Raw genomic sequence first — 908,264 nt, 5'->3', positions numbered from 1 at the left:
CGGGAACAGGCTCCAGTCGGGCTCCGACTCGACGTGCGCGAGCTGGTCGAGCACGAGCGTGACGTCGTCCGCACGTCGAATCACCTCGGCGTACAGCGGCGCGGCGGCCTCTTGGTCCGCGTGGAGCGCCCGGTACGCGGCCGCGCCCGCCCAGATCTCGTCGTACTCGACGACGTCGAGAACCGCGTCTTCGACCGCGTACTCCGGGTGGTCGATCGCCCAGCCGACGTGCTGGGACTCCTCCCAGGCGGTCTCGAAGGAGTCCTCGTAGAACCGCGGGACTGAGCCAAGGTACGCGACCGCGTCGACGGGGACGGCGGCGACGCCCTCCGCGAGTCGAGTGCGGATCACACCCCGTGCGAGGAGGTTGGCGACGACACCGGTCGCGTCCGAGATGGCCCCCTCCTCGCGGTGATCGTACGCGTCCGCGACGTCGAGCAGGAACGGCCACCCCTCCGTCCGGGCGGCGGCGTCGACGGCCGCCACCGTCGGCTCGTGGTACGTCCAGAAGACGGCGCGGTACGCGTCGCCGTCGTCGTCGCGCTCCAGTGCGCCCTCGAGTTCGCGTTCGTACCGAGCCAGCGCCGTGACGGCGGCGGCCGGATCCGGGGCCCGCGCCCGATCGAGCAGCTCGTCGAACTCGTCGTCGACCGTGCGGGCGGCGAGACGCTCCCGTTCTCGACGTCGCTCTTTGCCACGACCCTCGAGCCACTCGCTGCCGGTCGATCCCTCGGCGGCGTCCCGGGTAGCGTCGTCCCGAGTAGCGTCGTCCCGGGTAGCGTCGTCCTCGTCGGAACAGTCGTGGAGCCGGAGACGGCTCAGGGTCTCGAAGCGTCTCCCGCAGTCGTCACATTCGTGAGCCATATGGTGACTGTGGTCGGCTGGCACATCAAACTGGAGGAACCGATCGAGCCGACGTAGTGCCCACGACACGCGACTCGTATCCGGTAAACCGTTTTATTCCAGTGTGAACACGTACCGATATGACGCAGGGAGATTGCCATCTCTGTGGGGAGCCGTACACAAAACGCGGGATGTCGCGTCACCTCCGGGCCTGTCTGCCCGACTCGCCGGGTGACTCGACGCTCCATCTCCGGATCGCCGGCGCGCGACGAACCGACTACTGGATCCACCTCGCGGTCGCCGCGGACACGACGCTCGCGACGCTGGACGCGTTCCTCCGCCGGCTCTGGCTCGAGTGTTGTGGCCACATGAGCGCGTTCGAGATCGGGTCGGTGTGGTACGAGAAGCCCCATTCCGACGACCAGCCCTCGGCCGGGCTGGGAACGACTCGACGCTCGATGGACGTCCCGATCGGATCGGTCGTCGAGTCGGACGACGGGGAGTTCGCCTACGAGTACGACTTCGGCACGACGACGGCACTCGAGGTCCGCGTCGTCGATGTCGGCGACTGGAACGTCGAGACGCTCGCGGACCGGAGAGCCGACGCGACCGCGACGGACGGCGAGGCGGCGATCGAAGACGACGGGATCGTGCTGCTCGCCCGCAACCACCCGCCGGAGGTCGACTGCGGGTCCTGCGGCGACCCGGCGACGACGGTCTGTACGACGTGTCTGCGGGAGCGCGGTCCCGACGCGTGGCTGTGTGAGGCGTGTGCGAGCGCCCACGAGGACGACTGCGTTCGACCGACGTACCTCCCGTACGTCAACTCGCCGCGAGCCGGCGTCTGCGGCTACACCGGGTAAACTCAGTCGTCCGCCGATGTGCCGGCGTCCGTGTCCACGTCGGAGTCGTCGAGGCCGTTCCCTTCCTCCTCGATCTCCTCCCGCAACACGTCCCGCTTCGTGAGCCCGTAGGCGTACCCGAGCCCGACCGCAGCCGTGAACGCCACGATCGCCACGATCCGCTTCAGCTCCGCGAGCGACGGCCCGAGCACCGCCCGTTTCGCTCGTCGGGGAATGTATTTAAAAGCGAGATCCATCAGAAACTCGCTCTCGTTACCCTGCGCGCCGGGATACAACAGCTCCATCACGCGCTTCGAGAACCCCTGCCAGAACGACCGAAAGAGGAGCCACCGGAACTCGCCACGGTAGTCGAACAGCGTGTGATGCACCACCGCGTCGTCGACGTACACCACGCCTTGCCCATACTCTTCGCGAATGCGGATCCCGACGGGCGCTTCGTGGGCCTGAATGTGCCGGTCGCCCTTGCGCCCGGTGTTCACGTCGTAGCCGCCGACGTCGAGGAACACGTCGCGTTTATACGAGACGTTCGAGCCGTACCCGTTGCGGATCTCCTCGCCGTCCTCGGCGAACCCGAGCTCCGTACACCCTACTAACCAGTAGAACTCCTCCGGGAAGAAATCGGGCTTCTCCGTTTGCCAGTTCGGCGCGACGTACCCCGCGACCGCGATCGCGTCTGTATCCTCGTACGTCTCGACGTGCTTTTCGATCCAGTCCGGCTCGGAAACTCCGTCGTCGTCGATGAACGCGACGATATCGCCCGAGGCCAGCTCCGCACCCTTCGTCCGGCTGAACGAGATCCCGCGGTTCTCGTCGTTGTCGTGAATCACCACGTTCTCGTGGTCACCGTACTCGTCGACGGCGCGGTCGTACACGTCGGGGTTGCCGTCGATAACGAGCACCACTTCGATCGGCTCGTAGGTCTGTGCGAGTGCGCTGTCGACGGCCTCCGTGAACACGTCGTACCGGTCCATTGTGTACGTACAGACGACGACGGAGACCTGCATGGCGACTCGTTAACCCAAACGGCGAATAAGAATTGTGTTTCAGCCTCGCCTCCACCGACCCGTCGGGGAGATAACAAGGCTTATGGACGCTTTGACACTCGCATCGTGTAATGAGCCAGCAGAGCGAATCCGACGAGGCGTCGAGCACAGAACCGCTCGACCTCCTCGAACGCTGGTACCACGTCCCGACCCTCCTCGGGATCGTGGTATTCATGCTATGGACGCGAGTCCAGTCGTACGACGACTTCATCGTCGACGGCGAGGTGTACTTCCGCGGGAACGACGCGTGGTATCACTACCGCGAGACGATGTACCTCCTCGAGAACTTCCCGAACACGATGCCGTTCGATCCCTGGACCGGGTTCCCGTTCGGCCGGCACGTCGGACAGTTCGGGACGCTGTATGACCAGCTGACAGGGCTTATCATCCTCGCAGCGACCCCAATCACGGGTGGCGGCGAGGAAGGTGCGGTGCGCGTCATGCTCGTGATGTCGGCCGTGTTCGGGACGCTCGTCGCCGTTCCGACGTATCTCATCGCGCGGCGCTTCGTCGACCGATTTGCTGCGATGATGAGCGTTGTGGTACTCGCGTTGATACCGGGGACGTTCTTCGGGTACACGCTCGTCGGCTTCTATGACCACCACGCCGGCGAGGTGTTGTTCCAGACGCTCGCGGTGCTCGGGTTCCTCGCCGCGTTCGCGGTCGCCGAGCGCGAGACGCCGGTGTGGGAGCTCGTCGTCGACCGTGACTGGACTGCGCTGAAACGTCCCGCCGCGTACGCTGCCGCTGCGGGGGTCGCACTCGGCCTTTACATGTGGACGTGGCAGCCCGGCGTGTTGATGGTCGGGTTCACCGGCATCTTCCTCGCGATCAAGCTCACGAGCGACGTGTACCACGGGACGAGCCCCGAACCGATCGCGTTCGCCGGCGCGGTGTCGATGACGGTCGCCGGCCTGATGCAGATCGTACCCCTCGATGACTACTCGTTCGGCGTCACCGACTACTCGCTCACGCAGGTCGTCCTCCCGCTCGGCGTCGCGCTTGGCTGCGTGTTCCTTGCGTGGCTCGCCAGACAGTGGGAAGCCCGAGAGATCGATGTCGGTATCTATCCGCCGGCTGTCGGCGGGTTGATCGGCGTGTCCGCGCTCGGTATCTGGGTCGCCATCCCCTCGCTGTGGTCGACACTCACGGGGAACGTGCTTGATACCGTAGGATTTAGCACGACCGCGACGGCCCAGACCATCGGTGAAGCCCAGCCGCCGCTTATGCGGTCCGGTTTCGCCGACTTCGTGCTTTCACAGTACGGTCTCGCATTCTTCCTGGCACTTCTGGCCGTACTATGGATCCTCGCCAGACCGCTGATCCGCAGTGAGGAGACGAACCACACGCTCTACGTCGCGGCCGCGTTCGCCGTGATCCTCTCCGTGTACGCGGTCCCGAACCTCTACGGGTTCCTCGGCGGTCTCGTCGGACTCGAGTGGCAGGTCGTCGGCCTCCTGCTCGCCACTGCGTTCCTCGTCGGTGCGACGTTCCTCACACAGTACGATACGGAGAAACTGTACCTGGTGGTCTGGGCGGCTTTCATCGGAAGCATGGCGTTCACTCAGACCCGGTTCAACTACTATCTCGCAGTCATCGTCGCCATCGGCGCGGCGTACTTCCTTCAGCTCGCGATCGACCGCCTCGACCTGAACCGGTCGGTCGCCGGGCTCCGCGACGTCGAGGGGTGGCAGGTGATGACGATCGGAGCCGTCTTCGTCGTACTCCTTGCGCCACTTTTGTTCATGGTCACGCCCGTCTGGGCCGCAGGTGCGGACACCGGGCCGGGAGCGGTAACCGTCTGGGACGAGAGCCTCGACTGGATGAACGAGGAGACGCCACATCCGGGTGAGCTCGAGGGACACGACAACGCGATGGAGTACTACGGGACCTACGAGCGCCCCGCGGACGGTGACTTCGACTATCCGGAGGGCGCGTATGGGGTGCAGTCGTGGTGGGACTACGGCCACTGGATAACAACGAGAGCCGAACGGATACCGAACGCGAATCCGTTCCAGCAGGGGGCGACGGAGGCTGCGAACTACCTCCTCGCGCCTGACGAGGATCAGGCGGCCGAAGTGCTCGCACGCCAGAGCGACGAGGGTGAAAACACCCGCTACGTGATGGTTGACTGGCAGATGGTGTCGCCACAGTCGAAGTTTAACGCTCCGGTGACGTGGTATGATGATGAGGATCTCGAGCCGGACGAGTTCAACTGGCTGCTGTGGCAGACGACCGAGCAGGGAGCCCAGCCGATAGCACAGATCAGCACCCAGCGATACTACGAGAGTCAGATGGTGAGACTCTACAAGCATCACGGGAGCGCGGTCGACCCCGAACCGGTCGTCGTCGACTACGACACACAGCAGTTCACCGATCCGGAGACCGGTGAACCGATGGACCTTCGAACCACCGACGGCGACGCGGTCATGACGTTCGACAGCATGGAAGAGGCCGAGGCGTACGTCGAGGAGAACCCCGACGCACAGATCGGCGGCGTCGGTGCGCTGCCGGAAGAGCGCGTCGACGCGCTAGAGCAGTACCGTCTCGTACACGCCACCGAGACGCCGTCGTTCCAGCTGGCGCAACAGACCCAACAGACGGCCGAGTTCTCCGGGATCCCTCCCGAACTGCTCCAGCGCACGTCGCCCGACTGGGTAAAGACGTTCGAGCGCGTGCCCGGAACGACCGTCCAGGGGTCCGGCGCGGAGCCGGGCGAGGAGATCGAGGCCACCGTCGAGATGGAGAAAGGCGACGGTGAGACGTTCGAGTACACGCAGTTCGCGGAGGCCGACGAGAACGGCGAGTTCGAGCTCCACCTGCCGTACTCGACGACGGGGTATGACGAGTTCGGTCCCGAAGACGGGTACACGAACCCGGACGTCCGCGCGACCGGGTCCTACGAGCTCACGACCGGGCCGACGGCCGACGAGGACGGGTTCATCACGGAGCGGTTCGGCGAGGTCGACGTCTCGGAGGCACAGGTGATCGGCGAGGACGAGACGATGCCGACCGTCGAGCTCGACGAGGAGATTCTCGATTGTCCGCCCGGCGATCCCGAGTGTCCGATCGGCGAGGGGGACGCTGACGAGCCGAACGACGACACTGCGGAGGAGACGGACGGCGACGACGAGACGGACGGGACCGACGACGACTCAGCATCGCTGACCGCGTCCGAGAGCGCGTTCGCGGAGCCGGCGGTGTAGCTCGGATGCTCGACGCCCGCACGTGGCTCGCGGTGTACCTGAAAGGGCTCGCGATGGGCACCGCGGACGCGGTGCCGGGCGTCTCCGGTGGCACGATCGCGCTCATCGTCGGGATCTACGAGCGCCTGATCGCGGCGCTCACCGCGATCGATCCCGGCCGAATTCGGCGAGTGCTTGCAGGTATCCGCCCGGCCAATCTCCCCGATGCGCGGGCGGCGTTTCTTGAGGCGGACGGGCCGTTCCTGCTCGTACTCGGAGCGGGGATCGCGACCGCGGTCGTCGCCGTGTTGAGCGCGGTCGACGTGCTTCTCTCGACGGCCCCGGTCGTGACGTTCGGCTTCTTTTTCGGGCTGATCGCGGCGTCGGCGGTCGTGTTGTACGCCTCGGTCGATCTCTCGACGCGGGGGCGGAAAGGAGCGGCAGTCGCCGGCTTTCTCGCCGCGTTTCTCACCTCTGGGTACGCCGCGACCGGACTCGGCAACGCGCTCCCGGTGGTGTTCGTCGCCGGCGCGATCGCCGTGAGCGCGATGATCCTCCCCGGGATCTCCGGTTCGCTCCTGCTCATCGTGCTGGGCCAGTACGACTACATGAGCGGGACGCTCCGCGAGTTCATCGACGGGCTCATGACCGTGGTCGCTGGCGGCGGGACTGCCGGGCTCCTCGAGGCTGGTCCGCCGGTCGTCGTCTTCATCACCGGGGCGTTCGTCGGCCTGTTCACCGTGGCACACGCGGTGCGGCGCGCTATCGCAGCGTATCGGATGGCGACGTTGGCGTTTCTTGTGAGTCTCATCGTCGGCGCGCTTCGCGCCCCTATCGTCGAGGTGTCCATACGACTCGCCGACAATGGCGAGACGTGGGGAGAGGCGCTGCCGCGGTTCGCGCTCGCGGCGCTTGTCGGCGCTGTCGCCGTGCTCGTCCTCGATCGATACGCGGGAACGATCGACTACTGAGTCCTACTCCCGTGGAACCGCGATGTTTCTCACGTCGCCCTTACAGTCCGGACACGCCGTGATCCGCTCGCTGGAGGACTGGCGGGTGCCGCACTCGAGACACTCGAAGTAGCCTCCCGACGGGCTGTACGGATCGATCGAGCTCAGATTGTGTATCACGTTCACACTGCGCATTCATTTCCTAATAAGCCGTTCCCTTAGCTACTACATGGCATACAATGACCATTATATATACATTTGATCGAATATAAGAGATTTACGGGACGTTCGTCCACCTGCTGTCGGATCATCGGCCTCACCCTTTTTGAGGATGCTCGCCCTGTACGCAGATATGAGCGTCACGATCACACCACCGAAAGAGCGGACATGCGAGCTATGCGGTCGCGGAGAGCGGTGGGACGAGGAGCGCGAGGCGTGGCAGGTCGCTGACGATCCTGGTAACGTCTACTGCATCCACGAGTGGGATGTCAACGGGTCGTTCATCCCGTTTAAAAAGGAGTGACCAGATCCGTCATTTACCCACCACCCGATGACGACCGTCTACGTCACCGCCCCGCGCGACGCGGCAGCGGAGCTCGCCGAGACGCTGGTCGAGCGACGGATCGCAGCCTGCGTCAACATGGTCGAGTGTGACTCGGTGTACCGCTGGGAGTCGGACGTTATCGCCGATTCGGAGACGATTCTTTTCGTCAAAACCACCGACGAGGTGTACGAAGACCTCGTCGCGGCCGTCACCGAACTCCATCCGTACGACGTCCCCTGTATCGAGCGATTCGACGAGACGGACGTGTTCGAACCGTTCGAGACGTGGGTCGGCGACTCCGTCACACCGGGCACGGGCGCGGACGACATCGGACGCGACGATGTCGATCCCGATGTCGGTCACGATGACCGCGAGGGGTGAACCATTGGTTGGGTAACCGATCCCCCCTACTTCGCTCAGTCTTGCGACCTCGCTCTTTGAGGGTTCCGTCAGACGCACCTCGAGGCACTCGGCCTGCTCCGCCTGTAGAACCCATAATAACAGCAGTTCTACAGTTTCTCATCTACGATCAAAGATTATATAATGATAGTGTATTTTATATATTCCGCAGTTACGAGTTATAAAAAATATATAATCTTGCTTTTCTCCAAGTAAAATTCACAAGCGTTTTATCCCCCAATGATCAAATCGGGGCGCACATGCCGAAGGAGTTGGAACGCGATCTGGGACTCGCCGCCGTCGTCGCCATCAGCATGGGAGCGATGATCGGCAGCGGGATCTTCATCCTGCCCGGGCTGGCGATGGCGGAGGCGGGCCCGTCAGTGATCCTCGCGTTCCTGATCGCGGGCGTGCTCGTGATTCCGGCGGCGCTGGCGATATCCGAACTCGGTACGGCGATGCCGGAGGCCGGCGGCGACTACGTCTTCATCGAACGTGGGATGGGGCCGGCCGTCGGGACGATAGCCGGAATCGGCACGTGGCTCACGCTGCTTTTCAAAGGCGCGCTCGCGCTCGTCGGCGGTATGTTCTATCTCGAGCTGCTGATCTGGCTGCCGAACCTCACCGCCGCCGCGTTGACGCTCGCCGCGATCCTCATCGCGGTCAATCTGGTCGGCGTCAAACAGACGGGGCGTCTCCAGTCGGCGATGGTCGCCGTGATGGTGGTCATCCTCGCGGTGTTCATCGCACTCACTATCACACGGGTCGACGGGAGCGCCTATCAGCCGTTTTTCGCCGAGGGGACCGACGGACTGGTCGGGGCGGTCGCGCTGGTGATCGTCTCGTACGCTGGCGTGACGAAAGTTGCGAGCGTCGCCGAGGAGATCAAAGATCCCGGACGGAACCTTCCGCTCGGGCTCCTGCTGTCGCTTTTCATCACCGCATTGCTGTACGTGCTCATCGTCTACGTCCTCGTCGGGATCGTGGACGCCGAGACGTTGACCGGCACGGAGATCCCGATGGCGATCGCGGTCGATCCGTTGTTCGGGTTCGTGGGGGTGGCGATCGTCTCGCTGGCGGCGATCCTCGCGTTGCTCTCGACGGCGAACGCCGGCATCCTCACCGCCTCCCGGTATCCGCTCGCAATGAGCCGCGACGAACTGCTTCCCGAGCGGTTCTCGTACGTTCACCCGCGGTTCCGAACGCCGGTTCTCGCCATCCTCGCGACCGGTGGCATCATGCTGCTTATCATCGCGACGCTACCCGTTCAGGAGATCGCCAAAATGGCGAGTGCGTTCCAGATCCTCGTGTACACGCTCGTGAACGTCGCGCTGATCGCGTTCCGCGAGCGCGACCTGGAGTGGTACGATCCCGAGTTCCGGACCCCGGGATATCCGTGGGTACCGCTGTTCGGCGTCGTGACGGGACTGTACGTCATCACACAGATGGACCCGCTGCCGCAGGCCGGCGCGATCGTCATCTTCGTCGTCGGAGCGCTCTGGTACCTGTACTACATCCGCGAGGAGGTCGAACGTGAGGGTATCGCCGTCGACGCCGTCCGCCGCGAGGCGGGTCGCCAGTACGTCAGGGAGACCGAGGACAAACTCGCTCGCGCCGACGGCAACGAGGTGCTCGTCGCCATCCGCCGGGACGTCAGTCGACTCGAAGAGAATCGACTGCTGCAGGTCGCTGCCCCGGTCGCAGACGCCCGTGGGAGCGTTTTACGCGTGATCCGTTTCGACGAGGTCCCGGACCAGTACCCGCTCGAGCAGGCGACCGAGCAGTCGCCGGCAGACGTGGAGTTCGAGGAACGTACCGACGAGCTCGCGGCGGAACTCGAAGTTACCGTCGAGGTCGGTGAGATCGTCAGCCACGATACGAAGAATGCGGTCGTCAGCTACGCCGAGCGACACGGCGTGGATCTGCTTATCACCCGTTCGGATCCGGTCAGCCGACTTCGGACGCTGTTCGGCCGGGACACCGACTGGATCATGGAACAGGCCCCCTGTGACGTGGTGTTCGTGCAGGCGGGGCGGATCAACGGCGTCGACGAGATCGCCATCGTCACCGACCGGAGTCCGTACAACGACCCGCTGAAAGTCGAGATCGCCGACGCGATCGCGTCGGCTGCGGGTGCACGCATCCACTTCGTCTTCAGCGTAAGCCTGTCCGCTCCGGAGGCGTCCGTCGAGGCGATCGAGGATTATCATGCCGAGCTTGATGATCGCTGCTCGGTGCCCGTCACGGGAACGGTCGTCCGCGGCGGCGGCATCGACGACCTCGTTGCGGAGCTGGAACCGGCCGACATCGTCACGCTCTCGACGAAAACCCATCGGCTCCTCCCCGATCTGGTGTTCAGTTCCGACTCCGACCGAGTCGCTACCCGACTCGAGGGGCTCGTCCTGCTCGCTCACTCCAAACGGTCGGCACGGACGACGTTCCTCGAACCGATCGTCGAGCGCGTCCTCTTCCGGTGATCCGGGAGGCGTTCCTCCATTCGTGACCTCGAGACTCGTCGGTCGCTGCTGCCGAGCGTCACACGTCGATATGTTCGGCGAGATGCTCGCGGATGATCGTCGAGCAGTAGCCACACCGGACGCCGTCCGCGACGACGTCGAAGCGCGTCTCGACCGGCTCCTCGTCGTTCGTAATGCAGTTTCGGCTCGGGCACGACAGCACGCCGACGACCTGATCGGGTCTCGTCACGCGGTTCTTCTCAGCGACATCGAACTCGCGGATGATGTTGATCGTCGCCTCCGGAGCGATGAGCGAGAGCACGTCGACCTCCGACTGGGAGAGTTCGCGATCCTCCACCTTGACGACGTCTTTCCGCCCGAGCCGGTCGGATGGAACGTTCATCCCGATGGAGACGCTGAGCCCCTCGGAGCCGTCGATACCGAGGATCCCCAGGACGTTCAGCGCCTGTCCCCCCTCGACGTGGTCGATCACGGTGCCGTTGCGGATCTTCGAGACGCGGAGCTCGTGGTCGCTCATCGGATATCCTCCAGTAGCGTGTCGAGAAGTGCCATCCTCACCGGAACGCCGTTGTGTGCCTGTTCGAAGTATCGCGCGTGATCGGTCTCGTCGATGTCGGCGGCGATCTCGTCGACTCGGGGTAACGGATGCATCACCGTGAGGTCGTCCGTCCCGTCACCCAGCGTGTCGGCGTCGATCCGGTACTCGCCGGCGACGCGGTGGTACTCGTCCTCGTCCGGGAACCGCTCCTTCTGAATACGCGTGACGTACAACACGTCGAGCTCGGAAAGCACGTCGTCCAGGTCGGTGTGCTCGCGGACCTGCGCGCCCGCCTCGTGGAGATCGAACCGGACGGACCGCGGAAGCCGGAGCGACTCCGGACTGATGAAATGCTGTCTGGCGTCGAAGTTCGTGAGCGCTGACGCCAGCGAGTGGACCGTTCGTCCGTACTTCAGGTCGCCCATGATCCCGACCGTGATGTCGTCGAGCCCGTGGTTTTCACGGATCGTGTACAGATCGAGCAACGTCTGTGAGGGGTGCTGGCCCGCCCCGTCACCCGCGTTGACGACCGGCACGTCGACGAACTCCGCCGCCAGCGTCGCCGCACCCTCGCTCGGATGGCGGAGCACGATGGCGTCCGCGTACCCCTCGATGACGCGGACGGTGTCCGCAAGCGATTCGCCTTTCTTAACCGAGGAGGACTCCACGCCACCCATGTCGGTGGTGTCCGCGCCGAGCCGCTTTGCCGCGGTGTCGAAGCTCATCTTCGTGCGCGTGCTCGGCTCGAAGAAACAGAGCGCGAGCACCGCCCCCGACAGTCGGTCCGCATAGGCGGCCGGGTCGGCAGCGACCTCGCGAGCCCGGTCGAGTACTGCCTCGATATCATCCCGCGAGAGCTGCGTCGCGGTGATGAGGTGGTCCTGACGCATCGTCGTCACAGGGGAGCGGCACGCTCTTGAATCCCTTGGGTCTCCGGCGACGTACCGTTGAATCCTCCGTGTCGCCCGTGACACGTCGTGCACGGACCCGTGGAACGATTACGGCCGACCGTCTCTTCGGATCGGAACCACTAGGGCCCGCGACGCCGACCGCTATCGCATGCAACTCGGCGTCATCGGACTCGGGCGGATGGGGCAGATCGTCGTAAACAGATCTCTCGAAGCGGGTCACGACGTGGTCGCGTTCGACCTGTCGGCGGAGGCGACGGCGACTGCGGCGAAACACGGTGCCGAGCCGGCCGATTCGGTTGCGGATCTCTGTGACCGGCTCGACGAGCGCGCGACTGTGGAGGGCGGCAAACGGATCTGGCTGATGGTGCCCGCCGGCGACGCGGTCGACGCCACGCTCTCGGATCTGGAGCCCTACCTCGGGGAGAGTGACGTCGTCGTCGACGGCGGCAACTCCCACTTCGAGGCGTCCGTCCGGCGTGCAGCGTCGACGGACGCAGCCTACCTCGACTGCGGCACGTCAGGTGGTCCCGCGAGCGCGGAGGAGGGATTCTCACTGATGGTCGGCGGCCCTGCGTGGGCCTACGAGGAGCTAGTGCCCGTCTTCGACGCAGTCGCGACCGGCCCGGCGGGCCACGACCGGATGGGCGCGTCGGGCGCGGGCCACTACGTGAAGATGGTTCACAACGGTGTCGAGTACGCGTTGATGCAGGCGTACGGCGAGGGGTTCGAGCTGCTTCACGACGGGAGATACGACCTCGACATGGAGACGGTCGCACGGACGTGGAACAACGGCGCGGTGATCCGGTCGTGGCTTCTGGAGCTGTGCGAGGAGTCGTTCCGTGAGGAGGGGTCCGACCTCGGCGATGTCGCCGACCACGTCGCCGGCGGATCGACCGGGACGTGGACCGTGGAGGAGGCGCTCGAACAGGAGGTGCCGGTGCCGCTCATCTACCAGGCGCTCGCCGAACGGTTCGACTCCCGGAACGACGGACGGTTCTCGCGACGGCTCGCGAACCGGCTGCGGTACGGGTTCGGCCGCCACGAGGTCGAGCGACGGTAGCTCGGACGCAGCGTGACGTACATATCACCGACGCTCACGGCCCACCCACGCCGGGTGACGCGTCAGGGCACGGTAGCCAATGAAAGCAGCCGGGGCCGTGACGCTCTCAGTGCTCGCCGCCGGTCCCCCGACGGTCCGAATCGAGGTCGATGTCGAGATCGTCGAGCACCGCCTCGGCCTCCGCACGCTGCTCCTGATGCTCCGCGAGGAACTCCCGCATGAGCTCCGCGGCCTGCTCCTTGCAGCCGCCACAGAGACGCTCACCGTTCACACACTCCGAGTACACCTCCTTGGTGAGCTCGTCATCGTCGCCCGCGAGCAGGTACGCGTACAGCTCGTAAACTGGACAGTCGTCGGCCTCGCCGCCGAGTTCTCGCTGTTTTGCCGCCGTCTCGCGGCCACCGGTCGTCGCCGCCTTCACCTTGTCGTAGCCGTCCGCGGGGTCGTCGAGCAACGAGATGTGGCTGGCGGGGATCGACGACGACATCTTTCCGCCGGTGAGCCCCGTCATGAACCGGTGGTAGATCGAGGACGGCTGGCGGAAGCCGAACCCGTCGTGGTCGATCTCCACCTCGCGAGCCAGCGCCTCCGCGGCCCCTCGGGTGAGATCGAACGCGTCGACGTGGCCCTCGAACACGCGCTTTTCGCCGTCGATCGCGTCGATCAGTGCCTCGAACGCTTCGTCGGTGGCGTTGCGGTCGAAAAACCGGACTCGGGGACGGAGTGGCTCCTTGCTGGCAGCGCGGAGCTTCTCGAGCGCGCTGGAGTTCGCGTTGGCGAGGCTACCGACCGATTCGCCGGCCTCACGATCGGGTTCGGAAGGTTCGTAGTCGGCGAGCCACTCCGCGGCGTCCTCACAGCGGACGTCCGGGGGGTCGCCCTCGTCGGTCGCGTCCGTCACGGAGCCGGCGAGCGCGTCGTACGCCGCGCGAACGAGCTGGCGCTCCGCGTCGTCGAGCTCGAAGCTCGCGAACGCCTCGGTCACCTTGAAGTAGCGGACCCGAGTCGCAAGGTCACGAGTGAGTCGGACGTGGGGGTCCTGGTCGGGGCCGACGGGAATGACGGTCGGCTTCGGCTCGTCGACGAGCTGGGGGTACAGAATGTCTGCGGTCTGGGTGACGACGCTCTGCATGTGTGAGATGTTCGTCTCGCCGTCGAAGCCGTAGATCGCCTCGAACTCCGAGAAGTTCGCCTTCGCTCCGAGCTCGAACGCGAGGTCCTGCACCGTCCGGTTGTCGGACTGCCGGTACAGCTCGCCGTCCTCCGGATCGAAGCCGAGCGCGAGAAGCGAGAGCAGGTAGTCGCGAGCGTGCTCGTCGATCTCCGCCCACGACATCCCGCGGGCGGAGTGCGCCTCGAGATCCGCGATCAGCCCGAAGGCGTCCCCGCCCATTCGCTGATGCCAGATCAGCTCGTCGAACACGAGTTTGTGGCCGATATGTGGGTCGCCGGTGGGCATGAACCCGGACAGCGCCGCGAACGGCTCGTCGTTCGCCATCGCCTCCGCGACCGCGTCGTACTCGCGATGGCCGAAGATGACGCCGCGACGCATCAGGTAATGCGGGCTCGGCACGTCGTCGGCGACGTCGTCGAACGCCTCGATGCCGAACTCCGCGAACAGGTCGGCGTAGTCGCCGACGGCTGCCGACCCCCACGGGTCGAGCGCGACGTCCTCGACCGGCTCGCCGGCTCCGTCCGCGTCGTCGGCGGCGGGCTCGGTGGTGTGCTCGCTCATACGTACCCGTCCGTCGGTCCGGGCAAAAACCGTTCGCTTGCGCTGGCCGCCGCCGATCCGCGAGCGATCCCCCGAAGCGAGCCACGGCTGGAGACATTGCGGTCGATGAACCACCGCGGTGTCGGGCCGATGAGACGAAATCGAATCCCTCTATGTTATCCGTCGCTCCGACGATGAGGTAACCAGTAAAAATTACTTTCTAAAGAATTAGGAACGGGAATTAGTTATATACCCGGTCTGAACGAACGGTTTCGTATGACCGAGACCGTCGAGTGCGCGACCCGAGGGTTAAGCCGTCGCGACGCGCTCGCCGCCGCGGGAACGCTCGTCGGGGTCGGGGTCTCCGGATGTACGACCGGCCGCGCGGGGATGGGGTCCGTCGGCGTGCTGTCGGCCGGGAGTCTCGCCGGGACGTTCGAGGAGTACGTCGGTCCGGCGTTCGAGGAGGAGACCGGAACCGCGGTCCACGGCGAGTACTACGGGACCAACGCCGTGATGCGGATGATCGAGGGACGAACAAAACATCCGGACGTGGTCGTCAGCGCCGACGCCACGCTGCTCCGTGATCGACTGTACGGCGAGTTCACCGACTGGGACGTCGAGTTCGCGACCAACACCGTTGGGATCGGGTACAACCCCGAAACGGAGATCGGTCGACGTCTGGCGGACGGTGAGCCGTGGTACGAGGTCATTCTGGACACCGACGACGGGGACGTGGCGATCGGCGATCCGAACCTTGACCCGCTCGGCTATCGTGCGGTCCAAGCGTTCGAGCTCGCGGAGCGTGAACACGAACTCGACGGGTTCAAAGCCGAGCTTCTGTCGTCCGTGTACGAGGAGCCCGAGGAGCCACAGATGATGGCGGGCGTCGAGAGCGGGTCGCGGGCGGCCGCGATCGTGTATCGCAACATGGCGATCGATCACGGTATGCCGTTCGTCGAGTTCCCCGACGCGTACAACTTCGGGAGTCTCGCGCTCGCGGACCAGTACGCGACCGTGGAGTTCACGACCGACGAGGAGGGGTACACCGCCGAGGGGCGACCGATCGTGTACAACGCTACCGTGCTCGACGACGCCGACGAGCCGGACGCGGGACGGGCGCTGGTCCGGTTTCTGGCCGACAATCCCGACCTGCTCGCCGACGCGGGGTTGACCGTAAGCGACGGGGTTCCGAACCCGAACGGTCCGGTTCCCTCGGAGGTGATCCCGTGAGCCTCTCGCGACCGACGCTCCCGGAGACGGGTCGTCAGAGGCCCGAGCTGCTCGTTCCGGTTCTGCTCGGCGGGCTGCTGCTCGTCTTCTTTGCGCTTCCGTTCGTCTCGTTTCTCGCTCGGACCGGGGTGTCGAACGTGGCGGCCGGACTGGCGACGCCGGAGGCGCGGGTAGCGATCCGGAACTCGCTTCTCACCGCACCGGTGTCGACGGCGATCGCGACGGTGTTCGGCGTTCCGCTCGCGTACGTCCTCGCGCGCACCTCCTTTCCCGGGAAGCGGGTCGTCGAGGCGCTCGTCATCCTCCCGCTGATCGTTCCCCCGGTCGTGGGTGGGGCGATGCTGCTCACCGCAGTCGGGCGGTTCACGCCGATCGGATCCGCGGCCGCCGCCCTCGGCATCCCGCTCACTGACAGCTTGGTCGGCGTGGTGCTCGCACAGACGTTCGTCGCCGCCCCGTTCGTCGTGATCACGGCCCGAGCCGGATTCGGCGCGGTCGACGAGCGGCTAGAGCAAGCCTCACGGTCGCTGGGGTACGGACCGATCGCGACGTTCCGGAACGTTTCGCTGCCGCTGGCTCGTGGGGCGATCGTCGCAGGGATCGTGTTAACGTTCGCACGGGCCATCGGCGAGTTCGGCGCAACGATGATGGTCGCGTACAACCCACGGACGATGCCGACGCGAATCTGGGTGGAGTTCATCGCTGGCGGGATCGACGCGATCGTTCCCCTCGGACTCGCTCTGCTCGGGATCACGTTGGTCGTGCTCGCGGCGGTACAGCGGTTCGGTCGAGTGCCGACGGTGGTCGAGGAATGACCGACGGTGGTCGAGGAATGACCGACGGTGGTCGGGCCACGGGCGGGAAAGCCTCCATCGTCCTCGAGCTCGCCGGTCTCACGCATCGGTATGGGTCGGAGCTGGCGGTCGATGACGTGTCGGTTTCGGTCGAAGCCGGCGAGCTCGTCGTGCTCGTCGGGCCAAGCGGCTGCGGCAAGACCACGATCGTGCAGGCGGTGGCCGGTCACGTGCGTCCCACTGCGGGCCGGATCCGGCTTCGCGGCGAGGACGTTACCGACGCGCCGCCGGAGGAGCGTGAGGTGGGGATCGTGTTCCAACAGTCGACGCTGTACCCGCATATGACCGTCGCGGAGAACGTCGCGTACGGGTTGAAGGCGCGGAACGTCCCGCCTGCTCGTCGCGCGGAGACCGTGACAGAGCATCTCGATCTGGTCGGGCTCCGCGACCGCCGGGATGCGTTGCCTGCAGAACTCAGCGGCGGGCAGAAGCGTCGCGTGGAGCTCGCTCGGGCGTTAGCTCCGCAGCCGGACGTGTTGGTGCTCGACGAGCCGCTGTCGGCGCTCGATAGGGCGCTTCGTGAGCGTCTCGGCGAGGAGATCGCACGAATCCAGCGCGAGACCGGCGTCACGACGCTCGTCGTCACCCACAATCAGGAGGCGGCGCTGGCGCTCGCGGATCGACTGCTCGTGATGAGCGACGGGCGGATCGCGGGAAGCGGGCTCCCCAGACGACTGTACGAGTCGCCGCCGAACCCGTTCGTTGGCTCGTTCCTCGGCCGGTCGAACACGTTTCCCGCGACCGTCGTCGGGACGGACGCAGACGCGGGCCACGCGACGGTTGTAGTCGGCGACCACCGACTGACGGTGAAAGCGTCCGATGGGGGGACGAAACCGGGCGCTCGGACGACTCTCGACCACACCCTGGGTGACACCGTCAGTTGCCACGTCCGGCCGAAGGATCTCTCAGTGGCGGTTCACACGGACGCCGATACCGACATCGCTGACGACAGCACCGATGGCGACACCCTCGACGACAGCACCGATGGCGACACCCTCGACGACAGCACCGATTGCGACACCCTCGACGACAGCACCGATTGCGACACCTCCGACGCCGAGTCGTCGCTTCCGGGAGAGGTGGTACGCGTCGCCGACATCGGGCGTCGCTACGACATCACCGTCCGGATCGCGGTTGAGGGTGGTCACGAGGACGTCGTCGTCGAGTGTAACGGTCCGCCGCCGAGCGTCGGTGACCCGGTGTCGGTAACGATCCCGGCAGACGGTCTAACGGTGTTCGGTCGGGACGGATGACGACGTGAACGTCGATACGCGCTCCGCGTTCGAGACGGAAGCTACGGTGCAGTCACGGCTGCAGTTCGACGCAGTCGCCGACCGCGGGCGCGCTCGCCGCAATCCCGTCCTCACGGAGCCGTTTTGCGAACCCCGCACAGTCGTCACCGTGGACGACGAGTACCTTCGCGTCCTCGTAGCTGCCCAGAAACGAGCACAGCCCGTGACGATCCGCGTGTGCGGAGAAGTCGTACGCCTCGACTTTCGCGCTCACCGTCAGCCGCCGTCCGTCGATCTCCGTGCCGCCGGTCTCAAGCAGCTCTCGACCGGGCGTTCCCCGTACCTGATATCCGGTCATCGTCACCTTGTTCGTCGGGTTGCCGGCGATCTCCGGGAGGTACGTCATCGCCGGACCGCCGGAGAGCATCCCGCTGGTCGTGACGATCGCCGCCGGCCGCTCGGCGATCCGCGTCCGCTGCCCGCCGCGGCCGGTGACGTATCTCGCGTGCGACTTCGCGCGACGGAGCGCACCCGGATCGCGGACGAACTCGGGATGAGCGAGCAGCATGTTCGTCACCGTCGTGCCCATCCCGTCCACGTAACACGGGATGTCGTGTGCCGCACAGACGAGCAGTAGCTCCTGTGTCCGTCCGATCGCGAACGCGGGGACGACGACCGTTCCGCCCTCCCACAGCGTCGTCTCGACGCTTTCGACGAACCGCCGTTCGACCGTTCCCCGGTCCTCGTGTTCGACGTCGGCGTAGGTGCTCTCACAGACCACGACGTCGGCGTCGGGGCGAGCGGTCGTTCCGGAGACGATCCGCTGGTCGTCGGTGTGGAAGTCACCGGTGTACAGCAGACGCGTATCGCCGTCGTCGACGAGCACGTGCGCGCTCCCCGGGATGTGTCCGGCGTCGTAGAGGGTCACCTCGTGACCCGCCGCCGTGAACCGCTCCCGGTAGCCGTGCGTTTCGGACACCTCCGAGACGCGTTTCAGGTCGTCGTCCGTGAACGGACAGGCGTACGTGCCGCCGTGCAGTTTGAGCGTGTCGCGGCCGAGGGTGAGCGCGAGTTCGAGCGTCGGCGGCGTCCAGTGGATCGACGGCGGGTCCCGTCCCGAAAGCAGCGCCGGAACCGTCCCCACGTGGTCGAGGTGGCCGTGAGAAACGACGACCGCCTCCGGATCCGGCGTGTCGACGGGAAACCGCGGCGGCTCGCCGGTGAGCATCCCGAAATCGAGGACCAGCGAGTCGTTCACGAGAACCGCGCTCCGCCCGATCTCGCGAGCGCCGCCGAGGAAGCGAACGTTCATTACCGATCCGAGCGCCCCGAGCCGTTTTCCTTCGTCGGTTCGTCGTCGATTGGCTGAACGGAACGGGTCGTCCGGTGCGGATGGGTCGTCCGGTGCGGACGAGGCGCCCGATCCCGACCGGTCGACGACGACACACAATCCATATGCGGCCCGGTCGCGCACGTGCGAACATGACCGTGGATCTCGACACCCCGGTGCTCGACAACCACCTCCATCTGGACCCGCGACACGGGCGAGGGATGGACGCAGTCGAGGAGTTCGCGCACCTCGGTGGCACCCACCTGCTCGTGGTCAATAAGCCCTCCTGGCTCCTCGGAGTCGAAGCCGACGAGCCGTCGGCGTTCCGGGCCGTCTTCGAGGAGACGCTCGACGTCGTTGCGGAGGCGACGGAGCTACTCCCCGGACGCGCATGGCCCGTTCTCGGCGTCCATCCCGGACTGATCAGTCGGCTCGTCGACGACCGGGGGTTCACGCCCGAGGAGGCGAGCGAACTCATGCGTGGCGGGATCGATGTCGCCGCCGAGTACGTCGCCGACGGACGAGCGCTTGCACTGAAATCCGGACGTCCACACTACGAGGTGTCCGACGCCGTGTGGGACGCCTCGAACGAGGTAATGGCGCACACGTTCGCGCTCGGAGCAAAGGTCGACTGCGCGGTCCAGCTCCACACCGAGGCGAGCGAGGATCTAACCGACATCGCCGAACTCGCCGAGACCGAAGGGCTCGACCCGGGACGAGTAGTGAAACACTACGCGGCCGGGCGACTAGCCGGGCCGATCCCCAGCGTGATGAGCGAGACGGACCGGCTGGTCCGGGCTGCGGATTCGGGCGAGCCGTTCGTAATGGAGACGGATTTCGTCGACGACCCCGACAGGCCCGGGGCGGTGCTCGGACCGAAAACGGTGCCGAGACGGGTTCGATGGCTGCTGGCCGAGGGGTACGACGCCGCGGTACGGCGCGCTCACGTCGAAACGCCCGCGGCGGTGTACGGGATCGACACCGAGGCGACGCTTTCGTGATCAGTGTCGTCGGCTCTCGTCCACGTCGGAGTGTGACCTGCTCTCTCGGGGCCATCGATAAGAAAGGCATTTGAGTGGTCCGAGAGACGTATGTTGTATGACTGACGACGAGGTCGTAGAGACGTTCTACTCCGAAGAACGCTGGCAGAACTGGCTCACCCGCGTCGAGGAGGAGGAACTGGACCCGGAAAACGAGGACTCGGCACGGCTCCTGTTGAACCTTCAGGACGACGCCGCGATAGCGATCGCAAAAGTGCTCGCCGCGTTCGAGGACGACCGAATCGACGACGATCGTGCCGTCGAGGAGATCCACACGGTGCGTGACATCGTGCTCGCCGAGGTGGCGTTCGACGACGAGGACAAGCTGATGCTCATCGACGGCGTGCAGACGTCGCTGGTCCCCGTCTTCTACGCGGCCGAGGAGTTCGTGATCGGTGGCGTCGTCGAGGGGGACGTCGAGGAGTTCGTGCGCGCAGCCGCCGACGCGGAGGCGGAAGATGACCTCGACGCCGCGCTCGGCTACGTCGTACAGGCCGGCACGCGAATCATCGACGGCGAACCGCTCGATATCGATCTCGTCGAGGAGCTGGAGTACGGGCTCGTCTCCGAGTGGGTGAACGGCCTCGACTCCCTCCAGACCGCCCTCGAGGACCCCGAAGTCGTCGAGGAGGAGTAACTGACCTCGTCGATCCCCTCACCCCGAGCAGTCTCATTCTGACGCGGCGTGGCCGTTTCGAGGCTGTGTGACGGCTTTCGATCCCGTGCGGTGGCTTTGAGTATATAGCGTATAACCGACGCCTCAGCGCCAGCACCCAGCCTCGAGGGACGCTACTCCTCGGGGATCACGTCGGCCGCACGGAGGCGGTCGAGGTCAGCGTCGCCGTAGCCGTACTCGCGGAGGACTTCTTCGGTGTGTTCGCCCAGCGTCGGCGGGTGCTGCCGGACGGTCGTCGGCGTTCGAGAGAACTTCATCGGCGACCCCGGCATCGTGACGTTTCCGGCGGTGGGATGGTCCATCTCGACGCGCATGTCGCGGGCCTCGATCTGCGGGTCCGAGAACAGTTCCTCCATGTCGCGGACGTGGCTCGCTGGCACGTCGTGCTCCTCGAGCACCCGAACCGTCTCCTCGGTTTGCCGGTCGGCGAACTCCGCGTCGAGCTCCGCGTCGAGCACGTCTCGGTTGCGTACCCGTTTTTCGTTCGTCTCGAACCGTTCGTCGGCGAGCAGGTCGGGACGGTCGAGCGCCTCGCAGAGCCGCGGCCAGAACGGGTCCGACGAGCAGGCGACGACGACGTAGCCGTCGGCGGTCTCGAACGCCTGATACGGCGCGATGTTCGGATGCTTGCTCCCCATTCGGCCGGGAGCCTCCCCGGTCGCGAAGTAGTTCGTCGCCATGTAGCTTGTCCAGGCAGCCTGTCCGTCGAGCAAGCTCACGTCGATCTTCTGCCCGGTGCCGTCGCCGAGCTCGCGGTCGAGCAGCGCGGCGAGGATCGCTTGCGTCGCGTACATCCCCGCGCCGATGTCGGCAAGCGCCACCCCGATCCGAACCGGCGGACCATCCTCGATGCCGGTGAACGACATAAATCCGCCACGCGCCTGCATCATGATGTCGTATGCGGGCTTATCGCGGTCGGGCCCCCATTCGCCGTAGCCGGAGAGCCCGCAGTAGATCAGTCCGGGATTCTCCTCCACCAGATCCGGGTAGTCGAGGTCCCACTCGGCCATCTTCCCGACACGGAAGTTCTCGACGAGCACGTCGGCCTCGCTCGCGAGATCCCTGAACACGGCGCGACCCTCCTCGCTCGCGAGGTTCAGCTCCACGGAACGTTTGTTCCGGTTGATGCTGACGTAGTAGGCGCTTTCGGCCCCGTCGCCCTCGCCGAACGACGGCGGTCGCCACGTCCGCGTCTGGTCGCCCGTCCCGGGCCGCTCGATCTTGATCACTTCGGCACCCAGGTCGCCGAGCTGCATGGTACAGAACGGCCCCACGAGCACGCGAGACGCGTCGAGCACGGTAACGCCGTCGAGCGGCCCCGTCTCGCCCGACGGGTTGCGAGCCTCACCGACCATCCGACCTCACCCCGTTACGCCGGCACCGTCGGTCGGTGTCAGCGAACGCGTCCCATCGATCCGTCTCCCCACGCCGGAGTCCATCGGCTGCAGGTCCGATGCGCATACGTGCACGATGTGACCGGTGGGGTAATGAGCGTCCCGGCTTTGGAGACCGATCCTCAGCCGGACGCTTCTTTTGAACCCGATCTTTTAAACCCGATGGCAACGGCTGTCGACGCCGGGTAGACAACGGTTAAACCGCGGCGTGTTCAGACGGCTCGTATGGACCTTGATATCGAGGGGAACGTCGCGTTGACGACCGCATCGAGCAGTGGACTCGGATTCGCCGCCGCGACCGCGCTCGTGAGGGAAGGAGTGAACGTCGTGATAAACGGTCGTGACGCCGACCGACTGTCGGAGGCGAAGACGGATCTCGACGCGGAGGCGTCCGGCGACGCCCGCGTCGTTGCCGTCCAGGGCGACCTCACCGAGGAAGAGGAGATCGACGAGCTCGTCGAGACGACGCTCGAGGAGTTCGGACGACTGGATCACCTTGTCACGTCCGCGGGCGGTCCGCCGTCCGGCGCGTTCCTCGACACCGACGACGAGGATTGGGAGCACGCCTACGAGCTGCTCGTGATGAGCGTCGTCCGACTCACCCGCAGATGCGCCGAGCCGCTGCAGGAGGGTGACGGGGGCACGATCGTCAACATCACCTCCCGGTCGGTGAAGGAAGCGATCGACGGTCTCGTGCTGTCGAACTCCGTCCGGATGAGCGTCATCGGATTGGAGAAGACGCTGTCGAGCGAGCTCGCGCCCGACGTTCGCGCGAACGCGGTGCTGCCGGGTCCTCACGAGACCAGCCGAATCACGGAGCTCGTCGAGCAGGCGATCGAGCGCGGCGAGTACGACTCTTACGAGGAGGGGATCGCGGACTGGGCACAGAACCCGCTCGGCCGCGTCGGCGACCCGATCGAGCTCGGGAACACCGTTGCGTTCCTCTCCTCGCCGAAGTCCGGCTTCATCAACGGCCAGTCGATCGTGATCGACGGCGGCGCGGGCAACGCGAACCTGTGAGCGTCGATATGGTACCGGACGAACGGCGGCTGGCGCGAACGGCCGACGGACGCGATCTCCTCGGGGACGCCGAGGGGTTCGTGCCGCTCTCGTCGGCGGGATACGAGACGACGAACGCCGCGCTCGGCGCGGAGCTTCCGGCGGTCGACGACCTGCCGGTCTCGCGGACGCCGGCCGAGGACCTTCGCTTCTCGACGCCGTACGACCCCGGAAAACAGTGGGGGATCGGTCTCAACTACGCGGACCACGCGGCGGATCTCGACGAGGTTCGCCCGGAGGAGCCGGCGAGTTTCATGAAACCAGGAACGACGCTGACGGCTCCCGGAGGTCCGATCCGGCTCCCGCCGACCGAGGAGTCGTCGCGGGTCACCGCCGAGGCCGAGCTCGGCGTCGTCATCGGTCGGACCTGCCGTGACGTCGACACCGACGCGTTCGGCGATGTCGTCGCGGGGTTCGTCCCGATAATCGATATGACCGCGGAAGACGTGCTCCAGCGGAATCCGCGGTTTCTCACCCGGGCGAAAAGCTACGACACCTTCCTCGTCGTCGGTCCGTGGCTCTCGGCCCCAGCGACCGTCGATCGGCTCGACGACGTGACGGTCCGTACCGTGATCAACGACGAGATCATCGCGGAGAAGACGCTGGATCGAATGCTGTTTTCGCCGCCGGAGCTCGTCGCGTTCCACTCGCGGGTGATGACCCTAGAGCCGGGCGACACGATCTCGACCGGGACACCCGGTGCCGGCGTGATCGAGGACGGCGACACCGTTCGCGCGGAGGTCGACGGCGTCGGCGTCCTCGAGGCGGACGTCGTCCGTCCGAGCGACGGCGGAGCGTGACCGTCAGATAACGAGCCCGACGAGTTGATACAGCGCGCCGAGGACGAACACGCCGATCAACGCGATCGTCGCTACGACGACCGCCGGCGCGAGCATCTCTTCGTCCTCGTCGAGGATCAGGTCTTCCATGTCCCGGGGAACGCCTCGGGACGTTTTGAAGGCTTCGCTCGGTCGATCCGAACCGCCCCACCCGACCTCAAAGGTAGCCGTTCGACGGTCGAGTCGAGGGAGAACGTTCATGTATCGTTCGGTGTTGTATTCGACCGAATGACCGACACGCGGCGATCAACCGGCGACTCCGGACGAGACGTGGAGTCGTCCCAGTCGTCCCGATCGGACCAGCCGTCGGACCCGGGCGATCTCGTCGTCGTTTGTGGGCTACCTGGAGCCGGGAAGACGACGGTCGCGGAGCGGATTTCTGACCGCTCCGACGCGCGGATCCTCCGAACCGACGTGATCCGGAAGGAGCTGTTCTCCGACCCCACTTACACCGAGGCCGAGACTGAGGCGGTGTACGCCGAGCTGCTGGAGCGTGCCCGGGACGCGGTGCTGGACGGTCGGAGCGTCGTCCTCGACGCCACGTTCGCGAAGCGTCAGTTTCGCGAGGATGCTCGCGAACTCGCGGAACGCGTCGCGAACCGATTCGAGCTCGTCAAGGTCGAATGCGACGAGTCGGTGGTCAGAGAACGGATCGAACGGCGTGACGGGATCAGCGACGCGGATTTCGACGTGTACCTCCATTTTACGGAGCTGTTCGACGGGATCGACTCGGAGCACCTCGTCGTCGATAACTCCGGAAGCGAGGCGACCACGTTCGCCCAGATCGACAGCGCGTTCGAGTAGCGCCGCACGGAACGAACGCCATCCGAGCCACGAATCGGGACACACAAACGTCCCGACGCCCTGAAGATCCACGGGCGTCGATAGCATGCGTCTCCCATGACTTATCAGGGTGTAGGTGGTACAGTACCCGTGAGCGAAGAATCCGGGCGACGGAACCTCCGTATGCCCTCGAGCGACGAAGTGTTCGCGGTCGTCACAGAACACCTCGGCGGCAATCACGTCCGCCTCCGGTGTGTAGATGGAGAAGAACGGCTCGGCCGGATCCCCGGTCGAATGAAGTACCGAACGTGGATCAACGAGGGTGACGTCGTCCTCGCCGAGCCGTGGTCCTGGCAGGACGAGAAAGCGAACGTCGAGTGGCGCTACAGCGACGAGGACGCGGACCAGCTCCGACGCGAAGGCCACATCGAGTGACGCCTCCGAGTGTCGACGATCGCACACCTCGATAGCGACGGCTACACACCAGAATGAGACAGCCCCGCAACAGTACCGATCGATACGTTGCGTGGACGGGTCACGCGAAAAGAAGAATCAACACGACCACGAGCAGCAGCTCCACGCCGACGATCACGACCACGAGCACCCAGTCCCGGTAGCTCCGAACCCAGTCGATCGACCCGCGCCCGACCGTCGCGAGGCGAGATACCCTCTCCGTCCCGTCATCTGAGGGCGGGAGGTACGACTCATCGATCCGCCATCCGGCGTCGGCGTCGAACGTCGCCGGTATGCGGGTCCCGACGAGGTCGTCCAGTTCGAGCGGGGAGACGCCCACGGACTGGAGGAACCGGACCAATCGCTCGCACTCGTCTAGAGACCCGTGTTCCGGACCGTCGAACCGGACGGCGTGTGTCGTCTCACCGTGTGGAGGCTGCATCTCGACGACGACCGTCGCCCCATCGTCGACCGACTTGACTGCCGTCACGACGAGGACGTCCTCCTCGTCGTTCAGATACGCCTCCTCCAGCCGGCGTTTGAGCTCCGGATCGACGGCGGTCGAGGAGCCGGTCGCGCGCCGTCTCTCGTCGAGCTGTTCCTCATCGGACCGACCGTCCATGGTAAGCAGGTAGGGGAGCCGAACTGATAAACGGTCGGCGACCAGTGCGGCCGGGATCGGCGGAACGTATCGGGGTGCAGCGATCCGACCGAGTCGTCCGTATGTCGTACCCTTATCGGGGACCGGCTCGATCCACGCGTATGGAAGACACCGACGAGCTGGTGGCAGCCGCCCGCGACGCGCTGGCGGACGCGTACGTGCCGTACTCCGAGTATCGTGTCGGAGCTGCGCTCAGAACCGCCGACGGAACCGTCTACACCGGGTGTAACATCGAGAACGCGAACTACTCGAACAGTCTCCACGCCGAGGAGGTCGCGATCGCCGAGGCGGTGAAGAACGGCCACGAGGCGTTCGACCGGATAGCCGTCACGTCGGGCGTGCGCGACGGTGTGACCCCCTGTGGGATGTGTCGGCAGACGCTCTCGGAGTTCGCCGCCGGCGACCTCGTCATCGTCTGTGACGAGGGAGACGGCGAGACGAGCGAGTACACCCTCGAGGAGCTGTTGCCGAACACCATCTCGCTCGCGACGCTCGAGGATGCGGACGACCGCGACCGCGACGCCGACGAAGCTGACGAGTGAGGCGACGGCGGCGAGTGACCACGACCGTCAACTGATAAATACGGTCGGAGTCGACCGGACACAATGACCGATTCCGACGACGCCGGTCAACGAAGCGGTACCGATCAACGAAGGGACGATGGATCTCCGATCGACGCCTACGAGGTGCTCGTGGCCGGTGGTGGGGTCGCGGGACTGACCGCGAGCGTGTACACCGCCCGGGCGAGCCTCGACACGCTCGTCGTCAACGCCGGGGAGCCGATTCTCGCGCGCAATGCACACCTGGAGAACGTCCCCGGCTTCCCGGCGGGCGTGAATCCGCGGCTGTTCCTCGATATGCTTCGATCGCAGGCGACACGAAACGGAGCCGACCTCCGCGGGGGACGGGTCATCCGCGTCGACCGCGCGGACGACGTGGCGGCCGACGCCCGGTTCCGCGTGACTGTCGACCGGGAGGCCGGTGACGGCGACGCTGAGGACTCCGCCGAACACCGCGAACGGTATCACGTCGCAGCCGAGTACGTCGTCGCCGCGTCGTGGCCGGACGCCGACTTCCTCGATCCGCTCGGCGTGGAGGTCCGGGATGCGGGCTCGAAGCGGTACGTCGACGACGACGGACTTGGACGGACGAACGTCGAGGGCGTGTATGCCGCCGGCCGGATCGCCGAGCGATACCATCAGACGGCGATCGCCGCCGGCCACGGCGCGGAGGTTGCGACGACGCTAATATACGACTCCGAAACGCCGTTTTATCACGACTGGGTCACTCCCGAGGGGTACTTCACCGACCGCGGACGCGACGTCCCGCCGGGATGTGAGGAGATATCCGAGACTGAGCGGCGAGCGCGGGAGCGAGAGTCGATGGCGGCGATGCGAGAGTACTTCGCCGAACCCCACGACGAGCGCCAGCGAACGCATCCGAGCCTCGTCGACGACGACCGTGGTCGGGTGCCGAAAAACGAGTAGCGAGACCGGATCCACGCCGTTAGCGAGACCGGCTCCACGTCGTCCGTGTGTGCTCGGACTGGCACCCGTGCGGCGAGGACGGTCGCTCCGGCCCCCTACTTTTTCGGAATGCGGGGTCTCGTTTCGGAACGGATGCAGCCGATCGTTCATCCAGTCGTCGCCTACCTGTGTTATGCCGGGTGAACGCACCCCGGGGTCAAGCCCCGGGGCAGTCGCCTTGTACCGCTTGTACACCCGCGCTCGGTACGGGTCACAGCCACGGGGAGAGCCGACTGTCGTCGCAGTGTTCGCCGCACTGCTTCCGGATCTCATCGATCAACCGCTGTGGCTCGTCGGAGTCACGCCCGTGGGTCGGACGGTCGCCCACTCGATCTTCGGGGCCGCGGTGATCGTCGGCGTCGTCGGAGCTCTCACGTGGCGACGGGGGCGCCCGGACCTCGGCGGCGCGTTCGCGATCGGATACGCGTCACACATCGCGGCGGACGTCCCCTGGCATCTCCTCACCGGAGCGTACGAGGAGCTCGGATTCCTGTTGTGGCCCATAACCGAGATGCCGCCGTACTCGGGCGTGAAGCTGCTCGGAACGGTTGGCGGGATCGAGATACCGACGCTGTGGATCGAAGGTATGCTCTTCCTCGCCGGTCTGTCGGTCTGGTGGTACGACGGTCGTCCGGGCCTCGACGTTCTCCGTTCTCGATGGTCCGAGCGGTGAGCCGCCGCTTTCGCGGATCGCGATCGGCTGTAGATCCGCTTTATGATCCCAGGTGTGGATAGCGACGTGACTCCGATCGATCCCAAACCGCCGAGATGCGTACGTACCTCACGTAGTGACATACCGGCCAAGTGACAGCGGGTCCCTACTTCAATCGCCCAGCTCGTCGCTCGATGCCTACACGCCGGTCACTCCTCGGCGTACACGATCTCCGAGATCTCGCGGCGCGGACCGTCGGCGTCGTCGTTCTCGTATTTATACAGCATGTCGTCCGACTCGTCGATGGTTGCGTTGTGCGAGCCGTCACAGAACGGTTTGTCGTCCGAGAGCCCACAGCGGCACACGTAGATCGCGCCATCGTCGCCCATGGCATCCTCGTCGAGTCGTTGCGGCCCCTTCGCCTCATGAGTCACTTCTCGTGGCATATGTAGACATGGAGCGTATCGTACGTAACTGTTGGGACGTGTCCGGATCGTCAACGAATCGTCTGTGGGGGCCGAACGTACCGGACGAGAGATGATCCGATAGCCGAGTGGGCGTCTCGGATACTGTCGGTTGTCGATCACGACCGCCCGGAATGCGTGTCGAACTCGCTCCGAACCGGTTAACTTCGCGCGGCCACCCTTCTCGGTCGTGACCACTTCCACGTTCCTCGACGTCGACGTTCGCGACGCCGATGAGGTCGCGACGCGCCGTGACGAACTGGTCGCGGCGGTTCGCGACCACGCCGGAACGATAGCGTATCAGCTCGCACGGCTACAGGGTGGCGACTACGGTCGGCTCACGCTGTCGACGCCGCACGGCGACTGGACGGTAAAACACGAGGCGGGCGAGCTGGAGTTTCTCCTGTTCTCGCCGACGAGCGGCGACGATACGTACGTCGTCTCGACCAAGCAACCGCCCGATCCAGCCGCTCTCGGAGCCGCGCTCGCGGTGTATCCGGAGTTCGTCGAGGCGTGGAACGAGCACGTCGAGTCGCTGTCGGGTGTCCTCGACGACGTGCGGGCCGAGTTTCCGGAGCCGGCGTCGACGGCTGGTGTGGTCGCGGAGCGCGACCGTGTGCTCGACGCGATACACGAGACCTGTTCCACGATCGCCGGCGAGATCTACCGATACGAGGCGGACGACTACGGCACGTTCACGACCCGAGTCGACGGGAAGCGGTGGGAGCTGAAGTGGGCCGAAGGAACCGTCTCCTACCTCCGCGTCGGCGGCTCCGGCGGGATCTATCTGATCTCACAGTACGGGTCGCCGTCGGCGGCGGACGTCCGCGAGTACGCCGACGCGTTCCGTGGGTTCGTCACGGCGTACAACGAGTTCGTCGACGGGCTCGAAAGCGATCTGGCTCGCGTCGAACTCGCGTAGATCGCGGAAAGGTGGCGGTCACTCCCGGTTCGGGTCCCGGTCGGAGTCGATGACGTCCTCGAGCGTTTCCGTCCCGACGTCGCTAGCGATCCGCACGCCGACGATCGAGACGATCAGTCCGGCGATCACCAACACCGCGAGCCGCTGGACCGGCGAGATGACGATTCCGGAGACCGAAACGGGGTCGAGCACCGCCTCCTGCTGGAGGAAGTAGCCGGCGAATCCGCGAACGACGAGCCCGACCGCGACGATGACGAACGGGAGATTGAGATACGGCGATCGGATCCCCTCGTCCCGGATCAGCTCGTCGAGCAGCCGCCCGACGGCCGCGGTAAGGCCGGCGACCGCCAGCCACGGCACCGCGGCGTACGCGAACGTCATCACCTCGACGAGCGTCGGCACGCCGGAGCCGAGGTCCGAAACCGACAAGACGCCGAAGAAGCCGCCGACGAGCGTGAGACCGCCGGCGACGACGTACGTAACCACGGACACCTGCCCGGCGTACAGCGCCTCCCGCACCCGGTCCGGAAACCCCGCGACGGTTCGGTCGATCGACAGTCCCTTGTACAGCAGTGCGGCTCCGAGGAGCCCGGCCACGCCAGCGAGCGCCGCGGGCGGGGAAAGCCAGTAGAACAGCGCGGGCAACAGCAGCAGCGCGACGCCGAACGGGACGAGCACGGTCGACCGTAGCTGCTCGTCGGCGAGGAACTGCTTGAGCAGGTAGTAGGTGGATTCGAGGTCGTGTGCCTGCCTGACGACGACGCGGTCGACGGAGTCGACGGGGACGCGCGACTCGACGATCGGAAGGACGCGCTCGTCCTCCGCCGAGTCCACGACCACGACCGCGGACGCGGGGTCGTAACGGTCGACGAGGTCGTCCAGCTGTGCCGCGATCGACCGGTCGGCACCCACGGGCGAGTCACTCGCTCCGGAGACGACGGCGACGACGGCCTCCTCGCGGTCGTCGCGCAGGTCGCGTGCGACCCGCAGCGCCTCGAGCAGACAGTTGACGCTCGCGTCCTCCGGATCGCCGAGCCCGACGTCGGTCACGAGGGATCTGACCGCCTCCCAGCCGGCGACCGGCATCGGGACGTTCGTGGTCCGTGCGACCGCACCGGACCGGTCCACGCAGATGACCAGCGTCGTCACGTGTTGGCTCACATCGTCCCCGGATAAAAACCCTCGCGGTCGCTCGGCCGACAGAGTCAACTCCCGTCGCCCTCGACGATGCCCATGATCGAGATTGACGGCGGTCAGGGCGGTGGCGGCGTTCTCCGCACCGCGCTCGGTCTGGCGCTCGCCACGAACCGGGCGGTGCGCGTGGACGACGTTCGCGGCGACCGGCCGGAGCCCGGACTGAAGCCACAACACGTCGCGTGCGTCGAGGCTGCCCGCCGCGTCTCGAACGGGTCGACATCCGGAGAGACGCTCGGCAGTGAGACGGTCGAGTTCGAGCCGGGTCCGGTCGATGGGGGGACCGTCGATGTCGACATCGGGACGGCCGGCAGCGCGACACTCGTCTGTTCGACGGTGCTTCCGGCCGCAGTGGTCGCCGAGGGGACGGTCAGGGTACGTGTCACCGGCGGGACCGACGTCGCATGGTCACCACCTGCCGACTACTTCGGCGGCGTCACGGTGGCGCTGCTTCGGGCGCATGGCCTCGCGGCTGCCCTCGACACCGTCGGGCGGGGATTTTATCCGGCGGGTGGCGGAAGGCTCGATCTCACGTTCGGCCCCTCGTCGCTTGGCCCCGTCGCGCTGGACGACGCGCCGCCGGCGAAGCGTGCGCGCGTCGCCGCCGTCGCCTCGGAGGATCTGCTCGACGCCGACGTCGCCGACCGTCTGGCTCGAGCCGCCGGCAGCGGTCTCGCGGATCACGGCTTGGAGGTTCGTTCTCGAGGGGCCGAGTACGTCGCTGCCGCGTCGACGGGCGCGGTCGTCGTGATCCGGATCGAGACGGCGAACGGACCGGATGCCGCGCATCCGGTCGCCGGGTTCTCCGCGCTCGGCGAACCGGGAGTCCCGGCCGCAGACGTCGCGAACGACGCGGTCGCCGACGCGCTGTCGTGGCACGAGGGTCCCGGCGTCGTCGACGGACATCTCGCCGACCAGCTCGTCCCGTACCTAGCAGTTCGTGGCGGCTCGGTCCGAATCCCGGCGGTTACCGACCACGTCGAACACGCCGTCAGCGTCGCACGGTCGTTCGGATTCGACGTCGCGATCGACCGGGACGAGGACCGCGACGGCGCGATGGTTCTGTGTGAGCACTGACCGTCATTCCGAGCGAGCGCTACCGCAGTTCGACGTCGATGTCACCGCCGTCACGAGTGACGACGCTAGCGACACCGCTACCGGCCGCGAACGCGACCCGCTCCGCTCCGATCCCGATCCGTTCCGCCAGCCCTCGCTCCGGCGTGAACTCCCGCAGCTCGACGTCCTCGCCGATCAGGTCCGCGAGCCGCGCCTCGACGTCCTCCTGCGTGCCGAGGTCGTCGACGAGTCCGATCGCTTCGGCGTCGGTGCCGAGATACACGCGTGCTTCCGTCTCCCGAACGTCCTCGGGATCCATCCCTCGACCCTCGCTGACCGTCTCGACGAACTGCTCGTAGTAGCCGTCGATGATCCCCTGGAGATACTCGCGTTCGTCCTCCTCGATCTCGCGGAGGGGAACGCCGGCGTCCTTGTACTCCCCGGCGGTGAACTGCTCGTAGGAGATGCCGAGCTTGTCGGCCAGTTCGGCGGCGTTCGGTCGGGAGCCGACGACGCCGATCGACCCCACGAGGCTCGCGTCGTGTGCCCACAGCTCGTCACAGCCGCTCGCGATCCAGTAGCCGCCGGAGGCGCAGACGTCGGTCGCGTACGCGACGGTCGGACCGTCGAACTCGGCGGCGGCGCGGCGGATATCATCGCTCGGCAACACTTCCCCACCGGGCGTGTTGAGTTCGACGAGGAGCGCCTCGGTCGACTCGTCCTCGTCAGCCTCCTCGATCAGGTCGACGACCTCCGAAGCGGTCGCTTTCGTCGTCCCGGAAAGCGGCGACGGGCGACCGCGCTCCCTGACGATCGGGCCCGAAACGTCGACTTTCGCGGCGTTGTACTCGTCCGTCTCGCCGATCCGTCCGCGCGTGACGCGGGCAAGGACCCGTCGGACCGCCAGGGTTGCGGTCGCCGTGAGCACGACGATCGCGACGACGACCGCGTTCCGTGTTTTACGGGGCTCGGTGTCCATACGATCGCTTGGTCGTCCGCGGAGTTAAAAAGCGGGGCAGCCGAGACGGCGGTGAGACGCCTGCAGGATCACCGTGCCACCGGCGTTGCCACTGGGCGGTTGTAGCTGTCGAGAGAAATCACAGCGCGTCGCCGGTGAGTTACAGGAGACCGGTTTTCTGGAGCTTCATCAGGTCCTCGGTGTCGAGCGTCTCGCCCTCCTTGAACTTCTGATAGATCTCTTCGGCCTCTTCTTTCTCCTCTTCGCGCTTCTCGGCGCGCTCGTCTTTCCGCTCGCGCTCCTCCTTTTTGTCGAGTTCGCGGAGGCGCTTCTGGACGCGGACGAAGTCCTCGTGGTGACGGTCGGCCGCCTCCTGTGCTTCGACGAACAGATCGTGCATCTCGTCGGCTTCGTCACGGATGTCGTCGGCCTCGCGGTAGGCCTCGATCATCATGTTGTGATGCTCCTGCGCCTTATCCGCGAGCTCCGTCACCTTCTGATGGTGTTTCGAGGCTTCCGAGCGAACCTCCTCGGCCTCCTCGACGAGCTCGTCGAGCTCGCTCGAGTCGTCGACCTTCTCCTTTTTCTCGGCGAGCTTCTCGCGTTTGTCGTCGATCTTTTCGATGAGCTCGCGCTCGTCCTCGGCGTCGAGCACCTCGGTCTGCTGGCGGAACTCCAGCTCCTCGATCTCCTCTTTGAGTTCGTCGATCGATTTCCCGGAGCCGAGCTCCATCTCCTGTTTCAGCTCTTCGACCTCGTCGAACAGCTCGTTGGCCTTCGCGTTGAGCTCGTTGCGTTTGTCCTTGTGCTCCTGAACCTGCTCGTTGAGCTCGTCGCGTTTCTCCCGGTGTTCCTGCGCCTCGTCGACCTTCTCGCGGGTTTTCGCGTTGAGGTCGTCGCGCTTCGAGGCCCGCTCCGAGGCCATCTGGTTCAGCTCGTTGCGTCGGTCTCGAAGCTGCCCGGCGCGTTTGATGAGCTGTCCTTTGGAGCCGTTCTCGAGGTCGTCCTCGGTCAGCTCCACGTTATCCGCATCCTCCATCGGTTCGATGTCGTACTGTTCGATGACTTCGTCTTTCGTTACCATTTTTCTATCTCTCCATCACCGCTCCGGACATGGCGGACGCTCGCCCACGTGCGTCGAGCCGTGCATAAGAACTCCCGTTCATTTCAGCGTGCGATCCAACCAGCGCCGGAGGCGTTCTGGTGACAGGAGATACAGTGCATAGTTATATAAATGTACCGGAGATGGTAGGATTGCGTCTCGTTACCACACATCGAGACGAACTGTAAAACCGGTCCAAAATCCGTCGTGAAGCCGCTTTGTGACCGTTTCAGGATCGGTACACGCGGCGAACGACACGCCGATTCTCGACCGTTCGTTCGTTCTTTAAATATCTTTCATGCAGCTTCATCGCTCCGGGTCACGGCGTCTCGTCGTCGTGGTCCGCGAGCACGAACTGCAGTCGTTCCTCGGTGCGTCCCTTGGTCTCCCGTCCGGTCACGACGATCGCACCGATCTCCGCCGTGGTTTCGACGTGTGTTCCCGCGCAAGCGGTCCGGTCGTACGGTGTCTCACCGTTGTGGCCGCCGATCTCGACGATCCTGAGTTCGGTGATCGAGTCGGGAAGCAGATCGATCCGCGTTCGGTCCGCGTCGAGCGTCGCTTCGGCCTCCTCCCGGTCCATGGTGTAGCTGTCGACCGGCCGACCGTCAGCGACGAGCTCGTTGAGCCGCCGCTCGATACGTTCGAGGTCGTCGTCGTCGAATCGCGCGTGTTCGGCGTCGAGATGTGCGTGGTCGGTGTACAGCTGGTTTCCGGTCGTTTTCGCGTCGAACTCACGTAAGAGAAGCGCCGACAGCAGGTGCTGAGCGGTGTGGTATCGGGCATGCGCCCGACGACGGTCCCAGTCGATCTCGCCGACGACGAGCGTCCCCGGTTCCGGCGGCTCGACCGCAGTATCGTCATCCATCGGCGCGAGGGTGTGATACACCGTGTCCGACTTCCGGACGTCGACCACCCGCCAGCGGCGAGTGGGACCCGTACCGGCTTCGGCCTCCGTGCTTGAATCGGCGTCATCTTGGTCGTCCGATCCGGTCCCCACGTCGGCGACTCGCAGCGTCCCGGTGTCGTGCGGCTGGCCGCCGCCCGTGGGATAAAACTGCGTTCTATCGAGCACGACGCGGTCGTCGAGCGACCGCTCCACGGTCGCCTCGAACGTCGCCACCGTGTCGTCGGTCAGATACAGCCGTTCCGTCATATCGTGAGAGAGCGGTCGGACTCACTTACAGGTTTGCTCGCGAGCACAGCTCCGGCGGGCCGGAGCGTGCGAGTTGTACGCGGCGACCCCCACCTCACGCGACTGTCGACCGTACCCGTCGGGGACCGTCCCTGCTATTCGATCGACGCGCGGATCTCGGTGAGGCGGTCCGCCGGGTCGATCCCCGAGCGGAGCACGACGGCGAACACGGCGTCGCCATCGGGGTCGGGAGCGTCGCCGCTGAGGATCGCGCCGGAGCCGGTCTCCTCGGCCAGCCATCGCCGGCCGTCGGCGATCGCCTCTCGGTTGAGCCACGCCGGCGGACCACCGACCACGAGCAGCGTCCGATCCGCCCGGCCGTCGGGAACCTCGACCGTCCCCTTACCGCGAGCCGCCTTCCGGATGACGGTCTCGATCGCCGAGACGGCCTCGCTCGCGTCGACTTCGGCGGGCTCCGAGGAGCCGAGCAGTCCGAGACCGAACCGGGAGCCCGTCTCGGGACGTTCGACCTGCTGGCTGGCGTAGCCGATCGCCGCGATCTCGCCGTCCGATCCGACCGCTCGGGCGACGTCGCTCGCGTCGAGCACCTGCTGGGGGGTGGAGGCGTCGTCACCGGTTTCGCCGGCACCGAACAGCGCAGCGAGCCGCTCGGCGATGGCGGCGTTCAGGCGCGGGGCGGCCTCTCCGACCGTCTCGTCGGAGCGGAGCCAGCGCTGGTTGTCGAACGCGAACACGGCGTCGAGATCGTCCGAGAGCGCGTCGAGCGTTCGTGCGGCGTTCTTCTCAGCGAGCGGTCGCCGCGGCGGCTCCTCCGCTCGGCCCCGTGCGGTCTCGGTCGTTCGGGATTCCGTCTCGTTTCGAGCGGGGAGCACGCCGAGCGCGTACGTGGGGACGTCGTACAGACGGTCGAGCTCTCCCGCGAGAGCGGGTGCGACGCCGCCGCCGGCGGCACCGCCGAGTCCGACGAGGAGCAGGAACGCCTCGGCGAGCGACGGCCGTTCGTCGTCCATCACGCGCGTGAGCTCGCTCGCGTGTGCCGACCCCAGCCGACGACCGGCGTGGAGGTCCCCGCCGAGTCCGTCACCGCCGGCCGCGTCGCCGAACCGGTAGCGGCGGTCGTCGTCGAGATGATGCAGGGCATCGAGCGCGTCGGCGTCCGTGTCGAACGCGGTGGCTCCCTGCAGGAATCGCTCGTCGCCGTGGTCCGCGACGAGTCGATCGAGGATCCGGCATCCGGCACCGCCGAGGCCGATGAACTGTAGACGCATATGAGCGTTCGGTCGATCGGTGGAGGTTTAGCTTTTCGGTCCGGGTGGCGTCTCCGCGACGCGCCGGATCGCTGCCGCGAGCACCTCGATGCCGGTCGTGATGTCATCCTCGACGACGTCGAACGTCGGCGTGTGGTGACCGCCAGGGTGATCAGTTCCGATGCCGACGTAACAGGCGAGTCCGCCGCGGTCCTGAACGGCCTGCATCAGATACGTTGCATCCTCGGAGCCACCCAGATCCGCGCTCTCGACGACGTTCGTCACGCCGTCGACGCCAGCCGACACGTCGCGGATCACGTCCGCGAGTGCGTCGTCGCTCGTCGCGCTCGGGGCCTCGCCGAGGAGGTCGACGGAGACGGTGCAGTCGTGCATCTCCGCCGCCGAGCGCAGCACTCGTCGCGCGGCGTCGTCCATGTAGGCGGCGAGCTCGTCGGTCGCTCCTCGCACCTCACCCTCGATGAACGACGCCTCGGGAACGATGTTCGTCGCCGTGCCGCCGCCGACGATGCCGGCGTTCACGCGGGTCGGGCCGTCCGCGTGTCGCGGGATCGCGTAGAGATTCTGGATCGCCGCCGCCATCGCCTGTACGGTGTTGCGTCCCTGCTCCGGTCGCGCGCCGGCGTGAGCCGACTCGCCGTCGAACTCGGCGAGGAAGTGTCTGACCGCGAGAAAACCGTCGATACCGCAGACGACCTCGCCGGACGGGTGATCGAGGCCGACGTGGACGGCGTAGAGAGCGTCGACGTCGTCGAGATGTCCCGACTCGGCCATCGGCTTGCCGCCGGACACCTGCTCCTCGCTCGGCTGGAAGAACAGCTTCAGCGTGCCCGCGAACTCGGAGTCGAGCACCGCATCGACGACGCCGACGCCGATCGTCGCGTGGGCGTCGTGGCCGCAGGCGTGCATGTACCCCTCGTGGTTCGAGCGAAACCCCTCCGCCGCCGGTCTGTGGTCGTCGTTGTCGGACTCGTGGATCGGGAGGGCATCGATGTCGACGCGGAGCCCGACGACCGGCCCGGGTCCCCGCTCGAAGACGGCCACACAGCCGGTGTACCCCCCGGCGAGCTGGTCAAGCACGTCGGAGTCGACGTCGGTTGATCGAGCCCGATCGAGCCACTCATCGAGCGTCTCGTCCTCCGGGACGTTCATGCGCTGGTCGGTCGCAAGCGCGTCGGGGCCGACGTGGATCGCGGTCGGGTCGCGCTCCCGGAGCGCCTCGACGATGCGAGCCGTGGTGTAGAACTCACACCACGCCGGCTCGGGATGGCGGTGAAGGTCGCGGCGAAACGCGCTGTACTCGTCGGCGTCGAGAACGCTCATGTGACATGGTGACCGGGGGGCGTATTAAATGGATCACGGCGATGGTGCCGATCGGTTCCCTCGCTGCCGTCTGGGACGCGGTGCGATCAGGGAGACGGTTTGGTCGGGGACGCAGTGTGCGGTCCCCGCTCGAATCGCCGGAGAACCGTTTTACAGACGGGCGCCGTCGTGGCGGTATGGAGCTCACCGCTGACGACGTTGAACGGTACGTCGAGGAGTATCGCGCGGAGGAGCCGTTGTATCCGGTCGAGCAGGAGGGGATAGAGACACTCCCCGACGCCCTCCGCGCCGGAGAGTACGGACCGCGGGACGCGGAGTGGGTCGTCAGGTGGTATTTCCGACGCTATCTCGGCGAGTATCCGCACGACGAGCGAGCCGAGATCGAAGATCAGTTCGCCGACGTCGAGATGGGTCGTGTGAAGGCGGCGATCGCCGACGCGGCCGACGCGATAGACGACGCAGTCGAGTCGGAGACGCACACGAGCGAGTCGGAGACGCACACGAGCGAGTCGGAGACGCACACGAGCGAGTCGTTATCCGGACGCACGGGCCGTTCTGATGACGGCTCCGACGCACAGCCCGCCCACGCGGCGGCGCTCGACGCACTCACCGATCTTCCGGCGGTCGATGTCCGCGTCGGATCGGCGTTTCTCACGTTTTTGCATCCTGATACGTACGTTCCGATCGGGGAGCGTGAGTGGGAGATACTGCGTGACGTGTCATCACTGGACAGGTCGTATCCGACATCTCCCTCGATCGAGGACTACGGACGCTTTCTCGAGAGTGTTCGTGAGATCGAAAATCGCCTCGAAACGGATGCGAGAACCACATATATGGTACTATGGCGACTGTCGAAGGAGGACGGCTCGACGACGTGACTGAAACCGACGCGTCGTGCCCGACGAGCGCTGGTACTGTATTATCTCCGTTAGTAAAATTTGTTAAACCCCTGTCCAGTTCTGTTAAGTGTAATTGTCATGTAAATATTTATTTATAATGTTCGTCCGTAGTGGAAGCCGCAATCATGATGGATGCAGTAGTGTACAAAGGGGAGTACGAGGTAGCCGTCGAGGAGGTAGAAGAGCCGGAGATCCAACATCCGAACGACGTGGTCGTCGACATCACGACCTCGTGTATCTGTGGATCGGATCTCCACATGTACGAGGGACGGACGGCCGCAGAGCCGGGGATCGTCTTCGGCCACGAGAACATGGGAGTCGTCTCGGAGGTCGGCGACGCGGTGTCCACGCTCGAGGAAGGCGATCGCGTCGTCATGCCGTTCAACGTCTCGTGTGGGTTCTGTCAGAACTGCGAGGAGGGGTTCACGGGGTTCTGTACCAACGTGAACCCCGGCTTCGCCGGCGGGGCGTACGGCTACGTCGCGATGGGTCCGTATCCGGGCGGACAGGCCGAGCGCCTCCGCGTCCCGTACGCGGACCACAACGCGCTCAAACTTCCGGAGGGACGTGAGCACGAGGACGCGTTCGCGCTGCTCGCCGACATCTTCCCGACGGGCTGGCACGGCACCCGACTGGCCGAGCTCAAACCCGGCGAGTCGATCGCCGTGTTCGGAGCCGGACCGGTCGGTCTGATGGCCGCGTACAGCGCCAAACTGCAGGGCGCCTCGGAGATCTACATCGTCGACCAGGTGCCGAGCCGACTCGAACTCGCGGAAGAGCACTGTGACGCCACCGCCATCGACTTCCGCGAGGGCGACCCGGTCGAGCAGATCATCGACGCGCACGGCGGCGAGGTCGACAAGGGCGTCGACGCAGTCGGATACCAGGCGACCGACCCCGACGACGTCGACTCCGACACCGAGGAGTTCGCGTACGACCCCGCCAAGGAGAACCCCGCGGTCGTGATCAACAACCTCATCCGGGTCGTCCGGCCGACCGGTCAGCTCGGTATCCCCGGACTGTACGTCCCCGAGGACCCAGGCGCGCCCGACGAGATGGCCGCGCAGGGTCGACTCGGGATCGACTTCGGCCTGCTGTTCGAGAAGGGTCAGGCGCTCGCTACCGGTCAGTGTAACGTGAAATCGTACAATCGGTACCTGCGGGACATGATCATCGAGGGCCGCGCCGACCCGAGCTGGGTCGTCTCTCACCGCGTCGACCTCGAGGACGCGCCCGAGATGTACGAGGCGTTCGACAACCGCGAGGAGGGCGTCACGAAGGTCCTCCTCGAACCCTAGACCGAACGCATCGTCGCTCGGGAACGCGCCGACTCCGAATCTCGCGTTTTTCAGCGGTGTCGTGGCTGCAGAGCGTCTGGTAAGCTAGTCACTCTGACGGACACGCGTCAAGCCCGCAGCCACGCCTTCGGATGCTCCTCGCGGAGGTGTGACTGATACCGCTCGATGAGCTTCGGATACGAGTCGGCGACCGCGTGCCACTGGCAGTGCTCACAGCTCCGTTCGACCGCCTCCTCGCTGCTCGTCACGTACCCCCCGCGTCTGTATCTCACCATGGGGTCCTCGTCGAACTCGTGGGTCTCATGGTGTGTGGTAGCTCTGTGCACACATTACGCTGTCGATGACGCGGTCGATGCGGCCCCGTCGCTGCAGTGTGGTTCCCACGGGGACGACGACCCGTATCGGATCGGCATCGCCGAAACCGGTATATCGACCGCCCGTGTTGGCACGTGTATGTGCAAGTACTGTAACTGGGCGTTCCACGACGGGTGGGGTGACCTGTTGAAGTACGACGACGTGTATCAGTCGGCGATGGGACCGGAGACGGAGTCCAATCACGGCTTCCACGATGACTGGGATGACCTGCAGGCCGAACTCGGGATCTGACCGGCACGTCCGGCTGCGTTCCTGTCTGTAGTCCGCGTGAAGCGTCCGCTGCGTTCCGGAGGTCAAGAGGTGGCGACGGGGACACGAGCGACCCGGCGGAATCATTTATCAGTCGGGGGTGCATCGATCAGCTACATGGAGCTGCGCCAACTCGTTCGTGGCCGCGTCGACTGGCCCGATCTCGAACGCGTCGCCCGCGAGTTGGCCGACCGGTACGACCGCGAGGCGCTGCGCATCCGGTTTCTCGACGCGGACAACTGGTTGTCGACGCCGATGGTCGTCGACGACGACCTGTTCGTGAAGGTGATCACGAAACAGAACACGATCGTCCACACGCTGTTCACCACCGGCCGCAACATCGGCGCGTTCACCGCCGGGACCGAGGGGTTCTTCGAGCGATACGAAACGCCCTACGAGATGGCTCGCCACGAGCTCGAAGCGACGGAGCGGATCCGCGAGATCGGCGTGAACGCGCCGGAGCCGATCGAGGCGTTCGAGGTGGATGGGCTCGGCGTCGTCGTCCTGGAGTACCTCCCCGAGTTCCGGACGCTGGACGCGATCGACCGCGAGCGCGAGGCCGAGCTCGCGCCGGACCTGTTTTCGACCCTGCGAACCGTCCACGACGCCGGGCTCGCGCACGGCGACCTCCGCGCGGAGAACGTGTTGATCCGCGACGGCGATATCTACTTTATCGACGCGACGAACGTGAGCGACGACGGCCGCGACGCCGCGCGGTCGTACGATCTCGCCAGCGCGCTGGCAGCGCTCGAGCCGCTCATCGGCGCGGATCTCGCCGTCGACGCCGCGCTCACAAGCTACACGACCGCGGAGCTACTCGCGGCGAGTCGCTTTCTGGATTTCGTCGCGATCCGCCCCGACCACGAGTTCGACGTGGCGGAGTTGAAAGGCGAACTCGAAAAGCGAGCCTCTCAGTCCGAACGATCCGCACGGTCGGATGACGCCGACCGACCGACCGACTCGTCCGACCCACCGGCCGACTCGTCCGACCCACCGTGGTTTACACGGTGAACCCGTACGCTCCCGTTCGGTGACCGCCGAAACGACCCGGACGGTCACGCGTCGTCGACCGCGGTTTCAACCACGGTGCGTACGTCGTCGACCAGCTCGTCGACGTCGTCGCTTTCCGCGTACACGCGAACGTACGCCTCGGTGCCCGACGGTCGGACGAGCGCCCACGACGCGTCCGGAAACTCCAGTCTGACGCCGTGATCGGTGTCGACGGTCGCGTCCGGGAAGGCGTCCGGTAGCGCCGTCTCCAGCCGCCGCATGGTCGGCTCCTTCGCCTCGTCCGGACAGTCGATGCTCTCCTTCCGGTACGGTCGCTCGCTCACCGGCTCGCGAAGCGCGTCGAGCCCCTCGTCGGCGACGAGACGGGCGATCACTGCCGCGGAACAGACGCCGTCGATCCAGCCGCCGAACGACGTGTGGATGTGTTTCCACGGCTCCGCGGCGAACGCGACGGACGTATCGGAGCCTGGAGTCGCAGCGGATCGAACCGACGCGATACCCTCGTGGAGCGCGCCCAGCCGCACTCGCTCGACGCGACCGCCCGCCTCGCGGACTCGCTCGTCGATCCGCCCGGAGGCGTTCGGCGTGGTGACGACGACCGGATCGACCGCGTCGCTCTCGCGGGTGTACCGCTCCGCGAGGATCGCCAACACCGTGTCCTCGTGGACGACCTCGCCGGCGGCGTCGACGACGACGATGCGGTCCGCGTCGCCGTCGTGGCCGATTCCGAACGCGAACCCGTCACCGTCGTTCGGACTCGCATCGTCCGCGCCCTCGTTGGCGTCGGCGATGAACGACCGGAGGTCACGGAGCGTTTCGGGCGTCGGCTTGCTCCCACGGCCGGGGAAATGGCCATCGACGTTCCCGTTGAGCGTGACGACCGTAGCGCCGAGCTCCCGCAGGACGGCGGGCGTCGCCGGTGCGGCCATCCCGTTACCGCAGTCGACTGCGATCCGGAGCCCGTCGAGGTCGGTACCGAAGTCGGTGGCATACGCCGTGACGGCGTCGAGATATCGGTCGAGGCTGTCGACGGTGTTCGACTCGGTCCACTGGTCCCACCGCGTTGCCGCCGCGCCGTCCGCGACGCGTGTCTCGATCGCGGCTTCGAGGTCGTCGCCGAACTCCACGCCATCGCGGAACAGCTTTATTCCGTTGTCCGACGGCGGGTTGTGGGAGGCGGTCAGCATCACGCCGTACCGTCCCCGTGAGGCGTATGCGAGCCCGGGCGTCGGGAGTCGCCCTGCACGCAACACCGCCGCGCCGCCGGACGCGAGCCCGGCTTCCATCGCGGCCGCGAGCGCGGGACCCGTCGTGCGTCCGTCGCGGGCGACGACGACCTCCGGCGGGTACGTGTCATCGTCATCGGGCGGGTCCGTGTCATCGTCATCGGGCGGGTCCGTGTCATCGTCCTCGACGGTCGCGTCTTCCTCCCGTATCTCCGCCGCCACCGCCTGACCGACCGCGAGCGCGAGTTCGGTCGTCACCCGCTCCTCGACGCTCCCGCGGATGCCGGCCGTTCCGAAGAGGCTCATGCTCCGAGGATCGGCCGCCGCTCGTTAGTAGGCGTCGGTCCGACACGACGAGGCGTTTAACTTCGACGGGGACCCAACGGCGGTCGATGGCCGACCGAATCCGTGCACACGTGTTCGTCTCCGGAACCGTCCAGGGCGTCTACTACCGTGCGACCACCCGGGACACCGCTCGCGATAGCGACGTCGACGGCTGGGTCCGGAACCTCGACGACGGCCGAGTCGAGGCGGTGTTCGAGGGGCCCGAGGCGGCGGTCCGCGACATGGTCGAGTGGTGCGAGACGGGGAGTCCCGCGGCCGACGTCGACCACGTGGACGCCGAGTTCGGCGACCCCGAGGGGCTCGACGGGTTCGAGGTTCGGTGGTGAGTTCGACCGTTCCGGGAGCAGCGTTGCTCGGTAATATATAAGCCGTCCCCGTTCCGAACGCCGACATGGACATCGGTCTCACGGTCGGGGTCGACATGGATCGCCTGGCGGGGTCGCCGACTCGATTCGATTTCGTGGAACTCGGCGTTGACGCGGGCACTCGCCCCCCGTCGGAGATCGACCCGGGGCGACTCTCTGACGGACTTGCCGGACGCGACCTCCACGTGCATCTTCCGTATAGTCAGCTGTTGACGAGCTACGCCGACGAGATCAACGACGCGATCGTCGCGTATCAGCGCCGACTGCTCCGTGCGGCCGGGGAGCTCGGTGCGGGGAAGGCGGTGTTACACGCTACCTCGGCCGACCGGGACGACGTGGCGTTTCGGGACGTCGCGGCCGAACAGCTTCGGCGCGTCGCCGACGCCGGGCGGGAAGCCGGCGTCGAGGTCGTCGTCGAGAACGTGGGCCACCAGCATCACGGGTTACAGCTCTCCGTGCTCGGCGACATTGCCCGCGAGACGGAGACGCCGATCTGCTTCGACGTCGGACACGCGTACATGGAGGGCGGCAACAAGGCGATCCGGCGGTTCCTTCGGAGCCACGGCGACCGGGTCTCGCATCTCCACTGTCACGACGTGCGTCGCCGCGGCGACACCCACATCCCCGTGGGAGCCGGCGAGGTCGACTACGACATCGTGAGCGAGGAGCTCGCCGGTTTCGACGGCACCGTCGCGCTCGAGGTGTTCACCGACGACGACGCGCTCCTTCTCGACTCGGCCGAGCGAGTTGCAGACCATCTCGATGCGACGTTCTGATCGGGGGGTCGGAGATGTCGAATCGGAAGGCTAACGTTCGCAAGTCGTGTGGAGCCAGTCAGATGGACGGTGTTCCACCGACGGCTGGAATCGCCCGACTCGACGGCTGGACTGGAGACGAACGGGAACTACCTCGATGAGCAACGCGTACGGCGTCGATCCCGACGCCGAGGCCAAACGGATCCTCGGCTACTCACGGTGGTGGCAGATCGTCGCGGCGGCGGTGATGATGGCGCTCGTGAGCCCGTACCAGTACGTCTGGTCGTCGCTGGAGGGCCCGCTCGCGGTCGAGCTCGACGCGTCGCTGTCGGCGCTCGGATTCGTGTTCACGGCGTACGTCGTGATCATGGCGCTGGTGCAGTTCCCCGCGGGATGGTGGCGGGATCGATACGGACCAAGGGCCGTGACGCTCGCCGCGGGCGTGCTCGCCGGGGGCGGATACGTCGGGCTCGCGTTCGCCACGGAGCTGTGGCACGTGTACGCCGTCTACTCGATCGGGGCGGTCGGCGTCGGGATGGTGTACACGGTGGCGGTCAACACCGCGGTGAAGTGGTTCCCCGACAAGCGCGGGCTCACGACCGGGATCGGAACGATGGCGTTTGCGGCCGGCAGCGCCGCGTTCGTCCCGTTCATCCGGTATATGATCGCCGGCGACGCGATCACGGCCGGCTTGGCGAGCATGGGTGCGCTCATCGGCGTCGGGATCCTCGTCGGAACGGTCGTCCTCACTGACCCGCCACACGGGTGGGAGCGGAACGGAGAGTCGGACGACGTCGACAGCGGGACGGGAGCTGCCGAAACCGACGATCCGGACACCGCAGTAGATGGCGGCGACGCCGAACTGGCCGACGGTCGTCGACAGTACGACTGGCGGGAGATGGTTCGGACGTGGCAGTTCTGGCTGATGTACTTCATGTTCTTCGCCGTCGCTGCCGCGGGGCTGATGATCACCGCACGGACGGTGTTGTACGCGGAGGAGTCCGGACTGACGGCTGGCACGGCCACGCTCGCGGCGACGATCCTCCCGATCGGCTCCGCGGGCGGCCGACTCATCGTCGGGGGGCTCTCGGACCGGTTCGACCGCGAGCGGATCACCGCGGCGTCGTTCCTGCTCTGTGGGATCGCGACGATCGCGATCGTCCTCGTCGCCGGACTCGAGACCGCGGCCGGATACGTCGCGTTCGTCGCCATCGCGGTGTTCTTCTGGAGTTCGCAGTTCTCGCTGTTCCCCAGTCTCGTCGCGGACTACTACGGCAGCAAGCACTCCTCGGCGAACTACTCGATCGTCTACTCCGGGAAGATGTGGGGTGGCGTGTTCGGCGGCGGCGTCGTCGGCTGGCTCATCGGCGTCATCGGATGGGACGCAACGTTTCTTCTCGGCGGCGGACTGGCCGTCGCCGCCGGCGTCGCCGGGTTCCTCCTCCGGCCTCCGCGGTAGCCACGACCGAGTCCATCGGAGTTCCGCGTGAGGGCTCAGCGATCGTCGCCGTCGGCGCTCCGGCGGGAGTCGTCTCCGTCGTCTTCCGTGTCGCTCGCGTCGTCCGTCTCGGAGCCGCGGGCGTGGTCACCCGTTTCGTCGTCCCTCGCACCGGTTCCCACAGCGGCCGAATCGGGCTCGTCGAGCTGTCGTTTGATCGACTCCAGTTCGGACTCGACGTCGACTTCGGGGGACGGATCGTCGACTCCGGACGCACGGTCCGTTTCGTCCGCAGCGTCGGCGGGCTCCGATTCGTCCGTGATGTCGTCCGGATCGCTCACGTCGATGTGCACGACGTCGCCGCCTGAGTCGCGACGATCGACTCGGCGATCACTCGTGGATCGGTCGTCGATCGACTCCTCCGCGCGACGGCGGGCCGAGTCCGCCTCGTGGCTGGACTCCTCGATCCGGGCTTCGATCTCCGCGGTGAGGTCGCGGGCATCCTGAATCAGGGACCGTGATGCCGCCTCGTTCGGGAGGTCCGCCTCGGAAAGCGCGGTCCGGAGCTCGGAAAGCGACCGGGCGAGGCCGGCGCTCGCCTCGTCACGGACCCCCGCGAGACGGTCGGCCGTCGCGCCCGCATCGGCGTCGACGTCCATCCCGCGTCCGGGGTCGGCGAGCCGAAGCGTCCCGCGGAGGAGCTCCAGCGATTTGATCGTCGTCTCGAGGACGGCGATCAGCGTCGGAATGGTGTACTGTTCGGTGAACCGGAGGAGCTCGGAGAGCCGCGGTGGACGCGGCGGTCCGGGGCGGTGGCGCTCGTCACGCTTCAGGTCGCGTCGAAGCTCCGAGAGAACGTCCTCGAGCTCGTCGAGCCGCTCCTCGAGGTCGTCGTCACGCGGACGGTCGCGGGAACTCATACCCTACCGTTGACGACCGGTACATAAAAATACCGGCCGAAGCGGCGTCGGTCGAACCGCGCACGTCTCCGTCGCTTCCCGTTACTCGAACCGTCCGCGCTCGTACTGGACGGGCCAGTCGATCGTCGCGTCGAGTTCGTGGGCGGCCTCCAGCGGCCAGTACGGCTGTCGGAGCAGCTCCCGACCGAGCGCGACGAGATCTGCGCGCCCGTTGCGCACGAGCGCGTCGGCGTGGGTGGGTTCGGAGATCCCGCCGACCGCGGCGACGGGTACGTCGGCTCCCTCCCGGATCGCCTCCGCGTACGGAACCTGGTATCCGGGGCCGCTTCCCGGGAGCGACTGGTCGGGATGAATGCCGCCGCCGGAGACGTCGATGAGGTCCGCCCCGGCATCGGCGAGGAGCGGGGCGAGCCGAACGGAGTCGTCGACGTCCCATGACTCGCGGTCCGGCAGCCAGTCGGTCGCGGAGATCCGCACGAAAACGGGCCGGTCAGCGGGCCAGACGTCGCGAACCGCCTCGACGACCTCCCGAACGAGCCGGGTCCGGTTCTCGAAGGAGCCGCCGTACGCGTCGTCGCGGTCGTTCGTCACCGGCGAGAGGAACTGGTGGAGCAGATAGCCGTGCGCGGCGTGTACCTCCGCAACCGCGAAGCCGGCTGCAAGTGCACGCTCCGCGGCCGCGCGGAACGCCGAAATCACGTCGTCGACGTCGGTCGCATCCATCCGCCGAGTGGCTGCCTGCTGCTCCTCCGGATACGGCTCCGCAGTCGGTGAGATCGTCTCCCAGCCGTCCTCGTGGTCGCGAGAGAGACCGTAACCGCCCGCCGACGGCGTTGCGTGTGAACCCTTCCGTCCGGCGTGAGCCAACTGCACTCCGGGAACGGCCCCCTGCGCGCGGACGAACTCCGTGATCGGTTCGAACGCCGCCGCATGCTCGTCGGACCAGATCCCGAGACAGGCGGGCGTGATGCGACCGCGCGGTTCGACGGCAGTCGCCTCCGTCATCACGAGTCCGGCACCGCCGACGGCACGCGATCCCAGATGTATCCGATGCCACTCGTTCACGAACCCGTCGTCGGCCGAGTACTGGCACATCGGGGACAGCATGACTCGATTCGGGATCTCCGTCTCGCGGAGCGTCAGCGACGTGAAAAGCGAGTCGGTCATCATCGGAACGAGAACCCCGGGCGGGTAAGAAACTCCGATACCCGAACCGGTTGCCAGTATCGAGGATCGAGCGCTGCCCCGTGTTGTGACGCGACCACCGGAACGACCGGGTGGTGAAGCGGACTATCCCGGCGGCACGGTTTCGTGCGAACACACACTACTCATATCAAACGACTACCGTACAACGGTTCACACACCTGGTTCGTCACTCCCGTCGATCGCTCAGTACGGACGTCGCGGCGATCGATCTCGGGCGTACGTCGCTCACGAGGGGGGATGGGTGGTTTATACGTGATTGCGTGATGGATCTGGAGGTGATTTATAAGTGAGTCGCGGGAGCGATAGCTCCGCGACGAACGATCTGAAAGCCCCAGCCGCGACGGCTCGCGCGCCTTGCTGCGCTCCTCGGTCGCTCGCGGTGCTCGCTCCCTGTGGTGCTTACAGCGGCGGGCGTCGCCCCACCGGGAGACTGCGTCTCCCGAGCCCCCGCTCGCTCCGCTCGCGGGGATCACGGCTGCCCCTTTCAACCCCACCCGACCGCACCGCAACCGCACCGCAACCGCACCTCACGCCTCCCCAGCCTCGCGGTTCGCGCTCTCCGAGCGCTCACCGCGTCCCTCGCACGCGCTCCTCGCGCTCTTTCCAGAGCGCTCGGAGGCGCGCGCCGACCGCCCGCCGTCACCTGATAACCGAACAATGCTCTGCTTGTGGTTGCGGTGGCGCGCGCCGCGAGCGGGCCTTCGGCCCGTGAGCGAGCGCGCGAGGGAGACCGGAGGGGCCGCCGAGCGTTCCGGCGGCCCCTCCGGTCGAGGCTGGGGCGGTCCGAGGCTGCGGGGCGGTCGGGTGGGACTGGAAGGGGCAGCCGCGAGGGCGACGCACGGCGACGAAAGCACTGCAGGGAGCGAAGCGACCGAAGCGCGCAGCGAGCCGCGCGAGCCGTCGCGGCTGGGGCTTCCGAGGGAGTCTCCTCTCCACCGCTCACTTATATACCGCTCTTCTCCACATCGAGTGAGCCTTTATAAGCATCTACTCGAACTCACACTGCACAATATACGCCCGGCATCGACCACGAAGCGGATCGTTCGCACGGCTGATTCGGGTATGCGATCGTGGAATAGGCCATGCAACACAGTTTTATCGCGCTCCATGCCACTAGTGAAGCGTTCCTTCTCTGACGTGTGCGTCGTGCGCGAACAGCGCATAGCCGACCTCAGCGACGGTGTGCCCGGTCTCCGCGGCGATGTCGCGGATCGGTTCGATCGTCGTTACGTAGTCGTCTGCGTCGAACGATTCCTTGCGCCCGTCGAGTCGATCTAGTCGGTCGAGCGACGCCCACACCCGGGTGTCGATGACGGCGTGTTGATCGGGATCCAGCGCGGTCAACACACAGGAGGCGGTCGGAGCTTTGAATCCTGACAACCCCGTAAGCAGGCGCATCGCCGAGAAGTCGCCGTCGACCGCGAGGACGTTCGCGGTCACCTCTCGACATCGCTCCTTCGTGTTCCGCTCCACGTAGTGAGCGCTTCGTGTCGATGACTCGTAGGCGATCTCGTACAGTTGCTCTCTCGTCAGATACCCCTGCTCGCGGTATCGGTCACCGAACGACTGCAGTCGTTCCGGCAGCACACCCTGTGTCTCCGCGTACCGATCGAGATGCCGCCGAATGAACGCCTCCGTTGCTTGCGGGCTCGACCCGTTCGTACCGTCCTCGTCGTCATCGGGGCGTCCGTCGCCAGCCGCATCGTCACTGTCCATGCGTCGCCGTTGCCGCGGATCTCCCGTGTGTCTTGCGGATGGGAGCGACCGTCGCGACGCCGACCGCGACATCTCAGCCACGTCGAACGTCGATCCCCGAGAAGCCGCAGCCGTCGCACGACAGCGTCGACCGGGCACCGAACGCGTAGGCGGAAAGCGTCGTTCCACAGCGCGGACAGGGGTCACCCGCGACGACCGCCGGCGAATAACGCACGTCCGCAACGACGACGCACACGGTGAGCTCGCCGTCGGTCGACTCGTCGACTGCACCGCCCCAGATGACGTTCGCATCCCCATCGATCCGCTCGCGAACAGCGCTGATCGCGTCGGTCGCGGCGGTGATGCTCGTGACGGGATCGACGACGACGTCGACGAGAACCGCGGTCGCGTCGTCGACGTCGACCGCGCTCGGCAGCCGGTGGAACGCGGCGTTGACCGCGCTCCCCGGCGAATCGCATCCGGAGGTCCCCGATCCGATCGCGGCGACGCCCGCCGAGAGCACGGTTCGCGCGTCAGTCAGATCCAGGTTCACGAACCCCGGGCGCTGCACCGCGGCGAGCAGTTCCCGGATCCCTCGTTCGACCGGATCAAGCGATTCGTCGACGACCGACCCGTCTCCGGAGCGTGCACCGCTAGCTCCGGAAGCGGGAGGGCGAGCGCCGGAGTCGGAGGCGCGAGCTGTAGCGTCCGAGGTGCGGGTGGACTCCGGCTCCGATGCCGGCGAATCGGCCAGCAGCAACCCATCGACGTGCTCCCGAACCTCTGCGAGCGTATCTCCCTCGACGGCGGCACACGGGATCACTGCGACGGTGAACGGGCTCGCGCTCGGGTCCGCGCCGGACCGCAATGCGAGCGCTTCGTGGAGGTCTCGGACCGCTCCAGATGCGGCCGGGTCGACGCCGATCACGACGGCCGCGGTCGAGTCGGTCACGTGATCCGACAGCGCGGAAGCCGGGCTGTATCGCGCGTGTGAGAACGCCACGTCGGCCAGCGATGCGTCGCAGCAACCGACTCCACAGACCACGACGGAGTCCGTGAGGGACTCCGCAGTCATCCGCAGCTCGTCGTTCCGGGCCATTCGACCGTGCGTTGATGCCCCGACGACAAACGGGTTTCGTCCGCGGATCCGGCCTGACGGGACCGTCGAGCCGCAACGACTTTGAGACGGCTCCGAGAAAGCCCGGGAACATGACCGGAGACAGCGAGGACCCGAACGCGGACGTGCAGTACCACCTCGAGGTCGGTCCCGACGACGTCGCCAACGCCGTGCTGCTCCCCGGGAATCCCGAGCGAGTCGACAAGGTGACCGCGCTGTGGGACGGCGCCGAGGAGGTTGCGTACCACCGCGAGTACCGCACCGCAACCGGGACGTACGGCGACGAACCGATCTCCGTAACGTCGACGGGGATCGGCTCCCCGTCGGCGACGATCGCCGTCGAGGAGCTCGCGCGGGTCGGCGTCGACACGTTCATCCGGGTCGGCTCCTGTGGCGCGATCCAGCCCGAGATGGACGTCGGTGACCTCGTGATCACGACCGGCGCAGTGAGACAGGAGGGTACGAGCGCGGAGTACGTCCGGGAGGAGTATCCCGCCAGCGCGGACGGCGAAGTCGTTTCCGCCCTCGTCGCCGCCGCCGAGCGGCTTGGGTACGAGTATCACACCGGAATCACGATGAGCGCCGACTCCTTTTACGCCGGACAGGGGCGACCCGGGTTCGAGGGGTTCGAGGCCGCCGGTTCGGACGCGCTGGTCGAGGAGCTTCGGGCGGCGAACGTGAAGAACATCGAGATGGAGGCGTCCGCGATCCTCACCGTCGCCAACGTGTACGGACTTCGTGCCGGCGCAGTGTGTTCCGTCTACGCCAACCGGGTCACCGGCGAGTTCCGCACGGAAGGCGAGTCCGAGGCCGCCGAGACTGCGAGCCTCGCGGTGAAACTGCTCGGGCGCATGGAGGAGATCAAACGCGAGGTGGGTGTGGATCGGTGGCACGCCGGGCTCTCGTTGTGAACGGAGCGCCGAGACCAGTCGATGCGAGCGCCGCCCGGCACATGAGATTTCTCAGGAGCGATCGTACGAGGTTGGAACACGGGACGGCCAACTCGGCCGACAATCGTCTCACAACTGAGATGCATCCCGTCAGTAGCGGTTAGATCGCCGCACGGACGGCGGTGGTTTCAAAGCGTCTTTATTCGCGCGTCGCTGACCCGGAGCCATGACTACGCAGGTCGTCGTCGTCGGCTCCGGATACGCCGGTGCCGGGGCGGTCCGATCGTTCGAAGACGAAGTCGGCGAGGGTGAAGCCGATCTTACGTGGGTCGCCGAGCACGACTATCATCTCGTATTACACGAGGTGCACCGGGCGATCCGCAACCCCGCCGTCGAGGAGAAGATCACGATCCCGGTCGAGGAGATCAAATCCCACGACACTGACTTCGTGCAGGGTCGCGTCGTCGACGTCGACACCGACGAGCGCATCGTCGAGACGGACGACGGTACGGAGGTGGCGTACGACTACCTCCTGCTGGCCGTCGGCTCCACGACCGCCTTCTTCGGGATCGACGGACTGGAGGAGAACGCCCACCAGCTGAAAGGGCTTGCCGACGCGAAGGGGATCCACAGCGACCTCCGAGACGCGACCGCGGAGGCGACGCATTCTGCACCCGCACGGGTGCTCGTCGGCGGTGCCGGGCTCTCCGGCATTCAGGTGGCCGGCGAGGTCGCGGAGTACCGCGACGATCATCGCGCCCCGATCGAGATCACGCTCGTGGAGGGGTTAGACGAGATCTTCCCGGGACACGATCCGCAGATCCAGAGCGCGCTTCGCAAGCGTCTGGAGGAAGTCGACGTGGAGATTCTGACCGGCGACTTCATCTCCGAGGTCGATGACGACCACGTCTATCTCGGCGGCGGTGCCGAGGACGATGCGACGCGGCTGCCGTACGACGTGTTAGTCTGGACCGGCGGGATCACCGGACAGCCGGAGGTCGCCGACATCGACGTCGAAAAAGACGAGCGCTCCAACCGCGTGTACGCCGAATCCGACTTCACGACGAGCGACGACCGCGTGTTCGCGATCGGTGACGCCTCGCTGGTCGACCAGGGCTCCGACGACGTCGCCCCGCCGACCGCACAGGCCGCCTGGCAGGCCGCGGAGGTTGCGGGTGAGAACCTCGCTCGCGCGGCCCGTGGCGCACCCCTGCAGTCGTGGCGGTTCGACGACAAGGGGACCGTGATATCCGTCGGCGAAAAGGCGGTCGCACACGACGTGAAGGGGCTGCCGATCGACACGTTCGGCGGAACGCCGGCAAAGCTACTGAAAAAGACGATCGCGTCCCGGTGGATCACCAAGGTGTCCACGCCCGGACGCGGGCTGAGCGCGTTCGGCGACATGTAGCTCCAGCGTACTGAAGCGTATCGACCGATTGCGGCTCCCCACCAGCCGATGACTGACACCCGATCGATTTCGGCGCTCGTCGACGTCGCAGCGACGGCAGTGTTACCGGCAGGCGACCTGCTCGCCGCCGAGTTTCGAACCGGACGCGTCGCCGGCGAGTACGGCGCTCACGACGTGAAAACCGAGATCGACGAGCGCGCCGAACGGCTGATCCTCGACGCCCTCGACTACCACGTCCCCGGGCACGCGACGTACGGCGAGGAGACTGGCGGGCGTGGTGACGGCCCGTACACGTGGGTGATCGATCCGCTCGACGGGACGAACAACTACGCCGCGGGATTCCCGTCGTTCGCGACCGCGACATGTTGTCTCCGTGACGACGAGCCGGTCGCAGCCGCGGTGTACGAGCCGCTTCCCGGGTCGCTGTACGTTGCCGGTCAGGGGATGGGTGCACGCGGTATCGAAGCAGCCGAGCTCGACACGCTCGTGGAGACGGGCGATCGGGAGACCGAGACGGTTGCGGTCGAACCGGATGACTCGGTCACGGGGAACCTCGATGGTCCAGTCACCGTCGACATCGACGGACCGGATCCGGCGGGTCGTACCCTCGCCGCCGACAGCGACACCGCGCTCGATCACGGGACCGTCTCCTTCATCGTCGGCCTGCCCGTGGTCCGAAACCCGGAGCGGCGGGCTCGTGCGGATCGGTTGGTGGACGCGGTCGACGCGACCTGCAAGCGCGTCCTCCAGTCGTGGTCCCCCTGCGTCGACTGGGGGCTGCTCGCGCGCGGCGGCACCGAGGCCGTGGTGAGTTTCCGCCCGGATCCGTTCGAGCAGTTCGCGGGAAGCCTTCTCGCTGCCGAATCCGGGGCCACCATCAGAGAATCGGCGGAGCTGTACGTCGCCGCCGCCGACCCCACCGTTGCGGACCAGCTGTACGCGTTGGCTACCGAGCATTCCTCCGGCGGGTAGGTGTGGACTGCGACGTCGTCGTGCTGTGCACGCACGGTCGGACGGGATTTGCGTCTCGTCCCGAACCTCGCCTGCGGTCAAGGCGTGCAGATCTCGTGCAGATCCGCCAAGCCGTCGATCTCCCACGTCGGCCAGACGTTCAGCTCCCAGTCGTCACGGTGTGGCCGGCGAATGAACGCCGAGTCGATGCCGGCGTTGTGGGCGGCTTTTACGTCAGACTCGTTGTCACCGACGAACAGGGCGTTTTCGCCACTCAGATCCGCGAGCGCCTGCTCGATGTAATGTGGGTTCGGCTTGCGGAGCTGCAGGCTGTGGATCGTCGGCTCACGGCCGTACGCCGCCCCGAACCGCTCGAATCCGTCGAAGTGTTCGACGAGGAAGTCGACCGTCTCCTGCTGGTTCGAGGAGACGATCCCCATCTCGACGTCGAGATCTCCGAGCTCGTCGAGGTCGTCGTACGGAGTTTTTCGCCCTTCGCGAGCCTCCACCTGTTGGGCCTTCGAGACGGTGCTGTCTCGCGTCCGCCAGAACCGCGTCGGATCGAGGTCGTACGTCTGGCAAACCGTGCCGACGCTGCCGGGCGTCGCACCGATGGTCATTCGCTCTACGTCGTCCGGGTCCGGATCGTCCACACCGAGGTTCTCGAACGTTTTCCGGGTCGCTTCCCGGAGGACGTCGAATCGCGTGCGGCCGACAAGGACACCGTCGTTGTCGAACACGACGGTATCGTAGGTCATACAACGCGTTCGACCCCTATATTTAAAAGTGTTTCACTGACGCCGGATCGACACAACGAACCCGAATCGAGAAACTCCCGATCGAAACCGCTCAGTCGCCCGGAAACAGTGGTTTCTGTGTCCCTGTTCTCGAACACCGTGGTACGCCACCACACAAACATTTATATACCTGAGGTTCCTAACTGTTCGTGAAGGAAACACGACTGCGACGATACCGTTTTCACCTCCTCGTCGCCGTCGCTTCAGTTCATCATGAGTTCACCACGCTTCCGTGCTCACCAGCACACCGACACGCACGAACAGCACGACGCCGCACGGGATCGGCCCGAACGCGGCGAACGAGCCGAACGCCGCGCCGACGACCCGGCGACCCGCGACGAGGAGCCGACGGACCGTCCCACGGAGACGAACGAAAGCGAGAAGACGACCGAATCGGCGCTCCTCTGTCCGGAGTGTGACGGCGATCTCCGCAGCGAGGGCGCCGAGACGGTCTGTACCGAGTGCGGTCTCGTCGTCGAGGAGGACGAGATCGACCGCGGGCCGGAGTGGCGCGCCTTCGACAGCGCCGAGCGCGACGAGAAAAGCCGCGTCGGTGCCCCGACGACGAACACGATGCACGACAAGGGGCTGTCGACGAACATCGGCTGGCAGGACAAAGACGGGTACGGCAACACGCTCTCGAACAGCCAGCGGCAGAAGATGCAGCGGCTGCGCACGTGGAACGAGCGGTTCCGCACGCGCGACTCGAAGGAGCGCAACCTCAAGCAGGCGCTCGGCGAGATCGACCGCATGGCCAGCGCTCTCGGACTGCCGAAGAACGTCCGTGAGACCGCCTCGGTGATCTACCGTCAGGCGCTCGACAACGATATGCTCCCCGGGCGGTCGATCGAGGGGATCGCCACCGCGAGCCTTCACGCCGCCGCGCGTATGGAGGGCGTGCCGCGCTCGATCGACGAGGTCGCACACGTCTCGCGGGTTGACGCCGAGGAGTTCAAGCGGGCGTACCGCTACATCAACAAGGAGCTCAAACTGGAGATCCAGCCGGCCGACCCCGAGAGCTACCTGCCACGGTTCGCCAGCGACCTTGACGTTCCGGACGAAACGGAACGGCTCGCCCGCGAGCTGCTCGCGGAGGCCAAGCGGCGGAACGTCCACAGCGGAAAATCGCCCGTCGGGCTCGCGGCCGCCGCGTTGTACGCGGCGGGACAGCTCACCAACGTCGACCTCACGCAGAGCGAGGTCAGCGAGGTGACCGACATGAGCGAAGTGACGATCCGGAACCGCTATCAGGAGCTGCTCGAGGCACAGGGATCAACGTTCCCCGGCGGCGCGAGCGAGAACGAGACCGGCGCGGCCGTCTAGGAGACGAACTTCAGCAGGTCGTCACGGTTGTGCGCGTGGAACCGCTCGCGCAAACACTGTTCTAAGGCGTCGATGTCGCCCCGTTTCGCACAGACGGGCGCGATAGTGTCCGACCACTGCTGCCACGGCGGGTACAGTCCGAGCCGGTCACACACTTCGTCGAGACGCTCGTCGAGGTCGTCGATCTTGTCAGTCTTATTTACGGCGACGATCGGCTCGATGCCCACGTCCTCGAGGAACTGAAACATCTCGACGTCGTGGGGAACGTTCCCCCGCTCGCGATGACGGTCGATGATGTCGACCGCGCTTTTCCCGTCGATAACGACGACGCCCGCGAGGATCGCGTCCGCGTTCGCCTCCACGTATCGGACGACGTTCGCTTTGATCTCCTCGCGGCGATCCGCCTCGACGCCGGACATGAACCCGAACCCCGGCAGATCCGTGAACATGAACGACTCGCTCGCCCAGTCGTAATGGTTCGGCTTCCGGGTAACGCCCGGCTTTCCACCCGTCGAGAAGTCGTGCCCCGTCAGCTCCCGCATGATCGTGGATTTCCCGACGTTCGAGCGCCCCACGAGAACGACTTCGGCGTCACGGTCCGGCCGGTCTTCGAACATGGTCGGTACTCCGAGTCTCAGACTTTTAAGTACCGCGTCACCGTCGCCGCCTCGGTGTTCGCGTCAGGCCGATCCGGCGGCGAGTTCGTCGCTCCGTGCGCCGAACGCGATCCCGAACATGCGGAACACGGCCACCTGACCGTAAAACTGCACGAACGGCACGAGCACGAGTCCGATAACCGTCACGGCGAGGATCCCGGTCGCGATCCAGAGCACGAACGCCACGACGAGCGGCATGAGCACGGCCACGAGGTAGTCGACACTCAAAAGCGTCGGCTTCAGGAGACCGATATCGAAGGCGGCAGCCGCGTCGTCGCGAACGGCGTACGCGGTGAGCGCGGCCGGAACCGCGTAGTACGCCAGAAACACCACCGGGATGAACGCAAGGGCCCCAAGCAGTCCGAGCCCACCGATGAGCGCCCCCGCGTCACCGCCTATCACTCCGCCGGTGCCGATGACGACCATGACGAACAGTGCGTAGGCGATCATCGGCAGAATGACGTACGCTAACGCGATCACCGTCGCAACGATCCCGCGAACGAGCAGATCTCCCCACTCCTCGAACTCCGGCGGGGTCTCCTCGCCCGCCACGGTCGACTCCAGCACCTCGACGAAGTATCCGAAAAGCAGGAACGCCGGAATGACGAGCCAGGAGAGGAATCCGAGCACGCCGCCGATGATCACACGTCCGATCCAGTCGCCCCGCACGGGATACGACAGTCCATCCTCGAGCATATCGCCGAATGACACACATTCGATACATAAAAGCAGCGTCACCCTTTCGGTGCGGCGGCTCGAAGCGTCGTCGAGAAACGACCGATGGAGAAAGACGAGGTTCGTGAGGCAGTGTGGGACGTACTGGAGGACAGCGGGGACGCTCGGTTTCCGTTCCCGCCACACGGTCGCATCCCAAACTTCGCCGGCGCGGAGGGTGCGTGTGACCGACTGGTCGAGACGCCGGAGTGGACGGCTGCCGAGACGCTCAAATGCAACCCGGACGCACCGCAGCTTCCCGTTCGTCGGGCTGCACTCCGGGCCGGAAAGACGGTGTTCATGGCACAGCCACGGCTTCGCGATCCACAGCCGTTCCTCCGACTCGACCCTGTCGACGTCGACGACATCGACGAGGCGACGACCGTTTCGGGCGTATCGAAACACGGCGTACCGGTCGGTCCGGATGCGGTTCCCCACGTCGACCTCGTGGTCGCCGGCTCCGTCGCCGTGACGACCGCCGGTGCGCGGATCGGAAAAGGCGAGGGGTACAGCGACCTCGAGTGGGCGGTGCTCCGCGAACTCGATGCGGTCGACGACTCGACACGTGTCGCCACGACGGTCCACGAACGACAGGTCGCCGACGAGTCGCCGTCACCGATTCCGGACCCGACTGTGCTCCCCGACCCGGACGACCACGACGTGCCTCTCGACCTCGTCGTGACGCCGGACCGCGTCGTCCGGACGGAAACCCCGTATTCGCGTCCCTCGGGCATACATTGGCACCTGCTCGACCCCGAGAGGCGATCCGAGATACCCGTGCTCGCCGAGTTCGCCCCCGACGGCGACGTCGGTGTCCACCGACAGGGGGGCGGTTGATGGGATGTCATGAGAACACACCTCGTTTCCGGTGAAACGGGAGTCGGCGTCCCGGGGAGCGAGAGGTTGGCGATATCGGCGAGATCGATGGCGAACCGGTTCCCGTCGAGAGGCGTTTCGCGTTCCATCGACACAAGACACAAGAGCTCACGGCCGTATTTCCCGGATATGCAACCCTCCAAGGAGCGGGAGGCGTCGGACGGCGACCCGCTCGACGAGCTCGATGAGCTCCTCGACGACGACATCGCGGGCGACGACACCGCCGGGACGGACGGGGACGTGTCCGCCACGTCGGACGGGGCGGCGTCCGGAGGGAATCGTGGAAACGGCGGTCGGATCGGCATGGACGGGCGGTGGTTCTCCCTGAAATCGTTCGCGGTCGTCGTGGTCGCGCTGGGGCTCGGCGTGTTCCTTGGTGGCATGCTCCCGCTCGTCGGCGGCACGATCGGCCACGCCGCCGGCGTGTTTCTCGGTGCGTTCCTCGTTGGACTCCTGTTTTCCGCCCGAAAATACGTCGAGACGGGCATTGCCGGTGCGGGCATCGGCGGCGGCAGCGCCCTGATGAACGTTCTCGGCATCGGCTTTCTGCCGATCGGTCTCCAGTACGTTCAGGAGTGGGGAGTCGCGCTGCTCGCGGTCGGCGGCGGGGTCGGACTCGTCCTCGCGATCGTCGGCCACTATCTCGGACGCGACCTCCGCTCCGGAGTCACAGCATCGGTCGAATGACATCCTCCGCGCCGTGAACGGCGCGGTTTCCCCCGTGGGAGTCTCGGCTAGGCCGATTCCCCGGCGGCAACATTCCCGTCGCTGTTGACGGTACTCCGCTCTGTGCGCTGTTGTTTGGGACTTTCCTGAGTGTGTGATGCCTCCAGCCATTCGTGGCTGTCCCACTCCAACCGCACGGGCCGTGCCATCGGCCTGACTGACTGCTCGGTCTGCCGCGCTAAGTGTAGGTTCAGATGTGTTCTGACTAGTTCCTCGGCTCAACTGGATACAGCTGCCGTAGCTTGATACGAGCGTCACCGGTGGTAAATTGCCAGTCGATAGGTCGATCAAACGCATTGTGTCGCTCTTCCCACGCAGCGACCTCCGCTCGGAGCGTCGCTGCGTCATAGATACGCCAGTCAAGACACTGCCGTTTGAGCACACCAATCTTGATTTCGGCCATGTTCAGCCAACTTCCTCGCTTCGGCGTAGTTGGATAGCAGTTCCATGTCGAGACGATTTCGTAGCAGTCTCATAGATCGTTCACTACTGCTGAATTACTGTGTCGCTGGGGAGTCGCGGATCAACGGAATCGACAGATTCCGTGATCCGCACCGACGACAGTTCGCTACTCCGCCAGCAGCTCGTAGTCAAGAAGCTTGAGAACCGGCTGCTGCGACGCCAGATTACTGCACAACAACAGAAGATCGAACAGCTTGAGGCTCGCCTCAAGCAGTACGAAAATCCAAACACACCACCCAGTAGACAGGGTGGTGCGGCTAATTCACCAGGCGATGACGACCAAACCGAGGACGAAGACCAAGAACCTGATGAAGACGACGCTGGCGGCGACTCTGACGCCGCCAGCGACTCATCGCCTGGACGCAGCGAAGGTCACGAGGGAACAACTCGAACAGCACCTGAACCAGAAGAGACGATCCTCGTTGATCAGGGATTCTGTCCAGACTGTGAGCAAATCCTCTCTAGCCCTGATAGCTACGTTTCACGGACTATTATTGACGTACCGCTTCCTGTTCCAACCACTGTTACCGAGTACAAGCTCGGCAAACACCACTGTTCTTGTGGTAACGAGGTTGTTGCTGAGCATCCTGACTGTCCCGAAAAGGGGCGGTTTGGGCCAAATATCATGGCCCAAACCGCTCTCGGTCGGTTCCATCAACGACTGCCGAACCGGAAACAGGCCGAGCTGTTTGACTGGGACTTCGACCTTCCGATCTCTCACCGGACGATCTACAACTTGACTAAGCGGGTCGCAGCCGGTCTGCGACCCGCTTACGAGGATGTCAAAGAGAAGATTCGGGAGAGTGAGGTCGTCTACTGCGATGAAACAGGCTTTCCGGTCGATGGAGAACAACACTGGGCGTGGACGTTCGTCACTGATGACGAAGTGCTGTTTTGGGTTGATGAAAGCCGAGGAAGTGGAGTCTTAGAAGACGTCCTCGGCGAGGAATTCGCCGAGGACTCGACGCTCAGTTGTGACGGCTGGTCGGCGTATTCGAGTTATCACACGAAACTGCAGCGGTGCTGGGCGCACCTGTTGCGGGAGGCTGAGTACGTCGCTGAACGGTACGAGGAAGCAGAGCGGCTGTCTGAAGAGTTGCACGCACTCCACGACGATCTAACGACGTTCGTCGAAGGAGATCCGTCCGCTTCCGCCCGCGAGCAGAAGCGGGCGGAAGCATCCTTACACCTGGAGGGCCTGGTGAGGGAAGGTTACGAGGCCCAAGAGGTTCAGCAGCTGATCAAGAAGATCAGCAATGGCTTGGGTCACTGGCTGACGTTCGTGACCGAACGGGGTGTTGATTCAACGAATAATCGCGCAGAGCGGGCTCTGCGCGAGCAAGTAGTCCTTCGGAAGATGTTTCGGACCCTGCGTTCGGCAGAAGGGGTCCAGATTCACGAGACAATAACAACGATGTTGGCGACGTGGAAACGACGAGGACTTGATCCACCTGAACAGCTCCAGTCAATTCTGGGTGGGAGAGAACTTCGGTAAGGACGAGAGGCATCACTGTGCGGTGTATCTTTGTCTTGCTATCCAACTACGCTTCGGCGTGTAGTGGAACTCGAATCGATCAAGATACGCTTTCGCTTGCTCCGGTGGGAAGAACTCGTAGAAGGCAGCCGGTTTGTGCGTATTGAGCTGATCCATCACAACCCGGATGCGATCAGCATCCGGGTAGTGAACATCTGCCAGCTCAACCATCCGGTCGATCCATTCGGTCGTTCGCCGTCGGTCTGTCACTTCGACAGCCACCCAGCCGGTCAACGGTTCAGTAGTGATGTGTAGCCGCTGTTTCCCGTTACGTTCGTAGCGATGATCGACACGAGCGACCGCTCCCGGTTCGGCCGGGAGCGGATCGCGTTCATGGCCACGAAGTGCCTTGCTTGACTCGTCAAAACAGATGACTGGACGAGTTTCGTTGTACGGTTCGTGGTAAAGAGCAAGCACGTCTTCCATGTAGTAGACGAACTCAGCGTCCAGTTCAGGCGGTATTTCCCAGTAGCTGGAGAGATGCGGTTTCAGGGCGTTTTTTTAGACGGTCTCGGACGGTTTCGTGAGAGATCGACTCGAAGTCGATCTCGTCGAGCATCACGAGTTCATCAGCGAGGAGATGGAGCGTCCAGCGGGAGTGTCCCTCTGGTGGCTCGCTGCAGGCGAGTTTGATCAGTCGCGCTTCAGCATCGCCATCGAGTTTGATTTCATACTCGCGGTCGGGCTTGCGGCGATGAATCGCCGCGAGCCCTCGCTCACAGTAGTTCTTCCGTGCCCGATATGGAGTAGCGATTGAGCAATCGAGGTGCTCACAGATCTTCGAATCTGTGAGCCCTTCGTCTGCTTTCAGGAGAATCCGTGCCCGCGTAATGTCCTCAGCTTTGTGCTCACCGGTCGAAATGAACCACTCGAGCGTCCTTCGCTCCTCATCAGAGAGATCAACAACGTGCTGTTTCCGGCTCATTCCTGTAGATACGCTCCCAGAGAGCTTAAACTAGACAGTCTAAGTCTGAAGCTACACTTACCGTGAAGCGGGAGTGTTCCGATCCTCTATCGGAACCGAACGCCGAACAGGGCGGGCGTGACTCGCGTGCGCTCCACTGAACCATCCACCGCAGCGTTGCTAGTCCTGAGTCTCCAATGATTCTAACCCTGCTTTTAGAACCGCTGTGTAGGCTTCTGAGAGGTCTAGATCGTTCGCTTCTGCATAGTCTTTGACTCGACCACCGAGCGTGTGTGATATATCGATGTTTGGTCGCATACGAAAGGACTTTAAGACTAATGGTATAATAATCTGTCGTCGTGAAGCGTACCAACACCTTCGCCGTGCGCCCGCTTACCGACGACGATGAGCAGGTGCTACGGAAGGTCTTGGACGCTTCTGCCGCGCTCTGGAACGAGATCAACTACCAGCGATTGATGCGGTACAACGACAAAGACGGCTTCGAGGGCGAAGACGTATGGGACGCCGATACCGGTCAGCTCGAAGGCCAGTACAAAGGCGTCCTCGGTGCCTCAACCGCCCAGCAAGTGATTGCGACAAACAGTGAAGCATGGCGGCCGTTCTTCCGACTCAAAGAGCAGTTCCACGATCCTGACAACCAGCAAGTCACAGAACACCCGGAACCGCCGGGGTTCCGTGGCAACGAAGACGATGGGCGTGTTCTCAAAGGTGTCATCCGAAAAGATGCTTACACCGTCGAATGGGGCGACCGATCCCGAGTTGAGTTTGTCGTTGGCGAGGAACTGCGAGACAAACACAGCAGCCCGAAAAGTCGTTTTAGACTCGAAATCGTTGGCGACCCAAACTGGCCTGAATATGACGATCAAAGCAGGTTAGAACTGTGGTACGACGAGACAGATGATGTATTCAGAGCTTCGCAGCCTGTGACTGTTTCTGAGGATGCACAGGCGTCTCAACTGGCCGAGGAATCGGCCGCTCTGGACATTGGCGCGAACAACCTCGTCGCTTGCACCACCACAACTGGTGAGCAATATCTGTACGAAGGGCGTGAGCTGTTCGACCGATTCCGTGAGACGACGCGAGAGATCGCCCGCTTACGGTCCAAAACTCAAAGCAGGCCGGTACAGCAGCCAGCGTATTCGGCAGTTGTATCGCCAGCGCACTCGCCGCCGCGATCATGCCCAAGCCGCACTGTGTCGTGACCTGATCGAACGGTTATACGACGAGGGGGTTGACACGGTGTATATCGGCGGGCTGACCGACGTACTTGACACGCGCTGGTCGGTCGAGACGAACGCGAAAACCCACAATTTCTGGGCGTTCAAGCAGTTTACCGAGCGGCTGGCGACGACCGCCGAAGAATACGGGATCTCTGTTGAAGTTCGATCAGAGGCGTGGACAACTCAAGAGTGCCCGCAGTGTGGGTCAACAGATCGAACCCACCGCCATCAGGATTTGCTGATGTGTCAGTGTGGATTTGAAGGCCACGCCGACGTTACCGCTTCAGAGACGTTCTTAGTGTAGCTTCAGACTTAGACTGTCTAGTTTAAGCTCTCTGGGAGCGTATCTACAGGAATGAGCCGGAAACAGCACGTTGTTGATCTCTCTGATGAGGAGCGAAGGACGCTCGAGTGGTTCATTTCGACCGGTGAGCACAAAGCTGAGGACATTACGCGGGCACGGATTCTCCTGAAAGCAGACGAAGGGCTCACAGATTCGAAGATCTGTGAGCACCTCGATTGCTCAATCGCTACTCCATATCGGGCACGGAAGAACTACTGTGAGCGAGGGCTCGCGGCGATTCATCGCCGCAAGCCCGACCGCGAGTATGAAATCAAACTCGATGGCGATGCTGAAGCGCGACTGATCAAACTCGCCTGCAGCGAGCCACCAGAGGGACACTCCCGCTGGACGCTCCATCTCCTCGCTGATGAACTCGTGATGCTCGACGAGATCGACTTCGAGTCGATCTCTCACGAAACCGTCCGAGACCGTCTAAAAAAACGCCCTGAAACCGCATCTCTCCAGCTACTGGGAAATACCGCCTGAACTGGACGCTGAGTTCGTCTACTACATGGAAGACGTGCTTGCTCTTTACCACGAACCGTACAACGAAACTCGTCCAGTCATCTGTTTTGACGAGTCAAGCAAGGCACTTCGTGGCCATGAACGCGATCCGCTCCCGGCCGAACCGGGAGCGGTCGCTCGTGTCGATCATCGCTACGAACGTAACGGGAAACAGCGGCTACACATCACTACTGAACCGTTGACCGGCTGGGTGGCTGTCGAAGTGACAGACCGACGGCGAACGACCGAATGGATCGACCGGATGGTTGAGCTGGCAGATGTTCACTACCCGGATGCTGATCGCATCCGGGTTGTGATGGATCAGCTCAATACGCACAAACCGGCTGCCTTCTACGAGTTCTTCCCACCGGAGCAAGCGAAAGCGTATCTTGATCGATTCGAGTTCCACTACACGCCGAAGCGAGGAAGTTGGCTGAACATGGCCGAAATCAAGATTGGTGTGCTCAAACGGCAGTGTCTTGACTGGCGTATCTATGACGCAGCGACGCTCCGAGCGGAGGTCGCTGCGTGGGAAGAGCGACACAATGCGTTTGATCGACCTATCGACTGGCAATTTACCACCGGTGACGCTCGTATCAAGCTACGGCAGCTGTATCCAGTTGAGCCGAGGAACTAGTCAGAACACATCTGAACCTACACTGAGGGCGGGACTCTCTCGCTGTATTGGGTAGCACGGACCGAGCGCGGCCACCTCGAACGGTTCGACTCGCGCGAGAGCCGAGCTGGATTCCGTGCCGAGCCGATCAGTTCTCGCGTTCTTTCGGCGCGAATTCTTCCGTTTGAGCGGTCGATTCGGAGGTTCACCGACGACCGATCGGTTCCGATAGGGGGTAGCCGCTCTATTTAAAAAACTGTACATTGAACCCCTGTCGTTACCGCGCTACAAACGTATTCTCAAATATGGGACACCGGAACCCGGACCCACCACCGAGCGGGGACTCGTCCCCGTCCGGCCCGGATCCCGAGAGCCGATACGTGCTGACGTACGAGGACGCTGTCGGAGACGAACAGCGGTTCGACAACTGGCTGATGGAGTGGATGCTCGACTGGACGGCCGAACCCGAGGTGCGCCGCATCGACGTCGACGCCGACAGCGGTGATGAACGGATCGTCATCGACATCGACTCACACGATCGCGTGACGCCGGAACGTCACTGTGGGCTCCTCCACGAGCTCGACGGCCGGGTCACGGGGCTCACGCTCCGACGAGAACCGCCGACGTCGACCGCCTGTCCGGTCGGCGTCGAGGACGACTGTACGATAGAGGTGCACGGATGACCGACCACGAGGAAACGACCACGATGGACGACGACAACCACGAGGCCGTCGATACGGACCGAGACGGTCCGTCGGACGGCGACGACGGATGGCGGATCGTCGTCGGAGTCAAGCAGGTACCCGACTCCGACGAAGTGAAGATAGACCCGGACACGGGAAGACTCGACCGCGCGAACGCCCCGGCAGTGCTCAACGCACCAGACAGGGACGCTCTGGAGGCGGCGCTGTCGATCCGCGACGAGGTCGGTGGCACCGTCATCGCGTTCACGATGGGGCCACCGACGGCGACCGACGTGCTTGAGGAGGCGGTCGCGATGGGATGTGACGACGCAGCGCTCGTCACGGATCGCGCGTTCGCCGGCAGCGACACGTGGCCGACCAGCTACACGCTGGCGAAGACGGCCGAGTATCTCGAGGCCGACGTCGTCGTCGCCGGCGAGGAGACGACGGACTCCTCGACAGGACAGGTTCCTCCGGGGATCGCCGCCCACAACGGCTGGGCACAGCTCACCTACGTCGAGGAGGTAGACCCGCTCCCCGAGCGGAACCAGCTCGCGGCCCGCCGCGACGTCGAGGGGGGCCACGAGCGCGTTGCGGCCGACCTCCCCGTCGTCGTCGCCGTCGCGTACGGCGAGTTCGAGGCCCGACCCGCGGAGCTCCACCGGAAGATCTACGCCGAGAACGATTTCGAGCCGATGGAGCTCACCGCTGACGACCTCGGGATCGACGGCGACGAGGTCGGCATGGACGCCTCGCCGACGCAGGTCGGCGGCATGGAAACGGTCGAACCCGTCGAACGCGAAAACGAGGTCGTCGACACGCCCGAGGAGCTGCTCGAGGCGATCGTCGACGCCACGGAGGTGGACGCATGAGTGACTCAAACGACACGCAAAACGAGAGCACCGAGACGGCGGCCGCCGAGGAGCTGAGCGAGGTCGATCTCGCGAGCGACGTCTGGGTGTTCATCGAGGAGCACGCGGGCGACGTGATGGCGGTCTCCTGGGAGCTGCTCACGGAGGGACGACGACTCGCCGACGATCTCGACGAGGATCTCGTCGCGCTCGTGATCGGCGAGGACGTCGATGACGTCGCCGACGAGGCGCTCGAACGCGGCGCCGACCGGGTGCTCGTCGCCGACGACCCCGTCTTCGAGCCGTATCGAGCCGACCCGTACGGCACGCAGTTCCGGGAGATGGTCGAAGATCGGATGCCGGGAATCGTCCTCATCGGCGGTACACACACCGGTCGGGACTTCGCGGGCCGCGTCGCCGTCCCGGCCCACGCCGGGCTCACTGCCGACGTGACGGAGCTGGACGTCGACGAGGACGGCCAGCTACTCGCGCGACGACCGGCGTTCGGCGGGAACGTCCTCGCGACGATCGTCTGTCCGGAACACCGTCCGCAGATGGCGACGGTCCGGGCCGGCGTGTTCGAGGCTGCCGATCCGGATCCGGACCGACTCGCCGAACTCGACGACGTCGACAACCGGATCGAGTCGGCCGAGGTGTACGTCGAGGAGGCGGACGCGATCACGGAAGTGCTCGAACGCGACGTCGGCGACCGCGCCGACATCACCGACGCGGACCGGCTCGTTGCGGTCGGCGGCGGCGTCGAAGGTACCCTCGAGCCAGCCGTCGAGCTTGCCGAGGCGCTCGACGCCGAGGTGGCCGCCAGCCGGAAGGCGGTCGACGAAGGCTGGATCGAGGGCGCACGCCAGGTGGGTCAGACTGGCAAAACCGTTCGACCCGACCTGTACGTCGCACTCGGCATCTCCGGGGCCGTGCAGCATATCGAGGGGATGAACGACGCGGAGACCGTGGTCGCCGTCAACAACGACCCGAACGCACCGATCTTCGACCACGCCGACTACGGGATCGTCGGCGACCTCTTCGAGATCGCGCCGCAGCTGGCGGAGCGGCTCGAGGGGAAAACCGATCCCGAGGAGGTGCTCCAATGAGCGACGAACCCGACGAGACGGAAGCGGAGGAAACGCCCCGCGAGCCCGTCGCCGACCCGAACTACGACGGTGCGTTCGACGCGGTGGTCGTCGGCGCGGGACTCGCCGGCAGCGCCGCAGCGGTAACGATGGCCAACGAGGGACTCGACGTCCTGATGATCGAGCGGGGGCGCTATCCCGGCGCAAAGAACGTGTTCGGCGGCGTGTTGTACACGCCCACGCTGCGCGAGCTCGTCGACGTCTCGTCCGCTCCGGTCGAGCGCTACGTGGCGGAAAAGCGATTCAGTATGCTGTCGGAGACGGACGAGACCGCCGTCTCACTGCGCCCCGGGGAGTGGCACGACCCGCCGCACAACGACTCGTACACGGTGCTCAGAGGCGAGTTCGACCGTTGGTTCGCCGAACAGGCGGTCGATGCCGGTGCCGTCCTCCTGACGGAGACGACGGTCACGGACCTGATACGCGACGAGCGAACCGACCGGATCGTCGGCGTCAAAACCGACCGACCGAACGGCGACATCACGGCCGACTACGTCGTGCTCGCCGAGGGCGGCAACTCCCTCGTGAGCGAGGGTGCGGATCTGAAAAAGCCCGAGCGTCCCGAGAACGTCGCGGTCGGCGTGAAGGAAGTGCTGGAGTTCCCACAGCGGGACGGCGTCATCGAGGACCGGTTCCGGCTCTCCGATGACGGCGGCGTCTCGTACCACTACTTCGGCGATGGGGCCGTCGGCGACGCTGTCGGCGGCGGGTTCATCTACACGAACGAGGACACGATAAGCGTCGGTCTCGCGTACTCCATCGCGGACGCGCGGGGTCGACAGCCGAAACCCGAGCAGACGCTCAACGCGTTCAAGTCGCATCCGGCGGTCGCGCCGCTGGTTCGTAACGCCCGGACCGTCGAGTACGGTGCGAAAACGATCCCGGAAGGTGGCCACGAGTCAATTCCGCAGCTCGTTCACGACGGCGCGGCGATCGTCGGGGACGCGGCGGGGCTCGTGTTGAACAACGGCGTCCACCTCGAGGGAACGAACATGGCCGTGGAGAGCGGCTATCTCGCGGGCGAGGCGATCGCGGAAGCTGCCCGGCGCGACCGGACCGACGAGAACGCGCTCCAGTCGTACCCCGACCGGCTCGAGGAGTCGTTCGTCGTGAAGAATCTGGAGCGATACGACTGGCTGATGGAGCGTGTCGAGGAGGATCGTGACCTGATCTTCGAGGAACTGCCACACGGGCTGGCTGACGCCGGCGCGGAGTACTTCCGGATGGACAGGGAGCCGAAGGAGAACCACGCCGAGGAGGCGCGCGACCGCATCCTCGAGACCGTCGGCGGCTGGCGTGGCGCTGCGAAACTGGCATACCGCTACCGCAAGGTGATTCGATGAGCACTGCACCCAACGTACCCAACGTTTCCACGGACGGACCGAGCGTCGAGAACGACACCCTTGAGGACCGGCTGTACACGGTCCGCTACGACGACCCCGGCGACTCACACCTCGACGTGAAGGTGCCCGGGATCTGTGCGGAGTCGTGTCACACGTACGACTGCGTCGAGGTGTGTCCGGCGAACGTCTGGCGCGAGGGTGAGGACGGCGTTCCCCACATCGCCTACGAGAACTGTCTGGAGTGCGGCTCTTGCCGCTGGGCGTGCCGCGAGGGTAACGTGGAGTGGACCTACCCAACGCGCGGTGCCGGCGTGTCGTACAAGAACGGGTAACGTAACTGTTGTTGAATTTGGCAGTAACTAGCAGTCTTCAGTAGCATCTCACGACCCGTCCGACAACAACCTTTAAGTTATAACAAAGTATATACAATAGGTATGGAGGATCGGTTCGAAATTCACGGCCACGAAGTCCTCGAAAACGAAGTCACAACCGTCGGCAACGGCGCACACGTCCTCGTCCCCAAAGACTGGCTCGGCTCCGAAGTCAAAGTCGTCCGCACCACTCCACCAAAACAAGACGACAAAAAGTAAGAAGAATGACCCAGCTCACTACGCAACACCGCGTCCCCGACGAGTACCACAAGGCGTGTAACAGACTCACCACCTTCGTTGAAACCCACGCCCAGCGACTCCTTCAAAAAGAATACTGGAGTGACGCGCACCTCAAAGCCATCCAACAACACACCGGTCAATCCTACACCTACATCCGCGACGACGACATCGACTGCTTCGCGGACACTGAAGAATACCTCTACTCACGGTTCAAACGCTGCGTCTTTCACCGCGTCACCCACGTCCTCGACGCCCACACAGACGAATACCAAGCGTTTCACTTCATCACTGACACCGTCGAAGAGCGCAAAATCCGCAGTATCGGTTGGCAACGCCTCCGCACACATCTCTACGACGAAGACACGCCGTACATCCCGTGGGCGGTCATCGAAGAATGCGTCGAGAAACTCAACCGCTACTACACCCGTCACGGCCACTTTCCCACGAAATACACCGAACTCATCTCAACACCAGAACCGAACGGTACCATCACCTACTCGCCAGACAAAGGCGACCACAACATCCACGACGTGTCCGTCGAAGACGAGAAAATAGTCGTCACGTTAAACGCACCTGACAACCGAGAGCCGTCCACGTACCACGACTGGACGCGCCACGAGATCCGCCTCCCCACCACGACTCGCTTCAGTACTCTTCTCGAAGCTGGGGATGGACTCGGTGCTCCAACCCTCCACCACGATGATGACCACGGTTACGTCCTCGACATCCCCATCGACGTACCCAACGCCGATGTCGGTGGTGAGGAAGACCGGGTTCTCGGCGTCGATCTCGGCGTAAAAAAGCAAGCCACCGCTGTCCCCATCCAATACGACGACGGCGAACACGAGCAGGTCGCCCCGCCATCGTTCATCAACCACCCGTCAAAAGACAAATTGTTCCGCGTCAAAGCGGATGCAGAGGGCATCAACGACCGCCTCGCGGAGCTGCGGCGGCAGGGCAAGGATCACACGAAGCGGTTCGACCACTTGCTCGCGGAGTACCGTCGAACACGGCGGCGGGAACGCCGGCTCCGCCGCCAAATCCAGCACGATGTGGCGAACGAGTTGGTGTGGATCGCCGCTCTCCACGGATGTGAAGAGGTCGTCTTCGAGTCGCTCGGACAGCTCGAAAACGACGACGTGTCGGGGAAGACGGCGTGGAGCATTTCGTCGTGGGCTCGCGGCGACCTCCTCGACCTTGTCGAATACAAGGCGGGGTTGGCCGGACTCGATGTGGAGACGGTGAATCCGTGGGGCACGAGCCGGTTCTGTCCCCGGTGCGGTGAGCGCGGCAAGACGGTGAAAGCACCCGACGATTATACCGAATGCCGGAATGGTGGCCACTTCCACTGTCCCGAGTGCGGGTACGAGTGTGATCGGGATGTTGTGGGGGCGGTGAACGTCGGGCGGAAGCACCTTGACGGATCGAAGATGGAAGGGGCGAATCCCGCTGCCTACACGGCGGAGGGAGACCACGCCAGCTTTCCATCACACCCCTCGGGGTGTGACCGTTCTGACGCCCCCGCAGAGTCACAAACTGCCGGGGTGTCTGGCGTTCAGTCCGCGGCCGACAAACAGGATACAGCGAGCGGTCGTCAGACCCCACAGTCCCGGTGTCGTTCCGTGCCGCTCACGGTGAAGCACGGTCGGGAAGCAAGGAGTGGACTGCATCAAAATCACAGTAGGAATACGGGCTTGCGGCGGCCCAGCGGCAGCATCACACGGTGGTGCCTCCTCGCCAGTACCACTACTACCGATTCAGGCCAGATGTTGCCAAATCCTGCCGAAAATTAGAACGGTAGTCGAGACGACCAGCGGAACGAGTGCCGAACTCGCTTTTCCGACCTCGAGTGATCGACGCGTCGTACCGGCCAGCACCGTCGTGACCGATCAGTATCCGAGTCCGAGTAGCCGGTTCGCGACGAGCGTCGTCAGTCCGAGCGCCATGATGGCGGCGAGCAGACCGAACGCGACTCCCCATCCGGCCACGTCGGAGAGCGCGCCGACGACGACGCTGCCGGACGCGCCGATCACCATGTACACGGTGCGGACGAGTCCGAACCCGGCGCCGCGCTCCTCGGTCGCGAGGTGGTCCATGAACCGCGACTGCACCGGCGCACCCCACGACATCGCGAGGCCAACGAACACGACCCCCGCGACGGTCGGGGCCAGTCCTGCCGTGTCCGCGACTGCGACGGCGACGAGCAACCCGTAACCGATCACGCCGGACGACATCGTCACCATTGCCGCCGTGTCGCGGTCGAGTCGGTCCGAGAGCGCCCCGGTGATCGGCTGGGTTCCGCCGTGAACGAGGAAGTACAGCGAGAACAGAAGCGCCGACAGCGCGGTCGAGAGGCCGCCCCCGATAGAGAGGAACGTCGGGAGGAAGGAGGCGGTGGCCTGCCAGGAGAACGCCCCGAGCGTCGCCAGCAGGGTCGTGTACAGGATCGACGGTCGCGAGAGCAGCTCGGCGACCGGCCCCGCAGCGAACCGCTCTCGCATCGGCTGGTCGGGTCTGACGGGCTCCGTTGGCCGGATCCGCCACGCGAACAGCGCGAAGACGGGAAGGGCGACGGCCGTTCCCAGCAGGATCCCGGCGCGCCAGCCGTACCGAGCCCCGACCAGCGCGGCGGCCGGCGGCGCGAGTAACCCTGCCAGCGGGCCACCCGCGACGTGCACGCCGATCGCGCGCCCGATGTCGTCGAACTGTTTCGTGAGAAACGTCGTCGCGACGGAGTAGTGCAGCCCCGCGCCGGCACCGAGAACGACGGTGAACAGCATGAACGTGCCGATCGACGGCGATACGGCGATGAGAAGCGAGGCCACCCCGGTCGCTCCGACCGCAGTGAGAATGACGGCTCGCTCCCCGTATCGGTCGCCGAGAACGCCGGAGGGGAACTGCGCGAGCGCGTAGGCGGCCCACATCCCAGACAGCGCGAGTCCGACGGTCGCGTTCGTCACTGCGAACGCCTCCGTGATCCTCGGGACGAGGGGACTGATCACCAGCCGCGCGACCATCGTCGCGGTGAACGCGAGCGTACAGAGGGTCAGCGCCGTGTGAGCGTACCGCCAGTTCACGGTGGCGGTTCACGCCCAGCGGGAAAGGGGGTTCCGGTCCCGGCCGCGTTGACTGGGATCCGTCGTTATCGGGCGACGAGTTCGACCGGGAACTCGGTGAGGTTCTCGTGGCCGTCCGCCGTGACGACGACGAGGTCCTCGATACGAACGCCGCCAACGGCCGGGTCGTACAGCCCCGGCTCGACGGTGACGACGTGACCGGGCTCCAGCTCGCCGCCGCCGGTCGCGAGTCGGGGGAGTTCGTGGACGTCGAGGCCGATCCCGTGGCCGGTCGAGTGAATGAACCCCAGTTCGGTTTTCGGATCCGTGCGGAACGTCGGATGGCCGGCGTCCTCGTACACCTCACAGGCCGCGGCGTGGACGTCCTCGCCGGTGTTTCCGGGTTCGACCGCGTCGAGTGCGGCGTCGAGTGCGGCCTCCGTGAGCTCGTAGCGTTCACGCAGCTCGCCGGATGGCTCGCCCACGCAGAACGTTCGCGTCATGTCCGCGTGGTACTTCGTCGCTTTCGACCGCGGGAAGATGTCGATCACGATCGGCTCGTTCGCCCGGAGCGGGCCGGAGCCCCGATCGTGTGGGTCCGCCGCCTGCGATCCGCCGGCAACGATCGTTTCGTCGAGCGCACAGCCGTGACCCAACAGCGTGAGCTCTATGACCTCCTTTACTCGCTCGCTGGTGAGGACCGCGCCGTCGTGAACGAGCAGTCCCGGCTCGACCGCTTCGACCGTGGGCTCTCCTTCCGTCGTGTCGGCGATATCGACTGCCTCCACCGGAACCGATTCGCCGGCGACGTCGGCGTGCACGAGCAGCTCCTCCGCGGCGGCCATGGCCGCCTCGTTCGCGCGCTGTGTGTCGCGGATGGCCTCGATCTCCTCGTCGGTTTTCACCGCGCGAACCGTCGTGAGGAGATCGGCATCGTCGACGATCACCTCGATCCCGCGGTCACGGAGCGCGTCGGCGGTGCCGACCGGACCGCGTGGGGGAACGAGCACCGACTCCGCGCCGCCGTCTCGGACGAACGCGGCGTACATGTCGTATCGTTCCGCCGTGTCGCCGGACGTGTACCCGTAGTCGGCGTGTCGCTCCACGACGTCGGCGTCGGACTCAGCCGTCGCTCGGCCGTACTCCAGCCCGGAGACGAGCGTGTGCACGCGACCGTCGGCGTACAGCGTCAGAAACGGATCCGGTCCGGTGAACCCCGAAAGATACAGCTGGTTCGCGTCATCCTGTGAGGCATCGATCAGATACCCGTCCGCGTCCGTGGCGGAGAGGGCGTCGTCGAGACGCGTTCGGTCCATGCGAGTTCTCTTCGCTCCACGAGTAAAGCGATTGTTGTCGCGGACATCTCCCGGGACCGCTGGGTGGCGACGTCGACTGTCGACCTCGATCGGCTCGTGGACCCTCCGGAAGTGGTGCGAAACGATTATATATGTGTACGGTCCGCCGAACGGCGGTTTTTGGCCGACCAAACTTATACCACACTCGACACGTGAAGATCGGTGATAGATTGGCATCTCGATGGGCTGAAGGCGACTTTTTCAAACTTGATAACAAACCACAGGTTTAAGTAACGAGGGCCCTTTTCAGTAGGTGAGGAACCCGAAACCGAGACCCATCTTTCGGTACCCCGTTCCCGTCCCCCCGAACCCATCACAAATGAGCGAAAACGTTCGAACGTACACGGCGGAGCACGTCGACGACGAGCGAGTGGAGTCGTCGGAGGAGGCTGAAGAGAATCTTACCTGTCCCGAGTGCAGCGGCCAGCTCGCGACGGACACCGAACACGGCGAGACCGTATGTATGGACTGTGGCCTCGTCGTCGAGGAGAACGAGATCGATCGCGGGCCGGAGTGGCGCGCTTTCGACTCGAAGGAGAAGGACCGCAAGTCCCGCGTCGGGGCCCCGACGACGAACATGATGCACGACAAGGGGCTGTCGACGAACATCGGCTGGCAGGATAAAGACGCCTACGGCAAGGCGCTGTCGAGCCGTCAGCGCGAGAAGATGCAGCGGCTGCGCACGTGGAACGAGCGGTTCCGCACGCGCGACTCGAAGGAGCGCAACCTCAAACAGGCGCTCGGCGAGATCGACCGCATGGCGAGCGCGCTCGGGCTGCCGGACAACGTCCGCGAGACGGCCTCGGTGATCTACCGGCGCGCGCTTGACGAGGACCTGCTTCCCGGCCGTTCGATCGAGGGCGTCGCCACTGCGTCGCTGTACGCCGCCGCTCGGCAGGCAGGCACGCCTCGCAGCCTCGATGAGATCGCAAACGTATCACGCGTGGAGAAAGATGAGATCGCCCGGACGTATCGGTACGTCGTTCGCGAACTCAAACTGGAGATCCAGCCGGCCGACCCCGAAAGCTACGTGCCGCGGTTCGCCAGCGACCTCGGACTCTCCGACGAGGCGGAGCGTCGCGCACGAGCGCTACTCGACACCGCGAAACGGCAGGGGATCCACTCCGGTAAGTCGCCGGTCGGCCTCGCGGCCGCCGCCGTCTACGCTGCCTCGCTGCTGACCAACGAGAAGGTGACTCAGAGCCAGGTGAGCGACGTCGCCAACATCAGCGAGGTCACCATCCGAAACCGGTACCACGAGCTGCTCGAGGCCGAGGAGAGCATTACGGTCGAGTAGTCGATCGGGACGTCTGTTATATTATTCTATGCTGCTAGTATAACAAATTATATTAACTAGTGATTCTCTTTTGTTAATAGAGGGACGATGAACGCTGCTGGTCCGGCGGGCACCGCACACTGGCGGCCGGGAGCGTCCTCGACTCCACCTCGAACCAATGTCGTCAGGACGAAACCCCCTCGGAACGGGCACCCCCCGTTTCTGTGACCACTGCGGAGAGCCGTATCGAGAGATCAAGCGCCTACCGGGAACGGTCGGCTACTGTAGCCGCTGTTTCGAGGGGATCATGACCGGGCAGATCGACGTTTCGGAAGGATCCGCTACGGAGTCGTCGCCGGCGTCACCCGAGGCTGTCGACGGGAAATCGCGCTGATAGCGCCGTGGGCGCAGGAACACGCGTCGTCGACCGTGAACGCCCCGACGACGGTCGTCGACCGTGAACGCCCCGACGACGTTGTCAGAAGGACCAAGCCGCCGCGAGGCGATCGTCTCGTATGGAGACGACCCGCCATTTTACGGCGACGACGTACATCGTGAACGACGGCGCAACCGCTCTGCACGAGCACGGGCGGCTCGGCATTCATCTGCCACCGGGCGGCCACGTCGACCGCGACGAGTTGCCCCACGAGACTGCGGTACGGGAAGTGCGCGAGGAGACCGGACTCGAAGCCGACCTCGTTGCCGACCGGGCCGACGTGGACGCCCCAAACGGGCGACCGCTTCCCGAGCCGGCCCACCTCATGTTACACGACATCAACGTGCACGCCGACGGCTCAGTCGGACATCAGCATATCGACCATCTCTACTACGCACGCGTCCCCCACCGGCGGATCGATCCCGACGGCGACGACGAGGCAGCCGCCGGGAACTGGGCGTGGTACACGCCGACCGAGCTTCGCGCGAGCGAGTTCGACCCCGATGTCGTCGAACTCGGCTGTGAGGCGATCGAGACGGTGATGGACGCTCGATGAGCTACGGATTGGAATTGGCGTCGGGATCGGTCCCGAGTCCACGCTCGTTGTTCGCGGACGAACGCATCGATCCGGAACCCGCGGCATCGCCTTTTCGCGTCATCGGCTCGGGGGTCGCTGATGCGGGCTCAGGGCCAGCGACGTCGGTCGTTACCGCCGCGATCCGGTCGATCTCGGTTGGCCACGCCGACTCCATTCGCCAGACGTCGATGTCGAACTCGCCCCCGCCGGAGCCGGCGTACAGCCCGACTTCAGTCGCGTCGTCACGGGTCGGGTAGATCCGTGTCGCGGCTGCCCGCCGAGCGTTAACGAACAGCTCGAGCACGGACTCGTCGAGGAACACTCGCAGGTCGAACGGGGTCTCCAACCCCGCGACGTCGACGCGCACGGCATCGTCGTGTGTCTCACGGTCACGGCTGCTCTCGGCCCGGTCGACGACGACCTCGTCGTCCCGGACCCGGATCGTCGTACACTCCGCTCCATCGGGGGTAGCTCGGAGGACGATCCCGGCCTCGACGGCCTCGCTCGGATCGACGACGGCGTCGATCTCGAGCGCGGTTCCCGAGACGTTCAGGCGTTCGGCGTCGTCGTCGAGCGTCACGTGGCGGTCGGCCAGCCGGCGTTCGCGGAGCTGGGTGACCTCACGCGCGGGTCGCTGTCGGAGGTCGCCGTCGACAACCTCGATTTCCCGCGGGAGACTCATCGCTCCCGACCAGCCGGCGTCCCACTGTCTTGCGATGGTTCGCTCCTCGCGCAGCCAGCCGATCATGATCTCGCGGCCGTCCGGCGTCGTCAGCGACTGTGGCGCGTAGAACGCGCCGGGGTCGAGGGTTCCACGCCCCGTGACGTGGAAGCTGATGGCGTCCGGATCGAACTCGCCGACGACGTAGCGGACGTGGCCGTAATCGGAGACGTGGAGGAGGTCTCCGCCCTCGAACCGGAGTAGCTCGGGACACTCCCAGACGACTCCGGGATCGACGTCGTCGGTGACGAGCGCCGGCCCCTCGTAGCGCCACTCCCGCAGGTCCTCGCTCGTGTACGCCACGACGACGCCGCCGAGGTCCTGAAGGCCGGCTCCGACGAGCTGGATCCACCTGTCATCCTGGTACAGCAGGCAGTGGTCGCGGAAATGCGCCGGCTCACCCGGCGTCGACAGCAGGTCGAGCGCCGCCGGCGGCTCATCAATCACGGGATTCTCGTCGACGGGCTCGAACGCGGTCAGATCCGCGTCGGTCGCGCTCGCCAGACACGGGAGCTGCCAGCCGTCCCGACCGCCCGTGTACAGCGCGTACACGGCGTCGGCAGCTGCGTCGTCGACCGGATCGGTCGCGTGGCTGCCGGCCGGGACGACGGAGCCGTCGGCGCGCTCCTCGACGGCGACTGCACAGCCGGACCAGCAGCCGTCGCGATCGGGGCCGGACGGGTCCGGCCGCATCGCGACCGGTCGGTCCTCCCAGCTGATCAGGTCGTCGCTCACGGCGTGTCCCCAGTGGACCGTGTCGTGGTGCGGTCCGGCCGGGTTGTACTGATAAAAGAGATGGTACCGACCGTCGTGGTGGATCAACCCGTTCGGGTCGTTGAGCCAGTTGGCCGGCGGCGACACGTGATACCGTGGCCGATGGGGGCCGAACCCGAGCGCGTCCCGATACCGAGCGAACTCCGCTCCGGCTTTGGGGCGGCCGGTCGCGAGCGCGGTCTCGTAGTCGGACGCGCCCGACAACCAGCGGAAGACGTTCGCCGCGAACTGCTCGCGGGTCGCTTCCGTCGTCACGTCGTCGTGCTGAGCGAACTCCATCCCGACGCCGACGCCGAACACCGTTCCCGAGCCGATCCGCCACTGCACGACCGGGATCTCCGTCGGTACCTCGTCGGCACCGCGGTACGTGCCCGCGAGGACGTCTCCGCGCTGCGGGAGCACGTTCTCGTAGCGCGCGTACGGGCCTTCGGAGCCGGCCGGGCGGATGTGGTGGCGAAGGTCGTCGAGGCCGTCGACTGCGGGGTGACCCGCGTAGACGGCCTTCCACAGCGGTCCGACCGGATCGGTGACCGCCTCCGTTCCCGTCGCGTCCGGCGGAACCGGGTCGATGCCGAGCGCGCTCACCTGCGCGAGCGCCCGGGACGAACAGAAGAGCCCGCCGCCGTCCGCGACGAACGACCGAATCCGGTCGGCGCAGTCGGCGACCGTCGCGGGGTCGCGGACCGGCTCGTGTGCGTGCCACCAGAGCGCGTCGTACTCCGCGAGCGCCGTCTCGTCTGCGGCCACCGAGGCGAGCGGAACCGTCTCGGCGTCGGCAACGATGTCGCGAGCGAACCCGAGCGCGGCCGCCTCCTCGTCGCTCGCGTCGCCGTCGAGGAGGAACCCGAGCCGGAGATCGGTCGATTGCATGCGCCAACGTTACCACCCACGTAGTAAAAGCGTCCCGACCGAAATGACGCCCGGTTTACCGAGACGGGAAGGCGAAACGGCGCCCCGAGCGACCTCGTTCGGAGCGTTCTCGCAGGAGCCCCCGTCTCGTGCGAGACGTGGCGTCGAGGCGCAACGTATATAATGATCAGGGACACAGTTTCGGCCGTGACGCCGACCGCGTCCGATCGTGGCACGCAGACGCCGCCAGCGACGCGGCTCTTCTCGAAAAAACGCGCGTGAATCGCCCACCGGCGGGAGTGGCGACCCCGTCCCGGGCGGCCCCGGACCACGCGCGAGCAGTCGTTCGACGCGGAGTATCGACGAACTGCGATTCCGAAACCCCTGACGACCCGAACCGATCAACCCAGATCCACACCGACACATGACCGACACACGAACCACGACGCCGTACACGACGGAACACGATACGACGGACGAACCGTTCGAGGGAGTGTATCCCGCGATGACCACACCGTTCACCGAGACCAACGAGGTGGACCACGAACAGCTCGCGGCGAACGCCCGCTATCTCGAGTCGGCGGGCGTCGACGGGGTCGTTCCCGTCGGCTCGACCGGCGAGTCGGCGACGATGACCCACGACGAACACGTCGAGGTGATAGAGACGGTCCGCGACGCCGTCGAGGACGTGCCGGTGATCGCCGGCACCGGATCGAACAACACCGCGGAGGCGCTGTCGCTCTCCGAGCGCGCCGCCGACGCCGGTGCGGACGGACTGCTTCTCATCTCGCCGTACTACAACAAGCCGGAGCCGGCGGGCTTTCTCGAGCATTATCGGACGGTCGCCGACGCGGTCGACCTCCCGCAGGTCGTCTACAACGTCCCCTCGCGGACCGGGCGGTCGATCCCGGCCGACGTTGCCGTCGAGCTCGCCTCTCATCCCAACATCCAGGGATACAAAGCGGCCTCCGGCGACCTGAACCTCATCAGCGAGGTCGTCGAACGCACTCGCGACGAGGAGTTCTCCGTTCTCTCCGGGGACGACGGACTCACGCTGCCGGTCCTCTCGGTGGGCGGAACGGGAACGATAAGCGTCGTCGCCAACGTCGAGCCCGAGCGCTCCTGTGCGATGGTCGGCGCGGCGCTGTCGGGTGACTACGACCGGGCACGCGAGCTCCACCACGAGCTGTCGCCGCTGGTTCGCGAGCTGTTCGTCGAGACCAACCCGATCCCGGTGAAGGAGGCGATGCACGTTCGCGGCCGCGGCGCACCGCACGTTCGGTCGCCGCTCACGCGGCTCGCCGAGGAGCATCGCGAGTCGCTTCGCGACCTACTCGCCGAGTACGAGGAGACGCCCGCGTTCGTGGAGGCGTCGGAATGAGCGACGCTCCGCTCGATGCACCGCTCCGTGTCGCCGTCACCGGTGCAAACGGCCGCATGGGCCGTGCGGTGATCGAGGCGGCGACGGATCGCGACGACGTCGCGGTCGCCGTCGCGGTCAACCGTACCGAGACTGGACCGATCGGAGGGGTCGACGTCGCGGTCGCGGAGCGGCTTCCCGAGCTGCTCGCCGACCGCCGGCCGGCCGTGCTCGTCGACTTCACCGGCCCGTCGTCGGCGCTCGACTACGCTGAAAGCTGCACGGAGGCTGACGTCCCGATGGTGACCGGCACGACCGGGTTCGAGGCCGACGGGATCGAGCGGCTTCGCGAGGCGAGCGAGACGGTCCCCTTGTTGAAAGCCTCGAACTTCGCGCGCGGCGTCGCCGCGTTGCGGCGAGCCGTCCGCGAGGCGGTCGCGGCCGTCCCCGGCTACGACGTGGAGCTCACGGAGACTCACCACAACGGGAAGCGGGACGCCCCGTCGGGCACCGCGAAGACGATCCTCGCCGATATCGAGGACGGGCGCGGAGACCGCACGGAGCGCGTCCACGGTCGGGAGGGGGAGGCTCCGAGACGGAACGAAGAGATCGGCGTGCACGCTCGGCGGGCAGGCGACATCACCGGCGAGCACGAGGTGCTACTCGCGGGGAACCGGGAGACGCTCGAGTTGACCCATCGTGCAGGCGACCGTGGCGTGTTCGCAGAAGGTGCGCTCGACGCCGCCGTCTGGCTCGCCGGACGCGACCCCGGCTGGTACGAGTTCGCGGACGTGATCGACGGGTAAATACCGCTCCTGGTTCACTACTCGCATCAATGACGCTCGAATCCGACGTATCCGACCTCTGGCATCGCTACGACGAGAACGAACTGACCGCTGCGGAGACGACCGCCGACGACGAGGCCGTCCTCGAGGCGTTCCTCGAGGCGCTCGAGGCCGGGAAGGTGCGTGCCGCAGAGAAGACCGGTGACGACGTTACCTCCTGGGAAGCCAACGAGTGGGTCAAGCGAGGCATCCTTCTCAACTTCGGCCTCCGCGAGACGGAGCCCCGTGAGTACGGCGGGGTCACCTACTACGACGTGCTCCCGCTGCGAAACACGCACGATCTCGGCGCGCGCGGCACGCGAAACACGCCGGACGGGACCGCGATCCGCCGCGGGGCGTACCTCGGCAGCGACTGTATCATGATGAGCCCGTCGTTCGTGAACATGGGCGCGTACGTCGGCGACGGGACGCTCGTCGACTCCTGTGACACGGTCGGCTCCTGTGCGCAGCTCGGCGAGAACGTGAAACTTGGCGCGAACACGCTGATCGGCGGGGTGCTCGAGCCGGTCGAGGACGCGCCGGTCGTGATCGAGGACGGCGTCTCGCTCGGCGCGGGCTGCCGGGTCACCTCGGGGTTCCGGGTCGGCGAGAACTCGATCGTCGGCGAGAACACGCTCCTCACGCCGCGGATTCCGGTGTACGACCTCGTCGAGGAGGCGGTGCTCTACGGTCACCTCCCCGCCGACCGTCGCGCGTTCACCCGGATGGTGGAGTCGTCGGTCGGCGATCACGACCTCTTCGAGGGCGGCGCGTACAAGCCCGCCGTCGTCGCGACGGACGTGGAAACCGAGACGCTCGAGGCAACGCGGCGGGAGGACGCGCTCCGGGAATGAACGACGACGGGGGCGGCGCGGCCGAGCGAGAAGCGGATGTGTCGAAAGCGACGACGGCCGATAACCCGTTGGTCAGACGGGTAACCGACTGGAACGCGGAGACTCTCCACGAACTCGCGGCCGCGTACGACACCCCGTTGTACGTCGTCGACACCGACCGTGTCCGGGAGAACTGCGATCGGCTACGGGCGGCGTTTCCGGACGCCGACGTTCGCTACGCCGTGAAAGCCCACACCGGTCGCGCCGTGTTGAACGCCGTTCGGCAGGCCGGACTCGAGGCGGAGTGCGCCTCGGCCGGAGAGGTCGACCGGGCGCTCGCGGCCGGATTCCCCGGTGATCGTCTCCATTACACCGCGGTTAATCCGCCCGACCGCGACCTCGACTACATCGTCGGCGTCGCCGAGACGGAGCCAGGAGTGACCGTGACGGCCGGCGCGGTCGACACGCTGGACCGGCTCGCCGACCGGGGGTACGACGGCCGCGTCTGCATTCGGGTGAATCCGGGCGTCGGAGCGGGTCATCACGAGAAGGTCCGGACGGGCGGCGCGCCGAAGTTCGGAGTCCCGTACGACCGGGCCGCCCAGGTCGTCCGCGAGGCGACGGATCGGTTCGACGTGGTCGGGATCCACGCACACGCCGGATCCGGGATCGACGCGGACCAGCTCGACAGTCACCGCGAGTTCGTGTCGCGGATGGGGGATCTGGCACGCGCACTCGTCGCGCCGGACGAGCATGGGCCCGCATCGGGATCGATCGACGCCGATCAGGAGGCCGATCAGGACGTCGATCAGGACGTCGACGCGGTCGATCTCGAGTACGTCGACGTCGGCGGTGGTTTCGGCGTCCCGTATCGGGAGGAGGAGCCGCCCCTGGATCTCCCCGCCGTGGCGGACGCGACCCGGGAGGCGATCGGCGAGATCCACACGTGGGCGGGAGGGACCGCGACGCTTGCGGTCGAGCCGGGTCGGTACGTCGTGGCGGACGCGGGCGTGCTGGTGACCCGGGTGAACACCGTGAAGCCGACGAGGGAAACGACGGTGGCGGGCGTCGACGCGGGGATGACTGATCTCCTACGACCGGCGATGTACGACGCGTATCATCCGATCCGGAACCTTGGAGGTGCCGAGGAGGAGCCATCCCCCGTCGACCGGGAGACCACTTCCGTCACGGTCGCAGGACCTATCTGCGAGACCGGTGATACGTTCTGTAACGGACGTCAACTCGCGCGTCCGGCTCGGGGCGATCTCCTCGCGGTCGGAATCGCGGGCGCGTACGGCTACGAGATGGCAAACCAGTACAACTCGCGGCCGCGGCCTGCGGAGGTCGCGCTCGCGAACGGCGACTCGCGGCTCGTTCGGCGACGAGAGACGCTCGCGGACCTCACGACGGTCGAACGCGAGGTGGACGAATGAGCACCCACGCGGTTCCGATAGAGAAGTATCACGGGACGGGCAACGATTTCATCGTCGTCGACGCCGCGGAGACGGTTAGCGACCGAAGCGCGTTCGCCGAGCGACACTGCGACCGCGAGGCGGGCGTCGACTGGTCGGCGTTCGAATCGGAGCCGAGCGAGGCGGGTGGCGACGGGGTGGCCGGTCGGGACGCGCCGTCGAACGGGGAACCGCTCCGCCGTCGCGGTGCCGACGGCGTCCTCTTTTTGAGCATCGAGGAGCAGTATCGACCGACGCGCGTCGTGATGACGCTCGTCCAGCCGGACGGGTCGACGGCGGCGATGTGTGGCAACGGCGCGCGCGTCGTCGCTCGCTGGGCCCACGACCGAACCGGCGAGGACGAGTTCATGATAGACACGCAGGCCGGAACGCGTCGCGCGAGCGTGAACGAGGACGCCACGGCGGCAACGATCGAGATGGGGACGCCGCGGTTCGGGCCCCGGGACGTGCCGCTCGACCGCGACACACAGCTGATCGAGGAGTCGGTCGCCGGGCTGACGGTGACCGCCGTGAACACGGGCGTTCCACACGCGGTCGCGTTCGTCGACGACGTCGACAAGGTGAACCTCGCGGCAGTCGCGCCGCCGGTTCGCCACGCGGACGTGTTCCCGGCGGGCGCGAACGTGAACCTCGCCGCGGTCGTGGACGACGGCGCGAGGGACGACCACGTGTCGGCCATCGACCAACGCACGTTCGAGCGCGGCGTCGAGGGGGAGACGCTCTCGTGTGGCACGGGCGCGGTCGCGATCGCGGCGGTCGCCCGACGGCTCGGGATCGTCGACGGCGAAACCGTGCGGACGCGACCGCCGGGCGGCGAGCTTACGATCACCGTTCCGGCCGGCGGCCCGGCGAGTCTCACCGGCCCCGTGACTCACGAGTTCAGCGGGACGCTTCCCGCGGAGCCGAGATGAGCTGGACGCTCCCCGCGGAGTCGAGATGAGTGGGACGTCAGCGACTGCCGGGGGAGCGTTCGACCCGATCGCGTTCCTCGAGGCGGCCGTCGCGACGCCTTCACACGAGGACGTCGACGAGATGCGAGCGCTACTCGTCGACACGCTCGCCCGATTCGGGGTCGACGCCGAGGTCGTTGCCGACGGCTGCGTACTCGCCGAGAAGGTGTCGTCCGCGCCCGAGGGCGGGCCGCATCTCGTGTTGAACACCCACATCGATACGGTGACGCCGCACGTGCCGTTCGAGCGTGACCGAGCGGCGGCAGATGTGACCGCTGGCGACGAGACGGGAGAGTCGGACACGAACGATCCTGTCGACGTGATACGTGGACGGGGATCGTGTGACGCGAAAGGGCCGCTTGCGGCGTTGCTGGCGGGGTTTCTCTCCACGGCTCCCGACCGTGGACGACTCACGCTCGCGGTGACGCCGGACGAGGAGACGCTGTCGCTCGGCGCAGCCACGCTGGTCGGGCTCGTGCCGGACTCCACGGACCGTCTCGATGGAGACATGTTCATCGTCGGCGAACCCACCGGGTTGGACGTGTGTACGGCAGCCAAGGGGCGGTTTCAGGGGACCGTTTCGCTGTCCGGGGTCGCCGCGCACGCGGCCGAGTTCGAGGGCGTCAACGCGGTCGCGGCTGCGGAGGGCGCGCTCCGGGCGATCCGGACGTTCGACGACGACGCGGACGCCCATCCCCAGCTCGGTCCGCCGAAGCTCACGCCCACCGTGATCGACGGAGGGTCGGCGACGAATCAGGTGCCGGCGAACTGCTCCGTCGTCGTCGATCGGCGGTCGATACCGCCGGAGACCGCCGCGGAGTTCCGGTCGTCGCTGGCGGCCGCCGTCCGCGTCGAGACTCCCGACGACGTCGATGTGGCTTTCGACCTCACGGACCGGGAGTCACCGTTTCTGGAGGCGTTCTCGACGGATCCCGACCACCGACTCGTTCGGACGTTGGCCGGGACCGTCGGCTCCGCAGCGACCGCCGAAGGAGTTCCGGCGGAGCGGGGTGGATCGGTTCGACCGTTCGGAGCGGCGACGGAGGCGTCGTACTTCGCGCCCGCACCGACGGTCGTGTTCGGCCCGGGCGATCTCGCTGACGGGGCCGGGGCGGTCGCTCACGCCGAGCGCGAGTACGTTCGCGTGCGGGAGGTCGAGGCTGCTGCCGCCGCGGTCGAGACGACGGTCCGGGAACTGCTCTGCAACAGGGATAGGTAGGCGCACGAGTCCGGCTGGATTCTCATAAGTTATGCAAATGCGTCGGGTTCGACGCGCCTGTAATATGCGTCCATCCGTGACCGTGACAGTTAATTTCATCATCGATAATTTAATTTCATAATCGCAAGACTGCGGCGGGGTGTGCTTTACCCCCGGGACAGAAAGTTTATATATGGTCTCCGGCTGGAAGCGAACGTAGACCAATGTTCGACCGCATCCGAACGGCCGCCCTCTTCGGGCTCCATCAGGCGACCGTCGCCGTCGGGATCTCGCTGTTTCCCGTGGCGATGTTCGCGCGCAAGCAGCTCGGCATCAACATCCCGGTTCATCACCTGCTGAAAGCGACCGGCGAGGCGTACGAGAACGCCGACGAGTAGACGCACACTGACACACATCCCCTTCTGACGACGACGATCTCCGTTCGCCAGCGTCGGCCGCCGTCCGATCCGTTCTGCAAGGAGTTCTCACCGTCCGAAGATGTGGCCGTCGACAGGCTGTCGACGGGTCATCGACAGGTCGTCGACAGGTCGTCGGTGTCGACACCGGCGGGGAGTACTCGAAGGGTTGCCTTTATCAGCGCGCCGGGCTTACGGAGGCGTAATGCGAACACCGACAGGCGATCTCTCGAACGGGCCGACCGGCGACCTGGGCCGCGATCAGCCGGTTTTCGGACCGGAGCTTGGCGAGTTCGAAGGCGCGGAGCAGCGGAGTACCGCCGCGGGCGACGACGACGGCGTCAAGACGGGGACGACGACGGTCGGCATCAAGACCGCCGACGGCGTCGTGCTTGCGACGGACATGCGTGCCTCCCTCGGCGGCATGGTCTCCTCGAAGGACGTCCAGAAGGTCGAGCAGGTCCACCCCACGGGCGCGCTCACCATCGCCGGCGGCGTCTCTGCCGCACAGAACCTCATCTCCACGCTCCGTGCGGAGACGAACCTCTACGAGGCGCGTCGCGGAAAGGACATGTCGATGCAGGCGCTGTCGACGCTAACCGGCAACCTCCTTCGCACCGGCGCGTTCTACATCGTCCAGCCGATCCTCGGCGGCGTCGACGAGGAGGGCCCCCACATCTACTCCATCGATCCGCTCGGCTCCGTCATCGAGGAGGAGTACACGGTGACCGGCTCCGGCTCCCAGTACGCGCTCGGTGTCTTGGAACAGGAGTACGACGATGAACTGGACGTCGACGACGCGAAAACCGTCGCCGCGAAAGCTATCAAGTCCGCGGTCGAGCGCGACCTCGCGTCCGGGAACGGGATCAACCTCGCCGTCGTCACCGAGGACGGCGTCGATATCTCCCGACACAAGTCGTTCGACGAGCTGTTGTAACTCGTTCGACGAGCTGTTGTAACTCGTTCCAGCGACCGCCGCGATCGACGAACCCTTATCAACTCGCGGGCGCTCGTGTCGGACGACCGATGGCGACGCCGATCCTCAAGTGGGCGGGCGGGAAGCGCCAGCTGCTCGACGAGCTGTACGCCCGGTTCCCGGCGGCGTACGACCCCGCCGAGCACGGCTACCACGAGCCGTTTCTCGGAAGCGGTGCGCTGTGTTTCGACCACGAGCCCCGTCACGGGACCGTGAACGACCGTAACGTCAGACTCCACAACTTCTACGTGCAGGTTCGCGACCGCCCGGACGCGCTGATCGCACGCTGCCGCGAGTTCGACGATCCGGAACGCGATCCGGACCCGAACCTGCAGTTCTCCGAGGTCGACAGAAAGGGCCGGGCCGTCGACGCCTACTACTATCAGCAGCGGGCGCTTTTTAACCGTCGTCCGAACGACGAACCGTTCGACGAACTCGCGGAGGCGGCCCGGCTGCTGTATCTGAATCGGACCGGGTTCAACGGACTGTATCGTGAGAACGCCGACGGCGAGTTCAACGTTCCGATAGGGCGCTACGCCGACCCCGACTGGGTGCGCGCCGACCAGGTACGCGAGGCGAGCCGCGTTCTTCGGCGACTTCCCGACGACGCGCTCCGACAGGGGGAGTACGACTACGTCGCCGCGGTCGCCACGCCGGGGGATCTCGTCTACTTCGACCCGCCGTACGAGCCGATGAGTCCGACCGCCGACTTCGCGGAGTACAGCGCCGGCGGGTTCGACCGCGAGGACCAGCTCGCGCTGTTGGAACTGGTCACCGATCTCGCCGACCGCGGCGTCCACGTCGTGCTCTCGAACTCCGGCGTGATGTACGATCCGTACGACGAGGCGGGGCTTTACGTCGACCACGTCGGCGCGACTCGCGCCATCAACAGCGACGCCGACGCCCGCGGCGAGGTGAACGAGGTGATCGCGACGAGCGTTCCGCCCGACGAGCGACGCGCGTCCGGACAACGGTCGCTGTCGGCGTTCGAGTAGCGGCCCGAATGACCGACGACCGGGAGTTGCTCCCGTTCAATCGGCCGGCATCCCGATCCCGTCGCCCCAGTAGAACCATGGGCCGAGAAGTAGATAGCCACAGGAGAGAAACAGCAGGGCGAACGCGAACCCCTCGCCGATCCACTCGGGCAGTCGGGGGACGAGGGCGTTCGCGACCGGAGCGAGGATCACCGCCGCCTGCACGACGCCCATCACGAGTGCGTCCTGCGCGTGCAGGTCGGGATACGCGATCGTCGTTCCCATAAGCACCGCAAAAACACCCGTGAGGGCGACGAGTATGACGGGTGCGGTGTACCCCGCGAGCACCGCGGCTGCGAGGACTGTCGCCGCGAGCGTCGTCGGTACACCGACGGTTTCGCGGCTGTCGCTGTCGTACGCCGTGTATAAGCCGAGCCTCGCGACGGCCATCGCGACGAACAGCGCGCCGGCTCCGAGGCCGACGCCGACGAAAAGCGGGTCGCTTCCGAGCGTGCGGCCGTCACGGACGGCGACGGCGACGACCATCGCGGGCGCGACCCCGAACGAGGCGACGTCGGCGAGCGAGTCGAGGTAGGGGCCTGCTGGCGTCGATCCGCGATGTCGGGCGACGACGCCGTCGAGGCCGTCGGCGATGGCCGCACACAGGATCAGCCGGGCGGCCAGTTCGATATCGACGGTCGCGGCGACGACCGCGAGAAATCCCACGGCCGCGTTCGCCACCGTCACGGCGTCGGCGAGCCCGAGCCGCGTGATTACCCGCAGATGCATACCGGATCGGTTGGCGACCCTGCTTTTAGGGTTTGTTATAGGCGCTCGTTGCGTCCACGCAACACGTACACCCGATCGCGACTCGTCGCGTCGCTGAGCGCGTTCCCAGCGAGTGAATGTGAACCGCGATATTCAAACGACAGCGTCCCCGAAGTCCGATATGCACCGGAGACGATTTCTCGGGCGGGTCGGTGTCGCGGGTGCTGCGGTCGGGGTTCCCGCTGCCCTCGCCGGCTGTCTCGACGACGATGCGTACGACGTCGCCATGACGGCCGACGGGTTCGCCCCCGACGAACTGACCGTGACGGCCGGGACGACCGTCGTCTGGGAGAACACATCAACTCGCAGACACACGGTGACGGCCTACGAGAACGCGATCCCCGAGGAAGCGGAGTATTTCGCGTCTGGCGGCTTTACGGACGAGCGGAGCGCACGCGACGCCTTCTGGTCCGACTTCGGCGGCGAGATCGACAACGGCGAGCAGTTTTCCCACACGTTCGAGGTGCCGGGTCGGTACGATTACGTGTGCATTCCGCACGAGGAGGGCGGGATGTATGCGACCGTGTTCGTCGAGGAGTGACGAAGCGACGTGCATCGAATCAACCATTTAATACCTGCCGTCACCACCCGACTGATAATGGGTAATGCAGACTTGCGAGCGCTCGCGTCGATCCGCGAGGTTGCCTTCGAGGAGATCGAGGGGAGCGTCGTCGCCGTCGACGCTCACAACTGGCTATACCGATATCTCACGACGACGGTGAAATGGACCGCGGACGAGGCGTACACGACGACCGACGGGACGGAAGTGGCGAATCTGATCGGGATCGTGCAGGGAGTTCCGAAGTTCTTCGAGCACGACCTCGTCCCCGTGATGGTGTTCGACGGGACCGTCACCGATCTGAAAGCCGACGAGGTAGCCGAACGGCGCGAGAAACGCGAGCGCGCCGAGCAGCGCAAGGAGGCTGCCGAGGAGCGCGGCGACGCCGTCGAGGCCGCCAGACTGGAGGCACGAACTCAGCGGCTCACCGACACCATCCAGGAGACGACGCGGGAGCTGCTGCAACTGCTCGACGTGCCGATCGTTGAGGCTCCAGCCGAAGGCGAAGCACAGTGTGCTCACATGGCGGCTACTGGGGTCGTCGACTACGCCGGCAGCGAGGATTACGACACGCTGCTTTTCGGTGCCCCGTACACGCTTCGGGGGCTGACCAGCAAGGGGAATCCCGAACTGATGGACCTCTCGGCGACGCTCGAGGAGCTGGATCTGGACCGGCAGGCGCTCGTCGACGTCGCGCTGCTCTGTGGGACCGACTTCAACGAGGGGATCCACGGCGTCGGCCCGAAGACCGCTCTAAAGGAGATCCGCGAGCACGGGGATCTGTGGAGCGTCCTCGAGTCGCGGAGTGCAGAGATTCCGAACGCAGAAGCGATCCGCGAGCTGTTCTTCGATCCGCCGGTCAACGACGACCCGTCGTTCGATACGGACGTCGATCCGGACGTCTCCGCCGCTCGAACCTACGTCGTTGACGAGTGGGGTGTCGACGCCGACGAGGTGGCTCGGGGGTTCGATCGGATCGAGGAGTCGTGCGTCCAGACCGGGCTCGATCGCTGGGCGTGAACGGACCGTGGATCACCGTTTCTACCGAGCCATCCGAGAACATACCTTTTATTTCCTCCTGCTTGGAAGTACATAGCAGCCGTGTCGTTGATCATCGATGATGGGGGGCTGCCGCTCGACCATGGGGTCGACTGCGCGCTGACCACCCCTCCAACCAGCTGTGGGGACGCGACACAGCCGAACGTGTAACCAATGAGCTTCGAAGTACCTGACGAGTTACGATACCTAGAATCGCACGAGTGGACCACCGTCGACGACGACACCGTCCGGATCGGCATCTCGGATTTCGCACAGGACGAGCTGGGCGATATCGTCTTCGTCGAGTTTCCAGATGTCGGCGACGAGGTCGTCGCCGGTGAGGGGTTCGGCGTCGTCGAGTCGATCAAGGCGGTGTCGGACCTGTACGCACCGGTGTCCGGCGAGGTCGTCGCGGTGAACGAGGAGCTGTTCGACCGGCCGGAGCTCGTCAACGATGACCCGTACGGCGACGGATGGATGATAGAGGTTGCCCCGTCTGACACCGGCGAGTTCGACGACGCGCTCGACGCCGACGCATACGAAGCACAGATCGCGTAACACGGCGACGATCTCCCGACCACTTACCACATGAACACGGTAGCCAGCTGTCGAGACGGATACGCAACGGGTGATAATCAGGGACCGGAGGACGGACGCGGTACTGCTGGCAACTGGCCAACGGACGAGCTGCGTAGCAGCCGGTCGACGAAGGCGACGAGTGATACGTCCTCGGCCACCGACGGAGAGGTGAGCGGATGAGCGGAACTCCGTATGCGCCCCATACGCCGGCGAAAACCGCCGAAATGCTCGACGTGCTCGGCGTCGACGACGAGGAGGAGCTGTTCGACGTTCCAGAGTCCATCGCGTTCGACGGCGAGTTCGGAATCGAGTCCCGCACGGAACGAGAGATTCGTGCCGAATGTCGGCGGATCCTCGCCGACAACGAGGATCTTACGGAGTTCCTCGGCCGGGGTCACTACGGCCACTACGTTCCGAGCGTCGTCGACCATCTCTCCGACCGCGCCGAGTTCATCACGAGCTACACGCAGTATCAGCCCGAAATAACGCAGGGGTTCCTGCAGGCGCTGTTCGAGTACCAGTCGATGCTCGTGGAGCTCACCGGGCTCCCGATCGCCAACTGCTCGATGTACGACGCGGCGACCGGGCTCGCGGAGGCCGCGACTCTAGCCGATCGCGTTCGGTCGACGACCGGTGACGTCGTTCTCGTCCCCGACCAGCTCAGATCGGGGAAGCGAGCGGTCCTCGAAAACTACTGTGCTGGTGCGGATCTACACGTGGAGTCGTATCCGATGAACGACGGAAACGCGGACGTGGATGCGCTCGCCGAACGCGCAGACGACGAGGTCGTGATGGTGTACGCGGAGAACCCCACCGTTCGGGGCTGTATCGAGGAGGAGCTCGCGACGATCGGGGAGGTCGCTCACGATGCCGACGCGCTGTTCACGCTGGGCTCCGACGTCGTCTCGCTTGCGGTGTTACAGGAGCCGGCAAGCGTCGATGCCGACATCGTCGTCGGTGAAGCCGACGCGCTCGGTCTGCCGACCGCCTACGGAATGGGGCTCGGCATCTTCGCCTGCAAGGACGACTTCCTTCGGCAGGTGCCCGGTCGCCTCGTGGGCGCGAGCGAGGACGCGGACGGGACCCGCGCGTACACGTTGACGCTCCAGACTCGCGAGCAACACATCCGGAAGGAGCGGGCGACGTCGAACATCTGTACGAACCAGGCGTGGGTGGCGCTCCGTGCGGCGATCCACGCCGCGATGCTCGGTCCCGACGGGCTCGTTGAGCTCGCGAACGACTGCGTCCGTGAGGCGGAGTCGCTCGCCGCGGAGATCGACGAGCTGTCGGGTGCGTCCGCGCCCGTACACGACCGCCACCACGTCAGGGAGTTCACCGTTCGAACCGACCAGCCGGCGGCCGCCGTCGCCGCCGACCTCGAAACGGAGGGGTTCGCGGTACACGTCGTCGACGACCACTTACTCGGCGTCTGCGTCACCGATCTGAACGCCGACGAAACCGACGCACTGGTCGACGCGTTCGCGGAGGTGCTGTGAGATGAACCACGACCAAGCCAGATACACCCGGGAGGAGAAGAACCTGCACGAACCGCTGCTTGCCGAGAAGGGGGAAGCGACCGTCGACGTCTCGGAATCCTCACCGCTCCCTTCGGATCTGACGCGTGACGAACTCACCCTGCCGGAGCTTTCCGAGCCGGAGGTGACGCGCCATTACACCCGGCTCTCACAGATGAACTGGGCTATCGACTCCGGACCGTATCCGCTCGGGAGCTGTACGATGAAGTACAACCCCAAGTTCATCGAGGACGTCGCCGCCGACCCGAACGGGGCGGTTCACCCCGATCGCTCGGCGGAGTCCGTGCAGGGGACGTTGCAGCTTCAGTACCGGTTACAGCAGTATCTCGCCGAGATCGGCGGGATGGATGCCGTGACTCTGCAGCCCCCTGCGGGTGCCGCCGGCGAGTTTACGGGCATCCTGATCGCGAAGGCGTACCACGACCACAACGACGAGGATCGCTCGGAAGTTATTATCCCCGCCTCGGCACACGGAACGAACTTCGCGACCGCGGCGCTGGCGGGGTACGATGTCGTCGAGCTGCCCGCAAACGACGAGGGTCGCGTCGACGTGGAGGCACTGCGGGCAGCCGTAAGCGACGACACCGCCGCGCTGATGCTGACGAACCCGAACACGGTCGGGCTGTTCGAGCGCGATATCACGGAGATCGCCGATATCGTCCACGATGCGGGCGGGCTTCTGTACTACGACGGCGCGAACCTCAACGCGCTGTTGGGCCGCGCCCGCCCGGGCGACATGGGGTTCGACGTGATGCATTACAACGTGCACAAGACGTTCGCGACGCCACACGGCGGGGGCGGTCCGGGTGCCGGTCCGGTCGGCGTCGTCGCGGAGCTCGAGAAGTTCCTCCCGACGCCGCGCGTCCGCGAGGTCGACGACGGTGCGGTCGGCTACGAGACGTTCGAGCCGGAACGGTCGATCGGGAAAGTCCACGGGTTCACCGGTAACTGGCTCGTGCTTTTGAAGACGTACGCGTACATAGCGCGGCTCGGTGACGAGGGGCTCGCGGACGCCTCCGCGAAGGCGGTGCTCAACGCGAACTACCTCGCCGAGCAGATCGATCTCGACGTGCCGTACGGACCGTTCCACCACGAGTTCGCCGCGACGTCCGGCGACCGCGACGCCGCGGACGTTGCCAAGCGGATGCTCGATTTCGGCGTCCACCCGCCGACGACGAAGTGGCCGGAGATGGTGCCGGAGGCGATGCTCACCGAGCCGACGGAGATCGAGAGCCGTTCCTCCCTCGATGATCTCGCCGAGGCGTTCAATCTCGCGTACGCCGACACCGAGGAGGCGCTCGAGTCCGCACCGAACCGGACGACAGCACAACGGATCGACCAGGCTACCGCGGCGCGAAATCCCCGGCTCTCTTGGCAGGCGCTCGACGACGAGTGATCGCTCCGCCACACCACCGGTAACGATAACTTGTCACGCTGTGACAGTTCTCACATGCGACTACCCGAAACGAGGGATCTGTTCGCGAAGGCGTTGGAGTTCCCGGCGTCGAGACGTTCCGTGATCGACGCCGTGGGCGATACCGAGCTCGAAGCGCCCGGTGGCGACAACGAGACGATCGCTCAAGTACTCGACCGAACTGACGCGGACGAGTTCCGTTCGGCGGACGAGCTGTACGACACACTTCTCACCTTCGTGAGCGACGCGTTCATCGGACGGAAGTACTACGACGACCGCGGCGCATCCATCCGTGAGGAGAAAGACGAGGTGAATCTCTGATGTCCGTCACTCCGATCTCCGGCGTCACCGGCGTCGGCCTGTCGAGCGTGTGCCGAGAAGCGCGGCGGCGGCTCTCCGACGAGTACACGCTGATCAACTTCGGGGACAGCATGCTCGAACAGGCGGCCACCGCAGGGATCACGACGGACAGAGACGAGCTCTCGTCGCTGTCACGCCGGGAGATACGTCGGCTCCAGCGCCGTGCTGGCGAGTACGTCGCGGACGTGGCGGAAGACGATCGAGTGCTCCTCGCGACGCATCTGACGGTCAAAACCGAGAACGGGTTCATAGACGGACTTCCGAACGACGTGTTAAACGAGATCACTCCACAGCGTTTCGTCGTGTTGGAGGCAACACCGGAGACGATACTCGACCGCCGCGAACGCAGCGATCGGTCCGTTGATCTCCCGTCGCCGCGAGCGGTCGAGTTCGAGCAACATCTCAACCGCGCTGCGGCGTTCGAGTACGCCCGAGAACTGAACGCGCCGGTGCAGTTCGTCGAAAACGAAGACGACATCGATGAGGCTGCCGAAGCGGTCGTCGGACTCCTGTCGGAAGAGTCCTGAGTGAGCGGCTTCCGAACGGAGTCGTACTCCTTCACGGCGATCGACCCGTCGGTCGGAGAGGCGTACGTTCGCGTGAGCTGTGCGGCACCGGAGTTCGAGGAGAGGTGTACGCCGAGCGTCGGCGTCTGCGAGAACGGAACCCGGTTCGTTCCGATCAAACTCGTCGACGTGGCCGGGCTCGTTCCGGGCGCACACGAGGGGCGCGGACTCGGCAACCAGTTTCTCACCGACCTGAACGAGACGGACATGCTGATCCACCTCGTCGATTTCCCGGGGAAACCCGACATCGAGTACGATCACCTTTCGTTCGTTCCCGTTGACGCGCACGCGGAGAAGAGTTAAAAGTCGAAGCCGGCGACGGCGTCGTTCGGGTGAAGTGGACTCGACGGGTACGGCGGGGAGGAGTCCGGGTCGTTGTACGCGCGAGGCGCACCGTCGTTCGGTCCGTTCGGATACCACAGCGCGGCGAGCGTCTGGATCTGCCGGCGGCCGCTCGCGAGCTCGAACTGGCCGCCGCCGTACATCTCGATCCCTTCTCGCTGGCAGTAGTCGATCGTCTCGAACAGCGACTCCAGACTACCGAACCGAGAGGGTTTGACGTTACACCACCCGGGGTCGACGGGCAGCGACCGCAAGCTCTCGACGCCGTCGACGGGGTAGTCGAACGCGAGCCGGTCCGCTTGCGGCTCCAGAAGCGGGGTCGTCGCGGGCGTGAACGCGGCGTCCTCGACGACCGCCGACGGAAACGCGGCGAGCACGTCGCGGTACAGTTCGGGGTCGGCTTCGACGTCCACGTCCGTCCCCTCGTACCAGCCTTTTACATCCAGTACCCGGACCGCGCCCGTCTCGCGAAGCTCGACGAACACCTCCTCCGGCCACTCCGGCGTCGGATCGAGTTTGAACTCGAGATCGGGATCGGTGGCGAGCAGTTCGGCTACTCGGTCCGCCGTTGGCGGGTCACCGAGCCGCGTCGAGACGACGAATCGGACCGGCTCCGGCTCGATCCCGAGGCGTTCGCCGAGCGAGACGTCCGCCTGCTGTAGCCCCAGATCGAGCGCCGCGCTCTCGATAGCCCACCGGCGGTAGTTTCTGGACGTTTCCCGTTCGGGCGGCTTTGCGGCGAAGAGGTCGAGATCGGACAGGTGTGCCGACAGCTCCGCAACCGTCCAGTCGCCCGTCAGCGCCACCGGATCGGTTCCGGCGAGCGCCTCGTGGTCGACGGTCTCGTAGGTGACGTCCTCGCCGCGGCCCGTCATCCCGTCGCCAGCGAGTCGAAACTCCGTCGTCGTCCGGTCGAACCCGCTCGTCGTGGCGGCCTCGTGTTGTCGACGTTCGACGGAGTCGATCGTCACCGTAAGCTCCGCGGTCCGCTCGTATGTATCCATAGCAACACACACTCGCTCGCGGGTCATAAGTGGTGATCCGACCGATCCATCCACAGCGATGACCCGGAGCGGATCGTCGCAGTCGCCTCCGTTCTGATCCGCGCTGTCGTCAGGACGTGTCCTCGACGCGGCATTCGAGTTTCGCGACGCGAGTTGCGAGCATCCAGACCGTTGGGATCACGGTGAGTACGACCGCCCCGGCGGCTGCCACTTGAAGCACGGTCGTCGTGAACCACGGCTCGTGGCCCGCGTACGGCAGCGGCGTGTGAGTCACGTCGCCGATCACGGGAACGAAGTAGTCCATCAACAGGTCGAGGGTGTACCACGCTACCGCGACGGCGACCGCCTGCATCGGAAAGTCGGTCATCCTGTGCAGGACGAACGCCTGCACGACCATCGCGAGGTGGCTACCCAGCAGGAACGCATACATCGGCGTGGACGATGACGCGAGGAACCCGGGTGCGAACACGACGAGTACGTACGGGGTCCACAGCCCGAGCTTGATGTTGCCGAAGAAGGCGAGCGCCGCGAGATAATCGTTCGGCTTTCCGACCGCCCACGAGGCGAGTGCGAGGGCGATAAGCAGCGTCGCAAGCGGGCTGTCGGGGACGAACAGCCACATCTCCGGAGGGACGCGAGAGAACTGGAATCGGTAGTACCAGAAGCCGAACGCCGTCCCCGCGAGATTGATCGCGACGATCACCCAGACGAACCGGAACGCGACATCCTCGAGGCGTTTCGGGAGCGGCGCAACCCACCGTGGGAGCCGTTCGCGGTCCGGTGGATCCCGCCCCAGCGCACCGATAAGGTCCATGTGCTCGGGTCGAACTCGCCGTTCAAAGCGGTGCCGGTCTCGGAGACTCCTCACCGTCTCGAGAGTTGCATACGGCCGCGAAATGATGCCTCGATCCGGAACGCCGCTACCGATCCGGGCGATACGTACCGGACCGTCGACGAACCGGGGGGTGACACACGGTCGGTGACGAAAAGGGCTATGGGTGCCCGGCCGAAAGCCATGGCCATGCGCCCGCGTACGCTGCTCGCGTTGCTGCTCGTCGTCCCCTTCGTCGACGCCCTGTTTTTGGTGTACGTCGCGACGCGACTCGGGTGGACGCTCACCGTCGCGCTCGTCGTTTTAACCGCCATCCTCGGAATGCTACTGCTCCGCGCGGAGGGGCGCGCTACTCTTGCGCGCGTACAGCGGAAGCTCGCCCGTGGCGAGCCGCCGACCAACGAGCTGCTTGACGGTGGGTTCCTGATCGCGTCCGGCGCGCTGCTTCTCACGCCGGGGCTCGTTACCGATGGAATCGGCTTTCTGTTCGCGTTCCCGCTCACCCGCGTCCCGCTCCGGGCCGTGCTCAAAAAGTACGTCGTGATTCCGTACATCGACCGCCAAACGGGCGGGTTCGCCACCGGGAACGTGTACATCGGCGGATTCCCGAGCGGCGAGGAGGGGTTCGATGTCGGCGGGGGCTTCGACCCGGGGTCCGGTTCCCCAGGACCCGATGCCGGCGGACCTGACTCCGATCCCCCCGATTCGGGCGGATCGTTCGGGTCGGCTGATGACGCCGACGACATCGTCGACGTCGACTTTACCGTCGAGGACGAGGAGACTGACCGGTCGTCGTGAGATCCGCCCTCCCACGGGACGCCGTCACAAAACCGACGGACGGCGGGGTACTGCCGAAAGGAAACTCTTAAACTGCTACCCACGCAACGACCGTATGCGCTCACCTGGGCCAATAGCTCAGTCAGGTTGAGCGCTCGGCTGATAACCGGGAGGTCCACGGTTCAAATCCGTGTTGGCCCACCTACTGTACGCACGGTCCTTGGCCGTGCGGGATTGGTGGGCTGGGACTCCCCAGCCACCCAATTTCGGTATTCTAACACTCCTGAGAAGGGGGTCCTAAATCGTAATCTCAACAGTTCCACGAGCGCGCCCCCGCGCCGTACTGCGGTGCGTGGAGTCGGAGGTGTCTCCGCTTGAACCTCAGCTACGTCGGCACGCTGGGGACCGAGAAGGACTCCGAGTTCCGCTGCGGAACGTGCAAAGCTCGGTGCACCAAGAGTCCCGTCGACGGGACCGAATACGGCCATCTCATCGGGTGTCCGAACCGTCCCGACAAGTTCACCAAGTCCGCCTCCGACGGGAAACGCTACTACCGTCCTGACGACGACGAGAACGAGGGAGGTGTCTCCGCGTGAGCTCACACACGCACCGGGGTCGGGACCGTCTCCGCACGGTGCGTGCGGTGTAAGAACGACCGGGAGAAGCGGACCTACACCGTCAACGGAGACGAGGAGTCCGGCTCGTTCAAACACGTCTGCCACAGACTCCCCTCGCGGCCGACGGGTCGGTACCGAATCGACCGGAGCGCCTTCACAATCTCTCGACCGTCAAAACTCGCATAGACCATTCAGAACTACTCCCACGGCGGCTCGCCGGCGTCCTCGACCTCGTCGGGGTCGATGCCAATCTCCTTGAGGAACGCCTCCTCGTCGTCGATCGGCTCGCCACCGCCGGCGTGGAGGGTCAGCGCGTCCGCGAGCCGGGAGAGCGCAACCGGCTTCGACTCGCCCGACGCGGCGACGCCCGACTCGACATCGAGCGCCGTCACGAGCTCGCCCTCGTAGGTGAACTTCACCCCGTCGGCGCGGTCGTTCTCCGAAGTGGTCGACATTACCTACATTGGGGTGTGGAACGGGTGAAAAGTGTTCTGGCGCGGTGTGTAAGAAGTCGGCTATCCAGTTATCCGGAGAAAAGAATATACGTTCTCTATACGTACTCTATACTATGAGCACGGACAGACATTCCGTTCCGGTATCGCTTCCGCCGGAGCTCGTCAGTGAACTCGACGAGCTCGTCGAAGCGGGTCAGTTCGGTTCGCGATCGGAGGCACTGCGATACGGTGCCCGGCTCGTGCTTCGCGAGGAGTTACAAAAGCGACTTCACGAACGGACGGCTGAAGACGCGACAGACGACATCAAGGAGCGACTCGAACGCAAACGTGTATCTTGATACCGATGTCGTTCTTGCAGTGTTAAAAGCCGACGACTGGCTCAGTTCAGCAGTCGATCTCGACGCGATCGACGATCCCGAGACATCCGTCTCGACCTGTATCGAGGTGCAGTACGCGATGGAAGACGAGTGGGACCGCGACCGACTCACGACCGTGAACGAGGCGATCGTCGACGCGGAGATCGAGCTCATTCCGCTGCGAGAGCCTCACATCGCCGCTGGCGGAACGCTACAACGGAAGTACGATCGACTCAATCTTTTTGACGCCGTCCACCTTGGAACCGCAGAGATTCTCGATGAGACACTTGTCTCGACGGACACGCTGTATCCGACTATCGACGAGATATCCACCGTCGACCCGCGAGAACTCTGATCGGCTCCGTGGGAACCATCCGGAACCGTCCGCCGTTCACGCCGCACCGGAACGCGGGGTCGCCACGCCCGGTGATCAGCGACCGCGGCGACGCCTCGGAGGACGTACTGGAGAAGCACTACGACGAGGCCGGCAGTCGACTGGAGCGTCCCGATAGGGAGCTCGTCTTCCGAGGCCATCGGTACAATCACGACGCGAGCCTCGTCAGTCTCCGGTAGCTCGTGTCGCACCTTCAGGTTGCTCGCGACACGTGCTTCGCGAGGAGAATATATGACGTCGGTTCTTGACACGTGTATGCACCAACCGCTGGTCGGGTCCGCGCCCGAATACGAGATCGACGACGACGAGGTGATCTGGGTGCTCGGCACTCAGCTCACCGAGCAGTGTGGGCCGCTCGCTCGTGCGCCTGCGGGGAGCCGCGTGCTGCTGATCGAGGCCCACGAGTTCGCCCGTCGGATGCCGTATCACCACCACAAGCTCACGCTGATCTTCGCCGGAATGCGACGGTTCGCCGACCGACTGCGATCGGCCGGCTACGACGTTCGATACGTGAAAGCCGACACGTTCGGGGAGGGTTTCGAGACGTTCTTCGCGGACGCGCCGGACGCCACGCTGGTGACGATGCGATCGCCGAGTCACGGCTCCGAGCGACGCTTTCGCGAGCGTATCGACGCCGTGGGTGGCGACGTCCGGTTCGTCGAGAACGAGCTGTTCGCGAGCACCCGTCGGGCGTTCGACGAGTGGGCGAACGACGACGGGGGATTCGTCCACGAGCGGTTCTACCGGTGGATGCGCCGCGAGTCCGGCGTGCTGATGGACGGCGACGAGCCGGTCGGCGGCGAGTGGAACTACGACGCCGACAACAGGGAGTTCCCACCGGCAGAGTGGACCGCGCCGCCCGTTCCCTCCATCGACTACGACGATCGCACCGAGGAGACGGCCGCGTGGGTCGCCGAGACGTTCGACACGTGGGGGCAGACTGACGGGTTTCGCTGGCCGGTGACCCGCGAGCAGGCCCGCGAGCACCTGGACCACTTCGTGGCCGAGCGGCTGCCGGAGTTCGGCCCCTATCAGGACGCGATGCGTGACGACGACTGGGCGATGGCGCACGCCCTCCTGAGCGCCGCGGTGAACGTCGGCCTGCTGCATCCCGTCGAGGTGATCGAGACCGTCGAGACCGCGTATCACCAGCGCGATGCGGTCGGACTCGCGTCGGCAGAAGGGTGCATCCGACAGCTGCTCGGCTGGCGAGAGTTCGTGCGCCACGTGTATCGACACACGATGCCGGAGCTTTCGACCGCGAACGCGCTGGACGCCACCCACGACCTGCCGGAGTGGTACTGGACGGGCGAGACGAGCATGGGCTGTTTGGCCAGCACCGTCGACGACGTCCACGCCCGTGGATACGCCCACCACATTCAGCGACTCATGGTGCTCGCGAACTTCGCGACGCTGTGGGGCGTCGAACCGAGCCAGCTCAACGAGTGGTTCCACGCCACCTTCGTCGACGCGTACCACTGGGTGACGACGCCGAACGTCGTCGAGATGGGGCAGTTCGCTCACGGGGCGTTCGCGACGAAACCGTACGTCTCCTCAGCGAACTACGTCGACCGGATGTCCGACTACTGCGGGCACTGCCGATACGACGAGGACGCCACGACCGGCGACGACGCTTGTCCGTTCAACGCGCTTTACTGGGCGTTTCTCGACCGCAACGAGGAGCGACTCCGCGACAACCACCGGATGGCGTTAATGTACAGTCACGTTGACAACAAGCGGGAGTCCGGTGCGATGGACGCGATCCGGACGCGAGTCGATACGCTCCGCGAGCTGGCCGAGAACGGCGCACTCTGAGCCACCGCCAGCGGTACGACACGCGCCGGTTCGCGAGCTCCCGGTGCTCAGTACCGGAGCACCGCATCGAGGATCCCGGCGCTCTGCCCGACTCCGACGAGAACGAGCGCGACCGTCTGTGCAGTCGGGGCGACCGTCACGACTCCGACCGTGTACAGCGCGACACCAACGAGACAGCCGCCGGCACCGCCGAAATACACCCATGCGCCGCGCTCGACTCGGCGACCGGTGGACACGAATCCGACGGCGGGAAGGAGCATCCACCCGCCGAGCGCGACACCGAGAAGCGCCGTGCCGGCGGCGTCGACGTGGAATCCGACGGCACCGAAAAGCGTCACGATGAGTCCGGCAGCGATGATGGACCACCAGACGTGCAGCAGGCCCTCCCGCATATCGGCTCGTCCGGTCACTGCGAATCCAGCGAGCAGCAGGGCCATCACGACGTGGGCCATGAACAGCGTGTGACGCGTCACGACGGTGCGGTGAGCAGCGATGACGAACGCCCACGCCAGCGGTACGAGAAGCGAGGGGGCGACGGCTCGAAGACGACGGAACATATCCGTGGCTCACGTTCGGAGGGGAACGACATTAGCTGTACCGTCGATTCCGTCCTCCCGGTGTCGAGAGGTGTCGTCGCGTTATCCGGTTCGGAGTTCGGCGTATCGCGCCTCGAGGTCGATCATCGGCCGGGGGTAGTCGCGACCGAGATCGACGTCGTACCGATCCTGTTCGTCGTCGGTCATCCGCCACGGGCGATGCGCGTACTCCGGCGGAAGGTCCTGTAGCTCCGGGAGCCACGTGGTGACGTAGTCGGCGTCGGCGTCGTAGCGGTCCGCCTGCGAGAGCACGTTGAAGTGGTTGTTCCGCGAGTCGTTTCCGACGCCGGCCTGATACGCCCAGTTGCCCCAGTTGGAGGCGACGTCGTAATCGACCAGTCGCTGCTCGAAGTACGCTGCCCCCCATCGCCAGTCGATGCCGAGCGCATCGGCGAGAAACGAGGCGACGTTCTGTCGGCCGCGATTGGACATGTACCCCGTTCGGTTGAGCTCGCGCATGTTCGCGTCCACGAACGGGATTCCCGTCTCGCCGCGTGCCCACCGGCGGAACGCCTCGCGATCCCGTCTCCAGTTGGGCTCGACGTCCCGAATCCCGGTCGCTCCGAAGAACGCCGCGCCGTGTTTGCGGAACTGAAACTGGAAGAAATCCCGCCACAGAAGCTCGAACACCAGCCAGTACGTATCCTCGTTCGCGACCCGAGACTCCTCGTACCGCGTGATCTCGCGGTGGATCGTCCGGGGCGAGAGACAGCCGGCGGCCAGCCACGGCGAGAGCTTCGACGAGTAGTTCGCTCCGAGCAGCCCGTTCCTGGTCCGTTTGTACGTCCGAAGATGGTCGCCATCCCATAGATACTCCTCGAGGCGGTCCCGGCCCGCCGACTCGCCGCCCTCGAACGCCAGCACTACACGATCATCGGCGGGAGTCTCCGGCGGCTCCGGGATCGCCCCCGCGGGCAGGTCGACATCGGGAGTGGTAACCGTTTCGGGAGCGGGAACGACCTCACGGACTGACGACTCGCGTTCGACCGTCTTGCGCCACGGGGTGAAGGTGTCGTTCATGCGCTCCGGCGGAGTCGGAAGATCCTTCGGGTGGTACAGCGTATGGGTCCACTGGCGCTCGAACCGCACATCTCCTGGGAGCGCGTCGTGAACGGCGCGTTCTCGTCGACGCTCCTCGGTGGCGGGTTTCGTCTGTGCGTAGACGGCGTCGGCGTCGACCTGCTCGACGATGTCGGGAAGTACGGTCTCGGCTCGTCCGCGCCTGACGTACAGATCGCCGCCGAGACGACGAAGGGAGGCACGAAGGTCGGCGAGGCTCTCGCTTCGGAATCGTGTACGGACCGTTCCACGTTTTCGCGTCCCGTAACGGGTCTCCCCCCGTCGACGCGGATCAGCAACGTACACCGGTACCACCACGTCTGCGGCGTCGACGGCAGCAGCCAGCGTCGGGTTGTCATCAACGCGAATGTCGTCCCTGAACCAGACGATTGCGGTGTTCACACACGGGTAACGGGGTGAAAGAACAAGTATTCGAGGCCGTGTACCGCAGCGTCGTAACCGCGAGTCGTGACCGCGGCGTCGTGACTGCGGCTACTGGTCTTCGTCTGCTTCCGCTTCCTCGTCGTCAGCCGCCAGGATACCCCGGTCGTCCAGCACGGACGCCAACTCCTCGTTCGACGGCTCGGTGAACGTCTCGTCCTCGACGGTGATCGTCGCGACGCCGACACCCTCCGGTCGGAGCCCGTCGTCGTTCGCTCGCGCGAGCGCGTCGAGTGCGAGTCCCATCGCCTCGTCGGTGGACAGACCGTCCTCGTACTCCGATTCGAGGTAGTCACGGAGGTCGCTACGGTCCGAGCCGATCGACAGGGCCTTCCACTCGTACGGGGTCCCCGAGGGGTCCGTCTCGAACAGACGCGGCTCGCCGTTTTCGATCCCGCCGACGATGAGCGCGACGCCGAACGGTCGCGCGCCGCCGACCTGCGTGTACTGCTGGATATGGTCCGTTATCGTCTTGGTGAGCGTCTCGATCCCCATCGCCTCGCCGTAGCGGAGGCGGTTCACCTGCGCCTGGCGACGAGCGAAGTCGATCAGCTGTCGCGCGTCGGCGACGTGACCCGCGCTGGCGACGCCGACGTGGTCGTCCGCCTTGTGGAGCTTTTCGATGCTTTCCGGCTCCATCAGCGGGGAGCGGGCGCGCTTGTCGGCCGCCAGCACGACGCCGTCCTCGGCGCGAACGCCGACGCTCGCCGTCCCCCGTTTCACTGCCTCTCGCGCGTACTCGACCTGATACAGTCGACCGTCGGGAGAGAAGATGGTGATGCCGCGGTCGTACGCCTGTTGTTGGGATTGGCCCTGCATGATATCACTCGATGTCGAACGTTGTCGCGCCGACGAACCCCGAATCCGTCCGTACGTCGCACGCGTCCTCACGCACGACGGCGGTCGAGTCGGCATCCGCAAACGCAACGTCTCGCTGTTGAAGATTTCCGCCCGCGCGACCCATATATCTTTCCTCACAGGCACGCACCGTTCCCGAGACGCCACGGACCCGGACCCCGACCGGGTCGCCGTCGACCTCGCTCACGCAGGCGATCGCTGCCCGCGCGTCGTCGACGTGTCCGCGCCGGGTCCGAACGATGGCCTCTCCGTCGCCATCGGCGAATCGAAAGCCGAGAAGCTTCAGCCCCACGTTCGCGCTTCCTGCGTCCCCGAGGAAGTTGCCCGCTGCGTACCACAGCGCCCGCTGGAACCGCCGCCTATCGATCGTCGCGTCCGGCCACGCCTCGAGTCCGACCGCGAGGTATCGCCACCGCGGCTGAAGATGTTTCGGGAGGTGTTTCATGGTAGTTCTTCGTCACCCTCGCGGCTACTCCGCACCCGGCACCTCGTCGCCGGAGCCGATGTGCTCGGCGACGATCACCGCGACCTGGTCGTGTACGCGAGTCACGTCAACGACCGCGAAGCCGACATCCGTGAACGCCTCCACGAGCGTACCGACGGTTGCCGGGTCGTCCACCTCCGGACTGTAGAACGGCTCCGACGGGTTCGGCTCCTCGAAAAACGCCACGTCGCCGAGCACGATCCGGCGGGCTCCCGTGTCGGCCATCACGCGAATCGCCGCACGCTTCTCGTCGTCAGCGAGGTGGTGTAACGCGAAGTTCGAGGTGACGATGTCGACCTCGGTCCCGGGATCGACGTTCGGGTCGCGAAACTCGCCGTACGCGAACTCGACGTTCTCGACGCCGGCGTCCGCGGCCTTTCGTCGTCCCTCTTCCATCATCCCCTCGCTGATGTCGCGTCCGATCACGCGGGCCGCCGCGGGAGCGAGCGCGAGAGCGATCGCACCCGTGCCGGTTCCCAGATCGAGGACGACGTCGTCCGAGTCCGGGTCGGCGTGCTCGATCACGAGTTCGGCACACGCGCGATACTCGTCACTTTTCGACTCGTCGTACTCGGCCGCCTTCGCGGAGAATCGCTCGGCGTGCTCCTCAACGCTCCGTTTCATACCGTCCACGTCGGACCCCCGGCTGTATGAAGCTCTCGGAGCGTCGCTCCCGGTTTCGCTCGGCGATCTCGCTCCACGCCCTGATCCCTTCGCGGATCCACTCCGGATCGAACCCCGCGGTCTCGGCCACGGCGACGAGCTCCCTCGGTGCTCGAAGCTCGAGATGTGAGGCTGCGTTCGCGCTGACGACGTGGGGCGCGTCGTAGTAGGTGACGATCTCGCGGAGCTTTCGGAGCTCCGCGAGCGCCTGCACTCGCTGGCCGCCGGTCGCTCGGAGCACGGGACCGAGATCGAACTCGACGTGGACGTCGTTGTCGCGGGCGGCCTTCGCGAGCACGTGATTGAAGTCGCCGTTCCCCTCGACGGGGCGGACGAGCACGTCGACGCGGGGCTCCTCGACCGCGTACCGGTTCAGGCGGTCGTCGCCACCGACGACACAGACGATCGTGTGATCGGATCGGTGGGCCCCGACTGCCCCGCCCGCCGCGCCCGGATCGGCGGCGTCGATCTCGACCGCGTCGACGATATCGATGCCGTACTCCGCGCAGAGCGCGTCGATTAGGTCGTCGTGGTCGCCGTCGTCTCCTCGGAGGTCGGCCAGCGCCTCCGGTGTCCGGACGACGATGCCGTCGTAGCCATAGCGCGCTGCGGTGCTGGCAAACCGGGCGACGGTCGTCTCGCCGTCGGGATACGCGTGGACGGCTTCGTACATGGTCGTCGTTGAGTCCGAGGGGGTTTCCTCGTTGCGCTTTCTTGCGCGACGACGAGAACTGGTGTCCTTTTGAACGCGGGGGGCTTGCATCAACGTATGACCGAGACGCTCACGCTGGCGACTCGCGGGTCGGATCTGGCACTCCGACAGGCCGAATCCGTCCGCGACGCGCTGTCGACTCGCCGTCGCGACGTCGACGTGCGCCGGGTCCAGACCCGTGGCGACCGGATCTCCGACGAGTTGATCCACAGGCTCGGGCGAACCGGTGCGTTCGTTCGCGCGCTCGACGAGGAGGTGCTCTCCGGCGATGCCGACCTCGCGGTCCACTCGCTGAAAGATGTCCCAACCGAGGACGCGGGCGATCTCGTGATCTCCGGGGTTCCGGAGCGCGCGCCCGCCGGCGACGTGGTCGTGCATCCGGAGGGACTCGGGATCGAGGAGCTCCCCTCAGGAGCGGTCGTCGGAACCGGATCGCTTCGACGAACCGCACAGATCAAAGCGGAGCGACCGGATCTCGAAGTTGCGCCGCTCCGCGGCAACGTCGACACCCGGATCGAGAAGCTGCTCGCGCCCGGATTGCAGATGGAGCACGAACGCCGGCTGATCGCGGCGGGAGAGCTCCAGGCGGAGGATTCGCCGGAAGATGGTGATCCCGCTGCGGGAGACGAAGCCGACGAGTCGTTCGACCGGACGGTCGAGGAGTGGTTCGACGATCTTTCGGATATCCAGCGGTCGGCGATGGAGCGCCGCGTCGAGACGGAGTACGACGCGATCGTGCTCGCGGAGGCGGGGCTCCGTCGCTCCGAGCTGTTCTACGAGGTTCCGACGACGCGGTTACAGCGCGAGGAGTTCGTTCCCGCCGCCGGGCAGGGGGCGATCGCGGTGATGGCGACCGATCCGGACGTGGTCGAGACGGTTCGGTCCGCGGTCGACCACCCGCGAACCCGGATCGCGACGACGGTCGAACGAACCGTCCTCGAGACGCTCAACGGTGGCTGTATCGCACCGATCGGCGTCTCCGCGCTCGTACAGGGAGAGTACGTCCACACCCGCGTCCGCGTGCTGTCGACGGACGGAACCGAGGAGGTCGCCGACGTGCGTGACCTTCCGATCGAGTCGCACGCGCAGGCCGCCGAAGCGTTCGCCGACGAACTCGCCGACCGCGGCGCAGCGGAACTGATCGACCGCGCCCGCGAGGAGGCGGATACGGAGCCGAGTGTATCGACTGGCGGAGCGGAGTCGGTGATGCGCGGCTCCGAGGAGGGGGACGACGCATGAGCGACGACGCGACCGGCGACGCCACGACGCCGCCGACGCGGACCCGTGAGGACGACGTCGGAACGGTGTATCTCGTCGGCTCCGGGCCGGGCGATCCGGACCTGTTGACGGTGAAGGCGGCGCGCCTGCTCGAAACCGCCGACGTCGTCCTCCACGACAAGCTCCCAGGGCCGAAGATCCTCGACGAGATCCCGGCCGCGAAACGCGAGGACGTCGGCAAGCGTGCCGGCGGGGAGTGGACGCCACAGGAGTACACGAATCGGCGGCTGGTCGAGCTCGCGAGCGACGGGAAGACGGTCGTTCGGCTGAAAGGTGGCGATCCGTTCGTCTTCGGTCGCGGCGGCGAGGAGGCCGAACACCTTGCAGACGCGGGGATCCCGTTCGAGGTCGTTCCGGGCGTCACTTCCGCGATCGCCGGTCCGGCGGTCGCCGGCATCCCCGTGACGCATCGCGACCATGCGTCCTCCGTCTCGTTCGTCACCGGTCACGAGGACCCGACGAAGCCGGAGTCGGCGGTCGAGTGGGGCGCGCTCGCGGCGACGGGCGGGACGATAGTCGTGCTGATGGGTGTCGGGAAACTGCCGAAGTATACGGCCGAGCTCCGGGATGCGGGACTGGATCCGGAGACGCCGGTCGCGCTGATCGAGCGCGCGACGTGGCCGGACGGTCGGGTCGCGACGGGGACGCTGGAGACGATCGTCGACGTCCGCGACGCGGAGGAGATCGAACCGCCCGCGGTCACCGTCATCGGCGAGGTGGCCGCAACTCGCGAGCGCGTCGTCACGTTTCTCGAAAACGCCGGGTCCGCACCCGTCTCGCCGGGATCGACACCGACAGGCGACGCGGGCAGTGCCGATGATCCGGACGGTGAGACCGAATGACTGACCGCCCGCGTGTGGCGGTGTTCCGCCCCGACGACGAGCGGATCGACGACGCAGTCGACCTGCTTTCGAAGCTCGGCGCGGAGCCCGTGCCCGACCCGATGCTCGCAGTCGATCCCACGGGTGCAACCCCCGATGATGCACAGTACGTCGTTCTCACCAGCAAGACGGGCGTGGAACTCGCCGCGGAGGCCGGCTGGGAGCCGGACGGAGCGACGCTCGTCGCGATCGGTCCCGCGACCGCGGCGGCCGCCCGCGACGCCGGCTGGACCGTCGACATCGTGCCAGCGGAGTACACCTCGAGCGGACTCGTCGAGCGTCTTCGCGGGGACGTCGACGGCGCCCGTATCGAGGTCGCGCGGTCGGACCACGGGAGCGACGTGCTCCTCGACGGACTCCATGATGCCGGTGCGGTCGTCACCGAGACCGTTCTCTATCGTCTGACTCGCCCCGACGGGGCCGGCGAATCCGCCCAAATGGCAGCGGACGGAGCGCTAGACGCCGCCGCGTTCACCTCGTCGCTGACCGTCACACACTTCGTCGAAGCGGCTGCGGAACGTGGTGTTCGCGACGCGGCGGTCGCGGGGTTACACGAGGCGGTCGTCGGTGCGATCGGTCCGCCGACGGCGGAGACGGCCGCGGAACACGGTATCGACGTCGACGTCATCCCGGACGACGCGGAGTTCGAGGCGCTCGCGGGAGCTGTCGTCGAGACGCTCGACTCGCCGTAGCCGGCGAACGAAGCCATCGTCGTTCCACTGACGGCGACTCGCTCGGCGGCTCCGATCCACACCCGTCCGACTGCCTTCAGGGTCCCGCCGTCGAAACGATGCGGATCACGTCGCCCTCGGTCAGCTCGTGGCTCTCACCGATGCGACGGTTCGATCGCGCGTCGACCGCGTGGACGTACCCCTCACCGATGTCGGTGTGGACCGCGTACGCTAGGTCCGGGGGCGTCGACCCGGATGGGAGGAGGAACGCGTCCGGAAGCATCGTCCCGGTCCCGTCGGTCCACTTCGAGGCGTCTTGTACTGGGTAGACGGTCACGCGATCGAGGAGGTCGTAGACGGCGTGATTCAACGCCGCCTGCACGCCGGTTCCGCCGAACCGCTCCATCACGGAGGCGATCGATGCGAGTCCCTCCTGCTGGCTCTCGGAGAGGTCGCCGGTCACCGCGAACGACTCGTCGCCCGGGGCGTACTCGATCACGCCCGCTTCAGCGGCCCGTCGGAGGGCGAGTTCACCGTCAGCCGTCGCCGGAATAACCGGTTTCTCCGTCCCGTCTCGTAGCCGATCTATCGCCTCCTCGGGCGCGATGTCTGCCTTGTTCGCGACGACGACGATGGGCTTGGTGCGCCGACGGACTGCGCGCGCAAGCGTCTCGCGGTGGTCGTCGGTCCACTGTTTCGGATCCGACGGGTACGCCAGATCCCGGAGAACGGCGGCGACGTCGGCTTCGGACGCGCCGAACCCGGTCAACAGCTCGGCGAGTGACTCCTCGATGTCGAAATCGGGTGAGCGGGATTTCCGCTCCACGCTCTCCCAGTTGTCGGCGACGATGCCGGCGAGCCACAGATCCATCTCCTCCTCGATGAAGTCGACGTCGTCGAGGGGGTCGTGGCTGCCCGGTTCGACCGGCTCGCCCTCCGCGTTCGTCCCGCCGGAGGCGTCGACGACGTTCAACACCACGTCGGCGTTCGTCAACTCGTCGAGGAACTGATTGCCGAGCCCCTTCCCCTCGTGGGCGCCCGGGACGAGTCCGGCGACGTCCAGCAGCTCGACCGGGACGTACCGCGTGCCGTTCCGGCAGTTCTCCTGTCCGCACCGCTCGTCGCGGTCCAGACACGGACAGTCGGTCCGGACGTGGGTGACGCCGCGGTTGGCGTCGATCGTCGTGAACGGGTAGTTCGCGACGTCGACGTCGGCCATCGTCGCCGCGGTATAAAAGGTGGACTTGCCGGCGTTCGGCTTGCCCGCCAGCGCGACCGTGATCATATCGGTACCTCACGGTGCCGGAAAAAGCGCCTTTCGGTCACGCCGCACGCTCGGATTCCACGGACCGGCATCCGCTCCCAGGCCCCGTGAGCACTGGTACGGTCGCGACACGGGTCGCGGCCGCTCACTCCGGAACCAGCCTGACGACCGGCGCGTCCGCGTCGTCGACGGCGACGTAGAGGTGACCCGAATCCGGCCCGACGACCACGTCCCGTATCCGCCACCCTCGTCCGTCGAGGAGTGGGTCGACCGCCGCCACGTCCCGTCCGTCGACCCGGAATCGCCCCAGATACTGACCGGCCAGATTACCGACGAACAGGTCGCCGTTCCACGCCGGAAACGCCTCGCCGTCGTAAAAGGTGATTCCCGCGGGCGGGAACCCGCCGCTGCCACACTCCCAGTAGTACACCGGATCGACGGTGTCGTCGCGCTCGTGCGGCTGCTCGCCGACCGGGTCGTCGGTGCCGTACTCACAGCCGTAATGCACGACCGGCCAGCCGTGGTTGCCGCCGCGCTCGACGACGTTGATCTCGTCGCCGTCGCGCTCGCCGTGTTCCGACTGCCAGATCTCGCCCGTCTCCGGATGTGTCGTCATCCCCTGGACGTTGCGGTGGCCGTAGCTGTAGATCGCGTCGGCGACGTCCGGGTCGTCGACGAACGGGTTGTCCTCGGGGATCGATCCGTCCCGGTTCAGTCGGAGCGTCGTCCCGAGCTCGTTCGACGCGTCCTGTGAGACGTGGTCCGGCCCGAACTCCTTGTACTGTCGGTCACCGACGGTGACGTACATCGCACCGTCCTCGTCGAACGTGATCCGGGAGCCGTAGTGTCCGCGGTCCGGGTGGGCGAACGGCTCGGCGACGTGAAGCTCCTCGAACGCCTCCAGCTCCGGCGTCTCGGGGTCGAGTCGTCCCCGACCGACGTGGGTCGCCGACTCGCCGGCGTCGTTCGTCGCCGCGTACGTGAGGTACACCCAGGGGTCGTCCGGAAACGCGGGATCGACCGCGACGTCGAGCATGCCCCCCTGTCCAACTGCGTGGACGTCCGGCGTTCCCGGTACCGATACGGCGGGGGTATCGATCGCGTTCTCCCCGTCGTCCGCGGTCTCCCCGTCGGTCGCGCGGTCGACCAACAGCAGGTCCCCGTCGCGCTCCGTAACCAGCAGGCGCCCGTCCTCGGGAAGGACGGCGAGTCCCCAGGGGTGGCTCACCCCGTCGACGACCGTCTCGACCGAGAACTCGTGCGTCTCGGGGTCGGTTACCGGTTCGTCGTCGGTGTCGGGAGCGTCGTTGCCGTTCGGCTCCGCCGGTTCCGGATCGTCGTCGAGACAACCGGTGACCGTGAGGCCAGTCGTCGCTGCGATCCCGATCAGTGTTCGTCGGCGAAGCGTCGTCCGCCCTGCATCGGAGGGGCTCATGGTCTCTCGTCGTGGTCGTTCGAGCGGGTCGCTTTTCAGCGTTGTGCGGATGTCGGCGCTTTGGATGGTTCGGACGCTTTTTTGCGTCAGCAGCGTTCCCGCAGTTCCTGCGTCAGCAGCGCTCCCGATTCACCCGCTAGCGTCGCGAGAACTCCGGTACCACAGCAGGAGCGAACAGCAGAACGCGACGCCGAGAGCGGCGGCGACGATGCCGAACGCGATCCGGTAGCCGAGTTCGGTGTACGCGACGGTCCCGCCGACGCGCTCGCCGGTTCGATAGGCGTCGAGCGCGGTGCCCATCGCCCACGGCAGGATCGACGCGCCGACGAACCCCGCCGCGTTGACCGTCGACGTCGCAACGCCGCTCGCACCGGCGGGGTACCGCTCTTTCACGATCGTGAGCGTGATCAGCCCGGAGCCGATGAGGAATCCGGACACGCCGTACACGACGGCGACGACCGGGAGCGGCGGTCGACCGACGACGGCGAGCGTGCCGAGCGCGAGCGCGAACAGCCCGACGCCGGCCGACAGCGGGAGGTATCGCGTCTCGAACCGGTCGGAGAGCCAGCCGATCGTCGGGCCGCCGAACAGGATACCGACCGCGCCGACGAGCGTGTACGTCGAGGCGGTCGCCACGCTCAGGTCGTACACGACCACGAGATACGGGACGCCCCACAGTCCGATCAGGGTGAGCAGCGTTCCGTTCGTCGCGAAGAAAACCACGGAGAGCAGCCACTGGTCGAGGTCCCGAGCGAGCGAGCGAAGGTGCTCCCCCGTCTCCTGGAGCGACACGGACGGCCGCTCGGGAACGCCCTCGATGGGTTCGAGGCCGGCCTCCGAGGGCGACTCGCGAACGAGCGCGAACGCGAGCCCGGCCGCGAGAAAGCCGACCCCGGCCATCGCGGTCACCGTCGTTCGCCAGCCGACCGCGTCGACGGCGAGCGCGAGCGGCGTCGTGGCGAGGATCGCGCCCAGTCCGGCGACAGCGCCGGTGACGCCGGTCATCGTCGCGAACTCGTCCGTCCGATACCAGTTCGCACAGAACCGGAGGATCGAGACGAAGATCACGCCGCCGCCGAGACCGATGACGCCCCGCGAGACGACGGCGGCGTGGTATCCGTCGCTGAGCACGAACCCGATCGCGCCGGCGCTGAGCACCACCGCGCCGCCGGTGCCGACGTATCGGGAGCCGAAGCGATCGACGAGAACGCCCGTGGGGATCTGAATGATGGCGTACACGATGAAGAAGGCGGCGTGGACCGTCCCGAGCTCCGCCGCCGACAGCGTGAACGCTGCGGTGAGCTCCTCCGAGAGCACTCCCGTCGAGAGCCGGTGGAGGTTGACAAGCAGGAACACCACGGCCAGCGCGCCCCACGCGACCCATCGGCGCTTCCGCGGATCCTGTAACACGTCCGCCGAGGAAGAGCCGTTCACGACCGTATCGGCGTTTCGCGATCCTCGTAATGGTTCGGATACCTGCAGCCTCCGTGGGGGAGTCGACCGGGAAGCTTCAAGCGGTCGGGGGTCGTACGCCGGGGCATGATCCGAAGAGGCGGAATCGAGGTGGACGGCACCCATCCCTGAAGTGGTCGGCGTCGACATCAGCGGTCGTCACGAGGAGGCGGAGGGGTACCTGATGGTCGCTGCGGCGGTCCACGCACGGATCGACTCCTCGCGGATCCGGTCGATAGAAGGGGTCGGGCTCGCTGCGGCCCGAGAGGGTCCGACCCTCGAGGCGACACTGGAGGTGACGGCCGAGGCGATCGGAAATCTCCCGGAGCCGCCGACCTGTCCGATCGTCGCCGAGGGCGGGGAGTTCTACGAGGAGCCCGCGGACCGCGTCGAGCTGAGTTTCCAGCCCGAGTTTAAATACGTCGAGAGCATAGCTGAACGCGAAACAGTGCAGGCAGCACACCACGCCGCGTACGCCGCACGGAGCCTTCTCCTATGACCGGCGGGACGTTCGAGGCCGGCGGCAGTGAGACGGGAACGCCGAGCGGAGCCGCGGCGCGCGACCACGACGAGAAGACGGAGGGACGGCGCGCTGTCGTCGCCAAACGCGTCGACTCCGGCGAGGCGGACCTCTCGGAGATCACCAAGCTCGCCGCCGCCGCCGGCTACGACGTCGTCGGCGAGGTCACCCAGACCCGTACGGAGGACGCGGCGTTCATGTTCGGCGAGGGGAAGGTCGCCCGGATCGCGGAACTCGTCGTCGCCGTGGACGCCGACTGCGTGATCATCGACAACGATGTCGGCCCGTACCAGACGTTCAACATCGGCGGCGAACTCCCCGAGGGGGTGGAAGTGATCGACAGGTTCACGCTGATCCTGGAGATCTTCGGTCAGCGTGCGAACACCCGGAAAGCACAGCTGCAGGTCGAACTCGCGGAGCTCCGGTACGAGCTGCCGCGCGCGGAAGCAAAGGCGAGTCTCGCGAAACGCGACGAGCGACCCGGGTTCATGGGACTCGGTGAGTACGACGAGAGCGTCGAACGCGACATCAAACGACAGATCTCGGAGATCCGGGACGAACTCGAGTCGATCGCGGAGAAAGAGGAGACACGACGGGAACGACGCCGGGAGTCCGGCTTCGATCTCGTCGCGCTTGCGGGGTATACGAACGCGGGTAAATCGACGCTAATGCGGCAGCTCGCCGCCGAACTCGACGTCGACGAGAACGTCGACCGACATCCGGATCTGGAGAGGACCGCCGAGTCGCAAGATATGTTGTTCACGACGCTGGGTACGACGACCCGTCGTGCGGAAATGGAGAAGCGCGACGTGCTGCTTACCGACACCGTCGGGTTCATCTCGGATCTTCCCCACTGGCTCGTGGAGTCGTTTCAGTCGACGCTCGAATCCGTGTATCGAGCGGATCTCGTCCTGCTCGTCGTCGACGCGAGCGAGTCGGTCGAGGAGATGCGCGAGAAGCTCGTCACCAGCCACGACACGCTGTACGAGCGCAACGAGGCACCGATCGTTACGGTGTTTAACAAGATCGACAAGCTTGAGCCGGGCGAGCTGGCCGACAGACGAGCCGCGCTGTCGGGCGTCGCTCCCGACCCGGTCGCGGTGTCCGCCCGGACCGGGGCCGGGATCGCCGAGCTTCGCGACCGCGTCGAGGAGGAGCTTCCCGACTGGGAGCGCGAGCGACTCGTGCTTCCGCTGTCAGACGAGGCGATGAGCGTCGTCTCGTGGATCCACGACCACGGCGCGGTCGACGAGGAGACGTACGCGGACGATCACGTCACCGTCTCCTTCGAGGCCGATCCGACCGTCGTCGCACGAGCCCGATCGAAGGCGGCCGAGCTGACGCCGGCGGGGTCGACAAACTGACGGCAGCCGGTCTCATCGGGTGCTCGTCGCCTGCGACGCCGACTCCGGGCGTCCCCATCTCCGATCACTTAAGAATCACCACGGACGACTGGTGATATGACCGGGCGGCCGGACGGCGACGAGTCATCCGACGTGGGCGACACCGATGGTGGCGACGTCTCCGGCGGTTCTCACGGTCGATCGGGAGTGAACGAGCGGAGTCGGTTCCGGCGTGCGTCGGGAGTGAACGTTCTCGGCAACGCGGCGAAGATTCTCGTCGAGGGGGCGGCCGGGCTCGCGTTCGGCAGCGTCGCACTCCTCGCCGACGCCGCTCACTCCGTCGCCGACCTCGTTGCCAGCGTCGTCGTCCTCGTCTGGGGGACCTCCAGATACGACGATCCTGACACCGAACACCCGCACGGTCACCAGCGGATCGAGCCGCTGACGGCGCTTTTCGTCGGCGCGATCATCTTTCTGCTCGGTGTGCTCCTGCTTCGCGAGTCCGTCGAGGGGCTTGTGGGCGTCCCGGAGGTCGCCGCGAGCCCGGTGTTGGTCGGAGCGCTGCTGTTCGCGATGGCCGACATGTACGTCCTGTACTGGTACACGACCCGGGTCAACGAGTCGCTGGGGTCGACCGCGCTCGCGGCGCTCGCGACCGACTGTCTCAACGATATCTACACCTCACTGGCCGCGCTCGTCGGCGTCGTCGGGGCGCTGTTGAACGTTCCCGTGCTCGATCCGGTCGCCGGTGCGGTCGTCAGCCTTCTCGTCGCGTATCAGGGCGTCGAGGTCGCCCGCGAGAACGTGACGTATCTCGTCGGCGCGGCGCCGCCGGAAGGCGACAGAGACCGGATCGTCGAAACTCTCCGCACCCATCCGGACGTGCAGGGAGTCCACGACCTCACCGTCTTCTACGACGGCACGGACATCGAGGTGGAAGTCCACGTCGAGGTCGACGGATCGATGACGCTTCGGGAGGCACACGACATCGAGACGGAGCTCGTCACGCGACTCCGGTCGCTCGCGGACGTGGGAGACGTCCACGTCCATCTCGACCCGTCCGGGCTCGGCGAGTGGAAGGACGCGACCGAGTGAGTCACCGACCGAGTGAGTCACTGACCGAGAGTCACTGACCGAGAGTCACCGACCGGACCGCGCCGGCGCGACCGCATCGAACGGGTACCGCACGTCCGTTAGCTCCTTGCTCACCGTCCAGAGACGCTCGGCGGTAGCCTCGTCGGAGGCTGCGTCGCTCGGCTCCTGTCGCTCCGGAGCGCCCCGCATGTTCATCAGTCCGCCGGGGCCGTAGTACGCGCCACCTTCCACGTCCGGAGCAGTCGCGGCGTATAAAAGGGGGAGCACGCCGCGTTCGGGTGGCTGACCGAGGACCGCGTTCGCGACCCACATCATCGCGTATCGGACGCGCGATCCCGACTCGCGCGGGCCCCGATACTGGAGGTCGGTGTCCGCGTACCCCGGATGGCAGGCGACGCTTTTCGTCCCCGCGATCCCCGCCGTCTCGAGCCGTCGCTGGAGCTCGTACGCGAAAAGCAGGTTCGCGAGTTTGCTCTGCCCGTACGCCGCCCACTTCCCGTACGACTCCTTGCCGTGGAGGTCATCGAAGTCGATCTCGCCCATCGTATGCGCCTCGCTCGAGTGGGTGACGATACGGCTCTCTCCGTCGGCAGCGACGAGGGCGGGGAGCAGTCGCCCCGTCAGCGCGAAATGGCCGAGATGATTCACGCCGAACTGGGTCTCGAAGCCATCCGCCGTCTCGCTGCGAGGGATCGCCATCACGCCGGCGTTGTTACAGAGGACGTCGATCGCGTCGTAGTCGTCACGGACCCCCGTCGCGAACGACGCGATCGAGTCCAGCGACGCCAGATCACACTCCCGCACGTCGAGCGTCGCGCCGGGCGACCGAGTTCCCGTACCGCTCTCCGCCGCCGAACCACCTGACGCGGTCGCGTTGCCGATGGCGTCCCTGATCGCGTGTGCAGCCTCGCGGCCACGGTCGAGGCTCCGGCACGCCATCACGACCGTTGCGCCCTTTCGGGCGAACGCCAGCGTCGCCTCGAAGCCGAGTCCGCCGTTCGCGCCCGTCACCACGACGGTTCGATTCGAGCAGTCCGGCATCCTATCTGCCGTCCACGAGTCGGTCATCACCAGTCGTACGGCCTCGACGCGTACAAACCCCCTGCCGCCAGCCGGTGTCAGTCGCTGGCGATCGGTTCGATGAGTTCGGGCCCGTCGTTCGCGGGGGCGTTGACTCGCGTCGACACCGGAACGGCCGTCAACTCGTCGGCGGGATACGGCTCCAGGAGCGCGGCCGCCTCGTCGGGGTCCCCGTGGAGCCACGTCGACTCGGCGCCCGGCTCCAACATCACCGCCATCCGATGGTGGAGGTCGGCGACGAGATCGTTGGGCTCTGTCGTGACCACGGTGAACGTCTCGACGACGTTGCCATCGCCGTCGGGGAGTGACGCCGATTCATCGGTCGAACCAGCTCCGCTCCCGCCGCCGAAGGCGTCGAGCCCGGTCTGTGTCGTTGCCGGGGTCGGCGGCTCCCACCGCTCGTAGAGCCCTGCCATCGCGAACGGCCGGTCGTCCTCGAAGGCGACGCGGTAGGGCCGTTTCCCACCGCCGGACGCATCTCGATCGACCCACTCGTAAAAGCCGTCGGCGGGGACGAGACAGCGACGGCGCTCGAACGCCTCGGCGAAGCTCCGCTTCTCCCGGATCGTCTCGCCGCGGGCGTTGATGAGTCCGAACGGTTCCTCGGCCCACCCCGGTGTGAGTCCCCACTTCATCCGCGTGACCTCGTGTGGTCGTTCGTCCGTGATCACCGGCAGTCGCTGCCCGGGTGCGCAGTTGTAGCTCGGCTCGACGTCCGAGAACGACGCGTCGAACCGGTCGGCCAGCCTCGCGGGAGCGGCAAACAGCGTGTATCGACCACACATGGATACGTGTCGTTCGTTCGGAGACGCCAAAAAAAACCATATTCGTGTTCGCGGCGAACTCAACGGGCATACACAGCATGAACCGACGAGCCCTCCTCGGCGGCCTCGCGCTCGCTGGTAGCGGAGCGGTCGCCGGCTGCGCTCGCGACGACGCGGGAACGGACGCGGCGCGTGACGGCGACTCCCGCACCGCGACGGACTGGTTGCCCACGGTCGACGCGCCGGACGAGGCGCTCCTCATGGAGCAGTTCGACGTCCAACACGTGTTGAACCACGAGTCCGCGATCCGCGAACTCGGCGTCGCACTCGACACGCTCGAACGGATCGACGACGACCCGCACGCGCTCGAGGCGGACGCGTTCGCCGCGGCGGAGCTCACGACCGTCGTCGACGTCGCGACGGAGCGCCCCGAGGGGCGACGGCTACGGGCGACGATGGTCGACGGCGCGTTCGACGTGGACGACGCCGTCTCGACCATCGAATCGGACCTCGACGGCGAACCCGTGGAACGAGACGCACCAGGCGACCGGCTCGTCGAGTCGGACGGGGGTGCCGTCGGGGTACGAGACGACGCCGTCGCGTACGGTCGCGACGGGGAGGTCGTCAGATCGATGCTCGAGGCGTCCGATCCCGACGGCAGTGGCCAGCACCGTTTCACTGCGTCGACCCCGGCCGAACTCACCGACGGGCTCGCTCGGTTCGCGGGGGTCCACGTGTTCGGAACGGAATCGCGGGAGCGGCTCCGGGTTCGAGGGTACGACGTCGTCGACGACGGGCGGGTCGCGACGACAACGCGGTACTGGGTCGCCGACTCGGAGGCGTTCGAGACGCTGGCGGCCGACCGAGCCGCGGACGCCGAACGCGCCGAGGAACTGGTCGACGTCGACACCGAGCGGTTCGAGGCCGCACAGGTGCTGGTCGTCGACGGGACGCTCGTCCTCGACGCGTCGTGAGGAGCGCGGGCCGACGGCCGGCGACGCCCCCGCGTAGCCACCCGGACGAGTCCCGTCGGCTTTTTGCCCGCGGGTCGCCCCGTACTCGGTATGCGAATCGAGAACAGCTTCATCCCGGTCGAGGGAGTCGGGGAGTCGACCGAGCGCCGCCTGTGGGAGCAGGGGGTGACGACCTGGGATGAGTTCGGTCCCGGCGTCAACGTCCGGGGGGTCGGGTCGACGACCACGAACCGGATCGAGTCGTTCATCGCGGAAGCGCGGGCGCATCTCGACGACGACGACGCGACGTACTTCGACCGGACGTTCCCGAGCCGCGAGCGATGGCGGCTCTACGAGAACTTCCGTGAGGAGACGTGCTTCTTCGACATCGAGACCACGGGACTCGACGAGCGTCGCGACCGCGTGACGACGGTGAGCTTCCACCGGGGCGGCGAGACGACGACGCTCGTCGCCGGTCGCGATCTCACCGTCGACCGGCTCCGCGAGGAGTTCGCGGACGCGAGCCTGCTGGCGACGTTCAACGGCGCGCGGTTCGACGTTCCGTTCCTCGAAACGTCGTTCGGGATCGACGTCGACACGCCACACCTCGATCTGCTGTACCCCTGTCAACGGCTCGGCCTCTCCGGGGGGCTGAAACCGATCGAAACGCGGCTCGGGATCGACCGCGACCGGCCGGACCTGTCGGGTCGCGACGCGGTTAGACTCTGGCACGAGTACGAGCGCGGCGACGACTCGGCGCTCGACACCCTGGTGTCGTACAACCGCGAGGACACGGAGAACCTGCGGACGCTTGCCGACGTCGTCTGCCAGTCGCTACATGAAGACGTCTTTCCGCCGGCGATCACCGGCGAGCAATGAACTCCGGTGGGACCGTCGAGGCGACATCGGCGGCGAGTCGGTGACGGTGGACGCTCGTATCAGTTCGCGGTCTCGACGGTCTCGTCGGTCTCGTCGGTCTCGTCGGTCTCGTCGGTCTCGACGGTCTCGTCGGTCTCGTCGGTCTCGACGGTCTCGTCGGTCTCGTCGGTCTCGTCGATCTCAGCTTCGTCGCCGGCGTCGTCGGCCGCGGATTCGTTCGGCTGGACGAGTTGCATCTCCCCGCGAGCCCGCAGCGTCCCGTCGATCTCCGCGCCCTCGTAAACGACCAGATCACCGGCCGAGACGTCGCCGCGAACGTGCGCGCCGGCCTCGATCCTGACGGTTCCACCACGGCTCGTAACGTCACCGTGGATCGTCGTGTCGGAGCCAACCGTGATCTCACCGCGGGCGCGCAACGAGCCGAACACCTCGTTCCGCCGCCCGACGACAACCGATTCCGCGCGGACGTTCCCGTGAAGCCGGCAGTCGTCGCCGATCGTCGCGGGCGTCGACACTCGCCATGCGTCGTCCGACACCTCCGCACTCCGTGGGATCAAGAGCGGATCTCTGACGTCGTCGCCGTCGGCGAGCGCCTCCGCCAACTCGTCGGCGGCCTCGGTCTCGCCCGCGCGGAGCAGCTGTGAGAGCACGATGAAGTAGAAAACGAGGGTTGGAACCGGGTTCCGGATGACGATCCAGCCGTTGGCCTCGAACCCCTCCTCGATGGTGACGTCGTCGCCGATATCCAGATCGCCGGAGACCATCAGATGACCGTCGACGGTGACGCGTTCACCGAGATACGCGTCCTCGCCGACCAACACGTTCCCGTCGACGGAGCACCACGTGTCGAGCCGGCAGTCGCCGTCCGCCTCGATGTCGTTCCCGATGTCGACGCGCTCGCCGAGCGCGACGTTGCGTCCGCGCAACCCGAACTCGACGGACGACTGCCCGCCGACGAGCACGTCGCCGTCGGTCACCAGATCGTGTTCCTCCACGGTGGTTTCGGAGGGAACGGAGAGCTCGTCGACCGGACCAGTACCCCTGAATGACACACCGGTGAAACTACCTCCGAAGATATAAACGGTACGGGCCGTCGGACGCGCGTCTGACGGGATGGCCGGGGGGCGTGGATCCGACGGAGGTGGCATGTCATGGATGCACGAACGGCCGATCGGTCACCGGCCTTTTGAGTGAACGAACGGTATCGGGCGCATGGGATTCGGCTCGTATGACGAGAGCGAACAGCAGGATCAGGACGTCGACACCGACGACCTCGTCGGCCGACTCCACGAAATGAAAGAAACCCGAGAAGACGAGTGATCGACGCGACGTGCTCGTTCCGAGATCTCGCCTGCCGCGAAGCACGCCAATCGGGGTTAGACGCCCGAGATCGCGGCGGATACGCTCGATAGAGTTGTGTATGCTTATATACGGGTAGAGGGACGCGGTTACGCCCGGTTCCGACTCACCGACACACTCATACTTCGTGACGCACAGATCCTGCTATATGTCCGCACACGACGGAGTGAATCGCTATGTCCAGTGAAGGGGAGGAACCGACGAAGACGATCTGTCCGTACTGTGGCGTCGGCTGTGGGATACAGGTCCGTCAGGGGGAGGACCCGAGCGACGTGAACTTCATGCCGTGGGGTGATGCCCCGGTAAACGAGGGACGCGTCTGTATCAAAGGCGGCGCAGCGACGCAGGTCGTCGACCACGAAGACCGACTCACCGAGCCGCTTATCAAGGAGGACGGGGAGTTCCGCGAGGCGACGTGGGAGGAAGCGTACGGTCTGATCGTCGACGAGATGGAGCGCATCCGCGAGGAGCACGGGCCCGACGGAATGGGCTTTTTCGGCTCCTCGAAGACGATGAACGAGGAGAACTACCTCCTCCAGAAGCTCGCGCGCCGATACGGGACGAACCAGGTGGACAACTGCACGCGCATGTGTCACGCCTCCACCGTCTGGGCGCTCCGGACCAGTCTGGGTCAGGGTGCGATGACGAACAGCATGGCGGACTTAGAGGAGTCCGCCGACGTGTTGTGGATTCAAGGCGCGAACCCGGGCGAGCAGCATCCGATCGCCAACAGCCAGTACTTCCGTCAGGCGGTGCTGGAGGGGGCGACCGTCATCCAGGTCGACCCACACGCCAACAAGACGACCCGATCGTTCGACATCGAGGAGACGGAGCGGCACATGCATCTCCAGCACAACCCGGGAACGGACATCCCGCTTTTGAACATCGTCCTCAAGACGATCCTCGAACGCCACGAGGCGGAGCCGGACGCCGGCTGGATCGACGAGGAGTTCGTGGAGGAGCGAACGGAGGGGTTCGAGCATCTCACGGAGACGCTCGAGGACTTCGACAAGGAAGCCGCCGCCGAGGAGTGTGGCGTGCCGCTCGAAGATATCGAACTCGCAGCCGAGAAGTACGCGATGGCGAACAACGCCGCCATCTTCACCGGGATGGGGATGAGCCAGCACACCTGCGGCGTCGACAACGTGCAAAACGAGATCAATCTCGCGCTCATCACCGGCAACCTCGGGAAGCCCGGCACGGGCGTGAACCCGCTGCGCGGACAGAACAACGTACAGGGGACGTGTGACGTGGGCGCCATGCCGAACGTCCTCCCCGGCTACCAGCTCGTCGACGACGACGAGGCGCGGAAGTCGGTGGAAGAGGAGTGGGGCTTCGAGATCCCGGACGAGCCGGGACTGACGAACGTCGAGATCTCACACTCGATCGGCGACACGGTCCACGGGCTGTACGTGATGGGCGAAAACCCCATCATGAGCGAACCGGACGGCAACGCCGCGGAGCGACGGTTCAAGGAGGATCTCGAGTTCCTCTGTGTACAGGACATCTTCATGACCGAAACGGCGAAGCTCGCCGACGTCGTCCTGCCGGCGACCACGTGGGCTGAGCGCGGCGGCACCGTCACGAACACCGACCGCCGAGTCCAGCGGATGCGCGGCGTCGGCAAGATCCACGAGAACACGAAACACGACCTCGACATCCTGATGGAAGTCGGGAGCCGCCTGTTCGGCGCGGAGGAGTTCCGGTTCGAAGACGTCGAGGCCGTGTTCGAGGAGCTCCGACGTGTCTGCCCGAGCTACTACGGGATGACCTACGACGCGCTCGGCGAGGAGGGGATCCAGTGGCCCTGTTACGAGCCCGGTGACGAGGGTGATCAGTACCTCTACGAGGACACTTTCGACACCGAGAACGGTCTCGGGCAGATCGAGGGTGTCCGCCACCAGCCGCCCGCCGAAGTGCCCGACGAGGAGTACCCACTGATACTCACGACGGCCCGGCTGGAAGAACACTATAACACGGGGACGATGAGTCGGCGTTCCCCGACCCTCTCCAGACAACACCCGGAGAACTTCGTCGACATCCACCCCAACGACGCCGAGAGATACGGCATCGAGGAGGGTGACACCGTGACGCTCGAGTCCCGGCGCGGCGAGATCGACGTGAAAGCGCAGGTGACCGAGGATATCAAGGAGGGCGTCGTCTGGACGACGCCGCATTTCGCGGCCGCGTCCGCCAACCGACTCACGAACGACGTGCTCGACGAGCGCGCGAAGATCCCCGAGTACAAAGCCGCCGCGGCCGACATCGCCGTGACGGTTGACTCCGGAGCCGAGCCGGCCGACGACTGAGCGGGGCTTCGGTCGCCGCTGACGTGTTTTCCGCGTCTCGCTATCAGCTACTCGAACCGCGCCTCGCCGTCCTCGAAGTCGAGTCGTTCGGTCCCGTGGACGAGCACTGAGTCGTCGTCCTCGAGCTCCGCGGCGACCGCGGGCGACACTCGCAGCACCTCGAGCTCCGCGGTGTTTTCGATCCACGCGATCCGGACCGCGTCCGGATCGTACGCGCCGAGCGCGCCCGCCGCAGTCTGCAGCGCCGTCTCGTCGTCGGGTGCGACGACGGGTAGCATCGCCTTCGCGAGCGAGCCGCTCGTGATCGCGTTCGCGTAGACGGTGTGCAGGTCGAGCTCCTCGACGGCCGCCGCCCGTGTGAGATCCGCGAGTCCGATACCGTTCCCGTTCCCCTTCGTCGCTTTCGTGAGTCCGCGCACGTAAATCAGATCGATGTCCGGGCGCTCCGGATCCGACGCGTTGAGAACGCGGTACCGGCCGATGACGTTCGTGTCCATTCCGGCACCGGAGATCTCTTTGCCGATCTCGTCGACGACGAGGAGGTCGAGATCGTCGACCGGGAGGGTGGCCATCTCCTCGGTGGCCCGTTCGAGCAGCCCCGGCTCACGCTCGAACAGCTCGCTCGCTCGAACGGACTCCAGCATCGCCACCTCCTCGTGGGTGTTCTCGACGATCGCGATCCCGCCGAGAAGCGGCGTCGACTCCCGGATCGCTTCCACGAACGCCTCGATCGTCTCGACGTACCCACGGTCGATCGCGGTCGAGTGGAACGCGTTCGCGCCCGGCTGTTTGCCGAGCCCGACAGCGAGCATCTTACAGAGACCGCTCTCGATCCGTCCGGTGAAGTTCGTGTGGGGTTTGACGCGATTAACCACCAGCAGTCCGTCCGCCTCCAGCGCCGCCCGTGCGACGTGCACCGGGGTTTCGACGCCCTCCACGTCGACGGTCGCGATCCGTTCGACGTCCATTCGGGCATCGATCGGCGCGCCGGTTCGTGCCTCGGTGATGCCGAGCGCCTCGAGCACCGACCGTTGTCCCTCCGCCGTCGCGCCGCCGTGGCTCCCCATCGCCGGAACGAGGACGGGGTCGAAGCCACGACTCGCGAGTTCGTCGACGACGGCGGCGACGATCGCGTCGATCGACGCGATGCCGCGGCTGCCGACGCCGACGGCGACCGTCGCGCCGTCGTCGAGTCGGTCGAGGGGAAGCCGGCCGGTCTCGCGCCGGGCGACCGCGGCCGGATCCTCGAGCGTCTCGACGTCCGGGTCCCTCTCGATCCGGTGAAACGTCGGGAGCGGCTGCGGATCGACGAGGTCCTCGACGAACGACCGGTCGGGAAACTCCATGTGAGCCGCTATGGATCCGCACGTCTTGTAGGCATCGAAAGCCGGACTCCGTCACGTCGACGCGACGACGGTCGAATCCCACGACGGTCGTATGCTACGACGGTCGAATGCCACGACAGTCGGATGTCACGACGACGTATCGCCACCGCCCTGCGCCGACCTTGGAGAAAGCTTTGCCAGCGGGCGAGCATATATCACCGGGCTCCGAGAGACGGGAGGTACACGTGAGAGACTACTCCAACCATGCGTCCAACCGAGCTGACGACCGGGACGTCGCGATAACCGACATCCGGACCTGCGTCGTCGAGGGAAACTTCGAGTGGAACCTGATCGAGATCGAGACGGACGTCGGCGTCACCGGGATCGGGGAGGCGTATCGTGGCGGCGGAGTCCCGGAGATCGTCGAGTACACGAAGCGGTTCCTCATCGGCGAGAATCCGCTCGACGTCGAGCGGCTGTTTCGACGGATCGTTCAGGAGATGTCGGGTCACGGCGGGACGACCGGAAAGGTCGTCACGGCCGCGTCGGGCATCGAGATCGCGCTGTGGGACGCCGCGGGGAAGATCCTCGATCTGCCGGTGTATCAGCTGCTCGGCGGGAAGTTCCGCGACGAGGTCCGTATCTACTGTGACTGTCACGCGGGGGAGGCGTACGCGGTCGACGACGGGTTCACCGAGTACGCCGACGCGGAGGCGTACTCGCCGGAGGCGTACGCCCGCGAGGCACGACGGGTCGCCGACATGGGGTTCACCGCACTCAAGTTCGACCTTGATATGGAGATGGACAACGACCCCGACCCGTACAACGGGCGGCTCACGAACGACGCGATCGAGCACAAACGCGAGGTGGTCGCGGCCGTACGCGAGGAGCTCGGCTCCGGGACGGACCTCGCGTTCGACTGCCATTGGGATTACACCGTCGAGAGCGCGAAACGGCTCGCGAACGAGCTGGAGGCGTACGATCTGATGTGGCTCGAGGACCTCGTGCCGCCGGAGAACATTGAGGCACAAAAGGAGGTCACGCGGGCGACGCGTACGCCGGTCGCGACCGGCGAGAATCGCTTCCGGGTTCACGAGCTTTCCGGACTCCTCTACGACCACGGCGTCGACGTGATCACCCCCGACCCGACGACGGTCGGGGGGCTCGCCGAGACGATGCGGATCGCGGACCGCGCGGAGGAGAACTACATCCCGCTGTCGCCGCACAACGTCTGTAGTCCCGTCGGGACGATGGCCTGTGTGCATCTGGGCGCCGCGATCCCGAACTTCGACGTGCTCGAGTATCACGCGCTGGAGGTCGACTGGTGGGACGACTTGGTCCAACGGACCGAGCCGCTGATTCAGGACGGCTACATCGAGGTTCCGGAATCGCCGGGGATCGGGATCGAGCTCGACCGCGACGTCGTCGCCGAGCACACGCTCGGTGACGGCTCCGGGTTCGAATAAGCGCCGATGTGACCGCCGCTTGTTCACGCTCCCCCTCCGGTGTCCTCGTCGACGAACGATCGTGTATATTTATTACGGGGCGATGACCAAGTTCGTCGCATGGAGGACCGCACGATATCCGACCGACTGATCGGGATGTTGACGCAGGCCGAGGAGACGTACGAGCGTACCGTGGAGTGGCTGCGTCAGTACACGCCGTACGCGGTACGGACGATCGAAGTCGTTCTTGCGGTCGCACTGCTAGCACTGTTAACCCACTGGGTGTACTGGTTTTATACGGCTGCGTAGAGGTTTGTGTAATAATATTGCAAATTCCTGTCAGGAATAGCTCCGATTATTAATATTATTGGATGCTTATCGAACATACAACAACGAAGATTATATATAACCAAAGTCCATTATTGCGTTTGTAACACATGGCTACTAACAGTTCGAACCGACGGCGATTCCTGCAGGCGGCGGGTGGAGTAGGTGTACTCGGCCTCGCCGGGTGTCTCGACGACGACGTGGATCCGGACGAGGATCCGCTGGACGATGACGACGGGATGGACACCGGGGACGACGACACCGGCGACGACGACGATGACGCCGAATACGACATCAGCATCGGGACGTCCACGGGCGGAACGATGGACGTCGGCCTCGCGTTCGAGGCGGCGGTCTCACAGGAGAGCGATCTCGTCAACTACGCGACCGTCGAGAGTCCGGGGTACGTCGGGACGGTGTATCGGATGCAGGCCGACGCGTTCGACGGGGGAATCTCCGACACGAACACGATGAACAAGGCCCAGAACAACCTCGACATGTTCGAGGAGGATCCCGTCGAGCAGCTCCCGTGGCAGGGGTTCCTCGCGTTCCCGTACAGCATCTACGTCATGGCCCGCGAGGACACGGACATCCACACGTTCGACGACCTCGCCGGCGCGAGCGTGTATCCGGCGGAGCCGGGGTTCTCGACACGCGCCACGACGCTCGAGGTGTGGGAAGAGGGTCCGACTGCCGACGTGTACGAGGAGATGGACATCGTCGACATGGACGTCTCGGACGCGCCCGGCGCCATGGAGGAGGGGCGGATCGATGCCGCGATCGCGTACGGGACGCCCGGCGTCGGCAACACCGGCTGGGTCGTCGAGTACGACTCCCGGGTCGACGTCCGATACGTCGAGCACACGGACGACCTCGTTGATTCGATTCAGGGCTTCGACGGGGCGGGCTTCACCGAGTACGACAACCCCGAAGAGGACTTCAACTGGGGGCAGGACATCGGCGCGGACGAGATCGTCACGTGGGACCTCAACGTCGTGTTCACGTTCCACCCGGAGACGCCGAACGAGCCGGTCCGCGAACTCACGCGGATCGCCGCCGAGCACGGTGACACGGTCCGCGACTCCGAACAGCGGTTCACGCCGGCCAGCGCCGAGGACTGCGTCGCGCCCGCGCTCGACGACTACCCGTTCCACCCAGGCGCCGCCGAGTACTACCAGGAGGCGGGCGTCTGGGACGACGACTGGGTCGTCGGCGACCGCGACCAGATCGGCGAGTACATCAACTGACAGCGGACCCTCGAGGGCGACCCTCGAGTAGGGGTATTATTTATGAGTAGCAGAAAACAAGACGATCAATGAGCACAGAAACTGTATCCCCGTTCAGACGGACGAGCACCGCCGTTCTCGACCGCAGCGTAACGATCGGAGCGCTCGTGTTATGGGCGCTCGTGTTGTGGTGGTCGTGGACACAGGAGATCAGCCGGTCGCAGTACGCGGTGTTGTTTCTCGGGGGCGTCCTCGTGTTGTACGTGCTTAGCGAGGCGAAGGAGTCGGTGGAGGACGGCGACTACGCCGACCTCCTGATACTGTTCGCCTCGGCGGCCGTGATGATAGCCGCAAGCATCTACATCTACACCGACTACCAAGGGTTCTACATCAACCGCCAGGGATGGGCGTACGATTACGAGTACCGTCTCGGCTGGCTCGTCGTCTCCGTCATTCTGTACCTGACGTGGCGGTCGTACGGGAACATCTTCCTCCTGTTGGTCGGGGGCACGATGCTGTACGCGGTGTACGGTAACTACGTTCCCGGCCTGTTCGGCCACGGGGGGATCGACACCGACTTCATGATGCAGATGCTGTTCACCGACCTCGCCGGATTCTACGGGTCGCTCACGCAGCTCACGGCGGCGTGGATCGCGCCGTTCCTGTTGTACGCCGGCTTACTGTTCGCGTTCGGCGCGTTCGATCTCATCTTACGGATCGCCATCGTCAGCGCGAAGTACGTCGAGTCCGGCGTGGCACAGACGGCCGTCATCGCCAGCGCGATCATCGGCTCGATCAACGGCAGCTACGCCGCCAACGCCGGGATGACAGGCTCGTTCACCATTCCGACGATGATGGACGCGGGACTCTCCGGACGCACCGCAGCCGGGATCGAGGGGACCGCCTCGACGTCCGGACAGGTGCTCCCGCCGGTGATGGGAGCCTCGGCGTTCGTCATGGCGTCCGTGCTGGGAATCCCGTACATCGACGTCGTGATCGCGGGGCTCATCCCCGCCGCGATCCTCGTCGGATCGGTCCTGGTCGCGGTCCACTACACGTCGGTCAACGAGATCGGCGAGCAGAGCATGGACTTCGAGGAGTACTTCGACGACCGGATGACTCGTGTCGACAAGGTCGTGCAGGGCACACGGTTCGGGGTTCCGTTCGCCGTGCTCCTGATCACGCTCGGCTACTTCCAGTGGACGGTGATGACCTCGGCGCTGTACACCATCGTTGCGATGGTGATCCTCGGGATCACGACGCCGGTGGCGCAGTCGATATATAGCGTCACCGCAAGCGGAAAATCCGCGCGGGTCGAACTCGACGACAGCTGGTCGACCGGGCGCGTCCGCCCGCAGCTTGCCGGCGTGCGGAGCCATCGCGTCGTCGACTCGTTCATCACCGAAGTCGCCAACACGGTCGGTGGATTCCGGCGCGGCGCGACGATTCTCGCACCGATCGCGATCATTCTCGCGGCGGTGAACGGCGTCGTCGACCTGCTGATGACGACCGGCGTCCCCTCCCGGATCGCGATCATGCTGATGGAGCTGTCCGGCGGAATCCTGCTCATCGCAGTGCTGTTCGGCATGGGCGTCTGTATCGTCATGGGCGTCGGGATGCCGACCGTCGCGGCGTACGTCATCGTCTCGACGCTCGTCGCGCCGACGTTCATCAACGTGTTCGCGGTGCCGGAGCTCGCCGCACACTTCATGGTGTTTTACGCGGCGGTGATGGCGGGCGTCACGCCGCCGGTCGCCATCGCAGTCGTCGTCGCCTCCGGGATCGCCGGAGCCAACTTCTGGCGCGCCTGTGGCGTCGCGATGACGATCGCCACGCCGCTTTTCATCCTGCCGATCTCCTTCATCTACCACCCGGAGCTCGTGTCGACGGTGATCGACACCAACACGCTGATCACTGCGACGCTCGTGATGCTCGGCTCGATCACGGTTATCTACGCGCTCAACTATCCGTTCCGACTCAAGCGTCGGTTCGCGTACCCGCTCCGGTTCGGTCTGTTCTTCCTCGGAGCGTTCGTGATGATCTACCCGGATCGTATGCTGCAGATGGCCGGTGCAGCCGCGTTCGTGCTGATCTTCGTCGGCTGGCGCACGATGATGGCCGACCGGAAGGTCGCCTCACAGAGCACGGTCGGCGACTGACTGCGACCACGCCGCCGACGCTTTTAAAACAAGACCCGTATCCGTTAGTCCCGACTGACGACGGTGACCGGCAGCTCCGTATCGAGGATCACCGACTGGGTGACGCTGCCGAACAGCGCCTTTCCAGTCGGCGAGCGATTCTGACTCCCCAACACGATACCGTCCGCCTCGATCTCCTCGGCGACGTCGAGGATGGTTGCCGCCGTATCGCCGTGTTCGCGGCGCTTCGTGACCGCGAGGCCGGCCTCCTCGAGGATCTCCGTCGCGACGTCGATGCTCGGCGGGAACGCCGATTCGTCGTATATATCCTCGGAGGTGACGCGCTTGCCCTCGTCCACCGTCTCGAACTCCTGTTGCACGTTTAGTAGAACCACTTCCTTTTCGTCCGCGTCGCCCGGAAGATTAGCCACCGCTTCGGCCGCGAACTGTGCGGGCTCGCGCTCGCCATCGACGGCCATCAGTATCGTGTACATACGATCGGACATTTCGACAGTTGTGTCATAAATCTTCCTGACGTATCCCGCTCGGTCAGACGGTTCCGACTGCCGAATTTCCAATCAGTATACGTATAATACGAACAGGGTGAACGCGATCCCGAACGCGACGCTGCCGACGACGGCGAACGCGAGTCCGAGAGACGTGTCGAACTGCAACAGCCAGAGCAGCGCCACGGTGAACATCGCCCACGCAACCGCGACGCCGGCTCCGAGACGAAACCATTTGCGGTTCTCCGGCGGTATCGAGAGTCCATCGCGTGACGACGCCATACGGTATTGACCCGCTCCAGTCACCTATACGCTCCGACCGACCCTGTCGGTGGCGACCCTCCGATCAGACGTCGACGGCTCGCTTGGTCTTTTCAACGACTTCGACGTCGCTGATTCGAGTGTCCGGATACTCTCCCTCGGCGTTCTTTTCGGCGGCTTTCACCATATCCCACACCACGTTGAGTCCGGTGGTCACGCCTTCGAGCGCCTCCATCTCACATCCGGTTTTGCCGGTCGTTTCGACTCCGACCGTCAGTTCCACGCGGTCCTCGTGGAGCGTAAACTCGGTGTCGACGTTCGTCACTGGTATCGCGTGACACATCGGGATCGTCTCCCAGGTGTGTTTGACCGCCTGAATAGCGCCGATTCGAGCGGTCGCCAGCACGTCACCCTTTGTCACCTCGTCGTCGCGAATCGCGTCGATGGTCGACCGCGTGAGGTGGATCGTTCCTCGGGCGACTGCTCGTCGTCTGGTGTCGGGTTTCGACCCGATGTCGACCATACGAACGTTCCCCTCGTCGTCGGTGTGGGTCAGCTCCGTTTCGTCGTCACTCATCCGTATCCATCGCGTGCGGGAGCCGGTCGATTAAGTCCGTCGCAACGAGTCCGAACCCGTGATTCTCGACTGCCAGGTCGCCCGCACGGCCGTTCAGAAACGCACCGACCGCAGCGGCCTGAAACGACGGATTCGTCGCCGCCAGCGCGCCGACCGTCCCGGCGAGAACGTCACCCGTCCCGCCGACGGTCATTCCCGGGTTCCCGGTCCGGTTGAGTCGTACCCGTTCGCCGTCAGTTACGACGTCGTTGGCTCCCTTAACGAGAAGCGTCGCCTCGAGTTCGGCCGCGAACGACCGGACGAGCTCCGCGCGTTCGTCGGGGTCGTCCGCCGTCTCTCCACCCATCCGTCGAAGTTCCCCCTGATGTGGGGTACAGATCAACTCGGCGCTCGTCTCCGTTTCCGGAACGACCTGCAGCGCGTCCGCGTCGACGACTGCCAGTCCGTCGAACGCCTCCAGAAACCGCCGAACGAACGTCAGGGCAGCATGGGAATCCCCGAGCCCCGGACCGAGGATCGTGACATCGTGGTCGGCGGCGAGTTCCAGCGTTCGGTCGAGATGTGCCGTCGCGAGCGTCTCTCCCGGAATCCCGTGAACGATGAGGTTCTCGGAGAACCCCTGCACGGTGGCGGCGATCGCAGCCGGACAGGCCACGCGGACCAGATCCGCGCCGGTTCGCAGCGCCGCGCGTGCCGACAGCGTCGGTGCTCCGCTGTATGGACCACCGCCGATCACGAGCACCTCCCCGTTTTCACCTTTGTGTGAGTCCGGATCGCGGTCGAGACCGAGCAGGTCACCCGGTCCCGTGAACCGTTCGGCGGCGGCCGGGATCCCGATGTCCGCAACCGTCACCGCTGCCTCGAGGGAGTCGAGCCCCGGCTTCGCGTCGTGGAAGGTGACGATCCGGTCGGCCATCACGGCGGTCGCGTCCTCGCCGCCCGTGGGATCGCCCGTATCGGCGTCGATGCCCGACGGAACGTCGACTGCGATGGTCTCCGTTCCCGCCTCCCGCGCCTCGTTGATCCGTTCGGCCGCGGTTCGTGCGGGCTCCCGAAGCGCCCCGCGGACGCCGGTGCCCAGCATCGCGTCGACGACGACGTCGGCATCGGCGAACCCGTCTATCGACTGTGAGTCAGTGATCGTTCGTGTCGGGAGTTCGGCTCGCTCCAGCGCCTCCCAGTTTTCCCTCGCGATCTCGGTCGCGATCGATGCGGGACGTCCGAGCAGGTGTATCCGAAGGTCGTACTCGGACAGATAGCGTGCCGCGACGAACGCGTCGCCACCGTTGTTGCCGCGTCCACAGACGAGCTCGACGCGTGCGCCGTCGGCGGCGTGTTCGCGGACTGTGCGGGCGACCGCGTTACCTGACGACTCCATCAGCTGTTTTCGCGGGACGCCGAGCGCCGCGGCGTTCGCGTCGACCGCGGCCATTCTCTCGGTCGTGATCATACGCGGCGGTTGACCGCGCGGCGGATTAAGCGTACGGGCGGCGGCGTCGACACTAGGCCGAATCCTCCGAATCGGCCACGCGCGCGGCGAGTTCTGGAAGGAGTTCGGTCACGTCCGCCCGGAACACGTACTCCGCGTTGTCGGCGTATCGCGTGGGTTCAAAATTGACGACGGCGAGCGTCCCTCCCTGTCGGTACGTGGGAAGAGATGCCGCGGGGTCGACGGTCAACGACGAGCCGGCAGCGAGAACCACGTCGCTCGCGGCGGCAAGCTCTTTTGATCGCCGAAGCGACTCCTGCGGGAGCAGTTCGCCGAAAAGCACCACGTCCGGCTTGTACGGGCCGCCGCAGCCACACGTCGGCGGTAGCTCACCGTCCCGTGCACGATCACGAACCGGCTGTGCGTCGACCCTCGTCCCGCATCGATCACACACGACGCGGGCGTTCGTGCCGTGAAGTTCGATCACCTCGTCGGTGCCCGCGGCGTGGTGAAGCCCGTCCGTGTTCTGTGTGATCACCGCATCGAAGACGCCGGCGTGTGTCAGCTCGGCGAGCGCGCGGTGGGCAGCGTTCGGCTCTGCACCGCCGTCCGGCTCCATACGGTCGTACAGGTCCAGTCTATCGTCCCAGAATCCGGCAGGATCGCGGCGGAATCGCGAGACGTGAAACGCCGACTCGTCGAACAGGTCACCCCAGATCCCATCGTCGCCGCGAAACGTCGGGATCCCCGACGCCGCGGAGAGTCCGGCTCCGGTGAGCGCGATGGCTCGATCGGCGGTCCGAAGGTCGTTCGCGAGCCGGTCGATCTCGGCGTCGTCGCACATGTTCTGTTGTAGCCGATAGTCGTTTATATGAGTCCCTCTCTCCTTCGCGCGGCGAACGACACGCGTCCCCCGGCGAGATCGGTTCGGTGTGCCATTCTGAACGGGAAGCCACGGTCTGGCTCCCCGGTCCGACGTTCGGATCCTCTCCGGAACGATTAGGAACCACGCCGACTCACGGTGAGACATGACGCACTCCGACTGGGGTGACTGGCTGCCGCGAGCCGTCGCGGACGCCGACCCCGACACCGTCACGCTGTGGTATCTCGGCTGTAACGGGTTCGCAATAAAAGGTAGCGAGGGAACGGTTCTTTGGGTCGACCCGTACGTCGGGACGGGCGATCCGCCGCGAACGATCCGGATGATCCCCGTTCCGTTCGATCCCGCCGACGTCGACGTCGCGGACGCGGTGCTCGCGACCCACGAGCATACGGATCACGTCCACGGACCCTCGCAAGCGCCGATCCTCGCGACCACGGACGCAGAGTTCGTCGCCCCTGACGACTCGCTCGCGGTCGCACGCGAGGAGGAAACGTGGACCGAGCAGTGGGACGTTGACGACGAACAGTTCCTCGAGGTACGGGAGGGAGACGAAGTTCGGATCGGCGAGTTCACGGTGCACGTCGTCGAGGTGTCGGATCCGGATGCGACACATCCGGTCGGATACGTCATCGAACACGACGCCGGAGCCGTGTTCCACGCGGGTGACAGTAAACCGTCCGAGACGTTCTCGGCGCTCGCAGACCGTTTCGACATCGACGTCGGGATACTCGCGTTCGGCTCGGTCGGGAACGTTCCCGACAAGGAGACTCGCGAGCCCGTTCGCACCAGGTGGTACAGCGACGAAAACGAGATACTGGAAGCCGCCAGCGCGCTCGAACTCGACCGACTGGTTCCGACACACTGGGATATGTGGAAGGGGCTCACGGCGGATCCGACCGCACTCCACGAACACGCGCGGAGCTTCGAGCACCCGAACCGGCTGGAGATCGTCGAGATCGGCGACCGGATCGAGCTTTGATCTCCTCCCGCGCGCCGGGCGGAGAGTCGAGAACGTATTATCAGGATCGAAACGTAGCCCGGGGAATTTAAGCCCTTGCTTGCGAAGCGTTCGTGCATGAGCGAACGGACGGCAGGATCGGCGACGGAAGTCGATGAGGACGGAGTGAGCGTGGCGAAGTCCTTCACCGACGATGAGTTCCCCGTACCCGCGATCACGTACGACCTCTCCTCGAACCGAGAGGAGCCCGCCCGCGTACGCATCGTCGACACCATCCCCGAGTCGTTCCCGATGGACCGTGTGGGGTTCCATCCGGAGTACGAAAGCGACAACTGGACCGCGTACAAGGACCACCGCGTCGAGTTCGAACGCGTTCTCGAACCCGGCGAATCCATCACTACCGTATTCGGAATTCGGGCGGACGACCCCGATATCGACGGCTTCCTCGGCGCTCCGATGATCGAGCACGTTCCCGTTGGAGAGGAGATCGAAGACGTGCTCGGAACCGGCGACACGGACGCGGTCCGCGAAGTGCTCTCGGGCGACCGTACGACGCTTCCCGGCATGGACGAAGCGGAGCGCCCGGCCGAAGACCAGCCTGCAGATGATGCGCTTGACGAGGACCCAGCCGCTGCGGATCCGCTTGCTGACGAGCCTCCCGACGACACCGCTGCTGACGACACGCCCGCTGACGACGAGCCTGACGAAGAACCGATGGCCACCACCGATGAGCCGGCTTCCGTGGCCGACGACCCGGGTGGCGATTCAGACGGTTTGGAAGCCGACGCCGAGGAGCCGTCTGCTGATGACGTCGACACCGAACCGACGGCAACGGAATCCTCCGCCAGTCCATCCGACATGGAGTCCGTGGACGCGGACGCCACGCAGGACGAACCAGGCACGGCTTCGGAGCACGACGATCCGGACCCAGAGGCCGTCGCGCCCGCGCCATCGACGACGGATACCGACGAGTTCGGCGTTGCTGCGGCGCTTGCTGACGAGATCAGAGCGGGCGATGTCGCGGACGACGACCTCGAACTGCTCCGCTCGGAACTCGACATCGGGGTGCCACGTAGCGTCGACGTCCGGATCAGTCGACTTCAGTCGAGCGTCGCCGACATCGAGGCGTACGCCGACGCGCTCGCCGAATTCATTGACGAGGAGGGGACCGCCCGTGAACTGCTCGACGATCTTTCATCACGTCTCGACGAGGTCGAGTCGGACGTGACGCGAATCGACGACCAGCTCGATGCGGCCACTGCCGAACGCTCGGACCTCGCGAGCCAGATCGAGGACGCGGAAGGGTCGATCATCGATGTCGAGGAGACGACCGCCAGACTCGAGCACTCGGTCTCCGAGATCGAAGCGGACGTCTCCGACGTCGAAACCGACATCACCGAGGTCGAGTCCGAGGTCTCCGGTGTCAAGGCTGATGTCGTCGAGGTCACGGACGATCTCACGAGCGTCGACGAGGCGGTAGACGACCTCGGCGACGACGTCGAGACGTTGTACGAGGAGATCGATTCGACGGCAGCGGCGCTGTCCGATACGGACACACGAGTCGACGACGTGGAATCGCGACTCGGTCGCTTCGACGAGGAGTTCGACGACATCTGGGAGGATCTCGCGGAGGTCGACTCCAGGCTTGCTGCGACCGAGGACGCGCTCGGTGATGACGTCGAGGACATCGAATCGGAGCTCGAGGCGATCCACGACCACCTCGAGGAGCTCGAAGCGTTCCGTAACCGGCTGAACGAAGCGTTCGGTCCCTGAGCCGCGCGGCCGAAAGCGCAACCCGTTTTAGCGGTGACCTCCGAAGGCGACCAATGAGCGAACCGGTCCCGGTCGCCGTCCCACGGAAAGGACGCCCGCTTGAAGCAGTTCTCGAGCGCGTCGCCGACGTGGGGCCGAGCGACCGGCTCGATCACCTTGCGGATCGAGTGAGCAACATCCTCCGCTACGAGAAAGCGGTCACCAAGGGCTCCGTGGAGGCGGATCACGGACCGTATCAACGACTTGCGGACTACTCCGACCCCGGGGAACCGAAGGAGCCGGAGTTCACGCTCCTGCGAGACGACCGCGACGGGAAGCCCCGGCGGATCGTGTTCGATTCTGCAACCGTAGATCTCGGCACCGTCGAGTTGAAGCTGATCGGGCGAGAGGAGCCGTTCCGGGCGCTTCGGACCCACGAGTTCGCGCTCGGCTTCGACTCCGCTGACCTCGTGTTGGAGGAGGTCGTCGGGATCCGACCCACTGGACTGGAGGAACTGGCGGACGTCAACGAGCGGATCGACCCGCGTGATACCGACGTCAGAGTCGTTAACGGTCTCGGTGACACCGTGTATCACACGTTGATGGCGCGTCCCGACGTGGTTCCGGCTGGGAATACGCTCGACCGAGAGTTCGTCACGAACCATGCTGGCGACCTCTGTATCTCCCCACGGTACGAGCGCCTCGTCACGGCCGTCCTCGGAACTGACGCGCTTGCTGGCGTCGAGTTCGTGTATCCGGATCCGGGTCGACCGGAGGAGGAAGCGTCGATCGCGGACGTCGGAGTTGGGGTGTATCTCACCGTCTCCGGATCGACGGCGAGAGACCACGGTCTCGTGCTCGGCGAACACCTGTTCCCAAGCGAAACCGTCCTTATGCGGAACGTCGCCGAACGGACGCCGGCAGCCGAGCGCGCCCAGACGCGTCTCGTTGCCGCGGACGCCGACTCCGAGATAACCGTCTAGAAACGGAACTGACGCTACGCGCTCGCATCGGCGACGATCCGTTTGAAGTTCTCGAAGACGGGTCCTGCAGTGACATCGTCAAACGAGAACTCTCCGGAGTCCCATTCGAAATCGTCAACCAGTCGATCGCGGAGATCGGCAGTCACTTCGGGGTGGAACTGGACGGTCCACAGCGGTGCGGTCGCGTGTCGCGTCCCGAACACCCGAGCGTGGTCCGTCGTGGCGATACGTTCTAGCCCACGTCCCATGTCGGTGACAGCGTCACCGTGTAAAGAGACGACCACGGAGTTTACACCCTCGAACAGGGGATCGTCGGCAAGTGACGCCTCCACGAGCGTCGCGGTCGTCCCGACCCGTTCGACGGTGCCGCCGAGTGCTGCATTCACGACCTGGTGGCCGAAACAGACGCCGAGCGTTGGTATCGTCTCCTCGACGAGCTCGCGAACGAGCGTCTTCTGGTCGGCTATCCACGGATGCGTTTCGGACTCGTACACGCCAGCGGTGCTACCGGTTAGAACGACCCCGTCCGCGTCTGCGAGCGGAACGCGCTCTCCCGCCGGGAAATCGATGACTTCCCCGTCGGGGAAACACGCCTCTAACGCGTCACAGTGATACTCGTGATCCGGATCGACCTCGTTCCGAACGACGAAAATGGTCGGCGGTTCCGCGTCGGTCATCGGGCGAACCCACGGTGGCTACTCGCTTAATGATGTGTGGTGGAACGGGTGTGCCGTCCTTGTCCGAATCCACAAGTTCGGAGGGTGAAGTACCACGGGCGCGGTGGCCCGTGGCTTCCGTGTTTAGGGCCGCACTGCACCGGCAACGGAATGTAATCCCCCTCGCACTCCCACACTTCGTGTGTGTGGTCGTGCCCGGGACGGGTAAACACCCGAACACGTAACGTGTCCGTGAGGGTCTGGGCCTCCACCAGCCCACGACAACTCCCGTCTCACCGCCGTAGCGGGTTTTGAGAGGAGTCGCATTTTCATCCCTGCCGAACGACCAGCGAAGGAATTGAGGTCTTCAACTCCATACTTTGAGGGGTCGTTTTCTGGTCGTTATTAGTGTGCTATCCCCCAAGCACTTGAATTTGTGTGATATTGGGACGCGCTTCACCCACGGGCACGGTGGCCCGTGGTACTCGCGCTATCTCTTTTTATAGAGTATCCCTTCAGTGGTCGGCATCGGCATCTACTCGCGAATACCATGGCGCCTATTGACGCAGGAATTTTTCGCGCTTCCACCGTGAAACCTGATCGGTAGTTGGATAGCAAGACAAAGATACACCGCACAGTGATGCCTCTCGTCCTTACCGAAGTTCTCTCCCACCCAGAATTGACTGGAGCTGTTCAGGTGGATCAAGTCCTCGTCGTTTCCACGTCGCCAACATCGTTGTTATTGTCTCGTGAATCTGGACCCCTTCTGCCGAACGCAGGGTCCGAAACATCTTCCGAAGGACTACTTGCTCGCGCAGAGCCCGCTCTGCGCGATTATTCGTTGAATCAACACCCCGTTCGGTCACGAACGTCAGCCAGTGACCCAAGCCATTGCTGATCTTCTTGATCAGCTGCTGAACCTCTTGGGCCTCGTAACCTTCCCTCACCAGGCCCTCCAAGTGTAAGGATGCTTCCGCCCGCTTCTGCTCGCGGGCGGAAGCGGACGGATCTCCTTCGACGAACGTCGTTAGATCGTCGTGGAGTGCGTGCAACTCTTCAGACAGCCGCTCTGCTTCCTCGTACCGTTCAGCGACGTACTCAGCCTCCCGCAACAGGTGCGCCCAGCACCGCTGCAGTTTCGTGTGATAACTCGAATACGCCGACCAGCCGTCACAACTGAGCGTCGAGTCCTCGGCGAATTCCTCGCCGAGGACGTCTTCTAAGACTCCACTTCCTCGGCTTTCATCAACCCAAAACAGCACTTCGTCATCAGTGACGAACGTCCACGCCCAGTGTTGTTCTCCATCGACCGGAAAGCCTGTTTCATCGCAGTAGACGACCTCACTCTCCCGAATCTTCTCTTTGACATCCTCGTAAGCGGGTCGCAGACCGGCTGCGACCCGCTTAGTCAAGTTGTAGATCGTCCGGTGAGAGATCGGAAGGTCGAAGTCCCAGTCAAACAGCTCGGCCTGTTTCCGGTTCGGCAGTCGTTGATGGAACCGACCGAGAGCGGTTTGGGCCATGATATTTGGCCCAAACCGCCCCTTTTCGGGACAGTCAGGATGCTCAGCAACAACCTCGTTACCACAAGAACAGTGGTGTTTACCGAGCTTGTACTCGGTAACAGTGGTTGGAACAGGAAGCGGTACGTCAATAATAGTCCGTGAAACGTAGCTATCAGGGCTAGAGAGGATTTGCTCACAGTCTGGACAGAATCCCTGATCAACGAGGATCGTCTCTTCTGGTTCAGGTGCTGTTCGAGTTGTTCCCTCGTGACCTTCGCTGCGTCCAGGCGATGAGTCGCTGGCGGCGTCAGAGTCGCCGCCAGCGTCGTCTTCATCAGGTTCTTGGTCTTCGTCCTCGGTTTGGTCGTCATCGCCTGATGAATTAGCCGCACCACCCTGTCTACTGGGTGGTGTGTTTGGATTTTCGTACTGCTTGAGGCGAGCCTCAAGCTGTTCGATCTTCTGTTGTTGTGCAGTAATCTGGCGTCGCAGCAGCTGGTTCTCAAGCTTCTTGACTACGAGCTGCTGGCGGAGTAGCGAACTGTCGTCGGTGCGGATCACGGAATCTGTCGATTCCGTTGATCCGCGACTCCCCAGCGACACAGTAATTCAGCAGTAGTGAACGATCTATGAGACTGCTACGAAATCGTCTCGACATGGAACTGCTATCCAACTACCCTGATCGTATGCCATCGCGGCGACACCCTCAAATCGATCCAAAGCAGTAATTTGTATATCAAGATGAGTCCGGAACCCACCTCGCCTGACCGCGACGCTGATACGTTCCTTGCGCGGTTGGCTATCGAGGCGCCATCACCGATCCTCGTCGCAGAGGCCGACACGGGGACCGTCGTCGCAGTCAACGAGGCTGCGACCGATCTGTTCGGCCGCGGCCGGTCGTCGCTTATCGGGATGCATCAGACGGAACTGCACCCTCCGGAGACCGAACCCCGTCATCACGAAGGATTCGAGGCGGTTCAGAAAGGCCAGCAAGAACACGTAACTGCAGAAGCCGACGAACCAGTAACGATCCTTCGTGCCGATGGAACGACCGTCCCCGTTGACGCAACATCGACGACGATCACACACGGTGGCACCGAGTACGTACTCGGCGTCTTCCAGGACGCAAGCGAGCGCATGGCGTATCTCGACCGGCTCGAACGCCAGGCGACCGCGATGGATCTAACGACGTCCGGTATCGCGCTCCTGAACGATGACGGTGAATACACGTATCTCAACGACGCGCACGTCACGTTGTTCGGGTACGAGGACCCCGAGGAGCTACTCGGCGACACGTGGCGGCAAATATACACGGACGACGTCATCGAACGGATCGAAACGGAAATACTCCCGACCGTTGAGAAGACGGGGTCGTGGGACGGTGAGCTGGTCGGCGTCACACGCGACGGGAGTTCTCTCATGCACCACGTGTCGCTTGCACGGCTTCCCGACGACGGAATCGCCTGTGTGAACATCGATCTCACCGAGCGGGAACGCCGGCTTCGTCGACTCGAGGAGACGCGTTCGCTCGCTGAAGAGATGATGATGGCGAACGAGTACGAAGCGGTGATCGAGACCGCGATCGAAGGGGTGACGAAGATCGTCGACCGACCGTTCTCCGGCTATTGGACGCAGAAACCCGTTGAGACGGAGACGACCGCTGCCAACACCTCCGAGCAGACGGTGACCGACGCGCTCGTTCCAGTGGCTGTCTCCAACGCGGGGCAGTCGATCGTCGATGAGGTGCCGGAATTCCGGGCAGGCGAGTCGCTTGCGTGGAACGCGTTTGATTCAGGCACGCCCGCATACTATCCGGATGTGACCGGGGAGGTTCACGCCTATAACCGTGAGACGCCAATCGGCAGCGAATTTATCGTTCCTGTCGGTGATGACGGCGTGTTTATTATAGGAGCGCCGGACACAGCCAGTTTCGACGAGAGCGAGCGCGAACTCGTCTTGATCATTACCCAATATCTCAGTACAGCGATACAGCTCGCCGCGCAGCGGCGGGAACTACGCGAGGCGCGTGACCGAATCGAGGCCGAACGCGATCAGCTCGAGCGAATCATCAACGCGGTCCCGCAGCTCATCTTTGCGAAGAACACCGACGGAGAGTTTCTGCTTGCGAACGAGGCGGTCGCGGAAGCGTACGGCACTACGGTGACGGATTTGATCGGGTCGACCGACGCCGACTTCACGGCCGACCCGGACGAGGTGGACGCGTTCACTGAAGACGATCAACGGGTGATCGAGACCGGCGAGCCGTTGTATCGTGCCGAAGAGACACTGACCGACGCGACGGGTACGGAACGCGTATTGGAAACCTGGAAGATACCGTTTACCCCGCTCGATAGCGATGAGGACGCTGTTCTTGGTGTCGCCAACGACATCACCGATCTCACCGACGCGCGCGACGAACTCGACCGACAGCGCCGGTTGACGAACCTGTACGCCGTGAGCAATCGCGTGTTCCAAGTAACGGATCCAGCGGACGCGTTCGATGCATGTGTCGAGGCTGTTGCTGACGTCGTGACAGCCGACGAGATCAGCATATACAACCGGAACACGCCGGACGGTGCGCTCGTGCGGGTCGCAACGGCAAATACCGAGTCAGACATAGCGAGTCGACAGCAGATTCAGCCGGGTAAGACGGACATGTGGCAAGCGTTCAACGAACCAGGTACGTACTGGCTGCCAGCCGGTGACATTCTTGACTCGGACGTGGCGGGGGAAAAGCACGCGCTCGTCACGCAGCTCGATGACACAACCCTTCTGAGCGTGGTCCTCGAGGAGCCCGACGAGACGTTGGAGTCGTTCATACAGGCGGTGAGCCAACAGGTTTCGGCAGCACTCACACGGATGCACCAGCAGACATCGATAGAAGAGCTCTCAGGTGACGTTGCGCGTACGGAACAGCAGGCAGATCGGTATCGAAACCTGTGGGAGGCGGTAATCGAGGCGGTCGAAACCCTCGTGGCGGCCGACACAGCGGCGGCGGTGCGCGATGCAGTCATCGACTTCGGCGAACGGGTAGCGGAGTACGCGTTTGTCGGTACGTACGATCCCCTGACCGAGCGGGTCGATCCGCTTGCAGTGTCCGAGCCGGGCGGGCCGGCAAAGCTGTACGAAACGAGCGAGGAGCCGTTTCCCGCAGCCGACGCCGCCTCACAAAACGAGCAGCAGCGTGTCGTGGATATGCGGGCGCCCCCGAACGGCCACGGCGAGTATGTCAGCCGGTTGCTCCAGTTCGGGTACCGAGAATCGCTTGCAGCACCGCTAAGCTATCACGGGACCGTCCACGCTGTCGCCGAGTTCACCAGTACGGACGTCGGTCGGTTCAACGAGCCGGAGCGCCGGGCGATCGAGGCCGTGACCGACGCCGCCGGAGTGCGTTTGTCGTCGCTCGACTCGACAAACGGGTCGAACGCACCGCTCGTCTTCGATATCGAGTGTCAAAACCCGTCACCGCTGTTTCCTGACCTCCCAGCGAACGGCACGGTCGTCGTCGAACACGTCGCGTTGACCGATAGAGAGCAGTTTCACATGACCGGCCGAGTCGAGGGGTACACCGACACGGCGTTTCGCGACTACGTCGCAGTGACACCCGGTCTCGAACTCGAGGCGATCGATCCGACCGAGGATGGCGCACACGAGGTCGCGGTGCGGATGACGGATACGCCGGGTCGGTCGCTTGCTCCGCTTCGCGACGTGCTTATCGAGACGGACACGCAGCTGCGTGGGGTTCGGTCCCGCCCAAACGCCGACGTCTTGGAGTTCCAGACGACGGATCTGACGGTGGTCAGTCGCGTACGTGAGGAGCTGGCCGCCGTTTCCGAGTCGCGTCGGCTCGTCTCCAAGCGGCATGTCGCCCAGTCGACGGGAGTCGGCAACGGATCGAGTGGGCACCCGGAGTTGACGCACCGACAGCGGGAGATCGCCGAAACGGCGCTTCAGGAGGGGTACTACGATGACCCCCGTGGCATCAGCGGTGCCGACCTCGCCGATCGGTTCGACGTGTCCTCGTCGACGCTCCACCAGCACCTACGGGCCGCGGAGTCGAAGATCATGCGCGGATTCTTCGAGTGACGAGCTGCCACTGACTGTTGCGAAGTTAAACACGGACATATCAGGCATGTTCTCCGTCTGGCATACATATCCGGGCGCACATTTAGTATCGGTCACGGATCATCTGTCAGTGTGAAACCTCCTCGCGATCGTGCGGCGCGAAATTCGACACCCCGCCGTTACCGCCTCCCCCCAACACGAGGAGGAGATTCCGCGTGAGTACCCGCTCGTTCGACCGGGCCACGATAGTGTACGAGTACCTGAACGCGTCAGATGATCTCATCGTGAGCGCGGCGAGCGATGAACGCTCGTCGTGGGTCGATCCATCCGTCTATGCCGACGACTACGCGGACAGTCTAATCACGCGGCTTCTCGAGGCCGAGGGCCATCCCGGTGAAGCGTTCGAGGCCGTCTTACAGCCGTCTCCGGAGGCGATCGCTCCGGCGTTCATCGCTGACACCGGCGTCCAGCCCGACGATGTCGTTGGCTTTGCCGCGCCGAGCTCTCAGCTGTACGATGACTTGTTTTATGCCGTATACACGGCGATGACCGAGACTGGTGCCGTACTGACGACGAAGTACCCGCACCACGAGGTACGCTCGCAACTCTCGACGGTGGATCCGACCGTCATCGACGCGACGCCGGGCGCGGAGACGGACGGCGGCGTTGACGTCGCGACGCCGGACTCTCAACCGGTTCGGTGTGGCGACCTCACCTCGCTCGGTGTCGCCGCCGAACGGGCGACGACACGACTCGCGACGGATGACCGAACGGGGACGTTCGCGATCGCAACGATGACGCAGTTGCTCGTGCATCACGACACGTCCACGCTCGACAGGTTCCTCCACGAACTGGTCGGCCAGTGGCGGAATCAGGGTATTGGCGGGATCGTTCATATACCGCCGGACGGTGCCGTCGACGACGCCGACTGGTTCGGATCGGCACACCTCGATTACGTTATCGAAGTACGAACCAGTGACGTCCAGTTAGAGGCGCGAGTGTGCGGAAAGCGAGACGTCGCTCCAACGTGGCAGGTTCTCGGGTCGACAGTCAATTCGGGCGGTGAGGAGTCCCCGCGAGTGTCGAGTCAGCCGCGTTCCGACGTGACTGAGATCGATCGTGAGGAATCAAAGGATACGTAGCCGATGACACCGCCCGATGAGTCCGGACCGCAGGCCGGGTTCGTGTTAGTCAGCTACGCGTTGCTGATGCTTGCCATTGGACTGCTGTTTTATTTGTGACACAATAGCACACGTCTCGAGATGTCCACGATACTCCCGATGTGGCCGTCTCGTGATGACGAGACACACTTCGGGTCTCGAACCACTTGACCTCAAGACGGATCACACGGATCAACATACGACGGAGCTTTCAGAGTATCTGTTCGGATGGTATTCGCTCCGTGCCGTGGGGCCCCGCTGCCGTCGGAACCTGCAGGGTGACTTCGGTACCGAGATCAGTCACGTCGACGGCGACCTCGCCGCCGAGAACTGAAGTCACCATACGGGTCAACCAGATCCCGACCCCCGAACCGTGCTGTAACGCCGTCTCCTCACCGGTAACCAGCGCCCCGCGTTCGATCTCTGGCATCCCCGGCCCGTCGTCGGCGACGACGATCTGCAACCAACCGTCCTTCTCACGCCGTACTGAGACATCGACGTGTGGGTCCCCTCGGTCCCCCGCGGCCACCGCGTTCTTCATCACCTCGGTAAGCGGGTGTACAACCCAACGTGAGACGGTCACGTCTGGAGCGTCAATGGAGACCGCGATCGTTGCGTCCGGATGTTCATCCTGTGCCGTCGCGATCGCCGTTTCAGTGACAGCTCCGATGTCGGCAGCCGACTCGTCGCACGGGATCTCACGTAGCGCCCGGTCGATCACCTGCATTTTATCGGTGATCCGTTCCCAGCCGTCGAGTATCCGCGTGAGTCGGTTGAGATGCTCTTGGCGACGATCAGGGTCCGGTTCCTCGGCGAGTATCGTCGTCCATCCGACGAGCTTATTCAAATCGTTGCGGATGTTGTGCCGGACGACCCGCTGGAGCACCTGTAAGTGCTGGCGCTGTCGCGTCTTCACAGTGATGTCGTTCCCCTCGACCGCGATCAACGTGATATCGCCGGCAGCGTTACGGATCGGCTTGAACGATACGTCGAGACGAACGAGACCATCTCTGCCCTGTAGCTCCGCTTCGCTCCGCACGAACGTGCCGTCCGCTGCGCGGGTAACCGCCTCGCTAACGGTGAGTTCGGTGTCCCCATCGAGGCGTAGCCATCGAAACTGTTCAAACGGCTCACCGACCATGGCCGACCGATCGACACCGCTGCGTGCGACCAGGGAATCGTTCACGTCGGTTACAGTCCCGCTGGGACGGAGCAACGCGGTTACCTGATAGGAGCTGTTGAACACCGCCTCCAGTCGCCGAACGTACTTCTTGCGTTCAGAGATATCGATGAACACCACGTCAGTACCGACGACGGTGTCGTCAACGGTGCGCGGGATCGCCCGTAACAGACACGGGATCGTGTCGCCGTCCGCCGTCACGAGCGTCCGTTTCGTGACCGTCAGGTCGCCGCTGAGCGCGCGGTCGTACCCGTCCGACTGAAGCGAGTCGGCCGAGGGAGCATCATAAAACTCACTGAGCGGCTGACCGATTACCGTCTCGACCTCGTATCCTAGCGCCTCACAAAACGACCGGTCACAGGTTTCGACGATCGCTTCGCCGTCGACGGCGCGCGTTTGAACGAACTGCAACGGACCCTGATCGAACAGGGTTGACGCCCACTGCACTCGCTCGGAGCGTACCGTCACGTCACGGACCGTACAGACCATACGAGACGGACCGACCATCGTGAGAGACAACTCTGCCGGGAACGTCGTTCCGTCAGGTCGACTTCCAGTCACTTGTCCCTGCCAGTGACCGTCGCGGTCAAGCACGTCGAACGCTTCCGCTTCGATCCGCGCCACTTCGTCCGCAGCGTACAGCGCGCGCCAGCTCTGACCGAGTAGCTGCTGTTTGCTGTCAAACCCGTACATATCGACGTGAGTCTGATCGACATAGACGTACGTCTCGTCGTCGAGAACGGCGACTCCGTCGGCAGCGTCCTCGATAGCTTGCCGAAGTTCGCCGAGTCGGATCTCCGAAGCGGTATTGCTCGGCAGGTCACGCCTCCGCTGAGCGGAGATCCGGTCGAGTGCCGCAGCAAGTGCGACTCCCGCTCGGTCGAGCACGTCGCAAACAGTCGCCTCGTCCAACGCGGCCACCTCTTCGTGATCCCACCCCGCGGACAGCACGCGATCGGAACCGATCGAGACGAACAGCTCTGTGCGTGGCAGCCAGTGGGTGTCGTCTGACGGTCTCGGTCCTGCCATCCCGTCGGTTCGAATCGGGGCCTCGGCCGTGATACATCGCTCGACAAGTGGTGCGTCTGGTGGAGGAGTTCGAGCCGGCCGACCCATCTGTCGTTCGCAAATGAGTGACGGCGCTGAGGCCGAGCGGTCCGTCGACGGTCCGTTGTTTGAACCATTCTTGCGCCGGTCTTGGCGGCGCCACAGGGTAACTGCGGTGTCTTCTAATACGCCACGAATCGCAGCTACCGTCCGATCAATCGCTTCTCTTTCCGTCGATTCGCCGTTGAGATCGACTGCCAGCTCGAACAGTGTAGCCTCGATTGGGTCGGTATCACTGATCATCAGTCCCTGTCGTCAGCGACTCAGTCGAAGACGGCTGAGAGGTCACGTTGCTGACCTGTGTCTGAACACTCCAGAGCTGCTCCACCATCGCCCAAAGCGGATCGACGAGTTCATGATCGGATGTGTTGCTAGCGGCCGTCCACACGTGCTCTTCAGCTTCGGCAAGCGCCGCCTCCGCAACCTCTAGAGCTGCTTCGGTCGATTGCTGTGCACGTGCATCCGCTGAGAGCCCGTACGGCGCAGGCCGCGTGCGGTACGCGTCCGCATCGACGATCTCGATCCATCCGTCATGTGTTATCGTCACAAAAATGTCGTCGTATCGAAACGAGAGCGTTCCCTCTTGGATACGCGTTGTGGAGCTATTCGGACCACCAAACAGGTCGTTGATCGCGTCAGCGTTGACGTACCTATCGAGGCGGCGAAGTTCTTCATGCTCTGTGTTTCTAAACGCAATGATTGCGTCGTATACGGCGTCCAGTGCCGACATCGAATCTGTAGGATCGAATCGAGTTACAGAAGGGCCCGAGTTCATAACAAAAGCAATGACTGAATCGATATGTGCTGTTCCGCGGACTACTCAGGCTCTCACGATTCGTACCTGATATGTACGTGTCGGTTATCTGCAGCAGTGAATACTTCTTTGTGAGCGGAGTTCGCCACTGGTCTCAAGATGGTCAGCAGAGAAAGCGTCAACGAGATCTTTCTGCTTGACAAGGACGGATGGCAGAGGACAAGACAGTAGAGACAACTCGGGGACCTGACCGAACATACAAGCCGGTTTCGGACTTCGTCGATGAAGTCCAAGACGCTGTTAACGACGAACTACAGCCGCCAATATCTATATAGCGAGATATGATTTACATGTCGCTGGTCGTACGCAGATCCGTGCAGATATTCACTCACAAATAGCCGACATTGGTATTAGCTTACTCGACCGTTTCGGTCACTGTACGACTGGGAATGAGATGGAGACGTTCCGTGTGTGCATGACAGAATGCGACTGACTCACGGACGCACGGATCGAACTGCCGTTTTGTGGAGCGAGATAGGGACGCCACGACGGGCGATTGATGCGAGATTCGCCGCAGGGTGGCTGGTATGTCGCTTCGTAAGATAAGTAACCACCTCGATACGTGTGGTACCGTTCGGAGTGATCCACGCTTTACGTGACAGTGTTGTAAATGCCTGCCACGAGCTGCGAGTGAACAGAAGACGGGTGCTGTATCCCCTCCCTCCGCACTCGCTTCGCTCGCTCCGTGGGGACAAGTGCTATCGATTTCGAGTCATCCAACGTCGAACTCGCCATACACCGAGAGTGTCATTTGTAAAATAATACGTAGAACCTTACTGCTTGACAATAGTATCAAACACGGTGTGGTGAGGAGGACACGAAACAAACTCGAACCCGTCTCAGTTCGCGATCCGTGCACAGGACTATCGGGACACTCCGTGTTCGTAGATCGGAACTACTGGAAAGAACCTACCGAGCGTGATCCGTTGGGGTGGATATGGCAGTTTCCCGGGTTGGGCAGGTAACTTCTGTCTCCCCCAGCGAAACACTCGTGGACCAGCGAGCTACCGGCCTCCTCGAGCAAAATATGATCCCCATACGTAGACCCAAAATCACTATTACAATATCTGCTTTTATGGGACTATTTATCTAGTTATCTTATTTTGTAGGATTGTATATGACGAGATGATGGCTATATGAGTTAGGATAAGGGACTTTATCCGGAATAGTGGGATAGATTGAAGTCGGACGGGTGCGATCGTTCGATATCGATGAGCGATGACCGACGAACCGTCAAGACGTACGTTCCGGCCCACCAGAAGTCGGAATGGCAACGGCACGCTGACGAGCTCGGGATGTCTCAAAGCGAGTTCGTGAGGACCATGGTCCAGGCCGGCCGTCAAGGATTCTCCGTCAAATCGATGGGGACGGTTGAGGAACACCGTTCTGACGGCGACGACCCAGGGGGTCACGGTCTCGAAACACGGATCGAAGACGTTCTCTCGGAGGGGCCACTCTCCTGGGACGAGCTTCTGGAGGCGATCGCCGGTGACCTTGAGGATCAACTGGAGGAGGCGCTCGGAGCACTCCAAGACCGCAATCGCGTACGATACAACGGACGACAGGGAGGGTATGCGCTGACCGATGAGTAGCCGTCGTAGCCACACGAAGCCAGACGACCCGATCGAGTACTTCATCGAGGACCTCACGTATCACGGAAAAAGCACACGGACACGAGAGTCGTACGAACGAGTTCTTCGGCAGTTTGCGGCGTCGCTTGACGACGACACGTTACCCTCAACGGCGACACACAGGGACTGTATGGCGTTCGTCCATTCGCTTCGTGGAGACGTGGGCGAGAGCACGGTGGCGACGTATGCGGCGTACGTCCACCGGTTTTATGCGTATATGACGCAGGTTGGCATCTTCGACAGCAACCCGATGACGCTCGTCATGGAAGAGATGGACGAGTCCGTGGACAAAGACCCCACTCGACGGGACGTCTCGCTCGAGCGAATGCGCTCGTTCGTGACGTCGATCCACCATCCGCTTCACCGCGCCATCGTCGTCACGCTGTTAAAAACCGGGATCCGCGTCGGAGAGCTTTGTAACCTCGATCTTCGGGATCTGTCGTTGAATGACGACGAACTGAACGCAGCGTACACGCTCGGTACGCGGCCTGCCCTTGCAGAACGGCCCGACTCGATTTACGTGACTCCGGAGGCGACGGTCGGGGAACCGCTGAACGGTGAAGTACGGTCGGCATCGAACAAGCGCAAGCGTGAGACCGTTATTCCAGTAGATTCGGAGCTATCGCGAGCACTCAAAGCGTGGATGGCGATCCGCCCGGACTGTCCGTCACCGGCGGAGCCGTTGTTCGTCGGTACTGCTGACGGTTGGGGTGAGCGGCTGGAGCCGCAAAACGTTCGGCATATCGTCGAGCGATACGCCAGAGCGGAGGGGTGGTATCGAACCGGCGGTGGTGCAAGCGAGAACGTCACACCTCACTACTTCCGTCACTTTTTCACGACACATCTCCGTGATCGAACCGGCGATCGAGGCATCGTCAAGTACATTCGCGGTGACGTCGCCGACGACGTGATCGATACGTACACGCACAACTGGGGTGACCAAGTCCGCAAAACGTACGAGGAAAACGTGTATCGGCTGTTTTAGCTGAATGCAGGCGGTAAGCCCCCTTCCTCAAGGGGCAACGCAGGCCGAAAGCCGAGTAGCGCAGTAGGGAGGGGATACACCGCCGTCATCGTTTTTCATACACCTGAGTGTTGCGGGCCGACAGGCCCACGTAATCCAAGCATATATTAAGCATCAAACGTATAGTATGCATACGGTGAGACGGAAGACAATCACCATCCGAGAAGACCAAGAAGAATGGATTCAGGAGAACCACCTGAATCTCTCCTCGTTCGTCCAAGAACAACTGGATGAACTAATCGAAGAACGCGAATCGTAACACATGAACTACAACTACAGGTATCGCCTCAAGCCCACAGAGAGCCAGCGTGAGACGCTGGACTACCACCGTGATACCTGTAGACAACTCTACAACCACGCCCTGTACCGCTTCAACCAGATTCCCGAGGACGAGGGCACCGTCAAACAGCGTGTCCGCAACATTCGTGACGAACTCCCCGACCTCAAAGACTGGTGGGACGCACTCACCGACATCTACTCGAAAGTGCTTCAGCCCACCGTCATGCGGATTGCGAAAAATATCAAAGCACTCGGGAAGCTCAAAGAGCAGGGCTACAAAGTTGGTGAACTTCGGTGGAAGTCACCTCGGGAGTTCCGCAGTTTCACGTACAATCAGTCTGGCTTCGAACTCGACAAGAAGGGTGGCCAGACTGTATTGTCGTTGTCGAAACTCGCGGACGTTCCCATCGAACTCCACCGACCACTGCCCGACAACGCCACGGTCAAAGAAGTCACGCTCAAAAAGGAGAAAACAAGTGAGTGGTTCGCCATCTTCGGCATCGAGATGGACGCAGAACCACCAAACAAGCCACCGCTAGAGGATATTGACACTGACAAGATGGTCGGGGTTGACGTGGGGATCCTGAAGTATGCCCACGATACTGACGGCACAGCAGTTGGTTCACTCGACCTCGAGGAAGAACGCGACAGACTCGAACGGGAGCAACGGAAGCTCTCGCGCAAAGAGTACGAGTCGAACAACTGGGAGAAACAACGTCAGCGTGTCGCTGAGTGCCACCTCGACATCAAGCGGAAGCGACGAGATTTCCTGCATAAACTCTCGGCATACTACGCTCGGGAGTACGAACTGGTGGCCGTCGAAGACCTCAACGTGAAAGGGATGCTCGAATCCCCGCGCAACAGCCACAACACAGCGTCGGCAGCATGGAACACCTTCACTGATATGCTCGAAACGAAGTGTGAGCGGGAAGGCACGCACTTCGTGGAAGTTGAACCCGAAGGCACCACCAAAGAGTGCGCTCAGTGTGGAGTGGAAACCGAGAAACCACTCTGGGTGCGTGAACATTCCTGTCCTGCCTGTGGCTTCGAGGCAGACAGAGACGCAAACGCAGCGTGGAACATTCTTTCTCGCGGACTCGCCAAACTAGGAGTGGGTCACTCCGAAGGAACGCCTGTGGAGACTGCGCTCGCTGTGGAGACTGCGGTTGTGTCTGCAAAGCGCGTCGTTGAAACAGGAAGCCCCTGCCTCAAGGAACGAACCGTGAGAGCGGTGAGTGAGTAGGCAGGGGTAGTTCACCAGGTTGGTACTGGATCGGTGACGGCCCGATCCGCGCTGGCACTTCGTCTATCACCACCTACGTTCGTGAACGATCACGAAAGCTTCCGACCGACGTACGACGTTTATACTGTATGTCGCTATATAGAAACCGCCGGCAGCGATCGTCGGCCGTCGCTGGCGACCGAGATCGGTATTACACCAATAACGGTGTAACGTTCTCGGATCGGTCCGATAGAAAATTCCACGTAGATCGCCAAGGAGCGGTCGTGAAGCGTAACAGTAGCCCTGGACGCAGTCTCGTGACAGAACCTGTTGGAAAACACATTCTTTATTACGTGATGGCGAGACGCTATGCGTATGTCGACTGACCAGGTAGCCGATCGAACCGTGCAGGTTCGAGCCCGAAACATCGGCGGGATCGAGGAGACGGAGGTCACGCTCCCACCGGGCGTGTCAGTGCTGACTGGACGAAACGCGACGAATCGAACGTCATTCCTTCAGGCAGTTATGGCCGGCCTCGGGAGCAACCGAGCGTCACTGAAAGGTGACGCCGAGGAGGGGGCAGTGGAACTCGAACTGGACGGCGAGACGTACACCCGGACTCTCAATCGGGCCGGGGGAAGGGTGTCGTACGGCGGTGATCCGTATCTCGACGATCCGGAGCTTGCCGATCTGTTCGCGTTCCTGCTCGAGAATAACGAGGCTCGCAGGGCAGTGGCGTTGGGAGAGGATCTCCGTGAGAGCATCATGAAACCGATCGACACCGATCGGATCGACGCCGAGATCGAGGAGTGTAAACGCCGGCGAGAGGAGCTCGAATCAGAGATACAGCGGCTCGACGAGCTCGAACGAGATCTCCCGGATCTGGAGGCCGACCGGGCGGAGACCGAAGCCGAACTCGCCGAAGCGCGGGCGAAACTCGAGGAGCTTGAAGCGGAACTGGAGAAGCTGGACGTCGGAGTCGAGGAGAGTCGCAGTCGGAAAGCGGATCTCGAAGACGCCTTCGATCGTGTGCGCGAGGCGCGTTCGGAGCTCGAGGATCTCGAATTCGATCTCGAGACCGAACGGACGACGTTGGCGGAGCTGCAGGCGGAGCGAGACGAACTCGAAGCAACGCTTGCGGAGACGGACGATCCGGAGCAGGATCCGGACTGGCTCGCGGGACGGATCGAGGAGCTTCGAGGGCGAAAACGATCCTTGGACGAGCGGTCCAACGAGCTTGGCAGCGTGATCGGATTCAACGAAGAAATGCTAGAAGGCGAAGGGATCGATCTTGGTACTGAGCGCGCCAGCGACCCGACGAGCGAACTCACCGCGAGCAGCGAGACGGTGTGTTGGACCTGCGGTTCGGAGGTCGATGAGTCGGAGATCGCGACGACGCTCGACACGCTCCGTGAGCTACGATCCGACATTCTGGACGAGCGAAAGGAGGTCCGGTCGACGATCGACGAGCTGACCACCAAGCGGACCGAACTGCAACGAACGCAGAACGAACGGGATCGTGCCGAACGGCGGCTGAACGAGGTCGAAGCCGAGATCGAGACGACCGAACAGCGGATCGCGACGCTGGAAGCGGAGGTAGACGCCAAAAAAGACAGAGTCAGACAGCTGGAGGCAGAAACCGAGGAAGTCGAGATAGAAGGGCACGACGAGGTGTTGGACCTCCACCGTCAGATCAACGGCAAGGAGCTTCGGATCGAGCAGCTGGAGGATGAGCTCGAACGGATCGAATCCGAGATCGACGAGAGGGAAGCTGCAGTCGCGGAACGAGAGGAGCTCGAGGCAGAGCGAGAGGAGTTGGGCGAACGACTAACGGAGCTCCGGACACGTGTCGATCGAATCGAGGCGGACGCGGTAGAGGCGTTCAACGAGCATATGGAGACGGTGCTCGACATTCTCGAGTACGACAATCTCGATAGAATATGGATCGAACGACGGGAGACGGAGGTTCGCGAGGGTCGTCGAAAGGTGAACCGAACGCGGTTCGATCTCCACATCGTTCGGTCAAGCGCCGACGGAACCGCATACGAGGACACGATCGACCACCTCTCGGAGAGCGAACGGGAGGTGACCGGACTCGTCTTCGCTCTCGCGGGATACCTCGTCCACGACGTTCACGAAGTGGTCCCGTTCGTGCTCCTCGATTCCCTCGAAGCGATAGACTCCGACCGGATCGCCCGGGTCGTCGACTACTTCCGTGACCACGTCGACTTTCTCGTTGCCGCGCTACTCCCGGAGGACGCCGCAGCGCTCTCGGAGGAGTACACCTACATCGAGGATCTCGGATAGCACCGCGTTTCGAAGGACCGATCGTCGACCGATTCTCGAACGAGCTGGCGAGCTATCTCGTCTGGAGTATAATACCAATCTAATATACATAACCTTTTTATTATATTACAACCATATTTGGTTACAGAGCGTTATCAAGGCTCAGATCAGTGGACATCTCAGTTTAATAATTTCGAAATTATCCGAAATAGTGCTCGTGTATTCGTATAAGCGAAGAAAAAAGCAGCAAAGCAACTTATGGATTTTATTGGTGTTCGTATTTTTCTACTGATATTATCGATATACTATTGGATGATACTAGAAGATCTCGCGAGCGCACCCGCGAGGACTTCGGTTGCCGTCGCACAGTCCTCCCAATCCGTCCATTCGAGCGGGTTATGCGAGATTCCATCGCGTGACGGTGCGAAAAGCAATGCAGCATCAGTTTCTCTAGCGACTCGCATCGCATCGTGAGCAGCGCCTGAGTGGATGTCGATCACCGTACGTCCCGCGTCGGCGGCGGCCGCGTGAGCGGCCTCGCGGAGTCGATCGGCCATCGGAGTCGGAGCGACGTCCAGCGACCGTTCGAGTTCCGTATCAACCCCTCGTTCGCGCTCCAATCGGTCGAGGCAGTCGCGCACGGTCCGGAGGATCGTCTCGATAGACTCGCCGTCGACGTCCCGGACATCGATCCCTGCATCGACGCGGCCCGGAACGACGTTCGTCGCGTTCGGAGTCACCGAAACGGATCCGACCGTCCCGACGGCCGTCGAGCTTGCCGACTCGACGATCTCGGTCGCGGCACGCTCGACGGCGAGAACGAGTTCGCTTGCAGCCGCGAGCGCGTCGGTTCGATCCGCCATCGAGGTGGCCCCAGCATGATTCGCTTCGCCGAGGATCGTCGCTTCACAGTGGGTGATGCCCGTGATCGTCGTGACGACGCCGACGTCGGCGTCTCGCGATTCGAGCGCCGTGTCCTGTTCGACGTGGAGTTCGTAGAACGCGTCCCACCCGGCAGGATCGATACGTGCCTCGCCACGATAGCCGATCCGTGATAGCGCCTCACCGAGCGTCTCTCCCTCGTCATCCGACAACGCGAGGGTCTCCTCGACCGATCGTTCGCCGACTGCGGCTGTCGAGCCGACGAGCCCGTCACCGTACGTCGACCCTTCCTCCTCGGTGAAACAGACAACCGTTATCGGTCGTCGGGGCTCGACGTCCGCGTCACGTATCGCGCGAACGGATTCGAGCGCGGCGTACACGCCAAGCGGACCGTCGAAGATCCCGCCTTCGGGGACGCTGTCGAGATGGCTCCCGCTCGCGACGGGTGCAGCGTTTGGGTCGGCAGCGTCGGCGACCCACGTCCCGGTAACGTTTCCGACCGCGTCGACGGTGACGTCAAGTCCGGCCGCCTCCATTCGGTCGACGAGTCGATCACGGGCCTTGCGGTTCGCGTCGCTCCCCGTTCGGTTCGTACGCCCGTGCTTCTCGGGATCGTCGTATGTGATCGCGCCGAACTCGGCGTTCGCCTCGATATCCGCACGGAGTCGATCCTCGTCGACTGGGAGTCGCATACACGACCGTGTTATCGCTCGTAGGTTAAGGGATCGGTCCGGAAGCCGGGTCGACCGGGCATCCGACCCATCAGGAGCGAGGAACTGTCGCGGTGGGATGTCGCACCTCGATCTCCGAATCCGCCGCGGGCGAGCGAACGGTGCGCTCGCGGCCGTCCGGCCATCGAACCGTCACCTTCGTCGGTACGGCTCCTCCGAGGCCGAAATGCGCTACCGGCTCGTTTTGAGAGAGGTATCCGGAGCCGGAGTCGATCACCCGACGGCCCGTCCCGTCTGTCGTCTCCAGTCGGACCGTCGCCCCTCGTGCGGGTGCTCCGTACACCGTGGTCGGTCGAACGCGGAGCCATCCGTTGTCCGGTGCGTCCGGGACTTCGTACACAGTGATCGGCTGGGCGGCGACTTCGCCATGCACGACGAGCAGTTCGAGCGCACCGTCGTCGTCCAGGTCGGCGACCACAGCACCCGTTCCGAACTTGTCGGGCTCGGCCGCATCCCCAAGCTCGACCGCTCGCCAGGAGGTGGCGTCTCCGCCTGCTCCCGTGTCGTCATCGTCGTCCACCCGTTTCAGAAGGTGGTTCGGCTCGCCGAACTGGTTACAGAACAGCTCCTCGCGTCCGTCGTTGTCGAAATCGGCCGCGACGACGGACCGGACGCTTCCGGCGTTCGAGAGAGCTTTCGGGGCGACATCGACGAACGAGCCGTCCGGCGACCGGCGACACAGGCGGCTCTCTCCTTCCCAGTTCCCCAACACGACCCCGAACGAGTCGCCGTCGTCGATGAGCGCAACGGCTCGGGTGTCGCCGTTCGGATCCCGAATCGGGCGTTCAACCTCGACCGGCGTGTAGTGGCCGTCTCGGTTTTGAAACACTCTATTTGCTCCCTCCTCGATGCCGACAAACAGGTCGGTTCCGTCAGAAACGATCGGGCCCGGAAGGAGCGACCGACAGCCGCCGACGACGTCGAGTCCAACGGCCGGCGCGATGTCGGAAGCCTCTCCGTCCTCGCCAAGTTCGTAGAAGGCGATCGGTGCGCCGTAGCTGGCGATGGCGACACCGTAGCGGCCGGTTCCCCGGCGGTCGAGCGCCGCGACGGACCGCCCGGCGCGGAAGTTGAGTCGGTCCGCGTTCACGTCGAGCGCGAACGTATCGGTCCAGCGGTAGCGGTTGGCTTCCAACCGGTTTAACAGGAGGTCCGCGTCGACCGTGTGGCCGGCGTAACTGGCGCAGTTGTGAACGTACACTTCCTCACAGCCGTCTGCGTCGACGTCGGCCGCACACACGCCCATTGCATGACGGTCGCCGTCGGCGACGATTCCGCAAGCGGTGTCGACGAGACGGTCACCGTCCAGGGCGTACAGTCGGTTCGACTCGCCGTATCCGGCGACGAACACGAGCGGTCCCTCCCGACCCGGCGTAACGGCGACGCCGTAACCCCTGATCGGGTCCGAACCGGCGAGGAGCTCCGACCGATCCCGGAACATGTCTCTTCCTCACCGCTCGGAGAGTAAGAACACACGGGTTGTCGTTGACCGTGTGATAGCTACACACGGGGTAGCACGGCGGCGGGGCGGTCAACGAGCCGGTGTCCGTGCGGTCTACGGGGCTTCGGCCTTGCTCGGTGCGTGAGCTCCACTGATGGAGCCGTTTCCCATTGGGCTACGAACGGTCGTTGACACCGCCACCGTCAGACGTCGAGTGCGTCGGCGAGGAGTTCGAGGGGGTGTCGGATCTCGTAGCCGGTTCCGTGCTCCATCTGCATCGCGCAGGTCGGACACTCCGTCATTCCCACCTCACCCTCGGCGGCTTCCATGTGGTCGAACATCTCCTCGCCGATCTGCATCGATTTCTCGTACTTTTCCGACTTCCAGCCGTACGTCCCGGAGATGCCCGAACAGGAGTCACCGACATCCTCCATATTAATCCCGTCGACCTCGCGGAACGTCTCGACGGCCTGCCGTTCGAGCCCCTGATTACGGGCGTGACACGGCGCGTGATACGCGTACGCCCGATCGTCGTCGAGTCCGCCCGCGTCGGCCAGCGCCCCGTCGAGATCCTCGTGGATCCGGAGATACTCCATTCCCTCGTAGGTGTGCTCGGAGACGTCCTCGATCCCGTGGATGTCGAACAGCTCCGGGTACTCCTGTCGCAGGGCCAGTGAACAGGAGGTACAGGAGGCGACCACGTCGGCACCGTCGGCGATCGCCTCGACGAGCCCCTCGACGTTCGTCTCCGCGTGTCGGCGCGCATCACTCAACATGCCGTTCGCGAACATCGGCGTCCCCGAACACTTCTGTGGCGGAACAATGATCTCGTAGCCGAACTGTTCGTACACGCGGACCAGTGCCTTCCCGACTTCCGGGGTGTTGTAGTTCGAGTAGCAGCCGTGGAAGTACGCCACGCGCTTATCCGGGTTCTCCACCTGCGCACCGCCGCGGTCGCGCCACCACTCGCGGAACGTCGTGGTCGCGAACTCCGGGAAATCCCGCTGTTTCGGGATGCCGAGCGTCTTCTCCATCACCCAGCGAACCGGCCCGAAGTTCATCGTAAACGTGGATATTCGTGGGACGATGCTGGCGAGGCGAGCCGACGTGCGGTAGTTCGCGAGGATCCGGTTGCGGATATACTCCCGCGAAAGCTTGTCCATCTGGTTGTCGACGTACTGTCCGCGCGCCTCGTTGTGCATCTGCGAGAGCGGGACCGAGGACGGACAGGCATCGTCACACCGCATGCAGTTCGAACAGGAGGTGATCGACTCGTCGATGTCGGCGTCGTCCTTTCGCTTGAGCCGCCACTGTTCCGGCCCCTGGAACTTCGGCCCGGGGAACTCGTCGTCGACCTCCGCGACCGGACAGGACGTGTCACAGCTTGTGCATTTATAACAGGAGTCCGCACCCTCACGGAGGTCGAGCTCGCCGCCGGGGAACACGTCGACGGGATCGTACGTTCCGGGGTCTAGCTCCGCCGACGCCGACCCGCCGGTCGCGCTCTCGGTGCCACCGTCGGTCGCCGCCGTCGGATCCGACCCGCTCGATCCGTCTCGTCCGTTCCTCTCGTGTCCGCTGTCTCGTATCATTGTCGAACCTCCGTCGCTGCCTCCCTGCCGGCCACGAGGCCGGTCGCGAGCGAAACGCCGCTCGCGGATTTCTCTCGGGCCACGTCCGCACCACCGACCACGGAGCCGGCGGCGAACACGTTCCCGTACTGCACCTCCTCGTTCGCATCGAGCGGTTGGACCCGTTCGTTCGGCCGGACGCCGAACCTGGCGTACGGCTGGTCGCCGAACGCGTCGTCGACGAACCACTCGTATCGATCCGACGGCTGTGGGACGTAGAGTCCGAACGCGGGTTCGGTGACGCCGTCACGGTCCGAGTCGAGTCCCTTTCCGACCAGTCCGCCCGTCGCGATCACGAACGCGTCCGCGCCGTACGGCGTCTCACGTCCCTTCCGATCGACGAGCACCTGATCGACGTGCCCGTTGCCGTTCGTTTCGACGTCGACCACCGGGTTTCCGGTCTCGAATCGGACCCCCTCGGCATCGAGCACGTCGTACAGACGGTCCTCCAACCGCAGCCCCGGGAGGCTCGGCGGCCCCATCGGAATCTCGAACACCTCCGCGCCCAGTCGATCGGAGAGCTCCTCGCGCACCTCGGCGGCGTGCTCGTCGCCGAGGAAGGCGGGGAATCCGACGCGGTCGACGCGGTCGACGCCTTCATCGGCGTCGACGACATCGTGGAGGTGTGGCGAGACGGCCTTCGCGAGCGCCTCGCGAGCCGGCGTCCCGTCTATCGGTTCGTCCCTGTCGAGCGCCTTCGCGGTCCGCGTGATCTTCGAGTCCGTGCGGAACGCTTCCGCGAACTCGACTTCCGCGCCGGCGACGTCGAACGGAACGCCGGCCGCAGCGAGTCGGTCGGCGAAGACGGTCGCATCGTACTCCGTGAGCGACCGAAATCCGACGACCAGCATGGATCCACCGTCGCTCGCGACTCCGGCGGCGGCCGACCGCGGGTAGCGAGCCGTCGGCTTCACGCTTCCGCCGAACGTCGGCACGAGCGCGTTGTCGTCGGTGTGTGAGCCGAGGTACGCGTCGCCGACGAGCTCGTCGAACAGTTCGAGTCCCTCTCGAAGCGCGTCCGCACCGATGATCCGGTAGGGGTGGGTCTCGGGGAGCCGGTCGACCGACGCGAACGGGTCGACGAGCGGTCCCTCAGGATCCGGCCACTGGTCGTGGTCGATGCCGCGGCCGGCGGTCGGCGGACCGTCTCGGAGGGGTTTCGCCGGCTCCGTCGGCGGGAGGTATCCGAGCGCGTCGACCAGTCCAGACGCCTGTCGAAGCGTGCTCGCTTTGTGGGAGACGAGGCGGACGTCGGCACCCTCGCGAGCCGCCGATATCGCCGCCGTGATCCCGGCGAGACCGCCGCCCACGACGAGGACGTCGCTATCGATCGCCATCGACGCCTCCGTCGGTCGCGGCCGGCGAGGCAGCTCCATCGGTGTCGCTCGGAGCAGTTTCCTCCGGTCCCGCGTCGAACGCGGCGAAGTCGGTTTCCGTCTCGAGTCCCGCGGGGTCGCCATCGCGGTTCATCGTCGTCGCGTGCAGCAGGTGGTTCAACATCGCCTGCGAGAGCTGTCGTCCCCACAGCGCGTGCCGCTGTCCCTTCCAGCGCTCCTGATACAGCTCGTCCTCGGCGTCGCGGACGACGGACTCCGGATACTCCTGACCCAGCTCGGCGGCAATGCGATGGGAACAGAACCCACCCTGACAGTTCCCCATCGATGCACGCGTGCGAAGTCGGACGGCGTTGAGATCGGAGCCCGCATCGTCGATTGCGTGCTGGACCTCCGCGCGGGTGACGCCCTCGCACTCGCAGACGACCGGGTTCGGGTCGGCGCTTTTGAGCACGTCGTCGGCCTTGGAGCCGAGGCGCTGGACCGAGCGACGACCGACCGGCGAGCGGAGACCGAACTCGTCCATGTACTCGCGGAGCACGGAGAAATCCTCCGAGCCCGGAAGCGGGACTTCGGCGGTGTCGCAGTCGGCCTCGTGGCCGAGCTTCGCACAGACGTGGTCGCTTATCGACTCGGCCATCATGCGGTACGTGGTCAGTTTCCCCCCGACGATGGTGGTCATCCCGGGGAGGCTATCGCGGTCGGCGTGATCCAGCAGGAAGTAGTCGCGCGTGATGTCGGTTGGGTCCTCGGTGCCGGTTCCCGGCGGCTCGTACAGCGGTCGAACCCCCCAGAACGACCGAAGCGTCCGGGCGTCCTTGAGCGCGGGGATGAGCTCCGACAGCGTCTCGATCATCAGATCGACCTCCCACTCCTCTTCGGGGTAGTCCTCGGGATCCTCGACCTCCTCGTCGGTGGTTCCGAGAATGCAGGCGGTCTCGTGTGGCACGACGATGTCGGCGTCGCCTTTCGGTCGACAGCGGTTGACGACGGTGTCGACCTGGCGAACGTTCATCACGGTCATCACGCCCTTCGAGGGGCGAACCTCGACGTCGACGCCGGCCATCTCGCCGATCTGCCCTGCCCACGCGCCCGACGCGTTCACCACGTGACGGGCACGGATCTGCTCGGTCGTTCCGGGCTCGCGGTGGACCCGTTTGCCGGGTCCAGAGTCGTGTTCGACTTCGACGCCGACGATCTCGCCGTCCTCGACGAGCACGTCGGTCACTTCCGCGTGGGTCTCGATCCGCGCGCCGTGTTCCTCCGCGTCCGCGGCGTTTGCGACGCAGAGTCGGAAGGGGTCGATCGCGTGGTCGGGTACGGCGATCGCCTTCTCGACGTCCCGCGCGAGATACGGCTCCCGTCGGCGGGCTTCCTCGCCATCGATCACTTCGGCGGGGATATCACACGCCCGGCACCCCTCGAGCTTCTCCTGGAAGTACTCCTCGTCGTCCTCCGGGCGTTTGACGAACAGCCCGCCGGTCTCCTCGACGCAGTGGCTCGCGATCTCACGGAGTACCCGATTCTCCTCGATACACTCACGGGCGCTCTTCTGGTCCGAAACGGCGTAGCGTCCGCCGCTGTGAAGGAGCCCGTGCATTCGTCCCGTCGTCCCGTGCGTGAGGTTCCCCTTCTCGACGAGCAGTACGTCGAGCCCCCGACGCGCGAGATCTCTGACGACGCCGCAGCCGGTCGATCCCCCGCCGACCACGATGACGTCCGCCTGTTCGCTCATGACGTTCGTGGTTTGGGGTCCGGACACTTTACTTTACCTCTTAGCATGGACCGGGCGTAACTATCAGTATTTTTCGGACGCCCACCCGTCAGTATACCGGCCCCGAAACCCGAAATAGGTAGAAATCACCGGATATTCTGTGGACCAAACGGTAAGTTTATTATGCTCTTCCATTATGTTCACGAACGACACGGCAGCAACCGTAAAGATATGCCGTGGCGTCGATGCCCATGCGAGTTGACTCGGAGGCGAGGAGCGAGGTCGGTCGACGATATCGGGCTTAGACGCACCGAAGCGGCCGGTACACCGCCGCAAGAGGGATCCAAACATGACACAGTACGTCGGTGCGATAGACCAGGGGACGACAGGGACTCGATTCATGGTGTTCGACCACGGCGGTCAGGTGGTTGCGAACGCCTACCAGAAACACGAACAGATCTACCCGGAGCCCGGCTGGGTCGAGCACGACCCGATAGAGATCTGGGAGAACACGAAGGAGGTCGTGCTCGACGGTCTCGTGGACGCGGGACTCGAGGCCGACCAGCTCGACGCGATCGGAATCACCAACCAGCGCGAAACGACGATCGTCTGGGACCGCGAAACCGGACGGCCGGTACATAACGCGCTCGTCTGGCAGGACCGCCGGACAACGGACCGGGTCGAAGAGATACAGGAAGCAGGAAAGGTCGAGGAGATCCGCGAGAAGACGGGTCTCGAGTGTGACGCGTACTTCTCCGCGACGAAGACGGAGTGGATCCTCGACAACGCGGAGCCGCTGAAGATGCAGAGCTCCCGCGGACGCGACCTTCGAGAGCGGGCGCGAGACGGAGAGCTTCTGATGGGGACGATCGACTCGTGGCTCATCTACAATCTCACGGGTAACCACATCACGGACGTCTCGAACGCCTCCCGGACGATGCTGTACAACATCCGGGATCTCGAGTGGGACGACGAACTGCTCGAGGAGTTCGGCGTGCCGGAAGAGATGGTGCCCGAGGTTCGCCCATCCTCCGACGAGGACTACTACGGCCACACGGACCCCGACGGGTTCCTCGACGCCGAAGTGCCCGTCGCGGGTGCGCTGGGGGACCAGCAGGCGGCGCTGTTCGGACAGACGTGTTTCGACGCGGGTGACGCGAAGAACACGTACGGCACCGGCTCGTTCTACCTGATGAACACCGGGGAGGAGGCCGTCGAGTCCGACCACGGGCTGCTGACGACGATCGGCTTCCAGATGTCCGGCGAACCCGTCCAGTACGCGCTCGAAGGGTCGATCTTCATCACGGGCGCGGCGATCGAATGGCTCGAGGACGTCGACCTCATCAACAACGCCGCCCAGACGGCGGAGCTGGCCCGCTCCGTCGACTCCTCCGACGGCGTGTACATGGTGCCGGCGTTCACCGGGCTCGGAGCCCCCCACTGGGACGGTCGAGCGCGCGGGACCATCGTCGGGATGACTCGCGGCACGGAGAAAGAACACATCGTTCGTGCGACGCTCGAGAGCATCGCCTACCAGACCCGCGACGTCGCGGAGGCGATGGAGGCTGACTCCGGCGTCGAGCTGACGAGTCTCCGCGTGGACGGCGGAGCCGTCAAGAACAACTTCCTCTGTCAGCTCCAGTCGGACATCATCCAGACGGAGATCGCCCGCCCGGAAGTCGACGAGACGACTGCGCTCGGCTCCGCGTACGCCGCGGGCCTCGCGGTCGGCTACTGGGAGTCGATCGACGAGCTCCGCGACAACTGGCAGGTCGACCGCGAGTTCTCACCCGAGAAGGGTCAGGCTGAGGTCGATAAGCTGTACAGCCGCTGGGACGACGCGGTCGAGCGGTCCAAGAACTGGGCGCAGGACGAGGGGGACGAATAGATGTCGCTCCCGACCATCGAAGCGGCTCTCGCAGGCGTTCTTCTGCAGGGCTGGGACGCCGGATCGGTCGATGCCGTGCTCGAGGTGCTCCTCGATCCGGCCATCTGGCTCGGCGCGGCGGCCGGCGGCGCGTTCGGCGCGGCGCTCGGTGCACTACCGGCGTTCGTCTTCACCGGCTTCCTCGTGATCGCAGGCGTCTGGGGCGGTGACGCCGCCCAGGGTGTCGGTGTCGACGTCGGGTTCGGTCCCGTCTTCGGTCCGCACATCTCCTTCGCGGGTGGTGCAGCAGCCGCTGCGTATGCGGCCAAACAGGGGTATATGAAGTCCGGCTTCGACTACCACAACGGGAAGGATATCACGGTTGCGCTGGGCAGTAAACCGGATATCCTTGCAGTCGGTGCCCTCTTCGGCGTGTTCGGCATCGCGCTCGAACAGAGTTTGCGGCACCTCGCGATCCCGACGGATCCGATCGCGTTCACCGTCGTTGCCAGCGCGCTCGTCCATCGGGCCGTTTTCGGCTACTCGATCATCGGAAACCTCAGCAGCAAGGCGAACGGCTACATGGACATGGGGCCGTTCGAGCGCGAGGAGATGCGCGAGCCCGGCGAAGTGCCGGGCGACGGTGAAAAGGACAGCGAGGACCGCCTCGCCGTCGAGCCCTGGCTGCCGAACATGTACAAATGGTCGCACGTCGCAGCCATCGGTCTCTTTACCGGGCTTGCTGGCGGGTACGCGGCGCTACAGACGGGGAGCCCGTTCCTCGGGTTCGGTATCAGCGCGGCAACGCTGCTGTTTTTGAACCTCGGCGTCGGGAAGATTCCGGTCACCCACCACATGACGCTCCCGGCTTCGACCGCATATCTTGCCGGAATAGCGACGGGGCTCAGTCCGGGCCTTGCGATGCTGTTTGCAGGGTTCTTCGGATTCCTCGGAGCGATGATCGGCGAAGGGTTCCAGCGCATCTTCTACGCGCACGGTGACACCCACGTCGACCCGCCGGCGGCGTCCATCTTCATCACCCACAGTATCCTCGCAGTTCTCGCGATGGTTGGGATCTTGAGCACTGCAGTGTGGGTGCCGGGCGCGGCGTTCTAACCGACGACTAGCGGCGACGGCCTTTTTTATACGGTCGAAGCCAGCGGCGGTATCGCCCGATCCGACCCACCGAGAGCATCAGTCGGTCAGAATCCACCACGAGAACACGAAATACAACACGACTCCGAATATGACCCCGACGCCAATCGCGGTGAGAAAACCGTGAACGAGCAGGAATACGCCGAGCGCGACGAACGACGCGACGACCAGCGACAGGCCTGCAGCACCGTGGTGGTAGCTCCCGGTGACGGGGTGTTCATGCAGTGGGATCCGGTCCGGCTCCGGGACGCGGACGCTGGCGTGGTACGGCACGTAAAACCGCGTTCCGATGCCCACCGCCGCGGCGATGATCGACGAAAACTGGACGTCGGCGGTCAGCCGGTTGGCGAGGAGAAACACCGCGATCGCGACGACGAGCGCGATCGGTTTGCTCCATTTATCGGCTTTGACCACCGACTCGTGGAACCCTTGTTCGGCCATATGCGCCGGAAAGCGGTCCCGTGGGATAAGTGTGTGGACAGCGGTCGCGTCGCCGAGATGGATTTAACTCCCTCGGCGGCGACCAGCGGGTATGGCGACAGTCGGCGGCCTCGAACGGCGGGACGGACGCAACCTCATCGTGATGGCGGCTATCGTGTTCGTCATCATGGCTCTCTTCGCGGACGGGTCACTCGGCGTCCGGCTGCTGTCCGGCGCCATCGGCAGCGTGATCGCGTCGGTGGTGTTCGTCATCTCGACGATCCTTATCAACCGGTACAAGCCGGACCACTGGTAAGGCGAGCACGCTCCGTATCGCTCACCGGTCGATCGGTGGCGACGTCACGTCTCGTTTCGAGCCAGTTTTCCCCCACCATCTCGGAGGCAGGATCGTGAACATCGACGACCGCATCGAGCGACGGCTCGGATACGACGCCAGCAGCGGCGTCGTCACCGACCTCGACTCGATATCTCCGGTCGCACACTCGGAGTCGCCGACTGGACGCGGCCCCGACCTCGAACGTCTCCTCGACGTGCTCGACCCCGCGTTCGCCGGATCGCTTCCACCGAGCGTGTACGTTCACGGGCCGAAGGGAAGCGGAAAGTCCGCGGTCGTCTCCGTGCTGTTCGACCGGCTGGCCGAGCAGGGCGGTCGTCGGCAGGCGATACAGACGTCGACGCGTGCAGTCGATCCGACGCTTCCGAACTTCGTCTACGTCGACGTGCGCCGGGCAGCGACACGGTTCCGTCTGTATCACGACACGCTCGCGGCCATAAGCGACGAGCCGGTTCCCGACCACGGGGTCGGCACCTCGGATCTCGCCGCATCACTCGAGGCGGCGGTTCGCTCCGGGACCGACCTCGTCGTCGCGCTCGATCACGTGAACGAACCCGACACGCCGTCGGCGATGACGCTCGTCGGGTGGCTCTCCGCGGTCGACGATCGGATCGTTCCAGTGTGTCTCGGTCGTGACCCGCCACGCTCGCTCGACTGGACGCCGGAAACGTCGATCGAGTTCGATCGGTATCGACATCACGTCCTCGTCGAGCTGGTGACGAGTCGGACGTCCTCCGGACTCGGTCGCGACGCGATCACCCACGACCAGATCCGCGAGGTCGCGGAATGGGCCGACGGGGACGCACACGACGCGTTATCGGCGATCATGAGCGCGACGTGGCACGCGGAACGGACCGGTGCGAAGACGATCCGCCCGAGCGACCTCGACGACGGAATCGCCGCGGTTCCGAAACCCTGCGTCGCACTGGGGCGCGTCCTCGTCCTGTCCGAGAACCGTCAGCGACTCCTCTACGAGCTAATAACCCTCTCCGAAGAGAATCGCGGGTCGGTCAACGCCGCGACCGAAGCGATCGCGGCGGCGGACGGCGTTTCCCTTTCGGCGTCCACGATCCGGCGCGTTCTCTACGAGCTCGCCGACGGTGGACTCCTCGACCGGGTCACCGTGCAACGTTCCGACGGGAAGGGTCGTCCGCCGAGCCGGCTCGTTCCACGATTCCCGACGCTCGTGTTTCGGAAGCTGTTCGAGCGCAGTGGCCAAGCCTGAGCGACTCGGCCGACGGCGCACGGCTCGATCGAACGCAGTTCGGCTCGTGGCCTTCGTCGCCGATAGCCACGGTCGCCCCCACCCATATTCGCCGATCGGTCTCGTCTCCTGAAGGCCAGCCCGGAGCGGAAGACAGTTGTCCCGCGGCCGAGTTAGTAGACCCGATGGTTCCGCCCCTCGTGCTCGACATCGACGGAACGCTGACGACGCCCGACCATCGGATCGATCCCCGCGTGTTCGAGCTGCTGCCGGGGTGGGAGGCACCCGTCGTGTTCGCGACCGGCAAGGCGTTTCCGTATCCGGTGGCGTTGGCGCATTTTCTCGGCCTCCCGCAGCTCGTCGTCGCGGAGAACGGCGGCATCGCGTACGATGGCGAGTCGACGACGATCACCGGCGATCCGGCGGCGTGCGAGGCGGTCGTCGAGCGGTTCCGTGAGCTCGGTGGGGAGATCGGCTGGGGTGCGGGCGAGACGGTCAATCGGTGGCGAGAAACCGAGATCGCCGTCTCGATGGACGCCGACGAGCGGCTTCTTCGAGAGGCGGCCGCGGAGGCGGACGGCGACGTCGAGATCGTCGACACCGGGTACGCGTACCACGTCAAGTCGACCGGCGTGAACAAGGGGAACGGGCTGACCGTGATCGCCGATTCGCTCGGGGTGCAGCCGCGGTCGTTCGTCGCCGTCGGCGACAGCGAAAACGACGTCTCCACGTTCGAGCAGGCGGGCGAGGCGTACGCGGTCGCCAACGCGGACGACGCCGCGAAAGCCGCCGCCGACCACGTTCTTGAGGAGGGGTTCATGAACGGGACGGCGAAGCTGCTCGCTTCGCTCCGGGACGATCGGTCGCCCTCCGCGTCGTCGACGGCGTGACGAGGAGACCGGTCCGGCCCGGTCACACCACGGTGAATCGGACCTGTTCGACGCCGTCGATCCCGTTTATCCCCTCCAGCAGGGCGCGAATCTCGGCGGTCGGGCCGTTGACGACGAGCGTCTCCAGACAGAGATCCGGATCGAAGTGGACGTGTTGGGTCGCGACGACGACATCCTCGTGGGCGTGTTGGACGTCGAGCAGGTCATCGGTCAACCCTCGGACGTGGTGGTCGTACACGATGGTGATCGAGCCGCGTTGTCGGCGGTCATCCGAGTCCTCCCAGTGACGCTCCGCGAGGAAACCGCGAAGCGCCTCGCGCGCGGCGCTCGACCGGCTCGAGTACCCCCACTCGTCGACGATGTCGTCGAGTTCCTCGACCAGCTCGCTCGGGAGCGTCAAACTCACACGGTCCGTTGCCATACGTCTTCGTCGACCGCGTCTCGAATACGCGTTGTGGTCTCGGCGACGAACTGCCGACGCTTGTGTATGATTATTGTTTCAGATCGTATTACGAAATTTATTTCCGGAGTCCGCCACAAGCGGGCGTTGTGCAGAGTAACCGAGGCGAAGACCTCGTCTCCCGGCGACGAGTGCTCTCGGCAGCCTCCGGTGTCGGGGTCGTCGGAGTCGCCGGCTGCCTCGACGGCCGATCGGAGGCAGACGCTGCTGGCCGTTCCGCGTTCGCCTCGTTTTTCACCCTCGCGGAGTTCGCTCGAGCCGTGCGAGGTGAGGAGCTTTCGGTCGAGAATCCGGTTGATCCGGGGAGCCACGGTCACGAGTGGGAGCCGTCAGCCGACCTCCTCCCGACCGTCGTCGACGCCGACGCGTTCGTCCACCTCGACGTATCGGGGTTTCAACCGTGGGCGGAGCACGTCGCCACCCGTCTCGACGACGACCACGAGCAGGTGAAGCTCATCGACGCGCTCGACGGGATCGATCTCATTCCGTACGACGGCCACGACCACGGCCACGACGACGGCCACGACCACGACCACGGCCACGACCACGGCCACGACCACGCACACGACGACGGCTCGTACGGCCATTCTCATGGGGAGTACGACGCGAAGTTCTTCACGGATCCGGTGCTTGCCCAGCGAGGCGTCAGGAACGTACGCGACGGGGTCATCGCTCGAACGGATCTGTCTTCCCGCGTTCGAGCGCGCGCTCGGAGCCACGGACGAGGAATGAGCGACGGTGACCGCCGACGGACCGCTACCGGCAGCCGGCGTACAGCCGAGGGGCAGCCATCGCTGCCCGATCGCTGGACACGCCTCGAGCAGGTCGGTCTCGCCGCCGGGATCGGCGAGACGGTGGCTCATGCAGCGTTCGCGCTCGTCGCAGCGGTCGCCGGAGCCGTCGGCGTACAGCAGCTCACGGCACACACCGACGACCACGGCGACGTTCCGATCGCTATCGTGTTGGCGGGGAGCTTCGCCGTCGGCGTGCTGGTGTTGGATCTGGGCGGCGGGTTCGCGACCGTCGAGATCGGTAGCTACCTGTTCGGCGGCATCTCGGTCACCGACGACCGAAGCGTGACCGTGATGGCCGCGCTCACGCTCGCGGTTCTGGGCGTGCTCGCCGTCACGTACAAACAGCTGCTTTTCATCACGTTCGACGAGCAGGCGGCCCGCGTCGCCGCCGCGGCGCAGGTCGCGCGGAGCTTCCGACGAGCCCTGTACGGCTCGATATTCGTCGGCGAGGTGTCGGTGCTGTCCGGACTCGTGCTGGCCTGGACGTACGGACTCCGACCGGGAGCCGCGATCGTCGTCGTCGTCGCGGTCGGGATCTATCTGATCGCCGTGGTCGTGAAAAACGCGCGCGGTGGCCAAGCCGGAGGGTTCGGTCGGAGCGGGAGTGACCGTTCCCCGTGAACTACCGGTTTATAAAACGTCCCCGATACGGACCGGCTCCCCGTCGAACTCCGGCTCCTCGGCGACGATCCGGAGCACCTCGTGGTCGGTGACGTCCAGGTACGGCTTTCCCGTCGCCTCCTCTATCAGATCCTTCCCCAGCTCGAACTCGGTGCCCTCATATACGACGTCGACGCCGTCCTCTCGGAACGACAGCTGCGTGCTCATGTGCGGAAGTAACCGGCTGGCGAATAAAAGGGACCCGGGTACGCGATCAGTACCGGCCACGACATGCTGACCACGGCGTTTTTGTGAGCGGGAGCGGGAGTGTGCTCCATGCGCACCCTCGAGGCTGCCGCGTTCCGCGGACGACTCCTCGCGACGCTGCGACTGCAGTATCCCGACGCGCTCGCCGACGCCGGATTCCGACTGCTCCACCCGGAGACTGGCGACCGCTACACCGACAAGGAACGCCACCTGGTCGCGACGTGCCGCTCGATCGCCAACTTCGCAGCCGGCGTCGTCGTCGACGGCCCGCCCTGGTGCCGCGACGCGGCGGCGCACGGGCTCGCGTTCCTCGAGGACGCCCACCGCGCCGACGACGGCGAGGGGTACCACGTCGTCGTCGACGCCGAGGGAACCCCGATCGACCGCACCCGCACGGCGTACGGGCACGCCTTCGTGCTTCTCGCGTACGCCCGAGCGACCGATGCCGGGATCGACGGGGCCGCGGCCGGACTCGAGGCGACCGCCGACCTGCTGGAGCGCCGGTTCCACGACGGGACGGGCTGTCTGCGAAGCGACTGCGATCCCGACTGGAACGAGCTGGAGGCGTATCGGGGGCAGAACGCGAACATGCACGCGTGTGAGGCGTACATCGCGGCGTACGAGGCGACCGACGATCAGACGTATCTCGATCGCGCACGCGATATCGCCGGACGGATCACCGTCGACCTCGCGGCCGAGACGGACGGGCTGTTGTGGGAGCACTACGGCGCCGACTGGGACCACGAGTTCGGGTACAACGCCGACGAGCCCCGCCACCAGTTCCGACCGCCGGGGTATCAGCCGGGCCACCACGTCGAGTGGGCGAAGTTCCTCGCGCTGCTCGACCGGTACGACGACGCTGCGGACCCGGACAAGTCGACCGCGGCAGTCGAGTCGACGGCGACAGTCGAGACGACGACAGTCGAGACGGCGACAGTCGAGACGGCGACGACTCCCGAAGACGGCTGGTACGCGCGGGCGGTCGATCTGTTCGACGCGGCGGTCGAGCTCGGCTGGACGGAGAACGGCTTCGTGTACACCCACGAGGCGGACGGGACGCCGATCGTCAGCGACCAGTACGGCTGGGCGCTCGCGGAGGCGATCGGTGCGTCCGCGGCGCTGGCCGAGCGCGCGGTCGCGAACGGTGACGATGACGCCGCCGAACGGTTCACCCAACTGAACCGCCGTTTCACGGTGTGTACGGACCTCTATCGTGGACCTGCGGGGGTCTGGTACGAGAAGCGTCTTCCTCCGAACGAGGGCGGCGATCTCGTCGCGCCCGAACCGCCGGGCGTCGAGCCCGACTACCACCCCGCGAGCGCGTACTTCGAGAGCTGGCGTTCCGCTAACTGCTAACTGTACTTTATTTATAAATGAGATCCAATCAGCGGTATCGCCCACCTCACGCGACAATGCACGTATTCGACCGTTTTGACCCGTGAGCTGTCGATTTCGAAACGTCGATACGGGTGGCGTCACACGGTCGAGTCGAACATGGACCCGACAGTCATGCTACCGCCCCGCCCGGACCGTCGCTGGACGATCGCGAAACAGCTCGGGCTGGACACGGCGGTCGTCCGCTTCTGGGGGGTCGACGACTGGTGGGAATACGACACGCTCCAGCGCACCACGACCCGGTTCGCGGACCACGGCTTCTCGCTGGACGTGGTCGAGGACCGCCCGCCGATGGAGAACGTCGTGCTCGGCAGAGAGGGGCGTGACGAGGAGATCGAGACGGTGAAAACGCTCCTCGAGAACATGGGCCGGCTCGGTATCGACACGTACTGCTGGGTGTGGACCGAGAACCCCCTCGGCGTGATCCGTACGTCGGACTCGCTTCCGGGGCGCGGCGACTCCCAGCGTATCGGGTACGACCACGAGTGGATGGAGCGCGCCCCGGACCACGAGGCCGCAGGCATCACCGAGGACGAACTGTGGACGAACCTCGAGTACTTCCTCGACGAGGTAGTCCCCGTCGCCGAGGAGTACGGCGTGAACCTCGCGTTACACCCCGACGATCCGCCGACATCGCCCGTACGCGGCGTTCCACGGATCGTCCAGTCGGTCGACGACTATCGCCGGATACTCGAGCTCCACGACAGCGAGCGCCATGGCGTCACGTTCTGTCAGGGGAACTTCGCGGCGATGGCCGGCGACACGATAGAGGCGATCCGCGAGTTCGGCGACCGGATCCACTTCGTTCATTTCCGGGACGTCGAAGGAGACGAGCGAAACTTCGTCGAAACGTGGCACGACGAAGGGCCGACCGACATGAAAGCCGCCATCGAGGCGTACGCGGACGTCGGCTTCGACGGGCCGATCCGTCCGGACCACGTCCCGCGGATGGTCGGCGAACAGGACCGCGAGGACGCGATGGCGGGGTACACTGATATGGGTCGGCTGTTCGCGATCGGCTACATCAAGGGCCTCCTCGAGTAGCACGGCCGTTCCGGAGGCCGACTGAGCGCACTCGACACGAACCACCGATGACACTCGACACGAACCACCGATGACACTCGACACGATCGCGGTGACTGGCGGCAACGGCAAGATCGGCGAAGCGATACTCGAACACCTCTCCGACCACGGCTACGAAACCGTGAACGTCGCACGGGGAAAGCGGCGCGAGGAAGCCTCCGACAGATACGTCACGACGGACCTGCTCGACGCCGGCGAGACGTACGGCGCGCTCGCGAAGTACGACGCGGACGCGATCATCCACATGGGGACGATCCCGAACCCCTACCGCAACGCCGACCACCGCGTGTACGAGAGCAACGTGCTGTCCGCGATCCACGTGCTGGAGGCCGCGGACGGGCTCGGGCTCGAGTCGGTGGTGCTCCCCTCGAGCATCAACGCGATCGGGAGCGAACACCAGGAGCGCCCCGCGGCGGTCGAGTACCTCCCCGTCGACGAGGCACACCCGCGAACCCCCGACGACTCGTACGGGATCGCCAAGCACGCGATGGAGGTGACCGCGGACGGGTACGGACGCCGTCCGTCGACGGACCTGACGATCGCGTCGCTGCGGTACCCGTGGGTGACGACCGACGACGAGATGCGCGAGTACTTCCGCGAGGCGGACCGGTCGCTCGACGCCCTCGACGACGTCCATCCGGCGACCGGCCGCGAGGTGCTGTTCTCGTATCTCGCCGTCCCGGACGCGACGACGATCGCCCGCAAGGCGGTCGAGGCGGAGTTCGATGGTCACGAGGCGTTCTGGGCGGTCGCCAGCGACACCACCGCCGACGCGCCCACCGCCGACGTGGTCGAGGCGTTCTACCCGAACGCCGAGGTCCGGACGACGTTCGACGGAACGGAGGGGATCGTCGACCTCTCGAAAGCCGAGCAGCTGCTCGGCTGGACCCCCGAACACAGCTGGCGGGACCTGTAGCCCGACCGATCCGAGTCTCACTGTGGGGCCCCGCAGCCGAGGAGGACTCCGGTCGAGGGGTGCCGATCACGGGGTGGGCGTGCGTCGGCGGACGGCGACTACTCTTCGGACGGTCCGTCGCCGACGGAGAGGGTGGTCGAGACGCGGGCGTCCCGCACGGACCGGCCGACGTGCACGGGGTACTCGCCCGGCGTGACGCGCCACCCGTCGTCGTAGTACGCCAGCCCCTCGCGGTCGAACGGGATCCGGGCGGTCGTCGTTTCGCCCGGGCCCATCGAGACTCGAGCGAACCCGACGAGTTCGCGGTCCGGCGTCGGAACCGGTGCGGCCGACCTGTCGGCGTACGCCTGTACGACCTCGGTTCCGGCGCGGTCGCCCGCGTTCGTGAGATCGACCGCGAGCTCGAACCCCGACGACGCCTCCGAGACCGTAACCGCCTCGTACGTCCAGTCCGCGTACGACGTCCCGTGTCCGAACGGGAACGCCGGCTCGCGGTCCTCGGCATCGAAGTGGCGGTAGCCGACGAACACCCCCTCGGAGTACGAGGCGACGTCGTCGACGCCCGGAAACCGCTCCGCCGAGGCGGTCGGATAGTCGTCGGCCGACCGTCCGAACGTCACCGGGAGCCGACCGCCCGGGTCGGCGTCGCCGAACAGCACGTCGGCGAGCGCCTCGCCGTCGGCCTGTCCCGGATACCACGTCACGAGGGCGGCGTCGACCGCGTCGATCCACGGCGTTTCGACGGGACCGCTGGCCCGGAGCACGACGACGGTCCGGTCGGCGGCGTCTGCGACTGCCGAGACGAGTTCGTCCTGTCGACCGGGAAGCGCGAGGTCCGGTCGGTCCCTGAACTCCGTCGCGTCGTCCTGGACGACGACGACCGCGCAGTCGACGTCGGCGGCGGTCGCCACGGCGTCGCCGACGGTCGGATCGGACCCCGTATCCGGCTCGGCCTCCACTCCGTCGTCGAAGAACGACGACTCCGCGATCCGTGGTATGCCGCGCTCGAACGGAACCTCGAAGGCCGCCGCGTCTCGGAGCCCGTCGAGGGGACTGGTCTCGACGAACGGCGTCACCTCCGAGGAGCCCCCACCGCCGAGTTTCGCGGCGTCGGCGTTCGGACCGATCACGGCGACGGAATCGTCCGAGTCCAGCGGGAGCGCGCCGTCGTTCGTGAGCATGACCGTGCCGGCGACGGCGACCTCCCGGGCGAGCGCCCGGTGTCGCGCGGAGTCGAGTTCGCCCTGCCGGGCGTCCGAACGCGAACCGCCCTCGTGCGGCGGTCCTCCGTGGTCGAACGACCCGATCGCGTCCATGACGCCGAGAAGGCGCTCGAGTTTCCGGTCGATCACCGCCTCGTCGACGTCGCCGGCTTCGACCGCGTCGCGAAGCGGCTCGCCGAAGTAGGCCGGCCCGTCCGGCTGTGGCGGAAGCGCGGGGTCCTCGGAATCGTCCGTGGCGACATCGGACCCATCCGCCTCTCCGCCCGACCCATCCGCCTCTCCGCCGGGCCCATCCGCGTCGTCCGGCAGGAACTCCGCGAGCGTGACCCCCGGCATCTCGAGATCGAGTCCGGCGACCGCGGCGTCGACCGTGCTCCGCGTTCCCCACCAGTCGGAGACGACGATTCCCTCGAACCCCCACTCGTCTCGCAACACGTCGGTGAGGAGCCGTTCGTGGTCGCTCATGTGGACCCCGTTGACCCGGTTGTACGCGGACATCACCGCGTGGACGTCCGCCTCCTCGACCGCCGCGCAGAACGCGGGGAGGTAGATCTCGCGGAGCGTCCGTTCGTCGACGTCAGCGCTCACCTCGTAGCGGTTCGTCTCCTGGTTGTTAGCGACGTAGTGTTTCACCGTCGCTGCGACGTCCGCGGACTGGATCCCTTCGATCGTTCCCACGGCGAGTCGACTCGCGAGATGTGGGTCCTCGCCGTAGTACTCGAAGTTCCGCCCACCCTCCGGGACACGAGCGATATTGACACCCGGTCCGAGAAGAACGTCCTGCCCGAACGCCGACGCTTCGCGACCGAGCGCGCTCCCGAACCGGCGCGCCAGCTCGGGGTTCCACGACGCGGCGAGCGCGATCGACGCGGGGAACGCGGTCGCTCGGTGGCCCAGCGCGCGTACGCCGAGCGGCCCGTCGACGAGCCGCAGCGGCGGGATCCCGACGCGGTCGTTGCCGGGGACGTACCCCGTCGCCGTCCCGTCAGGATCGACCGCGCCGTGGATTAGTTCGATCTTCTCCGCGAGCGTGAGCCGTTCGACCAGCGTCTGCGGATCAGGCATCGTATCGGACCTCCGAATGGCACATATGTTCGGCTACGTCGAGCCCGGTGATAAGGGTATGACGGATCACCACTGCTTGAGGACGGGTATCTCGGCCGGCGGTGTCGTCCGCAACCACCCGTTTTCAGTGCTGGCGCTCGAAGGAGAGCGGGTCCGTCCCGGTGTAGTACGGTCCGCCGAGCCGCCCGACCGTCCCCAGCAGCCGCGAGTCGACCTTCCCGTCGGCGGTGACCGACTCGTCGACGTGGAACCGTACCACCTCGCCGAACACGGAGATCCGGTCGTGGATCTCCAGGGAGTCGTACAGCGTGCACTCCATCGTGATCGGAGCGTCGGCGACACGGGGCGCGTCGATCCGGTCGCAGTCTGCCGTGGCGACGTCAGCGGCCTCGAACTCGCTTTCCCCGGTCGGGAGCGGCTCCGACGTCGCGTCCATCCGGTCGATCAGCGGTTCGGTGACGACGTTGACCGCGAACTCCCCGGTCTCGAGCGCGTTGCGCGCGCTGTCTTTCAAACCGCCGTGGTCCGCGTTCGGCGAGCTGAACAGCACGACCGGGTTCGCGGAGCTGACGTAGTTGTACGAGCTGTACGGTGCGAGGTTCTCGCTGCCGTCCTCACCCCGCGTGCTGACCCACGCGATCGGACGCGGGCTGACGGCAGACTTGACGATCCGTGCGCGCTCCCGTTCGGAAAGCGTGTCGACGTTGTAGGCAGGCATACGCCACCCGACGCGGAGCAGGGATAAACCGTCGTGGGATCCGGTCACGTCCAGCACCCACCGACAGTACTACGGCGGATCGGGAGGATCGGACGGTATGTCTCGCGAGCTGTCGACGTCGCCGTTCGACCACGAACACCGCGGCTGTGACGTGCTGTACGGTCGCGGACGGATCGCCGACCTCGGCGATCACCTGGGCGACGTGGGCGTCGACCGCGCGCTCGTCGTCTGCGGTTCGAACGTCGGCGCGAACGACGACCTGATGGGTCCGATCCGCGATGGCCTCGGCGACCGGTTCGCCGGCGTCTTCGACGGCACGACGCCTCAAAAGCGCGTCGACGAGGCGTACGACGTGATCGAACGAATGGAGGAGACGGATGCCGACGCGGTCGTCGGCGTCGGCGGGGGGAGCAGCCTCGACGTCGCGCGACAGGCGAGCGTGCTCGCGGCGGACGGACGGGATCTCGCGGCGCTTCGGGACGCCGCGGCGGCCGACGGTCGCGTCGAACGACCGACAGGCGTCGAGCCGGCGTTCCCGGTCGTGGTCGTTCCGACGACGTTCGCGGGCGCGGATCTGTCGACGGGTGGAACGCTCGTCGTGTCGTCGGCCGAGGAGTCGCCGACGAGCCAGCCGGTGTTGATAAGCGGGGACGCGACCCCGACCGCCGACGTCGTCGACCCGGCGCTGTTCGAGACGACGCCGCGCGGCGCGCTCGCCGGGTCGGCGATGAACGGGTTTAACAAGGGGATCGAGACGCCGTACGCCAGCGACGCCGCGGCGGTGAGCGACGCGACCGCGATACACGGGCTGCGATACTTGACCGACTCGTTGCCGCAGGTCGCCGGTGACGGTTCGCGCGAGGACGACAGAGCCGGCGGTGAGCCGGACCCGGCCGCGATGGACCGCGCCGCACTCGGTGCCCTGCTCGTGCAGTTCGACCGGAAGGTCTCGGTGATCCACGCGTTCGGCCACGGGTTCTCCCGACGGTACGACGTCCAGCAGGGCGACGTCCACGCGGTGCTCGCACCCGCAGTGCTCCGGTACGTGCTCGATTCCGTCGACGCGAACAGGGACGCCCACGCGGCGGGACTCGGCGTCGACACCGACGGGAAAGACGACGGGGCGGTCGCCGACGCGGTCGTCGAGACGGTCACCGCGGTTCGCGACTCGCTCGGCCGGCCGACGCGAGCGCGAGACCTTCCCGAAACCCGCGAGAGCGACATCCCGGATATCGCCGAATTCGTTCTCGAGGACCCGATGATGGAGCGTGCGCCCGACGGTCTGGACCCGACGGTGGAAGCGATCGAGGACGTCCTGCGCGAGGCGTGGTGAACTGAGATCGACGATTCGCTACGGAGAGTTCGACACCCCCACGACATCGCGTTGAGGTCTCGACGACATCGCTTTGAGGTCCCGACGCGTTGGTCGCGTATGAGCCGCGACGTGGACCGACTCACGAGCGTCGGGATCGACGTCGGCACGACGACGACGCAGGTGGTCGTGAGCCGCCTCCACGTCTCAAAGCCGACCCACGACGGCGCGGCGGCTCCGGAGATCCGCGAGCGCGAGATCGTCCATCGCGGGACCGTCCACGAGACGCCGCTCGTCGACGCGGAGACGATCGACGTCGACGGCGTCGCCGCGCTCGTGCGGGAGGCGTTCGACGCGGCGGGGATCGACCCGGACGACGTGGACACCGGGGCGGTGATCGTTACTGGCGAGACGGCAAAGCGCGCGAATGCGGAGTCGCTAGTCCATCGGATCGCCGCCGACGCCGGCGACTTCGTCGCGGCCGCGGCCGGCGCAGAGCTGGAGGCCGTCCTCGCCGGACGCGGCTCCGGTGCGGCGGCACACGCCCGGACGACCGGCCGCGTCGTCGCCAACGTCGACGTCGGCGGCGGAACGACGAACGTCGCCGTGTTCGGCCCGGACGGCGTCGTCGACACCCGGTGTCTCGACGTCGGCGCGCGCATGGTCCGGACGAACGGACACACGATGACGCACCTCTCGGCAGCGGCTCGGCGGCTCCGGGACGCACACGGACTCGCGGTCGACGTCGGCGACGACGCGACCATCGAGGCGCTTCGACCGCTGGCGGACGCGGCGGCCGAGTCGATCGCGGACCTCCTCGTGGGACCGCCGTTCGCCGACCTCGTCGCGTCGGGGGCGCTCGGGGAGCTTTCCGTCGAACCGGTCGCCATCGACGACGTCGTCGTCACCGGCGGTGTCGGGCACCTGCTGAACGCGCCGAAGGCGGAACCGGATCCCTCCCCGTCCGGTGAGGTGGATAACCCGTTCCGGTACGGCGACCTCGGGCCGTTGCTCGCGGCGACGCTCGGCGAGACGCTCCGCGCTCGTGCGGAGCTGCCGGCTCGACCGATCGTCTTGGAGGAGGATCTGCGTGCGACCGTCGTCGGTGTCGGCACCGAGTCGACGACGTTCAGCGGGCGCACCGTCTGGCTCCCGGCGGATCGGCTACCCCTCCGTGACGTCCCGGTGGTGGTTGTCGACCCCGATCCGGTCGAGGGCGCCGAGTCCGAATCCACCGACGTCGACCGGTTCGCGCGTGCGCTCCGGACCGCGCGCGACCTGTACGACCTCGACGACGTCGAAGGGATCGCCCTGTACGTCGAACGGCTCCCGTCGCTGGGATATGACGACCTCTCGTCGACCGCCGACCGGCTCGCCGCGGCGCTCCGGTCGGAAGGATTCAGCGGCGACGCTGACGCCGACCGGGCTGCTTACGGAGCCGACGTTCCGATCGTCGTCGTCACCGGGCAGAACTGCGCGAAGGTGCTCGGTCAGCTCCTCGCGAGTCGGCTCGAGGGGCCGATCACGGTGCTCGACGAGCTGGCGCTCCGTGAGGGAGTTCGTCTCGACGTCGGCGAGCCGCTTCAGGGGCGCGACGCGGTCCCCGTCGTCGTGAAAACGCTGGCGTTCGGCGGCGACTGAGTCTCCCGTGTCGAGTTCTCGTCGCTACTTCTGGAAGTCGCGGTCGTCCTCGCGGAGGTCGAGCCCGCTCGCCTCCTTCTCGCACATCTCCGCGAGCAGGTCCGCGACCGCGGCACCGGCTTCGGCGGGAGGGAGTCCGCCGTCGTGGATGTTCGAGATCACCGACTTGCGGGCGGTCGGCGTGCCGCGTTCCGGATCGTAGACGGCGTACGCGCTCAAGCTCTCTGCGGTACGAAGTCCGGGGCGCTCGCCGATGAGTATCACGCACGCGTCGGCGTCGATCTCCTCGCCGATGGCGTCCATCACGTCGACCCGGCCGTACTCGACGAACACGGGCGTGCCGACGTCGAGACCGCGGGCGGCCAGCCCGTCCAAAAGCGCCGGGAGGAGATCCGGGAGGTTTGCCTCGATCGCCGTCGAGCTGAGCCCGTCGCTGCAGATCACCTGCACGTCGGGCCCGGTTTGGCAGTGCTCACGGAGGTGGTCGGCGGTCTCCTCCGCGATGTCGCGGCCGAGGTCCGGTCGGGCGAGGTACTGCTCGTGGTCCTCGACGAGCGTGCGAACGCGGAGAAGACCGAGCTCCTCGATCAGCGCGTCGTCGACCCGACTGGTAACTGCGTCGCGAGCGAGCCCATGGTCCTCGCGGAATCGGAGCAGCGTCTCCGTGGTCGGTCGCGGTCCCGCTCGACCGACGCCGAGACGCGAGGGGCTCCGAGAGACGATCCGGTCGAGTGCCTCGGGGTCCGCGGGGTCGTCGAGGAGGGTGTCGTCGACGGAGGCGTCGTCGTCAGCTCGGTCGTCCGTGGGAGCGTCGTCGGCCCCGTCGTCGGTGGGAGCGTCGTCGGTCGACATGGTCACGTGAACACCGTGGGGTCGCCGGCGCGGGCGGTGAGACTCCCGTTCTCCCAGATCCCGGTCTCCACGAGCCACTCGCGGAACTCCGGCGCGGGGCCGAGATCGAAGATCTCCCACAGCGCGGCGGCGTCGTGGTAGCTGTTCGACTGGTAGTTGAGCATGACGTCGTCACCCATCGGCACGGTGATAAAGAAGTTCGCGCCCGCGGCAGCGAGCAACACCGCGAGGTTCTCGATGTCGTTCTGGTCGGCCTGGATATGGTTCGTGTAACAGGCGTCGATCCCCATCGGGATCCCGTGGAGCTGGCCCATGAACACGTCCTCCAGTCCGGCGCGGATCACCTGTCGGCCGTCGTACAGGTACTCCGGGCCGATGAAGCCGACGACCGTGTTCACCAAAAAGGGGTCGTATCGCTTTGCGAGCCCGTAACACCGGGCTTCGAGCGTGAGCTGGTCGACGCCCTCGTGGGCGTCACCCGACAGCTCCGACCCCTGACCGGTCTCGAAGTACGTCACGTTGGGGCCCGACGCGGTCGAGCGGCGGCGCGCGAGAGCGTGTGCTTCGTCCAGCAGCTCGACGTCGACGCCGAACTCGTCGTTGCCGGCCTCCGTTCCGGCGAGGCTCTGGAAGAGGAGGTCAGCCGGCGCACCCTCTCGGATCGCGTCCATCTGAGTCGTTACGTGAGCGAGACAGCAGTTCTGTGTGGGTATCGACCACTCCTCGATGAGCCCGTGGGTGGCCTCGAGAATCTCCGTCACCGTCCCGACGCCATCCTCCACCGGGTTGATCCCGATCACTGCGTCGCCGACGCCGTAGGCGAGCCCCTCCCTAGCCGAATCCAGGATTCGCTCGATATCGTCGGACGGGTCGTTCGGCTGAAGCCGGAACGAGAGCGCGCCGTCGGTGCCGATCGTGTTGTTACACCGGGCCGTCACCGTCATTTTCGAGGTGGCCAACACGAGGTCCATGTTCGTCATCAGCTTCGTGACGGCCGCGATCATCTCGCTGGTGAGTCCCCGGCGGATCGCCTTTATATCGCGGTCCGTCGTCGACTCGTCCACGAGGAACTCACGGAGCTCGGCGACGGTCCAGTCGCGGATGCGCTCGTACACCGGCTCGCGGACCGCGTCCTGGATCACCCGAGTGACCTCGTCGTCGTCGTACGGAACGACCGGGTTCTCGCGGAGCGTCTCGAGCGTCGTCTTCGCCAGTGCTCGTTTCGCGGCGACTCGCTCGGCCTCGGTGTCGGCTGCGACTCCGGCGAGCTGGTCTCCAGTTTTCTCCTCGTTCGCCTTCGCTAACACCTCTCGAACCGAGTCGAACGACGGTGCCGCGCCGGCATCCAACGCATGTTGTGACATGAATGGTCTACTACCACGACTGGACGGGAGACGTGTTGAATCTTTGTGGATAGTTACCAAGCCTCAATTGCTGTGCTGAAAGGAGAGTTGGACAACGACGGAGTGTCCGGTGAACGATGTCGCCCCTGAGGTGTCGATTGGTCGACGGCAAGCGGTGTGTTGACACGGAGAGCGACGAACTGCTACGGAAACGGACGAAAACGAGAAACACGACGACCGACGAGCGCGCGTGTACATCTCACCGCCGGGGCGAAATCGTCACTCGTGGCCGCTGATCCGGACCGGCTCGTACGGCTCCTCGAGCCATTCGATATCGGAGTCCGACAGTTCGATGTCGAGGGCCTCGACGGCATCCTCAAGATGTTCGACGCTCGAAGTGCCGACGATCGGCGCGGTGACGACATCCGTATGAAGCACCCACGAAAGCGCGATCTGTGCCATCTTCACGTCCTTCTCGGCGGCGAGCTCCTCGACACGACGGTTGATCTCCTCGCCGCCGCCCTCGCGGTACGGTCGATCGAGGGCGGTCTCGTGTTCGCCACGGACCGTCGCGTCGTCCCGCTCGTACGGCCGAGTTAAATACCCCGCCCCGAGCGGGCTCCACGGGAGCATCCCGACGTTCTCGCGTTCACAGAGCGGCACCATCTCCCGCTCCTCTTCGCGGTATGCGAGGTTGTAGAGGTTCTGCATCGTGGCGAATCGCTCGTATCCTTCCCGGTCGCTGACGTGGAGCGCCTCGGCGAACTGATGGGCCCACATCGAGGAGGCTCCGACGTACCGGACCTGCCCGCGACGGACCGCGTCGTCGAGCGCCGCCAACGTCTCCTCGATCGGCGTGTCGTGATCCCACCGGTGGATCTGATACAGGTCGACCGTGTCCATCCCGAGGCGGTCGAGACTGTGTTGCAGTTCCTGTTCGATCGTCTTCCGCGAGAGGCCGTCGGCGTTCGGATGCGGGTCCTCCATCGCGGGGAACCTGACCTTGGTGGCGACGACCTGCTCGTCGCGGTCGTACTCCGCGAGCGCGTCGCCGAGGATCCGCTCGCTCTCGCCGTTCGAGTAGACGTTCGCCGTGTCGAAGAAGTTGATCCCGAGGTCGATCGCGCGCTCGACCAGCTCGCGCCCCTCCGCCTCGTCGAGCATCCAGTCGTGGCCGCTACCGAAGCTCATACAGCCGAGACAGAGCCGGCTCACCGTCGTTCCCGTCCCGCCGAGCGTCGTGTACTCCATCCCGTTTCCGCTCGGTCGGACGCCGTATGTACCTTGTGGCCGGGAGATCGCCGCCTCGTCCAGAGCCGCGACCGCGATGGCGACGGATCCGAGCCGACACATCCAAGTTTAGACGGCATCTAATCCCGGCCATGAGGCTGAGCGACTCGATGGAGGACTACCTCAAGGCGATTTATCACCTCCAGTACGGCTCCGACGAACGGGTTCGAACCGCCGACATCGCCGAGGAGCTCGGCGTGACGTCGCCGACGGTGACGAGCATGCTCGACAAGCTGGCCGAACGCGGTCTCATCGACCGGAAGAAGTACCACGGCGTTCGACTCACGGAGAAGGGAGAGACCGTCGCGCTCGAGGTCGTGCGGCACCACCGACTCCTCGAGACGTTTCTCACCGAACAGCTCGATTACAGCTGGTCGGAGGTACACGAAGAGGCCGACCGGCTCGAACACCACATCAGCGAGGAGTTCGTCGAGCGGATCGCGACCGTGCTCAATCATCCTGAGATCGATCCGCACGGGGATCCGATCCCGAACGTCGATCTGGAGGCTCCCGTCGAGCGCGACGCCGACGCCATCTCCGAACGTGAGGAGGGCGACGTCGTCGTCGTCGAACGGGTGAGCGACCGCGACCCCGAGGTGCTGGAGTATCTCTCCGATCGTGGACTCGAGCCCGGATCGAAGCTCACGATACTCGAGGTCGCTCCGTTCGGCATGATCACTGCTCGTGCCCACGACGGCGAGGAGTCGGTGTCGCTTCCGGAACGGATCGCCAGAGAAGTCCACGTCGCTGACTGTGTCGAATAGGCTGCAGGGACGCCTCACGATCGGCGCTCCCGCGACCGGATTTGATTAGACTGGATCTAAAACGCTGAACAGAAAATTATTAGTTTAGGCGTATCTAATTCTCTTTCAATGCGTTCAAACGATTCGCGACAGATCTCCCGGCGCGGGCTGCTCGTCACCGGGGGTACGGCCGCGACGCTCGGAGCTGCAGGCTGTCTCGGCGGCGACGCGACGACGAGCGACGACGATGAGGATCTGTCCGCAGTGAACGGCTCGTTCTTTATGCTCTACGACCTAGCGCGGAACGTCGCCGGCGACACTCTCCGCGTGGAGGATCTCGTCCCCGCTGGCGCACACGGAGACGACTGGGAGCCGAGTCCGGGGATCATCGAGGACGTCGCCGAGGCGGACGTGTTCGTGTACATCGATGGATTCCGGGGATGGTCGGATCGCGTCGCGGAGTCGCTTCCCGACGATTACCCGGACGTCGTCGTGATCGACGCAGCCGAAGGTATCGATTACATTGAAGGCGAGACGGGCCGGGCGGTCGATCCGCACTTCTGGCTCGATCCGGTGCTCACCAAAGAGGCGGTCGAGAACATCCGCGACGGCTTCGTCAAGGCCGACCCGGACAACGAGAGCGTGTACCAGGAGAACGCCGACGCGTTCCTCGAGCGGCTCGACGACGTTCATGCGCGGTACGAGGAGGCGATGGCTCACCGGAACAGAGACGTTATCGTCGTCGGTAGCCACGACTCCTACCAGTACTGGCGACCGCGGTACGACATCGAGATCCACTCGCCGGTCGGCATCTCGCCGGACGGCGAGCCGACGCCGCGCGAGATGGAGGAGGTCTCGGACAGTATCGAACGAAACGATCTCAGCTACGTGTTGTACGACATGTACGAGCCGGCGGACTACGCCGAGAGTCTCGCGGCGGAAACGGGAACCGAGATCCTTCCGCTCTCCCCGATCGAGGCCACCACCGAGGAGCAGCTCGAGCAGGGGATGGGGTACGTCGAACACATGCTCGAGATCAACCTCGCCACGCTCGAGCGGGCGCTCGAAGTCGAGTACGACGCGTGATCCGCGACAGACTGACGGGGCTACGAACGAGATGACGACTCCGCACGAAGCCGCCGTTGTCGACGTCCGAAACGTCTCGTTCGCGTACGACGAGCAGCCGGTGCTAGAGGACGTGACCCTCTCCGTCGAGCGGGGGGAGTTTTTCGGGTTGATCGGACCGAACGGGAGCGGGAAGACGACGCTGTTGAAGCTGATGCTCGGACTTCAGCAGCCGGACGTCGGCACGGTCCGGCTGTTCGGCGAGCCCGCACACAGGTTTAGCGACGGGGAGCGGCTCGGCTACGTCTCCCAGCAGTCCTCGGAGGCCGACAGCTCGATGCCCGTCACCGTCCGCGAGGTCGTTCGCATGGGTCGCTATCCGCACGTCGGGCTGAACGAACTGACCGCGCGCGACGAGCGTCTCGTCGATGACGCGCTCGAGACGGTGGGAATCGTGGGGTTGTCCGACCGCCGAATCGGTCGCCTGTCCGGTGGACAGAAGCAGCGCGCGTACATCGCTCGCGCGCTCGCCGCCGAGGCGGACCTGCTTGCACTCGACGAGCCTACCGTCGGCGTCGACGCCGACTCCAGAGAGCGATTTTACGCCCTGCTCGACGAGCTCAAAAGCGAGGGGATCACCGTCATCCTCATCGAACACGATCTCGGCGTCGTGACGGAGCGCGTCGACCGCATCGCGCTGATCAACCGTTCGATCCGCCACGTCGGCGACCCGGACTCGCTGCTCGAAAGCGACGCGCTCGTGGACGCGTTCGGTCGGACCGCGACGACGCTCGCGGCGGTGAATCGATGAACCCACTCCGCCGTCTCGATTTAAATCGTCGCGACGTCCAGGCGGGACTCGTCCTGGGCGGCATGGTCGCGCTGTACGCGTTCATCGACCTGCTTTTCCCGATCGTCTTCGACGCGTTCTGGCCCGGAGCGTGCACGGTGGGGGAAGCGCTCGGAACCCGGATGCTGTGTAATCCCTTCCTCCAGCGAGGGCTCACGACCGGTCTGTTCATCGGTCTCGCGGGTCCGCTCATCGGCGCGTATCTCGTGAATCGCCAGATGGCGCTGATCGGCGAAGCGCTGGCGCACACAGCCTTCACCGGCGTCGCGATCGGGCTCGTGCTCGGAAACACCGTCGAGTGGGCGAACTTCCCGCTGGTCACCGCCGTGGTCGTCGCGGCGATCGCCGCGCTCGGACTGCAGTACCTCGCCAGCCATACGGACGCGTACGGCGACGTCCCGATCGCGATCCTGTTGGTCGGGAGCTTCGCGCTCGGGATCGCGATCATCTCGCGAGGATACGGCTTCGGGGCGACGATAAACAGCTACCTGTTCGGCAACGTGCTCACCGTTCAGTTCCACAACGTCCAGCTGATGGCCGCGCTGTCGCTCGTTGTCGTGGGCGTCGTCGCACTCACGCACAAACAGCTGCTGTACATCACGTTCGATCGGGAGGCCGCGCGGCTCGCCCGGGTGAACGTCGATGTGTATGACACGCTGTTGATCGTGTTGACCGCGCTGGTCGTGGTCGCGTCGATACAGGTGCTCGGTGCGATCCTCGTCGCCGCCATGCTCGTCGTTCCCGTGGCCGCTGCGATGCAGCTCACCGACTCGTTCGGGCGGATGATGTGGCTGTCCGTTCTCATCGGCGAGGTGGCCGTCCTCGGCGGCGTCGTCGTCTCCTACCAGTGGGACATCGCGACCGGCGCGATGATCGTGCTCGTCGCTATCGCCATCTACCTCCTCTCGTTACTCGACTGAGATCCGGAATCGGTTTGTCGCCATGAGCACACGTCGGAGGTATGGACACACGGCGTGCGCTCCTCGACGCGCTGACCGACGGTCCGGTCTCGGGACCGGAGCTCGCAGCGGAGCTTGGCGTCTCGCGAGCCGCGGTGTGGAAGGCGGTGGAAACGCTCCGGGACGAGGGGTTCGCGGTCAAGTCGACCGGAGACGGATACGCCCCTCCTACGGAGCCTCCGTACGGAGCCGCCGGGATCGAGTTCGGACTCAATGTGCCGTACACGGTCGAGTATCACGACGCGCTGGGATCGACGAACGACCGCGCTCGCGAACTGGCCGCGAGCGGCGAATCGTCGGTTGCGGTCGTCGCCGACGAGCAGACCGGCGGTCGCGGGCGGCTCGAACGGGAGTGGACGGCGCCGAGCGGCGGCGTGTGGGTGTCCGTGCTCACGAGCCCGGCGATACCCACGTCCCATGCGCCGGTCTGTACGCTCGCCGCCGCGGTTGCGACGACCGACGCCTGCCGAGAGGCCGGGGTCGACGCAGGCATCAAGTGGCCGAACGACGTTCTCGTCGGGAGGGAAGCGAGAGATGCAGGCCGCGGCGACGGGGAACCAAGGACGAACGAGCGCGGCGACCAGAAGCTCGCCGGGATCCTCACGGAGATGGAAGGGGAAGCCGATCGGGTCTCGTGGCTCGTCGTCGGAGTCGGGATCAACGCGAACGTCGATGTCGGTGTGCTTCCGGACGGAGCGACGTCGCTGAGTGCGGTCCGGGGAGAGCCGGTGGACAGACGCCGGCTCCTCCAGCGGCTGCTCGAGCGCTATCAGGAGCTGACGACAATGCCGGACCGGATCCTTCCCGCGTGGCGCGAGCGGGCCGAGACGCTCGGTGCGTCCGTCCGGGTCGACACGCCCGACGGCGAGGTGTGTGGCACCGCCGTCGACATCGAGTTCCCCGGTCAGCTCGTCGTCGATACGGGAGACGAATGCGTCCGCGTGCACGCGGGCGATTGCGAGCATCTCCGTCCGGCAACCGAGTAGCGCCCCGAACGGAGAATACGACGAACCGGACGAGTCAGGAATCGTGGTCGGTGGACTCCGCCGACGACGTGTACGCGTCGTCCGCGGCCGTCCCGGTCGCGTGGTCCGCGGTCGTCCCGGTCGCGTGGTCCGCGGTCGTCCCGGTCGCGTCGTCATCGGCAACTCTTTCGAGACCGTCCTCGCCAAGACGAACCGTCAGGACCGGCACGGTCGAGCCACGAACGACTTTCTCGGCCACGCTGCCGAGCAGCAGCCGGTCGATCCCCCCGCGCCCATGGGTCCCCATCACGATCAGGTCACAGCGTTCGGACTCGGCGTACCTGATTATCTCCCGGCTCGGCGACCCCTCCACGACCGCCGTCGTCACGTCGACGTCGTAGCCGTCCGCCAGCTTTTCGACCTCGTTGACCGCGGCATCCGCGTCGGCACGGAGCAGGTCGTCGATCCCTTCCCACGACGTCTCCATCGGCATGCCCGCGTAGCTCGCGGTGTTGATGACGTACAGCGTATGTACGCTTGCCTGGTGAACCACGGCCAGATCGAGCGCATGAGTGACCGCTTGCGTCCCTTCTTCGGAACCGTCCGTGGGCACTAGGATCCGGTCGTAGAGCGTCATCGGTGCGTACGTGTCCGTCCAGCGCAGCGTGCATAGTTCTTTGCACGTTTTGCCGGTTTTTGTCGCGCCGATTGATCGAGGGTGGGTCAACTGCCCAGTGCACGGTGGCGCGGGGCTGTCGTTGAAGACGTTGCGATCACACCGGCTCGCCGAACGCGTAGACGGTGTTGTGTCCGGTTATCTCGACGTCGAGGAACTCGCCAACCGCGATCCCTCGGTCCGAGGCCCCCTGGACGATCACCTGTCTGTACGCCGGGTCACGACATTTCACGGAGTCGCCGGTCCCCTGCTCGACGACGAGCACCTCGAACGTCTCACCGATCATCGACTCGTACGCCTCGGCGACGACGCTCATCTTCAGTTCGGACATCGACTTCGAGCGCTCCTTTTTGATGGTTCCGCCAAGTCCCTTCATCTCGGCGGCGTCGGTGCCGGGTCGCTTCGAGAATCGTGTGACGTTGATCTTCTCCGGGCGGACCTCTCGAAGGAGCGCCATCGAGCGCTCGTGGTCGGCTTCCGTCTCCGTCGGAAACCCGACGATGAAATCCGTCGAGAGCGTCCAGTGGTCGAGCCGGTCGTCGAACGCCGCGACGATCTCTCGGAACTTCTCGACGCGGTGTTGTCGCCGCATCGTTTCCAGCACCTCGTCGCTGCCGGACTGGACGGGCGCGTGGATGAAGTCGTACAGCTTCTCGTTTCGGGCGAACACGTCCGCAAGCTCCTCGTGAATGCCGTGGATCCCGCCGGGGTTCGCCATCCCAAGTCGGACGCGGAACTCGCCGTCGATGCCACAGATTCGATCCAGCAGCTCCGGGAGCGTTCGATCGCCCGTATCCCAGCCGTAGACGCCGGTGTCCTGTCCGGTGACGCGTATCTCTTTCGCGCCCGCGTGGACCAGCGCTCGCGCCTTCTCGACGTTCTCCTCGACCGGCGGGGAGTCGACCCGGCCGGTCGCGAACTTCGTGATACAGTACGAGCAGTTGCTCATGCAGCCGCGGGCGATCGGCAGGATTCCGATCACGCCGTCGAGCACCGGCTCCGTATCCGGCGTGACCGTCGGGCACTCGCCGTTGAGGACGTGGCTCGGGACGTCGTCCCAGTGGAGCACGTCGGCGTCGATACCGGCTTCGCGGAACTCCTCGCCCTGCGCGAGCGCCATACAGCCGGTGACGACCAGATCGGCCGTTTCATCCGCCAGCTCCTCGGCTCGTCGGAGCATGTTCCGCTCCGTCTTCTCGACGACCGTGCAGGTGTTGAGGATGGCGACGTCGGCGTCCGCCGGGCTCTCGGCCGGGTAGTGGCCCCCGTCGCGCAGCGCTCGCTCTATCTCCCGGCTCTCACCCCGGTTGGAGGTACAGCCGTACGTCTCGATATGGTACGTCGCCATCGGGTATCCGTCTTACCCGGTGCGCGGAGAAAAGGGCGACGGATCCGGTACGGACCCGGCTCAGTTCGTTGAGCGCTGCCGATCGAGGCGCAATGGCCACGAGCCCGGTGGCTGCGGGTTCCGTCGACGATCCCCGTCGTCCGGGCTCTCGATAGGCCGACTGCACATCCCATAGCTTCAACACCGAACTGCTCGTACTCGTCGGTATGACGTACGTTGTTCCGTTCGACGGCTCGCGTCTCGCCGAAGAGGCTCTCGCGCGGGCGGTCGAACTCGGTTCCGAGCTCGATTCGGAGGTCGTCGTCATCAGCGTGATCCCCGAGCGGAAGCGCTATGCGCGTAAAAAAGGCTGGATCGGCGACGAGGACCCGCTCGACGTCGACGTGGTCGTTGACGACCTTCGCGAGCGGGTCGAACGTGTCGCGCCGGATGCCGAGTTCCGGTACGAACGGATCAGAGAGTACCCATCGGGCGACGAGATCGCCGAGGAGATCGCGCGGCTGCTCGACGAACACGACCCGTCGATCGTGTTTCTGGGGAGCGAGAACGTCGGCCGCGTGGTGACACCGCTGACGAGCGTCGGCGTCGGAGTCGCCGCTGCGGAGTCGTACGACGTGTACGTCGTGCGTCAGTCGACGTAGTCGCACCACCGGAACGGGTCGAGACAACACGTCGGCGCGACGGTCCGCGGTCGAGCGTCTCCGGTCGTGGGCGATCTCAGTCGTGTCGGAACGTCCGCGAGCCGGTGAACGCCATCGCCATGTCGTGTTCGTCGGCGGCGGCGATCACGTCCTCGTCGTTGACGGAGCCGCCGGGCTGTACGACCGCCTCGACCCCCGCCGAAGCGGCCTCCTCGATCCCGTCGGGGAACGGGAAGAACGCGTCCGAGGCCATCACGGCCCCCTCGGCTGATTTTCCTTCCGCGTCCTTTTCGGCTTTCATGGCAGCGAGCGTCACGGCGTCGACCCGGGACACCTGTCCCATGCCGATCCCGACCGTTTCGGTTCCCGTAGCGAACACGATCCCGTTCGACTTGACGTGTTTGAGCGTCTTCCACGCGAACACCATGGTTTCGAGCTCTGCGTCGGACGGCTCTCGAGCGGTGACGACTTCGAGGTCGCCGACGCTCGGCGACTGTCGGTCGCGTTCCTGGACGAGTCGACCGCCGACGATCGGCTTTTCGGTGAGCGGATCAGCGAACCGGTCGCCGTCCTCCCCAAGCGGTCCGACGTCGAGCAGCCGCATGTCCTCGCGCTCGCGGAGAACGTCGAGCGCGCTGTCGGTGAACCCCGGTGCGACGACGACCTCCTTGAACGAGGCCGTGATCGCGTCGGCGGTGTCGGCGTCACACGGTCGATTCAGCGCGACGATACCGCCGAACGCCGACTTCGCGTCCGTCCGTAGCGCGCGGTCGTATGCGTCCGCCAGAGTGTTGGCGGTCGCACAGCCTGCGGGGTTCGCATGCTTGATCACTGCGGCGGCCGGCTCGTCGAACTCCTTTATGAGGTTTACCGCCGCGTCTGCGTCGTTGTAGTTGTTGTACCCCATCTCCTTCGCACCCGGATTTCGCTGCTCGGCGGCCACGACGTTCGCCTCCTCACTGGCGTCGTCGGCGTACAGTGCCGCGTCCTGATGTGGGTTCTCGCCGTACCTGAGCTCCACGGCTCGGTCCTCCGAGACGAGCCGTCGTTGTGGGAACGAGCCGCCGGTGTCACCCTCGACGGCGACGGTTCCGGCCTCGTGGTCGATATCGACACGATCGTTCGCAAACCAGCGGATCGCTCGCGGATACGCGGTGAACTCCGCCTCGTGGAGCACACGCGCCTTCAGCGAGTCCGCGTCGTCGTCCTCGTACACCGGTACCGGCTCCTGGGTCACGATTGGCCCTGCGTCGACCGCCTCCGTAACGACGTGGACTGTACAGCCAGTCGTCCGAACACCCGCTTCCAGCACTTGGTCGTGGGCGTCCGCTCCCGGAAACGAGGGGAGCAGCGAGGGGTGGACGTTCAGCGTCGTCGGCGCTGGATCGAGAAACGTCGTCGTCAACACGCGCATGTACCCGTCCAAGCAGACGATATCGAAGTCGTAATCAGCGAGTCGGTCGAGGATGCGACGCTCGTGTGTCTCGCGGGACTCGCCTTCCTCGCGAACGACCACCTCGGTCGGGATCCGGCGCTCAGTGGCCGATTCGACGACCGGTGCCCCCTCACGGTTCGTCACGACGACCGACAGCTCCGCGCCCGCCGGCGCGACGTCATCGATGTGTAACAGGTTCCGCCCCCGGTTACTGGCTAGACCGGCGATCTTCATACGCGAACTCTCCGAGCGGTTGCGTAAATCGGTTGCGGTCCCCTCCGGTAGTGTATCCATATCCGTGAACAGGATCACCGATACGGACGCCGAGAAACCCGTGTAGTATGCATTACCGTGTGTCCCCGCATCGACACGCTTTTGCGGACGCCGGGGGCACTCGCGGGTATGACGGACGACTCGTTCTCCGACCTCTCGCGGTCGGACCCACTTGCGGCGGTCTCGCCGCTGGACGGACGATACGCCGGCCGTACCGCCCCACTCGCGCCGTACGCGAGTGAAGCCGGACTCATGCGCGCCCGCACCCGCGTCGAAGTCGAGTATCTGATCGCGCTGGCCGACCTCGACGCCACGCCGATATCGCTCGGCGACGAGACGGTCGCGAGCCTCCGCGAGATATACGAGGGGTTCGCTGCCGAGGACGCCCGTCTCGTCAAGGCGCTTGAGACGGATGGTGCTGCAGGGTACGCCGCGACGAACCACGACGTGAAGGCGGTCGAGTACTTTCTCAGGCTCCGTCTCGCCGACCTCGAGGAGTCCGGCGTCGTTGCGGACGCCGAGGCGCTGTACCCGTGGATCCACTTCGGGCTCACCAGTGAGGACGTGAACAATCTCGCACACCGGCTGCTGGTGAAGCCGGCCGTCTCCGAGGTGCTCGTCCCCGCGATCCGTGACGTGCGTGACGCGCTCGTGGAGCTTGCGCGCGACCACCGCACAACTCCGATGCTCGCCCGGACGCACGGGCAGCCCGCGACGCCGACGACGTTCGGCAAGGAGATGGCGGTGTACGCCGCTCGACTCGGCCGCGCGCTGGGACGCGTCGACGCCGCGGTCGATGGTCTCGCCGGAAAGATCGCCGGGGCGTCCGGCAGCTACGCGGCCCACGTGGCGGCGTATCCGGACGTGGACTGGCGGGCGTTCTCAGCGCGGTTCGTCGATACGCTCGGGCTGGAACACGCTCCGCTGACGACGCAGGTGAACCCGTGTGACGACCTCGCAACGCTTTTCGACGCCGTTCGTGGCGTCAACAACGTACTGCTCGACCTGGATCTGGACGCGTGGCTGTACGTCTCCGACCGGTATCTCGGGCAACGAGCGGTCGAGGGCGAGACCGGGTCGTCGACGATGCCGCATAAGGTGAATCCGATCGACTTCGAGAACAGCGAGGGAAACCTCTCGAAGGCGAACGCCGATCTCACGTTTCTTGCAGACTACGTCACCAGCTCCCGACTCCAGCGGGATCTATCGGACTCGACCGTGAAGCGCAACGTTGGCGCGGCGTTCGCACACTGCCTGATAGGCTACTCGAAAGCCGAGGACGGCCTCTCGAAAGTCGTCCCGAACGAGGTCGTGATGCGCGAGGATCTGGAGGAGACGCCCGAAGTGATCGGCGAGGCGGTTCAGACGATCCTTCGTCGCGAAGGTGATACGGAGGCCTACGAGCGCGTCAAGGAGCTGAGTCGGGGAAAGCGGGTGAGCATCGACGCGTTCCGTGAGCTGTTCGACGACCTCGACGTCGACGAGGCGGTACGCACTGAGCTGAAGGCGTTAACACCCGAGACGTACACCGGCGTTGCCGCCGAACTCGTGGATGAAATAGACGACTAGCTACAGTTTCCGGGCGGCGTGTGGACCCGTCCGGCATGGAACGCGACCGATTCTCGGTCGGCGTGGATTCTGCGAGCGTGGTCCGTTTCCGCTCGACCTGGATGACGACACGGATTTACGCGCGCAGCGACTTCTGTGGACAATGAGCGAGCCGAGTCCCGACGCGTACGAGCAGGGACGCGGGATGGACGCCCACAACGCGGTCATGCGTGAGATCCGCGCGGAGCGGACGGAGACGTACGACCCGACGCAGCCCACCCGTGTCTGGATCGACGAAGACAACACGCCAGACGGCGTCGTGAACTCCCTCACCATCATCTTAAACACCGGCGGCTGTCGCTGGGCCCGCGCGGGTGGGTGTACGATGTGTGGCTACGTGGCGGAGTCAGTCGAAGGCGGCAGCGTGAGCCACGAGGCCCTTATGAACCAGATCGAGGTGTGTCTCGATCACGAACGGGAGAACACCGAGGAGCCGGCCCAGCTGATAAAGATCTACACCTCCGGATCGTTTCTCGACGAGCGCGAGGTGCCCGCAACGACGCGTCGCGCCATCGCCGAGACGTTTGCGGACCGCGACCGCATCGTCGTCGAGTCGCTGCCGGACTTCGTCGATCGAAATAAGATCGGCGACTTCGCAGAACACGGCATCGCCACGGATGTCGCCGTCGGGCTCGAGACGGCGACCGACCGCGTCCGTCACGACTGTGTGAACAAGTACTTCGATTTCACCGACTTCGAGGCCGCCTGCGCCGAGGCCGCCGCCGCGGACGACGAGTGCGACGCCGACATCGGAGTGAAGGCGTATCTGCTGATGAAGCCGCCGTTCCTCGCCGAACCGGAGGCGGTCGCGGATATGGTCGACTCGATCCGCCGGTGTGCCGCCGTCGATGGCTGTCACACCGTGTCGATGAACCCGACGAACGTCCAGCGGTACACGATGGTCGACGAGCTGTTCTTCGCCGGCGGCTATCGGCCGCCGTGGCTCTGGTCGGTCGCACACGTCCTCGCGGAGACCGCGGATGTCGACGCCATCGTCGTCTCCGACCCGGTCGGCCACGGCTCCGATCGCGGCGCACACAACTGCGGCGAGTGTGACGACCGTGTCCAGACCGCGATCAAGGATTTCGACCGCCGACAGGACCCGAACGTGTTCGATCAGGTGTCCTGTCACTGCGAGCGAACGTGGGAGCTCGTGATGGATGAAGAGACGAGCTACAACATGCCGCTGGCGCGGTAGGCGTGCGCTTGAATCGCGGGATGCTGAACGCGAACGGAGGATATGACCCTTCTGCCGGGGAGTCCGGCCAGAGCGGGAGTCCACGCGAAAGCCGCAGTGCAGGCGCAAGCCTGCACGTCGTCAGACCTCGTCTGACGGAACCCTCAACGAAGCGACCGGCGAAGCCGTGAGCGAGTAGGGTGGGGTAGTTTACTCAAGCGACGCCGCCATCATCACCTCGTCGACGTACTCGCCGTCGATCCGGTAGTGGTCCTCTCGGGTCGCCTCGCGTTCCCAGCCATGCGATTCGAGGAAGGCGATCGCGTCAGGATTCGTCGCCGGGATGCTGTTGTACAGCTTCTCGAACCCGTGTTCGCGAGCCCACGAGGCTCCCTTCTCCAGAAGCGTCTCGCCGATCCCCTGCTCGCGGTACTCGCCCAACACGCCGACGGTGAGCTTCGCAGTGTGTTGTAATTTCTCCGCCTCGGGCAGTTCGAGGTGGACCCAGCCGACGACCTGCTCCTCGACCGTCGCGACGAAGAACATCCGCGACTCGACCTCGTTGTTCCGGAGGATCACCTCCTCGTAGTCGATCAGGTCGGCGACGGTTTCCGCCTCGATGTACGATCCGTCGTCGGCCACCTGGCGGATAACGCCGACGAGCCCGCCGAGGTCCGCCTGTCGAGCTGGCCGGATAGTAAAGCGCGTCTCGGCGTCTCCCTCGTGGACCGTTCCGGACTCGGTGTCGAAGGTTATCTCGACTTCGTCGCCGACTTTCCGAATGTATCCATCGCGTCGGAGCACCGCGAGGTGGTGACCGAACGCGTTCGGATCGAATCCCAACTCCTGCCGGACCTCGTCGACGTGGACCGACCCACGACGCTCGACGTACTCGTAGATATCCTTCCGGTCCCTGTTCTCTATCGAGACGCGCTGAGCGAGCTCCATGTCCGTTGGTACCACACACCGATACATAAGAATTCCCACGATCAAATATGAGGTTCATCATACTCCCGATAAAAGCGTATATCGATAGCCAGTTGCTCTCGAAGGAATCGATCCGGCCTCGATGGGCTGCTGTGGGGAGGGCTCCCCGTCAACAGCAGGTATGCAGAGTCACTGGCGATGGAGGCCGGTCAACAATGCGGCGACGTCGGTGATGTCGTGGGTGTCGATCAGCGCTTCCGCGGCCTCTCGAACCGTCACGTCCGGATCGAGAGTGACGCCGTGACACCGGGCGTACACTGCGAGCCAGTCGCTCGTGGCCTGATGAAGCCGTTGCATCTCCGTCTCGGAGAAGCGTACCCAGTCGTCGCCGGTTCGTGCTTCCACGTACAGCGCTACGACCGGCCCGAGACCGTCGCGGGCGGCGACCAGAGCCGCCTCTTCAGCGTCGGCGACTTCCGTTCCGGCGATGCGAACTGACCCGTCACCCTCGAACGCGTCAGTGTCGACGACGCCGTCGGCAGTCGCATCGCTCGTCCCCGAATCGTTCGTTGCCGCCTCCTTCGTTGCCGCCGACGCGACGAGACGCGTACGCGCGTCGCTCGCGGCGCTGGCGAGCGTCGCGATCCGGTCGGCGTCGTCGTCGGGTGCGCGCATCTACCCCTGCTCGTACTCGACGCCCTTGCCGCCACTCGGATGAGTCCACTCGGTGTCGGCAACGACCGCACACGTCCCACATTCGACACAGGGCTGAGTGTCGAGGCTGACGACCCGTTTCTCTCCACCGTTCACCGAGACGGTCTCCTCACGGTAGCAGCCTCCGCCGAACTCCTTCGCGCTGACCGGGCAGGCGGTTACCGCCGTGCCGCTGGCCTCGAAGCTGTTGTCGACCAGCTCGATATGTGGATCGCCGACGTTGTAGGTCAGGTCGCCGATCCGGTCGTCGAGCTCCGGGGGCTCCACGTCGTTGGTCGCATCGACCGGATCCCCCAGCACCTCCGCGATCCGGATCGGGACGTCGACGTAACTGGTCCGAGTGTCCGGAATCATTCCGAGCAGCGTCGGCGAGTTGAACGCTCGCTCGGCGAGCCCGCCGAACGCCTTCACCCCGAGTGATCCGACCGGCGAGTCGAGCACGGCCGTGCCGATCTTGTTCAGCGTGTCGTTCTCCGAAACCGCGCGTGTCATCCGGTAGCGTCGCGGTCGGAGCTTGTCCATCACACCCTCCTCGTTGAGCTTGGACTCGTAGATCTCGCCGGCCGCGGTCGGTTCTCCCCGTGTTTTCGCGTCCGCGTACGCCTCGGCTGCGAGTCCGCCGGCGCTGACGGCATGATTCATCCCTTTGATGATCGGCCCCTGCGCCTGCATCTGGCCGGCAGCGTCGCCGACGAGCAGAAGTCGCCCCCGATGCGGCGACGGATGAGCGACCTTCTTCGAGTCGGGAACCAGCTTGGCCGAGTACTCGCGCTCCTCGTACTCTCCGTGGAGCCACTGGTCCAGAAGCGGATGCGTAAGCAGCCCGTCGAGCAGTTCGTGTGGCTCCGCTCTCGACTCGGCGAGCGAGTCGAGGTGGAACACGGTGCCGATCGACAGCGACGCCTCGTTCGTGTACAGGAATCCGCCACCCCGAACACCATCGAACAGATCGCCGGAGAACAGGTGCGCGGCCCCTTCGTCGTCGTCGATGTCGAACCGCTCGTTTATCACCTCCGGCTCCATCTCGACGACCGCCTTCACGCCCTGGAACCAGTGTTCCGGCTCGTCCCAGGTCATCAGCCCTGCGTCGCGGGCCAGCTCGGAGTTGACGCCGTCCGCCGCCACGATCACGTCGGCGGTTATCGGGTCGAGCTCGTCGCAGGTGACGCCGACGATCTCGCCGTCCTCTCGGAGCAGCCCGTTGACGCGGACCTCGGTGAGCAGACCACCGCCGGTGTCGCGGGTCAGTTCGTGGACGCGCTCGGCGAGCCAGGAGTCCATCCGCCGCCGAAGCACCGAGTCACACCAGTCGGTGTCGTGGTGATGTACTCGGCTCAGATCGAACGTTTTCACGTCGTTGCCGGCGACGTTGTGGATGTACGAGTCGCCGACCGGTCGCTCCGAGGCCGCCTCGCGGAACGACGGAAACAGCGAATCGATCGTGTACGGCGCGGACTCTTCGGCGTAGATCAGTCCGCCGGAGACGTTCTTCGAGCCGGCGTCGACGCCTCGTTCGAGCACGAGCGTCTCGACGCCCTGCCGTGCCAGTGCTGCTGCGGCCGCCGCACCGCCGGGACCGGCCCCGACGACGATCGCCTCGTAGTGTTCGTACTCGTCAGTCATCGCTCGCCTCCGTCCGTCACCGCAGCCATTTCACCGCGCTCGACCGTCTCGATCAATCGCGGGACCACCTCGAACAGGTCGCCTTCGATGAAGTAATCGGAGAAGTCCCGGATGTCCGCATCCGGATCCTCGTTGATCGCGATGATCGTGTCGGACTCGTCCATCCCGACCTTGTGCTGAACCGCGCCGGAGATGCCGGCCGCGATGTATAATTCGGGTTCGACGACCTGCCCCGACTCGCCGATCTGTCGTTCCTCGGCGACGTAGTCGTCGACGTGGCCCGCAAACTCGTACGATGCCGTGATCACGCCCCGGGAGAGTCCGAGCGCCGCGTCGTCGAACGCGTCGACGAGCTCGACGCCGAGCTCGATCCCCCGCGTCGGGTCGTCGCCGATCCCGCGTCCGAGCGCCACGACCACGTCGTGGCCGGTCAGGTCGACGCCTTCGTCCAGTCGGTCGTGTTCGACCACGTCGACGTGGAACCAGTCGTCCGGGAGCTCGAGATCGTGTTCGACGACGTCTCCCTCGCGGTCGTACGCCGGATCGGGGAGATCGAAGGCACCCGGAATGACGCTCGCACCCTGCGGGTGGAAATCGCGGTGCGGTTTGTCGATACAGAGGATCGTGGAGTACTCGAAGCCGGAGAAGTCGGGCCGTGGCATGTGGAAAACGCGTTCGAACTCCACGCTGTCTCCGGGCTTTCCGGTTTTCGCGGGGTTCGAGATCATCGCCTCCTCGATGTACAGGTCCGAACAGTCGGAGGCGAGCCCGGAGTCGAGATCCCCTTGTACGAGCGCTGAGAGGTCGCGACCGTTGTGGGTCGCCGGGAACACGGTGTATCGCGGCTCGTGATAGTCGCGCCAGTCGACATCCCAGTCGCGGCACATGTGTGCGAAGATCTCCGTGTACGGCTTGTGGCGGAACCGTTCGAGACGCTCGTCCTCGTGGTAGACGACGCGATCGGCTCCGTACGCGACCGCCTCCTCCGCGAGGTCGGCAACGTCGTCGCCGATGATCACGGCGACGACCGACTCGGGATTCCCGTCTTCGTCGCCGCCGTACCCGTCCTCGGAGTTGTACTCGTCCATCAGCTCGCGAGCCTTCCCGAGCATCTCCTTCGTGACGTCGAGCAGCTCCCCATGCTGGGTCTCACAGTACACCCACATATCGCGGTACCGCTCGCCAGCGACGCCCTCGACGTACTGTTTATCCGCGGTCGGATGGTCGAGGTCGGGATGCTTCTCCTCTGGCGGAACGTACTCGACTGCACCGTCTTCGCCGTCCTCCTCCTCGGTGCCCTCGACCGCCTCGATGCGGTTTTCTATCTGGGTGATCGCGCCGGAGCGGTGTTCTCCGTCCTGCTCGCGTTCTAGAATCGACTCGAGGACGTCGATGGCGTCGACGTCCCGGACCATGTTGGCGACGTCGGCGACGGACAGCTCGGAGAGATCGACCGATTCGGGATCGATCTCGTCGTCGTCGGCCTCGGCTTCCAACGTCTCGATCCGGCTCTCGATGAGGGTTTTCACCGGCGCTCGGTCCTCGCCGTCACCCTCGAGCTCGAGCATCGCTTCCAGCTCCGAGACGTCGTCGATATCGTTCACCTTCGGGCCGAGCTCAGCGATCTCGTGGTCGGTGGGATCGATCTCCGGCATCGTCACTCACCCCCCGAGAACGGCGTCAGCTCCTCGGCGACCGACTCCATTCCCTCCGGGTCGTCCGGCGAGACGAGCGTCGCATCGCGCTCGGCGGGTCCTTTCGGAATGGGGTCGACGCCGGCAACGATCGTCGGCGATCCGTCGAGCCCGATGAAGTCCGGATCGAGATTGAGATCCTCGTGATCCCAGACGGTGAGCACCGCATCCGGATTCTCGGCTCGCTGTTTGGTCTCCTCGCGCAGGTCCTTGTATCGAAGCCGGTGTTCCGCCTTTCGGTAGCTCGGCTCGAACTCCGGGTCGGTGACGATGAACGCCGGTAGATCCGTCTCCACCGTCTCGATCTCGGAGACGTCGCCCTCGACGAGCCGCTTCGCTCGGAGCGTCCCCTCGTCGGGGTCGACGTCGAGCGCGATCACGTGCGTGACGAGCGGTCGGTCCGTCAGGTCGTCGTTCATGTGGTGACACCAGTTCGTCTGCGGTCCGGTGTGGCCGGTCTCCCCGTCAGCGGTTTTAAACCCTGCAATCACCAGCTCCGGCTCCTCCTCGAACTGTTCGATCCCCGTCGTCACGGTCATTGCGGTCGCCCACGTGTCAGCGGCCGCCATTTCGCGGTCCGAGAGCAGATAGAGCTCGTCGGCGTACACCTCTTCCATCCCCTGTTTCAGTACGTCCTTGTACCCCGGCGGCCCCATGCTCATCAGCGAGACGGTGCCGCCGTGTCTCACCTTCTGTTGGAGGGCTGCCTTCAGGGCGAGTTCGTCGTTCGGGTTCATCACCGTCGGCGTCTTTCCTCGCTCGAGATGGCCGTCCTCGTCGAACGACACCTTCCCCTCGCGGAAGTCGGGAACGCCTTTCGTCAGTACGACTGTGTGCATTGATATCTCCCCACTACCCTTCAGGAGCCATCGGTTCATAATACTTATTCGTTGAGGATGCTCGGAGAGCGGTCCCGAAACTCGTCGATCGACCGTTCATTGCGCCGCCGAGAGGTGGCTTTTTGCCGCCCCCGTTCGACCCTTCAGCTATGCCGGAGATATCTCTCGGCGTCCCGAAAGGGGTCGTCGAGTCGCTACCCGAGGAGGACGGCACCGCCGAACGCGATATGCAACGTGCGATCGTCGGGATCCAGTCGCGGCTGAACGAGGAGATCGAGGGTGACGACCCCGCCGAGGCCGCCGCCGTCGTCGCCGACGCCGTCGAGCGGATGGAAGAGCAAGCCAGCACCTACCACGAGTTCGTACCCGAGCTTCGCGCGTGGGGACAGTCGCCGATCTACGCGATCGCGTGGCGGAACCTCTACATCGAGCTGATCGGCCAGCTGTACGAACACGAGTGGCTCGCCGACGAGCTCGACCGCGAACGCAACTTCCGGATCGTCGAGGACGGCATTCGACTGTCCGATATCTGACGTTCCGTCGTCACGCTCGCCGTGTCCACCCGCTGTATCACGGTTCTCCGGAGAGCTAGTGAGTTCGCTGTTACTCGATCAGCGCGTCGAGCGCGTCCCGGAGCGCCAGAGCCTCCGACTCGGACAGCGTTACGTCCGCGTGTCCCGTCCCGTGCTCGCCGGCGGTCACGTCCTCACAATCGGCCGTTCTCGGCGGCGTCGACGAGCGTCGAGTCGGCCGCTCGCCAGTCGGCCTCCGCGTCAGCGAAGATTCGCTCCGCGCGGTCGACCGCCTCGTCGATGATCTCGTCGACGTCGAGCCCGACTATCCCACCGGCGGAGACGAGCTGTACGCCGTCCACGAACACGTCGCGTACCTCGTCGCCGGCGGTGCCGTACACGAGGTTCGGGATCGCGGTGTGGAACGGTTGCGAAACGGCAGGAGCGACCCCGGGACGCTCCAGATCGCAGACGATGACGTCGGCCCGCTTTCCGACCGACAACGACCCCACGCGGTCGTCGATACCGAGCGCACGCGCGCCGCCGATCGTCGCCAGCTCCAGCGCCCCCGACGCGTCGATCGCCGTCGGGTCGCCAGCGGCGGTCTTCGCGAGCATCGCGGCCGTCCGAACCTCGCGAAGCGCGTTGTGTCCGCCGGGGCCGGGGGCCTGGTCCGTCCCGAGTCCCACGCACCCACCGTGATCGAGATACTCGACGATCGGTGGGACGACGCCGTCTATCGCGGCGATAGAGGAGGGACAGCCGACCATCCGGACGCCGGCGTCGGCGAGTCGGGCACGCTCTTCGCGGGTCGCTCCGTGGAGGTGTGTGGCGAGCAGATGGTCACCGAGGAGTCCCTCGTTTTCGAGCAGCCCGACGGTCGTCGCGTCGCTTCCAAACCGCTCCTCGATCGCGCGTTGCTCGCGGTCACCCTGTGCGACGTGCATGTGAACGGTTCGGTCGTGAGTTCGAGCGCGGTCGACGATCTCCGCGAGGAGGTCGATCGACACCATATCGAGTGCCTGCGGGCCGTACGCGGGCTCGACGAGCGAGTCTGTGGCGTATCTGGCGAACAGATCCTCCGCCCGGCCGAGCGCTGCCTCGCCAGTGCCGAAATCGAGTGTCGGTGCATCGTCGGCACTCCGATCGGGAATCTCCGTGATCGTCTCAGTAGCAACGACGCGAAGGCCAAGCGGCCGATACACTCGGTCGACGAGTTCCGCCACGTCGCTCGCGTACTCGCCGATCGTCGTCGTGCCGGACGCTAGCGCCTCCAGAGCCGTGAGCTTCGCGCCGACGACACCGTCCTCCGCGGTGACGTGGGCCGTGATCGGACCGAGCGCTCGGTGCATCCACTCGGCTTCGGGAACGTCCTGTGCAGCGCCACGAACGATCGAGTGGCGGCCGTGGACGTGCACGTTCACGAGCCCCGGGAGCGTCAGACAACCGCTTCCGTCGACGGTGCGTGCCGCGTCCGCCATATCGACCTTCGTCGCGGGCCCGACGAAGGTGATCTCACCGTCCTCCCAGCCGACCGCCCCCCGTTCGACGATCCCGAGATCGCCGGTCGCGCCCGGCGCGTCACGGTCCATCGTGACCAGCAGCGTATCCGTGACGAGCGTGTCCATGGAAGGCGACTCGCGCCGACGCATCAAGGACCTATCGGTGCTTGGAACCGCCGGACAGAACTACAGGGGACGCCAAACGCGACGACGCGCTCCCGACACCCGAGTGACCGGACGGAGTTCCGGGCTCGTTCGGGGTGCAGTCACGGCGATCGTCGGCACGCGCCGCCGCCGTAACAAGAACTAACCCGCGGCGGTCCCCTCGATACTGCATGTCGAAGTTCTCCGACAGAGTCGAACGGATCCGGATCAGTGGGATCCGCGAGGTGTTCGAGGCCGCGGGCGACGACGCGATCAATCTCGGACTGGGGCAGCCGGACTTCCCGACGCCGGAGCACGCGCGGGAGGCGGCGATCGACGCCATCCGGAGCGGGAAGGCGGACGCGTACACCTCGAACAAAGGCATCGAACCCCTTCGTGAGGCGATCGCTGAAAAACACCGGACGGACCAAGGCGTCGATGTCGACCCCGCGAACGTCGTGGCCACGGCTGGCGGTAGCGAAGCGCTCCACATCGCGATGGAGGCGCACGTGAGCGCCGGCGACGAGGTGATCATCCCCGACCCCGGGTTCGTCTCCTACGACGCGCTCACCAAACTCGCCGGCGGGACGCCGGTTCCGGTGCCGCTTCGGGAGGATCTTACGATCGACCCCGCAGCGATCGAAGCAGCGATCACGGACGACACCGCTGCGTTCGTCGTTAACTCGCCGGGGAATCCGACGGGTGCGGTCTCATCCGAGGCCGGCGTTCGGGAGTTTGCTCGCATCGCGGACGAACACGACGTGCTGTGCCTCTCCGACGAGGTGTACGAGTACACCGTGTTCGATCGCGATCACCATTCGCCGATGGAGTTCGCAGAGACGGACAACGTGGTCGTCGTAAACTCCGCCTCGAAGCTGTTCTCGATGACGGGATGGCGACTCGGCTGGGCGTACGGCGCAGCGGACCGGATCGACCGTATGGTCCGTGTACATCAGTACGCGCAGGCGTGTGCCTCGGCACCCGCGCAGTACGCCGCCGAAGCGGCGCTCCGCGGGAGTCGGGACGTCGTCGAGGAGATGACGGCGTCGTTCGAGCGTCGTCGGGACCTGCTGCTCGATGGGCTCTCGGACGCAGGCATCGACTGTCCGACACCCCGTGGGGCGTTCTACGCGATGCCGAAGGTTCCCGACGGGTTCGTCGACGAGTGTCTGGACCGTGGCGTTGTCGTCGTTCCCGGCGGTGCGTTCGGCGAGCACGGAAACGGATACGCACGGATCTCGTACGCGACCGGTGAGGACGAACTACGCGAGGCGATAAACGTGATGGCAGCCGCTCACGACGCGGTCCGGTAGCGCTCGGAATCGTCGGGTCGCGTGCTCCGTGATTCGGAGTAGTCGAGTCAGCGGGGGTCCTCCTTCGGCAGCGCGAGAACGTTCTCGCGGCCCAGCCTGAATCCTTCGAGATCCCCCTCCTCCCGAAGCCGTTTCGTTACCTGACTCGTCTTCGCGGCGGTCCAGTCGAGCTTCTCCGCGACTCGTTTCTGTTTCATCCGACCGCCGTTCGCCTCGATGAGGCGTAACACTTTCTCCTCGTTGCTCAGGAGTTCGGGGTCCACTCCGGTGGCAAACGGCCCGGCGTCGCTCTCTCCTGAGTCGGCATCGTCGCCGGAGTCGGCATCGTCGCCGGAGTCGGCATCGTCGCCGGAGTCGGCATCGGTGCCGGAGTCGGCATCGTCGCCGGAGTCGGCATCGTTGCCGGAGTCGGCATCGTCTCCCGGAACGTCGTCGGATCCCCCGGTTTCGTCGGTCGGACTGGCATCAGTCTCGTCCGGCGTACTTTCGGAGTCTTCGGCCGTCGCGTCCGGACCGATCGTCGCGGCCTCCTCCGAACTGTCCGCGCCCGAGAACCTGCGGCGGGCACCGAACACGATCAGTACCGAGACGAGAAGCGCGCCAGCGAACACGAGCGTGGAAACGTCTCCGTCGGTTCCGATGCGGTCGGTGTCGCCGGTATCCGATACGCCGTCATCGGACACGCCTTCATCCGGGACCTCATCGTCGGTGCCGGAGTCGATCGGGTCGAGGTACACCCGGGGTTCCCCGCCGGCGAAACTCGTCGGTCCCTGCCAGACGACCGCCTCGTCCCGCGTCTCTGCCGGGGCCGGCGTGGCGTCCGCGAGCGTCCACTCGCCGGTCCATCCGATCCGGAGTGCGGAGGCGTCATCAAGGAACAGTCCGTCGATCGCGTCACCGACGGCCAGTCGTCCGTCCTCGTCGACCGTGGCGAAGTTCGACCAGCGGAACGTGTACGTGACAACGCCGTACTCCTGCGGGAGCTCGGTTCGCTCTGCGGCTATCGTCATCTCGGTGATCGCCATCTCACGACCGGTTGCCGCCGTGGCGTCATCCGCCGTTGCGTTCATTCGATCGTGAAACGTCGCCGTGAACGCGTCGGGATCCGCCTCGATGTCGGTTTGTAGATCCTCGAAGGCATCGCGCTCGTCGTCAGTCTCGAGCCGCGTCCGGTACTCGATCGTCCAGACCGCGTCCTCGCCGTCGATGTCTATCGCCAGCAGCACGTCGTCCGGGTCGATCTCACCCTCCAGAGCTTCGATGCCGATCCCGGCACTCGCATGGTCGCTGTCGCCAGCCACCACCGACCCCCCGGTTGCGACTACGCCGACACCGACGAGGATGGCGAGGGCAACGATCGTGAACGACCGAGGGTTACTCACGTTCGGATAAAACGATGGGACGGATTAAAACGCTTCTCAAGCGCCCGCATGGCTCGATACCGAAAGACGTTGCAGTCAGTACGCGCGAACTCACGCGTTCTGTCCGCCACCGCGATCCGGTCCGCCGCCTCCGCCGCGGTCAGAACTACTTTCATCGGATTCCGAGTCATCGGATCCCGCGCCGTCTGAACCGTGCTCGTCATCGCCGCTCTCGGACTCTGAACCGGCAGCGTCATCCGGCGGGCCGCTCTCGGATCCGGACTCGTTTTCACCGGTAGCGTCGGATCCCGGGTTGCTGCTACTGGCGTTCGCCTGCGAGTCGCTGGGGATATCGTCGACATCAGGCGGGGTACCTCGGGTCTCGTTTGACTCTGTCGGGCCAGTGACGGTCCCGTTTGGAAGCTGCGTCTCGTTCGCACCCGGTTGACCTTCTGGGGTTGTGTTTGCGTCCGGAGGGCCGGCGTGGTCCGGCCGCTCGCCCGATGCAACCGGATCACCGACGTTCGGACCGGCGATTCCACGAGCGATCTCGGCAACTTCGGAACCGGAGAGCTCGTTTGCTCGCTCGCTGAGCGTTCGAATCCGGTCATCATCGATACCGCGATCCTCGCGCACCTCCTTCGGAAGGTCGGTAGCTATGGCCGCACTCCGGTTCATCGTTCGCTCGATCGATGCGGTCTCCGCCGCGAGGCGAGCGGTTCGTGCCCGGTACTCCCCGTGCGTTATCTCGCCGTCGTCGCGCTGCTCGCGGAGTGCCGCCTGTCGGGTCTCGATCTCCGTGAGCCGCGTCTCTGCACGCTCCACTCGATCCGCGACCGCTGCACCCCGGTCGTCGTCACTCCGGTTCGGGTCGACCTGTCGCTCGAACGCTCGCGAGTCGACCTCTCCGTCGATCTCGGCCGCTTGGACCCCGATCACGCCGCCGAGTCGTTCTCCCGGTCGCGTCTCGTTCTCCTCGCCGTCGGCGTCGGAGTTCGGTTCGTCGACATCGGCTACCTCGCCGACGTCGGCGATCCCGCCGACGGCTCCAGCTACCGGACCGGCAGCCAGGAGGCCGACGATCGCCGCCCCGACCAGAAGCACCGCGATACCCGGTTTCATTCTACACGACCGTTGGTTCCGCTATCGTATATAAATCCACGACCGTTTGAGCGAATAACACCGGATTGTCGTCGGTTTTGTTCTCGAACGACCCCCCGACCGGTTCCGATCGATTCCGCTACCAGCTCGGGGCGTACCGTCGTGGGTACGTCGAGCGAGAACCTATCCCGTTTCGTCGGATCCATCGGCCATCTCATCAACTTTCTCGATCACCTCGCCGACTTCGTCGCTTACCGTCTCTTCGACCGTCTTCTCGACTTCTTCAGGGATCGTTTCGCTCACTGTCTTCTCGACCTCTTTGCTGACCGTATCGCCAACCGTCTTCTCGACCTCTTTGCTGACCGTATCGCCAACCGTCTTCTCGACCTCTTTGCTGACCGTATCGCCAACCGTCTTCTCGACCTCTTTGCTGACCGTATCGCCAACCGTCTTCTCGACTTCCTCTCCGACGGCATCACCAACGGTCGCTTCGACTTGCTTGACGGTGTCGTCGACGGTTCGTTCGACTTCCTCGGTCACCGTCTCCTCAACCTGCTTGACGACTTCGGTCGTCATCCAGTCCGGATCGAACCGGGCCATCTTCCATCCAACGTGGATCGCGTAGGAGGCTAACACCCCAAGACCGAATGCGACTCCGACACCGGTGCCCACGACGGCAATGAGAACGACCGAAACGAAGATCATGAACCCATACAGCAGGTCGACGATGAAATCGACGCGGCTGGGATTCACGTTCCACCCCACGCGGGCCGACAGCTACCCGTTTTGATGACGGTCATACTCGGATCTGTACGCTCCATCCACGTATAGTCGTTCATGTGGAAACTGCCCCACCCTACTTCGCTCACCACATACGTGGTTCGTTCGTTGAGGGTGGGGCTTTGACGTGGACTCCCGTTCCGGCCACCGCAGGGTGGCACGGAGAGGCCCGTCTCCCCGTTCAAGGGGCTTCGGTGCTCTGTGGGCGTTGGCCCGCATCGCTAGCGAGGCCGTCGGTCTCGCCCAGCTTATACGTTCACGGTCATCGTCCCGCCATTCAATGCGACGTTTACGGGTGCGCCTCCGCTGCCCCCGGTCTGATGTCCGTCGCCAGCGCCCCACGAATCGCCACGGAGTCGAGGCTGTCGACTAGTCAGCGCCGAGTCATGCACTCGGAAGTTTGATCTCCTTGTCGTCCGCGTACACGGTCGGTTCGCGGAGGATTCCGTCGAGATGAACGGGTGCGTCCGTCTCGCCGCCGATGCTCGCGTTGTCCCCGATCGCGATGTGGACGGTTCCCGCGGCTTTCTCGTCGAGGAGAACGGAGCCGACCAACTCCTCAACGCCGACGTTGGTTCCGATACCGAGCTCCGCGAGGTTGTACGCGGCGTCACCAACGGACTCCGCTGCCGTCTCGAGATCCGCACGGATCGCGTCGTCGGACACGGACGTGACGAATCCGTCCTCCACCTCGAACGTGAGAGGTTGGTCGGGCTTGAGCAACCCGTGTGGTCGCATCGTTCCGTCGACGACGTACGTTCCGGTCGCGCTCTCCGGCGCAATGAACACCTCGCCGGCGGGGAGGTTCGAGAACTCGCCCGGCTCGTGGACCATGCCGGTGTCCGAGAGCCACTCACGCTCGCCGACCTCGAAGGTGATGTCGGTCCCCTGCGGCGACGTCACGCGGATCTCGTCCGCATCGGCGACCGCCTCGAGAGTGTCGGCGCTGTGTGCCGCGATCGCCTCGTAATCGGCGTCAAGCCCGGCCACGAACACGTCCTCCGTGATCCCCGGCAGCGTCGCGCCGCGAGCTCCCGCGTCACACGCCGACCCGCGAGCGCGAGTGTGGCTAAGGCTCTTCGTCGTCGGTGCAAGAAACACGTCGACGACCGACATCGCAGCCGCAACGGCGTCCGGCGGCTCCGTACCGTGCTGTTCGCCCGGCGGATACCGGACGATGGATCCATCCTCGGTCGCGTCGAGTGCCGCCTCGTACAGCGCCTCGCCGATCGACGCTCGGTCGTCATCGGTGACGACCAACACCGACTCGTCGGTCCCGACGTGCAGACACTGGTCGATGGCGGTCCGTGCCGCTTCCGCGATCTCGTCGGCCATACGCCCCATCGGCCGCCCGTGGCGTTAGTCCTTATCATCCCACCACCGGGAGAACCTCATTTTTAATCATGTTTCGTAACGGTGTTACACCACGCCTCCTGTCGAATTAACCCACCGCTTACTCACGCCGTAGTTAATTTCTCATTTCTTTACTCGTAACAATTATACGGGTCGGCGGGGGAGAGATGACCATATGATACGCGTGGGTGTGAACGGGTACGGAACGATCGGGAAGCGGGTAGCGGACGCGGTCGCAGCCCAGCCCGATATGGAGCTCGTTGGCGTCGCAAAAACCCGACCGAACTTCGAGGCGGACGCCGCGCTCCGCCGCGGCTACGCACTGTACGCCGCAGTTCCCGACCGTATCGACGACTTCTCGAACGCCGGAATCGACGTTGCCGGGACGCTCCCGGAGCTGCTCGAGGCCATCGATATCGTCGTCGACTGCTGTCCGTCAGGAGTTGGCGCTGACAACCGGTCACTGTATGCCGACCACGACGTTGCGGCGGTGTTTCAGGGCGGCGAAGCCGCCGGCGTCGCGGACGCGTCGTTCAACGCCCGCGCCAACTTCGAGGACGCGCGCGGCGCGGAGTTCGTCCGCGTCGTCTCCTGTAACACCACCGGGCTTTCGCGGGTGATCGCGCCGCTTAGGGAGCGGTACGGCATCGAAAAAGTCCGCGCCACGCTCGTGCGTCGCGGCGGCGATCCCGGACAGTCGGATCGGGGTCCGATAAACGACGTGCTTCCGGACCCGGTGACGGTCCCGTCCCACCACGGACCGGACGTGAACACGGTGATCCCGGACGTAACGGTCGACACCCTCGGCCTCACGGTTCCGGCCACACAGATGCACACCCACAGTCTGAACGTTACACTCGATTCGGCGGCCGACGCCGAGGCCGTGAAAGAACTTCTCGCATCGGAGGGCCGCACGTTCCTGATCCCCGAGGACGCCGCAATCGACGGCGCCGGAAAGCTGAAAGAGTTCGCGCGAGACGTGGGACGCCCACGTGGCGACCTCTGGGAGAACTGCATCTGGGAACGCTCGATCAACGTCGTCGGCCGTGACCTGTACCTGTTCCAGAACGTTCACCAGGAGGCCGATGTCGTCCCCGAGAACATCGACGCGATTCGTGCGATATGTACGGACGTGCCGGCTGCGGAGTCGACCGCACGAACGAATCAGGCCCTCGGCGTCGGTCTCGAGAGTCGATTCGGCTCCGAAGCACCCGACCGAGAGACGTTGATCGCGGACGACTGAAACGGGTGAGTACAGCGGGATGACGAGAACGCGCGTTTCTCAGCGACCGGTACCGGCGATACGCCGCGCGAGTCTATCACGATCCGCTCGAATCCGGTCGGCTAGTCCAGCGATCTCCGCCAACACGGGGTGGGTCACGCTCTCGAGCGGGGCGTAGAGATACTCGTAGAACCCCGGTGATCCGTCGTCACCACCGATATTAACTGACATCGGGGGGTCTTGCACCCGTTGCTGTCGGTCCGCCGCGACTTCTTCGCACGCCGATTCGAGCTCGCCCAATCGCTCCCAGACGTCGATCCGTGCGCCCGTGGCTTTCTCATCCGAGATTCCGTCGAGATGCTCGTCGAGACGGCGACGACGTTGGTCGATCTCGGTCAGCCGTGTCTCGGCGGTTTCGATGGCGTCGAGCTCCTCGTCTATGGCGTCGACCAGCGACGAACGTGAGGTCGACGCCTGTCGACTTCGGGCTGCTATCGTCGACTGGAGCTCGGGCGAGAGCGTCCCGCCCGAGAGCACGGTCGCCGTGGTGTCGGGGCCGAGCTCGGCTGCGAGACTCTCCGCAACCGTTTCGTCGTACTCCTGTGTGTAATGTGGTAACGAGATCACGGTCTCGGTGTACGCGTCGACGACCCGTCGTAAGCGCACATCGCCGGGAGTGACGAACCCGCCGCCTCGCTGGACGCCGACCACTGGTCCGTCGAGAGCGGCCGTGGTTTCGTCCATCGGGGTGGGATCGAACCCCTCGACTCGGTCGGCGAACTCCTCGAACGCATCGCGCTCGTCGACGACGCGCCGCCGCTCCTCGCGACAACACTCCCTCGCATCACGAATGTACGCGAACGCGACGAACGCGACGAGACCGAGGAGGGCGACCGCGCCGATGACAGCCGGCTCCGTCGCCGCCGCGGAGAGCTCACACGTCACGCTCGTGCAGTCCGCGCCGACCGGATCTTCTCGTGGGATACGGAATCTCGCATCCCCGCCCGACTGAATGCTCATAGATAGGGTAACACGATACACACTCAAAGCTATTGTGGCCGAGTTCTCAGCGTCGAAACCGGGCGTGTTGACGTTGCCGTGAGTTCGTGGTGGATCGATGTCGAGGCGGAAGAATGGATCGACACCCAAACGAGTCCAAAACGTATCGACTGCGTCCGGGGGTGTCGCCTGCACGGCGATCTCACCGCAACGGTTTTGACCGACGGGGGACACCTCGGCCCGTAGTGACGGTACTCGACGAGCTCTCCGGGTTCGAGTTCGAGGAGGTGATGGTGGACGTGTTCCGTCATCAGGGGTACGACGACGTCCGGCAGGCGGTTCGCACCGCCGACGAGGGAAGGGACATCACGATGGTGGACCGTTCCGGAGCTGGCGAGCCCGTCGGCGTCGTCGTCGAGTGCAAACACACGAATACGGTGGGCCGACCCGTCGTTCAGAAGCTCCACTCAGCGGTGAAGACGCACGACTACGACGGGCCGCGACGCGGGATGGTCGCGACCACCGGCCGGTTCACCGGTCCCGCAGCGGAGTACGCCGAGCGCGTCACCGCGAATCCCGACGACATCGATATCGAACTGCTCGACGGTCGTCGGTTGCGAGAGATCGGCGAAGCGATCGGAATGGATCTGTACAGCGGCCGGATCGAGGTGCTGTGTGAGGAGACGCTCCCGCCCCCGACGGATGTCGCCGACGTAACGTCCGCGCGCGACGCCGCGGCCGGGTCGGTCGAGAACCTCGATCGGTCGACGCTCCCCGACCCGGAAGCGAGACTCGCCTTTCTCCCGACGCTCGTAGTCGATACCGAAATCGATGCGACGTTCGAGACGTCCGTCGGCGTGATCCACTCGGTCCACGAGCGCGAGCGGGTCGCTCTCGCCGCGGGGCGTGACGGGCCGTCGCTGCTCCGCGGGGATGTCGCACGGCTCGTTTCCGAGGGTCTCGATGACACGGAACCGGTTCCTAACATCGAGGACGATTTCGATGCGGCGTTCGCCGATGTCGACGTGCGGCGGTTCGGTCGCACGGAGTCGGAGTGAACGCACCCCGAGGTCAAGCCCCGGGGCTTCCTGCTTCAACGACGCGCTTTGCATTCACAACCTCTCGCTGAGGTGTGAACGTAGGGAGCGCAGTCTGCACAGGCGTTGATTCGGACAGTCCCTGCCCTAACTGCTTCAGCCCTCGATTCCGTATGTTCTTCGCCGCATTCAAATCGCGATCATCCGTATGCCCGCACGCCGGACACGAATGCTCACGTACCCAAATCGGCTTGGCTGTCTCGACGCCGCATACAGCACACTCTTTCGTCGTCCCTTTCGGCTCTACTGGCTCAACGTGCGTTCCGTGCAGGTCACCTTTGTACTCCAACAACTCGATGAACCGTGACCACGCCACATCCTGCTTGTTCTTCGCACTCTGACTGCCTTCCAACATCGGCTTCACGTCCAAGTCTTCGACAGCCACCACGTCGTATTCCTCCACCAACCATGTCGTCAGCTTGTGCTGGTAGTCCAGCACTTTCCGCTTAATCCGACGTTTCGCCGTGGCAACCTTCTGGCGCTGTTTCTCCCAGTTGGCAGAGCCATGTTCTTTCCGATCGAGTTTTCGCTGCTCGCGTGCGTAGCGGTCGTACTCATCGGACAAGTCAAGCCGTTCCACCGAGAGATTCTCTGACGTGTGGATGTAGCTGGTGATCCCGAGATCCACGCCAACGCAGTCTTCAGGCTCAATATCACTCAGTGACGGTTTGTCAGGCGTATCTGTCACCGTGGTCACGAGTGAGACGAACCACTTACCCGTCTTCTCTTTTTTCAGGATCACCCCGTCAATCTCATCTACTGATGGCACGTCCCGGTTTGCTCTGACTTTGAACCAGCCAATCTTTTCGAGTCGGAGTCGTACGAACCGGTCGTCGCCCGTGTTGTGATCCACGTTGAAGCGACTGGACTGGTTGTACGATATCGACCGAAATTCGCCCGCCCCTTGCCAGTTCAGATCACCGATCTTGTATCCTTCCTTCCGACGTTCTTCGAGGTTCTCAAGGTCCGAGTGAATCTGGCTGATAGCCTGCTGAGCGGCATGTTGTGAGGGTTTTGAGAACGTCGGCCACTGGTTTGTCCAGCCCGTGAGCTTGTTGTGCTGGTCGTATTCGGATGGCCGATCGTTGTAGTTACTGTTATAGTAGTCTCGGACAGCATGGTTACGGATCTGTCGGAGAATGTCGATGTGTTCCCACGCTTCGCTGGCGACGTCCTCGGAAAGGTATGCACGGAAGCGAAGCGTGTGTTTCATCGCTGTTAGTCGGACTCCTCTTTTTCCCGCTGTTCTTGGATTGCTTTTTGTAGCAGTCCACTCGGTGACAGGTGGGGCTGCTCATCAAGCCACTCCCCATCTTCGTCTGGGACTGTCACTGTATATCGTCTTGACACACGTATCTGTACGTACTGAAGCATTAAAAGTGTTCTAGGGTGGTCTAGGAATTACTGGTGTTGGCTTCAACCCCGGGGTCAAGCCCCGGGGCAGTCGCCTTGACCGCCTGTACAGAAAGCCGCTGGAGAACCCTAGGCTCGTCGCTGCGGTCGCGGTGGCCCTCTTGTTACTCGTCGTTCTCCTGCTCGCGGCGATCTGATGGGGACAACGTATCGACCGCGCTGATGAAGCGGACGATTCTGAACACACGAATGGTCGCACGACGGTTTCTGCACGTATTCCGGGGATCACTCTACGTCGCCGCCACCGACACGTCGGCACACGCCAGCTTATATACGGTACCGCACCAACCGTCTGACGATGACTCGATCGTACCGTTCACGTGGCGCTAGCTCCGACCGTGGACAGTCGGAGCTAGTCGGAACGGTGTTGATCCTTGGACTGTCGCTGTTGGTCGTGACCACGACGGTCATGGTCGGAGCGGCCGTGTTGAGTGACCGACAGGCCGAAGCGGACCTTCGGAGCGCCGAGGCGTCGATGACGAACTTCGCCTCAAAGGCCGTCCTCGTGAGCTCCGGGAACACCGAGTCGCGAACGGCGATCCTGCCCGGAAACGACCGCGGCTCAACGACGGTCAACCCGGACCAAGGTCGGTTGCTTATCGAGCTTCGCGAGGAGGCCGGCGGGCCCGTTCAGGAGACGCTCGTGAACCGCTCGCTCGGCGGCGTTACCTACCATCGCGGGGACTCTAGGGTCGCGTACGAGGGTGGCGGGGTCTGGCGAATCGATGGCGACAGCGTTCGCATGGTGTCGCCGCCGCCGGTCCACTACCGCGGTACGACGTTCACGATGCCAGTTCCCCTCGTGGAGGCGGGGTCAGCGAGCGGAGGTGAGGCCGTCGTCACGCGCGGCGGAGCGGTCGAACGAGTGTATCCCGACCCGACCGATCCGGACCGAGAAAACCCGCTCGGGGCGGCGACGGTCCACGTCACGGTCGAGAGCGACTACTACGAGGCATGGGGGAGGTTCTTCGAGAGTCGCACCGGTGGGACGGTGGACTACGACCACGACGCCGACCGAGTCACGCTTCAACTTGCAACCGAAGATCCGGACCGTCGGCTCCGTGACGCGACCGTCGGCACTGCGACCGGCCGGTTCGAGATTTCGGGTGCCGGCGGATCCGCGTTCACGGATAGCTACAACTCTTCGGTTGGTCCGTACGATCCCGAGGAAGCCGGTGACCACGGTAACGTGGTGACTGCCGGCGACCTCCGACTGCGCGGTGGGGCGGAGATCCACGGCGACGTGGAAGCGGGCGGAGCGATCGATATCTCCGGCTCGACTATCCACGGGAACGCCGCCTACAGCGACTCGCTCGACGTTGGCGGCAACGCCGAGATCGGCGGCTGGAGCGCGAGGAACGCAAGCGTTCCCATTGCAACTCCGATCGACGGCCTCGTGTACGACGAACTGTCGGAGCTCGCCACGGACAACGATAACGCCGACGTCGACGCCATCGAAGGGACGCAGTTCGCGAGCACGGCCGAACATTCTGACGATATCACGCTCACGGCGGGCGCGTACTACCTCGACAGCAGCGACCTCGACGGGCGCACCCTACAGCTCGACGTCTCCGAAGGTGACATCCGCCTCGGGGTGGATGGGTCGCTCGATCTCTCCGGCGAGGACGTCGAAGTCGTCGGCGAGGGCGGACGCGTCCGGGCGTACGTCACGGATGAGCTCACGGTCGCGGACGGCGACGTCCACGTCGAGGGCGACGTCGCCTCTCGGCTATGGGTGTACGGCACCCGCGACGCCGATGTCGAGGTGAGCAGCGGCGGACGGTTCGTCGGAGTGATCTATGCTCCGTCCGGCACGACCGGCTCCGGAACCGTGGACGTGCGTTCCGACGGTGCGGTATACGGCGCGGTCGTCGGCGGCGAGACGACGCTGCAGTCCGGCGGCACCGTCCACTTCGACGCCGCCTTACAGGGAATGGATCCCGTCTTTAGCGAGGAGGTCCCCCGGGTGACGTACCTCCACGTCAGCGGCACCCCGATAGTCGTCGACCACCGATGATCTCGGAAGTTCGGCGGCGCGGGACGGGCGGTATCGACGGAGAGGGCCACGGCTCGAATGAAAACTCAGAGTCGGCGATCAAAATCGGTAGTCGCGAACCGACTCGGCACCACACGAACGGCACTGTCGGCGATACACCACGGTCCTCCCCGAGGTTCCCGCACTCCACGTACCGTCGTCGTCGACGTATCCGCAGGCGTCACAGACGAACTGCGTGTCGTTGAGGCGAGCCCGGTACCGCTCGAACGCAGTCGTACCCCCGTGTCGTGATGACATACCTCGTGTGTACACGGATCGCGGATAAATAACTATCGATCATAAAGAATACTGCTGACCGGAGACGGATTACAGCGTCTATAAAAGAGACAGCGCGAGTACCACGGGCCACCGTGCGCGGGGTACTTCACCACGACTCGACGTGTGGCTCCGGGAGCAGCCGTTCGAGCGGTTGGTCGTCGAGCCACTGGAGTAGTTCGACGAGCTGGTCGACCGCAGCCTCGAACAGTCGTTCGCCCTTTTCCGAGGTGACGTCGGTCGGATCGCCGAACGCCCCGTTCCCGGAGTTATCGATCGCGTCGTAGTACGTTCGGGCACCGTTGACGACGGCGTCGGAGTCGTCAAGATGGACGAGCCCACCGTCGCGGGCGCTGTCGAACTGCTCCTCCCGAACGAGCTCCGGCGCGATATGCGTGATCATGGCCGTTTCTTTCGGGCCGGCGTGCGGACCGTTGTGCTCGAACAGCTCGTCGACGAGGTCGGGAATCGACTCGTCCCACATCCACTCGATGTATAGACTTAACTCTATACAGCGTCTACACACACTCATAATCGTGTCACAAATCAACATCAGAGTTGAAGATGAGACTAAGTGTAGGTTCAGATGTGTTCTGACTAGTTCCTCGGCTCAACTGGATACAGCTGCCGTAGCTTGATACGAGCGTCACCGGTGGTAAATTGCCAGTCGATAGGTCGATCAAACGCATTGTGTCGCTCTTCCCACGCAGCGACCTCCGCTCGGAGCGTCGCTGCGTCATAGATACGCCGGTCAAGACACTGCCGTTTGAGCACACCAATCTTGATTTCGGCCATGTTCAGCCAACTTCCTCGCTTCGGCGTGTAGTGGAACTCGAATCGATCAAGATACGCTTTCGCTTGCTCCGGTGGGAAGAACTCGTAGAAGGCAGCCGGTTTGTGCGTATTGAGCTGATCCATCACAACCCGGATGCGATCAGCATCCGGGTAGTGAACATCTGCCAGCTCAACCATCCGGTCGATCCATTCGGTCGTTCGCCGTCGGTCTGTCACTTCGACAGCCACCCAGCCGGTCAACGGTTCAGTAGTGATGTGTAGCCGCTGTTTCCCGTTACGTTCGTAGCGATGATCGACACGAGCGACCGCTCCCGGTTCGGCCGGGAGCGGATCGCGTTCATGGCCACGAAGTGCCTTGCTTGACTCGTCAAAACAGATGACTGGACGAGTTTCGTTGTACGGTTCGTGGTAAAGAGCAAGCACGTCTTCCATGTAGTAGACGAACTCAGCGTCCAGTTCAGGCGGTATTTCCCAGTAGCTGGAGAGATGCGGTTTCAGGGCGTTTTTTTAGACGGTCTCGGACGGTTTCGTGAGAGATCGACTCGAAGTCGATCTCGTCGAGCATCACGAGTTCATCAGCGAGGAGATGGAGCGTCCAGCGGGAGTGTCCCTCTGGTGGCTCGCTGCAGGCGAGTTTGATCAGTCGCGCTTCAGCATCGCCATCGAGTTTGATTTCATACTCGCGGTCGGGCTTGCGGCGATGAATCGCCGCGAGCCCTCGCTCACAGTAGTTCTTCCGTGCCCGATATGGAGTAGCGATTGAGCAATCGAGGTGCTCACAGATCTTCGAATCTGTGAGCCCTTCGTCTGCTTTCAGGAGAATCCGTGCCCGCGTAATGTCCTCAGCTTTGTGCTCACCGGTCGAAATGAACCACTCGAGCGTCCTTCGCTCCTCATCAGAGAGATCAACAACGTGCTGTTTCCGGCTCATTCCTGTAGATACGCTCCCAGAGAGCTTAAACTAGACAGTCTAAGTCTGAAGCTACACTAAGGATAAATGGCAGGACTATGTGGATTCAACAGACAAATTTCAGAACTTAACTCAACTAATAAAATATTCAATACACGAAGAGATGCGAGATGAAGAGGGTATAGATACAGATGTTTTAGATTCACATACGCAACAAATCCGAGGTGAAATCGAAGAGTTAGACCGTTCCGTGCGGGCTTTGGACTCATCAGTAATGACCACAGAAGAGTTTGAGGAGTTCGCAGATGGGTTGCGAGAGTACATCGAGAGTGAAATAGAGTACATGGAAAAACAGGCTCTCGTGGGAATGACCCGAGACCGACCTGACCCAGTAGAATAAAATGAAAGCAGTATACACACCCGACACAGATATTGAAACCGCTATAGAGTCCTATATTGAAGATGCGGACTCTCACGCATCCGAGCGAGAGCGTAAACGCATACTCCCACAGTTTGTTGAAATACTGAACTCTGAAGGAATAGAGTTAGAAACAGTTGAAGACATTCACCCCGACCACATCAGCATTTACTCCACCAATCGCAAAAACTCAGGAGTTAGAGAAGCAACCATCAGCAACGAAATAAACCCTATACAGGGTTTAACCCGCAAATACAACCACTTTGATTTTCTAAACCTATTCAATAAATCAGACCTCAAACTCAACACTAACACGGTTATACAGGACTCTGATAAAGTACCTCACATAAAAACAGATGAGTACATTAAAATGCTCCAATCTACGGATTCACTACGCAACGAATGTATTCTCCGAATTTTATGGGAAACAGGAGTTAGAAGGTCGGAATGTTCAAAAATAGATATTGAAGATATAGATTTCAACGAAAATAAAATCACAATTGATTCAGCAAAATCTAACGACACCCGTTCTGTATGGTTTGATTTCAGTACAGAGCAAAAACTCAGAACATACATCAATAGACACCGAGACACAATATACCCAAATCCAGAAACAGATGCCCTCTTTATCAACTGGCAGGGAACACGGCTAACACCTCATGCGATTAATTCTAATGTCGTTAAAATCGCAGAAAGAAGTGGCGTTCAGGATTCACTCGGAGAAAACGCAAAAGGTGACTCTCTCAACAGAGTAACAGCCCATTCATTCAGACACAGTTTTGCGGTACAGAGACTTCAGAATGGATGCTCGATAAAGTACATCGCAGATATGCTCGGAAACACCGTTAAAACGACAGCAAACACCTATTTACAAACAGACGACGAAGACATTAAAGAGCAAAATGAGAGATACAGACCGAAGGTCTATTCCACATCTCAGATAGAGTCGGAGTAGATAACAGAGATTTTTACTATGTTGTATGTTAACATAGTATAGTTATATTATGGCTTCTAGAAGAGTTAATGTATTACATCATACCCTGTATGTAATTGTAACACCTATATGTTCGTTATATTTCTAAAACCGCAGTAAGGAAGGCTGTTCCCTGTTATCTACTATGGAGTTGCTCGGTGTGTTATCCTTTGACAGTATTACAATTACATTAGGGGTAACACATCATACATTGGGGTAAAGGTTGTCTGATTCAACAGAAAACTACTGTATGATTGAAATATATGTATGATGATTACACTATGGGTATTACATCATACATTGGGGTAAAGACCCTGTTAAAAAGTTAGTTGCCCTGCTGTTCCTGTACCCACTCTCTGACTTTATCAATTTCTTCTGTTGGGTCTTCGATTGCGTTTGGAACGACTTTATCGCCTGTGTCGTGTAGGAGTTCAGTTTCTTCAACAATGTAATTGTAGAGGTCTTTTGGTTCTCCCACGAGTGCTTTATTCTTAAACATCTGAACCCATCGGTTAGGGTTAGTGTCGTTCTGATAGAGGCGTTCTACCATCATAATGACCTCTTCTTCTCTCTCTTTCTGTGCTTCGTTGAGGTTTTCGAGTCTGTTCTCAATTTTTTGTTTTTCTTCCTGCTTCTCTTCGAGTGTCTGCTTCTGTTCTGCGAGGTCTTCCTGAATTTCGTTCAGTTGCTCCTGAAGTTGTTCTTCCGCTGACATTTCCATCGCTTTTCGCTCTTCTCTCAGGAGTCTGTTAACCAACCCGCTGAAGTTGTCTACTGCGTTTTCTACCCATTCTTCGTTATCCTGATGAATTAGAATTGTCTTTCGTTTGCTCATTGCGTTAGTTATGTTAGGGGGTAGGTATTAAAAGTGTTACTTTTGTCATAATGTAATACCTCTTTATACGGTGATTGCAAAGTTTTATACGGACGGGTATTTAAATATTAGATTTATGACACAAACAGAAAGCGTGTCTGAAAGTGGTACAGAGTTTAAAACAGGTTTGGAAGCGTGGGACGAACAAATTAAGAACACTCTCTCGTATGTTGTTCTCGATGAGTGCGAGGGGCAGGCTGGAAATTATACGATGTGGGATGCGTGGCAGGATTCCATGCGGCGGGCTAAGACGGTTTCACATAGTAGAGAGTGGGAGAATAAGGCGATTGAGATTTCGAGTTTGTAACGATTGACGACCTTCTGACTGAACTTTTTTATTTTGACTTCAACCTGACAGCGGCTGTCATGTCATTTATCGCTCCGACACCGCCCCGCAAATTTGGAACCTACGGTTCCAATTTGCTATACCGATAGGGTGAGATAGCGACAATAGTGCCAGTCTGGTCTGGGTTACTATACTGGGAGTGCGGGCTGAGTAGCATAGCCCGATATACACACTCTCAAAATCAGGGTCAAGGGTGGAAGATAGAAGGCTGGATAGTCATCAGCGGATAATACAACCCATCTTCTCGCTTCTTCACAAATCCATCCTGCTGAAGGTCTCTAACACACCTTCTCACCGTCCGTTCAGAAACTCCGTATGTATGTTCTGCGAGTTCTGAAACTGTGAACCCACGCCGCTGTTCTTCCGTCCACACTGCTATGCTCGTGAGAACTGTGAGAAAGTTCTGCCTTGTGTCAGACATAGAATAGTATCTCGAATACAACCCCATATAATTTCTTCAGATAACAACAGACCAAAACCAAAACATTTATATAAAAATATCTTTATTAAGAATGGTGCTATGTATGACAAAATAGACATAGAAAATTTTGTTGAAAAGATTGCTAAAGTAGAGCCAGTAGCGGTTACAGTGTCTAAAAGCGGTGTTCGGGGAGGTATAATAATTCTTACAATACATGGTGTAGATGGAGAAGAGGTACCCGACGAGATATCCCAAGCCTCCGAGGTCTCCGTGCGTGGAGTCTCTGCTCAACTGATGATGGAGTACACCCACGATGGTCTCAACACGATGGATGGTATATTGCTACATGGGTCCGAGGATATTGTACCTGATTGCTGTGAAATGGATGTGGGTTTCAGTACCCTATACAACGAGTTTGAGGACTACGCTGGAGAGCAAGCGGCAACAGAACTCAACGAGATTCTTCAGGATTACTGTGAGGGTGTGGACACCCGTCTCTTGAGAGAGATTGCGGCTCACACTGAGCCAGCCGTATCCTTCTTCTCACCGTCTGGTGACTCTCTGATTGAAGCATACCAGATAGATGGGCACACATATTACCTCTATACCGATGGTGGCGTGTATGAGGCGTACAGAGGCTCTGTATTATCTCCTACAACAACCGAGATGTTTCAGGACTCTAAGTACTGGCAGTCAACTGATGCCGCTATCGCAGTAGTGTAATTCAACATCAACTCACAAACTATGTCAGACCAACTAATAACAGAAAACGAAGTACAGCAGATAGAACAAGATGCCGATATCGGCTTAGATTATCACAATCACGGGAAATTGGTTGAAATCCAGGGATGGTCTGAGGTACCCCTCAATATCCATCCCAAATCAGGGGCAACTGATGGACAAGCAGAAGCGTATGTGACATACCAAGAAGATTCAAATACAGATGAAAACGGCGGTGTCGTTGAGTTAAGATGGTATCATCGGACGGATGATGGCTACTTGGACTCGGATAACTTTGATGTCCTCTCTGAGAGCAAAATTGCGGATATTCGGTCAGTCGAGACCGCAATCGAGCAGTTACTTGACGAAGTGGACTCTTCCTAATTGAAGACCCCGCTATCGTCTCGTAATCCAACCGCCTTCCCGAACCCTCTACGACATAACAACTTTACCAACAGCATGAAATGCTGTAAGTATGGAATTCATCGACCATCGTGAAGGGGGTGCCCTCGATGGCTGAAGGGACTCTTTCGGACTACATTACACCAAGTGAGGAGATTCAGTCATCAGATGGCTCAATCGACCCTGCTGGGCTTCTGGACGAAGTGAGCCTCTACAACCTTTACGACGATAGAGACTCACCTGAGAAGGACGCAGACCGTATTCTCGAAATTACATACCCGACTAACACGCTTACGACTATTGTTGAGAATACGGCGGCAGCGTTGGACGAGGGTTCTGGGTTCTCTGAAGGTGGACAAATCGTCGGTGGAGGGTACGGGAGTGGTAAAAGCCACATAGAACTCGTCGTGTATCACCTGTTCAATTCACCCACTCTCGGACAGAAGTGGCTCGACCAACAGGGGATTTCAGTCGAACTTCCGACCAACACTCGGACAGCAGCACTCCAGATGTTCAATCTGGATAGTGATTATAACCGACTTTCTGAAGCAGTCGGGGACTATCTCGGTATTGACCAGTGGGCAGATGGGACGAGCCTACCGACAGTTCACGAAATTCGGGATACACTCGAAGGGAGACCGACGCTCGTCCTTATCGACGAGTTCGAGCGGTGGTTCGGGATGGCAGACCGTTCCGACTACCAAGATGACAACCTTGCGTTCCTCCAGAACCTTCTCGAAGCCGCTGGTCGGGATGACACGCAACTGAGTGTCTTTGTCTCCCTCCTGTACGAAAACGACGATGTACAGGCGATTACGCAACGGACGAACCCGTTTACTCACGACCTTTCCTCCCGTCGAGACGAGAAAATCGACTTCATTCTTCACCGGCTCGTGGGCGATGTGATTGACCCAGAGGGGGTCTCCTCTCTCGCCAAGGAATACACGGATGTGTATCGACAAAATGACCAGATACAGTTAGAAGACTACCAAGATATGGAAGACCGCATCGAACGGTACTATCCCTTCCATCCGCTACTCCTTGACCTTCTAATGGAGAAGTATTCTGAACAGCGGATTAGTTCGGACGCACGAGGTCTCCTTCGCTTCCTCACCGAAATTCTTCGAGACAACTTCAACCAAACAGACCTCATTCTAACGGGAAATGTGGATGTCTTCGGCTATACCGACCGATTCCAGTATATCGACAACGAACTCGTTGGGAAGTACATCAACGACTACCACCGCCTCCAGAAGGCAGATGGGGAGTTCGACGACCTAATCGAGGAACTCGTCAACATCGTCCTGCTCCACAGTCTCGGTCGGGGCGGAGAAGAAGGAGCAAACAAACGGGAGATGCTGATGGGAATCATCCGAAAGGGGATTAATGCCCATCGTATCATCCAGACATTCACCGAAGATGTGTACGGACATGCGTGGCACATTCACCGGATAAACGGTGAGTACGCTTTCGACACCGAAGAGAACCCTGCTGCTCGCATTGAAAAGAAAGCCGAAGACATCCACAAGCACGACGCTATCCACCGTGTCGAATCGCTCATTCGAGGAGACCTCTTCGGCGGGGAAAACAATGTGTTCATCCTTGACCCGGTGAACACTGACCAGAACATTCCCGATAACAAGGCACTCAAAATAGTCGTTTCTCTGGGTGCCAAGCGGAGTTACGACGAGGATTTCGAGGCACTCACGACTGGACAGGAACGAGAGTTCAACAACACACTGGTACTCGTAACGCCTGCGAAGCGGTCGAGCGTTGACACGAACACGGGAATCATCGAACTCGGTCGCAAAGTCGTCGCCGGAGAACAACTCAAGCGAGAAGAGGGAGTTCTCCCCGAAGGATTCGATGAGATTCACGACCAGAACTACCAGAACCTTCGAGACCGAGTTCGGGACAAGTATGGCACCGTCCATACCTCGACCGACCGAGGATTATTCCCCCAAGACCTCCCAACTGGTGGGAACACCGACTTCTACACGGCAACGCTGTCAGTCGTCGAGCCGGACACCAGCCAACTTCGGTCCGAAGTGAAAAACGCCGTCAAAGACGCTGGAGCCAGCGGTATCCAATATCAACACCTGCGAAACGACTTCTACCGCAATCCTGCCTATACGACGCTTACCACCGAAGACGAACTCGAAGAAGCAATTAATTCGCTCTGTCGGGATGCGGTGATTCAGGTTGGAACCTACTTCGAACAGCGAGTCGGGAGTCTCGGGAGCGATACCAACCTCGTCCACGAGCAATACATCGTCGAAGAAGACGACGAGGAGGACGAAGAAACGACGATTACCATCGATACCACCGAGACATCCTCGACAACTCAAACGGCGTCAGAGACGGGTGATAGCGACTCGACAGAAGGAGAATCGGCAGGCACTTCGGCAAGTGCGTCGGCGTTTGCCTGTCCACAGTGTGGTGAAGAGTTACGGGGAACATCCTGTGAGTGCGGCTTCGAGTTCGATGCGAGCGATGTTCGGGAAGGAAAAGTGTCGGTTGAAGGAGCGACGACCGACGAATTGCTCGATAACTTTGGAATAGACGAACCGGCACGCCCATCCGTGCGACCACATCCCGTGATGGGTACCATCGATGCCGACAATAAGCCAGACCTCATCGACCGGCTCGAACGGGACATCGGTATCGAGTGGGAGATTCACGAAGCGAAAATAACGGTTAACGGGACGCTGACAACCGACGACCTCCAAGAATACGGTATTAGTGCCGATGCTCTTGATGAACGAGTAACGCTCGATGAAACCTTCGAGTTCGCCCCTGATGAACCGCTTTCCCGGCAGGCGTTTCTGAGTCTGGTGTGGGATTTGAGTGTCCCCGAGAAGGCTACGCTGTCCGTCAGTTTACAGGTGGACAAAAATGAGTAATGAACTATACGGAAGCGAAGAGTTCACTTCGCTTCTAAATGAGGAGAACATCCTTGATGGGGTGTTCGAGTGTTTGCGACGAATTTGGGGTAATGAAGACGCTCTCGGGAACCGCCAACTCGCCAAGTCGGAGTACCAAACTCGACTCCTCGAACGAGAGTTAGCAAGCCTGTATTCGCCCCTATATGACGAACTAATCGAACAGATGGGCGAACACCCGCTTCCTGACATAGAATCCGGTTGTGGGGTGATTATGGACGCTCTCAGCCTCCGTGAGGGTTTCCGACTGGAGGATGACCTCAAGGAGGAACACGGCTGGGAGGTCTCTCTTTCCTGGGCACCAATTGAGCGGCTCCCGAGTGAGACGCAATTCATCTGCCGGGAATGGTTCGACGCTCAGAGTCCCTCTGTTGTGTCTCGGGAGGATTACAGATTCATCGGGGATATGACTGTCCCACAACTTCCCAGTACGAACCCCGAATTCGTTTGGACACGACACCCGGACAGACGGCTCGAAACAGCCTTGAAAGGGAACTACTCAACCGAAGAAATAGAGGAGATATACGACGACACAAAGCAGTTGCTCGAAGACATCATCCACGAAAGTACCCACGACGAATTCCTCGTAACGAGCGACCACGGGTATGTGAACCATCTTGGGAATTCCCCGTACTCAACGACGGACGAGCAGGAGGAAGCCCTCGCCAGCAAGTTCAGTGGTCGGTTTTGCGAAGTTGGAAACGGACAGTCGTACCGAATTCTCGAACGGGCGAACATTATTAAACGGGTACGGCAGCATTATGTCGTACAAGGGCACCACAACTGGACTAAGCGAGGAGCGACGAAGAAGGTCTCACACGGCGGATTAAGCCTCCCCGAGTGTATGACTCCAGTACTGCGGATTCAGACAAATTAACGACTCGGTGACACAATACATGGAAACTTGGGATAAACTACCCCTGAACCTGATGGATGAACTGGCTGAGAAAGAAACCTACCGACGAGATGTCTATCGCCCCATCTATTCTCTACACAAATGGTGGGCACGGCGAGCAGGCTCGACCTTTCGCTGTCTCGGTCTCGCTGCGATGACTGACGAGACCGTAACGAAGGACGATATCCTCACGGAACGAAATAGCGGCACACACGACGGGCTGTACATCAATCCAGACGATGACCGAATTGATAGAGATGTAACTGTCCTCGACCCCTTCGCAGGCGGTGGAACAACACTTGTGGAGATGAACCGTCTTGGAGCGGATGTCATCGGCTACGAACTGAACCCCGTTGCGTGGTGGACTGAGAAGAAGTCGATGGACGATGTGAATCTCGATGTCCTTAAGCGGGAATTCAATCGGATTCTCGAAGAAACTCGGGAAGAATTAGGAGAGTACTACACGACAATAGACCCAGAGACTGGACAAGAGTGTGAAGTCCTGTATTACTTCCAATCACAGCAAATCCCGTGTCTCACCTGTGATGAAGAGGTTCAACTCTTCCCTCGCTACCAACTGGCAAAAACAAAAAAGACCCGCCCCGGTGTGCTGTACTGTCCGAACCAAGACTGTGATGACCGAATTATCGAGTTAGAATCAAGAGATAAAGGTTTAAAACAGGGGACTGAAGTGAGTATATCTGGCGCTGGTGTTGAAATCGTAAGTGAAGATGGTAAAGAGATATGTCCCAACTGCGGATACGAATTTGACCCAAATGATGGTACTTACGGATATGGTAAATACACCTGTTCAAACGGACACAAACATGATGTGAAAGAGACACTCCAGCGGGGAGACAAAAAGCCATCATTTGACAGATTTGCTCTTCAGTATGTTGACCCACGGGGTAACAAGCGAATTAAAGAATTTGGTCAGCATGATGCTCAGCAGTTACAGAAAGCACAAGAACATTTTGAGGAAGTTTCGGATGAACTTCCAATACCATCTCAGCGAATACCGAATGGAGACAAAACACAAGCGCTTCTAAATTACAACTATAATGAATTTAATGAATTATTTACTAACAGACACCTCTTGACATACGGAATATTATTCCAGAAGGCTTGGAATGCCCGAAATGAGACTTTCCCTGAAGCCGATAGTCAGAATATCGCTGAATTTATAATAACGGCATTGTCCAGCAGTTTGGAGTATAACGGGAAATTAGTTCACTGGCAAAACAACCTATCAATCCCGGGTCCTGTATTCAAACGACACGCATACATCCCACGAGTCCAGCCGGTGGAGAGTAACCCACTGATTTCACTTAATAGTTCTTCGTCATTACAAAATTTCTTCTCTAAAGTCTCGGAGGCGAAAGAATACTGTGTTCGACCTTTTGAGAAAATCAAAAATAACCAATCAGGGGAAGTTGAGCAGTTCTTTATTGAGAATGAATCCATCGCAGATTCAAGAGTTAAAAGCCTGAATTGTAAAACATCTGAGCGACTTGACCAAAATGATGGTTCGGTTGATTATGTGATTACAGACCCACCGTACTACGATAATGTTCAATATTCGGAACTTTCTGATTACTTTTATGTATGGCTTAGAGAATGCCTCAAAGACGAATACGATGAATTCAAACCAGAACTCGTGCCCAAAGCCAGAGAGATAGTTGCCAACAAGAGTGCCAACAAGGACGAAGAGTTCTTCGTCGAATCACTCTCGAATGTGTTCTCTGAAGCCAATCGGGTGCTGAAGCCGGATGGTGAGATGATTTTCACCTACCATCACAACGAGAACGAAGCGTGGTCGGTGATTCTACAAGCCCTAATTAAGAGTGGGTTCACCATCGCAGGTGCGTATCCGGTTCAGTCAGAGATGCCGAACAATCCACACATCTCCGACCTTGATAACGCCGAATACGACATCCTCATCTTCGCCAACAAGGAGCGAACAGACGAAGAAATCACGCTTACAGAACTGCGTCAAAACCTATTCTTCGAACTTCAGGACATCATCGCAGAGGAACGAGACCGCCACGAAGACCTCGGACAAGCCGACCTCGGCGTCATCCTCCGTGGCAAATGTATGTACTACTACTCCAGACACTATCCGAATGTGTTCTCCGATGGCGAAGAGGTGGATATCGACACCGCTCTCGATACGGTCGATTCTGTCATCGAGCAAATTCTGGAGGGGTCGGTGAATCTTCCACAAGCCATCGACCCACTCACGCAGTCGTATGCGGCACTCTACCAGCGAGGTGCCGAAGACTACGACGAACTCAACAAGCACCTACTGGCGAAGAATCTGAATGTAAGCGACCTCGAAGACGAGAAGTTGGTCAAAGGTTCCCGAGACAAGAAGGTGCCTGTAACCGCCGACGAGCGTATCAACTACATTGAGAGCAAACTCAACAAGAACGGAATGGGGTCTGACAGCCTGCTCGACATTGACAAGGTTCACTACCTCTACCACCTCTACAAGTCCGACCAGAATACGGTCGAGTATCTAAAGGAGTGGAAGACGGACGACCTCGAAGCCCTTGCGGACTTCATGGCGGATGTTACCGATGATGAACGATATGAGAGCGTTATGGAGATGGGTCTCCAACAGTTCTAACTATGACACTCCACCAAGGATTCAACATCGTAACCGAGCCGGTTGCCGACACGGAGACCGAGATGTCTTCGTTGGAGTTCTTCCGGCGGCTCGCTGCTGACGAGGAGGTCTCGACGCCCGTTACAGTAACTGGTCTTGAGGACTTGCTGTACAACGCTGATGAAACCGACCGCAGTAGTGTTCTTGGTGAACTTCGGCAAACGCTCCGAAACACACAGTCTCTGGGGTCAATGGAAGCGGTTCAGTTCATCATCGATGGTCAGATAGTCGATGATGTCGAGTTTCGTGTTCGGATGGAAACGAGCGACGGCGGCGTCTATCTGGACATCGGACAGTTGTTCGTCGAGGAGCCGAAACCGTTGACTGCGACTCACGCCGTGGCAAGAAAGTAGGCACCTAATCAGCAATCGGGTTGCTTCAGAAGATTATCTTGTGATGTGTCGTTCGCCTCTGTTCTAACATATTTTGTCCCCTGCCGTTCGACTGCCTCCAAGTATGTTCTTGAACCACTATGTTCGACAAAGAACTGGTCTCCCTCATCCTCGATTCGGTCGTGAATCCTCTCTGGCGCATATGTGTTCACACCGCCCCCTTTGCTCGGGATTCCAATCGTCGTGATACAACGACAGTCATCGTAACTGGAGGTGTCGTCTGTTGAGACGCATTCTACGGAGTATGCCATGTTAACGCACAAATCATTAATCCTACAAAACTGTTAGGGTCAGAAGACAGAATAATCGAATCTATGAGCGACATGGATGATGTGAATCGACTAATAATGGACACCAACTATTGGATTTCCCTAAAGACGAATCCAGAACAGTTCAAGGAATTCTACGATACTGTATCCTCTGATGATGTGAAGGTCATCCTCAGTTACGGGAATTTTATTGACTTAGTGAAGGCAGAAGAGCAAGACACTCTGTCGAAAATCATCGCTGGGACAGCGGACTATTGTCTTCCACCAATACCCTCCAGTGGAAATGAATACATTGTTTCAGGTAGTCCGTTATCTCTCATTCCGGATGACGAATTCCGGAGTTTTGCGGCTACACAGACAGAAGGTCTTGGTATGGTTGAGACGCTCCAGTATATTTTTCGTTCGTCAAATTGGGAACCAGTTGACGAATTTTACGAGGGAATAGGAGAATACCGAGACCTCATACAGGAGTATGGATATGAGAATCTCAAAGGGCTGGCTTTTGAAGACTATTTAGAAAAGCGGGAAGATGGAGAGAAACTGGTTCTTCACCAACATAAATTGGATGTCGTGGAATATGTGAAGGGAGAAATCTACCTCCAACGGCTCGAAGTAATGGATTCTAATGAGAATCCGGATGCGAATGACATTGCGGATTTGGAGATATGTACGCAGGCAATCCTCTCTGATTGTAATATGCTTTTACTGGAGTCCAAGTGGGTCAATTTAGACCTAATTGATAGAGTAGTCGAAAACCTCGAAGAAGGTATTAAACCGGAAGTGTACGACGACTTCGATATCGTTATGTCTCAATTAAGAACAAATCACTAAACTGAATGTTTCAATTCTGTCTGGCTCGTCAGCGACTCAAGCAACACACAGTCATACAATCCTCTGAAGTCCATCAACGATAGCGTCAACACCGACGATTCCAAGGAATACTGCCCCTCCGAGAATACCAACAATAAACACGATGAATACAGCCTCAAACACCCAACTCAGAGCGTTCTTTCTCCAAATCTGTGTAATTGCTTTTTCCAAATTTGATTCGAGGTCGGAAGTGTCTGTGGAGACGATTTTATAAAATCCCGGTCCAGTCAGTGACCCGTATTTTTTGATAAGGTGGTCAATTTGGACACAGGTGTTCTCTGCTCTATTGTGTAGGTATTCTATTTGGTACTCTCCAGAATTGATTGTTTGGAGGTCGTCACCTCGCTCCAGAGCGTTTAGATTTTCCTTACATTGATACCGAATCCGATTCCGTTCTTTGCGTGCCGTTCCGAAGTCTGGAAATAGCCTCTGTAACGGCTTGAGAATAGCATCCATATAATGACACGAGTGTTCCGCTTATCTACTCCTCACAATCCCAAGGTTTCGTTTTGTACTAACAATCACGCTGAACTGGTTCTCATTCTCCGGGTTCAAAAACGCATCCTCCACCCATCGATGTTGCTTAACCTCATCCACCGAAAGTCCAGAACTCGGGATGGTAATCTGTTTGGTTCTATCACCGTTCTCTTTCGGCTCAAATTGGGTATCATCGAGGGCTGCTTTTATTCGTGCTTCGACAGACATAGGCAATAATTCATATTACCATTAAATAACATTTTGCCTACTTTGGCTCTCTATCTTGTTTATTAGCCGCTTGAACTCCTCTCGTTCGGGGTAACTCTCTGAGTATAATCAGAAGTTATCTATTTATTCCGTAGAACAGGGTCTGTACGGTTCAATTCAATGGTTCGAGAGCCTCTTGAACTCGACTATCATCCGCAGTTCCATCCAAGTACCACGAAAGCCGCTCCGTATCTTGATGAATATTAGAGAGTGCTTGCCGAGAGATTGGTAATGACTTAGCAACCGAATTGTAGGAATCCCCAGAGTCGATACGCTCTAATGCGTCCTGAATTTCAAAGAAGGAGACCTCGCCGTCGTCTGGGTCAACAATCGGTCGAAGATAGCCCTCATCGTTTCGTTTGAATCCCGCTGGAGGAGTCCCGAGCCATTTTCCTTCATCTCGTGCCCGTTTGACTCCCGCTTTTGTACGGCGAACGAGCGTTCGGTGTTCCTGCTGGTACACCATCCCGATGATGTCTGCGACAAAACGATTCTGACCGTCTGGAGTAATTCGTTCAACGGCTCCGTCTGTAATCACGATGGTTGTGTCAGTCTCCTCGCAGAGATTAAAGAATCGCTGAAGTGTTTCACCAGACCGACTGATTCGAGATATCTCCCAGCAAATGACTGTCTCGTATTCACCAGCCTCGATGTCATCCATCAACGATTGGAACTGTTCTCGGGCGTCAGAGACTCCGCTTCCGATGTCCACATACATTTCTGTATCAGCCAATTCTAAGCCTTCAGAAGACAGCCACCGCTTGATGCTTTCTCGCTGATGGTCATCTGCTTGTTTGTCTGTACTTGCTCGGATATAAACCGCATAATCTGTTGACATTTCTATGGGCTGCTGCTTACAGATGGTACACTATATAAATATCGGCGGTTGGTTACAGGGTGTAACTCATCGGTCGATTAATTACAGTTCCACGAGCCACGGATGGACATTACCCGCTCAGGAATATGCTCATTTGCCTTCAACAAAATGGTATGTTGCCGCAGTCTGGTTACTAGAGTATGCGGCAATAGAGGCCGTGGATGGGTCAATAGATATATGGTCGGCACTTCGCTCGTCAGTCTCTGTGAACTCTGGACGCCTCCAGTTACTATCTCGTCCAACTCCGCTTTCTACCCGCTCTCCGATGTGGCTGGTTTCAGGGTCTAAATCAATCCCAACGCCACCAGACAGGTGATGGTATGCCGTTGGTGGAGCATCACTCATTCGAAAGAGGAAGAGGCTTGTGTCGTATCCAAGATGATGAAGGATACCATTTGCAGCGAACCCCTGCGCCTTACAATCTCCTTCTCCGTCTCTGAAGAATAATTCAGGGTATGGGACTCGAACCGATTCCGAAACCGTATCCCACGGCTGGGCATAACTTGTTGTGCTGTTGATTAGATTATATGCCGTCCGAACAATAATGTCATCATCGTCGGTTAGGTTATTCCGTTCAAATACTCCTTGAATCGCATCAGCAATATCAGCGAAGATAGGGCGCTCTAAGTATCTGACTCCACTTAATGACCCCTCGCTTCTCGTGTCAAGATAGTCCTGCCACGCTATCGGGTCATCTTCATAAATCGCCTCTAAGGAATCCATATCCTCGATACTAATGGAATGCTTCACCACGAAAGGAATTCTGGGTAATTCTTCATAACGATTTGAAGTAGTAGAGATATGAGAAATAAAAACAAAGTGTTGTTCACCATCTTCCACCCATGTATGATTATTACCCATTGAGTCAATATTCTGGGATTCTTCTCCGTTCTCTCGGTGCGTATAAGCGATTAATGGGCGTTCAACAACATCTTTGATAGTAACTCCTTGGCGACTTTCTAATTCTAACCCGAGTCGCACTCGAAACGCCTGTTCGTTCACTCTTGGGATATCATCCCAATAATCCATTAGTTCGATTTGTACATCGTCAGGACGACCACCTCCATCCACGATTTGAATTTTATCAAGTGTTCTAACATCATCTGGTTCTTCAGACTCAAATTCAGGAGATGTATATTTTTGCGGGAGGGCTTGAATAACCAATTCAACAGACTCTTCGAGTTCCCCCCTTACATCAAACTCTACCTCGACAACAGACCATGCGTTTTTTTCGGAACCGATGTCCGTAGCGCTGCCTCGAACATCAGTAATTTCACCCGCTCGTTCATCATCCCCTGATTCGGGTTCATGGCTGTCATCAAGGCGAGAGTCATCATTTCCATCACCGATACAGCCAGCAATTCCCGCAATCCCTCCGAGAGCAATCGAAGAGACGAAATGACGACGGTTTGGCTGATTCATATCATATACCCGTCTGAGTTTCTCTTATTCTTTTCCACCGCTTCGACACAGAGCGAACGCCGAGTAACTTGGCGTCGAGCCTTTTGGAATACATCTTTCAGGACGAATGAGTGAGTTGAGCGATGATTTGGATGGCTTCTCGTGGAGAATCAACTCGGGTTCGCAAAAGGAACTCATCCAGTTCCCCGACCTCGTGGATAGTGTATATCGAGAGTACACGGGCGTCTGTGTAGTCTCGGTACTCATAGCAGGTTTTCCCCTCTCGAAGCCAGTAGTGTGTCCCGTAGTCCAACTCTTTCCGTTCCCAGTCGTCAAAATAGTTGTTTGAATCCGCTGAGATAACACCAAACCCTACACCCAACGCTGATGTCAACAGTTCTCTACGGTTCATTCAATCACCTCCACCATCTCCCCAGATATCTCTCTGTACACTTGCCGAATCGACCACAGTTCGGGAACCTTCCACTCAACCAATCTTGAAGCGACATCCAACGGATGGACATCGAAAGAATCCTTGTCGTACTCTCTCTTCGTACTCGGTGTTGTGTATGTCACATGGTGGTACTGATAGACCACATCCCAGCCGCCCCCTGAATATACAAGGTCTCCATCTTGGTTTTGATATTCGACAGCATCCACATACGAGTCCAGAAGTCGAGATGCCTGCCCCCACGATAGCACACTAAACCGAAGGGAATCAGCAATCACCGAGAGATACCGCTGGTCATCCTCGTTCAGAACCTTCAGCACACCTCCGTTCTCCCCTCGATACACAACTCGGTCTGAATCTACTCTCAGTCGGTCATACAGACCGATTTTTTGGGGGAATAACCGCTCTAATTCGTCTTCTTGTGAGTTGTTCGTATCAATCATCGTCTCTCGCCCAAACGGCGGTGTAACGACTAATCCTGCTCCGATACTTCCTGTCCATTCGAGAAGCGTGCGTCGGTTCATGCCAAGTCTACCTCGTGTGTCTCAAGAACCTCTCCCTCCGATGCCCAGAGGACGAGTGTAACCGTGTCCTCATCAGGTGGATACCCAATCGACTGTCTGGGTAAGCGGGCATCCATCTGGTTCAATTCATACGGCTCGCTTTGTCCATCGATGTAGATTCCATACGCATCGACCTCCGCACGAGTTTCAGAATCCGAGACGAAGCGAAGATGGAGTACTTGATTGACTTCGCCTTGCGAAATTGATTCTACATACTCCGAGTCTGGAACAGTGTATAGGTCTATCACAAAGTACCCGAATCCCAGTACCAGAGAGACGACCAGCAGGATTTGGAACACTCGTAGAATCACCTAACCGAACACCCCCGCCGACCAGATAGGGAGTGTCATTAGCCCGAGAAAGACTCCAATCGCTACCGTGGACGCACCCGTTAACATCAGATAAAGCACGCACACGGCGAGGATGAAATACAGAGCCGACCAAACGAACCCGAGCATCGAGTAGAAAAAATAGAACACGGCTAACCAGATAGCGACAAACGGGTACACGAGCAGGTCATAGCCGAGCATTTTCTCACCTATTACCCCCGAAAATCTCTGCGAACAGGTCTCGTTCCTCGATTTTGACCATATCACCAACCATGTGATACTCCATTATCTCCTCCATCTCTGGGGCACATTCCGACATCATCTCGTCCACATCCATCTCGTGTGATTCTGCCTCAATTTCGAGGTCACATGCTTTGATTCTGAGGCGGTTTGGTCTCTGCCTCTTAATCGTCGTACCAGATGGCTTCTTACTGGAATCGCTATCGCTGTCGCTCTTGGAGTTCGGGGTCTCATCAGTCATATACGCAGTTGAATATTAGTTCCCAGTTGTTATGAAAGTGTAGCTAAGATGCCAGGAATATTCAACTCGCAGCGAAGTTCGTATAGACGCAGTAAAGATTACGACGCACACATCCACTCGATCGCGTACATCGTCCCCTCCTCGTGAAGTCGACGCCCCACCTCGCGAAGATGCGAAACGTTGCCGCCGTGGGCGTTCACGTACACGACGCGGTCGATCCCGTGGTACGCGAGATTCCGGGTGAGGCTCTCGACGTACGCACGAAACGCGGGCGGGTCGACCCACAGGGTTCCGTGAAACTGCCGGTGATGCGGACTGACTCCGACGTCGATCGTCGGCGTTCGGAGGTAGCCGGTGCGGTCAGCGGCGGCAGTCGAGAGCGCCTCAGCGATCAGGTGGTCGGTCGCCAGCGGGAGATGCGGCCCGTGCTGTTCGGTGGATCCGACCGGTACGATCGCCACCGACTCCGATCCGAAATACTCGCCGAGCTCAGGCCACGTGTGGGCTGTGATGTCCATACGTACTCGTCGGCACCGGGATCCATCAATCCCGGAGATACGGCGGTCTCGTCCGGATGCGCGATCTTCACGCTGGACGCGGCGAGGCTTCGCTCTTGACGCGGCGAGGCTTCGCCACCCTTTTTGTATCGTGCAGCCGAACGTACGTCCATGTTTGGAGGCGGCGGGATGAACCCGCGGAAGATGAAACAGATGATGAAGCAGATGGGGATCGACGTCGACGAGCTCGACGCCGAGCGGGTCGTCATCGAGACGGGCGACGGGGACCTCGTGTTCGAGACACCGCAGGTGACCCGGATGGACGCACAGGGTCAACAGACGTACCAGATCGTCGGCGAAGCCGAGGAGGTCGAAAACGCCGGGATCGAACGTGGTGGATCGGACGACGGCGGGAGTACGGACGCTGGCGGGACTGCCGCAGGTGCGATCCCCGAGGAGGACGTTTCCATCGTCGCCGAGCGTGCGGGCGTCCCCGAGGCGAAGGCCCGCGAGGCGCTGGAAGCGACCGACGGCGACCTCGCGGCCGCGATCGCGAACCTCGAGTGACTGACGCGGCGTATCTCCTGGTCCACGGCGACCGGGAGTACCTGCTGGAGCCGGGCGAGGAGTTCGGCACGGATCTCGGCGTCATCGAACTCCCCGAAGACATCGACCACGGTGACACCGTCGAGACGCACCTCGGTACCGTCTTCGAGGTCCGCGAACTCCGGGGTCCGGACCTGTTCGACCACCTCGAACGTACCGGCGCGCCGATGATGCCCCGGGATATCGGCCTCGTGATCGGACACACCGGCGTCGCCGCCGGCGACCGCGTGCTCGATGCTGGAACCGGAACCGGGATCCTCTCGGCGTATCTCGGGCGGACGGGTGCGTCGGTGACGACCTACGAGATCGACCCGGCGTTCGCCGATGTCGCTCGCGAGAACATGGCGACTGCAGGGGTTACCGACCAGGTTGACGTCCGGACCGGCGATCTCACGGAGCAACTCGACGAACTGGTCGACGGCGACGGATTCGATCTCATCACGCTGGATACGGGCGACGCGGCTGCTGTCGTTGAGCGCGCACCGGAACTGCTCGTTCCCGGCGGCTTCCTCGCCGTCTACTCCCCGTTCGTCGAGGGGACTCGGGAGGTCGTTCTCGCCGCTCGTGACGCCGAATTAGACGGTGTCGAGGCGCTGGAGACGATATCTCGAGAGATGGATTTCTCCGACCGTGGCTCGCGCCCCTCGACCGCTGGCGTCGGCCACACCGGCTACCTCGTGTTCGCTCGGGCCCCATCCACCGTTACTCGCTGATTGTGACCGCTTCCGGTCCCGTCACGTCGACCGCCAGAACGAGCGGAACGCTCTTTGTCCGTCCCCGGATCGGTCCCGTGTATGGCCGTCGTCGACGACCTCGAGCGTGCACTCGTCGGCCGACGGGTCGTCATCGGTATCGGCGTCACCGATCGGCTGCTACCGGGAGTAGACGCGGCACGGAACCGAACCGACGGCGGAACGTGGCGGATCCGCTGTCCACCGGGCGTCGTCGACCAACTCAGTCGTGCGTTCGTGCTCGGTACGGCCGTCGCCGAAGCCGTCGACGACGAATCGATCGAACTCCGCACTGCGCCGGCGACAGCTACGGCGAACCCCCCCACCACGGTGTTTGTGACCGGCGAAGCCGTTCACGCAGTTGTCGGCCCGTCGAACGACCGGACGGTCGTGACGGAACCTGATGCGACCGTCGTTGAGGATGTCAGGATGATGGCTACCGGACGGTTCGACTCCGGCAAGCCGGCGTCAATATCGATGCCGGGGCGATCGCGGTTGATCGACACAGCGCGTTCGTACGTGGGCGAACGGTTCGCCGAGGATATCGAAAGCGTGCTGTCCGCGGCGGAGTTCGGTGCGTTCATGCGCTCGACTCCCGTCTCGGATCGCGTCCTCCTCCTCGCGCTGGGCGCGCGCCACGATCACCTATTTGCCACGGTGCGAGCATGGGCGGACGACACCGGGATCGCTGCCAGCCAGACGTTCACCGAACCGCGGCGCGTACTTGAACGGGCGGCGCTGATCGAGAGCGTCAAAGTTCCGATGGGCGTCGGTCACCCAAACTATCGCCTCCGTGCCCTCGATCCGACGCTGGTCCACGGCTCCGTCGAGGAGGTCGTCGAACGTCTCTGTGACGGACTATCAGAGCATCGACGGACCGATCAGGAGCCGCGATCCGGGAGGGCATCCGGACCGACCGGCCGCCACGCAGCTGACGCGCCGGTGTGGGACCGAGAAGAGTGAACGACGACGTCTGACCACTTCCACGCAGAAGATCGGATCTACGACGTCAACGCCTGTAAAACGGAAGAACCGTCATGTGATGATCGCCTCGTGTTCCGACGCAGAGTGGACGGCGGATCCCAGCGATCCGTCTCAGTTTCGCGGTTCGTCGGCGTCCGCCTCGGACTCGGCCACTTCGACATCGGTGTCGATGGTCGATTCGATGTCGTCCTCGAGCTCCGCTTCGAGATCCGTCTCGTCGAGCTCCGCCTCCAGGTCGTCGATTTCGGCGTCGATTTCGGCGTCGTCGCTCGCAGACGTATCGCCATTCGCCGGGGGGTTGTCGCTTTTCCCGAGCTCGCCTTTCAGCGTCTCGAGCTCGGCGTCGACCTCGCTGTTGGTCGAGAGACTCTCGAGCTCGCGGTCGATGTCGTCTTTATCCGAGAGCGCGTCCTCGAACGCGCCGTCGTCCTGCAGTTCGTCCATCGCTTCCGCTCGTGCCTCCATCTCCTCGGTCCGTTCCTCGGCCCGCTCGATGGAACGAGAGACGTCCTCCATCTCGTCGCCGACGCCGGTCATCGCTTCGCTCACACGCGAGGAGGCCTCGGCAGCCTCGTAGCGTGCCTTCATCGTCTCCTTTTTCGTACGGAACTCCTCGATCCGGTTTTGCAGATCGTTTTTCTTCTCGACGAGCTGCTCCTGTGTGTTCTCGAGTTCCGCGATCTGTCCCTCGAGCTCCTCTATCTGGCTCATCTTCGACTTCTTTTTCTCGAGAGCCTTGCGTGCGAGGTCGTCGCGGTCCTGCTGGACCGCTTCGCGTGCCTGTCGGTTGTGGTTGTCGACGTTCTCCTCCAGTTTCCGTTTCTGGATCTCCAGCCGCTTCTTTTGGGTCGTGAGATCGGCGATCCCCTGTTTTACGTCCTGGAGCTCGTCGCGCATCTGTTCGTACGAGTAATCGAGCGTCTCCGTCGGGTCCTCCGCCCGGTTGAGGATGGCGTTCACCTTCGAGCGGATGACGTAGGAGGCACGCGAGAGGATTCCCATATCCGTCATACACGTTCCACCCGTTAAAACCTCATGTGGTTCGAGCCGCCCGCATCGGCCTCAGACGAGCCCTCACTGCGATCGAACCGTTCGTGACGCTCGTGTCCACGTCTGCTTCGCGAACGCGGAGCCAGCATCGCGAGATCAAGCCAGTACGACGAACCGCAACAGCCACAGCGTTCCCATCCCAACGGCGATCGTCGCGAACACGTTCTCCGTTCGCCACGCGACGGCGGCGGCAACGGCCCCCGCGATCAGCCGGTCGTCGACGAGCGTCGCCGAGAGCGTCGGACGGATCGTTACCAAGTCGGGGACGACGAGCGCCGCGAGAACGGCGGGAGGGACGAACCGAAGGAGACGGCTCACACGGGACGGTACGTCGTCGATTCGGCCGAACAGATGGATGAACGAGAGTCGGAATCCGTACGTCGCAAGCCCGATGGCGAGGATCGCGAGCCAGATCCGCGGCGTGCTCATCCGAGCGGTGGCAGCCAAGGGTGAGGTCACGCCGACACCTCCTCGATAATCAGTCCGGCGGCGATGCCGACGACGGTACCCACGGGCAACGCGAGGTTAAAGGGGAGCCCGGCGACGGCGACGGTCGCCGTCCCGGCGACGGCTGCGGCGACCGTCGTCGGACGATCACGCATCGTCGGCACCAACAGCGCGAGAAAGACGAGCGGAATCGCGAACGTGAGTCCGAGCTCGTCGGGGACGCCAGCACCGAGCACGACGCCGACGATGGTGCCGACCACCCAGACCGCCCAGATCGCGCCGCCGGCCCCGAGGTAGTACCGCCACCGTCCGCGGTCGTCGTTCTCGGCAAACTCCGCGACCGATAACGCGTATGCCTGATCGGTGAGCAGATACGCCAGTCCAGCACGCATCCGTTGGGTGTACGTCGCGAAATGCGGCGCGATCGACGCCGAGTACATGATGAGCCGGAGGTTGATCACGATTGCCGTCCCGATCACGACCGCGAGTGGCGCGTTCTGGCCGATGAGCTCCAGAGCGGCGAGCTGCGATGCGCCGGCAAACACGACCACCGACATGCCAACGGCCTGCGGGAACGTGAGCCCCGCTTCGACCGCGGCGACCCCGGCGACGAGCGCGAACGGAGCGATCCCCAAAAGCAGTGGGGCCGCAGCGCGCGCGCCGGCACGGAGATCATCGTGCATACAAGCGATGACGTACCTCCGGGGAAATCGCTGTCGGATCGCGGGGCGACTTCGGAGAGGCCGCCGGCCGAGCGGGAGGCATCCGGGGAGCTGGGGTGACCACCGTCTCACTCCCGTGGGTAGGGATACTCGTCGTATTTCGCTGCCAGATGGTCGGCGTGGTCGAGCTTCGCGGTCGCCTTCCGGAACGTTCCCAAAAGCGAGTGGATCTCCCGTTCCGTCGGATGTGCTCGACCGAGCAGTCGACGCATCAGCAGCTCGTTTTTCTCCCGTCGGTGCGGCTTCTGTCCGGTCGCTTCGAGGAACTCACCGAAGTACTCGTGGAACCGTTCGATGTCCGGCTCCGGCGCTCGCGTGACTTCCACGTCCGGCAGCTGCGTCTCCTCGACGGTCAGCTCGCGGAGTTCGTACAAAAGAACGGTAGCCGCCTGTCCGAGATTCAACACGGGGTAGGATGCGGCGGCCGGGATCGAACACACCTCGTCGATCCGGCCGAGCTCCTCGTTGTTCAGTCCGCGCCCCTCGCGACCGAACACGATGGCTGTCTGCGCGTCGACGGATTTCAGTGACTCCCGAAGCTCGGCCGGGGTTTTAAACGGATATCGCTCGTGGCGCCGGTCGTCCTCGCCGGTGATCGCCGTCGTGCCGACGGTGTAGTAGTTCTCGACGACCTCGTCGAACGTGATCTCGTCGGCGTTCGGTAACACGTCCTCCCGGGCGTGGCCGGCGAAGCCGTACGCCTCGCCATCCACCTCCAGCTCCGGCGGATCCACCAGTTTGAGATCCGACAGCCCGAAGTTCTTCATCGCTCGGGCGATCGTGCCGACGTTTCCCGGCGTCTCGGGCTCAACCACGACGACGACGGGTTTCGACCGCGCCGAACGCTCCGACGTGCGGTCGATCGACCCCGCAGATGCATCCGCCGCAGTCGATTCCGTCGGCCAATTCGCCCAGTCCGTTCGGTCTTCGGTCATCGGTTCGACGGGTACTCCGTCGAGAGGTCCACGTCGGCGTCCGCGAGATCCTCCTCGCTCAGTCGCTCGTCCGCGTCGGGCCCGTCGACGCCGGCGAGTTCGCGAATGTCGATACGCTCGCCGTCGAATCCGCGCTCGAGTCGCTCCTGTAGTTCTCGTTGGTCCGGCGGATCCGGTAGCGCGTCGGGAGCCTCGTCGACGTGCTCGACCGACCCGTACCCTTCGGGAGCGCTGTTCCCGGCGGCGATCCACTCGTGGAATCGATCGCCGAACCGCTGGGTTCCGGCGTGCTCGCTGCCACCGGCCTCCCGGAACCAGTAGAGAAACTCCGGCTCGTGGCTCGAACACAGAAGCACCTCCCCGCGTGGCTCGCCGTACACGATCTCCGCTTGGTTACAGCGATGGATCTCCGCTTCACCGTGGTCGAGATAGCAGACGTCACACGGCTCCTCGATCAGCTTGACGAGCCTAACGAGCCGTTCACGCGGATCCTCCGGTATTTCGTCGAGCGGCTTCAACTCGCCGTCCGCCGTAAATATCTCGTCCTCGTCGAACCGCCAGCCGCGGAGTCCGACGCTCACTTTCGCCATACGCACGCTTCGTTCGGGACCGATAAAAGCGCGTCCGTACGGAAGCGTCGTGACAGCGAGATTCCGAACTGTGTTCGGCTGACGATCAAGTCCACTAACAATTTAATAACTCATGAACCGTACGATCGGACCGTGTCACTCTCCGCGGATCCCGAGGCCCGCGACGGTGAGCTGACCCTCGTGTTCACCTTGAGTGCAGCGCGGGCGCTATCGGAGCCCGCCGCAGCGTTCGCGGACGCGCGTCGCTGGAGTCGGTACGTCGGGATCGTCGCCAACGATCCGTCGGCCGTCGCCGCCTTCGAGCGGACGCACGGCGTCGAAAACGACTACTCGCTGCGCAGCTGGGACAAGTGGGGAACTATCAAGAGCCTACACGAGATGACCGACACACCCCGCCACGTGTTGGTCGGTACGAGAAAGCAGGACCGACGGATCGCGACGGCAAGCGGGTGGGAGTTTCGCTCCATCGAGGAGGCTGCCGATCGGGCGGACTGGACGCTTCGTGACCCGAAAAGCGCCGGGCGTCAGCAGGACACCGGTCGTACAGGGACGGAAGGACCGGTGACCCGCCTCAGGCGACTGCTCGACGATCTGCTGCCTTGAGCCATCATCGAGGGGTGAGACGGAACGGTCACCGCGAGTCGGATGTATTCGGAACCGTCGTTCGACGACGGTCATCGGGCCGCTCACGGGACGTCGACGGCGCATCGCGAACGTCATCCGCGGCCACCAACCGTTCCAACCGTCTTTCGAACTCGTCGTCCTCGAGTTCGCCGTCGACGTACCGCTGCTTGAGTCGTTCGATCGGGGGCTCCCCGACTGGGGCGACATCGGCATCCGTCGTCTCGGCGAACTCGTCGGCGAGGTACCCCCCGAGCGCGCCGCTCCCGATGACGTAGATCGCGCCGACGAGCGTCGCTCCGAACACTCCGACCGTCGCGAGCGGTGACACGGCTGCGGCGGCGGCCAGCGCAAGAAACGTCACCGGCAGCGACAGCAACACGACAATCGCACCCGCGATGGCACCGACTCGCGATCCGTCGCCTGCCGTCTGCTCGCCGACGCGGCTGGCGACGCCACCGCCGATCGCCGGCGCGAGCAGCCCCACGAACGGCACGAGGCTCACGAGCACCGTGACTCCGGCGCCGACACCGGCACGTCCGAGGAGATTCGGAACCCACCGCGCCGCGAGTCCGTCCCGGGATGATTCACTACCAGTCATGTACCCAGGTAGCCGTACCGGTCGTAGTTCGCGTGGACTGCGTCGGCGTATTGCAGCCCTCGAACGGTTCTTGCCGTCGATGTGGACGGCCTTCCAACATCACAGAGCAGATAGGGGCTAGGCTCGTATATACTCCATGCCCGCACCGATCGTCACGGTATCTTGTTCGGGCTGTCGCTCGGAGCGGAATCTGGCTCCGGTCGGCTGGACGGGTGAACGTTCGACCGCTCGCGTCGCTTTCGAATCAGGACGTCGAAAACGGAGTGCTCGGTCAGGGATTTGAACCCTGGTCGTCGGCTGTCTTCCAAACCGGCAGTGTATCGAGCCGAGCTTGTCGAAAGGCCAACATGATTGGCCGGACTACACCAACCGAGCGCATTCAGTCGTTACGCTGCATCGGATTTAACTCTTCTCAACTCGGCTCGCCGTGAGCCGTCGTCGCATGCGTGCGTCGGAGCACCGTCGGGCGATCGAACTGGACGCCGGGGTCTCGTCCTGCCGTCACACCAAGGTTGATGTCCGGCGGTGTTACACCTCAGAGCATGAGTACAGAACGGATCGTCGACCATTGTCTGTCGATACACGGAGAGCGCCCCGACCTCCCAAAACATCTCCTCGATTGGCTCGCCGTCGCGATCGGCGGGGCAGTACACGCGGATTCGACCCCCGCGATACTCGACGGAGTCCGACGGATCGCGGGTCGTCCGTCGGACGGCTCGCATCAACCGGGCGAAACGGGTTCGTCCGTCGCCTCCGACGCGCCGGTCGCTGACGGAGCGGCGTCGGCGACGATCCTCGCGACCGGTGAGCGAGTCTCACCTGCCGCCGCCGCGCTCGCGAACGGCGCGCTCGCTCACAGTCTCGACTTCGACGACACCCATCTCCCCTCCTCGCTGCATCCGGGAGCACCGACGATAGCCGCCGCGCTCGCCGCCGCCGAGGCTGCGGACGCATCGATGGAGCGGTTCCGCACAGGAGTTGCGGCCGGCTACGACGTCGCCTGCACGGTCGGCGAGGCGGTCGGCCCCGACGCGCATTACGACCGCGGGTTTCACGTAACCGCCACCTGCGGGACGTTCGGTGCGACCGCCGCTGCCGGGGTCGTTCGCGACCTCGACGGGCCGGCACTCCGGAACGCGCTCGGGCTCGCCGGGAGTCAGGCGGCGGGCTCGCTGCAGTTCCTTTCGAACGGCGCGTGGAACAAGCGTCTTCACCCGGGCCTCGCGGCGCGGCGCGCGATCGAGGCGACCGACCTCGCTACCGCTGGCGTTCTCGGTGCAGCCGACCCGATCGAGGGCGAACACGGGTTCCTCGCGGGGTACACTGACGACCCCAACCCGGGAGCGTTCGACCGGCTGGAGAGACGGGATGCGATCGCCGAAACGGGACTGAAACCGTACCCCTGCTGTCGGTACCTCCACGCGGCGATCGACGCGCTCCGCGATATCGCCCCGGACGTGGATCCGACCGCCGTGACGGGCGTTCGTATTGCGATCCCCGCCGCAGGCGTTCGGTTGACCGGTGAGCCGATCGACGCGAAACGACGGCCGGACGGGTTCGTTGACTGCCAGTTCTCCGCCCCGTTCGTAGCCGCGCTGGTTCTCGCCGAGGGAGACGCAGGAGCCGGGCCGTTTCTTCGCGCAGTCGGCCGCCTGGACGCCGAACCGGCGTGGGACGACCCGACGTACCGGCGGATCATGGATGCGACGACGGTGTCGACCGATGACGCGATCGAACGCCGATTCCCCGACGAGTGGGGTGCCCGCGTCTCCGTGACGGTCGACGGCACGACCCATGAGCGGTCCGTTACCGACCCGTTCGGGGAGCCCGATCGACCGATGTCGATCGTGGATGTCCGCGAGAAAACCGGCGAACTGCTCGCCGACGGGCCAGTGGATTCGGCGGAGGTGGTGCGAGTCGTCGATGCGCTCGATGACCATTCCGTGGACGACATCGTCGATGCTGCAACTCAGTAACGGGTCAGGAGTCGGAACCCAAACGCAGTCCGATCAGTTCTCCGAGGGTTTACCGACGAACACCGGACGGTTTGCGTTGAGGATGATCGTCTGGCTGACGCTGCCGAAGATCGCCTTTCCGACCGGCGACCGTTTGCGCATCCCGAGCACGATCGCGTCGACGTCGCGGTCAGTTGCGACGGAGAGGATCGCGTCCGACGGGTCGCCAACTTGTTCGACCCGGTCGTGTTCGATCCCGAGCTCGTCCAGACGTGCCTCGACTGCGGTGACGGAGGTCGGACGACCCTGCAGCTCCACCACCGACTCGTTTACCTCCTCGATGAACGCGGAGCCCGCCTCGTCGGCCGGCGCGTCCACTTCCTCGTACACGTGTAACACGGTCGCTGTGATCTCGTCCGCCTCGACCGGAAGCGACTCGAGGAGATCGACCTGTGAACGCGCACGGTCCGCAGCGACATCGACCGGCAACAGCACGTGATACATGTATCAGGATTTATCGGGTGATCTCTTAAATACGGCGACGTGCGAGGCGAGGCTCCAACTCGGTGGCGGAGACCGTTCGCCGAGCCTGCGAGCGGTCGTCAGTCCCGTCGGGTCCCGAGCCGCACGATGGCGACCGCGGCTGCCACGCCGACTGCCGCGATCCCGGCCAGCACGAAAAACAGCTCTCGCGAGCCCGCGACGGTGAGGATCGTACCGGCGAGCCCGGCACCCAACGCTCCGACGCCGAAGATGGCGAGATACGTGTAGCCGAACGAGAGACCACGTGCCTCCGGCGCGGAGTATGCGGCGACGGTCGCCTGTGAGAGCGGCTGGATCGTAAACAGCGCAACCCCGAGCAGCAGCGAGACGACGAGGAACGTCGCGGTCGTCGCCCCGGCCGGAACGAACAGCACGGCGAGTATCGCGAGCGTGGACATCACGTAGATCAACCCTCGCTCGGCCGGAATGCGGTCGGCGATCCGACCGCCGAGGAACTGCCCGAAGACGCCGACCATCAGGACCGCAACGTACAGATATCGGGCAGGGTCGAACTCGTCGGCGTACGGGCTGTCGGGATCGACGAGTTGCAGATCGACGAGTCCGGCGAGCGACTCCGAGAGGAGATCCGGGAGGAACGTCAGGAACGTCCGGTAGAAGAGTCCGCTAAACGTGACGAACACGAGCACGAACGCGAACCCGACGGTCATCAGCGTCCGCGTGTCGCCGACGACGTTCGCCAGCGAGATCTCGCCTTTCGTGCCGCCGGCATCCGGTTCGTCGCTGGCATTCGGTTCGTCGCCGGCATCGCCGTCCTCGTCAGCGTCTGTGTCGGCAGCCTCGTTGCCGCCATCCGGGACCTCGTTGCCGCCATCCGGAATGGACTCACGTGCACGCGCGTTCGCGAGCGCCGTCTCGACGTCGACCGTGATCCCATACAGCGCGACGACGATCGCGGGTACGGTGAGGATCGCGGCGACGACGCGCCAGTCAAACGGAATGAGGAGAAGTACGGTCGCGAGCGGCCCGAGCGCGATCCCGAGGTTTCCGCCGATCCCGTGGTAGCCGAGGGCCGTTCCTCGTCGCTCGATCGCCTTCGAGAGTAACGCGAGCCCCGCCGGGTGGTAGACGCTGGCCGTTATCCCCCACACGGCGATCGCGATCCCGAGCGTCAGCAGGTTCGGCGCGAGACTCGCAAGCAGGAACGAGCCCGCCATTCCGAGCAGACACGCGATGATAACGGGTTTGGAGCCGAAGCGGTCGACGAGGATCCCGCCGGGAAGCGCACCCGCGCCGAACAGTCCGTAGCCGACGGTGACGAGGAGGCCGAGCGTCGCCGCCGTGGTGGAAAACTCCGCGATCCACACGGTCAGGAGGATCGGAATCGAGAGCTCGTAGGTGTGAACCAGTCCGTGAGAGGTCGCGGTAAACGACACGATCCGTCGCTCGTCGGCGTCCATTCGAGTTCGCGTTTACCCTCCGGCGGCATAACCTCCGGGGAAGATGCCGTGGTTGCCGGGAGGTGGCGACCGCAGTTGCCGGGAAGTTGTTGTGTTCGATGAGCAAATACGTGATCGAATCCTCATCCCGTTGCCCGTAGCCACGGTTGACGGGTCGCCACAATACCTATCACGAGTCCGGGTGAGCAGTGTATATGGACGTCATTCACACGGCCTTGTGGGTTTCCGACATCGATCGAACGCGGGCGTTTTACGTCGACGCGCTCGGTCTTGCGGAAAACTGGTCGTTCACTGCGGACGACGGTGTTCAGAACGTGTACATAGGCGGCGAGAACGCGGAGCTGCAGTTCAAGCACGACCCCTCGGGCGGCCCGGAGATCGATTCCGGAACGGTCGACCACGTCGCCGTCGGCGTCGACGACGTCGACACGGTCTTCGAACGGCTCGTCGAGCGCGTGGCGTAGTCGAGTCCGTCGTTCACTCGCCCATCGCGGTCTCACCGACCGGCGGATCGGACCGGATGACCGCCGCCACCAGCCCGGCGGCGGCTAGACAGACGCCCGCGAGGAGCCACCAGCTCGCCCGGTAGCTCATCGTGTCCGCGAGATAGCCGAACGCCGGCGGTGCAAGGAGCGCGCCGGAGGTGAGCGTGAGCTGGCAGCCGGCGGTGGCGCTACCCATCTCGTCGGCGGGGACGAGCGTCGCCATACAGGAGTAGTACACCCCCGTGAATCCCAACACAAAGAAGCCGAGCGCCGAGAACGCGACCCCGGCACCCAGCGGCGTCGACGTCGTGGTCACCACGACGAACATCGCCGCACTGGCGAGCGTCTGCACGAGAAGGATCCCGCCGATCCGCGTCTGTGGATCGCCCGGCAGCCGGTCCGCGAGCCATCCGCCGACCAGCCGTCCACCGCTGCCGAACAGCTGGACGAGCGCCAGCACGACACCACCGAACGCGACCGACGACCCGATCGACTCCTCGACGTACAGGACGGTGTACCCCGTCGTGGTAAAAAGCGCCGCACCGGAGAACAGGCCGGACGTCGCGAGCAACACGTACGGCCGGTTGTCCGCCAGCCCACGAAGGTCGGGATAGCTCGTCGTTCCGCCGCCGCTCCCCTCGTACAACAGAAAGAAACCGATTGCGACGACGACCGCCACGCCGGTCGCGATGAGAAACCCCGCCTGCCAGAAGAACACGCCGGCGAGTCCGGTGACGAGCAGCGCGCTGATCCCGCTGCCGCCGGTGACGCCGACCTGTTTTATCCCCATCGCCATGTTCTGTCGCCCCGGCGCGATGCTGTCGTACACGGCCTTGTTCGTTCCCGGCATCGCGGTGCTGTACACCGAGCCGAGCAGGAAGACGGCCGCGAGTAGCAGCGCATACGTCGGTGCCCCGGCGACGAGCAGCGTCCCCGCCGCGAGACCGATCAGCCCCAACGAGAGCGTGCGACGTTCGCCGAACCGATCCGTGATCGCACCGAGCGGAAGTAGAAACACCGCGTACCCGAGCGTCAGCGTCGTGACGACGAGTCCGACTTCAAACCCCGACAGTCCGAACTCGTCCCTGAAAAACGGCGTCGCGGCGAACACCGTGTAGTAACAGATGCTCGCCGAGATCTGCCACAGCGTCACCAACGACACCGTCCGCCAGTACGACGTGTCCATCCACCGAACCGGTTCCCCGCACGGCGCTTAAGGGGACCGCTCTCGGCAAGCGACGTTCCGATGAAGCTCGGCTCGAACCAGCAGCGTTGCCGATAGCCGTGGCCGATCATCGCCGTCGACTGCCGGCGCACGAACGCTTATGAAACGAGCGGTTGGACGACTGAGTATGCCCCACGACTGGCGCGATTCGGTCGCGTTGACGGACCAGCAGTCGCTCGTTCGTCGCAGCATCCGCGAGCTCTGCGCGGAGTTCGACGACGAGTACTGGCGCGCGCGAGACCGCGAGGAGACGTATCCACAGGAGTTCGTCGACACACTCGCCCGCGACGGCTGGCTCGGCATGCTGATCCCGGAGGAGTACGGCGGGGTCGGAATGTCGACGAGCGAGGCCGTGGTGATGATGGAGGAGATCGCCGGTAGCGGCGGCGGGTTCGCCGCCGCACAGTCGATCCACGGCGGGATCTACAACTCCGTCCCGATCGTGAACTACGCCGACGAGGAGCTGAAACGGGAGATCCTCCCGGACGTCGCGGCCGGGGAGACGTCGATCCAGGCGTTCGGACTCACCGAGCCGAACGCCGGGTCGGATTCGACGGCGATGACGACGAGCGCTCGACGCGAGGGCGACGAGTACGTGATCAACGGCGAAAAGGTGTGGATCTCCCGCGTCGAGGCGAGCGATTACCTCGTGCTCATGGCGCGGACGACGCCGCGCTCGGAGGTGGAAAAGCGAACGAAAGGGATCTCGATGTTCCTCGTCGACCTCGAGGACGCCTACGACGATGGCCTCGAGATCGAACGGATCCCGAAAACCGCCGCGCCCGCGGTCCACTCCTACGAGCTCTTTTTCGACGACGTCCGCGTGCCCGCCGACCATCTGATCGGCGAGGAGGGGGAGGGGTTTTATCAGGTACTCGACGGCCTCAACGAGGAGCGACTGGTGATCGCCGCGGAGTGTCTCGGGCTCGGCGAAGTCGCGCTGGAACGCGGGATCGAGTACGCCTCCGAGCGCGAGGTGTTCGGCGGTCCGATCGGCGCGAACCAGGCGATCCAGCATCCGCTTGCGGAGGCGTACGCCGACCTTCTCGCCGCGAAGAAAGTGATCTACGACGCGGCAGACCGGCTCGAGGAGCTCGACCGAACCAGCGCCGGAGCGGAGGCGAACGTGGCGAAGTATCTCGCGGCGGAGGCAGCGTTTGACGCCGCCGACGCGGCGGTACAGACCCACGGCGGGTTCGGCGTCGCCCGCGAGTACGACGTCGAACGCTACCAGCGTGAGGCCCGCCTGACGCGGCTGGTTCCGATCACCCAACAGCTTGCGCTGAACTTCCTCGGCGAGCGTGTGCTGGACCTTCCGCGGTCGTACTGAGCCCCGCCGGTCGCTCGGCCACCTCGCGTCACCCCATATACGGATCTGGTTCTCGACGTGGAACGGAGTTGCGAACGGAAGCCGCTCGACGTCTTAAAAACTGCGTCGCGTTCCTATGGGCGCTTTCGTCCGGTGAGGGTCCCGAACGCGCCGCGGAGCGCGCCGACCGGTTCGGGGCGGCCGACGGAGATCTGGAGCACGTACATCGCGAACACCGCGAGCAGCGCGCCGATCTGTACCAGCTGGTCCGGATGGACCATCGCAACCACGCCGGCAACGAAGAACGCCACTCGCAAGCCGTACGTGCCGGCACGCCCGAAGATGAATCGGTAGTTGATCCCGTGGATGATGGCGATCGCGCCGAACAGCGCGATCACACCTGCAGATAAGGAGGCGTAAGTGAACTCACCCGAGACGAGTTCCGGGTGGTAGACGAACGCGAACGGGAGGACGAAAAGCGGCGCGGAGATCCGCAGCGCCTCCTTACAGCTCGACCAGAACTCACCGCCGGAGATCCCGCAGGTGACGGCGACACAGGTCGCGATCGGCGGCGTCAGCCCGGCGAGGATCGCCGCGTAGAACACGAAGAAGTGCGACGCGAGTTCGGGAATGAAAAACTGATTGATGAGCGTCGGTGCCACCAGCAGCGCCACGACGGTGTACGCCGCGGTCGTGGGCATCCCCAGCCCGAGCAGGATACAGATGATCATCGCGAGTATCACGGCGATTATCATCACGCCGCCGGAGAGATCCATCAGAGTGAGCGAGATCGCCGTCGGCACACCCGTCGCCATCAGAATGTCGACGACACCGTTGATCGCCGCGAGGATGATCGTCACCGGCGCGACGACGAGCGTTCCCTGACGGAACCCGTCGACGGTTTGTTTGAACGTCTCCATCAGGGCATCACCACGGCTCTCACCGTCGAGGTGGGCCTGGAGGATCGGGATCGTGATACCGAAAAACAGCATCGAGACGGCAGTATATAGCGCCGCGGTCATCACCGTCCACTGGAGTACGCCCAGAACGTAGATCAGGATGACAAGCGGCACCCCGTACTTCACCGACTCTAGGATGATCGCGCGATCGCTCATCGGCTCACCGATGACGCCGGACATCTCCGGGTCGTCGATCTGAGGCGCTGCCACGTAGTGGACCGCGATCACGATCGACGCGACGAGGATCACCGCCGGGATCAGCCCGGCGATGATGACGTCGACGTACGTAATTCCGGTGATCAGCGACGCCATGATGAACGCTCCGGCACCCATCACGGGCGGAAGCACTTGACCGGCGGTCGAGGCAACGGCCTCGATCCCGCCTGCAGTCTCCGGTTTGACGCCGTTTTCTTTCATCAGCGGGATGGTGAACGAGCCGGTCATGCCCGCGTTGGCCGTCTGACTACCGTTCACCGAGCCGATTACGGCGCTCGCGATCACCGCGGTCTGGGCGATCCCGGAGTCGACGTACTTCGCCGACCGGACGGCAAGCCTGAGGATCAGATCGAACGCACCGTACGCCTTCAACAACCCCGCGTACAGCAGGAACAACGCGATCCACGCCGCCACGAGTCTGGTGAGGAATCCGTAGAACCCGTCGACGCTCACGACGAGGATCCGGAGGATTCGCGTCCCGGAGAGACCGCCGTGACTGAGTGCTCCGGGCATCCACGGCCCGGCGAGCCCGTAGCCGATGCCGGCGAGCACGACGATGAGGAACGTCATACCGAACGAGCGCCACGTCAGGTAGATCATCGTGAGCGTGAAAAAGAACGCCATGACTATCTCCGGCTGTGTCGCCCGTCCGACCGTGTCGATCGCGACGCGCTGGTAGTTCAAGAAGAGGTAGCCGCTCGTCCCGCCGGCTATCAGGGCCGAGCCTACGAGCAGCGCCGTCTCGAGCCAGTTGCCGGAGACGATCGGCTCCTCCAACTCCATGAACACGTACAACACAAGGATGCCGCCGAGGAACGCAACCGCGTACTGTCCCCGCGGCATCAGCTGTGTGTACGAGTACCACATCACGATCATCCAGTACGGGATCGAAAACGAGATCAGTGCCATCCGGAGCCGCTCCGCGACACCGACTCCGAGGCGAAGGATCGCTGCGCTGACGCCGACGACGCCGATTGCCCCAACGACCCCGACGATGGTGGTCGCGTACTCGTCGACCGTGTTTGCGAGCTCGGCGGGATTCTCGAACAGGAGCTGCGGGAGCAGGTCGCCGTACGCTCCGGCGAGGAAGTTCGGGATGAAAAGCGTCGGCACGAAGATGACGACGAGCCAGAACGGGAGCGATGCGAGATACAGTTGGAGTTGTTTCCGGCCTCGCTCGCCGTCCGCGAGGTCCAACTGCGCTTCGTCGTCGAGAAGGCTTCCCTCCTCTTCGTCGGGGGGTGGCGTGGTCTCCGTAGTCGCATCCTCCGGCGGTGTGCCGCCGTCGCTCGCCATCGGCGGCGACTGGTCTATCGGGTCAGTCTGATCGGTCGGATCGTCGGGGTTGTTGGCCATCCGTCGTGAAAGATAAGCGGTTTTCGGGCGATTACGCGACTGTTACTACGCGTCGCCGCGGATCCAGTCGTCGTCCCAGACGCCTTCGTCGTCGAAGAAGTCCGCGACGCCGCCGTGCACTTCGAGCTCGGGAATGACCGTTGAGGTCATCACCTCGGGCGAGTACTCGAGCGTCGTCGGATCGGCCTCACGGAGCGTATCCTCGTGCTCCATGGCGAGACGACAGACCTCCCGCGTCGCATGCGCCGGAATATCCGGACTGAACGCCCACTGTCCGGCGAGCGACCAACACACCTTCTCGTCGGTAAACGCGTCAACCTCCTGCTCGTACCCGTACGGTTCGAGCTCCTCGTAGATCGCGCCGGGATGGTCTTGGATCGTCTGGCGGAAGTCGTCGTCGACCTCCAGCAGGTTGAGACGACCACCGCTGCGAACATCCACTTCCTGACACCAGCCGGCGAGGTCGACGCCGTTGGAGCCGTACAGACACAACGCGTCGACGCGGTCCTCCTCGACGGCACCGGGAATGTCGCCGGTGTCGACGTTCAGGATGTCGTTCTGGTCCCACATATCCGCTTCCTGGATGATCTCCTCAGTGAGCAGCCGCGTCCCGAACCCGGGCTGGATCGGGTAGATGGTGTACCCACCCTCCCGGAGGTCCTCCGTGGACTCCAGACCGCTGCCCTCCAAGCCGACCCAGTGGATCTGCAGCGAGGTAAAGAGGAACCCCTGGTGCGGAAGGATGTCGACGGGGTCGTCCGCGAACGGCCCTTCCTGATCAAGCGCCTTCGCGAGCGAGTTGTTGTCGACGCCCATCGCCGGAATCTGGCCGTCATCGTACTCGTAGAGGTTCGCCGTCCAGCCGTCGGTCTCCTGCACCGAGATAGTAACGGTGTCGCTGTGCTGCTGTGCCGCACGCGCGAGCGCCTGGCCGGCCTGCTGCGTCGAACTACCGGTTGAGGTCCCGCCGATCGTAATGGTCACTTCCTCGTCGCCGTCATCAGCATCGTCGGCGTCCGTGTCGTCGGCAGGCTCGTCGTCGTCCGCACAGCCTGCCAGGCCGACGACGCCGAGCGTCGCCGCCCCTTTCGCTACATCGCGTCGGGTCAGTCGATCATCATCGAACATGCATCCGTGTCAAACACGCGGGATTGTAAAAAGATATCGTACGTCACGAGAGCACGGACCGATCGACGGCTGATGGCTGCGATCTTGCACTCCCTTTCGGGTTAATATTTCTTGAATATAACGTGGACCGGTGCCGACACGCCGAAGGTCACACGGTCTCAGGCGATCACGTCCACGAGAATGCGGTGTCGAGATCGTGGGGCGTGTTACCGTTCTCGCCCGCACGTTCGCGATACGCGTCGAGATCGTCCCGGAAGGACGGGTCCGCGACGTCGACGAGCGCTGCCGCCCGCTCCCGCGGCGACAGTCCGCGGAGGTCCGCGACGCCGTGTTCGGTGATCACGACGCTCGCGTCGTGTTCGGTGTGGTCGACGTGTGGCGACATGGGGACGATCCGCGAGACGTCCCCGCCGACCGCGGTCGACGGGAGCGCGATCGCACCGAGCCGGCAGTTCCGGGCGAAATCACCGCCGCCGCCTATTCCGTTAACGACGCGGCTGCCACCGATATGCGTCGCGTTGACGTTGCCGTACAGGTCGACCTCGACGGCGCTGTTGATTCCAACGACGCCGAACCGGTCGATCAGTTCGGGTGCGTTCGAGACGTCGGCCGGTCGCAACACCACGTCCTCCGCGTAGCGTTCGACGTCGGCGAACAGCCGTTCCTGTCCCTCCGCGGAGAGCGCCAACGACGTCGCGCTCGCTCCACGGAGGTCGCCAGCGTCGAGCATGTCGAGCAGGCCATCCTGCACCACCTCGCCGACGTACGCGATCTCCCGGTCGCCGAACTCCACGTCGGTGAGCGCGCCCATCAACGCGTTGCCGAGGCTCCCAACGCCGAACTGGAGGTTCACGGTGTCGCTCATGAGCGGGTTCCGGTCGAGTTCCGCCTCCAGAAACCCGGCGAGGTTGTCGGCGATCACCTCGTCGGTCGCGGACGGTTCGCGGAACTCGTACGGGTCGTCCACGCGGTCCGTTTCGACGACAGCGGCGAGCGTGTCGGGGGCGAACGGTACCGCAGGGCCGTCAGTATCGCCGAGCGGATCCGCAAGCGGTATCGGGTCCCTGTTCGGCGGCGGATCACGGACGTGCACGTCGTGGACTCGCGCGAGGTCGACGGGCTGTGCGCGGTTCACCTCGACGATGACTCGGTCGGCAGCCTGCACGTACGCGGGCGTGTGTCCGATCGATGTCGAAGGGACCAGCCAGTCCGGGCCGACCGCGACCGCCTCGACCACGGCGATCGTCTCGCCGCACATTCCGGCCCGGATCCCACCGAACCGCACCTCGTCGGCGAGTCGCGAGATGTGTCGGTCGTGAAACGCCACGCGACCGTCGTTAACCGCCTCGCGAGCGGTCTCGTTCGGGATGAACGGGTACCGACGACTCATGTCGCCGGATTCGACCAGAGCCCGGTCGATCTCGTCGCCGACGCCGCCGCCGGAGACGACCGTGAGATCGCGCGAGTCGCCCGCGGCGATCGCCTCCGGCACCAGCTTCGGATACCCCACGCCGCCGAAGCCGCTGACCAGAAGCGTCGCGGTGTCGGGGACGAGCGCCGCCGCGTCCGCCGGCGTCGCGATCGGAAGGTCGCCGGCGATCCGCGCGTCCGGGACCGGGTCCTCGGTCGTCGGCGCGGATCCGTCGAACGGCGACCCCGTCACTCGACGTCCTCCGGCTGGGTACCGATCCCCTCGGGCCATCCGGTTGGCTGGGCGGCGCTGGGCTGTGCGTGTTCGCGTTTCAACACCATCGGCGTGCGCTCGAGCGACAGCACGAGCTCGTCGTTCTGATTGTACGTTCGGAGCTCGGTGGTGACGATGCCGACGTGCTCCCGCGAGGATGACTCGCGCTTCTCGAGCACCTCCGACTCTGCGAACAGCGTATCGCCGTGGAACACCGGCGCGTGGTGACGAATGTCGTCGTACCCGAGGTTCGCAGTGGCGTTCGCGGAGACGTCGATGACGCTCATCCCGACCGCGAGCGCGATCACGAACGTCCCGTCGACGAGCCGCTCGCCGAACTCCGTCTCGGCGGCGTACGCCTCGTTGAAATGCATCGGGTTGAGGTTCATCGAGAGGTTCGTGAACCAGACGTTGTCCGTCTCGGTCACCGTCCGGCCGTACGGGTGTTTGTACACGTCGCCGACCTCGAAATCCTCGTAGTAGCGACCCTGCCACCCGGAAACGAGCCGTCGTCCGTCCGCGCCCTCGGAGCTATCGTTGCTCATCGATCGGTACGTTACGGGATCGAATCCTAAAGCTTTCCAACGGCGTCGGTCTCGCCGGTTCCGCAGGTTCCGCCGGTTCCGCAGTTTCCGCAGGTTCCGCAGGTTCCGCCGGCTCCACCCGGTCGGCTACCCAGCCACGGCGTCGCGTTGGGTGTCTCCGTACCTAGGCGCTGAAGAGTTGACGAGACGAACCAGAGCTGACAACCGAAAAACACGTGTGCGGGCCGAATACGGATCGCACACGACCGTTCCGGAAGCCGTACAGCAAAGGTCCTTCGCGTTCAAGCCCGGGCGTGTACCGACGTGACCTCCGCGATACGACCGTTGACGGGCTGTTGGCCGATCTCGCAACGGTCGACGGCGTGATCGCGGTCGAACCGGGGCCGGACGGACGAATCGCGTACGTGAAATCACGCGAGGATCGAACTGATCTCTGGCTGCTCGATGATCGCGCGGGCGGAGACCTCCCAGACGATGGTCGTCTGACGAGCGACGGTGCGCTCGCGATGCGGTACGACCGAACGGAGGCCAAGTGGCTCGACTGGAGCCCGGACGGCGAGCGGATCGCGTTCGTCACCGCCAACGGCGACCTCGCAACGGTCGATCCGGACGACGGGGCCGTCGAGACCCTCACCGATTGGGACGCCGGGATCGGCGGTCTCGCGTGGGGGGAGGAGGGGATCGCCGTCGTGACCGACCAGTTCTCACGGGCGAGTCTCGCGGTCGTCGAATCCGACGGGTCGGGCGTCAGCGTGCGAGCGGACGACGAGTTCCTCTACGCGGATCCCCGGTGGGACGGCGAAGCGGTCGTCGCCGTGCGCTCAACGCACCGCGATCGCTTCGATTACGCGGCGAGCATCGTGAGGGTCGCCAACGACGGAGATGCTGAAACGCTGTTCTCGGAGGCGGCCGTGCGAGCCGCGTGCCCGCGGCCGCGACCGGGTAGTGACGAGATCGCGTTCGTCCACGACGACACCGGGTTCGACGCGGTGTACGCGCTCGACGGCGACGATCCGAACGGGGAGCCGGTGCAGCTTCACGCAGTCTCGGAGTCCGAGGTAGCGGATCCGGCGTGGGACGCCACCGGTGACCGCCTCGCGGTCACCGTGACGCGAACCGGGCGGGCTCGTGTCGACGAGGTCGTCGTGGAAGGGAGCGCGCTCGACGGCGACGGTACCGCGCGAATCGTCGCCGACGGCGACGCCGTCCACAGCACCCCTCGCTGGGAGCGCGACGGTGACCGACTCCTCGCGATCCGTGACACGCCCGTGGAGCCGCCCGCGGTCGTCGACGCCGCGTCCGGCGATCGCCTCACGCCCTCGACGACGATTGGACTCGCGGAACGAGCGCCCGAGCCTGAGGCGTTCACGTACGACTCCGGTGGCCGGGAGATCCACGCGATGATCCACCCGCCCGCGCCGGACGCGGAGTCGGACTCCGTTCCCCTCGTCGTCAAGCCACACGGCGGTCCGACGGCGTACGACGGGTTCGAGTTCGACCACCGGGCGGCGTACGTGGCAGCGCTCGGCTACGCGGTCGTCCGCCCCAACTATCGCGGCTCGGATGGGTTCGGTCGCGAGTTCCGGATGGCGAACGACGGTGACTGGGGCGAGGGCGATCTCGACGACGTGATCGGCGTCGTCGACGCGGCAGCGACACGCTACGAGGCGGTCGACGGCGACCGCGTCGGTCTGTTCGGTGGGTCGGGCGGCGGACTGATGACCGTGAACGCGCTCGGGAACAGCGACCGGTTCCGCTGCGGGGCCGCCTTTTACGGCGTGTACGACTACGAAACGTTCGTCGACGACACTGACGACGTCGGCTGGCAGCTGATGAAACGGGAGCTCGGTGATCTCGCGAGCGACCTCGAGAACTACCGCGAGGCGAGTCCCGTCCGGTCGGTGCCGGACATCGACGATCCGCTGCTCGTACTACACGGTGACGCGGACGCGCGCGTCCCGATCAGTCAGTCGGAACGGCTCGTCGAGGAGCTCGAGGCAAACGGGGTCAGACACGAGTTCCGCCGCTACGAGGACGAGCCACACGGTTTCCAGCGGCGCGACTCCGTCGTCGACGCGTACACCCGGGTCGCGGACCTGTTCGCGAAGTACCTGCGGCGATATCCGGACGACGGGAGCAGCGTTCCGTACGAGCCGCCGTCGTAGGTCGCGGGTTAATAAGTTATCGGCCCGTGTCGTACTTGTACGTCGCCGTCTCTGGGTCGATACCGAAATCCTCGGGGGATTCGGTCCCATCGTCTTCGTCAGTGTCGTCGACCGCCTCCGAGACCCGTTTGAACGCCTCACGGAACCGGTCGGCCATCTCGAACGCCTCGACATCGATCCGGAGCCCGACCACGTCCTCGGCGACCGTCTCGCGTTTCGTCTCCAGTCGTTCCTGTAACGGCGCAGGGAGCTCGGTCTCCTCGATCGGCTCGAAGCCGAACTGCGTCAGGTAGTCGGCCTCGTCAGTGAGGACGTACACCGTCTCGAACCCGTCGGCTGCGGCGGTGTCGACGAGCCGCTCGACGACGTGCGCGCCGATGCCGTGGCCGCGCCACGACGGCAACACGCCGATGCCGGTGAGCTCGATCACCTCGTCGCCGTCCTCGGTTTTGTGGATCCGAAGCCGACCGAACCCCGTCCGCTCGTGTGACTCCTCGTCGACCGCGATCACGTAGTCCCGCGAGCGAAAGGCGGCGTCGTCGAGCCCCATACGCTCGATCTCATCAAGCAGCCACGCTTCGTCCCGGTTTTTTGCATCGCGGACGTACATACGTGGGTGTACGACTCCCATCCGGAAAACGATTCCCCGGAGGATTCCCATCCGGAAAACGATTCCCCGGAGGATTCCCATCCGGAAAACGATTCCCCGGAGGATTCCCATCCGGAAAACGATCCCCGGCGAGTCACGGGCGGGACGGAATCCGAGAGTCGACCTGCGCAGGCCCGATCACTGGTTCGCGGACCGCTCGTCGAGTGCAACTGCTATCGACCGGGCGGCGACGTCCGCAGCGAACGCCTCCCCGTCCGCTTCGAGAGTGTCGAACGTGTCGTAATGAATGGGGATGACCAGCTCCGGGGCCATCCGCTCCGTCAGGTCGGCGGCCGCATGGCGGTCCGAGACGATCCCGCCGCCGCCGATGTTCGCGAGAAACACGTCGACGTCCAGCTCGGCGAACCCGTCGAGCGCGTCCGAATCACCCGGCCAGAACACCGTCCGGTCCCCGAGCGATAGCAGAAAGCCGCAGCCGAATCCGGGCGGGTGTGTGACGCTCCCGTCGGGGGTCGCGTTCGGCCCCTCGGGGTCGTTGTACGCCGCGACGGACCAGATCGTTGCATCGGGAGTCCCCCCGATGTCGACTCGGGCCTCGTCGTCGACCCGGATCACCTCGTACTCGCTCGCGAGCGACTCGACCGGGTCGACGTCGCGGTCGATTCCGGCGACGTCGACGGCATCGTACACGACGACGGTCGCATCGTCGTCGGCGACGGAACGGATCCCATCGGGATCGTAGTGGTGGTCGTGGGTGACGACGACGAGGTCGCCGTCGCGTGCCCAGTAGTCGTCCAGCACGCCGTAGCGTCCCGGGTCCGTGTACGCGACGAACCCGTCGACAGTCTCGATGCGCGCGGTGGCGTAGCCGAGCCACTCGATCGTGAGGCCGTCGTAGCGAACGGTCATACGCGAAGGGTCGGAGACGACACCCTTGAGCGTGGTCATCGTGTCCGGGTCGTGAGGAGGCCATCTGCAAGGATCAGCGACTGCCGCACGCGGGTCGCATCAGTCGGTTCGCTCGGCTAGCAGCAGTTCACCGTGCTCTCCTTCGACGAACAGCCGGAGGACGTCGCCATCGTCCGACTCGTTTTTGCTCGGCTCGGTCCGCAGGGTGAACTCGCCGACGGTCGTCGACTCCTCGGGGGACGGAACCGCCGCCGTCGCGACCGGCTCTCCACGCCGGTCGAGTTCCACCGCGAATCCGTCAGCGGTCGGGGCGACGGCGAACGCGTACCCATCGAGTTCACCGGCAGCGGTGACGGGATCGCCGACGTACGAGCGTACCGTCCGGTCGTCGTGGTCGAGATCAACCGCATACGCCTCGCCGCCCCCGGCAACGTCCCATGCGACACGATCGACCTCAACCGTCTCCCGCCAGCCGATTCCGCCGACGACGACGGCTCCGTCGCCCTCGTATGCGAGGCGCTCCGGCCGCTCCGCGACGGTCCAAATCTCTCGTACGTCGCTGGCTACTACGACTCCGTCGGTCCGTGCGGTGGTGGGATCGCCGCCCAGGTCCACCATCGATGCTCTCGGGCTCGGTTCCTCGGCGACGTACGCCACGGTGTAATCTCGAACCTCGACCGCGTCCGATCCCTCGATCGTCGGATCGTCGACGACGAGCAGACCGAACGCGACCATCGGAACCGAGATCAGGAGCGTCGCACCGACGAGAAGCAGCGTCGCTCCGCCACGATACGAGAGCGGCCCGTCGTGTACCCGCGCCGGCAGCAGGGGTGGTAGCGCGGGAACGGACAGCAGGAGCGCCAGTACTGCGGCACCACCAACGGCGATGAAGGGGGGCTCGCCGACCGCGACGACGGCCACGGCCGCGATCGACGTGCCGGCCACGACGACGAGCAGCCACGCGGCAGCGACCCGCCGGCCGGACGGCAGCCGCCCGGCGAGCAGCTCCCGCAGTCCGTTCGGGACGAGCCGCGTGTGTCGCAGCGGATCCCCGCGTCCAGCAGCGGCCACGGTGACGACGATCACGAGCCCGATCAGCAGCGTCACCCCCGCGCCGCGGTACTGGACGAACTCCTCGCTCCCGCCGCCGGCCACCAGCCACAGCGATTGGACCAGTCCGACGATGAGCGCTGCTGGCAACAGGTGAGCAGCGGGAGGTCGCTCGTCCCGTGTGGCACACAGTCCGACCGCCAGCAGCACGCCGAGCAGGAACCCGAACAGGTGCGCTTGAAACCCCACGCCGGCCCAAGCTGGCGGAGCCGGCGGGCCGGTCGCGATGGTCTCCCGAACGACGGGTTGGGTGAACGCCGAAAACAGCGTCCCGAGCGCGGAGGTGGCGACGACGCCGCCGACGGTGGCGAGCGGTCGAGCCACGAGCGCGAATCCCAGAACGCCAAACACCGCCCCGGAGAACCCGAGTCCGGGCCCGAGCGAGAACGCAGCGGTCACGAACGCGACCGCGAACGCGACGGTCGGGAAGACGACGACCGCACGGACCCACGGACGAGAGAGGACTCCACGGGAGCCAGCGGAGCCGCCAGCTTCGACGCGTCCACCATCAGTGACGACACGACGCGGGAAGTCGCCAGTCGGACCGAATCCCCTTCCGTTGCGCCCGGCATGCGGGTAGTGGCTCCAGACGTACTCGGCGATCGGAGCCAACACCAGCGTGGCACCCACGTTCGAAGCGATATGGTCGAGACTACCGTGGGCGATCCCGGCGGTCAGGATGCCTGTCGGATAGCTGTACGACCAGGAGACGAAGGGGTACACGACGGGATCCCGAGGGTGTGAGAGCCCGCTCTGTGCGAACAGATAGAACCCGACGAGAACCGTGACGATCACGGCCGTTCCCCACGGGAAGCCGCCGATGAGCCGGCGAGAGAGTCGGTCGTGGATCGCACGGAAGTCGGCGACGCGTACCCCGAACACGATCACGGCGAGGAGCGCGACCACGAGCGCAGCCCGAGTCGGTGAGAGGGGCATCACCCACCGTTAGAACTGCGACCGCTTACGTCCTCGGACGATACACGGCAAGCGCTGTGGGTCCGCTTTGGAGTGCGGAATCGACACGGGTAGCAGCTCCGAATCGGCGGGCGAATCGGACGATGGGTGGATTCGGAGCGAACGGTGGGTGGATTCGGAGCGAACGGTGGGTGGATTCGGATATCGGCCGACGATGGGACGGTTCATCCACCGCGAACGACGTGGTCGGAATCTGTCCTCAAACGATCGCTCCCGCGGCGAGAAACAGCGTGCTGGCGACGATCACGTACGTCGTCGCCATGATCGACCAGTCGGTCCGGATCCGGGACAGCCGCTGCCGCCTTAGCCCTCTGGCCCTCGGGAGCGGAACGATCGCGAAGAACCCGATCATCAGGACGAGCATGACGCTCCCGGCGAGACCCACGGTGACCGCAGTTGCGACGGCACCCTCGCCGAGCGCACCGGTTACGCTGTCGAACGCGGCGAGCAGCCACAGAAGGAGCAGCCCGGATCCCGCCCCCGCAACGTAATGGACCACGGTTGCGAGACGCTCCGGGGCGCTTGCAACTGGCGTGTCGGTGAGCACGCCGGCCGCCACGCGCGGTGGGGTCTCCCCCTCCGGCAGTTGCGTCATCACGACGTCCATTGCGAGCGTTGCAGCGAAGCCGACGGCCGGACCCAGAAGGAGTCCGGCGACCAGCGAGAACTCGAACATCAGTCATCGATCCGTACGGAGGCGACCCGCTTCACACTGCCGGCCGATGGCAGACCGGACACCTCGCGTCGTATCGCTCCTGCGAACGCGACGCCGGATCCGTCTACCGAAGCAGTCGGCGACCCGCGCCTCGAAGCGACCGAACACCGTCGGCAAGTGCGGACACGGCACCGAGAGGACGAAGTTCGACATCACAACCCGCGACTCGTCGCGAGACGAAGCCGGGTGTCGCGCGAGTGCCAAGCACCGCCACGGTCCGGTGCCGAACGCGAACCTCGACGCTGAGGCCGGTCGCGTACAGCAGCTCCCGGAGTGCCTGCTCGTTCGGACCTCCGCCGAGTGATCGCGCGGCTCGGAGGGCGTCCCGAACCGTGTGTAGCTCGAACAGGAGCGTGTCGCCGGTTGACCGTACGTCCGCCACAACGCCGTCCACCGCCACCGTCAGGTCCTCGGTCGTGACCGAGAGGGTGGTTCCTACCCGGTCGATGCCGGCTACCGTCACTCCTGTTCGCGGGTTGTGACGCGAACCGTACCGTCGACTCGCCAGTGGGCGTGTTCCGCGTCATCACCCGTCCCGCTTGGGACGTCGACTTCCAGATCCTCGAACTCGTAGCTGATCTCGGCGTTCCGCCCGGTAAGCCGGTCGTACAGCCCGATGGCCAGTTCTGGCCACGTGGTCGTTTCGTCGATCCGTTCTTCGGGGTCGTCGGATTCGGACATACGAACAACCACGTGATGTGTGAACAAACCAGTACAGCCTGACTGTGTCAGCTTGATGCTCGATCCGTGACGGTCACCGCCTCGGTCAATGGTCGCGGCTCTCCCGTCTGCATCGGAAAGTGGTTGGCTACCGGCGCATGTGCCAGTGGTAGTTTCGGACCTACCTGTCCTCGGTCGGCGTCGGCGGGAGCGATCGCTTGTGTCGGGTTCGGTCGTGCCGGGCGAGCAGCCGTTGCACGAGTGACTCGTCGACGCCGAGCCGGTCGGCAACGACCGGAGTCTCGATCCCTCCATCGATCGCGAGACGCAACACGGGGTCGACGACGTCGTACGGTGCGCCCAGGTCGTCACGGTCGTACTGACCGGGAAGAAACCCTGCCGTCGGCGGTTTCTCGATGACGAACTCCGGGACCTCGAGCGCTCGGGCGAGCTCGCGTACCTGCGTCTTGTACAGATGTCCGATCGGGAGGACATCGGCCGCGCCATCCCCGTGTTTCGTCACGTATCCGAGCAGCCGCTCGCTCCGGTTCGTCGTTCCCAACACGATCCCGCCGGTGACGTTAGCTGCGAGGTACGCGGTTGCCATGCGGAGCCGAGCGACGAGATTCCCCGTCGACACCGGGTCGTCGTGGAGATCGAACCGGTCCGGCATACAGCCCGAAAATCCGGACAGCGCCGGCTGTAGATGGATCGTCTCGTGTTCGATCCCGAGCGCCTCGGCCAACCCCTCGGCGTCCCGCGCGTGGACGGCTCCCGTCTTGTTGGAGGGAAGCGTCAGCCCGTACACCCGGTCCGGCCCGAGCGCCTCCGCCGCGAGGGCGGCAACCACCGTGGAGTCGAGACCGCCGCTCATGTTCACCACGACCCCGTCGGCGTCCGCGCGCGCCATCGACGACCGAACGAACGCCGATATCCGCTCGACGGACTGCTCCGGATCGTCGAGTCCGACGTCCGCCGGCACCGCGTCGCCGCGACTACCAGCGATGCGAGACCACCGCCGTTACGTCGACGCCGCGAGTCGTCCACGCTGAGTTTCTTCGAGTGTTCATTTACACAGTGTTCCAGCTACTTCTCACACTAATGTCTTCTTATAAATCGGATTGGTCTATGGGAGATCCATATAAGGTCTTAACACCAAACGTACATGAAAAACGATCCGACACGTCAGATGCGTCTACGCTCGCGAGAGCTCACGGCACGCGTGCTGCGGCTCGTAAGAGCTATTTTCGTCCAGCCGAACCCGTACGAGTGAGCTACGATCGGCGGCGGATCCTGCTTTCGGGAGTCGCGTTCGCGAGCGCCGGTATCGCTGGCTGTGCCGATCACGGAGGCGATGACGGGGACGAGACGGCGGCAAACGAGGACGACGGTCCGGCTCTGGGGAAGCTGCTCGCAGTCGAAGAGGAGTTCTCCGTCACCGGCTCGATCACCGTCGATCCCGACGAGGAGGGAACGTCGATCGAGGAGGTGTCCGTCCGGGTCGTCGGCGACACGCTCCGGCTCGAGTACGAGCGTGATGAGACTCGGATCGTGCGGTATCATCGCAAGGACCGTGGTCGGCTGGTCGTCGGAGACCGGTGCCGGACCGACCCGATCGAGGCGTTCGACCCGGATCCGCGCACACTCGACCACGGGCTGTCCGCCGTCCCAGCTGTCACGGTCGACGCGGTCGACCGCGCGCCGGTGGTGCCGGGCGCGTTTCGGAAACGATTACAGGGCGATCCCGACCTGCAGCCCGTCGATCGCGAGCGGGTTGACGGAACCGATCGATTCGTGTACGAACTGCCACACGGCGGCAGGCTGCAGGATCGAGTGACCGTCGTCGTCGACGCGGATGGGCGCCCGATCCGTATCGAGTCGAGACGCGTCGGCGAGTGGGTGATGCGGACGTGGGAACGGCGCGTCCGGCGTGTCGTGACCGTCGACTGGCGGTTCGATGACTGGGGCGAGACGGTCGGGAGGATACTGCCCGACGATCCAGCGTGTCCAGAGTGAATCCGTATCGACTCGAAAACCAGTCCGCCCTCCCCGAATTGAAACGCGCGAGACGATCGCCTCGCTTCGCTCGGCGCTGCGACTCGCTGTTCCCCGCTCGCTCCGCTCGCGGGGACGGGGGACAAGCCGATCCGCGGTCGACTGCGAATCGGCCCGAAAACCAGTCCGCCCTCCCCGAATTGAAACGCGCGAGACGATCGCCTCGCTTCGCTCGGCGCTGCGACTCGCTGTTCCCCGCTCGCTCCGCTCGCGGGGACGGGGGACAAGCCGATCCGCGGTCGACTGCGAATCGGCCCGAAAACCAGTCCGCCCTCCCCGAATTGAACGGGGGACAAGCCGATCTACAGTCGGCTGCTCTACCAGGCTGAGCTAAGGGCGGTCGAGTAATCGTAGTCGCCGGATCGGACTTAAGAGTTCTCTTTCGATCCCGGCTCGAGCCGTTTCCCGCGCCCGAAACCGGCCGACGAGAGCCGATCGTACGCATCGTTTTTAAGTTCGTCCCGGCGCGAGCGGGAATATGACCGACGGGAACGAGAGACAGACGACCTTCGGCGCGGACGGGAGCCTCGAGACCGAGACGACGCCGGACGCGACCGGCGAGAACGATTTCGGCGAGTCGAAGGAGCCGAACGAGACCGACGGCGGCTACAGCCGCTACGACGTCTCGAGCCTGCTCCAGAAGGCCGTCCGACGCTCCGATGAGCAGATCGCCGCGTGGGCCGCGTGGGAGCTCGCCCGATCCGGCTACGCCTGGAACCTCTGGGAGCGACTCAATCTCTACGTCGTCGAGGATCTCCGTGCGGGTGATGAGGTTGCGTTGACGATCCAGCGCTACGAGGAGCTGGCTACGGAGCGCTGGGAGCCCGAGGAGTGGCGCGGTCGCCTCTGTGCGATCCACGCCGCGCTCGCCGCGGCGAGAGCCACGTCCACCCGCGAAGCGTCGAACGCCGACGAGTACTTTCATACGATCGCGAAGCGTCGCGCCGACGCTGCTGAGCGGGACGAAGAACCCGCTCACGACTTCCCAGTGGGCGACCTGGAGCCCGGCGGTGAGTTCGACGCCATTTTCGACGGACACACGGCTGCAGGCTCCCGGCTCGGACGCAGCACCCGGTTCTTCAAAACGCACGGCGCACGGGTCGGTCCCGAAGGCGAGTCCGATCTCAGCGCCCGCTGGCAGCGCCTCGCGATGCTGTTCGACGACGAGATCGACTACTCCGAGGCGGAGATCTCCCACGCGGTCGAACCCGTCGATCCCGAGGCACCGTGGACTGAGCCGAGGTTCGACGAGAACTCGTCCGCTGACGACGACCCGGACGCGGACCACGCAGACCACGGATCGCTCGCCGACTTCTCAGAGTGAACCACTCGCGTCACGGCCGGCCGTCAGCAACACCTGCGGACTGTTATCCCGGAGCAGCGGCTCGGCCGGGAGTGAACGCTCGGCCGCCTAGGACTCACCGGCACCGACGACGTCGGCGTCGGTGGGATTCGATCCACCGTATCGCTCCACGAACGCGTCGAGCTGCTCCGGATCGTCGGCACCGGGTAGCGGTTCGGTCGTCGTCCTGCAAGGTGCCTCGACACCGAGTCGGTTACAGACGTGGTCGCTCGTCACCTCGGCCATCTCGCGGTACGTCGTGAGCTTGCCGCCGACCACGCTACAGAGGTTCGGGACGTCCTCGTCCGCGTGGTCGATCACGGTGAATCCGCGGGAGATACCGCGTCGGGTCGAGCCAGCCTCGTCCGGCGCGTACAGCGGCCGAACACCCCACCAGGTCCGGATCGTCGTGGCGTCTGCCACCGCCGGAAGCATCGCCGCACACTCCTCGATCGAGCGCTCGATCTCCCACTCCGCGGTCTCGTACGCGTCCGGATCACTCACCGGGACGCTCGTCGTTCCAAGCACGACTTCACCGTTATGAGGCACGACGATGTCGCCGTCGTCCGGATCCCGGCAGCGGTTCAACACGGGCCCGAGTCCGTCGTACTCGACGGAGACCATCACCCCCCGACTCGGTGCCATGCCGACCTCCACGTCGGCGAGCTCGGCGATCCGGTCGGCCCAGGCACCGGTGGCGTTGACGACGTACTCCGGCTCGACGGTTTCGTCGAGCTCACCGCCGACACGGACCGACGTGACGCCCGTCTCCCCGGGTGTCACGTCGATGTCCTCGACCGGCGCGTGTGGGTGGACGCGTGCTCCGTGTCGCTCCGCATCGGCGGCGTTCGCCGCCACGAGTCGTGACGGATAGATCACGCCGTCCGGGACTCGAAACGCCTCGGCGACGTCGTCGGAAAGGTCCGGAACCAGCTCCCGAACGTCGGCAGCGTCGAGACGCTCGGTGTCGATACCGATCTCCGCACACGCGTCGAGTTTCTTCTCGAAGTACGCGGGGTCGTCCGCCTCGAGCCGAACGAACAGACCGCCGGTGTCGCGAACGCAGGCTCCCGCGATCTCCCGGAGCGTACGGCTTTCGGAGAGGCATTCCGCCGCCCCTCGCTCGTCGGCCTCGGCGTACCGCGCCCCACTGTGGAGGAGGCCGTGCGAGCGTCCCGAGGTCCCGCCTGCCAGTCCGCCGCGCTCAACGAGCGTCACGTCGACGTCACGCAACGCGAGATCGCGCGCGACGCCGGCTCCGGTCGCTCCACCACCGATCACGAGGACGGTCGGATCGGCAGTCACGCGATCTCACCCCCACTCTCCGCGTGAAAGCTGTGGCCATCGGGCGGGGTAAGTCGGTTTTCACGAACGGTAACAGTCCGACTGCTTCGGGGTCGATACTCCATGTACAGGCGTAGGGATGAGCGGCATTGAGGCTGGCGGCGGGGACGGCTGGCAGCGGAGGTGGTTGGCATCTCGGCGGTCGACAGCAAGGCAGATCGGCTGTCGGTTTCGACGGTGTTCGGTCGGAGCGGAATCGGGTTCTCGCGGAGTCAACGACTTCGGGAAGCCAGTTCAGTCGCTCCGACGGACTCCCGTTTCGGAGTCGCAGGTCGATCGCGCAGCGACGAGGAGAGCCACTGCGGCCACGAGAGCGGTTATCACCCCGAACCCGGACGCGTCATCCGTAGTCGCGGGGTCGACCGCGTCCGGAGTCGGAGTTGGTGCAGGCGACGGCGTCGGTGTCGGCGACGGCGGAGTCGCCTCGACTGCAGCCTCCACCGCCGCCTCCGCATCCACGACCCCGTGCCCGTGGCGGTCGTCAGGCTCGGTCGCTCCGTCGGGATGAACGGCAGTGTCGACGACCGCCGACTGAAGATCGTCGCCGCCGATCCGTCCGTCCGTCGCGGCGACCGCCAGCGCGGCGATGCCGCCCACGTGGGGTGCCGCCATGCTCGTCCCCTGCAGCTCGACGTAGCCGTCAGTCGTCCCCGCCTCGGCGCTTCGAACCCCGACGCCGGGGGCAGTCACGTCAGGGACGACGTAGTAGTCGGGCCATCCGGCCGGCGTACCTCCGAACGCGGCGGTCGTGTTGATCGCCGCGCCGCTGGAAAAGGTCGCGACCCCTCGGTCGTCGCGAACCGCGCCGACCGCCAGCGCATCGTACGTGTTCGCCGGCGACGCCGACGTTCCGTGGCCCGCGTTGCCGGACGCGGCGACGACGATCTTGTCGGCCGCCCGTGCGTTCCGAACTGGTCGAACGAACCCACCGAACGTTCCGTTCGTCCCGAGGCTCATCTGCAACACGTCGACCGCCTCGTTCGCAGTCGCATGCTCCATGCTTGCGAGCACGCTGGCGAACGTCGCGGAGCCGTCCTCGCCGAACGTGTTGATACCGTACAGTCCCGCATCCGGTGCAACGCCGATCTGTGTGCCTGACGCGTCGCCGCCGGCCACCGTCCCCGCGACGTGTGTGCCATGTCCGATCGGATCGCGTGCATCCGCGACCTCGTCGGCCACGAGCGTGCCGTTCTCGTCGAACTCGGCCCACCCGTCGAGGTCGATATCCCGATGTGTCGGATCGACGCCGGTGTCGATGACGGCCACAGTCGCCCCAGCTCCGCGCGTCTCGAACCGCTCCCACGCGGCAGGCGTGCCGATGAGTTCGAGCCCGGGGGTGTAATTCCCCTGTGTGTGAACTTGTGTCGCGTGAGTCTCCGGCATATAAACCGCTCCGTCCGGAGCGGAACTACCGTCGTCGATGTCGAGCGTCTCTATCTCGACGTTCTCGTGGACGTGCGTCACGTTCGACACGGCGAGGAGGTCGGCCGCGTCGACGGCGTCGGGATCCACTGTGACCACCATGGCGTTGGCGAGCCAGAACTCCGATTCGACGGTGATGGCATCGTGGTCGCCGGCAAACGCCGCGAACGCCGATTGTTCGGCCGCAGCGTGGGTTTCGAGCTCGTCAACCACCGCCCCCGGATCGTGTCGTTCGACCTCGTCGACCGGGGTGAATCGAACGACGACCTCGGTCGGTCCCGACTCGTTCGCGAGCGGCTCCGTCCCGAGCGGACCGTCGACGTTCGTGGAGTCGACGCCGGACGTGGCACCAGCCGCAACGCCGCTTAAAAGTACCGTCGCGGTCGCGACGAGGAGGAACACGAGAAGTACGCGACGCCACTGTCGGCCGGTATCCATGGTTGGCAGTCGATCGGAGCGGAAAAATAGGTTCGGTTGGCCCGAGTGACCGATCACTTATACGCTCTCCGTCGAAGGTGACGACGTGGACGAGCTCGTCGTCAGCACCGAGGTGTACGCCGCTCCCGAGACGGTGTATGAGTTCCTGCTGGACTTCCCGCGGTACGGTCGCTACTCGGAGTATCTCCGGGAGGTACACACGCTCGCGGGTGACGGCGGTCCTGGAACACGATACGCGCTCACGTTTGCGTGGTGGAAACTCACCTACACCGCTCGGTCGGAGGTAACCGACGTGACGCCTCCTTCGCGGATCGACTGGACGATAACGAAGGATATCGACGCCGGGGGGTGCTGGCGGATCACCCCCCTAGAACCCGACGCGGATGCGGGATCCGATACGGGGAACGAACCCGCCTGTGAGGTCGCCTTCGAGGTGCAGTTCGATCCGGGGTCGGCCAGCTCCGACGCGTTGGATCTTCCGCGTCTCGTCTCGTTCGACTGGGTGCTCGAAAAGACGATTCCGCTCATCAAATCCGAGGCCGAACGGGTCGTCGAACGCGCAGTCGCCGACCTGGAGGGCAGCAAGCGACCGGTCGACCTCGACGTGTACGTCGACTCCGACCGGATCTGAACGCCGCGCAGAAACGAGAGTGAGGTGTCGAATCGTGGCACGGAGGACCCCAGAAACGTCGAGTCGAAGCCCTTAAGAGTTACACGGCGAAAGCCAGTAGTGCGCACGAGGGCTCGTAGATCAGTGGTAGATCACTCCCTTGGCATGGGAGAGGCCCCGGGTTCAAATCCCGGCGAGTCCATCCCGATTCCTTCCCCATGCATGGGGAAATAGAACAGTACAGAGAAGCGTTAGCTGCACCGATAACAGGACGACATCTTCAACAGGGGTGTGCGCCTCTCCGACGGCGACACCGGGAGAGCGATACGGCGCGTCGCGATCGCCACCGCTTGTGGGTGATTCCTCGGTCGGCGGTGAATGACGTCGGGAATGCAGCCCGTTCCAGTTATATACTGCTCCCGACCGGGAAGATGTAAAGCGGTCGGTGTTCCTCATCGACTGCAAGAAGGGACCGCAACTCCGCGTCCGCGAACGCGCCGACGGCCACCGTCGATAGGTCGAGTGTCTCGGCCTGGAGGTAGATGTTCTGGCCCGCATGTCCCGCCTCCATCGGCACGTACCGGCGCTCCCCGCGCTCGCCGTACCGATCCATGGTCCGCTCGTCCACTCCCGTGATCACGACCGAGAGCGGGGCCTCCGCCACGAACTCTTGGTCGACAGCGATCTCGCGAAGCTGCGGGCCAAAGGACCCATCGCGTACCCGCTCGAGTTCGTGGTCGGCAGGGTCGTAGTGGAAGACGCCCGAAGCCACGTCTTGGATTCCGGGATCGGTGCAGACGACGAACAGCTCGAGCGGATACTGAGCACCCGCGCTCGGTGCCGCCCGGAGACCGACAGCTCCCGCCCGCCGCTGTGTGATACCTTGGGCGGCCCAGCAGAGCTGTCCGATCTCGGCCGGCGTGAGCGCTCTCTCGCCGAAGGCACGCCGCGATCGGCGGTCGGCGATGGCCGTTTCAACCCGCTGGTCACCCCGTATCGTCTGCGGGCTGGGTAGCTGCACCACCGCTTGGGAGGGCGGAGGATCGTCGTTCGCGGCGGGCGGGTCCGGTTGCTCCCAGAACCGAAGCCGGAACGTGTCGCTCAAAAAGCCGATCAGGACCGCGCTGACCGCCGCCGCGACACCGATCAGCTTCGCCACGGTTCGACGCGAGAGTGACCGTTCGCGAGTGGCGGAGTCGCGCTGCGGGTCGGGTGCCATATCGAGCACTACTGGTGCCAGTCGCTTAGTGATTGGCCGGATGCGCTCACTCCCGAACGAAGGAGGCGAACCGTCGGATCGCCGTCGCGTTCGACGGCGACGATCATCGCGCCCGTTCGGTCCCTGACATCGGCCTCGGCGATCGTGCGTCCCGCCAGCCCTGCCGCGGTGAACACGGGAGAGCGAGCGGGACACGACTGTCGGCCACGCGTATTTCTTATATTCGGTCGAGCACTACGGGAAATAGTTCTCGTTCGGTAGCGGAATACAGCGAACGGACGACGCGAGACTGCTCGCGCGAGGAGGGGTCTCAGCGCTCGTCCGGAACGTCGGGATACGACTGCGCGCCGCCACTCGAGTTCCGGGCAACTACCGTTGCCACGGCCGCGGTACCGTCGTTGACCTCGCGACGTCGTTCCTCGTAGGTGAGGATCGTCAGATCCAGGCATGCTCGGAGCAAGTCGTTCGACCGGTAGCGGTGGCGGTCCCTCGAGGGACCGATCTCGACGCGTTCGCTCGAACGGAGATGGTGTTCGTACACCAACACGCCACCGGGCGCGAGCGCATCCTTGAGCTCCGGCACGAGTTCGAGCGCGGCAAAGAAGCTCACGGTGATCAGGTCGTACGCGTTCGCCTCGATGTCGTACTCGGAGTCGGTGAGATCGGTCCGGATCCATTCGACGTCGACGCCCGCCTCGGCGGCGCGGCGTCGGCCCCGTTCGAGGGCTTCGTCGGAGACGTCGACGGCCTCGACGTCGTAGCCGCGCCCGGCGAGATACACCGCGTTGCGTCCGGTCCCGGTCGCGACGTCAAGCGCACGGCCCTCGGGGAGCGTGTCGATCCGTCGCTCGAGCTCGGGGATCGGGTGCTCTGGGAGCTCGAACTCGTCGTCGCTGCTGTACTTCTCATTCCAGCGTTCTCGGTCATCGGTCACGGCCGAACGCTCGTAGGGAGCCGTGTTGAAACTAGCCGTAGGCGAATCGTGTTGAAGCTAGCCGTAGGAGACGCCGCGGGAGGAAATCGTGTGGTGTGATGACCGGCCCGCCCTCGATCAGCCGAGGAGCCGAGCGATCGTCGGATCGAGGGCGGTCTCGAACCACGCAGACACGAGTCCCAGTCCGATCCCGAAAAGCGCCGCGAGGAACACGACGGCGATCATCGCGCGCGTCACGCCCGGTTGTGTGTCGTGACGGTCGGTCGGTTCGTGGAAGTACAGGCGGTTGATGAACGGGACCACGTACATTACGGTCAACAGCGTGCTGACTGCCACGACGAACGCGACCATCCACATACCCTCCCTGAGAGCCCCGAGCGCGATGTACCACTTGCCGACGAACCCGACGGTCGGGGGAAGCCCGATCATCGCCAGTGCGAGCAACACGAACGAGAGCCCCATCACTGGCGATCGCTTGGCGAGCCCGGCGTACGCTTCGAGCGTCCGAGCGTCGAACCGGATCGCGAACATCCCCGCGAGGACGAACAGGCCGCCTTTGATGATACCGTGGCCGAACACCTGTAGCACGGCCCCGAAGACGGCCGTCTCGTTCGCGACGGCGATGCCGGTTACCACCAGCCCGAACTGCGAGACCGTCGAATACGCGAGCATGAGTTTCACGTCCCGCTGAAGCACCGCGAAGACGTTTCCTACCAGCATGCTCAACACGGCCACGGCGACGAACCCCTCCCACAGCCACGGGTTCGCGTACAGGAACTCCAATGAGAAAACCGTAAACACGACTCGGGAGAGGGCATACACCGCGACTGCGGGCACCAGCCCGGACAGCATCGCGCTGATGGCGGTCGGGGCGGAGGCGTGAGCGTCCGCGAGCCACGTGTGTACCGGAAACAGAGCGATCTTGATCACGAGGCCGGTCGTCAGAAAGACGAACGCCGCGGTCACGAGCGGGTCACCGTAGCCAACTTCGGCGATCCGGACCGACGCCGAGGCCATGTTGAGCGTCCCGGTTGCCGCAAACACGAGCGTCACGCCCAACAGGTACAGCGTCGCACCCACGGTGCCGATCAGGAGGTACTTCATTGCGGCGTACGTCGACCACCGGGAGTTCGCCGCCGCGACGAGGGCGTAGGAAGCGATCGCCATGATCTCGAGAAACACGTACAGGTTGAACAGATCACCCGCCATCGCGATGCCGATGATACCGCCGGTCAAAAGGAGATAACAGCTGTAAAACGCGTTCGATCCCGGTCCGGCGGAGCGCGTGTACGCGAGCACGCCGAGCGCGAGGAGCGAATCGAGCGCCACGATCGTCACTGAAAAGGCGTCGGCGTGTAGCTCGATCCCGTACGGGACCGGGATCCCCCCGATCTCGTATCGAACGAGACCGTCAACGAACACGACCACGGCGAGCGCAGCGGCGACGACGAGGGTGACCGAAAGCACCGCGACGGCGACTCGCCAACCTATCCGCCCGTACCGCATGCCCGCGACGATGGGGACGACCGACGCGAAAAGCGGCAGCAACACGACGAGACCGGCGAACCACTCCGGGATCGCTACCGCGAGCGGATCGATCGCATCCCCGATCATAGATACGCCACCCCCAGCGCGATCGCTAGCAACAGCAGCACCACGTAGATGCTCGCGTCCACGGTCGCTTTCAGGCCGGTTGCGCCGGGAACGCGTCGTCGTCGTGCGTCGTAGGCGTTGGCGTAGCCTTCCGGAAGGAGCGACCAGAGCACCGACTGTGGCACCCGGACGGCACGGACCGAGAACACGGCGAGCGCGACGAGTCGAGCGTCGACCGTCCGGAAGACGGCGGAGACCACCCTTGCCAGTCCGCCCCCGCCGTAGAAGATCAGCGGATCGTGTACCCGGTGGACGTCGATCCCGCCGTGAAGCCGATCGAACAGCGGTTTCCCGACGAGAAACGCGACGACGCCCGCCGCCGCGAGGCCGAACGCCTCGGTGAGATGACTGACGGAATAGGGGTCGGTCGCCCACGCTGCCGGGTCGGGAAGCAGCGCGAACAGAACATCGTAGTAGACGCCGAGCACGATACACGTCGCGGCGATGAAGCCCATCACGACCGCATGACCGAAGCCCGCGCGGGCGGTCCTGACGCGTTCCGCGCCGTCAGCTTCATCCGACGTCTCGGCGGCTTCAGCCGGATCACCGTAGCGGAACGCGTAGTAGCCGAACTTGATGAACGACGCGAAGGTCCCGACCGCACCGGCGAGAAGCAGAAGACGGAGCGGTCCGAGTCCGGCGTCTGCGGCCGCATCCAGCACCATCCCTTTGCTCACGAACCCGTTGAACCCCGGGACGGCGGTGATCGACAGGGCAGCGACGAGGAACGTCCCGAGAACTATCGGCATCGTCGATCCGAGCGCGCCGAACCGGTCGAGGCGGTTCTCGCCGGTCCGTAGAACGATTACGCCGGCGACCATGAACAACAGTCCTTTATAAAGTACGTTGTTGAACAGGTGTGCGAATCCGCCGGCGACGCCGAGCGCCGAGCCGATGCCGATCCCCGCGAGCATGTAGCCGACCTGCGCCTGAATGTGGTACGCCAGCAGTCGCCGCATATCCTTCTGAGCCAGCGCGTACACGGCGCCGTAAACGGCCATTACCCCCCCGACGTAGGCGAGGACGAGATTCCCGTCCGGGAAGGTGCGGTACACCGCGTACACCGCTGCCTTCGTGGTGTACGCACAGAGGAACACTGACGTGGCAACGTGAGGACGGTGATAGGTGTCCGGCAGCCACCCGTGGAGGCCGATCACCGCGGCGTTCAGTCCGACGCCGAGTCCGACCGCAAGCGTCGCGAACCCCGGTGCGACGCCGGTGCCGTCGAACTGGAGGGCGTCCGGGGAGAGACCGACCGCGATCAGGTGGGCAGCCACGCCAACGAGCAGCAGACCGCCGCCGATCGCGTGAGCGATCGCGTACCGGTAGCCAGCCCGAACCGCCGCTCCGCCGTGGAGCCAGACGAGAAGCGTCGAAGCGACCGCCATGATCTCCCAGCCGATGACGAGCGACAGCCAGTCGCCGACGGTTACCGTCCATATCGCGGCCGCGACGTACGCGAGCGCCACCGCGAGGTGTCGGCGGTCGAATCCCGCGAAGAAGGCGTACACGACGGCTGCAGCACCGAATCCACCGAAGATCAACACGAGGAGGCGAGTAGGCGTGTCGACGGCAACCACGAGCAGTTCGAAGCCGAGAAAGCTCCCCGTGGCTCCGACGCCGTCGGGGACGAGAACCGCCCACACGAACACCCCCGAGAGCGCGACCGCTCCAGCGGCATGGCCGATGCGCCGAGGGAGAAAGGCGGCAAGGACGGCCGCGATGGCGACGAGAATCGCTGGCGGAATCGTGAGCGGGTCGACGAGGGCCGTCCGGCCAGCCGTCGCGAGTCCGACACCCATCACGGCACCCTCACTCCCGTTGCGGCGTCGACAATGGCTCTCGTGGCGTCCGCGAAGAACAGCCAATCGACCGCGACTCCGAACGCCACGACCACTAGCGCGGTCGCCAGAATCGGGCCGACGAGGAGCCAGCTGGTCTCCCCACCCCACCAGTCAGCGCGCTCCCACTGGTCGCCGGGCGATCCAGTGGCGTGATCGCCTCGCGTCACCTGTGTGTCGTCGATCCCGCCGTCGGGCCGTGGGGCGGTCGTCGTCGCACCGCCGATCGGTCCGTCGACTATCGGTTTCGGGTCGGCATGCTCGGCCGATTCGAAGAACGCCGTGTACACGATCGGCCAGAAGTACGCCACGTTTACCACGCCCGAGGCGACGAGCAGGAACGGGACGAACGCCCACCCCGCCTCGATCCCCCCGACCAGCAGATACCACTTGCTCACGAACCCCGCGAACAGCGGGATCCCCGCCATACTGAACGCAGCGGTCGCGAAGGCGGTCATCGTCAACGGCATCCGACGACCGACGCCCGCCAGTTCGGAGACCTTCTTCAGCCGTAACTCGACGTAGAGCGCCCCCGCACAGAAAAACAGCGTCAGCTTCGCGAACGCGTGCGCCGGTAGATGCAGCAGGCCGCCGGCGATCGAGGCCGGTGAAAGCAGCGCGATCCCCAACACGATGTAGGAGAGTTGTGCGATCGTCGAGTACGCGAGCAGACGTTTGAGATCGTCTTGCCGCAGCGCCAGGAGGCTCCCGAGCAGCATGGTTGTCGCGGCGGCGATGGCGAGCGGCGCTCCCATTCCGATCGCTGCGACCGTCTCGGGACCGAACACCTCGAGGACGGTTCTGGCGATTCCGAAGACGCCGGACTTGACGACGGCGACCGCGTGGAGCAGTCCCGAAACGGGCGTGGGTGCGACCATCGCGCTGGGCAGCCACGGGTGCAGCGGCATGATCGCCGCTTTGACGCCGAAACCGACGATCAGGACGCCGAAGACGGTGCGGGCGAACCGCGGATCCGTGTTCGCGACCGCAGCCAGCTCCTCGATCCCGCCCGTGTCGAACGTCACCGTGCCGGCGAGCCAGAACGTGAGAACGGTGCCGAAGACGACGAGGACGCCTCCCGAGAGAGCGTAAGCGAGATACTTGTAACCCGCTCGGCGGGCCTCGTGGGTCTCGTCGTGCGCGACCAGCGGATACGTCGCGACCGTGAGCAGCTCGTAAAACAGGAACAGCACCAGCAGGTTCGTCGCAAAGGCGACGCCCATCGTGGCACTGAGACTACCGGCTAGCGCCGCGAAAAAGCGGGTGCGTTCGTGGTCGTCCAGTCCGCGAAGGTAGCCGATGCTGTACACCGCCGTGAGGACGTACAGCCCGCTGGCGACAACGCCGAAGAGGAGACCGAGCGGATCGGCCCGGAACGCGAACTCGACACCCGGGACGAGGGTGCCGAAATGGGCGAGGTGTTCCCGCCCCGCGAGTGCGTCGGGGACCATGCTGAGCACCAGCCCGAACTTCACGACCGCCGCGAGGATCGTCCACCCCTCCCGGGGCGTCGGCCGTCGCGCCGACAACACGATCAGGATCGCTGCGACTCCCGACGCCGCGACCGCGGCGAACGGTCGATACGACTCGACGACGACCGGATCAGTCATCGTCCGGATCCGTGTGCGCTCCCCCGGACGATCGGTTCCCGATGCTCCCGTCGTGTTGCCCCTCGCCGATCGATCGTTGTCTGCGTTCCTCGACCGCAATGGTTCGTTCGATCTCTCGGATATCAGTCGTGTCGAACTCCGAATGGAGACGCACGACGATCGCCAGCGCCAGCGCGGTCAGCGAGACGCCGACGACGATCGCCGTCAACACGAGCGCGTGCGGTAATGGATTCGCGTGTGGTCCAGCCTGGGCCACGAGCGGGGGGCCGGCGCCGTCGACGTAGCCGACGCTCACGAGCAGCAGGAAGACTGAGATCTGCAGCAGGTTGAGACCGATCAGTTTCCGGACGAGCTTCCGGCTGTCGATCAGCACGTAGAAGCCGAGGAGAAACACGACGAGAAAGGCGAACTGATACGGGTGGACGAGCGCGTCGATCACGGCGGCTCACCCCCGTCATCGACCGCGCCGGCTCCGATCCAGACCACGAGGCCGGCGACGACCGCGGCCACGAGAATGCCGATAGCGAACTCGACGATCTCGACCGTGTACACGACCGCGATCGGGACGGCAAACACCTCGAGTAACGCGCCACCGAAACCGACCGCAGCGAACGCTACCAGCCCGAACAGGGCGAATCCCAGGACGAACGCGCCAGCGAGAATCCGCTCGTCGATCCAGCGTCGGGTCGGTTCGACGCCGAACGCAAGCACGATCAGAACGACCGTCGCACCCATTACGATCCCGCCCTGGAAACCGCCGCCGGGGAGGCCGGTCCCGTGGAGCGTGATGAAGAGGCCGTAAACGAACACGAACGGCACAACGGTTCGCGCGGCCGTCAGGATCACCGGACTCCGGAGGTAGGCCGTCTCCGTCCCCTCGATGTCATCCGATTTCGGCGTTGTCGCGTCCCCCGAGTCGGTCACCGCAGCTCACCTCCCCGGAGCACGAGCAGGACGCCGGCGACCGCGGCGAACGCGACGATCAGCTCCCCGAGCGTGTCGAGGGTTCGGTAGACGACGAGCACCGCTGCGACCGCGTTCGAGAAGCCGGTTTCCGCAAGCGTGTGCTCGACGTAGTAGCCGTACGGCGTGAGCGTGCCGTCGGCGAACGTGAACCGGACTGCCGGAGCCGCCGGCGCCCCGACGTCCGGGAGTTCGCGAACGACGAGAAACAGCGGGACGGCGAGAAACAGGATCGCTCCGAGCAACGGCAGGTTCGTGGATCGAAGATGCTTCGCCGGTTCGTCCCCACCATCGTCCTCGGCCGTCCCGGTGATCGCTTCGGGCGGACCCGTGGTGGTTCGTGCGACGGTGATAACGAGGAGGACCGACAGCACGCCGGCACCGACTGCGGCTTCCGCCAGTGCCACGTCGGGGGCCGCGAGCAGGATCCAGATCAGTGCCAACCCCAGACTGAACGCTCCGAAGGCGACGATCGCGCCGACCAGGTCCCGCAACGTCGCGGCGAGCAGTGCCGTCCCGATCACGAACGCGACGAGGCCGAGCTCGAGCGGCGTCACGCCGACTCACCCCCGGTTTCGGAACCGTCTGGAGGCTCACTCGACGACGTGCCGGTATCGATCGGGCCGTCCTTGTCGAGCGGCTCGGACCGCGTCCACACCGATACCTCCCGACTGTAGGCGGCGCGCGCGATGGCGTGTGCCGCCGTCGGATTCGTCACGTAAATAAACCCCAGCAGGATCGCCGTTTTCACGGCCTCGATCCCCGGTCCGAAGTACGCCGTCACCGCAACGAGAGCGAACCCCGCCCCGAGAGTGTCGGCCTTCGTGGCCGCGTGCGCCCGGCAGTACACGTCGGGAAGGCGAAAGAGGCCGACAGCACCGATGAGCGTAAAGAACACGCAGCCCGCGGCGGCGACCACGACGACCGCGGTCGCGACCGGACCGGTCATCGTACCTCACCTCCGTGGAACGTGAACCGCGAGATCGCGAGACTTAACACGAAGTTCAGAAGCGAGTAGATCAGCGCGATGTCGAGGAACTCGGGTCGGTCGAGTCCGGCAGCCACGAGTGCGATGACGATCACGGCGCTCGTCCCGATGACGTTCACCGCCAGCAGACGGTCCTGGGTCGTCGGCCCCACCGCGACCCGGTACAGCAGGAGAACCGCGAGTGCGACGACCGCCGCGGCCGCACTGAGGAGTGCGGCACTCGCGACGTCGGTCACTGGCGACCCTCCGTCTCCGGACCGTCGTCCCCGTCTCGACCCGTATCGGTTCGCTCTCCGCCCGATCGGTCGTCGTCCCCCGGACCGACGCCGTGTCCCGGTCCCGCAAGACGAGTCGCGTCGCCCCGGTCGAGCGGACCCGATATCTCGAGAGCTGCACGACCCCGAAAGACGAAGCCGATCGCTCGCTCTCGCGCGCCGGAGAGGAACTCCTCGCGGGTCGGTCCATCCAGGGAGTGGACGAGCAGCTCGCTACCGTCGGCCTCGACGGTGAGCGTGCCCGGCGTGAGCGTGAGACTGTTGGCGAGCCCGGTAACCGAGATACCGTCGTCGACCGCCGCGTCGACACGATCCAGCCACGGGTCGATCGGCAGCGACGGATGTAACACGACGTAGGCGAACTGGACGTTCGCTTTGGCTATCTCCCAGAGGAGATACGGCACGAAGCAGACCCCGCGAAGGATGACGAGTGGCGCTCGTACGGGGTTCGGCGTCGTCTCGAACGTGACGTTGCGGAACAGCCCAGCCGCCAGTACTCCAGCCGCCGCGCCAGTCAGTAGGTCGAACGCCGACCCGGGATCGCCAAGCGCCAGATAGAAGCCGAACGTCAGCACGAACACCGCACCGGCTCGGATCAGCATCGGCCTCGAGAGTCGCCGAGGACCCTCGTCCGCCGGTGCCCGGTCGAACGTGAGGCCGCTTGCCGACAGTGCCGATTCGACTGGTTGGAGCGTCGGCGCGGTCGCGTCGACCGAGTAGCTCGGATCGACGACCACGCGATCGATCCCTTCGGCGGCGGCGTACGACTCGAGCACCGCCACGTGATCCGTCGGGTCGGCGAGATAGCGGTCGAGCCCGAGCAGCGCGGTGTGGACCGGCGTGCCTTCGGGTGCGACCTCCCTGGCGACGGCTTCGGCCCGCTCGATCCCCCGTCGCTGGGCCCGGGATGGTGACGGGCGACGGCGTGGTACCGTCTGTACGAGATGTAGATCGAGGTCGCCGTCGAGCGACGACGCGCTATCGAGCGCGAACTCGATCGTCCGCGACGGCGTTACTCCCGACCCAACGAGTACGAGGAGTCCGGATGATCCCGCCCCCATGCGCCGATGTTCTCACATCAGGGGTAAATAGCTTCGTAGCACGATAGCTTCCTGACACGTCAACCGTGGCGTGACTACTCGCGTGCCGTTCGCTCGAGAGCGGCGCGGTAGTGATACGCGTCGCCCGCATCGCCGCGGACCACCTCGGCGACTTTCCATCCCGTTCCCACGGCTGCTTCCCGCAGACGATCCGGGCTGAAAAGTCGAATCTGGAGGATCGGAGTCGACGCTCCGTCGTACTGGAAGAACATCACGCGATGTGCGAGCCCAGGGGTCGGATCGTGGCGATAGCCGATCAGTTCCGCGGTGGCGGGATGTGTCGGGTCGTAGCTGTCGAGCACGGCGGTCGCATCTGGCGTCGTCACGTAGGCGAGGTCGCCGAGAAACTCCGAGAGCCCCCGCATCGATCCGGCGAGTCCGAGCTGCGTCCCGTTCGAGAGCGCGGATCGGAACCGGTCTCGCTCGAACTGCGAACGAAGGTCGAACATATCTCCCGTCCGAGCGTCCTCGACGCCGCGGTCGCGCATCGTCTCGACCAGCGCCGGACTCGGTTCGATCGCGACGGTTTCGAACTGCTGTTGAAAGTACAGCGCATGCCGGCCCGTTCCGGCACCCAGATCGACGAGCGGCCCCTGTACCCACGACGCCAGCCACCCGTCATCGGCGTCGGGGTCGAACTCGGTGAAGTAGTACGAGTCGATCGGATGCTCGGTCGTTTCGCTGCCGTCACGATGGAGGAGAGGTTCGGTTCGCTCTCCGCGGTGATGGTCACGGATCGCGCGGCCGAACGCGTCGGTCATGTGGGATGCCGACGCGTTCCGGGTTGAAAAAGTCGCGTGAGAGTCGGTACCGTGTTGCCGAGCGACTCTTTCTCGGTGGTTTGCCGAGCGACTCTTTCTCGGTGGTTTGCCGAGCGACTATCCTTCGAAGTCCTGTTCGGCCAGCGCTTCCTCGAGCACCGCGAGCAGGAACTCCACGTTGTTCGGTCGGGCGGAGTAGCCCATACAGCCGATCCGCCAGATGTCGCCGGCCAGATCACCGAGCCCGGACGCGATCTCGAGGTCGTACTCCGCGAGCAGGTAGTCGATAACCGCGGCGTCGTCGACGCCGTCGGGCACGCGGACGGCGTTCAGACTCGGCAGCCAGTACTCATCCGGCGCGTTCATCTCGAGACCGAGCTCCTGCAGCCCCGATTTCAACCCGCCGGCGACGGTGCGATGGCGTTCCCATCGGTTCTCGATCCCTTCCTCGGCGACGAGCCGAAGCGCCTCGCGGATCGCGTACACGTTCGTGATCGGCGCGGTGTGATGGTACGCACGCTCGTCGCCCCAGTACCCCTCGAGCAGCGAGAGGTCGAGATACCACGACCGTGGCTCCTCCTCGCGGTCGAGCACCTTGTCCATCGCACGATCGTTGAGCGTGAGCGGGCTCGCGCCCGGCGGACAGGAGAGACACTTCTGGGGACCGGAGTACGCCACGTCGATACCCCACTCGTCGACTCGTAGCTCGACGCCGCCGAGCGACGTAACGCTGTCCGCGATCACGTACGCGTCGTGGTCGTGAGCGATCGACGTGAGCGCCGGGACGTCCGGCTGGAGCACCCCTGTCGACGTCTCAGCGTGAACGAACCCGAACACGTCCGGCTGATGTTCGTCGAAGGCCGCCTCGACGTCCGCGGGATCGAGCGGCTCGCCCCACGGCGCATCCACTTCGACGACGTCGCCGCCTGCCCGGCGTGCCATCGACGCCATCCGCCCGCCGAAGTACCCGTTCGTCGGGACGAGCATCGTGTCGCCGGGCTCGACGAGATTGCCGATTGCCGCTTCCATCGACGCTGATCCGGTGCCTGAAACCGGAATCGTCCACTGGTTGTCCGTGCGGAACGTGTACCGCATCAGCTCCTGCACCTCGTTCATGATCTCGACGAACGAGGGGTCCAGATGGCCGACGAGCGGCGTACTCATCGCCTTCAACACGCGTGGATGAACGTCGCTCGGTCCGGGACCCATGAGCGTTCGGTCCGGTGGTGTCAGCTCACCGACATCAGGTGCTTCCTCGGCGGGTGTCGACAGCTCTGCTGTGTCACTCATACGTTCTCCTACCGAATCGATCATGAAAAACACGGCGGAAGCCGAACCGACGGGTTATTTTTTCCTGGCGATTCGTCGTCACTCGGCGATTCGTCGTCACTCGGCAATTCGTGGAACGGGCCGGGAGGGAGTTGAACCCCCGACCGACGGATTAAGAGTCCGTCGCTCTCCCTAACTGAGCTACCGGCCCCCACGAAATCCTACCGTGGTCATCCTAAAAGGCCTTTTCATTCGACGGATCCATTTTCGTGTCTTTCATCTGACATATAACCAGAATCGGAGCGGATCAGGGACATGAAAAATGGACGCTGTACTCGTCTTATGTGATCGTGTTACAAACTACCAGTGTCTTTCCGTATCATACATCCATGAAAGTGTTTCTTTCAACCGTGGTTGTCCGTGCATATGAGAAACCGTTATACCTATTCGACACCAATTTATGTTGTATGCAAGACAACCCAATTGACGGACGCATCGACCGACGAAAGCTCCTGAAAGGGACGGCTGCGCTCGGCCTCGTCGGGATCGCCGGCTGTGCCGACGATGAGCCGGACGACACCGGCGATGATGACGCCGGAGACGACGCCGGAGACGACGCCGGAGACGAGGACGCCGGTGACGAGGGGACGGTCATTCGCTGGCACGCCGGCGGCACCGGCGGAACGTACTTCCCGCTGTCCGGCGAACTCGAGGGGATCCTCGAGGACGTTACGCCACACGCCGTCGAGGTATCCTCGACGGGCGCGTCCGTCGAGAACGTCGGGAGTCTCGGCAACGGTGACGCCGACTTCGCGTTGATACAGAACGACATCGCGTACTTCGCACGCAACGGAACCGGTCTCGAGGCGTTCGAAGGCGCGCCGATCGAGAATCTCCGTGGCGTCGCGACGCTGTACCCCGAGACGATCCACATCATCACCGACCCCGACTCCGAGATCGAGTCGCTCGCCGACCTCGAGGGTGCCGCCGTTAACACCGGCGACCTCGGCTCCGGTACGCAGGTGAACGCGCTGCAGATCCTCGAGTCCGTCGCGGGGCTGACCCCCGACGACTTCGACGAGCAGAACACCGACTTCACGCAGGCGGCCGACCAGATCCGTGACGGCGACGTCGACGCCGCGTTCGTCGTCGGCGGCTGGCCAGTCGGTGCCGTCGAAGAGCTCGCGACCACGGCAGACATCGAGATCCTGAGTCTCTCCGAGGAAGAGCGCGAGGCCGCTCGGGCCGACGCCTCCTGGTTCGCCGACGATACCATCCCGGCCGGAACGTACGAGGGCGTCGACGAGGACGTCGACACCGTCTCCGTGCAGGCGATGATCGCCACGCGGGAGGAGTACGACGCCGACATCGTCGAGGAGGTCAGCGAGGCTATCTTCGAGAACGTCGACCGGCTGTCGATCAAAACGGAGTTCATCAGCTTCGAGTCGGCACAGGACGGAATGTCGATCGAACTCCACGAAGGCGCGGCCCGCTACTTCGAGTAGCGTGGCTCCCCGGTCGCGAGCATCGACTGAGATCGCCCCGGTCGTCGTCGTCGGTGGACTGCTCGTGACCGCGATGATCGCCGTTTGTATGCTGGGCGTTCCGAACCCGCTAGCGACCGATCCGATGTCGGAGACCGAGACGGCTCTCGTCGTGACGGACGAAACCGGCGAAGAGATCGTCGTTACGCCCGTTGGGCCGGACACCGAGATCGTCATCGAGTACACGCACAGCGTCGAGCGAACGCTCGTTCGTGACGTGTACGTAGCCGAAAACGGGACGCTCGTGATGATACGGATGGAGTTCAGCTCGTTCGGCGCGGGACTCCCCTCGGAGGCGGATGTCGTGGTGGACGAAGGACGATACGTATATCACCCGCCCCGAACTGAGTATGAGACACTGCGTGTCATGACCGGCCCGATCGCTGACCACGACCTAGTCGTCGGCGACGACCGGTACGACCTCGCGGGGATCACGGACGGCGGTCCCGTCGAACTGACGGTCGCCGAGCGGGCGAGGTCGACGACTGTCGACTGAACGAGGATCTATCGTGACAACACCGAGCCCACAGAGCGCGTCGGCACCGGACCCGGAAGCCGAAGCCGCAGCCGAGGACGTCTTCGAAGAGATCGACAAGCGACGCGACCTCCGCGGTGCCGCCGTGGTCGCCGTTGCAACCGTGGGAATCCTCTTTTCGGCGTTCCAGCTGTGGATCGCCGCTCGTGGTTTCGTCTTCGAATTCACGATACCAGGGTTCGAGACGATGCGTCTCGGGGCGCTCGCACAGCTCCAGATCCGCGCTATCCACGTCAACTTCGCGCTCGTGCTCGCGTTTCTGCTGTTTCCGGGATCGACCGGAAACGGCGCGATAACCGGCCGGCTCGCGGCCGTACCGCCGCTCGTTCACGATCGCGTCGGTGGGACGGTGGCGAACGTAGTTACACGTGCACACGATTGGATCCGGTGGCTGTTCGTCGACGAGTCATCGGACCGCGTGACACCGTCCGACCTCGTACTAATCTGGCTATCGACGCTTCCCACGCTCTACTACGTCACTCGATACGAAGAAGTGACGAACGTGGTGCGAATCCGTGGTCTCCGCGGAGCGGGCACGGTGGGCGAGGTGTACCCGTGGCTCGCGCCGATCGAGTTCGGTCCCCTGGTGGAGTATCCGGTCGCCTATCTGATGGGCGTGCTCGCGATTTTGCTCGTGCTGGAGGCGACGCGGCGAGCGCTTGGACTGCTGCTCACGCTTTTGGTCACCGTCTTCCTGTTGTACGCGAAGTATGGCTACCTGATCCCGCGTGACGTCACTGGACTTGGAACGTTCGCGACCTCCGAACTTCGCTGGGACCAGATCGTACAGAACCTCTGGTACACCGTCGAAGGGATCCTCGGCGTTCCGGTCGGCGTCTCGGTACGGTTCATCTACATCTTCATTCTCTTCGGCGCGTTTCTCGAGATGTCCGGTGCGGGCAAGTGGTTCATCGATCTGGCATACTCCGTCACCGGCACGCGGAAAGGTGGCCCGGCGAAGGCGAGCGTCGTCTCCTCCGGATTCATGGGGATGCTCTCGGGCTCGTCGGTCGCCAACACCGTGACGACCGGCGCGCTCACGATTCCCCTTATGAAACGCTCCGGCTACTCGCCGGAGTTCTCCGGGGCCGTCGAGTCGTCGGTCTCCTCGGGCGGACAGATACTCCCGCCGGTGATGGGGGCGGCCGCGTTCCTCATCGTGGAGTACACGGCAACCCCGTTCGCCGAGGTCGTCATCGCGGCGACGCTTCCCGCGATCGCGTTCTTCTTCGGGATGTGGGTGATGGTCCACTTCGAGGCCGCAAAGGAGGGGATCGGCGGGCTCAACCGAACTGAACTGCTCGACATCGGCCCGCATATGCGCCGCGGATGGTTCTACCTCGTGCCGCTCGGCCTGCTGTTGTACTACCTCGTTATCGCTCGACTGTCGGTCGGCCGTGCCGGCTGGCTCACGATCGCGGCGACGATCGCGCTCATCGCGATGGTCGCGGCGTACAACGAGCGCACCGGACCGTATCTCGTCGGCGGGATCGCAGCCGGCTTCGTCGCGTACGCAGTGTCGCTGTTTTATACGGGAGCGACGCCGGTCGGCCTGCTGTACGGAGAGGGGACCGCGGGGCTCGCCGCTTCCGAGGCGCTCCGCGAAGCGATAGCCTCCCTCCCGTCGGTCGTAACCGCGGTCAGCGTGTTGTTCTTGATCGCTGATCCCCGGGGCGACGCGCCGCTTCTGGAGTTGGACGACAGCGTCGAGACCGCCGCCGAGGCGGTCGACGAACGTCTCGGACGCAGCGTTGCCGACTCCCGAACCGGCCGGTTCGCATCGTTCGTGCTGAAGGCGATGGACAACGGCGCTCGCACCGCGACGATCGTCGTCATCGCGGTCGCCGCCGCCGGGATCATTCCGGGCGTCATTGGGATCACCGGGCTCGGCGGAAGCCTTCGCGCGCTCATTCTCGACGTGAGCGGCGGCTCCCTGGTGTTGCTCCTGATCCTCGCGGGGATCGCCTCCGTCGTCGTGGGGATGGGAATGCCGACCACCGTGATGTACATCATCATCGTCGTGCTGCTTGGTCCCGTGCTGCCGGAGTTCGGAATCGCGATCCTCGCGGTCCACCTGTTCGTCCTGTATCTCGGCTTGATGGCCGACGTGACGCCGCCGGTGATGGTCGCGGCGTACGCCGCGGCCGGAGTCGCAAAGTCGGATCCGTTCGAAACCGGAAAGAAGGCGTTCCTACTGTCGCTCAACAAGATTCTCGTTCCGTTCGCGTTCGTGTTCGCTCCGGGGATCCTTCTCCTCCGCCCCGGCGATGACGGTGCCGCGATCCTGACGGCGGCCGACATCGCGGATCTCGGGTTTTTCCTTCCGGAAGTGGTCGCACCCGTCGTCGCGACGTTCGCCGGCGTGTACGCGCTCGGCGTCGCGATCATCGGCTATTACCACACCCACGTCAGACGAGGGTCACGTGCGTCGCTGATCGCGGCCGCGGTCTTCCTTTCCGTCCCGGGAATGGTGCTTTTACCCGCCGGAACGGCACTCGGACTCCTCGGGCTCGACCTCACGCTTCACACGCTGACGAACGATCTGCTTTTGCGTGCCGTCGGCGCGATCATGCTCGTCGTGGCGCTCGTCAGAAACCGCCGTCGGACCGCCGTCCCCCCGGACGAGTCGAACGAAGGAGAGCGCGGCGAAACCGCGGAACGGTCGGTGAACACCGTCGGGGAGTAGTTCGGCGAACTCACCTCGAGTACCGCTCAGGGTAGTTCGAGAAACCCGTCGCGAAGACCGTCGCGTAGCCGTCGACGGTCTCGGAGACGGCACGTCCGCGCCGCTCGTAGAGAACACACCCGTTAAGTAGCGTCCGCCGGAGATCACTACCAATGAGCGGGGTACGCGGTTCGGCACGAACGCGATACGCGATACTCGGCTGTGGAAGCGTCGGCCACGCCGTCGCCGAGGAGCTGACCGACCGGGGCAAGGACGTGCTCATTCTCGACCAGGACGAAAGTCGCGTCGAAGCGCTTCGCGACCAGGATCTCAACGCGCAGGTACAGGATATCGCGGATCCGGCAGTCGTCGATGCGCTCGGCGACCGGGATATCATCCTCGTGTTGGCTTCGGACGTTGAAGCCAACAAGGCCGCGGTTTCGGCCGTCCGAGACACCGGTGGCGACCACTATATCGTCGTCAGAGCGTCGGACCCAGTGAGCGAGGACGAACTACGCGACCGCGGCGCGGACGTCGTGATCAACCCGTCGACGGTGATCGCTGATAGCGCGCTGCAGTCGTTAGAAACCGGCGAACTGGAGTATATGGCGCGACAGCTCGCCGAGATCATCGAGGGGACGCAGGGGCGCATGGCGATCCTGACACACGACAATCCGGAGCCGGACTCCATCGCGTCCGCGACTGCGCTTCAGGCGATCGCCGAAGCGTTCGACGTCGACGCCGACATCCTCTATGCGGGCGACGTGGGACACCAGGAGAACCGTGCGTTCGTCAATCTTCTCGGGATCGATCTCCTCGGTCGGGGGGAGGCTCCGGAGCTCTCGGAGTACGAGACGATCGCCGCCGTCGACATCGCGAAATCCGGCGACGAGGAGTCGAGCATCGACGCCGATATCGACGTGTACGTCGACCATCTCGAGGCCGACTCGGAGATCGATGCTCGATTCGTTGACGTCCGAACGAACGTCTCGTCGACCTCCACGATCCTCACGAAGTACCTCCAGGAGTTCGACCTGTCCCCGTCCGAGGCGGTGGCGACCGCGTTGTTGTACGGGATCCGTGCCGAGACGCTCGATTTTAAACGCGACACGACTCCTGCCGATCTCACGGCGGCCGCGTATCTCCACCCGTTCGCGAATCATGACACGTTAGAGCAGGTGGAGTCGCCGTCGATGTCGCCGGAGACGCTCGACGTGCTCGCCGAGGCGATCCAGAACCGGCAGGTGCAAGGGAGTCACCTCTTTTCGACCGCCGGATTCATTCGCGACCGCGAAGCGCTCGCGCAAGCGGCACAACACCTGCTCAATCTGGAGGGGATCACGACGACCGCCGTGTTGGGGATCGCCGACGATCGGATCTTCCTCGCGGCGCGCTCGAAGGATATCCGGCTCAACATCGGAAACGTGTTACAGGAGGCGTTCGCCGAGATGGGCGATGCGGCCGGCCATTCGACGCAAGGCTCCGTCGAGATTCCACTGGGTATCTTCACCGGGATCGAAACCAGCGACGAGAACCGCGACACCCTGCTCCAACTCACCGAGGAGGCCGTCCGCCGGAAACTGTTCGCCGCGATGGGCGTCGAAGGCGGCAACGAGGGGACGAACGGGTCGTGATCCCGTCGGCACGTGACCCGCCGAGTTGACCGGACGTTGTCGGCTATCAGCCGCCATCGGAGTCGTCGTGCTCGGAACCGTTCTCGTCTCGGCTCGCCAGCCCGACGAGGTGACCGATCGTCGGGAGGATCATTTCCTCGACGCCGAGACGAACGGCACTCGTCGAGCCGGGGAGACAGAACACGGGCGTCCCTTCGACGATGCCGGCGGTCGCTCGGGACCCGATCGCGCGGGTGCCGATCTCCTCGTGTGAGCGTCGGCGGAACAGCTCGCCGAACCCGGGGAGCTCCTTGGCAAACAGTCCGGCCGTCGCCTCCGGCGTCACATCGTCGGGCGTAACGCCCGTGCCGCCGGTCGTCACGACGACGTCGGTGTCCCGTCTGCGGGCGAGCCGGTCGACGGTACCCTGAACGCTGTCGAACTCGTCGGGGATCAGCTCACGAACGACGACCTCGTGACCCGCCGTCTCGAACAGTTCGACGATCCGATCGCCGGAAGGATCCTCGTCCGTGCTCCGGGATGAGGTCACCGTGACGACGGCCACCGCAACCGTGTCGACATCGTGGTGATGGTGTCCGTGGTCGTGGTCAGTTCCGTGGTCGTGGTCAGTTCCGTGGTCGTGGTCCCCACCAGCATCGGGAGTGTGCGGATCGCTCATACCACTCGGTTCGTGTGCGCTCGAAAAAAACCCCGCAGTCGCTCTCGGGAGGGGCGCCCACGCAGTTCCGTCAAGCGCGTCGGTCCGAGCCGGCTACGGCCAGTCGTCTCGCGACGACTCCGCGACCTGCTCGTCGTCTTCGTCGTCCGACAGCTCCCAGCCGGCGGCTTCAGCCGCGTCCTCGACGTGGAGGAACTCCCAGTCGGTCTCCTCGGCGAGTGCTTTGTCGCCGTCGTCAGTGCCGACGAGCACGTGGCGATCGGTGTCGAACTGTCCCTTGATGTTCTCGAGACTCTCTTTTACGCCCCGAGGACCGGAAAAGAAGTCCTGCCTGACTCGGTGTTTACGCGTGAAGTTAGTGACGACGTACGTTGGCTTCTCGCTGACGACGCCGACGTACTCCGTCCACTGTCTGGCACCGTTGAACACCGCGTTCGGGTCGGCGAGCGACTGGAGCGCCTCCAACTCGAACGCGAGCGTCATGTCCGTAGATCCGCCACTGTCCATACCGATGGGTTCAGCGTCCCGCGCGAAAACAACTTCGTTTCGGCTCTCTCGAGTGGTGGCGTGCTCCACACCAGTGGCGGCGCGTCTCGTGTCGGGACTTCTGCGCGTACGTCAGTACCCCTGCGCGTGCGTCAGTACCCTTGCGCGTTTCCGTCCTTCCGCGGCTCCGTCGCCGCCGAGAGCACGCCGTTCTCGTTGCGGACGATCTGTGCGCCGCCGAACATCCCGGGCGAGAGCGTCCGGACGTCGTGGTCCTTTCGGACGAGCTTGGCGGCGATGTCGTCGTTGAAGTGAGGCTCCAGCGCGAGCGTACCGTCCTCGCGATAGCGCCAGCGCGGCTCGTCGAGCGCCCGCTGTAACGGCATCCCGTAGTCGACGACGTTGGAGATCGTCTGCAGGTGCCCCTGTGGCTGCATATACCCGCCCATCACGCCGAAGGCGGCCCAGTCGTCCTCCGCGAGCTCGACGAGCCCGGGTATCAGCGTGTGGAACGGCCGTTTTCCCGGCTCGATCCGGTTCGGATGCTCCGGATCCAGTGAGAACGAGGCACCCCGGTTCTGTAGGGCGATCCCCGTGTCGCCGGCGACGACGCCGGAGCCGAAGCCGGCGAACCGCGAGTTGATGTACGAGACGACGTTCCCCTCGTCGTCAGCCACCGTCAACAGCACGGTGTCCGCGTCCTCCGCGTTGGCGTTCGGAACGCCGAAACTCACGTCATGGTTCGCCGCCGGCCCGACCGCCGACGCGCGCGTTTTCGCCCACTCCGTCGATGAAAGCGGGGGATGGTCCTCGTACTCCGGATCCGTGATGTACCGGTGACCGTCATGAAACGCCAGCTTCATCGCCTCAGCGAGGTAGTGGACCCGTTCTGCGGAGTCGTGAGCGTAGTCGCCGACGCCGAGCTCGGACGCGATGTTAAGCGCCTCAAGCGCGATCAATCCCTGATTGTTCGGGGGAAGCTCGTACACCTCCGCGCCGTTGTACGTCGTCGAAACGGGGTCGGGCCACTCGACCTCGAAGTCGGCGAGGTCGTCGACCGTCATCAAGCCGCCCGACGACTGAACCGCCGAGGCTATCGCTTCCGCAATCTCGCCTTCGTAGACGATATCCGCACCGTGTTCGGCGATCAGCTCCATAGACCGACCGAGCTTCGGAAGCGTCACGTGCTGGCCGACGCTCGGGGACTCGCCGTCGAACAGAAACGCCTCGCGGGCGTGGTCGCTCTCGAACAGCTCCTCACCGTGTTCCCACTGGGCGGCGACGACTTCGCTCACCGGATACCCCTCAGTCGCGTACCGGATCGCTGGACCGAGCAGTCGGTCGAGACCGAACTCACCGAATCGGTCCGCGGTGGCTTCCCAGCCACGAGCCGTCCCCGGGACGGTGACCGCGTGCGCACCCGTCCACGGCATCTCCACCTCTTCAGGGTCGTCGACGTCGGTGTTCTCGTCGTCGGCCACCGCGTTCCGGACGGTCTCGATCGTCGCGTCCGCCGGCGCGCCGCCGCAGGCTCGCATCGCACCGACATCGCCGTCGGCCGTTTTATACAGTGCGAACACGTCGCCGCCGAGTCCCGTCGACGTCGGCTCGACGACGTTGAGCGCGGCAGCAGTCGCGACCGCGGCATCGAACGCGTTCCCGCCGTCTCGGAGCACTTCGATGCCTGCCTCCCCAGCGAGCGGCTGGCTCGTCGCAACGACGCCCCGCTGTCCGTACACCGTCGCCCGACGAGAGGTAAATCGATCCAGATCCGGATGCATACCCTGCGTTGATTCCCGCCCCTGATAAACGGCGACCCAAACGTATCCGGCGGTCGCTTCGCATGGCCGGCACCGTTTTGCGGGCCGCAGATGAATCGTCGGATATGTACGACCGGATCCTCTTACCCGTCGCACCCGGCGGGCGAACGAGCGGTGCGATCCCCCACGTCCGGAGTCTCGCCGACCGATACGACGCGACGGTTCACGTCGTCGCCGCAGTCGACATCGTCGAACACACTCTCAGCGGCCCACGACTGGGAGCGCTCGCGGGACGCGTCGAGTCAGGTGCTCGCGAACGCGTGGAGGAAGTGACTGCGGAGTTGGAAGCGGCGAGGATCGACGTCGTCGCGGACGTGATCCACGGTGAACCGCTACGAGTCATCGACAACGCCATTTCGGACGACGACATCGACATCGTCGTGATGCCGACGCACTCCCGAAGCGGGCTCCAGCGCGTGCTGCTTGGCAGCGTGACTGAAAAAACCGTCCGAACCGCACCCGTTCCCGTTCTCACAGTCCCGATCCAAGACGGCGACGAAGACGAGCAGTGATGCGAGCGTTTCGCGTGGCGTACGACGGTCGGGAGTTCGCCGGCTTCCAGCGCCAGCCCCGAGCGTCCACCGTCGAGGGGACCCTGCTCGAAGCGCTTGCGGAGCACGGGCACCTCCAGCGAGGTGATGGACCGACCCACGCGACGCCGTCACGCTACGCGGCCGCCGGCCGCACCGACGCGGGCGTCTCCGCCGTCGCACAGACCGTCTCCTTCGAGGCCCCGGAGTGGTTGACCCCCCGTGCGTTCAACGGGCAGCTTCCGGGATCGATCCGCGTCTGGGCAGCAGCGGACGTCCCCGAGCGGTTTCATGCGACACACGACGCGATCCGGCGGACGTACCGCTACTTCCTGTACGCACCTCGGGATCGAACCCCGTCCAGTTCCACGGAGCGCGGCCACGACCGCGAGCGAACCGGCCTGACCGTCGATGACGACCGAGTGTACGACGCGCTGGCCCGTCTCTCGGGCACCCACGACGTGCGGAACCTCACGAGCGATGACGAGGGCACCGAACGGAGGATACGCGCGACTGCGACTCGGAAGGGTGCGTTTCTCGTGATCGAGGTGTCGGCCGGAGGATTCCCGCGGGCGTTCGTCAGGCGACTGGTGCGGCTGGTCCGGATGGTCGGAACGGGAACCGCGGAGCCATCCTTCGTCGATCGAGTGCTCGATCCGGAGCCGCTTCCGGGAGACCAAGGCGTCGGTCCCGCCCCCCCGGAGCCGCTCGTGTTGTGGGACGTCAAGTACGAGGACGTGTCCTTCGCAGTCGACGACGAGGCGGCCACAAGCGCACTCGACGCGTTCGGGGAGCGGTATCGTACCGCCAGACGCTCGGCTGCCGTGACCGATGCGATCCTCGGTCGGATCGAAGACCGCGTGTGCGAGTGATCTGCGGTCAGTCGGCAGCCGCAGTCGTCCCGGAGCCGTTTACCTCGGGCGTCGACATATCCCGGATCGCAACGACGATGGTGTTCTCCACGACGTTCACGGCGTCAACGACGCCCTCGACGCGGAGTCCGGCGTTCGGCGTCGGACCGACCTCTATCTCGTCGCCCGCGTCGAACTCGCGGACCGACCCTTGCATCACGATCTCCGCGCGGCAGCGATCCGGATCGAGCACGGTCGTGAGGTCGATCTCCTCGACGTTGACGCCCGTGACTGACTCACCGTCCTGCTCGACGGGGACACGTGCTGGGTCCTCCATCCGCTCGATGTCGAGCGTCTCGTACGCCTCGACCGTCGGTTTGTACCCGCCTTTCGGCCCGGGGACGCCCTCGACGAGCTGGAGCGCCCGGAGCGTCTGCATCTGGTTCCGTATCGTCCCCGGGTTGCGGTCGATCTCGGCCGCGATCTCTTTGCTTTGCACCACCGGTTCCCCCTGTTCCGCGAGGTTTACCAGTGACGAGAGAATTCGTTTTTGACTCGGGCTCAGCTGAAGCGACGACATGCGTACTGATTACTTCCTGATCGATTTGTATAAACGTTTTCTCTAAAGACCTTATACAGTCTTATTAAATAGTTTTTTACCTTTGAGCTGCAAGTTTGTATACATATTATCGCTATAACTAAAAATTCGTTTAGTCAGAGTGGCCTCAGAGACCCTCGCATCGAGCAACTGATCGACTCATCAAACCGATACGGTTTCGACCGGTCTCACGGCTGGGAAGAACGGTCGAGTGACGATGAGAAGTCGTGCCGTGAGAGATCACAACGTGTTCGGACCGGCGTCGACGGGCGTGGTTTAGTTAAAAGGGCAACCGGGATCGAACCGCGACGCTACTGCCAGTCGGGCGGCCACAGGTCGGCCGCCCGCATTCCGGTCTCGAACTCGGCGTCGCGGAACGCGTCCGCGAGCTCCGCCGTATCGAGACGCGGAAGCTCGCGGGCGTCGTCGGCAAGTTCGGCGACGAGCAGCGCGGTTATCATCGCGTGTTCGCGGACGTTACGGTCGTCGACCTTATCGCGAGTGTCGGCGTGCGTGTGTCCCCACCCCCGACCCCGCTCGCCGGAATCGCTGTGAAGCTGAAGCGTCGGCACGCCCCGACGGACGAACGGCCACTGGTCGGAGAACGGATGCGGCTCCGGCTCAACGTCGATCGGCTGGCGCGTGGCCGAGGCGACCTCGTCGGCGACGGTCGCGGTCGCCTCGGACGCGTGTGCCAATGCGACCAACTCGCGAAACCGCCCCGCGCCGTCGACGTTGACGACGCTGCGCACGCGTTCAAGATCGGTCGTCTCCGCGAGTCGTTCGGCTCCGAGTAGCCCGATCTCCTCGCAGCCGACCGCGACGACGTCGACGCCGAAATCGAGGTCGGCTTCCGTCAGGATCCCCGCCGCAGCGACCACCGTCGCGATCCCGCAGCCGTTGTCGAGCGCGCCCTCGGCGATATCGTGGCCGTCGTAGTGGGCAACGAGCAGCACGCGGTCGTCGGTGTCGGGGCCGAGGCGGCCGATGACGTTCCGGCTCTCACCGGACTGGGTCGTCGCGTCGACATCGAGCGCCATTCGGCCGACGTGTCCGGTCGTGTTGGTCGCGTACTCGCGGAGCCACGCACCCGTCTCCTTCGAGACGCCGACCGCGACGGCGTCGGCCTCACCGCCGAACGTCAGCGATCCGGTCGGCGGAAGCTGTCCGTCGATGTGGTTGACGAACACGAAGCCGGCTGCACCCTGCTCGACCGCGTAGCCGAACTTCTCCATCCGATGGATGAACCGGGAGCCCGAGGGAGTCGTGGTTGATGCAACGGCGATCCGTCCGTCGACTTCCTCCCCGTCGATCTCATCGGGGGTGCCGTAGCCGACGTCGACGAACTCTCGCTCGACGGTTCCCGCGGGCGAGTACGGGAGCGCCAGCGCCTCGAACTGGCGGGTCGTCGTCGAGCCGTCGCGAGCGGGCGTTTCGACGCGGAGCGCCGTCTCGCCACGCTCCCATGCCGGCACCTCGAACGGGTCCGTATGGACCGCCGCCAGCCCCGCACGCTCGAAGGCGTCGCGGACCAGGTCGGCAGCCCGGCGCTCACCCTCGCTGCCGCCCATCCGACTGCCGAGCGCGGTGAGCTCCGTCAGAAACTGCCACGGCTCATCGTCGATCCAGGTACGTCCGAGCGCAGGTGCGAGACGATCAAGCCGCCGGTGAAGTCGACGCGATCGGTCGTCTCTCGCCGCGTGTTTTGCCATATCCGTCGGTTCGGTGGCGTCGGCTTAAGAGTGTGGAAGCCGGTGACACGCACGGGAACAAGCGCTACGTTCAAGTGCGGTCGTCGGATACGTTGAGACGCGAGCGCCGTTGGTCCAGTGGTAGGACAGTGGCTTCCCAAGCCACTAGCCCGGGTTCAATTCCCGGACGGCGCATTTTCTGAACGGACGTGAGGGTGCTCACAGAGGAGTCCCGTCGTCTCACCTCCAAATTTTATAATTCAGGACGCAGATAAGCCGCTATGGATCAGGTCCTCGCTTCCTCCCTCAGCGGCTACAGCGTCATGACTACGACCGGATCGGAGCTGGGCGTGCTGGAGAACATCTCCGTCGATCTGGACACCGGGGAGCTCCAGCATCTCCGTGTCGATCCAAACGGGCAAGACACCGGCGGATACCAGCTGAATGAGGACGGACAGCTGCTCGTCCCTGCCGAAGCGGTCTCCGCGAAAAACGACTATCTCCTCGTCGAACCTGCGGCTCCTAACGGCTCGTCGGTGTGAACTCGAAGCCGCACGCCGGACATACGTGGGACCCTTCGCTCGTCGACGGCACGACGCTGAGCTCGCAGTTTACACACCAGCGGCGTCGCTCGTCCGATTCACCTGGCGTATCGTGAGTCATGACAACCGTTCATCCCAGCCCGACGGCTTTGCTCTTATGCCGCCCAGAAGGAATTTCTGTACGGTACTTATCTCGATATTGGTTGATATAAATTGATCGTGGGCCTCAGCTTAAAATATCTCCAAAAATCATGTTAAAATTGTCGTATAAATCCAGTCCTGCGCTCGCTGTCGGACAACACCTTTTGAATTCGACGCCGTACTGCCGATATGGATACGCACCGCGCGGAGTGGCGTTCCGGTCTCGACGAGGTCGACGCGGCCCTGCTCGACGAGCACCAAGGCGGGTTTCCGGTCCGTGAAGCGCCGTTCGACGTTTTAGCCGAGGAGCTGGGAACCGATCCGGGTGACGTGCTCGATCGGCTCCGAACGCACGCCGACGCCGGTATCGTCCGACGAGTCGGCCCGGTACTCGATCCGTCCGTGATCGGATCCTCCGTGTTAGCGGGACTGTCCGTTCCGGAAGAACAGTTCTACGAGGTTGCAAAGATCGTAAACGAGTATCCGCAGGTCAGTCACAACTATCGTCGAGACCATGAGTGGAACATGTGGTTCGTTCTCGCGGCACAGTCCCGCGAAAGGCGGGACGAACTCCTCGAGGAGATAGCGGACCGATCCGATCTGGAACCGCTGGTGCTTCCGAAGCGACGGGAGTACTGTCTCGACCTGCAGTTTCCGATCGTATCGGACTCCCGTTCCCGGAAACCCGCCGCAGTCTCCGACAGCTCGGGGCCGACCAGTGACGCGGAGGAACGAATCGACACGAACCCCGATCGGCGACGATCCGAACCGGAAACCAGCCGGGAGCTCTCGATGCTCGATCGGACGGTGTTGGAAGCGATCCAGGAGGGGTTCCCGCTTACGGAGACGCCGTACAGAGATCTCGCGGACGACCTCGAGGTCGACGTGGCATCCCTGCTGTCGAGCATCGAGGGGTTGCTGGCGGACGGGTACATCAAGCGACTCGGAGTCATCGTCAGCCACCGAAGCGCGGGATTCCGGAGCAACTGCATGGTCGTCTGGAACGTCCCCGACGAGGAACTCGACCGGATCGGCGAATACGCCGGCTCCCGGCCGTACGTAACGAAATGCTACTACAGGCCACGGCGGCCGGAGCGTGGCTGGGAGTACAACCTGTTTACGATGATTCACGGACGCGACCCGGATCGCGTGGACGAATGGATCGAGGAGCTTGCGGAATCAATCGACGCCCCATACCAACGGCTCGACACGACGGAGAAGCTAAAACAGACGGGAACCCGGTACGGAGCTTTGCTCGCCGACCGACCCGAAGCGGATCGGGCTGATGAAAGCTGACCCCCGTTATGGCAGCGAGGCGTTCGGGAGCGAAGTCCGGACACGAAGCGTTGGCGACACCGAACCGATCAGTCCCACTCTTGGACCGTCGCGTTCGCCGGGGGATCAAACACGAAGCGATCATCCTCGATGGCCGTATTGAACGTCACCGTCTCGAACCGCTCGGTCATCTCGTACCTGTCGCCGGTCGGATCTTCGACCACGAGACGTTCCTGTAGCGGGTACCGATACTCGGCGTCGATCCAGACCGTCTGCTCGACGACGGTCAGCTCCTCCGCAGGGTCGACCGTCTCGACGGCGTAGAGGATGAGTTCGCTGTCCCCGATGAACAGAGAGATGCCAGTCTCCGCGGTCTCGGGTTTCGCCTCGATGTCGAGCACGTGCGCCTCCCGGTCGGCGATCGTCCGGGTTCCGCGGTAGGTGAGGTCGTAGTACTCGAGCTGTCGTTCCGCCTGTTGTGCCCGGGCCTCACGGACGGCATCGTTCTCGTACGGCGCGTCCGCTTCGTAGGCGGTCACCACGTCGGCGCTCGGATCATACGACCACGAACCCGTCGCGTTCGAGACGTACTGGGTGCCCTCTCTTTGGGGCACATCCGAATCGAGCACCTCGCTGCGGTACGTAACGTACGGGCGCTCGGTTACCTCGATGCGTTCGGTACGCGTGTCGTTTCCACCGGAGACCGCGGTCGTCCGCTCGCCGTGGACGACCTCGAGGTCGTCATCGTGAACGAACGCCGCCTCGAAAAGCTCCTCAGGGTCGGGATCGTCACACACGCCAATCCCGATGGCAGTACAGCCGGCGGGTACAGCGACGACTGCAAGGAGACCGACCACGACCGCGAGGAGACGGGGGTACACCACACCAATCGTTTGCGTCGGCTCGAATAAATCTTACTGGGAGTTCGCACTTTTTTTAATCGTCCGCTTGGGTGCCGTTGTCCCCATCGAGACCGGCGGCGACGGTGTCGATTCGATCTTCGGGAATCGTGCCGTCCTCTCGGAGACCCCGGGCGTCGTAGTACTCGCGGATCGCCGCCTCGAGGTCGGGTATCTCGTAAGGAAGCCGGTCGTCGGTGGCGTCCTTGCCGCGTCGGTTGTTGAAGTGGCGCTCGCGTTCGATCGTCTCCGCACCGATCGCGAGCAGATCCTCGTACGGGCGGTCGAGAAGAGTCGCGAGGCGGTCGTCCGTGACGTAGTCGCCGGCGAACGCACAGACGATCGCGGAGTCGCGGATCGCGTTTCGGTTCTCCAGATCGACGAGCAGGTCGGCCTTCCCGAGCGTTCCCTGCGGGTCGATCTCACCGTTGTACTCCGGACTGAGCATCCCCGCATACATGTGGTCGCCGCCGCGGTTCGCCACCGCGTACGACAGCCCCTGTCCGTGGAGCACGCGACCGTCGTGTGCCGCGAACTCCATGCCCTTCACGGTGTAGTCGTCGACACCGAGCGTCTCGTGGGCTCGATGCACCCCCTCGGCGAGAAGGTCGGCAAGAGTGTCTCCATCCTCCCGGTAGGCGATCCGATCAGTGACCTCGCGCGCGAGCTCCGCGTTACCGAACTCGTCCTCGCTTTTTAAGTACGCCGCGACGGTGACGCCAGCCGAGATCGTGTCCATGCCGAGCGTGTCACACAGCTCGTTCGCCTTCATCACGTCGACGATGTCGCCGACACCTTGGCTTGAGCCAAACGCGTACACGGTCTCGAACTCAGGCCCTTCCGTCTCTACACCCTCAGTTTCGTCCCTCGTCGGGAGCTTACAGGCGTACGCACACTGCGAGCACGTCTCTTTTTTATACTTCTTCGCTTCGACCGCGTTGCCGCCGATGTCGGCCGCGTGTTCGAACTCGTACTCCTCGAAGTAGCGAGTGGGTAACGAGAAGTTCGCGTTGATCGACTCGGTGTTGTTCGTCGTGCCCTGTCGCTTCATGAGGTCGTCCGACGTCGCTGCCTCGCGATGGATCTCCGTCGCCGGCGGGTCGGGGATCTCGAACTCGGCCGGCCCGTCCTCGTCGGTCGCGGGATGAGTGTCGCCCTCGAACGTGATCGCTTTGAGGTTCTTCGACCCCAGCACCGCGCCGAGACCACCCCGACCGAACGCCCGGGAGTCGAACGTCATCACGGAAGCGAATCTGACAAGATTCTCACCCGCCGGACCGATCGCGACGCAGTTTTCGGGACCGAGCCCGCGGGTGTCGGCGACATGGTCGGACACCTCCGGCACGGTCGACTCGGCGAGTTCGGGAACGGCCTCGAACTCGACGCCGTCGTCGGTGATGTGTGCGATGAGCAGCTCGTCACTGTCGCCGACGACCTCCAGCGTCGAGATCCCCGTCTTGGCGAACTCACGGGAGAGATAGCCGCCGGCGTTGGTGGAGACGAGACCGTCGGTGAGCGGTGAAAGCCCGGTCATCGACATGCGACCGGTAAACGAGGTCGTCGAGAGCTGGAGCGGTCCGGTCGCGAGATACACGCGGTTCGTCGGCCCGAACGGATCGGCGTCGAACGGAATGCGGTCGTGAGCGAGCGCCGTCGCGACGCCCCGACCGCCGATGTATCGTTCGAGCACGTCGTCGATATCGGTTCGAGTCGCCGTGTGCTCGGAAACGTCGATCGTGAGCAGCGGTCCCTCGGCGTGGAGCATGGCGGAGGTTGCGAGCGGAGCGGTTTAGCTCTGGTCCCGACCGGCGAGCCGATATGGGGCCCGCTCGACTACCGGCCGGTCGCGTACTCCCGTGCCGCCTCGACCAATCGGTCGAACGCCCCGCTTGCCGCGTGGCGATGGGCGTACGTCCCGACGGTTCGATGCACGCGAAGCCCGTCGTGGCTACCGTCAATGCCGTCCCCACGGTCGACCTCGAACGCGAATCGAGCGTCCGTCTCGGTGTCAACGGTACCGTCCATCGACGATCCCACGTCGGCGGACGATCCTACATCGGTCGACGACCCGACGGTGTGGCTTGAATAGTGGAACTCGTGTCCGCGATGTCGCTCGCCGGCGCTCGCGGTGACGCCGTCGTCGACCGCACGGAGCTCGACGTGGTCGAGCGCCTGATACCGGTCGTGCATCTCGACGTGGCCCGGCAACACGCCAGCCATGGCGTAGGCGTCGCCGTCCACCGTCGTGAGTGATTCCGAGAGCGCCATCAACCCGCCACACTCCCCGAGAATCGGTAGCCCGTCGGCCGCGCGCGTCGCGAGCCCAGAGAGCGCCGACGAGTCCGAGATCCGTTCGGGATGATTTTCCGGATACCCCCCGGGGAGGTACGCCGCGTCACAGTCGGGGAGTTCGTCGCCGGCCATCGGTGAGAACGTGACGACGGTCGCGAGTTCGCGAAGTCGCTCTCGCGTCGCAGGGTAGATGAACCGAAACGCGTCATCGAGCGCGACCGCGACGGTGGGTGTGGCGGCCGTAGACTCCGTGACAGTGCCGGAAGCCGTCGACCCCGTGACGGTGCCGGAAGCCGTTGACTCCGACCCGGGGCGAGCGACCGACCGAGCAAGCCGACCGATCGCGTCGCCGTCGACGGACGCTGCGGCCTCGGCGACTGCCGCGTCCGGAACGGGACTCTCCTCGCCCATGTGGAGGCCGAGGTGACGGTCGGGGATCTCGAGGTCGTCGATCGGCGGAACTCGTCCGAGCCACTCGATCTCCTCTGGAAGCGACTTGCGGATACCTTCTGCGTGGCGACCCCCGTGTGCACGAGAGGCCACGACGCCGACAACGTCAATGGCCGGATCGTCGAGGTCGCCTGCGACGGACTCCGGAAGCGCCGCCTGGGATGCGTATTCGCGGAACCCCAGCGCGGTCGCACCGACGCTTTCCATGCCGGCACGAGCGTCGACGACCAGTACCACCGGCACGTCCAGTGCGGCGGCGGTGGCGGCCGTCGAGGTTGCCGTTCCGTCGTACAGTCCCATCATCCCCTCCACGACCGCGAGACACTCACTGCGATCAGTCCCTGCGTCGTCAGCGGCGCGGTAGAGAGTCCGTCGAACGCCGTCGACCCCCTGCATCCACGTGTCGAGCGTTCGAGACGGCCTATCGAGGACGACGGCGTGGTGGCTCGGATCGATGTAGTCCGGACCGGCCTTCGCGGGGACTGGTTCGTATCCGGCTTCCTTGACCGCAAACGAGACTGCGAGCGTGGCGATCGTTTTTCCGGTCCCGGACGCCGTTCCGCCGATGACGATACCCTTCATATCTCCTGATGCGGGCGAAGTGGGATAAGTGATGCCCGTCCTCGGAGATGGTAATCGGTGGCCATCGCCACAGGGGCACACCCCGTGCCTTCGGGAACCACGGCGTCGTTCGCTGGAAACCAAATATATTTGTCTTCAACACCAATGGGATTGATATGAGCCGCGACGAGGCGACCGCACCACGGTTGTTGGATAACAAGCGAGATGCGACTCGGTATCGCGTGCTCGTGGAGATCGCCGACCGACAGCCGGCCGTGAGCCAAGCCGAGATCGCGGACGCCCTCGGTGTCACCTCACAGGCCGTAAGCGACTACGTTCGGAGTCTCGTCGAGGACGGCTATGCGGAGAAACTCGCACGAGGACGATACCAAGTGACCAAGGAGGGAGTCGACTGGCTGATCACGCGCACGGACGGGCTATCCGAGTATCTGTCCCGTGTCACGGACGGCGTGCTCGGAAGCGTCGACGTCGACGCCGCGATCGCGACCGCTCCCGTCAGTGGAGGGGACGAAGTTGGATTAACGATGCGGAACGGCGTCCTCCATGCGGTTCCGAAAGCCGAGCTGGATGACGTTGCTGCGAGCGCCGTCGCCGTAACGGAGGGGACTGCCCACGAGGCGATCGGCGTCACCGAGTTTGAGGGCGTCGTCGACTACGATCCCGGGGTAGTGACTGTTCTGTCCGTGCCCGCCGTGACCGACGACGTGCCACCGGATCCGGTGACGGTCGGCTCGTTCGTCTCCGAGAGTGATATCCTCGCCGTCGCCGGAACCGAAGCGTATGCGGCGGCGTTGAATGCGGATATGAAGCCGGATATCCGGTTCGGGACCGTCGACGCCGTCTCCGAGGCAGCACTCCGCGGACTTGATGTCGTGCTGATCGCCTCCACGGATGAGCTGTCCCGACATACGACGCGTCTACGAGAGGACGGCGTACGGTACGAAGTGAGAGAACCGCGAGATGAAGACGCCAAGTGAGACCTCACACGCAGGCGCATGAATAGCTGGTAGCAGGCGCATGGATACCTCGCGAGCAGACGAGCGGCTTGCTATAGGGGATATCCACACTCGGATGGGGAGATTTTCCGACTGCCGGAGTGGACGAGTTTTTACCACGCAAGAGTCTTTGAGAAGACGTGTTGGAAGTACTGTCTACCCCGATCGGCGCGGCCTATACTGCGGTGTTTTTCGCAAGTGGGCTCGCTTGTCTGCTTCTTATCCCGCGGGCGAGGACGTTCGACGATCCGGAGATACGGGCAGGGCTGGTCTGGCTGTTAGCGACCACCGGAGCGTGGGGCGTTTTAAAAACGGCGTTTCTACTTCTTCCGACTCCGTTGCGCGGACCGAGCTATATCCTCGGACTCGTCGCGGGGTTCGCCACGGTGTGGGCGTGGCTATACTTTTGTTCCGCGTACACCGGCAGAAGCTTCCACCGTGATCGGACGCTCCGCCAAGTTGGGGCCGCAACGTTACTCGCAGTCGTAACCGCCAAGCTCACCAACCCATTACACGGGTTATACTTCACCAGCAGCGAAGCGACATCACCGTTCCCACATCTATCCATCGACCACGGGCTTCTCCACTGGAGCGCGACCGGCCTCTCCTACGTGCTTGCTGCGGTCGGACTGTACATGGTCTTCGAGCTGTATTTCCGCTCGGAGTACGACACACGGCCGCTCGGCGGGCTAGCGGTGTTACTCGGCCTCCCCATTATATTCGACATCATTGCCGTTTCAACACCGAGGCTTATCAACTTCATCTACGCCCCGATCGGCGTCGCCATCTTCGCGACCGGCGTACTCTTCATCTTCCGGGAGCGACTCTTGGCGGTTAGAACTGCATTACCGGGCGGTTCTGCGTCGATCTACCTCGACGACGACCAACGAATCAGGGATACATCGACTGCAGCAACGGAGCTCTTTCCGGTGCTTGAACGCGCGACCGGTGAACCTCTCGCCGAGGTGCTCCCCGAACTCGCAGCGTTTCTGGACAGCGACGAATCGGTCCTCGAACTGCAGGACAACGACAGCTCACGCCCCGAACGGGAGGGCACCGACGACTCACGTTACTATTTCGTCGAGAGCAATCCAGTCGGACTGACGGATGCCGCGACACGAGTAGTTACGTTCACGGACGTGACCAGGCTGGAACGGAAACGACGACAGTTGCGACGGCGGGAGCGCGAACTTGACGAGCAGAACGAGCTGTATCGAGCGGTTCTAGCCGCAAGTTTTGATTTCGTCTTCCGAACGGACCCTGATGGGTATCTGACGTTCGTCTCCCCGTCGGTCGAGGACGTACTGGGATACGCCGCGGAGGAGCTCGTCGACGAGCCAGTCGACACGCTGGCTCCGACCGACGAGATCGGTGAACAGATTCGTAAGTACTCCAACGATGTGTTACAGGGCGAGTCGTTGCAGATCCGTGAACTCCAGCTGGAACACCGCGATGGGAAGGACGTGTACGCGGACGTCCGAGTCGTCCCCATCTATGACCCGAGTGTGCCGGAGGCAGAACGGACGACCGAAGACATCGTCGGTGCACAGGGGATGATTCACGAGACGACGGATAGACACCGGCGTGAAGGGCTCATCAGCGTCATCAATCGCGTGTTACGACACAACGTCCGAAATAAACTCACGGTTATCAACGGGTATGCCGAGATGCTGTCGACTGATCTTGAGGGACAGGCAGCGGCGAACGCCGATCGGATCGTCGAAACGGCCGATCGACTGCTCGACCTGACTGAGTCGGCACGGAAGATCGAACAGGCACGCGACCAGTCGCCGGAGTTGGAGTCTCACGACATCATCCCAATACTCGAGGAGACGGTCACGCGAATCGAAGAGCAGTATCCAACCGTGTCGATTGCGACCGACACGCCGGAGTCGGCAGTGGTGCTGACACTCCCACGGGTGGAAACCGCCTTCTTCGAACTCCTCGATAATGCTGCAAAACACGGCGGTGACGCACCGTCGATCACGGTGGATGTACGTGTAGGTGCTGAACTGGTCGCAGTCACAGTACGGGACGATGGACCTGGACTCCCAGAGAATGAACGAGAGGTGCTCGAAGCTGGAGTGGAGGATCCACTCGCCCATGGAAGCGGACTTGGCCTATGGCTAGCCTACTGGATCGTCACGACGATGGACGGCGATGTCACGGTCGTGGACACGGACGGTGGTACGGCAGTCGAACTCACTCTCCCGAAAGCGGGCACCCAACGCGAGGACGGATAGACGAGCGATCTCTCCAGACCCCGACCGGAGAAGCGGCGATGGTGCTGGTGACAACTGACCGGAAGTCGTGACAAAAAGCTATATCAGCGGTATTCATAATGAAAGAACATGGCAGTTGATGAGCCTCCAGAGGGCGACGTTTCCGTAAAAGCGCTCGGCCACGAGCGGCCGGACGTCCCGGAACACCGGCAACTGGCCGCTGATCTGCGGAGCCACGTCGACGGTGATGTCGATTTCGACGAGTACGCGCAGGTGTTGTACGCCACTGACGGAAGCATCTACGGCGCTCGCCCAGCTGGCGTCGTCATCCCGGAATCCGTCGAAGACGTTCGGGCAGTGGTCGAGATCGCAGCCGAACACGACGTGCCGGTTCTTCCGCGCGGTGCCGGGTCTTCGCTGGCGGGACAGACAGTCGGCCCGGGCTGTGTCGTGCTCGATTTTACCGTTCACATGGACGAGATCGTCGACGTCGACCCCGAGGCTCGGACTGCAACCGTGCAACCCGGCGTGGTCCAGGATCGGCTCGACGAACGGCTCTCGGAGCACGGACTCAAATTCGCCCCGGATCCGGCATCCGCCGGGCGAGCGACGATCGGTGGCGGTATCGGAAACAACTCGACGGGTGCACACTCAGTGCGCTACGGGATCACGGACGCATACACCGATAAGCTCCGGGTGGTGCTCGCCGACGGATCCCTGATCCACACGCGAGAGATCGTTCTCGACTCGTCCGAGTACGAGCGGATCGTCGCGAAGGATGACCGAGAGGCCGAACTGTATCGGACGGTTCGTGAGTTGGTGGAGCAGCACCGCGCGGAGATCCGGAGCCGATATCCCGAACTGAAGCGGTGTGTGTCGGGATACAACCTTCATAAGGTGATCTACGAGAACGACGACGGGGAGCGGGTGATCAACCTCTCGAAACTGTTCGTCGGGGCCGAGGGAACGCTGGGCGTGATCGTGGAGGCGGACGTGTCGCTGGTGACGAACCCCGAGTCGACCGCGCTCGCGGTGTACTGTTTCGACGATCTGGTCGATGCGATGCGTGCGGTTCCCGATGCGCTCGAGTTTCCGGTGTCGGCGGTTGAACTCATGGACGAAGAGGTGTTCTCGCTTGCGGCCGGCTCCGAGGAGTTTGCGGAGTACGCGGAGCCGATCCCGGACGGAACGGCCGCCGCGTTGATGTTGGAGTGGGACTCCGAACTCGTCGATGACTTTGCGGCCGCCATTGCGGACGCGAATGAATGGTTCGTTGAGGGGAAACGGGAATCAGCCATTCGAAGTGATCGAATTCAAGAGAGCGACCGGAGCCAAGAAGCCGATCAAGACGACTGGAGCCAAGAAGCCGATCAAGACGACTGGAGCGGCGGAGGGTTCGCGTTCGACGTTCTAGAGGCGTACTCAGAGGGATCGCAGGCCGACCTCTGGAAGCTTCGCAAAGCGGCGATTCCGCTTTTGATGTCGATGGAGGGTGACGCCAAACCGTATCCGTTCATCGAAGATGCATCCGTTCCACCGTCGGAGCTCGCGGAGTACGTCAGCGAGTTCCAGAACGTGTTAGCAAACCACGGGACGTCGGCAGCGTACTTCGCACACGCTGGCTCCGGGACACTGCACATCAGACCGATTCTTTCGCTCAAAGAGGCGGACGGTATCGAAACGATGCACTCGATCGCCGACGACGTGACGGATCTCGTCGTCGAACACCACGGCGCGTTCTCGGGCGAACACGGCGACGGGCTCGCACGAACGGAGTTCAATCCCAAGATGTACGGCGATCGGTTGTGGGGCGCGTTCCAGGAACTCAAGTCCACGTTCGACCCAGGCTGGCGGATGAACCCCGGAAAAGTCGTCTACGTCAACGAGGAAACCGCGACGGAACGAGGATATCCCGACATCGCCGCCGATACGGAGATGCGTGAGAACCTTCGATACGGACCGTCATACCAGTCGATCGAGCCCATGACGGCGCTCGACTTCTCCGAGGAAGGCGGATTCTCCCATCTGGTCGAACTGTGTAACGGCTGTGGCACCTGCCGGCAGACCGGTTCGGGAACGATGTGTCCGACCTACCGCGCATCGAAGGAGGAGATCCAGACGACGCGTGGGCGAGCGAACATGCTTCGGGCGGCGATAAGCGGCGACCTCGACGAGGAAGAGATCCACTCCGACAGATTCCAAGAGGAAGTGCTCGACTTTTGTGTGGGCTGTAAGGGTTGTCAAAGCGACTGTCCGACCGGCGTCGACCTCGCAAAGCTGAAAGCTGAAGTGAAACACGAACACCACGAACTGACCGGCTCGTCGGTCCGCGAGAGACTATTCAGGGATATCAACCGATACGCCGATATCGGGAGCACGCTCGCTCCGGTCTCGAATCTCGTCGGGACCGTACCGGGTGCGCGGACGCTCATGGAGAAGCTCGTCGGTATCGCCCGGGAGCGGCCGCTTCCGACGTTCAGTCGCGAGACGCTGACCGACTGGTATGAACAACGGGGCGGTGCGGCGGTTCCACGAGCGGATGCCGAGGCGTCGGTCGTGCTGTTCCCGGATACGTATACGAATTACATGTATCCCGAATCGGGAACCGCAGCCGTCCGCGTTCTCGAAGCTGCCGACGTTCACGTCGACGTCCCGTCGTCTCTCGCACCGTCCGGGCGTGCGGCGTTTTCGTCCGGATTTCTCGACATCGCACGGGACCGTGCGGCACGAAACGTGGAGTGGCTCGTGGATCGTGTCGACGACGGCTGGTCGATTCTGTTCGTCGAACCGTCCGATGCGGTGATGTTCCAGGACGAGTACCGTGATTTACTGGACGGTGATGCGGTGGAACGCGTCGCGAGTGCGTCGTATGGCATTTTCGAATACGTTGACGCGACGAGGATGGATGAGTCGCTCGTGACGGAGACTCAGGATGAGACGCTCGCGTATCACGGGCACTGCAACCAGAAAGCGCGTGGAACTGATCATCACGCAGTTGGCGTGCTTCGACGGGCAGGATACGATGTCGATCCGGTCGACTCATCCTGTTGTGGCATGGCAGGGTCATTCGGATACGAGTCCGAGCATTACGATCTCTCGATGGCGATCGGTCGAATACTGTTCGAGAAAATAGATGCAAGTGATGGCAGTTCCGTGGCAGCTCCGGGCGCATCCTGTCGCTCCCAGTTGGCCGACCGAGATGGGCAGGGACAGCCGCCACATCCGATCGAGAAGCTCGCAGAAGCGGTCGAAACGTAACCGAACGTCGTATTGGCGAAGTATGCAAACTCGTGGCTGGATAAGTTGTAGCCGTGTTTGACCTCCTCTCCGCGCTAACGGGCGAAGATTCCTCCGTGGGTAATCCCTGTTGGATTCCCCCGGCTGTGAACGTGCGGGTTCGCTGACGCACCCTCGGCCCTCGTGTTGAAGGAGTCATATGTCAGGTCGTCGTATCCGATCAGTGTTGCCCTCATCGTAGTTGAGTGAGTGGCACTCACGGGCGTCCAGCACCGTGAGCAGCGGGCCGGGCCATCGGCCTGACTCTCCGTTGTAGCCATCGTGAGAGAGTCGGTTGATGACATGCCAACCGCTGCTGGTTGGGCTGTGAAGGTGTGTGAGTGTGAGTGGTGAGACGCACTCGTGGCCATCTTGAGCGTGAGCACGTTCCCCGCAGCAGCATGTCGCATCTCTGCCATTTCATGGTATCTCGCATAAAATAACCGTTGGTATTACAGACTGTCTGTGTCGCGTGGTTTGTAGCATATCATGTCGGCTTCATCCCCGCGCTGAACACGAGGCTTTCGCATTGAAATTCAGTAACACAGGATGTGATGTATCGGACCATGACGGATGAGTCGAGAAATAGCGACGGATGGAGCGTGAGATGTCGTTGAGACACACACCGGGTTTCCGGTGAAATTGGTCTCTTGTGGTGTGGTGGGTTACGATGGACTGGAGGGGAGGATCTCCCGTCTCAGTTCGGCAACGATCCCCGATCCCTTCTAGCCATGCCCAGCAGTGTCGCTTCACAGGTCGGGAACGCGGATGCTCCGACCCTTGAGGTCGGGGAGGAAGCCGACAGCAAATGACACAAACCACGCCACGATGATAAGCCGACTCCCAACTCTATAACTCAGCTTTGCACGTTGAAGTAGGAGCATGACGTAGGCGGTGGCAAGGACGGATGATGCCGATTACGGAGTTGTTGTCGTGTACGCGTGTGTTCGACGAGTTCGAGTCGCTGTCTCCAGCCCAGAGCCATCACGCCAAAACCTACGCCACAGGTCTTGTTGCGGGCTTCGAGCGAACCCCGAACACTCCCTGAAGGAAGCCGTCTCCAACCTTTTCTCGTGGGTTCGAGACAATGATGATCGCGGTGTCGGTGACTTGATGACCGAGATCGACCACCTCTTCGTTCACTCAACCGCTGACGCTAACGTGCAAAGCTGAGATCTTGATAGACGATCTTATACGTGTCGTTCTGGGGTAATCAGCAGATGAATTCTCGCTGAACACACTCCGTGTACAATTAGAAACTAATAAATAGTTCATTTGAGTACCGGTCACTAAACCAGCTGCAGCCTGCAGAGCAAGCTCCGCCACTCGAGTTTGTTTCACCGGAAACGTGGTTTGCGAAATCGGACTCCTCCGAGTGATGAGACAACCGTTCAAACTTTTGTCACTGGTCCAGTTCACACGGGAACGCTGACGGCTCTACACAGCAATATCGGACGGATCTCGGCGTTGCGGTTCGAGATCACATGACTCGTGATTTCCGCACGACACCCCACCACACCTGATTTCCGCACGACACCCCACCACACCTGATTTCCGCACGACACCCCACCACACCTGATTTCCGCACGACACCCCACCACACCTGATTTCCGCACGACACCCCACCACACCTGATTTCCGCACGACACCCCACCACACCTGATTTCCGCACGACACCTCACCCACCGATCCCCCATTTCACCGGAAACCCGGTGTGTGTCTCACTGCAAACGAAACGGAACGCATTTCACCGGAAACCCGGTGTCCCCCGTATGGACGCAGCGGACGACCTCTTCACGCGAGAGGATCCCATCTTCGCAAACAAGGAGCTTCTCGAGATCAGTCATCTCCCTGGTGAAGGTCGTATCGTCGGGCGAGACGACGAGATATCCGATCTCGCCACGGCGGTGAACCCGGCGATCTTCGGACAAAGTCCGAGCAACGTGCTCATCTACGGAAAAACGGGAACCGGCAAGTCGCTGTGTGCCAAGTACGTCTCGCAGCGACTCGTCAACACTGCTGGCGAGGAGGGTGTCAACGCCACGTTTGCATACGTCGACTGCGCACAGGACACGACGGAGACGCAGGCCGTCCAGACGATCGCCGAGGGGGTCAACGACCCGGACGCGACCGGTATCAACGTGCCGGACAAAGGCCTCTCGACATCGACGTACTACAAGCGCCTCTGGCGCATCCTCGATCAGCGATACGACGTCGTGCTGATCATCCTCGACGAGATCGACAAACTCGACGACGACGCGATCCTCATGCAGCTGTCACGGGCGGGGGAGGCCGGAAAGATAACCGACTGTAAGCTCGGCGTCGTCGGGATCAGCAACAAGATCCAGTACAAAGACCGCATGGACGAACGCGTCAAGTCCAGTCTTTGTGAGCGGGAGTTCGTCTTTCCGCCGTACGATGCAAACCAGCTCAGAGCGATCATGCAGGCCCGCTCCGACGCGTTCCACGAGGACGTGCTCGAAGCGTCAACGATTCCACGTGCGGCCGCTCTCGCGGCACGCGAGCATGGCGACGCGCGCAAAGCGATCGACATCCTACGATACGCCGGGGAGATAGCCCAGTCGAACGGCGAGCCCACCGTTCGGGAGGAGTTCGTCACGCAGGCCCGTGAGCGCGCGGAAACGGATCGATTCCGCGAACTCATCCGCGGTTCGACTCCCCACTCACGATACGTGCTCCAAGCGCTTGCGCTGCTCTCGCTGTCGAACGGGAGACAAGACGGGTTCCGAACCAGCCGCGTATACGAGATTTACGAGAACATCTGCCGACAGGAGGGATCCGACAGTCTGTCGCTCCGTCGCGTCCGCGACCTTCTCAAAGAGCACGCGTTCCTCGATATCATCGAACAGTCGAAACACAGCGGCGGCAGCGCCGAGGGAAGCTACACGAAACACCAGTTGCTCGAGGACCCCGAAGTCGTCAAGGACGTTCTCACCGAGAACGGTGACCCGTAGGCGACTCGGTCAGTACGGGATCTGGAAAACCGATGTGATGCGGGGACGGAAAGAAGCGATGTGATGCGGGGACGGAAAGAAGCGATGTGATGCGGGGACGGAAAGAAGCGATGTGATGCGGGACCGTAGATGAAACACACTCTCGAAACACGAGAGCCCCGAAACGATGTCCGAGCGGTTCAGCCGAGGAGCCCGAGACCCTCGATCCGTTCGACGATCTCTTCAACTGCTTCTTCGGCGTCGTCCGTTCGCTTACCGCCAGTGATGACGATCTTTCCGCTGCCGAACAGAAGGATGACGACCTCCGGTGCATCCATCCGGTAGACGAGACCCGGGAACTGCTCCGGCTCGTACTCCACGTCCTCCAATCCGAGCCCGATCGCGAGCGCGTTCAGGTTGAGGTTGTGGCCGAGATCAGCGCTGGAGACGATGTTCTGGACCGTGATCTCCGGATCATCTTCGACCGGAATGCTGAGTCCCCGGAGCTTCTCGAAGATGATGCCGAGCGCTTCATGGACATCATCGATACTTTTTGCGCCCGTACAGACGATCTTCCCGGAACGGAAGATGAGCGCGGCTGCCTTCGGCTCCTGGGTACGATACACGAGACCGGGGAAGTTGTCCGGGTTGAAATCAGCGCCCGGAAGGTCTTCAGCCAACGCCTCCAAGTCCAGCTCCTGACCGATTCCCGTCGATGCAACGACGTTCTGTATCTCGATCGAATCTGCAGGGTTCGTCATCGTTCGCTTTTATATGTGTCCCCCTCCCTTATAAACGCCCGTGGTATAAACGATCATCTCCTGTTTTCAACAGGTTAGTTGTAGTTGGATAGCAAGACAAAGATACACCGCACAGTGATGCCTCTCGTCCTTACCGAAGTTCTCTCCCACCCAGAATTGACTGGAGCTGTTCAGGTGGATCAAGTCCTCGTCGTTTCCACGTCGCCAACATCGTTGTTATTGTCTCGTGAATCTGGACCCCTTCTGCCGAACGCAGGGTCCGAAACATCTTCCGAAGGACTACTTGCTCGCGCAGAGCCCGCTCTGCGCGATTATTCGTTGAATCAACACCCCGTTCGGTCACGAACGTCAGCCAGTGACCCAAGCCATTGCTGATCTTCTTGATCAGCTGCTGAACCTCTTGGGCCTCGTAACCTTCCCTCACCAGGCCCTCCAGGTGTAAGGATGCTTCCGCCCGCTTCTGCTCGCGGGCGGAAGCGGACGGATCTCCTTCGACGAACGTCGTTAGATCGTCGTGGAGTGCGTGCAACTCTTCAGACAGCCGCTCTGCTTCCTCGTACCGTTCAGCGACGTACTCAGCCTCCCGCAACAGGTGCGCCCAGCACCGCTGCAGTTTCGTGTGATAACTCGAATACGCCGACCAGCCGTCACAACTGAGCGTCGAGTCCTCGGCGAATTCCTCGCCGAGGACGTCTTCTAAGACTCCACTTCCTCGGCTTTCATCAACCGTACGTGTTTACCCCCAGAACGATTTCGCCACTCTCTCGTAAGTTGCCCCTGACCTCGTAGTAGAGCAATGCAGACGACAGGGTATTCCCCGAGGGACGGTCTCCGGCAGGGAGACCGTCCCGTGTCTTCTGCACTAGCCGAGGGGGGTTCTGATGGTTACTGATGAGGTACGTGTTTACCCCCAGAACGATTTCGCCACTCTCTCGTAAGTTGCCCCTGACCTCGTAGTAGAGCAATGCAGACGACAGGGTATTCCCCGAGGGACGGTCTCCGGCAGGGAGACCGTCCCGTGTCTTCTGCACTAGCCGAGGGGGGTTCTGATGGTTACTGATGAGAAAGTGAAGCAACTGCTTGAGCGGATCACTGCCCTCGAAAACCGCGTTGATGAACTTGAGCAGGAGAACGAAGAACTGAGGCAAGAAAATCAGCAACTCCGTAAAGAGAACAAGCGCCTCAGAGCCAAGATCCGATGGTACGAAGGACCACATACACCGCCGAGCAAGGACCAGTCGGAGCAAGAGGAGTCGTCCTCGTCCGACGGGGACGAGGACGACGAACAGCGTACTGACGGTGGCACGCCCGGCCGAAAGTCCGGACATGACCCGGAATGGCGCGACGCTCCCGATCCAGATCAAGAAATCGAGGTCACCTGTGACTGCTGTCCAGACTGTGGTGAGGCGTTCGACGAGTCGGCGGGCGTCAGCCCCCGACTCGTCGAGGAACTCCCTGACCCACAGCCACCGGAAGTCACTCAGTACAACCGGCACCACTACGAGTGTCACTCCTGTGGAGCTGAAACCGTCGCCTCACACCCCGACTGCCCCGATGAGGGGCAGTTCGGGGTGAACGTCATCGCACAGGCAGCGCTCTCTCGGTACGACCACCGTCTTCCATACCGGAAGATCGGCGACCGCTTCGAACAGCTCCACGGACTGGAGTTGTCTGGCGCGTCTGCATGGCACGCGACCGAGCGCGCTGCGCGCGCCGGTCGCTGTGAGTACGAGCAGATCCGCCACCAGATCCAGCAAGCCGACGTTGTCCACGTTGACGAGACTGGAATCAAACGTGACGGCGAACAGGCGTGGATCTGGACGTTCACTACCGAGGAACATACGCTGTACGCGGTCAGGGAGAGTCGAGGAAGCGATGTTCCCGCAGAAGTCCTCGGCGAGGACTTCGCGGGAACGGTCGTCTGTGATGGCTGGACGGCGTATCCGGCCTTCAGCAGCAACCTCCAGCGGTGCTGGGCGCATATTCTACGGGAGGCTGAAGACGCCGCTGAGAAGCAACCGGAAGGCGAACCGATCCACCGTGCTCTCAAACAGCTGTACGTCGCTCTCCAGATTCGACTGGAGAGCGACTTGACAGTTCGTGAGCGAGCAGAACTCCAGCACGTGGCCCGGAGAGAGCTTGAGTCGCTGATAGAGCGGTCAGTGCCCGACGGACCAGTGGCAACACTACTCGGGAAGATCGAAGGAGGCCTCGACCACTGGCTCACCTTCATCGGTGAGCCAGCGGTCTCTCCGACGAACAACGCGGCTGAAAACGCGCTTCGTGAGCCGGTGGTTCTCCGGAAGATCATTGGAACGCTCCGGAACGACCGCGGTATGTTCGTGCATGAGACGCTGCTGTCCCTGCTGGCGACCTGCCGCCAGCAGGGACGTAATCCCTACGAAGAATTCAAGCGAATCGCTCGAAACAATGAGATGATTTCACGAACTCAGGCAGTGCCCGCTGTTGCGTCCTCGGGGTAAATACATACCATCAACCCAAAACAGCACTTCGTCATCAGTGACGAACGTCCACGCCCAGTGTTGTTCTCCATCGACCGGAAAGCCTGTTTCATCGCAGTAGACGACCTCACTCTCCCGAATCTTCTCTTTGACATCCTCGTAAGCGGGTCGCAGACCGGCTGCGACCCGCTTAGTCAAGTTGTAGATCGTCCGGTGAGAGATCGGAAGGTCGAAGTCCCAGTCAAACAGCTCGGCCTGTTTCCGGTTCGGCAGTCGTTGATGGAACCGACCGAGAGCGGTTTGGGCCATGATATTTGGCCCAAACCGCCCCTTTTCGGGACAGTCAGGATGCTCAGCAACAACCTCGTTACCACAAGAACAGTGGTGTTTGCCGAGCTTGTACTCGGTAACAGTGGTTGGAACAGGAAGCGGTACGTCAATAATAGTCCGTGAAACGTAGCTATCAGGGCTAGAGAGGATTTGCTCACAGTCTGGACAGAATCCCTGATCAACGAGGATCGTCTCTTCTGGTTCAGGTGCTGTTCGAGTTGTTCCCTCGTGACCTTCGCTGCGTCCAGGCGATGAGTCGCTGGCGGCGTCAGAGTCGCCGCCAGCGTCGTCTTCATCAGGTTCTTGGTCTTCGTCCTCGGTTTGGTCGTCATCGCCTGGTGAATTAGCCGCACCACCCTGTCTACTGGGTGGTGTGTTTGGATTTTCGTACTGCTTGAGGCGAGCCTCAAGCTGTTCGATCTTCTGTTGTTGTGCAGTAATCTGGCGTCGCAGCAGCCGGTTCTCAAGCTTCTTGACTACGAGCTGCTGGCGGAGTAGCGAACTGTCGTCGGTGCGGATCACGGAATCTGTCGATTCCGTTGATCCGCGACTCCCCAGCGACACAGTAATTCAGCAGTAGTGAACGATCTATGAGACTGCTACGAAATCGTCTCGACATGGAACTGCTATCCAACTACGGTTAGTTTACTGCTGGCGCAGTCTTGGACGAAATATATGAGTATAGGAAAGATAACTGCCCATATCAAAACGATTGGCCGAATATAATCTCATTAACTGATCTCCACTAGCCGAAGTGTCCGTTGTTCCGCGTATATAACCAATCACCCCTCGGTGGTAACGAGGTCCGATACAGACGGAAAACAAGGTCCGATACAGACGGAAAACGCTCGGAGACGAAGCTGACACGTTCGTGTTTTGGTGACTGCAATCGGTAAGCCATCTTCCTCACGAACTGCTGAAGGCGGCGAGCACGCGGATGTCGTTCACCACGGGCACGCTTGGGAACCGAGCGACGATCGGGCCGTGGCGATTCCGCGAAACCACACAGCCTCCGACTCCTAACCGAAATAACGCTTCCATGTGATCATGTTCGCATGAAATCGGGTGACGTGGCGGGTTTGCTTCGACGGGGTTAAGTACAACCCGGGCATTCGGATGAATGCGAAGGACGCCCCGGCGACGGGGTGTCACAATCGGCCGACTGCGGCCGGTCGTCGCGTTCCGACGCCCTTATCAATCCGAGGGCGCTCGTCTCGAACGCGACGCAGAACGCATCGCGAACCCCGACCGGTCACCCCGGGACGGTTTCGCCACCGGACCGACGCACTCCGATGGGCTTATACCCCATCGGACACAACGTTCAGGTCCGCAAAGGATGAGGATCACGCCCCCTGCGCTCCGGCGTAAGCGGTGATCTGATGTGAGCCATGGTAGTTCGGTGCCATCCGGGTCGCTGGATGCACTGGACACCATATTGGACCATGCAATGGTGTTTTGATCTCACACATCGTGTGAGTCAAAACCCGCCAACCCCCTCGAGCTGGGAATCAAGCTCGAGGAACTCATTCCGGTTGATCCTGCCGGAGGCCATTGCTATTGGGATCCGATTTAGCCATGCTAGTTGTACGAGTTCAGACTCGTAGCGAATAGCTCAGTAACACGTGGCCAAACTACCCTTCGGAGCGCGATAACCTCGGGAAACTGAGGCTAATAGCGCATCCCACACTCGGCCTGGAATGGCGAGTGTGGCAAACGCTCCGGCGCCGAAGGATGTGGCTGCGGCCGATTAGGTAGACGGTGGGGTAACGGCCCACCGTGCCGATAATCGGTACGGGTCATGAGAGTGAGAACCCGGAGACGGAATCTGAGACAAGATTCCGGGCCCTACGGGGCGCAGCAGGCGCGAAACCTTTACACTGCACGCCAGTGCGATAAGGGGATCCCAAGTGCACAGGCATAGAGCCTGTGCTTTTGTCCACCGTAGGGAGGTGGACGAATAAGGGCTGGGCAAGACCGGTGCCAGCCGCCGCGGTAATACCGGCAGCCCGAGTGATGGCCGATCTTATTGGGCCTAAAGCGTCCGTAGCTGGCCGCGCAAGTCCATCGGGAAATCTCCCCGCTCAACGGGGAGCCGCCCGGTGGAAACTGCGTGGCTTGGGACCGGAAGGCGCGACGGGTACGTCCGGGGTAGGAGTGAAATCCCGTAATCCTGGACGGACCGCCGATGGCGAAAGCACGTCGCGAGAACGGATCCGACAGTGAGGGACGAAAGCCAGGGTCTCGAACCGGATTAGATACCCGGGTAGTCCTGGCCGTAAACGATGCCTGTTAGGTGTGGCTCCCACTACGAGTGGGTGCTGTGCCGTAGGGAAGCCGCTAAACAGGCCGCCTGGGAAGTACGTCCGCAAGGATGAAACTTAAAGGAATTGGCGGGGGAGCACTACAACCGGAGGAGCCTGCGGTTTAATTGGACTCAACGCCGGACATCTCACCAGCATCGACTGTGGTAATGACGGTCAGGTTGATGACCTCGCCACGAGCCACAGAGAGGAGGTGCATGGCCGCCGTCAGCTCGTACCGTGAGGCGTCCTGTTAAGTCAGGCAACGAGCGAGACCCGCATCCTTACTTGCCAGCAACACTGCAAAGTGGTTGGGGACAGTAGGGAGACCGCCGTGGCCAACACGGAGGAAGGAACGGGCAACGGTAGGTCAGTATGCCCCGAATGTGCTGGGCAACACGCGGGCTACAATGGTCGAGACAGAGGGTTCCTACTCCGAAAGGAGACGGTAATCTCAGAAACTCGATCGTAGTTCGGATTGTGGGCTGCAACTCGCCCACATGAAGCTGGATTCGGTAGTAATCGCGTGTCACAAGCGCGCGGTGAATACGTCCCTGCTCCTTGCACACACCGCCCGTCAAAGCACCCGAGTGAGGTCCGGATGAGGCTCGTTTCACGAGTCGAATCTGGGCTTCGCAAGGGGGCTTAAGTCGTAACAAGGTAGCCGTAGGGGAATCTGCGGCTGGATCACCTCCTACTGACCCGAGACTCGCCTTTCAGGCGAGCTCACCTTTCCACGCGCCGTCTTTCAGACGGCACGTGACTACTCATTCGCACGGTCCACACGTCCACGCACCCACCGCCCCGGACACTTACGAACTACCACGGCTCACACCACACGCGACACACACCCTCGCTTCGTCCGAAGCGAGGTGGGCTCATAGCTCAGCGGTAGAGTGCCTCCCTTGCAAGGAGGATGCCCTGGGTTCGAATCCCAGTGAGTCCATGTCCACCCAGCGTGAATCCGTCCCCTTAAGTGGGAGACGCGGCTCCGTTGGAACAGACGACCGATGCACCACCCCGGGAAACCGCGGATGGGAAGGGTTCGACGAACACGCCGTCCACACCCGGCGTGATTCGATGACGACCGTGTATACGTGCGATCCAGACGTCCACTGAACTCATCCGAGTTCGTGGAACGTCAGTGAACCATATACAGTCGGGTGACTTTCATAGTCACTTGACACACTACTGGCTACTGTGCCAGCTGGTGAATGGCTCGGCTCAAGAGCCGATGACGGACGTGCCAAGCTGCGACAAGCCCATGGGACCCGCATGGAGGGAAAGAACATGGGATTTCCGAATCGGAATCCGCTTTGCAATTGCTTTGCGCAATAGGGAACCCCCCGAATTGAAACATCTCAGTAGGGGGAGGAAAAGAACGCAACCGCGATGTCGTTAGTAACCGCGAGTGAACGCGACACAGCCCAAACCGAAGGTCTTCGGACCAATGTGGTGTTCGGGTTGACAACCAAGTTCCGAACCGGTATCTGAAGTCTCCTGGAACGGAGCGTGAGACAGGGTGACAACCCCGTAAGATATCCAAGTACGAACGGCGTCAATTCCAGAGTAGCAGGGGTCGGATATCCTCTGTGAACACCCCAGGCATCCCCTGGGAAGGCTAAACACTCCTTGAGACCGATAGCGAACAAGTAGCGTGAGCGAACGCTGAAAAGCACCCCGAGAAGGGCGGTGCAATAGGGCCTGAAATCAGTTGGCGATCGAGCGACAGGGCGTAGAAGGCGATTCTCAAAACGACCGAGGAGCGATCCTCCAGTAGGAAGAGAATCGAGCCGGCGTCGTGTCGTGCGTTTTGAAAAACGACCCAGGGAGTGTACCTACATGGCGAGTCTAACTCGAGTATCGAGGAAGGCGCAGGGAAACCGATACGGCCGCAGCATTGCGAGGGCCACCGTGTTCAAGCGCGGGGAGCCACGTGGGTACGACCCGAAACCAGGCGATCTATTCGCGAGCAAGGTGAAGCGTGGCGAAAGCCACGTGGAGGCCTGTTAGAGTTGGTGTCCTACAATACCCTCTCGTGACTCGTGAATAGGGGTGAAAGGCCCATCGAGCCTGGCAACAGCTGGTTCCGACCGAAACATGTCGAAGCATGACCTCTTCCGAGATAGCCCGCAGGGTAGAGCTACCGATTGGATGACCCGCCTCCGAGAGGAGTCGGCCATCCTGTCAAACTCCAAACCTGCAGGCGTCGTAGACGAAGGGAGTCCGGTGCGCGGGGTAAGCCTGTGTACCGTGAGGGGAACAACCCAGAGCCGGGTTAAGGTCCCAAAGTGTAGATTAAGTGCGATTCGAAGGTGGTCTCAAGCCCTAAACAGCCGGGAGGTGAGCTTAGAAGCAGCTACCCTCTAAGAAAAGCGTAACAGCTTACCGGCCGAGGTTTGAGGCGCCCAAAATGATCGGGGCTCAAATCTACCACCGAGACCTGGCCGCATCCGTGAAAGGATGACCGCGTAGGTCGGCGTACTGTCCGGATGGAAGCTCGGGCGAGAGCTCGCGTGGACCGTTCAGTAACGACAATCCTGGTCACAGTAGCAGCGATAGTCGGGTGAGAACCTCGACGGCCTGATGTGCAAGGGTTCCTCGGCACTGCCACTCAGCCGAGGGTCAGCCGGTCCTAAGTCTCGCCACAACCTGACCGAGACAACGGGAAACTGGTTAATATTCCAGTGCCATCATGCAGTAAAAGTCGACGCCGTGTGGACCGCTGAGCCGGGCACTCGCCCGGTCGAATCAGGGAACATCGTGGAAGCCGTCATGGCAGGAAGCGATCGAAGCCTGAGATAGCGCAAGTCAGCCGTACATAGGGCCCGTGAAAAGACGAGCATGATGTCCGTACCGAGATCCGACACAGGTGCACTGCCAGCGCAAGGCACGGCCTGTCGGGAGAACCGACGTTAGGGAATTCGGCAAGTTAGTCCCGTACCTTCGGAAGAAGGGATGCCTGCTCTCGACGGAGCAGGTCGCAGTGACTCGGGCGCTCCGACTGTCTAATAACAACACAGGTGACCGCAAATCCGCAAGGACTCGTACGGTCACTGAATCCTGCCCAGTGCGGGTATCTGAACACCTCGTACAAGAGGACGAAGGACCCGTCAACGGCGGGGGTAACTATGACCCTCTTAAGGTAGCGTAGTACCTTGCCGCTTCAGTAGCGGCTTGCATGAATGGATAAACGAGAGCGCCACTGTCCCAACGTTGGACCCGGTGAACTGTACGTTCCAGTGCGGAGTCTGGAGACCCCCAAGGGGAAGCGAAGACCCTATAGAGCTTTACTGCAGGCTGTCGCTGAGACGTGGTCGCCGATGTGCAGCATAGGTAGGAGCCGTGACACAGGTACCCGCGCCAGCGGGCCACCGAGGCATCATTGAAATACTACCCGTCGGTGACTGCGACTCTCACTCCGGGAGGAGAACACCGGTAGCCGGGCAGTTTGACTGGGGCGGTACGCGCTCGAAAAGATATCGAGCGCGCCCGAAGATCATCTCAGCCGGGTCGGGAATCCGGCGAAGAGCGCAAGAGCACAAGATGGTCTGACAGTGTCATTCCCAACGAGTGACGCTGACGCGAAAGCGTGGTCTAGCGAACCTACGAGGTTCCGGAATGGGACCCGTAGATGACAGAAAAGCTACCTTAGGGATAACAGAGTCGTCACCCGCAAGAGCACATATCGACCGGGTGGCTTGCTACCTCGATGTCGGTTCCCTCCATCCTGCCCGTGCAGAAGCGGGCAAGGGTGAGGTTGTTCGCCTATTAAAGGAGGTCGTGAGCTGGGTTTAGACCGTCGTGAGACAGGTCGGCTGCTATCTATTGGGGGTGTGAAGGTACCTGACGTGAACGCTCGTATAGTACGAGAGGAACTACGAGTGGTCGCCACTGGTGTATCGGTTGTCCGAAAGGGCAGATGCCGAGTAGCCACGCGACACGGGGTAAGAGCTGAACGCATCTAAGCTCGAAACCCACATGAAAAAGAGGTACCGTAGAGGTCACTCGTAGAAGACGAGTTCGATAGACTCGGGATGTACGCATCGAGGCAACGAGATGTTGAGTCCACGAGCACTAACAGACCGAGCCACAGTCATACCATGGGGCACTGACAGCCCACACCTCGCATGAGTTCAGGCGGTATCTGGATCGCACGTACACACGGTAGTTACCGACCGACAGTGGAGGTATCTCGGTTCGACTCCGAGAGTCGGCGTTAAGGCGGCCACAGCGGTGAGGCAACACCCGTACCCATTCCGAACACGGAAGTTAAGCTCACCAGCGTTTCAGGCAGTACTGGAGTGGGAGACCCTCTGGGAGCCGTGATTCGCCGCCTGCTATTCATAGACGGGCCCACGGACATCGCGTCCGTGGGCCACTTTCATTTCGAAATCTGCGTTGAGTGGCATCGCTCTTCGCAGACACGCGGATCGATCCTCCATAACGTTCCAGACGAACTCTCACGAGTGATACTCTCACCGGTACGTTTATTTCGTTTTCTACACGATTTAGATGTAATAATGGGTGGTTCGGGGTGACCGACGGGGAAGTCACGTTTCGACTCGCCAAGGAGGGCCAACCCGAGATCCGCCGTGGCCCCGTTCCGAGTCACACCGTCTCAGTCGTGTTCGACGCCGATCTCAACGAGTGGCGGCGAGGCTGGGGAGCGGCAAAGCCGACGCGCGAGGCGGTAATCTCGGTGGGGGATCCGATACGCAGCAGATCGGCGGCCGGCTCGACGCAGCTGTTCCCCGCGCACGATCTGGCGTACACGGTACTCGGGGAACCGGACACCATCGATCCGGTTATCGAGGCGGTCGAGCAGTATCTCTCCCGTGAAGACGAGACGCGGCCGACGGTGTTCGTCGACGACGTCTTCCATATCCTCGGCTCGTTCGGGTCGGGTGCGCTTCGTACCTTCCTTGAGGAGCTGGCACGTGGTGTCGAGGCAGCCGGGGATGAGCTCGTAGTTGGCTGTTCGCCCACGGCGGAGCTGGTCCACGCGATCGATTCGTTGACGCCCGTCATCGACGAGGTCACCGGAATCGATCGGGAAGTAACTGAGGCGGTCGAACGGCTTCGGCGCGAGGATCCGACGACGTTCGGATACACGCGGCGGCACTGGTCGGAGGCTGGGCGGGGGATCGACGCCTGTACGCGAAACTACCCGCAGGCGAAACAGATCCATGCAGCACTCGAAACGCCCGAGACGACGCCGCGAACGCTTGGCGCGACGCTAACCGGTCTCGTCGAGCTCGGTGTGCTCGGCACGTGGGGAGAGACGGTCGGACCGACGCGGTACGATCTCACTGCGTACGACCCGATCGAGGCAGCTCGTGTCGGGTTCGTGCTGGCGAGCTGCTCGGAGGCGGAGGCTCCGCGTCTCGTTCACGACGACTGATCGCCGTCGCCATCCCGGTCATCGGCGGTATCACCACCTTCCGCGTTCAGTGTCGTGTCGAGGAACTCCTCGCGCAAGGACGTGGTGACGACGGTGCCGTCCGGCTCGAGCGTCACCGTGCCGATCGAGACGGTGTCCCCGGTGTCATGCGCGGTGGCGATCGATTCGAGGACGGGTCGCTTGTCGAGCCGGCTCCAAACGACCTCGGCAACGAGCGTCTGGAACTCGCTTGGATCCGCCCAGCCGGAGTCGATATCGGATGGAACGCGCACGACGAACTGGAGCTCGTCGTCCGTGAGATGAATCCCGATACCGAAAGTGTCCGCGCCCATGAACGGAAGTTCGGGCCGCCATCACAAATTCTCATCGGGTCGGCTAGCGAAAACGGTAAGCCACTCCTCCGGGGAGACTGAAGGGTGGCGTCGACAGCTCCGCAGTCGGAATCTCCGCGCGTCTCACCCGCGTTCGGGCTTGCGACCGCCGTCCTCGCGGTGAGCACGGGTGCGATCCTCGTCAGATGGAGCCACGCGCCGAGCTCTGTCGCCGCGTTCTATCGCGTGTTGTTCACGACGCTTCCGCTACTTCCGATTGCGGCGGTGCGGTACGCGGACCACTTTCGACGAATCACGAGACGCGACGGCGCGTTCGCCGTTCTCTCGGGGGTCGCACTGGCGTTCCACTTCGCGGCGTGGTTCGAGAGTCTGGCATGGACGAGCGTCGCAGCGAGCGTCACGCTCGTCCAGGCGCAGCCGGTGTTCGTCGCGGCGGGTGCGTGGCTTCTGCTCCGCGAGCGCGTGACGCGTCGAACCGTCGTCGGTATCGTGGTCGCGGTGCTCGGGATGGCGACGATGTCTTTAGGAGATCTCCTCGGCGGCGTTCTCGTCGGGCCGCGACCGCTGTACGGAAACGGACTCGCGCTGTTCGGGGCAGTGATGGCGGCGGGATACGTGCTCGCCGGGCGGTCGCTCCGTCAGCGCGTCGCACTGGTTCCGTACGTTGTCGTCGTGTACGGCGTCTGTACCGTCACGCTCCTCGGAATCGTCGTTCTCGGCGGGCATCCTCTCGGTGGCTATCCGCCTCGCGAGTGGGCGTTGTTCGCCGGGCTGGCGGTCGGACCGGGGTTGTTCGGACACACGGTGATCAACTGGGCGCTGGCACACCTGCGGTCCAGCGTCGTTTCCGTCTCGCTGCTTGGTGAACCGATCGGTGCGACGATCCTCGCACTGGTTCTTCTCGCGGAGCTGCCGACGACGTACACGATCCTTGGAGGCGTCGTCGTGCTGGCGGGGATCTACGTGACTGCCTCCGCATCCACGAAACCATCGTGATCGGAGCCACAGGGTCGACGCGGTCGGGCCCTCAATGGATCTTGAGTTCGACCCGTCGACCGTCCGGATCCCGAACGTACGCCGCCCAGTCGCGACCGTACGCTCCGTACCGTTTCTTCGGCTCGTCCGGCTCAACCGTGTATCCCGCCTCCTCGACTGCCGTCAGCAACGACTCGAGGTGGGCTTTGGAGTCGATGTCGTCCGACCGAACGAGCAGACAGAGGTGGTCGCCGTGGAACGGAGCCTCGTCCGGAGTCCCGTCGGGTTGACCGTCAGACGATCGGGCGGTTGCAGCGGGGCGAGATCCGTCCGCCGAGTTCGACGGTGACTCGTCAACCGGGACCAGATGAATGTGTCGCCCGCCGGCGACGACTGCGACGTAGGGGACCTCACCCTCGTTGTACCGCCGCCGGTCGCGGATCTCCATTCCGAGGAGGTCGTGGTAGAACGTGAGCGCCTCATCGAGGTCGGTCACGTGGATCGCGGCGTGGTCCATGTCGACGATATCGACGTCCATATCGCATCGTACGGCCGAAGCAACTTAAACGGAGTCGGCGAAGCGGGAGATGGTCCGGCGGTGACGGTTCCGAAACATGCCCTCGAATCCGACTTTCGCGAACGGACCGACCGCGTCGCCAAGCGGACCGAGCGGAAGCCGATAGTCGACGGTGTCGACGAGCAACGTCTCCTCGCCGTCGGCGTAAAACGAATGGGTGTGTCGCCAGCGACGGAACGGGCCGTGAAGCATGTCGTCGACGAAGTACGCGCTTCCCTCGACGACCGCGTCCCCTTCCGGATCGCGCTCGACGATCCGGGACACCCACCGTTGTCGTGGTCCGACGCCGAACGGCTGCATCGACATGCGGATCCGCGAGCCGCGAACGAGCAGTTCCGGGTCGGCCTCACCCGATGGCCCCTCGACGGATTCGATCCGGAGATGCATCCAGTCCGGCGTGAGCGCACGAAGGCCGTCGATGGTCGAGTGGAACTCCCAGACGTCGGATATCGGTGCCGGAATCCGTGTCTCCCGGCGATAGGTAGGCATACGTGGTGTAGGAACGCCGAACGCAAAAACCCGTCCCGGTTTTACCTGCCCATTGTTCGCCAGCCCGTCAACTTCGCTAGTCCGGAACATCCGTACCGGCCCGATCCAGTCTCCACGTTCGGTCCGCATCCACCAACGCGTTGCTCCCGCTCACCCGGCCCGCACTCGCCGGCTGCGTAGCTCTCATCGAAACCTGAATACGGCCGTGGCCCGACCTATTCCACGATGGAACGAGGCGTGATCGACATCGCGGAGATCGCTGGGGCTTTCGATCTGCAGGCAACCGTCGAGAGCGGGCAGAGCTACCTGTGGACCCGGGCGGACGGAAAGACGTACCAGGAGTCGTACGCCCACGGAGGTGACTGCTGGTACGAGACCGTCGTTCCGCCGGTCGCCGACAGCACGAATGAGCCGACCGTGGTACGTGTACGACAGACCGGCGGCGTACACGACGGCACGCTGGAGTGGGAAGCGTCGACCGATGCCGTCCCGCTTATAACGCAGTTGTTGCGGCTCGACGACGATCTCGATGCCATGCTCGAAGCGACGCCCGACCTGCCGCTTTTGAAACGGGCGTACGACGCGTACGAAGGACTCCGACTCGTTCGAGACCCGCCGTTTCCCTGTCTCATCTCGTTCATCTGTTCCGCCCAGATGCGCGTTTCTCGGATTCACGGCATGCAGCGTCGACTCCGCGAGACGTACGGCGATCTCGTCGAGTGTGACGGCGCGACGTACCACGCGTTCCCGACGCCAGCACAGCTGGCCGAGCGAAGCGAAGAGGAGCTTCGCGGCCTTTCGCTGGGATACCGCGCGCCGTACGTCCAACGAACCGCCGAGATGGTTGCGACCGGTGAGGCGGATCCCCGCGAGGCGGTCGACCTCCCCTACGAGGACGCTCGTGAGTCGCTCACGCGGTTCGTCGGTGTCGGCCATAAGGTCGCCGACTGTGTGTTGCTGTTTTCGCTGGGGTATCTTGAGGCAGTTCCGTTGGATACGTGGATCCGAACGACGATCGAGGAGTATTATCCCGACTGCGAACGAGGGAGCTACGCGGAGACGTCCCGGGCGATCCGCGAGCGGTTCGGCGACGAGTATGCGGGATACGCGCAGACGTACGTGTTCCATTACCTCCGTAATGGCGGCGACTAGTCGTCCGGAAGCGACGCCGGCCGAAGTTTCATACCCACCCGTGCGGTAGGGGATCCCACAATGGACTGCCGAGTCGTCGTTGAGGCCGCGGTCCCGGTGTACGACGTGGAGACCGCCGACGAAGCCGTGCGGATCGCCATCTCGAAAACCGGCGAGATGCTGAATCCGGACCTCAACTACGTCGAGATCGAGATGGGAAGCCGACAGTCCCCGGGCGGTGAGGAGCTTCCACCGGCGTTCATCGCCGCCGACGAGGGGCTCGTGGCGCTCGAACTCCAGATGGACGTGTTCAACGTCGACCGTGAGGAACACGCCAGCCGGATCGCGCGCAAGGAGATCGGTCAGCGGCTTCGGAACATTCCGCTGAAAGTGCTACGCGTCACGACGATCGAGGACGACGACACGGAGGCAAAATCGGCTGACAACGACGGGACGACGGACTTGGACTGAGTCGGGATCACCGTAGACAGACGGGATCGAACAGAGTTGTAACTCGGAGAGTAGCGGGCGGTGATGGCGCTGATAAACCCTTAGTCGGCCGTGGGAGCCAGCGGTTCGGAGTCCGCTTCCTCCATCGGCGCGGTGATTCCTTCAGTCAGCTTAAAAACGGCTGCTTTGTGGTCTGTCTTCGATTTATGAATCGATGTCGGCTTCACGCCCAGTTCCTCATACGCCTCGAGGTCGAGATCGTCGTCCCAGAACTCGCACTGTTTTCGTACTTCAGCGAGGAGGCCGTGAAGGTGGATGAGTTCCTGCTTCTTCATGAGCAACCGTCTTTTGCTACCGGAGACTTATATTATTATCTTGAGTCCCGTTAACACACTCCTCGGATATTCGGCCTCCTACGGCTCGAAAACGGCTATTCTGCGCTAACGATCAGTATCGATTGACGTGTGACGACTCCCGTGTGCGGCGATCGACGCTACTGGAACTGTTTGACCGCCTCGAGATCGCGTTCCGTTCGCATGAACTCGGTAAGTCGACGCGTCGCGTGGCAGTCCGGACAGCTGAAGTTGGCCCTGAGGTCTTGGAGGTCAGCGGGGTTGTCCTGCCACTCCTTCCCGCATTCGGGACAGATCAGTCTGACAAATGCGTCGACCATGATGGTGGGTACGCGCTTGGATCCTAAAAGAGTATGTGGGTTTTTGCGGTACGGGTGGTGGAGAATCGCCCCGGTCAAACGTGCTCGTCCCCTCCCGGTCAGACGTGTCCATCCCACCGAGCAGTGCCGTGTCCGATCCAGTACAGCGGAGATGACTGCCTATCCGCGCTTTGGCGGGTCTTCGAGTTCCGTGATGAGCGTCGGACTCCATCCGACGAACCTGCAGGCTAACAGGCTTGCGAGCGGCTGCCGGAACACTAACCGAATTTCGAGCCACGCGTCCCAAAGTTGGCTCATGGCACGCAGTTCCTGACGACTGTCGGTACCGACTTCGACCAAAATTCGCTTCGGTGGTCGTTCCTAGGCTGGCACGAAACCCTTGTCTTCGTGTGTATTCCACGATCGCATACTCGGATCAGCCGTGCGACGCTGCGTGCTTCGCGGGCTATCTCGGGCGTACGTCTCTTATTAGGGTGGATCGGGAGTTTATAAGGAATCGTGTAAGGGGATCGGATTTGGTTTATAAGTGAGTCGCGGGAGCGATAGCTCCGCGACGAACGATCTGAAAGCCCCAGCCGCGACGGCTCGCGCGCCTTGCTGCGCTCCTCGGTCGCTCACTGCGTTCACTCCCTGCGGTGCTTACTGCGGCGGGCGTCGCCCCACCGGGAGACTGCGTCTCCCGAGCCCCCGCTCGCTCCGCTCGCGGGGATCACGGCTGCCCCTTTCAACCCCACCCGACCGCACCGCAACCGCACCTCACGCCTCCCCAGCCTCGTCGGCGGCTCGCGCGTTCCGCGCTCGCCGCCGCCTCCCTCGCACGCGCTCCTCGCGCCCTAGAAAGGGCGCTCGGAGGCGCGCGCCGACCGCCCGCAGTCGCCTGATAAACCAACAATGTTTTGCTTGTGGTTGCGGTGGCGCGCGCCGCGAGCGGGCCCGAGGCCCGTGAGCGAGCGCGCGAGGGAGACCGGAGGGGGCCGCCGAGCGGTGCCGGCGGCCCCCTCCGGTCGAGGCTGGGGCGGTCCGAGGCTGCGGGGCGGTCGGGTGGGACTGGAAGGGGCAGCCGCGAGGGCGACGCACGGCGACGAAAGCACTGCAGGGAGCGAAGCGACCGAAGCGCGCAGCGAGCCGCGCGAGCCGTCGCAGCTGGGGCTTCCGAGGGAGTCTCCTCTCCACCGCTCACTTATATACCGCTCTTCTCCACATCGAGTGAGCCTTTATAAGCATCTACTCGAACTCACACTGCGCAATATACGCCCGAGATCGATCACGAAGCAGGCTCGTTCTGACGGTTGGTGCGCCGGGGACTGTATGGAGTGACTTCCTCCACGGCCTTGGCCGTGGCATCCGGCCACCGGATGACTGCCTTGGCGAACCAAGACATTCCGATTCCAACCCGCATTCAGAGGGAACCGGCAGCATACCGGGGAAATCTCGTTTTCTCCCTCGCTGTAGGGCTGTAGCCCGGTCACGCAGGCCCCATCGGAATCGATGTCATCGCCGTGTGACGAACGGATCGCGTTCGTCACCGCCCCTTGTCTGTTGGAGGCCGGCATCTCACCGATTCCGTAGCACTCTTTTGTAACTCGGGGCACAGCAAAAGCGTTCGGTCGGTGATCCAAGCCGGCCACAGTGCGGGCGGTTTCTCGACAGGCGTGTCCGCTTGACCCCACCTGTTCGCTCCTCGGTTCCGACAACAGTGTCGGAACACTCGTTCCTCACATGATGGGCGGGATTCTCTCGCTGTTCAAAGATAGTTCTGTGACGTCCCCGACTTGCAGGTATCGACCATCGGTTGCGAGCCACCACCGAGGATCCGAGTAGAGAGTCCGAGTCGAGAGCGGGCGAATGGAACGGGACGATCTGCTCCCGCAACCTCTTTGCGGCCCGTGCTCGAACCGAAGGGTATGAGCTACGGATCCCTCGACGACGACGCGGTCGAGAGCTACCGCGAGGCCGGCACGGTGCTGGTGGAGGCGATGAACGAGGCTCGCGAGATGGTCGAGCCGGGCCGGACCCATCTGGCGGTCGCGGAGTGGACCGAGGACTTCATTCGAGAGTCGGGTGCGGGGATCGCGTTCCCGGTCAACATCAGCGTGGATGCGGAGGCGTCGCACGCGACGCCCGGCCGCGACGACGACACGGAGTTTGGCGAGGAGATGGTGTGTCTCGACATCGGCGTTCACGTCGACGGCTACATCGCCGACGCCGCAGTGACCGTCGACTACACGGGGAACGCGGAGCTGGTCGAGGCCGCAGAGATGGCGCTCGAGGCCGCGGTCGACGAGGCTGGTCCGGGCGTCGAGGTCGGCATCGTCGGCCGGGCGATCGAGGACGTGATCCGCGGCTACGGCTACACGCCCGTGCTCAACCTCTCCGGTCACGGCGTCGAGCGCTACGACGCACACACCGGACCGAACGTCCCGAACCGGGGCGTCGACCGCTCCGTGGAGCTGGAGCCCGGACAGGCGGTCGCGATCGAGCCGTTCGCCACCGACGGCCGCGGTAAGGTCGGCGAGGGGACCAGCGAGGAGATCTTCGAGCTCCAGCGCGCGAAAAGCGTGCGGGACCGGCGAGCACGGCAGGCGCTCGAGGAGATCGAGGCGTTCGACGACCTTCCCTTCGCCGCGCGATGGCTGGACGGTGACCGCGTCGGCATGGCGCTCCGGCGGCTCAAACAGTCGAACGTGATCAAAGGCTACCCCGTATTAAAAGAGGACGACGACGCGCTCGTGAGCCAGGCGGAGCACACGCTGCTTGTCACGGACGATGGCGTCGAGGTGACGACCGCGGGCATTCACGCGTTCGACTGATGGAGCGGATCTACGCGCCATGGCGGATCGAGTGGGTCGAACGCGACTCGGACCCGATCGACGGCTGTCCGTTCTGCGTCCTCCCGGACTGGGAGGACGCGACCGAGGCCCGGATCGTCGCGCGAAGCGACCATAACTACGTGCTCCTCAACAACGCTCCGTACAACCCGGGACACGCGATGGTGATCCCGTACGACCACCACGAGGACTGGACCGACCTCGACGACGAGACGATGCTCGACCATGGTCGGCTGAAGGCGGCGACGCTCCGCGCCACGCGCCGCGACCTGAACCCGGACGGGATCAACACCGGCACCAACCTCGGCGGCGAGGCCGCCGGCGGATCGGTCGACCATCTCCACACCCACGTCGTCCCGCGCTGGACCGGCGACACGAACTTCATGCCGGTGGTCGGTGAGACGAAAGTCATCGTGGAGGGGCTCGAGCGAACGTACGAACACCTCCACGCCGCGTTCGCCGCCGGCGACGGGGTCGTCGACGAGGGCGACGTCGAGAACGGCGACGCAGTTCGACTCTCCTTCCGGCGCGGCTGATCGCTTGGACGCCCGGTCAGCTATTCGCTTCCGCGAGGAAGTTCCGGATCACCTCGTGGCCGACGGCCGTCAGGACGCTCTCGGGATGGAACTGCACCGCCTCGATCGGGTGTTCGCGGTGGCGGATCCCCATCACGATCGGCTCCCCGTCGTGGTCGGTCGTCGCCGACACCTCGAAGACGTCCGGTACCTCGACCGCGGCGAGCGAGTGGTAGCGCCCCGCCCGGAACCCCTGGTCGAGTCCTCGGAACACGCCCTCTCCGTCGTGGTCGACGGGGTACGCCTTGCCGTGGATCGGCTCCGGCGCGTGACCGACCGTCCCGCCGTACTCGTGGACGGCGGCCTCGAGCCCGAGACAGACGCCCAGCGTCGGCACCTCCGGCGAGAGATCGCGCAAGACGTCCGCGGTGACGCCGACGTCACGTTCGTTTTTCGGGTGGCCGGGACCCGGGCTAATGAGGATCGCGTCCGGACTGATACCGGCGACATCGTCGATCGACGCCGTGTTTTTCACCACGTCGATCTCGACGTCGTCGTCGAACCCCGGTCCCGCGTCGACGCCGATCTCCGACACGTACTCGACGAGGTTGTACGTGAACGAGTCGAAGTTATCGACGATGAGGACCTTCATCGGTCGACCTCCATCCCGGCGGACTTCGCTTGCGCATTCGTGGACTCGTCAGATTCGCCGTCACTCTCACGGATCCGGTCGATCGCGGCCAACACCCCGTCCATCTTGCGTTCGGTCTCCTCGTACTCCGAGGCGGGGTCCGAATCGGCGACGAGCCCGGCACCCGCGCGGACGGTGACAACGTCAGCGTGCTCGTCGAGGTCGTCCGCGTCGGCCGTCCGGATCGTCGCCGTCCGGATCACGATCGCGAAGTCGGCGTCCCCGGTCCACGAGTAGTAGCCGACGCCGCCGCCGTACGCCTCCCGGGGCGTGCGTTCGAGTTCACTGATGATCTCCATCGCGCGCACTTTCGGCGCGCCCGTGAGCGTGCCGGCCGGAAACGTCGCGCGCGTCGCGTCGAACGCGTCGGCGTCGGCCGCCAGCGTTCCGGTGACCGTCGACTCGATGTGCTGGACGTGGCTGTACTTCAGGACGTTCATGAACTCCTCGACGCGGACCGACCCCGGCTCGGACACCCGGCGGACGTCGTTGCGCGCGAGGTCGACGAGCATCGTGTGCTCGGCGCGCTCCTTGGCGTCGGCGAGCATCTCGCCCGCCAGCCGCCGGTCCTCGACCGGACTCTCGCCGCGCGGACAGGTGCCGGCGATCGGGTTCGAGACGACCCGGTTACCCTGCACTGAGACCAGCGTCTCCGGACTCGCGCCGACGATCGTCCGGTCGTCGTGGCGGAGCACGTACATGTACGGCGAGGGGTTCACGTCCCGCAACGCGGCGTACAGCCCCAGCGAATCGATCTCGCCACGGAGCTCACGCGTTCGTGAAATCACACCCTGATAGATGTCGCCGTCGAGGACGTGACGCTTCGCCGCCCGGACCGCCTCCTCGTACTCCGCTCGCGGACCTGCGGTCTCATCGTACTGGCGGAATCCACCCGTTTCGGGCATCTCTCCCCCGCTGTCGGAGAGCGCGTCCGCGACCCGCGCCGCCTCCGTGGCGATCTCGTCGTACACCTCGCCAGCGTCGTCGTCGACGTCGACGACCGGCGTGAACACGAGCTCCACGGTCCCCTCCAACTCGTCGAACACGACCGTCCGTGTCGTCAGCGCGAACTCAGCGTCGGGGAACTCGGTCTCCGGGCGGCCGACGCCGACCTCTTCCAACCAGAGGTCGTACACCGCCTCGTACGCGAGGAAGCCGACGAACCCGCCCGAGAGGGTCTGACGCTCAGTTTCAGGGAATCCGCGGAGGGTCACGTCTGGGAACGCGTCTCGAATGCGGTCGATCACGTCGACCGCGTCCGGTGCAGAGCCGTCGCTCGGGTCGTCGTTGCGTTCCGGCGTGGACTCGTCGCTCGGGTTACCGATCAGCTCCGCCGCCGGACCGAGCCGCTGGATCTCGGTGCGGTCAGGGTGTAACGAGACGATCGCCTCCGGGTCGTAGCCGACGAAGGAGTACCGTGCGTGTTTGTCGGGCTTACCGCCGGCAGTGAACGCCCCGTCCGGATCGCTGGACGCGACCTTCTCGCCGGATTCGAGGAGGAACCCGTACGGGTCGTCGCCCACCAACGTCGCGTACGCCGCAAGCGGTGTCACGTCCGCGTCTATCGACGCCGCCGCGCGAACGACGACCGGTTTCTCCGCGCCAGCCGCGAGGTCGACGAACTCCGAGCGGGAGCGATCGAGACGCGTTTCGGCTTCGTCAGTCGTGGCCGTCTCGGTCGTATCGTCGATTCCGGTCATACGACCTCCATCTCGCGGCCCGCGTTCGCGACGAAGCGGGCGACCGCGTTGTGGTCTTTCCGTCCGCCGGTCAGCTCGACGCCGGAGGCGACGTCGACCGCGAACGGGTCCGCGATCCGCACCGCCTCGGCGACGTTCTCCGCAGTCAACCCCCCAGCGAGTACCACCGGAGACGTGAGCCGGTCCGACAAGGCTCCGGTGGCGGCCCAGTCGTGGGTCTCGCCGGTACCCCCTGCGCCGGACTCCCGCGTCGAATCGACGACCAGCGCGTCGACGACCGTGTCGAGCGCCTCGGCTCGCCCGTGGTCGTCGGCGTCGACCGTACACAACACCTTCACACCCGTCTCCGCGCGCACGTAGCCGATCTCGTCGGCGGTCCACTCGCCGTGGAGCTGGATCGCGTCGGGTTCGGTCGTTCGCACGAGCTCGACCGCCTCTTCCGGGGTGTCGGGCATCGTCACGAGCGTCGACGTGACGAACGGGGGGACGTCGGCGAGCAGCTCGGCGGCCGCCGCACGGTCGACCTCTCGTGGCGTGTCGACCGGCACCTCGGTGATTACGCCGACCGCGTCCGCACCCGCGTCGATCGCCGCACGGAGGTCCGCACCACGGGTCAACCCGCAGATCTTCACCCGCGCCATCAGTCGTCGCCTCCTGCGATCTGCTCGTCGACGTCCGCAGCGTCGGTCTGCGGGCCACACAGTGCGGCGAACTTCTCCGCGGCCGCGCCGGAGTCGATCGCGTTGGCAGCCGTCTCGACGCCTTCGGCCAGGCTCTCGGCTCTCCCGGCGACGTACACCGCCGCGCCGGCGTTCGCGAGGATCAGGTCCCGTTTCGCGCCGACGACGTCTCCCGCGACGATCCCGCGCAGGTCGGCGGCGTTCTCCTCGGGCGTCCCCCCGGCGACGTCGTCGATCGGAGCCCGCTCCAGTCCGAGCTCCTCGGGCGTGATCGTGTACTCGGTCACCGACTCCCCGTCGACCTCCGCGACGACCGTCTCGTCGTGTACGGTGATCTCGTCCATCCCCGACCCGTGGACGACGAGCGCACGCTCGACCGGCATGTGCGCGAGCGACCGAGCGATCTGGCCGACGAGCTCCGGGTCGTACACGCCGAGCACCTGCGCGTTCGCGCCGGCGGGATTGGTGAGCGGACCGAGCACGTTGAACACCGTCCGCATCTCCAGCTCCCGGCGCGGCCCGATGACGGCCTTCATCGCCGGGTGAAACACGGGTGCGAGCATGAACCCGATCCCGTCGGACTCGATCGCGGCCTCGACCCGTTCGGGCTCCGCCTCGATGTCCGCGCCGGCGACCTCCAGCACGTCGGCGCTTCCCGAGGAGGAGGACACCGAGTAGTTGCCGTGTTTCGCGACCGGAACGCCCGCGCCCGCGGCGACGATCGCCGCGGTCGTCGAGACGTTGATCGTGTCGTAGTCGTCGCCGCCGGTGCCGCAGGTGTCGACGAGCAGATCGCGGTCGGGGTCGATGGTCCGTGCCGCGTCACGCATCCCCTGTGCGAACCCCGCGATCTCGGCTTCGGTCTCGCCTTTCGCCCGCAGCGCAGCCAGCAGCGCGCCGATCTGTGCCTCGGTCGCGTCCTCGAACACCAGCCGCGCCGTCTCGCGCGCCTCCTCGACCGTGAGATCCTCCCCATCCGTCACCCGCCGGATCGTTTCTGTGAGACTCATTGTGGACACCAATGTATATCTTCGTCTTGTAATGTACAAGTATGTACACGAATTTAACGCTGTCGCCGCTCCGCTCCGTTCGGACTCGCCTCGGCGTCCCGACGGCGACACGATGATCACCTCGGTCCAGTTGGTCAACGGCGAGATGGGCGTGGCTTCGTGCCCGGCCGGTGGCGCGGTGATCGCACCCTTTTACTCGGTCGGCGAAAACCTGACGCGCATGGAGGTCGGGATCGTGGCGCGCAAGGGGAACCCTCGTGCGGCGTCACTCGCTGCCGACGTACGGGATGCCGTTCGGGAGCGCGGCGTCTCGGTGTGGCTCGATGAGGTGACTGCCGAGTACCTCGACGCGGAGCCGGGCCGGTCGGTGGAGGAACTCGCCGGCTGTGACCTCGTCGTGGCGGTGGGTGGTGACGGAACGTTCCTGTTCGCAGCACGAAACGCCGACGGGACTCCGGTGCTCGGCGTGAACCTCGGCGAGGTCGGCTTTCTGAACGCCGTGCCGCCGGACGACGCGGAGTCGGCCGTGCTTGCGGAGGTCGAACGGTTCCAGGACGGGGGAATGACCGTCCGTGAGGCTCCGCGATTGACTGCGTATGTCGACGGATGGAGCTCCCTGCCGGCCGCAAACGAAATCGTCGTGGGCGGCGAGCGACGCGGCCATGGCGGCGGGATCGACTACGAGCTTCGCGTGAACGACTCGCTGTACTCCGGCGGCCACGCCGACGGCGTCCTGGTGGCGACGCCGACGGGTTCGACGGCGTACAATCTCTCCGAGCGCGGGCCGCTGGTGCATCCGGGAGTGTCGACGCTTATCATCAACGAGATGTGCGCCGAAGGCGGGATGCCTCCCATCGCGGTCGATCCGGACTCGACCGTCACCGTCTCCGTCACGAGCTCCGGCCCGACCGTGGTCGTGAGCGACGGTCGGAACCCTCGCGAGCTGACGGGGGCGGTCGAGATCGATATCCGACGGGCGGAGACGCCGATGCGGATCGCCGGCCCGGAAGCGGACTTCTTCGAGGCGCTCGGTAAACTCTCCTAGTGGGATCGACGCGTCCCGGCCGTGCTCCGGATCGCGTCATCCGCTCTGAACCACGATGACGCCGCCGAGAACGAGCGCCCCGCCCGCCAGGGTGAACCCGGTCACCGGCTCGGCGAACAGGAGCGCGCCGAGAAACACGGTGACCGGCGGCTCAACCGTACTCAAAATCCCCGCTCGACTCGCACCGATCCGCTCGAGCCCGGTAAAGAAGGCGTACACGGGAAGTGCGGTCGCGACGACGGCGATCCCAGCGAGGATCGCCCACGCTGACGGACCGGCAGGAACGACCAGATCGCCGGTAACGGTCGCGATGGCGGCGAACGCGAGACCGGAGGCCGGAAGCACGTGCGCAGCCAGCGTGAGCGGATCGACGCTGTCGAGGACTGCCCGGGAGACGACGATGTACGTCGCGTATGCCAGTGCGGCACCGAGAAGGATGACGACGCCGACCACGGATGCGCCGGCGGGATCCGCACCGACGACGAGGACGATCCCACCGAGCGTGAGCGCGAGCGCGAGCACCGTCCGTCCGCCGATCGACTCGCCGATCCCCACCGCGGCGAGCACGACGACGAAGGCCGGATACGTGTACAACACGATCGCCACCATTCCGGCCGTCATAAACTCCAGACCGAGAAAGTACAGCCCGCTCATCGTCGCGTACCCGAACGTGCCGAGCCCGATGGCGACGAGCAGCGTCCGACCGCGTAACAGGTGGAGCTCCCCTCGCCACGCGAGCACGCCCCACAACAGGAGTGCGGCCGCGAGAAACCGATACATGAGAAGCGTCGGGATCGCGATCCCCGCCTCCTGGGCGTACAGTCCGAAAATGCCGAGCGTCCCGAACCCGACCGCCGACACGAGAACGAGTGCGGCACCGGCCCGGTCGGCCGACCAGCCGATGTCGACCGTCTTCATCCGTCGGGACGGACCGTCTCCTCCGCCCGTCGCAACACCTCCCGAACCGGAAGCCCCGTCGACGAGGCGACTGCGGCTGCATCGTCGTACTCGGCGCTGATGTCGTACACGTCACCCTCCGTCGTCGAGGCGATCTTGACCGCGACTTCGTACGCGTCGCCGTCGACGTCGAGTGTCGCGGTCTCGAAGGTTCGGTCGGCGATCCAGCGGTGGGTGGCCCCGACCTGTCGAACGCCGAGCGTGCCGGTCTCACGCGCGAGACGTTCCGCGACCGTCTCGGCATCGCCCGGCTTGCAGATCACTTTCACGAGATGACCCGGCCGGGATTTCTTCATCGTCATCGGAAGTATCGCGACGTCACGTGCGCCGGCCCGTTTGAGCATCTCCTGGAGACCGCCGAGCTCCTCCGGCGTCGCGTCGTCGAGGTTGGTTTCGAGCACCGCGATATCGTCGTAAGCGAGCTCGCCTCGGTCGCCGTCCGTGCCGGCTCTATGCGGTTCCGCCGGACCCTCGTGTGCGCCGCCGCCGTCGCCGACGACTGCGCGGAGCACGTTCGGATGGCGCTCGAGCGTCGCGTCGCCCGCCCCGTATCCGGTGGCGGTCGGCTGCAACCGGGGTGCGGCGTCGACGCTCTCCGCGACCGTGCCGAGGATCGCCGCGCCGGTCGGGGTCAGGAGCTCCCGCTCGACCGGTCCTCCCACGGTTACGAGCCCGGAGCGCGTCGCGATCTCGGCGACGGCCGGCGTCGGCACGGGATACACGCCGTGGATCATCTCGACGTCGCCGCCGCCGACGGCGACCGGGGTCGTCACGACATGCTCCACGTCGAGCTCGGCGAGAAGCAGGGCCGCGCCGACGACGTCCGCCACCGCGTCGTCGGCCCCGACTTCATGAAACTGCGTGTCGGCAAGCGACGTGCCGTGTACCGAGGCTTCCGCACGGCCGAGCAGCTCGAAGGCGTCGAGCGCGACTGACTCAACCGGCTCCGGCAGGCTCATCGATTCGACCAGCGAGACGACTTCCGTATACGTCCGGTGCGCGCCGACACCCTCCGCATCGTGAGCGTCGTGTGGGTGACTGTGATCGCGGTGGTGATGCGTGCTATCGCGGTGGTGATGCGTGCTATCGCGGTGGTGATGCGTGCTATCGCGGTGGTGATGTGGATCATCGGAACGGTCGTGTCCGTCATCGCCGTCCTCATGTCCGTCATCGCCGTCCTCGTGCGTGTCGTCGCTGTCGCTGTCGATAGTCGATCTCTCCTCGCCGTGTTCCGTCAGGGTCACGTCGACTGTCGTCGCTCGGACGCCGTTCTTTCTCGTCTCTCCGATCTCGTAGCGGACCGGAAGACGGTCCTCGACCGGACCGAGCACGTCCGGATCGGCTCCGGCCGCGATCAGCGCGCCGCAGATCATATCACCGGCCGCACCGGTTCGGCCGTCGAAGACGAGCGTTCGCATGTCGGTAAGCGACGAGCCGAGAGAATAAAGTCCCCGCTACACGCTCCACCTCGGCGGCGGCGAAACGTCGCGCGGACGACGGGGTTTTAAACGCGGCTTTCGTAGCATGGCACATGATGACACACAGCGTCACGATCGGGTTTTCCGCCTCCCGATGCGACGTGGACACCCATCGGAGCAACAGGCTTATCTCCAAACCGGATACAGATACGGCTACCCCCCGCGAGGAAACATGAACGAAGTCCAACTCGAAGTGGCGAAGGCGTACCCGAACGACTCGGGCCGCGGCATCGCCAGACTCGACCCCGACACGCTGTTGCATCTCAAGCTCTCTCCGGGCGACATCATCGAGATCGAGGGCACGGAGACGACCGCCGCCAAGGTGTGGCGGGCGGACCGACAGGACTGGAACACGGATACGGTCCGGATAGACGGATTCACCCGTCAGAACGCCGATGTCGGTATCGGCGAGCGCGTCACGATCCGAAAGGCGGAGGCGGAGACGGCGGACAAGCTCGTGCTGGCTCCGCCCGAGGAAGCCTCGGTGCAGTTCGGCTCCGACGCCGCCGGTATGGTGAAACGACAGATCCTCAAACGACCGGTCGTCGAGCGGGACATCGTTCCGGTGATGTCGTCGACGAACCACCCGTTCATGCGCTCGCCAGGACAGGCGATCCCGCTTATCGCCGTCGAGACCGAGCCGGACGGAGTGTGCCTCGTCACGGAGGACACGGAGGTCGAGCTTCGCGAGGAGCCGATCTCCGGGTTCGAGAAAACCGGCGGTGGCATCACCTACGAGGATATCGGCGGTCTCCAAAACGAGATCCAGCGGGTGCGGGAGATGGTCGAACTCCCGATGAAACATCCGCAGATCTTCTCGAAGCTCGGCATCGAGCCCCCCCAGGGCGTCCTGCTACACGGGCCGCCGGGCACCGGGAAGACGCTGCTCGCGAAGGCGGTCGCCAACGAGACGTCGGCGTCGTTCTTCTCGATCGCGGGCCCGGAGATCATCTCGAAGTACTACGGCGAGTCCGAACAGCAGCTCAGAGAGATCTTCGAGGACGCAAAAGAGGAGTCGCCGTCGATCATCTTCATCGACGAGCTCGACTCGATCGCACCAAAACGCGAGGACGTCACCGGGGAGGTCGAGCGTCGGGTCGTCGCCCAACTGCTGACGATGATGGACGGACTCGAAACCCGCGGACAGGTGATCGTCATCGCCGCGACGAACCGCGTCGACAGCGTCGATCCCGCGCTCCGTCGACCCGGTCGCTTCGACCGCGAGATCGAGATCGCCGTCCCCGACGAGGTCGGACGAAAGGAGATCCTCCAGATCCACACCCGGGGAATGCCGCTGTCCGACGACGTCTCGCTGGACCGTCTCGCAGACGAGACACACGGCTTCGTCGGCGCCGACATCGAGAGCCTCACGAAGGAGGCTGCGATGAAGGCGCTTCGCCGATATCTCCCGGAGATCGACCTCGACGAGGAGGATATCCCACCAAGCCTGATCGACCGGATGATCGTCAAACGCGACGACTTCCGCGGGGCGTTGAGCGAGGTCGAGCCGTCCGCGATGCGGGAAGTGCTCGTCGAACTCCCGAAGATCACGTGGAACGATGTCGGAGGGCTCGAAAGCGCAAAACAGCAGGTTCAAGAGTCCGTGGAGTGGCCGTTAACCTCCCCGGAGAAGTTCGACCGCATGGGCGTTAACGCGCCGAAAGGCGTCCTGTTGTACGGGCCGCCGGGCACCGGCAAGACGTTGATGGCGAAAGCGGTCGCCAACGAGACGAACGCCAACTTCATCTCCGTTCGGGGGCCACAGCTACTCTCGAAGTGGGTCGGCGAGTCCGAGAAGGCGATCCGGCAAACGTTCCGCAAGGCGAGACAGGTGAGCCCGACGATCATCTTCTTCGACGAGCTGGACAGCCTCGCTCCCTCGCGCGGTCAGGATATGGGGAACAACGTCTCCGAGCGCGTCGTCAATCAGCTGCTCACCGAACTCGACGGGCTCGAGGAGATGGGTGACGTGATGGTGATCGGGGCGACGAACCGGCCGGATATGATCGATCCCGCGCTGCTGCGGTCGGGCCGATTCGACCGGCTCGTGATGATCGGACAGCCCGACCAGGAGGGTCGCGAGCAGATCCTCGAGATCCACACCGGCGACACGCCGCTCGCGCCGGACGTGAGTCTCCGTGAAGTCGCCGAAATAACCGACGGTTACGTCGGCTCGGATCTGGAAGGGATCGCACGTGAGGCCGCCATCGAGGCGCTTCGAGACGACGACGATGCCACGGAAGTAGAGATGAAACACTTCCGCCGGGCGATGGAGTCGGTTCGACCGACGATCACCGAGGATATCATGTCCTACTACGAGGATATCGAACGGGAGTTCAAGGGCGGTGCACGCGACGCGCTACGCGACACCGGATCCGGCCGTATCGGCTTCCAGTAGTTGCGGCCGGAGCTGCACGTTCTGACTCCCGGTCGGTTGAACACCCCCTTCCGCACGTTTTAACCACCGGAATCGCCAACGAGGCGTATGGCCCAGCCACGCGTCCCCGGTGGCGACGAGAACGTGCTCGACTTGCCGTGTGGCGAGACGGTCGGTCTCGGGGAGCTTGACCTCGGGATGCGGGAGTACCACTGCGACTGTGGGAGTACACACGCGGTCGTCATGGATGTCCATCCCCCGGACCGATTCCTTCCGGAGTTCCTCGTCGACGTGCTTCGAGAGGCGATAGAGACGACCAGCGAGGAGATGCCGGAGTTCGACACGCCACACCTGCTCGGGATCGCGTTAGAGGAGTATCCGGAAGCCGTCGTAGCACGCGACGCGAGCGATCACGCCGACGTCGGCTACGCGATGGTGTGGGTGACGGAGTTCGACTCGCGTCGGCTTCACGAACTGCTGGTCGAACTCGTCATCGAGCTGATGGAGCATGCCGTGAGCCACGCGGACGACGACGACGCGCTCGCCCGGTTCGAGGATGACATGCTCGCGTTCGACGTGACGGAGTTCGTCGAGGAGTACCGAGCGAACCGTGACCTGGAGATGGACGATCCGTACGGGTGAACGTCACAAACGAGTTTGTCAACGGCGCTGTCGGACGAACGTCTGACTCGTGTCTCACTGAACTCTATATATCCTCGTACCGTGTGTAAGACGTATGCACACCCATGAGTACGAGCGGATCCGCGGTGTGCTCGCCGAGGCCGATGAGCCGTTGACGGCGCGGGAGATTCTCGCCCTGTTGGAAAGCGAGGAGATAGATAGCCCGCACCGTGTTGCAACCGTGTTGGGACGGTGGGCAGATCGTGGCGACGTGGAAGTCATCGCCGATCGTCCGTACCGGTATCGGCTCAACACGTGACCCCCCTACCGTGGGTGTCGGACACGACCGTTGGGTGACGCGTCGACGGACGGAACGAGTGACTTCCACGTCCACGTGCGGGCGGAGAACGGATCGAATTCGCGGTACGTGTCGACATACCTTGCGAAAATCGCAAATCTCCTGCGAGATTCGTACTCTATCGCCGAGTTTATTACGATGAACGTATTCCGTCGGAGTAATGAGCGAGGACCGGACCATTCTGCTCATCGGCAGCGGGCCGATCCAGATCGGGCAAGCGGCTGAGTTCGACTACTCCGGGGCGCAGGCGTGTCGCGCCCTCCAGGAAGAAGGTGCACGGGTCGTCCTGGTGAACTCGAACCCGGCGACGATCATGACCGATCCGGACACCGCCGACCGAGTGTACATCGAACCGATCACCCCCGAAGCGATCGCCGAGGTTATTCGACTTGAGAACCCTGACGGCGTCATCGCCGGACTGGGCGGTCAGACCGGTCTCAACGTCACCGCGGAGCTCGCGGAACAGGGGATTCTCGAGGGGCACGACGTCGACGTGATGGGCACTCCGCTCGACACGATCTACGCGACCGAGGACCGTGATCTCTTTCGCCAGCGCATGGAGAGCATCGGCCAGCCGGTGCCGAAGTCGACAACCATCTCTCTCGACGAGGACGAATCGGTCACTGACTTCGACGAGGAAGCGTTCCGCGACCGTGTTCGCGCCGCGGTCGACAAGGTCGGCGGGCTCCCCGTAATCGCGCGGACGACGTACACGCTCGGTGGCTCCGGCTCCGGCGTCGTCGACGAGTTCGAGGAGCTCGTCGAGCGCGTACGGAAAGGACTCCGCCTCTCGCGGAACAGCGAGGTGCTCGTCACGGAGTCAATCGCCGGATGGGTCGAGCTGGAGTACGAAGTGATGCGAGATGCGGATGACTCCTGTATCATCATCTGCAATATGGAGAACATCGATCCGATGGGGATCCACACCGGCGAGTCGACGGTCGTCACGCCGTCACAGGTGATCCCTGATGACGGGCATCAGGAGATGCGCGACGCCGCACTCGGCGTGATCCGCGAACTCGGGATTCAGGGCGGCTGTAACATCCAGTTTGCGTGGCACGACGACGGAACGCCGGGCGGAGAGTACCGTGTCGTCGAAGTGAACCCCCGAGTGTCTCGGTCCTCGGCACTGGCATCGAAGGCAACCGGGTATCCGATCGCCCGCGTCACCGCGAAAGTCGCGCTCGGAAAGCGACTACACGAGATAGAAAACGAGATCACGGGCGAGACGACCGCCGCATTCGAGCCGGCGATCGACTACGTGGTGACCAAGGTGCCGCGCTGGCCGATCGACAAGTTCGAGGACGTCGACTTCGAGCTCGGGACGGCGATGAAGTCGACCGGCGAAGCGATGTCCATCGGTCGAACGTTCGAGGAGAGCCTGACGAAGGCGCTCCGCTCCTCGGAGTACGACCCGGCTGTGGAGTTCACCGAGGTGTCCGACGAGACACTCGAGACTGAGTACCTCGAACGTCCGAGCCCGGACCGTCCGTACGCGATGTTCGAGGCGTTCGACCGTGGTTACACGGTCGACGACGTCGTCGAGCTCACCGACATCCACCGGTGGTACGTCGAACGGTTCGAGAACGTCGCGGACGCGAGCGCGAAGGCGGCGGCTGGCGAGTTCACGCCCGCTGCGTCTGCGGGTCGAACGAACGCCGAAATCGCCGCGGCCGCGTCAGCGGGCGGGGTCGATGCCGACGTAAGCGACGTGGAAGCCGCCGTCCCGGACCGTACGTTCAAACAGGTCGATACGTGTGCCGGCGAGTTCAAGGCGTCAACGCCGTACTACTACTCGGCGCGACTCCCGGAGTACCTGCAGGGAGCCGACACGGCTGCCGCGGCGAACGAAGTCCGCGTCGACACTGATGTCGAAAGCGTCGTCGTCGTCGGCGGCGGCCCAATCCGTATCGGACAGGGTGTGGAGTTCGACTACTGTGCGGTCCACGCGGTCCGCGCACTTCGTGATATGGGTATCGATGCCCACGTCGTCAACAACAACCCGGAAACGGTTTCGACCGACTACGACACCTCGGACGGTCTGTTCTTCGAACCGATCACTGCCGAGGAGATCGCGGACGTGATCGAGACGACGGGTGCGGACGGCGTGATGGTGCAGTTCGGCGGGCAGACGTCCGTGAACGTCGGCGAGCCGCTAGCCAAGGAGATCGAGCGTCGTGGACTCGACTGTGAGATCATGGGAACGAGCGTCTCGGCGATGGATTTGGCCGAGGACCGCGACCGGTTCAACGTTCTGATGGACGAGATCGGCGTCGCCCAGCCGGAAGGGGGGACGGCGACCAGTCGCGACGAAGCGCTGGATCTGGCCCACCGGATCGGCTATCCCGTGCTCGTCCGCCCCTCCTACGTGCTCGGCGGGCGCGCGATGCGGGTCGTTGAGGACGACGAGGAGCTCGAGCGGTACATCGAGGAGGCGGTTCGCGTCGCACCGGACAAGCCGATCCTCATCGATCAGTTCCTCGCGGACGCGATCGAGCTGGATGTCGACGCGGTCGCCGACGGCGACGATGTCCTCATCGGCGGCGTGATGGAACACGTCGAAAGCGCCGGGGTCCACTCCGGTGACTCCGCGTGTATGATCCCGCCACGGTCGCTCGATGACGACACGCTCGCCCGGGTTCGCGAGGTTACGGAGAACATCGCTCGCGCGCTCGATACCGTCGGTCTGCTGAACGTCCAGCTCGCAGTGACCGGCGTGCACGATCCCGACGAGGATCCCGAGGTGTACGTGTTGGAGGCGAACCCACGCTCCTCGCGAACCGTGCCGTTCGTCTCGAAGGCGACTGGCGTCCCGATCGCGAAGCTGGCGGCGAAGGTGATGACCGACCAGTCGCTCGCGGAGTTGGACGTCGCCGAGCGGATACCAGAACACATTAGCGTCAAGGAGGTCGTGCTCCCGTTCGACCGACTTCCGGGATCCGACCCCCGGCTCGGTCCGGAGATGAAATCGACCGGCGAAGTGATGGGGACGGCCCGCTCGTTCGGCAAGGCGTACGACAAGTCGCAGGACTCGACCGGGAAACCGATCCCGACCTCCGGGACTGCAGTCGTCGACCTCTCGGCGGAGGAGTTCCCCGAACCCGGTACGGAGGCTGGCGAGGCGCTCGTCGACGGATTCTCGGAGCATTTCGCGCTGTCGACGGCAACTGACTTGGTGGAGGCGACCCGGCGCGGCGAGATTGACCTCATCGTCTCCCGGCAGCGCGAGCTGCTCGATGTCGCCGTCGAGGAGGAGATCACCTACTTCTCGACACACGCCAGCGCGAAGGCGGCACTGGAGGCGATCGAGCACGCGGACGACGACCTCGACGTGATGGCCGTCTCCGACCGCCCGCAGCGGGTCGAGAACTGGGGCGAGTAGCGTCGCGCTGACCGGGCGAGTGGGTCTCGTCGATCACGGGTGGCGAACAGGCGGCGCTCGGCGTCCCCACGACGGCTCGCCGCACACCCGCCTCGACCGACGTGGGGTGGGGTTCAGCTCACGGGAGGAGGTGGTGCGGTATCGGGTATAAGCTGCGGCGTCGCGCGAGGGGCGTCGGTTTCGGCCCCACCGAGAGAACGCAACGTTTAGCGCGCCGGACGCCACACGGAGACGTATGACCTTCTTCGAGACGTTGGCGGACCGGATCGCCGAGACGAACAGCGTCGTCTCCGTCGGGCTCGACCCGGATCCGTCCCGATTGCCGGATTTCGCATCCGACTCCGATCTGCCGCGCTGGGCGTTCAACCGTCGTATCATCGACGTGACCCACGAGCACGCGGCCTGTTATAAGCCGAACGCGGCGTTCTACGAGGACGCGGACGGCTGGCGAGCGCTGAGAGAGACCGTCGCGTACGCGGAGGGGAAAGGGGTTCCCGTCCTCCTCGATGCCAAACGCGCAGATATCGGGAACACGACGCGACGATACGCGGAGGCGCTTGGGTGGGCGGACGCGATCACGGTGAACCCGTACATGGGCCGCGACTCGCTCCAGCCGTTCCTCGACCGCGAGGAGAAGGGCGTGTTCGTGCTCTGTCGGACGTCGAATCCGGGCGGCGAGGACCTGCAAGGGCTCGAACTGGCGTCGGGGGAGCCGTTGTATGAGCGCGTGGCGGCACTGGCGGACGTGTGGAACGCACACGGAAACGTCGGGCTCGTGGTTGGCGCGACCGCGCCGACGGAACTGGCCGAGCTACGCGAGATCGTCCCGGAGATCCCGTTTTTGGTCCCGGGTGTCGGCGCGCAGGGAGGAGACGCGAAGGCGGCGGTCGACCACGGTCTCGCAGATCATCCGGATGTGAACATCAACGTCGGGCTCGTCAACTCCTCGCGAGGGATCATCTTCGCGGGCGAAGCGTCGTCGGCCCCTGACGACGAGGCGACGTACTTCGGAGCTGCGGGCGACGCTGCAAAGCGACTCAAAAAGCGGCTGAACCGCCATCGGTAGGGGTCGGACGGCTTTTATTCTGCCGGGCCGACGCCCGAGGTATGCGCCAGTTCGTCGTCGTCGGTCACGACGTCCCGACGACCGCCGCGTCGATCTCGCTGGATGATCTCCCCGGAGCCGGGCGGTTGGACCTCCTCTGTCGCTGTGTCGCGACGGGGGTGTTCCTCTCGCACGGGATCCGCGACCGGGTGCGAATACATCTCGTCTGCGCCGACGAACTCACGGTGAGCTTCGACAGCGACGAGCTCCGTCATCTCCACCCCGACGAGCGCAACGTCGCGGCGCGGATCCGGGACGCGCTCGACGCGAAGGCCGACGCGATCGGTCACATGCCGGCCGACGTCTCCCCCGGCGTCGAGCTCCGTCGGATGGGGTTCGAGGCAACGATCGACCGGCTGGAGCGTGAGGGGCCGATCGTGACGCTTCACGAGGGGGGTGACCCGCTCGTCGACGCAGAGCCGCCAGCGGATCCGGTGTTCGTGCTCTCGGATCACCACGACTTCGCCGACGAGGAACGCGACCTGCTCGCCGACCGCGCCGATAGTCGGGTGCGGGTCGGCCCGAAACGGCTCCACGCCGACCACACGGTCGCGGTGGCGCACAACTGGCTCGACACCGATGGCTTCACGGCGTACTGACGGGCGGCGGCGGCGGAACACCGGTCGGAGCGCGGGACGTCGAGATCGGACGACACGAGCGGGAGATCGATGACGGACGACCGCTTCCCAGTGCCGGTTCGCGGCGTCGACGTCGACGACGAGACGCGGTGTGACCATTACGACGATCCGGTTGACGTGGTCGCGCTCAGATTCGGCTGCTGTGAGACGTACTACCCGTGTTACGCCTGCCACGAGGCCGTCGCCGATCACCCTGCCGAGCCGTGGCCGAACGCTCGGTTCGACGAGTCCGCGGTGCTGTGCGGCGGTTGTTTGGCGACGCTGACCGCACGCGAGTATTTCGACGCGACCGCGGCGGACGGGTCACGCGACGCGTGTCCCCGGTGTGGCGTCGGGTTCAATCCGGGATGTCGACAGCATCGGGATCGGTATTTCGAGCGGTGAGACGGGTGTCGCCGTCCGACCGTCGTCGACATCGTTCGTGCTTTCGGAAGCGTTAAAAGACACAGCGCCCTTGCTTCGAGTGCGGGCCGGTGGGGTAGCTTGGTATCCTTCGGCCTTCGGGTGGCCGTAACCGCAGTTCGAATCTGCGCCGGCCCACTTCTCCCGCACACGCTCAGGATTCACAACACCGCAGTACGCCATTTATAAACCCTGTCGTGTTTCCGACTGTTGATTTTCAACTGCATCGCATACGCACCCCGACGCCGTTACCCAGCTTTGGGGAGATGATTTTGGAGTAACGGGTTCGACAGAGCTGAGTCCGGTACTGTCGAGTCGCGTCGCCGCGAGCATTTATGAGGGATCGGCCGACCAGTACGGTCATGCACGAGCGAGCAGCGGAGTTCGCGGACCGGGCGGCGACTCGATACGACGTCGAGGTAGACGTCGTGGAGTTCGAGGCGGGAACGAAGACGGCGGCCGCGGCGGCCGACGCCGTCGGCTGTGAGACGGCAGCGATCGCGTCCACTATCGTGGTTTCAGTGTCCGGTGGTGCGCGTGACGGCGACCTCGTGGCGGCGATCACGAGCGGCGCGAACCGGCTCGACTTGGAGGCGGTCGCCGACCACTTCGGCGCGGAAGCGGCGTCGATGGCCGACCCGGAGCGGATCCGGGAGGTCGTCGGCTGGAGCATCGGCGGCGTGCCGCCGATCTGTCACGAGACGGCGCTTCCGACGGTGTTCGACCCGACGCTTCTGGAGTACGACCTCGTGTACGGAGCCGCGGGGACGCCGAGCGCGCTCTTCACGATCGATCCCGAACGCCTCGTCGAGTTGGCGGACGCGACCGCCATCGATCTCACCGAGTGACGCGCTGGAACGCATCCGTTAATAACACCCCCGGGAGTAGCACCCTAGAGTTATTAATTTAGAGTTATTAGATAACAACTCTTTTGTATTAATACCCGCTACGACCGTGTATGAGCCAATCACGCCGAGCGCTACTGAAGCAGGGTGCTGGTCTCCTCAGTGTCGGAGCCGCGGCCGCTGTCGCCGGCTGTTCCGATGCCGTCGATCAGGCAACCGGTGAGTTCGACTCCGGGTACGCCGCGTTCTTCGCGCTGAAGGACTGGACGAACCACGTTGCCGGCGACAACGCGGAGTTCGAGAGTCCGATGGACGTCGGCCAGATGGGCCACGGGTGGGAACCGACCGGCGATCTGACCGCGGAGGTCGCGTCGACGGACGCGTTCGTGTATCTCGACACGCCGGAGTTCTCCTGGGCACAGGACCTCGCGCACGGACTGGAGACTGACTACGACGACGTCGCGGTTATCGACGGACTGGTCGGACTGGAGGACCAGTTCCTCGACTGGGACCACGATCACGACCACGACGACGATCACGACCACGACGACGATCACGACCACGACGACGATCACGACCACGACCTTCACATCGACTCCTTCGAGGTGGTCGATCGAGACCACGACGAGGTCATCGCAGACATCCACGGTGACCACTGGCACGGGGATCTCCCTGTGGTCGAGGCGGGCGAATACGTCTCGCTCGGTGCGAACGCCGAAGACGACCACGGAGACCACATCCACTTCGATGACGAGTACCGGCTGGGTGCTCACGTCGTTGCCGGCGATGCGGATTCAGTGTCGATCGAGTCTCACGGCGATCACCTTCACGTGACCGGTGTGGAATACGGCCACGTCGACCTCGCGTTCTTGATCACCCATGACGGTCATACGGAATGGGAATCCCCGCCGATCGAGCTGGACGTGGGTAGCGATCACGACGATGATGACGAACACGACGACGGGCACGAACAAGATGACGACCATGACGACGGGCACCACGACGTCCACGTTGCCGAGTTGGAGATCATCGACCGCGAACACGACGAGGTGATCGCGGACATCCATGGCGACCACTGGCACGGCGGGCTGCCGGACGTAGCGGAGGGCGAGCATCTCCCGCTCGGTGCGGAGTTCACGGACGACCACGGCGACCACATCCATCTGGGCGAGGACGAGGCGTATCAGCTGCACGCCCGCGTCGCCGACGGTGCCGACGAGATCGTCACGGTGGAAAGCCACGGCGACCACGTCCAGGTGACCGGCGAGGAACACGGACGCACCGAGCTGGTGTTCCAACTGTATCACGACGACCACGCGGACTGGGAATCCCCGCCGCTGGCGCTGTCCGTCGTTCACGAGGATGAGACGGACGAGCACGACCACGGGTTCTACGACCCGCACGTCTGGGTCGACCCGGTGGTAGCGCAGGACATAGTCGACAACATCGCGGACGGACTGGCACGTGCGGATCCGGACAACGCCGAGGAGTACTTCGAGAACGCCGACGCGTACAACGCCGAGCTTGACGCCGTCGATGAGGCGTTCGAGGCGACGATGGCGGACGCGGAACGCACCGTCGCCGTGCTGGCAGGACACGACTCGTTCCAGTATCTCGAGGTCCGGTACGGGTTCGAGCTCTACTCTCCTGTCGGCGTCTCGCCCGACGAAGAGCCGAGCCAGAACGACATCGCCGACACGATCGAGTTCGTCAACGACAACGACATCGACGTGATCCTGTACGACCGCTTCGAGTCGCCCGTTCTCGCGGAGACCATCGTCGAGAACAGCGACGCGACCGAAACGATGGCCGTCTCTCCGGCCGAAGGGACGACCGAGGAGTGGAACGAGCAGGGGTACGGCTACGTCGACCAGATGCTCGAAGTCAACGTCCCGGCGTTCCGGCGTGCACTCGGTGCCGACTGAGCGTAAGCGCTCGCGAACTGTAAGAGATAAACCGACGGGCGATGAAAGACTTCCAACGACAGTGACTCCGGTAGTCGAGATGAACGACGTCACGTTCGCGTACGGCGACACGGTCGCCGTGAGAGACGTCTCACTGACGGTCGACACCGGAGACTTCCTCGGACTCGTCGGTCCGAACGGCTCCGGAAAGACGACGCTGCTACATCTCATGCTCGGGCTCTACACCCCCGACGAGGGCTCGATCGAACTGTTCGGTGAGCCCGTCTCGTCGTTCGACGACGGCGGCCGGATCGGCTACGTTTCCCAGCAGGCGACGAACAGGGGCGGCACGATGCCGGTCACCGTCCGGGAGTGTGTAACGATGGGGCGGTTCGCACACGCGGGGATCGGTCGGCTTACGCGGTCGGATAGGCGCATCGTCGCCGACGCGATCGAAACCGTCGGCATCGAGGATCTCGCCGACCGGCTCGTCAACGAGCTCTCGGGCGGTCAGAAACAGCGCGCGTACATCGCCCGTGCACTCGCCAGTGAGGCGGACCTGCTCGCGCTGGACGAACCGACCGTCGGCGTCGATGCCGAGTCGCGGGACGCGTTCTACAGCCTCCTCGACGAACTGAACGGCGACGGGATAACGATCATCCTCATCGAACACGACATCGGCGTCGTCACCGACAGGGCGGATCGTGTCGCGTGTATCAACACCGAACTGTTCCATCACGGAGACACCGAGTCGTTCGTCGAAAGCGACGCGCTCTCCGAGGCGTACGGTGCGACCGGACAGGTCGTCCACCACCACCACTGATGAGCGAAGATCCGGACTCTCGAAACGAGGCAACTACTCCCGAACGGACGGGATCTGACGGCGAGGCCAGCGTCGACGGCGGGACCCTCTCGGATGCGGCCACGACCGGCGGAACGCTCACACGGTCCGACGGGGTCTCCGACGCCGATTCGGCTACTCCGACGAATGCGGCGAGGGCGAACCCGCAGTCAAGCGGTCGCGATCTCCGCCGACTGGTCGAGCTCGGAGGGGTCGGCGTCATCGCGATACTCGCGTTGTGTATGCTCGGGTTCATCGTGCTCTACTGGGCACGAGATCTGCCCGTTGCAGCGGAGCTGTACGGGGGGTTCCGTACGTTCGGAGTCGTGCTGGACTTCTATCTCGGCACCAACGTGTTCCAGCACCCGTTCATGTGGCAGTCGATGGCGACCGGCGTTCTGATCGGTGTCGTTGCGCCACTCGTCGGGAGCTTTCTCGTCCACCGCGAAATGGCGCTGATCGGAGAGACGCTGGCACACACCGCGTTCGCGGGCATCGCGATCGGACTGCTGGTGAGCGCAACGACCGGCTGGAGTGGGTCGCTGCTTTTGGTCGCACTCGTCGTCGGAGTGCTGGGTGCACTCGGCGTGCAGTGGCTCACTGAGCGAACGAACACGTACGGCGACGTTCCGATCGCGATCATGCTGAGCGGGAGCTTCGCGGTCGGGACGCTCATCATCAGCTACGGGCGTGGACTAACCGCGATCAACATCGAGGGGTACCTGTTCGGGAGCCTGTCGGTCGTCAGCGTCGAGGGCGCGCGAATGATGGGGGCGCTCTCCCTACTCGTCGTCGCCGCGATAGCACTGACGTACAAGCAGCTCCTCTTTATTACCTTCGACGAGCAGGCTGCGAGGGTCGCACAGCTGAACGTCACCGGATACAACACCCTGCTCGTCGTGCTGACGGCAGTCGTGGTCGTTGGCGCGATGCAGGTACTGGGGGTGATTCTCGTCGCGGCGATGCTCGTCATCCCGGTTGCCGCCGCCTCACAGATCGCCCGGAGCTTCCGAGAAACGATGTATCTCTCCGTCATCTTCGGTCAGCTATCTGTGATCGGAGGGTTCGCGTTCGCGATCAGTCAAGGACTACCCTCCGGCGGATCGATCGTCGTTACAGCCATCGTGCTTTATCTCGGCTCCATCGCCGCCTCCGGTTTCTCCGTGAAGGCGATCTCCGCACACGGGTGAGCCGGTCCGGCGAAGACGGACTCCCCCGTCACCGGGAGCTTCTGCGGATCGCGCGACCCGTTTCCATAGACCCTTAAGTACGGGCCTCCCAGTGATGTTCATGGCCGAAACCGAGACGTACACCGTAACCGGACCCGACGGCGACGAGGAGTCGTTCGAGCTGCCCGCCGGACTCGTCGATCTCATGAGCGAACAGGGCGAGACCCAAACCGCGGTCGTCACCGACGTGGTCGTCCAGGCGATGGCCCAGCAGGCACACGCGATCGTCCACCACAGTCAGGGGGAGGTTCCGGAGGATATCGAGCGGATGAACGAGACCGCCGAGGAGCTGTTCGAAGAGCGGTTCGGACAGTCGCTGCAGGACGCGCTTGGTCACTCCCACTGAGCGACGAGCCGCTGTCGGTTCTCCCTCGTATCTCATCTCCCTCGCTTCTCGGGGCTGTCGCGAGCGACCGCTTAAGAGGCAGCGGCCGCTACGGATCGTATGAGCGAGGACGTGGGAGCGCCGGTTCTGATATTCGACGGTGACTGCCCGTACTGTTCGATCGCCGCGGTGGCACTGAAACGACTCGAGCGCGTCGTCGCCGTGCCGTGGGAAGCCGATCCCGTCGGGCCATTTCTCGACGCGCAGTTCGGTGCGCGCCCGTTCGCGATGGTGCTCGTCGACCCACAGGAGCGTCGGGTGTACGCGGGGCGCTCCGCGGCCGAGGAGCTGGCAAGCAGAGCCGGTACGCCAGGGATCATCGGCGGGCTCGTCAGGGATAACTACGACCGCATCGCCGACACCGTCGGCAAGCTCTCCGGACGCGGCCGGGACCCGGCCGACTACCACGACGAGTACGAGCTCACCGACGAGGCGAGTGAACTCGTCGACGATCTCAGGCCCGCAGCGAGCGAGCCGCCGGAGGCGACCTCGTGAGCAGTGACCCCGCCACCGGACGCGGAATCGAACGGAGCAACGCCAGCGATGACGGTGTGGTCGGCGGAACGTACTCGCTGATCGTCGACCTCCCCACGGAGACACCCATCGCCGTTGGCGCGCTCGGTGAACGGAGCTTCCCGGCGGGTGGATACGTTTACACCGGGAGCGCGCTCGGCACGGGCGGATTCTCGAGAGTGGATCGACACCGTCGGATCGCCCGCGGTGAACACGACGTCCGACACTGGCACGTGGACTATCTGCTCGGTGTCCCCGACACGCGGATCGTCGGGGTTGTTCGGAGCGAGGGTGTTGACATCGAGTGTGGCGTTGCGGAGCGACTGCCGGACGGGCCCGTCGAGGGGTTCGGTGCCTCCGACTGCGATTGCCGCACCCATCTCGCTCGTGCAGACGAGGTCGCGTCGCTCTCGGGACGGGTTGAAGCCGTTCACGACGCCGTCGTCGCGGACGCCGAGTTTCGATAGCAAACCCAGGGAGTTCGACCGTCGCGACCGGTCCGGTCGTCTGGCTTAACGTTCGTATCGATCGATAACGTTCCGCAACTGCTCGCGACGGCCCTCGAGGGCGGTTTCACGAAGTTCCGTTTCACGCTCGGTGGGACAGACGAGATCCGGCACGTCGGTCGGTCGTCCGTCGTCATCGAGCGCGACGAACGTGAAATATGACGTCGTCGTTCGGCGCTCCTCGCCGGTTTTCGGATTCTCGGCTCGCACGTCGACGTTGACGTCGAGACTCGTTCGTCCCGTGTTGAACACGTATCCCTCGACCACGACGACCTCTCCCATCTCGATCGGGGAGATGAAATCGACGTGGTCCATCGACGCGGTGACGACCTGTCGGCTCGAGAAGCGCATCCCCGCGATCGCGCCGCAGATGTCCATCCAGTGTAACACCGCACCCCCGAGGGCACGACCGAGATTGTTCGTGTCGTTCGGGAGCAGGATCTCGGTCATCTCGGTGTACGACTCCGTGAGGGAAACTGTATCGCTCATGCGTCGACTCGTACCCGGGCTCCCTTGAAGCTACAGATGGGCGCCGACTCGCCGTCGGATATCAGTCACGTGTTCCCCTCGCCGCCCTCCCCGAACTGGATGGAGTCCGGCGGTCGGCCCGCCTCGTCGATTACCTCGTCGGTAACGACGATCGGGCATTCAGTTCGGACGGCCAACGCAAGCGCGTCGGACGGGCGAGCGTCGAACACGAACCGCTCGGGCTCCCCGTCCTCGTATCGCTCCGCGTCGATCTTGGCGTAGAACGTTCCGTCTGTGAGGTCGTCGATCCGGACGCGGTCGATCGCGCCACCGAACTCGGTGAGGATCTCGACGAGGAGATCGTGTGTGAGCGGCCGCTCGAACGGTTTCCCCTCCAACACCATCCCGATAGAGCGGGCTTGGTCGCCGCTGACGAAGATGGGAACGTACTCGTCACGCACTGAGAGGACGACCGCCGGGACGTCGCCGCCGGGCGCGGAGCCGGCACCGACTCCGACGACCTCGGCTTCGTGTTCCATATCGGATCATCGGTGTGCCGGCATGAATAGCTGTCCCCGCCGCGATCCGAATCTAGGTCGGTGCGCGTCGACCGCTACCGGATCGCGTGCACCCAGCCTCGATGCCAGTAGAGCCATGCGGCGGTGAACACGAGCGCCGCACCGAGGAAGAACACCACGCCGGGCTCGAGCACGGAGAGCGCGTACTCGGCGGCGAGGTCGACCCGGTCGACCGCGTCGTCGGTGTCCGTGACCGGCTCCTCGGCCACCTCGTCGTCGGTCACGGCTGGCGCGACGGCGTCATCGGGGGACGGAGACACTGAGAGAAGCCGCTGGACGACCAGAGCCGACAGACCAAGGATGCCGTATCCGCCGAGGAGTCGCTTGAGCGCCGCCTTGAGCCCGCCGGAGTCGGCCGGGGCTCCGGCGAACAGAACGACCGGCTCGTCGGCGGGTGCGTACACGTTCATCTCCCGACCCTTCTCCGAATACGCCGTACCGACGACATCGACGAGATCCGCCTCCGAAAGGCGACCGAGATGATACTGTGCATTCTGCAGCGACGTGTCGAGTTCGTCCGCGACCTCCGAGGTCGTGGCCGGCTCCTCATACAACGTCGATAGGATCTCCCGTGCGGTCTCCGAGCCAAGTACGGAGAGAACCTCGCCGGCCTCCTCGTCGTTGACGCCGACGACGCGCGGATCGCGGTCGTCGGGCGTCGGATCCGGCAGGGAGGGAAGCAGCCGGGACATATCCGGCAGTCGAACAGCCACGGATACAAACTTGTTGGGTCAGTGCTCCTCCAAAACGTGCCACCACCCGAGCTGCGGACGGCTGTCTCGCCCATTCGTGAGCCACCCGGGCGACCCACTCACGCGACGATGTACCGGTCCGACGGTAAACTCACAAACCCTAAACGCGACCAGGGAGTACGGATCGTCAATGAGTGAAACGCCCGGTGGCCCCGGCGACGTGCCGCCATCGGTCTCCGCGAACGATCCTCCCGACGAGCCACCGCGCCGAGAGCCCGGGACGGTAACGGTCGTCGGGACCGCTCACATCTCGGAACGCTCCGTCGAGGAAGTCGAAGAGACGATCGACCGAGAGCGTCCGGACGTCGTCGCCGTCGAACTCGACGAGGGGCGATATCGGCAGATGCAGGGAGAGACTCCGGAGGAGCTCGACGCGGGTGATCTGCTGAAGGGAAACACCGTGTTCCAGTTTCTGGCATACTGGATGCTCTCGTACGTCCAGACACAGCTCGGCGAGCGGTTCGACATCGAGCCGGGTGCGGATATGCAGGCCGCCATCGATGTCGCCGACGAGCTCGGGATCGATGTTGCCCTCGTCGATCGGGACATCCAGACGACGATCCAGCGGTTCTGGGCGCGGATGACCGTCCTTGAGAAGCTCCGCATGGTCGGCGGGCTCGCGTTCGGCGTGACGGACTCCCGCGTCGCCGGGGTCATGGCCGGGCTGATCGTCGGCATCGTCGCCGGACCCGTGATCGGGCTGTTCGGCGACAGCCTCGGAGTGACCGATACAGTGTTGACGAGCGTTACCGCCGGTGTGCTGGCGGCGCTCCTCGTCGCCCTCGTGGTCGATCAGGTCGGAAAAGCCGGATTATCACCGGATTTGCGGCTGTACGCCGCCGCCGGACTCGGACTCGGTGCGGGCGCGATCGTCGGCGCGTTCGGCGTTGGGACCGATCTCGTGACGACGTATCTCGGTGGGTTCACCGTCCGGGCGATCGGAAGTCTCGGGATCGGGATCGGATTCGGGCTACTCATCGGGGTCGTTGCGGCCGGGCTGATCGGCGCGCTCGGCGGTCGCACCGAGCCGGAGTACGGCGGGATCGAGGAGCTCGACATGGAGGACCTCACTGATACTGACGTCGTGACGATGATGATGGAGGAGTTCCGACAGTTCTCACCCGGCGGTGCCGAGGCACTCATCGACGAACGCGACGCGTTCATCGCGCATCGACTCGTTGCGTTGCGAAACGCGGGACACGATGTCGTCGCCGTCGTCGGGGCAGGCCATCGTGCGGGGATCGAACGATACCTCGCGAACCCCGAAACGCTACCACCCGTCAAGAGTCTGACCGGGCAGGAGAGCGGTCGCCGACTCCCGTGGGGGAAAGCGATCGGCTACCTCGTCGCCGTCGCGTTCGTGACGTTTTTCGTCTTGTTGGCGCTTGGCGGCGTCGAGGACGGATTCCTGCTTCGACTGTTCGGCGCGTGGTTCCTCATCAACGCCGTGTTCGCGTTCTCGTTCGCGAAGCTCGCCGGAGCGCGCTGGGCCTCGGCCGGCGTCGGCGGCGCGGTGGCGTGGATGACGTCGATCAACCCGATGCTCGCGCCCGGCTGGTTCGCCGGATACGTCGAACTCCGGAATCTCACGGTGAACGTCGCCGACATCGGAACGCTCAACGAGCTGCTCTCCGACGAGACGCGGCCGCCCTCGGAGCTCGTGCGCGCGATGCTCGACGTCCCACTGTTCAAGCTTATCATGGTCGTGGCGATGACGAACGTGGGAAGCATCATTGCCAGTTTCCTCTTTGCGGTGTACGTCCTCCCGGCGATGTTTGGCGCTGAAGTCGGCAGCGTCGATGAGGTTGGCCGGCTCATGGTCGACGGCGCACGAACCGGCGCGGAGCTGATCTACGGCTTTCTGATGGTTACGATCCCATGAGTGTGAACGTGCGCGGTCGCCGGATCGGCGGTCTCTATTTCAGCGGTACCGAACTCCGGGACTTGCTCGTCGCATGGCTCGCGCTCGGAGTTGCGTTCATGCTGTTTTTCGTCGGCGGGACCGCCGGATTCGATCGGTTGCTCGCGGCCGGGGTCGTACTGCCGCTCCTCGTCAGCCTGCTTACGGCCGGGATCGCGTTTCTACTGCATGAGGTTGCACATAAGGTCGTCGCGGTCCGCTACGAACAGGTCGCCGAGTTCCGCGCCGACAACGGTATGTTGTTTCTCGCGGTGATGAGCGCCCTCCTCGGGTTCATCTTTGCCGCTCCCGGAGCGGTCCATCACCGCGGTCGACTCTCCGAACGCGAACACGGGCACATCGCGCTCGCCGGTCCCGTCGTGAACCTGCTTTTGATGGTCGCGTTCGTCCCGGTGCTCGTCGTCGGCGTCGCGCTCGGGAGCGAGCTGCTCGCGTTAGTCGGCGAGCGGGGGATAGCGATCAACGTCTTCCTTGCTGCGTTCAATCTTATCCCCTACGGTCCACTCGACGGCAAGACCGTGATCGGATGGAGCAAATCCGTGTGGACGCTGACGTTCATCCCGTCAGTGTTGCTCGCGTTCGTGCTCGTGTTCATGTTCGGCCTCGGGTTCGGCGGACCGTTCTGATCCGGAGCGGGACGCATCCGAATCCACTCGTCGGGACAACGGTGTGTTTTTGCTCCGTGAGACACCCCGCTACAGTATGAGCGACGAGGACGGAAGCGACGGCGAGGAACTCACGTACGCCGACGCCGGCGTCGATATCGACGCGAGCGAGGCGGCGACCGCCGCGTTGATCGGAGCGGTCGGAGACAGCGAGGGTGACTACGCCGGGTTGTTGGATATCGGCGACCGATATCTCGCGCTGGCGACCGATGGGGTCGGCACGAAGCTACTGGTGGCCGAGGCGCTCGGCGACTACTCGACCGTGGGGATCGACTGCATCGCGATGAACGTAAACGACCTCGTCGCTGCCGGGGTGCGTCCGGTCGCATTTGTCGACTACCTCGCTGTTGACGAACCGGACGAGCGGTTCGCCGAACAGGTCGGCGAGGGGCTCGCGCGTGGGGCTGAGCTCGCGAACATGGAACTCGTCGGCGGGGAGACCGCCGTGATGCCGGAGGTCGTGAAGGGACTCGATCTGGCCGGAACCTGCGCGGGACTGGCCGCGAAGGACGCGGTGTTTGACGGGCGAGCGCGGCCCGGAGACGCGCTCGTCGGGTGGCGATCGTCGGGGATCCACTCGAACGGTCTGACGCTCGCTCGCGAGGCAACGACCCGGAACCACGCGTACACGGATGCGTGTCCGTTCAAGGGATACGAAACGATCGGCGAGGCGTTGTTGGAACCGACCCGGATCTACGCCGATCTGTTGGACCCTATGCGGGACCACGGCGTTCGCGGTGCAGCCCACATCACGGGCGGTGGCTGGACGAACCTCGAGCGACTCGGTGACCATCGGTACGTCGTCGAGGAGCCGTTCGACGTACACCCGACGTTCGAGTTCGTCCAATCGGAGGGGAACGTCTCCGACGAGGAGATGCACCGGACGTTCAACATGGGGACCGGATTCGTCGCGGCCATCGATCCGGCCGGAGCCGAGGCGTTGGCGGAGGCGACCGACGGACGAGTGATCGGCCGTGTCGAGGCGGGGAGCAGCGTCGCTATCCGCGGGTTGGAGCTGTAAGTCCGGGGTCTGGGGTATCACCGACACTGGCAGTGTTGCCGGACCAGACGTGCCGGGTTGCGTGGCGAACAGGCGGCGTCACTCGACTCCGCGACGGCGCGCCGCACACCCGCCTCGACCGTCGCGGTCGACTCTCAGACCACAAGTCGTCTGGGTCGGTATCGTATATAAGCCGTGGCAAGGTAGACGGTTCTTGACGAGGGAGCCACCGGAGCCGACGCCGTGGGTTCGGCCCGAAAACGTCCTACGAGAGGTACGCTGCGATGTCGGCCTCCGTGATGATACCGACGGTTTCGCCGTCGTCGGTCACCATCACGGCTTTGTAGTGGTCGAGCAGGTTACGGATCTCGTCGACGGTCGCGTCCGGCGCGACCGTGGGGAACGACTCACTCATCACCTCCGTCACGGGAAGCTCGCCGACGTTCTCGCCGGCGTGAATAACGTCACCTTGACTTATCGACCCGACCGGCACGCCGTTCTGGAGCACCGGAAGCTGCGAGTACGCCTCCTCCTCCATCAGGTCGACGGCGGCGGCGACTGCGTCGTCCGGCGCGACGCTGATCACGGTCTCATGCATCAGATCACGGGCCCGAACGACTTCGCCTTCAGCCTCGTCCAAGGCGTTGACGATCCGTCGGAGAGTCGAGAGCCGCGGGTCGACGTCACCACCCTCGATCCGGGCGATAAGCGGCTGTGAAACGCCGGCGGCGTCCGCGAGGGCGCTCTGTGTCAGATCGAGGCTTGTCCGTCGCTCGCGTAGGTCCTGTGGCGTCGGGAGCTCCATACGCCTAATAACTATAGGTAATTAGAAAAGCTTTCGGCGGCGGCCGGTTTCGCCCGGGAGCCGGCTGACCGGACGGCGCCGTGCTCGCGACGACCTACTCGGCTTCGTCGCCGTTCTCGTCCGCGTCCGTTTCGACGATCTCGATCACTTCGAGCGGCACGTCACGGAGCGCGCCGCCGACCTCGCTTTTCGCGATCCGTTCGGCGTGTTCCTCGCTGTCGGCGTTGAAGATCTCGATCTCCAGGAGGAGTCCGACGAGCGCCGTGTTCGCGGCGAGAAACGCGGCGTCGAACGGCTCGCCGCAGGCAGGACAGCCGGTGACGCCGGGTTCGACCTCGACGTACTGCTTATCCGTCTCGTTGAGTCGCTTTCCGGCTTCGCTGACCGCGACGCCGATGGCGTCGTCGGTCTCCTCGACGTCACGAACCAACCAGGCGGCTTCCATCGCGACCAAGTAGTTGCTCATACCCCGAGGGACGGACCGCAGGGTTTCGTGTCTTGTGGTTCGACGCGGTGCGGAGGCCTTGGCGGTGGCTCGACCTACAGCCGGTCGATGACCGCGTCGGTTACCTCCCCGGTCGTCGCGGACCCGCCGAGGTCACCCGTGCGCGGACCATCGCGCAGGACGTTCTCGACGGCGTCCCGGATCCGCTGACCGTCGTCGACGTACCCGAGGTACTCGACGAGCATCGCCGCAGAGAGGATCGCCGCCGTGGGGTTTGCAACGCCCTCGCCGGCGATATCCGGTGCGGTTCCGTGAACCGGCTCGAACAGCGCGTTGTCGTGACCGACGTTCGCGGACGGCAGGAGCCCGAGCCCGCCAACCAGTCCGGCCGCGAGGTCCGAGAGCACGTCACCAGCGAGGTTCCCGCAGACGACGACGTCGTACTGCGTCGGGTTCAGCGGGAGCTTCGTCGCGAACGCGTCCATCAGCTCCTCGTCGGCGTCGACGCCGCGTTCCTCCGCGACCGCGAGCACGTCCTCGCGGAATCGGCCGTCCGTCTCGCGCATCACGTTCGCCTTATGTGCGACGGTGAATCCGTCGGTTCCCTCCGGACCTCGTCCGTCCTCGACGAACTCACAGGCGAACTCCGCGAGTTCACGGGACGCCGACGACGTGACGACGCGCGTCAACGTCGAGAGGTCCTCGGAGAGTCGGCTCTCGTGGCCCGAGTAGACGCCCTCGGTGTTCTCCCGGAGAAACACGACGTCCGTCTCCGGGCGGACTGCGTCGACGCCGGGATACGCCCGCGCCGGACGGATGTTGACGAACGAGCCGACCGCGTCCCGCAGTGGCAGAATTACGTCCGCGGCCGTCTCGCCCGCCGCACCGAACAGCGTCGCATCGGTGCTGGCGGCGAGTTCGTACGTCTCGGCCGGTAGCGCCTCGCCCGTCGCCTCCTCGACCGCGTCGCCCGCGTCGGCCTCGACGAACTCGAACCCCAGATCCAGTGCCTCGAGCACCTCGACGGCGGCCGGGACGACCTCCGCACCGATCCCGTCGCCTTCGATAACGGTGATATGCTCACTCATGAAACGAAGTGCGCGAGTCAACGAAAAGAGGGTGTCGATGTCGGCGATGACACGTCGATGGCTGAGGGAACGCGCGTCGGATCAGTCGTCGCTTTCGGCGTACGGAAGCTCCGCGACGGTCGCTTCGACCTTGCTCATGTTCGAGTACATCAGCGCGGTCGTATCCCATATCCCGTCAACGAGCGCCTCCTGCATCGCGTCGTCGATGTCGACATCGATCGTCGTTCCATCGTACGTGACGGTTTCGTTCTCGACGTCGATATCGATCTCCGCGTCGGGGTTCGCCTCGATCCACTCCTGCAGTTCGACCACGGTCTCGTGGTCAGTCGTCACCGCCGGGATGCCGAGCGACTTGCAGTTGTCGCGGAAGATTTCGGCGTACGACTCGCCGACGACGCCGTCGATCCCCCAGCGCATCATCGCCTGCGGCGCGTGCTCACGCGAGGAGCCACAGCCGAAGTTGGAGTTGACGACGGCGATCGACGCACCCTCGAACCGGTTGAGCGGATGGTCGTTGAACTCGCCGTCGTCGTCCCGCCGGGCGTCGTAAAACAGGTAGTCGGCCATGTTGTCGAACGTGACCTCCTTCATGAACTTCGCCGGCAGGATCTGGTCGGTGTCGATGTCGTCGCCCGGGATCGGTACGCCGGTACCGGACACCTCGGTGATGTGTTGGTCGTCGCTCATCAGTCCGCCACCTCCTCGACTCCGCCCGCAGTCTCCGATGGATCCGAGTCCAGATACTCGCGAGCGTCAGCGACCTGCCCTTCCACAGCCGCCGCGGCCACCATCGCGGGGTTCATAAGCACCGTTCGGCCAGCCTTCGACCCCTGCCGTCCGATGAAGTTTCGGTTCGAGGAGGACGCACACACCTCGTCACCCTCCAGCGCGTCGTCGTTCATCGCGAGACACATCGAACAGCCGGCTCGCCGCCACTGGAATCCGGCGTCGATGAACGTCTTGTCGATGCCGAGCTCCTCACACTCCTGGCGAACCGTCTCGGAACCGGGAACCGCCAGCGCACGGACGCCATCGTCGACGGTGTTGCCCTCGAGCACCGCCGCCGCCTCCGCGAAGTCGGAGACGCGACCGTTGGTGCAGGTACCGAGGAACGCCACATCGACGTCGTATCCGAGCATCGACTGACCCGATTCGAGATCCATATGATCCAGCGCTTGTTCGGCTGCCTCTCGATCCGTCCGTGCCTCGAACTCGTCCGGCGCCGGAACGGTCTCGGAGATCTCGATCACCTGTCCGGGGTTGATCCCCCACGTAACGAGCGGGTCGATCCCGTCGGCGTCGATCGTGACGATATCGTCGTACTCCGCGTCCGCGTCGGAGGCGACCGATTCCCAGTACTGCTTCAGCTCCTCGAACGCCTCGCCGTCAGGAACGTACTCGCGTCCGTCAAGGTACTCGTAAGTGGTCTCGTCCGGGTTGATGTATCCGGCACGCGCGCCACCCTCGATCGACATGTTGCACACCGCGAGCCGTCCCTCCATATCGAGCGACTCGATCGCGGGCCCGCCGTACTCGTACACGTGCCCGACGCCGCCGTCGACGCCGAGCTCTTGGATTATCTTCATGATAACGTCTTTCGCGTAGACGCCCTCGCCGAGCTCGCCCTCGACGTTGATTCGGCGGACGCTCTGTTTGTCGGCCGCGATACAGCCCGTCGCCAGCACGTCACGGATCTGGCTCGTTCCGATCCCGATACCGATGGAGCCGAACGCACCGTGGGTCGCCGTGTGGCTGTCACCGCAGGCGACGGTCATGCCGGGCTGGGAGAGTCCGAGCTCGGGGCCAACCACGTGCGTGATCCCCTGTTTCCCGGAGTCGAAGCCGAAGAAGGTGACCCCGCTCTCGCTCGTGTTCCGTTCCAGCGCCGAGAGCATCTCCTCCGCTTGGTCGTCCGCCAAGGGACGCTCTCGCTTTTCGGCCTCCGTCGGAGCGATGTGGTCGGTCGTCGCGAACGTCCGATCGGGGTACGCGACGTCGAGGTCGCGCTCTTCGAGCATTCCAAACGCCTGCGGACTCGTCACCTCGTGAACGAGATGGAGTCCGATGAACAGCTGGTCCTGCCCGTTCGGAAGCTCGGTGACCTTGTGGCGTTCCCACACCTTATCGTACAGCGTCCCTTCGCTCATCGTCGGTCACCGCCTACGTCGCATCCACTGATCGAGCCGCGAGCGACTCCACGGGTCCACACGTCGTTGACGCCGGACGCGCGGGACGTGTGGTCGACGTCCGCCATCGTCGTGCGATCGCTGCCAGCCGCGTCGTCGTCACTCCCATCGGTTTCGTCAGTCACCGCGCCGCCGTCGGCGACGGCCGGACCGCGGCGGAACACGCCGCCGAGCGTCGTGCCCGTGTACGGATTCGCGTGGGAGATATCGGCCATCGATGGTCGATCAGCTTCTTCCGCCCGCATCTCGGTCGCCTCCTCTGAACCGGCCATCAGGCCTGCACCTCCGCCGTCTCCTCCTCGTCTTCCTCGCTCTCCTGCCACGAGAACAGCCCGCGAAGCTCCTCGCCGACGGCCTCGATCTCGTGGTTCTTCTCCGCGTGACGCAGCTGGGTGTAGGAGGGACGCCCGGCCTGGTTCTCCGCGATCCACTCTCGAGCGAACTGTCCGTTCTGGACCTTCTCGAGGACTTCCTCCATGTTCTCGCGAGCGTGCTCGTCGACGACGACGTCACCCTGCGTGAGCCCGCCGTACTCGGCGGTGTCGGAGACGGAGTCCCACATGCCGCCAAGCCCGTCCTCGTACATCAGATCGACGATGAGTTTCAGCTCGTTGAGACACTCGAAGTACGCCATCTCCGGCGAGTACCCGGCGTCGACGAGCGTCTCGTACCCCTGTTTCACCAGCGCTGTGACCCCGCCACAGAGCACGGCCTGCTCGCCGAACAGGTCGGTTTCAGTTTCCTCGCGGAACGTCGTCTCGACGACGCCGGCGCGTGTACAGCCGATCGCAGCCGCGTACGCAAGCCCCTCGTCGTGGGCGTCGCCGGTCGCGTCCTGATACACCGCGAGCAGTCCCGGCGTCCCCTCGTCGTTCTCGTAGTTCCGTCGAACGAGATGGCCCGGGGATTTTGGGGCGACCATCGTCACGTCGACGTCCTCGGGGGGCTGGATCTGGTTGTAGTGGATGTTGAACCCGTGTGCGAACTGGAGCGTGTCGCCGGGGTCGAGGTTCGGCTCGATCGCCGACTCGTACACGTCCGGCTGGACCGTGTCGGGGACGAGCACGCTCACGATGTCGGCCTGTGCGGCCGCCTCGTCCGGCGTCGCCACCCGGAGCCCGTCGCTTTCGGCCGCATCCCACGAAGAGCTGCTTTCACGCAGCCCGACGACGACGTCGACACCGCTGTCCGAGAGGTTCTGTGCGTGTGCGTGCCCCTGCGAGCCGTACCCGAGTACGGCCACGGTTTTCCGGGCGATCGCCTCGCTTTCCGCGTCGTCGTCGTAGTATACCGTCGAATCGAACGTCCGTGTGTCGTCTTCAGTCATTGTTGTCGTTAGTGTCCGTTAGGTGTCGTCGGTTCGCCGGCCGTTCCGGGTTTCTCTCCTGGTGCAGTAGGCGTGTTTCCGCGTGCGAGCGCGGTCGGACCCGTTCGCGCTATCTCGATGATGCCGAACTGCTCGAACGCGCCGATCGCGTTGTCGATCCGTTGTTTGTCGCCGGTGAGTTCGACGGTCACCGTGTCGGGCCCCGCGTCGACCGTCCGACCGTCGTACATCTCGGTGAGCGCCTGCACTTCGGCCGGCTCGTCGCCGCGAACCTTCAGCAGCACGAGCTCCGAAGTCACCGCATCACCGGAGACTTCGCCGACGGAGATGACCGGCTTCAGCTTCGCCATCTGTTTTTCGATCTGGTCGATACCCGGATCCGTCTCCTCGACGACCATCGTGATCCGCGAGTGTCCCTCGACGGTCGTCGGACCGACGGTCAGGCTCTCGATGTTGAACTGTCGTCGGGAGACGAGCCCGGAGACGCGGGCGAGCACGCCGGGTTCGTCCTCGACGAGCGCGGAGATAACCGCCCGTCGAGAGTCGTGTTCCGCCTCGACTACCGGATCGATACGGATCCCCTCCGTGTTCCGTCGACCCTCCGGATGCGGTCGTTCCTCCGGAGCCGGCGGGGTCGGGTCGGCGTCGCTGCTCATAGCTGGTCCTCCGTCATCGCGAACAGTCCGTTTGCACCGCCACTGGGCACCATCGGAAGCACGTTCTCCTCCGGATCGACGTGGAAGTCGATGACGGTCGGACCGTCGTACGCAAGCGCCTCCTCGATCGCGGGCGCGACGTCGTCGTAATCGTCGACGCGGATGCCAAGCGCACCGAACGCCTCGGCGAGCTTGTCGAACTCGGGCATCCACGCGTAGTCGGACGCCATATGACGCCCCTCGTAGAACGCGTCCTGCCACTGACGAACCATGCCGATGTACTCGTTGTTGAGCACGGCGAACGTGATGTTCATCTCTTCACGCACCGCAACCGACAGCTCCTGCATCGTCATCAGGAAGGAGCCGTCGCCGTCGAAGCAGATCACGTCGCGGTCGTGCTCGCCCATCGAGTCCGCGGCGACGCGCGCGCCGATGGCGGCTGGAACGCCGTATCCCATCGTGCCGAGTCCGTGCGAGGAAACCCACGTCCGCGGCTCGGTGTACGTCCAGTACTGCGAGGCCCACATCTGGTGTTGCCCGACGCCGGTCGTCACGATCGTGTCGTCGTTGGTCGCCTCGTCGAACGCCTCAACGACGAACTGCGGCTTCAGCGGCTCGTCGTCCGGCGTCGCGTACTGCATGGGGTACGTCTCCTTCCACTCCTTGCACTGCTCGCGCCACTCGTCGGCGTCGGGTGCCTCCCTGACCGCCGCGGTCAGCTGGTCAAGCACGCGTTTCGCGTCGCCGATCAGCGGATAGTCCGCGTACACGTTCTTCGATATCTCCGCCGGGTCGATGTCGACGTGCACCACCTCCGCCTCCGGTGCGAACGTGTCGATCCCACCGGTGAGACGGTCGTCGAACCGCGTCCCGACGGCGATCAGACAATCGGTGTGTGTGATCGCCATGTTCGCGTAGCCGGTGCCGTGCATCCCCGCCCACGAGAGGCTCAACTCATCGTCCTCGGGGAACGACCCGATCCCGGGCATCGTCGTCGTTACCGGAATCTCGAACGTGCGGGCGAACGTCCGGGCCGCCTTGCTCGCCTCGGCTTTGATCACGCCGCCGCCGAAGAGACAGAGCGGACGCTCCGCGTTCTCGATCGCGCGTGCGGCCTCCGCCACGTCGTCGGCGTCGGCGCTCGGATCCGGATCGGTTCCGGGCGGCGGCGAGGCGGGGCCGGGTGCGTTGTCGGTCTCGGTCTGGGTGACGTCCTTCGGAAGGTCGACGAGGGTCGGTCCCGGGCGACCGGCACGCGACAGCTCGAACGCCTCGCCGACGACGTCACCGACGGTGTCGGCGTCGCTTGCGAAGTAGTTGTGCTTGGTTATCGGGCGGGTAACGCCGATCGTATCCGTCTCCTGAAACGCGTCGTTGCCGACGAACTCCGTCGGCACCTGTCCGGTCAACGCGAGCATCGAGTCCGAGTCCATGTCCGCGTCCGCGATCCCGGTGACGAGGTTCGTCGCTCCGGGTCCCGACGTCGCCAAACAGAGGCCGGGTTCGCCGGAGACGATGCCGTACGCGTCCGCAGCGTGGGCGGCACCCTGCTCGTGAGCCATGGTGATGTGGCGGACCGACGAGTCGTACAGCGCGTCGTACACGGGCATGATCGCGCCGCCCTGAACGCCGAAGGCGTTCTCCGCGCCCGCGGCCTCGAGCGCCGTCACGACCGATTCCGCTCCGGTCGACGTCGTCTCTTCGGCCGACTCGTCGGCAGCCGTCTCGGCTCCCGTGGTCGGTTCGACGCCGGATGTCGATTCGGTACCGCCGTGCTCCTCGGTTCCCTCGGGGTCGTCCTCTCGGTTCCGTGCTGCTGTGTCGCTCATTGTCGTGGTGGCGTGTGTGGTGTGGTTGCGTGCATCGTTTCTGCACGTGAGTAGTTCGGTCCGAACGCCGGCGCCACGAACGGTGCGTCGCTCGACCACCGTCGGTGCGTCCGTCTCGCGTTCGCGGCCCGACGCGTCAGTCCACGGATCACACCGTGGTACATCAGTCCACGGGTCACGCCGTGGTACGGTCGTCCGGGAGTCATCGCGTGGCGAACCGTTCGCTGGCGTTCGTCGATACGTCGTGTCGGTGAGGAAGGGGTAGTGTAGGGGATTATACCCCTACAATGATCGCGGCGGCTACGGGGTCGCTGCCGGTCGTCTCGATCGTGAGTCGCCGTCGCATCTCGTTCGGTGGAACGAGTGCCACCTATAAATTCCTGTCGGGAAACGCACCGATGCCGACGTATCGTCGATCCGATCCCGCTGATCGTCGACGATCCGTCAGCCAGGGCCCGGATCGAGTCCGAATGCAGTCGCTGATCGTCGGTGGCGTTTCCCGAGGGGGACATCAGATCCTGACCTCCTCCTCGCGGTCGACGCCCGCTTCCCGGGCGAACCGCTCCACGTCGCCCGCCGTCACCTGCCGTTTGCCAGCGCCGTACTCCTTGACGCGCTTCGTGATCTCGCGAACCTGGCTTTCGGTCGGGTCGAATCCGGCCTCCACGAGGTGTTTCCGTACGCTGTGGGTTCCGGTGTGTTTACCCAACACGAACTCGCGTTCCGCGCCGACCATCTCCGGGGTCATCACGCCGGGCTCGAACGTATCCGCGTTCTCGATCACGCCCGCCGCATGGATCCCCGACTCGTGGGCAAACGCGTTCCGTCCCGTGACGGGTTTGTTCGCCGGCACCGGGATGTCCGAGGCGTCCTCGACGATGCGGGCCAGCTCCGTGATCTGAGTCGTGTCGATTCCGGTGTCCACGCCGTACACCGATTCGACCGCCATCACTACCTCCTCGTAGGCGGCGTTACCGGCGCGCTCGCCGATCCCGTTGACCGACACCTGCGCCTGCTCCGCGCCGTTCTCGAAGCCGACGACCGCGTTCGCCGCAGCCATGCCGAAGTCGTCGTGCGTGTGCACGTCGACGCGCGCGTCCGTCGCCTCCACGACCGCCTTCACCGTTTTTCCGAAGCTGGTCGGCATCCCGACGCCGCAGGTGTCCGGGATGTTGATCCAGTCGGTGCCGGCCTCCGTGACCGCCTCGACGATGTCGATCAGGTAATCGGGATCGGTGCGGGTCGCGTCCATCGGCGAGAACATGCACTCGACGCCGGCGTCTTTTACCTGCTCGACGGCGTCGACTGCGCGCTGTTTCGCCTCCTCGCGCGTGGCGTGCATGGAGTCCTCGAGTTGGACGTCGCTCGTGGAGACGAACACGTGGACCAGCTCCACGCCCGAGTCGAGCGCCGCGTCGATGTCGCCTTCGACTACCCGGGCGAGTCCGCAGACGGTCGTGTTCGTCGCTGCAGCGATGTCGCTCACGGCCTCGAACTCCGCCTCGGAGTTCACGGGGAATCCCGCCTCGATGACGTGGGTTCCCATGTCGTCCAGCGTCGCCGCTATGCGGCGTTTCTCGTCATAACTGAACGACGTCCGTGGAGACTGTTCCCCGTCCCGTAGGGTCGTATCGAAGATCCGTACGGGACCAATGTCGATGTTAGAAGCTATCGTGCCCTGGAAGAACTCGATCCGCCGGGGTGTCCGACGAAGCCTCCGTGATGTCTGTCATCGACTGGCATCAGTGCGCTTGGATACTTAAACGTTGCGTAGCCAGTCGATCGAACCCGCCCGAGATAGCGCCAACACCGGAACCGATCGAACGGCGATCGCATGACAGCGCCGGGTCGACGCGCCCTTATACAATGCAAACACACATGTATCAGTCCCGAGGATCACGGTTCAAAAGTTCGTTCATATGCGGAATGGACGTTCGTTTTCGTCCGCGACGGTCTCGCGCGCGGTTTTCACCGATCGTCAATGAACGTCACGGGATCGTGTTCCGATCAGTCTGCACGAGCCGGTAGCGGTCCGTCGTACTCCTCCGGAACGTACGGACACAGCGGATCGCTCCCGGTCGGGTCGCCGGTTTCGGCGAACGCCCGAGACCGACTCCCGCCACAGACGTGTCGGTACTCGCAGGCCCCACATTTTCCGGCGAAGGCGTCCGGATCCCGGAGCGACTGGAACAGCTCGGAGTTCCGGTACACGTCGACGACGGAGCGGTCCCGGACGTTTCCCGCGGACTGCGGCAGGAAGCCGGACGGGTACACCTCGCCGACGTGACTCACGAACGCGAACCCGCAGCCGGCGGTGACTCCCGCTCGTCGCCGGGAGCCGTCCTGGGCGCCGTCGTCTCGCTGGAGACCGACCCGCCGGTAGAACGGCGCTTCCGTCGTCTTCACGCCGAACCGCTCCTCGGCGTCGACGTCGTGGAGCCACTCCATCACCGACTCCGCCCGCTCCGGGGAGACGGGGTCGAGGATCCCGCCCCGACCGACCCGCACGAGGAAGAACACGCTCCAGAGCACGGCACCGAGGTCCCGCACGCGCTCGCGGATCGCGGGAAGCTCCTCGACGGTGTCCGCACAGACCGTCGTATTGATCTGGATCGGGACGCCGGCGTCGCGGGCGGCCGCCGCGGCGGCGACCGTATCGTCGAAGCTCTCCTCACCGCGGAAGGCGTCGTGTGACTCCTTCGTCGCGCCGTCGAGACTCACCGCCATCCGCGCGATTCCAGCATCGGCCAGATCCCGGACCCGTTCCGGCGTCAACGAGGCGGTGCCGCTCGGGGTGATCGTCATCCGGAGTCCGTTGTCGTCGCCGTAAGCAACTAACTCGATCAGATCCTCACGGGCCAGCGGATCCCCGCCGGAGAGCACGACGAGTTGACCGTCGCCGAACTCCGTCGCCTCGTCGAGCAGCGCCTTCCCCTCGGCGGTGGACAGCTCGTCCGGGTGTCGGGTCGGGTTCGCGTTCGCACGACAGTGACGACAGGCGAGGCCACACGCCTGCGTGACCTCCCAGATCAACACGAGGGGACGCTCGGTCACGTCGAGATCGGCAAACATGGACGGGTGTACGATCCACGTCTCCTTTAACCGTCTCCCGAACATCTTCCCCACCCCTCTCGGCGGTCGGGAACGGACGAAACGGGATTGGACGGACGACACGAATCCGGCGTATGGTCGAGAAGACGGAGCGGACGGGCGGAGAGACCGGACCGCGATCGGCAGACGGACGACGATTCGAGGTGTTCGTTCGCGATGAGGAGTCCGATCCGGTTCGCCACGTCGGCACGGTCGCCGCCCCGACGCCCGACATCGCACACGAGGAGGCGAGCAAACTGTTCGCGTGGTACGCTCGCGACGTGTGGGTCTGTCCATCGGCGGAGATGCACCGATACTCGGCGGAGTCGCTCGCTGAGACCGATTCCGACGGGTCGGTCGGCCTCAACGGAGATGGCGGATCGACCGTCGTCGACGAGCCGCGCGTGTACGAGGAGACCGAAGGGACTCCGACGGTCGCGTGTGGCAGCGCACCGATCGATGGGGAGACGGATCGGAGTGACGCGCCGGAAGACGATGTGAGCGACGCGCCGGAAGACGATGTGAGCGACATCGGTGGGGGAAGCCGATGATCTCCGTCAGCAAACTCCTGTGTGGTCTGGATGCCGAGAGCGACGGGCTCAGATACGACGCCGCGGACGACTCGTCGAAATCACAGATCACCGAGCGGCGCCAACGGAAGCCGGTCGTCGTCTGGAACACGACGAAGCGCTGTAATCTCCGTTGTGAACACTGCTATGCCGCCGCGGACACCGAAGGCGCACCGGGTGAGCTCTCCACCGCCGAGGGGAAAGCGCTCATCGACGACCTCGCGGAGTACGGGATCCCCGTTCTCCTCTTTTCAGGTGGCGAACCACTGGTCCGCGAGGATCTCGCCGAACTCGTCTCGTACGCGGACGACAGCGGGCTTCGACCGGTGCTGTCGACGAACGGAACGCTTCTCACCCGCGAGCGGGCTCGGAGGCTACAGGACGCCGGGCTCAAATACGCCGGCATCTCCGTCGACGGACTCCGCGAGCGAAACGACCGGATCCGCGGCGAGGAGGGTGCGTTCGACGCCGCAGTCCGCGGGATCGAGGCCTGTCTCGACGTCGGGCTCAAGACGGGGCTGCGATACACGATCACGGAACACAACGTCGTCGATCTGGAGGGGGTGGTGGACCTGCTCGTGGACGTCGGCCTCGACAGATTCTGCTTTTATCACCTCGATTACGGCGGCCGTGGAGCCGACATCTCCGACGTCGACCTGACGCCAGAGGCCACTCGCGAGGCGGTCACGCGGCTCTGTGACCTCACCCGAGAGTACCACGCGGCCGGAGAGGAGATCGAGACGCTGCTGGTCGGGAACTACGCCGACGCCGGCTACCTCGTGGAGTATGCGGGACGCGAGTTCGGTGACGACCGCGCCGAGCTGATCCGCGAGTACCTGCTCCGGAACGGCGGCGACCCCGCGGGCGAGCGCATAGCGGACGTCGACCCGGTCGGGAACGTTCACCTCACCCAGTTCTGGCAGGGGTACGCGCTCGGCAACGTCCGCGACCGCTCGTTCGGTGCCATCTGGTCCGACGAGTCGAATCCGCTCCTCGCGGCGCTGCGAAACCGCGAACAACATCTGAAAGGGAAGTGTCGAGACTGCGGGTATCAGGACATCTGTCGCGGGGGCTCCCGACTCAGAGCGCTCGCCGCTCACGACGACCCGTTCGCACCCGATCCCAAGTGTTATCTCACCGACACCGAGCGTAGCCGGGACTGGGACGCGGACCGCGAGTGGAGCTGGGAGGTCGACGAGACGCCGGACCGCAAGGAGGAAAAGGCGTCGGGATGACACACGCTCGACTCGTCGTCGAACTCCCGGAGGGGTCGTGGATCGGGAACGTCTCGCGGAGCCACGCTGACGCTTCGTTCAGGGTATCGGCGGCGTTACCCGGCGACGGCCCCGGATACGCGCTCGTACACGTTACTGCTCCCGACGTCGGCGACGTGCTCGACGCGATGGCCGACCATCCGGCGATGACCGAACTTGCAGTGTTAGCGCGCACGGACCGCGAGGCGACGGTTCAGTTCGAGACGAGCGCGCCGATGCTCGTTCGCGCCGCGAAACGAGCCGGCGTCCCGATCCGTATGCCGGTCGAGATCGACGACGGCGAGGCGACCGTCGCGATCGTGGGGTCACCCGATCGACTCCCTAAGCTCGACAGGCAGTTGGAGGGGCTCGGTCTCACGTATCGAGTCGAGCGGGTAGGCGAGACGAACCCGCGTCGGGAGTCGCTCACGGACCGACAACGGGAGACGGTGCTCGCGGCGATCGAACGTGGCTACTACGATACGCCGCGGCGCTGTTCGCTCACCGAGCTGGCCGCGGAGCTCGGAGTCGCGAAGTCGACGGTGAGCGAGACGCTCCACCGTGCAGAGGAGACGGTCGTGAAATCGTTTTTCCCGGACTCGACGCTGGCGACGGTCGGCTAGCGTACCCGTATCGAAGCTAGCCGTCGGTGGCCGTCGACTCCGGCTCTCCCCCCTCGCTCACGGTTCCGTACTTACGAGAGAACTGCTCGTCGGAAAGTTCGCCGCGAGCGACGCCGATCGCGTCGCGAACGAGTTCGACGGTCGTCTCGTCGCTCACCGGCTCCGGTACCGGAGGCGTTCGGTCGAACTCGTCGGGTAGCGCCGATTCCCGCCCGTCGTCGGTGGGGTCGCCGTCGATGGGTCCACCATCGGTGCGCCCGGCGTCACTGCGCCCGGCGTCACTGCGCCCGGCGTCACTGCGCCCGGCGTCACTGCGCCCGGCGTCGCTGCGCTCGCCAGTCGCGATCCCGTCATCCGTCCTCCCGTCGCCAGGGGTGTCGTCGGAGCCGTCGTCGTGGGGAGTCGCCTTGCTCATACTAGTGGTAACGATACCCACCCCCATCCGGCTATGCCTTTATAAGTTTACTACTTTATATATCTGCAGAAAATCGGGCCGAGGCCGCTCACGTCTCGGACTCCTCGAACACGTCCTTGACGAGCTTCGCCTGTGCGGTTCTGAGTCGCTGCGAGAGCGCGGACTTGCTGATATCGAGTTCGTCGGCGAGCTGACCGAGGTCGACCTCTCGCTCGTCGTCGAAGTAGCCGCGAACCACGGCGAGTTCGAGTCCCTGCCGCTGTTTCGTCGTGAGCGAGGAGAGATCGAACGTGACCTGTTCGGTCGCGTCTGGTCCTTCCACGACCGCGAGTCGTACGAGCCGCACGTGCCCGAGGATCTCCTGGAGATCCTCGATGAGCTGCCGGATGATCGCCCTGTCGTCGACGTACGTCGTGACGAGCATCGTTCGGTCCTCGACGCGCCGGATGTGTGGGACGCAGCCGTACTGCTGGAACGCGTAACAGAGACAGTCGTCGCCCACCTCGCCCGTAGCCCGGATCAGCCCGTCGTCGTCCGCCGACTGTAAGTCCACGTTACACTCCGTCCCGACCGCGTTGACGTTGACATCGGTGACGCTTTCCGATTCGTCCACGATCGGACAGTCCCACTCCTGTCCCGGTTCGATGTCGAGGTCCACACGAAGCCGGCGATTGGTTGGACCGTCCGCGGCGTCAGACATACCTGGCCCTACTAGGGTGAACCCTATATGAGTTCCCCTCTCGACGGCACGTTTATATTCTAGAGGACGAACTTCTTCTGCAGTTTATACCGTCGGCGCCGTCCCCGCCTCGTGTCTCCGACGGTGGTGAACTACTCCTCGTCGGCGTCGCCGGCTCCGGATCCGCCGTCGTCGGCGTCTCCCTCCTCGGAGCGGGCGGCGACCAGCGCGCCGCTGGCGACGCTGTACATCGGCTCGTCGGAGGAGCTGACGCCGCTGATCGAGAACGGGATCTCCGCGTCCTCGAGATGGTCGGCGAACAGGTCCTCGAAGCCGCGCGGACTGGACGTGCCCCCGGTGACGACGACGGGTACGTCGAGCCCCTCCTCGACGTCCTCCTCGTCGACTTCGCGAGCGATGTTCTCGATGACGTAATCGAGGAGGTTCTCGTAGTAGATGGCGAGTGCGCCTTCCACGCCCCCGACGTCCGTGCGGAAGTCGAGTTTGAAATCGTCCTCCTTGATGCTCGTCACCTTGTCGACGGCAGTCCCGGTCGCCTGTGCGGTCTGCTCGTCGATCCAGTCGCCGCCGCGCGCGATGGAGAACTTCATCACGGGAACCGCGTAGTACGCCAGACAGACGTTCGTCATCCCCGCACCGAAGCTGATCCCGAGCCCGGTGAAGTTGTTGTCGGCGAGCTCCGAGTAGATGACCGCCATCCCCTCGTTGATCGGCTCGGGGTCGTACCCCATATCACCGAGCATCGACTCCAGCGTCTTCTCGTGATACAACGTGGTTAGATCCGAGTCGATCGGGTCGGCCGGGCTGGAGTAAAAGAGGCGCTCGTTCGGTCGCTCCGGCTCGCCGACGACCTGTTCGGTGATGAGCTTGATCATCGGAATCGCCGACGCCTCCTCGCTGGAGAGGATCCCGTGTTGCATCGGGCGGCGCGTCTCCTTGTTGAAGATGTTGGCAAAGTTCAGCGCGTCGTCGCCGACGACGTACACCTTGTCATCCTTCCGGATATGGAGGACCTCGCTGCGGGCAAGCATCTGCTCGGCCATATCGCTGTACTCGATCTCGACGAACGAGTTTCGCTGCTGTACGAACACCGTCTCCGAACCTTCTTGTCGTCCAGAGAGGATGTTCATCGTGCCGACGTCAAGGCCTTTGGCCATAGTCGAGGTTTTTCCTTCGCGTGGCATAAGTTTTCGTGCGTCGCCGGCGGTGTGCACGGGACGCTTCGTTCCTGTGTGGCCGGGATCGATACGCGCCACGCGTGGTTGCCCGGATCCGCCACGGAAGACCACATGGTTTAATCCTGGAGGGGTTCGACCCCGAGACGATGAACCGATCCGCCGCTGACGACGCCGGGATCGCGGCACGGGTTGCAGGATCTCTCGCCGACGCCTCACTCCTCCCGACGTCGATTCGTGCCGTGCTCGACTACTACGCGACGACGGGGGATCTCCCGCTCGATGCCGTCCGGCTGCAGCGGCGTGTCGACGCGTTCGTGGAGTCGGTTATCGCGGACGCCTTCGACGACGTGGAGCGGGCAATAGCCGAGACAACCGGGGGGGACTCCGACGCCGTCTCGTTCAGCTACGACACGAAGCTCACGATGCCGGCCGAGCTGACGCTCGGCCACGTGTACCAACGAGCACGGTCTGACGGGTCGACGCCGGTAGAGCGTGCGGAGGCCGTAACGGAGCTGGTCGTGGTCGCGCTTCTGGACGGCGACATGCGGGATGCGATCAACGATGCGGAGTTCGAGGACTTCCTGATCGAGGGGGTCGCGGTGGAGCGTGAACACGCCGCCGAGATCGCCCAGAAAGCGCTCCGGTCGCACGTCGAGGAGCTGTTCGATCAGTTCCCCGAGGCCGTTCGAGACGCCTATCGGGAGGCGGTCGACCGGTCGGAGGCACATCAGGATCGGGACCCGTACTTTCGGGAGCTGATGGCCGACGCCCGAGACGGCGACGACGACGCGCTCGATGCGATCCGCGAGGAGTACAAACACGGCGCGTTCGCCGATCCGAACGGCGACGGAGCGTCGGATGGACCGGGCGACGCCGAGTCGGTCATCCGCCCCGCCGATCTGTTCGTCGACGAGGAGCGCTCCTTCCCGTATCTGAAAACCCAGTACGGGCGCGTCGGCGTGATCTACGACGGGATGATCGAGATGTATCGCGCCGCCGGTGTCGACGTGGAGGACACGTTCAAACGCTCGATCGTGTTCACGATCATCGGCGCACAGATCTGGCTCGACGACATCGACGACTACGCGGACGATCTCGCCGACGTCCAGCTGACACCAGTCACCGCCGAGTATCTCCTCGCCGATGCCGACTACGAGGCGTACCGAAACGTCGTCGAGGCGACGAACGAGTATCTCGGGGCAGCGGAGCGATACGCGGCCGAGACGGACTCCCCGCTTGCCGGTATCGGCGCGAACTACGTGTTCTACAGCGGCGACCCGAGCGTGCTTCCGGGCCACGATCGCAAATAGGTCCCGCCGATATGTGCCACGCTGACGCTCCCCCTATTCGTGGGCTCGCTGACGCTTCGCCCCCACTCCTGGCCGCGCTGACGCGCCGCTACGATCGGTCTGCAGGATCGATGAACTTCCACGACGGGAGCGTCGTCTCCCGGTCGGCGACGACGGCTGCGACGAGCCACGTCGCGAGCGATGTCGGGTCGTCGACGTCGGCACAGACCGCGCGCTCGACGGCATCGACCGTGTCGGATCCGACTCGGAGCTTGCCCTCCTGCGCCGACCCTCGGGACTCGCTGGCGATCGCTCGGTGTGCGCGTAGTCCCGCGGCGAGACACCGATGCGCCTCCTCGACCGGGTCCGTCACGGATGGAATCGTCGAGAGATAGCCAGCGGCTGCCGTCTCGGAGACGTCATGAGCGTTCGAGAGCCACTCCGTCGCACCGACTCGTCCACCGTCTGCTCGATCGATGTCGTCGAGGTACGCCGCAGCCAGCTCCGCTTCCTCCGTCGCGATCCGGTGGAACGCGTCGCCGACGACGACGGCGTCGGCACCCGCGTCAAGCATCGCAGTCGCCTTCTTCCGGGAGTCGATGCCGCCGCCGTACCAGACTCGCGTCCAGTCGACGCCGTCGTCGATCGCCTCCAGCGCGGCGATCCCCTCCGTTCCGCCGTACGTCCCGGAGTACTCGACGTACAGCACCTCGGCACCGAGAACGTACTCGGCAGCCATCGCTCGGCGTTTCGCCGCCGCCGCATCGAGGACATCAGCCTCCGTGACGCCGCTTTCCCGGGCTGCGGCACTGTCCGGATTCTGCACGATGTACGCCTCGACGACGGCGTTCGAGATCAGCAGGTCCGTCAGCGTCGTCACCAACCGGTCCCCGACGCCCGGGATCCACGAGAGCCGACCGATCTGCGTCGGGGCCATCTCCTCGCGGACGTACTCGACGCCCGCCCCGAACGTGCCGACGAACGCCTCATCGTCGCCGTTGAGCACCTGCGGGACCGCCAGGAACGTCGCCGACGACAGCGTTTCCCGCGTGACGTGGCTCGCGCCGCTCGGCTCGTGAAACGCGGGCGTGGACAGCGGACCAAGCAGCGCGAACGTCCGTTCCGTGTTCTCGTCGGTGACGTCCGCGGAGCCGCCGACCGAAACGGCGTCGGTGTGGCGTAGGTACCGCGGAAACGCGACCGGGATCTTCTTGCGTTCCTCGGGATCGACTTTCGTCACGTGCGACCAGGACTCCGGGACCGGGTTCGTGTCGAGTCGCAGCCCGTGTCGGACGACCGCCCGTCCCGCGTCGAGAAGACGGCCGATCCCGCCCGCAAGCGAGTCGAGTGCACTCATGAACGGAAACGATTCTGAACGCGTTGGCTCGCGGATTAAGCCTTCCCATCCGGACTCAGCGAACGTCACCGACGAGCGGAATCGTACGTTTCGGAGCGATCACCTCCTCGATCTGCGTGACGACGATCACCACCCCGACACCGGCGAGCGCGGCCGCGAACGCGAACGGGACCGCGAACCCCCACGCGACGAGGAACCCGGAGAGCAGCGGTCCGACGGCGACGCCGAACCCGAACGCCATCGTGAGTACGGACAGCGTCGAGCCCGACTCACCTTCTGGCGCAATATCCCCCGCGAGTGCGAGCGCCGGAGCGAACACCATCGCGCCGGCGACCCCCTGCAGGAACCGAGCCAGAAACATCAGCCAGGAGTCGGAGACGAATCCCCACAGCGTCACGCCCGGAATGAACCCTTGTGCGAGCGTCGTCGGAACCAGCAGCGCCGTACCGACCAGAATGAACGCCTTACGTCCGTAGAAGTCGGTTGCGCGCCCGATCGGTGCCTGAAGCAGGATCTGCGCGAGCACGAACGCCGCGAACTGGAGGCCGAACATCTCTGGCCCCTGGTCCAGTCGCGTGTTCACGATGTCGCCGAGCGTCGCGAACACCGCGATGCCGACGGCCATGAAAAACGACACGACGCCGAGCGCGAACACGGGATCTAACAGGTTCTCGCCGCGTCGATCGCGGATCGCGAACCCATCGAGCGCCGACTCGTCCGACGTCGACGGCTCGATGTCGGGATCGCGAATGAGAAAGACAACGAGGAGAAACGCCAGCGTGGCGGTCGAGGCGGCGAAGTAGAACGCGGCGTCGAACCCCGTGATGGTCGCGTCGCGAAGCGGGATCGAGTACGGGCCGGCGGCGACGACTCCGCCGGCCGCGATCGGACCGACGCCGAACCCGACGAGCCGGAACGTGTTGTACGTCCCCATGTTCCCGCCGCGGTTCTCCTCGGTGGCGAGGTCGTTGACGAGCGCGACCGTCGTGGGAATGATGAACGCGCCGGCGACCCCCTGCAGCACACGGAGTCCGACCAGATGCCAGTAGCTGCTCGCCAGCGAGTACGCGAAGCTCGCAGCGGCGATCAGCACGAGCCCGAACAGCACGAACACCTTCCGCCTGCCGGTTCTATCCGAGAGCCTGCCGGTAAACGGCTGGAGCGGGCTGTTGACGAAGCCGAATATCGAGAGGATCAGTCCGGTAATAAACACCTCCGTCAGTCCGAACGTTGCGCCCGTGATGAAGTCAGTCGCGATGAAAAGCGGGAGGACGACGATGAGAAAGGAGTTCCCGACCGATTCGGACATCCGCGCCAGTGCCAGCGCTAGGACCTGAGGGTTGACCCCGAACAGCCGCCTCATCGCTGCCCGAGCCGTGTTCGTCGGTCGTTCATCGCTCTCCTCGCCTCCCGGTTCGTCTCATCGTGTGAGCACACGAGACGAACGACCAATACCGTTGTGCAAGCGGTCCGTTGTACCTCGAAGCGCACGGAGCAAGCAGGATGTTATCGTCCGTCGAACAGCGCGTGGACGTACTGATGAGCAAAAAGTGGGTAGTACACTGCCGAAAGAGTCGCGTCGACGAGCAGTCGAACGGGACTCGACGTGGCGATCCCGATCGAGCGTACGGGAACCGTGGTGTCGTACACCGTCACGGAGAGGACGACCGGTCGCGTAGTGGTGCCGATCCGAGCGTCGAGCAGCGTACCGAGGACGAAAAGCGCGAGGAGGCCGGCGGTCAGCGCGATCGCCTTTCGCCGATGGACCGCGGTGAGCGACCACGTCACCCGGAGCGCCGAAACGGGGCCGTATCCGCCGACGAAACACGCCTCGGGGAGGAAACACAGCTTGACGAGCACGACGACCACTGCGACCGTCACGCCGACGAGCAGGACCGCGTCGACGGTCGTGACGAGGTCGGCGAACCCGACCGCCGGAAGCAGCGCGTTGAGCGCTGGCGACACGACCGCAGTCGCGGCCACGATGAGCCCGAAAAGCCCAGCGATCGCGAGCACTGCGGCGGCCAGAAACGACGGAAACCGACGAACGGCGACCCTCGCTCGTGCCCCGACGGTGGCGGTTCGCGATCGGTCGCTTCCGCGCAGGTCGTCCGCCGTGACGAGCCCAGCGTAGCCGCGACCGAGGAAGACGCCGAGAAACCCGACGACTGCTGCGAGAGGGAGTGTGGCGTCCGCGAGCGGACCGGTGACGCCCCCGCGTTCGAGGACGGACTGGACGCCACCGAGCAACAGAAACACGAGCAGGACGGACGGGTGACGTCGGAGGACGCCGAGACACCACGCCGCTGCGCCGGCGATGGAACGCCGGACGACGTCGAAGTGGACGGACTGACACCGTACGCAGCCACATCCCGCAACGTCGTCTCGGCGTCTGATCGTCGGCGGCGAGTGGTCGCTGGCGCTCGTTGACGAGTCGGAGGCGGCGTCGTTTTCCACGAGTGTCAACCCTGTCGTGGTCGAAGAGACTTCGGCTTTTCGACACGTTATTCGCCGACGCGCACGGTCGAGAAGATCGTATCCGATCCACGAAAGCGGATCAGCAGCCGGGGTCGTTGGCAACTCTTATACAGCAACGTAAGGTACATCGGGGTATGCCGATCACGTTGCCCGGACCGACCCTCGGCGTCGTCGGGGGCGGACAGCTGGGACGGATGCTTGCGGAGGCGGCCGCGCCGCTCGGCGTCGAGGTCATCGTCATGGATCCGACGCCGGACTGTCCGGCCGCACCGGTCGCACGCGACCAGATCGTCGCCGACTTCGACGACCCGGACGGGCTCGACGAGCTCTCCGCGCGGGTCGACGCGCTCACCTTCGAGATCGAGCTCGCGGACCCCGACCGTCTCGCCGCGGCGGGCGCGGACCACGACGTGCCGGTTCACCCGGACCCGGGGACGTTGGAGACGATCCAGGATAAACTGGTTCAAAAGGAGGCGCTCGCGGACGCCGGGATTCCCGTACCGGAGTTCGTCGCGATCGCGACCGCCGACGGGCTCGAGCGCGTCGTCGAGGAGTTCGGCGGCGTCATGCTGAAAGCGCGGGAGGGCGGCTACGACGGTCGCGGTAACGTTCCGGTCACGGAGCCGGCGGAGGCCGCGTCAGCGCTCTCGGCGATCGGCGGCCACGCGATGGCCGAGGAACTGGTTCCCTTCGAGCGCGAACTCGCGATCATGGGCGTGAAAGGAGCCGACGGCGAGACGCGGACGTATCCGGTCACGGAGACGCTCCATCGCGAGGAGATCCTTCGCGAGAGCGTCACACCTGCCCGGACCGACGGCGACGTGGTCGGTCGTGCAGAAGCGGTCGCCGAGGACGTGCTCGACTGGCTCGACGGACGCGGCGTCTACGGGATCGAGACGTTCGAGACGCCCGACGGCGAGGTGCTCGTCAACGAGATCGCGCCGCGTCCGCACAACTCCGGTCACTGGACGATCGAGGGGGCACGCGCTTCGCAGTTCGAGAACCACGTTCGTGCCGTGCTCGGCTGGCCCCTGGGGTCGACCGATCTCGTCTCCCCCACGGTTACGGCGAACGTTCTCGGCGACGTCGACGAGAGCCGTCCGGCAACGCTTCGGCACGTCGAGTCCGTGTTGGCCACACCGGATGCAAACGTCCACTGGTACGGGAAGGCGGAGGCACGACCCCTTCGAAAGATGGGGCATCTGACGCTGACTCATATGGACGCCGACTCGTCGGGTCGTGAATCGTTGCTCTCGCGGGCACGAGAGCTTCGGGATGGACTCACGTTTCGTGACGAGTGAGTCGTCCGTATCGTGCGCCGGTCCGTCCCGGGACCGCAAGGCAGTTGTAGTCCCTCTCGAATAACCGGAGCATGCGCGACTGGCTCTCCCACCGGGTGGTGTCGTCACCGGACGACGCTGCGCTCATCCGGGCGGAGGATGGGGAGAAGTGGACGTACGCCGAACTCGACCGCCTCGTTTCGGAGACGGCGGGACGGCTCGCGGCGCACGGGATCGGTCCCGGCGACCATCTCGGCGTGCTCATGCCGGCGTACGTCGGGGCGGTCGGGCTGGCCCACGCCGCGATGCGCCTCGGCGCGACGTACGTTCCGCTCGGTGAGCGACTCACCCCGCGGGAGCTGTCCGACCGGATCGACCGGGCGGACCTGACGGTGCTCGTCTGTGGGGAGTCGACCGAGTCCGACGCCGTCGCCGCGACCGACGACGTCCCCGTTCTCTCCGTCGACGAGCCGACCACGGGCTCGGTCAGGGGAGTCCACGACGCCGACCCCATCCCGATCGATCCGCCGGAGTGGACGTTCGAGGACCGACTCTGCCTACTGTTCACCTCCGGGTCGACGGGCGGACCGAAGCCGGTCGAGCTGACGGCCGGAAACGTGTACGCCTCCGCGGTCGCGTCCGCGTTCCGCCTCGGCGTCGATCCCGACGACCGGTGGCTCGTATCGATCTCGTTGCACCACATGGGCGGACTCGCGCCGATCTATCGGTCGACGCTGTACGGGACGACCGTCGTGTTGCGCGAGGAGTTCGATCCGGGCAGAACGGCCGACGACATCGATGCCTATGACGTCACCGGCGTCTCGCTCGTTCCGACGATGCTCAAGCGAACGCTCGACCGGCGCGGAACGCTCGCGGACTCGCTGCGAGTCGTGCTGCTCGGCGGCGCGTCCGCTCCGAACTCGTTGATCGAGCGATGCCGAAACTACTCGATCCCGGTGTACCCGACGTACGGGATGACGGAGGCGGCTTCACAGATCGCGACCGCGACACCGACGCAGACGTTCGATCGACCTGGAACGGTGGGCCGTCCACTGTTCGGAACCGACCTGACGATCGTAAGCGAGTCGGGCGAGCCGGTCGATCCCGGCGACGCCGGCGAGATCGTCGTCGACGGACCAACGATCACACCCGGCTACTACGGCATGCCCGAAACCACCGACGCGGCGTTCGGCGAGTACGGGCTTCACACTGGCGACATCGGACGCATCGACGACGAGGGGAACCTGTACGTCCTCAACCGGCTCGACGATCAGATCGTCTCCGGCGGTGAGAACGTCGATCCGGGCGAGGTGTTCGAGGCGCTCAGTGACCACCCCGCTATCGCCGACGCGGCGGTCGTGGGTCTCGAGGACGACGTCTGGGGAGAACGCGTTGCCGCCCTCCTCGTCGCCGATGCCGACGCCATCTCCGCGGACTCCTCGTCGACCGCCGAGTTCGTCGACGGGCCCGACGTCGGAGCGGACGCCAACGTCGCCTCCGAGCCCATCGACGGGAGCGAAAGTGACTCCGACCCCGACATCTCCGGTGACGACGACCAGAGCGACACTGGTGATGGCTCCGACACGGACGGCTCCGAGACGAGTGGGACCGACGCGGAGACGGAGCACGCCGACTCCGAGCGACTCCCGGAGCCGGCGGTCGACGAGGCGGAGCTGTTTTCGTTCCTCCGCGAGCAGCTCGCCGGGTTCAAGCTCCCACGAACGATCGCGTTCACGGACGACCTCCCGCGGACGGTGTCCGGGACGATCGACCGGAGCGCGGTTCGGAGTACGCTCCGAGAACGCGGGTATGAACCGAAACCCGTCGACCGAGGATTCTCCAGTGCTGGCTTCGAGCCAGCGGATCCAGAGCCAGTCACGGGACGGGACGCTGATGCGGACGATCCGGTCGAAGAGGAGAGATCGGACTCCGGCGATGAGGAGACCGAACCCCCCGTCAGTGACGATGCGAGTGACTCCTCCGTCAGTGACGATGCGAGTGACTCCTCCGTCAGTGACGATGCGAGTGACTCCTCCGTCAGTGACGATGCGAGTGACTCCTCCGTCAGTGACGATGCGAGTGACTCCCCGGCTGGCGACCCCGAGACCGGTCGCCACGATCGGTAGGCGTTTATCTCGCGGGCCGCGTGTCGAAGGCATGGTCGATCCCGACGCACCCCTGACGCCGGATGTGCTCATTCTCGGGACCGGCGATCTCACGACGCCGATCCTGAACGCGCTCGACGGCGACCACGACGTCGTCATCGTCACGACCGATGCCGGCGACTGGACCCTCGACCGCGACGAAGTCACGGTTCTCACCGGGGATCCCGGCGACGACCGAATGCTTTCTGCGGCCGGCGTCGAGAGCTGCAAGGTGGTGATCGTGGCGACGGAAACGGACCGATTCGACGCGCTCGCCATTCTTTCGGCCCGTGACCTCGCGCCGGATACCCGGGTCGTCGCCGCGGCGACGAACGACGAGAACGTAGCGAAGCTCGAACGAGCCGGGGCCGACGCCGTGATCAGCCCGGCGTCGATCGGCACCCGGATCCTCGTCGACTCCGCGCTGAAGAAACGGTCGGAGGCGTCCGCACCGGAGCGTTCGGAGTGATTGGTCGCGTCGATCGGCTGGCGATCGACGCGGATTTCGCACCCCTGCGTTCGGCACATCGGTAATAAAGAGTTTTGCCATCGCGGTGATGACCCACTGAGCATGACCATTGACGAGTACGATGTCGTCGTGGCGGGCGCCGGGACCGCCGGCTGTTACGCCGCCGCGACGATGGCGAACGAAGGCCTCGATGTCGTCGTCATAGAGCGAAAGGACGCCGAGGAGGCCGGCCATATCGCCTGCGGTGACGCGTTGAAGGGGGCGGACGCGTTTCCGGAGGCGATCCCGAAATCACAGTTGGAGTCGGCGTTCACCAACACCGGCGTCGACCACGGACGGTTCGAGATCCCACAGGAGGAGACGGTCCTCGAGATCCCGGTTCCGGGCGAGCTGGCGGTTATCGACCGCTGGGAGTACGGACGCCGGCTTATCGCCGGCGCCGAGAACGCCGGTGCGGAGTTCCACTACGAAACGGTGATAAACGACGTCGTACAGGACGCCGACGGACGCGTTACCGGGCTGAAGGCGTCCCGACGCGGCGACGTCCACGAGTACGAGTCCGACGTCGTTATCGATGGTGCGGGAGCACTGTCGCTGCTGCAGGATAAAGCCGACTTCGAGGGGACCACCTTCGATACGAACGTACGGTACTCGCAGTTCTGCTCCGCGTACCGGGAGATCGTCGAGGTACCCGAACCCGTCGAGTGGGACGACGCGCTCGTGTTCAAGCCGACCGAGCGCGCGGCGGGATATCTCTGGTACTTCCCGCGAACGAGCACGGAGATCAACGCCGGACTCGGCTTCCAGATGAACGAGGAGCCGATGCAGCTCGTCGAGGCGCTTCGGCGCGATCTGCGGGACCGTCCCGAGTTCGCGGGCGCGGAGGTGCGCGATAAGCTCGGTGCGGCGCTGCCGACCCGCCGCCCGTACGACTCAGCGGTCGCACCCGGCTATATGGCGGTTGGCGACGCCGCCGGCCACGTAAATCCGACGACGGGCGGCGGGATCGCCGGTGCGGCGTACGCCGGGAAGTACGCGGGGGAGCAGGCGGTGAAGGCGGTGAGCGACGGCGACGTGAGCGAGGAGAATCTCTGGGGATACAACGAGCGCGTGATGGATCACTTCGGCGGTCGGTACGCCGGACTCGACGTGTACAACGTGTTGTCGACCGCGGTCGACGTCGACGATCTGATGGGCCTGCTCGCCGCGCTGCCCGGCGAGAAGCTCGCGGAAGCGTTGTACGAGGGTTCGACCTCGATGTCGTTCGGCCTCAAACTGAAATGCGCGGTGAAAAGCTTCGGCTACTGGAGCACGATCATGGATTTCTACCGCACGAAGTCGCTGGCCGACGAGCTGCTCGCCCATTATGAGTCGTATCCGACGAGCCCCGCCGCGATGGCCAACTGGACCCGCGAGCGCGACGATCTGATGGGGAAAGTATACGAGACGACCGGCGCGGCGTCGAAGTACTGAGCGGTCGACTTCGACGCTCCGATCGACTCGATCCGAAACCGCGCAGTGTACGCCCGTCATCGATCACGAAACGTGCTCGTTCTGGCAGTTGATTCGTTGGTAAGTGTCGGCATGCCGTCGGGAGCACGCCGGCACGGGCCGCCATCGTACGCCTACCGCATCGTGCCATCGATCGGACGAGAGCGCGGATCGTTGCACCATCGATCGGACGAGAGGAAGAATGATATGTTCGTCCTCGAACGATCATGTATGACCCAGACGGTCACCGCGACGTTCAAGCAGCGACTCACCGCACTCGACGTACCAGTGCGGAGTGGCGGAGCCACGGAGTGTGCGGAGCTCGTGGACGCGGCCGCGGGCGAGCCCGCAGTCGGCATCTCACCCGAGGATCCGGCGCTTGAGCTGCCGGACCGGATACACACCGACCCGACTGCCGCCGACCTCCGTGCCGCCCACACCGGCGTTACCGCGGCGTCGCTCGGGGTCGCCGACTACGGGAGCGTGGCGATCGAGTCCGATTCGGCCGGAACGGAGCCGGTGAGCCTGTTCGTCGACCGTCACGTCGTTCTCATCCGGGAGTCCGACATCGTCCCCGGGATGGCCGACGCCTTCGAGTGGCTCGGCCCCCGAACGCGCGAGACCGACGTCGACGTCGTGTTCGCGACCGGGCCGAGCGCGACCGCCGACATGGGCGGGCTGGTAAAAGGGGCCCACGGGCCGAAGGAGGTAGTGGTCGTGTTGATAACTGATGCCGGGAGAGCGGACGTTGACGCTGGGATCGAGGAGGAAGACGGATGAGCAGTGAGTCCGACTCGACGCCGGAACGGGCGAACAAGGCCGCTCGAATCCGCGAGCTCATGGAGACGGAGGGGGACGCGGTCGCGGCGAACACTCGTGGATTCAACGCCGGGCGATACGAGTCGACTGAACGGCTCGACGACTACGAGAAGCTGAAAGCCGAGGCACGGGATATCAAAGCAGCGTCGATCGAACGGCTCCCGGAGCTGATCGACGAGGTGACCGAGCGCGTCGAGGCGAACGGCGGAACGGTGTACGTCGCGGACGACGCCGCGGACGCGAACCGCTACGTTCGCGAGGTCGTCGACGAGCGCGACGGCGACCGCCTCGTGAAGTCCAAATCGATGACCAGCGAGGAGATAGAGGTGAACGAAGCGCTCGAGTCGGATGGCGTCGACGTGGTCGAGACGGATCTCGGTGAATGGGTCCTGCAAGTTGCCGACGAGGAGCCGTCACACATCGTCGCTCCGGCGATCCACAAGTCCCGCGAGGGGATCGCAGAGCTGCTCAACGAGCGATTCGATCCGGACGAGCCGCTGGAGACCGCCGAGGAGCTCACCATGTTCGCCCGCGAGCAACTCGGAGAGCTGATCGAGGACGCGGACGTCGGGATGACCGGGGCGAACTTCATCGCCGCGGACTCCGGCACCATGCTGCTCGTTACCAGCGAGGGTAACGCCCGGAAGACGGTAGCCGCGACTGACACCCACGTCGCGGTCGCGGGCGTCGAGAAGCTCGTCCCCTCAGTGGAGGAGTTCGCGCCGTTCGTGGAGCTCATCGGTCGCTCGGGCACTGGTCAGGACGTCACCTCCTACATCTCGACGCTGACGCCGCCGGTGAACGCGCCGGTTCCGAACTTCGAGGATGACGCGGAGCGCGTCGCGGCCGAGTCCGGCGCGGAGATCGACCGCGAGTTCCACCTCGTGTTGATCGACAACGGCCGGTTGGCGATGCGCGATGACGACCAGCTCCGCGAGACGCTGTACTGTATCCGCTGTTCGGCCTGCTCGAACGCTTGCGGGAACTTCCAGAGCGTCGGCGGACACGCGTTCGGCGGCGAGACGTACTCCGGCGGGATCGCCACCGGCTGGGAGACCGGGATCGAGGGACTCGACGTCGCTGCCGAGTTCAACGACCTCTGTACGGGCTGTTCGCGCTGCGTCCCGGCCTGTCCAGTTGGCATCGACATTCCATGGATCAACACCGTCGTTCGCGACCGGATCAACCGCGGCGAGGCGACCGAACGGCAGGTCGACTGGATGTTCGAGGAGCTTTCGCCCGACGAGGAGCCCGCGGGGCTCGACCTCGGCTCGCGGATCGTCGGGAACTACGAGACGCTCGCGAAGCTGGGGAGTCTTACCGCGCCGGTCGCCAACCGGACCGCGAACGCGGCCCCCGTCCGGGCGCTGCTCGAACGCGTCGCGGGCATCGACCGTCGACGCGATCTACCTGCGTTCTCCCGCGAGACCCTCGTCGACTGGTTCGAGTCTCGCGGCGGCCCGGCGGTTCCCGCGGCGGAGGCGACCCGCGAGGCCGTCGTCTATCCGGACACCGCGACGAACTACGCCGACGTGGCCCGCGGAAAAGCGACCGTGCGGGCGCTGGAGGCACTCGACGTCCACGTGCGTGTTCCCGACCTCCCGGGCAGCGGTCGACCGCCGCTCTCGCAGGGGATGGTCGAGACGGCGGAGACGGCGGCTCACGACGTGTACGCCGGACTCGCCGAACACGTCGACGCCGGGCGGGACGTCGTCGTGATCGAGCCGAGCGACCTCGCGCTGTTCCGGCGGGAGTACGAGAAGTTTCTACCCGCCGTCTCCCACGAGAGACTCGAGGACGCCAGCTACGACGTCATGGAGTACGTGTTCGGGCTGATCGAGAACGGCGCGGACGCCGACGCGCTCGCCGGGCCGTCGGGGATCGAGGCGAACCACGGCGTCGCGTACCACCCGCACTGTCAGGGACGGACGGTCGGCGTCGGCGAGTACTCGACCGCGGTGCTGGAGGCGCTCGGCTACGACGTTCGCGTCTCGGACACCGAGTGCTGCGGGATGGCCGGCTCGTTCGGCTACAAGCGGGACTACTACGAGTTAAGCATGGACGTGGGCGATCCGCTCGTCGAGCAGTTCGGCGAGACTGATCGGACGGTCGTCGCCGCCGGGACCTCCTGTGGAGAACAGCTCGACGCGCTGCTGGGCTCGCCCGTGCGGCACCCCGTGGAGTTGATCGCGCCGCCGCGATGAGCCGATGGCGTTGGTCGCGCCGCCGCGATGAAGCGGTGAGACGACGCAGGACGACGACTATTCGTTCTCCGGGCTGCTCGGGTGGTACTCGGTGTCGTACTGACCGGGATTGCCGTCGACGCGATCGGGGTTGATCCGCCCGGCGAGCAGCATGAAATCGAGGACGGTCAGATACAGCATCGCCTCGACCACGGGTACCGCACGCGGCGGGAGCACCGGGTCGTGTCGACCGACGACCTGGATCTCCTTCTCCTCGCCGGTCTCCCAGTCGGCCGAGCGCTGCCGTTTCGGGATCGAGGTCGGCGCGTGCCACGTCGCCTCGCCGTAGATCGGCTCGCCGGTCGTGATCCCGCCCTGAAGGCCGCCGTGGTCGTTGCCGACGGGAACCGGGTCGCCTTCCTCGCTGACGACGTGACCGAACGACTCGCCGTCGTCGAACGTCCAGTCCTCGTTTCGCTCCTTTCCGGCCACGTCGCTTGCCTCACGGCCGAGTCCGAACTCGACGGCGGTGGTCGCAGGGATGGAGAACATCGCCTGACCGAGCCGCGACGGAAAGCCGTCAAACCGGGGTGCGCCGAGCCCTCGCGGAACGCCGCGACACTCGAAGTAGATGGAGCCGCCGATGGAGTCGCCCGCCTCCTGATACCGCTCGATCAGCTCCTGCATCTCGGCGGCCGCCTCCGGGTCGGCACACCGGACGTCGTTCTCCTCGGAGCGGTCGAGGATCTGTTCGAAGCTCACCTCGTCCGCTTCGACATCGCCGATGCGGTTGACGTGGGCTTTGATCTCGACGTCGTATTCGGAGGCGTCGAGCACCTGCTCGGCGACCGCGCCTGCGGCGACCCAGTTCACCGTCTCCCGCGCCGAGGACCGGCCGCCGCCCCCCCAGTTCCGCGTGCCGAACTTCGCGGAGTAGGTGTAATCGCCGTGGGAGGGTCGCGGCGCGGTGACGTACGGCTCGTACTTCCCCGAGCGCGCGTCCTTGTTCTGGATCACCATGCCGATCGGCGTCCCCGTCGTGTACCCGTCCTGCAGGCCGGAGTTGATCGTTACCTCGTCGGGCTCGCCGCGTGAGGTCGTGATCATCGACTGCCCGGGCTTGCGGCGGTCGAGCTGTGCCTGGATCGCTTCCTCATCGAGCTCGACGCCGGCCGGCACGCCGGAGACGGTGACGCCCATCGCCTCGCCGTGGCTCTCGCCGTAGGTGGTCACCTGAAAGAGGCGACCGAATCGGTTCCCGTTCATACCCCTACCTGTGGTCGGGGGCATTTAGGGGTTACAGTCCGTGCGGAGGGAACTCGACGAGCCACGATCGTCGGTCGACGAATCATCACGGTCGTTCGTACAGTTTATGGTCGCGGCTCGCGTCCGTGGCGTATGGACTTCGATCTGCCCGCGGAACACCGCATGATCCGCGACACGGTGCGGGAGTTCTGCGAGGCCGAGATCCGGCCCATCGCACAGGAGATCGAGGACGAGCACCGCTTCCCGGCGGCGGTGTTCGCGGAGCTCGCCGACCTCGACGTGATGGGCGTACCGATCGCCGAGGAGTACGGGGGGCTCGGCGGCGACCAGCTCATGTACGCGCTCGTCACCGAGGAGCTCGGGCGCGTCTCCGGTGGGATCGGCCTCTCGTACGCCGCACACACCTCGCTCGGCGCGAAGCCTATCGAGCTGTTCGGCACCGACGAGCAGAAACAGCGGTGGCTCCGGCCGCTCGCGGAAGGCGGCGAGATCGGTGCGTGGGCGCTCACCGAACCGGACAGCGGGTCGGACGCCTCGAACATGGACACGACCGCGGAGTACGACGCTGACACGGGCGAGTACGTGCTCAACGGGACGAAGCAGTTCATTACGAACGCGAACGTCGCGAACAGCGTCCTCGTGAAGGCAGTCACCGATCCGGACGCCGGCTACGACGGGATATCGACGTTCATCGTCGACCCCGAACACGACGACGGCTTCGAGGTGACGACGGTGTGGGAGAAAATGGGGCTCAACTGCTCGCCGACCTGTGAGATCAGCTTGAACGACGTTCGGCTTCCCGAAGAGCGTCTCCTCGGTGCGGAAGGGGACGGCTGGACCCAGACGATGAAGACGCTCGACGGCGGCCGGATATCGATCGCTGCGCTGTCGGTCGGGCTCGCGCAGGGTGCCTACGAGGCCGCCAAGGAGTACGCCGGCGAGCGTGAGCAGTTCGGCAAGCCGATCGCGACGTTCGACGCGATCCGGGACAAGATAGTCCACATGCACCGGCAGACGGAGCGCGCTCGGCTGCTCACTCATAAGGCAGCCACCACGTACGACGCGGGCGAGGAGGTCACCCGACAGTCCGCGCTCGCGAAACTCGACGCCAGCGAGGCGGCCCGCGAGGTCGCCGAGGAGGCGGTCCAGACGCTTGGCGGCTACGGCTACACGACGGAGTTCGCGCCCCAGCGCTTCTACCGAGATGCGAAGCTGATGGAGATCGGCGAAGGGACGAGCGAGATCCAGCACGTCGTGATCGGTCGCGAGCTCGATATGTGAGCTATAAGCCGCGCCGGGCCGCCCCGATCGGTTTCCGATTCGACAGTCCGCAGGCGATGTCCAGCGGCTCCAGGCCGTGCTCCAGCGGTTCTCCGTCGACTGCCGGCGGTTCCCGGCGTCGATCACCGATCGAGGAGCTCGTCGTCGACGCGTCGCAGGCTCTCGGCGAGTCGCGACTCGTCGGGTATCGCACCCACACATTCGGCGGAGCCGAACCGGACGTCCCCGTTGATCGAGACGAATCCGAGTTCTGCGGGGTCGCCGTCGAGACCGATCAGAAATGCGACCGTCCGAACGGCCGGCACGTCACCGACGTGCGTGTCGACGTCGACCGATTCGTACAGCGATCGGTGGGTCGCAACGTGGTGGACACAGGTCGGTGTCGGCGCAAACAGCAACAGGAAGTGGACGCCCGGCTCGCTCCGGGAGAGCTTCGGGCGGATTGCGTGTCGCTCGTCAGCGTAGAAGTAGCGTTCCATTCGTCGGTACTGCCGGAGCAGTTCGTTCGCGCCGGTGGCGTGCCGAACCGCGGCGTCGCTTTTTAACTCGAATACGCGGTCAACCCGCTCGGGCACCCGAGTTCGGACGTACACGTCGACGAGCCCACGCCGACCGTCGGCGTCGTACGGCTCCTCCAGCCGGATCTCCGGATCGTCGTTGACGGCGTGATAGTGATCGACGATCCGCGTCGCGAGGTCGTCTTCCCGCATCCGTTCGGACAAGGGAGACGTGATCGCTTAAAAACGGTGGCTGGGAAGTTCTGCGACCGAGATGGGTGACTGCAACGTCGTCCCAGCATCACGGCTCCACGGATGGGTCCCGCGCTCACAGCCCGATCATCGACTTCGCAACCTGCGCGTACAGCCCCGGCGCCTTCCGTCGTGAGTCGTCGAGCGCCCGTTCGACGGCCGTGGCCGCGTCGTCGAGGACGCCGACGCCGTGGCCGACGAGCACGCGTTCGGGATCAAGCCCCGAAAGCGGCTCGCGAGGCGGTGTGAATCGAAGCATCGGGTGGACGCCGAGACGCTCCCGGTCGCCGCGGAAGTAGGAGGCCGTCCCGAGCGACTCGGGAACGACGAGCGTCTCGCCGTCGAACAGTCCGACCTCCTGCCACGGCGGCACCGATGAGTTCCGGATCCGGATCGCCTCGAACCCGGTGTCCGCCACCCTGCGGCCGAATCGTTCGACCGGCGCGTCGAGATCGGCGGCGACGCCCGTCATCCACTCGGGAACGTGCACGGCGACGTCGTGGCGAGTGGCGACCGCGGCGGCGTCGCGTTTGTGTCGGTCGAGCGCGCAGACGACACCGGCGACCTCGCCGAACTCGGCGAACAGGTCGTCGACGCCCGGCGCGTCGACCGGATCTATCACCCACACGTCGTCGGCGTCGGTCTCCTCGTTCGGGACCGCGAGCGCGTGGCTCGCACGTTCCATCGTCTCCTCCGGATAGGCGATCCAGCCGACTCCGCCGTCGAAGCGGTCGATCTCGTGGAGCTCCGCGTCACCGGTGCCTTTCATACCCATACCGCGTGTTGGACCGGCAGCCATTTGAACCCGTCAGTCGTCACGGCGGTGTCACGTTTCCGCGTCGAAACGTCGAGCTACCGCGGACCCACTGTCGAGCTACCGCGGACCCACTGTCGAGCTACCGCGGACCCACTGTCGAGCTACCGCGGACCCAGCGTTGAGCTACCGGTCGAGTCGGTCGGTGTCGATCTCCGTTCCCGGGGGCGTGATAATGAGGAAGCCACGAAAATGCATCAGTTCGCCGTCCATATCCTTTATTTCGCGAGCGAACCCGGCAGCGAGTTCGTTGAGATCGCCCTCGATCGACAGCACGAGCGTGTTGCCGTAGTCGACGGACCGTATCCACTCGTCGGGCTCCGTGGTGCCGTCGAGAACGCCGAGGACGACGTCGCCGCCTGCGGAGAACGCCTCGTCCATCTGCTCTTCGGCGTCACGGAGGTCGAGATCCCAATCACTCATACCGTGTGCGTCACCCCACGCCGGCAAAAGCGTTCGGTCGCGCGGAACGGAGCCGAAGCGATCGAACTCGACGACAACGAGCGGTCTCGACCGCGACCGTTTGCGGCGTCGACCCTCGACGTTCGGCGGCCGGAAACACTATTTTTCGCGCAGACATACGTGGGGTTGAAATGCCGGAATGTAGGAACTGCAGTTCGTTCGTTACGGAGCGGTACGTCAGAGTGTTCGCCCCTCCGGAGTACGAGACCGTTCGCGTCTGTCCGAACTGTGAGGATATGGTTCGTGACGGTGCCGGCGTTCGAAAAGCACGCTCGAAACGCGTCTGACGGCGGTTTCCACTTCACAATGCTTTCGCGTTCTCGGTGTCGTTAAGTGTGTCCTCGCCCAGTCACGAGCATGAAGCGAACGCGACGAGCCGTGCTTGCCGGCGCGACCGCCGTCGGCGTCGTCGGTGCGGCCGGTTGTCTCGACGACGACGCTCCGGACACCGGGGAGTACGACTGCGATACCGAGCCAGCGTCCCCCGATCTCGAGTACAGACCGGTGCTCGGCGATCCCGACTCCGACATCGTCGTGCAGGTGTTCGAGGATTTCACCTGCGGCGCCTGTGCCAACTTCAAACTCGATGAGTATCCGGCGATTCGCGACGCACACATCGACACCGAGCAGATCCGGTACGAGCACTGGGACTTCCCGATACCCGTCAACGAGGAGTGGGCAGTCCCGGTCGCCAGCGCCGCCCGCGGCGTCGGCGCTCGCGAGGGCGACGAGGCCTTCTCGGCTTTCGCGTCGGAGGTGTACAGACACCACGGAAGCTACAGCCTCGACGCGATCGGCACCGCTGCCGAGGCCGCAGGGGCCGATCCGTGTGCGGCGATCGCCGACGCCGAGGCACGGTCGTACGAGGAGGCACTGATGAGCGACCGAGAGGACGGCGTCTCGATCGGCATACAAGGGACCCCAACGGTGCTCGTCAACGGAGAGGTCGTGGACTCGAGCGCGGATGCGGTTGCGGATGCGGTCGACGCCGCGCAGCCGTAGCCCGACCGTCGCGTTTCCTATCGACCACGTCGGAACGCCGCGCTTTTCATCGACCGCCCCCGACATCGCCCGATGACACGGGCGACTCGTCGGGACCGTCGGGAGCGACGACGACTCGGACTCGTCGTTCTCGCAGTGTTGGTCTCGCAGGTGCTCCTGTATCCCGGCGTTCCGAATCTCGTCGTCGCGTTGGGTGCCCCGGCCGGGATCGACGCCGGCATGTGGTTTCTCGTCGCCGAGTTCGCGGCGTTTGTCGCCTTTGCCGTCGTGTGGGGGGTCCTGAGCGACGCGCTCGGCCGACGTGTCCCCCTCGTCGTTATCGGTGCGATCGGTGGGGGCGTTTCGTATCTTGCGCTCACCGCGGTGCCGGCACTGGGTGGCGGATTCGAGGCCGCGCTTCTCGTTCGGGTCGTCGGCGGAGCGTTCACTATCGGGGCGTTCTCGCTGGGGATCACGCTGCTGATGGATCTCGGCGGGGGACACGGTCGAAACATGGGTGCTGCCGGCGTCGCGATCGGTCTCGGTGCCGCAGCCGGCTCGGTGGTCGGCGGAGCGCTTGCCGATATCGACCCGTTTTATCCGGTCTACGCTGGCGCGGCCGTGTTGGGAACGGCCGCTTTGCTTGCGGCGACGGTCGACGATCGGATCGGCGGAGCCAGCGACGGTACCGATTCCGAGTCCGTCGGGTTTCGGGAGGTACTCGCTCGGATCCGCGATGCTCCGGCGCTTCTCGTTCCGTTCGCGTTCGGATTCGTCGACCGGCTGACGGCCGGGTTCTTCTCGCTCGTCGGCGTCTACTACTTTCAGGATCCTACCACGTTCGGACTCTCCGCGGCTGGCGCCGGTGCCACGCTGGCGCTGTTTTTCGTACCGTTCGCGGTGCTGCAGGCTCCCTTCGGAGCGCTTTCCGACCGCATCGGCCGGTTCTATCCGGTAGTCGGCGGCTCGCTGGCGTACGGGCTCGTCATCGTCGGCGTCGGATTCGCACCGGTGTACCCGGTCGCCGCTGCGCTGATGGTGCTGGTCGGAGTGTGCGGTGCGCTGGTCGCGCCGGCGACGATGGCGCTCGTCACCGACCTCGTTGACCCGGAGAGCCGAGGGGCGGCGATGGGTCTGTTCAACGTGTTCGGCTCGCTCGGCTTTCTCGCCGGCTTCCTCGTCGGTGGGGGCACGACCGAGGCGTTCGGCTACCGGCCGGCGTTTCTCGCAGTTGGCGGGATGGAGCTGCTGATCGCCGTAGCACTTTTACCCATCGTCTATCGGATCGCCCCGACGATCGATTCGATGAAGCAGTTCTCGACGGAGGAGACATAGGACGCAACGCTTGAGTCGGTGGGCCACGCAGCGCCACGCATGCGATTCAACCGTTCCGACGGCGTGTTCTGTCACGTCACCTCGCTGCCGGGCCCGCACGGGGTCGGCGATCTCGGCGACGGGGCGCGGGAGTTCCTCGCGTTTCTCGGCGATGCCGGCGTCGATCACTGGCAGGTTTGTCCGCTCGGACCGACGATCGGCGCGGTCGGCGACTCTCCGTATCAGTCGCCGTCGGCGTTCGCGGGGAATCCGCTCCTCATCAGCCTCGACCGACTCGTCGAAGACGGGCTCTTGCGCGATGCCGATCTCGCTCCGACGCCCGAGTTCTCCGACCACCGTGTCGACTACGACGCGGTCAAAACGTACAAGCGTCCGCTGCTCCGGACCGCATTCGAGCGGTTCGAGGAGGGTGCGGGTGAGCCGCGCCGGCCCGATTTCGAGGCGTTCAGAGACCGGGAGCCGTGGCTCGCCGACTACGCGCTGTTTCGAGCGCTCTCGGAGACCCGTCCGGAGGACGTCTGGACCGAGTGGCCGAAGCCGCTCCGTACGCGAGACCCCGACGCGCTTTCGGAGGCGCGAGAGGATCACGTTGCCGACGTCCGATATCACGAGTTCCTCCAGTGGACGTTCGACCGGCAGTGGAGCGAGCTGCGATCGGTCGCCGCCGACCACGGCGTGTCGATCGTCGGTGATATCCCCATCTACGTCGCGCTCGACTCGGCGGACGTCTGGGCGAACCCGGAGACGTTCCAGCTCGATGAGGAGAACCGTCCGACTGCGGTCGCCGGCGTTCCCCCGAACCCGGGGGACGAGGGGCAGCGGTGGGGGAACCCCGTGTACGACTGGGAGAGTCTCGCCGAGCGCGGGTACGACTGGTGGGTTTCGCGGCTTCGCCGACTCCTTGATCTCGCCGATGTGGCTCGTCTCGACCATTTCCTCGGATTCGTCCGTTACTGGGCGATTCCGGCGGACGCGGACCATCCCGGAGCCGGCGAGTGGCGAGACGGTCCCGGCCGGGAGCTGTTCGAGATAGTCGAACGCGAACTCGGCAAAGCTCCGTTCATCGCCGAGGATCTCGGGTTCGAGGACCGCCGGATGGACGAGATCCTCCGCGAGTTCGGCTTTCCCGGAATGCGCGTCCCGCAGTACGCCGACTGGTGTGAGAAGGGGAACCCGTATCAGCCGATGCATTACCCGGAATCGATCGTCGGATACACCTCGACGCACGACACGGACACGTGGATGGGATACTACGAGGACCTTCCGGAGCGCCAGCGGGACTGCCTCCACTACAACATCGGCGTTGACGACCCCGCCGACGTGGAGTGGGAGATCATCGACGCAGTGTGGGGATCCGAGGCCGTGATCGCGATGACGACGGTACAGGATCTTCTTGGGCTTGGTAGCGACGCCCGCTTCAACGAACCCGGCACGCTCGCCGGGAACTGGGACTGGCGCGTCACGAGCACCCAGCTCGATCCGGCGATCGCCGAGCGGCTCAACGAGATCGGCGAGTTCCACGTTCGGTGACCTGCCGCGGCCAGAACTGCCGCCCTTCGCGGATTGAAGTATCCGGGACGTGGATGCCCGGTATGGTAGATCCGACCTCCGATCTCGGAGAGGACGTTGACGAGCAGTCCGCGCCGCGCTGTGCAGCGTGTGGGGAGCCGGTGCTTGGACACGAGCGACGGACGGTGACGTGGGTGGACGGCGACCACGTCGAACACCGCCATTTCTGTGACGACGAGTGTCGCAACGAGTGGGACGACGAACGACCCACAGCAGCGTAGGTGAATCGATTGCGCACGCGATGCACGTCACTGCCGCGTCTCGGGAGGCTTTTTGACCCCAGAGGTGGTAGCGACACCCATGATATCACTCGACGAGGCCGTGACGGCCCGACTGGAGTCCCACGGTGAACGGTTCGAGGCCCTGATCGACCCGGATGCGGCGCTCGCGATGAAGCGTGGCGAGTTCGAGGGTAACCTCGAGGAGGTCATCGCGGCCGAGGACGTGTTCGAGAACGCCTCGCGCGGTGATCGTCCCGCCGAGGAGGATCTGGAGGCCGTGTTCGACACCACCGACCCGATGGAGATCATTCCACAAGTCGTCACGGGCGGCGAGATCCAGATCACGGCCGAGCAGCGCGAGGAGATGCAAGAGCGGAAGCATAACAAGCTCGTCAACACGATTACACGAAACGCAGTCAACCCACAGATGGACGATTCGCCGCACCCGCCCGAACGGATCGAGCGGGCGCTGGAGGAGGCCGGCTTCCAGGTCGACCCGATGGAACCCGTCGAGAATCAGGTCGACGAGGCGCTCGACGCGCTTCGTCCGGTGATTCCGATCCGGTTCGAGGAGGTAACGATGGCCGTCCAACTGCCGGCCGACTACGCCGGTCCCGGTCAGGCAAAGGTTCGCGAGTTCGGCGACCTCGAGCGCGAGGAGTGGCAAAACGACGGGTCGTGGGTCGGGGTGCTCACGTTCCCGGCCGGGTTGCAAAACGATCTGTACGACCTCGTCAACGAAGTCACGTCGGGTGAGGGGAACGTCCGCGTGATCAAGGACAAAGACGAGCTGAGTACGCGGTAGCCGGGAACGGGAGTCGCTTCAGCTACGCTTCGTCGAACAGCGTCTCGCCGTCGACCATCTGCTTCTCGACGGTATCCAGATCCAAGGTGACCCCGAGACCGGGTTTCTCCGGGATCTCGATGTAGCCGTCCTCGATGACGTCTTCCTCGACGAGTTCTTCCCACCAGTCGAGCTCGTAGGAGTGGTATTCGACGGCCAGTGAGTTCGGAATCGCCGCCCCGACGTGTGCGGCCGCCATCGTCGCAACGGGCGAGGAGACGTTGTGCATCGCGACCGGCGTGTAGTACTGGTTGGCGACGTCCGCGATTTTCCGCGTCTCGCGCATCCCGCCGACCTTCGGCAGATCGGGAGCGATGATGTCGACCGCCTGATTCTCGATGAGCCGGCGCTCCTCGGTGACACGATAGCGGTTCTCCCCGACAGCGATCGGCGTGACGGTGGATTTCGTCACCTCCTCCTGTACCTCGAGATTCTCCGGCGGAACGGGGTCCTCGAGCCACCAGACGTCGTACTCCTCGATCGCGTTCGCGAGGCGCTTTGCCGAGCCGCCCGAGAACGTCCAGTGACAGTCGAACGCGACGTCGGCGTCGTCCTTCACGCGCTCGGTCACCTGCTCGACGATCTCCGCCTTGTGGCGTATCTCACCGGGTCGGAGATGTCGGTTCGCGCGATCCTTCTCCAGTCCGCTCGGGACATCCAGATCGAACTTCAACGCATCGTACCCGAGCTCGTCGACGACGCGCTCGGCTTCGTCCGCACAGGCTTCGGGGTCCGCCTCCGCCTCGGTGTGACAGTCACAGTACACCCGCATCTCGTCGCGGTACTTCCCGCCGAGAAGCTGATAGGCGGGAACGTCGAGGATCTTCCCTACGAGATCGTGGAGCGCGACCTCGATGCCGGAGATAGCGGTGACCGTCACGCCCTCGACGGAGCCCTCGCCGGACATCTTCTGGATCAGGTGCTCGTACAGGCGGTCGATGTCGAGCGGGTTCTCGCCGACGACGAACGGTTTCATTCGCTCTATCAGCTCCGGGACGCCTGCGCCCCAGTACGCCTCGCCGGTACCGACGACGCCCGCATCGGTGTACACGCGCACGAGCGTCCACGGGAAGTTCCCATCGACCATCGTCGTCTGAACGTCCGTGATCTCGACGTTGCGTGTCCCGCCGCGCTCGTTGCGCACTCCCATCGTCTCGCTCGACAACTCGCGCATCGTATACTCCGCGTTCGGGTCGTGTAGCGACTCGTAGTTCCGGCTCATGGATTCATAATTAATTCGGACTACAGTAAACTTTTATATTCTTTGCGGATCCACCTTGGATCCGATCGAGAAACCGGAATCAAAACAGTCGAATCCACTGGCGACAGGGTTTTGCGAAATCGGCGTCGGCCAATCCGTAGCAACGAAATTGGTTCGTCCGCAGCTATCGACCCGGCTCGCGGTCGCTGTCACGTGAAAACAGTCGGCGCAGATGCGCCCGCGAAAAGAACGAGGATGGTCGGTCCATATGCACGCCGATCTCGCCGGACAGCGCCGAAAGACCGACCCGCTGTACCGACTCCGGAAGCGAATAGCAGCGACGGATCCACGCGCCGAGACGGATCTCCGTCGCGAGCCGGTCTCGCCAGCCATCCTCGTAGTCGGCGAGAGTCGATGGGCGACGCGGATCTATCGTTTCGGCGGCGACGTCCGCAGCCGTCATTCCGTAGAGGATCCCGCCGCCGGTAAACGGCTTCGTCTGTGCGGCGGCGTCGCCGATCAGAAAAACCCGGTCCGTCGTCACCGAGTCCGGTGGTCCGATCGGGATCGCTCCCGAACAGAATCGATTCGTTTGCACGTCGTACGCGTTCGTGAGCCGATCGAACAGGTCGGTCACGTCGTCGCTCGGGGGAGCCGCGAGCCCGTACTCCACGCCGGCTTCCGCGCGTGGGATCCGCCACGCGAAGAACGTTGGCGCAGTGAGATGGACATCGACGAAATCACCGCCGTCAACCGTCTCGTCGAACGCCAACACGCCGTGAAGCGTCTCCGCGGGCTCATCGAGGTCGACGGCTCGGCGAACACGTGACGTGGGGCCGTCGCATCCGGCGACCATGTGGGCGTCTATCGTCTCAGTCTCCCCATCGGCGACACTCACCTCCACGACGACCCGGTCCGATCGCTCGTCGATCCCGATGACCGTGTGTTGCTCTCGGACGTCGGCACCAGCGTCACGAGCGGCGTCCGCGAGCGTCCGGTCAAGCGCGACACGGTCGATCACGTTCGACACCGCCTCGGATTTATAAAACGGGTACGAGTGCGACTCCGGTCCGTCGATATGGAACCGAGCACCGAACACTCGATTCTGAAGCAGTCGCTCGCGAGCGCTCTCGGGGACATACTCCCAGACGTCAGTCGAGACGTGCCCCGAACAGGCCAGCGGCTCACCGACCGTTCCCTTCTCGAGGACGACGACGTCGTGACCGGCGGCCGCGGCCAGGCGGGCGAATCGCGATCCGGACGGACCGGCACCGACGACGACGAAGTCGTGCATACGCGTCACCAACGCGTCGGCGTATATAAACGTCTCACTCGACGTATCGGTCTCCTACCGGTCAACAAGCCAGTCGATCGCGTCGTCGATCTCCGTTTTCGGTGGCGAACAGACGGAGCCCTCACAGGCGTACACCGTCGGAGCGCCGTCATTCGCGCCTCGATCGGTCCAGATCGGGGGTGCCTCCGCGAGGTCAAGTCGGTTCAACCACTCTTCGAGTCCTTCGGAAGTCGGCGGACGAGGGGCGACGACTGCGCCCGGCAGGTACGTTTCGGCGAGCGTCTCAGTCCAGTCATTCGGAATCTCGTCGGCAGCGATCGTCAGCTCGATTCCGCCGGATTCGACACGCTCCGCGGCACGAACGAGCGACACGTGCTCCAACGGACTCGCACGAATACGGTTCGAGTGTGTCGCCAACACTGCCTGTGCGACCTCTCGGAATCGCCGGTCCGTTCGGAAGCCGTCGAGGACCGTCAGCGTCTCCACCGCGACGCCGAGACTCGACGGTGTCGATCGGTCGGTGAACTCCTGTGGACGTGCGAACAGGAACGCGTCGCCGGCTCCCGACCGTGCTTCCGGCGACCCCGAATCGAGGTCGCGCGTGAAGTATATCGTGCCGTCCTCGGCGTCGTAAAACGCCTCCAGCAGCTGTTCGGCCAGTTCGAGCGCGAACCCGAGCGGCTCCGGGTCGCCGGAGACGGTGTACACGTCGAACGCGACACAGACCGAGGAATCCGGAATGGTTCCCGCGCGACTCCGGCGGAAAGTACGTGCCGACGTAGAACGGCTTCCCATCCGGAGTACACCACGCGGAGAGCGGCCAGCCGCCCCCGCCAGTGACGAGCTGACAGACAGTCATGAACGTGCTGTCGACGTCCGGGCGCTCCTCCCGGTCCACCTTCACTGGCACGAACGACTCGTTGAGAACGGTCCCCACCGACTCGTCCGCGAAGCTCTCCTCCTCCATGACGTGACACCAGTGACAGGATGAGTAGCCGATCGAGACAAACACCGGGACATCGTGCTCGCGGGCGCGCTCGAACGCCTCGTCGTCCCACGGCTGCCAATGTAACACTGGATGCACGAACGTGTCCATTAATATCTCATCGGAAGGGAAGGTTTACACTAGCGTGCGTGTATCCGTCGACCGTATGACCGAGACCGTGCTTCTGGTCGGCGGCGGCGGACGCGAACACGCGATCGCCCGCGCGCTCGCCGACGACTGTACGCTGTACGCCTGTGCGAGCAACCGGAACCCGGGGATCCGCTCGCTCGTCGAGGAGTTCGTAGTCGTGGAGGAGACCGATGCGGACGGAATCGTCGCGGTCGCAGCGGAAGTCGACGCGGACCTAGCGGTGATCGGGCCGGAGTCGGCGCTTGCGGCAGGCGTCGCTGACGCGCTCGACGACGCGGGCGTGTACACGTTCGGACCGCAGGCTGCGGAGGCGCGGCTAGAGACGGACAAGGCGTACCAGCGACGATTCATGCACGAGGAGGGGATCCCCGGCTGTCCCGACTTTGAGACGTTCGACGACGCCGAGGCAGCCTGCGCATACATCGACGAGTACGACGGTGATCTCGCGGTGAAGCCCGCTGGACTCACGGGCGGAAAGGGCGTGAAGGTGATCGGCGACCAGGTGACTGCCGAGGAGGCGAAAACGTATCTGCGCGAGTCGGCGTACGATCGCATCGTCCTCGAGGAGCGGCTCGTCGGCGAGGAGTTCACGATCCAAGGGTTCGTCGCGGACGGCGATGTTCGGACGACGCCGGCAGTTCAGGACCACAAGCGCGCATACGAGGGAGACGAAGGGCCCAACACCGGCGGAATGGGGTCGTACTCCGACACCGGCCGCTCGCTGCCGTTCATGGCCGAGGGTGACTACGAGGCCGCGGTCGACGTTCTCGAAGCGGTCGTCGAGGCGCTTCCCGACTACAAGGGAATTCTCTACGGACAGTTCATGCTAACGGCCGACGGTCCGAAGGTCGTCGAGTTCAACGCGCGGTTCGGCGACCCGGAGGCGATGAACACGCTACCCGTGTTAGAGACGCCGCTCGTCGACGTGCTGACCGCTGCACGAGACGGCGATCGATTACCGGAGCTCGAGTTCTCCGGCGAAGCGACCGTCTGCAAGTACGCGGTGCCGGACGGCTATCCGACGGACCCGGACTCGGGGGCGCGGATCGCGGTCGACGAGTCGAGCGTGGGTGACGCGCTCCTGTTTTATGCAAGCGTGGACGAACGCGACGACGGACTGTACACCACGACATCACGGGCGTTCGCCGTCGTCGGACGCGGGGAGTCGATCGCGGCTGCCGAAACGCAGGCGGAGTCAGCACTGTCCGCGGCCGGCGACCGGGTACGGATACGTCACGATATCGGAACGGCCGAGCTCGTCGAGCGACGGATCGAGCACATGGCGGCGCTGCGCGAGTAAGACGAACACCGGACACCAGTCCCGGAGCAATGGCGAACAGGCGGTCTACGTCGGTCTCGCGGCGGGCGACCACACGCCGGCCTCGGCCGGCCGCGAGCGATTCGTCACGTCATGGCGGTGGTGGCCGCGGTACTGGATATAAACGTTCGTGGTGCGTTTATACCGAGCCGGCACGAAACCGTCCGTGTGACTGACGAACGCGACGCCGCCGAGAACTCCCGTCGTGATCGACTCGACCGGTATCCGACGCCGGGACCGCGGAACTCCCTCTGGTCGTGGCCCGACGCCAAATCGCCGCTCGTCGTGGCGGTGAACTACGTCGCCGTCGTGCTCGCGCGGATCTCGCCGAGCCTTCGGGTGAAAAACTGGCTGCTCAGACGGATCGGGGTGACGGTCGGAACGGGCGTTTCGTGGGGGTTGGAGTCGACACCCGACGTGTTCTGGCCCGAGCGGATCACCGTCGGAGACGACGCGATTATCGGTTACGACGCAACCCTGCTCTGTCACGAGTTCCTTCACGAGGAGTATCGGCTCGGAGACGTCGTCGTCGACGACCGTGCAATGATCGGTGCCGGCGCGATCGTGCTTCCAGGAGTGACGGTCGGCGCGGGAGCACGGGTCGCGGCCAACTCGCTCGTCGTCGAGGACGTACCGCCGAACACGACAGTCGCCGGCGTTCCGGCCGAGATCGTCAGCGAGCGTGCTGGTGCTGAAGAGGACGCATGACGGCGAGTGGGGAAACGGGCGAGATGAGCGGAGGAATGAAACCGATCGCGACGGCGACGACGAAGGGGCCGTACACGTGTGACGACGACTTCGATCCACAGCCGCAGGCGGGCCGGGAGGCGGCTATCAAACAACACTTATGCCGCTTGTCCGGCTTTCCGAGAGTATGAGCGAGACGGACGCGCAGGCCGACGTGACGGTCGTCCTCCCGGACGGTTCAGAGCTCTCCGTACCGGAGGGATCGACCGTCGAGGACGTCGCCTACGAGATCGGGCCGGGACTCGGCCGCGACACGGTCGCGGGGAAGATCGACGGCGAACTGGTCGAAAAGAAGGCGACGGTTTCCGACGGTGCGCGCGTGGAGATCGTCACCGACCAATCCGACGAGTATCTGCAGGTGCTCCGCCACTCGGCGGCGCACGTGTTCGCACAGGCGCTACAGCGGCGGCACCCGAACGCGACGCTCACCATCGGCCCGTACACCGACGATGGGTTCTACTACGACATCACCGACGTCGACCTCGACGAGGACGACCTCGAGGCGATCGAGGCCGAGATGGAGTCGATCATCGAAGCCGACTACGAGATCGAACGGGTCGTCCGGTCCCGCGAGGAGGCGCTGGATATATACGAGGACAACCGGTTCAAGCGGGAGATCCTCGACGAGGAGGCGTCCGGTCAGGAGGTCACCTTCTACCAACAGGACGACTGGCAAGACCTCTGTCAAGGTCCGCACGTCGAGTCGACCGGCGAGATCGGCGCGGCGACGCTGCTGGATATCTCGGCTGCCTACTGGCGCGGTGACGAGGACAACGAGACGCTCACACGCGTCTACGGGACGGCGTTCGACTCCGAGTCGGATCTCGAGGAGTATCTCGATCTGCGCGAGCAGGCCAAGCAGCGGGATCACCGGAAGATCGGACAGGAGATGAACCTCTTTTCGATCCCCACGGTGACGGGACCTGGACTTCCACTCTATCATCCGCCGGGGAAGACCGTCCTCCGAGAGCTGTCCGAGTTCGCGAACCGGCTCAATCGTGAGCACGGCTACGAAGAGGTCGAGACGCCGCACGTGTTCCGGACGGAGCTGTGGCGGAAATCCGGCCACTACGAAAACTACAAGGACGACATGTTCCTCCTCGAGGTCAACGACGAGGAGTACGGCCTCAAACCGATGAACTGTCCGGGTCACGCGACGATATTCGACCAACAGTCGTGGTCATATCGAGACCTTCCGAAGCGGTACTTCGAGAACGGGAAGGTGTATCGAAAAGAACAGCGCGGCGAACTGTCCGGACTCTCGCGGGTCTGGTCGTTCACCATCGACGACGGGCATCTGTTCGTCCGCCCCGACCAGATTCGCCAGGAGATCGAATCGGTCATCGAGATGATCTTCGAGGTCGTCGAGACGCTGGACCTCGAGGTCGATGTCGCGCTCGCGACTCGACCCGAGAAATCAGTCGGCGGAGACGAAATCTGGGAGTCGGCCGAGGCCCAGCTCCGCGAAGTGCTCGAATCCGGCGGCTACGACTACGACATCGAACCCGGGGATGGTGCGTTCTACGGCCCGAAGATCGACTTCGGATTCGAGGACGCGCTCGGTCGGGTGTGGGACGGACCGACCGTCCAGCTGGATTTCAACATGCCCGATCGATTCGACCTGACGTACACCGGCGAGGACAACGAGGAGCACCAGCCGGTGATGATCCATCGGGCGCTGTACGGAAGCTACGAGCGCTTCTTCATGGTGTTGATCGAGCATTTCGACGGCAACTTCCCGCTGTGGCTCGCGCCCGAACAGGTCCGGATCCTCCCGGTGTCTGACGAGACGCTCGGCTACGCCCACCGGGTGAAGAACGCGCTCGCCGACGAGGGGTTCCGCGTGGAGGTGGAGGACCGGGACTGGACCGTCGGTCGCAAGATCCGCCAAGGCCACGACGATCGACTCCCGTACATGGTGATCGTCGGTGACGAGGAGGAGGCGGCCGGCACCGTGTCCGTCCGTGACCGCTTCGAGAACCAGCAGGGCGATGTCGACCTCGACGCGTTCGTCGAGCATCTCGTGGACGAGCGTGATACGAAGCGCACGGAACCCGACTTTATCGACGAGTAGCTCGCGAGAGGTGTCGTACCGTCGGTACTACGCGCAAGATCGCAGGCCGTCCACGTTGGGTCGCCGAACCCGTTCGCGCAACCGTCGATAGCGACACGGCACGATGTCCGCAGTGCCGGCGCTCACCACCCGGAGAACCCACCCTCCACGAGGGTTTCTGCTTGGTGACCGATGTACTCGCGTTGCATACCGTGGACGGCCTCCTCGAACGATTCGCCACCCGCAACCCGCGAGCGAACTCGGCCGCGCTTCCAGCTGGCGGGCGTCGTTCGCGTCTCCACGCGCCAGCGGAGCGGGGCGAGCCACGACTCCGCCTCCGATTCGGAGCAGCCGGCCGTCCGGAGCCCCGCGGCGGCGTGATCGAGGAGGTCGTCGTAGATGGCGGCCGTCGCGTGCGTTCGCTCCCCATCGTGGCCGATCCATTCGAGGTCGGCGTCGATCCCGTCCGCGACCGCTCGATAGAAGTTGTCGCGGGCGACCGCCCAGTCGAGCCCGATGACTGGATGTTCTCGTCTCGGAAGCTCCTCCATCAGTCCCGCGAACGCGGCCTGAAACGCGATCGAGTCGCGCACCGTCGGCTGGGCCGCGATCGGGCGGAACTCGATCCGGGCGTTCGCGCTCGACCGGCTTGCCCCCTCGAACACCGGCCTGACCCATCGCCAGTACGTCCCATGTTTCGTTCGGAACGTGGCGAACGCGTCGTCGAACCGGTCGCTTCCCCCCACGTCGGGCATCGGAATGATCGTCGCGTCACCCGCGATCCGGTCGATCGCCGTCGACACGTCGTGGACGTCTCGCGGGAAGCGGACCTTGTCGTCATCGGTCCGAGCGTTCAACACCGATTCGAACACGTGAATCCGGTTTTCGCGTGCACCTTCGGCGAGGACGCGTTCGGCGTCCCACTCGTCGTCGTACAACTCGGGCGGAAAGAACGGCGAGTTGACGCCGAGCGCTAGCAGGGGGCCGGCGATCCGGAGCGCGTAACGGAAGTACTGTGGGAGCATCTCCGCTTGCGCAACCTGGTAGTGCGGCTGGACCGAGGTGATGAGGCTCTCGGGCATCACCGTGTCCGCCGACAGCGACACGCCCGGAGCCGTCAACTCGACCTCGCCTGATCCCTCCGTTTGCGTGTTCGTCATCGCGTGATACCGGACGGCCCGGCTCATGTTGACGGCGACCGTGATGCCGTTCATCTCGACGCTTTCGGTGAGGTAGCCGTGAGCGGTCTCGCCTGCGGGCGGGATCGTCCAGAGCCCGTCCGAAACCAGTCGCATTCCCTCGACGGCCGCGGTGTTCTCGGCAGCCTCCAGCCGTGCACGGACCTCCGCGAGCTGTGCACGCAGCCCGTGGTCCGACAGTGGTTGTGGACTCGTCGACATCTCGGCGTTGTGTAAACCGAGCTCCTTCTCGAACCCCATTAGCTCCAGCAGTCGACGCGGAACGCGCATCAGCGCGTACTCGCCCGCCCTGGACTCCTCGCTCCACCGACCGTCGGCGACCGCGTAGAACTCGTACTCGAAGCCGACGATCGACTGGTGGTTGTCGAACGCACCGTCGCGAACGTGCTGTTTGACGAGCTCCGCCTCCTCCTGTGCGCGCGCAGCGAACGCGTCCGGGTCGACGTCGAGTGCCTCTCGAACGCCGGCCGCGAGGTCCGGATCCGTGCTCATTGGCGGTTCGACGGCACCGCGTGTTAAAAAGGGCGGCGACCGAACACCCGAATTGCGGGGCCAACGAGGTAGCTCGGCCACACTCACTTCGACGCTGTCGGGTCCGGCTCGCGCGTCGGCTACTCGCTCTCGGTGACGCGCTCCCGGTGTGACAGCTGTTCACGATGGAGCGTGAGAATCATATCCGCGAGGAATCCGAAGATCAGCAGCTGGATCCCGAGGATCGTCGCGCCGACGGCACCGACGGCGATGATCTCGTGGCCGACCTCGTAAACGACCCAGCGGTAAACCACGAACGCCGCCATCGCGAGACCGGTACCCGTCGAGAGCGCGCCGATGGAGCCGAAGTAGAACAACGGATTGTTCGTTTTCGCCTTTCGGTACAGCTCCAGAAAGATGACGCCGCCATCCCGAACCGGATGGAGATTCGTCGCCGAGCCGTCCGGACGCGGCCGATAGGTGATCGGGACGACTCGAACGGTCACCCGGTTTTTCACGCACTCGACCGCGAGCTCAGTTTCTATCCCGAAGCCATCGGCAGTGAGGTTCAGGCGTAGGAACGACTCCCGAGTGAACGCGCGATACCCCGAGAGAATGTCGCGGTATTGCTCGCCGTGAATCGTGCGGAACGTGAGATTGATGAGGCGATTACCGATCCTGTTCAATCGTGTCATGGCGCCCGGTCGCATGTCCGCAAACCGGTTTCCGATGACGTGTTCCGCGTCGCCGTCGAGAAGCGGATCGAGCATCGCGTCCGCGTCCGACGCGTCGTACGTGGCGTCGGCGTCCGCCATCAACACGTACGGCTCGTCGATATGGTCGCGAACCGCCTCCCGGACTGCTTGCCCTTTCCCTCGTCCCGACTGTCGAACGACCCGAGCCCCGGCCTCCCGCGCGATCTCACGAGTTCCGTCGCCGGACCCGCCGTCGACGACGAGGACGTTCGAGAAGCCGGCTTCACGGAACTCGCTGACGACATCACCCACCGTCGTCGCCTCGTCCATCGTCGGGAGGAGAACGCAGACGTCGTCGTACTCGCTCATTAGCGGGTCGTGTCCGCGCGGTCGCTAAACTCTATCCCTCCACGGCGTCGATCCCACTATATCTTGACCGGACTCCGTCACCGACGCCGGTACTCTCATGTGGGACACCGATGAACGTGTTACCATGCCACAGCTCACCGAGACCGAGCAGGAGGAACTGCTCAGCGCCACGCGGACGGCAGTCGGCGACGAGCTCCGAAGTCTCACCTACTTCACGGAATCGGACGTCGAACAGCTCTATCTTCGTAGCGACCTGGATCGAACCGCGGACCTCGTTGGCTTCGCGGAAAGCGAGCGCCACGGATTCCACGCGCAGGCGCTGTACGCGGACACACAGCTCGGCGACTACCAGTTCACGGTCCGCGTGTTCGAGAACGGCTACCTCACGCGCGTTATCGCGAACGGTCACGGGGTCTGGGTAACCACCGACTCGATGGAGGTGGACCGGTTCGAGGAGCTTGCGAGCGCGCTCGCGTCACTGCTGCGGTCGTTCGATCCGGACTGACGGACCGTTCGATCCGGACTGCTGGACGCGGGATGCCGTGGCCCGTCCCCTCAGTCGTCGGCAGCGGTCGATCCGTCGACATCCGTTGGGTGGTCCGTTCCGCCGTCAGTCGTCGCTTTGGCGTCCTCGATGCTCGGCGGGTACACGCCGCGTTCGAGCCGTAGATCCGACTGTGGTCGTGCCATGCAGGTCAGCGCATACGATTCCGACTCCTCGTCCGTGAGGCCGCGGGCAGCCGGCTGCGTCACGTCGCCGTCGACGATCTCGGCGGAACAGGCGAGACACATCCCGACACGGCAGGAGTACTCCTGGGCGATTCCCTCGTCGATACACGCCGAGAGGATCGTCTCCGTGTCCGACACCTCGATCCTGTCGCCGCTGCCGACGAACTCGACGGTGTACTCTGTCATGGAGCGGAGTTCCGCTCGGCTACTCAAAAGCGTTCCCCTCGGCGACGCACAAACTCGTTCTCACGGCTGTTCGAGGACGGCTGGTTGGCAACGTCGACGCCCATCGGAACGACTAATCCCTCGCCGACCGCTGTCGGAAACAATGTCTGTAAAAGCAACCGCGCGAGCCCACCCGATCCAGGGGCTCGTGAAGTATCACGGGATGCGAGACGAGGAGCTTCGACTCCCGTATCACGACAGCATCAGCCTCTGTACGGCACCGACCGCGACGACGACGACCGTCGAGTGGGAGCCCGACGCGACCGAGAACACGTACGTCATCGGCGGCGAGACTGTCGACGGTCGCGCGGCCGAACGGATCGACGCCGTCGTCGACCACGTCCGAGAGCTGGCTGGGTTCGACCACGCGGTGCGGCTCGAGAGCGAGAACTCCTTCCCGTCGAACATCGGCTTCGGCTCCTCGTCGTCCGGGTTCGCAGCCGCGGCGCTCGCGCTGACGGAGGCGGCCGGCCTCGATCGCTCCCTTCCGGAGGTCTCGACGATCGCTCGACGCGGCTCCTCGTCGGCCGCCCGTGCGGTCACCGGCGCGTACTCGGTGCTCGAAACCGGACTCAACGACGCTGACTGTCGGTCGTATCGACTTGACGTCGGCGAGGGTGATGACGGGTTCGACCCGGAAGAAGACCTCCGGATCGTCGCCGCACACGTACCGGCGTACAAAGAGACCGAGGAGGCGCATCGCGAGGCCGCAGCGAGCCACATGATGCAGGCGCGGACGGCACACGTCCAAGACCAGCTCGTCGAGATGCGGGACGCGCTTCGTGCGGGTTCATTCGGCCGGATCTTCGAGCTCGCGGAGCACGACTCGTTATCGCTGACGGCGACGACGATGACCGGACCGGCAGGTTGGGTGTACTGGCAGCCGGAGACGATCGCCGTGTTCAACGCCGTTCGGGAGCTTCGCGAGGATGGGGTCCCGGTGTACTTCTCGACCGACACCGGCGCGTCAGTGTACGTTAACACCCGCGTCGACTACGTCGACACCGTCGAATCGCGGATCGCCGAGATCGGGATCGACACCGACGTCTGGCGCGTCGGTGGTCCCGCACGCGTCCTCGACGACTCCGACGCGCTCTTTTAAACTCTCCAGCGAGGGGAGACGAAAATCGACCGCCGACGCGCTCCCTACAGAAGCTTTTCGACGTGGTCGGCGACCTCTTCGGGCGTGTTGCCCACGGGAACGCCGGCGTCGTTCAGCGCGTCGATCTTCGACTGTGCGGTTCCGGTTCCCGACCCGGAGACGATGGCCCCCGCGTGTCCCATCCGCTTGCCCGGTGGGGCCGTCCGGCCCGCGATGAATCCGGCGACGGGAGTGTCCATGTGTTCGCCGATGTACGCCGCGGCCTGTTCTTCGTCCTCGCCGCCGATCTCGCCGCACATCACGACGGCCTCGGTCTCCTCGTCGGCCTCGAACGCCTCCAGCGCGTCGATGAACGAGGTGCCGATGATCGGGTCGCCCCCGATACCGATCGCGGTCGTCTGGCCGATGCCGCGCTCTGTGAGGTTGTCGACGACCTGGTAGGTGAGCGTCCCCGAGCGGGAGACGAGCCCGACGTTCCCGTCGGCGAAGATGTCGCCGGGCAGAATACCGAGTTTCGCCTCGCCGGGCGTGATGATGCCGGGACAGTTCGGACCGATGAGGCGGGTGTCGACCTCGGAGAGTCGCTTGTTCACCTTCGCCATATCCTGCGTCGGGATCCCCTCGGTGATCGCGACCGCGAGGTCGACGTCCGTATCGAGCGCCTCGAAGATCGCGTCGCCCGCGAACGCCGGCGGCACGAAGATGACGGAGGCGTTCGCCTCCTCCGCCTCGACGGCCTCGTCGACCGTGTCGTACACGGGGACGCCAGCGGCCTCCTGACCGCCCTTGCCGGGCACCGCGCCGGCGACGACGTTCGTACCGTACTCGATCATCTGTTCGGCGTGGAACTTCCCTTCCCCGCCGGTGATCCCCTGGACCACCACTCGGGTGTCGTCGTCGACGAATACGCTCATTGTGTCACCTCCTCGGCGTCAGCCACCGCACGCTGGACGGCCGCCTCCAGCGTCTTCTCGACCGCCAGCAGGTCCGTGTTCAGTATCTCCATACCCTCCTCGGCGTTCGTGCCCGCGAGGCGCACGACGACCGGTTTGGGGAGCTCCTCGAAGTCGGCGAGCGCCTCGTTTATTCCCTTCGCGACCTCGTCCCCGCGGGTGATCCCGCCGAAGATGTTGAACACGACGCTGTCGACGTTCGGGTCCGAGAACACCATATCGAGCGCGTTCGTGACGCGCTCGGCTTTTGCGCCGCCGCCGATGTCCAGGAAGTTTGCGGGTGCGCCGCCGTAGTGGTCGACGAGATCGAGCGTCGTCATCACGAGGCCCGCGCCGTTGCCGATGATGCCGACGTTCCCCGAGAGTCGGACGTAATCGAACCCGTACTCCCCGGCCTTGCGTTCGAGGTCGTCCTCGAACGTGGACTCCTCGAGTTCGGCGAGATCGGGCTGGCGGAACAGCGCGTCCTCGTCGATGTTCATCACGGCGTCCGCGGCGACCACGTCGCGCTCGTTCGTGACCATCACGGGGTTCACCTCGATCTCCGAGGCGTCGTTCGATTCGTACAGCTCGTACAGCGTGGAGACGATCGACGCGACGTCGCCCGCAACGTCGGCGTCGACGCCCGCGTCGTACACGACTTTCCGGGCCTGATACGGGTGAAGCCCGAACGCGGGATCGACGTGTTCACGCGCGATCGCGTCCGGCGTCTCGGCTGCGACCTCCTCGATGTCGACGCCACCTTCCGTCGACACCATCAGGACGGGTCGTCCCTCGCCGCGGTCCATCGTGACACCGACGTACAGCTCGTCGACGAAGTCGACGCCGGCCTCGACGAGCACCGTGTCGACGGTGTACCCCTTGAGATCCATGCCGATGATCTCCTCGGCGTACCGTGCGGCCTCGTCGCGGTCGGTCGCGATCTTGATCCCGCCGGCCTTCCCGCGTCCGCCGACGTGCACCTGTGCTTTGATCGCCGCCGGGTAGCCGATCTCCTCGACCGCGTCGAGCACCTCGTCGACGCTCGTCGCGAGTCGGGAGTCGGGTACCGGGATCCCCGCATCGGCGAAGATGCCTTTCGCCTGATGTTCGTGAAGTTTCATCCACGTGCAACGCCGTCCGTGGATGGCTTAAATCCTGAACATTCGTCCCGGAGACGTGTTCACACGCCAACACACGGCACACAAGGGCATACGATGGTCCACACCAGCCATATATAAGGGATGTTCACTCCTCGGGTGACCACTCCCCGCCGACGCGGTCGACTCCCATCATGTTCGTTCCCTCGTGTTCCGTGAACACGACCTTCAGGTTCGCTTCGGGGACGTCGTACGTTTCGGCGACGTGCTCCATGACGCCGAGCGCGAACGCCCGTTTGCGATCGAGCGAGCGTCCCTGGCGGATCTCCGCGTCCAGAAACAGCAACGGCCCGTCGACCATCCGACCGATATGTAAGCTCCCGGTGCCGTGATCGCGGATCGTGACGGCGACGTGGCCGGCCGTCGTGGCCATCTCCTCGGTGTACAGGTCCGTGACGTGCTCCGCGAGCGCCGTCTTCTCGCTTGCCGACAAAGACAGCGTCGTGTCGAACTGTAACAGTGGCACGACCGAACACTCACGCGCCGCTGTGTTAGCATCTGTGGTGCAGGGGCCTAGCTCCTTTTCCTCACTTTTCTAGTAGGGTTCGAACGTGGTCCGTGTGCTTCTCGTCGACGAGCTCCCGAATCGCGTCGACGTCGCGCTCGCCGTTCACGTTCACGAGGTACGTTGCTCCGTCCCGGTCGCCGTAGGAGCCGTGGAAGTCGTAGACGAAGCCGTACACGTCGGCATCGGCCGCCTCCGCGGTGTTGCCGGCGAACGCCACCTGCTCGTGGACGTTGTGCTCCACGAGCGGGTCGTGAATCTCGCCGGCCGGCGCATCGGCATCGATCGAGGGATGTTCGAGCCCGGACTCGACGATCGGCACGAGCTCCTCGACGTCGGCGCGGACGCCGGGCTCGGCGGGATACGTTCCCGTTCTCGCAGCCTGGATCGCCGCGCCGACCGCCCCACAGCCGGTGTGTCCGACGACGGCGAGGACGTCGGTGTCGGCGTGGCCGAGCGGGTAGGCGACGCTTCCGTCGAGCACGGGAGTACCGTCGACGATGTCTCGGACCCGGTTCCCGATGTTGCCCGCGGTGAACAGGAATCCGGGACGGTCGGCGGCCCACATTCCTTCCTGTGAGACTCGTGAATCCGAACAGCAGACGGAGACGACGGGAGGACGCTGACCATCTCGGCAGTCGCCGAACGCGTCCGCGGGAAGTGACGCGACGTGCTCATCGTTGCGCACGAGCAGTTCCTCGAGCAGTCGAGTGACCATACCGACGCTCCTCGCGAAGGATATTAAAGGGGATCAAAATGCGACGGGGCAACGGCCGTACGTCGAACTGAAGCGGTTCGGCGGCCTCCTCGTGTGACCTTTGACGACATCGACGGAGCACTTATCCTCGTCCGAGAGCAGCGATCGATATGGCACCGACGCTCGTGAACGCCGCGTTCGGGGCGTTGCTGGCGGCCGCACTGCTGGGTGCCGCCTTCGACCGGCGATCGACAGCGATCGTCGTTCTCGCCGCGGTCGTCCCGGATCTCGACGCGATCGCGAGTCTCGCTGTTGACGGTGCGACGAACGCGTTGTTTCACAACGTGTGGATTCCGATCATCGTCGGCTCCGTCCTCTACTGGGATACGATCGTGCGTGGACGTGACGGGAGGTCGTGGCTCCGTGAGCGATACGGCTGGTACGGCGTGCGCGTCGCGTGGGTCGCGCTGGCCGCCTTTCTGGTCGGCGGCGTCGCACCCGAACTGTTCGGGTTCGCGGGGGTCAACCTCTTATACCCCGTTCACGACGCCTACTACCTCGTTCGCGGACGGCTCCTGTTTTCTACACAGGACGGGATAGTGCAGACGTTCGTCGCGTTCGGAGCGGACGGGCCGGGAGTTCTTCCGCTACAGAGTCCCGGAACGACGGAGACGTACGTCGTTCCGACGTGGGTCAACCCCGACGGACGCCCGGGGCTCGCGCTCGGCGTGGAGCGTGAGATCCATTTCGTCCGAAGCGGCTGGCAGGCCGTCGTGGTCGCGTCCGCCGTCGTCCTGCTCACCGCCCGGCTCGTCGAGGATCACGTGCGTGGGAAGGAGACAGCAGCCGACTTCGGGGGTGAATCGTAATGCCATCGACGGTCGTCCACGCGGGGTTCGCGTTGCTTCTCGCGGCGGGACTGTTGAAGGATGCGTACGACCGCAAGGCGCTTGCCGTCGTCCTCCTGATCGTCGTGCTGCCCGAGATCGACACGCTCCTCGGACCGGTTATGCCCGGTGCACATCGGACTGTCGGGCATAATTTCGTGGTACCCGCCGCGGCGGCCGTCTTCTTGTACTACGACACCCGAATTCGGGAAACGTCGCTGCTCCGAGAGAGGGTCGCCGATCGCGGCGTCAAGATTGCGTGGGTTGCGCTGTTCGTTCATTTCTTCGCGCACGTGTTCCTCGACTGGGCGCATCTGGAGGGCGTCAACGCGCTCTGGCCGCTTCACGACCGCTTCTTTCGGCTCGAGGGTGAACTGCTGTGGTCGAGTTCCGAGGGGTTCGTCCAGACGTTCGTCGACATCGACCTCGACCCGGAGACGGGTGAGCGGGCCGTCGATCCGGGAGCCGGCGGCACGACCGGGACCGTCCACGTGAACAACCCGGTCGAGCCGGGAACCTCCGCCGAACTCGCCGACGAGGAGGTCATCGACCGACGGTTCCCGATCGCAAACCGTGGCTGGCGGCTGTACCTCGTTCTCGTCGGCGTGTTCACAGTCGTCGCGCGGCGGTTTCAGCGTGACCCGCCGGAGACGGAGTGACGGCCCGACATCGACGCTTGTTCCCGATCCGGACCGTCCGGTCGTCACGCCCTGTCGTCGTTCTGCTCAGTCGTCGCCGTCGACCGTGGTCGTGAGGTCGTCGGAGACGCGCGTTACCTCGCTGTCGACGCTGACGCCCTCCCAATCGTGGTCCGCGTGGAACCCTTCTCGCTCTTTGGCGCTCGGAGCCACGCGGATGAACTCCGCCTGCTCGCGTGCCTCGGGAATCGTGTGGCCTCCACAGTAGGAGAGTCCCGACCGGATCCCGGCACAGAACTCCTCGACGACGTCGGCGACGGGTCCCTTATACGGTGTCAGTGCTTCCACTCCCTCGTCGGCGGTCACGTCGTTCGTCTTGTCGTCGCGTTCGTCCGCGGCCGCCGTCGTCGCCATCCCGCGCGAGCGCTTATATCTGGTTCCGTCTACCTCGACGACTCGGCCGGGAGACTCTCGCGTGCCGGCGAACAGTCGCCCGAGCATCACCGTGTCGGCTCCGGCCATCAGCGCCTTCACCGCGTCGCCGGAGGTCCGAAGGCCGCCGTCGGCACAGACAGTGACATCGAGCTCCGCGGCCGCTCTCGCACAGTCGCTGACGGCCGTGAGCTGTGGGACCCCCGCCCCGGCAACCTTCCGGGTCGTGCAGTGTGACCCGGGGCCGATTCCGACTTTCACGCAGTCCGCGCCGGCCGCCGCAAGATCCTCGACGCCCGCTGGCGTCGCGACGTTTCCGGCGACGAGGCCAACGTCGGGAAACTCCGCGGCGATCGTCTCGACGGCCGTTAGCGTCCGCTCGAGGTGGCCGTGCGCGACGTCGACGACGAGCGCGTCGACGCCGGCCGCGACGACGGCCTCGCTCCGCTCGACGTAGTCCTCGTCGATGCCGATAGCCGCCCCGACCTGTTCGTTCGCCGCCTTCACGCGGGACACGTGTTCGGCCTGCTCGTCCGGTGTGAGGAACCGGTGGATGACCCCGAGCCCGCCGACACGTCCGAGCTCGATCGCCAGTTCGGCCTCGGTGACGGTGTCCATCGCCGCCGACAGGAGCGGCGTCTCCAACTCGACGGCAGGCGTGAGCATCGTCGCAAGATCGACGTCGTCGCGGCTGTCGACCTGCGAGCGTTTCGGGACCAACAGCACGTCTCCGTAGCTTAAGCCGGTCCGCAGCTCTCTCGTGTCCGCGTGGAGATCGTTCATACCCTCAGTCACGAAACGGGTCCAGCGAAATAAACCCCTCGACACCACGCGGGAAGCACGCGAGCCTCCGAGGCAGCGTGCACGGATACTCGGGGGCACGAATCCACTTCACGCCGCCCAAGTTAGTCCCGGAGCGCCTCGACCGGCCGCTCGTTTGCGGCCTTCCACGCGGGGTACGCCCCGCTTACGACGCCGACGCCGACGCCGAACACGAGCGCCAGGAGGAGGTAGTAGCCGTTCGTCGGGTCGAGCACGACGGCGGTCTCGGCGGGCGTGGCCAACAGAAACGCGGCGACGACGAGCGTCGTCAGGAGGGTCCCGATCACCGCCCCGGCCGCGCCGATCAGTCCGGCCTCAGCGAGAAGGACACGGAGCACGTCGCGCCGACGGACGCCGACCGCGCGCATCACGCCGATCTCCTGCCGGCGTTCGACCGTGCTCATCAGCATCACGTTGAGGATCGAGACGCCAGCAACGACCAGCGAGATGGCTCCGAGGCCCAGGAGGAACGTGCCGAGGAGGTCAAAGAACTCGTCGATCTCGTCGACGACCGCGGCCAGCTCGAAGACGTCGACGCGGTCCTCGCGGGCGTTGACCGACTCCCGAACCGCCGCGGCGGCCGCACGTGCTTCGCCACCCGAGTCGGCGACCACGAGCACCTGATCGTACCCGTCGGCAGCGAAGGCGGACTCCGGCAGGAACACTGCGTCGTCCGGCGCAACTGGACTGAACGTTTCCGTTTCCGCCAACACGGCGACGATACGGATCTGCATGCCCTCGATCTCGACGGTGTCGCCGGCGTCGAGGTCGAGTTCGTCGGCCACCCCTGCACCGACGATCGCCCCCTGTCGATGTCGATCCGGAAGCCGTCCCTCGGCGGCCTCGAAAGCCAGCGCGGGCTCCTCGACCCCGTACACCGTTGCGAACGTCTGCTGCGTAACGCCGTCGACGACCGCTCCATCGGCGTACAGCGGAACGACGGCCGGTTCGCCGACGGCACGCCGTATCGCGGCAACGTCGGCGTCCGAGAGCGACTCCACGCCCGCGTCGGCGTTCGGTGAAAGAACGACCTGCGTGCCGATGTCACCGATGGCGTCATCGGCACCGAGCGCCAGCACGTTTCCGAAGATCCCGAGCGTTGCTACCGCGAGCACGCCGATACACACTCCGAGGATCGCGAGCACCGTCCGAACGCGGTTCCGTCGCAGGTTTCGCGACGCCATCGCGACTGCGGGTCGCCACGACCGTGCTGGTCGCCAGGAGATTCCAGCGTCTGCCGGATCCGTGTCCACCGGATCCGTGTCCGACGATCGGCGAGTCATCCGTTCTCACCGTCATTCACGACGTGTGCCGTCTCTCCATCGTCCGATCGTCCGTCCGCGGTCGTCGCTTCGTCGTCCGATGGTTCTCCTGCAGTCGTCTCCGTGTCACCTGCGGATCCGCTCGAGCCCCCGACGGAGCTCACGCCGCCGACGAGGATTCCGTCGGTCAGCTCTACCACCCGATCGGCGTACTCCTCGACGAGCGGATCGTGGGTGACCGCGACCACGGCAACGCCGTCCGCGCGAATTCGCTCGAACTCCTCGAGGATCGCCTCGCCGGTCTCGGTGTCGAGGTTTCCGGTCGGTTCGTCGGCGAGCAGTACGTCCGGCCGGTTGATCAGCGACCGGGCGATGGCGACGCGTTGCTTCTGACCGCCGGAGAGTTCTGCGGGATCGTGGTCGAGCCGGTCGCCGAGACCGAACCTGCCGAGCAGCGCGGCCGCTCGATCAGTTGCGTCGCCGGGATCGAACGCCGTCGGCAGGGCAACGTTCTCGACGGCAGTGAGGGTCGGTATGAGGTGAAAGTCCTGAAAAACGAATCCGATCGACTCCTTGCGTGCCGCCGTCCGCTCCCGCTCGCTGAGGCTCGTGACGTCGGTTCCGTCGAGCAGCCGTCGTCCCTCCGTCGGATCGTCGAGCAGGCCACAGACGTTCAACAGCGTCGACTTGCCGGAGCCGCTCGGTCCGACGACGGCGACGAACTCCCCCGGTGTGACCCCGAAGTCGACGTCGTCGAGCGCCACCACGGGTTTGGCACCGCTTCGATAACGTTTGACGACGCCCCGCAGCTCAAGACTAAACATTCCGGCGACGAAGGACCGCTCCGGTGACCGTCGCTCCGAGCACCCCGAGGATGACGATCGCGACGCTACCGGCCGAACCAGTCGCGAGCGATCCGGTGCCCGCCGTCGATCCGAGCGTGCCGATGGTGCCGCCACCCTCGCCGGTAGTCTCACCCATCCCCTCGAGTTCCATCGGGATCGTCTCGACGTACCGCACACCGCGGTCGGTGTACTCGACGTTGACCGGAACGGTATCCGCCGTGGTGACGTTTGCGCGAGTCTCAAGCTCGAACGGGACGAACTCGCCGCCGCCGACGGTTCCGACGAAGTACTCGCCGCCCGCCGGGGTTGGAGCGACTCCGAGCTCGTCGCCGCCGATACGCACGACGACGCCCTCGATCGGACGCTCGCCGACGTTTCCGACGTTGGCGTCGACCGCGAGCACGGCGTCATCCTCGTCTCCCCCGCCGATCCGCGTCACCGTCGCGTCAGTCACGACGGGGTCGCCGTCTCGGGGGGGATACCGGATTTCCGTCTCGACGGTGTGCTCCGCAACGCGGGGTGCAACCCGCTCGCTACCGTCGCCACCCCCGTCTTCCGCAGTGGACCCGTCGTCGGCCTCGGCTGAGGCGACGTACGTCGCCGTCAGCGTCACGTTCATGCTCCGATCCACGCGGCCGAGGTCCACGACGACACGGCGCTCCTCACCGGGAGCGACATCCTCCACGACGAACGGTGCCGTCTCCATCGTGGAGACGGCGTCTTCACCTGGCTCGCTTGCATGCGCGTCGCCAACGACTGGATCGCCCGTGGCGGACACGTACACCCGTTCGGCGGGGACCGTCCCGACGTTGACGACGGTGACGGCCACCGGCGAGTCCATCGGCTCCGTCGGGTCGTCACCGTCGGTGTCGAGTTCGCTCCCCCCGCCGATGATACCGTCTATGCCGCCGACGTCGAGGCCGTCGTCCTCGTCGTCGGTTCGAAGCTCGTCGTCCGCGAGCGCCCGGGCTCGGAGATCGACGGCGACCGACGCCGGCTGCACGTCTACGACGATATCGCGCTCGACCCGCACGGTCTCACGATCACCGTCGTCGTCAGCCGGTTCGTCGGCGAGGACTTCGACCGTCAGTCGCCGCTCGCCCGGCTCCTCGAAGCGCGTCCGGAGCGCCACGTCGAGGTCGTCACCCGGCGAGAGCGCACCGGGGGCGACGGCCGCGTCACGGACCTCGTCCTCGTCGAGCAGTCGCACCGCAGTCACGTTCGCGGCGTCGGGACTCCCGGCGGAGTTGGCGACGGTGACGTTGACGCTCGTCCGTTCGCCGACGACTGGCTCGCTCGGCGTCGCGTCGAGTTCGTCAACCGTAATGCGGGCGTCGGGGACGCCAACGACGCTGCCGGCGCCAACGGCCACGACGAGACAGACGATCAGTAGCACCGTTCGGACGGAAGATTCCATCATCAACACCAGGGCTCCGTGGCACATATATCCGTCGCGGGGACGGGCAGAGCTCTCCTCGATCGGCGTCGTGGGGAGGCTGTCGTCGGCGGTCAGAAGGGAAGGGCGTCCCGGAGCCCCTGTAAGAACCCGCCGGTCCCCTGTCGAGCCTCATCGAACACCGGATAGAGCGCGTCGAGCAGCTCCGTCTCGTTCTCGAACCGCGACTGTGGGACGCGGTCGAGCGCCTCCGCGAGCGCCATGCTCCGACCCTTCGCGTCGTACGGTACCTCGGGATCTCCGAGCGCCCGCAGGATCTCCTCGTCCGTCGCGGGAAACGACACGTTCGCTTCCTCCAGCCGTGCGTCGAGCGCGGCGATGCCGAACTCGATCGCCTCGGGCTCCGAGGTGTCGCCGCCACCGGGTGGACGTGCAGCCATCGTCGACCGATACAGGCTCGTGTGCCTTTAACCTCCTGTTCGCCTCGGACGCTCGTTTCGTCCGGCTCGGTAGACCGGACGTTGGGGAGCCATCACTCCGGCACCGACTCCTCGGGTGGCTCGGCGTCGATGATCGCGAGTTCGATCGGGTCGCCTGCTCTGTCGAACGCGGCCACGTGCTCGTCGTCGTACGGTGGCACGGCGACGAGGACGACCGCTGCGAGGTCGTCGGTTTTCGACAGCTCGAGTTGCCCCTGCGGGTGCGAGACGAATCTCGCACGCCCGCGACCGGCGGGGGTCCCGAGGTCGACGCCGAACACCGCGTTCACGGAGCCGCCGACGTCTCCCAGCGTGAAATGCGTGAGGATCGGCGTCTTCGGGTCGACGCCGAGATCCGTCTCGAACTCCGCTGCCGACGTCGTCGACAGCTGGAGGTTCGCGGCCATCGGGTCGCGCTCGTCGGCGTGATCGAGAAGCACGGTCAACAGATCGCGAGTGACGTGGATCACGTCCGCCCGTACGGGCTCAGTAGATGATAACTCCCGGGTCGTCACGGTGCCAATCCCCTCGTTCGTCACAGGAACGGCCATCTGACGTCGACGATCCGGTCGTGAGTTCCGCTGATCGTCGGACGGGAAAGGTGGTCGTTGGCGTCCACGCCGCAGTCGGCGAGACGGCGGAGCGCCTCCTCCAACGACCGGTCGGTGCGTTCGACGGACGAGTCCCTCACGTACGGTGCGTCCCGGGGGTCGGACGGCGAGTTGGCCACGTCGATCCGGTCGGTGAGGTCACTGCCTATGGCGCGCGGCGGCTGGTGGAATCGCCAGCCGTTCACGGTGAGGTGAAGCCACGCATCCCCGTTGATCGCGTGGTACTCACCGGAGACCGTCGACGGGTCGTACGCGACGATGCGGCTCAGCACGGTCGTCTTCGTTCGGTACAGGGCGTTCTTCCGCGCCGAACAGACGTTGCTTCGCGTCGCGTCCCCGCGCTCGTAGGCGGCGGTCGCGTCGTCCGCGAGCTGTTTGGCGACTTTGTTGACGACGTACAGCGATTCGAGCAGATCGTCGGATGGTTCAAGCGGCTCCACGGTGTCGTCCTCGAAGCGTGTAGCTACAGCCGTGTTCGGCCGTGGGCAGCAATAGGGGTTTCGTCGTCGGATGCATGGGTTCAACTCCGTGGATTCGGAGCGGTCCCCTCAGACGGCGTTTTCGCACTCGGCGAGCCACTCTTGAGCCCAAGCGTCGATCTCCTCGAACACCGGGGCAAGCGACTCGCCCTTCGGCGTGAGACTGTAGTACGTCGCCACGGGAGCGTCCTCCTCCATTCGTCGGTCGACGAAACCGGTCTCCTGGAGATCGTCGAGCACGCGCGAGAGGGTCCGGGCGTTGGCGTCGGTCTCGCGTTTGAGCTCGTTGAAACGCCGCTCACCGTTCAACAGCTCGTGGAGCACGACGAGCCGCCACTGGGAGCCGATCTGTTCGATCGAGTCGATGATCGGGCACGGCGTCTCGACTCCCGAATCGGCTGTGTCGTTCATCTCCTCCGTCTCGGAGCCATCGTGTGACGGCGAGCCCGAATTCGTCTCAGTGAGATCCTGCGATGACATCGGTGTTACCTACGACCGTTTTGTTCGGCAATCGATATATAGGTTGCGTTCGTACAGTGGGTAACATAGTGATATCTTACCGCCTACATTCAGCGAAAACACGACGATACCCGAACGATCGGAGACGGTCGCTGGGGCGCGCGTGAGCCGGCGCAACCTATTCGGGAACTCATTCCGAACGTCCGACTGATGAAAGTGGGGCTCATCTCCGACGTTCACGCGAACCTTCCGGCACTGGAGGCGGTGATCGACGACATGCCGCCGGTGGACGAGGTCGTCTGCGCCGGCGACGTCGTCGGATACAACCCGTGGCCCGCTGCTTGCCTCGACCGCGTGCGCGAACTCGCAACGGTAACCGTCCGCGGCAATCACGACGCCACGGTCGAAACGCCGGAGCGATATCGGGCGAACCGGATGGCCGAAGCCGGCCTCGAGCATGCCTACGCCGAACTCTCCGAGTCGCAACTCGCGTGGCTTCGGTCTCTTCCTCGGAGTGCGACGTTCGGGAACGACAGGTTCCTCCTGACCCATTCACACCCGAGTCCTGACAGACAGGGTGCGTACGTGTATCCCGAATCGTTCTCCACGCTCGATAGATATCTCGAGGGGGTCGATGGAGCCGTTCTCGGACACACACACGTGCAGGCCGCCGAAGACACCCCAGAGGGACGACTCGTCGTCAATCCGGGAAGCGTCGGGCAGCCTCGCGACGGCGACCCGGACGCGGCGTACGCCGTCCTCGACACCGACGACACCACGGTTGACCTGCGACGCGTCGAATACGACCGTGACCGGGTTCGAAGCGCGGTCGAAGCGGCGGGACTGCCAGACCGAACCGCCAATCGGCTGTACTCGGGAACGTAGCTTCGTCCGATGCGGCGTCGAGAAAGCGCTACGGCCAGAGACCGAGCACGAGGAGCACGTTTCGGAGCGCGGCGACCGCCGAAAGCACCCCGACACCGCCGAGCATCATAGCCGCGACCAGCCGTCGAGTTCCGCCTGCCAGCGCGATCGGCACGCCGATGATCGCCATCCCGATGGCTTTCGTGAGCACCATTCCGGAGAGAAGTCCGTGCCGAGCGATCAGGTAGCGTCCCACCGGCGATCCCTCGACGAATCGCCCCGACGACACCGCGACGTACGTCGAGACCACGTCCGCGGAGACGCCCACGAGGAAGACGGCGGCCGCAAGGAGGAGACGAGCGGTCACTGTCGAAGTGGGTTCGTTCCGGTCGCATAAAAGGCCGAGGTCGTTCGGAGCGGAGGTGCGAAGCCGAACAGGTCGAGGTCATCGAAGCTCGCGCGACTATACAAAAATGTTGATGGGACCGCTGAGAGTCGAACTCAGGTCCTACGGACCCCATCCGCAGAGGATACCACTACCCCACGGTCCCGTGCTGCATTCGAGAAAACGAGAGTCCCGTAATTAAGGACTTCGCTTCGATGCTGACGCGGTCGGTGGTCTCCTGTACGGCGTCTCATATCCGGACATCGCACGGTCGACACCTCGGTGAACTCGGATCATACCAACACGCGTTCGAGCGAAACGACCTCGCCGCGAACGGCGTCCGGATCATCGACGAGCCGGCCGAGACAGACGGCGGAGCCGCTCGGCGTGTAGCAGGCCACGAGCGGATATTCCGCGGTTTCGCCGACCGACTCGTCGGTTCCGTCGTGCACCGCGACATCATCGGGATCGGGTCCGTCGATCACACCGGGTGCGTAGACGGGAGCGCCGGTCGCGACGTTGCGGGCGGCGGAGGGTGCGATGGTGAGTGCGGGGAGGTGGACGAGCGCTTCCTCCGCGGGCCGAACGACCTCGCGAAGCAGTCGCTCATCACCCTCAGTGGCCCATTCGAGCGCGTCCGTGAGATCCTGTAACGTGTGTAGGTTCGTGTCGTCGAACGGGTCCGTCGCCGTCCGCCGGAGGTGTCCCATATGCGCGCCGACGCCCGCCGCGAGGCCGATATCGTGACAGAGCTTGCGGACGTACGTGCCCGACTCACAGCCGATCCGGAGCAGCGCCTGCCGGTCCTCGATCTCGAGAACGTCGATATCGTGGATCGTGCGCGTCCGCAGGCGACGGCTCACTGCGCTTTTTCGTGGCGGCTTCTGGTAGATCTCGTCTTCGAACTCGTCGACGACCTGCCGGAGATCCGCCGGCGGATCCCCGTGGAGTTCGAGGACGGCGACGTACTCTTTTTCGCCTTCCAAAAACACCTGCGCGGCTCGGGTCGCGGTGCCGGTGAGCGTCGGCAGGCAGCCCGTAACCTTCGGGTCGAGCGTCCCGGCGTGAGCGACGCCACCGATCCGCGTGCCGTCAGGGTCGACCGTCGTGAGCGCGTCGTTGACCGCGTCGCGAAGCCATGCGGAGAGCTGATGTGAGGAGGGTCCCGCGGGCTTGTCGACGTTGACGACGCCGAACCGAAGTAGCTCCGGGATCGATCGCTCGTCGGGCGGCGATCGGAGCGGAACGTCCGCGTCGTCGGCGTCAGTCATTCGGATGTCGAAAGCGACGTGTTCGGTAGTTAAAAGTCGTGGGTGATGCCGTCGATCGGTACTTTTCCCTCGTCGGCTGCGGGCTCGTACGCCTCGACGGTCGCGATGAGCGCGTCGAGGAATCGGTCTGGCCCCCAGCGAGCCGTGTTGTATGCGGCGTCGTAGATCGAGAGGTCGTCGATGTCGATCGCGTAGTACTCCATGTATCGCTTCTTCTCAGACGCCTCACGTCGCTGGGTCTCCTCCAGTGCGCGCTCGACCGGTTTCCCCTCACGGTCGGCGATCCGCTCCGATCGGATGTCGACCGGGGCGTCGAACCAGAAACGGAGGTCGGCGTGGTCGCCTGCGAGCCAGCCGGCGAGCCGGGACTCCAGGACGAGGCCGTCCCGGGTCGACGCGATCTCGTACAGTCGTCGGTCGAGGTCGCGGTCGATCGAGTCGTCCTGCTCGGCGTGTTCGTTGAACTCGACGGGCGTCATATCGTGTTCGGCGGCCATCTCGCGGAAGATGTCGCCGCCGGAGACGTGCTCGAGATCCAGCGCCTCGGCGAGGCCCGCCGCGTTCGTGCTCTTCCCGCTTCCGGGCGGGCCTGAGACCGTGATCAACATATCCGAAGTGGGTGGCAACCCTTCAAAACGGTTATCGTTCGCCTTCGTGGGTGTGATCCGTTCGCGGGGGTGTGGATGTCTCCTCGTTCGGATCCCGCCTACACTCTCCTCGTTCGGATCCCGCCTACACTCTCCTCGTTCGGATCCCGCTCGGACGTCGCTTCACTCGGGTCCCGCCGCGCTCAATGACCACACTGCGAGCACGCCGAGCAGCACGGCGGGAATCAACGGTAACAGGAGATACGTCCCGAAGAACGTGAGACCGAACGAGCCCGCGGCGTACGGATACGCGTAGATGATACCGGGGATCACAAGCATCGAGAGAACCAGCGCGGCCACGAGGATCCACCCCTTTCGACCGAACCCGTCGGGCTCGACAGTCGTCGGATCGGAGCCGGGAGCGGAAGCGTTTCCACCGGGGTCATCGCCGCTCGGCGTGTGGACGTACCCCTCGTCCGCATCGGTATCAGAGCTCACTATCGGGGATTACCACTACCTTGCCAAAGCCCTCACGGTTCTCTATCAGCTCGTGGGCGCGCGCCGCTTCGCTCATGGGGAGCGTCTCGCGGATCCGCGGTTCGAAGGTACCGTCCCAGACGAGCTCGAGGACGTCGTCGACCTCTCCCGGAGTCGCCATCGTCGAGCCCAGCACGGACAGCTGGTTCCAGAAGATACGGTTGAGCCCGGCGTCCGGGTTCGGTCCGGTGGTCGCGCCGCAGGTGACGAGTCGTCCACCTTTCGCGAGCGACGCGAGCGAGTCGGGGTACGTCGCCGCTCCCACGTGGTCGACGACGACATCGACGCCGCGTTTATCGGTCAACGCGTCGATCTCCTCGGCGAACTCGTTCGACTCGTAGTCGATGACGTGGTCGGCACCACACGACTCCGCGTGACGGAGCTTCTCCTCCGTGGAGGCGGTCGCAAACACCTCACAGCCGGCGTGGTTGGCGATCTGAACGGCGGCGTGGCCGACGCCCCCGGACGCGCCGAGTACCAACACGCGCTCGCCGGCCGTCACGCTCGCGCGTGTGTGAAGCATGCGCCATGCCGTTTGAAAAACCAGCGAGGCGGAGCCGGCGACGGTCCAGTCGACGCCCGCGGGAACGGGTACGAGGTTCGCCTCGGGAACCGCCGCCATCTCGGCGTGGACGCCCGGGAGATGCTCACCGATGATCCGGTAGGAGACGCAAAGCGACGCCTCCCCGTCTCGGCAGAACTCGCAGTCGCCACAGGAGACGCCCGCACTGACGGCGACCCGGTCGCCCGGGTCGAACCGCGTCACGTCATCGCCGATGGCGTCGACGACGCCCGCCGCGTCGCTTCCGGGGACGTGTGGCATCTCGAGGTCGATCCCCGGAAGTCCGCGGCGCGTCCAGACGTCGAGGTGGTTCAACGCGCCCGCTTTCACGTCGACGAGCACCTCGTTCTCGGCGAGCTCCGGATCCGGATGTTCGCCGTACTCGATCACGTCGCGGTCGCCGTGGGAGGCGAACTGAACGGCGTACATACGTGATCTCACCGCCCCGTCGGTAAAACGATACGCCATGCGGTCGCTTCGGCCGTCAACTCACAGACGAACGCGGAACGCTCACATACGAGCGGTGACCGTCTCTCGTGTGACCGTCGAACGCGTTTTGCTGGATTCTCACCGTGTGACACCGAAACAGCCGGCCGCGGCTTTCGTGATGTTTAAGTAGCGAAGCGCGGTTGATCCGAATGCACGAACTGCAGGGGTGTCGGGCCCCGAGTCCGCAAGGGCGACGATACAACGCGGGTTGCGGTAGCCAAGTCTGGCCCAAGGCGCAGGGTTGCTAACTCTGTGGCGTCACTGCCTCCGGGGTTCGAATCCCCGCCGCAACGCTCGAACGGATCGAGTACCGCCGGATTCGCGCCGGTAGGGCTCACACTAACCAACACATGAGCACGGAAGAATCACAGGACGGCTCGCCGGAGGAGGAGAACCTCCAGTACTTCGTTCGGATCGGGGGGACGGACCTCGACGGGACGAAGACGGTCGAGCGAAGCCTGTCTGAACTCAACGGCATCGGCACGCGCACGGCGCGGCTGGTCGCCGAGGAAGCCGACGTGGACCGCACGGCCACGTTCGGACTGCTCGACGAGGACGACATCGACAGCGTCGTCGAGATCGTCGAGAACCTCGAGGACCACGTCCCGTCGTGGATGACGAACCGACAGAGCGACTTCTTCACCGGGGAGACGACCCATCTCGTGGGCACGGACGTCAACGAGAAGCGTCGTCACGACATCAACCGGATGAAGCAGATCGAGTCGTACAAGGGCGTCCGTCACAAGCGCGGACAGAAGGTCCGCGGTCAGCGCACGAAGTCCACCGGACGTACCGAGGGAACGATCGGCGTCAACGTCGAGGAGATCCGCGAGGAGATGGCGGACGAAGAGGGTGACGACGAATGAGCACCGGTAAAAACACCAAGGGCTACGAGACGCCGAACCACCCGTACCAGGGCGAGCGGATCGCCGAGGAGTCCGACCTCCTCTCGCGGTACGGCCTGAAAAACAAAGAGGAGTTCTGGCGCGCACAGTCCGAGCTCCGCAGCATGCGCCGCGAGGCGCGAAGCCTCCTCGGCGAGGCACAGGGTGACGTCGACGTCGCCGGCGAGAACGGCGCGGAGTTCGTCGCACGGCTCCGCCGGATCGGGATTCTCGGCGACAACGACGACATCTCGGCCGTGCTGTCGCTCGAGGTCACCGACCTGCTCGAGCGCCGTCTCCAGACGGTCGTCTACCGGCAGGGGTTCGCCTCCTCGACCCAGCAGGCGCGTCAGTTCATCGTTCACGGCCACATCACGGTCGACGGTGCCCGCGTCACACGCCCGTCGGTGAAAGTGGACGTGGACGACGAGGGCTCGATCGCCTTCGACGAGACGAGTCCGCTCGCGGACGATCTCCACCCCGAGCGCGCGGAGTCACAGGAGTAACTACCCATGAGTGAATCAGCAGACGGAAAGTGGGGAATCGCCCACGTGTACGCATCGTTCAACAACACGCTCATCACGGTCACCGACGAGACGGGAGCCGAGACGATCGCGAAGTCGTCCGGCGGCACCGTGGTGAAACAGAACCGCGACGAGGCGTCGCCGTACGCGGCCATGCAGATGGCCGAGGTCGTCGCGGAGCGAGTGAAGGAAGCCGGTCTGGAGGGCGTGCACGTTCGCGTGCGCGGTCCCGGCGGCAACCTCAACAAGTCCACCGGCCCGGGCGCGCAGGCGACGATCCGCGCGCTCTCGCGTGCCGGCCTCGAGATCGGCCGCATCGAGGACGTCACGCCGATCCCGCACGACGGAACGAAGGCCCCGAAGAACAAGCGAGTCTAACATGAGTGACGCCGATTTCGACGTGGAGTACGTCGAACGAGACGACCGGAGCGCACGGGTGTTGATCCGTGGACTAACGCCCGCGTTCGCCAACGGCATTCGCCGTGCGATGATCGCGGACGTCCCAACGTTCTCGATCGACACCGTCCGGTTCGTCGAGAACTCGTCGGTGATGTTCGACGAGATGATCGGCCTTCGGCTCGGTCTGATTCCGTTGACGACCCCGGCCGGCGAGTTCGAGATCGGTGACGAGGTCACCCTCGCGCTCGACGTCGAGGGGCCGGCGACGGCGTACTCGGGCGACATCGAGAGCGCCGAGCCGCTCGTCGAGCCGGCGGACCGTAACGTCCCGATCATCGAACTGAAGGAGGGACAGCGTCTGGAGTTCGAGGCCGACGCGGTGTTAGACACCGGAAAAACGCACGCCAAACATCAGGGCGGCGTCTCGGTCGGTTATCGGCACCTTCAGCGGGTCACCGTCGAGGGCGACCTCGGCGAGTTCGACGACGACGAGCCGCGGATCCTCCGCGGCGTCGTCGAGACGCCCGACGGTGAGATCGTCGTCACCGACGAGTTCGACAACGACCTCTCGAAGAAGTTCCCCGGAAAGGAGGTGCGCGTCGAGGACGTTCCCGGCGCGTTCGTCTTCCACATCGAGACCGACGGCTCGCTTTCGGTCGAGGACCTGCTACTCGGCGCGATCGACTCCATCGAGGAGCGCGCCGACGAACTACGAACGAAAGTCGCGGTATAGCGTAATGTCCACCCTTCGAACCACTATCCCGGCGCTCGCGGCGGCCAATAGTCGGGACGCCGGCGTGGCCACAGCGCCCCCCGTCGTACTCGATGGCACGAGCGACGTGTCCGACGGGACCGAAAGTGGTTTGAAGGGAGCCGGATTACGAAGGAGTGCACGCAGGGATAGCCAAGTCAGGCCAACGGCGCAGCGTTCAGGGCGCTGTCCTGTAGAGGTCCGCAGGTTCAAATCCTGCTCCCTGCACTCCGTTTTTCACGAACTCTCCACACAGGAGGGACAGCTATGAGCAGCAAAACGAATCCGAAACTACAGAACCTCATCGCCGAGCTGAAGTCGGCCTCGCGCGACTCCGGTGCCAACGTTTGGCAGGATGTCGCGGACCGACTCGAAAAGCCACGGCGCACGCACGCTGAGGTCAACCTGGGCCGCATCGAGCGGTACGCCCAGGAAGACGAGACGGTCGTCGTCCCCGGCAAGGTGCTGGGCAGCGGTGTGCTCGAAAAGAACGTCACGGTCGCCGCCGTCGACTTCTCGGGAACCGCCCGCACGAAGATCGACCAGGCCGGCGAGGCAGTGACGCTCGAACAGTTCGTTGAACGAAACCCCGAGGGAAGCAACGTACGGGTGATCCGATGAGCATCGCGAAGATCGACGCGGACGTCGTCGTCGACGCCCGTGACTGCATTCTCGGTCGCGTCGCCTCGGAGGTCGCCCAGAAGGTGCTCGCCGGCGAGACGGTCGCCGTCGTCAACGCCGAGCGCGCGGTCATCACTGGCAACGAGGAGACCACGATGGAGACGTACCACACCCGCGCGAACCTCGGCTCCGACAGCGGGCCGTACTACCCGAAGCGTCCGGACCGCATCTTCAAGCGGTCGATCCGCGGCATGCTACCGTACAAGACGGAGGAGGGACAGGAGGCACTCTCGAACGTCCGCGTCTACGTGGGCAATCCGTACGAGCGCGACGAGGACATCGAGTCCGTCGTTCTCGACGGCACCTCGCTGGATCGCCTCTCGAACATCAAGTTCACGACGCTCGGAAAGATCTCCGAGTCACTGGGAGCTAACGTCACATGGTAACTAACACCTCAGGCAAAAAGAAGACGGCCGTCGCCCGCGCAACCGTGCGTGACGGCGAGGGTCGCGTTCGTATCAACTCCCAGCCAGTCGAGCTGGTCGAACCGGAACAGGCACGTCTCAAGATGCTGGAGCCGTTCCGCATCGCGGGCGACGATCTCCGCGACGGCGTCGACATCGACGTCAACGTGGAGGGTGGCGGGTTCAGCGGGCAGGCTGATGCAGCCCGAACCGCGATCGCTCGTGGGCTCGTCCAGCATCTCGGTGACGCCGAGCTGCGTGACGCGTACATGAGCTTCGACCGCACCCTGCTGGTCAACGACGTGCGCCAGTCCGAACCCAAGAAGTGGGGCGGACCGGGTGCGCGTGCTCGCTACCAGAAATCGTACCGCTGAGGTGGTCACGATATGATGATTCCCGTCCGGTGTTTCACGTGCGGCAACGTCGTGGGTGAACACTGGGAGGAGTTCAAGGCCCGGGCGAAGGAGGGCGACGAGGACCCCGGCGAGGTTCTCGACGATCTCGGCGTCGACCGCCACTGCTGCCGGCGGATGATGGTGTCGCACCGCGATCTCGTCGACGTCGTCTCCCCGTACCAGTGACCATGTCAGGCCAACGCTACAATCGATACGAGAAGGCTCGCATCCTCGGCGCACGCGCGTTGCAGGTGTCCTACGGGGCACCCGTGCTGATCGAGACGAACCAGACGGAGCCGATCCTCGTCGCCGCGGAGGAGTACGACGCGGGGGCGCTTCCGTTTACGGTCCGGAGGGAAACCAACTAATGACTCGAATCACATCCGTTTCGCTCCGTCGCGTGCTCGACTCCCGCGGAAACCCCACCGTTGAGGCCGATGTCCTCACGGAGTCCGGGGGGTTCGGGCGCGCGGCGGCACCGAGTGGCGCATCGACCGGGGAGTTCGAGGCTATCGAACTCCAGCCGAGCGAGGCGATCGCCTCGGCCAGAGAACACGCCGTCCCTCGCCTCGAGGGGCTCTTCGCCGGCGATCAGCGAGCGATCGACGCAGCGCTCCGCGGCGCGGACGGCACCGACGACTTCTCGAAGATCGGTGCGAACAGCGCAGTCGCCATCTCGATGGCGGCCGCGAAGGCGGCCGCAGACGTGCTCGGCGCACCGCTGTATCAACACCTCGGTGGCGCGTTCCGCGGGGAAAACTTCCCCGTACCGCTCGGTAACGTCGTCGGCGGCGGCGAGCACGCGAAGGAGGCGACCCACATTCAGGAGTTCCTCGCCGCGCCGGTCGGCGCGCCGAGCGTCTCGGAGGCCGTCTTCGCGAACGCCGCCGTCCACGCGGCGGTCGCGGACGTGCTCGACGAGCGCGGCGTCCCCGCTGCCAAGGGCGACGAGGGCGCGTGGGCACCGCCCATCTCGGACGCGGAGGCGTTCGAGGTCGTCGAGGAGGCAGTCGAACTCGTCGAGTCCGAAGTTGGCTTCGAGATCCGTTTCGGACTCGACGTCGCGGCCGCGGAGCTGTACGACGAGCAGGAAGACGCGTACGTGTACGGCGACGAGACGAAGTCGACTGACGAGCAGGTCGAGTACGTCGCCGGTCTCGTCGAGGAGTACGACCTCGCGTACGTCGAGGACCCGCTCGACGAGAACGACTACGAGGCGTTCGCGGAGCTGACCGACAGGGTTGGCGACCGGACGCTGATCTGTGGCGACGATCTGTTCGTCACGAACGTCGAGCGACTCCGGGAGGGGATCGACGTCGGCGCGGCCAACAGCATCCTGATCAAGCCGAACCAGATCGGGACGCTGTCGGACGCGTTCGACGCGGTCGAGCTGGCACACCGGAACGACATGGAGTGTGCGATCTCCCACCGCTCCGGCGAAACCGAGGACACGACGATCGCACACCTCGCCGTGGCGACCGACGCCGCGTACATCAAAACCGGCACGGTCGGCGGCGAGCGAACGGCAAAGCTGAACGAACTGGTCCGCATCGCGGACGATGCGGTATGACGGACCGACACCACGCATGACGGAAGACAACGACGCGGTCGAACTCGATGCGGACGCCGAGACCGAGACGGTTGAAGCGGACGCCGAGGACGCGGCCGACACGACTGAGGAATCGCCCGCCGAGGCGGCTGCCGACGAGGCGTCCGCCGAGGCCGATACGGACGGCGTCTCGGAGGAGCCCGACGACGCAGCGGAGGCGGCGGACGCCGAAGAAGCGGACGCGTCGCCGTTCGACGACGACGTGATGCCCGACGAGGACGTCGACCTGCTGATCCCCGTCGAGGACTACCTTTCGGCCGGGGTCCACATCGGGACCCAGCAGAAGACGAAGGATATGGAGCGGTTCATCCACCGCGTCCGCGACGACGGGCTGTACGTGCTCGACGTGAGCACGACCGACAGCCGGATCCGGACGGCTGCGGACTTCCTCGCGAACTACGACCCCGAGCAGATCCTCGTCACCTCCTCGCGGCAGTACGGCCGGTTCCCGGCCGAGAAGTTCGCGGACGCCATCGGGGCCCGCGCTCGAACCGGGCGGTTCATCCCCGGCACCCTGACGAACCCCGACTACGCCGGCTACATCGAGCCGGACGTCGTCGTCGTGACGGACCCGATCGGTGACGCGCAGGCGGTGAAGGAGGCGATCACGGTCGGAATCCCGGTCATCGCGATGTGCGACTCGAACAACCAGCTGTCGAACGTCGATCTGGTCATCCCGACGAACAACAAGGGTCGCCGCGCGCTCTCCGTCGTCTACTGGCTGCTCGCCAACGAGACGCTGGATCGCCGCGGTGCCGACACCGTCTTCGCCCTCGAGGACTTCGAGGACGAGCTGTAGTCGAGCGTCTTTCGAGTTCTCCGAGTTCGACTTTCGCCGATCACCGACCCGTGAGCGGTCGCGCTGGCCGACGGGTACGCCGGGAGTGGCGATTCGACCGTCGGGGAGGAGCCGAGCGGCGACCACGTTGGAGCCGAAGCGCTGAGCGGCGACCACGCCGGGGCCGGACGGAAGGCCGAGTACGAACCTGAGTCACACGATGTCGATCGTGATCGGATAGCTCCACGCCTCGCCGTCGGCGGCTTTCACCGTCGCGATGACGATGAACACCAGATCGAGGAGTCCGATGACGATCAGCGCGAGGAACCCGACGACGAGCAGGACTAACACCAACGAGATCAGCGTGTAGATCGTCAGCGATATCTGCCAGTTGAGTGCGTTTCGCGCGTTCTCCTTGACGAACGCGTCGTCCGTGACGAGATAGACGACGAGCGGGCCGACGACCCACGTGAACAGCGCGAGCACGTGCGTGAGCGCGGCCATCGTCGTGTTCTTCGGGGCGCTGCTCGCCACGTCGACGGAGGGCGACTGTGACATACCGGCACGGTCCGTCGACTAGTATATAATCATTTCGTCGACGGTGCGGTCGCTACGGAGGTGGGTCGGTGTGACGGGTGTTCACGAAACGATCCGGAGGGTTCCCCGACCCATCCGGCGACGGTGCCGTGGAGGACACGCGTCCATTCCCCAGTTCCCCAGGGTGATGTCCGCCGGTACTCCGGCAGACCATCACTGTATCCCACACGGACCGCGTCGAATATAAACCCCTCGACAGCGATCGACGCGGTGGATGATACCATGGCTCGTGTCGAGAGCCGCAAGCGCAACGCCTGTATGGGACCGCACGGAGAGTACGAGTATGACCGTCTGTAGCGCGCCGGGGAAAGTGTATCTCTTCGGCGAACACGCCGTCGTCTACGGTGAGCCCGCGGTGCCCGCCGCGATCGAGCGTCGCGCCACAGTGACCGCCGAGCCGCGCGACGACGACCACGTCCGCGTCACGGCCGAGGATCTCTCGCTCGACGGATTCACCGTCGAATACACCGGCGGCACGGGGGATCGTCCCGACGTAGACGTCCAACCTGCGCTCGTCGAGGCCGCAATGGGGTACGTCGACGCCGCCGTTAGGCAGGCACGGGCCGCGGCGGAAGCCCCGGACGCCGGGTTCGACATCACCGTCGAGAGCGACATTCCGCTCGGTGCGGGGCTCGGATCGTCGGCCGCGGTCGTCGTCGCCGGGATCGACGCCGCGACGCGGGCGCTCGACGAGCCGATCGACCGGCGGGAGCTGGCCGACCGGGCGTATCGCGCGGAGTTCGAGGTACAGGACGGACAGGCGTCGCGCGCGGACACGTTCTGCTCGACGATGGGTGGCGCGGTGCGCGTCGAGGGTGACGACTGCGAGCCGATCGACGCCCCGAACCTCCCGTTCGTCGTCGGATTCGACGGCGGCGCGGGTGATACGGGGTCGCTCGTCGCGGGCGTCCGGGAGCTGAAAGAGGAGTACCGGTTCGCGGCCGACACGGTCCGGTCGATCGGCGACGTCGTCCGCGCGGGTGAGCGGCTTCTTGACGACGCCGTCCCCGGCGCTGACCCGACCCGCGAGCAACTCGCGGAGCTCGGCGAGCTGATGGATTTCAACCACGGACTGCTCTCCGCGCTCGGGGTCTCCGCGCGCTCACTTGACGCGATGGTGTGGGCGGCCCGCGACGCCGGCGCGCACGGTGCGAAGCTCACCGGTGCCGGCGGCGGCGGCTGCATCGTGGCACTCGATCCGACCGACGAGACCGAGACTGCACTGTCGTTCACGCAGGGGTGTGCGGACGCGTTTCGCGCGGAGCTCGCGACGGAGGGCGTCCGGGTGGAGGAATCGTAATGTCCGGCCCTGACGCCGACGGGCGTGGCGAGACCGTGGTGCTCAAGCTCGGCGGAAGCGTGATCACTGAAAAGGACCGCCCGGAGACGTTGGACGGAGCGTCGCTGGCCACGGCCGCCGACGCGATCGCGGACGTGCGGGGTTCCGGTGCCGCCGACCGGCTGGTCGTCGTGCACGGTGGCGGCAGCTTCGGTCACCATCACGCGAGCGAGCACGGCGTGTCGACGACCGACGGAACCCGCGACGCCGTCGCGGTGATGGCGGTCCACGGTGCGATGACGACGCTCAATCGGTTCGTCCTCTCGCGGCTTCACGAGCGTGACGTTCCCGCAGTGCCGGTCCATCCGTTGTCGCTGTCGGCGCGTCCGGACGGAGCGGATGGCCGCCTCGACGTCCCGATCGGGTCGACGACGACGCTGCTTGCGGAGGGGTTCGTACCGGTGTTACACGGCGATGGGGTCGCGACGGACGGTGAGGGCGTGACCGTCGTCTCCGGCGACGAGCTCGTTGCGTCGCTCGCGGCCGAACTCGACGCCGACCGCGTCGGCGTGTGTTCGAGCGTTCCCGGCGTCCTCGACGGCGACGGGGAGGTTATCTCCCGGATCCGGACGTTCGAGGATGTGGCCGACGTGCTCGGCGCGAGCGATGCGACGGACGTCTCGGGGGGGATGGCAGGCAAGGTCGCGGCGCTGCTCGAACTCGACGTGCCGGCACACGTGTTCGGCATCGACGGTCTGAACCGTTTTCTCAGCGGAGAGAATCCTGGAACCCGGATCGGCTGACGGGAGATCCGGATCCGATTCGGCTGCGGTCGGTACAGAACCCTTATTCGGGCCACACGCCTCGATTGACGCATGGACGCTGAAAAGGTACGGGAGCTTCTTCGGGACGTACAGGATCCGGATCTCGGCGATGACATCGTGTCGCTCGGGTTGATAAACGACATCGAGGTCGACGGCGACACCGCACACGTGTCGCTGGCGCTCGGCGCACCGTTCTCCCCGAACGAGACGGCCATCGCGGACGACGTGAGGGCAGTCCTCGGCGACGCCGGATTGGATGCGGAGCTGGCCGCGGGGATGCCGAACGAGATCGACCCCTCAGAAGACGTGTTGCCGGGCGTGGAAAACGTCATCGCGGTCGCGTCCGGAAAAGGTGGCGTCGGCAAGTCGACGATGTCGGTCAACATCGCCGCCGGGCTCGCCGACCGCGGCGCCCGCGTCGGGCTGTTCGACGCCGACGTGTACGGGCCGAACGTTCCCCGAATGGTCGCCGCGGAGGACCGTCCACGAACGGACGGGGAAAGCATCACGCCGCCCGAGCGCTACGGGATGAAGCTGATGAGCATGGACTTCATCACCGGCGAGGACGACCCGGTGATCTGGCGTGGTCCGATGGTCCACAAGATCCTCACGCAGCTCGTCGAGGATGTCGAATGGGGGGATCTCGACTATCTCGTGATGGATCTACCGCCGGGGACGGGCGACACACAGCTAACGATCCTCCAGACGCTGCCGCTTACCGGCGCGGTGATCGTCACGACGCCCCAGCAGGTTGCGCTCGACGACGCCGTGAAGGGCCTCCGGATGTTCGGCAAACACGACACGAACGTGCTGGGCATCGCCGAGAACATGGCCGGGTTTATCTGTCCCGACTGCGGCGGATCCCACGAGATCTTCGGCTCCGGCGGCGGCGAGGCGCTCGCCGAGGAACAGGATCTGCCGTACCTCGGCGGCGTCCCGCTCGACCCGGACGTCAGGACCGGCGGTGACGAGGGACAACCGATCGTGTTGGACGAGGGTGACACCGCTGACGCGTTCAAACGGATCGTCGAGAACGTGGCGAACAACGCCGGTGTCGTCCGCCGTCGCGACGTGAGCGCGATGCGGTGATCGTCGATGACGGGGGACGACTCCGGTACCGGAGAGAACACTGAGTACGCTACGGAAAGCGACGGTGACATCCACGCCGACGCCGAGACTCGCGAGTGCCTTCGAACGGTTGCTGCCGACATCCGAGGCGATAGCTCGGAGAGCAAGCAGCTATCGGCGATACTGTACCGCGTCTCCGATCTGTACGACCCCGAGGAGGACACCTCGCCGGAAGAGATCTATCTCAACGTCCGGCACATCATGCAGATCAAAGCGCAGGGCGGGATACAGCGGTGACCGTGGCGGACGGGATGGGCGTCCTCGTCCCCGACCCCCAGATCACGGATCGCGTCCACCAGTGCTGTGTCGCGAATCCCGTAACGACTATGCCGGGGCCGGGCGAAGCGGGTCGTATGGACTGGCCACACGACCCTGACGGCGAACAGGGGAGCGAGGGAATGCGTCAGTACGGGCACGCGGTCCTCGCAAAGAAGGTCGACGAGGAGGAGGATTTCCCGCTCGCGGCGGCCGAATACGTCGAGGAGTACGGTGACCATCCGATCCGGATCGATTTCGAGACGGTCGTCTCCGTCGAGGAGATCTTCGAGTACGTCGAGACGGAGGAGTTCGAGGATTTCGTCGAGTTCCATCAAGAGCTCGGTCGTGCGATGCGTGAGGGCGGCTACTGGTTCTACGAAGGACCCGAGCAGTTCGTCGACGGTTCGGCGTAGGTTTCGGTGTCGACGAAGCGACTGACCGCTCGAACCGGCAGGCCGAGCCGACCCCGTCTGGTTTAAGTCGGGCGAGGATGACCGTCGAGCATGGACCACGAGCGGATCGTCATTCTGGCACACGAGAAGTTCCCCGAGCGTGCGAAAACGGCACTCGGCGTCATGCGCTACGGCGACCAGTCGGTCGAGGCAGTGCTCGACCGAGACGGCGTCGGTGACCGCGTGACCGACCACGTTCCCGACGTTCCGGACGCCCCGATCGTCGGCTCGTTCGCGGACGCCGCCGACGCAGCAGACGGGGACGTCGACGCCTTATATATCGGTATCGCGCCGATCGGCGGCGGGTTCGACGAGTCGTGGCGGGCCGACGTCCGTGCGGCGATCGAGGCCGGCTGCGACGTCGTGAGCGGACTCCATTACTTTCTTAGCGAGGACGAGGAGCTCTCTCGACTCGCCGAAGAGCACGGCGTCGAACTCGTCGACGTCCGCGAGCCACACGACGACCTCACCGTCGCCTCCGGTTCATCCGCCGACGTCGACGCGGACGTGGTGCTCACCGTCGGTACCGACTGCTCGGTCGGGAAGATGACGGCCTCGCTGGAGATCGTCCAAGCGGCTCGCGAGCGCGGGATCGACGCCGCGTTCGTCCCGACTGGACAGACCGGGATCATGATCGCCGGCTGGGGGAACCCGATCGACCGCGTGATCTCCGATTTCACCGCGGGAGCAGTCGAGGAGATGATCCTCGAGCTCGGCGACGACCACGACCTTCTCGTCGTCGAAGGACAGGGGAGCATCGTCCATCCCGCATACTCCGCAGTCACCTGCGGCATTCTCCACGGATCGATGGCCGACGGGCTCGTCCTCTGTCACGTCGCGGGTCGGGAGGTCGTTCACGGCTACGAGTCGTTCGATCTGCCACCCGTTCCGGAGTACGTCGAACTGTACGAGCAGCTGGCTGCACCGGTCCGTGACGCCGAGATCGTTGCCGGCGCGTTGAACACCAAAGATATCGACGGCGACTCGGAGGCTGCGGCGGCGGTCGAGGCGTATGCGGATGCGGCTGGCGTGCCGGCAGCGGACCCGGTTCGCGACGGTGCCGACCGGATCATCGACGGAATCGTCGACGAGGTGCTCGGCGAATGACGCTCTCGGCGACGTTCGAGCGCGTCAGCGTCGAACTCGACCAGCCGTTCACGATCGCTCGCGGAACCCAGACGCACGCCGAGAACGTGATCGTCCGGGTCACGGACGAAGGTGGTATGACCGGCGTCGGCGGCGCGGCACCCGCCGCGCACTACGGGGAGACTCCCGACACCGTCGAAGCCGTGTTGCCGGATCTGCTGTCGGTCGTCGAGGACATCGGCGACGCACATGCGCTCGCCGAGATCGAGACCCGAATGCGCGAGACGGTGCGTGACAACCCGGCCGCGCGAACCGCGGTGTCGATCGCGGTCCACGACCTCGCAGCGAAGCGACTCGGCGTTCCCCTGTACCGGATGTGGGGACTCGATCCGGATACGACGCCGGAGACGTCGTACACGATCGGACTCGACGCCACCGAACGAGTTCGAGAGAAGACGGCGGCCGCCGTCGACGCCGGGTACTCGGTGTTGAAGATCAAGCTCGGCACCGACCGCGATCGGGAGCTGATCGAGGCGGTCCGGGAGGAAGCGCCGGACGCAACGATACGGATCGACGCCAACGAGGCGTGGACGCCGAAGGAGACGGTCGCGAACAGCCGGTGGCTCGCCGACTACGACGTGGAGTTCATCGAACAGCCGGTTCCGGCCGAGGACCCGGAAGGGCTTCGGTTCGCCTACGAACGGTCCGCGCTGCCGATCGCCGCCGACGAGTCGTGTATCACGCTGTCGGACGTACCGACGATCGCCGGCCGGTGTGATATCGCGAATCTGAAGCTGATGAAAACTGGCGGGCTTCTGGAAGCGAGGCGGATGATCGCGACGGCTCGGGCACACGGACTCGAAGTGATGCTCGGATGTATGATCGAGACGAACGCCTCGATCGCCGCGGGAGCACAGCTCGCCCCACTTCTCGATTACGCAGACCTCGACGGGTCGCTCCTGCTGGCGGGCGACCCGTACGACGGGCCGGATCTCTCCGGCGGTCCGATCCGTCTTGCCGAACAGGATCGCGCTGGCACCGGCGCAGTTATGCAGTAACGAAGCGATGCCAGCGCAGTCACGGAGTACCGAAGCGGGCGTCGCGAACTACTCGGGAACGCATCATTCCTGCTTCGCAAGATCACCATCGCGACCGTCCGGACGCGGACCGGTTCTCACGACGTGGCAGTCGCGACAGCGGGCCTCGTAGGATTCGTCGGCTCCAACGAGGATCGTCGGGTCGTCGACGTGGGCGGGCTCACCCTCGATCAGTCGCTGATTTCTCGTCGCGGGTTCGCCACACTGCGTGCAGATCGCCTGAAGCTTGTCGACGTACTCCGCGACCGCGATCAGTTGCGGGACGGGGGCGAACGGCTCGCCACGATACGTCTGGTCCAGACCGGAGACGATGACGCGGGTGCCGCGGTTCGCGAGCGTGTTACACACCTCGACGAGCGCGTCGGAGAAGAAGTTCGCCTCGTCGATTGCGACGACCTCGGCCGGGGGCTCGTCATCGAGGATCTCGAGGGGTCCGTCGCCCTCGTTGTCGACGACCGTCGCCTCCCACTGGCGTCCGGTGTGTGTCCCGATCGTCGTCTCGCCGTATCGGTCGTCGATGGCCGGTTTGTACACTGCGACCGACTGCCCGGCGATCTCGGACCGCCGAAGTCGCCGGAGGAGCTCTTCGGTTTTTCCGGAGAACATCGACCCGGAGATGACCTCGATCCAACCCGAGCGGGTGATCGCGTGCATGGTCGATCCGGCTGCTGCCAGCGACAAAACGATTCCCTTCCCGTTGGCGGCGGCCACCGAGGAAGGATGGGCAAGGTTTTCCGGTGGGACACCGTGGATCGGTGCATGGGACGAGACGTTGCAAACCCCGATAACCCGCAGGTGACGCTTCACACGAATCACGGCGACATCACGCTCGAACTGTTCGCCGACCGCGCCCCACGAACCGCCGGGAACTTCCTCGGACTCGCTCGTCACGACCCTGCCGCGGACGCCGAACCGGCCCCGGAGACGAACACCTGGGAGGACCCGGAAACCGGTGCGGTCCGCGGCGACTCGCTGTACGAGGGTATCGTCTTCCACCGCGTCATCGACGACTTCATGATTCAGGGCGGCGACCCCATGGAGTCCGGTCGCGGCGGGCCTGGGTACCAGTTCGACGACGAGTTTCACGACGACCTGACCCACGACGGTCCCGGAATCCTTTCGATGGCGAACTCCGGGCCGAACACGAACGGCTCGCAGTTTTTCATCACGCTGGATGCGACCCCACACCTCGACGGAAAACACGCCGTCTTCGGGCAGGTTATCGACGGTCTGGATGTCGTCGAGGAGATCGGCTCCGTTCCCACCGACCGCCAAGACGAGCCCCGTGATTCGGTCGAGATCGAACGAGTCACCGTCGACGAGTAATCGACGAGTAGTCGACATGTACACAGTCGTCGGCGGCGGGATCGCCGGGCTCGCCGCGGCCCATCGCCTGCAGTCGCTCGGCCACGAGGTACGCGTGTTCGAGGCGTCCGACTCGGTCGGCGGACTCGCGGCGCTGTACGACACGGCCGGTGATCCTATCGAGCGCTTTTATCACCACCTCTCGAAGTCGGAAACGGAGATCGTCGAGCTCGCAGCGGAGCTGGGCGTCGACGACCGGGTCGAGTGGCGGATCGGCGAGAACGCCTACTATCTCGACGGCGTCGTCCATCCGCTGGACACCCCGTGGCAGATCCTCGCGTATCCCGGACTGGGGCTGTACGACACGTTCCGACTGGCGTGTCTCACGCAGGGGATCGATGTTCGCGGCGGTCGACCGCGGTTCGACACGTACGACGACCTGACCGCGTTCGAGGACGTTCCTGTCGAGGAGTTCATCGTCGAACACACGACTCGCGGCGTGTACGACGGCTTCTTCGAGCCGCTGTTGCGCGCGAAGTTCGGCGACCGCGTCGAGGACGTCTCCGCGGCGTGGCTGCTCGGACGCATCAAGTTCCGCGGTGAACGCGACCTTCTCAGAGGCGAGGTGCTCGGCTACCTCGACGGCTCGTTCGGCGTCCTGCTTGACGCCCTGGTCGACGCGATCGGCGAGGACGCGATCACGACGAACGCCCGCGTCGTCGACATCGGATTCGGATCGGACGACGACTCCGTCGCGGACGCTTTCGACCGATCGCGTGGCTCGGCGTCGACGGTGACCGTCGAGACGGCGTCGGGCGTCGAGACCGTCGACACCGACGGCGTGATCGTTGCGGCGATGCCGAACGTTCTGGAGTCGCTGACGGGGTACACCTGCGACATCGACTTCCAGGGCGCGGTGTGTGCCGTCGTCACTCTGTCGGAACCGCTGACGGACACGTACTGGCTCAACGTCGCGGACGACGCACCGTTCGGTGCGCTCATCGAGCACACGAACTTCGTTCCGCCGGAGCGGTACGGCGGCGACCACCTGCTGTACGTCGCGAGCTACGTCCAGTCACCCGAGGAGTCGAACTGGCAGGCGGACGACGAGACGCTTCGCGACCAGTGGCTCTCCGGGATCGAGGAGCTGTTCCCCGAGTTCGACCGGGAGTCGGTGCGGCAGTTCCGCGTCTCACGAAATCCGAGAGCCGCCCCCGTCTACGAGCGCGGGTATCTCGACCGCGTGATCCCGTACGACCTCGCCGGGGCGGGTCATCCCGGCGTGTACTACGCCGGCATGGCGAGTCGTGCGCAGTATCCGGAGCGGTCGTTGAACGGTGGGATCGTCGCCGGCTTCGAGGCCGCTGTGGCCGCCGACGAGGGCTGAGACGACCACGCGCCGTCGTGATACCTGTCGGGTGGACGCAGCGTGCCGCGGTGATCCAGTCGCTTCCTCCACTCACCCGGTTTATAAGGCACCCGTCCCAGATCCGCGTATGGTCTCGGAGATCTTCGACCCCGACGCCTGGGAGCCGGTCACCGACGAGTTCGACGACGTCACGTATCACCGCGCCGTCGACGTGCCGGTCGTTCGGATCGCGTTCGACCGTCCCGAGCTCCGGAACGCCTTCCGACCAGGAACGGTCGACGAGCTGTACGCCGCCCTCGACCACGCCCGCAAGCAGGCGGATATCGGCTGCGTCCTTCTCACTGGGAACGGACCGTCACCGAAGGACGGCGGCTGGGCGTTCTGTTCCGGGGGCGACCAGTCCGTTCGCGGAGGCTCCGGCTACGAGTATCGCGACGACGACGAGGCGAGCGAGGAGGAGGACGATCTCGTCCGCGAGGCGCAGGCTGGACGGCTCCACATCCTCGAGGTCCAGCGGCTGATCCGGTTCATGCCGAAGCCGGTCGTCGCGGTCGTGCCGGGGTGGGCCGTCGGCGGCGGCCACTCGCTACACGTCGTCTGTGATCTCACGCTCGCGAGCGCAGAACACGGAAAGTTTCTCCAGACCGACCCCGACGTCGCCTCCTTCGATGGCGGGTTCGGCTCCGCGTACCTCGCGAAACAGATCGGCCAGAAGAACGCTCGGGAGGTGTTTTTCCGGGGAAAGACGTACTCGGCCGAAGAGGCCGAGGAGATGGGGATGGTCAACGAGAGCGTCGCTCACGAGGAGTTGGAGGACGTTGCGCTCGAGTGGGCCGACGAAATGACACGGAAGTCACCGACCGCCATGCGAATGCTGAAGTACGCGTTCAACCTGACCGACGACGGCATGGTCGGCCAGCAGGTGTTCGCCGGCGAGGCAACCCGACTCGCGTACATGACCCCGGAGGCACAGGAGGGGCGCGACGCCTTCCTCGAGAATCGCGAGCCCGAGTTCCGAGAGTACCCGTGGCATTACTGAACCACGTCCGGTGGCGATGCTTCCGCGACCCATTATCATAAACGTCCCCGCCTCCAAGCGTCGACGAATGATGGCCGGCCGAACCCACGTCCTCAGGGCCGACCTCTCGGCGGGAACCGTGGAACGAGAGCGCGTTCCCGAACGCTGGCGCCAGCGATTCGTCGGTGGCAAGGGGATCGGTGCGCGATATCTCTACGAGGAGCTCGAGGCAGGAGCCGATCCGCTCGGTCCGGCGAACCTCCTTGCGTTCTGTGTCGGGCCGCTCTCGGGGTCGCTGCCGGGCGAGCCCCGTTATGCGGCCGTAACGAAATCCCCGCTGACGGGACTGTTTCTCGACTCGTACGCCGGGGGATCGTTTGCGAGCCGGCTTGCCGGAAGCCTCGACGACTGCCTCGCGCTGCTGGTCACGGGTACGAGCGACGAGCCCGTCCGGATCGAGATCGAGGACGGCTCCGGGACGATCCTCCCCGCCGAGACGTGGGGCGAAGACACGGTCACGACCGCCGAGGCGTATCCGGACGCAGCCGTCGCCTGTCCCGGCCCCGCGGGCGAGAACGGCGTCCGATACGCGACGATCGCCAGCGACGGCGGCGACCACCATGCCGGCCGTGGCGGGGCAGGGGCGGTGATGGGCGCGAAACGTCTGAAAGCCGTCGTAGCACGTGGACCCGAGGCAGAGCCACCGAACGAAACGCTCGCTACGCTCCGTGAGGTGTACGCGGAGCGCTACGCGGACGACGACACCGGGCGCTGGCAGGCGTCGGGTGAGACGCTCGAAACCGTCGACTTCGTCAACGAGGTGGGCGCGCTCGCGACCGAGGGGTGGCAGTCGGGTCAGTTTTCGGGGGCGGACGACGTCGGGATCGATGCCGCGAAATCGGCGGCGGTCGGTCGGGAGCGCCCGGAGGATCCCGTCCCCGGCGGGTTCAAAATCGAGACGGAGGAGGGCGAAACCGTCCCGCGAGGAGCCGCGCCGATGACGCTCGGCGCTGGCCTCGGCGTCGACGACTTCGATGCGGTCGCGGCGCTCGGCGAGCTGTGTGACCGGCTCGGGATCGACGTCATCAGCGCCGGCAGTGCGGTCGCGTGGCTCGTCCACGCGAGCGACGCCGGCGTCATCGACGTCGACGTACGCTTCGGTGACCCCGATACAGCACGTGGACTCATCGAGGCGATCGCGACGGGGTCTCCCGACACCGATAATGACGGCCCGGACACCGATAATGACGGCCCGGACACCGATGATGACGGCCCGGACACCGATGATGACGGCCCGGACACCGGGATCGAGCCAGCCATTCTCGACGCGCTTCGGGAGGGCGTCGACGTCGCGAGCGAGCGGTTCGACACCGACGCGATTCCGACGGTCAAATCGATGGAGCTGCCGTCCTACGACCCACGCGCGGCAGACGGAATGGCGCTCGCGTACGCGACCAGCGATCGTGGCGGCTGTCACCGTCGAGCGCGGCCGATCGAGGAGGAGATCTTCGAGGCGTGGGACAGAGACGACCGGGTGAGCGCGGTGATCACTGCACAGGAGATCCGTTCGATCCTCTGGAGTCTCGTTGCGGACGACTTCGCGGGCGAGACGATGTGGCGGGATTGTGGCGCGGCGTTCACTGCGGCGGCGGCCGAGACGACTGACGTTTCGCTCCCGAGGAAGGCGGAGGAACTCCGGCGCTGCGGGGAGCGGATCTGGACGCTCATCCGGCTGTTCAACGTTCGCGAGGGAGTCGACCGGGACGACGACGTCCTGCCGGAGGCGCTCTCGGAGCCAATCGAGGACGGCCCCGCGGCGGGCAGCCGGGTCGACCCGGCGGAGCTCGACAGACTGCTCGACGCCTACTACGAGGCCCGCGGGTGGACCGACGAGGGGATCCCAACGACGGCAACGCTCGACCGACTGGATCTCGGCAACGTTGCCGACGACGGTACGGAGACGCCTGCTGGGGCCGAAAGCAACCCGTTAAGTGGCCGCCGCCCCTAACGAGTTACATGCCAGAGGCCACCGATCTGGAGGAGCTGAAACGAGGGACTGAGCTGGTCAAGCGCGGCTTCGCTCGGATGCAGAAGGGCGGTGTTATCATGGACGTCGTCACCCGCGAGCAGGCCCGGGTCGCGGAGGACGCGGGCGCGGTCGCAGTGATGGCGCTGGAGGCGGTCCCGGCGGACATTCGGAAGCGTGGCGGCGTCGCCCGGATGCCAGACCCCACGAACGTCACCGAGATCATCGACGAGGTGTCGATCCCGGTGATGGGGAAATCCCGGATCGGCCACCGGAAAGAAGCGGAGATCCTCGAGTCGCTCGGCGTCGACATGATCGACGAGTCCGAGGTGCTCACTCCAGCCGACGACGACTTCCACATCGATAAGCGAGGGTTCACGTCGCCGTTCGTCTGCGGTGCACGCAACCTCCCGGAGGCGCTTCGCCGGATCAACGAGGGCGCGGCGATGATCCGCACGAAGGGCGAGGCGGGTACCGGCGACGTGAATCAGGCGGTTCAACATCAGCGGACGATGAAACGCCAGATCCGCGAGCTGACCGGCCTCAATCACGAGGAGCGTGAGCAGTGGGCACGCGAACACGGCGCGCCCCGTGACCTCGTACACGAAACCGCAGAGGCCGGTCGACTCCCCGTCGTTAACTTCGCTGCGGGCGGGATCGCGACGCCGGCGGACGCGGCGCTCATGATGTACCACGGCTGTGACGGCATCTTCGTGGGGTCGGGGATCTTCGGCGCGGAGGACCCCGTCGAAATGGGCGAGGCGATCGTCGAGGCCGTCAACAACTGGGACGACCCCGACGAGCTGGCAGACATCGCGTCCGGAATCGGCAAAGGGATGAAAGGGCAGTCCAACGACTCGATCCCTGACGAAGAGCGGCTACAGGGTCGCGGCGTCTAGCGCTCCGAACGTCGAGTGCTCCGTGTCTTGTCGACGGTGATCCGGTTTCCGACGTGATGGGTTCCTGACTGAAACCGTAGAGAACGACGCTTTCTGACTCGGCCGCGGTCAATCCAGACCCCGTAGCGATCGATCTCGGGCGTACGTCGCTCACGAGGGTGGATGAGGGGTTTATAAGCGATACCGTGGAGGGGTTGGTGTTCATTTATAAGTGAGTCGCGAGAGCGATAGCTCCGCGACGAACGATCCGAAAGCCCCAGCCGGGAGGCGGGCGCACGCTTGCTGCGCGCTTCGGTCGCTTCGCTCCCTGCAGTGCTTACGTCGCCTGCGCCCGCCTCCCGACTGCCCCTTTCAACCCCACCCGACCGCACCGCAACCGCACCTCGCGCCTCCCCAGCCTCGTCGTCGCCTTCGGCGACGACTCCCTCGCACGCGCTCCTCGCGCCCTCAACGGGCGCTCGGAGGCGCGCGCCGACCGCCCGCCGTCAGCTTATAAACGAATCATGCTCTGCGGTGTGGTTGCGGTGGCGCGCGCCGCGAGCGGGCCAGCGGCCCGCGAGTCGCGAGGGCGACCGGAGGGAGCCCTCGGATGCGAACGGCGAAGCCGTGAGCGAGCGCGCGAGGGAGACCGGAGGGGCCGCCGAGGTTCCGGCGGCCCCTCCGGTCGAGGCTGGGGCGGTCCGAGGCTGCGGGACGGTCGGGTGGGACTGGAAGGGGCAGCCGCGAGGGCGACGCACGGCGACGCAAGCACTGCAGGGAGCAAAGCGACTGAAGCGCGCAGCGAGCCGCGCGAGCCGTCGCGGCTGGGGCTTCCGAGGGAGTCTCCTCTCCATCGATCACTTATATACCACTCCTCCCCGCACCGAGTACACCTTTATAAACTGCGCATCGATTCTCGTATGCGCAATATACGCCCGATATCGGGCACTGGATCGGGATCCGTGTCGGTCGTCCAGCGGGTTCGGTGGGTCGGTCAGCGGGGATTCGTTCGATTCACCGGACTCGTGCAGCGTTCATCCGAGCAGGTAGCGCAGCCACGGGTTCGACTCCACGATCGCCGTCTCCTCCAACACGCGGTCGACGCCGAGGATCCGGCCGGCGCCCCACGCACCGAGCCCGAACAGCAGGAGCATGTACACGAACGAGCTGTCGATGAAGTAGCCGTTCTCGACGGGGAACCCCTCCATCAGACCGCCCTCCCACGCCGCAGTCCAGAACATCGACATCTGGATCGCGCCCATCAGCGCGGCAAAGCGGAAGAGCGCGCCGAAAAGCAGCGCGAGCCCGATCAGGATCTGTCCGAAGATCACGAGCGGGTCGATGACCGCGGCGTAGTTCCCGAACCAGAGGAACAGCCCCTGCAGCGGGTTCGCGTCGGCCACCGCGTTCTGTAAGAACCCGGCCGACGACCACGCGAGCGGGTCACCGATCCCGCCTTCGAGCAGTTTCGACAGCCCGGCCTGGAGGAACACCCACGCGATCACGAGACTTGACATCCTCCCCGCGCTGAAGCGCGAGGATTCCAACGTGGGACAGCAGGCCGGTCCTACGTCCCCGCTGGCAACTTCTCGCCTGCCGAACGGGATCCGGCGAGGCGATACCGGGTTCGTGCGCGATACGTCGGCCCCGCGAGGGGTGTGGCGTATTCGGCGTCCATTCGGACGCGGTATCCGCTTGCACCGTGCATCCCGTTCGTCTCGGAGAGACGGCGGGGATGCCCCCAGTCGCAAGTTTCCCTGCGTCCGGGCACGGGCCGTGCCATCGGCCTGCCTGCCCTTCGTGCCACGGTGGACAGGCACAAGCGGGCGAGGGTCGCTTTTTGCCTGCCGTGTTGCCACGGCCTCGGAGACGCCCTCTCGGGAACGGTGTGGTGGCCTTCGTCACCCGGGCGGACCCCAATCCAACCACCAGTTTTTGCCCGTTGTGCTTACCCACCAAGACGCTGTCGAGAGGCTTAATTCCGGCGGTTGTGGCCGTGTTGTCGGATTCATCCCCGCCGTGAACGGCGAGGCTTTCTCCTTGACTTTCCGTAACCCGAGCATCGAGTACGCGAGCCACGTCTCCGAGTAGTTGAATCGTACGTCACGCCCGAATAGCTCCGACTGCAGCGTTCGTTCCGCGGGTTGCTTACTCATCTGCGATCGAGTTGATAAACACCTTCATTATTGATATAATTGTGGGTGAATGAAGGAGTATAACACGGACCGAGCCGATCGGTCCCACTGCTCACGACGGGTCACAGCTCACACCGGTCGCGGCCCGTCCGTTCCCGCACGATGACGCCGACGAGAACGACAGCCGTCACCGCGAACGCGACCGTTGAGACGGCGTAGGAGAGCCCGCCGGCGAGAAGCGGCACGCTCCCGGCGGACGCCACCGCGGCGACGACCGGCAGCACGCAGCCGGCACAGGTGAACAGCCCGACCACGCCGGCGAGAAGCGACCCGGCCGTCGCGGCCAGTGCCCGCACGAGCAGCGCGCCGAGCACCACGTAGCCGGTCGTCTGGAACGGGACGACGATCGCGCTGGCGACGAGGAGGTCCGCGACGACGACCGGCCCCCACCCCGGAAGGCCGCCGGAGACGGAGAGCCCGGTTCCCACGACGCCGATCGAGAGCCCGCCGCTCACGCCCGCCAACAGAAGCACGTAGCCGACGCCGACGGCGACGGGCCAGCGAGCGCTCCGCGTCGCGCCCTCACCCGTCGTCGCGTCCGGCGCTCCGAAGGCGGCCCCGAGCGCCGCCGCCGACAGCGAGAACCACACGGCGGGATACATCGCCCGACTCGGGTCGATCACCTCGGTCCCGGTCGTCGCCAGATAGCCGACGAGCACGACGAGGTACGCGAGCATCGCGAGCGACCCGGCGAGCCCGCCGAGATATGCCGCACCCCTGGCTCCGCGGAGGCGTGTGGGAACGCGGTCGGTCGCGTCGGTCGCCGTCGCCATCCGGATCAGGCCGCCTCGTCCGCCTCCGGCTCCGTCCGCCAGCCGCCCTTGAGCGCGACGAGCCACACGACGATCCCGGCGAGCACGAACACGGCCGCCATGTACGGGATCAGCGGCAGGCTCAACCCGAGCATGTCGGCGACCGTCCGGAGCTCGTAGGCGATCACGCCGAACACCGCGAGCGCGACGAACATCCCGCCACGCGAGATGTCGACGCTCATCCGATCACCCCCGCGAGCCACGCGACGCGTTCGTCGATCCACGCGCTCCCGACATCAGCCCACCCGCTCGCGACGTCGATCCACACCGGGAACGCGCTGCCGCCGGGGCCGAACAGCCCGCCGCGTGAGACGATTCCCACGATCGGCAGCGCGTACGCGAGAACGACGAGGACGACCGCGACGCCGACCCAGAGCCGGAGGTTATCGAGCACTTTCGGCGCGTCTGCCGGTCCCGACAGCGCCGGCGGGAGCGGCTCCGCGAGCCCGGACACCTTGGGGTTCCCCATCGTGAGGACGACGTTGCCCAAGAAAAGCACCGTCGAGATGAAAAGCAGCGCTCCGCCGATGGCGATCTGGATATTCAGCTCCTCGAACCCGCCGAACGCGAGCGGGTAGTCGAAGCCGGTGTACTCCGGCTCCGCCGTTCGGCGAGGCACGCCGAGCAGCCCCTGTGCGTGCATCGCGTTCGACATCAGCGCCATGCCGATGAACCACAACACGACCTGGAACAGAGCGATCGGTTTGCTGTACAGCGGCTTGTTCGACAGCTGCGGCCAGAGCCAGTACGTCGCCGCCATGAACGTCAACGCGACCGCGGTGCCGACGGTGAGGTGGAAGTGGCCGGGGACCCACAGCGTGTTGTGGACCATGTAGTTGATGTTCAGGCCGGCGTTGACCATGCCGGAGAAGCCGCCCGCGGCGAACATCAGGCCGGCGAGCATCATCCCGGTGAACGCCGGGTTCCGCCACGGTAGCGAGGTGAGCCAGCCGAAGATCCCGGTGCCGCCGCGTTTTCGCGCGCCGTACTCGACGCTGGCGACGACGGTGAACGCCGTCAGCAGACTCGGGAGCAGCAGGAACATCGTGTTCGTCATCGAGATGAACTTGAACCCTTCCGCGATGCCGGGATCGAGGTACTGGTGGTGGATCCCGACCGGGGTCGAAAGCAGCAGGAAGAGGATGAAGACGACGCGAGCCAGCGGATCGCTGAACAGTCGCCCGCCGGCGATCTTCGGCAGGACGGTGTACCAGAGGAGGTACGCCGGCATGAGCCAGAAGTACACGACCGGGTGGCCGAAGAACCAGAACAGGGTCCGGGTCAGCGTCGGATTCACCTGCTCGATCAAACCGAGCGACCACGGCAGCAGGAAGACGAGCACGGCGACGGCGATCGCGGAGGTGGCGATGTACCACATGATCATCGTCGTCAACACCATGAACGTCTGCAGCGGGATCCGCTCGTTCGGGTTCTCATCGCGCCACGCGAGCCACGCCCGGAACCAGTCCGCGCCGGCGATCCACGTCCCGACGATGAACACGGCGAGCCCCGCATAAAACAGCGGATGCGCCTGTAGTGGCGCGTAGAAGGTGAACAGCACGTCTGCGCTCATATCGATCGCTCCCGTGAACCCGGCGAGGATGGCGACGCCGGTCATCGTCATCCCGACCGACATCAGCCCGTACCACGTCCACGTGATCTTGATGTTGACGAGCGACCGGTCGAGACTGCGCACGACCGCCCACGTGAACAGTCCGACGAGGAAGAAGATCGTAAAGGAGATGACGAGGAACACGCCGTGGGCCGTGAGGAACGTGTAGTAGTCGACGGAGCTGAACGGTCGGGCGATCCCCGTCCGGTGAAGCGTCTGGATGATCCCGAAGACTGCCCCCAACGCGAGCGCGAGGAACGACCCCAGGAACGCGGCGCGGACTAGCCGTGCCTCCTCGGGGAACTTATCGACGAACGTTGGCTCCGCCTCGATCGCCGAACTCATGCGTCACCCCCGTCGTCGCTCTCGTCGTTCATGCTCGCTTCGTCGCTCATGCTCGCTTCGTCGCTCATGCTCGCTTCGTCGCTCATGCTCGCTTCGTCGTTCTCCTCGGTCATCCGATCGTACTCCGCTTGGGGAACGACTTCGAGCTTCCCTTCCATCGCGTGATGTGCCGCCCCGCAGTACTCGTTACAGACGATACCGTACTCGCGGGGTTCGTTGGCTTCGACGGTTATCTCCGCGACCTCACCGGGGATCACCATCGTGTTCGCGTTCGTGCCAACGACTTCGAACCCGTGGATGACGTCCGGCGAGGTGACGTAGAACGTCACTCGACTGTTCTCGGGCACGACGATCGGATCCGGATCGAAGTCGAACTGATAGGCGACGACGTACGCCGCGTACTCGTTTTCACCGACCTGTTCGACCCGCGGCTCGGCGAAGCGGTCGTCCTCGTCGAGCGCCTCCGGATCGAGGGTGTCCTGCTGGTCGGACACCATCGCGACGCCCGGGCCGACGGCCCCATACGTGACGCTCCCGATGAGCAGGAGGATCAGGATAACCGCCAGCGCGAGCCAGATCTTCTCGTATGCGTGGACATGCATCTATGGATCACCCAACGATGACGAGATCTCGACTAAGAAACTCGATGAAGTAGACGTACACCCAGGCGACCGTGAGGATGGCGAAGTACACGAGGATCAACGCGAGGGTTCCGACCGGATCGAACTCTTCTGTGCCGTCGGCAACGTCGTCGACATCGTCGACGTCGCCGAGATCGTTGACGGAGGCCTGCACGTTCTCGTTGCGACTCATGCGTGTCTTTCTACGGCTCCAAATATATAATACACAGGCGTTCCCGAACGCTGAAAAACCACCCGAACATACATGAGTGTATGACCCGTGGAGCCTTCATGGATCCGTCTCTTCAGCGGGTGGTGTTGCTTCCGCTGGCCGCGCTCGTACCCATCGTCGCGTACGCGAGCGCACGTGCCGACGTGCTCATCGCGGTCGCGGCGGTCAACGTTCTGCTCATCTACCTCAGCCTCCGGATCGCGACCGGCGGCGGTCTCGGACTGGACGACGACGGTACGAGCGGGGACGGCGCGAGCGAGGACGCTCCGAACGCGTAGCGGTACGTCCGAATCGCCCGCACCCGCTCAATGTCGAACTGCACCCTCTGTGACCTTCCGACCGATCCGGACCCGCACACGGCCCCCGACGTCGACGGCGAGTTCTGCTGTCGCGGCTGTCTCGCAGTCGCTCGCTCGCTCGACGACGTCGACGACATCGAGGCGGTCGACGACCGAACGCCGGAGTCGACTCCGCCCGACGCGTTCGACGGGGAGACGACGTTCCTCCACGTCGACGGGATGCATTGTGCGACCTGTGAGTCGTTTCTCGAGCTGACGGCCGGCAAACAGGACGGCGTCGCGGCCGCAGAGGCGAGCTACGCTACCGACACGATTCGAGTCGACTACGACCCCGACCGCGTGACCGCCGAGGAGCTGCCCGAACGACTCTCCGTCGCCGGCTACACCGCGAGCGACAGGGCGAACCCCGAGCCGGAGGGTGACGACGTCGAGGTGGTCAGATTCCTCATCGGCGGCGGATTCTTCGGGATGATGGCGATGCTGTGGTACGTGGTGTTCCTGTATCCCACGTACTTCGGCTACGACCCCCTCATCGACCTCGGCGGCTTCGACGGACTGTACCTGTTCGCACACATCTGGGTGTTCTCCTCGATCGTGTTGTTCTACACCGGATTCCCGATCCTCCGCGGCGCGTACGTGAGCCTCCGCGCCCGCCAGCCGAACATGGATCTGCTCGTGTCGCTGGCGGCGGTGAGTTCGTACGCGTACAGCACGCTCGCCATGCTCATCGGCCGAACCGACCTGTACTTCGACGTCACGATCGCCGTCATCCTCGTCGTCGTCGCGGGTAACCACTACGAGGCGCTGATCAAACGGCGTGCGACGGGGGCGCTGTCGGAGCTCACGACCGCGACCGAGCGAACGGTCCGACGCGCCTCCGGTGTAGAGGCCCCGGCCGACGACGTCGAGCCGCACGACCACCTCCTCGTTCGGCCGGGCGAGCGCGTACCGTTCGACGGCACCGTGATCGAGGGGACCGCCGCCGTGGACGAGGCGCTCGTCACGGGGGAGTCGCTCCCGACGACGAAACGCGTCGGCGACGCGGTTCGCGGCGGCACCGTCGTTGCGGACGCACCGATCGTCGTCGAGGTCGGCGAGGAGGCGTCGAGCACACTCGACACGCTGGTCCGGCTGCTGTGGGATATCCAAAGCTCACGGTCCGGCGTGCAGCGGCTCGTCGACAAACTGGCGACCGTGTTCGTCCCGCTCGTGATCGCGGTCGCGGCCGTCGTGGGCGGGGTGTTGCTCGCGACGGGGGCGTCGCCGACGACCGCGGCACTCGTGAGTCTCACCGTGCTCATCGTCTCGTGTCCGTGTGCGCTTGGACTCGCGACGCCGCTCGCGGTCGCCGCCGGCATCCGCGACGCGGCCCGCCGCGGGATCGTGATCGTCTCGGACGCGGTGTTCGAGGAAGCCGACGACGTCGAGACGGTCGTGTTCGACAAGACGGGAACGCTCACCGACGGAGAGATGCACGTGCTGGACGTGATCGTCGGCGAGGATCCGCCTCGCGCGTCGGGAGACGGGTGCTCGCGCCGTGACGTTCTCGAACGCGCTGCCGTCGTCGAGCGGGCGTCGGTTCACCCGGTCGCGGAGGCGATCGTCTCGGCGGCTGATGCGGCCGGCGCGGTGGCCGGAAGTGGAGCCGACGCCATCGGTCTCGACCGAGACGATACGGTCGCTGCCGGCCGGGACGACCCGGCAACCGACGGGGGCACCGACGTGCGGACGGAGCCGAACGCCAGCGCGACGAACGCCGAGGTGCTCGATAAGGGCGTGCGGGGTCGCGTGGACGGCCACGAGACGCTCGTGGGGCACCGATCGCTTTTCGACGGGGCGGAGTGGACGGTCTCGGAACGCGTCCGTGAGGCGGCTGAGCGAGCAGAGCGGAACGGTCGCGTTCCGGTGTTTACCGGCTGGGACGGCGTCGTTGCCGGCGTCGTCGTCGTCGGCGACGAGCTTCGGGCGGACTGGGACGCGGTCGTCTCGGAGCTCGCAGACGGGGGGAAACGCGTCGTGGTGCTGACGGGAGATTCGACGGCCGCCGCCCGCCGATTCGAGGAGCACGCGGCGGTCGACGAGGTGTTCGCGGAGGTGCCGCCTGAGGGAAAAGTCGAGACGGTTCGACGGCTCGGCGCTCGGGAGCGAGTTGCCATGGTCGGCGACGGCAGCAACGACGCGCCAGCGCTCGCGGCGGCCGACCTCGGGATCTCGGTCGCGAGCGGGACGGACCTCGCTGCGGACGCGGCGGACGCGATCCTCCTCGAGGACCGCCTCGGTGCGGTCCCCGAGCTGTTCGACGTCACCCGCGGAACCGGTCGCCGGATCCGACAGAATCTCGGGTGGGCGTTCGTGTACAATGCGATCGCGATCCCGCTCGCTATCTCCGGGCTATTGAACCCTCTCCTGGCCGCGCTCGCGATGGCGACGAGCAGCGTGCTCGTCGTGACGAACTCCGCACGACCGGTGTATCGAGACGCGTGAGGCTCCCGGGCGGTCGGCTAGATCACGCCCACCGTCGACAGGAGGAACCAGACGGCGACGATAACGATCACGACGGAGACGAGCCGCCACGCCAGCGAGAGCACGAACTTGCCGACGATGATGACGAGCGCGATCACGACGAGCGCGATCAGCAGCTGGCCGACGGGATCGGCGGCGACGCCGGGCTGTAACGGGACGGCTCCGAACGCGGCGGTCGGCGAGTCGGTCATGGACACCAAAATGCCTACCGGGGGCATAAGCTTGTGGGCCGGCGAAACGCCCGACTCGAGCGTGTATAATATTTCTTATATATTCGCGTCTGGGCCGTGAACCTCTCTCGTTGCCGATTCCGGAGAGTGCGGTCGGATATGCTCGACCGGGATCGGTAGCGACCGTCCTAAACCCCCCATCTGTTCTACTGCGACAACGTCTACGTCCCACGATACTGATCTCTCTACACCACTTTCACTCCGGTCTAGCTACGCTTATGTTCGCGTATCCCCTGACGATCCAACGGAACCGATTCTGTGCCGTGACGCGAGCGAATGAACAGATAACGAATCGGACAGATTCACGCCCACTGGACCGGGAACGGAACCCTAAAGAGGTCCACTTCGCCAGTATACCATCAGGATACATGAGCCGAACCACACGCCAACACAGCGGGGTCGACGTCGAATGAGCAACGACGGCGTCACCGCAAACGAGCTCGAACGACCGATCAAACGAACAACCGGCGACACCCTCGAGGAGCGTCTCACGGGGAACGCGTACCACAACATCCTCCCCGCGCGCTACCTCCGGAAGAACGCGGACGGCGAGCCCGTCGAAGACCCCGAGGAGCTGTTCGTCCGCGTCGCGCGTAACGTCGCGCTCGCCGAGGCCGTCTTCGAGGCCGAAAAGCGCGACGTCGAGATCACCGTCACGCCGGACCAGCTGAAGCCGGATCATCCCCGTCGCGACGAGCTCGCCGAGGAGGTGTTCGGCGCGGGCACGACCGCCGAGGACGACGCGGAGACGACGCTTTCCGTCTACAACGTCAACAAGTTCGCCTACGAGACGGTCGTCCCCGAGCTGCCTGCGGAGGTCCGCGCGCACGTCGAGGAGACCGCGGAGCGGTTCCGCGAGGGGATGGAGTCGCTTTCCTTTATGCCGAACTCGCCGACCCTGATGAACGCGGGCGACGAGCTTCAGCAGCTCTCCGCGTGTTTCGTCGACTCGCCGGCGGACGACATCACCGACATCCACCAGACCGCAAAGGAGGCCGCGGAGGTGTTCCAGTGTCTGACCGCGGACGCGACCGTCCACGTCGACGGAAAGGGGACGGTCTCGATCGCCGACGTCGAACCCGGAGACGAGATCGTTCAGCGCGACGGTGCTGGGTACCGGTTCCGACCGGTCGAGGAGATCCACGCGTACGACGACGCGCCGACGCGTCGACTCGAAACCGAAAGCGGCATTCGGCTCTCCGGCACTCCGAACCACCGCCTGCTCGTTGACGGCGAGTGGACCGAACTCGCCGACGTCGAACCGGGAGACACGGTCGCCGTTCGTCTCGGCTGGCTCCCGGAGTCGACCGCTCCGGTCGAGCTCGAGTCGGTCCGGAGCGGTGCCGGCTGGGCCGATGCACGAACCGTCTCCAACGAGGCTATCGCGTCGCTCCACGCGGACGGCCACTCCGATTACGAGATCGCCGAGCGGCTCGACTGTTCCTCCTCGACGGTACAGCGCCGTCGGGCCGACGAGCTCGGCCTCCCCGCGAACGGGGACGGCGGTCGGCCGGCCGGCCGGAGCTTCGACGAGGACGCGTTCGCGAGCCTGCACGAGGCGGGTCGGACGGACGGGGAGATCGCCGCCGAACTCGATGTCACCGCCGCAACGATCGGGGGTCTCCGACGCGCTCGTGAGCTCGAACCCAACGGTGAACCCGTAAAGACGGTCAGCCAACCGGAGGAGCTGACCGCCGACCTGGCCGAACTCGTCGGGCTCTGGATCGGCGACGGCTCGGTCCACCGGGACGGGATCCGATTCCACGTCTCCCGTGACGAGGTCCTCGACCGCGTCGACACGCTGACGCGTGACCTGTTCGACACCGGGGCGGACTGGACGTGGAGCGAGGGCTGTTACGAGGTCGTGATCCACAGCCACGAGATCAAACGCTGGTGGCTCGCAAACTTCGGAGATGCGAAGCCCTCCTCGGCCGAAGCGACCGTGCCGGAGGCGATACACGCCGCCGACCGCGGCGTCGCGGCCGCGTTCCTCCGGGGTCTGTTCACCGCCGACGGCACCCTCTCGAAGGAGAAGTATCCGCGGCTCTACAGCGCGTCGGAGGCGTTGATCGACGAGGTCGCACAGCTCCTGCTCGGAGTCGGCGTTCCAGCGAACAAATGGGACTGGAGCGACAACGACGACCGCGAGTACTTCACCGTCGCGCCGGTCGGTCGCGAGGGGCTTCGCCCGTTCGCCGACGAGATCGGGTTCGTCGACGAGCGCACCGAGACGCTTGCGGCCGCGCTCGAGGACACCGAGACTCGGCCGACAGACGTCGGTCGCGTGACGGGATCGACCTGGGAGCAGTCGGTCGTCTCGGTGACGGAAGCCGGTACGGACACCGTGTACGACGTTACCGTCGCCGACGATCACGAGTACGTCGCAAACTCGGTCGTCTCGCACAACAGCGGCGGCGGTATGGGGTATGCGTTCTGGAAGCTCCGCCCGTACGGGGATTCCGTCGGCTCGACGGGGGGCATCGCCTCCGGACCGATCACCTTCATGCGCACGTTCGACCAGATGTGCGAAACGATCGCACAGGGCGGCGCGCGCCGCGGCGCGCAGATGGGCGTCATGCGCGTCTCCCATCCGGACGTCATCCAGTTCATCCACGCGAAGAACAAGGACGTATCTCTGGCTCACTCGCTGCGGCTGAACGACCCCGACGACTTCACGCACAACTCGTTTAAGGACGCGTTGGCGGAGGCTCGCGAGCTGATCGACGACGAGGGCCGGGTTCCCGAGCATCTCCGAAACGCGGTCGAGGGGCACCTCTCGAACTTCAACATCAGCGTCGGCGTCACCGACGAGTTCATGGAGGCGCTGTACAACGACGAGGAGTTCGTCTTCACCAACCCCCGCACGGAGGAGCCGCACGTCGCCACCCCGGAGACGAAAGAGCTGTACGAGATGTTCGATCTGGGTCACCACGTCGAGGTCGGCGAGGTCCTCTCCGTGCCCGCCGCCGAGCTGTGGGAGCATATCATCGATGGTGCCCACGAGAACGGCGAGCCCGGGGTCATCTATCTCGAACGGGTAAACAAGAAGCATTCGTTCGATGTGGAGGAGCACCCGGACCACCGGATCCTCGCGACGAATCCGTGTGTCACCGGTGACACGCTGATCAGTACTGAAAACGGTCTCGTCGAGGCCGAAGAACTGTACGAGCAGGGCGTTGCTCGCGACGTCGTCGTCGACGGTCGTCTCAGTGAGGAGACGCTCAAGGAAGCGAGCAGCGTCTACAAAACCGGCGAGAAGGACGTTTATAAACTCACGACGGAGGAGGGGTACGAACTCCGTCTCACGGCCGATCATCGCGTCATGACCGACGATGGCTGGGTCGAAGCGGGTGATCTCGACGCCGGCGACACGGTCCACGTTCAGAACCGGAAAGGCTCGTTCGGTCAGCACGGAACGGCCGCGGAAGGTCGTGTGCTCGGCTGGATGGTCGGTGACGGTCACCTCAAGCACGGCGAGGAGCGTGCCGTCCTCAACTTCTACGACGAGGACGTCGAGATCGCGGACGAATTCGCGGATGACGTCAACGCGGTCGTCCGAGACCCGGTCGGCAACGCCGATTACGGGATCAGTGCGAACGAGGTATCCAGAGGCAATGACTACAGAGGAGCGCAGGCGGTCGAACAGCGAATCCGATCCACCCGACTGTATGAGATCGCGGAGGAGTTCGGGCTCGTGGAGGAGAAACTCCAACTCCCGAACGCCGTGATGCGTGGTAGCGAAGAGATGGCCCGCGGCTTCTTGCGTGCGCTGTTTTCAGCGGACGGTAGTGTTCAAGGCGGGAAAGAGAACGGCCGGACGGTTCGCCTCGCAAACACCAGCCTCGATCTGTTGAAAAGGGTTCAGAAGCTCCTGTTGAACTTCGGTATTGCGAGCAACATTTACGAGGAGCGGAAGTCCGCCGGAACGACCGAGCTTCCGGACGGAAACGGTGGAACGAAACAATACGAAACTAAGGGGTTCCACGATCTCGTCATCTCGAAAGACAACCTTGTGAGGTTCCGTGACGAGATCGGGTTCCTGCTCGAGAACAAGACACAACAACTCGAGAATCATATTAATTCGTATGTTCGAGGGCCGCGGTCTGAATCGTTCACCGCAACCGTCGAATCTGTGGAATACGACGGCTATGAAGCGGTATTCGATCTAACCGAGCCGGAGACTCATTCGTTCGTATCTGACGGAATAGTGACACATAACTGTGGTGAGCAACCGTTGGAGGAGTACGAGGCCTGTAACCTCGGTCACATCAACCTCTCGACGCTCGCGGATCTGGACGCGCCGGACTGGCGCGTCTGGTCGGCCGAGCACGCCGACGAGTACGACTCCCACGAGGCGGCCGTCGAGGCGTTCCTCGAGGAGGCGATCGACTTCGAGGCGTTCGACGAGCGGATCGATTACGGCACGCGCTTCCTCGAGAACGTCGTCACGATGTCGGACTTCCCGGTCGAGGAGATTGAGGAGACGGTCCGAGACATGCGGAAGATCGGGCTCGGCATCATGGGGCTCGCCCAGCTGTACATCCAGCTCGGTATCCGGTACGGCTCCGAGGAGGGCAACGAGGTCGCCCGCCAGCTGATGGCCCACATCAACCACGAGTCGAAGCTGACATCCCACGAGCTCGCCGAGGACCGCGGCGTGTTCAACGACTGGGAGGAGTCGAAGTACGCCGATCCGACCGAGTATCGCGACTGGTTCGAGCACCACACGGGCCTCGACGCCGACGAGTGGGAAGACGGGTTCCCGGTCCGCAACCACAACACGACGACGATCGCGCCCACTGGCTGTGTCGACGAGGATTCGCTGATCTCGACCGACGAGGGGCTTCGGCCGATCAAGGATCTCGACGAGACGACTGCCGAGTTCGAGCAGTGGGACGAGATCGAGGTCGGCGTCTCGACCGACGGCGGGACGAAAACCGCAACGGCGGTGTACGACAACGGTTTCGCCGACGTCCGCCGGATCGAAACCGAAGGCGGATTCAGCGTCGCGGCGACGCCGAACCACCGGTTCCGAACGCTTGGACCCAACGGCGAGTACGCGTGGAAGGAAGCCGGCGAGTTCGAGCCGGGAGACAGGATCCTCCTGCAGCGCAACACGTTCGACGGCGGATCACGGCTCGCACTCGACACGAGCGAGGCCGACAACTATTATCACAACACGGATGAGAGTCTCCGGCTTCCCGAGCGGATGTCCCCGGAGCTGGCCGAGTTCCTCGGCTACTTCATGGGTGACGGGTACGTCCACGAGGGTGTCGGCGTGAAGCTCGTCGTGGAGTCCACGGCCGAGGGTCTCGACGAGCATCTCCGTTCACTCGGCACGTCGCTTTTCGGCGTCGAGCCGACCATCGAGGACCGAGACACTCGACACATTCTCACCTTTGGCGGACGGCATCTGCCTCGTTACTTCGAGGACAACGGCTGGACGAAAGACGACGGCAACGAAGGAGAGGGTGCGGCAAGCGCTTTCGTTCCCGAAGCAGTTCTTCGAGGTGACGAAGCAGTCGCGACGGCATTCCTCCGCGGGCTGTTCGAGGCCGACGGGACCGCATCCCGGAAGGTCGAACTCTCTACCGTCTCGGAGACGCTGGCGGACCAGGTCCAGACGTTGTTGTTGTCGCTGGGATGTGTGTTCGTAACGGACGTTCTCGAGACCGAATCGATGGACGACCACTACGGGGATCGGCCGAGATACAGCGTTCGTGGCGCAAACAGACGGGAGGATAAACGCTTCGTCGACGAGATCGGGTTCATTACGAAGTCGACCGAACTCGATCTCACTGCCCAGTCGTACAAGAACGATACGTACCCGCCGGAGATAGTCGAGAAACTGCGGAGTCTGGACGGGTACGAGTCGGTACGTGATCCGGTGAAAAACCGGGTGAATCAGTCGCCGATCAACGGATCCGTGTCCCGAAAACTCGTCCGGGACGTCGAATCGGAGACCGAACGTACGGTCCGGATCGACGGCCGTCGGCTGACCGCGTTCTACGCCGCGACCGTCGAGTCGATCACTGAGGAACGGGCGTACACGAAGGACATCAGCGTCCCGTCGAACAACACCTACGTGGCGAACGGGTTCGTGACACACAACACCACGTCGATGATCGGCAACACGACGGGCGGCTGTGAGCCGATCTACAACGTCGCGTTCTACAAGAACGTCTCCGACGACGTCCAGGGCGACGAGATGCTCGTCGAGTTCGACGACTACTTCCTCCGGACGCTGGAGGCGAACGACGTCGACGTCGAAGCCGTCAAAGCGGAGGCGCAGGCCCAGATGGCCGAAAACGAGTTCGACGGCGTCGAGGGGCTCGACACCGTTCCGGACGCCATCGGCGAGCTGTTCGTCGTCACCGGCGATCTGTCCGGCAAACAGCACGCGGCGGTACAGTGTGCGTGTCAGGAGGGAGTCGACTCGGCGATCTCGAAGACGTGTAACTTCCCGAACGACGCCACCATCGAGGATATGGACGAGGTGTACCGGTACATCTACGACCACGGCGGGAAGGGTGTCACCGTCTATCGTGACGGGACGCGCTCGAAGCAGGTGCTCACGACCCGCGCGAAGAACACGGAGTTCGCCGACGAGACGGAGGCTGCGGAGACGATCGTCGAGCAGATCAACGAGGTGTTCGGCGGCGTGGAGTCGTTCCTCGACAACGAGGACGTGCGGGCTGCGGTCGATGCGGAGATCGCCGACCTGCTCGAGGCGACCGACGACCCGAGCTTCGAGTACACGGAAACGCGACCGCGTCCCGACTCGCTGTCCGGCGTCACCCAGCGGGTCGAGACGGGGTACGGCAAGCTGTACGTCACGGTCAACGAGGACGAGAACGGCCGACCGTTCGAGCTGTTCGCGAACATCGGCCACTCCGGCGGATACACCAACTCCTTCACGGAGGCGCTCGCGAAGGTCATCTCGACGGCGCTTCGATCCGGAGTCGACCCCGAGGAGATCGTCGACGAGTTGCAGGGGACCCGGAGCCCGAAGGTCGCCTGGGATAAAGGCGAACAGATCCAGTCGATCCCGGACGCGATCGGGACGGCGCTCCGCCGATATCTCGACGACGAGATCGACAAAGGGATCCCCCAACAGCAGAGTCTCTCGGACGTCGAAAGCGGCGCTGACGTGGGAGTGACGGAGCCCGAGCCGCCGGGAGAGACCGACGGCGGCGCGACCGCCGTCGACCCGTCGGTCGACGCGCACGACGCGGCCGAAAGCGACGACGCCACGCAGGACCTGATCGCGGCCGGCGAATCGCCCGAATGTCCCGAGTGTGGCAGCATGAACCTCTACTACTCCGAGGGCTGCAAGACGTGTGAGTCCTGCGGCTGGTCGGAGTGTTGAGGTCGTCGTAGCGACGGTTCGGTAGCGAGCCAGTAGGTCTTTGGCCTCCGACCCCGACGCCACGAGCATGAACCGCGAGGAGTTCGCTGCCCGCATCGATCACACCGTTCTCGGTCCGGAGACGACGTGGAGCGACGTCGAAGCCGTCCTTAACGAGGCGGCCGACCACGGGATGAACGCCTGTATCCCGCCGTGTTATCTCGAGGAAGCGGTCGCCTACGAGAACGCTCCGGAGACGATCGCGACCGTCGTGGGGTTCCCGCACGGACAGGCGTCGATGGCGTCGAAACACGACGAGGCCGTGAACGCGTGGAACGACGGGGCCGACGAGCTGGATCTGGTGATCAACGTCGGGCGGCTGAAGGCGGGCGAGGACGACGCCGTCGCCGCAGACATCGCCGAGGTCGTCGCCGCCGTCCCGATCCCGGTGAAGGTGATCATCGAAACGGCGCTGCTGTCCGACGCCGAGAAGCGCAGTGCCTGCGAGGCGGCGGTGGAAGCCGACGCCGACATGGTGAAGACGTCGACCGGCTTTGCCGACGGCGGCGCGACCGTTCCCGATGTCGAACTGATGAGCGAGTACCTGCCCGTGAAAGCGTCCGGCGGCGTCGGCTCCTACGAGGAGGCGATGGCGATGTTCGAGGCTGGGGCCGTGCGGATCGGAGCGTCCGCCGGCGTTGCGATCGTCGACGGTCACCCGGTGTAGTTGAGCCGTCGTTCGCTCCCGTCAGCCCGCTCACGCCGGATCATCATCCACATACTGCCGGGAGCTACGAAATTCCGGGTAAATTCGGCTTAACGGTCCGCCGTCATCGACGTGCTCGCTCGCTCGACGCGAGTTCCAGCGTCTCGCCGGCCCGGTCGCCGGCGATCGCCCGCGACGCCCCGAGCGGCGAGACGCTGACCTCTCCTTCGATCGCGGCGAGCCGGTCGGAGCCGGCGTCGTCGGCCACGTCGCCACGGAGGAACTCCCGCCAGAACCGGTCGCGAAGCTCCATCCCCATCTCCCCCCTGGAGTCGTCGAATCCGGCTTCGCTCGGTGCGTCGTCGCCGGGATGGAACTCGATCACGTCGAACCCGCGGGCCGGCTCCGTCAAGCGGTACGTCGGGTCGGCGGCCGCCTCGTCGTCCGCAGCGGGCACGTTCACGTTCACGACGTCCGCGCCGAGCGGGAGTCCGCTCCGCTCGAACGCGGCGACGAGCTCCGAGACGACGTCGCCGGCGAGCGCGAAGTCGCCGTGGGCCACCGTCGGCGCGATCGGGAGGTTTCCGCGGTCGTACATCGAGACGGCGATCCCGGGCGTACCGAGGAACGCCGCCTCCAGCGCGGCGCCGACGGTTCCCGACTGGCCGAGGATATGCGCGCCGATGTTCGGGCCGTGGTTACAGCCGGAGACGACCAGATCCGGGTCGAGATCGAGCGCGACGTCCGCGACGGCGACGCAGTCGGCCGGCGTACCATTGACGGCGTAGCCGAGCCCCGCCTCCGAGTAGTCGACGGTCGTCTCCCACCACGAGCGCGTCCCGCCGACGCCCGACTGGTTCGTCGCCGGCGCGACGACGGTCACGTCGTGGTCGGCTACGAGCGCGTCGTAAATTGCCCGCAGACCGACGGCGTCGATACCGTCGTCGTTCGTCAGGAGGATCTCACTGGTCACGTTTGCCACTGCGTGCCGATGGGTAAAAACGCCGCCGACTGCGCCGACACGCGGAGGTGGCGGTTGTGGTCAGCTCTGCAGTCAAAGATCGAACGGAGTCACCGGAAGGCTGGTACACCAGCCGTGGTGCGGTGCCGGACGTGGACCGGAGCCCCCGGCACCCGGTCGTGTGAGGACCCGGTCAGTCGGCGACGACCGGCTGCGTGTCGTCCGCGAGCGCGAGCACGTCGTCGAAGAAGTCGAGCGAGTCGTGCGGTCCGGGGTTCGCTTCGGGATGATACTGGCGAGTGATCACGTCGAGTTCCTCGCTGTCGAGCCCCTCGACGGTGTCGTCATTGACGTTCACCTGCGTCACCTCCAGTGGACCCGTGTCGTCGACCGTGTAGCCGTGATTCTGCGTCGTCATCACGACCCGGTCGGTCCGGAGATCCTTCACGGGCTGGTTGACGCCGCGATGGCCGAACGCCATCTTCTTCGTCGACCCGCCGAGCGCACTCGCGACGACTTGCTGGCCCAGACAGATGCCGGCGATAGGCAGTTCGCCCGCGAACTCGTCGACGATCTCCTGTGCGGCGACGAAGTTCTCCGGGTCACCGGGACCGTTCGAGATGAACAGCACGTCGGGGTCGACGGCGGCGACGTCTTCGGGGGTCGCGTCGTACGGGAGCACGTGGACGTCCGCCCCGCGCTCGGTGAGCGAGCTGATGATGGACCCCTTCGCGCCGCAGTCGATGAGCGCGATGTCCGCTGTGCCACCCCCCTCGTGGACCGTCGGTTCGGTCACCGAGACCTGCGCGCCGATCTCCGTGTGGTCGCTCATCGGCTTGCACGCCTCCATCTCGGCGACGGCATCTTCCGGTGTGGCATCCGCTCCGGCGGCGATACCGCAGGCCATCGCGCCGTGCTCCCGGATCGTCGTGACGATCTCGCGGGTGTCGACGTGGTCGACGGCGGGAACGTCTTCCGAGGCCAGCCAGTCGGCGACGTCGCTCGTCATCTCGCGGGCGATCGCCGCGCGAGGCTGCACGGAGTCGGACTCGAATCGTTCGGATCGGACGCCGTAGTTTCCGATCAGCGGATACGAGAACGTGAGGATCTGTTCTGCGTACGATGGGTCGGTGAGCGACTCCTCGTATCCCGTGTACGCGGTCGTGAACACCAGTTCACCACGTGTCCGCCCTGGTGCGCGGGCGCGAGCCTCGAGCACGCGTCCGTCGGCCAGCGCGATATAGGCGTCCGACATTACGAGAAACGTACGCATCTACACTAATAAGTGCGTCGTTCGTAGATTCATTACGATATTCGTAACGAGTAAGTCGGCGGAGGGCGACGGTGGAGTATGGACGAGCTCGACCGTCGCATCCTCTCGATCCTTCGACGGGACGCGAGGACGCCGTACACCGAAATCGCCAACCGAGTCGGTACCTCGGAGGGAACCGTCCGAAATCGGGTCGACCGGATGACCGAGGAAGGGATCATCGAGCGGTTCACCGTCACGACGCGGACGGGTAACGTGAAGGCGATGATCGAGATCTCCGTGGAGATGAACGTCGACACGGCCGCGGTCAGCGAACGGATGGTCGAGTGGGAGGAGGTCGATTTCGTCTGGCAGGTGTCCGGCGAGGAGGACGTCGTCCTGATCGTCGACGCCGTCGACACCGGCGCAGTCAACGACCTGATCTCTCAGGCTCGGGAGCTGGACGAGGTCAAATCGACGAAAACGCGGCTCATTCTGGACGAGCGGCTCGGATGAGCGAACCGGTCGGGCACCCCCCGTTTCCGTCGGGTCTGTGCACGCTGGCCGCCTCGGCGGGTTCACAAGCAGTTTGTTTTGCGGATATCGGCCCGGAACGGGGCTCGGACCATCGAGTCGAACGTCCACGAACCCGCCGGAACGAGAACTCAGATGTCCCGTCGGAACCGACGCCTCCCGGATCGCCCCCGTCCCCAACTGCTTTCAGCTGCACCGCCGTACTGCGTTCGATGAGCAGTAGCCGACACCGGTTCGGAGGTGGACCGACGTGAGCCCGAGAGGTGGACCGACGTGAGTTCCGAGTCCGCTCCTCGCGCGGTCGCGGTCAACGTAGCCGCGAACACGAACGAGCCCGGATTCAGGGGACCAGTGTACCCGGACGGCTCGTTCACGTACGTTCCGATACCGGAATCCGCGACGACCCTACCGCGGGATCGGTTCCCTGTCGACGAGCCGATTCCGACGTACGCCGATCTCGACCTCCCCTTTTTAGTGCCGGAGGATCTCCGGCGGACGTCAGTCCACATGGACCCCGAGTTCCCCGGCGTTCACGGACGCAATCACGCAACGTACGGCGACCCGTTCGCGGTCAAGGCGGGGCCGATCGGCGAGCTGGAACCCGGGGACTGGCTGCTGTTTTACGCCACGCTAACGCTTCGTCCTTCGGACTGGCGCGGCCCCGGTGGCGGGCGTATCGATGACGGTGAGGACGCAGATGCTGCCGAGGCTACGGACGCCGTGGAGGCTGCGAACGCGACGGATCACCGTGACGGTGAGTGGCTCCAGTCGCACGCCAGCGTCGACATCGCCGACGACCTCGCACCCGACTGGGGCGCCTACCTGTTCGCGGGGATCCGCGTGTCGACCGTCGTCTCGGAGCCGGACCGCGAGGTCGCAACCGACCTCGCTCCAACGAACGCCCACTGCAAACGCGACCCGTTCGACGCACGGGTCGTCGTGGTCGGTGACCCGGCGGCGTCGGGACCGTTCGAGCGGGTCGTACCGTTAAGCACGCCCGAGTCAGGGTCGGAGGCGAACCGCCTCGTCACCGAGCACTCCTCCGACTCCGGAAACGGACCGTGGTGGCGTCGACCGTTGCGGTTCGACCCGGCGTCGACCGCCGAACTGCTCGACCGCGTCCGGTGGGCGAGAGACGACTGACGGGTCGACGTCGACGCACCGACAAAACGATCATTGTTACCGAACACCATGAAACGGTATGGCCGGGATCACCGCGGTCGAGTTGGCGTTCCGGCTGTTCGTCGCCAGTATCGTCATCGTCGGACCGACGGTGCTTTTCATCGCGCTCTGGCGGTTCCTGCTGTGGCTGCGCGACGACGCCCTGATCGATACGCTCGTGACTCGCGAAGTGCTCGACGAGGAGCCGTCACCCTCGGCGGCTGACGTGCTCGCCGCGGCAAGCGCTCCACATCCCGGGTCGCGCCGCTGTCCGTCCTGCGACACTCGACTCCTCCCCGGAGCGCGGCGGTGCCGGGAGTGTGGCGACCGTCTGTGAGTCGCGGGAGCCACCACTTACCGACGGACGGTCACTCGTAGTCGTCGTACGTCGGGCGTCCCGACTCCGGCGGAAACTCGTCGACCGACACGGTGGTCTCGTCGCCGGACGCCATATCCTTGATCGTGTACTCGCCGTTCTCGAGGTCGCGCTCACCGACGACGACCACGGTTTCGGCGTTGATCGAGTCGGCGTAACCGAGCTGTGCGCCGAACGACCGGTCGGAGACATCGGTTTCCACGACGTGGCCCAGATCGCGGAGGTCGCGTGCGACGCTCGCGGCGGTCGTTCGCGTGTCGCCGACCGAGAGCACGTAGTAATCGGTCGACAGCGCCTCCTCCGGCCAGACTCCCGCGCGCTGACACAGCAGTTTCAGCGTCGAGTGGCCCGGCGCGACGCCGACAGCAGGGGTGGGCTGACCGCCGAAGCTCTCGATCAGGTCGTCGTAGCGTCCGCCGCCGAAGACGGAGCGGGACACCTCGCCGGTGGAGTCGAAACACTCGAAGACGACGCCGGTGTAGTAGTCGAGCCCGCGCGCGGTGGTGAGCGATATCTCGCAGAACTCACCCGCCCCGAACGCGTCGGCCGCGGTGAGCACGTCGGTGAGGTTCGCAATGGCCGCCTCGACGTCCTCGCCGCCGGCCGCGGCGACCGTCTCGAGGTCGCCGACATCGTCGACGTCCGTGATCAGGTCGTCGAACTCTCGAGCGGTCGCGCGGTCCAGCCCGGCGTCGGAGAGCAGCCCGACGTACTCCCCGTCGTCGACCTTTTCACGTTTGTCGACCGCGCGGATCGCGGCTGCCGTATCGACCGCTTCGGGATCGTCTGCAAGCGCTCGCACGAGTCCGCCGAGCACGTCGCGGTGGGAGACCCGAAACTCGAAGTCGTCGCCGGTGAGCCCCAGCGACGTGAGCGCGTCCGCGGCGACCGCAAGCACCTCCGCGTCGGCCTCGGGAGCCGACGATCCGAAGATGTCGATGTTCGTCTGGTAGAACTCGCGGAATCGACCCTGCTGGACCTGTTCGTAGCGCCAGAACGGGCGGGTGGACATCCACTTGATCGGCTTCGACAGCTCCTGACCCTTGGCGACGACCATGCGCGCGACAGTCGGCGTGAGCTCCGGGGTCATCGCGACCTCCCGACCGCCTTTATCCTCGAACGCGTACAGCTCGTCAACGATCTCCTCGCCCGACTTATCAACGTACATCTGCGTGCGTTCGAGTGCCGGCGTCGCCACCTCGCGGAACCCGTAGCTTGCGGCGGCATCCTCGAGCGCGTCCGTCACCTCGCGTCGCGCCGACTGCTCCTCGGGGTAGATATCACGAAACCCCTTGAGTCCGTCGTACATGTACGCCGGTTTGACGAGCGCCCGCTTGAAACCACTCCTTTGGACCTACCGGTTCCGACGTGTTCCCCGGCCGACAGCCACCGTTCTCAGTCGCCAAGCACTCCCCCTATCGCACCCGCGAGCGCCGAATCGACCACGAAGAGGAACGTGGTGAACAGGCCGACGACGCGAACGCCCGCACTGCCGACCAGACGGGCGAACGCGGCGCGAGACCTCAAAAGCGAAGAAGGGGGAGGCCGTAGGGGAACGTATGAGGACGGGAGCCATCGTCGCGGGAGGGCGTTCGACGCGGTTCGGAGACAGGGACAAATCAGTCGCGAAGCTCAACGGGGTTCCGATGATCCGCCGGGTTGCGAACCGGCTCGCAGGTGTCGACGATCCGATTCCGCCGGGTGCCGAGCGTGCGGCGAGCGGCGACCCCGTCGTCGGCGAACTCGTCGTCAACTGCCGGCCGGATCAGCGGGACGCGATCGCCGACGCGATCGAGGGGCTCCCGGTCTCGGTCGCGTGGGCGCTCGACGACGAGCCGGACCAAGGACCGATCGCCGGGATCCGCAACGCCTGCCGAGCAGCCAGCGGTGAATACACGTTCGTCGTCGCCTGTGACATGCCGTTCGTCGATCCCGCGTTCGCGGCGTCACTGTTCGCGGACGCAACGGAAGGCGACGCCGCAGTCCCACAGCTCGACGACCAGTGGTACCAGACGACACAAGCCGTGTACAACACCGAAGCGATGGCCGACGCCTGCGACCGAGCGCTCGCACGCGGCGACCGCAAGATCCTCGATCCGCTTTCCGAGCTCGAGTACGTGGTCGTCGGCGACGATGCGATCCACGCGCGGACGACCGACCGAACCTTCGAGAACGTCAACACCCGCGAGGAGCTGGAAGCTGCCGAGTCGTTCGTCGAGAGCGCGCTCGCGTGAGGCGTTGACCCTTTCATAATCCCTGTGCTGCACCGGCGTCGGTCACACGCCCGACGAACAACACGGCGTCGGTCGGGCGGTCACGAATATAAAACAGGAACGGACGGTCGATCGTCAGATCGAACGACTCCGGCGGCGCGCTCTCGACCATCGTGACCGCGGTTGCCGCCGCGGCCTCCGTCCCCTCCTCGTCGACGCTGACGAACGCCTCGTGGAACACCTCGTCGACGCCGGGACCGTTCCCCCCCGTGACCATATGTGAAAAGTCCGCATCGGGACCGAACGCCGCACCCATCCGAAGCTCGCGAAGTGTCTCCGAGAGCGCGGCGTCGAACTCGTACTCGAAGCTTGGCATCCGGAGGTCGCCGCTGGCGTCGCCGAGCGCCTCGAACACGCCGAACAGCGTCTCCCCCGACAGTTCGGTCTCGATCTCCGCAAACCGTCCCTCGTCGGGAACGACGAGCACCATCGACACGTCGCCGCCGACGTACGGGAGTTCGATCACCTGCGCACCAGGGAGTTCGGCGTAGTTCGTCCGGAGATCCTGCACCATCATGGGAACTGTCGACTCGGTGCCATCAAGCGCCGTGAACGTCCCGTCGACCGTCTCCTCCGGGTCGAACTCCTGCTCCCAGCTCGCCATGAAGTAGATGGCGTTCGTAAGCACGAGCACGGTCTGCGGAGTGATCGACCCCTCGGGAAGCAGGTCCTCGATCCGCTCATCGGTGGCCTCTTCGACCCAGTCGTTGATGCGCTCGCGCTCGCCGTCCGGGTCGCCCGCGAAGTCGGCCTCGTTGAACCCGCCGCCGTAGTGTTCGTCGACGGTGTCGAGGTACTCGTCCGCGAAGGGGAACTCCGCCTCGCCCCACAACGCGTTTGCGACCGATAGCTGGAACGCGTCGACCGCGTCGTCATCCTCCTCGTCGCCCGTGTCGCCGTTGCCGCCGTCTCCACCACCCGGGCCGCCAGCAGTCGTCTCTCGCTCGTCGAGTTCGTCCTGCAGGGCCGCGAACGCCGGGTGCGTCTCCTCGCCGAGCGAGAACCGAAGCGCCTCGCGCATGGCCGCCTCCGCCTCGCCCGCCGCCCCGGCGTACGTCATCGCGAGCGCCATCGAGACGCTGTACGGCGAGAAGAAGACGTTATCGGCGTCGTCGGCCTCGACGAGCCGGTCGTGGAGCGACGTCGCGAAGTCGGCGTTGCCGGCGACGAGATCACGTAGTCGAGCGGTCGGCGCGGACGGCTCGCCCTCCGGAAGCGACTCGGCCGGCGGCTCCGGCGGCGTTTCGACGTTTTCGTCGGGAGGGTGATCGGTCGCCTCCGTTGGCGTTGTCTCCGGCGGATCGTCGTCCGCACACCCGGCGAGCGCTGCTGCCGCTGCCAGTCCGGTCGCTGCGAGAAGGGCTCGTCGCGTCATTGAGGACCGGTCGGTCCGCGAGGCACGTCGTACTCCGTCCATACCGTACGGTCGCTCGGGCCGTATAAGTGTCTTGTAGAGACACAAACAGCTCTTTGTGGTACCCGTCGGGCTGGCATGGTCGGGCGGCTGCCTGAAAGGACAAGAGTCAGGCAGCCGGGGCGACGACACCTTGGCATGAGCGACCAGCGATCCGACACCGTCTCCGACGGCGACGACGTCGGGGGAGCGGACGCCTCGACGACGAACCGGTTCGAAACCCGAGCCATCCACGCGGGCCAAGAGCCCGATCCGGAGACGGGCGCGCTGATGACGCCGATCCACGCCAACTCCACGTACGAACAGGACGCGCCGGGGGAGCACCGCGGCTACGAGTACTCGCGGACGGGGAACCCCACCCGAAGCGACCTCGAGGCGAACCTCGCGTCGCTCGAGTCCGGCAGTCACGCGCGGTGTTTCTCGTCGGGGATGGGCGCGATCAACACCGTCCTCAACCTCCTCGAGGCCGGCGACCACGTCGTTGCGGGCGACGACGTGTACGGCGGTACTCACCGTATCCTCACGCAGGTGTACGAGCAGTACGATCTCGACACGACGTTCGTCGACACCACCGACCACGACGCGGTCCGCGACGCCGTCCGTGAGGACACCGAACTGCTGTGGGTCGAGACGCCGACGAACCCCCTGATGAACGTCAACGACATCGAGGCGCTCGCGGCGATCGCCCACGAACACCACGCGCTGTGTGCGGTCGACAACACGTTCGCGACGCCGTACCTCCAGCGACCGCTCGAACACGGTGCGGATATCGTCGCCCAGTCGCTGACGAAGTACCTCGGCGGCCACTCCGACACGATCGGCGGCGCGTTGATCGTCGACGACGCCGACCTCGACGAGCGACTCGGGTTCTACCAGAACGCGGTCGGCGCGACGCCGGGGCCGTTTGACGCGTTCCTCGTCTTGCGGGGAACGAAGACGCTGTCCGTCCGGATGGACCGTCACTGCGAGAACGCCGCAACGTTGGCAGCGTGGCTCGACGACCACGAGGACGTGGACCGTGTGTACTATCCCGGACTCGAGTCGCATCCGCAACACGAGCTCGCCGCCGAGCAGATGGACGGCTTCGGCGGGATGCTCTCGTTCGAGTTCGATGGAACGCTGGAGCAGGCGTCGACGGTCGTCTCGGAGACCGAGGTGTTCACCCTCGCCGAATCGCTCGGCGGCGTCGAGAGCCTCATCGAGCAGCCGGCCGCGATGACTCACGCCGCGATCCCGCGCGAGGAACGTCTCGCAGCCGGACTCTCGGATGGATTGATCCGCGTCTCCGTGGGGATCGAGCACGTCGACGACCTGAAAGCCGATCTCCAGACGGCGTTCGACGCGGCACGGGACGCTGAACATGAGTGAAAACCGTTCCAGCGAGGGCAGTAACGGGACAACCATCCCGGAGCTCGGGGCACGGTTGCGGTCGACCGTTGCGACGGGGATGGACGAGGACATCGTGTGGGACGTGGTCGAGCGTGGTGACGGAGTCCGGCTCCGGCTCCCGGACCGCGAGATACACGTGGAGCCGCGTCAGGGTCCGGGTGCGGAGACGCGCTGGACGACCGCGCTGTCGGCCGACGGCGCGACGGTGACGAAGGATGGCCCGTTCGACTCCGTCGAAGCTGCGCTCGAACGGGTACGGAGACTGCTCGCGACCGAGGTTCGGTACACCGTCTGCTGTGACGGCGAGCCCGACCGAAGCAATCGTTAACTCCCGTCGGGTGGACGACGGCGCATGGTCGAGGAACGCTGCTCCGATCGTGATGGTAACGCCGACCGCGAGGGTCACACCGACCAGAGCCCCAGTGATCGTCACATCGAGCGGACGTTCGAGCTCGCCCGCGAGGCGGTCGCCGACGGCAACACGCCGTTCGGCTCGCTGCTCGTCGTCGACGGGGAGGTGGTCAGGGAGTCGCGCAACACGACACGGAGCGACGACGACGTCACCGCGCATCCGGAGCTGAAGCTGGCGCGGTGGGCTGCCCGAGAACTGAACGACGAGGAGCTGGACCGATGCACGATGTACACGAGCACCGAGCCGTGCCCTATGTGTGCAAGCGCCATCGTCTATGCGGGTCTCGATCGGGTGGTGTTCGCCGTCCGCGGACGGACGCTCGCGAATCTGTCGGACGGCGTCATCGACATCCCCTGCGAGGCGGTCGTGCGACGGTCGGGTGGGGACACCGCGGTCGAGGGTCCGGTGAACGAGGCCGCCGGGATGCGGGTTCACGAGACGTTTTTTGGCTGAGCACGAGCGGCGAACCGCGATCCGGTACAGCGTGAGAATTGGGGACGTATTACGACGGCGTCGGCGGGAACCGCGGGTAGGTCCCGGAGCCCTCCGTGTGCCAGCCGCGGAGCTCGACCCACTCACCCTCCGGGTCGGTTCCGGCGACGTCGCCCGCGACGGACGTCTCGTAGGTGTTCCAGCTCCACCCGAACGTCCACCACTCGTTCGTTCCCTCGTAGCGCACGGTGACGCCGAAGCTGACGTCGTCGTCGCCGCCGTGCTCGACGTACACCGGGCTCGTGGCGTCGAACGTCCGGCGGTCCGACCACCGGTCCGCGGCCCAGTCGTCGTGGTCGTCCGCCCCACGTTCGGGCTCGCTGAGTTCGACCGGAGAGAGAACGGGCTCCGTTCCGCGCGGCGTCCGCGTGTCGATCGTTCGGTCGGACACGATCCGCGAGTCGAACCAGAGCGTGTCGCGACCCTCGCGGACCTCGTCGATCTCGATCCGGAGCATCGGGCCGTGGTCGGTCGCCACGACCTCGTGTGAGACGCCGACGAACCGGTCGCTGTCGGCGACGTACAGCTCGTCGACGACCGCCTCGCCGTCGTGAACGCCGATCGGGAGGAGGACGACCACGTCCTCGGTCGCGCCGTCGACTTCCACGCTCGCCTCGTACTGATACGACGACTCGTAGGAGTCGTAAAACAGCGCGGTTCCGAGCCCGACGAACCCCGCGATCACGACGAGAAAGACGACGAGCAGCGCCGCCGTCACGATCGCGATCTTCGCCGCCGTCGATCGGTTCCAGAGGCTGCTGAGACGTCCCGTACGAGCCATAATGGGAGATGACATCACGATCGCTTATAGCTAGTCGCCCGTTTTCCCGTTCGCGCGGTGCCGATTTGGTGTCGACACGTTCGTCGTGTTCGTCCGCCGTCGCGAGCGCGTTATTTATGCGTCGAGTGCGAACGAGACGTATGACGGAGATCCCTGTCGAGGCCACGCCGGACGTGGCGATCCCGGACGACGAGATCCCCGAGGGGGTGCCGGGCGAGTCGCGAGTCATCGAGACGAACGGGGTGCGGCTCCACGTCGTCGAGGCCGGACCGGAGGACGGACGGCTGCTCGTTTTGTTGCACGGGTTTCCGGAGTTCTGGTACGGCTGGCACGAGACGATCGCGCCGCTCGCGAACGCCGGCTACCGCGTCGTCGTTCCGGACCAGCGCGGCTACAACCTCTCGGAGAAGCCGCCGCGGGTGCGCGACTATCGGATCGACGAGCTCGCGAGCGACGTGGTCGGGCTGATCGACGCGTACGACCGGGAGACCGCGGCGGTCGCGGGCCACGACTGGGGGGCGGCGGTCGGCTGGTGGCTCGCGATCCACCGTCCCGACCGACTCTCGTCGCTCGTCGCCGTCAACGTCCCGCATCCGACCGTGTTCGAGCGCACGCTCCGGTCCTCGTGGGACCAGCGACTGAAAAGCTGGTACGTGCTCGCGTTCCAGCTGCCGAAGCTTCCCGAGGCGGTCGCCCGGGCGGAGAACTGGCGGCTCGCGACCAAGGGACTCAAGGACACGAGTCGCCCGGGCACGTTCGACGCCGAGGATCTCCGACGGTATCGTCGCGCGTGGAACCGCGACGGAGCGTTCGAGGCGATGGTGAACTGGTATCGCGCGATCGTTCGGGATCGACCGACGCCAGACACGCCGCGCGTCGAGGTGCCGACGCTCGTCATCTGGGGGGCGAGAGACCGGTTTCTTCGCAAGTCGATGGCGGCCGATAGCGTCGCTCACTGTGCCGACGGCCGACTCCACACGGTCGAGGACGCGACCCACTGGGTGATACACGAGGAGCCACATCGCGTGGCTGACGCGATCGCGGAGCACGCGGATCCGCTTCCGCCCGGCACGCGGGCGTGATCACGACTCCCCGAACCGATCAGTGAACCCTCCCCGAACCGATCAGTGAACCCTCCCCGAACCGATCAGTAAAATCCCTTGTCGACGTCGTCGGTCTCGATCAGGTCGTCCAGCTCCTTCGAGAGCAGCTCCTCGGCCTCGTCGAACGTATCCGAGAGGTCGTCTAACTCGTCCGGTCGACCGTCGAACTCGTAGGACATGGGACCGAACGCCGGGGAGTCGAGCGCGTCCATCACGTCCTCGAAGAGGTGGTCCGGCTCCGTCGGCGCTTCGGCGTGAACTCTGAGCGTCTCCTCCAGGCGAGTCGCCATCTGCTCGGCCTCGCTCTCGTCTTCCGGGGCGGTCCGTACTGCGAACCGACCCGGCGACTCGTCGTCCGGAAGCAGCGGGTCGATCTCGTCGTCGACTTTCCGCGCGACCCGCGTCCCGACTCCTCGGAGGTCCCGTGGGTTCTTCGCGTACGTTTTCAGATGGTAGACGCCGACGTTCGGGTGGCCGAAGTAGAGATCCTCTCCGAGCCCCTTGCGCCGGGTTCCGGCAACGGCCCGCCAGCCATCGGGGTCGGTCGAGTCGCTGGCCACGTCCGTCAGGATCTCCTGCCAGTCTCGAACGCGCATGACGAGTGGAGTTATAAGCGCAAGCGAAATGAGCGTGTCGATGACGGGGTCGCGTCGGGCGTCACGTATCGGACGAGATGGCGGACCGCTCCTCCTCAATGAACAGCCAGAGCGCGATGGCGCCGAGCGAGAGACTGAGCACCCCGTTGACGAGACCGATCGCGAGAAACTGCAGTCCGGAGAGCACCCAGATGACGCCGAGCACGGTGACGTGGAGCACGCCGACGAGATACAACACGGGTCGCCAGAGGCGCGTGAAAAAGAGCACCACGCCGACGAGAAAGCTGACTCCGACGGCGAGTATCGGCGGTTCGGATGCGGTGTACCCCACGTAGAGGTTCACCGCCGCGATCCCGATCGACAGGAGCACCCCGATCCAGTAGCGCCATCCCCACGTCGAGGTCTCGTCGATCCGGAACACCGTACGCGCCGAGCCCATACGCTAGGGACTCACCCCGGTCTCATAGCTGTTTGGTCGGCTATGGCCGTAGCCGGTCGAGCGGGACGGTCGGTCAGCGGTTGCGCGACTGGCTCGCCGGGCGTGCGTCACCGCTCGTACACTGGCTTCCGCTGTCGGTCCGCATATGTGTACATGGCCCGCGCGAGCAGCAGCGAGCCGCCGATAATGAGCAGAAACGTGAACGCCGAGTCCGATCCGCCGAGATAGTCGACGGTTCCCCATAAAACGAGACCGACGTACAACATGACCCGAAACCGAAACGTGTCGAACCCCTCGCGGAAGAACCCCCAAAGCACGAGTCCGGCGATGTAGAGACTGACCAGCACGTCAGCGATCGCGTCCGTTCCACCCTCCGCGATCCGGTAGTATCCCGAAACGACGGACAGGATCGCCAATCCGAGGATGAGCCCCCCGATCACGCCGCGGCCGTACCGGTCGTACAGCGAATCGCTCATATCCATCACTGGGGGCTTCGTATACAAGGAGACACCGCTTTGAGCCGATTCCGGGACGAACGACGGGGACGACTAGCGGACAACCAGCGGAAACGACCGCCAGGGATGACCGACGGAGTTCACCGTGCCCGTCGCCGAAACCTCATCGGTCGCCGTCGCGGTCGTCGGTCGTCTCGTCGCGGTCGTCGGTCGTCTCGTCGCGGTCGTCGGTCGTCTCGTCGTTCCGGTGAGCGACGTCCGCGTCCGACGGATATCGGTCGACAGCATACTCCCCGGTATCGATCGGGTCGGCCGGCTCCGAGTAGTCGCGCTCGGTCCGGGTAAACTCCGGTCGAACGACGCCGCCGCGGTCGGAGTCGTCATCGGGCTCCCGTGCCGAGTCGGACGTGCTCGGCCCGTCGGTCGAGCTAGCGGCCTCAGTGTCGGCAGCGGAATCAGCCGCAGTGACGAACTCACTCCCCATGCCGTCAACGTCGCCAGCGTCGTCACCGTCGACACCCTCACCGTCGACATCGTCGCCGTCGAACCACTCGAACGCGGTGCGGCGCGCGCGACGATCCCGGAGCGCCTCTTGGAGTCGTTCCTGTAGCGTCTCGCGAAGCCGTTCGGCCTCCTCTATGTCGAAGTCGACGGCCGCAGCGTCGTGACCGACGATCGAGTTCGTGCCCGCGGTGTCGGCGACGACGGTCGCAACGTGCCAGCGGCGCTGAAACACCGTTCGCGTGTCGATGACGTTCTGAATCCGGTAGTAGGGGACGATCCGGACCTCTCGACTCCAGAACCCGTTTCGCGTGAGCAGATGGTTCTCGCCAAGCCAGTAGCCGCGGTGCTTCCACTTCAGATGTGCGGCGGGCGGAACCGCAACGAGCAGTCCGGCGAGCAGATACCACGGGATCTCCCCGGCGATCCACCAGTCGACCGCGAAGGCGATGCCGGTCAGAGCCGCGAGCACCAATGTGTATCGAAACACGTATCGCCAGCGTATCCGCTTCGGCGGGCGCGAGAACTCGGGTTCGCCGAACGTCTCGACCTCGCGTGCGAGATCGTACACGCGCTCTGTTCTGGCGATGGGAACGGCAGCCTGACTCCCGTACTCGCCGCCTTGTCCGGGCGCGTAGCCGGCGGTCTCGATCGAGAGGGTTGCGTAGCCGAGTGCGCGCTTCGCCGGGTTGTCCGACACCATCAGCGTCTGCACCTTCTCCAGCGGGATCGACCCGCTGTACCGACGGAACAGTCCGCGCTCGTACCGGAGCTCGTCGCCGGCACGCGCGAGACGGAATCCGTAGTAGTTCGAGAAGGCGATCCCGGCTCCGAGAATCCACGAGACGAGAAACAGCGCCCCCACCGCGACGATGGCGAACGCCGTCAGAATCGCCGCCGACGCGTCCGGTAGGAAGCCGGAGAGGACGGGGAAGGAGCCGGAGCCGAGGAACGCGAGGAGACCGATGAGTCGGCCGTCGAACGAGAGCGCACCAACCAACGCGAGCTCGCCGGGCGTGATCGCGAACAGGTCCGTTTCGACCGGGCCGGTGGGGTCGCCGTCCGCGTCGACGCCGGTTGACGCGTCGGATTTCCGTCGCTGTATCTCCCGTCGGAGTCGCGTCGCCTCCGCGGGGACGACGTAGCGGATCGCTCCCTCCGTACTGGAGCCGCCGGCGGTCTCGAGATCGACCGCGGCGATCCCGAGCGCGCGCTGAATGACGTTCCGGCTCACGTCCACGTTCTGGATCCGCCGATACGGGATCTCCCGCTCACGACGCGAGATCACGCCGGAGGAGATGTCGAGGGTGTCCTCGGTGAGCTCGTACTCGAACCGTCGGTAGTACGCCAGTTCGTACGCGCCCGCGACGAGCAACACGGCGAGTGAGCCCCCCACGGCGATCGCGAGTCCCCACTCGTTGGCGGTCGCGAGGAAGAACAGCAGCACGACGACTCCCGACACCTTCTGGAGCGCGCGATACGGGATCGACTGCTTGGCGAGTTTCACACCGCGTCCTCCCCGTCGGCACGGATCGCGAGTCGTTTCAACTCCTCGCGGAGGTCGTCCGCTCGTTCGGGCGTCAGTCCGGGAATCCGAACGTCGGCACCGCGAGAGCCGGCCGTGTACACGACACACGACGCGAGTCCGACGCTCCGCTCGATAGGACCGCGTCGCGAGTCGACGTGTTGAATGCGGACGAGCGGGACCGCGGTCCGGACCTGCGTAACGACGCCGCGGTCGAGGTACAGCGCGTCCTCGCGGATCTCGTAGCTCCACCGCCGGTAGCGAAGCAGGGCGTGTGTGGCCCCGAGCACGAGAAGCGTCGCGCCCGCCGCAATGGGTGCCCACTCGGGCAGAAATCCGAGATAGAACGCGCCCGCGAACGGGGTCGTCAGGAACAGCGCGAGGACCGCTGCGCGCACGACCCAGACGATCCGGACGCGCGGGTTGAGCCGCTGTGTCGTCATCGACGTCCCTCCGTCGCGTCTCCGAGAGTCATACGTCGCCGTTATCGCGGGGCACGTAAAAACTCCCGCGACCCGGACGGGGGCCGACCGCGCGATCGTTGCACGGTAGAGATCCTCTCTCAGTGGAGAGTGTTGCCGAAACCGCTATCACTCGTGGCTGAGACTCGCCGCCCATGGCCGACGACCCGTTCGAGAACATGCTGGCGCAGATGGATCGAGCCGAGGAGTACGCCGATGTCGACCACGGGGTGTTCGAGCGGCTCAAACATCCGGAGCGCACGCTGAAGGTGACGCTCCCCGTCGAACTCGATTCGGGCGAGGTCGAGGTGTTCGAGGGGTACCGATGCCAGTTCGACAGCGCACGCGGCCCGTTTAAAGGCGGGATCCGATATCACCCCACCGTCACCCAGCGGGAGGTGGAGGCACTCGCGGGTTGGATGTCCTGGAAAACGGCGCTCGTGGACCTCCCGTACGGCGGCGCAAAGGGTGGCGTGATCTGCGAACCGAAGGATCTGACCGAAAACGATCTCGAGAAGCTCACCCGTCGGTACACGGAGGGGATCCGGCGAATGATCGGACCCGAGACGGACGTTCCCGCACCGGATATGAACACGAACTCGCAGACGATGGCGTGGCTCATGGACACGTACTCGATGTACGAGGGGTACACGGTGCCGAAAGTCGTCACCGGCAAGCCGCTGGAGCTCGGCGGGACGCCGGGTCGGACGGCGGCGACCGGTCGGGGCGTGTCGATCGTTACGGAGCGACTGTTCGAGTACCTCGAACGTGACCTCTCGGAGGCGACGGTGGCGATTCAGGGGTTCGGCAACGTCGGCTCGCACGCCGCGAAACTGCTTGACGAGTCCGGCGCACGGGTTGTCGCGACCTCGGACGTCACCGGAGCCGCATACGACCCCGAAGGGCTGGACGTGCCGACGCTCGCCGCACACGTGGAGGCCGGCGGGCTCATCGAGGAGTACACCGATGGGACGCTTCGCGGTGCCAGCCGGGACCGAACCCGGTGGGACGAGCCGGACCGGATCGCAAACGAGGAGCTGTTGACACTCGACGTCGACGTGCTCATTCCCGCCGCCGTCGAGGGGGTGATCACCGCCGAGAACGTCGACGAACTCCGCGCGTCGGCGGTCGTTGAGGCCGCGAACGGGCCGACGACGGTCGCGGCCGACGAGGTGCTCACGGACCGCGACATCCAGGTCGTTCCCGACATCCTCGCGAACGCGGGCGGCGTCATCGTCTCGTATCTGGAGTGGGTCCAGAACTCTCAGGAGTTTTCGTGGCCGTTGGAGACCGTGAACGCGGAGCTGGAGCGACGGATCGGCTCCGCGTTCGACGAGACGATCGCCCGGTACGACGAGGGCGACATCCCGGACCTGCGGACTGCCGCGTACACGATCGCACTCGAACGGACCGCGAGCGCCCACGAGTACCGCGGGCTGTTCCCCTAACTCGCATACCGCGACCTCACTCACACACGACGGATTCGGTCGGCGGTCACGTCGATCGGATCGGCGTAGTGGACGATCGGCTCCCCGTCGGGACGATCGAACGCGTTCGCCGCGAACAGCGTGTTTCGCCGGACCGTCACCGTCGCGTCCCGCAGCCGCCACGGCTCGTGGTCGATCGCGCCGCAGTACAGTCGCCTTCCCTCCGCGTAGAAGCGGTAGTTCTCGAGGAGAAACGCGGCTCGCGAACCCGGGTCGGGGACGAACGCCTCGCCGTCCGGTTCGTAGGTCGCGTCGAACGATGCCGGCGCTGCGCCGGCGTGGGTGCGTCGACTCCGGAAGTGGACGCGACTCCCCTCGCGCCGGACGGTCGCGTCGGCCCGGTAGTACGGTAACGCGAACAGCCGTCTGGCGACGGTGACGCCGAGCGGATCCGAGGCGTCGAGGCTGTAGAAGTACACGCCGGGACCGTTCGGTCCGTCGACGTAGGTCCGGAGGTTGAGCTCCGGAAACGAGAGACCCACGGGGACGCCGCGGGGTCGAACGTCCGACATCACGAACGGGACGACCCCGAGGTATGCGTCGCCGTCGTGGGTGACGACCGACAGCCGGTCAGGGAGCGTCTCGGCGACGACGTCGGGATCGACGGGCCAGTGGAGAAACAGTCCGTCGCGCCATCGCATCTCCAGCCAGCGGCGTCCGAGCATATCGATCCTTGGAGCGGGACGGTGAAAACCCGCACGGCACGACCGGGTCGGCCTCGGAGAAGACACAAACGGACGTTTGTGCTTCGGATCCGTTTATGCCCGCACCGCGTCTCAACCCGGGCATGAACGCGAGACGACTGCTGCTCGTCGCCGCGGTCGCGTCGATGCTCGTGCTCGCCGGCTGCGTCGGCGGCGACGATGCCGGTGACGCTACGGACGACGTCGCCGTCGAGGAGGATCTGTCTCCCGACGACGCGGCCGAGGATGCCGCCTCGTTCACGGACGCCGAGGACGTCGAGGCGACGGCCGCGGACGGTGCCGTGGATCCGGCCGCGCTGGCCGCCGAACGACAGCTGATACGAACTGGGCAGCTCCGGCTCACCGTCGACGAGTTCGATGCGGCCGAGCGAGAGGTGCAAGACGTGACGGACGGGTACGGCGGCTTCGTGAGCGAATCCAGCCGCGAAACGGCCGAGCGACACGGCGAACCGTACACGGTCGGCGAGTTCGTCGTTCGAGTGCCGAGCGACGAGTTCGACGCAGCAATGGCGGAGTTCGAGACCGTCGGCGAGGTCGAAAGCCGGCAGACCGACACCGAAGACGTCTCCGACCAGCTGACGGATCTCGAGGCGCGCCTCGACAACCTCCGTGCGGAGCGTGACCGGCTCCGCGAGCTGTACGACGAGGCGAACGAGACCCAGGACGTTCTCGCCGTGCAGTCGGAGCTGTCGAGCACGCAGTCGGAGATCGAGCGGCTCGAGGCGCGACAGGCGGACCTCAATGAAAAGGTGGCGCTGTCGACGATCCGGATCGAGCTCGCCGAGGAGCCGCCCGAACGCGAGCCGGTCGAACCCGAGGCGTGGTACGACACCGGCGTCACGGCGGCGTTTCTCGAATCGGTGAGCGGCGTCGGAACCGTCCTCCGAGCAACGGTCGTCGGGACAGCGTACGCCGCACCGTACCTCATCGCCTTCGGCGTTCCGCTCGTCGCCATCGGGATGTTCGCCCGACGGCTGCGCGGACCCGATCCGGTCGGCGACCGAAACGAAGCCGACGACGGGACCGAGTCGGACGAGAGCGAGACGTCGTAGTTCCGACTGTGGCGTGGTGAGTCCGAGACGGCCACAGGCAACCCGAGACGATCAAACCGCGATCATCGTCACGCCGATCACTGCCAGCACGGCCGCGAGGATCCGGATCCGGAAGTGGCGCTCGCCGAGCAGGAGCCCGCCGAGCACGACCGCCACGATCGCCTGCGTGTTGATTATCGGCGAGGCGATGCTGGCGGGAAGGATCGCAAACGACAGCGTCGTCACGTGTTCGCCGAGGGCGACGACAGCGCCGGCCAGCGCGAACTTCGGCAGGTCACGCCGGACGTTCGTCGGGCGATTGCGGATGGCGCTGGGCAGCAACACGGTGGCGACGCCAGCAAGGAGGAGCGGCACCCACAGCGTCTCGGGGATCGCAAGCTCCTGGAGGGCGACGCGCTTTCCCACGTCGCTAACGGCGTAACAGACGGCGCTCAACAACGCGAGCTGGGCGGGTCTGGAGTTCGCGGCCTTCGCGAACGGCTCGAGGAACCCGCCCGGGTCGTAGTTCGCAACGTACACCGCGAGCGTCGCGACGACGACGCCGGCGACTTCCAGCGGAGTCAACACCTGCCCGAGAAGCAGGATCTCCATCGGCAGCACGAACATCGGGACGATCTTGTTTATCGGCGTGACGTAGGAGACGTCGCCGTCCGCGATCGCGACGAGAAACAGCACGAATGCGGCGGCGGTCGCGACGACCGTAACCGCGACGACCCCGAGCTCCGCGACCCCGAACCTCCCGAGCGCTGCCGCCGTCACGCTGCCGTCGGCGACGACGACGGGAACGTACCACGCGATCGCGAAAGCGTTGATCAGCACGGTGAGCGCGGCTGGCGGATATCCCTCGAAGAGCCGCTTCAGCAGGTAGATGTACACGCCCCAGACGATGGCCGCGGTGAGCGCAAGGCCGATTCCCGGATCCGCAACGGACCCGAGCTGCAGCGTCGACGTCGCCGCGACTCCGATACCCATCGATCGACCCGACGCGAGTGCGACTCAAGAGGAGTTCGATCGGCTTCCACTGACGGGACGAGGCTCGGATCATGGACGAGGCTCGGATTATGGACGAGGCGATGGCGGACGGAGGCAGGGAGAAGAAACGAGGTGAGGTCCGTTACGGCGCGACGAGATCCACGACCGTTTCGCCGTCGACGACGACGTTGTACGCGCCCTCGTCGTCGTTCCAGAGAACGAGTCCGTTCTCGACGAACACGACCGCCCCGTACTCCGCCTCACGAAGATGACGGTTGAGCTCCGTCTCGCGCGTGCAGACGGCGTAGTGTTCGACCAACTGTGATCCGTCACCGATCTTGTACACGGCGTTGTCCCCCTCGCTGAGGTCGTGGCTGAGCTTTACCGCGAGGAGGTTCACACGGTCCGTGACGTGCTCCTCGGAGTCGGCAAGCCGCGCGCAGCGGTCCTCGCTTGCGCGGACATCAACCCGACGTTGCCCGTCCGTCCGAAGGATCGAGTACGCGAACTGGACGTCGACGTTGATGAACTCGCCCGGCTCGTCCTCGGGTCCTCGATCCGCGGTTTCGTCAAGTCGGCGCTGGAACGCGGGGATCGCGAGCTCGTCGGCGACGTCGAACGACCAGCCGGCGTCCTCCGGGGCGGCCCCCGGCCAGAGGCGTAGCGTCGGCGAGTACACCTCCACGTCACCGTCCGGGGTCGCGACCGCGCGCTCGACCTCGCGGAGCCCGGTCGCGGTGTTGAGGTCGGCTGGCGCGAGCGCGACGACGCTCCCGTCGGTCGCGAGCACGTCGAGCGCCGCCTCGACGACCGCCACCGGATCGTCCAGCTCGGAGAGAACGTTACCAAAGAGTACGATATCGAACGGTTTTGGCCGGCCATCGTCGCCGACGGCGACCGCGTCGATCCCGTCCGATCGCGGCGCGCCGACCCCAAGCATGGACTCCGCGGTCTCGCGATGGATCGCCGTCCGGAAGTTCCGTCCGGTCTCCGCGAGCAGCCGGCCGAGCACGTCGGCCGCCGGGCTGGGCTCAACCCCGTGGTACTCCACGATGGCGTCCTCGGGAAGGTAGTCGTGGAGCCCGAGCGCCGGCCCTCCGGTACCCGCGCCGACGTCGAGCACGCGGAGCGTGCGATCGAGCAGCCGGTTCTCGACGAGGTCGTCGAGCACGTAGCCGATCGTGGCGTAGTAGTCCGGGAGATGGTAGATCGCGTAGCCGAGCGCGGCGATGCGGTCGTATGCGACGTCGTTTTCGAAGAAGTAGTCGGTTTTCAGCCGTCGGATCGCCTCGCGAAGGCGGTCCCCTGAGTCACCCCGATGCCAGTTCGCGCCGAACTCCTCGACGAGGAGATCCTCGAGAGCGAACGCGTACGCTTCCGGGAACGTGGTCGGAGCCCAGCCCGGCGGCTCGACGGGAGCGTCGTCGACGGGGACGAACCGCCCGTCGTCGCGCTCGCGGAGCCGCAGGTCGAACGCCTCCTCTCGGAGCGCCTCGCGGACGACTCCTGGATGCGGTCGCCCCTCGATGTACTCCGCTATCTCCTCGGGGTCGATCGGTCTGACGTTACGGAGGTAGTTTGCGTTGTTTCGTACGGCCTGTCTGTCGATCATCGTCGAGTGGCGGTGTGGTGTATCATTCGGTCTCACGTCGTCGGTTGCACGGATCCGCGGATCCGATCCGTCGTGTCGTTCGCCGACGCGCTACGACTACTCATGGCGTTCGCCGACGCGCTACGACTACTCATGGCGTTCGACGACCCGCGACTACTCGTGTCGGCTTCGCGTCTCGCGGTCCCCGCGTGCGCGCTTGTAGAGGTCGGCGAACCGTTCCGGGTCGGCGTCGGCTATCTCGGCGGCCGCCTCCGCGACATCGGCCGCGCCGTCGAACGCACGCTGGATCTCGGCATACACGGCCGGCGAACCTTCCGTGATCGTATCGGCGACGTCGTCGAGCGCTTCCGAGACGGGCGTATGGAACTCCTCGCGGACGTCGTCGCCGGCGAGTCGCCACGCGAGCACCGCGGCGTGGGCACCCGCCTGCACGGTCTCCATCGCTCCGTCGTGTTCAGCTGCGGTCGTCTCGAACACGTCATTGCCGCCGGCCTCGATCGCACCGGTGATCGCCGAGACGTGCGGTCCGGGCTCGTCGACGACGACCGCAACGTTGCCGGGGACGCGCGGCGGCGCGAACAGCGGATGGTAGCTTGCACGCTCGATCTCCGGTGCGTGCTCACGCATCGCCGCGACCGCATCCGTCATCTCGCCGGAGACGTCCACGATCGCATGAGTCGCCCGCGACGCGTACGCCTCGACCGCTTCGGGCACCGCCGACATCGGAACCGCGAGACAGACGACGTCGAACGTCGACGTTCCATCGGCAGCAACGACGTCGGCGTCCCGCGTTCTGGCAGCGGACTCGGCGATCGCCCTCTCACGGTCGGCGAACGCCACGGTGGCCTCGACGGACGAGTCGTCGGAGCGGACGGTGTCGGCGACCCAACGACCCATCTCCCCTGCCCCCACGACGAGTAGCTCCATCGGTCACTCAAAGCAACGTCGTGTGGCCCTTAAAGCCGTTCGATGCGCGTTTCCGGTGGACGTCCGTGGTTTTGTACCATCAGGGCTGATAGCCAGCCGTCGATCGAATCTGTCGATGGTGATCGAGCGTCCCGAAAGCGATGGAGTCGTTCGACTACGAACCGTAGCCCCCCACGTGAACACGCCCCAGAGTAGTTTCTCCGATCGTTTTCCATGAATACAACCGACGAATAACTCTCCAAAGTTGTGCGGACACATCTCACACAATATTTAACCCAAATGAAAGCGTATCTACACCCATGGACTCCGACAGTCCCGCTACCGCGTGCATTGCCGGTCAGCCGACGCGCAAACTCGGCACCTTCTTTACACCCGGCAATACGCGCAAACGCTTTACGTGGACTGGTCGGACCCCGAACGGATCCGACTCCGCACGCCGCGTCTGCGGCCATCGTGGGTCGCCCGCTTCCCGCCGTTCACCCCCCGGTCAGGGTTATCGCCCCTGAATGAGCGTCTCCCAGCATCCGATCGCGTTACGGCTGGAGCGACAGGTCGGCGGCGCGACGAAGCTGTTAGCGACCGTCATGGCGCTCCCGCTCATCGACGGGATCTTCCCGGCGCTCGTCGTCGCTGGCGTGTTGGCCTCGCCAGCCGGTGTCGTTGAGACCGGTATCCTCATCTTCGGCGGCTCAGCGACCGTCGCGGTGATCCTCGCGGAGATGGACGGTAGCCGCAGGGAGATGGCCACCTCAGTGCTGCTTATCGGCGCGGTGATCATCCCTGTCGCCGCGGTCGAGGCAGCGCTCGCACCGACGCTCGCGGGGTTCCTGAACCTCGCCGTGTTCGAGCGGTTCGCCGGGCTCGTGATCCTCGCGATCGCGGCCAAAACCGCGAGTTCGGAGATCGGAAAGTATCTGCCGAGCCCCGCCGTCATCGTCGGTCTCGGGCTCGTCGCCAGCTTCGAGCCGTCCGGGTTCGCCGTCGAGACGTCGATGGAGTACGTCGCACCCGGGACGGCCGCCGCGGCGATCGGTGTCGGCTTCGCGCTGGCGGTCGCGCTACTGTCGCCACAGCTGAAAGAACGCGTCGACATCGACCGATTCAGGTTCGGGTCGGCGGTCGCACTCGGCGTCCTCGCGCTCCCGATCCTGCTCGGCCCGTTCGGTATCATGCAGACCGAGGCACCGATCGCGTTGGCCGTGCTCGCAGTGACCGCGCTGTTCGCGTACAACCCGAACCCCGACCACGTCGCATCGCCGGCAGCGAGTGATTCAGACGACGACGCTGACGGTGGTGTTAGCGTTGATCCCGGAGCTATCGACTCCGAGAAACTCGCTGATAACGTCCGAAACCGGGACGCACCGAGCGGCGACATCGACGATCCGCACGGGTCGGACTCGCATAGTAGCGCCGGACCGTCGGTGCCTACCATGGGCGAGGACGTGACCGTGATGGCGAACGGCGGCGATGCGACTGACGAGGAAGCGTCGACGAACCCCTTCGAGGACGACGACTCCCGCGCGCCGTGGCTGTGACCGATATCGCCAACGTCACGGGGTGAGCCCCGCCCGACTCCAGGATATCGTCGTCGTTAACCACGATCGGTTATATGCCCCGCCGCGATCCGCGGCCCTTTAGGTGTCGTCGTCGCCAACAAGCCCCATGTCCAATCGCGTCGTGCAGGGTCGAATGGTGACGCCGGGAAAACTCGCGGAGCTGGTCGAAGGGGAGTCGGTGTTGGAGACCGAGGAGATCGAGGACGCCGACCGTGACTGTCCCGACTGCGGTGGCGATGTCATCTCCGTCGGGTACATGCCGACGGTAACCGAGTTCGTTACCGGATACAAATGCCAGGACTGTGAGTGGAGCGACGACGACCGGTAGGTTCGGTCGCTTCGGGCCCCCTGACGCGTGTTTCGGAACGACTCGGTGTTCGTCTCAGTGTTGAATACGTGGCCCTCGCGTCCACGGATCGCTCAGGATCGAAACCCCTTTAGTCGTCTTTGTGTAACCGGTGAGTGCAGGATCACGCGGGGCTGTGGCCAAGCCAGGCATGGCGACTGACTCCAGAGGCTACGCCCGGGACGACACTCCAGACTGATATACCGAGCGGACGACTGATCATCGTTCGTGTTGACGACCCTCTGGAGTTCCGAGGCGCACCGGAGATATCAGTCGATCGGGGGTTCAAATCCCTCCGGCCCCATTTCACTCACTTCGTTCGTGAAACAGCACATACAGAGCTTCTACTGTACGTTTAGGGCAACCACTCAGAACCCCATTCTGAGGATTTCATTTGATTTGAACCCCTGAACGATGACAGGGTGCCACCGTTATGCGATACTAAGGATTTCACAAGCCACCGCTCCCGTACCGCATTTTCAATAAACGGGGAGACAGTCGTCATTCCGGTCACCGATCGGAACCCCCCTGACTCAAAGGTCGAACAAGTGGTGTGTGACGCCTGACCCACTGACCCACTAGGGGGTCACCACACGCACCGACCTCATTTAATACGGGGATCAGGTTCCCGTCGTCCGGCGGCTTGGGCATATCCCACTCAACGGTTTGCTACCAATATCTAGATACACGTTCTCACGTGGATCGTTCAGTATCAGGGTCGGTCTTTTCGTGAACTCTTTTCGTATCATTGCCCCTCGTTTCGTGTTCAGGTGGGTTCAAGCGATCCAAAGTATCATTCGGGGCGGGCGTGTCGGGTGTGGGTATGGTTGTGGTTCGCGGTGAGCGGTTAGATCAGTTCTTGCTGCGACAGTGGGAGAGCGGGGTGCCGCATGGGCTTGGGGAGCGGTCGGGGCGGTTGTGTGTGACGGCCGGGTCGATCGCGGAGCGGAATCTGAAGCGGTCGCTCGTGTCAGAGGGAGTGCCGGCGTCGCAGGCGGCGTCGTACTCGTCTATCGAGGATATTGCGCGGGCGGTCCTCTCCGCTCACCACGGGTCACGGGCGGCAGTGCTGGATCCGTCGTTGCGACGGCGAGCTATCGTTGAGATCATATCCGAGGCTGCGTGTGAGAAGCCGGAAACGCCGCTTGAGCGGTTCGTCGATCGGGTCGAATGGGATGAGGACGCGTATGCGCGCTTGTCATCGGAGCTTGAAGCGTATTTCCGGGCGTCGAACGTCGGAGCGCCATCTGAAGCGCATCGGAATCACGAGTCGTTGAAGGCGGTCGCTGTGAGGCTGTCGGACCCGTTTGCGGCGTGGAAATCGTCACAGGGGTTGGCGGCGTTTGCAGAGATTCACGCAGCGTTGCGTGCGCGGATGGGGGAGGTGCCTGCGCACGTGTATTTGTCGCGGAGTCATTTGGTTGCGGCTGCGAGCGAGCAGCTTGCTGGTGAATGGGAGGCGGTATTTCCGACGGTTGAGTGGGTCGGTGTGGCGACGGTGAACGTGTTTGATAATCCGACGACGCGGTTGCTTGCGGCGCTAGACGATCTTTCGGGTGGGCCGACGGTGAACGTGTTTGGTCGGTCGGGAACGCGAACGGATCTGGTATCGCGGCTACGGGCCGTCGGGGTGGACGTCACTGAGGGTACGGCGGGACGGTCGGCGGTGAGCGAGGTCGTTGACGACGTGTTGGCGGTGGCGCAAAATGAGTTTGAGGGGGAGGAGCCGGCGGGTGGCGTGGAGTTGGTTGAGGCCCCGGATCATCGGCGTGAGGTGGAGGCGGTGGCGGCGCGGTTACGGGAGTTGTTCGCGGACGGCGTGGTACCGGAGGATGTGGTCGTGGTGGCGCGTGATGCCGGTGCGTATCGGTCGGTGGTCGAGGACGTGTTCACGACGAATGAGTTCCCGTATCACGTCGAGACGCGGGTGCCGATGGGGAACGTGCCGGCGTACCGGTTCGTGAAGGCGACGATCGATCTGATCGCGTCGGTGTCGGAAAGGCCGGACGCGTCAGTCGGATATGAGGCGGTGATCGATCCGTTACGACTCGGGTTGTGTGTTCCAGGCACGGACGTGGGGTCGTGGCCGGTGCCGCAGGCGGAGTTTCTGCGGCTTGAAGAGGAGTTCGCGGCGGCCGAAGAGGCGTCTGGGCCGCGAGGTGTGCCGGAGTGGGCGGAGTTCGTGGGTGACCGGTCGGGGCGTGAGTGGGAGTTCGCGTCGGTGTACCTAGCGTGGATTCAGGAGGAAGCTGACCGGTCGGTATCTGACGGAGCGTGGCTGAGTGAGTGGATTCAGCGACTGTTAGGGCGGCACATAGAGCAGACGGTGGGGGCCGACGTGCAGAGCCCGGTTGGTCCGATGGTGGATCCGAGCCGCTCGGATCTGTCGGCGAAACACGAGAGTCATTACGCGGAACGCGTGCAGGATCAGGCTGGACGAGTCAGGGCGTACGTGAACCGAGCTGAGCAGTTGACCCCGGACGCTGATGCTGGGTGCGACTGGGAGCTTGCTGCGCGGGCGGTCGGTGACGTGATGGGCAGTGAGTCGATCGGGACGCGGAACGCGGACGCGAGTGCGGTACGAGTGGTGGACGCCGGTAACACGTACTTCCTCGATGCAGCACACGTGTTCGTGCTCGGGTTGTCCGCGGAGACGTTCCCGCAATCGTTCACACCACCGACGTTCCTGCATGAAGACTTGTTCGACGCGGTGTACGACGAGGCACACGGAGGTGACGACGAAACGACGGAAGACGTGGATCCGTACGTATTTTATGAGAGTCGGCAGAGCCAGTACGGTCAGGACCTCGATCTGTACGAGGCAGCGGCGGGTGTGAGTGCTGAGTCGGTGACGTTGCTGCACAATTATCTCGATTCGGCGTCGGACCCAGTTGCGTGGTCGTCGTTCGTCGATTACCTCGATCCGGAGGCAACGGAGGACGCGTACGTGTCCCGGATCGCCGTTGATGACTGGTTACCGACGGCGCGTGGAGCTGCCGGTGCCACGGCAGGGACGGCCACCCCGGATGATTCGGTAGCGAAGCACGGTGCGGTGTCGGCGTGGAGTGAGTTGGCCGGGCGGGATCGGCTGCGAGCGTACGCGTTTCATGTAGCGGACGCAGGTCACGTGTCCGGCCCGTCTATCTCGCCGATCGCGTTTACGCGGCTGGCGTTGTGGACGGACGGCGAGGCGTTCCACGGGACGATCCGCCCGCGGGTTGACCGGTTGACGACCCCGACGTTCCGCGTTGGCGTTGACGAAGCGGACGCCGCGTTCTCGCCGGACATCGACCGAGAAGCAGTGACGGGTGACCCGACACGGTCGTTTGAAGCCGATCTGTACGCACAGTGTGAGCTGAAATACTACTTCTACCAGTACCTGTTTAACCGGGACGGTGACGAGATCGACCGCGATCGGATTCCGGACGGGCGGCAGTCGAATCCGACGAGTCGCTTCGGGCGCGTGCCGCGCGTTCTTCGTGAACAGCACGTGACAGACCGGTATCGAGACGCGATCCGCGTGCTGATCGAAGAGCTCGCCCCGGACCGGCAGGCTGATTTGAACGCGTTCGACGATCCTGGCGCGGTCGTCGCGTGGTGGCGTGAGAACGCGCCGTCGAACGCACCGTCGTCGATCGCGCAGTCGCTCATTCGGGAGTACGAGCGCGTTCAGTCCGAGTTGGCGGCCGGGGTAACCCGTAACTGGGACTGGGTCGGTGGGCGAACGATTGATGCGGGCGACGGATCGCTCGCGCTCGGCCCCCACCGGGTCGATACCGTGACGTTCCCACCAGCAGATGAGCCGGACGCCGACGGTCGTGACACGGGACCGTATCACCTCCCGGTGTTCTACGTTGCTGAACGTGGCGCAGCAACGCACGCACCGAAGTTGTGCTGGGAGCCGCCGCGTGACGGGGCGTTGCGGCCACAGGAGTGTCACGACGTGTGCCGGCAGTGTGATGACGCTGCGTGGTGTCGGATCGGGTCGAAATTCGATCTCGATCACCGGTTACACGGGGCCGCGGTCGAGTATGCTGACCCGGTCGGCGTGGTGTTCGTTGAACAAGGCGTGAGCGGACCGAGCGGCCGGAACGGGTACCTTGTCACGCAACCAGGGACGGAAGACTGTCTTGATGTGGTCGAACAGACGGAACGACGCGTGACACCGGCAACATGGCAGCGCTTGGCAGAATCGTGGCGGGCGGATCTCACGGAGCACCTCGAAGCGATGCAGCATGACATCGGTGAGACGGCCGTGTACAACGTGGACGAAGCGTTCGTGGCTGAAGGGACGGATCGGTACGGGAACAACACGGGAAGCGGTGACAACGGTTGTGCGACATGTGTGTATCGTGACCTGTGTCAGCTACCCCAGAAGGTGAACGAGCGATGACGGGGCGTACCTCCGCGACACCGCCGTTGGAGACGCGAGGTAGCGTCTCGTTGAAGGGTCCACAGCAAACCGTGTTCGACAGGTTCCATGACCCGCAGTACGGTCGCGTGTGTGTGAACGCCGGCGCGGGGACCGGGAAGACGATGACGATGATCCGAACGGTCGCACAAGCCGTCGTCGCGGAGGATGACGCCGGGCGTGACCCGTTCGATCAGATCCTGTTGACGACGTTCTCGAACGACGCGGCACACGAGCTCAAGACGCGGCTGAAAACGCAGCTCCGTGAACACGACGCCGCCGCGACCGACCCCTTGAGTGATGCAGTGTGGCGGAACATCGAAACGAACGCCGACATCGGCACGATCGACGGGTTCCTCCAAGGGTTACTCGAAGAGATCGCCGTCGATATCGGGGTTCCGGCATCGTTCGAGATCCGCGATTCGGTTACCGAATCCGATCTCATCGGTGGCGTGTTCGATGCCGTGCGGAGTGACTGTTCGTCGGAACTCAGGCAACTCCGCGACGCGTTCCCGCCAACGGACGATCAGCCGGCCGGGTACCGTGATCTGGTCATGCAGATCCAACAGAAGTGCCGGGAGTACTGCTGGACGCCGGCGAAAGCCACACGACACCTTCGAAAGAGCCTCACGGAAATGCACGCCGGGCACGATCGGCCAGCAACCATCGATGACGTACAGGAAATCCTGGAGTCACTGGTACCGAATCCGTCGATGCTGTCCGATACCGACGACGCCCTCGCGCAACTACTCGTACACGTCCAGGAGACGTACGAGAACACGGCAGCGGTGATCGACGCGTTCGGCGTGGTGCTCGAATCGTTCGAACGACACTACGACCGGTTGACGCTCGAAACCGGCGCGTTGTCACACACCGACGTGACGTTCCTCCTCGTCAGGGAACTCGCCGGCGACGCACACGGCTTGGAGGGACGGCTCCCGTCGGCTGTCGCCGATCGGTGGCGAGACAGTCTTGCCTCACGGTACCAGTACGTGTTCGTCGATGAGGTGCAGGACACGAGTTACGCGCAGTGTCAAGTGCTGTCTCACGTGATCCGTAACGACGCACACCAGACGCAAGTGCTGTTGATCGGCGACGTGAAACAGTCGATTTACGAGTGGCGGTCGGCAGAACCGGAGATATTCGGCGACGTGATCGATGCCGGACAACGCGCAGACAACCTCCGTGACCGAGACGTCGAGCCGAGCGTCGTCGATGATCACTTCGGGATCCGCGGATTGACGCACGTCCCGTTGACGCTGAACTTCCGTAGTCACCCGGACATCATCGCGGCGGCCAACCGACTGTTCTCGCACGTGTTCTCACACCCGAGCCTCGGCGGTATGGGTGACATCGACATCGCGTACGAACCGTTGGACGCCTTCCGTGACGACGGCGACGCGAATCAGGCGCGTGTTCACGCGATGGATTTCTCCGGGAACACGACACGTGACGACTGGGTTCGCGTCGAAACAGAACGTATCGCCTCGACGATTGCGACGATCGTGGACCCCGACGACGACCCGCCGGTGCGGGTCGATCCGTACACGAAATCCGAAGCGAGTACGCCCGTGCCACCGGACCCAGGAGACATTACGCTGCTGTTCCGATCCCGGTCTCGCATGGAGGAGTACGCCACCGCGCTTCGAGAACGCGGCCTCCGCGCCGCAGTCGATGCGAGCGATGACCTGTTCGAAACAACCGAGATCAAACTCATCATCGACGTTCTCGAATGGTTCGCAAATCCACACTCCCGCCCGTCGTTACTACGTATCCTCAGGTCCCCGTTGGTCGCGGTTTCCGATGAGACGCTTCGGACCGTCCCGCGGTTCAACGGCAGCGTCCAAGCGTTGCTCGACGACTGGCCCGAACGCCTCCCATCCGACGACCGTGACCGGATCGCTGGGCTCGTCGCGCTCCGAGATGACTTACGGTGGAGTCGTGAAGAGGCGAAATCCGATCTCGTGCACAAGATCCTCCGACATTCAGGGTTCGAGACCGTCCTGCTCACAAACCCGGAAGCGATCCGTGAGTACGGGAACTTGTGGACGCTCACTGAACTCATTGACCAATGGGAAGAAGACGAGCTCCTCGCCTACCGGGAACTCGTCGATCGACTCACAACGCTACGGGATTTGACTCCGCAGAACCAGCCGGACTTCACCGTCGCACCGATCGCCAGCGAGGAGAACGATGACGCCGTCATATTAACCACGGTACACGCGTCGAAAGGCCGCGAGTTCCCCGTCGTGTTCCTCGTCGATCTGTTGAACCGCCTCAACTTCCCGCGCACACAACTCAGCCGGCTCGTCTGCAGTCGCCGCGACGGGCTCGCCATCCGCCCGCAACCGGGCGAGACACCGTTCCCTGACGGAGTCGATATCGACAGTCCGGACGATGACGGCGTCTGGCTCGGCACCGATCGGTCCAACGGCCCGATCGCAACGGCAACCGGCCCGATCTGGCTCTCTGACGAGCGAACCGACGACGGGCAGTTCCAGTACGGGAACCCGTTGAACCGGCACCTCGAACGTGAGGTCGCCGAATCATGGCGGAACCTCTACGTCGCGTTCACCCGCGCTGCCGACCACGTCTTCTTCGGCCTCTGTACCGACCAGATCTACCACGGCGAGCATACCACGTGGATGGCACCAATGCGAGACGTGTTCTTCCCAGACACCGACGCACCAACCGGGACCGTCGAACTCACGCCAACCGACGACCGACTCGATGATCGTGCCGGACACACCACTGCCAGCACCGGTAGTCACGATCCGTTCACACTCGGAATCGATGACGTGCCGCTCAACGCTACACCGCGCGTCTCACAGGATCGTGAATCGTTACCCGCTGTTGACGAGTTCCTCGCCGGAACACCGGAGACAGATACGATTGACGCGCTCCCGTTACGACCACAATCACTGACGGCGACGGCCGTCCACGACTTGCTGTCCTGCCCACGTCGATATCAGTACGAACACGTCCAAGACGTCACACCGATGTCACCGCCCCGCGAACAGGACATCTCACCGCCTGCCGGGCTCGCCCCAACCGAGTGGGGGACCGTCGTCCACGACGTGCTTGAAGCACACGTCGTCGCCGGCCGTGACCTTGACACAGAGCTCGCTGCTGTCCGCACACGACACGGAGAAGAAGTGGTTGATGAGCTCACCGACACCGTGATCCCGAACTTCGACGCCACTGACACCGGTACACGCCTCCAGACGAGCGTTGCTGACGGAGACATTCTTGCCGAAGAAACGTTTGATGTCACGCACGACCTCGGCGAGACCACGACCCTGATCCGCGGTGACATCGATCTGCTGTACAAAGACGACGACGGGTGGCACATCGTCGATTACAAAACCGGTGGTGTTCGGTCCGACGCCGAGTACGCAACCGCTCGATACAAAACCCAACTGCAAGCGTACGCCTGGTTACTCACGGAACTCTACGATATCGATGTCACCGGCGCTCACCTCATGTACGTCCACGACGGCGGAACAACCCACGATGTCGCCGTTGATCACGCGACGTTCGACGACGCGCTGAACCGTGTCACTACGCAATTGTCGCTCACACGCAACGAAAACGGTCGAATCATGTTGGCAACCACCCCCTCGCCCGACCCTGACGATCACCCCGACCGTGCTGCGCTTGACGAAACGACTCGTTGCGGCTCCTGCCCGTACGGGCAGAGCAAAGGCGGGCCATGCCGATTCGGCTGATCTCGTCAGCAACGTCGTACTGAGGAGAGAATCTATTGGCCGCCCCATCGTGTCCGCGTACTAGCGAACGGATCCTCAGAAACCCCTTTTCGCCGCTGATGGGTGATGTTGACCGCTTTGTATCCACGGTCTGTTTCCAGAATGTCGTATTGAATGAGATCATCTTCAGTCGGTGCTTGACCACGTACGTCGCTGACATTGAAGAACACGTCGTCAGAAACCTCGCTCGTTTCGATGAATCCGTACCTTTCTTCCGAGTTGTAATGTGCGACAGTCCCGATCTCTTCCCGGACAACGTACTCCTCGCTTCCTTTTTCCGGATAGTTAGCGGACGGTGAACCGTCGTTACCAGTGCTGATGTGCGATTGCTCAGTGTGGTCTGTTTTGTGCTTGAGCAAACTCATTGCTGATTCGAATTCAACGCCACTGTCAGAACACCGATGGATAGTCTCCTGGCTCGTTTCGCTCCCATGCTTACGTTCAACGTGCCGATCTAAACGAAAAGCAGCGCGAGTTCCCCGCCCCACCGTGGGCGGGGGTGAAGCGCGTCCGCTCGGCTACGTCCCTGTTTTAAGTATCGGGACGCCCTACTACAGTATGGAACCCACGTTATCGGCCTCGCAAAACCCGCGCACCCACTTCGGGGTAAGACGCGGTGCGCCGGGCCTGTGTCGCGCCCTCGTGAAGGGGCGGACGCCCACGGACACACCCGCCACGGCTGCAACAGACGACCTCTGTTGCGGTGGCACTCCCGGTGTGTTCGGGTGTTACCGGTTCCACGCGAGTCCCCCACAGGGACGAGCGCGGGCGGAATTAAATTCGCCACCGGTCGTTTCGCTGGCTCCACGCCAGAGACCACGGCGAAGCCACGGGCCACCGCGCCCGTGGTACTTCACTGCGAACTGTGAGTGGTATGTTTTATTACACTGGTCGCAAGCAAACCGGACGCCGTCCGGTCTCTCCCCGCACGTGATGAGGTGCGACATCAACTCTTGCTTCTCGTTATGATAATGAGTTCTTCACTAAGGAGTAACTCTCCGAGTGACTTCATTTCGAAATGTTGTTCCTTGAGACCGCAGATCACTACGGCTGCAAAGTGAACGTCTATTATGACCAGAAGGTTAATTTCTGTTCATGTCAACCGTTTATCTATGACTGGCGACAGGAAGGATACAAAACCGCTCGACGAAGAGGAGGAGAAAGAAGGGAAGTATGACAAATATATTGATAGGATATTGGATGCTTTCAGTATATTTTAACTGGGCCTGCTGCTGAGTTCTTCATCTGTACTGAACGGTAACTGCGTGTGCGTATTGAACGACCACACTACTATCTAGCCAGTGAGACGAATCGAGATACATGGCCAGTCAGCGACGATATTCTTTCACCCATGCTCTTGTTCTTGGTTTTGTGGCTGGAGTTGCAGGTTACTCGCTGTTACTGCTCGGAGTGCGTTTTGCAGCACACGTTTCGTATGTGGCCCCATCGCCCGACCTTTCACTCCAATACGTGTTCTTTCTCCTGACGTTCCCGATCGGAACCATTCTTTCTATCGGAGTTCCCGTGACAGTGTTTCTTTACCGACAATGGATTGGCCCATTAATTGGTCTGGGTCTTCTCGTGTTATTTTGGTTAATAATAGCAATGTACAGCGGAGATGCGACCCCCTTCGGTATCGCCCCTATGTTCTGGATTCTGTATCTCTCACTATATGCAGGATTAGCGTTCGTTATCGACGTACTCATCAGACAACCACATAAACAGAACTGCACAATTGGACAATAGATGGTATGTCTATGACCTGTACTGATCAGATTGACAGTATAAGCCAGATTATTTCGGTGGAAGGGCGTCATCATATTCGCCGTCAAGGATTTCAGAACAATTAACGGGAATACTGCTCCACGCGTTCTTCACAACCTCGTACCCAGTCCACCCTTCCGTTTGAATCATCCTCACGGTTGCCTCGCAGAATTCAGGCTTTTCCATGAGGTCGTTGTCAAGCAGGATGTAGAGGAGATACGGTGGTCCCACAACGTCAATGTCGTACCCGTTGTCATCGATGAGACGCCGAATTGACCGTCTCGCAGCTGAGTCAAGAATCGATACGATCTGATACGACGAACCGTGTTCAGAAAGTTCCTGCTTGAGCGATTGCTCGCCTGCATCTGGTCCATGCGGGCGGGGAACGACAGTGACGCACGACCACGGCGACGAATCCTCGTCTAGATGTTCAAGAACACGGTGGCCCCCTTGTTTCAAGTAGTACTCACGGCTGCCCTCAGGCGGGTATTTGTTCGAGTTGACGTGGTTTTGAAGTTCGTGCTTGCAGACGTTTGTCGTTGTAAGGTGGATCGCGTCTTTCAGCCGTTCCCACTGAGTGGTGTTCGCAACCGCGATCAAGGAACTCGTATCAGCCAGTATCGGATAGCGAGCCTCACTCGCCATCGCTGTCCGTCAGGAATTCAGACGTGTCTCGTTCCATAGCCGCCTCGAACGACGCTTTCTCCTCTTCCATCCTATCGAGTTTCTCACCGAGAAGGACACGGGCCACGTCCTCACCAATCTCACCACGACTGTATCGTTCGTACACCGCAATCTTGTCTTGTTCATCTAATGACTGTCGGAGCATTTCGACCAGGCCGACGCGGGCGAGTTCGCTCACGTTGACGCCACCGATATGAATCTCATCAAGCAGCTCCGCAGCCTCTTTTTCCGCCCCCGCACGAAACTGAATCGTCTTGTCGTAGCTTGATCCGCTCATACATTGACGTTCGACGGGGAGGGACATATATGTTATGACGTGTACCTACTTGTCAATACGTGACGTCAGGGATGTAGTACTACCATTCAGGCCTCTCTCGCAAGGGGTGCGATATGAGTTAGGAACCGTGCAGAACCATTATAATCTAATGAAATGAACGAAAGCTAGTGAACTCGTCGCCCTTCTTGAACCTATCGCTAATTTGATATTATCCGGGACGACTTAAGAAGGGCTGGAAATTAGCCACTGTCCCCTTCATTCGCAAGCTCCTCCCCGAAGTGGTTGTACGGGTTTGTTTGTTCCTGTTTCATCATCTCCATCCGCTCAATATCGGCTCCGAGTGAGTCCAGAGTTTCAAGGGTTTCCTCAATGTCCTCCGACGTGCGGCCCACTACTTCCAGTGACAGGTTCTCGCTGTTTGTTAATAGCTCACGGATGCTTACGATACCGGAAACCTCCATCAAGTCATCCACCATCTTCTCTCGGTCTTGGAGAGGGACTGTTGCAGTGACGAGGAGGTGATGACCTAACCCCGTTTCACTGTACTTGATGATTGGGTGATAATCGATAATGACGCCACGCTCCTCAAGACTGTTGATTCGATTAGCGACCGTACTGGACGAAACACCGACTTTCTCAGCCATGTCCTCGGTCGTGACGTCGGGCGTCCTTCTGGAGTAGATACAGTATCCCTTTATCCACTTTGTCGAGTTCCTTGGAAACCATCAGTAGACTGTAGGGGTCGAAACGGGAAGTGGCTTTCCGGGGCAAACAACGCACGCCGACCGCGCCGGTTGTTGCCGTGTGAGTCTGATCAGGATTGAATATGATGTCTATAGCGAACCAACCGACTCAAACGGTCTGAATCCGAAGGAGATGCTGTGCGAGATACGCGCGCTGTATTCAGCACTCGCGATCCTAACGAGCCCCAGATAAGTTGGATTCCGGATAGAGAGCGTAGGTTGTGTTATCGCGGCGGTCAGCTCCGGATCTGGTCGGTAAAGAACGCGGTCGTGTAGGTAATCTGGAGAGCCTGTCCGACGGCGACACTGCCGAGTAGGACGGTGAGGATGGCGAGGACACCGACGATGTCCACCGCCTCAACGAGGAAGCCGGGGTCGGCGGCACCCCCAAGTACGTCGGTGATAACGGGTCCGAGAACACCCACTCCGGCTATCACAGCGAGTCCGACCACGATGAGCCCGTACTCCAGCGCGACTCGGATCACGGTGAACCCGGCAACGGACGCCGGTGCGTCCCGAACGACACGGATGGCACCCTTCACAGCGTCAACCGCGGGGTCCCCCTTGACGGCGACAGCGGGAAACAGGAACTGCGCGACCATCGCACAGCAGAAGTACACGCCACCGAACACGACCAAAAGAAGGCCGACTGCGGCGGTAGTGGCGATCTCGGGCAGAGCAATAGCGCTCGCCACGAGCGTTCCCGCGATGACGAGCACGAGCATGAGTGCGAACAGCACGAAGAACGCGGCGAGCCACAGGAGGATGAGCAGCGCGTACGCGCCGAGCAGCGAGAGCCAGCGCTCTCGGACGAGGTCGACGCCGACTCCCGTCGACAGCGACCCGGTGGACAGGCCGTGGTCGGTGACCGCGTACGCGGCTCCGAGACCGAAGGCTAACACGGGGATCCCCAGTAGCCAACCGAGAATGGGAACCACGCTGATGACGACTGACGCGACGAGTGCGACCATCCCGAGAACTCCAACCACCGTGAGCGTGGCAGGCGTTCGATCTGCGAGTCGACGGATTCCGTGGAGGGAGTCGAGTGCGGGTCCCATACGTCGTCGTTCGTAACCGACGCCGTAGAAGTTCGGATTACAGTCGGAGGCTGCCCCGAGCAACCGTCGTCGTTGTGGTGGTCGGTGCGGTACGCTTCTCGTGGTCGAACGAGTCTGGCGGACACTTCCACCAACGCCAGTACATGCGGCTCGGATCGTGAGCAAAAAGCAGGTACTGACCGATTACTCCCTTGTGCGCCGATTTTCAGTCCGCAAGATTTGCGCTGTGTATGCAGCAGTTCCCGAATGAACTACGCTTCCCCTGTCAGATGCGGCGTACGGTATACAGCTAGCTGTCCGGACATCGCTGCTAGGTTAGCCCACTCAGGGTGACTCACAGCCAGCGTGGATGGGCAGGCTTGTCACACTCGATTGGAATAGTCACAAGCAGCCACGGGGGAGTGACCACGAGAAAGAGAAGCCAAACCCCTATAAAAATAATACTTCTGACACAGAAACATTCACCGTTGAATCCATGATGAAATCCAGCTATGGAACCAGATGCAGATTGCAGATTATAGTTAGTTATTTGATACTCACTTTTATATAATCCTCCGATTTAGTTAACCTGACTCCAAGAAGGAGGCGACCCCCGGTCACACTCCGTATGGGTTAGCAACTCTGGGGAGTGCGAAAATCGGGGGTGAAAATGACGATTCCCACGACACGAAGCCTGAGAGTGGAGAAAAACGGACTCTTAGAGTCCGTACGTACTCCGTATGGGTTGGGGCGGATTTGAACCGCCGGCCTCCTCCATGTCAAGGAGGTGTCATAACCGGACTAGACTACCAACCCGACGGGGCTTTCTGGCGCGTTTCGTCGTTCCCCGGGGATACAATTGAACCTTTCGGATCGGGGTCCGGCACCGCAGTTCCGTCACCGATTTATAGGTCCGACGGCGGTGACGGTTCCGGTGGTTCGTCGGTTTCGACCGCTTTTATTGGGTCGGACAAGCAGGTTCTGACATGGTCGATCTTTCCGCCCGCGCCGACCGGTTGGACGAGTATCTCGATGCCCGCGGTCTCGAGGCGGTGTGGTTCGCCCGTCCGAACGGGTTTGCGTGGCTTCTCGGCGGCGACAACGTCGTTGACGCGGACGCGGACGTCGGCGTCGCAGCCGCCGGCTACGACGGGTCATTTCGCGTGGTGACCGACAACGTCGAAGCCGACCGACTCGCCAGCGAGGAACTGCCCGACGACGTGCCCGTCGAGTCGTTCCCGTGGTACGCCGACTCGCTTTCCGCCGCCGTCGCCGAGCGCTCGCCGACGCCCGCCGCGGCCGACTTCGACGTGGCCGGCTTCGACGCCGTCGACGCGACCCGCCTGCGACAGCCGCTCATCGAGACCGACGTGGAGCGCTATCGCGAGCTGGGTCGGGAGGCCGCCGCCGCGGTCGAGACGGTGTGTCGGAACCTCGAACCCGACGACCCGGAGTACGAGGTCGCGGCCGGCGTCGAGATCTCGCTTGCCTCCCGTGACGTGAACACGCCCGTCGTGCTCGTCGGAGGCTCGGAGCGAGCGCAGTCGTTTCGTCACTACACCCCGAGCGACGCGGAACTCGGGGCGTACGCGCTCGTGTCCATCACGGCCGAGCAAGGTGGTCTGTACGCTTCTCTCACCCGCACGGTCGCGTTCGACCCGCCGGAGTGGCTGGAACGACGCCATCGGGCCGCCGAGAAGGTCGAGGCGACGGCGCTCGCGGCCACTCGCGCGGCCGCGACCGGCACGCTCGGCGACGGCACGGCCGGCGACGTGTTCGAGGCGGTTCAGGCCGCCTACGACGCGGTCGGCTTCGACGGCGAGTGGCGGAGCCATCATCAGGGCGGTGCAGCGGGGTACGCCGGCCGCGAGTGGATCGCCACGCCCGGGGCGACGGAGCCGGTTCGCGAGCCGATGGGGTACGCCTGGAACCCGACCGTGCAGGGCGCGAAAAGTGAGGACACCCATCTCGTCGCGACCGACCGAACTGAGATGTTGACGAAAACCGGGCGGTGGCCCACACACGAGGTCGCCCCCGTCGCAGTCGACGGCCTCGACGATCCGGAGCCGTTCGAGCTGCACGCGCCCGTCACGCGGTGATCTCGAGGAGTATCCCTGAACGCCGACCGAACTCACGGCGGGAATCGAAAGCGATCAATCGACGATGTGATGCGGCCCGAGCGGTCCGTGGTTCGGACAGACGCCAGCGATCGGTGTGGCGTTGAGACAGCAGGCGCGCTGCCGGGACCCGATCGCTCCACGCCGAACCGGCTCGCCGCAGCGCCGACATCGTGGCTCGCGATCCTGGGATACCGGCACATCACCATCGGCGGAACCTGGCGTGTCGGTCATCTTCGATGGTGTTGTGTCGCCGTCATCGGCGGATCAGTACACGTACTCGTTCTCGTCGATCCCGACGTAGTTCCGTTTCGTTTTCCGTTTGTTCCATTTGTACCCGAGCACGAGCTTCAGCGATTCTAATCCGGATCGATACGGCTGTGAGAGCAGAGCATCGCCCGTTTCGGCCGCGAGGAGGTCGTCCGCGGCACCGATGACGCGGTTCCAGTCGTCCGGGTCGTAGTCGGCGACCATATCCGCCATCGTCACGTTCCGAACGATCTCGTCACCTATCTCCTCCTTCCACCGTCGATTGTACGCAGCCAGATCCCCTTTCGCGGCGAGCTCTCCGGCGATGGACCCGGTACGGATAGCAACGTGGTCGCCCCCCTCGTGGAAGGCGGAGGTCGTTCCCATCGCGCCACCGACGACCGCGATCCCCGCGTCCGTCGGCGAGTCGATCGGGCGCGTCGAGGAGATCGGATACGTCTCCGTCCCGTTCCGCTTCCCGGCTTCATCGACGATCGGAAACGCCTCCTCGATGTCGTACTCGTCGCCGAACTGCCACTCAAGGAGCCGTCGGATGTACTCCGAACCGTTCGGGATCGACTCGTCGTCCGGCTCGAGAAGCTCGTACTCGTCAGCGTCGAACGTCTCGATGTCGAGCCCGATCGGCATCGTGAGTCCGATCCGACAGGCGCGGCCTTCGTTCGGGAATATCCACGGATACGCCGTTTCGCCCGGCATAACACCCCACCAAAAGATGATCGCGTCGTTCAGCTCCTCGTACACCGCCTCCGGGACCCGGCGGTGCTCCTGATAGGCAATGTGGTTGGCGTTCGGCGGCGAGAGCCGGTCCGACGCGCCGGAGCCCTCGGGAAGAAACCGGTCGAGCACGCGGTTGGTAACCGTTCGCTGCGGACCGTCCGCGAGCACGACGAAGTCTGCCCAGAGCTCCTCGCCGGACGCGAGCTGGACGACGTGGCGAGGATCGTCGCCGCCTCCCCTACCGACGCCGTCGGCAACGTCGACCGTCAGGTCCGTCTCGACGTCGCGAACGGTGACGCCGGTTCGGTACTCCGCGCCGGCGTCTTCGGCCCGCTCGCGCATCCAGTCGTCGAAACGTGCCCGGTGAAACGTGTAGCCGAACTCGTCGTATGAGGAGTCGATCCCGGTCGAGTACAGCGTCGCCGCCTCGTCGGGACCGCGGAACTCCGCTCGGGTCAGCTCACACTGGAGGACGCCGTCGTCAAACTCGTCGGGATGGATCCCCATGATATCGACCCAGTAGTCGAGAATACCGGCAGCGTCGGTCGAATCGGGACCCAGTCCGTCCCTGTCGGCACGCGGGACCCCTTTCTCTAGAACGATGGCGTCAGCACCGGCGTTCGCGGCCGTATACGCCGCTGCGGAGCCGCCGGGACCACCACCCACGATCGCGACGTTGACGCGTTCCATACTCCGAGAGGTTCCCGTTCGGGTATTAAATTCACGGTCCCGTGACCGAGACGGTGCCCCGGACGACGGTGAAGCTACGCCGAGTGTCCAACTAATTACGTTTGTCGAATACGTTTGTTTAAAACGATCGATCATGCGATTATCTGGAACTTCTCCGTCGATGAAAGGACATGCTTTTAAAAGTGAGACGACACCCATCTCACGATCATGGTACGCGAAACGTGGGCGACACGGGTCGGATTCATCCTCGCCGCGGTCGGTAGCGCAGTGGGGCTTGGTAACATCTGGCGATTTCCGTTCATCACCGGACAGGAAGGTGGATCGGCGTTTCTGCTCGTGTACCTGCTGTTCATCGCACTGATCGGGTTCCCGGCACTGCTCGTCGAGTTCGTCATCGGCCGCCGGACGGAGCTAAACCCGGTCGGAGCGATACGCGAGCTCGGCAGCGGTCTGTGGAAACACATCGGCTGGCTGTTCGTCATCACCGGGTTCATTATCCTCGCGTACTACAGCGTCGTAGCCGGCTGGTTCCTCCGGTACATGCTCATCGGCATTACGGACGGATACGCACTCGCGGGTCCCGAGGAGGCAGGTACGCTGTTCGGTGCGGTCTCTACCGGGCTCGACTCGCTTGTTTTCCACGCAGTGTTCATGGCGATGGTGATCGCCATCATCGCGGCGGGCGTCAGGAGCGGCATCGAGATCGCGGTGAAGGTGATGGTGCCGTTGATCATCGCCCTGCTCGTCGGGCTCGCCGCGTACGGGTTCACGCTCGACGCCTCGACGCAAGCGTACGCGTACTACCTCTCGCCGGAGTTCGGCGTCATCGCCGAGAACTGGACGAGTATACTCCCCGCGGCCGCCGGACAGGCCTTCTTCACGCTCTCGCTCGGAATGGGTGTCATGATAACGTACGCCTCCTATCTGGGCGAGGACCGTAATCTCGCCGAGGACGCGGGTGTTATCGTCGGACTCGACACCCTCATTGCCGTGATCGTCGGCTTCGTCGTGTTCCCGTTCCTGTTCGCCGCCGGTCTCGAACCCGGGTCGGGCGGTGCGGGCGAGATCTTCGTGAGCCTCACCTCGGCGTTCTCGGAGATTCCCGCCGGTCGCGTCATCGGAATCGTCTTCTTCGGCATGGTCGGTATCGCCGCGCTGTCGTCCGCGATCAGCATTCTCGAGGTCGTCGTCTCCTACCTGATCGACGAGCTCGACGTCAAGCGGATGCCAGCGTCGATCGCCGTCGGCGTCGCGATGTTCCTGCTTGGGATCCCGGTGACGATCGATCTGGTGTTCCTCGACCTGCTCGACGGGCTCGCCGACGGCGTGCTCCTCGTCTTCGGCGCGCTGTTGCTCGCAATATTCGTCGGCTGGGTGATCCCCGACATCGCCCGCGAGGAACTCGAACAGGGTGTCGGCGCCATCGGCGGACTCGGAACCGTATGGATCTGGCTCGTTCGGATTCCGATCATCGTCGTCGTCGCCGTCTCGCTGTACCTCGGGGTCGTCGGATACGTCGAGTTCCTCACCGAGGAGTTCGCCGGCTGGCTCGCCGCACGGTAGCATCCGATCGCTCGACCGGACAGTCGGGGGCTGTCCGTCCACACGTCAATCGCCCGACCTCGCCGTTTCCGTCCGATCCCACGTCTTATATACGAAACCGCCCGAAGCCACGACAGTGAGTGATCCGATCCCGACCGGCTGTGAGCCGATCGACGACCTGCTCGGCGGGGGGTTCGAGCGCGGCGTCGTCACGCAGGTGTACGGACCGCCGGCGGCGGGGAAAACGAACGTCGCGCTCGCGGCAGCGGTCGAGACAGCGGTCGACGGCGACCGGTCCCTGTACATCGACACCGAAGGGCTCTCGATCGACCGGTTCCGACAGATCGCCGACGCCCGCGCGGCGGCGGTCGGAACGGACGACTCCGTCGAGAAACTCGCGGGACGACTGATCATCACGGAGGCGTACGACTTCGACGACCAGCGCGAGGCGGTGCGCGATGCCGAGGAGTTCGCCGAGGAAGTGGAGCTCATGGTGCTCGACTCTGCGACCGGGTTCTACCGGATCGAGCGAGCCGACGACGTCGAGGGGGGCGATTCGTTACGGAAGGTCGCAAAACAGGTGACGCATCTGCTCTCGCTGGCCCGAAAACACGATATCGCGGTCGTCATCACGAATCAGGTGTTTACCGATCCCGACAGCGACCGCACGCGAGCGCTCGGCGGCAACACGCTCGACCACTGGACCGGCGCGATCCTGCGAGTCGATCGCTTCCGTGGCGGCAACCGACGAGCGACCCTGGAGAAACACCGGTCGAAGGCCGCCGGCGACACGGTCACGTTCCGGATCGTCGACGACGGACTCGCTGAAGGCACAGATGTCTGAAACGACGATGACGACGGAGCCGGCAGGGCGGATCAGCACTGCGCCGTTCGAGGCGGTCCGATTCTCTAGCGTGATAGTGGGGAACGAAGAAATGACTGAATCCACTCGTTTGTACGCGTATGCGCCGTGAGCGAACGAACCGACTCGCTCGAGCGGCAGCGACGCTCGTCGTAGTGGGACTGATCGCGGCAGCGATGGTCACCACTGGTGCCGTGGGTGCGTTCGATTCCGCAGTCGCGTCCGGAGACGGGGGGCCGGCCCCGGAGGCGGCCGGCTGGCCATCGACGGAGGACATCGGCGAAAACGCGCCCGCGGACGCTCAAACGGACTCGATTTTGATGTCCGCCGACGCCGGGAGTAGCGAGAGCAGTACTGACGACGGGGGCGATGCGGATGGAAACGCATCGACCGACGCTAGCGACGGAACGGACACGCTCGTCGTCCGGTTCGAGCCGCACGATGTCGGAATCGCAACGGCGGATGCGGCAGGCGAGGCAGGCGAGAGTCCGTCGGCCGAGGAGCTCAAGGACCACGCGAACGCGACGAAAGGGCCGTTCCGCGACCGCTTCGGCGCCGACGAGGTCGGGATACAGTCGGCGGAGGCGGATGCAGTCAGCGTTCGTCGGGAGTTCTGGCTCGCGAACGCGGCGCTCGTCGAGGTGGACACGGATCGGGTGTCACGAGACGACCTGCTCGACACGCCCGGCGTCGAGCGCGTCCACGAGAACTTCGAAGTGTCGGTAAAGACGGCTGCGGTCTCGTCCTCGCCGGAGGGTGGAACGTCCCGCGCCGCGGTCGACACCGGAGCTGGACTCGCATCGGTTGGGTCGACGGAAACGGGCGTCACCTACGGGCTCGAAACCAGCAACGTGCCGGACGCCTGGGACCGATTCGAGGAGACGGAGCCGGGTGCGGGCGCGACCGTCGCCGTGCTCGACACCGGTGTCGACGACGACCACGCCGATCTGACGGTCGACGGGTGGGCCGAGTTCGATCGGTTCGGAAACGAGATTCCGAACTCCGACCCGAACGATGGGGAGACCGGCCACGGAACGCACGTGGCCGGCACCGTTGCCGGGTCGAGCGAGCCAGCCGGCGGCGGCGACGCGTACGGCGTCGCCCCCGGTGCGTCGCTGTACGGTGTGAAGGTGCTCGACGACGACGGATCCGGGACGTTCGCGCAGGTCGCTGCCGGAATGGAGTGGGCTACTGAGGAAGAAGACGTGGACGTGCTCCAGTTGAGCCTCGGCGCGTCGGGAACGTTCGACGAGTTCATCGAGCCGGTCCGGAACGCCAACGCGGAGGGCAAGGTCGTCGTCGCGTCGGTCGGCAACGCGGGCGAGGAGAGATCCAGCTCGCCCGGTAACGTCTTCGATGCCATCTCCGTCGGTGCGGTAGACGACCAGGAAGCGGTCGCGACTTTCTCGGGTAGCCAGACGCTCACAAGTGGCGACTGGGAGGACCCGCCCGCAGAGTGGCCGGACACGTACGACGTGCCCGTCGTCGTCGCTGCGGGGGTTGCCGTCGAGAGCGCGGCTGCACGCACCGACGATGAGACGGAGACCCGACAGGGAACCAGCATGGCCGCCCCGCACGTCGCAGGCGTCGCCGCGCTCGTCGTTTCCGACACCGACGGCGATGCCGACCAGGAGACGATCCGGGACGCGATCACGGAAAGCGCACGCGAACCGACCGGCGGCGACCCGGAGTCGCGCTACGGGCACGGCGTCGTCGACGCCGACGCCGCGATCGAGGTGGCGCGCGACGCGCTGGGAGACCCCACGGTGAGCGGAACGGTGACGGACGACGGCTCCGGAGACCCGATCGTGGGAGCGACCGTCGGATCCGATGCCGGGCCGTCGACCGAAACGGATGTGCACGGCGAGTACGAGTTGACGGTGCCACCGGAAGAGCAGGAGCTTACGACCGAAGCGTTCGGGTTCGAGGCCGAAAGTACGCAGATCGACCCCTCCGAAGGTGAGAACGTCACGTCGGATTTCACGCTCGACCCGAGGCTCGACGCGCGTATCTCGATGGACGCGCCGAGCCGGTTCGAGACTGACGGCGAGGACGAGGAGACGGACGGGTACACGATCGAGTTCGACAGCGCACACGCCGAGGAGTACACCGTCTCGTTCGGGGAGAGCACGGAGATGTTCGACGGAGCTGACGTGTCGGCGGATGACATCACCATCAGGCTAGCCGAGGACGGCGGAGCGTTCACAGATGTCCGCTTCGGAAACGGAGACGACGACCCGGAAGCAACTACGGAGCTGACCGAAGGAACCGACACGATCGAGGTGCGGGTCGTTCCCGATGCGGACCTGACGCTGAGCAAGCTCGTCTTCGACCACGAGTTCGGCGAGGAGAAGTCCGAGAGCGTCGAACTCACGACACGAGGGACGACGATCCAACCCGAGACCGTCAGCGCCACCGACGCGCTCGAAGGAACGGAGAAGAACCTCCGTGAACTCGTCCGGTTCGTTGACGGGGGAACGACGGTGACCGTCGACGGAGACGCGACGGTCGCTGTCGACGACAGCGAACCGATCGGCATCGACCTCGACCGGTCGATGACGGTGCGCGGGTCCGATAAGACGATCACCGTCGAGAAGAGCGACGGCGACGACGCCACCGCTCCCGTCGGAATCGCCATCACCGCTGAGGGAGTGAACGTCGACGGGCCGGCGGTCGAGGGTGAAGATACCGGCGTCGATCTCGATGCCGGCGTCGAGATCCGCGATGTCGGCCTCGGCGCAACCGGTATCGAAGCAGCCGAGAACAGAACGATATCCCTCACCGATCTCACGGCCGATGGAGACACGGGAGTTCGGATCGAGAACACGGTCGGCGTCGGAGGATCCGGGGTCACCGTGACCGCCAGCGACGTCGGGTTGTCGATCACCGACTCGCGAAACGTCGACTTCTCGGCGGTGACGGTCGAAGAGGCGACCACCGGCGTGCACCTCGACGGGGTGGAGAACGCCGACATCGACGTCGCGATCGCGGAGAGTGCGGAACTCGATACGGGAGTCGAGTTCGGCGACGTGGAGGACGTGGGCACGAACGAGATCTCGGTGATCTTCAAGGCCACGGAGCGCGAGAAGGCGGTGGTGGTCGACGGGCGGCACGCGACCGTAGCCGAGGGGACGGAGCCGACGAACGGCAACGACAACGACGATCCGATCCGGCCACGAAACGAGGAGGATGAGTTGACGCCGCTGGGGGTGTTTCTCGAAATCGAAGCGTCGGGCGGGGACGACGACCAAGTGATCGACCTTACCGTCCCGTACACCGAAGCGGAAGCGAAGCAGTTCGACGAGGAGACGCTGGCTCTGTACCGGTTTGACGATGAAGATGATGATGCTGATGATAATTGGAGCCGGGACGATCTCGATACGACGGGAGACGAGGACGCCCGGGAGCTCTCCGTCACCGTGGATTCGTTCAGCACTTTCGGGATCTACGGTGAGGAAGCGGCGTTCTACGAGGTGTCGGCGTTCGAGATCGACGGGCCCGAAAGCGCGGCGAACGACGAGGAGATCCACCGGGAGGGAGACGCCCTCGAGGCGAGCGCCGACGTGGAGAACGTCGGCGGCGACGATGCCGACGAAAAGCGGACCGTCGAGCTTCGGATCGGAACTGATGTGGACGGAACGGAGGGCGACGACTACGAGCTGGTCGATAATACGACGATCGAATCGATGCGTACGACGGAGGATTCGATATCGGTCGTCTTGAGCGGTGTGGTTCCGGAGCCACTCGATCTCGGTGCCGACCGCGAGGTCGCCATCGTCGCAGTGGGTCCCGACAACGACGACGAAGGAAGCGACGGCGGGACCGTCGACGTCGTCGACCGAACGATACGCGGAACGGTGCTCGCTGAAAACACGATGGATCCGGTCTCGGATGCGACGGTGACGATCGAGGCCGTCGACGACGAGTTCGGCGAGAGCGTCTCGACGGACGTCGATGGAGAGTACCGGGTCGAAGGGATCGAGGACGGAAGCTACGATGTGACCGCGACCGCGGATGGATTCGGCTCGGCGACCACCTCGGTGAGCGCCGACCGGTTCGAAGAGACGACATCGACCCTCGAACTTCCGCCCGTCTTCGTTATCACTGACGTGAATGCGCCGGACGATGTCAAGCAAGGGGAGTCGCTCTCAGTCGACGCAACGATCGAAAACGACGGTGCGGCGTTCGGCGTCGATGCCGTGACGCTCTCGGCTCCTGGCGTGTTCGATGACACGCCGACGAAATCAGTCGATCTAGATCCGGGTGAACAAACGGAGATCGCTCTCTCCGGCGACGTTCCTGACGACGCCGAGACGGGAGAGTACGATGCGACCGTGACGACACGGGCGGACGGTCGAACCGTTACCGTCGACGTACTCGAAACCCAGAACGACGGAAACGGCGAAACGAATGACGGTGGCAGCGGTGGGGGTGGTGGAGGCGGCGGAGGCGGCGGAGGCGGCGGCGCGGCACCGCCACAGTCTACACCGACTCCGACGCCCACGGAAACGCCCACGCCGACACCCGCCGAAACGCCCACGCCGACACCCGCCGAAACGCCCACGCCGACACCCACCGAAACCCCCACGCCGACGCCAAGCGAGCCAGCCGACGATCCCACCTCCGACGACGCGGAGCAGGACGGCGAACCATCGATCGATCGAACGCCGGCTACGACTCCGGCTGACGAGCGGGTCGATGACGATGCTCCCGGCTTCGGAACGATACTCACACTCGTCGCATTGATCGCGGCCGCGCTGCTGGCCGTGCGGTCGCGTGGATAGGGAGCTTCGTTCGGGATGAAAGGAACGAAAACGTCGACCAAGCCGTGCCGGAACCGGTCCGAGCGGACCGGAAACGCGGAGGTAGAGATGTATAGCCGATTTACAGCTCTCCAAGCTTCCGGAGCAGCTGGCCGCGGTACTCCTCGTCGGCGTTGATTCCTTTGATCTCCAAGACGTTCCGCTCCAGCTTGTCGAGTGCGACGTGGAACGCGTGCTCCGCGCCGTACCCCTCGCCGGAGCCGGCGACCTGCCCCTCGTTGGTTCGGAGCCGGATCTGACACTGCAACAGCGGAGTGCCACGAAGCTTCTCTTTGTGCTGGTGGAAGCGGACGTGCGCATGCATCACCTGCATCGCGGCGTACTTGTCCGCCACTTGCTCTATCGATTCGACGATATGCTCGCGCGAGGTCGTTCCAAGCAGGTCGACGTTGGTAATCTGGACGTCCATCGACTCCTGCTCGGTGAACGTGAGCGCGCGAAGCACGTCCGTCTTCGTCACCATCCCGGCGACGACGCCGTCGTCCTCGGCGGGCGTGACGACGAGCCCGGAGAGGTCGTTGTCGAACATCCGCGAGACGACAGTTTTCGCGGTCTCATCGGACGTCGCGGTGACGACGGGGCTCGACATGATGTCGTAGACGGGAAGATCGAGCATTCGGTCGATGTCGCCCGCGCGGTCGCCGCTTCCCTGTCGCTCGTGATCGCGAACGACGAACTCGACGATGTCGTTGGTCGTGACGACCCCGGAGAGCCGGCCGTTGTCGTTGAGCACGGGCAGTCGAGAGATCCCGTTCTCGCGGAGTCGGTTGATCGCCTGTCCGACTCGATCCTTCTCGTTGATCCCTATCACATCCTCCGTCGCCACCTGGTCGACGGTGATGGCGTCGAGGCTATCGATCACGGCCTCAAGGATCCCGTCGACGGTGAGGATTCCGTAGAGCTTCTCGCCCTCGTAGACGGGCGCGATCTGTACGTCGCCCTCGACGAGGAGGCGAGACGCCTCGCGGACGTCCTCGTGACGGTCGAGCTCCGGCGCGGGTTTCATGACGACCGACACCTTGGTGTCGTCCTCCATACGAGAGCGAAGTAGCTGCTTTTCCCCAACTACGCCCGCGTACTCGCCATCCTCCGTCACGACGATCCCCTTCGGGTTCTCCCGCTCGAAGATGGATCGGACCTTGGCGAGCCGCTCGTCGGCGTCGACCTCGACGTACTCCGGCACTGCGATATCAGCGATGTCCATAGTCCGTTCTGCGAGTAAGATCGGACGGGTATTGAAAGTGAGGGAGTCGAGACGGCCGTGTGAGATACTTCCTGTACCACCCACGGTAAGGACGGAAAGCCATTGAAAGCTTTTTGCTGCTCGATCGCGGAGTGGGCGTGTGTACGACGCCGTCGTCTTCGATAACGACGGGGTGTTGATCGGTCGCACTCCGTTCGACACCCTCCGTGAGGCCGCGTGGGACGCCTTCGAGAGCGTCGGCGTCAGCGACCCGGCGCTGTCACACGTCGATGAGGTCGCGGTAGGTGTCTCTCCGGCGACACTGGCGGAGATCTGTGACACGTACGGTATCGAACCGACCGAGTTCTGGCGTGTTCGTGACCGGCGTGCGACCGACGCACAGATCGACGCCACCCGCCGGGGACGGAAGACGCCGTACGACGACGTCGATGTGCTCCGCCATCTCGACGCCTCGCTCGGCGTCGTCTCGTCGAACCAGCAGGCGACCGTCGACTTCCTGCTCGATCATTTCGGGCTCGCGGGGCGGTTCGAGACCGCGTACGGGCGCGAGCCGTCGATAGCGAGCCTCTCGCGCAAGAAGCCGTCTCCGTACTACATTCAGCGCGCGTTAGAGGATATCGACGCGGGGACGGCGCTGTTCGTCGGCGACAACGAATCGGACATCCGTGCGGCGGACAACGCCGGCATCGACTCCGCGTTTATCCGACGGCCACACCGCCGGTCGTTCGACCTCTCGAGGCAGCCTACCTACGAGATCGACGACCTCCACGACCTGGTGAGTATCTGTGGACGGCGACCGGTCGATGCGCCGTGAGCCTCGGACGACCGGGAGGTCGAGCCGTTCCCGGAGGGAACTTCGGGGTCGATCCGAACCACGCTTAAGTTCCGACACGGCGTGGGTGCAGGTATGACGTACGAGGCGGTGTGTCTGGATCTGGACGACACTCTCTATCCGTATCCGCCGTGCAACGAGGCCGGCAAGCGGGCGGCGCTGGAGACGTTTCGGGAGCTCGGTTACGATCTCGATCGCGAGACGTTCGACGAACTGTATCGCTTCGCGCGCCGCGAGACGAAACGCGAGCTCGGGGGCACCGCGGCCTCCCACGAGCGGTTCATTTACTTCAAGCGAGCGCTACGCGAGCACGCCGACGTCCACGACGCGGCGGCAGCGTACGAGCTCGGGCGCGCCTACTGGGATGGGTTCATGGAGGCGATGGAGCCGTTCGACGACGTCACCCCGACGCTCCGGACGCTCCGTGAGGCGGGGCTGTCCGTCGCGATCGTCACCAACCTGACGACCCACATCCAGCTGGAGAAGCTGACGCGGCTCGGCGTCGACGAACACGTCGACCGGCTCGTCACCTCCGAGGAGGTCGGTCGGGAGAAGCCGTCCGCGCTGCCGTTTACGACCGCGCTCGCCGAACTCGACCTGCGTCCGAGCGACGCCGTGATGGTCGGCGACAACGTCGAAACGGACGTGGAGGGAGCCAATGTGGTGGGGATGGAGACGGTGCTTTTCAACGCCGACCCCGGTCCGGACGCGGAGCTGTCGTCGATCCGACGACCCGACCGCCGGATCGACGCGTTCGGGGAGCTGACGGGGGTGTTCGGATGAGCGGCGACGAGCCGGCGGCGGACCGCGGCGGAGCGGGACCGGAGCCGAACCCCGACCACCTCGCCAGCGAACGGGAGGCGATCGTCGAGTACGCGCCGACGCTCGCCGACCTCACCCCCGGTCGAACGGGAAACCTGAGCGTCCGCCGTGGCGACTCCTTCGCAGTCACCCCGACCGGCGTGCCGTACGACGCCTTCGAGCCCGCCGACGTGCCCGTCGTCGGCCTCGATGGGGCCCAGGAGGCCGGCCGGATGGCTCCCTCCAGCGAGGTGCCGATGCACACGGGGATCTATCGACACGACGCGCCGGGCGCGATCGTCCACACCCACTCGCCGTGGGCGACGACGATGGCGACGCTCCGCCGTCCGCTCCCCCCGATCCACTACATGATCGTCGCCGTGGGACGGGAGGTTCCGGTGGCGGAGTACGCGCCGTACGGTACCGAGGAGCTGGCCGCGAACGTCGTCGCCGCGATGGCGGCAGCGGAGTCGGACGCCGCGATCCTCGCGAACCACGGGCTCGTCGTCACCGGCCCTGACCTCGAAACCGCCGTGGAGAACACCCGACACGTGGAGGACCTGTGCCGACTGTACCTCCGCTCGTCGGCGATCGGCGAGCCGCACGTCCTCTCCGACGAGGAGCTTACGGCCGTGGAAGCCCGGTTCGAGAGCTACGGACAGCAGCCTACCGAGGAGTGATACCGTGGAATCACCTGCCGAGTAGGTTCCGCCGCGATCGGGTCGCACGTCTTGAACGCCACACCCCGACTGCGGCTACGCTGCAGTTCGTGAACTGGGCAGGTGCTGTGGGTCGAGCAGACCTGTCGTCGGAGTCGCATCGGCGGTCCTCGCCCTGCTTTATAAATACCGAGCGGAACAGGGGATCGGTATGTACGACGACCAGCTGGCACCCGCCGTCGAGGAGACGGCGGCGGCGATCGCGAGCATGGAGATCCGCGGGGCGGCGACGATCGCCGCCGGGGCCGCGGAGGCGCTGGCGACGCAGGCGCGCGAGACGGAGACGGACGATCCGGCGGCGTTTCGATCGTCGATCCGCGCAGCCGCACGGGCGCTTCGTGAAACCCGTCCCACGGCCGTCTCGCTGCCGAACGCCCTCCGGTACGTTCTGCAGCGGATGGAGGGACGCGACGTCGAACGGCTTCGTCGGACCGTCGTGGACGCCAGCGAGGAGTTCGTCCGCCAGCTCGACCGCGCACAGGAGGATCTCGGACAGGTCGGCGCGAATCGCCTCGCCGACGGCGACGTGGTGATGACACACTGTCACTCCACCGACGCGCTCGCCTGCATCGAAGCCGCAGTCGAGGATGGAAAGGAGATCGAGGCGATCGTCAAGGAGACGCGGCCACGAAACCAGGGGCACATCACCGCGGAGCAGCTCCGCGAGGCGGGGGTTCCGGTGACGCTCATCGTCGACTCCGCGGCGCGGCGGTATCTCGACGCGGTCGATCACGTCGTCGTCGGGGCCGACTCGATCGCCGCCGACGGCGGGGTGATCAACAAGATCGGCACGTCGGGGCTCGCCGTTAACGCTCGCGAGCGCGGCGTCCCGATCATGACCGCCGCTCAGACGATCAAGCTCCATCCGGAGACGCTCACCGGCCACACCGTCGAGATAGAGATGCGTGACGAGACGGAGGTGATCGACGCGGAACCCCGCGAGTCGATCGGTGAGATCGCCGTCGAGAACCCCGCGTTCGACGTGACACCACCCCGGTATATGGACGCGATCGTCACCGAACACGGACAGTTCCCGCCGGAGAGCATCGTCACCCTGATGCGAGAGCTGTTCGGAGAGGTCGCCGAGGAGCCGTGGGCGGAACCATGAGCGAGAAGCCGACGAACGACGACGCGGAGATCGAAACGGACGGACCGGAGAGCATACTCGATGATCCCGAAACCAGCCCCGACGAGACGGATCTCGACCCGGACCCGTCAGGTGCGCCGCCGAAGGTGGTTTCCGCGGGGCATATCAACTGGGACGTGACGATGCACGTCGAGGGGCTTCCGGCTGCGGACGGCGAGACCCGGATCGAGCGGCTCGAACAGTCCGGCGGCGGCAGCGCGGCCAACGTCGCCGTGGGTCTCGTCGATATGGGCGGTCAGGCGGTCGTGTACGGAAGCGTCGGCGGCGACGAGTCCGGCGCACTCGCGCTCAGGGGACTCGCGAACGAGGGTGTCGACCCCGGACAGGTGCTGATCGACGCCGACGCACCGACGTCGGTGAAGTACGTGATCGTTGACGAGACGGGTGAGCTGATGATGCTCGCCAACGACGGGGCGAACGAGGCGTTCACGGCGGCAGAGCTCGACCGAAACACGCTCGACGCGGCCGATCACCTTCACCTGACCAGCCAGCGACCCGAGGCTGCGGCGGCGCTCGCGACCGCGGCGGGCGAGGCCGGTGCGACGCGCAGTTTCGACCCAGGGCGTCGCGTCGGTGACCGCGAGTACGACGCCGCGGTCCACGCGGCAGACGTCCTGTTCGTGAACGAACGAGAGGCTGCAGCCCTCGCGGACGCGACGGAGATCGACCCGTGGGAACCCGACGACCGCATCGTCGTCATCAAGCTCGGGTCGGACGGCGCGACCGTACGGACTCCCCATGGCGACGTCTCCCATCCGGGGTTCGAGATCGACCCGGTCGACACGACCGGCGCGGGCGACGCGTTCGCTGCCGGATTTCTCTCCGCCGCGCTCCGCGAACCGGAGATCACGGGCGACGGGTTCGCCGAGGACCCGCGGGCGTATCAGACCCCCCTGCTCGTCGGCAACGCCTGTGGGGCACTCGCCGCACAGGCGGTGACCGCACGCGTCGACCTCTCGTGGGATCGGGTTCGCGAGATGATGGGTGCGTCTCCCGAGACCGACCTGCTGATCGAGATTCGTGTGTGATCTGGTGAGTTTTTACCTTGGGAGATGGGACCATCCGATATGCACGTGGAGGGAACGATTCTCGCCGGGGACGATTTCGAGCCGGTCGAGGGGCGGGTCGTCGTCGCGGGCGGCGAGATCGTCGCGGTCGAGGAGTGTGCAACGGAGTCGACCGATATCGTGCTCCCGGCGTTCGTCAACGCGCACACGCACATCGGCGACTCGATCGCGAAGGAGGCCGGCGAGGGGCTCTCGCTGGACGAGCTCGTCGCGCCGCCGGACGGGCTCAAACATCGACTGCTTCGCGCGGCGAGTCACGAGGAGAAGGTCGCTGCGATGGCACGTACCCTCCGGTACATGGAGTCGTCCGGCACGGGCACGTTCATCGAGTTCCGCGAGGGCGGCATCGACGGTATCGCCGCGCTCAGCGACGCGCTATCCGGGTCGGGCGTCGAGTTCGGCGAGCGAGACATCGACGCCGTGGTGCTCGGACGCGACGATCCCGACGTTCTCTCCGTCGCCGACGGGTACGGTGCATCCGGCGCGCGCGACGCCGACTTCGACGCGGTGCGACGGGAGACCCGGGCGGCCGACAAGCTGTTCGGGATCCACGCCGGTGAGCGCGACGCCGACGACATCAACCCGGCGATGGATCTGGACCCCGACTTCCTCGTCCACATGGTCCACGCGGAGCCGATCCATCTCGACCGGCTCGCCGACCGCAACACGTCAGTCGTCGTCTGCCCCAGATCGAATCTCGTGACGAAGGTCGGGGTGCCGCCGATCCGCGAGCTTGTCGAGCGGACGACGGTCGCGCTGGGAACGGACAACGTGATGCTCGACTCCCCGTCGATGTTCCGGGAGATGGAGTTCGCCGCGAAGCTCGCGGACGTTCCCGCGCGGGAGATCCTCCGGATGGCGACCGTCAACGGCGCGGAAATCGCCGGACTGAACCGCGGCGTTATCGAGGAGGGGGCGGACGCACGCCTGCTCGTGCTCGACGGCGACTCCGACAATCTCGGCGGCGCGCGTGACCTCGTTCGGGCGATCGTCCGTCGTGCCGAACACGCCGACGTGAACCGCGTCGTGCTGTAGAAGGTGTCCGGCGCGCGTTCTTTTGATACCTGAACGGCGGATATCCGGTTTGGAGTTAGCAGTTCGGACCCCGTCCGACCGCTATCTCCACAGCTCGTCGAGTCGCTCCACACGACGATCGCCGAGCACGCACCGACCGCGGTCGTCGTGACCGACGCGTTCGACGTGAAACGCATCCAGTCCGGCGTTCCACGCCGCGCTCACGTCGCTTTCACCGTCGCCCACGTAGTAGCCACGCGCGTCGCCGGAGTCGATCCCCAGGTTGCGCATCGCCAGCTCGAGCGGGTCCGGATCGGGCTTCCAGCCCGTCTCGTCGGTACAACAGACCACGGTGTCGAACCGTCCGGCGAGGTCGAGTCCGTCGAGTACCGGCTCCGCGAGAAACGACTGACAATGCGTGACGAGCCCCGTCGGGACCTCCAGCGCGTCGATCCGGTCCAGCGTCCGTGCGGCATCGTCGTGGAGGTACGTCGCCTCCGCCCGAGCTATCGGGTCCTCCTCGGCGTGAAACGCCGGCCAGAACCGGTCGGGATCGACGCCGATCTCCCGGAGAGTAGTCGCCCGCGCGCCGCCCAGTCCGTGCCAGAGGACGTACGCCTCCCGGTCGGTGAACTCCCGTCCGAGGCGCTCGCCGACGCGATCGAACACGCCGCGGGTGTACGACCACTCCGCGTCGACGAGCGTGCCGTCGAGGTCGAACAGGTGAACGTCGTACTCGGCGAGGACCATCGGAGACGGCGATAGGCGGCCCACTGACAAATGGGTTGTGACGACGGTTCGACTCGACCGTCGACGATCGCAAGTCGGGGCGAACCGCGAGACCACGGTCGGACTGTCGCGAGACCACGGTCGGACTGTCGCGTTACCAACCGAGTGAGAGCGCGTAGTTGACGCCGAGCGCGAGCGCGACGACGACGAGGAGCCCGGCGACGGTGCCGAACGCGACGACCCAGCTGGCGACGTCGGCGAGAAACCCCACGGCGACGCTGCCGGACGCGGCGATCATCATATACACGGTGCGGACGAGCCCGAAACCGGCTCCCTGCTCGGCGTCCGAGAGAGTATCGAGAAACCGCGGAAGCAGCGCCGCACCGAAGCTCATGCCGATCCCGATCAACCCCGTCGCCGCCGCGACGGCGAGCACGTTCGGTGTCGCGAGTACGAGCGCGATCCCTGCGGCACCGAACAGGACGCAGGCCGCGGTGACGCTATCGCGGCCGAACCGGTCCGACGCCGCACCGACGACAACCTGCGCGATCCCCTGTGCGACGAAGTAGCCGCCGAAGGCGACGCCGGCAGCGGTCGCGGAGTAGCCGTGGTGCTGGATGAGCAGCGTCGGCAGGAAGGAGGCGACGCCCTGCCACGCGAACTCGCCGAGCGCGGCCAGCACGACAGTGAAAGCGATCGCCGGCCGCGAGAGCAGTTCGACGAGCGGCTCCAGCCGAAACCGCTCGCGGAGCGGCTGGTCCGGCCGCTGGGGCTCGGTTCGGCGCACGCCAGCGGCAAACAGCGCGACGCCGAGGAGCCCGACGACCGCGCCCAGTGCGACCGCGGGCCGCCAGCCGTACCGAACGGCGACCCACGCGACGACGACTGGGGTGATCAGCCCGGCTGCGGTGCCGCCAGTGTGGTGGATACCCATGGCGGTGCCGACGTCGTCGTAGATCCGCGCGAGGAACGTGGTACCGACGCTGTAGTGGAGTCCGGCGAGCGCGCCGAGAACCACTGTCGCAAGAACGAACGCGGGATAGATCGGCGACACCGCGACAGCGAGCGCCGCGATTCCGGTGCCGCCGACGGAAACGATGATCACGCGACGCTCGCCGTATCGGTCCGCGAGGACGCCGGAGGGGAACTGCGCGAGCGCGTACGCGAGCCACATCCCCGACAGCGCGAGCCCGACCGCCGCGTTCGAGACGGCGAACGTGTCGGTGATCCGCGGGACGACCGGGCTGATAGCCAGCCGGCCGAACATCGAGACGAAGAACGCGAACGTGACCAGTGCCAACACCCGATCCCGGTAGCGGAACGCGGGCAGTCGCTCGACGACGGAGACCACTACTCGATGGCAGACGGGATCGGTGGGTAAGCCTGACGGTCGCGGCGGAGGCGGCCGGATCGGTGGGTGATCGGGAGCGCGCTTCCGCCGATCAGGTCGTGAACAGCTCGGTGTCCTCCGGCACCGCGAACAGTCCCAGTCGGACGCCGGCGTCGAGCCAGCCGTAGCCGTACGAGTATGATGCGAGCGCATTGACCGGGTCGTCGTTCGCCCGGAAATGTCGCCCGTCCTCGAGATACGACTCGGCCATCTCCGTTACGTCGGCCGCGGCCTCGCCCAGCGGCGTATCCGCTGGCGGTCGTGGCTCCGCCTCGTCGAGCGCGTCCGCGAGCATGCGCTCGTATCTGTCTGTTTTCTCCGTGAGGTTAGTGCTCATGTCGAGTCGTTTCCGGTGCCGGCGCAAAAAGTCGTCGTGGAGCGAGGCAAGCGCCGCCGTCGTGGAGCGAGGCAAGCGCTGCCGGACCGAAGGTGTGTTGTTGCTGGGCCACCAATGTTCGGTAATGGGTGTTCAAGAACAGTATCCGTTCGACGTCGAGGCTATCCGGGACGATTTCCCGATCCTCGACCGGCTCGTCGGCGGCGATCCGGAGACCGTCGGCCAGGGAGAGGGGGACGACACGCCGCTCGTCTACCTCGACAACGCGGCGACGACGCACACGCCGGACCAGGTGGTCGACACCATCGCGAACTACTACCGCGGCTACAACGCCAACGTTCACCGCGGGATTCACCAGCTGAGCCAGGAGGCGTCGGTCGCTTACGAGGAGGCTCACGACACCGTCGCCGAGTTCGTTGGCGCGGCCGGCCGCAAGGAGATCATCTTCACCAAGAACACGACGGAGGCGATGAACCTCGTCGCGTACGCGTGGGGGCTCGAGGAGCTGGGTCCCGGAGACAACGTGGTGCTTACCGAGATGGAGCACCACGCCTCGCTGGTGACCTGGCAGCAGATCGGCAAGCGCACCGGTGCCGACGTTCGGTTCATCGAGGTCACGGAGAGCGGGACGCTCGATATGGACGACGCCGCGGCGAAGATCGACGACGACACCGAGATGCTGTCGGTCGTCCACGTTTCGAACACGCTCGGAACGGTGAACCCGATCCGCGAGCTGGCATCGCTGGCACACGACCACGATGCGCTGATCTTCGCGGACGCTGCCCAGTCGGTCCCGACGCGCCCGGTCGACGTTGGCGACCTCGACGTCGACTTCATGGCGTTCTCGGGGCACAAGATGTGTGGTCCGACCGGAATCGGCGCACTGTACGGCCGGGAGGCGATCCTCGACCGAATGAGCCCGTATCTCTACGGCGGCGATATGATCCGTCGCGTCACCTTCGAGGACTCCACGTGGGAGGATCTCCCGTGGAAGTTCGAGGCCGGGACGCCGTCGATCGCACAGGGGATCGCGTTCGCGGCTGCCGTCGAGTACATGGAGGAAGTCGGGATGGAGAACGTACAGGCACACGAGGAGCTGCTCGCCGAGTACGCCTACGAGGAGCTCGACGCGCTCGGTGACGTAGAGATCTACGGGCCGCCGGGTGACGAGCGCGGCGGTCTCGTCGCGTTCAACGTCGACGGTGTCCACGCCCACGATCTGTCGAGCATCGTCAACGACCACGGGGTCGCGATCCGAGCCGGCGACCACTGCACGCAGCCGCTTCACGAAACGATGGGCGTCGCCGCGTCCGCCCGCGCCTCGTTTTACGTGTACAACACGACCGAGGAGATCGACGCACTCGTCGACGCGGTGCGCGAGGCGCGCGAGTTGTTCGCGTGAACCGGCCTTCGCGTTCTGCCCGTCGCGTTCGACCCGTCGCGTAAGTCGTTGTATGCGTCGTTCCGCCGTTTTCTCCCGCGGCCGAAACCGACGATAGTTACCTCTCGGGCGGACCGACGGAACCCTTTTGACCGCGACACCAGTAGATCCGCCAAGCATGGGACTGGGCTCGGATATGTACCGACAGCAGATCCTCGACCATTACAAGAACCCGCGCAACTACGGAGAACTCGAGGATCCGGATTTCACACACGTCGGCGAAAACCCCTCCTGCGGCGACACGATCCGCCTCGACGTCGCACTCGACGACGACGGCGAAACGATCGAGGCGGTCAGGTTCACCGGCGACGGCTGTGCGATCTCGATGGCGTCGGCCAGCATGCTCTCGGAGCGCCTCCGGGGAATGACGGTCGATGAGCTCGACGAACTCGACACCGACGACATCACGGAGATGCTGGGCGTCGACATCTCGCCGATGCGAATAAAATGCGCAGTGCTCGGGCGGCAGGTCGCACAGGACGGCGCAAAGATCCATCGTGGCGAGCTCGATGTCGACCGGACCCGCACCGAGGAGTAGCGCGAGGCCGAGCCCACGGGACTTTTCCTCACGAACCACGTTCACCCGCGTATGAGCGACGAGTTCGACAAGGAGGCCGAACGAGAGAAGCTCCGCGAGAAGTTCGCGAGAGACGAACAAAAACGCGAACACACACAGCGGATGTCGGAGCTCCTGTTGAAGGGAGCGACGATGACGAACAAACACTGCGAGCAGTGTAGCGATCCGATCTTCCGACACGACGGACGCGAGTTCTGCCCGACCTGCAACCGTCCCGCGAACGGGGACGACGCCTCCGGAAACGCTCCCAACGCGGCCGATGACGGTGTCGACACACAACGTCGTGACGCGGGCACCGGGTCGGGGACGGACGCACCGGCGGACGTGGAGACGACCACCGTGGATGCGACGAGCGCCGCGGCAAGAGCTCCGGGGACGGCTCGCGGTACACGACGACGGAGTCGATCGGCCGATGACGGCGGCCCGGTCGACGGCCCGGTCGACGAAACGATCGACGATCGGTCGGGCTCCAGTCAGGTCGACGACCGGATGGCCACCGGTCAGGTCGACGACGAAGCGAACGCTCGTGCGTCGCTGTCGCGAACGCTCGCGCGGTTCGCCCGTGCCGCCGAGGAGACCGACGATCCACGGCGCGCGAGAGAACATCTAAAAGCGGCTCGGGAGGCAGCGGAGACGCTCGCGGCGCTCGATCGGTAGGACGTCGGGACGGTCCACATCCGTGCACTCGTCGAGATATCCAGCATCCGTCAACAACCCCTGCCTACTTCGCTCGGGCAGCTGAACTGCCACTCGCTCGTGGAGGCTGGGGCTTGTCGGTGGACACCTACTCATGCTCGGCAAAACTGCCGGTTGGTGAGAGTGTCCCCGACATCAATGCCGGTTCATCCCCGCGCTGAAGCGCGACGCTTTCTCCTCGATTCTCCATAAGCCCCACGCATATTCGACACGGTCGTAGCCGAAGAGTGTAGTGAGGGCGATAAGATACAGTAAACACCCGGATCGTTGTTCATCGAGGCATTCTAGGGCAATTACACCGTACCCCTTATTTCGGATTTGTTTAACTCAGCTGGCTTATTTTCATATGATAGAGTATTCATCAAACCGTTCGGCCGAGTATATTTATAAACAATTCCAGAACCCGCCTATCCGGTATAATTTCTATTTTAGCTGAATTGAGGCGCTAAGCCCCCTTCCTCAACGAGCAGCGCAGTCCGCGTAGCGGACAAGCAGCGCAGTAGGGAGGGGATACAGCGCCGTCACAGAGTTGCTTGCACTCTGTTCCATGAATTTATAACGGTGCCAGCCGAAGGCTGGAACCGTGATGGCAACTACTCATCGTCTCGGCTTAGAGTCCGACAAGAAGGACGGTCGAGACAGATTCCGCCGTCACCACCGAGTAGGAGTGGGACGCTCCAAATCTACGCCTGCGGAGACTGCGCTCCCTGCGCGGACTGTCGGCGCAAGCCGACCGTCCGTGAAAAAGCGCGTCGCGGAACCAGGAAGCCCCACCCTCAACGAGCGCGTCAGCGCGAGCAGGGTGGGGTAGTTCACTACGTTTCTACTTCGACATCAAGACGTTCGAAGTCGTCGACGTTTCGCGTGAGAACCGGCTCGTCGACGATTTCGGCTGTCGCGCCAATAATGACATCACCGTCACTGACCATGGTTCCGTCGTTCACCAGGTTGCCGGAGAGCCGACCAGCTTTTCGCATGACGGCGGAATCTGCAGGGTGGACTGGTTTCGAGGCGAGAACGTTCTCAACCTTCTCGCGTTCCTCATCCGACTGTCCCGAACGGGCGATACCGTAGTACAGTTCGAACAGCGTCATCGCTGATAACCGCTGCTGAACGAGTTCAGTCTCCAACTCTCTCGCCTTCTCCACGGCGTCATCGTCCCCGTTCATCAAGTCGATAAGAAACGACGTGTCGAGCAGCACGCTACACGTCCTCCATCTCCACTGCGATCTCTTCTAATTCGTCTCTCCGTCGCTCACGTCGCTCAGCGACAGCCTCGCGGACTGCCTCAGCTTCTGCATCGCTGAGGACGCCAGCGAGTTCAAGCAGCGAGCGCTCCCCAGCGAGTCGCAAAACAACGTCTGAGAACGTTTCACCGTCCCGCTTGTGAGCCTTAAGCCGCTCGTAGGCGTCTTCAGAGAGACGAATGCTTTTCGACATATGCATACAGTTGTATGCAGGCTCGCAAAGGCCTTTTCCCCGATACGATACGCTCAAACCGACGCTCCATCTCAACGATCCATATCGCGTCGGCGAACAGGTGCTATCTAACTGAACATCAGGCGCTACTGCCTCACCCTCAAGAGCGAACTACGTGAACAGTGAGCGAGTAGGGTTGGAGCAAGTCACAAATCGTCGGGGCCTTCAACGTCAATCTCAATAATATCACCGTCTCCAACATCTAGTTCGTGACGGAGCGCTTCCAAATGCTCGTCCGCCTCCTCCCGGAGTTCACGGGCCTGCTCCAGTTCGACAGATCCCTCCTCGAGTATTTCTGTTATTTCTTCGAACGGCCGCCACGCGGTCGAACGAGAGACGTCTCCGCGTGCGGACTGGATCGGGACACGTCCGCGAAGCGTCGCCGGGATGGAAGAGACGTTTATTGCGATCCGGTCCCAGGACGGATCGTGGACACACCCGATGCACCAACCCGCGACGACGTCCCAGTGCGCCGGTTCGACGGGCCGTGGCTTCGCTTTCTGGTCGCCGGACTCGTCGGCTGGACGCTCCTGTACGGACTCGATCGGTTCCTGTTCGAGGCCGGAACGCCCGTGGGTGCCGTGGTCGGCTTCGGGCACGCGTATCTCCTCGCGCCGCTCGTTACCGCTGCGGTCCTCCTCGACGCGCTCTCGCTGGCCGAACGCGGCATCGCCGACATCGGCTTCTTCAAATGGATCTACGCTCTCGTCGCGCTCGTCGCCCCGCCGGTCGCGATCGTCTACTACACACACCGAGAATGGCTGACGCCGGATCGCCCCGACCTCCTCGAGGAGCCGTGACCGACCGAGACGACACGTCGGGCGTCGTCGAATCGCTGGTCACGGCGCCGTCCGCGGGCGCGGATCCCACGCTCCGCGACGCCGTCGAGATCGTCTCCGGCGGCGTCGCCGGCGACCGGTACTGCACGGGCGACCAGGGGACGGAGTCCGGCGGCCACTTCTCGCTCGACGCCTGTGCGGTAACGCTCGTCGCCGCCGAGGCGCTGGACGCCGTGCGGGAGGTGACTGGGGTCGACGTCTCCGACGGTCGGCATCGGCGAAACGTCGTCGTGCGGGGATTCGGCGAGACCATGGACGCACTCCTCGGCGTGACGCTGACGATCGGTGACGCACGCCTTCGGCCAACCCGGCGGCGACCACCGTGTGCCCACGTCGAGAAGCTGGCCGACGAGGAGGGGCTCGCGTCCGCACTGTCCGGTCGGGGAGGACTCTGCTGTACGGTGCTCGAACCCGGTACGGTGGCCGTCGGAGATGTCGCCCGGATCGTCGAGCCGGACCCCCGGTCTGCAGGTAACGCGATCGCTGACCGGCTCCGAAGCGATTCGGGTGCGGCTGACGACGGAGCCGACGGGGACGCCACCTGACCGACTCCACGATACGTCTAGGGTGTCATAGAACTTTTGCCATGGTGTTCGTTCCATGAATTCATACTCGAATCAGCCATGAGACGCTGCTTGCTTCTTGATGAATACAGGCTTCGTACGACCACGACACCGTTGCAGTACGGGCGGGTACACGTCGCAGGACCGCGTGGAACAACGGATGCTCCGGCGGGGATTTGAACCCCGGTCATTGCCTCGAGAGGGCAATATGATTGGCCGGACTACACTACCAGAGCGTGTGTCCGCGTTCGTTCGAACGCATCCAAGCGTATGGAAGACCGAAGTAAAACAGTTCCGTTTTCACGCCGCCGTGGGGCGCTTTATCAGGCCGCGAGTGGGACCACTCGTTGGCCTCGGCAGGGGGTCCCCGGCCGGGAGAACGGTCCGTTCGGACCGGAGCGGACACGTCGGTTCGTCGGTGCGTGCGTCCGTCGCGAGGCGGACGGGTGATCGTCCCACCGAGCCGGAAAATCGACAGCCCTTTTAGTTACCCTCGGGTATGACCGAGTGCGGAACACGAACCAGAACCACGCGAGCGTGGGTAGCCAAGCCAGGCCAACGGCGCAGCGTTGAGGGCGCTGTCCTGTAGAGGTCCGCCGGTTCAAATCCGGTCCCACGCATCGCACCGGGGCACACCCCCGACCGATGCACGGTGTTGTATCTACAGGCGGAGCAGGCCGAGTGCCTCGGGGCTTGACCCCGAGGGTGAAGGCCGTACGCTCCGCTAAACGTGTTCCGTGCGCTCGATATACTGCTCAATCGTGTCGGTTGAAACATCGCCTGCCGTCCCCACGTAGTACGATTCCTCCCAAAACCCACCACCCCACAGGTACTCCTCCAAGAACGGTTTGTGTTGTTCCCACATTTCCCGTGCCGTGATGCTCTTGGCCGTCCTCACGATCTCGCTCGGCGCGTGCTTCGGGTGGGCGGAAACGAACAGGTGTACGTGGTCGGGCGAGATGTGGAGAGACAGTATCTCGTACCCGTACTCGTCGCACCCGTCGTGGAAACTCGCTTCCAACGACTCCTCAATTGGTTCGAGTATCGCGTGGCGGTACTTCGGGCACCACACGAAGTGGTAGTTGACGTTGTACACCGTATGGTTCGACCGCTTCTCACTCATATCGAACACACACACCACCGACACAGTTAAGTATATATAATGGATATACACAAGTATGGTGAATCGCTTTGAAATTGACGGCGAAGAAGTTCTCGATGGTGAGGTCAAGCCGTTCGGGAACAGCGCCCACGTCACCGTCCCCAAACGCTGGCGTGGGGCCGACGTGAAGGTCGTCCGCACTTCAGAACCCAGCGACCAAGACGCAGAATGACGGACGAACAGCCCCTCACTAAGACGCTGGATTTCCAACTCGACATCCAGAGTGACAACGAGGGGATGCTGTACGACGCCACGTTCGAAGCCCGCCGGGTGTACAACGAAACCATTCAACTCGCCAAAAACGGCGTGGACTGGGATACGATCCCCGACCGCGTGGCCGACGATGCTGACCTCGTGAAGAACACGACTCAGCGCGTCGTCGCTAAAGCACTTGGCGCGATGGAGAACTACTACGAGTACGACGACTTCAACCAGCCGAGTCACACCAAGGGTGTCGCGTACCCGCTCCGAGCTAACTACGAGGAGGGGTACAACCTGTCGCTCACCGACGACGGAGATGTGGCGTTCCGCATCAGCGCGAAGCCGTACAAGCACGTCAAAGGTGTCCTCGAAGGCGACGACGCCCACCTCGACATTCTCAAGACCGCACTCGAAAGCCCCGAGTGGAAGATTGGGACGGCAGAAGCCCTATTCCACAACGATAACCCCGAGTTACACGTCAACGTCACCAACACCGAACAGACCGTCCGGGACAAGCAGGACTCCCGGACTGTCATCGGTGTAGACGTGAACGAGGACAACGTGGCTCTCACCGCCCTCTCCGAGGATGGCGTCGAGGACACGTTGGTCATCGACTTCCCCGAAATCAACTTCGAGCGTCACCGCTATTTCACGATGCGCAAGCGCGTCCAGAACGCGGGGAAGGACAGCATCCACAACACGCTCGCAGGGCGCGAAGAACGGTTCGTCCGTGACCGACTCCACAAGGTGTCTCGGCACATCGTGGAGTGGAGCCAGCAGTTCGAGAGGCCGTGCATCGTCTTTGAAGACCTCAAAGAGATGCGCGACAGTATCGACTACGGTACGCGGATGAACCGACGCTTGCACCACCTCCCCTTCCGTGCCCTCCAGTTCTATACGTCGTACAAGGCTGCGTTCAGGGGTATCCCGACCGGGTGGATTAATCCCGAGTACACGAGTCAGCGGTGTCCACTATGTGGGCACACAGAGCGTGCGAATCGGCACAAGAAGCGGTTCAAGTGCAAGGACTGTTCCCATCAAGACCATAGCGATCGAGGTGCAAGCGTCAATATCGCCGTCAAAGGCATCGAGAAGCATCAGGATTGGAATGTGCCTGCTCTCAACAGCCTTCCCGTTGTTCGGAAGGTGCGACGGCAGGCATCGGGGGCCGTGGACGCCCCGACCGTGACCCACTCGACCGCCCGAGGCTATCAGGCCGATGGTCGCGTGGGAGTGTCCGACTAACCCACGGGAAGCCTCGGGGCTTGACCCCGAGGCGGTTCACGACAGCACCCACGCACAACTTTCCGACCGCTACGCGACGAGCGACCGCTCTCCCGTGATCCCGTCCTGAACGCGCGTCCGTCGCTCATCGACGAGCGCCGTCGACCAGTGGTCGACTCCGAAGCCACAGCCGCCAGTACGAACTGCCACCCTTTTAGTCACGCGCGGCCGGAGTGAGGCGTAATGAGCACGGACGCGACCCCCGAGTACGACTACGAGGAGCTGGGGCTCGTCGCCGGTCTGGAGATCCACCAGCAGCTCGACACCGACACGAAGCTGTTCTGCGACTCCCCGACGACGGAGCGCGACCCCGCCGACGCCCAACGGGAGCTCACGCGACATCTCCATCCGACGAAAAGCGAACTTGGCGAGCTCGACGACGCCGCCGTTGAAGAGAGCCGCGTCGATCGCGAGTTCACGTACCTGGCGTACGACTCCACCTGTCTCGTCGAGGAGGACGACGAGCCGCCGCGCCGCATCGACGAGGAGGCGCTCGAGGTGGCCTTACAGATCGCCGACCTGCTCGACGTCTCCGTCGTCGATCAGGCACACGTGATGCGGAAGCTCGTCATCGACGGCTCGAACACCTCGGGGTTCCAGCGGTCGATCCTCCTCGGACAAAACGGGGAGATCCGTACGGCCGACGGAGCGGTCTCAATCGAAGACCTCATGCTCGAGGAGGAGTCGGCAAAGCGCGTCGAGGAGACGGACGACGGCGTCGTCTACTCGCTGGACCGGCTTGGCGTGCCCCTCGTCGAGATCGGAACCGGTCCGGATATCCGGAGCCCGGAGCAGGCGAAAGAGGCCGCGGAACGGATCGGGATGCTCCTGCGTTCGACCGGGAAGGTGAAACGCGGGCTCGGGACGATCCGACAGGACGTGAACGTCTCGATCGCTGACGGTGCTCGTGTCGAGGTGAAAGGCGTGCAGGATCTCCAGGGAATCGCGGAGATCGTCCGCGGCGAAGTGGGTCGGCAGGCCGAACTCCTCGCGATCCGCGACGAGCTCGACGCACGCGACGCACGCGTGGGTGACGTGCACGACGTGACGGACGTGTTCGCCGACACCGACTCCGGCGTGATCCGCGGAGCGCTCGACTCCGGCGGCAAGGTAACTGCGGTGTCGCTGTACGGCTTCGACGGACTCGTCGGCCGTGAGATCCAGCCGGATCGGCGGCTCGGGACCGAGCTGTCCGACCACGCGAAACGTCACGGTGCGGGAGGTATCTTCCACACCGACGAACTGCCCGCGTACGGAGTCACCGACGCCGAGGTCGACGAGCTTCGCGAGGCGGTCGGTGCGGGCGAGAGGGACGCGGTTGCGATCGTCGCCGCCGACCCGGAAACCGCCGACCTCGCGATCGAGGCCGCCGCGGAGCGTGCCGCCGCCGCCATCGAAGGCGTGCCGGAGGAGACCCGTGGCGCCAACGAGGACGGAACGACTCGGTATCTCCGACCGCTACCCGGTGCGGCACGAATGTATCCCGAGACGGACGTCCCGCCGGTCGAGCCGGACCCGTCCGACGTCGAGCAGCCGGAACTACTTGACGAGAAAACGACTCGGTACGTCGAGGAGTTCGACCTCGACGAGGGGCTTGCGGAACAGGTCGCGTACGGTCAGCGGTTCCCGCTGTTCGAGCGGGCCGTCGATCGCGGCGTCGACCCGACGTTCGCCGCCAGCACCATCGAGTCGACGACGACGGAGGTCCGGCGAGAGGGTGCGGCCATCGAGAACGTCACCGACGACCAGTTCCTCGCGTTGTTCGATCTCGTCGAAAGCGGCGATCTCGCGAAGGAGGGGGTGCCGGAGGTGTTGACGACGCTCGCCGATAACCCGGGTCTCACGGCATCCGCGGCCGTCGAGGAGGCGGGGTTGTCGGGCGTGAGCGAGGCGGAAGTCCGGGATGCGGTCGTCGAGGTGGTCGAGCGCAACGCCGACCAGGTCGCCGAGGAGGGTATGGCCGCCTTCTCCGGGTTGATGGGCGAGGCGATGGGTGCGCTTCGCGGGAAAGCCGACGGCGAGGTGGTCTCGGACGTGCTGCGTGAGGAGATCGGGAAACGGTCGTAGGCGCCGGCGCGCTCTGTTCCCGCTCGTCAGCGGCTTACTCCGTCAGTTCCTCGACCAGCGTCTCCAGATCGTACGTCGAGGGCGCGCGAGGCTCGTCTCTGAGCGTCGCGACGGTGAACGTCGAGTTGGTTCGCTCCACTTGGGGGATCCGCTCGAAGTCGCTGATGAGCCGCTCTACCGTATCCGACGAGGAGAGCCGTGCGATGACGACGAAGTCGGTCTCCCCCATCGTGAAGAACGCCTGTGTGACACCTTCGACCGTGAGCAGTTGCTCGGCGAACTCCTCGTACGGACCGTCGTAGTCCGCGAGCACCTCGACGATCACCGTCACTCCGAGTCCGAGCTCCTCGTGATCGAAATCGTACAGATCGTTTTCGATCACGCCCGCATCCCGGAGATTGTTGAGCCGGTAGTGGATCGTCGACACGGGGATGTCGGTCTCCTCGTGAAGCTGCTCCGGACTACCCGTCCCCAGATCCGCGATCGCCTTCAACAGACGCACGTCGCGCTCGTCCATATCCCGGCTTCACGTGATGAACGGGTATATATTACGACCGACAAACTTGAAGTTATATCTAATATATCCTGCTACGATCGAAGGGAAGTTGATCTCAGTCCATATGTCCGTTTTTACATTCAATATTGTGAGATACTTCGTAGTAGAGTTTAAATACACGCGTCGATTCCGAACGAATAACCAATGTACTCGAGGAATTTCCTCTCATCTCCCACTCTCGTTGCTGGGGCGTTTCTGCTTCTGGCGACGCTGTGGGGAACGTCGTTCGTTGCGATCGAAGCGGGGTTAGCGTACTTTCCGCCGCTGTTGTTCGCAGGAGTCAGGTACGCGATCGCCGGGGCCATCGTGTTGGCGTACGCCACGCTCGTCTCCGACCGATGGCTCCCCAGCGGTCGCCACGAGTGGTTGGGTGTCGGCATCGCGGGCGCGTTCGTGATCGCCGCGTATCACGGGTTCCTGTACGTCGGCGAGTTGTACGTCTCCGGCGCGGTCGCGGCCGTCGTCGTGAGCCTCGCTCCAGTGTTGACCGCGGCGTTCGCCGCGGTGTTGCTCCCGAACGAGCGGCTCGGCCCGTTCGAGATCGCCGGGTTCGCGCTCGGACTCCTCGGCGTGATCGTGATCGCCGACCCGACGGGCGTCGGACTCACCGATGGGGTGAGTGGCGGCGTGCTCACCCCGGAGCTGATCGGCGTGGGATTAACGTTCCTCGCTGCGGTCGCCTTCTCCATCGGGGCGGTGCTGCTCCGCCCGCTTCGGACGGATCTACCGATCGCCGCGCTGCAGGGATGGGCAATGTTGCTCGGAGCCGGAGTTCTGTTCGCCGGCGCGGGCGTTCTCGGCGAGTCGCCCGGCGCGATCGTCTGGAACGCGACGTCGATCGTTTCGCTGACGTACCTCACGCTGCTGTCGGGCGTCGTCGCGTTCCTGATCTACTTCGCGCTGCTCGACGCGGTCGGCCCGACCCAGCTCCACCTCGTCGGCTACGTCGAGCCGATGATCGCTGCCGTCGGAAGCTGGGTACTTCTCGGTCACCTGATCGAGGGCGAGGCGGTCGTCGGCTTCGCCGCGATCCTCGCGGGGTTCGTAGCGCTCGAACGGCGAGAGATCGCCGCGTACGTCACGACGCGGTACGGGTTCGGCGGATAGCGTCCGGTGGGTAGCGCCCGGCGGATAGCGTCCAGCGGGCAGCGTCCGGCGTGAAGGGGTCCAGCGGGCAGCGTCCGGCGTGAAGGGGTCCGACGGAAGGAGATCGGCTTTTGGACGCGCGGAGCGTTCATATTGACGCGATCGCCGTGAGTAGCCAGCCTATCGCAACGAACACCGTGGCAGCGGTTGTGGATGGAGTCGGCTCGGCCGGCGGGTTCCTGAAAAGCATTTCATACAGGATCACCGTCGCTACCAGACATCCACCGGCGAGTCCCTGCTGAATCCCGATGAACGAATACATGCTCGCTACGACGCCGGCGATCATCGCCGCCGGAATCGCTACCAGCATCCCGTCGTAGTAGCCGACCATCTCCATCCGGGTGTTTGATAAGCAGTAACAAATTGTCCATGACCATTCCCGATCAGTGAAAACCGCCGTACTCGCGTCGCTGGAGACGGACTCCCGTCGCGTTCGCATGCGGACCTCGGAACGCCTTTGTCGGCGGGAGCCACACGGGTGGACGTGACAGTGCTCGATTCGCTTCGGCGGCCCGCCTACACGGGGGAGAACCGCTGTTGGCCGTGCACCGCGATCAACCTCGTCGTCGTCCTCGCAGTCGCGGTGATTGCCGGGTTCGTGGTCGCGCCGCTCGGTCCTCTCGTGCTGCTCGTCGGGGGCACGCTCGTGTATCTCCGCGGCTACGTGGTGCCCGGCACGCCGCGATTCGCACCGCGGCTCACGGAGCGGCTACCGTTCGATATCGGCCCCGACAAGCACGTCGAGAGCGACTCCATCGCGGAAGACATCGATCCCGAAGCGCTGGTCGCGACGCTCGTCGAGACCGGCGTCGTGGTCGAGAACGGCGAGGAGCTCCGGCTCACGGAGGCGTACCGGGAGGCGTTCGAGTCGCGGATGACGGAGCTGCGAGCGCTATCCGACCAAGAGCTCGCCGAGCGGGCGGCCGCAGTCGCACCGGGCGAGCCGGACGCCGAGGTGCACGGCGAGCGGATCCTGCTCGCCGGGGGACGGGACGTGTGGCTCTCGCCGGCGGTCGCGATCGCCGAGACCGCCGCGGCGGAGACGCTCGCCGACTTCGACGTCGCGCCGGAGCTGCGAGCGCCGGCGGCCGAGCCGCTCCGTACGTTCGTCCGGACGTGTCCCGTCTGCGCCGGCGACGTCGTCGAGACGACGATCCGGAACTGCTGTGGCGGTCCCGGCACGGCGTACAGAAACCCTCACCGGCCGGTGCTTGCCTGTACGAGCTGCTCGACGGTCGTGTACGAGTTCCCGTCGGATGGGTGAGCCGCTTTCGCCAGCGATTGCGACCCCGAGCCGCTCCCGCCGTCATTTATATATGCTTCCTTCGAAGGGATCGAGCGTACACCAATGCAGATCGGCATCGTCTCCGACACCCACGACGATCTCGACGCGATCGCCGCCGCCGTTGACGTATTTACACGAGAGGGGGTCGACGCCGTCGTCCACTGCGGCGACTTCGTCGCGCCCTTTTCAGTGACGCCGTTCGACGACGCGTTCGAGTTTTACGCCGTCCGTGGCAACAACGACGGAGAGTGGAACGTCCAGTCGACCGTCGAGTCGTTCGGCGAGTATCTCGGCGAGACGGGCGTACTGCGCTTTTCGACAACCGATACGGACGACTCCGGCGACCGTGATGCGATCGACGTCGCGGTCACCCACGGGACGAGCGACGTCGTCGTCGACGCCCTGGTCGACTGCGGCGACTACGACTACGTGTTCCACGGCCACACCCACGCTCACGGTGTCGAACGACGAGGCGGGACGGTCCGGATCAACCCCGGTGGCCGCCCGATTCCGGTCGACGGCGCTGACGACGCGTTCCGGGTCGCGACGCTGGACGTGAGCCGAGCGGTCGACGATCCGGTCGGCGCTGTCGACCACCACAAGCTACCGCCATCCGGTTGACCGTTTCAGCTGGCCGGACGAAGGAGACGTCGCCGTCAGCGTCGATACGAGCCGGATCGAGCCGCTCTGCGGGGGTAGCCCCCACGGTCGACGGGTGAGAGTGATTCACTCGGGAGCGGCACCGCCCCGTGAGTCAGAGTGCCGAGGATCGCGGTGCGGTCGCCCTCGATGTCGATCCGAAGCGTTGGCGCGAGCGTGCCGCCGAACCGCCGGAACTGCTCCGACTCGGGCAGGTCCGCGATCCCGTCGAGATCCGCACCGACGTAGTCGTAGTAGTTGAAAAACCCGATGACGAGCAGCTCGTCGCCGTGGTCGTACGCAGTCCACGAGTACGCCTGAAACGGCGCGTTCGCGGGGTTCGTCGCTACCATCCCGTCCCCGTTGAGCGGACGATACTCACCGCGGAGGTTGGCGGCGACGAAGCCGTACAACGCGTCGTATCCCTCGATACCCGGGGCGAACGTGTGCTGATGGCTGGAGACGAACAGGTAGTACGTCCCGTCGCGAACCACGAGATGAGGCCGTTCGAGCTCTTGGTTCACACAGACTGCGTCCAGCAGCGGCGGCTCCAGCTCCCACGCCATCGGGTCGCCGGTCGGTGAGCGAGCGATTCCGACGCTGCCGTTGAACGCCGCCGCCTCCGGATCGCCGTCACACGGATCCGTACCCGCTGGAATCGGCGTGTTCGCCTCGAACAGCAGATACGTCTCCCCGCTCGCGGGATCCTCGAAGAACCATGGGTCCCGAAACGTGTACGTCATCCCTCGGGACTGTGTCTCGCGCTCGTACAGCTCCCCGTCAGGCTCCAGTAGCACCCGGTGGTTCCAGTCGCCGTCGATCGAGAGCCCGTCGCCGTCTGCGGTGACGGTCCCGCCGGTCGCACCGGCGATCCGCTGGGTGTACGTCAGCTCGTCCTCGTCGCGACGTCCGGACGCGGTGTAGAAGGCGTACACGTCGCCGTCGTCGTACATCGCCGACCCGGCCCACTGCCGGGAGCCGAGTGCGTCGCCGTCGAAAAGCGGTCCGCCGTGACGCCACGACTCGCCATCCGCCGAGTAGAAGTAGTGGATCGCCGCGACGTCGTGACGCTTGCCGGGTAGGAGCTCGTCCGTCGTCGTGAGCGAGCAGAGCACCCGGTACCCGTCGACCTCCGCGATCGTCCCGTCACGTGCCCGAAGCGGCCACGTGTCCCAGACGTGGACGCCGTCGAACTCGTCGTCGTCCGGCGGGTAGATGATCGGAGCGACTCGCTCCGGGGTCCGTTCGAGTCCGGCGGCGGATCCCCGCGTCCAGACGGAGCGCGCGCCGCGTTCGCTGGTCATACCGGCCGTTCGGAACCCCGCATGAAAACAGTTACTACACCAGTTAAAACCATCACCGACCGACGACCGCACGGTCGCGAGACGACGGATCCGCAAACCCCTAACGCCTGCCGCGTGACCGGCAGATATGACCGAGACCCATCCGGACCAGCGCGTCGCCGTGCTGGTTGACTCGCAGAACCTGTACCATTCCTCACAGAGCGCCTACTCGCGGAACATCGACTACTCGGCGCTGTTGGAGGAGGCTGTTCGCGACAGGGCGCTCGTCCGTGCGATCGCGTACGTCATCCGTGCGGACTCGCCCGAGGAGGAGACGTTCTTCGAGGCGCTCAACGAGATCGGCTTCGAGACGAAGATCAAAGCGATCAAGACGTTCGCCGACGGGACGAAGAAGGCCGACTGGGATGTCGGCATGAGTCTCGACGCCGTCTCGCTCGCGAGCCACGCCGACACCGTCGTGTTGTGCACCGGCGACGGCGACTTCGCGCGGCTCTGTACGTACCTCCGTCACGAGGGCGTGCGCGTGGAGACGATGGGGTTCGGCCAGTCCACCGCCGACGAGCTCGTCGAGGCAGCCGACGAGTTCGTCGACCTCTCTGAGCGCGAGGATCGATTTCTCCTGTAGGAGCTCGGACGGTTCCCGTCGTCGATTGCCGGTGTCCGTCGGCCCTTTCAGTGCGTACCCCGTCGATATCAGTCATGCACGACGACGTTCTGGACGGACTCGGATCGCCGCTCGTCCGTGTCGAGTCCCCGGATGAAACGACGGTGGCCGCGAAAGTCGAGTCACGGAACCCCGCCGGGTCGGCGAAGGACCGCCCGGCGCTGTACATGGTCGAAGCCGCGGAGGCTGGTGGCGATCTGGACCCCGGTGACCGGATCGTCGAGCCGACCTCCGGCAACACGGGGATCGGGCTGGCGATGGTCGGTGCGGTGAAGGGGTACGACGTGACGCTCGTGATGCCGAGCTCGAAGTCGCCCGAACGGCGGCGGATCATGCGCGCATACGGCGCCGAGATCGAGCTGGTTGACGGCGACATCTCCGACGCGAAAGCGCGCGCGGACGAGATCGAACGCGAGGCGGGTGCGGTACAGCTCCGGCAGTTCGAGAACCCCGCGAACCCCCGATCACATTACGAGACGACCGGGCCGGAGGTTCTCGAACAGGTCGGTGACCGGACGGTCGACGCGCTCGTCGCCGGCGTCGGCACCGGCGGCACGCTCACGGGTATCGGGCGCAGCCTCCGCGAGACGTTCCCCGACCTCCGGATCGACGCGGTCGAGCCAGCCGACAGCCCGGTCCTGTCGGGAGAGGAACCCACCGGCGACAGCTTCCAGGGGATGGGTGCCGGGTTCATCCCGACGAACCTCGACGTCGATCTCATCGACGAGGTGCAGACGGTCGACCTCGAGGCGGCCGAGGCCGAGTGTCGGCGACTCGCGAGCGAGGAGGGGCTGCTCGTCGGGCAGTCGTCTGCCGCCTCGAACCTCGCGGCGAAGGACGTCGCAGCGGAACTCCGAGAGTCGGGTGCGTACGGCGGCGCGGAGCCGCTCGTGATCACGGTGTTCTGGGACAGCGGCGAGCGCTACCTGTCGACGGGCGCGTTCGACCGCTGAACCGAACGTGCTTATAAACCCAGTCCGGCAGCCGCGGTCGACATCTCGACGTCGAGTGCGACGACGTACGTGTGGACCGCCCAGAACGCGGCGATCTCGACACCGGTGATCACGACGGTGACGAGGTCGGCGTACTTGCTGCTGGTCGTGACGCCGAACGGCAGCGAGTACTCCTGCTCGGACAGCGGGTGAAACAGCGCGATCCCGCGCCGACTACCCACCAGATCGAGAACGTAGTGGGTCAACACGCCGATCCAGACGAAATGGAGGTTGTCGAAGGCGATCGGGTACGCGAGAAACACCGCGAGCACGGGAAGACTGTGCAGCGTCTTCCGGTGTTTGCCGAACGCGGTGTCGACGTCGGGAAACAGCGCACCCAACACGATCGGCACGGATATCTGTGCGATCTTCGTCGCGGTCGCCGTATCGACGCCGGGCTCGAGGACGAACCCGAGCCCGATCGCGAGCAGGAGTCCGTTGAGCACGTGACCTCGCTTGTTCATGCTCGGGGGTCGGGCTCGGGGGTACAAAAGGTGTGGATCCGCCGACCGACATCGGGTCGCGATACTGAATCGAACACACCACGGTTTTGCACTCAAAGCTGCCGGCAACGCGCCGGTGTCGAAAGAGCCACGGGGGTCGACGCCGACGCGACCCCATGGAGTACGAGGAGCCGAAGTTCTTCCACGTGATGCAGTACGCCGCGGCCGCGGACGGCGACGTCATCGACATGGTGAGCGGCAACCCCGACTGGGAGCCGCCAACGGCGCTCCGAGACGCGCTCGGGGAGTACGCCGAGCTACCGTCCGACGCCTTCCAGTATCCGCCGAGCGAGGGGCTTCGGGAGCTCCGCGAGTCGATCGCGGCGCGCCGCGACGTCGACGTCGACAGGGTTGTGGTCACGAACGGGACGGGGGAAGCGAACTACCTCGCGATGGCGCGCGCGTTCGAGCGGGACGCCGGCTCGGAGGCGCTACTGATGGATCCAGTCTATCCGTACTACCCCGGTAAGACCGAGCTGCTCGGCGGAACGCCGACGCTCGTCCCGACCAACCGCGATGGGAGCCTCGACGTCGACGCGATCCGCGACGCCGCCAGCGAGGACACCGCGCTGATCGTGGTGAACACGCCGAACAATCCGACTGGCGCGGTGTACGACCTCGACGCGATCCGCGAGGTCGTCGCGGTCGCGGAGGCGGTCGACGCGCTCGTCGTCGTCGACGAGGTGTACGACGCGTTCGACCTCTCGGGATCGTTCGAGTCGGCGCTCGCGATCGACTCCGAGAACCGGATCGTGACGAGCGGCTTCTCGAAGTCGATGGCGATCACGGGGTTGCGAGTCGGCTACGCGATCCTCCCCGAGCCACACGTCGGATCGGCGAAGACCCGACACATGCTCGTCAACGTCGCGGGGTCGCGGCCCGCACAGTATGCGGTCACGCACGCGCTCGCCGAGACGGACCCGAGCTACTACGCCGCCAACCGCGAACTGCTCCGCGACCGGATCGACGCGTTCACCGACTCGCTGGACGCGGCGGGCGCGGAGTACACCCGTCCCGACGGAGCGTTTTACGTGCTCGCGCGGTTCGACGGGTACCCGGGAACGATGGCGAACGTCAAGCGCCTGATCGACGAGGTCGGCGTCGCGGGGATGCCGGGCGAGACGTTCGGCACCGCCCGGGACGACTGGATCCGGTTCGCGCTCGTGACGCCGCGGGCCGTCGAGGCTGCCGAACGACTCGCCGCGTTCTTCGGGGACCGATGACGGACGACGACCCGATCCTGGCGTACTTCAATCGGAGTCCGTACCGCGACCTGCTCGACATCGAGGTGACGGTGGCGAGCGAGGGGCACGCCGAGGGCCGACTCGCGTTCGGCGAGAAACACTCCTCGAACCGGACGCGGGCGGTCGCTCAGGGGGGCGTCACGTTCTCGCTCGCCGACAGCGTCGGCGGCGCGGCGGCCACCTCGCTCGTGAGGTTCCCGACGCCGACGATCGACTTCCGGATCGACTACCTCGCGCCCGCGACCGGCGACCTGTTCGCGACCGCCGACGTCGTCCGCGAGGGCGGCGAGACCGCCGTCGTCGACGTGACCGTCGTGGATGCGGACGAGGCACACGGCTCGGAGATAGCCGTCGGGCGAGGCGTTTATAAAACGGGCGACCTCCCGGACGACGCTCCGTGGGACATCGACCAGCGAGCCTGACTCCGGCCGGCGCTACCCGAAGTTCTCGACGCTCGCCGCGTCGGCGTCGCCCGCCGCCGCTTCGATGGCGGCCTCCGCGTCGGCGACGAAGTCGGCGAAGCCGTACACGAACACGCCCTCGCCGTCCGCTCCGGTCAGGACGTCCATGACGGGCGCGGTGAGGTCGGTGTCTCCGTCGAGTACGTACACGGTCGCCCCTCGCTCGCGCAGCGCGCCCAACCGAGCGCCGTGAGCCGGCTCGTCGTCGCGGTAGACGATCGCGGCCTCGCCGCCCTCGTCGACCGCGCGCTCGGCGATAGCGACCGCGGGACCGACGCCGGGGCCTCCCGCAAGCACCACGACCCGTCCCTCGCCGTCGTAGTGGCTGTCGCCGAAGGGGCCGGAAAGATCCATCTCGACGCCGGGCTCGATCGCCGCGAGAAACGTCGAGAACGGACCGCTCTCCGCCGGGTCGATCCCGACCGTCACCTCGAAGGTGTCGGTTACCGTCGGCGAGGAGAGCGTGTAGAACCGGGAGACCGATTCGCCGTCGATCTCCGTTCCGAGCTTCACGAACTGTCCCGGCTCCGCGGAAAACCCCTCCGGCGTCTCGAACCGGATCGCGTACGTGTTCGGGCCGACTTCGTCGACGGCCGTGACGGTGACTGTCGCGTCCATACCGCTCATCGGGGAGTCACACACAAACGTGTTCCCGTCCCGGCGCGACTCGCCAACCGCGCTCACACCGCCGTGACACGACACGCAAACCGTCCCCCGGCCTCGCGACCGGAGAGAATCGACAACCGTCGAAAGGTCGGGAGGACAACTGACTATCGGAACCGAGTTAAGGGTGTACGTTCGAGCGTCGAATCAGCAAACAACAAATATTTGAGCGCTAGATGGTGCAATATTCGCCTAAGAGTGGACGTTCGATCGAAAAGTCCGGGACGACTCCATCCAGAAGTCTTTTGCTTGGGCCGGTGGAACCTCCGGCTATAGCATGGCTGGGGACTTCAACTGGGCCGTCGGCGGAGAGGCCGGCGACGGCATCGACTCGACGGGGAAGATCTTTGCCCAAGCGCTCTCCCGCTCGGGTCGACACGTGTTCACGTCGAAGGACTTCGCATCGCGGATCCGCGGCGGCTACACCGCATACAAGATCCGAACGTCCGTCGACAAGGTACAGAGCGTCGTTGACCGGCTCGACGTGCTCATCGCGTTAACGCCCCGGACGATCGAGGAGAACCTCGACGAGCTCCACGACGACTCCGTGATCATCTACGACGGGAACCGGACGACGATGCAGAACGTCGACATCCCCGGTGAGATGGTCGGTCTCGACGTGCCCTTAAAACGGCTCGCCGAGGAAGCCGGCGGCGCGATCATGCGCAACGTCGTCGCGCTCGGCGCCGCCTGCGAGGTCGCCGACTTCCCGATCGAGAACCTCGACTCCGCGTTAACAAAGCGGTTCTCCGATAAGGGTCAGAAGCTCGTCGACAACAACAAGCAAGCGGCCCGTGCGGGCAAGGAGTACGTCGCCGACAACTACGGCGACCAGGAGTTCGACTACGATCTGGAGACGACAGACAACGACTACGTCCTGCTCAACGGCGACGAGGCGATCGGGATGGGCGCGATCGCCGCCGGCTGTCGGTTCTACGCCGGCTACCCGATCACGCCGGCGACGGACGTGATGACGTACCTCACTGGCCGCATCGAGCAGTACGGCGGGCACGTCGTACAGGCGGAAGACGAGTTATCCGCCATAAACATGGCGCTCGGAGCCGCTCGCGGCGGCGCACGCGCGATGACGGCGACGTCCGGGCCGGGGATCGACCTGATGGCGGAGACGTTCGGGCTCGTCGCCACCTCCGAGACGCCGCTCGTCATCTGTAACGTGATGCGCTCTGGTCCCTCGACCGGGATGCCGACCAAACAGGAGCAGGGTGACCTGAACGCGATGCTGTACGGCGGCCACGGCGAGGTGCCGCGGTTCGTCGTCGCGCCGACGACGGTCGCCGAGTGCTTCTGGAAAACCGTCGAGGCGTTCAACCTCGCCGAGAAGTACCAGGTCCCCGTCTACCTCACCTCGGACCTCGCGATGGCAGTCACGGAGGAGACGTTCTCACCGGAGACGTTCGACATGGACGAAGTGGAGGTCGACCGTGGCTTCGTCGTCGACGAGTCGACGATCGAGAGACACCAGACGGAGACGGGCGGGTTCAAACCGCACGAGATCACCGACGACGGCATCTCTCCGCGCGCGTTCCCCGGCACGGCCGGCGGCGCGCACATGTCCACCGGCCTCGAGCACGACGAACAGGGCCGTCGGACGGAGGACACGGAGATGCGCGTCGAGCAGGTCGACAAGCGCAACCGGAAGGTCGAGACGGCGGTCGAACGGGAGGACTGGAGCCCGCGGGAGTTCGGCGACCCGGACGCGGACACGCTCGTGATCACGTGGGGGTCCAACGAGGGTGCGCTCGCGGAGGCGGTCGAGTTCCTCGCTGACGACGGGATCGACGTGCGCGTGCTCTCGGTGCCGTACGTCTTCCCGCGACCGGACCTCACCGACGACGTCGACGCCGCGGAGACGACGATCGTCGTCGAGTGTAACGAGAAAGGACAGTTCGCGGATCTCGTCGAACACGACGTGTTACAGCGAGTCGACCGCATCAACAAGTACACCGGCGTGCGGTTCAAGGCCGACGAACTCGCACGGGAGATCGAAGACACCCTCGACGCGACCATGGAGGCACACCAATGAGCTCAGACGTTCGATTCACCGACTTCAAATCCGACAAGCAGCCGACGTGGTGTCCGGGCTGTGGCGACTTCGGCACCATGAACGGCATGATGAAGGCGCTCGCCGAGACGGGCAACGACCCGGACAACACGTTCGTCGTCGCCGGCATCGGCTGTTCCGGCAAGATCGGGACGTACATGCACAGCTACGCGCTTCACGGCGTCCACGGGCGGGCGCTCCCCGTCGGCACCGGCGTGAAGCTCGCGCGACCCGACATCGAGGTGATGGTCGCCGGCGGCGACGGCGACGGCTACTCGATCGGCGCGGGCCACTTCGTCCACGCGGTCCGGCGCAACGTCGACATGACGTACGTCGTGATGGACAACCGGATCTACGGGCTGACGAAAGGACAGGCCTCCCCGACCTCCCGTGAGGACTTCGAGACAGCGACGACGCCGGACGGCTCGAAACAGCCGCCCGTCAACCCCCACGCGCTGGCGCTGGCGTCCGGCGCGACGTTCATCGCGCAGTCGTTCTCCTCGGACGCGCTTCGTCACCAGGAGATCGTCCGGGAGGCGATCGAACACGACGGGTTCGGCTTCGTCAACGTGTACTCACCGTGCGTGACGTTCAACGACGTCGACACGTACGACTACTTCCGCGACTCGCTCGTCGACCTAGCGGAGACCGACCACGACCGTACCGACTACGACGCCGCCAAGGAGGTCATCCTCGACTCGGATAAGGAGTATCAGGGCGTCATCTACCAGGACGAGAACTCGGTTCCGTACGGCGAGCGACACGGCGTCGACAAGAATATGTCGGCGATCCCGGACGGCGCGCCCGACGGCGCGACCGACCTAGTCCGCGAGTTCTACTGACTCGGTCGAGTCGGCCGAATCCCACAGCGATTCACTCCTCGAGTCGCCAGCGTTATCTGTCACGCATACGTCGGCGGTCAGCTTCGAGTTCACCGATCCGCGTCGGTGGCGACGGGAACCCGACCTCCGTGTGAAGTCAAATTACTCGACTGCGGCGCCACACGACCGGTTTCAGCAGACCTAATTACCCGGGTCCGTATACAGAAGTATGGTCGACCGCTACGACGTCGCGATCGCGGGTGCCGGTCCGGCGGGGGCGCAGTGTGCCCGCGATCTGGCGGCGCGAGGCTACGACGTCGTCGTCCTCGAAACCGAGTCCGCAGACGAGTTCCCCCGACAGAGCAACAAGTCGACGGCCGGGACGTTCCCGTCGATGATGGCCTCCTTCGGCATCCCCGACGACGTGGTGATGCAGTTCACGGACGACGTCGTGTTGGAGTCGCCGAACGACTACTACGAGACGTACCAGCCCGGCGCAGTACTTGAGTTCGCCGAGTTCAAACGCTTCCTCGTCGCCGACGGTCGTGAGGCGGGAGCGGAGTACCGATTCGACGCTCGGGTCTCCCGTCCGATCCTCGACGACGATGGGGTGATCGAGGGAGTCGTGTACAACGGCGACGCGGAGCTGTACGCCGACATCGTCGTCGACGCGACCGGTCCCGCCGCACCGATAGCGAGCGCGCTCGACGTCGTCGATCTGGAGCGGGAGAATCAGGCGATCGGCATCGAGTACGAGCTCGAGGATGTCGAGATGAACCATCCCGACTACGCGGATTTACGGCGCGCGATGATGCTCAGACTCGACCACGACATCGCCCCTGGCGGCTACTCGTGGATCTTCTCGACCGGCGAGTCGAGCGCGAAGGTTGGCCTCTGTTACATCCAAAACGATAGCCATCGCCGCTACGCCGACGAGGGACTAACCGTCGACGGCTACCTCGAGCGCTGGCTCGACGAGGATCCTCGGTTCGCGAACGCGGAACGGATCGACGGGAAGGTCCACCGAGGATCGGCGCACATCCAAATGCCCGAACGGATGCACACGGATTCGTTTATCGCGATCGGTGACACCGTCCCCACGATCGACCCGCTGTGGGGCGAAGGGATCCACAAAGGGATGAAGTCAGCACGCGCCGCGGCGGTGACGATCGACCAGTGTCTCACCGACTCCGAACAGCCGACGGATGCCGAGAGCCTCGCAGTGTACGAGCAACGGTGGCACGAGCAGGTCGCTCCGCGGATGAAAAAGCGGCTCGTGCTCACCAACCTGCTGTATCTCGCACCGAACGAGCGCTACGACCGGTTCATGCACGACCTCCGGACGACCGACAATAAGACGCTTGCACGGGCGAATCGTGGCGACAAGCGCGCGATGGCGAAGCTGCTCCACGTCAACGACCTCCCCCTGCTCGCCCAGTACGCTCGGGAGCATCTGTTGTGAGGCACGTCGATATCTGACTGGGGGCACAGCGGGACACGTCGGACGAAGCGACGGGTGTGGTACGCTCTCCCGCGATGTCGACCCGAACGATCCGGCTACGAGTTTATAACCGAGCTGGCGTCGCGTGCCGTTTAGCGGACGCGCTACTCGTCGAGAAGCGACCGCGAGGAGTTCGTCACGACGAGCAGGCTCGACAGCCCCATCGCGAGCGCAGCAAAAAGCGGGTTCAACAGCCCGGTCACCGCGAGCGGAATCGCGATCCCGTTGTAACAGAACGCCCACCCGATGTTCCCTTTGACCCGGCGACCGGCCGCCCGCGAGAGATCGAACACGGTCTCGATCGAGGCGAGGTCGTCGTCCACGACCGCGATGTCCGCGGCGTCCGCGGCCATCGCCGTCCCGCCGCCGAGCGCGATGCCCAGATCCGCCGCCGCAAGCGCCGGGGCGTCGTTGGTGCCGTCGCCGACCATCACGGTTCGGCCTCGTCGCTTCAGCCGCTCGACCGCCTCGGCTTTCCCCGCCGGCGGAACGCCAGCGAACACGGAGGAAACGGCCTCATGGTCACGGAACACGGTCGCCGCCCGTGCGTCGTCGCCCGTGAGCACGACGACCTCGACGCCCGACTCGTCGAGCGCTGTCAGCGTCTCCGCCCACCCCTCGCGTAGCTCGTCCCCGACGACGACGACGCCGGAGGCGGCGCCGTCCCGACCCACCGCAACCGGAACCCGCCCGACGTCGCGTGCGTCGTCGACTGTCTCGCGGATCCGGTCCGGTACGGTCCAGCCGCGCTCGTCGAACAGGTCCGGGTGGCCGACGACGACCTCGGTGTCGTCGACGACGCCCGAAACGCCCTGCCGGTGGGTCTCGAAGGACTCGATCGACCGAGACGGACGGTCTGCGGCCGGCGTGTCGACACCCTCCGACACCGCGGTGCCGCCGTCCGACGCGGGCGTCTCGCCGCCGTCCGCGAGGGCCCGTGTTCCGGACCCATCGTTCGCTCTGGCCGCCGCGATCGCTCGTCCGACGGGATGAGACGAGCGTTCCTCGAGCGCAGCGGCGAGGCCGAGCAGGTTCTCGTCCACGTCGATGTCGACGACACGCATCTCGCCGGTGGTCAGCGTCCCGGTCTTATCGAAGACGACGGTGTCCGCTCCGCGGATCCGCTCGAACACCGTGTCGTCGAACACGACGATCGAGCGTCGGAGGGCGTCCCGGATCCCGGCGGCGACGGCGAGCGGCGTCGCGAGCCCCAGCGCGCACGGACAGGAGACGATGAGCACGGTGAGCGCGACCAGCATCGCGGTCGCGACCCCGTTCCCGAGCCCGAGGTTAACGGCGGCGACCACGACCGCCAGAGCCAGCACCGCGGGTACGAAGACGGTCGCAAGCTTGTCGGCGAGCTTCTGGACGCCGTGATTGCCGCTCTGGAGGTCCCAGACGAGCTCAGCGACCCGGTCGAGACTCGACGCCGCGTCCGGGCCGACCGCAACCGTGACCGCGCCGTCCGTCACCACCGACCCCCCGACGACCGTGTCTCCGGTCGCCTTGCGGACCGGGAGCGACTCCCCGGTGACGACGGACTCGTCGAGAGCGGCTTCGCCGTCGACGACCTCGCCGTCGACCGGTACGCGCTCCCCGTCGCGGACGAGCAAGTGGTCGTCGGGCTCGAGATCGTCGATGGACACCGTCTCCGTCTCGCTGCTTTCAGCCGAACGGACACGCCGCGCGGTGTCGACCTGGACGGCCGTGAGATCCGAGAGCAGCTCCGTCGCGCGTCGTTTGATCGACGACTCGTAGTTGTTGCCGACGGTGACGATCACGATGATCGCGACGGTGACGTCGTAGTAAATCGAGGGGTTCTCCAGTAAGATCACCGCGAGCGTGCTGTACAGGTACGCGCTCACTGCGGCAATGGCGACGAGAAGGTCCATGTTCGGCGATCGCGTGCGCGCGCTGACGTACGCGCCTCGCAGTATCGGCTTTCCGGTAAACAGGAGAACGATGGTTGTGAGCACGGCGATAACGATGAAAAAGTACATGCCCGAGGGCGACGCCAATGCCTGGTTCAGAAACTCCAGCGTGCGCTCGTCGTAAAACGGGAACGCGAAGTACGTCGGGTAGATGATGACGATGTACTGGAGCATCACCGCCATCCCGACGAGCACGCCGGCGGCAAGCCGCGCGGTCGCCATGTGATCCGCCTGTCGCCGCGAGAAGGCGTCGTCGCGGGCGTACGCAGTGTATCCGAGCCCGCTAACCGCCTCGGCAACGTCGTCAGAGGAGACCGCGTCCGGGTCGTGGTCGATCCGAACCGTGTCGGTGACGTAGCTCGCGCTCGCCGCGCTCACCCCGTCGGTTCGGGTCGCCACCGTCTCGATGAACGCCTCGCAGGTGGCACAGTACATCCCGTCCACCTCGAGAAACGTCGCCTCATGGTCGGGCGGAACGGCGGCCGCGTCGTCCGCGGCACCGTCGCCGGGTACACCCGCGGAACCCCGATCGTCCTCGACCTTCGAGCGTCTGGCGTCGCGGACGGTCGCGGGGTCGACGTCGACGTCGCCGAGCGCGTCGTACACGTCCCGACAGCCCACACAGCAGAACCGGTTTCCGGCCGCGTCGGCCACGTCGACCCCCTCTGTCGGGAGGTCACAGAGCGTGCAGCCATCCGCGGATCGCGTCTCGGTCATGAGGTGTGTTAAGGGAGTCGCGACCGGCGGCCGCGACTCGGTGTCGATTACTGTCGGTTGGAGTCGAACGGGGTAATGAGTTTCGTCGGAGTCGCGGAACCGCCCCAAAAGATTCATCGTACGTGTTTACCCCCAGAACGATTTCGCCACTCTCTCGTAAGTTGCCCCTGACCTCGTAGTAGAGCAATGCAGACGACAGGGTATTCCCCGAGGGACGGTCTCCGGCAGGGAGACCGTCCCGTGTCTTCTGCACTAGCCGAGGGGGGTTCTGATGGTTACTGATGAGAAAGTGAAGCAACTGCTTGAGCGGATCACTGCCCTCGAAAACCGCGTTGATGAACTTGAGCAGGAGAACGAAGAACTGAGGCAAGAAAATCAGCAACTCCGTAAAGAGAACAAGCGCCTCAGAGCCAAGATCCGATGGTACGAAGGACCACATACACCGCCGAGCAAGGACCAGTCGGAGCAAGAGGAGTCGTCCTCGTCCGACGGGGACGAGGACGACGAACAGCGTACTGACGGTGGCACGCCCGGCCGAAAGTCCGGACATGACCCGGAATGGCGCGACGCTCCCGATCCAGATCAAGAAATCGAGGTCACCTGTGACTGCTGTCCAGACTGTGGTGAGGCGTTCGACGAGTCGGCGGGCGTCAGCCCCCGACTCGTCGAGGAACTCCCTGACCCACAGCCACCGGAAGTCACTCAGTACAACCGGCACCACTACGAGTGTCACTCCTGTGGAGCTGAAACCGTCGCCTCACACCCCGACTGCCCCGATGAGGGGCAGTTCGGGGTGAACGTCATCGCACAGGCAGCGCTCTCTCGGTACGACCACCGTCTTCCATACCGGAAGATCGGCGACCGCTTCGAACAGCTCCACGGACTGGAGTTGTCTGGCGCGTCTGCATGGCACGCGACCGAGCGCGCTGCGCGCGCCGGTCGCTGTGAGTACGAGCAGATCCGCCACCAGATCCAGCAAGCCGACGTTGTCCACGTTGACGAGACTGGAATCAAACGTGACGGCGAACAGGCGTGGATCTGGACGTTCACTACCGAGGAACATACGCTGTACGCGGTCAGGGAGAGTCGAGGAAGCGATGTTCCCGCAGAAGTCCTCGGCGAGGACTTCGCGGGAACGGTCGTCTGTGATGGCTGGACGGCGTATCCGGCCTTCAGCAGCAACCTCCAGCGGTGCTGGGCGCATATTCTACGGGAGGCTGAAGACGCCGCTGAGAAGCAACCGGAAGGCGAACCGATCCACCGTGCTCTCAAACAGCTGTACGTCGCTCTCCAGATTCGACTGGAGAGCGACTTGACAGTTCGTGAGCGAGCAGAACTCCAGCACGTGGCCCGGAGAGAGCTTGAGTCGCTGATAGAGCGGTCAGTGCCCGACGGACCAGTGGCAACACTACTCGGGAAGATCGAAGGAGGCCTCGACCACTGGCTCACCTTCATCGGTGAGCCAGCGGTCTCTCCGACGAACAACGCGGCTGAAAACGCGCTTCGTGAGCCGGTGGTTCTCCGGAAGATCATTGGAACGCTCCGGAACGACCGCGGTATGTTCGTGCATGAGACGCTGCTGTCCCTGCTGGCGACCTGCCGCCAGCAGGGACGTAATCCCTACGAAGAATTCAAGCGAATCGCTCGAAACAATGAGATGATTTCACGAACTCAGGCAGTGCCCGCTGTTGCGTCCTCGGGGTAAATACATACGATTCATCGAACAGGCTCGAGGAGGCCGGAGAACGCTCCCAAGGAGCCGGAGAACACCTGATCGGCGACGAGATCGTTAGAGGGAGTCATAGAACGGTTCACACATCGACACACGAATCGCTCAGTGCAGCCATCGCGGCGATCGATACCGGGCGTATATTGCGTATACGAGAATCGGTGCGTTGTTTATAAAGGCGTACTCAGCGCGGCGAGGAGTGGTATATAAGTGAGCGGTGGAGCAGAGACCGACTTGGAAGCCCCAGCCGCGACGGCTCGCGCGGCTCGCTGCGCGCTTCAGTCGCTCACTTCGCTCGCTCCTTGCAGTGCTTGCTTCGCCGGGCTTCGCCCTCGCGACTGCCCCTTCCAGTCCCGCCCCGCACCGCAGCCTCGGACCGCCCCAGCCTCGACCGGAGGGGCCGCCGGAACGCTCGGCGGCCCCTCCGGTCTCCCTCGCGCGCTCGCTCACGGGCCGAAGGCCCGCTCGCGGCGCGCGCCACCGCAACCACAAGCAGAGCATTGTTCGGTTATCAGGTGACGGCGGGCGGTCGGCGCGCGCCTCCGAGCGCTCTGGAAAGAGCGCGAGGAGCGCGTGCGAGGGACGCGGTGAGCGCTCGGAGAGCGCGAACCGCGAGGCTGGGGAGGCGTGAGGTGCGGTCGGGTGGGGTTGAAAGGGGCAGCCGTGATCCCCGCGAGCGGAGCGAGCGGGGGCTCGGGAGACGCAGTCTCCCGGTGGGGCGACGCCCGCCGCAGTAAGCACCACAGGGAGCGAGCACCGCGAGCGACCGAGGAGCGCAGCAAGGCGCGCGAGCCGTCGCGGCTGGGGCTTTCGGATCGTTCGTCGCGGAGCTATCGCTCTCGCGACTCACTTATAAACGAACACCAACCCCTCCACGGTATCGCTTATAAACCACCCATCCACCCTCGTGAGCGACGTACGCCCGCAATCGATCGTCGCGATGTCCGTACTGAGCGATTCTTGTGTAGGATCGTGAACGCACCCCAGGGTCAAGCCCCGGGGCAGTCGCCTTGTACCGCTTGTACAGAACGAGCAGCACTCCCCGGTTATGGTCGGAACTACGTGCTGGCACCCCGACGGAATTCGGGACTCGATCGGAAGGCTCGGTCAGGCGTTCGGGACCGTGACGACGGGCACGGACGCGTTCCGCACGACGTACTCGGCCGTGCTCCCGAGTAGGTCGTTCGCGACGTCCTCGGAGCCGCGTTTGCCCACGACGACCACGTCGGCGTCGACCTCGTCGGCGTACGAGACGATCGCGTGTCGCGGGACTCCCTCTTCGATGGCCGGAGCGTAGTCGACGCCGGCCGACTCGACGACGTCCTCCACCTCGCTGACGGCCGACTCGGCCTGTGCTCGCGTCTCTTCGTCGTCCTCGAACTTCTCCGCCCGTCCGGAGCGTTTGTGCATCGGTAGCTGTTCGACGACGGAGAGCACGTGGAGCGTTCCGTCGTCGTCGACGAACTCGACAGCCTCACGGGCTGCCGTCAGCGATTCCTCACTGCCGTCAACCGATACGAGTGCTGTCTCGTACATCGGTTTCATCTGCGTCGCGAAGCGTAATAAAAGAACAGGCAAAGTGCCGACACACGGCAGAGGAGGTTCCGAACGAAGACGGGACGCGCGTGACGCCGGACGGAGACGGGACGCGTTGTGGTCTCTGATAGCCCGCGTGATTCGTGGCGGTCGATAAAGAGTCATTAGCGCCCGCGGTGATCGACGACCATGCGCTGTCCCGCGTGTGGAGCCGCGATCGACGACGAGAACCGCTGTGTCGACTGCGGTCGCGTCCGCTCCGCTCCGCTGAGCGCCGACGGTGGACGATCGGAACCCACGGAGTCAGCCGAACGCCGGACCTCCCGGCGGACGACGATCGGCCTCGATCAGAACGTCACTGCGGCGCTAACCTATTCGTTGACGTTCGTCACGGGCCTCGCGTTCTACCTGCTCGAGGAGAACGAGTTCGTTCGGTTTCACGCCGCCCAAAGCACCGCCGTGTTCGGCGTCCTGTTCGGTCTCAGCTTCCTGTTGTCGATCCTCGAGACCGTGCTCATCATCGCGTCCGTGAGGGGTGTGTCGGTCGCTCTGGAGTTCGTGTGGCTCCTCCTCGCGGTCACGACCGTCGGGCTCTGGCTCGGGCTGATGGTGCAAGCGGCCCGCGGAAAGCGGACCGCGGTGCCGGGAGTCGAGCGGCTGGTCGACGGATGAGCGCCGCCGTCGTCTCGTACCCGTTCACCGCGCCGCTACTGCCTGTGCAACCCGGGGAAACAGGAGAATCGCGAGCGCTGCGCTGCCGATGGCCCACCCCACGCCGACTACCGGCCACACCACGTCGACCACCGGCCACACCGCGTTGCCGAGCGTGAGGCCGCCGAACGCGGCGGTTGCCATGGTGACGTTGAAGTAGCCGAGTCGGAGTAAGAGCAGCACTGGGGACAGCGACACCCAGCCGGGCGTCGCCGAGAGAAGCGGCGTGATCCACCCGCCGCGGATCAGCGTGCCGACGAGCGTCATCGTCAGCCACGCGAGGAGCCCGGTCGCCTCCGCGTCGAGCGGTCCCGCGGGAGGAACGGTCATAATGTACACGAGCGTCGGCAGCGAGAACACCGACACTTCGGCGAAGATGCGCGTGGTGTCGTGGAGGAACACGCCGAATCCGCTCTTTTCGCTCCGGGCGAGCGATCCGTATCCGTACCACGTCCGTCGCGTTCGCGAGGTCGCGGCTGCGGTTTCACGGCCCGGCGGTCCCTTCCGTCGACTCATGCAGGTAGTTCGATCCCGGCTCGAAATAAGCGTTGGTCCAAATCCGAGAACGGTCGCCGCTCAGATCGTCGCGGCCGGATTCATCGTCGGATCGCCGTGAACGACGCGGTACACCGCGGGGAACGCCGCCATTCCGAGCGCGATGACGACGCCCCCGCCGAGCGTGTACCAGTAGGAGCCGATCGCCATGGCGGCGGTACCGACTCCCCACGAGGCGAGAAAGAAGACGGTGCTGAAGTAGACGACTCTAAGCGGGGCGCTTCGCAGCTCGCCGCGGCGGGGCCACTTCCCGACGTCTATCGTGCGATGGCGGAACACGGCGATGGACGCACAGCCGACGGCAAGCGCCATCAGACCGGCCATCGGTATCGCGTCCGGATGTCGATACTGGAGGAGAAACACGGCAAGGTAACCCGGCGTCGCCAGCACCGACAGCTCGACGCCGGCGAAGAAGATACGCTCGAGCCAGTCGAGAAGCGATCGTACCGTCCCACTCGTCCCCTGGTCATCTGCGTCCGTCACGGTCGGATCGGCGTTTCAGCCCCACAGGTATAACTGTTTCAGCATCCACGAGACGGAACGGTGTCCGTTTTTCAGTTACTTTCAGAAGGATAGATATGATATTTTCCGGCACGTATAAATTACAGAAGATTATTAACTACAGGTGTAATGGTTGAGCATGACATTAATGCGGACGATCGAGTGAGCGGAGTGTCTCGCCGACGATTCATCCAGGCAACCGGTGCCGCGGGTGCCACCATGGGCATCGCCGGCTGTGCCGACGACGACGACGGAGACGGCGGACCGATCGAGATCTCCGCGGACCAGAACTTCGCAGAGATCGAGGACGAACTGCAGCAGGCGCTGTGGGACGCCGGTCTCGACGAGGATGTCGAGATCGAGATCCTCCCGGGCGACTTCGAGACGGACTCCCGTCGTGCGGACTACACGAGCGCGCTCGACGCGGGTCGCGGAAATCCCGACATCTTCATGATCAGTCGATCACATCGGATTTGAGTGAAAGTGTCTGCGTAGTTGGATAGCAAGACAAAGATACACCGCACAGTGATGCCTCTCGTCCTTACCGAAGTTCTCTCCCACCCAGAATTGACTGGAGCTGTTCAGGTGGATCAAGTCCTCGTCGTTTCCACGTCGCCAACATCGTTGTTATTGTCTCGTGAATCTGGACCCCTTCTGCCGAACGCAGGGTCCGAAACATCTTCCGAAGGACTACTTGCTCGCGCAGAGCCCGCTCTGCGCGATTATTCGTTGAATCAACACCCCGTTCGGTCACGAACGTCAGCCAGTGACCCAAGCCATTGCTGATCTTCTTGATCAGCTGCTGAACCTCTTGGGCCTCGTAACCTTCCCTCACCAGGCCCTCCAGGTGTAAGGATGCTTCCGCCCGCTTCTGCTCGCGGGCGGAAGCGGACGGATCTCCTTCGACGAACGTCGTTAGATCGTCGTGGAGTGCGTGCAACTCTTCAGACAGCCGCTCTGCTTCCTCGTACCGTTCAGCGACGTACTCAGCCTCCCGCAACAGGTGCGCCCAGCACCGCTGCAGTTTCGTGTGATAACTCGAATACGCCGACCAGCCGTCACAACTGAGCGTCGAGTCCTCGGCGAATTCCTCGCCGAGGACGTCTTCTAAGACTCCACTTCCTCGGCTTTCATCAACCCAAAACAGCACTTCGTCATCAGTGACGAACGTCCACGCCCAGTGTTGTTCTCCATCGACCGGAAAGCCTGTTTCATCGCAGTAGACGACCTCACTCTCCCGAATCTTTTCTTTGACATCCTCGTAAGCGGGTCGCAGACCGGCTGCGACCCGCTTAGTCAAGTTGTAGATCGTCCGGTGAGAGATCGGAAGGTCGAAGTCCCAGTCAAACAGCTCGGCCTGTTTCCGGTTCGGCAGTCGTTGATGGAACCGACCGAGAGCGGTTTGGGCCATGATATTTGGCCCAAACCGCCCCTTTTCGGGACAGTCAGGATGCTCAGCAACAACCTCGTTACCACAAGAACAGTGGTGTTTGCCGAGCTTGTACTCGGTAACAGTGGTTGGAACAGGAAGCGGTACGTCAATAATAGTCCGTGAAACGTAGCTATCAGGGCTAGAGAGGATTTGCTCACAGTCTGGACAGAATCCCTGATCAACGAGGATCGTCTCTTCTGGTTCAGGTGCTGTTCGAGTTGTTCCCTCGTGACCTTCGCTGCGTCCAGGCGATGAGTCGCTGGCGGCGTCAGAGTCGCCGCCAGCGTCGTCTTCATCAGGTTCTTGGTCTTCGTCCTCGGTTTGGTCGTCATCGCCTGGTGAATTAGCCGCACCACCCTGTCTACTGGGTGGTGTGTTTGGATTTTCGTACTGCTTGAGGCGAGCCTCAAGCTGTTCGATCTTCTGTTGTTGTGCAGTAATCTGGCGTCGCAGCAGCCGGTTCTCAAGCTTCTTGACTACGAGCTGCTGGCGGAGTAGCGAACTGTCGTCGGTGCGGATCACGGAATCTGTCGATTCCGTTGATCCGCGACTCCCCAGCGACACAGTAATTCAGCAGTAGTGAACGATCTATGAGACTGCTACGAAATCGTCTCGACATGGAACTGCTATCCAACTACGTGTCTGCTTGGCAAAAGTGTGAAACCTACCGAAGCAGACAGCGAGATAGAGGAAGAGCACCTGCTTAATTTTGTCGTCAACAGCCTTGACGAAGAGCTTGCGATAGATCTCGGTGAGGACATCGAGGTCACGACAGAGACGTTGTACGAGGTCCTCGCCGGCGCCAGCGCCGGCGGGACCTCAATCAACCACGTCTGCGAAACGACCGACGACTCGCCACACGCCAACACCGTCCGGGGACATCTCACTGAGCAGTTTGAGCTTGACTCGGTTGAGGCGGTTGGAGACACGCTCCTACAACGAGATGCCCTCGAGACACTCCCGGATCGACCGGTGGAGGTCTGCGCAGACCTCCACCTCGATCCCTACTACGGTGACGAGGACGAGACGGAGGCGCTGTACTTCTCGCAAGCGAAACGAGGAACAACTGCGTTTCACGCGTACGCGACGCTGTACGCGCGGGTACGTAACAAGCGATACACGCTGGCGGTTCGCCAGCTGGTCGCTGGCGATACCACTAGCGATGTCCTCGCTGAGTTTCTCGAACTGCTCGACGGCCTTGACCTCGGTGTCAAGGCCGTCTACCTTGATCGCGGCTTCTACAACAGCACCTGTCTCGGGCTGCTGTACGCGCACAACTACGCCTACGTTATGCCGATCGTCAAGTGGGGCGAGACGATTCAAGACGAACTCAGCAGAGGTTGGAGCCGCGAGATCGAACACGATCTCGCCGGCAAGGTAACGTTTCCCGTATTCATCGATTGTGTGTACCAGCAGGGGCGGTACGATGAACACGGAGTGGCGCGTCACGGCTACGCCGCTGACGCGCCGTTCATCGACACGCCACGCGATGCCCGAGAACACTACAGCAAGCGTTTCGGCATCGAATCGAGCTATCGGTTAGCCAAACAGAGCCTCGCGTTCACCAGTTCTCAAGACGCTGGCCTGCGGCTGGTGATGTTTGTGGTGAGCCTGCTGTTCCAGAACAGTTGGCGGTATCTCCACTGGAAGTACGTGGCGTCGCCCCGCCGAGGGGGGCGACGCCTCTGGGACTGGTCGTTCACGGAGTTCTGTGAAATGGTACTGCGGGCCGCTTGGACAGCTCTAGGTGTCCGCAGGGCTGTCCCAGCGAATCAACCACTCGACGACCGGTTCTTCCGGTAGCTGTCCACCAATCCGGACAGCGGTCGTGAGTGGCGACGCTGTCGCGTCGGCGGCGATCTGCCGCCGACAGCGACTGACTAACGCCTCGACAGCCGAGCAACGCCAGAATTCAGCCGCTCCATCCTTCCGAAGACTATCGAGGGGCCGAGGACAACGATTTAGCGGCTACTGGACGGAGTCGTGGGCCTTCTGATGTGATCGACTGATGATGGACTCGGGCTGGACGATGCCGTTCATCCTTCGGGAACAGGTTCTCAACCTCGAGGAGGAGCTGTCTGACGAGACGCTGGAGTACGTGAAAAACGACTACCTGCAGGCGTCGGTCGACACCGCTACCCATCCGGAGACGGGGGATCTGCACGGGCTCCCGTACTTCCCCGACTACCCGATGATGAACTATCGGAAGGATCTCGTCGAGGAGGCGGGTTACGATCCGGAGGCTGAAAACTGGTCGACCGAACCGATGAGCTGGCAGGAGTTCGCCGAGATCGTCGAGGACGTCTGGGAGTACCACGGCGGCCCGGACGGGGAGTACGACTACGGGTTCACCACACAGGCGCAGGCGTACGAGGGACTTTCGTGTTGTACGTTCAACGAGACGATGACGTCGTGGGGCGGCGCGTACTTCGGCGATCACGACAACCTGTTCGGCCCGGTCGGCGACCGTCCGGTCACCGTCAACGAGGAGCCGCTTCACGACACGATCCGTATGATGCGGTCGTTCATGTACGGCCCCGACGAGGAGGACACCCTCGACGGCTATCCGCAGATCGCCAACAGCGACCTCGTCGAGTTCGGCGAGGAGGAGGCTCGTGCGCCGTTCACGGGCGGCAACGCCATTTTCATGCGCAACTGGCCGTACGTCATCCCGATCCACGCCGACGAGGGCGAGGGCGAAGTCGGGACGATGCCGCTCCCGTACGGCGTCGAGGAGGGTGAAGCCGCGTACGACGGTGCGGGGGGCAGCTCTCACGCGCTCGGCGGCTGGCACTACACGATCAACCCGAACTCCGACCGCGTGGACGAGGCGGTGCAGGTGCTCGAGGCGTTCGCCAACGAGAGCGTGATGCTCACCGTGTTCGAGCTCGAGGGGACGATCCCACCGGATCCGGAGGTTCTCGCGAACGCGGACCCGGACGCCGTCGGTCCGATCGGCGACCATCTCGACACACTGTCGTTCATCGCCGAAAACACCGTGCCCCGGCCAGTGACCGACATCTGGCCCGAGCAGTCCGCGCTCATCTATCAGGAGGTCCACGACGCCTACACGGGTGACAAGACGCCCGAGGAGGCGATGGCGGATCTTGAAGAGCAGCTGGAAGGCTCCGAGGCGTAACCGACGATCCTCTGCCGGTCGGTGCTCAGCGGCTGCGTCGGGTGATCCACCGGCAGATTGAATATCGATACGAAAACTCGTTATCACGCATCGCCAATGATAACACATGACACACTCACACTGGCTGCCGGTGTATAACTGAACGATGGCTACCGACCAACCAACCGATGAAAACACGCGGCTCCTGATGCGGCCGCTCAACTGGCTGGAGACGCGCAGCGAGGCGGTGTACGCCTACATCCTCCTCGCACCGGCGTTCGCGCTGTTGGCGTTCGTGGCGTTTTATCCGCTGATCCAGACGTTTCGGTTCTCGCTGCTCGAAGACGAGACGGCGGCGGCGGAGCCGTTCGGCGCGTTCGTCGGCCTGGATAACTACATCGACGTGCTGACTGGGAACGCGCGGGTTCCTCGGCAGTTCCTCGACGTCTCGACCACGGGCGCGTTCCCGTATCTCGAGATGGGGACGCCGTTCCTCAGACAGGCACTTTTCGTCACGCTCGCGTTCGTGATCGTCAGCGTTCTGTTCGAGACGCTAATCGGGTTCGGGCAGGCGCTCGTCCTCGACCAGGAGTTCCGCGGCCGTCGCTGGGTACGGGTCGCGATCATCATCCCGTGGGCGATCCCGATCGTCATTCAAGGGATGATCTTCTTCCTCATCTTCAACCCGAACGTCGGATTCCTCACCGAACCGATGCAGGCGATCGGCCTCTTCGGAGCGAATCCGCTGGCGAGTACCCGCGACGCGTTCATCATCGTCACGGTCGCCGACATCTGGAAGACGGCGGCGTTCATGGCACTGCTGATCCTCGCCGGGCTCCAGAGCATCGACCGGTCGCTGTACGACGTCGCCAAGGTGTCCGGTGCGACGCCGTGGCAGCGATTCAAATACATCACGCTCCCGCTAGTCGCACCCGCGCTCATCGTCGCGATGCTGTTCCGCACGATGGACGCGATGCGAATCTACGGACTCATCGACGCCAGCGTCGGCTGTTCGACCGTGCCGTCGATGACGTGTCTCGTGATCATCTCGCTGGACCAGACCAGACGGTGGGCGACCGCCTCCACGGTGGCGTTTTTAACCGCGTTGGTCATCTCAGGGTTCGTCCTCGTCTATCTGGTGTTCCTGCGAGACGCCGGAGGTGATCTGCAATGAGTTCCGACACCAACGACCATCCGGATCTGGCCGCACAGCAAGCCGCGAACGACGAGCCCGAGATCGACCGCGGGATCATAGAAGGGTGGGCGGCGAAGATGATCAGCAACCCCGACCGCGCGTATAAGACGGTTTTTTACACCGCCACGGTCGTCTTCCTCGTCACCACGCTGTTCCCGTTCTACTGGCTTCTCATGCTGGCGTTGACCCCGTCAGGACAGTTCGGACGAGATAGCATCATCCTCACGCCCGGCGGATTCGACCCGACGCTGCTCGCCGAGGGCGACGTTACGATGGGGACGAATCCGGCAGCGTTCATCGAGGTGTTCACGACCGTTCCGTTCCACCGGTTCGTGTTCAACAGCTTCCTCATAGCCACCATCTCGACGGTGCTCGTCCTGTTCGTCGCGTCGCTTGCGGGGTACGTGTTCGGACGGCTCCGCTTCCGCGGGAAAACCCCGCTTTTGCTGCTCGTGCTCATCGTCTCGTTTTTCCCACCCGCGGCGTTTTTCGTTCCGCTGAACCGGCTGTTCAACCGAAACTTCGAGGTGCTCCGACCTATCATGGCGGATGGCTCCCTGTACAACCATCCCTCGGCGATGATCATCCCGATTTCGGCGCTGTATCTCCCGCTCGCCATCTTCATTCTGATGACGTTCTACGCACAGATCCCTGACGGCCTCGAGGACGCTGCGCGTGTCGAGGGGACGACACGTCTGGGTGCGCTGTTCCGCGTGATCGTCCCGCTTTCGGCCCCCGGCGTCGCGACGGCGGGCGTGCTCTCGTTCATCACGGTGTACAACGAGTACTTCTTCTCCTCGTTGATGACGTCGGGTCGTCCGGAGGACTGGGCACCCATGCTCGAGGGGATCCTCAGCTTCCAGGGACAGTACGAGACTCTGTTCAATCTGATGGCTGCATCGAGCATCGTCGCAGTGTTACCGGTGGCCATACTGGTGATCGTCGCGCAGGAAAAGATAGTCAGTGGATTGACACAAGGTGCGGTCAAGGAGTAACCATGGCAGAAGTCAAACTCGATAACGTCACGAAGCAGTACGAGGACGTAACGGCTGTCGACCAGATGAATCTGGAGGTCGAACACGGCGAGTTCCTCACGCTCGTCGGTCCCTCGGGATGCGGGAAGTCGACGACGATGGAGACGATCGCGGGACTAACGCTCCCCACGAGCGGAAACGTCCACATCGGCGGTCGGGAAGTCACGAACCTCCCGCCGAAGGACCGGGGGATATCGATGGTGTTCCAGAACATCGCGCTGTTCCCCCACATGGACGTGTACGACAACATCTCCTTCGGGCTCCGGCTCCGTAAGTACGACCAGGAGGAGGTCGATAAACGGGTCGAGGAAGCGGCCGATATCGTCCAACTCGAGGGGATGATGGACCGGATGCCCTCGGAGATGTCCGGGGGACAGCGACAGCGCGTCGCGATCGCGCGGGCGATCGTCCGAGACCCGGACGTGTTCCTGATGGACGAGCCGCTGGCGAACCTCGACGCCGAACTCAGGGTCCATATGCGGACGCAGCTCCAGCGGCTCCACCGACAGCTGGACACGACGATCATCTACGTCACTCACGACCAGGCGCAGGCGATGACGATGTCCGACCGGATCGCCGTCATCAACGCCGGCGTGCTCCAGCAGGTCGCTCCACCCCTCGAGTGTTACAACGAACCGGCGAACCTCTTTGTCGCCGGATTCATCGGGTCGCCGGCGATGAACTTCATCGAGGGAACGATCACGACCGACGGGTTCGAGGGAGAGTACACGGACGTCTCGTTCGATCCCGAGACGCAGGACGTCTCCGTCGGTCAGGACGTCACGCTCGGCGTTCGCCCCGAAAACGTCCATCTCGCGCACGAAAGCGAAAAAGCGGACGAGCCGACGCATACGCTCGACGCCGTCGTGGACGTCATCGAACCGATGGGGGATAAGGTGTTCGCCTATCTCCTCTCCGACCGCGAGGTCGAAGCGAGCGCGGAGGGTCGCGGAAAGGGACAGCTGCTGATCAACCTGCCCCCGGACGCCTCGATCGAGGAGGGCGAAAGCGTCGAGATCGTCTTTGACCGGAAGCACATTCACCTGTTCGACACCGAAAGCGGCGACGCGATCAGACACGAACTGGCCTAACACCGCCGGTTCGGACATCGCGTCTCCCTGTGCCGTGCCGAGTACGGTCCATCGTAGCGACGTGTTTTTGTGGATACGGCGTGCGTTACGAGCGAAGAGCATGCCACGCGAACAGTACCAGGCGAAACTGGAGAACTTGCGCGACGACGTCCTCTACATGAGCGAACTCGTCGCCGAGCGACTGCGGATGGGCCTTGACGCGCTGGAGCGACGCGACGAGGAGCTCGGGCAGGAGGTGATAACCGGCGACGCGGAGATCAACGAGCTGTATCTCGAGCTCGAACGGGAGTGTACCGACCTCATCGCGCTTCAGCAGCCGGTCGCGGGTGATCTGCGGTTCATCGCGGCATCGTTCAAGATCATTACCGACCTCGAACGGATCGCGGATCTCGCGACGAACCTCGGCGAGTACGCGGGCCAGGCCGAACGAGAGGTGTTCCCTGACGTCGACGTCCAGCGGATCGGCGACGAGACGCTGCGGATGCTCGACGCCGCGATGATGGCGTACGAACAGTCGGACCCGGATCGGTGTTACGAAGTGGCAGAGATGGACGACGACGTCGATGCGCTGTGTGAGCAGGCTAGCGACCTCGTCGTCCGGGATCTGATCAAACGCGAACAGCTCGATGATACCGAGATCGAGTCGACGATGCGGAACGTTTCGCGTCTTCTGTTGACGATCCGCGATCTCGAACGGGTCGGTGACCATACGGTTAACATCGCGGCGCGCGCGCTGTACATGATCGAGAACAACGACGAGCTGCTGTACTGACTACTGCTAGACGGACTGTCCTACCGTGTTCACGCTCGGCGCTCACCGGTCCGACTGACGCGTCGGGGTCGCGATGAGAAACGTCCGACCGCCGCGTCGCTCGAGGTGTACCTCGCTGCCGGTGACGCGGTTCGCCCGAACGCGGTCGGGAACGTCGTCGGCGGGGCAGCCGGTGACGTCCACACGGGTCGGTGCGGCGTAGCGCGGAGCGTTCGTGTTCCGAGTGCTCATATCCGGGTGATCGACTGCGAACGCCGTATATCCGAGCCATGCGCGGAGTGAAACTGAAAGTGAAGCGTCCGGACGGGAGCCCGTGCCGACGTTCCGGACACCGGCCGTCGTTCAGCGCCGGAGTCCGGCCTCCTCGTCGTTCGCCGTGAACCGGATCGTAAAGTAGTCGTAGCCGCCGTAGGCGGCCTCAAGCGCTCCCATCCACCAGTTCCACCGATCGGCGACGGAGCTTCCGTCCGGAGCGTCCGAGAGGTTCCGAACCACGTCGTCGACGGTCAGCGCGTGTCCGCGATCGCTGGCGGGCTTTTCCGCGTCCACCAGATCGCGTGCTGCCCGCACGACGGCTCGGCGTTCGGCCTCGGTACCGCCGAACGCCTCTGCCAGCGCGGTATCGAGTCGGTCGGGGTCCATGCGTGAACGTACGTACGGACACTATTTGAGATCCTCGCCGACCCGGCGGCCTACACCGAGAGAACCGGTTGGCTCGCGTACAACAGAACGTACTCGGCGGCTTTCTCCAGTACCTCTCCAGGATCGCCGGTCACAGGCTCGCGCGGAACGACGATGAAGTCCGCTTCGAGCTCCTCTGCGGTGTCGAGGACGACCGAGCCGGGGTGGACTGTTTTCACTTGCGTCGAGAATCCGGACGCTATCGAGTTGCTGTGTGGCACACCGGCGGCCTCAGCTCGCCGGATGACCGACTCGGTGAACGACTCCGTGTCGTCGGCCACGTCGGTCTGGTCGATCGCGTCCGTCTCGATCGCCCGCACCACCTCCTCGCCGAGCACGTACAGCGCGTGGACGCTCGCATCGTACTCGCTTGCGACGGCGATCGCGTAGTCGACGGCCTCGTGGGACTCCTCGCTGCCGTCGACCGGTACGAGAACGAGGTCGATCTCGAGTTGGGTCATATGCCTCCGGTCGACCGGGAAGGTCAAAAACCCCGCTGTATGCGCGACGATCGTGTACGATCTCGTCGATATCATGAACTTACCTGTCGGTGAGACGATGCGTATCAATCACGAACTGCACATTTGCTCGCAGATACGTAGGTTTACCCGGCGCTCGTGCTGTTTCCGCTTCTCGCGGGAGTCGCCAGCGCGGCGTTTTTTCTCCTGTTTTTCCTGCCGCTTCTGGTTGCGAACCTGATCGAGAGCGGGCTGGAGTATCTCGTTCTGTTCGTGTTGTACTTTCTCACGACGTTTCTCAGCACGTTCTCCCGCAGCGGCACCACGTTCCGTGAGACGTGGGGGGAGTCGATCGGAGCCGGGTTCGGGATCACGCTGATCGTCGCCGTCGTCGGCGTCGTGTTGGCGCTTGCCGCCCTCGCGGTCTCGGTTCCCGTCGCTGCGGTGTTTCCCGGACGCGGTGGCTCTCACGGTGTCGCCCGCTGATGAAGAGATGGCTCGTCTCGTCCGTCAGTCGTCGCCTTGGGCGTCGACGATGTGGACTTCGCCGTCCTCGACAGTGACGTTGATCAGGGTTTTCACGTCGTAGTCGGTGTCGTCGAGCTCGTTCTCACCGGCCTTCTTGATCACGGCGATGACGTCGACGACGTCCGCGCCCACCTCGTTCGTGAGCGCGTCGAGGATCGCCTTCATCGTACCGCCGGTCGAGAGTACGTCGTCGAGCACGAGCACTCGGTCGCCCGCCTCGACGTCGTTGATGTACATCTCCGACTCGGCGTACCCGGTCTCCTGAAACAGCGGCACCTCGCCATCGAGGCCGTACTGCCGTTTTCGAATGACGACGAGCGGGATATCCGTCATCAACGAGAGCGCGGTGGAGATGTGGATCCCCATCGCCGCGGGCGTGACGATCTTGTCGACGTTCTCGAGCTCGGCTTTCCGAATGATCCGGATGACGATCTCGCGGAGTAGTTCGGGTTCCAGCATCGGAACCCCGTCGCTTATCGGGTGGACGAAGTACTGATACTCGCCTTTCTCGATGATCGGCGCGTCAAGGAGCGACTGCCGCAACTGGTCCATGTCGCCGGTACTCGGGCGGATTAATAAAACGTGGCGGTTGCGGGATCGTCGTGTCCGACGGTGCCAAGCGACCGACCGAGTCCACCGGTCGCTAGCTGCATCGTCCCCGCCCATCTTTCGTTCGCATTTCGGTAACGCTGGCCGCCGATCGGTCGGTTCCCGGCCGAGCGTGACCGGAGCGGTCCACGCCGTCGCGTGGCTCGCCCGTCGTTTTTACCGCATGGCGACGAAGGGGGCGGTATGATCACGGTCAAAGACACCGTTCACGACCACATCGAGATCGACGGTGTTGCCGCCGATCTCCTCGACACGCCGGCGGTCCAGCGGCTTCGACACGTCAAACAGCTCGGCACCGTCCAGCTGGTGTACCCCTCGGCGAACCACACCCGATTCGAACACAGCCTCGGCGTCTACCATCTCGCCCGAAAGGCGCTCGAACATCTCGACATCGCGGGGAAGCACGCGGAACGGATCGAGGCGGCAGCGCTGCTACACGACGTCGGACACGGTCCGTTCAGCCACAACATCGAGGCGCTCACACACCGGCACACCGGAAAGTATCACGACGATGTCGCCGAGCTGTTACACCGGGGGCAGGTCGGAGAGGTGCTTCGTGACCACGACCTCGATCCGGACCGGATCGCGATGCTCGTCGCCGGCGAGGGGAAGTACGGTGCGCTCGTCTCCGGCGAGCTCGACGTCGACCGGATGGATTACCTCGTGCGCGACGCCTATCACACGGGCGTCCCGTACGGAACGATCGACACCGGGCGGTTCGTCCGGGAGCTGACGTTCACCGATTTCGATGGAGACGCACCAGCAGTTGCCGGGTCGGGAGCCACGAGCGGTGAGCGAACGGGGCCCCAGCTCGTCCTCGACGAGGGAAACGTCCAGACCGCCGAGAGCCTCCTTCTCGCACGGGCGTTGATGAACCCCGTCGTGTACACCCACCACGTCGCGCGCATCTCGAAGGCATTGCTGCGACGAGCGGCCGCCAAACTGCTCGAATCGACCGCGACGACCGCGTCCGATCTTCGGCGAATGGACGACCACGACTTCCTCGTCGCGCTGCGCGACTGTGACGCCACCGCCGAACTCTGTCGACGCTACGACGAACGCGACCTGTACAAACTCGCGGTGTGGGCGGAGTACGACGATGTCCCGGACCGCATTCACGAGGCGGATCACGAGACCGAGCGTTCGCTCGAACGCGAGATCGCCGAGGAGGCGGGCGTCGATCTCGACCGCGTCATTCTCGACGTGCCTCCGGAGCCGTCGATGCGGGAGTCGACGGCTCGCGTGACCGTCAACGGGGAGGTCCGGCGACTCGAACGACAGTCGCCGCTCGTCTCCGCCCTCCGCACCGCACAGCGGAACCAGTGGCGACTCGGCGTGTACGCGCCACGCCCGGAAACTGACCGCGTCGGTCGCGCGGCCGCCGCGGTGCTGGAGCTCGACCCAGAGGGGCTGGTGAGCGAAGTTCGACGGGCGATGCCAACGACGCTCGATGAATTTTAATCATATGAACATATTATCTGTTTCCTTTATGTTAATCAAATAATATTTTGTCTTGTTCACTTATCAGATGATTAGTTTTAGTTCTACAGCAAACGGCTATAGATTATTTATATTGTAGATATTTCCGAAAAATAAGTAAATAAATGATTTTCTGATTTGTATAGGCTCACAAAAGTCATCTGGGGTTAATATATTTTTGTAGAAATAATGATATTATTCCAAGACTCGTCGAACCGGGTTATCGGAACTACTACCCCGCCGCTCAAGCTTTACGAATATATTACTGTAATTTGGCCGGCTGGAGGTAGCCATTGTTTACTAAATGCGAACGTCCGGACTTTCGGAACAACTCCACGGTCGATCGCTCGTCGCTCATTTCAGCGACTCGCTAGCCTGTGACATGTTCAGGCGAGCTTCAACGACGTTCGCACTCTCTTTGAGCAGTCCCGGGAACTCCTCGTGACACGTTTCGTCGGTCAGTCGTCCGGTCGGACCGGACACGCTCATCCCACCTAACACCGCCCCAGTCTCGTCGCGGATCGGGACGCCAACCGCACGTATCCCGACGATCTCCTCCTCGTCGTTGACGGCGTATCCACGTTCCCGTATCGTGGCGAGTTCGTCCTTGAGCCGTTCGCGGTCGGTGATCGTGTTCGATGTCTTGTGCACGAGTCCGTGCGCATCCACTATTCGTTCGAGGCGTTCCTCGGGGAGATACGCCAACACGGCCTTGCCGCTCGCGGTGAAATGCAAGTAGTCGGCTTTCCGTTCTTTCGTCGTGTGGTACTCGCTACCGACGGCGTTCTCGCCGGCCACCTTGTAGATGTTGCGCTCTAACCCGTGTTGTTCACACATCAGATGTGCGTACTCCTTGCTCCGCTCGGCAAGGGATTCGACGACCGATTTTGCGTGTGGAAACAGGACGTGCCGATGCCGGACGCCGTTTCCGAGATACAGGAACTCGAGACTCAACTGATACGTGGTGCCCTCCTTTACCACCAGCTGACGCTCGCGAAGCGTGTTCAGGTATGCGTGTGCTGAACTCTTCGAGATGCCGACGTGATCGGCGACTACAGTCACACCGGCACCCCCGAGTTCGTCAAGCGCCTCGACGATGGCACACGCACGTGCTACCGTTTCGAGACGACGCGATGAGTTCTCCGTGGCCATTACCATCGGAGTCGACCGCAACGCTCATAACTCGTTCGCATGTGGGAAACGGTGTTTCACCGCCGTGAACGACGAGATACGAACATTTAAGAGATAATCACTCCCACCCGGAAGGTGATGATCGCGGTTTCCGAGACACGGCTCCGTGCCGACATCGAGGCCAACGCACAGTTCGGGTCGATAGCCGTTGATGAGGGACGCGGACGGACGGTGCTTACGGGAACCGACGCGAACCGAGACGCGCGAGACCACCTCGTGACACGGTTGAAGGACGCCGGATTAGCCGTCAGCGTCGACCGCGTCGGCAACATCGTCGGTCGGTGGGTGCCCGACACGGCGGACCCGAACGCCGCACCGATAGCCTCAGGAAGCCATCTCGACTCGGTTCCACGCGGTGGCATCTTCGACGGACCGCTTGGCGTGTACGCGGCGCTAGAATCGGTCCGGGCGTTACAGGCGTCGGCGGTCACGCCGTCCCGGCCGATCCACGTCGTCTGTTTCACGGAAGAGGAGGGGCAGCGATTCGGAAACGGGCTCCTCGGCTCCTCGGTCGCGACCGGACGCAGGGACTCCGAGGAGGCCCTGACGCTCACCGACGAGGCGGGAACGACGGTCGTGGAGTCGCTCGAGCGGATCGGCTATCACGGCGCCGGGCAGGTCGACGCGAGCAAATGGGATGCGTGGGTCGAACTCCATATCGAGCAGGGAACGCGTCTCGAGGACGCCGGATCACAGGCCGGCATCGTCACCGATATCGCAGGTATCACGCACTGTTACGTCGACATCTCCGGCCACGCCGACCATGCCGGGTCGACTCCGATGGGACGCCGGACCGACGCGATCGCGGCGGCAAGCGAGCTGGTTCTCGAGCTGGAGACCGAGGCGAATCGGGTCGTTTCCGAGACGTCGTCGACCGCGGTCGGAACCGTCGGAAAGCTTGACGCGTCGCCGAACGCCACGAACGTCATCGCCGGTGACGCTACCCTCGGAGTCGACATTCGGGATGTCAGCCACGAGTCGATCGAATCGCTCGTCGAGACGGTCGAGGCGAGCGCTCGCCGGCTGGAAGACGATCGTCACGTCGACGTCGACATCCGCCGACCGTACATGGTCCCTCCGGAGCCGATGGCCGAGCGGTGCCGGTCGGCGTTTCGCACTGCAGCGAAGCGCGCAAACGTCTCCACTCTGTCGTTGCATTCTGGGGCGGCTCACGATACGATGAACGTCGCCCGCGTGACCGACGCGGGACTACTGTTTGCCGTTTCGAGGGACGGCGTCTCACACAATCCGCTCGAATGGACGAGCTGGGCGGACTGTACTGCGGCGACCGCCGTGCTCGCCGGCGCGATCGCGGATCTCGCGACATGAGTGTCGGGTTCATGCATCTCGCGAGATAGGTGGCGAGCCAGTAACGCTGGTGGTCCATTGATGACGAAGATGGCGATGTCGTGCAGTAGTCGGTGGCTTTGCGGCGAGGAGCTTGACGGATTCGGGCCCTCCGGGCGGATGATCTGCATTGGGTCCGTCTACCATGGGTATGCCATTATATAGTTACGAGCGTCGTGGATGTCGCAACCCATATGTTTATATACTCTAACTCGCAACGCAGGGGTAGCGAATGAGAGCCACTAACAGTAGTCATTCCGCTTCGGAGACGTCAGAGGGGCCGAGCCGCCGATTGTTTATAAAAGCCGCCACCGCAGGTGTGCCGATCGCGTTCGCTGGCTGTCTCGGCGACGACGACGAAAACGGCGACGCCGGCAGCGGTGACGCGGAGACGGACGTCGAAACGCCGACCAGCGGCGGCGTGTCGGGAGAGAACGAACTGATCTGGGGCGGGAGCGTGCCGGTTCAGAGCCTCGACCCCCACTTCGAGAGCGCGGCGGCCACCGCTCGGGTTCTCGAAAACATCACGCAGGGTCTTCTCCGAGTCAACTGGGAGTACGAGCTAGAGCCGCTCCTCGCAGAGGACTGGGAGACGTCCGAGGACAACCTCGAGATAACGTTCTCGCTCCGCGAGGGCGTCGTGTTCCACGACGGCACCGCGTTCACCTCCGAGGACGTCATCGAGTCGTTCCGGCGGATCCGCGACGGCGGCGCGATCGCCGGCGAGTACATGGAGCGCGTCGACGAGATGGAGACGCCGGACGACCACACGTTCGTCATGCGGCTCGAGGAGCCGTTCGCACCGATGCTGTTCCGCATGGCGACATCGGACATGCATATCCTCACCGCCGAGCAGGCGGGACAGGACTCGATCAGCGAGCCGATCGGCACCGGTCCCTTCGAGTTCGACAGCATGGAGATCGACAACGAGTTCGTCATGACCAACTTCGACGAGTACTGGGACGACGAGCTCCCGTATCTCGATAAAGTGACCAAACTCGAGATCTCCGACGACGACAACCGACTGAACACGTTCTCCGCCGGCGAGCTCGACTTCATCAACGACGTGCCCCCGAGACACGCCGAGTCGCTCGAGGAGGATCCGGACGCCGATTTCATCAACCGGTTCCCCAAGTCGCTCGTCTACCTCGGCGTTAACTGCAACGAGCCGCCGTTCGACTCCCGGGACGCTCGACTCGCGCTGGAGTACGCCATCGACAAAGAGGAGGTCATGGAGGCGGCGCTGTACGGGCAGGGACAGGTCGCAACCAGTCCCGCCTCGCCGGGCAGCGAGTGGGAGCACCCCTCGCTCGAGCCGCGCGAACAGGACTTCGAGAAGGCACAGGAGCATCTGGAGGCCGCCGGCTACCCCGATGGTTTCGAAGCGACGTTCCAGATCCCGGAACAGTACAACGACCAGGTGACTGCCGCGCAGGTCATCGAGGCGTCGGCCGCGCAGGTCGGGATCGACCTCGACATCCAGCTCATCACGTGGAGCAACTGGCTCAGCGACGTGTACACTGACCGGGACTTCCAAGCGACGACGAGCTCGTACTTGGCGTTGTGGTTCCCCGACGCCGGCTTCCACCGGCCGCTCCACAGCGATGGCGCGTTCTTCTTCACCGGATGGGAGGACCAGGAGTACAACGACCTCATCGACGAGGCGCGGACGGTGTACGACATGTCCGAGCGGGCGCCGATCTATCACGAGGCTGCCGAACTGCTCAAGGAGCGCCGGTCCGGTCACATCCTGCTGTACTGGACCCCGACGCTCATGGCCCGCCACAACAACTACACCGGCGAAGTCATGTCTCCCGACGGGTCGACGTTCCGGTTCGAGGACACACAGCTGGAGTGACTCGCCGCGGATGCGAGTGACCCACCGACGCTCGATCGGTCGCCGACGGAGCGTATCCGCAACGGGATGCGTGTACCGTCCCGCCACCAGGCAGTCCGTACGCTGTTCTGGCATCGCGCGGACCCCACGCTGCTCGGTTACCGCGTGGGCCGGACGCCGCTCCGCTACCTGGCGGGTTGTACGGCGGATTCCGACTCCGGAATCACCGGAAGGTCGGGCCAACGGGTCGACTCGCAGTACTCCGACACACGACTTATAAATGGCATTCGTCAACTATCTCTTCAAACGGCTCGGGTTCATGGGGGTGACGCTGTTTCTCGTCACCCTCATCACGTTCGGACTCACGAACGTCCTTCCGGGAAACGTCGCACTTCTCATCCTCGGTCCGAACGCGACGGAGGCATCGATCGCTCAGCTGGAAGCTCGGCTCGGGTTGAACCAGCCGCTGTACGTCCAGTACATCGACTGGATCGTCGGGTTGCTGCAGGGGGATATGGGAACCTCACTGCGGTACAACACGCCGGTCGTCGACCAGATCGCGGTCCGCCTGCCGCGGTCGCTGCTGCTGGCCGTCTCCGCAACGGTGATCTCGGTGACGCTTTCGATCCCGCTTGGCGTGCTCGCCGCGGTAAAAAAGAACACGCCGACGGATCTCACCGCGTCGATGCTGGCGTTCGTCGGCCTCTCGCTGCCGATCTTTCTGTGGGGGCTCGTGTTCATCTACGTGTTCGCGCTGTCGCTCGGCGGCTTTCCGACCCGGGGATACGTCTCGCCGTGGGAGGATCCGGTTGCGGCGGTCCACCACCTGATCCTGCCGGCCAGTGCCATGGGCGTGGCGTTGACGGCGTACATCATGCGGATGACCCGGTCGAGCATGATCGACGAGCTGAGCGAGGACTACGTGGAGTTCGCTCGATCGAAGGGGCTCACCGAGCGCACCGTCGTCGTGCGACACGCGCTCAAAAACGCCGCGATCCCCGTGATCACCGTCATCGCGTTCCAGTTCAGCTACGCGTTCGGCGGCGTCGTCGTGTTAGAGGAGGTGTTCTCCTGGCCCGGGATCGGTCGGCTCACGTTGACGGCGATCGAGAACCGTGACATCCCGCTGTTGCAGGGCTGTATCATCGTGATCGCACTGATATACATGATATCGAACTTCCTCGCGGACGCGTTCTACGCGTACGTGGATCCGCGGATCAGATACGGAGGGTCCGAGTAATGGGACTCGACGAGTTCAGACTCACGGAGGAGCGCAAGGAACACTACGCGCGGTTCGCCAGACAGTTCCGACGCAACCAGAAGGCGATGATCGGGGTGGCCATCGTCGTCGGGCTGTTCCTCATCGCGATCGTCACGTACCTGATCCCGGAGATCGTTCCGTACGACCCCGGCGCGACGAACGTCCCGAACCGGGAGGCCGCTCCGTCGTTGGAGCACCCGATGGGCACCGACGACCTCGGACGAGACGTGTTCAGCCGCGTCGTGCTCGGCACGCAGATCTCGCTGTACGTCGGGTTCACCTCGATCAGCGCGGCGATGGTGATGGGCACCTCGATCGGGATCGTCGCGGGATACTACCAGGGACTCGTCGACGAGGGGCTGATGCGGGCGATGGACGCAATGATGTCGTTCCCGCCGATCCTGCTCGCGTTGACGATCGTCGCCGTCATGGAGCCGAGCCTGAACAACGTCATCATCGCGCTGGCGTTCGTGTACACGCCGTTCATCGCACGCGTGGCGCGGAGCGCGGCGCTGTCGGTTCGCAACGAGTCGTACATCGAGGCCGCGAAGGCGCGGGGAGAAAGCGACCCGTACATCATCTTCCGGGAGGTGCTGCCGAACTGCGTCGGTCCGCTGCTCGTCCAGGGGTCGATAAACATCGCGTTCACGATGCTTCTGGAGGCGAGCCTCTCGTTCCTCGGACTCGGCGTGCAGCCGCCGGAGCCGTCCTGGGGACTGATGATAAACTCCGGATGGGCGTACATGGGTGACGCGCCGTGGATGGTGTTTTTCCCGGCGCTGGCGATCGCGATCGCCGTGATCGGCTTCAACCTGCTCGGCGACGGACTGCGCGACGTGCTGGACCCGAAGGGGGAGATCATCGAATGACGAGACACGATACGAACTCACCGCGAACGACGGGCGAGACGGGCGATCGAGACGACACCGGCGGACGAGGTGACCGAGCCACCGACGGCGGCGAGCAGCCGCTCCTGTCGGTCGACTCGTTGCGAACGCAGTTCCGCACGGAGGACGGCACGGTCACCGCCGTCGACGACGTCTCGTTCTCGCTCGAACGCGGAGAGGTGATGGGGATCGTCGGCGAGTCCGGCGCCGGAAAGAGCGTCACCGCGCGGTCGATCATGCGGCTGATACGGTACCCCGGAGAGATCGTCTCCGGGTCCGTCACCTTCGACGATCAGGACCTCCTGGCGCTGTCGGACGCGGAGATGCGAAGCGTCCGCGGGAACGAGATCACGCTGATCCCGCAGGACCCGATGACGTCGCTCAATCCGGTGTTGACGGTTGGTCAACAGATGATCGAGACGATCGAGCTCCATCAGGATGTCGACCGCCAGGAGGCGCGTTCGATCGCGATCGAGGCGATGCGGGAGGTGGAGATCCCCGCCGCCGAGACGCGGATCGACGAGTATCCACACGAGTTCTCCGGCGGGATGCGCCAGCGGATCCTCATCGCGATCGGGCTCGCGTGCGAGCCGGAGCTGATCATCGCCGACGAGCCGACGACGGCACTCGACGTCACGACACAGGCGAAGATCCTCGACCTGCTCAACGACCTCCGCGAGAAACACGGCGTGTCGATCCTGATGATCACCCACAATCTGGGGGTCGTCGCCCAGACCTGTGACCGCGTCGGCGTGATGTACGCCGGCAACCTCGTGGAGACCGGTGCGGTGACGGACGTGTTCGAGCGTCCCCGCCACCCGTACACCCGGACGCTGATCGACGCAATCCCCGCGGTCGACGGTGACCGCAACCGACTGTACGCCCTCCCGGGGTCGATGCCGGATCTCAAGACGCTTCCGGACGGCTGCAACTTTGCCGACCGCTGTCCGCACGTCAAGCCGGCGTGCCGAACCGGCGGAGACCCCGAACTCGAGCCCGTTTCGGACGGGACGGGGTCGGCGGCCGCATGCGTTCGCTCCGCGGAGCTGGATCTCTCCGAGCCCGCGACGACGGACGACGGGCCGCGACAGCGAAAGGAGATCGACGACGATCCACTGTTAGACGTTAGGAAGTTAAAAAAGCATTTCCCCTCCGGTGACGGGCTGTTCGGCAACCTCTCGCTGGCGCGGACGGACGGCGGCGGGCTGACGCTCGAACGCCGGTACGTCAAGGCGGTCGACGGCGTGAGCTTTACGATCAACCGCGGAGAGACGGTCGGACTCGTCGGGGAGTCCGGCTGCGGCAAGTCCACGGTCGCACGAACCGTCCTCAAGCTGCTCGAACCGACCGACGGCGAGGTGTACTTCGACGGACAGCCGCTCCACGAACTCGACAAGTCGTCGATCCGAAGCCTCCGTCGCGAGATGCAGATCGTCTTCCAGGACCCGAAGAGCTCGCTCAATCCCCGGAAGACGGTCGGACAGATCATCGGCCGCGGGATGGAGAAGCACGGCATCGCCAGCGGCGAGGAGAAGCGCGAGCGCATCGCCGACCTGCTCACCCGAGTGGGGCTCCAGGCGGACGACGCCGAGAAGTACCCGCACCAGTTCTCCGGCGGCCAACAGCAGCGTATCGCGATCGCGAACGCGCTCGCCGTCGAGCCCGACCTGATCGTCTGTGACGAGCCGGTGTCGGCGCTCGACGTCTCCGTACAGGCGCAGATACTCAACCTGCTCGACGACATCCAGTCGGAGTTCGGTCTGTCGTACTTGTTTATCTCACATAATATCAGCGTAGTCCAACATATCTGCGATCGAGTTGCGGTGATGTATCTCGGCGAGATCGCGGAGATCGGCTCCGTCGACCAGGTGTTCGACGCGCCGTACCATCCGTACACGGAGAGCCTGCTGTCGGCGGTGCCACATCCCACGCCGGAGCAACGGACCGATCGGATCCTGCTCGAGGGTGTCGTTCCGAGTCCGCTCGACCCGCCGAGCGGCTGCTCGTTCCACACTCGTTGTCCGAAGAAGATCGGCGACGTGTGCGAGACCGACGTGCCGGTCCCCGAGCCGGTCGCCGGCGAGGAGTCCCATCGGATCGCCTGTCACCTGAGCGAGGCCGAGATGGGTGAGCCGCTGTATGCGACCGACGCGGACCGGGCGGACGAGGCGGCGGACGGTCGGGACCGCACGGCGACGGACGGACACGATCCGACGGCGGCGGGAGAGTGACGTTCTCGATCTGCGCGTCGGTCGATGGCCGGCACGGCGCGGCGATAGCGACGCACGCGATCGCGGTGGGGTCGACGGCTCCGTTCGTGGGACGGCGTGGAGCCGTCTGCACGCAGGCGATGACGAACACGCCGCTCGGCGTCCGTTCGATCGACCGCATGCGCCAGGGCACGCCGATCGACGAGACCGTTTCTGCGCTGCTGAAAGCCGACGAGCATGCCCCATTGCGACAGGTTCACGGCGTCGACGCGGACGGGCACACGGTCGCACACACCGGGTCGGAGTGTGAGCCGTACGCGGGCGACACCTGCACCGACCGTGACGCGATCGGCGGGAGCGACGGTTCCGGAGGAGTGTACACGGTTGCCGGCAACATGCTCGCCGGAGGATCGGTGATAGCTGCCGTTGCGGACGCGTTCGAGGACGCTGCGGGTCTCACATTGGACCGGCGATTGCTGGTCGCGCTCCGTGCCGGCGAGGACGCGGGCGGCGACAAGCGCGGTCCCAGCGCGCAAAGCGCCGCGCTCGCGGTGTTCGACCCGGAGCAGCCGCGGATCGAACACGACCTGCGAGTCGACGAACACGCGGACGCAGTCACCGAACTCGAGCGCGTTCACGAGGCGGCCGCCACCGAGGGAGCGGAGTGGATGACGGAGTACCCCGAGCTGAACCTCCAGCGCTTCCCGACGATTGCACGTGGTGTCGATAACGACGGTGGATAGTCAACCGCCCAGGGGGCAACCCCCCGAGGTATCCGCCTCGATTCCTGACGAAGACGGCACACACGTCGGTCGCGACCGTGCCTGCCACGGCTATGCCGACGCCAATTGAATATTTATGAATCTATATCTTTTTTAGAAGCTGTTTGATATCGTACTACTCTCTCGTGAGCCGTGGGTTCGTCACCGCGCCCTCCGACGCGGAGGCGAAGTCCCGTCCGTACTTCGCGAGCACCCCACCCTCGTACGGCGGCTCGGGCGTCTCCCACCCTTCGCGCCGCTCGGCCAACTCCTCGTCGGAGAGATCCACGGAGAGGGTCCTGTCTGGAATGTCGACGGTGACGTGGTCGCCGTCCTCGATCAGGCCGATCGGGCCGCCGACGGCGGCCTCGGGCGCGACGTGACCGATCATCGGTCCGCGGGTGCCGCCGGAGAACCGGCCGTCGGTGAGCAGCGCCACGTCGTCCTCGTGGCCCGCCCCGACGACGGCGGCGGTGACGCCGAGCATCTCCCGCATGCCGGGGCCGCCCCGCGGTCCCTCGTTTCGGATGACGATGACGTCGCCGGAGTCGATCTCGCCGGACTGGACGTACGCCATCGCGTCCTCCTCGTTCTCGAAGATCCGGGCCGGCCCCTCGTGATGGAACTGGTCGTCGCCGGTCACCTTGAGCACGGAGCCGTCCGGCGCGAGGTTTCCGGAGAGGATCTTGATCGCGCCCTCCGCCTCTTTGGGCTCGTCGACGGTGTAGAGGAACTCCTCGTCGATCGCGTCGTCGTCCGGGAGGGTGCCGTCCGCCTCGAGGGCCGCCAGCTCCTCGGCGAGCGTGTTGCCGGTGACCGTCATCGCGTCGCCGTGAAGCAGGTCCGCTGCCAACAGTCTGCGGATCACGACCGGGACGCCGCCGATCTCGTGGAGGTCGTTCATCACACGGGTGCCGCCGGGCTGTAGGTCGGCGATCTTCGGGGTGCGTCGGGAGATCTCGTCGAACTCCTCGATCGAGAGGTCGACGTCGGCTTCGGCGGCGAGCGCGAGCAGGTGTAACACGCCGTTCGTCGAGCCGCCGATCGCGGTCTGGACGGCGATCGCGTTCTCGAACGATTTCTTCGAGAGAATATCGGAGGGTCGTCGGTCGTTTTCGATGCAGTCGACGACGAGCTCGCCCGCACGCTCGGCGATCTCGTAGCGCTCCTCGTCCTCGGCCGGCGCGGACGCGGAGCCGAGCGGTGCGAGTCCAAGCGCCTCGGAGATCGACGCCATCGTGTTGGCGGTGAACATCCCGCCACACGAGCCCGCCCCCGGACAGGCGTGTCGCTCGAGCTCGTCGAGCTCCTCGCCGCTCATCTCTCCCTGGGCGTACGCGCCGACGCCCTCGAACACCTGGACGATGGTGACGTCCCGTCCGTCGTGCTGGCCCGGCATGATCGAGCCGCCGTACAGGAACACCGAGGGAAGATCCGTCCGGATCGACGCCATCATCATCCCGGGGAGGTTCTTGTCACAGCCCGCCACGGTGACCAGCGCGTCCATACGCTCGCCGAAGGAGACGAGCTCGACGGAGTCGGCGATCAGCTCCCGGGAGATGAGACTCGCTTTCATCCCCTCGGTGCCCATCGAGATGGCGTCGGAGATCGTGACGGTGCCGAACTCGATCGGCATCCCGCCCGCCTCGTCGATCCCGTCGATCGCGGCCGCGGCGACGTCGTCGAGGTGGACGTTACACGGCGTGATATCGGCCGCGGGGTTCGGAACGCCGACGATCGGCGAAGAAAGATCCTCGTCGTCGAATCCCATCGCGCGGAACATCGACCGGTGGGGGGCGCGTGCCGCTCCCTCGGTGACGTCCTTGCTCGGGAGGTCGTCGTCCTTCTCGCCGGCGAACCGGTCGGCGTCGCCGCGACGGCGCCGACCGACGTCGGCCGCGTCTTCGGCGGGTGGCTCCTGTTTGCTCATACCTCACCCGTGGCTCTCGGGGGTCTTAAATCGACGCAAGAGAGCCCGTGGGGGTCGGCCGAAACGCGTCGAGGCTGACGGAAAGCGTGCGACGAGCTACGCGAACGTCTCGAGGATCCCCGCGCCGTCGGTGCTGTCGGCGACGTCCGGCAGCGTCGCGCGCTCGGGGTGGGGCATCAGCACGGCGACCGTCTCGCGCTCGCCAAGGATCCCGGCAACGTTGTCGGTCGAGCCGTTCGGGTTCGCCGCGTCGGTCACGCGACCGTCCGCATCACAGTACCGGAACAGCACGCGGTCGTCGTCGAGCAGTTCCTCGAACGCGTCGTCGCCGATCTCGAACCGCCCCTCGCCGTGTGCGATCGGGACCTCGATCACGTCGCCCTCGTCGTAGGCGGCCGTCCACGGAGTGTCCGCACGCTCGACGCGCAGGTGGACGGACTCACACTGGAACCGCGCGGAGGCGTTCGTCGTGAACGCGCCCGCGGTGAGACCGGATTCGGAGCCGATCTGTGCGCCGTTGCAGACGCCGAGCACCGGAACGCCGTCGCCGGCAGCCGCCCGGACGTCGTCCATGATCGGGGCGCGGGCGGCCATCGCGCCCGCCCGAAGGTAGTCGCCGTACGAGAAGCCGCCAGGGATGAGGATGCCGTCGGCGTCTTCGGGAACGCCGTCCTCGTGCCAGACGCGTTCGGCGTCGACTCCGAGGTGCCCGAGCGCGCGGACCGCGTCGCGGTCGCAGTTCGATCCGCCGAACTGGATCACTGCGACCGTCATCGTTCCGCGACCGCGACCTCGTAGTCGTGGATCGTCGGGTTCGCGAGGAGCCGCTCGGCCATCTCGTCGGCGCGCTCGGCCGCGGCGTCAGCGTCCGCGGCGTCAAGGTCGATCTCGAACCGGTCGGCAGAGCGAAGCGCCTCCAGATCGAACCCGAGCCGTTCGAGCGCTTGCTTCGTCGTTTCGGCCTCCGGGTCGAGGACGCCCCGCTTCAGCCGAACCGTCACGGTCGCGGTGTATGCCGTCATCGTCCGAGAGTGCGGGGTCGTGGGTAAAAGACGTTTTGGAACGGTGATGATATGCACGAGCATGGATCCTGTCTGTCGAGCCGGCGGCTGACGCCGGCCTACGTCGCGAGCCAGCGGGTATCGCGTGTCCGGCCCGTACTCTCCTCACGGGTCCGGCCCGTACTCTCCTCACGGGTCCGGCCCGTACTCTCCTCACGGGTCCGGCCCGTACTCTCCTCACGGGTCCGGCCCCTACTCTCCTCACGGGTCCGGCCCCTACTCTCTTCACGAATCGGGCTCCGACCCGACCGTCGCCTCGAGGCCGAGACCGATCCGGGAGCCGTACCGGTCCCAGACGACGACGAGCGACGGAACTAAGACGATCGAACAGAGGTACGCGTACAACACGCCGAGCCCGAGCAGCGCGCCGAAGTCCTGGATCAGGGGGATAACCGCGAGCCACAGGACGCCGAGCCCGGTGACGGTCGTGAGCATGCTCCCCGTGAGCGCGCCGCCGGTTCCACGGATCGTCACGTCGAGGGCGTCTTGCAGCTCGCGTCCGGCTTTGTACTCATCGACGAACCGGTGGACGAAGTGCACGGTGTAATCCACGCCGAGTCCGATCGACACCGAAAGTATCGGGGCGTTGATCGGCGTCAGCGAGATCCCGAGCAGTCGCATGGAGCCGACGAGCAGCCCGACCGTCGCGAGCACCGGAATGAGGTTTATCAGCCCATACACGGCTTTTCCCTCCAGATAGCGATACGAGAGCATGAGAAACACCGCCGTAAGGAGGAACGCGGCGATCAGGCTCCGGACGGCCGAATCGAGCAGAATGTCGACGACCGCCTCATCGACAACGAGCTGGCCCGTGGGCACCGTCTCAAGCGGAGTCCGATCGGACAGCTCCCGGAGGTCGGCGACCGCCTCGGAGCCGTCGACACCGGGCTTGATCGTGTAATCGATCCGCGCGCTGCCGCGGTCCGCGGCGATGTACCCTCGGGCTTCCGTCTCCGCCTCGGAAGCGAGCAGCTCGTCGTACACCGCGTCGACGTTGCGATCGGGAACGCCCGTCCCGAGGCGGTCGTTCCGATCGACGGTGCGGGCGAACGCCGGGTCCCGCGCGGCGTGGTCGTCGATGATCGTGACGATGCTCGTCGCGTCCGCTCGCCAGTTGTCGCTCGACTCGAACGAATCCGGCGGGTTCCGCGTCGTCCGGTCGATCAACTCGAGGGCGTCGTCGTCCCGTATCGACTGGTCGACGTACAGCGTCACCGACCCGACGAAGTCCTGCTCGAACTCCTCTTCGAAGAGTGTGAGCACCTGCAGGAACGTGTACTCGCTCGGCGCGAACGGCTCCGGGAGGGTAGAATACAGCTCCAGTCGGTCCTCGTCGGGGAAAAACGCCTCCTCGGAGAACTCCGTGTCGACGCCGGTCCCGTACGCGCCGCCGGCCGCGGCCGTCACGAGCACGAGGACGACGACGGCGACGGGTGCGATCCGGGAGAGATCGACGCCCACTCGGAGGAGCCGAGCGAGTCTCGACCCGCCGGAGCCGAGTGGACTGGATCCGAATTCTGGGATCGGCAGCCGACCACGCCAGCGGTCGACGAGTACCTTTGCGGCCGGGAGGTATATTCCGAACACTAAAAGCGTGAACACCATTCCGACCGCCGCGACGATCCCGAAATCGCGGTTCGGCTGGAACGGACTCACGAGGTTCGCGGCGAAGCTGAACACGGTCGTGATCGTCACGAGGAGAAAGGCGATCACGAGCTGGTCCGTCGTGAGCCGCATCGAGTCGGCGATCGCTTCGCCAGCCAGTCGCTCCTCGCGATACCGGTTGATGATATGGATCCCGAAGTCGATTCCCACGGCGAGAAGCAGCGGGAAGACGGTGATCAACGCGTCGGAGAACTGAATGCCGACGTACCCCATGAAACCGAACGTCCACAGTACCGACATCACGAGCGCGGAGAGTCCGATCGTCATGTCGACTGGGTCGCGGTAGGCGACGAGGAGGAAAAACAGGATGAAAACCAGCGCCGCGGGGAACACGAGCGTCGCGGTGTCGGTCAACAGCGCGTTGATCTCTGACTGCAGGATCCCCGAGCCGAACAGGATCGCGTTCTCACCCGCCTCGTTGCCGGGAACGGTGTCGACGATCTCGACGCTTCGCGTCTGCAGGGCCGTCACTCGGTCGGTCGTCGCGGCTCCCGGCACGTCGTAGGTTATCCCAACGATCGCCGTACCGGCCCGCTGTGCCGTCGGATTGTACTCGGCGGACACCTGTGTGCCGACCGCTCCCGTCTCGTCGGCGTCCGCGATCGCCGTCTCCAGCTCGCGTGGCGTCGCCTCCTCGACCGCGGTCCGCTGCTCACCGGGGGTTTCGGCGGTCGGATCCAGCTGCTGTCCGACCGCGTTCGCGTGGCTGGTCGACGAGGAGACCCGAAGCGTGGAGCGTGACTCCAGCCGGTGTTGGGTTTCCAGAATCCTGACCAGCCCGCTCCGCGACAGCACGTTGTCGTCGGAGACGATCAGCTGTGCCGTCGTGACGTCGGTTCCGATCGCCGTCTCGAACTCCTCGTCGATCTCGTCAAGCGCCTCCTGTGCCGGGATATCCTCGGTGAACTGGTCCGCTCCCGCCGCGGTGGTTATCGCCGTCAGGCCCCCCGCAGCAACGACGCTGACCAGGAGGAACGCGACGACCACGACTGCCGGCCGATCGGTGACTGCTGCGTTGACGCCCTCGACGAACCGGTCTGCGGCGCTCACGATCCCCTCCGACGCCGAAGCTGCCGACGATCCCGTGACCGGAGCGGACGACCACGGGGGCGAGACCGGAGCGGACGACCATACGGAGCCCACGACGCTCGCCTCGCCGAGCGTGACCCTGATGGACCGATCATGGCGCTATCGCCGCCTGTACCGGACGACTCCCGCGGCGAAAGCGAGCGCGACCAAGAACCCGATGACGATGACCGGCAGCGATATCCCGCCGTCGTCGTCGGGTGCCTCTGTCACCTCGACGGGGTACTGGATCACGTCGGAGATCCGGTCGTTCCCTCGTTCGTCGTCGTAGCGGAAATCCAGCTCGATCGGATGCGTCTCGATCGTTGCGCCGGCGGCAGCGGCCACCTCGAACCGTATCTCGGTGGTCTCTCCCGGCTTGAGTTCGGGGATGAACGCCTCGTCGTTGACGGCCGTAAGCGGACTGTCGGCGTACAGCCCGGCGTTGATCGACGACAACGTCTCCGGTCGCTGGTTGGTGATCTCAAACGTCATCCGTCGGCTTTCACCGGCGGGGACCGTGGCGTCTCTCGTCGTCACGGCGAACTCGGCCTGTCGGGGGGCAACCTCGACGCGGTCGGTCGAACTGATCGCGACCGTCTCGTCGCCGCTGGTGTACTCGACGGTGAACCGCACCTGTCGAGGACCGGGGTCGGCCTGTCCGCTCACGTCGGCGTCGAGAGTAAATTCGGTCGCCTCGCCGTCGGCAAGCTCCGGAAGAGCGTACCGGGTCTCGCCGAGCTGGATCCGCTCGCTTTGCGGCTCGACAACGAGCACCGCATCGTCGACGTCGAGCGGTCCGTCGTTGGTGAGCGTGCCGTCGATCGTTCCCGAGTAGCCGACCTCCAGTGTTCCGACCACGTCGTCGATGGGGAACTCCTGTTTCGGGATCGGCGTTACTCCCGTTCGCGAGACGGGTGACTCCGTCTCGACGCCGTCGCTGTTGCGGTACTGGACGGTCGACTGCAGCGCGTACGCGTCGCCGGCGAACTCCGGAGACACCGTCGAGTCGAATCTCACGGTACGGTTCTCGCCGGGATCCCAGTGCCCGACGAACGCGTCGCTTTGCCCGTCCCCGATGACGATCTCGCTGCCGGTCGCGCTGCCGGTGACGTACGCGTCTCTGGCCGTCTCCTCGCCGACGTTCGCCATCGTTACGGCGACGTCGCCGCTGCCGCCGACCTGTGCCGCCGTGTCGACATCGACGATCGCGAACCGGGCCCCGTCGTCGACGACGACGGTGACGTCGAAGCTGTCGGTGCTCCGCCGGTCGTTGTGGTTGTTGAACTGCGGGACGATCTGGCTGGTGTACCGGTATCTCGCGGTCACCTCGATGTCGTACTCGCCGTCAGCCACGTCGTCCGGGACGGCGATGTCGATCGGCACGGATGTGGGTGTCCCGGTCGGCACGTCGCCGACCGCGGTCTCCCCGGAGGTCACCGCGAGCGGCGTGCCGTCCGCGTCCGCCTCGACGCGAACGCTCCGGGCGGTCGTCACCCGTGGGTCGAGATCGTTTCCGGTCCGCATCTCGCCTGAGTTCAGGAGGTCGACGGTGATCGTCGTCTCCGTTCCACTCCGGACGGTCGGCTGTGAGAGGTACGCATCGAGCACTGGTGACCCCCGAACCTGTCCGGAGCGCGTCGCGTTGGTCTGAGCGACGGCGTCGTCGAGAGGCCCGCCGGTAAGTGCAGCCAACTCGGTGGACGACGTCGACGAAGTGGTGGGTGCCGGTGTCGGCGCGTCAGATACGGTCGTAGAGACGGGCGCCGTCGACGCGCTGGCCGCGCCGGCAGCGACTCCAACGGCGAGCAGGCAGATACCAGCGAGAGTGAAACACGCTTGTATCCACCCGCTCCCCGCGAGCCTCCGTGTCATTCGGTAACTCCGATCCGTGGTCGCAGTCGGGAGGAGGGAGGGCAGCGTGCCGATCGGGTCCGGATCCGTAGACTCCGGCGAACGTCCGTTCCAGTCATGCACAGTCACTCGCAGTCGGCGATAATAAGCGTGTTGAATGAACGTTCAATCAGGAGGGTTATGCCACCTGACTCGGTAGGTGGCGTATGCGTGCTACGGGAGAAGCGACTGCGGAACACCGGAACGACTTCCATGCGTCCGTGGTCGTCTCCGTGACCGACCGACGCCCGTCGGACGGGTGCGTGCGTTGCTTCCGGTCGGAGGAACGACCATGACCGACTCCGGGACGGACTCCGCAGCCGACGCCTACGCCCCGTTCACCGATCCGAGCGACACGCGCGAGGAAATTCTCGGGGCGGCGTTTCACGCCCTGTGTGCACACGGCTACGCGGATCTGACGGTCCAGCGAATCGGCGACGAGTTCGAGAAGAGCCCGTCGCTCGTATATCATCATTACGACGGGAAAGACGAGCTGTTGATCGATCTGCTCGAGTTCCTTCTCGAGGGATTCGAGACGCTGCTCTCGGAGGACACCGCCGCGTCAGCGTTCTCGGACGACCCGTCCGTGACGTCTGCACGCGATCGGCTCGACACGTTCGTTCGCGCGACGACCGACCCAGAGGCGCTTGGAGCCGCCGGTCCAGACGAGGCGTTCATGCGAGCGCTCGTCGAGCTCCGCGCACAGGCGGCTCACGACGAGGCGTATCGTGCCCACTTCGACCGGAGCGACCGCGTGTTTCGCCAGTTTCTCGAGCAAACCGTCGCCGCGGCCGCCACGGAGACCGGTCCGGAATCGGGATCGTCCTCGCGTGACGTCACCGTCGACGAGGTCGCCGTCACCGTCGACGAGGTCGCCGTCACCGTCGACGAGGTCGCCGCCACCGTGCAAACGCTCGCGACGGGCGCCACGTTTCGGCGAACGACCACGACCGACCGCGAATGGGTCGCGGAGACGAACGCGGCGGTCGATCGCTATCTCGACGCGATGCTGCCGCGGGTCGTCATCGAGGAGTGATCGACGTCTTCGATCCCGGAACGGTGTCAACCGTTCCCGCGACGGAGCTCACCGGCGTCGACGCCGGCGACCTCATCTTCGAGCCATTCGCGAAACCATTTCACTCGTTTGATCCGCTGGTGGGCGATGCTCTCGGCGGTGTCCGAGACGACGCGGTCCGTGTGATCGCGGCCACGCTGGAGCACGCGATCGACCATCTTCGCGGCGTCCATGTGGGTCCGCGACTCGTATCCCATCCGGAGCAGCATCAGCGCTGCCCCGTTGGCACCCACCTTATCGAGGAGATCCGCCTCCATCAGACACCGGCTCTCGAGTGGAACGTCCGTGAGGTCGCCGGTGTAGGAGTGGTCGACGATCGCGTCACACACTTCGTCGATGAACGATTCGGGGTAGCTTCCACGGCTCCGTAAGTACTCTCGGGCGACGCGCGCGCCGGCCTCGGCGTGAACGTCCTGATCGGCCTCCAGTTTCGCGACGTCGTGAAAGAGCGCGGCGACGCGGACGACGTCGACGTCAGCCCCCTCCGCCTCGGCGATCTCGGTCGCGAGCTCGACGACGTTGCGGATGTGGTTGAACCGATACTCCGCGGAGTGCCACGGGTACCACCGCATTCGTCCGCCGTCGTCCTCGCTTTCGACGCTCGCGGCGAGATAGTCCCGAACGAACCGTTTCATCTCGGCGAAATCGTCGTCGCTCACCTCCGTCTCCTTAATCTCGACGCCCACGGCGACCACCCCGGAGCGACAAAAACTCGTAGTTCATTATCGTGACGGAGGAGCGTTTCGTTCTTAGTCGTTACGACGGCGCGAATCGGAGCCCACCTCACCGCTCGTTCCGTCGAGAGCTACTTTACCAGCGTCGTCGGTATCTCAGTTCGTCGCACCACGCCCTCGGCGACGCTGCCGATGAGAAGCCGCGAGACGCCGTCTCGCCCGTGTGTTCCCAGCACGACCTGATCGAACTCGCCGGAGGTCGCGTACTCGACGAGCCGATCCTCCGGATCGCCGGTGAGAAACGAGACCGCGACGGTCCGACCGTCCGCGACTCGACGGATCCCGTCGAAAACGGAGCGTGCCGTCTCGTCGCCGACGTCGTCGAGCTCGTCGAGTCCAGCCTCGAACACCTCCTCGGTGTCCGACGGCAGCATGTCGTACTCAAGGAACGCGACGTGTGCGGCGACGACGGTGGCATCGGGAAACACCTCGAGCGCATACGCGAGCGCGTCACGGCCCAGCGGCGAATCGTCCACGGCCACGAGAACTCTGTCCACCATACGCCGACTACCCCGCCTCCACTGATAACGTCTGGGTCGTTGGTGACACGCGACCTGTGACGGGTCCGCGCTCGAACGCCCGGAGACGGCTCCCGTTCGAAACTGAACTGGAACAGTGAAGTGGCGAGCGTCACGAGACGTCCGTATGAATACCGACGACAGCGAGCCGGCGATCGCGGACGAGGTCGATCTCGAGCGCGTCGCCGACACCGCGGCTCACACCGGCGAGGGACCGCTGTGGCATGCCGACGAGAAGCGACTCTACTGGGTCGACATCCCCGCCGGCCGGCTGTATCGATACGATCCATCGACCGGCCGTAACGAGACGGCCTACGAGACGGATGGCACTCCGCTTGGCGGCTACACGATCGAGGCTGACGGGGCACTCCTGGTTTTCACCCACGGTGCGATAGAGCGGTTCGTCCCCGGCGCGGACACAACGGAGCGGGTTGCGACCGTGGACGCGAAGACGCGGTTCAACGACGTGATCGCCGATCCCGAGGGGCGCGTGTTCGCCGGCACGATGCCCGGCGAGACCGCGCTCGGTGACCTGTATCGGATCGACCGCGACGGGTCGGCCGAACTCGTCATGCCCAGCGTCGATATCCCGAACGGGATGGGGTTTTCCGCCGACGAATCGACGTTCTATTTCACGGAGTCGGAGGCGCGCCGCATCGACGCGTACGACTACGATCGCTCCACCGGCGCGATTTCAGATCGTCGGACGTTCGTCGGGGTACCCGCCGACGACGGCGTGCCGGACGGGTTGACCGTCGATGCCACTGGCCACGTCTGGTCGGCCCGCTGGAACGGGAACCGCGTCGTCAGATACGATCCGGCGGGGCGTCCACGCGACGCGATCGAACTGCCCGCGAGAAAGGTGTCCTCGGTTACGTTCGGCGGCTCCGCGTACGAGGACCTGTACCTCACGACTGCGTTGACGGACGGCGACCGGACGACCGAGGGGACAGGCGCGGGAGCGCTGTTCCGCGTGCCCGATGTCGGGGTCCGGGGCCGCCCGGAGTTCCGATCGCGGATCGCGACGGAGTGACCGGCGGTACGCCGCACGGCGTGTCGAACCCGTCACCGTTCATACTCGAAGCGGATAGGACGTCGTGAAGTACCCCGCGCACGGTGGCGCGGGGCGTCCGTGTTTACTCCGGCACTGCTGAAGCAACGGACTTTAATTCCTCTCGCGCTTCCATCTCTGGTTGCGCCTCCTCTGCGGAGGTAACACCCGAACACAAATCGTGTCCGTGAGAGTCGGTCGCTCCACCACGGCCCGATGCCGCCCGTCTCACCGTCCGAACTCCTGGAAGGGTTTCGAGAGACGGCACATTCCCATACTGCTCGTCTAACCAATTCTGCACCACGCATACGGCCGCTTTCCGATCTGCGTGATCTTGGAACTCACACCGTTTACATTTGAATCGCTTCTTACGACGATTCGCTCGTTCTGTGTGCTGACACTCCGTCCGTGGGCATCGCTGACTCGTGTACTCAGGGTCAGCCTCATCTGAGGGAATCCCTTCCCACGCAGCTTTGTACGACACCATCTCTTGGAGTGCAGCAAACGGCAGTGAGTGTAACCGACGGTTCATTCGCGTTCCGTAGTCGATGGACTCTCGCATGTCTTTGAGGTCTTCAAAGACGATTACCGGGCCGGTAAATTGAAATATCCAGTCGACTACTTCCCGCGATACTTTGTGCAGGCAATCGTGAACGTAGTCGCGTTCTTCAGTCTTCACGACCGTCTCGAACGCGGTCTGCTCGGCTTTCTGCATCCGCTTGCGCTTGGTGAAACACTCGTGACGCTGTTTTTTCACTGACGGATACTCAAACACCACAGAGTCTTCCACCGAACCACTCCGACTCATCGCAGCGAGGGCAATACAGTCCTCGTTCACGTCAACACCAACAATCGTGTCTGCATCGTGCTTGCTGGCGACGTGATGAGCCTCGTGTGTGATTGTGACGTGGAGTCGCCACTCGTCGTGTTTGTGTACGACTTCAGCGGTTCCAACCCGCCACTCTTTGTCGGTGAATGCGGTTTGGAGTCGGTCGAAATGAGCTGGACTGCCACGGAGTCCGCCTTTGACGTGCGTGCCTCTCGTGGCAGTGATTCGGAAGCGAACCGCCCCGTCGTCTTCGAGGAACAGGCGGTAGCCTTCGCCGTGGTTCATCACCATCGGGTACGACTCGTCGATGTACGGGTAGGGTCGTCCCCACCCATCGTCTTTGTTGTCGAGGTAGGTTTCGAGTTCACCGAGTGCCTTGTCAACGATGAGTTGCGTGGTGTTGTTGACGTGATCGGCGTTATCTACGACAGTCGATTTAATGGTGTTCCACTCCCAACCTTGGCGGTCGAGGCGGTTGGTTTCGTTGCGGATGCGGCGGGCCTCAAGACAGCCCGTTTGCAGGTCGTCGCCACTCCCCGTGTGGATGTCTAGTCCGAACGACAAAGTTTGGGTGAATTTGGACGACTGCACTGTATTCTCGTATGGTTTGATACTTGTTAAAAGTTCGTGGTGTGACGCGCTTCACCCACGGGCACGGTGGCCCGTGGTACTCGCGCTGCTATTCTTTATAGAACGTCGTCGATCGGTCGTAGGGCGTCCTCAGTAGGAGAAAACACGGTCACGAACGACGGTCAGTACGTCCGGAAACGCTCAGTTCTCGACTTCGGCCGCGTCGTCGATCCGCATCGTACCGAGCTTCTCGATCGTCTCGTCGAGCTTCTCGTCGAGTTCGTCGACGAACTCGTGGGTTCGCTCCGTCGTGATAGCTCCCTGACTCGACGGCTCGATCAGGTTCTCCTCCTCGAGCACGCGCAGCGAGTAGCGAACTTTGTGATGGGGGTAGCCAGTCTCGTTCGACATCTTCACGATACCGATCGGTTCGTTCTCTATCACCATTTTCAGCACCTGTAAGTGGCGTTCAAGCATATCCACTTCCTTCTCAAGTCGGTCTATCATGGCATATGTTAACTTGTCATGGCCCCCTTTAAAAGTTGCTGTCGGCGTCCGAGAGAGAACTGCCCAATTCGGTAGTACATCGTGAGAGTAGTTAACGGTTCGGTTCTCGACTGCGAACGGGAACGGCGGGGCCAATAACGAACGGGAACGGCGGGCCGACAGCGACCACCCACGAACATCACCATTCGTGCACCGCACGTTCCACGACGATCCATGGAGATGGGTATCCGGCCGACGCGGACCGTAATCTGTTTTATCCCCCGCTTGAAACTGGAGAGCGGAATGACTGTCACCATCGTCGGCTCCCAGCTTGGAGACGAGGGCAAGGGTGCACTCGTCGACCGGTGGGGAGGGGACGCGGACGTCGTAGTCCGTTATCAAGGCGGCGACAACGCCGGACACACGGTCGTGGAAGGCGGCGAGGAGTACAAGCTCTCGCTGGTCCCGAGCGGGGCCGTCAGAGGGAAAGTGGGTGTTCTGGGCAACGGCTGCGTCGTCAACCCGCGCACGCTGTTTTCGGAGATAGACGCGCTCCGCGACCGAGGGCTCGATCCCGACGTCCGGGTCGCCCGACGCGCACACGTGATCCTCCCGTACCATCGCGTGCTCGACGGGATCGAAGAGACGGTGAAAGCCGACGACGACGCCGGCGTCGAGGTCGGCACCACTGGACGAGGGATCGGTCCAACCTACGAGGACAAAGCCGGCCGCCGCGGGATCCGCGTCGGTGACCTCCTCGATCCGGAGGTGCTCCGCGAGCGGCTGGAGTACGTGGTGCCACAAAAACGGGCGACCGTCGAGGATATCTACGGCCTCGACATCGAGGGAACGGACCGCGAGGAGGCGTTCGACGTCGACGCGCTCCACGAGGAGTTCGCGACGATCGGCGAGCGGCTCGCCGACGAGGGCATGACCGTCAACTGCAGCGACTATCTGTACCGTCGTCACGAGGCGGGCGACCGGATCATGTTCGAGGGCGCACAGGGGACGTCGATCGACATCGATCACGGGAACTACCCGTTCGTCACCTCCTCGAACCCGACCGCCGGCGGCGCGGCAGTCGGCTCCGGCGTCGGCGTCACGACGGTCGGCGACGGCGAAGTCGTCGGGATCGTGAAGGCGTACCTCTCCCGAGTCGGCTCCGGGCCCCTCCCGACGGAACTGGACGGCGACGACCACGAGGAGGCGCTCGCCGACGAGATCCGCGAGAAGGGCGGGGAGTTCGGCACCGTCACCGGTCGCCCCCGTCGCATCGGCTGGCTCGACCTCCCGATGGTCCGCCACGCGGCGCGCGTCTCCGGATTCACCGGTCTCGCCGTCAACCACGTCGACGTGCTCGCCGATCTCGACGAGCTGAAGGTGTGTACGGGCTACGAGCTCGACGGCGAGGAGATCGACACCGTCCCGACGACGACCGAGCGGTGGGAACGCTGTGAGCCGGTGTACCGCGAGTTCGACACGTGGGACGATGTCGATTGGACGGCCGTCGCCGCCGAGGGATACGACGCTTTGCCGGCGGCGACGAGAACGTATCTGGAGTTCCTCGCTGCCGAGGTCGACGCCGAGGTGTACGCCGTGGGCGTCGGCCCGGACCGCGAGGAGACCGTCGAACTCGTCAACCCGTTCGAGACCGACGAGTAGTCGATCTGTACGAGCCGGAGAGACGTATCGAACCAGCCGTGCTTGCGCGCGTCGCCATATTCAAATCCTCCCCCCGATTCACACGACGTATGGAAGCCGAGCGCGAGGTACTCGACGTGTTGGCGCGAAACGCCCGCGAGGACGCCGACGACATCGCGGCCCAGACCGGTCTCGACGTCGACGAAGTCGAGACGGCGATCGCATCGCTCGAGGCGAACGGAGTCGTCCACGGCTATCAGGCGGTCGTCGACTGGGACGGCGTCGACGAGGGGAAGATTCGTGCGATAGTCGAGATCAACGTCGAACTCGACCGCGAGACGGGGTACGAGCAAGTCGCGGATCGGATCGCGAAGTTTCCCGCAGTCGACGCCTTACACCTCGTCTCCGGCGACTACGACTTCGCGGTCGAGGTGCTCGGCGAGACGATGCAGGACGTTTCCCGGTTCATCTCCGAGCAGGTCGCGCCGATGCCGGAGGTCACCCAGACGGTGACTCACTACATCATGGAGACGTACAAGGACGGCGGGATCCGGTTCGAGGACGGCGACGACGACGATCGGCTCTCCGTGTCACCATGAGGCTGTCGGCCCGCGCGAACGACCTTCCGGCCTCGGGGATCCGGAAGTTCTTCGAGCTGGCGGAGGCGCGCGACGACGTGATCTCGCTGGGCGTCGGCGAGCCCGACTTCTCCGCGCCCTGGGCCGCGCGCGTCGCGGCCATGGAGTCGCTGGAGCGGGGAAAAACGTCGTACACCGCAAATCGCGGCATGGCCGAACTCCGCGAGCGGATCGCCGCCCACCACGAGCGGTACGATCAGGCGTACAAACCCGACGAGGAGATCATCGTCACGACGGGCGCGAGCGAGGCGGTCGATCTGGCGTTCCGCGCGCTCGTCGACCCCGGCGATACGGTGGCGATACATGAGCCCACGTACATCTCGTACGGTCCCGGCGTCGAGCTGGCGGGCGGTGAGACCCTCCCGGTGCCGACACGCGCAGCCGACGACTTCGCGCTTACCCCCGAACGCCTGTCGGCTGCGGGCGCGGAGGAGGCCGACCTCCTCGTGCTCTGTTATCCGAACAACCCGACGGGCGCGACGATGTCCGACGAGGAGCTCGCGGCGGTCGCGACGTTCTGCCGTGACCACGACCTCCGAGTGGTCGCCGACGAAATCTACGCCGCACTCACCTACCGCGGCGACCACGCCTCGATCGCGACCCAGCCCGGAATGCGGGAGCGAACGGTGGTGATCAACGGGTTCTCGAAAGCGTACGCGATGACGGGGCTCCGACTCGGCTACGCGCTGGGGCCGGCCGACGCGATCGGCGCGATGAACCGGATCCACCAGTACACGATGCTGTCAGCACCGACGACTGCTCAACACGCCGCGATGGAAGCACTCGACAGGTGTGACGACGAGGTGACCGAGATGGTCGACGAGTACAACCGCCGTCGCCGGCTCGTCGTCTCGCGGTTCAACGAGATGGGGCTCGATACGTTCGAGCCGACCGGCGCGTTCTACGCCTTCCCCAACTGCGGCGGCGACGACGAGGCGTTCGCCGAGGAGCTGCTGGAAGCGCAGGGGGTCGCCGTCGTCCCCGGATCCGTCTTCGGCGCCGGCGGCGAGGGACATCTCCGGGTGTCGTACGCGACCTCGATGCGCGAACTGAAGGAGGCGACTTCGCGGATCGCCGAGTTCGTCGCCGACCGAGACTGACTCCGCGGCCGGGGAGGTCGTCCGAACTGACGGTCGTCAGCCGCGTTGGGCCGTGAAATCCGACGGATTCGACCTCGTCATCCTCGGGTCAACAGTAAACGCACTAAAGATTCTTTGCCGTTTGCGAACGAATATGACGGACGCGGCCACAGGGTCGGATATGGAGTTCCAGCTGTCCGACGAACAACAGCAGCTTCGCGACGAGGTTCGGCGGTTCGCCGACGAGGAGATCCGACCGGTCGCGACCGAGTACGACGTCGACGAGGCGTATCCCCACGAGGTGATGGAGAAGGCGGCCGAGATGGGGCTGTTGGCTCCACACGTCCCGGTGGAGTACGGTGGCGTCGACTACACCGCCCTCGAGAACGCCATTCTGACGGAGGAGCTGTTCGCAGCCGATCCCGGGATCGGGCTCTGTATCTCCAGTGCCGGATTCGGCGCGGAGGCGATCATGGGGTTCGGCACCGACGAGCAGAAAGAGGAGATCCTCCCGAAACTCACCGCCGGCGACGCGATCATGGGATCGGCGATAAGCGAGCCACAGGCCGGGTCGGACGTCACGTCGGTAGCGACGCGCGCCGAGAAGGACGGTGACGAGTGGGTAATAAACGGCTCGAAGATGTGGATCACCAACGGCACCGTCGCCGACTACTTCGTCGTCGTCTGTGAGACGGATCCGAACATCGATGACCGCTACACCGGCTTCTCACAGATCCTCGTCGAGGCCGACCGCGACGGGCTCACTCGCGAGAAGATCACGGGCAAGCTCGGCATCCGCGCGAGCGACACCGCCGAGCTCGTCTTCGACGACGTCCGCGTGCCCGAGGAGAACCTGATCGGCCAGCGCGGGATGGGGTTTCTCCAGCTCATGGAGTTCTTCGACGAGACCCGTACGGCGGTGGCCGCGCAGGGCGTCGGGATCGCCCGCGGCGCGGCCGAGCGTGCGCTGGAGTACGCGGAGGAGCGCGAACAGTTCGGCCGGCCGATAAGCGACTTCCAGGCGATCAAACACAAGCTCGCGGAGATGTACACCGACACGGAGGCCGCCCGGTGGCTCACCTACCGGTCGGCGTGGGCCGTTGACAACGAGTCGGAGAGTCTCACCGCGCTCGCGTCGATGGCCAAGGAGTTCGCCTCCCGCGTCGCCGTCGACGTCGCCGACGAGGCCGTCCAGGTGCACGGCGGAGCCGGATTCGTCAACGACCACGACGTCGAGCGGTTCTACCGCGACGCGAAGATCACCCAGATCTACGAAGGAACCACCGAGATCCAGAAGAACATCGTCGCCCGGGAGCTGCTCGGCGAGGGGTTCTGACCGCCGTTTCCGCAGTTTTCGATGTGACGTGGCTCGGGGATCAGGAACAGGTGAAAACGACGGTTCCGATCGACCGACCCCGCGCCTTTTAACCACGCCGGTCGCCAACGACCGACAACGAATGGGACTCACGAAGCGTATCATCCCGTGTATCGACGTCGATCTCGACGACGACGGCGACGCCGCCGTCTACACCGGCGTCAACTTCGAGAACCTCGAGTACACGGGCGATCCGGTCGAGCTGGCGAAGAAGTACAACAAGTCGGGGGCCGACGAGTTCGTCTTCCTCGACATCACCGCGAGCGCGGAGGGGCGCGAGACGATGCTAGATGTCGTCAACGCCGTGGCGGACGAGTGTTTCATCCCGCTCACCGTCGGGGGCGGGATCCGCACGAAAGCGGACATCAAGGAGACGCTGCGGGCGGGCGCGGACAAGGTGTCGATCACGACTGGCGCGCTGGAGCGTCCCGAGTTGATCGAGGAGGGCGCCGCCGCGTTCGGTAGCCAGTGTATCGTCATCTCCGTCGACGCTCGTCGGCGGTACGACGACGCCGGCGACCACTTCTTCACCGACGAGGACGGCGAGGAGGTCTGGTTCGAGTGTACGAAGAAGGGTGGTCGCGAGGGCACCGGGATCGACGCCGTCTCGTGGGCGCGCGAGGCCGAGTCGCGCGGCGCGGGCGAGCTGTTCGTCAACTCCATCGATATGGACGGGACGAAGGATGGCTACGACATCCCGCTGATGACCGCGATCTGTGACGCCGTCTCGACCCCCGTCATCGCCTCCTCGGGCTGTGGCTCCCCTGAAGACATGTACGAGGTGTTCACCGAGGCGAACGCCGACGCCGGGCTCGCCGCCTCCATCTTCCACTTCGGCGAGTACTCGATCGAGGAGACGAAGGAGTATCTCGACGAGCGCAACATACCGGTTCGCGTTTAATAGATACGACGACGGAGCGGTTCGGGCCCGATGAGGATTCATAGAACGGTCCACACACATACACAGGAACTGTGCAGTGCTCGATCTCGGGCGTATATTGCGTATACGAGAATCGGTGCGTTGTTTATAAAGGCGTACTCAGCGCGGCGAGGAGTGGTATATAAGTGAGCGGTGGAGCAGAGACCGACTTGGAAGCCCCAGCCGCGACGGCTCGCGCGGCTCGCTGCGCGCTTCAGTCGCTCACTTCGCTCGCTCCTTGCAGTGCTTGCTTCGCCGGGCTTCGCCCTCGCGACTGCCCCTTCCAGTCCCGCCCCGCACCGCAGCCTCGGACCACCCCAGCCTCGACCGGAGGGGCCGCCGGAACCGCTCGGCGGCCCCTCCGGTCTCCCTCGCGCGCTCGCTCACGGCTTCGCCGTTCGCATCCGAGGGCTCCCTCCGGTCGCCCTCGCGACTCGCGGGCCGCTGGCCCGCTCGCGGCGCGCGCCACCGCAACCACAAGCAAAACATTGTTCGTTTATCAGGCGACTGCGGGCGGTCGGCGCGCGCCTCCGAGCGCCCTTTCTAGGGCGCGAGGAGCGCGTGCGAGGGAGGCGGCGGCGAGCGCGGAACGCGCGAGCCGCCGACGAGGCTGGGGAGGCGTGAGGTGCGGTTGCGGTGCGGTCGGGTGGGGTTGAAAGGGGCAGCCGTGATCCCCGCGAGCGGAGCGAGCGGGGGCTCGGGAGACGCAGTCTCCCGGTGGGGCGACGCCCGCCGCTGTAAGCACCACAGGGAGCGAGCACCGCGAGCGACCGAGGAGCGCAGCAAGGCGCGCGAGCCGTCGCGGCTGGGGCTTTCGGATCGTTCGTCGCGGAGCTATCGCTCTCGCGACTCACTTATAAACGAACACCAACCCCTCCACGGTATCGCTTATAAACCACCCATCCCCCCTCGTGAGCGACGTACGCCCGATATCGAGCACACAATACGCAGCGTCACGCGGCTGGTTCGGGTATCCGATCATGGTAGCCACCATGCCAAGCGTTCCATGACACCCGAGTCCGATTACAATCGTCCGACAGCAATACCACTCGTGGTTCGAACCGGAAGGGAACTCACCTATCGTTCGGCTCGACGCGAACCTCAGTCATTGCCCCCTGCGATTGGCGAGTGTCATTTCTGCCCAATCGATCACAACCAACAGTTCATCTCACAGATACTAGCCTGTGTTTTTTGTTGTATCTCGACTGAAACCAACGCTTCTTATGTGATGGAGGTCCTACGTACAGCCATGGCTACGTCACCGACGCGTGCGTTCCGTGCGGAGTCGCCGGAGCTCGTCTGCCGACCGAGCGACGAGGGGTCCGACGACACCGAGGTGACGTTTTACGAACCCGACCGCGACCCCGAGGATCGGACGACGCGGTGGATCACAGCCGACGTCGACGACTGTATCCCGGAATCCGACTGGCAGTAGTCGGCGACGGTAGCTCGACGGAACCGAAATACGGATATCGCAACAGCAGCAACGATATGTACTGCTCCACGGCAGAACGAGAAGACGATTCTACAACCGTTCGCAGTCAACCGGTCGTTGTGCAGGAGGACAGCCACCAGAACGAGATTCCGGAGAACATCGACTCGGACCTGTATTCGGCGGACACTCCGCCCAACCCGTTCCACGAATTCATGATTTCGGGCGTGCGTTTCGCAGTCGACGGCTGGTAGTGGAGTTCGCAACTCGATTACGCAGCGATCGGCAACCGGTCTCTCGTCGCTTATCCGTCCAGTCGCTCGCGGAGTAGTCCGTTCACCTGCCCGGGGTCGGCGCTCCCGCCGGTGGCGGCCATCACCTGCCCGACGAGATAGTTTATCGCGCCGTCGTCGCCGTCGTGGTAGTCTGCGACCGCTTCCGGATTCTCGTCGATGGCGGTCTCGACGGCGGCCTCGACTTCACCGGAGTCGGCCTTGCCGAGCCCCTCCCGGTCGATGATCGTCTCGGGGTCGTCGCCCGCGTCGAGCATCGCGCGGAGCACGACCTCCTCGGCGTTTTTCACCGTGAGCTCCTCGGCGTCGACGAGTTCGATGAGCCGCTTAAACTCGTCGAGTCGGTCCTCGACGTCGGTTATCGCCATCTCGCGGTAGTTGAGCTCGCCGAGCAGGTTGTCCGCGACCCACGTCGCCGCGAGGTCGGGGTCGAACTCGGCGACGACGTCCTCGAAGAAGTCGGCGACCGCCTTCGTCGAGGTGAGCTTCGATGCCGACTCCCGGTCGAGCCCGTACTCCTCGCGGAAGCGCTCGCGTCGCGCGTCCGGTAGCTCGGGGATCGGGATCCGATCCTTCCAGTCGGACACCTCCAGGGCAGGCAGATCCGCCTCGCGGAAGTAGCGGTAATCCTTCTCCGCCTCCTTCGAGCGCATCGAGACGGTGACGCCGCGCCCCTCGTCCCAGTGGCGGGTCTCCTGTTCGATCTCGTGGCCCCGGCGGAGCACGTTGCGTTGGCGGGTTATCTCGTACGCCATCGCCTTCTCCGCACCCTTATGACTGGAGATGTTTTTCACCTCCGCGCGGTTCGCGTCCGCGAGGATCTCCTCGGAAACGGAGCCGTCGGGCGCCACGTCCGCCGCCGGAACCAGCGAGACGTTGGCGTCGACGCGCAGGCTCCCGTCACGCGTCGCGTCGAACACGCCGAGATACTCGAGCACCTCCGAGAGCTTCGCGAGGAACGCTCGGGTCTCCGCCGGCGATCGGAAGTCCGGCTCGGTGACGATCTCCATGAGCGGCGTTCCCGCGCGGTTGTAGTTCACGAGCGTGTGTGTCGCCGACTCGATCGAGCCGCCCGCGTGCTGGAGACTGCCGGGGTCCTCCTCCAGGTGGGCTCGCGTGATCCCGACGGTTCGCCGCTCCCCTTCGACGCTGACGTCCAGCTCGCCGCCCGCACAGATCGGCGCGTCGTACTGGGTGAGCTGGAAGTTCTTCGGCAGGTCGGGGTAGTAGTAGTTCTTCCGGTGGAACGTCGTCGTCTCGGGGATGTCGGCGTCGATCGCCTTGCCGATCTTCACGGCGGCCTCGACGGCGCCCTCGTTGAGAACGGGGAGCGCGCCCGGCAGTCCAAGACAGGTCGGACACGTCCGCGAGTTAGGCGCTTCGTCCTCGGCGGGCTCGGTCGAACAGCCGCAGAAGATCTTCGTGTCGGTTTCGAGCTGGACGTGGACCTCCAGCCCGATCACGACCGCCGTCTCCTCCGTCACGGCCTGCGTGCTCATTGACGAGTCGTTGCGCGTCAGCCCCCTAAACCGTGTCGGGACCGGACGGAGTCGTCGAACAACTAGCGTAAGCGCTCAAAACTACATAATAAATAATATTTATTACTAGTGTTGAAAAGCGAAAAGGTATTAACGTATAAGCGTCTGCTTGGGAACGTCATGCAAAGACGAAGGTTTCTCAAGACGACCGGTGCGATCAGTGCCGTCGGAACGGCAGCGCTCGCCGGCTGTGCCGACGACGACGACGGTGAGTTCCCCACTGACGACCTGACGTGGATGATCCCCTGGGGAGAGGGAGGCGGAACCGACACGTACGCCCGCCAGCTCGCGCCGCATATGGAGGACGCGCTCGATCAGTCGATACAGATAGACAACCGCCCCGGCGCGGGAAGCCTCGTCGGCTCCGAATGGCTCCACGGTCAGGACACCGATGGATACACGTTCGGAACGGTGAACCCACCGGGATGGGTGTTCACGTGGCGAGCCGAGCAGGTGGATGACTGGCACGTGGAGGACTTCGATCCGATCAGCTACGCCGGCATCTTCGGATACACGCTGATCGTCAACGACCAGCACGACATCGACACGTACGGTGAGCTTCGAGACGCTTACGCCGACGGCGAGATAAGCGGATTCGGCTTCCAGGGCGTTGGCAGCGACAGCCACCTCATAACGCTGCTGTTGCGTGATGAGTACGGACTCGATTACGACACTGCGGTCGCGTACGACGGCGGTGGACCGACATCCGAAGCCGTGATATCCAACGAGGTGGCCGCCGGATTCGCGACGAACACGTCAGCGATCGCAGCCGAGGAGTCCGGCGAGGTGAGTGCCGTGGTGAACCTGATGGACATCGATCTGTCGGATACCTTCCCCGGCATCGACCGTATCACCGAGTACGGTGATAGTCTAGCGTACATCTCCGAGTTTACGCAGACGCAAGTCGCTCCGCCCGGAACGCCGGAGGATGTCCGACAGACGATATCCGAGGCCGTCGAAGAGGCGTGTACCACCGAGGAGACGCAACAGTGGGAGGAGGACACCGGAAACATCATCGAGTACGGCGACATGGACGCAGCTGCCGATCGATATCAGGGAATCGTCGATCAGCTCGAAGCAAACGTCGACTTCGACGAGTTCCTCGAACTGGTCGAAGAGGAGTCGTAACGCCGACCACATGCGGATTTTTGCTGACCCGGTATCACAATGAACACTGACGGGGCTGGACGAGAAAACGAGGGGGTGTCGTCACGTGTCCAGAACGGTATCGAGCGGGTGCTCCGTGAGCCACCAACGATGGAACACGTCCTGCTGCTTCTGTTTCTCGGGGTCGGAACGTACATGTACCTCGGTGCGGACGAGTTTGCCGAGGCCGCGGCCGTGTTTCCTCGAGTGTTGTCGGCAGCGACCATCGTCCTGTCAGCCGCACTTCTCGTGAGAAACTACCTTCCCGGTCCGCTCCGGCGCGTCGTCGCAGAGCCGATGCAGTTGGCGGGCGAAGAGGATCTGACCGGAGATATCCCCGACGACGAGGAAGCGGCCGGGACGTACAGCTACGACATCGACGACCCACGCGGACCGGCGGTTGTCGGTGTGTTGTGCGTCGGATACATGCTGTTGACGTTCAGTATCGGTATGCTGTACTCGACACCCGTGTTCGTGGCTGCGTATGCGTTGTGGGCAGGGATGGAGCGAAAACGACTGGTCGCGTTGACGCTGCTCAGCTTCATCGTTGCCTACCTCTTTTTCGCGGTGATCTCACCGGACATCGCTGAGGGATGGCTGACGGGTTGGGAGCTGCCGGTACCCGAACTCCTCGTCGGTACGCCGATCGATGCCGTCGGAACCCTGATCGACGCCGTCGCCACGACTATCGACACTGGCGGAGAAACGATCGAACACACGGGTGAGAGCGGATGAGCGTTTCAACCCTGTTTGCAGCTCTCGGTGCGCTTCTCACGATTGATACGATGTTTTGGGTGATCGCCGGCGTCATGGTCGGTATCGTCGTCGGGGCGCTCCCCGGACTCGGTCCGCCGCTCGGTATGGCGATCATCCTTCCACTGACCATTCCGCTTACACCGGCGGACGCGATCATTCTCCTGATCGGCGTGTACAGCGGCTCGATGTACGGAGGCTCGATCGCGGCCATCCTCATCAACACGCCGGGCGTGTCGTCGTCGGCTGCGACGATGTTTGACGGTTACCCGATGTCCAAGCAAGGGAAAGCAGCAACTGCGCTGTCGATCTCCGCTACTGCGTCGGCGTTCGCCGGGCTGTTCACCATCACGACGTTGTTGCTGTTCTCACCGGTGCTGATCGAGGTCGTCCTCGCTGTTGGGACTCCCGAGCGGTTCCTTGTTGCAGTCCTCGGACTGGCGATGATAACCGTCATCACCCGCGGTTCGATCGCGAAGGGGTTGCTGGCGGGGGCGACGGGACTGTTGGTGACCGTGGTCGGCTCCGCTCCCATGACGCTCGACCGGCGATACGCCGAAACGCTGCTTTTGTACGATGGTATCGACTTCGTCGCCGTCCTGATCGGACTGTTCGCGATCGCCGAGATGATGAAACTCGCCGGACAAGAGGGCGGAATCGCCGAGGACGATGTGGTCATCGGTGGCAACATCCTCGATGGCGTCAAGACGACGCTACAACGACCATACCTCTCGATCAAGTCCGGCATGATAGGGCTGTTCGTGGGGGCGATTCCCGGTGCCGGAGCGACCGTCTCAAACTTCGTGGCCTACTCCGAGGCTGTTCGAAGCTCCGACGACCCGGACTCGTTCGGCAGCGGAAACGCCGACGGCGTGATCGCCTCCGAATCGTCGAACAACGGGACGGTTGCGGGATCGCTCGTCCCGGCGATCTCGTTCGGCATTCCCGGCTCCTCGTCGACGGCCGTGTTGATCGGTGGCCTGCTGATGCACGGCCTTCGTCCTGGTCCGAGCATGTTCCAAGTCGACGGCGAACTCCAGTTAACGTACACGATGCTTCTCGCGCTGCTGGTCGGTAACGTGATCATCCTCGCGTTCGGACTCTCGGCAGTCACCCGACTGGGATACCTCACGAAGATCGACACTGACTACATCATCCCGATGGTCGTCGTACTTTCGTTCCTGGGGACGTACGCGCTCAGAGTGAATCCGATCGACATCCTCACGATCATCGTTTTCGGAGTAATCGGCTTCTACATGGTCCGGTACAACTACTCCGTTATCGCATTCGTGTTGGGAGTCGTCCTCGGCGATATCGCCGAGGGGAACCTGTATCGTTCGTTACAGCTGTCCGACGGGTCGTGGATGATATTTATCGACCCGTTCACCTACGGTCGGTGGCTCTCACCGATCCTCGTGGTGATGATCTGTGCGATACTGTTCGGCCCGTTCATAAAAGGGTGGATCGACGAACGGCGTGGGTGACGAGGGAGCCTCCGCTCGAGGCCGGAGAGCTGTCCCGGACGGGAATCATCAAAGCCGGTTCGGGCTGGAGATGACTTTCCGCTCGGCGACGCGTTCCGCAAACCCTTATGCAACGGAACGACGATCCGCAGCTATATGAGCGAACTCCCGGACGACTTCGACTGCACCATCACCAACTGGGAGTACATTTACGGCCTCTGTCGCACCGTCTCAGACGACGTGAAGCGGGCCGATTTCGAGCCGGACGTCGTCGTGGCGCTCGCGCGTGGCGGCTGGTTCGCGGGTCGGTGTCTCTGTGACTTCCTCGGGTTGGACGACCTCACGAGCCTCAAGATGGAGCATTACGTCGGCACGGGTGTCAAAGCGGACGAACCGCAGATCCGATATCCGATGCCCGAAGGGAGCGTCGAGGGCAAAGACGTGCTCATCATCGACGACATCGCCGACACCGGCGGGTCGATCCGTCGCGCACAGGAGTACGTCGAGGAGCGCGGTGCCGCCGAGATCCGCACCGCGACGCTCCAGCTGCTACAGACCTCCGAGTTCGAGCCCGACTTCGTGGGCGAGCAGCTCGAGGAGTGGACGTGGGTCGTCTACCCGTGGAACTTCCTCGAGGACATGATCGACCTGACCTCCGGCGCGATGGAGCGGGCCGACGAGGAGACGTTCGACCGGGAGTCGATCCGGCACTACCTCGACGAGTATCACGACATCGACCGCATCGGCATGGAGATCGCCCAGCCCGGCCGCCTCGACGAGATCCTCTCGGAGATGGAGCGACGTGACGTGGTCGAGACGGTCCGTGACGACGCGTGGACGCTCGCGGAGTGATGGACGCTCGCGGAGGGATTTCCGGGAGAGGTGTGCGATGAGCGGACCCGGAGACTCCGATCGGGGAGACGATAAGAAGGCCGACGACAACGACCGCAACGCCGACACCGATGGCCACGCCGACGACATCCTAGACGCGATCGTCAACGCGTACGACCTGAAAGACGAGCGACGCACTGGCTGGCAGCTCCGCGGCGTCGACGATCCGGAGACGGTCGCCGCACACTCGTGGGGCGTCGCGTATCTCGTACTCGCGCTCGGGGATCGGTTTCGCGAGGAGTTGCCCGACGTCGACCTCGACCGGGCGCTCCGGCTCGCGGTCGTGCACGACGTCGCCGAGGCGGAAACCGGGGACGTGGCGACCCGCGCGGACGACACCGTCGACGGCGTCGATCGGGAGGCGAAGACGCGGGCCGAACGCGCCGCGATGACGGCGCTGGCGGGGCCGCTTCCGGATCGCGTCCGCGACGCCTGGGAGGCGTACGAGCGCCGTGACACACCGGAGGCCGTGCTCGTCAAGGAGTGTGACCTGCTCGACACCTGTCTACAGGCCGTACTGTACGAGCGCGACGACCGATACGATCCGATCGACGGGGATCCGGACGCCTTCCGCGAGTACGACGACCTCGACGAGTTCTTCGCGACGACCGCGACGCGGCTCCGGACTGAGACCGGACGGGCGCTGTTCGCGCGGCTCCGGGATCGGTATCGGCGCGAACGGGGTGCCGATCGATCGCGGTCGAGTCGAGAACCGGAAGGTACGTAATCGTGGAACCTGAACCGGCCGGTGAACACGGAATGGACGACCGCGAACAGGAGACGGCGCACGACGCGGAACCAGTGGGTGGAGACGACAGTGCGCGGTCCGTCGGGGACGACACTACGCGACCCGTCGGGGACGTGGTCGTCGCGTACTGGACCGGGCTCGACCGCGGATGGCAGGCGCTCTGGTTCGGACTCCTGATCGTCGTCGCACACGTGGTCGTCCAGCCGTTCTGATGGGAGTGATCGGCGCGGCTCGACCGTACCTCCCCGGTCTCGCAATACTCGGCGTCGGAGCGCTGGCCGCACATCTCATCGCGGACGTCGTCGCCGGACTCCAGCCGCTGGTCGTCGCCGTCGCGGTCGGCGTGGTCGTCGGCAACCTGCTCGGCGTCCCCGAAGCCGCGGAGTCGGGCGTCGGCGTCCACAAGCTCTTCTTGGAGACCGGCATCGTGCTGCTCGGCGCGGCGGTCGTGGTCGAGGAGTTCCTCGCTGCGGGTCCGACAGTCCTCGGGCTCGTTGTCGCTGCGGTCGCGGGAGGCGTCCTCCTCGCGGAGGGAGTCGCACGCCTCCTTTTCGGGCTCGAGGGCGAGACGCCGTCGCTGCTTGCCGCCGGGGCGAGCATCTGTGGCGTCTCCGCGGTCGTCGCCGTCGGGAGAGTGCTGGACGCGAGAGGGTCGGCGCTCACGTTCGCCGCGGCGACGATCCTGATCTTCGACGCCGTCACGCTCGTGGCGTTCCCGATCGCGGGCGAGTGGCTCGACCTTTCGGCGAGACAGTTCGGCGTCTGGGCCGGCGTGAGCATGTTCTCGACCGGACCGGTCGCGGCCGCCGGATTCGCTCACTCCGCGGAGGCGGGCCAATGGGCCACCGTGACGAAGCTCGCCCGTAACTCCCTTTTAGGCGGGGTCGCGATCGCCTACTCGATGGCGTACGCCGCACGCTCCGCGACGGAGCCGGGCGTCCGGAAGCTGTGGGCGGAGTTCCCGAAGTTCCTGCTCGGCTTCCTCCTCGTCGCCGCCGTCGCCAACGCAGGCGTGTTGTCTCCGACCGCGCTCGACTCGATCGGCGTGGCGTCCGACCTCCTGTTCACGCTCGCGTTCGTCGGACTCGGCCTCTCGATCCGGCTCCGCGAGATGCGCCGGGTCGGAGCCGCGCCGCTCGGCGCGGTGCTCGTCCACCTCCTCGTCGTGAGCGCGCTCGCGCTCGTCGCGGTCCGGCTGTTGTTATGATCTCCCCGAACACGGCTGCCACTCGCTTATAAGGCTCGCCGGGACGGAGAGTCGTCCATGCTCGACCTGTCGCTTACGGTCACCGCGGAGAACGACTCGCTCCGGTTCGCTCTGGCCGTCACGAACCCGGCGACGGAGCCGGTGACGCTCACGTTCCGGACTGGCCAGCGAGCGGAGTTCACCGTCAACGAGGCGGACGACGAAGCGAGCGGCGAGGCGGACGACGGAGTCGTGTGGCGCTACGGCGAGGGACGGCTGTTCACGCAGGCGATCGAGACGGAAACGCTCGATCCGGGTGAGACGGCGACGTACGCGGCGACGTGGACGGACCCCTCGACGGGACGGTACCGCGTCATCGGCGAGCTGCTCGCCGAGGAGGCGACGGGGACCGCGGTGACGACGGTTACGGTTTCGTAGCCGGCCGCTTTCTCACAGATACTCGGTGAAGTCGACGTCTCCTGCGCTCGGCTCGCGGTCGCCCGTGATACCGTCGCGGATCGCGTCGGCGACGGCCGCCGGGTCGGCGTCGGTCGTATCGATCTCGTACACGTTCTCCAGGCCGTGTTCGGCGACTGCCTCCGAGAGGATCACGTCGAGCGCCTCCGACTCCGCGTTCTCTCGCGCTTTCGCGTCAGGCTCGCCGCGCTCGCGAAGCCGGCGTTCGAGCGTCTCGGGGTGACACCGCAACACCACGACGCGGTCGACGTCGAAACGGTGTGCGAGGTGCGAATCGAGCACGCCGGACCAGTCGCCGAGCCGGTCGGCGACCGCGTCGAGGTCGGCGACGACGGTGTCGCGCTCGTCGTCGCGTTCGGTCCACAGCGACGCATCCCCGGTGATCAGGTCGTTGAGATGGATCACGTCGTACTCGTCTTCGAGTAGCTCCGTCGCGGTCGATTTTCCCGTTCCGGGCGTCCCGGTCACCGCGACGCGGTCAGGGATCGGTGACGCCGCGTCGGAGTCGGGGATCTCACCGCTCACGCGTGAACACCCAGCTCCAGCTCCGCAAGCGTCTCGTTGAGCCGCTCCACCGCGACCTTCGTCCCCTCCCGGGTGCCGGTCGAGATCCGGACGCAGCTCGGGAGGCCGAAGGAGCTGCAGTCGCGGACGATCACGCCGTTTCGCTGGGCGGCCTCCGCGACACGCTCGGCGTCGCCGACGTCCGCGAGCACGAAGTTGCCGGCGGAGTCGTACGTGTGTGCGTCGAGCTCGGCGGCGATGTACTCGCGGGCCCAGCGCGCGGTGTCGATGCTGTTCGAGACGTGGTCGTCGTCGTCGAGCGCGGCCAGCGCGGCCCGACACGCGATCTCGCTCGCGGCGAACGGCGTATTGACGCGGGCGTACGCGTCGCCCCACGCCGTCGGGACGACCGCGTAGCCGACCCGCAGCCCGGCGAGGCCGTACGCTTTCGAGAACGTCCGGAGGACGGCGACGTCGTCGCGGTCGTCGAGGAGGCGCACGGCGCTGTCGAGTTCCGCGAACTCCCCGTACGCCTCGTCGACGACGACGAGCGTTTCCGGAGCGGTTGCGTCCGCGAGCGTCCGGATCTCGTCGAGCCCCATCACGGAGCCCGTCGGGTTGTGCGGCGAGGTGACGTACACCATCCGCTCGCCGGCGTAGGAGTCGAGCACGCCTTCGGCGGTCTGAGCGAAGTCGTCCTCGGCGGAGACGGGGTACGTGTTCACCTCGCCGTGGTGGTAGCGTGCGGACATCCCGTAGTACGCGAACCCGGGATCGGGAACGAGGATCTCGTCGTCGGGCTCGAGCATGGCACGCGAGAGGTAGTCGATGGAGCCGTCCGCCCCGGGCGAGAGCCACACCTGTTCGTCGTCGACGTCCCACCGCTCGGCGATCCGGGCGGTGAGATCGGTGTGTGAGGCTTTCGGGTAGACGCTGATCCCGTCGGCGTGGTCGCGGATCGCGGCGACGGCGTCCGGGCTCGCGCCGTGCGGGTTCTCGTTCGACGAGAGCTTGATGAGGTCGTCGGGATCGAGTCCGAGGTCGCGAGCGACCTCCTCAACCCCCCGACCGGGCACGTACGCGGAGTGCGATGAGAGATCCCGTGGGTGCATACCCGTGCTCGGCGACCGCCGGCCTTAAGAGTGATTGAACGGCTCGACGGTCCGAGCGAGCGAACCGGACGGTCCATTGGAGCCCGATCCGTCGATCGGCATCGCCCGCTTATAAGGTTCGGCGGTCCCAGCAGCGAATATGAGCCTGATCCATTCGGTCATGTGGTCGATCCACGTCGGCTTCGCGATCCTCTGGACCGGAAGCGTGCTGTTCGTGACTGCGGCGGTGCTCCCGCCCGCGACCCGGGGCGAGATCGGGGCCGAGGCGCTCACGTACGTCGTCGGACGGCTGCGGTGGATCACCCGCATCTCCGCGGTGGCGTTCGTCGTCTCCGGCGGCCATATGGCCGGAAACGTGTACACGGTCGAGACGCTCACGGGGACCGGAAGCGGCCACCTCGTGTTGACGATGATCGCCCTCTGGCTCGTGATAACGGGGCTCGTCGAGGCGGCCGGCGGTACGGTGGTCGGCGGCCTCGACGCCGGAACGCCGGGCGAGGCAGCTCGCGAGGCGAAAACGCTATTCTACGTGGCGACCGCACTCTCGGTCGTGCTGATCGCCACCGCCGGTCTGCTGGCGAACCCGTTCGGAGTGTAGCCCACGGCGAGCATCGCGGGATCGATGCGGGTTACCGTTCTCGAAGTCCCGCCTCGCTGAGCGCGTCGTTGAGGTCCGTGCGGACGCGCTCGCCAGTCTCCCGGTCCATCGCCGTGGTGACGATCCGGTTCTCCTGAACGCTCGATCCATCACGGAGCAGCAGTCGGACGTTGCCGTTCGTCCCGGCGCGGGTCGCCTTCGCTCTGAGCCCGGTCCGGGAGCCGGTGCCGCCGGCGTCGATCGGCCCGGGAACGATCTTCTTGACGTGCGGATGTTCGGCGACCGTCCCGACCGCCTTTCGCCCCTTTCGGCCGCCGATCAGCGTCGAGTGGGACCCGCCGATCTTCTCTCTGGGCGGCGTCTCGACGACCTCCAGTGCGCGGTCGCCGCGACGGTCGAGCACCCACTCGACGGCGTCGTCGTCCGGCACGCGGTAGAACTCGTGGTGGATCTGTGCGCGCGTCTCCCGGAGCGGAGCGCGTTCGCCGGCGGCGTACACCGTCTCGGGACGTTTCCGCCGGATCTCGTCGGCGACCCGTCCGGCGAAGTTTCGCAGTTGAACCTCCGTTAACCGTTCGGCACGCTCCGGTCGCGTCGTCACCGTCGTCGTTCCGACGACCCGGTCCTCGTCGAGGATCGTGAGCTGGGCGCGGTCCGAATCGAATTCGACGACGACGGCGTCCGCGTTGGCGGTGTTGCAAGTGAGACAGTAGTCCCCGGGCTTCTCGATCGGGGTCCCACACCGCCGACAGTTCATATCGAACCACAGCAGCGTCGCGAATATAAGGGCGTTCGTTCGGAGAAGTCGATCAGGGTATTTATCACCGAAACCGGAGCAATCCGGACGTAGCGATGGATCGATCGGCCGGGTCGCCACCCTTCGGAGCGTTCGCTCGCTGCGTCGCGGTCCTGACGCTCGGGCTCGCGCTAGTGGCGATGACGGTCGGGGGGGCCGCGACCGTCGACGCGGCTGCCGCCGACGTGGTCGCTGACGGGACGACGGCTGAACCCGAGGTGAGGACGCTGCCGCTCGCCGACGCGGGACTCGACCAGACGGTGACGGAGGGAACCACCGTTCATCTCGACGGGAGCGGTTCGCGAGCGCCCGACGGCGTGATCGAGCGGTACGAGTGGGAGGTGGCGGACTCCGACGGGAAGGAGATCCACCGGTCGAGCGGCGATGCGCCGACAACGTCGTTCGACGTCTCGTCGACCGGCGGCTACGAGGCGACGCTCGTCGTGATCGACGACGCCGGGCGGTCGGACGCCGACACCCTGTTCATCGAGGTCGAGCCGGCGGACGCACGGGGCGGTGAGGATGCGATCGACCCCGACGCGGTGGACCCCGACGCGGTGGACCCCGATGCAACGATCGTGAATGCGGGATATCGCCGACTCGTTGACGTCGACGTGACACATGAGATCGTCGAGCGCCGAACCGAGTCGGTGACCGTCGGTTCCGCCACGAAACGCGATCTGGCGTTCCGTCGGGGGTACAGGATCGCCGACGTGCTGACGGAGCCGGTGTTCGCGATCGAGCGTCGAACGGACCCAGCATCCGGAGCGGACGGGTGGACGAGAATCCACGAGACGACGGAGATCCGACGGGCGATGCTCGCGAAACAGCACGCGGATCTCAGGGTCGATTACGACACCGGGACGGTCGATCGGCGGTGGCGGATGGAGCGGCGCGTCGAGATCGACCGAGGGTACGTCGACGAGCTCGAGGACTCACACGAACACGTCCGAACGGAAGTGGCGGTGACAGCAGAGATGGTTGCTGTCGTCGACGACACCGGAGAGCGCGTCGACCTCGGCGTACACGGGTTCAGCTTCGCCTTCGAGGACCACCGGTCCGAGTCGGTGCTGCGAGCAAACGCGAGAGCGGCCGTCGACCGGAGCGACTGTGAGGTGGACGACGGAGCCGCCACCTGCACGGTCGAAGCCGGGTGACCGGTACGTCGAAGCCGAGAGCCACGTCGTGACGAGCCTATTCGAGACACGCCGCGACGACGCGCAACGCCGCCTCACCGCGGACTTCATCGGCGAGCAGCGGCACGCGTTTGACCGCTCGACCGCGGAACAGCTCCGTCGCACGCTGAAGCGCCGCCTGTTGTACGTCCCAGCGCCGTGCACAGAACTCGCAGTGTTCGGGATCGGGCTCGACGATCCACTCCGGATCGACGTCGGCGACGTCGGAGACACTCTCCATCACCCGGTTGACGACGAGGGTGGAGACCGGAATGCCGAACTCGTCGAGTCGGTCGACGAGCCGCTCGGACTCGATCACGCTCATCTCCTCGGGGATCATCACGACTCGGAAGTCGGTTTTTTCAGGGTTCCGCAACACCGATCTGAGACGCTCGATACGCGCTCTGAGCTCGTCGAGGTCGGCGGAGGGGTCCGTCTCGCCGCCGCCGAACATCCCTTTTAACCCCTCCATCATCCCGGAGAACTGCTGGCGGAGCTTCAGCACGCGACCGATCATCGAGTCCATGATCTCCGGCAGTTGGAGGAGACGGAGCGTGTGGCCCGTGGGCGCGGTGTCGACGACGACGCGATCGAACCGAGGGTCGTCGAGATACTCCAACAGCTGTCGCATCGCGGCCGCCTCGTCGGCACCGGGCATCGGCCCGCCGAAAAGCGATCCGGGGGCGTCGGCCATCCCCTCGGCGGCATCTTCGGCCATGCCCCCCATGCCGCCGAGCCCGCCCATCGCGTCGCCCATCTCTCCCATCCCGCCGAGGGGGTCGCCGTCGCCGCCGAACAGTCCGTCCTCCATCGCGGCGTCCGGGTCGATCTCGACCGCAAAAAGCGGGATCTCCTCGCGGATCCGGGTCGGCTCCGCGGGCACGTCGACCTCGAACGTGTCCGACAGCGAGTGTGCGGGGTCCGTGGAGACGACGAGAGTGCGAACGCCCCCCGCGGCCGAGGAGAGCCCCGTTGCGGCCGCCATCGTCGTCTTCCCGACGCCGCCTTTCCCGCCGTACAGTACGTAATCGGGCGCGTCGACGCCCTGGGGCAGGTTCGCGTTCACCTCCGCGTCGACGCTCGCCGCGTCGTCGACGCGCTCCACCGGCTCGACGTCGATCTCGTCCATGCGTGCCAGTCGTAGCGGGCCGTTTGTGTACCCGTCGGTCTCGCGGTCCGGCGTCGTCGGCCCGGTTGCTCGACGACGACGGGGATGACTCGGCGGATCCGGCCGACGCACGAGGGTTTAAGTCGGTTCCGGCGTCCGAACCGGTATGACGGAGCTCACTTGCTACGCCTGCGACGAGTCGGTCCCCGTGCCGACGGCCCCGGACTCGCCGACGGGGCTTCCGACGCCGCGATGCGACTGTGGCGAGCCGCGGTGGTTCGACGCGGACCCGGATCGGCTCGACGCCCTGACGTGGCCGACCGACCTCGACGACCGCATGTGGGCGTTCCCGGAGCTGCTTCCCGTCGACCCACCGTCGTCGGGGATGACGACCGCGCCGGGCGGGACGCCGCTGGTCCGGACCCCGGAGCTGGACGCGTTCGCCGGCGCGCGCGTCTCGGTCAAAGACGAGGGCCGGAATCCGACCGGCTCGTTCAAGGACCGTGGAAGCGCGGTCGGCGTCGCGCTTGCTGCCGACGCGGGAGCCGACGCCGTCGGGACCGTCTCGCACGGCAACATGGCGATCTCCACGGCGGCGATGGCGGCCGCGCTCGGCCTCGACTGTGTCGTCTGTGTCCCCGCAAACATCCCGGAGGAGCGGCTCGGGAACATCGCGCGGTTCGGGCCCCGGATCGTTCGCGTCGACGGCGACTACGGCCGCCTGTATCACGAGGCGCTGTCGATCGGCGCGGAGCGGGGCGTCCCGTTCGTGAACTCCGACACGCCGGGACGCGTCGCCGGACAGAAAACGACCGTGCTGGAGGTACTCGCGGAGTATCGCGCTCGAAACGACGGAGAGCTCCCGGAGGCGGTCGTGTTGCCGGTCTCCTCCGGCGGTCACGCCTCCGGCGCGTACAAGGGGCTTTGGGAGCTCGTCGACGCCGGACTGGTCGCCGAGGCGGAGCTCCCGCGGCTGTACCTCGTGCAGGCGGCTGCCTGCTCGCCGATCGCGGACGCAGCGGAGCGGGGACTCGACCGTGTGGAGCGCGTCGAGCGGGGCGAGACGATCGCCTACTCGATCGCGAACCCCGACCCGCCGAGCGGCACCCGGGCGCTGTACGGCGCTCGCGACACCGGCGGTGGCGCACTGGCCGTCGACGACGACGCGATCCGGACGGCCCAGCGGCGTCTCGCCGACGACGTGGGGCTGGCGGTCGAGGTCTCCTCCGCGACGTCGCTGGCGGGCGTGAAACGGCTCACAGAACGAGGAGAGATAGCGCCCGACGACGACGTGGTCTGTGTCGCGACGGGCTCCGGATTCAAGGAATCACCGACCGTCGACGTCGACGCGGAGCTCGTCCCGCTTGCGGAGCTCGAGGGAGCGATATGACGAGGCGCCTCACACCCGGATCGGAGACGTGTTCGGATCGGTGAAGTATCATTTACGAAATAGCTAAATCACCGGCGGGCGTCGAACGGGTTCATGGGGAGTAACAGCGGCGCGGCCGAAGACGTGTCGGCGGCGTTCGCCTTTCTCGACAACGATGTCCGACTCGCCATCCTCGAGTCACTGTACGACCGGACCGTCGTCGCCGGGCCTATGACGGAGAGCGCGACCTACTCGGCGATCCGCGAGGACGCCGGTGTCGCCGACAGCGGTCGGTTCAGCTATCATCTCGACAAGCTCACCGATTGGTTCGTCACGAAGACGGACGACGGGTATCAGCTCCGTGAACCCGGTAGGAAGGTGGTCATGCTTCGTCGAACCGGCGTCCTCACCAACGGTCCCACGGTCGAGCCACGACCGGTCGATGCGGCGTGTTATCGCTGCGGATCGACGGTCCAGGTAGGCTACCGACACGGACACCTGATAACGGTGTGTCCGGACTGCCCCGGCCTGTTCACGCGTGAACTCCTTCCGTCCGGAACGCTTACGGCACTCACGTATCCCCCCTCTGGGATAGAGGATGCGGAGACGATCGACGTCGCGTTCGAGCGCGCACATCGTCGCGTCGGTCGGATCCTCTCGATGATGGACGACGGGTTCTGCCCGCGGTGTGGTGGCAGCGTCACGGCGACGCTCGACCCCTGTCGCGATCACGCCGTGCACGAGGACGGGCTCTGTGACGCCTGTGGACTCTGGCATCCCGCGTTCGTTCGGTTCGCGTGTGACGTCTGCGGCCAGCAGCGGATCACGCACCCGCTTCACGCCGCCGCCGATCGACCCCCGGTCGCTGACCGTCTGGACGATCTCGGAGTCGGCGACGGCTGGGACCAGTTCGCCGAGTTGATGCGGTGGCCGGTGACGGTCCGGGACGACGAGGTCGTTTTCACCCCACCGGACGGCGATCGGCTCACGGTGCGTGCACGGTCGGGGCTCGTCGTCGAGTGAGCGCACGCTCCGGGCTGACCGGGGACTGCGTTTCGGGCCGACCGGATGGGGAGCACGCTCCAGTCTCGCCGCCGACCTCCATTTTAAGCGCACGCCGGTACACCGGTCGATACATGAGCGAACTCGTCGACCTCACCGAGCGACTGGTCGCGATCCCGAGCCACGAGGACGAAACCGCAGCCGGCGACGCCATCGAGGCGTGGCTCCGGACGGAGACCGACGCCCGCGTCGAGCGCGACGACGTCGGCAACGTGCTCGCGTACAGGGGTGCGGTCGGGGATCCCGAGGCGACGTCGCTCGCGTTCGTCGGCCATCACGACGTCGTCCCGCCGGCCGAACGGCAGGTCGCGGAGCCGGGACCGGCAGCCGGTGACGACGAAGCGACGAGCGGCGACGGATCGTCCGCGGCGTACGTCGTCGAGCGGCGGGACGGACGGATCTACGGCCGCGGCACGGCGGATATGAAGGGAACGGTGGCGGCGTCGATGCTCGCGTTCCGGGACGCCGAGGTGCCGCCGGGACGGGAGCTGTCGTTCGCGTCGTTCGTCGGCGAGGAGGTCGGCGGCACCGGCGCACGTCACGCTATCGACGCAGGGTTCACTCCGGAGTACGCCGTCATCGGGGAGGGGTCGACGAACTACTCGAAACCCGGCGTCACCGACGTCGTGGTCGCGCATCGGGGCCGTCGAGCGTCGACGCTCGTCGCCGAGGGCGTCAGCGCACACGCCTCCGAACCGGCCGTCGGGGAGAACGCGGTGTACCGCGCGTGTGACGCGGTCGACGTGGTGCGGGAACTGGACGTACCGGCGGCGACCGTGCTCGGCCAGACGGTTCCCGGGTCGATCGCGGTGACGGGGATCGACGGTGGCGAGGAGTGGAACACCGTCCCCGACCGCTGTGAGGTGACGATCGACGAGCGCACGATTCCGGGCGAACGGGTCGACTTAGAGCGCACCGAGGAGATCGACGGCGTGACGTGGACCGTCGATCAGGACCTACCGCCGATGGCGTGTTCGGACGACGCGTTCGCCGACGCGGCGCTCAACGTCGCCCGCGAGGTCCACGCGGAGCTGGGACTCGACCGCCCGGAACACGAGACGAAGCCACACGCGACGGACGCCGGCTGGCTCGCCGACGCGGGAACCGCCTGCGTCGTCTGCGGAGCCTCCGAGCCCGGGCAGGCACATACGGACACCGAGAGCGCGTCGATCGACGTGTTGCGACGCTGCCGGGCGATCCACCGCGGGATCGCCGAGCGGTCGTGGTGAGAGCGACGACGGAGCGGATCCGCCGACCCGTATGGAAGGGGTTTTATGCGCCCCGCGGGAAGTGTGCGCCACTATGGGAGACAAATCGAAGGGCAAAAAGAAGCGTCTGGCCAAAAAGGAGCGCCAGAACACCCGCGTCCCGGCGTGGGTCATGATGAAAACGGATATGAACGTCACGCGAAACCCCAAGCGGCGCAACTGGCGCCGGAACGACCTCGACGAGTAGATGAGCACGAGTGATTTCGAGGAGCGCGTCGTCACCGTCCCGCTCCGCGACGCCAAGGAGAAGCCGGTCCAGCAGCGTGCCGACTACGCCGTGAAGATCGTTCGCGGCCACCTCGCGAAACACTTCTCGGTCGACGAGGAGGACGTGATCCTCGACGCCTCCGTCAACGAGGCGGTGTGGGCGAACGGCCGTCAGAACCCGCCGAGCAAACTGCGCATCCGCGCGGCCCGGTTCGTCGAGGACGGCGACCCCGTCGTCGAAGCCGAACACGCGGAGTAGCGTGTTACGGGCGACCTTCACCGGCTCCTCGTACGTGGGCGTGTTCGCCCGCGTGCTCGATGACCTCCTCCTGGTCAGGCCGGATGTCGACGAAGACCTCGCTGCCGACCTCGGCGCGGAGTTCGACGCCGAGCCGCTGGCGACGACGGTCGGGGGGTCGAACACCGTCGGGTCGCTCGCGGTCGGCAACGAGAACGGGATCCTCCTCTCCGAACGCGCCACCGAACGCGAACGCGAACGTATCGACGACGCGACGGACCGACCGGTCCGAGAGCTCCCGGGCCGGATCAACGCCGCCGGAAACGTCGTCCTCGCGAACGACTACGGCGCGTACGTCCATCCCGACCTCCCGCGTGAATCGATCCGGAGTATAAAGGAGACGCTGGACGTGCCGGTCGAGCGCGGCGCGCTCGGCGGCGTCAGAACCGTCGGCGCCGCGGCGGTCGCGAACGACACGGGTGTGCTGTGTCACCCGAAAGCAAGCGAGTCCGAGCTGCAGGCCGTCGAGGACGCCCTCGACGTGTACGCCGACCTCGGAACGATCAACTACGGCGGCCCGCTCGTCGGCTCCGGGCTCGTCGCCAACGACCACGGGTACGTCGTCGGCGAGGACACCACCGGTCCGGAGCTCGGTCGCATCGAAGAGACGCTCGGCTTCATCGACTGAGCAACCGGTCGGTCCCGATCGCTTCTCCTCGTGAGCGACTCCGCGTTGCGCTCTTCGCCCGTACGATGACGGGCGTCCGTCTCGTGTGCCGACCGAGCCACAGCGACGGATGAGGCGTCACCAGTTTATATACTCTCTCCGAACGCGTTCGGGGTTCGGCCGTACTCATGACAAAAATTGCTGGTACGTGTGACGAACGCCGGGCGTAGAAACGCCGACATTACGGAAAAGAGCCTCGAGAGACGCTGTGAGGGCAGCATATCTCGATCGGCTCGTGGCGTGATCCTCGGAGAGGACGCAAGTGTTGCGCGAGCACGGATGCACCGCCCATGCTTGTCGGTTCGCGAAGGGCTACTATAACGTAATACCAACACGCATTCGATGTCAGATCTAAATGTCTCGCACGAATACTTCACGTGGAAGCTCGTGCAGGACGTGGCGGAGGAGAACGGCTACTTCGAGGCGGAAGGCGTCGATCCCGACCTCTCGTACTTCGCGCCGGGGACCCAGGAGTTCGACGGCGAGAACGCTTACGACGCCGACTGGTGGGACGACATGGACGAGGACGGCGGCACCCACGGCGTCTGCGAGTGGAACGCGGTTCAGGAGGCCTCGGAGACCGACCGCGACATCATCGGCTCCTACAGCGAGTGGGACCGGGTGGTGTTCGTCGACGCCGACGACGACGCCGAGACGATAGACGACCTGCGCGGGCGTTCCGTCGGGATCAACAAGTACGCCACCTCGTTTTACTCCATGCGCGAGATGCTCGAAAACGAGGGATTCGAAAGCGACGAGATCGTCTTGGAACACGTCGGCTCCGCCGAGGACCGGTTCGAGGCGGTAAAGGCGGGTGAGGTCGACTCGATCGCCGTGTTAGAGCCGTTCGTCACGCTCGGTCGCTACGACGAGGAGCTGAAGGAAGTGTTCGACGGTCCGTGCCGCGCCGCCATCACGACTCGCGAACAGCCGGAGCCGGAACAAGTGGAGGGGTTCCTCGGCGCGCTGAACCGCGCGGTCGCCGACATCAACGACGACCTCGACGGATTCACCGACCGCTACGTCGACCTCCTCGAGTCCGAGGCGGCGGACGACGAGGCGTTCGGGGACGTGAACTTCGACCGCCTCCGCGAGGAGTTCGAGCTCCGCGAGTTCCTTCCCGTTCGCGCGCCGGACGAGGATCGGATCGGTGCGACGACGGAGTGGATGCGCGAGAAAGGGTTCGTCCACGACGACGCCGACATCGGCACCGTCGAGGCGGTCGACGGCGACGACGTCCTGCCCGAGGACGAGGCCGGGGGCGACGAGGAGGAGCTCGACGCGGAGGCCACGGCGGACTGATCCGATGGGAACCGACGCCCGTCCCGCCGCAACCGACGCGGACGCGTCAGCAGTCGACCGATCGACGTCCGACGAGGAGCTGCGTGGTCTCGAGGCGTCCGTCGAGGACGTCGACGCCGACTCTCGCGTCTCCGCTGACGGAACCGTTCACGTCGACGAGGCCGACGCCGTCGCCGTCGAGGCTCGCGACCTCACCAAGCGATACGACGAGACGCTCGTCTTCGAGGAGCTCGACCTCCGGGTCTCTCCCGGAGAGGTGTGCTGCCTGCTCGGCCCGTCCGGCTGCGGAAAGACGACCCTGCTCCACCTGCTTGCGGGTCTCGAGCAGCCGACAGACGGCCGCGTCGAGATAGGCGGCGACCCCGTCACCGGCCCCGACTACCGGTGGGGTGTCGTGTTCCAGGATCCTCTCTTATACCCCTGGCTCACGGTCCGTGAGAACGTCGCGATCGGCCCGAAGCTCCGCGGCGAGAAGCCCGACGAGGCGCATATCGACGAACTGATCGAACTGGTTGGCCTCGACGGCTTCGCTGACGCGGACCCCGCGAGCCTCTCCGGGGGGATGGCCCAGCGCGCGTCGCTCGCCCGAACGCTCGCGAACGACCCGGACGTCCTCCTGCTCGACGAGCCGTTCTCGGCGCTCGACCAGCTGACGAAGATGCAGCTACAGGACGAGCTGCTCCGGATCGTCGAGGAGATCGGCGTCACCGCCGTCTTCGTCACTCACGACATCGACGAGGCGGTGTACCTGGGCGACCGCGTGGCGGTGATGGGGACGATACCCGAGGGGATCCGCCACACCGAGCCGATAGCGAGCGAGACACGTGCCCGCGACGACGAGGCGTTCATCGCCGAGCGACGCAGGCTGTTCGAGCAGCTGGAGGAGGTGGGGATCTGATGGGTCGCGATCACCACCGCCACCACCACGCTCACGAGAACGCGTCGGATCCCGTGGCGGGCAGCCACGACGACGTCGATCCCGCGGTCGTGGAGACTGCACGCGAACTGATCGGCGGCGCCGGCTGGCGAAACCCCTCCGAGAAGGCCCGCACGCGTGGACTCTCCAGACGGGAGTTCATGGCGGAGTCGGGGCTCGCGTCGCTCGCGGCCGCGGGGATCGGATCGACCGCGGGCTGTCTCGGCGACGACGACGGACCGCCCACCGCGGAGATCGGCTACCTCCCGATCACGGACGCCGCCCCGTTGCTCGCGGGGTACGCCAACGACCATTTCGCCGACCACGGCGTGACGGCGGCCGAGCCGACGCTGTTCCGCGGCTGGGCCGACCTCGCGGAGGCGTTTCTCTCGGGTGACGTCAACGTGGCACATTTCCTGATGCCGATGACGGTGTGGATGCGGTACGGCGACGAGCTGAGCGCGGACGCGAAGGTCGTCGCGTGGGACCACGTCGACGGCTCCGCGATGACCGTGCAGCCGGATATCGACGCGTGGACCGACCTCGGTGGCGGCACGGTCGCCGTCCCGTTCTGGTACTCGATCCACAACGTCATCCTGCAGATGGCGCTGCGGGAGCACGGGCTCACGCCGCGAACCGACGCCTCGGCGGACACGGTTGCGGACGACGAGGTGAACCTCGTCGTCACCCCCCCGCCGGACATGCCCGCGGCGCTCGACAACGGCTCCATCGAGGGGTACATCGTCGCGGACCCGTTCAACGCCATCGGCGAGCTGGAGGCCGGCGGGAAGATCCTGCGGTTCACCGGCGACGTCTGGCGCGAGCACGCCTGTTGCGTGGTTGTGATGCACGAGGAGCTGATCGAGACGGAGACGGAGTGGACGACTGACGTGCTCCGTGGACTCGTCGACGCCCAGCAGTATCTCCGGGAGAACCGCGCCGATGCGGCCGAACTGCTCTCGGCTGCCGACACCGGACTGCTGCCGCAGGAACCCGAACCGATCCGCCGCTCGTTCAGCCACTACGCCGACCACGACGAGTACGTCGAAACGGGCGCGATCCGGAACGCCGACTGGGAGACCGAGCGGATCGGCTTCTATCCGTACCCGTACCCGTCGTACACCGAGGAGCTGGTCCGACGCATGCGTGAGACGCGTGTGGAAGGCGAGGACGCGTTCCTCGACGACGTATCGCCCGCGACGGTGGCCGAGGACCTCGTCGCGTACGACCCGATCCGCACGGCGCTCGAGGACGCCGGCGGACCGCCCGCGTTCGACGTTCCGGAGGACGATGGCTACGAAAGAACCGAAACGATACGGCTCTGAGCTGGTCGGGGACGCCGGACGGCTGCTGCCGGCGGTCGGACTGCTCGGAGGGTTGGCGGTGTGGTGGGCGGTGACGACGCTCGGCAGCGGCGTCATAACCAGCTTCGCTCCGGCGGCGACGTTCGCGACCCTCGCGGAGCTGGTCGTCTCGCCAGGCTTCTACGACCACGTGGCCGTCAGCGTCTACCGGTTCGGGCTCGCGCTCGCGTTGTGTCTCGCCGCCGGGCTCCCGCTCGGGGTGATCGTGGGGTACTTCCGGTCGGCCGAGCGCGCGACGACGGTGCTGTTCCAGTTCATGCGGATGATATCGCCGCTCGCGTGGTTCCCCATCGCGATCATCGTGTTCGGCGTCGGCACGCGCTCGGCGGTGTTCGTGATGTTCATGGCCGGGATCTGGCCGGTGGTGTTGAACACCGCTCACGGGATCGCGACGCTGGACGACGAGTGGATCACGGTCGGCGAGTCGCTCGGCGGTGACACGCCCGCACTGCTCCGGCGTGTCGTCATTCCGGCGGTTGTCCCCGACATGCTGACGGGGATCCGGCTCAGCGTCGGTATACTCTGGATCATTCTCGTGCCCGCGGAGATGCTCGGCGTCAACACGGGGCTCGGCTACCTGATCCTCGACGCCCGCGACCGGTTCGCGTACGCCGAGATACCCGCGGTGATGCTCGTGATCGGGTTCATCGGCTACTGGCTCGACCTGACGATCCGGTCGCTTCACGATCGCTGGCAGTGGGGATGACTCGAAGCACCTCGGGGCGAGCCGGACAGTCCGCGTTCCGGTCGATGTCTGAGGACGACGAGCACGTGAGCTTTTAGGAAGATACTTCCCTGTCCTTCCCGCATCCATGAGTATGAGTACTTACACGGTGAGTGGACGGTTCCAGAGTCGAGAGGGATACCAAGCGTTCACGAAGGAGATCGAGGCCGAAAACGAGGATCTCGCTCGCGAGCGGATCTACACGAACGTCGGGAGCCAGCACAACCGCAAGCGCACCCAGATCGAGATCGAGGAGGTGTCCGCGGCATGATGGGTGGCGGACAACAGCAGCTACAGCAGCTCTCACAGGAGCTGCAGGCGCTCGACGAGGAGATCGAGGCGCTCGAGGCGGAGATCGCCGACCTGCGCGAGGAGAAATCGGACATCGACGACGCGGTCGAAGCGATCGAGACGCTGGAGACGGGGTCGACGGTGCAGGTCCCGCTCGGCGGCGGCGCATACGTCCGCGCCGAGGTGCAGGATATCGATGAAGTGATCGTCTCGCTCGGCGGCAACTACTCCGCCGAGCAGGAGCAGGATGACGCCATCGACGTCCTCCGACGCAAACAGGAGGCGCTCGACGAGCGCATCGAGGAGACCCGTGAGGACGTCTCCGAGCTGGAGTCCGAGAGCCAGGAGCTCGAACAGCAGGCCCAGCAGATGCAACAGCAGATGCAACAACAGCAGATGCAGCAGATGCAACAGCAGGCGGACGACGAGTGAGGTAGCCGACCGTGTTCGACGGACTGAAGGACAAGCTCAACGGGTTCCGAGAGGACGTCGAGGAGTCGGCCGAGGAGGCCGAACCGGTCGACGCGGAGAGCGACGTCGACGAGGCGTCCCGCGTCGGTGATACGGACGATGTCGGTGACACGGATCCGAGCACGTTCCAGCGCGCGAAAGCGTTCGCAACCGGCCGAATAATCATCGAGGAGGAGGACCTTGAGGAGCCGCTGTGGGACCTCGAGATGGCGCTTCTCGAAAGCGACGTGGAGATGAGCGTCGCCGAACGGATCCTCGATTCCGTCCGTGAGACGATGCTCGGCGAGTCGCGCAAGCAGGTCGAAACGACCGGCGAACTCGTCGAAGAGGCGCTGCACGACGCCCTCCTCGAAGTTATCGCGGTCGGACAGTTCGACTTCGAGGCGCGGATCGCCGAGGCGGAGAAGCCCGTCACGATCGTGTTTACCGGCGTCAACGGTGTCGGCAAGACGACGAGCATCGCGAAGCTCTCCGAGTGGCTCGCCGACCGCGGCTACTCGTCGGTGCTCGCAAACGGCGACACGTATCGAGCGGGCGCGAACGAACAGATACGCGAACACGCCGAGCGGCTCGATCGGGAGCTGATATCCCACGAACAGGGCGGTGACCCGGCGGCCGTCATCTACGACGCGGTCGAGTACGCGGCGGCGAACGACGTCGACGTCGTGCTCGGCGACACCGCCGGACGGCTCCACACCAGCGACGACCTGATGGCACAGCTCGAGAAGATCGACCGGGTCGTCGACCCGGATATGACGCTGTTCGTCGACGAGGCGGTCGCGGGACAGGACGCGGTCAACCGCGCGAGAGAGTTCGACGATGCGGCCGCCATCGACGGTGCGATCCTCACGAAGGCCGACGCGGACTCCTCGGGCGGAGCCGCGATCTCCGTCGCGTACGTCACCGGGAAGCCCATCCTCTTTTTGGGCACCGGACAGGAGTACGACGACCTACGGCGGTTCGACCCCGAGGCGCTCGTCGACAGTCTGCTTGGCGAGGCGTAGACCGCGAACCGAGAAGATATCCCTTCCGCGACCGGTGTGACGAACATGCACGTCGTGATCAGCGGGGTAGCCGGCGGGATCGGTCGACGCGTCGCGAGCGCGCTCGTCGACTCCGGCCACCGGGTGACCGGTCTCGACCGCGACGAGGAGGGAATGGCCTCGCTGCCGGAACCGGTCGACGCTCGGGTCGTCGACCTCACGGAACCGAGCGCGGTCGCGACCGAACTCGACGGCATCGCCGCGGACGTGGTCGTCACGTGTGCGGGATGGTACGCGATCGGCGCACTCGAGGACTGCTCGCCGGACCGGTTTCGCCGGCATCTTGACGCGAACCTCGCGTCGGTGCACGCGGTCGTGCAGCCGCTTTTGGCCACGCTCCGCGACCGCGACGGACGAGTCGTCATCGTCGGATCGACGGTCGGCTCCGTCCCGCTACCGTTTCACGGAGGGTACAGCGCCGCGAAAGCGAGCGTCGCGGCGTACGCCGACGTGTTACGTCGCGAGACGGCCGTATATGGAGTCGACGTGAGCCTGATCGAGCCGGGACCGACGCGGACGGGACTCAACGAGCGTGCGGCGGCAACGCTGTCCGAGGCGGATGCTGCGGACGTCGGCGAGTCGGCATACGCCGAGGCGTACGAGGCGTTCGACCACTACAGCCCCGCATCCGTCGCACCCGAAGCGGTCGCCGAAACCGTCGTCCACGCCGCAACGACGAGCCGCCCGAACGCACGGTATCGGGTTGGGAGGCGGGCGCGCTGGCTCCCGCGACTCGGTGCCGTGACTCCAACCGGCCTCTTCGACCGGCTCGTTCGAGCCGGGATGCCGGACGGCTGGCTCGGTCGGCTGATCGATTGAGCTGAGGGGTGGACGGTTCGGCGCGACCGCAACCGATTTGCGCCGACGGTGAGAGATACCGTGTATGACGCGAGTGTGTCTCGTCGGCGACCCGGAGGTGAGTCTCACGTACGAACTGCTCTCCCGTGAGACCGCCCGTGACGCGCTCGCGACCTACGAGATCCACGAGCCGTTCGCGAACTCCGTCGCCGTCGACACCGTGAGCCTCGGCACCGCGGTTGCACTTTTAAACGATCTCAACTGGTATCTCGTCAGATTCGTCGACGAGGCGTTCGTGCTGGAGCCGTCGATCTCCGAGACCGAGTGGCTCTCCCGCGAGCTCGCAAGCGAGGTCCGCGAGGGTACCCTTCCGCCGGAGGAGACCGATCAGCGACTCAAGCTGTTCGGGCTCGTCGACGGCGAACTCGTCGAGCCGATGTTCGTCCGGCGAATGCAGGGACGGATTCCGGAGTACGACCTCCGCGACGTCGACGACACCGTCGCCGTCCGCGTAAGCGAGTCCGAGTTCGGCGGCTAGGACGCTACCGTACCGACAGGTTGTTTCGAGACGTGCGACACTCTCTCAACCGCATCGGATAAGTGGTCGGCTCCCCAACGGATGGTATGCAGTATCGCGAACTCGGAACTTCTGGGGTCGAAGTGTCGGAGATCGGCTTCGGTGCATGGGTCGTTGGAACCAGCTGGTGGGGCGACCGAAGCGAGGACCAGGCGATCGGAATGGTCGAGAACGCACTCGACGCGGGTGTCACGTACATCGACACGGGAGACGTGTACGGCCACGGCGACAGCGAGGAGATCGTCGGCAAGGCGATCGATGGACGGCGTGAGGAGGTGACGCTCGCGACGAAGATCGGTTACGACTTCTACAACAACCCCCAGGCGGGCCACGGTGAGCTGCCAAAGGAGCTCGACCGCGAGTATCTCACGGAAGCGTTCGAGCGCTCGCTGGACAGACTCGACACCGACCACGTCGACCTGCTCCAGCTCCACAACGCGAACGTCGAGGAAGTGACGCCGGAGGTACGCGACCTCCTGCGCGAGTGGAAAGACGAGGGGCGTGTTCGCGCGCTCGGCTGGGCGCTCGGTCCCTCCATCGGCTGGCTGGCAGAGGGTGACGCCGCCGTCGAATTCGAGGAGTTCGACGCGGTCCAGACCGTCTTTAACCTGTTCGAGCAGGAGCCCGGCCGTCACTTCATCGACACGATCCGGGAGACCGGTTCGGACACCTCCGTCATCGCCCGAGTCCCTCACTCATCCGGGCTCCTCAACGAGCAAGTGACGCCCGGCACCGTCCTTGAGGACGGTGACCACCGCTCACACCGCCCGCAGGAGTGGTACGAGACGGGGTGGGAGAAAGTCGAGGCGATCCGGTTCCTTGAGGACCCGGACCACGCCGACGGTGCCCGTACGATGAGTCAGGCGTCGATCCGCTGGCTGCTTGCCCACGACGAGGTCGCCTCCGTGACGCCGACGTTCCGCGACGGCGACGACATCGCGGAGTGGAGCGCCGCCAGCGACGTCCCGCCCCTCTCCGACGCGGAGTACGAGCGCCTCGAACGGCTGTACGCGCGCAACTTTGACATCGACCGTGACGACGGGATGGACGCGCTCCGAACCTCCGTCGACGGAGAGGATATCGAGGCTGCCGGCCTCGACAAGCAGGCGGCGTCGTACTGACCCGCCCCATCGATCGTGTCGCGCTGTACGTCGCTAACCGTTCTAATTTTCAGTAGTATTTGGGAGTGTTTGACCACATTCAGTAGTACTGGCAAGAACGTACTGTGTGATACTCCCGCTGACCCACTGCTGGGTCGTGTTACTACCGTGGTTTTGATGCAGTCCACCCATAGCTGTCTCTCGCCGTTTCGCAGTGAGTGACGACGAACAGTACCGAGACAGGTGGGTCTGACGACCGCTCGCCACATCCTGTTCGTCGGTCGTGGACTGAACGCCAGTAGAACGGGCACACTCGACGTGTGATGGAAAACTGGCGTGATTCCCCGCCGAGATATACTCAACAGGGTTCGCCTCCTCCATCTTGCTGTCAGAGAGATGCTTCCGCCCGACGTTCACTGCCCCAACCACGTCTCGGTCACACTCGTAGCCACACGTCGGACAGTGGAAGTGTCCTCCGTGACGGCATTCCTCGTGGTCGTTTGGTGCGTTGACTGTCTGGCCACGTTCCCCACACCGAGGACAGTATCGACTCGTTCCCCACGGATTCACCGTTGTAAAGTCAATCCCGAGCAGGCCAGCCTTGTACTCGACGTAATCCAACAATTCCCCTCGTGCCCACGAGGAGATTGACCACGCGACTGTTCCACTCGTCTCTGGCGAGTCAATCTGGCCCAGCGATTCGAACACGATGGTGTCACAGCCGCTCTCGACAGCCAACCATACCAACTCGTTGGCTACGTCGTGCTGGATTTGCTCGCGCAACCGCCGTTCCTTCCGTCGTGTCTGGCGGTACTCACAGAGTAAGTGGTCGAACCGTTCGGTGTGTGCTTTGCCTTGTCGCCGGAGTTCTGCAAGCCGGTCGTTGGTTCCTTCGGCGTCGGCTTTCACCCGGAACAGTTTCTCCTTCGCTGGATGGTCGATGAACTGGGGCGGCACCACCTGCTCGTGTCTCTGGCCACCGCTGTCGATGACGGCCGCAGTCGCCTGTTTTTTGACGCCGAGATCGACCGCCAGTACGCGGCCGGCAGCTGTTTCGACTTTCTGTTCGGGGACGGCAACAGGCACGTCGAGCGTGTACCCATGCTCGGAGGCGTGCAGTGTTGGTGCTTTCACGTCTCCCGATTCGACCATCTGTTGGAACCGGGAATGGGTCGGGAAGCGGAGTTCGTGTTTCGTCCAGTCGTGGTAACTCTCCGGTGAGAGCGAGTCCGGCGCGTTTAGTGTGAAGCGGAGTTCGCCATCTTCGATTGAGAGTTCGTGGACGTGGTAGTCGCCTTTGTCCGGTGCGTATGGCAGTGTGCCGTTCGGTTCCGGGGTCTTGACGAGTTCTGTGTACTCTTCGGGGAAGCGTCCGTGTCGGTCGTAGTAGTTGTTGAGTTGTTCGACGACGGACTCCAAAATGCGCCATTCGATGTATGGAGTGTCCTCATCGAACAATCGTTGACGGAGTCTGTGCCACCCAATGCGTCGGATCTTGCGCTCGGCAACCGTGTCAGTCACGAACTGAAACGCCTGAAATTCGTCGATGTGGGCATCGAGAACGTGCGTGACACGGTGATAGATACACCGTTTGAATCGGCTGTAGACGTATTCTTCGACATCTTCGAAGGCGTCGTGGTCGTCGTCGCGGATGTAGGTGTAGGACTGGCCTGTGTGATCGCTGATGGCGTCGAGATGGTCGTCACTCCAGTATGTTTCGGTGAGTAACCGGCAGGTGTGTGCCTGAACGAGTGCCGTCACCCGATCACAGACGTTGTGGTATTCTTCCGGGATGTGAAATTGCTCGGTGAGTTGTGTCATTCGTCGGTAGTGTACTGATTCTTTTTCCACTCGGGAAACGGGGTTCCAGTTTTCAGTAGACCTTCCCACGTTAGGCCCATCTCGTCTTTGTAGTCTCGAAGGAACTCGAAGTCCTCTTGAGGTAGTTCGATGTTTACGTTGGTCGTTTCACGTTCGGCCATTACTTATCAATATATTATTTTTATATAAGTGTTTTACGGCGGTGGCATGCTACTGAAAACCATCGAATACTACCGAATTTTACTGGATTCAGTAACAGTTACGTTACCCCAACCTTTCTCATCGAAACCACATGACGTGATGGTACCAACGGTGCGTGAGTTCACTTTCACTCCGCTCTGGACGATGAGTCGTCGGTTGGCTCTCACTTTGGCGGTCTTGCGGCTCGCCGGTGCAGAATACGATCAGATTTAATGTCATGTAATTAGTTAACGATACTCAATGAGCAAAAAGGATCGTGAAACCGTCGATCAACTCCGGAACGCGCCGGAGATCGATTTTGACGCGTTCAACGACCGCGTCCGCGAGGAAGCGAAGTTCATCAAACGGGAGCTCTCGGAGGGGACGTTCGACAACAGCCAGCGAGCACTCGGCCTCGAACACGAGTTCTATGCCGTCGATCGAGAGACGACCAAGCTGCGACGCGTTCCGCGGTCACTCCTGTCGTCGCTCGGGTTTGAAAGGGAACTCGGCCTCCACAACGCGGAGCTCAACACCGGAGTGCAGCCACACACCGCACCCGGAATCGAGGCGCTACTGCAAGATGTCGAAGCAAAAGTCGATGCGATCGATCGCGAGGCGGCCGCCCATGGACTCCGACTCGTAAGCGACGGGATGTGGACGATCGGTCCGGAGCACCACGAGGCGGCACGTTATCTGACGCAGGCAACCCACGAGGAGGGGCTCGTGCTGTCGATCAACGTGAGCAACGCGGTCAGATATCACGGCTTCGCCAGCGGCGGGCGCGAGATCAACTGTACGATCGACGTTCCCGGCGTCACGCTCGAACCCAGCGAACCCGGCGCAGTGAGCCTCACGACCTCGATCCAGCCCCACTTCCAACTTCGGCGGGCGAACGATCTCCCCGAGCGGTTTGGGGCCGCGCTTCGAGTCGCCGGTCCGCTGCTTGCACTCGCGGTGAACTCGCCGTTTTTCCCGCCAAGCCTCTACGATGCCCCGAATCCCGATCGGCAGACGCTCCTCGAGGAAGCTCACGCCGAGAACAGAATCTCCGTGTACGAACAGATGATGAACCCCATCGATCGGTCGAGAAAGGTCCGATTCCCGAAGGATATCGACAGAATAGAGCAAGCCGTCGACCGGATCGTCGCGGATCCGGTGTTGGTGCCGGCTGCGATCGACGCCGGCGAGCGGTTCGATGACGAGTTCGTTCATTTCAGACACCAGCACGGCAGCTTCTGGCGGTGGATCAGGCCCGTCTTCGACGGCGCGACCGAGGACGCCGCAAACGCCCGAATCGAGTTCCGCCCGTTGGCCGCCCAACCGACGCTCCGGGACACTGGCGCGCTTCTGGCCGCCGTTGCTGGCCTGTTGGTTGCGGTCCCGGAACGGGAGCATCCGATCGCCGACCTCTCGTGGGAGGCGGCAAGAGACAACTTCTATCTGGCAGCCGACGACGGACTCGAGGCGGAGCTCACGTGGATAAGCGCGGACGGTGATCGGACCAACGACTCCGATCGACTGTTTACCGAGCTGCTCGACCTGGCAAATGACGGGCTCCAGCTGCAGGGGTTCGATCGAAAAACCGCGGCGAACGTGATCGCTCCGCTCCGTGGCCGAGTCGACCGCGGCGTGACCCCGGCGGAGTGGAAGCGGCGAGCCGTGGCTGCGAGACTCGATGCGGGGTCGGATCCGAAGGAGGCCATCCATGGAATGCAGCGGGCGTACGTCGATCGGCAGCAAGCCACGTTCTTCGACGGCCGACTGGACGAATGGCCCGTTCCGGGAAGCCAACCGTAACGCTCGACGGTGATACAATCCAGTTGTATCACCAACCCATATTACTGATCGGCGGCTACTGGAAGACGTACGATGGCATACAGCGATCAACTACTCGACGACGGGTCCGAGATCTGGGAGGCACAGAAGCAACACCCTTTCGTGCAGGAACTCGCGGACGGCACTCTCGATGAGGAGGCTTTCCGTTACTGGATCAAGCAGGACTACCGGTATCTCCTTGATTACGCTCGACTGTTCGCCATCGCCGGAGCGAAGGCGCGCGACGAGGAGACGATGACGGATCTGTTGTACATCGCACACAGCACCTTGAGCAACGAGATGGAGTTACACCGGGAGTTCGCCAGCGACTACGGTATCTCGCGAGAGGAACTGGAGCGCGTCGAGAAATCACCGACCTGCGAGGCGTACACCAGCTTTTTGCTCCGGACGGCATACGAGGGGTCGATCGCGGAGATCAGCGCAGCACTGTTCCCATGCGGACAAGGCTTTCTCGACATCGGAGAGCACACGGCAGCGCTCGCCACGGAGGAGCACCGGTACACGCCGTGGATCGAGATGTACACGAGCGACGAGTTCCGCGAAGTCGTCACACTCATGCGTGACTTCGTTGACCGGTGCGGAGAACAGTATCCGGGCGAACACGATGCTATGCGAGAGGCGTTTCTAACCAGTGCCCGGCTCGAATATCAGTTCTGGGAGATGGCTTACACGCGCGAGGAATGGGAGTACTGATCCCGAGGCGATTTTCCAGGACAAGGGCCGCTCAACTACCCAACGAATCGCGTTACTCGTCGCCATCAATCAGTTGGTCGTAGTATAACTCAGTGATATTATTAAGTGATAGACCATAGATATAAATTAATTCCTCATGTATTATCATGTTGCCCCATGGCAAACTACGACCTCAAGAGTTCGGAGGGGCGAGTAGAGGCGTTGCGCCGGATGCTTCTGATCCGCGCGTTCGAAGAGGAGGCGGGGGATAGATTCGCGGACGGAGAAATACCGGGGTTCGTTCATCTCTACATCGGTCAGGAAGCGGTCGGCGTCGGAACCTGCGCGGCCCTGGATCCGGACGACTACATCGCGAGCACCCATCGGGGCCACGGCCACTGCATCGCGAAGGGGTTGGATCCGAAGTACATGATGGCCGAGCTGTACGGACGGGCCGACGGCTACTGTAACGGCAAGGGTGGCTCGATGCACATCGCGGACGTCGACGCCGGCATGCTCGGCGCGAACGGGATCGTCGGTGCGGGGCCGCCGCTGGCAACGGGTGCAGCGCTGTCCGTCGACTACGACGATCGAGACCGGATCGCCGTCAGCTTCCTCGGGGACGGCGCGGTCGCACAGGGTCAGGTCCACGAGGCGGTCAACCTCGCAGCGACGTGGGACCTCCCGGCCGTCTTCGTCGTCGAGAACAACCACTACGGCGAAGGGACGTCGGTCGAAGACCAGCACAACGTCGATAACTTAAGCGACACGGCACAGGCGTACGACATTCCGGGAGTAACCGTCGACGGGATGGACGTCACCGCGGTCGCCGAGGCCGTCGACGAAGCACGCTCGCGGGCCCGCGACGGGAAGGGTCCGTCGCTCGTCGAGGCCGAGACGTACCGATACCGCGGCCACTACGAGGGTGACGAGGAACCGTATCGCGACGAGGCGGAGATCGAGCGCTGGAAGGAGCGCGATCCGATAGACACGTTCAAACAGCGGCTGATCGACCGTGACGAGCTGACTGCGGAGGCGTTCGAGCGGATGCGCGACGAGGTCGAAGCCGAGATAGCAGACGCCGTCGACTACGCACAAGATGCCGCGCCGCCGGACCCGAGCGCGGCGTATGAAGACATGTTCGGCGACATGCCGCCGGAGATCGAACGGTTCGCCACGGCCGCGCAAACCGACGGGGGGACCCCGAGAGGTGATCGACAATGACTGCACAAGCCGAACCTGAACTGGAGACCAAAACGGAGGATTTGACCGTCAGAGAAGCGATCCGACAGGCGCTGCGGGAGGAGCTCGACCGTGACGATGACGTGTTCCTCATGGGCGAGGATGTCGGCGAGTTCGGCGGCGTGCTCGAGGTTACCGGGAGCTTATACGAGGAGTTCGGCGAGGAGCGAGTTCGGGACACGCCGATCAGCGAGGCGGGCTTCACGGGTGCCGCGACCGGTGCGGCGGCGACCGGAACCCGCCCAGTCGTCGAACTGATGTTCTCGGATTTCAGCGGCGTCGCAATGGAACAGATCATGAACCAGATGGCGAAGATGCGCTACATGTTCGGCGGAAAAGCCGAGATGCCGGTCACCGTCCGGACGACCGAGGGCGGCGGGATGGGTGCTGCGAGCCAGCACTCCGGGACGGTCCACACCTGGATGGCGCATTTCCCCGGACTGAAGGCCGTCGCACCCGGGACCGCCGCGGCGGCGAAGGGGCTGACGAAGGCCGCGATCCGCTCGAACGACCCCGTCTTCGTCTTCGAGAACAAGATGATCTACGAGCAGACCGGGCAGGTGCCGACCGACGAGGAGTTCACGGTCCCGATCGGCGAGGCGTCGATCGAACGTGAAGGCGACGACGTAACCGTCGTCGCCACCCAGCGACTCGTCGGTGAGAGCCTTCAGACCGCGGAGCGCGTCGCGGAGGATCTCGACGTTGCGGTCGAGGTGATCGATCCGCGATCGCTGTACCCGCTCGACACGGAGACGATAGTCGAGAGCGTCAGCAAGACGGGCCGGCTGGTCGTCGCGGACGAGAGCCCGCTTTCTTACGGCACTCACGCCGAGATCGTCGCGCGGGTCCAAGAGGAGGCGTTCTTCAGCCTTGACGCGCCGATCCAGCGGGTCGGCACACCGGATACGCATATGCCGTTCAGCACGCCGCTCGAAAACGAAGTGCTACCGGACGGTGACGACGTGCGGGCGGCGATCGAGCGGATCGCGTAACGTGGACGACCCCGCCTTCGACGCCGTGGACGACTCCGCCTTCGACGCCGTGGACGACTCCGCCTTCGACGCCGTGGACGACTCCGTTTCGGACCGTGCCCGAATCGGCCTCGTCGTCAATCCCGCCGCAGGACGGGACGTCCGTCGGCTCACCGGCGGGGCGAGCGTCGTCGACAACTACGCGAAGCGCCGCGTCACCGAGTGCGTCCTCGAAGGACTGACCGTTGTCGCGGACGCCATCGAGATCACGGCGATGCCGACCCGGACCGGAATCGTCCGCGACGCGTTCGAGGAGTCCGAGGTGGCTGGCGACGCCTTCCCGGTGGGGCTGCTCGACGTGAGACCCGACGGATCTGCCGCCGACACCCGCCGGGCAGCGGCCCGCTTTCGTGAGACCACCGATGCCGTCGTCGTCCTTGGAGGGGACGGAACGACACGGGACGTAGCGCTCGAGATCGCTTCGGTCCCCGTCGTCGCGGTCGCAACGGGGACAAACACCGTCGTTCCGTCACCGGTTGACGGGACGCTCGCGGGCGTCGCGGCCGGGCTCGTGGCCACGGGTGCAGCACCGGCGGACGACGTCGCGACGCGGCACGGAACGGTCGAAGCGACGGTTCGACCGAACGATTCGGGTGACGAGCGACGGCTGACCGCGCTCGCCTCGGCCGAGCTGTCGTCGCGCTCGTTCGTCGGCACGCGAGCGCTGCTCGACCCCGCCGACCTGCGGGGCGGCGTCGTCTCTCGCGCGCACCCGGGCGATGTCGGTCTGTCGGCCGTCGCCGGCGCGGTGGTGTCGGAGCCTCTCGGAGGCGACGATCCCGGCGGCGTCGCCGTCCGGCTCGGCGACCCTGATCGAGCCGACAGGTCCGTGCGGGCAGTCGTTGCGCCCGGCGTCCTCGCGACGGTCGGCGTCGAATCGTGGAGCCGGCTCGAACCCGACGACTCGGTTTCGTTCGAGATCGCCGACGACGTGGTCGGCGCTGACGGCGAGCGCGAACTCGAGGCGACCGAGGCGACGGTCGAACTGCGGCCGCTTCAGGATGGGCCACTGCTCGTGGATGTCGAGCGAGCGCTCGAGGTCGGAGCGCGACGCCGCGGATTCGACGTCGACACGGAGCGAGCGGATCGAGACTGATCCGTATCTGACCGCGGTGGTGCTCCGCGTCGAACGACCGACCTCCCGCGGAGCGGTCCGTTAGTGGTCGCTACTGGCGATCCCACGAGAGCTCAATGTCCAGGTCCTCTCGGAGGAGCTTCGAGACGTTGCAGCCACGCTCACCGAGCTCGACGATCCGCTCGACGGTCGCATCGTCCTCGTCAGTTTCGAGGTGGATGATCGCCTCGATCGACTCCACCGAGCCGTGTTCGGGGTCGGCGTCGGTCGTCACCGAAATCTCACCGACGTCGGCGTCCCGCTTCTCGGCCTGATAGCGTGTGCTCAGAGAGAGACACGAAGCGAGTCCACCGAGGAACACGTCGACGGGTGTCGGGCCGGTTTCGGTCCCGCCGCTTTCCTCGGGTTCGTCGAACTGCCACTCGAAAGAGCCCGCGTCGATCCGTCCTCGCATCCCGTCGGGGTTCGTGGCAGTGACGGTGCGGCCGGGCATCTCGGTCTCCTCTCTCGCTCGCTCTCGTGCCCCCTCGTCGACCGCTGCCGGCAGCAGCTGCCACGGATGCTCGAGGTGCTCGACCAGCGTCTCGAGGAAGCGAGCGGCGTCGGCACCGTCGACGACGCGGTGGTCGAACGACAGATCGAGCGGGAGATGGCGACGCCACTCGATCGCCTCGTCGGTGTCGAGTTCGTCACCACCGCGTCGCACCGGCTGCTCCGCGACAGCATTAACGCCCAAGATGGCGACTTGGGGCGGGTTGATGATCGGATCGAACGACTCGACGCCGAGCACGCCGAGGTTCGTGATCGTGAACGTCCCACCACGCAAGTCGTCCATCGTGTAGTTCTCGCTCAGCGCGTCGTCGACGAGGTCCCGGCGCTCGTCGGCGAGTTCGGATAGCGATTTCTCCCCCACGTCGCGCAGTACTGGCGTAATCAGGCCTTGCTCGATGTCGACCGCGATGCCGATGTTGTGCTCCGACCAGAGTCGGTGGACGTCGTCCTCGAAGGTGGCGTTGAACGCGGGGAAGCTCTCGAGAGTTGCCGAGACCGCGAGCAGGAGCAGGTCCTGTACGGAGACGTCGGTCTCAAGCGCGTCGTCCGCTACGTCCACGGCGGCGAACAGCTCCTCGGCGTCGGCCTCGCGATGGACGGTCACGTGAACGGCCTCGCGATAGCTCTCGCTCAGCCGGGCGGCGATCGTCCGGCGCATGCCGTCGAACGAGCGCTCCTCGACGAGGGTTCGCTCGTCAGCTTCTGCGGCCACGTCCGCCGCGTCGTCGGCTGCGGCTTCGACGTCCGCTTCGGTGATTGCACCCTGATACCCGCTCCCGTCGACGGTCGTGAGCTCGACGCCCAGCTCCTCGGCGCGCTTTCGGGCTCGCGGCGAGGCGTCCGGCTGATCGGTTTCGGATTCCCCACCGGCACCGGCCGCGGCGGTCTCGACGTCCTGCTCCGTGATCGCGCCTTGATAGCCGGTGCCGTCGACCGTCTCCAGATTCACGCCCAGCTCGTCCGCGCGTTCCCGAGCACGTGGCGACGCCCGAATCTCCTCGGTCGTGGGCCCGGGTTCGTCGCTCGCACTGGGTGCGTCGCTGCTCGGCGAGTCGGATTCGTCCGCCGTCGCCGCCGCATCGGCCACCGGCTCCTCGCCGAGATCCGCTTCCGCTTCCGCTTCGAGATCGTCGATCGCTTCATCGGCCGGTGCGACGATTCCGATCGGCGTCCCGGGTGGCACTTCTCCGCCCACCTCGAGATACGTCCGCCGGAGGACACCGTCCTCTCTGGCTTCGACTTCACCAACGCTCTTCTCGGATTCGACTTCGGCGACGAGCTCTCCCTCGTCGATCGACTCCCCCTCGTCGACGTGCCACTCGAGAAGCACCCCACTCTCCATCTCGAGACCGAGCTTTGGCATCCGGACAATATACCCCATAGTGGCCATTCAACGAATTATAAGTAAAAACTGTTGCAGATCAATAGATCAATGATACCAAACAACACACTGCGACGGTGGGCCACTGCGGTTTCGACGGTTCTCCCGGTGTTCGGCGTGTTGCCGTTCGAACTGGACGACTCCGCGATCGAGATACGTCGTTCCGATCATAGCCACTTTATACCGATCAGTGAGTACGTTTGTTCGTGGTGGCCATGACGATCCGTTACCCCCTCTGAGCCCCGTGTGATGATATCCATTCACCGAGCCACCACGTTCGACCGCTGAGCGACGGCTGCGGACACGGACCCGATCGCCGGCGAACGATTCCTCGAACTGCTCGACGCCTGTCCCTGGCGACGACGGTTAGCTTTCGATGCGTTCGTGTAGTCCCGACATCACCTTCGACTCCGCGCGCGAGAGATGCTCCCAGACGGTTGTCGACCCGAGATCCAGCGCAGCCGCGAGATCCTCGACGCCGACGTCCCCGCCGTGGTCGTAGTATCCCATCTCGATGGCCGTCGAGAGCACCTCACGCTGTCGCCGCGTGAGATCGTCGAGAAACTGCGTCATCTCGAGCTGTGGAGGACGGTCGACCTCCGGGAGCCCCACGTTCCGGACGAGTTCGACTTCGTTCCCGGCCCGCTCCAGCGTTCGGATCACGCCCGCGAGATCATCGTCGGGATCCAGATACAGCGTCCACGTCTCGACGCCCGCTTTGACCGTCGTTCCCATCCGGTAGTGGACTCCCATATCGGCGAGTCGCTCGGAGATGCTGTCCTTTTTTTCGGCGTCGACGACGATCGCCACGTACACGCGGCCGTCCTCGAGCGGCGACAGCGGCTCCGCTTCGATCACCGGCTCGGTCTCACGAAACTCCGCGAGAAAGCCGGCGATCGACTCGCTCGGACCGCGAAACTCGTTGATACGCTTGCGCTCCGTTCCTTGACCCGTCATCGACGATGCGGAACGGATCGTGACGTCCGGATAGCGGACACCTATCTCGTGTTCCGGTTCGCCGCAGTGTCGAATCCGTAACGTCACCTCGCGCATATTAACTCCCCGGCGGCGACGGGGAAATCGGTTTCGTATTCCCCGCGATGGTCGTCGCTCAACGATGTGGGGCGGCGATGTGTCATACACGCTCCGCAGCGGCGGGTGGCGTGTTATAAGCGGTCGTCCTCGATGCTGCCGGGGTCCTGTGCGGTGTCGAACATGTTGTTCTCGGCGCCATCGAGCATCTCGTCGCGAGGGTCGTCGTCGACGACGGTGACGTTGTACGCCTCGATCCCCGAGGAGATGAGCTCTTCGGCGGCCTGCTCCTCGGAGACGAACTCCTGTTCGGCGAGCTGCTGGAACTCCGCGTACACGTCGTCAGAGAGGTTCAACTCGAACGTGGGCATACCCCCCGTTGCGTGCGGAGACTTTTAAACCCGATGGGCGGGCGTGGCGGCCCGTCACAGATCCGCCCATGCACCACGAAACCGCTGGAGGGCAGTAAGATGCCCGACGATCGCCAGCAGCGCGAGGAGGAGTTCGACGACGGTCAGACCGACGACGATCGGACCGGCGGAGACAGCGGCGATGACGCCGACGACTCCCATCAGCGCGAGCCGGTCGGCCCGGCCGACCAGGCCGCCGTACTCCCGACCGATCCCGACCGCCTGGATCTGCGTCCCGAGATACGACGTCATCAACACGCCGGTCACCGCGAGAAAGCCGAGGGCGTACGCGTCGACGCCGACGGTGAACCCGGCGATGACGACGATGTCCGCGTACCTGTCGAGCACGTGGTCGAGAAAGTCGCCGCCGTCCGAGGCGATCCCCTCACGTCTGGCGAGCGCGCCGTCGACGAGATCGAGCCACCCGTTGAGGAACACGAGGATCGCTCCCGCAACATAAAACGTCGGCTCGGCGACCGCGAACGCGCCGCCCGCAGCGACTGCGGCACCGAACGCGACGACGCTCACGCCGTCCGGCGAGAGCCCGAGCCGCTGAGCCAGCGTCACCCACGGGCCAAGCAGACGGTCGGCTACCGGTCGAAATCGGTCGAGGGTCATCCGGCGCTCACCCGGTCGAACATCGTTCGGCAGGAACGTCGCCCGCGCGGGTTATAAGTCGTCGGAATCCAGCCGATCGGGAGCCAGCTCCGCGATCAGGTCCCGGGCTCCCCTGTGAACCGACTCGTGGCTCGACAGCGTCGGCTCCCATCCCAGCGCGGAGAGCTTCTCGATCGACAGCCGCATCTTCGGAACGTCGCCCGTCCAGCCGCGGTCGCCGCCGGTGTACGCGTAGTCGGGGTCGACGCCCAGCTCGTCGCTCACGACGTCGGCGATCGTCGTCACGGATGTCGTCGTTCGCGTGCCGAGGTTGTACGTGTTCACGTCGTCGTCCGCGTGCTCGACGACGTGTCTGAACGCGTCGACGCAGTCGGAAACGTGCATGTACGACTTCTCCTGACGACCGTCACCGAGGATCGTGAGGACGCTCGGATCCGAGAGGAGCTTCTCGATGAAATCCGGGATGACGGTGCCGCGCTGGTACGGACCGACAACGTTCGCGAACCGGACCGTCCAGACGGAGAACCCGTACGAGTGACCGAACGTCGACAGCAGCGCCTCGTCCGCGAGCTTCGCGGAGCCGTACACCGAGATCGGTTCGAGGGGTGCGTAATCCTCCGGTGTGGGGCGCGGTGCCTCGCCGTACACCGCCGACGAGGAGGTGAACGCGAGGTTGGAAACGTCGACCTCGCGCATCCGATCGGCGACGTTGTACGTCATCGTCGTGTTCTCCTCGAACAGCGTTCGGTCGTCGTCAAAGTTGGTGTCGGTGTACGCGGCCAGATGGAAGACGATATCGAGGTCGTCGGTGACGACGTCGGCGACGGCGTTCGGATCGGTGAGATCCGCTCGGACGAACTCGGCCTCGTCGGGGACCCGATCCCGTTCACCCTTCGAGAGATCGTCCGTCACCCGGACGTGCGCCGCGTCGCCGACGAGGTCGGCCGCGAGGTGGCTCCCGATCAGTCCCGCGCCACCCGTGACGAGCACCCGCGCTCCGGTGAGATCCATGTCTCGGAGTGTGCGACCGTATATAAAAGGGGTTGCGGTCGAGCCTAGTCGAGGCGCGATCCGTCCACTACACGCCCGTGCACCGCGCGCTCGACCGTCTCCCGGAGGGATTTGCGACTCCGATGGCTCGACTCCGCGTCGACGCGGATCTCGATGAGGTGCGATCCGGCGTCGTCTCTGGCGGTCCGGTACGCCTCGGCAACCGCGTCCATCGCGTCGGACCGGTCATCCATCGTATCCGTCCGATCGCCGGAAGCCGACTCTCGCGCGTCGATGCAGGCGTACTCGAGCCCGTGGAGCTCGGCCATCGGTTCGAAATCGACCCCGTGCGGCGTTTTGAACTGTTCGGTGAACTCCGGCTCGAACCGCTCTATCGGGAGCGTATGGAAGATCCCGCCGCCGTCGTTGTTGACGAGAACGACCGTCGCTTCGACGTCACACCGGTCGAGCGCGAGGAGCCCGTTCGTGTCGTGATACAACGCGAGGTCGCCGACGACCAGCGTGAGGTCGTCGGTCGTCGCGGAGCCCGCGCCGAGCGCTGCGGAGACGACCCCGTCGATCCCGGAGACGCCGCGGTTGCCGAGCACCGTGACGTTTCTCGCCGCCGGCGGGACGAACCGGTCGAGATCGCGGACCGGCATCGAGTTCGAGACGAAACACGTCGCCGGCTCAGGGAGCTCCTCGACCACCGCGCGGAGAACGTCGCCTTCGTGGAATCCGGCCGGCACCGACGACTCACTCCCCTCGATGCTCGTATCTTTTCCCTCAGCTCCGCCGAGGGGGTCTCGACGATGGACCGCCTCGGCGACGCGATCCGCTTCGACCCACTGCCGTTTCCACTGCTCGTTGCCGCCCCCCGCGGCGATCCGGGAGAGTCGGGCGCACAGTCGATTCGGCTCCGCGACGACGAGATCCGTCGCGGTGAACTCCGCCTCCCGCCACCGCCCCCCGGGGTCGACGACGTACTGGTCGGCGTCCGTCGCGGCGAGATATTTTCGGAGCCGCTTCGACGTCGGTGACGCCCCGAGTCGGAGCACGACCTCGGGGTCGGCCCACTCGTCGTGTGCGCGGTGATCGTCGGCGGCGACTCGACCGCCGGGTTCCGCCGCGCGTTCAGCGTCGGCACTCCCGTCGGCGAGCTCGGCGGATAGATACGCGTCGTACGCGCCGACGACGGGTGCAACGCGGGTGTGGCCGCCGTGTCGGACCCCGGAAAGCGGGTCGGCGAGCACCGGATATCCGGTCGCGTGTGACAGCGCGGTCACCGCTTCCGGGTCGATTCCCGGCGGATCCGCCGGTCCGGCGACGATCAGCCCCCGGTCAACCGAGAGCGATTCGGCGAGTCGGTGAAGCTCGGCGTCTCCGGGCTCGGGCACGCCGCCGGTGACGTCGACGTACGCACCGTCGCGACCGTGCTCGGCCGCCGGCTCGAGAGCGTCGGGCACGTCGTCAGCGACCGGCGTCGGCTCGAGGGGTTTCGCGAACGGGACGTTGAGATGGACCGGCCCGGGGTCAGCGCCTTCGGCGACCGCGACGGCACGGGACACCGTCGTTCGCAGCGACCGGAGCGCACGGTCGTTGGCGGCCGGCTCCGGAAGATCTTTATAAAACCGGACGGCGTCGCCGTACAGCTTCTCCTGGTCAGCGGTCTGATTCGCGCCGGAGTCTCTGAGCTCCGGTGGGCGGTCCGCGGTGAGAGCGAGCAGCGGGACGCGGGCGTTGTCCGCTTCCATCACGGCCGGATGGTAGTTGGCGGCGGCGGTGCCGGACGTGCAGACGAGCGGCGTCACTCGACCGGTCCGGCGCGCGCGCCCCAGCGCGAAGTATGCGGCCGACCGCTCGTCGAGCTGGGAGAACACCCGGAGGTCGGGGTTGCGCGCGGCGGCCACCGTCAGCGGCGTCGATCGGCTTCCGGGCGAGATCACCACGGCGTCGACGCCCGCGGCCACGAGCTCCTCGACGATCGCATCCGCCCACAACGTGTTCCGGTTCGGCGCAGTCATGCATCGGGGTACGGCGTCGCGATTTATATACTCCCGCAGGTCGAGGTGTCGGCGACCCCGCTGGCCCCGGTCGCGTTTTGCAACGCTTATGCACGGTGACCGACTTCGAACCAGTATGAGCGAGGATGCCGCCGCCGAGACCGAGCACCCGGCGGACGATGAGACCGACATTGGCGTCGAGCACGACGACGAAACCGACCCAGAAGCGACGGATGATACCACGCCGCCGCTCGTCGACCGCGTCGCCGACCACGACGAGGGGCTCGCTCGGGAGGTCGCGGAGCTCGAAGCCGAACTCGAGGAGACGCAGGAGGCGCTCGAGGATCGCCGTGCGGAGGTCGACGAGCTGACGAGCAAGATCGCCCGCGTGCGGGCGGATTTCAAGAACTACAAGGAGCGGGCCAAACGGAAGCAGGCGGAGATCCGCGAGCGTGCCTCCGAGTCGCTCGTCGAGCGTATTACGCCCGTGCGAAACGATCTCCTGCGGGCGCTCGACCAGGACGACGACAGCGACATTCGCCCGGGTGTGGAGTCGACCGTCGAGAAGTTCGACGAGGTGCTCGCGGAGGAGGGTGTCGAACCGATCGAGCCGGAGCCGGGCGAGGAGGTCGATCCCGAACGTCATCAGGTGATGCTCCGCGTGGACAGTGACCGACCCCAAGGGACCGTCGACGAGGTGTACGAGCCCGGGTACGAGATGGGCGACCGCGTGATCGCCGAGGCGCAAGTGACGGTCAGCAACGGTGACGAGTAGGCGCCATTCGCCTCGACGTTCGTTGGTTTACGCAGTCACGCAGTCACCAACTCGTCGAGTGCGTCGTGGTCCACGGCTGCGTGTGGAGCCGACAGCGGCGAAACGGACACCTCGCCGTCGAGAACTGCCCGCCGGTCGGTGCCGACAGGATCTGGAACGTCGTCATCGCGCATCCGGTCCCAGATTCGGTCACGGAAGACGATCTCGTCCGCACCGTTCCGTTCCGCGTCCATACCGTACCACGGTGATGGCCGCGTCACACGCATCGGTGCGCGGTCGGTGTCGGCGTCGTTGTCATCTCCGATATCGTCGACGTCGTGGCTCCTGTTATCGCCGGTCTCGCCGCCGCTCGCTACCATCTCCCTTCCGTCGTCCGCGATCGGCGCGTTGATGTTGAGATACTCGACACGGTCGAACACGCCGCCGCCGATCGCATGGTCGACGAGGAACCGCGTCGCTTGCGTGGCATGGGCGAATCGGCTGCGGCCGAGATCGCGTCGCCACCAGTCGTCACCCCCGGGGACGTACATCGATGCAGCGATCGCGGGCACGTCGAAGAACGTCGCCTCGACCGCCGCGGAGACGGTTCCGGACCGGCCGAGGACGTAGCCGCCGAGGTTTGCGCCTTTGTTACAGCCGGCGACGACCGCGTCGGCGTCGGGAACGAGCGTTCCAAGTCCTGCGATCACGCAGTCGACCGGGGTGCCCGCCACTGCGTAGCCGAGTTCGTGATCCGCTACGTTCACCTCGTGTGAGGCCGCACGACCGATCGACGACCGGTCCTCGGTCGGCGCGACGACCGTAACCTCGTACTCGTCCGCGAGCGCGTCGTGCATCGCACGGAGTCCGACAGCGTCGATGCCGTCGTCGTTCGTTAACAGGATCCGGTCGACGGTCATATCGAAGGATGGGATGGTCGAAATAAAAAGGAACCGTCATCGGACGGCGGAGCGTCTCCGATCGTTCACCGTTCAGCGGTTACTGCTTCGGCCGTTCACCCGGCGACTCCGTTCCGCCGAAGATTGACGAACGGAAAAGCACAGGTAGCCGGGACGCCAACAGCGACACATGGGATTCGGCGATACGGCCAAACGGATTCAGTCGCTCGCGGATAAGGCCGAACAGACGTATCAGAAGCTCAATGAGCTTCGGGACGAGGTCGAGGACACCCAGACGACGGTGAAAGACACCGCCGAACGGGTCAAGGGCCTCGAAAACGAGGTGGCCGAGCAGCGAGCAGTGCTCGACGCCGTCGCCCGCGAAGTCGGCGTCGATCTCGACTCCGTGAGTACGGAAGCACATATCGTGGAGGCGGAGTCCGAAGACGGGGTCGAGAGCGACGCCGCGCACGATACTGAGTGACCGGCGGGCTGGTTGGGACGCTTGATCGCAGCCGGTGTGTTTCGTCGGAGCGAGTAATCGAACCCGGGAGTGACACGAGGCAGCGAAATCCCGAGAAATCTCGATGAATCGGAGCGCCACCGGGAAACGATGAAAACACACAAACCTTGAGACGCTGTGGGTTCGATCATGACGACCCATCGGGAACCCCTCCCGTCCGTGCTCGAGACGATCGGGGAGACGCCGCTCGTTCGGGTCCACGATTCCCCCGACTCTGCACCCGTGTACGCGAAGCTCGAGTCGTTTAATCCCGGTGCGAGCATCAAGGACCGCATCGGTAAGCACATGCTCGAGCGCATGCTCGAACGGGGTGATATCGATCCGGGCGGAACCGTGATCGAGCCGACCGCGGGCAATACGGGTATCGGGCTTGCGGTCGCCGCGAAGCAGCTCGGACTACAGGCGGTGTTCGTCGTTCCGGAGCGGTTTTCGGTGGAAAAACAGCAGCTCATGCGGGCACTCGGAGCTGACGTGGTCAACACACCGAGTGAAGAAGGAATGGGCTACGCGATCGACCGCGCTCACGAACTTGCGGCGGAGCTCGACAACGCAACCGTGCCACAGCAGTTCTCGAACCCCCTCAACGCCGAAGCACACTACGAGACTACCGCTCCCGAGATTGACGAGGCACTCGACGGCGCGGTCGGTGCCGTCGTCGCCGGCTGTGGTACCGCCGGGACGCTGATGGGGACTGCTCGATACTTCCGTGAGCGAGACGCGAACACACACATTGTCGCGGTCGAACCGGACGGATCGGCGTATCGCGAGTTTCTCGGCCACGACGTAGCACACGAGACGTACAAGACGGAAGGGATAGGCACCCACGACATTGCGACAAACGAGCTGTTCGACCCCGATCTCGTCGACGAGATCCGAGCGATCTCGGACCGTCACGTACACGAGGAGATGGGCCGTCTCGCCGCCGAAGAAGGCCATCTCGCCGCTTCGTCGGCGGCGGCGAACAGCGTCGCCGCGAAGGCGGTGGCTGAGGCGATCGCCGACGGGGAGATCGACGCCCCGCACGACACCGTCGTCACTGTCTTCCCCGACTCCTCGGAGCGTTACCTCTCGAAAGGCGTATATCGCTCGTTCGAGGAGTGGGAAGGATAATCGTGGATTCGCTCGCGTCGACAACCGGTCATCCGAGCAGTCGGCGGTGTTCGACCTTGAGACACCGATCCTGCACGGTCGCGATTCCGTCGGTCTCCGCCTCGGCGACGGCATCGTCGTCGCGGATCCCGAGCTGGAGCCAGAGAATGCCGGCGTCTCCGCGTGCGGCGTGTCGCGCTCGAACTGCTTCTACGATCTCCGGCACTTCCTCGCTCGGACGGAACACGTCCACGAGATCGATATCAGCCGGTACGGCCGACAGGTCGTCGTACGCCGACTCGCCGAGCACCTCCTCCGCGAACGGGTTCACCGGGATCACGCGATAGCCCTGTTGCTGGAGATACGCCGGCACGTCGTGTGCAGCCTTACCTGGCGTCGTCGAACAGCCGACCACGGCGATCGTCTCGGCGTCCAGTAGCTCTCGGAGCCGGGCGTCGTCGGAGATGGGCATGCGTAACGTATCGACCGCAGCGATGTTAACGCTCCGCATAGGCCACAGACGAACCCGCATTCGTTGGGTACGCCGGGATCACTGAGCGAGCCGCACCTCGGGCGCATCGTCCTCGGAAAGCGTGACGATCCCGTCAAACAGCTGTTTGAGCGTGTTCATCGTCTGATCGTCGTGGGCCGTCGAATCGATACAGAACAGACCTAATCCGTTGACGCTCTGAATTCGACCGGTAAACACGTGAAGAAACCGAAACACGGTCTGGAGATCCGAGTACATCAACAGCGTCGACAGCGAATGAACCATGATCCGGTTCCGCTCAATATCACGATCTTGATAAAAGGCTTGGAGGAACTCCGAGAGCTTGATCCCGATACCGGTCATATCCACCGGGGAAGAGGCGTATTTGATCCGCTCGTCATCACGTACGTCGTCGACGCCTTGTTGTCGAGTGACACAGTCGACGACTGCGACGGGACGCCCCTCGTAGGCCGTTCGTGTCTCGTAATCTTGTAGCACGCGATCGGCTCCGTCCTTCGTCGTGACCACGATCGCTCCGTCACCCCGATCGGTTCCGTCCGCGAGGATATCCAGAGCCATGCTCCGTTTTCCGGTCAGCGGCGGACCGGTGAGAAGCAGGTTCGTCCCCGGATCGGCGTCGATATCGAGATGGGGTGTGAGATCATACATGACTGGTCCTCAGCACAAATACACCCGTGCGTGGGGTTGGTCTGATGACAACGTCGGCCGGCCGGGGGACATCGGCTGGTGAATACATCTCCGCTCCGGATAATATTCTTTTTGATTAACGATACTGTAGTCTAGTTGATAGAATGTGTCCGGTGTGTCTCTCCTCGACCGGTGCTCCATTCAGTCCAGCCTCGATGGTAACGAATAGACGACTGCTCCGTCTCTACCGCGACGAATCGCGGGACTTAAACGGACGAACGGAGTATCTCACAGTGCGGGCGCTTAGCTCAGTCTGGACAGAGTACTTGGCTTCGGACCAAGCTGTCGCGGGTTCAAATCCTGCAGCGCCCATCCGATTTTCGAACGATTAGAATCCGACAGACAGCGGCGGGTCACTTATAAAAAGACCCCCGGTGTGCGGATTTGATTTCGTTCGATTATCGAACGATTCTGAAATACGGCGGTGCTGTCCTGCGGTTCGCTACATCCAAGCTGTGCGCGCGGAGATGTAATTGTACCGGTCAGTCGTTAAGTAAGTACCTCGATCAATCCTTCCGATAAAGAGGGCGTACGTGACTTCTTCTCAGACTATGTCGAGGAAGACACCCTCAACCTTCGATAATCGGAGTAGCTCGAAGCCGTGGCAACACTCTTCTATCGATTGTTTCAAGGATGCCGTTGCATGATCCAGCCAGGGATGCATGGGTTACTCCTCAGTAGTGGACTGATGGAGTGCGCTGAACGTACCGAGGGCTTCCGCAGGATCGACATCCTCTGATTTGATCTCCTGTTGGGCTTGTTCGATTTCGTCCATAATGGAGGGGATGTCTTCGCCTTCGTCGTCGTAGTCCTCGATGACGTGGAGGACAGAGTGAGCAGCAAGGGCGAAAAAGAGGAGGGCAGTTGTCGCGATGTTTATGTCGTAGGTCGCATACAGGTCACCGTGCATGATGGCATGGCGATGCGCCCAGAAGCAGTCCCACTTGAAGTCCGAGAGTAGTTGGATAGCAGTTCCATGTCGAGACGATTTCGTAGCAGTCTCATAGATCGTTCACTACTGCTGAATTACTGTGTCGCTGGGGAGTCGCGGATCAACGGAATCGACAGATTCCGTGATCCGCACCGACGACAGTTCGCTACTCCGCCAGCAGCTCGTAGTCAAGAAGCTTGAGAACCAGCTGCTGCGACGCCAGATTACTGCACAACAACAGAAGATCGAACAGCTTGAGGCTCGCCTCAAGCAGTACGAAAATCCAAACACACCACCCAGTAGACAGGGTGGTGCGGCTAATTCATCAGGCGATGACGACCAAACCGAGGACGAAGACCAAGAACCTGATGAAGACGACGCTGGCGGCGACTCTGACGCCGCCAGCGACTCATCGCCTGGACGCAGCGAAGGTCACGAGGGAACAACTCGAACAGCACCTGAACCAGAAGAGACGATCCTCGTTGATCAGGGATTCTGTCCAGACTGTGAGCAAATCCTCTCTAGCCCTGATAGCTACGTTTCACGGACTATTATTGACGTACCGCTTCCTGTTCCAACCACTGTTACCGAGTACAAGCTCGGTAAACACCACTGTTCTTGTGGTAACGAGGTTGTTGCTGAGCATCCTGACTGTCCCGAAAAGGGGCGGTTTGGGCCAAATATCATGGCCCAAACCGCTCTCGGTCGGTTCCATCAACGACTGCCGAACCGGAAACAGGCCGAGCTGTTTGACTGGGACTTCGACCTTCCGATCTCTCACCGGACGATCTACAACTTGACTAAGCGGGTCGCAGACCGGCTGCGACCCGCTTACGAGGATGTCAAAGAGAAGATTCGGGAGAGTGAGGTCGTCTACTGCGATGAAACAGGCTTTCCGGTCGATGGAGAACAACACTGGGCGTGGACGTTCGTCACTGATGACGAAGTGCTGTTTTGGGTTGATGAAAGCCGAGGAAGTGGAGTCTTAGAAGACGTCCTCGGCGAGGAATTCGCCGAGGACTCGACGCTCAGTTGTGACGGCTGGTCGGCGTATTCGAGTTATCACACGAAACTGCAGCGGTGCTGGGCGCACCTGTTGCGGGAGGCTGAGTACGTCGCTGAACGGTACGAGGAAGCAGAGCGGCTGTCTGAAGAGTTGCACGCACTCCACGACGATCTAACGACGTTCGTCGAAGGAGATCCGTCCGCTTCCGCCCGCGAGCAGAAGCGGGCGGAAGCATCCTTACACTTGGAGGGCCTGGTGAGGGAAGGTTACGAGGCCCAAGAGGTTCAGCAGCTGATCAAGAAGATCAGCAATGGCTTGGGTCACTGGCTGACGTTCGTGACCGAACGGGGTGTTGATTCAACGAATAATCGCGCAGAGCGGGCTCTGCGCGAGCAAGTAGTCCTTCGGAAGATGTTTCGGACCCTGCGTTCGGCAGAAGGGGTCCAGATTCACGAGACAATAACAACGATGTTGGCGACGTGGAAACGACGAGGACTTGATCCACCTGAACAGCTCCAGTCAATTCTGGGTGGGAGAGAACTTCGGTAAGGACGAGAGGCATCACTGAGCGGTGTATCTTTGTCTTGCTATCCAACTACGTCCGAGATTCGGGCAGGATCATCTTCCTCCACACCGAAGTACGCCTGGTAGTGTTTCCGCAGTGCATCCTGTTTCTCCTCGGTCCCGTATTTCGGCAAGTCGATATCGTTCGTCGCCTCCGTGGTTATCTCCTCATCTTGATAACACAGCCACCACAGCAATGCATCCTCAGTCGATCACATCAGAAGGCCCACGACTCCGTCCAGTAGCCGCTAAATCGTTGTCCTCGGCCCCTCGATAGTCTTCGGAAGGATGGAGCGGCTGAATTCTGGCGTTGCTCGGCTGTCGAGGCGTTAGTCAGTCGCTGTCGGCGGCAGATCGCCGCCGACGCGACAGCGTCGCCACTCACGACCGCTGTCCGGATTGGTGGACAGCTACCGGAAGAACCGGTCGTCGAGTGGTTGATTCGCTGGGACAGCCCTGCGGACACCTAGAGCTGTCCAAGCGGCCCGCAGTACCATTTCACAGAACTCCGTGAACGACCAGTCCCAGAGGCGTCGCCCCCCTCGGCGGGGCGACGCCACGTACTTCCAGTGGAGATACCGCCAACTGTTCTGGAACAGCAGGCTCACCACAAACATCACCAGCCGCAGGCCAGCGTCTTGAGAACTGGTGAACGCGAGGCTCTGTTTGGCTAACCGATAGCTCGATTCGATGCCGAAACGCTTGCTGTAGTGTTCTCGGGCATCGCGTGGCGTGTCGATGAACGGCGCGTCAGCGGCGTAGCCGTGACGCGCCACTCCGTGTTCATCGTACCGCCCCTGCTGGTACACACAATCGATGAACACGGGAAACGTTACCTTGCCAGCGAGATCGTGTTCGATCTCGCGGCTCCAACCTCTGCTGAGTTCGTCTTGAATCGTCTCGCCCCACTTGACGATCGGCATAACGTAGGCGTAGTTGTGCGCGTACAGCAGCCCGAGACAGGTGCTGTTGTAGAAGCCGCGATCAAGGTAGACGGCCTTGACGCCGAGGTCAAGGCCGTCGAGCAGTTCGAGAAACTCAGCGAGGACATCGCTGGTGGTATCGCCAGCGACCAGCTGGCGAACCGCCAGCGTGTAGCGCTTGTTACGTACCCGCGCGTACAGTGTCGCATAGGCGTGAAACGCAGTTGTTCCTCGTTTCGCTTGCGAGAAGTACAGCGCCTCCGTCTCGTCCTCGTCACCGTAGTAGGGATCAAGGTGGAGGTCTACGCAGACCTCCACCGGTCGATCCGGGAGTGTCTCGAGGGCATCTCGTTGTAGGAGCGTGTCTCCAACCGCCTCAACCGAGTCAAGCTCAAACTGCTCAGTGAGATGTCCCCGGACGGTGTTGGCGTGTGGCGAGTCGTCGGTCGTTTCGCAGACGTGGTTGATTGAGGTCCCGCCGGCGCTGGCGCCGGCGAGGACCTCGTACAACGTCTCTGTCGTGACCTCGATGTCCTCACCGAGATCTATCGCAAGCTCTTCGTCAAGGCTGTTGACGACAAAATTAAGCAGGTGCTCTTCCTCTATCTCGCTGTCTGCTTCGGTAGGTTTCACACTTTTGCCAAGCAGACACTTTCACTCAAATCCGATGTGATCGACTGATCCTGCATCGAGATGAAGATGTGAATGGCAGCATACGGTCGCTCGGGGTCATTCTGGAACTCGTCCAAGCCGTCTTCCATCCGGGTGGTTAGCTGCTCGAAGTAATCATCGTCCACGTCTTCCAGCTCGTCGAGGAACTGAGTAGCCCAGTTTTCGGCCACAGCTTTGGCAGCAGGATCCGGCTCAACGGACTCATACTCCCACGGCATTTCCAACCAGATCTGATCCTCAACAGCAATGCGGATCCCCTCACGTAGCTCCTCCAGTGTTTCGCGGAGACCTTCCCACTGCTGATTGTACGCCTGGGAGAATGCCCGCGCGCTCTGGACAGCACTAACCGTTTGTTGTAAATCAGCGAAGGGCTGGGTCGCAGCATCAACGGTCTGTTGGAGTTCACGGATCGGTTCGATCGCCTCTTCCTGCATTCTCTCAACCCCACGAACCGTTTCGGCGACATCCTCGGCAGTCTGTTCCATCTGCTGGACCGGTTCGGCGAGCTCCCGTTGCATCCGGTCGAGTCCCGTGAGTGTCTCTTTTAGGTTCTGTGTGGCAACCAGTGATCGTCGAAGCCCCTGTAGCTGGCTTACTGCTTGCAGCGCCGAGACAGATGAGGAGGTGGGATCATCATCCTGGCCGGTATCAGACGTGTCGGAGTCATCGTCGTCAGACGGGGACATAGTCCAACCGTTGCACTGTCGTTCATTTAAATAATTGTGAGTCGCAGGACGTACCGATCAGCCCTCAAACAGGACGTGTTCCCACTGGAGATTGGGAGTGCGATCTTGAACGACGGTCAAAGGGTTATGCCGAGCTCTTCGGTGACGTAGGTGTCTGTGTCGTTGTGGCTGTTTTCGACGATTTTACAGAGTTCGCGGTTGACGAGGAGGCCGCGGCGGGTGATGTTGGCGGAGCCGGCATAGATCCAGTCGTCGGTGATCACAGCTTTGGCGTGGAGGTCACGGACGTCGACGATTTCGGCGTGTTGTTCGACCCGGTTTTTGATGTAGTCGTTGTGGTCCTCGCTGCCGTTGATGAGGAAGATGACCTCCGTGTCATCGAGTTCGGTGATGGCCTCGGAGAGGAGAAGTTCGCGGCTGGAGGTCTGGTCGTTGACCGGGAAGCGGAGTTCGACGTCGCTCAGCCACGGTGAGACGAGAACGACCCTGTCCGCGTGGAGGAGGGTGTACCCGATGAAGTACGCGAGTTTGTCAGAAGGTAAGGTAAATGCTCGTGTCATTGATCTCTCCTGCAGGTATTCGCTCACGGTCAAACATCTCATCAACAGCGTCGTCTTGCTCGACTGTATCGATCAGGTGGGATCGGAGTTCTTGGAGGATGACGTGGCTCAGGACTTCTTCTTGGTCGTGGCCGGAGATACACTCCCCGGTGTGGAGGTTCTCGACACAGCCATCGATGTCCGGGGAGTAAAACAGTGAGTCCACCTTGTTTGGTTCATCGATAGCTACTGCTAGGTCCTCGATGCGACCCAGGGGGAAGGCATCAACCCCTTCGATCTGGGCGGTGGCCACGGTGTGTTTCACAGTGTATGCGTCCCGGAGAGAGATGGCTTCGTCGTCGCTGAGCTGGTCAGCACGGTCACAGGTGGAAAGAACCTCTTCGATGACGTCGTCCCGGATGGACGGGAACACGATATCGAGGTGGTTCTCGAGGTGGGTGTCGACACACTGTTCGACTGCGGGTTCGGTGATATCGCCGTCAGGGAGATTCTCGACGAAGTCCGGGTCGGTCCAGAGCTGTTCGTTGATGACCTGGGTGTTGTATGTGATACGGACGAGAGAATCGAGGATCGTACCCGGGTCGTGTTCTAACTCGTCGGACACGAGGTCGACGATCCCTTGGCCGCCTTCGGTCCGTTCAAAGATGAACACGATACCTTCCTCGGGGTCAAGGCCATAGAACAGCATAGATGGGTTGACACCGCCGACATCAGCCACGAGGTGGAGGAACAGGTGAGCAGCGGTATGGTATCCTAGTTCTTGGGTCGGAAAAACAGATGATCTGGCCCCTGATGTTCGGCGTAGGTCATTTTCCCGACTGTTCCGGTGAGTTCGTACGTCCCCACTTCATCGAAAACAGAATCAAGTGTGGTATCTGGAAGATGGACTTTGAGAGGCTGATCCCGAAACGGTCGGTCAACCTTGATTGTCTCATCCTCTGTGTAAAGCAGCCGTAACCGTATGGAATCACCCTCCGACACTCGGTTTTTACCAGATAGCAGCATGTTTTGATATATTGGATGAGATGTATTCTTGATGTATAATAGTTTATGCGATTGTCGCTTCTAATAGGGTGAACTATACTTCAGAACCCGGACTATCACTAGCTGACGCTAGTATCTCGGGTAGGGCATGATACCGTTAGAGATCGCTAGGGAAGAGTACGTATTGTTCACAGAAAGAATCAGGGTGGAAAAATCGAATCGGCTGTCTAAGTATGGTTAATGCCTATTTAGTTGACTTAGAGTTGAAATAAACCCGTTTAAGTCAATATAGAGAGATAAATTTGAATAGTCAACCCAAACACGAACTCTGATCAGATGTAAGAGAGCCCTATGCAAACTACGGTAGCAATACCAGCAGAGAGATTATTGTCTCGCTGAGCTATATACGGGTCTTAAAACGATTGCTACACCTACGGAAGATCGTTTCCACAGTTCGGACAAAAGTTCTCATCGCCGTCCAACAGGTGTAGACATTCGACACAGATACGGTTACTCGGCGATGTAGTGATGTCTTCGAGAAAGTCCATTGCTGTCTGTGATTCGGCTCCTGGTCCGTACCCGTCCGCATATCCTGGAAGGGTTGAGGCCCACTGGACGGTTCCCTCCTCATCAACGACGGCGACGTTCCCAGCGATGTCGAGTTTCCCGTAGCGTTTGAAAGCTTCCGACGGCGTCTGTTCGATGGCCGCGTTCAGGGCACGATTGCGCTTGAGATCGCGCTCGTAGACCTCTTCAGGTGTGAGACGCCGTACTTCACCGGGGAAGTCAGTAATCGGATCGTGCTGTTCGTCGATCCGATCGATCTCGACGGTAATGTCGTGGTCGTCATGGAGCTGCGCTAGCAGACGTATCGCGTGGTTGTGCATCTCTCGTATCTCCGCGTCTGCGTAGTAGCGTACCTTCATGGTCCAGAGTCGTCATCTTCTGCACTCGCAATACGGTCGGCAAGACTCTCTGCGAACCAGTCGTTCGCAATCTCGGTGGCATGATCGATCATTTGTTGGTGATCCATGGTGGTGTTGTCGAACGACTCGTAGACCCGCCATCGTTCCGCAGGCGAGTCGAACACGAGTACGTGCGTCACTCCTTCCATATTCAGGAGAAACGCTTCGATCGTGCCCGGTGTCGAGCCGGGAAACCCCATTGCACCGTAGATTTTCGGGTGGTTGCTTTCGCCAATCTGCTTCACGATGTCATCCGTGATCGGCTGATCCGGTACCGACGAGAGAAACGAAGGCGTCGTTTCGGAACCCGAATTGTCGGCCATATCGAGAGTTCGTGGAGGTACCTCTTGAATCCACGTCAGTCGATACAGTTGTCGTTCGGTAGGAATGTGTCATAACGAAGGCGAACGAATGAGAATCGAATGTTGACGGAGCCGGTTTGTCCCTCACGGTTTAGTAGCATCCTCCCCGAGAGGTACCGTATGGCTCCGTTCAGCGTCTCGTGGCACACGCTTCTCGAGGAACTCGACGAGCTCCCGGAGGGAGCTACGTTGCTTACGCCGCTATCCCACGACCGATTTCGCGTTACTGACGTCCAGGAACAGCGGGTCGTCATCGAGTTCCTCGACCGTGAGATCGACGAGACACGACCACTCCAGCGTGACCAGTTCGAAACACTCTATCAACGAATCACTGAGGAATCGGGAGGCTTCGAACTCGACCGACTCCCGCCGGACGCCGATCCGTATCCGGCAGTCCTCAGTCTTCATCCGCGGTTCGAGATCAACGAAGACCAGGGCATAATCGTAGAAAAAGAAGGTGCGACAACCAGCCAGCTGCTCGATACTGAGGACGTCTCCGGGTCCAGCAGCGAAGAGCGGACCGAACCAGATCTGGACGTGTACGCCGACGCATTGTTGCTCGTCGACGCACTCGAACGCCACGAAGTAGATGTCCTCGAAGAGATGGACACGGATGCGCTGGTCAATCTCTACACGTTGCTGTCCGATGTCCAGCGTAATGCGAACGATCTCCGTCAGGATGTTGCGGACGTACTGTTACAGCGGCTTCATCACGATCGACCGGTCAGTGGACCATTTGGCTCCGTTCAGCGGACGACGAGACGCAGTCGAACGCTAAAAGACGACGAGGTGGTACTCGAAACGCTCGAAGAAGCCGGAATCGACCGAGAGCGTGTACTTGGTGTGGATCGAAATAAAGTCGACGACGCACTAGACGTCACTGAACTCTCCGAGAGCGACGTGTACGAAGTCGAAGAAAGCGAGTATGTTCGCAAGGCGGAGGTCGACGAAGAACGAAAAGAGAGTCGCCTTCAGGGCCTGAAAGATCAACTCGCAGCCACGGAGGGAGAAGAGGCCGAGGAACTCCGACAGGAGATCGAGGATCTAGAAGCTCGTATCGATGAGTTGACTGAGTTCAAGTCCGGTCAGGCCTACCACACCCGAGCAGGAGGAGGGCCATGACACGAACAGACCGAGATGAAGAACGCGAAGAGCGAATCAAGACGAGGATTACCGTCGATACATATAGCCCTGAAGAGGCAGCGATGGGCTGGTATGCGTATCTGGGTGATTTCCTCGACTTCCCCTTCGAAGCTCGCTGTGTCGAAGAGCGCGAGGAATCCCCGCTGAAGGAGGGCGAAACGGTGCGTGTAGTGGGTATGTCATCGACGGAACCAACTCTCAGTCAGATGTTCGTGACGGTCGAATGGATGGATCGAGAACTCGGCGTCCCACTGGAGCAATTGGAGCCAGTTGACCCCAACGACGACACTGAACAGGCCATTGAAGACTGGCACTACTGGTTAGAGCGCTAATTTGGTGGTGTCTCTGCTTGTTCGTTCGGCGGGACTAGTTTGAAGTTCACGGATTTCGTACTAGGGGGTATGACCCCACGTCCCGTCTCAGAAACGCCTTCGCAGGATCTCGAAGCTGGGATAAATCAGCTTGCAACTATTGGGCGGCTGTTAGATCACCCAGAGCTTGCACGTGTCTACGTCTACGTTTGTTATTACGGGCCAGCCACTCGACCGCAGATTAAAGAAGCCCTGGAGATCCCGAAGACCACGGTCTACGACCACGTCGAGACGCTTGAGGCACTCGGCATCGTCACGCTGGAAGGTGACCGACCTGTCGAAGTAATAGCGGAGCCAGTGCAAATCACGACCGACGGCATTGTGGTGACACCGACGATCCTGCATGCAGTCGCGCTTCAAGAGGTCGACGAGGACGTCTCGTACTTCGTGGAGCGACATGGCGTCGGGAAATTGGCTGCTGCAGTCCGACAGGCCGGGTTACACTATGCAGGTCAGATTACACAGCGGATGGTTGCCGATCCACTTGACATTCCGACCGGCGAGGCAATCAGTATCGTTCTCGCTCTGAGACCTGCGCTCGCGGTCGGGCAAGAATACGATCCATACTTCGATGTCATCTTTCCAGAAATCGCAAGCGACATCGAGTTCGAGACTGATTTCGACGTGGCCGCCCCGCTTCCGAACTCAGAATCGTAATTCGACTCCCTCTCATGGACGAGTTATCTCCTCTCTCCCCCGAGCACGTCACATTGGTCGATACGAATGTCTTCATCAGCGCAGGGAATCCCGGAACGTCCAAACACCGTCGGTTCCGTCAAGTCGTTCGACGTGCCGGCGTGACTCTCTTGGTTCCTTCCCGCGTCGAAGAAGAAATCGAACAGGGAGGCGTCAAACCAGCCTTGGAGCGCGCTCGAGAAGAGGGGTGGGCCAAGACCGTCGATGCACCGACTGTGTCACACAGCAAGGCGACGACCGCTCAGGATATTGCACGGCGGGCGATCGCTTCCAAATCTGTAGACAAAGACGAGCATGACGTCGAGAAAGCGGATCCGGTGTTCGCCGGTCTCGCTGTCGAATATCTCCTCGATAAGAAGACGGCAGATACCGTGACGGTGATCACCGCTGATCGGATTGCCTGTGAGGCGATTGAAATCGCAATATCGTCGTTAGGCTACTCTGGTCAAGTTTCTATTATTACGCTCTGGGATCTGATCGATGAGGAGGACGATGATCTCACTCTGATTTAGCGACCGTGTGCATAGCTGATCTGGTAGCCGAAGCCAGTCTACGACATCGAGTATAACAACGACGTACTAAGTGCTCGACCCTCCAATCTGACCGTATGGAACGAGAGCCAGTCTCCTCGTCGCTGGTCGAGAGTGTCGGCTACGATCCGGATGAAGAGGTTTTGGAAGTTGAACTTGAGAACGGACGGGTATACCAGTACAGGCAGGTGCCCGAGAGCACCTACCAGGAGTTTCTGGCCGCAGATTCACTTGGACGATACTTCAACCGCTACATTCGAGAACTGAGCCACGTCCGAGTTCAATAAACGATGACTGACGGCGACTGCTACCTCTGTGGGAATTCGTACACCAAACGTGGGATATCACGCCATCTTCGGTCGTGTCTTCCGGAACCGAGTGATGGAACAACAACGTACCATCTTCGGATTACTGGGGCACAACGCCCCGACTACTGGCTCCATCTACTGGTGGAGGCGGAGACGCTGCTCTCAGATCTTGATGTGTTCCTTCGAGAGTTCTGGCTTGAGTGCTGTGGCCACATGAGTGCGTTCACGATCGGGAAGACCCGATATGAGAAACCATACGATGACCAGGAGCCAGCGATCGGTCTCGGCGGGGAACGACGGTCGATGGATCTCCCCCTCGAATCAATCGATAGTGTGACCCCCGGTGAGGTGGTTACCTACGAGTACGACTTCGGATCAACGACGGAACTCGAGATACAAATTCTCGACGGAGGGGGCTGGCCGCTTGACGAGCTTGACATTCAGCAAACCGACGCAAGCGAGACAGGAATAGACGGAATCGTGCTACTGGCCCGGAACAACCCGCCCGAGATCAAGTGTGGGAATTGTGGCACGTCGGCAACCAAAGTCTGTCAAACCTGTCTGTGGCAACATGGACCAGACGCCTGGCTGTGCGAGAGCTGTGCGTCCGACCACGAAGACGACTGTGAACGCCCGAATTATCTCCCGAAAGTGAACTCTCCCCGAACCGGTGTCTGTGGGTATCGAGGCTAATCCTAGGAGCGTCTCACTGACGAGAACCACGGAATCGATGAAAACGACCTCTCTGTCGATTTTTATATCGATCAGTCCTTGACCACGGGCCGTAGTGCATCCAGAATGACTCCAGTCTCCAAGGGCGAGATTTCTTTCTCACAAGCCATGATCTGATGTGCAACAATTCCTTCGGCGCATTAGGAGGGTATTCGAGCGCGACAACCAGGTCGTCCTGTCCGTGACGATCAATGTAGGTCTCGATGTCGTCCGGCGTTCAGATGGCAATTGTCTCAACCAGCCCCGGTGTGATCTATATGACTCCCGAAGTCTTTTCATAGTGTGCAAATAATTGCAGAATATGCAAACTTCGAAAGTACTCCTCGATTTCCCGTTCCCGGAGGAACGTGTCTTCCGGTACCAGGCGATGCAGGACATCCTGCACCATCTCGCGAACAATCCCTTCGAGGAATTCACACAGCAGGAACTCGCGTCGATTACGGGCGCGGACGTCTCGTCGATTTCGCGTTCGGTCGAACTCCTCGAAAAACTGGGCGTAATCGCAGTGAGTGAACAGCGTCCCGCCCGCATTACAATCGACATAGATCACCTTCAGCGACCGGATCCCGTCTTCATGATACCACAGTCGGAATTCCGCAAGCCAGTCCAGGCCTATCTCGACGAACTCGAGACACGGATTCAGGAGAGCGAGGAACTCGACGAACTCGTTGGGATCGTCCTCTTTGGGAGCGTCGCTCGCGGAACAGCAGACCGCCGCAGTGACATCGACCTCCTCATCATCGTCGACGGTGATCTTACCTACGGACGGCGTATTTGCACGTCGCTCGCACGTGACATTGAGGAGGGATCGTTCGACGGCCACCGGTATGAGTTCGAGGTACTTGTCGAAACGCCGGACACTGCAGTCTCCCACGGAGGAGAACTGGAAGAGATCTTCAACGAAGGGCTAGTACTTGACCGCTCTGACCGACTCCAAGAGCTACGCCAGAATATCTACGACTCGTCAGGAGGGGGTGCGTAAAGCGGAAGATACGGTCATGGCCAAGATACTCTTCCGCTTTGTCGAGCAGGTGGCGTCGCACGCTAAACAGATGACTGGACTCGGCGGCAGTCACCGTCGCCGTACAAACGGCGGTTCGGTTCGTGGGGCAAACATTCGTACACCAGGATTCGAGCCGACAACCGACTAATAGGGATTAGCAGAGGTGTTGATGCTCTCTGAGCGCGTAGAAACAGTATGACTCGTGAAGGTGCAAAATTGGATGGTGTCGATCCGGAGCAGTTGCGCCAGCAACTGCGAAGGGAAACTGATGCGAAAGCGACCAAGCAACTGACGGTTGCGCTTCTCTACGATGCAGGCTTTTCTGCCTATGAAATTGAAGACCTGCTCGGTGTTCCTGCCCAAACTGGATACAATTGGTTGGAGGCGGTCGCCGAGCGCGATGTAACCGCGCTCGGCGACGCACACAAGGCCGGGCGACCACCTCGGCTATCCGCTGAACAGTGGACAGAACTGACGGCGACGCTGCACGCGTCGCCGACAGAGGCCGGCTACGACGATCCTGCGTGGTCGCCTGAACTTCTCCGGTCACACATCCTCGACACCTACGGCGTTGAGTACTCTCACGCGCACATGTACCGACTCCTCGAAAAGGCCGGGCTGTCGCGCCAGACAGCCCGGCCGTACCACTACAAAGCCGATCCCGCTGAGAAAGCACGCTGGCGTGGCGAGTTCAAAAAAAGTGGTCGGCGCTGAAGGCTGAAGGGTACACGATTGCGGTCATTGATCAGCATACAGAGGCGGTTTCGACGAATCAGAAACCGACGTGGTTTCCGGTGAATTCCCACCCGAGACTGCCGGTCTCGGGCGGGCGAGCGGCGATCAATATGCTCGGTGCGGTTACTGACACTGGCGATCACTTCGTCGCGCTTACGCCCGACTCGTTCACCGCCAAGGTCAGCAAGCACTTCTTGCGAGCACTCCGCCATCGCTTCGGCAAGAAGCTCGTGATCGTCTTGGACAACGCGCCGTATTTCATCGCCAAGGATCTCAAGAAGCAGGCCGCTGTCGACGGCCTGCTTCTTGAGTATCTTCCACCGTATGCGCCTGAACTGAATCCACTGGAAAACTGCTGGCTCCAGCTCAAAGCCGCTCGAAAGAACCGGCTCTTCGAGACGATTGACGACGTGAAACGCTTCCTCACAGCAACAATCCCGAGACTCACTGCACCAAAAGTGTATCACTACTTATGCTAATCCCTATAACTTCGTCGCTAGGATTCCGACAGCGACGAGGCGTCAACAAACCGACACAGTAGTGTTCACTGCCAGTTCTCCGGATCGGCAGCGATCTCTGCAAGTCTGTCTGCGTGCCGTTTCGCGTCGTCGGGCAACAACGATCTCGTCTGTACGTGCGTCCCACTCCCATCGACGTTCGTCCCGACGTACGACTTGTGCTCCCGCTTGGCGCTTGCCGTTTCTCGTTGTTCGGCTTGGAGAGTTTCGATCTCCTCGATCGCCGCCGGAGTGAACCGATGGCCCGTCCCGCCAATATCGCAGATCACGTCGGCGTACTTCTGTTTCAGTTTCACTTCTACGTACGGACGTCCCTCTTCGGCAGCACGCTGACGCGCCTGCTCGCGGTCTGACGACTCTGCCTCGCCCGAGGAGTATGTCCACCGGATCGGTTCGACGTTACTGTTCGGCGTTTCCCGCCGCCGATCTGTTTCCGGCGGATCGCGTATCTCGATGCTTCGGCTGTTGTACTTTTGGGCACAGGCCGGACAGACCTGCTCGCCAAGGTCGTCGTTGTACCGTCTCGCACTACTGGCCTTGCCACACCAGGCACAATCGTCGTCCGAATCGATCGTCGTCCACGAGACGTCACGATATGGTACTCGTCGCTTCAGAGTAACGATAGCGTCGTACCGCCTGGATCGCATCTCCTCGATCGTGCTCTTGCAGTGGCTACACCACTTCGCGTCCGGACCGCCAGCGACCCTCGGGACACTGATCGTCCCCCATTCGGGATCTGTCAACGCCAGTTCGTCGAAGGATCTGGTTTCGACGACCTCCGTCGAGTCGGCGTGATGGCAGGCATGACGTCCGAGCAGATGCCATCGTCCCGTCGGCGTCAATCCCATTTCAGCCATTAGAGCTCACCTCGCTATCGGCTGGAGAGTCAAACTCGTCCAGCAGGTCCTCCAGCATCGGTCGCAGTTTGTACTTTTGATAGTGTTCGTCACGCATCGTTTCGACGTACTCGCGCCACTCGTCGAGGTTGTCGGCTTCCCGGGCGGCTTCGCCCGCGTATCTGAGCCAGCGGACAGCAGTCTCATAGCTATCGTGGTTTCCCTGCTCGACGATCGGCTCGGTCCTCGATTTGCACGTACGGATCACCCACTGGGGACGCTTCTCGGTAACGACCTTGACGACGGGTTCGATCACACTGGCTTGGCCCGTCCGATCCGCGAGGTCGATGGCATCGTCGTACTGTTCTTCGTGGAGGAATACCTCCACTGCCTGGGAAGCAGTTCTGCCACTGGTGGTTTCTGTTCGGAGAAACTCGAGTAGATCATTCCTGATCATCTCCCAGTCCTCACCCGCGAGCTCTTCGACTGCCTCGAAAGAACTCACGGACGGATTCAGTTCGAAGGCAGTAATAGCTGCATCGAGTGCGAGTTTGTCTTCACCAGCACTCCTGGCACGGTCACGGAGCCACGTTGCCAAGTCGCTCTTTCCGTATCCCTCGACTGTCAGCCCGTGTTCAGCTACTGTGAACGCTGCTGCTGTGTGTCCGTTTTCTTTGAGAGCTCTGGCCAGTTCGAGCAGCGCCTCGGGCTCCGATAGGTGGTCGACTCCGAATTGGACCGCGTCCTCGATTTGCCCTGTCTCGACGAGCATCGTCGCGTGAGCAGTGTCGACTCCAGCCGCCAGCGAGAGATCGAGATAGTCGTCGATGCGGTCCTCGCGTTCGAGAATGCGAAGGCGGACGTCGATCACGTCGGGGGTCCCCCAGTCGTAACTGCCCTTCTGGTACTCCCCGTGGTCGAACTCACCCTCCATCGCCCTCTGCACGGCGTCGTCGTCCCACCCTTCCATCGCTGCGTCCGCAGCGGGGTCTAGCACCGGCCTACCCACGAAATGTTGGATCGGTGTCTCGCTGTCCCACTCTCTGAGCTGATGTTCCCAGTCAGTTCGTTCGCTCTCGTCCAAGTCAGCCGTCAGCACTGCCTCGATAAACAATTCACCCAGATCGTCGATCGTCTCGAAGAGCTCAGGAACATCGTGTGGAAGCAGACCGGGCCACCTGTTTTCGACGAGTACCTCGGTGATGGTTTCGAGGACATCGAGCGCCGTTTCGCCGTCGCCAGTCTCCAGGGCCAGCCGGGCTCGTTCGAGCAGTTCGTCCAGCTCTCCGGCCATGCGCTGTGCTTCGGCGTAGGCGTCGTTGTGACCACGCTGGCCTGGCTTTGGTAGTGCGTGTTCGGCCTGCCGACGAATCGATTCCAGATTCACCGATACTGACGTTTCGGTTGCTGCCTCCTCGGCGACTGCACGGGTTTCGAGACGGGTTTCGATCCAGTCTGCTACTTCGGGGCGATCCTCCGCGAGATCGACGAGCAACGCTTCCAGTGTCTCCCGATCTGCGTCGCCGAGTTGTTCCGACAGCGGTGGCCGGGGACGTACGTCGTCGGGCTCGCGGAGACAGGTCAACAACACGGCAACGCGGTGTTTGCAGATACCGCCGTGGTCGTACGGACAGGAACACTCCGTACGCGAAACGTCCGCGTCGTCAAACTCGATCGTGACCGTATACGGCTGGTACTGGCTCCCCTCGACCTCGGCTCTGATCGTCTCTCCCCGTCGAACCACATTACTGACTGCGCCGCGCTCGTAGTAGGACTGGCCGCGGTCGTAGGATTTGGATCTGGCCAGTTCTCTGATTGTCGATTCGGTCAGTGGCGGCCAACCTCGATTACTCATGTTATGAACGGCTACGAGAAGGTGCAGTATTATTACTGCGCCCTGCGGACATCACGAATGGTTGACCGACAGCCTCAGTCGACGTAGTTTGTGCCTGGCGTCGGATCGGTCGGGCGCTGGTCAGCCGGATACGAGACGGTTCGGCTCTCGCACTCGCCACAGCGGTACTGTTCGGGATGTCTGGTCTCCTCACAATGCTGGGCATATTCGACCTCGAAACAGCCGTTCGGGCAGGCGTGGGCGATCTGTGGTTCGGTCCAGGGAATGCTCTCGACGTTGCATGTCCCTGGCGAGCATTCGGTTGGTGTGTCTCGTCCATCACAGCTGACGAGTGTCGTCTCGCACTCGGGGCAGGTATACAGCCATGGGTTCTTGATGCGCTTCGAGCGCTGCTCGTAACCCCACTCGGTGCAGCCGTTCGGGCAGGCAAGCAGGTACGTCGTTGACCGTGACGCCTCGGGAGTTGTCCGGTCGTCTGGGCGATTCCAGGGGATGCTCGCTACGTAACACGTTCCTGGCTCGAGTGCACTCGGAATTTCGGAAGCGTCATAGCTTACCAGTCGCTGTTCACACTCGGGACAGGCGTATTTCCAGGGGAATTTGACTCGCTTCGACCGCTTGAGATACCCGCGTTCATAACAACCGTCTGGACAAGCCAGAATATACTCTGCGTCGACGAGGTCGTCACCCTCGTAGCGTGCACTTGGATCTGCCCCTGCCCGATGTGCTGCGTCTTTCCACTCCTTGCCGTGTGGCTTCGCTCCCGGTCCGACCGTCGAGAAGACGTATGCGTGGGCGACTTCGTGACGGACAGTGTCCCGCCAGTCAACGTCGCAGGTGTCCTCGAACAACCGGCGAGCGATCCGGATCTGGTAGTACGCAGCGTCTGATTCGCTGGCCGGTCCCTGGACTGGCTGACACTCGCCGAGCTTCCGCTGGAACGTGTCGGTCACTTCGATACGAAACGAGTCTGAAGACAGTGTATCGAATCCGGCTCTGTCGAGGGTGGCCGATATTTCTTCAGCTACCAAACGTTCGTGTTCGGCCATCATCACACTCTCCTCTGGGATCTGCCATCAACCTCACGGTCGCCAGGTTTTCGTTCCGTTCAGTTACTCCGAACCGTATGTATCGGCTGCCCGCTGGAGATCGAATTCGAACTGCTCGTCGAATTTGCGGAGACGCTCGGGATGGATGGCCGCTCCGAGAATGGCCAGCAACCGCTCGCGCTGCTCGTCCGTGATCGTGACGGAATAGTCGAGTTCGGACTGTGGCTCCCAGTACTGTGGAAAGTCCGGCACATCCTGTTTTGTCACTTTTTCGAGTGATCTGAGATACACCAGATCCTCTCTAGTATCCGGGGACTGCAATAGCCGTTCGAGGAGCACCAGGGCAGTTTCCGGATCGGCGAATGCGACGTGTTTCAGGATTCCCATCGCCCAGGGTTCGCTTTTCGTGTCGAGTTGGTCGACGACCCGATCGAGAATCGCAATGTCCGAATGACCGACTGCCCACCCCAGAGCCGCCGCTCCTTCCCATGCCCACTCGGTGTCTTCCTCGACAGTGATCCCCATGAGATAGTCGACTGTCCACCCGGGGATGGCGTCGGGGTCCTGGTCGATTCGGGTGCGGATCACACACCGGGCGACCACGTTGGCGAGCACCTGCGAACAGTGGTGATCACCGACTCCGGGCGGATACGCCTCGGCACACTCCTGGAGGAACTGCCAGTCGATGTCTCGGGGCCCGTCAGTTGCTGCAGTATCGACCACGTCGATAACTTGCGGACGGTATTGTCTTGCTACCTCTCGGAAACGGTCTCCACCTCCACGCTCAAGCGCAGTCTCGATCGATTTGTCCCACGCAGCGAGCAGCGTGTACACGTCCGTCTGGTTCTCGGGCGTCGTCTCTTCGAGTGCAGTCGTCAGCGTCGCGATGTCACGTGCCATCGTCGATCAGTTGCCCTGGCGATCGGGATACTGCGGTGGTGCCGCTCCCTGTTTCTCGACGACGACCGAATCGTCATCGAGCGAGCCCTCCCGAATCGCTTCGATATCGATGTGGTGCTCCCAGCCGTCACCGAAGTCGAACTCGTAGAACAGCGTCTGTGACTGGTCGAGTTCGAGGTCGTCGATCGTGGTCTCGGCAGCGTTGCCCTCTTCTGGTGGGTGTTTCCGGAGCTCCCGGAATCGGTCTTTGGCTTCTTCGGGTTCATCGTCAGGAATCGCGTGGTCGAGAAACCGATCGATCTCCTCGTCGTCCATCGGTTGCCAGCTCTTCTCGCCACTGTACAACTGTGGATGAACGTAGCTCCGGGTGGCAATCCCACGCTCGTCACGGGTGAGAAACTCGTAGGCGTGGCTATCGTAGCGGTCGAATGCGTCGAAAATCGCCTCGTGAAGGTCCGCCAAGGTACTGGATCCGTCAATCTCGATCTCGCGATAGACTTCGGTTTCCGGCTCGAACTCTAACGGCGGGTTGGGCAACAGCAGGACTCTGAATCGGTAGATCGCCATACGCCCATTTTCGTTCCCCCCACATGTAGACATTTGCTCTTCCGTTCCTCGCGCCGCATCATTCGTCGCCACGATTGTTTCGAATGACTGATCCATCGATTGCTTCGATATCGTCCTTATTGCTTCCACGTTCTCTGGATGAACACAGCTGCTGAGATCTGATGTTGGCTTCCACAATAGTTGGTTAATTGTGAGATCCGTCCCACAGATCCAAGGGGCCAAGCCGACGGTCTTGCGAGAAAACGACCCCGCTCCGGCTCTTCGTCAATACCGACAGTATCGAAGTACTCAATCGAATTCGGGAACGAAGTCCTCAGCGAGTTCATCAGCGAGTTCACCACCAGTAAGCCAGGTTATTTGATCGTCGTCGAAACCGTATTGCGGAAGTAGCGATTCGGCTGCCTCGCCAAGCGGGATATCGTTTGTTACGATCGTGATCCGATCAGCGTTGTCATTAAGGAGCAGTTCGAGCGCCAGACCTACAATTTCCGCATCCGCTTTTTCGACGGCGTCTTCTGGTCGATCGCTGGCACTTGCGATGAAACTCCGCGCCTGATCCATCACGTTCGAAACCTCCGAGTTCGAATAGGACGGACTTTCGGTGACCTTCATCCATCCCTCCTGTAGTGCCTCGTCGACAGCTGTATTGTCGGCGGTATACTCCTCGAGGGCTGGATCGCCAGTCACTTCGGCATACACCTGTGGCGAGATTCGAAAGACGGTATCACGCTGACGGGCTTCACGGGCCAGCGCTTGGAAGCGTGTGCTTTCCCGGCGCCCACAACTAATGAGGACTGAGGAATCGATGAAAACGATGTCGCTGTCACTTTCCATATCGATCAGTCCTCGACGACGGGCCGTAGTGCATCCAGAATGACTCCAGTCTCCAGGGGCGAGAGCTCTTGTTCACGAGCCATGATCTGGTGCGTAACAGATCCGTCGACGTATTCACGCGCGTATTCAAGGGCGACGGCGAGCCCGTCCAGTCCGTGGCGATCGATGTACGTATCGATGTCGTCGTCCTGGGTTCGGCGAGCAATTGCCTCGATCAGCTCCGGAGTGATTCGCCGTTCGGCGTCGTCTTCTACCAGTTGGAGATCGATTGCCTGAGCTGTATACTCCGCCGGTCGGTCCTCGTTTGACTGGTTGATGAAGCCTGCGGCTTCGAGGTCGTCGACGTATTCGTAGACTGTCCGCTGGGGGAGCTCGAGCGTCTCGACGATTGCTTGGATCGTGGTCTCCGGATGATGGCGGATATACGTATAGATCCACGCTTTGCGGGCGTTTCCAAGGAGTGCAAACACCTCGCCACCAGTATCGAGCGGAGTTTCCCAGTTCGCTTCTCTCGTTGCCATCCTTAGTAGCGAATTGCACGCAATACGCAAAAACTTTGCTGAGACAGGACCGCACGAATTGGCTGTTTGTACGGACAGCGCCGGGGGCGGTACTCAATAGACTGAAAGAGTCCACCTGGACAGCGCGTCTTTCGAACCAAGCGATATAGGATGTCCATCGTCATCTTAGGGCCGTATCTGCAAGCAATGCCAGAAAGGGATGGCAAGAATGGACTACTGACCGATACGACCAGAGTGTCGTGTTATAGCTGATCCAGATAATCCCTCCGTTGTTCCATCTTCTCTTTCTCCGTGCGTTGGTCGTAGTGCATCTCGAGCACCTGCTCGGAGACGTTCGCTCGATCGCCGACTGCCTTCATCGGCCAGTCTTGCTGGAGCGAGTGGGTGATCCCACCGCGACGAAGTGCATGCGGACTCTCGCTCGACGGACACTCCGAAGCACGTTCGTAATCAGTCGCTGGGCAGTCATCGATGTCACGTCCATGTGGACACTCACCAGACCGAATGCATGGCCGCGTATATCGATAACAGTCTCCTCGAAGCGTCGTCGTATGGGCTCGCCCCTGTGACGTCGTAATAAGTGGCTCACGCCCGTACTCGTCAACCGACGCTGGTCGTCGCTGGTCAATCCAGTCGATCAGAAGCTGACACACCTCGTCCGACAGCGCGATAAACCGTTCACCGTCTGTGCTGTTCTTGATCGGTGTATCCGTCTCAGGACGATGGACGACCTCCAAGGATTTCTCTTCGGGATCGAAATCGCCCACGTCAAGCGAGTGGATCGCCCCGACTCGCATCATCGTATGCCACATCAGTGCGATCACCACGTGGTGTCGAGACGCGTATTCGTAGCGACGGAGATACTGGAGCAGTTCCTCGGCGCGCTCCTCCTCGAGCATCTCGTCACGCACGTTATCGTCGCCGGTTAGCGTCGGCGAGCGAATCTTCACGTGGAGATCCTCCGGTGCACCGTCGATCGATTCCACCCACCTGATGAAGACGCGAAGTGTGTCCATCTGGGTCTTCTCGGTCGCAGGGGAGAGATCTCCCTCGTCGCGCCGCCACAGTCGGTATCGGTGTAACTTCCGTCCGGTCAAGTCGTTCAGGTCCGTGATTCCCTCGTTGTCGCACCACCGGATGAAATGACTCAGCCGAGAGCGATGCGAGCGAATCGTGGCTTCGGTGACGTTGTTCTCCCTGTCAGCCAGGTACAGTTCGAGCGCGGTTTCCGGTTCGATCGGTTCGAGACTCATGGCTCTCTGGGTGCGAACTCGAGGTCAGAACCACCGATCTCAGATCGCCGATTTTTGCCGTTTCAGGGCCAGCAAGGGACTTCGTTCACCTCGTGACCGAGAGCCTGCAGCGCCCATCATTCTGCGTGACGGGCAACATTTGGCAGACGGCGGCACGACGCTTATAAAGAAACCCCTCTTCGGACGTTTGGATTTCATCACGCTGCGGAACGGGGGTCGCCGGTGTCATGCGATTCGCTTACATTTGAATGACACTGTGGGGACATAATACTTGGGTAGAGAGTGTAATTGGCGGCGCGCGCGAGAGACTTTGGTCGTCTTCCCGCCACTCAACTCAGCAAATCAGAGGGCCTGTCCGAACTAAAGCAAGCCAGAATCCCCTCCAGAATTAACTATCTGATGTTGATTGTCCGTCGTATATACTTCCCTACGATTGGTGTTGGAGTACTCAGGACGGCGTGAGTAGGTCGTCGATGTCCGCGACAGTAAACAACGACCACGAGTCATCGAGTTGTGCTTCGAGACCGTCGACGAAGCCGCTTTTCGAAAACAGGGCGAACTGCTCGTCTCGATCCGACGGTCCCCATCGGACGTTCTCCGCCTTTGCTCGCAGACTCTCGACGAGGTCTTCCCCAACCGGATCTGTCGTCCACTTACATTCGGCGAGGAGGACTCGGCCGTCGTTCGGTGCCAGCCCGACGATATCGATCTCCTCCTCTCCGTACCACCAGCGACCGACTTCGGAGTACGGTTCGAATGCACCGCGTCGAATCCCTTCCCAGACGGCTTCTTGACACACGTCCTCGAACGTGGTTGCGACGTGCGTTGGGAGGTCCGGTTCAATCGTCCCGTCGTACACGATCTCCGGTGCTTCCTCGATACTGGATCGATGCGGCTCGACATACCGAAACCAGAACCGAAGGAACTCGTCCGCAACCCGGTACCGTGACCGCTTCGATTTCTTCCCCGAGGCCGTGACTGGGACATCTCGTTCGATGAGGCGGAGTCGGCGAAGTGTCTGTAGGTACTTCGAGAGCGGTCCCGAATCGATCCCCGTTGCGCCGGAGATCTCGTTCGGTGTCGTATGGCCCAATGCGACTGCTTCGAGGATACTCATGTACCGGGCTGGGTTTCGGAGCTCGGTGCGCAGGAGAAACTCGGGTTCGTTATACAGTACCGCAGATGGTGACAGGACGTGTGATCGAATGTTCGCCGCGAGCGACTGGTCGTAGTCGAACAGCGTGAGGTACATCGGGGTGCCACCCGTGACGGCATACGAGCGAACCGCGTCCGTGATGTCGTATGAGATGACCTCTCGTGCCTGTTGAAAGGAAAACGGCGTTACGTCGAGTTGGGCCGTTCGTCGCCCGTACAGTGGACTCTCGTGACCCAGGATCTCTGACTCCATCGTGCTCACGCTCGACCCACAGAGCACCAGCATCGAGTCCGTCCCATCGAGCGCCTGGTCAACGAACGCTTGTATGTACGATGGAAGCGAGTCGTTCTCTTCGACGAGGTACGGGAACTCGTCGATGACGACGACGAGATCCTCTCGCTGGAGGTTCTCCCCGAGGTATTCGAACGCTTCGTCCCAACTGTCGATTCGCGGGACGCGCTCGTCGAAGTAATCCGCAACTTGGTCGAGGAACTTCTCGCGCTGTCGATGCTCGGCTTCCTGCGCGGCAAGGAAGTAAATGTGGGGACGGTCAGCACAGAATTCTTTGAGGAGTTCCGTTTTCCCGACCCGACGCCGACCATAGACGACAACGAAGTCCGAACCGGGTGACTCCACCGCAGCGGTGAGTGTATCAAGTTCTTCCTCCCGGTCGTAGAAGGTCATACTTAGGATAATGATTACCGCGATAATGACTTAAGAATTCGGGTGGCCACCCCCACCGGAATGATTCTCGCACTACGACCAAGACACCGAACCTGACGAGGGAACCAGGCGAGATAGAAACTAGATGTACGGGGAACTATTTTCGCGTGGTCTTGGTTCGTTCAATCGACGGGTCGGCATAAACTCCATAATATCATTTGAGCCGAATATTCAGCTACCGAGTAGACGTCTGAAGAATCCCGGTGAATTTGTCTCCTCTGAACCAGTTGGTTGGTCAGCGGCTTCACCGTTTTCTACTGGTCCGTCAAGTAGTTCTTCAACCGAGTAGCCAATCCACTCAGCGAAGTCTTCCGGTGCACCGATATAGACACTTGTCCCAGATTTATCGGACATAAACCGCTTGTCAAGGCGTTTCTCGTAGTCGTAGACTTCCCAATCCTCGCGGTCGAAGTCAGCGTTCATCCCATCGGGTTCCGATTCGAACTGGACACGACCACCTTGGATGTCGCGCTGCCATTTGAGCCGTCCCGTATCGTACATCTGTTCCGCTGGCTCATTAGCAGGGAAGTACTCCGGGGGTTCTCGACCAGCCTCCTCGTAGAAGTCACAGAAGATCTGCCGGACGTCTTCCACTGTGCCATTACCTTCGGTCCGCGGCTGCTCTGCTAGCATGCGGCGAGCCACGTAACTGAATATCGGATTCTCCCGCTCTAGCACTTCTGCGAGATCGTCTTGGGCCTCATGGAATCCCGGATCTTCTGGATTCGAGGGGAACGACACGTCCATACTGAGGATCTTCATTCGGTTCCGGAACTCCGACTTCGGCAGTGAATCGTTGGTCGTAAAAATCAGACACGGCTGATCGACACTGGTCGGCGTCCAATCACTCCAGTAATTTCGGATTGGGCTCCATCCCTCAATATTACTTTGGCTCTTGCCGAACTGAGTGAAACAGCACCCTGAGAATTACAGCATCCCGCCGTGCGCTAGTTGCTATGTGCAAGCGGACAGCCTTCGGCGGGATGCTACAGGATCTTGTTGAGCTCACCTCAATAGTGTTGCGCCCAGAGCCGCTCGATGCGGAGATCGAGCGGCGCTGTAAGCAAGCTTGGGAAGAAGCTCCCTGTCCGGAATGTGGTGAAACCGCCATCCAGAGCGGGGACGACAGTCCCCGACTCTGGTGTCGAAACTGCCGCTACGGCTTTACCTACACACGCAACACTCCCTTCGAAGGACGTACTCTCACACCCGGAGAGGTCGTCATCGCGTTCGTTCTCTACGCTGATACACTCCTCAGCATCAACCAGGTCGCTCGGCTCTTTGAAGCGGTCTACGATACCGTTCACACGACAATTCGAGAGGTAGAAGCCGCTTTCGAGCGCGGCTTCTACCTCGTCTTCGAACGCATCCAACACACCATCGACGGCCCAACACAGATCGACGAAACCGGTCACAAGTGCTCGGGCTACAAGGGACAGACGCCGCCGCGGGACGGGCTCTCCCGCGGCGGCTCTGGAAAGAAGGGACGATCACGGTGGAAGGGTGCCCCCGGTGATACCATGACGTTGATCGGTGCCTGTCGTGACGTGCTCCGCGTCATCCGCCCTGAACGAGGAGCTCAACCAGAGGAACTCAAGCCGGCACTTGACGAGGTCGAGATCCTTTCTGGGAAGCTTGACGAAGTCTGGCACGACGGGTGGCGCGGGTACGCGCCACTCGTCTACGAAGACGAGCAAACGGTTGTCCACTCCGAAGAGTTTGTCACTGATGAGGGCGTTCACATCAACCAGGTCGAATGCCTCTGGTCACTCGTCAATCCGTGGCTACGGAAGTTCCGCGGCCTCTCAAAGCAGGGCTTGGAGCAGTCCGTCCGAACCTACGGGTTCGTACGGACATTAAACCTCGCTGGAGCACCGCTACACGGCCTTCTTGACTGCTTCGTCCTCGACGTGTTTCACTGAGTTATGCAAGAGCCCAGCCAACTCGTCGTTGATCTCCTCCAACTTCGAGTTGGCAGCATCAAGCTCTGCACGCTTCTCCTCTAATTCGTCAGGAACGTCCGCGTGCTCCTGCACGCGGAACTCCGCAGTCTCGTACTCGTCATACGCTTCCTGTAGTTCCTCTCGCTCTGCTTTGAGCTCAGGCAGTTCCGCCAGTTTCTCTTCGAGGTCCTCTAGCGTCTCCTCCGTCTCTGACTTCTCTGCTTGGAGATCCTCGATCTCTGCTTCCAATGACTCGATCTTCTCACGGTGAACCGGGAGCTTGTCGGCGCGTCGCTTGACATCTCGGGCTTCCTCCCGACGGTTGCGTAGATCGGAGAGTTCCTCGCTGAGCTCCGCACGTTCTGTGACGATGGCTTCGATCCGGTCTTTGCGCTGGTCGATTGCGTCCGACCGGTGCTCCGCTTTCAGTGGCCGGTCACACGTTGGACACGGCGCGTCCACATCCGTATCTTGTAACCGCTCCAACTGCTCTTCGAGCCGTTCCCGTTCGTTCTGTAGTTGCTGCCGCCGCGCCTTCCGCTGGTTAATCTCTTCGTCGAGTTCTTCCGGATGCGTCGTCGCCTCCCAGTCTTCCTCGATGGCCTCGACTTTCGCTTCGAGCGACTCGACCTTCTTTTGCTTCTCGGCGATGTCTCCGGCGAGCTCGTCGATTCGATCCTGTAGTTCCTCGATCTCGTCTTCACGCTGCTGTAGCGAGTTGATTTTCTTGTCGAGTTCCTCGTACCGCTGTTTCTCGTCCTCGCGCTCCTCCAGCGTCTCTTGGGCCGATTGCAGCGTCTCTAATTCGTCTTCGAGCTGGTTCACCTCGAATTCGACCGACGAGACCTCCTGCTTCTGCTCGGCTTTCCGCTCAGCAAGCGCGTCTCGTTCGTTCTCTCGTTGCTCCAGCTCGTCCAGCCGCTCACTCGCTTCCTCGTGCCGCTGATACCCCTCTCGGTTCACCTCACACTGTTTTTGTGCCTTCTGAGCGGCGCGAAGCTCCTTCTCTGCAGTATCCAGCTCACCCTCGGTCGCCTCGATCTCTTGCTCCTGTGACCGGACTTCCTGTTCGAGGCTGTCGATTTCATCTTGGACGGCCTCTAACTCTTCGTGCTCCGTTTCTTTCTCAGTCAGCTCGTCGGTCTTCCGATCAATCTCGGCTTCGATTGATTCAACCTCATCAGCTAGCGATTTCGCTTTCGACCGCTCGTCTGGCAGGTCCTGCACCGTGCTCGTGAGCCCTGCAATCTTCTCACGGTGCTTCTGCTCTTCCTGCTCAATCGCGTCCGGAATGTTCTTGAGCCGGTTCCAGGACTCTTCGTACGCGTCGAGGTTCAGCAGCGCATCGAACGTCGCCTTCCGACTGGCGGGTCGCTGCGCGAAGTCAGAGAGGAACCGCGTCTGCGGAACGCCGATACACGACTCCCACAGGCTCTGCAGCTCGTCTTTGTCTTCGACATCGAACTGGGCGCACAACCACTTGACGAGCTGGGATTTGGAATCGATATCCTGGTCGATCCACTCGTCGTTCTCGGCATCGTAGCGGTGCACACCATAGCCCGACCGGCCAGCCGAGCGTGTCACGCGGAACCGCTGCTGGCCTTCTGAGGTTTCCTGTTCAAATGTGACCTCGACAGTTCCGGAGGTCGCGCCCTCGCGCACGAAGTCCTTGTTGTTGAACGGCAGCGAATCGAACAGTGCGAAGCCAATCGCTTCCTGAATCGTCGATTTCCCTGCGCCGTTTTCACCGAGGATCGCGGTCACACCACCCTCAATCGGTACGACTGTCCGTCCCTCGTACGACTTAATGTCCTCTAACGCAACCTCGATAACCTTCATTGTTGCATCACCTCCGCCTCATCGTCGGCTTCTCCACTCGGTTCACCATCACCAGGCTCCGCCTCGCCCTCAGCATCCGCGTCCGAGAACGGATCCTCATCGATGTCGAGCACCACATCGTTAGCCAATTCCGGGAACAAGTCTCGTCGTGCGGAACTCACCGATTCACGGATGTCTTCGACGGCCTCTTCGGCCTGCGCCATCTGGTGTGCGTTCCCCAGGATGTCGGCGACGTCTTGGGCCTGCTCGTCGTAGATGGATTCCTTCGCTATCGTCTCGAACACGCGGTGTTCCAGCGCCGCCGTATTCAACCGGCCATCCTGAAAGACCTCGTCCTCGTCGATCTCTGAGATCAGTTGCTGGACGTCCGCCGTCCGGATCCCCGTATTCACTTGCACGTACAGGGCCCCGTACTCCTCTTTCACCCACTCCGCGAGTTCATCCGTCCGGAAGTCCCCTCGACTGAATTGTAACGTTCCGCTGAACCGCAGGTCGATGATCGGCGCTCGGGGCTCTCCCTGCGCCTTGAAGTCCTCCTTCCGACAGTACTCATCAATCCGTGATTGCTCCCCGCGGACGTGGTCCTGAAACCCGGCTTCGAGTTTGCCTGGTGAGTCGTACTCCGTGACATCGAACTCGACCCGGCAGTACGGTCGCCGCTTGGTCGGGTGATGGTCCACCTCGTACTCGACCGCGTTCTCGGCCTCGTCTTCGGTGGCCGTCAACGCGACCGAATGGTAGCCGTGCTCCCAGTCGTGGTGGCCCTCGCGCGTATTGTGGGCTTCTGGGGATCCGGGGTTGTAGATCCACCCAGCAGCGTCGTACTGCTTGTGAATGTGCCCGAGTGCGAGGTAATCGACGTGCTCTTTCACGTCGCGGAGTTCGGCGTGGGTCACCGTCCCGCCTAGCGTCGGAACCTCGTCCTCCATGCCGAAGTGTGCCAGTAGCACGGTCGTCGCTGGTTCGCCGTGCTCGGCGTTCGTCGCTTGTATTCCGTGTGCCACCTGTTGCAACGCTTGCCCCGTTCGCGCGCCTCGCCACTGAAGCCCGAATACTCGAACTGGACCGTCGAACTCCGGCACCTCGATATCGTAGAACCCGGCGTAATCGCCGGGGCCCTCCGGGTCGTACGGTTTGAAGCGGGCAGTCTCTGAGTCTGCCTCCAGATCCGCCTTCAGAAACACGATGTGGCCGCGCCGGTGCAGGTAATTGAGCCACGTTACCTCGCGCGGGGTCAGGTTCTCGTCGTGGTTCCCTCGGGACACCAACACCGGTACGTCGTCCGGTACTCGGCTGAGCTCTCGTTCGACCTGGTCAAGGACTTTTGGGCGGATATCCCGGGAGTGAAACAGGTCCCCGGGGAGCAGGATGGCGTCCGTGTCGCGCTCGCCGACCATCTCTTGCAATGCCGCGCGCGTCGTTGACACCATGTCGTCCTCTCGTTGTTTCAACCCGTACTGTCGGTGGCCGAGGTGCGTATCCGCGATGTGAGTCAGCGTTAACATGGGGACTTCCACGTACAGTCTATCTAACCAATAGGTTTTAATAGTTTTGCCTGTCTTGAATAGTTTGAGGAGTTGGAACTGATGGACTCTGGTAACGACGACGAAGATAAGAAAAACCGCTTCCGAGAAGCCTTCGAACGCGGGCAACAGGGGCGCGTCGGAAGCTACGAAGTTTGGTTGTCCGATCACGAGTTCCAACCAGAACTAGCGACCCGTGACCAACTCACAGCGTTCTTCCGTGACCACCCTGCGAAAGCGGTCGATCACGAAGACGCGCTGGACGAAATTGGCGAGTACGCGGGCTTTGTAACCCGGCAACAGGATGTCTACCACACTCCCGTGATCGGGCCGTCCGGGATCGGGAAGACGCAGTTACTCCACACGGTCGTCTCGTTTCTCACGGAACTCTCCGAAGACATCGATACGAAACACATTGACGCGACGGATCTCGGAAAAAAGGCCGACAACGGATTCCTCCTCGGTGAGTTCGCTCACGATCTGACCGAGCTTGAAACCCCAATCATCTGCATCGATGATTGCGGCCTAGACAAACGAATCGAACACTCACTCAACGAACTTCGAGAAGCCGTAGACAGCGGCCTGTTCGTAACGACTTGGACGCCCGAACGGTGGGGCGTCAACCGAGGGCGCGTACAAGACGCGCTCCCGCCCTCGAACGAGATCCACCTCGATGCGTTCCCCCGCAAAGACACTGACGAGACGCTGCGCATCGTCTTCGAGCAGCTCTCCGAGAACGAATTCACACTCCCCTCGGAAACCACGGGGCGCATCCACGAACTAAGCGAGGGGATCCCGCGGTTGATCCACACGCTGGCCTTGGAGTCGCTTCAAGAGGCGTTTCGGAAAGAACTGGAGCCAGGGGACGTAGCAGCCACGAACTCGGCTGCCGACCGACTTCACCTGGTCGATGCGAGCGCTCGCGTCCAGGACCTCTCCGAGTCGAAGCTCACGGTGTTGAAACAGATCCTCCAGCTGCCAAATGATCGGGGTGTCCAACCGGGCACGTTGGTTGAGGAACTCCACCGCGATAAATCGACCATCTCCTATCACCTCAGGGAACTCAGCGACGGAGGCTTTGTCGAACGCGACCGGGAGGGCCGCCGCGCGTTCTATAGCGTGACCGAGACGCTGGAACCGTTCATCCAACGACGAATCAACCAGGAGGCCGAGTTCGATGGCTAGCTACAAGGTTGTGCCACTACGCGACGAGAGCATCGACACGGAAGCAATCGAGGCCGGGATCGAGGCTACCTCGGCATTCAACTCGGACGCGGATCTTCGCAGTGGAATGCTTCCACAGACGTTCGAAGTGGGAGCAGACGGGATCTGCTGGGCGGAATACGGTCGTGAGACGTACTACGACCTGACCACGCTCGAAGGCACCGAGCAAACAAAACGCGCCGAACGGTACGCGGTACTCTTTCTCCAGAACGGTTACGTTGCAATCCAAAAGACAACGAAGGAGGTCGAACAGGAGGTTCTCACGACACTCGCAGCGGTTCTCGATGAGGACGTGAAATTCGAGACTGTAGAGTTCGACGAAGAGGATCTTCGGACAGTCATCGAGGAATCCAGCCGCGTCCAACGTGTCGACGTCAGCCCGAACAAACGCGAACGACCGGACCACGTGTCGGCTCAAGACAGAGGTGACCTGCGGGACACGGACTGGTGGGAACAGTACTTCGGGGACACGTTCGAACAGGTTCGTGTCGATCTCCCGGATCGAAACATCGCGGTCGAAGTCGGGTTCGACGACACCGGTCGCATCACGCTCTACGGCCGTGAAATCGAGATGGCGATCCAGGCAGAGGCGATGCGGTACCTGACCGATGAGATTATCGATCCCTATAGGAGCCCGTCTGACTTCCAGGGTACTCTTGGAGGGTACAAATGACGGGTCAGCAACCGACCGAGCTGGACTCTCGGATGCCCGTGAGTGGCCACCCGACGATGGTCTCCTGGTCGCGGGGGAAACCCCGACTGTACCTCGCTGACACGGACGGACCGATTGACCTCGCCGGCCTCGTCGGAGAAGAGATCCGCATCGACATCCAGTCCGGATTCCGTTGCCAACACTGCGGTGACCGAGCGGACACCTCCCCGTGTCAGGAGTGCCAGTCGAAGCCACCGTTCCAACAGTGTGTCTACACGCCTGGAACATCCTGTACGTATCAGGACTGCCCGTTCCCATCGTTCAAACGACGATCCTGCGCGCACAACTTCGTCGTCTACCTCGTCGCCAAAGACAGCGTGAAGGCTGGCATCACGCAAGCGGACCGCGCTGCGAGTCGTTGGGCGGAACAGGGCGCGACGCACGGTATGATCGTTGCTCGGACACCGAATCGGCGCGTTGCCGGCACCGTCGAGGACGCGTTGGAGGCCGTCGTGTCGACGGAATCGACAAAAGAGTGGTACGAACCGCTGGACGAGCCGCCCCACGCACTTATGGACGCCGTCGATTCGTGCCGAGATGTCCTCACAGGACCGCTGGAACCGTTCTCGACGCTTCCCAGTGACGAGACAGCTCTCGAAGACCGAATTGTCCGAGTTCCCGTTCACTTCACCGGGGACGATGGGATCGTCAGTACCCTTCCAGAAATCACCGTGGACGAGGGACTACAGTCAGAGGTTCTCGGAGTCCGGGGTCAGATTTTAGTGACCGAGGACGCTGTCGTGAACTTCGACCATCTGAAAGGGAAACAGGTCGCGGTCGAAGCGCCTGCAGAATGTCTCCCAGCAACGGAGGCCGCACAATGAAACCACTCAATCTCGACAAGAACTCACTCAACGACGTACCGGTCGGAGACACCTACGCCGTTCGCTTCACCCACGACGCAGTCTTCGATAACGAAGGTCAGTACCCACGCCGTAACCTGAAATTCACAGACGGCGGCGGCGACGACCGAACTATCACGATGTGGAAGAACTCCGCACCAGTGGAGATCTACGACGAAGACTACGACAGAGGAGCCACCTACCTCATCACCGCTGTCGAGTACGATATCGACGAAGGAAACGGCGGGACGGAATATCAGAACCTTACCGTCCAGAGTGATGCCACACTCCTCGAAATGGAGGGTCCCCCGACCACTGAGGAAGCCCTCGAAGACGGGCTCGCCGAAACTCCTGACACGTCCGCTGACAGCGGCGACCATGGCCTTACGACGTTCCGGGCTATGGATGATCTTCCGGACTACGACGTCTACGAGTACGAACTCGTTCCAAAGCGAGGGTTCCGCCCCTCTGGTGAGAACACGCTTCGGGCAACGTATAAGCCTCGTCGCAAAGTCCGGCAACAACTCGATGTCACACCGGTCGTCGTCGGAAGCGCGTTCAAACTCGTTTCCCTGGTGAAACTCGCACACGACCGAGTGGATCTTCCTCGCTTCGAAATCAACGAGGTCGGCACCCGACCGGTCGTCTATGCGGACGAGGATGACCGGGAAATCCTGGGTGAAATGCTCGGTGAAGTCCTGAAGGACGCAAAACGCGACCAGTACGACATCCACGGTATCAATAAAATCCTGGAGATCGACCCAGTCATCGAGAAAGAACGATTCCGCCTACACGAGCGGTACAACCTCACCGTTGAGGTTCTCCCCACGCGTGCCGCCTACCTACACGTCGATTACCGCCACCGAATCCTCTCCGACCGGACGCTCGACCAACTCGACGAGGATGAAATTCATCCGGGACGTAAACAACCTCGGGCGCGGTGGCCCGAGGCTTTTGTTGGTTCCCTCAGCTGTGTGCTAGCACTCCCTGCTCGGCAAGCGAGCGGGATGAAGTTGGGCGGCTTACGCGCCCCGACCCGGACAGACGCACCAACCGAACCTGTGGCTGGGTTTTGTGAGTCCGGTAATTCGATTCGTTACCATCGAGTTTCGCCTTCTCACGCCACGCGATGTTCACTGACGCATTGCGGTCAGCGTGGTCTTGCACCACGTCACACTCGTCGTTCGTACAGCGGAACCGCCGTCCCTGCCGATACCCACGTTCACCACAGCACGAACACGTCTGCGAGTTGTAGTAGGCATCCACCGTGTCCGTCGGAATCTCTCGCCACGTCGCCTTGTACGAGACGAATTTCTCGAACTTGTGGAACGGCAGTTTGTGCAACCGGCGGTTCATATACGTCCCGTACTTGATTTCGTCGCGGATACCGCTCATATCCTCGAACACGATAACCGGATTCGAGAACTGCTCTGCGAACTCCACGACAGCACGGGAAAGTCGATGCAACACCCACTCGGTGAATCGCTCTTCTCTATCACTGAGTCTGTGGTGGATGCTCGTCTTGCCGTGTTCCTGACAACGTTTCGTAATGGTGTGGTAGCGTTGGCGTTCCTGCTTCACCCGTCCGTAGTCGAGGACGAGCGTGCCTTTCGTCCGCATCGTGTCGCGGTCGAGGGCGGTGAGAGCGACGGTGCGCTCGTTGATGTCCACGCCGACTACCGTATCGGCGGTGTCGGGTGCGGGCACGTCGAACTCGCGTGTGACCGTGACGTGTAGGTAGTACACGCCATCGCGGTACAGGAGTTCGGCCTGCCCTATATCCACCTCATCCGACGTAAGGGCGTCTCGAAGTTCGTCCATTGCGTCCGGCTCACCGCGAAGATGGCCGTTGACCTTCTTGTAGGGTTTCGGGCTGATGCGGAACTGGACGCGGTTCGTGTTGTCGTTCACGGTGAGGCGGTAGCCTTCCGTGTGCGCCATCACAAGCGGGTAGGCACCAGATTTGTCCGTACTCGGCGGCGTCGGCTTCCCTCGGTCAGGGTCGTCTTGATTCTCCCACCAGTCTTTGAGTGATTGATAGGAGCCCCATGTTTGGAGGGCTTTGCCGACGACCGCACACTTGTTGTTCCGTAGGAAGTCGTCGCGGTCAACCTCCTGCTGTATCTCGGTGCGATTGTGCCCCTGTTGTTTGAGGCGGATGGTTTGGTTGAAGATCTCGCGAGAGGCGAGGCGGGCATCGTGAAGCCACGATCGTTCACCAGACGCTATGTGGAGCCGCGTCTGGATCGTCTTCGTGGCTTCTTCACCCATGCATTGACAATCGTTCCAGATTGTCATAAATGTAGGGATTAGGGATGGAAGAGTACCGCAGTCACGCACATTCGGTTAGTTCCTGCAAGTATCATTTCGTGTGGTGTCCGAAGTATAGACACTCTGTTCTCGGTGTGGTCGAGGAGGACGTGAGAGAGTTGTTTGCGGAGACTGCCGACCACTTCGGCCACGAGATTTTGGCGTTGGAGATTGCAGACGACCACATTCATCTGTTCGTGCAAACAGACCCGAAACATAGCCCTGCTGAGGTAGCATGGCAGTTCAAGTCGTACTCTGGAAAGCACTTGCTGGAACGGTATCCCGAGATTCGAGAGTCATATTTCTGGGGCGGTGGATTCTGGAAGATTGGATACTACGTGGGAACGACGGGAGCAGTATCGGAGGAAGTGGTTGAACGGTATATCGAGGAGACGGAACATACGCCGGAGTGACGCGCTTCACCCCCGCCCACGGTGGGGCGGGGAACTCGCGCTGCTTTTCGTTTGAATATTACCCCGCGCACGGTGGCGCGGGGAATCCTGTTCTCACGAGACGAGGCTTCCTGTTTCGATGACGTGACGTGCAGACACTTCATGGATGGCATCCGCGTCCGTAGCGGTCACAGTTTCCACAGGCGTTTCTTCGGAGTGACCCACTCCTAGTTTGGAGAGTCCGCGAGAAAGAACGTTCCACGCTGCGTTTACGTCTCTGTCCGCCTCGAATCCACAGGCCGGACAGAAGTGTTCACGCACCCAGAGCGGTTTGTCAGTTTCGACGCCACACTGGGCGCACTCTTTGGTGGTTCCTTCGGGCTCAACTTCCACGAAGTGCGTGCCTTCCCGCTTGCACTTGTGACACGGACGACACAGGTCGACGGTCGGGGTCGTCGCACGCTCCTCCGGGCGCAGGTGGTGGCGCTGGACGACCTGGGATCGTCGATCCGATCGTCGGGGACCGCTCACTCCGCTGCTCCGGACTCGCAGTCACAGCCACCCTGCCGAATGAGGTCGACGAGCGCGTAGTCCGTGCCGCAGTCCTCACAGACGGTTCGGACGTCGACGAACAGCTCGTAGTTCCGGTCGGTGACCGCCTCGGCTCCGACGAGCCCGTCGAGCGTCGACTCCGCGACCGCCGCGGTTCGACCCTCAAGCCGTTCGAGCGTCTCTATCTTGGCGTCGGGGTCCGGCGTCCGATCGGAGAGCTCCGCCTCCCGATACTTCGTCAGATAGGTGTGGATCGCCTGATGTGTGACGAAGTTCGATCTGACCTCCTCGACGTCGACGCCGAGCCGTTTGAGCTCCCGCTCCTTCCGAAGCGCGTCCGCCCGTGACACGTCGTCGTCGGTTAACACGCGGTACGTGCTCGCGACGTCGTCCTCGATGACGGCCTCGCCGGCCTCGCGTAAGGCGGCCGCCAGCACTGCCCTGTTGAACGTATCGGCGAGATCACGGAGGCTCGTTCGCTCGCCGGTCTCGCCGAGCCACTCGCGTTCGAGTCGGTCGCCCCAGCCCGTGAGGTCGTACCGTTCGATCACGTTCGCGACCTTGCTGTTCGGCTTCCCGTCCGACTTCGAACTCATTGTCGCGAGTACGCGCTCCGCCGTACAAAAACACCCACCACTGCCGTCGCGGCTCCTCGCCGCCGCCGACCCGGGAACTCCCCTCGGTGTCGTGGTTCGGCGTAACACACTTAAGAGGCGGGTGGGTAACCGACGGTAGTGGCATCCCGACAGGGCGGACCGGGACGCGACGACGCTCCCGGCTCCGGCACGACGGACCCGTTCGGACCGGAGTCTCCGGTGGGCAACCCTCACCACGGGGGTGGCCCGGGCGCCGGTTTCTCACGGTCCGAATCCGACAGCTCCCGGCGACCTCCGCACGGGTTCCATCGCCAAGCGGACTCCGAAGCGAGTCGGCGGACTGCGTCGGACCCGCCGCTTCGCGATCCGGAACTGTACGCGCTCACGGACCATTTCCACGAGCGACTCGGCCAGCCCGGCCGATACGTCTCCACGCGGACGGTAAGCGACGCGATTCGCCACGGCCAGCTCCGCTGGAACCGGACGGACGGCTGGCGATTCGCCGTCGTCCGCGACGGCGTTCGATTCGTCGTCGTCGTGAGCGACACCGAGACGGCCTCCCCCGTCGTCGTCACCGCGTGGACGGAGATCGCCGATCGGGCGGTCGCGCTCGCGTCGCCGCGGTGGGACGCGACCGACGTCGACACGATCGCGGTTCGGACGGCGCTGAGCGAATCGTCGTCGACGCCGATCCCGGACCGGCTCCGGCCTCGCGACGTCTCCCGTCCGTTCGTCGTTGGCGGACACGAGCTCGAAACCGAACCCGGTGAGCCGTTCGTCCGCTGCACACAGTGTGGCCGACGGTTCCGGTCGAAGGACGAGCTCACGGCCCGTCGGTGTCGGTCGTCGAGCGGGCAGTGACCGGCGGGGTTCGGAGTCGCGGACGCTACCTCTTTCCCGATCGACCTCCGAACACGGACGATGGGCGAGGAGACGGAGTCGACCGAGGAACCGACCGGGTCGACCGACACGGAGTCGCACCCGACCGACGAGGAGTCGAGTGGAGAGCTTACGGTGGAGCAGTTTCACACGGCGCTGGAGGCCGAGGGGCGACCGATCGCGACCGCCAGCGAGATCGCGACGCGGTTGGGAACGACGCAGGCGCGGGCCCGGGACGCGCTGGGTGCACTCGTCGAGGGCGGGGACGTTACCCGCCTCGACGTCGAGCGCGATCCGGTCGTGTTCTATCCGGACGATTGGGGAAAGCTGGCGCGTCGCGAGCGCGTCGTCGCGTTTCCGAACCGTCGGGAGATCGTCGTCGACCGACCGACCCAGTACACGCGAGCACGGCTGTCACAGTTCGCCCACCTCGTCGATACGACCGGGACCGACCCGGGCACCCGCGGATATCTCTATCGGATCCGGCAGGAGGACGTGTGGGCCGCGCCGTTCGACGCGCTCGACGGGCTGCTCGGAGCCGTTCGGTCCGTGCTGCCGCGCCGGTTCGAGGGATTGGAGGGGTGGATCGAGGACCAGTGGCGTCGCGCGCACCGGTTCCGGCTGTACACCCACGAGGACGGTTACGTCGTCCTGGAGGCGGCCTCCGAGAGCCTGCTTGGCAACGTCGCCGACGACCATCTCGATGACGACCACCTCCGTGCGCCGATCTCGGAGACGGAGGCGTGGGTGAACGAGGACGCGGTCGCCGGGATCAAGCGCGCGCTGTACGACGCCGGCTATCCCGTCGAGGACGACCGCGACCTCGACGCCGGCGATCCGGTGGATATCGAGCTGATGACGGAGCTGCGACCGTATCAGGAGACGTGGGTCGAGCAGTTCCTCGAGAAGCGGTCGGGCGTGTACGTCGGGCCGCCCGGGTCGGGGAAAACGGTCGCGGCGATCGCGACGATCGCGGCCGTCGGCGGCGAGACGCTGGTGCTCGTCCCGTCCCGGGAGCTCGCGGGGCAGTGGCGAACGGAGCTGCTCGAGCACTCGACGCTTGACCCCGCAGACGTCGGCGAGTATCACGGCGGTCGAAAGGAGCTCCGCCCGGTGACGATCGCCACCTACCAGACGGCGGGTATGGACCGCCATCGAAGCCTGTTCGACTCCCGGCGGTGGGGATTGATCTGCTTCGACGAGGCACACCACATCACCGCCCCGGTGTTCTCCCGGTCTGCCGAGCTTCAGGCGACGCATCGGCTCGGCCTGTCCGCGACGCCGGTCCGTGAGACCGGGAGCGAGGAGGAGATATACACCCTGATCGGCCCGCCGATCGGCGCGGACTGGGACGCGTTGTTCGAGGCCGGCTTCGTCCAGGAGCCCGAAGTGGAGATCCGATACGTCCCCTGGCGCGACGAGATGGCCCGGAACGCGTACGTCAGCGCCGACGGTCGGGAACGGCGACGGCTCGCCGCCGAGAACCCGGCCAAGATCGAGGAGACCAGACACCTGCTGGCGGCCCACGCCGGGAAGAAGGCGCTCGTGTTCGTGGAGTATCTCGATCAGGGGGAGGCGATCGCGTCGGCGCTCGACGTCCCGTTCGTCAGCGGCGAGACGCCACACCACGAACGAAGCCGGTTGTTCGAGCGGTTCCGGCAGGATCACGACGCCGCGGGCTCCGGAGCCGACCCGCTCGATACGCTCGTCGTCTCCCGCGTCGGCGACGAGGGGATCGACCTCCCGAACGCCGAACTCGCCGTCGTCGCGTCCGGGCTCGGCGGCTCCCGTCGGCAGGGCGCTCAGCGTGCCGGGCGAACGATGCGTCCGTCGGGCTCCGCGCTGGTGTACGTCCTCGCGACCCGCGGCTCCGCGGAAGAGGAGTTCGCACAGCGCCGGATGCGGCACCTCGCACGGAAGGGCGTTCGAGTGCGGGAGACGAACGCCGCGGAGTGATCAGATATCCCGCCGGACGAACAGCGCGGTCGCGACGAGAACGAGGAGCACGAAGACGGCGAGCAGGAGCGCGGCGTCGAGAAACGCGTACTCCTCGTGGACGAGGATCGCGGTCTCGTCGTAGTATCGGCTCGGCGCGACGAACCCGATCCACTCGTAGTCGGGGTCGACGTTGGACGCGCCCTCGACGAGCCAGAGCGCGAACACCGTCACGAGCGCCGTCGCCTGAGCGGTTCGCCGGCGTTCGGCGGCGACCGACAACACGAGACCGATCCCGGCACAGACGAGCAGGTAGGGGATGCTCAGCAGGTGGACCATCACGATCGCCACCGGGTTGATCGGTTCGCCGATGAGGCGTGACCCCACGAGTACGACTCCGGCGACGCCAACGTTCAACACCGCGAGCGGAACCGCCATCGCGGCCGCCTTCTGGGCGATCACCGACTCCCGAGACACCGGGTTCGACAGGGTGAGATCCAGCTTCCGGCGCTCGATGTCGCCTGCGATCAGGCCGGCGCTCACGTACGCGATGTAGATCCCGACCAGCACGACCCAGAAAAACGAGTACATCTCGGCGGCGATGAACCCCTCTATCGTGTGGAGCGCTTCGATCCCGAAGAAGTCGAGCATCCCCTCCGGGAACGCCTCGAGCACGTCGGCGGCCGCCTCGGCGTCGTCGGCGAACTCCGGAAAGATCGAAAAGTACAGCACGCCGAACAGCCCGAGCACGCCGACGAGTGCGAGCGGACCGCGGCGGAGCCGCTTCGCCTCGTTTCGGAGGACCGCCGTCATGTCAGATGTCCCTCCTGACGAAGACGGCGGTTGCAACGATGACGAAGAGGAGAAACGTCGCGAGCAGAAGCGTCGCGTCGAGAAACGCGTACTCGTCGTGAAGCAGGATCGCAGTGGGGTCGTAGTAGTGACTCGGCGTGAGCTCGGCGAGCCACTCGTACTCCGGCTCCATCGCGGCGAGACCGTCCAGCAGCCAGAGCAGGAACACGAGCCCCAGTGTCGCGGCCCGCGCTCGTCCTCCACGATCGGTGACGACCGACAGGAGAACGCCGACCCCGCCACAGACCAGCAGATAGGGGGTACCGAGCAGATGTGCCAATGCGAGCGCTCCCGGATCGAGCGACTCGCCGACGAGCGACGCCCCGACCGCCATCACGAACGCCAGCCCGACGTTCACCGCCACCAGGGGGACCCACAAGGCAGCGACCTTTTGGACGACCACGGACTCCCGGGACACCGGGTTCGACAGGGTGAGATCCATCTTCCGCGTTCGGACGTCGTCGGCGATCGTGCCGGCACCGACGTAGCCGACGTACATGCCGGCAAAGAGGATCCAGACGAACGGGTAGATGTAGCCGCCGGCGAACCCCTCTATCGTGTTCAGCTCCGTTATCCCCATCAGCTCGAGCACGTAGTCGGGGTACGCCGCCTCGATCGCGTCGGCTTCGTCTTTCATCGCCGGGAAGACCGCAAGAAACATCGCGGTCACCATGGCGAGCACGCCGGTCAGCACCGTCGAGCTTCGGACCAGTCTCGTCGACTCCGCGCGGAGGATCGCCGTCACGGCGGGTCACCGTCCGCGTCGCCGGCGGGGTCACCGTCCGCGTCGCCGGCGGGGTCACCGTCCGCGTCGCCGGCGGGGTCACCGTCCGCGTCGCCGGCGGGGTCGTCCGCCGCTCCGTCGGAGTCCGCGGAGTAGGGCCGGCTCTCCCCCGTGTAGTAGTGTTTAAATATCGTCTCCAGCTGCGGATTCCCGATGTCGACGTCCTCGATGTCGAACGCCACGAGATGGTCGAGCAGCGTTCCCGTGTGGCCCGTGTACGTGAAATGGAACGTCCCCTCGACGACCTCGAGATCGATCATCTCGTCGGTGGCGAACGTTTGCGTCGGCACCGGTTCGGCGAGCTGCACTCGGACCTCCTTACCGCTTCGTTCGAGCAGGTCGTCGATATCCTCGAGCGCGACCAGCCTGCCGTCACGAATGATCCCGACCCGGTCACACACCTGCTGGACCTCGCTGAGAACGTGCGAGGAGAAGAAGACGGTCGTGCCGGCGTCGCGCTCGGCCTCGAGAAACGCCCGGAGCCGGTCCTGTTTGAGCGGGTCGAGCCCGGACGTCGGCTCGTCCATGATCACGAACGACGGATCGTGCATGAACGCCTGGACGATTCCGAGCATCCGTCGGTTCCCCGCCGAGTACGTCTCGACGGGCTTGTCCAGCGGCGGCGTGAAAAGCTCCAACAGCTCCGCACGCCGCTCGTCGCCGCGCATGCGCGCGAAGTAGTCGAGCACCTCGTTGCCGGTAAGATGGTCGTCGAACCCGAGGCTGTCGGGAAGATAGCCGATTTCGGATTTGACTCGGGTGAGCTCGCGCCGATCGTGGATGTCGGCTCCGAGCACCTCCGCCGTGCCGGACGTGGGCGTAATGAGCCCGAGCAGCATCCGGATCGTCGTCGTCTTTCCCGCGCCGTTGGGACCGAGATACCCGAATATCTCTCCCGACTCGACGCTGAACGTGACGCCGTCGTTCGCGGCGATATCCCCGTAGCGTTTGGTGAGCTCGCTCGTACGGATAGTTGGCATGAGAGGCCGGGTCACCTCCGGTACAGCCACACGAAGACGGCGGCGACGAGCACGGCAACGACGGTGAAGATGAGGATCTCGATCGCCGGTAAGACGTCTTCCGCATCCGTCACTTCGACGGCGACGGTGGCCGGACGGGCCGTCACGGTCTCGTCATCGGGATCGGTGTACTCGACGGCGACGGTCGCGGGGTATCGGGTGGCCGGCGCGTCCCCGTCGACCTCGAGGTCGAACGCGACCGTGTCGCTCTCGCCGGGGACAAGCTCCGGGACGACCGTCGCCCGGAACTCGCTTTCCAGCGGATCGTCCACCTCCAGCGTCAGACGAACGTCCCGGATGTCGACGTCGCGCTGGTTCCGAACCTCCAGTTCCAGCCTACCGCTCTCTCCCGCGGCGAATCTCGGGCCGACGGCGGTCACGTCGACGGCGTCGCGACGCTCGGCGACCTCGACTCGAACCGGGTCGACCGTCGATCGGTCGTTGCCCGCGGCCGTGCGGTAGCGTGTGGTCACGTCGATCCGTTGAGCCACCGGGTCGGCGTCGGCGGGCACGGTCCCACGGAAGCGGAACGTAGCACTCTCGCCCGCGTCCAGGGCTCCGACCGCGTACGTTCCGCTTCGGGGTTCGAGCCGAGCATCGCCGAGCGAGAGCACGACGTCGTCGACGTCGGCCGGGCCGTCGTTGCTGACGACACCCGCAATGGCACCGAGTTCGCCGACGCGAAGCGTCGACACCTCGATCGAGAGATCGAATGACTGCTCGGCGGTCGGACGGAACCCGGTCGAAAGCTCCGCCTCCCTGTGCTCGATTCCGTCCGGATCGACGAACCGAACCGATCCCTCGACGGCGACGTCACGGGGGTCGACGTCGTCGCCGACGGTCGTTCGGAACGCGATCGTTCCGTTCTCGCCTGGGTCGAGTCGGTCGATATGCGCCGTGTTCGACGGCGCGTCACCGAACGTCACGTCGGCGCTTTCCGACTCCAGTCGGACCCGGAGGTGGCGTGCCGGCTCGCTGCCGACGTTCGTTACGTTCGCGACGAGCGTCCCCGAGTCGCCCGCTTGAACGTCGCTTTCGACGGTGGTGAGCGCGAACCGCGGCCGTTGCTCGACGGTCACGTCAACCGACCGATCGACGGTCCGAGAACGCTCCTGAACCACGTTGGCGTTCGGCGCGTACTGGAACGTGTGCGAGTAACGGACGGTGACGTCGAGACTGTACTCGCCGGGCTCGACGTCTTCGGGAACGGTGACCGCAAGGGGGGCATCGATCGTCTCGCCGTCCGGCACGGTGCCGATCGACTGCTTGCGCGTGGTGACGTCGAACGGAACGCTCTCGTTGTCGGGATCGACGGTGACCGCTCGCGCCGTCGTCACCATCCCTCGCTGTGACACCGCGCCGGATCTGACGTCGCCGTCGTTCGCGACCTGCAGTCGGAGTTCGTCGACGGTTCCGACCGTAAGCGTCGCGTCAGGGGCGTACACGTCGATGTTCGGTTCGCCCCGAACGAACTGGTCCTCCTGGGCGACCGCGACTCCCGCGGCGATCCCGAACGTTACGCAGAGCCCGACGAGGAGGATGGCGGTCCGTCGGCGCATCTACGCCTCCATGCCGTCGCTGTCGGAGGGGTCCGCATCGCGGTGGAGGGCACCGCCGCGAACGGAACTCCCGGCGGCATCGGAGCCGTATCGGCTCCCTCCCCACGTTCCGTGTTTCTCGGGAGACATGATTCGGAGTTCCGCACAAATCGACTTATCCTTTTGGGCGACCGGCAGTCGAACCCGAACCAACTTACTCCGCGGGTGTGAGATGTGACCATGACTCGGATCCTCGTTGCGGGTGAGACGCTGATCGACTTCATCCCGGAGGGCCGCGGACCGCTCCGCGAGATCGAGACGTTCCACCGCCGGGCAGGTGGCGCGCCTGCCAACGTCGCCGTCGGGCTCGCACGGCTCGACGAGCAACCGCTGTTCTGGACGCGTGTCGGTGACGACCCGTTCGGCGACCACCTCGTCACGACGCTGGCGGAGGCCGGGGTCGACGACGAGTTCGTCGAGCGCGATCCGGACGCGGACACGACGCTCGCGTTCGTGAGCCTGGATCCGGACGCCGACCGCTCGTTCAGCTTTCACCGCGACGGCACGGCCGACACCCGGATGGAGCCCGGACGGATTTCTGCCGAGACGCTCGCCGCGGTCGAGTGGGTCCACGCCGGCGGGGTTACGCTCGCCGACGAGCCGAGCAGGACGGCGACGTTTGATCTCATGCGGCGAGCGAGCGAAACGCCGGAGACGGTGGTCTCGTTCGACCCGAACGCCCGCCCGGAGCTGTTCGAGGACGTCGCGTTCGATGCGGTGTGCCGTCGGGCGCTCGCTCTGGCCGATGTCGTGAAAGCCACCGCCGAGGACCTGATCGCGGCCGGTCTCGTCGACGAGGACGCCACCGATGACGACGCCGCCGAACTCGCCCGTCGCGTCTGTGCCGAGGGGCCACACACGGGGCTCATCACCCGTGGAGCCGACGGAGCGCTAGTCAGGGCGGAGCCGGACGCGCCGTGGAGCACGGAGGAGGAGACCGTCGTCGTCGACCACGGCGGCTACGCGGTCGGCCCCGTCGACACCACTGGTGCCGGCGACGCGTTCACCGCGGGGGCAGTGGCGGCGCTGGCGGACGGGAGTTCCCTCGACGACGCTCTCGCGTTCGCGAACGCCGTCGCCGCCCTGTCGACGACCGAGAAGGGCGCGATGGCCGCGTTACCCTCCCGGTCGGCGGTCGAATCGTTTCGGGACTGACCGAACTCCGAACGCGACGCCACCGCGATCCGGCAGCGGGGCGAGTGCTACACGACCCGATTCGCGAAGCCGTCGCCCGCCTCCTGCCGCCGGAGACTCTCGGCGACGATGTCGGCGACGCGGTCGGCGTACTCGTGGTGGGCGGCCGCAGCGTGTGGCGTGACGATAACTTCCTCGTGGCCCCACAGCGGCGACGACTCGGGAAGCGGCTCCGTCTCGAACACGTCGAGGGCGGCACCCGCGACCGCGTCGGCTTCGATCGCCTCGATGAGTGCGGCCTGGTCGACGATCGCGCCGCGAGCGACGTTCAGCAGGTACGCGTCGGAGCGCATCGTCTCGAACTCCGCCTCGCCGATCAACCCTTCCGTCTCCGGTGTGAGCGGCAGCGCGAGCGCGACGAACCGCGCGTCTGCGATCGCCTCCCCGAGCGCGTCGCGTCCGTACACCTCGTCGACGTTCGCGACGGGGGTCGGCGTGCGCCTGACGCCGACCACGTCCATGCCGAGTCCGCTCGCTCGCATTGCGATCCCGCGGCCGAGTACACCGAGGCCGACGACACACAGTCGCTCGCCCGCGAGTGAGAACGGCTCGTCGGGATCGGGCCACCGCCACTCGCGAGCGCCTTGCTGGTCCCGGTAGACGTGGAGCCGCCGCGCGAACGACAGCATGTACCCCGCGACCGTGTCGCCGATCGCGTCGCCGTGGATCCCCGTGGAGTTCGTGAGCGCGACCCCCGCGGCCTTCAGCTCGTCGAACGGGAACTTGTCGACGCCGGTCTGGATCGAGTGGATCCAGTCGAGGTCGGCGTCGAGAAACGCCTCGTCGTACGCGAACGTCACGAGCGCGTCGACGTCCGCGAGCGCCTCGGAATCTCCGTCTCCGACGAGACGAAGCTCCGTGCTCGTCGCCGTCGCGTCGTCGTCTATCGCGTCGAGAAACGCCCGCGGCGGGAACACGACGTCGACCGACTCGTGGACGCCAAGGGAGAGAGTCATACCCGAGGATCCGAGACCACCGTATTTAAAAGGCGGAGAGACGGTGTGTCCTGCCGCAGCGGGTCACGACGTCGATCGTCAGAATCGACTCGACGCCGGACGTCGCGAGTCGCTTCACCGCAGGAACTCGACCGCCGCGCCCTGTCCGAAGCCGACACAGAGCGTCGCGAGTCCGCGGTCGGCGTCGCGTTTCGCCATCTCGTGGAGCAGCGTGACCGGGAGGCGCGCGCCGGACGCACCCAGCGGATGACCGATCGCTATCGCCCCGCCGTTGACGTTGAACCGGTCCTCGTCGACGCCGAGCTCGCGGCGGGAGTACTCACACTGGGAGGCGAACGCCTCGTTGAGTTCGACGAGGTCGTAGTCGTCGATCGACGTCCCTGCGCGGTCGAGGAGGCCGCGGGTCGCTGGGACCGGGCCGATCCCCATCACCGTTGGGTCGACGCCCGCGACCGCGTTCGTTCCGACCTCCGCGAGCACGTCGAGCCCGTGGTCGTCGGCGAACGCGCGGCTCGTCACGAGCGTGATCGCCGCGCCGTCGGAGATCTGCGAGGCGTTGCCCGCGGTGACCGTCCCGTCGCCGGTGAACGCCGGCGGAAGGTCGGCGAGCTGCTCGACGGAGGTGTCCGGGCGGATCCCCTCGTCCGCGTCCACGAGGCCTGCCTCCGTCTCGACGGGGACGAGCTCGTCGTCGAATCGGCCCGACTCGGTCGCTGCCGCGGCGCGGTGGTGGCTCCGCGCGGCGTACTCGTCCTGTGTCTGGCGGCTCACACCGTACTCCTCGGCGACCTTCTCGGCGGTCATCCCCATCTGGAGCTGGAACACGTTGTATCGCTCGGAGAGCTCGGGATGGAGATGTTGGTAGGAGTCGCCGTCCATCGGCACGCGGCTCATGCTTTCGACGCCGCCCGCGAGGATGCAGTCGCGGTTGCCGCCGGCGACCGCGTCCGCCGCGGAGATCACCGCCTGCATCGAGGAGGCACACCAGCGATTGATCGTCGTCGCCGGCGTCGACTCGCCGAGTTCGGACAGCAGCGCGATCACGCGGGCGACGTTGTTGTCCTGCTCGGCACGCTGCTGGGCGACACCCCACATCAGGTCGTCGACGTGGTCACTCGTCAGTCCCGTCTCTGCCAGCGTGTGGTCGATAAGCCGCGTCGAGAGGTCCTCGCTCCGGACGTCCGCGTAGACCCCCTCCTCCCGTCCCTGCGGAGTTCGATACGCGGCCGCGATCACCGGCGTGGTGTCGTCCGTCATGAGCGATCCCAGTTCCGTTACCTGCTTAAAAGGGTGTGGAACGGTGAAAAATCAAACGGTCGTTTATTCCGTGTTCCGGCTCACCGTGCGGCTCGTTCCGCCACGTCGGCGTCGACCGTCGTGAGCGCGACGCCCGTTACGCCGGGAACGCCGACGCTGCGATGCCGCCAGCCGTCGCCGGCGTCGACACACACCGTCCCGTCGTCAGTGACCGCAATCGACAACCCCGGACCGTAGCCGAGCGCGGCCACCCGCCCGTCGGTCGGGAGCGTCGCCTCGGTCCACGCGTCGGCGCTCCATCCACGGACGGTCTCGCCGCCCGTAGCGCTCGCGTCGGTCGTCTCCGTGCGGACGAACAGCGTCCCCCTCCCGGCCGCCATGGCGTGGCCGTCACCGTCCGCAGCGACCGCGTCGAACGAGCCGGCGAGCGCGTTCATCCATCCGTTGGCCAGCCAGTAGAGTCCCTCGGACGTCGCCGCGAGCGGGATGCCCGCCCCCGCAACGTCGCGAACGTCTTGCAAGCCGACGGGCTCGATCCGCGCCCCGCGGGCGTCGTCCACGACGCGATGGACGCCGTCTTCGCCAGCGACCAGCGGTCCGTCGACCGCTCGGGGCTCCGCCACCGTGCCGAGCCGCTCGGTCGATATCGCCGCCTCCTCGGCGTGACCTCCCTCCCATCCGCCGGCCACCCGGACGTGACTGACGGAACCAGTCCGACTCGCGACGAGGAACGATCCGTCGTGGACGCCGACTGCCACGGGCGGTTCGACCCCGTCGACCGCGGTCAGATCGATCGAGTCGCTCGCACGAGTCGCGTCATCCGCCTCGGCTGCGTCGTTCGAACCGATTGAACCGTCCGGGCCGATGAGACGTCCGACGAGGAGTTTCCCGTCGGCCGCGACCGCGATCGTTCCGGGCTCGCCAGCGCGGTCGAGAACTGCGAGGTCGCGTGCTGGCTCGCGGGTGGCGAGCTCGAACTCGCCGATCACGTCTCCGGAGATCGCGACGCGGACCACGCCCATCTCGGCCGCCACGTAGGCGTCCGTCCGACCCGCTCGGGCGGCGTACACGCGTTTTTCCTCGATCGAGATATCGTCCTCCGCGGGTGCCATGGCTCCACTTGTGTCGTCCGCCGACAAAAGGATCGCGAGAGGGGGCGGATCGAGAGGTCGGTACTCGCCGTCATCGACGCGATTTTGTTTCGTCAACCCCCCTGTACGAACGTGCACTCGGCCGTCCTCGATCTCGCTTTTCGCTTCCTCCTGACCCTGCTCCCTCCGACGGTGATAGCTGCCCCCCTTGCGGAACCCAGCGCTGCTCTCGCGGAACCCAGCGCTGCTCTCGCGGAGGCGCAGTCGCTCCTCTCGGAGGTGATCCCTCGAATTGTCCGTATCACGCTGTTGATCGCCGTCGGCGTGTTCGGGGCCAACGTCGCCGTCGCGTTCGGGGCGATCCGCCATATTGCGGGGGTTGCGGGGTATCTCACTCGACCGGCCAATCTCCCGGATGAGGTCGGCACGGCGATCCTGACGACCGCCGCGTCGACGACCGCGGGCTATGCGACGCTCGCGGAGTACCGTGAGTCGGGACTGCTCGACGATCGGGCGACGCTCGTCGCCGTGATGATAAACACGTTCTTCGGATTCGTGCAACACGTGTTCACCTACTATATCCCCGTCATGATTCCGATCCTCGGGTGGTACACGGGCACGCTGTACGTCTCGTTCCGTGCCGGGATCGCCCTCGCGATCACGCTTTCCGGCGTCCTCATCGGCGGGGTCGTCCTCTCGGGACGCAACGTCGACCGGTCGGCGCTGGCCGACGTCGAGGGCACTGCCGAGGACGGAGGACCGGCCGACGACGACCGGAGCCGAAGCGAGCGGATCCGCGTTGCCGCCGAGAAATCGTGGGGGACGCTCCGGCGGATCGTTCCTCGGCTGGCGGTCGTTTACACGCTTGTCGTCGCGTTCGTCACGTACTACGACGTCGAGGCGCTCACGAGCTTTGCGGAGCCGATCAGTTCGGCGATCGGCCTTCCCGGTGCCGCGATCCCGGTGATCGCCGTCTACTCCCTGGACACGACCGCCGGTGCGATCACGATCGCGCCGCTACTCGAGGAGGCGTTCACGCCCCGTACCGCGGTGGCAACGCTGCTTTTGGGCGGGATCGTCTCGTTCGCGGTGTCGACGTTCAAACGATCGATTCCGTTCCAGTACGGGATCTGGGGCGCGGAGTTCGGCACGAAAGTGATCGTCGTCAACACCGTGATGAAGATCCTGTTCATCTCGGTCGCCCTCGTACTGCTTCTGGTGCCGTGACGAGATACCGCGTGGATCGACGTTGTGGATCGACGCTGTGGATCGACGTTGTGGATCGACGCCGTGAACCGACGCGGAGTACAGTACGGCCGGTCGACGTCAGAGAGTCGCTCGCTTGTGGGATGGAACGTGCCGATGGACACGCACTCACCTGCCCGAGCGAAGGTGGCTGAGGTCGTTGACGTTCGACGCACACGCCGGTTGCAGCGTCGTACGCCGGCTTCCAAACCATCATGTTCTGTCGCTGCTGTGTGGTGGTATGACGTCACTGTCGCCAACGGCGATCGGTGAGGCGTACGCCGACGAGAACGCGTGGGAGCTGCTTACCGAACTGTCGGACCTCGACGACAGACTGCCCGGCCACGAGGGGGAGTCGGTCGGGGCGGAGCTGATCGCGGATGCGTGTCGCGAGGCCGGGCTGGACGAGATAACGCGGACATCGTTTCCGATTCCCGGGTGGTGGCGCGGGGGTGCATCGCTAACCGTTCGTCGCGAGCGTCGCGACGCCGTCTTCGAGGACACTCACGAGCTGGTCGGCCTGCCGGGAACGCCGTCCGGCACGGTCACCGGAGAAATCGTCGACATGGGTCACGGACTCCCGGAGGATTTTGCAGGAGTCGATCTCTCGGGGTCGATCGCGATGGCATCGAGTCTCACGCCGGACGACTACGGGCGGTGGGTGCATCGAAGCGAAAAGTACAGCTACGCGGCCGACTCCGGAGCGGACGCGTTTCTGTTTTACAATCATCTTCCGGGTGCACTCCCGCCGACAGGTGATGTCGGGCGTCTCACCGAGTCGGGACCGATCCCGGCGGTCGGTCTGAGCAAAGAGGTGGGTGCGCGTCTCGTCAGATACTGTGAGGATCTCTCGGGGGATCGTAGCGCGGAGGCGACGCTGTCAGTCGACGCGCGAAACGACCCCGCAACTTCCGAAAACGTCGAGGCCGTCCTCGGTCCCGAAACGGACGAGGAGGTCCTGTTCACTGCACACGTCGACGCACACGACGTCGGCACCGGTGCCAATGACAACGGATTCGGTGCCGCGCTTGCCGTTGGAGTGGCTCGGATACTCTCGGCGATCGAGGAGGAGCTCGACACTCGCGTGCGGATCGCCGTCTTCGGCGCGGAGGAAACCGGCCTGTACGGCTCGTACTACTGGACCCACACACACGATCTCGACCGAGTCAAATGCGTTGTCAACGCCGACGGGGCAGGATACTCCCGTGATCTTGAGATCCACACGCACGGGATCGAGGCGATCGGCGAGGCGTTCGAGGAGGTGAGCGACGAACTCGGCGTCCCGATACGGACGGAGGACGGCCTGCGTCCACACAGCGACCACTGGCCGTTCGTACAGCGCGGCGTCGCTGCCGCCCAAGCCCGGTCGACCTCGGACGACAGCGGGCGGGGCTGGGGACACACACACGGCGACACGCTCGATAAGCTGGATCGTCGTGACCTGCGCGAGCTGTCGATAGCGTGTGCCGCGGGGATCGCGAAGCTTGCGGAGGCGGACCGTCCGGTTGACGCACGATCCAGCGAGGAGATACGGGACCAGGCGGTCGAAGCGGAGTTCGATGTCGGGATGAAGGCGACGGACACGTGGCCGTGGGGCGACTCCCGCTCGTGGCCATGGGACGACCGATCGGCGTGAACGCGGCGTCTCGATGAACGCCGGATCCGGCGGAACCAACGCGGTGGACTCCTCAGGAAAGAATTTTCGCCCGTTCGGCCGAGCGGAGGCCAGTCCTGACACGAATGCACAACCGTTTTGCAGCCGCGGGAGGCCGTTACATCCGACGATGACACGGAATCGCATACCGTCGGATCGGACACCACGGGATGCCGGCGTCGCTGACGGTGAAGTACGCTTCGGAGCGAGCGGTGGCGCTCCGCGCCCGTGGGAAGCGGTAGGAGGATGGTGAACGTTGCACGGGCCAGGGGCCGGGCGAGGATCGCTTTCGGTCTCTCGGTGTTCGCCGCTGCGGTCGCTATCGCCTGGTTCTGGTATCAGGGCGAGCCCGGTACCGGGATCGGACTCGCCGCGCTGCTGATCGGTGCCGGGTACTGGGAGTACAGACGTCGCATCAAGGACGTTCGACGCGCCGCGCGGGCCGAGAGCGGAAATAATAACGATTTATAATCTTATACATCTGAATGGAACGTTTGTCGAGGTGAAGTCGGTTTTGAACTTCAGACGTGGCTGTACATATTTATTGGACGATTACTCCCGTATTAGTTTGGAATGTCTACAAACCCGCAGATCACCGTCAGATTTATCACTAACAGCCGGTAGCACATGCATATGCGATCCCGTAACACGACTGATCGGAGAGAGTTTTTGACCAAGGCAGGTGCGACGGCGGGGCTCGTCGGACTTACGACGGCTGCCGGTTGTCTCGAGGATGAACCGGAAGCCGATCCGGACGATGACGACACCGAAGCGGCCGATCCCGACGAACTCGGTGACCAGCTACCGACCTACAACTTCCTCAACAACGCACAGAGTTACAACCCACCACGACACGACGCGATCAACCTGATCGCCAACAGATTCGAAGAGCTCGGCCTCGACATGGAGGTAGAGGTGTTAGAGTGGGGGACGCTGTTCAACCGCGTCGACGTGGAGTATGAGTACGATTTCTCCCTGTGGCACACGTTCTTCAGCATCGATCCGGTGCTGGAACTCAGCTCGACGATGTACTCCGAGAACACCGATCCGGGACAGGGGAACTTCGCCGGATACGAGAATCCGGACGCGGACGATCTGATGGACCAGTACCTCGAGGAGCCGGACGCCGACACCCGGATCGAGCTGGTCCACGAACTGCAGCGGACCCTGATGGACGATCTGCCGCAGATGCCGGTCGTCGACATGCCGTTCCTTGCAGTGTACAACAACGAGCAGGTCGACAACTGGGAGGCGGATCTGCCGCTGGGGTATAACTCCTACTGGACGATGATCAATCTCGAGATGCAGGGTGGTGAGGACACCCTGAAAGGCTACTGGCCGGAGGCGCTCGACACGATGAACGTCCTCGGGCACAACGACGAGAACAAACACACGTACAACTTCGCGGTGATGTACGACAGCGTCGTCCGACTCAACAACGAAGGCGAGATCGACACCGATGTCAGTCTCGCCACCGAGTTCGAGCGAGTGGACGCGACGACGATGGAGTACACGATCCGCGACCACACGTTCCACGACGGCGAGGATCTCACCGTCGAGGACGTCGCCTTCTCGTACAACTACATCAACGACAACGAGGTACCGCTGTACTCGGTGCAGGCGAACTTCATCGAGGAAGCCGAGGTTGTCGACGACAGCACGGTTCGGATCCACATGCCCGAAGACAACCCGCTCGGTCCGTTCAACCTGCTCGTCGGCACACAGATCCCGATCCTTCCTGAGCACCGGTGGGAGGACCGCGACGAGCCGAGCCAGGTGAACGTCCAGGAGCCAGTCGGCTCCGGGCCACTCCAGTTCGATTACTGGGATCAGGGCGCCGAACTCGGACTCGAGCGGTTCGACGACCACTTCGCGCCGGTCGACTTCGAGCAGCGGTTCTGGCGGATCATCCCGGAGGCGTCGACGGTGTGGGAGAACCTCCGGGAGGGCGATCTCAACTACGAACCGTTCGGACGGATCGACCGTCAGCTCGACGAAAACCGGGATCTGGACCAGATCAGCGTCGAGTCGGTGCCTGCGACCTCGTTCTGGCACTGCACTCCAAACCAGCGGAGGCCCGCCCTCGACGACCCCGAGGTCCGTCGGGCGGCATTCAACGCGATTCCGCGGACCCCGATCATCGAGCAGGTCCTCTTTGGCGTCCCGGAGCCCGGGTTCAACGTCGTCACGGAAGCGTTCGGTCCGCTTCACACGGAGGACGTTCCTCAGTACGAAGAGGATCTCGATGTCGGGATCGAACGGCTCCAAAACGCCGGGTACGTGTACGACGAGGACGGAATGCTCCACTACTCGGCCGACTGACCGCCCTCCGGAAGGTACAATATCCACTCGCACAAGGCTCGCATGAGAGGAAATGAGTAAAGCAAGCTTCGTCGTCAGGCGGACGCTTCAGCTTGGCGTGACTTTTTGGGCCGTCGGGACGGTGCTGTTCTTCCTGTTTCGGCTAATGCCGGGCGATCCGACGGCGTTCGTCGTCTCCGCGCAGATGACACCGGAGGCACGACAACGGATCATCGAGAGCTACGGCCTCAACGAACCGTTACACGTGCAGTACCTCCGGTTCCTCGAGAACGCACTCACGCTCAACTTCGGCCAGTCGTTTCACACGAACGAACCTGTCCGGGACGTGATATGGACGTATCTCCCGAACACGCTGGTGTTGATGTTGACCGCGTTCGTCATCGCGTACATCCTTGGAATCGTTCTCGGGGTGCTCACCGGCTGGTACCGAGGCAGCCGATTCGAGAAGACGACCGTCGTGACCGCCCTGACCGCACGGAGCGTGCCGACGTTCTACGTGGGACTCATCGTCCTGTGGATCTTCGGTGCGACGCTCGGCGTGATTCCGATGAGCGGAATGGGGACCGCCGGTCAGACGTACGATTCGTTCTGGGCACGGGTGTTCACCCTGGACTTCCTGCATCATCTGATCGCTCCGGCCGCGGTTCTCGCGTTCTACTACATGGGGTATCCGCTTTTGATCATGCGCTCGAGCATGATGGAAGTGCTCTCGCAGGACTTCATCGATGTCTGTCGCGCGAAAGGGATCAGCGAGCGGGCGATCATGTTCAAACACGCGGCACGGAACGCGCTCCTGCCGATCATCACGGCCGCCGCGATCGCGCTCGGCTATGCAGTCGGCGGGAGCGTCCTCATCGAAACCGTGTTCGGGTGGCCGGGACTTGGACGGGAGATGGTCAACGCCGTGTTACGGCGGGACTTCCCGGTTGCACAGGGTACGTTCATGGTCCTTGCCGCGACGATCATCATCCTGAACTTCGTCGCAGACCTCCTGTACGGCTACCTTGACCCGCGGGTGACTTACGACTAACCATGGCAACTCAAGACAAACCCTCGATCTTCTCGGATATCGAAGATGGAGACGTGGAACGATCGGAGGAAAGCGTCAACCGCTGGAAGCGGAGCGCTCGGCTGTGGCGCGAGACGCTCGCGAGACAGTGGCGAATGCTCACCGATGACCTACTGGTCCGTCTCGCGATGATCACGATAAGCTTCTTTGTCGCCGTCGCGGTGTTGGCTCCGTTCATCGCGCCACACCAGCCGTTTGACCGGCAGTACGAGACGGACGCGGAGATCATCATCGCGGACTGGAAAGATCCGTCGTTCATGTCGGCGGAGTCGGAGTATCTTCTCGGGACGACCGCCGAGGGGTTCGACATCTTCAGCCAGCTCGTGTACGGCTCCCGTGCCGCACTGCTCGTGGGGCTGGTGGCGGCGGTGTTCACCGCTGGCATCGGTACTCTCGTGGGATTAACGGCTGGCTACTACGGTGGCAAGATCGACGATACGCTGATGCGGATCGTCGACTTCCTGTACGGGATGCCGCTGCTTCCGACGGTGATCATTTTGGTCGCTCTGCTGGGGCCGAGCCTGTGGAACATCCTCTTCGCGATCATCGTGTTGCAGTGGCGGTCCACGGCGCGTGTGATCCGGTCGCAGGCGCTCTCGTTACGCGAGCGACCATTCGTGAAGGCAGCACAGGTCGCTGGCGCGAGTGACTGGCACATCATTTCGAGACATCTCGCGCCGAACGTGCTCCCGCTGTCGTTCCTGTACGGGGCGTTCGCGATCGCATGGGCGATCCTCACGGAAGCCGGAGTCTCATTCATCGGACTCGGTGACCCGAACACCGTCTCTTGGGGGACGATGTTGCAGTCGTCCCGCGCGTACGCAGCGCTCGACTTCGGCGTTTGGTGGTGGTTCGTTCCGCCGGGCATCTGTATCGGTCTCGTGGTGATCAGTGGGTTCCTGATCGGCCGCGGGTACGAAGAAATCACGAACCCGGAGCTCAGATAAATGACGGTACTCGACGTTTCCGATCTCGAAGTGTACTACGAAACGGAGGACGGTCCGGCTCAAGCGGTCGATGGGGTGTCGTTTAGCATCGAGGAAGGCGAAAACATCGGTATCGTCGGTGAGTCCGGCTGTGGAAAAACCACGCTGGCGAAGGCGATCATCGGCATCCTCCCCGAAGAAGGCTACATCAACGGCGGCTCGATCCAGTTCGACGGCGAGGATCTGACCGAACTATCCGACCCGGAGCGTCGTCGATACAAGTGGGAAGAGATCTCCATGATCGCACAGTCCGCGATGAACGCGCTCGACCCCGTGTATACGATTCGCGAACAGATCGTCGAGGCGATAGAGACGCATCGTCCGGGGACCGGACGCACCGAATCCGAACGGATCGTGACGGAGATGTTCGATCTCGTCGGTCTGGACCCGAACCGGGCGGACGACTACCCACACCAGTTCTCCGGCGGCATGCGACAGCGTGCGATGATCGCGATGGCGCTGGCTCTCCAGCCGTCGCTCGTGCTCGCGGACGAGCCGACGACGGCGCTGGACGTGATCATGCAAGACCAGATTCTCAAGCGGATCGGCGAGATCCAGTCTGAGATCAACTCCTCGATGATGGTGATCACGCACGATGTAAGCGTCGTCGCCGAAACCTGCGACCGTGTCATCGTGATGTACGCCGGAAAGATCGCGGAGGAAGGTCCGGTAGAAGAGATCTTCGGACAGCCGTACCATCCGTACACCATCGGACTCAAGCGAGCGTTCCCGAACATTCGGGAGTCGAATCAGGATCTCCTGTCGATCGATGGGTATCCACCCGAACTGACAGACCCGCCGACGGGCTGTCGGTTCGCCGAGCGGTGTCCGATGGCGACCGAGGAGTGCTGGGAACACGAACCGGAGGTACGTCAACAAGGTGAGCTCAGGACGTACTGTCACCACACCGATCGGATAGACGGTGAGTTCCGACCACGGGCCGATGAACCGCAAACGTGGGCCGATACCGAGGCTGCCCGAAGCGTTCGGGAGATCGCGGAGGGGGACGACTGAGATGAGCGACGCCGACCCATCTCCTCGTTCCGAGGGCGGTCCGCTGCTTCGAGTCGAGGGACTCAAAAAGTACTTCCAGACCGACGAGGGAGTGATATCCAGTCTTCTCCGTGCGGCGACGCGGTCAGAACCCGACTACGTCCACGCCGTCGACGGCGTCAGCTTCGATCTTAAACAGGGCGAAACGCTCGGTCTAGCCGGAGAGTCGGGCTGTGGTAAAACGACCACGGGGATGTCACTCGTGAAACTCCACGAACCGACGGACGGTCGGATCGAGTTCAGAGGCAAGGATCTCACCGATCCGGACGACACCGACCTAGCAGAGTTCCGTCAGAACGCACAGATGATCTTTCAGGATCCGTTCGAGTCGTTAAATCCTCGAATGACCGTGTATGACACGATCGCGGAGCCACTCAGGATCCACGACCTAGGAAACGAGACGGCCCGTGTCAGGCGTGCACTGGAGTTCGCCGAGCTCCAGCCACCGGAGCAGTACTTCGACCAGTATCCACACGAGCTGTCCGGCGGACAACGGCAGCGGGTCGCTATCGCGCGAGCGCTCGTCTTGGATCCGGATTTCATCGTCGCCGACGAGCCCGTCAGCATGCTCGACGTCTCGCTTCGTGCGGGAGTGTTGTCCCTGATGGAGCGGATGACGGAGGAGTTCGACCTGTCGGTGGTGTACATTAGCCACGACCTCTCCCTGCTTCGTCACATGTGTGATCGACTCGCGATCATGTACATGGGCGTGATCGTGGAGAAGGGCGAGACTGAGCGAGTGATCGAGAATCCGAAGCATCCGTACACTCGGTCGCTCATCAACGCGGTCCCGGTTCCGGACCCCGGCATCGGGCGCCAGCGGGTCGAACTCGCGGGCGAGGTCGGTGACGCGATCGACGTTCCCTCGGGCTGTCGGTTCCACGAGCGATGTCCCGAGTACATCGGCGAGATATGTGAAACCGAATCACCCCCACTCGAGGAGAAAGTGGAGTTCGATGACGACCGAGAGGTCGCGTGTCACCTGTACGACCCCGCCGAAACCTGACGCGAACGCGGAGAAGTCACGGTTCACACTGTAGCTCCATTCGGATCGCTGGTGCCGTAACCGCGTACGGCATTCGCGATTTGTGTTTCGACGCGACACCCGTTATCGTCGACCGCGCCCGCCCGATACCGTCTATCGTTTCGAGCGCGTCGGCCGTCCAGACGACGGTCGAGTCGACGGCAGCACCGAGTTCGCCGTTATCGACGAGGAACCCCTCGGCTATCGGGAGCTCTATGGTCCCAGCATCGGGACGGGTCCCGATACGTTCGGCGACGTCGTGCGCGTACAGTGAGCTCGGTGGCATGGCTCCACTGCGTTGCGTCCGCTCGAACTCGTCGCGATAAAACGGCGATCCGAATCGGCGGACGTATACGTCCGCTTCGGATAACAGCGACTCTTGGCTCGCGGCACCGGAATGCACGCTCAGATGCCGATGATGGATCCGCGGCGGCTGCTCGAACCCGATTGCCGGGATCACGTTTCCTGCCGGGATCTGCTCAGCCTCGGATGCCGTCGTCGTGTCGTGCAGAAACGATTCCACGCGTCCCTGAGTGACCAGTCGGACCGGCGTCGATGGTCGCGCCTCGAAATCGTACGCCACTGCAGCCCACGATCCCGCGCGAATCTCGTCGTCGATAGTCAGTGGGGCGTCCGTCAGTCGATCGCCCCTCTCGAACGGGGAAAAGCCGAACGCAGCCACGTCAGCAGCGAGGTATCCGGCGATCTCGTGGCAGAGCTGCCCGGCCGCTTCCGGACTCAAAAGCACCGTCGTCGGTCCCGACGGACGAGCGGCGTCGGACGCGCCCGCGATCTCGCGTGCGTCACGGTCGGCATCCGCAATGTGATCGGCCACCTCGTCGAGAAGCGACGCTCCTCGGGTGCTCCCGTAGTGGCGTCGAACTTTCGTTCCGCCATCAGGAACGACTGTCGCGTCGACACGCGCACGATCGACTGTCGTCCTAACGGCGCTGTCTGCGGTCGTCGCGACCGAGCAGTCCACACGTTCATCGGCGTACTGCACTCGTGCGCGGTCCAGAGCGGTCGTCACGTTGTCGAGCGCCTCCGTTAGTCGCTCGCGCTTCTCCGAGAGGGGCCGCTCCGTGACCGACTCGCGTTCCCAGCCGTCGTGGACGCCGCGGTACGTCGATGCAACGTCGACCTGACCGGTGAGCGATTGTGCTAGTTGGTCGCCGCCCGTCGTTGCACGGTTCGCCATCTCGGAGAGCGACTCCGGCGAGAGTTCGGTGCTGAACCGATACCCTGCGGAGCCGTCGGCGAATACACGGCACCAAACGCCGGTCGTGATCCACTCGTTCGCGCTCCGCACGCCCTTCGTCGTGCCGACGATTTCCGTCGCATCCCTCGTGACGCCACCAACTTCCGCAAACGACACTCGAGTATCCGACTCCAAGATGGCCAATAGTTCATCGACAGCGTCCACGACAGTCCCGTGCTCGTCCATCAGGCGTTGTTCCGGTTCTCGAAACTTGAATGTTCATGGCAGGTGGAGAGCGTCGTCGTGGAGTATGCAGCTCTCATCTCGTGGCGATGGACCGGCTTGGTGACCGGTGACGGGTGGCACGAGACTCCGCGACCGTCGTCAGCTGGCGCAACGGGATCCGTACGAATCCGTGTATGACGCAAACGTTTTCACCCTCGTTTCACTGCATGATGTATCGATGAGCGATCTGGGCGCACTCCCGGTGCAGGGGTATCTCCTTGCGTGCCTCCTCGCGGGTGGGATCGGCCTCTGGCTCGCTCATCAGTCCTGGTCGGAACGTGAGGAGCCCGGCGGTGTCGAGGTGGTGTTCTACCTCGCGTGTGGTGGTGCGCTGTCGCTGCTGTACGCGCTCCGTATCGCAAGTTCCGACCCGACGATGATGTCGATAGCCGTCCAGCTCGCGACCCCGATTCTCGCCGCGATGCCGGTGCTGTTCGTCCTTTTTGCGCTCAGGTACGCGGGGTACGACGGCTGGCGAACCGAACGGCGGATCGTCGCGCTGTCGACGCCGGCGTTCCTCTGGGTGCTGGCCGCGTGGTCAAACTGCACCCACGGTCTCGCACGTCGATCGTTCGCGCCCGTCTCTGACGGTTCGTTTACGCTCATCGAACTCGGCCTCGGACCGATCGGCATCGCGTTCGTGCTGTACGCGTACACGCTGTACGCGGTCGGCATTCTCGCGATCGCCGATCTGTACCGTCGGACCGGTAATCGATTCCGTCTCCAGACGTTCCTTGCACTGCTCGGCACGCTGTTCCCGATTGTAGCCGGGTTCGCGACCATCGTCGACGTGGGAAGCTTTAGCCATCTCGAACGGACGGCGGTCGGATTCGTGATCCACGGGGCGTTCCTGTACGGAACCGTCTTCTGGCTCGACACGCTTCAGGCGTCGGTAGCCGCGCGCGACACTGCCGTCGAAGTGATGCAGGACCCGGTCATCATAGCCGGATCGGATGGACGGATACGTGATCTCAACCCCGCTGCCGGCGAGCTACTTTCCGCAAATCCGATCGGAACGTCGCTTAGCGAGGCGCTTCCTGCTCTCGACGGCGACGACGGCGGACCGCTTGCGGTCGGTACCCGCCGGTTTGACGTCCAGATGGACTCGATCACCGATCCCCGCGGTTCGGACCGTGGATACGTCGTCCTGTTCAACGACGTTACCGAACGAGAGCGGCGTCAGACGGAGCTTGAACGCCGGGAGGCACAGATCGAACGACAGAACGAGCGGCTCGAGGCGTTCGCCGGCGTCGTCTCTCACGCTCTCCGAAATCCCCTCGCCGCCGCGGCGGCGGCCGTCGAGCTGGCTCGGCGGACCACCGGCCAGCACGAGGACGCGCTCGAACGGGCGGCCGACGCACACGACCGCATGGACGATCTCATCGACGGATTGTTGTCGCTTGCGACTGCCGGGAAAACCGTGGATACGTTCAAGACCGTCTCGTTGGATGCGAGCGCCAGAACCGTCTGGTCGCGACTCGAAACCGTGGATGCGACGCTCGAACTCGACGCTGACCTCGACGTACGCGCCGATCGAGACCGACTGCAACAGCTACTCTCGAACCTGTTCCGGAACGCGATCGAACACGGTGGCGACGGCGTGACGGTCCGGGTGAGCGCCGCGATCGACGCGATCGAGAGCGGTGTCCGGCTTCGTGTCGCCGACGACGGGCCGGGACTTGGACTCTCGATCGTCGGCGACATCGCTGATGCACACGGCTGGACGGTGGAACTCGTAGACGGACCCCTCGACGGTGCGTGTTTCGAAGTTACCGGCGTCGATCCTGCCGAAACCAAAACGGCGAGAACGGGCACCGGGTCCGAGAGATGATGGCTACCGTCCCGTCGGACGTGCTCGATCGATATCATCGGTTCTCGCGGTACAACTCCCCGTATCCCGCGCACGACTGCGGACGTGCGGTCGATCTCTATCCGTCGGGAGATGAGGGAGTTTCACCCGTGTCCGGAACGGTACGTGAGACTCGTACCGTCGGCTGTCCGGAGAGGTCGTACGCCGCAGCCACCGATCATCTCATCGTTGTCGATCTTGACGAGGCGTGGTGTCGTCGCGCCGGCGTCAAGCAGGGAACGACGGCACGCATCCTTCACGTAACTCCGGAGGTCGACGCCGGCGATCACGTCTCGGTCGGTGACGTGCTTGGTCCGATGACGCGGTCAGGCTTCTTCGGACCGTGGGTCGACAACCACGTGCATCTCGGGTTCCGTCCGCCCGGTGTAAGTGCGCTCCGCGCGAGCGGATCGCTTCCGGTGGAGACTGATGTCGACGTGCTCCCGATGGAGTGGGACGGGACGGGTGATGTCGTCGAGCGCGGTCCGACGTACGTCGTCCTCGACGCGCCGTCGCATCCGACGCCCGGTCGGTCGTTCGTAGCGCTCGCGAGCGACGAGGGGGTGCCGCTTGACGGTGGACTCACGCACTACGCGGGCGGCGGCACGTTCGCACCGACGGACGGCGACCTGTCTCTGCTCGGAACGTCCATCGGGACCGTTCGGGACCGATCGGTCGAGTGGGAGCCGGTTGCAGTCATCGTGAACGGCACACGAGCGGTTGGATTGTCGCTTTTCGCGACTCGCAACGGCCGGGCCGGCGTGAAGATCGTCGGCTCCGATCTGGGACTGTCCGTTGGGCAGTCGGTGACGGTAACGCTCCGTGAAACCGACGATCCGGTCCGACTCGGAGTGGGATGAGAAACGAGAGACGAGGCTGACGGAATGGCGAACAGCCGGCACGGTTGTTCCCGCGGTGGTGTGCCGGACACCCGCCTTGACCACCGCGGACGACGACTCAGCTCATGGAACGTCTGGTTGCGGTATCCGGCTTAAAATTGAATGCACGTCGCGCGCGTTCGCCGCCGTTCCCCGAGATACAAGCATCACGACATCGTTGGGCGAGTATGAGCGAGTTCGATCCCGGTGCGATGGATCCGTTGCCGTCGAACGCGGTGTCGGCAGTGAAACGGCGGATCGAGTCGGAGCACGGTTATCTCTCATGGCTGAACACCTCGGTAGAAACGGTCGAGCGGGGACGAGTCGTCCTCTCGATTCCGTTCGACGAAAAGCTGACGAATGCGGACGGACGAACCATCCACGGCGGCGTCGCAGCGACGCTGATAGACACCGCGGGGGGTGTTGCACAGCGGACCGCCTTCGAAGATCCGTTCGCCGGCGGTGTCGCGACGATCAACCTTACGACGAACTACCTGCGTCCGGCGACGGGAGACTTACGCGCGGAGGCGGACGTCGTACGCTCCGGCCGATCGATCGGCGTCAGCGAGATGCGAGTGACGAGTGCGACGAACGGTGAAACGACCGATGTCGTCGTCGGACAGGGGTCGTTCAGACTGTTTCGGGACGCCGACTCGGAGTGACCTGCGGTGGGGACGGTTCCGGCCGATGTCGAACTCCCGGTCGAACGGCCGCACCGTCCGGTGACGACTCGTGTCCGACGATTCTGGCCGCGAATCGCGGAGGGATCGAGTGGCTCCTCCGCCATGTCCACGTCTCGGAGAATATTATAGGATCCCCCCGACTCGGGCGGTTAGTTTCGGAACCTCCTCGGCGATCGCGTGTCGTTTCACGAGGACGAACCCCGAAACGATCACGAGGAATCCGGCGACGGTGAGCCACGTTACCGGCTCGGACAGCAGCACGACGCCCCCGACGGTTGCCACGACGGGGACGACGTACGAGACGAGATTGATCTCGAACGCGCCAAGCCGGTCGAGCAGCGTGAAGTAGATGCTGTACGCCAACGCGGACGAGAACACGCCAAGGAACACGAGCGCGACCACGGCGGGAAGCTCCGTCGCCGGCAGCCGCTGTGGTTCGCCGAGGCCGACACTGATCCCGTGCATCGCCGCGGCTCCGAACAGCATCGCCCATCCGGTGAGCGTGATACTGGAGAAACTCGTCTCGACAACCCGGAGCCCGACGCTGGCGACGGAGACGGCGATCACGCCGACGAAGATCAGCGCAACGCCGACGGTCACGCCTCCGACGAGGTTGGCCGGATCCGGCTGTGCGACGAGCGACACCCCGAGAAACGCCAACACGACGCCGATCGCTCCGCGTGCGTCGAGGCTCGACGCACCGACCCACGCCGCGGCAGTCGCCGCCGTGACGATCGGAACGAGGCTGTACGTGATCGCGGCGATCCCGCTCGTCGTGTACTGCTGACCGACGAAAAGCAGCGAGTTGTTGGCTGCCACCGAGAGACCACCACTGAGCGCGATCGCCGCCGTATCTCCGCGGGTTCGCGGTAGCGGTGCGTCCTCGGTGACCAGCACGTACGTCACGAGCAACAGGGCGGCGATGTCGAACCGATACGCCGCATACAACACCGGCGAGTAGTAGTCGAGGCCGACCTCGATGGCGACGAAGGACCCACCCCACAGCACCGAGAGCGTAAAAAACAGGAGAACGTTGCGATAGCGGGACACGAATCAACTCACGAGGCCGGCAAATAAATCGGTGTCCGTTTCGTCGTTGGGGGGTGTGGGCAGGGACCGTGGTGGCTCGAAAGCGTCGGTCAGTAGCCGCGGCTGATGAGGTAGTCGGCGATGTCCTCGAGCAGGCATCGAGCCTCGGTGTCCGGCAGCACGCGTAGATGGTCTTTCGACCTCGTCGTGAGCTCCTCGGCCATTTCGCGGGCGTACGCGATCGACCCGGATTCCTCTAGCGCAGCGACGGCTTCGTCGACCTCCGCCTCCGTCACTTCGGCGGGCGTCTCCGCGTCGACGAGTCCGTCGACGTCGACACCGCGCTGGCGGGCGTGGAGGGTTATCAGCGTCTCCTTCTCCTCCACGAGATCTGACCCGCGCTGCTTACCGAGCTGCTCCGATGGCACCGTCAGATCCAGTACGTCGTCCTGGATCTGGAACGCACGGCCGGAGTCGATCCCGTACTGGTACAGCGCGTCGACGACGTCCTCGTCACACCCGAGCAGGACTGCCGGCGTCGCGGCGGCCGCGCCGTACAGCACGGCGGTCTTCAGCTCCACCATCTCCAGATACTCGTCGGGGAGGATGTCGTCGCGGGACTCGAAGGCGACATCCAGCGCTTGCCCCTCGCAGATCTCCGTACACGTCGTTGCAAGCAACCGCATCGCCTCCAGCCCGTCTCCGGGGTCAGCCCCCGTCTCGGTCATGATCTCGAACGCCTTCGAGTACAGGGTGTCGCCGGCGAGGATCGCCGTCGAGGTGTCGTACTGCTCGTGGACTGCCGGCACGCCGCGCCGGAGATCGTCCTCGTCCATGATGTCGTCGTGGATCAGCGTAAACGACTGGATCACCTCGATCGACACCGCAGCGCGCATGAGGTCGATCTCCTCGCCGTCCGGCGTCGGGAAGGACCGATAGTCGGCACTCATCGGCTCCACCTCGGAAACGGCCTCCGCCGCCAACATCGTCACCGTCGGGCGGAGACGTTTTCCACCGGCTTCGAGGATGTACCGTGACGCCTCGTACAGTCGTTCGGGGCGTTGTATCGGCAGCTCCTCGTCGATAGCGGCGTTGACAAGCTCGCGCCGCTCGCGGATGGCGTCGAGCACCCGCGCCTCCGTCGTCTTACTCGTCATTCGACGAGCTGGATCGTGTTTCCGTTCTCCGTGACGTGGATGTCACGATCGAGCTTATACCCCTGCGAGGACGCGAGGTTCACGTACGGCGAGAACCCTTTCAGGTCCTGGTGGCCGGGGATGACGTGCTGTGGCTGCAGCGCATCGAGCATCTCGTAGTGGCCCTCCTCGCGGAGGTGCCCCGACACGTGGATGTCGTCGTAGATGCGTGCTCCCTGCATCTTTAACAGCTGCTCCGACTGGTAGCGCTGCCCCTCGTTCGTCGGCTCCGGAATGACGCGAGCGCTGAACACGACCTTGTCGCCGTCCTCCAGCTCGTACGGCGTCTCGCCGCGGCCCATCCGAGTCAACATCGCGCGCGGCTCGCCCTGGTGGCCCGTCACGATGGGGAGGAAGTTCCCCTTCCCCTCCTTCATGATGCGCTTGAACGCGCGGTCGACGGATTTCCGGTGACCGTACATGCCGATGTCGCCCTCGAACTCGACGAAGTCGAGCCGTTCGGCAGTACCGGAGTACTTCTCCATCGAACGACCGAGAAGCACCGGCTGTCGGCCGATCTCGCGGGCGTACTCGACGAGCGACTTCACGCGAGCGATGTGTGAGGAGAACGTCGTCGCGACGATGCCGCCGGAGTAGTCCTCCATCGATTTGAACGTGTCATGCACGTGCTTTCGGGCGACCGATTCGGACGGTGTCCGGCCTTTTCGCCCGGCGTTCGTACAGTCCTCGATGTAACAGAGGACGCCCTCGTCCTGCCGGCCGATCTCGCGGAACCGCTTCATATCGATCGGGTCGCCGATCACGGGGCTGTGGTCCATCCGCTTGTCGAGCCCGTACACGATCGCGCCCTCCGGCGTGTGTAACACCGGGTTGATCGCGTCGATGATCGAGTGGGTGACGTTGACGAACTCCATCTCGACCTGCTCGGAGTCCCCGATCCGCATCGTGCCGCCCGCTTCCATCTTCACGAGGTCGTTGTCGACCTGGAACTTGCTTTCCCCCTCGATCTGCTGTTTCACGAGCTCGATCGTGTACGGGGAGGCGACGACGGGAGCGTCGTACCGGTGGGCGAGTTTGGGGATCGCCGCGATGTGGTCGAGATGGCCGTGTGTGGGGACGATCGCCTGTACGTCGCCCTCCAGGTCGCTCATGACCCTGTCGTCCGGGATCGCTCCCATGTCGATCAGGTCGAGACTGTGCATCTTTTCGGTCTCCACGTTGTCGTGGATGAGGACCTTACTGAGGTTCAGGCCCATGTCGAAGATAACGATGTCCTCGCCCGCACGGACGGCCGTCATCTGTCGACCGACTTCCTCGTATCCGCCGATCGTTGCGATTTCTATTTCCATGGTGTGTGGTTGTGACGCCGCGAAGCGGCGTGTTGTCACTGAAACCCGCATGGAGGGGCCGTCAGCCCCGGCGTCTTACAGCGCGTCGGTGAAGGCCCCGCTACGGCCGAGCCGACGTCGGCTCACCGTGTCCCGCGGGAGTGTGATACGTCACGATACAGGGCCCCATCTTAAAAACTACCGGGTTCCACCGTCGTCAGCGCCGGTTGGTCGAGTCGTATCGGTGGATTGCAGCCGCGTTAGTCGGTCTCGCGGCTCGATCGTACCCGGTATTTTTAATAGTGCGACGGGCGGCGATGTACGTAATGAGTGGACGACCCCTCGACGTGCTCGAAGCGTCGCTCGAGGAGCCCGTGACGGTACATCTGAAGGACGGAACGACGTACTACGGACTGCTCTCCGGCTACGACCAGCATATGAACGTCGTTATCGAACCGGAGTCCACCGTCGACGACCGCGTCGACGACGATCTCGACGGGGAGTTCGCCGTCGCCATCGAAGACACAACGATTATACGCGGCGATAACGTCGTCACCATCAAAGCATGACCGGTTCCGGTACGCCCTCTCAAGGGAAAAAGAACAAGACCGTCCACGTGAAGTGCCGCCGCTGCGGTGAGACGTCCTACCACCTCAAAAAGGAGCGCTGCGCCTCGTGCGGCTTCGGTAACTCCGCCGAGCGCCGCGATTACGCCTGGCAGTCGAAAGCTGGCGACAACTGAGCCGATCCGTTTCTGGCCGTCGCACCGACCGATCGAAAGCGGCTGCACCGTGGAATCCGCGACCTCACCGACGTTGGACTCGTCGATCGGCTCGCCGAACACCGACCGCGTGTACGATCGCGACGTATGCGCCTGCGAGCACCGTCGCGATCCCCACCCGCGTGTACACTCCTTGTGGCCCGTACGCGGTCGCGATAAGATACGCCGCAGCCCCCACGAGGAGCCCGTACACGAGCGCACGCCGAACGCCGACGTCGGTGAGCCGCTGCGGTGTCGACCCCGCCATGTCCGGCCCGTAGGGTCGGCTGCTGTTTATAAATGATGATGTGTGATCAGTCTTCGCTGGATCCGCCCGTCAGTCTCTGAAGAACTCCTCGCGCTCGAACGGTTCGGTCTCGCCTTCCACGGCGAGCACGTCGAGCGCGGTCACCGCCGCGTCGACGCCGAGCAGTCCGGCGAGGCTCGGCTCCGTCCGTCCCTCGTCGCTCGAGATCAGCTCCTTGATGTACAGTCCACCCGCCCCGTGGATCTCGACGGTCGCGTGACGGGGGTCGACGAGCTCGCCGTCCGTCTCGTACACCTCCCGTTCGCGCGTCATGCTCGCGCGGCGGTGGTCGACCCGGTTCGGGGTGTACTGCTCGATCGTTGCACCCTCCAGCTCGTCGAGCGCGTCCGATAGCGCCTCGGCGGTCACGTCGTCGTCGAACGCCACCTCGGCGCGATACCGCTTCGACGCGTCGTGTTCTTTCACGCGCGCGACCATGTCGTACGTCGCGAGACGCAGTCCCTCGACCTCCACCGCGCCATCCGCGAACGCGTTGATGTCGGACTGAAGCCGGTCCACGTCGACCCGCCGCCGCCGCGGCTCCTCGACCTCGATCACGAACGGACGGCCCGTCCCGAGCATCCGCGCATCGACGTCCTCGCGGCCCGCTCCGTGGAACGTCGCCTCGGTCCCGTCCATCACGTCCTCGACGATCGGTGCGGTGTACTCCTCGACGCTGTCGTCGTACAGGTAGCCGGATCCGCCGCAGTGGTCACACGGCTCTCGACCCTGACGGCCGGAGCCGTGACACTCCCGACACGGCCACTCCGTCTGCGGGACGCCCCGTTCGAGCTTGCGATATCGACCGTACACGAACGTGGAGTTGACCTTGGCGTCGATCTCGTCCGCGGCCAGATCGATCGTGAACTGCACGTCCGGGCGGTCGAAGGACACCTCCGTCCCCGTCCGCCGGCCGATCCGTTTGCCGACCTCGCGGTTGAACTCGGATTTGAACGGCTCGCCGGCGTCCTCGTCGAGACCGACCTCCTCGCGGAGCAGGAGCTCGTTCTCCTCGATCAGCGGCGGCGGACGAGTGCCCACGTTGTAGCTGGCGAACTCGACGTCCTCGACGGCGTCGACGGCTCGCTCGGCCCACGCGTCGAACGCTCCACAGCGCCCCTCACACACCCAGCAGTCGGCGACGTCGACCGGGTCGTAGTCGTCGTCGCGGGCGAGCGCGAGCGACACACGGAGCCCCGTTCCCCGCTCGGCGTTCGACAGTCCGAAGCTCCGATCGGCGACGAGTCGACCGAGACAGGCGTCACACACCGGTCCCGTCGCGGTCGCGTCCGCGGCGACCTCCAGTACGTCCATGGCGACACCAGCGGCCGACGGGGTAACTGTCTTACTAAACGTGGGGACGCGGACGCGAGAGGGCGACGGGCAGGGCGTGTCCGCGCGACCGCCTACTCCCGGTCGAGATACTCCTGCTGGATCGTGACGATCTCGGCCGAGTCCTCGCAGGCGGCGTACCGCCGTAGCGGCTCGGCGTTGAGGTCGAGAAACGTCTCGCCCCACGTGAACTTCGCGAGGATCCGCTCGGCGTGGTCCGGCTCGCCGAGGATCCACAGCGCGGCGGCGAACGCCTCGACGGTCGTGAGCCGCATCGGCCGGCCGAAGTTCACGGGGTTGGCGGCGACGAGGTACGGAAGCGCGCGATGGTCGCCCGGGAGCGTGAAGCGCTTCTCGCCGGCGGACTCCCACGAGCAGTCGAGCGCGACGAGCGCCTCCGCCGCGGCGGCGTCGGCGTCCGCGGGCGACAGCGCGCGCTCCGCGTGCGGGTTCAACACGAATCCGTACGGTGTGGCGCGGTCCGAGCGGTGCAGCTCCGCGAGATCGAATCGCGCGAGCTTGCGCGCGGTGCATTTATTCGGGTCGTCGTCTCCCTCGTATCGGACGTGCAGGTCCACACCGGTGATTGGCCGGCGGCGGGTATAACCGGTTCGGAGCCGTGAATGCGCGGACCGCCGGAGACAGCGACCCGTCGACGCGCGGACCGCAGGAGGCTGCAACCCGTCACTCGCGGGAAAACGCGACCCGTCACTCGCGGGAAAGCGCGAACCCGTCGCTCGCAAGACGCGGCGGTTAGGGTGTCATAGAACTTTTGCCATGGTGTTCGTTGCATGAATTCATACTCGAATCAGCCGTGCGACGCTGCGTGCTTCGTGCTCGATACCGGGCGTATATTGCGCATACGAGAATCGATGTGTGGTTTATAAAGGTGTATTCAGCGCGGTGAGGAGTGGTATATAAATGAGCAGTGGAGCAGAGACCGACTTGGAAGCCCCAGCCGCGACGGCTCGCGCGGCTCGCTGCGGTCCTCAGTCGCTCACTGCGTTCGCTCCTTGCGGTCCTTACGTCGCCGGGCTTCGCCCTCGCGGCTGCCCCTTCCAGTCCCGCCCCGCACCGCAGCCTCGGACCACCCCAGCCTCGACCGGAGGGGCCGCCGGAACCGCTCGGCGGCCCCTCCGGTCTCCCTCGCGCGCTCGCTCACGGGCCGAAGGCCCGCTCGCGGCGCGCGCCACCGCAACCACAAGCAAAACATTGTTCGTTTATCAGGCGACTGCGGGCGGTCGGCGCGCGCCTCCGAGCGTCCTTTCTAGGGCGCGAGGAGCGCGTGCGAGGGAGGCGGCGGCGAGCGCGGAACGCGCGAGCCGCCGACGAGGCTGGGGAGGCGTGAGGTGCGGTTGCGGTGCGGTCGGGTGGGATCGAAAGGGGCAGCCGGGAGGCGGGCGCAGGCGACACAAGCACTGCAGGGAGCGAACGACGTGAGCGACCGAAGCGCGCAGCGAGCGTGCGCCCGCCTCCCGGCTGGGGCTTTCAGATCGTTCGTCGCGGAGCTATCGCTCCCGCGACTCACTTATAAATCACCTCCAGATCCATCACGCAATCACGTATAAACCCCTCATCCACCCTCGTGAGCGACGTACGCCCGCGATCTCTCACGATCCAAGCAGCGTCACACGACTGGTTCGGGTGGCGATCGTGGAATACCCACCGAGACAACGGTGCTACGACCCCTATGATCGTTCGTGAGAGATGTGGTCCTCGGCGCTCCAGTTATAAATGGCTTCAATGTACACAATCGGGGTGAAGGGGGTAAGGCCGGAACAACGTACTGTGAGCCACGATGAGGGAATCCGACGAACGAACTGAGGGAGGTCCCCCGGACGATCCCGAGCGTCCGGAGTGGGACCAGTGGGTCGACTCGCTCATGGAGCGGATGGCCGAGGACGCCGAACGCGTCGCCGACGGCGACCTGAGCGAGGCCGAGTTCCACGCGAAGTACCACGAGGACCGAGCACGGATGGCCGAGGAGTACGCACCGGATCGGGAGGCTCCCCCGCTCGACCCGGACGACCCCGAGTGGGAGGCGTGGGCCGAGGAGATCCTCGCGGACACCGAGTACGACACCGAGCTCGGGATCGAGCTCGCCCGCGGCGCGCGCCGCGTCGCGGAGGGGTCGCTCGACGAGGCCGAGTACCACGAGAACCACCACGCGGAGACGCTCGCCGAGTTCGGCGTCGACGACCGGCCGACGAGAGCGGCCGCCGCCGACGCCTCGCTGCTCGACGGCGGCTCGCCGCCCGAGGCCCCTGACGGCTCGTCGCTTCCGGGTGTCCCCGGCGAGGACGACCCGACGCGCCGCTCGCTGCTGAAAGGGGCGGCGGGCGTCGGCGCGGCCGCGGTCGGTCTGAGCGCGGTCCAGCAGGCGAGCCGGAGCGTCGCCGCGGACGACGGCGGGTCGAACCCTGACTCCGACGTCCAGATGGGGATGGCGATCAACACCGAACGGTGTATCGCCTGTCTGCAGTGTATGGACGCCTGTAACGAGGAGAACGACAACCCCTCCGAGGCGCTGTGGATGACCGTCCTCCGCTACGAGGAGGACGACTACACGGACAACGAGGAGTTCCTCACCCGTCCCTGTCAGCACTGCAGCGACGCCCCGTGTGAGACCGCGTGTCCGACGAACGCGCGATACACCCGCGAGGAGGACGGGATCGTTCTCACGGACTACGACCAGTGTACCGGCTGCCGGTACTGCGAGGTCGCGTGCCCGTACGGCGTCAACTACCTGCAGTGGGCCGACCCCGGCGAGGCCGGCGAGGCGTTCGACCACGACACCGAGGTCGGCGGCGTCACCGCCGCCGGTCCGGCCCCGCAGGGGACGATGGGCAAGTGTACGTTCTGTGCCCACCGTCAGGACAGCGGCGACGAGGACCTGATGGGGACGAGCGCCTGCGAGGACGTCTGTCCGGTCGACGCGATCCACTTCGGCGACATGAACGACGAGGAGAGCGCGCCGCGCCAGCATCTCTCGGAGGACATCGGCGACCAGCCGACGTACAAGCTCTTAGAGGAGATGGGGACGGAGCCGAACGTCGTCTACGTCGGCAACGAGCCCTCGCCGACCGCGACGCAGGTCGACGGACCGACCGGCGAGGACGAGCACGGCCTCACCCGGGAGCGTCCCGGAAGGGACGAGATCGAACTCGGCAGCCACGGAGGTGACGACTGATGGCGACCGCAGCTGACGGGGTGTTCGCCCCCCTCACGACGTTCAGCAAGAAGTTCATCGGACTCGTCGCCGTCCTCGGACTCGTCTCGCTGGTGATGCTCGAGGCGGTGATCCACCAGCTCCGCCACGGTCTGGTCGTTACGGACCTGGCCAGCTGGGGCACCCAGGAGGGCGTCACCTGGGGGATCTACATCGGGACGTTCGAGTGGTTCGCGGGCATGGCCGTCGGCTGTATCGCGGTCGTCGGTTTCATCCGCTACCGCGAGCTGGACCGATACGACGTCATCGCTCGGATCGGCGAGATCTGGGGGCTCATCTCCGGGCTCTCGGCGGCGTACCTGATCGTCCTCGACCTCGGGCGGCCGGACCGCGTGCTCAACATCCTCACCGCGTGGTTCGTCACGGTCCAGTACTCCCCGCTCGCGTGGGACGTGACGTTCGTCACCGCGCTGCTCGTGATGACGTCGACGATGCTTATCCTCTCGCTGCGGCGCGACTTCAGCGGGATGAACCTCGACGAGCTGCCGGTCCACGCGAAGCTGCTAGGGACGGCGCTCACCGCGGGGTACCAGCCCGACGAGGACGAGAAGCTCGCGTCGATGCTCCGGTGGCTCGGCCTCGCGCTGCTCATCCTCGCGTTCACGGGCGGGATGGTGCCGGGCTGGCTGCTCGGCGTCGTCGGCGCGCAGGCCGGCTACTACGGCGGCATCGCCGGCGTCTCGTTCCTCGCCGGCGGACTGTTGACCGGCGTGGCGGCGATCGCGCTGATCGCCGGGATCCTCCGGGCGCTGTACGGCTGGGACGAGCTGCTCCCGACCGAGGTGTTCGTCGGCGTCGGGAAGGCGCTCACGCTCTTCGGGTTCGTCTACCTCGTGATCCTGTTCAACGAGATGCTGCCGAAGCTGTTCCCGATGGCTCCGCTCGCGGAGTCGCGTATCGGTGAGGCGATGCTGTACGGCCACTTCGCGACGGACTTCTGGCTCGCGATGGCGGCGATCGCGATCCCGGTCGTGATCCTCGCGGCGTTCCGCGAGCGGATGATCGTGAAAGGCGTCGGGCTCGCCATCGTGAGCGTCCCGATGCTGTGGGCCGTCTTCGTCAAAAAACAGCTCGTCGTCATCGAGCCGCTGCTGTACCCCTCGGGGCTCCCCTACGAGGTCGGGACGTACGTGCCGACGCTGGTGGAGTGGGTGATCGCGATCGGAGCGATCGTGGTAGCGATCCTGCTTTTCACCGTCGCGACCCGGCTCGTCCCGATGAGCCGCCAGCCGAGCGAGATCGACGCGACCGCCGACGTCAGAACGGAGGTGAGCGACTAATGACGACCACGATCGGCATCTACGTGCTGTTCGGCATCCTGCTGTTGCCGATATACGCCGTCCTCGCCGGATGGCTGCTCGGTGAACCGCGGGACTTCCGGACCGCCGGAATCGGCCTCGGTGTGATGGCGGCCATGGCGGTGTTCATGATCTCGTCGACGGCGATGATGGGTGTCGTCTTCGGGTTCCTCACGCCGTTCTGACTCGGAAGCCGCCCACTCGTTTCTCGAACCGCGGCTGCTTCTCTCGCATCGTGCCTGCTTCTCTCGCATCGTGCCTGCTTCTCTCGCATCGTGCCCGCTTCCCGAACCCCGTCCGCTTCTCTCGCGTCGCGTCCGCGTCACGCCCGCTGGATCGAACGCCAGCCACGGAGTCGTCCGTGCTCACGGCGGGATGGCGAATGCAACACAGTCAAACCCTCGCCGCCCTCATCTCCCGATCACGGCGATATCAGCATGGAAGACACGGTCCGAGAGCGATTACGGGCGATCGAGGCACCGGAGCCGGCGACTACCGAGGATACGGCAGGGGATCGAGCGCTCGGAGACGAAGCCGCCAGCGAACGAGGGGAGGAGGCCGAGTCCGGCGCCGACATCGTCGCTCGCGGCCTCGTCGGCGCGATCGACGTCGTCGACGGGACCGCACACGTCGAGCTCGCGGTCGGCGCGCCGCACTCCCCCGCGGAGACGGCGCTCGCCGAGCGCGTTCGCGAGGCGATAGAGGATCTGGGGTACGAGCCCGCGCTGTCGGTGGCGATCGACGACGAGACGCCCGCTGGACGGACGGACGACGCGCCGATCGTCATCGCCGTCGCCTCCGGAAAGGGCGGCGTCGGGAAGAGCACGGTGGCGGTGAACATCGCCGCCGGGATCGCCGACCGCGGGGCCGACGTCGGGATATTCGACGCCGACGTGTACGGCCCGAACGTCCCGCGCATGCTCGGCGTGCGCGAGGAGATGGTCCAAGCCGGACCGAACGACACGATCCTGCCGGTGGACGCACACGGGATGAAGGTGTTGAGCGTCGGATTCCTGGTCGAAAATACGGACCCGGTGGTGTGGCGGGGTGCGGTCGTCGACAGCATGCTCACCGACCTCTGGCACGACGTCGACTGGGGTGGCGTCGACTACGTCGTCGTCGACCTCCCGCCGGGAACCGGCGACGCGCAGTTGACGATGCTCCAGCAGATGCCGGTGATGGGTGCGGTCACCGTGACGACCCCGCAGGACGTCGCGCTCGACAACGCACGCAAGGGAGTAAACCAGTTCGAGCCGCACGAGGCCGCGGTGTTCGGGGTCGTCGAGAACATGAGCACGTTCGTCTGTCCGACCTGTGCGGACACCCACGAGGTGTTCGCGTCGGGCGGCGGCGAGACGCTCGCCGCGGAGTTCGACGTTCCGCTGTTGAGTCGGATCCCGCTGGATCCGTCCATCGGCGACGCCGGCGAGACCGGCGAACCGATCGTGTACGGCGACGGTGAGACGGCAGCGATCTTCGAGAGGCTGGCCGGCGACGTGATGGACGAGGTCGGACGGCGCCGCCGACGCGCACACGTACGCGGAGCCAGCGCGGACGACGGCGCGGGCGACGCCGCGAGCGACGACGGAACCCGGCTACGGTAGCGTCGACTCGCTCTCCGAGAGCGGCGAGGGGAGCCGTAACCCCTCGAACTGGTCGAGCCGCTGGACGTTCATCACGAGCCGCACTCGGTCGGTAACCGGGACGCCGACGCAGGTGAGCCGGGCGTTCATCCCGGACACCTGCTCGTCGGTGAGCACGTGGTTGCCCGGCATCGCCACGTCCCCCTCTTTCACCAACACCGCGCAGTTCGCACACGCGCCGCCACGGCAGGCGTACGGCCACGTGAGGTTGCGGTTCTCGGCCGCCTCGAGGATCGTCTCTCCGGGCTCGACGAGCACGCGCCCGTACTCCTCCGTGCTGAGCCCGGCGTCGGACGCCTTTGCGAACAGATCCTCGTCGTCGATCGACCAGCCGTGCGCCTCGATCGCGTCGTAGTCGAGCCACTCGACGCGCGCATCGGTGCGTCGGACGACCGGCGCGGCGTCCCGCTGGCTGTAGCGGTCGATCACGTCGGCCGCGCGGTCGACCGGTTCGGACTCCAGGTCGTCGAACCACTGACGGATCGTCTCCGGTGCGAGCCCGTATCCCGCCGCGAGCTCCTCGAAGGAGACCCCCTCCGCCTCCGCGATCGTGACGATGGGACGCGAGTCGAGCGCGTCGATCCAGTCACGGATCTCGCCGGCCGAGAGGTCGTACCAGCTCGCCAGGTCGTCGACGTCGACGCCCTCCTCGTTGGCGATCGCGATCATCAGCCATCGGGCGGTCGACCGGTCGCGTACGTGCTCGAGCCACTCACGAAGCTCGTCGGCCGAAAGCGTCGAGTCTGTCATACGTGAGCGGTTCGCACCGTCAGCTTAAAACGTTCGGGGGGTGGTCCCGCGGCGTGGGACCCGCGTCGCCGACCCCGGAACCCCTTTGAACGCTCCCGCCGACCGATCGGATATGATCGACGAGACGGTCGCCGAGATCCGGGCGATGCAGACACATAGCACGTCGGTGGTTGCGGTGAAGGCGACGCGGGCGCTCGGGGAGCTGCTCGACCGCGAGTACATCACCGTCGACGAGTTCGAGCGCGATCTCGAACACAACGCCGGCGTGTTGCGCCGGTCGAACCCCTCTCACGCCGCGCTCCACAACGCCATGCGCGAGGTCGAACGCTCCGTGGTCGGCGAGGCGACGACGGTGGAGGGCGTCAAACAGCTGCTAGAGGACACGATCGAGCGCGTCGTCGACGACGTCGAGACGTCGAAGGCGGCCGCCGCCGCCAACGCCGCCGAACGCATCGGCGACGGCGAGACGCTGCTCGTGCACGACTACTCGACGACCGTCCTCGAGTCGATCGAGACGGCAGCGATGGACGGAAAACACCTCACCGTGTACGTCACGGAGGCTCGCCCGCGAACGCTCGGACGGAAGACGGCGCGGGCGTGTGCGGCGATGGACCGCGTCGACACGCGGATGGTCGTCGACGGCGCGATGGGGTATGCGCTCCGGGACTGTGACCGCGTCCTCCTCGGGATCACGTGTATGACCGGCGGCACGTACTACAACCGGGTCGGCACGTTCCCCCTCGTCGTCACCGCCCGAGAGCTGGACGTTCCCGTCACGACGGTCGGGTCGGGCGCGAAGCGGATCGAGGAGTTCCGGTTCGAAAACGAGTTCCGCGACGCCGTCGAGGTGATGCGGGAACCGATCGCGAACGTCACCATCGAGAACCCGAGCTACGACGCGACCCCGATCGGGATGATCGACACGATCATCACCGACAACGGCGTCGAGGAGCTGTGAGTCGACGCATGCACGTCGTTCGCAGGCAACGGGCACGGTGGGATTCGAACCCACGACCATCGGATTAGAAGTCCGACGCTCTATCCTGGCTGAGCTACGTGCCCTCGGTGCGTTGCTTGGCGTCGGCGCATAAAAAGCTCCGAGGTTCGGATCGGCGCTACGGGGCCGACGCCGTCGAAGCGGTCGGCCGTCCAACAGCAGACATAAGTCCGCGACGGCAGTATCCGGCGGTAATGAAGGTTTTCGGAACGGTCGGCCTCCCCGGTAGCGGGAAAGGCGAGGCGGCAAACGTCGCCGATGCAGTCGGCGTCCCGGTCGTCGTCATGGGCGACGTGATCCGCGAGGAGTGTCGCCGACGCGGGCTCGACCCGGCGGAACATCACGGCCGCATGGCCGAAACTCTCCGGGAGGAGGAGGGTGCGGCGGCGGTCGCCGAGCGAACGCTTCCCCGGGTCCGGGAGGCGAGCGAGACGCACGACTCCACCGCCGTCCTCGTCGACGGCCTCCGGTCGACCGTCGAGCTCGAACGTTTCCGCGAGGCGTTCGGCGACCGGTTCACGCTCGTGGCGATCCACGCCCCCTTCGAGACTCGCGCCGAGCGGCTCGACGACAGGGGCCGTGACGACTCCGACTCGGACCTCGAGGCACTCCGCAAGCGCGACGAACGGGAGCTGGAGCTCGGCCTCGGCGAGACGATCGAGCGAGCGGACGTCGATGTCGACAACACCGGAAGCCTCGCCGAGTTCCGCGACCGGATCCGGGAGCTACTCGACGTGGACGACGCCTCGCCCGCCTCTCGTCCGGCGAGTGGGCAGGACGCGAACGTCGGAGGTGACCCCGCATGATATACAGCATCGACGTCCGGATCGAAACGCCGGTTCGAGACACGGAGGTGACGGACCGCGTCGCGGACGCAGTGCAGAACGTGTTCCCGAACGCCGATCCGACCCACGAGGACGGCCGGCTCGTCGCGGAGACGCACACGCTTGACGCCTTCTCCGACGTGCTCCACGAACAGGAGATCCTCGACACCGCACGCCGCGTGTTCCGCCGGAACATGACCGACGACGGGTTCTCCTTCGCGTTGAAAAAGCAGGCCGCCTTCGAGGACGTCGTCAACTTCTCAGTCGGCGACCCGGACGAGCTCGGCGACATCGACGTCGACGTCCGGGTTCGTCAGCCGTCCGTCGAGGAGTTCATCGATTACATCGCGCCCGAAACTGACGAAGGACAGCCGGTCGACCCGGTTCGGGAGTACGGCGACCGCTACGACCCCGAGGCGGACGACTACTGACTCCCGTCGCGACGATATCCCCGTGGCTCCAGTCGGCGGAGCCGAACGACTGCAGCAGCGTCTCCGGCACCGACGCCGTTTAGGTGGACGCACCTGAACGACGGGGTATGGAGCCGGTCGACGACTGGCGCGCGGCGCTCGACGCGGCTGGCGAGCTCACGGCACCGATCGCCGCCGCCATCGTCGAGACGCACGGCGACCGCGGCAAGCGAGCGATCGAGGCGGTCGCGGAGGAGCGAGTGAAACGGTACCGGGATTTCACCGTCGTCGTCGGCCACGAGGACGAGTACGTCGTCGAGGACGGCGGCTGCGACTGCGCGGACGCGACGTACAACCTCGACCGCGACGACCCGGACGCACGGTGCTGGCACTCGCTCGCAGTCGATATCGCCGACGGCGTCGGCGAAGTCGACCATCACGACATGTGGTACTCCGACGTCCGAGAGTTCCTCTGAGCCGGCGAAGCGACGTTCCGAATGGACGTACGGCCGAATTCGCCAGTCGGAAACGTTTAGAACGCGCCCGGGTTATTCGACCCCATGGCGGACTGTCCACTCGCCGACGACTGCCCCAGCTTCGACGAACGCATCCAGGGGATGGGGTGTCAACACTACGGCAACAAAGGTGGCGCGGAGTGGTGTAACCACTACGACATGCCCATCTACGAGCTCAAACAGCAGCCGGTTCAGCCCGGTGAGGAGGTCGTCATCGAAGTCGACGACATGCACGAAAGCGGGGCCGGGGTCGGTCGAACCGACGACGGCTTTATCGTCCTCGTCGACGGGCTGCTCCCGCCGGCGCGCGCGCGCGTTACCATCCACCGCGTGAAATCCAACCACGCGACTGCACAGGAGATCGTCGAGCGACTCCCGGAGGAGGGTGACGAAGAGGAGGAAGACGACGAGCAAGCATCCGCGAGCGAGGATGAGGAGGAGCGGGATCGACCCTCTCGCGCTGACCGCGAGCGGCTCGGAAGCCGGGAGAACTTCTGGGGTAAGTGAGTCGATCGCGGGCAAGACGCCCCTACGGACAGTCCGGACGCCGTCGTTTTCCCCGACCGACGACCGTTCGCGTGTCGACCGCCGACGTACGTCGACGACGTCTCTTGTTGACGCCTGCTTTTGTGGCTGCTTTGTGACGCCTGCCCTTTTTGATGCCTGCCCACGTCTGTACGCGTATGGTCGCAGACGACGGGCAGCCCGGTGGTGACGGGAGCCCGATCGACGACGTCGACGCGGCGGAGCTGCTGGAGCGTGCGGGGTTCGACGCCGACGACAGCGTGTTAACGCGCCGTCAAGCGGAGGTGTTGGCGCTCCGCGAGCAGGGGCTCCGCCAGTCGGATATCGCCGATCGGCTCGGAACCTCCCGGGCGAACGTTTCGAGCGTCGAATCGAGCGCGCGCGACAACGTCGAGCGCGCGAGGGAGACGGTCGCGTTCGCCGAGGCGCTGTCGGCGCCGGTTCGCGTCGAGATCGAGGGTGGGACCGACCTGTACGACACACCGAACCTCGTGTACGACGCCTGTGACGAGGCCGGCGTGAAAGTGAACAAGACGGCCCCGGATCTGATGAAGACGATCGGCGATCGCGCGGGCGACGCGGTGCAGGGTCGGGAGGTCCGCAGTCGACTGTTCGTCACCGTCGCCGCCGACGGCACGCTCAGGGTTCGTCGGCCGTAACACGTCGCTGACGGTCGCGGATCGTGACGACGACCGACCGTCTCATCCGAGACCGGACTCCTGTCTCAACAGGACGACCATCGAGAGCCCGGAGATAACCACCAGAATGAGGGCCGGAACGGCCGCGTACTGATAGTACAGCGTCTCGTGAGCGGCCCAGATCACCGTCACCAGCGTGTCGACGCCGATCGGTTGGAGCATCAGCGTCGCCGGCAGCTCCTTCATCGTGGTGAGAAAGACGAGGACGCCGCCGGCGACGACGCCGGGGAGGATCAGCGGCAGCGTCACCTTCCGGAACGTCTCGAGAGGGCCGGCGTTCAGCGTCCGGGCGGCCTCGACGAGTCGGTCATCGACCTGTAACACCGCCGACCGGGTCGTGCCGACGACCTGCGGCAGGAAGCGGACGACGTACGCGAACACGAGAAGCGGCACCGTCCGGTAGATCCACGGCGCGTAGTTCGCGCCGAAAAACACCAGCGCGAGACCAATGACGACGCCGGGGACCGCGAACCCTACGTACGTCGCGCGCTCGAACAGCCGCGAGAGCCGGGTATCGGAGCGGGCGGAGTAGTACGCGACGGGGATCGCGAACAGGCACGCGACCGCCGCGGCCATCGTCGCGAGGTAGACGGAGTTCAGCGCCATACCCCACTCGAACGCGAGCGAGGGGACGTTGCCGTCGGGGCCACGGAGCGCCCACGCGCCGAAGATGGCGACCGGGACGACGAGCGTAACGACGCCGATCGCGGCGATCCCGACCATCGCCGGCCATTTCCAGCGCCCGAGCCGGATCCGGGCGGTACGGCCGCCGCCCGAGGAGCCGGAGTCGCGACCGACCCGCGCTTCGATCAGGAGGATGACGGCGGTCACCGCGAGCAGTTGCATCGAGAGCAGCGCGGCGTACTCGACGTTGAACGCGCCGTACTCCACGTAGATCTCGTAGGTAAACACGCTCACGCGCATGAACGCTGGGGTACCGAAGTCCGAGACCGCATACAGGGCGACGAGCAGCGACCCGGCGGCGATCGCCGGTCGGATCTGGGGAAACACGACGCGTCGATACGCTTCGATCGGGGGTACGTTGAGGCTTCGAGCGGCCTCGACGAGCTCCATGTCCAGCGAGAGCAACGCCGCCCGCGTCGAGAGGAACACGTACGGATACGTGTACAGTGTGATGACGAGCGTCGCGCCCCAGAACCCCTCGACGGCCGGTAGCGGGACGCCGATCGCCTGACTCACCTCGCCGCCGCTGCCGAACGTGCGGACGAACGCGAACGCGCCGATGTAGCTCGGGATGACCAGCGGGAGTGCGGCGACGATCGTCCAGAACCGGTCGTACGGGAGATCGGTGCCGGTCGTCACCACGGCGAGCGGAACGCCGATCACGACGGAGAAGGCGGTCACGGCGGCCATGAGCCCCACGCTGTTCGCAAGGATCTCGACCGTCCGGGTCGACACGACGAGCGAGACCGCTCGATCCGGGTCGACCTGCACCGCGCGGAGGAACAGCCACAGCAGCGGCGACGTGACGAGGACGGCGATGACGCCGCTTAAAAACAGGAGCCCGAGAGCTGACCGCTCCTCTTCGTCGTCATCTCGCCGGACGGTCTCGAACACGAGTAGCTGTACCTGAGTTCACCGTGAGAGAATATACGGCTTCTGAAAACTGGCTCGCAAGATGTGGGCTCGGTGCGCGGAACGACTCTTAAACGGTCATCCCTTCCTCGCGGAGGAGATCGACCGCCTGCTCGACGTCAGCCAGGGCGTTGAGGTCGAACGCCGGCGGGTTGATCTCTTCGAGCGTCGGGAGGTCGCCGACGTAGTCGACGCCGTCGATAACGGGGTACTCGCCGTTCGTCTCGACGAAGAACTCCTGGCCCTCCGCGGCGAGGACGTGGCGACAGAACTCCGCCGCGAGGTTCGGCCGATCCGACGCTTCGAGGATGCCGACGCCGGAGACGTTGAAAAGCGATCCGGCGTCGTTCTCCGTGAACGCGACGTCGAGCGGCGAGTCCGGATCGTTACCCAGGATCCGCCCGGCGTAGTACTGGTTGCCGAGCGCGACCGCCTGGTTTCCGGCGTGGACCTCCTCGGCCTGCTGGGAGCCACTCGAGTACAGCGTCGCGTTCTGGTCTTCGACCATCGCTCGCACCCACTCGCGGGTGGCGTCCTCCCCCTCGAGTTCGATCATCGCGACGATGAACGACCGGAACGTGCCGGAGTTGGGCCGCGTCGCGATGACGTCTCGGAACCGCTCCTCCTCGGCGTACGCGAAGATGTCGTTCGGAAGGTCCTCGGTCCACAGCTCCGTGTTGTACTGGACCGCGCGGACTCGGCCGGACGCGCCCGTCCACGTCCCGTCGGGGTCGCTGTAGTTGTCGTCGATGGCGTCGACCACGTCCTCGGGAAGCGTTCGAACGAGTCCGTCCTGTTTGAGCGACGCGAGCGCGCCCGACGACTGGGTGTAGAACACGTCGGCCGGACTCCCCTCCCCCTCCTCGTTGATCTTGTTGAGCTGGGCGGAGTTGTCGTCGTAGTCGGTGCTAATCGTGAACCCCTCGTACTCGTCTTCGATCGCCTGAAACAGCGGATCGATCTGGTCGACCGTCCGACCGGAGTACACGGTGAGCTCACCTTCCAGATCGCCGAGTTCGTCCCACGTCACCGCCGAGGACGTGAGCGCGGCGCCTTGCGGCCCGTAGTCGTCGAACGGGTCCTCGCCACCGCCGCCGAACAGGTCGGTACAGCCTGCGACGGCGATGCTGCCGGCCGCCCCGGTGAGTCCGAGGAACCGTCGGCGACTGGAACGCTCGGCGGAGCGGGTGGGGGATTCGTCCTCCATATTTGATTTAGGTTGGCCTAAAAGAAAAAGCGTTCCGATTTAGGCTGACCAAAAACATGTTCGGGGCGGCCGATCAGGCTCTCGAGATACGCGGATCGGCCCTCCGGAGGCCGTACTCGGCACACACGAAACGGAACACGGCATGCGGAACACGACGTCCACGACGGCGAGAATCGAGGCCGAGTAGAGCGGAAGCGACCAGGAACGAACGCGAACGGCGGACCGAGAGCCGACACTGACGAAAGCGGCAGTCGATACTGGACGAAAACGGCAGTCGAGCTCTCAGTCGGTGCGGGCGAACGTCGGGTCCGGCCGACCGTGTCCGTGGTGGCTCGGATCCGTATCGAACCCGTTGGTGACCTCGTAGAACACCGCCTCGGGGTCGCGGTTCCACTGCCACTTCCAGCGAGTTCGCACGAGCAACGCGATCTTCCGGCGGAACGTGAGATCGGGCGTCGTCGACACCGTGTCGTATCCGAGCTTCCGGATCAGCCGGTGGTGGTCCGCGTACAGCACCGCCGCCAGCAACACCGCGAACTGACAGTCTTCGGGGAGGTATTTGATCCCGGCGACCCCTTCCTCGTACAGCCGTTCCGTGCGTTCGAGCTCGGACCGGATCGCCGCCGCGACGTTCTCGTCGAACTCGAGGTCCAGGATCTGCTGTTCGTCGACGCCGTGTTCGCGCAGCGTCTCGAGCGGCAGGTAGATCCGGTCGCGCTCGATCACGTCCTCGCGCACGTCCCGGATGAAGTTCGTCATCTGGAACGCCTCGCCGAGTTTGGTGGCGTGCGGGAGCGCAGTCTCCGGACGGTCGATATCCATGATCGCCGTCATCATTCGCCCCACCGCGGCCGCCGACCCGTCCATGTACGCCTCGAGGTCGGCGTACGTCTCGTACCGATCGGTGTCGATGTCGCTTTCCATCGCGTCGACGAAGGCGTTCACGTCCTCGTCGGCGATGCCGCGCTCCTCGCGAACGGTTGCGAACGCGTCGAGCACCGGGTCGTCGGTCGGCTCCTCGCCGAGTGCGGCACGGCGAAGCCGATCCAGTTCGGCACGCTGCTCTTCCGGGGGTGCCGTCTCCTCGGCGTCGACCACCTCGTCGGCCATCCGGAAGAAGCCGTATAGAACGTACGTCGGACGGCGTATCCGCTCCGGAAGCACTCGGGTTGCGACGTGGAACGTCTTCCCCGTCCGTCGCTGGATCCGTTTCCCCTCGGCGACTTGGCCTCGTCCTACCATGGTGGCCTCGACGGATCAGTCCGGAGGGTTACGAGCGGGTCAGTCATGAAATCAAGTAACGGCCTCCATCGACATAACAGTTCGTACGTACGAGTATGGTATCACACGGGTCCGAACCGTGCTGATTAATACATGGGTTCCGACACTTCGACGAGTACTCAGTAAAACGTGTCGCTACAGTCATACACGACGCCGTGAGACGGACAGACGTACTTACAGTGTCGGTGGTACATCGGCTCCGAACAGAGGGGACAGGGACGACCGCCTCCGCGCTCGGGGCGGTCGCCTTTCGTCTCCGAGTCGGTGTCGTTCGCCCGGCCCGATTCCTGCATGGACACACCACGGGGTCCCGAGGTTTAACTCTCCCGTCGCCGGGTCGCACAGATGCGTCGTACTGACCACACTCCCGACCCCTCACCGCAAACCGGTCGGTTCCGTCACTCGTCGGCAAGCGACTCGTACACGTCCGTCGCGACAGCGGGCTCCGAGAACGGGAGGGTGACGATCCCCTCCCACGAGTCGTCGGTTAGGGCCGCAGCCGTCTCCTCGTCGAGGTCGATGCGACGCACCTCGGTCCCGTCGAGCGTCATCCGTATCTCGAACGCATCGGGAGCGTCGACGACGTCCTCGTCGCCCATCGCAGCACGGACTGCGTCGATGGCGTCATCGCCGAGCTCGATGATGACGAGATGCTCGTCACCTTCGGGATGCACGCCTTCGACGTGGACCAGCCCGCTCGCGTCGAACAGCAGCCGATCCTCGGTGTCGCCGACAAGCCGGGCCGCGAACGGCGCGTTCGGATCCGCATCGACGTACGCCACGTCGGAGTCATCGTCGGAGCCACCGTCGACTCCGTCACTCCCGGCCGCGGCCGTGCCCGACCGCTCCTCCGATTCGTTGACGGTCGATGCGCCGACGAGCCCGATCACCCCGACCGCAGACACCGCTCCGAGCGCGCCGACGACGCCGCGTCGAGAAAGCTCCATACCCGACGCTCGTTGTCACGGGTAAAAAGGATTACACGCCGATTCACGGGGTTGATAATCGTGGCTACCCGTGATCCGCGCGATTCTCAGTCTTGGCTTGCTTCCATCGGTGCGGTAGACGGTGTGTCGACGGAGGTCGTCGCTGGCTCCGAGCCGCCTTCGGAGAAGTCGAATCCGCCATCCTCCGAGGAGTCCTGCTCATTCCCGCCGAAGGAGTCACCCGCTTCGACGTCGAACTCGTCGAGCAGCGACCGGAGGTCGTCCGACCGTTCGGAGAGCGTGTGAGTCCGGCGAGTCACCTCCGAGACGGTCGCAGTCTGCTGTTCGGCCGCGGCCGCGACGTTCTCCGACTCCCCAGCCGTCTGCTGGCTGATCTCGGCGATTTCGTCGACCATGTCGACGACCTCCTGTGTCGTCTCCGCCTGATCGTCGGTCGCGCTGCTTATCTCTTGAACCGTCTGGTTCACCGTCGTCACCTCCTCGCCGACCTCCTCGAACTCCCGTAAGGTCGTCTCGATCGTGTGGACGCTGTCGGACACCTGTGACTCCATCGCCTGCACGTCGGATGCGGCGTCGGCGGACGCCGACTGTACCTCGTCGATCCGTCCCGAGATCTCCGCGGCCGAGTCGCGGGTCTCCTCGGCAAGTCCTTTCACCTCGTCGGCGACGACGGCGAACCCGTTTCCGGAGCTCCCCGCCCGCGCCGCTTCGATCGACGCGTTCAACGCGAGGAGATTCGTCTCCTCGGCGATCTCGTCGATGAACGAGACGATCTCGTCGATCTCGTCGATCTCGTCGACGAGGTCGTCGACCGCGGTGGCGGTTTCGGCGATCCGCGTCTCCAGCCGGTCCAGCTCCGCGATCGCCTCCTCCGCGGCCTCGCGGCCGGACTGGCTCCGGTCCGCGGCACCCTGTGCAGTGTGGGCCGCGTCGTCCGCCGAGGCGGCGATCTCCTCGACGGTCGCCGACAGCGTGCTCATCTCGTCGGCGACCGCCTGCAGCTCCTCGGTCTGCTCGCTTGCACCGTCGGAGATCGCCTGCACCGACTGCGCGACCTCCTCGCTCGCGCTGTCGACCTCGTCCATGCTGGCAGTGACGTCGTCGCTCGCGGCGTCGACGTCGGCGGTGAACGATTTCACCTCCGCGAGCGTGTCGGCCAGCGTCCCGACGAGCCGGTTGTAGTCGTCGACGAGCGCCGTGTATCGGTCCGCGTCGTCGATCGCCAGCTCCTCGGCGTCGATCGTGGCGGTGAGTTCGCCCTCGCGAGCGCGTTCCGTCGCGTCGCCGAACGCGTCCATCAGCGACTCCAGCTCGGTCGTGTACGATTCGAGGTTGTCGGCCATCCGCGAGAGCGACTCCCCGAACGCGCCCGGCACCTCCTCGTCGAGGACCGGATCGTCGAACTCCTGGGCTGCGAGCGCCTCGGCCTGGCCGGATACCGTCTCGAGATACGACTGCAGGGATACGAACGAGTTCGTGAGACTCCCGATCTCGTCAGTTTGGTCGCTCGCGGAGAGCGTCGCCGACCCCCCGGTTGCCGACCCGCCCGCGGCCATCTCGGCGGACACCGCTCCCGACGCAATCGCGTCAGCATGCCGCTCCAGCTCGCGGATCGGCGTCGTGAAATCTCGCCGCACGATCAAAAGCGTGTTGTAGATCGCGACGAGCGCCCCGAGAAACAGCGTGCCGGAGACGAGGTACCAGGCAGTGCCCGAAAGGACGAACGGAACGATGAAGATACCGACCGTGGCGAGAAACTGGATCACCACGGCCGCCACGACCTTCCGTTCTATCGACTCCAAAACGCCGATCGCGTCCATCGTCTTCCAGAGCAGCGCCTCGTACCGATCCCCGAGGTCGAGGCTCCTCGCTGTTGTCATCGACATACGTGACCGTCGATGAAACGGTAGTATGAACCCCCGGATCCAGTTATCGGTCCGGATAATCGGGAGGAGATGCCGGAGTAGCCGTGAACTGGCGCTCGCACCCTCGACGACGGCGATTTCGCGGCCACGACTCCTCACGGCCACGACTCCTCACGGCCACGACTCCTCACGGCCACGACTCCTCACGGCCACGACTCCTCACGGCCACGACTCCTCACGGCCCTCGATCGGCTCGGCGACGACCCCGTCCTGCTGAACTGCGGCACGGGCACACGCCGGGCAGACGCGTCGGTTCGCCTCCCACGGGATCGACAGGCGAACGGCGACGGCTTCGGTGCAGTCCGGCTCGGCACAGACGGGATCGCTCTCCTCACCGTCCGGCGTCATACGAGAACGGTTGTCGCTCGACCGTCTTCGGTGTTTCGCGCGGACGAATGGCGACAGAGATGGGTGCCGCGGACGGATAGCGGCAGAGACGGGCGCTCAGATCCGGCGCTGACGAGTGTACCGAACGTGAGCGTGACGAGGCCGGTGTTTCTGTCGTACTCGATCACTCCGCTACGCTCCATTCGTGGGAGGTGTGACTGATGGTCGCCGAACGCACACGACGGTCGCCAGCGTTAGCTCACCGTGCCGGCCAGGAGGATCGCGTAGATTGCCGCGTTGTACGCGCCGTGTGCTAGTCCCGGAACGAGCACGTTGCCCGTCCGCTCGTACAGATACCCGAGCAGACAGCCGAGCGCGAAGACGATCCCGACGTACGCGAACTGCTCCGTCGTCGTACCCTCGATCGCCGGCAGATGGACGAGTGCGAAAAGAGCGCTCGCGAGCAGCACCGCCGGGGTCGCGTCGAACGCGTTCCGGAGGCCACCCTGCACGACTCCGCGAAACAGGAGCTCCTCGACCGGACCCACGATGAGGATCGACACGGCGATCATCGCGAGGTAGTAGGCGACCGGGTCGCCCGCGGGAACCGTCGCCGTGTTCTGTCCGGTCGTGATCCCTATCGTTCCGAGGACGTACAGCGCGCCGTACTGCAGCGCCAACAGCGCGACCGCGACGACGGCGACGAGGCCGGCGTCCCGGCGCGTGAGCCACTCGACGTCGACGAGATCCCACTCGTCCGTGAACGCGAAGTAGCCGAGCACGGCGAGGAAGAACCCGCCGAACTGCACGACCGTTCGAAGGACCTGCCACGCGCTCGTTTCCTCGCTCACGAGCCCCACGCGCACTGCGATCCCCGTGACCGGAGCGGTGATCGCGGAGGCGACGACCAGCGCGAACACGATCGCAAACACCGCGCTGGCGACCCGCAGGAGTCGTCGGATCGGAAGCGCTGGGTCGTCGGTCGGAGCGTCTCCGGTGTTCTCCTCGTCACCATCGGCGCCGTCGCCGCTTGCGGCGACATCCTCCTCGCTCCGAGACCCACCGCTCATTACCGCGTGCTATGGGTGGGATCGGTTTATCCGCTCCGGATACCGACGGCTCGACACCTACGACCGCTCGATACGCAGCTCCCGCTTGTCGGCGACCGCCTCGGCCTCGGGGAACTCGCCGTCGCCGAGCAGACCGCGTGCCGCGCGCTTTCCCCACTCGACGGCGGGTTGGGTGAACGTCGAGACGCTCGCCAGCTCCCCGTACAGCACGCAAGCCGCCTCCATCCCGTACAGCAGCTCGCCGAGCGCGCGCTCGTCGACGCGGTCGATCTCCACTCTGACGTTCGGGACGTCCGCCGCCGCGAGACTCGCCTCCGTCGCCTCGAACTCCGCATCGAGCAGCTCGCCGAGCGATGCGCCGCCGAGGTACGACAGCCCCTCGAGTTCGGTCTCCGGGATCGGGATCGTGGCGCGCTCCTCGGGACGGACGAGCGTGACGAGCGTGTTCGGCGGACCGGCCCGGTACAGCTGGAGCTGGGAGTGCTGGTCGGTCGCGCCGAGCGCGCGCGCCGGCGTCTGGCCGAGTCCATCCTTCCCGAGGCTCTCGGCCCACAGCTGGGCGAACCACTCCGCGAACGTCTCCAGCGACTCCGCGTACGGCATGAACGCGTTCGTCGCCGCTCCCCGCTTTGCGAGGGCGTACGTCGTCGCGCCGTACGCGTACGCCGGCGACTCGAAAAGCGATCCGGAGAGCGCGTCCATCCCGTCTCGGCCGCCCGCCAGCACCGCCTCGACGTCGTGGCCACACAGCGCCGCGGCCGCGAGCCCGACCGTCGAAAGCACGGAGAAGCGTCCCGGGACGCCCGCAGGGACATCGAGCGCCGGCAGGTCGTGTTCGTCGGCGAGCCGCCGGAGGTTCCCCTCGTCGCCGGTCGTGACGAGCGTCCGATCGGTCCAGTCGACGCCCGCCGCCGTCATCGCCTCGCGCACGACGAGGAAGTTCGCGAGCGTCTCCGCGGTCGTCCCCGAGTTGGAGACGACGTTGACGACGGTGTCCTCGAGAGGAAGCGACGAGAGAAACCGGTCGACGTGGTCGGGGTCGACGTTGTCGAGCGCGTACGCGTCGACGTCGCTGTCGAGCGCATCCGTGAGCGTCATCGCGCCGAGTGCGCTCCCGCCGATCCCCACCGTGAGCACCGCTTCCGGCTCCCCGAACGGCTCGGTCGCCGCGCGGATCGCGTTCGGATCGGCGGTTTCGGGCAGCGTCAGTGCGGCGTAACCGAACTCGTCGGCAGCCATTCCGCGGTCGATGCGCTCGTGGGCGTCCGCGACGCGGTCGTCGAGTCGTTCCAGCGTCTCCTCCGTGAGCCCCGGCATGGTTCCGAGGGCGTTGCCGATGTCGACGTCCATACTCGGTCAGGCGGGCGACCGGAACTTAAATCGGCCGTCCGGGACGCACGAACGAGGGCGGACCGCCCGGAGGGGACGAGCGGGAGGCGAGGATACAAACCCGCTCACGACCTTGCGCCGGTATGGTCACGTTCCTCGCCGGCGGGACGGGAACGCCGAAGCTGCTCGACGGCGCGACTCGCGTGTGGGATTCCGACGACATCGCCGTCATCGCCAACACGGGCGACGACGTCGAGCTGGGCGGTCATCTAGTCTGTCCGGACGTCGACACGGTGCTTTTCGCCGAGGGTGACGTCCTCGACCGGGAGACGTGGTGGGGGATCGACGGCGACACGACCGCGACCCACGCGGAGCTCCACCGGCTGGCGGCGGCGGCCGGGGTGACTGACGGCGCGGACTCCGACGACTCGGGCCCCGCGGACTCCGACGACTCGGGCCCCACGGACTCAGACGACTCGGGCCCCACGGACTCAGACGACTCGGGCCCCACGGACTCAGACGACTCGGGCCCCGCGACCGCCGCGCCGCGATACCTCGACGACGACGCCCAGACAGCTGGCCGTCGGATCGCTCGCTGGCGACGGTTCTCCGGCGTCGCGGAGTTCATGGAGATCGGCGACCGCGACCGCGCAGTCCACCTGACTCGGACGAGCCTGCTCGACGAGGGGAGGACGCTCACCGAGACCACTCGGACGCTGGCGACGGCGTTCGACCTCGACATCGACCTTCTTCCCATGTCCGACGACCCCGTCGCGACGCTCGTTCACACCGAGTCGGATGAGACGATCCACTTCCAGGAGTACTGGGTCGCTCGTCGCGCGGAGCCGCCGGTCGCGGACGTGGAGTTCCGCGGCGCGGCCGACGCCGACCCCACCGACGCCGTGCTGGACGCGCTCGCGGAGCCGGTCGTGGTCGGTCCGTCGAACCCCGTCACGAGCATCGGCCCGATGCTCGCGATCCCGGGGATTCAGTCGGCGCTCGCCGAGACGCCCGTCGTCGCCGTCTCCCCGTTCGTCGGCGACCGGGTGTTCTCCGGCCCCGCGGCGGAGCTGATGTCGGGCGTCGGTTACGAACCGTCGACAGCCGGCGTCGCGGCCGCGTATCCGTTTGCCGATGCGTTCGTCCTCGACCACGAAGACGACACCGAGCTCGAGGCGGCTCCCGAAACGACACAGGATCCGGGCGAGAACACCGACCGCGAGACGGCCCTCGAGACGACCGTTACCCGTGACCGACACGTGGAGTACACGGACACCCGGATCGACGACGCGGACGACGCCGAACGGGTCGCGCTCGCATGTAGGCGGGCACTGGAGGTGATCGGATGACGCAGCCACTGGAGGTGATCGGATGACGCAGCCACTGGAGGTGATCGGATGACGCAGCCACTGGAGGTGATCGGATGACGCAGCCACTGGAGGTGATCGGATGACGCAGCCACTGGAGGTGATCGGATGACGCCACCGGCTGGACCGTCGGCACAGGACACCTCGTCCGATCCGTTCCTCGTCGCCGCCAGTCTCAGCGGAGAGGCGGACGCGACGTGGGCCCGGACGGCCGGCGAGTACGTCGACGTCGCACTCATGGGCGGGGTCGCGCTCGATCCTGCGAGTCGGGCGGCCGCGCGAGACCTCGTCGAGCGCGACCGTGCGGAGTTCCTTCCCGACTCGCCCGTCACGTTCATCGACGACCAGCTCCGCGCGCTCACCGACGCCTCCGTCCGTCCGGGGTTCAACGTCCGAAGTTCGACCGTCGACCCGATCCGGGAGGCGGCGGCGGTGTGTGCCGACCACGACGCGGTGTGTGAGATCAACGCCCACTGTCGGCAGCCGGAGCTGTGTGCGGTCGGCTGCGGGGAGTCACTGCTGGAAAACGTCGACCGGCTCGCCGACTACGTCGCCGCCGCGTCGGGGGCGGGCGCGGAGACGAGCGTGAAGGTGCGAACCGAGGTCCCAGGCGTCGACCTGGTCGCGGTCGCGGAGGCGGTCGCGACGGCCGGAGCCGACTGGCTCCACGTCGACGCGATGGACTCCGAACCGGTCGTCGGCGACCTCGCGACGGCGATCGAGGCGGCCGACCTCGGGATGACGCTCGTTGCAAACAACGGGGTTCGCGGCCGCGGGACGGTCGCGGAGTATGCCGCCCACGGCGCGGACGCGGTGAGCGTCGGTCGGCCGAGCGACGACCCCCGCGTGCTCTCGCGAGTCGCGGACGCGGTCGCGGCGTGGCGGGCCGGCAAGCTACACGTGGCAACGCAAGAAACCGGCGTGGAGGGGTGTCGATGACCGGCTCTCTCCCCGGACGATCCCCCGTCGACGACGCGATACTGGCGCTGTTGCTCGAGGTCGCGGGCACGCCAAAGCCGGGCAACGTCGACCGCGCTCGTGATCTCGAGGATCTCCGGTTCGAGTCGTTTCTCGGCGGCGCGGTCGGCGCGAGAAGCGGATTGGAGCGCGCGGCCCGAGACGGCTCGGTCGGCGTCGCGTTCGAGCGCGCCGTCGCCGGTATGGCCGACCGCGCGGGGACGAACACGCAGTTCGGCTGTCTGCTCCTCCTCGTACCCCTCTTAAAAGCGACCGCCGCGGGCAACGATCCGGCCGCGGACGACCGTCTGGCCTCGAGCGACCCTGCGACCTCGGGTGACTGTTCTCGCACGGGAGTCAAGGGTGACTGTTCTCGCACGGGAGTCAAAGGTGACTGTTCTCGCACGGGCGTCGACCGTGTGACGCGCGCGACGACCGTCGACGACGCCGTCGCCTTTTATACTGCGTTCGAACACGTCGACGTCGCGGTCGACGACCCGCCAGCAGACGCCGTCGACTTGGACGTTCGGCGCGGCAGTGAGGCGGAATCGACGCTCAGGGATCGGGGGCTCACGCTCCGGGACGTGATGGCACTCGGAGCCGACGGCAGAGTAGAGGACGACGGAAAACGGAACGCCGACGTCGACCGGATCCCGGACCGGAACGCACAGGAGTGGATCGAGGGGTTCCCACGGACGTTCCGCGCCGCCGACTGGATCCTGAACGACGAGGGGCCGGTGACCGACCGAGCCGCTCGCGCGTTTATACTGCTGCTCGCGAGCGAGCCCGACACGCTCGTGGCAACCGACCACGACCCGGGAGTCGCTCACGAGGTGAGTCGGCGAGCGGCGTCGCTGATCGACGGTGCGCCGGTCGCACCGGCGAGCGGGTCGCTTGCGGACCGGATCGACCTCGATGCCGCCGAGTCGCTCGCGGCCGAATTCGTCGCGGACGGGATCAACCCGGGGACGACCGCCGACCTCACCTGTGCGGCACTGTACGTCGCCCTCCGTCACGGCGTGGAGGTGCGCCCGTGACCGACCCCGACCGGAGCTCCGCGGATCGCGACGTTTGGGATGGCCGCCCCCGCGACGGCGACGACGACAGCCCCCGCGGCGGCGACGACGACCGCCCCCGCGACGGCGACGATGAACGCAGCAACGAGGTGGGGGCCGACGGCTGGCCAGTCGATCTGCGGGGTGTCACGGAGTCCGTCGTCGCGACGCTCGGTCCGAACGACCGTTGGAATCACGCGGCGCTCGGGATACACGCGCCAGCGGACGCCGACGCGCCGGCCACCGCGCGCACGTACGGCCGTACCCGGACGTGGCGCAACTTCACCGAGCGCGGCTCGGGCGTCGTCCAGTTCACCGTCGACCCCCGCGAGTTCGTCGACGCCGCGTTAACGATCCGCGAATCGGACGAACCGGTGTTGCCGAACGCCGACGCGTGGGTGCGAGTCCGCGTCGCCGAGACCGGCGAGCGTGTCGAGGGAGACACCACCATCCGGACGTGGGCACTGGAACCGATCGAGTTCGAGGTCGTCACGGAGCGTGTCCCGACGATCAACCGCGGCTTCGGCGCGGTGATAGACGCCACGGTGGCCGCCTCGCGTCTCGACGTCGACGCGTTCGACACGGACGACCTGATCGACCGACTCCGGTACTTCGCAGACGTCGTCGACCGCTGTGGCGGTCCTCGCGAACGGGAGGCGTTCGCACGCATCGACGAGGCGACCGGGTGGCGAGAGCGTACGGAGCGAACCGCTGCGTCGGACCATGCCGACGAAAAAACCGCTAGAGACTGACTCCGGCCGCCGCTCGTCGGGAAATCGTGGCGATCGGTTCTCCGGGAACCGTCGAGAGACGCCGACCTTCCTCGTAGCCAGTCACCCCGAGTCGTCGGTCGTCGACTCCTCCGATGGCGTCCCCGACGACCGGCGGCCACGCTCGACGAACCGCCGGGCAGTCTCGCTCAACCCGTCCGCGAGCTCTCCCGGTTCGGCAGTCGGCACCGTCCCGTCAGCGTCCGGCTCGTCAACCCCGTCGGCTCCGGACTCCGACCGATCGACGTCCGACGGCTCCGCATCCGGCGGATACGACGGCTCCGCATCCGGCGGATACGACCGCTCCGCGGGTGGGACGAACGCAGTCTCCACCTCGCGGACCATCTCCCGAATCTCGTCGTCGTCGAGACGGTCCGCATACGCGTCGCGGATGAGGTCGGGGATAGCGTACGCGTAGTGGCCCCGTCCGGCGTGTCGGATGAGCCCTGCCTTCCTGATCGGTCGATGACGGCTGTACGCGTGTCCGGCGTCTCCGTCCCCACCGGCGTCGATGTGGGCCGCGATCGGCTCGCTGACGCCCTCCCGGCGATACTGACGGAGCATCGCTCGCGACAGCTCCGGCAGCGACTCGATCCGGCTGCGGAGCTCCTCGATGACGGCCGCGCGGGTGCCGAGCTCCACGGCGTCGTCGAACCGCAGCGCCCCCTCGGCGACGTCCGCGCGGGTAACCGGCTCGACGTCCGACTGCTCGTCGGAAGGGGACTCCCCGTCGCCGGGGTCCTCGATGCGCTCCGACGGGTTCGACTCGTCGTAGTCGGCGAACTCCGCCTGCCCCCGGTCGGTCGACCTCTCGGGAGTTCGGCCGGATCCGCCACGATACGGGGCCTCCGCCTTGCCGAGCAGCGCCTGTGCGAACTGGTCGGCCATGTTGCTGAGGTCGCGCGCCTCCTCGAGTTCGCGTTCGAGCTGCTCGATTCGCGACCGCTTTTTGTCGAGCTCCTGACGGAGATCGGCCAGCTCGGACTCGCGACGCTCGCGTTCGTCGGAGATCGATTCGAGCTCGCTCACGAGGTCGCCCGACACCGATTTGAGCTCCGGCCGCTCGAAGTCGTCGAGTCCGGGAGTCGCCCCGGCGTCGAACGTCCGCTTGCGATGAAACTGGATGCGGCGAATCGACTCGTCCCAGTCGGTCATGAGGAACGCCTCGCCGTCGTCGAGCTCCTCGACGGCGTCGGCGTACTTCGATCCGAGGATCCGGCCGACGACCGTCGTGTCGTTGTCCCAGGTGAGTCGATGCCAGCAGAGCCAGTCACACTGGGTGATGAAATCTTTTTTAACATCGGCCGGCCGCTGGCTGATACCGACGATCCCGAGCCCGTGTTTACGGCCGCGCTTACCGACCTTGATCAGCATCTTCCCCGTTTCGTCCATCCCGCCACCCTCCGGGATGTACTCGTGAATCTCCTCGACGACGAGCAGGAACGGCTTTTTTAACTTCTTCTCCTTTGCGAACAGCTGTTTGACGACGTTCAACAGCAGTTCGTTGGCGACCGACTCCTCCAGATAGCCGGAGACATCGAGGATGATCGGAACGTTCTGTTCTAACGCGAGCGACGCGATCTTCTCGGCGTGTTCCGGCGAGACGACGATGTCGCACTCGTCGTCCGCACCGACGTGGAGGATCTCGAACTCCTCTTTTAATCCGTAGTACTCGCCGTCGGTGTCGACGATCATGACGGGGAACCCGTCCTCGAGTAGGTTTTCGATCACGACGGACGCCGTGTTACTTTTGCCGGAGCCGCTTTTTCCGGTGATGAACGAACGACCCGTGAGCACGTCGACGACCGGAAGCTCGACGGGAGTCCCCTCCTCGGCGGTCGCGTCCCCACCGATCCCGTCGCTCACGTCCGCGACGTGGATCGTCTCCTCGTCGGTCATATCGTATACAGACGACGCTGACCTCAAAGAGCTTCGCCTCGCGAAGCCGGTCTCTCCAACCACCACTCGGCAGCGTCGACGCCGGCATCGGTCGCCGTCGACCGGAGCTCTCCCCCCGAGCGTCCGCCGGCGCTCCGGCGGGAAACGCCTAAGCCGTTCGCCCCCCGCCTTCCGATATGCAACCGATATCCGTTCTCGGTCCCGGCGCGACGGATCTCGTGCCGTCCCTCGTGGCCCGACTCGACGGGCGTGTGGCAGTCGTTACTCGACCCGACGGCACGACAGACGGCGGTGTCGCCGTCGATCGCCCCGACGACAGCGCGGATCCGGACGGCGACACGGCGATCGAGCTCTGTGCGGACGGCAGTTGGACCGGACGCGGCACTGTCGATGGGTTCGACGACGCCCTCGATCGACTGGCGCCCGACCACGACTACCTCGTCGCCACCGGATGCAGCCGGCTTCGAGTTCCGACCGTGCTGCTCGGCGAGGAGACGGAGCCGGACGACGTTCCGGGAACGGTGATAGCGAGCGCGGATACTCCCGAGTCGCTCCCGATCGACGAGGTAGTGGACGAGCTCGCCGCGGCGGAGCCGTGGATAACGCTCGAGGAGCTCGTCGACCGGGTCCGGGACGCTCCGGGCGCCGAACGCTCCGGAGCGATCGCGACGTTCACGGGTCGAGTTCGGGCGAAGGACGCACCCGACGACGACCGAACCACACACCTCGCGTTCGAGAAGTACGAGGGGGTTGCCCGCGAGCGCATGGACGCGATCTCCGCCGAGTTAACCGACCGGGACGGCGTGTTCGCGGTCCGGATGCACCACCGAACCGGCGTCATCGAGGACGGCGAGGACATCGTCTTCGTCGTCGTCCTCGCGGGGCACCGCGACGAGGCGTTCCGGACGGTCAAGGACGGCATCGACCGACTGAAAGACGAAGTCCCCATATTTAAAAAGGAGACGACGGAGTCCGAGGAGTTCTGGGTTCATCAGCGAGACTGATATCGCTGCGGATCGGTTCCGTTGACTCCGTCTCGGAGGGTGTCGTACCACAGTTCACGCGCCTACACGAGAACCGCTCACTGCAGCCATCGCGGTGATCGATACCGGGCGTACGTCGCTCACGAGGGTGGATGAGGGGTTTATACGTGATTGCGTGATGGATCTGGAGGTGATTTATAAGTGAGTCGCGGGAGCGATAGCTCCGCGACGAACGATCTGAAAGCCCCAGCCGGGAGGCGGGCGCACGCTCGCTGCGCGCTTCGGTCGCTCACGTCGTTCGCTCCCTGCAGTGCTTGTGTCGCCTGCGCCCGCCTCCCGGCTGCCCCTTTCAACCCCACCCGACCGCACCGCAACCGCACCTCGCGCCTCCCCAGCCTCGTCGGCGGCTCGCGCGTTCCGCGCTCGCCGCCGCCTCCCTCGCACGCGCTCCTCGCGCTCTTTCCAGAGCGCTCGGAGGCGCGCGCCGACCGCCCGCCGTCACCTGATATATAAATCATGCTCTGCGGTGTGGTTGCGGTCGAGGCTGGGGCGGTCCGAGGCTGCGGTGCGGGGCGGGACTGGAAGGGGCAGCCGCGAGGGCGACGCACGGCGAAGCAAGCACTGCAAGGAGCGAGCGAAGTGAGCGACTGAAGCGCGCAGCGAGCCGCGCGAGCCGTCGCGGCTGGGGCTTCCAAGTCGGTCTCTGCTCCACCGCTCACTTATATACCACTCCTCACCACGCTGAATACACCTTTATAAACCACACATCGATTCTCGTATGCGCAATATACGCCCGATATCGATCACGAAGCAGGAGCAGTGTAGCAGGTAATTCATCACTGAACTTGTGAAATTAACACCGTGTGAACTGTGCTATGACACCATCCCACTCGTCAACTGTCCCGCCCACGGTGGGGCGGAGAATCCGCCTTGCCACCCAGTTCGAAGAAGCATACAGAGAGGGCGAGTACCAACTGGCAAACAAGGCGACCGCAGAGGCGTACGGACTGACTCCTCGGGAAGTCGAAGGCAGGAGCGAAGCGGAGATCATTCCAAACGTCGACGACTCGGAGCAGTTCCGTGCGGACGACGTGGAAGTTATCGATTCGGGCGAGCCGAAAGAGATCTCCGAAGAGGAGCTAACGGCGGCGGACGGCGAGACACGCATCCTACGGACGACGAAGCTACCGTATCAAATGTCGGAGAACGGTGACGACGCAGTGCTGGGGTACGCGCGAGACTGATCGACCTCAAACAGTACGAGCGGGCGCTCGAGCGCCAGCGTGACAAGTTGAAGGTACTCAATCAGTAACCGACCCCTCCCTACTTCGCTCGGTCTTGCGACCTTGCTCGTTGAGGGTTCCGTCAGACGAGGTCTGACGACGTGCAGGCTTGCGCCTGCACTGGGGCTTTGATGTGGGACTCGCCGCCAGTTGTCGCCGGGGAGGAAGGTCGTTCCTCGCCCGTACCGAACGACCTTCGGGGTCGGTATCCCCACCATCCTGGGGCCGGGCTACTGCGGCCCGTGATACCGGCGACTTGTGCGACGGTATCACTAGTTATTGGCACGTCGGCCCCCGAAAAAAGTGTATCGGATAGCGAGTCAGATGGCAGAAGCCACATTGTCCGTTTCCCATCATGTCGGCTTCTGCTCACGGGCCGAGGCCCGTTCGGATGGTCAGCGGGACCGACGGTCCAGCACGACTTGAGGCCGGGGGCTCCGCGTCGAAAGATTCCGATCGGCCGTCAGTTCGTGAGCTCGTCGACGGCACGCTCGCGTTCGGCGTTGCCGTCGCGGATCTCCTCGACGTACTCGTCGACTCGTTCTTTGATCCCCTCTTTTGCGTCGTCGGGCGAGAACTCCTCGGACATCGACAGCAGCCGGACGAACGCGCGGAGCTCCTCGTCGGTGATCCGCTCGAACTCGTCGGCCTCGATCTTCGCTATCACCTCGTCGACGTCGATCTGACCGACCGGATCGACGTTGAACTCGACGGATACCATTCGGTAGTCGGAGCCCGCGAGCCGCTGTTCGGATTTCGCGACCCCCTCCGAGAGCATATCCTTGAACGGCGTCACGTACCCCATCGTGCCGAGATGGAGAAACGCGAGCATATCCGTGATCCCCCGGGTGTACGCCTCGCGATCCTCGTCGTCCGGATCGAACACGGTCTTGCGGTCCCGGTCCTCGAGACACTCGTACAGAATGCTAAAATCGAGGATCGCGTTCCGCACTCGGCGGCGGATCCGGTTCCGCTTCTGTTTTTTCGAGTGGTCCGTGTAGTCGGTTTTCCGACCGAGGAGGAACTCCCGGTCCGACGGAGTCAGGATGCCGCGGGGACGATCGGCGTCGGCGGCCGTTTCGAGCGAGGGGGGCACGTCGTCCTGTGACATACCCGAAACGCGGGTGCTCACCGGATTAACGTTTGTGGTCGGAGCCACGGTCGGGCCTCCAGCGGCGGCGATCAGTAGCCGGTTCCAAGCAGCTCGTTGGCGAGGAGGACACAGAACGCGACCGCGAACAGCCCGGCAAGGATCGAAAAGGAGACGCCCCACCCGAACAGGTCGGCCGCCAGCCCGACCCCGACCGATCCAGCCGCCCCGATGACGGTGTAGGCGGTTCGCACGAGCCCGAAGCCGGCACCCCGCTCGGCGTTGCCGAGCACGTCCATGAATCGGGGATCGATCGCCGAGAAGAAGCTGGATCCGAACCCGGCACACACCACCGCGACGACGACGCCACCGACCCCGGGAACGAGGACGAACCCTGCGGTTCCGACCGCTCCGGCGAGCATCGCGGTTCCGATCGCGGAGTCGCGTCCGAACCGATCGGAGAGCCGGCCGATTGCGACCTGCGCGACCGTTCGGACGACGAAGAACCCGGAGAAGACGGTCGCGGCCGCGGCCGGGGAGTACCCCCGGAACGCGACGAGAAACGTCGGCAGAAAGGACATGATCCCCTGAACGACGTACGTCCCGATCATCGCGATGAAAAGCGGTAGCAGGATCTCCGGCCGCGACAGCAGTTCGGCGAGCGGGCCGAGTCGCAGTCGATCCCGCATCGGCTGGTCGGGACGCCGCGGCTCGGTCGGCCGCACGCCCCACAGAAAGAGGAGAAACACGGGGACGCCGACGAGCGCGGACAGCGCCACCGCGGGCCGCCAGCCGTACCTGACGCCGACCCACGCGGCCGCGAGCGGCGCGGCCAGCCCGGCGAGCGGGCCACCGACGGAGTGAAACCCGACCGCCGTCCCGAGGTCGTCGAACGTCCGTGAGAGCAGCGTCGTCGCCACCGCGTAGTGGAGGCCGGCGACGAGTCCCAGAAGTACGGCCGCCACCACGAACGCCGCGAACACGGGTGCAAACGCGAGCAGGACGCTCATCGCGGTCGTGCCGCCGACGGCAACGAGGATCACCCGACGTTCGCCGAAGCGGTCGGCAAGGATCCCGCTCGGGAACTGCGAAACGCCGTACGCGAGCCACATGCCGGACAGTGCCACGCCGATCGCGGTGTTCGACACCGAAAAGTCGTCGACGATGAACGGGACCACCGGACTGATCGCCATCCGCGCAAAGTACGTCACGAAGAACGCGAGCATACACAGCGACAACACCGTATACCGGTACTGCCAGTTCACGCGGGAGACCGCCTCCGGGATCGGTCCATGCCCGGGGTTGCCCACGCGATGAAATGTACCCTCCGGTAGCGGTCGATTTCGAAGGCGCGTCACCAGTAGTTCGGTCGCCGCCAGGTCGGTCGCTGCGAACCGACCGTCTCAGGGTCGCTGCGAACCGACCGACGTAACCGCCTCGGTGAGCACGTCGACGCCGATCTCGAGACTCCGCTCGTCGACGTCGAACGTCGGCGTGTGGTGTGAGGTCGGGTGGTCGGTCCCCACGATCAGGTACGTCGACCGGCCACCGTTCTCGTGAACGCGCTCCATCAGGAACGTCACGTCCTCGCTTGCACCTAGCTCGGCCGTCGGGACGACCGTGTCGACCGACGGGACTCGCCGGGCGGCCTCGCCGACGAACTCGCGAAGCACCGGATCGCTGTCGACCCGGATCGATTCGCTGATCCGCCGTGGCACCACGTCGCAGTCGTGAGTCTCGGCCGCCGCGTAGAGGATCCGTTCGAGCTCCGAGCGCGTGTACTCCATCAGCGCCGTCGTCTCGCCGCGGACCTCACCGTGAAGCGTGATCTCCTCGGCGATCACGTTGCTCGCGGTCCCACCTTCGACTCGACCGAAGTTCACTCGCGTCATCCCCTCGCTGTGGCGGGGGATACCGTACGCGTTCTGGACGGCCGTCGCCATCGCCTGCATCGCGTTCGTCCCGCCGCTCGGATCCTTGCCGGCGTGCGCGCTCGCGCCCTCAAACGTCGCGGTGATGTGGGCCATCGCAAGGGGTTTCACCGCCCCGGCAACGACCGTTCCCGTCGGGTGGTCTAACCCGAGATGGAACGCGAACAGGTAATCGACCTCGTCGACGAAGCCGCCCTCCGTGAGCGCCTTACCGCCGCCGGCGATCTCCTCGGCCGGCTGAAAGAAGACGACGAACCGCCCCGAGAAATCGCTCTCCTTCACCGCTTCGAGCACGCCGAGCGCGATCGTCGGATGTGCGTCGTGTCCGCAGGCGTGCATATACCCATCGTGTTCCGATCGGAATCCCTCGGCCGCCGGTCGATGGTCGGGAGCCGTCGATTCGGTGATCGACACGCCGTCCATGTCGACGCGGAGGCCGACGGTGGGGCCGTCCCCCCGTTCCAGAACGGCGACCGCTCCCGTGTGGCCCCCGGCGGTCCGGTCGAGGACGTCCGGTCGGACGCCGGCCTCAACCGCCCGGTCGTACCACTCGTCGAGCGTCTCCTCGTCCGGAACCGCCATTCGGTGCTCCGGGTCGATCGCCTCCCAGCCGACGGCGAGTTCGTCGACGCCGATCCGATCGACCTCCTCAGCGATCCGGGCGGTCGTCCGGAACTCACACCATCCGGGCTCCGGATGCCTGTGGAACGCCCGCCGGAGCTCCGGAAGCCGGGTTCGCACGTCGTGGGACATCTATCTTGGCGAGGGTATGCCACAGAGCTATTTAATCTCCCTGTGCGGAGCCCGCGGACGATTCGCGGTCGCGCCGGCTGCTCCGATGGCTACGCCGGGGCGACGTGTTGGGCGGTGACGTGTTCGATCCCTTCGACGATCACGTCAAGGGCAGTCTCCGCGAGCGTCTCGGTGATCACGAGCGGCGGGAGCAGCCGGAGGACGTTGCCGTTGCGGCCCGCCTTCCACACTAACACGCCGTGTTCGAAGCAGTAGTCCTGGAGGTCGTCGACGAGATCGCCGAGTGGCTCGCCGTCCGCGTCGCGGAACTCCGCGCCGATGAACAGCCCGGTCCCACGGACCTCGACCAGCGTGTCGACCTTCTCGCCGACATCGCGGAGCCGTGTGCGGATCGCGGACCCCAGTTCACGGGCGTGAGCGAGCAGGTTGTGGTCCTGAATGTACTCGATCGCCCGACTGCCGGCGCGCATGCCGACGACGTGACCGCGGTAGGTGCCCGCGTGGTCGCCCGACCCCCACGTGTCGAGATCCTCGTGATACATCGTCGCGGACAGCGGGAAGCCGATGCCGCCAAGCGCCTTCGCCGAGGTCATCACGTCCGGCGTCACCCCCGCCCAGTCGCTGGCCCACCACTCGCCCGTGCGACCGAACCCGCTCTGGATCTCGTCGAACACGAGCGGGATGTCGTTGTCCGTCGCGATGTCCCGGAGTCCCTGTAAAAATCCCTCCGGCGGCGTCACGATTCCGCCCTCACCTTGAATCGGCTCGACGAAGATCCCGGCGGGGTTCGCAAGACCGCCGTACGGGTCCTCGACGATCGACTGGACCTCCTGTAAGGCGTGTTCGACTGACGCCTCCGGTGACGTGCCGTCACGGAGCGGGTACGGGTACGGGGCGTGGACGACGTCGCCGAGCAGCGGCGTGTACTGTCGTTTGAACTCCTTGTTCGACGTGACGCTCATCGCACCGGCGGTCGCCCCGTGATAGGACCCGCGGAAGGCGATGAGTCCGTCACCGCCGGTGTTGTACTTCGCCAGCTTGATCGACGCTTCGACCGCGTCGCTACCGGTCGGTCCGCCGAAAACGACGCGGTTCTGCCCGGCGAGCCCGTCGGGGGCGATCTCGTCGAGCTTCTCGATGAGCTCCAGCCGAGCCTCCGTGGGGAAGTCCACCGTATGAACCAGCCGGCTCGTCTGTTCTTGCACCGCCTCGAGCACATACGGATTGGCGTGGCCGACGTTCAACACGCCGATCCCCGCGAACATGTCGATGAACGTGTTGCCGTCGGCGTCGCGAACCGTCGCACCCTTCCCCTCTTTAAACGCGATCGGGATGTCCTCGGGGTACGCGACCGCGCTGCTGTCGATACGCTGCTGTTTCTCGATCAGCCGTCGACTGTTCGGTCCGGGAACCGAACCCACGTCCGGCGCGTCTTCGAAGTGGATCTCGTCGATCGGTGGTCCTGCCGTCATGTCTCCACCCACGGGGAACACGAATAAATAACTTGTTCACGATTTTCACCACCGGCGTAAACAGTATCTGATACAGCGTGGGCTCGTTCCGATCTGCGGGGCCGCTCGAACGGCCTCTCGGACGATCAGCTCCCGGATTCGGCGGGAGGATTTAATACAAGATCAAACGAATGTCAACATGGGTGAAAGTCCGTGTACGACAACATCCTCTATCCGACGGACGGGAGCACTGGGTCGGAGGTAGCCGCGGCTCACGTACGGGAACTGGCCTCGGCGTTCGATTCGACGGTACACGTCCTCTACGTGGTCGACGCGAGACACCTCGGGTTCGGGATGAGCGGCGACCATCACGGCGGCGACGGTCCGGGGATGAGCGGAACCCACATTACCGGCGGCCAGCCCGGAATGATCGGGGATCGGCTCGACGCCGAGGAGGCGAAAGAGGAGCTGGTCGAGGAGGGCCGCGAGTTCGTCGATCGAACGGCGGAGACGTTCGAGGGAGTCGACACGGAGTCGTTCGTCCTCACGGGGAACCCGCATACGGCCATCGTCGACCACGTGGAAGAACACGGCATCGACCTCGTGGTGATGGGGACCCATGGCCGAACCGGCGTCGACCGACATCTACTCGGTAGCGTCACCGAGAAGGTCGTCCGGATGTCGGACGCGCCGGTCGTGACCGTTCGAGGCGCCGAGACGGACGACTGACCGGTCAAGCTGACGGGGCGACCGACCGTTCGGGTCACGTGACCCGAACCGGCGTTCCGAAACCCTTACTCCCGGTCCGTGGCAGGTGACCGTATGAGCGATACGTCGAACCCGGACGGTGAGTCGGGTGGCGATCCCCCCACGGTCGATCCGGAGGAGGTGGAACACGTCGCGGAGCTCGCCCGCGTGCGCCTCGACGAGACGGAGGTCGAACGGTTCGCCGAGGAGTTCGCCGAGATCCTCGAGTACTTCGAGGCGCTCGACGAGGTCCCTGAGACGGACCGCGAGGAGGAGCTCGTCAACGTGATGCGCGCCGATGAACTCGAGGAGAGTCTCACGCAGGCCGAGGCGCTCGAAAACGCCGCCGAGACCGAGGACGGCTTCTTCAAAGGACCGAAGGTGTCGTAGATGTCCGCCGACATCAACGCCTTCATCACCGAGACTCGGATCGAGGGTGACGACGACGGACCGCTCGCCGGCCGAACGGTCGCCGTCAAGGACAACATCTCCACCGCTGGCGTGCGGACGACCTGCGGCTCGGAGATGCTCGCCGACTACGTGCCGCCGTACTCGGCGACGGTCGTCGACCGCCTGACCGACGCGGGCGCGACGATCGTCGGAAAGACGAACATGGACGAGTTCGGGATGGGGACGACGACGGAGACGTCCGCGTTCGGCCCGACCCGAAATCCGGCCGATCCGGAGCGTGTCCCCGGCGGCTCGTCGGGCGGCTCCGCGGCCGCAGTCGCCGCCGGCGAGGCCGACATCGCGCTCGGGTCGGACACCGGCGGCTCGGTGCGATGTCCGGCCGCGTTCTGTGGCGTCGTCGGCATCAAACCCACGTACGGGCTCGTCTCGCGATACGGGCTCGTCGCGTACGCGAACTCGCTCGAGCAGATCGGACCAATCGCGAACACCGTCGAGGACGCGGCGGCCGCGCTCGACGTCATCGCCGGACCCGACCCCAACGACGGCACGACCCGCGACCCGCGCGACGTCGACGGCGCGAGCGACGATCCGGAGTACGCCGCGGCCGCCGACGGTGACGTGGACGGACTCACGATCGGCGTGCCGACGGAGCTGTTCGAGGGAGCCGACGAGCGCGTCGTCGAAACGGTGGAGGCGGCGATAGCGGGGCTCGAAGCACGGGGCGCGACGACGACTGCTATCTCGCTTCCCTCCGTCGAGCACGCCGTCCAGGCGTACTACGTCATCGCGACCAGCGAGGCGTCCTCGAACCTCGCGCGGTTCGACGGCGTTCGGTACGGCCACCGCGCCGACTCCGACGGGAACTGGAACGAGGCGTTCGCCGAAACCCGCGAGGCGTTCGGCGCGGAGGTGAAACGCCGGATCCTCCTCGGCACGTACGCGCTCTCAGCGGGATACCACGACAAGTACTACAAGAAGGCACAGGACGCCCGCGCGTGGGTCCGCGAGGATTTCGAGGCCGCCTTCGAGGAAGTCGACGTCGTCGCCTCGCCGACGATGCCCGTCCTGCCGTTCGAGCTGGGCGAGAGCCTCGATGACCCCCTTCGGATGTATCTCGCGGACGCGAACACGACGCCAGCGAACCTCGCGAACCTCCCCGCAATCTCCGTTCCCGCGGGCGAGGCGGACGGGCTACCGGTCGGCCTCCAGCTGGTCGGGCCGAAGTTCGACGAGGAGACGATCGTTCGCGCCGCGAGCGCAGTCGAGACGAAATGAGCCTGACTGACGAGGAGCTAGAGCGGCTCGCGGACATCGTCCGCCTCCAGCCGACAAAGAACGCGGAGCTGGAGGAGGCGTGGGGCGTCGACGGGGGTAGCGAGGTGCACCGATACCTCGAGAACCACCTGAAGGAGTACTACTACCGCGACGACGACAGCCTCATCCGGGCGACCACGGAGGCGAACGACCTCGTCGACGTCGAGCCGGGTATCGAGGCGGACGACGACGCGAAGGGCGGTGTGCCGAACACCGTTCGCGTGCCCGAGCTCGAGGCGCAGGTGTTCGCGGTCGTCGCGGGGCCCGAGGACCGCTCCGAGTCGGTCGTCAGCGTTCTCAACAAGCTTCGCGCGGAGTACGACATCGACCCGGAGGCCGGCGATGTCCGGCGAGCGCTCCAGAGCCTCCGGCGAAAAAACGTCGTCGAGGTCATCTACCGGACCGTTCCGACGTTCAAGCTGGCCGTCGAACGCGACGACGTGACCGTCGAGGTCGCGAACTGAGGCGCGCTGCTGCCGCCGGGCCGATCCACCCATCGACCGCTTGCCGGACCGCTTTCCCACCGCAGGTGTGACGAGCGCTTTTAACCTCGCCGTGTGAACCGGTCGCTCGATGACCGACGAGACGACCGTTCTCGAGCGTGCAAGACGGAACGCGACGGGGATCGTGGCAACGGCGGTTACCGGAACGTGGCTCGCGGCGCTCATGCTCGGAGCCGACTGGTGGCTCGCGGCCATGCTGTTCGGTTACATCGTCATCGTCCCCGTGACGGCGATGTTGTTCGACGACGAGGATCCGGAGACTGTGAACGACTCCGCCGTCGAGGCGAGAGCGGGACGGACTCGCGCGAGCGCCGGTGGTCGAACCGACGCGCTCGAACTGATCAGAACCCGATACGCTGCGGGTGAACTCACGGACGAAGCGTTCGAGCGGAAGCTCGACCGCCTGCTGGAGACGGAGACGATCACGGACGCCCAAGAGTGGATGGACCGGACGCGGGACGACGATGGGAGGGCAAACGCGACCGACCGCGACGCGGAGTCGAGCGCCGCGACGGAGCCCGATCGGTGAGATCCGGGTACGTCTCTACTCGAGTTTGACGGCCGTGCCGTACGCGAGGATCTCGGCTCCGCTGTCCGCGATCGACGACGTGGTGAACCGGACGTTGACGACGGCGTCGGCGCCGAGCGCCTCGGCTTCCGCGATCATCCGGTCCTGCGCCTGATCGCGGGCGTCGGTCATCAGCTCGGTGTAGCCTTTCAGCTCGCCTCCGGCGAGGTTTCTGAGACCCTGCGTTATGTCCCGACCGACGTTTCGTGCGCGAACCGTGTTGCCGCGAACGACGCCGAGCGTCTCGCGTATCTCGCGACCGGCGACGCCGTCCGTGTTGGAGAGCTCCATGCCCGGCCGTCCCGCCGGAACGGCATAAGTCATCGCCTTGGTGTGTGTTCGGCCCGGGGGTGTGTTCGGCTTGGGGTGTGTTCGACCCGGGGGTGTGTTCGGCTTGGGGTGTGTTCGGATTGGGATGTGTTCGGCTTGGGGTGTGTTCGGCTTGGGGTGTGTTCGGATCGACCGATCGGTCCGTGCAACACGGTCGTTCAACGTCGTCGCCTTTTAAGTAACATCGCGAACGACGACCGCCATGCGCTTCGATCACGTTGGGGTCGCTACCAACGACGCCGGCTCGCTGGCCGAACTGTTCGAGCCGCTCCTCGACGCGCCGGTCGTCCACGAGGAGACGTTCGACGGGCTCCGAGTGGCGTTCCTCGAGCTCGACGGCGACGGCGGATACGTCGAGCTACTGGAACCCGTCGAAAGCGGACCCGTCGCGGAGTATCTCGACCGGAACGGTCCCGGGATCCACCACGTCGCACTCGTGACCGACGACGTGGCGGCGGCGCTTAACCGCGCTCGCGACCTCGGGATCGACCTGGTCGACGAGGAGCCGCGCCCGGGCGCGTGGGGGCACGACGTGGCGTTTCTCCACCCTCGATCGACCGGCGGTGTGCTCGTGGAGTTCGTGGAGCACTGAGTCCGTCGAGCACTGGGTTCGTCGAGCACTGCGTACGTCGGGCCACAGCGTACGCCGAGCACCGAACTCGGCGATACGCTCTCTTCGCGGTTTGGGTGCCCGTCGACGCCGTTAGGATGACTACCGGCCGAAACCGAAAGGACCCTGCGGACCGTACGAACGAGCGTGTACGCCGGACTGAAGAACACGCCGTGTTGTCTCTGTGGTCGTGACGACACCCACACGCGGATCGAGCTGCCACCCCGAGCGTTGAACCTGATGGAGAACGGCGACCCGATCGCGTGGCGGGACGTCGTGGGAACGGTGACGCTGCGGTTCTGCGAGAGCGACTGGGAGCTCGTGCGGGATCTCGCGATCGAGATGGACGCCCACCCCCTCTCGCGGTGTAACGCCGCCCACGTCTCGCTCGACCTCCGGGAGGACCACGAGGCGCTTTTCACCGCGACGAAGCCAGCGACGGACCAGACCGAGCTCGAAGCGCGGGTCGAAAGCGACGCCGAGGCGACGCTGCGGGCGGCCGAGGACCCACACACCGACGATCGCGACATCGTGGAGGCGCTCGTGACGTTGCGGGCGCTCGACGAACTCGGCGTTCGCCGGGCGACCGACACGGTCGGGTGAGTCGCGCGACGCGTCGGACGACGAAGATGGTTCTCGCTCGCTCCAACAGATCGGAGAAACCGGCCGCAGCCGGGCCGTCTCAGTCGTCCTCGAGCGCCTGCGCGATGCGCTGCAGCTGACGTGTGACGTCACGAACCTCGTCGCGGAGCTGACGTACCTCACGGACGAGCTCCTCGTTTCCGACCTCGGAACCACCTTCCTCGCGTCCGCTCGGGCCGCCACCCATGCCCGGTGGACCGCCGGAGCCGCCCGGACCGCCCGGCCCGCCGCCCATCATTCCGGACATCATCTGTGCGAACGGGTTGCCGCCGCCACCGCCCATCCCGGGCGGGCCACCGCCGCCCATCATCTCCTCGGGACCCGGCCGGTCGCCCTCCTCGCGCTCCTGCTCGCGTCGCTCACGGATCTCCTCGACGCGCTCGCGAAACGACTTCTCCTCCTCGTCGCCGTCGTTCCCGTTGGTCGCTTCCTCGTCACTCGGTTCGTCGCCGGCGTCGTCAGTCGCTTCGTCCGTCATGACTCCCGGTTCGGGACGGCCTCCGAAAAGGATTGTTGCTCCGACCGCGCCGGAGCGTTTATATAACCAACTTCGCAGTCAGCCCGAGCGGGGAACCGACGATCGGGGTCCACTCGGGGAGAAATCGACCGAGCTGGCTCATTCGAGCCGAGATCGACCGGGCGGATTCACTCGTGGCCCGAAACGTTGACGGGCTCGTACGGCTCCTCGAGCCACTCGATGTCGGAGTCGGACAGATCGATATCGAGCGCCTCGACGGCGTCCTCCAGGTGTTCGACGCTCGAGGTGCCGACGATCGGAGTGTCGACCCACTCCTTGTGAAGCAGCCACGCCAGCGCGATCTGGGCCATCTTGACGCCCGCTTCGGCGGCCAGCTCCTCGACGCGTTCGTTGATCTCGCGGCCGCCGCCCTCGCGGTACGGATGTTCGTACATGTGCTCTTCCGAGGCTCCGCGCGTCGTCGCGTCGATCTCCTCGTGCGGCCGGGTCAGGTAGCCGCGAGCGAGCGGGCTCCACGGCAGCACCCCGACGCCCTGTGTTTCACAGTACGGGAGCATCTCGCGTTCCTCCTCGCGATAGACGAGATTGTAGTGGTTCTGCATCGTCGCGAACTCCTCGAGCCCCTGGCGGTCGGAGGTGTGAAGCGCCTCGGCGAACTGGTGGGCCCACATCGACGAGGCTCCGATGTGCCGCACCTGTCCGCGACGGACCGCGTCATCGAGTGCTGCCAGCGTCTCCTCGATCGGCGTGTCATCGTCCCACCGATGGATCTGATAGAGGTCGACGGTCTCCATCCCGAGTCGGTCGAGGCTGTTCGCCAGCTCCTGCTCGATGGCCTTTCGCGAGAGGCCACCCGAGTTCGGGTTCGAATCGTCCATCCTGAAGTACCCCTTCGTGGCGACGACCGCCTCCTCGCGATGTCCCTCCAGCGCCTCGCCGAGAACGCGCTCCGACTCCCCGTTCGAGTACATGTTGGCGGTGTCGAAGAAGTTCACACCGAGTTCGAGCGCGCGCTCGACCAGCCGCTGTCCCTCCTCCTCGCCGAGGACCCACTCGCGCCACTGCGGATCCCCGAAACTCATGCAGCCGAGACAGATCCGCGAGACGGTCGTACCCGTGGAGCCGAGCGTCGTGTACTCCATACCGCGGGACTCGACCGGAGGATACAAAAATGTGGGCGCGATCGTGAAGACCGACTCCGGGACGCCGGGATGGAAGCCACTTGCACGCCGAACAGTCGATGTCTTGATACACCGCGAGAACCCCGCCGTTCACGGCGCTGAGTAACTCACTCGTTCCGGAACGAGGCCGTGTACACGAGGAACGCGCCGGTAAGGATGACGAACGAGAGGAACGTCACGAGCGCGAGCACGTTCGCGATCGGATCGAGCGGATCGAGGAACTGCTGACCGGTCGTGTCCAGTACGAGCACCGCGAGAAGGGCGGCTATCAGTCCGAGAAGCCAGTTCGTGAGTACGCGTTCCATATCCGACTCTCGACTGGACAAGGTAAAAAAGGGGTTGGTCGGCATGTTCGGAGGACCGCTCTCCACCGTCGCCCTCCCGTCAGTCACTCCGCTTCGAGGAGTCGACGGAGCCGTGGAAGCGCATGTTCGTAGCCGAGCGCGACGACTCCGACGTACAGTGCGATCGCCCCCATCCCGGCGGACCAGATGCCGACGACGACATCGCCGCCGGTCACGGCTCCGAGACCGAACAGCTCGAGCGCGATGCCGGCCACCGCGGCGGCTCCAGCACCGATGACGATAACGAGGAGCTCCACGAGCTCCGCGAGAAACCCGGATAGCCTTTCCATACCGACCATCGGATGTCGGTCGACATGAGTGTTTCCCAGGAGCTATGTTCTCTATGCACTCGGTGCCCCGAACTCGTGGACTGTCGAACGCGGATCGCGTTGGCCGACCGGCCAACCGTCGACGTCGACGATGGGTTTCTCGACCTGGTCCTGCAACCGATCGATCTCGATGTGAGCGTCCCCGAATCGGCTGATGACGACCGTATCGACACCAAAGCGGACGACGACCGTTTCGGCGGCGTATCCACGACGATGCTTCCGCTGTTGACTACTTCATACCGAACGCCCGCATCGTCGAGTCGGCGATCCCCTTCGCGATGAGCGCGAGTCCAGCGAGAAGGATCATCACGCCGGCGCCGACGACCGGGTCGTGAATCGTCAACAGCGCCACGGCGAGAAAGACGACGATCACGCCAATGATGCCTTCGAAGCCGAGTGTCTTTCGCATACGTCAACGTTTCTGAACGGGGGTAAAAAGACCCCGTCCGGACGCTCGGACGAACGCGGTCGGCAGCGACACGGTTTAAATGTGAGACGGAGAGTGGTCCTTTTAAGCCCCGAGACACGTATCGCCGCATACGCATGAGCGACGGAGACGGCGACGGTCGACGTGACCTCCGGATGCCCGACGACGACGAGGTGTTCGCCGAGGTCGTGGATATGCTCGGAGCGAACCGCGTAAAAGTCCGCTGTGCGGACGGAAAAGAGCGCACGGCGCGGATCCCGGGTCGCATGCAAAAGCGGGTGTGGATCCGCGAGGACGACATCGTGCTCGTCGAACCGTGGGACTGGCAGGACGAGAAAGCGGATATCTCGTGGCGCTACGAGAAAAGCGAGGCCGAACAGCTTCGCGAAGAAGGCCACCTACAGTAGCGCTCGCCGAGACGACAACAAACTTCGACGCTTGGGGAGGTGGTCTCTATCGGCGGTCGTCAGAACGCTCACTCGCGAAGAAACTGCTCGGGCGTCATACGTGAGAGACGCATCGCGTTCCCGGTGACCCCGAGGCTCATTCCCATGTCGCCGACGAGAACGGCGATCGCGACGCTCACGTAACCGAACGGTACCCCGACCGCGAGCAGGAGCTTCACGCCGAGGCTGCTCCAGATGTTCTGTCGGATCACGCCGTTCGCCTTATTCGACAGCGCACACAGGTACGGGAGTTTGCCGACGTCGTCGCCCATCAGCGCGATGTCGGCCGTCTCGATCGCCGTGTCGGTTCCGGCGGCCCCCATCGCGACGCCCACGGTGGCGGTCGCCAGCGCCGGCGCGTCGTTGATCCCGTCTCCGACCATCGCCACTTCCCCGTACTCGCTTTGTAACTCCTCGACCGCAGTGACCTTCTCGTCGGGCAGCAGTTCCGCCCGATGCTCCTCGATGCCGAGCTCCGCCGCGACGGCTCGTGCGGTTCCCTCGTTGTCTCCGGTGAGCATCACCGAGGTGACGCCGAGCCGTCGAAGGTTTTCAACGGTGCGAGCGGCCTCCGGCCGAAGCTCGTCAGCGACCCCGACGATCCCGACCAGTCGGTCGGCGGTCCCGACGAGCACCACCGTTTTCCCCTCATCCTGTAACTCGGCGATCACGTCTCGATGGCGGCTCGGCGCATCCGCGACCCCGGACTCGACGACGCCACCGTCGGAGATCGGACCGGATCCATGGGTTTCCGGACCTGCTCCACCGATATCGATTCCCAGCTCCTCGAACAGGCCGGGCTTGCCGGCGTAGTACGTCGTCCCGTCGATCCGACCCCGGACGCCCTTTCCGGTGACGCTCTCGAACTCCGACACGTCGGGAAGCCGGAGGTCGCTCTCGTCAACACGGTTCAGGATCGCGTCCGCGATCGGATGCTCGCTCCGGCGCTCGATCGCACCAGCATACCGTAACACGTCGGACTCGGACGCGTCACTGACGGGAACGACGTCGGTGACCGCGAGCTCACCCTTCGTCAGCGTACCGGTTTTATCAAAGGCGACGGCCTCGACGCCACCCATCGCTTCGAGGTGGTTCCCACCTTTGATCAACACGCCGTTTTTCGCGGCCGAGGTGACGCCGGACGCGACGCTGACCGGCGTGGAGATGACGAACGCGCACGGACACGCGATGACGAGAAGCGTCAGTCCGCGGACGAACCACGTCAGCCACTCACCGACGAACGTGTGTGTAAACCCCGCGACCCCGACGGAGACGGCCCCATCGATCAACAGCGGGGGTAGCACCGCCGTCAGCACCGCCAGCACGACCACGGCTGGCGTGTAGTAGCCGGCGAACCGGTCGACGAACTGTTCTTTTGCCGTGCGTTTCGCCTGCGCGTTGCGAACGAGTTCGATGACGTGTGCGAGCGTGGACTCCTCCGCGGTCGCCGTGGTCTCGACCTCGAGATACCCTGCCTCGTTGAGGGTTCCGGCGTACACCTCGTCACCCTCCGTCTTGTCAACCGGGACGCTCTCGCCGGTGATCGGCGACTGGTCGACGGCGCTCGCGCCGTCCCGAACGACTCCGTCGACCGGAATCTTCTCTCCCGGACGAACAGCGACGATCTCTCCGAGTTCGACGGCCTCGACCGGTACGGCGACCTCCTCGCCGTCTCGGAGCACGGACGCCTCGTTCGGCGCGAGCTCCAAGAGCTCGCGCAACGAATCGCGGGTCCTGTCCATCGCGTACCGTTCGAGCAGCTCGGCGATGCTGAACAGGACGGCGAGCGTCGCGGCCTCGATGAACAGCCCGATCGCGGTGGCGGCGACGATCGCCGTCCCCATCAGGAGATCGATGTCGAGGCTCCGAGCACGCGCGGAGTAGTAGCCGCTCCGGACGACCGGTGCCCCGCTCGCCGCGATGGCGACGACGAACGCCACATCCGCCATCGTGAACGTTATCACCGGCGTCACGAGAACCGCGAGATCCCACCCGGTGACGACGAACGTGGTGAGGAGCCCGACGGCGAGGAAGACGGCCCCGATCCACGTCCTGACCGCTCGGTCACTCGTCCAGACCTCGGACGGCGGAGCGATCGTCGTCCCGCTCTCGTCGCCTCCGGACGGTCCACCCTCTACCGCGTAGCCGGCTCCCTCGATAGCGGCGACCACATCCGGTTCCGCCACGCGGTCCGGATCGTAGGTCACCGTCGCCGTGCCCTCGGTGGGCCGAAGATCGGTCTCGACGACGCCGTCGAGTCGGTCGAGTCCGTTTTCGACTTTCCCCGCACAGGAGGGACAGTCCATCTCCGGAACCGACACAGAGACGGCGTACCGTCTCGGCTCTCCATCCTCGACGCCGTCTTCCCCGTCACCGTTCCGACTCATTACCGGTAGAGACGAAGGGGATCCCGATACGAGTTGCTTGGAATATTCCAATGTCGTGTTGGCAGTACTGCTGTGCCGACCGCAGTTCGTCTCAAAGCGGCGTCGACGCGCCCTCCGATGAGCGCCCGCGAGCCATATGCCGTTTGGCGAGATAAGCCTCGGCTCGTCGTAGCCGATACGTCAGCGTCGATCGCGGCACGTCGAGCACGTCGGCGAGTTCATCGACACCGATCTCACGGGGCGTTTCGTAGTAGCCGTGTTCGACTGCCGCACGGAGCGCGTCCGCCTGCACCGCGGAGAGCTCACCGGAGCCGTGACCCGTCGGCGACGAGGGTGACGAGGCGTCCGTCAACCGCTCAAGCTCCAGTTCGGCACAGTCCCCGACGGCGGTTTCGATCGACTCGATGAACGCTCTGACGTCACCACTCCCCGAGTGGATGACGCGCCACGTGTACTCGCGACCTTCGTGTCGGGTCTCGAACAGCGCACCCTCTCCGAGATGGTCCAGTGCGATATGTGGGACGGAGACACACGTAGCGGTCCGCCGCCAGTACGAGTAACAGACGAGCGTCTCGTCGGTGTGCTCCAGAACCTGCGTCGTCTGTCTCGCTCCACAGTCCTCAGTGGCGAGACAGTCGGCGTAGTAGTCGCCAGTGAGGAACGCGTCCTCGATATCGTCGAGCGCAGCCGACGCTCCCGTCGCGTGATCGACGCGCCAGAGGCTCTCCTGTGTCGCGTGTAACGAAAGCGACCGGATCCGGGCCTCGGGGTGAGCCGCAAGCACGTCCGCCACGGCGTTGTGGCCGGCCTCATACTCGAGTGTGAACACGAGTTCGCGCATGCCGGATCTATCGTCGTGGGAGTAATAGGCGTTGGCTCACACGGACTCGACGCGGTGACGGATCACGTCGGCGTCGTCATCCCACTCGAAGTTCCCGCCGTGGGCGTCGATCATCCGTTGTTTGTAGGCGTCGAGATCCGGTGACCCCTCCCGGCGGGCGTCCTCGTCGGTCATATCGCCCAGCGTTCGCTCAGTGATGTCGATGACCTCGAATCGGTCGCCGTCGATTTCGAACCAGTCACCCTCCTCGGCATACTGCTGGCCTCGGTGGATCTGTGTCATCCGACCTGCGGCGACGGCCTCGATCGTCCGACTGTTCGGAAACACCGTTTCCGGGTCGATTTCCGCCATGGATCGGATTCGGAGGGGAGAAATATAAGCCTCCCGTCCCGAACTGGCGTGGCTCGTTCTGACGGTTGATTCCTCGGATAGTATATGGGATCAGATCCGTGTAGACGGCTCTATGACATCCTCATTACCCCAGATCGCTCGAAAACTTGTCAACCCCATGTCGTTCAACTACCGCCGAAGTCGTGTGCCGGCTCGTACGGTTCGAATGTGGATCGCATCACCGACCGGCAATACGGCGAATCCCGCCAGGTGAACTACCCCTGCCTACTCGCCGCCGTTGGCGTCTCCTTGAGGCAGGGGCTTCCTGTTTCAACGACGCGCTTTGCAGACACAACCGCAGTGTCCACAGGGAGCGCAGTCTCCACAGGCGTTCCTTCGGAGTGACCCACTCCTAGATTGGTGAGACCGCGAGAAAGAATGTTCCACGCTGCGTTTGCGTCCCTGTCTGCCTCGAAGCCACAGGCAGGACAGGAGTGCTCACGCACCCAAAGTGGTTTGTCGGTTTCGACGCCACACTGAGCGCACTCTTTGGTGGTTCCTTCGGGTTCCACGTCCACGAAGTGCGTGCCTTCACGTTTGCACTTGTATTCGAGCAACGAGAGGAACGTTCGCCACGCCGCCGATGCGGTGTTGCGGCTGTTCGACGGCGATTCTAGCATTCCTTTCACGTCAAGGTCTTCGACGGCCACCAAGTCGTATTCCCGAGCATAGTAGTTCGACAATTTATGCAGGAAGTCACGCCGCTTGCGCTTGATTTGTTGGTGACACTCGGCTACCGTCTGCCGTTGTTTCTCCCAGTTGTTCGACCCATGCTCTTTGCGCGAGAGGTTCCGCTGCTCTCGTTCAAGCCTGTCGCGTTCCTCCGAAAGGTCGAGTGAACCAACTGCCGTGCCGTCAGTGTCGTGGGCATACTTCAGAACCCCCACGTCGATGCCAACCATCTCGTCGGCGTCGATCTCCGCCAGCGACGGTTTGGGCGGTTCCTCTTTGTCGTCAACGGCGAAGGAGGCATACCACTCCCCGGTTGGTTCTTTCTTGAGCGTGGCTTCTTTGACTGTTTCATCGTCGGGAATGTCTCGGTGGCACTCTATTGGAATATCCGCGAGTTTCGACAGTGAGAGCACAGTCTGACCGTTCTTCTTGTCGAACTCGAAGCCAGACTGGACGTATGTGAAACTGCGGAAGTCTCTGGGAGCTTTCCAGTTTAGACTCCCGACGTTGTAGCCCTTGTCTTTCAGTTCACCGAGTGCCGTGATACTGTCTTCGATCCGCATGACAGCGGCCTGTGTAACCGTTGAATACAGGTCGTTCAATTCGTCCCACCACCCTTTGAGGTCAGTGAGTTGATCGCGGACTTGTCGCACTCGTTGGTTGAGTGTACCCTCTGATTCGGGAATTTTGTTAAACTCCCTGAGAGCGTGGTTGTAGAGTTGCCTACAGGTGTCTCGGTGGTAATCCAACAACTCACGCTGTTCGGTGGTTGGCTTGAGCCGGAACCTGTAGGCGTAGTGCATCGGTTACTCGGTTGGTTCTGACGTTCGGACGATCTTCACGTCTGCGCCACGCCAGTCTTTGGGAACGAGGACGTGTGCGCCGTTGCCGGTGGCTTTTACCTCGCCTTCGATGACTTCGTGGCCTTCAATTTCGTGTCTATCCATCACCTATGTTTAGACATTGTTTCAACATAAACGTATCGGTTCGTGGGCCTGTGGGCCAGCAACAAGCAGGCGCATGATAGATGATGACGGCGGTGTATCCCCTCCCTACTGCGCTACTCGGCCTTCGGCCTGCGTTGCTCCTTGAGGAAGGGGGCTTACCGCCTGTAATCAGCTAACGCGCCGAATCGGTGGGTTGTTCGTCCTGAACGACGACACCGTCAAGCGCCCCCGGTATCGGCGGGGTTTTTTGTCACCGACCCCACCGGTGGATATGGAGCTGTTCGCCGTTCCGGACCTCCCGGAGATCCGGGAGGGGGACGACCTCGCAGCGATGATCGACGACCGGGTCGATCTCCGGCCGGACGACATCGTCTGCGTCGCCAGCACGGTCGTCTCCAAGGCCGAGGGGCGCGTCTTCGACCTCGAGGAGTTCCCGCCGAGTCCGCGTGCGACCGAGATCGCCGACCGACTCGCGGCGCTCACGGACGAGGAGAAGGATCCGCGGTTCGCGCAGGCGGTGCTCGAGGAGTCGACGGAGCTTCTGCTTGAGGCCCCGTTCCTGCTCACCGCGACTCGGTTCGGCCACGTCGGCGTCAACGCCGGCATCGACCGGTCGAACGTCCCGGACGGCGATCTCCTGTTGCTTCCGAAACGCCCCTCCGACAGCGCCGCTCGACTCCGCGACGGGTTACCGGTGGACCGCGTCGTCGTCACCGACACCTGCGGGCGACCGTTTCGGCACGGCCAGCGCGGGGTCGCGATCGGCTGGGCGGGGCTGCCAGCGAGTCGCGACTGGCGTGGCGAACGCGACCGCGACGGTCGCGAGCTCGGCGTCACCGTGCAGAACGTGATCGACGAGATCGCGAGTGCCGCCAACCTCGTCGCGGGCGAGGGCGACGGCGGCACGCCGGTCGTCGTCGTCCGCGACTGGACGTTCGGCGACCACGGTGGCTCCGACAACCACTTCCGCGAGGTCGAGGGCGACTTCGTGCGACAGGCGCTTCGCGAGTGGCGCTACGAGGAGCGGTGACCGCGACCATCGCGACCACCGCTCATCGACTCCCGACGACCCGATCACACCAACTCACGCACCCATGCTCGGCATCGAACTCACCCCCGAACACGACCTGCATCGTCTCGTCGATCTCGGCGTCCGCGCCGAAACGGCCGGCTACGACGTCGTCTACTCGACGTGTCACTACAACAATCGCGACCCGTGGGCGTTTCTCTCGCGGCTCGCCGCGGAAACCGACTCGGTCCGTCTCGGCCCGGGCGTCGCGAACCCGTACGAGACCCATCCCGTGACGCTTGCCTCCAGCGTCGCCACGCTGGACGAAGCGTCGGCGGGACGCGCCGTCTTCGGAATCGGTCCGGGCGACCCGTCCACGCTGCAGAATCTCGGTCTGGCTGATCAGCGCGGGCTCCGCCCGGTGCTCGAAGCGTTCAAAACGGCACAACGACTGTGGGCCGGCGAGCGCGTCGACCACGAGGGAACGTTCGACGCGGCCGGAGCTGGACTCAACTACGAGCCGCCACAGGGTGCGGAGATCCCGGTGCACGTTGGCGGAGAGGGGCCACACATGTGTCGGATGGCCGCGAAACACGCCGACGGCCTCCTGTACAACGGCTCGCATCCCGGCGATCTCGCGTGGGCCCGCGAGCAGGTCGACGACGGGCTGACGGAGCGCCCGGACTCGCGCGGCGAGTTCAACCTGATCGCGTACGCCGCAGTCAGCATCGCGGAGGATGGCGAGACGGCCCGCGAAGCCGCGCGTCCCCCGGTCGCGTTCATCACCGCGGGTGCCGCGCCGCCCGTTCTACAGCGACACGGGATCGACTCCAACGCCGCCGAAGCGATCGGCGACCACGTTTCCGCCGGCGAGTTCTCGGAGGCGTTCGAGCGCGTGACGCCGGCGATGGTCGACGCGTTCTGTATGGCAGGAACGCCGGAGACGGTCCGCGATCGGGCGACTGCAGTCGCCGAGCACGCGGACGGACTCGTCGTCGGCTCGCCGATCGGACCCGATATCGAGGCCAGCGTGGACCTCGCGGCCGACGCCGTCGGTGACGTGTTTGATGACACGTAGCTAGCCGTCATCGTCCTGAATGTGGCGGTCGTCGTCCGGATCGCGGCGTTGCTGGTCAGGACTGTCGTCTACGACGACCGCGGCGGCGGAACGAGGAACACGTTTCCGGTCGCGTTTGCGACGACCTCCTCCGAGACGCTTCCGAGCAGCAGCCGTCGCAGCCGGCTCCGACCTCGCGAGCCGAGCAGGAGCGTACTCGGATCGTGCTCGCGTTCGGCCGCGAGGATCTCCTCGGCCGGATCGCCTCGACGGACCTCCGTGCGTGCGTCGAGTCCCCAGTCACCGAGCCGTTCGACCAGCTCGTCGAGTCTTGCGTCGACGTCTTTGGTACCCTCGCCCGTTTCATCTTTCGGTGATTCGACGTGAACGAGCGTCACCTCCGCGGTAGCGTGGCGGAGATACTCGAACGCCTGAAACGCCCGCTCCGCGTTCTCCGAGAAGTCGGTCGCAAACAGAGTGCGTTTGAACAGATGGCGTCGGATCGGCTCCGGATCGTCGACGCTACGCTCGATCCGGTCGACGAGAAGGGGGACGACGGTCGTCCGTGCGAGGTTCCGTGCCGTCGATCCAATGACGCGATTATCCAGCGGACTCTTCCCTCGCGATCCGACGAGGATCAGGTCAGCACCGACCGCCCCCGCGATCCCGTTGATACGGCGGTGGGGCGTTCCCCTGACGACGTGAGTTTCGACGCCGAATCCGGCCTCCTCTATCGTCGAACTGTACCGCCGGAGCGCGCGTCGCCGTCGTTTCTCGAAGTCGATTCCGGGCATACCCGAGTGGACGTTCGACGGGACGACGGTGACGAGGTGGATCCGCTCGACGCCGATCCGATCGAGACAGCCAAGCCCCGTCTCGGAGCGGATCATCGTCTCGCTCGCGTCCGAGAGATCGGTCGCGAGCACGGCTGACCGTCCCGTCATTCCGTATCCCTCTCACCGCCGTTCCGCACGACGTGGTTGAAATTGCTCATATAGCACAATACTAGACAACGCATAATAAGTATCCCGGTCGAGCGGGCCCGGCTGTAACGGGCTCCCTGTTCTCGGCTGCGCTCCGTCTCTGCCGGACCGCTGTCACGGCCCTGCAAACCAACACGTTCCGATAAACGCCACCATTGGCTTCGTTCGTACTTACCATCGATCGTTCGCGCATTGTCATCGAACGTTCGTGTATTGACATCGAACGTTCGTGTATTGACATCGAACGTTCACGTGTCGCCATCGATACCTCATCTGCTCCCAGCCGTCGGTTTTGTGCAATAACTTATCAATAAGTTATCGGGAGATATCCGTCCCTCACTCAAATATAGTATTGTGCAACAAGTCCAAAACCGTTATATCAGGGTGGCGACTACGGAGAAGTAACGACGGAACATGAAAACGACAATACTCCACAATACCGTTGGTGAGTGCCGATGACCGGAACGGAGCTGCTCGCGGGAGCATCCCCGACCGTTCAGGCGTTGGTTCTGCTAACGGTGGTGCTCGTCGAGGCCGCGTTGCTGTACGTCGGGTACGGGCTCGTAGAGGACGCGGTCGCTCCGACCGTCTTCGAGCGTCTCAGGCAAACGTAAATGTTCGAGCTACTTGGTCTCGGAGCCGATCTGTTCGCCCTGTTTATCCTCTTCGGCTTCATGGTCGGGGTGTTCTTCGGTTTCTTCGGCATGGGCGGGTCGTTCCTGGTGACGCCCGCGCTGCTGATCCTCGGATACCCCGCACCCGTCGCGATCGGGAGCTCGATGGCGTTCGTGTTCGGAACGGCCGTGATCGCGACGATCAAACACTACGACGCCGGTCAGGTCGACTATCGTCTCGGCGGATTAATGTTCGTCGGGATCGCGGTCGGGATCGAACTCGGTAGTCGACTCGTCTTCGGGCTCGAAGTGCTCGGAATCGCGAACCTCGTCGTCGGCATCGCGTACGTCCTGCTCCTCGCGGCGATCGGGGTGTTGTTCACCCGGAGCGCGCTCAACGAGAGCGACGACGACGCCGATGACGATGCCGACGCGGACGACGTCCCGGAGATCGCAAAGCGGATCCAGTCGTACAATCTGCCGCCGATGATGCAGCTCAAGGACGGCAGTCGGGCGTCGCTGTGGACGATCTCCGGCGTCGGAGGTGGCGTTGGAGTGATCTCCGGCTTTCTCGGTATCGGCGGTGGCTTCGTGCGAATGCCGGCGATCTACTACGTGATCGGTACGCCGCTCGCGATCGCGGTCGGCACGAGCCTGTTCGGCGCGCTCATGTCCGGTGCGGTCGGAGCGTTCACGTACGGCCGTGCGGGCGTGATCGACATCGGAATCGTGACGGCACTCCTCATCGGAAGCGCGCTCGGCGCACGGATCGGGTCGAGCGCGACCGCATACGTCGACGAGGACGACGTCACCATCTACTTCGGCGTCATGCTCCTGATAGCAGCCGTCGCCGTCGGACTCGGCGAGCTGGCCGATTGGCTCGCGAGGCCGATCCTCGATCAGATCAGCTTCGTGTTGCTCATCGGCTCCGCACTGCTCGTCTGTTCGGTGATCCTGTATCACGGTGCACTGGCCGTCCGCCGTAGCGGACGTATCGAACCTGCGCCCGGAGCCGAGTAACATGCCAACAGGATTAAAGCGTGATTTAGGACTGCTTTCGACGATGGCGATCGCCATCGGGGCGATGGTCGGATCGGGAATTTTCATTCTGCCGGGCGTGGCGTACGTGACGGTGGACGGGCCGGCGGTGGTGTTGGCGTTTCTGCTGGCGGGAGTGTTGGTGTTGCCGGCGGCGTTTTCCGCTTCCGAGATGGCGACCGCGATGCCCGAGGACGGCGGATCGTACGTGTACGTCGAGCGGGGGATGGGGCCGTTGCTCGGCACGATCGCCGGTATCGGTAACTGGTTCATGCTCTCGTTTAAAGGCGCGCTCGCGCTGATCGGCGGCGTCCCCTATCTCGTGTTCGTCGCTCCCGGCATCGCCGAGTACATCCTCCCCATCGCCGTCCTCCTCGCCGTGTTTTTCACCCTCATCAACGTCGTCAGCACCAAAAGCGCCGGCAGCCTCCAGTTCGCCATCGTCGGGATCATGGTGCTCGTTCTCGGCTGGTTCATTCTCAGTGGAACGCCGGAGATCGTCCCCGAACGAACCGCGGGCGCGTTCAACTACGGGTCCGGCGGACTGGTCGCGGCGACCGCGCTGGTGTTCATCTCGTACGCCGGCGTGATCAAGATCGCCGCGGTGGCCGAGGAGGTCAAAGACCCCGGCACGACGATCCCCCGAGCGATGGTCGGCTCGCTTCTGTTGACGACCGGGCTGTACGTCGCGGTCGTGTACGTCGCCGTCGGCGTCGTCGACATCGACGCCGCCATCGCCGCCGGCGAACTCCAGTCCGACGGAGAAGGACCGATCATGGGACTCGCCGCCCAACAGGCGCTCGGAACGGTCGGGACCGCGGCCGTCGTCGGCGCGGCGCTGTTGGCGTTGGCGTCGACGGCGAACGCGGGGCTGTTGTCGGCGTCGCGGTTCCCGTTCGCAATGGCGCGTGACGGACTGGCTCCGGGTGCGTTCGAGCGAGTGAGCGAGCGGTTCAACACGCCCGTGCTCGCGGTCTCGCTGTCGGGGGCGGTGATCGTCGTGTTGATCGTGTTCTTCCCGATCGACCAGGTGGCAAAGTTCGGCAGCGCGTTCCAGATCATCGTGTTCATTCTGGTGAATCTCGCGCTGATCGGCTTCCGAGAGGGAGCGGTCGACGATTACAGCCCCGAGTTCACCTCGCCGCTGTACCCGTGGATGCAGATCTTCGGGATGGCCAGCGGCTTCGTCGTGCTCACCCAGGTCGGCACCGTCCCGCTCGCGGGAGCCGCGCTGATCACCGCCATCGGGAGCGTCTACTTTTATCTGTACGTCCGGCCGCGGATCGACCGCGAAGGTGCCGCACGGACCGAGGTCCGCCGGAACGTCGGCGAAACCGCCGTCGAGCGCACCCGCGAACTGTTCGCCGAAGGCCGCCGCCACGACTCGTTCGTCGCTATTACCGACGAGACGTCCATGCCCACCCGGACCGACATGCTCCGGATCGCGACCGACCTGTCCGAGCTACAAACCGGCGAGGTCACCGTGGCGACGTTCGAGGAGGTTCCGCATCGCGTGTTCACTGCCGGTGACACGAGTATCACCCACACGGATCCGCCCGAGTGGGCCCGTACTGCGGCCGTTCACCCGTCGTTCCGGAAACGAGGTTCGACGGATGGCGGCATTCCGAGCGCGGATGATGCTCCCGGAACCGAGACGAGCGATGCTCTCGGAACCGAGACGGCAGGCGGGGACGCGAGCGCCGAGCCTCTCGGCTCAACCGTCGATTTCCGGACGATCCGGACGGAGGAGGTGGGGTCGGCGATAGTGGAGTTTGCGGCGTTCGAGGATATGGATTTCATTCTGTTGGAGCGCCGGGTGGAGGAGTTACACGAGCTGTACGGTGAGGGGCTCAACGAGCACGTGTTGAAAAACGCGCCGTGTGGGGTGTTGCTGGTGGAGGATCGCGGATTCGAGGGGGCCGACGAGATAGCGGTGGCGACGAGTCGAGGGGTGTACGATCCGGAGAAACTGTTGGTGGCGGACGCGATCGCCGAGGAGACGGGAGCGACGCTGACGCTGCTGCAGACGGTTCCCGAGGGCGCGCCCGACGAGCGGAAGCGAGCAGTCCAACAGTACCACGACGAACTGCGGCGGGTGCTGACGGTGACCGCGGACTCACGGATCCTCGAGACGGACGACCGCGTCGAGGGGCTCGCACAGTACGCGAACGCGGCCGACCTGCTGGTCACGACGACCGAACGGCGCGGGCTCCGCGGTGCGGTGTTCGGCCGCCCCGGCGACCGACTCGTCGACACCGTCGACATCACCGCCATCATGGTCCAGCCAGCCGACCAACGACAGACCGGCCTGATCCAGCGCGTGCTCCTCGACCGCCTCTTCGGCGGCTAACTCGTTTCGGTTGGCGTACCGTCCTGCGTTGAAAACGAAACGAGTCGGGTCGGACGCGATCAACACCGCGTCAGGACGGAATCGTCTCCTATCGGAACGGATGCATCCACGTCGGAATTACGAGCGTTCGGTGTCCGTCTCGACATCGGTCTCCGGGCTCGAACTGCGATCGGTGTCAACGCCCCGCTTGGCATCCGCGTCAGTAGCAGGGTCAGCGTCCGAATCGGCGTCCGCCTTCGCCTCTGCCTCTTTTTTTGCGCGGTCGGCGGCGAGTTCGCGGTCGATGTCGTCCTCGACGTAGCTCATCGACTCGACGGTGACGACGTTACCGCCGCCCGGGTCGACGACCATCACTTCCTCTCCCTCCTCGATCGTTCCCTCGATCGAGCGTGCGGAGTAGTACGGATTGAACCCGCCGCCCTCGAGTTTCACTTCGCCCCCGCGCGGCGTCACCCGCTCGGTGACGGTCCCGAGCTTGCCTTTTAGCGAGTCGCGGTCGGTCGTCTGCTGTTGGCCCTTGCCGCCGTACAGGTCGAACTCGTGATAGCCGTAGAACGCGGCCGCGCCGAAAACCAGCGTGAACACGGCCAACAACACGGTAAGGAGCGTTCCAGCGACTCCGAGCGTCGCCAGGACCAGCCCCACGAGTCCGGCTCCGATCAGCGCGATCCCGACGACGATGAAGTTCGCCCCGGGCGCGAGCGCCTCCGCCATCGACAACAGCAACCCCGCCGTGAGAAGAAGCAAGGGGAGGGTCTCGGGCCCGAAGAGGTCCGCCTGCAGGAGCACGTCCATACCGACACCTATGGCTGCGACGTGAATAAGTTGTGGTGCGAACGCTCTCGCCGAGCACCACCGACGAGATCAGCGTTCAGCAGCTTCGAGGCGGAGCCCCCGGCCTCAAGTCGTGCGGGACCGTCGGTCCCGCTGACCATCCGAGCGGGCCTACGGCCCGTGAGGAGAGAGCGAGGAGCTCCGACTGGTCGGAAGCGCGAAGCGAGTAGGCCGGGGAGGAAGCCGACACTCTAGGACACAACCCACGAGACAGTAGCCGCCTGACTCCCAGAATTTTATAAATCCCCAAACTTATACCTGAAATATGGAGGTCAAGCGTACTGTACCGGTCAAACTCGTGGTTCCTGACGAGTACCATGATGACCTCCACGAAACTGCGGAGCAGTTCCTCTACTGCGCGAACGAAGCCAGTGACTACTGCTGGGACAACATCAGCTACGAAGACTGCGTCACATCCAACAACACAGCCAGAAACGCGCTCTACGACCGTCTCCGCGAGGAAACGGATCTCACGGCGAACCTCGTCCAAGAAGCCATCCGGCGTGCCGTCCACGCCGTTGACAGTGGCGTTGACCGGTGGAAAAAGGGCAAGCGGACGAACAAGCCTGAGTTCACCTCGTGGAGTATGGTCTACGATAAACGGAGTGCCACCTTCTACCGGAACAAGATCTCGCTCTCGACAGTTGACGGGCGAGTGGAGTGTGAGTTTGAGTTGCCAGCTGGCAGTCCAACTCCATACGAGGAATACGTCCTCTCGGATGACTACGAATTCCGGACAAGCACACTCCAGTACGACAAAGCGAGTGACGAGTTCTACTTCCACATTACCACACGGAACGTCGACGATGATGGAGAGGCTGTGACAATCGAGGACCCGGACATACTGAGCACCAAACAGTCCTTGGTATCGACCTCGGTGTGAACAGTCTGGCCGCCACATCAACGGGCACGTTCTGGAGCGGTGACGAGTACGATCACTGGTGTCGGGAGTTCGAGAAGCGCCGAGCAGAGATGCAACAGTGCGGCACGCAAGCTTCCCACAACGCGATGCTTCGACTCGGGAAGCGGGAGCGAGCATGGCGGAAACAGTACCTCCACACGATTGCCAACGAGATCGTTGAGGAAGCGGTTGATCACGACTGCGACGTGATCGTGTTCGAGGATCTAACAGACATCCGGGAGCGGCTCCCGGATGCCGACTGGCATCACATCTGGGCGTTTCGTCGGCTGTACGAATACGTCGAGTACAAAGCGCCCGAACAAGGTGTGGCAGTGGAGGACGTAGAGCCGAAGTACACAAGACAGCGATGTTCTCACACGGATTGTGGGTTCACGCACGAAGACAATCGGGATGGTGAGCGGTTCGAGTGTCTGAAGTGCGGGTATGCGGTGAATGTGGATTACAACGCGGCGAAAAGCATCGGGTTGCGGTACATGCGAAAGCGAGAACACAGCCTGCGTTCTTCGCCCACGTCGAGGAACGCAGACGCACCAGTAGACGTGCGTTTGAATGGTGGGATGGTGAACGGCGACGGCTATCGGGCGGTCGATAGTTGATCGTCGGGGGTCCACATCAAAGCCCCACCCTCAAAGAGCGAATCCCTCGTGGGTGAGCGAAGTAGGGTGGGGTAGTTTACAGGCCGACGAGGAGTACGCCGACGGTGATCGCGACGCCGAGGATGACGAACATGGCGTGTTCGACGTCGATCGGCTCGGGCTCGATCGGCTCCGTCTCCGACGTGGCGGTGTCCTCCGTGACACCCTCGGGACCGACGTCCTCGACCGCAAACCGCCATTCCCGCTCTTCGTCGGCGTCCGCCGCGTCGCGGGTCTCGTTCGCGCGGCTTCGGGGCTCGTCGCTGCTCATGTGTTGGCTACGAGACACCGCGGTAAATGGCTGGCGGGGAACGTCGGCGAAGCTCGCGTCAACTCTTGGAGTTGTACTATCCGCGACGGTTGCGTGCGGCGATCTTGACCGTCCACGCTCCGTTCCGAGGTCGCATCGCCGACTCAGCGGCTCCGGCTTGCGTCCGTGATGTCACCCTCGTAGACGACGCCACGCTCGCCGTCGACGGTGAGAACGGCTCCGTTCGCGACGTAGTCCGGGAGCGGCGCGCCGGACACCATCGGAACGCCGAGCTCTCGAGCGACGACTGCAGGATATCCGGTCATACCGGGACGCGCGTCAACCACGCCGGCTATTCGGTCGAGATCGCCGTCAAACTCGCCGTCGAACTCCGGACCGAGCGCGACGATGGATCCGTCGGGGATCGCCGAGACGTCACCGTCAGTCGTCCGGTACACCGGAGCGGCGACGCGTCCTCCCACGGCCCCTTTGCCGGTGACGATGGTCTCCGCGGCGACGTGGACTTTGAGCGTGTTCGTCGTGTTCGTCCCCTCTACCTCCGTCATCATGCCGGAGAGCACGACGAGGGTGTCACCGGAGTCGGCCCCGCCGACGTCGAGTGCGGCCTCGACCGCGTTGTCGAGGACGGTCTCCATGTCGCGCGCGTGTGCGGTCGTGACGGGCTGGACGCCCCACGAAAGCGCGAGCTGACGATGAACGCGCTCGTTCGGTGTCGTCACGACGACCGGGACGCCGGGACGGAACATCGCCGTCTTGCGGGCGGTGTAGCCGGACTCGGAGACGGCGACGATCGCGGACGCGCCGATGTCGCGTGAGAGATACCGTGCCGAGCGAGCGAGCGCCTCCGTACGCGACCGGTCGTCCGCGGTCGGAACGCGCTGTTCGCGCGTCTCCGCGTACTCCTCGCTCGACTCGACCTGCCGGACGATCCGGTCCATCGTCTCGACGACCGTGACGGGGTGGTCGCCGATCGCGGTTTCGCCCGAGAGCATCACCGCGTCGGTGCCGTCGAGAACGGCGTTGGCGACGTCCGACGCCTCAGCGCGCGTGGGGCGACGGGAGTTAACCATCGAGTCGAGCATCTCCGTTGCCGTGATCACCGGTACGCCTGCGTTGACGCAGTTGCGGATGATCCGCTTTTGTATCATGGGAACGTCCTCCAGCGGACACTCGACGCCGAGATCGCCGCGGGCAACCATCACGCCGTCGGCGGCGGCGACGATCTCCTCGAGGTTTTCGACCGCGCCCGCCCGTTCGATCTTGGCGATGACGGGGATCTCCTCCCCGCCGTACTCCTCCAACCGGTCGGCGATCCGATACACGTCGGCGCCGTCGCGGACGAACGAGGCGGCGACGAAGTCGGCGTCGGCGCGCGCCGCGAGCCGGAGTTCGTCCTCGTCGGCCGGCGTGATCAGGTCGACGTCGATGGCGACGCCCGGGAGATTCACCCCTTTTCGCGAGCCAAGCTCGCCGCCCGATTCGACCGTGGCGACGACCGCCTCGCCGTCGACGCGCTCGACGCGACACTCGATCCGGCCATCGTCGAGCAGCACCGTATCGCCCGGTTCGGCGGCAGCGATGGAGTGGGTGAGACCGACGCGGTCGGGCGTCGCGTCGTCATCCTCGACGAACGACACCTCGGAGTCAGCCACCAGCTGAATCGGATCGTCGATTTCGGAGGTCCGGATCTCCGGTCCTTTTAAGTCGACCATGGCGGCAAGCGGGTCGTCGGTCTCGGCGTTCACCTCCCGGATACGGTCGATGACGTCCTCGCGGTGTGCCGTCGTTCCGTGGCTCGCGTTGAGCCGGGCGACCGACATCCCGGCGTCCGCGAGGGCTCGAATCGTCTCCCGGTCGTCCGACGCTGGTCCCAGCGTACAGACGATCTTGGCGTTTCGCATACCGTCGTCTTCGGCGGACGCACGCAAAAAGACACACGGTTGAGTCGAACCCGAGTGAACGTTTCAAACAGTTCGGATCGACAGCGTGCGTTACTCGGTAAGCGCTGTCGACGGGAGGACCTGTACGGCGCGGCCGCCGGTCGAACGTATTTATACCCGGTCGCCGTCGGCGAGGCGACGAAGGGTTTCGCGTGCGTTCTCGACGGCTGCCGCCTTCTTGGCGGGATACGCCTCGACTTTCGACCGGAACGTGATTCCGGGGCCGAGTCGGACGTCGCCACGAAACGCGGCCTGCTTGTCGAGCCGCAAGAACAACGCGCAGTTGTCGTTGACGCGGTCGTCCAGCTCCGCGAGCACGCGGTCGAGATCGTCGAGCTCGGAGATGCGGTCGAGTACGTATCGCATCCCGTCGGCGTTCTCTATCCGTGCAGAGAGGACGACGATCCGATCGCCGTGGTGGCCGTCGCTCTCGGTACGGTCGATCTCGGCGTCTTCCGGAAGGAACGACCGCAGAGCGTCCTCGACGCGCTTCTCGTCCTCGGTCGCGTATGCGAACGTCCGGAGGTCGACGTAGTGAAAGGGTATCTTGGGCATGACGCTGCGTCAGACGGATCGACAGTTACGCCTCGTCGCTTTCGTCGTCGCTTTCGTCGTCGCTCTCGTCGCTCTCGTCGCTCTCGTCGCTCTCGCTCGCGACGAGTTCGAGCGCGTCCTCGGGGACGCCCGTCTCCTGGCCGTCCTCGAAGCTCACGGTGTACGTCGCATCGCCGAACATCGTCTCCATCACCTGCGTGACCGTACCGGTCTCGCCGTCGTACTCGCTGTGTTTGTCGCTGAGCACGACATCGTCGTCCTTCTCAAAGCTCATGAACCTCGTTCCATCGGGACGCCTAAAAGCGCGCGGATCCGCATCGGCCACCGGCACCGCGTCTCGGGTAGATCGGACGACTCCTCAGGTGGGCCAGAATGCGGCGATCACCGCCGCGACTGCGGCGACCAGCACGATCGCGACCGCGACCGACACGAGTAGGCTGTCGACCGCAACGGCGACTGCGATGGCGACCGCGGCGGCGGCCAACGCGACGACGATCGCCGGGAGGCCGCCGGCCTCAACGGCCCGCTCGATCGCCAGCTGAACTCGCTTGCTCGGCGGTGGGTCCGGTGGATCCGCTGGTGGCTTCGAAAGCGTCTCGTCGACGACGACCTCGTCCTCGCCCCTGTCGGGAGCCGGCTCGATCCGAACGTCGACGTACTCGACGCCCGAGCCGTAGCCGGTGACGATCTTCAGCTTTCCCCGAACCGGATCCACGACCTCGGCCGTCGACACGTGAATACGGCGGAACGACTTCTCGTCGACGAAATGGTTCACCGCATCGATCGACGCCACCCGGTCGAGCTCGTCGTCGAGATGGAGATGGACGTGTGTCGCTCGGCCGAGGTTCTCGAGTTCGACGGCGAACGATCGTGTCGTCGTGAACTGGCCCGGTGCCCGTATCGAGTGGACGCCGTCACCGTTCAGTTCGACGGACAGAGTCGGCACACGCTACCCGTCGAAGGCAGCGTTAAAAAAGATTCGTTCGAGTAGGGGAGTCCCGCTCGATTCGGACCGGTTCGACCGGCCGGGCCCATGTTGTTCGACTCCCGTATCTCAGGCTGCAGCCTCCTCTCGCATCTCCGGCGGGAGGAGGTTTGGGATACCGTCCTCGATCGGGAACGTCTCTCCGCAGTGGGTGCAGGTGAGCGTTCCTTCGAGGATCTCCTCGCCGTCGCGCTCGTCGACGTCGAGTTTGAGATCGTGTTTATCGAGCGGGCAGCAGATGATATCCATCAGCGACTCCTTCATACCGCGCGGTTCGTCTGGGTCGGTCAAAAGCCTGCGGGTTGGCTCCGAGTTGACTCCCGTACGCGTCGTCGTCTCCGGCACCACCGATGACAACGACAGCACCGTCGATGACAACGCCTTTGCCCCGGCGTCCCGCCGGTCGAAACATGGGTATTCCGGCGGAGCGGATCGACCGACTGTTCGGACTCGCTCGCGAGGCGGTCGTCGACGACGAGTACGACCGCGCACGCGAATACGTCCGGCTTGCCCGGCGGATCGCCGAGCGCAACCGCTGTGGCGTCCCCCGCGAGTTCGAGCGCCGGACGTGTGATGCCTGCGACGTGTATCTCCGCCCCGGCAAGACGAGCCGCGTGCGGCTGCAGCCCGGCCACGTCGTCGTCCGCTGTCTGGAGTGCGGCGAGACAGCTCGATATCCACACGACTGACGGGTCGTACCTCCTCAAGTCGATCGCCGTGCCGTATCTGTGGTCCTTGATCATTCGATCCCGAGAGATCACGGAGCAGCTCCACCCCCGTACCCCCGTCGACCTCGCGTAGCTCGAGCCCCACCGCGACGCCGACGGCTTCCGTCCGGAGGCAGCCGAGTCAGGGATCAAGCAGCTTCGACTCCGCCTTTCGCAGGTGTTCGAGCAGAGTCGTCTTCGAGACGTTCAGGTCGTCGGCGAGTTCGCGGGTCGAGGTTTGCCGGGGCCACTCGTAGTACCCCGTCTCGCGCGCGTGCTCATACACCTCCCGCTGGGCGCTCGTCAGCGTGTCGACGCGCTGTTCGCGGGCAGTGCCGGCCGGCGTCCCCGACGAGGAGAGCGATTCGACGCGTACCTCCGCGTTGGCTCCCTCGCGGACGCCGTCGAGCGCCTCGCGGAGCGCCGAGCGCTCGCCAGCGAACCACACCTGCCACTCCTCGCGGCCGTCCTCGATCCGGACCGGCGCGCTATGGACGAAGCCGTGTTCGAGCAGGGTCGGGCACACCATCTCGGCAGGGTCGTACTCGAGGAAAAACTCGCGGACGACGTTGCCGGGCGTCCGCCGGGCGCGACCGAACCGCTGCTGTAACTCGAGCAGATCCCCGGAGCGGTCCGACTCACGGATCGCGTCGAGCAAGGCCGTCACTTCCGTCTCGGACTCTCCGAACGCGGTGAACAGTCCGTTGACGGAGTCCGGCGACGCCTCCCGCACGGTCGGCGAGTCGTACACCGCGTGTGCGAGGATGCCACCGCCGTTGTCCGCGGTCGCCTCGATGGCCCAGCAGTTCGGGTGCCACAGATCGAGGGTGAGCCGGGTGCCGGACCAGTCGTCGGTGCTGCTCATGTCGGATCTATACATCGAGCGGTAATGTGTGTGTTCCTCACACCCGGAACGACCCGACCATGGTCGGGTGGGAAGTTTGGCCCGTCCCGACGCCAATCCATCCCATGGCGGAGCCACGCGGACACTACATCAACGGCGAGTGGACCGACGGAGAGGGTACCGAGCGGTTCGAGAGCGAGAATCCGGCGACTGGCGGGACGGTCGGCGAGTTTCGACGGGGGACGCCAGCAGACATCGACCGCGCGGTCGCGGCCGCCGACGAGGCGTTCGTCGAGTGGCGCGAACTGTCGCGGATCCGGCGGGCTGAGTACCTCTGGGACGTGTATCACGAACTGCGCGACCGAACCGACGAGCTCGGTGAGGTCATCACGCGGGAGGCTGGCAAGGAGATAAGCGAGGGACGGGCGGACGTCGTCGAGGCGGCACACATGGTCGAGTGGGCGGCCGGCGACGCGCGCCACCCGAAGGGCGACGTCGTCCCGTCGGAGATTCCCGGCAAGGACGCGTACATGCGCCGGAAGCCGCGCGGGGTCACCGGCTGTATCACACCGTGGAACTTCCCCGTCGCGATCCCCTACTGGCACATGGCCATCGCGCTGGTCGAGGGCAACACAGTCGTCTTCAAACCGGCCGAGCAGACCCCCCGCTGTGCGGAGATCATCACCGAGATGTTCGACGACGCCGGGATCCCCGACGGAGTGTTTAATCTGGTGCAGGGGTTCGGCGACGCCGGCAACGCGATCGTCGAACACGACGACGTCGACACGGTGCTTTTCACCGGCTCCGCGGAGGTCGGCCACGCGATCCAGGAGAAGCTGGGTGGCGTTGCGGGTAAGCGGGCGGCCTGCGAGATGGGCGGCAAAAACGGGATCGTGATCACCGAACACGCCGATCTGGATGTCGCCATCCACTCGGCGGTCATGTCGTCGTTTAAGACGACCGGGCAGCGATGCGTCTCCTCGGAGCGGCTGATAGTGCATACCGATGTCTACGAGGAGTTTAAAAACCGGTTCGTTGACGTCGCCGAGTCGGTCGCAGTCGGCGACCCACTGGATGAGGACACGTTCATGGGGCCGCTGATCGAGGCCGACCACCACGAGAAGGTGAGCGGATACAACGAGCTCGCACGCGAGGAGGGCGTGAACGTGCTCGTCGATCGCACCGAGCTCGGCGACGCGGAGATCCCGGACGGCCACGAGGACGGCCACTGGATCGGTCCGTTCGTCTACGAGGCCGACCCGTACGCGGATCTCCGCTGTACCCATGAGGAGACGTTCGGTCCACACGTCGCGCTGCTGGAGTACGATGGCGACGTCGACGAGGCGATCGCGATCCACAACGACACCGAGTACGGGCTTGCGGGCGCCATCGTCTCCGAGAACTATCGGCAGATCAACCGGTTCCGCGACCGCGCAGAGATCGGTCTCGCGTACGGGAACCTCCCGTGTATCGGCGCGGAGGTCCAGCTTCCGTTCGGCGGCGTGAAGAAGTCCGGCAACGGCTACCCGAGCGCGAGGGAGGCGATCGAAGCCGTCACTGACCGCACCGCCTGGACGCTCAACAACGCCGACGACATCGAGATGGCGCAGGGGCTCTCCGCGGAGATCAAAACGAGTAACGACTGAGACGAACGGAGTGAGACTCTTTATTGTGGCTCGTCAACGGAGCGTATGGGATTCATCAAACACCTCGTGAACGGCATCATCTCGCTTGTCATCAGCGTCGCGATCACCGTCGCGCTCGCGGAGGACGGCGACACGTACGACCTCTCCGACGTCGCGCTTTCGGTGGCCGTGTCGGCGTTCCTCAGCGGCTTCTTTACGAGCTACTTCGCTGCGGACGACGGCGGTTCCGGAACGTAGGTACATTCATCCGCAACGTCCTGGACGGGGATCGCATCACCGCCATCGGCGGTCATACGAACGGCTACACGGATCGTTGCGATCCCGTTCAGTCGGGTCCGGCAGCGTCCGGACGATACGCCTCGCTTATCCCCTTCCACTTACCCGACCGGAACCGCCAGTAGTTGATCGCGGCGGGGATCGTCGTCTCCGCGAGAAACGCCAGATACAGCCCCCACAGCCCGAGCACGGTCGTCGCGCCGACGTACGCCAACGGGATCGCCACGAGAAACATCCCGACGAACTGGCTGAGGAAGGGTATCTGCGTGTCACCTGCCGCATCGAGCGGACCGGCCGCGCCGCCGGAGATACCCTGAAACACCACGGCGGCGCAGGCGGCGTACACGAGGTTGACGGCGATCGGCACCTCCGGACTGTCGGCGCTGTCGGCAAACAAGACGACGATGTCGGTCGCGAACGCCGCGATGAGCGCCGCGCTCACGACGTACGTTGCGACGGAAAACCGGATGATATCGCGGGCGTACGCCTCCGCCTCGGCCGGATCGCTTTGACCCAGCTGTTGGCCGACGAGACTCGACGAGGCGAGTCCGAACCCCCATCCGGGGGTGTTCATGATCCCGTAGATCCGGCGAGCGATGACGAACGCCGCCACCGTGTTCTCGCCGAAGATGTCGAGCACCGCGAGCATGGGAAACTCCGCGACGGTCCAGACGAGATTTCGGAGCCCGACCGGGAGGCCGATCTCCACGAGATCGCGGACCATCCCCGGATTCGCGTACGATCCGAACGGGTCGATCGCGACGGGGAACGCGCCGGCTCCGGGCAGCCAACCCCACGTGAGCCCGACCGCGAACGCTCCGGCGACGGCGACGTTCGAGAGCACCGTCCCCCACGCCGCCCCCTCGACGCCAAGGCCGAGTCCGAAGATGAACCACGCGCTGAGAAACACGTTCGCGACGGCTCCGCCGGCCCGGATCTGCATCGCCGTGTACGCGTCGTCACAGCCGACGAGCACCCGACTGCCGACGAGGTTGAGGCCCGCAAACGGCACCCCGAGACCGACGATCCGAAGATACGCCGCTCCGAGTGCGATGGCTCGCTCGTTGCTGCTGATGAGCGAGATGAGTTCGTACGGGAACGTCCAGAAGACGACCGTTACCGGGACGGTGATGGCGACGACGAGCAGCACGCTCGACCGGACGGCGTCGCCAAGCTCGGCGAACGCCTCGGCACCGTATCGCTGGGAGACGAGCGCGATGGTTCCGCCGGCGACGCCGCCGCCGATCGCGAACGCGAGTCCCCAGAACGGTCCGGCGAACCCGACGCCAGCGACCGCGCTCGTCCCGACGGCGACGCCGACGAACGCCACGTCGACCGCGTTCTTGGACATGCGGGCGATCCCGGTGACGATCCGCGGCCACGCGAGGTCGGTCGTCCGTACGACGCGCTCACGGCCGATCAGCCCGGCGCGAGCAAGCGCGAGCCCGATGGAGAGGATGAGCAGTCGAAACGGGTTGGGGACGCGGGACACTCCGACACGGTCACTTTCCGGGGCGAACTAAAGGGATTTCGTCACGCGGCAGTCGTCTCCGGGACGGCTGGAAAGCGAACTCGACATCACACGGTGGCTGTCGCCGGTCACGGTCAGGTTCCGGAGACGAGATACACGGCGAGGGCGGCGAACACGATCCCGAGCGCCTTCCGCACGGTAAACGACTCGCCTAAAAAGAGAAAGCCGATCACCGACGAGAACACGAGAAACATCGCGAAGATGGGCGTGACGACGCTCACGGGTCCGAGCGCAAGCGCCCGGTACAGCGCGAGGATACCGATGCCGAGGAAGACTCCCGCGGCGAGCACGTGGAACAGCTTCGGCGAGTACAGATGTTCGGTAAACCCCTGTCCGGTGTACCACACCACGCCGACCGCCATGATGACGAGCAGCAGGTTCGAGATGACGACGGCGGCGTCGCTCGGGACGGCGTTCGGACCGGTCGTCGCTACTCGCATTAGCGGCGAGACGAGGGCGTACGCGCCCATCGCAAGCAGCGCGTACGGGAGATACGTGGTAGTACTCATGTCGACATCCTCATTCGGAGGCGACTTGTGCCTGCCGAACCCGGAATCCCGGTCGAACCGCCGACTGATATGCAGTCCGCAGCCGGCTAGCGGATCCTCGAGGTCGGCCCACGAACGGTGCAATGGGCTGGCAGACGCCTCAGTCGGCAGGTAGCACTCGCCACGTCGTCGCGTTCGAGTACGACCATGGCTCCACCTCGAAGGAGGTGTCCGCATCGCGAAGGTCCGCTAGATACGTGCCGATCTGGGAGGGTGTAATAACCGCGGATGACACAAACGGAATTTTTCGTTACCGTCCACGTTGGTAGCCTTTTTGAGGAGAGCGGTCGCATGGTGACGTATGACTGGCCTGTTCGACCACGTGATGATCCGCGTTGAGGAGTTAGAGGAGAGTCTCGACTGGTACCAAACCCATCTGAACTACGAGGAGAAGGGCCGCTGGGAGGCTGACACGTTCACTAACGTGTATCTCGGCCCCGAGGAGATGCACGACGACGGTGCGATGTTGGAGCTCACGTACAACCACGACGACCGGAGCTACGAGATGGGCGACGCGTGGGGCCACATCGCGGTACGCGTTCCCGAGGACGAGCTGCAGGAGTCGTACGACCAGCTGATGGCGGAGGGTGTCGACGACTATCGCGATCCGGAGTCGTGTGGCAATCGCTACGCGTTCGTGAAAGACCCCGACGGCCACGAGATCGAGATCGTCAAGCGGGAGTACGGGACGAAATGGAGCATCGACCACACGATGATCCGCGTCGAGGACGCCGACGAGGCGCTCGGCTACTGGACACGGAAGTTCGAGTACGATCAGACGCGTCGCTGGGAGGCCGACACGTTCGCGAACTACTTCATGGAGCCCGAGGACGCCCCAGAGGAGGCGATGTCACTGGAGCTCACCTACAACTACGACGGTCGCACGTACGCGATGGGCGACGCGTGGGGACACCTCTGTGTCCGCGTCGACGACCTCGAGGAGACGTGGGAGACGCTAATGGAGCGTGAAGCTCCCGACTACCGCGATCCGGAGTCGTGTGACAACCGCTACGCGTTCACGAGAGACCAGGACGGCCACGAGATCGAACTGCTCGTGCGGGAGTGACCGTCGGTCCGCGATTCGGAGCTCCGGGCCGGTGAGCGCGCTCTCAGTCGGTCACCGGTGTCACACTCCGAATCGACTACCGTGATCGTTACCGTTCGTCTCCGTTCTCGAACGGGTCGATCTCTTGGCTGCCGGGCTCGTCCTCGTCGTAGGTGAACCCTGGTCCCTCGGTCGCCAGTTCGAACACGAGCCCATCGGGGTCCGTGAAGTAGATGCTTTTAAAATACGTCCGGTCTTTCACCTGTGAGACTTCGATGTCGTGGTCTCTGAGGTGGCGCTGCCACTCACGAAGCGTCTCCTCGTCCGCGACGCCGAACGCGAAGTGGTGGCTCGCACCGGGTCCCGGCGCGCCCTGTGCGTCCGGATACTCGAAGTAGGTGACGGTCGTTCCGGGCTCGCCGGCAGACGTCGAAGAGAAGTAGTAGTGCGGCGTCCCGGGGTCGTCGTAGTTCTGCGTCCGCTTGACGGTGTGCCAGCCGAGCACGTCCTCGTAGAAGGCGACCGTCTCGTCCATATCCGTGCAGACGTTCGTCACGTGATGCAGTCCCGTCGTCGGAGGTGTGTCGGTCATAGTACTGCGTTCGGCTGGCGGTTAGATAGGTGTGGGGGCTGACCGTAAGGAGCAAAATATGAACTGCGTACCGATTCTAGTATGCACAGTATACGCCCGAGATCGTCTATTGAACGCCTCCGTCGGTCGATCGTGGACGCTCGAAAGGACACGCATCCGTCGTTCGGACCAGTGACACACGGCACAGTCGCTACGTGGGCGAAAAGCGTGAAAAGACGTCATCGTCGACCGTCGCGTGACGCGGCGGCCGAGGAGTCAGCGTCTACTGTCGGACGACGTTCGTCGCGCGGGGTCCCTTGGGGGATGATTCGATGTCGAACTCCACTTCCTGCCCTTCCTCGAGATCGGGGCCGCCGACGTCCTCCATGTGGAAGAACACGTCCTCGTCGTCGTCGAGATCGCCGTCATCAGTCGAAATGAAACCGTAGCCGCCAGTGTCGTTGAAGAAGTCAACCTTACCGTTTGCCATTGCATACAAACGTACGACCGGTTCCGAGATAACGCTTGCGAGAGTACGGTCACCACGGGTGTCGGTCACAGGATCGACTCGGCCTCACCGCTCGAGATGCGTGATGTCACGCCGAAGCGTGTACCCGCTCGGAACGCCGATGGCTCCGAGACACGTCTCACAGACGACTTTCTCGTAGTTCCTGTTCGTCTCCTTTTCGAGCAATGAGACCTCCGCGAGCGGGAGTACGGACTCACATCGGTCGCACTCGGCCTTGTCGCCATCGACGATTTTCATGTCGCTCGTCGGTGATGGGTTCCAGGAGAATAAAAGCGCACGGACGAGAGAGGACGGCGTTTCGAAGCAAACGCTACGGACGTCGCTCGTGGTCGTATAAAAAGTCAGATTCCGAGACCGAACTCGTCGCGTCGGTCGGTCGCGGGATGGTCCGGATTAGCCGAACAGCTCGCCGAGACCTTCGCCGCCGGCGTCGTCGTCCTCGTCGTCTTCCTCCGCAGCGGCCGCTTCCTCGTCGTCTTCGTCATCGTCGTCGTCAGCGGCGGCGTCGTCCTCGCCGTCGTCGGCGGCAGCGGCAGCGCCAGCGCCCGCGGCGGGCGCGGCTGCGGCCGTCTCGATCGCCTCCTCGATGTCGACGTCCTCCAGCGCGGCGACGAGCGCCTTGACGCGGGATTCCTCGACGTCGACGCCGGCGGCGTCCAGCACGCCGGTGACGTTGTCCTCGTTGATCTCTTCGCCAGTCTCGTTCAGGATGAGCGCAGCGTAAACGTATTCCATTGGTGTATCCTCGTTGTATTATCCGAACATCGCGCCGAGTCCTTCGCCGCCGTCGCCGTCGTCATCGTCGTCGGCGTCGTCGGCCTCCTCGGCGTCTTCCGTCTCTTCGTCAGCCTGTTCCTCTGCCTCGTCCTCGTCGAGCTCCGCGGTCTCTACGGCCGGGGCGGCCTCGACGCCCTGTAGCTCTTCGGGGAGCGCCTCGTCGTCGTCGATCGCGGCGGCGAGCGCGCGCAGCTGGGCGTCGGCTCTCCCGATCAGGTCGGGCACGACGTCCGGGCTCTCGATCTCCGCGTGGAGCGCGACGGATTTCGCCTCGCCGGACGCCTTCGCCAGAAGGGTGCCGGCGGTGCTGGCCGTCGGGTACGCGGCGTTGACCGAGAGGTTGCGCGCGGCGGCCGCGGCGGACTCGACGTCCGCGCGGTACTCGTCGACGTCGATCGCGAGCTCGTCGGGCTCGAAGAGGACGCCGTCGGAGTAGACGCCCTTTAAGTCGAGTCCGACCTCCTTCGGCTCGATGCCGAGCTCGGTCAGGACGTTCGCGAGGTCGTCGTCGACGACCTCGCCCTCCTCGAGCACCTTCGAGTCCTCGGTGACCTTGATCGAGCCGTCCATGATGCGGGCGGCCGCGCCGACCGTCTGGAGTTCGCCGACGAACGGACCGGGGTCGACCCCCGTGTCACCTTCGGGGATGACGATGTCGTTCGGGGCGACCTCGCCGGCGTTGATCGGGGCCGGCGTCTTCGAGGCTTCGAGCTGCTTGTAGAGGCCGAACGGGTTGTCGTTGGTGCCGATGAGCGCCACCTGTCCGGCGACGTAGTCGACGAGCTCCTCGACGCCATCGTCGACCGCCTCGAGCGCACGGATCGTGAGCGTGTTACGGCTCATCCGGACGTCGGCGGAGCCGTGCAGCTCGCGGCGCATCGCCTGCAGCTGGCGACTCGGGATACCGGTGACGCCGACGATACCGATGGAGTTGAACGAGTCGATGAACTCGACGAGCTCGTCGACCTCCTCCCGTTTCCACTCCGGGATCGTCTCGGTTTTACGGACCGAGCTCATACGGGCACCTCCTTCGCGGGACCCATCGTCGTTTTGACGTAGATCCCGTCGATGTTGAGCGGTCCCTTCTCGAGGTCGGCCTCGAGACGGCGGATGATGACGTCGATGTTGTCGCCGATCTCTTCGGCTGACATATCGTCCGCACCGACGCGGGTGTGGAACGTGCGCCGGTCGCGAGACCGGAGCTGCACGGTGTTTTTCATCCGATTGACTGTGTCGACGACGTCGTCGTCCGGCTGCAGTGGGGTAGGCATCTTCCCGCGCGGACCGAGGACGGTACCGAGGTACCGACCGATGTCCTGCATCAGGTTGGCTTCGGCGACGAAGAAGTCGGTTTCGTCGGCCAGATCCTTTGCGCGGTCGTCGTCGTCTCCGAGATCCTCGAGGTCGTCGCTGCCGAGCACTTCGTCAGCGACGTCCCGGGCACGGACGGCGGTTTCACCCTCCGCGAAGACGACGATACGTGTCTCCTGCCCCGTTCCAGCCGGCAGCACGACGGACTCGTCGACGCGATTCGACGGATCGTTGAGGTCCAGGTCTCGCAGGTTGATAGCGAGGTCCACCGTTTCACGGAAGTTCCGCTCGGGGGCTTCCTCGAGTGCGAGAGATACGGCCTCTTGTATTGTGTCTGCCATTTTTCACCTCCGTAGTACGCAGGTAGCTCCTACGGGTCAGTGAAACAGGCGAAGCCTGTCTCATCGGAGAGTGGCCCATGAGACGTTTAAAGCCGTCGAAGCCGGCCTCCGCGTGCCAGACGGCCACAGGGCGGATGTCCCGCTGTCGAAGGGATACGAAGCCGTCGAGATGCTCGGTCCGTTGTTGTCGACGATGAATACGACGCTCGTCGAACCCGGATCTCGTCGCATAGGGGAACCCTTTTGCCGTCGCTTACCGACCCTCGATCCAATGACCGAGGGTGGTCCCGCGTGACGATGGAGGATCGGATCGAGGACCTGCGAGAACGCCGGGAGCGAGCGGCGAAAGGCGGCGGTAAAGAGCGGATCGAGTCCCAACACGAGAAGGGGAAGAAAACCGCGCGCGAGCGGATCGACTACTTCCTCGACGACGGGACGTTCCACGAGTTCGACCGGTTCCGTACCCACCGAAACCACAAGTTCGGCATGGAGGAGACGAAGATCCCGGGCGACGGTGTCGTGACCGGGTACGGTGAGGTGAACGGCCGCAAGGTGTTCGTCTTCGCACACGATTTTACCGTCTTCGGCGGCTCGCTCGGCGAGGTGTTCGCCGAGAAGGTGTGTAAAGTGATGGATAAGGCGATGGATGTCGGCGCGCCGGTCGTTGGACTCAACGACTCCGCGGGGGCACGGATCCAGGAGGGGGTCGCCTCGCTCGGCGGCTTCGCGGAGATCTTCCGCCGGAACACGGAGGCGTCGGGCGTGATCCCGCAGATATCGGCGATCATGGGCCCGTGTGCCGGCGGCGCGGTGTACTCGCCGGCCATCACGGATTTCACGTTCATGGTGAAAGACACCTCCCACATGTTCATCACCGGCCCTGACGTCATCGAGACGGTGACGGGCGAGGAGGTGAGCTTCGAGGAGCTCGGCGGCGCGGTGACCCACTCGTCGACGTCGGGAGTCGCCCACTTCGCCGCCGAAACCGAGGAGGCGGCGCTCGACGACATCGCTCGGCTGCTGTCGTACCTCCCCGACAACAACGTGGAGGACCCCCCGCGCGTCGAGCCGTGGGACGACCCCGAACGCGAGGCCGACGAGCTCGAGGAGATCGTGCCGAACGCCCCACGGAAGCCGTACGACATGCACGAGGTGATCGGTGGAGTCGTCGACGAGGGCTCCTTTTTCGAGGTTCACGAGAACTTCGCGAAGAACGTGATCGTCGGCTTCGCCCGGCTCGACGGACACTCGATCGGCGTCGTCGCCAACAACCCCCGCGTGAACGCCGGCACGCTCGACATCGAGGCGAGCCAGAAGGGTGCGCGATTCGTCCGCTTCTGTGACGCGTTCAACGTTCCCATCCTCACCTTCGAGGACGTTCCCGGCTTCATGCCCGGCACCGACCAGGAGCACAACGGGATCATCCGGCACGGCGCGAAGCTGCTGTACGCGTTCTCGGAGGCGACGGTGCCGCTGCTCACCGTCATCACCCGCAAGGCGTACGGCGGGGCGTACTGCGTGATGTCCTCGAAACACATCGGCGGTGACGTCAACTACGCGTGGCCCACTGCCGAGATCGCGGTGATGGGGCCGAAGGGCGCGGTGAACGTGCTGTACCGCGAGGAGCTGGCCGCGGCCGAGGAGACGGAGGCTCGCAGACAGGAGCTCATCGACGAGTACCGCGAGGAGTTCGCGAACCCGTACACGGCAGCCGACCGCGGCTTCGTCGACGACGTGATCGAGCCCGCGGAGACGCGTGCCAGACTCGTCGACGATCTCCACGTGCTGAAGGGGAAACGAACGGATACACCGGATAAGAAACACGGCAACATCCCGATCTGATGGCTACCGGCACGAACCAAGCGGCGAAAGAGATGAGCCTCCCGGACGGGCTCTCGATCCCGGACGACGCGAACGACGCTGAGGCCGCCGCCATTGCGGTCGCGGTCGCAGCTCACCTGCGCGACCGAGAGGCAGCCGCGGCCGCGGCGGCGGACGGCGACGCGGAGCCGTCGTGGGACGGGGACCGGTGGTCGTTCGCCGGCCGAGTCGAACGTCTGCAGGGCCGGAGCGTGCGAGTGTCCGACGGCGCGCCGGCCGACCCGTGGACGGCCGCCGGCCGGAGCGACCGGTTATAACGTTCCACGAGCGCACCGCTCACGGCTACAATCGAAACGGAACGGTCCCTTTATCGGCCGAGCGGTCGACTCGTCGGGCATGCAGGTGAAATCCCGCCACCACCTTCGCAGCGACGACATCGACGAGATCCGCGAGGAGATCGCCGACGGGCTCGGCGTCGACATCGACGGCGACAGCTTCGAGCTGGTCGAGTTCGTCGACGCCGACTACGAGGTAGTGTTGGTCGATGGCGACCCGCTCGTTTTCTACGTCGACGACGACGAGCCGTTCCTCACCGTGCGCGGCGCGAACGAGCACGACCCCGAAACGGGCGTGGTCACCGTCGACGCCGGCGCCATATCGTTCGTCTCGGACGGCGCTGACGTGATGCGTCCCGGCATCGTCGAGGCCGACCGATCGATCCGCGAGGACGACCTGGTCGTGATCGCCGAGGAGACCCACGGGAAGGTGCTCGCGATCGGCCGCGCGCTCGTCGATGGCGACGCGATGGTCGGCGACAGCGGGAAAGTCGTCGAGTCGATCCACCACGTCGGCGACGAGCTGTACGAGTTCTCGATCTGACCGCACCGCCGACTATCGGGCCGGTCCGTTCGTCCGCCTTCCGACGATCGGGTCGGGCCTTTTAACCAGCCTCCGGTCGACGCGTCGAACGATGACCCGGATCCGGGCGATGAGCTACAACGTGCGGTACGCTAACCGGAACGATCACCACGACGCATGGTACGCTCGTCGCGACGGGGTCACCGACCTCGTCCGGTTTCACGCTCCCGATGTCGTCGGCTTTCAGGAGCCCCTCCCCGACCAGCGATCCGATCTCCGTGACCGTCTCCCCGAGTACGAGCTCGTCGGTCGTGGGCGGCGCGTCGACGATGCGGGCGAGGGCTGTCCGGTTGCGGTCCGAACCGACCGATGGACGATCGTCGACCACGACACGTTCTGGCTCTCCGAGACGCCCGACGAGCCGTCGACCGGCTGGGACGCGTCCCACCCGCGGATCGCCACGTGGGCCCGCGTGGAGTCGCGGCCCGCTACCGGGACGTCGCAACGTCGCGACCGCAGCTCCTTCGTCCTGATAAACACCCACCTCGATCATCGTGGGAGTCGCGCTCGCGAGGAGGCCGCGCGGCTTCTCCGCCGGCGGATCCCGGAGCTCGCCGACGCCGAACGGGAGGACTCCACTCACGACCCGGTCGTGCTGCTAGGAGATTTCAACTGTATCGCGGAGTCGACTCCGCTCTCCGTGCTCACCGACGGCAACGACGACCGGTCGGGTCCGCGGCTCAAGGACGCGGCCGCGAGCGCGGAGCTCCGACACGGGCCGACGACGAGCATCACCGACTTCACCGAGCTGATCGCCAACCGCCGAATCGACCACGTGCTCGTCTCGCCGGCGATCGAGGTTGCGGCGTTCGCGACGCTCGCCGACCGCGACGATCGAGGCCGGTACCCCTCCGACCACCTGCCGGTGCTCGCCGGACTCGACCTGTGAGCCATCGACCGCGCTGAGAGACGTCCGACGACCCGCCGTTCACTCCTCGGCAGCGTCGATGTCGTCCGTCTCGTACGCCTCCTCGTACTTCTCCATGGCGTCCGCCCACCCGCGCGTGGCGGTCTCGAACGTCTCCTCGAGATCCGCGATCGGCGTCTCCGTCGCGTCGACGCGGAGGTCGTTGAAGTACGGGTCGCTGAGCTTCCCCTCCTCGGTGTTGACCACTTTTACAGCGGCGGACTGGACGGGCAGATCCTCCCGCTTGTCGCCGCCGACCTCGTGGCCCGCCTCGAGCGCGTCGATCAGCCGTTTCGCGAGCGGCGCGTCGCCGTGTGCGTCCGACTCGTAGGCGGTCGCGACCGCATCGATCACCACCTCACCGGTCAGCAGGTTGCCGGCGACGGTGAAGTTCTGGCCGACCTCGTGGCCGTACCATCCCTTGCACGCGTCGCCGGAGAACGCGAACGTCCCGTCGGCGTCCACGCCGTGGAGCTGCCGGTTCTCGCTTCCGTCGTCGGCGTGTAACAGCGCCTGCAGCGCGTCGTCGACCGCGAGCCCGTCCGCGAGGTACTCCAGTCCCTTTCGACCGAGCTCGACGTTGACGAGCGACTGGGTCGCCACCGCGCCGTGCTCGGAGGCGAACGGACACAGCGTTCCTACGCCGGGGAGCCGCGTCGTCACCGCGACGCCGAACCGGAGATGGCTCTCGCCCTCGTCGTTCGTGTATCGCTCGCGGACGCAGATGCTGAACGTCATATCTGGTTCTGCACGCCGAAACTGAAAAGCATACACGGAGCCGGCAGACCCGACGGTGCCTACTCCCGCTCCGTCTCCGCGAGCACGTCCTCGACGAGCGCGAGCGTGGATTCGGCGGTCGCGACCCGGTCGTCGATCTCACCGCTCCGAAGCAGCTCCAGCTCCTCGCCGTCGAGCGTCTCTCGGACCTCTGCGGCGCGTCGAAGCGCCTCGTACTCGTCCGAGCGGGCCAGCTTCCTGATCGTCCGGAGCGTCGCGACGGTCTCCTCGTCGGCGAACCGGGAGACCAGCGGCACGAGCTCGTCGATCGCGTACGCGAGCTCCTCGCCCGGCTTCGGCGGCCACGCAAGCGCGAACGGCTCGCCGTCGAGCCGTTCGATGTACGTCCGGTGGACCGCCACCGCCGTCCGCAACGCGCCGGGGTCGTCGACGTAGTGGTCGAGCTTCGACGGCGAGTAGTCCGCGTACTCCAGCAGCGTCGCGAGCGGCTCCTCGCCGGCCGCGTTGTCGTCGACGTACTCACGGAGATCCGTCGGCGGAACGTCGACGTCGACGAACGGCGTCCGGTCCGCGCGTTCGAGCAGGTCGAACACCGCCCTCGCAGACTCGGTCTTATAAAACGAACGGAACCCCTCCAGCACCGACTCGTTGTACGTCAGCACCGGCTCGCGAAGGCGGTCGATCTCGATCTCGAGATTCGCGTCCGCCATCCCGGCGACCGCCCGCAGCTCGTCGAGATGCTCGGCGAGACGGTCACGCGCCTCCCGGGTCTCCTTCCGTGCAGCACGATACGCGTCGACCGCGTCGTCGCGGTCGCCGAGAAGCTCGACGTACTCGGCGGCGGGTTCGAGCGCTGCTCTGGCGGCCTCGAAGTCGCTCGCGGAGAGCCGCCGCTTTTCGACCGCCTCGTCTGCCGCCGTGAACGCCTCTGCCGCGAGCGCGTCGTCGTCGACGTCCGTCGCCGCCGCGAACGCCCCCTCGAACTTCACGTACGAGCCGAAATCCCCGGTGCCGACGGCGTCCTCCTCGTACTGCTCGAGCACGCGATGGGCCTGTCGATACGCGTCCGCGGCCGCCTCGACGCGCTCCTCGCCGAGGCGCTCGATCCGCGACTCGACCGCGACGAGCTCGTCGTACCGCTCCCGGAGCTCGGCTGCCGACTCCCCGGCGGCCGCCACCGGACCGCCAGCGGCCGACTCGCGTTCCGAACCTCCGTTCTTGCCCGTCGCCATCAGTACACCTCGCCCGGATCGAAGACGCGCTCGCCGACGTTCTCGCCGTCGATCGTTCGATAGAAGCAGGAGCGGTGGCCGGTGTGGCACGCGCCCGCGGACTGGTCGACGAGGTACAACAGCGTGTCGGCGTCGCAGTCGACCCGGATCTCCTCGACGGCCTGCGTGTGACCGGAGGTGCCGCCCTTGTGCCACAGCTCCTCTCGGGACCGTGAGTAGTAGTGTGCCTCTCCCGTCTCGCGGGTCCGTTGGAGCGCCTCCGGGGAGACGTACGCGAGCATCAACACCTCCCCGGTCTCGACGTCCTGTGCGACTGCGGGAACGAGTCCGTTCTCGCCGAAGTCGACATCGATGGGGTCGTCGTCGGAGCCGGAGCCAGCACCGACGCCGGGACCGGTATCGACGTTCGTCATACCTCCCGCAACGACGGGGCCGCGAATAGGCCTTGTGTCTGTCGGGTCCACGGTCGTTGACACGTATGGTGTGGCCGTCGCTGCGTCGTGTGTTGGAGTGTAGCTGCGTCGTGTGTTGGAGTGTAGTCGCGTGACCGGTCCGGCACCTCACTCGAGCCGTGGCTCCCGACGCAACACGAGCGCGTCACCGTCGTCGTAGAACCCCGGTCGCCTGTCGACGACCTCGAACCCGACGGCCATGTACAGCGCGCGAGCCGCGTCGTTGTCCGGGTGGACCTGTAGCGTCACCGGTCCGTCGGCGTCGTCGATCGTCGTCCACAGGAGGCCGCGAGCACGTCCCTCACGCCGGTAGTCGGTGTCGACGGCGAGCTCCGCGAGATGCGTACTGGGCCGGTCCGCCGAGTCGACGGCGAGCAGATACCCGACCGCGTGCTCAGCTTCCAATGGCTCGGACGAGTCGGCGACGCTCACGAGCGCCGACCCTACCGCGAGTCCGTACTCGAGGAGCTCCGGACTCGGCTCCCGTAACAGCGACTGTAGCTCGCGAACGCGACCGGCATCGGTCGGTCTCGCCACTCTGACGCGGGGATCGTGCGGCCGTTCCGGCGGACGGCGGGCGGGCATCTACACCACCACCGCGACCGCGACCGAGACTGCGACGACCGCGCCGGCGAACGTCGCGAGGAAGTTCACCGCCTGATTCCCGATGCGGTCCCCCTCGATCAGCGCCCCGAGGAGGCTATCGACGGTCATTCCCATAACGCCCGCAGCCACGACGACCGCGCCGGCCACGACCGGGTCGCCGAGCGGCATGCCGACCGCGGCGATGACGGCAATGACGACCGCGCCGGCGAGTCCTGCGAGCTCACCCTGCCACGTGACCGCACCGTCAGTGCCAGCCTCGACCGGGGCGAGCGTGGTTATCAGTCGCGGGTCGTCATAGAGGCCGCCGATCTCCGAGGAGAGCGTGTCGGCGAGCGCCGTCGCGATCGCGCCGGCGAACGCGAACCCGAACAGCACAGCGGAGACGTCAACGTGGTCCGTCGCGGCGTAGCCGACGAGGGCGACAAGCGCCACTGCCGAGTTCGCCAGCACGTTCCCGGTCCCTCTCGCGCCCTGGTTCTCCTGGGCGACGCCCCGTTTCGTCTTTTCGTCGAATCGATACTTCGAGGCGAGACCGCCGACCGCGTAGAAGGCGGTGAGGGTGAGAAACCAGCCGACTCCGCCGAGCACGATCGTCAAAAGCGTGAGCAGGACGCCGGTCAACATCCCCGGCACCGACGCGGTGTCGAGCGCGTAGGAGGCGTAGCCGAGCGCGACGGTCACCCCGAGTGCGGCGGCGATTCCGACCGCGCTCACGGCGGGATCGAGCAGGACGAACGCCCACGTGACGAACGCGACGATCACGACCGTGAGATGCGCGTCGCGGTCGTACACGAGCGAGCGGATCAGGCCAGCGGTCAGCGCTGCCACCGATCCGAGGAAGACGAACGTCGGAAGGTCGCTCATCACGGCGGTCGAGACGGCGTGGATGGCGGTGGGATCGACACCGAGCACGAGCTGTGCCGCGACGAGCGTCTGCCCGACGACGGCGGCGGTCGCGCCCACGATCAGGTAGCCGGTCACGAGGGGAAACTCCGCGTCCGAGCGGGTGGCGACGATGGCGCGGCCGAGGCGACCGACGCCGACGACGAGTGCCGCAGCGACGAACGCCCCGTACGGAAGCGGCTCGCCGGGGATCGTGGCGAACAGCGCGAGACCGCTCATCGCGAGCGCGAACGCGACGACCCCGTACAATCGCCCATCCTCGCGGTCGCCGGGCAGCGCGAGGGTTTCGAACAACGGCCCCTCCCGGATCCCGAAGAACGCGATCCCGGCGACGGCGAGAAACGGGACGACGGTCGCCTCGCCGAGCGTGGGCGAACCGACCGCGAGCGCGGCGATCGCGGCAAACACGCTCGCCCGTCGGAGCCTCCGAGTCACGTCCCGGAGTACCCCCGACGCGCACTTAACGGTCCCGACACTGATTCGCCGCATCGTGGCTCTGTGCGTCTCATCGCCCGTGACCGCTAACGGGCCCGCGGTCTTTTTACGCACACCGCCCGGATCGACGTGCAGTGGGACTGTACGACGCGTATCTCGCGTTCCGTCACCGCCTCCACGAAGGCGATCCGCCGGAGCACGTCGCGATCGTCATAACGGAGCGCGATCTGCTCGCCGACGGCGCATACGAGACGCTTTCGGCGTCACTGCGCTGGGCGTTCGACTACGACGCCGAGCGGGTGACCGTCTCCGTCTCCGTGCTCGACGAGTCCGTGATCGATACGCTCGTCCGAGAGTTCCGGGACCTCGACGCGCCACGACCGCTCGCGGTTCGGACGCCGGAGGACACGGCACCGACGGACGCGCCGATCCGCGTGAACGTCGGACTGGGCGGGAAAGCCGAGTTCGCCGCGGCCGTCCGCGAGATCGCGGCCGACGTCGACGCGGGCGAGCTCGACCCCGACGCGATCGACGAGGAACAGGTCGCCGACCGGCTCGTGTTTCCCGCCGAGCCGGATCTCGTGATCAAAACCGGGGCCGAGCGACTCTCGGATTTCGCCATCTGGCAGTCGGTGTACTCGGAGCTGTACTTCACCGACGTGAACTGGCGAGACTTCCGCAAGCGCGATTACCTCCGTGCGCTGCTCGATTTCCAGGACCGCCAGCGCCGATTCGGCCGGTAGGAGCGGTGTGGCGGGGAGTCGCGTTCGGTGTGGCGGGGAGTCGCGCTCGGTGTGGCGGTGGCTCCGACGCTACACCGTCGTCCGACGCGGATCCTCGCCGGTGAGTTGTCTGACGGTCAACACTGGAACCGGGCACGTTCGAACGACGCGCTCGGCGACGGAGCCGATGAGAAAGCGGTTCTCGCCGTGTCGCCCGCGCGTCCCGGTCACGACGACATCGGCGTCGAGTTCGCGGGCTGCATCAGTGATCATCGCCGCGGGACGTCCTTCACGGATCTCCGCCGTGACGTCGAGGTCGGCGTCGACCGCTTCGGCCGTGTCGACGACGCTGTCGAGCGCGACCTCGCCCTGGCTGTCGAGCGCGTTCCGCAGGTCCGTTCTGACCTCGTCCGGCGAGGATTCGACTTCTCCCACGTCGATGACGTACAGCGCGTGGACGGATGCGTTAAACCGAGCGGCCAAATCGATCCCGACGTCGACGGCTCGCTGGACGCTCTCGGAGCCGTCAGTCGCGATCACGATCCTGTCGAACATACCTCCGATTCGCCCACCGTGGACTTAAAAGCGGCCGATGGCTGACGCCCATCGAGTCGACCGGCGGTGCGACACGGACCGAAGCGGCTGGACGACACAGCTCACGCGAGCCGTCTTCCGGCCCTGCTCACGCGAGCCGTCTTCGAGCCCCGTTCACGCCAGGAACACGTGTCGCGGACGATCCGCGAGCACCTCGCGGCCGAACCGAACGGTCTCGCTGAACTCGTCGGACCGGAAAAACACCATCGCGTCCTCCTTCGAGTTCCACTGGCTCGCGATGAACATGTCGTCGTCGTTCTCGACGTTCACCATCAGGTCGGTTTCGACGTGGCCGTCCATCTCCGCGAGCAGCTCGCCGACGTCGTCGAACACGTCGACGAACTCCTGGCGGTGCTCCGATTTCGTCGTGTAGAACATGCCCATCGTTCCGAAGCCGGACTCCTCGCCGGCGCGAGCGACGATCCCCGGTAGCTCCGAGAGGAACCCCGCCGCGGTCTCGGCCGCGGAGGCGGTGTCCCAGACGGAGACGACCGCCGCGCGATCCGTCTCCCGACCGTCGTACACCGCCGTTTTCACGTGCGTGCCGTAGTGGTCGAAGTTGCCGCGAAGCCCGTCGACCTCGTCGAACAGGTCGTCCACGTCGGCCTCGCTGTAGAGAACGGTAGCGTACACGTCCTCCCCGTGCGGCTTGCCCGCATAGATATCCAGATCGGCGAGCTCACCGCGGATCTCCGCGTCGTCGATGCCGTCGGACTCCGCCTCGCCGTCCGCACCACTACCGCTCGCGTCGCCGTGCGGATGATCACCTTCGCCGCCGGACTCCTCCTCGCCGTGCGGGTGGTCACCGTGGGCGGAGCCGCCGTGGCCGTGGCCGGAGCCACCGTGGCCGGAGCTTTCCTGATCGTGACCGGTCTCTTCGTGGGGATGACTCCCCTCGCCGTGGTCGTGATCTGAGTCGGCTTCGTCGTGCTCCGCGGTCGGCACTTTCTCGCCGGCGAGATACGCACCGAGGTCCTCGGGAGGGAACCGACGACCGACGTAGAAGCTCCCGAACTCGCCGTATCGCGAGGTCGCCTCGTCGAAACGCATCTCGTAGACGATATCCTTGATGTCGGTCGGGTCCGCGCCGAACAGCGTGACACCCCACTCGTGGTCGTCGAAGCCGACCGAGGAGGCGATCACCTGCTTGATCCGTCCGGCGTACTGTTTGCCGGTCTCGCCGTGACTCGCCATCAGATCGGCGCGCTCGTCGAACGAGAGGTCGTACCAGTTGTACTCCTCACCGCGACGCTTGCTCATCGGGTAAAAGCAGACGTACTCGTCGTCCGGCACGTCGGGTTTTAGTTTCCCTTCGATGTACCGGCGTAGTCCTTCATCGACGTCTTCCTCGTCGCCGGTGAAGTAGTCGTCGGAGACGTACCCCGACACCTCCGTCACGGAGACGTACGACGTCTCCTGTGTGGTGAAGTTGGCAAGCGCAGTGTCCTCGAACCCTCGCTCGATGGCGGAGAGGTCGTCGAGCGTCGGCCGAAAGTGAACGAAAAGCAGGTCCGATTTGTGTCCGAGCACGGAGAACACCGCGGAGTCTCCGGCGTCGGCGTCCGCGACCAGCTCGCGATGGTGCAGGTAGGATCGCCCCTCATCGATCGCTCGGGTTCGCTCGTGTTCGGGCGCAGCGCGCCACGCGTCCCAGTCGATCGACCGGAAGTCGTGCAGCGCGAACCAGCCCTCGTCGGTCTGTGGAGCCTCGACCATACCACTGCTTGGGCCGCCGGAACTTAGTCGTTCCCGGATCACGTCGCGCTCACGGCTCTCCCGCCAGCGCGATTCCCGTAGCCCGGCGAGTCAGTACGGCTCCTTCCCCCACCGACGGTCGTCGTAGGTACTCTGACGGTCGCTGTCGAACCGCTCCTCGAACTTCCGGCGGAGCGCGGCGGTCTCGGTCGCAGTTATCCGTGCGAGCTCGTCGGCCTTCCCGACCGCCTCCGGCGGACCGCGCGTCGTCGCGACGTCAGCGAGCACCTGTCGCGTCAGCGCGTCTCGGATGTCCGGGTCGCAAGCGAACGCGTACGGAGCCTCCAGCTTGTACGTCACGTCAGTCCGGGGGTCGTACAGGACGAAGAACGTCGGCTCGTACTGCTCGGGGTCGAGCTTTCGGTCGATGCCGAGCGCGTCGGCGCCGGCGGCCATCCGCCGGTCCGGCCCGCCGCGGCTGTGAAACCACGTCGTAAACGACAGCTCGTCGTCGACGCGATCGCCGTCGGCGTACCGCTCCAACAGCGCGGTGAACAGAGCAGTGTCGTCGGGCCACGGCGGCTCGAACCCCGCACGCGAGAGCGTCCGCACGATCGTCCGACTGGAGGGGTTCTTCACGAACCCCGCGAGCGGAACGTCGCGCTCGATACAGCGCTCGACGAGCCGGACGTAGTTCTCGACGACCGCACGCGGCTTCGCCTCACGGGCGAGTGCGCCGAGCTCCGGATCACGATCCTCCCAGGTGAAAAGCTCCTTCGGATAGATCGGGCCGTCGAGCACGAGCAGCTCCTCGACGTCGCCGACGTGGTCGAGCGCGTGTGTCCCCTCGGCCAGATACAACGCGAGCGCGTGGACGACTCCCTCGGCGTACCGGTTCACCCGCGGAGCGTGGAGCACGCGCTGGCGGGTGTACCCCGCGTCACGCTCGCGCCACGCGTCGTCGAAGTCACTCGTGGTGTCGCCGGCGTGGACCGTCGCGACGATGGTCCGCGCACGGTGGAGCTCGAGGTCACTCGGCTCGGCCGCCATCGCCGCGTGAGCGACGTCGACGACGAGCCCGTTCTTGAACGTCGTCGGGTTGATCGTGCCGGAATCGAGCCCGTGAACCGTCTCGAACGGCCGGTCCGCGAGCGCAACATCGTCGACGTCGACGCGCCGCCGTTCGTGGTCGGCGACGGGTTCGATGACGACTCGGCCGTCCCGACGGAGTTCGGGGAGCCAGTCGTCCCACACCCGCCCGGCGAGGTCGTCGTGGTCCGTCGTGTCCACGTCGCTCGCGATCCCGTACGCGAGCTGCGCGATGTGTTCGACGTGGATCGGATCGAGCGTCACACCTACTCCGGCGACGGCGGCGCATAAAAATCGGTCGGCTGTGGGGATCGTTCACCTGCGTCCCAGTTGTTTATACGGCGTCGGGGTCGTCCGGAACGTCGATGTCGCCGTCGATGATCCCCTGGCGGATCTCGTCGACCTCGTCGACGATCGCGGCCGGAATCTCGTCGCCGAGCGTGTCGCCGTACACGCAGGAGACGCCTTCGTCCTCCAGCCCGAGCTCGACCTGTGAGCCGCCCTGGAACGCGTCGTTGACGACGCTCTCGGCGGCCTCGAACACCGCGCTGTCGACGCGTTTCACCATCGACGCGACGATCACGTCGGCGAACTCGGCCTGCGTGAGCGACTGGTCGGAGTCGACGCCGATCGCGAACCGACCCTCCTCCTCTGCGGCCTGGAACACGCCGACGCCGGTTCCGCCGGCCGCGTGGTAGACGACGTCGGCACCGCTCCCGTACATCGACAGCGCCGCCTCCTGTCCGCCGGCCGGATCCGCGAAGTCGCCGACGTAGCTCGTGATCACGTCGAGCTCCTCGCCCACGTAGTCGACGCCGGCGAGATACCCCGCCTCGAATCGCTGGATGAGCGGGGCCTCGACGCCGCCGACGAAGCCGACGGTCGACTCGTCCGGATCCGTTTCACCGTCACCCGCGCTGAACGACTCCTGGGTGAGGAGGCCGGCCAGCGCGCCGACGAGGAACGACCCCTCCTCCTCTTTAAACTCGTAGCTCGCGACGTTCGGCTCGTCGAGCTGGTCGTCAACGAGCAGGAAGTTCTGGTCGGGGAAGTCGGGGGCGACCTCGGTAAGCGCGTCCAGCTGCGCGAAGCCGATACACGACACCAGATCGTAGTCCGGATCGGTCGACTCCGCGTACCGGCGCTGGAACTGCGAGAACTCCCCGGCGTCCGCGGGCTGTGACTCGTCGAACGAGAGGTCGAACTCCTCGGACGCCTCGATGATCCCGCGCTGGGCGGCGTCGTTGAACGACTCGTCGCCGAGCCCCCCGAGCGCGTACACCATCCCGACGTTGTGCGCGGGGTCGTCTGCCGTGTCGTCGGTTCCGTCGTCGGTTCCGTCGTCCGCGTCGTCAGCGGCGTCGTCGCTCGCCTCGTCTTCGGGGCCTCCGGTACAGCCCGCGAGTCCAGCGACGCCCGCTATGCTCGCTGCCTTGATGAAGCGACGTCGATCGAAGTCTGAGTGCATTACACAAGTACAAGCACGACAGCGACCAATAAAATCGTCGCTTCAAGCGTGCTCAGTACGGAATACGACGATTAGCTGATCGTACGTCCGTGGGGCGGGACCGGACGAGCGAGGGGTGACGGCTCCGAGGGAACGACGACGCCGGTCACCGGTGGAACTCGTCGTCGTACTCCTCCTCGTCCTCCTCGTCCGGCGGGACGAGTCGCCCGGTCAGCAGGTAGCTCACGACGAACAACACGATGAATCCGACGCCGACCGCGGCGGTCGTGCGGACGACGAACGGCCACTCGATCCACAGGAAGTAGCGATCGGCGATGACGATCCCGACGATTGCGGCGACGATCGCCTTCTGCTCGTCGGTCGGATCCGTCGCGACCTGTTTGAGGTCGCTTTTGATCTCCTCGAGGAGGCCCATCTCATCCACCTCCGCGGTCGCGGATGACGCGACGGACTCGGGTGAGTCCTTCCTCGAGCTCCTCGGTCGGGAGGCCGAACCCGATCCGAAACCGGTCCGGAAATCCGAACAGGCCCCCCGGTGCGAGCACGACGCTCTCCTCCTCGACGACGGTTCGGCAGAACGCCTCGGCGTTCGCGAACGGCTCCGGAACGGTGACGAACCCGTTGACCCCGACGGGCTCGTACCAGTCGAGGCCCAGCCCGTCGACCCACTCCCCGACGCGCTTGCGGTGGTCACGTGCCAGCTCCCGGTTCTCCTCCAGGATGCGACTTTCGCGCCGACCGAGCGCCTGCTTCGCGACGTGCTGTCCGAACAGGCTCGGCGAGATCGTCGTGTAATCCTTCCAGCGCCACGCGCGTTCGACGACGGGTTCGGGGCCGGCGATCCACCCGAATCGGAGTCCGGCGAGCCCGTACGCCTTCGTCAGGCTCGTCGTCGAGACTCCGTGTGCACCGAAGCTCGCGACGGGCGGGTGCGGTCGCTCCGCGAGCAGCCGGTACACTTCGTCGCAAAGCAGGTATGCGTCGTTGTCGACGGCGACGTCGTAGACGGCACGCATCGTGGCCTCGTCGTGGTACCGTCCCGTCGGGTTGTTCGGGTTGTTGACCACGACGACCGCGGTGTCGTCGTGGGCGGCGTCCGCAACCTCGTCGGGATCGAGCGTCCACTCCGGCGGCTCGAGTTCGACGCGCGTCACCTCGCCGAGCGCCTCGGGCACCGCGTGCAGCGCCTGATACGTCGGCGTGACGACGACGGCGTGGGTGCCGGTGCCGATCCCTTCGCCGGGTTCGTCGGCTCCGGCGTCCACATCCACCGCGTTCTCGTCGCCAAGAAGCGAGAGGAACGCGAGGAAGTTCGCCTCCTGCGTGCCGCAGGTGAACAACACCCCGTCGCGGCTGCGATCGTACCGCTCCCCGACCGACTCCCGCAACGTCGGATCGCCGTTGGTCGGGATGACGTAGCCCAGCTTCCCGGGGTCGAGATCGAAGCGGTCGGCGGCGAGCGACCGGATCCCGCTTTCCGCCAACATGATGTCGGCCTCGTGTTCGTACTCGGCGAACCACCGTTCGAGGCCGAACGCATCGATACGCATACATCCGGCTCCGAGTGCCGCGAGGATAGGTGCTACGGTCCCCTCCTCTCGTCGGCGTTCGTTCACGGCGCGGAGGATGTCATTGCCGCGTCAGTCTGACGTCCAGCCGAACGTTGTACTCGTGTGGCGCGTACGACCGCACGACGCGTTCCGTTTCGACCGCCACCTCGTACGCCTCGCCGGCTGCCTCGCGGATCGCGCGCGTTCCCGGTCCGAACGGGTCGGACTCGTGTTGTATGTCGTAGTAGTGGACGACGCAGTCGTCGCCGGCAACCCGCACGGCAGTGTCGAGAAACTCGTCCGCGGAGTGTGGCAGGTTCATCACGATCCGGTCGGCGGTGTCGGTGTACGTCGCGTCCAGCTCCCTGACGTCGCCCGTGATGGCGGTGATACGGTCGACGACGCCGTTGCGCTCGGCGTTCTCGCGGAGGTACTCGATCGCCCGCTCGTTGAGATCGCAGGCGACGACGCTCGCCCCCCGAGCCGCCATCGGAATCGCGTACGGACCGACGCCGGCGAACATGTCCACGACCGACTCGCCGGGCTCGACCTGTTCGACGATCCGTCGCCGCTCGGTCGCGAGCCGGGGGGAGAAGTACACTTCAGCGACGTCGAGACGGAACTCGTGGCCGTACTCGCGGTGGACGGTCTCGGTTCCGTTCCCGGCCAGCACCTCCCAGCGACGGACGCGAAGCTCGCCTTCGATCGGTGACGCCCGATTGAGGACGGTGTCACAGGGGACGTCCGACGCCATGACCGCGTCCGCGATCTCGCGAGCGCGCTCGTCGTTCTCCTCGTCGATGATCACGAGGTCGCCGAGCCGCTCCAGCGAGGGGTCGTACCCGAGGATCTCGGCCGGCGTTCGAGGCCGCTCGCGCTCGTCGGGATCGCGCTCGACAACGCTGTCACGAAGGTCGGCCGGGACCGCGTCCGGCGTCGTGACGGGGATGAAGATCCGTTCGTCGACGACCTCGATCTCGTGGTCTCCGTCGAGCGCGCCGGCGTCCGCGAGCCGCGTTCTGACGGTCTCGCCACGTTCGCGGTCGACGGCGACGCAGGGGACGCTCATCGGCGGAAAGAGACGGGCCGACTGATAAAGGCTGACGCTTCGGCGCGTGCCGATCGCTCGCCGAGTCGACCGCTGGACACCCGCCGAGTCGACCGCTGGACACCCGCCGAGAATCAACCTGGTCTCCAGCTTGCGGTCATTCAGTCGTCGATTCCGGCTTCGACACGTACGTCTCGAGCCGGGTGATCGTGTCGCCGTCGGCGGTGCACTCGAACACGTCGACGAACCCGAACAGCTCGTCGCCGTCGTCGGCGAGCAGTCGACCCTGAACCGCCTTCCCTCCCCGGTTTGCGTACGTTCGTTCCACGACGTGTTCGGTGGCGGTCATCGGCCGCTCATCCCGCATGAACGCGACGAACCGCCCTCTGCCATCGAGCGTCCGATCCGGCCGGTCGTGGACGAACTCGGGATCGAGGAGATCGGCCAGGCGGTCATACTCGCCAGCGTCGATCGCGGCGTAGTAGGCCCGAACCGTCCGATCGGCTCGATCGGATGCGTCCGGTCGGTCACCGTCCGCTGCCCGACCGCCCTCGGCCGACTCGTTCGACCGGTCAGAGGCGACGTGTTCGTCCATGATCTCACGTTCGGGAACGGGACTGAAAAGCGAGCGGGTCGGCGATTCAGGTTGTCCGGCGAGTCACGGAGTGGTAGAAAAGAGTCGAGTCGAACGGGAGAGTCGAGTCGAACGGGAGAGTCGAGTCGAACGGGAGAGTCGAGTCGATCAACTACACGGCGAGATCGTCGAACTCCGCGGCCGACGTTCGGGTGCCCTTCGAGATGACGACATCGCCGACGTCAAGCGTCGTGTCGATATCGGGACCGATCAGCCACCCCTCATCGGGACGCCGGATCGCGAGGACGCTCGTCGAGATGTCGGTTGCCGGGACGCCGTCGCTCACCTGCGTTCCCGCGAGATCGCTTCCCTCTCGGATCGTCGTTCGGGTGATTATCTCGTCGGACTCCTTGACGGCCATCTCGACGACGGGATGGACGTCGAGATCCCGAACCACGCCTTCCGTGATCTCGAGTGCGGCGTCGGAGATCTCCTCGGTCGCAACGCCCAGATGGATGAGCCCACGGAGGGAGACGGGGTCGTCCGCCTCCTTGGCAGCACGGAGCGTCCACGCCTCGAACCGCGACTGGAGTGCGTCGACCTCGACCTCGAGGTTCGTCACCTCCTCGGCCAGCTCCTCGTTGTCGAAGAGGACGGAGCCGTACGCCAGATCGACCGCCAGCTCGGAGAGGTTCTTCATCAAGACGATCGAGTCGACGGCCCGCTCGAGGTCGTCGATCGCGGGCTCGACGGGTTCTCTCGGCTCGAACGCCTCGCCCGTCAGCTCTGGGTACACCTCGGAGACGCTCGCCTCCGGGCCGCGAAGCAGCGTGATGTCTCCCTCCTCGATCCGTGTCTCCGGGCCGGGGTTGAGGATCCAGTCGTCGTCGCGGCGGATGGCGATCACTCGGACGCCGGTCTCCGACTCCATATCGATCTCCATGAGCGTCCGGTCGACGTATCCCGAGTTGCCGTCGACGGTGCCACGGACGAGGGTCTCGACGCCCTCGGAGAGCGCGCCGCGCATCGCGTCCGGCAGTCCGATCTCCTCTAACACGATCTTCGCGATGTCGCCCGCGGCGTCGGACACCTTGTCGGCGGCAGCGACGACGCCGAGCACCGGGGCCAGCTTCTCCACCTCGTTCGGGTTGCGTGCCGCGAGCATCAGGCTCATTCGAGCGCGCATCTGGAGCACGTCCATCTTGTTCTCCAGCTCTATCACCTCGTGGGCGACGGTCGGGCTCCCGTGGAGGACGGCGGAGTACGACAGGTCGATGAGCAGCTCCGCGGTGTCTTTCATCTCCACGAGCAGGTCCTTGACGCTCGCGGGCTCGTATTCGACCGTTTGCGGGGGGTCGCGTCCCTCGAATCGTCCCATGCGTCACAACTCATCGGCTCCGAGTAAAAGACTTGTCACGCCGTATCGATGGGCAGTCGGCCACCTGTCACGCCGCGTCGATCGGCAGTCGGCGCCGGTTCCGAGCCCGACTACCGGACCGCGTCGCCGGCGACGTACCCGATCGTCACGTCGTCCGCGACGTCTCTCTCCGTCGTGCCCGTCTCGACCGGCCTCGCGAGGTCGACGAGCGCGAACCAACGAAGCAGTCGGTCGGCACGGTCGCGCCACGCCGACTCCCAGTCGGGATCCCGCGCCCGATCGTGTCGCGGGACGGCGTCGCGCGTCGCCTCGAACAGCTCCGTGGCGGTCACCGGGTCGGACGGAGCGGCGTCTCGAACGACCTCGAGGGCCGTCGGCGCGAGCAACACCCCGTCCGTGAGCCGCTCGCGAACCCGCTGCGGAGTGGGATCCGCTTCGGTCCGTCTGAACCCTCGGGGCGTCTCCTCCACGAGCCCGAGCATTCGGAGGAACGCGAGCCAGTCGTTCGCCGCCTGCCGGTTCGGCAAGCCACACCGGTCGTGGAGACGGACACAGCAGTCGTCCTCGCTGCCGGGGACCAGCGGGACCGCCCGCTGGAGCTCCCGCACTCGGGAGAGCTCCGCCGGCGGCTCGGGAACCGGCTTGAGTCGCATCAGCGGTAGCCGAACGACTCCGCGAGCAGCTCCTCGTCCGTCTCGCCGGCGGTGTACACCGGTCCGTCGACGACGTCCACGGTCACTTTGGCGGGAGCGAACACGCTCTCGGGCACCTCGTAGAAGTCCCAGCCGGACTCCTCGAACACCTCGATGAACGGCGTTCCGTAGTCGTCACGCACGGTCGAGACGAGCTGATCGAATCGGTCGTCGTCGCGGGCGACCTGGAGGTGGACCTCGCCGCCGTACGCCAGCGCGTCGTTCGTCCGTCCCATCGCGAGGTCCTCGTCGCGAGTTACCGGCGCGATCGGTGCGGCTCCGGACGCGTGAAGGACGTCCGTCGGCTCGTACCCGATCTCGAACAGCCGGAAGACGGCAAGTTCTGCCGCCCGGGCCGCGGTGGCGACGGAGCCCGCCGTAGAGCCCGTGGCGTACGTGGGAAGGAACACGCCCTCTGGGTCGACCTCCGAGAGGTCGGCAACGTGTTCGGCGACGGCGTCGTCGGGCAGCGCGGTCGATTCGATGGTGAGCGTGGCGAACTCCGAGGAGTCGTAGTAGCCGATCTCCTCGAACTCCGACTCGCGCCCGACGAGCGCCCGGGCCGGTCCCGCGCCGAGCCCCTCGAACCCGTTCTCGAACGCCAGCTCCCAGCCGGCCTTCTGTGAACACAGCAGCGCTACCGCAGGATGGTCCGTCGACAGCTCGACGTACCCCCGTGGCGCGCCGGCGACCTCACCCATGCGCGTCCGGACGTTCGCGAGTCCGGCCGTCTGTATCTCGGCCAGCAGCAGTCCGGCCTCGACGCCCCCGACCGCGTCGACGCCGAAGTCGATGACGGTCGCGCCGTTGTCGAGTTCGTAGCCGACCACGTCCAGCTCACCCGCGAAGTCGAGCGCCTCGTCGACGAGCTCGATCGCGGTCCGATTGATGCTCTCCATACCGGTCCTGCGTGCTCCGGGCGTAAGGGGTTTTTCAGTCGGTTCGGACCGACACCGCCGGATCACCAGAATCCGTCCGAGCCATCGGGCTCGCCCGGCCCGCCCGGCCCCGACGGTCGCGGGTCGGGATCGATCTCGACGAGCTCCGGCTCCGGTCGCGGGTCGACCTCGCGGCCGTCCTCGTAGCGAACGAACGATAGATAAAAAGGCTCGCCGCAGCCGAGTCGATCGGTGTCCGATCGTTCGGCGTCCGGCTGTGAGGGTTCTGATCGTCCGGTGTCCGGCTGATCGGGCTCCACCTGCTTCGGCATGCCGTCCGAGTTCTGCTGGGTAGCCTGCGACGGTCGCCACTCGACGCCGTCGCTGTCGCCACAGACGAAGCGAACGCCGTCGACAGCGGTGGTGTCGTCGTCGAACGGCTCGGTCGGTTCGACGTAGCTCCATCCCGCAAGCGGGTACGGCGTCACCGCCTTGTCGGCGAGATACCCCTCGCGCTCGACCGCGACGAGCGTTTCGCAGTGCGGACAGTAGTAGGTGACCGGATACGGCATACGAGTCGTACGCGCTCGGGTTATAAGCCGTCGTCGCCGACGCTGTACTCCCACCGAACTGCGAGTACCGATCTGCTGGCGCCGTGGCGAACTCGACTTAATGCGACGATCCGTGCCTCTCGTCCAGTGGTTTCAGGATGCTCGAACCCGAACGGATCGCATGGAGCTGTTCTGGCACCGACGGGACCTGCGCATCGCGGACAACGTCGGTCTCGCGACCGCGGCCGACCGCGACGAGACGGGCCCCGTCGCGCCGGTGTTCGTGTTCGACGACGACGTGCTCGCTCACGCGAGCGACGTCCGGGTTCGTCGGCTGCTCGACGGGCTCGCGGCACTTCGGGCGGCGTATCGCGAGCGCGGGAGCGACCTCCTCGTCGCCCGCGGCGACCCGGCCGAGATCCTCCCTGCCCTGGCCGAGCGTGTGGACGCGGAACGCGTCGTGTGGAACCGTGACTACTCCGGGCTCGCTCGCGAGCGCGACGCGCGAGTCCGCCGCGCGCTCGCCGCGGTCGACGTCAGACGAGAGGCACACCACGACGCCGTCCTGCACGAACCCGACTCGATCCGCACCAACGCCGGCGACCCGTACTCCGTGTACTCGTACTACTGGAAGAAGTGGCGCGACCGCGCGGTCGACCCGCCCGCACCGACGCCCGAGGGCGACGCGCTCGCCTCGACGGCGGCGCTGTCGGAGCTGACGTCGACGGAGACGACGTCGACGGAGACGACGTCGACCCGCTCCGACGCCGTCGACGTCGCAGTCGGCGAGCTCCCGACGCCGGCGGATCTCGGCTTCGCGGAACCCGACGTCGACCTCGATCCGGCCGGCACCGACGCGGCTCGCGAGCGGCTGGAGGCGTTCCTCGACGACGACGTGTTCGGCTACGCCGAGGACCGCGACTACCCCGCGCGGGCGGCGACCTCGCGGCTCTCCGCGCATCTGCGGTACGGCGAGATCGGCGTTCGCGAGACGTACGCGGCGACCGAGGAGGCGCGTGTCGCGGCGTCCGACCGCCCGGAGACGGACGCCGAGGAGAGCGTCGAGGAGTTCCAGGCACAGCTTGCGTGGCGGGAGTTCTACACCCAGGTGCTGTATCACAACCCCGAGGTGGTGACGGCGAACTACAAGACGTACGAGGAGGGGATCGACTGGCGCGACGACCCCGAGGAGATCGCGGCCTGGAAGCGCGGCGAGACGGGGTATCCGATCGTCGACGCCGGGATGCGGCAGCTGCTCGCGGAGGGGTACATGCACAACCGGGTCCGGATGATCGTCGCCTCCTTCCTCACGAAGGACCTGCTTTCCGACTGGCGGCACGGCTACGACCACTTCCGCGAGCATCTCGCCGACCACGACACCGCCAACGACAACGGCGGATGGCAGTGGGCGGCCTCGACCGGGACGGACGCCCAGCCGTACTTCCGGATATTCAACCCCACGACGCAAGGAGAACGCTACGATCCCGACGCCGAGTACATCACAACGCACGTCCCGGAGCTGCGTGGCGTCGACCCCGAGCTGATCCACGAGTGGCCCGATCTGATGGCCGTCCAGCGCGCGAACGCCGCGCCGGAGTACCCCGACCCGATCGTCGACCATGGCGAGCGGCGGGAGGCGGCGCTCGCGATGTTCAAGCGCGCTCGCGGCGAGGATCCCGACGAGTAACGCGGACGATCCACTGCGAGCTCCGTCAGTGACCGGTCGTCGTCGTACCCGTGATCCGCTCGGTCGTGGGCAACACACTTGCCCGCCGGTAGTTTGTAAGGGCACATGGATATCGACGTGCTGCTGTACGACGGGTTCGACGAGCTCGACGGGATCGGCCCGTACGAAGTGTTCGATTACGCGATCGGCTACGCCGGAGAGACGTCCGGCGGCGACGCCGGTCGCGTCCGCTACGTCACGCTCGAGGACCGGGAGACGGTGACGGCGAGCCACGGGACTCGTGTCGGCGTCGACGGCGTGCTCCCCGACCCGGAAGCGCGGGACGCGCCGGATCTCCTCGTCGTCCCCGGCGGAGGCTGGAACGCCCGCGATGAGGAAGCGAGCGCGTGGGCGGAAGCACAGAAGGGGGCGATCCCGGCGGCGCTCGCCGACTACCACGAGGCCGGTGTCCGGATCGCCACCGTCTGTACGGGCTCGATGCTGCTCGCCGAGGTCGGGATCACTGACGGCCGGCGTGCGGTCACCCACGCGGGTGCGATCGACGACCTCCGCGACGCCGGCGCGGACGTGGTCGATGCGCGCGTCGTCGACGACGGCGACCTCCTCACGGCCGGCGGGATCACCTCCGGGCTCGACCTCGCTTTACACGTCGTCGAACGGGAGTTCGGCGAGACGATCGCCGACCGCGTCGCGACGGTCACCGAATACGAGCGCCGATATGAGGTCGTATAACGGAGTCGGGGCTACGTCGCGTCCGAGCGGACGGGTTCGGCCCCCGACCCGTCGACGGTGATGACCGTACAGTCGAGCTTCTCCCGGAGGTACGAGTCGATGTCGGGGTCCGAGAGCAGCTTCTGGACCATCCGTCGCCAGCGACCCGCCTGCTTCGAGCCGATGACCACGACGTCGGCCTCCTCCGCGGCGATCTCTTCGAGGATCGTCTCCTCGACGAGAAACCCCTTCCGGACGACGTAGCGGGCGCGGTCGATCGGCCCGAGGCGGCGCTCGACGGCGCGTTTCAGCTCCGTCCGCGTGACGTTGTGGCTGTTCTGGTAGAGGTCGACGTGGAGGACTGTGAGGTCGGCGTCACGCTCTTCCGCCACCGCGACCGCTTCGCGGAGCGTCGCCTCCGAGTGTGCCGACGGCGGATATCGGACCGGAACCACGACCAAACTCATACCAAAGCCGACGCACGCGGCATGTAAATACACTGTCGGTAGGCGACTCCTTCGCGCCCGGGCAGAGATCGGCCCAGCCGGGACCCGGGAGCCGCCGACACCGTTTCGCGACTCCCCAACCAGCGCTCCAGTCACGACTCGTCCGTCAGCGACCGTTCCGTCTCGAGCGCACGTCGCGTCGGCTCATCTATCTCGACGAGATGGCACAGCGGGTTTCCGGGATACACCACCGGGTTCTCCAACACGCCGATCAGCAGGCCGGTAAACGGTGCCTCGACGGCGACTGCGGCCTCCTTGAACGGGTTCGTGATAGTCGCGATCCGGTCACCCTCGCGAACGAGCGAGCCGCTCTCGTAATGGGTATCGACGATCCCACCGGAGTCGGCGCGAAGCCACGTCTTCTCGCCGGAGCCGGCGACGATCGTCCGCCACCCCGGCCACCGCACGGTGTCGGCTGTGAGCAACTCGTACTCCGCGAACACCGACCGGACGCCCGCGAGCGCGTCGTCGATGAGCTCCCGCTGGAATCGATGCGCCTCGCCCATCTCGATCGTGATCGTCGGAGTGCCGTCGTCGGTCGCCTCCCCACGGAGCGTCCCGCTCGGGCCCTCGCTGTCGAGGATCACGCTGGAGCCGAACGACATCGCGAGCCGGTAGACCGCGTCGTCGGCCATGTCTCCTCGGACGTGCAACATGTTCGTCCGCCCGCGCGTCGACGTGTGGAAGTCAAGCCCGAAGTCGCACGGCTCGATGAAGTTCGAGTAGATCCGGTGGGCCATTCGGTTCGAGCTCGTCGAGCCGGGTTTGCCCGGAAACGACCGGTTGAGATCCCTGTCGTACACGGGGAGGTATCGCTGCTGTGCGAGAAAGCCGGGGACGTTCAGCACGGGCAGACAGACGAGCGTGCCGGCGAGTTCGGAGAGATCCCACTCGTGGGCGACCTCGCGAACGACCTCGATACCGTTGAGTTCGTCCCCGTGAGCGGCCGCGGAGAGGAATGCCGTCGGTCCGTCCCGCTCGCCGTTGATGATAGTCACCGGGATCCGAACCGGATCGCCGAGGTACGTCTCGCTGATTCCGTAGCGGATGTTCTGGGTTTCACCCGGCGCGACCGCGCCGCCGTTGTACGTGAAACCCCCGTCATCGCTCATGCCACATCGGAGCAGGAGCAGGCGTTTATATATAGCGACCCGCCGTCGTCGCCGCCCTGCGAGTCGATCGGACGTATTTTTACGGCGGCACCCACACTGAATATCATGACTCAGGACCCGGTCCGTGTGGGTGTGCTCGCGCTACACAACAGCAAGGAGACGAAAGCGATCTGCAACGCGGTTGAGGACCTTGGTCACGAGCCCGTCTGGCTACGCGAGGAGAACGTCGCGATCAGCGTCGACGACGGCGACGTCGCCGTCGAGCCCGCAGTCGACGTCATCGTGAATCGTCTGCTGCTGTCGAACACTGACCAGCCTGCCGAGCTCCTCGGGCTGGCAAAGACGTTCGAGCGGATCCGTCCGACGCTGAACGAGCCCGACGCCGTTCTCACGGCGATCCACAAGTTCGCGACCGCCGCCACCCTCGCCGACTGGAACATCCGCGTCCCCGACGCACTCCTCGCGCTGTCGAACGACCGGCTCAACGAGGGTCGTGAGGGGTTCGGGGAGGTCGGCGTGTACAAAACCGCGATCGGGACCCACGGCGGCGGCACGTGGAAGGTCGATCTTACCGACCGCGTCAACCCGAAAGTGGGAAATCGACAAGCGTTTCTCCAGCGACTCATCGACCGGGACGACGAGGAACACCGCGACCTCCGCGTGTACACGGTCGGCGACGAGATCGTCGGCTCGATGTACCGCTACGCGCCGGAGGGCGACTGGCGGACCAACGTTGCGCTCGGCGGCGCGGTCGAAGACGCGACCGACGGCATGCCCGAGGAAGCAGCAGAAACCGCGCTTTACGCAACAGAGGTGATGGGACTCGACTACGCCGGCGTCGACCTCATCGAAGGGTACGACGGCTGGTACGTGCTGGAAGTGAACCCGACGGCCGGGTTCAAGGGATTGTTCGAGGCGACGGGTCGGAGTCCGGCCCCGTACATCGCCAAACTCGCCGTGGAGACGGTCGACGGCGGTGTCGACGACGAGCAGGTCGACCGACTCGCCGCGACGCTCGACGACTCCCGTCCGTCGTGTGCGCCCGTGCCGAAGCAGATCCCGGACGAACAGCCCACGATCGGCTACATCGAGGAGGTCGTCGCGACCGGCACCTCCGGGTCGACGCAGGTGCTCGCGAAGTCCGACACGGGCGCGACGCGAACGAGCATCGACACGTCGCTCGCGGCGGAGATCGGTGCGGGGCCGATAAAAAGTATGACACGCGTGAAGTCCGGCAGCGTCAAGGGTGGGAAGGCTCGCCCGGTCGTCGACCTCGTGATCGGCGTCGGCGGCAACCAACACACCGTCACCGCGAGCGTCGAGGACCGTGGCCACATGGAGTATCCATTGCTTCTCGGCCGCGACATCCTCGAGCACTACAGCGTCGACGTGCGCAAACGTGCCGATGCCGACCCTGCGGAGCGCGGCGAAGCTGCGGAACGGCTCGAAGAGGAAGAGGAGTAGTCGAAGCGGTAGCCGACGGCCGAACACCCCGACATCTTCCCTGATCTTATATCTGAAGTCGACACATCCCGCCGCGTGACCTGACCGCAACCACGCGACGGGCCGCGGGTGTCCGACGTCACCGTCGCGTGATCCTCTACGGGGACCGGAGGCGGAGCACCGGGACCGTCCGTCTCGCAGACGTCGGCTGTTCGCCACCCGCACTCGAGAGCGACTGCGCCGTCACCGCGCTTTCTCGTCGGTTCACTCCGATTCGTACGCCGCCCAGACGTATCGCGTTCCGTAGCTCCGATACGGCCGCCACGCCTCGGCGATCTCGCGCATCGCCGGGCGCGACAGCTCCTCGCCGTCGGCGTACAGCTCCTCGATCCCGCGCCGAACCGCGAGGTCGCCGAGCGGAAACACGTCCTCCCGCCCCAACGCGAACAGAAGGTACATCCGCGCGGTCCACCCACCGATGCCGGTGATGCTCGTCAGCTCCGTCAGGACCGCCGCGTCGTCGACTCCGGAGAACCCCTCCCGTGTCAGGTCGCGCTCGCGGAACGCTCGTGCGGCGGCGCGCAGGTATCGTACTTTCGTCTCGCTGACCCCGGCGTCTCGGAGGCGACCGGCGTCGGCGTCGAGCACCCGATCGGGCGTCACGTCGTTGTCGAGTACCGCGAACGCTCGCTCGCGGATCGCGGTCGCCGAGGCGGTCGATAGCTGCTGGTTGAGTATCGACACGCAGAGTCGCCGGAACGCGTCGTCCGCGGGCTCGACGGTCAGCCGTCCGTGTCGGTCGACGAGCGACGCCATCGTCGGATCGGAGCGCAGCGTTCGCTCGACCTCCTCGTTCATCGTCCGGCGTTGGTGCCGTACGCGCAAGTGGCTTTCGTGACACTGCGTTGTCCACCGTTTTTCGTGACACCGCGTTGCCCACCGGTTTGCGTGACACTGCGGTACCACCGGCTCGCGACCGACGGCGTCGAAACCGTCAGTTCGCGACCCCGATCGACCGGTGGAGTCCGCCGGACGTCACGCTCGATAATGAACACTACGTAAGTTTCTCGTTCCAAAAAGGGAAACGTTGAACCGAAACGGTTCCGACCGGACCAACATGGAGCTCGAAGACGTCAACCGTGTAGCGGTGCTCGGCGCGGGGAACATGGGCCACGGGATCGCCGAAGTTGCTGCACTCGCCGGCTACGACGTGTCGCTGCGCGATATCAACGAAGAGCTCGTTCAGGACGGCTACGACCGGATCGAGTGGTCGCTCGGCAAGCTCGCCGAGAAAGACCGGATCGACGACGACGAGGCCGACGCCGCGCTCGACCGGGTCGAACCGTTCGTGGATCTCGCGGACGCGCTCGACGGGGCGGACGTCGTGATCGAGGTCGTTCCCGAGAAGATGGAGATCAAGGAGGACGTGTACGACGAGGTCGTCGAGCACGCTCCCGAGGACGCCGTCTTCGTGACGAACACGTCCAGCCTGTCGATCACTGGCCTCTCGGAGGTGACGGACCGGCCCGAGCGGTTCTGCGGCATGCACTTTTTCAATCCACCGGTGCGCATGGATCTCGTCGAGGTCATCGCCGGCGAACACACCGCCGAGGAGACCCTCGATCTGATCGAGTCGCTCGCCGAGTCGATGGAGAAGTCGCCGGTTAGAGTCCACAAGGACAGCCCCGGCTTCATCGTCAACCGAGTGCTCGTCCCGCTGATGAACGAGGCGGCGTGGATCGTCGAGAGCGGCGATGCCACGATCGAGACGGTCGACTCGACGACGAAGTACGACATGGGACTGCCGATGGGGTCGTTCGAGCTCGCCGATCAGGTCGGCATCGACGTCGGCTATCACGTCCTCGAGTACATGCACGAGGAGCTCGGCGAGGCGTATCGCCCGTGCCCGCTGCTCGCAGAGAAAGTGGCGGCCGAAGAGCTCGGGAAAAAGACCGGCAAGGGGTTTTACGACTACGAGAACGGCGGCGCGGAGATCCCAACGGACGCGGTCGATGAGGACGTTCGCCACCGCCTGCTCGGGCTCATGGCCAACGAGGTCGCGGGACTGATCGGCAACGACGTGGCCGACGCCGACGCCATCGACCGCGCGGTGAAGCTCGGTGCGGGCTTTCCCGACGGGCCCGCGAAGCTCGCCGCCGACGAGGGACTCGAACGGTTGGTCGACGTCCTCGACGACCTTGCGGACGAGACGGGCGAAAAGCGGTACGAGGCGACGGCGTACCTGCGCGAGGCAGCGGACTCCGGCGGGTTCCATGGCTCGGCGGACGGCGAGGCGGCCGATGACGGCGACGCCGGTGCGTACGACGCGTACGACGCGATCTCGGTGTCGGTCGACGAGCGGGTCGGACACGTCGAGATCGACCGTCCCCACCGGATGAACACGATCAGCGACGAGCTGCTCGACGAGCTCGCGGACGCGATCGATCGTCTCGACGGCGACGACGACGCCCGGGCGATCCTGCTCACCGGAGCCGGCGACCGCGCGTTCTCCGCCGGCGCGGACGTCCAGAGCATGGCCGCGGGCGGCGGCGACCCGATCCACGCGGTCGAGCTATCACGGAAAGGACAGCGGACGTTCGGGAAGCTAGAGGAGTCGGACAAGCCGGTCGTCGCCGGCATCGACGGCTACTGTCTCGGCGGCGGCATGGAGCTCGCGACGGCGGCGGACCTCCGGGTCGCCTCGGACCGTTCGGAGCTCGGCCAGCCCGAGCATAACCTCGGCCTCCTTCCCGGCTGGGGCGGCACCCAGCGACTCGCCCGGATCGTGGGTGAGGGGCGTGCAAAGGAGATCATCTTCACCGCGGAGCGGTACGACGCCGAAACGCTCGCCGAGTACGGGTTCCTCAACGAGGTCGTCGACAGCGACGAGCTCGACGAACGGGCGTGGGAGCTCGCGACGGACCTCGCCGCCGGACCGCCGATCGCTCAACGATACACCAAACGCGCGATGCACGCCGGACGCACGGACGGCGAGGCCGGACTCGAGGTCGAGGCCCAGGCGTTCGGCCAGCTCATGAACACTGACGACCTCATGGAGGGTATCACGGCGTTCATGGGTGACGGCGAGCCGGAGTTCGAGGGGAAGTAGCGCGAGCGGACGCGATCGAGTCGGTGTGACTGCGATCCGTCGCGGCGGGGCGATCGACCCGCCTAGACGTACCCTTCCTCGACAAGCAGCTCGGCGTTGAGTAACGATGCACCCGCCGCACCGCGAACCGTGTTGTGCGCGAGACAGTTGTACTTCAGGCCGGTCGCGGAGCGCTGGAGACCCCCGGCGACGATCCCCATCCCGTTCCCGTACGTCCGGTCGAGCCGCGGCTGTGGACGGTCGGGGTCGTCGTCGTCGAACACCTTGATCAGCTGGTCCGGCGAGCTGTGAAGGTCGGCGCTTTCGAGCCCTTCCATCGCCTCCCGGACCGCGTCGAGCGACGGATCCTCCGAGAGCTCGGCGAACACGTTCTCCAAGTGGCCGTCGAGCGTGGGGATCCGATTACAGGAGGCCGCGACGTCGGCGTCGTGGAGGGAGAGCTCCGCACCGTCGAACGATCCGAGCAGCTTCCGGGACTCCGTTTCCATCTTCTCCTCCTCGCCGCCGATATGCGGGATCGCGTTGTCGATGATCTCCATCGACGTGACGCCGGAGTAGCCGGCACCGGAAACGGCCTGCAGCGTCGAGACGTGAACGCTTTCGAGGCCGAATTCATCGAGTGCGGCCAGGGTCGGCACCATCGTGATCGTCGAGCAGTTCGGGTTTTTTACCAGCGCGCCGTCCCAGCCGCGCTCGTCGCGTTGCACGTCGATGAGCCCGAGGTGGTCGGGATTGATCTCCGGAATGGTGAGCGGAACGTCCTCGGCCATTCGGTCGTTCGAGGAGTTCGAGGAGACGACGTACCCCTCATCCAAGAACGCAGGTTCGATCTCCGCGGCGACGCCGGACGGGAGTGAGGAGAACAGCAGGTCGACGTCCGCGTCCGCGATTCCGTCGGGAGACGTTTCGACGACCTCCATCTCGGCAACGTCGTCCGGGATCGGCGTGTCGACTCGCCATTTGGCGGCGTCGCGGTACGTCCGTCCCGCGCTGTCCGCGCTCGCGGTGACTGCCGCGAGCTCGAACGTCGGGTGGTCGTCGAGCAGTTGGATGAATCGCTGTCCCACCGCACCGGTCGCACCGAGGATACCGACTCGTACAGACATTGTGCGGTAGTCCGTCACAGGAACGTAAGTGCGTTCGGATACGCGCCGACAAGTGCGTTCGGATACGCGTCGAGATTAAATCGCGTGCACGCGAGTCGTCCAGAAATCGCGAAACGCGTCCTCGAGCGCCGCCTTGGGCGGTCCGGTGGCGTCGGAGACGTCGGTGTGGTCGGCGTGTTCGCGGACCTTCCCGAGCACGCTGCGTTCGCCGACGACCACGATGCGCTCGACGTCGGACGCGACGGCAGAGAGGGCGTCTTCGGCCTTTCGGAGGTGGTCGTCGATCTGTCCCTCGCGTCGTCGCTCGAACCGCCCCTGCGAGAATCCGCCTTTCGAGTGTGCCTCCGTTATCTCCGATGTGAACCCCTCGAAGTCGACGCGCTCGTCGCCCTTGTAGGTCCCGAGAGCGAACGTGTCGGAACGGACCAGTGCGAACGCGAACCGTCCGGTCGGACGGAACCACTCGGTGTCCAGCCGAAACCGGTCACTCCACGCGTCGAACGGGTCCGGCGGCAGCGGCGGCGAGAGCGCGGCGCTGACAACGCCGGCGTCGTCCGCGACGACGACCGCCGGAGCCGCACGGCGAACCAGCCGACTACGGTCCCCGAACTGCTCGACTACGGACGACGGGACGCCGTCCGCGTCGGGAACTGCTGCCGTGAGCAGTCCCTCCGGATCCGTCGACTCGATCCCCCGTATTCGTTCGAGCACGTCGACGAGGCGGTCACCACGGAGGTCGCCCACGCGACGAAACTCCACGTCGTCCTCGTCGGACTCGGCACGCTCCAGTTTATCCTCCATCGACTCGATCCGGTCCTCGAGCCGGTTCACTCGCTCCTCGGCGCGCTGTCTGTCGGCCACGGCGTCCGACCGACGCTCCGATTCGGCCTCGACGCGCCGCTGGAGGTGGTGATTCTCCTCTTCCAGCTCCTCGATCTGCTCTTTCAGCTCGGCGCGACCGAGCAGCCTGTCGATCATGTCCGACCGGTCGGCCGCGTCGGATAAAAGTCCCGTCGTCCGCTCCGACCGGATTCGGGCGAGATCGCTCGATGTCGGCACATCGAACCGATCAGCACGCAATCAGGCGTTCGAGAACGGCTCCCATCCCTCCCACCGAAGGAGGTGCTCCGCCCGGTCGGCGTCCGCGAGCAACACGTTGCGCGTCTCGGGGAGGTGCTCGTCCGCGATCGCTCGGGGAACCGCCAGCGTGCCGCTCGGAACGCCGTCGTCGCCGCCAACGGGGATGTGTCCCGCATCGAGTTTCATTACGAGCGGAGTGTCGAGTCGCTCTATCCCCGTTCCATCGGCATACAGCTGCTCGTTTACGCGTTCGTGGTCGGTCCGCTGGATGACGGCATGGTCGCCGTCATGTGGCTCGACGTACAGTTCCCCCAGGTAGTATCCGCTCGAGAAGCGTTCGAACATTCTGTGCGAGGTATCCTCTACCACGATCACTGATAAGCGTTTCCGGAAATCCTTTTATCGTCGTGCAATTCGCGCCCGATACAAACCGCACCGTCCTGACCAGACCCAGGCCACCCCGACCTCCCCTACCCGACCCGTCCCGTCCTTCGCGACCCGACCCGTCCCGATCCGATCCACACGAGGCGCTCCGTCGAACCGAGGAACTAGCGTCGCACAACCACGCTTGCCCCGCAATTTAACATCTCATCGGTCGAACGTCCAGATATGTACGATCGGATCCTGTTACCGACGGACGGAAGCGAGGGTGTGGACCGAGCTGTCGACCACGCGATCGACGCCGCGGACCGCTACGACGCGACGCTGCATGTGCTGTTCGTCGTCGACAGCGACATCGTCAACGCCTATCCCGGCGACGAGTACGTTCACGAGGCGGAGGGAGCTGAAGCCACGCTGGAGGATCTCGGCGAAGAGGCGGTGGAAAGCGTCGCGGAACGGGCTGCGGAGGCGGGCGTCGAAACCGTCACCGCGGTGATCCACGGGACGCCTCACGAGGAGATCCTTCGGTACGTCAACGAGCAGGATATCGACCTCACGGTGATCGGCTCGAAGAACCGGCCCGGGGACTACCGACGCATGCTCGGCTCCGTCACGGAGCGCGTCTCCCGAATGTCGACTGCACCCGTCAGCATCGTGAAGACGACGGTGTCGGAGTAGTCGAACACGAGCGGGGCAGAACCCGTTCGGACCGCGGATAACGAAAATTCGTTCGGGCAGCATACCAGAACGGTTACTACGCGGTCTCCCTAGAGCACACTCGAAGCCGAGAGCATGATCGATACCCTCCTTCGCGTCGACGTTGCTCTGTTTCTGGTGATCGGGCTGTTCGGCGGAGCCCACTGTATCGGGATGTGCGGTCCGCTCGTCACCGTCTACGCCGGAAAAATGAACGAGAACCGGTCCGAGTCGCGAGGCCATCTGACGACATACGAGGTGCGCCAGCATGCGCTTTTCAATCTGGGACGGACCGCGAGCTACGCGCTCATCGGCGGACTGTTCGGGCTCGTCGGCAGCCTCGTGTTCGTCGCGTCGGACACCCTCGTCGCAGTAACGGACCCCGTTCGAGGGGTCGTGGGCGTCGCGATCGGCGGCATCATCGTCCTGCTCGGGATTCGGTACGTGCTCGGACGGGCAGCTCCCGGCCTCCCGCTGTCGCTCGGGCCTGCCTCGACGCTCGTCGCGTGGCTCACGGAGCGGGTGAGCCGCCTCGCGAACGGTCCAGGGATCGTCGGGCTCGGCGCCCTTCACGGGCTGCTTCCGTGTCCGATTCTGTACCCCGCGTTCCTGTACGCGTTCGCGACTGGGGATCCTCTCAGCGGTGCCGTGGCGCTAGGTGCGCTCGGACTCGGAACGTTTCCGGCCGTGTTCGCGTACGGAACCGTCATCGGGAGCGTCGACGCGGTGCATCGACGACGAGTCCACCGGCTGCTCGGCGTTGCGTTCGTCGTCCTCGGCTACGTCCTCCTCGCGCACGGACTGATGTCGTTCGGCGTCCACCTTCCGCACCCGGAGCTGCCGCACTACCAGCCCCTCGGTGGCGGACACGCCCATCACTGAGGGCGGCGGAGACGTCTACCGGGCGTCGAACGCCTCGACGACCGCCCGGACGTCGTCTGCGACGCGGTTTCGGTCGAAATCCTCGCCGCGATACGCACGCTCGACATTCCCGTCAGGATTGACGAGCAGCGTCACGACGACGTGCGCGAAGTCGTACCCCTCGACGCGGTCGCTCTCCGTCTCGCGCTCGAACCCCATCCCGAGCCGCTCTTGGACGATCTCTTTGGCTTCCGCGGGCGTCTCAGGACGAAGGTAGTGCCAGTTGCCGGCGTCGAGATCCGCTCCGACGGTGTCGGCGTTCTCGCGGAGCGTCTCCGCGTCATCGCGTTCGGGGTCGAACGTGATCGGATAGAAGCCGACGTCGTCGGCGAGTCCCGCCTCGGCGACGAGACCCTGCACGCCGACGAGCTGGTTGAGGAGGATCCCGCACTCCGCGGGACAGAACGCGAAGAAGGCGGTGAACAGCGCGGTTCGGTTGAGCTCCGCGGTGTCGACCGTCGTTCCGCGGATCGGGTCCTCGAGCGCGAACTCCGGGAGCGGTTGCCCGTACGCCGGGTACGCCAGCGCATCGCTGTCGGCGAGCTGGTCCTCCTGTGGGTCGAGCACGACCCCGTCGGGGGCGTCGTCGAACAGCCGCGAGGTACATCCTGCGAGTCCTGCGGAGGCGGCGATGCCGACGCTCCCGAGCAGCGACCGACGGTTCATACACCGCGTGGTACGGTGTGAGCGCGTTTAACGCGTCTGGTGTGCGCGACGAACGGCCGGGCGGAGACCGCCGACGGCACCATGCGAGGACGCGCGCAACGCGGCTTCGGGATGGAGCAACTCCGCCCGTTCAAAGCGGCGAGTAGTACGGGATCGGCGGATGTGGAAGCGGCACGCCGATCGTCGCGAGCCCGTGCTGTAGCGGGATGTAGCCGAGGGCGACGAACGCGACGCCGAGAACGCGGTGCATCCGTAATCGACTCTCGCGGCTCACCGACTGGAACAGGGTCCCGGTGAGAAACATCGCCGGGATCGTTCCGAGCCCCAGCGCGGCCAGCGCGACCGCCCCGCCGGTCGGGCTCCCCTGCACGAACGCGTACAGGAACGCGGGGTACAGCAGTGGGCACGGGAGCAGTCCGTGGGCAGCACCCAGACCGGCGATCCGCGCGTCACCGACCCACGCGTCGACGCGGGGGACGATACGACCGGTGACGACTCCGGAGAGCCTGTCCAGCCCCGGGACCGGGATGGACTGCAGCTCCAGTCGCGCGGCGTACCGGACGCCGATGGCGATGATGACGCCGCCGACAACGATGCCGGTGACTGCGTGAACGTCCCGTGCGATCGTCGTCACGCCCCGTCCCGTCACGAACACGAGACTGCCGGCGAGTCCGAACAGCCCGCCGATGAGCGTGTAGCTCGCGGTCCGTCCCAGATTGAACAGCGCGTGTTGACGAACCTGGTGGACGGTGAGGTCGTCGCCGCGTCTCCCTCCCGCCCGCATCCGGTCGGCGTACGTCGTGACGAGCGGACCGCACATCCCGATGCAGTGGGCCCCACCGAGCAGCCCGATCAGGAGGAACACGACGAGTCCCAGCGGTTCCGACGCGTGTATCGAGTCGGACGGTGTGCACATCATGGCGTCGGAGAACGGGAGCAGCGGGTCGGTGAGAGACGGGCAGTCGATCGTGGAGAATGGATGACCGACTGTGAGGGGTCGGCCGCAGATCGCGAGCGAGCGACGCCGGGCGGCGAGGTTCCGTCGACCACGCGTCAGCTACGGACTGGTCGCGCATAACCGGTCTGGTGCGATCGGCGAACGACGACCTGGCCACGAACGATCTGCGTGTGGCTTCAAGTCCGAAGTTGCGAGTCTCCCCACGTCTTCAATGGATAGATCATACCAACTCTTGACAGAAACTGGCTGCAAGACTTGGAATCGGAGGCGAAGCGGGAGAAATCGGCAGGATAGTCGGGCAAAAAGTATCGTTTATCGCTGTCTGCTGGTGCTTCTGTGGTGACGGCTCGCTTCTGGTGAGATAATCACTGGTGATGGGAGCGGGGTGTTCTCGTCAGAGCACCCCTTTCTGCGGTGCCCTCAGAGGGTGTATATATTACCCCAATCATGGTAGTGTGTAAGCACACTATAATTTATCAGTGGTGGTCTCATAGTCTCGTCTATGAGTAGTGAAAGCGTTGATTCCGAGAGCAAGGTCTCGGGGAATCAGGCGAACATTCCTGCCCGCATTCGCCGGGAACTCGACATTGACGACGGGGACAAACTTCGCTGGCACATTGAGGACGACGGCACGCTCCGCGTCCAGATCGTCCAGCAGCGGAGCGGTACGTTCGACAACTTCGACGGCTACGACGGCGATCAGACGACTGAACTCCAGAGTGACCACGACACATGGGGCGTCGGTGTCGAATAAATGCCACGCGCACTCGTGGATACGACTGTTCTTTTCGCGGCAGCGTACCGCCGTGACAGTGCACATGATGATGCCCTGCCTATTCTTAGAGGCATTGACACCGCCGATCTCCCGGAAGCAGTAGTTCTTGATTACGTACTCGCAGAGACCCTTAATGGCCTAACGACGCATACGAGTCACGAGGCCGCTGTCGATTTCCTCAATCGGGTGGAGGAGAATACACGATTCCACATCGACTCCCTGACAGCAGACGAGTTCGCCGCGGCAAAAGCGCTCTTCCGGCAGCGTGAACGCTTCTCGTTCGTTAATGCCTGTATTGTCGCGTACATGCAGGCGGAGGGGCTCGGGTATCTCTACGCGTTCGACGACGATTTTGATGCTGCCGAAGATGTATACCGTCTCGACATCGCAACGAACCCGTATCAACCAGAGTGACCGATACGCGCCCTGCATCTTGCACAGATTCTAGAAAACAAGTTGGATCTGGCAGTTTGATTGAGGGATGCTGTACTCGCAGGTCCACGGTTGAAACTACACGTGATCGACCTCACGCGAGCACGAGCCACAGCTGGCCGCCACCGGCCGCGACGATCAGCGCGCCGGCGACCCGAACCATCGACGAGGAGAAACCGGAGACCCACCTGACTCCGGCGTCGTATCCGGCGGCAAGCACGACGGTGACTGCGAGAAGAAGCGCCGCGAACGGCACCGTCAGTCCGGCAAACACCCCGACCGTTTCGACGGGCGGGAGCGCGAGCGACTGCACGACGACCGCGAGGAAAAGCGGCGCGACACAGCCGGCTGCGGCGACCGCGTACAGCGCACCGAACAGTCCGAACCCGGTCACCGTCGCTCGCCGTTTCGGAAGCGGCACGTGAGCGCCGAAGTCGACATCGAGAAGCACGACGGCTCCGAGCAGGACGAGCGCGACGCCCACGCTGACTTCGAGCGCGGGCAGCACGGACCGGAGCGTGTTTCCGACGACGGCCGTGACCGCCGCCAGTGCCGCAAACGTGATGACGGCTCCGACGACGGCCGCGCCGCCGCGGACGACAGCGCCCGCGAGCGGCGGGTCGTCTCCGTCCGTCGCCGAGACGTAGTACCCCACGTAGCCGGGAAGCAGCGCGTACGCACACGGCGAAAAGAACGCCGCCACTCCGACGCCGGCGGCGAACGCGACCGTCCCGAACGGCTCCGTCATGGTCGTGTCGACACGGCGCTCATGCAGTCTCGATGACCTCGATCAGTGTTTCCTCGTCCAGTACGCCGGCATCCGCGTACACGACCTCGTTCGCGGCGTCGAACACGACGGTGTACGGGACCGCGGAGGCGTCGAGCGACGTTGTGAGCTCCAGCTCCGAGTCGAGGCCGACGGTCCACGCGCCGTCGTGAGTACGCCACCAGTCGACGACGTCGGAGCGCTCGACTGAGACGCCGACGGGCTCGTTCGTCACGGACACGAACTCGGCGTCGACCGCGTCGTGCACCGTCCCGAGCGTCTCCATGTACGTCGCGCACGTCGAACACCACGTCGCAAAGAACTCGAGCACCGTCACCGCGCCGGGTTCCGGAACGCGTCGGTGGCCCGCGTCGCTGCCGGGCGCATCGAGCGTCTCGATACGTACCGGTGACACCGCGTCGTCGTCGCGTCGCCGGAACACGGCGACACCGCTCCCGACCACCCCGAGTCCGCCGAGCGTCGCGAGGAGATTACGTCGTCGCATCGATATCTCGATCGAAGGATAACCGAGCGAACCGTTTCCGGACGCTCAGTCTTGGACCGTTCACGTTCATTCTTACGGACGCATGGATTTATCGGGTGTGGTATGCGCGTCGACCGAGACCGCTCGTCATCACTCCATCCGTGTGGCGCCGAGCCGAAACGACCAACTCGTCCCCGGCCGACCCCTCAACAATGAAAGCGATCAAGGACAGCGTCCACGGTCACGTGCGTCTCGACCCCGTCGCCGTCGATCTCGTCGACACGCCCGCGTTCCAGCGCCTCCGGCACATCAAGCAGCTCTCCACCGTCCGGCTCGTGTATCCCTCCGCGAACCACACCCGCTTCGAGCACAGTCTCGGCGTGTACCAGCTCGCTCGACGGGCCGTCGAGGGGCTCGGGCTCGACGAGGACACGGCGGCACACGTCCGGGCCGCGGCGCTGCTTCACGACGTCGGTCACGGGCCGTACGGCCACCAGACGGAGGGTATCATCCGTCGCGAAACCGGGCGGGACCACGACGAGGTCGCGTGGCTGCTCACCGACCCGAACCGGAAGGTCTGTGACGTGCTCGAACGACATGGGCTCGACCCGGAGCGCGTTGCGACCCTGATCGCGGGAGAGGGGGGGATCGGGGCGCTGATCTCCGGTGAGCTCGACGTCGACAGGATGGATTATCTCGTTCGTGACGCCCATCACACCGGAGTGCCGTACGGCACCGTCGACACCGGGCGACTCGTGAACGAGCTTCGGCTGGCCGACGGCGGGGATGTCTCTGCGACGATGTCGACGACGACGGCAGGCGTCGCCACTGCAGACCTCGTTCTCGGTGAGGGGAACGTCGCAACCGCGGAGAGCCTCCTCCTCGCGCGGTCGCTGATGAACGCGATCGTGTATCGCCACCACGTTTCTCGGATCGCGGGCGCGATGCTGGAGCGTGCCTGCGAGCGCTATCTCGACCGGTCGGAGACGACCGTTCCGGAGTTTCGGTCGATGGCCGACCACGACCTCCTCGTCGCGCTCCGCGAGACGGTGCCGGAGCTCGGTCGGCGGATAGAGCAACGGGATCTGTTCAAGCGCGCGGCGTGGGTCGCGCTCGACGACGTGCCGGCCGGAACCGTCGACGCCGACCACGACGCCGAGCTGGCCGCAGAACGCGAGATCGCCGACGCGGTCGGGATCGACGCCGAGTTGGTCGTCGTCGACATCCCCTCGCGGCCGGGACTGAAGGAGTCCGGATCGACGGTCGTCGTCGACGGCGTCCCGCAACGGCTCGAGGACGCTTCGGAGCTGGTGTCCGGTCTGCGTGCCGCGGAGCGTAGCCGCTGGCGACTCGGCGTCTACTGTCCGGAGCGCCACCGAGATGCGGTCGGCGACGCCGCCCGGCAGGTGCTTGGAATCGCGGCCTGATACGTCCGCGCCCAGGGAACTCGCGTTCGCTCCGGCCTGGCCGGTCGATGCCGTGTGTATTTAGGTGGCCCGGAACGCATGCGTCGGTAGCGCCGTCCACCCGCCGACACGACCGTCGCGGGCGATCCCGACCACCATGCAACAGTATCTCGACCTCGTCGACGACACGCTCTCGACGGGCACGTACAAGCCGAACCGAACCGGCGTCGACACGATCGCGACGTTCAGCGCGCACCACACCGTCGACCTCTCGGAGGGGTTTCCCCTCCTCACGACCAAGCGAATGGACGGGTATCGCTGGAACTCGCTCATCCACGAGGTGCTCTGGTACCTCTCCGGGGAGGAGCATATCAGATCCCTCCGTGAGGAGACGAGCATCTGGGACGCGTGGGCCGACGACGAGGGACGACTCGACACCGCGTACGGCCGCTTCTGGCGTCGATACCCGGTTCCGGACGGTGGGCTGCCGGGCGAAGCGTGGCCCGACGACGCGGATCGCTGGATCACCGTCGAGGAGCCGAGCGGAGCGGAGTACGGCGCAGACGACGCGCCGCGCCGCACGTTCGACCAGATCCAGTACGTGCTCGACACGCTCGAGGAGCATCCGAACTCTCGACGGATGGTGGTAAACGCCTGGCATCCCGCCAACGCCGCCGTCTCGACGCTGCCACCGTGTCACTACACGTTCGTGGTCAACGTTCAGGGCGGACGGCTCAACCTCCATCTGACACAGCGGTCCGGCGACGTCGCGCTCGGGATCCCGTTCAACATCGCCGCCTATGCGCTGCTCGCGAACGCGATCGCCGGACAAACCGACTTCGAGCTCGGGGCGTTCGGACACACGATCGTCGACGCACACGTGTACTGCGGCCAGGGCGAGCGCGGCCGGTGGTACGCCGAGAACCTCTCAGCGCTACAGAGCCGACTAGCGGACGTCGAGGATGATACCGACTATCGGTCGGTGCGGGCGTGGCTGGAGGATGCCGCGCCGGCGGAGGCGAACGGCGAGGAGGGGTACGACCACGTTCCCGGCCTGCTCGAACAGCTCTCGCGTGAGCCGCGCGAGAGACCGCGGATCGAGATCGCGGATAAGCCGCTCGATGAGCTGACGTACGAGGACATCCAGCTCGCCGACTACGACTGCGCGGACGGACTGACGTTCGCGGTCGCGGAGTGATGACTGACGCCAACTCGCGGCCCCCGGAGACGGAAGGCGTCGACCTCGTGCTCGTCGCCGCCGTCGCCGAGAACGGCATCATCGGATCCGAGGAGGGGATGCCGTGGCATTACCCGGCCGATCTCGAACATTTCAAACGGCTTACGACCGGTCATCCGGTGATCGTCGGTCGGACCACCTACGAGACGATCATGGACCGGATCGGCGGTCCGCTCCCCGATCGGTACAACGTCGTGTTGACGACACAGGATCTCGATCTCCCCGAGGGAGCCGTCGTCGCGTCCGATCCGAGCCGTGCCGTTCGACGAGCGGGCGAGGCCGCTGCCGACCTCGGAGTGGAGACGGTGTTCGTGATCGGCGGTGCGGCCGTCTATGCCGAGTTTCTGCCGGACGCCGACCGGATGGTGATCACGGAAATCCCCGACTCGCCGGACGGGGACACCCGATTCCCGGAGTGGGACGAGGAGGCGTGGATCGAGGTCGGCCGGGAACACGACGGGGAGCTCGCGTTCGTGACGTACGAACGAAGCGAGTCGTAGGAACGCGCTTTCCCGATTCGAGACGCAGGATCATCCTCCGTGACGCCCGGATCCACACCTCGTTTCCGGTGGAGGCTTATCCGCAACGGCCACTACACGATCACGTACAACCTCCATTCCCCCTCGTGAGCGACGGACGCCCGACATCGATCACGGAGCAGGCTCGTTCTGACGATTGATCCGTCGGGTAACGTATGATATCAAATCCGTGCGCACGGTTCTGTGACATCCTCACACCATGTAGTAAATATTAAATTATGCTTGATTCATAATCATCGTGCACCGGAGCGCGAGTGTATTTGTTTGTGACACATTAACAAAGCACTCAAATACACTCCGAAAGAACGTAGCTCATGAGCGATGACGAGCGGTCGGGGGTGACGAACGCCGCGAACTCCGAGAGCGAAGTTCCACTTGATCTCATCCCGCTCCACTCGACGAATCTTCTCACTGTACTTGATACGGACGGCATCATTCGATACGAGAGTCCCTCCATCGAGCGGATGTACGGGTTCGATCAGGAGGCGCTGATTGGCGAGCACGTTGCCGAGTACTTTCATCCGTCGGATCGCGAGCGCGTCGTAGACGCGTTCAAAGCCGTCGTTTCGAGCGAGGAGTACACGGTCGAAGCCGTCGAGTATCGACACGAGCGGCCCGATGGGACGTACACGTGGGTCGAGTCCATCGCGTCAACGAACCCCACCCCCGAGGGACAGTACGTGATCAACACGCGGGCGATCTCCGAGCGAAAACGCCGAGAACAACAGCTGGAACGATTCCGACGGGCGGTCGAATCCACCGCTCACGCGGTGTTCATCACCGACCACAGTGGCCGTATCGAGTACGTGAATCAGGCGTTTGTGGATGTGACGGGGTACGAGCCCCAAGACGCTATCGGACGAACACCTCGCATTCTGAAATCCGGCGAGATGGACGCGGAATACTACGAGGAGCTGTGGACAACCATCCTCTCGGGTGACACCTGGACCGAGGAGATCGTTAACCGTCGAAAATGTGGTGAGAGATACCATGCGTCACAGACGATTTCACCGATCATCACCGACGGAGAGGTGTCCGCGTTCGTCGCCGTCCAAGCCGACATCAGCGATCGGAAGCAACGCGAGGAAACGCTCAGAACGCAAAACGAGCGTCTGGATCAGTTCTCATCCGTCGTCTCTCACGATCTTCGAAATCCACTGAACGTCGCTGAAGGTCGGCTGGAGCTCGCACGCGAGGAGTGTGACAGCGACCATTTGGAAGCGGTGAGTCGAGCACACGATCGAATGGGGTCGTTGATCGAGGATCTCCTCACGCTTGCCCGGGAGGGCGAGACGGTCACCGATGTCGAACCCGTCGATCTGGCGACGATGGCCACCGACTGCTGGGCGACCATCGAGACGGCGGATGCAACGCTCATCACCGAAGCGGAAGGGACGATATACGCCACCGAGAGCCGTCTCAAGCAGCTGTTCGAGAACCTCTATCGTAACGCGATCGAACACGGGAGTGCGGACGTGACCGTAACAGTCGCGGAGCTGGACGACGGCTTCGTCGTCGAGGACGACGGAGCGGGTATCCCCGAAGACGACCGGGATGACATCCTCGAAGCGGGCTACTCGACGGCACGGGACGGAACCGGGTTCGGACTGAACATCGTCACGCAGGTCGTCGATGCCCACGACTGGGAGCTGCGAGTCACGGAAAGCGCCAGCGGCGGCGCACGATTCGAGATCACCGGCGTTGCGTTCGATACCGGATAGCTACGCCAGTTATGCCCTCCAAATCGGGACCACCGGGCTCCGACGATCGTCGGCGGCGCTCACGCGGGCGCTCGGAGCTCCTCGAGAGCCGCCGAGATCCTATCGATCGCGACGTCGACGTCGTCGGTATCGACGTCGAGGTGGGTCGTGAATCGGGTCGTGTACGTGTCGAACGGGACGGCACCGACGTTCGCGTCAGCGCAGGCGTCGACCAGATCCGCGGCCGTGATCTCCGACTCGCGGGTGTACGCGACGACGATGTTCGTGTCGGGTGCGGGCGCGTCGACCCCGTCACACGCGTCGAGGCCGGCGGCGAGTCGCTCGGCGTTGGCGTGATCGTCGGCAAGCCGGTCGACGTTCTCCAGCGCGAGCAGCCCGGGCGCGGCGATCATCCCGGCCTGGCGCATGCCGCCGCCGAACAGCTTCCGCACGCGACGCGCCTCCTCGATGAACGCCTCGCTCCCGGCGAGGATCGAGCCGACCGGTGCGCCGAGGCCCTTCGAGAGACAGAACGTGACGGTGTCGACCGCATCGACGAGTTCGGGGGCGGAAACGTCGAGCGCGACGCTCGCGTTGAACAGCCGTGCGCCGTCGAGATGGACCGGAACCTCAGCGTCGTGAGCGACCTCGGCGGCGGTGTCGATCCGCCGTTTCGGCACCGCGGTGCCGCCCCGGTAGTTGTGGGTGTTCTCGAACGCCACCAGCCCGGTGCCGGGGCGATGGAGATCCTCGCCCACGAGCTCGCGCGCGACCGCGTCCGGCGTCGGTACGCAGCGGTCGCCGGCGTCGATCGTCCGCGTCTGGAGGCCGGCGAGCTGTGCCGCGCCCGCCAGCTCCCAGCGGTAGATGTGTGACTCACGCTCCAAGAGAAGCTCCTGGCCGGGCTCCGTGTGCGCTTTGACGGCGATCTGATTGCCCATCGTTCCGGAGGGAACGTACAGCGCCGCCTCCATGCCCACCGCCTCGGCGGCGCGGCGTTCGAGCTCGTTCACCGTCGGGTCGTCGCGGTACACGTCGTCGCCGACCTCGGCGTCCCGGGCGGCGTCGCGCATCGCCGCGGACGGCGTGGTGACCGTGTCGGAACGCAGGTCGATGAAGTCGTCGTCGGACATCTGGTGACCGTTCGTACTCCGGCCGACCGGAAATAGCTCGCGTTCCGTGTCCGGTCCGCCGCGGCGAGACGTCGGGATCGCGTCCTCGACGCGAGCTACCCCAACAGCAGCACGTACAGCGCCGCGGCGGCGATGAGCGTCACGAACAGGACGCTCCGGCCGATCCCGGTGCGGATCTCCGCGTCGACGCCGGCCCGAACGAGCAGCTCTCGCGGGTGCATCGCCGTCCACATCGTTACGCCGGCCAGCGACATCGTGAGTCGGTCGACGGCGGCCCACAGCTCCGTGACGCCCCACACCGCACCGCGGCCGAGATAGAACACGGCCGGATTGAGCACGACGTCGACGTCCCGCACGTGGTGTGCGAGCCAGCCGAGCGGGCGTTTCAGCGAGAAGAACCCGATGAAGCCGGCCGCCATCAGCGCCAGCCCCTTCTCGATGTGGCCGAACTGCAGCGGGTCGGCGTACCAGCTGTACGGCTCCGCCAGCGCGAACGTCGACTCCGCGAACGGCATGAGCCCGAGCTGCGTCTGCCAGGAGACGCCGAGCACGACGCAGGCGACCGCCGCCAGCGACATGCCGCCGAGCTGGAACGGCGTGGCGTCCGCGAGCCCGCGGTGCTCGCGCGAGGCCTCACCGTGGAAGAAGATGTAGTAGCCGAGCTTGATGAACGACATGAACGTGCCGACCGCGCCGACCATCAGCAGCCACCACAGCAGGTCGTAGCCGAAAAGCAGCGGCACGTTGCTCACCTGCTCGGTGGCGTCCAACACCAGTCCCTTCGAGACGTACCCGTTGAACCCGGGCACGGCCGTGATCGAGGCCGCCCCGATCACGTACACGAGGAACGCGAGCGGCATCACCTTCCAGAGCCCGCCCATCTCCTTGATGTAGTTCGAGCCGGTGCGGTAGATCACCACGCCGACCGCCATGAACAGCAGGCTCTTGTACAGGACGTTGTTGAACAGGTGCGCGAATCCGCCGGCGACGGCGAACTCGCCCCACTGTCCGCCGAGCGTCGCGAGACCGATCCCGGCGAGCATGTAGCCGACCTGGGCCTGGATGTGATACGACAGCAGGCGGCGCGGGTCGTACTGGAGCAGCGCGAAGAACACGCCGTAGACGGCCATGAAGCCGCCGAGATACGCGAGCCACCAGCCGCCATCGGGGAACGCGCGGTACATCACGTACACCGCGGTCTTCGTCGTGAACACCGAGAGGAACACCGACGCCGCGATGTGTGGCCGCGGGTACGTGTCCGGGATCCACGTGTGTAAGAACACGAACCCGCAGTTGATCCCGATCCCGACCGCCGCCAGCAGCGCCGCGGAGGCGTGGATCCCCGTCTCGTGGGTGAACAGGAACAGCTCGCCCGCCGGGACGGTCCCGGCGAGCGCCGCGCCGTGGAGCACGACCGCGCCGAGCAGGATCGTACCGCCGATCCCGTGGAAGATGGCGTAGCGGTAGCCAGCCCGGACGGCCTCGCCGCCGTAGTGCCACACGAGCAGCGTGCTGGTGACGGCCATCAGCTCCCAGAAGAAGATCACCGTGAGCCAGTCGCCGGCGTAGACGGTGCCGACCGTCGAGGCGACGTACAGCAGCGCAAAACTGGTCATCCATCGCGGTGCGCCGCTGCCGTACGCGTACAGCACCGCGGCGGTCGCGAGGAAGCCGACGACCAACCCCATCATCGCCGAGAACTGGTCGACGTTGAGCAGGACGACCGCGAACCCGAGGAACTCCGTCGCGAGGTGGGTGCCGTCGGGCGCGATCAGCGCCTGCACGAAGACGAACGCGGTCGCGAGCGCGCCGGCCGCATGCCCCAGCGCCCGCGGGAGCGCGACGACGAGCGCCGCCGCGAGCGTCAACAGGAGCCACGGCGGAACGGTCGTCACGAGCGTCTCGATCGCGCTCATGGTCGAGCCACCTCCTCGGGGAGCCGCGTGTCGACGATGCGCTCGATCAGCTCCAGAAAGCCCATCTCGTAGGGAATGACGCCGAGCAGCACCGCGAGCGCCATCGCCGTGAGGATCGGACCGAGCATGAACCACGTCGACTCGCGGCCGACCAGCGCGTCGACGCCGCGAACCCGGTCCCACCCGCCCGGCGGCGGTCCGCCGTGGTGGCCGTGGTCGTCGTGGTCGTCTCCGCCGTGGTGGCCGTGGTCGTCTCCGCCGTGGGCGTCGTGGTCTGTGGCATCGCCAGCGTCGTCATCGACGACCTCGTGGCCGTCAGCCGTGTCGTGGTCGTCCTCAGTCGACTCCACAGGCGCGCCGCCGGGACCGAACGGGACGTCGGCGTCGGACGGCTTCTGGTCGACGGCGTAGTCGCCGGTGTCGACCCGGTCCGCCGGCTGCGAGAAGTCCCGCTCGGAGGCGGCGAAGTCGGGTCGAATGACCCCGTCCTCGTCGGTCGGGAGGTCGCTTTCGGCAGTCTCGTCGTCGTCCTCCGCGTCCGGAATCGCCGACTCGTCGACGTCGGCCGAATCAGCGTCGTCGTCGTCGCGGCTGCCTGGCTCCGACTCGGCACGGCCGATGGGAGCCGCCGACTCGTCGTGGTCTTCTTCGTCGTCAGACCCCGCTTCGTCATCTCGTGGCTGGCCACCATCAGTGGCCGCGTCGTCCGCTGCGCGACCACCGTCCGTGGCCGCGTCGTCCGCTGCGCGACCACCGTCCGTGGCCGCGTCGTCCGCTGCGCGACCACCGTCCGTGGCCGCGTCGTCCGCTGCGCGACCACCGTCCGTGGCCGCCAGCGTCGACCGCGTTTCACCGCCCATCCGGAAGTCGACGAGGGGTTTGGCGTCGTGAGCGTCCTCCGACTCGAAGAACGCCGTGTACACGACCGGCCAGAAGTACGCCACGTTCAACACGCCGGAAAGCAACAGCGCGCCGACGAGATAGTAGGCGACGGGCGTCAGCTCCGCGCCCATCTGGATCCCGCCGATCAGCATGTAGTACTTGCTGACGAAGCCGGCAAGCAACGGGATCCCCGCCATCCCGGCGGCCGCGACGGTAAACGCCACCATCACGACCGGCATCCGCTTGCCGATCCCCGCCATCTCCGAGATGTAGTCGGTGTGGGTCTCGACGTGGATCGCCCCCGCACAGAAGAACAGCGTGAGCTTCATGAACGCGTGTGCGGGGATATGCAACAGCGCCCCGATCAGCCCGTACCAGCCGAACAGACCGAGCCCGAGGATGATGTAGCTCAGCTGGCTCACCGTCGAGTACGCGAGCCGCTGTTTCAGATGGTCCTTGCGGAGAGCGATGAGCGAGGCCGCCGTGAGCGTGATCGCGCCGATCGTCGACATCACCAGTCCGGCGGTGAAGCCGAACGGGAGCGACAGCGCGAACGTCAGCTCGGGCCCGAACACGTCGAGGATCACTCGCGAGACGCCGAACGCACCGGACTTGACGACCGCGACCGCGTGAAGCAGCCCGGAGACGGGCGTCGGTGCGACCATCGCCTCGGGAAGCCACTGATGAAGCGGCATGATCCCGGCTTTCACGCCGAAGCCGATCGCGAGCAGGAAGAACGCGAGCATCGCGAGGCCGGGGTCGGCGTTCGCCAGCTCCTGGATCCCGCCGGCGGTGAACGCGACCGTGCCCGCGAGCCAGTACACCATGACGGTGCCGGCCAGCACGAGCACGCCGCCGCCGAACATCGTGTACACGAGATACTTCCGACCGGCCGACCGGGCCTTCTCGTCTTCGTCGTGAGCGACCAGCGGATACGTCGCGATCGATAACAGCTCGTAGAAGACGAAGATCGTCACGAGGTTGCCGGCAAACGCGATCCCCATCGTCGCCGACAGCGAGACGGCGAACGCGGCGAAGTATCTGGTCTGGTTGATCTCGTCGTTGCCGCGCATGTAGCCGATGCTGTAAAACGAGGTGATGATCCAGAGCCCGGACGCGAGGAACGCGAACAGCATGCCGAGCGCGTCGGCACGGAGCGCGAACTCGATCCCGGGCAGGAACGTCGCCACGGTCGTCTCGTACACCTGGCCGTCGAGCACGCCCGGAAGCATCGACGCGACGACGGCGAACTTGACGACCGCCGCGAGGATCGTCCACCCCTCGCGAACGTTCGGGCTGCGGTACGACGCGACGATGAAGAACGTCGCGACGAACGAGACGAGCACCGCCAGTAGGGGTCGTAGGTCCTGAATCGGAACGTCGCTCATGCGAACACCTCCGTGAGGAACGGGTCGAGCAGATCCGCGAACAGCATCCCGGCGAAGCCGAGACCGACCGCGGTGATCGTCGTCGCGATCAGGACGACGAACGCGGCCGTCGGGACGCGGTCCGGAACGCCGGTCGTCGTCGGCGCGTCCGGCTCCGGCGCGACCGGCTCGTCGCCCGCTGCCGCGTGGCCGACGTCGTCGACGTGACTGCCATCAGCCGCCTGCCCGTCGTCATCCGCGTAACCGCCGTCGGTCGCGTGACCGCCGTCAGCCGCGACGACGTCGTGGTCGCCGTGGTCGCCGTGGTCGCCGTGGTCGCCGTGGCCGCCGTGGCCGTGATCGTCGTGGCTCTCGCCATGTCCGTGGTCGGGCAGTCCGACGCCGGCGAAGTACAGTTTCTCTATCAGCCGCGCGACGTACGCGAGCGTGAACAGCGTGCTGATGAAGATCACGGCCGCGATCGAGATCCCGATGACGCCGCCGCCGGCACCGCCCTCCTGGACGGCTCCGTACGCGATGTACCACTTGCCGAGGAAGCCGATCGACGGCGGAATACCGACCAGCGCGAGCCCGAGCACCGCGAGCGACCCCGCCGTGTACGGGGCGCGTCGTGCGAGGCTCGCGAGGTCACCGACCTGTCGCGCGCCGTAACCGAGCGCGAGCAGGCCGACCGCGAGAAACAGCCCGAACTTCAACAGTCCGTGGCCGACGAGATGGACGATCCCACCGAGCAGCGCCCACTCGTTCGCGAGCGCGACCGCGGCGGCGATCATCCCGAACTGCGCCACCGAGGAGTACGCGAACATCCGTTTGAGGTCGGACTGCATCGCCGCCAGCGCCGACCCGGTCAGGATCGAGACGCCGGCGACGACGAGCACGCCGAGCGTGATCGCCTCGTTCGCGGCGAGAAAGTCGACGGTGAACGCCGTGTACGTCACCCGGATCAGCGCGTACGCCGCCGCGGTCGACACCAGGGCGGCGACGTACGCCGTGACGGCGTCGGGCGCGCGCTGGTAGGCGTCCGGCTGCCACGTATGCACCGGGAACAGCGCGATCTTCAGCGCGAACCCGGCGACGATGAACGCGTAACCGGCCTGTATCAGGGGGTCGGTGTAGCCCGCGGCGGCGATCGCCGACTGCAGATCGATCATGTTCAGCGTTCCCGTGGCCAAGAAGACGTAGCCGACGCCGACGAGATACAGCGACGCGCCGACGGTTCCCAACACGAGATACTTCACCGAGGCGTACGCGCTCGCGCCCGACCGGTCCGCGGCGATGAGCGCGTACGTCGTCAGCCCAACGATCTCGAGGAAAACGAACATGTTGAACAGGTCGCCCGTGAGCACGACGCCCATCAGCCCGCCCGTGAGCAGCAGGTAGCCGCTGTAGAAGGCGTTCCCTCGCGGGCCGGCGACCCGCGAGAACGCGAGGGTGAGCACCGAGACGACCGCGACGAGGAGCACGACCGCCGCCGACAGCTCGTCGGCGACGAGCTCGATGCCGACCGGCGGCGCGAACCCGCCCAGTTCGTGGTTGAATCCGCCGCCCGTGTACACCGCCGCGGCGACGGCGGTCGCGGCAGCGGTCAGGCCGACCGTCGTCACGGCCGCGACGGACCAGCCGACGTCGTCGTATTTCAATCCGAGCGCGAGCGGAAGCGTCGCGGCCACGATGGGGACGACGACTAAAAGCGGGAGCAGGAGGTCGCTCACTGGTTCTCACCTCCGGTACGGAACTCGTTGCTGTCCGGAAGACTCCCTTCCTTGCGCATCATCTCGCGGAGCGTGTCCACTCTGAGAGTCCCGTACTCGTCGTGGATCCGGATACAGAGCGCGAGCCCGACTGCGGTGAGGCTCACGCCCACGACGATGGCCGTGAGAACGATCACGTGCGGGAGCGGGCTGACGTAGGCGGCACCCGCCTCCGTCCCCGGCGGAATGATCGGGATCGAACCCCCCTCGACGTACGCCGAGACGACGAACAGGAGGAAGATCGCCGTCTGGAACAGGTTGAGTCCGATTATCTTCTTCACCAGATGGGGGTTCGCGATCATCATATACAGGCCGATACACAACAGGAGCGAGAACGCCACGTAGGCGTGGCGTGTGGTGAGTACGTCGAACATGAGTAGGGACATCATCGGTACGTCGAACGTGAGCAGGGACGTCATCGGTCACCTCCGTCGGTCGAGTCGCCGCCGTCGGCCACGGCCATCCCGCCGCTCCGGTCGAACCCGACCGCAAGCAGGAAGAACAGCCCCATGAGCACGCCGCTCACGATCGCGGCGATACCGAGGATCTCCACGCCCTCCATCCCGTACGTGACGGGTTTCGGGATGGGGAGCAGCTCGTACTGGAGGAACGCGCCGCCGAGCGCCATCGTCGCTAGCCCGATGCCCGCGAATATCACCGTTCCGCCGACTGCGAGGCCGACGACGACCGTGTTCGCGAGCCACTGGCGCGTCGCGTCGATGCCGAACGCGAAGGCGATCATGAACACGACCGCGGCCATGATCGCGCCGCCCTGAAAGCCGCCGCCCGGCGATCCGGCACCGTGGAACGTGACGAACAGCCCGTAGGTGAACGCGAACGGTGCGACGATCTTCACCGTCGGCATGATGACCTGACTCTCCGTGTACGGCGTCCCCTGCCGCTCGACATCGGAAAGGTGCGGTCGGCCATCGTGGCCGGCAAGATCCACGGTCGCGTCGTCAGTGACGTCTCTCGCGGTACCGCCGTCGGGTGCGTCGACCGAATCCGTGGGATCGCTCATGCGAACACCTCCCGGTGAAGCACAACCATCGCGGCGACGCCGGCGGCGAACACGACCACTGCCTCGCCGAACGTGTCGAATCCGCGGTAGGCGGCCAACACCGCCATCACCGCGTTCTCGACACCCGTGTCGACGTACGTGTTCGCGATGTAGTACTGGGTGACATCAACGTTGCTCCACGCCGGTGCGTCCGGATCCCCGACTGCAGGGATCTCCGAGACAACGAGCAGCATCCCGACGAACAGCACGCCGACGGCCCCGGCAGCCGGCCAGTGTACCGACTCGAAGGCGACGTCGTGGTCGATCCGGGTCGTTTTCGCGAGCGTGAGAAGCAGCAGGATCGTCGTGACGCCCGCCGAGATGGCGGCTTCCGTCATCGCGACGTCGGGTGCGCGGTAGAACGTGTACAGCGCCGCCATCCCGAGGCTGTACGCCCCGAAGACGATGACCGCGGCGAGCACGTCACGCGCCAGCGCCGTCACGATCGCCGTGGCGACGACGAAGACGAACAGGCTCGCCTCGACGGCGGTGATCTCGGCGACCACCGGGGCCGGCGGGGCGGCAAGCGGGGAACTCGACGAGGTGGCAACGGCCGTCATCGCCGCTCATCCCCCTCCGTCCACGGTACGTACCCTTGCTCGAAGGCGGCCCTGGCGATCCCGTGTGCCGCCGTCGGGTTCGTCACGAAGATGAAAAACAGGAGGATCACGGATTTGAACCCCGCACCCTCCCAGCCGATGACGAGCGCGACCGCCGCCAGCGCGAAGCCGGCACCGAGCGTGTCGGCCTGTGAGGCGGTGTGGGCCCGCGAGTACACGTCGGGCAGCCGGATCACGCCGGTCATCGAGACGAAGGTGAAAAACAGCCCGACGATCACGAAGATGACGACGAGCGCCAGCCGAACCGGCTCGAGCGCGTCGATCACAGCACACCACCTCGTTCGACGGTGAACTTCGAGATGGCGATCGCCATCAGGAAGTTGAGCAGGGCGTAGATGAGCGCGATGTCGAGAAACGTCGGCTCCGACAGCGCCGCGCCGAGCATCGCGAGGATAACGACGGTGTTGGTGCCGAGCACGTTCACCGCGAGCACGCGGTCCTGCATCGTCGGCCCCTTCACCGCTCGGTACAGCATGCCGAGTGCGAGGACGACGAATCCGGCCGCGGCCGCAAGCAGGAAGTCGCCGACGGTGTAGCCCGCAACCACGGTGACGTCGACGAAGCTCATTCGTCGGTCACCTCCGCGTCGCTCTCGGCGTTGCGTTCGTCGGAATCACCACTGGTCTCCGCCGTCGTGCCGCCGTCCGCCTGTGCGATCGGAAGCTCCTCCGTCGCGTCCGGACCCTGAAGGATCGCGACATCGTCGCGTTCGCGCGGCGACGGTAGCCGCGCCGCCGCGCGGCCGTAGTAGACGAAACGAGTCCAGCGCTCGAGCCCACCGTCGAACAACCCCTCTCGGGCCCACGGGATGAGCGAGTGGACGTAGAGGTTCTCGTCGCGGGCGCGAGTCGTCAGCGTCCCCGGCGTCAGCGTGATCGAGTTCGCCAGCGTCATCAACGGGAGTCCGCGACCCACGAGCACCCGGACGCGGTTCATCGTCGGGTCGATCGGGAGCTTCGGGTCGAGGATCACTCGCGCGACAAGCAGGTTCGATTTGATGATCTCGGCGAGCAGCACCGGTAGATACACCATCCCACGGAGGATCCGGAGGGGCGTTTCCGGGAACGACGGCTCGTTGTCGAGGCTGATCCGCGACAGCGTGATCGCGACGATCGCCGCGCTGGCGACGCCGGTCACCCAGTCGAACCAGTACAGCGGGTCGCCGAGCACGAAGTAGAACAGCAGCGACACGCCGAAAAGCGAGGCGAACCGGACGCCGGTCAGCTCCTTCGCGAGCCGCTCGCGTCGCGTGGGGCGCTCGACAGGGGCTTCGGTGACGGACAACGACGTCCGGGAGAGCTCGAACTCCATCGGCTGCAGCAGCGTCGTGTTACCGACGGGCGTGTACTCCGGGTCCAACACGACCGCGTCCGCGTCGTGCGCCGCGGCGTACGCCGCCAGCTGGCGAGCGTACTCGCTCGGGCCGAACATGTAGTTCTCCTCGCCGACGATGGCGGTTCGAACGTCGACGCTCCGCCCGACATCGGCAAGGTCCTGTTCGACCCACGCACGAGCGCGTTCGAGGATTCGCTGTGCGTCCGCACGCCGCTGTGCCGTCTCCGGGTCCTCCTCGCGCCACGAGGCGAGAACCACGAAGTGGATCGCCGCGTACTCGTCGCGCATTGCGGCTTCGGTGACGTACGCGACGGTCGACCGAAGCGTCGACGTCGCCTCGACCGGCACCACGACGGCTCCGGATGGCATGGAGTCGGCGTCAGCCACCGGGACCACCCCCGGGCGGGTCGGATACGACTGTGACGGTGCACATGTAGGTATCTATCCGAGGGGTGATCCTACCGGCCCAAAACAGTTCTTATCTTCGGTGAGACGGCGATGTGTCGGGCAGGGATGAACTCTCTCCGGCTTTTGGTGATCGAGTGTTTTGAATCTACTCCGTGTGATGATCCTTTTTCAAGACCTCGGCCAATCGGTCGGCGATCCGGCCGGCGACGACGTCCTTCGTACCGGTGGCGACCGCCGGCTCATCCGCGTCCGAACCGACGAGCAGAACGCGAGTCTCGTCGTCTCCCATGACGCTCGCGTCGTTGGCAACGACGAACGCGAGTCCGACGCGCTCGCGGATCCGATCGGCCTCCGCGATCATCGCCGCATCGTCGCCCGACGTCTCGGCTTTGAAGCCGACGATCGGAAGGTCGGGATGCGCCTCGCGGACGGAGTCGATGAGCTTCGGCGTCGGTTCCAGATCCAGCGCGAGCGGCGATCCGGACCGGATCTTCTCCTGGACGGCGTCGGCCGTGAAGTCGGATATGGCGGCCGCCGACAGCAGCGCGTCAGCCGTCGACGCCGCCTCCCGGCATGCCCGCATCATCTCGTCTGCGGTCTCCACGCCGATCACGTCGGCGTACGCCACGTCGGACCCGTCGTGAATCAGCGTCACGTCCGCTCCGCGGACGTACAGCGCGCGAGCGACCGCACGACCGGTCTTTCCCGACGCGCGGTTCGTGATGATCCGGATCGGGTCGATCCGCTCTTTCGTCGCGCCCGCGGTGACGACCACGTGGCGTCCCGACAGCGAGTCGGGCGTCGTCGCCCGGGCGAGCTCCGTAATGATCTCCGACTCGGCCGCGATCTTCGCTTTCCCCTCGGCCACTCTGGGGTCGGCGAACCGCACGCCCCACGCCGAAAGCGTGTCGAGCGCGTCGAGTACGCCGGGGTGGTCGTACATCGGCTCGTGCATCGCCGGCGCCATCACGACCGGCGTCCCGGCGCCGATCGCGGTCGTCGCACAGGTCGTCACTGGCGTGTCGTCGACGGCCCCCGCGATCTTTCCGGCGGTGTTCGCGGTCGCCGGCGCGAGCAGGAGCACGTCGGCCCAGCCGTCGTGGCCGCACAGCTCGACGTGCTCGACGTCGCCGGTGATCTCGGTAACGACGGGCTCGTCGGTCGCGAAATCGACCGCCCATGGATGAATGATGTTCGTCGCCGCCGGGGTCATGACGGCGCGGACGCTCGCGCCGTGACGGCGGAGTTCGTGTGCGAGTTCGACGACCTTCACCGCCGCGATGCTGCCCGACACGCCGAGCGCGACGTTGACCCCCTGAAGCATTAGCGGAGCGTTACCGCTCCGGTGTTAAATATCGTCCCGTCCCCCGGCGGTCGATGCCGTCGTCGCTGACGGGAGGACACGACCGGCAGTGGATCAACGGGAGGACACGACCGGCCGTGAACGAACGGAGCGACGCGACCGTGTCTGGGTGTTCATCCAGTGGGCCGGACGCCGCGGATCAGCCGAAGCAGGTCGCGGCGAGCGTGGTCAGGCGACTCGTCGATCGGATACGCGCCGCCTGCGAGCAGATACTCCTCGACGGACCAGACCGCGAGCAAGGCCTCGACGGGGACGACGCGCTCGCCGACGCCCGAGTCGGCCTCGACGCGACAACGCCCGCGGAACGTCGACAGCGTCGCTGGCGAGGCTGCGGGGTCGTCAACGACGATCTCGCGGTTCTCCCGATGCGTGACATCCTCGATCGCGTTGTCCGCGAGACGCTCCCGGAAGCCGTCTCGGGCGCGGTGCTCCACGAGCCGCGTGAGCGGCGGATTCGGCGACGTGGGCGGACGGATGCGGAGGTGGCTAGCGAAAAAGAACGGACGAAGCCCATCGGAGGTGGTACGTGCGTCGGCGTCCGCCGGTTCGTCGGAAGTAACCCGTTCGTACCGGACCGTCTCCGCAGTGACGGTGACGGGGCCGGCCGAGAACGGACGCTCCTCGGTCGTTGTAACCCGTCGCCAGCCCGCAAGCCGGTCGGACGGGACGTGAGGTGGGTCCATGAGGTACCGTGGTCGGCCGGACGACGATGCGCGGACGGGCAACAGCGGATCCGGTGGTCAGTCCTTGCGCTTGACGACGTCGCCCAGCGTCATCGTGCCGGAGTCGCTCGACTCCCACTCGGCGTCGACCTCCTCGCCCTCGACGAGCGAGATGTCGAGTGCGCGTTCGAGCTTTCGCTGGACCTCGTCGGTCGGCAGCGTGTCGCCGCGTTCGAGCTTTCGGATGAGACTCGCCTTCTCGTTGAGCTGATCGGCGAGCTCCTCCTGGCTGAGCTCCTCGGCCTCCCGGGCGTTCCGGATCCGGTCGTCGTAGTCGGTGGCGACCTCGTCCATGTCGTCGAACATGTCGCGACGACGACTGGAGCCGCCGGAAGAGCCGGAGCTCGACGAGGAGCCGGACGACGACGAGGCCGTCCCCGAGCTGGAGGTAGTCGAGTACTTGCTGCCGCCGGAGTCGCTCGACTCCTGTCGGACCTCGGTTCCGAAGTCGGTACAGGAGCTACACAGCTCCAACTCCGCGCCTTCGACCTTCGTCGTCGTCAGCGAGGCCTGGTCGGCACCACACATCTCACACTGGGGCATACGCGGAGGTAACGCTCCCGGTCGTATAAAGGGTACGCCGCGGCTTCGCGTTCGGTCCACGGATCGGCCGCCGCGTCGCGAGCCGAACCGCAGCTCCGCGTCAGACGAACGTCGTTCGACAACGAACGCTTAATAGGCGCGCTACAGACCGTACGGAGTATGAACGGTCCACCGGAGGAGATCACGTCGCTCGTCGGTCGTGAGGTGTACTCGAACAACGGAGTGTTCGTCGGCGAGGTGGAAGACGTCCGCCTCGATCTCGACGCGCAGTCGGTCACCGGACTCGCGTTAGGCGAACTCAACCACGAACTGTTCGCCGGACGCGTCGATCGAAACACCGGCGTCATCGTCCCGTACCGTTGGGTTCGCGCAGTCGGTGACGTCGTGCTGATCAACGACGTGATCGAGCGACTCGACACGGGAGAGGAAGACGTCGAGTCCGAATCCGACGTGGCGTAGTCCGTCAAAGCGACTTCTCGGTACGACTGTCGGAACGATCGCGACCGAGGGGTCTCGAACGGAACGGGTTCCGAACCGAACGCGTCTCGAACCGAACGGGTGCGGGCGTCATAGAGCAGCTCACACTGATAGCAGAGTCGCTCAGTGCAGCCATCTCGGTGATCGATGTCGGGCGTACGTCGCTCACGAGGGTGGATGAGGGGTTTATACGTGATTGCGTGATGGATCTGGAGGTGATTTATAAGTGAGTCGCGGGAGCGATAGCTCCGCAACGAACGATCTGAAAGCCCCAGCCGGGAGGCGGGCGCACGCTCGCTGCGCGCTTCGGTCGCTCACGTCGTTCGCTCCCTGCAGTGCTTGTGTCGCCTGCGCCCGCCTCCCGGCTGCCCCTTTCAACCCCACCCGACCGCACCGCAACCGCACCTCGCGCCTCCCCAGCCTCGTCGGCGGCTCGCGCGTTCCGCGCTCGCCGCCGCCTCCCTCGCACGCGCTCCTCGCGCTCTTTCCAGAGCGCTCGGAGGCGCGCGCCAACCGCCCGCCGTCACCTGATATATAAATCATGCTCTGCGGTGTGGTTGCGGTGGCGCGCGCCGCGAGCGGGCCAGCGGCCCGCGAGTCGCGAGGGCGACCGGAGGGAGCCCTCGGATGCGAACGGCGAAGCCGTGAGCGAGCGCGCGAGGGAGACCGGAGGGGCCGCCGAGCGGTTCCGGCGGCCCCTCCGGTCGAGGCTGGGGTGGTCCGAGGCTGCGGTGCGGGGCGGGACTGGAAGGGGCAGCCGCGAGGGCGAAGCCCGGCGACGTAAGGACCGCAAGGAGCGAACGCAGTGAGCGACTGAGGACCGCAGCGAGCCGCGCGAGCCGTCGCGGCTGGGGCTTCCAAGGAACTCTCCTCTCCACCGCTCATTTATATACCACTCCTCTCCACATCGAGTGAGCCTTTATAAGCATCTACTCGATCTTACACTGCACAATATACGCCCGGTACCGATCGCCGCGATGGATGCACTGAGCGGTTCTCGTGTCGGTGTATGAAGTGTCTATAACACCCTCTACGGCGGTGGCTGGCGACGGAGACTCGCTGCGGAGAAACGCTCGAGTGCGGGTGGTTAGGTGACGGTCACGCGACGTTGAAGCCCTTATCGCGGAGGAAATCCTCCACGCGACCCGAATGGTTCCCCTGCAGCTCGATGGCGTCGTCCTCGACGGTGCCGCCGCAGGCGAACTTCGATTTCAGGTCCGAGGATAGCGAATCCATGTCCACGTCCTTCGGGTCGAATCCTTCGATGACCGTTACCTCCTTACCGTATCTGCGCTCGTCGATGCGGATGCTGATCTGCTGGGACTCCTTGGCGACGTCCTCGCAGACGCAGAGTTCCTGGGGCAGCCCGCACGTCGAGCAGACTTCCGACATTACGATCCGAGATACTGGACCCCGGTATTAAATAGTGTCGGGAGTGGTGGAGACGAAACTGCACAGGCGTTCGCACACGCTACGCTGCGTATCGCGCGAAATCGGGGATGTAGCTCCGTGACAGAGCGAAACCAGCGGCGGCTCCGTGTTTCGAAACGTTGCGCCCGACCGCCTCACCGAACGTTGCGCCCGACCGCCTCACCGAACGTTGCGCCCGACCGCCTCACCGAACGTTGCGCCCGACCGCCTCACCGAACGTTGCGCCCGACCGCCTCACCGAACGTTGCGCCCGACCGCTTCACCGAACTCCTCCGCACCAGTCACCGGATCTCGTTCGTACACGACCTCGCCGCGGACAACGGTGAGCTCGGGGAACACGCCCTGTGAGCCTTCGAACGGGGTCCAGCCACAGCGGCTGTGGAGCGCCCCGGCCTCGATCTCGCGCGGATTCGTCAGGTCGACGAGCACGAGATCGGCGTCCCGGCCCTCCTCGATCCGTCCCTTGCGGTCCAGTCCGAATATCGACGCCGGGTTCGCGGCGACGACGTCGCGAACCCGCTCCAGCGACAGTTCGCCGGTCCGCACGGCCTCGAGGAGAAGCGGATACATCGTCTCGACGCCGGGGACGCCGCTCGGGGCGTCCGAGAGCGTCTGGCGCTTCTCCGAAACGGTGTGGGGCGCGTGGTCGGTTGCGACCACGTCGACGTCGCCGTCGCGAAGCCGCTCGAAGACGGCAGCACGGCGCTCCTCGGACCGAAGCGGCGGGTTCATCCGGCCGAATGTGCCGAGTCGACGCGCGTTCTCTCGCGAAAGGAACAGGTGATGCGGTGTGACCTCGCAGGTCGCCTCCGAGTCGGCGACGACGTCGATCCCCTCCGGTGTCGAGGTGTGTGCGATGTGCACCTGCGCGTCGCCGTCCGCGCCGGCGTCGACCGCGCGCTCGATCGCGGCAGCCTCGGCCGCGGTGGTCCGATACGCGGACCACGGGTCGGCGTTCGCGGCGGTCCCTACGCCGCCCAGATCAGCGTCGAGCGCGGACTCGTCGAACAGCGTGGCGTCTTCCGCGTGGACGGTGACGGGGACGTCGCGAGCGGCGGCCTCGGCGAGTGCCTCCTCGAACAGGCCCATCTCGATCCCCATCTCGCCCGTCGAGTCGGCGAGGAACACCTCACCGAGCGCGAACAGCGGGCGGTCGAAGAGGCTATCGGGGTCCCAGCCGGCGGTGACGCCGCCGTTGATCCCGAAATCGACGTACGACGCCGTCGACGCCATCGACGCCTTGGTGTCGAACGCCGCGCCGTCGACGGTTGGCGGCGAGGTGTTCGGCTGGTCGACGACGGTCGTCACGCCGCCGGCGGCAGCGCTGCGTGACCCCGTACCCCACGTCTCCTTGTGGCTTCCGCCCGGCTCTCTGAAGTGGACGTGCACGTCGACCGCTCCCGGCAGGAGGTGTCGACCGCGGGCGTCGACCGCGCGTTCGCCGGCGACGGGATCGAGACCCCGATCGACCGCGACGATCCGCCCCTCACGCACCCGTACGTCACGAACGCGTCCGTCCGCCAGCTCCGCGCCGGTGATGAGCATGGTGTGGCCGTCGGCGGCGAGGGGATAAATCGTACCGGTTCGAGGCGGGTGTCGTGGGAAACGTCATCGTCGCTCCGATACGGTTTTGAGTCGTCCGCCGGAAACCCGGGGTAATGCTGTCCCGACAGTTCGTCCGGGAGAACCCCGATACCGTCCGCGAGGCGCTCGCGAACAAGGGTGTCGACGCGGATCTCGACCGGATACTCGACGTCGACGAGGAGTGGCGCGAACTCAAACAGCGGGGCGACGACCTCCGACACGAGCGCAACGAGATCTCCTCGCGGATCGGCGAGCTGAAAGCCGCGGGCGAGGACGCGGAAGCCGAGGAAGCGATCGAACGCTCCCAGGCGATCAAAGCGGAGCTACAGGAGGTCGAGGAGCGCGCCGACGAGCTGGAGGCCGAACTGGAGACGTCGCTGTTGGAGCTTCCCGGCATCCCCCACGAGTCGGTTCCGATCGGCGCGGACGAAACCGAGAACGTCGAGCGCCGCCGTGAGGGGTTCGACGATCTCCGTGAACTCCCGGACGAGGTCGTCCCGCACTACGACCTGGGCGAGGATCTCGAGATCCTCGACTTCGAGCGCGGCGCGAAAGTGTCCGGCGGCGGGTTCTACTTCGCGAAGGGCGACGGCGCGCGCCTGGAGTACGCGCTCGTCCAGTTCATGCTCGACGTGCATCGCGAACAGGGGTACCACGACGTGTTCCCGCCGCTGCCGGTCAACTCCGCATCGATGCGCGGCACCGGGCAGCTCCCGAAGTTCACGGAGGACGCCTATCGCGTGGAGGGGTCGAACGAGGAGCCGTACGACGACGACGACCTCTGGCTGCTACCCACCGCGGAGGTACCCGTCACGAACCTCCACCGCGACGAGATCCTGCTCGACGAGGACCTCCCCCTGAAGTATCAGGCGTACTCGCCGAACTTCCGACAGGAGGCGGGCGAGCACGGCACCGAGACCCGCGGGATCGTTCGCGTCCACCAGTTCAACAAGGTGGAGATGGTGAACTTCGTGAAGCCAGAGCACAGCTACGAGCGCTTCGAGGGACTCGTCGACGAGGCCGAGGAGGTGTTACGCCGGCTGGAGCTTCCCTACCGAGTGCTGGAGATGTGTACCGGCGACCTCGGGTTCACGCAGTCGAAGAAGTACGATCTGGAGGTGTGGGCTCCCGCCGACGACATGACGGACGGCCCCGAGCAGGGGGGTCGCTGGCTCGAAGTCTCCTCCGTCTCGAACTTCGAGGACTTCCAGGCGCGGCGGGCGGGGATCCGCTACCGCGAGGAGCACCACGAGTCGGCCGAGCATCTCCACACGCTCAACGGCTCCGGGCTCGCGATCCCGCGGATCGTCGTTGCGATCATGGAGTACTATCAGAACGACGACGGGACGGTCACCGTTCCCGAGCCGCTCCGGCCGTACATGGACGGCACGGAGCGCATCGACGGACACGACTCCGTCGGCGAGACGAAGCTTGGCGGCGAGTGAGCACGACCGGCTGACATCGCCGGCTCCGCGTCGTCCGTGCTACGGATCGACCGACGCGCGACGACGGACGGATCGCGTTTTTCAAACGCCCGGCCGTCGCAGTAGCGTCCATGAGCGACGATGACGACCACGAAACATCGGGTGGCGAGGACGACCACGGCCATCGGCCGCCCCGCGAGGAGTTCGCGGAGGACCCGGTTGGACACGCCCGTGCCGACCCGGGGATGACCGTCGGCGAGCTCGTCGAGACGTACGGACACGCCGGCATCGGTGCGGCGTCAGTCCACCAGGCCGGCGACGTGCTCGCGGAGATGCTGGGGTCGGAGGACTGCACGGTGTTCCTTTCGCTCGCGGGCGCGATGGTCCCGGCCGGAATGCGCCGGGTCGTCTCCGAACTGATCCGCGACGGCTACGTGGACGCGCTGGTGACGACCGGTGCGAATCTCACCCACGACACGATCGAGGCGATCGGCGGAAAACACCACCACGGTCGCACCCAGGACCCCGAGAAGAGTCCCCGGGACCACGACGAGACGCTACGGGAGGAGGGTGTCGACCGCATTTACAACGTGTACCTTCCACAGGAGCATTTCGCGGAGTTCGAGGGCCACCTCCGCGAAGAGGTGTTCCCGGCGCTGGAGGAGGCGTCGGACGGCGACGCCGTCTCCATCGCGGAGCTGTGTGCGGAGCTGGGCCGTGCGAACCTCGAGGTCAACGAGCGTGAGGGAGTTCCGGAGGACCCAGGGGTCGCCGCCGCGGCGTACGAGTCGGACGTGCCGATCTACTGTCCGGCGGTACAAGACTCCGTGTTGGGGCTGCAGGCGTGGATGTACGGTCAGACCGCCTCGTTCACGCTCGACGCCCTCGCGGATATGAACGGGCTGACCGATCTGGCGTTCGAGGCGGACGAGGCGGGCTGTCTGCTCGTCGGTGGCGGCGTCCCGAAGAACTTCACGCTGCAGACGATGCTCGTCACGCCGCGCGCGTACGATTACGCCGTCCAGCTCACGATGGATCCGGAGGCGACCGGGGGGCTCTCGGGCGCGACGCTCGAGGAGGCCCGCTCGTGGGGGAAACTGGAAACGGACGCCCGCAACGCCTCCGTCTACGGCGACGCCACGGTGATGCTGCCGTTGCTCGTCGCCGCCGCACGCGAGCGGATCGAGTGACTCGGCAAGCCCGGTCGACCCGACGAGCCCGGTCCGATCATCGACATCGGCCGAGTGGCGACCGCGACACGTGCGATCAAACGTCGAACACGACGTAGCCGTACCAGTCGTCCTCGCGCTCCTCGAGCGTCATCTCGGAGTACGTCACCGCCTTGATCTCCCGCGCGGCGACGCGGTCGAGAGGCACGCCGCGAGCACTGGCTCGCACGGTCCACGCGTCCGGGTCGACGGCTCCGGCCTCGACGGTCCCGGCCTCGACAACGCACTCGTGGTCGACCGGGAGTACCTCGCGAACGTCCCGTTCGTACACCAGCTGGTCGAGGTAGTCGAACAGCAGCGCCTCCCGACTCTCGGCGGTCACGCGCAGATCGAATCGGTCGCCATCCGCCGGAACGGCGTCGCAGCTCGCCGCGGTGAACCCCTCCGCGAGCGCCTCGAACAGCGCCGACAGCGTGGGGGCCGTGGCCTCGACGGCGATGTCGGCCGTGTGGTCCCGAAGCTCGTAGCTCACGGTAACTCGCACGGTGCGAGCTGCTTTCGAGTTTTCCATTCCCGACCGGACCGTTCTGCGCGAGTTAATCGAAATCCGTTCGGGCGGACGTGCTCGGAGTGCGAACACTCACTCGTCGATAACTGTCCAGTTCCCATCATGTCGGCTTCTGCGCGCGGGATTTGCCCGCTCGCACGGCCCGCAGGCCGTTCGGATGGTCGGCGGGACCGAACGTCCCGCGCGACTTGAGACCGGAGGATCCGCCTCGAAAGATGCTGATCTCAGGCGAGGGTGACGCCACGCCTCGTGAGGAACTCGCTCGCGGCTTTGATCTCCACGGGACTACCGATGATCCGGCACTGCTCGTCCGACTCGACGACGGTCACGGTGACCCGTTCGTGAAGTTCCTCACGGAGCCCGTCGAGCGCGTGACGGGGGAGAACGATCTGCGTGCTATCACGGAGACTCGACGGATCGGGCATTCGACGTTTCGTCGGTCGGACCTGCGTAATATAACCGTGTCGAAATATTGGCGAGCTAACTACTCGTGACGGACGACGGTGGCGACCACTCTGCCGTCTCCGCCAGCCGCATCGGGCAGGGGGTCGTCAGTGAACTATGTCACCAAACATCACGGTACTTATTTGTTTGTCGAAACATCACGTGCGAAAGCGAATGTCCTCGCGTGAGGCCCTCCTTCCGGGACGTATCGCCGTCCTGCTCGCTGTCGGTGTGATAGCCGCGGTCGTCGGTGGGGCGGTGATCGGCGGAGCAGAGGTTCCCACCGGCGACGCCGCGGAACCGGAACCCGACGAGATCGTCGAGCGCATGGTCGACGAGGCGAACGAGCACGGAGACGTGCACGGAACGTTCACTCTGGAGTACGTCGCCGACGGCGAGCAGCACGAGCGTCGAAGCGAGATGTGGGACCGCGACGGGACGGACCACCACAGATACCTGATCCACGAGTCGACCGACGACCGGTCGCCGGACGGTCGGCTCGTCGTGAGCGACGGCGAGACTCTGTACACGTACGACCCGCGTGACGAGGAGGCGACGAAGTACGATCTCGACGAGGGGAACGTGACGTTTCCACAGGCAGAGTACACCCACTACGGGGAGATGACCGGCTCGTTCGAGCTCGAGTACGTCGGTCGAGAGACGATCGCCGGCCGCGACGCACACCACGTTCGGTTTACGCTGCCGACCAGCGAGCCGGACGGAATACACGTGGTACTCGGTGAGACGGAGTACGCGTTTCCCGTCGGCTCCGCCGTCGACGACGAGTACGTGTTCGAGGGACACTCGCTGTACGTGGACGTCGAACGCGCGTATCCGCTGGCGGAACGGGTGCATCTCGCCGACGCCGACGGCGAACGAACGACGTTCGCCCGTACGCTCGAATCGGTTCGGTTCGACGCCGAGTTCGACGACGACCGGTTCACGTTCGAACCACCCACCGACGCCGATGTCACGGAACACGAGTTCGGAGAGACGGCCTCGTTCGACTCGATCGATGCGGCGGCCGAAACGGTGTCGTTCGAACTGGCGGCGGCATCCGCCCCGGACGGGCTCGCCGTCGACGATGTGACCGTCAGGAACCGAAACGAAAACACCACCGTACGCGTCACGTACAGATCCGAAACCGTCGACGTGGAATCCGGCCCGGACGACACCGAGGACCGGAACGCTGGCGCGGTCGGGAGGAACGACACCGATCCCGACTCCGAAGCCGGCGCGAACGACTCCGAAACCGGGACGAACGGCTCAGAAACCGACTCGGACGGCCGCGAAGCTGACTCCGGCGGAGCGGAATCCGACGTCGCGGTTTCGATCGCCGAGGAGCGGACGGAGCCGACGGGAGTGACGGCCCAGGTCGGCGACCGGGAGGCAACGGTGACGAACACGATGTCCGGAGTCGCGGTCCACTGGGAGTGTGACGGATTACAGTACACGGTGTACGGAGAGGTTACGCAGCCGGTGCTGTTCGACGTGGCCGAGTCGATCGAATCGACTGCCTGTTCCGACCCGTCCTGACGGACGCTTCCCGCAGCAGGCGGACGACCGTGGAACACTGCGGACCAACGCGCTCGTCACCGGGAGCCTCCGGACCGGTCACGAAGGAACACCTTTAACGAGCCGAACGGCCGAGCGTACAGTAATGGGACTGGAGGAAGAGATCGAGGAACTCCGCGAGGAGATCGCCGAGACGCCGTACAACAAGTCCACGGAGGCGCATATCGGACGGCTCAAGGCGAAGCTCGCGGAGAAAAAGGAGAAGCTGGAGAACCAGTCCTCCGCGGGCGGCGGTCACGGCTATGCGGTCGAAAAACACGGCGACGCCACGGTCGCGCTCGTCGGCTTCCCGAGCGTCGGAAAGTCCACGCTCATCAACGCGCTCACCAACGCCGACAGCGAGGTCGGCTCCTACGAGTTCACGACGCTCGACGTCAATCCCGGCATGCTACAGTACCGCGGTGCGAACATCCAGATGCTCGACGTGCCGGGGCTGATCGAGGGTGCCGCCGGAGGACGTGGCGGCGGCAAGGAGGTGCTTTCGGTGGTACGAACCGCGGACCTCGTCGTGTTCGTGCTCTCCGTGTTCGAGATCGAGCAGTACGATCGGCTCGCCGAGGAGCTGTACGACACCAACATCCGGATCGACACGGAGCCGCCGAATATCAACGTCCGGAAGACGCACAAAGACGGGATCCAGGTGACGATGGGCGACGCGGTGAGTCTGGACGAGGAGACCGTCAAACAGGTGCTCCGGGAGTACGGGTACGTCAACGCGCAAGTGACGATACCGCACGACCTCACGATCGACGAGCTCGTCGACGGCGTCATGGACAACCGGGAGTACCTTCCGTCGATGGTGACGGTGAACAAAGCGGATCTCATCGATCGGGAGTATCTCCCCACGGTCAAAGCGGAGCTCCGCGAGCGTGATCTCGATCCCGAGAACGTCGTCTTCATCTCCGCTGAAGAAGAGCGCGGCATGGACGGGCTCAAAGAGCGGCTCTGGGAGGAGCTCGGACTGATCCGCATCTACATGGACAAACCGGGCCGCGGCGTCGACTACGAGGAGCCACTGATCCTCTTCGAGGGAGCGACGGTCGGCGACGCATGCACGAAGATCGGCGGCGAGTTCGACGAACGGTTCAAGTTCGCACGCGTCACCGGTCCGAGCGCCAAACACGACGAACAGCAGGTCGGGAAAGGCCACGAGCTCGCGGACGAGGACGTGCTTCGGATCGTCGCCCGGAAGTGAGACGGGACGTGGACCGCCAGAAGCTATCACGCCAGCGAACCGCACCACGCGAGACCGGTGGGTCCACGTCGAAACGATCTGAACAACCGACACCGGACTATTGTATACCTCAAACGGGAAAATATCTATATAAAGCATAAATTTAATACATCTCACTAGTATACCATATCGGATCTCAAGATGTCAGCATCAGAACAAGTAGTCGAGAGCGCGACGCGCCTACAGGACCTCGAGTTCGCGGAGTTCACGGCGAAACTGATCGGCGAGGTGTTCGACGCCATCGTCTCCTCGAACATCCGGCAGCAGGAGGCGTACGCGGAGCTCCTCGAGCGAGTGAGTCTCGACATCGACCGGCGGACCGTTCTAATTTTCGGCAGTGTTTGGCAATATCTCGCTGTGATCCGTGGTGTTGGCGAGGAGACACCACCGTGTGATGCTGCCGCTGGGCTGCCGCAAACCCGTCTCACTGCTGTGATTTCTGTACAGTCCACCCCTCGAGTCCCGACCGCGCTTCACAATGAGCGGCACGGCACGACACCGGGACTGTAGGGTCTGACGGCCGCTCGCCACATCCTGTTCACCACCACAATCGGTGGGCTCCCCGAGAGCGCGGACGACGCCGGCCGGAGTGGCGACCGCGGCCAACTGAGCGACGACGAGCGTGGCCGAACCACATTTATCAACGCGTCCCCGACGTCGGATATGGTCGAGTCCGGCGACGGAGGCGAACGGGAGCGGACGTCCGGGGTCGGCAACGCGGACCCGGCCGTCAGTTCGGGGCGAGCACTGGTCGCCGTCGGCGCGCTGTGTTTCGTGCCGATGACCGTCGTCCCCTCCGGCGACGGTCTCACCTTCGTGACGCTGTGGGGGTTTCTCAACACGAGCGGCGGACCGGTGCCGACCGGCGTCCAGCTGTATCCCGTCTGGTCGTTCTTCCTCGACGGAACCCTGCCGATCGGCGTGTTACCGGGCTCGATCCGCGTGTGGCCGGTCGCGCTCGGGTTCCACCTCCTCGCGGCCGCGAGCGCGGCCGGGGGCGTCGCTCTCGGCAGAGAGGACCGGCGCGTGACCGGCGGCCTGCTCGTGCTGGCGGCACTCGCGTCGTTGTGGGTCACGGTCGGCGTCGCCGGGCGATTCGGCGTCGGCCGAACGGTCGGCTGGCTCACCGTGTTACCGACTGGTGCTGCCGCGACGATCGCGGTCGCTCTCGTCGGATACGGTCGAGACCTCCGTGAGGGACCTCGATAGAACTCCGGGTCTGGTGGGTATCCCATGATCGCGTACCCGAATCGGCCGTGCGACGTTGCGTGCGCCGTGAACGATCTCGGGCGTATATTGCGCATACGAGAATCGATGTGTGGTTTATAAAGGTGTATTCAGCGCGGTGAGGAGTGGTATATAAATGAGCGGTGGAGCAGAGACCGACTTGGAAGCCCCAGCCGCGACGGCTCGCGCGGCTCGCTGCGGTCCTCAGTCGCTCACTACGTTCGCTCCTTGCGGTCCTTACGTCGCCGGGCTTCGCCCTCGCGGCTGCCCCTTCCAGTCCCGCCCCGCACCGCAGCCTCGGACCACCCCAGCCTCGACCGGAGGGGCCGCCGGAACCGCTCGGCGGCCCCTCCGGTCTCCCTCGCGCGCTCGCTCACGGCTTCGCCGTTCGCATCCGAGGGCTCCCTCCGGTCGCCCTCGCGACTCGCGGGCCGCTGGCCCGCTCGCGGCGCGCGCCACCGCAACCACACCGCAGAGCATGATTTATATATCAGGTGACGGCGGGCGGTTGGCGCGCGCCTCCGAGCGCTCTGGAAAGAGCGCGAGGAGCGCGTGCGAGGGAGGCGGCGGCGAGCGCGGAACGCGCGAGCCGCCGACGAGGCTGGGGAGGCGCGAGGTGCGGTTGCGGTGCGGTCGGGTGGGGTTGAAAGGGGCAGCCGGGAGGCGGGCGCAGGCGACACAAGCACTGCAGGGAGCGAACGACGTGAGCGACCGAAGCGCGCAGCGAGCGTGCGCCCGCCTCCCGGCTGGGGCTTTCAGATCGTTCGTCGCGGAGCTATCGCTCCCGCGACTCACTTATAAATCACCTCCAGATCCATCACGCAATCACGTATAAACCCCTCATCCACCCTCGTGAGCGACGTACGCCCGACATCGATCACCGCGATAGCTGCACTGGGCGACTCGTGTGACCGTGTGTGAACTGTGCTATGACGCCCTTGAAGATCGTATGAGAAAATCGGCCGGACACCGACGCGGCTATCCGTCCGCTCTCGTGCCGTCCTCGGACGCCTGCCCGAACAGTTGCAGCCACGCGTCGACCGTATCGCTGTCGTCGTTGGCGGCCGCACGCCGGAGCGTCGCCGCCTTCGGGTGGAGCAGTTTGTTGACGATCGCCTCCGAGCAGTCGCGGATCGCCTCGCGGTGGGCGTCCGTCAGCGGCTCCCCGTTCGCCTCGAGTCGGTCGAACGCCTGCTGGAGCTCCGACTCCCTGATCTCGTACGCCTGCGAGTAGAAGCGTTCGAGCGCGTCGTCGACCCGCTCGACGCGAAGCCGCTCGGTCAGGCGCTCGAGCTCCTCGTCGACGATCCGCCGGACGGGTTCGACGGCGGCCTCGCGGCGGCGGAGCTCGTCGTTTTGCACCGCGAGCACGTCGTCGATGCTCGCGAGCGAGACGTCCGCCAGATCGCCGACCGCGGGGTCGACGTCGCGGGGGTTCGCCATATCGACCACGACCAGCTCGTGGCCGACCAGGTCTCCCATCGTGAGTACTCGGTCGGGGGCGGCGGTGGCGGAGACGACGACGTCGGCGGCCGCGAGCTGGTCGTTCGACAGCGCGGAAAGCGGGATCGCGGTGCCGTCGACGCGGTCGGCGAGCCGCTTTGCACCCTCGACGCTCCGGTTCGCCACCGTCACCGAGGCGTCGAGACCGACTCGGCAGGCGATCGCGTCGACGACGAGCGTGGCCATCTCGCCGGCCCCGACGACGATCGTCTCGCACCCCCGTAGCGAGTCCGGGGTTCCCGGGTCGTCGAGCGCCTCGCGGATGCGTTCGAGGGCCACGCTGCCCAGCGAGACGGTGCCCTCGTTGATGCTGGTCTCCGTGCGGGCTTGCTCGCCGACGCGGAGCGCCTTCGAGACGATCGTTTCGAGGTGGCCGTCGAGTGTACCGGCGTCCACGGCCGAGGTGTGCGCGCGCCGGAGCTGTCCGAGGATCTCGTCCTCGCCGAGGACGCCGCTTTCGAGCCCGCAGGCGACACGGAACAGATGCTCGACAGCGCTTCGCCCGGTGACGAGATGGTCGCTGTCCGGAGCAACGTCGAGCGCCAAAGAGCGGCCGAGCTCCGCGAGCGCGTCGCGAGCGTTCGGGCCGTACGCGTACAGTTCGTATCGCTGGCAGGTTTCCAGCGAGAACGCCGCCTCGACGCCCGCCGTCTCGCTGAGCGAACGGCGGACTCCCGACTCGTCACGGTCGGCGACGGTCTCGAATCTGTCGAACCCGTCGCCGTCGAGCGTCACTCGAAGACCGGCCACGTCGTCATACATGGGTGTTATGGTGGACTGCACGCGGTGTCGAACCGGGGCGGACCCCGGAGGGACGCCGTTACCTTCGTGGCGCTTCCCGCTCCTCGAGGTCGATCATTCGCTGGCCGAACGACTCCGGATCCTCGTCGTGGTACTCCCAGATGTTGATCTCGTTGTTCCGCACGTCGTCTACGCGCGGGTGCTCGCCGCTGGTCAGCCACGTCCAATCGGTCTGTCCGGGATACATTAATGGGAGCGTGTACGTCTCGATGGACCCCCAGTCCGGCTCGCCGTCGATCTCCTCGGCGACCAGTTCGCTGTTGCCGACTTGGTCGCCTTCGCCCTGGTAGTCGGGTTCGACGCCGAGCCCGAGCTTGTACGGGTAGCCGACCCAGTGCCAGCGCTGGGCACCTCCACCGTGAACGGCCGGGGAGAAGTCGTACACTTCACCGGGCTCGAAGTCGGTCTCACCGAGATACCCGGCCTCCAGTTCACGATGCATTTCGATCGTCCACGTTCCGTCCTCCCACGTCCCGTCGACCTTCCAGAGCCCGCCGGGGCCCTCGACCTCGTCGGGGAACACCATCCGCCGCGGGACCACTGCGCCCTCGAACTCGGCGAGTTCTGGGTCGAACTCCGCGGTCGTGTCCTCGACGTCCGGTGGCCACGCGTCGTCGTCGCGGTCCTCGTCGCGGTGGATCAGCGCGTGGGTGTCGGTCTGCAGGACGTTCCCATCGTAGAGATCGTCGAGCTCCAGTGCCCCGTTTTCGACCAGGTCCGGGTCGAACATGTACTGTGGTCGACCGTCGTCGTCGAGTCCCTGACTGTCACGGATCCGAGTCGACGGTTCGTCCATCGCCCCGTGTCGGTGATCGAGGATCGTGTGTGGCGTCGCGTAGCCGCCGGGAACGCCCCGAGCACAACGTACCATCGGCATGTCGAGATACTCGCCGTTCTCGAGCATCTCGTCGAGTTCGTCTTGGTCCCTGACGCCGTCCCACGCGTTCTCCCACCACTCGCCCTCGCGGGACTGCGGGATGTACTTTCGGACGTCGTCGTTCTCCAGAATGTCCCCGTGGTGGGGATCGGCCTCGACCTCGTCGGGTGCGGCGGCGTTGGGGAGGGTGCGAGTCCCCTCGTGGATCGTCAGCCAGCCGCCGAAGTTCTCGAACCCCTCGACCGTGCCGTCGTCGATCATGAACGCGATCCGGTCCTCGGTAAAACCGCCGAATATGTCGCCGACTCCGTAGTCCGGATCCGCCGCGCCGGGGTTCGGTTCGCCGTAGCGCACCCACTCGCCGTCCTCGAACACGAACACGTCGTGGAACCAACCGTTCGGAACGTCCCAGTCCCACTCGAACCGGAAGAAGATCTCCTCGTCGTTGTACGCTGCCTGCATGTCGAGCGAGATGACGAGGTCCTTCATCGCCCAGTCCGGCGTCATGTGGTCTATCTGCGTGTAGTCCGGGCGCTGTGGCCCCTCGTCCTCGCCCGGCTCCTCATCGGGCGTGTCTTCGGGCGTCTCCTCGGGCGTCTCTTCTTCGGGCGGTTCCTCGTCCGGATCGTCGAACAGCCCGAGACACCCGGCGACCGCAACGGTGCTCGCTCCCCCTATCGCCTGGAGCAGTCGCCGCCGGTGTGTGTTCGAGGCCGTTCCCGGGAACGTCGGCTTGCCGCCGAACTGCTCGACGAGTTCGTCGTCCTCGAGTTCCGTTATGTCCGGTTCCTCATCGTCGCCGGGTGGTGACTCCACCATAGTACGAGCATTCACCCGCGGAGGCCTTAGTTCTCCCCTTGAGTATTCAGGTGTTTATAATCACTCGGGGTATTTATGTGGGTTGGACGATCCTTTCGCGCAACACCAGCAGCGACGGGAGCACGACGACCGCGGCGAAAAGCGAGTACGCGACGGCGAGCGCCGTGATGAGGCCGAACCGCTGCAGCGGCGGCACGAAGGTGAGACCCAGCAGGGCGAAGGCAACGGCGGTCGTCACCGCGCTCGCGACGAGCGTCCCGGCGGTGGTTTGGAGCGTCCCGTCGAGAGCAGTAGTCGTCGGGTCTCCGTCCGCCCGACACTTCTGAAACCGGTCGCTCACGTGGATCGCGTAGTCGGTTCCCAGCCCGAGCGCGATCCCGGTGATGATCGCCGTCTCGGCGTTGTACGGGATCGAGAGCAGCGACATCGTCCCGAGCAGCCACGCGAGCGCGAGGACGACCGGCGTGACCGTGAGGAGCCCGAGCGTCCACGTCCCGTATCGGAGCCGGAAGGCGGCGGTCAGGAGCGCCCCGATCGCGACGAACGCGAGCACGAACGTCTCCACGGCGGTCGTCAGGATCGCCGTCGCCCGCTGGTGGGCGAGCACCGGCTCCCCGGTCGCCGTCGAGTCGACCCCCTCGGCGGACAGCGACGCCGCGACGGCGTCGAGTTCGCGCGTGACCACCGCGTCGTCCACACCCTCGTTGACCGTCACGACCGTCCGGACCGAGCGGTACGACCCATCGTCGTCCCGCTCGACGACGGCCGCCATCGCCGCCGGGTCGGCCTCGAACGCCGCGTCGAACAGCCGCTCGACGTTCCGGTCGGGAACCCCGTCGCCGGTCGTGTCCGCGTCGGCGTACGCCTCGGCGACCGCGTCGTCCTCCGCGGCGATCCGCTCGACGGTGGACAGCGGCGTCCGGACCGGGGCATCGCCGCCGATCGGCGTGGCCGTGATCGCCGGATCGATCTCCGCTCCGTGCGCGCGCTCGACGGCAGCCAGCACGTCCGGATCGGTGACGTCGCCGCGAACGAGCACCGACGCGCGTCTGTCGGTCGGCCGGTCGAACGTCTCGTCGACGTACAGCGCCTGCTCGCGGAGCCCGTACTCGGCGGGTCGGACCGGCTCCGGCAGCGACGTGACCCACGCGGGCTGTTCCGTCGGGAGGAAGTCGTTCCGGTCCGTCGAGGTGTCGATCGTCGTCGCCCCGTACGCGCCGCCGACCGCGAGGCCGACGGCGAGCATCACGACGAGGACGGGCATCGCCACCGCGGCGAGGCGACCGACGCCCACGGCTCGCTCGACGGAGCGAACTCGCCCGATCGGTGACGGGGTCGTCATCGAATCGCGCCCCGCGAGTCGACGCCGCCGTTCGACGCGGAGCGCCGGAAGCGCCGCGCCGAAGACGACGAACGTGGCGAGGATGCCGAACGCGCTCGCGACGGCGAACTCCCTGAGCGGCGCGATCGGACTCGCCACGCCCGCGAGAAAGCCGAGCGCGGTCGTCGCGGTGGTCGCGCCGATCGCGAACGCGACCCCGGACAGCCCGTCAGTGGCCGCTCGCTCCGCGTCGCTCGCGGCTGTCTCGAGCGCGCATCCGTCGAGCGCGCCTCCGTCGAGCGCGCCTCCGTCGAGCGCGCCTCCGTCGATCCCGTCCCCACCGAACCGCTCCGCCGCCTCGCGGGTTCGCATCACGACGTGTAGGGAGTAGTCGATGCCGAGCCCGACGACCAGACAGGGAACCGCGACGAGGAGCTGATTGATACCGATCCCGGTCCACCCGAGGAAGCCGGCGAGCCAGACGAGCACGACGCCGAGTCCGCCGAGCGTTACGAGTACGTCGACCGGGTCACGGTACGCCAGCGCCAGCGCGACCACGACGGTCACGAAAAGCAACGGACCGACCAGCGCGAACCCGTCCGCAGTGGCCTGGCTCGCCCGGTCGAACGCGAGCTGCTGGCCGATCACGAACGAGTCGGCGCTGCGGATCCGGTCGTCGCCGATCGCCTCGACGGTTCGCTGTGCCGCGAGCAGCTCCTCGTCGGTCGCGTCCGGACCGTGTACGACGACCACGAGGTGTGCGGCGTCGCTCTCGCCCGGTCGGTACTCGCCCGGTCGGTATCCCCGCGGGAGCAGCGACGACGCGGGCGGATACCCGTCGGGGGCGACGTCGTCGCTCGCGAGCAGCCGCTCGAGGTCGCGCTCGAACTGGTCGTCCGTTCGGCCCTCCAGCACCGACCGCTTGGCGTCGATCGAGGGCGAACCGCCGAACATTCGCAGTCTCGGATCGACGGCCACCGCGAGGCCGTTCCCGATCCCGACGGTAGATGCGTCGTCCGCGAGCGTCGGCGCGACCGTCTCGTTCGTCCGGATCGCCTCCTGTGCGTCCATGCTTTCGAGCACGCCCTCCCGCGTGACGGCGTGGTCCCCGCGGACGACGAGGAGCGTTATCGGTCGTTCGTCCGTCTCGAACGCGTCGTCGACGTACGCCTGCGCCTCCGTCGCCTCCGAATCGACGTCGAACTCCGCGACCCCGAACTCCCAGTCGGTCGCCGTCACGCCCGCGCCGATCCCGGCCGTCGCGACGAGGACCACGGCGAGGAGGAGTCTCCGGTGAGCGACGACGGCCCGTGCGTAGCGTTCGACCGGGTCCATTCCCGGCGGAGATTGTCCCAGCGGTCGGATAACGGTTCGGATGGGCGTGGGCGACCGATCCGGAGGACCCCGAATCGGAATCCGTACGTACAAAGTACCGCGGAGCCGACGCTCCGGTATGGACCTACAGTCGTTGCTCTCGTCGCGCGTCGATCGCGGTGCGGCGCCGCTCGCGGTCGGCGACGTGTTCGTGCTGGTCGCGTTTCTGACCGCCGGCACGCTCAGTCACACGACGACGCAGTTCCTGATCGAGAACCCGTTGTACCTCGCGCAGGTGCTCGCGCCGTTCCTGATCGGCTGGGCGATCGCCGCCCCGCTCGTCGGCGCGTACTCCGCGGGTGCGGCCGAGACCGCGAAATCCTCCGTCCCGCTCGTCGTTCGGTCGTGGATCCCGGCGGCCGTGATCGGCTTCGTGCTCCGGACGTTCGTGTTCACCGGCGGGGTCGCCCCCGCGTTCGTCGCGATCACCCTCGTCGGCGGGATGGTCGTGCTCGGCGCCTGGCGCGTGCTGTACTTCAAACTCCGGTAAGCGCTCGCGGATCGACCGAGGCCGGTCGCGATCGCCTTTTATACACCACCCTCGATCACTCGGACGATCTGACACGCGTCGAGCGGACAGACCACCCAGTGGTCGATACAAAACGGATCTCGGAACTACTCGTTACGGGCCGTCGAATCCCTCTCTGTGTCCGACATCACTGTATAAGTTATGTGTATTATCTCCAGATTAGCCGCTCTCGTAACGAGATAGGTATGGGAAAATTTTATAATGGGATCTGCCATAGTATCCAATGAAATATGACTGGGTACTACGACTACGTCCTCGGGCTCATTCCGGCCGCCCTGTTAGGAATCACCGCGTTCCTGAACCTGGTCGGACTGTCGTTGACGGCGGCTCTCCCCGCGGGCGCGACCGTCGCGATCGGGCTCATGGCCCACGCGATGTTCGTCAGGAATCCAGTCACCGCGCCCGCCGAACCCGGGTCGCCGAACGGCCCGGCCGCCGGAGCGTCCGCGCCGGGCGGCTCGACCTCGGGCGGTTCGACTCCGTCGGGCGGCTCCGCGTCCCCCGGCGCCTCCGCGTCCCCCGGCGCCTCCGCGTCCCCCGGCGCCTCCGACTGACCCCTCGTTCTGCCGCGGCCTGCACGGTTTAGTCGCTCGCGTCCGACCGGGCGAGTATGACGGACGCGCTGTTCCTCACGAGTGCCGAGGTCGACGACCTCGCCGAGCCCGCCGACTACGTCGCCGCCGTTCGCGACGCGTACCGCCAGATCGGAACGGGGGTCGGCGACGCGGAGCCGCGAACGAAGCTGTTCAACCGCGACCCGCCGGGGATGCTCACCACGTACGCCGCAGTGCTCCCCGAGACGGGTGCGATGGGCGGATACACCTACTCGGCCGGCTTCGGGGCGGAGGACGCGTGGTTCATGACGCCGCTTTTCGACGCCGACTCCGGCGAGCCGCTTGCGCTCCTCGACGGCGCGGCGATGAACCCGTTTAAAACGGGCGCGGCCGGCGCGGTCGCCGTCGACGCGCTCGCCCGCGCGGACGCGACCGAGGTCGCCGTGATCGGCAGCGGCGCGCAGGCGCGCGGCCAGCTCCGGACGACCGCCACGGTCCGCGAGTTCGAGGCGGTCCGCGTCTTCTCGCCCACGCCGGAGCGCCGCGAGTCGTTCGCCGACGAGCTCGACGCGGAGCTCGACCCCGAGGTGACCGCGGTCGAGAGCGCGAGCGCAGCGCTCGCCGGCGCGGACGTCGTCATCACGGCGACGACCGCGAGCGACCCCGTGATCGACGATGCGGACGTCGAGCCCGGGACGCACGTCACGGCGATGGGGCAGTACCACCCGAAGAAAAACGAGCTGCCGCCCGAGCTGGTCGCGCGAGCGACGTACGTTCCCGACCTGGCGGACAGAGTGAGAAACGACGCGGGCTCGTTCCTCGCCGCGCTCGACGCCGGCCTGATCGACGAGGACCACGTCGCCGCCGAACTCGGCGAGGTGGTCGCCGGCGCGCATCCGGGACGGACGAGCGACGAGGCGGTGACCGTGTTCGACTCGGGTGGCACCGGGGTCGAGACCGCCGCCGCCGCGTACATGCTGTACGAGCGCGCGGTCGAGGCCGACCGCGGCGAGCCGATCACGTTCGCGCCCGCGAGCGAGGCACTGACGGGGAACTGACCGTGACGGGAACTGACCGTGACGGGAACTGACCGTGACGGGAACTGACCGGTGGAGGCGTTCACTGCAGCCGATATCGGAGGATCGCGGCGATCCCGCCGAGATTCGAGAGCTGCTCGCCGGGTGCGAACTCCGAGGAGAAGACGACGACGTCGCCGCCCTGCTGTTCGACCGTCTCGATCGTCTCGTTGATGTCGATCGCCCAGTCGCCCTCGCCCTGTCGCTCCGTCCGGAGGCGGTCGTCGACGACGAGCAGCGTCTCGACCGCGCCGAACTCCGCGGCCTCCGCGACGTCCTCGGGTCCGTACGTCGCCTTCGCGCCCTGCGCGATGTTCTCGGTGAGCTCGTCGATCAGGTTCGCCTCCCGCGAGATCCGCGTCTCCTTTTGTACCTCGTCGACCGCGCCGCGCTTGAGCACCTCGTGGACGCCGCGGTCGCCCGCAGCGGCGGTGTCGACGGTCGTGATCCGGTCGGCGAGCTCGCGGTGTTCCTCGGCGATGTAGTCGCGGGCGTCGTTTTTCGTGAATCCGGGCCCGGCGAAGATCACGGCGTCGGCGTCGAGATGCGAGAGCGCCTCGCCGAGCTCCGAGAACAGCTCCTCGCGCGGCCGAGAGTACTCGCCCTTGCCGGTCGGTTTCGTGAACGAGGCGTACTCCTCCGTGCCGTACTGCTGGACGGTGTGGACGTACGCCGCCCCCTCCTCGACGGTCGCGATCGCGACGTCCGGGTTCTCTGCGGCCTCGGTCGCCTCCTGGATCCGCTCGGTCTGGTCCGGTTTGAACCGTTTCTCGACGACCAGCTCGTCGTGCTCCTCGACGTTTATCGTGTGGTGCTGGCCGAGCTGGTCCTCGCGGGAGCAGCCGACGATCACCCCGCCGATCCGCAGCCGGTTGGCGAACCGCGCGAACTCGACCGACTCCACCTCGAGAGTGACGTGGAGATGTTCGCGCTGTCCGCCCGTGTCTCTCATTCGGTCGTCGTCGCGCTGGATCCGTCTTGTGGTGTCGCCCTCGACCAGATCACCCGGTTCGAGGACGTGTGCGAGATGCCAGAGGTCGTCGACGTTCTCGGGAACGAGGGTGAGCCGCTCGCGGCCCTCCTCGCCGTAACCCCGGTCGGCGATACGCATGGGCGACCGTTCGCCCCGCGGGCTATCAACCCTTGGCATCCACGCCGACGGCGTGGCGTGCGAGCCCGAAACGCGACCGCGCTTGCGGTTCACGTCCAGATCGGGCTGTTCGTCCGCCGCCGCGTCGTCGCTCCTCACTCGGTCGCGTCCTTCACCGCTGGCCCCCACTCGAACGCGGTCGCATCCGACTCCGCGGCCGCATCCGACTCCGCGGCCGCATCCGACTCCGCGGTCGTCTCCTCGTCCGGAGGACCTCCCGCCGTGTACTCCGGCTCGATCACATTCTGGAACGGGACCGATCGTCCCGTCTGTACGTCGGGTGGGGCCTCGTCGAAACGTCGTCTGTGCCGTCCAGTCGCTCCGCCGCCATCGCTCGGCACCGTCGATCCCGGGGCGTCGCTCGCGCCGGCCGAATCCGACGCCTCCGCCGCCGTCGACGCCTCCGCCGCCGTCGACGCGCCGTGGCCGTACAGCGCATGGGCGACGATCCGGGTGGCGAACACGACCGTGATACCGACGAGAAGCGGGACGAACGGTGCGGCGAGCGCGTAGCCGGTGAGCAGCGTGACCATCGCGAGCGTCCAGCCGACCGCGTAGTCGCCGGAGGTGAGGACCGAGAGGAGCCGTCCGGGATGGAGCCCGTCCCTGAGCCGTCCGGAGTCGGCAAACAGCGAGAGTGCCGCGGGACGGACGTACACGAACGCCGCGAGATAGCCGACCGAGAGCACGCCGACGAGCCCGCCGACGAGGCCGAGGAGCGCGGTCGTCGCCTCCGTATCGCCGACGGCGACGTCGGCGGCCCCCTCGACGACCGGCTCGGGGTCGACCCGGCCGAGCTCGACGACCGCGCCGGCCGCAACCCCGAGCGCGGCCAGCGCCACGAGGGGCAACAGGAGCACGACCGACAGCAGCAGCGACTTCAGCCCGTCGCGGTACAGCCGCCCCCATTCGACGAACGAGGGAGCCCCGTCCGCGTTACCGTCGGCGATTCCGCCGGCGACGACCCGGACGAAATATCCCCGAGCGACGAGGACCGGAGCGAGGATCAGAGGTGCAGCCGCGAAAAGCGGCGGGAACGCGAGCGAGGCGACCAACCAGACCGGCGTGACCGTCCACGCGAGCAGCGTCACGACCGACCCGACGACGAGGACGCCCGCCGCATCGTCCGTCCGCGTCGGCGTCGTCAGCGCACCCCGAAGCATACCCGAACGGTCGTCCCCGGATCGTATAAAAGGGTGTGCGGCTGGGACGCGTGGGTAACGGGAGGCGTCTGTGCACGGAGGAGGTGGGAGACGGGAGGTGGTGGGGCGGAAGGCAATAACAGACAGGAGACGTGGACGGTGTTATGACACAGGCCACACGCCTACACGAGAATCGCTCGGTGCAGCCATCGCGGCGATCGAGTTCGGGCGTATATTGCGCAGTGTGAGTTCGAGTAGATGCTTATAAAGACGGATTTAGCGTGGTGAAGAGTGGTATATAAATGAGCAGTGGAGCAGAGACCGACTTGGAAGCCCCAGTCGCGACGGCTCGCGCGGCTCGCTGCGCGCTTCGGTCGCTTCGCTCCCTGCAGTGCTTTCGTCGCCGGGCGTCGCCCTCGCGACTGCCCCTTCCAGTCCCGCCCCGCACCGCAGCCTCGGACCGCCCCAGCCTCGACCGGAGGGGCCGCCGGAACCGCTCGGCGGCCCCTCCGGTCTCCCTCGCGCGTTCGCTCACGGCTTCGCCGTTCGCGTCCGAGGGCTCCCTCCGGTCGCCCTCGCGACTCGCGGGCCGCTGGCCCGCTCGCGGCGCGCGCCACCGCACTAACAGCGCATGTCTCCCTTATAACCGGCCGTGAGGCGGTCGGCGCGCGCCTCCGAGCGCCCGTCGGGCGCGAGGAGCGCGCGCGAGGGACGCGGTGAGCGCTCGGAGAGCGCGAACCGCGAGGCTGGGGAGGCGTGAGGTGCGGTTGCGGTGCGGTCGGGTGGGGTTGAAAGGGGCAGTCGCGATCCCCGCGAGCGGAGCGAGCGGGGGCTCGGGAGACGCAGTCTCCCGGTGGGGCGACGCCCGCCGCAGTAAGCACCGCAGGGAGTGAACGCAGTGAGCGACCGAGGAGCGCAGCAAGGCGCGCGAGCCGTCGCGGCTGGGGCTTTCGGATCGTTCGTCGCGGAGCTATCGCTCTCGCGACTCACTTATAAACGAACACCAACCCCTCCACGGTATCGCTTATAAACCAACCATCCACCCTCGTGAGCGACGTACGCCCGATATCGATCACGAAGCAGGCTCGTTCTGACGGTTGGGTCGTCGGGTAACCAGATCCGTGCGAACAGTGCTATGACGCCTTCATCGTACTGTCTGCGTTCCGGTGAGCGGCACGGCATGTGGGGGGAAGGATTCGAATCCTTTCAGGTTCGATTCCTGCTGCTCGCGAGTTGCTCGCAGCAGCAATGCGGGGGAAGGGATTCGAACCCTCGAACCTCTACAGGAGCGGATCTTAAGTCCGCCGCTTTTGGCCAGGCTCAGCCACCCCCGCGCACCCCTCATTTTTCAGGGGCCGCTCAAACCCCTTTCGGATGCGGTTGCCAGCTCACCAGTCGACCGACAGCGTACCATCACCGTGCGGGTCCGGCGCGACCTCCTCGTCGGTGCGTCGATCGACGACGTGGATGATCCCGCGGTCCTTCTTCGCCGGACACGCCTCCGCTGCTTCGATGTTTTCCGCCAGATCCTCCTCACCAATGTAGTACGTCTTGGGTTTCGCGATCCCGGTGGCGATATCCATCTCCCACGTGTCGGACACCTCCGCGCACTTGCCCGCGCCGAAGCACTTGTTCGCCTCGAAAACGATCTTGTACGGCTTCTCCTCCACCGGCGGCCCCTCGCCACCTAGATCGCTTGGCGACACGACGTCGTCTTCCTCGGTACTCATGTGATCCCGTTCACGTCCGTACGACTTTCCTCTGTCGGTCATGTCTCTCGATCACGAATCGACCGTTACTCCCGATCACGACACACCCCTCCCGTCCGTGTCAGCACCGCCGCGCATTAGAATCAGACTTTATTGAGAAATACCACCAAAATACATACATTTATCACAAAATAAGCGATTGAGCGCATCTTCCATTCACAATTACACGATATTAATAAGTGTATAAACAGTTCTAGCGCAGCGTTTATATATCCAAACCACGTTACTTTGTAACACGCCATGACGTCGTACATCGTGGAGTACGTCAGCGATCCGGTGACCCGCTCGTTCGACGGCGGACGAACGTACCGGCCGAAACGACCGCCCGCCGAGGAGCGATCGGAGGTGACGAGCGACGACCGGTGAGCCGAGCCGCACCTGACCCGCGGACCCTCGATCCGTTCCCTGCCGCATCCGAGTCCTCACCTGCCGTTTCACTGTGACGCGTTAACACCGTTGACCGGGCGACAACTCGTTCTGCCGACGATAACCGACAACCGATAACCGAAGAGCAACTGGACTCCCGGTTATCGGGTCCCGGCGAGCCGATCGACGGAGCGTGAGCCTTAACAACGATTGTTGTGAATTTGTGCACATGGGCAGCGCAAACGACGTCGACGTCGGTATCGTCGGGCTCGGCGGCATCGGGCAGCACCACGCGTCCCGGCTCGTCGAGCATGGAGGAACGCTCGTCGGCGGGATGGACATCGACGCCGACGCCCGAAGCCGGTTTCACGAGGAGTTCGGCGTCCACGCGTACGAGGACGAGTCGACGCTCTACGAGGCGTGTGACGCCGTCCTGATCACGACGCCGAACCGGTTCCACGAGGAGTACGCCGTCTCGGCGCTGTCGGCGGGGCTGGACGTCCTCCTCGAGAAGCCGCTGGCGCATAACCTAGAGAGCGCGGAGCGGATCGCCGAGGCGGCGGCCGACGCCGACGGGTTCTGTATGGTCGGGTTCAACAACCGATTCGCCGAGCCCGTCCAGGTGATCAAACATTATCAGGACGAGGGACGGTTCGGAGAGACGACCCACGTCGAGGCGAACTACGTTCGCCGCCGAGGAATTCCGGGTCGGGGGTCGTGGTTCACGTCGGATGCGGTTGCTGGCGGCGGGGCGCTCATCGACATCGGTGTCCACGCGATCGACCTCGCGCTGTACTTCCTCGACCACCCCGACGTCGTCGAGGTCGCCGGCGAGACGCGATCGGAGTTCGGCGGTCGCGACGACTACGCGTTCGTCCACATGTGGGGCGAAGACGAGGGGCCGGAGGAGTTCGACGTCGACGACTCCGCGTCCGCGTTCATCCGCGACGCCGATGGCAACACGGTGTCACTGGAGGTCGCGTGGGCGACGAACCGCCCGACGAACGACGAGTTCGTCGTCCGGGGAACGAAAGCCGGCGCGACGCTCGACCGCGGCAGCGACGAACTCACGCTTCACGAGGCGGCAACCGGCGGCAGCCACCATCTCTCGGATACGGACGTCGAGACGCGAGCGGGCGACAGCCACGCCGCCGAACAGGCCGTGTTTCTCGACGCCGTCGCCGCAGGCGAGCCCCCGTCGATCAACACGATCGAGGAGGGCCTGACCGTCCAGCGCGTCATCGACGCTATCTACCGCTCCGCCGAAGAAGGCCGCGCGATCCGATTGGACTGATGCTCGTTCCGCTCGGCTGTTTCCGCATCGTCCGCTCGGCTGGTTCCGTACCGTCCGCTCGGCGTCATCGTCCATGTACTCCGGTTCCGATCACCGAACTTATTCGTCGTTGCGGCGCGTCCGTTCCGAGAGCTAGTGACTTCGACCACCTCCATGCAGTCGGGCGATGCGAGTTCGACGCAACCGTCGGGCGGCGAGTCCTCCTCCCGGTCGTCGGACGCTGCCGCGCCGGAGCCGACCCCACCCTCTGAACGGATCGTAAGCCTCGATGTGCTCAGAGGCGTCGCGGTGTTGGGTATTCTGATGGTCAACGTGTGGGTGTTCGCGATGCCGGAGGCGACGCTTCTGAACCCCACCGTGTACGGCGACTTCTCGGGGGTAAACTACTGGGCATGGCTGCTCGGACACGTGTTCTTTCAGGAGAAGTTCATCACGTTGTTCTCGGTGCTTTTCGGTGCCGGGGTCGTGCTGTTTATGAGCAGTGAGAAGCGCTCCGCGTCGACATCGCTTCGGCTCCACTATCGGCGGAGCATCTGGCTCGTCCTCATCGGACTCGCCCACGCGTACCTCCTGTGGTACGGCGACATCCTCGTCGCGTACGGGATCTGTGCGCTGTGGATCGTCGCGCTCCGAACGTGGCCCCCGACACGGCAGCTTCTCGTCGGTATCGCGCTCATCGCGGTGCCGTCGATCCTCGAAGTCGCCGCGGCGCTCACGGTGCCGCCGGAGCTCGTCGCCGAGCTGTGGCGGCCGGCGGAGGCGACGATCCGCGCCGAGGTCGCCGCCTATCGAGGCGGCTGGATCGAACAGTTCGACCATCGGGCCGCAGCGGCCTGGGAACGACAGACCACCGGATTCGTGGGCGCTACCGTCTGGCGCGTCGGTGGATCGATGCTTCTCGGAATGGCAGTTTTCAAGTGGGGTGTGTTGAGCGCGGAGCGATCACGCGGGTTCTATCGGGGGCTGGTCGCCGCGGGCGCGGTCGCCGGACTCGTGCCGATCCTCGCCGGCGTCGCGTACATCGAGGCGAACGACTGGACCGGGGCCGCCGGCGTGTTCTGGCGCCAGTTTAACTACTGGGGGAGCCTTCCGCTCGCGGCCAGCTACATCGGGATCGTCGCGCTGTGGTGTCTCCGGTGGCCGAGCGGCGTCGTCACGGACGCGCTCGCCGCCGTCGGCCGCATGGCGTTCACCAACTATCTCCTGCAGACCGTGCTGGCGACCTCGATCTTCTACGGTCATGGGCTGGGACTGTTCGGACGACTCGCGCGCGTGGAGCTGCTCGGAGTCGTCGTCGCGATCTGGGCGATACAGATCCCCCTGTCCGTGCTCTGGCTCCGTCGCTTCCGGTTCGGGCCGGTCGAGTGGCTCTGGCGGACGCTGACGTACGGCGAGCGGCAGCCGCTTCGTACTCGGTGATGTGCCGATGGATGAGTTTGCGACGCGAGCGGGAATGGGTCGGGGCAGTGTACAAGCGGTACAAGGCGACTGCCCCGGGGCTTGACCCCGGGGTGCGTTCACTGCTTCGACCCCCACTGCCCGTGTCGACCTCGATCGTGCGTCGCGGTCCGAGTCTTTTAGGCGGATAGGGCGTCAGGGTCGGCTGTGGACCCCGACCGGATTCCCGCGGAGTTCCCGGCTCCGAGCTTTCGCGGCGCGCAGAAACAGGCGCTTTCGGACGTCCGTGCGGCGTTCGCGGCGGGCAACGACGTGGTGCTCGTTCGCGCACCGACAGGCAGCGGTAAGTCGCTTATCGCCCGGGCCGTGATGGGCGCGGCCCGCGAAGTCGCCGACGCGGCACCGCGCGAGGCCACCGGCGCGTACTACACGACGCCGCAGGTGTCTCAGCTCGACGACGTCGCCACGGACGACTTGCTCGAGGAGTTCAACGTGATCCGCGGCAAATCGAACTACGACTGTGTCCTCCCGGGCGAGCACGACACGCCGGTCGATCGGGCACCGTGCGTTCGTGAACGGGGGTTCGACTGCACGATCAAACATCGGTGTCCGTACTTTTCCGACCGTGCGATCGCCTCCACGAACCGCTTTGCCGCCATGACGCTCGCGTACTTCATGCAGACGGCCGGCTCCGAGACGTTCCGGAAGCGCGACGTCGTGGTGATCGACGAGGCGCACGGGCTTGCCGAATGGGCCGAGATGTACGCGACGATCGAGCTCACGCCCGACCGCGTCCCCGTCTGGGATGATGTTGGCGTTCCTGACGTCGAGCGTGACGCGAGCGCCGAGGAGGACGCGCTCGACCGCACCGCGCGTTTCGCCGCGACGCTTCGAGACGTCGCCAAGCGCGCGAAAGACGAGCTTGTGGGTCGCCCGGAGCTTACTCGCGAGGAGGTCGCGCGCCGCGACCGGCTAGGAGAGCTGATCTCCGAGCTCGGCTGGTTCCTCGAGGACTACCGGGATCCGGACTCGCCGACGACCTGGGTCGTCGACCAGCCGGACGGCGAGGGTGGCGCGGTGACGATCAAGCCGCTTGATCCTGCCCGATACCTCCGTCACACGGTGTGGGACCGGGGGAACCGCTTCGCGTTGCTGTCGGCGACGATCCTCTCGAAGGAGGCGTTCTGTCGGGGCGTCGGACTCGATCCGGCTGACGTCGCCCTCGTCGACGTCGAACACACGTTCCCGCTCGAACATCGCCCGTTGTACGACGTCACGCAGGGGTCGATGACGTACGAACACCGCGACGAGACGATCCCGCGGATCGCTCGCCTGATCGTGAGACTGATGGCCCAACATCCGGACGAGAAAGGGTTGGTTCACGCACACTCGTACGCGATCGCCGACCGACTCGTCGAGAAGCTCGGCGAGTTCGGGGTGGCTGCGCGTCTCCGTCGACACACGAGCACGAACCGGGACGCCGAACTGGAGACCTGGAAGGCGAGCGCGGAGCCGGAGGTGTTCGTCTCGGTGAAGATGGAGGAGGCGCTCGACCTCCACGACGACCTCTGTCGCTGGCAGGTGATCTGCAAGGCCCCGTATCTCAACACGAACGACTCGCGCGTCGCGCGACGGCTCGAGGAGGGGCAGTGGGCGTGGTACCACCGGGCCGCACTCCGCACGGTGATACAGGCGTGTGGACGGGTCGTCAGGTCGCCCGATGATCACGGCGCGACGTATCTTGCGGACGACTCGCTTCTGGATCTGTTCGACCGCGCGCGATCCGACACGCCGCCGTGGTTCCGCGACCAGATCGCGGCGATGACGACGCCGACGCTCCCCGAGTTCGACCCGCCAGCCGCGCTCGCCGGCATCGACGCCGAGCCCACGGGCGTCTCGCGGGTGGATCGGTCGGCGACGGGGTACGGATCGGGAGACTCCAGACGCGGATCGGGACGGACCACGCGCGGATCGGGTAGGGGAGATGCCGCTTCCGCGGACGGGAACGTAGGGTCCGGCGGGTCGTCCGGATCGGAGACACGGACGCGGTCGGAGTCGGATGCAGAACGCCGCGCTAACCATCCGCTCTCGGACGTGTGGGGCGAGGAGTGACGGACGACCTGAGTCGCTAGTAACGCTCCCCGGCGAGACGCGGGCAGCGTGCCGGTGCGACCGGCCAGCTACAGGGCGGTGACGCCCCACGCGACCATGGAACTCACCATGAGGAACGCGAAGAACAGCGCGAACAGTTTTTGTCTGTCCATACCTCGAATCGGCCGCCGAGACTGATAATTCCACCGGGACTCGGCCGAGTGCCATTAGTTGCCACCGCGAAATGCGCATGGTTATTAATATCGTATAAGGTGTATCATGCCCCTCTAAGAATTAGTAACCTTCATAATCGTTCGTATTCGATGGTCGTGTATGGCCACACACGGGCTGTCGAGTGCGCTGACGCTGTACGGTGCCCGAACGCTGACACTGTCCCAGGCTGCCAAACAGGCCGGCCTCAGCGAGGAGGAGTTCGTCGAGCAGCTTGAGCGCCGCGGCATCGAGGTAACCGACTCCGAGCGCACCGCCGTGTTCGGCGAGGAGCGTACGGCCCGAGCCGACTGATTCGACCCACGCCCGGATCGGAGCGAACCCACCCCGCCACCGCCTTCCGAGCGTCTTGCCCGAGCGTCTCGTCCGCGCCGTGTTCCGGCGTTTTCGCTCGGGTTCCACCCGTTATCCCGTAGCCGACGGGCCGTGCCGCGGGATCGATGAACCGGCGAGTCGGAGTGACGGAACGGTTGGATTCAAGTCCGACGCCCGGATAGCCGTGTGCATGCAACCGGGAGATCGAGTCCGCGTCGACCACGGGGACGTCACGAACGAGGGCGTGCTGTTGCCATCGACGACGAACGACCATCTCGTCGTGAAGCTGGACGGCGGCTACAACGTCGGTATCGACCGTGAGACGGCCGATGTCGAGGTGGTCGAATCCGGCGCGCGCGACGTGGACGCCGGCGGAGGATCCGACGGTGATGACGTCTCCGAGATCGTCTTCGACGGGGATCTCCCAACCGTCTCGCTCATCTCTACCGGCGGCACGATCGCGTCGACGGTCGACTACCGGACCGGCGCGGTGACCGCCCAGTTCGACGCCGAGGACGTGTTGCGTGCAGTTCCGGATCTGGCCGGTCGCGCGAACTACCGCGGGCGCGTGGTCGCCAACATCCTCTCGGAGAACATGGATCCGACGATATGGCAGGAGCTCGCCGCAGCCGTGGAGGCGGAGATCGAGGCCGGAGCCGACGGCGTCGTCGTGATGCACGGCACCGACACGATGCAGTACTCCGCCTCTGCGCTCGCGTTCACGCTCGACTCACCCGTCCCGATCGTGTTCACGGGAAGCCAGCGCTCCGCGGACCGCCCCTCCTCGGACAACGTGATGAACGCGGTGTGTGCCGTCGAGGCGGCGAAAGCGAACCACGCGGAGACGCTCGTCTGCATGCACGCGACCCCGTCCGACGACGCCTGCGCGCTCCACCGCGGGACGCGCGTTCGGAAGAACCACACCTCCCGTCGAGACGCGTTCGAGACGGTCGGCGCCAAACCACTCGGTGTCATCGATTACGCGGCCGCGAGCGAGGCCGGGGCGGACGGGAGCGCGGCGGACGAGGCGATCACGTGGCATCGCGAGCCGATCGACCGCGGCGAGCGGGAGCTCACGAGCGCCACCGATCTCGAGCGGGACGTCGAACTCGTCAAGTTCACGCCCGGGATGGACCCCGAAGCATGGGCGTACCTCGACGAGAAGGCGGGCGTCGTGATCGAAGGAACCGGACTCGGACACGTTCACACCGATCTCATCCCTCGGATCGAGGAACTCGTCGACGCCGGCACGACCGTCGTGATGACGAGCCAGTGTCTCGAAGGGCGCGTCTGTGACCGAGTGTACGATACCGGTCGCGACCTCCTTGACGCGGGCGTGGTCGAGGCGGGCGACACGCTCCCCGGAACGGCGAAGGTGAAGCTGATGTGGGCGCTCGCAAACACGAGCGACCCGGCCGGGGCGATGCGGCGGAACCTGGCCGGCGAGCTGACCGAGGAGTCACAGCCGTGGCGGTGACCGCTGAAGCATGAGCCACATTACGATCCGCGACGCTCGCGAGGTCGACGCCGGCGCAGTCGCGGCGTTCACCGACGACACGTGGGGTGACCGCCACGAGGACTACATCCCGCGGGTGTTCGCCGAGTGGGTACGGACGGACGACGACGAGCAGCGAACGCTCATCGCGACGGTGACCCCCGAGGCGGCCGCGGAGGCGACGACCGGCGGAGAGGTCGACTCCGACATCCTCGTCGAGGGCGACGGCACGGGCGCGGCGGCCACGGGTGAGCCGGAAGCGGTCGTCGGCTGCGTGCAGGGTGTGTTGCTCTCCGAGTGGGAGGCGTGGGCACAGGGGATCCGCGTGAATCCCGACGTTCGCGGGCTCGGCGTCGGCACCCGGCTTACCGAGGCGACCCTCGAGTGGGCGCGTTCGGCAGGCGCAACCGTCTGCCGGAACTTGGTGTTCTCGTGGAACGCCGCCGGACTCGGCCAGTCGCGTGCGGCCGGGTTCGATCCCGCGGCCGAGTTTCGGTTCGCCCGCCCGAGGCCCGAACCGGGAACGCCATCGACGGCGATCGACGACCCCGATCCCGACGATGCCTGGGGGTTCTGGCAACGCAGCGACGCACGCGACCGACTCCGTGGGCTCGCACTCGACCCTGCCGAGAGCTGGGCCTGCTCGGAGCTCACCAGAGCCCGGCTGTCGACCGCGGCCGACGACGGGCGGCTGATCGCCGTCGAGGACGACGGTATCGCTGCCTGTGCGGTACGGACGCGGTTCGACGAGCAGGAGAGCGAGGACGGGATCGAACGAACCGCGGTGTACGGCGTCGCCGCGTGGCGCAACGTCGACGCCGCCGGAGCCCTGTATGCGGCGATCGCCGCCGACGCCGCCGAGCGTGGGGCGGACGCGACCCGCGTTCTGATCCCCGAGTCGACCCTCCACGTAAGCGACACCGCCGCGAACCGAGTCGACATCGCCGCCGAGCCGGAGTTCGTTCTGCGCGCCGATCTCACGGATCCGACCGTCGGGAGCGTCGAGTAGCCGCGGGCCAGCTCCGAACCGCTACGCTCTTTTCAGTTCGTCTCCGACCCGTCCGCATGGATCCGGTCGTCCTCCAGTTCGACGCGTTTCGGTCGTTTCTCTACTACGGGGCGATCTACGGAATCGTCCTCGCGGTCGCCGTGTGGATCTACCGAGACGCGAAGGCCCGGGGAAGCGACCGGGCGCTCGTCTGGTTTCTCGCGACGCTCGTGTTCACGATACTGCCGGTGCTGTTGTACATGTATCTCCACCGCGATGTCGGCCCCGCGAGTCGGACGAACGGGGGCGGGTAGCTACTGGAAGCGTGTCGCCAATCTGTACGACCCACTCGCCCGCAGACTGTATCAGGAATTGCTTTGCCCTGAACGGAGTGACTTTCCGATCATGAACGACAGCTCTCGGGGCGATTCGGAGAAGTTGGAATCACTGTGCGAGGAGTTGTTCGAGGAGACCAAAGCCATCGTGCGGCAGGGGACGGACCAGCACCCGGCGGCTATCTACTCCGGGTTAACGCGACCGATCGGTCGTCCGGACTACTTCTCGTCGCCCATCGCGCCGAACACGGCGGTCGCGTCGGCAGGAACGTCGAAGTCGTGGTAGCGGTCGCCCTTTTCAGTCGAGAGGATGTTCAGTCCGGCCGCCGCGCCGTCGCCGGCCGCGATCACCGCCTGCCACTCCTCGGCGCGGACCATCGCGCCGGTCGCGTACGCGTTCGAGATGCTCGTCTCCATCGTGACGCCGACATCGACGACGTCGCCGTCGAACGCACAGCCGAGCGACTCCGCTAACTCGCGGTTCGCACCCGTCGCGAGCACGACGTACGACGCCGTGTACTCACCCTCTGCCGTCTCGACGACGAACCCGTCGTCGACTTCGGCGACGTCCTCAACCGCCTCGCCCTGTCGTCGGTCGACGCCGAAGCCGTCGACCTGGGTTCTCGCCGTCTCCATGAACGCCGACCCGTCGACCGAGCCGACCCCCAGATAGTTGAACAGATGCGCTTTGATACTCCCGAACATTCAATAAGTAGACTCTCATTTGCTGTAGTATGGCTACAAAGCCCGAAGAGGAATACACCCGTATGAGAAAGAGAATCGGTAAAGCCGAAGATAAAGAGCATATCTCTCCCGAAGAGGCTGAATACATCCGTGAATGGTTAGACGCAAAGGACAAAGATAAAATCAGTACCCCGGATCCCGATGGGAATGAACTTGAGAAACAAAGTCTCAACACATACGGTGATAACGTCCGTCTGACTGCTAAGAGGTTAGATCAATCTCTCCTTGAGGCTGATACGGACCAAATAAATCAGTTCATGGAAGAGCAACTAGAGAGAGTATCAAAAACCACGGTTCAACTATACCAATGTGCTATCGTTTCGTTCTATCGCTATCATACGGATTTGAATGTAGATCCCGATAAAGTCTATATCGTAAAAGACGAACCGACTAAAGTGGATGAAACGGATATATTCGACCGTGAAGATATTGAAGCCATGCGTAACGTAATCCCGAACGATAGGGACCGGGCGATCTTTGAGTTGGCTCTGAATACCGGACAAAGAGTAAGAGCGTTACAATCGCTTCGAGTGAAGGACGTGAAACCTCAAGAGGGTATATTCTATCTGAACGATTCGGTTACAGGGTTGAAAGGAGCCGATTCACAAAGTCGTAAACGTCCCTTGTTAGGCGCGAGACAAGCCTGTTTAGATTGGTTGAATAAACATCCCACGGCGGATGAACCCGAATCTGCTTTTATTACTCATTTGCCCAAATATGAGCATAGATACGGGGACCGTTTTGGTGAAGCTCTGTCGGCTCAACATATCAATAAGCGACTTAGGTTGATCGGTGAAGATGCTGAAATCGATAAACCGACTAATGTGCATCATTTCAGGCATTCGTTTGTCACTATCGCCAAGAGAGATTACGATTTAGACGACAGTACAATCAAATTCATCATCGGACATAATCCCGGTTCAGACGTTATGGAAACGACGTATAGTCACTTAACGGCGGATGATCATATCTCGAAAGCAGAGGTAGGAGCCGGGATTAAAGAGAAAGAAGAGTCGTCTACTCTTACCCCTGAAATTTGCCCTACCTGCTATGAGAATCTACCACCCGAAGCTAAGGCTTGTCCGAATTGTGGGGAGATATTTACTCCCGATGCTAAAGCCGCTAAAGACAAAATTGAAGAAGATGTATATGAAGCAAAGGGAGAACTTGAGGGACAAGAAGAGGAATCACTTGATAACATCAAAGAGAACCTGATTGATGAAATCGCTAGTGATCCTGAATTGATGGATGAACTAGCTGATAGACTCAAGAATCAATAAGCAAAGATAGACCCTTCGGGTTCAGATGGATTTTGAGGTGATATATCTGCTTCTGTAGACGGTTCTTGTGGGTTTTCTGGTTGGGAAGAAGTATCCATCGTATCCATATCGAAACGCCCTAGGATAGTATGTGCTATCCATGAAGCAGAACAATCAGCATTAGCAACAGTACGTAGATCCTCTTGATACTCTTCGACCTTCTTTTCTAGTTCACTACTCATTATCCCCGGCTTGAACGTACCCACTTTTAAATCTTATCCACACACGGGAAAGGAACAAAAGTAGTGGGAATGTGAAATCCACTATGCCCGGTGTATATCCCCCGACCGGGAGGGTTGAAGCCCCGTTATTAGACCCCACGGGGACGGGTTTTGAAGAGCCTTGAACGACTCTCTCAACAGTTCAAATGTAAGCTGAACGAATCCAAAGGAGAAACCGAAGGAAAACCCCGGTATTCTCGAAAGGATCTCTACTTACTTTTCTCCCTCAAAGGAGAGAAGTAGTTGGATAGCAGTTCCATGTCGAGACGATTTCGTAGCAGTCTCATAGATCGTTCACTACTGCTGAATTACTGTGTCGCTGGGGAGTCGCGGATCAACGGAATCGACAGATTCCGTGATCCGCACCGACGACAGTTCGCTACTCCGCCAGCAGCTCGTAGTCAAGAAGCTTGAGAACCAGCTGCTGCGACGCCAGATTACTGCACAACAACAGAAGATCGAACAGCTTGAGGCTCGCCTCAAGCAGTACGAAAATCCAAACACACCACCCAGTAGACAGGGTGGTGCGGCTAATTCATCAGGCGATGACGACCAAACCGAGGACGAAGACCAAGAACCTGATGAAGACGACGCTGGCGGCGACTCTGACGCCGCCAGCGACTCATCGCCTGGACGCAGCGAAGGTCACGAGGGAACAACTCGAACAGCACCTGAACCAGAAGAGACGATCCTCGTTGATCAGGGATTCTGTCCAGACTGTGAGCAAATCCTCTCTAGCCCTGATAGCTACGTTTCACGGACTATTATTGACGTACCGCTTCCTGTTCCAACCACTGTTACCGAGTACAAGCTCGGTAAACACCACTGTTCTTGTGGTAACGAGGTTGTTGCTGAGCATCCTGACTGTCCCGAAAAGGGGCGGTTTGGGCCAAATATCATGGCCCAAACCGCTCTCGGTCGGTTCCATCAACGACTGCCGAACCGGAAACAGGCCGAGCTGTTTGACTGGGACTTCGACCTTCCGATCTCTCACCGGACGATCTACAACTTGACTAAGCGGGTCGCAGCCGGTCTGCGACCCGCTTACGAGGATGTCAAAGAGAAGATTCGGGAGAGTGAGGTCGTCTACTGCGATGAAACAGGCTTTCCGGTCGATGGAGAACAACACTGGGCGTGGACGTTCGTCACTGATGACGAAGTGCTGTTTTGGGTTGATGAAAGCCGAGGAAGTGGAGTCTTAGAAGACGTCCTCGGCGAGGAATTCGCCGAGGACTCGACGCTCAGTTGTGACGGCTGGTCGGCGTATTCGAGTTATCACACGAAACTGCAGCGGTGCTGGGCGCACCTGTTGCGGGAGGCTGAGTACGTCGCTGAACGGTACGAGGAAGCAGAGCGGCTGTCTGAAGAGTTGCACGCACTCCACGACGATCTAACGACGTTCGTCGAAGGAGATCCGTCCGCTTCCGCCCGCGAGCAGAAGCGGGCGGAAGCATCCTTACACTTGGAGGGCCTGGTGAGGGAAGGTTACGAGGCCCAAGAGGTTCAGCAGCTGATCAAGAAGATCAGCAATGGCTTGGGTCACTGGCTGACGTTCGTGACCGAACGGGGTGTTGATTCAACGAATAATCGCGCAGAGCGGGCTCTGCGCGAGCAAGTAGTCCTTCGGAAGATGTTTCGGACCCTGCGTTCGGCAGAAGGGGTCCAGATTCACGAGACAATAACAACGATGTTGGCGACGTGGAAACGACGAGGACTTGATCCACCTGAACAGCTCCAGTCAATTCTGGGTGGGAGAGAACTTCGGTAAGGACGAGAGGCATCACTGAGCGGTGTATCTTTGTCTTGCTATCCAACTACTCATGGGATAATCTGATTTGCGACAACTTTTGTCAATTTAAACAATAGGGAAATAAGTAAAATTATTAGTATGTATTTACCCCGAGGACGCAACAGCGGGCACTGCCTGAGTTCGTGAAATCATCTCATTGTTTCGAGCGATTCGCTTGAATTCTTCGTAGGGATTACGTCCCTGCTGGCGGCAGGTCGCCAGCAGGGACAGCAGCGTCTCATGCACGAACATACCGCGGTCGTTCCGGAGCGTTCCAATGATCTTCCGGAGAACCACCGGCTCACGAAGCGCGTTTTCAGCCGCGTTGTTCGTCGGAGAGACCGCTGGCTCACCGATGAAGGTGAGCCAGTGGTCGAGGCCTCCTTCGATCTTCCCGAGTAGTGTTGCCACTGGTCCGTCGGGCACTGACCGCTCTATCAGCGACTCAAGCTCTCTCCGGGCCACGTGCTGGAGTTCTGCTCGCTCACGAACTGTCAAGTCGCTCTCCAGTCGAATCTGGAGAGCGACGTACAGCTGTTTGAGAGCACGGTGGATCGGTTCGCCTTCCGGTTGCTTCTCAGCGGCGTCTTCAGCCTCCCGTAGAATATGCGCCCAGCACCGCTGGAGGTTGCTGCTGAAGGCCGGATACGCCGTCCAGCCATCACAGACGACCGTTCCCGCGAAGTCCTCGCCGAGGACTTCTGCGGGAACATCGCTTCCTCGACTCTCCCTGACCGCGTACAGCGTATGTTCCTCGGTAGTGAACGTCCAGATCCACGCCTGTTCGCCGTCACGTTTGATTCCAGTCTCGTCAACGTGGACAACGTCGGCTTGCTGGATCTGGTGGCGGATCTGCTCGTACTCACAGCGACCGGCGCGCGCAGCGCGCTCGGTCGCGTGCCATGCAGACGCGCCAGACAACTCCAGTCCGTGGAGCTGTTCGAAGCGGTCGCCGATCTTCCGGTATGGAAGACGGTGGTCGTACCGAGAGAGCGCTGCCTGTGCGATGACGTTCACCCCGAACTGCCCCTCATCGGGGCAGTCGGGGTGTGAGGCGACGGTTTCAGCTCCACAGGAGTGACACTCGTAGTGGTGCCGGTTGTACTGAGTGACTTCCGGTGGCTGTGGGTCAGGGAGTTCCTCGACGAGTCGGGGGCTGACGCCCGCCGACTCGTCGAACGCCTCACCACAGTCTGGACAGCAGTCACAGGTGACCTCGATTTCTTGATCTGGATCGGGAGCGTCGCGCCATTCCGGGTCATGTCCGGACTTTCGGCCGGGCGTGCCACCGTCAGTACGGGGCTGTTCGTCGTCCTCGTCCCCGTCGGACGAGGACGACTCCTCTTGCTCCGACTGGTCCTTGCTCGGCGGTGTATGTGGTCCTTCGTACCATCGGATCTTGGCTCTGAGGCGCTTGTTCTCTTTACGGAGTTGCTGATTTTCTTGCCTCAGTTCTTCGTTCTCCTGCTCAAGTTCATCAACGCGGTTTTCGAGGGCAGTGATCCGCTCAAGCAGTTGCTTCACTTTCTCATCAGTAACCATCAGAACCCCCCTCGGCTAGTGCAGAAGACACGGGACGGTCTCCCTGCCGGAGACCGTCCCTCGGGGAATACCCTGTCGTCTGCATTGCTCTACTACGAGGTCAGGGGCAACTTACGAGAGAGTGGCGAAATCGTTCTGGGGGTAAACACGTACAATTATTATAAAACAATAGGATATTTTGTTTTAATATTGTACTAGATATCGTATATGGGGGGCAATAGCTGTATCAAATATCACAATATTAATGTGGCTTCAAATAGATTACTAACTATGGCTAAAGTCCAAAAAGCAATGATTTCTGGAGAGCCGTACGAAATCGGCCGACAGCATGGAAAAAAATTCACCGATGAAATAAAAAGTAACATTGATTTTTATTATGATTTTTTTTCAAAATATGGGATTGATGAAGGTACTGCGAACAGACAAAGTAAGGAATTTATTGATATAGTCGAGGAGACTAATAGTGATTACTTAAAGGAAATGAAAGGCGTGGCAGAGGGTAGTGGTCAGTCTCTTTCTGATATTGTATTAGTTAATATGAGGCACACGATAATTTATAGTGCATATGAAAACGATGAAATTAGTGATCCAGATGGCTGTTCTTCATTTGGTGTTCAACCGGAAAAGACTGTAGACGATATTTCCCTAATTGGTCAAAATTGGGATTGGAAACTCCCAGTAGAATCAATTGTTTTAGACGTGAGACGACCAAACAAGCCGAACTTATTGATGCTCACGGAAGCAGGCATGGTAGGAGGAAAATTTGGATTAAATGAACATGGTATCGGATTTGTTGTAAATGGTTTATCTACTCCTAAAGATGGGGAAGATCCATTTCGAAAGCCCTCTCACGTACGGAGTCGAGAGATTCTGAATGCTAACCGACTAGATCAAGCTGTTGGAGCAATTATTGACAGTAATCGACCTACCTCTAGAAACTATCTAGTAGCAAACGGGAATGGTGAAATGGTGGATATCGAAACTACACCTGATAATTATGATTTTCTCCATCCAGAAAACAGTCTTATCACTCATACTAACCATTTTGTCGGCGAGAATAGTTTTAAAAGCACACTTGAGCAAAAAAAGCCGCATTCTGTAACTCGCCATATTAGAATGAAAAGGATGTTTGATAATGTTGATAAAGATATATCTATCTCTGATATTAAGAGCATTCTTTCAGACCATAGTGGCAAACCAAAAAGCCTCTGTCGACATTCTAGACCGGAACTGAACGATATATCATATACAAATAATAGTTCCATAATGGATCTTACGAATAAAAGAATGTGGATTACCGGGGGTCCCCCATGCGAAAATGAATATCTTGAATTCGAAGTGAATTCTGGTCCTTAGCCATTAATTTATCGCTTATCTAAAGTGGTTATTAAAATGGGTACCACATTACCGGTGCCATGGTAGTATCAAGACAAATAGTGCCCCGAATTCCTATTTGTAGTATCAATGATGTGGCCGAATGGCCGGTGAAACGCTTGTGATTGAGAAGACAGAAACTAGTGTCTATGGGATCACATCTGACCTATTGGAGGATGGAAAGGGATGGATTCTTTTAGCAGTTAGTATAGGTTGGTTTTTTTCTATTGGAGTCCGTTTTGCATACCCAACACTACTACCGTTTTTCCAAGATGCATTTTCGATCTCCCTTTCGATGGCAAGTCTTTTAGTATCAATTCTATGGGTAGCATATGCTGTAGGGCAGTTTCCAGGTGGCGTCCTTGGTGATCGGTTTGGAGAAGGAAATATACTTGTCGTCAGTACTCTTCTATCTGTAGTAGGAATTGCCTTAGTAACTATTTCAAATACAGTTTATTTACTATTTGTCGGAACTATTGCTTTTGGACTTGCAACAGCACTATACGGTCCGACTAGATTTACGATTTTCACTGACATTTATCCAGACCGTTCGGGGACTGCCGTTGGGTTCACAATGGCCGTAGGAAGTGTCGGAAATACTCTGCTTCCAGTGGTGGCTGCTACTATTGCATCATATACCTCATGGCGGCTTGGGTTCGGTGCACTTATTCCGATATTCATCTTTCTATCAATTACGTTGTGGCTACTTGTTCCGAGACGAACAAGCACACCAATAAACAACACCCCATCGTTGGAGTTAATCCGGGATATTTTTGTATCGGTGTGTAGGGAAGGAATTCCTGTTTTAGTATCTGCTCATGTGATTGCAGCGTTCGTGAGTCAAGGGTTTTTGGCACTATATCCGACCTATTTGGTTGAAATAAAAGGGCTCTCGCCGAGTGTGGGGGCAATCCTATATGGCTTGTATTTCGCTTTCGGGATTGTCGTGCAACCTCTAGTGGGCACGGTTCGTGACCAATTTGGTCCCCGGCGAACGCTAGTCGCATTGCTTGGGATCTATTGTGCGAGTTTGTTGTTGCTGCCTTTTATACACGGGGCAATATTAATTGGTATACTAACAATCTTTCTCAGTAGCAGGAGCGGTGCTGGTGTGATCACTAATACTTTCATCTCCACAACGTTACCAGAGGAGTTAAAAGGGTCTGGACTTGGCTTGCTTCGAACAGTGTGGCTTCTGATTGGCGCAACGAGTCCAGCGATCGTTGGCTTCTTCGCTGATATGGGATACTTTGAAGAAGCTTTTTTTCTTCTTGCGTTGCTTGCTGGGATTGCAACAATATTTAGTCTATTTGTCCCTGACCGGTGCGTATAAGATGATTGTCTATCCAACCCTACCTGAAGCCTTGACTTTAAAAACGTCTAATTTGCTATTACGTATGAGTTTACCCCGAAGTCTCGACAGCCGGTACAGCGTGAGCCCGTGAGATCATCTCATTGTTGCTGACGACTCGGCGAAGTTCTTCGTAGGATTGCGTCCCTGCTGGCGCCATGTCGCCAGCAGGGACAAGATCGTCTCGTGAACGAACATACCTTGATCGTTCCGGAGTGTCCCGATGATTTTCCGGAGAACGACTGGTTCACGAAGTGCATTCTCAGCTGCGTTGTTCGTCGGGGAGACCGCTGGCTCACCGACGAAGGTGAGCCAGTGGTCAATCCCTCCTTCGATCTTCCCGAGTAGTGTTGCCACTGCCTCGTCGGTTACTGACCGCTCAACGAGCGATCTAAGCCCAGTCGATCACATCGGATTTGAGTGAAAGTGTCTGCTTGGCAAAAGTGTGAAACCTACCGAAGCAGACAGCGAGATAGAGGAAGAGCACCTGCTTAATTTTGTCGTCAACAGCCTTGACGAAGAGCTTGCGATAGATCTCGGTGAGGACATCGAGGTCACGACAGAGAAACTGTACGAGGTCCTCGCCGGCGCCAGCGCCGGCGGGACCTCAATCAACCACGTCTGCGAAACGACCGACGACTCGCCACACGCCAACACCGTCCGGGGACATCTCACTGAGCAGTTTGAGCTTGACTCGGTTGAGGCGGTTGGAGACACGCTCCTACAACGAGATGCCCTCGAGACACTCCCGGATCGACCGGTGGAGGTCTGCGTAGACCTCCACCTTGATCCCTACTACGGTGACGAGGACGAGACGGAGGCGCTGTACTTCTCGCAAGCGAAACGAGGAACAACTGCGTTTCACGCCTATGCGACACTGTACGCGCGGGTACGTAACAAGCGCTACACGCTGGCGGTTCGCCAGCTGGTCGCTGGCGATACCACCAGCGATGTCCTCGCTGAGTTTCTCGAACTGCTCGACGGCCTTGACCTCGGCGTCAAGGCCGTCTACCTTGATCGCGGCTTCTACAACAGCACCTGTCTCGGGCTGCTGTACGCGCACAACTACGCCTACGTTATGCCGATCGTCAAGTGGGGCGAGACGATTCAAGACGAACTCAGCAGAGGTTGGAGCCGCGAGATCGAACACGATCTCGCTGGCAAGGTAACGTTTCCCGTGTTCATCGATTGTGTGTACCAGCAGGGGCGGTACGATGAACACGGAGTGGCGCGTCACGGCTACGCCGCTGACGCGCCGTTCATCGACACGCCACGCGATGCCCGAGAACACTACAGCAAGCGTTTCGGCATCGAATCGAGCTATCGGTTAGCCAAACAGAGCCTCGCGTTCACCAGTTCTCAAGACGCTGGCCTGCGGCTGGTGATGTTTGTGGTGAGCCTGCTGTTCCAGAACAGTTGGCGGTATCTCCACTGGAAGTACGTGGCGTCGCCCCGCCGAGGGGGGCGACGCCTCTGGGACTGGTCGTTCACGGAGTTCTGTGAAATGGTACTGCGGGCCGCTTGGACAGCTCTAGGTGTCCGCAGGGCTGTCCCAGCGAATCAACCACTCGACGACCGGTTCTTCCGGTAGCTGTCCACCAATCCGGACAGCGGTCGTGAGTGGCGACGCTGTCGCGTCGGCGGCGATCTGCCGCCGACAGCGACTGACTAACGCCTCGACAGCCGAGCAACGCCAGAATTCAGCCGCTCCATCCTTCCGAAGACTATCGAGGGGCCGAGGACAACGATTTAGCGGCTACTGGACGGAGTCGTGGGCCTTCTGATGTGATCGACTGAGTCCTGGATCGACCAGTTCCTCAGTCCATATTTGCAAAAGTTATCTTGATCATTATGGGAGGTTGTCCACCCCTCGAAGAGATCGCTCCTCTGAGCCAGAGTGAGGTCGAAATATCGGATCGCCCGTTGAGCTTTCACGGTATCAAAATCGATTGGGGAATCCGGGCCAGCAAACTCCATTCGAAGAAGGTCTGGACGACCGCCGACGTCAGCAAAATCTCGACGCCATGAACGGGTGTCTCCTTCTGTAACCCCCTCCGGTGGAATATCCGGTGATTCCCTCTTCCGTCGCCCCTTGCTCGAGTCGTGACTTTCTTCTGAAGTCATTCTTCAGAGACATTCTCTGTCGACGACTCAGCTTTGCACGTTGAAGTAGGTGCATGACGTAGGCGGTGGCAAGGACGGATGATGCCGATTACGGAGTTCTTGTCGTGTACGCGTGTGTTCGACGAGTTCGAGTCGCTGTCTCCAGCCCAGCGCCATCACGCGAAAACCTACGCCACCGGTCTTGTTGCGGCCAGCAACAAGACCGTGGCAGGCATCGCACGCGAAGTCCTTCCAGCCAAGGGCAAACGCGCCCTCAACAAGTTCTTCACCGAGTACGACTGGGACGAACAGCAATTCAACCACGAACGCCTCGAAGAACTCCAAAAACACGGTGAAACGCGCTGGTCACAGGGTGGTTACATCATCCTCGACGACACGATCACCGAGAAAGCCGGGGACGAAGTCCCCGGCGTCGGCCACTTCTACGATCACGCTGAAGGTGACACTGTCTGGGGCCAAGACCTCATCTACGCCTTCTACGCCGACGATAAAACCGCCTACCCACTCACTTTCCGCCTCTACGAAAAACAGGACGAAGATGACCAAGACCACGACACCAAGTACGATCTCGCCCGCGAGATCGTCACCGAACTCGAAGAAGAGGTAGGTGTGCCTGCGGACACCTACCTCTTCGACTCGTGGTTCGCTCACGATTCTGGTCTCGTTGAACACATCGAATCCTACGGCAAGGACTGGATCGGCCCGCTCCGGAGCAATCGACAGGTGACCTACGGCGGAGAAGAGCTAAGCGTCGATGCGCTGGCAGAGCGCATCGACACCGCAGAGCGCAACATCGAGGACGATACCTACCACATCTGGACGAAGAAGCTTCCCGTCTCCCAGCTGGGAGACGTGAAGCTGGTTATCGCCGAGAAAGAGACCGATGAAGACGAAGAGAATCCGGTCAAGTACCTCGCTACGAACAAAATCGACGCACCGACCGAGCACGTGATCCGCTCTTACGGGATGCGCTGGCGCATCGAGACGTTCTTCGAGGACTCGAAGCAGGATCTCGGCTTTGGAGACTACGAGATGCAGACCGACGAAGGTGCCAGTCGGCACTGGCACCTTCTGATGGCTGCCTACAGTCTCGTTCGTCTTGATCCTGAGTCGAGCGCCTTGGGGACTGTTCGCTCGAAGGCGTCATCGCTTCGAGCGAACCTCGAACACTCCCTGAAGGAAGCCGTCTACAACCTTCTCTCGTGGGTTCGAGACAACGATGATCGCGGTATCGATGACTTGATGACCGAGATCGACCACCTCTTCGTTCACTCAACCGCTGACGCTAACGTGCAAAGCTGAGTCGACGAGTTAGTCCATGCGACTGAAATATAGCGCTCAAATTCGGAACTACTGTTAGAGGTAATCAGGAGTCCGGCCAGCGCTCAATGTACACCTGCTCGTCTGTGTAGAAGTGGATCATGTCTTGTCCTTGGGCGTGTAGATCACCAAAGAACGAATCTTTCCAGCCACCGAAGTGGAAGAATGCCATTGGGGCGGCTGTTCCCGCATTGACCCCAAGGTTGCCGACATCGGCCTGGTGACGTACCTTGCGGGCATCGGCACCACTGCTGGTGAATAGACTGGCAGCGTTTCCGAAGTCACTACGGTTCAGTACGTTGATTGCCTCGTCTATATTCTCAACCGACATAAGACCGAGCACAGGACCGAAAATCTCCTCACGGGCTATCGTCATCTCGGGATCAAGATTGCCGAATACTGTTGGCCCAAGGAAGTTTCCGTCTTCATAGCCATTGACCTCTACCTCGCGGCCGTCGAGCAATAGGTCGGCGCCCTCGTCAATGCCGGTCGCGATCATGCCACGCACGGTTTCCTCGTGTTCAGATGTAATCAATGCTCCAATGTCGGTCTTGTCGTCGAGGCCATAGCCTACAGTCTGGGACTCGGCTTGCTCGAGCACAAGGTCGACGAATTCGTCATAAACACCTTCCTCAACGACGACAACATCGTTAGCGAGACAGCGCTCACCCCCACAGGCGCAGGCCGATGAAACGGTCTTTTTCGCGGCGAATTCGAGATCTGCCGTTTCAGAAACGATTATGTGGTTCTTTGCGCCGCCCTGAGCTTGGACCCGTTTCCCATTAGCTGCCGCGCGCTCGTAGATTATCTTTGCGACGGGTGTAGAACCAACGAAAGAGGCACCTTCGATTCCCTCGTGATCAAGGAGTGTATTGACGGTATCAACGCTACCGTGCACAAGCTGGACAATCCCATCTGGGAAGCCAGCCTCATCGATAAGCTCAAAGATACGTTGTGCAACGACAGGATCCTGCTCACTTGGCTTGAGAATGAACGCGTTTCCGGTCGCAACCGCGTACGGCAGGAACCATAATGGAATCATGCCGGGGAAGTTGAAAGGAGTGATCGCGGTAAACACGCCGAGAGGCTTTCGGACGGCCGTTTCATCGATATCCGGCGCTGCATTGGGTAGATGGCCTGCCTGCATCATTGAGGGAATGCCACAGGCAACCTCAACGTTCTCAATTCCGCGTCGGAGCTCGCCTTTTGCCTCATCAAATGTCTTCCCATGCTCCTGTACGAGGATCTCAGCAAGTTCATCCTGATGGTCTTCCAACAACTGTTTAAGTTCAAACAGGGGCTGGATACGCTCTTCAACAGCACGCGTGCTCCACTCTTCAAACGCCTCCTGGCCCGCTTGAACAGCGGCATCTATATCTTCGTTAGAACTGAAACCAACGTATGAAATCTCGTCACCTGTTGCAGGATTGATAACAGCCTGTCCTTCGTTACTGGTTGGCGTACGCCATTCGCCATCAATATAATTCTGTACGTCATCCCATGGAGGGGTGGTACTGAGAGCCATTGGACATCTGAAACTGTACCTCTTGCACAATAAGCCTTTCCGACCTATGTACGAACGAATGCGTATTTTGCGGGAAGAAACACTCTAAAAGAGGTAAAAGGTAAAACAGTGTTCTATAGAAATCGTTTTGAGGCAAAGATTAATCAATACTCGGCCAAAAGAGGACAGATACGGATGTCAGAACAAGAACCTCCGGCCGCCACAGATCTTAATGAGATGGAACAGATGGATCAGGAGTACGTATTCGGAACCTGGTCCTACCAGAGAGAGGTTGAGCCGACTGAAGTTGTCGACGCAAATAGGGTCCGATTTACCACCGCTGATGGGGACGAATACATCGACTTTTCAAGCCAGCTGATGTGTTCAAATCTCGGCCATTCGGCTGAAAAGGTTGCGGACGCAGTCGATGAGCAACTTCGGGAAGCCGCGTATGTTGCGCCAAATTACACAACTGAAAATCGGGCAAAGCTTGGGAAGAAACTCGCTGAAGTAACTCCTGGCGATCTTTCAAAGACATTCTTCTCAACAAGCGGAACTGAGGCCGTTGAAGCGGCAATCAAGATTGCGCGATTTTACACTGGTAAACAAAAGATTATCTCGAGGTACCGGTCATACCACGGCGCAACTTACGGCTCAATCAGTGTCACTGGTGATCCCCGCCGGCTGAAGTCTGAGCCTGGAATTCCTGGGACGATCAAGGCACCCGACCCGTATGCGTACGGGTCGACGCTTGACCCGATGGAGAGTGTTGAATACATTGACGAGATGCTTGAGCTTGAGGGCGATACAGTCGCGGCGATCCTCGTTGAACCAATTGTCGGTTCGAATGGGATCCTGGTGCCACCTGAAGAATATCTTCCCCAACTGAAAGAGATCGCCCATGATCATGGCGCCCTACTGATCTGTGATGAAGTGATGTCTGGCTTTGGACGCACCGGTGAATGGTTCGGGTGCGACGTGTTCGACGTCGAACCAGACATTATGACGATGGCCAAAGGGCTTACCGGCGCGTACCAACCGCTGGGTGCGACGATAGTCAACTCCGAGATTGCTGATCACTTTGAAGAAAACATGCTCTGTCACGGCCATACCTATGCTGGCCACCCAGCAGCGGTCGCAGCAGGACTCGCAACGATCGAAACCTATCAGGAAAAAGGTCTTATCGATCGTGCAAGTGAGACCGGTGAGTATCTTGGCGAGAGAATCGACGAACTCGCAGAGAAACATCCAAGTGTTGGCGATACGCGCGGCGTCGGACTATTCCGGGGCATTGAACTGACAAAACATCCTGAGAAGCGCGTTCCATTCGGCGAGCGTGAGGACAAGATTAGCCCCGGATCAACCGTAGTCGATGAGGTATCCGCAACCACCGCCGAACACGGCGCCTATGTTGCGAACATGATTAATACGCTAATAATTGCACCTCCTCTGACGATTACTGAAGATGAGATCGATGAGGCCATCGAAGCGATTGATGCTGGCCTTGACGTTTCCGATGCAGCCATGGAGTATTGACTGTAACAATGTAAACTGATGTTGAATCTTGTTCCAGTTTTCGCTCGAATGTGAAGCGAGGATTCTTGATCTTAGTGCCCTAACGACTATGCATATGGACGACACACTCCGCATCGACTCGGATCTCGACGAAACTGATCTCGCTATCCTCGAACGAGTTGAGGAAGACTTTGACACTAATCTCGAAACATTAGCCGAAGAACTGGAAATCTCGAAGTCTGCAGTTCATTACCGGATAAATAAACTCAAGGATAACGACGTAATTCAAGGGGTGACGGCTGACGTTGATCCACTTGCGCTTGGCTTAGAGATGGTTGCGATTACTGATGTTTCAGTCACCCACGAAACCGGCTATTCTGAGGACATTGGAGAAAAGTTGAGTGCGCTACAGGGTGTTGAACAGGTCTTCTATACAATGGGTGACATCGATTTTGTTGTCATTAGCCGAGTACAATCACGTGATCAACTTAACGAACTTATTGACCGGATTGTTGCAATTGAGGGAGTCAATGAGACTTCCTCTAAGTTCGTTATGCAAGAGTTCGACAGCAACCATCCTATAGTATCTAATCTTACTGACGAAGCACTTGATATGATTCTGGACCCTCATAACGAATAGAGATCTACGCGTCGGGATGTTCGCGTAGTAGTACCCTGGACCGAGTAGCTCACAACGTTGAAATTTGTCGTCTGGGCCAACTGAACCGTGACGGTGAGTCTCGCCACAGAGCTAGCAGTCTTCAACGGTACCGTTTGCGTCAGCCACTACGACCGGGAGTTCTTCGGGAACGTTCCATTTCATTCTGAATCACCGTCCATGAGTGTCACGTACGTGTCGCGAATAAGAGTTCTCGCACCGCGGTGAAAGTGAATAGGGTGGTCAGATAACCCAAAGAATATAAAATCAAGGTTCTTCGCGTAGCCAAACATTCCTCCTGCGAATTACAGTTGAATTTTAACCCTTCTCCGATATTAGCACTCATGATTCGACCAATACCTGAATATGATGCCAGATCGTCCGAAAATATCGCTTGAGTGCGGCGTAAAGGGTGGCTTTTTATGATAACCGGCCATATCGAAATCCGTAGCCTGGTTCAGAACGGGCTCCGGCGCTCTACCACTTCGGTCCCGTTCTCCGACCGGCTACTGATACTGATGGCTAAAACTTCATGTATCTCTAGATGCGGGGGAATAGTATGGCGACGTTGGAGAACGTCTCTGTCGAAGACCTCCGCCAGATCTTGGCGGAGGTCGATGATGCCGATGCAACAAAGCGGCTCATGGCCGCGATCACCTACAAAGAGATAGAAGATCTAACGCAAGCAGAAGCCGCCGCACTCTATGGATTTTCCAGCAGTTGGGCCTCGAAATGGTTCAATCGACTCGAACGGCTCGCCGACGAGCCGTTCGAGGAGGTCGTCTACGACAAACCACGAGAGGGCAGACCATCCAAACTCTCTGACGACGAGCACGAGCAGTTTGTTGAGGTACTTCACGAGTCTCCCGAAGACGTTGGATACGACGCGCCCGCGTGGTCTGTTTCACTAGCGCGTCACTATCTCTCCGAAGAATTCGGTGTTGAGTACTGCGAACGTCACGTCCGACGACTGATGTCCGAGGCCGGGCTGTCCTGGAAGACAGCCCGGCCGGAGTTCCACAAGTCCGACGAACGAGCCCAAGAGGCCTGGGAGGAAGGGTTCAAAAAAAGCGCGACAACTTGGACGATGAATACACGATCCTGACCATCGATCAGACGCGACAGATTCTCTCGACGCTGATCTACGCGTGGTTTCCAGAAGGGGAGCGCCCGTCACTCCCGGTGACGGGCGCGTGGGACAGCATCAAACTCCTCGGGGCAGTCAGCGATAGCGACGAGACGTTCTTTCTCCCGTGTGAGGAGAATTTCAACAGCGACACCACAATCCGGTTGCTCGACGCTCTCCAAACCGAGTTCGGCGAGAAAATCTGCGTTGTCTTAGATAATGCCTCCTATTTTACGGCGAACAAGGTGCAGGAATTCGCCGAAGGAACTCCGATCGAACTGTGTTACCTTCCACGGGGTTCACCAGAGCTGAACCCCGTGGAAGAGTGCTGGCGACGACTCAATCAAGCACTCGGCAACCGCTTGTTCAACACGCTGGATGAACTTCAGGAGGCTGCACTGACCGCGCTTGACGACATCGAACCGCCGAATGTCTTTACGTACTTATGTCCTTGAGTATGAACACAAACATGTCTGCCGAAAACGAACACAGTGACCGCGAATGCCGAGAGGGCGCGGCCGAGAGCACATCCTGGCCGCATCAGGTCAAACTTTCGCTCCAACTCGAGGTGGCAACAGATCCACGGGCCACAGCAATCCTCAGCACAGCGGTCGCTATCGCACTAGGTATCGCCCTGTAAGAAGTCGGGCACCGAGTCCACACTCGGGCTCCGACGCTCTACCAATTAGTAGTAGTAGAACCATTCGATAAAAGGTTTCGGTAGCACGTGCTAAGAACTAATACTACTAGCTGGTGCTTCTCAAGTACAATTCCGAGATTGTATGTGTTTAGCCCGAGCTGATTTCGGTACTGTCTTGTCCTGTTGATCGCAAGACGGCATAGGGGCGGGGTCAGTAATTCGGCGAGCCATGGCGTTAGAAGCGGTATTCTGGATACAGAAGATGCAGTAGCGGTGGCTAAAGGTGGCTGTCGAAGAGTCAGAACTATGGTAGCTAGCGATCTTGTTCTGATGACGACGGCGATACCTCTCCCGGATACGTCCGGAGAAGGGGAGCAGGCGGCGAGCCCTAACTCGCCGCCTGCGTGAGGTTATGCACGATGCACTTCCGCGTGAGCTCCCGGAACTGGCCGTGCCAAGTCCGGGAGCGTAGTTTCTCGCCGTCGTCTTCCTTCAACTGCGAGAAGCCCGTTTCACTCATCCACCGCTGGTTGTAGTCCTCGTTCATCCGGGCGTTGTGAGCCTTCTGAAGCGGTGTCTGCTCTCTGTGTTTGATCAACGGTCGCGTCGAGTTGGAGCGACACTCCTCGCGGAGCTCACCCCACGAGTAGTTCGCATCAGCGGACAGGACCCGCAGGTCTTCCGCGTTCCGGCGGAAGACCTGCATCCCGATATGGCCGTCCCACGCCTTCTGCGTGGTGAAATGAACGTCTTTGATCGCTAGTGAGTTCACGTCGATCAAGATCGTCGTCTTCATCGACTGGAACGAGTAGTTCGCGCGGTCGCGGTAGTGGTAGCTGGTCTGATCGCGTTGGAAGCCACTGGCGTCGATTGCAGCTTCACCGCTCCAGCCCGCCTGCTCCGCCGAAGCGCGGAGCAGGCGGCGGAGTTCACGCATCTGGTACTCTTTCTCCCAGCGACAGAGGGTCGTATGGTCTGGCGAGGCTTCGAGATTCAGTTCCTCACGGATGGCGAGAGAATCGTTAAACCACGCTTCGGTCTCGCGGAAGCTTTTGTCGAGTTCAGCGTGCATGAGAATCAAGGCGATCTGAACCCACTCGGCGAACCCGCTGTCGCCGTCCGGCGCAGCGGGTTCGTCTGGGTTATCAGCGTGCTGTTTAGCAAGGTGCTTACACTTCTTCACCAGCGGTCGTTTCGACCTCATACCGCAAGACAGCGTCCAATTCCTCCGTCAATTTCACGAAATCACTCGCAGACCGACTGCACAGTCCGCTGATCGGACCCGCAACAAGGCATACTGTCTCGTAGGAAGCGTTCAACGGACGCGATATGAACAGGCAGCAGACATCGGATACGACTCTCAGGGATGGGCTCCGCTGCGGAGCCCATCCCGTTGCCTCTGCTGTCATACCTGGTTGGTGGAGTCTATGAACGCAGACGATTTCACCAAAGAAGAGCTCTTTTCTCGATTGCTTCAGCTTGAGCAGCGGGTCGAAGAACTTGAGCAAGAAAACAAGTGGAAGGACAAGAAGATCGATCAGTTGCAAGAGCAACTTGACCAGAAGGACGAGCGGATAGATGAACTCGAAACACGTCTTCGCAAATACGAAAATCCGCATACACCGCCCAGTAAGCGACGGTCGGGGACTGACGAGTCCCCGACCTCGCAGGACGACGAAGACGAGAATGTTCGAACCGACGGCGGCACTCCCGGACGGAAGGACGGTCATGATCCAGAGTGGCGTGTAACAGCTGACCCCGACAAAGAGATCGAAGTCACCCGTGACTGTTGTCCCGAGTGTGGCGACCACTTCGACGAGTCGGTGGGCGTCAGCCCCCGACTCGTCGAGGAGGTTCCTGATCCGCAGCCTCCTGAAGTCACCCAGTACAACCGCCACTGCTACCAGTGCGACTCTTGTGGAACAGAAACCGTTGCTACACACCCCGACTGCCCCGATGAGGGGCAGTTCGGGGTGAACGTCATCGCTCAAGCAGCACTTTCTCGGTACGATCACCGCCTTCCATACCGGAAAATAGCTGATCGCTTCGAGCAACTGCATGGATTAGAACTCTCGGGTGCGTCCGCGTGGCACGCGACCGAGCGCGCTGCGCGCGCCGGTCGCTGCGAATACGAACAGATTCGAAGACAGATTCAGCAAGCAGAGATCGTTCACGTCGACGAAACCGGTATCAAACGTGAGGGTGAGCAAGCGTGGATCTGGACGTTTCGAACGAGCGAACACACGCTATACGCCGTTAGAGAGAGTCGTGGGAGTGATGTTCCCGCGGAAGTCCTCGGCGAGGACTTCGCGGGAACGGTCATCTGCGATGGGTGGACGGCATATCCAGCGTTCAGCAGTAATTTGGTCCCGTCACAAACTCGTCTAGAGTTCGCCTCTGGTAGCGTCAACTGACACCTCCAATGTCATGGCTGTTTTGGCTGAACGCTCGAGCAGTTCGTCGGCGAACGCCGCGAACTGCTCGGAATCGGCATATCTCACGAGATTGAGCCAGAGGAGCGATTCTAAGCCGGACTCTGTCCATCTCATCCACTGGTTTTTACACCGCTTCGAGATTTCGCCCATGGCTCGTTCGACCACGTTCGACGTCCACAGAACCTCTTGTCCCTCGAGTGCGAGTTCGGCGAACGTGACTGTTGCTTCTGCCCATTTTCGGAGGTACGCCGCTGCTTTTGGAGAGTCCTGTTGCTCTAAGCGCCACGCCTCCTTCGTGAGGTTCTCGAGTGTTTGGTCGATCCGCTCGCGGATCGCCAAACACTCATTCCTCGGTGCATGGAGCGCAACCGAGTTCTTCAGATGGAACAAGTCGTTTGTGACGTCTGAGGCGATCGCTTTCCGCGTTTCGAGCGAAAAGGTACCGTCCTTCCACAGCTTGTATCCAAGCGTTCGACCGACATGAACGAGATCGAGCTGATGAGATCGATAGCTGGTCTCGAAGGCGTCGACGAGGGATTCCTCGGCGTCACTGACGACCGTCGCGTCGTCAGTGATCGCCTCGTTCTCTTCGAGATCTTCTGCTGTATCGTCCCACGGCTCGTTGACATTGACGTCTAAGAGCGTGGTTTCCGCGTTGTCTTCGGTGATCTGTCCGAGAGTGACGTTGACGTCGTGGTACGTGCAGTGATCGTCCTGGCTATGACACTTCGTTCCGTCAGGAACGATAGTGTCTGCATTCGTCCCAGGAAGCCGATCACGAACGAAGTCTCCGAGTTTGCTGCCGTACTCACGGACTCGGCGGTTGATCGTCGTTCTCGAAGGCATCGGAGTGAAGCCGTCGCCGTGGGCGACGGCATCATGAAAGCTGAGCGACGTAGCGAGTTCGGTACTCTGGAGTGAAATATCCTCTTGATAGATGCGCTGCCCGTCGAATTTGATGAGATCTTCGAGAGGGCGGAAGTAGGTAGGATTGTCACCGGTGGCAGCGGTATCTTTGACGTGATGAAGGGTGAATTCGTGCTCTCCTGCGGTTGTCACAGCTGTTCGTGTTGAGGTTCCGGCGCGCTGGAAACGGCGATCGCCGTTTCCGCGCGCGTGCTTCTCCCCACAGTACGCCTCGACGAGGCGCTCGTCGAGGCTTTTGACAAGCTCCTCGAGGATCGTCGCCTCGAGGTGAAGCTCTGTGAAAGATTCAGCGAGAGTGGCAAGCGGTAGCGTTTTGTCTAAGTCGATACTAACCGTGACTTGCGCGTCGATTGTGGCGTGCATGGGTCACTTCGGGGTAGGTACCAGAGGTGACCCTGTTTCCACAGGAGTCAGTTACGACTCTAGACGAGTTTGGGACACGACCAGTAATTTACAGCGGTGCTGGGCACATCTTCTCCGGGAAGCCGAAGACGCTGCTAATGACCACGAGGAGGCAGAGCCGGTTCACCGGTATCTCAAACAGATGTTTGTCGGTCTCCAGTCGTGGCTGGAGACCGACCCGAGTCCTCGTGAGAGAGCACAGATGCACCGATCATGCCAGAACGGGCTTCAGTCGATCACATCAGAAGGCCCACGACTCCGTCCAGTAGCCGCTAAATCGTTGTCCTCGGCCCCTCGATAGTCTTCGGAAGGATGGAGCGGCTGAATTCTGGCGTTGCTCGGCTGTCGAGGCGTTAGTCAGTCGCTGTCGGCGGCAGATCGCCGCCGACGCGACAGCGTCGCCACTCACGACCGCTGTCCGGATTGGTGGACAGCTACCGGAAGAACCGGTCGTCGAGTGGTTGATTCGCTGGGACAGCCCTGCGGACACCTAGAGCTGTCCAAGCGGCCCGCAGTACCATTTCACAGAACTCCGTGAACGACCAGTCCCAGAGGCGTCGCCCCCCTCGGCGGGGCGACGCCACGTACTTCCAGTGGAGATACCGCCAACTGTTCTGGAACAGCAGGCTCACCACAAACATCACCAGCCGCAGGCCAGCGTCTTGAGAACTGGTGAACGCGAGGCTCTGTTTGGCTAACCGATAGCTCGATTCGATGCCGAAACGCTTGCTGTAGTGTTCTCGGGCATCGCGTGGCGTGTCGATGAACGGCGCGTCAGCGGCGTAGCCGTGACGCGCCACTCCGTGTTCATCGTACCGCCCCTGCTGGTACACACAATCGATGAACACGGGAAACGTTACCTTGCCAGCGAGATCGTGTTCGATCTCGCGGCTCCAACCTCTGCTGAGTTCGTCTTGAATCGTCTCGCCCCACTTGACGATCGGCATAACGTAGGCGTAGTTGTGCGCGTACAGCAGCCCGAGACAGGTGCTGTTGTAGAAGCCGCGATCAAGGTAGACGGCCTTGACGCCGAGGTCAAGGCCGTCGAGCAGTTCGAGAAACTCAGCGAGGACATCGCTGGTGGTATCGCCAGCGACCAGCTGGCGAACCGCCAGCGTGTAGCGCTTGTTACGTACCCGCGCGTACAGTGTCGCATAGGCGTGAAACGCAGTTGTTCCTCGTTTCGCTTGCGAGAAGTACAGCGCCTCCGTCTCGTCCTCGTCACCGTAGTAGGGATCAAGGTGGAGGTCTACGCAGACCTCCACCGGTCGATCCGGGAGTGTCTCGAGGGCATCTCGTTGTAGGAGCGTGTCTCCAACCGCCTCAACCGAGTCAAGCTCAAACTGCTCAGTGAGATGTCCCCGGACGGTGTTGGCGTGTGGCGAGTCGTCGGTCGTTTCGCAGACGTGGTTGATTGAGGTCCCGCCGGCGCTGGCGCCGGCGAGGACCTCGTACAACGTCTCTGTCGTGACCTCGATGTCCTCACCGAGATCTATCGCAAGCTCTTCGTCAAGGCTGTTGACGACAAAATTAAGCAGGTGCTCTTCCTCTATCTCGCTGTCTGCTTCGGTAGGTTTCACACTTTTGCCAAGCAGACACTTTCACTCAAATCCGATGTGATCGACTGAACTTGACTAAGCGGGTCGCAGCCGGTCTGCGACCCGCTTACGAGGATGTCAAAGAGAAGATTCGGGAGAGTGAGGTCGTCTACTGCGATGAAACAGGCTTTCCGGTCGATGGAGAACAACACTGGGCGTGGACGTTCGTCACTGATGACGAAGTGCTGTTTTGGGTTGATGAAAGCCGAGGAAGTGGAGTCTTAGAAGACGTCCTCGGCGAGGAATTCGCCGAGGACTCGACGCTCAGTTGTGACGGCTGGTCGGCGTATTCGAGTTATCACACGAAACTGCAGCGGTGCTGGGCGCACCTGTTGCGGGAGGCTGAGTACGTCGCTGAACGGTACGAGGAAGCAGAGCGGCTGTCTGAAGAGTTGCACGCACTCCACGACGATCTAACGACGTTCGTCGAAGGAGATCCGTCCGCTTCCGCCCGCGAGCAGAAGCGGGCGGAAGCATCCTTACACTTGGAGGGCCTGGTGAGGGAAGGTTACGAGGCCCAAGAGGTTCAGCAGCTGATCAAGAAGATCAGCAATGGCTTGGGTCACTGGCTGACGTTCGTGACCGAACGGGGTGTTGATTCAACGAATAATCGCGCAGAGCGGGCTCTGCGCGAGCAAGTAGTCCTTCGGAAGATGTTTCGGACCCTGCGTTCGGCAGAAGGGGTCCAGATTCACGAGACAATAACAACGATGTTGGCGACGTGGAAACGACGAGGACTTGATCCACCTGAACAGCTCCAGTCAATTCTGGGTGGGAGAGAACTTCGGTAAGGACGAGAGGCATCACTGTGCGGTGTATCTTTGTCTTGCTATCCAACTACATCCGATTTACCGTTTGATCGAGTCGTTTGCTGTTTGGGAAGAGTCTGGTCATCAGGAATTTGAGTCCGGTATGAGTTCTGCATTGGATGCCTTGGACGATCTATACGAGTTGTCTCTGGAAGAGAACTGGAACAGTGTAGCCAGTTACTCCCTGTTGAAATCGATTGAGTTTCGTGAAGAGCTGGGCGGATTCGATCCTGCAGACCAGTTTGAGGATGTTCTCGACTTTCTGAACTCGAATTTTCTAGGGGAGTCTGATGTACACCTTGGTCAACTTGGAACCCACGTACGGAAAATGCTTGAGCACCTTGATAAAATGGATGACGTCTCCATCCAATCCTTGCTGCAGCTTGTGGAAGATCGGGCGCAGCATTTGAGAGAAAATAAGAGGTACATGACTGAACGCGACTATCTCGAATACCAAATCACTATCAAGAGCCACTTGGATAAGGATATTTCCGACGAGCAGGTACAGATGATTGAGTCGTTTGAGAACGAATTAGAGCAGAAAAACTCGGCGCAAAGCCTTCTGAAAGCAGATATTTTAGAAAGAGCTGTCGCAACGTGTCAACCATATCTTTCTGATGAGAAGGAGAACAGGTGGAGACTGCGAATCCGTGAACTCAATAGAGAAGCAGTCAATGAAATGCCGGGAATCGAGCACGAGGTGGACGTAGGTGATGATGTTTCCCGTATTGTTGAGCGATTCAAAGAGGTGAGAGAAGAGACGAGTTCTTGGGAAGCGCTCGCGATGCTGCTGTACGCACCGATCGGACAAGGAAATTTTGAGAAGTCGTTAGAAAACGCTGGCGAGACACCGGCAGCGTAGTTGGATAGCAGTTCCATGTCGAGACGATTTCGTAGCAGTCTCATAGATCGTTCACTACTGCTGAATTACTGTGTCGCTGGGGAGTCGCGGATCAACGGAATCGACAGATTCCGTGATCCGCACCGACGACAGTTCGCTACTCCGCCAGCAGCTCGTAGTCAAGAAGCTTGAGAACCAGCTGCTGCGACGCCAGATTACTGCACAACAACAGAAGATCGAACAGCTTGAGGCTCGCCTCAAGCAGTACGAAAATCCAAACACACCACCCAGTAGACAGGGTGGTGCGGCTAATTCATCAGGCGATGACGACCAAACCGAGGACGAAGACCAAGAACCTGATGAAGACGACGCTGGCGGCGACTCTGACGCCGCCAGCGACTCATCGCCTGGACGCAGCGAAGGTCACGAGGGAACAACTCGAACAGCACCTGAACCAGAAGAGACGATCCTCGTTGATCAGGGATTCTGTCCAGACTGTGAGCAAATCCTCTCTAGCCCTGATAGCTACGTTTCACGGACTATTATTGACGTACCGCTTCCTGTTCCAACCACTGTTACCGAGTACAAGCTCGGTAAACACCACTGTTCTTGTGGTAACGAGGTTGTTGCTGAGCATCCTGACTGTCCCGAAAAGGGGCGGTTTGGGCCAAATATCATGGCCCAAACCGCTCTCGGTCGGTTCCATCAACGACTGCCGAACCGGAAACAGGCCGAGCTGTTTGACTGGGACTTCGACCTTCCGATCTCTCACCGGACGATCTACAACTTGACTAAGCGGGTCGCAGCCGGTCTGCGACCCGCTTACGAGGATGTCAAAGAGAAGATTCGGGAGAGTGAGGTCGTCTACTGCGATGAAACAGGCTTTCCGGTCGATGGAGAACAACACTGGGCGTGGACGTTCGTCACTGATGACGAAGTGCTGTTTTGGGTTGATGAAAGCCGAGGAAGTGGAGTCTTAGAAGACGTCCTCGGCGAGGAATTCGCCGAGGACTCGACGCTCAGTTGTGACGGCTGGTCGGCGTATTCGAGTTATCACACGAAACTGCAGCGGTGCTGGGCGCACCTGTTGCGGGAGGCTGAGTACGTCGCTGAACGGTACGAGGAAGCAGAGCGGCTGTCTGAAGAGTTGCACGCACTCCACGACGATCTAACGACGTTCGTCGAAGGAGATCCGTCCGCTTCCGCCCGCGAGCAGAAGCGGGCGGAAGCATCCTTACACTTGGAGGGCCTGGTGAGGGAAGGTTACGAGGCCCAAGAGGTTCAGCAGCTGATCAAGAAGATCAGCAATGGCTTGGGTCACTGGCTGACGTTCGTGACCGAACGGGGTGTTGATTCAACGAATAATCGCGCAGAGCGGGCTCTGCGCGAGCAAGTAGTCCTTCGGAAGATGTTTCGGACCCTGCGTTCGGCAGAAGGGGTCCAGATTCACGAGACAATAACAACGATGTTGGCGACGTGGAAACGACGAGGACTTGATCCACCTGAACAGCTCCAGTCAATTCTGGGTGGGAGAGAACTTCGGTAAGGACGAGAGGCATCACTGTGCGGTGTATCTTTGTCTTGCTATCCAACTACACCCAAACCACTTAGGACACAAAAGACCCTCATAGGATAGACTATACCCGGATAGATTAGATTGTGACGTGATTCAGGGGTTCAGTCAAAGGGAGAGTCATGCTGATACCCATCCCACCCATCAACCCCCTACCCCTTCGAGAGAGTAGATCCCGGTTCGGATAGGATAACCCCCGATCCCTTTCTGACTTTGATACACCAATTAAACTCCGTAAGCATCTTTCATACTAATTTGCATATGCTTTATCTCCTTGTAGATAGTATATTTTTCACTAAATAAAGAGTGGATTAATCTAAATCCCCGTCCCTTCATGCGATTTTGGGGTTAGTGATAGTGTGGTCCCATGAGTTGAGATTAACAAGTTATCCTGTATTGTGGTCCCAAAGGGTTGTTTTGTGTTTTTGAGTCAAACAGAATCGGGGTAATTACTTATTGAACGTTAAAGCAAACCAAAATGCGCTTTGTGCATCCATGTCGAGTCCGTATCGAAGAGGAGGGTGTCAAGTCCGTTCTTTTCAGTGAAGAGTGCCGCGCTCAATCCCGCGGGGCCACCGCCCACGACGATGACATCTGCGTTGGTGTCGCTCATCGATCGATCGGACGTGTTCCACCGCGAAATACTCGGGAGTAACGGACGCGTCACCCCCTGATCCGCGTGGCTCGATACGCATCAGCGACCGGACGGGAATCCTTAACAGGTAGAGCCGTCGAGAGGTGATATGGTCGAGGCGTTTGCGGTCGCCAGCGGCAAAGGCGGGACGGGCAAGACGACGAGCACGCTCGCGCTCGGGATGGCGCTGTCCACCGACTACGACGTCACGGTCGTCGACGCCGACACGGGAATGGCGAACCTGCTCTTTCACGCCGGCCTCGACGACGCCGCAGTAACCCTCCACGACCTCCTCGTCGACGGTACGGCGACGGACGTCTCCGAGGCGACGTACGACCGGTTCGGAATGGCCGTCGTTCCGTGCGGCACGTCGCTGGCGGCGTTCGAGGCGGCCGATCCCGCTCGACTTCGTGACGTCGTCGCCGAACTCGCCGCCGACGCCGACGTCCTCCTGCTTGACTCGCCCGCCGCACTCGGCTCGAAGTCCGCCGTCCTTCCGGTCGTGCTCGCCGACCGCACCGTGATCGTCGTCGAGCCGACGATCCCCGCACTGTCGGACGGGCTCAAGGTACAGGAGTACGCGCGGTCATACGGTACTGAGACCGCCGGCGTGCTGTTCAACAAAGTCCGCGAGAACGCGCGCGACGTCGCCGATCAGGCCACGCGCCACTTCGGCGGTCCGGTGCTCGCACAGATTCCGGACAGCGACGCCGCCAGATCGGCGCGACGAGCCGGCGAACCCCTCCTCGTGCACGCACCGGAGAGCGACGCTGCGGTCGCGTATCGGCAGGCAGCCGACCGGCTCGACGTGCGTGACGGCGACGGTGACGCCGTCGCGGATCGGTTCAAAAGCGCCGTCGTTCCCGACACGCCATGACGGCCGCATCGGACGCGGAGCTGCATATCCCCCGCGGCGAGCTGCTTCGCTCCCGGGTCGTCTCCGATCTCGGGACGCCGCTATCGACCGCGCTCGACCGCGACCTCACCGGGTACGCGACGATCATCCCGCAGGAAACGCTGCTTCTCGCCGGTGATATCCGCGGTGTGATCACGTTCGAGGCCGGCGTGCCCGTGCTCGCGTACAACACCGTCACTGACAACGGCGGCGGGGATGCGTTGGCCGAGCTTGCCGTCCCCGGACCGTACCGCGTCGAGCTGTACGACGTCGCTCCGGCCGACCTCGAACCCGCGCACGAAGCGGACCCGCTTCGCGTTGCACCCGGTAGCGTCGCGACCGAACTGGCTGACGACCCCGAGCTCGCCGAGCGCACACGAGCCGCAGCTCCGGACGAGCGGCTCACCGAAGACGACACGGACGACGCCGACGCCGTAGCCGCGTTTCTCGACGACGACGATCGGATCGAGGCGATCCGCGAGCAGGCTCGTGAGGAGGCCCGCTCGCGAGCCGAGGAGTGGGGATTCGACGACGCGCTTGACGCCACCGGCGAGCCCGGTGGGTAGCTGACGGTGGGTCGAGCGGCCGGACTCCGCCCGCCGAACCGGTTTTGTCGACGCGGTCCGTACGCCACGTATCACCGTCCTTCGTCTGCTCCGTCTGACCACACCCGGATCGTTCGCCGACTGGTACGTCGCGAGCCGAGCGTACACCCGCCGCGTCGCCGATGGCATGGAGTTCGACGGAGTTGACGCGGTCGACGGCAAAGCGACCGCGAGCCGGCTCCGCGAGGCGCCGTCGTCGCTGTCGCCGTCCGAAGCCCGTTCCGTGGCGGCCACGCTGCTGGCCGACGGCGCGTTCTCGGAGCCGTACTGCGAGTGGATGCCGCTGTGGTACGAGCTGTCGCTGCTCCCGCCGATTCGCTACGGCGAGTGGCGACTTCGCCGCGTCGCTCGCGAGGTGGCGTCCGCAGCCGACGTCACCGTCACCGCGCCGCGGTTCTCGCGTCCCCGTGACGTCTCGGTCGACGGTCGGCCGGCGCTCGACCGTGTCTCCGGATTCCGTGATCGATTCCTACTCGCCGACGCACTGTTGCACGTGGAGTGGTTCGTCCACGTCGCCGCCGCGGACGGCATCGACGTGCCGAGCGCGCTCGTCGAGCGAACCCGCCGCGAGTCGCTCGGCTACTACGCCGGAGACCGTGGCCGGCTTTCGGACGACGTCCGAGAGTTCCAGCGACTGCTGTTCACCGACGACGAATGGGTACGCGATGTCGACGGAGCGTACGGACTGTCCAGTTCGCTGTTCGGACTCTGGGAGCGGATCCTCCGAGCGGAGCGTGAGCGGCTCGAGGATGCCCGATAGGTGACGCCTGCGGCTCACCGTTCGGTTCGCCACAGGAATGGGCTCGGGCGGAGTCGAACCACGGTCGCTCCCGTTCGCTCGCCATGCTCGCTCACCTCCCGCTCCCTGATTCGACCCCGCTCCATCCCTGCGGCTCACCGTTCGGTTCGCCACAGGAATGGGCTCGGGCGGAGTCGAACCACCGATCTCAGCCTTGTAAAGGCCGCGTCATAACCAGCTAGACCACGAGCCCTCACCCGACTGAACCCGCTGCGAGCGGAAAACGGTTTCCTTCTCGGCCGCCAAGGTCGTCCGTGACTCGCCGCCGTCTCGCGCTCGTCGCGCTGCTGGCCGTCGCACTGGCTGTCGCCGCCGTGTACGCGAACCCAGCGCTGTTGATCACGGGCTACGACACGACCACGGTCGAGGCGGTCGACGGCGACACCGGTGACCGGCTCGCGACCGCCGAGGTCCGGATCGCCGATAGCTTCACGAAGCGTTACGTCGGCCTCTCGGCCACCGAGGCGCTCGACGAGAACGAGGGAATGCTGTTCGTCCACGACGAGCCCGGCGAGTACGGCTACGTGATGCGCGATATGGCGTTCGCGATCGACATCCTGTTCGTCGAATCCAACGGCGAGATAACACGGATCCACGAGGCGGAACCGGAGTCTCGACCGCTAACGACGTACGAGGGTCACGGCCAGTACGTGCTCGAAGTCCCGTACGGCTGGAGCGCCGCAAACGACGTCGACGTCGGCGACCGGATCGAGTTCGAGCTTCCCTGACCGCGGCGCGACGAAACGCTTTCGGGGGTCGCTCGCATCCACACGCGTATGCGGAGCCTCCCTGCTCGTGTGTTCTGGAACCTCCGTCATCGGTGGCGGCGGGTGTTCGCCCTCCTCGTTATCGGCGCTGGCGTTCTCGCCCCGTTTCTCACCGGTCTCTGGTGGACGCTGCCGCTCGTCTGGTTTCTGGGGCTGTTCATCATCCTCCCGCTGTTCCACACGCTCGCGAAACCTCTGCCGGACGCCGACGACGACGCAGCGGCCGATCGCCCCGAAGACACCGCGCTCGACGCCCTCCGCGAGCGCTACGCGCGCGGCGAGATCGACGAGACGGAGTTCGAGCGAAAGCTCGACCGCCTCCTCGAAACCGAGGACGCGGAGACCGCCCCGGCCGAGTCGGACGTCGGCGAACGCGTCCGGGAGAACGTTCGCCGGGAGTTGGAGCGGCTCCGGGAGTGACGAGTATTCGAAGTGCGCCCAGCGGTGGGTGGCGGAGGGACGTTTTCCGCTACTGCACTCGAATCATCGCGCGTTTATGAGCTATCCACGAGCGCCGCGATGGCCGAATCAACGGCGTCGTACTCCGGAAACTCGGGATGCTCACCCGCGATCCACGCGTACGTCACGGTTCGATCGGCATCGAGGAGGAACAGCGCGGGCCGCGCCTCCGTGATCCCGGCCATGCCATCGATGTCGTGGTCGACTCCGTACTCGCGGATCACCTCGGCGCTGGGGTCGGAAAACGCTCGCACGCCCTCGCCGCGCTCGGCGAGGAGGCGCTTGTGCTCGTACGGTGAGGAGATCGAGACGCCGAACACCGCGACGTCGTCCGCCCAGCCTCGGTCGTCGATCTCGTTGTACAGGTACGTCGTCTGGAACGCCCCGTCCATCGGGTGGAAGACGAGCAGCGACGGCCCGTCGACGGCGTCGGACAGCGACCGGTCCTCCCAGAACTCCGGCCCGACAAGCGGACGGGTGAACTCCGGTGCAGGGTCGCCCGGTTCGAGGTGTTCCGTCTCCGGCAGCGTCACGACGTCGAAGTCGGGCATCTACGACTCCCCCTCGATGGTTTCGTCGGTCGCTCGAACCGCAGCTCCGCCGTCGGTGGCGTGCACTGCGTCTTCGTACGTACGCTCCAGATACTCGACGATGTTGGCGCTCTCCGACATCGTCACGCCCGTCTCCCGATCGACGATCGCCGGGACGCTCCGCTTCCCGGAGATCCGCTTGACGACGTTCCGCTCCGAGTGCATCGGCTCGACGTACCGCGACTGATACGCGAGTCCGAGTCGATCGAGCGTGCGGACGACTCGCTCACAGTACGGACACGCCTGCAGTCGATACAGAGTGATCGCTGGCTCCGGCATGACTTCCCTTGGAACCCCCAGCGGTGTAACCGTGTCGACGGCGCCTATCGACATCGTGGTCGCGAGTCGGGGCGGAACGGATGCGCTTCGACGCGCAGAGGGTAACCCTTTAACCGTCGCCCGACGGACGTGTAACGAGTATGGGCTTGTCGTCGATCACGTTGCTCGCCGGGGTACCCCAGTTACCGATGCTGGAAGGCCCCGTCGTGACGCTTCTCGGTATCGTCGCGATCGCCGTACTGATCGGGATGTCGGCGTTCTTCTCCTCGTCGGAGATCGCGATGTTCTCGCTGCCGAAACACCGCGTCGACAGTCTGGTCGAGGAGGGGGTCAAAAGCGCGACGACGATCCAGAGTCTAAAAAATAACCCCCACCGACTCCTCGTGACGATTCTGGTCGGCAACAACCTCGTCAACATCGCGATGACGTCGATCGCGACCGCACTCATCGGGATCTACGTCGAGAGCGCACTGTTGACCATCGTCCTCACGACGTTCGGGATCACGGCGGTCGTGCTCCTGTTCGCCGAGACCGCTCCGAAGTCGTACGCCGTCGAACACACCGAGTCGTGGTCGCTGCGGATCGCACGCCCGCTGAAATACTCCGAGGCCGTGTTGTATCCGCTGGTCGTCGTCTTCGATTATCTCACGCGCGTGGTCAACAAGATCACCGGGGGCCGGGCGGCGATCGAGTCGACGTACGTCACCCGCGAGGAGATCCAGAACATCATCCAGACCGGCGAGCGCGAGGGTGTCATCGAGGAGGAAGAGCGGGAGATGCTTGACCGCATCTTCCGGTTCAACAACACGATCGCCAAGGAGGTGATGACGCCGCGGCTCGACGTCACCGCCGTTCCAAAGGAAGCGTCTGTCGAGGAGGCGATAGAGAAATGCGTCCACGCGGACCACGAACGGGTCCCCGTCTACGACGGCAATCTCGACAACATCGTCGGGATCGTGCAGGTTCGTGACCTCGTCCGCGAACTCCGCTACTCCGAGGGGGAGCCTTCTCTCGAGCGCGTCGTCAAACCGACGCTCCACGTTCCCGAGTCGAAAAACGCCGACGAGCTGCTGGAGGAGATGCAGGATAATCGTCTTCAGATGGTGATCGTTATCGACGAGTTCGGCACGACGGAGGGGATCATCACGTTAGAGGACATGGTCGAGGAGATCGTCGGAGACATCCTGGAGGGCGACGAGCCGGAGCCGATCGAGTTCGTCGAGGAGAACGTCGCGTTCGTGCAAGGGGAGGTGAACATCGACGAGGTTAACGAGATGCTCGACATCGATCTCCCCGAAGGCGAGGAGTTCGAGACGCTCGCCGGGTTCGTGTTCAACCGCGCGGGTCGGCTCGTCGAGGAGGGCGAAGAGATCGAGTTCGACGGAGTCCGGATCCGGATCGAACGCGTCGATAACACTCGGATCATGAAAGCGCGCGTCACCGTTCTCGATACGCCGCCAAGCGGAGACGAGTCACTCGCCGACGAGGAAGCACGACCGAACGACGACGGATCGACCACCTGATATCGGGTTTCGCCGACTTCTCCGCCGCGACCACCCCTCCGACTGCCGGTCGTTTATATACGATACCGAGGCCACGCACGCTATGGCCTAACGTCCCCACTACGCGGCGGGTAGCGGGTGAGCGACACGTCGCCGCGTGAACGCAGAGTCGAGTGTCGCCTGTTCGCCAAGCGTGCTGCCGTCGTATCTCAGTCCGACGGGCGGCCAGATAGCCGCTATCCGTCCCCAGTTCCGTCACTGTCCCCTGCTCACTCCGCGCGCCGTCCAACGTGACCGGGATAGTCCCGCTCGAACCGGTCCTCTATCTCCGACTGATCGAACCTGATGACGACCGGCCGGCCGTGCGGACACGCGTACGGATTCTCACAGTCATCGAGCCGGTCGAGCAGCTCGACGACACTCCCCTCGGTTAGAGACGTGTTCCCCGTTACGGAAGGGTAACACGCTAGATCCGCGAGCAGTTCGTCGACGACATCGTCAACGGGATCGGTTGCTTCGGTTGCGTCGCCGACGAACGACGAGAGCACGTCGCGGAGGAGTTCGGCATCGAGTGCTGCATCGAACACCGCCGGGACCGCCTCGACCACGACTTCCCGGTCTCCGACCCGATCGGCTCGGAATCCGATCTCGGAAAGCTCGTCGACGAACTCCACGAACAGTGCCGCCTCCCGTGCGGTCAGCTCCACCGATACGGGCGTCGCGAGCGCCTGTGCGTCGACGCCGCCGGAGAACTCGCGACGAAGCCGCTCGTAGTTCACCCGCTCGTCGGCGGCGTGTTGGTCGACCAGAAGGAGTCCGTCCGACGACTCGGCGACGACGTACGTGTCGTGGAACTGTCCGAGCACGCGGAGCTTCGGGAGCGAATCGAACGCCCGCTCGTCGCTCGTCGTCCCTCCGCCGAGCGTCCGCTGGTCGTCGTTCTGTGTCCCGCTCGCGGCGAACGATTCACCTCGGGAGTCGGACGAGTTGTCCCCGGATTCCGATTCGGTCGACCGGGATCCGGAGCCGCTACTGGCGTCGTCGGATTCGGCGTCGGATTGCCACTCGCGAGGCGAGGGACGCCCCTCGCTCGCCTTCTCGGTCACGTGGTCGGGGAGTTCGCTCGTCGCGTCGTGTGCCTTGCTCACGTCACGTGTTTCACTCGCGTCCGTGCGCGTCGTCTCATCGATCGTCGACTTCGACGGAGTGCCGTCGTCAAGATCGTCGATCGTCCACGCCTCCTCGTCGGCGGGGGAGAGTTCGCTTGCCGCCGTCGGATCAGAAGTCGCCGACGGCCGGTCGACTTCTTCGTCTCCCTCCGAGCGATCGGTGCTCCGACGGGCGGCTGCGGCCGCTTCATGGCCCGTGCCGGACCCTCCGAGCGCTTCGGAATCGGGCGAGTCGGGAACGACGGTCGTCTCTTCGGGAGCCGATCGACCCCTCGGTGCCGTCGATCGGATCAGTCCGTGGTCGAGAAGCGACGTCTCGACCGCCTCCTCGACGGCGGATCGCACGGCATGCTCCTCGTCGAATCTGACCTCCAGCTTTCGTGGATGGACGTTCACGTCGACATCGCTTGGTGGCGTCTCGACGAACAGCACGGCGAACGGGTATCGATCCGGCGCGAGCTGACCGCCATACGCGTCGATGACGGCTTCACGGAGCACGCTCGCGGTGACGTACCGGTCGTTGACGTACGTGGCGAGGTACTCCCGACTCGTTCGGGTCGTCTCCGGATGCGACACGAGCCCGCTCACGCGTCGCACGGGCACCGCAGAGTCCGCATCGTCGCCGTCTCCGGGCTCTGATGTCTCCCCGGTCGGCACCCACTCGACGTCCACCATCGACTCCGCGACCTCGCGTCCGTACACCGCCAGCACCGCGGAGCGGAGATCCCCGTTCCCCTCGGTAGCGAACGTTTCGCGCCCGTCGTGTTCGAGCGACATCGCCACATCGGGATTCGCGAGCGCATAGCTCGTGACGACGGTGTTCACGTGGTCGAACTCGGTCGCCGTCCGTTTGAGGAACTTCTTTCGAGCGGGCGTGTTATAAAAGAGGTCGTCGACCTCGACGACCGTTCCGCGTGGTGAGCCGGCCGGTTGGATCTCGCCCACGTTTCCACCTTCGACAGTGATCTCCGCCCCCGACTCGGCGTCGGGCGGGCGCGATCGCAGCGTGAGTTGCGAGACTGCGCCGATCGTGTACAGCGCCTCGCCACGGAATCCAAGCGTTCCGACGCCCCGATCCAGATCCGAGATGGTGGAGATCTTCGACGTAGCATGTTCGTCGACCGCTGCTTCGAGCTGGTCAGCCGGTATTCCGACGCCGTCATCCCGGACGCGGATCCGCTCGACACCACCGGACTCGACGGCGACGGCGATCCGGTTCGCGCCGGCGTCGAGGCTGTTTTCGATCAGCTCCTTTACCACGCTCGCGGGACGCTCGACAACCTCGCCCGCCGCGATCCGCTGGATGGTCCGTTCGTCTAACCGTTCGATCTCCGGCGGCTCCATTGCTGGTCGTTTCTCTGACGAGCGGGCACTTGAACCCGTTGTCGACGGTGACAGCCGAACGAAGCTGTTTTTCGATAGCAGAGAGTCGTTTCCCGGAGACTGACAGCGTAATTTCGCCGTCAGCGTTGTCGAGGAGCGACCAGATCTGTTTTAGACACCCAGAATCCGTGCTCTGGAGGTTGCCATGACTCGCCTCAAACGCGGATCGAGCGACGATCGAGAATGCCGCCACTGTGGATATCACGTTACCGTAGCCTGTCACAGAAAGACTACCAAGGATTCGCTGAGCGACCAGTACAGAGAACGCATTCACCACTCGCTTCGCTCGCGGTTCATGGACTCTGAAACGATTATGAACTGCGGGCGACCACGTTCGCGAAACCCGCCGGTGACGGGGAACCGACCAACCGGTCAGGAGTCTATGGAACAGGTATCGACGCCGAGTACGGCGTACAGTCCGCAAACACCGGTCACGGCGGTTCCGAGCATGGCGATCGCCACGATACCCAACACGAGCGCCGCGACTGAAGAAGCCGGGATCAGCCCAGCAAGAGTGCCGAGGGACGCCGCCCCGGCGAGCGCACCGACGGCCGTTCTCACTCGTCGATCGGTCGCACCGACGTTTACGTTCATACATGTACAGCAACGGCCGGAGAAACAAAAAGCCCGTCGACCGCCGGTTGACTGCGAGGCTGACGAGATCCGCGTGGTCTGCAGCTGCGACGGACCGGAGCGTCTTCCACCAAGCACTTATGTCGGGGGAGTTACGGTCGTTCGTATGGCCCTCACAGACCGCATAGACGCGCGTAGCGTCGGTGCCGGTGCCGGAATCGGCGCGATCGCATACGTGCTCGGCTACCTGTTCGTGTACGTGACCCAACGGAACGACGTCGAAGAGCAGTTGAGCGCGTTCAACTTCATCACCGACCTGTTCGGTAGCGACCCCATCCCCGCGTGGCAGGCGGTCGGCTGGCTGTTCTACAACGCCCACTTCGTCGACACCGAGATACCCGGGTTCGGCGGAGCGCGCGTGCGAAACTTCATCGCCGCGTCGGACGACGGATCTCTGACGCTTTTGTATCTCGTTCCGCCGCTTCTCCTGCTCGCCGCGGGATTCGCGGCGGCGTTTCTCGCCAACGTCGACGATCCGGCCGTGGGAGTGCCGGTCGGTGCGTCGGTCACTCTCGCGTACCTGCCGCTCGCGATTGCCGGCGTGTTCGTGTTCGCGTACACGATCGGTGATGGATCGATCGCACCCGATCTCGTGACCGCCGTCCTGCTCGCCGGCGTCGTGTATCCGGCCGTGTTCGGGAGTGCCGGCGGTGCCATCGCCGGCGTCGTCGGGGACTGATACGGATCGACGACGCCCGCGCCATCCGATCGGTGTCCGACCCGGTCCGTGGACGCCGCCCACATCCGTTTCACCGGAGGTCGCCGTTTTTAACCACACGAGCGGCGTACGCGGTTGCATGGAGCTTTCGGAGTACGTCGAACGCCTCGATGACCGACTCGACACGGATGCGTACGCTGACGTCGACGCCAGCGCCAACGGGTTACAGGTCGGGCCGTCCGGTCCGACCGTCGACCGCAACGTCGACCACGTCGCCTTCGCGGTCGACGCGGCGATGGAGACGATCGACGCAGCGACCGCGGCGGGCGCGGACGCTCTCGTCACCCATCACGGAATCTCGTGGGGAGGGATCGACCACGTGACCGGACGTACGTACGACCGGATCGCGGCGCTGTCCGAAGCGGAGACGGCGCTGTACGTCTCACATCTCCCGCTTGACGGGCATCAAGAGCTCGGCAACGCCGCGGGTGTTTCCGACGAACTCGACCTCGTCGACCGTCGACCTTTCGGCGAGTTGGGTCCCGTGACGATCGGGACGGCGGGAACGCTTTCCGAGCCGCTTTTGACCGCGGAGCTTCGCGAGCGGCTCGACCGCTTCGAGGGCAGCATGACGGACACCCACGTGCTCCCGTTCGGCCCCGAGACGATCGAGGAGGTCGCGGTCGTCACCGGCTCGGGCGTCGACTGGCTGGACGAGGCCGTCGACGCCGGAGTCGACGCGCTCGTTACCGGAGAGGGGAAACAGCAGGTGTACCACGACGCACGGGAAGCCGAGATCACGGTGTTTCTCGCCGGCCACTACGCCACCGAGACGTTCGGCGTCCGCGCCCTGCAGACTCTCACCGAGGAGTGGGGGATCGAGACGACTTACGTGAGTCATCCGACCGGGCTGTAAACTGCTCTCACCACGTCCGAGCGACGCGTTGAAGCCCTCCGAACCCGATACACGCCCGTGAGCGAGCGTCTCGCGACGGACGTCGCCGTACCGGCTCTACTCGTGCTCCTCGGAGCGGCGCTTCTCGCCGCTGCGCTCGGCGCATGGCCGCCCCTCGTCGCGGTCGAGACCGGAAGCATGGAGCCGACGGTCGAACGTGGCGATCTCGTCGTCGTCGCCAGCGTCGATCGGTTCCCATGGGGTGGCGTGAACGGCGACGAGATCCGCGGGGGAGCCGGGAACGACGATGGGACCGAGGCCCCCGACGCTCACGGCCCTGTCGACCGCGAAGTTGACGATCACGAGCATGCCACCGGCGACGTGATCGTGTTCACGAGACCGAACGATGACGGTGCGCCGATCCTCCACCGAGTCGCGTTCGCCGTCGAGGCCGGCGAGGACTGGACGCGGCGCGCCGACCCCGAACGAACGGACGGGGACTGTGAGGAACTCCGGTACTGTCCGGCTCCTCACGGCGGATACGTCACCTACGGCGACGCGAACGACGAGTACGACCAGAGCGCCGGCATCGCGCCGGTCGTGGCTCCGACGTGGATCGACGCGAAGGCAGTAGCAACCATCCCGAACGCGGGCTGGCCCCGACTGGCGATGGACGTCGCCATCGATCGGTTCGGGACAGCTCCGGTTCTCGTTTCGGTCGTCTGGAGCGGTGCAGTTCTCGGGGGAGTCGGCTCCATCGTTCTCGGACGGCTCCGAGAGGATCCACCGACGTGATTGGGAGGATCCACCGACGTGACGTCACGGGCTCACTCCTCAGCGTCGGGGGCCGATCGCTCCGCGGTCGCGGTCTCGCTACGCTCCTCGCTAGGAGTATCCTCGGCGGCAGCGTCTCCATTCTCGTCGGACGCGCCCTCGAGGGTCACCGAGTCGTTGGCCGCGTTGCGGAGGGCGTCCGAGCGACCGAACGCGCCGGGTGCGATCGCGAGGGTGCGGATCCCGTAGCCGTTAGCGGTTTCGATGACGGGTTTGAAATCCGTATCCCGGGAGGCGATAGCAAGCGTCGTCATCCGCCGCTCTGCGGCGAATCGCGCCGCGTCGACGGCGAGTTTTACGTCGACATCGCCGCTGGTGACGACGACCTCGAACCCGCGGGCCTCCGCAGCCTGAATGAGCCCCGGCGTGGCGTGTTCATCGACGTACAGTCTGGTCGTCACGAGCGGCCCCTCCGCCTCGGCCGCCTCCCGAACGTCGTCGAGGTCGACATCGAACTCCTCGCGTAACACGTTCGGACCGTCGACGAACAGCGCGACGCCGACCGGCTCGTCGTCACCCCGACCGGTGGTGTCCATGCCGGGCGTATCGTCGCCGCGAAGATAGGGGTACTGATCCGTGGCGGCCACGCCGCGGCAGTCGGAGTGCTCACCCCGGTCGGCCCTTATATGCGTTTAATGACCTCCCGGAGCACCGTATTGGCTATACGAAGCATTGATACGTGATGTCCACTTTTTCGGGAGTAAGATGCCATCAACAGGTACTTTCACCGTGGCTTCCCAGCAGAACGATCATGATTGTGTGACTGTACGTGCACATCCACGCAATGCGACCTACCACGTCGTGGACTACGCGGACGAGACGGCTCGCGAGCGTGTCTCGGACCTGCCGGTCGGGTCGGTCGTGCGGATGAAGCTGTCACGCGCGGGCCGTCGAGGGAACGTCTGGTGTGCGGAGTCGGTTCGTCCGGCCGAGACCGACGGTGGTGAGTGAACGGAACCGTCAGAGGTCAACTGCTCCGCACACGGTGGGGCGGGGAATCAGCCCTGCTACCTAGTTCGAAGCGGAACTCTCGACCGACTACGATCCGTTCAGAAACGGCGGCGTCACGACCTCGGCTCGCTTCTCGTCACCACGGACCACGACGCTAACCTCCGTGCCCTCCTCGGCGTACTCCTCGTTGAGGTAGCCGAGCCCGATCGGCTCGTTCAGCGTCGGGCTCATCGTCCCCGACGTCAGATGTCCGATCCGGGTGAGATCGCCGTCAGTGACGGCGTACCCGCCGCGCGGGACGCCCCGTTCGAGCAGCTTGACACCGGTGAACGTCTCCGAGACCCCCTCCTCGAGTTTACGGGCTAACGCGTCGCGACCGACGAACTCCGTGTCGAGGTCGACCGCGAACTCGATCCCGGCCTCGTACGGCGTCCGCGGCTCCTCGTCCGGATCGAAATCCTGTCCGGAGAGGAGAAAGCCCATCTCCATTCGAAGGGTGTCCCGCGCACCGAGCCCGCACGGCTGCACCTCGAACGCGTTCCACAGCGTTTCGGCATCATCGACAGAACAGAGGAGTTCGAACCCGTCTTCGCCGGTGTACCCCGTACGGGCGACGAGCGCGTCGACGCCAGCGACCGTGGTGAACGTCGCGTCGAACGGCGGCAGCGACGCCGCCGCGTCCGTGGCCGTCGCCGCGTCGACCGCGGCCTCGGCGTCTGGACCCTGCACCGCGACCATCGCCCACTCAGTCGTCGTGTTTGCCACCTCGGCGTTGAGGTCGTGTGTGTCCCGGTAGTCGACCCACCGCTCCGCCGTCTCCGCGTCGTGCCCCGCGTTCGGGATGAACAGATACGCGGGATCGCCGGCTCCGGAATCGAGGTCGTCCATCTCGTCGATCGACGCCGCGACCGTGCCCACTTCGGTCCCGTCGGGAAGCCGATACAGGATGACGTCGTCGATCATGATCCCGTTCTCGTTCGTGATCGCGGCGTACTGTGCGTCGCCCGGCTCGACGGCTGTGACGTCTTCGGTCGTGAGTCGGTCCATCAGCGTCGTCGCGTCGGGCCCCGCGACCTCGATCTCGCCCATGTGGGAGACGTCGAAGATTCCGGCCGCCTCACGGACCGCGGCGTGTTCCTCGCCGATGGAGTCGAACTCGACGGGCATCTCCCATCCGCCGAAACCCGTGAACTTCGCGCCTCGCTGCTCGTGGACATCGTACAGTGGGGGCAACCGGTCGGCCATATCGAGTATCTCTCCGGGGCGGACCTAAGGTCTTGTCATGGCGACACCCTTAACTCCGAAACACGTCGAACGGAGGATAATGCGTACCGACGCGTCGAGCGACGAGGAGTCCGCGGCCGACGCGGAGACGGCAGCGTTCGCGAACGCCTGCGAGGAGCTGGTCGACCGGATCCTCGCGGGCGAAGTCGACCGCGACAGCCTCGAGGCCGCAAAACTCGACGTCTGTTCGGAGTTCTCCTCGCCGAAGGTGCCGAAGAACACGGAGATCCTTGACCATGCACCGTCGGACGCCCGCGAGGACGTCAAAGACGTCGTCCGCCGGAAGCCGGTGCGGACCGCCTCGGGCGTCTCTCCGGTCGCGATCATGACATCGCCGAAAACGTGTCCCCACGGGAAATGTCTCTACTGTCCCGGCGGTCCCGCCTCGGAGTTCTCCTCCGCGCAGGCGTACACCGGCCACGAGCCCGCCGCCGCCCGCGGTAAACAGAACGAGTACGACCCGTACGGGCAGGTGACGCTCCGGCTCGAACAGCTCCGCAAGATCGGCCATCCGGTCGACAAGGTGGAGCTCATCCTGATGGGCGGGACGATGACCGCTCGCTCACACGACTATCAGGAGTGGTTCGTCAAGCGCGCGCTGCAGGCGATGAACGAGTACGACCTCGACAAAGCGCCCGAGCCTGCCGAGGGAGAGTCGTTCGCGCCCGCTCCCGACGAAGTCGAGTTCGAGTATCTCGAGGACGTAATTGCCGAAAACGAGACGAACGCGATACGCAACATCGGGACGACGTTCGAGACGAAACCCGACTGGTGTGACCCCGAGCAGATCGACCGCATGCTGGATCTCGGCGGGACGAAAGTCGAAGTCGGCGTCCAGACGACCTACGAGCGGATCAACCGGGAGATGCATCGTGGACACGGCAACGAGGCCTCACGAAACGCGAACCGTCGCCTGCGAGACGCCGCGTTCAAGGTCGGCTTCCATATGATGCCGGGACAGCCGGGGATGACGAAGGAGATGTGTCTGGAGGACTTCCGGCAGATCTTCGAGAACGCCGACTGGCGACCCGACTATCTGAAGATCTATCCGACGCTGGTCGTACGCGGAACGCGGGTGTACGACTGGTGGCACAATGACGAGTTTGAGCCGCTCTCGAACGAGGAGGCCGCGGATCTGATCGCCGAGATCATGGGGATGATCCCAAAGTACACGAGGCTACAGCGCGTCCAGCGCGACATCCCCGCGGACTACATCGACGGCGGCGTCTGGAAGTCGAACCTCCGACAGCTTGCTTCCCAACGCGCCGACGATCGAGGGATCGAGATCGGTGAAATTCGCGCCCGTGAGGTCGGCATGAACGATGCCGATCCGGACCCCGACGACGTCGAACTCGACGTGTTGACGTACGAGGCCGGTGGCGGCACGGAGCGGTTCATCGCCTTCGAAGACCCGGTTCGTGACCTGCTGATCGGGTTCTGTCGGCTCCGCTTCCCCTCGTTCGCATCGGACCAGCCGGGGGCACCGGGAGCCGAGGGCGACCCGATCAGAACGGAGCTGGACGAGGCCGCGCTCGTGCGCGAGCTCCACGTGTACGGCAGCGAGGTCGGTATCGGCGGTGACGGAGACTGGCAACATCAGGGGTACGGCCGTCGACTGCTCGAACACGCCGAGGAGATCGCCCGCGACGCCGGCTATCGGAAGATAGCCGTTATCTCCGGGATCGGAGCCCGCGAGTACTACCGAAACAAGCTCGGCTACCGTCAGGACGGCCCGTACGTCTCCAAGCGACTCTGATCTCGTCGTTCGGTGATCCTACCGCCACCGCTAGTCGTCGTTGTGCCCGATGAGTTGAGAGACACAGGGAAGCGATCGAGAGCGTATCTTCGTGTTTTCATCGGCTTCCGGACTCCTGAAGGAATATCTCGGCAGTCTTGTTCAGCACCGTTCATTCATCACTCTCACCGCGAACGTGTAGATAACCGGCCGCTCTGGCGAATTGCTAACGCTTCGCGACTCAACCGAGAACGCTAACGTCCACCTCGTGGGCGGTGCCGTCGATCGAGATCGTCACTCGTTCGGCGAGGGAGTCGCGAACCGCCTCGCGCCAGGCGTCGACGGCGTCGGCGTGCCGCTCGTACCGGGTTTCGACGTCGGCGTCCGGGAACGCGGCTGCCGTCTCGTCGACTTCCGGATAGCTCGGTGGATCGGCTACGAGATCTCCGGGATCGACGTGGATCGGATCGGGCTCGTTGCCGTCATCGTGCTCGCTGTCATCCTCGCTTCCTTCGTCGCGTCCTTCGTGGACGGTGTCGCTGGTGGCCTCGTGGAGTCTGGCTCGCATCCGGCCTGAAAAGGGAGGGGTGATCCGGAGCACGACCTGCCTGTCGGTTCGGATCGTCGCTTCGAGGGCCGTCGCGACGTCCTCGCGATGGACGGCGATCGACCGTATTCGAGTGGGATCGTTCTCCTCACCCATCGTTCGGGGCCCATCTGGCGTCCGACAGCGTTCGCTGCACGGCCTCCTCGCCGACGGCGGTCGCGAGGTGTTCGAATCCGGCTCGGACGCCGCGATCGGTCGCGTTCGCGACGAGGCGCGAGACGATGAACTCCGGCGTCGAACGTCCGACGGTGCCGAACCGCGGCTGATAGTCGACGCGGAGCTCGAGGTCGTTCGTGAGCCCCTCCGCGAAGATGCCGTCGATGCGGGCCGCGTCGGGAAGCGGACTGAGGTCGTCGGCGAGATGCGTGACGTACACGCCGAGCGCTGCCCTGTCGACGGTGAGATCGACTAACCCGTTCAAGAGTTCGGCGGCTCGTCCCGGC

The 908,264-nt window shown here is 64.2% G+C and carries 867 protein-coding genes, 19 tRNA genes, 3 rRNA genes and 25 pseudogenes (2 of these 914 only partly in view); 470 read left to right on the top strand and 444 right to left on the bottom strand.

The window, feature by feature from the left end:
- Positions 1–864 carry the 5' portion of a DUF8137 family protein gene (locus ACYQ0R_RS07605; RefSeq protein ID WP_459822134.1) on the bottom strand. 156 nt of this gene lie to the left of the window's left edge, so 864 of the gene's 1,020 nt are visible here — the first part of the coding sequence; it begins with the start codon at positions 862–864; its stop codon lies off the left edge, out of view.
- 119 nt (positions 865–983) lie between these two features.
- On the opposite strand from ACYQ0R_RS07605, the gene ACYQ0R_RS07600 reads away from it, so the two are divergent.
- The gene (locus ACYQ0R_RS07600; RefSeq protein ID WP_459822132.1) at positions 984–1,706 is read left to right on the top strand and encodes an IS1096 element passenger TnpR family protein; all 723 of its coding nucleotides are present in this window, start codon (positions 984–986) and stop codon (positions 1,704–1,706) included.
- A 2-nt stretch (positions 1,707–1,708) separates the two neighbouring features.
- Here ACYQ0R_RS07600 and aglG read toward each other — a convergent pair whose 3' ends face one another.
- Entirely contained in the window at positions 1,709–2,710 is a 1,002-nt protein-coding gene (gene aglG, locus ACYQ0R_RS07595; RefSeq protein ID WP_459822130.1) for a glucosyl-dolichyl phosphate glucuronosyltransferase, read from the bottom strand.
- Between the two features lie 110 nt (positions 2,711–2,820).
- On the opposite strand from aglG, the gene ACYQ0R_RS07590 reads away from it, so the two are divergent.
- Positions 2,821–5,955 carry an oligosaccharyl transferase, archaeosortase A system-associated gene (locus ACYQ0R_RS07590; protein WP_459822128.1) on the top strand — a complete coding sequence of 1,045 codons (3,135 nt, stop codon included), beginning with the start codon at positions 2,821–2,823 and terminating at the stop codon, positions 5,953–5,955.
- Between the two features lie 5 nt (positions 5,956–5,960).
- Entirely contained in the window at positions 5,961–6,905 is a 945-nt protein-coding gene (locus ACYQ0R_RS07585) for a DUF368 domain-containing protein (RefSeq protein ID WP_459822126.1), read from the top strand.
- A 3-nt stretch (positions 6,906–6,908) separates the two neighbouring features.
- Here ACYQ0R_RS07585 and ACYQ0R_RS07580 read toward each other — a convergent pair whose 3' ends face one another.
- Entirely contained in the window at positions 6,909–7,079 is a 171-nt protein-coding gene (locus ACYQ0R_RS07580; protein WP_459822124.1) for a rubrerythrin-like domain-containing protein, read from the bottom strand.
- A gap of 157 nt (positions 7,080–7,236) precedes the next feature.
- Between ACYQ0R_RS07580 and ACYQ0R_RS07575 the strand changes: the two genes are divergently transcribed.
- From ACYQ0R_RS07575 to ACYQ0R_RS07565, 3 genes are all read left to right on the top strand, one after another.
- The gene (locus tag ACYQ0R_RS07575; protein WP_459822122.1) at positions 7,237–7,407 is read left to right on the top strand and encodes an HEWD family protein; all 171 of its coding nucleotides are present in this window, start codon (positions 7,237–7,239) and stop codon (positions 7,405–7,407) included.
- A 27-nt stretch (positions 7,408–7,434) separates the two neighbouring features.
- Positions 7,435–7,809: a divalent-cation tolerance protein CutA gene (gene cutA, locus ACYQ0R_RS07570; protein ID WP_459822120.1), complete on the top strand. Its 375-nt coding sequence runs from the start codon at positions 7,435–7,437 to the stop codon at positions 7,807–7,809.
- 278 nt (positions 7,810–8,087) lie between these two features.
- Positions 8,088–10,304, top strand: a complete 2,217-nt coding sequence (locus ACYQ0R_RS07565) for a universal stress protein (protein ID WP_459822118.1) — start codon at positions 8,088–8,090, stop codon at positions 10,302–10,304.
- A 58-nt stretch (positions 10,305–10,362) separates the two neighbouring features.
- On the opposite strand, the gene pyrI is transcribed toward ACYQ0R_RS07565, so the two are convergent.
- Both pyrI and pyrB read right to left on the bottom strand, forming a co-directional pair.
- Positions 10,363–10,821: an aspartate carbamoyltransferase regulatory subunit gene (pyrI, locus tag ACYQ0R_RS07560; protein WP_459822116.1), complete on the bottom strand. Its 459-nt coding sequence runs from the start codon at positions 10,819–10,821 to the stop codon at positions 10,363–10,365.
- Complete coding sequence (gene pyrB / locus ACYQ0R_RS07555; protein WP_459822114.1) at positions 10,818–11,732, bottom strand: aspartate carbamoyltransferase; 915 nt, start codon at positions 11,730–11,732, stop codon at positions 10,818–10,820. Before pyrB ends, pyrI begins: the two co-directional genes overlap by 4 nt.
- 169 nt (positions 11,733–11,901) lie before the next feature.
- Between pyrB and ACYQ0R_RS07550 the strand changes: the two genes are divergently transcribed.
- Complete coding sequence (locus tag ACYQ0R_RS07550; protein ID WP_459822112.1) at positions 11,902–12,813, top strand: decarboxylating 6-phosphogluconate dehydrogenase; 912 nt, start codon at positions 11,902–11,904, stop codon at positions 12,811–12,813.
- Positions 12,814–12,919: 106 nt separating this feature from the next.
- Here ACYQ0R_RS07550 and ACYQ0R_RS07545 read toward each other — a convergent pair whose 3' ends face one another.
- Positions 12,920–14,548 carry a tryptophan--tRNA ligase gene (locus ACYQ0R_RS07545; RefSeq protein WP_459822110.1) on the bottom strand — a complete coding sequence of 543 codons (1,629 nt, stop codon included), beginning with the start codon at positions 14,546–14,548 and terminating at the stop codon, positions 12,920–12,922.
- 255 nt (positions 14,549–14,803) lie between these two features.
- Between ACYQ0R_RS07545 and ACYQ0R_RS07540 the strand changes: the two genes are divergently transcribed.
- The 3 genes from ACYQ0R_RS07540 to ACYQ0R_RS07530 are packed head-to-tail and all read left to right on the top strand — an operon-like array spanning position 14,804 to position 17,867.
- A complete protein-coding gene (locus ACYQ0R_RS07540; RefSeq protein ID WP_459822108.1) occupies positions 14,804–15,760 on the top strand; it encodes an extracellular solute-binding protein in 957 nt (318 codons plus the stop codon).
- Positions 15,757–16,575 carry an ABC transporter permease gene (locus ACYQ0R_RS07535; protein WP_459822106.1) on the top strand — a complete coding sequence of 273 codons (819 nt, stop codon included), beginning with the start codon at positions 15,757–15,759 and terminating at the stop codon, positions 16,573–16,575. Before ACYQ0R_RS07540 ends, ACYQ0R_RS07535 begins: the two co-directional genes overlap by 4 nt.
- Positions 16,576–16,631: 56 nt before the next feature.
- The gene (locus ACYQ0R_RS07530; protein ID WP_459825709.1) at positions 16,632–17,867 is read left to right on the top strand and encodes an ABC transporter ATP-binding protein; all 1,236 of its coding nucleotides are present in this window, start codon (positions 16,632–16,634) and stop codon (positions 17,865–17,867) included.
- Positions 17,868–17,919: 52 nt separating this feature from the next.
- Here the strand turns inward: ACYQ0R_RS07530 and ACYQ0R_RS07525 are convergent, their stop codons facing one another.
- Positions 17,920–19,158 carry an MBL fold metallo-hydrolase gene (locus tag ACYQ0R_RS07525; protein ID WP_459822104.1) on the bottom strand — a complete coding sequence of 413 codons (1,239 nt, stop codon included), beginning with the start codon at positions 19,156–19,158 and terminating at the stop codon, positions 17,920–17,922.
- A 170-nt stretch (positions 19,159–19,328) separates the two neighbouring features.
- On the opposite strand from ACYQ0R_RS07525, the gene ACYQ0R_RS07520 reads away from it, so the two are divergent.
- Positions 19,329–20,177 (top strand): TatD family hydrolase, encoded by an 849-nt coding sequence (locus ACYQ0R_RS07520; RefSeq protein WP_459822103.1) that lies wholly within the window; start codon positions 19,329–19,331, stop codon positions 20,175–20,177.
- 97 nt (positions 20,178–20,274) lie between these two features.
- Positions 20,275–20,853 (top strand): DUF2150 family protein, encoded by a 579-nt coding sequence (locus tag ACYQ0R_RS07515; protein WP_459822101.1) that lies wholly within the window; start codon positions 20,275–20,277, stop codon positions 20,851–20,853.
- Positions 20,854–21,005: 152 nt separating this feature from the next.
- Here ACYQ0R_RS07515 and ACYQ0R_RS07510 read toward each other — a convergent pair whose 3' ends face one another.
- Complete coding sequence (locus ACYQ0R_RS07510; RefSeq protein WP_459822099.1) at positions 21,006–22,247, bottom strand: CaiB/BaiF CoA transferase family protein; 1,242 nt, start codon at positions 22,245–22,247, stop codon at positions 21,006–21,008.
- 264 nt (positions 22,248–22,511) lie between these two features.
- On the opposite strand from ACYQ0R_RS07510, the gene ACYQ0R_RS07505 reads away from it, so the two are divergent.
- Both ACYQ0R_RS07505 and ACYQ0R_RS07500 read left to right on the top strand, forming a co-directional pair.
- Positions 22,512–23,306 carry an SDR family oxidoreductase gene (locus ACYQ0R_RS07505; RefSeq protein ID WP_459822097.1) on the top strand — a complete coding sequence of 265 codons (795 nt, stop codon included), beginning with the start codon at positions 22,512–22,514 and terminating at the stop codon, positions 23,304–23,306.
- Between the two features lie 8 nt (positions 23,307–23,314).
- Entirely contained in the window at positions 23,315–24,145 is an 831-nt protein-coding gene (locus ACYQ0R_RS07500; RefSeq protein WP_459822095.1) for a fumarylacetoacetate hydrolase family protein, read from the top strand.
- A 3-nt stretch (positions 24,146–24,148) separates the two neighbouring features.
- Here the strand turns inward: ACYQ0R_RS07500 and ACYQ0R_RS07495 are convergent, their stop codons facing one another.
- Entirely contained in the window at positions 24,149–24,274 is a 126-nt protein-coding gene (locus tag ACYQ0R_RS07495) for a hypothetical protein (protein ID WP_459822093.1), read from the bottom strand.
- Positions 24,275–24,412: 138 nt separating this feature from the next.
- On the opposite strand from ACYQ0R_RS07495, the gene ACYQ0R_RS07490 reads away from it, so the two are divergent.
- Together ACYQ0R_RS07490 and ACYQ0R_RS07485 are read left to right on the top strand one after the other, a co-directional pair.
- On the top strand, positions 24,413–24,988 hold the full coding sequence (locus ACYQ0R_RS07490) for a P-loop nucleotide/nucleoside kinase family protein (RefSeq protein ID WP_459822091.1): 576 nt from the start codon (positions 24,413–24,415) through the stop codon (positions 24,986–24,988).
- 129 nt (positions 24,989–25,117) lie between these two features.
- A complete protein-coding gene (locus tag ACYQ0R_RS07485; RefSeq protein WP_459822089.1) occupies positions 25,118–25,402 on the top strand; it encodes a translation initiation factor eIF-1A in 285 nt (94 codons plus the stop codon).
- A gap of 100 nt (positions 25,403–25,502) precedes the next feature.
- On the opposite strand, the gene ACYQ0R_RS07480 is transcribed toward ACYQ0R_RS07485, so the two are convergent.
- Positions 25,503–26,042 carry a hypothetical protein gene (locus ACYQ0R_RS07480; RefSeq protein WP_459822087.1) on the bottom strand — a complete coding sequence of 180 codons (540 nt, stop codon included), beginning with the start codon at positions 26,040–26,042 and terminating at the stop codon, positions 25,503–25,505.
- A 140-nt stretch (positions 26,043–26,182) separates the two neighbouring features.
- On the opposite strand from ACYQ0R_RS07480, the gene cdd reads away from it, so the two are divergent.
- The 3 genes from cdd (at position 26,183) to ACYQ0R_RS07465 (ending at position 28,280) form a co-directional block, all read left to right on the top strand.
- Entirely contained in the window at positions 26,183–26,623 is a 441-nt protein-coding gene (gene cdd, locus ACYQ0R_RS07475; RefSeq protein WP_459822085.1) for a cytidine deaminase, read from the top strand.
- Positions 26,624–26,686: 63 nt separating this feature from the next.
- A complete protein-coding gene (locus ACYQ0R_RS07470) occupies positions 26,687–27,568 on the top strand; it encodes an NAD(P)/FAD-dependent oxidoreductase (RefSeq protein WP_459822083.1) in 882 nt (293 codons plus the stop codon).
- Positions 27,569–27,851: 283 nt separating this feature from the next.
- Positions 27,852–28,280, top strand: coding sequence for a metal-dependent hydrolase (locus ACYQ0R_RS07465; protein WP_459822082.1), 429 nt, complete (start codon positions 27,852–27,854; stop codon positions 28,278–28,280).
- An 18-nt stretch (positions 28,281–28,298) separates the two neighbouring features.
- Here the strand turns inward: ACYQ0R_RS07465 and ACYQ0R_RS07460 are convergent.
- Positions 28,299–28,459, bottom strand: a pseudogene (locus ACYQ0R_RS07460) (IS6 family transposase); the annotation flags it as partial.
- 9 nt (positions 28,460–28,468) lie between these two features.
- Positions 28,469–28,705 carry a CDGSH iron-sulfur domain-containing protein gene (locus ACYQ0R_RS07455; protein ID WP_459822080.1) on the bottom strand — a complete coding sequence of 79 codons (237 nt, stop codon included), beginning with the start codon at positions 28,703–28,705 and terminating at the stop codon, positions 28,469–28,471.
- 208 nt (positions 28,706–28,913) lie between these two features.
- On the opposite strand from ACYQ0R_RS07455, the gene ACYQ0R_RS07450 reads away from it, so the two are divergent.
- Positions 28,914–29,645 (top strand): profilin-fold protein, encoded by a 732-nt coding sequence (locus ACYQ0R_RS07450; RefSeq protein WP_459822078.1) that lies wholly within the window; start codon positions 28,914–28,916, stop codon positions 29,643–29,645.
- Between the two features lie 18 nt (positions 29,646–29,663).
- Here the strand turns inward: ACYQ0R_RS07450 and ACYQ0R_RS07445 are convergent, their stop codons facing one another.
- A complete protein-coding gene (locus tag ACYQ0R_RS07445; RefSeq protein WP_459822076.1) occupies positions 29,664–30,794 on the bottom strand; it encodes a DUF373 family protein in 1,131 nt (376 codons plus the stop codon).
- A gap of 84 nt (positions 30,795–30,878) precedes the next feature.
- Here ACYQ0R_RS07445 and rtcA point away from each other — a divergent pair, with 84 nt between their 5' ends.
- Positions 30,879–31,916, top strand: coding sequence for an RNA 3'-terminal phosphate cyclase (gene rtcA, locus ACYQ0R_RS07440; protein ID WP_459822075.1), 1,038 nt, complete (start codon positions 30,879–30,881; stop codon positions 31,914–31,916).
- A gap of 19 nt (positions 31,917–31,935) precedes the next feature.
- On the opposite strand, the gene sppA is transcribed toward rtcA, so the two are convergent.
- The 5 genes from sppA to ACYQ0R_RS07415 form a co-directional block, all read right to left on the bottom strand.
- Positions 31,936–32,874 carry a signal peptide peptidase SppA gene (sppA, locus tag ACYQ0R_RS07435; protein ID WP_459822073.1) on the bottom strand — a complete coding sequence of 313 codons (939 nt, stop codon included), beginning with the start codon at positions 32,872–32,874 and terminating at the stop codon, positions 31,936–31,938.
- A 139-nt stretch (positions 32,875–33,013) separates the two neighbouring features.
- Positions 33,014–33,937, bottom strand: coding sequence for a coiled-coil protein (locus tag ACYQ0R_RS07430; RefSeq protein WP_459822071.1), 924 nt, complete (start codon positions 33,935–33,937; stop codon positions 33,014–33,016).
- 337 nt (positions 33,938–34,274) lie between these two features.
- The gene (locus tag ACYQ0R_RS07425) at positions 34,275–35,111 is read right to left on the bottom strand and encodes an alanyl-tRNA editing protein (RefSeq protein WP_459822069.1); all 837 of its coding nucleotides are present in this window, start codon (positions 35,109–35,111) and stop codon (positions 34,275–34,277) included.
- A gap of 134 nt (positions 35,112–35,245) precedes the next feature.
- The gene (locus tag ACYQ0R_RS07420; RefSeq protein WP_459822067.1) at positions 35,246–36,379 is read right to left on the bottom strand and encodes an FtsZ/tubulin family protein; all 1,134 of its coding nucleotides are present in this window, start codon (positions 36,377–36,379) and stop codon (positions 35,246–35,248) included.
- Between the two features lie 27 nt (positions 36,380–36,406).
- Positions 36,407–37,699 carry an amidohydrolase gene (locus ACYQ0R_RS07415; RefSeq protein WP_459822065.1) on the bottom strand — a complete coding sequence of 431 codons (1,293 nt, stop codon included), beginning with the start codon at positions 37,697–37,699 and terminating at the stop codon, positions 36,407–36,409.
- A gap of 176 nt (positions 37,700–37,875) precedes the next feature.
- Between ACYQ0R_RS07415 and ACYQ0R_RS07410 the strand changes: the two genes are divergently transcribed.
- Both ACYQ0R_RS07410 and ACYQ0R_RS07405 read left to right on the top strand, forming a co-directional pair.
- Positions 37,876–38,577, top strand: a complete 702-nt coding sequence (locus tag ACYQ0R_RS07410; RefSeq protein ID WP_459822063.1) for a hypothetical protein — start codon at positions 37,876–37,878, stop codon at positions 38,575–38,577.
- 149 nt (positions 38,578–38,726) lie between these two features.
- Positions 38,727–39,896 carry a glutathione-independent formaldehyde dehydrogenase gene (locus ACYQ0R_RS07405; RefSeq protein WP_459825707.1) on the top strand — a complete coding sequence of 390 codons (1,170 nt, stop codon included), beginning with the start codon at positions 38,727–38,729 and terminating at the stop codon, positions 39,894–39,896.
- A 107-nt stretch (positions 39,897–40,003) separates the two neighbouring features.
- Here ACYQ0R_RS07405 and ACYQ0R_RS07400 read toward each other — a convergent pair whose 3' ends face one another.
- Positions 40,004–40,171, bottom strand: a complete 168-nt coding sequence (locus ACYQ0R_RS07400; protein ID WP_459822061.1) for a hypothetical protein — start codon at positions 40,169–40,171, stop codon at positions 40,004–40,006.
- A gap of 178 nt (positions 40,172–40,349) precedes the next feature.
- On the opposite strand from ACYQ0R_RS07400, the gene ACYQ0R_RS07395 reads away from it, so the two are divergent.
- Positions 40,350–40,502, top strand: a complete 153-nt coding sequence (locus tag ACYQ0R_RS07395; RefSeq protein WP_459822059.1) for a hypothetical protein — start codon at positions 40,350–40,352, stop codon at positions 40,500–40,502.
- A gap of 135 nt (positions 40,503–40,637) precedes the next feature.
- Positions 40,638–41,432: pseudogene (locus tag ACYQ0R_RS07390) on the top strand (RIO1 family regulatory kinase/ATPase domain-containing protein); the annotation flags it as partial.
- Positions 41,433–41,575: 143 nt separating this feature from the next.
- Here ACYQ0R_RS07390 and ACYQ0R_RS07385 read toward each other — a convergent pair.
- Complete coding sequence (locus ACYQ0R_RS07385; protein WP_459822057.1) at positions 41,576–43,063, bottom strand: phosphohexomutase domain-containing protein; 1,488 nt, start codon at positions 43,061–43,063, stop codon at positions 41,576–41,578.
- An 86-nt stretch (positions 43,064–43,149) separates the two neighbouring features.
- On the opposite strand from ACYQ0R_RS07385, the gene ACYQ0R_RS07380 reads away from it, so the two are divergent.
- From ACYQ0R_RS07380 to ACYQ0R_RS07370, 3 genes are all read left to right on the top strand, one after another.
- Positions 43,150–43,428 (top strand): acylphosphatase, encoded by a 279-nt coding sequence (locus ACYQ0R_RS07380; protein ID WP_459822055.1) that lies wholly within the window; start codon positions 43,150–43,152, stop codon positions 43,426–43,428.
- A 65-nt stretch (positions 43,429–43,493) separates the two neighbouring features.
- Positions 43,494–44,243: a sugar phosphate isomerase/epimerase family protein gene (locus ACYQ0R_RS07375; RefSeq protein ID WP_459822053.1), complete on the top strand. Its 750-nt coding sequence runs from the start codon at positions 43,494–43,496 to the stop codon at positions 44,241–44,243.
- Between the two features lie 136 nt (positions 44,244–44,379).
- Positions 44,380–45,681, top strand: coding sequence for an OFA family MFS transporter (locus ACYQ0R_RS07370; protein WP_459822051.1), 1,302 nt, complete (start codon positions 44,380–44,382; stop codon positions 45,679–45,681).
- A 35-nt stretch (positions 45,682–45,716) separates the two neighbouring features.
- Here ACYQ0R_RS07370 and ACYQ0R_RS07365 read toward each other — a convergent pair whose 3' ends face one another.
- From ACYQ0R_RS07365 to ACYQ0R_RS07350, 4 genes are all read right to left on the bottom strand, one after another.
- Entirely contained in the window at positions 45,717–46,580 is an 864-nt protein-coding gene (locus tag ACYQ0R_RS07365; RefSeq protein ID WP_459822050.1) for a DUF7547 family protein, read from the bottom strand.
- A gap of 81 nt (positions 46,581–46,661) precedes the next feature.
- On the bottom strand, positions 46,662–47,747 hold the full coding sequence (locus ACYQ0R_RS07360) for an NADH:flavin oxidoreductase/NADH oxidase (RefSeq protein ID WP_459822048.1): 1,086 nt from the start codon (positions 47,745–47,747) through the stop codon (positions 46,662–46,664).
- A 1,152-nt stretch (positions 47,748–48,899) separates the two neighbouring features.
- Complete coding sequence (locus ACYQ0R_RS07355; protein ID WP_459822047.1) at positions 48,900–49,502, bottom strand: hypothetical protein; 603 nt, start codon at positions 49,500–49,502, stop codon at positions 48,900–48,902.
- A gap of 73 nt (positions 49,503–49,575) precedes the next feature.
- Complete coding sequence (locus tag ACYQ0R_RS07350; RefSeq protein WP_459822045.1) at positions 49,576–50,580, bottom strand: zinc finger domain-containing protein; 1,005 nt, start codon at positions 50,578–50,580, stop codon at positions 49,576–49,578.
- Between the two features lie 110 nt (positions 50,581–50,690).
- On the opposite strand from ACYQ0R_RS07350, the gene ACYQ0R_RS07345 reads away from it, so the two are divergent.
- From ACYQ0R_RS07345 to ACYQ0R_RS07335, 3 genes are all read left to right on the top strand, one after another.
- Positions 50,691–51,509 carry a nucleoside phosphorylase gene (locus tag ACYQ0R_RS07345; RefSeq protein WP_459822043.1) on the top strand — a complete coding sequence of 273 codons (819 nt, stop codon included), beginning with the start codon at positions 50,691–50,693 and terminating at the stop codon, positions 51,507–51,509.
- A gap of 205 nt (positions 51,510–51,714) precedes the next feature.
- Positions 51,715–52,896 carry an NAD(P)/FAD-dependent oxidoreductase gene (locus ACYQ0R_RS07340; protein WP_459822041.1) on the top strand — a complete coding sequence of 394 codons (1,182 nt, stop codon included), beginning with the start codon at positions 51,715–51,717 and terminating at the stop codon, positions 52,894–52,896.
- Positions 52,897–52,944: 48 nt separating this feature from the next.
- Complete coding sequence (locus ACYQ0R_RS07335) at positions 52,945–53,868, top strand: inositol monophosphatase family protein (protein WP_459822039.1); 924 nt, start codon at positions 52,945–52,947, stop codon at positions 53,866–53,868.
- 77 nt (positions 53,869–53,945) lie between these two features.
- Here ACYQ0R_RS07335 and ACYQ0R_RS07330 read toward each other — a convergent pair whose 3' ends face one another.
- Positions 53,946–54,605, bottom strand: coding sequence for an HAD family hydrolase (locus ACYQ0R_RS07330; protein ID WP_459822037.1), 660 nt, complete (start codon positions 54,603–54,605; stop codon positions 53,946–53,948).
- A 252-nt stretch (positions 54,606–54,857) separates the two neighbouring features.
- Here ACYQ0R_RS07330 and ACYQ0R_RS07325 point away from each other — a divergent pair, with 252 nt between their 5' ends.
- Positions 54,858–55,967, top strand: coding sequence for a transcription initiation factor IIB (locus ACYQ0R_RS07325; RefSeq protein ID WP_459822035.1), 1,110 nt, complete (start codon positions 54,858–54,860; stop codon positions 55,965–55,967).
- Here ACYQ0R_RS07325 and engB read toward each other — a convergent pair.
- Positions 55,964–56,584 carry a GTP-binding protein EngB gene (engB, locus tag ACYQ0R_RS07320; protein WP_459822033.1) on the bottom strand — a complete coding sequence of 207 codons (621 nt, stop codon included), beginning with the start codon at positions 56,582–56,584 and terminating at the stop codon, positions 55,964–55,966. The two genes, ACYQ0R_RS07325 and engB, sit on opposite strands and share 4 nt — an antisense overlap.
- A gap of 63 nt (positions 56,585–56,647) precedes the next feature.
- Entirely contained in the window at positions 56,648–57,319 is a 672-nt protein-coding gene (locus ACYQ0R_RS07315; protein WP_459822031.1) for a DUF4013 domain-containing protein, read from the bottom strand.
- An 84-nt stretch (positions 57,320–57,403) separates the two neighbouring features.
- Between ACYQ0R_RS07315 and ACYQ0R_RS07310 the strand changes: the two genes are divergently transcribed.
- Positions 57,404–58,174: a 5-formyltetrahydrofolate cyclo-ligase gene (locus ACYQ0R_RS07310; RefSeq protein ID WP_459822029.1), complete on the top strand. Its 771-nt coding sequence runs from the start codon at positions 57,404–57,406 to the stop codon at positions 58,172–58,174.
- 168 nt (positions 58,175–58,342) lie between these two features.
- Entirely contained in the window at positions 58,343–58,900 is a 558-nt protein-coding gene (locus ACYQ0R_RS07305) for a hypothetical protein (protein WP_459822027.1), read from the top strand.
- Between the two features lie 244 nt (positions 58,901–59,144).
- Here ACYQ0R_RS07305 and ACYQ0R_RS07300 read toward each other — a convergent pair.
- A pseudogene (locus tag ACYQ0R_RS07300) lies at positions 59,145–59,369 on the bottom strand (IS630 family transposase); the annotation flags it as partial.
- 72 nt (positions 59,370–59,441) lie between these two features.
- Between ACYQ0R_RS07300 and tnpC (ACYQ0R_RS07295) the strand changes: the two are divergent.
- Positions 59,442–60,896 (top strand): IS66 family transposase, encoded by a 1,455-nt coding sequence (gene tnpC / locus ACYQ0R_RS07295; RefSeq protein ID WP_459820641.1) that lies wholly within the window; start codon positions 59,442–59,444, stop codon positions 60,894–60,896.
- Between the two features lie 12 nt (positions 60,897–60,908).
- Here tnpC (ACYQ0R_RS07295) and ACYQ0R_RS07290 read toward each other — a convergent pair whose 3' ends face one another.
- Together ACYQ0R_RS07290 and ACYQ0R_RS07285 are read right to left on the bottom strand one after the other, a co-directional pair.
- Positions 60,909–61,361 carry a transposase gene (locus ACYQ0R_RS07290; protein WP_459822025.1) on the bottom strand — a complete coding sequence of 151 codons (453 nt, stop codon included), beginning with the start codon at positions 61,359–61,361 and terminating at the stop codon, positions 60,909–60,911.
- Between the two features lie 25 nt (positions 61,362–61,386).
- Positions 61,387–61,860: a helix-turn-helix domain-containing protein gene (locus tag ACYQ0R_RS07285; protein WP_459821791.1), complete on the bottom strand. Its 474-nt coding sequence runs from the start codon at positions 61,858–61,860 to the stop codon at positions 61,387–61,389.
- A gap of 338 nt (positions 61,861–62,198) precedes the next feature.
- On the opposite strand from ACYQ0R_RS07285, the pseudogene ACYQ0R_RS07280 reads away from it, so the two are divergent.
- The 10 genes and pseudogenes from ACYQ0R_RS07280 to ACYQ0R_RS07235 all read left to right on the top strand — a co-directional run.
- Positions 62,199–63,378, top strand: a pseudogene (locus tag ACYQ0R_RS07280) (RNA-guided endonuclease InsQ/TnpB family protein); the annotation flags it as partial.
- Between the two features lie 57 nt (positions 63,379–63,435).
- On the top strand, positions 63,436–63,909 hold the full coding sequence (locus tag ACYQ0R_RS07275) for a helix-turn-helix domain-containing protein (protein WP_459821791.1): 474 nt from the start codon (positions 63,436–63,438) through the stop codon (positions 63,907–63,909).
- Positions 63,869–64,564 (top strand): IS630 family transposase, encoded by a 696-nt coding sequence (locus ACYQ0R_RS07270; RefSeq protein ID WP_459825705.1) that lies wholly within the window; start codon positions 63,869–63,871, stop codon positions 64,562–64,564. Before ACYQ0R_RS07275 ends, ACYQ0R_RS07270 begins: the two co-directional genes overlap by 41 nt.
- A 284-nt stretch (positions 64,565–64,848) precedes the next feature.
- A complete protein-coding gene (locus tag ACYQ0R_RS07265; RefSeq protein WP_459822024.1) occupies positions 64,849–65,226 on the top strand; it encodes a hypothetical protein in 378 nt (125 codons plus the stop codon).
- Positions 65,227–65,249: 23 nt separating this feature from the next.
- Positions 65,250–66,098 (top strand): electron transfer flavoprotein subunit beta/FixA family protein, encoded by an 849-nt coding sequence (locus ACYQ0R_RS07260; protein ID WP_459825703.1) that lies wholly within the window; start codon positions 65,250–65,252, stop codon positions 66,096–66,098.
- Positions 66,095–67,183 carry an electron transfer flavoprotein subunit alpha/FixB family protein gene (locus ACYQ0R_RS07255; protein WP_459822022.1) on the top strand — a complete coding sequence of 363 codons (1,089 nt, stop codon included), beginning with the start codon at positions 66,095–66,097 and terminating at the stop codon, positions 67,181–67,183. The genes ACYQ0R_RS07260 and ACYQ0R_RS07255 overlap by 4 nt, the downstream gene beginning before the upstream one ends.
- A complete protein-coding gene (locus ACYQ0R_RS07250; protein ID WP_459822020.1) occupies positions 67,180–68,565 on the top strand; it encodes an FAD-dependent oxidoreductase in 1,386 nt (461 codons plus the stop codon). The genes ACYQ0R_RS07255 and ACYQ0R_RS07250 overlap by 4 nt, the downstream gene beginning before the upstream one ends.
- Positions 68,562–68,897 carry a ferredoxin family protein gene (locus ACYQ0R_RS07245; RefSeq protein ID WP_459822018.1) on the top strand — a complete coding sequence of 112 codons (336 nt, stop codon included), beginning with the start codon at positions 68,562–68,564 and terminating at the stop codon, positions 68,895–68,897. The genes ACYQ0R_RS07250 and ACYQ0R_RS07245 overlap by 4 nt, the downstream gene beginning before the upstream one ends.
- 102 nt (positions 68,898–68,999) lie before the next feature.
- On the top strand, positions 69,000–69,155 hold the full coding sequence (locus ACYQ0R_RS07240) for a DUF2080 family transposase-associated protein (protein ID WP_459822017.1): 156 nt from the start codon (positions 69,000–69,002) through the stop codon (positions 69,153–69,155).
- A 5-nt stretch (positions 69,156–69,160) separates the two neighbouring features.
- Complete coding sequence (locus ACYQ0R_RS07235; protein WP_459822015.1) at positions 69,161–70,969, top strand: zinc ribbon domain-containing protein; 1,809 nt, start codon at positions 69,161–69,163, stop codon at positions 70,967–70,969.
- A gap of 96 nt (positions 70,970–71,065) precedes the next feature.
- Here the strand turns inward: ACYQ0R_RS07235 and ACYQ0R_RS07230 are convergent, their stop codons facing one another.
- Positions 71,066–72,253: an MFS transporter gene (locus ACYQ0R_RS07230; RefSeq protein WP_459822013.1), complete on the bottom strand. Its 1,188-nt coding sequence runs from the start codon at positions 72,251–72,253 to the stop codon at positions 71,066–71,068.
- A 65-nt stretch (positions 72,254–72,318) separates the two neighbouring features.
- Positions 72,319–73,548 (bottom strand): M24 family metallopeptidase, encoded by a 1,230-nt coding sequence (locus tag ACYQ0R_RS07225; protein ID WP_459822011.1) that lies wholly within the window; start codon positions 73,546–73,548, stop codon positions 72,319–72,321.
- Between the two features lie 358 nt (positions 73,549–73,906).
- Between ACYQ0R_RS07225 and ACYQ0R_RS07220 the strand changes: the two genes are divergently transcribed.
- Positions 73,907–74,884: a transcription initiation factor IIB gene (locus tag ACYQ0R_RS07220; RefSeq protein WP_459822009.1), complete on the top strand. Its 978-nt coding sequence runs from the start codon at positions 73,907–73,909 to the stop codon at positions 74,882–74,884.
- A 494-nt stretch (positions 74,885–75,378) separates the two neighbouring features.
- Positions 75,379–75,855, top strand: coding sequence for an NUDIX hydrolase (locus ACYQ0R_RS07215; RefSeq protein ID WP_459822007.1), 477 nt, complete (start codon positions 75,379–75,381; stop codon positions 75,853–75,855).
- A 1-nt stretch (position 75,856) separates the two neighbouring features.
- On the opposite strand, the gene ACYQ0R_RS07210 is transcribed toward ACYQ0R_RS07215, so the two are convergent.
- Positions 75,857–78,241 carry a GH32 C-terminal domain-containing protein gene (locus tag ACYQ0R_RS07210; RefSeq protein WP_459822006.1) on the bottom strand — a complete coding sequence of 795 codons (2,385 nt, stop codon included), beginning with the start codon at positions 78,239–78,241 and terminating at the stop codon, positions 75,857–75,859.
- Between the two features lie 403 nt (positions 78,242–78,644).
- Here ACYQ0R_RS07210 and dapA point away from each other — a divergent pair, with 403 nt between their 5' ends.
- The 9 genes from dapA (at position 78,645) to ACYQ0R_RS07165 (ending at position 87,244) form a co-directional block, all read left to right on the top strand.
- Complete coding sequence (gene dapA / locus ACYQ0R_RS07205) at positions 78,645–79,601, top strand: 4-hydroxy-tetrahydrodipicolinate synthase (protein WP_459822004.1); 957 nt, start codon at positions 78,645–78,647, stop codon at positions 79,599–79,601.
- On the top strand, positions 79,598–80,386 hold the full coding sequence (gene dapB, locus ACYQ0R_RS07200) for a 4-hydroxy-tetrahydrodipicolinate reductase (protein ID WP_459822002.1): 789 nt from the start codon (positions 79,598–79,600) through the stop codon (positions 80,384–80,386). The genes dapA and dapB overlap by 4 nt, the downstream gene beginning before the upstream one ends.
- Positions 80,387–80,415: 29 nt before the next feature.
- The gene (locus tag ACYQ0R_RS07195) at positions 80,416–81,258 is read left to right on the top strand and encodes a 2,3,4,5-tetrahydropyridine-2,6-dicarboxylate N-succinyltransferase (protein ID WP_459822000.1); all 843 of its coding nucleotides are present in this window, start codon (positions 80,416–80,418) and stop codon (positions 81,256–81,258) included.
- Positions 81,255–82,670 (top strand): diaminopimelate decarboxylase family protein, encoded by a 1,416-nt coding sequence (locus ACYQ0R_RS07190; protein WP_459821998.1) that lies wholly within the window; start codon positions 81,255–81,257, stop codon positions 82,668–82,670. The genes ACYQ0R_RS07195 and ACYQ0R_RS07190 overlap by 4 nt, the downstream gene beginning before the upstream one ends.
- Entirely contained in the window at positions 82,667–83,620 is a 954-nt protein-coding gene (dapF, locus tag ACYQ0R_RS07185; RefSeq protein WP_459821996.1) for a diaminopimelate epimerase, read from the top strand. Before ACYQ0R_RS07190 ends, dapF begins: the two co-directional genes overlap by 4 nt.
- Positions 83,621–83,645: 25 nt before the next feature.
- On the top strand, positions 83,646–84,878 hold the full coding sequence (locus ACYQ0R_RS07180; protein ID WP_459821994.1) for a M20/M25/M40 family metallo-hydrolase: 1,233 nt from the start codon (positions 83,646–83,648) through the stop codon (positions 84,876–84,878).
- Positions 84,879–85,081: 203 nt separating this feature from the next.
- The gene (locus ACYQ0R_RS07175) at positions 85,082–85,255 is read left to right on the top strand and encodes a hypothetical protein (protein WP_459821993.1); all 174 of its coding nucleotides are present in this window, start codon (positions 85,082–85,084) and stop codon (positions 85,253–85,255) included.
- 223 nt (positions 85,256–85,478) lie between these two features.
- Positions 85,479–86,210 carry an archaeal proteasome endopeptidase complex subunit beta gene (gene psmB, locus ACYQ0R_RS07170; RefSeq protein ID WP_459821991.1) on the top strand — a complete coding sequence of 244 codons (732 nt, stop codon included), beginning with the start codon at positions 85,479–85,481 and terminating at the stop codon, positions 86,208–86,210.
- An 89-nt stretch (positions 86,211–86,299) separates the two neighbouring features.
- The gene (locus ACYQ0R_RS07165) at positions 86,300–87,244 is read left to right on the top strand and encodes a DNA adenine methylase (protein ID WP_459821989.1); all 945 of its coding nucleotides are present in this window, start codon (positions 86,300–86,302) and stop codon (positions 87,242–87,244) included.
- Between the two features lie 36 nt (positions 87,245–87,280).
- Here ACYQ0R_RS07165 and ACYQ0R_RS07160 read toward each other — a convergent pair whose 3' ends face one another.
- Positions 87,281–88,012, bottom strand: a complete 732-nt coding sequence (locus ACYQ0R_RS07160; RefSeq protein WP_459821987.1) for a protein sorting system archaetidylserine synthase — start codon at positions 88,010–88,012, stop codon at positions 87,281–87,283.
- 160 nt (positions 88,013–88,172) lie between these two features.
- On the opposite strand from ACYQ0R_RS07160, the gene ACYQ0R_RS07155 reads away from it, so the two are divergent.
- The 8 genes and pseudogenes from ACYQ0R_RS07155 to ACYQ0R_RS07120 all read left to right on the top strand — a co-directional run.
- Entirely contained in the window at positions 88,173–88,592 is a 420-nt protein-coding gene (locus tag ACYQ0R_RS07155; protein ID WP_459821985.1) for a plastocyanin/azurin family copper-binding protein, read from the top strand.
- A gap of 57 nt (positions 88,593–88,649) precedes the next feature.
- Positions 88,650–89,630: a flap endonuclease-1 gene (fen, locus tag ACYQ0R_RS07150; protein WP_459821983.1), complete on the top strand. Its 981-nt coding sequence runs from the start codon at positions 88,650–88,652 to the stop codon at positions 89,628–89,630.
- Positions 89,631–89,822: 192 nt separating this feature from the next.
- Positions 89,823–90,206, top strand: coding sequence for a glycine cleavage system protein GcvH (gene gcvH, locus ACYQ0R_RS07145; RefSeq protein ID WP_459821981.1), 384 nt, complete (start codon positions 89,823–89,825; stop codon positions 90,204–90,206).
- Between the two features lie 197 nt (positions 90,207–90,403).
- Positions 90,404–91,723, top strand: coding sequence for an aminomethyl-transferring glycine dehydrogenase subunit GcvPA (gene gcvPA / locus ACYQ0R_RS07140; protein WP_459821980.1), 1,320 nt, complete (start codon positions 90,404–90,406; stop codon positions 91,721–91,723).
- Between the two features lies 1 nt (position 91,724).
- A complete protein-coding gene (gene gcvPB, locus ACYQ0R_RS07135; protein ID WP_459821978.1) occupies positions 91,725–93,158 on the top strand; it encodes an aminomethyl-transferring glycine dehydrogenase subunit GcvPB in 1,434 nt (477 codons plus the stop codon).
- Between the two features lie 54 nt (positions 93,159–93,212).
- Positions 93,213–93,497: a DUF5789 family protein gene (locus ACYQ0R_RS07130; protein WP_459821976.1), complete on the top strand. Its 285-nt coding sequence runs from the start codon at positions 93,213–93,215 to the stop codon at positions 93,495–93,497.
- On the top strand, positions 93,497–94,063 hold the full coding sequence (locus ACYQ0R_RS07125; RefSeq protein WP_459821974.1) for an adenylate kinase: 567 nt from the start codon (positions 93,497–93,499) through the stop codon (positions 94,061–94,063). Before ACYQ0R_RS07130 ends, ACYQ0R_RS07125 begins: the two co-directional genes overlap by 1 nt.
- Positions 94,064–94,084: 21 nt before the next feature.
- Positions 94,085–94,354, top strand: a pseudogene (locus ACYQ0R_RS07120) (GTPase); the annotation flags it as partial.
- 47 nt (positions 94,355–94,401) lie between these two features.
- On the opposite strand, the gene ACYQ0R_RS07115 reads toward ACYQ0R_RS07120, so the two are convergent.
- Positions 94,402–95,448 carry a hypothetical protein gene (locus ACYQ0R_RS07115; RefSeq protein WP_459821972.1) on the bottom strand — a complete coding sequence of 349 codons (1,047 nt, stop codon included), beginning with the start codon at positions 95,446–95,448 and terminating at the stop codon, positions 94,402–94,404.
- A gap of 109 nt (positions 95,449–95,557) precedes the next feature.
- Positions 95,558–96,262 carry a DUF1405 domain-containing protein gene (locus ACYQ0R_RS07110; protein WP_459821970.1) on the bottom strand — a complete coding sequence of 235 codons (705 nt, stop codon included), beginning with the start codon at positions 96,260–96,262 and terminating at the stop codon, positions 95,558–95,560.
- A 207-nt stretch (positions 96,263–96,469) separates the two neighbouring features.
- Between ACYQ0R_RS07110 and ACYQ0R_RS07105 the strand changes: the two genes are divergently transcribed.
- The 3 genes from ACYQ0R_RS07105 (at position 96,470) to ACYQ0R_RS07095 (ending at position 97,653) form a co-directional block, all read left to right on the top strand.
- Complete coding sequence (locus ACYQ0R_RS07105; RefSeq protein ID WP_459821968.1) at positions 96,470–97,078, top strand: FxsA family protein; 609 nt, start codon at positions 96,470–96,472, stop codon at positions 97,076–97,078.
- Between the two features lie 106 nt (positions 97,079–97,184).
- Positions 97,185–97,258, top strand: a tRNA-Ile gene (locus ACYQ0R_RS07100).
- 173 nt (positions 97,259–97,431) lie between these two features.
- Positions 97,432–97,653: a hypothetical protein gene (locus tag ACYQ0R_RS07095; protein ID WP_459821966.1), complete on the top strand. Its 222-nt coding sequence runs from the start codon at positions 97,432–97,434 to the stop codon at positions 97,651–97,653.
- 218 nt (positions 97,654–97,871) lie between these two features.
- Here the strand turns inward: ACYQ0R_RS07095 and ACYQ0R_RS07090 are convergent, their stop codons facing one another.
- The gene (locus tag ACYQ0R_RS07090) at positions 97,872–98,129 is read right to left on the bottom strand and encodes a type II toxin-antitoxin system HicB family antitoxin (protein WP_459821964.1); all 258 of its coding nucleotides are present in this window, start codon (positions 98,127–98,129) and stop codon (positions 97,872–97,874) included.
- Positions 98,130–98,242: 113 nt separating this feature from the next.
- Between ACYQ0R_RS07090 and ACYQ0R_RS07085 the strand changes: the two genes are divergently transcribed.
- The 4 genes from ACYQ0R_RS07085 (at position 98,243) to ACYQ0R_RS07070 (ending at position 100,694) form a co-directional block, all read left to right on the top strand.
- A complete protein-coding gene (locus tag ACYQ0R_RS07085; protein ID WP_459821962.1) occupies positions 98,243–98,467 on the top strand; it encodes a ribbon-helix-helix domain-containing protein in 225 nt (74 codons plus the stop codon).
- Between the two features lie 19 nt (positions 98,468–98,486).
- Positions 98,487–98,840: a PIN domain-containing protein gene (locus ACYQ0R_RS07080; RefSeq protein ID WP_459821958.1), complete on the top strand. Its 354-nt coding sequence runs from the start codon at positions 98,487–98,489 to the stop codon at positions 98,838–98,840.
- Positions 98,841–98,848: 8 nt separating this feature from the next.
- On the top strand, positions 98,849–99,058 hold the full coding sequence (locus ACYQ0R_RS07075) for a hypothetical protein (protein WP_459821956.1): 210 nt from the start codon (positions 98,849–98,851) through the stop codon (positions 99,056–99,058).
- A 76-nt stretch (positions 99,059–99,134) separates the two neighbouring features.
- Complete coding sequence (locus ACYQ0R_RS07070; RefSeq protein ID WP_459821954.1) at positions 99,135–100,694, top strand: cryptochrome/photolyase family protein; 1,560 nt, start codon at positions 99,135–99,137, stop codon at positions 100,692–100,694.
- Between the two features lie 47 nt (positions 100,695–100,741).
- On the opposite strand, the gene ACYQ0R_RS07065 is transcribed toward ACYQ0R_RS07070, so the two are convergent.
- The 6 genes from ACYQ0R_RS07065 to ACYQ0R_RS07040 all read right to left on the bottom strand — a co-directional run bounded on the left by ACYQ0R_RS07065 (position 100,742) and on the right by ACYQ0R_RS07040 (position 105,468).
- Positions 100,742–101,251, bottom strand: coding sequence for a hypothetical protein (locus tag ACYQ0R_RS07065; RefSeq protein ID WP_459821952.1), 510 nt, complete (start codon positions 101,249–101,251; stop codon positions 100,742–100,744).
- An 81-nt stretch (positions 101,252–101,332) separates the two neighbouring features.
- Positions 101,333–102,751: a DASH family cryptochrome gene (locus tag ACYQ0R_RS07060; protein WP_459821950.1), complete on the bottom strand. Its 1,419-nt coding sequence runs from the start codon at positions 102,749–102,751 to the stop codon at positions 101,333–101,335.
- Positions 102,752–102,841: 90 nt separating this feature from the next.
- Positions 102,842–103,609: an archaeal proteasome endopeptidase complex subunit alpha gene (gene psmA, locus ACYQ0R_RS07055; protein WP_459821948.1), complete on the bottom strand. Its 768-nt coding sequence runs from the start codon at positions 103,607–103,609 to the stop codon at positions 102,842–102,844.
- 4 nt (positions 103,610–103,613) lie between these two features.
- Positions 103,614–104,093, bottom strand: coding sequence for an Rpp14/Pop5 family protein (locus ACYQ0R_RS07050; RefSeq protein ID WP_459821946.1), 480 nt, complete (start codon positions 104,091–104,093; stop codon positions 103,614–103,616).
- A 24-nt stretch (positions 104,094–104,117) separates the two neighbouring features.
- Positions 104,118–104,756, bottom strand: coding sequence for a class I SAM-dependent methyltransferase (locus ACYQ0R_RS07045; protein WP_459821944.1), 639 nt, complete (start codon positions 104,754–104,756; stop codon positions 104,118–104,120).
- Positions 104,740–105,468: an RNase P subunit p30 family protein gene (locus ACYQ0R_RS07040; RefSeq protein WP_459821942.1), complete on the bottom strand. Its 729-nt coding sequence runs from the start codon at positions 105,466–105,468 to the stop codon at positions 104,740–104,742. The genes ACYQ0R_RS07045 and ACYQ0R_RS07040 overlap by 17 nt, the downstream gene beginning before the upstream one ends.
- 96 nt (positions 105,469–105,564) lie before the next feature.
- Here ACYQ0R_RS07040 and hemC point away from each other — a divergent pair, with 96 nt between their 5' ends.
- Genes hemC through ACYQ0R_RS07025 form a run of 3 tightly spaced genes read left to right on the top strand, consistent with a single transcriptional unit; the run spans position 105,565 to position 108,358 of the window.
- The gene (hemC, locus tag ACYQ0R_RS07035; RefSeq protein ID WP_459821940.1) at positions 105,565–106,746 is read left to right on the top strand and encodes a hydroxymethylbilane synthase; all 1,182 of its coding nucleotides are present in this window, start codon (positions 105,565–105,567) and stop codon (positions 106,744–106,746) included.
- The gene (gene cobA / locus ACYQ0R_RS07030; RefSeq protein WP_459821939.1) at positions 106,743–107,627 is read left to right on the top strand and encodes a uroporphyrinogen-III C-methyltransferase; all 885 of its coding nucleotides are present in this window, start codon (positions 106,743–106,745) and stop codon (positions 107,625–107,627) included. The genes hemC and cobA overlap by 4 nt, the downstream gene beginning before the upstream one ends.
- Entirely contained in the window at positions 107,624–108,358 is a 735-nt protein-coding gene (locus ACYQ0R_RS07025) for a uroporphyrinogen-III synthase (protein WP_459821938.1), read from the top strand. The genes cobA and ACYQ0R_RS07025 overlap by 4 nt, the downstream gene beginning before the upstream one ends.
- Before the next feature lie 76 nt (positions 108,359–108,434).
- Here the strand turns inward: ACYQ0R_RS07025 and ACYQ0R_RS07020 are convergent, their stop codons facing one another.
- From ACYQ0R_RS07020 to ACYQ0R_RS07010, 3 genes are all read right to left on the bottom strand, one after another.
- A complete protein-coding gene (locus tag ACYQ0R_RS07020) occupies positions 108,435–109,622 on the bottom strand; it encodes a redox-regulated ATPase YchF (RefSeq protein WP_459821936.1) in 1,188 nt (395 codons plus the stop codon).
- Positions 109,623–109,746: 124 nt separating this feature from the next.
- Positions 109,747–111,036, bottom strand: coding sequence for a PQQ-dependent sugar dehydrogenase (locus ACYQ0R_RS07015; protein ID WP_459821935.1), 1,290 nt, complete (start codon positions 111,034–111,036; stop codon positions 109,747–109,749).
- A gap of 129 nt (positions 111,037–111,165) precedes the next feature.
- Positions 111,166–112,470 carry an MFS transporter gene (locus ACYQ0R_RS07010; RefSeq protein ID WP_459821933.1) on the bottom strand — a complete coding sequence of 435 codons (1,305 nt, stop codon included), beginning with the start codon at positions 112,468–112,470 and terminating at the stop codon, positions 111,166–111,168.
- Between the two features lie 151 nt (positions 112,471–112,621).
- On the opposite strand from ACYQ0R_RS07010, the gene ACYQ0R_RS07005 reads away from it, so the two are divergent.
- The 3 genes from ACYQ0R_RS07005 (at position 112,622) to ACYQ0R_RS06995 (ending at position 115,446) form a co-directional block, all read left to right on the top strand.
- A complete protein-coding gene (locus ACYQ0R_RS07005) occupies positions 112,622–112,987 on the top strand; it encodes a DUF2209 family protein (protein ID WP_459821931.1) in 366 nt (121 codons plus the stop codon).
- Positions 112,984–114,372 carry a GTPase HflX gene (gene hflX, locus ACYQ0R_RS07000; protein ID WP_459821929.1) on the top strand — a complete coding sequence of 463 codons (1,389 nt, stop codon included), beginning with the start codon at positions 112,984–112,986 and terminating at the stop codon, positions 114,370–114,372. The genes ACYQ0R_RS07005 and hflX overlap by 4 nt, the downstream gene beginning before the upstream one ends.
- Before the next feature lie 96 nt (positions 114,373–114,468).
- A complete protein-coding gene (locus ACYQ0R_RS06995; protein WP_459821928.1) occupies positions 114,469–115,446 on the top strand; it encodes a cation diffusion facilitator family transporter in 978 nt (325 codons plus the stop codon).
- A 45-nt stretch (positions 115,447–115,491) separates the two neighbouring features.
- Here ACYQ0R_RS06995 and ACYQ0R_RS06990 read toward each other — a convergent pair whose 3' ends face one another.
- Both ACYQ0R_RS06990 and ACYQ0R_RS06985 read right to left on the bottom strand, forming a co-directional pair.
- On the bottom strand, positions 115,492–116,514 hold the full coding sequence (locus tag ACYQ0R_RS06990) for an oxidoreductase (protein ID WP_459821926.1): 1,023 nt from the start codon (positions 116,512–116,514) through the stop codon (positions 115,492–115,494).
- Between the two features lie 50 nt (positions 116,515–116,564).
- Positions 116,565–117,311 (bottom strand): SOS response-associated peptidase, encoded by a 747-nt coding sequence (locus tag ACYQ0R_RS06985; RefSeq protein WP_459821924.1) that lies wholly within the window; start codon positions 117,309–117,311, stop codon positions 116,565–116,567.
- 77 nt (positions 117,312–117,388) lie between these two features.
- Here ACYQ0R_RS06985 and ACYQ0R_RS06980 point away from each other — a divergent pair, with 77 nt between their 5' ends.
- Both ACYQ0R_RS06980 and ACYQ0R_RS06975 read left to right on the top strand, forming a co-directional pair.
- Positions 117,389–118,264 (top strand): hypothetical protein, encoded by an 876-nt coding sequence (locus tag ACYQ0R_RS06980; RefSeq protein ID WP_459821922.1) that lies wholly within the window; start codon positions 117,389–117,391, stop codon positions 118,262–118,264.
- A gap of 90 nt (positions 118,265–118,354) precedes the next feature.
- Positions 118,355–119,122 (top strand): ribonuclease H-like domain-containing protein, encoded by a 768-nt coding sequence (locus tag ACYQ0R_RS06975; RefSeq protein WP_459821920.1) that lies wholly within the window; start codon positions 118,355–118,357, stop codon positions 119,120–119,122.
- 59 nt (positions 119,123–119,181) lie between these two features.
- Here ACYQ0R_RS06975 and ACYQ0R_RS06970 read toward each other — a convergent pair whose 3' ends face one another.
- Positions 119,182–120,174: a polymer-forming cytoskeletal protein gene (locus tag ACYQ0R_RS06970; protein ID WP_459821918.1), complete on the bottom strand. Its 993-nt coding sequence runs from the start codon at positions 120,172–120,174 to the stop codon at positions 119,182–119,184.
- 483 nt (positions 120,175–120,657) lie between these two features.
- Between ACYQ0R_RS06970 and fdhF the strand changes: the two genes are divergently transcribed.
- On the top strand, positions 120,658–122,790 hold the full coding sequence (gene fdhF, locus ACYQ0R_RS06965) for a formate dehydrogenase subunit alpha (protein ID WP_459821916.1): 2,133 nt from the start codon (positions 120,658–120,660) through the stop codon (positions 122,788–122,790).
- Positions 122,791–122,837: 47 nt separating this feature from the next.
- Here fdhF and ACYQ0R_RS06960 read toward each other — a convergent pair whose 3' ends face one another.
- The gene (locus tag ACYQ0R_RS06960; RefSeq protein ID WP_459821914.1) at positions 122,838–124,136 is read right to left on the bottom strand and encodes a nickel pincer cofactor-dependent isomerase, group 22; all 1,299 of its coding nucleotides are present in this window, start codon (positions 124,134–124,136) and stop codon (positions 122,838–122,840) included.
- Positions 124,137–124,360: 224 nt separating this feature from the next.
- Between ACYQ0R_RS06960 and ACYQ0R_RS06955 the strand changes: the two genes are divergently transcribed.
- From ACYQ0R_RS06955 to ACYQ0R_RS06940, 4 genes are all read left to right on the top strand, one after another.
- Positions 124,361–125,581 carry a mandelate racemase/muconate lactonizing enzyme family protein gene (locus tag ACYQ0R_RS06955; protein WP_459821912.1) on the top strand — a complete coding sequence of 407 codons (1,221 nt, stop codon included), beginning with the start codon at positions 124,361–124,363 and terminating at the stop codon, positions 125,579–125,581.
- A gap of 99 nt (positions 125,582–125,680) precedes the next feature.
- A complete protein-coding gene (locus ACYQ0R_RS06950; RefSeq protein WP_459821910.1) occupies positions 125,681–125,869 on the top strand; it encodes a hypothetical protein in 189 nt (62 codons plus the stop codon).
- A 128-nt stretch (positions 125,870–125,997) separates the two neighbouring features.
- The gene (locus ACYQ0R_RS06945; RefSeq protein ID WP_459821908.1) at positions 125,998–127,134 is read left to right on the top strand and encodes a TAXI family TRAP transporter solute-binding subunit; all 1,137 of its coding nucleotides are present in this window, start codon (positions 125,998–126,000) and stop codon (positions 127,132–127,134) included.
- A 68-nt stretch (positions 127,135–127,202) separates the two neighbouring features.
- Complete coding sequence (locus ACYQ0R_RS06940) at positions 127,203–129,272, top strand: TRAP transporter permease (RefSeq protein WP_459821907.1); 2,070 nt, start codon at positions 127,203–127,205, stop codon at positions 129,270–129,272.
- 44 nt (positions 129,273–129,316) lie between these two features.
- On the opposite strand, the gene ACYQ0R_RS06935 is transcribed toward ACYQ0R_RS06940, so the two are convergent.
- From ACYQ0R_RS06935 to ACYQ0R_RS06915, 5 genes are all read right to left on the bottom strand, one after another.
- A complete protein-coding gene (locus tag ACYQ0R_RS06935) occupies positions 129,317–129,745 on the bottom strand; it encodes a universal stress protein (RefSeq protein WP_459821906.1) in 429 nt (142 codons plus the stop codon).
- Between the two features lie 84 nt (positions 129,746–129,829).
- Positions 129,830–130,039 (bottom strand): hypothetical protein, encoded by a 210-nt coding sequence (locus ACYQ0R_RS06930; protein WP_459821904.1) that lies wholly within the window; start codon positions 130,037–130,039, stop codon positions 129,830–129,832.
- A 64-nt stretch (positions 130,040–130,103) separates the two neighbouring features.
- Positions 130,104–130,595 carry a cyclic pyranopterin monophosphate synthase MoaC gene (moaC, locus tag ACYQ0R_RS06925; protein ID WP_459821903.1) on the bottom strand — a complete coding sequence of 164 codons (492 nt, stop codon included), beginning with the start codon at positions 130,593–130,595 and terminating at the stop codon, positions 130,104–130,106.
- Positions 130,588–132,045, bottom strand: coding sequence for an NAD(P)H-hydrate dehydratase (locus ACYQ0R_RS06920; RefSeq protein ID WP_459821902.1), 1,458 nt, complete (start codon positions 132,043–132,045; stop codon positions 130,588–130,590). The genes moaC and ACYQ0R_RS06920 overlap by 8 nt, the downstream gene beginning before the upstream one ends.
- Before the next feature lie 52 nt (positions 132,046–132,097).
- Positions 132,098–132,868 carry a Sir2 family NAD-dependent protein deacetylase gene (locus ACYQ0R_RS06915; RefSeq protein ID WP_459821901.1) on the bottom strand — a complete coding sequence of 257 codons (771 nt, stop codon included), beginning with the start codon at positions 132,866–132,868 and terminating at the stop codon, positions 132,098–132,100.
- Between the two features lie 184 nt (positions 132,869–133,052).
- On the opposite strand from ACYQ0R_RS06915, the gene ACYQ0R_RS06910 reads away from it, so the two are divergent.
- From ACYQ0R_RS06910 to ACYQ0R_RS06900, 3 genes are all read left to right on the top strand, one after another.
- The gene (locus ACYQ0R_RS06910; RefSeq protein ID WP_459821899.1) at positions 133,053–133,886 is read left to right on the top strand and encodes an MBL fold metallo-hydrolase; all 834 of its coding nucleotides are present in this window, start codon (positions 133,053–133,055) and stop codon (positions 133,884–133,886) included.
- A gap of 96 nt (positions 133,887–133,982) precedes the next feature.
- Positions 133,983–135,638 (top strand): hypothetical protein, encoded by a 1,656-nt coding sequence (locus ACYQ0R_RS06905; RefSeq protein ID WP_459821898.1) that lies wholly within the window; start codon positions 133,983–133,985, stop codon positions 135,636–135,638.
- A 53-nt stretch (positions 135,639–135,691) separates the two neighbouring features.
- Positions 135,692–136,600: a phosphoribosyltransferase HisG-related protein gene (locus tag ACYQ0R_RS06900; RefSeq protein WP_459821897.1), complete on the top strand. Its 909-nt coding sequence runs from the start codon at positions 135,692–135,694 to the stop codon at positions 136,598–136,600.
- 14 nt (positions 136,601–136,614) lie between these two features.
- Here ACYQ0R_RS06900 and ACYQ0R_RS06895 read toward each other — a convergent pair whose 3' ends face one another.
- On the bottom strand, positions 136,615–137,277 hold the full coding sequence (locus tag ACYQ0R_RS06895) for a type 1 glutamine amidotransferase (protein ID WP_459821896.1): 663 nt from the start codon (positions 137,275–137,277) through the stop codon (positions 136,615–136,617).
- 632 nt (positions 137,278–137,909) lie between these two features.
- Positions 137,910–139,364, bottom strand: coding sequence for an IS66 family transposase (gene tnpC, locus ACYQ0R_RS06890; RefSeq protein ID WP_459820405.1), 1,455 nt, complete (start codon positions 139,362–139,364; stop codon positions 137,910–137,912).
- Positions 139,365–139,502: 138 nt separating this feature from the next.
- Between tnpC (ACYQ0R_RS06890) and ACYQ0R_RS06885 the strand changes: the two genes are divergently transcribed.
- Positions 139,503–142,847 carry a PAS domain S-box protein gene (locus tag ACYQ0R_RS06885; protein WP_459821894.1) on the top strand — a complete coding sequence of 1,115 codons (3,345 nt, stop codon included), beginning with the start codon at positions 139,503–139,505 and terminating at the stop codon, positions 142,845–142,847.
- 194 nt (positions 142,848–143,041) lie between these two features.
- Complete coding sequence (locus ACYQ0R_RS06880) at positions 143,042–143,968, top strand: DUF7504 family protein (protein ID WP_459821893.1); 927 nt, start codon at positions 143,042–143,044, stop codon at positions 143,966–143,968.
- A gap of 229 nt (positions 143,969–144,197) precedes the next feature.
- On the opposite strand, the gene ACYQ0R_RS06875 is transcribed toward ACYQ0R_RS06880, so the two are convergent.
- The gene (locus tag ACYQ0R_RS06875) at positions 144,198–146,195 is read right to left on the bottom strand and encodes a PAS domain S-box protein (RefSeq protein ID WP_459821891.1); all 1,998 of its coding nucleotides are present in this window, start codon (positions 146,193–146,195) and stop codon (positions 144,198–144,200) included.
- A 310-nt stretch (positions 146,196–146,505) separates the two neighbouring features.
- On the bottom strand, positions 146,506–147,003 hold the full coding sequence (locus tag ACYQ0R_RS06870) for a HalOD1 output domain-containing protein (RefSeq protein ID WP_459821890.1): 498 nt from the start codon (positions 147,001–147,003) through the stop codon (positions 146,506–146,508).
- Between the two features lie 1,295 nt (positions 147,004–148,298).
- Between ACYQ0R_RS06870 and ACYQ0R_RS06865 the strand changes: the two genes are divergently transcribed.
- The 5 genes from ACYQ0R_RS06865 to ACYQ0R_RS06845 all read left to right on the top strand — a co-directional run bounded on the left by ACYQ0R_RS06865 (position 148,299) and on the right by ACYQ0R_RS06845 (position 153,550).
- Positions 148,299–148,679 (top strand): DUF5805 domain-containing protein, encoded by a 381-nt coding sequence (locus ACYQ0R_RS06865; protein WP_459821888.1) that lies wholly within the window; start codon positions 148,299–148,301, stop codon positions 148,677–148,679.
- Positions 148,672–149,703 carry a tyrosine-type recombinase/integrase gene (locus ACYQ0R_RS06860; RefSeq protein WP_459821887.1) on the top strand — a complete coding sequence of 344 codons (1,032 nt, stop codon included), beginning with the start codon at positions 148,672–148,674 and terminating at the stop codon, positions 149,701–149,703. The genes ACYQ0R_RS06865 and ACYQ0R_RS06860 overlap by 8 nt, the downstream gene beginning before the upstream one ends.
- Before the next feature lie 175 nt (positions 149,704–149,878).
- Positions 149,879–150,001, top strand: coding sequence for a hypothetical protein (locus tag ACYQ0R_RS06855; RefSeq protein ID WP_459825808.1), 123 nt, complete (start codon positions 149,879–149,881; stop codon positions 149,999–150,001).
- A 3-nt stretch (positions 150,002–150,004) separates the two neighbouring features.
- A complete protein-coding gene (locus ACYQ0R_RS06850) occupies positions 150,005–151,264 on the top strand; it encodes an RNA-guided endonuclease InsQ/TnpB family protein (protein WP_459821885.1) in 1,260 nt (419 codons plus the stop codon).
- A gap of 354 nt (positions 151,265–151,618) precedes the next feature.
- Entirely contained in the window at positions 151,619–153,550 is a 1,932-nt protein-coding gene (locus ACYQ0R_RS06845; RefSeq protein ID WP_459821884.1) for an archaea-specific SMC-related protein, read from the top strand.
- A 284-nt stretch (positions 153,551–153,834) separates the two neighbouring features.
- On the opposite strand, the gene ACYQ0R_RS06840 is transcribed toward ACYQ0R_RS06845, so the two are convergent.
- The 5 genes from ACYQ0R_RS06840 to glpA all read right to left on the bottom strand — a co-directional run bounded on the left by ACYQ0R_RS06840 (position 153,835) and on the right by glpA (position 161,283).
- Positions 153,835–155,103: a Zn-dependent hydrolase gene (locus ACYQ0R_RS06840; RefSeq protein WP_459821882.1), complete on the bottom strand. Its 1,269-nt coding sequence runs from the start codon at positions 155,101–155,103 to the stop codon at positions 153,835–153,837.
- Between the two features lie 70 nt (positions 155,104–155,173).
- Positions 155,174–156,583, bottom strand: a complete 1,410-nt coding sequence (locus tag ACYQ0R_RS06835) for a CRTAC1 family protein (RefSeq protein WP_459821881.1) — start codon at positions 156,581–156,583, stop codon at positions 155,174–155,176.
- A 203-nt stretch (positions 156,584–156,786) separates the two neighbouring features.
- Positions 156,787–158,175 carry an anaerobic glycerol-3-phosphate dehydrogenase subunit C gene (locus ACYQ0R_RS06830; protein WP_459821880.1) on the bottom strand — a complete coding sequence of 463 codons (1,389 nt, stop codon included), beginning with the start codon at positions 158,173–158,175 and terminating at the stop codon, positions 156,787–156,789.
- Positions 158,172–159,551: a glycerol-3-phosphate dehydrogenase subunit GlpB gene (gene glpB / locus ACYQ0R_RS06825; RefSeq protein WP_459821878.1), complete on the bottom strand. Its 1,380-nt coding sequence runs from the start codon at positions 159,549–159,551 to the stop codon at positions 158,172–158,174. The genes ACYQ0R_RS06830 and glpB overlap by 4 nt, the downstream gene beginning before the upstream one ends.
- Complete coding sequence (gene glpA / locus ACYQ0R_RS06820) at positions 159,538–161,283, bottom strand: anaerobic glycerol-3-phosphate dehydrogenase subunit GlpA (protein WP_459821877.1); 1,746 nt, start codon at positions 161,281–161,283, stop codon at positions 159,538–159,540. The genes glpB and glpA overlap by 14 nt, the downstream gene beginning before the upstream one ends.
- Before the next feature lie 328 nt (positions 161,284–161,611).
- On the opposite strand from glpA, the gene glpK reads away from it, so the two are divergent.
- The gene (gene glpK / locus ACYQ0R_RS06815) at positions 161,612–163,150 is read left to right on the top strand and encodes a glycerol kinase GlpK (protein ID WP_459821876.1); all 1,539 of its coding nucleotides are present in this window, start codon (positions 161,612–161,614) and stop codon (positions 163,148–163,150) included.
- Positions 163,151–164,245 (top strand): DUF7973 family transport facilitator, encoded by a 1,095-nt coding sequence (locus tag ACYQ0R_RS06810; protein ID WP_459821874.1) that lies wholly within the window; start codon positions 163,151–163,153, stop codon positions 164,243–164,245.
- A 78-nt stretch (positions 164,246–164,323) separates the two neighbouring features.
- Here the strand turns inward: ACYQ0R_RS06810 and ACYQ0R_RS06805 are convergent, their stop codons facing one another.
- Positions 164,324–164,725 carry a hypothetical protein gene (locus ACYQ0R_RS06805; RefSeq protein ID WP_459821873.1) on the bottom strand — a complete coding sequence of 134 codons (402 nt, stop codon included), beginning with the start codon at positions 164,723–164,725 and terminating at the stop codon, positions 164,324–164,326.
- 91 nt (positions 164,726–164,816) lie between these two features.
- Between ACYQ0R_RS06805 and ACYQ0R_RS06800 the strand changes: the two genes are divergently transcribed.
- From ACYQ0R_RS06800 to ACYQ0R_RS06790, 3 genes are all read left to right on the top strand, one after another.
- Positions 164,817–165,020: a hypothetical protein gene (locus ACYQ0R_RS06800; RefSeq protein ID WP_459821872.1), complete on the top strand. Its 204-nt coding sequence runs from the start codon at positions 164,817–164,819 to the stop codon at positions 165,018–165,020.
- 94 nt (positions 165,021–165,114) lie between these two features.
- Positions 165,115–166,284: a Cdc6/Cdc18 family protein gene (locus ACYQ0R_RS06795; protein ID WP_459821870.1), complete on the top strand. Its 1,170-nt coding sequence runs from the start codon at positions 165,115–165,117 to the stop codon at positions 166,282–166,284.
- A gap of 164 nt (positions 166,285–166,448) precedes the next feature.
- Positions 166,449–167,153: an HAD-IIB family hydrolase gene (locus ACYQ0R_RS06790; protein WP_459821868.1), complete on the top strand. Its 705-nt coding sequence runs from the start codon at positions 166,449–166,451 to the stop codon at positions 167,151–167,153.
- Between the two features lie 22 nt (positions 167,154–167,175).
- On the opposite strand, the gene nikR is transcribed toward ACYQ0R_RS06790, so the two are convergent.
- Positions 167,176–167,574: a nickel-responsive transcriptional regulator NikR gene (gene nikR, locus ACYQ0R_RS06785; protein ID WP_459821867.1), complete on the bottom strand. Its 399-nt coding sequence runs from the start codon at positions 167,572–167,574 to the stop codon at positions 167,176–167,178.
- 128 nt (positions 167,575–167,702) lie between these two features.
- Between nikR and ACYQ0R_RS06780 the strand changes: the two genes are divergently transcribed.
- Entirely contained in the window at positions 167,703–169,028 is a 1,326-nt protein-coding gene (locus ACYQ0R_RS06780; protein ID WP_459821865.1) for a metal ABC transporter solute-binding protein, Zn/Mn family, read from the top strand.
- Positions 169,029–169,037: 9 nt separating this feature from the next.
- Here the strand turns inward: ACYQ0R_RS06780 and ACYQ0R_RS06775 are convergent, their stop codons facing one another.
- The gene (locus ACYQ0R_RS06775; RefSeq protein ID WP_459821864.1) at positions 169,038–169,235 is read right to left on the bottom strand and encodes a DUF5800 family protein; all 198 of its coding nucleotides are present in this window, start codon (positions 169,233–169,235) and stop codon (positions 169,038–169,040) included.
- A 108-nt stretch (positions 169,236–169,343) separates the two neighbouring features.
- Between ACYQ0R_RS06775 and ACYQ0R_RS06770 the strand changes: the two genes are divergently transcribed.
- The 3 genes from ACYQ0R_RS06770 (at position 169,344) to ACYQ0R_RS06760 (ending at position 172,668) form a co-directional block, all read left to right on the top strand.
- Positions 169,344–170,630, top strand: a complete 1,287-nt coding sequence (locus tag ACYQ0R_RS06770; RefSeq protein ID WP_459821863.1) for an AGE family epimerase/isomerase — start codon at positions 169,344–169,346, stop codon at positions 170,628–170,630.
- Between the two features lie 138 nt (positions 170,631–170,768).
- Positions 170,769–171,713 (top strand): mannonate dehydratase, encoded by a 945-nt coding sequence (locus ACYQ0R_RS06765; RefSeq protein ID WP_459821861.1) that lies wholly within the window; start codon positions 170,769–170,771, stop codon positions 171,711–171,713.
- Positions 171,714–171,783: 70 nt separating this feature from the next.
- Positions 171,784–172,668, top strand: coding sequence for an NAD-dependent epimerase/dehydratase family protein (locus ACYQ0R_RS06760; RefSeq protein WP_459821859.1), 885 nt, complete (start codon positions 171,784–171,786; stop codon positions 172,666–172,668).
- Between the two features lie 98 nt (positions 172,669–172,766).
- On the opposite strand, the gene ACYQ0R_RS06755 is transcribed toward ACYQ0R_RS06760, so the two are convergent.
- Together ACYQ0R_RS06755 and ACYQ0R_RS06750 are read right to left on the bottom strand one after the other, a co-directional pair.
- A complete protein-coding gene (locus tag ACYQ0R_RS06755; RefSeq protein WP_459821857.1) occupies positions 172,767–174,956 on the bottom strand; it encodes a beta-glucosidase family protein in 2,190 nt (729 codons plus the stop codon).
- 124 nt (positions 174,957–175,080) lie between these two features.
- On the bottom strand, positions 175,081–175,674 hold the full coding sequence (locus tag ACYQ0R_RS06750; RefSeq protein WP_459821856.1) for a flavin reductase family protein: 594 nt from the start codon (positions 175,672–175,674) through the stop codon (positions 175,081–175,083).
- Between the two features lie 97 nt (positions 175,675–175,771).
- Here ACYQ0R_RS06750 and ACYQ0R_RS06745 point away from each other — a divergent pair, with 97 nt between their 5' ends.
- Both ACYQ0R_RS06745 and ACYQ0R_RS06740 read left to right on the top strand, forming a co-directional pair.
- Entirely contained in the window at positions 175,772–177,007 is a 1,236-nt protein-coding gene (locus ACYQ0R_RS06745) for an iron-containing alcohol dehydrogenase family protein (protein WP_459821854.1), read from the top strand.
- A gap of 99 nt (positions 177,008–177,106) precedes the next feature.
- Positions 177,107–178,627, top strand: a complete 1,521-nt coding sequence (locus tag ACYQ0R_RS06740; RefSeq protein ID WP_459821852.1) for an ethanolamine ammonia-lyase reactivating factor EutA — start codon at positions 177,107–177,109, stop codon at positions 178,625–178,627.
- 24 nt (positions 178,628–178,651) lie between these two features.
- On the opposite strand, the gene eutC is transcribed toward ACYQ0R_RS06740, so the two are convergent.
- The 3 genes from eutC to ACYQ0R_RS06725 form a co-directional block, all read right to left on the bottom strand.
- Positions 178,652–179,479 (bottom strand): ethanolamine ammonia-lyase subunit EutC, encoded by an 828-nt coding sequence (gene eutC, locus ACYQ0R_RS06735; protein WP_459821850.1) that lies wholly within the window; start codon positions 179,477–179,479, stop codon positions 178,652–178,654.
- A gap of 2 nt (positions 179,480–179,481) precedes the next feature.
- Positions 179,482–180,843, bottom strand: coding sequence for an ethanolamine ammonia-lyase subunit EutB (locus tag ACYQ0R_RS06730; RefSeq protein ID WP_459821848.1), 1,362 nt, complete (start codon positions 180,841–180,843; stop codon positions 179,482–179,484).
- 258 nt (positions 180,844–181,101) lie between these two features.
- The gene (locus ACYQ0R_RS06725) at positions 181,102–182,073 is read right to left on the bottom strand and encodes an aldo/keto reductase (protein ID WP_459825701.1); all 972 of its coding nucleotides are present in this window, start codon (positions 182,071–182,073) and stop codon (positions 181,102–181,104) included.
- A 131-nt stretch (positions 182,074–182,204) separates the two neighbouring features.
- On the opposite strand from ACYQ0R_RS06725, the gene ACYQ0R_RS06720 reads away from it, so the two are divergent.
- The 5 genes from ACYQ0R_RS06720 to ACYQ0R_RS06700 all read left to right on the top strand — a co-directional run bounded on the left by ACYQ0R_RS06720 (position 182,205) and on the right by ACYQ0R_RS06700 (position 186,715).
- Positions 182,205–182,876 (top strand): metal-dependent transcriptional regulator, encoded by a 672-nt coding sequence (locus tag ACYQ0R_RS06720; RefSeq protein WP_459821846.1) that lies wholly within the window; start codon positions 182,205–182,207, stop codon positions 182,874–182,876.
- A 108-nt stretch (positions 182,877–182,984) separates the two neighbouring features.
- Positions 182,985–183,941 (top strand): metal ABC transporter substrate-binding protein, encoded by a 957-nt coding sequence (locus tag ACYQ0R_RS06715; protein ID WP_459821844.1) that lies wholly within the window; start codon positions 182,985–182,987, stop codon positions 183,939–183,941.
- A gap of 31 nt (positions 183,942–183,972) precedes the next feature.
- Positions 183,973–184,731, top strand: coding sequence for a metal ABC transporter ATP-binding protein (locus ACYQ0R_RS06710; protein ID WP_459821842.1), 759 nt, complete (start codon positions 183,973–183,975; stop codon positions 184,729–184,731).
- A 62-nt stretch (positions 184,732–184,793) separates the two neighbouring features.
- Positions 184,794–185,690 (top strand): metal ABC transporter permease, encoded by an 897-nt coding sequence (locus tag ACYQ0R_RS06705; protein WP_459825699.1) that lies wholly within the window; start codon positions 184,794–184,796, stop codon positions 185,688–185,690.
- A gap of 41 nt (positions 185,691–185,731) precedes the next feature.
- Complete coding sequence (locus ACYQ0R_RS06700; protein WP_459821840.1) at positions 185,732–186,715, top strand: biotin--[acetyl-CoA-carboxylase] ligase; 984 nt, start codon at positions 185,732–185,734, stop codon at positions 186,713–186,715.
- 34 nt (positions 186,716–186,749) lie between these two features.
- Here the strand turns inward: ACYQ0R_RS06700 and ACYQ0R_RS06695 are convergent, their stop codons facing one another.
- Together ACYQ0R_RS06695 and ACYQ0R_RS06690 are read right to left on the bottom strand one after the other, a co-directional pair.
- Complete coding sequence (locus tag ACYQ0R_RS06695; RefSeq protein ID WP_459821838.1) at positions 186,750–187,331, bottom strand: universal stress protein; 582 nt, start codon at positions 187,329–187,331, stop codon at positions 186,750–186,752.
- A 136-nt stretch (positions 187,332–187,467) separates the two neighbouring features.
- A complete protein-coding gene (locus ACYQ0R_RS06690) occupies positions 187,468–188,718 on the bottom strand; it encodes a tRNA (N(6)-L-threonylcarbamoyladenosine(37)-C(2))-methylthiotransferase (protein WP_459821836.1) in 1,251 nt (416 codons plus the stop codon).
- A 206-nt stretch (positions 188,719–188,924) separates the two neighbouring features.
- Between ACYQ0R_RS06690 and ACYQ0R_RS06685 the strand changes: the two genes are divergently transcribed.
- The gene (locus tag ACYQ0R_RS06685) at positions 188,925–189,359 is read left to right on the top strand and encodes a universal stress protein (RefSeq protein WP_459821834.1); all 435 of its coding nucleotides are present in this window, start codon (positions 188,925–188,927) and stop codon (positions 189,357–189,359) included.
- Positions 189,360–189,435: 76 nt separating this feature from the next.
- Here the strand turns inward: ACYQ0R_RS06685 and purN are convergent, their stop codons facing one another.
- Positions 189,436–191,028 (bottom strand): phosphoribosylglycinamide formyltransferase, encoded by a 1,593-nt coding sequence (gene purN / locus ACYQ0R_RS06680; RefSeq protein WP_459821832.1) that lies wholly within the window; start codon positions 191,026–191,028, stop codon positions 189,436–189,438.
- Between the two features lie 168 nt (positions 191,029–191,196).
- Between purN and purB the strand changes: the two genes are divergently transcribed.
- Positions 191,197–192,636 carry an adenylosuccinate lyase gene (gene purB, locus ACYQ0R_RS06675; RefSeq protein WP_459821830.1) on the top strand — a complete coding sequence of 480 codons (1,440 nt, stop codon included), beginning with the start codon at positions 191,197–191,199 and terminating at the stop codon, positions 192,634–192,636.
- Between the two features lie 142 nt (positions 192,637–192,778).
- On the top strand, positions 192,779–193,873 hold the full coding sequence (locus tag ACYQ0R_RS06670; RefSeq protein WP_459821828.1) for an archaeosine biosynthesis radical SAM protein RaSEA: 1,095 nt from the start codon (positions 192,779–192,781) through the stop codon (positions 193,871–193,873).
- Between the two features lie 189 nt (positions 193,874–194,062).
- On the opposite strand, the gene ACYQ0R_RS06665 is transcribed toward ACYQ0R_RS06670, so the two are convergent.
- The 5 genes from ACYQ0R_RS06665 to ACYQ0R_RS06645 all read right to left on the bottom strand — a co-directional run bounded on the left by ACYQ0R_RS06665 (position 194,063) and on the right by ACYQ0R_RS06645 (position 199,649).
- Positions 194,063–194,800: a GNAT family N-acetyltransferase gene (locus ACYQ0R_RS06665; protein WP_459821826.1), complete on the bottom strand. Its 738-nt coding sequence runs from the start codon at positions 194,798–194,800 to the stop codon at positions 194,063–194,065.
- 168 nt (positions 194,801–194,968) lie between these two features.
- Positions 194,969–195,454 carry a DUF8055 family protein gene (locus tag ACYQ0R_RS06660; protein WP_459821824.1) on the bottom strand — a complete coding sequence of 162 codons (486 nt, stop codon included), beginning with the start codon at positions 195,452–195,454 and terminating at the stop codon, positions 194,969–194,971.
- Positions 195,455–197,116 (bottom strand): FAD-dependent monooxygenase, encoded by a 1,662-nt coding sequence (locus ACYQ0R_RS06655; RefSeq protein WP_459821822.1) that lies wholly within the window; start codon positions 197,114–197,116, stop codon positions 195,455–195,457.
- The gene (locus ACYQ0R_RS06650; RefSeq protein ID WP_459821821.1) at positions 197,113–198,771 is read right to left on the bottom strand and encodes an electron transfer flavoprotein subunit alpha/FixB family protein; all 1,659 of its coding nucleotides are present in this window, start codon (positions 198,769–198,771) and stop codon (positions 197,113–197,115) included. Before ACYQ0R_RS06650 ends, ACYQ0R_RS06655 begins: the two co-directional genes overlap by 4 nt.
- Before the next feature lie 2 nt (positions 198,772–198,773).
- A complete protein-coding gene (locus ACYQ0R_RS06645; RefSeq protein ID WP_459821819.1) occupies positions 198,774–199,649 on the bottom strand; it encodes an electron transfer flavoprotein subunit beta/FixA family protein in 876 nt (291 codons plus the stop codon).
- 149 nt (positions 199,650–199,798) lie between these two features.
- On the opposite strand from ACYQ0R_RS06645, the gene ACYQ0R_RS06640 reads away from it, so the two are divergent.
- Positions 199,799–200,182, top strand: coding sequence for a DUF7971 family protein (locus ACYQ0R_RS06640; protein WP_459821817.1), 384 nt, complete (start codon positions 199,799–199,801; stop codon positions 200,180–200,182).
- 173 nt (positions 200,183–200,355) lie between these two features.
- On the opposite strand, the gene ACYQ0R_RS06635 is transcribed toward ACYQ0R_RS06640, so the two are convergent.
- Entirely contained in the window at positions 200,356–201,789 is a 1,434-nt protein-coding gene (locus ACYQ0R_RS06635) for an amidohydrolase family protein (RefSeq protein ID WP_459821815.1), read from the bottom strand.
- A 209-nt stretch (positions 201,790–201,998) separates the two neighbouring features.
- Between ACYQ0R_RS06635 and ACYQ0R_RS06630 the strand changes: the two genes are divergently transcribed.
- Positions 201,999–203,120 (top strand): pyridoxal phosphate-dependent aminotransferase, encoded by a 1,122-nt coding sequence (locus ACYQ0R_RS06630; protein WP_459821813.1) that lies wholly within the window; start codon positions 201,999–202,001, stop codon positions 203,118–203,120.
- 47 nt (positions 203,121–203,167) lie between these two features.
- On the opposite strand, the gene ACYQ0R_RS06625 is transcribed toward ACYQ0R_RS06630, so the two are convergent.
- The 4 genes from ACYQ0R_RS06625 to ACYQ0R_RS06610 all read right to left on the bottom strand — a co-directional run bounded on the left by ACYQ0R_RS06625 (position 203,168) and on the right by ACYQ0R_RS06610 (position 207,697).
- Positions 203,168–204,502 (bottom strand): helix-turn-helix transcriptional regulator, encoded by a 1,335-nt coding sequence (locus ACYQ0R_RS06625; protein WP_459821811.1) that lies wholly within the window; start codon positions 204,500–204,502, stop codon positions 203,168–203,170.
- A 90-nt stretch (positions 204,503–204,592) separates the two neighbouring features.
- A complete protein-coding gene (locus ACYQ0R_RS06620; protein WP_459821809.1) occupies positions 204,593–205,603 on the bottom strand; it encodes a hypothetical protein in 1,011 nt (336 codons plus the stop codon).
- Between the two features lie 162 nt (positions 205,604–205,765).
- Positions 205,766–206,335: a hypothetical protein gene (locus ACYQ0R_RS06615; RefSeq protein ID WP_459821807.1), complete on the bottom strand. Its 570-nt coding sequence runs from the start codon at positions 206,333–206,335 to the stop codon at positions 205,766–205,768.
- Positions 206,336–206,746: 411 nt separating this feature from the next.
- The gene (locus tag ACYQ0R_RS06610) at positions 206,747–207,697 is read right to left on the bottom strand and encodes an aminopeptidase (protein WP_459821805.1); all 951 of its coding nucleotides are present in this window, start codon (positions 207,695–207,697) and stop codon (positions 206,747–206,749) included.
- A 193-nt stretch (positions 207,698–207,890) separates the two neighbouring features.
- On the opposite strand from ACYQ0R_RS06610, the gene ACYQ0R_RS06605 reads away from it, so the two are divergent.
- Positions 207,891–208,958 (top strand): type II glyceraldehyde-3-phosphate dehydrogenase, encoded by a 1,068-nt coding sequence (locus tag ACYQ0R_RS06605; protein ID WP_459821803.1) that lies wholly within the window; start codon positions 207,891–207,893, stop codon positions 208,956–208,958.
- A 39-nt stretch (positions 208,959–208,997) separates the two neighbouring features.
- Here the strand turns inward: ACYQ0R_RS06605 and ACYQ0R_RS06600 are convergent, their stop codons facing one another.
- On the bottom strand, positions 208,998–209,957 hold the full coding sequence (locus tag ACYQ0R_RS06600; RefSeq protein WP_459821801.1) for a major capsid protein: 960 nt from the start codon (positions 209,955–209,957) through the stop codon (positions 208,998–209,000).
- Positions 209,958–210,181: 224 nt separating this feature from the next.
- Here ACYQ0R_RS06600 and ACYQ0R_RS06595 point away from each other — a divergent pair, with 224 nt between their 5' ends.
- Positions 210,182–210,994, top strand: coding sequence for a restriction endonuclease (locus ACYQ0R_RS06595; protein WP_459821799.1), 813 nt, complete (start codon positions 210,182–210,184; stop codon positions 210,992–210,994).
- 13 nt (positions 210,995–211,007) lie between these two features.
- Here the strand turns inward: ACYQ0R_RS06595 and ACYQ0R_RS06590 are convergent, their stop codons facing one another.
- Positions 211,008–212,246: an RNA-guided endonuclease InsQ/TnpB family protein gene (locus ACYQ0R_RS06590; RefSeq protein ID WP_459821797.1), complete on the bottom strand. Its 1,239-nt coding sequence runs from the start codon at positions 212,244–212,246 to the stop codon at positions 211,008–211,010.
- A 498-nt stretch (positions 212,247–212,744) separates the two neighbouring features.
- Between ACYQ0R_RS06590 and ACYQ0R_RS06585 the strand changes: the two genes are divergently transcribed.
- A complete protein-coding gene (locus ACYQ0R_RS06585) occupies positions 212,745–214,463 on the top strand; it encodes a DUF7289 family protein (RefSeq protein WP_459821795.1) in 1,719 nt (572 codons plus the stop codon).
- Positions 214,464–214,541: 78 nt separating this feature from the next.
- Here ACYQ0R_RS06585 and ACYQ0R_RS06580 read toward each other — a convergent pair whose 3' ends face one another.
- The 4 genes from ACYQ0R_RS06580 to ACYQ0R_RS06565 form a co-directional block, all read right to left on the bottom strand.
- Positions 214,542–214,739, bottom strand: coding sequence for an HVO_0649 family zinc finger protein (locus tag ACYQ0R_RS06580; RefSeq protein ID WP_459821793.1), 198 nt, complete (start codon positions 214,737–214,739; stop codon positions 214,542–214,544).
- A 127-nt stretch (positions 214,740–214,866) separates the two neighbouring features.
- Positions 214,867–215,310: a creatininase family protein gene (locus ACYQ0R_RS06575; RefSeq protein WP_488193303.1), complete on the bottom strand. Its 444-nt coding sequence runs from the start codon at positions 215,308–215,310 to the stop codon at positions 214,867–214,869.
- 44 nt (positions 215,311–215,354) lie between these two features.
- Entirely contained in the window at positions 215,355–216,008 is a 654-nt protein-coding gene (locus ACYQ0R_RS06570; RefSeq protein ID WP_459825695.1) for an IS630 family transposase, read from the bottom strand.
- A gap of 1 nt (position 216,009) precedes the next feature.
- Entirely contained in the window at positions 216,010–216,483 is a 474-nt protein-coding gene (locus ACYQ0R_RS06565) for a helix-turn-helix domain-containing protein (RefSeq protein WP_459821791.1), read from the bottom strand.
- Positions 216,484–216,562: 79 nt separating this feature from the next.
- Here ACYQ0R_RS06565 and ACYQ0R_RS06560 point away from each other — a divergent pair, with 79 nt between their 5' ends.
- Together ACYQ0R_RS06560 and ACYQ0R_RS06555 are read left to right on the top strand one after the other, a co-directional pair.
- Positions 216,563–216,862 (top strand): hypothetical protein, encoded by a 300-nt coding sequence (locus ACYQ0R_RS06560; RefSeq protein WP_459821789.1) that lies wholly within the window; start codon positions 216,563–216,565, stop codon positions 216,860–216,862.
- 1 nt (position 216,863) lies between these two features.
- Positions 216,864–217,835: a tyrosine-type recombinase/integrase gene (locus tag ACYQ0R_RS06555; protein WP_459821788.1), complete on the top strand. Its 972-nt coding sequence runs from the start codon at positions 216,864–216,866 to the stop codon at positions 217,833–217,835.
- 343 nt (positions 217,836–218,178) lie between these two features.
- Here the strand turns inward: ACYQ0R_RS06555 and ACYQ0R_RS06550 are convergent, their stop codons facing one another.
- On the bottom strand, positions 218,179–218,688 hold the full coding sequence (locus ACYQ0R_RS06550; RefSeq protein ID WP_459821786.1) for a coiled-coil domain-containing protein: 510 nt from the start codon (positions 218,686–218,688) through the stop codon (positions 218,179–218,181).
- A 115-nt stretch (positions 218,689–218,803) separates the two neighbouring features.
- Here ACYQ0R_RS06550 and ACYQ0R_RS06545 point away from each other — a divergent pair, with 115 nt between their 5' ends.
- Positions 218,804–219,034 carry a hypothetical protein gene (locus tag ACYQ0R_RS06545; protein WP_459821784.1) on the top strand — a complete coding sequence of 77 codons (231 nt, stop codon included), beginning with the start codon at positions 218,804–218,806 and terminating at the stop codon, positions 219,032–219,034.
- A 226-nt stretch (positions 219,035–219,260) separates the two neighbouring features.
- On the opposite strand, the gene ACYQ0R_RS06540 is transcribed toward ACYQ0R_RS06545, so the two are convergent.
- Positions 219,261–219,494, bottom strand: a complete 234-nt coding sequence (locus tag ACYQ0R_RS06540; RefSeq protein ID WP_159483882.1) for a DeoR family transcriptional regulator — start codon at positions 219,492–219,494, stop codon at positions 219,261–219,263.
- Positions 219,495–219,593: 99 nt separating this feature from the next.
- On the opposite strand from ACYQ0R_RS06540, the gene ACYQ0R_RS06535 reads away from it, so the two are divergent.
- From ACYQ0R_RS06535 to ACYQ0R_RS06510, 6 genes are all read left to right on the top strand, one after another.
- Positions 219,594–220,217 carry a hypothetical protein gene (locus ACYQ0R_RS06535; protein ID WP_459821782.1) on the top strand — a complete coding sequence of 208 codons (624 nt, stop codon included), beginning with the start codon at positions 219,594–219,596 and terminating at the stop codon, positions 220,215–220,217.
- A gap of 21 nt (positions 220,218–220,238) precedes the next feature.
- Positions 220,239–220,598 carry a hypothetical protein gene (locus ACYQ0R_RS06530; protein ID WP_459821780.1) on the top strand — a complete coding sequence of 120 codons (360 nt, stop codon included), beginning with the start codon at positions 220,239–220,241 and terminating at the stop codon, positions 220,596–220,598.
- Positions 220,599–220,726: 128 nt separating this feature from the next.
- Positions 220,727–223,519: a DUF499 family protein gene (locus tag ACYQ0R_RS06525; protein ID WP_459821778.1), complete on the top strand. Its 2,793-nt coding sequence runs from the start codon at positions 220,727–220,729 to the stop codon at positions 223,517–223,519.
- Entirely contained in the window at positions 223,512–224,435 is a 924-nt protein-coding gene (locus tag ACYQ0R_RS06520; protein WP_459821776.1) for a hypothetical protein, read from the top strand. Before ACYQ0R_RS06525 ends, ACYQ0R_RS06520 begins: the two co-directional genes overlap by 8 nt.
- Before the next feature lie 172 nt (positions 224,436–224,607).
- Positions 224,608–227,082, top strand: a complete 2,475-nt coding sequence (locus tag ACYQ0R_RS06515; RefSeq protein WP_459821774.1) for a DUF1156 domain-containing protein — start codon at positions 224,608–224,610, stop codon at positions 227,080–227,082.
- Between the two features lie 2 nt (positions 227,083–227,084).
- Complete coding sequence (locus ACYQ0R_RS06510) at positions 227,085–227,474, top strand: DUF8076 family protein (RefSeq protein ID WP_459821772.1); 390 nt, start codon at positions 227,085–227,087, stop codon at positions 227,472–227,474.
- Positions 227,475–227,482: 8 nt separating this feature from the next.
- Here the strand turns inward: ACYQ0R_RS06510 and ACYQ0R_RS06505 are convergent, their stop codons facing one another.
- Entirely contained in the window at positions 227,483–227,764 is a 282-nt protein-coding gene (locus ACYQ0R_RS06505) for a DUF3892 domain-containing protein (RefSeq protein WP_459821770.1), read from the bottom strand.
- Positions 227,765–227,827: 63 nt separating this feature from the next.
- On the opposite strand from ACYQ0R_RS06505, the gene ACYQ0R_RS06500 reads away from it, so the two are divergent.
- Positions 227,828–228,613 (top strand): hypothetical protein, encoded by a 786-nt coding sequence (locus ACYQ0R_RS06500; protein WP_459821768.1) that lies wholly within the window; start codon positions 227,828–227,830, stop codon positions 228,611–228,613.
- 51 nt (positions 228,614–228,664) lie between these two features.
- Here ACYQ0R_RS06500 and ACYQ0R_RS06495 read toward each other — a convergent pair whose 3' ends face one another.
- From ACYQ0R_RS06495 to ACYQ0R_RS06460, 8 genes and pseudogenes are all read right to left on the bottom strand, one after another.
- Positions 228,665–229,108, bottom strand: a complete 444-nt coding sequence (locus tag ACYQ0R_RS06495; RefSeq protein ID WP_459821766.1) for a hypothetical protein — start codon at positions 229,106–229,108, stop codon at positions 228,665–228,667.
- A 21-nt stretch (positions 229,109–229,129) separates the two neighbouring features.
- A complete protein-coding gene (locus ACYQ0R_RS06490) occupies positions 229,130–229,357 on the bottom strand; it encodes a hypothetical protein (RefSeq protein WP_459821764.1) in 228 nt (75 codons plus the stop codon).
- A gap of 151 nt (positions 229,358–229,508) precedes the next feature.
- The gene (locus ACYQ0R_RS06485; RefSeq protein WP_459821762.1) at positions 229,509–230,234 is read right to left on the bottom strand and encodes a recombinase family protein; all 726 of its coding nucleotides are present in this window, start codon (positions 230,232–230,234) and stop codon (positions 229,509–229,511) included.
- 129 nt (positions 230,235–230,363) lie between these two features.
- Positions 230,364–231,695 (bottom strand): hypothetical protein, encoded by a 1,332-nt coding sequence (locus ACYQ0R_RS06480; RefSeq protein ID WP_459821760.1) that lies wholly within the window; start codon positions 231,693–231,695, stop codon positions 230,364–230,366.
- Positions 231,696–232,082: 387 nt separating this feature from the next.
- Positions 232,083–232,649, bottom strand: a complete 567-nt coding sequence (locus ACYQ0R_RS06475) for a hypothetical protein (RefSeq protein ID WP_459821758.1) — start codon at positions 232,647–232,649, stop codon at positions 232,083–232,085.
- Entirely contained in the window at positions 232,646–232,987 is a 342-nt protein-coding gene (locus ACYQ0R_RS06470; RefSeq protein WP_152419393.1) for a hypothetical protein, read from the bottom strand. Before ACYQ0R_RS06470 ends, ACYQ0R_RS06475 begins: the two co-directional genes overlap by 4 nt.
- Before the next feature lie 235 nt (positions 232,988–233,222).
- Positions 233,223–233,498, bottom strand: a complete 276-nt coding sequence (locus ACYQ0R_RS06465) for a hypothetical protein (protein ID WP_006672435.1) — start codon at positions 233,496–233,498, stop codon at positions 233,223–233,225.
- A gap of 110 nt (positions 233,499–233,608) precedes the next feature.
- Positions 233,609–234,016: pseudogene (locus ACYQ0R_RS06460) on the bottom strand (creatininase family protein); the annotation flags it as partial.
- Positions 234,017–234,166: 150 nt separating this feature from the next.
- Between ACYQ0R_RS06460 and ACYQ0R_RS06455 the strand changes: the two are divergent.
- The 3 genes from ACYQ0R_RS06455 (at position 234,167) to ACYQ0R_RS06445 (ending at position 236,295) form a co-directional block, all read left to right on the top strand.
- Entirely contained in the window at positions 234,167–234,562 is a 396-nt protein-coding gene (locus ACYQ0R_RS06455; RefSeq protein ID WP_459821755.1) for a nascent polypeptide-associated complex protein, read from the top strand.
- Positions 234,559–235,314, top strand: coding sequence for a methyltransferase domain-containing protein (locus ACYQ0R_RS06450; RefSeq protein WP_459821753.1), 756 nt, complete (start codon positions 234,559–234,561; stop codon positions 235,312–235,314). The genes ACYQ0R_RS06455 and ACYQ0R_RS06450 overlap by 4 nt, the downstream gene beginning before the upstream one ends.
- Before the next feature lie 81 nt (positions 235,315–235,395).
- The gene (locus ACYQ0R_RS06445) at positions 235,396–236,295 is read left to right on the top strand and encodes a transcriptional regulator TbsP domain-containing protein (RefSeq protein ID WP_459821751.1); all 900 of its coding nucleotides are present in this window, start codon (positions 235,396–235,398) and stop codon (positions 236,293–236,295) included.
- A 132-nt stretch (positions 236,296–236,427) separates the two neighbouring features.
- On the opposite strand, the gene ACYQ0R_RS06440 is transcribed toward ACYQ0R_RS06445, so the two are convergent.
- From ACYQ0R_RS06440 to ACYQ0R_RS06420, 5 genes are all read right to left on the bottom strand, one after another.
- Positions 236,428–237,318: a PspA/IM30 family protein gene (locus ACYQ0R_RS06440; protein WP_459825693.1), complete on the bottom strand. Its 891-nt coding sequence runs from the start codon at positions 237,316–237,318 to the stop codon at positions 236,428–236,430.
- A gap of 144 nt (positions 237,319–237,462) precedes the next feature.
- Positions 237,463–237,795: an AzlD domain-containing protein gene (locus ACYQ0R_RS06435; RefSeq protein WP_459825691.1), complete on the bottom strand. Its 333-nt coding sequence runs from the start codon at positions 237,793–237,795 to the stop codon at positions 237,463–237,465.
- A 26-nt stretch (positions 237,796–237,821) separates the two neighbouring features.
- Complete coding sequence (locus tag ACYQ0R_RS06430) at positions 237,822–238,496, bottom strand: AzlC family ABC transporter permease (protein ID WP_459821749.1); 675 nt, start codon at positions 238,494–238,496, stop codon at positions 237,822–237,824.
- A gap of 107 nt (positions 238,497–238,603) precedes the next feature.
- Positions 238,604–239,470, bottom strand: a complete 867-nt coding sequence (locus tag ACYQ0R_RS06425) for an RNA methyltransferase (RefSeq protein ID WP_459821747.1) — start codon at positions 239,468–239,470, stop codon at positions 238,604–238,606.
- Entirely contained in the window at positions 239,467–240,060 is a 594-nt protein-coding gene (locus tag ACYQ0R_RS06420) for a DUF8114 family protein (protein ID WP_459821745.1), read from the bottom strand. The genes ACYQ0R_RS06425 and ACYQ0R_RS06420 overlap by 4 nt, the downstream gene beginning before the upstream one ends.
- Positions 240,061–240,192: 132 nt before the next feature.
- On the opposite strand from ACYQ0R_RS06420, the gene ACYQ0R_RS06415 reads away from it, so the two are divergent.
- On the top strand, positions 240,193–240,663 hold the full coding sequence (locus tag ACYQ0R_RS06415) for a DUF7124 domain-containing protein (protein ID WP_459821743.1): 471 nt from the start codon (positions 240,193–240,195) through the stop codon (positions 240,661–240,663).
- Positions 240,664–240,691: 28 nt separating this feature from the next.
- Here ACYQ0R_RS06415 and ACYQ0R_RS06410 read toward each other — a convergent pair whose 3' ends face one another.
- Entirely contained in the window at positions 240,692–241,282 is a 591-nt protein-coding gene (locus ACYQ0R_RS06410; RefSeq protein WP_459821741.1) for an SHOCT domain-containing protein, read from the bottom strand.
- 264 nt (positions 241,283–241,546) lie between these two features.
- Positions 241,547–241,657 (bottom strand) — tRNA-Glu (locus ACYQ0R_RS06405).
- A gap of 167 nt (positions 241,658–241,824) precedes the next feature.
- On the opposite strand from ACYQ0R_RS06405, the gene ACYQ0R_RS06400 reads away from it, so the two are divergent.
- The gene (locus ACYQ0R_RS06400) at positions 241,825–243,258 is read left to right on the top strand and encodes an MmgE/PrpD family protein (protein WP_459821739.1); all 1,434 of its coding nucleotides are present in this window, start codon (positions 241,825–241,827) and stop codon (positions 243,256–243,258) included.
- A gap of 33 nt (positions 243,259–243,291) precedes the next feature.
- Here the strand turns inward: ACYQ0R_RS06400 and ACYQ0R_RS06395 are convergent, their stop codons facing one another.
- Together ACYQ0R_RS06395 and ACYQ0R_RS06390 are read right to left on the bottom strand one after the other, a co-directional pair.
- Positions 243,292–243,741: a universal stress protein gene (locus ACYQ0R_RS06395; RefSeq protein ID WP_459821737.1), complete on the bottom strand. Its 450-nt coding sequence runs from the start codon at positions 243,739–243,741 to the stop codon at positions 243,292–243,294.
- A 98-nt stretch (positions 243,742–243,839) separates the two neighbouring features.
- A complete protein-coding gene (locus tag ACYQ0R_RS06390; protein ID WP_459821735.1) occupies positions 243,840–245,198 on the bottom strand; it encodes an MFS transporter in 1,359 nt (452 codons plus the stop codon).
- Between the two features lie 194 nt (positions 245,199–245,392).
- Between ACYQ0R_RS06390 and ACYQ0R_RS06385 the strand changes: the two are divergent.
- Positions 245,393–245,656, top strand: a pseudogene (locus ACYQ0R_RS06385) (VOC family protein); the annotation flags it as partial.
- A 19-nt stretch (positions 245,657–245,675) separates the two neighbouring features.
- Here the strand turns inward: ACYQ0R_RS06385 and ACYQ0R_RS06380 are convergent.
- The gene (locus tag ACYQ0R_RS06380; RefSeq protein WP_459821733.1) at positions 245,676–246,869 is read right to left on the bottom strand and encodes an MFS transporter; all 1,194 of its coding nucleotides are present in this window, start codon (positions 246,867–246,869) and stop codon (positions 245,676–245,678) included.
- Between the two features lie 166 nt (positions 246,870–247,035).
- On the opposite strand from ACYQ0R_RS06380, the gene ACYQ0R_RS06375 reads away from it, so the two are divergent.
- Positions 247,036–248,238 carry an acyl-CoA dehydrogenase family protein gene (locus ACYQ0R_RS06375; RefSeq protein WP_459821731.1) on the top strand — a complete coding sequence of 401 codons (1,203 nt, stop codon included), beginning with the start codon at positions 247,036–247,038 and terminating at the stop codon, positions 248,236–248,238.
- Positions 248,239–248,351: 113 nt separating this feature from the next.
- Here ACYQ0R_RS06375 and ACYQ0R_RS06370 read toward each other — a convergent pair whose 3' ends face one another.
- The 4 genes from ACYQ0R_RS06370 to ACYQ0R_RS06355 all read right to left on the bottom strand — a co-directional run bounded on the left by ACYQ0R_RS06370 (position 248,352) and on the right by ACYQ0R_RS06355 (position 254,105).
- Positions 248,352–250,748: a TRAP transporter permease gene (locus ACYQ0R_RS06370; RefSeq protein WP_459821729.1), complete on the bottom strand. Its 2,397-nt coding sequence runs from the start codon at positions 250,746–250,748 to the stop codon at positions 248,352–248,354.
- 45 nt (positions 250,749–250,793) lie between these two features.
- Positions 250,794–251,876: a TAXI family TRAP transporter solute-binding subunit gene (locus ACYQ0R_RS06365; RefSeq protein ID WP_459821727.1), complete on the bottom strand. Its 1,083-nt coding sequence runs from the start codon at positions 251,874–251,876 to the stop codon at positions 250,794–250,796.
- 166 nt (positions 251,877–252,042) lie between these two features.
- Complete coding sequence (locus tag ACYQ0R_RS06360; RefSeq protein ID WP_459821725.1) at positions 252,043–253,539, bottom strand: acetyl-CoA hydrolase/transferase C-terminal domain-containing protein; 1,497 nt, start codon at positions 253,537–253,539, stop codon at positions 252,043–252,045.
- Entirely contained in the window at positions 253,536–254,105 is a 570-nt protein-coding gene (locus ACYQ0R_RS06355) for a MaoC family dehydratase (RefSeq protein WP_459821723.1), read from the bottom strand. Before ACYQ0R_RS06355 ends, ACYQ0R_RS06360 begins: the two co-directional genes overlap by 4 nt.
- A 293-nt stretch (positions 254,106–254,398) precedes the next feature.
- Between ACYQ0R_RS06355 and ACYQ0R_RS06350 the strand changes: the two genes are divergently transcribed.
- Positions 254,399–256,270, top strand: coding sequence for a S9 family peptidase (locus ACYQ0R_RS06350; RefSeq protein WP_459821721.1), 1,872 nt, complete (start codon positions 254,399–254,401; stop codon positions 256,268–256,270).
- Between the two features lie 16 nt (positions 256,271–256,286).
- Here ACYQ0R_RS06350 and ACYQ0R_RS06345 read toward each other — a convergent pair whose 3' ends face one another.
- The 7 genes from ACYQ0R_RS06345 to ACYQ0R_RS06315 all read right to left on the bottom strand — a co-directional run bounded on the left by ACYQ0R_RS06345 (position 256,287) and on the right by ACYQ0R_RS06315 (position 262,231).
- Positions 256,287–256,880: a GNAT family N-acetyltransferase gene (locus ACYQ0R_RS06345; RefSeq protein WP_459821719.1), complete on the bottom strand. Its 594-nt coding sequence runs from the start codon at positions 256,878–256,880 to the stop codon at positions 256,287–256,289.
- Positions 256,881–257,057: 177 nt separating this feature from the next.
- Positions 257,058–257,789, bottom strand: a complete 732-nt coding sequence (locus ACYQ0R_RS06340) for an MBL fold metallo-hydrolase (RefSeq protein ID WP_459821717.1) — start codon at positions 257,787–257,789, stop codon at positions 257,058–257,060.
- 99 nt (positions 257,790–257,888) lie between these two features.
- Complete coding sequence (locus ACYQ0R_RS06335) at positions 257,889–259,835, bottom strand: rhomboid family intramembrane serine protease (RefSeq protein ID WP_459821715.1); 1,947 nt, start codon at positions 259,833–259,835, stop codon at positions 257,889–257,891.
- Positions 259,836–260,073: 238 nt separating this feature from the next.
- Positions 260,074–260,550, bottom strand: a complete 477-nt coding sequence (locus ACYQ0R_RS06330) for a hypothetical protein (RefSeq protein ID WP_459821713.1) — start codon at positions 260,548–260,550, stop codon at positions 260,074–260,076.
- A gap of 103 nt (positions 260,551–260,653) precedes the next feature.
- Positions 260,654–261,052, bottom strand: a complete 399-nt coding sequence (locus ACYQ0R_RS06325; protein WP_459821711.1) for a peptide ABC transporter ATP-binding protein — start codon at positions 261,050–261,052, stop codon at positions 260,654–260,656.
- On the bottom strand, positions 261,049–261,270 hold the full coding sequence (locus ACYQ0R_RS06320; protein ID WP_459821709.1) for a hypothetical protein: 222 nt from the start codon (positions 261,268–261,270) through the stop codon (positions 261,049–261,051). Before ACYQ0R_RS06320 ends, ACYQ0R_RS06325 begins: the two co-directional genes overlap by 4 nt.
- Positions 261,271–261,430: 160 nt before the next feature.
- On the bottom strand, positions 261,431–262,231 hold the full coding sequence (locus tag ACYQ0R_RS06315; protein WP_459821707.1) for an NAD+ synthase: 801 nt from the start codon (positions 262,229–262,231) through the stop codon (positions 261,431–261,433).
- Between the two features lie 287 nt (positions 262,232–262,518).
- Here ACYQ0R_RS06315 and ACYQ0R_RS06310 point away from each other — a divergent pair, with 287 nt between their 5' ends.
- On the top strand, positions 262,519–263,265 hold the full coding sequence (locus tag ACYQ0R_RS06310) for a hypothetical protein (protein WP_459821705.1): 747 nt from the start codon (positions 262,519–262,521) through the stop codon (positions 263,263–263,265).
- 305 nt (positions 263,266–263,570) lie between these two features.
- On the opposite strand, the gene ACYQ0R_RS06305 is transcribed toward ACYQ0R_RS06310, so the two are convergent.
- A tRNA-Tyr gene (locus tag ACYQ0R_RS06305) sits at positions 263,571–263,644 on the bottom strand.
- Positions 263,645–263,782: 138 nt separating this feature from the next.
- Here ACYQ0R_RS06305 and ACYQ0R_RS06300 point away from each other — a divergent pair.
- A complete protein-coding gene (locus ACYQ0R_RS06300) occupies positions 263,783–264,628 on the top strand; it encodes a hypothetical protein (protein ID WP_459821703.1) in 846 nt (281 codons plus the stop codon).
- Between the two features lie 87 nt (positions 264,629–264,715).
- Here the strand turns inward: ACYQ0R_RS06300 and ACYQ0R_RS06295 are convergent, their stop codons facing one another.
- A complete protein-coding gene (locus ACYQ0R_RS06295) occupies positions 264,716–265,951 on the bottom strand; it encodes an FAD-dependent oxidoreductase (protein ID WP_459821701.1) in 1,236 nt (411 codons plus the stop codon).
- A gap of 273 nt (positions 265,952–266,224) precedes the next feature.
- Positions 266,225–267,850, bottom strand: a complete 1,626-nt coding sequence (locus ACYQ0R_RS06290) for a S8 family serine peptidase (RefSeq protein ID WP_459821699.1) — start codon at positions 267,848–267,850, stop codon at positions 266,225–266,227.
- Between the two features lie 85 nt (positions 267,851–267,935).
- Between ACYQ0R_RS06290 and ACYQ0R_RS06285 the strand changes: the two genes are divergently transcribed.
- Positions 267,936–268,481, top strand: a complete 546-nt coding sequence (locus ACYQ0R_RS06285) for an SRPBCC family protein (protein ID WP_459821697.1) — start codon at positions 267,936–267,938, stop codon at positions 268,479–268,481.
- Positions 268,482–268,590: 109 nt separating this feature from the next.
- Positions 268,591–268,662, top strand: a tRNA-Ala gene (locus ACYQ0R_RS06280).
- A 204-nt stretch (positions 268,663–268,866) separates the two neighbouring features.
- On the opposite strand, the gene ACYQ0R_RS06275 is transcribed toward ACYQ0R_RS06280, so the two are convergent.
- The 15 genes from ACYQ0R_RS06275 to ACYQ0R_RS06205 all read right to left on the bottom strand — a co-directional run bounded on the left by ACYQ0R_RS06275 (position 268,867) and on the right by ACYQ0R_RS06205 (position 281,284).
- The gene (locus ACYQ0R_RS06275) at positions 268,867–269,679 is read right to left on the bottom strand and encodes a SagB/ThcOx family dehydrogenase (protein WP_459821696.1); all 813 of its coding nucleotides are present in this window, start codon (positions 269,677–269,679) and stop codon (positions 268,867–268,869) included.
- 8 nt (positions 269,680–269,687) lie between these two features.
- A complete protein-coding gene (locus ACYQ0R_RS06270; RefSeq protein WP_459821694.1) occupies positions 269,688–269,855 on the bottom strand; it encodes a TrkA C-terminal domain-containing protein in 168 nt (55 codons plus the stop codon).
- A gap of 134 nt (positions 269,856–269,989) precedes the next feature.
- Positions 269,990–270,613: a class I SAM-dependent methyltransferase gene (locus ACYQ0R_RS06265; protein WP_459821692.1), complete on the bottom strand. Its 624-nt coding sequence runs from the start codon at positions 270,611–270,613 to the stop codon at positions 269,990–269,992.
- A 117-nt stretch (positions 270,614–270,730) separates the two neighbouring features.
- On the bottom strand, positions 270,731–272,227 hold the full coding sequence (locus tag ACYQ0R_RS06260; protein ID WP_459821690.1) for a monovalent cation/H+ antiporter subunit D family protein: 1,497 nt from the start codon (positions 272,225–272,227) through the stop codon (positions 270,731–270,733).
- Positions 272,224–274,068, bottom strand: a complete 1,845-nt coding sequence (locus ACYQ0R_RS06255) for a Na(+)/H(+) antiporter subunit D (RefSeq protein ID WP_459821688.1) — start codon at positions 274,066–274,068, stop codon at positions 272,224–272,226. Before ACYQ0R_RS06255 ends, ACYQ0R_RS06260 begins: the two co-directional genes overlap by 4 nt.
- The gene (locus ACYQ0R_RS06250; RefSeq protein ID WP_459821686.1) at positions 274,068–275,717 is read right to left on the bottom strand and encodes a complex I subunit 5 family protein; all 1,650 of its coding nucleotides are present in this window, start codon (positions 275,715–275,717) and stop codon (positions 274,068–274,070) included. The genes ACYQ0R_RS06255 and ACYQ0R_RS06250 overlap by 1 nt, the downstream gene beginning before the upstream one ends.
- Positions 275,710–276,156 (bottom strand): sodium:proton antiporter, encoded by a 447-nt coding sequence (locus tag ACYQ0R_RS06245; RefSeq protein WP_459821684.1) that lies wholly within the window; start codon positions 276,154–276,156, stop codon positions 275,710–275,712. Before ACYQ0R_RS06245 ends, ACYQ0R_RS06250 begins: the two co-directional genes overlap by 8 nt.
- Entirely contained in the window at positions 276,153–276,641 is a 489-nt protein-coding gene (locus ACYQ0R_RS06240) for an MnhB domain-containing protein (RefSeq protein ID WP_459821682.1), read from the bottom strand. The genes ACYQ0R_RS06245 and ACYQ0R_RS06240 overlap by 4 nt, the downstream gene beginning before the upstream one ends.
- Positions 276,638–277,237 (bottom strand): DUF4040 domain-containing protein, encoded by a 600-nt coding sequence (locus tag ACYQ0R_RS06235; RefSeq protein WP_459821681.1) that lies wholly within the window; start codon positions 277,235–277,237, stop codon positions 276,638–276,640. Before ACYQ0R_RS06235 ends, ACYQ0R_RS06240 begins: the two co-directional genes overlap by 4 nt.
- Complete coding sequence (mnhG, locus tag ACYQ0R_RS06230) at positions 277,234–277,629, bottom strand: monovalent cation/H(+) antiporter subunit G (protein WP_459821680.1); 396 nt, start codon at positions 277,627–277,629, stop codon at positions 277,234–277,236. Before mnhG (ACYQ0R_RS06230) ends, ACYQ0R_RS06235 begins: the two co-directional genes overlap by 4 nt.
- Complete coding sequence (locus ACYQ0R_RS06225; RefSeq protein WP_459821678.1) at positions 277,626–277,904, bottom strand: cation:proton antiporter; 279 nt, start codon at positions 277,902–277,904, stop codon at positions 277,626–277,628. The genes mnhG (ACYQ0R_RS06230) and ACYQ0R_RS06225 overlap by 4 nt, the downstream gene beginning before the upstream one ends.
- Positions 277,901–279,004, bottom strand: a complete 1,104-nt coding sequence (locus ACYQ0R_RS06220) for a monovalent cation/H+ antiporter subunit E (RefSeq protein ID WP_459821676.1) — start codon at positions 279,002–279,004, stop codon at positions 277,901–277,903. Before ACYQ0R_RS06220 ends, ACYQ0R_RS06225 begins: the two co-directional genes overlap by 4 nt.
- A 74-nt stretch (positions 279,005–279,078) precedes the next feature.
- Positions 279,079–279,804, bottom strand: coding sequence for a methyltransferase domain-containing protein (locus ACYQ0R_RS06215; protein ID WP_459821675.1), 726 nt, complete (start codon positions 279,802–279,804; stop codon positions 279,079–279,081).
- A gap of 117 nt (positions 279,805–279,921) precedes the next feature.
- The gene (locus tag ACYQ0R_RS06210; RefSeq protein WP_459821673.1) at positions 279,922–281,094 is read right to left on the bottom strand and encodes a pyridoxal-phosphate-dependent aminotransferase family protein; all 1,173 of its coding nucleotides are present in this window, start codon (positions 281,092–281,094) and stop codon (positions 279,922–279,924) included.
- Between the two features lie 116 nt (positions 281,095–281,210).
- Positions 281,211–281,284: transfer RNA gene (locus ACYQ0R_RS06205), tRNA-Lys, on the bottom strand.
- A gap of 256 nt (positions 281,285–281,540) precedes the next feature.
- On the opposite strand from ACYQ0R_RS06205, the gene ACYQ0R_RS06200 reads away from it, so the two are divergent.
- The 4 genes from ACYQ0R_RS06200 to ACYQ0R_RS06185 all read left to right on the top strand — a co-directional run bounded on the left by ACYQ0R_RS06200 (position 281,541) and on the right by ACYQ0R_RS06185 (position 287,451).
- Positions 281,541–282,578 (top strand): TAXI family TRAP transporter solute-binding subunit, encoded by a 1,038-nt coding sequence (locus tag ACYQ0R_RS06200; protein ID WP_459821671.1) that lies wholly within the window; start codon positions 281,541–281,543, stop codon positions 282,576–282,578.
- A gap of 1 nt (position 282,579) precedes the next feature.
- On the top strand, positions 282,580–283,113 hold the full coding sequence (locus ACYQ0R_RS06195) for a DUF1850 domain-containing protein (protein ID WP_459821669.1): 534 nt from the start codon (positions 282,580–282,582) through the stop codon (positions 283,111–283,113).
- Positions 283,114–283,126: 13 nt separating this feature from the next.
- Positions 283,127–285,838, top strand: coding sequence for a TRAP transporter permease (locus ACYQ0R_RS06190; protein WP_459821668.1), 2,712 nt, complete (start codon positions 283,127–283,129; stop codon positions 285,836–285,838).
- A 152-nt stretch (positions 285,839–285,990) separates the two neighbouring features.
- The gene (locus ACYQ0R_RS06185) at positions 285,991–287,451 is read left to right on the top strand and encodes a DHH family phosphoesterase (RefSeq protein ID WP_459821667.1); all 1,461 of its coding nucleotides are present in this window, start codon (positions 285,991–285,993) and stop codon (positions 287,449–287,451) included.
- A 46-nt stretch (positions 287,452–287,497) separates the two neighbouring features.
- Here ACYQ0R_RS06185 and ACYQ0R_RS06180 read toward each other — a convergent pair whose 3' ends face one another.
- The 3 genes from ACYQ0R_RS06180 to ggt form a co-directional block, all read right to left on the bottom strand.
- Positions 287,498–288,109, bottom strand: a complete 612-nt coding sequence (locus ACYQ0R_RS06180; protein ID WP_459821666.1) for a MogA/MoaB family molybdenum cofactor biosynthesis protein — start codon at positions 288,107–288,109, stop codon at positions 287,498–287,500.
- Between the two features lie 93 nt (positions 288,110–288,202).
- Positions 288,203–288,616, bottom strand: a complete 414-nt coding sequence (locus ACYQ0R_RS06175) for a DUF7124 domain-containing protein (RefSeq protein WP_459821664.1) — start codon at positions 288,614–288,616, stop codon at positions 288,203–288,205.
- Positions 288,617–288,747: 131 nt separating this feature from the next.
- Positions 288,748–290,376: a gamma-glutamyltransferase gene (ggt, locus tag ACYQ0R_RS06170; protein ID WP_459821663.1), complete on the bottom strand. Its 1,629-nt coding sequence runs from the start codon at positions 290,374–290,376 to the stop codon at positions 288,748–288,750.
- Positions 290,377–290,480: 104 nt separating this feature from the next.
- Between ggt and ACYQ0R_RS06165 the strand changes: the two genes are divergently transcribed.
- Together ACYQ0R_RS06165 and truA are read left to right on the top strand one after the other, a co-directional pair.
- Positions 290,481–290,927 (top strand): universal stress protein, encoded by a 447-nt coding sequence (locus tag ACYQ0R_RS06165; protein WP_459821661.1) that lies wholly within the window; start codon positions 290,481–290,483, stop codon positions 290,925–290,927.
- Positions 290,927–291,817, top strand: a complete 891-nt coding sequence (truA, locus tag ACYQ0R_RS06160) for a tRNA pseudouridine(38-40) synthase TruA (RefSeq protein ID WP_459821659.1) — start codon at positions 290,927–290,929, stop codon at positions 291,815–291,817. Before ACYQ0R_RS06165 ends, truA begins: the two co-directional genes overlap by 1 nt.
- Before the next feature lie 7 nt (positions 291,818–291,824).
- On the opposite strand, the gene ACYQ0R_RS06155 is transcribed toward truA, so the two are convergent.
- Complete coding sequence (locus tag ACYQ0R_RS06155) at positions 291,825–292,376, bottom strand: Rrf2 family transcriptional regulator (RefSeq protein ID WP_459821657.1); 552 nt, start codon at positions 292,374–292,376, stop codon at positions 291,825–291,827.
- Positions 292,377–292,705: 329 nt separating this feature from the next.
- Positions 292,706–294,106: a M28 family peptidase gene (locus tag ACYQ0R_RS06150; protein ID WP_459821655.1), complete on the bottom strand. Its 1,401-nt coding sequence runs from the start codon at positions 294,104–294,106 to the stop codon at positions 292,706–292,708.
- Between the two features lie 103 nt (positions 294,107–294,209).
- Here ACYQ0R_RS06150 and ACYQ0R_RS06145 point away from each other — a divergent pair.
- The 3 genes from ACYQ0R_RS06145 to ahbB all read left to right on the top strand — a co-directional run bounded on the left by ACYQ0R_RS06145 (position 294,210) and on the right by ahbB (position 296,064).
- Positions 294,210–294,280 (top strand) — tRNA-Gly (locus ACYQ0R_RS06145).
- 86 nt (positions 294,281–294,366) lie between these two features.
- The gene (locus ACYQ0R_RS06140) at positions 294,367–294,627 is read left to right on the top strand and encodes a PRC-barrel domain-containing protein (RefSeq protein WP_459821653.1); all 261 of its coding nucleotides are present in this window, start codon (positions 294,367–294,369) and stop codon (positions 294,625–294,627) included.
- Positions 294,628–294,957: 330 nt separating this feature from the next.
- Positions 294,958–296,064: a siroheme decarboxylase subunit beta gene (ahbB, locus tag ACYQ0R_RS06135; RefSeq protein WP_459821651.1), complete on the top strand. Its 1,107-nt coding sequence runs from the start codon at positions 294,958–294,960 to the stop codon at positions 296,062–296,064.
- A 68-nt stretch (positions 296,065–296,132) separates the two neighbouring features.
- On the opposite strand, the gene ACYQ0R_RS06130 is transcribed toward ahbB, so the two are convergent.
- The 3 genes from ACYQ0R_RS06130 to ACYQ0R_RS06120 all read right to left on the bottom strand — a co-directional run bounded on the left by ACYQ0R_RS06130 (position 296,133) and on the right by ACYQ0R_RS06120 (position 300,266).
- Complete coding sequence (locus tag ACYQ0R_RS06130; protein WP_459821649.1) at positions 296,133–296,924, bottom strand: LolA family protein; 792 nt, start codon at positions 296,922–296,924, stop codon at positions 296,133–296,135.
- Positions 296,925–296,979: 55 nt separating this feature from the next.
- A complete protein-coding gene (locus tag ACYQ0R_RS06125; protein WP_459821648.1) occupies positions 296,980–298,707 on the bottom strand; it encodes an aldehyde ferredoxin oxidoreductase C-terminal domain-containing protein in 1,728 nt (575 codons plus the stop codon).
- 68 nt (positions 298,708–298,775) lie between these two features.
- On the bottom strand, positions 298,776–300,266 hold the full coding sequence (locus ACYQ0R_RS06120) for a cobyrinic acid a,c-diamide synthase CobB (RefSeq protein ID WP_459821646.1): 1,491 nt from the start codon (positions 300,264–300,266) through the stop codon (positions 298,776–298,778).
- A gap of 155 nt (positions 300,267–300,421) precedes the next feature.
- On the opposite strand from ACYQ0R_RS06120, the gene ACYQ0R_RS06115 reads away from it, so the two are divergent.
- The 5 genes and pseudogenes from ACYQ0R_RS06115 to ACYQ0R_RS06095 all read left to right on the top strand — a co-directional run bounded on the left by ACYQ0R_RS06115 (position 300,422) and on the right by ACYQ0R_RS06095 (position 309,734).
- Positions 300,422–301,243 carry a DUF7839 domain-containing protein gene (locus ACYQ0R_RS06115; RefSeq protein WP_459821644.1) on the top strand — a complete coding sequence of 274 codons (822 nt, stop codon included), beginning with the start codon at positions 300,422–300,424 and terminating at the stop codon, positions 301,241–301,243.
- A gap of 158 nt (positions 301,244–301,401) precedes the next feature.
- Entirely contained in the window at positions 301,402–303,504 is a 2,103-nt protein-coding gene (locus ACYQ0R_RS06110; protein ID WP_459821642.1) for an ATP-binding protein, read from the top strand.
- Positions 303,505–303,612: 108 nt separating this feature from the next.
- On the top strand, positions 303,613–306,741 hold the full coding sequence (locus ACYQ0R_RS06105) for an FAD-binding and (Fe-S)-binding domain-containing protein (RefSeq protein WP_459821640.1): 3,129 nt from the start codon (positions 303,613–303,615) through the stop codon (positions 306,739–306,741).
- A 1,035-nt stretch (positions 306,742–307,776) separates the two neighbouring features.
- Positions 307,777–307,932 (top strand): annotated as a pseudogene (locus tag ACYQ0R_RS06100) (IS701 family transposase); the annotation flags it as partial.
- Between the two features lie 599 nt (positions 307,933–308,531).
- Positions 308,532–309,734, top strand: coding sequence for a Cdc6/Cdc18 family protein (locus ACYQ0R_RS06095; RefSeq protein WP_459821638.1), 1,203 nt, complete (start codon positions 308,532–308,534; stop codon positions 309,732–309,734).
- Between the two features lie 179 nt (positions 309,735–309,913).
- Here ACYQ0R_RS06095 and ACYQ0R_RS06090 read toward each other — a convergent pair whose 3' ends face one another.
- The gene (locus ACYQ0R_RS06090) at positions 309,914–310,474 is read right to left on the bottom strand and encodes a TATA-box-binding protein (RefSeq protein ID WP_459821636.1); all 561 of its coding nucleotides are present in this window, start codon (positions 310,472–310,474) and stop codon (positions 309,914–309,916) included.
- Between the two features lie 130 nt (positions 310,475–310,604).
- A pseudogene (locus tag ACYQ0R_RS06085) lies at positions 310,605–311,201 on the bottom strand (IS66 family transposase); the annotation flags it as partial.
- Positions 311,202–311,523: 322 nt separating this feature from the next.
- Between ACYQ0R_RS06085 and tnpC (ACYQ0R_RS06080) the strand changes: the two are divergent.
- Complete coding sequence (gene tnpC, locus ACYQ0R_RS06080) at positions 311,524–312,957, top strand: IS66 family transposase (RefSeq protein WP_459821240.1); 1,434 nt, start codon at positions 311,524–311,526, stop codon at positions 312,955–312,957.
- Positions 312,958–312,966: 9 nt separating this feature from the next.
- On the opposite strand, the pseudogene ACYQ0R_RS06075 reads toward tnpC (ACYQ0R_RS06080), so the two are convergent.
- Positions 312,967–313,830, bottom strand: a pseudogene (locus ACYQ0R_RS06075) (IS66 family transposase); the annotation flags it as partial.
- Between the two features lie 961 nt (positions 313,831–314,791).
- On the opposite strand from ACYQ0R_RS06075, the gene ACYQ0R_RS06070 reads away from it, so the two are divergent.
- From ACYQ0R_RS06070 to ACYQ0R_RS06050, 5 genes are all read left to right on the top strand, one after another.
- Positions 314,792–316,262: ribosomal RNA gene (locus ACYQ0R_RS06070) — 16S ribosomal RNA — on the top strand.
- A 178-nt stretch (positions 316,263–316,440) separates the two neighbouring features.
- Positions 316,441–316,512, top strand: a tRNA-Ala gene (locus ACYQ0R_RS06065).
- Positions 316,513–316,752: 240 nt separating this feature from the next.
- Positions 316,753–319,667, top strand: a 23S ribosomal RNA gene (locus ACYQ0R_RS06060).
- Positions 319,668–319,786: 119 nt separating this feature from the next.
- Positions 319,787–319,908 (top strand): 5S ribosomal RNA (gene rrf, locus ACYQ0R_RS06055).
- The 16S, 23S and 5S rRNA genes sit together here with 1 tRNA gene alongside, the layout of an rRNA operon.
- Positions 319,909–320,103: 195 nt before the next feature.
- A complete protein-coding gene (locus tag ACYQ0R_RS06050) occupies positions 320,104–320,970 on the top strand; it encodes a hypothetical protein (RefSeq protein ID WP_459821634.1) in 867 nt (288 codons plus the stop codon).
- Here the strand turns inward: ACYQ0R_RS06050 and ACYQ0R_RS06045 are convergent.
- Positions 320,958–321,302 (bottom strand): DUF8124 family protein, encoded by a 345-nt coding sequence (locus ACYQ0R_RS06045; RefSeq protein ID WP_459821632.1) that lies wholly within the window; start codon positions 321,300–321,302, stop codon positions 320,958–320,960. The two genes, ACYQ0R_RS06050 and ACYQ0R_RS06045, sit on opposite strands and share 13 nt — an antisense overlap.
- Before the next feature lie 84 nt (positions 321,303–321,386).
- On the opposite strand from ACYQ0R_RS06045, the gene ACYQ0R_RS06040 reads away from it, so the two are divergent.
- Positions 321,387–322,298 (top strand): DMT family transporter, encoded by a 912-nt coding sequence (locus tag ACYQ0R_RS06040; RefSeq protein WP_459821631.1) that lies wholly within the window; start codon positions 321,387–321,389, stop codon positions 322,296–322,298.
- Between the two features lie 31 nt (positions 322,299–322,329).
- Here ACYQ0R_RS06040 and ACYQ0R_RS06035 read toward each other — a convergent pair whose 3' ends face one another.
- Positions 322,330–322,815 (bottom strand): VOC family protein, encoded by a 486-nt coding sequence (locus tag ACYQ0R_RS06035; protein ID WP_459821630.1) that lies wholly within the window; start codon positions 322,813–322,815, stop codon positions 322,330–322,332.
- Positions 322,816–322,839: 24 nt separating this feature from the next.
- Positions 322,840–323,343 (bottom strand): SRPBCC family protein, encoded by a 504-nt coding sequence (locus ACYQ0R_RS06030; RefSeq protein WP_459821628.1) that lies wholly within the window; start codon positions 323,341–323,343, stop codon positions 322,840–322,842.
- 225 nt (positions 323,344–323,568) lie between these two features.
- Between ACYQ0R_RS06030 and ACYQ0R_RS06025 the strand changes: the two genes are divergently transcribed.
- Both ACYQ0R_RS06025 and ACYQ0R_RS06020 read left to right on the top strand, forming a co-directional pair.
- Positions 323,569–324,495: a DNA-3-methyladenine glycosylase family protein gene (locus tag ACYQ0R_RS06025; RefSeq protein ID WP_459821627.1), complete on the top strand. Its 927-nt coding sequence runs from the start codon at positions 323,569–323,571 to the stop codon at positions 324,493–324,495.
- Between the two features lie 60 nt (positions 324,496–324,555).
- Positions 324,556–324,945, top strand: a complete 390-nt coding sequence (locus ACYQ0R_RS06020; protein WP_459821626.1) for a DUF555 domain-containing protein — start codon at positions 324,556–324,558, stop codon at positions 324,943–324,945.
- 80 nt (positions 324,946–325,025) lie between these two features.
- On the opposite strand, the gene ACYQ0R_RS06015 is transcribed toward ACYQ0R_RS06020, so the two are convergent.
- Together ACYQ0R_RS06015 and ACYQ0R_RS06010 are read right to left on the bottom strand one after the other, a co-directional pair.
- Entirely contained in the window at positions 325,026–325,259 is a 234-nt protein-coding gene (locus ACYQ0R_RS06015) for a UPF0058 family protein (RefSeq protein ID WP_216879300.1), read from the bottom strand.
- Between the two features lie 158 nt (positions 325,260–325,417).
- On the bottom strand, positions 325,418–325,597 hold the full coding sequence (locus ACYQ0R_RS06010; protein ID WP_459821624.1) for a DUF7836 family putative zinc-binding protein: 180 nt from the start codon (positions 325,595–325,597) through the stop codon (positions 325,418–325,420).
- Between the two features lie 1,904 nt (positions 325,598–327,501).
- Between ACYQ0R_RS06010 and map the strand changes: the two genes are divergently transcribed.
- Positions 327,502–328,407, top strand: coding sequence for a type II methionyl aminopeptidase (map, locus tag ACYQ0R_RS06005; protein ID WP_459821623.1), 906 nt, complete (start codon positions 327,502–327,504; stop codon positions 328,405–328,407).
- Positions 328,407–328,961, top strand: coding sequence for an HIT family protein (locus ACYQ0R_RS06000; protein ID WP_459821621.1), 555 nt, complete (start codon positions 328,407–328,409; stop codon positions 328,959–328,961). Before map ends, ACYQ0R_RS06000 begins: the two co-directional genes overlap by 1 nt.
- Positions 328,962–328,977: 16 nt before the next feature.
- Here ACYQ0R_RS06000 and trpG read toward each other — a convergent pair whose 3' ends face one another.
- Genes trpG through trpD form a run of 4 tightly spaced genes read right to left on the bottom strand, consistent with a single transcriptional unit; the run spans position 328,978 to position 333,021 of the window.
- Positions 328,978–329,592 carry an anthranilate synthase component II gene (gene trpG, locus ACYQ0R_RS05995; RefSeq protein ID WP_459821619.1) on the bottom strand — a complete coding sequence of 205 codons (615 nt, stop codon included), beginning with the start codon at positions 329,590–329,592 and terminating at the stop codon, positions 328,978–328,980.
- Entirely contained in the window at positions 329,589–331,331 is a 1,743-nt protein-coding gene (gene trpE / locus ACYQ0R_RS05990) for an anthranilate synthase component I (protein ID WP_459821617.1), read from the bottom strand. Before trpE ends, trpG begins: the two co-directional genes overlap by 4 nt.
- A complete protein-coding gene (locus tag ACYQ0R_RS05985; protein WP_459821615.1) occupies positions 331,328–331,972 on the bottom strand; it encodes a phosphoribosylanthranilate isomerase in 645 nt (214 codons plus the stop codon). Before ACYQ0R_RS05985 ends, trpE begins: the two co-directional genes overlap by 4 nt.
- A complete protein-coding gene (trpD, locus tag ACYQ0R_RS05980; RefSeq protein WP_459821613.1) occupies positions 331,972–333,021 on the bottom strand; it encodes an anthranilate phosphoribosyltransferase in 1,050 nt (349 codons plus the stop codon). The genes ACYQ0R_RS05985 and trpD overlap by 1 nt, the downstream gene beginning before the upstream one ends.
- A 220-nt stretch (positions 333,022–333,241) precedes the next feature.
- Between trpD and ACYQ0R_RS05975 the strand changes: the two genes are divergently transcribed.
- Positions 333,242–334,066 (top strand): NAD(+)/NADH kinase, encoded by an 825-nt coding sequence (locus tag ACYQ0R_RS05975; protein WP_459825689.1) that lies wholly within the window; start codon positions 333,242–333,244, stop codon positions 334,064–334,066.
- 36 nt (positions 334,067–334,102) lie between these two features.
- Here the strand turns inward: ACYQ0R_RS05975 and ACYQ0R_RS05970 are convergent, their stop codons facing one another.
- Positions 334,103–334,984 carry a DMT family transporter gene (locus ACYQ0R_RS05970; RefSeq protein WP_459821611.1) on the bottom strand — a complete coding sequence of 294 codons (882 nt, stop codon included), beginning with the start codon at positions 334,982–334,984 and terminating at the stop codon, positions 334,103–334,105.
- Positions 334,981–336,441 (bottom strand): nickel pincer cofactor biosynthesis protein LarC, encoded by a 1,461-nt coding sequence (larC, locus tag ACYQ0R_RS05965; protein WP_459821609.1) that lies wholly within the window; start codon positions 336,439–336,441, stop codon positions 334,981–334,983. Before larC ends, ACYQ0R_RS05970 begins: the two co-directional genes overlap by 4 nt.
- Before the next feature lie 232 nt (positions 336,442–336,673).
- Here larC and ACYQ0R_RS05960 point away from each other — a divergent pair, with 232 nt between their 5' ends.
- The 15 genes from ACYQ0R_RS05960 (at position 336,674) to ACYQ0R_RS05890 (ending at position 351,568) form a co-directional block, all read left to right on the top strand.
- Positions 336,674–338,899, top strand: coding sequence for a CDC48 family AAA ATPase (locus ACYQ0R_RS05960; protein ID WP_459821607.1), 2,226 nt, complete (start codon positions 336,674–336,676; stop codon positions 338,897–338,899).
- A gap of 87 nt (positions 338,900–338,986) precedes the next feature.
- Complete coding sequence (locus ACYQ0R_RS05955) at positions 338,987–339,520, top strand: DUF5815 family protein (protein WP_459821605.1); 534 nt, start codon at positions 338,987–338,989, stop codon at positions 339,518–339,520.
- A 94-nt stretch (positions 339,521–339,614) separates the two neighbouring features.
- Positions 339,615–339,818 carry a hypothetical protein gene (locus ACYQ0R_RS05950; protein ID WP_459821603.1) on the top strand — a complete coding sequence of 68 codons (204 nt, stop codon included), beginning with the start codon at positions 339,615–339,617 and terminating at the stop codon, positions 339,816–339,818.
- 199 nt (positions 339,819–340,017) lie between these two features.
- Positions 340,018–343,239 (top strand): carbamoyl-phosphate synthase large subunit, encoded by a 3,222-nt coding sequence (carB, locus tag ACYQ0R_RS05945; protein ID WP_459821601.1) that lies wholly within the window; start codon positions 340,018–340,020, stop codon positions 343,237–343,239.
- A gap of 235 nt (positions 343,240–343,474) precedes the next feature.
- A complete protein-coding gene (pyrF, locus tag ACYQ0R_RS05940) occupies positions 343,475–344,305 on the top strand; it encodes an orotidine-5'-phosphate decarboxylase (protein WP_459821599.1) in 831 nt (276 codons plus the stop codon).
- Positions 344,306–344,346: 41 nt separating this feature from the next.
- Positions 344,347–344,943 (top strand): tRNA (pseudouridine(54)-N(1))-methyltransferase TrmY, encoded by a 597-nt coding sequence (trmY, locus tag ACYQ0R_RS05935; protein WP_459821597.1) that lies wholly within the window; start codon positions 344,347–344,349, stop codon positions 344,941–344,943.
- Positions 344,944–345,012: 69 nt separating this feature from the next.
- Positions 345,013–345,366: a CHY zinc finger protein gene (locus tag ACYQ0R_RS05930; protein ID WP_459821595.1), complete on the top strand. Its 354-nt coding sequence runs from the start codon at positions 345,013–345,015 to the stop codon at positions 345,364–345,366.
- 83 nt (positions 345,367–345,449) lie between these two features.
- Positions 345,450–345,522 (top strand) — tRNA-Pro (locus tag ACYQ0R_RS05925).
- A 224-nt stretch (positions 345,523–345,746) separates the two neighbouring features.
- Positions 345,747–346,232, top strand: coding sequence for a YbaK/EbsC family protein (locus tag ACYQ0R_RS05920; RefSeq protein WP_459821593.1), 486 nt, complete (start codon positions 345,747–345,749; stop codon positions 346,230–346,232).
- 110 nt (positions 346,233–346,342) lie between these two features.
- On the top strand, positions 346,343–348,154 hold the full coding sequence (locus tag ACYQ0R_RS05915; protein WP_459821591.1) for a metal ABC transporter solute-binding protein, Zn/Mn family: 1,812 nt from the start codon (positions 346,343–346,345) through the stop codon (positions 348,152–348,154).
- A 79-nt stretch (positions 348,155–348,233) separates the two neighbouring features.
- The gene (locus tag ACYQ0R_RS05910; protein ID WP_459821589.1) at positions 348,234–348,956 is read left to right on the top strand and encodes a metal ABC transporter ATP-binding protein; all 723 of its coding nucleotides are present in this window, start codon (positions 348,234–348,236) and stop codon (positions 348,954–348,956) included.
- Complete coding sequence (locus ACYQ0R_RS05905; RefSeq protein ID WP_459821587.1) at positions 348,956–350,164, top strand: metal ABC transporter permease; 1,209 nt, start codon at positions 348,956–348,958, stop codon at positions 350,162–350,164. The genes ACYQ0R_RS05910 and ACYQ0R_RS05905 overlap by 1 nt, the downstream gene beginning before the upstream one ends.
- Positions 350,165–350,264: 100 nt before the next feature.
- On the top strand, positions 350,265–350,549 hold the full coding sequence (locus ACYQ0R_RS05900; RefSeq protein ID WP_459821585.1) for a DUF7545 family protein: 285 nt from the start codon (positions 350,265–350,267) through the stop codon (positions 350,547–350,549).
- A 99-nt stretch (positions 350,550–350,648) separates the two neighbouring features.
- Positions 350,649–351,083 carry a thiol-disulfide oxidoreductase DCC family protein gene (locus ACYQ0R_RS05895; RefSeq protein WP_459821583.1) on the top strand — a complete coding sequence of 145 codons (435 nt, stop codon included), beginning with the start codon at positions 350,649–350,651 and terminating at the stop codon, positions 351,081–351,083.
- 26 nt (positions 351,084–351,109) lie between these two features.
- Positions 351,110–351,568, top strand: a complete 459-nt coding sequence (locus tag ACYQ0R_RS05890) for a GIY-YIG nuclease family protein (RefSeq protein ID WP_459825687.1) — start codon at positions 351,110–351,112, stop codon at positions 351,566–351,568.
- Between the two features lie 45 nt (positions 351,569–351,613).
- Here ACYQ0R_RS05890 and ACYQ0R_RS05885 read toward each other — a convergent pair whose 3' ends face one another.
- The 3 genes from ACYQ0R_RS05885 to ACYQ0R_RS05875 all read right to left on the bottom strand — a co-directional run bounded on the left by ACYQ0R_RS05885 (position 351,614) and on the right by ACYQ0R_RS05875 (position 353,345).
- Positions 351,614–352,096, bottom strand: a complete 483-nt coding sequence (locus ACYQ0R_RS05885) for an acyl-CoA thioesterase (RefSeq protein WP_459821581.1) — start codon at positions 352,094–352,096, stop codon at positions 351,614–351,616.
- Positions 352,097–352,161: 65 nt separating this feature from the next.
- On the bottom strand, positions 352,162–352,614 hold the full coding sequence (locus ACYQ0R_RS05880) for a bifunctional nuclease family protein (protein WP_459821579.1): 453 nt from the start codon (positions 352,612–352,614) through the stop codon (positions 352,162–352,164).
- 74 nt (positions 352,615–352,688) lie between these two features.
- On the bottom strand, positions 352,689–353,345 hold the full coding sequence (locus tag ACYQ0R_RS05875; protein WP_459821577.1) for an ArsR/SmtB family transcription factor: 657 nt from the start codon (positions 353,343–353,345) through the stop codon (positions 352,689–352,691).
- Positions 353,346–353,535: 190 nt separating this feature from the next.
- Between ACYQ0R_RS05875 and ACYQ0R_RS05870 the strand changes: the two genes are divergently transcribed.
- The 3 genes from ACYQ0R_RS05870 to purM all read left to right on the top strand — a co-directional run bounded on the left by ACYQ0R_RS05870 (position 353,536) and on the right by purM (position 357,012).
- Positions 353,536–355,287 (top strand): TraB/GumN family protein, encoded by a 1,752-nt coding sequence (locus tag ACYQ0R_RS05870; RefSeq protein ID WP_459821575.1) that lies wholly within the window; start codon positions 353,536–353,538, stop codon positions 355,285–355,287.
- Positions 355,284–355,952, top strand: coding sequence for a zinc metalloprotease (locus ACYQ0R_RS05865; protein ID WP_459821573.1), 669 nt, complete (start codon positions 355,284–355,286; stop codon positions 355,950–355,952). The genes ACYQ0R_RS05870 and ACYQ0R_RS05865 overlap by 4 nt, the downstream gene beginning before the upstream one ends.
- A 76-nt stretch (positions 355,953–356,028) precedes the next feature.
- Positions 356,029–357,012 carry a phosphoribosylformylglycinamidine cyclo-ligase gene (gene purM / locus ACYQ0R_RS05860; RefSeq protein ID WP_459821571.1) on the top strand — a complete coding sequence of 328 codons (984 nt, stop codon included), beginning with the start codon at positions 356,029–356,031 and terminating at the stop codon, positions 357,010–357,012.
- Between the two features lie 244 nt (positions 357,013–357,256).
- On the opposite strand, the gene ACYQ0R_RS05855 is transcribed toward purM, so the two are convergent.
- From ACYQ0R_RS05855 to ACYQ0R_RS05805, 11 genes are all read right to left on the bottom strand, one after another.
- Positions 357,257–357,796 carry a CBS domain-containing protein gene (locus ACYQ0R_RS05855; protein ID WP_459821569.1) on the bottom strand — a complete coding sequence of 180 codons (540 nt, stop codon included), beginning with the start codon at positions 357,794–357,796 and terminating at the stop codon, positions 357,257–357,259.
- A 94-nt stretch (positions 357,797–357,890) separates the two neighbouring features.
- Entirely contained in the window at positions 357,891–358,262 is a 372-nt protein-coding gene (locus tag ACYQ0R_RS05850; protein ID WP_459821567.1) for a DUF555 domain-containing protein, read from the bottom strand.
- 74 nt (positions 358,263–358,336) lie between these two features.
- Entirely contained in the window at positions 358,337–359,329 is a 993-nt protein-coding gene (locus tag ACYQ0R_RS05845; RefSeq protein ID WP_459821565.1) for an isocitrate/isopropylmalate family dehydrogenase, read from the bottom strand.
- An 81-nt stretch (positions 359,330–359,410) separates the two neighbouring features.
- Positions 359,411–360,016, bottom strand: coding sequence for a 3-isopropylmalate dehydratase small subunit (locus ACYQ0R_RS05840; RefSeq protein WP_459821563.1), 606 nt, complete (start codon positions 360,014–360,016; stop codon positions 359,411–359,413).
- A complete protein-coding gene (leuC, locus tag ACYQ0R_RS05835; protein ID WP_459821561.1) occupies positions 360,016–361,476 on the bottom strand; it encodes a 3-isopropylmalate dehydratase large subunit in 1,461 nt (486 codons plus the stop codon). Before leuC ends, ACYQ0R_RS05840 begins: the two co-directional genes overlap by 1 nt.
- Entirely contained in the window at positions 361,473–361,787 is a 315-nt protein-coding gene (locus tag ACYQ0R_RS05830; protein WP_459821559.1) for a DUF7989 family protein, read from the bottom strand. Before ACYQ0R_RS05830 ends, leuC begins: the two co-directional genes overlap by 4 nt.
- Complete coding sequence (ilvC, locus tag ACYQ0R_RS05825) at positions 361,787–362,842, bottom strand: ketol-acid reductoisomerase (RefSeq protein WP_459821557.1); 1,056 nt, start codon at positions 362,840–362,842, stop codon at positions 361,787–361,789. Before ilvC ends, ACYQ0R_RS05830 begins: the two co-directional genes overlap by 1 nt.
- An 8-nt stretch (positions 362,843–362,850) precedes the next feature.
- Positions 362,851–363,498 (bottom strand): acetolactate synthase small subunit, encoded by a 648-nt coding sequence (gene ilvN, locus ACYQ0R_RS05820; protein ID WP_459821555.1) that lies wholly within the window; start codon positions 363,496–363,498, stop codon positions 362,851–362,853.
- Positions 363,495–365,327, bottom strand: coding sequence for a biosynthetic-type acetolactate synthase large subunit (gene ilvB / locus ACYQ0R_RS05815; protein ID WP_459821553.1), 1,833 nt, complete (start codon positions 365,325–365,327; stop codon positions 363,495–363,497). Before ilvB ends, ilvN begins: the two co-directional genes overlap by 4 nt.
- A 511-nt stretch (positions 365,328–365,838) precedes the next feature.
- Positions 365,839–367,020: a LeuA family protein gene (locus ACYQ0R_RS05810; RefSeq protein WP_459825685.1), complete on the bottom strand. Its 1,182-nt coding sequence runs from the start codon at positions 367,018–367,020 to the stop codon at positions 365,839–365,841.
- Between the two features lie 314 nt (positions 367,021–367,334).
- A complete protein-coding gene (locus tag ACYQ0R_RS05805; RefSeq protein ID WP_459821551.1) occupies positions 367,335–368,399 on the bottom strand; it encodes a radical SAM protein in 1,065 nt (354 codons plus the stop codon).
- Between the two features lie 113 nt (positions 368,400–368,512).
- Between ACYQ0R_RS05805 and ACYQ0R_RS05800 the strand changes: the two genes are divergently transcribed.
- From ACYQ0R_RS05800 to ACYQ0R_RS05790, 3 genes are read left to right on the top strand one after another with little or no spacing between them, the layout of a single operon-like run.
- Positions 368,513–368,968, top strand: coding sequence for an Htur_1727 family rSAM-partnered candidate RiPP (locus tag ACYQ0R_RS05800; RefSeq protein WP_459821549.1), 456 nt, complete (start codon positions 368,513–368,515; stop codon positions 368,966–368,968).
- Positions 368,965–370,221, top strand: a complete 1,257-nt coding sequence (locus ACYQ0R_RS05795) for a TIGR04347 family pseudo-SAM/SPASM protein (RefSeq protein ID WP_459821547.1) — start codon at positions 368,965–368,967, stop codon at positions 370,219–370,221. Before ACYQ0R_RS05800 ends, ACYQ0R_RS05795 begins: the two co-directional genes overlap by 4 nt.
- The gene (locus tag ACYQ0R_RS05790) at positions 370,218–370,862 is read left to right on the top strand and encodes a helix-turn-helix domain-containing protein (RefSeq protein WP_459821545.1); all 645 of its coding nucleotides are present in this window, start codon (positions 370,218–370,220) and stop codon (positions 370,860–370,862) included. The genes ACYQ0R_RS05795 and ACYQ0R_RS05790 overlap by 4 nt, the downstream gene beginning before the upstream one ends.
- 16 nt (positions 370,863–370,878) lie before the next feature.
- On the opposite strand, the gene ACYQ0R_RS05785 is transcribed toward ACYQ0R_RS05790, so the two are convergent.
- The 3 genes from ACYQ0R_RS05785 to ACYQ0R_RS05775 form a co-directional block, all read right to left on the bottom strand.
- Positions 370,879–371,277 (bottom strand): hypothetical protein, encoded by a 399-nt coding sequence (locus tag ACYQ0R_RS05785; RefSeq protein WP_459821543.1) that lies wholly within the window; start codon positions 371,275–371,277, stop codon positions 370,879–370,881.
- A gap of 88 nt (positions 371,278–371,365) precedes the next feature.
- Entirely contained in the window at positions 371,366–371,977 is a 612-nt protein-coding gene (locus ACYQ0R_RS05780; RefSeq protein ID WP_459821541.1) for a helix-turn-helix domain-containing protein, read from the bottom strand.
- A 131-nt stretch (positions 371,978–372,108) separates the two neighbouring features.
- The gene (locus ACYQ0R_RS05775) at positions 372,109–373,134 is read right to left on the bottom strand and encodes a disk-shape morphogenesis protein volactin (RefSeq protein WP_459821539.1); all 1,026 of its coding nucleotides are present in this window, start codon (positions 373,132–373,134) and stop codon (positions 372,109–372,111) included.
- Between the two features lie 167 nt (positions 373,135–373,301).
- Between ACYQ0R_RS05775 and ACYQ0R_RS05770 the strand changes: the two genes are divergently transcribed.
- Entirely contained in the window at positions 373,302–374,465 is a 1,164-nt protein-coding gene (locus tag ACYQ0R_RS05770; RefSeq protein ID WP_459821537.1) for a hypothetical protein, read from the top strand.
- An 88-nt stretch (positions 374,466–374,553) separates the two neighbouring features.
- Here ACYQ0R_RS05770 and ACYQ0R_RS05765 read toward each other — a convergent pair whose 3' ends face one another.
- The 3 genes from ACYQ0R_RS05765 to ACYQ0R_RS05755 all read right to left on the bottom strand — a co-directional run bounded on the left by ACYQ0R_RS05765 (position 374,554) and on the right by ACYQ0R_RS05755 (position 378,258).
- Complete coding sequence (locus tag ACYQ0R_RS05765; protein ID WP_459821535.1) at positions 374,554–375,801, bottom strand: geranylgeranylglyceryl/heptaprenylglyceryl phosphate synthase; 1,248 nt, start codon at positions 375,799–375,801, stop codon at positions 374,554–374,556.
- 55 nt (positions 375,802–375,856) lie between these two features.
- On the bottom strand, positions 375,857–377,164 hold the full coding sequence (locus ACYQ0R_RS05760; protein ID WP_459821533.1) for an MFS transporter: 1,308 nt from the start codon (positions 377,162–377,164) through the stop codon (positions 375,857–375,859).
- A 143-nt stretch (positions 377,165–377,307) separates the two neighbouring features.
- Positions 377,308–378,258 (bottom strand): DUF7847 domain-containing protein, encoded by a 951-nt coding sequence (locus tag ACYQ0R_RS05755; RefSeq protein ID WP_459821531.1) that lies wholly within the window; start codon positions 378,256–378,258, stop codon positions 377,308–377,310.
- Between the two features lie 155 nt (positions 378,259–378,413).
- Between ACYQ0R_RS05755 and purK the strand changes: the two genes are divergently transcribed.
- From purK to ACYQ0R_RS05725, 6 genes are all read left to right on the top strand, one after another.
- A complete protein-coding gene (gene purK / locus ACYQ0R_RS05750; RefSeq protein ID WP_459821529.1) occupies positions 378,414–379,580 on the top strand; it encodes a 5-(carboxyamino)imidazole ribonucleotide synthase in 1,167 nt (388 codons plus the stop codon).
- Positions 379,581–379,651: 71 nt separating this feature from the next.
- Positions 379,652–381,685, top strand: a complete 2,034-nt coding sequence (locus tag ACYQ0R_RS05745; RefSeq protein ID WP_459821527.1) for a class I adenylate-forming enzyme family protein — start codon at positions 379,652–379,654, stop codon at positions 381,683–381,685.
- Between the two features lie 31 nt (positions 381,686–381,716).
- Positions 381,717–382,172, top strand: a complete 456-nt coding sequence (locus ACYQ0R_RS05740) for an NAD(P)-binding protein (protein ID WP_459821525.1) — start codon at positions 381,717–381,719, stop codon at positions 382,170–382,172.
- A 102-nt stretch (positions 382,173–382,274) separates the two neighbouring features.
- Positions 382,275–383,645, top strand: a complete 1,371-nt coding sequence (locus ACYQ0R_RS05735) for a geranylgeranyl reductase family protein (RefSeq protein WP_459821523.1) — start codon at positions 382,275–382,277, stop codon at positions 383,643–383,645.
- 249 nt (positions 383,646–383,894) lie between these two features.
- Positions 383,895–384,443 carry an LUD domain-containing protein gene (locus ACYQ0R_RS05730; protein ID WP_459821521.1) on the top strand — a complete coding sequence of 183 codons (549 nt, stop codon included), beginning with the start codon at positions 383,895–383,897 and terminating at the stop codon, positions 384,441–384,443.
- A complete protein-coding gene (locus ACYQ0R_RS05725) occupies positions 384,440–386,686 on the top strand; it encodes an LUD domain-containing protein (RefSeq protein WP_459821519.1) in 2,247 nt (748 codons plus the stop codon). Before ACYQ0R_RS05730 ends, ACYQ0R_RS05725 begins: the two co-directional genes overlap by 4 nt.
- A 57-nt stretch (positions 386,687–386,743) precedes the next feature.
- Here ACYQ0R_RS05725 and aroC read toward each other — a convergent pair whose 3' ends face one another.
- Positions 386,744–387,931: a chorismate synthase gene (aroC, locus tag ACYQ0R_RS05720; RefSeq protein ID WP_459821517.1), complete on the bottom strand. Its 1,188-nt coding sequence runs from the start codon at positions 387,929–387,931 to the stop codon at positions 386,744–386,746.
- A 132-nt stretch (positions 387,932–388,063) separates the two neighbouring features.
- On the opposite strand from aroC, the gene ACYQ0R_RS05715 reads away from it, so the two are divergent.
- A complete protein-coding gene (locus ACYQ0R_RS05715; RefSeq protein ID WP_459821515.1) occupies positions 388,064–389,212 on the top strand; it encodes an acyl-CoA dehydrogenase family protein in 1,149 nt (382 codons plus the stop codon).
- 122 nt (positions 389,213–389,334) lie between these two features.
- Here ACYQ0R_RS05715 and ACYQ0R_RS05710 read toward each other — a convergent pair whose 3' ends face one another.
- The 3 genes and pseudogenes from ACYQ0R_RS05710 to ACYQ0R_RS05700 form a co-directional block, all read right to left on the bottom strand.
- Positions 389,335–389,922 (bottom strand): hypothetical protein, encoded by a 588-nt coding sequence (locus ACYQ0R_RS05710; RefSeq protein WP_459821513.1) that lies wholly within the window; start codon positions 389,920–389,922, stop codon positions 389,335–389,337.
- Between the two features lie 115 nt (positions 389,923–390,037).
- Positions 390,038–390,730: a hypothetical protein gene (locus ACYQ0R_RS05705; protein ID WP_459821511.1), complete on the bottom strand. Its 693-nt coding sequence runs from the start codon at positions 390,728–390,730 to the stop codon at positions 390,038–390,040.
- Between the two features lie 180 nt (positions 390,731–390,910).
- A pseudogene (locus ACYQ0R_RS05700) lies at positions 390,911–391,198 on the bottom strand (DUF5779 family protein); the annotation flags it as partial.
- Between the two features lie 170 nt (positions 391,199–391,368).
- Here ACYQ0R_RS05700 and ACYQ0R_RS05695 point away from each other — a divergent pair.
- The 6 genes from ACYQ0R_RS05695 (at position 391,369) to ACYQ0R_RS05670 (ending at position 396,148) form a co-directional block, all read left to right on the top strand.
- Positions 391,369–391,524 carry a DUF7563 family protein gene (locus ACYQ0R_RS05695; protein ID WP_459821509.1) on the top strand — a complete coding sequence of 52 codons (156 nt, stop codon included), beginning with the start codon at positions 391,369–391,371 and terminating at the stop codon, positions 391,522–391,524.
- Between the two features lie 70 nt (positions 391,525–391,594).
- Positions 391,595–392,239, top strand: coding sequence for a DsbA family protein (locus tag ACYQ0R_RS05690; protein ID WP_459821507.1), 645 nt, complete (start codon positions 391,595–391,597; stop codon positions 392,237–392,239).
- Between the two features lie 72 nt (positions 392,240–392,311).
- Complete coding sequence (locus tag ACYQ0R_RS05685) at positions 392,312–393,553, top strand: MFS transporter (protein WP_459821505.1); 1,242 nt, start codon at positions 392,312–392,314, stop codon at positions 393,551–393,553.
- A 39-nt stretch (positions 393,554–393,592) separates the two neighbouring features.
- Positions 393,593–395,083 (top strand): 4-alpha-glucanotransferase, encoded by a 1,491-nt coding sequence (gene malQ / locus ACYQ0R_RS05680; protein ID WP_459821503.1) that lies wholly within the window; start codon positions 393,593–393,595, stop codon positions 395,081–395,083.
- Positions 395,084–395,145: 62 nt separating this feature from the next.
- Positions 395,146–395,343: a DUF7576 family protein gene (locus ACYQ0R_RS05675; RefSeq protein WP_459821501.1), complete on the top strand. Its 198-nt coding sequence runs from the start codon at positions 395,146–395,148 to the stop codon at positions 395,341–395,343.
- Between the two features lie 79 nt (positions 395,344–395,422).
- Positions 395,423–396,148: a ribosome assembly factor SBDS gene (locus ACYQ0R_RS05670; protein ID WP_459821499.1), complete on the top strand. Its 726-nt coding sequence runs from the start codon at positions 395,423–395,425 to the stop codon at positions 396,146–396,148.
- 22 nt (positions 396,149–396,170) lie between these two features.
- On the opposite strand, the gene ACYQ0R_RS05665 is transcribed toward ACYQ0R_RS05670, so the two are convergent.
- The 3 genes and pseudogenes from ACYQ0R_RS05665 to ACYQ0R_RS05655 all read right to left on the bottom strand — a co-directional run bounded on the left by ACYQ0R_RS05665 (position 396,171) and on the right by ACYQ0R_RS05655 (position 399,778).
- Entirely contained in the window at positions 396,171–397,409 is a 1,239-nt protein-coding gene (locus tag ACYQ0R_RS05665; RefSeq protein ID WP_459821497.1) for a mandelate racemase/muconate lactonizing enzyme family protein, read from the bottom strand.
- Between the two features lie 163 nt (positions 397,410–397,572).
- Entirely contained in the window at positions 397,573–398,682 is a 1,110-nt protein-coding gene (locus ACYQ0R_RS05660; protein ID WP_459821495.1) for a geranylgeranyl reductase family protein, read from the bottom strand.
- A 54-nt stretch (positions 398,683–398,736) separates the two neighbouring features.
- Positions 398,737–399,778 (bottom strand): annotated as a pseudogene (locus ACYQ0R_RS05655) (DUF255 domain-containing protein).
- A 55-nt stretch (positions 399,779–399,833) separates the two neighbouring features.
- Between ACYQ0R_RS05655 and purD the strand changes: the two are divergent.
- The 3 genes from purD to thrS all read left to right on the top strand — a co-directional run bounded on the left by purD (position 399,834) and on the right by thrS (position 403,956).
- Positions 399,834–401,117 (top strand): phosphoribosylamine--glycine ligase, encoded by a 1,284-nt coding sequence (gene purD, locus ACYQ0R_RS05650; protein ID WP_459821493.1) that lies wholly within the window; start codon positions 399,834–399,836, stop codon positions 401,115–401,117.
- 186 nt (positions 401,118–401,303) lie between these two features.
- The gene (locus ACYQ0R_RS05645) at positions 401,304–401,843 is read left to right on the top strand and encodes an acyltransferase (RefSeq protein ID WP_459821491.1); all 540 of its coding nucleotides are present in this window, start codon (positions 401,304–401,306) and stop codon (positions 401,841–401,843) included.
- A gap of 139 nt (positions 401,844–401,982) precedes the next feature.
- Entirely contained in the window at positions 401,983–403,956 is a 1,974-nt protein-coding gene (gene thrS, locus ACYQ0R_RS05640) for a threonine--tRNA ligase (protein WP_459821489.1), read from the top strand.
- A gap of 122 nt (positions 403,957–404,078) precedes the next feature.
- Here the strand turns inward: thrS and ACYQ0R_RS05635 are convergent, their stop codons facing one another.
- Positions 404,079–405,626 (bottom strand): glutamate-cysteine ligase family protein, encoded by a 1,548-nt coding sequence (locus ACYQ0R_RS05635; protein ID WP_459821487.1) that lies wholly within the window; start codon positions 405,624–405,626, stop codon positions 404,079–404,081.
- A gap of 119 nt (positions 405,627–405,745) precedes the next feature.
- Positions 405,746–406,669 (bottom strand): S-layer glycoprotein N-glycosyltransferase AglJ, encoded by a 924-nt coding sequence (gene aglJ / locus ACYQ0R_RS05630; RefSeq protein ID WP_459821485.1) that lies wholly within the window; start codon positions 406,667–406,669, stop codon positions 405,746–405,748.
- 124 nt (positions 406,670–406,793) lie between these two features.
- On the opposite strand from aglJ, the gene ACYQ0R_RS05625 reads away from it, so the two are divergent.
- Positions 406,794–407,174 (top strand): DUF7522 family protein, encoded by a 381-nt coding sequence (locus tag ACYQ0R_RS05625; RefSeq protein WP_459821484.1) that lies wholly within the window; start codon positions 406,794–406,796, stop codon positions 407,172–407,174.
- 50 nt (positions 407,175–407,224) lie between these two features.
- On the opposite strand, the gene ACYQ0R_RS05620 is transcribed toward ACYQ0R_RS05625, so the two are convergent.
- Positions 407,225–407,584 carry a 2Fe-2S iron-sulfur cluster-binding protein gene (locus ACYQ0R_RS05620; RefSeq protein WP_459821482.1) on the bottom strand — a complete coding sequence of 120 codons (360 nt, stop codon included), beginning with the start codon at positions 407,582–407,584 and terminating at the stop codon, positions 407,225–407,227.
- Between the two features lie 142 nt (positions 407,585–407,726).
- On the opposite strand from ACYQ0R_RS05620, the gene mvaD reads away from it, so the two are divergent.
- Positions 407,727–408,725 carry a phosphomevalonate decarboxylase MvaD gene (gene mvaD / locus ACYQ0R_RS05615; protein ID WP_459821480.1) on the top strand — a complete coding sequence of 333 codons (999 nt, stop codon included), beginning with the start codon at positions 407,727–407,729 and terminating at the stop codon, positions 408,723–408,725.
- 44 nt (positions 408,726–408,769) lie between these two features.
- On the opposite strand, the gene sucD is transcribed toward mvaD, so the two are convergent.
- The 4 genes from sucD to ACYQ0R_RS05595 all read right to left on the bottom strand — a co-directional run bounded on the left by sucD (position 408,770) and on the right by ACYQ0R_RS05595 (position 412,040).
- Positions 408,770–409,639, bottom strand: a complete 870-nt coding sequence (gene sucD, locus ACYQ0R_RS05610) for a succinate--CoA ligase subunit alpha (RefSeq protein WP_459821478.1) — start codon at positions 409,637–409,639, stop codon at positions 408,770–408,772.
- A complete protein-coding gene (sucC, locus tag ACYQ0R_RS05605; protein WP_459821476.1) occupies positions 409,636–410,781 on the bottom strand; it encodes an ADP-forming succinate--CoA ligase subunit beta in 1,146 nt (381 codons plus the stop codon). Before sucC ends, sucD begins: the two co-directional genes overlap by 4 nt.
- A gap of 124 nt (positions 410,782–410,905) precedes the next feature.
- Entirely contained in the window at positions 410,906–411,283 is a 378-nt protein-coding gene (locus ACYQ0R_RS05600; protein ID WP_459821474.1) for a tautomerase family protein, read from the bottom strand.
- Between the two features lie 61 nt (positions 411,284–411,344).
- Positions 411,345–412,040: a carbonic anhydrase gene (locus ACYQ0R_RS05595; protein ID WP_459821472.1), complete on the bottom strand. Its 696-nt coding sequence runs from the start codon at positions 412,038–412,040 to the stop codon at positions 411,345–411,347.
- A gap of 149 nt (positions 412,041–412,189) precedes the next feature.
- Between ACYQ0R_RS05595 and ACYQ0R_RS05590 the strand changes: the two genes are divergently transcribed.
- A complete protein-coding gene (locus ACYQ0R_RS05590) occupies positions 412,190–412,888 on the top strand; it encodes a hypothetical protein (protein WP_459821470.1) in 699 nt (232 codons plus the stop codon).
- A complete protein-coding gene (locus ACYQ0R_RS05585) occupies positions 412,888–413,565 on the top strand; it encodes a metal-dependent hydrolase (protein ID WP_459821469.1) in 678 nt (225 codons plus the stop codon). Before ACYQ0R_RS05590 ends, ACYQ0R_RS05585 begins: the two co-directional genes overlap by 1 nt.
- A 66-nt stretch (positions 413,566–413,631) precedes the next feature.
- On the opposite strand, the gene ACYQ0R_RS05580 is transcribed toward ACYQ0R_RS05585, so the two are convergent.
- The 8 genes from ACYQ0R_RS05580 to ACYQ0R_RS05545 all read right to left on the bottom strand — a co-directional run bounded on the left by ACYQ0R_RS05580 (position 413,632) and on the right by ACYQ0R_RS05545 (position 420,281).
- A complete protein-coding gene (locus tag ACYQ0R_RS05580; RefSeq protein WP_459821467.1) occupies positions 413,632–414,759 on the bottom strand; it encodes a guanosine monophosphate reductase in 1,128 nt (375 codons plus the stop codon).
- 122 nt (positions 414,760–414,881) lie between these two features.
- Positions 414,882–415,982: an ABC transporter permease gene (locus tag ACYQ0R_RS05575; protein WP_459825683.1), complete on the bottom strand. Its 1,101-nt coding sequence runs from the start codon at positions 415,980–415,982 to the stop codon at positions 414,882–414,884.
- 95 nt (positions 415,983–416,077) lie between these two features.
- Positions 416,078–416,884 (bottom strand): ABC transporter ATP-binding protein, encoded by an 807-nt coding sequence (locus ACYQ0R_RS05570; RefSeq protein WP_459821465.1) that lies wholly within the window; start codon positions 416,882–416,884, stop codon positions 416,078–416,080.
- Positions 416,877–418,322 carry a CARDB domain-containing protein gene (locus ACYQ0R_RS05565; protein ID WP_459821463.1) on the bottom strand — a complete coding sequence of 482 codons (1,446 nt, stop codon included), beginning with the start codon at positions 418,320–418,322 and terminating at the stop codon, positions 416,877–416,879. Before ACYQ0R_RS05565 ends, ACYQ0R_RS05570 begins: the two co-directional genes overlap by 8 nt.
- Before the next feature lie 92 nt (positions 418,323–418,414).
- Positions 418,415–418,741, bottom strand: coding sequence for a DUF5789 family protein (locus ACYQ0R_RS05560; protein ID WP_459821462.1), 327 nt, complete (start codon positions 418,739–418,741; stop codon positions 418,415–418,417).
- Positions 418,742–418,833: 92 nt separating this feature from the next.
- Positions 418,834–419,250, bottom strand: coding sequence for a JAB/MPN domain protein-containing protein (locus tag ACYQ0R_RS05555; protein WP_459825681.1), 417 nt, complete (start codon positions 419,248–419,250; stop codon positions 418,834–418,836).
- Between the two features lie 65 nt (positions 419,251–419,315).
- Positions 419,316–419,831, bottom strand: coding sequence for a hypothetical protein (locus ACYQ0R_RS05550; protein WP_459821460.1), 516 nt, complete (start codon positions 419,829–419,831; stop codon positions 419,316–419,318).
- 108 nt (positions 419,832–419,939) lie between these two features.
- Complete coding sequence (locus ACYQ0R_RS05545; protein ID WP_459821458.1) at positions 419,940–420,281, bottom strand: winged helix-turn-helix transcriptional regulator; 342 nt, start codon at positions 420,279–420,281, stop codon at positions 419,940–419,942.
- A 258-nt stretch (positions 420,282–420,539) separates the two neighbouring features.
- On the opposite strand from ACYQ0R_RS05545, the gene ACYQ0R_RS05540 reads away from it, so the two are divergent.
- Entirely contained in the window at positions 420,540–421,214 is a 675-nt protein-coding gene (locus tag ACYQ0R_RS05540) for a metallophosphoesterase family protein (RefSeq protein ID WP_459821456.1), read from the top strand.
- Between the two features lie 28 nt (positions 421,215–421,242).
- On the opposite strand, the gene ACYQ0R_RS05535 is transcribed toward ACYQ0R_RS05540, so the two are convergent.
- The 6 genes from ACYQ0R_RS05535 to ACYQ0R_RS05510 all read right to left on the bottom strand — a co-directional run bounded on the left by ACYQ0R_RS05535 (position 421,243) and on the right by ACYQ0R_RS05510 (position 424,964).
- Positions 421,243–421,560 carry a hypothetical protein gene (locus tag ACYQ0R_RS05535; RefSeq protein ID WP_459821454.1) on the bottom strand — a complete coding sequence of 106 codons (318 nt, stop codon included), beginning with the start codon at positions 421,558–421,560 and terminating at the stop codon, positions 421,243–421,245.
- Positions 421,561–421,673: 113 nt separating this feature from the next.
- Positions 421,674–421,744: transfer RNA gene (locus tag ACYQ0R_RS05530), tRNA-Pro, on the bottom strand.
- A gap of 127 nt (positions 421,745–421,871) precedes the next feature.
- Positions 421,872–422,849 (bottom strand): RNA-guided pseudouridylation complex pseudouridine synthase subunit Cbf5, encoded by a 978-nt coding sequence (locus ACYQ0R_RS05525; RefSeq protein ID WP_459821452.1) that lies wholly within the window; start codon positions 422,847–422,849, stop codon positions 421,872–421,874.
- 29 nt (positions 422,850–422,878) lie between these two features.
- Entirely contained in the window at positions 422,879–423,457 is a 579-nt protein-coding gene (gene cmk / locus ACYQ0R_RS05520; protein ID WP_459821450.1) for a (d)CMP kinase, read from the bottom strand.
- 162 nt (positions 423,458–423,619) lie between these two features.
- Positions 423,620–423,934, bottom strand: a complete 315-nt coding sequence (locus ACYQ0R_RS05515; protein ID WP_459821448.1) for a DUF7977 family protein — start codon at positions 423,932–423,934, stop codon at positions 423,620–423,622.
- Positions 423,924–424,964, bottom strand: a complete 1,041-nt coding sequence (locus ACYQ0R_RS05510; RefSeq protein WP_459821446.1) for a zinc-binding dehydrogenase — start codon at positions 424,962–424,964, stop codon at positions 423,924–423,926. Before ACYQ0R_RS05510 ends, ACYQ0R_RS05515 begins: the two co-directional genes overlap by 11 nt.
- Before the next feature lie 267 nt (positions 424,965–425,231).
- Between ACYQ0R_RS05510 and ACYQ0R_RS05505 the strand changes: the two genes are divergently transcribed.
- The 13 genes from ACYQ0R_RS05505 to rpsB all read left to right on the top strand — a co-directional run bounded on the left by ACYQ0R_RS05505 (position 425,232) and on the right by rpsB (position 431,470).
- Positions 425,232–425,317 (top strand) — tRNA-Ser (locus ACYQ0R_RS05505).
- Between the two features lie 57 nt (positions 425,318–425,374).
- Positions 425,375–425,890 carry a 30S ribosomal protein S13 gene (locus tag ACYQ0R_RS05500; RefSeq protein WP_459821445.1) on the top strand — a complete coding sequence of 172 codons (516 nt, stop codon included), beginning with the start codon at positions 425,375–425,377 and terminating at the stop codon, positions 425,888–425,890.
- Positions 425,887–426,414 carry a 30S ribosomal protein S4 gene (locus ACYQ0R_RS05495; protein ID WP_459821443.1) on the top strand — a complete coding sequence of 176 codons (528 nt, stop codon included), beginning with the start codon at positions 425,887–425,889 and terminating at the stop codon, positions 426,412–426,414. The genes ACYQ0R_RS05500 and ACYQ0R_RS05495 overlap by 4 nt, the downstream gene beginning before the upstream one ends.
- A 6-nt stretch (positions 426,415–426,420) precedes the next feature.
- Positions 426,421–426,810: a 30S ribosomal protein S11 gene (locus tag ACYQ0R_RS05490; RefSeq protein ID WP_459821441.1), complete on the top strand. Its 390-nt coding sequence runs from the start codon at positions 426,421–426,423 to the stop codon at positions 426,808–426,810.
- Between the two features lies 1 nt (position 426,811).
- On the top strand, positions 426,812–427,564 hold the full coding sequence (locus tag ACYQ0R_RS05485) for a DNA-directed RNA polymerase subunit D (RefSeq protein ID WP_459821439.1): 753 nt from the start codon (positions 426,812–426,814) through the stop codon (positions 427,562–427,564).
- 161 nt (positions 427,565–427,725) lie between these two features.
- Positions 427,726–427,810: transfer RNA gene (locus ACYQ0R_RS05480), tRNA-Leu, on the top strand.
- Positions 427,811–427,849: 39 nt separating this feature from the next.
- Entirely contained in the window at positions 427,850–428,203 is a 354-nt protein-coding gene (locus ACYQ0R_RS05475) for a 50S ribosomal protein L18e (protein WP_459821437.1), read from the top strand.
- A complete protein-coding gene (locus ACYQ0R_RS05470; protein ID WP_459821435.1) occupies positions 428,200–428,649 on the top strand; it encodes a 50S ribosomal protein L13 in 450 nt (149 codons plus the stop codon). Before ACYQ0R_RS05475 ends, ACYQ0R_RS05470 begins: the two co-directional genes overlap by 4 nt.
- A complete protein-coding gene (locus tag ACYQ0R_RS05465; RefSeq protein ID WP_459821433.1) occupies positions 428,643–429,041 on the top strand; it encodes a 30S ribosomal protein S9 in 399 nt (132 codons plus the stop codon). Before ACYQ0R_RS05470 ends, ACYQ0R_RS05465 begins: the two co-directional genes overlap by 7 nt.
- A 12-nt stretch (positions 429,042–429,053) precedes the next feature.
- The gene (locus tag ACYQ0R_RS05460) at positions 429,054–429,248 is read left to right on the top strand and encodes a DNA-directed RNA polymerase subunit N (protein WP_459821432.1); all 195 of its coding nucleotides are present in this window, start codon (positions 429,054–429,056) and stop codon (positions 429,246–429,248) included.
- Between the two features lie 2 nt (positions 429,249–429,250).
- Positions 429,251–429,430, top strand: a complete 180-nt coding sequence (locus ACYQ0R_RS05455; RefSeq protein ID WP_159485088.1) for a DNA-directed RNA polymerase subunit K — start codon at positions 429,251–429,253, stop codon at positions 429,428–429,430.
- Entirely contained in the window at positions 429,430–430,632 is a 1,203-nt protein-coding gene (gene eno, locus ACYQ0R_RS05450; RefSeq protein ID WP_459821430.1) for a phosphopyruvate hydratase, read from the top strand. The genes ACYQ0R_RS05455 and eno overlap by 1 nt, the downstream gene beginning before the upstream one ends.
- 16 nt (positions 430,633–430,648) lie before the next feature.
- Complete coding sequence (gene rpsB / locus ACYQ0R_RS05445) at positions 430,649–431,470, top strand: 30S ribosomal protein S2 (protein ID WP_459821429.1); 822 nt, start codon at positions 430,649–430,651, stop codon at positions 431,468–431,470.
- A 192-nt stretch (positions 431,471–431,662) separates the two neighbouring features.
- On the opposite strand, the gene ACYQ0R_RS05440 is transcribed toward rpsB, so the two are convergent.
- Complete coding sequence (locus ACYQ0R_RS05440; RefSeq protein ID WP_459821427.1) at positions 431,663–432,007, bottom strand: DUF4870 domain-containing protein; 345 nt, start codon at positions 432,005–432,007, stop codon at positions 431,663–431,665.
- Between the two features lie 322 nt (positions 432,008–432,329).
- Between ACYQ0R_RS05440 and mvk the strand changes: the two genes are divergently transcribed.
- From mvk to ACYQ0R_RS05405, 7 genes are all read left to right on the top strand, one after another.
- Positions 432,330–433,346, top strand: coding sequence for a mevalonate kinase (gene mvk, locus ACYQ0R_RS05435; RefSeq protein WP_459821425.1), 1,017 nt, complete (start codon positions 432,330–432,332; stop codon positions 433,344–433,346).
- Positions 433,346–434,128: an isopentenyl phosphate kinase gene (locus ACYQ0R_RS05430; RefSeq protein ID WP_459821423.1), complete on the top strand. Its 783-nt coding sequence runs from the start codon at positions 433,346–433,348 to the stop codon at positions 434,126–434,128. Before mvk ends, ACYQ0R_RS05430 begins: the two co-directional genes overlap by 1 nt.
- A gap of 72 nt (positions 434,129–434,200) precedes the next feature.
- Positions 434,201–435,238 (top strand): Mrp/NBP35 family ATP-binding protein, encoded by a 1,038-nt coding sequence (locus ACYQ0R_RS05425; RefSeq protein WP_459821421.1) that lies wholly within the window; start codon positions 434,201–434,203, stop codon positions 435,236–435,238.
- Between the two features lie 6 nt (positions 435,239–435,244).
- A complete protein-coding gene (locus ACYQ0R_RS05420; RefSeq protein WP_459821419.1) occupies positions 435,245–435,514 on the top strand; it encodes a DUF7976 family protein in 270 nt (89 codons plus the stop codon).
- Positions 435,515–435,630: 116 nt separating this feature from the next.
- Positions 435,631–435,948 (top strand): DUF5785 family protein, encoded by a 318-nt coding sequence (locus ACYQ0R_RS05415; protein WP_459821417.1) that lies wholly within the window; start codon positions 435,631–435,633, stop codon positions 435,946–435,948.
- 90 nt (positions 435,949–436,038) lie between these two features.
- Positions 436,039–437,094, top strand: coding sequence for an N-acetyltransferase DgcN family protein (locus ACYQ0R_RS05410; protein WP_459821415.1), 1,056 nt, complete (start codon positions 436,039–436,041; stop codon positions 437,092–437,094).
- Positions 437,091–438,131 carry a dipeptide epimerase gene (locus ACYQ0R_RS05405; protein ID WP_459821413.1) on the top strand — a complete coding sequence of 347 codons (1,041 nt, stop codon included), beginning with the start codon at positions 437,091–437,093 and terminating at the stop codon, positions 438,129–438,131. Before ACYQ0R_RS05410 ends, ACYQ0R_RS05405 begins: the two co-directional genes overlap by 4 nt.
- Before the next feature lie 63 nt (positions 438,132–438,194).
- Here ACYQ0R_RS05405 and ACYQ0R_RS05400 read toward each other — a convergent pair whose 3' ends face one another.
- A complete protein-coding gene (locus ACYQ0R_RS05400; protein WP_459821411.1) occupies positions 438,195–438,824 on the bottom strand; it encodes a thymidine kinase in 630 nt (209 codons plus the stop codon).
- 105 nt (positions 438,825–438,929) lie between these two features.
- Here ACYQ0R_RS05400 and ACYQ0R_RS05395 point away from each other — a divergent pair, with 105 nt between their 5' ends.
- From ACYQ0R_RS05395 to pdxS, 5 genes are all read left to right on the top strand, one after another.
- Complete coding sequence (locus tag ACYQ0R_RS05395; protein ID WP_459821409.1) at positions 438,930–439,496, top strand: peptidylprolyl isomerase; 567 nt, start codon at positions 438,930–438,932, stop codon at positions 439,494–439,496.
- Between the two features lie 16 nt (positions 439,497–439,512).
- A complete protein-coding gene (locus ACYQ0R_RS05390; RefSeq protein WP_459821407.1) occupies positions 439,513–440,862 on the top strand; it encodes an NAD(P)/FAD-dependent oxidoreductase in 1,350 nt (449 codons plus the stop codon).
- A 109-nt stretch (positions 440,863–440,971) separates the two neighbouring features.
- Positions 440,972–441,883 (top strand): 1,4-dihydroxy-2-naphthoyl-CoA synthase, encoded by a 912-nt coding sequence (locus ACYQ0R_RS05385; RefSeq protein ID WP_459821405.1) that lies wholly within the window; start codon positions 440,972–440,974, stop codon positions 441,881–441,883.
- Between the two features lie 70 nt (positions 441,884–441,953).
- Complete coding sequence (locus ACYQ0R_RS05380; RefSeq protein ID WP_459821403.1) at positions 441,954–443,870, top strand: aldehyde ferredoxin oxidoreductase family protein; 1,917 nt, start codon at positions 441,954–441,956, stop codon at positions 443,868–443,870.
- 8 nt (positions 443,871–443,878) lie between these two features.
- Positions 443,879–444,787 carry a pyridoxal 5'-phosphate synthase lyase subunit PdxS gene (pdxS, locus tag ACYQ0R_RS05375; protein WP_459821401.1) on the top strand — a complete coding sequence of 303 codons (909 nt, stop codon included), beginning with the start codon at positions 443,879–443,881 and terminating at the stop codon, positions 444,785–444,787.
- Between the two features lie 1,013 nt (positions 444,788–445,800).
- Here the strand turns inward: pdxS and ACYQ0R_RS05370 are convergent.
- From ACYQ0R_RS05370 to ACYQ0R_RS05345, 6 genes and pseudogenes are all read right to left on the bottom strand, one after another.
- The gene (locus tag ACYQ0R_RS05370) at positions 445,801–446,283 is read right to left on the bottom strand and encodes a DoxX family membrane protein (protein WP_459821399.1); all 483 of its coding nucleotides are present in this window, start codon (positions 446,281–446,283) and stop codon (positions 445,801–445,803) included.
- A gap of 740 nt (positions 446,284–447,023) precedes the next feature.
- Positions 447,024–447,734, bottom strand: coding sequence for a DUF7546 family protein (locus ACYQ0R_RS05365; RefSeq protein WP_459821397.1), 711 nt, complete (start codon positions 447,732–447,734; stop codon positions 447,024–447,026).
- Between the two features lie 5 nt (positions 447,735–447,739).
- Complete coding sequence (locus tag ACYQ0R_RS05360; protein ID WP_459821395.1) at positions 447,740–447,955, bottom strand: CbaC protein; 216 nt, start codon at positions 447,953–447,955, stop codon at positions 447,740–447,742.
- Positions 447,952–449,730 (bottom strand): b(o/a)3-type cytochrome-c oxidase subunit 1, encoded by a 1,779-nt coding sequence (locus tag ACYQ0R_RS05355; RefSeq protein ID WP_459821393.1) that lies wholly within the window; start codon positions 449,728–449,730, stop codon positions 447,952–447,954. The genes ACYQ0R_RS05360 and ACYQ0R_RS05355 overlap by 4 nt, the downstream gene beginning before the upstream one ends.
- A gap of 116 nt (positions 449,731–449,846) precedes the next feature.
- A pseudogene (locus ACYQ0R_RS05350) lies at positions 449,847–450,332 on the bottom strand (cytochrome c oxidase subunit II); the annotation flags it as partial.
- A gap of 7 nt (positions 450,333–450,339) precedes the next feature.
- Positions 450,340–450,543 (bottom strand): hypothetical protein, encoded by a 204-nt coding sequence (locus tag ACYQ0R_RS05345; RefSeq protein WP_459821391.1) that lies wholly within the window; start codon positions 450,541–450,543, stop codon positions 450,340–450,342.
- Between the two features lie 80 nt (positions 450,544–450,623).
- Here ACYQ0R_RS05345 and ACYQ0R_RS05340 point away from each other — a divergent pair, with 80 nt between their 5' ends.
- Both ACYQ0R_RS05340 and ACYQ0R_RS05335 read left to right on the top strand, forming a co-directional pair.
- Entirely contained in the window at positions 450,624–450,860 is a 237-nt protein-coding gene (locus ACYQ0R_RS05340) for a DUF8131 family protein (protein ID WP_459821389.1), read from the top strand.
- A gap of 30 nt (positions 450,861–450,890) precedes the next feature.
- Positions 450,891–453,365 (top strand): heavy metal translocating P-type ATPase, encoded by a 2,475-nt coding sequence (locus ACYQ0R_RS05335; protein WP_459821388.1) that lies wholly within the window; start codon positions 450,891–450,893, stop codon positions 453,363–453,365.
- A 17-nt stretch (positions 453,366–453,382) separates the two neighbouring features.
- On the opposite strand, the gene ACYQ0R_RS05330 is transcribed toward ACYQ0R_RS05335, so the two are convergent.
- Complete coding sequence (locus ACYQ0R_RS05330) at positions 453,383–453,595, bottom strand: DUF8029 family protein (RefSeq protein ID WP_459821386.1); 213 nt, start codon at positions 453,593–453,595, stop codon at positions 453,383–453,385.
- 448 nt (positions 453,596–454,043) lie between these two features.
- Here ACYQ0R_RS05330 and ACYQ0R_RS05325 point away from each other — a divergent pair.
- From ACYQ0R_RS05325 to deoC, 4 genes and pseudogenes are all read left to right on the top strand, one after another.
- Positions 454,044–454,646, top strand: a pseudogene (locus ACYQ0R_RS05325) (ribonucleotide reductase N-terminal alpha domain-containing protein); the annotation flags it as partial.
- Positions 454,638–458,384 (top strand): annotated as a pseudogene (locus ACYQ0R_RS05320) (LAGLIDADG family homing endonuclease); the annotation flags it as partial. The pseudogenes ACYQ0R_RS05325 and ACYQ0R_RS05320, both read left to right, overlap by 9 nt.
- A 39-nt stretch (positions 458,385–458,423) precedes the next feature.
- A complete protein-coding gene (locus tag ACYQ0R_RS05315) occupies positions 458,424–461,003 on the top strand; it encodes a TSCPD domain-containing protein (protein ID WP_459825679.1) in 2,580 nt (859 codons plus the stop codon).
- Positions 461,004–461,070: 67 nt separating this feature from the next.
- Entirely contained in the window at positions 461,071–461,709 is a 639-nt protein-coding gene (deoC, locus tag ACYQ0R_RS05310) for a deoxyribose-phosphate aldolase (RefSeq protein WP_459821384.1), read from the top strand.
- 103 nt (positions 461,710–461,812) lie between these two features.
- On the opposite strand, the gene surE (ACYQ0R_RS05305) is transcribed toward deoC, so the two are convergent.
- Entirely contained in the window at positions 461,813–462,661 is an 849-nt protein-coding gene (surE, locus tag ACYQ0R_RS05305; protein WP_459821382.1) for a 5'/3'-nucleotidase SurE, read from the bottom strand.
- 181 nt (positions 462,662–462,842) lie between these two features.
- A complete protein-coding gene (gene carA / locus ACYQ0R_RS05300; RefSeq protein ID WP_459821380.1) occupies positions 462,843–463,904 on the bottom strand; it encodes a glutamine-hydrolyzing carbamoyl-phosphate synthase small subunit in 1,062 nt (353 codons plus the stop codon).
- 96 nt (positions 463,905–464,000) lie between these two features.
- On the opposite strand from carA, the gene ACYQ0R_RS05295 reads away from it, so the two are divergent.
- The 3 genes from ACYQ0R_RS05295 (at position 464,001) to ACYQ0R_RS05285 (ending at position 465,930) form a co-directional block, all read left to right on the top strand.
- Positions 464,001–464,414, top strand: coding sequence for an Lrp/AsnC family transcriptional regulator (locus ACYQ0R_RS05295; protein ID WP_459821378.1), 414 nt, complete (start codon positions 464,001–464,003; stop codon positions 464,412–464,414).
- Between the two features lie 291 nt (positions 464,415–464,705).
- Positions 464,706–465,575: an Nmad3 family putative nucleotide modification protein gene (locus tag ACYQ0R_RS05290; protein ID WP_459821376.1), complete on the top strand. Its 870-nt coding sequence runs from the start codon at positions 464,706–464,708 to the stop codon at positions 465,573–465,575.
- A 58-nt stretch (positions 465,576–465,633) separates the two neighbouring features.
- Complete coding sequence (locus tag ACYQ0R_RS05285) at positions 465,634–465,930, top strand: hypothetical protein (RefSeq protein WP_459821375.1); 297 nt, start codon at positions 465,634–465,636, stop codon at positions 465,928–465,930.
- A gap of 31 nt (positions 465,931–465,961) precedes the next feature.
- Here the strand turns inward: ACYQ0R_RS05285 and hisS are convergent, their stop codons facing one another.
- A complete protein-coding gene (hisS, locus tag ACYQ0R_RS05280) occupies positions 465,962–467,278 on the bottom strand; it encodes a histidine--tRNA ligase (RefSeq protein WP_459821373.1) in 1,317 nt (438 codons plus the stop codon).
- A gap of 250 nt (positions 467,279–467,528) precedes the next feature.
- On the opposite strand from hisS, the gene mobA reads away from it, so the two are divergent.
- The gene (gene mobA, locus ACYQ0R_RS05275) at positions 467,529–468,203 is read left to right on the top strand and encodes a molybdenum cofactor guanylyltransferase (RefSeq protein ID WP_459821371.1); all 675 of its coding nucleotides are present in this window, start codon (positions 467,529–467,531) and stop codon (positions 468,201–468,203) included.
- A 13-nt stretch (positions 468,204–468,216) separates the two neighbouring features.
- Here the strand turns inward: mobA and ACYQ0R_RS05270 are convergent, their stop codons facing one another.
- Entirely contained in the window at positions 468,217–469,617 is a 1,401-nt protein-coding gene (locus ACYQ0R_RS05270; protein WP_459825677.1) for a serpin family protein, read from the bottom strand.
- 177 nt (positions 469,618–469,794) lie between these two features.
- Here ACYQ0R_RS05270 and ACYQ0R_RS05265 point away from each other — a divergent pair, with 177 nt between their 5' ends.
- From ACYQ0R_RS05265 to ACYQ0R_RS05255, 3 genes are read left to right on the top strand one after another with little or no spacing between them, the layout of a single operon-like run.
- Positions 469,795–471,024, top strand: coding sequence for a cystathionine gamma-synthase (locus tag ACYQ0R_RS05265; RefSeq protein WP_459821369.1), 1,230 nt, complete (start codon positions 469,795–469,797; stop codon positions 471,022–471,024).
- Entirely contained in the window at positions 471,017–471,373 is a 357-nt protein-coding gene (locus ACYQ0R_RS05260) for a hypothetical protein (protein ID WP_459821367.1), read from the top strand. Before ACYQ0R_RS05265 ends, ACYQ0R_RS05260 begins: the two co-directional genes overlap by 8 nt.
- Positions 471,374–471,397: 24 nt before the next feature.
- Positions 471,398–471,910, top strand: coding sequence for a nucleoside deaminase (locus ACYQ0R_RS05255; protein WP_459821365.1), 513 nt, complete (start codon positions 471,398–471,400; stop codon positions 471,908–471,910).
- A gap of 49 nt (positions 471,911–471,959) precedes the next feature.
- Here the strand turns inward: ACYQ0R_RS05255 and ACYQ0R_RS05250 are convergent, their stop codons facing one another.
- Positions 471,960–472,730, bottom strand: coding sequence for a hypothetical protein (locus ACYQ0R_RS05250; RefSeq protein ID WP_459821363.1), 771 nt, complete (start codon positions 472,728–472,730; stop codon positions 471,960–471,962).
- Between the two features lie 140 nt (positions 472,731–472,870).
- Between ACYQ0R_RS05250 and ACYQ0R_RS05245 the strand changes: the two genes are divergently transcribed.
- On the top strand, positions 472,871–473,812 hold the full coding sequence (locus ACYQ0R_RS05245) for an alpha/beta fold hydrolase (protein WP_459821361.1): 942 nt from the start codon (positions 472,871–472,873) through the stop codon (positions 473,810–473,812).
- 65 nt (positions 473,813–473,877) lie between these two features.
- Here ACYQ0R_RS05245 and ACYQ0R_RS05240 read toward each other — a convergent pair whose 3' ends face one another.
- From ACYQ0R_RS05240 to ACYQ0R_RS05220, 5 genes are all read right to left on the bottom strand, one after another.
- Positions 473,878–474,429, bottom strand: a complete 552-nt coding sequence (locus tag ACYQ0R_RS05240) for a hypothetical protein (RefSeq protein ID WP_459821360.1) — start codon at positions 474,427–474,429, stop codon at positions 473,878–473,880.
- Between the two features lie 61 nt (positions 474,430–474,490).
- A complete protein-coding gene (locus ACYQ0R_RS05235) occupies positions 474,491–474,868 on the bottom strand; it encodes a hypothetical protein (RefSeq protein WP_459821358.1) in 378 nt (125 codons plus the stop codon).
- 107 nt (positions 474,869–474,975) lie between these two features.
- Positions 474,976–475,344 carry a hypothetical protein gene (locus tag ACYQ0R_RS05230; protein ID WP_459821356.1) on the bottom strand — a complete coding sequence of 123 codons (369 nt, stop codon included), beginning with the start codon at positions 475,342–475,344 and terminating at the stop codon, positions 474,976–474,978.
- A 142-nt stretch (positions 475,345–475,486) separates the two neighbouring features.
- Complete coding sequence (locus tag ACYQ0R_RS05225) at positions 475,487–477,331, bottom strand: PH domain-containing protein (RefSeq protein ID WP_459821354.1); 1,845 nt, start codon at positions 477,329–477,331, stop codon at positions 475,487–475,489.
- Positions 477,328–477,792, bottom strand: a complete 465-nt coding sequence (locus tag ACYQ0R_RS05220; protein ID WP_459821352.1) for a PH domain-containing protein — start codon at positions 477,790–477,792, stop codon at positions 477,328–477,330. Before ACYQ0R_RS05220 ends, ACYQ0R_RS05225 begins: the two co-directional genes overlap by 4 nt.
- 173 nt (positions 477,793–477,965) lie before the next feature.
- On the opposite strand from ACYQ0R_RS05220, the gene ACYQ0R_RS05215 reads away from it, so the two are divergent.
- Positions 477,966–479,258: a Glu/Leu/Phe/Val family dehydrogenase gene (locus tag ACYQ0R_RS05215; RefSeq protein WP_459821350.1), complete on the top strand. Its 1,293-nt coding sequence runs from the start codon at positions 477,966–477,968 to the stop codon at positions 479,256–479,258.
- A gap of 20 nt (positions 479,259–479,278) precedes the next feature.
- On the opposite strand, the gene ACYQ0R_RS05210 is transcribed toward ACYQ0R_RS05215, so the two are convergent.
- A complete protein-coding gene (locus tag ACYQ0R_RS05210) occupies positions 479,279–479,962 on the bottom strand; it encodes a YqjF family protein (protein WP_459821349.1) in 684 nt (227 codons plus the stop codon).
- A gap of 122 nt (positions 479,963–480,084) precedes the next feature.
- On the opposite strand from ACYQ0R_RS05210, the gene ACYQ0R_RS05205 reads away from it, so the two are divergent.
- Positions 480,085–481,053: a DUF4349 domain-containing protein gene (locus ACYQ0R_RS05205; RefSeq protein WP_459821347.1), complete on the top strand. Its 969-nt coding sequence runs from the start codon at positions 480,085–480,087 to the stop codon at positions 481,051–481,053.
- A 51-nt stretch (positions 481,054–481,104) separates the two neighbouring features.
- Here the strand turns inward: ACYQ0R_RS05205 and ACYQ0R_RS05200 are convergent, their stop codons facing one another.
- The 3 genes from ACYQ0R_RS05200 to ACYQ0R_RS05190 all read right to left on the bottom strand — a co-directional run bounded on the left by ACYQ0R_RS05200 (position 481,105) and on the right by ACYQ0R_RS05190 (position 484,564).
- Positions 481,105–482,025, bottom strand: coding sequence for an EamA family transporter (locus ACYQ0R_RS05200; protein ID WP_459821345.1), 921 nt, complete (start codon positions 482,023–482,025; stop codon positions 481,105–481,107).
- A 142-nt stretch (positions 482,026–482,167) separates the two neighbouring features.
- Positions 482,168–483,637, bottom strand: coding sequence for a small ribosomal subunit Rsm22 family protein (locus ACYQ0R_RS05195; protein ID WP_459821343.1), 1,470 nt, complete (start codon positions 483,635–483,637; stop codon positions 482,168–482,170).
- Between the two features lie 153 nt (positions 483,638–483,790).
- Complete coding sequence (locus tag ACYQ0R_RS05190) at positions 483,791–484,564, bottom strand: NAD(P)-binding domain-containing protein (RefSeq protein WP_459821341.1); 774 nt, start codon at positions 484,562–484,564, stop codon at positions 483,791–483,793.
- A 299-nt stretch (positions 484,565–484,863) separates the two neighbouring features.
- Between ACYQ0R_RS05190 and ACYQ0R_RS16045 the strand changes: the two genes are divergently transcribed.
- The 6 genes from ACYQ0R_RS16045 (at position 484,864) to ACYQ0R_RS05165 (ending at position 494,605) form a co-directional block, all read left to right on the top strand.
- Positions 484,864–485,070, top strand: coding sequence for a DUF8099 family protein (locus tag ACYQ0R_RS16045; RefSeq protein WP_488193302.1), 207 nt, complete (start codon positions 484,864–484,866; stop codon positions 485,068–485,070).
- Positions 485,071–486,099, top strand: a complete 1,029-nt coding sequence (locus ACYQ0R_RS05185; RefSeq protein WP_459821339.1) for a DUF5794 domain-containing protein — start codon at positions 485,071–485,073, stop codon at positions 486,097–486,099.
- 127 nt (positions 486,100–486,226) lie between these two features.
- Positions 486,227–486,448, top strand: coding sequence for a DUF5795 family protein (locus tag ACYQ0R_RS05180; protein ID WP_459821337.1), 222 nt, complete (start codon positions 486,227–486,229; stop codon positions 486,446–486,448).
- 148 nt (positions 486,449–486,596) lie between these two features.
- A tRNA-Trp gene (locus ACYQ0R_RS05175) sits at positions 486,597–486,770 on the top strand.
- A 1,194-nt stretch (positions 486,771–487,964) separates the two neighbouring features.
- Positions 487,965–490,859 (top strand): PD-(D/E)XK nuclease family protein, encoded by a 2,895-nt coding sequence (locus ACYQ0R_RS05170; RefSeq protein WP_459821335.1) that lies wholly within the window; start codon positions 487,965–487,967, stop codon positions 490,857–490,859.
- Positions 490,856–494,605 (top strand): UvrD-helicase domain-containing protein, encoded by a 3,750-nt coding sequence (locus ACYQ0R_RS05165; RefSeq protein WP_459821333.1) that lies wholly within the window; start codon positions 490,856–490,858, stop codon positions 494,603–494,605. Before ACYQ0R_RS05170 ends, ACYQ0R_RS05165 begins: the two co-directional genes overlap by 4 nt.
- 32 nt (positions 494,606–494,637) lie before the next feature.
- Here the strand turns inward: ACYQ0R_RS05165 and ACYQ0R_RS05160 are convergent, their stop codons facing one another.
- The 6 genes from ACYQ0R_RS05160 to ACYQ0R_RS05135 form a co-directional block, all read right to left on the bottom strand.
- Positions 494,638–495,009 (bottom strand): cold-shock protein, encoded by a 372-nt coding sequence (locus ACYQ0R_RS05160; protein ID WP_459821331.1) that lies wholly within the window; start codon positions 495,007–495,009, stop codon positions 494,638–494,640.
- Between the two features lie 1,429 nt (positions 495,010–496,438).
- Positions 496,439–497,053 (bottom strand): hypothetical protein, encoded by a 615-nt coding sequence (locus tag ACYQ0R_RS05155; protein ID WP_459821329.1) that lies wholly within the window; start codon positions 497,051–497,053, stop codon positions 496,439–496,441.
- Positions 497,043–497,369 carry a DUF8065 family protein gene (locus ACYQ0R_RS05150; protein WP_459821327.1) on the bottom strand — a complete coding sequence of 109 codons (327 nt, stop codon included), beginning with the start codon at positions 497,367–497,369 and terminating at the stop codon, positions 497,043–497,045. The genes ACYQ0R_RS05155 and ACYQ0R_RS05150 overlap by 11 nt, the downstream gene beginning before the upstream one ends.
- 239 nt (positions 497,370–497,608) lie before the next feature.
- On the bottom strand, positions 497,609–498,013 hold the full coding sequence (locus ACYQ0R_RS05145) for an Lrp/AsnC family transcriptional regulator (protein WP_459821325.1): 405 nt from the start codon (positions 498,011–498,013) through the stop codon (positions 497,609–497,611).
- A gap of 335 nt (positions 498,014–498,348) precedes the next feature.
- The gene (locus ACYQ0R_RS05140; RefSeq protein WP_459821323.1) at positions 498,349–499,170 is read right to left on the bottom strand and encodes a DUF7847 domain-containing protein; all 822 of its coding nucleotides are present in this window, start codon (positions 499,168–499,170) and stop codon (positions 498,349–498,351) included.
- Positions 499,171–499,890: 720 nt separating this feature from the next.
- Positions 499,891–499,965 (bottom strand) — tRNA-Val (locus tag ACYQ0R_RS05135).
- A 170-nt stretch (positions 499,966–500,135) separates the two neighbouring features.
- On the opposite strand from ACYQ0R_RS05135, the gene ACYQ0R_RS05130 reads away from it, so the two are divergent.
- A complete protein-coding gene (locus ACYQ0R_RS05130; RefSeq protein WP_459821321.1) occupies positions 500,136–501,248 on the top strand; it encodes a M24 family metallopeptidase in 1,113 nt (370 codons plus the stop codon).
- 54 nt (positions 501,249–501,302) lie between these two features.
- Here ACYQ0R_RS05130 and ACYQ0R_RS05125 read toward each other — a convergent pair whose 3' ends face one another.
- Positions 501,303–501,500, bottom strand: coding sequence for a hypothetical protein (locus ACYQ0R_RS05125; RefSeq protein WP_459821319.1), 198 nt, complete (start codon positions 501,498–501,500; stop codon positions 501,303–501,305).
- 33 nt (positions 501,501–501,533) lie between these two features.
- Positions 501,534–502,943, bottom strand: coding sequence for an NAD(P)/FAD-dependent oxidoreductase (locus ACYQ0R_RS05120; protein WP_459821317.1), 1,410 nt, complete (start codon positions 502,941–502,943; stop codon positions 501,534–501,536).
- Between the two features lie 207 nt (positions 502,944–503,150).
- Here ACYQ0R_RS05120 and ACYQ0R_RS05115 point away from each other — a divergent pair, with 207 nt between their 5' ends.
- The 3 genes from ACYQ0R_RS05115 (at position 503,151) to ACYQ0R_RS05105 (ending at position 510,131) form a co-directional block, all read left to right on the top strand.
- Positions 503,151–504,506, top strand: coding sequence for a sodium-dependent transporter (locus ACYQ0R_RS05115; RefSeq protein ID WP_459821315.1), 1,356 nt, complete (start codon positions 503,151–503,153; stop codon positions 504,504–504,506).
- Between the two features lie 115 nt (positions 504,507–504,621).
- Positions 504,622–505,329: a DNA repair and recombination protein RadB gene (gene radB, locus ACYQ0R_RS05110; RefSeq protein WP_459821313.1), complete on the top strand. Its 708-nt coding sequence runs from the start codon at positions 504,622–504,624 to the stop codon at positions 505,327–505,329.
- A gap of 119 nt (positions 505,330–505,448) precedes the next feature.
- Positions 505,449–510,131, top strand: coding sequence for a S8 family serine peptidase (locus ACYQ0R_RS05105; RefSeq protein WP_459821311.1), 4,683 nt, complete (start codon positions 505,449–505,451; stop codon positions 510,129–510,131).
- Positions 510,132–510,231: 100 nt separating this feature from the next.
- Here ACYQ0R_RS05105 and ACYQ0R_RS05100 read toward each other — a convergent pair whose 3' ends face one another.
- Positions 510,232–511,374 (bottom strand): CBS domain-containing protein, encoded by a 1,143-nt coding sequence (locus tag ACYQ0R_RS05100; RefSeq protein ID WP_459821309.1) that lies wholly within the window; start codon positions 511,372–511,374, stop codon positions 510,232–510,234.
- A 139-nt stretch (positions 511,375–511,513) separates the two neighbouring features.
- Between ACYQ0R_RS05100 and ACYQ0R_RS05095 the strand changes: the two genes are divergently transcribed.
- The 6 genes from ACYQ0R_RS05095 to ACYQ0R_RS05070 all read left to right on the top strand — a co-directional run bounded on the left by ACYQ0R_RS05095 (position 511,514) and on the right by ACYQ0R_RS05070 (position 516,975).
- Positions 511,514–512,188, top strand: a complete 675-nt coding sequence (locus tag ACYQ0R_RS05095; protein WP_459821307.1) for an HAD family hydrolase — start codon at positions 511,514–511,516, stop codon at positions 512,186–512,188.
- A 93-nt stretch (positions 512,189–512,281) separates the two neighbouring features.
- A complete protein-coding gene (locus ACYQ0R_RS05090) occupies positions 512,282–512,989 on the top strand; it encodes a ribulose-1,5-bisphosphate 5-phosphatase (RefSeq protein ID WP_459821305.1) in 708 nt (235 codons plus the stop codon).
- Positions 512,986–513,687: a ribulose-1-phosphate aldolase gene (locus ACYQ0R_RS05085; RefSeq protein WP_459821304.1), complete on the top strand. Its 702-nt coding sequence runs from the start codon at positions 512,986–512,988 to the stop codon at positions 513,685–513,687. The genes ACYQ0R_RS05090 and ACYQ0R_RS05085 overlap by 4 nt, the downstream gene beginning before the upstream one ends.
- Positions 513,688–513,877: 190 nt before the next feature.
- A complete protein-coding gene (locus ACYQ0R_RS05080; protein WP_459821302.1) occupies positions 513,878–514,834 on the top strand; it encodes a ribose 1,5-bisphosphate isomerase in 957 nt (318 codons plus the stop codon).
- Positions 514,831–515,901, top strand: a complete 1,071-nt coding sequence (locus ACYQ0R_RS05075) for an ATP-dependent ribose-1-phosphate kinase (RefSeq protein ID WP_459821300.1) — start codon at positions 514,831–514,833, stop codon at positions 515,899–515,901. The genes ACYQ0R_RS05080 and ACYQ0R_RS05075 overlap by 4 nt, the downstream gene beginning before the upstream one ends.
- 39 nt (positions 515,902–515,940) lie before the next feature.
- Positions 515,941–516,975 (top strand): amidohydrolase family protein, encoded by a 1,035-nt coding sequence (locus ACYQ0R_RS05070; RefSeq protein WP_459821298.1) that lies wholly within the window; start codon positions 515,941–515,943, stop codon positions 516,973–516,975.
- Positions 516,976–517,056: 81 nt separating this feature from the next.
- Here ACYQ0R_RS05070 and ACYQ0R_RS05065 read toward each other — a convergent pair whose 3' ends face one another.
- From ACYQ0R_RS05065 to ACYQ0R_RS05055, 3 genes are all read right to left on the bottom strand, one after another.
- Positions 517,057–517,704 carry an HAD family hydrolase gene (locus tag ACYQ0R_RS05065; RefSeq protein ID WP_459821296.1) on the bottom strand — a complete coding sequence of 216 codons (648 nt, stop codon included), beginning with the start codon at positions 517,702–517,704 and terminating at the stop codon, positions 517,057–517,059.
- A 133-nt stretch (positions 517,705–517,837) separates the two neighbouring features.
- Positions 517,838–519,034 carry an MFS transporter gene (locus ACYQ0R_RS05060; protein WP_459821294.1) on the bottom strand — a complete coding sequence of 399 codons (1,197 nt, stop codon included), beginning with the start codon at positions 519,032–519,034 and terminating at the stop codon, positions 517,838–517,840.
- 91 nt (positions 519,035–519,125) lie between these two features.
- The gene (locus tag ACYQ0R_RS05055; protein WP_459821292.1) at positions 519,126–519,410 is read right to left on the bottom strand and encodes a DUF357 domain-containing protein; all 285 of its coding nucleotides are present in this window, start codon (positions 519,408–519,410) and stop codon (positions 519,126–519,128) included.
- Positions 519,411–519,534: 124 nt separating this feature from the next.
- Here ACYQ0R_RS05055 and ACYQ0R_RS05050 point away from each other — a divergent pair, with 124 nt between their 5' ends.
- The 3 genes from ACYQ0R_RS05050 to ACYQ0R_RS05040 all read left to right on the top strand — a co-directional run bounded on the left by ACYQ0R_RS05050 (position 519,535) and on the right by ACYQ0R_RS05040 (position 522,085).
- Positions 519,535–520,812 carry an aminotransferase class V-fold PLP-dependent enzyme gene (locus tag ACYQ0R_RS05050; protein WP_459821291.1) on the top strand — a complete coding sequence of 426 codons (1,278 nt, stop codon included), beginning with the start codon at positions 519,535–519,537 and terminating at the stop codon, positions 520,810–520,812.
- A gap of 157 nt (positions 520,813–520,969) precedes the next feature.
- A complete protein-coding gene (gene sufU / locus ACYQ0R_RS05045) occupies positions 520,970–521,389 on the top strand; it encodes a Fe-S cluster assembly sulfur transfer protein SufU (protein WP_459821289.1) in 420 nt (139 codons plus the stop codon).
- Between the two features lie 51 nt (positions 521,390–521,440).
- On the top strand, positions 521,441–522,085 hold the full coding sequence (locus tag ACYQ0R_RS05040; protein ID WP_459821287.1) for an Sjogren's syndrome/scleroderma autoantigen 1 family protein: 645 nt from the start codon (positions 521,441–521,443) through the stop codon (positions 522,083–522,085).
- A gap of 854 nt (positions 522,086–522,939) precedes the next feature.
- Here the strand turns inward: ACYQ0R_RS05040 and ACYQ0R_RS05035 are convergent.
- Positions 522,940–523,326: a type II toxin-antitoxin system VapC family toxin gene (locus tag ACYQ0R_RS05035; protein WP_459821285.1), complete on the bottom strand. Its 387-nt coding sequence runs from the start codon at positions 523,324–523,326 to the stop codon at positions 522,940–522,942.
- Position 523,327: 1 nt separating this feature from the next.
- Entirely contained in the window at positions 523,328–523,564 is a 237-nt protein-coding gene (locus ACYQ0R_RS05030) for an antitoxin VapB family protein (protein WP_459821283.1), read from the bottom strand.
- A gap of 467 nt (positions 523,565–524,031) precedes the next feature.
- Here ACYQ0R_RS05030 and ACYQ0R_RS05025 point away from each other — a divergent pair, with 467 nt between their 5' ends.
- Positions 524,032–524,403, top strand: a complete 372-nt coding sequence (locus ACYQ0R_RS05025; RefSeq protein WP_459821281.1) for a hypothetical protein — start codon at positions 524,032–524,034, stop codon at positions 524,401–524,403.
- On the top strand, positions 524,361–524,987 hold the full coding sequence (locus ACYQ0R_RS05020) for an MOSC domain-containing protein (protein WP_459821280.1): 627 nt from the start codon (positions 524,361–524,363) through the stop codon (positions 524,985–524,987). The genes ACYQ0R_RS05025 and ACYQ0R_RS05020 overlap by 43 nt, the downstream gene beginning before the upstream one ends.
- Positions 524,988–525,166: 179 nt before the next feature.
- Here the strand turns inward: ACYQ0R_RS05020 and ACYQ0R_RS05015 are convergent.
- Positions 525,167–525,241 (bottom strand) — tRNA-Glu (locus tag ACYQ0R_RS05015).
- A 299-nt stretch (positions 525,242–525,540) separates the two neighbouring features.
- Between ACYQ0R_RS05015 and ACYQ0R_RS05010 the strand changes: the two genes are divergently transcribed.
- Positions 525,541–525,625: transfer RNA gene (locus ACYQ0R_RS05010), tRNA-Leu, on the top strand.
- Between the two features lie 104 nt (positions 525,626–525,729).
- On the opposite strand, the gene tnpA (ACYQ0R_RS05005) is transcribed toward ACYQ0R_RS05010, so the two are convergent.
- Positions 525,730–526,128, bottom strand: coding sequence for an IS200/IS605 family transposase (gene tnpA, locus ACYQ0R_RS05005; RefSeq protein ID WP_459821278.1), 399 nt, complete (start codon positions 526,126–526,128; stop codon positions 525,730–525,732).
- 55 nt (positions 526,129–526,183) lie between these two features.
- Between tnpA (ACYQ0R_RS05005) and ACYQ0R_RS05000 the strand changes: the two genes are divergently transcribed.
- The 3 genes from ACYQ0R_RS05000 (at position 526,184) to gatE (ending at position 529,719) form a co-directional block, all read left to right on the top strand.
- Entirely contained in the window at positions 526,184–526,339 is a 156-nt protein-coding gene (locus ACYQ0R_RS05000; protein WP_459821276.1) for a DUF2080 family transposase-associated protein, read from the top strand.
- Entirely contained in the window at positions 526,336–527,613 is a 1,278-nt protein-coding gene (locus ACYQ0R_RS04995) for an RNA-guided endonuclease InsQ/TnpB family protein (RefSeq protein ID WP_459821274.1), read from the top strand. The genes ACYQ0R_RS05000 and ACYQ0R_RS04995 overlap by 4 nt, the downstream gene beginning before the upstream one ends.
- 222 nt (positions 527,614–527,835) lie before the next feature.
- On the top strand, positions 527,836–529,719 hold the full coding sequence (gene gatE, locus ACYQ0R_RS04990) for a Glu-tRNA(Gln) amidotransferase subunit GatE (RefSeq protein ID WP_459821272.1): 1,884 nt from the start codon (positions 527,836–527,838) through the stop codon (positions 529,717–529,719).
- A 34-nt stretch (positions 529,720–529,753) separates the two neighbouring features.
- On the opposite strand, the gene ACYQ0R_RS04985 is transcribed toward gatE, so the two are convergent.
- Positions 529,754–530,236, bottom strand: coding sequence for an Lrp/AsnC family transcriptional regulator (locus ACYQ0R_RS04985; protein ID WP_459821270.1), 483 nt, complete (start codon positions 530,234–530,236; stop codon positions 529,754–529,756).
- Positions 530,237–530,419: 183 nt separating this feature from the next.
- Between ACYQ0R_RS04985 and ACYQ0R_RS04980 the strand changes: the two genes are divergently transcribed.
- Positions 530,420–531,382 carry a DMT family transporter gene (locus ACYQ0R_RS04980; protein ID WP_459821268.1) on the top strand — a complete coding sequence of 321 codons (963 nt, stop codon included), beginning with the start codon at positions 530,420–530,422 and terminating at the stop codon, positions 531,380–531,382.
- A 127-nt stretch (positions 531,383–531,509) separates the two neighbouring features.
- On the opposite strand, the gene ACYQ0R_RS04975 is transcribed toward ACYQ0R_RS04980, so the two are convergent.
- The gene (locus ACYQ0R_RS04975; protein ID WP_459821266.1) at positions 531,510–531,752 is read right to left on the bottom strand and encodes a DUF8015 family protein; all 243 of its coding nucleotides are present in this window, start codon (positions 531,750–531,752) and stop codon (positions 531,510–531,512) included.
- Between the two features lie 153 nt (positions 531,753–531,905).
- Here ACYQ0R_RS04975 and ACYQ0R_RS04970 point away from each other — a divergent pair, with 153 nt between their 5' ends.
- Together ACYQ0R_RS04970 and ACYQ0R_RS04965 are read left to right on the top strand one after the other, a co-directional pair.
- The gene (locus tag ACYQ0R_RS04970) at positions 531,906–532,685 is read left to right on the top strand and encodes a DUF8054 domain-containing protein (protein ID WP_459821265.1); all 780 of its coding nucleotides are present in this window, start codon (positions 531,906–531,908) and stop codon (positions 532,683–532,685) included.
- Positions 532,686–532,769: 84 nt separating this feature from the next.
- Positions 532,770–533,327 (top strand): metallophosphoesterase, encoded by a 558-nt coding sequence (locus ACYQ0R_RS04965; RefSeq protein WP_459821263.1) that lies wholly within the window; start codon positions 532,770–532,772, stop codon positions 533,325–533,327.
- A gap of 35 nt (positions 533,328–533,362) precedes the next feature.
- Here ACYQ0R_RS04965 and ACYQ0R_RS04960 read toward each other — a convergent pair whose 3' ends face one another.
- The gene (locus tag ACYQ0R_RS04960) at positions 533,363–534,649 is read right to left on the bottom strand and encodes a glycoside hydrolase family 68 protein (protein WP_459821261.1); all 1,287 of its coding nucleotides are present in this window, start codon (positions 534,647–534,649) and stop codon (positions 533,363–533,365) included.
- Between the two features lie 127 nt (positions 534,650–534,776).
- Here ACYQ0R_RS04960 and ACYQ0R_RS04955 point away from each other — a divergent pair, with 127 nt between their 5' ends.
- Together ACYQ0R_RS04955 and ACYQ0R_RS04950 are read left to right on the top strand one after the other, a co-directional pair.
- Positions 534,777–535,274, top strand: a complete 498-nt coding sequence (locus tag ACYQ0R_RS04955; RefSeq protein ID WP_459821259.1) for a LabA-like NYN domain-containing protein — start codon at positions 534,777–534,779, stop codon at positions 535,272–535,274.
- A gap of 74 nt (positions 535,275–535,348) precedes the next feature.
- Positions 535,349–536,266, top strand: coding sequence for a PLP-dependent cysteine synthase family protein (locus ACYQ0R_RS04950; RefSeq protein WP_459821258.1), 918 nt, complete (start codon positions 535,349–535,351; stop codon positions 536,264–536,266).
- 11 nt (positions 536,267–536,277) lie between these two features.
- Here ACYQ0R_RS04950 and ACYQ0R_RS04945 read toward each other — a convergent pair whose 3' ends face one another.
- Positions 536,278–536,769, bottom strand: coding sequence for a metal-dependent hydrolase (locus ACYQ0R_RS04945; RefSeq protein ID WP_459821256.1), 492 nt, complete (start codon positions 536,767–536,769; stop codon positions 536,278–536,280).
- 155 nt (positions 536,770–536,924) lie between these two features.
- Between ACYQ0R_RS04945 and ACYQ0R_RS04940 the strand changes: the two genes are divergently transcribed.
- Complete coding sequence (locus ACYQ0R_RS04940) at positions 536,925–538,031, top strand: pyridoxal phosphate-dependent aminotransferase (protein WP_459821254.1); 1,107 nt, start codon at positions 536,925–536,927, stop codon at positions 538,029–538,031.
- Entirely contained in the window at positions 538,028–538,474 is a 447-nt protein-coding gene (locus tag ACYQ0R_RS04935; RefSeq protein ID WP_459821252.1) for a PaaI family thioesterase, read from the top strand. The genes ACYQ0R_RS04940 and ACYQ0R_RS04935 overlap by 4 nt, the downstream gene beginning before the upstream one ends.
- Before the next feature lie 12 nt (positions 538,475–538,486).
- On the opposite strand, the gene ACYQ0R_RS04930 is transcribed toward ACYQ0R_RS04935, so the two are convergent.
- On the bottom strand, positions 538,487–539,131 hold the full coding sequence (locus tag ACYQ0R_RS04930) for an FAD-dependent oxidoreductase (protein WP_459821250.1): 645 nt from the start codon (positions 539,129–539,131) through the stop codon (positions 538,487–538,489).
- A gap of 322 nt (positions 539,132–539,453) precedes the next feature.
- Between ACYQ0R_RS04930 and ACYQ0R_RS04925 the strand changes: the two genes are divergently transcribed.
- The 3 genes from ACYQ0R_RS04925 to ACYQ0R_RS04915 all read left to right on the top strand — a co-directional run bounded on the left by ACYQ0R_RS04925 (position 539,454) and on the right by ACYQ0R_RS04915 (position 543,521).
- A complete protein-coding gene (locus ACYQ0R_RS04925; RefSeq protein WP_459821248.1) occupies positions 539,454–541,220 on the top strand; it encodes a 2-oxoacid:acceptor oxidoreductase subunit alpha in 1,767 nt (588 codons plus the stop codon).
- Entirely contained in the window at positions 541,217–542,080 is an 864-nt protein-coding gene (locus ACYQ0R_RS04920; RefSeq protein WP_459821246.1) for a 2-oxoacid:ferredoxin oxidoreductase subunit beta, read from the top strand. The genes ACYQ0R_RS04925 and ACYQ0R_RS04920 overlap by 4 nt, the downstream gene beginning before the upstream one ends.
- A 208-nt stretch (positions 542,081–542,288) precedes the next feature.
- The gene (locus tag ACYQ0R_RS04915; RefSeq protein ID WP_459821244.1) at positions 542,289–543,521 is read left to right on the top strand and encodes a digeranylgeranylglycerophospholipid reductase; all 1,233 of its coding nucleotides are present in this window, start codon (positions 542,289–542,291) and stop codon (positions 543,519–543,521) included.
- A gap of 143 nt (positions 543,522–543,664) precedes the next feature.
- Here the strand turns inward: ACYQ0R_RS04915 and ACYQ0R_RS04910 are convergent, their stop codons facing one another.
- Positions 543,665–546,208: a heavy metal translocating P-type ATPase gene (locus ACYQ0R_RS04910; RefSeq protein ID WP_459821242.1), complete on the bottom strand. Its 2,544-nt coding sequence runs from the start codon at positions 546,206–546,208 to the stop codon at positions 543,665–543,667.
- 271 nt (positions 546,209–546,479) lie between these two features.
- Here ACYQ0R_RS04910 and tnpC (ACYQ0R_RS04905) point away from each other — a divergent pair, with 271 nt between their 5' ends.
- Complete coding sequence (gene tnpC / locus ACYQ0R_RS04905) at positions 546,480–547,913, top strand: IS66 family transposase (protein WP_459821240.1); 1,434 nt, start codon at positions 546,480–546,482, stop codon at positions 547,911–547,913.
- 1,131 nt (positions 547,914–549,044) lie between these two features.
- Here tnpC (ACYQ0R_RS04905) and ACYQ0R_RS04900 read toward each other — a convergent pair.
- Positions 549,045–549,473, bottom strand: a complete 429-nt coding sequence (locus ACYQ0R_RS04900; protein WP_459821238.1) for a universal stress protein — start codon at positions 549,471–549,473, stop codon at positions 549,045–549,047.
- 189 nt (positions 549,474–549,662) lie between these two features.
- On the opposite strand from ACYQ0R_RS04900, the gene ACYQ0R_RS04895 reads away from it, so the two are divergent.
- Positions 549,663–550,145: a DUF4870 domain-containing protein gene (locus tag ACYQ0R_RS04895; RefSeq protein WP_459821236.1), complete on the top strand. Its 483-nt coding sequence runs from the start codon at positions 549,663–549,665 to the stop codon at positions 550,143–550,145.
- Between the two features lie 24 nt (positions 550,146–550,169).
- On the opposite strand, the gene ACYQ0R_RS04890 is transcribed toward ACYQ0R_RS04895, so the two are convergent.
- Positions 550,170–550,700, bottom strand: a complete 531-nt coding sequence (locus ACYQ0R_RS04890; RefSeq protein ID WP_459821234.1) for a DUF8215 family protein — start codon at positions 550,698–550,700, stop codon at positions 550,170–550,172.
- 60 nt (positions 550,701–550,760) lie between these two features.
- Positions 550,761–551,222 (bottom strand): DUF8215 family protein, encoded by a 462-nt coding sequence (locus ACYQ0R_RS04885; RefSeq protein ID WP_459821232.1) that lies wholly within the window; start codon positions 551,220–551,222, stop codon positions 550,761–550,763.
- A 147-nt stretch (positions 551,223–551,369) separates the two neighbouring features.
- Here ACYQ0R_RS04885 and ACYQ0R_RS04880 point away from each other — a divergent pair, with 147 nt between their 5' ends.
- Positions 551,370–551,717, top strand: a complete 348-nt coding sequence (locus ACYQ0R_RS04880; protein ID WP_459821231.1) for a twin-arginine translocation signal domain-containing protein — start codon at positions 551,370–551,372, stop codon at positions 551,715–551,717.
- 64 nt (positions 551,718–551,781) lie between these two features.
- Here ACYQ0R_RS04880 and tnpC (ACYQ0R_RS04875) read toward each other — a convergent pair whose 3' ends face one another.
- A complete protein-coding gene (tnpC, locus tag ACYQ0R_RS04875) occupies positions 551,782–553,236 on the bottom strand; it encodes an IS66 family transposase (protein WP_459820641.1) in 1,455 nt (484 codons plus the stop codon).
- A 93-nt stretch (positions 553,237–553,329) separates the two neighbouring features.
- On the opposite strand from tnpC (ACYQ0R_RS04875), the gene ACYQ0R_RS04870 reads away from it, so the two are divergent.
- The 6 genes from ACYQ0R_RS04870 to phoU all read left to right on the top strand — a co-directional run bounded on the left by ACYQ0R_RS04870 (position 553,330) and on the right by phoU (position 559,882).
- Positions 553,330–554,475: an ISH3 family transposase gene (locus ACYQ0R_RS04870; RefSeq protein ID WP_459821229.1), complete on the top strand. Its 1,146-nt coding sequence runs from the start codon at positions 553,330–553,332 to the stop codon at positions 554,473–554,475.
- 205 nt (positions 554,476–554,680) lie between these two features.
- Entirely contained in the window at positions 554,681–555,811 is a 1,131-nt protein-coding gene (locus ACYQ0R_RS04865; protein ID WP_459821227.1) for an extracellular solute-binding protein, read from the top strand.
- Positions 555,812–555,956: 145 nt separating this feature from the next.
- Positions 555,957–556,964, top strand: a complete 1,008-nt coding sequence (locus ACYQ0R_RS04860) for a carbohydrate ABC transporter permease (RefSeq protein ID WP_459821225.1) — start codon at positions 555,957–555,959, stop codon at positions 556,962–556,964.
- On the top strand, positions 556,961–557,980 hold the full coding sequence (locus ACYQ0R_RS04855; protein ID WP_459821223.1) for a carbohydrate ABC transporter permease: 1,020 nt from the start codon (positions 556,961–556,963) through the stop codon (positions 557,978–557,980). Before ACYQ0R_RS04860 ends, ACYQ0R_RS04855 begins: the two co-directional genes overlap by 4 nt.
- Before the next feature lie 2 nt (positions 557,981–557,982).
- Positions 557,983–559,110: an ABC transporter ATP-binding protein gene (locus tag ACYQ0R_RS04850; RefSeq protein ID WP_459821221.1), complete on the top strand. Its 1,128-nt coding sequence runs from the start codon at positions 557,983–557,985 to the stop codon at positions 559,108–559,110.
- Positions 559,111–559,210: 100 nt separating this feature from the next.
- Positions 559,211–559,882, top strand: a complete 672-nt coding sequence (gene phoU, locus ACYQ0R_RS04845) for a phosphate signaling complex protein PhoU (protein ID WP_459821220.1) — start codon at positions 559,211–559,213, stop codon at positions 559,880–559,882.
- A gap of 42 nt (positions 559,883–559,924) precedes the next feature.
- Here phoU and ACYQ0R_RS04840 read toward each other — a convergent pair whose 3' ends face one another.
- From ACYQ0R_RS04840 to ACYQ0R_RS04830, 3 genes are all read right to left on the bottom strand, one after another.
- On the bottom strand, positions 559,925–560,113 hold the full coding sequence (locus tag ACYQ0R_RS04840; RefSeq protein ID WP_459821218.1) for a hypothetical protein: 189 nt from the start codon (positions 560,111–560,113) through the stop codon (positions 559,925–559,927).
- A 111-nt stretch (positions 560,114–560,224) separates the two neighbouring features.
- Complete coding sequence (locus tag ACYQ0R_RS04835) at positions 560,225–560,524, bottom strand: WNWW family protein (RefSeq protein WP_459821216.1); 300 nt, start codon at positions 560,522–560,524, stop codon at positions 560,225–560,227.
- Between the two features lie 50 nt (positions 560,525–560,574).
- Entirely contained in the window at positions 560,575–561,024 is a 450-nt protein-coding gene (locus ACYQ0R_RS04830; RefSeq protein ID WP_459821214.1) for a universal stress protein, read from the bottom strand.
- A gap of 156 nt (positions 561,025–561,180) precedes the next feature.
- On the opposite strand from ACYQ0R_RS04830, the gene ACYQ0R_RS04825 reads away from it, so the two are divergent.
- The gene (locus ACYQ0R_RS04825) at positions 561,181–561,507 is read left to right on the top strand and encodes a hypothetical protein (RefSeq protein ID WP_459821212.1); all 327 of its coding nucleotides are present in this window, start codon (positions 561,181–561,183) and stop codon (positions 561,505–561,507) included.
- Between the two features lie 24 nt (positions 561,508–561,531).
- Here the strand turns inward: ACYQ0R_RS04825 and hpt are convergent, their stop codons facing one another.
- Positions 561,532–562,101, bottom strand: coding sequence for a hypoxanthine/guanine phosphoribosyltransferase (hpt, locus tag ACYQ0R_RS04820; RefSeq protein ID WP_459821210.1), 570 nt, complete (start codon positions 562,099–562,101; stop codon positions 561,532–561,534).
- Between the two features lie 240 nt (positions 562,102–562,341).
- On the opposite strand from hpt, the gene ACYQ0R_RS04815 reads away from it, so the two are divergent.
- Complete coding sequence (locus ACYQ0R_RS04815; RefSeq protein WP_459821208.1) at positions 562,342–563,619, top strand: HD domain-containing protein; 1,278 nt, start codon at positions 562,342–562,344, stop codon at positions 563,617–563,619.
- A 372-nt stretch (positions 563,620–563,991) separates the two neighbouring features.
- Here ACYQ0R_RS04815 and ACYQ0R_RS04810 read toward each other — a convergent pair whose 3' ends face one another.
- Positions 563,992–564,795, bottom strand: a complete 804-nt coding sequence (locus ACYQ0R_RS04810) for an IclR family transcriptional regulator (RefSeq protein ID WP_459821206.1) — start codon at positions 564,793–564,795, stop codon at positions 563,992–563,994.
- Positions 564,796–564,909: 114 nt separating this feature from the next.
- Here ACYQ0R_RS04810 and ACYQ0R_RS04805 point away from each other — a divergent pair, with 114 nt between their 5' ends.
- The 6 genes from ACYQ0R_RS04805 (at position 564,910) to ACYQ0R_RS04780 (ending at position 573,113) form a co-directional block, all read left to right on the top strand.
- Entirely contained in the window at positions 564,910–566,157 is a 1,248-nt protein-coding gene (locus ACYQ0R_RS04805) for a Zn-dependent hydrolase (RefSeq protein WP_459825675.1), read from the top strand.
- Between the two features lie 250 nt (positions 566,158–566,407).
- Complete coding sequence (locus ACYQ0R_RS04800; protein ID WP_459821204.1) at positions 566,408–568,033, top strand: ABC transporter substrate-binding protein; 1,626 nt, start codon at positions 566,408–566,410, stop codon at positions 568,031–568,033.
- A 259-nt stretch (positions 568,034–568,292) separates the two neighbouring features.
- On the top strand, positions 568,293–569,252 hold the full coding sequence (locus ACYQ0R_RS04795; RefSeq protein ID WP_459821202.1) for an ABC transporter permease: 960 nt from the start codon (positions 568,293–568,295) through the stop codon (positions 569,250–569,252).
- Positions 569,252–570,142: an ABC transporter permease gene (locus tag ACYQ0R_RS04790; protein WP_459821200.1), complete on the top strand. Its 891-nt coding sequence runs from the start codon at positions 569,252–569,254 to the stop codon at positions 570,140–570,142. Before ACYQ0R_RS04795 ends, ACYQ0R_RS04790 begins: the two co-directional genes overlap by 1 nt.
- Positions 570,139–572,391: a dipeptide ABC transporter ATP-binding protein gene (locus tag ACYQ0R_RS04785; protein WP_459821198.1), complete on the top strand. Its 2,253-nt coding sequence runs from the start codon at positions 570,139–570,141 to the stop codon at positions 572,389–572,391. Before ACYQ0R_RS04790 ends, ACYQ0R_RS04785 begins: the two co-directional genes overlap by 4 nt.
- Entirely contained in the window at positions 572,388–573,113 is a 726-nt protein-coding gene (locus ACYQ0R_RS04780; RefSeq protein WP_459821196.1) for a DUF1028 domain-containing protein, read from the top strand. Before ACYQ0R_RS04785 ends, ACYQ0R_RS04780 begins: the two co-directional genes overlap by 4 nt.
- A 154-nt stretch (positions 573,114–573,267) precedes the next feature.
- Here ACYQ0R_RS04780 and ilvD read toward each other — a convergent pair whose 3' ends face one another.
- From ilvD to ACYQ0R_RS04755, 5 genes are all read right to left on the bottom strand, one after another.
- On the bottom strand, positions 573,268–575,061 hold the full coding sequence (ilvD, locus tag ACYQ0R_RS04775; protein WP_459821194.1) for a dihydroxy-acid dehydratase: 1,794 nt from the start codon (positions 575,059–575,061) through the stop codon (positions 573,268–573,270).
- 96 nt (positions 575,062–575,157) lie between these two features.
- Complete coding sequence (purQ, locus tag ACYQ0R_RS04770; RefSeq protein WP_459821192.1) at positions 575,158–575,835, bottom strand: phosphoribosylformylglycinamidine synthase I; 678 nt, start codon at positions 575,833–575,835, stop codon at positions 575,158–575,160.
- Entirely contained in the window at positions 575,832–576,083 is a 252-nt protein-coding gene (gene purS / locus ACYQ0R_RS04765; RefSeq protein ID WP_459821190.1) for a phosphoribosylformylglycinamidine synthase subunit PurS, read from the bottom strand. The genes purQ and purS overlap by 4 nt, the downstream gene beginning before the upstream one ends.
- A 264-nt stretch (positions 576,084–576,347) precedes the next feature.
- On the bottom strand, positions 576,348–578,837 hold the full coding sequence (locus tag ACYQ0R_RS04760; protein WP_459821188.1) for an efflux RND transporter permease subunit: 2,490 nt from the start codon (positions 578,835–578,837) through the stop codon (positions 576,348–576,350).
- 138 nt (positions 578,838–578,975) lie between these two features.
- Positions 578,976–580,727, bottom strand: coding sequence for a COG1361 S-layer family protein (locus ACYQ0R_RS04755; RefSeq protein ID WP_459821186.1), 1,752 nt, complete (start codon positions 580,725–580,727; stop codon positions 578,976–578,978).
- Between the two features lie 310 nt (positions 580,728–581,037).
- Here ACYQ0R_RS04755 and ACYQ0R_RS04750 point away from each other — a divergent pair, with 310 nt between their 5' ends.
- Positions 581,038–581,781, top strand: a complete 744-nt coding sequence (locus tag ACYQ0R_RS04750; RefSeq protein WP_459821184.1) for a TetR/AcrR family transcriptional regulator — start codon at positions 581,038–581,040, stop codon at positions 581,779–581,781.
- A gap of 26 nt (positions 581,782–581,807) precedes the next feature.
- Here ACYQ0R_RS04750 and ACYQ0R_RS04745 read toward each other — a convergent pair whose 3' ends face one another.
- Entirely contained in the window at positions 581,808–582,515 is a 708-nt protein-coding gene (locus ACYQ0R_RS04745) for an HD domain-containing protein (protein ID WP_459821182.1), read from the bottom strand.
- Between the two features lie 110 nt (positions 582,516–582,625).
- Positions 582,626–583,054, bottom strand: coding sequence for a universal stress protein (locus ACYQ0R_RS04740; protein WP_459821180.1), 429 nt, complete (start codon positions 583,052–583,054; stop codon positions 582,626–582,628).
- A gap of 145 nt (positions 583,055–583,199) precedes the next feature.
- On the opposite strand from ACYQ0R_RS04740, the gene ACYQ0R_RS04735 reads away from it, so the two are divergent.
- Positions 583,200–584,105, top strand: coding sequence for an SMP-30/gluconolactonase/LRE family protein (locus ACYQ0R_RS04735; RefSeq protein ID WP_459821178.1), 906 nt, complete (start codon positions 583,200–583,202; stop codon positions 584,103–584,105).
- Between the two features lie 103 nt (positions 584,106–584,208).
- Here ACYQ0R_RS04735 and ACYQ0R_RS04730 read toward each other — a convergent pair whose 3' ends face one another.
- Positions 584,209–585,543, bottom strand: coding sequence for an RNA-guided endonuclease TnpB family protein (locus tag ACYQ0R_RS04730; RefSeq protein WP_459821176.1), 1,335 nt, complete (start codon positions 585,541–585,543; stop codon positions 584,209–584,211).
- A gap of 180 nt (positions 585,544–585,723) precedes the next feature.
- Entirely contained in the window at positions 585,724–586,029 is a 306-nt protein-coding gene (locus ACYQ0R_RS04725) for a hypothetical protein (protein WP_459821174.1), read from the bottom strand.
- A 282-nt stretch (positions 586,030–586,311) separates the two neighbouring features.
- On the opposite strand from ACYQ0R_RS04725, the gene ACYQ0R_RS04720 reads away from it, so the two are divergent.
- From ACYQ0R_RS04720 to ACYQ0R_RS04690, 7 genes are all read left to right on the top strand, one after another.
- Positions 586,312–587,670 (top strand): adenylosuccinate synthase, encoded by a 1,359-nt coding sequence (locus ACYQ0R_RS04720; protein WP_459821172.1) that lies wholly within the window; start codon positions 586,312–586,314, stop codon positions 587,668–587,670.
- 89 nt (positions 587,671–587,759) lie between these two features.
- Positions 587,760–588,248, top strand: coding sequence for an Lrp/AsnC family transcriptional regulator (locus tag ACYQ0R_RS04715; RefSeq protein ID WP_459821170.1), 489 nt, complete (start codon positions 587,760–587,762; stop codon positions 588,246–588,248).
- Complete coding sequence (locus ACYQ0R_RS04710; RefSeq protein WP_459821168.1) at positions 588,245–589,387, top strand: pyridoxal phosphate-dependent aminotransferase; 1,143 nt, start codon at positions 588,245–588,247, stop codon at positions 589,385–589,387. Before ACYQ0R_RS04715 ends, ACYQ0R_RS04710 begins: the two co-directional genes overlap by 4 nt.
- Positions 589,388–589,547: 160 nt before the next feature.
- Positions 589,548–590,702, top strand: a complete 1,155-nt coding sequence (locus ACYQ0R_RS04705) for an acyl-CoA dehydrogenase family protein (protein WP_459821166.1) — start codon at positions 589,548–589,550, stop codon at positions 590,700–590,702.
- A 121-nt stretch (positions 590,703–590,823) separates the two neighbouring features.
- Positions 590,824–591,642, top strand: coding sequence for an imidazole glycerol phosphate synthase subunit HisF (gene hisF / locus ACYQ0R_RS04700; protein ID WP_459821165.1), 819 nt, complete (start codon positions 590,824–590,826; stop codon positions 591,640–591,642).
- Between the two features lie 1,267 nt (positions 591,643–592,909).
- A complete protein-coding gene (locus ACYQ0R_RS04695; protein ID WP_459821164.1) occupies positions 592,910–593,095 on the top strand; it encodes a DUF7511 domain-containing protein in 186 nt (61 codons plus the stop codon).
- A gap of 56 nt (positions 593,096–593,151) precedes the next feature.
- Entirely contained in the window at positions 593,152–593,346 is a 195-nt protein-coding gene (locus ACYQ0R_RS04690; RefSeq protein ID WP_459821163.1) for a hypothetical protein, read from the top strand.
- A gap of 50 nt (positions 593,347–593,396) precedes the next feature.
- On the opposite strand, the gene gatB is transcribed toward ACYQ0R_RS04690, so the two are convergent.
- Entirely contained in the window at positions 593,397–594,884 is a 1,488-nt protein-coding gene (gene gatB / locus ACYQ0R_RS04685; protein WP_459821162.1) for an Asp-tRNA(Asn)/Glu-tRNA(Gln) amidotransferase subunit GatB, read from the bottom strand.
- 159 nt (positions 594,885–595,043) lie between these two features.
- Between gatB and ACYQ0R_RS04680 the strand changes: the two genes are divergently transcribed.
- The 8 genes from ACYQ0R_RS04680 (at position 595,044) to ACYQ0R_RS04645 (ending at position 601,548) form a co-directional block, all read left to right on the top strand.
- The gene (locus ACYQ0R_RS04680; RefSeq protein ID WP_459821161.1) at positions 595,044–596,051 is read left to right on the top strand and encodes a Bug family tripartite tricarboxylate transporter substrate binding protein; all 1,008 of its coding nucleotides are present in this window, start codon (positions 595,044–595,046) and stop codon (positions 596,049–596,051) included.
- A 39-nt stretch (positions 596,052–596,090) separates the two neighbouring features.
- Positions 596,091–596,804 (top strand): tripartite tricarboxylate transporter TctB family protein, encoded by a 714-nt coding sequence (locus ACYQ0R_RS04675; RefSeq protein ID WP_459821160.1) that lies wholly within the window; start codon positions 596,091–596,093, stop codon positions 596,802–596,804.
- Entirely contained in the window at positions 596,801–598,306 is a 1,506-nt protein-coding gene (locus ACYQ0R_RS04670) for a tripartite tricarboxylate transporter permease (RefSeq protein WP_459821159.1), read from the top strand. Before ACYQ0R_RS04675 ends, ACYQ0R_RS04670 begins: the two co-directional genes overlap by 4 nt.
- Positions 598,307–598,441: 135 nt before the next feature.
- Positions 598,442–599,137, top strand: coding sequence for a phosphoribosyltransferase (locus ACYQ0R_RS04665; RefSeq protein WP_459821158.1), 696 nt, complete (start codon positions 598,442–598,444; stop codon positions 599,135–599,137).
- A 37-nt stretch (positions 599,138–599,174) separates the two neighbouring features.
- The gene (locus tag ACYQ0R_RS04660) at positions 599,175–599,903 is read left to right on the top strand and encodes an HD domain-containing protein (protein WP_459821157.1); all 729 of its coding nucleotides are present in this window, start codon (positions 599,175–599,177) and stop codon (positions 599,901–599,903) included.
- 2 nt (positions 599,904–599,905) lie between these two features.
- Entirely contained in the window at positions 599,906–600,136 is a 231-nt protein-coding gene (locus ACYQ0R_RS04655; protein ID WP_459821156.1) for a hypothetical protein, read from the top strand.
- Entirely contained in the window at positions 600,136–601,131 is a 996-nt protein-coding gene (locus ACYQ0R_RS04650) for a YeiH family protein (protein WP_459821155.1), read from the top strand. The genes ACYQ0R_RS04655 and ACYQ0R_RS04650 overlap by 1 nt, the downstream gene beginning before the upstream one ends.
- Positions 601,132–601,188: 57 nt before the next feature.
- The gene (locus tag ACYQ0R_RS04645) at positions 601,189–601,548 is read left to right on the top strand and encodes a BsuPI-related putative proteinase inhibitor (protein WP_459821154.1); all 360 of its coding nucleotides are present in this window, start codon (positions 601,189–601,191) and stop codon (positions 601,546–601,548) included.
- Between the two features lie 12 nt (positions 601,549–601,560).
- On the opposite strand, the gene ACYQ0R_RS04640 is transcribed toward ACYQ0R_RS04645, so the two are convergent.
- Both ACYQ0R_RS04640 and hisC read right to left on the bottom strand, forming a co-directional pair.
- On the bottom strand, positions 601,561–602,112 hold the full coding sequence (locus ACYQ0R_RS04640; protein ID WP_459821153.1) for an adenylate kinase family protein: 552 nt from the start codon (positions 602,110–602,112) through the stop codon (positions 601,561–601,563).
- The gene (gene hisC, locus ACYQ0R_RS04635; RefSeq protein ID WP_459821152.1) at positions 602,109–603,203 is read right to left on the bottom strand and encodes a histidinol-phosphate transaminase; all 1,095 of its coding nucleotides are present in this window, start codon (positions 603,201–603,203) and stop codon (positions 602,109–602,111) included. Before hisC ends, ACYQ0R_RS04640 begins: the two co-directional genes overlap by 4 nt.
- A gap of 139 nt (positions 603,204–603,342) precedes the next feature.
- Here hisC and ACYQ0R_RS04630 point away from each other — a divergent pair, with 139 nt between their 5' ends.
- Positions 603,343–603,801 carry a transporter gene (locus tag ACYQ0R_RS04630; protein ID WP_459821151.1) on the top strand — a complete coding sequence of 153 codons (459 nt, stop codon included), beginning with the start codon at positions 603,343–603,345 and terminating at the stop codon, positions 603,799–603,801.
- Positions 603,802–603,832: 31 nt separating this feature from the next.
- On the opposite strand, the gene ACYQ0R_RS04625 is transcribed toward ACYQ0R_RS04630, so the two are convergent.
- Positions 603,833–604,558, bottom strand: coding sequence for a DUF2103 domain-containing protein (locus ACYQ0R_RS04625; protein WP_459821150.1), 726 nt, complete (start codon positions 604,556–604,558; stop codon positions 603,833–603,835).
- Positions 604,559–604,653: 95 nt separating this feature from the next.
- On the opposite strand from ACYQ0R_RS04625, the gene ACYQ0R_RS04620 reads away from it, so the two are divergent.
- Positions 604,654–605,754, top strand: a complete 1,101-nt coding sequence (locus ACYQ0R_RS04620; RefSeq protein WP_459821149.1) for a PKD domain-containing protein — start codon at positions 604,654–604,656, stop codon at positions 605,752–605,754.
- A gap of 37 nt (positions 605,755–605,791) precedes the next feature.
- On the opposite strand, the gene ACYQ0R_RS04615 is transcribed toward ACYQ0R_RS04620, so the two are convergent.
- Positions 605,792–606,901, bottom strand: coding sequence for an ArsA family ATPase (locus ACYQ0R_RS04615; RefSeq protein ID WP_459821148.1), 1,110 nt, complete (start codon positions 606,899–606,901; stop codon positions 605,792–605,794).
- Positions 606,902–607,046: 145 nt separating this feature from the next.
- On the opposite strand from ACYQ0R_RS04615, the gene ACYQ0R_RS04610 reads away from it, so the two are divergent.
- The 16 genes from ACYQ0R_RS04610 to ACYQ0R_RS04535 all read left to right on the top strand — a co-directional run bounded on the left by ACYQ0R_RS04610 (position 607,047) and on the right by ACYQ0R_RS04535 (position 620,358).
- The gene (locus ACYQ0R_RS04610) at positions 607,047–608,270 is read left to right on the top strand and encodes a threonine synthase (RefSeq protein ID WP_459821147.1); all 1,224 of its coding nucleotides are present in this window, start codon (positions 607,047–607,049) and stop codon (positions 608,268–608,270) included.
- A 93-nt stretch (positions 608,271–608,363) separates the two neighbouring features.
- Positions 608,364–609,272, top strand: coding sequence for a winged helix-turn-helix domain-containing protein (locus tag ACYQ0R_RS04605; RefSeq protein WP_459821146.1), 909 nt, complete (start codon positions 608,364–608,366; stop codon positions 609,270–609,272).
- Between the two features lie 113 nt (positions 609,273–609,385).
- The gene (locus ACYQ0R_RS04600) at positions 609,386–610,540 is read left to right on the top strand and encodes a M20 family metallopeptidase (protein ID WP_459821145.1); all 1,155 of its coding nucleotides are present in this window, start codon (positions 609,386–609,388) and stop codon (positions 610,538–610,540) included.
- Positions 610,541–610,613: 73 nt separating this feature from the next.
- Positions 610,614–610,766, top strand: coding sequence for a 50S ribosomal protein L39e (locus ACYQ0R_RS04595; protein ID WP_459821144.1), 153 nt, complete (start codon positions 610,614–610,616; stop codon positions 610,764–610,766).
- A complete protein-coding gene (locus ACYQ0R_RS04590) occupies positions 610,767–611,045 on the top strand; it encodes a 50S ribosomal protein L31e (RefSeq protein WP_459821143.1) in 279 nt (92 codons plus the stop codon).
- A gap of 1 nt (position 611,046) precedes the next feature.
- Positions 611,047–611,712: a translation initiation factor IF-6 gene (locus tag ACYQ0R_RS04585; protein ID WP_459821142.1), complete on the top strand. Its 666-nt coding sequence runs from the start codon at positions 611,047–611,049 to the stop codon at positions 611,710–611,712.
- Between the two features lie 381 nt (positions 611,713–612,093).
- Positions 612,094–613,053 carry an ABC transporter substrate-binding protein gene (locus ACYQ0R_RS04580; protein ID WP_459821141.1) on the top strand — a complete coding sequence of 320 codons (960 nt, stop codon included), beginning with the start codon at positions 612,094–612,096 and terminating at the stop codon, positions 613,051–613,053.
- Positions 613,054–613,057: 4 nt separating this feature from the next.
- On the top strand, positions 613,058–613,951 hold the full coding sequence (locus ACYQ0R_RS04575) for an ABC transporter ATP-binding protein (protein ID WP_459821140.1): 894 nt from the start codon (positions 613,058–613,060) through the stop codon (positions 613,949–613,951).
- Positions 613,951–615,294 carry an ABC transporter substrate-binding protein gene (locus ACYQ0R_RS04570; RefSeq protein WP_459821139.1) on the top strand — a complete coding sequence of 448 codons (1,344 nt, stop codon included), beginning with the start codon at positions 613,951–613,953 and terminating at the stop codon, positions 615,292–615,294. Before ACYQ0R_RS04575 ends, ACYQ0R_RS04570 begins: the two co-directional genes overlap by 1 nt.
- Entirely contained in the window at positions 615,260–616,039 is a 780-nt protein-coding gene (locus ACYQ0R_RS04565; RefSeq protein WP_459821138.1) for an ABC transporter permease, read from the top strand. Before ACYQ0R_RS04570 ends, ACYQ0R_RS04565 begins: the two co-directional genes overlap by 35 nt.
- Before the next feature lie 112 nt (positions 616,040–616,151).
- Positions 616,152–616,328: a 50S ribosomal protein L18Ae gene (gene rpl18a, locus ACYQ0R_RS04560; protein ID WP_459821137.1), complete on the top strand. Its 177-nt coding sequence runs from the start codon at positions 616,152–616,154 to the stop codon at positions 616,326–616,328.
- The gene (gene pfdA, locus ACYQ0R_RS04555) at positions 616,328–616,780 is read left to right on the top strand and encodes a prefoldin subunit alpha (RefSeq protein ID WP_459825673.1); all 453 of its coding nucleotides are present in this window, start codon (positions 616,328–616,330) and stop codon (positions 616,778–616,780) included. Before rpl18a ends, pfdA begins: the two co-directional genes overlap by 1 nt.
- Positions 616,781–616,791: 11 nt before the next feature.
- The gene (gene ftsY, locus ACYQ0R_RS04550) at positions 616,792–617,823 is read left to right on the top strand and encodes a signal recognition particle-docking protein FtsY (protein ID WP_459821136.1); all 1,032 of its coding nucleotides are present in this window, start codon (positions 616,792–616,794) and stop codon (positions 617,821–617,823) included.
- A gap of 45 nt (positions 617,824–617,868) precedes the next feature.
- Positions 617,869–618,681: an SDR family NAD(P)-dependent oxidoreductase gene (locus ACYQ0R_RS04545; RefSeq protein WP_459821135.1), complete on the top strand. Its 813-nt coding sequence runs from the start codon at positions 617,869–617,871 to the stop codon at positions 618,679–618,681.
- Between the two features lie 64 nt (positions 618,682–618,745).
- Complete coding sequence (locus ACYQ0R_RS04540) at positions 618,746–619,198, top strand: DUF5804 family protein (RefSeq protein WP_459821134.1); 453 nt, start codon at positions 618,746–618,748, stop codon at positions 619,196–619,198.
- Positions 619,199–619,284: 86 nt separating this feature from the next.
- Positions 619,285–620,358, top strand: coding sequence for an aldo/keto reductase (locus tag ACYQ0R_RS04535; protein ID WP_459821133.1), 1,074 nt, complete (start codon positions 619,285–619,287; stop codon positions 620,356–620,358).
- A 42-nt stretch (positions 620,359–620,400) separates the two neighbouring features.
- On the opposite strand, the gene ACYQ0R_RS04530 is transcribed toward ACYQ0R_RS04535, so the two are convergent.
- Entirely contained in the window at positions 620,401–622,158 is a 1,758-nt protein-coding gene (locus ACYQ0R_RS04530; protein WP_459821132.1) for an RNA-guided endonuclease InsQ/TnpB family protein, read from the bottom strand.
- Complete coding sequence (locus ACYQ0R_RS04525) at positions 622,155–622,319, bottom strand: hypothetical protein (protein WP_459821131.1); 165 nt, start codon at positions 622,317–622,319, stop codon at positions 622,155–622,157. The genes ACYQ0R_RS04530 and ACYQ0R_RS04525 overlap by 4 nt, the downstream gene beginning before the upstream one ends.
- 280 nt (positions 622,320–622,599) lie before the next feature.
- Here ACYQ0R_RS04525 and ACYQ0R_RS04520 point away from each other — a divergent pair, with 280 nt between their 5' ends.
- The 5 genes from ACYQ0R_RS04520 (at position 622,600) to ACYQ0R_RS04500 (ending at position 628,218) form a co-directional block, all read left to right on the top strand.
- Positions 622,600–624,138, top strand: a complete 1,539-nt coding sequence (locus tag ACYQ0R_RS04520; protein WP_459821130.1) for a glutamate-cysteine ligase family protein — start codon at positions 622,600–622,602, stop codon at positions 624,136–624,138.
- Between the two features lie 72 nt (positions 624,139–624,210).
- Complete coding sequence (gene tenA, locus ACYQ0R_RS04515) at positions 624,211–624,870, top strand: thiaminase II (protein WP_459821129.1); 660 nt, start codon at positions 624,211–624,213, stop codon at positions 624,868–624,870.
- 156 nt (positions 624,871–625,026) lie between these two features.
- A complete protein-coding gene (locus ACYQ0R_RS04510; RefSeq protein WP_459821128.1) occupies positions 625,027–626,073 on the top strand; it encodes a thiamine pyrophosphate-dependent dehydrogenase E1 component subunit alpha in 1,047 nt (348 codons plus the stop codon).
- Complete coding sequence (locus ACYQ0R_RS04505) at positions 626,070–627,083, top strand: alpha-ketoacid dehydrogenase subunit beta (RefSeq protein WP_459821127.1); 1,014 nt, start codon at positions 626,070–626,072, stop codon at positions 627,081–627,083. Before ACYQ0R_RS04510 ends, ACYQ0R_RS04505 begins: the two co-directional genes overlap by 4 nt.
- 73 nt (positions 627,084–627,156) lie before the next feature.
- Positions 627,157–628,218, top strand: a complete 1,062-nt coding sequence (locus ACYQ0R_RS04500) for an NAD(+)/NADH kinase (protein WP_459825671.1) — start codon at positions 627,157–627,159, stop codon at positions 628,216–628,218.
- A 70-nt stretch (positions 628,219–628,288) separates the two neighbouring features.
- Here the strand turns inward: ACYQ0R_RS04500 and ACYQ0R_RS04495 are convergent, their stop codons facing one another.
- From ACYQ0R_RS04495 to menD, 6 genes are all read right to left on the bottom strand, one after another.
- Positions 628,289–630,130: a 2-oxo acid dehydrogenase subunit E2 gene (locus ACYQ0R_RS04495; RefSeq protein ID WP_459821126.1), complete on the bottom strand. Its 1,842-nt coding sequence runs from the start codon at positions 630,128–630,130 to the stop codon at positions 628,289–628,291.
- 366 nt (positions 630,131–630,496) lie between these two features.
- Positions 630,497–631,183, bottom strand: coding sequence for a helix-turn-helix domain-containing protein (locus ACYQ0R_RS04490; protein WP_459821125.1), 687 nt, complete (start codon positions 631,181–631,183; stop codon positions 630,497–630,499).
- 113 nt (positions 631,184–631,296) lie between these two features.
- Complete coding sequence (locus ACYQ0R_RS04485; protein WP_459821124.1) at positions 631,297–631,533, bottom strand: DUF7120 family protein; 237 nt, start codon at positions 631,531–631,533, stop codon at positions 631,297–631,299.
- Positions 631,534–631,587: 54 nt separating this feature from the next.
- Complete coding sequence (locus tag ACYQ0R_RS04480) at positions 631,588–632,190, bottom strand: CDP-alcohol phosphatidyltransferase family protein (protein WP_459821123.1); 603 nt, start codon at positions 632,188–632,190, stop codon at positions 631,588–631,590.
- Positions 632,191–632,241: 51 nt separating this feature from the next.
- Entirely contained in the window at positions 632,242–633,201 is a 960-nt protein-coding gene (locus tag ACYQ0R_RS04475) for an NAD-dependent epimerase/dehydratase family protein (protein WP_459821122.1), read from the bottom strand.
- 44 nt (positions 633,202–633,245) lie between these two features.
- A complete protein-coding gene (gene menD / locus ACYQ0R_RS04470; protein ID WP_459821121.1) occupies positions 633,246–635,204 on the bottom strand; it encodes a 2-succinyl-5-enolpyruvyl-6-hydroxy-3-cyclohexene-1-carboxylic-acid synthase in 1,959 nt (652 codons plus the stop codon).
- A gap of 115 nt (positions 635,205–635,319) precedes the next feature.
- Between menD and ACYQ0R_RS04465 the strand changes: the two genes are divergently transcribed.
- Entirely contained in the window at positions 635,320–635,958 is a 639-nt protein-coding gene (locus tag ACYQ0R_RS04465) for a nucleotide exchange factor GrpE (RefSeq protein WP_459821120.1), read from the top strand.
- Positions 635,959–635,993: 35 nt separating this feature from the next.
- Here ACYQ0R_RS04465 and surE (ACYQ0R_RS04460) read toward each other — a convergent pair whose 3' ends face one another.
- Entirely contained in the window at positions 635,994–636,857 is an 864-nt protein-coding gene (surE, locus tag ACYQ0R_RS04460) for a 5'/3'-nucleotidase SurE (RefSeq protein WP_459821119.1), read from the bottom strand.
- A 169-nt stretch (positions 636,858–637,026) separates the two neighbouring features.
- On the opposite strand from surE (ACYQ0R_RS04460), the gene ACYQ0R_RS04455 reads away from it, so the two are divergent.
- Both ACYQ0R_RS04455 and ACYQ0R_RS04450 read left to right on the top strand, forming a co-directional pair.
- Positions 637,027–637,320: a DUF5798 family protein gene (locus ACYQ0R_RS04455; protein ID WP_459821118.1), complete on the top strand. Its 294-nt coding sequence runs from the start codon at positions 637,027–637,029 to the stop codon at positions 637,318–637,320.
- Between the two features lie 168 nt (positions 637,321–637,488).
- Positions 637,489–638,469, top strand: a complete 981-nt coding sequence (locus ACYQ0R_RS04450) for a PLP-dependent cysteine synthase family protein (RefSeq protein WP_459821117.1) — start codon at positions 637,489–637,491, stop codon at positions 638,467–638,469.
- 28 nt (positions 638,470–638,497) lie between these two features.
- Here the strand turns inward: ACYQ0R_RS04450 and ACYQ0R_RS04445 are convergent, their stop codons facing one another.
- Both ACYQ0R_RS04445 and ACYQ0R_RS04440 read right to left on the bottom strand, forming a co-directional pair.
- Complete coding sequence (locus ACYQ0R_RS04445; protein ID WP_459821116.1) at positions 638,498–638,920, bottom strand: CoA-binding protein; 423 nt, start codon at positions 638,918–638,920, stop codon at positions 638,498–638,500.
- A 78-nt stretch (positions 638,921–638,998) separates the two neighbouring features.
- Entirely contained in the window at positions 638,999–639,607 is a 609-nt protein-coding gene (locus ACYQ0R_RS04440; protein WP_459821115.1) for an RAD55 family ATPase, read from the bottom strand.
- Between the two features lie 276 nt (positions 639,608–639,883).
- On the opposite strand from ACYQ0R_RS04440, the gene ACYQ0R_RS04435 reads away from it, so the two are divergent.
- Positions 639,884–639,958: transfer RNA gene (locus tag ACYQ0R_RS04435), tRNA-Arg, on the top strand.
- 355 nt (positions 639,959–640,313) lie between these two features.
- Here ACYQ0R_RS04435 and ACYQ0R_RS04430 read toward each other — a convergent pair.
- Complete coding sequence (locus ACYQ0R_RS04430; RefSeq protein ID WP_459821114.1) at positions 640,314–640,556, bottom strand: hypothetical protein; 243 nt, start codon at positions 640,554–640,556, stop codon at positions 640,314–640,316.
- 121 nt (positions 640,557–640,677) lie between these two features.
- On the opposite strand from ACYQ0R_RS04430, the gene tnpC (ACYQ0R_RS04425) reads away from it, so the two are divergent.
- A complete protein-coding gene (gene tnpC, locus ACYQ0R_RS04425; RefSeq protein WP_459821113.1) occupies positions 640,678–642,132 on the top strand; it encodes an IS66 family transposase in 1,455 nt (484 codons plus the stop codon).
- A gap of 425 nt (positions 642,133–642,557) precedes the next feature.
- Here the strand turns inward: tnpC (ACYQ0R_RS04425) and ACYQ0R_RS04420 are convergent, their stop codons facing one another.
- The 6 genes from ACYQ0R_RS04420 to ACYQ0R_RS04395 form a co-directional block, all read right to left on the bottom strand.
- On the bottom strand, positions 642,558–643,703 hold the full coding sequence (locus ACYQ0R_RS04420; RefSeq protein WP_459820755.1) for an ISH3 family transposase: 1,146 nt from the start codon (positions 643,701–643,703) through the stop codon (positions 642,558–642,560).
- Complete coding sequence (locus ACYQ0R_RS04415) at positions 643,700–644,428, bottom strand: hypothetical protein (protein ID WP_459821112.1); 729 nt, start codon at positions 644,426–644,428, stop codon at positions 643,700–643,702. Before ACYQ0R_RS04415 ends, ACYQ0R_RS04420 begins: the two co-directional genes overlap by 4 nt.
- Positions 644,429–644,544: 116 nt before the next feature.
- Positions 644,545–645,015, bottom strand: a complete 471-nt coding sequence (locus ACYQ0R_RS04410; protein WP_459821111.1) for a phospholipase D-like domain-containing protein — start codon at positions 645,013–645,015, stop codon at positions 644,545–644,547.
- Complete coding sequence (locus ACYQ0R_RS04405; RefSeq protein ID WP_459821110.1) at positions 644,960–645,676, bottom strand: hypothetical protein; 717 nt, start codon at positions 645,674–645,676, stop codon at positions 644,960–644,962. The genes ACYQ0R_RS04410 and ACYQ0R_RS04405 overlap by 56 nt, the downstream gene beginning before the upstream one ends.
- A 727-nt stretch (positions 645,677–646,403) precedes the next feature.
- The gene (locus tag ACYQ0R_RS04400; RefSeq protein WP_459821109.1) at positions 646,404–646,898 is read right to left on the bottom strand and encodes a zinc ribbon domain-containing protein; all 495 of its coding nucleotides are present in this window, start codon (positions 646,896–646,898) and stop codon (positions 646,404–646,406) included.
- Positions 646,895–647,260, bottom strand: coding sequence for a DUF7964 domain-containing protein (locus ACYQ0R_RS04395; RefSeq protein ID WP_459821108.1), 366 nt, complete (start codon positions 647,258–647,260; stop codon positions 646,895–646,897). Before ACYQ0R_RS04395 ends, ACYQ0R_RS04400 begins: the two co-directional genes overlap by 4 nt.
- A 159-nt stretch (positions 647,261–647,419) precedes the next feature.
- Between ACYQ0R_RS04395 and ACYQ0R_RS04390 the strand changes: the two genes are divergently transcribed.
- The 6 genes from ACYQ0R_RS04390 to ACYQ0R_RS04365 all read left to right on the top strand — a co-directional run bounded on the left by ACYQ0R_RS04390 (position 647,420) and on the right by ACYQ0R_RS04365 (position 651,040).
- The gene (locus ACYQ0R_RS04390; RefSeq protein ID WP_459821107.1) at positions 647,420–648,421 is read left to right on the top strand and encodes a DUF7983 family protein; all 1,002 of its coding nucleotides are present in this window, start codon (positions 647,420–647,422) and stop codon (positions 648,419–648,421) included.
- Positions 648,418–648,774: a calcium-binding protein gene (locus tag ACYQ0R_RS04385; RefSeq protein WP_459821106.1), complete on the top strand. Its 357-nt coding sequence runs from the start codon at positions 648,418–648,420 to the stop codon at positions 648,772–648,774. The genes ACYQ0R_RS04390 and ACYQ0R_RS04385 overlap by 4 nt, the downstream gene beginning before the upstream one ends.
- Positions 648,775–648,843: 69 nt before the next feature.
- The gene (locus tag ACYQ0R_RS04380) at positions 648,844–649,470 is read left to right on the top strand and encodes a DUF7437 domain-containing protein (RefSeq protein WP_459821105.1); all 627 of its coding nucleotides are present in this window, start codon (positions 648,844–648,846) and stop codon (positions 649,468–649,470) included.
- Positions 649,471–649,484: 14 nt separating this feature from the next.
- Positions 649,485–650,021: a PIN domain-containing protein gene (locus ACYQ0R_RS04375; protein ID WP_459821104.1), complete on the top strand. Its 537-nt coding sequence runs from the start codon at positions 649,485–649,487 to the stop codon at positions 650,019–650,021.
- A gap of 95 nt (positions 650,022–650,116) precedes the next feature.
- Complete coding sequence (locus ACYQ0R_RS04370; RefSeq protein WP_459821103.1) at positions 650,117–650,326, top strand: KTSC domain-containing protein; 210 nt, start codon at positions 650,117–650,119, stop codon at positions 650,324–650,326.
- A 3-nt stretch (positions 650,327–650,329) separates the two neighbouring features.
- Positions 650,330–651,040 (top strand): hypothetical protein, encoded by a 711-nt coding sequence (locus tag ACYQ0R_RS04365; RefSeq protein WP_459821102.1) that lies wholly within the window; start codon positions 650,330–650,332, stop codon positions 651,038–651,040.
- 71 nt (positions 651,041–651,111) lie between these two features.
- Here ACYQ0R_RS04365 and ACYQ0R_RS04360 read toward each other — a convergent pair whose 3' ends face one another.
- Positions 651,112–651,189: a hypothetical protein gene (locus tag ACYQ0R_RS04360; RefSeq protein ID WP_459825669.1), complete on the bottom strand. Its 78-nt coding sequence runs from the start codon at positions 651,187–651,189 to the stop codon at positions 651,112–651,114.
- 257 nt (positions 651,190–651,446) lie between these two features.
- Between ACYQ0R_RS04360 and ACYQ0R_RS04355 the strand changes: the two genes are divergently transcribed.
- The 3 genes from ACYQ0R_RS04355 (at position 651,447) to ACYQ0R_RS04345 (ending at position 653,296) form a co-directional block, all read left to right on the top strand.
- Entirely contained in the window at positions 651,447–652,061 is a 615-nt protein-coding gene (locus tag ACYQ0R_RS04355; protein ID WP_459821101.1) for a nucleotidyltransferase domain-containing protein, read from the top strand.
- Positions 652,062–652,277: 216 nt separating this feature from the next.
- Positions 652,278–652,796, top strand: a complete 519-nt coding sequence (locus ACYQ0R_RS04350; protein ID WP_459821100.1) for an IS630 family transposase — start codon at positions 652,278–652,280, stop codon at positions 652,794–652,796.
- Positions 652,760–653,296, top strand: coding sequence for an IS630 family transposase (locus ACYQ0R_RS04345; protein ID WP_459825667.1), 537 nt, complete (start codon positions 652,760–652,762; stop codon positions 653,294–653,296). Before ACYQ0R_RS04350 ends, ACYQ0R_RS04345 begins: the two co-directional genes overlap by 37 nt.
- A gap of 65 nt (positions 653,297–653,361) precedes the next feature.
- On the opposite strand, the gene ACYQ0R_RS04340 is transcribed toward ACYQ0R_RS04345, so the two are convergent.
- The 10 genes and pseudogenes from ACYQ0R_RS04340 to ACYQ0R_RS04295 form a co-directional block, all read right to left on the bottom strand.
- The gene (locus ACYQ0R_RS04340) at positions 653,362–654,192 is read right to left on the bottom strand and encodes a hypothetical protein (RefSeq protein ID WP_459821099.1); all 831 of its coding nucleotides are present in this window, start codon (positions 654,190–654,192) and stop codon (positions 653,362–653,364) included.
- Complete coding sequence (locus ACYQ0R_RS04335; protein ID WP_459821098.1) at positions 654,185–656,026, bottom strand: SWIM zinc finger family protein; 1,842 nt, start codon at positions 656,024–656,026, stop codon at positions 654,185–654,187. Before ACYQ0R_RS04335 ends, ACYQ0R_RS04340 begins: the two co-directional genes overlap by 8 nt.
- 74 nt (positions 656,027–656,100) lie before the next feature.
- Positions 656,101–657,075 (bottom strand): SprT-like domain-containing protein, encoded by a 975-nt coding sequence (locus tag ACYQ0R_RS04330; protein ID WP_459821097.1) that lies wholly within the window; start codon positions 657,073–657,075, stop codon positions 656,101–656,103.
- A gap of 63 nt (positions 657,076–657,138) precedes the next feature.
- Positions 657,139–657,975, bottom strand: a complete 837-nt coding sequence (locus ACYQ0R_RS04325) for a DUF8137 family protein (protein ID WP_459821096.1) — start codon at positions 657,973–657,975, stop codon at positions 657,139–657,141.
- Between the two features lie 6 nt (positions 657,976–657,981).
- Positions 657,982–658,542, bottom strand: coding sequence for an IS1096 element passenger TnpR family protein (locus tag ACYQ0R_RS04320; RefSeq protein ID WP_459821095.1), 561 nt, complete (start codon positions 658,540–658,542; stop codon positions 657,982–657,984).
- Positions 658,543–658,830: 288 nt separating this feature from the next.
- On the bottom strand, positions 658,831–659,376 hold the full coding sequence (locus tag ACYQ0R_RS04315) for a PIN domain-containing protein (protein ID WP_459821094.1): 546 nt from the start codon (positions 659,374–659,376) through the stop codon (positions 658,831–658,833).
- Positions 659,377–659,381: 5 nt separating this feature from the next.
- A complete protein-coding gene (locus tag ACYQ0R_RS04310) occupies positions 659,382–659,897 on the bottom strand; it encodes a DUF7437 domain-containing protein (RefSeq protein WP_459821093.1) in 516 nt (171 codons plus the stop codon).
- A gap of 242 nt (positions 659,898–660,139) precedes the next feature.
- The gene (locus ACYQ0R_RS04305) at positions 660,140–661,150 is read right to left on the bottom strand and encodes a tyrosine-type recombinase/integrase (protein ID WP_459821092.1); all 1,011 of its coding nucleotides are present in this window, start codon (positions 661,148–661,150) and stop codon (positions 660,140–660,142) included.
- 448 nt (positions 661,151–661,598) lie between these two features.
- Positions 661,599–662,990: an ATP-binding protein gene (locus ACYQ0R_RS04300; RefSeq protein WP_459821091.1), complete on the bottom strand. Its 1,392-nt coding sequence runs from the start codon at positions 662,988–662,990 to the stop codon at positions 661,599–661,601.
- A gap of 210 nt (positions 662,991–663,200) precedes the next feature.
- Positions 663,201–663,911: pseudogene (locus tag ACYQ0R_RS04295) on the bottom strand (hypothetical protein); the annotation flags it as partial.
- A 74-nt stretch (positions 663,912–663,985) separates the two neighbouring features.
- Between ACYQ0R_RS04295 and ACYQ0R_RS04290 the strand changes: the two are divergent.
- The gene (locus tag ACYQ0R_RS04290; protein ID WP_459820822.1) at positions 663,986–664,951 is read left to right on the top strand and encodes an IS1595 family transposase; all 966 of its coding nucleotides are present in this window, start codon (positions 663,986–663,988) and stop codon (positions 664,949–664,951) included.
- Here ACYQ0R_RS04290 and ACYQ0R_RS04285 read toward each other — a convergent pair.
- Entirely contained in the window at positions 664,907–666,811 is a 1,905-nt protein-coding gene (locus ACYQ0R_RS04285; RefSeq protein ID WP_459821090.1) for an AAA family ATPase, read from the bottom strand. The two genes, ACYQ0R_RS04290 and ACYQ0R_RS04285, sit on opposite strands and share 45 nt — an antisense overlap.
- Positions 666,808–668,316 (bottom strand): metallophosphoesterase family protein, encoded by a 1,509-nt coding sequence (locus tag ACYQ0R_RS04280; RefSeq protein WP_459821089.1) that lies wholly within the window; start codon positions 668,314–668,316, stop codon positions 666,808–666,810. Before ACYQ0R_RS04280 ends, ACYQ0R_RS04285 begins: the two co-directional genes overlap by 4 nt.
- 81 nt (positions 668,317–668,397) lie before the next feature.
- On the opposite strand from ACYQ0R_RS04280, the gene ACYQ0R_RS04275 reads away from it, so the two are divergent.
- Genes ACYQ0R_RS04275 through ACYQ0R_RS04265 form a run of 3 tightly spaced genes read left to right on the top strand, consistent with a single transcriptional unit; the run spans position 668,398 to position 671,094 of the window.
- Positions 668,398–669,519, top strand: coding sequence for an ArsR/SmtB family transcription factor (locus ACYQ0R_RS04275; RefSeq protein ID WP_459821088.1), 1,122 nt, complete (start codon positions 668,398–668,400; stop codon positions 669,517–669,519).
- Positions 669,512–670,231 (top strand): hypothetical protein, encoded by a 720-nt coding sequence (locus ACYQ0R_RS04270; protein ID WP_459821087.1) that lies wholly within the window; start codon positions 669,512–669,514, stop codon positions 670,229–670,231. Before ACYQ0R_RS04275 ends, ACYQ0R_RS04270 begins: the two co-directional genes overlap by 8 nt.
- On the top strand, positions 670,228–671,094 hold the full coding sequence (locus tag ACYQ0R_RS04265) for a DUF2797 domain-containing protein (protein WP_459821086.1): 867 nt from the start codon (positions 670,228–670,230) through the stop codon (positions 671,092–671,094). Before ACYQ0R_RS04270 ends, ACYQ0R_RS04265 begins: the two co-directional genes overlap by 4 nt.
- Before the next feature lie 23 nt (positions 671,095–671,117).
- Here the strand turns inward: ACYQ0R_RS04265 and ACYQ0R_RS04260 are convergent, their stop codons facing one another.
- On the bottom strand, positions 671,118–671,846 hold the full coding sequence (locus tag ACYQ0R_RS04260) for a hypothetical protein (RefSeq protein ID WP_459821085.1): 729 nt from the start codon (positions 671,844–671,846) through the stop codon (positions 671,118–671,120).
- 232 nt (positions 671,847–672,078) lie between these two features.
- A complete protein-coding gene (locus ACYQ0R_RS04255) occupies positions 672,079–673,383 on the bottom strand; it encodes an RNA-guided endonuclease TnpB family protein (RefSeq protein WP_459821084.1) in 1,305 nt (434 codons plus the stop codon).
- A 44-nt stretch (positions 673,384–673,427) separates the two neighbouring features.
- On the opposite strand from ACYQ0R_RS04255, the gene tnpA (ACYQ0R_RS04250) reads away from it, so the two are divergent.
- Positions 673,428–673,835 carry an IS200/IS605 family transposase gene (tnpA, locus tag ACYQ0R_RS04250; protein WP_459821083.1) on the top strand — a complete coding sequence of 136 codons (408 nt, stop codon included), beginning with the start codon at positions 673,428–673,430 and terminating at the stop codon, positions 673,833–673,835.
- A gap of 93 nt (positions 673,836–673,928) precedes the next feature.
- Here the strand turns inward: tnpA (ACYQ0R_RS04250) and ACYQ0R_RS04245 are convergent.
- Positions 673,929–674,237, bottom strand: a pseudogene (locus ACYQ0R_RS04245) (zinc ribbon domain-containing protein); the annotation flags it as partial.
- Between the two features lie 104 nt (positions 674,238–674,341).
- Complete coding sequence (gene rdfA / locus ACYQ0R_RS04240) at positions 674,342–674,962, bottom strand: rod-determining factor RdfA (protein WP_459821082.1); 621 nt, start codon at positions 674,960–674,962, stop codon at positions 674,342–674,344.
- 138 nt (positions 674,963–675,100) lie between these two features.
- Between rdfA and ACYQ0R_RS04235 the strand changes: the two genes are divergently transcribed.
- Both ACYQ0R_RS04235 and ACYQ0R_RS04230 read left to right on the top strand, forming a co-directional pair.
- Positions 675,101–675,823, top strand: coding sequence for a hypothetical protein (locus ACYQ0R_RS04235; RefSeq protein WP_459821081.1), 723 nt, complete (start codon positions 675,101–675,103; stop codon positions 675,821–675,823).
- 60 nt (positions 675,824–675,883) lie between these two features.
- Complete coding sequence (locus tag ACYQ0R_RS04230; RefSeq protein WP_459821080.1) at positions 675,884–677,797, top strand: DEAD/DEAH box helicase; 1,914 nt, start codon at positions 675,884–675,886, stop codon at positions 677,795–677,797.
- On the opposite strand, the gene ACYQ0R_RS04225 is transcribed toward ACYQ0R_RS04230, so the two are convergent.
- Genes ACYQ0R_RS04225 through ACYQ0R_RS04205 form a run of 5 tightly spaced genes read right to left on the bottom strand, consistent with a single transcriptional unit; the run spans position 677,798 to position 682,119 of the window.
- On the bottom strand, positions 677,798–678,589 hold the full coding sequence (locus ACYQ0R_RS04225; RefSeq protein WP_459821079.1) for an ABC transporter permease subunit: 792 nt from the start codon (positions 678,587–678,589) through the stop codon (positions 677,798–677,800).
- Position 678,590: 1 nt separating this feature from the next.
- Positions 678,591–679,373 (bottom strand): ABC transporter permease subunit, encoded by a 783-nt coding sequence (locus ACYQ0R_RS04220; protein WP_459821078.1) that lies wholly within the window; start codon positions 679,371–679,373, stop codon positions 678,591–678,593.
- Positions 679,370–680,392: an ABC transporter ATP-binding protein gene (locus ACYQ0R_RS04215; RefSeq protein WP_459821077.1), complete on the bottom strand. Its 1,023-nt coding sequence runs from the start codon at positions 680,390–680,392 to the stop codon at positions 679,370–679,372. The genes ACYQ0R_RS04220 and ACYQ0R_RS04215 overlap by 4 nt, the downstream gene beginning before the upstream one ends.
- An 11-nt stretch (positions 680,393–680,403) precedes the next feature.
- A complete protein-coding gene (locus tag ACYQ0R_RS04210) occupies positions 680,404–681,990 on the bottom strand; it encodes a COG1361 S-layer family protein (protein ID WP_459821076.1) in 1,587 nt (528 codons plus the stop codon).
- On the bottom strand, positions 681,991–682,119 hold the full coding sequence (locus ACYQ0R_RS04205) for a hypothetical protein (protein WP_459821075.1): 129 nt from the start codon (positions 682,117–682,119) through the stop codon (positions 681,991–681,993).
- Positions 682,120–682,209: 90 nt separating this feature from the next.
- Between ACYQ0R_RS04205 and ACYQ0R_RS04200 the strand changes: the two genes are divergently transcribed.
- The gene (locus ACYQ0R_RS04200) at positions 682,210–683,184 is read left to right on the top strand and encodes a carbohydrate kinase family protein (protein ID WP_459821074.1); all 975 of its coding nucleotides are present in this window, start codon (positions 682,210–682,212) and stop codon (positions 683,182–683,184) included.
- A 47-nt stretch (positions 683,185–683,231) separates the two neighbouring features.
- On the opposite strand, the gene ddh is transcribed toward ACYQ0R_RS04200, so the two are convergent.
- From ddh to ACYQ0R_RS04185, 3 genes are all read right to left on the bottom strand, one after another.
- Positions 683,232–684,179 carry a D-2-hydroxyacid dehydrogenase gene (ddh, locus tag ACYQ0R_RS04195; protein ID WP_459821073.1) on the bottom strand — a complete coding sequence of 316 codons (948 nt, stop codon included), beginning with the start codon at positions 684,177–684,179 and terminating at the stop codon, positions 683,232–683,234.
- A 114-nt stretch (positions 684,180–684,293) separates the two neighbouring features.
- Positions 684,294–685,436, bottom strand: a complete 1,143-nt coding sequence (locus tag ACYQ0R_RS04190; RefSeq protein WP_459821072.1) for a thiolase family protein — start codon at positions 685,434–685,436, stop codon at positions 684,294–684,296.
- 80 nt (positions 685,437–685,516) lie between these two features.
- Complete coding sequence (locus ACYQ0R_RS04185; protein ID WP_459821071.1) at positions 685,517–686,548, bottom strand: HVO_0234 family beta-propeller protein; 1,032 nt, start codon at positions 686,546–686,548, stop codon at positions 685,517–685,519.
- Positions 686,549–686,722: 174 nt separating this feature from the next.
- On the opposite strand from ACYQ0R_RS04185, the gene ACYQ0R_RS04180 reads away from it, so the two are divergent.
- The 7 genes from ACYQ0R_RS04180 (at position 686,723) to ACYQ0R_RS04150 (ending at position 695,862) form a co-directional block, all read left to right on the top strand.
- On the top strand, positions 686,723–687,754 hold the full coding sequence (locus tag ACYQ0R_RS04180) for a nucleoside recognition protein (RefSeq protein ID WP_459825665.1): 1,032 nt from the start codon (positions 686,723–686,725) through the stop codon (positions 687,752–687,754).
- Positions 687,755–688,013: 259 nt separating this feature from the next.
- Positions 688,014–689,408 carry a M28 family peptidase gene (locus ACYQ0R_RS04175; RefSeq protein ID WP_459821070.1) on the top strand — a complete coding sequence of 465 codons (1,395 nt, stop codon included), beginning with the start codon at positions 688,014–688,016 and terminating at the stop codon, positions 689,406–689,408.
- A gap of 651 nt (positions 689,409–690,059) precedes the next feature.
- Positions 690,060–691,748, top strand: coding sequence for an ABC transporter substrate-binding protein (locus ACYQ0R_RS04170; RefSeq protein ID WP_459821069.1), 1,689 nt, complete (start codon positions 690,060–690,062; stop codon positions 691,746–691,748).
- A 52-nt stretch (positions 691,749–691,800) separates the two neighbouring features.
- Complete coding sequence (locus ACYQ0R_RS04165) at positions 691,801–692,778, top strand: ABC transporter permease (protein ID WP_459821068.1); 978 nt, start codon at positions 691,801–691,803, stop codon at positions 692,776–692,778.
- 2 nt (positions 692,779–692,780) lie between these two features.
- The gene (locus ACYQ0R_RS04160; RefSeq protein ID WP_459821067.1) at positions 692,781–693,764 is read left to right on the top strand and encodes an ABC transporter permease; all 984 of its coding nucleotides are present in this window, start codon (positions 692,781–692,783) and stop codon (positions 693,762–693,764) included.
- A complete protein-coding gene (locus tag ACYQ0R_RS04155; protein WP_459821066.1) occupies positions 693,765–694,817 on the top strand; it encodes an ABC transporter ATP-binding protein in 1,053 nt (350 codons plus the stop codon).
- Position 694,818: 1 nt separating this feature from the next.
- Positions 694,819–695,862, top strand: a complete 1,044-nt coding sequence (locus ACYQ0R_RS04150; RefSeq protein ID WP_459821065.1) for an ABC transporter ATP-binding protein — start codon at positions 694,819–694,821, stop codon at positions 695,860–695,862.
- 16 nt (positions 695,863–695,878) lie between these two features.
- Here ACYQ0R_RS04150 and ACYQ0R_RS04145 read toward each other — a convergent pair whose 3' ends face one another.
- Complete coding sequence (locus tag ACYQ0R_RS04145) at positions 695,879–697,324, bottom strand: metallopeptidase TldD-related protein (RefSeq protein ID WP_459821064.1); 1,446 nt, start codon at positions 697,322–697,324, stop codon at positions 695,879–695,881.
- 217 nt (positions 697,325–697,541) lie between these two features.
- Here ACYQ0R_RS04145 and ACYQ0R_RS04140 point away from each other — a divergent pair, with 217 nt between their 5' ends.
- From ACYQ0R_RS04140 to ACYQ0R_RS04130, 3 genes are all read left to right on the top strand, one after another.
- The gene (locus ACYQ0R_RS04140) at positions 697,542–699,194 is read left to right on the top strand and encodes a histidine kinase N-terminal 7TM domain-containing protein (RefSeq protein ID WP_459821063.1); all 1,653 of its coding nucleotides are present in this window, start codon (positions 697,542–697,544) and stop codon (positions 699,192–699,194) included.
- The gene (locus ACYQ0R_RS04135; protein WP_459821062.1) at positions 699,191–700,072 is read left to right on the top strand and encodes a DUF8155 domain-containing protein; all 882 of its coding nucleotides are present in this window, start codon (positions 699,191–699,193) and stop codon (positions 700,070–700,072) included. The genes ACYQ0R_RS04140 and ACYQ0R_RS04135 overlap by 4 nt, the downstream gene beginning before the upstream one ends.
- A 206-nt stretch (positions 700,073–700,278) precedes the next feature.
- A complete protein-coding gene (locus tag ACYQ0R_RS04130; protein WP_459821061.1) occupies positions 700,279–700,752 on the top strand; it encodes a PaaI family thioesterase in 474 nt (157 codons plus the stop codon).
- 144 nt (positions 700,753–700,896) lie between these two features.
- Here the strand turns inward: ACYQ0R_RS04130 and ACYQ0R_RS04125 are convergent, their stop codons facing one another.
- From ACYQ0R_RS04125 to ACYQ0R_RS04115, 3 genes are all read right to left on the bottom strand, one after another.
- Entirely contained in the window at positions 700,897–701,823 is a 927-nt protein-coding gene (locus ACYQ0R_RS04125; RefSeq protein ID WP_459821060.1) for a DMT family transporter, read from the bottom strand.
- Positions 701,824–701,912: 89 nt separating this feature from the next.
- Positions 701,913–702,959 (bottom strand): geranylfarnesyl diphosphate synthase, encoded by a 1,047-nt coding sequence (gene idsA3, locus ACYQ0R_RS04120; RefSeq protein WP_459821059.1) that lies wholly within the window; start codon positions 702,957–702,959, stop codon positions 701,913–701,915.
- Positions 702,956–704,308, bottom strand: coding sequence for an RNase J family beta-CASP ribonuclease (locus ACYQ0R_RS04115; protein ID WP_459821058.1), 1,353 nt, complete (start codon positions 704,306–704,308; stop codon positions 702,956–702,958). The genes idsA3 and ACYQ0R_RS04115 overlap by 4 nt, the downstream gene beginning before the upstream one ends.
- A gap of 305 nt (positions 704,309–704,613) precedes the next feature.
- On the opposite strand from ACYQ0R_RS04115, the gene ACYQ0R_RS04110 reads away from it, so the two are divergent.
- Positions 704,614–704,856 (top strand): LSM domain-containing protein, encoded by a 243-nt coding sequence (locus tag ACYQ0R_RS04110; protein ID WP_459821057.1) that lies wholly within the window; start codon positions 704,614–704,616, stop codon positions 704,854–704,856.
- The gene (locus tag ACYQ0R_RS04105) at positions 704,853–705,029 is read left to right on the top strand and encodes a 50S ribosomal protein L37e (protein ID WP_459821056.1); all 177 of its coding nucleotides are present in this window, start codon (positions 704,853–704,855) and stop codon (positions 705,027–705,029) included. The genes ACYQ0R_RS04110 and ACYQ0R_RS04105 overlap by 4 nt, the downstream gene beginning before the upstream one ends.
- Before the next feature lie 64 nt (positions 705,030–705,093).
- Here the strand turns inward: ACYQ0R_RS04105 and ACYQ0R_RS04100 are convergent, their stop codons facing one another.
- From ACYQ0R_RS04100 to ACYQ0R_RS04090, 3 genes are all read right to left on the bottom strand, one after another.
- Positions 705,094–705,315 (bottom strand): DUF7525 family protein, encoded by a 222-nt coding sequence (locus ACYQ0R_RS04100; protein ID WP_459821055.1) that lies wholly within the window; start codon positions 705,313–705,315, stop codon positions 705,094–705,096.
- Positions 705,316–705,384: 69 nt separating this feature from the next.
- Positions 705,385–706,668 carry a tRNA pseudouridine(54/55) synthase Pus10 gene (locus tag ACYQ0R_RS04095; RefSeq protein ID WP_459821054.1) on the bottom strand — a complete coding sequence of 428 codons (1,284 nt, stop codon included), beginning with the start codon at positions 706,666–706,668 and terminating at the stop codon, positions 705,385–705,387.
- A 92-nt stretch (positions 706,669–706,760) separates the two neighbouring features.
- Positions 706,761–707,264 carry a DUF367 family protein gene (locus ACYQ0R_RS04090; protein ID WP_459821053.1) on the bottom strand — a complete coding sequence of 168 codons (504 nt, stop codon included), beginning with the start codon at positions 707,262–707,264 and terminating at the stop codon, positions 706,761–706,763.
- A 1,220-nt stretch (positions 707,265–708,484) separates the two neighbouring features.
- Between ACYQ0R_RS04090 and ACYQ0R_RS04085 the strand changes: the two genes are divergently transcribed.
- From ACYQ0R_RS04085 to ACYQ0R_RS04070, 4 genes are all read left to right on the top strand, one after another.
- The gene (locus ACYQ0R_RS04085) at positions 708,485–709,876 is read left to right on the top strand and encodes a 4Fe-4S ferredoxin N-terminal domain-containing protein (protein WP_459821052.1); all 1,392 of its coding nucleotides are present in this window, start codon (positions 708,485–708,487) and stop codon (positions 709,874–709,876) included.
- Positions 709,876–711,195, top strand: coding sequence for an NrfD/PsrC family molybdoenzyme membrane anchor subunit (gene nrfD / locus ACYQ0R_RS04080; RefSeq protein ID WP_459821051.1), 1,320 nt, complete (start codon positions 709,876–709,878; stop codon positions 711,193–711,195). Before ACYQ0R_RS04085 ends, nrfD begins: the two co-directional genes overlap by 1 nt.
- Positions 711,195–711,398 (top strand): hypothetical protein, encoded by a 204-nt coding sequence (locus tag ACYQ0R_RS04075; protein WP_459821050.1) that lies wholly within the window; start codon positions 711,195–711,197, stop codon positions 711,396–711,398. The genes nrfD and ACYQ0R_RS04075 overlap by 1 nt, the downstream gene beginning before the upstream one ends.
- A 252-nt stretch (positions 711,399–711,650) precedes the next feature.
- Positions 711,651–712,817 carry an Mrp/NBP35 family ATP-binding protein gene (locus tag ACYQ0R_RS04070; protein ID WP_459821049.1) on the top strand — a complete coding sequence of 389 codons (1,167 nt, stop codon included), beginning with the start codon at positions 711,651–711,653 and terminating at the stop codon, positions 712,815–712,817.
- Here ACYQ0R_RS04070 and fer read toward each other — a convergent pair.
- On the bottom strand, positions 712,809–713,606 hold the full coding sequence (gene fer / locus ACYQ0R_RS04065; protein ID WP_459821048.1) for a ferredoxin Fer: 798 nt from the start codon (positions 713,604–713,606) through the stop codon (positions 712,809–712,811). The genes ACYQ0R_RS04070 and fer overlap by 9 nt on opposite strands.
- Positions 713,607–713,718: 112 nt before the next feature.
- Here fer and ACYQ0R_RS04060 point away from each other — a divergent pair, with 112 nt between their 5' ends.
- On the top strand, positions 713,719–714,564 hold the full coding sequence (locus ACYQ0R_RS04060; protein WP_459821047.1) for an eIF2B alpha/beta/delta subunit family protein: 846 nt from the start codon (positions 713,719–713,721) through the stop codon (positions 714,562–714,564).
- Positions 714,565–714,593: 29 nt separating this feature from the next.
- On the opposite strand, the gene ACYQ0R_RS04055 is transcribed toward ACYQ0R_RS04060, so the two are convergent.
- Positions 714,594–714,668 (bottom strand) — tRNA-Arg (locus ACYQ0R_RS04055).
- A 129-nt stretch (positions 714,669–714,797) separates the two neighbouring features.
- Between ACYQ0R_RS04055 and ACYQ0R_RS04050 the strand changes: the two genes are divergently transcribed.
- The 5 genes from ACYQ0R_RS04050 (at position 714,798) to ACYQ0R_RS04030 (ending at position 717,536) form a co-directional block, all read left to right on the top strand.
- Complete coding sequence (locus ACYQ0R_RS04050) at positions 714,798–715,409, top strand: AAA family ATPase (RefSeq protein ID WP_459821046.1); 612 nt, start codon at positions 714,798–714,800, stop codon at positions 715,407–715,409.
- The gene (locus ACYQ0R_RS04045) at positions 715,406–715,858 is read left to right on the top strand and encodes an RNA-binding domain-containing protein (protein WP_459821045.1); all 453 of its coding nucleotides are present in this window, start codon (positions 715,406–715,408) and stop codon (positions 715,856–715,858) included. Before ACYQ0R_RS04050 ends, ACYQ0R_RS04045 begins: the two co-directional genes overlap by 4 nt.
- Before the next feature lie 107 nt (positions 715,859–715,965).
- Positions 715,966–716,313, top strand: a complete 348-nt coding sequence (locus ACYQ0R_RS04040; RefSeq protein ID WP_459821044.1) for a hypothetical protein — start codon at positions 715,966–715,968, stop codon at positions 716,311–716,313.
- An 84-nt stretch (positions 716,314–716,397) separates the two neighbouring features.
- The gene (locus tag ACYQ0R_RS04035; protein WP_459821043.1) at positions 716,398–716,859 is read left to right on the top strand and encodes a TRAM domain-containing protein; all 462 of its coding nucleotides are present in this window, start codon (positions 716,398–716,400) and stop codon (positions 716,857–716,859) included.
- A gap of 176 nt (positions 716,860–717,035) precedes the next feature.
- On the top strand, positions 717,036–717,536 hold the full coding sequence (locus ACYQ0R_RS04030; RefSeq protein WP_459821042.1) for a Tfx family DNA-binding protein: 501 nt from the start codon (positions 717,036–717,038) through the stop codon (positions 717,534–717,536).
- A 42-nt stretch (positions 717,537–717,578) separates the two neighbouring features.
- On the opposite strand, the gene ACYQ0R_RS04025 is transcribed toward ACYQ0R_RS04030, so the two are convergent.
- The 10 genes and pseudogenes from ACYQ0R_RS04025 to ACYQ0R_RS03980 form a co-directional block, all read right to left on the bottom strand.
- On the bottom strand, positions 717,579–719,153 hold the full coding sequence (locus tag ACYQ0R_RS04025) for an ABC transporter permease (RefSeq protein WP_459821041.1): 1,575 nt from the start codon (positions 719,151–719,153) through the stop codon (positions 717,579–717,581).
- An 88-nt stretch (positions 719,154–719,241) separates the two neighbouring features.
- On the bottom strand, positions 719,242–720,378 hold the full coding sequence (locus tag ACYQ0R_RS04020; RefSeq protein WP_459821040.1) for an extracellular solute-binding protein: 1,137 nt from the start codon (positions 720,376–720,378) through the stop codon (positions 719,242–719,244).
- 282 nt (positions 720,379–720,660) lie between these two features.
- Positions 720,661–721,620, bottom strand: a complete 960-nt coding sequence (locus ACYQ0R_RS04015) for a phytoene/squalene synthase family protein (protein ID WP_459821039.1) — start codon at positions 721,618–721,620, stop codon at positions 720,661–720,663.
- Between the two features lie 158 nt (positions 721,621–721,778).
- Positions 721,779–721,952, bottom strand: coding sequence for an HVO_2523 family zinc finger protein (locus tag ACYQ0R_RS04010; RefSeq protein WP_459821038.1), 174 nt, complete (start codon positions 721,950–721,952; stop codon positions 721,779–721,781).
- 105 nt (positions 721,953–722,057) lie between these two features.
- Positions 722,058–722,606 (bottom strand): hypothetical protein, encoded by a 549-nt coding sequence (locus tag ACYQ0R_RS04005; RefSeq protein WP_459821037.1) that lies wholly within the window; start codon positions 722,604–722,606, stop codon positions 722,058–722,060.
- Between the two features lie 86 nt (positions 722,607–722,692).
- The gene (locus ACYQ0R_RS04000; RefSeq protein ID WP_459825663.1) at positions 722,693–724,426 is read right to left on the bottom strand and encodes a methyl-accepting chemotaxis protein; all 1,734 of its coding nucleotides are present in this window, start codon (positions 724,424–724,426) and stop codon (positions 722,693–722,695) included.
- A gap of 264 nt (positions 724,427–724,690) precedes the next feature.
- Complete coding sequence (locus ACYQ0R_RS03995; RefSeq protein ID WP_459821036.1) at positions 724,691–724,879, bottom strand: DUF8014 family protein; 189 nt, start codon at positions 724,877–724,879, stop codon at positions 724,691–724,693.
- Positions 724,876–725,073 (bottom strand): annotated as a pseudogene (locus ACYQ0R_RS03990) (hypothetical protein); the annotation flags it as partial. The gene ACYQ0R_RS03995 and the pseudogene ACYQ0R_RS03990, both read right to left, overlap by 4 nt.
- A gap of 39 nt (positions 725,074–725,112) precedes the next feature.
- A complete protein-coding gene (locus ACYQ0R_RS03985) occupies positions 725,113–725,928 on the bottom strand; it encodes a CPBP family intramembrane glutamic endopeptidase (protein ID WP_459821035.1) in 816 nt (271 codons plus the stop codon).
- Positions 725,929–725,985: 57 nt separating this feature from the next.
- A complete protein-coding gene (locus tag ACYQ0R_RS03980) occupies positions 725,986–727,278 on the bottom strand; it encodes a glucose-6-phosphate isomerase (RefSeq protein ID WP_459821034.1) in 1,293 nt (430 codons plus the stop codon).
- Positions 727,279–727,400: 122 nt separating this feature from the next.
- Between ACYQ0R_RS03980 and cofD the strand changes: the two genes are divergently transcribed.
- The 4 genes from cofD (at position 727,401) to ACYQ0R_RS03960 (ending at position 731,388) form a co-directional block, all read left to right on the top strand.
- Entirely contained in the window at positions 727,401–728,606 is a 1,206-nt protein-coding gene (gene cofD / locus ACYQ0R_RS03975) for a 2-phospho-L-lactate transferase (RefSeq protein ID WP_459821033.1), read from the top strand.
- Positions 728,607–728,732: 126 nt separating this feature from the next.
- The gene (locus tag ACYQ0R_RS03970) at positions 728,733–729,563 is read left to right on the top strand and encodes a beta/alpha barrel domain-containing protein (protein ID WP_459821032.1); all 831 of its coding nucleotides are present in this window, start codon (positions 728,733–728,735) and stop codon (positions 729,561–729,563) included.
- A complete protein-coding gene (locus ACYQ0R_RS03965) occupies positions 729,560–730,618 on the top strand; it encodes a triphosphoribosyl-dephospho-CoA synthase (RefSeq protein WP_459821031.1) in 1,059 nt (352 codons plus the stop codon). Before ACYQ0R_RS03970 ends, ACYQ0R_RS03965 begins: the two co-directional genes overlap by 4 nt.
- 128 nt (positions 730,619–730,746) lie before the next feature.
- A complete protein-coding gene (locus ACYQ0R_RS03960; RefSeq protein ID WP_459825661.1) occupies positions 730,747–731,388 on the top strand; it encodes a DUF447 domain-containing protein in 642 nt (213 codons plus the stop codon).
- Positions 731,389–731,469: 81 nt separating this feature from the next.
- On the opposite strand, the gene ACYQ0R_RS03955 is transcribed toward ACYQ0R_RS03960, so the two are convergent.
- A complete protein-coding gene (locus tag ACYQ0R_RS03955; RefSeq protein WP_459821030.1) occupies positions 731,470–733,305 on the bottom strand; it encodes an ATP-binding protein in 1,836 nt (611 codons plus the stop codon).
- Between the two features lie 176 nt (positions 733,306–733,481).
- Between ACYQ0R_RS03955 and ACYQ0R_RS03950 the strand changes: the two genes are divergently transcribed.
- Both ACYQ0R_RS03950 and ACYQ0R_RS03945 read left to right on the top strand, forming a co-directional pair.
- Positions 733,482–734,309, top strand: coding sequence for a molybdopterin synthase (locus ACYQ0R_RS03950; protein ID WP_459821029.1), 828 nt, complete (start codon positions 733,482–733,484; stop codon positions 734,307–734,309).
- A gap of 935 nt (positions 734,310–735,244) precedes the next feature.
- A pseudogene (locus tag ACYQ0R_RS03945) lies at positions 735,245–735,597 on the top strand (PAS domain-containing protein); the annotation flags it as partial.
- A gap of 437 nt (positions 735,598–736,034) precedes the next feature.
- Here ACYQ0R_RS03945 and ACYQ0R_RS03940 read toward each other — a convergent pair.
- The 4 genes from ACYQ0R_RS03940 to ACYQ0R_RS03925 form a co-directional block, all read right to left on the bottom strand.
- A complete protein-coding gene (locus tag ACYQ0R_RS03940; RefSeq protein WP_459821028.1) occupies positions 736,035–736,682 on the bottom strand; it encodes a DUF8102 family protein in 648 nt (215 codons plus the stop codon).
- Positions 736,683–736,753: 71 nt separating this feature from the next.
- Positions 736,754–737,926, bottom strand: a complete 1,173-nt coding sequence (locus tag ACYQ0R_RS03935; RefSeq protein ID WP_459825659.1) for an MFS transporter — start codon at positions 737,924–737,926, stop codon at positions 736,754–736,756.
- Between the two features lie 138 nt (positions 737,927–738,064).
- Positions 738,065–739,345 carry an amidohydrolase gene (locus tag ACYQ0R_RS03930; protein WP_459821027.1) on the bottom strand — a complete coding sequence of 427 codons (1,281 nt, stop codon included), beginning with the start codon at positions 739,343–739,345 and terminating at the stop codon, positions 738,065–738,067.
- An 89-nt stretch (positions 739,346–739,434) separates the two neighbouring features.
- The gene (locus tag ACYQ0R_RS03925; protein WP_459821026.1) at positions 739,435–740,817 is read right to left on the bottom strand and encodes an aspartate aminotransferase family protein; all 1,383 of its coding nucleotides are present in this window, start codon (positions 740,815–740,817) and stop codon (positions 739,435–739,437) included.
- 192 nt (positions 740,818–741,009) lie between these two features.
- Here ACYQ0R_RS03925 and ACYQ0R_RS03920 point away from each other — a divergent pair, with 192 nt between their 5' ends.
- The 5 genes from ACYQ0R_RS03920 to ACYQ0R_RS03900 all read left to right on the top strand — a co-directional run bounded on the left by ACYQ0R_RS03920 (position 741,010) and on the right by ACYQ0R_RS03900 (position 744,300).
- Positions 741,010–741,525, top strand: coding sequence for a universal stress protein (locus tag ACYQ0R_RS03920; protein ID WP_459821025.1), 516 nt, complete (start codon positions 741,010–741,012; stop codon positions 741,523–741,525).
- 93 nt (positions 741,526–741,618) lie between these two features.
- Entirely contained in the window at positions 741,619–741,933 is a 315-nt protein-coding gene (gene gatC, locus ACYQ0R_RS03915) for an Asp-tRNA(Asn)/Glu-tRNA(Gln) amidotransferase subunit GatC (protein ID WP_459821024.1), read from the top strand.
- Entirely contained in the window at positions 741,934–743,229 is a 1,296-nt protein-coding gene (gene gatA / locus ACYQ0R_RS03910) for an Asp-tRNA(Asn)/Glu-tRNA(Gln) amidotransferase subunit GatA (RefSeq protein ID WP_459821023.1), read from the top strand.
- Positions 743,226–743,732, top strand: a complete 507-nt coding sequence (locus tag ACYQ0R_RS03905; RefSeq protein ID WP_459821022.1) for a DUF5797 family protein — start codon at positions 743,226–743,228, stop codon at positions 743,730–743,732. The genes gatA and ACYQ0R_RS03905 overlap by 4 nt, the downstream gene beginning before the upstream one ends.
- Before the next feature lie 109 nt (positions 743,733–743,841).
- Positions 743,842–744,300 carry an SHOCT domain-containing protein gene (locus tag ACYQ0R_RS03900; RefSeq protein ID WP_459821021.1) on the top strand — a complete coding sequence of 153 codons (459 nt, stop codon included), beginning with the start codon at positions 743,842–743,844 and terminating at the stop codon, positions 744,298–744,300.
- 15 nt (positions 744,301–744,315) lie between these two features.
- On the opposite strand, the gene ACYQ0R_RS03895 is transcribed toward ACYQ0R_RS03900, so the two are convergent.
- Entirely contained in the window at positions 744,316–744,630 is a 315-nt protein-coding gene (locus tag ACYQ0R_RS03895; RefSeq protein WP_459821020.1) for a YbjQ family protein, read from the bottom strand.
- A 241-nt stretch (positions 744,631–744,871) separates the two neighbouring features.
- Between ACYQ0R_RS03895 and mce the strand changes: the two genes are divergently transcribed.
- Both mce and ACYQ0R_RS03885 read left to right on the top strand, forming a co-directional pair.
- Positions 744,872–745,261, top strand: coding sequence for a methylmalonyl-CoA epimerase (mce, locus tag ACYQ0R_RS03890; RefSeq protein WP_459821019.1), 390 nt, complete (start codon positions 744,872–744,874; stop codon positions 745,259–745,261).
- 165 nt (positions 745,262–745,426) lie between these two features.
- Positions 745,427–745,882, top strand: a complete 456-nt coding sequence (locus ACYQ0R_RS03885) for a DUF7960 family protein (protein WP_459821018.1) — start codon at positions 745,427–745,429, stop codon at positions 745,880–745,882.
- Positions 745,883–745,961: 79 nt separating this feature from the next.
- On the opposite strand, the gene ACYQ0R_RS03880 is transcribed toward ACYQ0R_RS03885, so the two are convergent.
- The 5 genes from ACYQ0R_RS03880 to ACYQ0R_RS03860 all read right to left on the bottom strand — a co-directional run bounded on the left by ACYQ0R_RS03880 (position 745,962) and on the right by ACYQ0R_RS03860 (position 748,662).
- Positions 745,962–746,399 carry a hypothetical protein gene (locus ACYQ0R_RS03880; RefSeq protein WP_459821017.1) on the bottom strand — a complete coding sequence of 146 codons (438 nt, stop codon included), beginning with the start codon at positions 746,397–746,399 and terminating at the stop codon, positions 745,962–745,964.
- Between the two features lie 167 nt (positions 746,400–746,566).
- Positions 746,567–747,541, bottom strand: a complete 975-nt coding sequence (locus ACYQ0R_RS03875; protein WP_459821016.1) for an aldo/keto reductase — start codon at positions 747,539–747,541, stop codon at positions 746,567–746,569.
- A 146-nt stretch (positions 747,542–747,687) separates the two neighbouring features.
- A complete protein-coding gene (locus ACYQ0R_RS03870; protein WP_459821015.1) occupies positions 747,688–747,885 on the bottom strand; it encodes a hypothetical protein in 198 nt (65 codons plus the stop codon).
- Positions 747,886–747,968: 83 nt separating this feature from the next.
- The gene (locus tag ACYQ0R_RS03865; protein WP_459821014.1) at positions 747,969–748,214 is read right to left on the bottom strand and encodes a DUF8151 family protein; all 246 of its coding nucleotides are present in this window, start codon (positions 748,212–748,214) and stop codon (positions 747,969–747,971) included.
- A 268-nt stretch (positions 748,215–748,482) separates the two neighbouring features.
- Positions 748,483–748,662: a DUF7470 family protein gene (locus ACYQ0R_RS03860; protein ID WP_459821013.1), complete on the bottom strand. Its 180-nt coding sequence runs from the start codon at positions 748,660–748,662 to the stop codon at positions 748,483–748,485.
- A gap of 134 nt (positions 748,663–748,796) precedes the next feature.
- Between ACYQ0R_RS03860 and eif1A the strand changes: the two genes are divergently transcribed.
- Positions 748,797–749,087: a translation initiation factor eIF-1A gene (gene eif1A / locus ACYQ0R_RS03855; RefSeq protein WP_459821012.1), complete on the top strand. Its 291-nt coding sequence runs from the start codon at positions 748,797–748,799 to the stop codon at positions 749,085–749,087.
- 68 nt (positions 749,088–749,155) lie between these two features.
- Here eif1A and ACYQ0R_RS03850 read toward each other — a convergent pair whose 3' ends face one another.
- The 5 genes from ACYQ0R_RS03850 to ACYQ0R_RS03830 all read right to left on the bottom strand — a co-directional run bounded on the left by ACYQ0R_RS03850 (position 749,156) and on the right by ACYQ0R_RS03830 (position 754,363).
- Positions 749,156–751,513, bottom strand: a complete 2,358-nt coding sequence (locus ACYQ0R_RS03850) for a heavy metal translocating P-type ATPase (RefSeq protein ID WP_459821011.1) — start codon at positions 751,511–751,513, stop codon at positions 749,156–749,158.
- A 91-nt stretch (positions 751,514–751,604) separates the two neighbouring features.
- Positions 751,605–752,354 carry a helix-turn-helix domain-containing protein gene (locus ACYQ0R_RS03845; RefSeq protein ID WP_459821010.1) on the bottom strand — a complete coding sequence of 250 codons (750 nt, stop codon included), beginning with the start codon at positions 752,352–752,354 and terminating at the stop codon, positions 751,605–751,607.
- Between the two features lie 36 nt (positions 752,355–752,390).
- Positions 752,391–752,705 carry an ASCH domain-containing protein gene (locus tag ACYQ0R_RS03840; protein ID WP_459821009.1) on the bottom strand — a complete coding sequence of 105 codons (315 nt, stop codon included), beginning with the start codon at positions 752,703–752,705 and terminating at the stop codon, positions 752,391–752,393.
- Positions 752,706–752,959: 254 nt separating this feature from the next.
- Positions 752,960–754,219, bottom strand: a complete 1,260-nt coding sequence (locus tag ACYQ0R_RS03835) for an RNA-guided endonuclease InsQ/TnpB family protein (protein ID WP_459821008.1) — start codon at positions 754,217–754,219, stop codon at positions 752,960–752,962.
- 3 nt (positions 754,220–754,222) lie between these two features.
- Positions 754,223–754,363 (bottom strand): DUF2080 family transposase-associated protein, encoded by a 141-nt coding sequence (locus tag ACYQ0R_RS03830; RefSeq protein ID WP_152663333.1) that lies wholly within the window; start codon positions 754,361–754,363, stop codon positions 754,223–754,225.
- 271 nt (positions 754,364–754,634) lie between these two features.
- On the opposite strand from ACYQ0R_RS03830, the gene ACYQ0R_RS03825 reads away from it, so the two are divergent.
- Together ACYQ0R_RS03825 and ACYQ0R_RS03820 are read left to right on the top strand one after the other, a co-directional pair.
- On the top strand, positions 754,635–755,393 hold the full coding sequence (locus tag ACYQ0R_RS03825; protein ID WP_459821007.1) for a coenzyme F420-0:L-glutamate ligase: 759 nt from the start codon (positions 754,635–754,637) through the stop codon (positions 755,391–755,393).
- A 64-nt stretch (positions 755,394–755,457) separates the two neighbouring features.
- Positions 755,458–756,450 (top strand): 5,10-methylenetetrahydromethanopterin reductase, encoded by a 993-nt coding sequence (locus ACYQ0R_RS03820; RefSeq protein ID WP_459821006.1) that lies wholly within the window; start codon positions 755,458–755,460, stop codon positions 756,448–756,450.
- Positions 756,451–756,518: 68 nt separating this feature from the next.
- Here the strand turns inward: ACYQ0R_RS03820 and ACYQ0R_RS03815 are convergent, their stop codons facing one another.
- Complete coding sequence (locus ACYQ0R_RS03815; RefSeq protein WP_459821005.1) at positions 756,519–757,373, bottom strand: universal stress protein; 855 nt, start codon at positions 757,371–757,373, stop codon at positions 756,519–756,521.
- A 494-nt stretch (positions 757,374–757,867) separates the two neighbouring features.
- Between ACYQ0R_RS03815 and ACYQ0R_RS03810 the strand changes: the two genes are divergently transcribed.
- Genes ACYQ0R_RS03810 through ACYQ0R_RS03800 form a run of 3 tightly spaced genes read left to right on the top strand, consistent with a single transcriptional unit; the run spans position 757,868 to position 761,414 of the window.
- Entirely contained in the window at positions 757,868–758,026 is a 159-nt protein-coding gene (locus tag ACYQ0R_RS03810) for a DUF7512 family protein (protein WP_459821004.1), read from the top strand.
- On the top strand, positions 758,027–759,046 hold the full coding sequence (locus tag ACYQ0R_RS03805; RefSeq protein ID WP_459821003.1) for a sulfite exporter TauE/SafE family protein: 1,020 nt from the start codon (positions 758,027–758,029) through the stop codon (positions 759,044–759,046).
- A 1-nt stretch (position 759,047) separates the two neighbouring features.
- The gene (locus ACYQ0R_RS03800; RefSeq protein WP_459821002.1) at positions 759,048–761,414 is read left to right on the top strand and encodes an APC family permease; all 2,367 of its coding nucleotides are present in this window, start codon (positions 759,048–759,050) and stop codon (positions 761,412–761,414) included.
- A 117-nt stretch (positions 761,415–761,531) separates the two neighbouring features.
- On the opposite strand, the gene ACYQ0R_RS03795 is transcribed toward ACYQ0R_RS03800, so the two are convergent.
- Positions 761,532–762,209, bottom strand: a complete 678-nt coding sequence (locus ACYQ0R_RS03795) for an NfeD family protein (protein ID WP_459821001.1) — start codon at positions 762,207–762,209, stop codon at positions 761,532–761,534.
- A 304-nt stretch (positions 762,210–762,513) separates the two neighbouring features.
- Here ACYQ0R_RS03795 and ACYQ0R_RS03790 point away from each other — a divergent pair.
- Positions 762,514–763,766: pseudogene (locus tag ACYQ0R_RS03790) on the top strand (RNA-guided endonuclease InsQ/TnpB family protein).
- A 76-nt stretch (positions 763,767–763,842) separates the two neighbouring features.
- Here the strand turns inward: ACYQ0R_RS03790 and ACYQ0R_RS03785 are convergent.
- The 6 genes from ACYQ0R_RS03785 to ACYQ0R_RS03760 all read right to left on the bottom strand — a co-directional run bounded on the left by ACYQ0R_RS03785 (position 763,843) and on the right by ACYQ0R_RS03760 (position 767,820).
- Positions 763,843–764,076 carry a DUF7312 domain-containing protein gene (locus ACYQ0R_RS03785; RefSeq protein WP_459821000.1) on the bottom strand — a complete coding sequence of 78 codons (234 nt, stop codon included), beginning with the start codon at positions 764,074–764,076 and terminating at the stop codon, positions 763,843–763,845.
- 143 nt (positions 764,077–764,219) lie between these two features.
- Positions 764,220–765,977: a pyruvate kinase gene (gene pyk, locus ACYQ0R_RS03780; RefSeq protein ID WP_459820999.1), complete on the bottom strand. Its 1,758-nt coding sequence runs from the start codon at positions 765,975–765,977 to the stop codon at positions 764,220–764,222.
- 150 nt (positions 765,978–766,127) lie between these two features.
- The gene (locus ACYQ0R_RS03775) at positions 766,128–766,571 is read right to left on the bottom strand and encodes an RNA-binding protein (RefSeq protein ID WP_459820998.1); all 444 of its coding nucleotides are present in this window, start codon (positions 766,569–766,571) and stop codon (positions 766,128–766,130) included.
- Positions 766,572–766,596: 25 nt separating this feature from the next.
- On the bottom strand, positions 766,597–766,845 hold the full coding sequence (locus ACYQ0R_RS03770) for a DUF1918 domain-containing protein (protein WP_459820997.1): 249 nt from the start codon (positions 766,843–766,845) through the stop codon (positions 766,597–766,599).
- Positions 766,846–766,929: 84 nt separating this feature from the next.
- Positions 766,930–767,517 carry a DUF7524 family protein gene (locus ACYQ0R_RS03765; protein WP_459820996.1) on the bottom strand — a complete coding sequence of 196 codons (588 nt, stop codon included), beginning with the start codon at positions 767,515–767,517 and terminating at the stop codon, positions 766,930–766,932.
- A 108-nt stretch (positions 767,518–767,625) separates the two neighbouring features.
- Complete coding sequence (locus tag ACYQ0R_RS03760) at positions 767,626–767,820, bottom strand: methytransferase partner Trm112 (protein WP_459820995.1); 195 nt, start codon at positions 767,818–767,820, stop codon at positions 767,626–767,628.
- A 146-nt stretch (positions 767,821–767,966) separates the two neighbouring features.
- Here ACYQ0R_RS03760 and ACYQ0R_RS03755 point away from each other — a divergent pair, with 146 nt between their 5' ends.
- A complete protein-coding gene (locus ACYQ0R_RS03755; protein WP_459820994.1) occupies positions 767,967–768,245 on the top strand; it encodes a ribonuclease P protein component 4 in 279 nt (92 codons plus the stop codon).
- A gap of 160 nt (positions 768,246–768,405) precedes the next feature.
- On the opposite strand, the gene ACYQ0R_RS03750 is transcribed toward ACYQ0R_RS03755, so the two are convergent.
- Positions 768,406–769,128: a helix-turn-helix domain-containing protein gene (locus ACYQ0R_RS03750; RefSeq protein ID WP_459820993.1), complete on the bottom strand. Its 723-nt coding sequence runs from the start codon at positions 769,126–769,128 to the stop codon at positions 768,406–768,408.
- Positions 769,129–769,232: 104 nt separating this feature from the next.
- Here ACYQ0R_RS03750 and ACYQ0R_RS03745 point away from each other — a divergent pair, with 104 nt between their 5' ends.
- Positions 769,233–770,753, top strand: coding sequence for an aldehyde dehydrogenase family protein (locus ACYQ0R_RS03745; protein WP_459820992.1), 1,521 nt, complete (start codon positions 769,233–769,235; stop codon positions 770,751–770,753).
- Positions 770,754–770,798: 45 nt separating this feature from the next.
- Positions 770,799–770,990 carry a hypothetical protein gene (locus ACYQ0R_RS03740; protein ID WP_459820991.1) on the top strand — a complete coding sequence of 64 codons (192 nt, stop codon included), beginning with the start codon at positions 770,799–770,801 and terminating at the stop codon, positions 770,988–770,990.
- A gap of 88 nt (positions 770,991–771,078) precedes the next feature.
- Here ACYQ0R_RS03740 and ACYQ0R_RS03735 read toward each other — a convergent pair whose 3' ends face one another.
- From ACYQ0R_RS03735 to ACYQ0R_RS16040, 3 genes are all read right to left on the bottom strand, one after another.
- Positions 771,079–772,521, bottom strand: a complete 1,443-nt coding sequence (locus tag ACYQ0R_RS03735; protein ID WP_459820990.1) for an MATE family efflux transporter — start codon at positions 772,519–772,521, stop codon at positions 771,079–771,081.
- 113 nt (positions 772,522–772,634) lie between these two features.
- Complete coding sequence (locus ACYQ0R_RS03730; RefSeq protein WP_459820989.1) at positions 772,635–773,069, bottom strand: EamA family transporter; 435 nt, start codon at positions 773,067–773,069, stop codon at positions 772,635–772,637.
- A 139-nt stretch (positions 773,070–773,208) separates the two neighbouring features.
- Complete coding sequence (locus ACYQ0R_RS16040) at positions 773,209–773,343, bottom strand: DUF7123 family protein (protein WP_488193301.1); 135 nt, start codon at positions 773,341–773,343, stop codon at positions 773,209–773,211.
- 66 nt (positions 773,344–773,409) lie between these two features.
- Here ACYQ0R_RS16040 and ACYQ0R_RS03725 point away from each other — a divergent pair, with 66 nt between their 5' ends.
- Positions 773,410–774,174 carry a VOC family protein gene (locus tag ACYQ0R_RS03725; protein WP_459820988.1) on the top strand — a complete coding sequence of 255 codons (765 nt, stop codon included), beginning with the start codon at positions 773,410–773,412 and terminating at the stop codon, positions 774,172–774,174.
- 88 nt (positions 774,175–774,262) lie between these two features.
- On the opposite strand, the gene ACYQ0R_RS03720 is transcribed toward ACYQ0R_RS03725, so the two are convergent.
- From ACYQ0R_RS03720 to ACYQ0R_RS03695, 6 genes are all read right to left on the bottom strand, one after another.
- Complete coding sequence (locus tag ACYQ0R_RS03720) at positions 774,263–774,745, bottom strand: VOC family protein (protein ID WP_459820987.1); 483 nt, start codon at positions 774,743–774,745, stop codon at positions 774,263–774,265.
- 262 nt (positions 774,746–775,007) lie between these two features.
- Entirely contained in the window at positions 775,008–775,214 is a 207-nt protein-coding gene (locus ACYQ0R_RS03715) for a cold-shock protein (RefSeq protein ID WP_459820986.1), read from the bottom strand.
- 84 nt (positions 775,215–775,298) lie between these two features.
- Positions 775,299–775,490, bottom strand: coding sequence for a hypothetical protein (locus tag ACYQ0R_RS03710; RefSeq protein ID WP_459820985.1), 192 nt, complete (start codon positions 775,488–775,490; stop codon positions 775,299–775,301).
- A gap of 156 nt (positions 775,491–775,646) precedes the next feature.
- Complete coding sequence (rpl12p, locus tag ACYQ0R_RS03705; protein ID WP_459820984.1) at positions 775,647–775,988, bottom strand: 50S ribosomal protein P1; 342 nt, start codon at positions 775,986–775,988, stop codon at positions 775,647–775,649.
- Positions 775,989–776,006: 18 nt separating this feature from the next.
- A complete protein-coding gene (locus ACYQ0R_RS03700) occupies positions 776,007–777,047 on the bottom strand; it encodes a 50S ribosomal protein L10 (protein ID WP_459820983.1) in 1,041 nt (346 codons plus the stop codon).
- Positions 777,044–777,682, bottom strand: coding sequence for a 50S ribosomal protein L1 (locus tag ACYQ0R_RS03695; protein WP_459820982.1), 639 nt, complete (start codon positions 777,680–777,682; stop codon positions 777,044–777,046). Before ACYQ0R_RS03695 ends, ACYQ0R_RS03700 begins: the two co-directional genes overlap by 4 nt.
- A 297-nt stretch (positions 777,683–777,979) precedes the next feature.
- Between ACYQ0R_RS03695 and ACYQ0R_RS03690 the strand changes: the two genes are divergently transcribed.
- The 4 genes from ACYQ0R_RS03690 (at position 777,980) to ACYQ0R_RS03675 (ending at position 781,310) form a co-directional block, all read left to right on the top strand.
- Complete coding sequence (locus ACYQ0R_RS03690; RefSeq protein ID WP_459825657.1) at positions 777,980–779,524, top strand: acyl-CoA carboxylase subunit beta; 1,545 nt, start codon at positions 777,980–777,982, stop codon at positions 779,522–779,524.
- Complete coding sequence (locus tag ACYQ0R_RS03685; protein ID WP_459820981.1) at positions 779,524–779,820, top strand: DUF8022 family protein; 297 nt, start codon at positions 779,524–779,526, stop codon at positions 779,818–779,820. The genes ACYQ0R_RS03690 and ACYQ0R_RS03685 overlap by 1 nt, the downstream gene beginning before the upstream one ends.
- Positions 779,821–779,899: 79 nt before the next feature.
- A complete protein-coding gene (locus ACYQ0R_RS03680; RefSeq protein WP_459820980.1) occupies positions 779,900–780,382 on the top strand; it encodes an RNA-binding protein in 483 nt (160 codons plus the stop codon).
- A 91-nt stretch (positions 780,383–780,473) separates the two neighbouring features.
- Positions 780,474–781,310 (top strand): endonuclease/exonuclease/phosphatase family protein, encoded by an 837-nt coding sequence (locus ACYQ0R_RS03675; RefSeq protein WP_459820979.1) that lies wholly within the window; start codon positions 780,474–780,476, stop codon positions 781,308–781,310.
- Positions 781,311–781,349: 39 nt separating this feature from the next.
- Here the strand turns inward: ACYQ0R_RS03675 and ACYQ0R_RS03670 are convergent, their stop codons facing one another.
- From ACYQ0R_RS03670 to ACYQ0R_RS03650, 5 genes are all read right to left on the bottom strand, one after another.
- Positions 781,350–782,066, bottom strand: coding sequence for a DUF1028 domain-containing protein (locus tag ACYQ0R_RS03670; RefSeq protein WP_459820978.1), 717 nt, complete (start codon positions 782,064–782,066; stop codon positions 781,350–781,352).
- A gap of 59 nt (positions 782,067–782,125) precedes the next feature.
- On the bottom strand, positions 782,126–783,298 hold the full coding sequence (locus tag ACYQ0R_RS03665) for a DUF7118 family protein (RefSeq protein ID WP_459820977.1): 1,173 nt from the start codon (positions 783,296–783,298) through the stop codon (positions 782,126–782,128).
- Entirely contained in the window at positions 783,298–783,711 is a 414-nt protein-coding gene (hisI, locus tag ACYQ0R_RS03660; protein ID WP_459820976.1) for a phosphoribosyl-AMP cyclohydrolase, read from the bottom strand. Before hisI ends, ACYQ0R_RS03665 begins: the two co-directional genes overlap by 1 nt.
- A gap of 147 nt (positions 783,712–783,858) precedes the next feature.
- Entirely contained in the window at positions 783,859–784,335 is a 477-nt protein-coding gene (locus ACYQ0R_RS03655; protein ID WP_459820975.1) for a GNAT family N-acetyltransferase, read from the bottom strand.
- Positions 784,336–785,694: a DUF92 domain-containing protein gene (locus ACYQ0R_RS03650; protein WP_459820974.1), complete on the bottom strand. Its 1,359-nt coding sequence runs from the start codon at positions 785,692–785,694 to the stop codon at positions 784,336–784,338.
- Positions 785,695–785,828: 134 nt separating this feature from the next.
- Here ACYQ0R_RS03650 and ACYQ0R_RS03645 point away from each other — a divergent pair, with 134 nt between their 5' ends.
- The gene (locus ACYQ0R_RS03645; RefSeq protein WP_459820973.1) at positions 785,829–786,437 is read left to right on the top strand and encodes an undecaprenyl diphosphate synthase family protein; all 609 of its coding nucleotides are present in this window, start codon (positions 785,829–785,831) and stop codon (positions 786,435–786,437) included.
- Between the two features lie 69 nt (positions 786,438–786,506).
- Here the strand turns inward: ACYQ0R_RS03645 and ACYQ0R_RS03640 are convergent, their stop codons facing one another.
- The 12 genes from ACYQ0R_RS03640 to ACYQ0R_RS03585 form a co-directional block, all read right to left on the bottom strand.
- A complete protein-coding gene (locus ACYQ0R_RS03640) occupies positions 786,507–786,971 on the bottom strand; it encodes a universal stress protein (protein ID WP_459820972.1) in 465 nt (154 codons plus the stop codon).
- A 153-nt stretch (positions 786,972–787,124) separates the two neighbouring features.
- Entirely contained in the window at positions 787,125–788,726 is a 1,602-nt protein-coding gene (locus tag ACYQ0R_RS03635) for a heme-binding protein (RefSeq protein WP_459820971.1), read from the bottom strand.
- A 90-nt stretch (positions 788,727–788,816) separates the two neighbouring features.
- On the bottom strand, positions 788,817–790,058 hold the full coding sequence (locus ACYQ0R_RS03630; RefSeq protein WP_459820970.1) for a DNA double-strand break repair nuclease NurA: 1,242 nt from the start codon (positions 790,056–790,058) through the stop codon (positions 788,817–788,819).
- Between the two features lie 70 nt (positions 790,059–790,128).
- Positions 790,129–791,262 (bottom strand): BMP family lipoprotein, encoded by a 1,134-nt coding sequence (locus tag ACYQ0R_RS03625; RefSeq protein ID WP_459820969.1) that lies wholly within the window; start codon positions 791,260–791,262, stop codon positions 790,129–790,131.
- Positions 791,263–791,407: 145 nt separating this feature from the next.
- Entirely contained in the window at positions 791,408–791,677 is a 270-nt protein-coding gene (locus ACYQ0R_RS03620) for a hypothetical protein (protein WP_459820968.1), read from the bottom strand.
- A gap of 1 nt (position 791,678) precedes the next feature.
- On the bottom strand, positions 791,679–792,812 hold the full coding sequence (locus tag ACYQ0R_RS03615; RefSeq protein WP_459820967.1) for an aminotransferase class I/II-fold pyridoxal phosphate-dependent enzyme: 1,134 nt from the start codon (positions 792,810–792,812) through the stop codon (positions 791,679–791,681).
- Between the two features lie 79 nt (positions 792,813–792,891).
- On the bottom strand, positions 792,892–793,881 hold the full coding sequence (locus ACYQ0R_RS03610; protein ID WP_459820966.1) for a class I SAM-dependent methyltransferase: 990 nt from the start codon (positions 793,879–793,881) through the stop codon (positions 792,892–792,894).
- A gap of 136 nt (positions 793,882–794,017) precedes the next feature.
- Complete coding sequence (locus ACYQ0R_RS03605) at positions 794,018–794,455, bottom strand: nuclear transport factor 2 family protein (RefSeq protein WP_459820965.1); 438 nt, start codon at positions 794,453–794,455, stop codon at positions 794,018–794,020.
- A gap of 151 nt (positions 794,456–794,606) precedes the next feature.
- Positions 794,607–795,812 (bottom strand): potassium channel family protein, encoded by a 1,206-nt coding sequence (locus ACYQ0R_RS03600; protein WP_459820964.1) that lies wholly within the window; start codon positions 795,810–795,812, stop codon positions 794,607–794,609.
- Positions 795,813–795,922: 110 nt separating this feature from the next.
- Positions 795,923–796,465 carry a double winged helix-containing putative transcriptional regulator gene (locus tag ACYQ0R_RS03595; RefSeq protein WP_459820963.1) on the bottom strand — a complete coding sequence of 181 codons (543 nt, stop codon included), beginning with the start codon at positions 796,463–796,465 and terminating at the stop codon, positions 795,923–795,925.
- Positions 796,465–797,403 carry a methenyltetrahydromethanopterin cyclohydrolase gene (gene mch / locus ACYQ0R_RS03590; RefSeq protein ID WP_459820962.1) on the bottom strand — a complete coding sequence of 313 codons (939 nt, stop codon included), beginning with the start codon at positions 797,401–797,403 and terminating at the stop codon, positions 796,465–796,467. The genes ACYQ0R_RS03595 and mch overlap by 1 nt, the downstream gene beginning before the upstream one ends.
- 62 nt (positions 797,404–797,465) lie before the next feature.
- Complete coding sequence (locus ACYQ0R_RS03585) at positions 797,466–797,954, bottom strand: DUF7969 family protein (RefSeq protein WP_459820961.1); 489 nt, start codon at positions 797,952–797,954, stop codon at positions 797,466–797,468.
- A gap of 160 nt (positions 797,955–798,114) precedes the next feature.
- Between ACYQ0R_RS03585 and ACYQ0R_RS03580 the strand changes: the two genes are divergently transcribed.
- Both ACYQ0R_RS03580 and ACYQ0R_RS03575 read left to right on the top strand, forming a co-directional pair.
- A complete protein-coding gene (locus ACYQ0R_RS03580) occupies positions 798,115–799,620 on the top strand; it encodes a cryptochrome/photolyase family protein (RefSeq protein ID WP_459825655.1) in 1,506 nt (501 codons plus the stop codon).
- 105 nt (positions 799,621–799,725) lie between these two features.
- Positions 799,726–800,352, top strand: a complete 627-nt coding sequence (locus ACYQ0R_RS03575; protein WP_459820960.1) for a DJ-1/PfpI family protein — start codon at positions 799,726–799,728, stop codon at positions 800,350–800,352.
- Positions 800,353–800,363: 11 nt separating this feature from the next.
- Here the strand turns inward: ACYQ0R_RS03575 and ACYQ0R_RS03570 are convergent, their stop codons facing one another.
- Together ACYQ0R_RS03570 and ACYQ0R_RS03565 are read right to left on the bottom strand one after the other, a co-directional pair.
- Positions 800,364–800,798, bottom strand: a complete 435-nt coding sequence (locus ACYQ0R_RS03570) for a universal stress protein (protein WP_459820959.1) — start codon at positions 800,796–800,798, stop codon at positions 800,364–800,366.
- 131 nt (positions 800,799–800,929) lie between these two features.
- Positions 800,930–801,949, bottom strand: coding sequence for a succinylglutamate desuccinylase/aspartoacylase family protein (locus tag ACYQ0R_RS03565; RefSeq protein ID WP_459820958.1), 1,020 nt, complete (start codon positions 801,947–801,949; stop codon positions 800,930–800,932).
- 105 nt (positions 801,950–802,054) lie between these two features.
- On the opposite strand from ACYQ0R_RS03565, the gene ACYQ0R_RS03560 reads away from it, so the two are divergent.
- Positions 802,055–803,413, top strand: a complete 1,359-nt coding sequence (locus ACYQ0R_RS03560; RefSeq protein ID WP_459820957.1) for a putative ATP-dependent zinc protease — start codon at positions 802,055–802,057, stop codon at positions 803,411–803,413.
- 243 nt (positions 803,414–803,656) lie between these two features.
- Here ACYQ0R_RS03560 and ACYQ0R_RS03555 read toward each other — a convergent pair whose 3' ends face one another.
- On the bottom strand, positions 803,657–804,250 hold the full coding sequence (locus ACYQ0R_RS03555) for a DNA-3-methyladenine glycosylase family protein (protein WP_459820956.1): 594 nt from the start codon (positions 804,248–804,250) through the stop codon (positions 803,657–803,659).
- Positions 804,251–804,509: 259 nt separating this feature from the next.
- Here ACYQ0R_RS03555 and ACYQ0R_RS03550 point away from each other — a divergent pair, with 259 nt between their 5' ends.
- Positions 804,510–806,501, top strand: coding sequence for a 3-hydroxyacyl-CoA dehydrogenase/enoyl-CoA hydratase family protein (locus ACYQ0R_RS03550; RefSeq protein ID WP_459820955.1), 1,992 nt, complete (start codon positions 804,510–804,512; stop codon positions 806,499–806,501).
- 62 nt (positions 806,502–806,563) lie between these two features.
- On the opposite strand, the gene asd is transcribed toward ACYQ0R_RS03550, so the two are convergent.
- The 3 genes from asd to ACYQ0R_RS03535 form a co-directional block, all read right to left on the bottom strand.
- Positions 806,564–807,607, bottom strand: coding sequence for an aspartate-semialdehyde dehydrogenase (gene asd, locus ACYQ0R_RS03545; protein ID WP_459820954.1), 1,044 nt, complete (start codon positions 807,605–807,607; stop codon positions 806,564–806,566).
- Between the two features lie 75 nt (positions 807,608–807,682).
- Positions 807,683–808,585 carry a Vms1/Ankzf1 family peptidyl-tRNA hydrolase gene (locus ACYQ0R_RS03540; RefSeq protein ID WP_459820953.1) on the bottom strand — a complete coding sequence of 301 codons (903 nt, stop codon included), beginning with the start codon at positions 808,583–808,585 and terminating at the stop codon, positions 807,683–807,685.
- Positions 808,586–808,687: 102 nt separating this feature from the next.
- Positions 808,688–809,032 carry a DUF5802 family protein gene (locus ACYQ0R_RS03535; RefSeq protein WP_459820952.1) on the bottom strand — a complete coding sequence of 115 codons (345 nt, stop codon included), beginning with the start codon at positions 809,030–809,032 and terminating at the stop codon, positions 808,688–808,690.
- A gap of 264 nt (positions 809,033–809,296) precedes the next feature.
- Here ACYQ0R_RS03535 and ACYQ0R_RS03530 point away from each other — a divergent pair, with 264 nt between their 5' ends.
- The gene (locus ACYQ0R_RS03530) at positions 809,297–809,746 is read left to right on the top strand and encodes a universal stress protein (protein WP_459820951.1); all 450 of its coding nucleotides are present in this window, start codon (positions 809,297–809,299) and stop codon (positions 809,744–809,746) included.
- Between the two features lie 114 nt (positions 809,747–809,860).
- The gene (locus ACYQ0R_RS03525) at positions 809,861–810,646 is read left to right on the top strand and encodes a sulfite exporter TauE/SafE family protein (protein ID WP_459820950.1); all 786 of its coding nucleotides are present in this window, start codon (positions 809,861–809,863) and stop codon (positions 810,644–810,646) included.
- 15 nt (positions 810,647–810,661) lie between these two features.
- Here the strand turns inward: ACYQ0R_RS03525 and ACYQ0R_RS03520 are convergent, their stop codons facing one another.
- On the bottom strand, positions 810,662–811,351 hold the full coding sequence (locus ACYQ0R_RS03520; protein ID WP_459820949.1) for an SCO family protein: 690 nt from the start codon (positions 811,349–811,351) through the stop codon (positions 810,662–810,664).
- A 130-nt stretch (positions 811,352–811,481) separates the two neighbouring features.
- Positions 811,482–812,267, bottom strand: coding sequence for a sulfite exporter TauE/SafE family protein (locus ACYQ0R_RS03515; RefSeq protein ID WP_459820948.1), 786 nt, complete (start codon positions 812,265–812,267; stop codon positions 811,482–811,484).
- Between the two features lie 544 nt (positions 812,268–812,811).
- Here ACYQ0R_RS03515 and ACYQ0R_RS03510 point away from each other — a divergent pair.
- Positions 812,812–813,063, top strand: coding sequence for an AbrB/MazE/SpoVT family DNA-binding domain-containing protein (locus tag ACYQ0R_RS03510; RefSeq protein ID WP_459820947.1), 252 nt, complete (start codon positions 812,812–812,814; stop codon positions 813,061–813,063).
- A complete protein-coding gene (locus ACYQ0R_RS03505) occupies positions 813,064–813,498 on the top strand; it encodes a type II toxin-antitoxin system VapC family toxin (protein ID WP_459820946.1) in 435 nt (144 codons plus the stop codon).
- Positions 813,499–813,610: 112 nt separating this feature from the next.
- On the opposite strand, the gene ACYQ0R_RS03500 is transcribed toward ACYQ0R_RS03505, so the two are convergent.
- Together ACYQ0R_RS03500 and ACYQ0R_RS03495 are read right to left on the bottom strand one after the other, a co-directional pair.
- Positions 813,611–814,264 (bottom strand): cytochrome C biogenesis protein, encoded by a 654-nt coding sequence (locus ACYQ0R_RS03500; protein WP_459820945.1) that lies wholly within the window; start codon positions 814,262–814,264, stop codon positions 813,611–813,613.
- A gap of 19 nt (positions 814,265–814,283) precedes the next feature.
- The gene (locus tag ACYQ0R_RS03495; protein ID WP_459820944.1) at positions 814,284–814,787 is read right to left on the bottom strand and encodes a TlpA family protein disulfide reductase; all 504 of its coding nucleotides are present in this window, start codon (positions 814,785–814,787) and stop codon (positions 814,284–814,286) included.
- A gap of 191 nt (positions 814,788–814,978) precedes the next feature.
- Between ACYQ0R_RS03495 and ACYQ0R_RS03490 the strand changes: the two genes are divergently transcribed.
- The 4 genes from ACYQ0R_RS03490 (at position 814,979) to ACYQ0R_RS03475 (ending at position 819,669) form a co-directional block, all read left to right on the top strand.
- The gene (locus tag ACYQ0R_RS03490; protein ID WP_459820943.1) at positions 814,979–816,193 is read left to right on the top strand and encodes an HD domain-containing protein; all 1,215 of its coding nucleotides are present in this window, start codon (positions 814,979–814,981) and stop codon (positions 816,191–816,193) included.
- 136 nt (positions 816,194–816,329) lie between these two features.
- The gene (gene thyA, locus ACYQ0R_RS03485) at positions 816,330–817,370 is read left to right on the top strand and encodes a thymidylate synthase (protein WP_459820942.1); all 1,041 of its coding nucleotides are present in this window, start codon (positions 816,330–816,332) and stop codon (positions 817,368–817,370) included.
- Entirely contained in the window at positions 817,370–817,909 is a 540-nt protein-coding gene (locus ACYQ0R_RS03480; protein ID WP_459820941.1) for a dihydrofolate reductase, read from the top strand. Before thyA ends, ACYQ0R_RS03480 begins: the two co-directional genes overlap by 1 nt.
- A gap of 353 nt (positions 817,910–818,262) precedes the next feature.
- A complete protein-coding gene (locus tag ACYQ0R_RS03475; RefSeq protein WP_459820940.1) occupies positions 818,263–819,669 on the top strand; it encodes a PAS domain S-box protein in 1,407 nt (468 codons plus the stop codon).
- A 59-nt stretch (positions 819,670–819,728) separates the two neighbouring features.
- Here the strand turns inward: ACYQ0R_RS03475 and ACYQ0R_RS03470 are convergent, their stop codons facing one another.
- The 13 genes from ACYQ0R_RS03470 to ACYQ0R_RS03410 form a co-directional block, all read right to left on the bottom strand.
- Entirely contained in the window at positions 819,729–820,781 is a 1,053-nt protein-coding gene (locus ACYQ0R_RS03470; protein ID WP_459820939.1) for a threonine aldolase family protein, read from the bottom strand.
- 95 nt (positions 820,782–820,876) lie between these two features.
- A complete protein-coding gene (locus ACYQ0R_RS03465; protein WP_459820938.1) occupies positions 820,877–822,697 on the bottom strand; it encodes a Na(+)/H(+) antiporter subunit D in 1,821 nt (606 codons plus the stop codon).
- Positions 822,694–824,967, bottom strand: coding sequence for a cation:proton antiporter (locus ACYQ0R_RS03460; protein WP_459820937.1), 2,274 nt, complete (start codon positions 824,965–824,967; stop codon positions 822,694–822,696). The genes ACYQ0R_RS03465 and ACYQ0R_RS03460 overlap by 4 nt, the downstream gene beginning before the upstream one ends.
- Positions 824,964–826,679: a proton-conducting transporter transmembrane domain-containing protein gene (locus tag ACYQ0R_RS03455; protein ID WP_459820936.1), complete on the bottom strand. Its 1,716-nt coding sequence runs from the start codon at positions 826,677–826,679 to the stop codon at positions 824,964–824,966. Before ACYQ0R_RS03455 ends, ACYQ0R_RS03460 begins: the two co-directional genes overlap by 4 nt.
- Complete coding sequence (locus ACYQ0R_RS03450; RefSeq protein WP_459820935.1) at positions 826,676–827,137, bottom strand: cation:proton antiporter subunit C; 462 nt, start codon at positions 827,135–827,137, stop codon at positions 826,676–826,678. The genes ACYQ0R_RS03455 and ACYQ0R_RS03450 overlap by 4 nt, the downstream gene beginning before the upstream one ends.
- Entirely contained in the window at positions 827,134–827,739 is a 606-nt protein-coding gene (locus tag ACYQ0R_RS03445) for an MnhB domain-containing protein (RefSeq protein WP_459820934.1), read from the bottom strand. Before ACYQ0R_RS03445 ends, ACYQ0R_RS03450 begins: the two co-directional genes overlap by 4 nt.
- Positions 827,736–828,338: a DUF4040 domain-containing protein gene (locus ACYQ0R_RS03440; protein ID WP_459820933.1), complete on the bottom strand. Its 603-nt coding sequence runs from the start codon at positions 828,336–828,338 to the stop codon at positions 827,736–827,738. The genes ACYQ0R_RS03445 and ACYQ0R_RS03440 overlap by 4 nt, the downstream gene beginning before the upstream one ends.
- The gene (mnhG, locus tag ACYQ0R_RS03435; RefSeq protein WP_459825653.1) at positions 828,335–828,661 is read right to left on the bottom strand and encodes a monovalent cation/H(+) antiporter subunit G; all 327 of its coding nucleotides are present in this window, start codon (positions 828,659–828,661) and stop codon (positions 828,335–828,337) included. Before mnhG (ACYQ0R_RS03435) ends, ACYQ0R_RS03440 begins: the two co-directional genes overlap by 4 nt.
- Positions 828,661–828,966 carry a cation:proton antiporter gene (locus tag ACYQ0R_RS03430; protein WP_459820932.1) on the bottom strand — a complete coding sequence of 102 codons (306 nt, stop codon included), beginning with the start codon at positions 828,964–828,966 and terminating at the stop codon, positions 828,661–828,663. Before ACYQ0R_RS03430 ends, mnhG (ACYQ0R_RS03435) begins: the two co-directional genes overlap by 1 nt.
- Positions 828,963–830,174: a monovalent cation/H+ antiporter subunit E gene (locus ACYQ0R_RS03425; RefSeq protein WP_459825651.1), complete on the bottom strand. Its 1,212-nt coding sequence runs from the start codon at positions 830,172–830,174 to the stop codon at positions 828,963–828,965. Before ACYQ0R_RS03425 ends, ACYQ0R_RS03430 begins: the two co-directional genes overlap by 4 nt.
- Before the next feature lie 112 nt (positions 830,175–830,286).
- On the bottom strand, positions 830,287–831,465 hold the full coding sequence (gene coaBC / locus ACYQ0R_RS03420) for a bifunctional phosphopantothenoylcysteine decarboxylase/phosphopantothenate--cysteine ligase CoaBC (protein WP_459820931.1): 1,179 nt from the start codon (positions 831,463–831,465) through the stop codon (positions 830,287–830,289).
- Between the two features lie 152 nt (positions 831,466–831,617).
- Positions 831,618–832,187, bottom strand: coding sequence for a DUF6517 family protein (locus ACYQ0R_RS03415; protein ID WP_459820930.1), 570 nt, complete (start codon positions 832,185–832,187; stop codon positions 831,618–831,620).
- A 57-nt stretch (positions 832,188–832,244) separates the two neighbouring features.
- Entirely contained in the window at positions 832,245–832,769 is a 525-nt protein-coding gene (locus ACYQ0R_RS03410; protein WP_459820929.1) for a multiprotein bridging factor aMBF1, read from the bottom strand.
- A 159-nt stretch (positions 832,770–832,928) separates the two neighbouring features.
- Here ACYQ0R_RS03410 and ACYQ0R_RS03405 point away from each other — a divergent pair, with 159 nt between their 5' ends.
- Entirely contained in the window at positions 832,929–833,228 is a 300-nt protein-coding gene (locus ACYQ0R_RS03405) for a PRC-barrel domain-containing protein (RefSeq protein ID WP_459820928.1), read from the top strand.
- Between the two features lie 1,116 nt (positions 833,229–834,344).
- On the opposite strand, the gene yciH is transcribed toward ACYQ0R_RS03405, so the two are convergent.
- Together yciH and ACYQ0R_RS03395 are read right to left on the bottom strand one after the other, a co-directional pair.
- Positions 834,345–834,638: a stress response translation initiation inhibitor YciH gene (yciH, locus tag ACYQ0R_RS03400; RefSeq protein ID WP_459820927.1), complete on the bottom strand. Its 294-nt coding sequence runs from the start codon at positions 834,636–834,638 to the stop codon at positions 834,345–834,347.
- A gap of 273 nt (positions 834,639–834,911) precedes the next feature.
- Positions 834,912–836,222, bottom strand: a complete 1,311-nt coding sequence (locus ACYQ0R_RS03395; protein WP_459820926.1) for a dihydroorotase — start codon at positions 836,220–836,222, stop codon at positions 834,912–834,914.
- Positions 836,223–836,335: 113 nt separating this feature from the next.
- On the opposite strand from ACYQ0R_RS03395, the gene serS reads away from it, so the two are divergent.
- A complete protein-coding gene (gene serS, locus ACYQ0R_RS03390; RefSeq protein ID WP_459820925.1) occupies positions 836,336–837,706 on the top strand; it encodes a serine--tRNA ligase in 1,371 nt (456 codons plus the stop codon).
- Positions 837,707–837,816: 110 nt separating this feature from the next.
- On the top strand, positions 837,817–838,875 hold the full coding sequence (locus ACYQ0R_RS03385; protein ID WP_459820924.1) for a deoxyhypusine synthase: 1,059 nt from the start codon (positions 837,817–837,819) through the stop codon (positions 838,873–838,875).
- A 76-nt stretch (positions 838,876–838,951) separates the two neighbouring features.
- Here ACYQ0R_RS03385 and ACYQ0R_RS03380 read toward each other — a convergent pair whose 3' ends face one another.
- Together ACYQ0R_RS03380 and ACYQ0R_RS03375 are read right to left on the bottom strand one after the other, a co-directional pair.
- Positions 838,952–839,386, bottom strand: a complete 435-nt coding sequence (locus tag ACYQ0R_RS03380; protein WP_459820923.1) for an archease — start codon at positions 839,384–839,386, stop codon at positions 838,952–838,954.
- A gap of 260 nt (positions 839,387–839,646) precedes the next feature.
- Positions 839,647–839,847 (bottom strand): VNG_1110C family protein, encoded by a 201-nt coding sequence (locus ACYQ0R_RS03375; protein ID WP_459820922.1) that lies wholly within the window; start codon positions 839,845–839,847, stop codon positions 839,647–839,649.
- 193 nt (positions 839,848–840,040) lie between these two features.
- On the opposite strand from ACYQ0R_RS03375, the gene ACYQ0R_RS03370 reads away from it, so the two are divergent.
- The 4 genes from ACYQ0R_RS03370 (at position 840,041) to ACYQ0R_RS03355 (ending at position 843,884) form a co-directional block, all read left to right on the top strand.
- Positions 840,041–841,402 (top strand): LolA family protein, encoded by a 1,362-nt coding sequence (locus ACYQ0R_RS03370; RefSeq protein ID WP_459820921.1) that lies wholly within the window; start codon positions 840,041–840,043, stop codon positions 841,400–841,402.
- A gap of 124 nt (positions 841,403–841,526) precedes the next feature.
- Positions 841,527–842,636: an OBG GTPase family GTP-binding protein gene (locus ACYQ0R_RS03365; protein WP_459820920.1), complete on the top strand. Its 1,110-nt coding sequence runs from the start codon at positions 841,527–841,529 to the stop codon at positions 842,634–842,636.
- Positions 842,637–842,816: 180 nt separating this feature from the next.
- Positions 842,817–843,185, top strand: a complete 369-nt coding sequence (locus tag ACYQ0R_RS03360) for a hypothetical protein (RefSeq protein ID WP_459820919.1) — start codon at positions 842,817–842,819, stop codon at positions 843,183–843,185.
- Positions 843,186–843,338: 153 nt separating this feature from the next.
- The gene (locus tag ACYQ0R_RS03355) at positions 843,339–843,884 is read left to right on the top strand and encodes a TIGR04206 family protein (protein WP_459820918.1); all 546 of its coding nucleotides are present in this window, start codon (positions 843,339–843,341) and stop codon (positions 843,882–843,884) included.
- A gap of 996 nt (positions 843,885–844,880) precedes the next feature.
- Here the strand turns inward: ACYQ0R_RS03355 and hemA are convergent.
- The 3 genes from hemA to ACYQ0R_RS03340 form a co-directional block, all read right to left on the bottom strand.
- Positions 844,881–846,140, bottom strand: coding sequence for a glutamyl-tRNA reductase (gene hemA, locus ACYQ0R_RS03350; RefSeq protein WP_459820917.1), 1,260 nt, complete (start codon positions 846,138–846,140; stop codon positions 844,881–844,883).
- Between the two features lie 85 nt (positions 846,141–846,225).
- Positions 846,226–847,902: an ethylbenzene dehydrogenase-related protein gene (locus tag ACYQ0R_RS03345; RefSeq protein WP_459820916.1), complete on the bottom strand. Its 1,677-nt coding sequence runs from the start codon at positions 847,900–847,902 to the stop codon at positions 846,226–846,228.
- A gap of 73 nt (positions 847,903–847,975) precedes the next feature.
- Positions 847,976–850,558: an efflux RND transporter permease subunit gene (locus tag ACYQ0R_RS03340; protein WP_459820915.1), complete on the bottom strand. Its 2,583-nt coding sequence runs from the start codon at positions 850,556–850,558 to the stop codon at positions 847,976–847,978.
- A gap of 118 nt (positions 850,559–850,676) precedes the next feature.
- Between ACYQ0R_RS03340 and ACYQ0R_RS03335 the strand changes: the two genes are divergently transcribed.
- The 3 genes from ACYQ0R_RS03335 (at position 850,677) to ACYQ0R_RS03325 (ending at position 852,738) form a co-directional block, all read left to right on the top strand.
- Positions 850,677–851,087: a DUF3054 domain-containing protein gene (locus tag ACYQ0R_RS03335; protein ID WP_459820914.1), complete on the top strand. Its 411-nt coding sequence runs from the start codon at positions 850,677–850,679 to the stop codon at positions 851,085–851,087.
- A gap of 269 nt (positions 851,088–851,356) precedes the next feature.
- Entirely contained in the window at positions 851,357–851,680 is a 324-nt protein-coding gene (locus tag ACYQ0R_RS03330; RefSeq protein ID WP_459820913.1) for a DUF8015 family protein, read from the top strand.
- A gap of 56 nt (positions 851,681–851,736) precedes the next feature.
- Positions 851,737–852,738 carry an ornithine cyclodeaminase family protein gene (locus ACYQ0R_RS03325; RefSeq protein ID WP_459820912.1) on the top strand — a complete coding sequence of 334 codons (1,002 nt, stop codon included), beginning with the start codon at positions 851,737–851,739 and terminating at the stop codon, positions 852,736–852,738.
- A 61-nt stretch (positions 852,739–852,799) separates the two neighbouring features.
- Here the strand turns inward: ACYQ0R_RS03325 and ACYQ0R_RS03320 are convergent, their stop codons facing one another.
- The 4 genes from ACYQ0R_RS03320 to ACYQ0R_RS03305 form a co-directional block, all read right to left on the bottom strand.
- Entirely contained in the window at positions 852,800–853,867 is a 1,068-nt protein-coding gene (locus ACYQ0R_RS03320; protein WP_459825649.1) for an mRNA surveillance protein pelota, read from the bottom strand.
- Positions 853,868–854,001: 134 nt separating this feature from the next.
- Entirely contained in the window at positions 854,002–855,069 is a 1,068-nt protein-coding gene (locus ACYQ0R_RS03315; protein ID WP_459820911.1) for a DUF4013 domain-containing protein, read from the bottom strand.
- Between the two features lie 1,228 nt (positions 855,070–856,297).
- Positions 856,298–856,382: transfer RNA gene (locus ACYQ0R_RS03310), tRNA-Leu, on the bottom strand.
- A gap of 54 nt (positions 856,383–856,436) precedes the next feature.
- Complete coding sequence (locus ACYQ0R_RS03305) at positions 856,437–856,778, bottom strand: ferredoxin (RefSeq protein WP_459820910.1); 342 nt, start codon at positions 856,776–856,778, stop codon at positions 856,437–856,439.
- Positions 856,779–857,057: 279 nt separating this feature from the next.
- Here ACYQ0R_RS03305 and ACYQ0R_RS03300 point away from each other — a divergent pair, with 279 nt between their 5' ends.
- The 8 genes from ACYQ0R_RS03300 to ACYQ0R_RS03265 all read left to right on the top strand — a co-directional run bounded on the left by ACYQ0R_RS03300 (position 857,058) and on the right by ACYQ0R_RS03265 (position 865,309).
- Positions 857,058–857,183 (top strand): hypothetical protein, encoded by a 126-nt coding sequence (locus ACYQ0R_RS03300; protein WP_459820909.1) that lies wholly within the window; start codon positions 857,058–857,060, stop codon positions 857,181–857,183.
- 229 nt (positions 857,184–857,412) lie between these two features.
- Positions 857,413–858,477, top strand: a complete 1,065-nt coding sequence (locus tag ACYQ0R_RS03295; protein WP_459820908.1) for a Gfo/Idh/MocA family protein — start codon at positions 857,413–857,415, stop codon at positions 858,475–858,477.
- A gap of 153 nt (positions 858,478–858,630) precedes the next feature.
- Positions 858,631–859,896, top strand: a complete 1,266-nt coding sequence (locus ACYQ0R_RS03290; protein ID WP_459820907.1) for a DUF418 domain-containing protein — start codon at positions 858,631–858,633, stop codon at positions 859,894–859,896.
- Between the two features lie 186 nt (positions 859,897–860,082).
- Complete coding sequence (locus tag ACYQ0R_RS03285; protein ID WP_459820906.1) at positions 860,083–861,987, top strand: helicase C-terminal domain-containing protein; 1,905 nt, start codon at positions 860,083–860,085, stop codon at positions 861,985–861,987.
- A 312-nt stretch (positions 861,988–862,299) separates the two neighbouring features.
- Entirely contained in the window at positions 862,300–862,491 is a 192-nt protein-coding gene (locus tag ACYQ0R_RS03280) for a DUF7317 family protein (RefSeq protein WP_459820905.1), read from the top strand.
- Positions 862,492–862,702: 211 nt separating this feature from the next.
- A complete protein-coding gene (gatD, locus tag ACYQ0R_RS03275) occupies positions 862,703–863,989 on the top strand; it encodes a Glu-tRNA(Gln) amidotransferase subunit GatD (RefSeq protein WP_459820904.1) in 1,287 nt (428 codons plus the stop codon).
- 10 nt (positions 863,990–863,999) lie between these two features.
- Positions 864,000–865,016, top strand: coding sequence for a GNAT family N-acetyltransferase (locus ACYQ0R_RS03270; RefSeq protein ID WP_459820903.1), 1,017 nt, complete (start codon positions 864,000–864,002; stop codon positions 865,014–865,016).
- 56 nt (positions 865,017–865,072) lie between these two features.
- Positions 865,073–865,309 carry a hypothetical protein gene (locus ACYQ0R_RS03265; RefSeq protein WP_459820902.1) on the top strand — a complete coding sequence of 79 codons (237 nt, stop codon included), beginning with the start codon at positions 865,073–865,075 and terminating at the stop codon, positions 865,307–865,309.
- Positions 865,310–865,549: 240 nt separating this feature from the next.
- Here the strand turns inward: ACYQ0R_RS03265 and ACYQ0R_RS03260 are convergent, their stop codons facing one another.
- Entirely contained in the window at positions 865,550–866,035 is a 486-nt protein-coding gene (locus ACYQ0R_RS03260; RefSeq protein WP_459820901.1) for an NAD(P)/FAD-dependent oxidoreductase, read from the bottom strand.
- Positions 866,036–866,064: 29 nt separating this feature from the next.
- Between ACYQ0R_RS03260 and ACYQ0R_RS03255 the strand changes: the two genes are divergently transcribed.
- Positions 866,065–867,354: a site-specific integrase gene (locus ACYQ0R_RS03255; protein WP_459820900.1), complete on the top strand. Its 1,290-nt coding sequence runs from the start codon at positions 866,065–866,067 to the stop codon at positions 867,352–867,354.
- Here ACYQ0R_RS03255 and ACYQ0R_RS03250 read toward each other — a convergent pair.
- Positions 867,348–867,575 (bottom strand): hypothetical protein, encoded by a 228-nt coding sequence (locus ACYQ0R_RS03250; RefSeq protein ID WP_459820899.1) that lies wholly within the window; start codon positions 867,573–867,575, stop codon positions 867,348–867,350. The two genes, ACYQ0R_RS03255 and ACYQ0R_RS03250, sit on opposite strands and share 7 nt — an antisense overlap.
- Positions 867,576–867,927: 352 nt before the next feature.
- Here ACYQ0R_RS03250 and tnpC (ACYQ0R_RS03245) point away from each other — a divergent pair, with 352 nt between their 5' ends.
- Complete coding sequence (gene tnpC / locus ACYQ0R_RS03245) at positions 867,928–869,382, top strand: IS66 family transposase (RefSeq protein ID WP_459820405.1); 1,455 nt, start codon at positions 867,928–867,930, stop codon at positions 869,380–869,382.
- Positions 869,383–869,508: 126 nt separating this feature from the next.
- Here the strand turns inward: tnpC (ACYQ0R_RS03245) and tnpC (ACYQ0R_RS03240) are convergent, their stop codons facing one another.
- Positions 869,509–870,945 (bottom strand): IS66 family transposase, encoded by a 1,437-nt coding sequence (gene tnpC, locus ACYQ0R_RS03240; RefSeq protein ID WP_459820898.1) that lies wholly within the window; start codon positions 870,943–870,945, stop codon positions 869,509–869,511.
- Positions 870,946–871,215: 270 nt separating this feature from the next.
- Here tnpC (ACYQ0R_RS03240) and ACYQ0R_RS03235 point away from each other — a divergent pair, with 270 nt between their 5' ends.
- The gene (locus tag ACYQ0R_RS03235) at positions 871,216–872,301 is read left to right on the top strand and encodes a C45 family autoproteolytic acyltransferase/hydrolase (RefSeq protein WP_459820897.1); all 1,086 of its coding nucleotides are present in this window, start codon (positions 871,216–871,218) and stop codon (positions 872,299–872,301) included.
- 121 nt (positions 872,302–872,422) lie between these two features.
- On the top strand, positions 872,423–873,652 hold the full coding sequence (locus ACYQ0R_RS03230) for an MFS transporter (RefSeq protein ID WP_459820896.1): 1,230 nt from the start codon (positions 872,423–872,425) through the stop codon (positions 873,650–873,652).
- A gap of 70 nt (positions 873,653–873,722) precedes the next feature.
- On the opposite strand, the pseudogene ACYQ0R_RS03225 reads toward ACYQ0R_RS03230, so the two are convergent.
- Positions 873,723–874,066 (bottom strand): annotated as a pseudogene (locus tag ACYQ0R_RS03225) (IS66 family transposase); the annotation flags it as partial.
- A gap of 49 nt (positions 874,067–874,115) precedes the next feature.
- Here ACYQ0R_RS03225 and ACYQ0R_RS03220 point away from each other — a divergent pair.
- Both ACYQ0R_RS03220 and ACYQ0R_RS03215 read left to right on the top strand, forming a co-directional pair.
- Positions 874,116–875,261 carry an ISH3 family transposase gene (locus ACYQ0R_RS03220; protein ID WP_459820895.1) on the top strand — a complete coding sequence of 382 codons (1,146 nt, stop codon included), beginning with the start codon at positions 874,116–874,118 and terminating at the stop codon, positions 875,259–875,261.
- Between the two features lie 611 nt (positions 875,262–875,872).
- Positions 875,873–877,096, top strand: a complete 1,224-nt coding sequence (locus tag ACYQ0R_RS03215; protein WP_459820894.1) for an IS701-like element ISHala1 family transposase — start codon at positions 875,873–875,875, stop codon at positions 877,094–877,096.
- Positions 877,097–877,160: 64 nt separating this feature from the next.
- Here the strand turns inward: ACYQ0R_RS03215 and ACYQ0R_RS03210 are convergent, their stop codons facing one another.
- Entirely contained in the window at positions 877,161–878,639 is a 1,479-nt protein-coding gene (locus tag ACYQ0R_RS03210; protein WP_459820893.1) for a CoA-acylating methylmalonate-semialdehyde dehydrogenase, read from the bottom strand.
- 174 nt (positions 878,640–878,813) lie between these two features.
- Between ACYQ0R_RS03210 and ACYQ0R_RS03205 the strand changes: the two genes are divergently transcribed.
- The 3 genes from ACYQ0R_RS03205 to ACYQ0R_RS03195 all read left to right on the top strand — a co-directional run bounded on the left by ACYQ0R_RS03205 (position 878,814) and on the right by ACYQ0R_RS03195 (position 882,372).
- A complete protein-coding gene (locus ACYQ0R_RS03205; RefSeq protein ID WP_459820892.1) occupies positions 878,814–880,154 on the top strand; it encodes an aminotransferase family protein in 1,341 nt (446 codons plus the stop codon).
- A 94-nt stretch (positions 880,155–880,248) separates the two neighbouring features.
- Positions 880,249–880,773 (top strand): Lrp/AsnC family transcriptional regulator, encoded by a 525-nt coding sequence (locus ACYQ0R_RS03200; RefSeq protein WP_459820891.1) that lies wholly within the window; start codon positions 880,249–880,251, stop codon positions 880,771–880,773.
- A 577-nt stretch (positions 880,774–881,350) separates the two neighbouring features.
- Positions 881,351–882,372, top strand: a protein-coding gene (locus ACYQ0R_RS03195; RefSeq protein WP_459820890.1) for an IS630-like element ISNagr2 family transposase whose coding sequence is annotated in 2 segments (ribosomal slippage) — positions 881,351–881,855 and positions 881,855–882,372 — 1,023 coding nt in all. Because the reading frame shifts where the segments join, the coding sequence is not laid out codon by codon here.
- A 573-nt stretch (positions 882,373–882,945) separates the two neighbouring features.
- Here the strand turns inward: ACYQ0R_RS03195 and ACYQ0R_RS03190 are convergent.
- Entirely contained in the window at positions 882,946–883,761 is an 816-nt protein-coding gene (locus ACYQ0R_RS03190; protein ID WP_459820819.1) for an IS5 family transposase, read from the bottom strand.
- A 223-nt stretch (positions 883,762–883,984) separates the two neighbouring features.
- On the opposite strand from ACYQ0R_RS03190, the pseudogene tnpC (ACYQ0R_RS03185) reads away from it, so the two are divergent.
- Positions 883,985–884,923 (top strand): annotated as a pseudogene (gene tnpC / locus ACYQ0R_RS03185) (IS66 family transposase); the annotation flags it as partial.
- An 18-nt stretch (positions 884,924–884,941) separates the two neighbouring features.
- Here tnpC (ACYQ0R_RS03185) and ACYQ0R_RS03180 read toward each other — a convergent pair.
- Positions 884,942–886,282, bottom strand: coding sequence for an ISH6 family transposase (locus ACYQ0R_RS03180; RefSeq protein ID WP_459820889.1), 1,341 nt, complete (start codon positions 886,280–886,282; stop codon positions 884,942–884,944).
- Between the two features lie 79 nt (positions 886,283–886,361).
- On the opposite strand from ACYQ0R_RS03180, the pseudogene ACYQ0R_RS03175 reads away from it, so the two are divergent.
- Positions 886,362–886,592 (top strand): annotated as a pseudogene (locus ACYQ0R_RS03175) (IS66 family transposase); the annotation flags it as partial.
- Positions 886,593–886,755: 163 nt separating this feature from the next.
- On the opposite strand, the gene ACYQ0R_RS03170 reads toward ACYQ0R_RS03175, so the two are convergent.
- Positions 886,756–887,901 (bottom strand): ISH3 family transposase, encoded by a 1,146-nt coding sequence (locus ACYQ0R_RS03170; RefSeq protein ID WP_459820755.1) that lies wholly within the window; start codon positions 887,899–887,901, stop codon positions 886,756–886,758.
- Positions 887,902–887,948: 47 nt separating this feature from the next.
- Here ACYQ0R_RS03170 and tnpC (ACYQ0R_RS03165) point away from each other — a divergent pair.
- The 3 genes and pseudogenes from tnpC (ACYQ0R_RS03165) to tnpC (ACYQ0R_RS03155) all read left to right on the top strand — a co-directional run.
- A pseudogene (gene tnpC, locus ACYQ0R_RS03165) lies at positions 887,949–888,710 on the top strand (IS66 family transposase); the annotation flags it as partial.
- The gene (locus ACYQ0R_RS03160; RefSeq protein WP_459820888.1) at positions 888,691–889,590 is read left to right on the top strand and encodes a hypothetical protein; all 900 of its coding nucleotides are present in this window, start codon (positions 888,691–888,693) and stop codon (positions 889,588–889,590) included. The pseudogene tnpC (ACYQ0R_RS03165) and the gene ACYQ0R_RS03160, both read left to right, overlap by 20 nt.
- A gap of 70 nt (positions 889,591–889,660) precedes the next feature.
- Positions 889,661–891,115 (top strand): IS66 family transposase, encoded by a 1,455-nt coding sequence (gene tnpC / locus ACYQ0R_RS03155; protein ID WP_459820405.1) that lies wholly within the window; start codon positions 889,661–889,663, stop codon positions 891,113–891,115.
- Between the two features lie 505 nt (positions 891,116–891,620).
- Here tnpC (ACYQ0R_RS03155) and ACYQ0R_RS03150 read toward each other — a convergent pair.
- Positions 891,621–891,755 (bottom strand): annotated as a pseudogene (locus ACYQ0R_RS03150) (FAD-dependent oxidoreductase); the annotation flags it as partial.
- Positions 891,756–891,885: 130 nt separating this feature from the next.
- On the opposite strand from ACYQ0R_RS03150, the gene ACYQ0R_RS03145 reads away from it, so the two are divergent.
- From ACYQ0R_RS03145 to ACYQ0R_RS03135, 3 genes are all read left to right on the top strand, one after another.
- Positions 891,886–892,653, top strand: a complete 768-nt coding sequence (locus ACYQ0R_RS03145; RefSeq protein ID WP_459820887.1) for a nucleotide-binding protein — start codon at positions 891,886–891,888, stop codon at positions 892,651–892,653.
- The gene (locus tag ACYQ0R_RS03140; protein WP_459820886.1) at positions 892,650–893,237 is read left to right on the top strand and encodes a DUF8054 family protein; all 588 of its coding nucleotides are present in this window, start codon (positions 892,650–892,652) and stop codon (positions 893,235–893,237) included. Before ACYQ0R_RS03145 ends, ACYQ0R_RS03140 begins: the two co-directional genes overlap by 4 nt.
- Positions 893,238–893,307: 70 nt before the next feature.
- Positions 893,308–894,036, top strand: coding sequence for a DUF8116 family protein (locus tag ACYQ0R_RS03135; RefSeq protein ID WP_488193306.1), 729 nt, complete (start codon positions 893,308–893,310; stop codon positions 894,034–894,036).
- A gap of 158 nt (positions 894,037–894,194) precedes the next feature.
- Here the strand turns inward: ACYQ0R_RS03135 and ACYQ0R_RS03130 are convergent.
- Positions 894,195–894,268 (bottom strand) — tRNA-Val (locus ACYQ0R_RS03130).
- 61 nt (positions 894,269–894,329) lie between these two features.
- Here ACYQ0R_RS03130 and ACYQ0R_RS03125 point away from each other — a divergent pair.
- Together ACYQ0R_RS03125 and ACYQ0R_RS03120 are read left to right on the top strand one after the other, a co-directional pair.
- On the top strand, positions 894,330–894,803 hold the full coding sequence (locus tag ACYQ0R_RS03125) for a DUF192 domain-containing protein (RefSeq protein WP_459820884.1): 474 nt from the start codon (positions 894,330–894,332) through the stop codon (positions 894,801–894,803).
- 48 nt (positions 894,804–894,851) lie between these two features.
- Positions 894,852–895,262: an SHOCT domain-containing protein gene (locus ACYQ0R_RS03120; protein ID WP_459820883.1), complete on the top strand. Its 411-nt coding sequence runs from the start codon at positions 894,852–894,854 to the stop codon at positions 895,260–895,262.
- 74 nt (positions 895,263–895,336) lie between these two features.
- On the opposite strand, the gene ACYQ0R_RS03115 is transcribed toward ACYQ0R_RS03120, so the two are convergent.
- Positions 895,337–895,852 carry a redoxin domain-containing protein gene (locus ACYQ0R_RS03115; protein WP_459820882.1) on the bottom strand — a complete coding sequence of 172 codons (516 nt, stop codon included), beginning with the start codon at positions 895,850–895,852 and terminating at the stop codon, positions 895,337–895,339.
- Entirely contained in the window at positions 895,853–896,170 is a 318-nt protein-coding gene (locus ACYQ0R_RS03110) for a glutaredoxin family protein (protein ID WP_459820881.1), read from the bottom strand.
- 140 nt (positions 896,171–896,310) lie between these two features.
- On the opposite strand from ACYQ0R_RS03110, the gene ACYQ0R_RS03105 reads away from it, so the two are divergent.
- Positions 896,311–897,693, top strand: coding sequence for a hemolysin family protein (locus ACYQ0R_RS03105; protein ID WP_459820880.1), 1,383 nt, complete (start codon positions 896,311–896,313; stop codon positions 897,691–897,693).
- Positions 897,694–897,941: 248 nt separating this feature from the next.
- Here ACYQ0R_RS03105 and mutL read toward each other — a convergent pair whose 3' ends face one another.
- Both mutL and ACYQ0R_RS03095 read right to left on the bottom strand, forming a co-directional pair.
- Positions 897,942–900,185 carry a DNA mismatch repair endonuclease MutL gene (gene mutL, locus ACYQ0R_RS03100; protein WP_459820879.1) on the bottom strand — a complete coding sequence of 748 codons (2,244 nt, stop codon included), beginning with the start codon at positions 900,183–900,185 and terminating at the stop codon, positions 897,942–897,944.
- Positions 900,186–900,596: 411 nt separating this feature from the next.
- A complete protein-coding gene (locus ACYQ0R_RS03095) occupies positions 900,597–900,818 on the bottom strand; it encodes a YgaP family membrane protein (RefSeq protein WP_459820878.1) in 222 nt (73 codons plus the stop codon).
- A gap of 145 nt (positions 900,819–900,963) precedes the next feature.
- Between ACYQ0R_RS03095 and ACYQ0R_RS03090 the strand changes: the two genes are divergently transcribed.
- From ACYQ0R_RS03090 to ACYQ0R_RS03080, 3 genes are all read left to right on the top strand, one after another.
- On the top strand, positions 900,964–901,536 hold the full coding sequence (locus tag ACYQ0R_RS03090) for a DUF7978 family protein (protein ID WP_459820877.1): 573 nt from the start codon (positions 900,964–900,966) through the stop codon (positions 901,534–901,536).
- A gap of 118 nt (positions 901,537–901,654) precedes the next feature.
- The gene (locus ACYQ0R_RS03085) at positions 901,655–902,431 is read left to right on the top strand and encodes a Nif3-like dinuclear metal center hexameric protein (protein WP_459820876.1); all 777 of its coding nucleotides are present in this window, start codon (positions 901,655–901,657) and stop codon (positions 902,429–902,431) included.
- A 57-nt stretch (positions 902,432–902,488) separates the two neighbouring features.
- Positions 902,489–903,205, top strand: coding sequence for a S26 family signal peptidase (locus ACYQ0R_RS03080; RefSeq protein WP_459820875.1), 717 nt, complete (start codon positions 902,489–902,491; stop codon positions 903,203–903,205).
- A gap of 32 nt (positions 903,206–903,237) precedes the next feature.
- Here ACYQ0R_RS03080 and ACYQ0R_RS03075 read toward each other — a convergent pair whose 3' ends face one another.
- A complete protein-coding gene (locus ACYQ0R_RS03075; protein WP_459820874.1) occupies positions 903,238–903,780 on the bottom strand; it encodes an NYN domain-containing protein in 543 nt (180 codons plus the stop codon).
- Positions 903,781–903,949: 169 nt separating this feature from the next.
- Between ACYQ0R_RS03075 and ACYQ0R_RS03070 the strand changes: the two genes are divergently transcribed.
- Complete coding sequence (locus ACYQ0R_RS03070) at positions 903,950–904,195, top strand: DUF7999 family protein (RefSeq protein WP_459820873.1); 246 nt, start codon at positions 903,950–903,952, stop codon at positions 904,193–904,195.
- 87 nt (positions 904,196–904,282) lie between these two features.
- On the opposite strand, the gene gcvT is transcribed toward ACYQ0R_RS03070, so the two are convergent.
- On the bottom strand, positions 904,283–905,440 hold the full coding sequence (gene gcvT / locus ACYQ0R_RS03065; protein ID WP_459820872.1) for a glycine cleavage system aminomethyltransferase GcvT: 1,158 nt from the start codon (positions 905,438–905,440) through the stop codon (positions 904,283–904,285).
- A gap of 79 nt (positions 905,441–905,519) precedes the next feature.
- Here gcvT and ACYQ0R_RS03060 point away from each other — a divergent pair, with 79 nt between their 5' ends.
- Positions 905,520–907,235 (top strand): tRNA uridine(34) 5-carboxymethylaminomethyl modification radical SAM/GNAT enzyme Elp3, encoded by a 1,716-nt coding sequence (locus ACYQ0R_RS03060; RefSeq protein WP_459820871.1) that lies wholly within the window; start codon positions 905,520–905,522, stop codon positions 907,233–907,235.
- A 220-nt stretch (positions 907,236–907,455) separates the two neighbouring features.
- On the opposite strand, the gene ACYQ0R_RS03055 is transcribed toward ACYQ0R_RS03060, so the two are convergent.
- Together ACYQ0R_RS03055 and ACYQ0R_RS03050 are read right to left on the bottom strand one after the other, a co-directional pair.
- A complete protein-coding gene (locus ACYQ0R_RS03055; RefSeq protein ID WP_459820870.1) occupies positions 907,456–907,917 on the bottom strand; it encodes a DUF8009 family protein in 462 nt (153 codons plus the stop codon).
- A protein-coding gene (locus ACYQ0R_RS03050) for a MutS-related protein (RefSeq protein ID WP_459820869.1) crosses the window boundary here: on the bottom strand, positions 907,910–908,264 show its 3' end. It continues 1,433 nt past the right edge of the window; 355 of the gene's 1,788 nt are visible here — the last part of the coding sequence; the start codon falls outside the window, past its right edge — the gene reads right to left on this strand; its stop codon occupies positions 907,910–907,912. The genes ACYQ0R_RS03055 and ACYQ0R_RS03050 overlap by 8 nt, the downstream gene beginning before the upstream one ends.

The organism is Halorubrum luteum (assembly GCF_054652935.1).
Note: the sequence above shows the minus strand (reverse complement) of the source record. Positions and strands in the feature narration are given on the sequence as shown.

Coding starts and splice junctions, on each gene's coding strand:
- ACYQ0R_RS06185 (WP_459821667.1), top strand. CDS start 285,991: ATGAGCGGGGTACGCGGTTCGGCACGAACGCGATACGCGATACTCGGC.
- ACYQ0R_RS04480 (WP_459821123.1), bottom strand. CDS start 632,190: ATGACCCTCGACCGATTTCGACCGGTAGCCGACCGTCTGCTTGGCCCG.
- ACYQ0R_RS06660 (WP_459821824.1), bottom strand. CDS start 195,454: ATGCGCGCACCCGACGACGACGCCGACCGGATCGCGACGCTCGCCAGC.
- ACYQ0R_RS07330 (WP_459822037.1), bottom strand. CDS start 54,605: ATGACCTACGATACCGTCGTGTTCGACAACGACGGTGTCCTTGTCGGC.
- ACYQ0R_RS03355 (WP_459820918.1), top strand. CDS start 843,339: ATGGTCGAGTCCGGCGACGGAGGCGAACGGGAGCGGACGTCCGGGGTC.
- ACYQ0R_RS04735 (WP_459821178.1), top strand. CDS start 583,200: ATGAATACCGACGACAGCGAGCCGGCGATCGCGGACGAGGTCGATCTC.
- ACYQ0R_RS05235 (WP_459821358.1), bottom strand. CDS start 474,868: ATGGGCTCGGCGCGTACGGTGTTCCGGATCGACGAGACCTCGACGTGG.
- purK (WP_459821529.1), top strand. CDS start 378,414: ATGCCGATCACGTTGCCCGGACCGACCCTCGGCGTCGTCGGGGGCGGA.
- ACYQ0R_RS03460 (WP_459820937.1), bottom strand. CDS start 824,967: ATGAGCGACGTTCCGATTCAGGACCTACGACCCCTACTGGCGGTGCTC.
- ACYQ0R_RS05395 (WP_459821409.1), top strand. CDS start 438,930: ATGGGACGAGACGTTGCAAACCCCGATAACCCGCAGGTGACGCTTCAC.
- ACYQ0R_RS03955 (WP_459821030.1), bottom strand. CDS start 733,305: ATGACCGACGAGGAGACGATCCACGTCGCGGACGTGAGCGACGGGATC.
- ACYQ0R_RS05740 (WP_459821525.1), top strand. CDS start 381,717: ATGGTCGATCCCGACGCACCCCTGACGCCGGATGTGCTCATTCTCGGG.
- ACYQ0R_RS07550 (WP_459822112.1), top strand. CDS start 11,902: ATGCAACTCGGCGTCATCGGACTCGGGCGGATGGGGCAGATCGTCGTA.
- ACYQ0R_RS06650 (WP_459821821.1), bottom strand. CDS start 198,771: ATGCCGGAGATCGATCCCACCGACCACGAGATCGCTGAGCTCGGCCCG.
- ACYQ0R_RS04105 (WP_459821056.1), top strand. CDS start 704,853: ATGACCGGTTCCGGTACGCCCTCTCAAGGGAAAAAGAACAAGACCGTC.
- ACYQ0R_RS06485 (WP_459821762.1), bottom strand. CDS start 230,234: ATGTCAACAGATTATGCGGTTTATATCCGAGCAAGTACAGACAAACAA.
- ACYQ0R_RS03930 (WP_459821027.1), bottom strand. CDS start 739,345: ATGTCCCACGACGTGCGAACCCGGCTTCCGGAGCTCCGGCGGGCGTTC.
- ACYQ0R_RS03760 (WP_459820995.1), bottom strand. CDS start 767,820: ATGAAGGAGTCGCTGATGGATATCATCTGCTGCCCGCTCGATAAACAC.
- ACYQ0R_RS07430 (WP_459822071.1), bottom strand. CDS start 33,937: ATGGTAACGAAAGACGAAGTCATCGAACAGTACGACATCGAACCGATG.
- gatE (WP_459821272.1), top strand. CDS start 527,836: ATGAGCACGGACGCGACCCCCGAGTACGACTACGAGGAGCTGGGGCTC.
- gcvT (WP_459820872.1), bottom strand. CDS start 905,440: ATGGCCGACCGGTTGCCCCCACTGTACGATGTCCACGAGCAGCGAGGC.
- ACYQ0R_RS03215 (WP_459820894.1), top strand. CDS start 875,873: ATGATGCCGATTACGGAGTTCTTGTCGTGTACGCGTGTGTTCGACGAG.
- ACYQ0R_RS04355 (WP_459821101.1), top strand. CDS start 651,447: ATGCAGGACATCCTGCACCATCTCGCGAACAATCCCTTCGAGGAATTC.
- ACYQ0R_RS03700 (WP_459820983.1), bottom strand. CDS start 777,047: ATGAGCTCGGTCCGTAAAACCGAGACGATCCCGGAGTGGAAACGGGAG.
- ACYQ0R_RS04215 (WP_459821077.1), bottom strand. CDS start 680,392: ATGCCAACTATCCGTACGAGCGAGCTCACCAAACGCTACGGGGATATC.
- ACYQ0R_RS04720 (WP_459821172.1), top strand. CDS start 586,312: ATGACTGTCACCATCGTCGGCTCCCAGCTTGGAGACGAGGGCAAGGGT.
- aroC (WP_459821517.1), bottom strand. CDS start 387,931: ATGAACGGGAACCGATTCGGTCGCCTCTTTCAGGTGACCACCTACGGC.
- ACYQ0R_RS06165 (WP_459821661.1), top strand. CDS start 290,481: ATGTACGACCGGATCCTCTTACCCGTCGCACCCGGCGGGCGAACGAGC.
- ACYQ0R_RS05215 (WP_459821350.1), top strand. CDS start 477,966: ATGGCCGACGACCCGTTCGAGAACATGCTGGCGCAGATGGATCGAGCC.
- thrS (WP_459821489.1), top strand. CDS start 401,983: ATGCCGCTTGTCCGGCTTTCCGAGAGTATGAGCGAGACGGACGCGCAG.
- ACYQ0R_RS06020 (WP_459821626.1), top strand. CDS start 324,556: ATGGACTGCCGAGTCGTCGTTGAGGCCGCGGTCCCGGTGTACGACGTG.
- ACYQ0R_RS03775 (WP_459820998.1), bottom strand. CDS start 766,571: ATGCCCAAGATACCCTTTCACTACGTCGACCTCCGGACGTTCGCATAC.
- ACYQ0R_RS07215 (WP_459822007.1), top strand. CDS start 75,379: ATGGAGACGACCCGCCATTTTACGGCGACGACGTACATCGTGAACGAC.
- ACYQ0R_RS06950 (WP_459821910.1), top strand. CDS start 125,681: ATGGAGGACCGCACGATATCCGACCGACTGATCGGGATGTTGACGCAG.
- ACYQ0R_RS05380 (WP_459821403.1), top strand. CDS start 441,954: ATGGCCGGCCGAACCCACGTCCTCAGGGCCGACCTCTCGGCGGGAACC.
- ACYQ0R_RS04705 (WP_459821166.1), top strand. CDS start 589,548: ATGGAGTTCCAGCTGTCCGACGAACAACAGCAGCTTCGCGACGAGGTT.
- ACYQ0R_RS04200 (WP_459821074.1), top strand. CDS start 682,210: ATGACTCGGATCCTCGTTGCGGGTGAGACGCTGATCGACTTCATCCCG.
- ACYQ0R_RS05840 (WP_459821563.1), bottom strand. CDS start 360,016: ATGAGCGACGACCAACACATCACCGAGGTGTCCGGTACCGGCGTACCG.
- ACYQ0R_RS06545 (WP_459821784.1), top strand. CDS start 218,804: ATGACACAAACAGAAAGCGTGTCTGAAAGTGGTACAGAGTTTAAAACA.
- ACYQ0R_RS03365 (WP_459820920.1), top strand. CDS start 841,527: ATGGGACTGGAGGAAGAGATCGAGGAACTCCGCGAGGAGATCGCCGAG.
- ACYQ0R_RS04590 (WP_459821143.1), top strand. CDS start 610,767: ATGAGCACGAGTGATTTCGAGGAGCGCGTCGTCACCGTCCCGCTCCGC.
- ACYQ0R_RS06960 (WP_459821914.1), bottom strand. CDS start 124,136: ATGGAGTTTCCCGACCGGTCGTTCGTCGAGGACCTCGTCGATCCGCAG.
- ACYQ0R_RS04790 (WP_459821200.1), top strand. CDS start 569,252: ATGGGACTCGACGAGTTCAGACTCACGGAGGAGCGCAAGGAACACTAC.
- ACYQ0R_RS06115 (WP_459821644.1), top strand. CDS start 300,422: ATGAGCCGCGACGAGGCGACCGCACCACGGTTGTTGGATAACAAGCGA.
- ACYQ0R_RS04315 (WP_459821094.1), bottom strand. CDS start 659,376: ATGGAAAGTGACAGCGACATCGTTTTCATCGATTCCTCAGTCCTCATT.
- ACYQ0R_RS05795 (WP_459821547.1), top strand. CDS start 368,965: ATGATCTCCGTCAGCAAACTCCTGTGTGGTCTGGATGCCGAGAGCGAC.
- ACYQ0R_RS06395 (WP_459821737.1), bottom strand. CDS start 243,741: ATGTATCACGTGCTGTTGCCGGTCGATGTCGCTGCGGACCGTGCGCGT.
- ACYQ0R_RS06525 (WP_459821778.1), top strand. CDS start 220,727: ATGGCTGAAGGGACTCTTTCGGACTACATTACACCAAGTGAGGAGATT.
- ACYQ0R_RS05955 (WP_459821605.1), top strand. CDS start 338,987: ATGGCCCAGCCACGCGTCCCCGGTGGCGACGAGAACGTGCTCGACTTG.
- ACYQ0R_RS06220 (WP_459821676.1), bottom strand. CDS start 279,004: ATGGGGGCGGGATCATCCGGACTCCTCGTACTCGTTGGGTCGGGAGTA.
- ACYQ0R_RS05240 (WP_459821360.1), bottom strand. CDS start 474,429: ATGCGCGTTCGAGACTGGCAGGAGATCCTGACGGACGTGGCCAGCGAC.
- ACYQ0R_RS04630 (WP_459821151.1), top strand. CDS start 603,343: ATGAGCCTGATCCATTCGGTCATGTGGTCGATCCACGTCGGCTTCGCG.
- ACYQ0R_RS07045 (WP_459821944.1), bottom strand. CDS start 104,756: ATGAAACGGAGCGTTGAGGAGCACGCCGAGCGATTCTCCGCGAAGGCG.
- ACYQ0R_RS04050 (WP_459821046.1), top strand. CDS start 714,798: ATGAAGGTTTTCGGAACGGTCGGCCTCCCCGGTAGCGGGAAAGGCGAG.
- tnpA (WP_459821083.1), top strand. CDS start 673,428: ATGGAAGAGTACCGCAGTCACGCACATTCGGTTAGTTCCTGCAAGTAT.
- ACYQ0R_RS03260 (WP_459820901.1), bottom strand. CDS start 866,035: ATGTTCGGGAGTATCAAAGCGCATCTGTTCAACTATCTGGGGGTCGGC.
- ACYQ0R_RS04665 (WP_459821158.1), top strand. CDS start 598,442: ATGAGCGAACTCCCGGACGACTTCGACTGCACCATCACCAACTGGGAG.
- ACYQ0R_RS03450 (WP_459820935.1), bottom strand. CDS start 827,137: ATGACGTCCCTGCTCACGTTCGACGTACCGATGATGTCCCTACTCATG.
- ACYQ0R_RS07020 (WP_459821936.1), bottom strand. CDS start 109,622: ATGATCACGGTCGCGCTGGCGGGCAAGCCGAACGCCGGCAAGTCCACC.
- ACYQ0R_RS05390 (WP_459821407.1), top strand. CDS start 439,513: ATGTACACAGTCGTCGGCGGCGGGATCGCCGGGCTCGCCGCGGCCCAT.
- ACYQ0R_RS05545 (WP_459821458.1), bottom strand. CDS start 420,281: ATGAACGACACAGCCGATTCGGGAGTCGAGACGCCGTGCCCGATCATC.
- ACYQ0R_RS06505 (WP_459821770.1), bottom strand. CDS start 227,764: ATGGCATACTCCGTAGAATGCGTCTCAACAGACGACACCTCCAGTTAC.
- ACYQ0R_RS03770 (WP_459820997.1), bottom strand. CDS start 766,845: ATGAGCTTTGAGAAGGACGACGATGTCGTGCTCAGCGACAAACACAGC.
- purD (WP_459821493.1), top strand. CDS start 399,834: ATGACCGAGACCGTGCTTCTGGTCGGCGGCGGCGGACGCGAACACGCG.
- ACYQ0R_RS04170 (WP_459821069.1), top strand. CDS start 690,060: ATGCGATCCCGTAACACGACTGATCGGAGAGAGTTTTTGACCAAGGCA.
- ACYQ0R_RS06465 (WP_006672435.1), bottom strand. CDS start 233,498: ATGACTGATGAGACCCCGAACTCCAAGAGCGACAGCGATAGCGATTCC.
- hisS (WP_459821373.1), bottom strand. CDS start 467,278: ATGTACGACGGACTCAAGGGGTTTCGTGATATCTACCCCGAGGAGCAG.
- mce (WP_459821019.1), top strand. CDS start 744,872: ATGCGCTTCGATCACGTTGGGGTCGCTACCAACGACGCCGGCTCGCTG.
- ACYQ0R_RS04695 (WP_459821164.1), top strand. CDS start 592,910: ATGGCTACGTCACCGACGCGTGCGTTCCGTGCGGAGTCGCCGGAGCTC.
- ACYQ0R_RS04075 (WP_459821050.1), top strand. CDS start 711,195: ATGACGACCACGATCGGCATCTACGTGCTGTTCGGCATCCTGCTGTTG.
- rtcA (WP_459822075.1), top strand. CDS start 30,879: ATGATCGAGATTGACGGCGGTCAGGGCGGTGGCGGCGTTCTCCGCACC.
- ACYQ0R_RS06025 (WP_459821627.1), top strand. CDS start 323,569: ATGGAACGAGGCGTGATCGACATCGCGGAGATCGCTGGGGCTTTCGAT.
- ACYQ0R_RS03880 (WP_459821017.1), bottom strand. CDS start 746,399: ATGACGGACGAAGCGACTGACGACGCCGGCGACGAACCGAGTGACGAG.
- ACYQ0R_RS06700 (WP_459821840.1), top strand. CDS start 185,732: ATGGACACACGGCGTGCGCTCCTCGACGCGCTGACCGACGGTCCGGTC.
- ACYQ0R_RS06015 (WP_216879300.1), bottom strand. CDS start 325,259: ATGAAGAAGCAGGAACTCATCCACCTTCACGGCCTCCTCGCTGAAGTA.
- ACYQ0R_RS04205 (WP_459821075.1), bottom strand. CDS start 682,119: ATGTCTCCCGAGAAACACGGAACGTGGGGAGGGAGCCGATACGGCTCC.
- ACYQ0R_RS03640 (WP_459820972.1), bottom strand. CDS start 786,971: ATGTTCGACAGGATCGTGATCGCGACTGACGGCTCCGAGAGCGTCCAG.
- ACYQ0R_RS03580 (WP_459825655.1), top strand. CDS start 798,115: ATGGAGCTGTTCTGGCACCGACGGGACCTGCGCATCGCGGACAACGTC.
- ACYQ0R_RS03290 (WP_459820907.1), top strand. CDS start 858,631: ATGCAGTCGGGCGATGCGAGTTCGACGCAACCGTCGGGCGGCGAGTCC.
- ACYQ0R_RS07415 (WP_459822065.1), bottom strand. CDS start 37,699: ATGAGCGTTCTCGACGCCGACGAGTACAGCGCGTTTCGCCGCGACCTT.
- ACYQ0R_RS06915 (WP_459821901.1), bottom strand. CDS start 132,868: ATGTGCGACGACGCCGAGATCGACCGGCTCGCGAACGACCTTCGGACC.
- ACYQ0R_RS04855 (WP_459821223.1), top strand. CDS start 556,961: ATGAGTTCCGACACCAACGACCATCCGGATCTGGCCGCACAGCAAGCC.
- ACYQ0R_RS05270 (WP_459825677.1), bottom strand. CDS start 469,617: ATGACGCGACGAGCCCTTCTCGCAGCGACCGGACTGGCAGCGGCAGCA.
- ACYQ0R_RS05105 (WP_459821311.1), top strand. CDS start 505,449: ATGCGCCGTGAGCGAACGAACCGACTCGCTCGAGCGGCAGCGACGCTC.
- ACYQ0R_RS04985 (WP_459821270.1), bottom strand. CDS start 530,236: ATGGACGAGCGCGACGTGCGTCTGTTGAAGGCGATCGCGGATCTGGGG.
- ACYQ0R_RS06155 (WP_459821657.1), bottom strand. CDS start 292,376: ATGTCGTCGCTTCAGCTGAGCCCGAGTCAAAAACGAATTCTCTCGTCA.
- ACYQ0R_RS05565 (WP_459821463.1), bottom strand. CDS start 418,322: ATGGAATCTTCCGTCCGAACGGTGCTACTGATCGTCTGTCTCGTCGTG.
- ACYQ0R_RS05410 (WP_459821415.1), top strand. CDS start 436,039: ATGGACCACGAGCGGATCGTCATTCTGGCACACGAGAAGTTCCCCGAG.
- ACYQ0R_RS06495 (WP_459821766.1), bottom strand. CDS start 229,108: ATGGATGCTATTCTCAAGCCGTTACAGAGGCTATTTCCAGACTTCGGA.
- ACYQ0R_RS04915 (WP_459821244.1), top strand. CDS start 542,289: ATGGTCGACCGCTACGACGTCGCGATCGCGGGTGCCGGTCCGGCGGGG.
- ACYQ0R_RS07225 (WP_459822011.1), bottom strand. CDS start 73,548: ATGGACCGAACGCGTCTCGACGACGCCCTCTCCGCCACGGACGCGGAC.
- carB (WP_459821601.1), top strand. CDS start 340,018: ATGAGCGAGGACCGGACCATTCTGCTCATCGGCAGCGGGCCGATCCAG.
- mvaD (WP_459821480.1), top strand. CDS start 407,727: ATGTCTGTAAAAGCAACCGCGCGAGCCCACCCGATCCAGGGGCTCGTG.
- ACYQ0R_RS07265 (WP_459822024.1), top strand. CDS start 64,849: ATGGGACACCGGAACCCGGACCCACCACCGAGCGGGGACTCGTCCCCG.
- hisI (WP_459820976.1), bottom strand. CDS start 783,711: ATGACGAACGTCGATACCGGTCCCGGCGTCGGTGCTGGCTCCGGCTCC.
- ACYQ0R_RS04880 (WP_459821231.1), top strand. CDS start 551,370: ATGGTTGAGCATGACATTAATGCGGACGATCGAGTGAGCGGAGTGTCT.
- ACYQ0R_RS04755 (WP_459821186.1), bottom strand. CDS start 580,727: ATGACACGGAGGCTCGCGGGGAGCGGGTGGATACAAGCGTGTTTCACT.
- ACYQ0R_RS04145 (WP_459821064.1), bottom strand. CDS start 697,324: ATGGACGAGCACGGGACTGTCGTGGACGCTGTCGATGAACTATTGGCC.
- yciH (WP_459820927.1), bottom strand. CDS start 834,638: ATGTCGGAAGTCTGCTCGACGTGCGGGCTGCCCCAGGAACTCTGCGTC.
- ACYQ0R_RS03115 (WP_459820882.1), bottom strand. CDS start 895,852: ATGCCCGACTTCGACGTCGTGACGCTGCCGGAGACGGAACACCTCGAA.
- ACYQ0R_RS07275 (WP_459821791.1), top strand. CDS start 63,436: ATGAGCCGGAAACAGCACGTTGTTGATCTCTCTGATGAGGAGCGAAGG.
- ACYQ0R_RS06200 (WP_459821671.1), top strand. CDS start 281,541: ATGCAAGACAACCCAATTGACGGACGCATCGACCGACGAAAGCTCCTG.
- ACYQ0R_RS03060 (WP_459820871.1), top strand. CDS start 905,520: ATGCGTACCGACGCGTCGAGCGACGAGGAGTCCGCGGCCGACGCGGAG.
- ACYQ0R_RS07580 (WP_459822124.1), bottom strand. CDS start 7,079: ATGCGCAGTGTGAACGTGATACACAATCTGAGCTCGATCGATCCGTAC.
- ACYQ0R_RS06420 (WP_459821745.1), bottom strand. CDS start 240,060: ATGGCGAAAGTGAGCGTCGGACTCCGCGGCTGGCGGTTCGACGAGGAC.
- ACYQ0R_RS06575 (WP_488193303.1), bottom strand. CDS start 215,310: ATGTTGATTTGTGACACGATTATGAGTGTGTGTAGACGCTGTATAGAG.
- ACYQ0R_RS05970 (WP_459821611.1), bottom strand. CDS start 334,984: ATGAAGACGGTCGACATCGGCTGGTCGGCCGACCGGGCCGGTGCCGCA.
- eutC (WP_459821850.1), bottom strand. CDS start 179,479: ATGTCGACCGACGACGCTCCCACCGACGACGGGGCCGACGACGCTCCC.
- ACYQ0R_RS06830 (WP_459821880.1), bottom strand. CDS start 158,175: ATGATACGAGACAGCGGACACGAGAGGAACGGACGAGACGGATCGAGC.
- ACYQ0R_RS03970 (WP_459821032.1), top strand. CDS start 728,733: ATGACGCCACCGGCTGGACCGTCGGCACAGGACACCTCGTCCGATCCG.
- ACYQ0R_RS05355 (WP_459821393.1), bottom strand. CDS start 449,730: ATGAGTTCGGCGATCGAGGCGGAGCCAACGTTCGTCGATAAGTTCCCC.
- psmA (WP_459821948.1), bottom strand. CDS start 103,609: ATGCAGGGCCAATCCCAACAACAGGCGTACGACCGCGGCATCACCATC.
- ACYQ0R_RS07400 (WP_459822061.1), bottom strand. CDS start 40,171: ATGGTGAGATACAGACGCGGGGGGTACGTGACGAGCAGCGAGGAGGCG.
- ACYQ0R_RS03905 (WP_459821022.1), top strand. CDS start 743,226: ATGAGCCTGACTGACGAGGAGCTAGAGCGGCTCGCGGACATCGTCCGC.
- ACYQ0R_RS04490 (WP_459821125.1), bottom strand. CDS start 631,183: ATGCGCGAGGTGACGTTACGGATTCGACACTGCGGCGAACCGGAACAC.
- ACYQ0R_RS04850 (WP_459821221.1), top strand. CDS start 557,983: ATGGCAGAAGTCAAACTCGATAACGTCACGAAGCAGTACGAGGACGTA.
- gatB (WP_459821162.1), bottom strand. CDS start 594,884: ATGAGCACGCAGGCCGTGACGGAGGAGACGGCGGTCGTGATCGGGCTG.
- ACYQ0R_RS04390 (WP_459821107.1), top strand. CDS start 647,420: ATGGCTCCGTTCAGCGTCTCGTGGCACACGCTTCTCGAGGAACTCGAC.
- ACYQ0R_RS04510 (WP_459821128.1), top strand. CDS start 625,027: ATGGCAAACTACGACCTCAAGAGTTCGGAGGGGCGAGTAGAGGCGTTG.
- ACYQ0R_RS05455 (WP_159485088.1), top strand. CDS start 429,251: ATGTCAGGCCAACGCTACAATCGATACGAGAAGGCTCGCATCCTCGGC.
- ACYQ0R_RS06720 (WP_459821846.1), top strand. CDS start 182,205: ATGAGGCTGAGCGACTCGATGGAGGACTACCTCAAGGCGATTTATCAC.
- ACYQ0R_RS06750 (WP_459821856.1), bottom strand. CDS start 175,674: ATGCCTGCCTACAACGTCGACACGCTTTCCGAACGGGAGCGCGCACGG.
- ACYQ0R_RS04465 (WP_459821120.1), top strand. CDS start 635,320: ATGAGCGAGGATGCCGCCGCCGAGACCGAGCACCCGGCGGACGATGAG.
- ACYQ0R_RS03335 (WP_459820914.1), top strand. CDS start 850,677: ATGGACCTACAGTCGTTGCTCTCGTCGCGCGTCGATCGCGGTGCGGCG.
- ACYQ0R_RS07180 (WP_459821994.1), top strand. CDS start 83,646: ATGAGTGGGACGTCAGCGACTGCCGGGGGAGCGTTCGACCCGATCGCG.
- ACYQ0R_RS03745 (WP_459820992.1), top strand. CDS start 769,233: ATGGCGGAGCCACGCGGACACTACATCAACGGCGAGTGGACCGACGGA.
- ACYQ0R_RS03300 (WP_459820909.1), top strand. CDS start 857,058: ATGACGTCGTACATCGTGGAGTACGTCAGCGATCCGGTGACCCGCTCG.
- ACYQ0R_RS03575 (WP_459820960.1), top strand. CDS start 799,726: ATGGATATCGACGTGCTGCTGTACGACGGGTTCGACGAGCTCGACGGG.
- cutA (WP_459822120.1), top strand. CDS start 7,435: ATGACGACCGTCTACGTCACCGCCCCGCGCGACGCGGCAGCGGAGCTC.
- ACYQ0R_RS06765 (WP_459821861.1), top strand. CDS start 170,769: ATGGACCCGACAGTCATGCTACCGCCCCGCCCGGACCGTCGCTGGACG.
- ACYQ0R_RS04565 (WP_459821138.1), top strand. CDS start 615,260: ATGGCTACGAAAGAACCGAAACGATACGGCTCTGAGCTGGTCGGGGAC.
- ACYQ0R_RS03895 (WP_459821020.1), bottom strand. CDS start 744,630: ATGGAGCTCTCCAACACGGACGGCGTCGCCGGTCGCGAGATACGCGAG.
- engB (WP_459822033.1), bottom strand. CDS start 56,584: ATGTTCGAAGACCGGCCGGACCGTGACGCCGAAGTCGTTCTCGTGGGG.
- ACYQ0R_RS07375 (WP_459822053.1), top strand. CDS start 43,494: ATGGACATCGGTCTCACGGTCGGGGTCGACATGGATCGCCTGGCGGGG.
- ACYQ0R_RS06985 (WP_459821924.1), bottom strand. CDS start 117,311: ATGTGTGGTCGATACACGCTGTTTGCCGCTCCCGCGAGGCTGGCCGAC.
- ACYQ0R_RS06875 (WP_459821891.1), bottom strand. CDS start 146,195: ATGGCAGGACCGAGACCGTCAGACGACACCCACTGGCTGCCACGCACA.
- ACYQ0R_RS04945 (WP_459821256.1), bottom strand. CDS start 536,769: ATGAACAAGCGAGGTCACGTGCTCAACGGACTCCTGCTCGCGATCGGG.
- ACYQ0R_RS06710 (WP_459821842.1), top strand. CDS start 183,973: ATGACGACTCCGCACGAAGCCGCCGTTGTCGACGTCCGAAACGTCTCG.
- ACYQ0R_RS03120 (WP_459820883.1), top strand. CDS start 894,852: ATGCGGAGCCTCCCTGCTCGTGTGTTCTGGAACCTCCGTCATCGGTGG.
- ACYQ0R_RS04940 (WP_459821254.1), top strand. CDS start 536,925: ATGGAGTACGAGGAGCCGAAGTTCTTCCACGTGATGCAGTACGCCGCG.
- ACYQ0R_RS07070 (WP_459821954.1), top strand. CDS start 99,135: ATGCACCAACCGCTGGTCGGGTCCGCGCCCGAATACGAGATCGACGAC.
- hpt (WP_459821210.1), bottom strand. CDS start 562,101: ATGGACCAGTTGCGGCAGTCGCTCCTTGACGCGCCGATCATCGAGAAA.
- ACYQ0R_RS04320 (WP_459821095.1), bottom strand. CDS start 658,542: ATGGCGATCTACCGATTCAGAGTCCTGCTGTTGCCCAACCCGCCGTTA.
- ACYQ0R_RS03295 (WP_459820908.1), top strand. CDS start 857,413: ATGGGCAGCGCAAACGACGTCGACGTCGGTATCGTCGGGCTCGGCGGC.
- ACYQ0R_RS07515 (WP_459822101.1), top strand. CDS start 20,275: ATGACTGACGACGAGGTCGTAGAGACGTTCTACTCCGAAGAACGCTGG.
- ACYQ0R_RS03405 (WP_459820928.1), top strand. CDS start 832,929: ATGAACGGTCCACCGGAGGAGATCACGTCGCTCGTCGGTCGTGAGGTG.
- ACYQ0R_RS04505 (WP_459821127.1), top strand. CDS start 626,070: ATGACTGCACAAGCCGAACCTGAACTGGAGACCAAAACGGAGGATTTG.
- ACYQ0R_RS03815 (WP_459821005.1), bottom strand. CDS start 757,373: ATGACGGGACGGTCAGCCGTGCTCGCGACCGATCTCTCGGACGCGAGC.
- ACYQ0R_RS05670 (WP_459821499.1), top strand. CDS start 395,423: ATGATATCACTCGACGAGGCCGTGACGGCCCGACTGGAGTCCCACGGT.
- ACYQ0R_RS05540 (WP_459821456.1), top strand. CDS start 420,540: ATGAAAGTGGGGCTCATCTCCGACGTTCACGCGAACCTTCCGGCACTG.
- ACYQ0R_RS05055 (WP_459821292.1), bottom strand. CDS start 519,410: ATGAGCACTAACCTCACGGAGAAAACAGACAGATACGAGCGCATGCTC.
- ACYQ0R_RS07290 (WP_459822025.1), bottom strand. CDS start 61,361: ATGGAAGACGTGCTTGCTCTTTACCACGAACCGTACAACGAAACTCGT.
- ACYQ0R_RS04535 (WP_459821133.1), top strand. CDS start 619,285: ATGCAGTATCGCGAACTCGGAACTTCTGGGGTCGAAGTGTCGGAGATC.
- ACYQ0R_RS04230 (WP_459821080.1), top strand. CDS start 675,884: ATGGGCGAGGAGACGGAGTCGACCGAGGAACCGACCGGGTCGACCGAC.
- mobA (WP_459821371.1), top strand. CDS start 467,529: ATGAGGACGGGAGCCATCGTCGCGGGAGGGCGTTCGACGCGGTTCGGA.
- ACYQ0R_RS07590 (WP_459822128.1), top strand. CDS start 2,821: ATGAGCCAGCAGAGCGAATCCGACGAGGCGTCGAGCACAGAACCGCTC.
- ACYQ0R_RS04445 (WP_459821116.1), bottom strand. CDS start 638,920: ATGCCCATCTCCGACGACGCCCGGCTCCGAGAGCTACTGGACGCCGAG.
- ACYQ0R_RS07195 (WP_459822000.1), top strand. CDS start 80,416: ATGACGCTCGAATCCGACGTATCCGACCTCTGGCATCGCTACGACGAG.
- ACYQ0R_RS04830 (WP_459821214.1), bottom strand. CDS start 561,024: ATGACCCAACTCGAGATCGACCTCGTTCTCGTACCGGTCGACGGCAGC.
- ACYQ0R_RS03205 (WP_459820892.1), top strand. CDS start 878,814: ATGTCAGAACAAGAACCTCCGGCCGCCACAGATCTTAATGAGATGGAA.
- ACYQ0R_RS03655 (WP_459820975.1), bottom strand. CDS start 784,335: ATGCCCGCCCGCCGTCCGCCGGAACGGCCGCACGATCCCCGCGTCAGA.
- eno (WP_459821430.1), top strand. CDS start 429,430: ATGACTCGAATCACATCCGTTTCGCTCCGTCGCGTGCTCGACTCCCGC.
- ACYQ0R_RS03610 (WP_459820966.1), bottom strand. CDS start 793,881: ATGAGCGTCCCCTGCGTCGCCGTCGACCGCGAACGTGGCGAGACCGTC.
- thyA (WP_459820942.1), top strand. CDS start 816,330: ATGCAACAGTATCTCGACCTCGTCGACGACACGCTCTCGACGGGCACG.
- ACYQ0R_RS16045 (WP_488193302.1), top strand. CDS start 484,864: ATGGACTCCGACAGTCCCGCTACCGCGTGCATTGCCGGTCAGCCGACG.
- ACYQ0R_RS06320 (WP_459821709.1), bottom strand. CDS start 261,270: ATGTCCGAATCCGACGACCCCGAAGAACGGATCGACGAAACGACCACG.
- ACYQ0R_RS03995 (WP_459821036.1), bottom strand. CDS start 724,879: ATGACGCCGGACGGTGAGGAGAGCGATCCCGTCTGTGCCGAGCCGGAC.
- ACYQ0R_RS05495 (WP_459821443.1), top strand. CDS start 425,887: ATGAGCACCGGTAAAAACACCAAGGGCTACGAGACGCCGAACCACCCG.
- ACYQ0R_RS06255 (WP_459821688.1), bottom strand. CDS start 274,068: ATGGGTGTCGGACTCGCGACGGCTGGCCGGACGGCCCTCGTCGACCCG.
- ACYQ0R_RS04485 (WP_459821124.1), bottom strand. CDS start 631,533: ATGCCCACGTTCGAGTTGAACCTCTCTGACGACGTGTACGCGGAGTTC.
- ACYQ0R_RS07085 (WP_459821962.1), top strand. CDS start 98,243: ATGAGCACGGACAGACATTCCGTTCCGGTATCGCTTCCGCCGGAGCTC.
- ACYQ0R_RS06410 (WP_459821741.1), bottom strand. CDS start 241,282: ATGACTGGTAGTGAATCATCCCGGGACGGACTCGCGGCGCGGTGGGTT.
- ACYQ0R_RS04270 (WP_459821087.1), top strand. CDS start 669,512: ATGGCTAGCTACAAGGTTGTGCCACTACGCGACGAGAGCATCGACACG.
- ACYQ0R_RS03145 (WP_459820887.1), top strand. CDS start 891,886: ATGGTCGAGGCGTTTGCGGTCGCCAGCGGCAAAGGCGGGACGGGCAAG.
- ACYQ0R_RS06840 (WP_459821882.1), bottom strand. CDS start 155,103: ATGCGACTCCCAGTCGACGAGGATCGACTCCGTGCGGATATCGAGGCG.
- ACYQ0R_RS06475 (WP_459821758.1), bottom strand. CDS start 232,649: ATGAACCGACGCACGCTTCTCGAATGGACAGGAAGTATCGGAGCAGGA.
- ACYQ0R_RS04360 (WP_459825669.1), bottom strand. CDS start 651,189: ATGGCTTGTGAGAAAGAAATCTCGCCCTTGGAGACTGGAGTCATTCTG.
- ACYQ0R_RS03585 (WP_459820961.1), bottom strand. CDS start 797,954: ATGCCGTATCCGGTCACCTACTACTGTCCGCACTGCGAAACGCTCGTC.
- ACYQ0R_RS04645 (WP_459821154.1), top strand. CDS start 601,189: ATGCTCGACCTGTCGCTTACGGTCACCGCGGAGAACGACTCGCTCCGG.
- ACYQ0R_RS06605 (WP_459821803.1), top strand. CDS start 207,891: ATGATACGCGTGGGTGTGAACGGGTACGGAACGATCGGGAAGCGGGTA.
- ACYQ0R_RS06775 (WP_459821864.1), bottom strand. CDS start 169,235: ATGAGCACGCAGCTGTCGTTCCGAGAGGACGGCGTCGACGTCGTATAT.
- ACYQ0R_RS07190 (WP_459821998.1), top strand. CDS start 81,255: ATGAACGACGACGGGGGCGGCGCGGCCGAGCGAGAAGCGGATGTGTCG.
- ACYQ0R_RS03560 (WP_459820957.1), top strand. CDS start 802,055: ATGACTCAGGACCCGGTCCGTGTGGGTGTGCTCGCGCTACACAACAGC.
- ACYQ0R_RS07260 (WP_459825703.1), top strand. CDS start 65,250: ATGGACGACGACAACCACGAGGCCGTCGATACGGACCGAGACGGTCCG.
- ACYQ0R_RS06895 (WP_459821896.1), bottom strand. CDS start 137,277: ATGACCGACGCGGAACCGCCGACCATTTTCGTCGTTCGGAACGAGGTC.
- tnpA (WP_459821278.1), bottom strand. CDS start 526,128: ATGAGTGAGAAGCGGTCGAACCATACGGTGTACAACGTCAACTACCAC.
- ACYQ0R_RS03555 (WP_459820956.1), bottom strand. CDS start 804,250: ATGAACGAGGAGGTCGAGCGAACGCTGCGCTCCGATCCGACGATGGCG.
- ACYQ0R_RS04305 (WP_459821092.1), bottom strand. CDS start 661,150: ATGAGTCTCGAACCGATCGAACCGGAAACCGCGCTCGAACTGTACCTG.
- asd (WP_459820954.1), bottom strand. CDS start 807,607: ATGTCTGTACGAGTCGGTATCCTCGGTGCGACCGGTGCGGTGGGACAG.
- ACYQ0R_RS04600 (WP_459821145.1), top strand. CDS start 609,386: ATGAGCGAACTCGTCGACCTCACCGAGCGACTGGTCGCGATCCCGAGC.
- ACYQ0R_RS07245 (WP_459822018.1), top strand. CDS start 68,562: ATGAGCACTGCACCCAACGTACCCAACGTTTCCACGGACGGACCGAGC.
- ACYQ0R_RS05730 (WP_459821521.1), top strand. CDS start 383,895: ATGACCCAGACGGTCACCGCGACGTTCAAGCAGCGACTCACCGCACTC.
- ACYQ0R_RS05775 (WP_459821539.1), bottom strand. CDS start 373,134: ATGGCCAAAGGCCTTGACGTCGGCACGATGAACATCCTCTCTGGACGA.
- fdhF (WP_459821916.1), top strand. CDS start 120,658: ATGTCCAGTGAAGGGGAGGAACCGACGAAGACGATCTGTCCGTACTGT.
- ACYQ0R_RS05870 (WP_459821575.1), top strand. CDS start 353,536: ATGAGTGAAACGCCCGGTGGCCCCGGCGACGTGCCGCCATCGGTCTCC.
- ACYQ0R_RS05385 (WP_459821405.1), top strand. CDS start 440,972: ATGGTCTCGGAGATCTTCGACCCCGACGCCTGGGAGCCGGTCACCGAC.
- ACYQ0R_RS03370 (WP_459820921.1), top strand. CDS start 840,041: ATGTCCTCGCGTGAGGCCCTCCTTCCGGGACGTATCGCCGTCCTGCTC.
- ACYQ0R_RS05760 (WP_459821533.1), bottom strand. CDS start 377,164: ATGAGGCGGCTGTTCGGGGTCAACCCTCAGGTCCTAGCGCTGGCACTG.
- ACYQ0R_RS04900 (WP_459821238.1), bottom strand. CDS start 549,473: ATGTACGAGACAGCACTCGTATCGGTTGACGGCAGTGAGGAATCGCTG.
- ACYQ0R_RS03635 (WP_459820971.1), bottom strand. CDS start 788,726: ATGGTCGAGGCTCCACAGACCGACGAGGGCTGGTTCGCGCTGCACGAC.
- ACYQ0R_RS05620 (WP_459821482.1), bottom strand. CDS start 407,584: ATGACAGAGTACACCGTCGAGTTCGTCGGCAGCGGCGACAGGATCGAG.
- ACYQ0R_RS03925 (WP_459821026.1), bottom strand. CDS start 740,817: ATGACGGCAGGACCACCGATCGACGAGATCCACTTCGAAGACGCGCCG.
- ACYQ0R_RS04955 (WP_459821259.1), top strand. CDS start 534,777: ATGACCGAGACCCATCCGGACCAGCGCGTCGCCGTGCTGGTTGACTCG.
- ACYQ0R_RS07425 (WP_459822069.1), bottom strand. CDS start 35,111: ATGACGGAACGGCTGTATCTGACCGACGACACGGTGGCGACGTTCGAG.
- ACYQ0R_RS06565 (WP_459821791.1), bottom strand. CDS start 216,483: ATGAGCCGGAAACAGCACGTTGTTGATCTCTCTGATGAGGAGCGAAGG.
- ACYQ0R_RS04380 (WP_459821105.1), top strand. CDS start 648,844: ATGACCCCACGTCCCGTCTCAGAAACGCCTTCGCAGGATCTCGAAGCT.
- ACYQ0R_RS03255 (WP_459820900.1), top strand. CDS start 866,065: ATGGCTACAAAGCCCGAAGAGGAATACACCCGTATGAGAAAGAGAATC.
- ACYQ0R_RS05895 (WP_459821583.1), top strand. CDS start 350,649: ATGAGCGAGGACGTGGGAGCGCCGGTTCTGATATTCGACGGTGACTGC.
- ACYQ0R_RS06370 (WP_459821729.1), bottom strand. CDS start 250,748: ATGGCCAACAACCCCGACGATCCGACCGATCAGACTGACCCGATAGAC.
- purS (WP_459821190.1), bottom strand. CDS start 576,083: ATGACGGCATACACCGCGACCGTGACGGTTCGGCTGAAGCGGGGCGTC.
- ACYQ0R_RS03430 (WP_459820932.1), bottom strand. CDS start 828,966: ATGAGCTTCGTCGACGTCACCGTGGTTGCGGGCTACACCGTCGGCGAC.
- ACYQ0R_RS03520 (WP_459820949.1), bottom strand. CDS start 811,351: ATGAACCGTCGGTCGCTGCTCGGGAGCGTCGGCATCGCCGCCTCCGCA.
- ACYQ0R_RS04155 (WP_459821066.1), top strand. CDS start 693,765: ATGACGGTACTCGACGTTTCCGATCTCGAAGTGTACTACGAAACGGAG.
- ACYQ0R_RS04165 (WP_459821068.1), top strand. CDS start 691,801: ATGAGTAAAGCAAGCTTCGTCGTCAGGCGGACGCTTCAGCTTGGCGTG.
- tnpC (WP_459821240.1), top strand. CDS start 546,480: ATGGTTACTGATGAGAAAGTGAAGCAACTGCTTGAGCGGATCACTGCC.
- ACYQ0R_RS06425 (WP_459821747.1), bottom strand. CDS start 239,470: ATGACCGAAGACCGAACGGACTGGGCGAATTGGCCGACGGAATCGACT.
- ACYQ0R_RS05910 (WP_459821589.1), top strand. CDS start 348,234: ATGAACGACGTCACGTTCGCGTACGGCGACACGGTCGCCGTGAGAGAC.
- ACYQ0R_RS04430 (WP_459821114.1), bottom strand. CDS start 640,556: ATGCACGGTGACCTGTATGCGACCTACGACATAAACATCGCGACAACT.
- ACYQ0R_RS04620 (WP_459821149.1), top strand. CDS start 604,654: ATGGATCGATCGGCCGGGTCGCCACCCTTCGGAGCGTTCGCTCGCTGC.
- ilvN (WP_459821555.1), bottom strand. CDS start 363,498: ATGAGCAGCGACGCCGACCCGACCCCGCCGGCTCCGGAGGAACGACCG.
- ACYQ0R_RS04475 (WP_459821122.1), bottom strand. CDS start 633,201: ATGGATCTCACCGGAGCGCGGGTGCTCGTCACGGGTGGCGCGGGACTG.
- ACYQ0R_RS03250 (WP_459820899.1), bottom strand. CDS start 867,575: ATGAGTAGTGAACTAGAAAAGAAGGTCGAAGAGTATCAAGAGGATCTA.
- ACYQ0R_RS04710 (WP_459821168.1), top strand. CDS start 588,245: ATGAGGCTGTCGGCCCGCGCGAACGACCTTCCGGCCTCGGGGATCCGG.
- ACYQ0R_RS04545 (WP_459821135.1), top strand. CDS start 617,869: ATGCACGTCGTGATCAGCGGGGTAGCCGGCGGGATCGGTCGACGCGTC.
- ACYQ0R_RS04350 (WP_459821100.1), top strand. CDS start 652,278: ATGACTCGTGAAGGTGCAAAATTGGATGGTGTCGATCCGGAGCAGTTG.
- tenA (WP_459821129.1), top strand. CDS start 624,211: ATGGCATACAGCGATCAACTACTCGACGACGGGTCCGAGATCTGGGAG.
- ACYQ0R_RS07470 (WP_459822083.1), top strand. CDS start 26,687: ATGACCGATTCCGACGACGCCGGTCAACGAAGCGGTACCGATCAACGA.
- ACYQ0R_RS06845 (WP_459821884.1), top strand. CDS start 151,619: ATGTCGACTGACCAGGTAGCCGATCGAACCGTGCAGGTTCGAGCCCGA.
- ACYQ0R_RS07405 (WP_459825707.1), top strand. CDS start 38,727: ATGGATGCAGTAGTGTACAAAGGGGAGTACGAGGTAGCCGTCGAGGAG.
- ACYQ0R_RS05905 (WP_459821587.1), top strand. CDS start 348,956: ATGAGCGAAGATCCGGACTCTCGAAACGAGGCAACTACTCCCGAACGG.
- ACYQ0R_RS06620 (WP_459821809.1), bottom strand. CDS start 205,603: ATGAAACCGGGTATCGCGGTGCTTCTGGTCGGGGCGGCGATCGTCGGC.
- ACYQ0R_RS05180 (WP_459821337.1), top strand. CDS start 486,227: ATGTCCAATCGCGTCGTGCAGGGTCGAATGGTGACGCCGGGAAAACTC.
- ACYQ0R_RS05155 (WP_459821329.1), bottom strand. CDS start 497,053: ATGGCGAGTGAGGCTCGCTATCCGATACTGGCTGATACGAGTTCCTTG.
- ACYQ0R_RS06150 (WP_459821655.1), bottom strand. CDS start 294,106: ATGGCAAAACACGCGGCGAGAGACGACCGATCGCGTCGACTTCACCGG.
- ACYQ0R_RS04670 (WP_459821159.1), top strand. CDS start 596,801: ATGAGCGTTTCAACCCTGTTTGCAGCTCTCGGTGCGCTTCTCACGATT.
- ACYQ0R_RS06010 (WP_459821624.1), bottom strand. CDS start 325,597: ATGGTCGACGCATTTGTCAGACTGATCTGTCCCGAATGCGGGAAGGAG.
- ACYQ0R_RS07065 (WP_459821952.1), bottom strand. CDS start 101,251: ATGTTCCGTCGTCTTCGAGCCGTCGCCCCCTCGCTTCTCGTACCGCTG.
- ACYQ0R_RS06175 (WP_459821664.1), bottom strand. CDS start 288,616: ATGGACAGTGGCGGATCTACGGACATGACGCTCGCGTTCGAGTTGGAG.
- ACYQ0R_RS03950 (WP_459821029.1), top strand. CDS start 733,482: ATGCAACCGATATCCGTTCTCGGTCCCGGCGCGACGGATCTCGTGCCG.
- ACYQ0R_RS05675 (WP_459821501.1), top strand. CDS start 395,146: ATGGTAGATCCGACCTCCGATCTCGGAGAGGACGTTGACGAGCAGTCC.
- sppA (WP_459822073.1), bottom strand. CDS start 32,874: ATGGACACCGAGCCCCGTAAAACACGGAACGCGGTCGTCGTCGCGATC.
- ACYQ0R_RS06930 (WP_459821904.1), bottom strand. CDS start 130,039: ATGGCGTCGTCACGCGATGGACTCTCGATACCGCCGGAGAACCGCAAA.
- ACYQ0R_RS03475 (WP_459820940.1), top strand. CDS start 818,263: ATGAGCGATGACGAGCGGTCGGGGGTGACGAACGCCGCGAACTCCGAG.
- ACYQ0R_RS05770 (WP_459821537.1), top strand. CDS start 373,302: ATGAACCGATCCGCCGCTGACGACGCCGGGATCGCGGCACGGGTTGCA.
- ACYQ0R_RS06695 (WP_459821838.1), bottom strand. CDS start 187,331: ATGACGCTCTACGACCGGATCCTAGTGCCCACGGACGGTTCCGAAGAA.
- ACYQ0R_RS04175 (WP_459821070.1), top strand. CDS start 688,014: ATGACGTCACTGTCGCCAACGGCGATCGGTGAGGCGTACGCCGACGAG.
- ACYQ0R_RS07545 (WP_459822110.1), bottom strand. CDS start 14,548: ATGAGCGAGCACACCACCGAGCCCGCCGCCGACGACGCGGACGGAGCC.
- ACYQ0R_RS07325 (WP_459822035.1), top strand. CDS start 54,858: ATGAGTTCACCACGCTTCCGTGCTCACCAGCACACCGACACGCACGAA.
- ACYQ0R_RS03810 (WP_459821004.1), top strand. CDS start 757,868: ATGACCGGAACGGAGCTGCTCGCGGGAGCATCCCCGACCGTTCAGGCG.
- ACYQ0R_RS03600 (WP_459820964.1), bottom strand. CDS start 795,812: ATGGGACGATTCGAGGGACGCGACCCCCCGCAAACGGTCGAATACGAG.
- ACYQ0R_RS04375 (WP_459821104.1), top strand. CDS start 649,485: ATGGACGAGTTATCTCCTCTCTCCCCCGAGCACGTCACATTGGTCGAT.
- ACYQ0R_RS05230 (WP_459821356.1), bottom strand. CDS start 475,344: ATGAGCGATTCGCTGTACGACCGGTACGGCCGCGGCGTGATCGGGGGG.
- ACYQ0R_RS07160 (WP_459821987.1), bottom strand. CDS start 88,012: ATGCATCTGCGGGTAATCACGCGGCTCGGGCTCGCCGACGCCGTGACG.
- ACYQ0R_RS03605 (WP_459820965.1), bottom strand. CDS start 794,455: ATGGACGAACACGTCGCCTCTGACCGGTCGAACGAGTCGGCCGAGGGC.
- ACYQ0R_RS03715 (WP_459820986.1), bottom strand. CDS start 775,214: ATGGCAAACGGTAAGGTTGACTTCTTCAACGACACTGGCGGCTACGGT.
- ACYQ0R_RS06030 (WP_459821628.1), bottom strand. CDS start 323,343: ATGCCTACCTATCGCCGGGAGACACGGATTCCGGCACCGATATCCGAC.
- mvk (WP_459821425.1), top strand. CDS start 432,330: ATGACCGTCTGTAGCGCGCCGGGGAAAGTGTATCTCTTCGGCGAACAC.
- ACYQ0R_RS06330 (WP_459821713.1), bottom strand. CDS start 260,550: ATGTTCGAGTTCTCGCTGGTCGCCGGACTCCTTCTGGGTCCGGCCGTC.
- ACYQ0R_RS07360 (WP_459822048.1), bottom strand. CDS start 47,747: ATGACCGACTCGCTTTTCACGTCGCTGACGCTCCGCGAGACGGAGATC.
- ACYQ0R_RS04100 (WP_459821055.1), bottom strand. CDS start 705,315: ATGGCGGGGTCGACACCGCAGCGGCTCACCGACGTCGGCGTTCGGCGT.
- ACYQ0R_RS07410 (WP_459822063.1), top strand. CDS start 37,876: ATGGAGCTCACCGCTGACGACGTTGAACGGTACGTCGAGGAGTATCGC.
- ACYQ0R_RS05370 (WP_459821399.1), bottom strand. CDS start 446,283: ATGTCAAGTCTCGTGATCGCGTGGGTGTTCCTCCAGGCCGGGCTGTCG.
- ACYQ0R_RS03725 (WP_459820988.1), top strand. CDS start 773,410: ATGACTGGCCTGTTCGACCACGTGATGATCCGCGTTGAGGAGTTAGAG.
- ACYQ0R_RS07210 (WP_459822006.1), bottom strand. CDS start 78,241: ATGCAATCGACCGATCTCCGGCTCGGGTTCCTCCTCGACGGCGACGCG.
- ACYQ0R_RS07175 (WP_459821993.1), top strand. CDS start 85,082: ATGTTCGACCGCATCCGAACGGCCGCCCTCTTCGGGCTCCATCAGGCG.
- ACYQ0R_RS04750 (WP_459821184.1), top strand. CDS start 581,038: ATGACCGACTCCGGGACGGACTCCGCAGCCGACGCCTACGCCCCGTTC.
- ACYQ0R_RS04045 (WP_459821045.1), top strand. CDS start 715,406: ATGATATACAGCATCGACGTCCGGATCGAAACGCCGGTTCGAGACACG.
- ACYQ0R_RS07600 (WP_459822132.1), top strand. CDS start 984: ATGACGCAGGGAGATTGCCATCTCTGTGGGGAGCCGTACACAAAACGC.
- ACYQ0R_RS03325 (WP_459820912.1), top strand. CDS start 851,737: ATGACGGACGCGCTGTTCCTCACGAGTGCCGAGGTCGACGACCTCGCC.
- ACYQ0R_RS07370 (WP_459822051.1), top strand. CDS start 44,380: ATGAGCAACGCGTACGGCGTCGATCCCGACGCCGAGGCCAAACGGATC.
- ACYQ0R_RS04960 (WP_459821261.1), bottom strand. CDS start 534,649: ATGACCAGCGAACGCGGCGCGCGCTCCGTCTGGACGCGGGGATCCGCC.
- ACYQ0R_RS03595 (WP_459820963.1), bottom strand. CDS start 796,465: ATGCGACTCAAGCCGGTTCCCGAGCCGCCGGCGGAGCTCTCCCGAGTG.
- ACYQ0R_RS07345 (WP_459822043.1), top strand. CDS start 50,691: ATGACCGGAGACAGCGAGGACCCGAACGCGGACGTGCAGTACCACCTC.
- ACYQ0R_RS05425 (WP_459821421.1), top strand. CDS start 434,201: ATGGACGCTGAAAAGGTACGGGAGCTTCTTCGGGACGTACAGGATCCG.
- ACYQ0R_RS07395 (WP_459822059.1), top strand. CDS start 40,350: ATGTGCAAGTACTGTAACTGGGCGTTCCACGACGGGTGGGGTGACCTG.
- ACYQ0R_RS05255 (WP_459821365.1), top strand. CDS start 471,398: ATGGTCGAGGAACGCTGCTCCGATCGTGATGGTAACGCCGACCGCGAG.
- carA (WP_459821380.1), bottom strand. CDS start 463,904: ATGTCGGACGCCTATATCGCGCTGGCCGACGGACGCGTGCTCGAGGCT.
- ACYQ0R_RS04965 (WP_459821263.1), top strand. CDS start 532,770: ATGCAGATCGGCATCGTCTCCGACACCCACGACGATCTCGACGCGATC.
- ACYQ0R_RS05465 (WP_459821433.1), top strand. CDS start 428,643: ATGGTAACTAACACCTCAGGCAAAAAGAAGACGGCCGTCGCCCGCGCA.
- ACYQ0R_RS07155 (WP_459821985.1), top strand. CDS start 88,173: ATGCACCGGAGACGATTTCTCGGGCGGGTCGGTGTCGCGGGTGCTGCG.
- hisC (WP_459821152.1), bottom strand. CDS start 603,203: ATGCACCCACGGGATCTCTCATCGCACTCCGCGTACGTGCCCGGTCGG.
- ACYQ0R_RS05220 (WP_459821352.1), bottom strand. CDS start 477,792: ATGACGACACAGCGGCTCAACCCGCGCGTCCGGATCGTCTGGGTCGTG.
- ACYQ0R_RS03385 (WP_459820924.1), top strand. CDS start 837,817: ATGAGCGACGATGACGACCACGAAACATCGGGTGGCGAGGACGACCAC.
- sucC (WP_459821476.1), bottom strand. CDS start 410,781: ATGAAACTTCACGAACATCAGGCGAAAGGCATCTTCGCCGATGCGGGG.
- ACYQ0R_RS05915 (WP_459821591.1), top strand. CDS start 346,343: ATGAGCCAATCACGCCGAGCGCTACTGAAGCAGGGTGCTGGTCTCCTC.
- ACYQ0R_RS03710 (WP_459820985.1), bottom strand. CDS start 775,490: ATGAAAATCGTCGATGGCGACAAGGCCGAGTGCGACCGATGTGAGTCC.
- ACYQ0R_RS04795 (WP_459821202.1), top strand. CDS start 568,293: ATGGCATTCGTCAACTATCTCTTCAAACGGCTCGGGTTCATGGGGGTG.
- serS (WP_459820925.1), top strand. CDS start 836,336: ATGCTGTCCCGACAGTTCGTCCGGGAGAACCCCGATACCGTCCGCGAG.
- ACYQ0R_RS06740 (WP_459821852.1), top strand. CDS start 177,107: ATGAGCCGCGACGTGGACCGACTCACGAGCGTCGGGATCGACGTCGGC.
- ACYQ0R_RS03695 (WP_459820982.1), bottom strand. CDS start 777,682: ATGGCAGACACAATACAAGAGGCCGTATCTCTCGCACTCGAGGAAGCC.
- hisF (WP_459821165.1), top strand. CDS start 590,824: ATGGGACTCACGAAGCGTATCATCCCGTGTATCGACGTCGATCTCGAC.
- ACYQ0R_RS03230 (WP_459820896.1), top strand. CDS start 872,423: ATGGCCGGTGAAACGCTTGTGATTGAGAAGACAGAAACTAGTGTCTAT.
- ACYQ0R_RS06715 (WP_459821844.1), top strand. CDS start 182,985: ATGCGTTCAAACGATTCGCGACAGATCTCCCGGCGCGGGCTGCTCGTC.
- ACYQ0R_RS04895 (WP_459821236.1), top strand. CDS start 549,663: ATGCGCTGTCCCGCGTGTGGAGCCGCGATCGACGACGAGAACCGCTGT.
- ACYQ0R_RS04440 (WP_459821115.1), bottom strand. CDS start 639,607: ATGTATGATCTCACACCCCATCTCGATATCGACGCCGATCCGGGGACG.
- ACYQ0R_RS03730 (WP_459820989.1), bottom strand. CDS start 773,069: ATGAGTACTACCACGTATCTCCCGTACGCGCTGCTTGCGATGGGCGCG.
- gatC (WP_459821024.1), top strand. CDS start 741,619: ATGAGCGATACGTCGAACCCGGACGGTGAGTCGGGTGGCGATCCCCCC.
- ACYQ0R_RS05340 (WP_459821389.1), top strand. CDS start 450,624: ATGACCCGTGGAGCCTTCATGGATCCGTCTCTTCAGCGGGTGGTGTTG.
- ACYQ0R_RS03830 (WP_152663333.1), bottom strand. CDS start 754,363: ATGGATAGACACGAAATTGAAGGCCACGAAGTCATCGAAGGCGAGGTA.
- glpA (WP_459821877.1), bottom strand. CDS start 161,283: ATGAGCGAACAGGCGGACGTCATCGTGGTCGGCGGGGGATCGACCGGC.
- ACYQ0R_RS04030 (WP_459821042.1), top strand. CDS start 717,036: ATGGTCGCAGACGACGGGCAGCCCGGTGGTGACGGGAGCCCGATCGAC.
- glpK (WP_459821876.1), top strand. CDS start 161,612: ATGACACAGTACGTCGGTGCGATAGACCAGGGGACGACAGGGACTCGA.
- ACYQ0R_RS06515 (WP_459821774.1), top strand. CDS start 224,608: ATGACTGACGAGACCGTAACGAAGGACGATATCCTCACGGAACGAAAT.
- ACYQ0R_RS03985 (WP_459821035.1), bottom strand. CDS start 725,928: ATGAGCGGTGGGTCTCGGAGCGAGGAGGATGTCGCCGCAAGCGGCGAC.
- ACYQ0R_RS04835 (WP_459821216.1), bottom strand. CDS start 560,524: ATGGACCCCGACCGACTCGATACCGCGCTGGCAGAGGCGTTCGGCGGT.
- ACYQ0R_RS05510 (WP_459821446.1), bottom strand. CDS start 424,964: ATGTACGCCGTTCAGTTCGCCTCCCACGGCGACCGCGACGTGATCGAG.
- ACYQ0R_RS03820 (WP_459821006.1), top strand. CDS start 755,458: ATGCTCGGCATCGAACTCACCCCCGAACACGACCTGCATCGTCTCGTC.
- ACYQ0R_RS04625 (WP_459821150.1), bottom strand. CDS start 604,558: ATGAACTGTCGGCGGTGTGGGACCCCGATCGAGAAGCCCGGGGACTAC.
- ACYQ0R_RS05085 (WP_459821304.1), top strand. CDS start 512,986: ATGAGCGGCGACGAGCCGGCGGCGGACCGCGGCGGAGCGGGACCGGAG.
- fen (WP_459821983.1), top strand. CDS start 88,650: ATGGGTAATGCAGACTTGCGAGCGCTCGCGTCGATCCGCGAGGTTGCC.
- ACYQ0R_RS05560 (WP_459821462.1), bottom strand. CDS start 418,741: ATGGCTGCACGTCCACCCGGTGGCGGCGACACCTCGGAGCCCGAGGCG.
- ACYQ0R_RS06480 (WP_459821760.1), bottom strand. CDS start 231,695: ATGAATCAGCCAAACCGTCGTCATTTCGTCTCTTCGATTGCTCTCGGA.
- ACYQ0R_RS05710 (WP_459821513.1), bottom strand. CDS start 389,922: ATGCGGGAAGACGACCTCGCGACGCGGATCGTCGATCACTATCACGCC.
- ACYQ0R_RS06430 (WP_459821749.1), bottom strand. CDS start 238,496: ATGCACGATGATCTCCGTGCCGGCGCGCGCGCTGCGGCCCCACTGCTT.
- ACYQ0R_RS06590 (WP_459821797.1), bottom strand. CDS start 212,246: ATGAAACACACGCTTCGCTTCCGTGCATACCTTTCCGAGGACGTCGCC.
- ACYQ0R_RS03495 (WP_459820944.1), bottom strand. CDS start 814,787: ATGCGACGACGTAATCTCCTCGCGACGCTCGGCGGACTCGGGGTGGTC.
- ACYQ0R_RS04070 (WP_459821049.1), top strand. CDS start 711,651: ATGGAAGACACGGTCCGAGAGCGATTACGGGCGATCGAGGCACCGGAG.
- ACYQ0R_RS05665 (WP_459821497.1), bottom strand. CDS start 397,409: ATGAGCCGGAACTACGAGTCGCTACACGACCCGAACGCGGAGTATACG.
- gatA (WP_459821023.1), top strand. CDS start 741,934: ATGTCCGCCGACATCAACGCCTTCATCACCGAGACTCGGATCGAGGGT.
- larC (WP_459821609.1), bottom strand. CDS start 336,441: ATGCGAACGCTCGTCTTCGACGGCCGAACCGGTGCGGCCGGTGATATG.
- cmk (WP_459821450.1), bottom strand. CDS start 423,457: ATGTTGATCACGGTCTCAGGCCCGCCCGGAAGCGGGAAGAGCACGAAC.
- ACYQ0R_RS03490 (WP_459820943.1), top strand. CDS start 814,979: ATGAAAGCGATCAAGGACAGCGTCCACGGTCACGTGCGTCTCGACCCC.
- ACYQ0R_RS06435 (WP_459825691.1), bottom strand. CDS start 237,795: ATGAGCACGCCGCGGATCTGGCTCGCGATCCTCGCCATCGGGCTTGCG.
- ACYQ0R_RS03720 (WP_459820987.1), bottom strand. CDS start 774,745: ATGACCGACACACCTCCGACGACGGGACTGCATCACGTGACGAACGTC.
- ACYQ0R_RS05115 (WP_459821315.1), top strand. CDS start 503,151: ATGGTACGCGAAACGTGGGCGACACGGGTCGGATTCATCCTCGCCGCG.
- ACYQ0R_RS06665 (WP_459821826.1), bottom strand. CDS start 194,800: ATGGAGCTCGCTCAGCGCGTCTCGATAGAGAACAGGGACCGGAAGGAT.
- malQ (WP_459821503.1), top strand. CDS start 393,593: ATGCGATTCAACCGTTCCGACGGCGTGTTCTGTCACGTCACCTCGCTG.
- ACYQ0R_RS03525 (WP_459820950.1), top strand. CDS start 809,861: ATGATCGATACCCTCCTTCGCGTCGACGTTGCTCTGTTTCTGGTGATC.
- ACYQ0R_RS06725 (WP_459825701.1), bottom strand. CDS start 182,073: ATGGAGTACACGACGCTCGGCGGGACGGGAACGACGGTGAGCCGGCTC.
- ACYQ0R_RS06520 (WP_459821776.1), top strand. CDS start 223,512: ATGAGTAATGAACTATACGGAAGCGAAGAGTTCACTTCGCTTCTAAAT.
- ACYQ0R_RS03840 (WP_459821009.1), bottom strand. CDS start 752,705: ATGGCGGAAATCGACCCGGAAACGGTGTTTCCGAACAGTCGGACGATC.
- sucD (WP_459821478.1), bottom strand. CDS start 409,639: ATGAGCGTATTCGTCGACGACGACACCCGAGTGGTGGTCCAGGGGATC.
- ACYQ0R_RS04185 (WP_459821071.1), bottom strand. CDS start 686,548: ATGGCACCCGCGGAGGACGATATCTCGATCGAGGAAAAACGCGTGTAC.
- ACYQ0R_RS05140 (WP_459821323.1), bottom strand. CDS start 499,170: ATGGGACCCGCACTCGACTCCCTCCACGGAATCCGTCGACTCGCAGAT.
- ACYQ0R_RS06490 (WP_459821764.1), bottom strand. CDS start 229,357: ATGTCTGTCGAAGCACGAATAAAAGCAGCCCTCGATGATACCCAATTT.
- cdd (WP_459822085.1), top strand. CDS start 26,183: ATGGAAGACACCGACGAGCTGGTGGCAGCCGCCCGCGACGCGCTGGCG.
- ACYQ0R_RS03415 (WP_459820930.1), bottom strand. CDS start 832,187: ATGGACCCACCTCACGTCCCGTCCGACCGGCTTGCGGGCTGGCGACGG.
- ACYQ0R_RS04015 (WP_459821039.1), bottom strand. CDS start 721,620: ATGGTAGGACGAGGCCAAGTCGCCGAGGGGAAACGGATCCAGCGACGG.
- ACYQ0R_RS04385 (WP_459821106.1), top strand. CDS start 648,418: ATGACACGAACAGACCGAGATGAAGAACGCGAAGAGCGAATCAAGACG.
- ACYQ0R_RS07495 (WP_459822093.1), bottom strand. CDS start 24,274: ATGGAAGACCTGATCCTCGACGAGGACGAAGAGATGCTCGCGCCGGCG.
- ACYQ0R_RS05245 (WP_459821361.1), top strand. CDS start 472,871: ATGACGGAGATCCCTGTCGAGGCCACGCCGGACGTGGCGATCCCGGAC.
- hemC (WP_459821940.1), top strand. CDS start 105,565: ATGACCGAGACGCTCACGCTGGCGACTCGCGGGTCGGATCTGGCACTC.
- purM (WP_459821571.1), top strand. CDS start 356,029: ATGAGCGACGAGGACGGAAGCGACGGCGAGGAACTCACGTACGCCGAC.
- ACYQ0R_RS07015 (WP_459821935.1), bottom strand. CDS start 111,036: ATGAGCCCCTCCGATGCAGGGCGGACGACGCTTCGCCGACGAACACTG.
- ACYQ0R_RS03360 (WP_459820919.1), top strand. CDS start 842,817: ATGTCAGCATCAGAACAAGTAGTCGAGAGCGCGACGCGCCTACAGGAC.
- ACYQ0R_RS03530 (WP_459820951.1), top strand. CDS start 809,297: ATGTACGATCGGATCCTGTTACCGACGGACGGAAGCGAGGGTGTGGAC.
- ACYQ0R_RS06600 (WP_459821801.1), bottom strand. CDS start 209,957: ATGAGCATTCAGTCGGGCGGGGATGCGAGATTCCGTATCCCACGAGAA.
- gcvH (WP_459821981.1), top strand. CDS start 89,823: ATGAGCTTCGAAGTACCTGACGAGTTACGATACCTAGAATCGCACGAG.
- ACYQ0R_RS05985 (WP_459821615.1), bottom strand. CDS start 331,972: ATGGCGCGGGTGAAGATCTGCGGGTTGACCCGTGGTGCGGACCTCCGT.
- ACYQ0R_RS05625 (WP_459821484.1), top strand. CDS start 406,794: ATGCCACAGCTCACCGAGACCGAGCAGGAGGAACTGCTCAGCGCCACG.
- ACYQ0R_RS07575 (WP_459822122.1), top strand. CDS start 7,237: ATGAGCGTCACGATCACACCACCGAAAGAGCGGACATGCGAGCTATGC.
- ACYQ0R_RS03940 (WP_459821028.1), bottom strand. CDS start 736,682: ATGTCACAGGACGACGTGCCCCCCTCGCTCGAAACGGCCGCCGACGCC.
- ACYQ0R_RS04575 (WP_459821140.1), top strand. CDS start 613,058: ATGGGAACCGACGCCCGTCCCGCCGCAACCGACGCGGACGCGTCAGCA.
- ACYQ0R_RS05125 (WP_459821319.1), bottom strand. CDS start 501,500: ATGACCGACACGCCAGGTTCCGCCGATGGTGATGTGCCGGTATCCCAG.
- ACYQ0R_RS07130 (WP_459821976.1), top strand. CDS start 93,213: ATGCGACTACCCGAAACGAGGGATCTGTTCGCGAAGGCGTTGGAGTTC.
- ACYQ0R_RS05805 (WP_459821551.1), bottom strand. CDS start 368,399: ATGTTTGCCGATCTCGACGTGACCGAGCGTCCCCTCGTGTTGATCTGG.
- ACYQ0R_RS04815 (WP_459821208.1), top strand. CDS start 562,342: ATGATCACGGTCAAAGACACCGTTCACGACCACATCGAGATCGACGGT.
- ACYQ0R_RS05475 (WP_459821437.1), top strand. CDS start 427,850: ATGAGCAGCAAAACGAATCCGAAACTACAGAACCTCATCGCCGAGCTG.
- ACYQ0R_RS06105 (WP_459821640.1), top strand. CDS start 303,613: ATGGCAGTTGATGAGCCTCCAGAGGGCGACGTTTCCGTAAAAGCGCTC.
- ahbB (WP_459821651.1), top strand. CDS start 294,958: ATGGATACGCACCGCGCGGAGTGGCGTTCCGGTCTCGACGAGGTCGAC.
- ACYQ0R_RS07565 (WP_459822118.1), top strand. CDS start 8,088: ATGCCGAAGGAGTTGGAACGCGATCTGGGACTCGCCGCCGTCGTCGCC.
- eif1A (WP_459821012.1), top strand. CDS start 748,797: ATGAGCGACGGAGACGGCGACGGTCGACGTGACCTCCGGATGCCCGAC.
- ACYQ0R_RS06790 (WP_459821868.1), top strand. CDS start 166,449: ATGGTTCCGCCCCTCGTGCTCGACATCGACGGAACGCTGACGACGCCC.
- ACYQ0R_RS03550 (WP_459820955.1), top strand. CDS start 804,510: ATGGAGCTCGAAGACGTCAACCGTGTAGCGGTGCTCGGCGCGGGGAAC.
- pyrI (WP_459822116.1), bottom strand. CDS start 10,821: ATGAGCGACCACGAGCTCCGCGTCTCGAAGATCCGCAACGGCACCGTG.
- ACYQ0R_RS06940 (WP_459821907.1), top strand. CDS start 127,203: ATGAGCACAGAAACTGTATCCCCGTTCAGACGGACGAGCACCGCCGTT.
- ACYQ0R_RS03750 (WP_459820993.1), bottom strand. CDS start 769,128: ATGAGCAGCACCGACGACTGGTCCGGCACCCGGCTCACCCTCGATCTG.
- ACYQ0R_RS06090 (WP_459821636.1), bottom strand. CDS start 310,474: ATGACGAACCCTGCAGATTCGATCGAGATACAGAACGTCGTTGCATCG.
- purQ (WP_459821192.1), bottom strand. CDS start 575,835: ATGACGGTCGCAGTGATCCAGTTCGGCGGATCGAACTGCGACCGCGAC.
- tnpC (WP_459821240.1), top strand. CDS start 311,524: ATGGTTACTGATGAGAAAGTGAAGCAACTGCTTGAGCGGATCACTGCC.
- ACYQ0R_RS04605 (WP_459821146.1), top strand. CDS start 608,364: ATGGGGAGTAACAGCGGCGCGGCCGAAGACGTGTCGGCGGCGTTCGCC.
- ACYQ0R_RS06580 (WP_459821793.1), bottom strand. CDS start 214,739: ATGTCATCACGACACGGGGGTACGACTGCGTTCGAGCGGTACCGGGCT.
- ACYQ0R_RS05485 (WP_459821439.1), top strand. CDS start 426,812: ATGAGTGACGCCGATTTCGACGTGGAGTACGTCGAACGAGACGACCGG.
- ACYQ0R_RS06035 (WP_459821630.1), bottom strand. CDS start 322,815: ATGGACGTCGATATCGTCGACATGGACCACGCCGCGATCCACGTGACC.
- ACYQ0R_RS07240 (WP_459822017.1), top strand. CDS start 69,000: ATGGAGGATCGGTTCGAAATTCACGGCCACGAAGTCCTCGAAAACGAA.
- ACYQ0R_RS03965 (WP_459821031.1), top strand. CDS start 729,560: ATGACCGGCTCTCTCCCCGGACGATCCCCCGTCGACGACGCGATACTG.
- ACYQ0R_RS04370 (WP_459821103.1), top strand. CDS start 650,117: ATGGAACGAGAGCCAGTCTCCTCGTCGCTGGTCGAGAGTGTCGGCTAC.
- rdfA (WP_459821082.1), bottom strand. CDS start 674,962: ATGAGTTCGAAGTCGGACGGGAAGCCGAACAGCAAGGTCGCGAACGTG.
- ACYQ0R_RS03865 (WP_459821014.1), bottom strand. CDS start 748,214: ATGGAAAGGCTATCCGGGTTTCTCGCGGAGCTCGTGGAGCTCCTCGTT.
- ACYQ0R_RS05500 (WP_459821445.1), top strand. CDS start 425,375: ATGAGCACGGAAGAATCACAGGACGGCTCGCCGGAGGAGGAGAACCTC.
- ACYQ0R_RS06335 (WP_459821715.1), bottom strand. CDS start 259,835: ATGCCCCTCTCACCGACTCGGGCTGCGCTCGTGGTCGCGCTCCTCGCC.
- ACYQ0R_RS03340 (WP_459820915.1), bottom strand. CDS start 850,558: ATGGACCCGGTCGAACGCTACGCACGGGCCGTCGTCGCTCACCGGAGA.
- pdxS (WP_459821401.1), top strand. CDS start 443,879: ATGCCAGAGGCCACCGATCTGGAGGAGCTGAAACGAGGGACTGAGCTG.
- ACYQ0R_RS04225 (WP_459821079.1), bottom strand. CDS start 678,589: ATGACGGCGGTCCTCCGAAACGAGGCGAAGCGGCTCCGCCGCGGTCCG.
- ACYQ0R_RS05190 (WP_459821341.1), bottom strand. CDS start 484,564: ATGGAGCTACTCGTCGTGGGGGCAGGGGAGATGGGTCGTTGGGTCGCC.
- ACYQ0R_RS05845 (WP_459821565.1), bottom strand. CDS start 359,329: ATGAGTGAGCATATCACCGTTATCGAAGGCGACGGGATCGGTGCGGAG.
- ACYQ0R_RS03190 (WP_459820819.1), bottom strand. CDS start 883,761: ATGAGGTCGAAACGACCGCTGGTGAAGAAGTGTAAGCACCTTGCTAAA.
- ACYQ0R_RS06380 (WP_459821733.1), bottom strand. CDS start 246,869: ATGGACACGTCGTACTGGCGGACGGTGTCGTTGGTGACGCTGTGGCAG.
- ACYQ0R_RS06550 (WP_459821786.1), bottom strand. CDS start 218,688: ATGAGCAAACGAAAGACAATTCTAATTCATCAGGATAACGAAGAATGG.
- ACYQ0R_RS06885 (WP_459821894.1), top strand. CDS start 139,503: ATGAGTCCGGAACCCACCTCGCCTGACCGCGACGCTGATACGTTCCTT.
- ACYQ0R_RS03395 (WP_459820926.1), bottom strand. CDS start 836,222: ATGCTCATCACCGGCGCGGAGCTGGCGGACGGACGCGTTCGTGACGTA.
- ACYQ0R_RS03785 (WP_459821000.1), bottom strand. CDS start 764,076: ATGAGCAGCGACGAGCCCCGAAGCCGCGCGAACGAGACCCGCGACGCG.
- mnhG (WP_459821680.1), bottom strand. CDS start 277,629: ATGACCGGTCCGGTCGCGACCGCGGTCGTCGTGGTCGCCGCCGCGGGC.
- ACYQ0R_RS03110 (WP_459820881.1), bottom strand. CDS start 896,170: ATGCCGGAGCCAGCGATCACTCTGTATCGACTGCAGGCGTGTCCGTAC.
- ACYQ0R_RS04035 (WP_459821043.1), top strand. CDS start 716,398: ATGGCGGACTGTCCACTCGCCGACGACTGCCCCAGCTTCGACGAACGC.
- ACYQ0R_RS06610 (WP_459821805.1), bottom strand. CDS start 207,697: ATGGCCGACGAGATCGCGGAAGCGGCACGGACCGCCATCGACCAGTGT.
- ACYQ0R_RS05975 (WP_459825689.1), top strand. CDS start 333,242: ATGGAGGTCGGGATCGTGGCGCGCAAGGGGAACCCTCGTGCGGCGTCA.
- ACYQ0R_RS04520 (WP_459821130.1), top strand. CDS start 622,600: ATGAGCAAAAAGGATCGTGAAACCGTCGATCAACTCCGGAACGCGCCG.
- ACYQ0R_RS06375 (WP_459821731.1), top strand. CDS start 247,036: ATGCCCCACGACTGGCGCGATTCGGTCGCGTTGACGGACCAGCAGTCG.
- ACYQ0R_RS03445 (WP_459820934.1), bottom strand. CDS start 827,739: ATGAGCGATCCCACGGATTCGGTCGACGCACCCGACGGCGGTACCGCG.
- trpG (WP_459821619.1), bottom strand. CDS start 329,592: ATGAAGGTCCTCATCGTCGATAACTTCGACTCGTTCACGTACAACCTC.
- ACYQ0R_RS05360 (WP_459821395.1), bottom strand. CDS start 447,955: ATGAGCGTCGACATCTCGCGTGGCGGGATGTTCGTCGCGCTCGCGGTG.
- dapB (WP_459822002.1), top strand. CDS start 79,598: ATGAGCGACGCTCCGCTCGATGCACCGCTCCGTGTCGCCGTCACCGGT.
- ACYQ0R_RS06340 (WP_459821717.1), bottom strand. CDS start 257,789: ATGACCGTTCGCTACGACGGCCTCACGATCGAGTGGCTCGGCTACGCC.
- ACYQ0R_RS04095 (WP_459821054.1), bottom strand. CDS start 706,668: ATGGACGTACTGGAGGTCGCCGCGGACGCGACCGCGACGGGACCGGTG.
- ACYQ0R_RS06500 (WP_459821768.1), top strand. CDS start 227,828: ATGAGCGACATGGATGATGTGAATCGACTAATAATGGACACCAACTAT.
- ggt (WP_459821663.1), bottom strand. CDS start 290,376: ATGCATCCGGATCTGGATCGATTTACCTCTCGTCGGGCGACGGTGTAC.
- ACYQ0R_RS05205 (WP_459821347.1), top strand. CDS start 480,085: ATGAACGCGAGACGACTGCTGCTCGTCGCCGCGGTCGCGTCGATGCTC.
- aglJ (WP_459821485.1), bottom strand. CDS start 406,669: ATGAGCGAGTACGACGACGTCTGCGTTCTCCTCCCGACGATGGACGAG.
- ACYQ0R_RS06905 (WP_459821898.1), top strand. CDS start 133,983: ATGAGCGAACGGACGGCAGGATCGGCGACGGAAGTCGATGAGGACGGA.
- ACYQ0R_RS06935 (WP_459821906.1), bottom strand. CDS start 129,745: ATGTACACGATACTGATGGCCGTCGATGGCGAGCGCGAGCCCGCACAG.
- ACYQ0R_RS05415 (WP_459821417.1), top strand. CDS start 435,631: ATGGACTGGCCACACGACCCTGACGGCGAACAGGGGAGCGAGGGAATG.
- ACYQ0R_RS05050 (WP_459821291.1), top strand. CDS start 519,535: ATGGGTGTTCAAGAACAGTATCCGTTCGACGTCGAGGCTATCCGGGAC.
- ACYQ0R_RS05880 (WP_459821579.1), bottom strand. CDS start 352,614: ATGGAACACGAAGCCGAGGTCGTCGGAGTCGGTGCCGGCTCCGCGCCC.
- ACYQ0R_RS03685 (WP_459820981.1), top strand. CDS start 779,524: ATGGCTACCGGCACGAACCAAGCGGCGAAAGAGATGAGCCTCCCGGAC.
- ACYQ0R_RS07540 (WP_459822108.1), top strand. CDS start 14,804: ATGACCGAGACCGTCGAGTGCGCGACCCGAGGGTTAAGCCGTCGCGAC.
- tnpC (WP_459820898.1), bottom strand. CDS start 870,945: ATGGTTACTGATGAGAAAGTGAAGCAACTGCTTGAGCGGATCACTGCC.
- ACYQ0R_RS06760 (WP_459821859.1), top strand. CDS start 171,784: ATGACACTCGACACGATCGCGGTGACTGGCGGCAACGGCAAGATCGGC.
- ACYQ0R_RS06755 (WP_459821857.1), bottom strand. CDS start 174,956: ATGCCTGATCCGCAGACGCTGGTCGAACGGCTCACGCTCGCGGAGAAG.
- ACYQ0R_RS05590 (WP_459821470.1), top strand. CDS start 412,190: ATGGCACCGACGCTCGTGAACGCCGCGTTCGGGGCGTTGCTGGCGGCC.
- ACYQ0R_RS05580 (WP_459821467.1), bottom strand. CDS start 414,759: ATGAACGATCTCCACGCGGACACGAGAGAGCTGCGGACCGGCTTAAGC.
- ACYQ0R_RS04980 (WP_459821268.1), top strand. CDS start 530,420: ATGTACTCGAGGAATTTCCTCTCATCTCCCACTCTCGTTGCTGGGGCG.
- ACYQ0R_RS04110 (WP_459821057.1), top strand. CDS start 704,614: ATGAGTGGACGACCCCTCGACGTGCTCGAAGCGTCGCTCGAGGAGCCC.
- ACYQ0R_RS06215 (WP_459821675.1), bottom strand. CDS start 279,804: ATGACCGACGCGTTCGGCCGCGCGATCCGTGACCATCACCGCGGAGAG.
- ACYQ0R_RS03540 (WP_459820953.1), bottom strand. CDS start 808,585: ATGATCGACAGGCTGCTCGGTCGCGCCGAGCTGAAAGAGCAGATCGAG.
- ACYQ0R_RS05020 (WP_459821280.1), top strand. CDS start 524,361: ATGGCTGACGCCGGATCGCCCCGACCTCCTCGAGGAGCCGTGACCGAC.
- ACYQ0R_RS04140 (WP_459821063.1), top strand. CDS start 697,542: ATGAGCGATCTGGGCGCACTCCCGGTGCAGGGGTATCTCCTTGCGTGC.
- ACYQ0R_RS03210 (WP_459820893.1), bottom strand. CDS start 878,639: ATGGCTCTCAGTACCACCCCTCCATGGGATGACGTACAGAATTATATT.
- ACYQ0R_RS06860 (WP_459821887.1), top strand. CDS start 148,672: ATGAGTAGCCGTCGTAGCCACACGAAGCCAGACGACCCGATCGAGTAC.
- ACYQ0R_RS07490 (WP_459822091.1), top strand. CDS start 24,413: ATGACCGACACGCGGCGATCAACCGGCGACTCCGGACGAGACGTGGAG.
- ACYQ0R_RS06555 (WP_459821788.1), top strand. CDS start 216,864: ATGAAAGCAGTATACACACCCGACACAGATATTGAAACCGCTATAGAG.
- ACYQ0R_RS04865 (WP_459821227.1), top strand. CDS start 554,681: ATGATGGACTCGGGCTGGACGATGCCGTTCATCCTTCGGGAACAGGTT.
- ACYQ0R_RS03280 (WP_459820905.1), top strand. CDS start 862,300: ATGGCCACACACGGGCTGTCGAGTGCGCTGACGCTGTACGGTGCCCGA.
- purN (WP_459821832.1), bottom strand. CDS start 191,028: ATGAAGATCGCCGGTCTAGCCAGTAACCGGGGGCGGAACCTGTTACAC.
- ACYQ0R_RS03875 (WP_459821016.1), bottom strand. CDS start 747,541: ATGGAGTACACGACGCTCGGCTCCACGGGTACGACCGTCTCGCGGATC.
- ACYQ0R_RS07500 (WP_459822095.1), top strand. CDS start 23,315: ATGGTACCGGACGAACGGCGGCTGGCGCGAACGGCCGACGGACGCGAT.
- ACYQ0R_RS05330 (WP_459821386.1), bottom strand. CDS start 453,595: ATGACCGACTCGCCGACCGCCGCGTTCGGAGCCGTCCCGTTACAGCCC.
- ACYQ0R_RS04450 (WP_459821117.1), top strand. CDS start 637,489: ATGACGACCCATCGGGAACCCCTCCCGTCCGTGCTCGAGACGATCGGG.
- ACYQ0R_RS04680 (WP_459821161.1), top strand. CDS start 595,044: ATGCAAAGACGAAGGTTTCTCAAGACGACCGGTGCGATCAGTGCCGTC.
- ACYQ0R_RS06690 (WP_459821836.1), bottom strand. CDS start 188,718: ATGGCGACGTACCATATCGAGACGTACGGCTGTACCTCCAACCGGGGT.
- ACYQ0R_RS06705 (WP_459825699.1), top strand. CDS start 184,794: ATGGTCGCGCTGTACGCGTTCATCGACCTGCTTTTCCCGATCGTCTTC.
- ACYQ0R_RS06745 (WP_459821854.1), top strand. CDS start 175,772: ATGTCTCGCGAGCTGTCGACGTCGCCGTTCGACCACGAACACCGCGGC.
- ACYQ0R_RS05490 (WP_459821441.1), top strand. CDS start 426,421: ATGAGTGAATCAGCAGACGGAAAGTGGGGAATCGCCCACGTGTACGCA.
- gcvPB (WP_459821978.1), top strand. CDS start 91,725: ATGAACCACGACCAAGCCAGATACACCCGGGAGGAGAAGAACCTGCAC.
- trmY (WP_459821597.1), top strand. CDS start 344,347: ATGCGCCAGTTCGTCGTCGTCGGTCACGACGTCCCGACGACCGCCGCG.
- ACYQ0R_RS05855 (WP_459821569.1), bottom strand. CDS start 357,796: ATGGAGCTCCCGACGCCACAGGACCTACGCGAGCGACGGACAAGCCTC.
- ACYQ0R_RS04495 (WP_459821126.1), bottom strand. CDS start 630,130: ATGGGGTATATTGTCCGGATGCCAAAGCTCGGTCTCGAGATGGAGAGT.
- ACYQ0R_RS04860 (WP_459821225.1), top strand. CDS start 555,957: ATGGCTACCGACCAACCAACCGATGAAAACACGCGGCTCCTGATGCGG.
- ACYQ0R_RS06630 (WP_459821813.1), top strand. CDS start 201,999: ATGTCGAAGTTCTCCGACAGAGTCGAACGGATCCGGATCAGTGGGATC.
- ACYQ0R_RS03845 (WP_459821010.1), bottom strand. CDS start 752,354: ATGCGCGAACTCGTGTTCACACTCGAGTATGAGGCCGGCCACAACGCC.
- nikR (WP_459821867.1), bottom strand. CDS start 167,574: ATGGCAACGGACCGTGTGAGTTTGACGCTCCCGAGCGAGCTGGTCGAG.
- ACYQ0R_RS04190 (WP_459821072.1), bottom strand. CDS start 685,436: ATGACGGACGACACCACGCCGGTGATCGCGGCCGCGTATCGAACTCCG.
- ACYQ0R_RS07350 (WP_459822045.1), bottom strand. CDS start 50,580: ATGGCCCGGAACGACGAGCTGCGGATGACTGCGGAGTCCCTCACGGAC.
- ACYQ0R_RS05575 (WP_459825683.1), bottom strand. CDS start 415,982: ATGGCGTCGCGAAACCTGCGACGGAACCGCGTTCGGACGGTGCTCGCG.
- ACYQ0R_RS05065 (WP_459821296.1), bottom strand. CDS start 517,704: ATGGTCCTCGCCGAGTACGACGTTCACCTGTTCGACCTCGACGGCACG.
- surE (WP_459821119.1), bottom strand. CDS start 636,857: ATGACCGTCGACCGGATCCTGTTAACGAACGACGACGGCATCGACGCT.
- pyrB (WP_459822114.1), bottom strand. CDS start 11,732: ATGCGTCAGGACCACCTCATCACCGCGACGCAGCTCTCGCGGGATGAT.
- ACYQ0R_RS06180 (WP_459821666.1), bottom strand. CDS start 288,109: ATGAGCGATCCGCACACTCCCGATGCTGGTGGGGACCACGACCACGGA.
- ACYQ0R_RS06000 (WP_459821621.1), top strand. CDS start 328,407: ATGGAGCGGATCTACGCGCCATGGCGGATCGAGTGGGTCGAACGCGAC.
- ACYQ0R_RS04920 (WP_459821246.1), top strand. CDS start 541,217: ATGAGCTCAGACGTTCGATTCACCGACTTCAAATCCGACAAGCAGCCG.
- ACYQ0R_RS04595 (WP_459821144.1), top strand. CDS start 610,614: ATGGGAGACAAATCGAAGGGCAAAAAGAAGCGTCTGGCCAAAAAGGAG.
- ACYQ0R_RS05040 (WP_459821287.1), top strand. CDS start 521,441: ATGAGCGACGAGTTCGACAAGGAGGCCGAACGAGAGAAGCTCCGCGAG.
- ACYQ0R_RS03565 (WP_459820958.1), bottom strand. CDS start 801,949: ATGAGCGATGACGGGGGTTTCACGTACAACGGCGGCGCGGTCGCGCCG.
- truA (WP_459821659.1), top strand. CDS start 290,927: ATGCGAGCGTTTCGCGTGGCGTACGACGGTCGGGAGTTCGCCGGCTTC.
- ACYQ0R_RS04060 (WP_459821047.1), top strand. CDS start 713,719: ATGATCGACGAGACGGTCGCCGAGATCCGGGCGATGCAGACACATAGC.
- ACYQ0R_RS03090 (WP_459820877.1), top strand. CDS start 900,964: ATGGCCCTCACAGACCGCATAGACGCGCGTAGCGTCGGTGCCGGTGCC.
- ACYQ0R_RS05000 (WP_459821276.1), top strand. CDS start 526,184: ATGGTGAATCGCTTTGAAATTGACGGCGAAGAAGTTCTCGATGGTGAG.
- ACYQ0R_RS07125 (WP_459821974.1), top strand. CDS start 93,497: ATGTCCGTCACTCCGATCTCCGGCGTCACCGGCGTCGGCCTGTCGAGC.
- ACYQ0R_RS03375 (WP_459820922.1), bottom strand. CDS start 839,847: ATGCCCGATCCGTCGAGTCTCCGTGATAGCACGCAGATCGTTCTCCCC.
- ACYQ0R_RS06510 (WP_459821772.1), top strand. CDS start 227,085: ATGACACTCCACCAAGGATTCAACATCGTAACCGAGCCGGTTGCCGAC.
- ACYQ0R_RS03105 (WP_459820880.1), top strand. CDS start 896,311: ATGGGCTTGTCGTCGATCACGTTGCTCGCCGGGGTACCCCAGTTACCG.
- ACYQ0R_RS05420 (WP_459821419.1), top strand. CDS start 435,245: ATGACGGGGGACGACTCCGGTACCGGAGAGAACACTGAGTACGCTACG.
- ACYQ0R_RS07380 (WP_459822055.1), top strand. CDS start 43,150: ATGGCCGACCGAATCCGTGCACACGTGTTCGTCTCCGGAACCGTCCAG.
- ACYQ0R_RS03835 (WP_459821008.1), bottom strand. CDS start 754,219: ATGCACTACGCCTACAGGTTCCGGCTCAAGCCAACCACCGAACAGCGT.
- ACYQ0R_RS03535 (WP_459820952.1), bottom strand. CDS start 809,032: ATGTTCGAACGCTTCTCGAGCGGATACTACCTGGGGGAACTGTACGTC.
- ACYQ0R_RS07585 (WP_459822126.1), top strand. CDS start 5,961: ATGCTCGACGCCCGCACGTGGCTCGCGGTGTACCTGAAAGGGCTCGCG.
- ACYQ0R_RS07455 (WP_459822080.1), bottom strand. CDS start 28,705: ATGCCACGAGAAGTGACTCATGAGGCGAAGGGGCCGCAACGACTCGAC.
- ACYQ0R_RS05850 (WP_459821567.1), bottom strand. CDS start 358,262: ATGAGCAACTACTTGGTCGCGATGGAAGCCGCCTGGTTGGTTCGTGAC.
- ACYQ0R_RS06990 (WP_459821926.1), bottom strand. CDS start 116,514: ATGACCGACTCGTGGACGGCAGATAGGATGCCGGACTGCTCGAATCGA.
- ACYQ0R_RS03410 (WP_459820929.1), bottom strand. CDS start 832,769: ATGCCCCAGTGTGAGATGTGTGGTGCCGACCAGGCCTCGCTGACGACG.
- ACYQ0R_RS06290 (WP_459821699.1), bottom strand. CDS start 267,850: ATGGATACCGGCCGACAGTGGCGTCGCGTACTTCTCGTGTTCCTCCTC.
- ACYQ0R_RS06250 (WP_459821686.1), bottom strand. CDS start 275,717: ATGACTGATCCGGTCGTCGTCGAGTCGTATCGACCGTTCGCCGCGGTC.
- ACYQ0R_RS06095 (WP_459821638.1), top strand. CDS start 308,532: ATGGACGCAGCGGACGACCTCTTCACGCGAGAGGATCCCATCTTCGCA.
- ilvD (WP_459821194.1), bottom strand. CDS start 575,061: ATGAGCAAACAGGAGCCACCCGCCGAAGACGCGGCCGACGTCGGTCGG.
- ACYQ0R_RS04650 (WP_459821155.1), top strand. CDS start 600,136: ATGGGAGTGATCGGCGCGGCTCGACCGTACCTCCCCGGTCTCGCAATA.
- ACYQ0R_RS06850 (WP_459821885.1), top strand. CDS start 150,005: ATGAACTACAACTACAGGTATCGCCTCAAGCCCACAGAGAGCCAGCGT.
- trpE (WP_459821617.1), bottom strand. CDS start 331,331: ATGACCGGAATCGACGATACGACCGAGACGGCCACGACTGACGAAGCC.
- ACYQ0R_RS07315 (WP_459822031.1), bottom strand. CDS start 57,319: ATGCTCGAGGATGGACTGTCGTATCCCGTGCGGGGCGACTGGATCGGA.
- ACYQ0R_RS03345 (WP_459820916.1), bottom strand. CDS start 847,902: ATGGTGGAGTCACCACCCGGCGACGATGAGGAACCGGACATAACGGAA.
- ACYQ0R_RS05875 (WP_459821577.1), bottom strand. CDS start 353,345: ATGTCCCGGCTGCTTCCCTCCCTGCCGGATCCGACGCCCGACGACCGC.
- ACYQ0R_RS04580 (WP_459821141.1), top strand. CDS start 612,094: ATGTCAGATCTAAATGTCTCGCACGAATACTTCACGTGGAAGCTCGTG.
- ACYQ0R_RS05130 (WP_459821321.1), top strand. CDS start 500,136: ATGGTCGATCTTTCCGCCCGCGCCGACCGGTTGGACGAGTATCTCGAT.
- ACYQ0R_RS06455 (WP_459821755.1), top strand. CDS start 234,167: ATGTTTGGAGGCGGCGGGATGAACCCGCGGAAGATGAAACAGATGATG.
- nrfD (WP_459821051.1), top strand. CDS start 709,876: ATGGCGACCGCAGCTGACGGGGTGTTCGCCCCCCTCACGACGTTCAGC.
- ACYQ0R_RS04275 (WP_459821088.1), top strand. CDS start 668,398: ATGGACTCTGGTAACGACGACGAAGATAAGAAAAACCGCTTCCGAGAA.
- ACYQ0R_RS03500 (WP_459820945.1), bottom strand. CDS start 814,264: ATGACGGAGCCGTTCGGGACGGTCGCGTTCGCCGCCGGCGTCGGAGTG.
- ACYQ0R_RS04085 (WP_459821052.1), top strand. CDS start 708,485: ATGAGGGAATCCGACGAACGAACTGAGGGAGGTCCCCCGGACGATCCC.
- ACYQ0R_RS07110 (WP_459821970.1), bottom strand. CDS start 96,262: ATGGACCTTATCGGTGCGCTGGGGCGGGATCCACCGGACCGCGAACGG.
- ACYQ0R_RS05185 (WP_459821339.1), top strand. CDS start 485,071: ATGAGCGTCTCCCAGCATCCGATCGCGTTACGGCTGGAGCGACAGGTC.
- ACYQ0R_RS07235 (WP_459822015.1), top strand. CDS start 69,161: ATGACCCAGCTCACTACGCAACACCGCGTCCCCGACGAGTACCACAAG.
- ACYQ0R_RS05725 (WP_459821519.1), top strand. CDS start 384,440: ATGAGCAGTGAGTCCGACTCGACGCCGGAACGGGCGAACAAGGCCGCT.
- ACYQ0R_RS07335 (WP_459822039.1), top strand. CDS start 52,945: ATGACTGACACCCGATCGATTTCGGCGCTCGTCGACGTCGCAGCGACG.
- ACYQ0R_RS06440 (WP_459825693.1), bottom strand. CDS start 237,318: ATGGGAATCCTCTCGCGTGCCTCCTACGTCATCCGCTCGAAGGTGAAC.
- ACYQ0R_RS04810 (WP_459821206.1), bottom strand. CDS start 564,795: ATGGTAATGGCCACGGAGAACTCATCGCGTCGTCTCGAAACGGTAGCA.
- ACYQ0R_RS04255 (WP_459821084.1), bottom strand. CDS start 673,383: ATGGGTGAAGAAGCCACGAAGACGATCCAGACGCGGCTCCACATAGCG.
- ACYQ0R_RS05780 (WP_459821541.1), bottom strand. CDS start 371,977: ATGTCTGACGCCGCGGACGGTCCAACCAATCGCCGGCTTCGTGTGGAC.
- ACYQ0R_RS06975 (WP_459821920.1), top strand. CDS start 118,355: ATGCGAATCGAGAACAGCTTCATCCCGGTCGAGGGAGTCGGGGAGTCG.
- ACYQ0R_RS06945 (WP_459821908.1), top strand. CDS start 125,998: ATGGCTACTAACAGTTCGAACCGACGGCGATTCCTGCAGGCGGCGGGT.
- ACYQ0R_RS05335 (WP_459821388.1), top strand. CDS start 450,891: ATGTCGAACTGCACCCTCTGTGACCTTCCGACCGATCCGGACCCGCAC.
- ACYQ0R_RS03510 (WP_459820947.1), top strand. CDS start 812,812: ATGAGTAGTGAAAGCGTTGATTCCGAGAGCAAGGTCTCGGGGAATCAG.
- ACYQ0R_RS03625 (WP_459820969.1), bottom strand. CDS start 791,262: ATGCACTCAGACTTCGATCGACGTCGCTTCATCAAGGCAGCGAGCATA.
- leuC (WP_459821561.1), bottom strand. CDS start 361,476: ATGAGCGAAGGGACGCTGTACGATAAGGTGTGGGAACGCCACAAGGTC.
- ACYQ0R_RS04785 (WP_459821198.1), top strand. CDS start 570,139: ATGACGAGACACGATACGAACTCACCGCGAACGACGGGCGAGACGGGC.
- pfdA (WP_459825673.1), top strand. CDS start 616,328: ATGGGTGGCGGACAACAGCAGCTACAGCAGCTCTCACAGGAGCTGCAG.
- ACYQ0R_RS04330 (WP_459821097.1), bottom strand. CDS start 657,075: ATGGCCGAACACGAACGTTTGGTAGCTGAAGAAATATCGGCCACCCTC.
- rpl18a (WP_459821137.1), top strand. CDS start 616,152: ATGAGTACTTACACGGTGAGTGGACGGTTCCAGAGTCGAGAGGGATAC.
- ACYQ0R_RS04365 (WP_459821102.1), top strand. CDS start 650,330: ATGACTGACGGCGACTGCTACCTCTGTGGGAATTCGTACACCAAACGT.
- deoC (WP_459821384.1), top strand. CDS start 461,071: ATGAACCGCGAGGAGTTCGCTGCCCGCATCGATCACACCGTTCTCGGT.
- ACYQ0R_RS06685 (WP_459821834.1), top strand. CDS start 188,925: ATGACGTACGTTGTTCCGTTCGACGGCTCGCGTCTCGCCGAAGAGGCT.
- ACYQ0R_RS04615 (WP_459821148.1), bottom strand. CDS start 606,901: ATGGACGAGATCGACGTCGAGCCGGTGGAGCGCGTCGACGACGCGGCG.
- ACYQ0R_RS03620 (WP_459820968.1), bottom strand. CDS start 791,677: ATGGGCCTCCTCGAGGAGATCAAAAGCGACCTCAAACAGGTCGCGACG.
- ACYQ0R_RS05265 (WP_459821369.1), top strand. CDS start 469,795: ATGAGCGACCAGCGATCCGACACCGTCTCCGACGGCGACGACGTCGGG.
- ACYQ0R_RS03505 (WP_459820946.1), top strand. CDS start 813,064: ATGCCACGCGCACTCGTGGATACGACTGTTCTTTTCGCGGCAGCGTAC.
- ACYQ0R_RS06645 (WP_459821819.1), bottom strand. CDS start 199,649: ATGCACACAGTCGTACTGACGAAAGGCGTTCCCGACTTCCGCGAGGGG.
- ACYQ0R_RS03755 (WP_459820994.1), top strand. CDS start 767,967: ATGGGTATTCCGGCGGAGCGGATCGACCGACTGTTCGGACTCGCTCGC.
- ACYQ0R_RS04570 (WP_459821139.1), top strand. CDS start 613,951: ATGGGTCGCGATCACCACCGCCACCACCACGCTCACGAGAACGCGTCG.
- ACYQ0R_RS04005 (WP_459821037.1), bottom strand. CDS start 722,606: ATGGAGCTTTCTCGACGCGGCGTCGTCGGCGCGCTCGGAGCGGTGTCT.
- ACYQ0R_RS05885 (WP_459821581.1), bottom strand. CDS start 352,096: ATGAGCGATACAGTTTCCCTCACGGAGTCGTACACCGAGATGACCGAG.
- ACYQ0R_RS06865 (WP_459821888.1), top strand. CDS start 148,299: ATGAGCGATGACCGACGAACCGTCAAGACGTACGTTCCGGCCCACCAG.
- ACYQ0R_RS07365 (WP_459822050.1), bottom strand. CDS start 46,580: ATGAGTTCCCGCGACCGTCCGCGTGACGACGACCTCGAGGAGCGGCTC.
- pyrF (WP_459821599.1), top strand. CDS start 343,475: ATGACCTTCTTCGAGACGTTGGCGGACCGGATCGCCGAGACGAACAGC.
- ACYQ0R_RS03795 (WP_459821001.1), bottom strand. CDS start 762,209: ATGGACGTGCTCCTGCAGGCGGACCTCTTCGGGCCCGAGACCCTCCCC.
- ACYQ0R_RS04210 (WP_459821076.1), bottom strand. CDS start 681,990: ATGCGCCGACGGACCGCCATCCTCCTCGTCGGGCTCTGCGTAACGTTC.
- coaBC (WP_459820931.1), bottom strand. CDS start 831,465: ATGCTTCAGGGGGTCAACGTCGCGCTCGGCGTGTCGGGCAGCATCGCG.
- ACYQ0R_RS03470 (WP_459820939.1), bottom strand. CDS start 820,781: ATGTCCGACGACGACTTCATCGACCTGCGTTCCGACACGGTCACCACG.
- ACYQ0R_RS04310 (WP_459821093.1), bottom strand. CDS start 659,897: ATGGCAACGAGAGAAGCGAACTGGGAAACTCCGCTCGATACTGGTGGC.
- ACYQ0R_RS04290 (WP_459820822.1), top strand. CDS start 663,986: ATGTGCAAGCGGACAGCCTTCGGCGGGATGCTACAGGATCTTGTTGAG.
- ACYQ0R_RS06300 (WP_459821703.1), top strand. CDS start 263,783: ATGACCGACGGGAACGAGAGACAGACGACCTTCGGCGCGGACGGGAGC.
- ACYQ0R_RS06140 (WP_459821653.1), top strand. CDS start 294,367: ATGGATCAGGTCCTCGCTTCCTCCCTCAGCGGCTACAGCGTCATGACT.
- ACYQ0R_RS03330 (WP_459820913.1), top strand. CDS start 851,357: ATGACTGGGTACTACGACTACGTCCTCGGGCTCATTCCGGCCGCCCTG.
- ACYQ0R_RS06910 (WP_459821899.1), top strand. CDS start 133,053: ATGACGCACTCCGACTGGGGTGACTGGCTGCCGCGAGCCGTCGCGGAC.
- ACYQ0R_RS06640 (WP_459821817.1), top strand. CDS start 199,799: ATGCCGGAGATATCTCTCGGCGTCCCGAAAGGGGTCGTCGAGTCGCTA.
- ACYQ0R_RS05365 (WP_459821397.1), bottom strand. CDS start 447,734: ATGGCGACGGCGACCGACGCGACCGACCGCGTTCCCACACGCCTCCGC.
- ACYQ0R_RS03800 (WP_459821002.1), top strand. CDS start 759,048: ATGCCAACAGGATTAAAGCGTGATTTAGGACTGCTTTCGACGATGGCG.
- phoU (WP_459821220.1), top strand. CDS start 559,211: ATGCCACGCGAACAGTACCAGGCGAAACTGGAGAACTTGCGCGACGAC.
- ACYQ0R_RS05345 (WP_459821391.1), bottom strand. CDS start 450,543: ATGAGTCGCAACGAGAACGTGCAGGCCTCCGTCAACGATCTCGGCGAC.
- ACYQ0R_RS03085 (WP_459820876.1), top strand. CDS start 901,655: ATGGAGCTTTCGGAGTACGTCGAACGCCTCGATGACCGACTCGACACG.
- ACYQ0R_RS04405 (WP_459821110.1), bottom strand. CDS start 645,676: ATGCTGTTCTATGGCCTTGACCCCGAGGAAGGTATCGTGTTCATCTTT.
- ACYQ0R_RS06980 (WP_459821922.1), top strand. CDS start 117,389: ATGAACCGACGAGCCCTCCTCGGCGGCCTCGCGCTCGCTGGTAGCGGA.
- ACYQ0R_RS07310 (WP_459822029.1), top strand. CDS start 57,404: ATGGAGAAAGACGAGGTTCGTGAGGCAGTGTGGGACGTACTGGAGGAC.
- ACYQ0R_RS06345 (WP_459821719.1), bottom strand. CDS start 256,880: ATGTACGTCCGCGATGCAAAAAACCGGGACGAAGCGTGGCTGCTTGAT.
- ACYQ0R_RS03095 (WP_459820878.1), bottom strand. CDS start 900,818: ATGAACGTAAACGTCGGTGCGACCGATCGACGAGTGAGAACGGCCGTC.
- ACYQ0R_RS07525 (WP_459822104.1), bottom strand. CDS start 19,158: ATGAACGTTCGCTTCCTCGGCGGCGCTCGCGAGATCGGGCGGAGCGCG.
- ACYQ0R_RS03265 (WP_459820902.1), top strand. CDS start 865,073: ATGGATCCGGTCGTCCTCCAGTTCGACGCGTTTCGGTCGTTTCTCTAC.
- ACYQ0R_RS05690 (WP_459821507.1), top strand. CDS start 391,595: ATGAAGCGAACGCGACGAGCCGTGCTTGCCGGCGCGACCGCCGTCGGC.
- ACYQ0R_RS05150 (WP_459821327.1), bottom strand. CDS start 497,369: ATGAGCGGATCAAGCTACGACAAGACGATTCAGTTTCGTGCGGGGGCG.
- ACYQ0R_RS04280 (WP_459821089.1), bottom strand. CDS start 668,316: ATGTTAACGCTGACTCACATCGCGGATACGCACCTCGGCCACCGACAG.
- ACYQ0R_RS04020 (WP_459821040.1), bottom strand. CDS start 720,378: ATGGAGGACGAATCCCCCACCCGCTCCGCCGAGCGTTCCAGTCGCCGA.
- map (WP_459821623.1), top strand. CDS start 327,502: ATGAGCTACGGATCCCTCGACGACGACGCGGTCGAGAGCTACCGCGAG.
- ACYQ0R_RS05735 (WP_459821523.1), top strand. CDS start 382,275: ATGACCATTGACGAGTACGATGTCGTCGTGGCGGGCGCCGGGACCGCC.
- gcvPA (WP_459821980.1), top strand. CDS start 90,404: ATGAGCGGAACTCCGTATGCGCCCCATACGCCGGCGAAAACCGCCGAA.
- ilvB (WP_459821553.1), bottom strand. CDS start 365,327: ATGAGCGACACAGCAGCACGGAACCGAGAGGACGACCCCGAGGGAACC.
- ACYQ0R_RS03570 (WP_459820959.1), bottom strand. CDS start 800,798: ATGAGTTTGGTCGTGGTTCCGGTCCGATATCCGCCGTCGGCACACTCG.
- ACYQ0R_RS05440 (WP_459821427.1), bottom strand. CDS start 432,007: ATGTCACAGTCGCCCTCCGTCGACGTGGCGAGCAGCGCCCCGAAGAAC.
- ACYQ0R_RS06900 (WP_459821897.1), top strand. CDS start 135,692: ATGAGCGAACCGGTCCCGGTCGCCGTCCCACGGAAAGGACGCCCGCTT.
- ACYQ0R_RS06390 (WP_459821735.1), bottom strand. CDS start 245,198: ATGGACGCCGACGAGCGACGGATCGTGTCGTTTACCGCGACCTCTCAC.
- ACYQ0R_RS05090 (WP_459821305.1), top strand. CDS start 512,282: ATGACGTACGAGGCGGTGTGTCTGGATCTGGACGACACTCTCTATCCG.
- ACYQ0R_RS05430 (WP_459821423.1), top strand. CDS start 433,346: ATGTCCGGCCCTGACGCCGACGGGCGTGGCGAGACCGTGGTGCTCAAG.
- ACYQ0R_RS05960 (WP_459821607.1), top strand. CDS start 336,674: ATGAACGAAGTCCAACTCGAAGTGGCGAAGGCGTACCCGAACGACTCG.
- ACYQ0R_RS03055 (WP_459820870.1), bottom strand. CDS start 907,917: ATGGGTGAGGAGAACGATCCCACTCGAATACGGTCGATCGCCGTCCAT.
- ACYQ0R_RS04285 (WP_459821090.1), bottom strand. CDS start 666,811: ATGAAGGTTATCGAGGTTGCGTTAGAGGACATTAAGTCGTACGAGGGA.
- ACYQ0R_RS04660 (WP_459821157.1), top strand. CDS start 599,175: ATGAGCGGACCCGGAGACTCCGATCGGGGAGACGATAAGAAGGCCGAC.
- ACYQ0R_RS06635 (WP_459821815.1), bottom strand. CDS start 201,789: ATGGACACGCTCGTCACGGATACGCTGCTGGTCACGATGGACCGTGAC.
- ACYQ0R_RS06670 (WP_459821828.1), top strand. CDS start 192,779: ATGAGCGAGCCGAGTCCCGACGCGTACGAGCAGGGACGCGGGATGGAC.
- ACYQ0R_RS06275 (WP_459821696.1), bottom strand. CDS start 269,679: ATGGCACCCGACCCGCAGCGCGACTCCGCCACTCGCGAACGGTCACTC.
- ACYQ0R_RS04455 (WP_459821118.1), top strand. CDS start 637,027: ATGGGATTCGGCGATACGGCCAAACGGATTCAGTCGCTCGCGGATAAG.
- ACYQ0R_RS07305 (WP_459822027.1), top strand. CDS start 58,343: ATGCAACCCTCCAAGGAGCGGGAGGCGTCGGACGGCGACCCGCTCGAC.
- ACYQ0R_RS04530 (WP_459821132.1), bottom strand. CDS start 622,158: ATGACACAACTCACCGAGCAATTTCACATCCCGGAAGAATACCACAAC.
- ACYQ0R_RS05250 (WP_459821363.1), bottom strand. CDS start 472,730: ATGGCTCGTACGGGACGTCTCAGCAGCCTCTGGAACCGATCGACGGCG.
- ACYQ0R_RS05585 (WP_459821469.1), top strand. CDS start 412,888: ATGCCATCGACGGTCGTCCACGCGGGGTTCGCGTTGCTTCTCGCGGCG.
- ACYQ0R_RS06770 (WP_459821863.1), top strand. CDS start 169,344: ATGCGCACCCTCGAGGCTGCCGCGTTCCGCGGACGACTCCTCGCGACG.
- pyk (WP_459820999.1), bottom strand. CDS start 765,977: ATGCGAAACGCCAAGATCGTCTGTACGCTGGGACCAGCGTCGGACGAC.
- ACYQ0R_RS04725 (WP_459821174.1), bottom strand. CDS start 586,029: ATGATAGACCGACTTGAGAAGGAAGTGGATATGCTTGAACGCCACTTA.
- ACYQ0R_RS05635 (WP_459821487.1), bottom strand. CDS start 405,626: ATGAGCACGGATCCGGACCTCGCGGCCGGCGTTCGAGAGGCACTCGAC.
- ACYQ0R_RS03825 (WP_459821007.1), top strand. CDS start 754,635: ATGGAGCTGTTCGCCGTTCCGGACCTCCCGGAGATCCGGGAGGGGGAC.
- ACYQ0R_RS07385 (WP_459822057.1), bottom strand. CDS start 43,063: ATGAGCCTCTTCGGAACGGCCGGCATCCGCGGGAGCGTCGAGGAGCGG.
- ACYQ0R_RS05200 (WP_459821345.1), bottom strand. CDS start 482,025: ATGGGTATCGGAGTCGCGGCGACGTCGACGCTGCAGCTCGGGTCCGTT.
- ACYQ0R_RS03675 (WP_459820979.1), top strand. CDS start 780,474: ATGACCCGGATCCGGGCGATGAGCTACAACGTGCGGTACGCTAACCGG.
- ACYQ0R_RS04930 (WP_459821250.1), bottom strand. CDS start 539,131: ATGGACGCGACAGTCACCGTCACGGCCGTCGACGAAGTCGGCCCGAAC.
- menD (WP_459821121.1), bottom strand. CDS start 635,204: ATGACTGCGCCGAACCGGAACACGTTGTGGGCGGATGCGATCGTCGAG.
- ilvC (WP_459821557.1), bottom strand. CDS start 362,842: ATGACTGAAGACGACACACGGACGTTCGATTCGACGGTATACTACGAC.
- ACYQ0R_RS06540 (WP_159483882.1), bottom strand. CDS start 219,494: ATGTCTGACACAAGGCAGAACTTTCTCACAGTTCTCACGAGCATAGCA.
- ACYQ0R_RS04540 (WP_459821134.1), top strand. CDS start 618,746: ATGACGCGAGTGTGTCTCGTCGGCGACCCGGAGGTGAGTCTCACGTAC.
- ACYQ0R_RS06920 (WP_459821902.1), bottom strand. CDS start 132,045: ATGATCACGACCGAGAGAATGGCCGCGGTCGACGCGAACGCCGCGGCG.
- fer (WP_459821048.1), bottom strand. CDS start 713,606: ATGACAGACTCGACGCTTTCGGCCGACGAGCTTCGTGAGTGGCTCGAG.
- ACYQ0R_RS06995 (WP_459821928.1), top strand. CDS start 114,469: ATGACCGGGCGGCCGGACGGCGACGAGTCATCCGACGTGGGCGACACC.
- ACYQ0R_RS06120 (WP_459821646.1), bottom strand. CDS start 300,266: ATGAAGGGTATCGTCATCGGCGGAACGGCGTCCGGGACCGGAAAAACG.
- ACYQ0R_RS05195 (WP_459821343.1), bottom strand. CDS start 483,637: ATGATCGACAGACAGGCCGTACGAAACAACGCAAACTACCTCCGTAAC.
- ACYQ0R_RS05405 (WP_459821413.1), top strand. CDS start 437,091: ATGACGCTCTCGGCGACGTTCGAGCGCGTCAGCGTCGAACTCGACCAG.
- ACYQ0R_RS03305 (WP_459820910.1), bottom strand. CDS start 856,778: ATGAGTACCGAGGAAGACGACGTCGTGTCGCCAAGCGATCTAGGTGGC.
- ACYQ0R_RS04400 (WP_459821109.1), bottom strand. CDS start 646,898: ATGAAGGTACGCTACTACGCAGACGCGGAGATACGAGAGATGCACAAC.
- ACYQ0R_RS03270 (WP_459820903.1), top strand. CDS start 864,000: ATGAGCCACATTACGATCCGCGACGCTCGCGAGGTCGACGCCGGCGCA.
- ACYQ0R_RS04525 (WP_459821131.1), bottom strand. CDS start 622,319: ATGGCCGAACGTGAAACGACCAACGTAAACATCGAACTACCTCAAGAG.
- ACYQ0R_RS03320 (WP_459825649.1), bottom strand. CDS start 853,867: ATGCGTATCGCCGACCGGGGTTACGGCGAGGAGGGCCGCGAGCGGCTC.
- dapA (WP_459822004.1), top strand. CDS start 78,645: ATGACCGACACACGAACCACGACGCCGTACACGACGGAACACGATACG.
- ACYQ0R_RS05120 (WP_459821317.1), bottom strand. CDS start 502,943: ATGGAACGCGTCAACGTCGCGATCGTGGGTGGTGGTCCCGGCGGCTCC.
- ACYQ0R_RS05260 (WP_459821367.1), top strand. CDS start 471,017: ATGAGTGAAAACCGTTCCAGCGAGGGCAGTAACGGGACAACCATCCCG.
- ACYQ0R_RS05145 (WP_459821325.1), bottom strand. CDS start 498,013: ATGGCTGAGAAAGTCGGTGTTTCGTCCAGTACGGTCGCTAATCGAATC.
- ACYQ0R_RS05460 (WP_459821432.1), top strand. CDS start 429,054: ATGATGATTCCCGTCCGGTGTTTCACGTGCGGCAACGTCGTGGGTGAA.
- ACYQ0R_RS05400 (WP_459821411.1), bottom strand. CDS start 438,824: ATGCACGCGATCACCCGCTCGGGTTGGATCGAGGTCATCTCCGGGTCG.
- ACYQ0R_RS05790 (WP_459821545.1), top strand. CDS start 370,218: ATGACACACGCTCGACTCGTCGTCGAACTCCCGGAGGGGTCGTGGATC.
- ACYQ0R_RS05920 (WP_459821593.1), top strand. CDS start 345,747: ATGCACGAGCGAGCAGCGGAGTTCGCGGACCGGGCGGCGACTCGATAC.
- ACYQ0R_RS03665 (WP_459820977.1), bottom strand. CDS start 783,298: ATGGCGACGGGCAAGAACGGAGGTTCGGAACGCGAGTCGGCCGCTGGC.
- ACYQ0R_RS05800 (WP_459821549.1), top strand. CDS start 368,513: ATGGTCGAGAAGACGGAGCGGACGGGCGGAGAGACCGGACCGCGATCG.
- mch (WP_459820962.1), bottom strand. CDS start 797,403: ATGGAGAGCATCAATCGGACCGCGATCGAGCTCGTCGACGAGGCGCTC.
- ACYQ0R_RS04150 (WP_459821065.1), top strand. CDS start 694,819: ATGAGCGACGCCGACCCATCTCCTCGTTCCGAGGGCGGTCCGCTGCTT.
- ACYQ0R_RS03075 (WP_459820874.1), bottom strand. CDS start 903,780: ATGGACACCACCGGTCGGGGTGACGACGAGCCGGTCGGCGTCGCGCTG.
- ACYQ0R_RS05100 (WP_459821309.1), bottom strand. CDS start 511,374: ATGGACATCGCTGATATCGCAGTGCCGGAGTACGTCGAGGTCGACGCC.
- ACYQ0R_RS07090 (WP_459821964.1), bottom strand. CDS start 98,129: ATGTCGACCACTTCGGAGAACGACCGCGCCGACGGGGTGAAGTTCACC.
- ACYQ0R_RS07220 (WP_459822009.1), top strand. CDS start 73,907: ATGAGCGAAAACGTTCGAACGTACACGGCGGAGCACGTCGACGACGAG.
- ACYQ0R_RS05930 (WP_459821595.1), top strand. CDS start 345,013: ATGACGGACGACCGCTTCCCAGTGCCGGTTCGCGGCGTCGACGTCGAC.
- ACYQ0R_RS07480 (WP_459822087.1), bottom strand. CDS start 26,042: ATGGACGGTCGGTCCGATGAGGAACAGCTCGACGAGAGACGGCGCGCG.
- ACYQ0R_RS07285 (WP_459821791.1), bottom strand. CDS start 61,860: ATGAGCCGGAAACAGCACGTTGTTGATCTCTCTGATGAGGAGCGAAGG.
- ACYQ0R_RS04690 (WP_459821163.1), top strand. CDS start 593,152: ATGTACTGCTCCACGGCAGAACGAGAAGACGATTCTACAACCGTTCGC.
- ACYQ0R_RS03070 (WP_459820873.1), top strand. CDS start 903,950: ATGCCATCAACAGGTACTTTCACCGTGGCTTCCCAGCAGAACGATCAT.
- ACYQ0R_RS05785 (WP_459821543.1), bottom strand. CDS start 371,277: ATGAGCAAGGCGACTCCCCACGACGACGGCTCCGACGACACCCCTGGC.
- ACYQ0R_RS04395 (WP_459821108.1), bottom strand. CDS start 647,260: ATGGCCGACAATTCGGGTTCCGAAACGACGCCTTCGTTTCTCTCGTCG.
- ACYQ0R_RS04740 (WP_459821180.1), bottom strand. CDS start 583,054: ATGGTGGACAGAGTTCTCGTGGCCGTGGACGATTCGCCGCTGGGCCGT.
- ACYQ0R_RS07040 (WP_459821942.1), bottom strand. CDS start 105,468: ATGTACGAAGCCGTCCACGCGTATCCCGACGGCGAGACGACCGTCGCC.
- ACYQ0R_RS03480 (WP_459820941.1), top strand. CDS start 817,370: ATGACTGACGCCAACTCGCGGCCCCCGGAGACGGAAGGCGTCGACCTC.
- ACYQ0R_RS05765 (WP_459821535.1), bottom strand. CDS start 375,801: ATGAGTGCACTCGACTCGCTTGCGGGCGGGATCGGCCGTCTTCTCGAC.
- ACYQ0R_RS04610 (WP_459821147.1), top strand. CDS start 607,047: ATGACGGAGCTCACTTGCTACGCCTGCGACGAGTCGGTCCCCGTGCCG.
- ACYQ0R_RS04010 (WP_459821038.1), bottom strand. CDS start 721,952: ATGCAGGAATCGGGCCGGGCGAACGACACCGACTCGGAGACGAAAGGC.
- ACYQ0R_RS04135 (WP_459821062.1), top strand. CDS start 699,191: ATGATGGCTACCGTCCCGTCGGACGTGCTCGATCGATATCATCGGTTC.
- ACYQ0R_RS06805 (WP_459821873.1), bottom strand. CDS start 164,725: ATGGCCGAACAAGGGTTCCACGAGTCGGTGGTCAAAGCCGATAAATGG.
- ACYQ0R_RS06210 (WP_459821673.1), bottom strand. CDS start 281,094: ATGAGTGACACAGCAGAGCTGTCGACACCCGCCGAGGAAGCACCTGAT.
- ACYQ0R_RS05865 (WP_459821573.1), top strand. CDS start 355,284: ATGAGTGTGAACGTGCGCGGTCGCCGGATCGGCGGTCTCTATTTCAGC.
- idsA3 (WP_459821059.1), bottom strand. CDS start 702,959: ATGACGAGTAAGACGACGGAGGCGCGGGTGCTCGACGCCATCCGCGAG.
- ACYQ0R_RS05660 (WP_459821495.1), bottom strand. CDS start 398,682: ATGCACGACTTCGTCGTCGTCGGTGCCGGTCCGTCCGGATCGCGATTC.
- ACYQ0R_RS05525 (WP_459821452.1), bottom strand. CDS start 422,849: ATGACTGACGCCGACGACGCGGACGTTCCGCTCCGATCGCCGCCCGAC.
- ACYQ0R_RS05295 (WP_459821378.1), top strand. CDS start 464,001: ATGGACGAGCTCGACCGTCGCATCCTCTCGATCCTTCGACGGGACGCG.
- ACYQ0R_RS05285 (WP_459821375.1), top strand. CDS start 465,634: ATGGCCGGGATCACCGCGGTCGAGTTGGCGTTCCGGCTGTTCGTCGCC.
- ACYQ0R_RS04890 (WP_459821234.1), bottom strand. CDS start 550,700: ATGAGTCGACGGAAGGGACCGCCGGGCCGTGAAACCGCAGCCGCGACC.
- glpB (WP_459821878.1), bottom strand. CDS start 159,551: ATGGCGATCGATAGCGACGTCCTCGTCGTGGGCGGCGGTCTCGCCGGG.
- ACYQ0R_RS05695 (WP_459821509.1), top strand. CDS start 391,369: ATGCCGGAATGTAGGAACTGCAGTTCGTTCGTTACGGAGCGGTACGTC.
- ACYQ0R_RS05705 (WP_459821511.1), bottom strand. CDS start 390,730: ATGAAAGGCACCGGTGACGCGGAGCTCCACGAGATCGACCGCTTCGAC.
- rpsB (WP_459821429.1), top strand. CDS start 430,649: ATGACGGAAGACAACGACGCGGTCGAACTCGATGCGGACGCCGAGACC.
- ACYQ0R_RS06260 (WP_459821690.1), bottom strand. CDS start 272,227: ATGATCGGGGATGCGATCGATCCGCTCGCGGTAGCGATCCCGGAGTGG.
- ACYQ0R_RS07105 (WP_459821968.1), top strand. CDS start 96,470: ATGCGCCCGCGTACGCTGCTCGCGTTGCTGCTCGTCGTCCCCTTCGTC.
- ACYQ0R_RS04300 (WP_459821091.1), bottom strand. CDS start 662,990: ATGACCTTCTACGACCGGGAGGAAGAACTTGATACACTCACCGCTGCG.
- ACYQ0R_RS04910 (WP_459821242.1), bottom strand. CDS start 546,208: ATGACCGAGACGCGATCCGCGGATGGCTGCACGCTCTGTGACCTCCCG.
- ACYQ0R_RS06125 (WP_459821648.1), bottom strand. CDS start 298,707: ATGCTCCACGCCGAGGGACCGCTGCTCACGATCGACGTTTCCGAGCAC.
- gatD (WP_459820904.1), top strand. CDS start 862,703: ATGCAACCGGGAGATCGAGTCCGCGTCGACCACGGGGACGTCACGAAC.
- ACYQ0R_RS07255 (WP_459822022.1), top strand. CDS start 66,095: ATGAGTGACTCAAACGACACGCAAAACGAGAGCACCGAGACGGCGGCC.
- ACYQ0R_RS04950 (WP_459821258.1), top strand. CDS start 535,349: ATGCACGACGACGTTCTGGACGGACTCGGATCGCCGCTCGTCCGTGTC.
- ACYQ0R_RS03615 (WP_459820967.1), bottom strand. CDS start 792,812: ATGCGTATCGATGCGTTCGGCCTCGAACGGTGGTTCGCCGAGTACGAA.
- ACYQ0R_RS04340 (WP_459821099.1), bottom strand. CDS start 654,192: ATGGCTGAAATGGGATTGACGCCGACGGGACGATGGCATCTGCTCGGA.
- aglG (WP_459822130.1), bottom strand. CDS start 2,710: ATGCAGGTCTCCGTCGTCGTCTGTACGTACACAATGGACCGGTACGAC.
- ACYQ0R_RS03690 (WP_459825657.1), top strand. CDS start 777,980: ATGGAGGATCGGATCGAGGACCTGCGAGAACGCCGGGAGCGAGCGGCG.
- ACYQ0R_RS03440 (WP_459820933.1), bottom strand. CDS start 828,338: ATGACGGCCGTTGCCACCTCGTCGAGTTCCCCGCTTGCCGCCCCGCCG.
- ACYQ0R_RS06730 (WP_459821848.1), bottom strand. CDS start 180,843: ATGTCACAACATGCGTTGGATGCCGGCGCGGCACCGTCGTTCGACTCG.
- trpD (WP_459821613.1), bottom strand. CDS start 333,021: ATGAGTCTCACAGAAACGATCCGGCGGGTGACGGATGGGGAGGATCTC.
- ACYQ0R_RS03670 (WP_459820978.1), bottom strand. CDS start 782,066: ATGACGTTCAGCATCTGCGTCCGCGAGCGATACACGAACGACGAGGGC.
- ACYQ0R_RS04325 (WP_459821096.1), bottom strand. CDS start 657,975: ATGGCACGTGACATCGCGACGCTGACGACTGCACTCGAAGAGACGACG.
- ACYQ0R_RS05075 (WP_459821300.1), top strand. CDS start 514,831: ATGAGCGAGAAGCCGACGAACGACGACGCGGAGATCGAAACGGACGGA.
- ACYQ0R_RS06445 (WP_459821751.1), top strand. CDS start 235,396: ATGGCCGTCGTCGACGACCTCGAGCGTGCACTCGTCGGCCGACGGGTC.
- ACYQ0R_RS04715 (WP_459821170.1), top strand. CDS start 587,760: ATGGAAGCCGAGCGCGAGGTACTCGACGTGTTGGCGCGAAACGCCCGC.
- ACYQ0R_RS07355 (WP_459822047.1), bottom strand. CDS start 49,502: ATGGACAGTGACGATGCGGCTGGCGACGGACGCCCCGATGACGACGAG.
- ACYQ0R_RS07025 (WP_459821938.1), top strand. CDS start 107,624: ATGACTGACCGCCCGCGTGTGGCGGTGTTCCGCCCCGACGACGAGCGG.
- ACYQ0R_RS03465 (WP_459820938.1), bottom strand. CDS start 822,697: ATGAGCGCGATCGAGACGCTCGTGACGACCGTTCCGCCGTGGCTCCTG.
- ACYQ0R_RS04975 (WP_459821266.1), bottom strand. CDS start 531,752: ATGGTCGGCTACTACGACGGGATGCTGGTAGCGATTCCGGCGGCGATG.
- ACYQ0R_RS06655 (WP_459821822.1), bottom strand. CDS start 197,116: ATGACTGACGAGTACGAACACTACGAGGCGATCGTCGTCGGGGCCGGT.
- mutL (WP_459820879.1), bottom strand. CDS start 900,185: ATGGAGCCGCCGGAGATCGAACGGTTAGACGAACGGACCATCCAGCGG.
- hflX (WP_459821929.1), top strand. CDS start 112,984: ATGACCGGCGGGACGTTCGAGGCCGGCGGCAGTGAGACGGGAACGCCG.
- ACYQ0R_RS05030 (WP_459821283.1), bottom strand. CDS start 523,564: ATGTCGAAAAGCATTCGTCTCTCTGAAGACGCCTACGAGCGGCTTAAG.
- ACYQ0R_RS04415 (WP_459821112.1), bottom strand. CDS start 644,428: ATGTCCCCGTCTGACGACGATGACTCCGACACGTCTGATACCGGCCAG.
- ACYQ0R_RS05745 (WP_459821527.1), top strand. CDS start 379,652: ATGCGCGACTGGCTCTCCCACCGGGTGGTGTCGTCACCGGACGACGCT.
- ACYQ0R_RS04130 (WP_459821061.1), top strand. CDS start 700,279: ATGAGCGAGTTCGATCCCGGTGCGATGGATCCGTTGCCGTCGAACGCG.
- ACYQ0R_RS07520 (WP_459822103.1), top strand. CDS start 19,329: ATGACCGTGGATCTCGACACCCCGGTGCTCGACAACCACCTCCATCTG.
- ACYQ0R_RS03140 (WP_459820886.1), top strand. CDS start 892,650: ATGACGGCCGCATCGGACGCGGAGCTGCATATCCCCCGCGGCGAGCTG.
- ACYQ0R_RS04000 (WP_459825663.1), bottom strand. CDS start 724,426: ATGGACGCGATCGGCGTTTTGGAGTCGATAGAACGGAAGGTCGTGGCG.
- sufU (WP_459821289.1), top strand. CDS start 520,970: ATGGGACTGGGCTCGGATATGTACCGACAGCAGATCCTCGACCATTAC.
- ACYQ0R_RS06355 (WP_459821723.1), bottom strand. CDS start 254,105: ATGAGCAACGATAGCTCCGAGGGCGCGGACGGACGACGGCTCGTTTCC.
- dapF (WP_459821996.1), top strand. CDS start 82,667: ATGAGCACCCACGCGGTTCCGATAGAGAAGTATCACGGGACGGGCAAC.
- ACYQ0R_RS05950 (WP_459821603.1), top strand. CDS start 339,615: ATGCACACCCATGAGTACGAGCGGATCCGCGGTGTGCTCGCCGAGGCC.
- ACYQ0R_RS05160 (WP_459821331.1), bottom strand. CDS start 495,009: ATGAGTTTGCTCAAGCACAAAACAGACCACACTGAGCAATCGCACATC.
- moaC (WP_459821903.1), bottom strand. CDS start 130,595: ATGAGTGACGACGAAACGGAGCTGACCCACACCGACGACGAGGGGAAC.
- ACYQ0R_RS03235 (WP_459820897.1), top strand. CDS start 871,216: ATGGCTAAAGTCCAAAAAGCAATGATTTCTGGAGAGCCGTACGAAATC.
- ACYQ0R_RS04840 (WP_459821218.1), bottom strand. CDS start 560,113: ATGAGCACTCGGAACACGAACGCTCCGCGCTACGCCGCACCGACCCGT.
- ACYQ0R_RS04800 (WP_459821204.1), top strand. CDS start 566,408: ATGAGAGCCACTAACAGTAGTCATTCCGCTTCGGAGACGTCAGAGGGG.
- ACYQ0R_RS06535 (WP_459821782.1), top strand. CDS start 219,594: ATGTATGACAAAATAGACATAGAAAATTTTGTTGAAAAGATTGCTAAA.
- ACYQ0R_RS05595 (WP_459821472.1), bottom strand. CDS start 412,040: ATGGTCACTCGACTGCTCGAGGAACTGCTCGTGCGCAACGATGAGCAC.
- ACYQ0R_RS03900 (WP_459821021.1), top strand. CDS start 743,842: ATGACCGACGAGACGACCGTTCTCGAGCGTGCAAGACGGAACGCGACG.
- ACYQ0R_RS07050 (WP_459821946.1), bottom strand. CDS start 104,093: ATGAAACACCTCCCGAAACATCTTCAGCCGCGGTGGCGATACCTCGCG.
- purB (WP_459821830.1), top strand. CDS start 191,197: ATGACGGACGACTCGTTCTCCGACCTCTCGCGGTCGGACCCACTTGCG.
- ACYQ0R_RS03200 (WP_459820891.1), top strand. CDS start 880,249: ATGGACGACACACTCCGCATCGACTCGGATCTCGACGAAACTGATCTC.
- ACYQ0R_RS04115 (WP_459821058.1), bottom strand. CDS start 704,308: ATGGAAATAGAAATCGCAACGATCGGCGGATACGAGGAAGTCGGTCGA.
- ACYQ0R_RS03740 (WP_459820991.1), top strand. CDS start 770,799: ATGGGATTCATCAAACACCTCGTGAACGGCATCATCTCGCTTGTCATC.
- ACYQ0R_RS06835 (WP_459821881.1), bottom strand. CDS start 156,583: ATGTTCCGGGATCGGTCGGAGCTCCTCGCCGGTTCGGACCCGATCAGG.
- ACYQ0R_RS03180 (WP_459820889.1), bottom strand. CDS start 886,282: ATGCACGCCACAATCGACGCGCAAGTCACGGTTAGTATCGACTTAGAC.
- ACYQ0R_RS04265 (WP_459821086.1), top strand. CDS start 670,228: ATGACGGGTCAGCAACCGACCGAGCTGGACTCTCGGATGCCCGTGAGT.
- ACYQ0R_RS03515 (WP_459820948.1), bottom strand. CDS start 812,267: ATGTGCACACCGTCCGACTCGATACACGCGTCGGAACCGCTGGGACTC.
- ACYQ0R_RS06400 (WP_459821739.1), top strand. CDS start 241,825: ATGAGTACAGAACGGATCGTCGACCATTGTCTGTCGATACACGGAGAG.
- ACYQ0R_RS07250 (WP_459822020.1), top strand. CDS start 67,180: ATGAGCGACGAACCCGACGAGACGGAAGCGGAGGAAACGCCCCGCGAG.
- ACYQ0R_RS04160 (WP_459821067.1), top strand. CDS start 692,781: ATGGCAACTCAAGACAAACCCTCGATCTTCTCGGATATCGAAGATGGA.
- ACYQ0R_RS05165 (WP_459821333.1), top strand. CDS start 490,856: ATGACGGGGCGTACCTCCGCGACACCGCCGTTGGAGACGCGAGGTAGC.
- ACYQ0R_RS04040 (WP_459821044.1), top strand. CDS start 715,966: ATGGAGCCGGTCGACGACTGGCGCGCGGCGCTCGACGCGGCTGGCGAG.
- ACYQ0R_RS03805 (WP_459821003.1), top strand. CDS start 758,027: ATGTTCGAGCTACTTGGTCTCGGAGCCGATCTGTTCGCCCTGTTTATC.
- ACYQ0R_RS05210 (WP_459821349.1), bottom strand. CDS start 479,962: ATGCTCGGACGCCGCTGGCTGGAGATGCGATGGCGCGACGGACTGTTT.
- ACYQ0R_RS04935 (WP_459821252.1), top strand. CDS start 538,028: ATGACGGACGACGACCCGATCCTGGCGTACTTCAATCGGAGTCCGTAC.
- cobA (WP_459821939.1), top strand. CDS start 106,743: ATGAGCGACGACGCGACCGGCGACGCCACGACGCCGCCGACGCGGACC.
- ACYQ0R_RS07165 (WP_459821989.1), top strand. CDS start 86,300: ATGGCGACGCCGATCCTCAAGTGGGCGGGCGGGAAGCGCCAGCTGCTC.
- ACYQ0R_RS06530 (WP_459821780.1), top strand. CDS start 220,239: ATGTCAGACCAACTAATAACAGAAAACGAAGTACAGCAGATAGAACAA.
- ACYQ0R_RS05470 (WP_459821435.1), top strand. CDS start 428,200: ATGAGCATCGCGAAGATCGACGCGGACGTCGTCGTCGACGCCCGTGAC.
- rpl12p (WP_459820984.1), bottom strand. CDS start 775,988: ATGGAATACGTTTACGCTGCGCTCATCCTGAACGAGACTGGCGAAGAG.
- ACYQ0R_RS05080 (WP_459821302.1), top strand. CDS start 513,878: ATGTACGACGACCAGCTGGCACCCGCCGTCGAGGAGACGGCGGCGGCG.
- ACYQ0R_RS07115 (WP_459821972.1), bottom strand. CDS start 95,448: ATGGATACATACGAGCGGACCGCGGAGCTTACGGTGACGATCGACTCC.
- ACYQ0R_RS04675 (WP_459821160.1), top strand. CDS start 596,091: ATGAACACTGACGGGGCTGGACGAGAAAACGAGGGGGTGTCGTCACGT.
- ACYQ0R_RS07510 (WP_459822099.1), bottom strand. CDS start 22,247: ATGGTCGGTGAGGCTCGCAACCCGTCGGGCGAGACGGGGCCGCTCGAC.
- ACYQ0R_RS04335 (WP_459821098.1), bottom strand. CDS start 656,026: ATGAGTAATCGAGGTTGGCCGCCACTGACCGAATCGACAATCAGAGAA.
- ACYQ0R_RS06800 (WP_459821872.1), top strand. CDS start 164,817: ATGGCGACAGTCGGCGGCCTCGAACGGCGGGACGGACGCAACCTCATC.
- ACYQ0R_RS05685 (WP_459821505.1), top strand. CDS start 392,312: ATGACACGGGCGACTCGTCGGGACCGTCGGGAGCGACGACGACTCGGA.
- ACYQ0R_RS06365 (WP_459821727.1), bottom strand. CDS start 251,876: ATGTTCGATGATGATCGACTGACCCGACGCGATGTAGCGAAAGGGGCG.
- ACYQ0R_RS05715 (WP_459821515.1), top strand. CDS start 388,064: ATGGACTTCGATCTGCCCGCGGAACACCGCATGATCCGCGACACGGTG.
- ACYQ0R_RS05570 (WP_459821465.1), bottom strand. CDS start 416,884: ATGTTTAGTCTTGAGCTGCGGGGCGTCGTCAAACGTTATCGAAGCGGT.
- ACYQ0R_RS05900 (WP_459821585.1), top strand. CDS start 350,265: ATGGCCGAAACCGAGACGTACACCGTAACCGGACCCGACGGCGACGAG.
- ACYQ0R_RS03870 (WP_459821015.1), bottom strand. CDS start 747,885: ATGGAACGCGTACTCACGAACTGGCTTCTCGGACTGATAGCCGCCCTT.
- ACYQ0R_RS06045 (WP_459821632.1), bottom strand. CDS start 321,302: ATGGGCGCGGACACTTTCGGTATCGGGATTCATCTCACGGACGACGAG.
- cofD (WP_459821033.1), top strand. CDS start 727,401: ATGGTCACGTTCCTCGCCGGCGGGACGGGAACGCCGAAGCTGCTCGAC.
- ACYQ0R_RS03680 (WP_459820980.1), top strand. CDS start 779,900: ATGCAGGTGAAATCCCGCCACCACCTTCGCAGCGACGACATCGACGAG.
- ACYQ0R_RS04925 (WP_459821248.1), top strand. CDS start 539,454: ATGGCTGGGGACTTCAACTGGGCCGTCGGCGGAGAGGCCGGCGACGGC.
- ACYQ0R_RS07505 (WP_459822097.1), top strand. CDS start 22,512: ATGGACCTTGATATCGAGGGGAACGTCGCGTTGACGACCGCATCGAGC.
- ACYQ0R_RS03980 (WP_459821034.1), bottom strand. CDS start 727,278: ATGGACGTCGACATCGGCAACGCCCTCGGAACCATGCCGGGGCTCACG.
- ACYQ0R_RS04995 (WP_459821274.1), top strand. CDS start 526,336: ATGACGGACGAACAGCCCCTCACTAAGACGCTGGATTTCCAACTCGAC.
- ACYQ0R_RS03850 (WP_459821011.1), bottom strand. CDS start 751,513: ATGAGTCGGAACGGTGACGGGGAAGACGGCGTCGAGGATGGAGAGCCG.
- ACYQ0R_RS06870 (WP_459821890.1), bottom strand. CDS start 147,003: ATGTCGGCACTGGACGCCGTATACGACGCAATCATTGCGTTTAGAAAC.
- ACYQ0R_RS06585 (WP_459821795.1), top strand. CDS start 212,745: ATGACTCGATCGTACCGTTCACGTGGCGCTAGCTCCGACCGTGGACAG.
- ACYQ0R_RS05070 (WP_459821298.1), top strand. CDS start 515,941: ATGCACGTGGAGGGAACGATTCTCGCCGGGGACGATTTCGAGCCGGTC.
- ACYQ0R_RS06810 (WP_459821874.1), top strand. CDS start 163,151: ATGTCGCTCCCGACCATCGAAGCGGCTCTCGCAGGCGTTCTTCTGCAG.
- ddh (WP_459821073.1), bottom strand. CDS start 684,179: ATGACTCTCTCCCTTGGCGTCCACGAGTCGGTCGACGTCGTGTTCCCG.
- ACYQ0R_RS07340 (WP_459822041.1), top strand. CDS start 51,715: ATGACTACGCAGGTCGTCGTCGTCGGCTCCGGATACGCCGGTGCCGGG.
- ACYQ0R_RS03860 (WP_459821013.1), bottom strand. CDS start 748,662: ATGCGAAAGACACTCGGCTTCGAAGGCATCATTGGCGTGATCGTCGTC.
- psmB (WP_459821991.1), top strand. CDS start 85,479: ATGCGAACACCGACAGGCGATCTCTCGAACGGGCCGACCGGCGACCTG.
- ACYQ0R_RS05830 (WP_459821559.1), bottom strand. CDS start 361,787: ATGGCCGGTTCAGAGGAGGCGACCGAGATGCGGGCGGAAGAAGCTGAT.
- ACYQ0R_RS07420 (WP_459822067.1), bottom strand. CDS start 36,379: ATGCGTCTACAGTTCATCGGCCTCGGCGGTGCCGGATGCCGGATCCTC.
- ACYQ0R_RS03315 (WP_459820911.1), bottom strand. CDS start 855,069: ATGCTTCGGGGTGCGCTGACGACGCCGACGCGGACGGACGATGCGGCG.